At 37.8% G+C, this 922,746-nt stretch carries 860 protein-coding genes, 23 tRNA genes, 3 rRNA genes, 2 other RNA genes, 3 pseudogenes and 1 CRISPR repeat array (1 of these 892 only partly in view); of the genes and pseudogenes, 467 read left to right on the top strand and 424 right to left on the bottom strand.

All coding sequences use genetic code 11. The features are described from left to right. Positions 1-406, top strand: the 3' portion of a protein-coding gene (locus tag L1994_RS10755) for a TolB family protein (protein WP_278099437.1). The gene continues 857 nt to the left of window position 1, outside the view; only the last 406 of its 1,263 coding nucleotides appear in the window; its start codon lies beyond the left edge, outside the window; the stop codon is at positions 404-406. Between the two features lie 33 nt (positions 407-439). Here L1994_RS10755 and L1994_RS10750 read toward each other — a convergent pair whose 3' ends face one another. Continuing rightward, positions 440-958 (bottom strand): C-GCAxxG-C-C family protein, encoded by a 519-nt coding sequence (locus L1994_RS10750; protein ID WP_278099436.1) that lies wholly within the window; start codon positions 956-958, stop codon positions 440-442. A gap of 224 nt (positions 959-1,182) precedes the next feature. On the opposite strand from L1994_RS10750, the gene L1994_RS10745 reads away from it, so the two are divergent. From L1994_RS10745 to L1994_RS10720, 6 genes are all read left to right on the top strand, one after another. Next, complete coding sequence (locus tag L1994_RS10745; protein ID WP_278099435.1) at positions 1,183-2,133, top strand: tyrosine--tRNA ligase; 951 nt, start codon at positions 1,183-1,185, stop codon at positions 2,131-2,133. A 196-nt stretch (positions 2,134-2,329) separates the two neighbouring features. Next, a complete protein-coding gene (locus L1994_RS10740; RefSeq protein ID WP_278099434.1) occupies positions 2,330-4,426 on the top strand; it encodes a monovalent cation:proton antiporter family protein in 2,097 nt (698 codons plus the stop codon). Positions 4,427-4,616: 190 nt separating this feature from the next. Next, the gene (locus tag L1994_RS10735; RefSeq protein ID WP_278099433.1) at positions 4,617-5,405 is read left to right on the top strand and encodes a serine protein kinase RIO; all 789 of its coding nucleotides are present in this window, start codon (positions 4,617-4,619) and stop codon (positions 5,403-5,405) included. Positions 5,406-5,647: 242 nt separating this feature from the next. Further along, positions 5,648-5,950 carry an ArsR/SmtB family transcription factor gene (locus L1994_RS10730; protein ID WP_278099432.1) on the top strand — a complete coding sequence of 101 codons (303 nt, stop codon included), beginning with the start codon at positions 5,648-5,650 and terminating at the stop codon, positions 5,948-5,950. 2 nt (positions 5,951-5,952) lie between these two features. Then, complete coding sequence (locus tag L1994_RS10725; protein ID WP_278099431.1) at positions 5,953-6,354, top strand: hypothetical protein; 402 nt, start codon at positions 5,953-5,955, stop codon at positions 6,352-6,354. Between the two features lie 51 nt (positions 6,355-6,405). After that, entirely contained in the window at positions 6,406-6,612 is a 207-nt protein-coding gene (locus L1994_RS10720; protein ID WP_278099430.1) for a hypothetical protein, read from the top strand. 72 nt (positions 6,613-6,684) lie between these two features. Here the strand turns inward: L1994_RS10720 and L1994_RS10715 are convergent, their stop codons facing one another. After that, a complete protein-coding gene (locus L1994_RS10715; RefSeq protein WP_278099429.1) occupies positions 6,685-7,473 on the bottom strand; it encodes a winged helix-turn-helix transcriptional regulator in 789 nt (262 codons plus the stop codon). A 39-nt stretch (positions 7,474-7,512) separates the two neighbouring features. Then, positions 7,513-7,836, bottom strand: coding sequence for a peptidase domain-containing protein (locus L1994_RS10710; protein ID WP_278099428.1), 324 nt, complete (start codon positions 7,834-7,836; stop codon positions 7,513-7,515). 167 nt (positions 7,837-8,003) lie between these two features. Here L1994_RS10710 and L1994_RS10705 point away from each other — a divergent pair, with 167 nt between their 5' ends. From L1994_RS10705 to L1994_RS10680, 6 genes are all read left to right on the top strand, one after another. Continuing rightward, positions 8,004-8,939 (top strand): IS5 family transposase, encoded by a 936-nt coding sequence (locus L1994_RS10705; RefSeq protein ID WP_278099427.1) that lies wholly within the window; start codon positions 8,004-8,006, stop codon positions 8,937-8,939. 728 nt (positions 8,940-9,667) lie between these two features. Further along, a complete protein-coding gene (locus L1994_RS10700; protein WP_278099426.1) occupies positions 9,668-10,525 on the top strand; it encodes a hypothetical protein in 858 nt (285 codons plus the stop codon). Between the two features lie 15 nt (positions 10,526-10,540). Beyond that, a complete protein-coding gene (locus tag L1994_RS10695; RefSeq protein WP_278099425.1) occupies positions 10,541-11,023 on the top strand; it encodes a hypothetical protein in 483 nt (160 codons plus the stop codon). Next, complete coding sequence (locus L1994_RS10690) at positions 11,020-11,571, top strand: hypothetical protein (protein ID WP_278099424.1); 552 nt, start codon at positions 11,020-11,022, stop codon at positions 11,569-11,571. The genes L1994_RS10695 and L1994_RS10690 overlap by 4 nt, the downstream gene beginning before the upstream one ends. Before the next feature lie 181 nt (positions 11,572-11,752). After that, entirely contained in the window at positions 11,753-12,634 is an 882-nt protein-coding gene (locus L1994_RS10685) for a hypothetical protein (RefSeq protein WP_278099423.1), read from the top strand. 39 nt (positions 12,635-12,673) lie between these two features. Next, positions 12,674-13,222, top strand: coding sequence for a hypothetical protein (locus L1994_RS10680; RefSeq protein ID WP_278099422.1), 549 nt, complete (start codon positions 12,674-12,676; stop codon positions 13,220-13,222). A gap of 149 nt (positions 13,223-13,371) precedes the next feature. Here the strand turns inward: L1994_RS10680 and L1994_RS10675 are convergent, their stop codons facing one another. Further along, a complete protein-coding gene (locus L1994_RS10675) occupies positions 13,372-13,539 on the bottom strand; it encodes a hypothetical protein (RefSeq protein ID WP_278099421.1) in 168 nt (55 codons plus the stop codon). 555 nt (positions 13,540-14,094) lie between these two features. Here L1994_RS10675 and L1994_RS10670 point away from each other — a divergent pair. From L1994_RS10670 to L1994_RS10625, 10 genes are all read left to right on the top strand, one after another. Further along, positions 14,095-15,429, top strand: coding sequence for a zinc metalloprotease (locus L1994_RS10670; protein WP_278099420.1), 1,335 nt, complete (start codon positions 14,095-14,097; stop codon positions 15,427-15,429). 31 nt (positions 15,430-15,460) lie between these two features. Beyond that, positions 15,461-15,922 carry a hypothetical protein gene (locus L1994_RS10665; protein ID WP_278099419.1) on the top strand — a complete coding sequence of 154 codons (462 nt, stop codon included), beginning with the start codon at positions 15,461-15,463 and terminating at the stop codon, positions 15,920-15,922. Positions 15,923-16,817: 895 nt separating this feature from the next. Next, a complete protein-coding gene (locus tag L1994_RS10660) occupies positions 16,818-17,363 on the top strand; it encodes a PadR family transcriptional regulator (protein ID WP_278099418.1) in 546 nt (181 codons plus the stop codon). Next, on the top strand, positions 17,360-18,349 hold the full coding sequence (locus tag L1994_RS10655; protein ID WP_278099417.1) for an ATP-binding cassette domain-containing protein: 990 nt from the start codon (positions 17,360-17,362) through the stop codon (positions 18,347-18,349). Before L1994_RS10660 ends, L1994_RS10655 begins: the two co-directional genes overlap by 4 nt. A 3-nt stretch (positions 18,350-18,352) precedes the next feature. Beyond that, a complete protein-coding gene (locus L1994_RS10650; RefSeq protein ID WP_278099416.1) occupies positions 18,353-19,102 on the top strand; it encodes an ABC transporter permease in 750 nt (249 codons plus the stop codon). A 69-nt stretch (positions 19,103-19,171) separates the two neighbouring features. Beyond that, positions 19,172-19,984, top strand: a complete 813-nt coding sequence (locus tag L1994_RS10645) for a hypothetical protein (RefSeq protein ID WP_278099415.1) — start codon at positions 19,172-19,174, stop codon at positions 19,982-19,984. Between the two features lie 166 nt (positions 19,985-20,150). Further along, positions 20,151-20,477 carry a hypothetical protein gene (locus L1994_RS10640; protein WP_278099414.1) on the top strand — a complete coding sequence of 109 codons (327 nt, stop codon included), beginning with the start codon at positions 20,151-20,153 and terminating at the stop codon, positions 20,475-20,477. 192 nt (positions 20,478-20,669) lie between these two features. After that, on the top strand, positions 20,670-21,110 hold the full coding sequence (locus L1994_RS10635) for a PPC domain-containing DNA-binding protein (protein ID WP_278099413.1): 441 nt from the start codon (positions 20,670-20,672) through the stop codon (positions 21,108-21,110). Between the two features lie 281 nt (positions 21,111-21,391). Beyond that, positions 21,392-23,602, top strand: a complete 2,211-nt coding sequence (locus L1994_RS10630) for an adenosylcobalamin-dependent ribonucleoside-diphosphate reductase (protein ID WP_278099412.1) — start codon at positions 21,392-21,394, stop codon at positions 23,600-23,602. 243 nt (positions 23,603-23,845) lie between these two features. After that, positions 23,846-24,250, top strand: a complete 405-nt coding sequence (locus tag L1994_RS10625) for a pyridoxamine 5'-phosphate oxidase family protein (RefSeq protein ID WP_278099411.1) — start codon at positions 23,846-23,848, stop codon at positions 24,248-24,250. Between the two features lie 153 nt (positions 24,251-24,403). On the opposite strand, the gene L1994_RS10620 is transcribed toward L1994_RS10625, so the two are convergent. The 5 genes from L1994_RS10620 to L1994_RS10600 form a co-directional block, all read right to left on the bottom strand. After that, positions 24,404-25,639 (bottom strand): C1 family peptidase, encoded by a 1,236-nt coding sequence (locus tag L1994_RS10620; protein WP_278099410.1) that lies wholly within the window; start codon positions 25,637-25,639, stop codon positions 24,404-24,406. A 114-nt stretch (positions 25,640-25,753) separates the two neighbouring features. After that, positions 25,754-25,945: a helix-turn-helix transcriptional regulator gene (locus L1994_RS10615; protein ID WP_278099409.1), complete on the bottom strand. Its 192-nt coding sequence runs from the start codon at positions 25,943-25,945 to the stop codon at positions 25,754-25,756. Positions 25,946-26,024: 79 nt separating this feature from the next. Then, positions 26,025-26,651 (bottom strand): hypothetical protein, encoded by a 627-nt coding sequence (locus L1994_RS10610; protein ID WP_278099408.1) that lies wholly within the window; start codon positions 26,649-26,651, stop codon positions 26,025-26,027. Between the two features lie 552 nt (positions 26,652-27,203). Beyond that, complete coding sequence (gene thsA, locus L1994_RS10605) at positions 27,204-28,865, bottom strand: thermosome subunit alpha (RefSeq protein WP_278099407.1); 1,662 nt, start codon at positions 28,863-28,865, stop codon at positions 27,204-27,206. A 57-nt stretch (positions 28,866-28,922) separates the two neighbouring features. Next, positions 28,923-29,855, bottom strand: coding sequence for a transcriptional regulator (locus tag L1994_RS10600; RefSeq protein ID WP_278099406.1), 933 nt, complete (start codon positions 29,853-29,855; stop codon positions 28,923-28,925). A gap of 81 nt (positions 29,856-29,936) precedes the next feature. On the opposite strand from L1994_RS10600, the gene L1994_RS10595 reads away from it, so the two are divergent. Continuing rightward, entirely contained in the window at positions 29,937-31,283 is a 1,347-nt protein-coding gene (locus L1994_RS10595; RefSeq protein ID WP_341275790.1) for a TiaS agmantine-binding domain-containing protein, read from the top strand. A gap of 29 nt (positions 31,284-31,312) precedes the next feature. Further along, on the top strand, positions 31,313-32,455 hold the full coding sequence (locus L1994_RS10590) for a glycosyltransferase (RefSeq protein WP_278099405.1): 1,143 nt from the start codon (positions 31,313-31,315) through the stop codon (positions 32,453-32,455). Here the strand turns inward: L1994_RS10590 and asnB are convergent. Next, on the bottom strand, positions 32,399-34,288 hold the full coding sequence (asnB, locus tag L1994_RS10585) for an asparagine synthase (glutamine-hydrolyzing) (protein WP_278099404.1): 1,890 nt from the start codon (positions 34,286-34,288) through the stop codon (positions 32,399-32,401). The genes L1994_RS10590 and asnB overlap by 57 nt on opposite strands. 164 nt (positions 34,289-34,452) lie before the next feature. Between asnB and L1994_RS10580 the strand changes: the two genes are divergently transcribed. Next, positions 34,453-37,080 (top strand): oligosaccharyl transferase, archaeosortase A system-associated, encoded by a 2,628-nt coding sequence (locus L1994_RS10580; RefSeq protein WP_278099403.1) that lies wholly within the window; start codon positions 34,453-34,455, stop codon positions 37,078-37,080. A gap of 224 nt (positions 37,081-37,304) precedes the next feature. Here L1994_RS10580 and L1994_RS10575 read toward each other — a convergent pair whose 3' ends face one another. Next, positions 37,305-38,477 (bottom strand): YcaO-related McrA-glycine thioamidation protein, encoded by a 1,173-nt coding sequence (locus L1994_RS10575; protein ID WP_278099402.1) that lies wholly within the window; start codon positions 38,475-38,477, stop codon positions 37,305-37,307. A 58-nt stretch (positions 38,478-38,535) separates the two neighbouring features. Between L1994_RS10575 and L1994_RS10570 the strand changes: the two genes are divergently transcribed. Continuing rightward, the gene (locus tag L1994_RS10570; RefSeq protein WP_278099401.1) at positions 38,536-38,820 is read left to right on the top strand and encodes a DUF2098 domain-containing protein; all 285 of its coding nucleotides are present in this window, start codon (positions 38,536-38,538) and stop codon (positions 38,818-38,820) included. Positions 38,821-38,993: 173 nt separating this feature from the next. Here L1994_RS10570 and nikR read toward each other — a convergent pair whose 3' ends face one another. Then, positions 38,994-39,425: a nickel-responsive transcriptional regulator NikR gene (gene nikR, locus L1994_RS10565; RefSeq protein ID WP_278099400.1), complete on the bottom strand. Its 432-nt coding sequence runs from the start codon at positions 39,423-39,425 to the stop codon at positions 38,994-38,996. A 383-nt stretch (positions 39,426-39,808) separates the two neighbouring features. Between nikR and L1994_RS10560 the strand changes: the two genes are divergently transcribed. The 13 genes from L1994_RS10560 (at position 39,809) to L1994_RS10500 (ending at position 50,286) form a co-directional block, all read left to right on the top strand. Further along, complete coding sequence (locus tag L1994_RS10560) at positions 39,809-41,044, top strand: translation initiation factor IF-2 subunit gamma (protein WP_278099399.1); 1,236 nt, start codon at positions 39,809-39,811, stop codon at positions 41,042-41,044. After that, a complete protein-coding gene (locus L1994_RS10555; RefSeq protein WP_278099398.1) occupies positions 41,041-41,421 on the top strand; it encodes a type II toxin-antitoxin system VapC family toxin in 381 nt (126 codons plus the stop codon). The genes L1994_RS10560 and L1994_RS10555 overlap by 4 nt, the downstream gene beginning before the upstream one ends. Positions 41,422-41,448: 27 nt before the next feature. Beyond that, positions 41,449-42,021, top strand: a complete 573-nt coding sequence (locus L1994_RS10550) for a DNA-directed RNA polymerase (protein WP_278099397.1) — start codon at positions 41,449-41,451, stop codon at positions 42,019-42,021. Continuing rightward, positions 42,005-42,208: a transcription elongation factor subunit Spt4 gene (gene spt4 / locus L1994_RS10545; protein WP_278099396.1), complete on the top strand. Its 204-nt coding sequence runs from the start codon at positions 42,005-42,007 to the stop codon at positions 42,206-42,208. The genes L1994_RS10550 and spt4 overlap by 17 nt, the downstream gene beginning before the upstream one ends. Before the next feature lie 5 nt (positions 42,209-42,213). Then, positions 42,214-42,699, top strand: coding sequence for a GTP-dependent dephospho-CoA kinase family protein (locus L1994_RS10540; protein WP_278099395.1), 486 nt, complete (start codon positions 42,214-42,216; stop codon positions 42,697-42,699). Positions 42,700-42,779: 80 nt separating this feature from the next. After that, the gene (locus tag L1994_RS10535; RefSeq protein ID WP_278099394.1) at positions 42,780-43,085 is read left to right on the top strand and encodes a 30S ribosomal protein S24e; all 306 of its coding nucleotides are present in this window, start codon (positions 42,780-42,782) and stop codon (positions 43,083-43,085) included. Positions 43,086-43,091: 6 nt separating this feature from the next. After that, on the top strand, positions 43,092-43,274 hold the full coding sequence (locus L1994_RS10530; protein WP_278099393.1) for a 30S ribosomal protein S27ae: 183 nt from the start codon (positions 43,092-43,094) through the stop codon (positions 43,272-43,274). Positions 43,275-43,280: 6 nt separating this feature from the next. Beyond that, positions 43,281-44,879: a bifunctional N(6)-L-threonylcarbamoyladenine synthase/serine/threonine protein kinase gene (locus L1994_RS10525; RefSeq protein ID WP_278099392.1), complete on the top strand. Its 1,599-nt coding sequence runs from the start codon at positions 43,281-43,283 to the stop codon at positions 44,877-44,879. 794 nt (positions 44,880-45,673) lie between these two features. Further along, a complete protein-coding gene (locus L1994_RS10520) occupies positions 45,674-47,437 on the top strand; it encodes a CotH kinase family protein (protein ID WP_278099391.1) in 1,764 nt (587 codons plus the stop codon). Between the two features lie 29 nt (positions 47,438-47,466). Further along, positions 47,467-48,282 carry a polyphosphate polymerase domain-containing protein gene (locus tag L1994_RS10515; protein ID WP_278099390.1) on the top strand — a complete coding sequence of 272 codons (816 nt, stop codon included), beginning with the start codon at positions 47,467-47,469 and terminating at the stop codon, positions 48,280-48,282. After that, entirely contained in the window at positions 48,276-48,911 is a 636-nt protein-coding gene (locus L1994_RS10510) for a DUF4956 domain-containing protein (protein ID WP_278099389.1), read from the top strand. Before L1994_RS10515 ends, L1994_RS10510 begins: the two co-directional genes overlap by 7 nt. 122 nt (positions 48,912-49,033) lie before the next feature. Continuing rightward, positions 49,034-49,471: a hypothetical protein gene (locus L1994_RS10505; RefSeq protein WP_278099388.1), complete on the top strand. Its 438-nt coding sequence runs from the start codon at positions 49,034-49,036 to the stop codon at positions 49,469-49,471. Between the two features lie 212 nt (positions 49,472-49,683). Further along, on the top strand, positions 49,684-50,286 hold the full coding sequence (locus tag L1994_RS10500) for a GNAT family N-acetyltransferase (RefSeq protein ID WP_278099387.1): 603 nt from the start codon (positions 49,684-49,686) through the stop codon (positions 50,284-50,286). Between the two features lie 38 nt (positions 50,287-50,324). Here the strand turns inward: L1994_RS10500 and rnhC are convergent, their stop codons facing one another. Continuing rightward, positions 50,325-51,158, bottom strand: a complete 834-nt coding sequence (gene rnhC / locus L1994_RS10495) for a ribonuclease HIII (RefSeq protein ID WP_278099386.1) — start codon at positions 51,156-51,158, stop codon at positions 50,325-50,327. Positions 51,159-52,063: 905 nt separating this feature from the next. On the opposite strand from rnhC, the gene L1994_RS10490 reads away from it, so the two are divergent. The 3 genes from L1994_RS10490 (at position 52,064) to L1994_RS10480 (ending at position 54,516) form a co-directional block, all read left to right on the top strand. Continuing rightward, the gene (locus tag L1994_RS10490) at positions 52,064-53,521 is read left to right on the top strand and encodes an MATE family efflux transporter (RefSeq protein WP_278099385.1); all 1,458 of its coding nucleotides are present in this window, start codon (positions 52,064-52,066) and stop codon (positions 53,519-53,521) included. 49 nt (positions 53,522-53,570) lie between these two features. Then, positions 53,571-54,122: an RdgB/HAM1 family non-canonical purine NTP pyrophosphatase gene (rdgB, locus tag L1994_RS10485; protein ID WP_278099384.1), complete on the top strand. Its 552-nt coding sequence runs from the start codon at positions 53,571-53,573 to the stop codon at positions 54,120-54,122. 247 nt (positions 54,123-54,369) lie between these two features. Next, complete coding sequence (locus L1994_RS10480) at positions 54,370-54,516, top strand: 50S ribosomal protein L40e (RefSeq protein ID WP_278099383.1); 147 nt, start codon at positions 54,370-54,372, stop codon at positions 54,514-54,516. A gap of 238 nt (positions 54,517-54,754) precedes the next feature. Here the strand turns inward: L1994_RS10480 and L1994_RS10475 are convergent, their stop codons facing one another. After that, positions 54,755-55,408, bottom strand: coding sequence for a putative phosphothreonine lyase domain-containing protein (locus tag L1994_RS10475; protein ID WP_278099382.1), 654 nt, complete (start codon positions 55,406-55,408; stop codon positions 54,755-54,757). A 271-nt stretch (positions 55,409-55,679) separates the two neighbouring features. Here L1994_RS10475 and htpX point away from each other — a divergent pair, with 271 nt between their 5' ends. The 5 genes from htpX to L1994_RS10450 all read left to right on the top strand — a co-directional run bounded on the left by htpX (position 55,680) and on the right by L1994_RS10450 (position 62,484). Then, positions 55,680-56,567, top strand: a complete 888-nt coding sequence (gene htpX / locus L1994_RS10470) for a zinc metalloprotease HtpX (RefSeq protein WP_278100845.1) — start codon at positions 55,680-55,682, stop codon at positions 56,565-56,567. 299 nt (positions 56,568-56,866) lie between these two features. After that, a tRNA-Gly gene (locus tag L1994_RS10465) sits at positions 56,867-56,937 on the top strand. A gap of 774 nt (positions 56,938-57,711) precedes the next feature. Beyond that, a complete protein-coding gene (locus L1994_RS10460; RefSeq protein WP_278099381.1) occupies positions 57,712-58,986 on the top strand; it encodes a DNA methyltransferase in 1,275 nt (424 codons plus the stop codon). After that, positions 58,976-61,246: a sensor histidine kinase gene (locus L1994_RS10455; protein ID WP_278099380.1), complete on the top strand. Its 2,271-nt coding sequence runs from the start codon at positions 58,976-58,978 to the stop codon at positions 61,244-61,246. Before L1994_RS10460 ends, L1994_RS10455 begins: the two co-directional genes overlap by 11 nt. Further along, positions 61,243-62,484: a hypothetical protein gene (locus L1994_RS10450; RefSeq protein ID WP_278099379.1), complete on the top strand. Its 1,242-nt coding sequence runs from the start codon at positions 61,243-61,245 to the stop codon at positions 62,482-62,484. The genes L1994_RS10455 and L1994_RS10450 overlap by 4 nt, the downstream gene beginning before the upstream one ends. A 211-nt stretch (positions 62,485-62,695) precedes the next feature. Here L1994_RS10450 and L1994_RS10445 read toward each other — a convergent pair whose 3' ends face one another. The 4 genes from L1994_RS10445 to L1994_RS10430 all read right to left on the bottom strand — a co-directional run bounded on the left by L1994_RS10445 (position 62,696) and on the right by L1994_RS10430 (position 66,203). Continuing rightward, positions 62,696-63,295 carry an FKBP-type peptidyl-prolyl cis-trans isomerase gene (locus tag L1994_RS10445; protein WP_278099378.1) on the bottom strand — a complete coding sequence of 200 codons (600 nt, stop codon included), beginning with the start codon at positions 63,293-63,295 and terminating at the stop codon, positions 62,696-62,698. A gap of 203 nt (positions 63,296-63,498) precedes the next feature. After that, the gene (locus L1994_RS10440) at positions 63,499-63,660 is read right to left on the bottom strand and encodes a zinc ribbon-containing protein (RefSeq protein ID WP_278099377.1); all 162 of its coding nucleotides are present in this window, start codon (positions 63,658-63,660) and stop codon (positions 63,499-63,501) included. 212 nt (positions 63,661-63,872) lie between these two features. Next, positions 63,873-64,664 (bottom strand): EFR1 family ferrodoxin, encoded by a 792-nt coding sequence (locus L1994_RS10435; RefSeq protein WP_278099376.1) that lies wholly within the window; start codon positions 64,662-64,664, stop codon positions 63,873-63,875. A 150-nt stretch (positions 64,665-64,814) separates the two neighbouring features. Then, a complete protein-coding gene (locus L1994_RS10430) occupies positions 64,815-66,203 on the bottom strand; it encodes an MFS transporter (protein WP_278099375.1) in 1,389 nt (462 codons plus the stop codon). A 250-nt stretch (positions 66,204-66,453) separates the two neighbouring features. On the opposite strand from L1994_RS10430, the gene L1994_RS10425 reads away from it, so the two are divergent. Next, a tRNA-Val gene (locus tag L1994_RS10425) sits at positions 66,454-66,527 on the top strand. A gap of 22 nt (positions 66,528-66,549) precedes the next feature. On the opposite strand, the gene L1994_RS11940 is transcribed toward L1994_RS10425, so the two are convergent. The 9 genes and pseudogenes from L1994_RS11940 to L1994_RS11930 all read right to left on the bottom strand — a co-directional run bounded on the left by L1994_RS11940 (position 66,550) and on the right by L1994_RS11930 (position 70,635). Next, positions 66,550-66,672: a hypothetical protein gene (locus L1994_RS11940; protein WP_422656662.1), complete on the bottom strand. Its 123-nt coding sequence runs from the start codon at positions 66,670-66,672 to the stop codon at positions 66,550-66,552. Positions 66,673-66,690: 18 nt separating this feature from the next. Further along, positions 66,691-66,822, bottom strand: a complete 132-nt coding sequence (locus tag L1994_RS11935; protein ID WP_422656645.1) for a Fic family protein — start codon at positions 66,820-66,822, stop codon at positions 66,691-66,693. Positions 66,823-67,181: 359 nt separating this feature from the next. Continuing rightward, a complete protein-coding gene (locus tag L1994_RS10420; protein WP_278099374.1) occupies positions 67,182-67,388 on the bottom strand; it encodes a type II toxin-antitoxin system HicA family toxin in 207 nt (68 codons plus the stop codon). Further along, a complete protein-coding gene (locus tag L1994_RS10415) occupies positions 67,385-67,588 on the bottom strand; it encodes a type II toxin-antitoxin system HicB family antitoxin (RefSeq protein WP_278099373.1) in 204 nt (67 codons plus the stop codon). Before L1994_RS10415 ends, L1994_RS10420 begins: the two co-directional genes overlap by 4 nt. 191 nt (positions 67,589-67,779) lie before the next feature. Next, positions 67,780-68,097 (bottom strand): annotated as a pseudogene (locus tag L1994_RS10410) (DUF1016 N-terminal domain-containing protein); the annotation flags it as partial. Positions 68,098-68,990: 893 nt separating this feature from the next. Continuing rightward, positions 68,991-69,440, bottom strand: a complete 450-nt coding sequence (locus L1994_RS10400) for a hypothetical protein (protein WP_278099372.1) — start codon at positions 69,438-69,440, stop codon at positions 68,991-68,993. A 260-nt stretch (positions 69,441-69,700) separates the two neighbouring features. Continuing rightward, entirely contained in the window at positions 69,701-69,991 is a 291-nt protein-coding gene (locus tag L1994_RS10395) for a type II toxin-antitoxin system RelE family toxin (RefSeq protein ID WP_278099371.1), read from the bottom strand. After that, positions 69,984-70,259 (bottom strand): hypothetical protein, encoded by a 276-nt coding sequence (locus tag L1994_RS10390; RefSeq protein WP_278099370.1) that lies wholly within the window; start codon positions 70,257-70,259, stop codon positions 69,984-69,986. Before L1994_RS10390 ends, L1994_RS10395 begins: the two co-directional genes overlap by 8 nt. A 154-nt stretch (positions 70,260-70,413) precedes the next feature. Further along, positions 70,414-70,635: a DUF1016 N-terminal domain-containing protein gene (locus L1994_RS11930; RefSeq protein ID WP_422656661.1), complete on the bottom strand. Its 222-nt coding sequence runs from the start codon at positions 70,633-70,635 to the stop codon at positions 70,414-70,416. A 109-nt stretch (positions 70,636-70,744) separates the two neighbouring features. Here L1994_RS11930 and L1994_RS10385 point away from each other — a divergent pair, with 109 nt between their 5' ends. Together L1994_RS10385 and L1994_RS10380 are read left to right on the top strand one after the other, a co-directional pair. Beyond that, on the top strand, positions 70,745-72,157 hold the full coding sequence (locus L1994_RS10385) for a DHA2 family efflux MFS transporter permease subunit (protein WP_278099369.1): 1,413 nt from the start codon (positions 70,745-70,747) through the stop codon (positions 72,155-72,157). Between the two features lie 291 nt (positions 72,158-72,448). Beyond that, positions 72,449-72,784 (top strand): nucleotidyltransferase family protein, encoded by a 336-nt coding sequence (locus L1994_RS10380; protein ID WP_278099368.1) that lies wholly within the window; start codon positions 72,449-72,451, stop codon positions 72,782-72,784. Positions 72,785-72,812: 28 nt separating this feature from the next. On the opposite strand, the gene L1994_RS10375 is transcribed toward L1994_RS10380, so the two are convergent. The 8 genes from L1994_RS10375 to L1994_RS10340 form a co-directional block, all read right to left on the bottom strand. Then, positions 72,813-73,580 (bottom strand): hypothetical protein, encoded by a 768-nt coding sequence (locus L1994_RS10375; protein WP_278099367.1) that lies wholly within the window; start codon positions 73,578-73,580, stop codon positions 72,813-72,815. A 55-nt stretch (positions 73,581-73,635) separates the two neighbouring features. Further along, the gene (locus L1994_RS10370; RefSeq protein WP_278099366.1) at positions 73,636-74,583 is read right to left on the bottom strand and encodes a hypothetical protein; all 948 of its coding nucleotides are present in this window, start codon (positions 74,581-74,583) and stop codon (positions 73,636-73,638) included. A gap of 292 nt (positions 74,584-74,875) precedes the next feature. Beyond that, the gene (locus tag L1994_RS10365; RefSeq protein ID WP_278099365.1) at positions 74,876-75,655 is read right to left on the bottom strand and encodes a phosphotransferase family protein; all 780 of its coding nucleotides are present in this window, start codon (positions 75,653-75,655) and stop codon (positions 74,876-74,878) included. 217 nt (positions 75,656-75,872) lie between these two features. Next, positions 75,873-77,807, bottom strand: a complete 1,935-nt coding sequence (locus tag L1994_RS10360) for a PEGA domain-containing protein (RefSeq protein WP_278099364.1) — start codon at positions 77,805-77,807, stop codon at positions 75,873-75,875. A 186-nt stretch (positions 77,808-77,993) separates the two neighbouring features. Beyond that, complete coding sequence (locus L1994_RS10355) at positions 77,994-79,418, bottom strand: hypothetical protein (protein WP_278099363.1); 1,425 nt, start codon at positions 79,416-79,418, stop codon at positions 77,994-77,996. A gap of 39 nt (positions 79,419-79,457) precedes the next feature. Then, entirely contained in the window at positions 79,458-81,023 is a 1,566-nt protein-coding gene (locus L1994_RS10350; RefSeq protein ID WP_278099362.1) for a hypothetical protein, read from the bottom strand. Then, entirely contained in the window at positions 81,020-84,277 is a 3,258-nt protein-coding gene (locus tag L1994_RS10345; RefSeq protein WP_278099361.1) for a tubulin-like doman-containing protein, read from the bottom strand. The genes L1994_RS10350 and L1994_RS10345 overlap by 4 nt, the downstream gene beginning before the upstream one ends. A 27-nt stretch (positions 84,278-84,304) precedes the next feature. Further along, positions 84,305-85,081, bottom strand: a complete 777-nt coding sequence (locus L1994_RS10340; RefSeq protein WP_278099360.1) for a hypothetical protein — start codon at positions 85,079-85,081, stop codon at positions 84,305-84,307. 110 nt (positions 85,082-85,191) lie between these two features. Here L1994_RS10340 and L1994_RS10335 point away from each other — a divergent pair, with 110 nt between their 5' ends. Further along, positions 85,192-86,472 carry an ArsB/NhaD family transporter gene (locus L1994_RS10335; protein ID WP_278100844.1) on the top strand — a complete coding sequence of 427 codons (1,281 nt, stop codon included), beginning with the start codon at positions 85,192-85,194 and terminating at the stop codon, positions 86,470-86,472. A gap of 95 nt (positions 86,473-86,567) precedes the next feature. Here the strand turns inward: L1994_RS10335 and L1994_RS10330 are convergent, their stop codons facing one another. The 11 genes from L1994_RS10330 to L1994_RS10280 all read right to left on the bottom strand — a co-directional run bounded on the left by L1994_RS10330 (position 86,568) and on the right by L1994_RS10280 (position 97,768). After that, the gene (locus L1994_RS10330; protein ID WP_278099359.1) at positions 86,568-88,025 is read right to left on the bottom strand and encodes an MFS transporter; all 1,458 of its coding nucleotides are present in this window, start codon (positions 88,023-88,025) and stop codon (positions 86,568-86,570) included. A gap of 407 nt (positions 88,026-88,432) precedes the next feature. After that, entirely contained in the window at positions 88,433-88,828 is a 396-nt protein-coding gene (locus tag L1994_RS10325; RefSeq protein WP_278099358.1) for a protease inhibitor I42 family protein, read from the bottom strand. A gap of 468 nt (positions 88,829-89,296) precedes the next feature. After that, positions 89,297-89,995, bottom strand: coding sequence for a coiled-coil domain-containing protein (locus L1994_RS10320; protein WP_278099357.1), 699 nt, complete (start codon positions 89,993-89,995; stop codon positions 89,297-89,299). Positions 89,996-90,446: 451 nt separating this feature from the next. Beyond that, the gene (locus L1994_RS10315) at positions 90,447-90,797 is read right to left on the bottom strand and encodes a P-II family nitrogen regulator (protein ID WP_278099356.1); all 351 of its coding nucleotides are present in this window, start codon (positions 90,795-90,797) and stop codon (positions 90,447-90,449) included. Next, positions 90,787-91,527, bottom strand: a complete 741-nt coding sequence (locus L1994_RS10310; RefSeq protein WP_278099355.1) for a DUF1538 domain-containing protein — start codon at positions 91,525-91,527, stop codon at positions 90,787-90,789. Before L1994_RS10310 ends, L1994_RS10315 begins: the two co-directional genes overlap by 11 nt. Next, positions 91,524-92,219, bottom strand: a complete 696-nt coding sequence (locus L1994_RS10305; protein ID WP_278099354.1) for a DUF1538 domain-containing protein — start codon at positions 92,217-92,219, stop codon at positions 91,524-91,526. The genes L1994_RS10310 and L1994_RS10305 overlap by 4 nt, the downstream gene beginning before the upstream one ends. 190 nt (positions 92,220-92,409) lie before the next feature. After that, the gene (locus tag L1994_RS10300; RefSeq protein ID WP_278099353.1) at positions 92,410-92,880 is read right to left on the bottom strand and encodes a chemotaxis protein CheW; all 471 of its coding nucleotides are present in this window, start codon (positions 92,878-92,880) and stop codon (positions 92,410-92,412) included. A gap of 20 nt (positions 92,881-92,900) precedes the next feature. Next, a complete protein-coding gene (locus L1994_RS10295; RefSeq protein ID WP_278099352.1) occupies positions 92,901-94,910 on the bottom strand; it encodes a methyl-accepting chemotaxis protein in 2,010 nt (669 codons plus the stop codon). Between the two features lie 269 nt (positions 94,911-95,179). Further along, the gene (locus L1994_RS10290) at positions 95,180-95,629 is read right to left on the bottom strand and encodes a hypothetical protein (protein ID WP_278099351.1); all 450 of its coding nucleotides are present in this window, start codon (positions 95,627-95,629) and stop codon (positions 95,180-95,182) included. A gap of 304 nt (positions 95,630-95,933) precedes the next feature. Then, the gene (locus tag L1994_RS10285; RefSeq protein ID WP_278099350.1) at positions 95,934-96,521 is read right to left on the bottom strand and encodes a nucleic acid-binding protein; all 588 of its coding nucleotides are present in this window, start codon (positions 96,519-96,521) and stop codon (positions 95,934-95,936) included. Next, on the bottom strand, positions 96,521-97,768 hold the full coding sequence (locus L1994_RS10280; protein WP_278099349.1) for a nucleotide-binding protein: 1,248 nt from the start codon (positions 97,766-97,768) through the stop codon (positions 96,521-96,523). The genes L1994_RS10285 and L1994_RS10280 overlap by 1 nt, the downstream gene beginning before the upstream one ends. 395 nt (positions 97,769-98,163) lie before the next feature. On the opposite strand from L1994_RS10280, the gene L1994_RS10275 reads away from it, so the two are divergent. Continuing rightward, positions 98,164-98,355 carry a DUF1858 domain-containing protein gene (locus L1994_RS10275; protein ID WP_278099348.1) on the top strand — a complete coding sequence of 64 codons (192 nt, stop codon included), beginning with the start codon at positions 98,164-98,166 and terminating at the stop codon, positions 98,353-98,355. A gap of 129 nt (positions 98,356-98,484) precedes the next feature. On the opposite strand, the gene L1994_RS10270 is transcribed toward L1994_RS10275, so the two are convergent. After that, positions 98,485-99,456, bottom strand: coding sequence for an adenosylcobinamide amidohydrolase (locus tag L1994_RS10270; RefSeq protein ID WP_278099347.1), 972 nt, complete (start codon positions 99,454-99,456; stop codon positions 98,485-98,487). Next, positions 99,453-99,815: an anaerobic ribonucleoside-triphosphate reductase gene (nrdD, locus tag L1994_RS10265; protein ID WP_278099346.1), complete on the bottom strand. Its 363-nt coding sequence runs from the start codon at positions 99,813-99,815 to the stop codon at positions 99,453-99,455. The genes L1994_RS10270 and nrdD (L1994_RS10265) overlap by 4 nt, the downstream gene beginning before the upstream one ends. A 128-nt stretch (positions 99,816-99,943) precedes the next feature. Between nrdD (L1994_RS10265) and L1994_RS10260 the strand changes: the two genes are divergently transcribed. Further along, a complete protein-coding gene (locus L1994_RS10260) occupies positions 99,944-100,219 on the top strand; it encodes a hypothetical protein (RefSeq protein WP_278099345.1) in 276 nt (91 codons plus the stop codon). Between the two features lie 524 nt (positions 100,220-100,743). On the opposite strand, the gene pyrF is transcribed toward L1994_RS10260, so the two are convergent. Continuing rightward, positions 100,744-101,379 carry an orotidine-5'-phosphate decarboxylase gene (gene pyrF, locus L1994_RS10255; protein ID WP_278099344.1) on the bottom strand — a complete coding sequence of 212 codons (636 nt, stop codon included), beginning with the start codon at positions 101,377-101,379 and terminating at the stop codon, positions 100,744-100,746. Position 101,380: 1 nt separating this feature from the next. Then, positions 101,381-102,322, bottom strand: coding sequence for a deoxyhypusine synthase (locus tag L1994_RS10250; protein ID WP_278099343.1), 942 nt, complete (start codon positions 102,320-102,322; stop codon positions 101,381-101,383). A gap of 251 nt (positions 102,323-102,573) precedes the next feature. On the opposite strand from L1994_RS10250, the gene L1994_RS10245 reads away from it, so the two are divergent. Then, positions 102,574-103,131, top strand: coding sequence for a HEAT repeat domain-containing protein (locus L1994_RS10245; RefSeq protein WP_278099342.1), 558 nt, complete (start codon positions 102,574-102,576; stop codon positions 103,129-103,131). 52 nt (positions 103,132-103,183) lie between these two features. Here L1994_RS10245 and L1994_RS10240 read toward each other — a convergent pair. Then, a tRNA-Ile gene (locus L1994_RS10240) sits at positions 103,184-103,255 on the bottom strand. A 337-nt stretch (positions 103,256-103,592) separates the two neighbouring features. Here L1994_RS10240 and L1994_RS10235 point away from each other — a divergent pair. Further along, on the top strand, positions 103,593-103,976 hold the full coding sequence (locus L1994_RS10235; protein ID WP_278099341.1) for a YigZ family protein: 384 nt from the start codon (positions 103,593-103,595) through the stop codon (positions 103,974-103,976). A gap of 112 nt (positions 103,977-104,088) precedes the next feature. Here L1994_RS10235 and L1994_RS10230 read toward each other — a convergent pair whose 3' ends face one another. Together L1994_RS10230 and L1994_RS10225 are read right to left on the bottom strand one after the other, a co-directional pair. Then, a complete protein-coding gene (locus tag L1994_RS10230) occupies positions 104,089-104,706 on the bottom strand; it encodes a class I SAM-dependent methyltransferase (RefSeq protein ID WP_278099340.1) in 618 nt (205 codons plus the stop codon). Between the two features lie 264 nt (positions 104,707-104,970). Then, positions 104,971-105,375 (bottom strand): hypothetical protein, encoded by a 405-nt coding sequence (locus tag L1994_RS10225; RefSeq protein WP_278099339.1) that lies wholly within the window; start codon positions 105,373-105,375, stop codon positions 104,971-104,973. Between the two features lie 244 nt (positions 105,376-105,619). On the opposite strand from L1994_RS10225, the gene hxlB reads away from it, so the two are divergent. The 4 genes from hxlB to L1994_RS10205 all read left to right on the top strand — a co-directional run bounded on the left by hxlB (position 105,620) and on the right by L1994_RS10205 (position 108,825). Further along, a complete protein-coding gene (hxlB, locus tag L1994_RS10220; protein ID WP_278099338.1) occupies positions 105,620-106,240 on the top strand; it encodes a 6-phospho-3-hexuloisomerase in 621 nt (206 codons plus the stop codon). 171 nt (positions 106,241-106,411) lie between these two features. Then, positions 106,412-107,533, top strand: coding sequence for a hypothetical protein (locus L1994_RS10215; protein WP_278099337.1), 1,122 nt, complete (start codon positions 106,412-106,414; stop codon positions 107,531-107,533). Positions 107,534-107,546: 13 nt separating this feature from the next. Further along, positions 107,547-107,861, top strand: an RNA gene (ffs, locus tag L1994_RS10210) — signal recognition particle sRNA. Between the two features lie 16 nt (positions 107,862-107,877). Further along, positions 107,878-108,825 (top strand): malate dehydrogenase, encoded by a 948-nt coding sequence (locus L1994_RS10205; RefSeq protein ID WP_278099336.1) that lies wholly within the window; start codon positions 107,878-107,880, stop codon positions 108,823-108,825. A 307-nt stretch (positions 108,826-109,132) separates the two neighbouring features. On the opposite strand, the gene L1994_RS10200 is transcribed toward L1994_RS10205, so the two are convergent. From L1994_RS10200 to L1994_RS10190, 3 genes are read right to left on the bottom strand one after another with little or no spacing between them, the layout of a single operon-like run. Further along, positions 109,133-109,393, bottom strand: coding sequence for an elongation factor 1-beta (locus L1994_RS10200; RefSeq protein ID WP_278099335.1), 261 nt, complete (start codon positions 109,391-109,393; stop codon positions 109,133-109,135). 2 nt (positions 109,394-109,395) lie between these two features. Next, positions 109,396-109,557, bottom strand: coding sequence for a zinc finger domain-containing protein (locus tag L1994_RS10195; RefSeq protein ID WP_278099334.1), 162 nt, complete (start codon positions 109,555-109,557; stop codon positions 109,396-109,398). A gap of 45 nt (positions 109,558-109,602) precedes the next feature. Beyond that, a complete protein-coding gene (locus L1994_RS10190) occupies positions 109,603-110,292 on the bottom strand; it encodes an amino acid kinase family protein (RefSeq protein ID WP_278099333.1) in 690 nt (229 codons plus the stop codon). A gap of 41 nt (positions 110,293-110,333) precedes the next feature. Between L1994_RS10190 and L1994_RS10185 the strand changes: the two genes are divergently transcribed. Continuing rightward, positions 110,334-112,043: a phospholipase D-like domain-containing protein gene (locus L1994_RS10185; protein ID WP_278099332.1), complete on the top strand. Its 1,710-nt coding sequence runs from the start codon at positions 110,334-110,336 to the stop codon at positions 112,041-112,043. Positions 112,044-112,150: 107 nt separating this feature from the next. Here the strand turns inward: L1994_RS10185 and L1994_RS10180 are convergent, their stop codons facing one another. Together L1994_RS10180 and L1994_RS10175 are read right to left on the bottom strand one after the other, a co-directional pair. Continuing rightward, positions 112,151-113,002, bottom strand: a complete 852-nt coding sequence (locus L1994_RS10180) for a class I SAM-dependent methyltransferase (protein WP_278099331.1) — start codon at positions 113,000-113,002, stop codon at positions 112,151-112,153. A gap of 105 nt (positions 113,003-113,107) precedes the next feature. Beyond that, positions 113,108-113,599 (bottom strand): DUF367 family protein, encoded by a 492-nt coding sequence (locus L1994_RS10175; protein WP_278100843.1) that lies wholly within the window; start codon positions 113,597-113,599, stop codon positions 113,108-113,110. Between the two features lie 30 nt (positions 113,600-113,629). Here L1994_RS10175 and L1994_RS10170 point away from each other — a divergent pair, with 30 nt between their 5' ends. The 3 genes from L1994_RS10170 (at position 113,630) to L1994_RS10160 (ending at position 117,728) form a co-directional block, all read left to right on the top strand. Next, positions 113,630-114,478: a nucleoside 2-deoxyribosyltransferase gene (locus L1994_RS10170; RefSeq protein WP_278099330.1), complete on the top strand. Its 849-nt coding sequence runs from the start codon at positions 113,630-113,632 to the stop codon at positions 114,476-114,478. Between the two features lie 449 nt (positions 114,479-114,927). Next, positions 114,928-116,268: a histidine kinase dimerization/phosphoacceptor domain -containing protein gene (locus L1994_RS10165; protein WP_278099329.1), complete on the top strand. Its 1,341-nt coding sequence runs from the start codon at positions 114,928-114,930 to the stop codon at positions 116,266-116,268. 26 nt (positions 116,269-116,294) lie between these two features. Further along, entirely contained in the window at positions 116,295-117,728 is a 1,434-nt protein-coding gene (locus tag L1994_RS10160; RefSeq protein WP_278099328.1) for a response regulator, read from the top strand. Between the two features lie 128 nt (positions 117,729-117,856). Here the strand turns inward: L1994_RS10160 and L1994_RS10155 are convergent, their stop codons facing one another. Further along, positions 117,857-120,082: an ABC transporter substrate binding protein gene (locus tag L1994_RS10155; protein WP_278099327.1), complete on the bottom strand. Its 2,226-nt coding sequence runs from the start codon at positions 120,080-120,082 to the stop codon at positions 117,857-117,859. Positions 120,083-120,617: 535 nt separating this feature from the next. On the opposite strand from L1994_RS10155, the gene L1994_RS10150 reads away from it, so the two are divergent. Then, positions 120,618-120,797 carry a hypothetical protein gene (locus L1994_RS10150; protein ID WP_278099326.1) on the top strand — a complete coding sequence of 60 codons (180 nt, stop codon included), beginning with the start codon at positions 120,618-120,620 and terminating at the stop codon, positions 120,795-120,797. 620 nt (positions 120,798-121,417) lie between these two features. On the opposite strand, the gene L1994_RS10145 is transcribed toward L1994_RS10150, so the two are convergent. The 5 genes from L1994_RS10145 to L1994_RS10125 all read right to left on the bottom strand — a co-directional run bounded on the left by L1994_RS10145 (position 121,418) and on the right by L1994_RS10125 (position 125,797). After that, complete coding sequence (locus L1994_RS10145) at positions 121,418-121,990, bottom strand: flavodoxin family protein (RefSeq protein WP_278099325.1); 573 nt, start codon at positions 121,988-121,990, stop codon at positions 121,418-121,420. A 246-nt stretch (positions 121,991-122,236) separates the two neighbouring features. Further along, positions 122,237-123,346, bottom strand: a complete 1,110-nt coding sequence (locus L1994_RS10140) for a DUF362 domain-containing protein (RefSeq protein ID WP_278099324.1) — start codon at positions 123,344-123,346, stop codon at positions 122,237-122,239. A 194-nt stretch (positions 123,347-123,540) separates the two neighbouring features. Beyond that, complete coding sequence (locus L1994_RS10135) at positions 123,541-124,380, bottom strand: ABC transporter permease (protein ID WP_278099323.1); 840 nt, start codon at positions 124,378-124,380, stop codon at positions 123,541-123,543. A 168-nt stretch (positions 124,381-124,548) separates the two neighbouring features. Next, on the bottom strand, positions 124,549-125,490 hold the full coding sequence (locus L1994_RS10130) for an ATP-binding cassette domain-containing protein (protein ID WP_278100842.1): 942 nt from the start codon (positions 125,488-125,490) through the stop codon (positions 124,549-124,551). Positions 125,491-125,605: 115 nt separating this feature from the next. Further along, positions 125,606-125,797, bottom strand: a complete 192-nt coding sequence (locus L1994_RS10125) for a hypothetical protein (protein WP_278099322.1) — start codon at positions 125,795-125,797, stop codon at positions 125,606-125,608. Between the two features lie 375 nt (positions 125,798-126,172). Here L1994_RS10125 and L1994_RS10120 point away from each other — a divergent pair, with 375 nt between their 5' ends. Next, positions 126,173-129,658: a PAS domain S-box protein gene (locus tag L1994_RS10120; protein ID WP_278099321.1), complete on the top strand. Its 3,486-nt coding sequence runs from the start codon at positions 126,173-126,175 to the stop codon at positions 129,656-129,658. A gap of 277 nt (positions 129,659-129,935) precedes the next feature. On the opposite strand, the gene L1994_RS10115 is transcribed toward L1994_RS10120, so the two are convergent. Next, positions 129,936-130,442, bottom strand: coding sequence for a hypothetical protein (locus L1994_RS10115; protein ID WP_278099320.1), 507 nt, complete (start codon positions 130,440-130,442; stop codon positions 129,936-129,938). Positions 130,443-130,737: 295 nt separating this feature from the next. On the opposite strand from L1994_RS10115, the gene L1994_RS10110 reads away from it, so the two are divergent. Together L1994_RS10110 and L1994_RS10105 are read left to right on the top strand one after the other, a co-directional pair. Beyond that, entirely contained in the window at positions 130,738-131,106 is a 369-nt protein-coding gene (locus L1994_RS10110; RefSeq protein ID WP_278099319.1) for a hypothetical protein, read from the top strand. A 207-nt stretch (positions 131,107-131,313) separates the two neighbouring features. Then, entirely contained in the window at positions 131,314-132,678 is a 1,365-nt protein-coding gene (locus L1994_RS10105) for a P-loop domain-containing protein (RefSeq protein ID WP_278099318.1), read from the top strand. A 232-nt stretch (positions 132,679-132,910) separates the two neighbouring features. Here the strand turns inward: L1994_RS10105 and L1994_RS10100 are convergent, their stop codons facing one another. The 4 genes from L1994_RS10100 to L1994_RS10085 form a co-directional block, all read right to left on the bottom strand. Next, on the bottom strand, positions 132,911-134,305 hold the full coding sequence (locus L1994_RS10100) for a hypothetical protein (protein ID WP_278099317.1): 1,395 nt from the start codon (positions 134,303-134,305) through the stop codon (positions 132,911-132,913). Positions 134,306-134,309: 4 nt separating this feature from the next. Next, positions 134,310-135,743 carry a hypothetical protein gene (locus L1994_RS10095; protein WP_278099316.1) on the bottom strand — a complete coding sequence of 478 codons (1,434 nt, stop codon included), beginning with the start codon at positions 135,741-135,743 and terminating at the stop codon, positions 134,310-134,312. An 83-nt stretch (positions 135,744-135,826) separates the two neighbouring features. After that, positions 135,827-137,371, bottom strand: a complete 1,545-nt coding sequence (locus tag L1994_RS10090) for a hypothetical protein (RefSeq protein ID WP_278099315.1) — start codon at positions 137,369-137,371, stop codon at positions 135,827-135,829. After that, entirely contained in the window at positions 137,368-138,888 is a 1,521-nt protein-coding gene (locus tag L1994_RS10085) for a hypothetical protein (RefSeq protein ID WP_278099314.1), read from the bottom strand. The genes L1994_RS10090 and L1994_RS10085 overlap by 4 nt, the downstream gene beginning before the upstream one ends. Before the next feature lie 320 nt (positions 138,889-139,208). Here L1994_RS10085 and L1994_RS10080 point away from each other — a divergent pair, with 320 nt between their 5' ends. Beyond that, the gene (locus tag L1994_RS10080; protein ID WP_278099313.1) at positions 139,209-139,961 is read left to right on the top strand and encodes a winged helix-turn-helix transcriptional regulator; all 753 of its coding nucleotides are present in this window, start codon (positions 139,209-139,211) and stop codon (positions 139,959-139,961) included. 71 nt (positions 139,962-140,032) lie between these two features. Here L1994_RS10080 and L1994_RS10075 read toward each other — a convergent pair. Further along, positions 140,033-140,115, bottom strand: a tRNA-Ser gene (locus tag L1994_RS10075). A 254-nt stretch (positions 140,116-140,369) separates the two neighbouring features. Here L1994_RS10075 and ilvD point away from each other — a divergent pair. From ilvD to L1994_RS10060, 3 genes are all read left to right on the top strand, one after another. Then, positions 140,370-142,013: a dihydroxy-acid dehydratase gene (ilvD, locus tag L1994_RS10070; protein ID WP_278099312.1), complete on the top strand. Its 1,644-nt coding sequence runs from the start codon at positions 140,370-140,372 to the stop codon at positions 142,011-142,013. A gap of 71 nt (positions 142,014-142,084) precedes the next feature. Then, positions 142,085-142,654, top strand: a complete 570-nt coding sequence (locus L1994_RS10065; protein ID WP_278099311.1) for a MarR family winged helix-turn-helix transcriptional regulator — start codon at positions 142,085-142,087, stop codon at positions 142,652-142,654. A gap of 24 nt (positions 142,655-142,678) precedes the next feature. Next, on the top strand, positions 142,679-143,347 hold the full coding sequence (locus tag L1994_RS10060) for a class I SAM-dependent methyltransferase (RefSeq protein ID WP_278099310.1): 669 nt from the start codon (positions 142,679-142,681) through the stop codon (positions 143,345-143,347). A 39-nt stretch (positions 143,348-143,386) separates the two neighbouring features. Here L1994_RS10060 and L1994_RS10055 read toward each other — a convergent pair whose 3' ends face one another. Then, positions 143,387-143,662, bottom strand: coding sequence for a zinc ribbon domain-containing protein (locus L1994_RS10055; RefSeq protein ID WP_278099309.1), 276 nt, complete (start codon positions 143,660-143,662; stop codon positions 143,387-143,389). A 106-nt stretch (positions 143,663-143,768) separates the two neighbouring features. Between L1994_RS10055 and L1994_RS10050 the strand changes: the two genes are divergently transcribed. The 6 genes from L1994_RS10050 (at position 143,769) to L1994_RS10025 (ending at position 148,135) form a co-directional block, all read left to right on the top strand. Continuing rightward, entirely contained in the window at positions 143,769-144,233 is a 465-nt protein-coding gene (locus L1994_RS10050; protein ID WP_278099308.1) for a GNAT family N-acetyltransferase, read from the top strand. Between the two features lie 17 nt (positions 144,234-144,250). Then, a complete protein-coding gene (locus L1994_RS10045) occupies positions 144,251-145,213 on the top strand; it encodes a DNA adenine methylase (RefSeq protein ID WP_278099307.1) in 963 nt (320 codons plus the stop codon). Between the two features lie 68 nt (positions 145,214-145,281). Next, entirely contained in the window at positions 145,282-145,470 is a 189-nt protein-coding gene (locus L1994_RS11950) for a hypothetical protein (RefSeq protein WP_278099306.1), read from the top strand. A gap of 126 nt (positions 145,471-145,596) precedes the next feature. Beyond that, positions 145,597-146,931: an ATP-binding protein gene (locus L1994_RS10035; protein ID WP_278099305.1), complete on the top strand. Its 1,335-nt coding sequence runs from the start codon at positions 145,597-145,599 to the stop codon at positions 146,929-146,931. 362 nt (positions 146,932-147,293) lie between these two features. Beyond that, positions 147,294-147,548 carry a DUF1016 N-terminal domain-containing protein gene (locus L1994_RS10030; protein WP_278099304.1) on the top strand — a complete coding sequence of 85 codons (255 nt, stop codon included), beginning with the start codon at positions 147,294-147,296 and terminating at the stop codon, positions 147,546-147,548. Next, entirely contained in the window at positions 147,500-148,135 is a 636-nt protein-coding gene (locus tag L1994_RS10025) for a PDDEXK nuclease domain-containing protein (RefSeq protein WP_278099303.1), read from the top strand. The genes L1994_RS10030 and L1994_RS10025 overlap by 49 nt, the downstream gene beginning before the upstream one ends. 116 nt (positions 148,136-148,251) lie before the next feature. Here the strand turns inward: L1994_RS10025 and L1994_RS10020 are convergent, their stop codons facing one another. Continuing rightward, complete coding sequence (locus tag L1994_RS10020) at positions 148,252-148,494, bottom strand: AbrB/MazE/SpoVT family DNA-binding domain-containing protein (protein ID WP_278099302.1); 243 nt, start codon at positions 148,492-148,494, stop codon at positions 148,252-148,254. A 382-nt stretch (positions 148,495-148,876) separates the two neighbouring features. Here L1994_RS10020 and L1994_RS10015 point away from each other — a divergent pair, with 382 nt between their 5' ends. After that, positions 148,877-150,340: an ATP-binding protein gene (locus L1994_RS10015; protein WP_278099301.1), complete on the top strand. Its 1,464-nt coding sequence runs from the start codon at positions 148,877-148,879 to the stop codon at positions 150,338-150,340. Positions 150,341-150,458: 118 nt separating this feature from the next. Continuing rightward, a CRISPR array of direct repeats spans positions 150,459-152,828; the repeat unit is 36 nt; unit sequence ACTTCAATGGAGCCACATCTTTTCAGATGTGGTAAG. 274 nt (positions 152,829-153,102) lie between these two features. On the opposite strand, the gene cas2 is transcribed toward L1994_RS10015, so the two are convergent. From cas2 to cas3g, 6 genes are read right to left on the bottom strand one after another with little or no spacing between them, the layout of a single operon-like run. After that, complete coding sequence (gene cas2 / locus L1994_RS10010) at positions 153,103-153,402, bottom strand: CRISPR-associated endonuclease Cas2 (protein ID WP_278099300.1); 300 nt, start codon at positions 153,400-153,402, stop codon at positions 153,103-153,105. A 5-nt stretch (positions 153,403-153,407) separates the two neighbouring features. Further along, complete coding sequence (gene cas4g/cas1g, locus L1994_RS10005; protein ID WP_278099299.1) at positions 153,408-155,081, bottom strand: CRISPR-associated endonuclease Cas4g/Cas1g; 1,674 nt, start codon at positions 155,079-155,081, stop codon at positions 153,408-153,410. Between the two features lie 17 nt (positions 155,082-155,098). Beyond that, positions 155,099-156,580 (bottom strand): type I-G CRISPR-associated protein Csb2, encoded by a 1,482-nt coding sequence (gene csb2 / locus L1994_RS10000; protein WP_278099298.1) that lies wholly within the window; start codon positions 156,578-156,580, stop codon positions 155,099-155,101. A gap of 15 nt (positions 156,581-156,595) precedes the next feature. After that, complete coding sequence (gene cas7g / locus L1994_RS09995; protein WP_278099297.1) at positions 156,596-157,630, bottom strand: type I-G CRISPR-associated RAMP protein Csb1/Cas7g; 1,035 nt, start codon at positions 157,628-157,630, stop codon at positions 156,596-156,598. Between the two features lie 14 nt (positions 157,631-157,644). Then, positions 157,645-160,062 carry a type I-G CRISPR-associated protein Cas8g1/Csx17 gene (gene cas8g1, locus L1994_RS09990; protein ID WP_278099296.1) on the bottom strand — a complete coding sequence of 806 codons (2,418 nt, stop codon included), beginning with the start codon at positions 160,060-160,062 and terminating at the stop codon, positions 157,645-157,647. Further along, complete coding sequence (gene cas3g, locus L1994_RS09985) at positions 160,055-162,472, bottom strand: type I-G CRISPR-associated helicase/endonuclease Cas3g (protein ID WP_278099295.1); 2,418 nt, start codon at positions 162,470-162,472, stop codon at positions 160,055-160,057. The genes cas8g1 and cas3g overlap by 8 nt, the downstream gene beginning before the upstream one ends. A gap of 143 nt (positions 162,473-162,615) precedes the next feature. Here cas3g and L1994_RS09980 point away from each other — a divergent pair, with 143 nt between their 5' ends. Further along, complete coding sequence (locus tag L1994_RS09980; protein WP_278099294.1) at positions 162,616-163,416, top strand: HFX_2341 family transcriptional regulator domain-containing protein; 801 nt, start codon at positions 162,616-162,618, stop codon at positions 163,414-163,416. A gap of 44 nt (positions 163,417-163,460) precedes the next feature. Here L1994_RS09980 and L1994_RS09975 read toward each other — a convergent pair whose 3' ends face one another. From L1994_RS09975 to L1994_RS09940, 8 genes are all read right to left on the bottom strand, one after another. Next, positions 163,461-163,730 carry a type II toxin-antitoxin system RelE family toxin gene (locus tag L1994_RS09975; protein ID WP_278099293.1) on the bottom strand — a complete coding sequence of 90 codons (270 nt, stop codon included), beginning with the start codon at positions 163,728-163,730 and terminating at the stop codon, positions 163,461-163,463. 1 nt (position 163,731) lies between these two features. After that, positions 163,732-163,917, bottom strand: coding sequence for a DUF7557 family protein (locus L1994_RS09970; protein WP_278099292.1), 186 nt, complete (start codon positions 163,915-163,917; stop codon positions 163,732-163,734). 570 nt (positions 163,918-164,487) lie between these two features. Beyond that, the gene (locus L1994_RS09965; RefSeq protein WP_278099291.1) at positions 164,488-165,612 is read right to left on the bottom strand and encodes an isocitrate/isopropylmalate dehydrogenase family protein; all 1,125 of its coding nucleotides are present in this window, start codon (positions 165,610-165,612) and stop codon (positions 164,488-164,490) included. 12 nt (positions 165,613-165,624) lie between these two features. Continuing rightward, complete coding sequence (locus L1994_RS09960) at positions 165,625-166,092, bottom strand: 3-isopropylmalate dehydratase small subunit (protein ID WP_278099290.1); 468 nt, start codon at positions 166,090-166,092, stop codon at positions 165,625-165,627. A gap of 3 nt (positions 166,093-166,095) precedes the next feature. Then, a complete protein-coding gene (locus tag L1994_RS09955; RefSeq protein ID WP_278099289.1) occupies positions 166,096-167,346 on the bottom strand; it encodes a 3-isopropylmalate dehydratase large subunit in 1,251 nt (416 codons plus the stop codon). Positions 167,347-167,424: 78 nt separating this feature from the next. After that, complete coding sequence (gene ilvN, locus L1994_RS09950) at positions 167,425-167,919, bottom strand: acetolactate synthase small subunit (RefSeq protein WP_278099288.1); 495 nt, start codon at positions 167,917-167,919, stop codon at positions 167,425-167,427. Beyond that, entirely contained in the window at positions 167,916-169,610 is a 1,695-nt protein-coding gene (ilvB, locus tag L1994_RS09945; RefSeq protein WP_278099287.1) for a biosynthetic-type acetolactate synthase large subunit, read from the bottom strand. Before ilvB ends, ilvN begins: the two co-directional genes overlap by 4 nt. Next, positions 169,594-171,096: a 2-isopropylmalate synthase gene (locus L1994_RS09940; protein WP_278099286.1), complete on the bottom strand. Its 1,503-nt coding sequence runs from the start codon at positions 171,094-171,096 to the stop codon at positions 169,594-169,596. Before L1994_RS09940 ends, ilvB begins: the two co-directional genes overlap by 17 nt. Before the next feature lie 203 nt (positions 171,097-171,299). Between L1994_RS09940 and L1994_RS09935 the strand changes: the two genes are divergently transcribed. From L1994_RS09935 to L1994_RS09925, 3 genes are all read left to right on the top strand, one after another. Next, positions 171,300-172,853, top strand: coding sequence for a 2-isopropylmalate synthase (locus tag L1994_RS09935; RefSeq protein ID WP_278099285.1), 1,554 nt, complete (start codon positions 171,300-171,302; stop codon positions 172,851-172,853). A gap of 107 nt (positions 172,854-172,960) precedes the next feature. Further along, positions 172,961-173,953: a ketol-acid reductoisomerase gene (ilvC, locus tag L1994_RS09930; RefSeq protein ID WP_278099284.1), complete on the top strand. Its 993-nt coding sequence runs from the start codon at positions 172,961-172,963 to the stop codon at positions 173,951-173,953. 140 nt (positions 173,954-174,093) lie between these two features. Then, positions 174,094-174,297: a hypothetical protein gene (locus L1994_RS09925; RefSeq protein WP_278099283.1), complete on the top strand. Its 204-nt coding sequence runs from the start codon at positions 174,094-174,096 to the stop codon at positions 174,295-174,297. A gap of 338 nt (positions 174,298-174,635) precedes the next feature. On the opposite strand, the gene L1994_RS09920 is transcribed toward L1994_RS09925, so the two are convergent. The 6 genes from L1994_RS09920 to L1994_RS09895 all read right to left on the bottom strand — a co-directional run bounded on the left by L1994_RS09920 (position 174,636) and on the right by L1994_RS09895 (position 180,217). Continuing rightward, on the bottom strand, positions 174,636-175,163 hold the full coding sequence (locus L1994_RS09920) for an Ig-like domain-containing protein (RefSeq protein WP_278099282.1): 528 nt from the start codon (positions 175,161-175,163) through the stop codon (positions 174,636-174,638). 464 nt (positions 175,164-175,627) lie between these two features. Next, a complete protein-coding gene (thsA, locus tag L1994_RS09915) occupies positions 175,628-177,220 on the bottom strand; it encodes a thermosome subunit alpha (RefSeq protein ID WP_278100841.1) in 1,593 nt (530 codons plus the stop codon). A 250-nt stretch (positions 177,221-177,470) separates the two neighbouring features. Continuing rightward, positions 177,471-177,938 (bottom strand): chemotaxis protein CheW, encoded by a 468-nt coding sequence (locus tag L1994_RS09910; protein WP_278099281.1) that lies wholly within the window; start codon positions 177,936-177,938, stop codon positions 177,471-177,473. A 205-nt stretch (positions 177,939-178,143) separates the two neighbouring features. Then, positions 178,144-178,758 carry an orotate phosphoribosyltransferase-like protein gene (locus L1994_RS09905; protein WP_278099280.1) on the bottom strand — a complete coding sequence of 205 codons (615 nt, stop codon included), beginning with the start codon at positions 178,756-178,758 and terminating at the stop codon, positions 178,144-178,146. A gap of 20 nt (positions 178,759-178,778) precedes the next feature. Further along, positions 178,779-179,249, bottom strand: a complete 471-nt coding sequence (locus tag L1994_RS09900) for an NOB1 family endonuclease (protein WP_278099279.1) — start codon at positions 179,247-179,249, stop codon at positions 178,779-178,781. Positions 179,250-179,371: 122 nt separating this feature from the next. Beyond that, on the bottom strand, positions 179,372-180,217 hold the full coding sequence (locus L1994_RS09895; protein ID WP_278099278.1) for a ribose-phosphate diphosphokinase: 846 nt from the start codon (positions 180,215-180,217) through the stop codon (positions 179,372-179,374). 83 nt (positions 180,218-180,300) lie between these two features. On the opposite strand from L1994_RS09895, the gene lonB reads away from it, so the two are divergent. The 7 genes from lonB (at position 180,301) to L1994_RS09860 (ending at position 188,792) form a co-directional block, all read left to right on the top strand. Then, a complete protein-coding gene (gene lonB, locus L1994_RS09890) occupies positions 180,301-182,424 on the top strand; it encodes an ATP-dependent protease LonB (RefSeq protein ID WP_278099277.1) in 2,124 nt (707 codons plus the stop codon). Positions 182,425-182,584: 160 nt separating this feature from the next. Then, positions 182,585-183,910 (top strand): TldD/PmbA family protein, encoded by a 1,326-nt coding sequence (locus L1994_RS09885; RefSeq protein ID WP_278099276.1) that lies wholly within the window; start codon positions 182,585-182,587, stop codon positions 183,908-183,910. Positions 183,911-183,915: 5 nt separating this feature from the next. After that, a complete protein-coding gene (locus L1994_RS09880; RefSeq protein ID WP_278099275.1) occupies positions 183,916-185,220 on the top strand; it encodes a TldD/PmbA family protein in 1,305 nt (434 codons plus the stop codon). Between the two features lie 275 nt (positions 185,221-185,495). Then, positions 185,496-185,780, top strand: a complete 285-nt coding sequence (locus tag L1994_RS09875) for a hypothetical protein (RefSeq protein WP_278099274.1) — start codon at positions 185,496-185,498, stop codon at positions 185,778-185,780. A gap of 292 nt (positions 185,781-186,072) precedes the next feature. Next, positions 186,073-186,327 carry a pro-sigmaK processing inhibitor BofA family protein gene (locus L1994_RS09870; protein ID WP_278099273.1) on the top strand — a complete coding sequence of 85 codons (255 nt, stop codon included), beginning with the start codon at positions 186,073-186,075 and terminating at the stop codon, positions 186,325-186,327. Between the two features lie 333 nt (positions 186,328-186,660). Further along, entirely contained in the window at positions 186,661-188,286 is a 1,626-nt protein-coding gene (locus L1994_RS09865) for a methyl-accepting chemotaxis protein (protein WP_278099272.1), read from the top strand. A gap of 35 nt (positions 188,287-188,321) precedes the next feature. After that, positions 188,322-188,792: a chemotaxis protein CheW gene (locus tag L1994_RS09860; protein ID WP_278099271.1), complete on the top strand. Its 471-nt coding sequence runs from the start codon at positions 188,322-188,324 to the stop codon at positions 188,790-188,792. Positions 188,793-188,893: 101 nt separating this feature from the next. On the opposite strand, the gene L1994_RS09855 is transcribed toward L1994_RS09860, so the two are convergent. Continuing rightward, the gene (locus L1994_RS09855; RefSeq protein WP_278099270.1) at positions 188,894-189,592 is read right to left on the bottom strand and encodes a KaiC domain-containing protein; all 699 of its coding nucleotides are present in this window, start codon (positions 189,590-189,592) and stop codon (positions 188,894-188,896) included. Then, positions 189,589-190,419 carry an RAD55 family ATPase gene (locus L1994_RS09850; protein ID WP_278099269.1) on the bottom strand — a complete coding sequence of 277 codons (831 nt, stop codon included), beginning with the start codon at positions 190,417-190,419 and terminating at the stop codon, positions 189,589-189,591. Before L1994_RS09850 ends, L1994_RS09855 begins: the two co-directional genes overlap by 4 nt. Before the next feature lie 261 nt (positions 190,420-190,680). Here L1994_RS09850 and L1994_RS09845 point away from each other — a divergent pair, with 261 nt between their 5' ends. The 14 genes from L1994_RS09845 to L1994_RS09780 all read left to right on the top strand — a co-directional run bounded on the left by L1994_RS09845 (position 190,681) and on the right by L1994_RS09780 (position 205,144). Then, positions 190,681-192,882, top strand: a complete 2,202-nt coding sequence (locus tag L1994_RS09845) for a type II/IV secretion system ATPase subunit (protein WP_278099268.1) — start codon at positions 190,681-190,683, stop codon at positions 192,880-192,882. A gap of 10 nt (positions 192,883-192,892) precedes the next feature. Further along, positions 192,893-194,833 (top strand): type II secretion system F family protein, encoded by a 1,941-nt coding sequence (locus L1994_RS09840; RefSeq protein ID WP_278099267.1) that lies wholly within the window; start codon positions 192,893-192,895, stop codon positions 194,831-194,833. A gap of 344 nt (positions 194,834-195,177) precedes the next feature. Next, positions 195,178-195,753 (top strand): archaellin/type IV pilin N-terminal domain-containing protein, encoded by a 576-nt coding sequence (locus L1994_RS09835; RefSeq protein WP_278099266.1) that lies wholly within the window; start codon positions 195,178-195,180, stop codon positions 195,751-195,753. 165 nt (positions 195,754-195,918) lie between these two features. After that, entirely contained in the window at positions 195,919-196,071 is a 153-nt protein-coding gene (locus tag L1994_RS09830; RefSeq protein WP_278099265.1) for a hypothetical protein, read from the top strand. Further along, a complete protein-coding gene (locus L1994_RS09825; protein ID WP_278099264.1) occupies positions 196,068-196,625 on the top strand; it encodes a hypothetical protein in 558 nt (185 codons plus the stop codon). The genes L1994_RS09830 and L1994_RS09825 overlap by 4 nt, the downstream gene beginning before the upstream one ends. A gap of 219 nt (positions 196,626-196,844) precedes the next feature. Then, complete coding sequence (locus tag L1994_RS09820; RefSeq protein ID WP_278099263.1) at positions 196,845-197,168, top strand: V-type ATPase subunit subunit G family protein; 324 nt, start codon at positions 196,845-196,847, stop codon at positions 197,166-197,168. Beyond that, positions 197,161-199,137 carry a V-type ATP synthase subunit I gene (locus tag L1994_RS09815; RefSeq protein WP_278099262.1) on the top strand — a complete coding sequence of 659 codons (1,977 nt, stop codon included), beginning with the start codon at positions 197,161-197,163 and terminating at the stop codon, positions 199,135-199,137. Before L1994_RS09820 ends, L1994_RS09815 begins: the two co-directional genes overlap by 8 nt. A gap of 4 nt (positions 199,138-199,141) precedes the next feature. Continuing rightward, complete coding sequence (locus L1994_RS09810) at positions 199,142-199,393, top strand: ATPase (RefSeq protein WP_278099261.1); 252 nt, start codon at positions 199,142-199,144, stop codon at positions 199,391-199,393. A gap of 28 nt (positions 199,394-199,421) precedes the next feature. After that, positions 199,422-200,000, top strand: coding sequence for a V-type ATP synthase subunit E family protein (locus L1994_RS09805; protein ID WP_278099260.1), 579 nt, complete (start codon positions 199,422-199,424; stop codon positions 199,998-200,000). An 11-nt stretch (positions 200,001-200,011) separates the two neighbouring features. After that, the gene (locus L1994_RS09800) at positions 200,012-201,070 is read left to right on the top strand and encodes a V-type ATP synthase subunit C (RefSeq protein ID WP_278099259.1); all 1,059 of its coding nucleotides are present in this window, start codon (positions 200,012-200,014) and stop codon (positions 201,068-201,070) included. A 5-nt stretch (positions 201,071-201,075) separates the two neighbouring features. Next, positions 201,076-201,378, top strand: coding sequence for a V-type ATP synthase subunit F (locus L1994_RS09795; RefSeq protein WP_278099258.1), 303 nt, complete (start codon positions 201,076-201,078; stop codon positions 201,376-201,378). Continuing rightward, positions 201,369-203,117 carry a V-type ATP synthase subunit A gene (locus tag L1994_RS09790; RefSeq protein ID WP_278099257.1) on the top strand — a complete coding sequence of 583 codons (1,749 nt, stop codon included), beginning with the start codon at positions 201,369-201,371 and terminating at the stop codon, positions 203,115-203,117. The genes L1994_RS09795 and L1994_RS09790 overlap by 10 nt, the downstream gene beginning before the upstream one ends. Positions 203,118-203,122: 5 nt before the next feature. Next, positions 203,123-204,502 carry a V-type ATP synthase subunit B gene (locus L1994_RS09785; protein ID WP_278099256.1) on the top strand — a complete coding sequence of 460 codons (1,380 nt, stop codon included), beginning with the start codon at positions 203,123-203,125 and terminating at the stop codon, positions 204,500-204,502. 9 nt (positions 204,503-204,511) lie between these two features. Next, positions 204,512-205,144, top strand: coding sequence for a V-type ATP synthase subunit D (locus L1994_RS09780; RefSeq protein WP_278099255.1), 633 nt, complete (start codon positions 204,512-204,514; stop codon positions 205,142-205,144). Between the two features lie 371 nt (positions 205,145-205,515). Here the strand turns inward: L1994_RS09780 and L1994_RS09775 are convergent, their stop codons facing one another. Further along, a complete protein-coding gene (locus tag L1994_RS09775; protein ID WP_278099254.1) occupies positions 205,516-206,265 on the bottom strand; it encodes a chymotrypsin family serine protease in 750 nt (249 codons plus the stop codon). A gap of 184 nt (positions 206,266-206,449) precedes the next feature. Here L1994_RS09775 and L1994_RS09770 point away from each other — a divergent pair, with 184 nt between their 5' ends. Further along, the gene (locus tag L1994_RS09770; RefSeq protein ID WP_278099253.1) at positions 206,450-206,926 is read left to right on the top strand and encodes an ArsR/SmtB family transcription factor; all 477 of its coding nucleotides are present in this window, start codon (positions 206,450-206,452) and stop codon (positions 206,924-206,926) included. Between the two features lie 31 nt (positions 206,927-206,957). Beyond that, positions 206,958-207,084: pseudogene (locus L1994_RS09765) on the top strand (V-type ATP synthase subunit D); the annotation flags it as partial. 41 nt (positions 207,085-207,125) lie between these two features. On the opposite strand, the gene L1994_RS09760 reads toward L1994_RS09765, so the two are convergent. Continuing rightward, the gene (locus tag L1994_RS09760; RefSeq protein ID WP_479686809.1) at positions 207,126-208,160 is read right to left on the bottom strand and encodes a PDDEXK nuclease domain-containing protein; all 1,035 of its coding nucleotides are present in this window, start codon (positions 208,158-208,160) and stop codon (positions 207,126-207,128) included. Positions 208,161-208,371: 211 nt separating this feature from the next. Here L1994_RS09760 and L1994_RS09755 point away from each other — a divergent pair, with 211 nt between their 5' ends. Further along, positions 208,372-209,721, top strand: a complete 1,350-nt coding sequence (locus tag L1994_RS09755) for an ATP-binding protein (RefSeq protein WP_278099252.1) — start codon at positions 208,372-208,374, stop codon at positions 209,719-209,721. Here L1994_RS09755 and L1994_RS09750 read toward each other — a convergent pair. From L1994_RS09750 to L1994_RS09735, 4 genes are all read right to left on the bottom strand, one after another. Beyond that, entirely contained in the window at positions 209,622-209,933 is a 312-nt protein-coding gene (locus tag L1994_RS09750; RefSeq protein ID WP_278099251.1) for a PIN domain-containing protein, read from the bottom strand. The two genes, L1994_RS09755 and L1994_RS09750, sit on opposite strands and share 100 nt — an antisense overlap. After that, positions 209,926-210,972, bottom strand: a complete 1,047-nt coding sequence (locus L1994_RS09745; protein ID WP_278099250.1) for a helix-turn-helix domain-containing protein — start codon at positions 210,970-210,972, stop codon at positions 209,926-209,928. The genes L1994_RS09750 and L1994_RS09745 overlap by 8 nt, the downstream gene beginning before the upstream one ends. Positions 210,973-211,025: 53 nt before the next feature. Next, complete coding sequence (locus L1994_RS09740; RefSeq protein WP_278099249.1) at positions 211,026-211,505, bottom strand: virulence RhuM family protein; 480 nt, start codon at positions 211,503-211,505, stop codon at positions 211,026-211,028. Between the two features lie 90 nt (positions 211,506-211,595). Next, positions 211,596-212,771: an ATP-binding protein gene (locus L1994_RS09735; protein ID WP_278099248.1), complete on the bottom strand. Its 1,176-nt coding sequence runs from the start codon at positions 212,769-212,771 to the stop codon at positions 211,596-211,598. 350 nt (positions 212,772-213,121) lie between these two features. Here L1994_RS09735 and L1994_RS09730 point away from each other — a divergent pair, with 350 nt between their 5' ends. From L1994_RS09730 to L1994_RS09720, 3 genes are all read left to right on the top strand, one after another. Further along, entirely contained in the window at positions 213,122-213,544 is a 423-nt protein-coding gene (locus L1994_RS09730; RefSeq protein WP_278099247.1) for a tetratricopeptide repeat protein, read from the top strand. Positions 213,545-213,683: 139 nt separating this feature from the next. Beyond that, entirely contained in the window at positions 213,684-214,358 is a 675-nt protein-coding gene (locus L1994_RS09725; protein ID WP_278099246.1) for a hypothetical protein, read from the top strand. 42 nt (positions 214,359-214,400) lie between these two features. Next, the gene (locus tag L1994_RS09720) at positions 214,401-214,961 is read left to right on the top strand and encodes a hypothetical protein (protein WP_278099245.1); all 561 of its coding nucleotides are present in this window, start codon (positions 214,401-214,403) and stop codon (positions 214,959-214,961) included. A 31-nt stretch (positions 214,962-214,992) separates the two neighbouring features. Here L1994_RS09720 and L1994_RS09715 read toward each other — a convergent pair whose 3' ends face one another. Continuing rightward, complete coding sequence (locus tag L1994_RS09715) at positions 214,993-216,144, bottom strand: hypothetical protein (RefSeq protein WP_278099244.1); 1,152 nt, start codon at positions 216,142-216,144, stop codon at positions 214,993-214,995. Positions 216,145-216,365: 221 nt separating this feature from the next. Here L1994_RS09715 and L1994_RS09710 point away from each other — a divergent pair, with 221 nt between their 5' ends. Next, complete coding sequence (locus L1994_RS09710) at positions 216,366-217,793, top strand: IS1634 family transposase (RefSeq protein ID WP_278098696.1); 1,428 nt, start codon at positions 216,366-216,368, stop codon at positions 217,791-217,793. 145 nt (positions 217,794-217,938) lie between these two features. On the opposite strand, the gene L1994_RS09705 is transcribed toward L1994_RS09710, so the two are convergent. Together L1994_RS09705 and L1994_RS09700 are read right to left on the bottom strand one after the other, a co-directional pair. Next, positions 217,939-218,721 carry a winged helix-turn-helix transcriptional regulator gene (locus L1994_RS09705; protein ID WP_278099243.1) on the bottom strand — a complete coding sequence of 261 codons (783 nt, stop codon included), beginning with the start codon at positions 218,719-218,721 and terminating at the stop codon, positions 217,939-217,941. Positions 218,722-218,770: 49 nt separating this feature from the next. Beyond that, positions 218,771-219,232: a hypothetical protein gene (locus tag L1994_RS09700; RefSeq protein ID WP_278099242.1), complete on the bottom strand. Its 462-nt coding sequence runs from the start codon at positions 219,230-219,232 to the stop codon at positions 218,771-218,773. Positions 219,233-219,539: 307 nt separating this feature from the next. Here L1994_RS09700 and L1994_RS09695 point away from each other — a divergent pair, with 307 nt between their 5' ends. The 13 genes from L1994_RS09695 (at position 219,540) to L1994_RS09635 (ending at position 230,355) form a co-directional block, all read left to right on the top strand. Then, a complete protein-coding gene (locus L1994_RS09695; protein WP_278099241.1) occupies positions 219,540-220,454 on the top strand; it encodes a hypothetical protein in 915 nt (304 codons plus the stop codon). 13 nt (positions 220,455-220,467) lie between these two features. Further along, entirely contained in the window at positions 220,468-220,941 is a 474-nt protein-coding gene (locus L1994_RS09690) for a hypothetical protein (RefSeq protein WP_278099240.1), read from the top strand. A 12-nt stretch (positions 220,942-220,953) separates the two neighbouring features. Next, positions 220,954-221,520, top strand: coding sequence for a hypothetical protein (locus tag L1994_RS09685; RefSeq protein WP_278099239.1), 567 nt, complete (start codon positions 220,954-220,956; stop codon positions 221,518-221,520). A 111-nt stretch (positions 221,521-221,631) separates the two neighbouring features. Further along, on the top strand, positions 221,632-222,333 hold the full coding sequence (locus tag L1994_RS09680; protein ID WP_278099238.1) for a hypothetical protein: 702 nt from the start codon (positions 221,632-221,634) through the stop codon (positions 222,331-222,333). Positions 222,334-222,375: 42 nt separating this feature from the next. Continuing rightward, the gene (locus L1994_RS09675; protein ID WP_278099237.1) at positions 222,376-223,518 is read left to right on the top strand and encodes an META domain-containing protein; all 1,143 of its coding nucleotides are present in this window, start codon (positions 222,376-222,378) and stop codon (positions 223,516-223,518) included. Positions 223,519-223,592: 74 nt separating this feature from the next. Then, positions 223,593-223,829 carry a helix-turn-helix domain-containing protein gene (locus tag L1994_RS09670; RefSeq protein WP_278099236.1) on the top strand — a complete coding sequence of 79 codons (237 nt, stop codon included), beginning with the start codon at positions 223,593-223,595 and terminating at the stop codon, positions 223,827-223,829. A 590-nt stretch (positions 223,830-224,419) separates the two neighbouring features. Then, positions 224,420-225,805 (top strand): M12 family metallo-peptidase, encoded by a 1,386-nt coding sequence (locus L1994_RS09665; protein WP_278099235.1) that lies wholly within the window; start codon positions 224,420-224,422, stop codon positions 225,803-225,805. Next, positions 225,798-226,292: a hypothetical protein gene (locus tag L1994_RS09660; RefSeq protein WP_278099234.1), complete on the top strand. Its 495-nt coding sequence runs from the start codon at positions 225,798-225,800 to the stop codon at positions 226,290-226,292. The genes L1994_RS09665 and L1994_RS09660 overlap by 8 nt, the downstream gene beginning before the upstream one ends. A gap of 331 nt (positions 226,293-226,623) precedes the next feature. After that, positions 226,624-228,009, top strand: a complete 1,386-nt coding sequence (locus L1994_RS09655; protein WP_278099233.1) for a M12 family metallo-peptidase — start codon at positions 226,624-226,626, stop codon at positions 228,007-228,009. A gap of 87 nt (positions 228,010-228,096) precedes the next feature. Continuing rightward, entirely contained in the window at positions 228,097-228,501 is a 405-nt protein-coding gene (locus L1994_RS09650) for a hypothetical protein (protein WP_278099232.1), read from the top strand. Positions 228,502-228,737: 236 nt separating this feature from the next. Beyond that, complete coding sequence (locus tag L1994_RS09645) at positions 228,738-229,148, top strand: hypothetical protein (protein WP_278099231.1); 411 nt, start codon at positions 228,738-228,740, stop codon at positions 229,146-229,148. A gap of 41 nt (positions 229,149-229,189) precedes the next feature. Beyond that, positions 229,190-229,555: a hypothetical protein gene (locus L1994_RS09640; protein WP_278099230.1), complete on the top strand. Its 366-nt coding sequence runs from the start codon at positions 229,190-229,192 to the stop codon at positions 229,553-229,555. Positions 229,556-229,638: 83 nt separating this feature from the next. Further along, positions 229,639-230,355 carry a hypothetical protein gene (locus L1994_RS09635; RefSeq protein WP_278099229.1) on the top strand — a complete coding sequence of 239 codons (717 nt, stop codon included), beginning with the start codon at positions 229,639-229,641 and terminating at the stop codon, positions 230,353-230,355. Positions 230,356-230,624: 269 nt separating this feature from the next. On the opposite strand, the gene L1994_RS09630 is transcribed toward L1994_RS09635, so the two are convergent. Beyond that, the gene (locus L1994_RS09630) at positions 230,625-231,464 is read right to left on the bottom strand and encodes a class I SAM-dependent methyltransferase (RefSeq protein WP_278099228.1); all 840 of its coding nucleotides are present in this window, start codon (positions 231,462-231,464) and stop codon (positions 230,625-230,627) included. A gap of 163 nt (positions 231,465-231,627) precedes the next feature. On the opposite strand from L1994_RS09630, the gene L1994_RS09625 reads away from it, so the two are divergent. From L1994_RS09625 to L1994_RS09610, 4 genes are all read left to right on the top strand, one after another. Next, positions 231,628-232,827 carry a hypothetical protein gene (locus L1994_RS09625; protein WP_278099227.1) on the top strand — a complete coding sequence of 400 codons (1,200 nt, stop codon included), beginning with the start codon at positions 231,628-231,630 and terminating at the stop codon, positions 232,825-232,827. A gap of 440 nt (positions 232,828-233,267) precedes the next feature. Then, positions 233,268-234,062, top strand: coding sequence for a CBS domain-containing protein (locus tag L1994_RS09620; protein WP_278099226.1), 795 nt, complete (start codon positions 233,268-233,270; stop codon positions 234,060-234,062). Positions 234,063-234,223: 161 nt separating this feature from the next. Then, complete coding sequence (locus tag L1994_RS09615; RefSeq protein ID WP_278099225.1) at positions 234,224-234,940, top strand: ABC transporter ATP-binding protein; 717 nt, start codon at positions 234,224-234,226, stop codon at positions 234,938-234,940. A gap of 5 nt (positions 234,941-234,945) precedes the next feature. Beyond that, positions 234,946-236,358, top strand: a complete 1,413-nt coding sequence (locus tag L1994_RS09610) for a hypothetical protein (protein ID WP_278099224.1) — start codon at positions 234,946-234,948, stop codon at positions 236,356-236,358. Positions 236,359-236,378: 20 nt separating this feature from the next. Here L1994_RS09610 and L1994_RS09605 read toward each other — a convergent pair whose 3' ends face one another. Continuing rightward, positions 236,379-236,669 carry a hypothetical protein gene (locus L1994_RS09605; RefSeq protein ID WP_278099223.1) on the bottom strand — a complete coding sequence of 97 codons (291 nt, stop codon included), beginning with the start codon at positions 236,667-236,669 and terminating at the stop codon, positions 236,379-236,381. Between L1994_RS09605 and L1994_RS09600 the strand changes: the two genes are divergently transcribed. From L1994_RS09600 to L1994_RS09560, 9 genes are all read left to right on the top strand, one after another. Then, on the top strand, positions 236,659-237,015 hold the full coding sequence (locus L1994_RS09600; RefSeq protein ID WP_278099222.1) for a tetratricopeptide repeat protein: 357 nt from the start codon (positions 236,659-236,661) through the stop codon (positions 237,013-237,015). The genes L1994_RS09605 and L1994_RS09600 overlap by 11 nt on opposite strands. A gap of 129 nt (positions 237,016-237,144) precedes the next feature. Next, the gene (locus L1994_RS09595) at positions 237,145-237,528 is read left to right on the top strand and encodes a hypothetical protein (protein WP_278099221.1); all 384 of its coding nucleotides are present in this window, start codon (positions 237,145-237,147) and stop codon (positions 237,526-237,528) included. Between the two features lie 35 nt (positions 237,529-237,563). Further along, the gene (locus tag L1994_RS09590) at positions 237,564-238,529 is read left to right on the top strand and encodes a calcium-dependent protein kinase (protein ID WP_278099220.1); all 966 of its coding nucleotides are present in this window, start codon (positions 237,564-237,566) and stop codon (positions 238,527-238,529) included. 210 nt (positions 238,530-238,739) lie between these two features. After that, entirely contained in the window at positions 238,740-240,263 is a 1,524-nt protein-coding gene (locus L1994_RS09585) for a LolA family protein (protein ID WP_278099219.1), read from the top strand. A gap of 205 nt (positions 240,264-240,468) precedes the next feature. Next, entirely contained in the window at positions 240,469-240,843 is a 375-nt protein-coding gene (locus L1994_RS09580) for a hypothetical protein (RefSeq protein WP_278099218.1), read from the top strand. Positions 240,844-240,866: 23 nt separating this feature from the next. Beyond that, the gene (locus tag L1994_RS09575; protein ID WP_278099217.1) at positions 240,867-241,250 is read left to right on the top strand and encodes a hypothetical protein; all 384 of its coding nucleotides are present in this window, start codon (positions 240,867-240,869) and stop codon (positions 241,248-241,250) included. Beyond that, positions 241,247-241,876: a hypothetical protein gene (locus L1994_RS09570; protein WP_278099216.1), complete on the top strand. Its 630-nt coding sequence runs from the start codon at positions 241,247-241,249 to the stop codon at positions 241,874-241,876. Before L1994_RS09575 ends, L1994_RS09570 begins: the two co-directional genes overlap by 4 nt. A gap of 22 nt (positions 241,877-241,898) precedes the next feature. Continuing rightward, positions 241,899-242,285 carry a hypothetical protein gene (locus tag L1994_RS09565; protein WP_278099215.1) on the top strand — a complete coding sequence of 129 codons (387 nt, stop codon included), beginning with the start codon at positions 241,899-241,901 and terminating at the stop codon, positions 242,283-242,285. Then, entirely contained in the window at positions 242,282-243,157 is an 876-nt protein-coding gene (locus L1994_RS09560; RefSeq protein ID WP_278099214.1) for a hypothetical protein, read from the top strand. The genes L1994_RS09565 and L1994_RS09560 overlap by 4 nt, the downstream gene beginning before the upstream one ends. A gap of 6 nt (positions 243,158-243,163) precedes the next feature. On the opposite strand, the gene serS is transcribed toward L1994_RS09560, so the two are convergent. After that, positions 243,164-244,441, bottom strand: coding sequence for a serine--tRNA ligase (gene serS / locus L1994_RS09555; protein WP_278099213.1), 1,278 nt, complete (start codon positions 244,439-244,441; stop codon positions 243,164-243,166). Positions 244,442-244,619: 178 nt separating this feature from the next. After that, positions 244,620-245,078, bottom strand: coding sequence for a hypothetical protein (locus L1994_RS09550; RefSeq protein WP_278099212.1), 459 nt, complete (start codon positions 245,076-245,078; stop codon positions 244,620-244,622). 292 nt (positions 245,079-245,370) lie between these two features. On the opposite strand from L1994_RS09550, the gene L1994_RS09545 reads away from it, so the two are divergent. The 5 genes from L1994_RS09545 (at position 245,371) to L1994_RS09525 (ending at position 250,867) form a co-directional block, all read left to right on the top strand. Next, complete coding sequence (locus tag L1994_RS09545; protein ID WP_278099211.1) at positions 245,371-246,588, top strand: COG1361 S-layer family protein; 1,218 nt, start codon at positions 245,371-245,373, stop codon at positions 246,586-246,588. A 6-nt stretch (positions 246,589-246,594) separates the two neighbouring features. Then, positions 246,595-247,806, top strand: coding sequence for an ABC transporter permease (locus L1994_RS09540; protein WP_278099210.1), 1,212 nt, complete (start codon positions 246,595-246,597; stop codon positions 247,804-247,806). Between the two features lies 1 nt (position 247,807). Next, positions 247,808-248,485 carry an ABC transporter ATP-binding protein gene (locus tag L1994_RS09535; RefSeq protein WP_278100839.1) on the top strand — a complete coding sequence of 226 codons (678 nt, stop codon included), beginning with the start codon at positions 247,808-247,810 and terminating at the stop codon, positions 248,483-248,485. 46 nt (positions 248,486-248,531) lie between these two features. Beyond that, on the top strand, positions 248,532-250,058 hold the full coding sequence (locus tag L1994_RS09530) for a transglutaminase domain-containing protein (RefSeq protein ID WP_278099209.1): 1,527 nt from the start codon (positions 248,532-248,534) through the stop codon (positions 250,056-250,058). A gap of 323 nt (positions 250,059-250,381) precedes the next feature. Next, a complete protein-coding gene (locus L1994_RS09525) occupies positions 250,382-250,867 on the top strand; it encodes a YkgJ family cysteine cluster protein (RefSeq protein WP_278099208.1) in 486 nt (161 codons plus the stop codon). Positions 250,868-250,903: 36 nt separating this feature from the next. Here L1994_RS09525 and L1994_RS09520 read toward each other — a convergent pair whose 3' ends face one another. Together L1994_RS09520 and L1994_RS09515 are read right to left on the bottom strand one after the other, a co-directional pair. After that, positions 250,904-251,482 (bottom strand): flavodoxin family protein, encoded by a 579-nt coding sequence (locus tag L1994_RS09520; RefSeq protein WP_278099207.1) that lies wholly within the window; start codon positions 251,480-251,482, stop codon positions 250,904-250,906. Between the two features lie 233 nt (positions 251,483-251,715). Continuing rightward, the gene (locus L1994_RS09515) at positions 251,716-252,228 is read right to left on the bottom strand and encodes a YqhA family protein (protein WP_278099206.1); all 513 of its coding nucleotides are present in this window, start codon (positions 252,226-252,228) and stop codon (positions 251,716-251,718) included. Between the two features lie 234 nt (positions 252,229-252,462). Here L1994_RS09515 and L1994_RS09510 point away from each other — a divergent pair, with 234 nt between their 5' ends. Next, a complete protein-coding gene (locus tag L1994_RS09510; protein ID WP_278099205.1) occupies positions 252,463-253,692 on the top strand; it encodes a phosphoglycerate kinase in 1,230 nt (409 codons plus the stop codon). Between the two features lie 100 nt (positions 253,693-253,792). Here the strand turns inward: L1994_RS09510 and comE are convergent, their stop codons facing one another. From comE to L1994_RS09480, 6 genes and pseudogenes are all read right to left on the bottom strand, one after another. Further along, positions 253,793-254,905, bottom strand: coding sequence for a sulfopyruvate decarboxylase subunit beta (gene comE / locus L1994_RS09505; protein ID WP_278099204.1), 1,113 nt, complete (start codon positions 254,903-254,905; stop codon positions 253,793-253,795). Next, positions 254,898-256,151: pseudogene (locus L1994_RS09500) on the bottom strand (cysteate synthase); the annotation flags it as partial. The gene comE and the pseudogene L1994_RS09500, both read right to left, overlap by 8 nt. 51 nt (positions 256,152-256,202) lie before the next feature. Next, on the bottom strand, positions 256,203-257,429 hold the full coding sequence (locus L1994_RS09495) for a methanogenesis marker 16 metalloprotein (protein WP_278099203.1): 1,227 nt from the start codon (positions 257,427-257,429) through the stop codon (positions 256,203-256,205). Continuing rightward, entirely contained in the window at positions 257,426-258,121 is a 696-nt protein-coding gene (locus L1994_RS09490; RefSeq protein ID WP_278099202.1) for a (Fe-S)-binding protein, read from the bottom strand. The genes L1994_RS09495 and L1994_RS09490 overlap by 4 nt, the downstream gene beginning before the upstream one ends. Position 258,122: 1 nt before the next feature. Continuing rightward, complete coding sequence (locus tag L1994_RS09485; protein WP_278099201.1) at positions 258,123-258,830, bottom strand: GTP-binding protein; 708 nt, start codon at positions 258,828-258,830, stop codon at positions 258,123-258,125. Further along, the gene (locus L1994_RS09480) at positions 258,827-259,606 is read right to left on the bottom strand and encodes an ATP-binding cassette domain-containing protein (protein ID WP_278099200.1); all 780 of its coding nucleotides are present in this window, start codon (positions 259,604-259,606) and stop codon (positions 258,827-258,829) included. The genes L1994_RS09485 and L1994_RS09480 overlap by 4 nt, the downstream gene beginning before the upstream one ends. Before the next feature lie 269 nt (positions 259,607-259,875). Here L1994_RS09480 and L1994_RS09475 point away from each other — a divergent pair, with 269 nt between their 5' ends. The 4 genes from L1994_RS09475 to L1994_RS09460 all read left to right on the top strand — a co-directional run bounded on the left by L1994_RS09475 (position 259,876) and on the right by L1994_RS09460 (position 262,952). Further along, complete coding sequence (locus L1994_RS09475; RefSeq protein ID WP_278099199.1) at positions 259,876-260,367, top strand: helix-turn-helix domain-containing protein; 492 nt, start codon at positions 259,876-259,878, stop codon at positions 260,365-260,367. Between the two features lie 484 nt (positions 260,368-260,851). Beyond that, complete coding sequence (locus L1994_RS09470) at positions 260,852-261,448, top strand: CHASE4 domain-containing protein (protein ID WP_278099198.1); 597 nt, start codon at positions 260,852-260,854, stop codon at positions 261,446-261,448. Positions 261,449-261,465: 17 nt separating this feature from the next. After that, positions 261,466-262,575, top strand: a complete 1,110-nt coding sequence (locus L1994_RS09465; protein WP_278099197.1) for a sensor histidine kinase — start codon at positions 261,466-261,468, stop codon at positions 262,573-262,575. Continuing rightward, positions 262,572-262,952: a response regulator gene (locus L1994_RS09460; protein ID WP_278099196.1), complete on the top strand. Its 381-nt coding sequence runs from the start codon at positions 262,572-262,574 to the stop codon at positions 262,950-262,952. The genes L1994_RS09465 and L1994_RS09460 overlap by 4 nt, the downstream gene beginning before the upstream one ends. Before the next feature lie 124 nt (positions 262,953-263,076). Here L1994_RS09460 and L1994_RS09455 read toward each other — a convergent pair whose 3' ends face one another. Further along, positions 263,077-265,539 (bottom strand): heavy metal translocating P-type ATPase, encoded by a 2,463-nt coding sequence (locus L1994_RS09455; RefSeq protein WP_278099195.1) that lies wholly within the window; start codon positions 265,537-265,539, stop codon positions 263,077-263,079. Positions 265,540-266,105: 566 nt separating this feature from the next. On the opposite strand from L1994_RS09455, the gene L1994_RS09450 reads away from it, so the two are divergent. After that, positions 266,106-267,281 carry an iron-containing alcohol dehydrogenase gene (locus L1994_RS09450; RefSeq protein WP_278099194.1) on the top strand — a complete coding sequence of 392 codons (1,176 nt, stop codon included), beginning with the start codon at positions 266,106-266,108 and terminating at the stop codon, positions 267,279-267,281. 47 nt (positions 267,282-267,328) lie between these two features. Continuing rightward, positions 267,329-268,486: a PAS domain-containing protein gene (locus L1994_RS09445; protein ID WP_278099193.1), complete on the top strand. Its 1,158-nt coding sequence runs from the start codon at positions 267,329-267,331 to the stop codon at positions 268,484-268,486. A 120-nt stretch (positions 268,487-268,606) separates the two neighbouring features. On the opposite strand, the gene L1994_RS09440 is transcribed toward L1994_RS09445, so the two are convergent. Beyond that, complete coding sequence (locus tag L1994_RS09440; RefSeq protein ID WP_278099192.1) at positions 268,607-268,906, bottom strand: YunC family protein; 300 nt, start codon at positions 268,904-268,906, stop codon at positions 268,607-268,609. 293 nt (positions 268,907-269,199) lie between these two features. Between L1994_RS09440 and L1994_RS09435 the strand changes: the two genes are divergently transcribed. The 5 genes from L1994_RS09435 (at position 269,200) to L1994_RS09415 (ending at position 273,213) form a co-directional block, all read left to right on the top strand. Then, positions 269,200-270,480, top strand: a complete 1,281-nt coding sequence (locus tag L1994_RS09435) for a DNA methyltransferase (protein WP_278099191.1) — start codon at positions 269,200-269,202, stop codon at positions 270,478-270,480. A gap of 127 nt (positions 270,481-270,607) precedes the next feature. Then, positions 270,608-271,462 carry a hypothetical protein gene (locus L1994_RS09430; RefSeq protein WP_278099190.1) on the top strand — a complete coding sequence of 285 codons (855 nt, stop codon included), beginning with the start codon at positions 270,608-270,610 and terminating at the stop codon, positions 271,460-271,462. Between the two features lie 190 nt (positions 271,463-271,652). Next, positions 271,653-272,075 carry a GerW family sporulation protein gene (locus tag L1994_RS09425; RefSeq protein ID WP_278099189.1) on the top strand — a complete coding sequence of 141 codons (423 nt, stop codon included), beginning with the start codon at positions 271,653-271,655 and terminating at the stop codon, positions 272,073-272,075. 121 nt (positions 272,076-272,196) lie between these two features. Beyond that, positions 272,197-272,826 (top strand): DUF2953 domain-containing protein, encoded by a 630-nt coding sequence (locus L1994_RS09420; RefSeq protein ID WP_278099188.1) that lies wholly within the window; start codon positions 272,197-272,199, stop codon positions 272,824-272,826. Between the two features lie 96 nt (positions 272,827-272,922). Further along, positions 272,923-273,213, top strand: a complete 291-nt coding sequence (locus L1994_RS09415; RefSeq protein WP_278099187.1) for a hypothetical protein — start codon at positions 272,923-272,925, stop codon at positions 273,211-273,213. A gap of 88 nt (positions 273,214-273,301) precedes the next feature. Here L1994_RS09415 and L1994_RS09410 read toward each other — a convergent pair whose 3' ends face one another. The 16 genes from L1994_RS09410 to L1994_RS09335 all read right to left on the bottom strand — a co-directional run bounded on the left by L1994_RS09410 (position 273,302) and on the right by L1994_RS09335 (position 290,559). After that, positions 273,302-274,441 (bottom strand): ABC transporter permease, encoded by a 1,140-nt coding sequence (locus tag L1994_RS09410; RefSeq protein WP_278099186.1) that lies wholly within the window; start codon positions 274,439-274,441, stop codon positions 273,302-273,304. Beyond that, on the bottom strand, positions 274,438-275,103 hold the full coding sequence (locus tag L1994_RS09405; protein WP_422656660.1) for an ABC transporter ATP-binding protein: 666 nt from the start codon (positions 275,101-275,103) through the stop codon (positions 274,438-274,440). The genes L1994_RS09410 and L1994_RS09405 overlap by 4 nt, the downstream gene beginning before the upstream one ends. A 62-nt stretch (positions 275,104-275,165) precedes the next feature. Continuing rightward, positions 275,166-276,329 (bottom strand): COG1361 family protein, encoded by a 1,164-nt coding sequence (locus L1994_RS09400; RefSeq protein WP_278099184.1) that lies wholly within the window; start codon positions 276,327-276,329, stop codon positions 275,166-275,168. Between the two features lie 225 nt (positions 276,330-276,554). Further along, positions 276,555-277,193: a Yip1 family protein gene (locus L1994_RS09395; protein WP_278099183.1), complete on the bottom strand. Its 639-nt coding sequence runs from the start codon at positions 277,191-277,193 to the stop codon at positions 276,555-276,557. A gap of 99 nt (positions 277,194-277,292) precedes the next feature. Next, positions 277,293-277,667 (bottom strand): hypothetical protein, encoded by a 375-nt coding sequence (locus L1994_RS09390; RefSeq protein ID WP_278099182.1) that lies wholly within the window; start codon positions 277,665-277,667, stop codon positions 277,293-277,295. 51 nt (positions 277,668-277,718) lie between these two features. Beyond that, entirely contained in the window at positions 277,719-278,141 is a 423-nt protein-coding gene (locus L1994_RS09385; protein ID WP_278099181.1) for an arsenate reductase ArsC, read from the bottom strand. 526 nt (positions 278,142-278,667) lie between these two features. Next, a complete protein-coding gene (locus L1994_RS09380) occupies positions 278,668-279,360 on the bottom strand; it encodes a small multi-drug export protein (protein ID WP_278099180.1) in 693 nt (230 codons plus the stop codon). 717 nt (positions 279,361-280,077) lie between these two features. Next, complete coding sequence (locus tag L1994_RS09375; protein ID WP_278099179.1) at positions 280,078-280,803, bottom strand: small multi-drug export protein; 726 nt, start codon at positions 280,801-280,803, stop codon at positions 280,078-280,080. An 11-nt stretch (positions 280,804-280,814) separates the two neighbouring features. After that, complete coding sequence (locus tag L1994_RS09370; RefSeq protein WP_278099178.1) at positions 280,815-281,948, bottom strand: pyridoxal phosphate-dependent aminotransferase; 1,134 nt, start codon at positions 281,946-281,948, stop codon at positions 280,815-280,817. 77 nt (positions 281,949-282,025) lie between these two features. Beyond that, positions 282,026-282,430, bottom strand: coding sequence for a 6,7-dimethyl-8-ribityllumazine synthase (gene ribH, locus L1994_RS09365; protein ID WP_278099177.1), 405 nt, complete (start codon positions 282,428-282,430; stop codon positions 282,026-282,028). Between the two features lie 540 nt (positions 282,431-282,970). Next, entirely contained in the window at positions 282,971-283,912 is a 942-nt protein-coding gene (gene ablB, locus L1994_RS09360) for a putative beta-lysine N-acetyltransferase (protein ID WP_278099176.1), read from the bottom strand. Then, a complete protein-coding gene (gene kamA / locus L1994_RS09355) occupies positions 283,902-285,224 on the bottom strand; it encodes a lysine 2,3-aminomutase (RefSeq protein ID WP_278099175.1) in 1,323 nt (440 codons plus the stop codon). Before kamA ends, ablB begins: the two co-directional genes overlap by 11 nt. A gap of 586 nt (positions 285,225-285,810) precedes the next feature. Beyond that, positions 285,811-286,272, bottom strand: a complete 462-nt coding sequence (ribC, locus tag L1994_RS09350; protein WP_278099174.1) for a riboflavin synthase — start codon at positions 286,270-286,272, stop codon at positions 285,811-285,813. Between the two features lie 19 nt (positions 286,273-286,291). After that, positions 286,292-287,422 carry a pyridoxal-phosphate-dependent aminotransferase family protein gene (locus L1994_RS09345; protein WP_278099173.1) on the bottom strand — a complete coding sequence of 377 codons (1,131 nt, stop codon included), beginning with the start codon at positions 287,420-287,422 and terminating at the stop codon, positions 286,292-286,294. Positions 287,423-287,808: 386 nt separating this feature from the next. Beyond that, positions 287,809-288,528 carry a glycosyltransferase gene (locus tag L1994_RS09340; RefSeq protein WP_278099172.1) on the bottom strand — a complete coding sequence of 240 codons (720 nt, stop codon included), beginning with the start codon at positions 288,526-288,528 and terminating at the stop codon, positions 287,809-287,811. A gap of 9 nt (positions 288,529-288,537) precedes the next feature. Beyond that, positions 288,538-290,559 carry a DUF2298 domain-containing protein gene (locus L1994_RS09335; RefSeq protein ID WP_278099171.1) on the bottom strand — a complete coding sequence of 674 codons (2,022 nt, stop codon included), beginning with the start codon at positions 290,557-290,559 and terminating at the stop codon, positions 288,538-288,540. A gap of 231 nt (positions 290,560-290,790) precedes the next feature. Here L1994_RS09335 and L1994_RS09330 point away from each other — a divergent pair, with 231 nt between their 5' ends. Then, positions 290,791-291,186, top strand: coding sequence for a 5-(carboxyamino)imidazole ribonucleotide mutase (locus L1994_RS09330; RefSeq protein WP_278099170.1), 396 nt, complete (start codon positions 290,791-290,793; stop codon positions 291,184-291,186). A 241-nt stretch (positions 291,187-291,427) separates the two neighbouring features. Here L1994_RS09330 and thiC read toward each other — a convergent pair whose 3' ends face one another. After that, a complete protein-coding gene (thiC, locus tag L1994_RS09325; protein ID WP_278099169.1) occupies positions 291,428-292,684 on the bottom strand; it encodes a phosphomethylpyrimidine synthase ThiC in 1,257 nt (418 codons plus the stop codon). 39 nt (positions 292,685-292,723) lie between these two features. Here thiC and L1994_RS09320 point away from each other — a divergent pair, with 39 nt between their 5' ends. From L1994_RS09320 to L1994_RS09305, 4 genes are all read left to right on the top strand, one after another. Beyond that, on the top strand, positions 292,724-293,326 hold the full coding sequence (locus tag L1994_RS09320) for an MBL fold metallo-hydrolase (protein ID WP_278099168.1): 603 nt from the start codon (positions 292,724-292,726) through the stop codon (positions 293,324-293,326). Positions 293,327-293,544: 218 nt separating this feature from the next. After that, positions 293,545-294,000, top strand: coding sequence for a GIY-YIG nuclease family protein (locus tag L1994_RS09315; RefSeq protein ID WP_278100838.1), 456 nt, complete (start codon positions 293,545-293,547; stop codon positions 293,998-294,000). A 72-nt stretch (positions 294,001-294,072) separates the two neighbouring features. Then, positions 294,073-294,651 carry a flavodoxin family protein gene (locus tag L1994_RS09310; protein WP_278099167.1) on the top strand — a complete coding sequence of 193 codons (579 nt, stop codon included), beginning with the start codon at positions 294,073-294,075 and terminating at the stop codon, positions 294,649-294,651. Between the two features lie 497 nt (positions 294,652-295,148). Further along, positions 295,149-298,703 carry a tetratricopeptide repeat protein gene (locus L1994_RS09305; RefSeq protein WP_278099166.1) on the top strand — a complete coding sequence of 1,185 codons (3,555 nt, stop codon included), beginning with the start codon at positions 295,149-295,151 and terminating at the stop codon, positions 298,701-298,703. Positions 298,704-298,968: 265 nt separating this feature from the next. Here L1994_RS09305 and L1994_RS09300 read toward each other — a convergent pair whose 3' ends face one another. Both L1994_RS09300 and L1994_RS09295 read right to left on the bottom strand, forming a co-directional pair. Then, positions 298,969-299,514, bottom strand: a complete 546-nt coding sequence (locus L1994_RS09300) for a hypothetical protein (protein WP_278099165.1) — start codon at positions 299,512-299,514, stop codon at positions 298,969-298,971. 15 nt (positions 299,515-299,529) lie between these two features. After that, a complete protein-coding gene (locus L1994_RS09295) occupies positions 299,530-299,907 on the bottom strand; it encodes a tetratricopeptide repeat protein (RefSeq protein WP_278099164.1) in 378 nt (125 codons plus the stop codon). Positions 299,908-300,520: 613 nt separating this feature from the next. On the opposite strand from L1994_RS09295, the gene L1994_RS09290 reads away from it, so the two are divergent. Both L1994_RS09290 and recQ read left to right on the top strand, forming a co-directional pair. After that, on the top strand, positions 300,521-302,422 hold the full coding sequence (locus tag L1994_RS09290; RefSeq protein WP_278099163.1) for a methyl-accepting chemotaxis protein: 1,902 nt from the start codon (positions 300,521-300,523) through the stop codon (positions 302,420-302,422). 128 nt (positions 302,423-302,550) lie between these two features. After that, entirely contained in the window at positions 302,551-304,776 is a 2,226-nt protein-coding gene (gene recQ / locus L1994_RS09285; RefSeq protein ID WP_278099162.1) for a DNA helicase RecQ, read from the top strand. A 13-nt stretch (positions 304,777-304,789) separates the two neighbouring features. Here recQ and cofH read toward each other — a convergent pair whose 3' ends face one another. Continuing rightward, positions 304,790-305,884, bottom strand: a complete 1,095-nt coding sequence (cofH, locus tag L1994_RS09280) for a 5-amino-6-(D-ribitylamino)uracil--L-tyrosine 4-hydroxyphenyl transferase CofH (RefSeq protein ID WP_278099161.1) — start codon at positions 305,882-305,884, stop codon at positions 304,790-304,792. 2 nt (positions 305,885-305,886) lie between these two features. Next, the gene (locus tag L1994_RS09275; protein ID WP_278099160.1) at positions 305,887-306,567 is read right to left on the bottom strand and encodes a S24/S26 family peptidase; all 681 of its coding nucleotides are present in this window, start codon (positions 306,565-306,567) and stop codon (positions 305,887-305,889) included. 609 nt (positions 306,568-307,176) lie between these two features. Between L1994_RS09275 and L1994_RS09270 the strand changes: the two genes are divergently transcribed. Both L1994_RS09270 and L1994_RS09265 read left to right on the top strand, forming a co-directional pair. Next, positions 307,177-307,446, top strand: a complete 270-nt coding sequence (locus tag L1994_RS09270) for an NAC family transcription factor (RefSeq protein WP_278099159.1) — start codon at positions 307,177-307,179, stop codon at positions 307,444-307,446. Positions 307,447-307,724: 278 nt separating this feature from the next. After that, entirely contained in the window at positions 307,725-309,236 is a 1,512-nt protein-coding gene (locus L1994_RS09265; protein ID WP_278099158.1) for a PAS domain-containing protein, read from the top strand. A gap of 154 nt (positions 309,237-309,390) precedes the next feature. On the opposite strand, the gene L1994_RS09260 is transcribed toward L1994_RS09265, so the two are convergent. Both L1994_RS09260 and L1994_RS09255 read right to left on the bottom strand, forming a co-directional pair. After that, positions 309,391-309,463 (bottom strand) — tRNA-Gln (locus tag L1994_RS09260). A 536-nt stretch (positions 309,464-309,999) separates the two neighbouring features. Continuing rightward, entirely contained in the window at positions 310,000-310,782 is a 783-nt protein-coding gene (locus L1994_RS09255; protein ID WP_278099157.1) for a hypothetical protein, read from the bottom strand. 227 nt (positions 310,783-311,009) lie between these two features. Between L1994_RS09255 and L1994_RS09250 the strand changes: the two genes are divergently transcribed. After that, complete coding sequence (locus tag L1994_RS09250; RefSeq protein WP_278099156.1) at positions 311,010-311,849, top strand: alpha/beta fold hydrolase; 840 nt, start codon at positions 311,010-311,012, stop codon at positions 311,847-311,849. Positions 311,850-311,898: 49 nt separating this feature from the next. Here the strand turns inward: L1994_RS09250 and L1994_RS09245 are convergent, their stop codons facing one another. The 3 genes from L1994_RS09245 to L1994_RS09235 form a co-directional block, all read right to left on the bottom strand. Then, entirely contained in the window at positions 311,899-312,864 is a 966-nt protein-coding gene (locus L1994_RS09245) for a PAS domain S-box protein (protein WP_278099155.1), read from the bottom strand. A gap of 170 nt (positions 312,865-313,034) precedes the next feature. After that, on the bottom strand, positions 313,035-313,586 hold the full coding sequence (locus L1994_RS09240) for a DUF7504 family protein (RefSeq protein ID WP_278099154.1): 552 nt from the start codon (positions 313,584-313,586) through the stop codon (positions 313,035-313,037). A 14-nt stretch (positions 313,587-313,600) separates the two neighbouring features. Further along, entirely contained in the window at positions 313,601-314,629 is a 1,029-nt protein-coding gene (locus L1994_RS09235; protein ID WP_278099153.1) for a PAS domain-containing protein, read from the bottom strand. A gap of 208 nt (positions 314,630-314,837) precedes the next feature. Between L1994_RS09235 and L1994_RS09230 the strand changes: the two genes are divergently transcribed. After that, positions 314,838-316,298: a HEAT repeat domain-containing protein gene (locus L1994_RS09230; RefSeq protein WP_278099152.1), complete on the top strand. Its 1,461-nt coding sequence runs from the start codon at positions 314,838-314,840 to the stop codon at positions 316,296-316,298. Positions 316,299-316,345: 47 nt separating this feature from the next. Here the strand turns inward: L1994_RS09230 and L1994_RS09225 are convergent, their stop codons facing one another. The 6 genes from L1994_RS09225 to ppsA all read right to left on the bottom strand — a co-directional run bounded on the left by L1994_RS09225 (position 316,346) and on the right by ppsA (position 323,087). After that, positions 316,346-317,524: an MFS transporter gene (locus tag L1994_RS09225; RefSeq protein WP_278099151.1), complete on the bottom strand. Its 1,179-nt coding sequence runs from the start codon at positions 317,522-317,524 to the stop codon at positions 316,346-316,348. An 8-nt stretch (positions 317,525-317,532) separates the two neighbouring features. Next, a complete protein-coding gene (locus L1994_RS09220) occupies positions 317,533-318,093 on the bottom strand; it encodes an METTL5 family protein (protein WP_278099150.1) in 561 nt (186 codons plus the stop codon). 118 nt (positions 318,094-318,211) lie between these two features. Next, complete coding sequence (gene dph2 / locus L1994_RS09215; protein WP_278099149.1) at positions 318,212-319,159, bottom strand: diphthamide biosynthesis enzyme Dph2; 948 nt, start codon at positions 319,157-319,159, stop codon at positions 318,212-318,214. Then, positions 319,137-319,688: a hypoxanthine/guanine phosphoribosyltransferase gene (gene hpt / locus L1994_RS09210; RefSeq protein WP_278099148.1), complete on the bottom strand. Its 552-nt coding sequence runs from the start codon at positions 319,686-319,688 to the stop codon at positions 319,137-319,139. Before hpt ends, dph2 begins: the two co-directional genes overlap by 23 nt. A gap of 10 nt (positions 319,689-319,698) precedes the next feature. Further along, positions 319,699-320,796: a tyrosine decarboxylase MfnA gene (mfnA, locus tag L1994_RS09205; protein WP_278099147.1), complete on the bottom strand. Its 1,098-nt coding sequence runs from the start codon at positions 320,794-320,796 to the stop codon at positions 319,699-319,701. Between the two features lie 20 nt (positions 320,797-320,816). Then, positions 320,817-323,087 (bottom strand): phosphoenolpyruvate synthase, encoded by a 2,271-nt coding sequence (gene ppsA, locus L1994_RS09200; protein WP_278099146.1) that lies wholly within the window; start codon positions 323,085-323,087, stop codon positions 320,817-320,819. Positions 323,088-323,587: 500 nt separating this feature from the next. On the opposite strand from ppsA, the gene serA reads away from it, so the two are divergent. Beyond that, positions 323,588-325,174, top strand: a complete 1,587-nt coding sequence (gene serA / locus L1994_RS09195; RefSeq protein ID WP_278099145.1) for a phosphoglycerate dehydrogenase — start codon at positions 323,588-323,590, stop codon at positions 325,172-325,174. 824 nt (positions 325,175-325,998) lie between these two features. After that, complete coding sequence (locus L1994_RS09190) at positions 325,999-327,492, top strand: MFS transporter (RefSeq protein WP_278099144.1); 1,494 nt, start codon at positions 325,999-326,001, stop codon at positions 327,490-327,492. A 63-nt stretch (positions 327,493-327,555) separates the two neighbouring features. On the opposite strand, the gene L1994_RS09185 is transcribed toward L1994_RS09190, so the two are convergent. Then, positions 327,556-327,804 carry a hypothetical protein gene (locus L1994_RS09185; RefSeq protein WP_278099143.1) on the bottom strand — a complete coding sequence of 83 codons (249 nt, stop codon included), beginning with the start codon at positions 327,802-327,804 and terminating at the stop codon, positions 327,556-327,558. Between the two features lie 471 nt (positions 327,805-328,275). Here L1994_RS09185 and L1994_RS09180 point away from each other — a divergent pair, with 471 nt between their 5' ends. Continuing rightward, entirely contained in the window at positions 328,276-328,989 is a 714-nt protein-coding gene (locus tag L1994_RS09180; RefSeq protein WP_278099142.1) for a hypothetical protein, read from the top strand. Positions 328,990-329,267: 278 nt separating this feature from the next. On the opposite strand, the gene L1994_RS09175 is transcribed toward L1994_RS09180, so the two are convergent. After that, positions 329,268-330,485 (bottom strand): aldo/keto reductase, encoded by a 1,218-nt coding sequence (locus L1994_RS09175; protein ID WP_278099141.1) that lies wholly within the window; start codon positions 330,483-330,485, stop codon positions 329,268-329,270. A gap of 195 nt (positions 330,486-330,680) precedes the next feature. Here L1994_RS09175 and L1994_RS09170 point away from each other — a divergent pair, with 195 nt between their 5' ends. The 3 genes from L1994_RS09170 to L1994_RS09160 all read left to right on the top strand — a co-directional run bounded on the left by L1994_RS09170 (position 330,681) and on the right by L1994_RS09160 (position 332,480). After that, a complete protein-coding gene (locus tag L1994_RS09170; protein ID WP_278099140.1) occupies positions 330,681-331,259 on the top strand; it encodes a DUF2179 domain-containing protein in 579 nt (192 codons plus the stop codon). 36 nt (positions 331,260-331,295) lie between these two features. Next, positions 331,296-331,544: an eS24 family ribosomal protein gene (locus tag L1994_RS09165; RefSeq protein WP_278099139.1), complete on the top strand. Its 249-nt coding sequence runs from the start codon at positions 331,296-331,298 to the stop codon at positions 331,542-331,544. Between the two features lie 153 nt (positions 331,545-331,697). Then, complete coding sequence (locus L1994_RS09160; protein WP_278099138.1) at positions 331,698-332,480, top strand: 4Fe-4S binding protein; 783 nt, start codon at positions 331,698-331,700, stop codon at positions 332,478-332,480. Between the two features lie 724 nt (positions 332,481-333,204). Here the strand turns inward: L1994_RS09160 and L1994_RS09155 are convergent. Then, the gene (locus L1994_RS09155; protein WP_278099137.1) at positions 333,205-334,206 is read right to left on the bottom strand and encodes a hypothetical protein; all 1,002 of its coding nucleotides are present in this window, start codon (positions 334,204-334,206) and stop codon (positions 333,205-333,207) included. Positions 334,207-334,725: 519 nt separating this feature from the next. On the opposite strand from L1994_RS09155, the gene L1994_RS09150 reads away from it, so the two are divergent. Then, on the top strand, positions 334,726-335,313 hold the full coding sequence (locus L1994_RS09150) for a hypothetical protein (RefSeq protein ID WP_278099136.1): 588 nt from the start codon (positions 334,726-334,728) through the stop codon (positions 335,311-335,313). Between the two features lie 29 nt (positions 335,314-335,342). On the opposite strand, the gene L1994_RS09145 is transcribed toward L1994_RS09150, so the two are convergent. The 4 genes from L1994_RS09145 to L1994_RS09130 all read right to left on the bottom strand — a co-directional run bounded on the left by L1994_RS09145 (position 335,343) and on the right by L1994_RS09130 (position 338,093). Next, on the bottom strand, positions 335,343-335,492 hold the full coding sequence (locus tag L1994_RS09145; RefSeq protein WP_278099135.1) for a hypothetical protein: 150 nt from the start codon (positions 335,490-335,492) through the stop codon (positions 335,343-335,345). A 223-nt stretch (positions 335,493-335,715) separates the two neighbouring features. Next, positions 335,716-335,801, bottom strand: a tRNA-Ser gene (locus tag L1994_RS09140). Between the two features lie 238 nt (positions 335,802-336,039). Beyond that, a complete protein-coding gene (locus L1994_RS09135; RefSeq protein ID WP_278100837.1) occupies positions 336,040-337,332 on the bottom strand; it encodes an RNA-guided pseudouridylation complex pseudouridine synthase subunit Cbf5 in 1,293 nt (430 codons plus the stop codon). A gap of 77 nt (positions 337,333-337,409) precedes the next feature. Then, positions 337,410-338,093 carry a uroporphyrinogen-III synthase gene (locus L1994_RS09130; RefSeq protein WP_278099134.1) on the bottom strand — a complete coding sequence of 228 codons (684 nt, stop codon included), beginning with the start codon at positions 338,091-338,093 and terminating at the stop codon, positions 337,410-337,412. A 653-nt stretch (positions 338,094-338,746) separates the two neighbouring features. On the opposite strand from L1994_RS09130, the gene L1994_RS09125 reads away from it, so the two are divergent. Continuing rightward, the gene (locus tag L1994_RS09125) at positions 338,747-339,955 is read left to right on the top strand and encodes a tripartite tricarboxylate transporter permease (RefSeq protein WP_278099133.1); all 1,209 of its coding nucleotides are present in this window, start codon (positions 338,747-338,749) and stop codon (positions 339,953-339,955) included. A 15-nt stretch (positions 339,956-339,970) separates the two neighbouring features. On the opposite strand, the gene L1994_RS09120 is transcribed toward L1994_RS09125, so the two are convergent. Beyond that, complete coding sequence (locus L1994_RS09120; RefSeq protein WP_278099132.1) at positions 339,971-340,897, bottom strand: calcium/sodium antiporter; 927 nt, start codon at positions 340,895-340,897, stop codon at positions 339,971-339,973. Between the two features lie 312 nt (positions 340,898-341,209). Between L1994_RS09120 and L1994_RS09115 the strand changes: the two genes are divergently transcribed. From L1994_RS09115 to L1994_RS09100, 4 genes are all read left to right on the top strand, one after another. Continuing rightward, on the top strand, positions 341,210-342,112 hold the full coding sequence (locus L1994_RS09115; protein WP_278099131.1) for an NOP5/NOP56 family protein: 903 nt from the start codon (positions 341,210-341,212) through the stop codon (positions 342,110-342,112). Continuing rightward, positions 342,109-342,723 carry a fibrillarin-like rRNA/tRNA 2'-O-methyltransferase gene (locus L1994_RS09110; RefSeq protein ID WP_278099130.1) on the top strand — a complete coding sequence of 205 codons (615 nt, stop codon included), beginning with the start codon at positions 342,109-342,111 and terminating at the stop codon, positions 342,721-342,723. The genes L1994_RS09115 and L1994_RS09110 overlap by 4 nt, the downstream gene beginning before the upstream one ends. An 82-nt stretch (positions 342,724-342,805) precedes the next feature. Next, the gene (locus tag L1994_RS09105) at positions 342,806-343,096 is read left to right on the top strand and encodes a nucleotidyltransferase family protein (protein ID WP_278099129.1); all 291 of its coding nucleotides are present in this window, start codon (positions 342,806-342,808) and stop codon (positions 343,094-343,096) included. A gap of 577 nt (positions 343,097-343,673) precedes the next feature. After that, complete coding sequence (locus tag L1994_RS09100) at positions 343,674-344,378, top strand: DUF1614 domain-containing protein (protein WP_278099128.1); 705 nt, start codon at positions 343,674-343,676, stop codon at positions 344,376-344,378. A gap of 555 nt (positions 344,379-344,933) precedes the next feature. Here L1994_RS09100 and L1994_RS09095 read toward each other — a convergent pair. Then, a tRNA-Gln gene (locus tag L1994_RS09095) sits at positions 344,934-345,006 on the bottom strand. Between the two features lie 1,145 nt (positions 345,007-346,151). On the opposite strand from L1994_RS09095, the gene L1994_RS09090 reads away from it, so the two are divergent. The 3 genes from L1994_RS09090 to L1994_RS09080 all read left to right on the top strand — a co-directional run bounded on the left by L1994_RS09090 (position 346,152) and on the right by L1994_RS09080 (position 354,000). After that, positions 346,152-348,668 (top strand): MEMAR_RS02690 family S-layer glycoprotein, encoded by a 2,517-nt coding sequence (locus tag L1994_RS09090; protein ID WP_278099127.1) that lies wholly within the window; start codon positions 346,152-346,154, stop codon positions 348,666-348,668. A 476-nt stretch (positions 348,669-349,144) separates the two neighbouring features. Continuing rightward, positions 349,145-350,563: a peptidase associated/transthyretin-like domain-containing protein gene (locus tag L1994_RS09085; protein ID WP_278099126.1), complete on the top strand. Its 1,419-nt coding sequence runs from the start codon at positions 349,145-349,147 to the stop codon at positions 350,561-350,563. Positions 350,564-350,943: 380 nt separating this feature from the next. After that, positions 350,944-354,000, top strand: a complete 3,057-nt coding sequence (locus L1994_RS09080; protein WP_278099125.1) for a VWA domain-containing protein — start codon at positions 350,944-350,946, stop codon at positions 353,998-354,000. Positions 354,001-354,046: 46 nt separating this feature from the next. Here L1994_RS09080 and L1994_RS09075 read toward each other — a convergent pair. The 4 genes from L1994_RS09075 to L1994_RS09060 all read right to left on the bottom strand — a co-directional run bounded on the left by L1994_RS09075 (position 354,047) and on the right by L1994_RS09060 (position 357,339). Further along, positions 354,047-354,118 (bottom strand) — tRNA-Arg (locus tag L1994_RS09075). Between the two features lie 193 nt (positions 354,119-354,311). Then, positions 354,312-354,746, bottom strand: a complete 435-nt coding sequence (locus L1994_RS09070) for an ACT domain-containing protein (protein ID WP_278099124.1) — start codon at positions 354,744-354,746, stop codon at positions 354,312-354,314. Continuing rightward, positions 354,746-356,050, bottom strand: coding sequence for a phenylacetate--CoA ligase family protein (locus L1994_RS09065; RefSeq protein ID WP_278099123.1), 1,305 nt, complete (start codon positions 356,048-356,050; stop codon positions 354,746-354,748). The genes L1994_RS09070 and L1994_RS09065 overlap by 1 nt, the downstream gene beginning before the upstream one ends. Further along, complete coding sequence (locus tag L1994_RS09060; protein WP_278099122.1) at positions 356,047-357,339, bottom strand: phenylacetate--CoA ligase family protein; 1,293 nt, start codon at positions 357,337-357,339, stop codon at positions 356,047-356,049. Before L1994_RS09060 ends, L1994_RS09065 begins: the two co-directional genes overlap by 4 nt. Positions 357,340-357,512: 173 nt before the next feature. Between L1994_RS09060 and L1994_RS09055 the strand changes: the two genes are divergently transcribed. After that, positions 357,513-358,319, top strand: a complete 807-nt coding sequence (locus L1994_RS09055) for an ABC transporter substrate-binding protein (protein WP_278099121.1) — start codon at positions 357,513-357,515, stop codon at positions 358,317-358,319. A 378-nt stretch (positions 358,320-358,697) separates the two neighbouring features. Here the strand turns inward: L1994_RS09055 and L1994_RS09050 are convergent, their stop codons facing one another. The 4 genes from L1994_RS09050 to L1994_RS09035 form a co-directional block, all read right to left on the bottom strand. Continuing rightward, positions 358,698-359,417 carry an amino acid ABC transporter permease gene (locus L1994_RS09050; protein WP_278099120.1) on the bottom strand — a complete coding sequence of 240 codons (720 nt, stop codon included), beginning with the start codon at positions 359,415-359,417 and terminating at the stop codon, positions 358,698-358,700. Between the two features lie 5 nt (positions 359,418-359,422). After that, the gene (locus tag L1994_RS09045) at positions 359,423-360,178 is read right to left on the bottom strand and encodes an amino acid ABC transporter ATP-binding protein (RefSeq protein ID WP_278099119.1); all 756 of its coding nucleotides are present in this window, start codon (positions 360,176-360,178) and stop codon (positions 359,423-359,425) included. Beyond that, positions 360,179-360,865: an amino acid ABC transporter permease gene (locus L1994_RS09040; protein WP_278099118.1), complete on the bottom strand. Its 687-nt coding sequence runs from the start codon at positions 360,863-360,865 to the stop codon at positions 360,179-360,181. It abuts the gene before it with no gap. Between the two features lie 246 nt (positions 360,866-361,111). Beyond that, positions 361,112-361,945 (bottom strand): ABC transporter substrate-binding protein, encoded by an 834-nt coding sequence (locus L1994_RS09035; RefSeq protein WP_341275788.1) that lies wholly within the window; start codon positions 361,943-361,945, stop codon positions 361,112-361,114. Positions 361,946-362,256: 311 nt separating this feature from the next. On the opposite strand from L1994_RS09035, the gene cas1 reads away from it, so the two are divergent. Then, positions 362,257-363,192, top strand: coding sequence for a CRISPR-associated endonuclease Cas1 (gene cas1, locus L1994_RS09030; protein ID WP_278099117.1), 936 nt, complete (start codon positions 362,257-362,259; stop codon positions 363,190-363,192). Positions 363,193-363,255: 63 nt separating this feature from the next. On the opposite strand, the gene L1994_RS09025 is transcribed toward cas1, so the two are convergent. Further along, positions 363,256-363,585: an acylphosphatase gene (locus tag L1994_RS09025; RefSeq protein ID WP_278099116.1), complete on the bottom strand. Its 330-nt coding sequence runs from the start codon at positions 363,583-363,585 to the stop codon at positions 363,256-363,258. A gap of 143 nt (positions 363,586-363,728) precedes the next feature. Then, complete coding sequence (locus L1994_RS09020) at positions 363,729-363,914, bottom strand: hypothetical protein (RefSeq protein ID WP_278099115.1); 186 nt, start codon at positions 363,912-363,914, stop codon at positions 363,729-363,731. Between the two features lie 234 nt (positions 363,915-364,148). On the opposite strand from L1994_RS09020, the gene L1994_RS09015 reads away from it, so the two are divergent. After that, positions 364,149-364,655 (top strand): HEAT repeat domain-containing protein, encoded by a 507-nt coding sequence (locus L1994_RS09015; RefSeq protein WP_278099114.1) that lies wholly within the window; start codon positions 364,149-364,151, stop codon positions 364,653-364,655. 23 nt (positions 364,656-364,678) lie between these two features. Here the strand turns inward: L1994_RS09015 and L1994_RS09010 are convergent, their stop codons facing one another. Continuing rightward, positions 364,679-365,407: a thymidylate synthase gene (locus tag L1994_RS09010; protein ID WP_278099113.1), complete on the bottom strand. Its 729-nt coding sequence runs from the start codon at positions 365,405-365,407 to the stop codon at positions 364,679-364,681. Between the two features lie 266 nt (positions 365,408-365,673). On the opposite strand from L1994_RS09010, the gene L1994_RS09005 reads away from it, so the two are divergent. Then, positions 365,674-369,540 carry a DNA-directed DNA polymerase II large subunit gene (locus L1994_RS09005; protein ID WP_278099112.1) on the top strand — a complete coding sequence of 1,289 codons (3,867 nt, stop codon included), beginning with the start codon at positions 365,674-365,676 and terminating at the stop codon, positions 369,538-369,540. A 171-nt stretch (positions 369,541-369,711) separates the two neighbouring features. On the opposite strand, the gene L1994_RS09000 is transcribed toward L1994_RS09005, so the two are convergent. Continuing rightward, positions 369,712-370,878: a cation:proton antiporter gene (locus tag L1994_RS09000; protein WP_278099111.1), complete on the bottom strand. Its 1,167-nt coding sequence runs from the start codon at positions 370,876-370,878 to the stop codon at positions 369,712-369,714. Between the two features lie 133 nt (positions 370,879-371,011). On the opposite strand from L1994_RS09000, the gene L1994_RS08995 reads away from it, so the two are divergent. Together L1994_RS08995 and L1994_RS08990 are read left to right on the top strand one after the other, a co-directional pair. Then, positions 371,012-371,671 carry a class I SAM-dependent methyltransferase gene (locus L1994_RS08995; protein WP_278099110.1) on the top strand — a complete coding sequence of 220 codons (660 nt, stop codon included), beginning with the start codon at positions 371,012-371,014 and terminating at the stop codon, positions 371,669-371,671. Between the two features lie 106 nt (positions 371,672-371,777). Next, positions 371,778-371,860 (top strand) — tRNA-Leu (locus L1994_RS08990). A gap of 847 nt (positions 371,861-372,707) precedes the next feature. On the opposite strand, the gene L1994_RS08985 is transcribed toward L1994_RS08990, so the two are convergent. Together L1994_RS08985 and L1994_RS08980 are read right to left on the bottom strand one after the other, a co-directional pair. Further along, complete coding sequence (locus L1994_RS08985; RefSeq protein ID WP_278099109.1) at positions 372,708-373,445, bottom strand: winged helix-turn-helix transcriptional regulator; 738 nt, start codon at positions 373,443-373,445, stop codon at positions 372,708-372,710. A 20-nt stretch (positions 373,446-373,465) separates the two neighbouring features. Further along, a complete protein-coding gene (locus L1994_RS08980; RefSeq protein ID WP_278099108.1) occupies positions 373,466-373,921 on the bottom strand; it encodes a peptidase domain-containing protein in 456 nt (151 codons plus the stop codon). Positions 373,922-374,205: 284 nt separating this feature from the next. Between L1994_RS08980 and L1994_RS08975 the strand changes: the two genes are divergently transcribed. The 5 genes from L1994_RS08975 to L1994_RS08955 all read left to right on the top strand — a co-directional run bounded on the left by L1994_RS08975 (position 374,206) and on the right by L1994_RS08955 (position 379,854). Next, entirely contained in the window at positions 374,206-374,739 is a 534-nt protein-coding gene (locus L1994_RS08975; RefSeq protein ID WP_278099107.1) for a hypothetical protein, read from the top strand. Between the two features lie 87 nt (positions 374,740-374,826). Then, a complete protein-coding gene (locus tag L1994_RS08970; RefSeq protein ID WP_278099106.1) occupies positions 374,827-375,819 on the top strand; it encodes a hypothetical protein in 993 nt (330 codons plus the stop codon). A gap of 944 nt (positions 375,820-376,763) precedes the next feature. Continuing rightward, positions 376,764-377,963 (top strand): C39 family peptidase, encoded by a 1,200-nt coding sequence (locus tag L1994_RS08965; RefSeq protein ID WP_278099105.1) that lies wholly within the window; start codon positions 376,764-376,766, stop codon positions 377,961-377,963. A gap of 72 nt (positions 377,964-378,035) precedes the next feature. Continuing rightward, entirely contained in the window at positions 378,036-379,166 is a 1,131-nt protein-coding gene (locus L1994_RS08960) for a hypothetical protein (RefSeq protein WP_278099104.1), read from the top strand. A gap of 10 nt (positions 379,167-379,176) precedes the next feature. Then, a complete protein-coding gene (locus tag L1994_RS08955; RefSeq protein ID WP_278099103.1) occupies positions 379,177-379,854 on the top strand; it encodes a hypothetical protein in 678 nt (225 codons plus the stop codon). Between the two features lie 688 nt (positions 379,855-380,542). Here L1994_RS08955 and L1994_RS08950 read toward each other — a convergent pair. Next, entirely contained in the window at positions 380,543-381,046 is a 504-nt protein-coding gene (locus tag L1994_RS08950) for a hypothetical protein (RefSeq protein ID WP_278099102.1), read from the bottom strand. 148 nt (positions 381,047-381,194) lie between these two features. Here L1994_RS08950 and L1994_RS08945 point away from each other — a divergent pair, with 148 nt between their 5' ends. The 3 genes from L1994_RS08945 to L1994_RS08935 all read left to right on the top strand — a co-directional run bounded on the left by L1994_RS08945 (position 381,195) and on the right by L1994_RS08935 (position 382,909). After that, complete coding sequence (locus L1994_RS08945; RefSeq protein ID WP_278099101.1) at positions 381,195-381,425, top strand: hypothetical protein; 231 nt, start codon at positions 381,195-381,197, stop codon at positions 381,423-381,425. A 527-nt stretch (positions 381,426-381,952) separates the two neighbouring features. Continuing rightward, the gene (locus tag L1994_RS08940; RefSeq protein WP_278099100.1) at positions 381,953-382,477 is read left to right on the top strand and encodes an ArsR family transcriptional regulator; all 525 of its coding nucleotides are present in this window, start codon (positions 381,953-381,955) and stop codon (positions 382,475-382,477) included. 15 nt (positions 382,478-382,492) lie between these two features. Then, the gene (locus L1994_RS08935) at positions 382,493-382,909 is read left to right on the top strand and encodes a hypothetical protein (protein ID WP_278099099.1); all 417 of its coding nucleotides are present in this window, start codon (positions 382,493-382,495) and stop codon (positions 382,907-382,909) included. Here the strand turns inward: L1994_RS08935 and L1994_RS08930 are convergent. Next, complete coding sequence (locus L1994_RS08930) at positions 382,876-383,175, bottom strand: hypothetical protein (protein WP_278099098.1); 300 nt, start codon at positions 383,173-383,175, stop codon at positions 382,876-382,878. The genes L1994_RS08935 and L1994_RS08930 overlap by 34 nt on opposite strands. 298 nt (positions 383,176-383,473) lie before the next feature. Further along, complete coding sequence (locus tag L1994_RS08925; protein ID WP_278099097.1) at positions 383,474-384,244, bottom strand: transglutaminase-like domain-containing protein; 771 nt, start codon at positions 384,242-384,244, stop codon at positions 383,474-383,476. A 454-nt stretch (positions 384,245-384,698) separates the two neighbouring features. Between L1994_RS08925 and L1994_RS08920 the strand changes: the two genes are divergently transcribed. Further along, positions 384,699-385,181, top strand: coding sequence for an AAA family ATPase (locus L1994_RS08920; RefSeq protein ID WP_278099096.1), 483 nt, complete (start codon positions 384,699-384,701; stop codon positions 385,179-385,181). A 603-nt stretch (positions 385,182-385,784) separates the two neighbouring features. Here the strand turns inward: L1994_RS08920 and L1994_RS08910 are convergent. After that, positions 385,785-387,089 (bottom strand): GntP family permease, encoded by a 1,305-nt coding sequence (locus L1994_RS08910; protein WP_278099095.1) that lies wholly within the window; start codon positions 387,087-387,089, stop codon positions 385,785-385,787. Positions 387,090-387,543: 454 nt separating this feature from the next. Here L1994_RS08910 and L1994_RS08905 point away from each other — a divergent pair, with 454 nt between their 5' ends. The 4 genes from L1994_RS08905 (at position 387,544) to L1994_RS08890 (ending at position 391,995) form a co-directional block, all read left to right on the top strand. Continuing rightward, positions 387,544-388,320, top strand: a complete 777-nt coding sequence (locus tag L1994_RS08905; RefSeq protein ID WP_278099094.1) for a class I SAM-dependent methyltransferase — start codon at positions 387,544-387,546, stop codon at positions 388,318-388,320. Next, entirely contained in the window at positions 388,317-390,068 is a 1,752-nt protein-coding gene (locus L1994_RS08900) for a radical SAM protein (protein WP_278099093.1), read from the top strand. Before L1994_RS08905 ends, L1994_RS08900 begins: the two co-directional genes overlap by 4 nt. A gap of 180 nt (positions 390,069-390,248) precedes the next feature. Further along, positions 390,249-391,355: a ribosome small subunit-dependent GTPase A gene (rsgA, locus tag L1994_RS08895; protein WP_278099092.1), complete on the top strand. Its 1,107-nt coding sequence runs from the start codon at positions 390,249-390,251 to the stop codon at positions 391,353-391,355. 145 nt (positions 391,356-391,500) lie between these two features. Further along, positions 391,501-391,995: a GNAT family N-acetyltransferase gene (locus L1994_RS08890; protein WP_278099091.1), complete on the top strand. Its 495-nt coding sequence runs from the start codon at positions 391,501-391,503 to the stop codon at positions 391,993-391,995. Between the two features lie 50 nt (positions 391,996-392,045). Here the strand turns inward: L1994_RS08890 and L1994_RS08885 are convergent, their stop codons facing one another. Next, positions 392,046-392,513: a chemotaxis protein CheW gene (locus tag L1994_RS08885; protein WP_278099090.1), complete on the bottom strand. Its 468-nt coding sequence runs from the start codon at positions 392,511-392,513 to the stop codon at positions 392,046-392,048. A gap of 15 nt (positions 392,514-392,528) precedes the next feature. After that, positions 392,529-394,775, bottom strand: a complete 2,247-nt coding sequence (locus L1994_RS08880; RefSeq protein WP_278099089.1) for a methyl-accepting chemotaxis protein — start codon at positions 394,773-394,775, stop codon at positions 392,529-392,531. Between the two features lie 655 nt (positions 394,776-395,430). Between L1994_RS08880 and L1994_RS08875 the strand changes: the two genes are divergently transcribed. Beyond that, positions 395,431-395,504, top strand: a tRNA-Lys gene (locus L1994_RS08875). Between the two features lie 240 nt (positions 395,505-395,744). Here the strand turns inward: L1994_RS08875 and L1994_RS08870 are convergent. The 4 genes from L1994_RS08870 to L1994_RS08855 all read right to left on the bottom strand — a co-directional run bounded on the left by L1994_RS08870 (position 395,745) and on the right by L1994_RS08855 (position 400,347). Further along, positions 395,745-395,954, bottom strand: a complete 210-nt coding sequence (locus L1994_RS08870; RefSeq protein ID WP_278099088.1) for a DUF5683 domain-containing protein — start codon at positions 395,952-395,954, stop codon at positions 395,745-395,747. A 141-nt stretch (positions 395,955-396,095) separates the two neighbouring features. Then, entirely contained in the window at positions 396,096-397,151 is a 1,056-nt protein-coding gene (locus tag L1994_RS08865; protein WP_278099087.1) for a hypothetical protein, read from the bottom strand. A gap of 193 nt (positions 397,152-397,344) precedes the next feature. Continuing rightward, positions 397,345-398,220 (bottom strand): acetolactate decarboxylase, encoded by an 876-nt coding sequence (budA, locus tag L1994_RS08860; protein ID WP_278099086.1) that lies wholly within the window; start codon positions 398,218-398,220, stop codon positions 397,345-397,347. A gap of 99 nt (positions 398,221-398,319) precedes the next feature. Beyond that, positions 398,320-400,347, bottom strand: a complete 2,028-nt coding sequence (locus L1994_RS08855) for an agmatine deiminase family protein (RefSeq protein WP_278099085.1) — start codon at positions 400,345-400,347, stop codon at positions 398,320-398,322. A 366-nt stretch (positions 400,348-400,713) separates the two neighbouring features. On the opposite strand from L1994_RS08855, the gene L1994_RS08850 reads away from it, so the two are divergent. After that, on the top strand, positions 400,714-401,988 hold the full coding sequence (locus tag L1994_RS08850; RefSeq protein WP_278099084.1) for a BaiN/RdsA family NAD(P)/FAD-dependent oxidoreductase: 1,275 nt from the start codon (positions 400,714-400,716) through the stop codon (positions 401,986-401,988). 398 nt (positions 401,989-402,386) lie between these two features. Here the strand turns inward: L1994_RS08850 and L1994_RS08845 are convergent, their stop codons facing one another. Beyond that, positions 402,387-402,650 (bottom strand): RNA recognition motif domain-containing protein, encoded by a 264-nt coding sequence (locus L1994_RS08845; RefSeq protein WP_278099083.1) that lies wholly within the window; start codon positions 402,648-402,650, stop codon positions 402,387-402,389. A 400-nt stretch (positions 402,651-403,050) separates the two neighbouring features. Between L1994_RS08845 and L1994_RS08840 the strand changes: the two genes are divergently transcribed. After that, a complete protein-coding gene (locus L1994_RS08840) occupies positions 403,051-404,592 on the top strand; it encodes an AMP phosphorylase (protein WP_278099082.1) in 1,542 nt (513 codons plus the stop codon). 196 nt (positions 404,593-404,788) lie between these two features. Here L1994_RS08840 and L1994_RS08835 read toward each other — a convergent pair whose 3' ends face one another. Together L1994_RS08835 and L1994_RS08830 are read right to left on the bottom strand one after the other, a co-directional pair. Beyond that, the gene (locus tag L1994_RS08835) at positions 404,789-406,087 is read right to left on the bottom strand and encodes a transglutaminase-like domain-containing protein (RefSeq protein ID WP_278099081.1); all 1,299 of its coding nucleotides are present in this window, start codon (positions 406,085-406,087) and stop codon (positions 404,789-404,791) included. Positions 406,088-406,539: 452 nt separating this feature from the next. Then, positions 406,540-406,719, bottom strand: coding sequence for a CxxC-x17-CxxC domain-containing protein (locus L1994_RS08830; RefSeq protein ID WP_278100835.1), 180 nt, complete (start codon positions 406,717-406,719; stop codon positions 406,540-406,542). A 291-nt stretch (positions 406,720-407,010) separates the two neighbouring features. Here L1994_RS08830 and L1994_RS08825 point away from each other — a divergent pair, with 291 nt between their 5' ends. Both L1994_RS08825 and L1994_RS08820 read left to right on the top strand, forming a co-directional pair. After that, a complete protein-coding gene (locus L1994_RS08825) occupies positions 407,011-407,265 on the top strand; it encodes a YwbE family protein (protein ID WP_278099080.1) in 255 nt (84 codons plus the stop codon). A gap of 233 nt (positions 407,266-407,498) precedes the next feature. Then, positions 407,499-408,431 (top strand): ribose 1,5-bisphosphate isomerase, encoded by a 933-nt coding sequence (locus L1994_RS08820; protein WP_278099079.1) that lies wholly within the window; start codon positions 407,499-407,501, stop codon positions 408,429-408,431. A gap of 157 nt (positions 408,432-408,588) precedes the next feature. Here L1994_RS08820 and L1994_RS08815 read toward each other — a convergent pair whose 3' ends face one another. After that, the gene (locus L1994_RS08815; protein WP_278099078.1) at positions 408,589-410,232 is read right to left on the bottom strand and encodes a hypothetical protein; all 1,644 of its coding nucleotides are present in this window, start codon (positions 410,230-410,232) and stop codon (positions 408,589-408,591) included. A 399-nt stretch (positions 410,233-410,631) separates the two neighbouring features. Here L1994_RS08815 and L1994_RS08810 point away from each other — a divergent pair, with 399 nt between their 5' ends. The 4 genes from L1994_RS08810 (at position 410,632) to L1994_RS08795 (ending at position 414,359) form a co-directional block, all read left to right on the top strand. Then, the gene (locus tag L1994_RS08810) at positions 410,632-411,192 is read left to right on the top strand and encodes a LemA family protein (protein ID WP_278099077.1); all 561 of its coding nucleotides are present in this window, start codon (positions 410,632-410,634) and stop codon (positions 411,190-411,192) included. Positions 411,193-411,336: 144 nt separating this feature from the next. Then, on the top strand, positions 411,337-413,175 hold the full coding sequence (locus tag L1994_RS08805; RefSeq protein WP_278099076.1) for a DUF2207 domain-containing protein: 1,839 nt from the start codon (positions 411,337-411,339) through the stop codon (positions 413,173-413,175). Positions 413,176-413,211: 36 nt separating this feature from the next. Next, positions 413,212-413,886 (top strand): hypothetical protein, encoded by a 675-nt coding sequence (locus L1994_RS08800; RefSeq protein WP_278099075.1) that lies wholly within the window; start codon positions 413,212-413,214, stop codon positions 413,884-413,886. 143 nt (positions 413,887-414,029) lie between these two features. Beyond that, positions 414,030-414,359 carry a type II toxin-antitoxin system PemK/MazF family toxin gene (locus L1994_RS08795; protein ID WP_278099074.1) on the top strand — a complete coding sequence of 110 codons (330 nt, stop codon included), beginning with the start codon at positions 414,030-414,032 and terminating at the stop codon, positions 414,357-414,359. 112 nt (positions 414,360-414,471) lie between these two features. On the opposite strand, the gene L1994_RS08790 is transcribed toward L1994_RS08795, so the two are convergent. Further along, positions 414,472-414,825 carry a hypothetical protein gene (locus tag L1994_RS08790; protein WP_278099073.1) on the bottom strand — a complete coding sequence of 118 codons (354 nt, stop codon included), beginning with the start codon at positions 414,823-414,825 and terminating at the stop codon, positions 414,472-414,474. Between the two features lie 201 nt (positions 414,826-415,026). Between L1994_RS08790 and L1994_RS08785 the strand changes: the two genes are divergently transcribed. Then, entirely contained in the window at positions 415,027-416,148 is a 1,122-nt protein-coding gene (locus L1994_RS08785) for an aminotransferase class I/II-fold pyridoxal phosphate-dependent enzyme (RefSeq protein ID WP_278099072.1), read from the top strand. An 82-nt stretch (positions 416,149-416,230) separates the two neighbouring features. On the opposite strand, the gene L1994_RS08780 is transcribed toward L1994_RS08785, so the two are convergent. Beyond that, the gene (locus L1994_RS08780; RefSeq protein WP_278099071.1) at positions 416,231-416,872 is read right to left on the bottom strand and encodes a trimeric intracellular cation channel family protein; all 642 of its coding nucleotides are present in this window, start codon (positions 416,870-416,872) and stop codon (positions 416,231-416,233) included. Positions 416,873-417,082: 210 nt separating this feature from the next. Between L1994_RS08780 and L1994_RS08775 the strand changes: the two genes are divergently transcribed. Next, positions 417,083-417,421 (top strand): DUF134 domain-containing protein, encoded by a 339-nt coding sequence (locus L1994_RS08775; RefSeq protein WP_278099070.1) that lies wholly within the window; start codon positions 417,083-417,085, stop codon positions 417,419-417,421. 138 nt (positions 417,422-417,559) lie between these two features. Beyond that, positions 417,560-417,814, top strand: a complete 255-nt coding sequence (locus L1994_RS08770) for a DUF5320 domain-containing protein (RefSeq protein WP_278099069.1) — start codon at positions 417,560-417,562, stop codon at positions 417,812-417,814. Positions 417,815-417,972: 158 nt separating this feature from the next. On the opposite strand, the gene L1994_RS08765 is transcribed toward L1994_RS08770, so the two are convergent. After that, positions 417,973-418,365: a hypothetical protein gene (locus L1994_RS08765; protein WP_278099068.1), complete on the bottom strand. Its 393-nt coding sequence runs from the start codon at positions 418,363-418,365 to the stop codon at positions 417,973-417,975. A 298-nt stretch (positions 418,366-418,663) separates the two neighbouring features. On the opposite strand from L1994_RS08765, the gene eif1A reads away from it, so the two are divergent. Further along, complete coding sequence (gene eif1A / locus L1994_RS08760) at positions 418,664-418,990, top strand: translation initiation factor eIF-1A (protein ID WP_278100834.1); 327 nt, start codon at positions 418,664-418,666, stop codon at positions 418,988-418,990. Between the two features lie 135 nt (positions 418,991-419,125). Here the strand turns inward: eif1A and L1994_RS08755 are convergent, their stop codons facing one another. The 7 genes from L1994_RS08755 to L1994_RS08725 all read right to left on the bottom strand — a co-directional run bounded on the left by L1994_RS08755 (position 419,126) and on the right by L1994_RS08725 (position 424,516). Beyond that, complete coding sequence (locus L1994_RS08755) at positions 419,126-419,947, bottom strand: DUF7289 family protein (protein WP_278099067.1); 822 nt, start codon at positions 419,945-419,947, stop codon at positions 419,126-419,128. After that, entirely contained in the window at positions 419,947-420,405 is a 459-nt protein-coding gene (locus L1994_RS08750; RefSeq protein WP_278099066.1) for a hypothetical protein, read from the bottom strand. The genes L1994_RS08755 and L1994_RS08750 overlap by 1 nt, the downstream gene beginning before the upstream one ends. Continuing rightward, on the bottom strand, positions 420,371-420,766 hold the full coding sequence (locus L1994_RS08745) for a hypothetical protein (protein WP_278099065.1): 396 nt from the start codon (positions 420,764-420,766) through the stop codon (positions 420,371-420,373). Before L1994_RS08745 ends, L1994_RS08750 begins: the two co-directional genes overlap by 35 nt. Continuing rightward, entirely contained in the window at positions 420,754-421,305 is a 552-nt protein-coding gene (locus tag L1994_RS08740; protein WP_278099064.1) for a DUF7288 family protein, read from the bottom strand. Before L1994_RS08740 ends, L1994_RS08745 begins: the two co-directional genes overlap by 13 nt. Next, positions 421,299-422,384, bottom strand: a complete 1,086-nt coding sequence (locus L1994_RS08735) for a DUF7287 family protein (protein ID WP_278099063.1) — start codon at positions 422,382-422,384, stop codon at positions 421,299-421,301. The genes L1994_RS08740 and L1994_RS08735 overlap by 7 nt, the downstream gene beginning before the upstream one ends. After that, positions 422,381-423,040 carry a hypothetical protein gene (locus L1994_RS08730; RefSeq protein ID WP_278099062.1) on the bottom strand — a complete coding sequence of 220 codons (660 nt, stop codon included), beginning with the start codon at positions 423,038-423,040 and terminating at the stop codon, positions 422,381-422,383. Before L1994_RS08730 ends, L1994_RS08735 begins: the two co-directional genes overlap by 4 nt. A 216-nt stretch (positions 423,041-423,256) precedes the next feature. Next, a complete protein-coding gene (locus tag L1994_RS08725) occupies positions 423,257-424,516 on the bottom strand; it encodes a DUF1015 domain-containing protein (protein WP_278099061.1) in 1,260 nt (419 codons plus the stop codon). A 273-nt stretch (positions 424,517-424,789) separates the two neighbouring features. Here L1994_RS08725 and rimI point away from each other — a divergent pair, with 273 nt between their 5' ends. Continuing rightward, entirely contained in the window at positions 424,790-425,260 is a 471-nt protein-coding gene (gene rimI, locus L1994_RS08720; protein WP_278099060.1) for a ribosomal protein S18-alanine N-acetyltransferase, read from the top strand. Between the two features lie 885 nt (positions 425,261-426,145). Here the strand turns inward: rimI and hmgA are convergent. Next, positions 426,146-427,351 (bottom strand): hydroxymethylglutaryl-CoA reductase (NADPH), encoded by a 1,206-nt coding sequence (gene hmgA, locus L1994_RS08715; protein WP_278099059.1) that lies wholly within the window; start codon positions 427,349-427,351, stop codon positions 426,146-426,148. A 46-nt stretch (positions 427,352-427,397) separates the two neighbouring features. Here hmgA and L1994_RS08710 point away from each other — a divergent pair, with 46 nt between their 5' ends. Beyond that, positions 427,398-428,312, top strand: coding sequence for a class I SAM-dependent methyltransferase (locus L1994_RS08710; protein ID WP_278099058.1), 915 nt, complete (start codon positions 427,398-427,400; stop codon positions 428,310-428,312). A 54-nt stretch (positions 428,313-428,366) separates the two neighbouring features. Here the strand turns inward: L1994_RS08710 and L1994_RS08705 are convergent, their stop codons facing one another. Further along, positions 428,367-428,927 (bottom strand): hypothetical protein, encoded by a 561-nt coding sequence (locus L1994_RS08705; RefSeq protein ID WP_278099057.1) that lies wholly within the window; start codon positions 428,925-428,927, stop codon positions 428,367-428,369. A gap of 227 nt (positions 428,928-429,154) precedes the next feature. On the opposite strand from L1994_RS08705, the gene L1994_RS08700 reads away from it, so the two are divergent. After that, entirely contained in the window at positions 429,155-430,018 is an 864-nt protein-coding gene (locus tag L1994_RS08700; RefSeq protein ID WP_278099056.1) for a mechanosensitive ion channel family protein, read from the top strand. Positions 430,019-430,216: 198 nt separating this feature from the next. On the opposite strand, the gene L1994_RS08695 is transcribed toward L1994_RS08700, so the two are convergent. From L1994_RS08695 to L1994_RS08675, 5 genes are all read right to left on the bottom strand, one after another. Next, the gene (locus L1994_RS08695) at positions 430,217-430,714 is read right to left on the bottom strand and encodes a TspO/MBR family protein (protein WP_278099055.1); all 498 of its coding nucleotides are present in this window, start codon (positions 430,712-430,714) and stop codon (positions 430,217-430,219) included. Between the two features lie 394 nt (positions 430,715-431,108). Continuing rightward, on the bottom strand, positions 431,109-431,498 hold the full coding sequence (locus L1994_RS08690) for a Zn-ribbon domain-containing OB-fold protein (protein WP_278099054.1): 390 nt from the start codon (positions 431,496-431,498) through the stop codon (positions 431,109-431,111). A 2-nt stretch (positions 431,499-431,500) separates the two neighbouring features. Continuing rightward, positions 431,501-432,667: an acetyl-CoA acetyltransferase gene (locus tag L1994_RS08685; protein ID WP_278099053.1), complete on the bottom strand. Its 1,167-nt coding sequence runs from the start codon at positions 432,665-432,667 to the stop codon at positions 431,501-431,503. After that, positions 432,664-433,713 carry a hydroxymethylglutaryl-CoA synthase gene (locus tag L1994_RS08680; protein ID WP_278099052.1) on the bottom strand — a complete coding sequence of 350 codons (1,050 nt, stop codon included), beginning with the start codon at positions 433,711-433,713 and terminating at the stop codon, positions 432,664-432,666. Before L1994_RS08680 ends, L1994_RS08685 begins: the two co-directional genes overlap by 4 nt. Next, entirely contained in the window at positions 433,707-434,417 is a 711-nt protein-coding gene (locus L1994_RS08675) for a helix-turn-helix domain-containing protein (protein ID WP_278099051.1), read from the bottom strand. The genes L1994_RS08680 and L1994_RS08675 overlap by 7 nt, the downstream gene beginning before the upstream one ends. A gap of 233 nt (positions 434,418-434,650) precedes the next feature. Here L1994_RS08675 and L1994_RS08670 point away from each other — a divergent pair, with 233 nt between their 5' ends. The 4 genes from L1994_RS08670 (at position 434,651) to L1994_RS08655 (ending at position 438,222) form a co-directional block, all read left to right on the top strand. Continuing rightward, positions 434,651-435,319, top strand: coding sequence for a DUF120 domain-containing protein (locus L1994_RS08670; protein ID WP_278099050.1), 669 nt, complete (start codon positions 434,651-434,653; stop codon positions 435,317-435,319). After that, the gene (ribB, locus tag L1994_RS08665) at positions 435,316-435,990 is read left to right on the top strand and encodes a 3,4-dihydroxy-2-butanone-4-phosphate synthase (protein ID WP_278099049.1); all 675 of its coding nucleotides are present in this window, start codon (positions 435,316-435,318) and stop codon (positions 435,988-435,990) included. The genes L1994_RS08670 and ribB overlap by 4 nt, the downstream gene beginning before the upstream one ends. A 258-nt stretch (positions 435,991-436,248) precedes the next feature. After that, complete coding sequence (locus L1994_RS08660) at positions 436,249-437,493, top strand: PAS domain-containing protein (RefSeq protein ID WP_278099048.1); 1,245 nt, start codon at positions 436,249-436,251, stop codon at positions 437,491-437,493. 57 nt (positions 437,494-437,550) lie between these two features. Continuing rightward, a complete protein-coding gene (locus L1994_RS08655; RefSeq protein ID WP_278099047.1) occupies positions 437,551-438,222 on the top strand; it encodes a M48 family metallopeptidase in 672 nt (223 codons plus the stop codon). A 62-nt stretch (positions 438,223-438,284) separates the two neighbouring features. Here the strand turns inward: L1994_RS08655 and L1994_RS08650 are convergent, their stop codons facing one another. Both L1994_RS08650 and L1994_RS08645 read right to left on the bottom strand, forming a co-directional pair. Then, a complete protein-coding gene (locus L1994_RS08650) occupies positions 438,285-438,719 on the bottom strand; it encodes an FAD synthase family protein (RefSeq protein ID WP_278100833.1) in 435 nt (144 codons plus the stop codon). A gap of 9 nt (positions 438,720-438,728) precedes the next feature. Continuing rightward, positions 438,729-439,097 carry a Mov34/MPN/PAD-1 family protein gene (locus L1994_RS08645; protein ID WP_278099046.1) on the bottom strand — a complete coding sequence of 123 codons (369 nt, stop codon included), beginning with the start codon at positions 439,095-439,097 and terminating at the stop codon, positions 438,729-438,731. A gap of 184 nt (positions 439,098-439,281) precedes the next feature. Between L1994_RS08645 and L1994_RS08640 the strand changes: the two genes are divergently transcribed. Continuing rightward, entirely contained in the window at positions 439,282-439,728 is a 447-nt protein-coding gene (locus L1994_RS08640) for a universal stress protein (RefSeq protein ID WP_278099045.1), read from the top strand. Positions 439,729-439,981: 253 nt separating this feature from the next. Here the strand turns inward: L1994_RS08640 and L1994_RS08635 are convergent, their stop codons facing one another. Next, entirely contained in the window at positions 439,982-441,415 is a 1,434-nt protein-coding gene (locus L1994_RS08635) for a dihydropteroate synthase-like protein (protein WP_278099044.1), read from the bottom strand. Positions 441,416-441,461: 46 nt separating this feature from the next. On the opposite strand from L1994_RS08635, the gene L1994_RS08630 reads away from it, so the two are divergent. Both L1994_RS08630 and truA read left to right on the top strand, forming a co-directional pair. Continuing rightward, positions 441,462-442,130 (top strand): CehA/McbA family metallohydrolase, encoded by a 669-nt coding sequence (locus L1994_RS08630; protein ID WP_278100832.1) that lies wholly within the window; start codon positions 441,462-441,464, stop codon positions 442,128-442,130. A 9-nt stretch (positions 442,131-442,139) separates the two neighbouring features. Continuing rightward, complete coding sequence (truA, locus tag L1994_RS08625; RefSeq protein WP_278099043.1) at positions 442,140-442,931, top strand: tRNA pseudouridine(38-40) synthase TruA; 792 nt, start codon at positions 442,140-442,142, stop codon at positions 442,929-442,931. Positions 442,932-442,989: 58 nt separating this feature from the next. Here truA and L1994_RS08620 read toward each other — a convergent pair whose 3' ends face one another. Together L1994_RS08620 and L1994_RS08615 are read right to left on the bottom strand one after the other, a co-directional pair. Further along, complete coding sequence (locus L1994_RS08620; protein ID WP_278099042.1) at positions 442,990-443,916, bottom strand: hypothetical protein; 927 nt, start codon at positions 443,914-443,916, stop codon at positions 442,990-442,992. Positions 443,917-444,097: 181 nt separating this feature from the next. Continuing rightward, positions 444,098-444,781, bottom strand: coding sequence for a J domain-containing protein (locus L1994_RS08615; protein ID WP_278099041.1), 684 nt, complete (start codon positions 444,779-444,781; stop codon positions 444,098-444,100). Between the two features lie 370 nt (positions 444,782-445,151). Here L1994_RS08615 and L1994_RS08610 point away from each other — a divergent pair, with 370 nt between their 5' ends. From L1994_RS08610 to L1994_RS08595, 4 genes are read left to right on the top strand one after another with little or no spacing between them, the layout of a single operon-like run. Continuing rightward, positions 445,152-446,033 (top strand): thiamine pyrophosphate-dependent enzyme, encoded by an 882-nt coding sequence (locus tag L1994_RS08610; RefSeq protein ID WP_278099040.1) that lies wholly within the window; start codon positions 445,152-445,154, stop codon positions 446,031-446,033. After that, positions 446,027-447,139, top strand: a complete 1,113-nt coding sequence (locus L1994_RS08605) for a transketolase C-terminal domain-containing protein (protein ID WP_278099039.1) — start codon at positions 446,027-446,029, stop codon at positions 447,137-447,139. Before L1994_RS08610 ends, L1994_RS08605 begins: the two co-directional genes overlap by 7 nt. After that, the gene (locus L1994_RS08600; RefSeq protein WP_278099038.1) at positions 447,139-447,666 is read left to right on the top strand and encodes a 2-oxoacid:acceptor oxidoreductase family protein; all 528 of its coding nucleotides are present in this window, start codon (positions 447,139-447,141) and stop codon (positions 447,664-447,666) included. Before L1994_RS08605 ends, L1994_RS08600 begins: the two co-directional genes overlap by 1 nt. After that, entirely contained in the window at positions 447,663-447,911 is a 249-nt protein-coding gene (locus tag L1994_RS08595) for a 4Fe-4S binding protein (protein WP_278099037.1), read from the top strand. Before L1994_RS08600 ends, L1994_RS08595 begins: the two co-directional genes overlap by 4 nt. A 206-nt stretch (positions 447,912-448,117) precedes the next feature. Here L1994_RS08595 and L1994_RS08590 read toward each other — a convergent pair whose 3' ends face one another. The 6 genes from L1994_RS08590 to L1994_RS08565 form a co-directional block, all read right to left on the bottom strand. Next, positions 448,118-448,405 carry a type II toxin-antitoxin system RelE/ParE family toxin gene (locus L1994_RS08590; RefSeq protein ID WP_278099036.1) on the bottom strand — a complete coding sequence of 96 codons (288 nt, stop codon included), beginning with the start codon at positions 448,403-448,405 and terminating at the stop codon, positions 448,118-448,120. Beyond that, the gene (locus L1994_RS08585) at positions 448,395-448,586 is read right to left on the bottom strand and encodes a hypothetical protein (protein WP_278099035.1); all 192 of its coding nucleotides are present in this window, start codon (positions 448,584-448,586) and stop codon (positions 448,395-448,397) included. The genes L1994_RS08590 and L1994_RS08585 overlap by 11 nt, the downstream gene beginning before the upstream one ends. A gap of 216 nt (positions 448,587-448,802) precedes the next feature. Next, entirely contained in the window at positions 448,803-449,906 is a 1,104-nt protein-coding gene (locus L1994_RS08580; protein ID WP_278099034.1) for a tyrosine-type recombinase/integrase, read from the bottom strand. A 66-nt stretch (positions 449,907-449,972) separates the two neighbouring features. Further along, a tRNA-Asn gene (locus L1994_RS08575) sits at positions 449,973-450,045 on the bottom strand. A gap of 50 nt (positions 450,046-450,095) precedes the next feature. Then, positions 450,096-450,404, bottom strand: a complete 309-nt coding sequence (locus L1994_RS08570; protein WP_278099033.1) for a hypothetical protein — start codon at positions 450,402-450,404, stop codon at positions 450,096-450,098. Between the two features lie 499 nt (positions 450,405-450,903). Then, the gene (locus L1994_RS08565; protein ID WP_278099032.1) at positions 450,904-451,134 is read right to left on the bottom strand and encodes a hypothetical protein; all 231 of its coding nucleotides are present in this window, start codon (positions 451,132-451,134) and stop codon (positions 450,904-450,906) included. 71 nt (positions 451,135-451,205) lie between these two features. On the opposite strand from L1994_RS08565, the gene L1994_RS08560 reads away from it, so the two are divergent. The 5 genes from L1994_RS08560 (at position 451,206) to L1994_RS08540 (ending at position 455,704) form a co-directional block, all read left to right on the top strand. Further along, positions 451,206-452,336 (top strand): M24 family metallopeptidase, encoded by a 1,131-nt coding sequence (locus L1994_RS08560; RefSeq protein ID WP_278099031.1) that lies wholly within the window; start codon positions 451,206-451,208, stop codon positions 452,334-452,336. Continuing rightward, positions 452,336-453,211 (top strand): type II methionyl aminopeptidase, encoded by an 876-nt coding sequence (map, locus tag L1994_RS08555; RefSeq protein WP_278099030.1) that lies wholly within the window; start codon positions 452,336-452,338, stop codon positions 453,209-453,211. Before L1994_RS08560 ends, map begins: the two co-directional genes overlap by 1 nt. Before the next feature lie 69 nt (positions 453,212-453,280). Further along, entirely contained in the window at positions 453,281-454,564 is a 1,284-nt protein-coding gene (locus L1994_RS08550; protein WP_278099029.1) for an AAA family ATPase, read from the top strand. Continuing rightward, positions 454,561-455,280 (top strand): MBL fold metallo-hydrolase, encoded by a 720-nt coding sequence (locus L1994_RS08545; RefSeq protein WP_278099028.1) that lies wholly within the window; start codon positions 454,561-454,563, stop codon positions 455,278-455,280. Before L1994_RS08550 ends, L1994_RS08545 begins: the two co-directional genes overlap by 4 nt. Before the next feature lie 121 nt (positions 455,281-455,401). Further along, entirely contained in the window at positions 455,402-455,704 is a 303-nt protein-coding gene (locus tag L1994_RS08540; protein ID WP_278099027.1) for a DNA-directed RNA polymerase subunit L, read from the top strand. 200 nt (positions 455,705-455,904) lie between these two features. Here the strand turns inward: L1994_RS08540 and L1994_RS08535 are convergent, their stop codons facing one another. Continuing rightward, entirely contained in the window at positions 455,905-456,516 is a 612-nt protein-coding gene (locus L1994_RS08535; protein ID WP_278099026.1) for a translation initiation factor IF-2 subunit beta, read from the bottom strand. Between the two features lie 398 nt (positions 456,517-456,914). Here L1994_RS08535 and L1994_RS08530 point away from each other — a divergent pair, with 398 nt between their 5' ends. The 8 genes from L1994_RS08530 to frhB all read left to right on the top strand — a co-directional run bounded on the left by L1994_RS08530 (position 456,915) and on the right by frhB (position 467,949). Further along, positions 456,915-459,851 (top strand): PAS domain-containing sensor histidine kinase, encoded by a 2,937-nt coding sequence (locus L1994_RS08530; RefSeq protein ID WP_278099025.1) that lies wholly within the window; start codon positions 456,915-456,917, stop codon positions 459,849-459,851. A 97-nt stretch (positions 459,852-459,948) separates the two neighbouring features. After that, positions 459,949-460,317 (top strand): response regulator, encoded by a 369-nt coding sequence (locus L1994_RS08525; RefSeq protein WP_278099024.1) that lies wholly within the window; start codon positions 459,949-459,951, stop codon positions 460,315-460,317. Positions 460,318-460,419: 102 nt separating this feature from the next. Beyond that, entirely contained in the window at positions 460,420-462,510 is a 2,091-nt protein-coding gene (gene purL / locus L1994_RS08520) for a phosphoribosylformylglycinamidine synthase subunit PurL (protein ID WP_278099023.1), read from the top strand. Positions 462,511-463,050: 540 nt separating this feature from the next. Beyond that, a complete protein-coding gene (gene mptA / locus L1994_RS08515) occupies positions 463,051-463,989 on the top strand; it encodes a GTP cyclohydrolase MptA (protein WP_278099022.1) in 939 nt (312 codons plus the stop codon). A gap of 274 nt (positions 463,990-464,263) precedes the next feature. Further along, entirely contained in the window at positions 464,264-465,634 is a 1,371-nt protein-coding gene (gene frhA, locus L1994_RS08510; protein WP_278099021.1) for a coenzyme F420 hydrogenase subunit alpha, read from the top strand. 9 nt (positions 465,635-465,643) lie between these two features. Then, entirely contained in the window at positions 465,644-466,159 is a 516-nt protein-coding gene (gene frhD / locus L1994_RS08505; protein ID WP_278099020.1) for a coenzyme F420-reducing hydrogenase, FrhD protein, read from the top strand. Positions 466,160-466,310: 151 nt separating this feature from the next. Further along, positions 466,311-467,084: a coenzyme F420 hydrogenase subunit gamma gene (frhG, locus tag L1994_RS08500; RefSeq protein ID WP_278100831.1), complete on the top strand. Its 774-nt coding sequence runs from the start codon at positions 466,311-466,313 to the stop codon at positions 467,082-467,084. A 1-nt stretch (position 467,085) separates the two neighbouring features. Then, complete coding sequence (gene frhB / locus L1994_RS08495; protein ID WP_278099019.1) at positions 467,086-467,949, top strand: coenzyme F420 hydrogenase subunit beta; 864 nt, start codon at positions 467,086-467,088, stop codon at positions 467,947-467,949. Positions 467,950-468,528: 579 nt separating this feature from the next. Here frhB and L1994_RS08490 read toward each other — a convergent pair. Both L1994_RS08490 and L1994_RS08485 read right to left on the bottom strand, forming a co-directional pair. Continuing rightward, a complete protein-coding gene (locus L1994_RS08490) occupies positions 468,529-469,008 on the bottom strand; it encodes a DUF2124 family protein (RefSeq protein WP_278099018.1) in 480 nt (159 codons plus the stop codon). Positions 469,009-469,056: 48 nt separating this feature from the next. Further along, positions 469,057-470,256 carry a cation:proton antiporter gene (locus L1994_RS08485; protein WP_278099017.1) on the bottom strand — a complete coding sequence of 400 codons (1,200 nt, stop codon included), beginning with the start codon at positions 470,254-470,256 and terminating at the stop codon, positions 469,057-469,059. A gap of 244 nt (positions 470,257-470,500) precedes the next feature. On the opposite strand from L1994_RS08485, the gene L1994_RS08480 reads away from it, so the two are divergent. Beyond that, a complete protein-coding gene (locus L1994_RS08480) occupies positions 470,501-471,079 on the top strand; it encodes an archaellin/type IV pilin N-terminal domain-containing protein (RefSeq protein ID WP_278099016.1) in 579 nt (192 codons plus the stop codon). A 172-nt stretch (positions 471,080-471,251) separates the two neighbouring features. Here the strand turns inward: L1994_RS08480 and L1994_RS08475 are convergent, their stop codons facing one another. Continuing rightward, positions 471,252-471,908 (bottom strand): hypothetical protein, encoded by a 657-nt coding sequence (locus L1994_RS08475; protein ID WP_278099015.1) that lies wholly within the window; start codon positions 471,906-471,908, stop codon positions 471,252-471,254. Positions 471,909-472,110: 202 nt separating this feature from the next. On the opposite strand from L1994_RS08475, the gene L1994_RS08470 reads away from it, so the two are divergent. The 6 genes from L1994_RS08470 (at position 472,111) to L1994_RS08445 (ending at position 480,283) form a co-directional block, all read left to right on the top strand. After that, on the top strand, positions 472,111-473,112 hold the full coding sequence (locus L1994_RS08470) for an AI-2E family transporter (protein ID WP_278099014.1): 1,002 nt from the start codon (positions 472,111-472,113) through the stop codon (positions 473,110-473,112). 185 nt (positions 473,113-473,297) lie between these two features. Beyond that, positions 473,298-473,477, top strand: a complete 180-nt coding sequence (locus L1994_RS08465; protein WP_278099013.1) for an MFS transporter permease — start codon at positions 473,298-473,300, stop codon at positions 473,475-473,477. Positions 473,478-474,219: 742 nt separating this feature from the next. Further along, the gene (locus tag L1994_RS08460) at positions 474,220-476,790 is read left to right on the top strand and encodes a PAS domain S-box protein (RefSeq protein ID WP_278099012.1); all 2,571 of its coding nucleotides are present in this window, start codon (positions 474,220-474,222) and stop codon (positions 476,788-476,790) included. Positions 476,791-477,143: 353 nt separating this feature from the next. After that, a complete protein-coding gene (pdxS, locus tag L1994_RS08455) occupies positions 477,144-478,040 on the top strand; it encodes a pyridoxal 5'-phosphate synthase lyase subunit PdxS (protein ID WP_278099011.1) in 897 nt (298 codons plus the stop codon). After that, entirely contained in the window at positions 478,030-478,623 is a 594-nt protein-coding gene (pdxT, locus tag L1994_RS08450; protein ID WP_278099010.1) for a pyridoxal 5'-phosphate synthase glutaminase subunit PdxT, read from the top strand. The genes pdxS and pdxT overlap by 11 nt, the downstream gene beginning before the upstream one ends. A 436-nt stretch (positions 478,624-479,059) precedes the next feature. Next, positions 479,060-480,283 carry a sensor histidine kinase gene (locus L1994_RS08445; RefSeq protein ID WP_278099009.1) on the top strand — a complete coding sequence of 408 codons (1,224 nt, stop codon included), beginning with the start codon at positions 479,060-479,062 and terminating at the stop codon, positions 480,281-480,283. A gap of 10 nt (positions 480,284-480,293) precedes the next feature. On the opposite strand, the gene L1994_RS08440 is transcribed toward L1994_RS08445, so the two are convergent. The 7 genes from L1994_RS08440 to L1994_RS08410 all read right to left on the bottom strand — a co-directional run bounded on the left by L1994_RS08440 (position 480,294) and on the right by L1994_RS08410 (position 485,803). Continuing rightward, positions 480,294-481,088: a hypothetical protein gene (locus tag L1994_RS08440; protein WP_278099008.1), complete on the bottom strand. Its 795-nt coding sequence runs from the start codon at positions 481,086-481,088 to the stop codon at positions 480,294-480,296. Positions 481,089-481,173: 85 nt separating this feature from the next. Then, positions 481,174-481,512 (bottom strand): hypothetical protein, encoded by a 339-nt coding sequence (locus L1994_RS08435; protein WP_278099007.1) that lies wholly within the window; start codon positions 481,510-481,512, stop codon positions 481,174-481,176. Continuing rightward, entirely contained in the window at positions 481,509-481,790 is a 282-nt protein-coding gene (locus L1994_RS08430) for a hypothetical protein (RefSeq protein ID WP_278099006.1), read from the bottom strand. The genes L1994_RS08435 and L1994_RS08430 overlap by 4 nt, the downstream gene beginning before the upstream one ends. A 298-nt stretch (positions 481,791-482,088) precedes the next feature. Next, complete coding sequence (locus L1994_RS08425; protein WP_278099005.1) at positions 482,089-482,367, bottom strand: DUF6293 family protein; 279 nt, start codon at positions 482,365-482,367, stop codon at positions 482,089-482,091. A 154-nt stretch (positions 482,368-482,521) separates the two neighbouring features. After that, complete coding sequence (locus tag L1994_RS08420; protein WP_278099004.1) at positions 482,522-484,717, bottom strand: elongation factor EF-2; 2,196 nt, start codon at positions 484,715-484,717, stop codon at positions 482,522-482,524. Positions 484,718-484,751: 34 nt separating this feature from the next. Beyond that, a complete protein-coding gene (locus tag L1994_RS08415; RefSeq protein ID WP_278099003.1) occupies positions 484,752-485,369 on the bottom strand; it encodes a 30S ribosomal protein S7 in 618 nt (205 codons plus the stop codon). Between the two features lie 5 nt (positions 485,370-485,374). Then, on the bottom strand, positions 485,375-485,803 hold the full coding sequence (locus tag L1994_RS08410) for a 30S ribosomal protein S12 (protein WP_278099002.1): 429 nt from the start codon (positions 485,801-485,803) through the stop codon (positions 485,375-485,377). Positions 485,804-486,767: 964 nt separating this feature from the next. Here L1994_RS08410 and L1994_RS08405 point away from each other — a divergent pair. The 13 genes from L1994_RS08405 to L1994_RS08345 all read left to right on the top strand — a co-directional run bounded on the left by L1994_RS08405 (position 486,768) and on the right by L1994_RS08345 (position 500,051). Continuing rightward, a complete protein-coding gene (locus L1994_RS08405) occupies positions 486,768-487,172 on the top strand; it encodes a 6-carboxytetrahydropterin synthase (RefSeq protein WP_278099001.1) in 405 nt (134 codons plus the stop codon). A 45-nt stretch (positions 487,173-487,217) separates the two neighbouring features. Beyond that, on the top strand, positions 487,218-487,826 hold the full coding sequence (locus tag L1994_RS08400; protein WP_278099000.1) for a 7-carboxy-7-deazaguanine synthase QueE: 609 nt from the start codon (positions 487,218-487,220) through the stop codon (positions 487,824-487,826). 1 nt (position 487,827) lies between these two features. Continuing rightward, complete coding sequence (gene queC, locus L1994_RS08395; RefSeq protein ID WP_278098999.1) at positions 487,828-488,586, top strand: 7-cyano-7-deazaguanine synthase QueC; 759 nt, start codon at positions 487,828-487,830, stop codon at positions 488,584-488,586. Positions 488,587-488,695: 109 nt separating this feature from the next. Continuing rightward, positions 488,696-489,202, top strand: coding sequence for an NUDIX hydrolase (locus L1994_RS08390; protein WP_278098998.1), 507 nt, complete (start codon positions 488,696-488,698; stop codon positions 489,200-489,202). A gap of 8 nt (positions 489,203-489,210) precedes the next feature. Then, on the top strand, positions 489,211-490,119 hold the full coding sequence (locus tag L1994_RS08385) for an alpha/beta hydrolase family protein (RefSeq protein WP_278098997.1): 909 nt from the start codon (positions 489,211-489,213) through the stop codon (positions 490,117-490,119). 64 nt (positions 490,120-490,183) lie between these two features. Further along, entirely contained in the window at positions 490,184-491,461 is a 1,278-nt protein-coding gene (gene prf1, locus L1994_RS08380) for a peptide chain release factor aRF-1 (RefSeq protein WP_278098996.1), read from the top strand. A 39-nt stretch (positions 491,462-491,500) separates the two neighbouring features. After that, complete coding sequence (gene argS, locus L1994_RS08375) at positions 491,501-493,165, top strand: arginine--tRNA ligase (protein WP_278098995.1); 1,665 nt, start codon at positions 491,501-491,503, stop codon at positions 493,163-493,165. Then, positions 493,146-494,045 (top strand): 4-demethylwyosine synthase TYW1, encoded by a 900-nt coding sequence (gene twy1 / locus L1994_RS08370; protein WP_278098994.1) that lies wholly within the window; start codon positions 493,146-493,148, stop codon positions 494,043-494,045. The genes argS and twy1 overlap by 20 nt, the downstream gene beginning before the upstream one ends. Before the next feature lie 2 nt (positions 494,046-494,047). Further along, the gene (gene sepS / locus L1994_RS08365) at positions 494,048-495,661 is read left to right on the top strand and encodes an O-phosphoserine--tRNA ligase (RefSeq protein WP_278098993.1); all 1,614 of its coding nucleotides are present in this window, start codon (positions 494,048-494,050) and stop codon (positions 495,659-495,661) included. 201 nt (positions 495,662-495,862) lie between these two features. Then, the gene (locus L1994_RS08360; RefSeq protein WP_278098992.1) at positions 495,863-496,816 is read left to right on the top strand and encodes a DUF1848 domain-containing protein; all 954 of its coding nucleotides are present in this window, start codon (positions 495,863-495,865) and stop codon (positions 496,814-496,816) included. Between the two features lie 741 nt (positions 496,817-497,557). Next, positions 497,558-499,054: a DUF2193 domain-containing protein gene (locus L1994_RS08355; protein WP_278098991.1), complete on the top strand. Its 1,497-nt coding sequence runs from the start codon at positions 497,558-497,560 to the stop codon at positions 499,052-499,054. Positions 499,055-499,089: 35 nt separating this feature from the next. After that, a complete protein-coding gene (locus L1994_RS08350; protein WP_278098990.1) occupies positions 499,090-499,299 on the top strand; it encodes a DUF2180 family protein in 210 nt (69 codons plus the stop codon). A 5-nt stretch (positions 499,300-499,304) separates the two neighbouring features. Continuing rightward, the gene (locus L1994_RS08345) at positions 499,305-500,051 is read left to right on the top strand and encodes an MIP/aquaporin family protein (RefSeq protein ID WP_278098989.1); all 747 of its coding nucleotides are present in this window, start codon (positions 499,305-499,307) and stop codon (positions 500,049-500,051) included. 144 nt (positions 500,052-500,195) lie between these two features. Here L1994_RS08345 and L1994_RS08340 read toward each other — a convergent pair whose 3' ends face one another. The 4 genes from L1994_RS08340 to L1994_RS08325 all read right to left on the bottom strand — a co-directional run bounded on the left by L1994_RS08340 (position 500,196) and on the right by L1994_RS08325 (position 504,081). Then, a complete protein-coding gene (locus tag L1994_RS08340) occupies positions 500,196-500,618 on the bottom strand; it encodes a hypothetical protein (RefSeq protein ID WP_278098988.1) in 423 nt (140 codons plus the stop codon). A 300-nt stretch (positions 500,619-500,918) separates the two neighbouring features. Next, positions 500,919-502,664, bottom strand: coding sequence for a PAS domain-containing protein (locus L1994_RS08335; protein ID WP_278098987.1), 1,746 nt, complete (start codon positions 502,662-502,664; stop codon positions 500,919-500,921). Between the two features lie 223 nt (positions 502,665-502,887). Further along, positions 502,888-503,025 (bottom strand): helix-hairpin-helix domain-containing protein, encoded by a 138-nt coding sequence (locus L1994_RS08330; protein ID WP_278098986.1) that lies wholly within the window; start codon positions 503,023-503,025, stop codon positions 502,888-502,890. A gap of 495 nt (positions 503,026-503,520) precedes the next feature. Beyond that, entirely contained in the window at positions 503,521-504,081 is a 561-nt protein-coding gene (locus L1994_RS08325) for a winged helix-turn-helix transcriptional regulator (RefSeq protein WP_278098985.1), read from the bottom strand. A gap of 507 nt (positions 504,082-504,588) precedes the next feature. Here L1994_RS08325 and L1994_RS08320 point away from each other — a divergent pair. Further along, positions 504,589-505,578: a phosphoribulokinase gene (locus L1994_RS08320; RefSeq protein WP_278098984.1), complete on the top strand. Its 990-nt coding sequence runs from the start codon at positions 504,589-504,591 to the stop codon at positions 505,576-505,578. A gap of 59 nt (positions 505,579-505,637) precedes the next feature. On the opposite strand, the gene L1994_RS08315 is transcribed toward L1994_RS08320, so the two are convergent. Beyond that, the gene (locus L1994_RS08315) at positions 505,638-505,835 is read right to left on the bottom strand and encodes a hypothetical protein (protein ID WP_278098983.1); all 198 of its coding nucleotides are present in this window, start codon (positions 505,833-505,835) and stop codon (positions 505,638-505,640) included. Positions 505,836-506,202: 367 nt separating this feature from the next. Here L1994_RS08315 and L1994_RS08310 point away from each other — a divergent pair, with 367 nt between their 5' ends. The 8 genes from L1994_RS08310 to glmS all read left to right on the top strand — a co-directional run bounded on the left by L1994_RS08310 (position 506,203) and on the right by glmS (position 515,259). Then, positions 506,203-506,934 (top strand): ABC transporter ATP-binding protein, encoded by a 732-nt coding sequence (locus L1994_RS08310; RefSeq protein ID WP_278098982.1) that lies wholly within the window; start codon positions 506,203-506,205, stop codon positions 506,932-506,934. A 38-nt stretch (positions 506,935-506,972) separates the two neighbouring features. Then, positions 506,973-508,034: a SufD family Fe-S cluster assembly protein gene (locus L1994_RS08305; protein ID WP_422656659.1), complete on the top strand. Its 1,062-nt coding sequence runs from the start codon at positions 506,973-506,975 to the stop codon at positions 508,032-508,034. A 24-nt stretch (positions 508,035-508,058) separates the two neighbouring features. Continuing rightward, a complete protein-coding gene (locus L1994_RS08300) occupies positions 508,059-508,691 on the top strand; it encodes a cyclase family protein (RefSeq protein WP_278098980.1) in 633 nt (210 codons plus the stop codon). 126 nt (positions 508,692-508,817) lie between these two features. After that, positions 508,818-509,429: a hypothetical protein gene (locus L1994_RS08295; protein ID WP_278098979.1), complete on the top strand. Its 612-nt coding sequence runs from the start codon at positions 508,818-508,820 to the stop codon at positions 509,427-509,429. Between the two features lie 437 nt (positions 509,430-509,866). After that, positions 509,867-511,132: a phosphopentomutase/phosphoglucosamine mutase gene (locus L1994_RS08290; RefSeq protein WP_278098978.1), complete on the top strand. Its 1,266-nt coding sequence runs from the start codon at positions 509,867-509,869 to the stop codon at positions 511,130-511,132. A gap of 13 nt (positions 511,133-511,145) precedes the next feature. Continuing rightward, the gene (gene glmU / locus L1994_RS08285) at positions 511,146-512,348 is read left to right on the top strand and encodes a bifunctional sugar-1-phosphate nucleotidylyltransferase/acetyltransferase (RefSeq protein ID WP_278098977.1); all 1,203 of its coding nucleotides are present in this window, start codon (positions 511,146-511,148) and stop codon (positions 512,346-512,348) included. Between the two features lie 6 nt (positions 512,349-512,354). Continuing rightward, positions 512,355-513,506, top strand: coding sequence for a sugar phosphate nucleotidyltransferase (locus tag L1994_RS08280; RefSeq protein WP_278098976.1), 1,152 nt, complete (start codon positions 512,355-512,357; stop codon positions 513,504-513,506). 13 nt (positions 513,507-513,519) lie between these two features. Beyond that, on the top strand, positions 513,520-515,259 hold the full coding sequence (gene glmS, locus L1994_RS08275) for a glutamine--fructose-6-phosphate transaminase (isomerizing) (protein ID WP_278098975.1): 1,740 nt from the start codon (positions 513,520-513,522) through the stop codon (positions 515,257-515,259). Between the two features lie 173 nt (positions 515,260-515,432). On the opposite strand, the gene L1994_RS08270 is transcribed toward glmS, so the two are convergent. Then, complete coding sequence (locus L1994_RS08270; protein WP_278098974.1) at positions 515,433-516,524, bottom strand: GHMP family kinase ATP-binding protein; 1,092 nt, start codon at positions 516,522-516,524, stop codon at positions 515,433-515,435. 71 nt (positions 516,525-516,595) lie between these two features. Next, positions 516,596-517,168 carry a ferredoxin domain-containing protein gene (locus tag L1994_RS08265; RefSeq protein WP_278098973.1) on the bottom strand — a complete coding sequence of 191 codons (573 nt, stop codon included), beginning with the start codon at positions 517,166-517,168 and terminating at the stop codon, positions 516,596-516,598. A gap of 35 nt (positions 517,169-517,203) precedes the next feature. On the opposite strand from L1994_RS08265, the gene L1994_RS08260 reads away from it, so the two are divergent. Continuing rightward, positions 517,204-518,190, top strand: coding sequence for a pyridoxamine kinase (locus tag L1994_RS08260; RefSeq protein WP_278098972.1), 987 nt, complete (start codon positions 517,204-517,206; stop codon positions 518,188-518,190). 200 nt (positions 518,191-518,390) lie between these two features. Then, positions 518,391-518,846, top strand: a complete 456-nt coding sequence (locus L1994_RS08255; protein ID WP_278098971.1) for a putative immunity protein — start codon at positions 518,391-518,393, stop codon at positions 518,844-518,846. A 95-nt stretch (positions 518,847-518,941) separates the two neighbouring features. Here the strand turns inward: L1994_RS08255 and L1994_RS08250 are convergent, their stop codons facing one another. The 3 genes from L1994_RS08250 to L1994_RS08240 form a co-directional block, all read right to left on the bottom strand. Next, positions 518,942-519,652, bottom strand: a complete 711-nt coding sequence (locus L1994_RS08250; RefSeq protein WP_278100830.1) for a glycosyltransferase family 2 protein — start codon at positions 519,650-519,652, stop codon at positions 518,942-518,944. A 73-nt stretch (positions 519,653-519,725) separates the two neighbouring features. Then, positions 519,726-521,132 (bottom strand): MFS transporter, encoded by a 1,407-nt coding sequence (locus L1994_RS08245; RefSeq protein ID WP_278098970.1) that lies wholly within the window; start codon positions 521,130-521,132, stop codon positions 519,726-519,728. 79 nt (positions 521,133-521,211) lie between these two features. Then, positions 521,212-522,534 carry a protoporphyrinogen/coproporphyrinogen oxidase gene (locus L1994_RS08240; RefSeq protein WP_278098969.1) on the bottom strand — a complete coding sequence of 441 codons (1,323 nt, stop codon included), beginning with the start codon at positions 522,532-522,534 and terminating at the stop codon, positions 521,212-521,214. 170 nt (positions 522,535-522,704) lie between these two features. On the opposite strand from L1994_RS08240, the gene eno reads away from it, so the two are divergent. From eno to L1994_RS08225, 3 genes are all read left to right on the top strand, one after another. Continuing rightward, complete coding sequence (gene eno, locus L1994_RS08235; protein ID WP_278098968.1) at positions 522,705-523,988, top strand: phosphopyruvate hydratase; 1,284 nt, start codon at positions 522,705-522,707, stop codon at positions 523,986-523,988. 200 nt (positions 523,989-524,188) lie between these two features. Next, a complete protein-coding gene (locus L1994_RS08230; protein WP_278098967.1) occupies positions 524,189-524,854 on the top strand; it encodes a protein-L-isoaspartate(D-aspartate) O-methyltransferase in 666 nt (221 codons plus the stop codon). A 511-nt stretch (positions 524,855-525,365) separates the two neighbouring features. Continuing rightward, a complete protein-coding gene (locus L1994_RS08225) occupies positions 525,366-526,973 on the top strand; it encodes a DEAD/DEAH box helicase (protein ID WP_278098966.1) in 1,608 nt (535 codons plus the stop codon). A gap of 573 nt (positions 526,974-527,546) precedes the next feature. Here the strand turns inward: L1994_RS08225 and dinB are convergent. From dinB to purH, 3 genes are all read right to left on the bottom strand, one after another. Further along, positions 527,547-528,656 (bottom strand): DNA polymerase IV, encoded by a 1,110-nt coding sequence (gene dinB / locus L1994_RS08220; protein ID WP_278098965.1) that lies wholly within the window; start codon positions 528,654-528,656, stop codon positions 527,547-527,549. Positions 528,657-528,946: 290 nt separating this feature from the next. After that, the gene (locus L1994_RS08215; protein WP_278098964.1) at positions 528,947-530,476 is read right to left on the bottom strand and encodes a sodium:solute symporter family protein; all 1,530 of its coding nucleotides are present in this window, start codon (positions 530,474-530,476) and stop codon (positions 528,947-528,949) included. Between the two features lie 239 nt (positions 530,477-530,715). Next, on the bottom strand, positions 530,716-532,203 hold the full coding sequence (gene purH, locus L1994_RS08210) for a bifunctional phosphoribosylaminoimidazolecarboxamide formyltransferase/IMP cyclohydrolase (RefSeq protein WP_278098963.1): 1,488 nt from the start codon (positions 532,201-532,203) through the stop codon (positions 530,716-530,718). A gap of 528 nt (positions 532,204-532,731) precedes the next feature. On the opposite strand from purH, the gene L1994_RS08205 reads away from it, so the two are divergent. The 5 genes from L1994_RS08205 to L1994_RS08185 all read left to right on the top strand — a co-directional run bounded on the left by L1994_RS08205 (position 532,732) and on the right by L1994_RS08185 (position 538,975). After that, on the top strand, positions 532,732-533,292 hold the full coding sequence (locus L1994_RS08205; RefSeq protein ID WP_278098962.1) for a nucleotide exchange factor GrpE: 561 nt from the start codon (positions 532,732-532,734) through the stop codon (positions 533,290-533,292). A gap of 5 nt (positions 533,293-533,297) precedes the next feature. After that, on the top strand, positions 533,298-535,160 hold the full coding sequence (gene dnaK / locus L1994_RS08200) for a molecular chaperone DnaK (RefSeq protein WP_278098961.1): 1,863 nt from the start codon (positions 533,298-533,300) through the stop codon (positions 535,158-535,160). Between the two features lie 17 nt (positions 535,161-535,177). After that, positions 535,178-536,314, top strand: coding sequence for a molecular chaperone DnaJ (gene dnaJ / locus L1994_RS08195; RefSeq protein ID WP_278098960.1), 1,137 nt, complete (start codon positions 535,178-535,180; stop codon positions 536,312-536,314). Positions 536,315-536,552: 238 nt separating this feature from the next. Further along, complete coding sequence (locus L1994_RS08190; protein ID WP_278098959.1) at positions 536,553-537,506, top strand: methyltransferase domain-containing protein; 954 nt, start codon at positions 536,553-536,555, stop codon at positions 537,504-537,506. Between the two features lie 317 nt (positions 537,507-537,823). Then, positions 537,824-538,975 carry a hypothetical protein gene (locus L1994_RS08185; RefSeq protein ID WP_278098958.1) on the top strand — a complete coding sequence of 384 codons (1,152 nt, stop codon included), beginning with the start codon at positions 537,824-537,826 and terminating at the stop codon, positions 538,973-538,975. A gap of 94 nt (positions 538,976-539,069) precedes the next feature. Here L1994_RS08185 and L1994_RS08180 read toward each other — a convergent pair whose 3' ends face one another. The 3 genes from L1994_RS08180 to L1994_RS08170 form a co-directional block, all read right to left on the bottom strand. Further along, positions 539,070-539,498: a dCTP deaminase gene (locus tag L1994_RS08180; protein ID WP_278098957.1), complete on the bottom strand. Its 429-nt coding sequence runs from the start codon at positions 539,496-539,498 to the stop codon at positions 539,070-539,072. Positions 539,499-539,579: 81 nt separating this feature from the next. Further along, positions 539,580-540,866, bottom strand: coding sequence for a bifunctional hexulose-6-phosphate synthase/ribonuclease regulator (locus L1994_RS08175; RefSeq protein WP_278098956.1), 1,287 nt, complete (start codon positions 540,864-540,866; stop codon positions 539,580-539,582). A 203-nt stretch (positions 540,867-541,069) separates the two neighbouring features. Further along, positions 541,070-541,573: a nitroreductase family protein gene (locus tag L1994_RS08170; RefSeq protein ID WP_278098955.1), complete on the bottom strand. Its 504-nt coding sequence runs from the start codon at positions 541,571-541,573 to the stop codon at positions 541,070-541,072. Positions 541,574-541,858: 285 nt separating this feature from the next. Between L1994_RS08170 and L1994_RS08165 the strand changes: the two genes are divergently transcribed. After that, positions 541,859-543,112, top strand: coding sequence for a cation diffusion facilitator family transporter (locus L1994_RS08165; RefSeq protein WP_278098954.1), 1,254 nt, complete (start codon positions 541,859-541,861; stop codon positions 543,110-543,112). 86 nt (positions 543,113-543,198) lie between these two features. Here the strand turns inward: L1994_RS08165 and L1994_RS08160 are convergent, their stop codons facing one another. The 4 genes from L1994_RS08160 to L1994_RS08145 form a co-directional block, all read right to left on the bottom strand. Further along, entirely contained in the window at positions 543,199-544,404 is a 1,206-nt protein-coding gene (locus tag L1994_RS08160) for a TraB/GumN family protein (RefSeq protein ID WP_278098953.1), read from the bottom strand. Then, complete coding sequence (locus tag L1994_RS08155; protein WP_278098952.1) at positions 544,397-544,936, bottom strand: YkgJ family cysteine cluster protein; 540 nt, start codon at positions 544,934-544,936, stop codon at positions 544,397-544,399. The genes L1994_RS08160 and L1994_RS08155 overlap by 8 nt, the downstream gene beginning before the upstream one ends. 299 nt (positions 544,937-545,235) lie before the next feature. Further along, positions 545,236-545,796 carry a GMP synthase subunit A gene (locus L1994_RS08150; protein WP_278098951.1) on the bottom strand — a complete coding sequence of 187 codons (561 nt, stop codon included), beginning with the start codon at positions 545,794-545,796 and terminating at the stop codon, positions 545,236-545,238. Between the two features lie 64 nt (positions 545,797-545,860). Beyond that, positions 545,861-546,892, bottom strand: coding sequence for a nicotinate-nucleotide--dimethylbenzimidazole phosphoribosyltransferase (locus L1994_RS08145; protein WP_278098950.1), 1,032 nt, complete (start codon positions 546,890-546,892; stop codon positions 545,861-545,863). A 140-nt stretch (positions 546,893-547,032) separates the two neighbouring features. Here L1994_RS08145 and cobS point away from each other — a divergent pair, with 140 nt between their 5' ends. Continuing rightward, on the top strand, positions 547,033-547,758 hold the full coding sequence (cobS, locus tag L1994_RS08140; RefSeq protein WP_278098949.1) for an adenosylcobinamide-GDP ribazoletransferase: 726 nt from the start codon (positions 547,033-547,035) through the stop codon (positions 547,756-547,758). 135 nt (positions 547,759-547,893) lie between these two features. Next, positions 547,894-548,757: a 4Fe-4S dicluster domain-containing protein gene (locus L1994_RS08135; protein WP_278098948.1), complete on the top strand. Its 864-nt coding sequence runs from the start codon at positions 547,894-547,896 to the stop codon at positions 548,755-548,757. 292 nt (positions 548,758-549,049) lie between these two features. On the opposite strand, the gene L1994_RS08130 is transcribed toward L1994_RS08135, so the two are convergent. Beyond that, a complete protein-coding gene (locus L1994_RS08130) occupies positions 549,050-549,352 on the bottom strand; it encodes a hypothetical protein (protein ID WP_278098947.1) in 303 nt (100 codons plus the stop codon). 181 nt (positions 549,353-549,533) lie between these two features. Here L1994_RS08130 and tuf point away from each other — a divergent pair, with 181 nt between their 5' ends. Genes tuf through L1994_RS08115 form a run of 3 tightly spaced genes read left to right on the top strand, consistent with a single transcriptional unit; the run spans position 549,534 to position 552,862 of the window. Next, a complete protein-coding gene (tuf, locus tag L1994_RS08125; RefSeq protein WP_278098946.1) occupies positions 549,534-550,811 on the top strand; it encodes a translation elongation factor EF-1 subunit alpha in 1,278 nt (425 codons plus the stop codon). Positions 550,812-550,843: 32 nt separating this feature from the next. Further along, positions 550,844-551,152, top strand: coding sequence for a 30S ribosomal protein S10 (gene rpsJ, locus L1994_RS08120; RefSeq protein WP_278098945.1), 309 nt, complete (start codon positions 550,844-550,846; stop codon positions 551,150-551,152). Between the two features lie 15 nt (positions 551,153-551,167). Further along, positions 551,168-552,862, top strand: a complete 1,695-nt coding sequence (locus tag L1994_RS08115) for a flippase activity-associated protein Agl23 (protein ID WP_278098944.1) — start codon at positions 551,168-551,170, stop codon at positions 552,860-552,862. Positions 552,863-553,079: 217 nt separating this feature from the next. On the opposite strand, the gene L1994_RS08110 is transcribed toward L1994_RS08115, so the two are convergent. Together L1994_RS08110 and L1994_RS08105 are read right to left on the bottom strand one after the other, a co-directional pair. Then, on the bottom strand, positions 553,080-553,622 hold the full coding sequence (locus tag L1994_RS08110) for an LEA type 2 family protein (protein ID WP_278098943.1): 543 nt from the start codon (positions 553,620-553,622) through the stop codon (positions 553,080-553,082). A gap of 112 nt (positions 553,623-553,734) precedes the next feature. After that, positions 553,735-554,886 (bottom strand): aldo/keto reductase, encoded by a 1,152-nt coding sequence (locus L1994_RS08105; protein WP_278098942.1) that lies wholly within the window; start codon positions 554,884-554,886, stop codon positions 553,735-553,737. Positions 554,887-555,336: 450 nt separating this feature from the next. Between L1994_RS08105 and L1994_RS08100 the strand changes: the two genes are divergently transcribed. After that, positions 555,337-556,185 (top strand): polymer-forming cytoskeletal protein, encoded by an 849-nt coding sequence (locus tag L1994_RS08100; protein WP_278098941.1) that lies wholly within the window; start codon positions 555,337-555,339, stop codon positions 556,183-556,185. Further along, the gene (locus L1994_RS08095; RefSeq protein ID WP_278098940.1) at positions 556,182-557,045 is read left to right on the top strand and encodes a hypothetical protein; all 864 of its coding nucleotides are present in this window, start codon (positions 556,182-556,184) and stop codon (positions 557,043-557,045) included. Before L1994_RS08100 ends, L1994_RS08095 begins: the two co-directional genes overlap by 4 nt. Positions 557,046-557,096: 51 nt before the next feature. Here L1994_RS08095 and L1994_RS08090 read toward each other — a convergent pair whose 3' ends face one another. After that, complete coding sequence (locus L1994_RS08090) at positions 557,097-560,210, bottom strand: HEAT repeat domain-containing protein (protein WP_278098939.1); 3,114 nt, start codon at positions 560,208-560,210, stop codon at positions 557,097-557,099. 545 nt (positions 560,211-560,755) lie between these two features. Here L1994_RS08090 and L1994_RS08085 point away from each other — a divergent pair. Then, positions 560,756-563,557 carry a U32 family peptidase gene (locus tag L1994_RS08085; protein ID WP_278098938.1) on the top strand — a complete coding sequence of 934 codons (2,802 nt, stop codon included), beginning with the start codon at positions 560,756-560,758 and terminating at the stop codon, positions 563,555-563,557. Positions 563,558-563,709: 152 nt separating this feature from the next. Here the strand turns inward: L1994_RS08085 and fdhD are convergent, their stop codons facing one another. Together fdhD and L1994_RS08075 are read right to left on the bottom strand one after the other, a co-directional pair. After that, entirely contained in the window at positions 563,710-564,405 is a 696-nt protein-coding gene (gene fdhD / locus L1994_RS08080) for a formate dehydrogenase accessory sulfurtransferase FdhD (RefSeq protein ID WP_278098937.1), read from the bottom strand. Between the two features lie 452 nt (positions 564,406-564,857). Next, complete coding sequence (locus L1994_RS08075; protein ID WP_278098936.1) at positions 564,858-565,157, bottom strand: DUF1894 domain-containing protein; 300 nt, start codon at positions 565,155-565,157, stop codon at positions 564,858-564,860. A gap of 310 nt (positions 565,158-565,467) precedes the next feature. Here L1994_RS08075 and L1994_RS08070 point away from each other — a divergent pair, with 310 nt between their 5' ends. From L1994_RS08070 to L1994_RS08050, 5 genes are all read left to right on the top strand, one after another. Beyond that, positions 565,468-566,616, top strand: coding sequence for an LL-diaminopimelate aminotransferase (locus tag L1994_RS08070; protein WP_278098935.1), 1,149 nt, complete (start codon positions 565,468-565,470; stop codon positions 566,614-566,616). Next, entirely contained in the window at positions 566,617-567,918 is a 1,302-nt protein-coding gene (gene lysA / locus L1994_RS08065) for a diaminopimelate decarboxylase (protein ID WP_278098934.1), read from the top strand. Positions 567,919-567,947: 29 nt separating this feature from the next. Then, positions 567,948-569,438, top strand: a complete 1,491-nt coding sequence (locus L1994_RS08060) for a hypothetical protein (protein WP_278098933.1) — start codon at positions 567,948-567,950, stop codon at positions 569,436-569,438. Positions 569,439-569,647: 209 nt separating this feature from the next. Next, entirely contained in the window at positions 569,648-570,622 is a 975-nt protein-coding gene (radA, locus tag L1994_RS08055) for a DNA repair and recombination protein RadA (RefSeq protein WP_278098932.1), read from the top strand. An 18-nt stretch (positions 570,623-570,640) separates the two neighbouring features. After that, positions 570,641-571,354, top strand: coding sequence for a phosphoglycolate phosphatase (locus tag L1994_RS08050; RefSeq protein WP_278098931.1), 714 nt, complete (start codon positions 570,641-570,643; stop codon positions 571,352-571,354). Here L1994_RS08050 and L1994_RS08045 read toward each other — a convergent pair. Together L1994_RS08045 and L1994_RS08040 are read right to left on the bottom strand one after the other, a co-directional pair. Beyond that, on the bottom strand, positions 571,343-571,594 hold the full coding sequence (locus tag L1994_RS08045; RefSeq protein WP_278098930.1) for a PRC-barrel domain-containing protein: 252 nt from the start codon (positions 571,592-571,594) through the stop codon (positions 571,343-571,345). The two genes, L1994_RS08050 and L1994_RS08045, sit on opposite strands and share 12 nt — an antisense overlap. Before the next feature lie 248 nt (positions 571,595-571,842). Beyond that, positions 571,843-572,724 carry a CBS domain-containing protein gene (locus tag L1994_RS08040; RefSeq protein WP_278098929.1) on the bottom strand — a complete coding sequence of 294 codons (882 nt, stop codon included), beginning with the start codon at positions 572,722-572,724 and terminating at the stop codon, positions 571,843-571,845. A gap of 45 nt (positions 572,725-572,769) precedes the next feature. Between L1994_RS08040 and L1994_RS08035 the strand changes: the two genes are divergently transcribed. Then, complete coding sequence (locus L1994_RS08035) at positions 572,770-573,747, top strand: NOG1 family protein (protein WP_278098928.1); 978 nt, start codon at positions 572,770-572,772, stop codon at positions 573,745-573,747. Here L1994_RS08035 and L1994_RS08030 read toward each other — a convergent pair. Together L1994_RS08030 and L1994_RS08025 are read right to left on the bottom strand one after the other, a co-directional pair. After that, positions 573,680-574,594 carry a presenilin family intramembrane aspartyl protease PSH gene (locus L1994_RS08030; RefSeq protein ID WP_278098927.1) on the bottom strand — a complete coding sequence of 305 codons (915 nt, stop codon included), beginning with the start codon at positions 574,592-574,594 and terminating at the stop codon, positions 573,680-573,682. The two genes, L1994_RS08035 and L1994_RS08030, sit on opposite strands and share 68 nt — an antisense overlap. Positions 574,595-575,045: 451 nt before the next feature. Then, a complete protein-coding gene (locus L1994_RS08025; RefSeq protein WP_278098926.1) occupies positions 575,046-575,276 on the bottom strand; it encodes a ChaB family protein in 231 nt (76 codons plus the stop codon). 603 nt (positions 575,277-575,879) lie between these two features. Between L1994_RS08025 and L1994_RS08020 the strand changes: the two genes are divergently transcribed. The 8 genes from L1994_RS08020 to cofC all read left to right on the top strand — a co-directional run bounded on the left by L1994_RS08020 (position 575,880) and on the right by cofC (position 581,737). Further along, positions 575,880-576,194, top strand: a complete 315-nt coding sequence (locus L1994_RS08020) for a hypothetical protein (RefSeq protein WP_278098925.1) — start codon at positions 575,880-575,882, stop codon at positions 576,192-576,194. A 355-nt stretch (positions 576,195-576,549) separates the two neighbouring features. Next, positions 576,550-577,551 (top strand): flap endonuclease-1, encoded by a 1,002-nt coding sequence (fen, locus tag L1994_RS08015; RefSeq protein ID WP_278098924.1) that lies wholly within the window; start codon positions 576,550-576,552, stop codon positions 577,549-577,551. 277 nt (positions 577,552-577,828) lie between these two features. Beyond that, the gene (cofG, locus tag L1994_RS08010; protein WP_278098923.1) at positions 577,829-578,815 is read left to right on the top strand and encodes a 7,8-didemethyl-8-hydroxy-5-deazariboflavin synthase subunit CofG; all 987 of its coding nucleotides are present in this window, start codon (positions 577,829-577,831) and stop codon (positions 578,813-578,815) included. Positions 578,816-578,846: 31 nt separating this feature from the next. Further along, positions 578,847-579,572 carry a phosphoribosylaminoimidazolesuccinocarboxamide synthase gene (purC, locus tag L1994_RS08005; protein ID WP_278098922.1) on the top strand — a complete coding sequence of 242 codons (726 nt, stop codon included), beginning with the start codon at positions 578,847-578,849 and terminating at the stop codon, positions 579,570-579,572. After that, entirely contained in the window at positions 579,569-579,811 is a 243-nt protein-coding gene (gene purS / locus L1994_RS08000) for a phosphoribosylformylglycinamidine synthase subunit PurS (RefSeq protein ID WP_278098921.1), read from the top strand. Before purC ends, purS begins: the two co-directional genes overlap by 4 nt. A gap of 2 nt (positions 579,812-579,813) precedes the next feature. Then, entirely contained in the window at positions 579,814-580,509 is a 696-nt protein-coding gene (purQ, locus tag L1994_RS07995; protein WP_278098920.1) for a phosphoribosylformylglycinamidine synthase I, read from the top strand. Between the two features lie 141 nt (positions 580,510-580,650). Next, positions 580,651-580,947 (top strand): ferredoxin-thioredoxin reductase catalytic domain-containing protein, encoded by a 297-nt coding sequence (locus tag L1994_RS07990; RefSeq protein ID WP_278098919.1) that lies wholly within the window; start codon positions 580,651-580,653, stop codon positions 580,945-580,947. Between the two features lie 160 nt (positions 580,948-581,107). Then, complete coding sequence (gene cofC / locus L1994_RS07985; protein WP_278098918.1) at positions 581,108-581,737, top strand: 2-phospho-L-lactate guanylyltransferase; 630 nt, start codon at positions 581,108-581,110, stop codon at positions 581,735-581,737. On the opposite strand, the gene cofE is transcribed toward cofC, so the two are convergent. Genes cofE through glyA form a run of 4 tightly spaced genes read right to left on the bottom strand, consistent with a single transcriptional unit; the run spans position 581,684 to position 585,373 of the window. Beyond that, positions 581,684-582,472 carry a coenzyme F420-0:L-glutamate ligase gene (gene cofE, locus L1994_RS07980; RefSeq protein ID WP_278098917.1) on the bottom strand — a complete coding sequence of 263 codons (789 nt, stop codon included), beginning with the start codon at positions 582,470-582,472 and terminating at the stop codon, positions 581,684-581,686. The genes cofC and cofE overlap by 54 nt on opposite strands. 3 nt (positions 582,473-582,475) lie before the next feature. Further along, positions 582,476-583,282 (bottom strand): dihydropteroate synthase, encoded by an 807-nt coding sequence (gene folP / locus L1994_RS07975; RefSeq protein WP_278098916.1) that lies wholly within the window; start codon positions 583,280-583,282, stop codon positions 582,476-582,478. After that, positions 583,269-584,105, bottom strand: coding sequence for a bifunctional methylenetetrahydrofolate dehydrogenase/methenyltetrahydrofolate cyclohydrolase FolD (gene folD, locus L1994_RS07970; RefSeq protein ID WP_278098915.1), 837 nt, complete (start codon positions 584,103-584,105; stop codon positions 583,269-583,271). Before folD ends, folP begins: the two co-directional genes overlap by 14 nt. Further along, complete coding sequence (glyA, locus tag L1994_RS07965; protein WP_278098914.1) at positions 584,102-585,373, bottom strand: serine hydroxymethyltransferase; 1,272 nt, start codon at positions 585,371-585,373, stop codon at positions 584,102-584,104. The genes folD and glyA overlap by 4 nt, the downstream gene beginning before the upstream one ends. Before the next feature lie 184 nt (positions 585,374-585,557). Between glyA and L1994_RS07960 the strand changes: the two genes are divergently transcribed. From L1994_RS07960 to L1994_RS07925, 8 genes are all read left to right on the top strand, one after another. Then, complete coding sequence (locus L1994_RS07960; RefSeq protein ID WP_278098913.1) at positions 585,558-586,148, top strand: hypothetical protein; 591 nt, start codon at positions 585,558-585,560, stop codon at positions 586,146-586,148. Between the two features lie 30 nt (positions 586,149-586,178). Next, positions 586,179-589,619 carry a chromosome segregation protein SMC gene (gene smc / locus L1994_RS07955; RefSeq protein WP_278098912.1) on the top strand — a complete coding sequence of 1,147 codons (3,441 nt, stop codon included), beginning with the start codon at positions 586,179-586,181 and terminating at the stop codon, positions 589,617-589,619. Then, complete coding sequence (locus L1994_RS07950) at positions 589,612-590,340, top strand: segregation/condensation protein A (RefSeq protein WP_278098911.1); 729 nt, start codon at positions 589,612-589,614, stop codon at positions 590,338-590,340. The genes smc and L1994_RS07950 overlap by 8 nt, the downstream gene beginning before the upstream one ends. Before the next feature lie 698 nt (positions 590,341-591,038). Then, positions 591,039-592,506, top strand: a 16S ribosomal RNA gene (locus L1994_RS07945). A gap of 80 nt (positions 592,507-592,586) precedes the next feature. Then, positions 592,587-592,659, top strand: a tRNA-Ala gene (locus L1994_RS07940). A 167-nt stretch (positions 592,660-592,826) separates the two neighbouring features. After that, positions 592,827-595,747: ribosomal RNA gene (locus tag L1994_RS07935) — 23S ribosomal RNA — on the top strand. 111 nt (positions 595,748-595,858) lie between these two features. Next, a 5S ribosomal RNA gene (gene rrf / locus L1994_RS07930) occupies positions 595,859-595,980 on the top strand. Together the 16S, 23S and 5S rRNA genes with 1 tRNA gene alongside form the textbook arrangement of a ribosomal RNA operon. 349 nt (positions 595,981-596,329) lie before the next feature. Further along, positions 596,330-596,776, top strand: coding sequence for a universal stress protein (locus L1994_RS07925; protein ID WP_278098910.1), 447 nt, complete (start codon positions 596,330-596,332; stop codon positions 596,774-596,776). Between the two features lie 137 nt (positions 596,777-596,913). Here the strand turns inward: L1994_RS07925 and L1994_RS07920 are convergent, their stop codons facing one another. From L1994_RS07920 to L1994_RS07910, 3 genes are all read right to left on the bottom strand, one after another. Continuing rightward, positions 596,914-597,774, bottom strand: a complete 861-nt coding sequence (locus L1994_RS07920; RefSeq protein ID WP_278098909.1) for a GNAT family N-acetyltransferase — start codon at positions 597,772-597,774, stop codon at positions 596,914-596,916. 135 nt (positions 597,775-597,909) lie between these two features. Next, positions 597,910-598,578 (bottom strand): metal-dependent hydrolase, encoded by a 669-nt coding sequence (locus L1994_RS07915; RefSeq protein WP_278098908.1) that lies wholly within the window; start codon positions 598,576-598,578, stop codon positions 597,910-597,912. A 424-nt stretch (positions 598,579-599,002) separates the two neighbouring features. Further along, positions 599,003-599,638, bottom strand: coding sequence for a helix-turn-helix domain-containing protein (locus L1994_RS07910; protein ID WP_278098907.1), 636 nt, complete (start codon positions 599,636-599,638; stop codon positions 599,003-599,005). Positions 599,639-600,038: 400 nt separating this feature from the next. On the opposite strand from L1994_RS07910, the gene glyS reads away from it, so the two are divergent. From glyS to L1994_RS07890, 4 genes are all read left to right on the top strand, one after another. Next, positions 600,039-601,757: a glycine--tRNA ligase gene (gene glyS / locus L1994_RS07905; RefSeq protein WP_278098906.1), complete on the top strand. Its 1,719-nt coding sequence runs from the start codon at positions 600,039-600,041 to the stop codon at positions 601,755-601,757. A gap of 108 nt (positions 601,758-601,865) precedes the next feature. Next, positions 601,866-604,334: a DEAD/DEAH box helicase gene (locus tag L1994_RS07900; RefSeq protein WP_278098905.1), complete on the top strand. Its 2,469-nt coding sequence runs from the start codon at positions 601,866-601,868 to the stop codon at positions 604,332-604,334. A gap of 127 nt (positions 604,335-604,461) precedes the next feature. After that, positions 604,462-605,112, top strand: a complete 651-nt coding sequence (locus tag L1994_RS07895; protein WP_278098904.1) for a hypothetical protein — start codon at positions 604,462-604,464, stop codon at positions 605,110-605,112. A gap of 39 nt (positions 605,113-605,151) precedes the next feature. Continuing rightward, on the top strand, positions 605,152-605,601 hold the full coding sequence (locus L1994_RS07890) for a secondary thiamine-phosphate synthase enzyme YjbQ (protein WP_278098903.1): 450 nt from the start codon (positions 605,152-605,154) through the stop codon (positions 605,599-605,601). A 362-nt stretch (positions 605,602-605,963) separates the two neighbouring features. On the opposite strand, the gene L1994_RS07885 is transcribed toward L1994_RS07890, so the two are convergent. Further along, positions 605,964-606,227 carry a stationary phase-response protein gene (locus L1994_RS07885; protein ID WP_278098902.1) on the bottom strand — a complete coding sequence of 88 codons (264 nt, stop codon included), beginning with the start codon at positions 606,225-606,227 and terminating at the stop codon, positions 605,964-605,966. Positions 606,228-606,298: 71 nt separating this feature from the next. Here L1994_RS07885 and L1994_RS07880 point away from each other — a divergent pair, with 71 nt between their 5' ends. Continuing rightward, positions 606,299-606,790 (top strand): Sjogren's syndrome/scleroderma autoantigen 1 family protein, encoded by a 492-nt coding sequence (locus L1994_RS07880; RefSeq protein WP_278098901.1) that lies wholly within the window; start codon positions 606,299-606,301, stop codon positions 606,788-606,790. 365 nt (positions 606,791-607,155) lie between these two features. Here L1994_RS07880 and gyrA read toward each other — a convergent pair whose 3' ends face one another. The 4 genes from gyrA to L1994_RS07860 all read right to left on the bottom strand — a co-directional run bounded on the left by gyrA (position 607,156) and on the right by L1994_RS07860 (position 613,364). Beyond that, entirely contained in the window at positions 607,156-609,654 is a 2,499-nt protein-coding gene (gene gyrA, locus L1994_RS07875; RefSeq protein ID WP_278098900.1) for a DNA gyrase subunit A, read from the bottom strand. Beyond that, complete coding sequence (gyrB, locus tag L1994_RS07870) at positions 609,644-611,563, bottom strand: DNA topoisomerase (ATP-hydrolyzing) subunit B (RefSeq protein ID WP_278098899.1); 1,920 nt, start codon at positions 611,561-611,563, stop codon at positions 609,644-609,646. The genes gyrA and gyrB overlap by 11 nt, the downstream gene beginning before the upstream one ends. 307 nt (positions 611,564-611,870) lie before the next feature. Next, a complete protein-coding gene (locus L1994_RS07865; RefSeq protein ID WP_278098898.1) occupies positions 611,871-612,179 on the bottom strand; it encodes a hypothetical protein in 309 nt (102 codons plus the stop codon). Between the two features lie 21 nt (positions 612,180-612,200). Continuing rightward, positions 612,201-613,364, bottom strand: coding sequence for a geranylgeranyl reductase family protein (locus tag L1994_RS07860; RefSeq protein WP_278098897.1), 1,164 nt, complete (start codon positions 613,362-613,364; stop codon positions 612,201-612,203). An 89-nt stretch (positions 613,365-613,453) separates the two neighbouring features. Between L1994_RS07860 and pth2 the strand changes: the two genes are divergently transcribed. Both pth2 and truD read left to right on the top strand, forming a co-directional pair. Continuing rightward, positions 613,454-613,816 (top strand): peptidyl-tRNA hydrolase Pth2, encoded by a 363-nt coding sequence (pth2, locus tag L1994_RS07855; RefSeq protein WP_278098896.1) that lies wholly within the window; start codon positions 613,454-613,456, stop codon positions 613,814-613,816. Next, positions 613,813-615,096, top strand: coding sequence for a tRNA pseudouridine(13) synthase TruD (truD, locus tag L1994_RS07850; protein ID WP_278098895.1), 1,284 nt, complete (start codon positions 613,813-613,815; stop codon positions 615,094-615,096). Before pth2 ends, truD begins: the two co-directional genes overlap by 4 nt. Before the next feature lie 259 nt (positions 615,097-615,355). Here the strand turns inward: truD and sppA are convergent, their stop codons facing one another. Both sppA and L1994_RS07840 read right to left on the bottom strand, forming a co-directional pair. Beyond that, positions 615,356-616,213, bottom strand: a complete 858-nt coding sequence (gene sppA / locus L1994_RS07845; protein ID WP_278098894.1) for a signal peptide peptidase SppA — start codon at positions 616,211-616,213, stop codon at positions 615,356-615,358. Between the two features lie 2 nt (positions 616,214-616,215). Beyond that, positions 616,216-616,899, bottom strand: a complete 684-nt coding sequence (locus L1994_RS07840; protein ID WP_278098893.1) for a dihydrofolate reductase family protein — start codon at positions 616,897-616,899, stop codon at positions 616,216-616,218. A gap of 112 nt (positions 616,900-617,011) precedes the next feature. Between L1994_RS07840 and L1994_RS07835 the strand changes: the two genes are divergently transcribed. Then, complete coding sequence (locus L1994_RS07835) at positions 617,012-617,653, top strand: CDP-alcohol phosphatidyltransferase family protein (protein ID WP_278098892.1); 642 nt, start codon at positions 617,012-617,014, stop codon at positions 617,651-617,653. Here the strand turns inward: L1994_RS07835 and artA are convergent. Continuing rightward, positions 617,628-618,440 carry an archaeosortase A gene (artA, locus tag L1994_RS07830; protein ID WP_278098891.1) on the bottom strand — a complete coding sequence of 271 codons (813 nt, stop codon included), beginning with the start codon at positions 618,438-618,440 and terminating at the stop codon, positions 617,628-617,630. The two genes, L1994_RS07835 and artA, sit on opposite strands and share 26 nt — an antisense overlap. 281 nt (positions 618,441-618,721) lie before the next feature. On the opposite strand from artA, the gene L1994_RS07825 reads away from it, so the two are divergent. Beyond that, the gene (locus L1994_RS07825; RefSeq protein ID WP_278098890.1) at positions 618,722-619,036 is read left to right on the top strand and encodes a transcription factor S; all 315 of its coding nucleotides are present in this window, start codon (positions 618,722-618,724) and stop codon (positions 619,034-619,036) included. Between the two features lie 269 nt (positions 619,037-619,305). Here the strand turns inward: L1994_RS07825 and L1994_RS07820 are convergent, their stop codons facing one another. Next, positions 619,306-621,366 carry an acetate--CoA ligase family protein gene (locus L1994_RS07820; protein ID WP_278098889.1) on the bottom strand — a complete coding sequence of 687 codons (2,061 nt, stop codon included), beginning with the start codon at positions 621,364-621,366 and terminating at the stop codon, positions 619,306-619,308. A gap of 368 nt (positions 621,367-621,734) precedes the next feature. Between L1994_RS07820 and L1994_RS07815 the strand changes: the two genes are divergently transcribed. Next, the gene (locus L1994_RS07815) at positions 621,735-622,301 is read left to right on the top strand and encodes a TATA-box-binding protein (RefSeq protein ID WP_278098888.1); all 567 of its coding nucleotides are present in this window, start codon (positions 621,735-621,737) and stop codon (positions 622,299-622,301) included. A 140-nt stretch (positions 622,302-622,441) separates the two neighbouring features. Next, positions 622,442-622,819 (top strand): MreA family transcriptional regulator, encoded by a 378-nt coding sequence (locus tag L1994_RS07810; protein ID WP_278098887.1) that lies wholly within the window; start codon positions 622,442-622,444, stop codon positions 622,817-622,819. On the opposite strand, the gene rpiA is transcribed toward L1994_RS07810, so the two are convergent. The 26 genes from rpiA to L1994_RS07680 all read right to left on the bottom strand — a co-directional run bounded on the left by rpiA (position 622,814) and on the right by L1994_RS07680 (position 643,106). Next, on the bottom strand, positions 622,814-623,500 hold the full coding sequence (gene rpiA / locus L1994_RS07805; RefSeq protein WP_278098886.1) for a ribose-5-phosphate isomerase RpiA: 687 nt from the start codon (positions 623,498-623,500) through the stop codon (positions 622,814-622,816). The two genes, L1994_RS07810 and rpiA, sit on opposite strands and share 6 nt — an antisense overlap. A 388-nt stretch (positions 623,501-623,888) precedes the next feature. Beyond that, positions 623,889-624,602, bottom strand: coding sequence for an SIMPL domain-containing protein (locus tag L1994_RS07800; RefSeq protein ID WP_278098885.1), 714 nt, complete (start codon positions 624,600-624,602; stop codon positions 623,889-623,891). 170 nt (positions 624,603-624,772) lie between these two features. Then, positions 624,773-625,726, bottom strand: coding sequence for an EF-Tu/IF-2/RF-3 family GTPase (locus L1994_RS07795; RefSeq protein ID WP_278098884.1), 954 nt, complete (start codon positions 625,724-625,726; stop codon positions 624,773-624,775). A gap of 95 nt (positions 625,727-625,821) precedes the next feature. Beyond that, a complete protein-coding gene (locus tag L1994_RS07790; protein WP_278098883.1) occupies positions 625,822-627,480 on the bottom strand; it encodes a glutamate--tRNA ligase in 1,659 nt (552 codons plus the stop codon). A gap of 29 nt (positions 627,481-627,509) precedes the next feature. Then, entirely contained in the window at positions 627,510-628,475 is a 966-nt protein-coding gene (locus L1994_RS07785; RefSeq protein ID WP_278098882.1) for a polyprenyl synthetase family protein, read from the bottom strand. A gap of 38 nt (positions 628,476-628,513) precedes the next feature. Continuing rightward, positions 628,514-629,860, bottom strand: a complete 1,347-nt coding sequence (locus L1994_RS07780; RefSeq protein ID WP_278098881.1) for an RNase J family beta-CASP ribonuclease — start codon at positions 629,858-629,860, stop codon at positions 628,514-628,516. Positions 629,861-629,882: 22 nt separating this feature from the next. Continuing rightward, positions 629,883-630,929 carry a type 2 isopentenyl-diphosphate Delta-isomerase gene (gene fni, locus L1994_RS07775; RefSeq protein WP_278100829.1) on the bottom strand — a complete coding sequence of 349 codons (1,047 nt, stop codon included), beginning with the start codon at positions 630,927-630,929 and terminating at the stop codon, positions 629,883-629,885. Positions 630,930-631,198: 269 nt separating this feature from the next. Then, complete coding sequence (locus L1994_RS07770) at positions 631,199-631,963, bottom strand: isopentenyl phosphate kinase (RefSeq protein WP_278098880.1); 765 nt, start codon at positions 631,961-631,963, stop codon at positions 631,199-631,201. Continuing rightward, positions 631,929-632,828, bottom strand: a complete 900-nt coding sequence (gene mvk, locus L1994_RS07765) for a mevalonate kinase (protein ID WP_278098879.1) — start codon at positions 632,826-632,828, stop codon at positions 631,929-631,931. The genes L1994_RS07770 and mvk overlap by 35 nt, the downstream gene beginning before the upstream one ends. Before the next feature lie 9 nt (positions 632,829-632,837). Further along, the gene (amrB, locus tag L1994_RS07760; protein ID WP_278098878.1) at positions 632,838-633,653 is read right to left on the bottom strand and encodes an AmmeMemoRadiSam system protein B; all 816 of its coding nucleotides are present in this window, start codon (positions 633,651-633,653) and stop codon (positions 632,838-632,840) included. A gap of 25 nt (positions 633,654-633,678) precedes the next feature. After that, entirely contained in the window at positions 633,679-634,287 is a 609-nt protein-coding gene (rpsB, locus tag L1994_RS07755) for a 30S ribosomal protein S2 (protein WP_278098877.1), read from the bottom strand. Positions 634,288-634,307: 20 nt separating this feature from the next. Then, the gene (locus tag L1994_RS07750; RefSeq protein ID WP_278100828.1) at positions 634,308-634,475 is read right to left on the bottom strand and encodes a DNA-directed RNA polymerase subunit K; all 168 of its coding nucleotides are present in this window, start codon (positions 634,473-634,475) and stop codon (positions 634,308-634,310) included. Positions 634,476-634,522: 47 nt separating this feature from the next. Further along, positions 634,523-634,595: transfer RNA gene (locus tag L1994_RS07745), tRNA-Pro, on the bottom strand. Positions 634,596-634,603: 8 nt separating this feature from the next. After that, positions 634,604-634,792, bottom strand: a complete 189-nt coding sequence (locus L1994_RS07740) for a DNA-directed RNA polymerase subunit N (protein ID WP_278098876.1) — start codon at positions 634,790-634,792, stop codon at positions 634,604-634,606. 32 nt (positions 634,793-634,824) lie between these two features. Next, on the bottom strand, positions 634,825-635,226 hold the full coding sequence (locus L1994_RS07735) for a 30S ribosomal protein S9 (RefSeq protein WP_278098875.1): 402 nt from the start codon (positions 635,224-635,226) through the stop codon (positions 634,825-634,827). Between the two features lie 15 nt (positions 635,227-635,241). Next, entirely contained in the window at positions 635,242-635,664 is a 423-nt protein-coding gene (locus tag L1994_RS07730) for a 50S ribosomal protein L13 (protein ID WP_278098874.1), read from the bottom strand. 5 nt (positions 635,665-635,669) lie between these two features. Then, positions 635,670-636,032 carry a 50S ribosomal protein L18e gene (locus L1994_RS07725; RefSeq protein WP_278098873.1) on the bottom strand — a complete coding sequence of 121 codons (363 nt, stop codon included), beginning with the start codon at positions 636,030-636,032 and terminating at the stop codon, positions 635,670-635,672. 2 nt (positions 636,033-636,034) lie between these two features. Next, positions 636,035-636,856 (bottom strand): DNA-directed RNA polymerase subunit D, encoded by an 822-nt coding sequence (locus tag L1994_RS07720; protein ID WP_278098872.1) that lies wholly within the window; start codon positions 636,854-636,856, stop codon positions 636,035-636,037. Positions 636,857-636,859: 3 nt separating this feature from the next. Beyond that, positions 636,860-637,258 (bottom strand): 30S ribosomal protein S11, encoded by a 399-nt coding sequence (locus L1994_RS07715; RefSeq protein WP_278098871.1) that lies wholly within the window; start codon positions 637,256-637,258, stop codon positions 636,860-636,862. After that, positions 637,258-637,806, bottom strand: a complete 549-nt coding sequence (locus L1994_RS07710; RefSeq protein ID WP_278098870.1) for a 30S ribosomal protein S4 — start codon at positions 637,804-637,806, stop codon at positions 637,258-637,260. The genes L1994_RS07715 and L1994_RS07710 overlap by 1 nt, the downstream gene beginning before the upstream one ends. A gap of 12 nt (positions 637,807-637,818) precedes the next feature. Next, entirely contained in the window at positions 637,819-638,268 is a 450-nt protein-coding gene (locus L1994_RS07705) for a 30S ribosomal protein S13 (RefSeq protein WP_278098869.1), read from the bottom strand. Positions 638,269-638,300: 32 nt separating this feature from the next. Next, positions 638,301-638,384, bottom strand: a tRNA-Ser gene (locus L1994_RS07700). Positions 638,385-638,902: 518 nt separating this feature from the next. Continuing rightward, positions 638,903-639,901, bottom strand: coding sequence for a deoxyhypusine synthase (locus L1994_RS07695; RefSeq protein WP_278098868.1), 999 nt, complete (start codon positions 639,899-639,901; stop codon positions 638,903-638,905). 265 nt (positions 639,902-640,166) lie between these two features. Beyond that, on the bottom strand, positions 640,167-640,949 hold the full coding sequence (locus tag L1994_RS07690; protein ID WP_278098867.1) for a CBS domain-containing protein: 783 nt from the start codon (positions 640,947-640,949) through the stop codon (positions 640,167-640,169). 408 nt (positions 640,950-641,357) lie between these two features. Further along, a complete protein-coding gene (locus L1994_RS07685; protein ID WP_278098866.1) occupies positions 641,358-642,230 on the bottom strand; it encodes a CBS domain-containing protein in 873 nt (290 codons plus the stop codon). A gap of 306 nt (positions 642,231-642,536) precedes the next feature. Then, on the bottom strand, positions 642,537-643,106 hold the full coding sequence (locus L1994_RS07680; RefSeq protein WP_278098865.1) for a CBS domain-containing protein: 570 nt from the start codon (positions 643,104-643,106) through the stop codon (positions 642,537-642,539). Between the two features lie 281 nt (positions 643,107-643,387). Between L1994_RS07680 and L1994_RS07675 the strand changes: the two genes are divergently transcribed. The 3 genes from L1994_RS07675 to L1994_RS07665 are packed head-to-tail and all read left to right on the top strand — an operon-like array spanning position 643,388 to position 644,835. After that, positions 643,388-644,029, top strand: coding sequence for an Era-like GTP-binding protein (locus L1994_RS07675; RefSeq protein ID WP_278098864.1), 642 nt, complete (start codon positions 643,388-643,390; stop codon positions 644,027-644,029). Positions 644,030-644,034: 5 nt separating this feature from the next. After that, positions 644,035-644,415, top strand: a complete 381-nt coding sequence (locus tag L1994_RS07670; RefSeq protein WP_278098863.1) for a DUF2073 domain-containing protein — start codon at positions 644,035-644,037, stop codon at positions 644,413-644,415. 33 nt (positions 644,416-644,448) lie between these two features. After that, positions 644,449-644,835: a Zn-ribbon domain-containing protein gene (locus L1994_RS07665; protein WP_278098862.1), complete on the top strand. Its 387-nt coding sequence runs from the start codon at positions 644,449-644,451 to the stop codon at positions 644,833-644,835. Positions 644,836-645,242: 407 nt separating this feature from the next. On the opposite strand, the gene L1994_RS07660 is transcribed toward L1994_RS07665, so the two are convergent. Genes L1994_RS07660 through L1994_RS07650 form a run of 3 tightly spaced genes read right to left on the bottom strand, consistent with a single transcriptional unit; the run spans position 645,243 to position 648,648 of the window. Beyond that, positions 645,243-646,838 (bottom strand): PKD domain-containing protein, encoded by a 1,596-nt coding sequence (locus L1994_RS07660; RefSeq protein ID WP_278098861.1) that lies wholly within the window; start codon positions 646,836-646,838, stop codon positions 645,243-645,245. Positions 646,839-646,847: 9 nt separating this feature from the next. After that, on the bottom strand, positions 646,848-647,702 hold the full coding sequence (locus tag L1994_RS07655; RefSeq protein ID WP_278098860.1) for a type IV pilin N-terminal domain-containing protein: 855 nt from the start codon (positions 647,700-647,702) through the stop codon (positions 646,848-646,850). A gap of 7 nt (positions 647,703-647,709) precedes the next feature. Further along, on the bottom strand, positions 647,710-648,648 hold the full coding sequence (locus L1994_RS07650; RefSeq protein ID WP_278098859.1) for a hypothetical protein: 939 nt from the start codon (positions 648,646-648,648) through the stop codon (positions 647,710-647,712). Positions 648,649-648,822: 174 nt separating this feature from the next. On the opposite strand from L1994_RS07650, the gene lysS reads away from it, so the two are divergent. Genes lysS through uppS form a run of 3 tightly spaced genes read left to right on the top strand, consistent with a single transcriptional unit; the run spans position 648,823 to position 652,092 of the window. After that, positions 648,823-650,358, top strand: a complete 1,536-nt coding sequence (gene lysS / locus L1994_RS07645) for a lysine--tRNA ligase (RefSeq protein ID WP_278098858.1) — start codon at positions 648,823-648,825, stop codon at positions 650,356-650,358. After that, positions 650,348-651,319, top strand: coding sequence for a radical SAM protein (locus L1994_RS07640; protein ID WP_278098857.1), 972 nt, complete (start codon positions 650,348-650,350; stop codon positions 651,317-651,319). Before lysS ends, L1994_RS07640 begins: the two co-directional genes overlap by 11 nt. A 20-nt stretch (positions 651,320-651,339) precedes the next feature. Further along, positions 651,340-652,092, top strand: a complete 753-nt coding sequence (gene uppS / locus L1994_RS07635; protein WP_278098856.1) for a polyprenyl diphosphate synthase — start codon at positions 651,340-651,342, stop codon at positions 652,090-652,092. Here the strand turns inward: uppS and L1994_RS07630 are convergent. Then, a complete protein-coding gene (locus L1994_RS07630; protein ID WP_341275786.1) occupies positions 652,080-652,568 on the bottom strand; it encodes an undecaprenyl diphosphate synthase family protein in 489 nt (162 codons plus the stop codon). The two genes, uppS and L1994_RS07630, sit on opposite strands and share 13 nt — an antisense overlap. A 235-nt stretch (positions 652,569-652,803) precedes the next feature. On the opposite strand from L1994_RS07630, the gene dph5 reads away from it, so the two are divergent. The 3 genes from dph5 to L1994_RS07615 all read left to right on the top strand — a co-directional run bounded on the left by dph5 (position 652,804) and on the right by L1994_RS07615 (position 655,249). Beyond that, on the top strand, positions 652,804-653,556 hold the full coding sequence (dph5, locus tag L1994_RS07625; RefSeq protein WP_278098855.1) for a diphthine synthase: 753 nt from the start codon (positions 652,804-652,806) through the stop codon (positions 653,554-653,556). Further along, on the top strand, positions 653,553-654,137 hold the full coding sequence (locus tag L1994_RS07620; RefSeq protein ID WP_278098854.1) for a DUF357 domain-containing protein: 585 nt from the start codon (positions 653,553-653,555) through the stop codon (positions 654,135-654,137). The genes dph5 and L1994_RS07620 overlap by 4 nt, the downstream gene beginning before the upstream one ends. Before the next feature lie 62 nt (positions 654,138-654,199). Beyond that, positions 654,200-655,249: a lysylphosphatidylglycerol synthase transmembrane domain-containing protein gene (locus L1994_RS07615; RefSeq protein ID WP_278098853.1), complete on the top strand. Its 1,050-nt coding sequence runs from the start codon at positions 654,200-654,202 to the stop codon at positions 655,247-655,249. 20 nt (positions 655,250-655,269) lie between these two features. Here the strand turns inward: L1994_RS07615 and ppcA are convergent, their stop codons facing one another. Next, a complete protein-coding gene (gene ppcA, locus L1994_RS07610) occupies positions 655,270-656,748 on the bottom strand; it encodes a phosphoenolpyruvate carboxylase (RefSeq protein WP_278098852.1) in 1,479 nt (492 codons plus the stop codon). Between the two features lie 486 nt (positions 656,749-657,234). Here ppcA and L1994_RS07605 point away from each other — a divergent pair, with 486 nt between their 5' ends. After that, on the top strand, positions 657,235-659,994 hold the full coding sequence (locus L1994_RS07605) for a tubulin/FtsZ family protein (protein WP_278098851.1): 2,760 nt from the start codon (positions 657,235-657,237) through the stop codon (positions 659,992-659,994). A gap of 43 nt (positions 659,995-660,037) precedes the next feature. On the opposite strand, the gene L1994_RS07600 is transcribed toward L1994_RS07605, so the two are convergent. The 5 genes from L1994_RS07600 to L1994_RS07580 form a co-directional block, all read right to left on the bottom strand. Beyond that, positions 660,038-660,109: transfer RNA gene (locus tag L1994_RS07600), tRNA-Ala, on the bottom strand. Positions 660,110-660,217: 108 nt separating this feature from the next. Next, a complete protein-coding gene (locus L1994_RS07595) occupies positions 660,218-661,228 on the bottom strand; it encodes a transcription initiation factor IIB (RefSeq protein ID WP_278098850.1) in 1,011 nt (336 codons plus the stop codon). Positions 661,229-661,247: 19 nt separating this feature from the next. Continuing rightward, complete coding sequence (locus tag L1994_RS07590) at positions 661,248-661,532, bottom strand: H/ACA ribonucleoprotein complex subunit GAR1 (protein WP_278098849.1); 285 nt, start codon at positions 661,530-661,532, stop codon at positions 661,248-661,250. Positions 661,533-661,570: 38 nt separating this feature from the next. Then, positions 661,571-662,218, bottom strand: a complete 648-nt coding sequence (locus L1994_RS07585) for a histidinol phosphate phosphatase domain-containing protein (RefSeq protein ID WP_278098848.1) — start codon at positions 662,216-662,218, stop codon at positions 661,571-661,573. A 13-nt stretch (positions 662,219-662,231) separates the two neighbouring features. Continuing rightward, the gene (locus L1994_RS07580; RefSeq protein ID WP_278098847.1) at positions 662,232-662,501 is read right to left on the bottom strand and encodes a signal recognition particle subunit SRP19/SEC65 family protein; all 270 of its coding nucleotides are present in this window, start codon (positions 662,499-662,501) and stop codon (positions 662,232-662,234) included. A gap of 55 nt (positions 662,502-662,556) precedes the next feature. Here L1994_RS07580 and hypB point away from each other — a divergent pair, with 55 nt between their 5' ends. The 4 genes from hypB to L1994_RS07560 all read left to right on the top strand — a co-directional run bounded on the left by hypB (position 662,557) and on the right by L1994_RS07560 (position 664,780). After that, complete coding sequence (hypB, locus tag L1994_RS07575) at positions 662,557-663,204, top strand: hydrogenase nickel incorporation protein HypB (RefSeq protein ID WP_278100826.1); 648 nt, start codon at positions 662,557-662,559, stop codon at positions 663,202-663,204. A 181-nt stretch (positions 663,205-663,385) separates the two neighbouring features. Then, the gene (locus tag L1994_RS07570; protein ID WP_278098846.1) at positions 663,386-663,763 is read left to right on the top strand and encodes a 30S ribosomal protein S8e; all 378 of its coding nucleotides are present in this window, start codon (positions 663,386-663,388) and stop codon (positions 663,761-663,763) included. Between the two features lie 126 nt (positions 663,764-663,889). Beyond that, the gene (locus L1994_RS07565) at positions 663,890-664,309 is read left to right on the top strand and encodes a hypothetical protein (RefSeq protein WP_278098845.1); all 420 of its coding nucleotides are present in this window, start codon (positions 663,890-663,892) and stop codon (positions 664,307-664,309) included. Continuing rightward, positions 664,310-664,780 (top strand): DUF2240 family protein, encoded by a 471-nt coding sequence (locus tag L1994_RS07560; RefSeq protein ID WP_278098844.1) that lies wholly within the window; start codon positions 664,310-664,312, stop codon positions 664,778-664,780. It abuts the gene before it with no gap. A gap of 78 nt (positions 664,781-664,858) precedes the next feature. Here the strand turns inward: L1994_RS07560 and L1994_RS07555 are convergent, their stop codons facing one another. Together L1994_RS07555 and infB are read right to left on the bottom strand one after the other, a co-directional pair. Next, positions 664,859-665,263 carry a 30S ribosomal protein S6e gene (locus tag L1994_RS07555; protein WP_278098843.1) on the bottom strand — a complete coding sequence of 135 codons (405 nt, stop codon included), beginning with the start codon at positions 665,261-665,263 and terminating at the stop codon, positions 664,859-664,861. 55 nt (positions 665,264-665,318) lie between these two features. Then, positions 665,319-667,130 (bottom strand): translation initiation factor IF-2, encoded by a 1,812-nt coding sequence (gene infB, locus L1994_RS07550; RefSeq protein WP_278098842.1) that lies wholly within the window; start codon positions 667,128-667,130, stop codon positions 665,319-665,321. 263 nt (positions 667,131-667,393) lie between these two features. Here infB and L1994_RS07545 point away from each other — a divergent pair. Next, positions 667,394-667,465, top strand: a tRNA-His gene (locus L1994_RS07545). A gap of 180 nt (positions 667,466-667,645) precedes the next feature. Then, positions 667,646-668,542 (top strand): bile acid:sodium symporter family protein, encoded by an 897-nt coding sequence (locus tag L1994_RS07540; RefSeq protein ID WP_278098841.1) that lies wholly within the window; start codon positions 667,646-667,648, stop codon positions 668,540-668,542. A 156-nt stretch (positions 668,543-668,698) separates the two neighbouring features. Here the strand turns inward: L1994_RS07540 and L1994_RS07535 are convergent, their stop codons facing one another. Next, positions 668,699-669,313, bottom strand: a complete 615-nt coding sequence (locus L1994_RS07535) for an FmdE family protein (RefSeq protein WP_278098840.1) — start codon at positions 669,311-669,313, stop codon at positions 668,699-668,701. Positions 669,314-669,657: 344 nt separating this feature from the next. Here L1994_RS07535 and L1994_RS07530 point away from each other — a divergent pair, with 344 nt between their 5' ends. Genes L1994_RS07530 through L1994_RS07520 form a run of 3 tightly spaced genes read left to right on the top strand, consistent with a single transcriptional unit; the run spans position 669,658 to position 672,160 of the window. After that, positions 669,658-670,554 (top strand): metal ABC transporter solute-binding protein, Zn/Mn family, encoded by an 897-nt coding sequence (locus L1994_RS07530; protein ID WP_278098839.1) that lies wholly within the window; start codon positions 669,658-669,660, stop codon positions 670,552-670,554. A gap of 2 nt (positions 670,555-670,556) precedes the next feature. Then, positions 670,557-671,312 (top strand): metal ABC transporter ATP-binding protein, encoded by a 756-nt coding sequence (locus L1994_RS07525; RefSeq protein ID WP_278098838.1) that lies wholly within the window; start codon positions 670,557-670,559, stop codon positions 671,310-671,312. Next, positions 671,255-672,160 carry a metal ABC transporter permease gene (locus tag L1994_RS07520; protein ID WP_341275785.1) on the top strand — a complete coding sequence of 302 codons (906 nt, stop codon included), beginning with the start codon at positions 671,255-671,257 and terminating at the stop codon, positions 672,158-672,160. Before L1994_RS07525 ends, L1994_RS07520 begins: the two co-directional genes overlap by 58 nt. 119 nt (positions 672,161-672,279) lie before the next feature. On the opposite strand, the gene L1994_RS07515 is transcribed toward L1994_RS07520, so the two are convergent. The 7 genes from L1994_RS07515 to L1994_RS07485 all read right to left on the bottom strand — a co-directional run bounded on the left by L1994_RS07515 (position 672,280) and on the right by L1994_RS07485 (position 682,432). Beyond that, positions 672,280-673,476, bottom strand: coding sequence for an ABC transporter substrate-binding protein (locus tag L1994_RS07515; RefSeq protein ID WP_278098837.1), 1,197 nt, complete (start codon positions 673,474-673,476; stop codon positions 672,280-672,282). Further along, on the bottom strand, positions 673,476-675,419 hold the full coding sequence (locus L1994_RS07510) for an Nramp family divalent metal transporter (RefSeq protein ID WP_278098836.1): 1,944 nt from the start codon (positions 675,417-675,419) through the stop codon (positions 673,476-673,478). The genes L1994_RS07515 and L1994_RS07510 overlap by 1 nt, the downstream gene beginning before the upstream one ends. A 98-nt stretch (positions 675,420-675,517) precedes the next feature. Then, positions 675,518-676,837, bottom strand: coding sequence for a methyl-coenzyme M reductase glutamine C-methyltransferase (locus L1994_RS07505; protein ID WP_278098835.1), 1,320 nt, complete (start codon positions 676,835-676,837; stop codon positions 675,518-675,520). A 301-nt stretch (positions 676,838-677,138) separates the two neighbouring features. Further along, a complete protein-coding gene (locus tag L1994_RS07500; RefSeq protein WP_278098834.1) occupies positions 677,139-678,464 on the bottom strand; it encodes a PEGA domain-containing protein in 1,326 nt (441 codons plus the stop codon). 335 nt (positions 678,465-678,799) lie between these two features. Then, a complete protein-coding gene (locus tag L1994_RS07495; protein ID WP_278098833.1) occupies positions 678,800-679,330 on the bottom strand; it encodes a hypothetical protein in 531 nt (176 codons plus the stop codon). 210 nt (positions 679,331-679,540) lie between these two features. After that, the gene (locus tag L1994_RS07490) at positions 679,541-680,614 is read right to left on the bottom strand and encodes an ABC transporter permease (RefSeq protein ID WP_278098832.1); all 1,074 of its coding nucleotides are present in this window, start codon (positions 680,612-680,614) and stop codon (positions 679,541-679,543) included. Positions 680,615-680,617: 3 nt separating this feature from the next. Beyond that, positions 680,618-682,432, bottom strand: coding sequence for an ABC transporter permease (locus L1994_RS07485; RefSeq protein ID WP_341275784.1), 1,815 nt, complete (start codon positions 682,430-682,432; stop codon positions 680,618-680,620). A 169-nt stretch (positions 682,433-682,601) separates the two neighbouring features. Between L1994_RS07485 and L1994_RS07480 the strand changes: the two genes are divergently transcribed. Continuing rightward, positions 682,602-683,495, top strand: a complete 894-nt coding sequence (locus L1994_RS07480) for an ABC transporter ATP-binding protein (RefSeq protein WP_278098831.1) — start codon at positions 682,602-682,604, stop codon at positions 683,493-683,495. Between the two features lie 458 nt (positions 683,496-683,953). Here the strand turns inward: L1994_RS07480 and L1994_RS07475 are convergent. Then, positions 683,954-684,027 (bottom strand) — tRNA-Lys (locus tag L1994_RS07475). Positions 684,028-684,114: 87 nt separating this feature from the next. Between L1994_RS07475 and L1994_RS07470 the strand changes: the two genes are divergently transcribed. Genes L1994_RS07470 through L1994_RS07460 form a run of 3 tightly spaced genes read left to right on the top strand, consistent with a single transcriptional unit; the run spans position 684,115 to position 687,842 of the window. Further along, positions 684,115-685,593, top strand: coding sequence for a DHH family phosphoesterase (locus L1994_RS07470; protein WP_278098830.1), 1,479 nt, complete (start codon positions 684,115-684,117; stop codon positions 685,591-685,593). Continuing rightward, positions 685,583-686,203, top strand: a complete 621-nt coding sequence (locus L1994_RS07465) for a 6-hydroxymethylpterin diphosphokinase MptE-like protein (RefSeq protein ID WP_278098829.1) — start codon at positions 685,583-685,585, stop codon at positions 686,201-686,203. Before L1994_RS07470 ends, L1994_RS07465 begins: the two co-directional genes overlap by 11 nt. Beyond that, positions 686,193-687,842, top strand: a complete 1,650-nt coding sequence (locus L1994_RS07460) for a radical SAM protein (RefSeq protein ID WP_278098828.1) — start codon at positions 686,193-686,195, stop codon at positions 687,840-687,842. Before L1994_RS07465 ends, L1994_RS07460 begins: the two co-directional genes overlap by 11 nt. Positions 687,843-687,950: 108 nt before the next feature. On the opposite strand, the gene L1994_RS07455 is transcribed toward L1994_RS07460, so the two are convergent. Next, positions 687,951-689,093 (bottom strand): CBS domain-containing protein, encoded by a 1,143-nt coding sequence (locus L1994_RS07455; RefSeq protein WP_278098827.1) that lies wholly within the window; start codon positions 689,091-689,093, stop codon positions 687,951-687,953. A 52-nt stretch (positions 689,094-689,145) separates the two neighbouring features. On the opposite strand from L1994_RS07455, the gene L1994_RS07450 reads away from it, so the two are divergent. Together L1994_RS07450 and L1994_RS07445 are read left to right on the top strand one after the other, a co-directional pair. Beyond that, positions 689,146-689,409, top strand: a complete 264-nt coding sequence (locus L1994_RS07450) for a PRC-barrel domain-containing protein (RefSeq protein WP_278098826.1) — start codon at positions 689,146-689,148, stop codon at positions 689,407-689,409. 310 nt (positions 689,410-689,719) lie between these two features. Beyond that, the gene (locus L1994_RS07445) at positions 689,720-690,454 is read left to right on the top strand and encodes a tRNA(His) guanylyltransferase Thg1 family protein (RefSeq protein WP_278098825.1); all 735 of its coding nucleotides are present in this window, start codon (positions 689,720-689,722) and stop codon (positions 690,452-690,454) included. Positions 690,455-690,539: 85 nt separating this feature from the next. Here L1994_RS07445 and ileS read toward each other — a convergent pair whose 3' ends face one another. Continuing rightward, positions 690,540-693,695, bottom strand: a complete 3,156-nt coding sequence (gene ileS, locus L1994_RS07440) for an isoleucine--tRNA ligase (RefSeq protein ID WP_278098824.1) — start codon at positions 693,693-693,695, stop codon at positions 690,540-690,542. Positions 693,696-694,021: 326 nt separating this feature from the next. Between ileS and L1994_RS07435 the strand changes: the two genes are divergently transcribed. From L1994_RS07435 to L1994_RS07385, 11 genes are all read left to right on the top strand, one after another. After that, entirely contained in the window at positions 694,022-695,356 is a 1,335-nt protein-coding gene (locus L1994_RS07435; RefSeq protein ID WP_278098823.1) for a D-aminoacyl-tRNA deacylase, read from the top strand. Next, positions 695,356-696,468 (top strand): cell division protein FtsZ, encoded by a 1,113-nt coding sequence (gene ftsZ / locus L1994_RS07430; RefSeq protein WP_278100823.1) that lies wholly within the window; start codon positions 695,356-695,358, stop codon positions 696,466-696,468. The genes L1994_RS07435 and ftsZ overlap by 1 nt, the downstream gene beginning before the upstream one ends. 10 nt (positions 696,469-696,478) lie before the next feature. After that, the gene (locus L1994_RS07425; RefSeq protein ID WP_278098822.1) at positions 696,479-696,652 is read left to right on the top strand and encodes a protein translocase SEC61 complex subunit gamma; all 174 of its coding nucleotides are present in this window, start codon (positions 696,479-696,481) and stop codon (positions 696,650-696,652) included. 26 nt (positions 696,653-696,678) lie between these two features. Then, positions 696,679-697,155, top strand: a complete 477-nt coding sequence (locus tag L1994_RS07420) for a transcription elongation factor Spt5 (RefSeq protein ID WP_278098821.1) — start codon at positions 696,679-696,681, stop codon at positions 697,153-697,155. Between the two features lie 134 nt (positions 697,156-697,289). Then, positions 697,290-697,763 (top strand): 50S ribosomal protein L11, encoded by a 474-nt coding sequence (locus L1994_RS07415; protein WP_278098820.1) that lies wholly within the window; start codon positions 697,290-697,292, stop codon positions 697,761-697,763. Between the two features lie 86 nt (positions 697,764-697,849). Further along, positions 697,850-698,494: a 50S ribosomal protein L1 gene (locus L1994_RS07410; protein ID WP_278098819.1), complete on the top strand. Its 645-nt coding sequence runs from the start codon at positions 697,850-697,852 to the stop codon at positions 698,492-698,494. 1 nt (position 698,495) lies between these two features. Next, positions 698,496-699,344 carry a 50S ribosomal protein L10 gene (locus L1994_RS07405; RefSeq protein ID WP_278098818.1) on the top strand — a complete coding sequence of 283 codons (849 nt, stop codon included), beginning with the start codon at positions 698,496-698,498 and terminating at the stop codon, positions 699,342-699,344. Between the two features lie 34 nt (positions 699,345-699,378). Continuing rightward, entirely contained in the window at positions 699,379-699,684 is a 306-nt protein-coding gene (gene rpl12p / locus L1994_RS07400; RefSeq protein WP_278098817.1) for a 50S ribosomal protein P1, read from the top strand. Between the two features lie 244 nt (positions 699,685-699,928). Continuing rightward, on the top strand, positions 699,929-700,687 hold the full coding sequence (locus L1994_RS07395) for a response regulator (RefSeq protein ID WP_278098816.1): 759 nt from the start codon (positions 699,929-699,931) through the stop codon (positions 700,685-700,687). A gap of 82 nt (positions 700,688-700,769) precedes the next feature. After that, on the top strand, positions 700,770-701,444 hold the full coding sequence (locus tag L1994_RS07390; RefSeq protein ID WP_278098815.1) for a hypothetical protein: 675 nt from the start codon (positions 700,770-700,772) through the stop codon (positions 701,442-701,444). A gap of 119 nt (positions 701,445-701,563) precedes the next feature. Next, on the top strand, positions 701,564-701,947 hold the full coding sequence (locus tag L1994_RS07385; protein ID WP_278098814.1) for a response regulator: 384 nt from the start codon (positions 701,564-701,566) through the stop codon (positions 701,945-701,947). A gap of 194 nt (positions 701,948-702,141) precedes the next feature. Here the strand turns inward: L1994_RS07385 and hypF are convergent, their stop codons facing one another. After that, on the bottom strand, positions 702,142-704,361 hold the full coding sequence (gene hypF, locus L1994_RS07380) for a carbamoyltransferase HypF (RefSeq protein ID WP_278098813.1): 2,220 nt from the start codon (positions 704,359-704,361) through the stop codon (positions 702,142-702,144). 497 nt (positions 704,362-704,858) lie between these two features. On the opposite strand from hypF, the gene L1994_RS07375 reads away from it, so the two are divergent. From L1994_RS07375 to L1994_RS07340, 8 genes are all read left to right on the top strand, one after another. Beyond that, a complete protein-coding gene (locus tag L1994_RS07375) occupies positions 704,859-705,371 on the top strand; it encodes an ArsR family transcriptional regulator (protein WP_278098812.1) in 513 nt (170 codons plus the stop codon). Then, complete coding sequence (locus tag L1994_RS07370; protein WP_422656658.1) at positions 705,355-706,164, top strand: DUF7839 domain-containing protein; 810 nt, start codon at positions 705,355-705,357, stop codon at positions 706,162-706,164. The genes L1994_RS07375 and L1994_RS07370 overlap by 17 nt, the downstream gene beginning before the upstream one ends. Then, complete coding sequence (locus L1994_RS07365; protein ID WP_278098810.1) at positions 706,161-708,185, top strand: DEAD/DEAH box helicase; 2,025 nt, start codon at positions 706,161-706,163, stop codon at positions 708,183-708,185. The genes L1994_RS07370 and L1994_RS07365 overlap by 4 nt, the downstream gene beginning before the upstream one ends. Positions 708,186-708,611: 426 nt before the next feature. Continuing rightward, positions 708,612-708,782, top strand: a complete 171-nt coding sequence (locus tag L1994_RS07360; RefSeq protein WP_278098809.1) for a rubredoxin — start codon at positions 708,612-708,614, stop codon at positions 708,780-708,782. Positions 708,783-708,790: 8 nt separating this feature from the next. After that, positions 708,791-708,949 carry a rubredoxin gene (locus L1994_RS07355; protein WP_278098808.1) on the top strand — a complete coding sequence of 53 codons (159 nt, stop codon included), beginning with the start codon at positions 708,791-708,793 and terminating at the stop codon, positions 708,947-708,949. Between the two features lie 2 nt (positions 708,950-708,951). Beyond that, positions 708,952-710,139 (top strand): FprA family A-type flavoprotein, encoded by a 1,188-nt coding sequence (locus tag L1994_RS07350; protein WP_278098807.1) that lies wholly within the window; start codon positions 708,952-708,954, stop codon positions 710,137-710,139. 25 nt (positions 710,140-710,164) lie between these two features. Next, complete coding sequence (locus tag L1994_RS07345; RefSeq protein ID WP_278098806.1) at positions 710,165-710,545, top strand: desulfoferrodoxin family protein; 381 nt, start codon at positions 710,165-710,167, stop codon at positions 710,543-710,545. A gap of 98 nt (positions 710,546-710,643) precedes the next feature. Continuing rightward, positions 710,644-712,101, top strand: coding sequence for a TrkH family potassium uptake protein (locus tag L1994_RS07340; protein WP_278098805.1), 1,458 nt, complete (start codon positions 710,644-710,646; stop codon positions 712,099-712,101). 371 nt (positions 712,102-712,472) lie between these two features. Here the strand turns inward: L1994_RS07340 and ndk are convergent, their stop codons facing one another. The 8 genes from ndk to L1994_RS07300 form a co-directional block, all read right to left on the bottom strand. Then, positions 712,473-712,922 carry a nucleoside-diphosphate kinase gene (ndk, locus tag L1994_RS07335; RefSeq protein WP_278098804.1) on the bottom strand — a complete coding sequence of 150 codons (450 nt, stop codon included), beginning with the start codon at positions 712,920-712,922 and terminating at the stop codon, positions 712,473-712,475. A gap of 6 nt (positions 712,923-712,928) precedes the next feature. Further along, positions 712,929-713,120: a 50S ribosomal protein L24e gene (locus L1994_RS07330; RefSeq protein WP_278098803.1), complete on the bottom strand. Its 192-nt coding sequence runs from the start codon at positions 713,118-713,120 to the stop codon at positions 712,929-712,931. 2 nt (positions 713,121-713,122) lie between these two features. Further along, positions 713,123-713,329, bottom strand: coding sequence for a 30S ribosomal protein S28e (locus L1994_RS07325; protein WP_209689957.1), 207 nt, complete (start codon positions 713,327-713,329; stop codon positions 713,123-713,125). Positions 713,330-713,340: 11 nt separating this feature from the next. After that, the gene (gene rpl7ae / locus L1994_RS07320) at positions 713,341-713,709 is read right to left on the bottom strand and encodes a 50S ribosomal protein L7Ae (RefSeq protein WP_278098802.1); all 369 of its coding nucleotides are present in this window, start codon (positions 713,707-713,709) and stop codon (positions 713,341-713,343) included. Positions 713,710-713,984: 275 nt separating this feature from the next. Beyond that, on the bottom strand, positions 713,985-716,099 hold the full coding sequence (locus tag L1994_RS07315; protein ID WP_278098801.1) for a DUF2298 domain-containing protein: 2,115 nt from the start codon (positions 716,097-716,099) through the stop codon (positions 713,985-713,987). A gap of 8 nt (positions 716,100-716,107) precedes the next feature. Then, complete coding sequence (locus tag L1994_RS07310) at positions 716,108-717,076, bottom strand: lysylphosphatidylglycerol synthase transmembrane domain-containing protein (RefSeq protein WP_278098800.1); 969 nt, start codon at positions 717,074-717,076, stop codon at positions 716,108-716,110. Then, the gene (locus L1994_RS07305) at positions 717,073-717,786 is read right to left on the bottom strand and encodes a dolichyl-phosphate beta-glucosyltransferase (RefSeq protein ID WP_278098799.1); all 714 of its coding nucleotides are present in this window, start codon (positions 717,784-717,786) and stop codon (positions 717,073-717,075) included. Before L1994_RS07305 ends, L1994_RS07310 begins: the two co-directional genes overlap by 4 nt. Beyond that, positions 717,783-719,012: an NAD(P)/FAD-dependent oxidoreductase gene (locus L1994_RS07300; RefSeq protein WP_278098798.1), complete on the bottom strand. Its 1,230-nt coding sequence runs from the start codon at positions 719,010-719,012 to the stop codon at positions 717,783-717,785. The genes L1994_RS07305 and L1994_RS07300 overlap by 4 nt, the downstream gene beginning before the upstream one ends. Positions 719,013-719,817: 805 nt before the next feature. Here L1994_RS07300 and L1994_RS07295 point away from each other — a divergent pair. Together L1994_RS07295 and L1994_RS07290 are read left to right on the top strand one after the other, a co-directional pair. Further along, positions 719,818-720,990: a tubulin/FtsZ family protein gene (locus tag L1994_RS07295; protein WP_278098797.1), complete on the top strand. Its 1,173-nt coding sequence runs from the start codon at positions 719,818-719,820 to the stop codon at positions 720,988-720,990. Between the two features lie 57 nt (positions 720,991-721,047). Next, on the top strand, positions 721,048-722,121 hold the full coding sequence (locus L1994_RS07290; RefSeq protein ID WP_278098796.1) for a hypothetical protein: 1,074 nt from the start codon (positions 721,048-721,050) through the stop codon (positions 722,119-722,121). Between the two features lie 256 nt (positions 722,122-722,377). Here L1994_RS07290 and gltA read toward each other — a convergent pair whose 3' ends face one another. The 5 genes from gltA to L1994_RS07265 are packed head-to-tail and all read right to left on the bottom strand — an operon-like array spanning position 722,378 to position 728,252. After that, positions 722,378-723,724 carry an NADPH-dependent glutamate synthase gene (gltA, locus tag L1994_RS07285; protein ID WP_278098795.1) on the bottom strand — a complete coding sequence of 449 codons (1,347 nt, stop codon included), beginning with the start codon at positions 723,722-723,724 and terminating at the stop codon, positions 722,378-722,380. After that, a complete protein-coding gene (locus tag L1994_RS07280) occupies positions 723,717-724,571 on the bottom strand; it encodes a sulfide/dihydroorotate dehydrogenase-like FAD/NAD-binding protein (protein WP_278098794.1) in 855 nt (284 codons plus the stop codon). Before L1994_RS07280 ends, gltA begins: the two co-directional genes overlap by 8 nt. 42 nt (positions 724,572-724,613) lie before the next feature. Then, entirely contained in the window at positions 724,614-726,242 is a 1,629-nt protein-coding gene (gene arcS / locus L1994_RS07275; protein WP_278098793.1) for an archaeosine synthase subunit alpha, read from the bottom strand. Beyond that, on the bottom strand, positions 726,235-727,686 hold the full coding sequence (gene tgtA, locus L1994_RS07270; protein WP_278098792.1) for a tRNA guanosine(15) transglycosylase TgtA: 1,452 nt from the start codon (positions 727,684-727,686) through the stop codon (positions 726,235-726,237). The genes arcS and tgtA overlap by 8 nt, the downstream gene beginning before the upstream one ends. Then, the gene (locus tag L1994_RS07265) at positions 727,683-728,252 is read right to left on the bottom strand and encodes a TIGR00296 family protein (protein WP_278098791.1); all 570 of its coding nucleotides are present in this window, start codon (positions 728,250-728,252) and stop codon (positions 727,683-727,685) included. The genes tgtA and L1994_RS07265 overlap by 4 nt, the downstream gene beginning before the upstream one ends. Before the next feature lie 36 nt (positions 728,253-728,288). On the opposite strand from L1994_RS07265, the gene rnpB reads away from it, so the two are divergent. Both rnpB and L1994_RS07255 read left to right on the top strand, forming a co-directional pair. Further along, positions 728,289-728,608: RNase P RNA component (rnpB, locus tag L1994_RS07260), an RNA gene on the top strand. Positions 728,609-728,789: 181 nt separating this feature from the next. Then, the gene (locus L1994_RS07255; RefSeq protein WP_278098790.1) at positions 728,790-729,347 is read left to right on the top strand and encodes a CBS domain-containing protein; all 558 of its coding nucleotides are present in this window, start codon (positions 728,790-728,792) and stop codon (positions 729,345-729,347) included. Positions 729,348-729,393: 46 nt separating this feature from the next. Here L1994_RS07255 and tpiA read toward each other — a convergent pair whose 3' ends face one another. After that, positions 729,394-730,068 (bottom strand): triose-phosphate isomerase, encoded by a 675-nt coding sequence (gene tpiA / locus L1994_RS07250; protein ID WP_278098789.1) that lies wholly within the window; start codon positions 730,066-730,068, stop codon positions 729,394-729,396. 35 nt (positions 730,069-730,103) lie between these two features. Continuing rightward, positions 730,104-730,607, bottom strand: a complete 504-nt coding sequence (locus L1994_RS07245; RefSeq protein WP_278098788.1) for a multiprotein bridging factor aMBF1 — start codon at positions 730,605-730,607, stop codon at positions 730,104-730,106. A 57-nt stretch (positions 730,608-730,664) separates the two neighbouring features. On the opposite strand from L1994_RS07245, the gene L1994_RS07240 reads away from it, so the two are divergent. Next, positions 730,665-731,903 (top strand): proteasome-activating nucleotidase, encoded by a 1,239-nt coding sequence (locus L1994_RS07240; RefSeq protein WP_278098787.1) that lies wholly within the window; start codon positions 730,665-730,667, stop codon positions 731,901-731,903. 151 nt (positions 731,904-732,054) lie between these two features. On the opposite strand, the gene L1994_RS07235 is transcribed toward L1994_RS07240, so the two are convergent. Both L1994_RS07235 and L1994_RS07230 read right to left on the bottom strand, forming a co-directional pair. After that, positions 732,055-732,507 (bottom strand): DUF5804 family protein, encoded by a 453-nt coding sequence (locus L1994_RS07235; RefSeq protein ID WP_278098786.1) that lies wholly within the window; start codon positions 732,505-732,507, stop codon positions 732,055-732,057. A 4-nt stretch (positions 732,508-732,511) separates the two neighbouring features. After that, positions 732,512-733,687: a proteasome-activating nucleotidase gene (locus L1994_RS07230; RefSeq protein ID WP_278098785.1), complete on the bottom strand. Its 1,176-nt coding sequence runs from the start codon at positions 733,685-733,687 to the stop codon at positions 732,512-732,514. A gap of 37 nt (positions 733,688-733,724) precedes the next feature. Here L1994_RS07230 and L1994_RS07225 point away from each other — a divergent pair, with 37 nt between their 5' ends. The 4 genes from L1994_RS07225 (at position 733,725) to L1994_RS07210 (ending at position 737,165) form a co-directional block, all read left to right on the top strand. Next, on the top strand, positions 733,725-734,129 hold the full coding sequence (locus tag L1994_RS07225) for a DUF126 domain-containing protein (protein ID WP_278098784.1): 405 nt from the start codon (positions 733,725-733,727) through the stop codon (positions 734,127-734,129). Between the two features lie 82 nt (positions 734,130-734,211). After that, positions 734,212-735,336 carry a TIGR04084 family radical SAM/SPASM domain-containing protein gene (locus tag L1994_RS07220; RefSeq protein ID WP_278098783.1) on the top strand — a complete coding sequence of 375 codons (1,125 nt, stop codon included), beginning with the start codon at positions 734,212-734,214 and terminating at the stop codon, positions 735,334-735,336. Positions 735,337-735,377: 41 nt separating this feature from the next. Beyond that, positions 735,378-736,520: a TIGR04013 family B12-binding domain/radical SAM domain-containing protein gene (locus L1994_RS07215; RefSeq protein WP_278098782.1), complete on the top strand. Its 1,143-nt coding sequence runs from the start codon at positions 735,378-735,380 to the stop codon at positions 736,518-736,520. Between the two features lie 3 nt (positions 736,521-736,523). Next, on the top strand, positions 736,524-737,165 hold the full coding sequence (locus L1994_RS07210; protein WP_278098781.1) for a metallophosphoesterase family protein: 642 nt from the start codon (positions 736,524-736,526) through the stop codon (positions 737,163-737,165). Positions 737,166-737,362: 197 nt separating this feature from the next. Here L1994_RS07210 and cyaB read toward each other — a convergent pair whose 3' ends face one another. Next, positions 737,363-737,887: a class IV adenylate cyclase gene (gene cyaB / locus L1994_RS07205; protein WP_278098780.1), complete on the bottom strand. Its 525-nt coding sequence runs from the start codon at positions 737,885-737,887 to the stop codon at positions 737,363-737,365. Positions 737,888-737,942: 55 nt separating this feature from the next. On the opposite strand from cyaB, the gene L1994_RS07200 reads away from it, so the two are divergent. Then, the gene (locus L1994_RS07200; RefSeq protein ID WP_278098779.1) at positions 737,943-738,674 is read left to right on the top strand and encodes an FKBP-type peptidyl-prolyl cis-trans isomerase; all 732 of its coding nucleotides are present in this window, start codon (positions 737,943-737,945) and stop codon (positions 738,672-738,674) included. Positions 738,675-738,830: 156 nt separating this feature from the next. Here the strand turns inward: L1994_RS07200 and L1994_RS07195 are convergent, their stop codons facing one another. Then, on the bottom strand, positions 738,831-739,853 hold the full coding sequence (locus L1994_RS07195; protein WP_278098778.1) for an mRNA surveillance protein pelota: 1,023 nt from the start codon (positions 739,851-739,853) through the stop codon (positions 738,831-738,833). 4 nt (positions 739,854-739,857) lie between these two features. Beyond that, entirely contained in the window at positions 739,858-741,774 is a 1,917-nt protein-coding gene (rqcH, locus tag L1994_RS07190; protein ID WP_278098777.1) for a ribosome rescue protein RqcH, read from the bottom strand. Positions 741,775-741,827: 53 nt separating this feature from the next. Between rqcH and L1994_RS07185 the strand changes: the two genes are divergently transcribed. From L1994_RS07185 to L1994_RS07175, 3 genes are all read left to right on the top strand, one after another. Continuing rightward, the gene (locus tag L1994_RS07185) at positions 741,828-742,196 is read left to right on the top strand and encodes an EMC6-like membrane protein (protein ID WP_278098776.1); all 369 of its coding nucleotides are present in this window, start codon (positions 741,828-741,830) and stop codon (positions 742,194-742,196) included. 304 nt (positions 742,197-742,500) lie between these two features. Beyond that, complete coding sequence (locus tag L1994_RS07180; RefSeq protein WP_278098775.1) at positions 742,501-744,279, top strand: ribosome biogenesis/translation initiation ATPase RLI; 1,779 nt, start codon at positions 742,501-742,503, stop codon at positions 744,277-744,279. A gap of 54 nt (positions 744,280-744,333) precedes the next feature. Then, positions 744,334-745,530 (top strand): hypothetical protein, encoded by a 1,197-nt coding sequence (locus L1994_RS07175; RefSeq protein ID WP_278098774.1) that lies wholly within the window; start codon positions 744,334-744,336, stop codon positions 745,528-745,530. A 119-nt stretch (positions 745,531-745,649) separates the two neighbouring features. Here L1994_RS07175 and L1994_RS07170 read toward each other — a convergent pair whose 3' ends face one another. From L1994_RS07170 to L1994_RS07030, 29 genes are all read right to left on the bottom strand, one after another. Beyond that, entirely contained in the window at positions 745,650-746,636 is a 987-nt protein-coding gene (locus tag L1994_RS07170; RefSeq protein ID WP_278098773.1) for a ligand-binding sensor domain-containing protein, read from the bottom strand. A 56-nt stretch (positions 746,637-746,692) separates the two neighbouring features. Beyond that, complete coding sequence (locus tag L1994_RS07165; RefSeq protein WP_278098772.1) at positions 746,693-747,181, bottom strand: chemotaxis protein CheD; 489 nt, start codon at positions 747,179-747,181, stop codon at positions 746,693-746,695. A 36-nt stretch (positions 747,182-747,217) separates the two neighbouring features. After that, entirely contained in the window at positions 747,218-747,832 is a 615-nt protein-coding gene (locus L1994_RS07160; protein ID WP_278098771.1) for a chemotaxis protein CheC, read from the bottom strand. Between the two features lie 27 nt (positions 747,833-747,859). Beyond that, positions 747,860-750,280: a chemotaxis protein CheW gene (locus L1994_RS07155; protein WP_278098770.1), complete on the bottom strand. Its 2,421-nt coding sequence runs from the start codon at positions 750,278-750,280 to the stop codon at positions 747,860-747,862. A 9-nt stretch (positions 750,281-750,289) separates the two neighbouring features. Continuing rightward, complete coding sequence (gene cheB, locus L1994_RS07150; protein ID WP_278098769.1) at positions 750,290-751,312, bottom strand: chemotaxis-specific protein-glutamate methyltransferase CheB; 1,023 nt, start codon at positions 751,310-751,312, stop codon at positions 750,290-750,292. A gap of 4 nt (positions 751,313-751,316) precedes the next feature. Next, positions 751,317-751,679 (bottom strand): response regulator, encoded by a 363-nt coding sequence (locus tag L1994_RS07145; RefSeq protein ID WP_278100822.1) that lies wholly within the window; start codon positions 751,677-751,679, stop codon positions 751,317-751,319. 206 nt (positions 751,680-751,885) lie between these two features. After that, the gene (locus tag L1994_RS07140) at positions 751,886-752,680 is read right to left on the bottom strand and encodes a CheF family chemotaxis protein (protein WP_278098768.1); all 795 of its coding nucleotides are present in this window, start codon (positions 752,678-752,680) and stop codon (positions 751,886-751,888) included. An 18-nt stretch (positions 752,681-752,698) separates the two neighbouring features. Next, positions 752,699-754,102, bottom strand: a complete 1,404-nt coding sequence (locus L1994_RS07135) for a hypothetical protein (protein WP_278098767.1) — start codon at positions 754,100-754,102, stop codon at positions 752,699-752,701. Further along, positions 754,102-755,700 (bottom strand): archaellar assembly protein FlaJ, encoded by a 1,599-nt coding sequence (gene flaJ / locus L1994_RS07130; protein ID WP_278098766.1) that lies wholly within the window; start codon positions 755,698-755,700, stop codon positions 754,102-754,104. Before flaJ ends, L1994_RS07135 begins: the two co-directional genes overlap by 1 nt. 9 nt (positions 755,701-755,709) lie before the next feature. Continuing rightward, on the bottom strand, positions 755,710-757,578 hold the full coding sequence (locus tag L1994_RS07125; RefSeq protein ID WP_278098765.1) for a type II/IV secretion system ATPase subunit: 1,869 nt from the start codon (positions 757,576-757,578) through the stop codon (positions 755,710-755,712). 13 nt (positions 757,579-757,591) lie between these two features. Further along, on the bottom strand, positions 757,592-758,335 hold the full coding sequence (arlH, locus tag L1994_RS07120) for an archaellum protein ArlH (RefSeq protein WP_278098764.1): 744 nt from the start codon (positions 758,333-758,335) through the stop codon (positions 757,592-757,594). 98 nt (positions 758,336-758,433) lie between these two features. After that, on the bottom strand, positions 758,434-758,910 hold the full coding sequence (locus L1994_RS07115; protein WP_278098763.1) for a hypothetical protein: 477 nt from the start codon (positions 758,908-758,910) through the stop codon (positions 758,434-758,436). Further along, positions 758,911-759,417 carry a flagellin gene (locus L1994_RS07110; RefSeq protein ID WP_278098762.1) on the bottom strand — a complete coding sequence of 169 codons (507 nt, stop codon included), beginning with the start codon at positions 759,415-759,417 and terminating at the stop codon, positions 758,911-758,913. Positions 759,418-759,432: 15 nt separating this feature from the next. Beyond that, positions 759,433-760,284, bottom strand: coding sequence for a FlaD/FlaE family flagellar protein (locus L1994_RS07105; RefSeq protein ID WP_278098761.1), 852 nt, complete (start codon positions 760,282-760,284; stop codon positions 759,433-759,435). 120 nt (positions 760,285-760,404) lie between these two features. Next, positions 760,405-761,031: an archaellin/type IV pilin N-terminal domain-containing protein gene (locus tag L1994_RS07100; RefSeq protein ID WP_278098760.1), complete on the bottom strand. Its 627-nt coding sequence runs from the start codon at positions 761,029-761,031 to the stop codon at positions 760,405-760,407. 38 nt (positions 761,032-761,069) lie between these two features. Further along, a complete protein-coding gene (locus tag L1994_RS07095; protein WP_278098759.1) occupies positions 761,070-761,693 on the bottom strand; it encodes an archaellin/type IV pilin N-terminal domain-containing protein in 624 nt (207 codons plus the stop codon). 13 nt (positions 761,694-761,706) lie between these two features. Then, entirely contained in the window at positions 761,707-762,303 is a 597-nt protein-coding gene (locus L1994_RS07090) for an archaellin/type IV pilin N-terminal domain-containing protein (RefSeq protein ID WP_278098758.1), read from the bottom strand. Positions 762,304-762,727: 424 nt separating this feature from the next. Beyond that, a complete protein-coding gene (locus L1994_RS07085; RefSeq protein WP_278098757.1) occupies positions 762,728-763,930 on the bottom strand; it encodes a M24 family metallopeptidase in 1,203 nt (400 codons plus the stop codon). Positions 763,931-764,220: 290 nt separating this feature from the next. Next, a tRNA-Leu gene (locus L1994_RS07080) sits at positions 764,221-764,305 on the bottom strand. 86 nt (positions 764,306-764,391) lie between these two features. Then, positions 764,392-766,131 carry a DUF2070 family protein gene (locus L1994_RS07075; protein ID WP_278098756.1) on the bottom strand — a complete coding sequence of 580 codons (1,740 nt, stop codon included), beginning with the start codon at positions 766,129-766,131 and terminating at the stop codon, positions 764,392-764,394. Positions 766,132-766,171: 40 nt separating this feature from the next. Next, the gene (locus L1994_RS07070) at positions 766,172-767,053 is read right to left on the bottom strand and encodes a carbohydrate kinase family protein (protein ID WP_278098755.1); all 882 of its coding nucleotides are present in this window, start codon (positions 767,051-767,053) and stop codon (positions 766,172-766,174) included. A 1-nt stretch (position 767,054) separates the two neighbouring features. Continuing rightward, a complete protein-coding gene (locus L1994_RS07065) occupies positions 767,055-767,393 on the bottom strand; it encodes a DUF555 domain-containing protein (RefSeq protein WP_278098754.1) in 339 nt (112 codons plus the stop codon). An 18-nt stretch (positions 767,394-767,411) separates the two neighbouring features. Continuing rightward, a complete protein-coding gene (locus L1994_RS07060; protein WP_278098753.1) occupies positions 767,412-767,939 on the bottom strand; it encodes a nitroreductase family protein in 528 nt (175 codons plus the stop codon). Further along, the gene (locus L1994_RS07055; protein WP_278098752.1) at positions 767,926-768,282 is read right to left on the bottom strand and encodes a hypothetical protein; all 357 of its coding nucleotides are present in this window, start codon (positions 768,280-768,282) and stop codon (positions 767,926-767,928) included. The genes L1994_RS07060 and L1994_RS07055 overlap by 14 nt, the downstream gene beginning before the upstream one ends. A gap of 130 nt (positions 768,283-768,412) precedes the next feature. Further along, entirely contained in the window at positions 768,413-768,709 is a 297-nt protein-coding gene (locus tag L1994_RS07050) for a DUF5350 domain-containing protein (protein WP_278098751.1), read from the bottom strand. A 39-nt stretch (positions 768,710-768,748) separates the two neighbouring features. Next, complete coding sequence (locus L1994_RS07045; protein WP_278098750.1) at positions 768,749-769,351, bottom strand: 30S ribosomal protein S3ae; 603 nt, start codon at positions 769,349-769,351, stop codon at positions 768,749-768,751. Between the two features lie 41 nt (positions 769,352-769,392). Continuing rightward, on the bottom strand, positions 769,393-769,620 hold the full coding sequence (locus L1994_RS07040; RefSeq protein ID WP_278098749.1) for a KEOPS complex subunit Pcc1: 228 nt from the start codon (positions 769,618-769,620) through the stop codon (positions 769,393-769,395). Continuing rightward, positions 769,620-770,834, bottom strand: a complete 1,215-nt coding sequence (locus L1994_RS07035) for a DHH family phosphoesterase (RefSeq protein ID WP_278098748.1) — start codon at positions 770,832-770,834, stop codon at positions 769,620-769,622. Before L1994_RS07035 ends, L1994_RS07040 begins: the two co-directional genes overlap by 1 nt. Before the next feature lie 9 nt (positions 770,835-770,843). Next, positions 770,844-771,302, bottom strand: coding sequence for a 30S ribosomal protein S15 (locus tag L1994_RS07030; RefSeq protein ID WP_278098747.1), 459 nt, complete (start codon positions 771,300-771,302; stop codon positions 770,844-770,846). Between the two features lie 809 nt (positions 771,303-772,111). Here L1994_RS07030 and L1994_RS07025 point away from each other — a divergent pair. The 4 genes from L1994_RS07025 to L1994_RS07010 all read left to right on the top strand — a co-directional run bounded on the left by L1994_RS07025 (position 772,112) and on the right by L1994_RS07010 (position 774,764). Next, positions 772,112-772,182: transfer RNA gene (locus L1994_RS07025), tRNA-Gly, on the top strand. 297 nt (positions 772,183-772,479) lie between these two features. Next, positions 772,480-773,154 carry a DUF5612 domain-containing protein gene (locus L1994_RS07020; protein WP_278098746.1) on the top strand — a complete coding sequence of 225 codons (675 nt, stop codon included), beginning with the start codon at positions 772,480-772,482 and terminating at the stop codon, positions 773,152-773,154. Next, a complete protein-coding gene (locus L1994_RS07015) occupies positions 773,151-773,726 on the top strand; it encodes an L-threonylcarbamoyladenylate synthase (RefSeq protein WP_278098745.1) in 576 nt (191 codons plus the stop codon). The genes L1994_RS07020 and L1994_RS07015 overlap by 4 nt, the downstream gene beginning before the upstream one ends. A gap of 108 nt (positions 773,727-773,834) precedes the next feature. Then, entirely contained in the window at positions 773,835-774,764 is a 930-nt protein-coding gene (locus L1994_RS07010; RefSeq protein ID WP_278098744.1) for a DNA polymerase subunit beta, read from the top strand. A gap of 46 nt (positions 774,765-774,810) precedes the next feature. Here the strand turns inward: L1994_RS07010 and L1994_RS07005 are convergent, their stop codons facing one another. Further along, positions 774,811-775,476 (bottom strand): CRISPR-associated protein Cas4, encoded by a 666-nt coding sequence (locus L1994_RS07005; protein ID WP_278098743.1) that lies wholly within the window; start codon positions 775,474-775,476, stop codon positions 774,811-774,813. A gap of 284 nt (positions 775,477-775,760) precedes the next feature. On the opposite strand from L1994_RS07005, the gene L1994_RS07000 reads away from it, so the two are divergent. From L1994_RS07000 to L1994_RS06985, 4 genes are all read left to right on the top strand, one after another. Beyond that, positions 775,761-776,060 carry a DUF3467 domain-containing protein gene (locus L1994_RS07000; RefSeq protein WP_278100821.1) on the top strand — a complete coding sequence of 100 codons (300 nt, stop codon included), beginning with the start codon at positions 775,761-775,763 and terminating at the stop codon, positions 776,058-776,060. A 352-nt stretch (positions 776,061-776,412) separates the two neighbouring features. Then, positions 776,413-776,484: transfer RNA gene (locus L1994_RS06995), tRNA-Thr, on the top strand. A 377-nt stretch (positions 776,485-776,861) separates the two neighbouring features. Next, positions 776,862-776,935, top strand: a tRNA-Val gene (locus L1994_RS06990). A 437-nt stretch (positions 776,936-777,372) separates the two neighbouring features. After that, positions 777,373-777,873, top strand: coding sequence for a hypothetical protein (locus L1994_RS06985; RefSeq protein WP_278098742.1), 501 nt, complete (start codon positions 777,373-777,375; stop codon positions 777,871-777,873). A gap of 47 nt (positions 777,874-777,920) precedes the next feature. On the opposite strand, the gene L1994_RS06980 is transcribed toward L1994_RS06985, so the two are convergent. The 4 genes from L1994_RS06980 to L1994_RS06965 all read right to left on the bottom strand — a co-directional run bounded on the left by L1994_RS06980 (position 777,921) and on the right by L1994_RS06965 (position 785,474). After that, on the bottom strand, positions 777,921-780,926 hold the full coding sequence (locus L1994_RS06980; RefSeq protein WP_278098741.1) for a type I restriction endonuclease subunit R: 3,006 nt from the start codon (positions 780,924-780,926) through the stop codon (positions 777,921-777,923). Between the two features lie 602 nt (positions 780,927-781,528). Then, positions 781,529-782,713 carry a restriction endonuclease subunit S gene (locus L1994_RS06975; protein ID WP_278098740.1) on the bottom strand — a complete coding sequence of 395 codons (1,185 nt, stop codon included), beginning with the start codon at positions 782,711-782,713 and terminating at the stop codon, positions 781,529-781,531. Next, a complete protein-coding gene (locus tag L1994_RS06970) occupies positions 782,710-783,756 on the bottom strand; it encodes a PDDEXK nuclease domain-containing protein (RefSeq protein WP_278098739.1) in 1,047 nt (348 codons plus the stop codon). The genes L1994_RS06975 and L1994_RS06970 overlap by 4 nt, the downstream gene beginning before the upstream one ends. Continuing rightward, positions 783,753-785,474: a type I restriction-modification system subunit M gene (locus L1994_RS06965; RefSeq protein WP_278098738.1), complete on the bottom strand. Its 1,722-nt coding sequence runs from the start codon at positions 785,472-785,474 to the stop codon at positions 783,753-783,755. The genes L1994_RS06970 and L1994_RS06965 overlap by 4 nt, the downstream gene beginning before the upstream one ends. Before the next feature lie 256 nt (positions 785,475-785,730). Between L1994_RS06965 and L1994_RS06960 the strand changes: the two genes are divergently transcribed. Then, positions 785,731-787,881 carry a peroxide stress protein YaaA gene (locus tag L1994_RS06960; protein WP_278098737.1) on the top strand — a complete coding sequence of 717 codons (2,151 nt, stop codon included), beginning with the start codon at positions 785,731-785,733 and terminating at the stop codon, positions 787,879-787,881. Positions 787,882-788,076: 195 nt separating this feature from the next. Here L1994_RS06960 and L1994_RS06955 read toward each other — a convergent pair whose 3' ends face one another. Further along, the gene (locus tag L1994_RS06955) at positions 788,077-788,799 is read right to left on the bottom strand and encodes a 4Fe-4S binding protein (protein WP_278098736.1); all 723 of its coding nucleotides are present in this window, start codon (positions 788,797-788,799) and stop codon (positions 788,077-788,079) included. 75 nt (positions 788,800-788,874) lie between these two features. After that, positions 788,875-789,618 (bottom strand): methyltransferase domain-containing protein, encoded by a 744-nt coding sequence (locus L1994_RS06950; RefSeq protein WP_278098735.1) that lies wholly within the window; start codon positions 789,616-789,618, stop codon positions 788,875-788,877. A gap of 192 nt (positions 789,619-789,810) precedes the next feature. Between L1994_RS06950 and L1994_RS06945 the strand changes: the two genes are divergently transcribed. From L1994_RS06945 to L1994_RS06930, 4 genes are all read left to right on the top strand, one after another. Continuing rightward, positions 789,811-790,257 carry a hypothetical protein gene (locus tag L1994_RS06945; protein ID WP_278098734.1) on the top strand — a complete coding sequence of 149 codons (447 nt, stop codon included), beginning with the start codon at positions 789,811-789,813 and terminating at the stop codon, positions 790,255-790,257. Next, positions 790,254-791,279 carry a hypothetical protein gene (locus L1994_RS06940; protein WP_278098733.1) on the top strand — a complete coding sequence of 342 codons (1,026 nt, stop codon included), beginning with the start codon at positions 790,254-790,256 and terminating at the stop codon, positions 791,277-791,279. The genes L1994_RS06945 and L1994_RS06940 overlap by 4 nt, the downstream gene beginning before the upstream one ends. Before the next feature lie 132 nt (positions 791,280-791,411). Next, positions 791,412-791,630 carry a hypothetical protein gene (locus tag L1994_RS06935; RefSeq protein ID WP_278098732.1) on the top strand — a complete coding sequence of 73 codons (219 nt, stop codon included), beginning with the start codon at positions 791,412-791,414 and terminating at the stop codon, positions 791,628-791,630. A gap of 76 nt (positions 791,631-791,706) precedes the next feature. After that, positions 791,707-792,138 carry a phosphate-starvation-inducible PsiE family protein gene (locus L1994_RS06930; RefSeq protein WP_278098731.1) on the top strand — a complete coding sequence of 144 codons (432 nt, stop codon included), beginning with the start codon at positions 791,707-791,709 and terminating at the stop codon, positions 792,136-792,138. Positions 792,139-792,185: 47 nt separating this feature from the next. Here the strand turns inward: L1994_RS06930 and L1994_RS06925 are convergent, their stop codons facing one another. Next, positions 792,186-793,532, bottom strand: coding sequence for a mannose-1-phosphate guanylyltransferase/mannose-6-phosphate isomerase (locus L1994_RS06925; RefSeq protein ID WP_278098730.1), 1,347 nt, complete (start codon positions 793,530-793,532; stop codon positions 792,186-792,188). 292 nt (positions 793,533-793,824) lie between these two features. On the opposite strand from L1994_RS06925, the gene L1994_RS06920 reads away from it, so the two are divergent. Together L1994_RS06920 and L1994_RS06915 are read left to right on the top strand one after the other, a co-directional pair. Continuing rightward, entirely contained in the window at positions 793,825-794,229 is a 405-nt protein-coding gene (locus L1994_RS06920) for a hypothetical protein (RefSeq protein ID WP_278098729.1), read from the top strand. Next, complete coding sequence (locus L1994_RS06915) at positions 794,226-794,891, top strand: flavodoxin family protein (protein WP_278098728.1); 666 nt, start codon at positions 794,226-794,228, stop codon at positions 794,889-794,891. The genes L1994_RS06920 and L1994_RS06915 overlap by 4 nt, the downstream gene beginning before the upstream one ends. Positions 794,892-794,973: 82 nt before the next feature. Here L1994_RS06915 and L1994_RS06910 read toward each other — a convergent pair whose 3' ends face one another. Then, a complete protein-coding gene (locus L1994_RS06910) occupies positions 794,974-795,483 on the bottom strand; it encodes a Mut7-C RNAse domain-containing protein (protein WP_278098727.1) in 510 nt (169 codons plus the stop codon). A gap of 130 nt (positions 795,484-795,613) precedes the next feature. Beyond that, positions 795,614-796,633, bottom strand: coding sequence for an AmmeMemoRadiSam system radical SAM enzyme (amrS, locus tag L1994_RS06905; protein WP_278098726.1), 1,020 nt, complete (start codon positions 796,631-796,633; stop codon positions 795,614-795,616). 250 nt (positions 796,634-796,883) lie between these two features. Between amrS and pyrH the strand changes: the two genes are divergently transcribed. The 3 genes from pyrH to nth all read left to right on the top strand — a co-directional run bounded on the left by pyrH (position 796,884) and on the right by nth (position 798,416). Next, the gene (gene pyrH, locus L1994_RS06900) at positions 796,884-797,588 is read left to right on the top strand and encodes a UMP kinase (protein ID WP_278098725.1); all 705 of its coding nucleotides are present in this window, start codon (positions 796,884-796,886) and stop codon (positions 797,586-797,588) included. A gap of 77 nt (positions 797,589-797,665) precedes the next feature. Beyond that, a tRNA-Pro gene (locus tag L1994_RS06895) sits at positions 797,666-797,740 on the top strand. 10 nt (positions 797,741-797,750) lie between these two features. Next, positions 797,751-798,416 carry an endonuclease III gene (nth, locus tag L1994_RS06890; RefSeq protein ID WP_278098724.1) on the top strand — a complete coding sequence of 222 codons (666 nt, stop codon included), beginning with the start codon at positions 797,751-797,753 and terminating at the stop codon, positions 798,414-798,416. Positions 798,417-798,558: 142 nt separating this feature from the next. On the opposite strand, the gene L1994_RS06885 is transcribed toward nth, so the two are convergent. The 4 genes from L1994_RS06885 to L1994_RS06870 all read right to left on the bottom strand — a co-directional run bounded on the left by L1994_RS06885 (position 798,559) and on the right by L1994_RS06870 (position 802,969). Continuing rightward, positions 798,559-799,608 carry a DUF3089 domain-containing protein gene (locus tag L1994_RS06885; protein ID WP_278098723.1) on the bottom strand — a complete coding sequence of 350 codons (1,050 nt, stop codon included), beginning with the start codon at positions 799,606-799,608 and terminating at the stop codon, positions 798,559-798,561. 230 nt (positions 799,609-799,838) lie between these two features. Beyond that, complete coding sequence (locus tag L1994_RS06880) at positions 799,839-801,020, bottom strand: inorganic phosphate transporter (protein WP_278098722.1); 1,182 nt, start codon at positions 801,018-801,020, stop codon at positions 799,839-799,841. A 6-nt stretch (positions 801,021-801,026) separates the two neighbouring features. After that, a complete protein-coding gene (locus tag L1994_RS06875) occupies positions 801,027-801,650 on the bottom strand; it encodes a DUF47 domain-containing protein (RefSeq protein ID WP_341275783.1) in 624 nt (207 codons plus the stop codon). 635 nt (positions 801,651-802,285) lie between these two features. Continuing rightward, the gene (locus L1994_RS06870; RefSeq protein ID WP_278098720.1) at positions 802,286-802,969 is read right to left on the bottom strand and encodes an HAD family hydrolase; all 684 of its coding nucleotides are present in this window, start codon (positions 802,967-802,969) and stop codon (positions 802,286-802,288) included. A 130-nt stretch (positions 802,970-803,099) separates the two neighbouring features. Here L1994_RS06870 and L1994_RS06865 point away from each other — a divergent pair, with 130 nt between their 5' ends. Continuing rightward, positions 803,100-803,990, top strand: coding sequence for a 2-phospho-L-lactate transferase CofD family protein (locus L1994_RS06865; protein ID WP_278098719.1), 891 nt, complete (start codon positions 803,100-803,102; stop codon positions 803,988-803,990). On the opposite strand, the gene L1994_RS06860 is transcribed toward L1994_RS06865, so the two are convergent. Beyond that, positions 803,964-805,226: a hypothetical protein gene (locus tag L1994_RS06860; RefSeq protein WP_278098718.1), complete on the bottom strand. Its 1,263-nt coding sequence runs from the start codon at positions 805,224-805,226 to the stop codon at positions 803,964-803,966. The genes L1994_RS06865 and L1994_RS06860 overlap by 27 nt on opposite strands. Before the next feature lie 39 nt (positions 805,227-805,265). After that, positions 805,266-805,715, bottom strand: a complete 450-nt coding sequence (locus L1994_RS06855) for a universal stress protein (RefSeq protein ID WP_278098717.1) — start codon at positions 805,713-805,715, stop codon at positions 805,266-805,268. Positions 805,716-805,954: 239 nt separating this feature from the next. Between L1994_RS06855 and aspS the strand changes: the two genes are divergently transcribed. Genes aspS through L1994_RS06840 form a run of 3 tightly spaced genes read left to right on the top strand, consistent with a single transcriptional unit; the run spans position 805,955 to position 809,174 of the window. Then, positions 805,955-807,244 carry an aspartate--tRNA(Asn) ligase gene (aspS, locus tag L1994_RS06850; protein WP_278098716.1) on the top strand — a complete coding sequence of 430 codons (1,290 nt, stop codon included), beginning with the start codon at positions 805,955-805,957 and terminating at the stop codon, positions 807,242-807,244. Continuing rightward, positions 807,241-808,137, top strand: a complete 897-nt coding sequence (locus tag L1994_RS06845) for a methionine synthase (protein WP_278098715.1) — start codon at positions 807,241-807,243, stop codon at positions 808,135-808,137. The genes aspS and L1994_RS06845 overlap by 4 nt, the downstream gene beginning before the upstream one ends. 50 nt (positions 808,138-808,187) lie before the next feature. After that, on the top strand, positions 808,188-809,174 hold the full coding sequence (locus L1994_RS06840) for an acyltransferase family protein (RefSeq protein ID WP_278098714.1): 987 nt from the start codon (positions 808,188-808,190) through the stop codon (positions 809,172-809,174). Between the two features lie 23 nt (positions 809,175-809,197). On the opposite strand, the gene L1994_RS06835 is transcribed toward L1994_RS06840, so the two are convergent. From L1994_RS06835 to L1994_RS06825, 3 genes are all read right to left on the bottom strand, one after another. Continuing rightward, positions 809,198-809,812: an RAD55 family ATPase gene (locus tag L1994_RS06835; protein ID WP_278098713.1), complete on the bottom strand. Its 615-nt coding sequence runs from the start codon at positions 809,810-809,812 to the stop codon at positions 809,198-809,200. Positions 809,813-809,870: 58 nt separating this feature from the next. After that, positions 809,871-811,415: a class I adenylate-forming enzyme family protein gene (locus L1994_RS06830; RefSeq protein ID WP_278098712.1), complete on the bottom strand. Its 1,545-nt coding sequence runs from the start codon at positions 811,413-811,415 to the stop codon at positions 809,871-809,873. Between the two features lie 302 nt (positions 811,416-811,717). Then, positions 811,718-814,258: a CDC48 family AAA ATPase gene (locus L1994_RS06825; protein WP_278098711.1), complete on the bottom strand. Its 2,541-nt coding sequence runs from the start codon at positions 814,256-814,258 to the stop codon at positions 811,718-811,720. A gap of 50 nt (positions 814,259-814,308) precedes the next feature. Between L1994_RS06825 and larC the strand changes: the two genes are divergently transcribed. Continuing rightward, entirely contained in the window at positions 814,309-815,511 is a 1,203-nt protein-coding gene (gene larC / locus L1994_RS06820; protein WP_278098710.1) for a nickel pincer cofactor biosynthesis protein LarC, read from the top strand. Between the two features lie 10 nt (positions 815,512-815,521). After that, positions 815,522-816,193: a DNA repair and recombination protein RadB gene (radB, locus tag L1994_RS06815; RefSeq protein WP_278098709.1), complete on the top strand. Its 672-nt coding sequence runs from the start codon at positions 815,522-815,524 to the stop codon at positions 816,191-816,193. A gap of 6 nt (positions 816,194-816,199) precedes the next feature. Here radB and dapF read toward each other — a convergent pair whose 3' ends face one another. Next, entirely contained in the window at positions 816,200-817,024 is an 825-nt protein-coding gene (gene dapF, locus L1994_RS06810; RefSeq protein WP_278098708.1) for a diaminopimelate epimerase, read from the bottom strand. Positions 817,025-817,231: 207 nt separating this feature from the next. Further along, the gene (locus tag L1994_RS06805) at positions 817,232-818,434 is read right to left on the bottom strand and encodes a RuBisCO large subunit C-terminal-like domain-containing protein (RefSeq protein ID WP_278098707.1); all 1,203 of its coding nucleotides are present in this window, start codon (positions 818,432-818,434) and stop codon (positions 817,232-817,234) included. A gap of 226 nt (positions 818,435-818,660) precedes the next feature. Between L1994_RS06805 and L1994_RS06800 the strand changes: the two genes are divergently transcribed. The 10 genes from L1994_RS06800 (at position 818,661) to L1994_RS06755 (ending at position 828,240) form a co-directional block, all read left to right on the top strand. Beyond that, complete coding sequence (locus tag L1994_RS06800) at positions 818,661-819,476, top strand: HAD family hydrolase (RefSeq protein ID WP_278098706.1); 816 nt, start codon at positions 818,661-818,663, stop codon at positions 819,474-819,476. A gap of 619 nt (positions 819,477-820,095) precedes the next feature. Next, positions 820,096-821,706: a methyl coenzyme M reductase system, component A2 gene (gene atwA / locus L1994_RS06795; protein WP_278098705.1), complete on the top strand. Its 1,611-nt coding sequence runs from the start codon at positions 820,096-820,098 to the stop codon at positions 821,704-821,706. Between the two features lie 12 nt (positions 821,707-821,718). Then, complete coding sequence (gene mmp3 / locus L1994_RS06790) at positions 821,719-823,266, top strand: methyl-coenzyme M reductase-associated protein Mmp3 (RefSeq protein ID WP_278098704.1); 1,548 nt, start codon at positions 821,719-821,721, stop codon at positions 823,264-823,266. Positions 823,267-823,268: 2 nt separating this feature from the next. Further along, complete coding sequence (locus L1994_RS06785; RefSeq protein WP_278098703.1) at positions 823,269-823,739, top strand: methanogenesis marker 6 protein; 471 nt, start codon at positions 823,269-823,271, stop codon at positions 823,737-823,739. 5 nt (positions 823,740-823,744) lie between these two features. After that, positions 823,745-824,227, top strand: coding sequence for a methanogenesis marker 5 protein (locus tag L1994_RS06780; RefSeq protein ID WP_278098702.1), 483 nt, complete (start codon positions 823,745-823,747; stop codon positions 824,225-824,227). After that, positions 824,224-825,468 carry a methanogenesis marker 15 protein gene (locus L1994_RS06775; RefSeq protein ID WP_278098701.1) on the top strand — a complete coding sequence of 415 codons (1,245 nt, stop codon included), beginning with the start codon at positions 824,224-824,226 and terminating at the stop codon, positions 825,466-825,468. Before L1994_RS06780 ends, L1994_RS06775 begins: the two co-directional genes overlap by 4 nt. A gap of 2 nt (positions 825,469-825,470) precedes the next feature. Then, positions 825,471-826,052, top strand: coding sequence for a methanogenesis marker 17 protein (locus tag L1994_RS06770; protein WP_278098700.1), 582 nt, complete (start codon positions 825,471-825,473; stop codon positions 826,050-826,052). After that, positions 826,052-826,993, top strand: a complete 942-nt coding sequence (locus tag L1994_RS06765; protein WP_278098699.1) for a methanogenesis marker 7 protein — start codon at positions 826,052-826,054, stop codon at positions 826,991-826,993. The genes L1994_RS06770 and L1994_RS06765 overlap by 1 nt, the downstream gene beginning before the upstream one ends. Positions 826,994-827,045: 52 nt before the next feature. Further along, entirely contained in the window at positions 827,046-827,486 is a 441-nt protein-coding gene (locus L1994_RS06760) for a carboxymuconolactone decarboxylase family protein (protein WP_278098698.1), read from the top strand. Positions 827,487-827,604: 118 nt separating this feature from the next. After that, positions 827,605-828,240: a DUF4013 domain-containing protein gene (locus L1994_RS06755; RefSeq protein ID WP_278098697.1), complete on the top strand. Its 636-nt coding sequence runs from the start codon at positions 827,605-827,607 to the stop codon at positions 828,238-828,240. 379 nt (positions 828,241-828,619) lie between these two features. Here L1994_RS06755 and L1994_RS06750 read toward each other — a convergent pair whose 3' ends face one another. Then, on the bottom strand, positions 828,620-830,047 hold the full coding sequence (locus tag L1994_RS06750; RefSeq protein ID WP_278098696.1) for an IS1634 family transposase: 1,428 nt from the start codon (positions 830,045-830,047) through the stop codon (positions 828,620-828,622). 515 nt (positions 830,048-830,562) lie between these two features. After that, the gene (locus tag L1994_RS06745; protein ID WP_278098695.1) at positions 830,563-831,201 is read right to left on the bottom strand and encodes a hypothetical protein; all 639 of its coding nucleotides are present in this window, start codon (positions 831,199-831,201) and stop codon (positions 830,563-830,565) included. A 497-nt stretch (positions 831,202-831,698) separates the two neighbouring features. On the opposite strand from L1994_RS06745, the gene L1994_RS06740 reads away from it, so the two are divergent. From L1994_RS06740 to L1994_RS06730, 3 genes are all read left to right on the top strand, one after another. Then, positions 831,699-832,202, top strand: coding sequence for a flavodoxin domain-containing protein (locus tag L1994_RS06740; protein ID WP_278098694.1), 504 nt, complete (start codon positions 831,699-831,701; stop codon positions 832,200-832,202). Further along, positions 832,199-832,411 carry a hypothetical protein gene (locus L1994_RS06735; RefSeq protein ID WP_278098693.1) on the top strand — a complete coding sequence of 71 codons (213 nt, stop codon included), beginning with the start codon at positions 832,199-832,201 and terminating at the stop codon, positions 832,409-832,411. Before L1994_RS06740 ends, L1994_RS06735 begins: the two co-directional genes overlap by 4 nt. Positions 832,412-832,833: 422 nt before the next feature. Continuing rightward, positions 832,834-834,057, top strand: a complete 1,224-nt coding sequence (locus L1994_RS06730) for a flavodoxin domain-containing protein (RefSeq protein WP_278098692.1) — start codon at positions 832,834-832,836, stop codon at positions 834,055-834,057. 7 nt (positions 834,058-834,064) lie between these two features. Here the strand turns inward: L1994_RS06730 and purB are convergent, their stop codons facing one another. Then, positions 834,065-835,405, bottom strand: coding sequence for an adenylosuccinate lyase (gene purB / locus L1994_RS06725; RefSeq protein ID WP_278098691.1), 1,341 nt, complete (start codon positions 835,403-835,405; stop codon positions 834,065-834,067). A gap of 280 nt (positions 835,406-835,685) precedes the next feature. Beyond that, positions 835,686-835,910, bottom strand: a complete 225-nt coding sequence (locus tag L1994_RS06720) for a PspC domain-containing protein (protein WP_278098690.1) — start codon at positions 835,908-835,910, stop codon at positions 835,686-835,688. Positions 835,911-836,000: 90 nt separating this feature from the next. Here L1994_RS06720 and L1994_RS06715 point away from each other — a divergent pair, with 90 nt between their 5' ends. From L1994_RS06715 to rlmH, 5 genes are all read left to right on the top strand, one after another. Continuing rightward, complete coding sequence (locus tag L1994_RS06715) at positions 836,001-838,004, top strand: ATP-dependent DNA helicase (RefSeq protein ID WP_278098689.1); 2,004 nt, start codon at positions 836,001-836,003, stop codon at positions 838,002-838,004. Between the two features lie 85 nt (positions 838,005-838,089). Continuing rightward, entirely contained in the window at positions 838,090-838,542 is a 453-nt protein-coding gene (locus tag L1994_RS06710; protein WP_278098688.1) for an MGMT family protein, read from the top strand. 28 nt (positions 838,543-838,570) lie between these two features. Next, complete coding sequence (locus L1994_RS06705) at positions 838,571-839,506, top strand: ketopantoate reductase family protein (protein WP_278098687.1); 936 nt, start codon at positions 838,571-838,573, stop codon at positions 839,504-839,506. Between the two features lie 44 nt (positions 839,507-839,550). Next, a complete protein-coding gene (gene mobA, locus L1994_RS06700; protein ID WP_278098686.1) occupies positions 839,551-840,156 on the top strand; it encodes a molybdenum cofactor guanylyltransferase in 606 nt (201 codons plus the stop codon). After that, complete coding sequence (gene rlmH, locus L1994_RS06695; protein WP_278098685.1) at positions 840,156-840,641, top strand: 23S rRNA (pseudouridine(1915)-N(3))-methyltransferase RlmH; 486 nt, start codon at positions 840,156-840,158, stop codon at positions 840,639-840,641. The genes mobA and rlmH overlap by 1 nt, the downstream gene beginning before the upstream one ends. Positions 840,642-840,873: 232 nt before the next feature. Here the strand turns inward: rlmH and L1994_RS06690 are convergent, their stop codons facing one another. Beyond that, a complete protein-coding gene (locus L1994_RS06690) occupies positions 840,874-841,653 on the bottom strand; it encodes a dihydroorotate dehydrogenase electron transfer subunit (protein WP_278098684.1) in 780 nt (259 codons plus the stop codon). Continuing rightward, on the bottom strand, positions 841,646-842,536 hold the full coding sequence (locus tag L1994_RS06685; protein ID WP_278098683.1) for a dihydroorotate dehydrogenase: 891 nt from the start codon (positions 842,534-842,536) through the stop codon (positions 841,646-841,648). The genes L1994_RS06690 and L1994_RS06685 overlap by 8 nt, the downstream gene beginning before the upstream one ends. A gap of 60 nt (positions 842,537-842,596) precedes the next feature. Here L1994_RS06685 and L1994_RS06680 point away from each other — a divergent pair, with 60 nt between their 5' ends. From L1994_RS06680 to L1994_RS06620, 13 genes are all read left to right on the top strand, one after another. Then, entirely contained in the window at positions 842,597-843,478 is an 882-nt protein-coding gene (locus tag L1994_RS06680) for a malate dehydrogenase (RefSeq protein ID WP_278098682.1), read from the top strand. Beyond that, complete coding sequence (locus L1994_RS06675) at positions 843,462-845,846, top strand: DNA-directed DNA polymerase (protein WP_278098681.1); 2,385 nt, start codon at positions 843,462-843,464, stop codon at positions 845,844-845,846. Before L1994_RS06680 ends, L1994_RS06675 begins: the two co-directional genes overlap by 17 nt. 7 nt (positions 845,847-845,853) lie before the next feature. Then, entirely contained in the window at positions 845,854-846,834 is a 981-nt protein-coding gene (locus L1994_RS06670; RefSeq protein WP_278098680.1) for an asparagine synthase C-terminal domain-containing protein, read from the top strand. 13 nt (positions 846,835-846,847) lie between these two features. Next, a complete protein-coding gene (gatC, locus tag L1994_RS06665; protein ID WP_278098679.1) occupies positions 846,848-847,117 on the top strand; it encodes an Asp-tRNA(Asn)/Glu-tRNA(Gln) amidotransferase subunit GatC in 270 nt (89 codons plus the stop codon). A gap of 2 nt (positions 847,118-847,119) precedes the next feature. Then, complete coding sequence (gene gatA / locus L1994_RS06660) at positions 847,120-848,415, top strand: Asp-tRNA(Asn)/Glu-tRNA(Gln) amidotransferase subunit GatA (RefSeq protein ID WP_278098678.1); 1,296 nt, start codon at positions 847,120-847,122, stop codon at positions 848,413-848,415. A gap of 1 nt (position 848,416) precedes the next feature. Further along, positions 848,417-849,862, top strand: a complete 1,446-nt coding sequence (gene gatB, locus L1994_RS06655; RefSeq protein ID WP_278098677.1) for an Asp-tRNA(Asn)/Glu-tRNA(Gln) amidotransferase subunit GatB — start codon at positions 848,417-848,419, stop codon at positions 849,860-849,862. Between the two features lie 8 nt (positions 849,863-849,870). Then, a complete protein-coding gene (locus L1994_RS06650; protein WP_278098676.1) occupies positions 849,871-852,666 on the top strand; it encodes a DNA topoisomerase I in 2,796 nt (931 codons plus the stop codon). A gap of 16 nt (positions 852,667-852,682) precedes the next feature. Then, on the top strand, positions 852,683-853,372 hold the full coding sequence (locus L1994_RS06645) for a phosphoglycerol geranylgeranyltransferase (protein WP_278098675.1): 690 nt from the start codon (positions 852,683-852,685) through the stop codon (positions 853,370-853,372). A 7-nt stretch (positions 853,373-853,379) separates the two neighbouring features. Then, positions 853,380-854,120: an RNA methyltransferase gene (locus L1994_RS06640; RefSeq protein WP_278098674.1), complete on the top strand. Its 741-nt coding sequence runs from the start codon at positions 853,380-853,382 to the stop codon at positions 854,118-854,120. 339 nt (positions 854,121-854,459) lie between these two features. Beyond that, entirely contained in the window at positions 854,460-855,026 is a 567-nt protein-coding gene (gene dcd, locus L1994_RS06635) for a dCTP deaminase (RefSeq protein ID WP_278098673.1), read from the top strand. Positions 855,027-855,080: 54 nt separating this feature from the next. After that, positions 855,081-856,916: a threonine--tRNA ligase gene (locus L1994_RS06630; RefSeq protein WP_278098672.1), complete on the top strand. Its 1,836-nt coding sequence runs from the start codon at positions 855,081-855,083 to the stop codon at positions 856,914-856,916. 184 nt (positions 856,917-857,100) lie between these two features. Continuing rightward, complete coding sequence (locus L1994_RS06625) at positions 857,101-857,781, top strand: DUF4013 domain-containing protein (RefSeq protein ID WP_278098671.1); 681 nt, start codon at positions 857,101-857,103, stop codon at positions 857,779-857,781. A gap of 593 nt (positions 857,782-858,374) precedes the next feature. After that, the gene (locus L1994_RS06620) at positions 858,375-859,541 is read left to right on the top strand and encodes a cytochrome c biogenesis protein CcdA (protein WP_278098670.1); all 1,167 of its coding nucleotides are present in this window, start codon (positions 858,375-858,377) and stop codon (positions 859,539-859,541) included. A gap of 254 nt (positions 859,542-859,795) precedes the next feature. Here the strand turns inward: L1994_RS06620 and nifB are convergent, their stop codons facing one another. Next, complete coding sequence (gene nifB, locus L1994_RS06615; protein ID WP_278098669.1) at positions 859,796-860,692, bottom strand: nitrogenase cofactor biosynthesis protein NifB; 897 nt, start codon at positions 860,690-860,692, stop codon at positions 859,796-859,798. Between the two features lie 87 nt (positions 860,693-860,779). On the opposite strand from nifB, the gene L1994_RS06610 reads away from it, so the two are divergent. The 3 genes from L1994_RS06610 to L1994_RS06600 are packed head-to-tail and all read left to right on the top strand — an operon-like array spanning position 860,780 to position 862,178. Then, a complete protein-coding gene (locus L1994_RS06610; RefSeq protein ID WP_278098668.1) occupies positions 860,780-861,304 on the top strand; it encodes a hypothetical protein in 525 nt (174 codons plus the stop codon). Between the two features lie 51 nt (positions 861,305-861,355). Beyond that, on the top strand, positions 861,356-861,895 hold the full coding sequence (locus tag L1994_RS06605; RefSeq protein ID WP_278098667.1) for a hypothetical protein: 540 nt from the start codon (positions 861,356-861,358) through the stop codon (positions 861,893-861,895). 43 nt (positions 861,896-861,938) lie between these two features. Further along, positions 861,939-862,178, top strand: a complete 240-nt coding sequence (locus L1994_RS06600; protein ID WP_278098666.1) for a hypothetical protein — start codon at positions 861,939-861,941, stop codon at positions 862,176-862,178. Between the two features lie 37 nt (positions 862,179-862,215). Here L1994_RS06600 and L1994_RS06595 read toward each other — a convergent pair whose 3' ends face one another. After that, positions 862,216-863,712 carry an aldehyde dehydrogenase family protein gene (locus L1994_RS06595; RefSeq protein ID WP_278098665.1) on the bottom strand — a complete coding sequence of 499 codons (1,497 nt, stop codon included), beginning with the start codon at positions 863,710-863,712 and terminating at the stop codon, positions 862,216-862,218. 39 nt (positions 863,713-863,751) lie between these two features. Next, the gene (locus tag L1994_RS06590) at positions 863,752-863,925 is read right to left on the bottom strand and encodes a hypothetical protein (protein ID WP_278098664.1); all 174 of its coding nucleotides are present in this window, start codon (positions 863,923-863,925) and stop codon (positions 863,752-863,754) included. A gap of 931 nt (positions 863,926-864,856) precedes the next feature. Here L1994_RS06590 and L1994_RS06585 point away from each other — a divergent pair. Beyond that, a complete protein-coding gene (locus tag L1994_RS06585; protein WP_278098663.1) occupies positions 864,857-866,413 on the top strand; it encodes a hypothetical protein in 1,557 nt (518 codons plus the stop codon). A 37-nt stretch (positions 866,414-866,450) separates the two neighbouring features. Here the strand turns inward: L1994_RS06585 and glnA are convergent, their stop codons facing one another. From glnA to thpR, 4 genes are all read right to left on the bottom strand, one after another. After that, on the bottom strand, positions 866,451-867,770 hold the full coding sequence (gene glnA, locus L1994_RS06580) for a type I glutamate--ammonia ligase (protein WP_278098662.1): 1,320 nt from the start codon (positions 867,768-867,770) through the stop codon (positions 866,451-866,453). A 257-nt stretch (positions 867,771-868,027) separates the two neighbouring features. Further along, positions 868,028-869,041, bottom strand: a complete 1,014-nt coding sequence (locus L1994_RS06575) for a phosphate signaling complex PhoU family protein (RefSeq protein WP_278098661.1) — start codon at positions 869,039-869,041, stop codon at positions 868,028-868,030. Between the two features lie 326 nt (positions 869,042-869,367). Then, on the bottom strand, positions 869,368-870,741 hold the full coding sequence (cca, locus tag L1994_RS06570; RefSeq protein WP_278098660.1) for a CCA tRNA nucleotidyltransferase: 1,374 nt from the start codon (positions 870,739-870,741) through the stop codon (positions 869,368-869,370). After that, entirely contained in the window at positions 870,741-871,280 is a 540-nt protein-coding gene (gene thpR, locus L1994_RS06565; RefSeq protein WP_278098659.1) for an RNA 2',3'-cyclic phosphodiesterase, read from the bottom strand. The genes cca and thpR overlap by 1 nt, the downstream gene beginning before the upstream one ends. 331 nt (positions 871,281-871,611) lie before the next feature. Here thpR and L1994_RS06560 point away from each other — a divergent pair, with 331 nt between their 5' ends. From L1994_RS06560 to L1994_RS06525, 8 genes are all read left to right on the top strand, one after another. Then, on the top strand, positions 871,612-871,878 hold the full coding sequence (locus L1994_RS06560) for a glutaredoxin family protein (RefSeq protein WP_278098658.1): 267 nt from the start codon (positions 871,612-871,614) through the stop codon (positions 871,876-871,878). 3 nt (positions 871,879-871,881) lie between these two features. After that, positions 871,882-874,083 carry an anaerobic ribonucleoside-triphosphate reductase gene (gene nrdD, locus L1994_RS06555; RefSeq protein WP_278098657.1) on the top strand — a complete coding sequence of 734 codons (2,202 nt, stop codon included), beginning with the start codon at positions 871,882-871,884 and terminating at the stop codon, positions 874,081-874,083. Between the two features lie 280 nt (positions 874,084-874,363). Next, positions 874,364-875,371 (top strand): hypothetical protein, encoded by a 1,008-nt coding sequence (locus L1994_RS06550; protein WP_278098656.1) that lies wholly within the window; start codon positions 874,364-874,366, stop codon positions 875,369-875,371. A gap of 790 nt (positions 875,372-876,161) precedes the next feature. Next, positions 876,162-878,666 (top strand): HEAT repeat domain-containing protein, encoded by a 2,505-nt coding sequence (locus tag L1994_RS06545; protein ID WP_278098655.1) that lies wholly within the window; start codon positions 876,162-876,164, stop codon positions 878,664-878,666. Next, a complete protein-coding gene (locus L1994_RS06540; RefSeq protein ID WP_278098654.1) occupies positions 878,588-880,303 on the top strand; it encodes a HEAT repeat domain-containing protein in 1,716 nt (571 codons plus the stop codon). Before L1994_RS06545 ends, L1994_RS06540 begins: the two co-directional genes overlap by 79 nt. Before the next feature lie 120 nt (positions 880,304-880,423). Further along, positions 880,424-880,538, top strand: a tRNA-Met gene (locus L1994_RS06535). 237 nt (positions 880,539-880,775) lie between these two features. Next, a complete protein-coding gene (locus L1994_RS06530; RefSeq protein WP_278098653.1) occupies positions 880,776-881,540 on the top strand; it encodes a site-specific integrase in 765 nt (254 codons plus the stop codon). Then, positions 881,537-881,860, top strand: coding sequence for a hypothetical protein (locus L1994_RS06525; RefSeq protein ID WP_278098652.1), 324 nt, complete (start codon positions 881,537-881,539; stop codon positions 881,858-881,860). Before L1994_RS06530 ends, L1994_RS06525 begins: the two co-directional genes overlap by 4 nt. On the opposite strand, the gene L1994_RS06520 is transcribed toward L1994_RS06525, so the two are convergent. After that, complete coding sequence (locus L1994_RS06520; RefSeq protein WP_278100820.1) at positions 881,857-882,069, bottom strand: type II toxin-antitoxin system mRNA interferase toxin, RelE/StbE family; 213 nt, start codon at positions 882,067-882,069, stop codon at positions 881,857-881,859. The genes L1994_RS06525 and L1994_RS06520 overlap by 4 nt on opposite strands. A 130-nt stretch (positions 882,070-882,199) precedes the next feature. Further along, positions 882,200-883,627 carry an IS1634 family transposase gene (locus L1994_RS06515; protein ID WP_278100819.1) on the bottom strand — a complete coding sequence of 476 codons (1,428 nt, stop codon included), beginning with the start codon at positions 883,625-883,627 and terminating at the stop codon, positions 882,200-882,202. Positions 883,628-884,029: 402 nt separating this feature from the next. Here L1994_RS06515 and L1994_RS06510 point away from each other — a divergent pair, with 402 nt between their 5' ends. Continuing rightward, positions 884,030-884,203: a hypothetical protein gene (locus L1994_RS06510; RefSeq protein ID WP_278098651.1), complete on the top strand. Its 174-nt coding sequence runs from the start codon at positions 884,030-884,032 to the stop codon at positions 884,201-884,203. Positions 884,204-884,403: 200 nt separating this feature from the next. On the opposite strand, the gene L1994_RS06505 is transcribed toward L1994_RS06510, so the two are convergent. Then, positions 884,404-885,000: an ATP-binding protein gene (locus L1994_RS06505; protein WP_278098650.1), complete on the bottom strand. Its 597-nt coding sequence runs from the start codon at positions 884,998-885,000 to the stop codon at positions 884,404-884,406. On the opposite strand from L1994_RS06505, the gene L1994_RS06500 reads away from it, so the two are divergent. The 4 genes from L1994_RS06500 (at position 884,987) to L1994_RS06485 (ending at position 886,585) form a co-directional block, all read left to right on the top strand. Continuing rightward, a complete protein-coding gene (locus L1994_RS06500) occupies positions 884,987-885,427 on the top strand; it encodes a Cdc6/Cdc18 family protein (RefSeq protein ID WP_422656657.1) in 441 nt (146 codons plus the stop codon). The genes L1994_RS06505 and L1994_RS06500 overlap by 14 nt on opposite strands. Before the next feature lie 258 nt (positions 885,428-885,685). After that, positions 885,686-885,865 (top strand): type II toxin-antitoxin system HicA family toxin, encoded by a 180-nt coding sequence (locus tag L1994_RS06495; RefSeq protein ID WP_278098648.1) that lies wholly within the window; start codon positions 885,686-885,688, stop codon positions 885,863-885,865. Then, positions 885,866-886,075 (top strand): type II toxin-antitoxin system HicB family antitoxin, encoded by a 210-nt coding sequence (locus L1994_RS06490; protein WP_278098647.1) that lies wholly within the window; start codon positions 885,866-885,868, stop codon positions 886,073-886,075. Positions 886,076-886,123: 48 nt separating this feature from the next. Next, positions 886,124-886,585: a Cdc6/Cdc18 family protein gene (locus tag L1994_RS06485; protein WP_278098646.1), complete on the top strand. Its 462-nt coding sequence runs from the start codon at positions 886,124-886,126 to the stop codon at positions 886,583-886,585. A gap of 111 nt (positions 886,586-886,696) precedes the next feature. On the opposite strand, the gene L1994_RS06480 is transcribed toward L1994_RS06485, so the two are convergent. Together L1994_RS06480 and L1994_RS06475 are read right to left on the bottom strand one after the other, a co-directional pair. Then, on the bottom strand, positions 886,697-887,017 hold the full coding sequence (locus tag L1994_RS06480; RefSeq protein ID WP_278098645.1) for a nucleoside triphosphate pyrophosphohydrolase family protein: 321 nt from the start codon (positions 887,015-887,017) through the stop codon (positions 886,697-886,699). A 71-nt stretch (positions 887,018-887,088) separates the two neighbouring features. Continuing rightward, a complete protein-coding gene (locus L1994_RS06475; protein WP_278098644.1) occupies positions 887,089-888,234 on the bottom strand; it encodes an HNH endonuclease domain-containing protein in 1,146 nt (381 codons plus the stop codon). Positions 888,235-888,571: 337 nt separating this feature from the next. On the opposite strand from L1994_RS06475, the gene L1994_RS06470 reads away from it, so the two are divergent. Continuing rightward, positions 888,572-889,027: an EVE domain-containing protein gene (locus L1994_RS06470; protein WP_278098643.1), complete on the top strand. Its 456-nt coding sequence runs from the start codon at positions 888,572-888,574 to the stop codon at positions 889,025-889,027. A 4-nt stretch (positions 889,028-889,031) separates the two neighbouring features. After that, positions 889,032-889,964 (top strand): DUF5655 domain-containing protein, encoded by a 933-nt coding sequence (locus L1994_RS06465; RefSeq protein ID WP_278098642.1) that lies wholly within the window; start codon positions 889,032-889,034, stop codon positions 889,962-889,964. A gap of 522 nt (positions 889,965-890,486) precedes the next feature. Here the strand turns inward: L1994_RS06465 and L1994_RS06460 are convergent. Then, the gene (locus tag L1994_RS06460) at positions 890,487-891,872 is read right to left on the bottom strand and encodes an ATP-binding protein (protein WP_278098641.1); all 1,386 of its coding nucleotides are present in this window, start codon (positions 891,870-891,872) and stop codon (positions 890,487-890,489) included. A 14-nt stretch (positions 891,873-891,886) separates the two neighbouring features. On the opposite strand from L1994_RS06460, the gene L1994_RS06455 reads away from it, so the two are divergent. The 12 genes from L1994_RS06455 (at position 891,887) to L1994_RS06400 (ending at position 902,327) form a co-directional block, all read left to right on the top strand. After that, positions 891,887-892,276, top strand: a complete 390-nt coding sequence (locus L1994_RS06455; RefSeq protein ID WP_278098640.1) for a DUF5655 domain-containing protein — start codon at positions 891,887-891,889, stop codon at positions 892,274-892,276. 350 nt (positions 892,277-892,626) lie between these two features. Continuing rightward, positions 892,627-892,773, top strand: a complete 147-nt coding sequence (locus L1994_RS06450) for a hypothetical protein (protein ID WP_278098639.1) — start codon at positions 892,627-892,629, stop codon at positions 892,771-892,773. A gap of 287 nt (positions 892,774-893,060) precedes the next feature. Further along, on the top strand, positions 893,061-895,553 hold the full coding sequence (locus L1994_RS06445; protein ID WP_278098638.1) for a CDC48 family AAA ATPase: 2,493 nt from the start codon (positions 893,061-893,063) through the stop codon (positions 895,551-895,553). Between the two features lie 111 nt (positions 895,554-895,664). Continuing rightward, entirely contained in the window at positions 895,665-896,111 is a 447-nt protein-coding gene (locus L1994_RS06440) for an Hsp20/alpha crystallin family protein (RefSeq protein WP_278098637.1), read from the top strand. A gap of 424 nt (positions 896,112-896,535) precedes the next feature. Continuing rightward, positions 896,536-896,880 (top strand): DUF2147 domain-containing protein, encoded by a 345-nt coding sequence (locus L1994_RS06435; RefSeq protein ID WP_278098636.1) that lies wholly within the window; start codon positions 896,536-896,538, stop codon positions 896,878-896,880. Positions 896,881-897,139: 259 nt separating this feature from the next. Continuing rightward, positions 897,140-897,493, top strand: a complete 354-nt coding sequence (locus L1994_RS06430; RefSeq protein WP_278098635.1) for a hypothetical protein — start codon at positions 897,140-897,142, stop codon at positions 897,491-897,493. 278 nt (positions 897,494-897,771) lie between these two features. Further along, positions 897,772-898,554: a TFIIB-type zinc ribbon-containing protein gene (locus L1994_RS06425; protein WP_278098634.1), complete on the top strand. Its 783-nt coding sequence runs from the start codon at positions 897,772-897,774 to the stop codon at positions 898,552-898,554. Continuing rightward, positions 898,554-899,588 (top strand): TFIIB-type zinc ribbon-containing protein, encoded by a 1,035-nt coding sequence (locus L1994_RS06420; RefSeq protein WP_278098633.1) that lies wholly within the window; start codon positions 898,554-898,556, stop codon positions 899,586-899,588. The genes L1994_RS06425 and L1994_RS06420 overlap by 1 nt, the downstream gene beginning before the upstream one ends. Positions 899,589-899,590: 2 nt before the next feature. Further along, the gene (locus L1994_RS06415) at positions 899,591-900,178 is read left to right on the top strand and encodes a hypothetical protein (RefSeq protein WP_278098632.1); all 588 of its coding nucleotides are present in this window, start codon (positions 899,591-899,593) and stop codon (positions 900,176-900,178) included. 14 nt (positions 900,179-900,192) lie between these two features. After that, a complete protein-coding gene (locus tag L1994_RS06410; protein ID WP_278098631.1) occupies positions 900,193-900,528 on the top strand; it encodes a hypothetical protein in 336 nt (111 codons plus the stop codon). A gap of 29 nt (positions 900,529-900,557) precedes the next feature. Next, entirely contained in the window at positions 900,558-901,094 is a 537-nt protein-coding gene (locus tag L1994_RS06405; RefSeq protein WP_278098630.1) for a hypothetical protein, read from the top strand. Next, on the top strand, positions 901,095-902,327 hold the full coding sequence (locus L1994_RS06400; RefSeq protein ID WP_278098629.1) for an SPFH domain-containing protein: 1,233 nt from the start codon (positions 901,095-901,097) through the stop codon (positions 902,325-902,327). It begins immediately after the preceding gene. A gap of 162 nt (positions 902,328-902,489) precedes the next feature. Here L1994_RS06400 and L1994_RS06395 read toward each other — a convergent pair whose 3' ends face one another. The 4 genes from L1994_RS06395 to L1994_RS06380 form a co-directional block, all read right to left on the bottom strand. Continuing rightward, the gene (locus L1994_RS06395) at positions 902,490-902,699 is read right to left on the bottom strand and encodes a hypothetical protein (protein WP_278098628.1); all 210 of its coding nucleotides are present in this window, start codon (positions 902,697-902,699) and stop codon (positions 902,490-902,492) included. Positions 902,700-903,090: 391 nt separating this feature from the next. Beyond that, entirely contained in the window at positions 903,091-904,026 is a 936-nt protein-coding gene (locus L1994_RS06390) for a hydantoinase/oxoprolinase family protein (protein WP_341275781.1), read from the bottom strand. After that, positions 904,019-904,912, bottom strand: a complete 894-nt coding sequence (locus tag L1994_RS06385; protein WP_278098627.1) for an ATP-grasp domain-containing protein — start codon at positions 904,910-904,912, stop codon at positions 904,019-904,021. Before L1994_RS06385 ends, L1994_RS06390 begins: the two co-directional genes overlap by 8 nt. 291 nt (positions 904,913-905,203) lie before the next feature. Further along, positions 905,204-906,574 carry a CARDB domain-containing protein gene (locus L1994_RS06380; protein ID WP_278098626.1) on the bottom strand — a complete coding sequence of 457 codons (1,371 nt, stop codon included), beginning with the start codon at positions 906,572-906,574 and terminating at the stop codon, positions 905,204-905,206. Between the two features lie 345 nt (positions 906,575-906,919). Between L1994_RS06380 and surE the strand changes: the two genes are divergently transcribed. Continuing rightward, the gene (gene surE / locus L1994_RS06375) at positions 906,920-907,702 is read left to right on the top strand and encodes a 5'/3'-nucleotidase SurE (protein WP_278098625.1); all 783 of its coding nucleotides are present in this window, start codon (positions 906,920-906,922) and stop codon (positions 907,700-907,702) included. 122 nt (positions 907,703-907,824) lie between these two features. On the opposite strand, the gene L1994_RS06370 is transcribed toward surE, so the two are convergent. From L1994_RS06370 to L1994_RS06340, 7 genes are all read right to left on the bottom strand, one after another. Beyond that, the gene (locus L1994_RS06370; protein WP_278098624.1) at positions 907,825-908,316 is read right to left on the bottom strand and encodes a HEAT repeat domain-containing protein; all 492 of its coding nucleotides are present in this window, start codon (positions 908,314-908,316) and stop codon (positions 907,825-907,827) included. A gap of 46 nt (positions 908,317-908,362) precedes the next feature. Beyond that, the gene (locus L1994_RS06365) at positions 908,363-909,772 is read right to left on the bottom strand and encodes a condensation domain-containing protein (protein WP_278098623.1); all 1,410 of its coding nucleotides are present in this window, start codon (positions 909,770-909,772) and stop codon (positions 908,363-908,365) included. Between the two features lie 267 nt (positions 909,773-910,039). After that, a complete protein-coding gene (locus L1994_RS06360; protein ID WP_278098622.1) occupies positions 910,040-911,173 on the bottom strand; it encodes a sugar-specific transcriptional regulator TrmB in 1,134 nt (377 codons plus the stop codon). Further along, the gene (locus L1994_RS06355) at positions 911,157-912,143 is read right to left on the bottom strand and encodes a homoserine dehydrogenase (protein ID WP_278098621.1); all 987 of its coding nucleotides are present in this window, start codon (positions 912,141-912,143) and stop codon (positions 911,157-911,159) included. The genes L1994_RS06360 and L1994_RS06355 overlap by 17 nt, the downstream gene beginning before the upstream one ends. Next, the gene (locus L1994_RS06350) at positions 912,143-912,631 is read right to left on the bottom strand and encodes an amino acid-binding protein (protein ID WP_278100817.1); all 489 of its coding nucleotides are present in this window, start codon (positions 912,629-912,631) and stop codon (positions 912,143-912,145) included. Before L1994_RS06350 ends, L1994_RS06355 begins: the two co-directional genes overlap by 1 nt. A 358-nt stretch (positions 912,632-912,989) precedes the next feature. Further along, entirely contained in the window at positions 912,990-913,799 is an 810-nt protein-coding gene (locus L1994_RS06345) for an NAD(+)/NADH kinase (RefSeq protein ID WP_341275780.1), read from the bottom strand. 13 nt (positions 913,800-913,812) lie between these two features. After that, the gene (locus L1994_RS06340) at positions 913,813-914,589 is read right to left on the bottom strand and encodes a bifunctional fructose-bisphosphatase/inositol-phosphate phosphatase (RefSeq protein WP_278098620.1); all 777 of its coding nucleotides are present in this window, start codon (positions 914,587-914,589) and stop codon (positions 913,813-913,815) included. 81 nt (positions 914,590-914,670) lie between these two features. Between L1994_RS06340 and L1994_RS06335 the strand changes: the two genes are divergently transcribed. After that, positions 914,671-915,051: a translation initiation factor IF-5A gene (locus tag L1994_RS06335; protein WP_278098619.1), complete on the top strand. Its 381-nt coding sequence runs from the start codon at positions 914,671-914,673 to the stop codon at positions 915,049-915,051. A gap of 345 nt (positions 915,052-915,396) precedes the next feature. Here L1994_RS06335 and L1994_RS06330 read toward each other — a convergent pair whose 3' ends face one another. Both L1994_RS06330 and L1994_RS06325 read right to left on the bottom strand, forming a co-directional pair. Next, the gene (locus L1994_RS06330) at positions 915,397-918,351 is read right to left on the bottom strand and encodes a methyl-accepting chemotaxis protein (protein WP_278098618.1); all 2,955 of its coding nucleotides are present in this window, start codon (positions 918,349-918,351) and stop codon (positions 915,397-915,399) included. A gap of 6 nt (positions 918,352-918,357) precedes the next feature. Beyond that, positions 918,358-919,191 carry a ParA family protein gene (locus L1994_RS06325; RefSeq protein ID WP_341275815.1) on the bottom strand — a complete coding sequence of 278 codons (834 nt, stop codon included), beginning with the start codon at positions 919,189-919,191 and terminating at the stop codon, positions 918,358-918,360. A 579-nt stretch (positions 919,192-919,770) separates the two neighbouring features. Between L1994_RS06325 and L1994_RS06320 the strand changes: the two genes are divergently transcribed. Then, positions 919,771-920,133, top strand: coding sequence for a hypothetical protein (locus L1994_RS06320; RefSeq protein WP_278098617.1), 363 nt, complete (start codon positions 919,771-919,773; stop codon positions 920,131-920,133). A gap of 72 nt (positions 920,134-920,205) precedes the next feature. Beyond that, positions 920,206-921,870 carry an adenine deaminase gene (gene ade, locus L1994_RS06315; RefSeq protein WP_278098616.1) on the top strand — a complete coding sequence of 555 codons (1,665 nt, stop codon included), beginning with the start codon at positions 920,206-920,208 and terminating at the stop codon, positions 921,868-921,870. A gap of 30 nt (positions 921,871-921,900) precedes the next feature. Here ade and L1994_RS06310 read toward each other — a convergent pair whose 3' ends face one another. Then, positions 921,901-922,704 (bottom strand): acetyltransferase domain-containing protein, encoded by an 804-nt coding sequence (locus L1994_RS06310; RefSeq protein WP_278098615.1) that lies wholly within the window; start codon positions 922,702-922,704, stop codon positions 921,901-921,903. Positions 922,705-922,746 lie beyond the last annotated feature (42 nt).

Below are 922,746 nucleotides of genomic sequence, written 5' to 3'. Positions count from 1 at the left end.
TGCAAGCCCGAAGATTGATGGGGACAACATCGTGTGGAGCGATAAGAGAAACGGGATTCACTATTCGGTATGGATTTATAATATCAATGAAGAGAATGAGATTCTTATTTCGGATACCAATGGGGAATATGGGGTTTCGGTTGAGATATCCGGCGATTCTGTTATCTGGAAAGATTCGGTGAACGGACGAAATGTCCTGAAATTGATAAAACTGGATCTACCTGAAATTTCCGTCACTGTAACAGAAACACCACAAAACACCGAAGATATCAATAGCGAGACTGAAAATAAAAAAAGCCCGACACAGGCCGCAAATCTTTCTTCAGGACTTACGGTTGCCGCAGTGATTTTTTGTTTGTGCTTTTTTGCTGTGAAAAAAAAGCAAGTCACAGATAAAAACAGATAGATGAGGCAGAAACTTAGAAATATCTCTTATTTTCTAAACCTTCAAATTATTATTTTTAATTACCTTTCTATTACCTTTCTTATCCTCATCCAGAATGTCTGAAAGAATTAAAACTGCACTCTCAACAAAGGGTCTGCATGCAATTTTAGGTTGCATATCCTCAGGCAGGCACTTTACTATTTCAGGATTTGTAACTGTATATCCAAGAAGTGTTTTGCAATCGGTTGAACCGTTTTTTTCTTCAAAACGCTTTAAAAAATCTCTTACAAGGCCATATGTTTTATTCTTTTTCTCAGTCCTGTCAGAAATTTCTGAGGTATAAAGGCCGATTGCCATAACAGCGCCTGTTACCGCACCGCAAATCTGTCCTGTTGCAATGCCGCTTCCAAACCCTGATGCGATTTTTACAATTTCATCTTCTTCAGCACCAAAATCGCCTGCAAATGCACGAAGCACCGACTGTGCGCAGTTGTAATCAGACGGAAACTTAGAAATGGCATACTCCTTTCTTTCAGCGGCAGATTTCGCAGTTTTTTTATCCGGAATTTTCATTAGGATTAAATTATCAGGCGGATATTAAAAAAATATCCTAAAAATACTACTAAAACCTGTTAAAAACCTATTTAAAAAGCTATTAAAAAATACTAAATAAGCAAAAAAATCACTTCATTGAAAACAAATTTAAACCAAGGTTAAACAAAAATTTTCAAAATTTTTTGGCAATAATTCAACACTCACAAATAATTTAATCCTCCTTCCCATCCAAAATATAACGAATGGATTCATACGAACTTGCAACAAGAAATACAGTCGAGATCGTAACAGAGGATGAACTAAAGGCTCTCATGCAAAAACCTGAAAAATCAGTATATACAGGATATGAACCTTCAGGAGAGATTCACCTCGGACATCTCGTCACAATAAATAAATTAATGGATCTTCGTGATGCAGGATTTAAAATTAAAGTCTTGCTGGCAGACCTTCACGCATTTTTAAACCAGAAAGGCGATATGGAGAAGGTTGCAGAGCTTGCAGACTACAACCGCCGCTGTTTTGAGGCAGTAGGATTAAAGGGGAAAAACGTAGAGTTTATTTTAGGAACTGACGTTCAGCTAAATCCTGACTACCAGATAAATGTTCTCCGTCTTGCACAGCAGATAACCCTTAACCGTGCAACAAGGAGCATGGACGAGGTCGGGCGAAACATGGACGCACCACATGTATCACAGATGGTATATCCAATCATGCAGATGGTGGACATCCACACCTTAGGTGTTGACATGGCTCTTGGCGGAATCGATCAGAGAAAGATTCACATGCTTGCACGTGAGTATCTCCCCTCAATCGGCGCAAAAGCACCGCTTTGCATGCACACCCCAATCATAAACGGACTTAACGGCAGGAAGATGTCATCATCTGAAGGAAACTTCATCTCAGTTGCAGAAACTGAAGAGAGCATAAGAAAGAAGATGAAAAAGGCATTTTGCCCGCCGGAGACAGAGGAAAATCCGGTTCTTCAGGTTTTAAAATATCATGTATTCCCAAGGCTTGAAACAATAACCCTGAAGCGTTCAGAAAAATTCGGAGGCAACCGCGAACTCTCCTCATATGAAGAGTGCGAAGGTGCATATGCAAATGGCGAAATCCATCCTGCTGACTTAAAAGCTGCGTGCACCGAAGGTCTGATTGAAGTTTTATCGCCGGCAAGGGATTATCTCGGGCTTTAAAATCGAAATATCTTTTTTTTAAATACATGATTATATTTGTTAAAACATTTATTCTCACAACCGGTAAATACTAAAAAATCATTATTTTTCTAATGAAATTTAGAGAGGAGAACATCTCTGCTTTAAAAGCCGAATAAAAAAAAGTGAATAAATTAATCCATGAAAATTACCTGAAAAAAACAAAGAGAACTATCATATGGATGTGGAAACTGAACTTATAATGGCGGTATTTATAATACTTGCCTGTGCACTTGTTGTCCTTTTTATTGGAAGGCATTTTAATCTTCCAATGATTATCGGATATTTCCTGACCGGGATCATTGTCGGCCCCTCTCTTCTTGGTCTTGTAACAGACGAGCATGTATCTCTTCTCGCAGAACTTGGAGTAATTCTTTTAATGTTTACCATAGGACTTGAAATGTCCTTAAAAAATCTGCTTGCGATGAGAAAGAAAATTCTTGTTACAGGAGGTCTTCAGCTTGTTCTTACAACAGTTTCTGTAATTGCAATAATGATTCATCTCGGATTTGAATTTAATGTCGCAATTTTAACCGGATTTATGGTTGCTCCGTCATCAACCGCCATTATTATGAATCTATACCAGCAGAAAGGGGAGATAAACTCAGTACATGGGAAAACATCGCTTGGCATCCTGATATTTCAGGATATTAGCGTTATTCCAATGATGCTTCTTGTTCCGATTATTGCAGGAACATCATCAGGAAATATCACAATGGAGATTCTAAACCTTATCTTCGGCATGATTCTTCTTTGCATAATCCTTGTTGCTGCAATATTTTTAGTACCCCGCCTTTTGAATAAAGTTGCAGAGATTAGAAGCAACGAACTTTTCATAATAACCATCGTTGTAATATGCTTCGGCATTGCCTGGCTTATGTCATTAAACGGCGTTTCACTTGCACTTGGAGCATTCCTTGCAGGAATTGCAATTTCCGAGTCTGAGTACAGCCATGAGGTTGTCGGGCAGATTATGCCTATTCGTGATATCCTGACAAGTTTTTTCTTCGTATCAATCGGAATGATGCTGAGCCTTTCATTTCTTTCAGACCACCTGCTTGCTGTAATTCTTCTTGCAATAGCTGTTATTATTGGAAAGAGTCTGATAAACTATGTAAGCATAAAAGCAATCGGGGTTGCATCAGGTGCAGCGTTTTTATCAGCGGCAGGAGTTTCACAGATTGGAGAATTTTCATTTATTCTTGGTTCCACCGGTCTTTCAACAGGCATTTTAACTAATGATTTTTACCAGATATTACTTGCTGTATCTATAATAACAATGGCAATAACTCCATTTATTGTCGATTTCGCTCCTAAACTGAATAGTTATTTCTCAGGGAGAAGGGGTGTTTTTCACGACAGTTCATCTGTTTCTACAACATCATCTGCTGATGCAGACATGGAGAATGATAAAATTCCGGCCGATGAAAAAATTCTCCATAAACCAAACGATCATGTCATTATTGCCGGATACGGTGTTGTCGGTCAACACGTTGCAAAAGCCTTAAGAAAAATGGGTGTTGATTACGTTATCATTGAATTAAACCCTGATACAATTAAATCCCAACGGGAAAAAGGTGAGAATGTCGTTTATGGCGATGCCAGACATGAATCCGTACTTGAACATTCCGGAATTGACACTGCAAGGGCAATAATTCTTACAATTCCTGATACTGCGGCTGTAAAGGCAGTTATTACTACAATAAGACGAAAAAACCCTAAAATTGGAATCATCACACGCTCAAGATTCATCTCTGAGATTGCAGAGCTTTACCATCTTGGTGCTGATGAAGTGATTGTTGATGAAAGAGAGGCCGCAATTCAGATTTTCAGAAGAATTCTTGCAAACGAGCAGGTGCCCCAGCAGGAACTTGATCAGTTAGTCAGACAGATAAGATGTGAATTATACGATCAGTACTTCGAAAAACAGGTTCTGCCTGACATAAACTTTGACACAAAGACGGGATTATTCGGACACTTCAGCTCAAGGTTAAAGTCTGCCGATGAAAAGCTCCCTAAAAGAAGAAACTCTGTCGAACAGATTCATGTCGGCAAAAATTCAGAAGTCTGTAAAAAAAGCCTCGGAGAACTTATGCTTCGGGCAAATTACGGAGTTTCAGTTATTGCAATCAGAAGAGGCGGGGCTGAAAAGGATGAGATAGCGCCTCAGAAAAATACAGTATTAAAAGAAGGCGATACAGCAGTGGTGATTGGTGACAGAACATCGATTGCAGGAATTATTCCGCTTTTTATGGAAAAAGAAGATAATTCATAAAATTTTTCATAATTTTTTCTGATATTTATTATAAAAAAATTATTCCGGCATTTACAGCCTTTTTAAAGTATTCATGAGATTAGAAACTCTTATAATTACTCAGGCTGACTTTTTCTTCTTTTATGAGTTAGGATTATCTAAGAGAAGAGCTATTTTTCTGGATAGAATAACTGCAAAATATGGTGAATAATTGAGAGATTTTGATCTGATTGAGAAATTTGACCGCGAGGTCGAGAAAAAAGGCGTGCGGATAAAGGATGCGGACCAGATGAAGGTCCTGGAAAACGTCTTTGATGACCAGACCCTTCTTGCACTTTACAAACTTGTCCACAAAGGAAAAATTTCAGTAATAGGCGGTTCGATTTCGACTGGAAAGGAAGCTAATGTCTTTTATGCCGAGGATGCCGAAGGAAAATCAATAGTAATAAAAATATACAGGATTCAGTCTGCAAATTTCAATACAATGGGTGAATATATGGCAGGTGACCCCAGGTTTTCGTCTGTCAGAAAATCCAAAAAAGAGGTGATTTTTGCCTGGACAAAAAAGGAGTACTCAAACCTGATTCGTGCCCGAGATGCAGGAATAAGGTGTCCTGAGGCACTATTTTTTGACAGAAATATACTTCTTATGGAGTTTTGCGGCGAAGACGAAAAAGCATACCCGCAACTAAGACAGGTAAAAATAGATAATGAAGAGGGAAAAAGGCTTTATCACGCAATTTTAGCAGACATAAATACTCTTTTTAACAAGGCAAACCTTGTTCATGCAGATCTTTCCGAATTCAATATCCTCTACGATGGAGAAGAACACATTATAATAGATATGGGCCAGGCAGTAACACCCGAACATCCGGGTGCAGTTAAGTTCCTTGTAAGGGATATTAAAAATATTAACAGATATTTCAGCCGCTTTTGTGATACACGCGATGAAGAGGAGATTTTTAAGGATATTGTCGGTAAACACAGAATGGAGCCGTGAATTGTCTGCCCTTATAAATCAAATCTGATTTTTTTCTCCGGGTATGAAATTTTTCATGCTTTACTACTATGAATCTAAAAAACGTATATAGAGCAGTTATTTTTAGTTGTATTTTCACTTAAAAAAAGTACAATCTTTATTTACATTGATTTTAAGGTTAGAGATCACTGTAAAAGTTATATTTCAATATCATAAATTGATAAAAAAGTTTATCATGTGTAAAAATATATAAACACATAAGCATGCTGAAACCCGCCACAGTAACAGAACTTGCAAAACTACTCAATTTTCTTGGAAATGAACAGCGGCTCAACATACTCAAAGCGATAACGCACGAAGAAAAATTTGCACGGGAGATCTCAGAAGAGGTCGGAATCTCCCGGCCGCTTGTAAACATTTACCTAAAACAGTTCGAAAAGGCAGGGCTTGTAACAGGAACCAATCGTGTAGGAGAAGAGCCACCATATCTTAAACGATATTACAAGGCCGTGCCTTTTGAATTTGTTTTAAATCTCGAACTTATTTCAAAACTTGGAGATGATTAAAAATGGATTTTAAAACCGTAAGGGAATTTCACTGGATTACAAAGACCGTTATTCTGCTTACAGTATTCGTATTGGTTGTGATACCGGCAATAGCAATTGTTGCATCTATACTAGGATTATCAATCAATGGTTTGGGAATGATACTGTTTTCCTCTTTATCGATATTAGTGCAATTATTCCCAATTATCCTGATAGTTATTGTTCTTTGCATAATTGGAGCACATGTAAAGGCATGGATTGAGAAATACATGGACGCAATGCTGTCAAAAATGGATTTACTGGCAGAAAGCAGGAGCACCGTTGAAAATACCAATGCAGGGCTGGCAGTTATGAGCAGCAGGATGGAAGAGATTGAGAAAAAAGTAAATAACATTTCTGACCTTCTGGAGAAGGTGTCTGAATGACATTACATCCTGCTACCATCCTGCTACATTAAAAAAAACAGAGGAAAATAGATGAACACAAAACTTACAGGAATATTTACGGAGGGAGACACCCGTGATTTTAAGGAATGGCTGGATAAACAGCTCAAATCTGCATCAGACAGGAATAACGAAATTCCGGATATTAAAACTGAGATATCACTGCTCAGGCAGACTATTGAGAGGATGGAAAAAAAGATCGACAATATTGAGCATATTCTGGAGAAAGTTTCGGAATAATTCAACAATTATTTAATTAATTTTGAAACAGTTCTGGGGCAATAGTGAGAGAAAAGATCAAAACCCGGAAATTTACTCAGATGTCAGTGATGATTTTGTATCCTCATTTAGTACAATATATTTTTCCAGGTACTGGTAGATTTCCGGGTTTATCTCATAAAAAACAGTTCTACCTGTTTTTTTATTTAAAATTAAATTTTCATCACATAGCCTTTTAATGTGCCAGCTGACTGTTGATGGAGATATACCAAGATGTTTTCCAAGAGAATTTCGATTCAGATTTGGCTCTTTCATAAGTAACCTGAAAATCCTGTAGTGTTTATCATTTCGGATATACTTCAATAAAATTTTTTCAGCCTCAGTATACATTCCCGAATTTTCAAAGTATCCCGGATTGCCAAAAGATTCCAAAGCAGTAATTTTATGCATCTGCTTTAGGATTAAGAGATGATAACTGATACATCCACGGTTTATTCCGGTCATCCTGACAAGATCACAAAAAATAATCCCGGGATTTTCCCTGATACAGTCATGAATCCGGTCTCGTGCATCATTAGAGAAAACTTCGCTTTTTGATAGTTTGTGATATCCAAAATAAAGACAAAGTTTAATAGATAAAATCAATTCAAGAGGGAGACCAAGAAATGACGATAAAGAAAGGGCAAATGCAAGCAGGATAATTCCCGGAGGAAGATCCCAGAAATCGACCTGAACAGTTTCAAGAGGCGTGCCGGTATCCATATCAGGCGTGACAGGCTCAACAACGTAATCATCAATAAATGGAGCAGCCGCTGAACAATAAATACAAGAACATATAACAAAAATGACCAGTAACAAAGAGCATTTGATCATTCTTTTCATTTGTAAATATATCATGTTCTATAAAAAAAGGGTTATGATCTATCTCGCAGATGCTGAATATGTGTAACTCTGACCACCATTTACACTGTATCCATATACCTTTGACCGCCACGTGCCGGAAGAAATCCCGCCGGATTTTGAAATCTTTATATCAATCCGGCCGTCTGTTCGCCCGTCTGCCGAATCATAATACGGACCAAATGTTCTGTCAGGAGCCACAACAGTAAGAGCAAGTGAATCTGATGAATCGCCCCAGTTCAAATCTGCATAAAAAGCAGTTTTCCCGGTAGGAACTGACGTTGAGTACCATTTTGTCTGACCCTGTGAGACTGATGATGAACCGGATCTAAAAATATCAGGCAAATTAAAGGCATTATCCACAGATGTTATGATATACCCATCTTTTTCTTCAATTATCTTAGCAGAAACTGCCGGAACGGTCAGTGCCGCCCCGATAATAAATAATAGAGAATTTCGAAAAACCCCCCACTTACCGATAGTACTTTATAGTCGCCGATCTCTGAATTATTATGAGTAACTTTGCTAATTTTGCTTTTAAAGATGAATATGCGCGGATTGTCTCAAAAGGAGATAAGTTAGGTGAAGTTGAAAAAATAATTGACTGGGAATGTTTTAGACCAATCCTGTACCCTTTATTCCTGAACAAAACAGGACTTGGTGGAAGGCCCAACTACGACGAAATATTGATGCTCAAATTGCTTCTTTTGCAACAATGGTATAGCCTTTCAGATCCCGAATTGGAAAGACAAGCCAACGATAGAATCTCTTTTCGAAACTTTCTGAACTACCCATTAAAAATTCCAGATCACTCGACAATTTGGTTTTTTAGAGAGAGATTAGTAACAGCTGAGATCTCAGATAAAATCTGGAACGAATTACAGAGACAGATTGAAGAAAAGGGAATATCAATTACTCGCGGAGTTATCCAGGATGCTTCATTTATTACGTCAGATCCAGGTCATGCCAAGAAAGATAAACCACGAGGAGAGGAAGCCCAAACAAGAAGGTCAAAAGATGGAAAATGGAGTAAAAAGGGAAATAAATCATATTTTGGCTATAAAATTCACACTCTGATTGATAAGGAATATCTAATGATTCGTCGATTTACTACAACTCCTGCTAATGTTCATGATAGTAAAATCGATCTTTCAAAAAAGGGTGAGACAGTGTACCGCGATAAGGGATATTTTGGGGTTAAGCCAAAGGCTTCAATGGATAAAACTATGAAAAGGGCAACAAGAAACAACCCATTGAAAGAGAAAGACAATCGGAGAAACAGGGCAATATCCCGAACTAGGTCTTTGGTTGAATTACCTTATGCAGTGATTAAGCGTACTTTCCATGGAGGTCATGTTTTGCAAACAACGGCCAAAAGGGTACATGTCAAGAATTTATTTTCGTGTTTGGCTTACAATTTGTATCGACTAAAAGGATTGCAACAATGATGAGCCTCTAGCTGTAGCTATAGAAAAATATTACAAAAAATGACCAGATTGAGAAAATTTTAGATTGAATTTTGTATTTTGTAGATCATTCCATCCATTTACAAACATTATTGGGAAAATGTAGGGATTTTAGTTATCCTCAATAATACTAGCCAGTAATACTTCATGGTATCACAGATAAGCATTCAGATTAATCATTAATACTTTTTCTATGACAAAACTCGTCACGTTTTTTACCTGACGAGTTTTGACATAGAAAAAATTTATAACCAGACATTAAACATAAGAAGGCGGTTGTTTGAGAAAATACCGCAGAATCCGGGGATCATGGTATCACAGTCATTCTCCCCGGATTCTTTACAGATTATAAATATTACTAAAAAGCACCAGAAATTCAATAAAACCAAAGATATAATCCTTAATTTCATTTTTTTAAATTAACCCATAAATTAAGAAAGTTCGATCTTCTGATAACGTGACGAGTTTTGACACAGAATTAGTTTATATTCTCATTACAAAAACATCAATATGGACAGCTCAGGGGAGTTTTGTCCCAAAAGAGAATCCAGTGAAATTTCAGGAGAAAGAAGGGACTGATTTGACAAGTCTATTACCCTTCTTTTCCTTTTGAATCATTCACCGGCGATACAACTGGCATTTTATCTTAGACGCATTATCGTAGATTAAGGTTTGCATGCCGGTTTTTGAAATTAAACGAGGTAAAAAATATGAAACTGAAAAACGGTATGCGGGCTTTAAGCCTGCTATTGGTAATGGCACTATTAGGAGCGATGTTTGTTCCGGCGGTTAGTGCGTTAGAGAATGAAAAAAGTTTAGATATAAAAGAAGTTGTGCTTAATTTGAACTCTGTAAAAGATTCCTTTAATGCAAACAATAACATTGATGAATTTTATAAGGAGAATGAAGCTCATTATAAATTTTTGGTTAAAAATCTAGGAGAAGCAAGTGCCAAAAAAGTAATAGAGCAAGAGTATAACAGAATCAATTCGGTTGATGCTGTCAAAAGCCAAAAATCTACAGAAATGGTCCAAATAGACAATGATAATGTTTATATTTGGAAATGGATTAGTGGTGGAACCAATACAAATGATATAAAAGGACCTAATAATGTAATTTTTTATAATCGTGAGAGATCAGAAATCGCGACTGAACTAAAAAACACCGGAGATTGGGAGCGTGCATATGGTTGGACAGAGTATAGTATAAGGGGTTCTGACCAAAATACAATGTCATGGGTGCAGAGTGCAGGTTCGGATGCACACGGATATGCACAATTGCAAGATGGAGATTACTTTGGTTCAAGGTATCATCTTGTTTTATTTGAGGGTTATACTGATTCTAATGAAGGTGCATGGTGTTTTGGCAACTGTCATTATGAGTATTGGGACACTGATGATTTGAACCATTATTTGTATTCAAACAGTTGTGATACAGCTAGAAATCATTTATATAGCTCTATTTTAAGTAACAATTTACCTTTAGAGAGCAAATATAATGTTAATCTTAACAATGCTTATCCTTCAACTGGAGCTTCGGGTATTGGTTATTTATTCAAGATGGAGTAATCCAGAAGAGATAATATGATTGCAAAATTAAATAAACAAAATTATATTTTTATTTTTTCTTTGGTTTTACTTCTTTTAATACCAAGATTCATAATTGTTATATGCAGCTTTTTTTCGTTTATTCCTTCATCTATGCTTATTATTAGTATTACATTAATTTTTGGAATAATTTCTCCTGTAATGGTTACTATAATATGCAATAAAGATACCATTCACACAGTAGCCTTTGTGCTTCCTATTCTTGGATTATTAATATATAAAATAATTGATGCAACAATTATGTTGATCATCTATGGCGGGATTATTCAATTATTTACTGTATATATCTTATTAAAAGGAATTGGATTAAGTTTTATAGGAATGGGATCGAGTTTTTATAAAGAGAATAAATTATTAACAATTGTACTAATAGCGATTGGTATTGGAATGATAATTCTTCCATTAAATTTAGTTGATAAAATCAGTAATATTCTAAGTGATACTAACTCAATCAAATGAAATATCAAGGAATCGATATGATGATATTTAGAATCAGTTCTGGTCAAATTAGTAAGAGCTTATTTCTTCGCGTTATGATTACAGGATTAATATTAGTCCTATTTATGTCATTTGCATCAGTGCTGATTAATATTATTGGTATTTATGACTCAGGTCTTAATCTGCTGGTTTTTATTGTTCCAATTCTGATTGTATATATTGGTACAGGTGGTGAAAAATCCGATATTATATGTTCCCTTGGAAAAAAGAGGTATTTTGTTCCAAAAAAATATTTGGCGCTTATAATTGTATTTGTTGTGCCTTTTATTATTTTTGCCTTGCTAATCCCGCTTATTCAAATTATAATTTCTGAAGAAATGAGTGTTCAATCATTTTATGAAATAACTGCTGCCTATTTTAATTCTGTGAGGTCTCACCTACTTCCATCTTTGGGTCTTGGTATTGCAGGTATTGGAGGTCTGTTGAGGACAAAATCCATTCCACTTTCTCTGCTGTGTCTAGTCGTCAGTCCGTTTATTAGTCTCTTGAATACAGCAGGTTCTTTATGAAGCGGTTTATCAGGGTTAAAATGTCTTTTTTCATGAAGTGAAACTGGAATTTAGTGAATCTGATTCTTCTGATAATGTGGGGAGGATTGGTTTGCTATTTGATACAACTGGCAATTAACTTAATTACATTATTGCAGATTAAAGTTTGCATGCCGGTTTTAAAGCAAAGTGAGGAGAAACAATGAAACTGAAAAAAGGCATGCGGGCTTTGAGCCTGCTTATGGTCATGGCACTTCTCGGAGCGATTTTTGTTCCGGCGGTTAGTGCGGAGAATGAGACTATGGAATGTCCATTATATTCTAAAACTGGATGTGATGAATTTGTTAAAATTGGAAATATTAATCTTCCTCTGACTAAATCAGATATTTTTCAGATAGACTCTAAGAAATATGACAAACCAATGACAAAAGCGCAATTTGAAGAAGAAAATGCAGAATATATTAAGTTTCTTTACAGCCAATTTGGTGATCAGGCTAAAAAGATGATAGATCACAAATATAGTTCTTCTGTTGGTGATTTAACAAAGGTCAGTACAACAACATCAATTATCCACATTGGTTCAAATGATATGTACCTCTGGCCATGTATAAATGCACAGACAAGCACATCCGCAAGTGAAGGACAAATAAATGTAATCTTCTTTGATAAAACTGTTGATGAAGTAAAGTCAATACTTTCTCAAAAAGGCTGGGGAAATGCACTTGGCTGGAGCAGATGGGGTTTGCATGGTTCTAATCTAAATAATATGATCTGGACTAAATCGGTTGGAGAAGACGCAATAGGAAGTGATCAGGTTGAAGATGGAAGCTATTTTGGAAACCGTTATCACCTTGTTTTGATTGATGGTCATCATTCTTCAAGTATTAATGATGATTGGTGCTATGGCGACTGTCATTATGAAATATTTACAGGACTAGGTCATGAACCTATGCCTGATTCTGAAAATACAGGCAGAGATCATCTTTACAGTGATTTATTAAATGAGGCTTCAGCATCATGGATATACTTACAAAATCCATGGGATGGTTTCTTTGATGGATGGGGCTATATTTTTGATTTCTGATCTTTATCTATCTCAATTCCTTTTTTTGGAGACAGAAATATGAAAAATAAAATAATTGAGAATATCAAATCCGTTTCTGGCAGATTGAGCCATAATCTGTTTATATACAGTGTATTAGTTCTATTTTCATTGTTAATTGTGCGTATTATAATAGAATTTTTTTCATTCCAACTTGAAAAAATATTGCCATTAAGATTAATACTCCTGGCTATAATTGTTTTAAATTATATAATTCCGGTTTTTATGACCTATATTTATTTTAAAGATGAGAATGATACAATGCTAAGTTTAATTGTCCCTTTCCTGATTTATGCAATTTTGTATCCCTTTATTGATTCAGCTTTATTAGGTTCATTATCACTCCTAATTTATCCAATATATATGATTAAATTTATTGTAGGAGGATTTGGGCTTTCTTTAATTGGATTTGGTAGTTATTATCTAAAACATGATCGCATTGTATCAGCAATCTCTCTTTCATGTGGAATATTGATCTTTATATTAGCTGAGATGAATTTAATTCCTGTATTTTTATACAGTATAACTGGTGATATTACAATTCTTGAATCAATACCAAATTTCTTATAAAATATTTAGAAAGGTACAACTCGGAGCGATGTTAGTTCCGGCGGTTAGTGCTGAGGATGAAAGTATGAAATGTTCATCAAATTGTACAACTGGATGTGAGGAATTAGTCAAAATTGGAAATAGAACTCTTTCTTTGACTAAGTCAGATGTTATTTCAGATAGACTCTGAGAAATATGAAAATGTCAGACAAATTAAAGGCATTATCCACAGATGTTACGATATACCCGTCTTTTTCTTCAATTATCTTAGCAGAAACTGCCGGAACGGTCAGTGCCGCCCCGATAATAAATAATAATACTAACCAGTAATACTTCATGGTATCACAGATAAGAATTCAGATTAATCATTAATACTTTTTATATGACAAAACTCGTCACGTTTTTTACCTGACGAGTTTTGATATAGAAAAAATTTATAACCAGACATTAAACATAAGAAGGCGGTTGTTCGAGAAAATACCGCAGAATCCGGGGATCATGGTATCACAGTCATTCTCCCCGGATTCTTTACAGATTATAAATATTACTAAAAAGCATCAGAAATTCACTGAAACCAACGATATAATCTTCCATTCCTTTTTTAATTAACCCATATATTAAGGAAGTTCGATCTTCTAACAACGTGACGAGTTTTGACACAGAATTAGTTTATATTCTCATTACAAAAACATCAATGTGGACAGCTCAGGGGAGTTTTGTCCAAAAAAAGAATCCAGTGAAATTTCAGGAGAAAGAAGGGACTGATTTGACAAGTCTATTCCCCTTCTTTTCCTTTTGAATCATTCACCGGCGATACAACCGGTATCTCCTATGTCAGCATTATCGCAGATTAAGGTTTGCATGCCGGTTTTAAAGCAAAGTGAGGAGAAACAATGAAACTGAAAAAAGGCATGCGGGCTTTGAGCCTGCTTATGGTCATGGCACTTCTCGGAGCAATTTTTGTTCCGGCGGTTAGTGCTGTAGAAGAGACTGAAAAAGAAAATTTATCAACTCCGTTGGTTTGTTTTGAAGGATTTACAAAAAAAGCAGATGCCGGTCAGATTAAACAGGATTTACAATTACAGCAATTTCAGCAAAAGGCAGGAAGATATAGTCTGGTATCATTTGACATTTTGGGATTTAGAGATGAACTTTCAAAAAAAAGTGAATTGCCGGTTATTATTGACGGCAAAAAGTACACAATGATATTAGAGGAGTATATTGTTGAAGAAAAAGGGGGAAATTCAAAAACACTTCCATACTCCGGCCACCTCAAAAATGTTGACAATAGTAAAATTGTAATGACAATTAGTGATTGTGGATTAATTGCAAGTATTATATTAAACGGAGAGGAATACTGCATTGAGAGTCTTTCTGATAAAGATCTATTAGGAAACAGGTACGAGATTGAATACAGGGTTAGTGATCTTAGAGTCGAAGGAGAATATCTCTACGGCATTGAAGATTATCTTGCACATTCTATAATGTCTGATGAGGAGTTGAAAATTAGAAGCGAAGAGGCTAAAATAGAGGAAGAGCAAAAAGCATCAAAAAGCAAGACTTATGTGAGAGTGCTTGTTATGACAGATGCAAAATGGATCTATGACGAACCTGACTGGCAGAATACAGCTGAAGAAATTATCTTTCAGGCAAACCAGCAGTTGGGAAGATCAGATATTAATGTACATCTGATTGCCACATATGATACATCCAAAGCAAGTGAACTTGCTGCCGATGCCCAGAATCTCATACAAGATCCATTAGGTACATTTATTAATCATGTTCCGGTTAGTTATCTGAACTCAAAATCTGCAGACATTGCTATTTATCTGGGGGGGTATGACTGTACTGATCCAGGTTCCGGTGTAGGTGCAACGTGGGGATATGATGCAGATACTCTAAAAGATAGGAGGTACGCATGGGTACAGATGGCTGATGATCCTTCTCCATATGATGCAATTATTCATGACAGGACTGTAACAACTCTGCACGAAATAGGGCACCTTTTTGATGCTGATCATCAGGATGGAATGCAGGGTCCAAATCAGGAAAATTATAACAGGGCATACCAGTGGAACTGGGGATCAACAACACAGTCAGTTGTATGGGCGCCAATATTAAGAAGTACAAGTTATGAATATTCATCAAATGATTACAATGGAAATTATTACCATAACAATGCGCTGAGAATATATAATACCAGAAATGTTGTGGCATCATATGCCTGAATAAATTAAATTCAATTTTTTTGGTGATATTATGAAAAGAAATCAACTAATACCTGCCATAATTGCGGCATTTATAATAATTGCAGCTGCTTTTATGCTAATTTCTGACTTAAACAGCAGTAATGACTCTGAAAGTGAGATTATCAATACACCCAGTCCTGAAAAAACAGCAGCTGTGATACAAACTACAGAATCTACCCCTGCATTCCATGGGTTTCACATGGTGCTGATAAATGTAAGTGAGAGCACTGTATGGATGTATCCTTCAAACAGTACAATTGAAGAGCTTGTCAGCGAGGGATATAAAGAAATTAATGTTACAGATAAAACTTTTGAGGATTACCCGTTCATCAAAGAAATTCTCAAACCAAAATATCGAACGACAAAGGCTCTTACAGATGAGAAAGAAAAAGAGATTTTTTTTGAGAAATTTTATGGAGTCACTTTCAGATACAAAGATCATAATTACGTCATTGACGGCTTTAAAAATTAGTTCTGATAAGAATACAGGATATTTATTTTTTTTCTAATTAAAAAAATATTATTCATAATCTGATTAAATTAAGTAAACCGGCAGGATTTAAACTTCTACCGAAGAAAACGCATTATCAATCATTTAATTAATCACTTTGAAAGCCAGTATCCTGACTTTGCCAGTTGGTCTTTCAAAGTGCATTATTCCCAAAAATATCAAAAATAATCGTTATTGAATTTGACAGTTGGGACATATTTGCATGCAAAACATCAATTTTATTTTTATAATGCCAAAGTCATTTAGAATTTAAGCCCGGAATGATGCTTTTTTTGTAACTTTTTCTAAAATTCCTGGAACTGTCAAATTTAATTCTTGTACAATACAATGAATTTGAGTGAGGTGGCAAACTTAGGCAGTATCATAAAATTATATTCCGAAACGTAACGAGTTTTGTCACAGAAAATGTTTATAGGACCACTTAAAAATAAAAGTGAGGACAAAAAAATGAAATTGTCCCAAAACACCAGAAATTACCAATAAAAGAAGGGACTTTCATAATCATTTTTCCCTTCTTTTGCTATTGCTCTAATTATGTAACTGTCCTGATTATAAATAACATATTTTTTGAGTTTTATTTGATTATTAACTCCTATTCTGGTTATTAAATCGGATTTTGATTATTATCTCCTATTCTGACTAATTTGATTTTCCTGACTTTTTTTAGTATTTTTTTTGAATTTTTTTAACTGATACTATTGCACGAAATATTCATTTCATGAAGTATTTTACCAAATTTAACAAATATTTATATAAAACTTCTTTTAATAGTACTATTGCGCACTGTGCGTTAAAGTACACATAAGAGAAGAACCAAAAAGAGCTTCAAAAAAGATCAAAAAAGGAGATTGTCCAGATGAAAAATGACAAAGATGAATTTCCCTGGTTTCACAGGCATATAATGCAGGAAGGCAGAGGAGATGTGCACAAAAGATATGAAAGGCATGAAAGACGCGGTGGTTTCTTAAGAATATATATACTGCATTCACTACTAAAAGGGCCTAAGTCAGGATATGATCTCATAAAAGAAATCTCTGATAAAACAGAAGAGGTATGGATTCCAAGCAAGGGTACACTTTATCCTGCTCTTAAAAAAATGGAAGAAGAAAAGTTGATAAAATTATTAAAAACGGCAGAGCGTTCAAAAAATATCTATGAAATAACAGATGAAGGAAGAGAATTTTTAAAAAGCGCAATAGAACACAGAAAAAGCGCTGAAGAAAAGATGCAGGTATTCAGAAAAATATTTTTTGAAATATTCCATGAAAATTCAGGCATAAAGACGGATAAAATACATGAAATAATATTTACACTTGAAAAAATTCCGCCTGAAAAAAAAGCTGAAGCTCTTAATCTTACAGATGAATACTTAGAAAAATTAAGGGGGATTTTGGATAAATGAAAGCTGTCACAGTCAAAAACTTAACAAAAAAGTTCGGGGATTTAAAAGCGGTTGACTCCATCTCATTTGATATAGAAAAAGGAGAAATTTTCGGACTTTTAGGCCCAAACGGCGCCGGAAAAACAACAACAATTTCTATGCTTGCAACAATGAAAAACCCTACATCAGGAAAGGCTTTGATTTTCGGACATGACATCTTAAAATCACAAGACGGTGTTAGAAAATCAATTGGAATTGTCTTTCAGGACCAGAGTCTTGATGAGGAACTTACTGCATGGGAAAACATGGACTTTCACGGAAGGCTTTACAGAATTGATAAAGAAACCCGCAATGAAAGAACAGAGGAACTTTTAAAGCTGGTCGGGCTTTTCGAACGAAAAGATGATCTTGTAAAGACATTTTCCGGCGGAATGAGACGCCGGCTTGAGATTGCAAGAGGACTTTTGCACAGGCCAAAAGTGCTTTTTTTAGATGAACCGACACTCGGCCTCGATCCCCAGACAAGAAACTACCTCTGGGAATATATTGAAAAATTAAACCAGGACTACAAAATTTCCATTATCATCACAACACATTACATGGAAGAGGCAGACAGGCTCTGCGACAGAATAGGAATAATCGATAAAGGAAAAATTGTAGCAATGGATACTCCTGAGAACCTCAAAAGTAAAATCGGCGGAGATATAATTACCATAAAATCGCCTGACTACAGGGAAAAATTATCTTCAAACAGATTTTGGTGGTCAGATAAACAGGAGTTTTCCAACGGTTTTTTTACAATTACTCTTTCAAATGCCGAAGAGCATTTAACAGAAATAATCTCACAACTAACAAAACTAAAAGTAACAATAACCTCAGTTTCTATGCACAGGCCCACTCTTGAGGATGTTTTTCTTCACTATACAGGAAGAAGAATTCGCGATGAAGAGGCAGATTTCAAAGACAGAATGAGAATGACAATGCATAAAAGACCGGGGAGGCACTAGAAAATGGATGTAATCTATACAATATGGCTTAGAAGCATAAAGCGTTATATAAGATCAAAAAGCCGGATTGTCGGAAGTCTTGGAATGCCTGTTTTTTTCCTGATATTTTTAGGATTCGGACTTAATTCTGTTGTGACAATACCGGGTGCAGGTGAAAACTACACCGAATTTCTGGCTCCTGGAATTGTATCAATGAGTGTTTTGTTCACATCAATTTTCGCCGGAATCCAAATAATATGGGATAAACAGTTTGGATTTCTAAAAGAAACCCTTGTTGCACCTGTATCAAGAATTGAAATAATGCTTGGCCAGACATTCGGCGGTGCAACAACCGCAATCATTCAGGGGGGGATCATTCTTTTTATCTCGCTTTTCATAGGTCTGTCCTTTCCGGGAATTTTGGGGATTTTAATCGCCGCAGGCTTTATGATCCTCATAGGAATTGCATTCACAGCTCTTGGTATTGCCATTGCGTCAAGAATGGAGGATATGAACGGATTTCAGCTTATAATGAGTTTTTTAATATTCCCTCTCTTCGGACTTTCAGGTGCGATGTTTCCAATATCAAGCCTTCCGCCGGTTTTTAAGACGCTGACTATGTTTGATCCTTTAACATACGGGGTTGAAGGAATAAGATTCGGACTTTCAGGCGCATCACAGATCGATCCTTTTGTCTGTCTTATTGTTCTTTGCATGTTTTCAGTGGCAACAATAATTGCAGGAGCATGGCTTTTTAAAAAGACAACTATCTAGATAAAAAAGCTCAATCAAATTTGAATTTCAATTGTAAAGTTAAATATACTAAACCGACAAAAAAATGTTATGATAAAAAATAAAGCCCTTAAATCAATCCTTTTTTCTTCTGCAATTGTATTTCTTTTAATTCTTGGAGCAGTAATTACCGCCGGATGCACAGGCAACTCAGGTGAAGACAATAAAACCCCTTTACCTACACCATTACAAACAGAAGAACAGGAGATAAAAGATGAAAAAACAATAGAAATAACTCCTGATGAGACGCCGGAGAGATTTGATGAAGCAAAATATAAGAATATCAGTGGAACAGGCAATAAAACTACAGAGTTATATCTTCCAAAGGGAGTTTCGCTTTTCAAAATGATACAGGATTCACCTGTAAAAAGCCAGGTGAGCATTACAACCATAAAAGACGGAATTTCAATCAACAATGTCTATAACAAAAGCGCTTCTAAGAATTCAATGGATGGCACAGGATACTACTGGACCTATGCATTCTCGCTTGAAGATGACGCTAATGCAACAATTGAAGTGGAAACAGAGGGCAACTGGACACTTTCCTTTTCATTCCCGCAGATGATAAACGGAATCGTTCCGCAGACATTTACAGGTGCGGCCAACAAAGCAACACCATTCTTCCAGATTAATGAGGGAGATTATAATTTTACAATAAAAACAGAAAACAGCGAATTTGTATCTGTCACATTAATGGATTATTACGGAAACAGTGTTATGGACGATAACCGCCAGATGCCACTTTCATTTCATAATGGCGGTTCATATGAAAACACAATTAATACAACAATTAAAGAAAGCTGTAATTATCTGTTAAACGTCATCTGTGACGGCGACTGGACTGTCTCTGTAGAAGAGGCTTAATTATAAATTAAACCTGTTTTTGAATTTTTTTAACCATTTTTCCCTTGTTTTTATGAGGCTTTTTTAAACCAGCAAGATAGTTTTCACTGAGATTTTATGTGTGGCATAAATATATATATCTTCAGATCATAATTCCCGCCATCCAAAAAAAGGGGGAAAGAAAAAAATGACAGTATCTGAAGAGGTCAGGAAAATGTCTCCTGCCCAGAAAGAATTCATCGAACAGGCAAAAAGACGAATGAAAAATATCAAAGGAATGGAGACAGACATCAAAACAAGAATGAGACTTTGTACTTCTGAAAGGTGTAAAGAAATTGAGTCCTGGTTTGATACAGTCGACAGCTTAAAAAGCCAGGCAGCAGTTGAGATAGAGATGGTAGAGATGGCGGCCGAGAACGAATGGGCCAGAATGCGCCAGAGGGTTGACGAAGCTTTGGGGATGACTGAGAGAGAATTTGAAAAAGGCTACTACATCCTGGAAAAGCCCGAATAACCCGAAATGCCGGATTTAAAACAACTAATCTGAAACAATCAAAGCTTAAAGCAATTAATTTTTAAAACAACCAAAACCTTCTTTTTGTCATTGTTTTTTTAAGAATTTTTTAAGAATTTTTTAAGGGTTTTTTAGAGGCAGTATTTTTTAAGACAGATACATTTTATCTGGATTTAACAATTACTTTAATTAATGGAATATGCAGAGGGAACACCGGGAAGAATTTTTACACTGAGGATTGACAATGGAGAAGACATTTTGGAAACGCTTGGCATTTTTTTAAAAGAAAAAGATGTTAATACAGGAGTTCTCTTCTTTTTGGGTGCACTTAAAAGAGCAAAACTTATCACAGGGCCAAAAGAAGCAGTTTTTCCGCCTGTGCCAAACGAAATAATAATCAGCGGCGGTCATGAAATAATCGGCATAGGAACGGTTTACAAAAGTGAAAACGGCCCGTCCCTTCACATCCATACATCAGCCGGAAGAAAAGAGGAAACACTAACTGGCTGTCTGCGTGAATTTGCAGAAGTCTACCTTGTCGCAGAAGTTGTAATTCTTGAATTTATGGGAATATCCGCAATAAGAGCCTTTGACCCAAAACCTGGCGCATCAATTCCCCGGTTTGATGTTTAAAGATTCCCGGATTTATCGAAAATATCAGGGCCAATTCAAAAGAGAAGAACATTCGGGGAAAGCATAAAGAAAAAACAAAGAATAAACCTTTTTTTTTTTCAAATTTAAGAAGATGAAGATAATTAAGAAGATGAAGATAAAAAACATCTAAAACTAATTTTACATGGCAACGATCATTCTGAAATTTTCTCATCCTGAAAATTTTATTGTTATAAGCCACTAAGTTAATACCAATACTATACCAGATATACCCCCACCGCCATATTAATGGAAAAGATACCATGACAAGTTCAATAATTGATAGCATAATAAAAGCCCGCTACCTTCGGGAAGGAGAATCCTCATTTGAAGACATATGCAGAAGAGTGGCAAAAGCTATGGGAAAAGACGAGAAGGAAATTTCTGATTTTTATGAGGAGATGGCAAGTTTTCGCTTCCTTCCAAACTCACCTACACTAATGAATGCCGGAACTAAATTAGGCCAGCTTTCGGCATGTTTCACGCTTTATGTCGGCGATTCAATAGAGGAGATATTTGATGCAGTCAAATGGGGAGCACTCATCCACAAAACCGGCGGCGGAACAGGATATAATTTTTCAAACATAAGACCCGAAGGTGAGTCTGTATGCTCAACAGAAGGCGTTGCATCAGGGCCTATTTCCTTTATGAAGGTGTTTAATGCCGCCACCGATGTCATAAAACAGGGCGGAAGAAGGAGAGGTGCCAACATGGGAATTTTAAATGTCTGGCACCCTGACATCCTGAAATTTATCGAATCAAAAAAGAACGAAGGGGATATATCAAATTTTAATATCTCCGTTATGGTAAACGATGAGTTCATGCGCCTTGTTGAGGCAGGAGAGTTTGACCGCACCTGGATTAAACACTCAGACACTGGTGAGGAGATAACAGTCGGGTCAGTCTGGAACGGAATTATTGACGGAATATGGGCAAATGGAGAGCCTGGAGTTTTGTTCTACGATGAGATAAACAGAAAAAACATGACTCCGAATTTAGGACTGATTGACACAACAAACCCCTGCGGAGAACAGCCTCTTTTTCACTTTGAATCCTGCGTTTTAGGCTCTCTTAACCTTTCAAAATTTTTAATAGAAGGAAAACTTGACAAAACAGCACTTGAGAGAAGCACAAGGCTTGCTGTCCGTTTCTTAGATGAAATAATAGACAAAAACGTATATCCTATTCCACAGATTGAAGAAGCTACAAAGAAAACCAGAAAAATTGGTCTTGGGCTGATGGGTGTTCATGATGCACTTTTAATTCTTGGAATCCCTTATGACTCACTAGAAGGAAGGAAGTTCTGCGAAGATACAATGGAGTTTGTAAACAAAATCGGAATTGATGAATCTCACAGACTCTCAGAAGAAAAATCTGAATTTCCGGCATTAAAAGGCAGTGCCTGGGAAGATTATGCGGTGAGAAACGCCGCTGTTACAACAATTGCTCCGACAGGAACAATCTCTATTCTTGCTGACTGCTCATCCGGAATAGAGCCTGTATTTTCATATGCCTACACAAGAAAGGATACTGTTCAGAAAACTTTTGAAATTCTGCATCCGATTTTTGAGAGAGAACTTGATAAGGTTGTAAAATCGGTTGCAAAGAATGCATCAGAATCTGAAGAACTAAAACGCGAAGCAATTGATACTGTTCATAAAACAGGATCAGTTCAGGGGATAAAATGGCTTCCTGACGATTTTAAAAGGATTTTTAAGACCGCTCTTGACATTGACTGGCGTTCGCATGTTCTGATGCAGGCGGCATTTCAGAAGCATGTTCATGCATCAATCTCAAAAACAATTAATATGCCCAATTCTGCGACAAAAAAGGATATTGAAAGCGTTCTTCTTCTTGCATGGCATGAGAAGTTAAAGGGTCTTACAATATACAGAACAGGAAGCCGCCAGAGTGTTGTATTAGAACTTTCATCAGATTCTGATAATGAAAATAAGGCAGATGTAAATGCTCAGGGTTTAATTCAGTCTGAAAAGAGAAGTGAAAGGCCAAAAGAGCTCTGCGGAAAGACATATCTTTGCCAGTCAGGATGTTGCCGTCTTTATGTTACAGTAAATCTTCTTGATGATGTTCCCTGGGAGGTCTTTATAAGAACTGTAGGAATTGGCGGTTGCGAGGCGAATTCAAACGCTCTTGGCCGTTCTATTTCAACAGGGCTTCAAAACGGCGTCCCATACCAGAAATTTATTCGTCAGTTTGCCAAAGTAAACTGTGTATCAGCTATCAGAAACAAAAAATCAGAGGGTCTTTCATGCGCTGATGTTGTCGGAAAGTGCATTGATCTTGCGGCATCAAAAAAGCAGATTACAACTTTAGAAGACTGGGAAGTGTCAGAAGTTTCAGGTTTTGGCGGGTTTGAAAAGAGTAAATGCCCTGAGTGCGGCAGTACTCTTGATTTTGGTGAAGGCTGTAATAACGGAATCTGCAAAAACTGCGGCTGGAGCGGCTGTCTTTAATTAAGAATTTTCTTTTTTTTAATATTTCACATCAGATTTTTTTATATCCTATTATCATGAAAATCATGATTTAAATCAAATCATAATTTTCTAAAACACTGCATGAAAATTTGTTTCATGGATATTTTTTTTAAAATTTCTTTTCGAAACATATTTTTCAAATATGTATTTTTGCGGTTTTTTTTGCACTACTTTTAAGTTAATAAACACAATATCATAATTAAAAAAAGAAGTGAGGAAAAAATGGTAAAATTAAACGCAGAAGTAAAAGAGGCCTTTTTAAAATCAAAAGTTATACCTCTTGCAACAGCATCAAAAGATAATGTACCAAATGTTGCACCAATGGCATCATTATACTTAAAAGACGATGAAACAATCTGGATTTTAAACAATTACATGAACAAGACCGCCACTAACATAAAAGAGACAAAAAAAGCCGCTGTTTACATTTATGGTGAGGGGATTAAGGGATGCTTCCAAATAAAAGGTGATGCGGAACTTATTTCAACAGGTGCTGATTACGAAGAGGCAAAGAAGATGTTTCTCGCAAAAAAGCCTAATTTCCCTGCAAAAGAACTCCTTATAATTAAAATCACCGATGTCTTCAACTGCAGTCCCGGTCAGGGCGCCGGCGATAAAATTCTTTAATCATTTTTCATTTTTTAAAAGATAGATAGTATTGGTGTGAATTTATTCATCAAAGACAAAAAGCTCTTTAAATGCTGTGCCATAGGCAGACAGCTTACCGGATTAAAAAAATTAATAAAGAACAGGCAGGAAATGCCCCGGGTGCCTGTCCCTTCAAAGTCCTGAAATCCCCCCGCCCCATGTTACATTCTGCACATAAAATTCAAAGGTGTTCGCTCCGTCCGGATTCTGCATCGAATAATCAAGATCCATATCGAGCTTAAATGTCCCGTCCGGCCTGTTTTCAGGTGCTCCCCAGCTGTTTAGCACCAGCCAGTAATTGTCGTCTTTTAAGGGTGTATCATTATAACCAAGAATAAGCATGACATGCCCGCCGTCGTTTCCTATTGCACCTGCTTTTGATTCAGGCCTGAAAATTGCGGATTCATTTTCGTTTTCCCAAAATGACATAAATGAGTCCCAGTTGTCCGGAGTATAGATTATAACAACCGCACTGCCGGATGCAAGTGCGGATTTTATTGAATGAATTGCAGTTTCTTTGGAGATGTCCTCTTCTTCATAAACTGCATTTGTTGCAATCATCTCGGCATGCGTCTCTTCGATGGGATAGTATGGAGTTGTCTGTATTGTAGATGCCGGAACTGATGTGGATTCACCCTTCTCACACATTGTTGCGGAGTCTGCAAATGATGTATTCGTGTTTGACAGAGGAATGGCCTTTTTTGTTATATTATAAAAATCTGCAAAAAATACCGGACTTCCACCGCAACAGGCCCAAATCCCTGTTCCGTTGTGGTATGAGGATGTAAAGTACTGTACAGAAAGGGGGTCCCTGATGCCTTTTTGCCTGAAAAGCTCCATCTGAAGAGCGCCGGTATCAGCCCATACCCAGCAGTTTCCACAGTGATCCGGCGACCCTCCGGTCTGATCCCATTCCGACGGTAAGTATGCAAAACTGTCAAGAAGTGAAAGATTCAGCGGAAGATTTCCTGCCAAATATTCCCGGGGAGAATAACGCGGTGTATTTTTGTTTGCCTCCTGCAATGCAAGCACAACACCGGTCTGAAAATCCATCGCAGAGTCTGCATATTCATCAGATGAATTATCTGATTCAAACATACTTTCCAGGTAATCTGCCTGTCCGGTTATGTCATCAGCACTATAAATGCTGATATCCATAGCCCTTCCGATATCGCGGGGGTCAACCTGCCGGAAATAATTCATATCACCCGACAGCAGGGCCTCAAGGGCAATACCATCCACTTTTATACCGGCAGGTGGAGAACATGAAGTGCACGGACTCTCCTCCTGAGAGGATATAAAAACAAGTGATAAGAAAATTATTACTATGATACATATAATCAGTAGAAAATACTGTGCAGATTTCATTATTTTTAAAATGGACTAATAAACATAAATTTTTATCTATTACTCTTTGTGTCCAAAAATGTTTTCAATGGCTGATAATCCCACAAAATCAGCTTTTTAAAATCCAAAGTCTAATCAATCAAAGATAAAAAGCTCTTCAATTGTCGTATCCAGTGCTTTTGAAACATCATGTGCAAGTTTCAGTGATGGATTGTATTTTCCCTTCTCCAAAAAGACAATTGTTTCTCTTCTGACTCCGACAACTTCGGCAAGCTCCGCCTGGGTCATATTTTTTCTCGCACGGAACTCGCGTATTTTAGTCTCCATTTATTTCTCCAAAAAAAGAGTGATTATCTCTTTAATTTTCTCTATTTCAGCGTTCAGGATTATATCATTTCTATATTTTCTAATACACATCACCTTTTTTTGAGAAATACCACTGAAATACAACTGCGCTTAGAGGCATCAAAAACATCAGAATGCCAAGAACGGCTGTTATAGTCAGTTCTACAACACTAAAATATGAAAGCCAGAACATCACAATAACAGCTAAGAAAGAAAGATACCATGAGTATGCAATCGCCCAGGTGCCGATCTTTAGTGACCGCTCATCTCTTACATCATAGTCTTTAGGCCTTTTTAGAGTTGCAGTACAGATTATTATCATTATAATGCCGCTGATAGTCATTGCAGAAAAACCATAAGCATTTTCGGGAAGTTCAACCGCAACAGAGAGAATAATTCCCATTACAAACATTATAATCCCAAGTACGAGACCCCCGTAAAGAACAGTTCTCTTCTTTGTCGTTTTTACTACTGTAAGTGCAGTCAAAAGAAGAATTATCACAATTCCAAGTCCAAGAGCCTCTGAATCCGGTTCATTGCCGCTTAAAAACATTGCAAGAAGAACTATTATAACAGCCGCGATTCCAAATGAGGCTGTGACTATAAAGCGTCTGTCTCTTTTAGGCATTCCTGTTTTTATATTATTTTCATTCTTTATGTTATTTTGACTCTTTTCCATTTTTTCCATAATCTCACCTGAATTTCATTTCATCTATTTTTTCATTTTTACCGATTAATATGAGGTTTTTGATGGTTTTGAAGGTGTTATGTTTTTTTTATTTTAATTTTATCTCCAAAGTGTTGCTAAATTCAAATGTTAGAAATTAACAACACTTTGTTAGATATATATAACTTGTTAGAAGTATATAACATTTTCCGGTTACATACTTCCCGTGTTTGTCTGCCAAAAGTTCTGTGACCCCGGTTTTAAATGTCCCGAAACATCAGAAAAATGATTAAAAAAACAATGATTTTATGAAAATTTTCATGTAATGTTTTATGAAACAGTTTTATGCAACAGATATCTAAAAAAATAAGATTTGATTTCCATTAAATAGTGCATAAAATTAGGTTTTATGAATCGTTTGTTATGATAGTCAAAACTCATGAACGTTTTTAAAGAAACAGGTGCTAAAAACCGGAATGCAGGAAAATAGGAACTGGAAGTAAATTAGAATATAACTTAGAAATGTAACAGGAAAAGAAAAAAATTTTTATTGTTTTAAAGGATTGATGAATTTTACATCATGCCGGGTGGCATTCCGCCCATTCCACCCATGCCGCCCATTGCGGCCATCTCTTCAGGTGATGGTGCGCCACCGCCTCCCATCTTGGAAGCGGCGATGACATCATCGATTCTTAAAATCATAACTGCCGCTTCTGCTGCAGATGCAATTGCCTGTGTTTTAACACGCATTGGCTCAATAACGCCTACTTCGAGCATGTCAACTGCTTTTGCCTCAAATACATTAAGACCGTAGGTTTTATGGCCGTTTTCGTGCTCTGAACGGAGTTCAACAAGCATGTCAATCGGGTCAAGACCTGCGTTTTCTGCAAGTGTGCGTGGAATGATTTCAAGTGCACCGGCAAATGCCTCAATTGCAAGCTGTGCACGTCCTTCCTGTGTTGCTGCAAATTCTCTGAGCCTGAGTGACAGCTCAACTTCAGGTGCTCCTCCGCCTGCGACAAACTTCTTGTCTTCGACTGCAACTGATACTACACGTAATGCATCCTCTAATGCACGGTCAAGCTCGTCTACAACATGCTCTGTTCCACCGCGGACGATGAGTGTGCATGCCTTTGGATTCTCGCACTGTGTGACAAAGATCATATCCTCGCCGCCGACCTTCTTCTCTTCTACAAGGCCTGCTTTTCCAAGCTCTGCTGCATCAATTGCATCAATTGATGAGATAACGGATGCACCGGTTGCACGGGCGAGTTTTTCAAGATCTGATTTCTTAACACGGCGTATTGCAAGGACTTTTGCCTTTGCAAGGTAGTGCTGTGCGATGTCATCAATACCCTTCTGGCAGACAAGAACGTTTGCTCCGGATTTGACTACCTTGTCAACCATTGCCTTAATCATCTTCTCTTCCTCATCGAGGAACATCTGAAGCTGGTCAGGTGATGTGATTGAAATTTCTGCATCGACTTCTGTCTTCTTGAATTCAACAGGAGCATTTAAGAGAAGAATCTTTGCGTTTTCAACCTTCTTTGGCATTGAGGGGTGGACACGTTCCTTGTCAATTACAACACCCTCGATAAGTTCGGAGTCATCGATTGTGCCGCCGACTTTTTTCTCAACTTTGACAAAGTCTGTGTCAACAGTTCCGTCCTCATCTGCAACCATTGTGATTGCTTTTACGACAAGTTCGTTTAATTTGTCTTTTGCGGCTTCAGCGCCTTTACCGGTCATTGCTGTGTCTGCAATCTTCTTTAACATTGCAATGTCGGTTGGCTTGATGTCGATTGAAATCTCTTTTATAATCTGCTGTGCTTTGTCAGCCGCAAGTCTGTATCCGTGTGCAATAACTGTCGGGTGAACATCCTGTTCGAGGAGATCTTCTGCACGCTTTAAAAGTTCACCTGCAATTACAACAGCAGATGTTGTACCGTCTCCGACCTCGTCGTCCTGTGTCTTTGCAACCTCGACCATCATCTTTGCCGCAGGGTGCTCGATATCCATCTCTTTTAAGATTGTGACACCATCGTTTGTGATTACAACATCACCGATTGTGTCAACGAGCATCTTGTCCATGCCTTTTGGACCGAGTGTTGTTCTGACTGCACCTGCAACAGCCTTTGCTGCTGCAATATTGCCGCTCTGCGCATCGCGTCCGCGTGTACGCTGGCTGCCTTCTTTCAGAATGAAAATTGGCTGTCCGCCAAGATTTGCTACCATTATTATTCTCTCCTTTAATGTCTTAAAAAAGTGGTTTGTGGTTCTATATATAGTTTGTCACTCGTCGATGAGCTCTATAAGTTCCGAGCCCTCGTTTAGTGTGGAGAGTTCTTCTTCGCCGATAATAAGAGTCTTGCCTACCTTCTTTCTTTTTTTGTAGTCGGTGAGTACACAGACTGCCTTTGAGCTTGTGATATCAGATATGTTTCCAATCAGCGCAGCGCGTCTGAGTGTTTTTTGCGCAGTTCCATATCCGGTTAATATGGTCTTTTCTTCATAAATGCACAAAGCCTCAAATGGAGCTCTCTGCATTGTATGAGTCTGCATTCCCATCCTTTCGAAGTCCTGCGGGATGTTAGAGCCGTCCTTTTTGATGCTTTCGGAATGGCTGTCATCTTCAAAATCACTGACGTGGCTGTGTGAGAGCAGGTTTATTGCTTCAACAATTGCAGTATCAAAAATCTCCTCAAGCTTTATTGCAATATCAAGGGTTGTGCTCATGCCGCTTTCATATTTTGAAATTGTCCTTCTTGAAACACCAAGAGATCCTGCCAGATCCCCAAGTGACATATTGTGGCGTTCACGCACATCTCTTAGTTTTCCGCCGTTTATGTTAACATAAAGGCCTCCGGGTTGTGCATAAACAAGAGGGGGAACTTCATCTACGAAAAAGTCATATAGCGTTGTAACACTAGTTGCAATAATTCCGTACCTTAGGTATACAGCTCCTCTTTCAAGCTCAAAATCCCTGGCTTTTTCGCCTATGATAAACGGTTTTGCATTCAGATGTCTTGCAATAACTGCAAGGTCGTGTGCACTCTCCTCTCCGACACTGTCAATATGCGGCACTATCTTTATGATAAGTAAGTTATCACCTTTACGCGCAATCAGGTCAAAACTGCGCGGGCGCATCCCGCAGCGCTCGGAAACATTGTATCCGGCCATAATAAGCACGCTTACAACGCTTTGAAGGAGTCTTTCATGAGACATTTTTTGTTAAGGTTTCTTTAGAGGATTTAACTATATAATTAATACTGTATTATCACTCTATCACATAAAAGGAGATTTCAATTGGGATACATAAAAATAGGAATTGACGACACTGACTCGCCTGACGGAATGTGCACTACATATCTGGGTGCTCTTTTGTGCGAAAGTCTGGAAGATGAGGGCTTTAAAATAACAGAGAAGATTCTGGCCCGCTTAAATCCTAATGCACCATTTAAGACACGCGGAAATGCAGCTGTATGCATTGTTGCAGAAGAGAAATCCGGAGAGGATATGAAAAATGCATTTAATATTGCATGTTCTCTTGTAGAGAGATTTTCAGAGTTTGACTGCGAAAAGACAAATCCCGGTGTTGTTGTGTGCAGTCTGACGTCTGATGAGGATTTGAATAATTCTGTTCCGGATGAGCTTTTCAGGTTTTATAAAAAGGCCCTTTGTGATTTCTGCACAATAAAAGAGGCTGAAGAGCTTTTGGAGAAATATGGGTTTTTGTATAAGGGATGGAAGAACAAAAGAGGTCTCATTGGCGCTCTTGCCGCTGTTTCAGCAGAATTTGATGACTTTACATATGAGATTTTAGCATATAGAAATCAGTTTTCAAAGGGTATAAGGACGGTTAAAAAGGATACAATATTTTTGGCGGAAGAGAAAACATATCCTCATACATGGGATTCTGTGGATTTTGAGAACAATGTTGTCGTCTGTGTACCGCACACCCCTGACCCTGTTTTATTCGGAATCAGAGGTGAGACGCCTGACTGGGTCAGAAAAGCCCGTTCATATATAATATCTGAAGAGCCTGAGCGTGAGATTGTCTATAAAACAAATCAGGGAACTGATGCGCATTTAATCGACTCTGATATATCAGATATCCTTGACGGCCGCTCCTATAAATTAAAGGGTTTTGTCTCAAATATGCCTGTGACCGGAGAGGGAGGACATGTCTCTTTTAAATTAACTGAAAATTCTGGCGGGAGATCTGATGGAGATGAATCAGGAAAATCTGTCAGATGCATGGCATATGAACCGACAAAGGGATTTCGGGATATTGTAAGAGCACTAAGACCGGGTGATTCTGTAATGGTATGTGGAAGTTATAAAAACGAAAGCATAAATCTTGAGAAAATATATGTTGAGTCTCTAAGTGATGATATAATAAAAAAGCCTCCTGTTTGTCCCGAATGCAAAAAAAGGATGACCAGTGCCGGAAAAGACAAAGGTTACAAATGCCGTGTTTGCAATAAAAAATCAGATATTCCTGAGATTATTATTGCCGGGAGAAAAATTGCCCCGGGATGGTATGAGGTGCCTCCGGTTGCAAGGCGGCATCTTTCAATGCCACTTGTAAGGAAGGCTGTGCATGATGTTTGTAAAATTCAAGATTCAAAAATAAAATCCGGCAATATGTAAAGGTAACAGAATAATGGCAGTAGATAATTATGGTGTTTAGTTTTTCATCCCCCCTGGCGATTTTAATATTTGCTTTGGCTTTTCTTTTGATTTTAGTCGCGGCATTTCCATATCTATATTATCTTTTTGGAATAAGGTTTGGGAAAAAATCCAAAAAAACAGCCGTTCCCGACATTCTTCCCAATCTGAGCATAATAATCTCTGCATACAATGAATCAGCAGTAATCAAAAAAAGAATTGAAAACATTGCACTGTCTGATTATCCAAAGGAAAAATACAAGATTTTATTCATAGACGACTGTTCAACAGATGATACCGGTGCTCTTGCAAAGGAAGCATTTGTGGAGAATAATCTATCTTTTGAGATTTTTGTCAATACCGAAAGAAAAGGAACAAACAGATCATATAATCTTGCGATAAAAAAAGCACAGACTGATATAATAGTTACAACTGACGCAAATAAATTTTTCAGGGAAGATACTTTAAAAATTTTAATATCGGGGCTTTTAAGCGATGAAAAAATAGCCGCAGTCTGTGCTGAAGTCCGGCCTTTGCCTAAATCTTCTTCTGAAAACCTTGCCGGAATGGAGAGTATCTACAGGAGTTTTTATGGGCGTATGTGCGACTGGGAAAGTGCGGCTGACTCTACATATAACTTCAACGGAGCACTTGTAGCTTTTAAAAAAGAGATCATCCTTTCTATTAATGAAAGAAAAGGTGCTGATGATGCAAATACTGCATTTGAAGCAATTAGAAAAGGATACCGGGCAGTATATGAGGTTGATGCCGTAGTCTTTGAAAAAGTGCCTCAAAATATAAATAAGCAGTACAAACAAAAAATTCGCCGTGCAAAAAGGCTGATTGAGGCAACGCTTGCAAACACTGATCTCTTAAAGGAAAAAAGACTGTTTTCAAGACGTTTTTACCCTCTAAGAATTATGATGTATGTTTTCTGCCCCACGCTTTTCTTTGCAGGCGCAATATTATTCCTTGCAGGTGTATTTTTGATAAATCCGTTATGGACTTTTATTCTGATTGCTTCAGGAGTTTTATTTCTGTTTTTTTTCAGAAAAAATATAATATCTGCATTTGTATTAAACCAGTTTTACCTGGTCTCAGGACTTTTGCACCTTGGAAAAGATATGAGGGTCTGGGAGAGCACATCCATTTAGGCGGCTGTCAAAGAATAATCTGAGCCACAGCTCTCCACATACAATTCTCCAGATTTCTGAGGAATATCCGGTATTTCCTGACAGAAAATCATTGTACTCTTCTTTTACTTCCTCAGGGTTCCAGTATTTTCTGCTCCTGAATGACTCAGAGTTTATGACATTAAGAATATCTTCTTTTAAGTCCTCTTTCATCCAGACCTCTTCAGGTGTTGAAAAGCCCTTCTTATCCATCCTACAGCGTATTTCTTCAGGAACAATTCCTTTTATTGCTTTTCTTAAGATGTATTTTGTAACACCTTTTCTTATCTTCTGATCAGCAGGAAGTGAGGTTAAAAATTCAACAACTCTGTAATCCAAAAATGGCACTCTTGCCTCAACCGAAAATGCCATTGAAGTCCTGTCTTCCCAGTGCAGAAGATATGGCAGATTTGTAGCTTTAAGATCACTGTCCAAAGCCTCGTTTAGACTTCCCTGGTATCTTTTTAAGGGAATCTCATCTCCCCTGATAAGTCCTCTTCTTTTTTTGCGGATAAAAAACTGGCCTGTTGCATATTTAACAAAACTCCTGTGGTTTTTTAGTATTCCAAACCCTTCGGACAGTGCTTTTATTATGTGCCCTTTTATCATCAGATCTTTTATGTGGCAGTAAAAGTAAGCAATGTATCCGCCAAGCATCTCATCTGCACCCTGGCCGTCAAGAACTACCTTAACATTTTTTCCGATATCTCTCATCACACAGTATTGTGAGTAAAGAGTTAACTGCATAAACGGCTCATCGTTTGAGTATATGAGGTTGTCAATCTCGCTCCAGAGCTCTTTTGGGTTGGGACTTATGTAGTGTGCATCAACATCTGCTGAATTTACTACAGTCTTTATAAAATCACTCTCATCAAATCTTTTGTCAGAAAAAACAGCGGAAAATGTTTTTTGGGATGAATTTCTCTCCTCAGGTCTTTTATTTAGACTTTTGGAAATTTCATCCTTTTTAATCTCGTTTATAAGGGCTGTAATTGTTGATGAATCAAGGCCGCCTGAAAGGCATGTTCCTATAGAAACATCGCTTCTTAGATGCAGTTTCACAGAGTCACGAAGAAGGTCAAGGAAAGTATTTGAAAGTTCTTCATCTGAGATATTCTTAGAAACTGCATCTTTTGAAGGCTTTGTATTCCAGTATTTTCCAATCTCCACAGTATCGTTTGAAACTCTCATGAAATGAGCAGGTAAAAGCTGAAAAATTCCGTCAAACATAGTTTCATTATCGTAGTCTGAAAGACCCCATTTTAAGAAAGTTACAAATTTCGCCTCGTTTACTCTCTCACCTGTTTTAGGATTTTTGCAAAGCGCCTTTATCTCTGATGCAAATATCAGACCCTCATCTGTATATGAATAGTAAAAAGGTTTAATCCCTATTCTGTCGCGGGCACAAAACAGCTCATTATTTGTCTCATCCCATATTGCAAAAGCCCACATGCCGTTGAATCTTTCAAGACATTTGTGACCCCATTCCTCGAATGCATGGATAATTACTTCGCTGTCGGTTTTTGTTCTGAATATGTGCCCATAACCTTTTAGTTCTTCTCTTAACTCCTGGTAATTGTAAATTTCGCCGTTGAATACAAGCCATAATGTCTCATCTTCGTTTGACATCGGTTGTTTTCCTTCAGAAGAAAGATCAATTATTGAAAGCCTTCTGTGAATCAGCCCTGCTTTATCACTAATATATACTCCTGAATCATCAGGGCCTCTGTGAATAAGAGACTGTGACATATCATTCAGGAGTTTTTTGTCAGGTTTGTGACCTAAAAAGGCATACTGGCCGGCGATTCCACACATATAATACCAGTTTATTTGAAAACTATGGTTAATATGATTTTGTTGATGACCGGTTTTCTGAATAATTTTTTTGTTTATGAAAGATTGTCTTGACTGCGGATTTTTCAGATTTGATAAAAATCTATAATAGATTTAAATAAAGATATTAACTTTAGGAATAGTGCATGAATCTATCTGAATTTTCAAAATACAGGAATTATATAATTTTAGGGCTTTTGGCTGTCTTTACAGCATTTGCCCTTTGGGTCAGGATGATTCCGTCAGAAGGACTTGTATCAGTCGCCGGTGTCAACCTTTTAGGAAATGATCCATGGTACAATCTGAGGCTGATAGAGGTTATTGTGGAAAACCCCCTTTCATATCCTTGGTTTGATCCTATGACTTACTACCCTTACGGAACAGACAACTTCTGGGGCCCGATGTTTCCGATTATTGGCGCTGTAATGTGCCTCCTCTCCGGTGCATCGACACGACCTGAGATAATGTATGTGGCATCCTGGCTTCCGCCGCTTATGGGCGCGGTAATGGTGCCTTTGATGTATCTTGTAGGAGAAAAGGTTTCTGACTGGAAGACCGGCATTATTGCAGCTCTTTTTACAGCCACTATTGCCGGACAGTATGTCTATCGCTCGCTTTTTGGATTTGTGGACCACCACATAGCAGAAGTATTGTTTGGAGCGCTTTTCTGTCTTTTATACATCTACTATCTTTCATACATAAGAGAGCATCCAGTTGATTTCAAATCCATTGAATCATTAAAAGTTCCTGCAATAATTGCTGTTTTTTGTGGAATTGCATATGTAATCGGCGTTTCCAACATGCCGACAATGATTCTTTTTGCACTGATTGCATCTTTATATACAGGTCTTCAGTTCATATGGGACAGGCTGAAGGGGAAATCAACAGAATATCTTGTTTTATTGAATGTTGTAACGTTTTTAGTTGCAATTGCCGGCTTTTTATTAATCGGAATTCACCATGCAGGCATGAGCATGGCAAGATATTCAATGGGGCATATTGTTGCATACCTTGCAATAATTATTGCAACACTTGTTCTTTTTGGAATTGAGAAGGGATTAAAAGAGAAATCCTTTTCATATTATATCGGGGCACTTGCAGGTCTTGTTGTTGCAGGAATTGTCTTTATGATGTTTTTTGTTCCTGAGTTTTTCTCATTTTTTGTATCAGGATTAAGCTCATTTTTTGGGTATACAGCAACGCTTACAACAATTCAGGAGGCAAGGCACTGGGATATAGAAAGCGCATGGCAGGCTTTTAGTTATGGAATGATACTGCTTGTTTTTGGTTTTATTGTCTGTGCATGGAAATTTTTAAAAGAGTCCCGCCAGGCATACCTTTTCCTTATTATCTGGTCTTTTGTAACATTATATTCCACAACAATACAGGTGAGGTATGAATATTATCTGGCCGCAAACATAGCCATTCTTGGCGCTGTATTTGTTGCATGGGCGCTTGAATTCGGAGGCCGGGATTTGCTCTCGTATGCCGGAATAAATATTGAAAAATCAAAAACAGATGAATCAAAACCACAAACAAAAAAGAATTCGAAAACGGCTGAATCTACACCGGCACCGGCTGAATCTTCATCAAAGGCTAAGAAAAAGTCAGATAAGAAAAAACAACCGTTGCCTAAAAAACCTTCAGCAAACAGTTTGAATGCACTTGTTGCCATACTTGCAATAGTTCTTGCAGTATTTTTTGTTTATTCCTCTGCAGACATTGGTATTGCAACAGCGTCTGTGATGAAAAATGGCGGAATGACTCCTGACTGGCAGGAATCGCTCGAATGGCTTGGTGAAAACACACCTGAAACCGGAATTGACTATTATGCAGTTTACAGCCGCGATTCATATGAAAATCCCGAAGAGTCATATGGTGTTATGACATGGTGGGATTACGGGCACTGGATAACATTTATTGCAGAAAGGCCGCCGAATGCAAATCCGTTCCAGGAAGGTGTTGCAGGAAATCTGGGTTCTGCGGCTTTCTTTATTCAGGAGAGTGAATCAGAGTCCAATGAAATTTTAGATAATCTTGATACACGCTATGTGATTACAGATATTGAGATGGATACAACAAAATTCTGGGCAATGTCTACATGGTACAATCCTGAACTTATGCATGCACCATATATGCAGAATCTTGCGATGATAGGGCAGGACGGGTCATTTAGCTCTGTATCATTGAACAATGAAAGATACTACAACACAATGATCTCAAAACTGCACAACTTTGACGGTTCAATGGCAGAGCCCGGCCTTGTGTATTATATTGAGTATGCTTCAGGAGCACAATATGGAATTTCAATTCCGGTTATATCTACTGCAGCCCAGATGACTTATGATGAGGCAAAAGAAAAAGTCGATGCCTTTAATGCAGATAAAAAAGCCGGAACAGGCGCAGTTATCTTAAACTCTGATCTATTCAGTCCGACAGCAGAAGTTCCTGCACTTCGAAATTACCGTCTGATTCATGAATCCCCGACAAATGTCTTAAACAGTGGCGGATTCTTAAGTTATGTCAAGACCTTTGAGTACGTGTCAGGTGCACACATAAAAGGCGAGGGTATTATAGAAATACCTCTGAAGACAGATCAGGGAAGGGAGTTTACATACCGGCAGAAAAGCATTGACGGTGAATTTGTAGTTCCTTATTCAACAACCGGCGATAAATATGGAGTAAAAGCTCTTGGCGATTACAGAATACAGGGAACTGATAAAACATTCTCAGTTAGTGAGGATTCCGTCCTAAACGGTCTTTATATTAACTGAGGTATGAAAATTAAGTCTAAATTAAGGAAATAAACTGAGGTTATAAATTAAGGTCCACGTGATTAAGGATTTAAGGAAAACCTTCACGATAAAAATATAATGTCAGCCGGAATTTTGGTTTATGCCTGATTTTCCGGCTAAAATCTTTTTTTTATACAATTTTACAATTTTACAATTTTATAAGTTTTTATAAGTATTTCTCCTCTTATTTTTTTGGAGGCAGTTTATTTTTTCCTTCTTGATGAATCGGTATATGAAACTTCAAATCCGGGTATTATCACTCTTACAACCGGAATCTCTGTTTTGGAGAGATCTGCTACAAAGACACTGTCTGTGTGCTCTTCAAGATCTTTTAAAATGATTTTTAAGTCTTCATCGAGAAAATCTGTGCTTTTATCAGGAATTTCTGAGAATTTTACCTCGTCTTTGGCCTCTTCAAACCAGATTCTGTTTATTCTTTTAAGCCTTTCATATCCGGCTTTTTCAACAATTGCAACACGGCTTTTGTTCTCAATATCTCCTCTTATATTTCGCCCTCTTCTCTGTGCAACCTCGGTCAGGGCACGAAATGCGGCAATTTCAGGGCTTAAATGCGAACCTGAACCTATTACAAGCATCTGTGGGTCTTTTGTCAGTTCATCATCCGCGGCAGCGGCGACTGTATGAACTCCTGTTTTTCCGTCAATGTACCAGAGATGAATAATAATTCCCTGATCCTCAAATTTATTTAAAAGATTTAAAAGAGGGCCTTCTGTATCAATTACAAGTCTTTTGCCAAGGAATCTGTTCTTTTCGGCACAGCTTAGGGCATCTCTTTCGATTACCTCATACATTGCATGAAGTATTGCCTCTTCTCTGACATTTCCTGCAGCAAGTCCGTTCGCGTCACTTCTGAAAAGCTGTTGGGCCATTCCCAGAGGATCATATGGGTGATAAACAGCATTTGCAGGAACATGCATTTCAGTTTCACCTAAAAGATCCCATGCCAATATCCAGTGTGTCTCTTCTCCGATTTGCATCTCACGTGGCAGAATAAGTTCTTTTGGATCCAGTGCCTTTGTTAATCCCAGCTGTTCATAGCTTGCAAATTCCATCCTTTCGCCACGGTACTCGGCACTGAAGCGCTCGATTGCCTCCATCATTGCTGATGCTTTGGCCTCATCAGAAGTTACGCCTTTGCCATAGTTTATTTTTGTGCCGCCCCATGCCGCGGCAGGTCTTATGGCTGAAAAGACCGGAATTTTTGTTCTGTCATTGTCGGTTGTTTCAAAGACGTCAACAACGCCTATCTCCTCCATTAACGGTCTTATTTTGTCAAGGGTCTTTTTGGGCTCAACTGCCCTTTGTGTACCGCATTTGTATTCTTTTTTTACCCTGTTAATCGGGATGGCATTCATTGCAGAAGTTTTTAGACGCCCAATGTTTATATTTTAGACGCACACAAAATTATCAGATATGCAGGATGATGAATTGTCTATAGGTGCAGTTGTCAGGTACCCAAGGACAGGAACTACCGGAAAAATTGTGGAAATTTCAAATTCAGAAGGCTATACTTTTGCAAAGCTTGATTCGACAGAGCTTTTTTACAGGGCTGATATGTTAATTCCTGCCAGGTCTCTAAAAGAGAAGAAAGAGCGCACAGAAATATCAGATATTGAGAGATTAAACAGAGCTGAAGACTTAAGTTCAAAGGACTTAGAAGATGCCTTTGATGATGTAACAGGCGTTGGCGCCGGATAAGTCCGGGGAAATAAAAAATATGGGGCTTTTAAGCCTGTAAAAAATATTTTTTCATACTTTAATGCTTCTTTTTTTGAATAATTGTTTTGAATAATTTTTGAATAATTACTGGTCTTTATTCAGGTCTTTAATTCTTTAATTGTTTCAGGTATTTTATGTTTTTTTCAGGTCTTTTAATGCTGGTGCGGTTCTATAGGTATTGTTGTTAGTTTAACTGATTCAACGCCTTTTTGCGCCATTAAAGTCTCGGCAATCTTTTTAATTTCTCCGGCATCACCACGGACCAAAATGACCTCGAGGCACTTTTCGTGGCTTACATGTGCGTGAAGTGATGACTGAATTATTTTCAGATTGTCGTGCTGAATATCAGTTAACACCTGAAGAAGACCACGGTGTTCATGATCATATACCATTGTGATGACACCCTGCCTTTCTCCCTGCACATCCGACATCCACTGATAATAAGTGATATAACTTCGTATTGCATCTCGAATACCCTCAGAGCGCGATGAATATCCGCGGCAGTTTAAAATCTCATCAAATTTGTCCAGAAGATTTTTAGGAAGTGATATTCCTATTCTTGAAAGATCTGACTCGTGTACCATATTGAATCACCAAAATTAAATCTCTACAAAAACAGTCCTGATTCCCAGGAAATGTTCCTGCTTATATACAGTTTTACTTTTTGTGTCATTTGTTATAATTGTTTCTTACTTAATGTGTTTTGTAGTGTTAAGAAAAGTTGATTTAGATAGTATTTTCCCTATATATTACATGCAGGAATTTTCATATGCTCTTTTATCTGACTATCAGAGCAATTTGGCCGGCCTTTTAAATTCTTTTTATATCCATACCAAAGTTTATTGATTACCTGATTATAAATATATACAGAACATTTGCATTTTTGTACTGTTTTTTCTCTGGTTTTACTATCACAGAGCAGGTATAAGTAATGTTGACATATATTTATAAGGAGGTTTGAGAAGTAGTGAGCGGCGAATTAGTCCCCGATGTTAATATTGGTCTTGTAGGGCATGTGGATCATGGCAAGACCACTCTAGTTTCAGGAATCACAGGTCAATGGACTGACAGGCACAGCGAAGAGATAAAGCGTGGTATATCCATCCGTCTTGGATATGCTGACGCAACAATATACAAATGCACAGACTGTGAAGGTCAGGAATCATATTCAACAACAGAGGAGTGCAAAAACTGCGGCGGAAAATGCGAGCCGTACAGGACAATATCATTTGTTGACGCACCAGGGCATGAGACTTTAATGGCAACCATGCTTTCAGGCTCGGCACTCATGGACGGTGCAATGCTTGTAATTGCGGCAAACGAAAAATGTCCACAGCCTCAGACAAAAGAGCACCTGATGGCTCTTGAGCTTGTTGGAATTAAAAATATCATAATAGTACAGAATAAGATTGATGTTGTATCACAGGAACAGGCACTTGCTCACTATAAACAGATAAAAAAGTTCGTTAAGGGAACAATTGCTGAAAATGCGCCTGTTATCCCTGTATCTGCTCAAAAGGGCATAAATATCGGAGCTCTTTTGTCTGCAATAGACGAATATATTCCATCTCCAAAACGCAATCCAAGCGATGATCCGCTGATGCTTGTTGCAAGATCTTTTGATATAAACAAACCCGGATGCAGTTGGCGTGATGTAAAAGGCGGCGTTATCGGCGGTTCACTTACACACGGGATTTTTCTGGAGGGTGATGAGATTGAGATTCGCCCCGGCAGAAAAGTGGAGGCTGAAAATCAGATACACTGGGAGCCTATAACTACAAAAGTAACGACAATCAACGCCGGAACAAAGAAGGTCCCTGAGGCAACCCCTGGTGGTCTGTTAGGGATCGGAACAAAGCTTGATCCAGCCATCACCAAAAGCGATGCACTTGCAGGACAGGTTGCAGGACACCCCGGAAAACTTCCCCCAGTCTGGGATAAACTTTCCTTTAGTGTTTCCTTAATGGAAAGGGTTGTCGGCGCTGATGATGAATTTACAATCGAACCTCTTAGGCACAAAGAGCCCTTAATGCTCTCCGTCGGAACAGCAGTCACAGTAGGTGTTGTAATAAACACAAAGAAGGATATTGTTGAAGTTGTTCTAAAAAGACCGGTATGTGTATCGGTCGGCTCACGAATCGCTATCAGCAGGATGGTCGGCGGACGCTGGCGTCTTATCGGAATGGGAACTCTGGTAGAGTGAAAGTATTATTCGATGCAAACGCACTGATGATTCCCGGACAGTTCGGAGTTGACATATTCTCTGAAACGGAGAATCTTGTAGGATCGTTTGATCCGGTAACAATAAAAGGCGTTGTGGCAGAACTTGAAGGTCTTTCCCTCGGTCGCGGACGGGATGCGTCAGCCGCACGGGTTGGCCTCTCATTGTCGCGCCGGTGCACTGTTATCGATAATGTCAAAAGCAGTATCCCTGTCGATGATATGATTGTAAAGACCGCAGAAGAGATGGACTGTATGGTTCTGACCAACGACAGGGGGCTTAAAAATAAGCTTCTTGAAAATAATATTGATGTGATAGTACTTAGAAATCAAAAGACTCTGGAGATAATCAGAGGCTGAATTTACAGGCAGAATGGTGAATTAAAGATGTATTATAAGATGAGACTTCAGGACAAGGTGCGTGTCCCGCCGACCCGCCTTGGAGAGGACTTAAGTGTTGTTGTCCTCGATGAACTTCAAAAACAGCTTGAGGGCAGTATTGACAAGGATATCGGCATTTTCATTGCCGTCACTGAAATCCATGCCGTGGGTGAAGGCGATATTATTCCGAGTGATGGTGCAGTCTATTACTATGTCGAATTTGACGCAGTAGTTCTTCGCCTTTCAATGCAGGAGATTGTTGAAGGAGAGGTTGTTGAAACAACAAGCTTCGGAGCGTTTGTCTCACTTGGACCAATTGATGCGATGCTTCACGTCAGTCAGATAAGTGATGATTTCATCAATTTCGATGAGAAGAATGCAAGACTTATCTGTCAGGAATCAAAGCGCCAGATTGCAGTGGGAGACGGAGTCCGTGCCCGTGTTGTTTCACTGAGTCTTTCCGAGCGTGATCCGCGTGAGAGTAAGATTGGTCTTACTATGAGGCAGGCGGGTCTTGGTACTGAATCATGGATAACAGATGAGCTTGAAGGAGCAAAAGCAGATGCCGCCAAGGAGTAAGAAGCAGGTTCGTGTATGTAGAAACTGTCATCATGTAGTTGACGGAGAATCGTGTGTTACCTGCGGAAGCTCAAATTTAAGCGATGACTGGACCGGATATCTATATATTGTCGATCCAAAAAGATCAAAAATTGCAGAAAAGATGAATATTGACATGCCCGGACGGTATGCCTTAAAAGTACGCTAGAAAGTATGTGGTATCTTCCGGAGTCTGAGAGAGTTAAGTTTAAAGAGCCTTTTGGTGCTCTTTTTCCTGACATTGACAGTGCCTTAAAATACCTTGGTGATGCGCCAATATATGCTGTTGGCGATGTCGTCACAAGAAACTTAAGACGAAAGGGCATTGTCCCACAGCTTTCGGTGATTGACGGAAATACAATGCGTGAACCCTGCAAATGTACACCTCTTCTGCCTGTAAAAAGAATTGAGGTAAAAAATCCTGCCGGGTTTATTACAGAAGAGCTTATCTGTGCGCTTCGTACAGGTGTTGATAATTCACCAGCACTTGTGCATGTTGAGGGAGAAGAGGATTTGGCGGTAATTCCGCTTGTAATGATGTTGTCTGAGAAGAGCGCAGTGTTATACGGACAGCCGTGTGAGGGTGTTGTAGTCAGAATTGTTGATTCCGCCTCAAAAAAACGTGCAGAAGAACTTTTTTCACTTTTTGTTCAGGTTTGATCTGAATTTTTTTATAAATTTATATAATTGTCAGGCTGTTGGTTTTAAATAAATATGTGGACAATATTTGAGGGATATCGATGGACTTCGAATTTATAAGAGATGAGGAAAACAAGCTTCTTAACCGCACAGAGCTTGATTTTGTTCTTAAATACGAAGGCGCAACACCTTCCAGAAAAGAGATAATGGGAAAGCTTTGCGCACTTCGCAATGTGAATATGGCAAACTGTGTTGTTGATTCACTTGAGGGCGAGTTTGGAAAGCAGGAAATTGTTGCATCTGCACGTATTTACGAGAACGTAGAAGATCTTAAGGCAACCGAGCTTGATTATATTGTCAAACGCTGTCATGCTGAAGAAGAGAAATCTGAAGAAGCGGAGGCCTGAGGCGTCATGGCGGCAAAGAAACAACAGACAAAATCTGCTGTTAAACGCTCATCCATGTACAAGGTTGAGGGCGACAAGGCTGTAGCACAGCGCAGAAACTGCCCACGCTGCGGTCCCGGTGTATTCATGGCACAGCACAGCGATCGTGTTGCATGCGGCAAGTGCGGATATACAGAATTCAACAAATAAGTAATAATGCCTGGAAGTAGGCAAATACTGGGTATTGAGGGGACAGCGTGGAACCTCAGTGCCGCTGTTTTTGGAGAGGAGTTAATCTCCCTGCATTCAAATCCATATAGCCCGCCAAATGGTGGTATTCATCCCCGTGAGGCCGCACAGCATCATGCCGCCGTTTTAAAGGATGTTGTCTCAAAGGCTCTTTTGGATGTTGATTTAAAAGATATTTCAGGAGTTGCTTTTTCACAGGGTCCGGGTCTTGGGCCATGCCTCAGGACTGTTGCAACCGCGGCACGCTCAATTGCTATTGCACTAAACGTTCCTTTAATAGGCGTTAACCACTGCGTTGCGCATGTTGAAATCGGGAGGCATACCTGTGGCTGTGATGATCCAATAGTTTTGTACGCAAGCGGAGCTAACACGCAGGTTTTAGGATTTTTAAAATCAAGGTACAGGATTTTTGGAGAAACTCTGGATATCGGCCTTGGAAATGCCCTTGACAAGTTTGCAAGAAGCCGTGGTCTTCCACATCCCGGCGGTCCTCTGATTGAAAATTATGCAAAAAAAGGCTCTCCTGTAAACTTACCCTATACTGTTAAGGGAATGGATCTTGCGTTTTCCGGTCTGATGTCGGCCGCAAAGGACTGTAAAGCACCAATTGAAGATGTATGCGCCGGATTTCAGGAGACTGCCTTTGCAATGTGTGTTGAGGTGACAGAACGTGCCCTTGCCCATTCCGGAAAGAATGAGGTTTTGCTGGTCGGGGGTGTCGGTGCAAATGAGCGTTTAAGAGAGATGCTTCTTGTAATGTGTGAGGAGAGAGGTGCTGAATTTTTTGTTCCTGAAAAAAAGTTCATCGGCGACAACGGTGCAATGATTGCTTATACCGGAAAAATCATGCTTGAGGCCGGCCAGACAATTCCGGTTGAAAATTCCGGTGTTAATCCTTCATACCGCTCAGATGATGTCAGTGTTTTATGGCGCCGTGATACCGGAGATATCAGCTATGGAAAGGCAAATCTCATTGAAAACGGAACTGCACGGGGTGCAGAGGCTGTTGTAACAATTTTGGGTGACGACTATGTAGTAAAGCGCCGGCTTTCAAAGGGATATAGAAATAAAGAGCTTGACCGGCAACTTATTGCAGAAAGAACCCGTGCCGAAGCACGAGTGATTTCGCTTGCAAGAAGAGGCGGCGTTTTAACACCAATAATAAAAGATGTCACAGATGACAGCCTTGTGATGGAAAATATCAAAGGTGATATGCTAAAACTTGTTTTAACAGATGATAATGTCTTTAATGCCGGAATTTTGGTTGGACGTCTTCACAAATGCGGAATAATCCATGGCGATCTTACAACCTCAAATATTATTGTGGGGGGTAAAAGCGGTCATGTCTGTTATCTCATTGATTTTGGCCTGTCTTACATCTCTTCCGAGACTGAGTCGCGCGGGGTGGATGTTCATGTATTTTTCCAGACTCTTGAGAGTACAGCACCGGGACATGATAATCTGGCAGTTTCATTTTCTGAGGGTTATAAATCAGCATTTGTGGATGCAGACTCAGTATTGGAGCGTGTTTTGGAGATAAAACAAAGAGCAAGATACCTCCATTGAATTATAATGTCAAATTTATCAAAAGAAGCTTAAATATTTCTTTTTACAATCATCAAAAGCCATATTATTTTAATTTATATATTTTAATAGGCAAAAGGCGTATATACTTAATCTGAGTATGATATCATATGGCAAAAAACCAGAAATCAGAAGGAAAGAACTTTAAAAACGAAGTAAAATCAAAGGAATCAGCACCTGCACAGGTACAGTCCGGAAAGAATCAGAAGAGAAGATAAGAAAGCGCAAAAAACAAAAGGTAAATTTAAAAAATTATTTTTGAATTGTATAACAGAGGAGATTCTTCTCCTCAATTTAGATTAATGAACGGACCTTAATTTTATTTCCTGAAATTAAACAAAATGCCTTAAATTTAGGGTTTATAATACCCCAAATTTACTGCAAAAATATAAACGCGTTTTTTTAGGCTCTTCGCTGTTTTGAATGGGTGAAATTTAATCAGTTGGATCAGCAATTCAGCCAGAAATCTCAGGAATTGATCAGTTAGATTAAGGAATGTGTTATAATCCTGCTGAAAACCCGGATGATTCAGTAGAAGTTGTAATAACTACCCACACGATCTGACGAAGAGCCTTTTTTTGCTGAATTTGCCTTTCCAAAATAAAAACTGAATTTTTAGATGTATTTGAACTGGCTGAAAATGCAGATGATATTAAAAATAATGCAATGATCCCTGACTGATAGTACTTAGCAGTAGCAAATAGATCTATCTCTGGTTTAACCATGTGTATATGTATCATTGATATAACATAATGTAAAATAAAGTATACATAGATATGAAGACAGATCTAAAAAATCAGAAAAATTTTGAAGAAGAGGCAAGGACTGTAAACATCCTGACATTTAAAAGAATATATTTCATTTTTACACTGTCACTTCTTTTATTTGTATTGCTGATTTTCAGCTGTGGATGCGTTGATGCCGGAAACGGGGATGAAATAACAGCTGAAGAACCTTCATGGAATAAAGACAATTTGTCGCATGGCAGCAATGTAAACCCGGACTACTCAACCGTATTTCCTGACGATGAGGTTCAGGTCATAAACATTAAAATCTCTCCTGAAAACTGGCAGATGATGCTGGACAATATGACTGAAATTTACGGAGAATCGGGAACTTCTGGAACTTCAGGTATGCATGGCCCGAATACGGGTGAGAGAAATGGAAGTACGGAAATTAATTTAGAGAATTTAAATGCTCAAAATCGTAACATCAGCGGAGTTATGGCTCAGGAAATGTCTAATGGTGGTAAAGACGGAATGGAGAATGAAATAACACCAGTCTATGTTACATCTGATGTCACATTTGAAAATCTTGAATGGGAGGATGTTGGTATTCGCTTTAAAGGACAGATGTCTCTTAGAGAATCATGGAGTAAAGGGAGTGGCAAGATATCATTCAAATTAAACTTTGACAAATTTGAGGATGAAAATCCGGCAATAAAAAACCAGAGATTCTATGGTTTTGATGAATTAAATCTTCAGAGCGCCTATGGTGATGACTCACTGATGCGTGATATGATAGTGCCCAAAATATTCCGTGAATCAGGTGTTCCTGCACCTTATACGGCATTTTACAGAGTTTATGTTGATTTCGGAGAAGGTCCAGTATATTTTGGCCTTTACACAATGGTCGAAAGTATTGAAGATACTGTAATTGAAACCCAGTTTGAAGGTGACTCAGGAAATGTCTACAAACCGCAGGGACAGGGAGCAACATTTATTGAAGGAACATTTGATACAGAAGCCTTTGAGAAGAAGACAAATGAGGATGAGGCAGACTGGAGTGATGTCGAATCATTATATGAAATTTTAAATTCCGACCTGAGAACACAAAATTCGGAAGAGTGGAGAGAAGAGCTTGAATCGGTTTTTGATGTTGATGAATTCCTCAGATGGCTGGCAACAAACACTGTTATCCAAAACTGGGATACATATGGCGGAAATTGCCGGAATTTCTACCTCTATACAGATCCATCTAATGGCAAAATAACCTGGATACCATGGGATAATAATTATGCACTGAGAGGTGGCATGAGTGATAATTCTGCCGATTTCCCAGGAGAAAAACAGGGCCTGCTGAGAGAAATTCCTGGTAGTTCTGCAGGAGAAATGCAGATGAATATGCCTGAAAATATCTCCCCGGCAGGAGTTTTAACTAAAGAAAACAAGGATGATTTTGGTCAGGGTATGGGTGGCAATAAAGGAGGAGGTATGGGAAATTCTCTTTCTCTTAGCCTTGATGATGCAGGGGATGAATGGCCCCTGATTAGATATCTGGCTGATGATCCGGTTTATTATGAAAAATATATTGAATATCTGGAAATGGTGGCAACTGAATCATTTGAACCTCAAAAGATGGAGGAGTTATATACCCGCTATCATTCTATGATTGAACCTTATGTAACAGGCACGGAAGGTGAAACTGAAGGTTATTCACATCTGAACAGCCCGAATGATTTCACTGAGTCACTGGATGAATTAATAGATCATTCTTACAGCCGTAATAATGCGGTTATGGCATTTATCTCTGAAAAATAGCAAAAAACCAATAATGTGGGGATTTAAATATGGAACCAACAGCAAGAAAAAACCAATATGGTACAAATAATATATTAGGTAATATTTTATCCGGAACAAAAAAATATGAAGAAATAACCCTTGATGAACTGAAAAAATCTGATGCCAGTCTCATGAGCAGGCGGGAATCAAAATATCTGATGAAATTTGAGGATTTCATGGGAATAATCCCTGGATTGTCAGAGGATTATAGAATCCTTAATGTTGACGGCTGTACATTAAGCGGTTATGAAACTGTCTATTATGATGACAATTCCTTTATAACCTATAATCAGCACCACAGCGGAAAGCTGAACCGTTACAAGTTAAGAACCCGCCGTTATCTCTCTTCAGGTGAGAGCTATGTGGAGATTAAGGAAAAGAAAAACACCGGAGTTACGATAAAGAGGCGTATTGGAACCAGTGAATCCGGAATACTTCCAAAAGAAGAGCAGGATTTGTTTCTGAAAACCAACTTTCCATATGACTATCATGATTTTCATCCGGTTATGACAACAGAATATTCAAGGGTTACTCTTGTATCAAAGAATTACGATGAGAGAATGACATTTGATTTTGGCCTGACATTCAGCAGTTGTGATAAGAGAATATCATTGTCGGGAGTTGTGATTGCTGAAGTAAAAAGCGGCAAAAATCCAACAGATTCAAAAGCACTCTCTGTGTTGCAGTACTCCGGCATCCGGAAGAGAAGCTTTTCGAAGTACTGCATCGGGGTCTCTCTACTCTATGAAAATCTCAAGCACAACCGGTTCAAGCCAAATCTGATTTACCTTTCCCGTTTATCCGGAGGTGAGGCGTTGTGCTGACAGATTCAACTCTTTTTTTGATTGCAGGCTTTGTCCTTAATTTCATCAGTGCGTTTATAATTATAAGATTCATCTACTATCCGAAAAAAAGCGGGCACAACTTCATATTTACATTTCTTGCATTCAATGCGATAGTATATTTTATAATGGGCCTTTTCACCAGCATAGAACTCTCGATAGGTGCAGGTTTTGGACTTTTTGCCCTTTTTTCCATTCTTAGATACAGGACGGAAACTGTCCCGATAAGGGAGATGACATATCTTTTTGTTATGGTTGCCCTTCCAATACTGAACTCAGTGCTTTTTGAATCTGGTGAGTACAGCAGAATTATTGCTATAAACCTGATGCTTATCATTGTTATCTGGATTCTTGAAAACGGCTGGGGCTTTAAAAGTGAGCCAATGCAAAAGGAGGTTCTGTATGAAAAGATAGAATTTGTAAAGGCAGGCAGAAAGGAGGAGATGATTGCGGATTTAAAACAGAGAACCGGACTTGACGTTTTTGATGTTGAAGTGGATAGGATTGATTTCCTCCGCGATACTGCTGAAATTAAAATATTTTATTTCGAAGATTCTGCAGAAAAACAAAACATCAAAAACAAAATAGGGGTGTCAGAGAAATGTGACTAGTCAGAAATTTTTAGAATATCTGAATCTGCTGATAAATTCATCAGATTATCAGAAAATATTTCCCAAAATAAAAGGTGTAGTGGATCAGAAAAAAAATATAGATAAAGATATGAGGAGATAATATGGAAAAAAAGATTAAAAATAAAATAATTTTAATTTTTGCAGTTTCAATGACTGTTTTTTGTTTGTTTACAGGGGGATGTACATCACAGACAGAATCATCTTCTGAAGTAACAGTGCCGGCAGATTCCGGAATTAACCCTGGTGAAATGAGAAGTGAAGAAATGCCTCCGGGGGGAATGAATGTAACGGGTAATGCTGAAGGCATGGGTGAACCCGGAGATGTTCGTGGAGGACCTGATTTGAATATGGCCGCTGAAACTCTTGGGGTTACTGTTGAGGAGCTGGAAACAGTTCTTGGGAATATAGAGGGAAAATTACAGGTTGATCTGGATGCGGCTGCATCAGAACTTGGAGTAACTGTTGAGGAGCTTGAAGATGCTCTTGGGCCTTTAGGTAACAGGGCTATGCCTGAGGGTACATCTCCAGCAGAATCCTGAAAAAACCTTTTTATACCACAATTTTTTAATTAGAATATCCTGTTACATATCTGATTTTAAAAAATCAGATGATCTTAGGGGGAAAAACACAAATTTTAATAATTTTTCAACCAAAGACTGCCTTTGGTGAGAAATACCCCTGTTTTGGAGAATTTGTTTTCGTGTATTTTATTGTTCATCAGATGAATAAAATTTTAGAGGTGTTGATTTCTATGAAAAATGCATATTTTGGAGAGACTCTTTCATTTTCATATATGACTGGTGAAGATATATTTCCTGTATCTCGGATGCTTGAGAAAGAATCTGTATGCAAATGGCTGTTTTTTGGGCCGAACTCTTCAGATATGACAAGAAAATATTTCGAGCCGCTAATAGATGCTATGGAGAATGACATTAAGGCCAAAAATCAATTGAAAACCCACATCTTTACAATAAGAGAGAGGATTTCCGGTCATTTTGTTGGTCAGTGTGCCCTGCTCCCGGTTGACTTTTCCGAGGGGTCATATACTGCGGCTTATCAGCTTGATGATATCTGCTGGAGGAGGGGTTACGGCTTTGAAGCATGCAGATTTTTGGTTTACTACGCTTTTTTTGTATGCGGCGGATACAGGATTAATGCTGACTGCGCAAAAGAAAACACGGCTTCCTGCAGGATTCTTGAAAAGTGCGGTTTTTTAAAAGAGTGTAATCAGGAAAAATATTGGAATTATAAAGATTCTTTTCACGACAGGGTCTTATATTCACTATTGTTTGAAAATATACCCCTGAATTTTCAGGAATCATTGAAAAATGAGTTTGAAGAAAGCCTCTTTTAGTTTTGGTTTTGAAAATTCATGTATTTTGGATGAATCATTTATTTTGTTAATTCTTTGGTTGTTTTGAAATGAACTTTTGCAAATTCTAAAAGACCTTTTTCTCCTTTCTCTTTAAGAATTCTTTTTCCTGCGAAGATTACTGAATCTGATGCTCCCTTTGGAAGAGTAAATCCTGCATTTTTCGAGAGTTTTTCTAATTTTTCCAAAAATCTGTCCCTTGCAAGGATGGATGCCGCGGCAACTGCTATGTTTCTCTCTGCCTTTGTCACCTGAATAAGATTTACTTTTCTTCCTCTTTCCTGAAGTTTTGAAAGGATATATCTCTCGTTTCCGAATTTATCCGAAATTACAGTCCTACATTCCTTTTTAGATAAAACCTCTTCAATTGCCTTTGCATGTGCCCATGCAAGAAGTGTGTTTAAGTTTTTGTTTTCGCTCCTGAACTGTTCATAAAGCCGGTTGTACCTTTCAGGTGATATCTCAATTACTGAATAATAATTATGGCACTTTTCTTTGATTTTTTTTGCAATCACCAATATTTCTTTATCAGTTAAAAGTTTGCTGTCTTTAACACCAATTTTTTTTAAAAAAACTGCTGTATTCTCATCGACATACATTCCGGCGGCAACAAGCGGCCCGAAATAATCCCCCTTTCCTGATTCATCTGTACCAATAAGAGGGAAGGGAAGATTCTCAGGGGGAATGCCTGTATTTCCTGTCCGGCTGGTATCTTTTTTTTCATTAGTTTTTTCAACAGTCATTTTAGCGGTTTTTTTACCATTCATTTCATCTGAATAATTTTTATTGTATTTGAAAGCTGATTCTGATTTTATTTTGGCAGTGGTTGCCGATTTTGGATATGTGACTTTCATCACTGGTGGTGGATTTAAAATTTCTTTTAAGCGTGAAGCAGACTCCGGTTTTTTAACCTGTGATAGATCAAAAGTGGTGTTTCCAATTTTATTTTTGTATATTCTTAAAATTTCTTCATTTTTATCGAAGATAACTTTGAACTGGATTCCATATGGTATTTTTTTAAAACCGGCTGTTAAAAACCCCTTATTTTTAAGAATGCTTTTTATATTCTCATATAATTCAGGAAGAGTGTCGTCAGGATTAATTTTTGGATAACTGGTTATGAAAGCACATCCTTTTTAATTAAAATCACGCTGTGATTTACATGAAATTTTATATGAAACTTTTTTAATTTTTATATGAAACTTTTTTAATAAACGTTCATGAAACAAATTTTTCATACAATGTTTAATGAAAATCATGATTTGATTTTACATTGTAAATCATCTGTTTCATGAGACTTATTTTTGACATTTGATTGCAGTTTTGATATTTTTTATCTTTATTATTTGCCGGAATTTCTTTCTAAACTGCATATGTTTGTTAAGTTTTATTATCATTAATTTCTATATATATTAAGTCCGCCGGAACAAAAACGGGCGCTGAAATTCAATAATCCTGAATTTTTTTGCAGTATACAAAAGTCAATAATCACCTCCCGGAAAAACAAAAAGCAGGTATCTGCTTTTACAATACTTCAGTTTACTGTGAAAATTACGTTGTGAATCACCTGATATGTTGGTATGAGACATTTGTTTTATGAGCAAGAATTTACCATGAAAATCACTTTGTTATTTATATGAAACAGTTAGCATGAAACCTTAGTTTCATGAACGTTTTTAAAAAAAAGTGTGTTTCGAACAACTCAGGAAGATCTCAGTGCCCGGCGTATAGCTTTAGAATTTAAATAAAGAGTGTTTATATGTCAGATAATTCAAAAGAAAATATGTTAAATAAAAATTCAGACTCCTCATCCGGAACGGATAATAAATTTGAGGCCGGTATGACAAAAGGAGTGACTCTTCTAACCGGAGATCCCAAAAAAGCGATAATCAGCCTTTCAGGTCCGATGATTGTTGCGATGCTAATTTTTTCCGTTTACAATCTTGTTGATGCTGTATGGGTTTCAGGTATCAGCTCAAATGCATTAGCGGCAGTCGGGTTTGTAATGCCGGTTTTCATGATAATTATCGGGTTTGGAAACGGTCTTGGGGCAGGTGTGACTTCAGTAATTTCAAGGCTTATTGGGGCACATGACAAGGCCGGTGCAGAAAATGCAGGTGTACACTCGGTTATTATGATAACGGTGTTCTCTTTAGTTCTGACAATTCCTTTAATATTTTTACTCGAACCTGTCATGATTGCGATGAATGCCGGTGACGCAACAGAACAGGCAGTAATATATGGTCAAATCGTATTTTTGGGCACTATTTTGTTCTTGTTCTCAAATGTAGGATATGCAATCCTAAGAGCAGAGGGCGATACAAAAAGACCAATGTATGCAATGGCAATTTCTGCTGTTTTAAACATGGTTTTAGACCCTGTAATGATCTACTGGATGGGTCTTGGAATTGCCGGTGCGGCATGGGCAACAATTATTTCGATCTTTACTGTAAATGTGGTTATAATCTACTGGTTTTATGTAAAGAGGGACTCTTATCTCTCGCTGAAGCTTGAAAACTTCTCTTTCAACCCTAAAATTTTAAAGGATATTTTGGGTGTCGGAATTCCTGCAAGTTTTGAATTCTTCTTAATGTCAGTTGTGCTTGTGATAATAAACCTGATATTAGTAGATGTTTCAGGAACAGATGCAGTAGCGGTCTATACAGGCGGATGGCGTGTTGTTATGTTTGCGATTATTCCGATAGCCGCAATTGCAACCTCGGCAGTATCGGTATTCGGAGCAAATTATGGCGCCAGAAAATTTGAAAATTTAAAGACGATTCTGAATTTTTCATTAAAGATTGGAATTATTATCAGTCTTGCAACATCAGTTGCGACATGGTTTTTGGCGCCTTTTATAACAGTATTATTTACATATTCGCCTGAAAGCGTGCACCTTGTACCTTTATTTATTGGATTTTTACAGACGATGTGTATCTTTTATCCGTTTGCTGTGCTTGGAATGATGGCTTCAGCGCTATTTCAGGGAACAGGGCGTGGAATAACATCATTTATCATAAATGTGTTTAGAAATCTGATATTCATTGCAGTATTTGCATATGTGATGGGCGTTGTTTTAGGTATGGGTCAGTTTGGAGTATGGTATGGTATTGTGCTTGGCGATATTTTTGGCGGGGTTTTAGGTTATTTCTGGGCGCTTTTCTACCTTAAAGTTCTTTTAAAGCACCAGAAGAAGCCTTCAGCCGTGGCTTTATAGAATTTTTTTTATTTTTAAAAGTAAGAAGAAAATTAAAGAGGAGATTTGAATGTTTGAGATAACTGTTGTCACAGGAAATGTGAATAAGGCAAAAGAGGTTGCATCTTTTTTTGAGGGAATTGCCAGTGTCGGTCATGAAAAGATCGAACTTTTGGAGATTAAGGGCGATGATGTAGAAAAAATTGCGAGAGAAAAGGCGATTTGTGCATATTCTATCCTTAAAAAACCTTTAATTGTTGATGATACCGGATTTTACATAAAAGCTTTAAATGGCTTTCCAGGTGCATATGCGGCATATGTTCTTGACACAATCGGAATGAATGGAATTTTGAGACTTATGGAAGAAAAAGATGACAGAAGCGCTTATTTTGAAACTGCAGTTGCTTATGCCGATGAGAGTGGGGTATTCGTATTTAAGGGAAGGGTGGATGGTCAGGTTACACTGTCGCCTCGTGGAGAGATGGGTTTTGGATATGATCCTGTCTTTGAAGTGGGGAATCGAACCTTTGCAGAGATTGAAATCTCCGAAAAATCTATAATCTCACACCGCGGATGTGCACTTTCGGGATTTAAGGAATGGTTTTTGAAAAACAGAGCCTGAAATAAATCTTTTTTTATAACTTTTCTCCTGCTAAAAAAATCTCCTGCCTTTTTTCGTCTGTGCCTTTCCGGCTGAAAGTATTAAATTAAAGCATATTTGAAGGGTCAGTTATTGATTTTGAATAATTTTTCTGGATTTGCGGGTAATACAATATCTTCTCCTCTCATATTTTATTATCCAAAACTGTTAATACCGCAGACATCGTTGTATATAGAACTGAAGTTAAAATTATCAGGGGTATACAGATATGGCAAGATTTCCAGAGGCAGAAGCAAGGCTCCTTGATGTAAAGGTTTGTATGAAATGCAATGCAAGGAACGCAAAACGTGCAACGACATGCCGCAAGTGTGGTTCTGACAATCTCAGACCAAAGAACAAAGAAAGAAAAGCATAATAGTTATTTTTTGCTTTTGCGAATGAAATTTTTTTATTCGCCAGAGCATTTTTAATTTTTTTAATCACAGAAAAATTTGTGATTATTTTGTAATTAAAAAGTAAGAGATCTGCTTTAAAGATTATTGAAGTGTAAGAATCTCTTGGTTTTGATTTTGGTCTTCGTTTTTTAGTTTTTAAGTTTTTTAATTTTTCTGATTTTTTTTTTGATAATATGTGTTTTTTTGAATTTTATTGGTTTAAACGCTGTAATATGTTACTTTTCGTCCGCCCTGTGAGTATTCGCCCTGAAATGTTTCGATATTTCTTTTGTATCCTATGCGGTGTTCTACTCCAAGCTCTTTTAGGGTCTCTCTTATTTTCATGACATTGTCTTTGTCTTCCCAGTCGCGGGTATATACATATATTACAGTTCTTTCATCCCTTGATTCGGGGTTTTCTTTTGCAGTTGAGACCTTTGATGAGGGCCCAAGTCTGTTTTGAACGGTTGCATCCCTTATCTTCTCCCACATTGTATCGACTTCGGCTTTTTCAAGGAATATGAGCCATTTGCCGCCTTTGTCTTCGTCTCCGGGACTCATTGTAAAGTCAGGTGCATCCTGAACAATCCAGTACATGAGGGTGGTTTTTGATGGAATAACGCCTTCGCCTTCGCAGATTTTATTGTATATTTCTTCTGCGCATTTGAACTCTTCAATGAGAGCATTGGAAAGCATCTGGTATTCTGTTGAAAAGTTCTGAAAAATCTCTTTGAATTCTTCAAGAAAATTATCATTGCTGTTTACACGTTCGAAAAGGTACCTGCCGCGCTGTTTTAACTCTTTGTTTAAGATTATCTCAAAGATTCCATATGCGACGTCACTTATTTTTTCCGGTGCGCTGTCTTCCTCCATGTATGAATAGTCTGGAATATATGTATAAAATATTTCTATTTTAACCTAAATTTGAAAAAAGATTATTTGATTTGGATTTATGATGCCTGTCTTCCCCGGATTTTTATTGATGTCAGCGGAGGGTTTTACTCGTTGAGGTAAATCTTACAAATATTGGCTTTTCAGACATATCTGTAATGTCAGATTTGTACTTTTGTATGAATAAATGCGGTTTGAACTTTGCCGGTGTCAGGATATATTTATGCGATGTACTACAAATAATAAAGTTATAATGATTGGTAAATGGAAGAGAGACTGGGGTCTTACAGGCAGGGTCTTTCTGACCTGGATATTAATACTTGCAGTCTATTTGTTTTTCATAGGCGTAATTAATTTCTTTTTCCCGGGATATTTCATATTCCTGATAGCTCTTGCATTTTTGTTTGCATTTGGGCAGTATTTCTTCTCAGACAAACTTGTCCTGGCAAGCACCCGTGCAAGGATTGTTGCTGAGGATGAATATCCTGAGCTTCATATGATGGTTGAGAAGCTTTGCAACGAGGCAGGTCTTCCCAAGCCAAGGGTTGCTGTTATGCCCTCACCTGTGCCAAACGCTTTTGCTACCGGCAGAAGCCCTAAGCACGCTGTTGTTGCGGTTACAGATTCAATTATGAATACATTAAACCGCGAGGAGCTTGAGGCAGTTTTAGCGCATGAGCTTTCACATGTTAAGAACCGTGATATTCTGACGATGACTGTTGCAAGTTTTATTGCAATGATTGCATCGATGATTATGCAAAATGCTTTGTTTATGAATCTTTTTGACGGAAGAGAGAACAATGGAGCATGGATTGTAATCTGGATTGTATCTATACTCGTCTGGATTGTTGCAACTCTTCTTATGCTTTTATTATCACGTTACCGTGAGTTTGCGGCTGACAGGGGCAGTGCGATGATTACAGGAAATCCACAGGCGTTAATCTCCGCCCTTAAGAAAATAAGCGGCAGGATGGATTATGTTCCGGCAAAAAAGAAGCAGGAGATTGAGGGTGCAAATGCATTTTTTATCATTCCTGCAATTTCCGGGAAAAGTTTAACAGAGCTTTTGGCAACTCATCCGTCACTTGACAGGCGCGTTGCGGCTCTTGAAAAGATTGAAGCTGAGATTCGCGGATATTAATTCTGCTGAAAAAAAAATTCAGCTTTTTTAAACTTTTAATTTTACACTTAATAAGACGTAATTTTTAAACTAAATTAAACTACATTTTGAACTTGATTTAAACCACATTTTTAGACTTAATTTTAACTTAATTTTACATAAAGACTTTTTCCCTGAGATTTTTGACAATCGGAAAATCTTTTTGGTGAAGTTATTCTGGATTTTTTTAAAAAACGTTTTTTTGAATCAAAATCAATATTTTTAATACTTAGAAACAGCAAAATAGTATGGCACAAGCGTTATGTTAGAAGCGTTTGTTTGCACCGATGGTCTAGTGGCATGACTTTGGCCTTCCAAGCCAATAGCCCGGGTTCAATTCCCGGTCGGTGCACTCGTTTTTTAAGTTCAGGGTTTATCTATTTTGAAATTCTTTTTGAGTAATGAATACATCACGTGAAATACTATTTATGCAGATGATTTTCACGGATTTACTATCAATGATTTTTTAAAGCCGTTTAAAAAGGCGTGATCTTGCGGAAAAATTACAGAGCATGATTATAATCTTATTTTGCAGTTTGCCAACACGAATCAGGCTTTCAATAATATTTCATTAGCCCGGTATAACAAAGTTGTTTATCTTCTTCTCGGATGTATAATACAACTGGGTAAGCTGGGCAATTTTCATTGCTGGAATAACCACATAATAAGCTAAATAGAAGAGTAATCAGAGCGGATAAAACTTGCTGATTAATATAATATACATATCCTGAAAAGAGAATCTAAAGAACTATTCCAGTGGATAAAAGAATTCCCGGAGATTAGGAATTTGTATCATAACAAACTGATATTTCTTTAATAGAAGAATTTAACTTACCTTTTACTTTCACCCCCCGCCCGCAAATATCCTATATATTAAAAAGTCCGAGAGTCTCTTTCAAGGTGAATATGTGGGAGATGATGAGGATGATGGTCGTGAAAATTCTGAAAATTCAAATTTATTTGTAGATGAGATTTAACTTCTGTTCAAAGATGAATATTTTTTGACTGAAATAAAAAGAATTATTAAGGATTTGTAAAAATTTATTTGATAAAGGTTAATTAGAACAAGAAACTAACAGGACATATATAAGCAATAAATTTATTATTAATTATTTGTAGTGGTAATATGGAATTAACAGGAAGCATTAGTCATTTAAATTTAGATAATGTGCCTATTGATCCATTTTGGAATGAAGGAAATGAAGAAGAGCATAAAATACACAGAATACATGCATACCCTGCAAAATTTCCGGCATTCATTACAACAAAAGCTATAGAATATTCAAAGAATTTGGATATAAATGTAGAAACTATAGCAGACATCTTTTGCGGTTGCGGTACGACTTCTTATGAAGCAAAAAGGAACGGGATTGATTTTTGGGGTTGTGATATTAATCCTGTTGCTACATTAATAGCAGAAGTTAAAAGCAGAAAATATAAGGATTCAACACTCCTGGATTATTTCAAACAGATTACAGATAAATATTGCAATATCTCTGTTTTAGAGGATGAGTTCTCTAATGTCAATGAAAGGATAAAATATTGGTATTTTGATGAACAAATCAAAGATCTAATCAGATTAAAAAAAGCGATAAATGTCACTATTCCTAAAAAAAGTTTTTATCGTAAATTTTTCCTTTGCGCATTTTCTAATATATTAAAGAAAACATCAAGGTGGCTAACGAAATCCATTAAGCCACAATTAGATCCTGATAAAGTACCTGCTGATGTAATTACAGCATTTACTGAACAGTTTGAATATATGAGGAAAGCTAACTTAGAAAGCGAACTTTCAGAAAATACTAAAGTAAATATAAAAAATATCAATTTCCTTGATAAAAAAAATCGCAAACCTTTTGTTGATCTTTTGATCACAAGCCCTCCATATGTTACATCATATGAGTATGCAGATCTCCATCAGTTGTCAACACTTTGGCTTGAATATACTGATGATTATAAATCATTGAGAAATGGAACAATTGGAAGCTTGTATAATCATTCTGATTTTACTGAAGAAGCTAAAAAATTGAACAATGTCGGGTCTGGCATTGTTTTTAACTTATTTACTGTTGATAAAAAGAAGGCCAAGGCAGTAGCAAGATATTATTTTGATATTGAAAAGAGTGTTAAAAATAGTTATAAAATGATTAAAGATGGTGGTCTGGCTCTTTTTGTTATAGGTAATACGGAGTATAAAGGAAAAAGAGTGGATAATGCAAAGCATTTGATTTACTCAATGAATGATGCCGGATTTAAAGAGATTAATGTTGTTAAAAGAAAGATTTCAAAGAAAATACTTACACCTTACAGAGATGAAAAAGGAAAGTTTTCTATGAATCATAATGACAGGAAAGTTTACGCTGAAGAATTTATAGTTACGGGGAGGAAATATGCAAACTGAAGAAAATCTAAAAATCAGACCATATGCAAGGCTTTTAACAATGCTGGGGGATCAGCTGATAAAAAATGAGAGGGTTGCTCTTGTTGAACTTGTAAAAAATACATATGATGCAGATGCCAGTTGGGTAACTATAAATTTTGAAAATTTTGGGGACAATTATGAGATTTTAGATGACTCTAAAATTATTATAGAAGATAATGGTGAAGGGATGACAGCTGATGTTATCAGAAACAGCTGGATGAACCCGGCCACTCCATGCAAACTAAATAAGGGCGGACCTGCAAGAAAGTCAAAATTAAAAAGCAGAACTCTTCAGGGTGAAAAAGGGATAGGAAGGTTTTCTGCCTTAAAACTTGGCAAGAATGTAAAAATTATAACAAGATCTCGTGGCTCAGATGAGGAATATGTTGTAAATTTTGATTTTTCAAGCTATGATGAGGATTTTATCTCTCATAATGGAGAGATCAAAGAGATCTTCCTCGATGACATCAATATTTCAATGGCTACCAGAGAACCAGAGTTGATCATTGAAAAAGATCTCAGATTTGGAAGCCAAAATATAAAAAGAGAAAATCATGGAACAAGAATAGAAATCTCTGACTTAAAAGGAAGATGGACAGAAAAAAGAATTACATCTGTGTATGATGATTTAGCAAAACTGAGTCCTACATTTACTAAATTATTTTTTAAAGATAAATGCGAAGATGATCAATTTGAGATTATAATTAATTATAATGGTTCTAAATGGAGGGATTCAAAAGATGATATTGAAGAATTTAAAAATTTAATTGAATATTCTCCTGTTTTGAAAATAGAAGATGGAAATTTCAATAATGAATTATTAGAATATAAATTTAAAATTAATGGTGACCCTGTAAAATTAGAATTAAAATCGTCAGAAATCCGCGGTTTAAAAGTTTTTAATGATCATTTTAAAATGAATATTGGATCTGAAAACAATAAAAGAGAAGTTTATAGGGATCCTGATTGTGGATCATTTAATTTTGCATTCTATATTTTTGATTTAACTAATAAAAAAGAAAATGTCAAATCCTTAGACAAAGAAGAAAAAGAGCTTATCAAAAAGCATAGAATCTATCTTTTTCGTGATGGAATCAGGGTTTATCCATATGGTGATCCCGATGATGACTGGCTTGAAATTGATAAGGTACGTGGCAATATAAGAGCCAGTGAAATGCTTAGTAATGACCAGACAATAGGTATTATTGAGATTTCTAAGAATCAAAATCCAAATTTAAACGACAAAACAAATAGAGAAGGATTAATTGAGACAGGGGATGCTACCCGGGATTTTATTAAACTAATTCAAACATTGCTATCATATATTCGAAAAAACAGATATCAGGAATATATAGATCTTAAGAAAAATAGAAGAGAACAGGAAATATATAAGAGAAATTTTGTACAAACTGAATTATCTTCATTAAAGGAGCATCTCTCAAAATCTGGTGATAATGAAGCTATTGCTCTTCTAAATCAGGCTGAGAAAAATTACACTATTGAGAAAAACTACCTTGAAACAAGAGCAGAGATTACAGAGGATCTTGCAGGTGTAGGTCTTGCTGTTGAAACAGCATCTCATGATATTATAGCTTTCCTTTCAAAAGCAATTAAAGCAGTTGATAATTTAAGTGGGGAAGTTCTTCATGGAAATACTGATCCGGAATACTTGTTTGACGAGATCTCATCAGTAAAAGGTATTTTATCATTCATAGAAGGACAATTTTCAGACGTTCAGTTATTATTCAGATCATCAAAAAAGAGAAGGAGAAATATTCGCATTGATGAAATGCTTAAGAAAGTTAATAAGATTTACAGAAAATCATTATCTGAAGAAAAAATTGCATTAAATATTATTTCAACAGGCTCTCCTCTGATAGCAAAAACAACAGATGCAGTTGTTTTACAGCTATTGATTAATTTATTTGACAATTCATTTTACTGGCTAAAAACTATAGATATACCTGATAAAGAGATTCGAATAACTCTTGATGGTTCCCAGGGGAAATTGATATTTTCAGATAATGGCCCTGGAATTAGTGAAGAAGATAAACCATACATTTTTAGTTCCTTTTATTCTGGGAAAGGTGAAGAGGGAAGAGGTCTTGGATTATATATCGCACGGCAGCTTCTGGAAAGACATGATTATTCTATAGATCTTGCTGAATTAAACTCAGAGGAGAAATTATCCGGAGCTAATTTTGTTGTCAATTTTGTTGCAAAGGGGGATGAAAATTGACTGCAACTGCATTATTGAATGGAATTGCGGTAATTATTGATGATCATATAGATGATAAATCCTGTGCAGATCCCATATTAGATATAAAAAATCAAATTGAGAAAAAGCACATACCTGTATTGGGATATTCAGAGCTTCCTGATGATGATCAAATTAAGCATTTTTCGAATGCAGCATTTGTTATAATTGATTGGGATTTAAAATCAACTGAGGAAATGCCTATGGCGGTCACTCCAGGAAGCGCTCTTCAAGAATCAAAAGAAGAATCTGTAGCCAGTTTTATAATTAAATTGAAGGATTATTATTTTGGGCCAGTATTTATTTTTAGTAATCAATCTGAGAAGTCTATTGAAGACAAATTAAAAGAGGTCTTCCAAAATACGGGAGGCACTTCTCAATGTAAGGATTTTATGGATTATATCTCCGTAAAAAAGAAAAACGAATTACAAGACAACCGATTATTTGATGAGATAAATAAGTGGTTCAAAGATAAACCCTCTATCTACGTTATTAAAAAATGGGATGAATCACTTAACAAATCAAAAAGGAATTTATTCTGGCATCTATATGAATTAAATCATAACTGGCCGCGGATATTCTGGAGAGCTTTCAAAGATGATAGCACTGATCCTTCTGTTGAATTAAGGGATCTTCTTTCAAGAAATTTAGTTTCAAGATTAGAGACTTGTGAGTTTGAAGAAGAGTCTATTGGTGAAATAGTAGACAAAATTGATCATAATGATATTAGGAAAGTAATGTGTGGTGAAAAATTTATTGATTCTTCTTTATTAGATATAAAAACAGTCACATGTGGAGATGTTTTTCATCAAAAAGAGAATGATATTGATTATTATTATGTAAATATACGACCTGCATGTGATTGTATCCCCAGAGATGGCGAGAATGGCGTGGATTCTGTTAATATGTATTTAATAAGGGGTACAAGGTTAACGGATGCCCAAATCAAGAGTTCTTACCTCAAGAAATATCATAAATTTGATGAAAATGCAGTATTTACAATATTATCATTTATTAGTCATGGTAATGAAAATATCACAATTAAAATGCATTTTAATGATTTTTTTGTAAAAACATATGGAGATTTTAAAGATTATCGAGTTGGTAGATTATTGCCACCACATATTACTCATATTAAACAAAAATATGCAGCATATCTTCAAAGAGAAGGTTTTATACCTACACCTGAGTGTGCTATACCTATAGAGTCAAAAAAATAAAAGAGATGTATTTTTTTTATTTTTTTTAGTCCGCCTTCCGCAGGGATGCTCGTCCATCCCTGCGAAGGCCTATCCTAACCTCTGGAGAAAAAAGACAAATTATCTTCTCCTTCACTTTCAAACCCCAAAATATGACAAATACCACTACCTAAAAAATAATTCAGTCATTTCAAAAAATTGACCTGACTGCCTAAAAAAGAGTTAAAAATATTTATTCCGCTCTTTTGATAACAGAATCAAGAGTAATTGTAAACTGGAGCTCTTTTTCAACAAGCGGCTTGTTCATATCAACAGTTATCGAATCCTCTGTTACGTTGGTGAAAAGATATCTCACATATTTTCCTTCTGGGAGCAGATATTCAATTATCGGACAGGAATAACCGGGAATAAGTGATATTGTGATGTTTTCTTTATCCATGCTGTGTATCAGATCAATTGCTTCATTTAACGGAATTGTTTTTACAAGGCTTTCATTTTTCTCACCATATGCTTCATCCGGTGTTAAAATGACTGTTTTTGTCTCTCCGGGAGTCATTCCGTGTATTGCTCTGTCGAATCCGGAGATCATAGCTTTGCTTCCAAGTGTGAAGTTCAGCGGTGTTTTGTTTATATTCGATTCAAATATAGGACCTCCGGGAAAAGAGAGGGAGTAATACACGCTTACCTGATCTCCGGATTTTGCAGGCGCATCTTTATCATTTGCATAACTTCCGGCAAGCGATAATCCTGTTACCAAAATTATCGACAGCATTATGGCAATAATCGCCAGTGAAAAACGAGACCGCCCTGAGAACCTGATTTTATTTTTCATATATTATCAATACTTGCGTAAAATCTCATAACTATTTCTAAATGTCAGGGTTTTATGGAATGTTCCGGTAAAATAAAATTGAATTCAGAAGATTGATTTTCTAACCGGGGCTATAGTTATCAGAGTAAACGGCAGTTTTAAGAGCAGAATCTATTTATGCACTGAGCGGAAACCTGGTGTTTTTAGGAAAAAGGAAATTAAAATCAGACTATCTTTTCCCATCTGCGTGAATCGCATATAGGGCACTTTGGCAAGATATCAGAGTCCCTTTCGAGCCTGATTCTGTTTCTGTCCTTCATACATCTGTATCTTCCTTTTCCCGGTTTATCACCGCTGTTATAAATTGGCTGGTTCTTTATAAGCAAATTTTAGTCCCCCCTAAACATTAAATGCTTGGACTGTCCCGACTTATATCTATCTATTCTGTTTTCTGTTTGAAAACTCAGCTTAAAATCAATTAAACCTGAAAATTAAACCTGAAAATTTCAGGGTTCCTTTTTACAGTTTTATTCGATATTCTATTCTATCTTTTATTCTATTTCCATTTTGTATTTTATCCTGTAAAGTCCGGTTTTATTTAAATATCGTTATTTTTAAGTTCAGAAATCTCAACAGACGGATTTTTGTAGTGGTTTCGAATTGAAGTTTTAGGGCCTGCCTCAATTGCGCCTGCAGGGCAGATGTGGATACAGGCACAGCACATCTCGCAGTGGTGCTTCCAGACGGGTTTACTATCTATTATTTCTATGTTTTTTGCAGGGCATATTTCCGCACATATTCCACAGGATGTGCAGTTGTTGCTGACGGAGAATTTTTCATCGGCTTTGTGGACATTTGATGCAAACCGCCTGTATGCTGCAAGATGTAAAATACTGTCAAGGACTGGCAGGGGGATTTTTTTCTTCTCTAAACCGGCAATTTTTTCTGCAATATTACTAATTTCCTCATCAGCTTTTGTTAGGATCTCTTTTTGTTTCTCTTCTGCCGGAGGATTATACATGAGGATGTAGTTGGACGGCATTAAAACAGTAAAACCTGCATCAAGACCTTTTGTATTTTTTCCCTGCAAAATTTTGTCAAGCTGACGAAGAGCTGATTTGCCGCCTGTTCCTCCAAGGGTTGCCAGTCCAAAGGTGTATTCTGCATTCTGAAGGTTAAGACGGTCTGAAAACTCTGCAACCATCACAGGAAGGCCGGCAAAGTAAACCGGAAATATGATTCCAACTCTTTGTGCATCCGGAATTATATCCGGAGTGTCTTTTTGTGACGCAACCGGTACAAGTTCACAGTCTTTTATTATTCCGGCAATTTTTTTGGCGGCTGAAAGAGAATTTCCTGTGCCGGTAAAATAGTAGATAATGGTCTTCACCAAAAACACTCCTCATATTCTTAATATCAGGAATATTTTCGTTTCACAAAATAAACCTTTCATAATTAAGGATTTGCTATCTAAGTTACTTAGTAACTTGCATGAAAATCATAATTTGATTTTCATGGTAAATGGAGTATTTAGAATTTATTAAAAACTTATTTCTTCGGTTTTCTTTTTGTTTTTCTTCCTGACCAATGATGCGAATGTTCCTATTATGCAGAGAACTAAAAATATTGCGAATGCGATGTTTATTCCTGACATAATTCCGCTTAATTCTGCCTCTGAAAGCGCCTCTCTTCCGATTGTAAGTGAAAATGCAAGCATGGAAATTCCCATTGAAGCCATCATTCCGCAAAGTCTCATCGTTCCCAAAATTCCTGATGCAACACCGTATCTTCTTTCATCAACGCTGTTCATCACAACATGTGTGTTTGGCGATGAAAAGAGTGCAAAACCAAATCCTAAGAAGCAAAGATTTCCGATTATCATATAAATTGATGATTCAACATTAAGTCCTGCGAAAAGCAAAAGACCTGCTGATATAAATCCCATGCCTAAAGTTGCGATGTAGGATGAGTTGTATTTGTCAGAAAGCCTGCCTGTGACGGGCGAAAATACTGTCTGAAGAAGTGGCTGGGCGATAAGAATCAGCCCTGCGGTAAAAGGATCAAAGCCCCTTATTGTCTGTAAATAGATGCTTAACAAAAATCCGATTGCATACGTTGCACTGTAATTGATGAGTGCGGCGAGGTTTGAGAGTGCAAAAACCCTGTTTTTTGTGATAAGTGATATTTCAAAGACAGGATTTGGAGACATCTTTTCCCATCCGAGAAAGACAATCAGGAATATAACCGCAAGTGCGAAGAGCAAAAGTCCGAAACTTTCCTGGATTTCCTGAAATCCAAGCATCAGGCAGAGTATGAAGCCGGCGTAAAAGACTGATCCCAAAAGATCGAATTTTGTGTTTTTATCTTTCTTCTCATCAATATGAAGATATTTTAGACTTGCAATAAATATCAAAACGCCGAGTATGAAATTGAAGTAAAATATACTTCTCCAGCCGAAGAATTCTGTTATAAGCCCGCCGATGAAAGGTCCGAGTGTAAGTCCGGCATAGACTACTGACACGTTTATTCCAAGCGCTGTTCCCCGGAGATTTGGAGGCATTGCGCTTGTTATTATCGCAACAGCCGTTGAGAATATCATTGCGCCGCCGATGCCCTGAAAGACTCTGCAGGCGATTAGATATTCAACTGAAGGAACCATTGCCGAGAGAAGAGAACATGCAGTGTACAGGGCAACTCCGGCGAGGAATATCTTGGTTCTTCCTCTCATGTCTGCAAGCCGGCCCATTGGAACGACTAATATCGCTGATGCCAGAAGGTATGATGTTGCAACCCATGAGAGAAGGATTGCGTCTGAGAAAAATTCTGTACCGATTTGGGGAATTGCGATGTTAATTGATGAGCCCATAAAAGGGGTCAGAAATGATCCCAGTGAGGTTATTAGAAGTATTGCTTTCTGGCGGGAATCCATTTATTCAATATTTGTGGACAATTGGTTATAGCCTTTGCCGAAAATCCCTGTAATTCATAATTTTACCATGGAAATCAAATCATGATTTTCATGAAACAGTACATGAAAAATTAGTTTGGTATTTGTTTAGTGGACATTTTTTAAGGTGTTTGAGTTTTGTTAACTTTATTCAGACTATTTTTAGCATTTTTTTGAACAACTTCAAAACCCTTAATATCAGAAAAATTCAAGAATTATGAGTAAATTCAAAGGACCCGTGGTCTAGCTGGTCATGACGCTGCCTTCACACGGCAGAGATCGGGCGTTCGAATCGCCCCGAGTCCATTTTTAAAGTGTTTTGGTCTCACTAACTTTCACTGTTATATTTCAACAGTTCATAAAGCCGGTCATTTACATATATTCTGTTCCTTCCTTTTTTTTGAGACTTTAAAACACCAATAATTTCCAGTTCTTTTAGATATCTCTTTATTTTGGATTATATATCTGCTCAGATACAATACCGAATATCAAGAATCTTCATATACACAAGAAGCAGGATTTTTATGATGAGTCCTTTTCTGCTGTTTCCGTCCAAAAACGGATGGATTACCTCAAACTGGTATTGAGCTAAAGAAAGCATAATTTAAGGATCAGTCTCTGTTATATGTCGACACTTTCGACAGTTACAACATTATCTACCAAAAAAATGGAAATATTTGACAGGTTTTAGGTGATATGTCGATAAAACAGATATTTGAAAGCTGAAGAGGTGTGTTGTTGTGGTGTGATTTTTATAATTCAACTCTGAATTTGTTCTTTTGGAAGAGCTTGAAAGAATTTTTGGCCGCATTGTTCTTCTCCTTGAAAAAGAGGTTTTAGAAAGCCAGATCTAAAAGGAAAAAAAAACTAAAGAGGAACATAGACGATTCGGGAGATAATTGTCTATGCCTCAGACTGAGTTTATCACTGTAGAGCATAATTTAAAAAATGAGGGTGTTGTCAGAGTTCTGATTCGTCAATTTCTGAAAGCTTCATCAGATGCTTCTGTAAACCAATTTTTAGTAAATTATTTCCATGAACAGGAACAGTAATTCTGTTTGGATTTCCATATTTGGCATAGATGTAATGACTTCCGGAAACTCTCTTTAGTTCCCATCCGTGTGATTCCAGGAGGCTACAGAATTTTTTACCACTGACGGTTTTCAAACTGCTATCTCCATTATTCTGTCTTTTCCTGAAAGAGAGAGATCCTGTACATCTACAGACAGACATCCTTCTACTGCGTCATAAATATTGGCGAGCAGTTCATCAAAAGTTTCACCCTGAGTTACACACCCCGGAATTGAAGGAACTTCTGCCCAGAATCCGCCTTCTTCCGCCTCATGAATGATTACTTTTAGTTTCATTGTATGATACTATTGTTTCCGGCCGTATATTAGATTTTACCCTGTTTTGTTGCCGGAAGCAAATTCAAAGTTTTCAGGAACATTCAGAGTCAGGAACTCAGGAATAAGTCTGAAAAGTTGTTCTGTGTCAGCAACATATGTAATCCTCATTTATCCCTCAGGAGCAGGCATTTTCAAACCGTGACAATTTGTCACGGTTTGGTTTCACTCTGTTTCAACCCTTTTGATTCAGCCTCTTTTATGACATCCTCCTTATCCCTGCTTGCAAGAAGCCGCTCATAGAAAAATGAATAAATCTGCCACTCAGGCTGTCTTGAACTCCAGTTTGATTTTACATACTCATCCATATAGAAATCACGGGCGTTTTCATCCGAAATCCGCATTAAATGTCTGTAATGCGTCCAGCTTAATTCGGAACGCAGTGCGTTCCGGATTGGAAACGTAGCATATAACTGCCTCATCTTCCTGAGATTTGTAATGTCCAAACCACGTCCAAACTCCTCTGTAAGTTTTTCAGCTAATAATCCGGAAGATTCTTCTACACTTTATTTTTAATACAATTATTTTTGGAGAAAATAAAATATCAAATTTTTTGGTTACTTTCATCCTGCTTAGTCAAAAAATATAGTGGTGCATTAACAAAATAGAAACAAGGTATGTTTTAAATGAGAATTACTATTATCTCATTTTTTAACAATTCAATAAATTCGATGATTCCCTTCTTCAGGGTTTTCCTCTTATTCCCTGACTATTTCTTTCAAATTTCAGATAGCTATCGCTAATCAGTCAATGTGCATAAATTGTTCTCATTTGATAAAGATTGAAACAAAAAGCTGAAAACATATTTTTCACCTGAACTTAATTCAGATTAGTTACTTTTACATTGCCTGATCCAAAAATGGATTTAATCACAGCAAATGGTCTTTCACCTTTGGATCTTTTTTTCTTAGTCTCTAATTTCTTTATTTTGAAAATCAAAATATTTTGCTAATTGATCATAAACAATTTGATGATTTTTAATTATTCCCCCGTTTAAAAAATCATTAGCATAATGATTGTAAAAATCACATTTTAAAAATCTTTGGATGTCCTTTTTATTTTCAAAATAATATGTTTTGTTATTAAAGATGTAACCATTATTGGGTAATGTCACATATAGACAAATTTCTTCTTTTATAAGAGGTATAGACAGCTTATTAATTATTGTATCAGGGGGATTATATTTTTTAAAATCATCAAAATTATGAATAATATTTTCAAGCTTTTGAAGTTGGGTATTAAATTGAAAATATGACTCATAGATATTTGCAATATTTCCTTTTGGAATTGATAGATATTTAGTATTTAAAATATGCCCTTGATTTACAAAATTAAAATAGGCACTTGTTGCAAAATATTTATATTAAAAATTTTCGTTACTTGCCCAATTTGTATATGAGTCCTGTTTTGGCATCCAATTCCAGGTCTTTTCCTCTTCAAGTTCTTTAAATCTTATATTAACATTTGTAGCGAATTGATCTAAATTGATTTTATTTTCTCCTAATTCAATTAATAATTTTTTAAGAGCATCACTATATTCAAGTCTTTTTATCTCTTTTTGAGTGAAATAAAAGATAAATATTGCAATGAGTACAGAGCCTGCTATACTGAAAGTAAAAGCGAAACTACTCTCTCTTTCGGATAATCTACTAAAAAAATAAAAATCCACTAAAAAAGCAAGTAAGATTGCTGCAAATAAGAACAGAATATAAAAAATATACCTCGGTTTCAAAGGATGCCAAAAATGTAATTTCACCCAAATTTTTTTATTATCATAAATCTGCAAAAGCCAAAAGCGATGTTCTTCCCCCATGTTTGAAAGTGGGAAATTAAACACGTTAAATGTTTTTGTTTCTTACTTTCGCCACGCACCGCTAAAAGGATAATATTCATCATTCTAATTTCTGATAGGGTTTAGCCTTTGTCACACAGCAAGACATTGTACTTATAAAATGCGGATGTGTCCCGGTTCACGAACACTAATACGAATACTAATCGGCAGGCAGAAAGATGATATGGTCATAGGGGAGAATGAACCCTTCCTGACACGGGGTAACAGAAGAACACGAAAAATTAAGATCTTTTGTATCTGCTGTGAGCCTGATTAATTCCCATTGCTTTTACAATTTTTACAGATTGTTTCTCTTCATCAATCCAATAAAAAAAAGTGTGTGCCATTGATATATGAAGACGGTAAGTTTTTGGATTTGAACCTTTCAAAAGTTTTTTATTGCATCTTTTAGTTGTTTTTTTAAGATATTCTCCAAGGCATAACAGGATTATTTCTTTTATATGGGTTTTGTCTTTTTTCGGAACATTTGAGATATATTTCAGTACGTCATCGCTGAAAATAATATCATGCATCTCCAAAGACCTCATCGAAGGAGTGATACTTCTTTGTAGACTTATCGGCCACTTTGCAGTCCGCAACTATTTTCTTTATATCCCAGTTTTCATCACCTTCTGATATTTCCAGTGCCTGGTCTGCCATATTAGAAATCAGCGAATCATAAGACTGGCCGGTCTTCCGTAGTCTGGCAAGTTTCATCCGTGTATCGCGGCTTATCGTTATCGTTTCGCCATCGGTTGCCATAAGAATATTATTAGCGCAAGATGATTTTAGACTTTCCATGAGAACAAAATTTAACGATAAAAAAATTGAATTGTCTCCTGATCGGTCTTATCCATCGAAATTATAAGTTTTTGGGCTCTTAACAGTTTATGTTTTTTTCATTTTATTTCAGTTACGCCTCTTTTAAGGATGGATACTTGTTTTAGAATCTATGCTACGTAGCAGTAATCTGCCGCTCAGGCTGTCTTGAACTCCAGTTTGATTTCACATACTCATCCATATAGAAATCACGGGCGTTTTCATCCGAAATCCGCATTAAATGCCGATAATGCGTCCAGCTTAATACGGAACGCAGTGCGTTCCGGATTGGAAACGTAGCATATAACTGCCTCATCTTCCTGAGATTTGTAATGCCAAAACCCCTCCCTTCTCCCAGAAACTTTTTCCATTTGGGTTAATTTTATGCTAACTGTAATCTTATAACAAGAAGTATTTTAACACCCCTGAATAATCAGGGGAGAAAAAAACATGGGTTTTTACAAATTATGTCTATTTTCAGTGAAGCCGGACTCAGCCGCAAACAGATAATTATGACATTAATTCTGATTGCCGGAGCATTCATATCGGTTTTAAACCAGACAATAATATCGCCGGCGATTCCCGGAATCATGTCAGATTTGGCAGTAGACGTATCTGTAGCCCAGTGGCTGATAACAATATTTACTCTTGTAATGGCAGTCATGATTCCTGTTACTGCATATCTTCTTGACAGGTTTTCGCTTAAAAAACTCTTCATTTTTGCAATGATGCTTTTTACAATCGGAAGTCTTCTTTTGGCCTGGGGGCCTGCATTTCACATTTTAATTATTGGAAGAATTTTTCAGGCAATAAGTTCCGGGATGCTCTCTCCGATGATAATGTCAATATTAATGTGGATTTTTCCAATTGGATTTCGTGGCCGTGCAATGGGTTTTTATACACTGATAATTGCAATCGCACCCGCAATCGGGCCTGTTTACTCAGGAATTGTTGTTGATTTATTCTCATGGCATTTTGTATTCCTCTCAATTGCCCCGCTTGCTGTTATTGTTTCAGTAGTTTCATTCTTTACTATAGATGAATTCAAAGAAAGAAAGGAAGTTTCGCTTGACAAAATCTCATTAATTCTCTCTTCAGCCGGTCTTTCCTCCCTTCTTTATGGATGTAGTATAATAGGCGCAGCAGGCGGAATGTCGGCCGATTCTATTGTTGCAATTTTAGCAGGTATTGTAATACTCATCTGGTTTGGACTCCGCCAGCTTAAGATTCCAAAACCAATGCTTGAGTTAAGAGTCTTAAAAAGCCGGAAATTTTCATCCGCTGTTATGATAATAATGATTTTTCAGGCGTCCATTCTTGTATTAAGCGTCATACTTCCTATATACATACAGACAATTCAGGGGTATTCAGCAACAATGACAGGTCTTGTTTTCCTCCCCGGAGCGTTTTGTATGGGGATTATGAGCATACTTTCAGGAAGGATTTTTGACAGCCATGGGCCAAGAAAACCTGTTCTTATAGGAGCAGGAGCTTTAATGTTTGCATCATTTTGTCTTGCACTCCTTGATGCCAAAAGCCCGATGATTTTGATTTTTATTATTTATTCAGTAAACAGTGCCGGAGTTGCACTGCTTAACACTCCCTTATCAACCTGGGCGCTAAACTCGCTTGACGAAAATGTGATTCATCATGGAAGTGCGGTTTTAAACACTCTTCGTCAGGCATCAGGAGCAATTGGAACAGCGGTTTTGATAACAGTAATGTCTATTGTGATGTCAGGTTATTCAGATCCCGAATCAATTACAGCCAATATGGCAGGATTTAATGCAACCGCTATCTGTATAGCGGCGATGATGACTTTATTGTTTATTTTTGTCTTTTTCCTTATCAGGGATGATAAAAAGAAGAGGATTCTCTGATATTTTTTTCACCTCAAAAAAAAACAGCCATGAATTCCTAAATCACCTGTTATGGTATGACCGGAAACCTTCAACAAAGATACGAAGACTGTATGAAAATACCCTGCCTGTGCAGGATTTATGAGCATTAGTATCAGTTGTCTTGAAAAAAATCCGCAAAAATCAGCGGAAACGTCTTTTATGGTATGAGAAATTTATGACCGGCAGGACTTATTATCTGATACCGGGGAAAAAAACATGATCTCCCGGACGAATATAAGATATAACCAGCAATAAGGGAGGTAAATATCAGTGGATGAAAAACCATACAATAGCATAAAATCCGAAGTTCTTACAAAGCCTGAGGTTCACCTCCCTGAGATTCAAAGTCGTTTTGGAATAGAAAGCCTTGGGATCTTTGGTTCTGTCAGTCGTGGTGAGGATACGCCTGAGAGTGATATAGACATATTGTATAAGTTTAAACCAGGAATTAAGACCTATCATGCCCTGCTCGATCTTGGAGATTATCTTGAGGAACTCTTCGGGCGTAAAGTCGATCTGGTCTCTTCCGAATGGATAAATCCGTATCTAAAGCCGTATGTTGATGCAGAAGTGATTCTCTATGGACAGAAAAGGGGTGAAGTTTAAAAAAAAATATTATAACTTATCTCAGGTATTATCCAAAGAGTCCGCCGAAAATTCCCTTATTTTCAAGTTCTGCCCGTGAGATTTCCGAAAGGCGGTTTTGTTCCTGTTCGAGCACCTGTATCTGCTCTTTAATCATCGTCTTTAATTCCTCATCGCAGTCACTGCACTGGTTCATGAGCGTGTTCAGGTTCTCAATTCTCTGCCTGTTCTGTTCAGTCTGTGCCTGAATATCATTCGCCGCATCAAAATCTCCGCCGAAGAAGAATTTTGAAACCGCGTTTCTTGTCTGTATCTTCTCTTCAGCTTTGGTCTGAACCATTACAGAATTGTTAAACTCCTTTGCGATGGCTGAAATCTGATCCCCTATTCCGCCGGATATGTTTCCTGCCGCAAGAAGTGTCTGAACTGCAATACGGACTGTATTCTGATTCTTCAACCTGTTATTTTGTTCAGAACCGGAGATGTTTGCCGATTCTTTTTGTATCTGTTTTATCTGTGCCTTAATCTCCTGCTGGTTTTGGCTGACAGAAGTCACTTTGACCGACACTAATGCTCCCTGTCCGGCAGACTCATTCTTATTTGCCAATAAAACAGAACCGTCTGACTGTTTGGATAACTGTTCTGCACCTTTACTGTCATTGCTGATACCTGCTGTTTTGTTGGATACGTCTGCAACCGGGCCTGCATATGCACCGTTATTTCCTTTATCATCTGTGTTTTTTGCCGCCGATACCGGAAATGCCAGCAATGTGAGCAAAAAGACGGCAATTAACAGGACTACAATAACTTTTTTCATATTTTTCTTCAACCTTTTTTTTGTTAATTGGTGTTGCTTTAATATTTATAATATTTCAGACTTTTTTGAAATGTCTGTAAATTCTTATTGCACAGACATAAAAGGCGAATAAATATACAAAATGTCCGATAATCCCAAAAGAGGGAGTAACAAAACCTCCTGAGTGTGACCACCATGAAACATCACCATAAGGGCCTGCCATAACCTTGGACTGTGTGGTAAAGACCGGACTGAAAGGCATAGAAGGAATGAGGTATTCTTTCTCTAAAGAGACCTCTCCTGCCATCGTTCCGGGGCCGCTGATACTATCTATGGATTTTTTTGTTAAAACTCCAAATGCACTTTCTGTTGTACTTTCTTCCAGCACTTTGATTATATTTCCTGCATAATTTCCATAAAAACGACCTTCAATATTGTATTTTATTGCTTCATAACCGAAAACATCTATTTTGTCATCGCTGTGGACAGTAATATAGTCAATAAAGGCGCCGCTATCATTGTCTTCATTTGGTATTTTGAGATTTAACCTTTCAATTTTGTATCCTTTGCTAAGGCCCTTTATTATATCGCCTGTTTCTCTATCAGGAACAGGTCTTATGCTTTCTGCGACAGTTATTGGGGTTATATCATATTCACGGATATTTTCTTTGTTGGTTTCAATTACATGAACATAGTCTTTGTTATCAAAAAGATATACAGAATAAGTCCCAAGAGTTACAATGCCGACAGGAATATCTCCGTTATTTTTTGGACCAAAAAGCATCTCCTCTGTTGCATACGGAATATCAGTAAAAAAAATCTCAGCGTCTATACGTTTTAACTCATTATGTGGCGGTATAATCCCGTTTACTGTATATATGTCTTCATAACGGTTTTCTGCACCGCCGAATGTGGAATCATTGTATGAATATGCAAGTATTGAAAAAACCGGACATGCAATAAGAAAAATAAGTAAAATTGTTGCCAGGCCTGTTATTAATTCATCGCCGGAAATAGGTCTCATTTTTAATAATCATTCTTTATATTGTCAGGCAATATATATTATTATTTAGAAATTTAAGATTCGGTTTTAATTTCTATGAAAGTCTAAAATTCCTGATAAACTTATCAGTATTTTTGTGTGATGAAAAAAGCTCATCATGTGCGTTTTACATGAAAGTTACTTCGTAACTTACATGAAACAGTTATCATGAAAAAAATTATCATGGACGTTTATCCTGAAAATTAAAAAAATCCAAAAAGAGTTATTCATTGGTATTCCTGATGTAATACCGCCTCAGATGAAAATTCGGATTCTAAAATAAATGCCTGATCTTTTTTTGTGCTTCATCACCAAGATATCCGTAGATTGACCCGGCTGTAACTGAAAGCCAGTTTAGAATTTCCTCTTTAGGAATATCTGAGAGTCTGGAATATTTTTCAATATAAATTTCTTCAAGTCCCTCTCCCATAATTAAGTAATCAAGGTAACTTCGGCACGCATCAGATGCAGGTGCACCGCAGGACACCTCAGCCCAGTCAATAATTATGTAATTTTCTCCGTCAAATAGGACATTTCCCAGGTGGAAATCGCCGTGGCATATCGAATATCCATCCGGAAGTGTCTGTAAATTTTCAAGAAGAGCATTTTTTTCATCAGGATTTAGTCCCGGACTTGCAATTATTGTTCCTGCAAGAACCTGCTTTTGCGGTCTGAACTCGGTTGTGGTAATTCTGTGCATTAAGACCTGAAGCTCAACGACTTTATCCATGTAATCCTCTTTTTTGTCCGGATTTTCTGTTAAAAAATCAAAAAGTGATCTCCCCTCAACCTTTTCCATTAGAAGTGCAGTCCTGTTGCAGAATGTCTCAACACCATATATTTCCGGGGAGGGGATATTGCTGTCTTTTACAACCGCCATTGTAAATGCCTCCTGGTATACCTGCTTTCTGGGCTGTCCTTCGCGGTAGACTTTTGCGGCAATTCCGTCTTTTTCATAAACAACAGCAGACTGTCCGCTTCCTATCTCCTCACCATAACGATTTTTAAAGAGATTGTCATCTCCTGTATTCCCGCTGTTTGAATCATCTTTCATTTGTAAATCTTTACCGCTCATCGTTTTAAAAATTATGCTGTATAAAAATCTGTGCTATTTAAAAGTGTTATAAAAATAAAGAAATTTCACATGAAAGCTACTTCGTAACTTACATGAAACAGTTACCATGAGATATTATTTCATGGACGTTTTTAGAAGAAAAAAGATTCTGAATTGTAAACACTATATTGTGAATACTATTAATTCATGAAAATTATCATTTTTCATAGTAATTCTCAAGTTCATTACTATAATCTTCTGTCTCAATAATTTCTGAAACTTTTTCAGATAGATAATCATCAGGGTCTAAGAATTCAACAGGTTTATCACCAGTCTCTTTATCTTCATTGTTGAGAGGTTCTTTATGACTATTTTCAGTATCAGGAGATTCTTTATCCGTATTTTCTTTATTTTCCAGTACTTTATCATTATTTTCAGATGTCTTATCTTCAATATTCTCTGATGATTTATTATTATCAGCCATATCAGACGTTATATCTTCATTTTCAATGATTTCTGATTCTTTATCTTTATTATCTCCTGTTAAATCTTTTTTTGATGACTCATCAAAATCCCGGATTTTTGTATCAGAATAAAAATCATCATCCTTTTTTTGATTCAAAGATTCGACAATAAACTTCTCTTCAGCCTTTATCTCTAAACTTCCGTATCTTTTCTTTGCAATCTGAAGATGTGCTGATAAAATATGCTCTCCAACACCTCTTCCGGCAAGCATTATGTCATATCTTCCGGGATTTGTGAAATGGTCAACTGATGAGTCGTCAATATAAATTGTACATACAAACGCCCTGTAAGGCCCTCTCTCTAACCGGGCAGTAACATGGCCTCTTGCAAGCATATCATCCTCAAAAATTTTTTTTGGAATGTCAATTAAAAGTTCCGGGCGAATCTGTTGTACAGAATAATCAGCTGCAAACAAAAACACCAAAACAATCAAAAATGCGAATGGCGAGATATAAATCAGAGTATTGTCGAGATTTGGAGCAATATCCTGAGAATTCAAGACCCCGTCTGAATCAACATCAAAGCTTGCTTTTATTGAAAGCTCTGACAAAGTGATAGTAGTTAGAGTGTCGTCTCTTTCAAGTGCCTCCTTTGCTGAAATTAAAAGTTCCTTTCCTTTTTCAGGGTTGTACTGCAGATTGGCATTTATCGCACTTTCTGCCTCATCTACTGCCTCTTTTGCCATAGAATAAAGAGTGTATGAAACAATCGTTCCTAAAGGGCCAACCTCTATAATCTCTTCAACAGGCCTGTATCCGAATTTTTCAATTCTTATTGTATGGTTTCCCTGATCAGTTAGTGTTGAAACGGGGCTTTTTCCTATTAATTCTCCGTCAAGGAAGACATCTGCATCCGGAGGTTCTGTTTTTACAACAACCTCTGCTTTTGAAAGCGAAAGAGAAGCTTTCACCTCTGATATTTTTCCGGCGGCAACATCCAAAATTCCTTTCCAGTCATCATATCCTGCCCTTTTTATGACAACATCATAAGTGCCGGGAGAAACATCCTTAAGAGTGTACCTGGTATCGCCTATATATTCTCCATTCAAATAAATGGCGGCGTTAGAAGGGTTTGATTCAAAGATGACCTCTCCTGTTACAGGAAGAGGCTCAAAGGTATGCATAAGCGACTGTGACATACCCTCATTTATCATGACTGTTTTTTGGTAATCAGAGTAGTTATCAAGAGTAAGCAAAAAAGTGTGCTGGCCTGTCGGAAGCTGATTTAAGACTGTATTTGAAAATCCCTCAAACTCTCCGTCAACGTAAATCCGTGCACCTTCAGGCTTTGTCTGAATGGTAAATGCATCGCCGGCAGAAATTTCCATATCATGGCTGACAAAGGTAATTTCCCCCTCTTTTACCTCAATAATCTCTTCCCATGTCTTATATCCGGGCATCTCAAGCCTTATGAAATGAATCCCCGGGAAAACATCTAAAATAACATAATTTGTTTTTTCCCCGATATTTTCGTCATTTAAATAAATATCTGCACCCTGGGGTGCTGACCTTACAGAAATCGTTCCTTTAACAACATCAGCAGATGCACACAGCGGAAAAAGAGCTACTGATACAAAAAAAATGAGTAAAATAATATATTGTGCCCTTCTGATATTGTTCTTTGACATCTGTTTAGTCCCTGATTCAGCAAAAATTGAGATGTTGCCTTAAAAATTCCGAAAGATAATTATTCAGGCTCTGTTTTTTCTCTTTTCTGAATTTTTATTCACTGAAAACGTTCATGGTATTTTTTTCCTGCTAACTGTTTCATGTAAGTTACGAAGTAACTTTCATATAATTTTTTTTATCTTTAATCAGTTTTCTCTTTTTATAAAAAGCCTGTATATGCCCGATTTTTCAATATAGGCTATCGCAGATTCGTTTGACACAAGAGGAGATGTATCAGCAGGTTCCCATGAATATCCGGACTGATTGTATATCATCAGGAAATATTCTTTGTCAGGAAGAAACTGTGAAGTTACATCAAATGAAGCATCTGATGGTTCTGAAACAGTTATCATATAGGCACTTCCAAACCCTAAAAATTCTTCAGGCATGTTTCCCGGAGTTGAATTAAGCCTTTCTACAACTGCTCCCTGAGAAGGTTCAGGCACAATTGTTGCAGAAGGGGTGATGTGCGGGATATCTGTCTCTTTGTCATTAGAGCCGAAAAATCCCGTATAACCTGAGAAAAACACCACTCCTGCCGCTAACAAAAGAATAACTGCTAAAAGAGCAATAATTTTGACTCTTCCCTTATGCTTTTTCTCCATATGCTTTTCATATTCAAGCATAAGGTTTTCCCTGTCGTAATCGTTAATCTTCCAGTCAGAATATCCGGCCTCGTTAACAGCGGATTTTTTTGATACAGGACGACTTTCATAGTTTTCAGGTGAGAAGGAATCAGTGTTTTCTCTTGAAAATTCAATATTCTCCTCTCTTAAAAATTCCTCAAGTTCTCCTGATTTTTTACTGTTTGTGCCTTCTTTTAATTTTATCTGAGTGACAAGTTCTTCTGTCAGACTGTTTTTTGTATATGCACCTGAAATTTTTTGTCTTATCTTTGGATTCTGAGCAAAGACTCCGATATTTTTATAGATGACTGCCCGTTTTTTGTCGTTTATTTTCTCGGTGTCAAGATAAATCTGCACATCACCTGAAAATTTCTCAGTAACCAAAAGATCAGCGCCTCTGAATGTTCTTTTTGAAACAACGATTGTAAATCCGGCTGATATGTATGAAGAAAGTTTTTCTGTAACTGCTACTACAAAATCGACTGATTTTGACAGATCATCTGATACACAGACAGTCTCCTTTGACAATAAAAGTCTTCCAATAGCATAATCTGCAACATTAGAGCCTGAAAGACTGCTTGTTATCCTTTTATTTCTCTCATCAAAGAAACTGTCATCTGATGCAAGATTTCTTATCTCATACTCAATCTTTGAGAGTCTGTTTTTCACCCTTTTGTAAAATTCATGGATGTATAAGAGATCTATTCTTGGCGGAAGCTCTTTTTCAATGTCAGTCTTTTCAAGGTATATGAATGTGTCAGGCCGCCTCCCTGTCTTTTGTACATTAACAGCCGTTCCAAGAAGCAAAACTCCGTTTTTTGTGTTTATATACAAAGATGCCGTACTCTCATCAAGCCTTTCTGCAAGATTTACCGCATAGTCGTCATGAAGTGAACCTGAGATTGTTTCGCCGTCTGTTGTAAAAATTCCGTATGAATCTTCCATATTTTTATTCCCCCTGCAAAAAGAAAATTACAGTTTTGGCTAAAGGCCAAACCTGAAAATCTCTGTAAATCTCCATGGTGCAAGGGCTGTTGGTGCAATCTCCTCTTCCATTCCCTCTTCGGTTGGAAAAGGTTCGGCTGTTGCGTCAACCGATACACAAACGAAATACATAGAGATGTCGTTCATCATATTAACAAGATTTTTAAAGACCATATTTGAACTTAAAATCTCAAACAGATTCTTTTCTATTGCAAGAGCCTGTTTTGATTTTTCAGGAATGTCTGAAAGTTTTGACGCGTTCATTGAGTGAATAAGGTTTCTTATCTCCTTGTTTTTCCATAAAATCAGATCTGCTTTTGTCACAACAAGTGCATATTTCTTGTTTGAGCTGAAAAATCCAAAGTAATTTTTCCCCTCAAGATCAATCAGCGTCTTCATATAACCTCCAAATTCCCTTGCGAGCTGGGAATGCCCTTTTCTGTTATCGGTTATCTTCTCGCCGTCAATTAAGAAAATGACCTTTCCCGCCTTTAGGAAGTTGCCATACATTGTTGCAATAATTACACTCTTGGTAAATTCAGGATCAAGAAGTTTTTCAGGATGGTGAAGCTTTATGTATTTGACAAACGGGATTGTTCCTGCATTTTTTCTGACTTCTCCCTGCGCCATTTCCAGTCTTTCACTTAAAAGACTGACAGCCTTTTTGAAGTTAATTTCGTTTAGTTCATCGTAATATTCGCCTGCATAGTCAACAACTGTCCATTTAACCGGAATGAGGCCGTATTTTTTGCCTGTAAGCTGGTATATGACCATCTGATAGCGGTATGTTCTTGAAAGAATCCTCCCGTCCAGAATATTTGCATAAAGGCTTGAAATTCTAAGGTCGTCTCCCTCATCGTTTGGATCGCCTGTTAAGACAACGCCTTCGTTTGAGTGGCCTTTATCAAAGTTCTGCGATATGTAATTCCAAAGCCCCATCACAAAGTAGGTTTTTCCGGATGATCTGGGTCCGAAAATAAAAATTTCCGATGCACGAACACCAATTGTTAATTTGACTGCAAGAATATAGAGAATTACAGATACAACGATTCCTGCACCGAAGAAAAATATGTTTTGTGCTGCATATGCCGATGTAGTCTCAGACTCCGGCTCAATTGCAAAAATCCACATCTCATAAGCTAAAAATCCTACAATTATTGCGAAAAATACTGTAAAAAGAATTTTCGCCATTACTGCAAGATTATCATAGCGGTTATTAAGAACAGCCCGTGCAACAAATACAAGTCCTATAAGTACTCCTGATGAAAAAGAAATCAGCAAAAGCCCTATATTTGCCCATGGAGAGAGATAAACATAAAAACAGGGTATTGCGGCAAATATGCCTGCATAAATTACCCCGTTTATTCTTGAGTCCTCGTTGAATATCATTCCTGCGGCAATTATGAAAAAAAGGCCGCATAAAAATTCAACAATTACTGTAAGTTCAACCGGTGCGGGATGAATTTTGAATACCGGCGCTATCGTTGTGAAAACATATGCTACAAATATGCTCAGCGGCAACGCTAAAAGAAGATAGATCTTCCTTCTTTTATTGTTTATTATCATTCACCGGCTGCCTCTTTGATATCCTTAACAGTGTAGAGGTCTAAAACCCTGTCTTTCGCCTCTTCTATCTGTGCTTTGGTGCCTGTTTCAAGATCTGCAATTTCTGCCGCCTCAGTTAAAAGCAGTGTTTTGTTACGGACAATGTATTTTCCCTCATGCAGGTAGAGTGCATGGTGAAGGATATTATCACGCCCCTTTTCATATTTCTCCCAGTATCCGCCGCCGGTTGTAAGAGGTGAAATGTTGTCAAGGAAACTTGCGGCTGCAAAAAATGTCAGTGATATCTCCCACGGCTTTGTGTAATTGTGTGAGTTTACCTTTGCACTGTCAAAACCTTTTAAGTCAAGCAGTTTTACAAGATAACGTCTAAGATCGCTTCCTTTGTTATCGATTAGCTGTGACAGCCATCTTGACGGGGATGCGGCTACAAGGGCGGATTTGTCAAAGCTCCACCTCTCTGTCCCGCCTGTACCGTATCCGACTGACAGATTGTTAATACCGAGTTTGTGTGAGTCAACAAGTTCTTTGTATTTCCACTGGACGATATTATACAGCTTTTCTATCTCCTTTTTCCCTTCTTCGTCATAATCAAGGACAGAAAGATCGGAATCGTCATTCAAAAGTGAAAGAATGGCAGGATTTATCTCTCCAAACCAGGTTCTGTACATTCCTTCGATTGTTGAGTTTCCGCTCTGCCTCTTTTCGTCAATTAAGCGAAGTCCTGATTCATATGCATCAGTATCGGCGTTGAACTTCTTTCTTGCATCAAATGTTGCACCGATTAAATTGTCAATCTTCTGGATGAACTCAAGCTGTTGCTGCATTGATTTTTGTGACTGAATCAAAAGGTCAATCTCTGAGTTTATGTTTTGAGTCTTTGCCGGATACCCTTCACGCTCGTTAATAATCTCAGTTAATCTCTCACGAACAGATGTTAAAATCTCTGCTGTGTCGCGTCCGTTAAAAGACCTGATAAGTTCACGCTTCTCTTCAGATTCAAGGTTAAACTGGGAAACAATTGGAGCCAGTGTTGCTTCACGAAGTGATCCAAGCTTCGAGTCAAATTCGCGGGTCAAAAACTTGTCCTGTATGAATACCTCGAAGGGGTCACGGATTGAAATCTTTCCCGGATGCATCTGGGAAATCTTTCTTATTCTCTCCTCTTTTGTTGCCTTTTCGTTTCTAAACATCTCGGAGTTGAGCTTTTTTCCTAAAAGACTGTCTGCAAAACCCTGTTTTTTGGCAATTTTAAGCATGTAGTCATTGTAGATGTACAAAGATATCGACTCAGCAAGATCTTTTAGATATGTAAAGTCAGCAGATGTTGCATTTTCAAGCCTTTCGATATCGCCCTGGAGATCTCCCAGCGGGAGCGAGGATAACCATGCCTCTCTTTTTATCGGCTTTGCCTTTCCTTTTTCGGTCTGGTTCAGCTTCTCTTTTAAAAGGAATAAAAGTGATGAGAACTTTTCCAGAAATGCACTTTCAAGCTCCTCAATTGACTCTTTTCCTGATGAAGATCCGCCATGTCCAAGTGCAACATAATCGTCAACCGGTTTTGCAAGTGCATTTACCTCGGTTCTGACGCGGTCGAGCATCTGCTCTCCTTCTTTTGTTACATCATCTAGCTCATTGCGCCTGGTTTTAACCTTTACATCAGCCTCGCTCATCTCAGCCTTTAGGGAGGACTGCCTTACTGAAAGCTCACCGGAAATTTTGCCAAAGTTCTCCTCGCCGCGAATAAGATTTAAAAGAGCGGTTCTTGCTGATTTTTCATTTACAGAGAGTATTTTTTTCTGAAGATCCGCCATATCCTCCAAAAGATGGAGATTTCTTTTAATCTGTTCGTAAAGCTCCTGATCTTTTGCGTTTTCGTGCGGCTTGCTCTCGTTTTCAAGGGATCTTTTAAGCCTTGAAATATACTCTGAAAGCTTGTCAAACTCTTTTATTTTGGAGATGTCTTTTAGCTCTTCAGGCATATTGTTTGAGATTGCTGATTCAATAATTGACTGTGTCTTAAAGTTTAAAAGATCGGTAATTTCATTTTCCCAGACCTTTTTTATCTTTTCAATCTCTTTTCTGTATAGGTTTACATCATCGTGGGTTATTTCAGAATCTGTCTTTGTAAACTCGTCAGGATAGAGATTTTCGTTTGTTGTGACAAAATCCGAGACCTCTTTTAGAATCTTTGCTCTGTTATGGCCAAATCCTGCATATTTGTCAATTACATCCTCAAAGCCTTTCTTTAGAGATCTTAAATTTTCAACAGGGTATTCAATTACATGCGAATCTGCGAAGATAAAGCCGGAGTAATCCTTTTTGGCATCGACAATTGCTGAGATGTCTGCTGTTGGAAGATAAAATGAGTTTATGAACATATATGGAAATGCCGAATCAAACTCTATTACTTCCTGCTTTCTGTCGCCTCCGTCAACGTAGCCTGTAGGGCTTAATGAAGAGACTATTATGTAGTTGAAAAGCTTGTCATCTTTCATATTGAGATATTCAATCTCTGAAAGTGCTATTGCCGCGTTTAACTGCTCTTTTTCACCCTCGCTTGCCGCCGGAAGTACAATAAAGAGCCATATTTTTGATTCCTGCCCTCTTTTTTCTTTTATGTACCGTGCAAGATCAATGAACATCCCCGAACCTGTTCCGCCGCCAAGACCAACAATTATTGCAACAGGCCCGTGCCCCTGAAATGACGGGAACTGCTCTCCGCCCTGTGTAATTGCCTTGTAAAATACAGCCTTTGAGATAGCACGCCTTCGGTGGACACCGCCGCCAAAATCGTCAACTATATTTTTGTCAACTTTTTTAAGCATCTGGTAGTCAAAACCATATTCAGGATCATTCATCCACCAGACATCAACAAGAGGCCGCTCACGCCTCTTTTTTATCTGTTCACATATCTCTTTTGATGTAAGGGATGAAACACGCTCGACATTTGCAAGGTCAGGCAGATGGTAATGGTAGCTTTTTACACTTCCTCCCATCTGGCTGTTGGTTCTTTGCATTTCACCAACTTTTGCCTCAACTTTTTCTGCACGCAAAATATCGTCTTTTCTCTGATTTGAGTCTGTATCAAGAGTATAAAGCGTAAGTCGTTTCCCATCTGATAAGAAGTGCTTTAAGAACCACTCATGATCATAGAGATTTGTAATAAGCTTCTTGCCGCATCCTCCTACTGCAACAACAGTAAGTTCGTCAGGCATCTGAAACGGCTTTCCCTCAATTATATCATTGTTTGCCATTTTTTTTCTCCTCACTCTTTGTAACTTTTAATATTCACTCTGAAAATCCTGCATGTTTCTGGCACGAATCTGGCCCAGTATCACTCCTATTGCAAGACCGATTACGAATAAAACAATTCCTATAATAACTGCGGTTGTTAGAGGAAGTGATGCATCCTTTGGAGATTCTGCATAAGTTAAGAGATCGTTTGCTTCATCACGAAGGCCTTTTCTGTAAAGGCTGTCTATTAAACCGCGAAGATTTGTGTCTGAAACGGCGTTTAGCCTCTCTTTGAACTGTTCTTCTCCGGGAATTACAATTGAAAATGTCTCTGTCGAACTTGTTCCCAAAATATCGTTGTTTTCATCAAGAGCCTGTACGTGATAGTATATGTATCCTGTCGTTTTTGTAACCGGCTTTGTCACAACAACGCCGTCAACAACTTCAATGGCTGTCAAAACCGGTGCTCTGCCATAGACTGTTACTATAACCTCTTCTGAGAATCCGTCTTCACTGTAAAGCTCTATTTTTTGTTCATTTATTGAGTTGTTTCCGCCTGAAACCAAAAATCCTTCTCCCTGTGGCTGCCAGAGGTTATTGCCGGCAACAGGTGTTAAGTCAGTGCTTAAAACAATTGTCCTTGCCTGTTTTGGTATAGCACTCACATCTATTGTATATTGTATTAATTCACCCTCATTTTGCGAATTCAAAAGATTTCCATCCGTTACTTCAGATACCACTGCAGATACAGGCAGGCACAGCAGAAAGACTGCTGTTAAAAGTACTGCCGGGATGCAGATGATTCTGTTTAAACTTCTTAGCATACTGAGAAGATTTATTTTAAAACAGTTAAATATTTCTCAAACTATTGCTGTTTGCAAAAGCCTCTCATAAGGAATTTTTTCTGTCAAAGGATTAACATAAAAAAACGACAATACTTCTATTTACGCATTATTCAGTTATTATCCTCTTTGCAGTTTTATTTTTAATTGCAGTCAGGAATACAATCCGTATAAGACTTCAGATCTGGCAGATAATGCTTCTTGGAGCCCTGGCTGTTTTAATCACCGGAGAAATAAGCCCTGTATCTGCACTTTTTGCAATAAACTACGATGTCCTTATCTTTTTGTTTGGAGTTTTTGTCGCAGGTGAAGCGCTTTTTCAAAGCGGTGCATTGATTCCTTTAATGGAGAGGGTCTTTAAGGGCATAAAAAGCCGGGGAAACTTTTTTTTGGTTCTGATTTTTGGCTCAGGTTTTTTATCCGCATTTTTGATGAATGACACTGTTGCAATAATAGGGACGGTATTTGTTATCCTGCTTGCCAAAAAGACTGATATTCCATCAGAAATGCTTCTTTTAGCCCTTGCATTTTCGGTAACTACCGGCAGTGTATTAAGTCCGGTTGGAAACCCGCAGAATCTTTTAATTGCATCAGGTGCAGGCCTTGAAAATCCGTTTTTAATATTTGCTGAGTATCTGTTGATTCCAACGATAATCTCACTTTTTTTAATATATCCGGCACTAAAATTTTTTTATCCGTATAGGCCTGAAGACAAAACATCTTTTGTTTTTGATGAGAGCGAAAAATTCAGTGCAGATGTCTGTGTTCTGGATAAAAATCTCTCTAAAATATCAGCACTTTCGATTATCATCCTTTTTGTAATGATATTTTTAAAGATTATTGCAGGCTTTTTTGGATATTCTGAATATTTTCCCCTGACACTAATTGCAGTTTTTACTGCACTTCCTGTAATTGTTCTCTCAAAGAAGCGTCTTTTTATTTTGAAAAATATTGACTGGCAGACGCTTGTGTTTTTCTCTGCAATGTTTGTTTTGATGCAGAGTGTCTGGTCTGCAGGCTTTATTCAGGGAATTTTTACAGGATCAGAAAACCTTCTTTTGTCTAACGGCGGTATATTCATATCCGGAGTTTTATTAAGCCAGATTTTGTCAAACGTTCCCTTTGTCGCTCTTTTCATGCCCCTGCTCCTTATAATGGAATCACCGGAAAGTTCGTATATGGCACTTGCCGCCGGAAGCACACTTGCCGGAAACCTTCTTTTGTTTGGAGCGGCAAGCAATATCATAATTGTTCAGAATGCTGAAAAAAGAGGAGAAAAATTAAGCTTTCTTCGGTTTGCAAGGGTTGGAATTCCACTGACTATTGCCCAATCTGCAGTATACATCATATGGCTTGTATATATCATGCCTTAAATTTAAGGCAAATATCTGGTTAATTTTTATTTTACTTAGAAATTTATCAATTTTATTTCACTAAGAGATTTTTAAATTCTTTCGTTTTTTTTAATTCACTCTGGAATTCGTGTGGATTTCACTGCAAGTATAAGAATAACAGCTGACATTACTCCTCCTGTGGCAAAAATAAATGTGAATGCTTCAGATGAAGGAAAAGTCCAGTATTCTCCGGCGATTAAAAACCGTGATGCAGATGAAGCAATAATTACTCCTGCAAAAACCGGCCCTGTCATTCCGCCAATGTTGATACTGCTGTGCAAAAGCCCTGTTGCACCTGCTGTTCTGTTGGGCGGAACTACTTTTATTATCTTTAATAAATAGGCTGTTGATACAACTGCCATTCCGATGCTGAAAAAAATCCATCCTGCCGAGAGTGAAATAATTGTAAGCGGGAATAAAAAGAAGATTGCCGGTGTCAGAGCCATGCACAAAGAGCCAAAGATTACAGGAGCCAAAAAGCCTTTTTCTCTTATCCAGAAACTGGAAAGCGGACTTGCAATCATATCGGCAACTGATCCGGGAATCATGATAAGGCCGACAAATCTCTCCTCCAGAAACAGTCCTGATGGTGACTGGATTATGAACGGAAGAGCCTGTATATACAAAAATGTCATGCAGTTAACCAAAAAAGCAACTGCTGATATTATAATTACAACCGGCCTTTTAACAAGGCTTAAGTCTATTGCAGGCACCAGAGCCTTTTTTTCAGCAGAGATGAAAGCGGCTGTAAAAATTACAGTTAATAATGCATGAATAAATACCTCCGGCACGAACCATCCTGACTCAAAGCCTTCAGTTATTGTAAGTAAAAAGAAAAACATCGCTAATAAAAGCAAAAATGCACCCTTGTAGTCAGCTTTTCTCTCTGAAATTCCCTTTGATTTCACAACAGAATCATTTTCAGAACTGTTTGAAACAGTGCCAAAGTTATCAGTTTCATGAGCGTTTTTGAGAACAAAAAGAATCAAAAACAGGTGGATAATAACTATCGGAATCAGCGTGAAGTAAGTCCATCTCCATCCCCAGTAGTTGATTATATATGAACCGCACAAAATTCCGGTCATTGTTCCAACACCATACGATGCGGCAAGAACACCAATGCCGACCGGCACTTTTTTCGGCGGAAACTGCTCTGAAATCATTGCAAAAGCGATTGGTATTGCCGCAATTCCCATTCCCTGAAGTGACCTGAAGAAGAGAAGCGACCAGATATCAAAGGAAAATCCTGCCGCTATAACTCCGATTGAATAGATAAATAGACAAATCGCTAAAATCTTTTTTCTTCCGTAAGAATCACCAAGTGTTCCAAAAAAAGGGCATAAGGCGGCGCCCACCAATAAAACTACAGGAAGAATCCATGCACCAATTATCCCTGATGTGTTAAATTCATGCTCTATTGCCGGAAGTGCGGCAACAAGCATTGATTCTGAAAACATAGGTAAAACTATGCAGGCCGAAAACAGCGGAAGAGCAATTCTGAAGTAGTTTTTCTCAGTTAAATGAATTTGCATGGCAAAAATCTGTGAGTGATGTTTTTATCTACAAAATCTTTCTGAATCCTGAAATACTCTTTCCGGACAGACTCTTATTTTCAGGATACTTTCTTTTTTTTAGTTTACTGATATAAGTGAATTGAAAGTTTTGAAATCTGATTAAATGCTTTGAATCTTTATATGTATCTTTTTTATGTGTAAATTCAACTATGAAGATGAATTATTTTATTGGTCTTTTATGTTTATTAGAGCTTGTCAGTTTATTAAAAATAGGAAAAATCAAGCAAACTCTCAACTGATAATATGAAGAAATTTGCAATAGAAGATTAGGTATTTTCAAAGATAATTTAGAAATCTAAAAAAAAAGGTTTTTTTGTTTTTAGCTGTTTTTTTGGTTTTTAGCTATACTTATAAAAACATTTTACTTATACAACATTGACTAAAGAAGTCCATGTCTTATCATCCGGTGTTGTTTCTTCCCAGGAGCGTTTGTAGATTCCTTTTATGGTAAATTCTCCCTTCTTATCAGCAGAAATTTCCCATTTGTGTATTCCGCCGGCGCCTGTCATGCCTTCTGTATTTTTATCCTGAATGTATTCATCGTTTATCAGAGTAAGACCGCCGGTGTCCATCTCCCATGTATATCCCGTTGTCGGGTTTTCTGAAAGCTCAATTATTATGATGCAGTTCTCTTTTACTTCCCTTTCTGAACCGTTGTCATCGTCATAAAACATTGTGTAGCATGTCCCTGTACATCCGGCGACTGATATTGCCGCTAAAAGTACAGAAAGTGCTAAAATTCCCATGAATAATTTTTTCATCGCTATTCCTCCTGTTATATTATAGTTGAATATTAGGCTCAACTGATATTAATAAAATTCTATGACTTCAGAAATTTCCGAAGTTATAATCAGATTTTTTTAAGGTTAAAAAAAACTATTGTTTCCAAATAATATTTTCTGTTAATTACTCTCTTTCATTTTCAGGGCTTTTAAAATCTGCGAGAGAACAGCGGCTGTTGCCATAAGAGATAATCTGTGCTTTTTAAGTGCAACTGCCATTCCGGCTGAAAAAAGAACGTTTGGAAAAGTGCCTGGTGTTGTGACCGAATCCGGGGAGTCTCATTGTATGTGACTTTTTATTGCAGATTGTTTGAATTTTTCAATTAAGTCTCAATCAAATCCCGGGAGTCTCATTGTATGTGACTTCCACTCATGCCTTTCGGATTCATTTTACCGGCAATTGTTTGTCTCATACATATTATGATTCCTGATTTTCTCATGCATATTTCATATTATTTTTTTGTTTCGCTTCCAAAACGGTTTTTTAATCTCTTCTAACTCAGAGTCCAGATAATTTGTCCATTCAGATAAATTCATTGTTAATGAATCCTGGGAATTTTTGTATGAATCAAGTGACTTTTCGAAATAGTCAACCCATTCCTGTGAGACTGAGATTTTTTTATCGAGGCTTTTTATCATCTCTTTTAATTCATCATATTTTTCATCGGAGTCTTTTTTGTTTTGCTCTATATCTTTTTCAATTTTTTCAACTCTTGCTGTTATTTTGGATAATTTTACATCCAAAGCTCCATATCTGTCAGATTCCCGGTTCAGTGTCATTGATGCCTTAAGTTTCACATCATTAACTTTTTTCTCTGCACCTTCAATGACGCCAGGCTTTCTTTTGGGTTTGTTTTCTGGAGAAAGAGAATTTTTATTAATCTTTTCTGATACTTTCTCTTTTGTGCTTTTTTTGTCCGGGATGCATCCAAGGGATGATAAAATTTCATCCTTTGAAAGTCCGTTTTTACTAAGACCTGATATTTTAGAAATTACCCCTGCGGCTTTTTCCTCATACACTTTTATCCTTCCAAAATCTCTTGAGGGAACAGCCTTTGAAAATTCATCTGTTAATTTTTTAACCTCTTCTTCTGAAACTCCGCACAGTTTTGCGATGTCAGCCGCTTTTAGAATTTTATCTCTCATTTATATCAGGTATCCTTAAACATTAGATTTATATCAGGTATCTATAAACATTTCCAGCGTTTGAAGTTTAGATTTAGATTTAAATTTAGATTTTGATTTAGATTTTTATGCTCTGGATTTTAATTTGAGATTTTAAGGATTTGGTTCGAATTTTTAAATTAGAAGATTATAAGTTTAAACTTTTATTTTGCTTAATTTTTCGCATAAATTTTTCATCTCTTTTCAATTCAAAAAGGCTTTTACATAATTTGTTATGAAAGTCTAAAATCCCTGATAAACTTATCATCACTTTTTGTGTGATGAAAAAAGCTCATCATGTGCGTTTGCTATGAAAGTTACTTCGTAACTTACATGAAACAGTTAGCATAAAAAAAATTATCATGGACGTTTTTAGTTAACAGATGCTTTTTTTTGAAGTCTTCTTATATCTGATAATTCTTTATTTGCTGATTTAATTTTTTTCTTCTTCAGGGTATTTGGAGAACATATGGACGCGACCTGCAATTTTCTCAAGATTTACTACAAATGCAATGCCCATTCCCGGAATATTTAGTTTTGCGGCAGATTCGATAGCGGAAAGTATGGCATCTGTCTGTCCGGCATCAATAATAGTCAGGACAATCTCTTTTTCAGGCTCTATTGGAAGGCCGAATACAGACTGTTTTTCATTGATGCCTGTTCCTCTTCCCATCAGAATTGTTCCGCCTTCTGCACCGGCACTTTTAGATGCCTTAATTACTCTTTCAGCCCAGCCTTTCTTTACAATTGTTACTATCAGATTTTGACTTCCTTCATAATCCATGATTAATCTCCTGTTTTTTGTGTTTAAAATATATTCCAAGTACTAAAAGGGTCAGGATAGGAGTCAGCGCAATAAAGGCAATCATCCCGAATCCGTCAAGTAAAGCGTTTCTTCCTCCCATGGAATCTGCAACTCCGACTGAAAAGGCCATTATAAATGTGACAGCCATCGGCCCTGTTGCAACTCCTCCGGAATCAAATGCAATCGCTATGAAATCTTTATCAGAAAATCTCATAAGAATAAGTGCAAGCAGGTATCCTGCAATAATCATAATATGAAACGGCAGTTCATAGAGGATTCTTGCCATTCCAAGGCTTACAGATGCTGCAACTCCAATCGATAATGAATAAAGAATAAGAGAGCCCTGTATGTAGCCGCTTGATGATTTTTCTATCTCATAGCAGAGAACACGAACCGCAGGTTCGGCAAATGTCGCCAAAAATCCCAGTAAAAATCCAAACGGAATTAAGATCCACAAAATCTCAAAGGTTCCAAAAAAGGCTCCTATTTTTGTTCCTGCGGGGAGAAATGCAATATGAACGCCCTGGAAAAAAAGAACCATTCCTATCAGTGTAATTAAAATACCTTTTCCAAGGTTTACAACATATTCCTCCGGCAGTTTTAAAGAGACTACCTGAAATATGCAAAAAAAGAAAATCAGCGGTAAAAGTGCCTGGAGTACATCGAGAATTACTGCAAAAATTCCATCAAAAATCAGGAGTTCTGTCATGTCCAGAATACCCCCATTAAGAGGACACCTATAACAGGCCCTATTGACGCAAGGCCGATAAGGCCGAATCCGTCAGAAAGCTGAGAACGTCCGCCAAGAATTGCTGTAACACCTGTTCCAAGCGACAATATGAAAGGAACGGTAATCGGGCCTGTTGTAACGCCGCCTGCATCAAAGGCTATTGGAAGATAATCAGGTGATGTGAAGAATGAAAGAGCTATTACGACTAAATATCCTGTTGCATAAAGGTATACTATCGAAACATTGTATATGATTCTTAAAATTGCGGTTGAGACAAAAAAACCGACCCCACATGAGATTATAATAATAAGGCTGGTTTTATCGATACTGCTCTGTGATACGCTGTCAATCATTGTTGAAAGAACACGAACGTCAGGTTCGGCAATAGTTGCTAAAAAACCAAAAAAGAATGCAATTACTGCTATCAAAAGAATTGAGTTGTATTTTGGAATCTCTGATCCGACTGCTTCTCCCATTGGAAGAAGGCCTGTTTTAACTCCAAGCAAAAACAAAGCCATGCCGATAATTACCATCGCACTTCCGGCTATAAACTGAATAATTGATGAGAAAGAAAAACCAGGCAGAATGATCTGAAGAATTAAAATTACAATTACGATTGGAAGAGTTGCCTGTGCGACCTCAGTGATTGTTTCTTTTGCATCTGAAAGCATGGCGTGTGTATAAATCCAAAATATGGGTTTTATTAATTTAATATGAATCAAAGAGATATTTAAGTGTGTTGTCTTTTAAAATCAGGAGCAATTATACATTTTTTTTTGATTTTGAAAATGGAACGGATAAAAAAGCGACTGATGAAATTTTTTAAAAAATATTTGTGAAATGATGGTTTTCAGGCGGTTTTTAAGCCTTTGCCGCCGCGAGCATATCTGTCAGTACTTTTCCGACATCAAGCCAGAGTATCAGTTTTTTCTTCTCCTCTCCATCTGCCATCTCTTTGATTTTAATGATTCCCTTAACATAAGCTTCACTTGAAAGTGAGCCTTTCATTGGTTCTATCTCATCCTCAGATATCTGAAGGACAGCGTGTACGTCATCTACAATGATACCTGTATTTGAGCCTTCGGCGGCATCCGGGACAAGCACAATTATCTTTTGTGTTTCTCTCTCAGCATTCTCCTTAAGGTTTAAAATCTGATTCAGGTTGATTATATTTGTAATCTCTCCCCTTAGATTTATAATTCCTGCAATATGTGGCGGAGCTCTTGGAACAGGAGTTATCGGAACCATTTCAACAATTTCTCTGGTGAGACTGATGTCTAATGCATAGTGCTCATTGCAGATTTCGAATTCAACTACGTCAATCAAAGACATTTCATTAATACCTCATTTTATCAGACTTTCATTTTTCCTAAAGAGTCTCCAAGCTCTTCTGAAAGGGAAGTGACTTCTAATATTGCGCTGTTAATTTCTTCGACAGCGGCGTTTGTCTCTTCAGAGAGTGCGGCAAGTTCTTCAATCTCTTTTCGTGAAGTTAGAGTTATCTCACTGCTCTTTTCTGAGTCAACAACTATCTGATTTGTGATGTTTGCCTGATCTTCTATTGCACGTGCAATCTCACCCATATTGACAGTCACCTGCTCTGCGCCGGAGACAATCTGGTTTAATGAGTCAATTGCGGCATTTACACTTTCAACACCTGACTCTACCTGAGTGTTTGCCGATTTTATCGATACTACTGTATTTTCGCTGGTTTTTTGCAGTCTTGTTACGACATTGTCAATTTTTTCGGTTGCGTTTCTGGCATCTGTTGCAAGGTTTTTAACCTCTCCTGCGACAACTGCAAATCCGCGTCCGTGTTCGCCGGCACGTGCGGCTTCGATTGCGGCGTTTAACGCAAGCATATTTATCTGGCTTGTTATTTCATTTATGAGTTTGATTACGTTGTTTATCTCAAAGAGCTGTTTGTTTAAATCCTCAATCTCATTTACACTTTCGTTTGTGATATCTGCAACTGAATTCATTCTTTCTGTTGCTTCGAGTCCGAGATTTTGTGCATCCTTTCCCATTCCTGATACTGATTTGGCCTGGTCCAAGACTTCCTGTGAGGTGCTTGCAATCTCTTCGTTTGATGCAGAAAGATCTGAAATTGAGCGTGTGATATTTTCTATCTGAAGCTGGAGTGTACCTGAAAGATCTGCAGATTTCTGACTTCTTAGAGCAACCTGTTCTGATGCTTTCGTAATTTCTGCAGAACCTGATGAAGCGTCTTTCATGTTGTTTTGAATATCAGTCATGCATGATATTGCATCAGAGAATAACTGACTGCAGTGTGCAACTGAACTGTTGTAGTCCTCTTTTAATGATTTTAAAGGATCGCCATCGATTATTTCAAGTCTATTTGTGAAATTGCCGTCTTTTATTGAATTCATCGCTTCTGCGACCTCATTGGCACTTTTCTCTAAAATATCAGCTTTTTCATGAGCTTCTTTCATTAAATTTTCGACTTCTTCCTGTTTTGAGCGGACTTCTGTGATGTCATTGTAGACAATTAATATGTTTACAATATCCCCGTTTGAGTTTAGTATTGGTATTCCGTACTGTTCTAAAATGGCGATGCCGGTTGGGAATTTAACGGTTACAATCCCGGTGCTTCTTGTTTTGTTCTCAAAAACCTTCTTTAGTCCTTCACCTTCTGTGTTTAACACCTCAAAGTCACGAAGGGTCATCTTAAGAAGTTTTTCTCTGCTTATTCCTGAAATAGCTGAATATGCCTGGTTCACAACTCTTATGTTGAAGGATTTGTCACAGAGTATAATGGGCATCGGGTTTTCCTGAACAATAGACTCTGTCCTTTCCTGAAGAACCTTTATCTGGTTCATCTGCTTTTTAATCTCTTCTTCCTCTTCCTTTTGCTTTGTTATGTCATAGAATACAAAAAGACCCATCTCAGTGTTTCCGGACCTGTCTTTAAGAGGCACTCCCTGTTGTTCGACAATAATTTTTCTTCCGTCTTTGAATGTAAATTCAAGGATGGAGGTTACTTTCTTTCCGGCAATGAAGAGATTATCAACTCCGTTACCTTTCAGGGTTTTTATTTTATAATCTGTTGCCTCCATGCCAAGCAGTTTTTGTCTTGTCTCACCCATCATCTTTTCATATGCGGCATTGACATCAATTGCCCTGAAGTTTTTGTCAAGCAAAACCATTGGAACCGGATTTTGCCGAATCATCATCTGAACATTATCACACGTGCTTTTTGAGTCAATAAGAAATTCAATAGCAGTGTTTATTGCTTCTGCAAGTTCTTTGTACTCTTCTCCGACTTCTTCTGAATTTATTCTTACAGAATAGTCTCCTTCTAATGCTCTTTTTAAAATTTTAGATATCAATCCTACACTCATCTATTCCACCCTACTATCCCCATGTGGAAAGCAGAAACTTTTTTTAATTAGTTCTGCTAATGATATAATTCTGGATACACCCCTATAAAAAGAATGTTATTTATTCCCACCCTTTATTTAACAAAAGTAATGTATTTTTTTTAATTTTTAGAAATATTATTCAATAAGACGTCAATATTTTAAACAATATTTCCAATCATTATTTTCAAACAATATTTTTAGAAGTTTTCATATTTATTTTTCAGTCTGTCCGGTTAAAATTAAAAGTCTTAAAAAAGTCTGTAAATGAAGTAATTATTAAAAATTCTTTCTTTTTGATCATAATCTGCCAGAATATTCGCCCTGTTTCCAAGCTGAAGCATTTTTTCGGCAAGAATCTCTGTTCCACAGGTTTTATCAACCAGTTTTGTAATCTCTGCATTTATTTTTCGAATTTCTTCAGTTGATATTTTATTCAGTGCATCTGCCGGATATGAGTCGATGTCAAAGTATGAAAAGATTGATTCCAAAGAGATAAGCCACATGCGTGATTTTATTGCCCTTCTTGCAGCAACGTTTGCTTCAATGTCTGTAAGGACAAGATATGCCCGGTTTGGACCGTGATAAAGTGCCCTGAATGAATAAAGGGTTCCTTTTGACTCGGTGATTTTGTCAGGCGATACCCGTAGGTATTCAGAAAGGACTTTTTTTTTGTTTTCAAGTTCACGTCCTGATGACATTAATTTCCCATTCCCGAAAGCCTTTTTTAAAATTAGACTTCTGAAGCAAATATTCTATCTGAATGTCATATGAAATTTTCAATTTAGTTAACATCCGGATAATACTGTTTCCTGTATTCTTATCAGTCGGACTTTTATTTTATATTAGGCATTCTTTTCTTTTAAATTTTAAAAGGGGTGCTGTTTTAAAAAAACTTAAACAATATGAAAATAAGAAAAAATTAATTTGTGAGAGTTTTAAATGATTTTAAAGGTTTTTAAAAATTTAAACCTTTTTTTAGCTTTTTTACTTTTTTAGGCTTTTTTAAATCTCTGTTCTTACGAGAGCTTCGTATGCCATTTTTCTAAAGACGTTTTTATTAGTGTTGTAGAATTCGTTTGCTTTTACTGAGTCGTCAGTCTCCCCAAATTTGTCAAGACGGTTCAGTGTTGCCTCTGCCGCATCATCAACCCAGATTTTGGTTGTTTCGATATCGGTTTCAGATATATTCTCTACTCTGACTGATACAAAAACAGAACCGTCCGGTGTTTCACGGACAATAGGTTTTCCAACAACTGATACATATGCACCTGCTTCAATCTGTGAGATTTTTAGCATTGCCTCCTGCTGGTAGCTTCCGGCGTTGATAAAGAAAATTCCTGTCGGGTCTGTTACACGTGCGGTGTAAAACGGGTTTTCATCACCTTTCCTTTCTTTTTGTGTCATCTGACCGCAGAAGAATATCCTGTTGCATCTCTCTCCAGTTGGAAGCATGACATAAACCGGACTTTTTTCGTCTTCGCCGTCTTTGAACTGAAGTCTTGTCTCACGGAGTTCTGATGCAAAAATGCGTTTGGCAGGCTCTCTTATGTACTTTCTCTGGTTGTTTTTTTCCGCTCTTTCAGGTGTCATTATAAATCAACCTCCATATCCGCCCTGTCAGCGCGGTTAATAAGAGCAGTGTGCTTCTCACTGTCAAAACCAAGTGGTTCACAGCTTTTTACAAGAATTGTTCCATCCATATCATTTCCACGACAGCTGAAGTACCTGCCCATTAAAATATCCTGCATTCTCATGAAGACATCGTCCATTCCAAGAGGATTGTTCTCCGCTATCTCAATTGCTTTTTCAAGAGCAATTCCTGTTATTTTTTCAGTCTCTTCTCTTTGAATGAGGACGTTTGTTGCCGAATTTCCATCGTCCAAAACGCCGGTAATCCTTAAATCGTATCTGAATTTATTCTGAATTTCATGAATGGGGCAGAAATTCTGTCTGTTTAAAACGCGACTACATCCTTCTACAGGGCATCTTTTTATAAGACCTGATCCCGGTCCTAAATTGATGAAGGCTCCGGTAATTGTTGTTTTGCCGCCGGAAACTTCTATATCTGCACCTTCATCTTCGACAAACATTGTGCCTGTAAGATTAAGTGAGATTCTTCCCTGGTATTCATCCACACCTGCATAGTAGATATTGTAGACCTTTCCTTCCTCAAGTCTTGTATTATTAATATCCTTCCATGTCACAAATTTGGCTGTTCCTGATTCATCACCAAGAATTCCGGTCTGGAAAATTCTCTCATGCCGCGGCTCCCAGTCCTGGATAACTTTGACACGCACTGTTGCAACGCCCGGTTTTAACTCCGATATTCCAACAGGGTCTGGCATCACAGAAACTTTGTCTTCTATTTCTGTAACTGTGGTTCCTGAATGAATTTTCATGCTTGGAGATCCGCGATATTCATCAACAGTTGCGGATTCAAGCCTGTACCATTTGCCAACTTCCATCTCCTGACAGTCTGCCTTTGCCCAGACGACAAATCTTATTGCGCCTGAATCATCGGCGATGATTCCTGTCTGTGCCATGGATGGTGAAGGCGGTGTTGAAAGCGATACTATTTTTCCTTCAACTGTAACCCAGTCTCCGGGGTTTGCATCTGCGATATCAATGATATCCGGATTGCCTCTGTTCTCCTGGCTATTTAAATTGAGTTCGCGTATAAACTCATTTGTTACTGTTCTTTCAGCCTCTTCAACCGGAATTCCAAAGTCGGATATTAGCAGATTCAGTTTGGACTGTATCCTTTCAATGTCCACACTTGCGCCTTTCTCTTCTATTTTCCGGGAGATTCTTTCTGTTACCTGAGGATCAATGTCCATATTTTTCACATCTCCGATCAATAATCAGCACTTATCAAGTATATAATTTTATTAGCGTGCAGTCCGAAAGTGAAAATTAAAATGAAAAATCATAACTCAGGCTTAAAGATAAAAAAACCCGGACACTCAAATGTTGTTTTATGTTCAAAAGTAGTTTTTAAATTCAAATTTAGTGTTAAATGAATAGTTTATAGAATAAATGTTTCATGCAAATTTTCGTGTAATACCTGCATGATGATTAGCGTTTTTTCTCATACAAAAACAACCAAATCTTTCTGGAATTTCTATAATAATAGCAAATAGAAGTCTGATATATATATTTATACATGAGGAAGTTTCCTGATGCATGTTTTTTTAGAATTTTTTAAGTACATTAAATGCCAACATAGATAACTATGGTATTAACAGCAGACAGTCCTTTAACAGAATTGCTTCAGGAAAATCCAAAAGCGGCAGAGATATTGATGCGCTTTGGCATGGGATGTGTTGGATGTGCACTTGCTTCAGGAGAGTCAATCAGACAGGCCGCCGCAGGTCACGGGATTCCTCTTGAAGAACTCTTAGACGCACTTGGAATTGAACAGTAATACTGAAAGTAGAAAAAAACATTATTAAAGCAGTAAAAAAGCAAAAAATTAAGCTTAAAATCAAAAATCTAATTTATTTTTTTATTTTCTATGCTGTATTTCGGATTAGATATCACACATTCTGTTAGTTTAAGATTCAGTTAATTTAAGGTTTAATTCCCGTGCTTTAACTTTTAGTGATTCTAGTGAAATATCCGGGTTTTTAAGGTAAATCTCTACTATCTCCGGATAATGATTCAGGAAACATCTTTTGCAAGACCATATCTTTGCCTTTTTTTCAGATGAGATGAACCATTCTCCAAGCGATTCGTCTTTGCAGGGGTAAAAGGGGCAAAAGCAGAGTAAACATCTTTGCCCGTTAAAGTGGCAGGGATAATATTCACAGTTCTCCTTCTGCCAGAGTGTCATCTTAAATCCGCCTCTTGTGCTGAATACAAAAAATGACGGTTCTTTTGCATGAATTATCTCTTCATGTCTTTTTATTGCCTCAGGAATACCCATTTTGACGCATGTATAAACTTTTTTTCCGCAATCGGTATAAGTTCCTGCATATTCATGAATAAAATTCGTTGATTTATCCGGTTCTGCCTCAATTTCGCTTTTGAGAGATTTTTCATCATTTTCATTATTTACATTATATCTGTCATAGAGAACAACAACCTCATCAGTAGTTGTTCCGGCAAAATCATAGCCCATAGAAAACAGTGCATCTGCCTTGGCCTCGGTTGCGGTGATTATCATCTCTAAAAGAGCACCGTCTGATAAAGGCTCTCTTGAATGGATAATTATATTTATTGTGTTTGGCCCTTTTGGATTTGGATTTGAGACTCCGGCTGTGATGAAGACTGTGATATAATCATATGAAAAAACGCACAGGTTTTTTATCGGAACGGCGGTGAGCATTCCAAAAAAATTATCACTATATCCTTTATTTTGAATTATTTCGCGCAGGCAGACGTATGGATTGTCATGACTAAAATTCCTGGGCACAGTATGGTTAATAACTGTCTCTATATCTGAAATTCCGCCTTTTATACCTGTGCTGGCGGCTTTAAAAGAGCCTCTTATAAAAAGAGTATTGTCTGAAATAAAATATCTCATGCGACGTTGTAATGTGCACGATCTTTTAATTCCTGCTGTTTGCCCTGGTTCCATCCGGCAACATCGGCCAGGTAGCCTGTCACTCTTGAGACCTGTGAAACATCATGTGAGCCGCACTCCGGGCAGACGGGCTGGCCGCATAACGGGCAGTACTCAATCTTTTCAATAATTGAGTGCTGGCAGTTGCAGTGATCAAGCGGACACATAATCTCAAGATTTGTCTCGCCGCAACAGGGGCATGGAGTATCTGTGACCACATGGTGGCAGGTGTGGCACTTGTAACGCCTCTCCTCGACTGGAATCTCCTCAAGTGATTTGTATTTTTTGGCGGTTTTGAGTTGCTCTTCAGTCCATATCATGCATTAAAATCTTCTGCATAGAAATTAAAGGTTTTGTTGGCGGTAGAAATACTCGCAGATGAAATCGAAGTTTCACGAACGATTTTATCCATCACTCTTTTATCTTTTGCATGGAAATCTAATTTATAATGGCAAAAAAATCTTCTTCTGCAGATTTCGATGAGGATATGTCAGGCATTATGTTTGACGGAGAAAAAATAGATATTCCAAAAATGGATATGATTTTTTATGCAGTATACAAAAAGGGCATATCCTCCCGTGACGGGCTGAAAGATGAACTTCTCTTTGAAATTGAAAAAGCAGGTTTAAATCCTCCTAAAGGAAAAGAGGATGATTTTGGCTATGCTCTCGTTAAAAAATATAAAATGACGATGGAAAGAGGCAGTTCAATGGATTTTTACTGATTTGATTCTAAATAATTAATTAAAACAGTTAGAAAAAACACAGGTAAAACCGATTAAAAAGTCACTTATTCAATTGGTTAAATAAATATTGTTGGAATATATTGGAAAAAAATTCAGTTCAAAAAGTCTGATAATTCAGGGAAGCGACAAAATAAGCCAGCAAAGCAAAATTAAAGGAATCAAAATTAAGAAATCCAAAAATCTCCACTTTCTAAATTGAGAAAACAAATTTAGGTTTAAAAGAATTTCAAAATCTGAAAATTTTTCTTTTTTTACGGTTTTAATTTTTATTTTCAATTTTTATTTTTTTGGTTTTAATTTTTATTTTTTTGGTTTTAATTTTTATTTTTTTGACTTGTTTGAAATTTTGGATAGTTTGAATAATTTAGAATTATTCTGAATAATTTTGTATTGATTTAATATCGCCTCAGGCGACTCATAGGGTTCATCACTGCCTGTATGCCTGTACTTACGTTAAGTAATACTGGAAATAATACCGGCTTATTTCAGAACGGGTCATCTCATCATCGGCGAACGAAAGCAAATTTTTCAGCTTCCTTTGCAGGATTTTCAGAGTTATATATTGAGCGTCCCACTATCATTCCGTCAATTAATGGTGCAATTTCCCTTGCATCTCCGCCCTGTGCGCCAACACCTGGTGAGAGAATTTTTTTATCTTTGATAATGCTTCTAAGCGCTTTCACACGCTCAGGTCTTGTTGCAGGAGCAATAATGCCGTCTGTTCCGCAGTCAACTGCCATTTGCGCTATTTTTTCTGCAGTTTCGCCGGAGAGGAATTCAAGTGCGCCCGGATGGCTCATCTCGGCTACGACATAGCATTCTCCGCCGGCGTTTTCCGTGGCCTCAACAATAGCCTTTAGTGAATCACTTCCGGCAAATCCATGTGCAATTATTGCTGAAAAACCGGATTCAAAGACATGCTCTGCAATAAGCCGGTTTGTGTTAGGAATGTCTGCGACTTTAAAATCTGCGATAAGCGGCAGATCAAACTGTGAAAGTTCTCTTGCAACAGAAAGCCCTGCTCCTAAAACAAGCGGGTATCCAAGCTTTATTGCATCAAGATAAGGATATGTCTCTTCTGCAATTTCAAGCGCCTCTTCCCGTGTCAGCACATCAAGTGCAAGTATAAGTTCGGTCATTTTATTTTTCAAGCCTCTCTAGAACTGCGGCAACAAGCAAAGGCATGTTTATAGAAGCGTCTCCATAGACTGTCTGTGAGGTTGCCTCTTCTGTAATTTTTCCCCATGATTTTGCCTCATCAAGTGTCGCACCGGACAGTCCTCCAAGGTCAGGTCTGTCTCCGGTAAGCTGGACTGCATAGTCAAAGCCTTTAGGTGTCATAAGCATGCTCTGGAAGATATAATTTTTGGGAACTCCTCCGCCGATGAGCATTGCGCCTGCCTTTTTTGCCTCAAAGCAGGCATCAAGAAGTTTGTTCATATCGGCAAAGGCATCAATTGTAACACCGCCTGTCTGGTTAAAAAGCCAGTACTGAAGACCTATCATTGAATCCTGAATTGCAGGGCAGTAGACCGGAATGTTCTTCTCAGCCGCTGTTGCAAGTATTCCTGTGTTTAGATTATCACCAATTAAACGTGTTAATTCCTGAATTGAGTATTTTTTTCCTTTTTCAAGTTTTCCGAAAGTGTCCTGGAGGAACTCTTCGAATTTGACAAATGCATCGCTTGGAAGATATACATCATATATTCTGTTGATCTCTTCTTCACGGAGAAGAACATCATCGCAGATCTCTGTTCCATGATAATGCCTACATCCTATTGCCTCTATTGTATCATGTGTTAAGTTTGCCCCTGTTGAGACCAGAATGTCTATATGGCCTTTATCTATCAGATCAGATACAATTCCACCCATTCCTCCGGGAACCATTGCACCGGAGAGTCCAAAGAATTTTACTGTATCTTCGTCCCGGAGCATATTTTCATAAATGTTTGCCGCACGCCATAGTGATCCTGCATTGTATGCACGTGATTTGCCAAATTCTTCGATAAGTTCGTTTACGGTCATTCCCGCTCTTACTTTTGCCTGTATGACGGGTGTGCCGCAGATATCATCATGATTCATAGTTTAGAATATGCCTCTTTTTATTGCTCAATAATATTTGTCCTTATAAGCGATAAGTGTTAGAGAGGTATTTAAAAAAACGTTCATGAAACAAATTTTTCATGGACTTTTTAATGAAAATCATAATTTGATTTTCATGGTAAACATAAAAAAAAGCCTGGACTCTTTTTTTTACAGGAGGGATTATTTATTATTTAAATGATTTTTGCACTAAATTTAAGAAGTTTCATGTTCTATCTGGATTTATCCTGATGAGTTCGGAATATGAAAAAAAATCAGAAAGGCTTCGCGCCGAAAGAGTGCGAAGGGAAGAGGAAAACTTCTGGATATACATAAAACAGCTAAAGGATATTGGAATTTCATACCGTGTGAGGGCCGCAGAAGCGCTTGGAAACTATGGCGACCCCCGTGCCGTTCCTTATTTAATCGAATGTATTGAGAATGAAACAGATTCCGGAGTATTGTATGTTGCTGTAAATTCAATCTCTGTATTTAAGGACAAAAGAACAGTTATTCCTTTAATTTCACTTCTTAAGTGCGATGATAAGTGGGTAAGACGCGGGGCGGCAAAAGCACTTGGCGCTATTGGTGATAAGGAGTGTATTGGACACATTCTTCCGTTGCTTTCCGATTCAAACCCAAAAATACGCGCATCTGCCGCAGAGGCAATAGGTCTTATGAGTTATTGGGATTTTGTCGATGATGTAATTCCTCTTCTTAATGATTTGGATGCAGATGTAAGAATGGCGGCAGGAAAGGCTGTTAAGATGCTTGGCCGCGGTGATCTTGCAGATAAATCAGACAGATAATTCAGATAAAAGCACCCTATAAAAATGAAAAATGCGATAAAAAGAAATGTGATGGGCCTGATGCGATTCGAACGCATGACCGCCCGGTTATGAGCCGGGCGCTCCACCACTAAGCTACAGGCCCTTAATTTTTAGTGTGCCGGAATTAGAATACAAATGACTCAATGGGGGGCATTTGATCAAAAGTATTCATTAAATCCGGCCATGCACAAAGGTTGTGCAATTATATTTGGGCCGGTACGGATAAAAAGATTTTGAACCGGACCTGTAAAAATTGCTTTTTTTTAAATTTCTAAATGAAAATTACTTCATAACTTACATGAAATCTTACATGAAATTGTTTGCATGAAAATAATATCATGAACGTTTTTGTGAAACAAATGCCAAAAAGAAATGACTAATTCAAGCCTGGCATATGAAACAAAAAAGTATCTTTATTGTTAATTTAATAAATCTCTTTAATGCAGGAGTTGTCAGCAGTAAAGTATGAAGAGAAAAAATCCCGGTTTTATGCACATCTCTATCTTATTGACTCTCCGGATGAATTTTTTGAACTTTTAGTAAGGCATCAGAAATTATACAAAAAGGCGGCACATCACTGTTCTGCAATGAAATATGAAGACAAAGAAGGAAGAGTTTTTTCTGAATCCAAAAATGACGGAGAAGTTGGTCATCCCGGAAGAGTGCTTTATTCAGTTCTTGAAAACAACGGCCTTTTAACCCATGCAATTATTGTATCAAGGCTTTTTGGCGGTATAAAGCTTGGGCCCGCAGGTGTTTCACGCGCATTTCGAAAGAGCGGTGTTTGCGCTGTAAAGCTTTATCTTGATAAAAAACGTCCATGATAATTTTTTTCATGCTAACTGTTTCATGTAAGTTACGAAGTAACTTTCATGTAATATCCTGAAAGTAATGGCCTCAATCTGTTACTGGATATTATCCGGGTTTTTTTAGATATTATTTCTCAAAAACAGCGTTAATTTCAGCCCTTTGGTAATCTTTTCCCTTTATTTTAAGAGGCCATTTTTCAGTCTGTATGAATTTTTCATTTACCTTTGAAAGGAGGTTTCTTACTTCATCTTCGGAAAAAAAATGAGTTATAATGCCGTTTTTATTCAAAAAAGTATTATCTTCCACGAAAGTTTCTTTTTTGTTTCGCATATCTGAAATTTCAAATTCAACAAAATGCAGTTCTCCGCCTGATTTTAGAACCCTGATTAGTTCACCGGCGATAAAATCCCTTTTTTTCTTTTTGGAATGACCTGTTATATGCCGGGCAAAGACCAAATCAAACACTTCATCCTTAAATGGAAGATATGATGCATCGGATACAAAAATGTCAGCATTGAAAAAACCCGGAGAATTTTTCCTTGAAAGAAGGGCGGCTTCTTTTGAGAAATCAAAAGCTGTAATATCCCAGCCGGTCTCTTTCATCGAAGCAAGTGTTTTTCCATTCCCGCATCCGGCCTCAAGAACTTTTGTCCCGGAAGGGTATTTCGGAAGGCTGACACTTCCTGCCCAGATATTTTTGCACAGCCTGTAGTGCTCATCCCAAAAGACCGGTGATTCATTCATTTCAGATATATTAATTTGGACTTTTGAGGATTTAGCATTCACTAAAAACGTCCATGAAATTTTGTTTCATGAAAAAAAGTTTCATATCAGTTTCATGTAAGTTATAAAGTAACTTTCATGCAAATTCAATTTGAATTTGATCTAAAATCCAAATAAAATCCAGATCATTTCATTTTATTTCATCAACGCTCTTTAAATTATCATTTAAATCATTACTAAGATTGACATTCAAATTATTATTCAAATATTATTTGAATTATTATTTTACACCGCAACCCATGGTGAGATGGGACTTTGGTATGATGTAAGAACCTTTGCCGGTTTTGATTCTATCTCTGCAACAGATGAGTATGTGCTGTGGCCGGAAAGTATGTTTTTGATAGCACCTGTTGAAATAGTGTATCTCTTTCCATTCTCAAGTGTCAGATTTACTGCCTTTTTTGATCGTGATAGTGACATTTCACCTGTTTTGACGGTTAAGTGTCTGCCCCAGTTCTGTTTTATTCTCCAGACAAATCCGGCATCGCCGGTGTACAAAATCCTTCTGAGATCGCGGACCAAAACCGCATATGTATTCTTTGAAATGCAGATCTCGAGGATTTGGTGTCTGTTGCCCTCATAGTCGAAAGCCGGATAACCTGATCTCTGGATATAGCCTGCCTTTATCATTACTGCACCTCTTATCTCTGAATTAATCTTTCGTATATAAACAATAATGCCGTGCGCGGAGTGAAAGTGAAAAGGAATTATAAAAGCCGGCCTTTTGAAGACGAAATATTTTTTTACTGCTGTATTTGATTTAAAAAAAGAAGATTGTGTGTTTTATTTAAAAAATGGAAGTTTATATGTCCTGCTTTTTTGTATTTTTAAAAAGACGATAATTCAAGTACTACCTGCAATAAAATTTTTACTTATGTGCGGGTGTGAAATTCCTCATGTTAAAGACAGCATGCGGCTGATGATAGAGGAAGTCGCCTCTTTGATAGATAAGATGTCTGATGAAAAAACAGAAGAGTTTCTATCGGAGCTTGTAAAGGACAGGACAATATATGTTGCAGGAGCGGGCCGCTCAGGGCTTATCGGCCGTGCTTTTGCAATGCGTCTTATGCATCTTGGTCTTGACAGCTATGTTGTTGGAGAGACAGTAACTCCTGCGATGGAAAAAGGAGATCTTGTTATTCTTTTTTCAGGGTCGGGTGAGACAAATTCTGTTGTAGATATTGCAGAGACTGCAAAATCACTCGGCGGATTTATATGCCTGATAACATCGCGTGAAAAATCCAGGATTTCTGATATTGCCGACTGCAAAATTGTTCTTCCCTCAAAACCGCCAAACGATACCGAATGGCCAAATACGTTTGAAGTGAGACAGCTTACCGGCGGATACAAATCACTCTCGCTTCCGCTTGCACCATTGGGGACGCTGTTTGAGACTTCAGCAATGATTTTTTCAGACGCAGTCGTAGCATCTCTTATGGAGATGAAGCACTGCGGAATAGAGGATGTAATAGGAAGGCTTTCAAACATCCAGTAAAATCCGGGAAAAACCTTGGAAATCAAAAATATTAGACAATACTACAATCAATAAAGATATTAGAAAATACTAAAAACCAATAAAAATATTAGAAAATACTAAAATCAATAAAAATATTTAGATAATTCGGGCAAAAAGAAATAAGATAAATAATATCATTATATTTTTTTAATGCCTGATAGTTTTAACAGAACAGATGCGGCAGTGTGTCCGATCTGCGAGAGTTTTGACTGCATAAAGGACGCAGAAGTTGTTATATCATCCATAGATACTGTTTTTCAAAAATGCCCTTCATGCAAAACCGGGATTTTGGAAACACACAAACCACCACCGTCAGAGATTAAAGAACCATGCCCTGACTGTAAAAAGAGGTTTATAAATGATGTAATAGCGCACTGTTACAATATTTTAAAAGAAAATAATGACATAAAAGACACTCTTCCACTTTCAAAAACAGGGATTCCTCTTGTAACACCCGGATTTGCGATGAGAAATCCGCCTTTTCTGCCAAAAAGAAGTCTTATACTAATCACTCCGTATGCTTCTTCCCAATCAGCGAAGAGAATCGTAGATGAAGTTTTGGAAGTTAAAGGTGTAATAAAAGACAAACTGGTAATTCCGGGCTTAAATACCAACTCAAAAAATGATTTTTCCCGTAATAAATTAAAACCTGAAAAAAATCCCGATTCTGAATTAATAAGTCATACAAACACCCTTCTTGCCGGATGTGACGTCAGATGCGATATCTTTCATGCAGGAAGAGTTCCTTTTGTGATATATAAAAATCAGTCGATGATGCATATTGAATTTCCGCGTGGTTTTTATCCAAAGATAAATTCCGTTGGCGAAAATGTGCGAAGATACCTCCCCCACACATTTATTGATGCATGTTCGGGCGCGGGAACGCTTGGGATTTCTTCAGCGCTTTTTGGGATAAACAACGTTATATTCAATGATCTGTGGTATCCGGCGGCATACTGGACAGGAATGAATCTCTATTCAAACAGAAGGGTTCTTGACATTGAAAAATGTGAGTTTTATCTTTCATTTGATGAACTAAAAGAGAAATCCGGCGTAAAAAAGCCTGTTTGTGCCTGTCATTTCAGCGGCCCGTTCACCTCATTTGATGTTTATTTGGGAGATTACAATATGCTAAATCAGCTCGGCTCTCCGCCATTATGGGAAGGCACGCTTACAGCTCTGGATTTATTTGGCAAAAATGACCCTGACAAACTAAAAGATGCGGTTGTCAGCTGGAAGGCAAAGACAGGTGGTGATGCTTTTATTCCATGAGTCCCCATTTATATTGGGGACTAGTCCGGGTGGTTAGGCGTCACCTGTTACCTGAAACCGCCGTTATGCGGGGGACGAAGTTTGAAGAGCGGCTTTGGCGACCTGTCCTGAGTGCATCTTCCCCGACTGCGAAGCCTTGTCCTGTGAGATCAGCGTAGAGCAATTGAGATTCCGGAGGGAATTGATACCTTTTATTGCGGGGACCGGTTCAGGCCCGGAAGGGAGCAGACTTACCGTAAGCGTCTGGTGCCCACAGGGGTTGCAGGGTGGAGAAGGGGAAATGCATAAAGTTCAGGCACGTAATTCCCACCTTCTTACGTGTCCCTGTTTTTTTGGTGGGGTTAATGGCAAAAGTAACCATTATCGGTGCTTCAGGCAGAGTAGGTCAGTTTGCTGCGTACTCAGTGTCGCAGATTCCTTTTGTGACAAAGATAATTCTTTTTGGAAGAGAAGGAAATGAAGATGTGCTTGAGGGCACGAAATGGGATTTTATCGATTCATTTGCGGCCCTTGGGAGAAATTTAAAGCTATTCTGGAGTGTTGATCCAAAGGAACTTAAGGATTCTGATATTGTAATAATAACAGCCGGAATTCCGAGGTGCAATGGTCAGGACAGACTCGATTTGGCAAAGAAGAATGCAGATCTTATCAGAATGTATGCTGAGATGATCTCCAAAAACGCTCCTGAAAGCATTATTTTTGTCGTATCAAATCCTGTTGACATAATGACTGCAGTAGCATTGAAATATTCAGGATTTCCACAGAACCGTGTTTTTGGTCTTGGAACACACCTTGACTCTATGAGGCTTAAATCATTTGTTGCAAATCATTTTCAGGTTCATGTAAGTGAGGTTCACACCCGTATTATCGGTGAACACGGAAACAGTATGGTGCCTTTGTGGTCGGCAACAACAATCGGAGGAATTCAGATAAGTAATCTTCCGGCATTTGCAAGCCTTCCAAAAGAAGAGATGGTTCACTGGGTAAAAACAGCAGGCTCACATATAATCGCAAAGAGCGGAGCCACTGTTTACGGTCCGGGTGCGGCGATTGCTTCGCTTGTAAAAACTGTTCTTGGCAATGAAAACAGAATATTGACAGTTTCAGCCTACATTAAAAGCGAGGTTCATGATATTGGAAATGTCTGCATAGGCGTCCCTGCAAGGCTTAACCGTATGGGAGCATTTCCGGTGCCGATAAGAATCTCTGAGGATGAGGTTAAAAAATTTCAGGAATCTGTTGAAAAAATCCGAATTGTAACAGCCGAAGTAATAGAAGAGCTTGAAAGCTGAAATACATAACTTACTGCATGTAACTTCTGACTGTGATTATTTGCTTTTATAGACTCCTGAATCAGTATTAATTATATGCTGTGAAAAAAACCGACTTTGATTTTTACAAATTTTGATTTTTGCAAATTTTTAAATAAAGGTTAAAATTTAAGTGAGATTTTTTTTTAAGTAATGTTTAAATTTTGAAGTGAAAAAAATATTTGGAATCTGAAATTCCAATATCTGTCTTTGAAAATTTTTTAAATCTGCATTAACAATTATCTGTTAAGGCAAATTCATCAAAAAATTACAATTCGTAAAAAAAAATTTATGTAAGTGTAAGAGATACAATCTCAGCACTCTGGACGCCTTTTATAGATGCAAGAATCTGTTCTGCCTCTTCTGATGCGCCTGCCTCGCCGTCCGGTATTACAATTGCAACCTTTAGTGCAGATAATCCAAATCCTATTGGTTCTGCCTGCATATCCTGTGTTCCGGGATACTTCTCCTTGATTGCCGCTTTTAACTCCTCTAAGTCAACATCCGGAGATTCCGGCATGACCTTTACAATAATTGCTACGTCACCCATTCTTATGGCCCCTCATATCCGCATTTCTGGCATGTATAAGGAATGCTCTGGTGTCTGCATCTGTGGCATCTGTAGATTGGCTCGCCGCACTTTGGGCAGGCGAATTTTGTCCATCCCGGCTCTGAAAGAGGTGCTTTGCACGATGTGCATTTTTCTGTCTGCATATTCTTTTCTCCTAAAATTATCTTATAAATTCGGCGTATTCGCACTTAAAAACTTCCATGGATGTGAGTTCCTGAAAAATTCTTCCCACTTAAAAAATCAACCAGAATCTCCGGTTTTCTGGCATTTAAAATCCATGTGTTTATTCTTTTCTCAAGAAGGAACTTAATCAAAAATGAGTCAACCTCTTCGCATGAGAAATCTGCGCAAATATCTGTTATCTCTTCTAATAGTTTTGAGTTGTTTGTGATACCGTCTACTGATTTAAGAATTAATAGATCTGATGATAATCTGTCAGCAACCCACGCGGCAATTGAGTCTGATGTTACATCCCATGAATGGGGAAGAGAGTCAGTCTCTTTCAAAATTTTGTATGGTAAAAGAACATTTAAATCCGCGTTAAAATCGTATGCTCTAAGATTATCTGTTGTAAAAACACCAAATGATGATATGTAATATCCAAACTGCTCCATTGCAAGAATTGCCATCCAGTGGGCAGCGTCAGGGTCTGGATCTATCTCTCTTACAGAGTCTGCAAAGATTCCTCCTCCCGGAACTATCAGAATTTTTCTTCTTGTTTTTTTCAGGATATTTAAAATTCCCTCTATTTCGTCCAGCAGACTTCCGCCAATTTTTACAACAAGGATTTTATCATTTAAACGGAGTAATTTCTCTTCAGAGGTCTCTTTTTCTGAAGAGTTAATTTTTTTCAACCGCTTTTTTTTGTTTTCATTCACTTCGCCAGATATAATACTTAAAAAGTCATAATAACTTCTAAATGAAGACCGGCAGAATTTTTTTTAAAGCAGTTTTGTCTGTTTTCTTAATTTTTATTTTAGTCTGCTCTTCGCAGGCATTTTTGATTACATCATTTTGTCCTGATACCTGGCTAAAAGGTGAGGGTGATGAATTTTTTGTTCTTTCCGGAACTGGAAGCTTAAATGGCATAATGGTATCAGACGGTGAAGGAAGTGTAAGGTTTCCTGAAAATTCGTATTGTTCGGGCTTAGTTGTTGTAGCCCGCGAGGGAGAAGCGTATGAAAAGATTCACAAAAAACCTCCTGATTATGAGATGTATGACACAAGTCCGGCAATTCCTGATGCAATAAGAACCGGAAATCTTCAGATGGGAAACAGCGGCGATGAACTGACGCTTTACAAAAACAGCAAAGTCATTCAGACTGTCTCCTGGCCTGGGGATGTCTCAAAAGGAGAAGGAAGAGTTCATTTTTTAAAAGACGGCATCTGGGATGCCCGTCCGTATTTTATTGGGCAGTCGGAATTTTCACCGGAGACTTTTGAGGATGTGACACTCACTGCCTTTGTATCGCCTGACTGTTCATATGAAGTCTTAAAGGATGCCGTTTTGGATGCAAAATCAGATATAAAACTTAATGTCTATGAATTTACAAGCCCCTATATCGCCGAAATTCTGAAAGGAAAATCAAAAAGCGGGGTAAAACTTACTGTTCTTTTAGAAGGAGGGCCTGTTGGAGGAATATCTTCTGATGAGAATTATGCAGTGTCAGAAATCACAGGTGCAGGAGCGTCTGTATATTCAGTTGAGACCGAAATCGGGCCTTTTCATACACCCTACAGATATAATCATGCAAAATACATGATAACCGATGATGAAAATATCCTTTTAGCAAGCGAAAATTTTGGTTTAACCGGATTTCCGCCGCAAGGAAAAACCGGAAACCGCGGGTATGGCGTTTATGTGAATGACAAACAGACTTCGGAGTATTTCAAATCTGTCTTCGAAGAGGACATAAATGGCGGATGGGTCGGGGCTTTCACTCCCAAAAGAGGAAGTCTAAGTCCGGATGAGGAGTCTTTGAAATCTTTTTCTCCGGAATTTAAGCCTGAGGTTTTTACGGGCGTTTTTTTAACTCCTGTTATCTCTCCTGACACAAGTTATCTGATTGAGGATATGATTTCGAATGCGAAGTATTCTGTTGATATAGAACAGGCATACATCAAAAACTGGTCAACAGGGAAAAATCCCTATCTTGAGGCCGCAATTGACGCGGCAAGGCGTGGTGCCAATGTCAGGATTCTTCTTGATTCGTACTGGTTTAATACAGAAGGTGACCTGGACAACGATGAAATGGCTGAATATATAAATTCGGTTGCAAAATCAGAAAATCTGCCGCTTGAAGCAGGCCTTGCTGATTTAAACCGCCTTGGAATTGAGAAGATTCACAACAAGGCAGTAATTACTGACGGCGAATCTGTTCTTATAAGCTCTGTCAACTGGAATGAAAATTCGCCTTCATATAACCGTGAGGCAGGAGTTATTCTCTCCGGCGGGAATGTTTCAAAATATTACAAAAAAGTCTTTGATTATGATTGGGAAAGAAGGCAGGGTGCAGAAAGCGCAGTTTTTTCAGGTTTGTCTGAAAATGACGGATACGGGGCTAAATGCCTGACAGGGATTATTGTAATATTTCTTTTTGCCGTAATTTATCTGGTTCGAAGACGATGAGATAAATGATGAAATACTTGAGATAAATGATGAAATACTTGAGATAAATGATGAAATACTTGAGATAAATGATGAGATACTGTGATAAAAGATGAAAAACCTTTTTTTTAGTTTTGACCTGTTTTCGTTTTGACATTCCACCACATACAGACGCGGTTTGAACTTCCTGTAATCTTAATTTTTTCTGAATTGTCTTTGTATTTTGATTTTAAAAATTCCAGGACCTGTTTTTTATCAAGTTCATCAGTCACAGAATGTCTCTGGCAGATTTTTTTGCATGCCTTTTCTACTGAATCAAAAGAGTCTGATACCTTAAGGGAATATGTTGAAACATCCGGATATATTTTAAGATCTGATAAGATTGCGTAGAGAAGATCTGCTTTTGGTCCCGGATAGAAGTCCTTTGATTTTATGCCCTTCCAAAATTCCTCAAATTCCAAATCATCCCATGAAAAACTGCCTGCAAACCAGAATATAAAAACACGTCCTTTGCAGACCGAATTCATCTTTTTAATTTCTTCAGCGATATCGGGGATTGAAATTGAAAATGATGCAACAACAATGTCAAATTTATTCTCACCCAGTTCTTCTTCTGATACATCCTCCCATTTCTTTTGAATGACGCTTATGTTTGAAAGATTCTCTTCTTTTGCCCGTTCTAATAAAACTGTGCACATCCCAATAGACGGCTCTACTGCAAGCACCTCTTTTGATATTTTAGCAGCCGGGATTGCAATTGTACCGGGCCCTGAACCTATGTCTAATATTCTGTCATCTTTTTTTGGATTAATCAATTCAAGCTGGTTTAAAGGTCTTTTTTTATCCCTTTTTGTCCTTTCCCAATATTCACGTGCATGCTCAACCGATTCCCATTTAATGCGGTTGTTGGTCTTTTCATCGTTTTCAAAAACCTCAAGCATCATCTCTTTCCAGATTTTTTCGTATGGTATTTTATCCATCTCAATTCTCCTGTATTTTTATTTTTTATCGCGAAAATTCTAAAAGAATTAATTCAGATCACGACTTCCATATCAGCCGTTCAGATCAGTGGTTTCAGACCGGTATTAGTAATAGTAAGACTGAATCTCAAGAATTTCAGAGGAGTCTTTTGCACCGGCGTACTCTTCTAATGGTTTTGCATTCACCTCAAGGAATCTAAGACCCCAGTTAAACTTTGAAAGAATTAATTTTGCCTGTTCAGCCTCGCCTAGAATATAGAGAGCCGCCGCAAACGCTTCAACTGAGTTTAGCATAAAAGGTCTTCCGAAATGACCCGGATTTGCTGCAACCAGAAACGGGAGCGCCCGTCTTTTGTGCCATCCGTCAATGATTCCGGTGTTTAAAGTCTCCCATGTGCAGTCAAGGACTGTGAGAGATGGTGAAATTTTATCCGCCGGCGAGAGCGCCTGAGGTGCAGTAGGGTCAAGCATCAGAGTATTTTTTGGTATTGAGGTGACCCTGGGATAAATTTTGACAAGTCTGAATTTTTCAAGCTTTTTGACAGAGCAGACTTTCGGGTTACAGCTGTTATCCCGCCAGGCCAGAAGCGGTATCATCATTATATTGTGGTAACCAAAATCCTATCAATGTTTATACTGATGTGCCCGTGCATAAAAGACCCCCGTCTTAGAGCAAGAGGAATCACAACGCAGTCCGATATAAGGGAATTTTCGGCCTGCATCAGGCGTTGTGAGGATTTTTCAGTTGAAATTGTCTGTCTTCCATGCCCTGAGACAATATATCTTGGAAAGAACAGAGAACCTGGAAGTTTTCTTGAGAAACTGAATACAAAGGAATTTGCAGAACTTATTGAGAGGCTTTCTGAGGATGTTAAAAAATTAATTGATGAGAAGGGCGAGCCTTTGTGCATTGTCGGAGTTGATTCATCTCCATCATGCGGTGTTAACAAAACATATTATTCTGATGTTAAGGAAAACAAAAGAGGCGCATTTTTAGAGAAATTTAGCAATATCTCTGCATTCGATGTTTCAGAGTTTTCAAAGTATAAAATTTATCTGGCGGCACCTCTGTTTTCTTCTGCAGAACAAAATTTTAATGAAAAGCTTGCAGGAATTCTTCGTAAAAATATGTTTTTGGTCCATCTTCCACAGGAGATTGGCGATAATAAACCTATGAGGGATGAATTGCAGAACAGAAAAATATTTGACGAAAATCTTCGTGCATTAAAAGAGGCTGATATTGTAGTTTCGGTAATAGATGGTGCGGATGCGGATTCAGGCACTTCATGGGAGATGGGTTATGCATATGCCTGCGGGAAGAAGATTGTCTCTTTAAGAACAGATTTTCGCCGGGTTGGTGCATCGGAATGCACAAATCTCATGCTTGAAGAGTCATCGATTGTTGTATCTTCGGCAGATGAGCTTTTATCTGTTCTTAATCCGCCCAATGTGGCAAAATTCAGCAGAAAGAATTGAAAATTTATTAACAAAATCAGTTTTTGATGCAATATTTTGATGCAATATTTTGATGCAATATTTTGATGCAATATTTTGATACAATACTTTGATACAATACTTTGATGCAAAAGTAATCAAAATTTTGATACAGGATACCTGAATGGTAAATATTTGGTTAAATTTGGTTAAATTTGATAATTATTTATAAGAACCTGATAAAAATTTGATAAAAACCTGATAACAATTTAATACAATTCTATTTTTAATTAAAGATTTTATTTTCTAATATGGTTTTCATTTTTAGTCTTTGGTCATTTTCAGTCAAAGGTGATAATTATTTCATTATCTTTTAAAAATATGGGATATTTTTCTAAAATGTGGTGATATATGTTTATTTTATTGTATTGACCCTCCTGACCGCAAAGGTTTATCCATATTAACACTCTAAATACATCTTCTGGCGGCTTATGGCGGAAAATTCTCAGAAATATATGAATCTGGGCAGTCACTGGATTTTTATAATTCTAATTCTGACCATAATGGCCTTTGCTGTTAATTTTATTGCTTTTGTATTTGAGATTACATACTCTGTTGCAAATTTGTTTTTGATACCGGTAATTGTTGCAACTTTTCTCTATCAGAAAAAAGGGCTTTTATACACCTTTGCTGTGATGATTTTGTATCTGTGCTTTTCATATTTTTTGTCTCCACAGTCTGTAAATCTTCTAAACGCCGGTGAACATGTAATTGTAATGATTGGAATTGCTCTTATCATTACACTGTTAAGCATTGCACTACATGACAGTGAAAAAAGATACAGGCTTTTATTTGAGACCTCTCCTGCACCTTTTATTGTAATTGATGGAAAAGGAGCAATTACAGATGTAAACGAAAATTTCCATGAACTTTTCGGCTACGAAAAAGATTCTCTTGCAGGAAAAAATATCAAAGAGCTTGATTTTATTGCAGAAGAAAGCAGACCTGAAATTGAGAAATACATCCACCAGATTAAAAGCGGTGAGACGCAAAAAAAGCCCTTTTTGGTTCACATTGAAGATGAAAAAGGATTCATACATACATGCCGTTTTTTTTCAAACACTCTTTATGATGAATGGGGCGAGACAGAGATGAACATGATTGCCCTTTTGGACATAACTGATAATGTTATCGCAGAAAAAAGGATAAAACTCTCTTTAAAGGAGAAGGAGATGCTTTTAAAAGAGGTTCATCACCGTGTCAAAAACAATCTCCAGATAATTGTAAGCATACTAAAGCTTCAGCTTAACAGGACCTGCGATGAACAGGCATCTGAGACCTTAAGAGACTGCCAGAACAGAGTATATTCAATGTCTCTTGTGCATGAAAAGATGTATAGATCAGACAGTTTTGCAACAATTAACATAAAAGAATACTTAGAAAGCCTCTCAAAAGACATTGTGATGCAGTATTCAGGAATTATGGGAAGAGTCAGTGTTGATATAACAGCAGAAAAGGACTTAAATTTTGATCTCGATACAATTGTCCCCTGTGCACTTATTACAAACGAACTTTTGACAAATTCCTTAAAATATGCATTTCCAAATAAAGAATCAGGCCATATAAGTATAAATTTTGCAGGAAAAAAACCGCCGTACATATTCACATACAAAGATGACGGGATAGGAATGCCTGTGGATTATGACCCCGAAAAGACAAATACTCTTGGAGTAAAGATTGTCCGATCTCTTGTCAGACAGCTAAGGGGAGAAATGGAAATTAAGAGTAATGCCGGAACAGAAATTATCATAACTTTTCCGAGTGAGAAATAATACGCTATTAATGAAGGGTGAATTTTTTGGCCACTAATAAAAAGATCCTTATTGTCGAAGATGAAGGAATTGTTTCACTGGAGATAAGGGAGACTCTTGAAAACCTTGGATATATTGTGGTAGGGGAGGCCAGATCAGGATTAGAAGCAATAGAGATGGCAAAGGATAAGACTCCTGATCTTGTTTTAATGGATATTGTCCTTCAGGGCGATATGGATGGAATAGAAGCGGCAGAGCGGATATATACTCTTTACAATATCCCTGTAATTTATCTTACATCCCATTCTGATGAAGCTACACTTAAAAGAGCCCTTAAAACAAATGCATTTGGATATCTCATAAAGCCCTTCAACGACCGCGAGTTATACAGCAATATTGAGATGACGCTTCATAAGCACAGGATTATGAAGAATGTTGAGCCTGCCGAAATTATAGACTCTACTTTAACACTTGTGTCTGATGCTGTAATCTCAACTGATACACGCGGAAATATTACAAGAATCAATCCATCAGCAGAATCCCTGACAGGATGGTCACGCGGTGATGCGCTGGGCTTTGATATTTTCACAATTTTTGAGCTTGACAGAGAAAAAATAATAGGACTTATGGACTCTGTCAGGATGGATAATTTTGAGAAACGAAATCTTCTCTCGTGGGTTGACGGGCTTTTGCTTAAGAAAAAGAACGGGGATATAATATCTCTTTCCTTAAATATAGGTTTTGTCAGGGGAAATAAGATTAATCCGGATGAGTTCTTCTTTGTTTTAATACCTGACAGCCTGGATGACAATTGTACTCCGGAGACTCTTGAGAGGTATTACAGGATTGTCTTGGACGCTATAGGCGACCCTGTATTTTTATCAGATTCTGATATGAAGATTGTTCTTTATAATCAGGCGTTTTCAGATCTCTGCGGAGTTTTGGGAGTTGATTTAACAAACCTAAATAATCCCGTGTATGAGATTTTGCCTCAGGATATTTTTGGCGGCCGGTGGGATTATGAGGAGATTTTCAAGACCAAAACCGCATATAAAAAAGAGAGGTCATATAAAACTGATAAAAATACACGTTATCTTACAATTGAGACAATTCCACTATCTGACGGAGATTCCATCACACATGTTGCAGTGGTTTCAAATGATGTTACATGGGAGAAGGAGATGGATGAGAGGGATGAAAAAATTGCACGAAACTTTAAGGCTCACAGCAAAAATGCAGAGGAAATAGCAGATCTATGTGCACTTTTAAAACAGCCTCTTTCAAGGATTAGAAGAATTGCAGAAAAAAAGACTTCTCCTGAGAACAGGGCAATCATAAATGAAGTTTCAGAGATGTCTGATATACTTTTTAATATTGATATGAAATGGCTCAGATATGAACAGATAAAAAATTATTTTGATGTGAGAGGCGGGTCTGTTCCTGAAGAAAGTGAGGAAAAGGAGATTACGATTCCTGATTAATTCATATTTTTATTAATTCATAATTTTGGGAACTCATATTTTTTAATTCCTATTTTTTTAATTCTTATTTTTTTAATTCACATTTTTTTCAATACTTATTTTTGGTTTAATTTTTATTTTCTCATAAGTCATTTCACAAATTCATTAATGTCTAAATCATTAATGTCTGTAGGAATGTACCAGAGGTTTTCAGGAACTATTATCTCGAATTTTGCTCCTTTTTGATAAATTCCGGTCTCCTTTATTTTTATTCCTGTTATTTCAAGGATGTTTTTTATCAGAAACAGACCATATCCTGAATTTCCGCCAAACCCTTTCTCAAAAACATACTCTTTTTTGGAAGGTTCTATTCCTTTCCCGTTGTCTTCAACGATAATAATTCCTGTTTTGTTTATGGTTTTTTTGAATGTTACATTAATCTGTGTGGCATCTTCTCCATGCCTTTTTGTATTGTCAAAGAGATTATAGAAGACCTTTTGAAGCATATGATCGGCAAAAATCTCTACATTTCCGGTATCGACTGATATTTTTATTTTTTCATCTCCTGCTGATACAGCCGCTCTTTTTGCAACGTCTGACACATTCTGCCATTTTGGCTCAGTGTTTCCCATCTCTTCATAATCTTTTGAGAAGTTTATCTGTTGCTGGATAGTTTCCACAGATCTTGTAAGTTTGGGAATAAAAGATGAAATATCCTTATTGTCGGCAAACATATCTTTCATAATTTCGATGTAGCCAAGAAGTGCTGTTGCCTGGTTTAGGATGTCATGCCTTGTAACAGATGACAGTATGCTTAATTTTTTGTTTGCTTCCAGAAGTGCGTTTTTGTATCTTACTGTCTCATTAATATCTGTGAATGTCCCTATAATTCTTGTTGTTTTACCATCAGTGCTTTCAAATGATTTTGCTCTTGTACGAATCCATTTATAGTCGCCTTTTCTTGTTTTTACCCTGTATTCTGTTGTGAAATTTCCCTGATTCTCTTTAAATCTCCTGAATAATTCCATTGCTCCTTTTTTATCATCAGGATGAATTGATTCTGTCCACCGTTCAGGGGAGACTATGGTATCTTTTGCTTTATAGCCAAGTATTTCAAGGCCTGCCTTGTTTAAATAGATCTGATTTTCTTTTGAATTCCAGTCCAATATGCCGTCTTTTGTGGCCAGAATTGCCATTGAAAGTCTGTCTTCGCTTGATTTCAGTAATTCTCCGGTAATCTTTAGTCTTCTGTTGTATATGACGAGAAGAACTGAAAGCAGGAATAATAAAACGAATGCTGTAAGGATGATTAGGTAGGTAATTATTGGAATTTCAACAGATTCTTCAGGTTTATTTACAATAACACTATTTTCTGGAAGTTTTGATGTGTCAAAATTAAATTTCTTAAGTGTTTCATAGTTAAATGCAGGGTAGTATTTTGAATCTTTTTCGATTGCAATATCTGAAGGATTCCTGCCTCTAATTACTTCATGGGCAATTTCTGATGCCTGATATCCGTGATCGTATGATGAAACAACAATTCCTCCTGCAACATCTGAATCGAGGAGATAATCAGTCATTGTATATATCGGTACATCTGAATTTTTGGAGATCAGCCTCACAGCTTCTTTGTTTGTGAAAGTATTGCCCTCGCTGTCTCTGTTGAATGCTATATATATGATTGCCGAGTCTTTTGATAAGTTTTTGACATCATATGAAAGCTGATTCATTGTTATGTTATATATCTGTGTGAATCTGACTTGCGGGTAATTCTGAATAATATCATCAGTTAAAATCCTGTATGAAAGGCCGGTTTCTGTTGTATCTGTGATGATATATATCTCTTTTAGAGGTTTTGGATTAACTTTTATTGCAGTATCAATTGTCTCTTTTATCGGCAGTGATTCTAAAATCCCGGTAACTTTTGGGTATTTTTCCTGAAAATCCGCGGGGACTTCATTTACGCCGCAGAAAATTACAGGAGTGTCCTGGAAAAGATTTTTTTGGTGTTTTAAAACAAAAAACAATGCATTATCATCTGAAGTAATTATTGCATCAAATTGTCTGTTTTTATATTTTTCAAGATAAAGGCTGTATAAATTTTCAAGATGAGATTCCTGCGGATACTGTTTTGTATCCATGTATTCGGTAAAAATTTTTACATCATTATCATCTTTGAAATAATCAGTTACGCCTTTGGCGATATTATCACTCCAGTCATGTCCCTGATGATATGAGTTTATGTAGAGTATTTCATATTCATCTGAATCATTCGATACAGCAGATGCTGATTGTGAAGCAAAAATAAGCAGGAGAATTATCGCAGTAATAAAAATTCCTGTACCGGAAATCTCTTTTGGGCAGTTATATCGCATTTCTGAACAATTCCTCTATTTTTTATGCCTTAAGTTCTCTGTTTTCCTGTAATTTTCAATGCCTTTAATATATATCCTCTGTTTTGCTATTAAAAATCCTTCTTTTATCTCTTTTTGGTCTTCTATCATTTTTGAGTAAATTTTTCCAGGTATAAAGCTTTGTTTTTTATTTTTTTTGTGTTGTTAAAAAAATGTGAGTGCCAGTGCCCTGTGGTATATATAGAATATATAAAAAAACATCTCTTTGATGCGCGCAACAATCTCATTAAATGCCCCTTTATATTGGAAATAACTAAAATATGGCTTTATTTTTTAAAAATATAACCTTCTTTTGATGTATGGGGGGTGGAAATTTACTTCCTGTCAAAAGATTTCCGATTGACAAAGACATTTTAAAAATCTCATAAAAAATTCTTTAGTGTCGGAATTTGCCTGAGCTATGCTTAAATGTTTATTTTTTCAAAGTGCCGATAGTGATTGCATTGGCAGAAACCTTTATAAGGTGTTAGAGATTAACTCCTGTTGGACAAAAAAGATGATAAATCCTTTCAATTGTGAAGACTGGCACATTCTAAAGCCTATGCCCCTGTCAGAGGTCATAGACAAAGAAGAATGCTACTGTAGTTTTTCTTCAGCATCAGAGAATCTCAAAGATTCAGCCTGCAGAACTGAATTTAAAATTCCCGGCTCATCGGGACAGAGAGAAGTAGACTGATTTTTGAAAGCTGGAAAAAAATTTCGGGATTATTATCCCAAATTAAATTAGTTTACTTTTTAAGCCTTTTTTTAGATCCTCATAATTTAGCCATTTATAATTTAAGTGTATCATCTCTCTTTTCGTTTGATATCTTCTCAAAAAGGGAGTGTTTTCTTTATATTAATGTGTATTTCTCAGGAAAAATTCGTCATTTGTACCCAAAACATTTTTTAAAGTTTTTATAAGTTACCATGAAAATCAAATCATGATTTTCATTAAACATTGCATGAAAAATTTGTTTCATGAACGTTTTTTTAAAATACTTTGAAAAGTTTCGGTGACATCAGCGGTCATTAAAAAAAAATCACACAAAATTGTTTTTATTTCACAATCACAAGGTCCATAAACTCAAATACGGTTTATGAGTCTTTTGTTTTTAGTTTTTTCAGATTTATTGTAATTTCTTTTTTTCGTCTTCAAATCTATTTTAAATCTCTTCAGATGCCCGGCATTTGGCTTTTTCAATGCCTGTTTGCATCTAAAAAAAAGATTTAAGATTCAGAAATTATGATATTTACATGAAAGTTACTTCGTAACTTACATGAAATCGTGCATGAAAAAAATTATCATGGACGTTTTTATTGAAGAGAATTAATGATTAAACTTACGTTTTCGCCAAACTTCCTGACGGTTGAGAGTCCTTCCTCATCTTCTGAAACTTCGCCTTTTGCCTTTCCAAAAGCGATATTCCAGTAGTCTGAACCTGCGACAATCATATCGTTTATGAAATAAAACATCAAAAGCTCCTGGATTGTAGCAGTATGACCTCCTCTTCTTCCAACCGCTACAGGCCCTCCGACCATCTTTGAGAGGAATCTGTCACCGCCGTATGAGACCATTGATATTCTTTGTATTGCCGACATAAGGTCTCCTCTCGCTGTTCCGAAATAGACCGGAGATGCAACAATAAGGCCTTTTGCGTCTTTAATCTCATCTATAATTTCGTTTAATCCGTCATCATCAATTGCACATCTGCCGGTGTTTTTCTTACAGGAGTTGCAGGCAATACAGGATTTTATGTTTTTGCCCCGAAATGAAATAATATGGGTGCTAAGCCCTGTTTTTTCAATTGCATCTGCACACTCCTTACATAAAATATGTGTATTTCCGCTTTCTCTCGGACTTGCATTTAGTATTATAACATCTGTCATTTTATCACTTGTCTGAAGTTTTTATCCCAGTTATTATTCTTTTTTACCTTTTTTACCTTTTTTATCTCTGTCATCCGGCTTTTTTTAAATTTTATCTTTTGCAATGAAAGTCAAAATTCCGGATAAACTTATCAGGCTTTTTGTGTGATGAAAAACGCTCATCATGGGGCTTTGCTATAAATGTTACTTCGTAACTTACATGAAAAGATTGCATAAAAAATTATGATGAACGTTTTTTAGGTTATTTTAGATTTTAATCAGCCTGTAATCAGTAGTTCCAAGACCGATTTTTTCTCCATGGGACAACTGTTTATCAGCATCGGTATAACCCCATGTGCCTTTGAATTTGTCCTCTCCTGGTTTGTGGTTGCAGAGAAGATGTGTCCCTGTGTTTCCTGCCTGCATGTTTACAAGATCGCGGCATGCAGTATCAATTGCAACAGGATCAAAAGATGCAAGAATACCTATATCAGGAACAATTGGTGCATCACTCCATGATGCACAGTCACAGTGTGGTGTTATGTTGACAAGGAAATTTATGTATGCTGTTTTTTTCTCTTTTCCAAGCACAGCTCCAAGTGCATATTCTGATATTCTTTCTGTAAAGGGTGCAATGTCTTCTTCCCAGCAGAACGAAACCGCACCTTCGGGACATTCTGATACACACTGTCCGCAGGATGCACATTTATCTGAATCAATAACTGAGATTCCGTCAGTTATCTCCGGTGCGGAAAAACTGCAGATTTCTACACATCTTCCACATCCGGTGCAGAGAGAAATATCTATCTGCGGTTGTAAAACCCTGTGCTGGTCGCGTTTACCCTCTTTTGTTGCACAGCCCATTCCAAGGTTTTTGATTGCTCCTCCAAATCCTGCGACAACGTGGCCTTTGAAGTGGGAAATCACAACCATACTGTCGCAGTCGCAAATTTCAGGAGCAATTTTGACGGTTTTGAAATGCTTTTTGTTGATTGTGACATCTGTAAAAACATCCTCTCTTAGCCCTCCGCCGATAATTATCGGTGCGTTTGTGACTGAAAATCCAAATCCGTGTTCAATTGCAGTTTTCAAATGATCTGCAGAGTTGAATCTTGAACCTGAATAAAGAGTGTTTGTATCAGTTAAAAAGGGATTTGCTTTATTTTCTTTTATTTTATCTGTTATTTTTCTGACAAATACAGGATTTGTATAGGTATCACAGCCTTTCTCGCCGAAATGAACCTTGACTGCAGTCAAATCCCCGTCTGAGAGAACACTTCCAATATCAGCGGTTTCAAAGAGTCTTTCGATTATATCCTCCTTGCTTTCAAATGGTTTTTTCTCCTTAAAATCTGCAAAATAAACAACTGACGGCATAATACTTTTTCTCCTCTTCTTTCCTAAAATCCTTAAAAATCTCTTTAATGTCTGATTTTTAATAACCAAAGGTATAATCCAGACTTATTGTATTCATCAGCAAAAAAGTTTCAGGGAGAAATTAGATCTTTGAAAGTGTTAAAATTTTTAAAAAGGTTATATTTTTTTTAAAAGTGTTTATGAAACATAAGGTTTCATGTAACCACTACTTTTTCGACTGTTCTCCACGCAAATATGAATGTAATTGCACAAAAAACACAGAGGTATGCAAATGAAAAAGCAATATCTGCAGAAGTGTATGTAAAGTGAATACCTATTGCTGTAAAGTCATCTCCTATTGCAAAATACCTTATTCCGTTAATAAGATGGGTCAATGGATTAAAATATGCAATGTCCTGAAGAATCGGGGGAAATCCGTCAACAGGGTACAATGCATTTGAAACAAAAAATATAGGCATTGTAAGAAGCGTTGTAATCCCCTGAAATCCCTCCGGAGAATCCATCTTAAGCGCTATTGCCGATGAGATTGAAAGAAATGAGGCCGCGAAAAGTGAGATGAATGCGAATATGCCTGCAATTGATACAATAACCTGAAAAAAAGAAAAGCCGGCAAAAAAAGATACTCCAAGCAACAGTCCAAATACAATAATTATTGATGACTGAATCCACGACTTTGTAATTCCGGACATTATAATTCCAAGAATCAAATCCTTTCTTGGCATCGGACTTGCAAGTATCTCTCTTAATAGACCCCAGTTTTTATCGAAGAGAAGGATAAACCCTCCAAAAATGTTTGTAAAAAGAATTGTAACCGCAATTATTCCTGCGCACATGAAAGTCAGATAGCCTATAGACTGTACAGCAAGGACAGGACTGGTGTCTGACAAAACCCTGTCAAAAGTTCCTGCCATTGAAATTCCAAAGAAAGAAAGCCACAATGCCGGCTGAAGAAGGGATGACACAAACTGTGTTTTAAAACGCAGGTATCGTGTCATATCCCTTTTGTATATGTTTAAAAACCCTTTTTCTCCCATATTTGTCCCTGAATTGTCTTAAAAATTTTTAATTTTTCTGAAATCGTTCATGAAATTATCATTTCATGCTAATTGTTTCATGTAAGTTTCCGAAATAATTTTCATGTAAAACCTGTTTTGTTTTTTTTCCTGTCTCTTTAATATGATATTCTTAAATATCTCTTATTTTCACTCTCTTAGTGCCCTTCCGGTGTAATGCAAAAACACATCATCCATCGAGGGCTTTTTTAAGTTTACTGATATTGTCTTTAAGCTGTTCTTCTCAAGAGTGTGCATTATTTGTGGTAGTATTTTAGCTCCGTCTGATTTTGTTATAATAAGGATGTGGCTGTCTTTTTTGACTGCATCCTGAATTTCAGGATTATCTCTGAGAATTTTCAAAGCTTTATTATCATCGGAAGTTTCAAGATAAATTATGTCTTTTCCAAGACTGTTTTTTAATTCTTCAGGTGTTCCAGTCGTAATTATCTTTCCGTTGTCAATTATTGAGATTCTGTCTGAAAGGCTGTCTGCCTCATCCATGTAATGGGTTGTCAGAAAAATTGTTGTTCCGCTTTTGTTTACTTCACGAAGGTAATCCCACGTCTTCATTCTTGTCTGCGGGTCAAGTCCGATTGTAGGTTCATCAAGAAACAAAATCATTGGTTTTGTAATAAGCCCTCTTGCAATTTCAAGGCGTCTTTTCATTCCGCCGGAGAGATTTTTTGTAAGATCGTCTCTTTTTTCAGACAGTTCAACAAGATTTAAAAGATATTCTATTCTCTTCTCCCTTTCCTCTTTTGGCATTGAATAAAGACGGGCATGAAACTCAAGTGTTTCATATACAGTCATATCGCGGTCAAGGGTTATTTCCTGAAAAACGATTCCAATTGAATTTCGAACTTTTTTTGGATTTTCGTTCAATGAGTGGCCTGCAATAAAAACACTGCCCTGTTGAAGGTTTAGAAGAGTTATTAAAATGTTTATTGCAGTGCTTTTTCCAGCCCCGTTTGGACCTAAAAATGAAAAGAATTCTCCTTTTTTAACATTAAATGAGATATTGTCAACTGCCCTGAAATCCCCGTATGAATGGCTTAGGTTTTTGACTTCTATTATATTTTCAGGATTCAGAATGATCACTGCTCCGTATATTTAATTTATATTTTATATTTGAGATTTATAGTATCTATGAAACTTATTTGCTATAAAACGTCCATGAAATGATAATTTCATGAACGTTTTTAGCTTAGAGTGAATCGTCATCGGTTTCGTCAGCAAAAAATCCCATTGATATTGCATCTGTTTCTTCTTCGTTTTTGTATCTGACTGCAATAACAACTGATCCGTCATCTAAGATGTCCCCTTCTTCCAGATAGGGATAGTCAGACAGATATACTTCTTCCTCACTGCCATCCGGTCTTTTCATAAGAACCCACATATCAGAAAGACTCCATATTTGATAGTAGAGTATTTTGAAAAATATATAATATTTTTCATGGTATCATTTACCATGAAAACGTCCATGATAATTTTTTTCATGCACCGGTTTCATGTAAGTTTCCGAAGTAACTTTCATGTAAAACGCACATGATGAGCTTTTTTCATCACACAAAAAGCCTGATAAGTTTATCCGGAATTTTGACTTTCATAACAAATCAAATCATGATTTTCATTAAACTGTGCATGAAAAATTTGTTTCATGAACGTTTTTTATCCTCATTCCTGTTAGTATCAGGGAAAGTATTATTTAATTTCAAAAACGTTAGAGAAATAATATCTCTTTTTTAAATCAGGAGATTCGGGGTTTTGACAGGTGGAGAAAAAGATAAAAGTACTTATTGTTGAGGATGAGGCAATTGTAGGTCTCAGCCTTGAAAATATGCTTAAAAAGCTTGGATACTGTTGTGCAGGTGTTGCTGTAACCGGAGAAGAAGCAATAAATCTTGCCCTGACAAAAAAGCCTGATATAATTTTAATGGACATTCATATTATCGGCGATATGGACGGGATTGAGGCATCTGAGAGAATAAATAAGAATTTGAGCATACCGGTAATTTATCTCACCGCCTATGACGATGATAAATCAATAGAAAGATGCATTAATACAGCTCCCTATGGATTTTTAACAAAACCGGCGGGACAACAGGAGATAAAGGCCGCAATTGAAATAGCGGTAAACAGGCACCGGGCATTAAAAGCCGAAGAAAGCATTAAAAAAAAGGAGTCTATTCTAAAAGCGGTTGCATTCGCCACAGAAGCTTTTTTGTCCGGAAATACTTTTGAAGAGGGACTAAAAGAAACATTTATTGAGCTTGGCAAAATTCCCGGCTTTGAAAGGCTTTCTCTTTTTAAAAAAGGATATGATGAAGAAAAAAGACCTGTTATGGAATGCTTCATTGAATGGAATTCAGAATCAGGAATAAATGAATCAATAAACAAAAAAAGGATCTATTATTCTGATCTTCCCTACAGGTTTGAAGAAGATTTAAAAAATAACAAATTCATCTCTAAAGGCAAAGACTCAGTTTTTATTAAAAGGGATGATTTCATAAATTCCCGGTTAATTGAATCAGTCCTTATAGTCCCTGTTTTTTCAGGTGACTTCTGGCCTGGTTTTTTAAGTTTTGAGACATCCAAAAAAAGCGATGAATGGTCGCAGGGAGAAAAGGAAGGGCTTTTTACCGCTGGAAAGATTATCAGCTCGGCAATTTTAAATGAAAAACTCAACATTGATTTAAGATTTAAAGAGGAGAAGTATCATTCGTTATACAATCTCCTGAGGATTATGTGTGACAATGTGCCTGACATGATATGGGCAAAAGACACATCAGGCAGGTACACATTTGTAAATCGCACCTTCTGCAACGATGCACTAAAAATTAATGATACAAATCTGCCTTTGGGAAAAGACATTGAATATCTAATTGAATTTCTAAAGGACAAAAACCCGGACAATCCAATGATCGATGTTTTTGAGCAGAGAAAAAAGGAATATCCCCTAAAAGACGGGTTGTTTGAAGGTCCTCATCAGGATGTATATGAAATAAAAAAAGATGATACAGACATTTATTATGATCTCTATGAGGCTCCCTACTGCGATGATAAAAAAACCATTCTTGGAACGGTTGGATGCGGGAGAAATATAACAAAAGAGAAGGTATACGAAAACAGTCTTCTTAAAATTACCGCTCGTTTTACAGCTTTTATGGATAAACTTCCTGCATGTGCTTATATACGCGGTTTAAATGGGGATATTTTGTATGCAAACCGCTATACAAAAGATGTCTTTGGCCTTGACAATTATAACCTCCTTTCAATTCCTGAAATTTTTGGTGAGAGGGATAGCGGAGTACTTGACGATATTAACAGAAGAATTGCAGAGAACGGTTTTCTTGAAACAGAATCCACCTTTATTTTAGGTGACAAAAAAACGCATACTTTTCAGTTTATTCTATTCCCTATTACAGGGTGTGAATTTTATGACGCTATAGGTGCAATTGCAGTTGATATAACAAAAGCCAAGGAATCTGAACTTAATCTTTTTGAATCTGAACAAAAATATCGCATTTTATTCGAGAATGCCAGCGATGCAATTTATGTCGGCGATGAAAAAATATGTACAGACTGCAATACGAAGATGAGCACTCTTCTCGGCTACAGCAAAGATGAGATAACAGGGGCATGTATTGCTGATTTTTCTCCTGAGTTTCAGCCTGACGGCAGTCGTTCTGAGGATAAGCTGAATGATTACGTTGAAAGGTCAATTTCCGGTGAGGATATAGGTACTTTTGACTGGCAGTTTGTAAAAAAGACAAACGAATATATCGATACCAGAATTAGTCTGAGTTCGGTTGTAACGACTGGACATATTCATACATTTTTAATTATCCGTGATATAACCGAGGAGAAAAAAACAGAACAGGAGTTGAGAAAGAGCGAGGAGCGTTACAGAAGCCTTGTTGACAATTCCCCAATAGGAATTGAAATTTTTCAGGACGGCCAGCTTGTCTACATAAATCCTTCAATTGAAAAAATTGTCTCTATGAGCAGGGAAGAATTAATGCAGAAAGATTTCTCTGAGCTTGTATGCAAAAAAGATTATGAATTTATTCTGGAGTCAAACAAAAGACGCCGTGCAGGCCTTAAAGCGGCAGACAACTACAAGGTCAGGGTAATTGACAAATATAAAAATATACGGGTTGTTGATGTTCATGTTGTCTTAATTGAATGGAATAAAAAGCCTGCAACATTAAACTTCCTCACTGATATAACCGAGAAGGAGAAGTTTGATGAGGCTATAAGAGAGAGCGAGGAGCGTTACAGAAGTGTTGTTGAAAATTCGAAGATAAATATCCTGATTGCCCAGGATGAAAAGATATGCTATGCAAATCCTTCAACAGCACGGTTTTTGGGCCTTTCAAATGAAGAGCTTGCCTCAAGAAATTTTTTGGATTTTATCTTCGAAGATGACCGAAAAAAAGTTCTGGAGAACCACAGATTAAGGCTTTCTGAAAAAATTGATGAGCCTCCCCCTGAAAACTATACAATACGTGCCTATAATTCAAACGGTGATTTAAGGATTCTTGATTTCAACACGACAGTTATTAAATGGAACAGAAGACCTGCGACATTAAACTTCTTAATAGACATCACTGATAAGATTGAATCAACAAAGCTCATCGAAAAAGCACTTGATGAAAAAACTATTCTTCTTCAGGAGGTGCATCACCGTGTTAAAAACAATCTTGCCCTTATCAATTCACTTCTTTCAATGCAGGTTCGGACATCATCCTCAGAAGAGGTTGCAGAATCCCTGCGTGATGCTGAAACAAGAATCTATTCTATCGCCGCTGTCCACGAAGGCCTCTACAAGTCAGTGTCAATCTCTTCTATTCCTGCAGAAGCCCATTTTATTTCACTTGCAGAACAGATTATAGGTAATTATTCGCCTGATTTCAGAATTAACCTTGATGTATGCGCCAAAAACTGTGAACTTGGACTCAACGTCGCAATTCCAATAAGCCTTGTTGTAAACGAACTTATTACAAACTCCATAAAATATGCTTTTAAAGGCAGGGAAAAAGGAAGAGTCTACATAAGAATGAACTGCGGGTCTGATAAGACAACTCTTGTGGTTGGTGATGACGGTGTAGGCATTCCGAAAGATTTTGATCCCCTAAAGACTGAATCTCTTGGCATGACTCTTATCAGAAATATAATCACTCTTCAGCTTGAGGGAAGTGTAAGGCTTTCGAGGAACGCCGGAACTAAATGGATAATAGAACTGCCACGGATATAACCGGCCCTCTTAAAAATAAAATAAAAAATAAAAATAGTATCACAAACGTTGCTATGAAAGTCAAAATTCCGGATAAACTTATCAGACTTTTTGTGTGATGAAAAAAGCTCATCATGTGCGTTTATTATGAAAATCACTTTGTGATTTACATATAATCATGCATGAAAAAAAATTGGGTTTTACATTTTACCATGAAAACCAAATCTGATTTTCATGAAACATTGCATGAAAAATTAGTTTCATGAACGTTTTTTTAAAAATTTAGTGTGTCTTTTTATTATTTTTTAATCACAAGGAGTTCGCATTCCCCGTCCATGTTACACATGCTTTTCTGCTGAACCAGTACATATTTGGGATTTAAACTCTTAACTGCCGTTTTGGAATAGACACTGCATGATTCTGCTGTAATCCTGATATCTGTTCCTCTCTCAAGCGATGTCTTTAGAAGAGGGCATGATTTGACAGTAATTCTTGCCGAGTCATTCCTCTCTTTGGTAATTTCAAGCTTCATTTCGCTTCCAAAGATTGCGGAAGATAAAAATTCATGTGTTTTTGCGACATCATATGCTGTATCAACCGGCATGTTTAACGAAAGTGCATACTTTTTTTCTCTTTTTGCCGCTTCTGAAAAAATTTTTGATTCTGCTTCTTTTATCTTTGCATCGCATCTTCCTGCTGAAATCTTTCTGAACTCCTCATCAAATACGACAGGCATGTAATTCGCAAAATCTGCCGCAATATTCCACCTGATTTCAGCTTTTTTCTTCTCATCAAAATCCTGCATTTTAAAAAATCTCCCCCCGTCTTTGAGATTAAAATTTTCAAATCTTCATTATCGTTTTTTTATTCAACAGTCTCATAGTTGTATTGTTGAGATATAAAATTAATCGTTGTGTAATATACGAATTTTTTTATACATGATTGTCTTTTTTTAGTTGTTTCTTCAACATTATTAAACACTATAAAAAACATAATAATAATAAATATATTCATATTGAAAGGCCAAAATTAAATCTCTTTTTAGGGTTTTTGGTCTTTTTATTATTTGGGGAATTTAATTAAAGGAGATTTTTGGGAAAATGGCGAAATTAAAAGCGATTTATTGGGATGACAGAACTCTTTTTTCAAAGGAGAAGCTTGATGAGTATATAATTATCCTTGCTGATTTAATTAAAAAATGGGATCCTGTAAAATTTGACGGAACATCATTTAAGCTGATGTCATATTTTGAGGAGATGCAAAAAGTTCTTTCAATGTTAAAAGATGAATTTGAGGAGGAGAGAAATCTGGAAGAAATTGTGGATTTAAAAAATATCAGTTCATATCATCCTTTGACCAAGGAGCTTGAAGAACAGTCTGTCCTTGCAACAGACAGGTGGGGAGTTGCTTTTATAATGACTGATGATTCAATGAAGACAATGAATATAAAAGATATGATTTTTAGCTGAAAACATCCATTAAAAAATATATTTTATGAAAAAAACAGTTTCATATAAGTTACGAGTTAACATTGATAGCAAATCAACAAATTTTTTATACCTTTTTATAACCTGAAATTTTAAAGGCTGACTTAATTTTATTCTTTTTTTAGCTTTAGGTGACTGGAATTAAATTATTGTTTTAGAAAAACAATAAAGAATATAACAGGTGAAAAATTGGATTTTTGGTCGTCAGCTCTGTTATCTGAACTAAAATGCGCCGAATGCCCTGATGCAAAACTTCACGAAGAAAAGATAAACTATTGCTCGAATTTCTACTTTTTAAGATCACATAATAATAATTCGCTTATCTTTTCCTTTCCTGTCAAGATAAAGTGCAGTATTTTAGATGATTTTTCAGAAGGAAGAGGCGGAGAGGACGGCTTTACTGCTGAACTTATTGAAAAAATAAAAAAAAGTATAAGAACAACACCTGAATTATACCCGCTTGCAGGACTGGCTACAAAAAATCCATCCGATTATGCCTCAAATCTTGAACCTGTAACCTTTTGCAAAACATCGCCCGGTGCAGGACAGAGGCTTTGGAAGGCAGACTGCAATAATTACTGCAACAATGACGAGGTCTGCCTGAATCTTTCAGGCGCAATTTCATATCCGGAAAGGCAGACTGTCAGAGATGTAAAAGAAACAAAAGAGATTTTTTTTGCTCTTCTTGAATCAGTTGCAGATATTGTGTCTCAATTTGACAAAAAAGAGGCTTTGAGAAGTGCTCTTTTATCTCTTGATCAAAAGATTATGAGAGAGAATCTTTCCAGATATGGCCTTGTATCCTTCATCGCGGACGGAACAAGGCCGGTTCGGTCCTACACAAAATACAGGGGAACATTTCGGATTGCAGGTCCGAATCCAAACTGCAATATTCCATATTTCTTTCCAAAAGAGCTTATGCCGGTTGAGATGGAGCTGATGGCATCCGGAGGTGTTGTTAGCGGACTTGGAATCCGAAAAAAAGAGATTTTTGCAGTTACAGGATCTAATGCCGAGGGGAAATCAACATTTCTGCAGACAGTCCGTTCAGGATTTGACGATCACCTGAGAGGAGACGGCCGCTGTTTTGTTGTTACAAAAACGAATTTGATGAGTGCTGAATCTGCAGAAGAGGACATTTCAGGATCAGATATCAGCCTCTTTTTCAAAAGTCTTCCTCCCGGAATATCAGGAACGCCAAAATGCGTAACAGGCCGTGGTTCAGGCTCGATGGGGATGGCGGCTATGTTTTCAAAGGCTCTCTTAAAAAAATCATCAATTATTATTATTGACGAAGACAAATCTGCAACAAATCTATTAATTCCAAACTGTATGCAGTCAGAAGATGTTGTTCCTTTATCTGTTATCTGTAAGGATAACCGTCAAAAGCTTGGTGACTCATCAGTTCTTTTTGCGGCGGCAACAATGGATATTTTAGTTGCAGAAGCCGACAGGATAATGGAATTTAAAAATCATCAGCCATCCGGAATTAACAGAGAAGAGTTCAGGCTTAAACTTAAAAAGCACCTTTTAGCGGTTGCCGGGAGGCTGTAAAAATAACACTGATACCCGCAGACTAAAACTAAATTTTGGCAAAACAGACCTGATCAAAATATACCTGATACCAGCAGACTAAAACTAAATTTGGGCAAAACAGACCTTATCAAAATATACCTGATACCGGCAGACTAAAACTAAACTTGGGCAAAACAGACCTTATCAAAATATACCTGATACCGGCAGACTAAAACTAAATTTTGGCAAAACAGACCGTTTCAAAATCTTCTTAATACCAGCAGATATCGTAGAAAGTTTCTGTTTTGTTATCGTTGTTAAATTCCCCGGAGACTGCGATTGTCCATGCTTTTTTTGGATAATATCTGTTTTTTATATCGGAAATTGTCATCCTGACAGAACAATCCTTTGAATTGTCATCCTCATCTGAAAAACGCCACATTGAATTATCAGGACTTGCAACCGATAAAAAAAGGTTTGTATCAGCATCCTTCCACCTTAACTCAAAGGATATCGCTTTATCATCCTCTGATGGTTCAATTGAGTACCACTGCGTATCGCCTTTGCAAAGACTGCTGTAGTATCTTACCTTTGTGTCAGGCGTTGGATTAGGAGTTACAAAAGCATTTTCTGAATTAAAATTTGTGTATTCTGTAATTTCTCCTGTTTTTTGCGGAATTGCATACAGATAGATGTCATGTGCACTGCCCCTTCTGTCTGTCCACACAACGAAATCTTTAGATACCTTTGGAAAATCCTGTTTCTCCTCCGGCGGAGAAATCATTGAACAGTTATTTGTATTTATATCGAAAAGAAAAATATCTCCGCCGTTACTAAAATTCCTGCCTGAATCTTTGTAATATACCCAGACTACATTTCCGTTGGATACATCAGGATACATCTGATATCCGGGCTTTGCAGATAGAATTTTTTTAGCCCCTGTATTTGTGTCATAGATAAAAACCGAATAATCATCTTTGTTTTTTCCTGTCCATACTATCTTATCGGCATCTATTGATGGAGGCTGATAGATATATGGCAGGTCTGAAACATAAGTTGAAACACCTGATGTAAGATTGCAAAAAATCAGGTTTATTTCCAGAGTCTTTTTGTTCTTTTCAATGAATGCAAGGTTGTTTTTAGAAATTGCCGGATAATAATAGTCACAGTAATCTTTCTGATTTAAAATTTCATCACTGTAATTTTTTGATTTGATGTCATACATTCTAAGAAAAGATCTGTTTTTATCTCTTTCCTCCCATACGATGATGTCGCCGTCTATAACCGGATTATACTGTGCATTTGCAGAATAGAGAAATGTGAGAATTTTTTCATCATCGTCATATAAGAAAATGCCGCGGTTGTCTGACCATACATAACGGTTACCTGATAAATCAAGGGAAAACTTTCCAGAAGGATCTACTATAACAGTCTCCTGCCTTCCGGTTTTTATGTCAAATGAATGAACCGAGCTTGCAAGAGAATCATCTTCATTAAATCCGTATTCAATCCATGCAACTTTGTCATTGTCAAATGAAATAGAATTGTATCTTGCTGAATCGCTTTTTGCAATGATTACAGGTTCTGTTATATCAACAGCTGTAGAAGGGGATACAGGCAGAAAAAAAATAATTGTTATTATTATTACCACTGCCTTAATTTTCATAGATTCATTCCTTTCTAAATGCAAGTCCTATTATACAAATGATTAGTAATCCTTCGAATAATAAAACCGCTGTTGGAATTGCGCTTTTCTGTTTTGGCGTATCGGAATTTTGAATATCCTTTGTATATTGATCTACTTTGTATGATTCAACAACAAGAGAATTTTCGTCTGCCGGGGTTTTTAGTTCATCTTCATCGAGGATTTCGATTACACTTGTAGCACTGCAAAGTCCTGTTTTGTCGTTTATTTCAACTATATACTCACCAGGATTTGGGAAGTATTCATTTATCTTTACTTTTGCAGTCCAGACATTCTCACGTCCTGTATCCTGCCTTTTTATTTCAATGTCGTTAATTGTCTTTTTTTCAAAGTGGCTTTCTGTGTCTAAAGGCTCTATTGTAAGAGAGAGAGGTGTGCCCGGATTTAGGTTAGTTGTTCCCAAAAGCGCTTTGTAAGAGTAATCATCAAGTACTGCCTGTGGTAGTTCTCCATATTCAGAAAAGTCAAACCTTATCCAGGGCTCTTCGAGAAGCATTACAAATTTCTGATATGGATTATTGTTTTCATAATCAGTGAGTATTTCATCGGGCTGTTTTCCTGATTCAAGAAGATTTTTAATAATGTTGAGGTTTTTTTCATCACCTGTTATGGCATAGATGAAATACTGCCCTGAACTCATCTCTTTTGTCTCATATGAGGATAATAAAAGACCTTCGCCTGTAATCTTTTTGTTTTTGTCAGTCTCAAACATTATGCTCTTTTTAAAGGGAGGTTTTTGAGTATACAGCTTTTTTTCAATCCATACAAGAATATTTTTCTCAGGAATGCTTTCTCCTGAAAGAAGGAGTTTTTGGCCTTTTGCAAATGTCCCTTTGGTTGATGAGAGATCAGGTTCTAAAATGAGGTTAATCTCTGAATTTTTTGTTTTATAGGAATTGCTCAGGAAGTAGTTATCATCTGAATTTGTTTGTGGCATTGGTGTTTTTTCCGGCTGATAGGATTTCGCAAGCTCTGTTAAGGCGGGTGATATGTATATCTCCTTTGTGATTTTGTTTTCATTATCGCCGTTTTTCCATATCCTGAAGATGTAGTCTCCGGGAGGTGTGTCTTTTAAATAAGTGCTAAAGTACCATTTTGTATCGGTTTTTGCCCTGACAAGAGTCATGCCTCCTGAAGATTGGGATAATTTTTCGGTAATCAGTTCTCCTTTTTCATCAAAACTTTCTTTCTGATTGAAATCGTACTCAACAAAGTTTTCTTCATTTAGCCATGCGTTTCCGGAAATAACCAGTTTGTCAGTCAAAACAAGTTCGTCAGAGACATAATCGATTGTAATTATATCTTCTTTTTCTGATACTGCAGATGCGGTTGAAATACATATACAAAACAATAGCAAAGCTAATGCAAAGAATTTTTTTTGAATTCTGTTTTTTTTCATAACATACCTCGTTTGAATAAAGGTTGTCATCTTTATGTAAGTGATTTCTGTGAGAGATTTCGTCACATCTGAAGTGAGTCTGTTCATATCTCCTCAATAATATTTTTATGGCTGTTTTTTTCTTCACCTTTCAGGATAGTTCTAAGTCTTAGTATAAGAGCTCCTGTCAGGAGGCCTGTAATTGAGACTCCAAAAAAAACAGGAGTTTTTTTGGCGCTTTCGTTATCTTCTGTTAATTTTTTGGATACGGGGTCTATTTTGTATGACTGGACCAGAAGATACCCTTCATCCATTTTTTCGCCGGAGTAGCTTTTGTCAAATATGTTTATTGTTTTACACGCACTGGCAATGCCGTTTACATCCAGAACAGAGAGCATAAATTCACCTGTGCCTGTTTTTTTTGATCTGAACTCAAAAGACCATGTATTAACAGATTTTCCCTGTTTTACAATAATTTCCCGTGATAAAAGTTTTTTATCATCAGGGTTTGCTGTAGGATTAATATATGCAAAAAGAACTGTTCCGGCTTTTAGGTTGGTTGTTCCGCTTATCTTCACGATTTCGCCGGACTCGAAACAAAATTGGTCTTCATCTTCATCAATTTCTATCCCGGGTTCAGAGAGAATAATTGTAAACATCTGCCAGGGATTTTTATCCTCCTGTGTTTTTAAAAATCCGTAATAGGGGTCAATTCCCGTTGGATTAATTCTGATTTCACTTAATTCTTCTTCTTTTTTGCTTATTGCGTAGATGTGATATTTTGCTGATAAAAGTCCGGTTGTCTCATCTGATGATAAAATTTCGGTCTCTTTGATGAAGCCTTTTTCATCAGGGTTTAACGTAAGGATTTTTTTGTAGATGAAGTCATCCGGAAAAGAAGGCCGGCAGATAAGTATTAAAAGCTCATTATCTTTTGGTATACTTCCTGTAATGGCCAGACTTTCCCCTTTTACAATCACTCCTTCGTTCTTTGAAAGATCAGGTTTTAAGAAGAGATTCATCTGACTGCCGGGGGTTTTATAGGTATTCTGCTCGTAAAACCCTGTATATATTCCGTGTAAAGTGCTAGTATCTGTAGAGAGACTGTGTTCTTCTTCTCCGTCTTCAAAATCCGAAATTTCAATTTTACTGATGCCTGATGGCAGAGTGCTTACATAAGCGCTTTTAATCTGTTTTTGTTTGGGATTATCCTCAATCCAGACTCGTAGTACATACTCTCCCGGTGCAGGTGAATTCAGCCCAACCCCGACAGACCAGTTCTCCTCCCTGTCTGGCATTAATGTCCTTTTTATCACTTTTGAGCCGGACATTGGTGATAAGAGGTTTCCTTCACTGTCAAAGCACTCTTTTTTGTGAAAATCAATATTCAGCACCTCTTCTTTTAAAACCGGATTTTTGCCGCTTAATAAAATAAATTCATTCCATATTATTTTGTTTTGCACTGGATTGACAGATGCTGTTTTTTCATCCAAAGCTGTGGCAGAAGGGATAAAAAAGAGGCATATCAGAGCTAAAAATAAAATAAAGAATGATATTTCAGATATATTTTTGAATGCAGATGGAATTTTTCCAGGCAACCCGGGTTTTAAAAAGCATTTTTTAAGAGTAATTATCCTTTTATAGTTCACGGACTTTTCCTCCTCTTAATCAGAACAGATATAAAAACTATAAGTCCTGTGATAAAAACCAAAAGGAAAATATTGACAGGGCTTTCTTTTGCATCATCGTTTAAGCGGACAACTTTTTTTGAGATGGGATCCACACTATATGATTTTACAGACAAAGTGTCTGATTCTCCCTCTTCAGCGGCGTAGGAGTTGTCAGTTACTTTAATAATCTCATTATCTTCTGTTAATTTGTATTTTTCATCACTTACGCGGACAATATATGTGCCTGCACCAATTTTGTATGAGTTTACTTCAATTCTGAAGTTTTCTTCCCCGTCTGTTCCGGTGCTTACAGGAATCTTTGCTGTCCATACAACAGGCCCTGTATCAGGTCTGTCATCAAGCGAAATTATCTCGGCTAAAAGAGTTGTTCCCTCTTCAAAATTGGTTTTTCCGGAAATTATGATGTTTTTGCCGATAGCAATCTCATCTGACTTTTCCAGGTTTATCCAGGGGTCTTCAACATTGATTTTTAACCGGAGATATTTCATCTCATCTTCTGATGCCTTAAGTGCTGAATCAAGTGCGACTGATGATGCAGGAGAGTAGATGTCATTTCCTGAAACATCAGAATATAAGCTGTTTTCGCCTCCGGAATCGGGAGTTACGGGAAGATATCTATATGTGCTATCTCTAAAATCAAATTTTTCTGCTTCAAGGTGATTTAATCCTGAAATCTCCGCAAAAATATAATATTCCCCTTTTTTCAAATTAGAAGTAACATCAGGGCCAAACGAAATATCTGCCTTTCCGGTAATTACATCAGAAGAGGTCAGCCTGAAATAACGGTAGCTGTTATCCGGAAATACGCTGTATATCCACAATCCAATATTCCTGTATGGAGTTGTAAAAAAACTGATGTCAATATTATTTCCCCTGACAACCGTATTTTTTGAATATATATATGGAGAGGGAATAAAATCCCGCTCATTCATCTGTGCCTGTGCAAATTTTCTCAGGCCTGATGTTTTTTTATCTGTTATTATCTTTGAGTTTGGGCTTTTGTAAAAATCAGCGGATGGAAAATATTCAGGTGTCTCTATTCCGTCATTTATTTCATCACCAATTCTTACTGAGGCCTCGGCGTAACAATCCCCGCCTGCTATTTGAAAATTATAATATCCCTGTTCTAAATCATTGGTGTCTATAAAAACTTCGTATCTGAATAGTCCTGTTTTGCTCTCGAGGGTCTTTGTAGTTCCTTCTTTATAATAGCGAAAATCCTCACCATCAGAGATTTTGAAATATTCTTCATATACATAATTCTCTGTTCCAAATGACCATTTCAGCTCTTTTTCAGGAGAAACAGAAGTTATTCCTGTAAACTTAATTTTATCTCCAGAAATTACAGGCTCTTTTATATCATCTATAAACAGACACTTTGCTCCTGCCGGAAATACGATAACTGATAGAAGAAGTAGTGCAGTAACTAATGAAATAAACGCCTTTTTTTTCAGTTTTTCCCAAATTTTTGTCATCTCTAACGCCTGATATGAATTTTTTCGTTAGTAGTATGTATATGATTTCTGTGAGAGGACTCGATCTTTTCTAAGTGCACCGGCTTTATAGTAAAAACGTCCATTAATTTTTTTCATGCACAATTTCATGTAAGTTACGAAGTAACTTTCATAACAAACGCACATGATGAGCTTTTTTCATCACACAAAAAGTGATGATAAGTTTATCAGGGATTTTAGACTTTCATGTAAAAAATTTAATGTGTTGACATTTGTCACATAAGATTAATATAAAATGCTATATAAATTTTGAATTAAGTTCTTGGGGTTAGATAGGGGATATGTCAGGGATAAAAAAAGATTTTGTTTTCGTTTGTTTTCTGCTTCTTCTCGTAAGTCCTGTCTCTTCTTTGCAGACAGGGTACAGCGTTGATGGTTTTTCAGAGTCTGATATGGTGAAAGATTCAAAAGCGCCTGTTCCTCTTGATTTCTGGCAGGTTTCTCCTGTTGTGCTGATAGCAGTTTTACTAACAATTATCTCTCCGTCTCTGGTTATTGTTTCAGAGATTCTTTTGGCAGGGCTTGGTATTGCCTCACTTAATTTCAGAAGGGTTGAGAAAAGGACAGTTCTTGACAATGAGATGCGTGGCAAAATCTACTCTTTTATTGTTGAAAATCCGGGAGTATGTTTTACAGATATTGAAAAGGGTATGTCAGTTAATCGCGGAACGCTCGAATACCATCTGGGAATTTTAAAGCGTGAGCACAGAATAGCGGTTTTGACAAAGAAAAGACGCGGTTTTTATTTTGAAAATTCCGGTAAATACTCTGCATGTGAGATGGAGATTTATTCAGCACTAAGAAACGATACCGGATATGCAATATGCGACTATCTTATGGATTGTCCCGGCGCCTGCAGAGAAGATATAGTATCTTTTGCTAAGATGACCTGTTCTACTGTATCGTGGCATATGAAACGTCTTTTGGATTCAGGTGCGGTTTTTACAATAAAAGACGGCAGAATTGTAAGTTATTATCTGTCGCGTGCGGCAAAACAGGTAATTGGAGAAGTATCAAACGGAACAGATAATTAAAGGATAAAATGCGCAAATAGAAGATTAAATCCAACCAAATCTAAAAAAGATACGTTTTTTTTTTACAAAAGCGCCGGGAAGGAGATTTGAACTCCTGAGGTGAAACACCAACGGCTTTCGAGGCCGCCGCCTTTCCGGACTAGACTACCCCGGCAGATTAGATAAAATTGCCTGATAATTAAAAATCACAGGCTTTGAAGTTATATATTGTCAATCTTAAAAGATAATAATAACGCTTAATCATCAGGAAATTTTAATTGGCAGAAAATACCCTGTCTATAATTTGTAAATTTATATGTGGTGCAAAAGATCTACTTTTTTCTTTTTAAATGCACCAGATATTTTAATTTTTTGGAAGTTTGTCCGTTTGTTTTAATATTTTATAGTGCGTTTATTTCTGTGGTTATCATGCGAAGCGATGATGTAAAGTCAGGATATACAAGAGCACCCAACCGGTCTTTGATACGCTCTCTTGGAATATCTGATCAGGAGATGAATAAGCCATTTATAGGGATAGCAAATTCGTGGAACACAGTGGTTCCGGGGCATATGCATCTTAGAATGCTTGGCGAGCGTGTTCGTGAGGGAATTGCGGCCGCTGGCGGAGTTCCTTTTGAGTTTAATACAATAGGCATCTGTGACGGAATTGCGATGGGGCATGAAGGAATGCGCTATTCGCTTGCGTCAAGGGAGAATATTGCTGATTCAGTCGAGCTTATGGTAAATGCCCACCGCTTTGACGCTTTGGTCTGTATCTGCACCTGTGATAAGATTGTGCCCGGAATGCTTATGGCGGCGGCAAGGTGCAACATTCCGGCGATTGTTGTAACAGGCGGAAATATGCTTCCCGGCCATTTCAGGGGATGTGAAATTTCACTTACTGATGTTTTTGAGGGTGTTGGAAAAGTAGCAGCCAAAAAAATGACTGAGGAGGAGCTAAAAGAGATTGAAATGTCTGCAATGCCCGGATGCGGAAGCTGTCAGGGGCTTTATACCGCAAATACAATGGCGTGCATGACAGAGGCGATGGGAATGTCTCTTCCAGGCTGTGCGGCAATTCCTGCGGTTGAATCAGCAAAGCTTAGAATTGCATATGAAACAGGATATCGTTCAGTAGAGCTTTTAAAGGAGAATATAAAGCCGTCTGATATAATCACTACAAAGTCTCTTAAAAACGCAATTGCCGTTGATATGGCTCTTGGAGGCTCTACCAACACAGTGCTTCACTTAATGGCGGTTGCAGAGGAAGCAGGGGTTAGTTTAAGTCTTGATGATTTTACTAAAGTCGGAGAAACTGTGCCGCATATCTGTGCAATGCAGCCGGGCGGTCCTCACTCTATGCAGGTTCTCCATCATTCCGGAGGTATTCCCGGCGTTTTTAAACAGATTAAAGGGCATCTTGAGGAGAGTATGACAGTTTCGGGAAAAACTGTCTATGAGATTGCCGATGATGTCAGATATGTTGATGAAAAAGTAATAAATAGCATTGAAAATCCTGTTCACAGCGCCGGAGGGCTTAAAATATTAAAAGGCACACTTGCACCAAACGGATGTGTAATTAAATCAGCGGCTGTTTCTGATGAAATGTGGAGGCATGAGGGGCCTGCACGTGTATATGATGGTGAAAACGCCGCAATGGATGCAATACTTGCCGGAAAAATAAATGAGGGTGATGTCATAGTAATCCGCTATGAAGGGCCTGTCGGAGGTCCGGGAATGCCTGAGATGCTCTCTCCGACATCTGCCCTTATGGGTCTTGGATACAGCCGCGTTGCGCTTGTAACAGACGGAAGGTTCTCCGGCGGCACACGGGGCCCGTGCATCGGGCATGTTGCACCAGAAGCGAGTGTTGGAGGCCCGATTGGACTTGTACATGACGGAGATACAATTTCAATAGATCTCTATGAAAGAAGGCTTGACCTTTTGGTTGACGAATCAGAGCTTGCAAACAGAAGAAAATTGTGGAAGCCGTTTGAAAGGGATTTAAAAGGCGTTCTTGCAAGATATGCAAGATATGTCGGCCAGGCTGACAAAGGCGCAGTAGCTAAATAAAATGAATATTTTTTTAGCTTTTATTGGCGGAGTCTTTTAGTTTATATATTATTACGGATAACCGTAATTATATGTCTGACACACCGGGGATTGTTGTTCTTCGTGAATGTATGGTATTTGTTCATTCATGGATGAGTGCTCTTTTAGGAACTGACAGGGGGAAAAAAAGCTCATTTTCTCCTGTTGCACTTGGGATTTTGTATATGTCATATTTTCATAAGATAAAGATGGGAGATATCCCCGGTAAATTCAATATATCAAGAAGCACTGCAACCGATTATGTTAACAATCTTGAAAAGCGGGGCTATGTCAGGCGTGTTAAGGATGAAAGCGACAAACGCGATATTTACATTATTCCTGATAAAAAAGGTGAAAAATGGATTTTGGAGACCGAAACTGCAATTTTTTCATTTTTAAACAGCAGGCTTTCGGTTTTATCACAGGATGAACAGGAGACATTTCTCTCTCTCCTTTCTAAGTTTACCGGATATGGCGATGGAAAAGACCATGAATGTGTTTTAATGGAGACACTAAAGACTGTATTTCTGATGAAATCTGAAGTTCAAACAGAAAACAGAATAGAATCTGAGAGGGTTTGTGATATGGTAAGAAGAGTTTATGAAAAAAAAAGAGAATTTTGAAAATTCCGGGAGGTAAAAATGTTTATGAAGAGAAAAATCCGTATTCCTGAGACTTATGACGGCATTCAGTCGCCTGTCACTGTTTCAGAGATTGACATTATGCAAAGAGAAATGAGGGATAAAAATCGTCTTCCAACAGAAAAAATTATCAAATCAGGCATGAATTATGGACTGGGGCTTGAGATAGGGCCTGGTCCCGGATACCTTGGTCTTGAGTGGCTAGTCAAAACAAAAAAGACCCATCTTTACGGACTTGAGATAAGTCCGGCTATGATAAATACGGCTCTTAAAAATTCCCTTGATTATAATCTTTCCGGGAGAGTTTCTTATTATGAAGGAAATGCTCTTTTTATGCCGTTTTCTTCCCGGTCATTTGATTTTGTCTTTTCAAACGGTTCTCTTCATGAATGGGAGGAACCTGTGAGGGTTTTTTTGGAAATTCACCGCGTATTAAAAGATGGGGGGCGGTTTTTTATATCCGATTTGAAGCGAAACATCTCATCAGTTTTATTTTTTGCTATGAAATTAACTGTTAATCCAAAAAGCCTTGCATATGGATTTGAATCCTCTGTTAATGCTGCCTATACAAAAGAAGAAATTACTGAAATTCTTGGAGAGACAAAGCTCTTGGAGGATTTTTCTGTATCTGAAAATCCTTTCGGGATTTGTATAACAGGACGGAAGAAAAATTAAATCCCTGTTTTTAATGCGTTAATTTTCTGGAGAGGTTTTTTATTTGAACTTCCAGCGCCTCAGTTCGGGAATTATCTTAAGGTTTAATTCATATGCCTCATCAAATGGCATTATCTTTCTCTCTTCGTATTTTTTTGCACAGATATCGACCATTTCAGACGGTGTCAGCTCAGGCTCTAAAAACAGGCCTTTCATGTAGCAGTATGTGCAGTAGTATGGAGATTTTTGTCCGTCTTTTTCCGTTCCAAAATCGTTTTGGTTTTTTATTGGCATTCCACAGGACTGGCAGATGCACTCTTCAATATCTTCTTTCAAAAATACCGGCCTCTTTTTTGTTAAAATAGTTTTTAAAAACTAAAAAGATTTTGCAGGATATGGCAAAGATTATTTTTGACTTTGTGCAGATTCTATAAGGAGCAGAATGACTGATTTTTTAATAGAAAAAATAAATGAAGAGAATTTTTCAGAATTTATATATTTAATAGAAAAACTTGCCGAATATGAAAAACTGCTTCCTCCTGATGAGGATGCAAAATTACGCCTTAAAAATGATGCATTCTCCAAAAATCCAAAGTATGAGGCATATGTTGCATATATTGATGAAAAACCTGCCGGATACATTACTTTTTATTTTACATATTCGACATTTCTTGCAAAACAGACTCTTTATCTTGAGGATATTTTTGTTCTTGAGGAGTTTAGAAAAAGAGGGCTTGGAAAGGCTTTATTTGAGTTCTGCAAAAAAGAGGCCAAAAACCGCGGCTGCGGGCGTATGGACTGGACTGTTCTTACCTGGAATGAGCCTTCGATTAGGTTTTATGAGAAGCTCGGAGGCGAAAGGCAGGACTGGTATCTATACAGGCTTGATGAGGAGCAGCTGAACTAAAAATTTATGGGGGTATTATGGCATTTAGCAAAAAAAATTCACCTGTAAATCCGTTTTTGAAATGGGCGGGGGGGAAATCACAAATTCTTGGTGAACTTGAATCGAGGTTTCCAAAAGAGCTTGCAGGAAGCAGGAGCATTGATGATTATTTTGGTTCTGCCGGCAGGAGAATTTCTAAGTATGTTGAGCCTTTTATCGGCGGAGGTGCTCTTTATTTCCTTGTAAATTCAAAATACAGGCCTGATGAATGTTATATCTCTGACGTAAACGAAGAGCTGGTTCTTTGTTATCGCGTTGTAAAAGAATCTCCTGATTCACTGGCAGATATTTTAAGAGAATATGAGGGTGAATATCTAAAGCTTGATGAGGAGAAAAGACAGGAGTTTTACTATAATATCCGCTCCTCCTATAATCAAAAAAAGGAGGGCTTTTCTTATTCATCTGTAAACAGCAGTGCTGTAGAAAGAGCCGCCAGTCTTATTTTTTTAAACAGGACGTGTTTTAACGGTCTTTACCGTGTAAATGGAAGTGGCGGGTTTAATGTTCCCTTTGGCAGATACAAAAATCCTCATATTGCAATTGAGGATAGTATTTATTCGGCATCGGAGATTTTGGAGAATACAGAGATTCAATGCCGTGATTTTGAAGAGGCGGGAAGGCTGGCAGATGATGAGACATTTTTTTATTTTGATCCTCCTTACCGGCCGATAAACAAGACATCACAATTCAACAATTATGCAAAGGACGGTTTTTCAGATGATGATCAAAGACGTCTTGCTGAATTTTTTAGATTTTGCGATTCAAAATCAGCGAAAGTTATGCTCTCCAATTCTGATCCGAAAAACACAAATCCGGATGATGATTTCTTCGACTCACTCTATGAGGACTTTAATATAAAAAGAGTGCCTGCAAAAAGACGAATCAATTCAAAAGGCAGTGGCAGAGGAGAGATTAACGAGATTGTTGTTACTAATTATTAGATTTATATAAGACTTAAAAATTTGATAATATCTCAATTTTTTATCTGATTCGTTTTTAATTACCGGGGTTGTTACCGGTCTTAAGGGTCTTTAATGTTTCATTCACATGCAAATCCTTTGAAAGCGAAAATGTAGCGGTTACATCCTCTTCGGTAACAGAGGTCCTTGCGTCATACTCGGCAGTCATCACCGACCGCCTGATAAAGTCAAGGCCGACACGAAGATCGCCTGACTTTATCGAAAGATCAACAAATTGACAATCCTCATCGAATCGAATTTACAAACTCAATTATAAAAGTTCTCACAATCGGAAACCATATACCTGAAAAAAAGATAATCAATTCAATAAATTATTGAAATGAATTAAAACCCTGGATAGAACAATGGACTTGGATGTAATATTATCAGATACTGAAAACCGGCAGGTTGAATTTAAAGAATCGGAAAACCCGGCGATGTACAAAACTTTATCTGCGTTTTCCAATACAAATGGAGGAGTCTTGCTGGTCGGTGTAGCAGACGACAAGACTATTGTCGGTTTTAACTGCTCCAATAACAAAATAAAACAAGTAACAGATACCATTGCAAATAAACTTTTGATCCATCCTGTAATTACGTCTCATACAATCGATGGGAAAAAAATTCTTAAGATCGAGGTTTCCAAAAGCCCAAACCCTGTTTCCTATGATGGAAAATACTATTCAAGAGTTGGAAATACCACCCGTGAAATGCAGGCAGAAGAGTTGAGAACTTATTTCCTAAGAACAACTATGTGGGACAATATTCCAGGAGATTTTAATCCTGATGAGATCGATGAACAGACAGTAAAATATTTTGTAAAGCTTGGTTTAGACAGCGGACGAATGCCCATCTCTGCAGCAAGCGAATCTGTTACTGAAATTTTGGAGCATTTGAATCTTCTGCATGACGGAAAGCTGACAAACGGTGCAATTATTCTGTTCGGCAAAAATCCCCAAAAATATTTCACAAATGCTTTTGTCCGAATTGGACGTTTCAAAGAAGAAGATATTATTATCGGGGACAAAATAGCCGGTGGGAATCTGTTCCGTCAGTTAGAGGTAGCAGAAGAAGCTATAAAAGGATTCATCAACGTCAGATACGAGATTTCAGGAGACTCCTTTAAGAGAAAAGAGATCTGGGATTACCCCCTTAAAGCGATAAGGGAGGCTTTGCTCAATTCGGTTGTTCACAGGGATTATTTTATGTCCAATAGGCAGACACAGATTAAAATATTTGATGATTATATCTGGTTTCATAATCCCGGTGGTCTCCCCCAGGGAGTTACGATCGACGACATAGTAAAACTCCATTCATCAATTCCTCGCAACCCACTAGTCGCAAATGTAATGTACAAATCGGATTTTATTGAAGCATGGGGAACAGGGATAGAGAGGATGCGTTCTGCACTTTTGAAGGCTGGATTACAGCTACCTGAATTTAAAGAAGAAATTGGAGGATTTTCTGTTTATTTCAAAAAGAGTTTTGACCCAGAACAACTCTTAAAAAGCAAGGCCTTAAACGATCGACAGAAAAGAGCCGTAGAATACGTTATTGAGAATGGTGAAATTTCAAATAAAGTCTACCAGGAATTGAATTCTGTTTCAAAGACTACAGCAAATAGAGATCTAAATGAGCTTGTATCATCAGGAGTTCTCAAACGGACTGGTGTAGGTAAATCGATCATTTATAAACAATAATCATGATCGGTTTGCGAACCATTTGCGATTCATTTACATCTCATACACACATTAAAGAAACTTCATATAATCAGATTAAAACCATTTTTACGCTCTTTTTACGAACAATTTACGAACCACTTACGAACCGTTTGCGAACCAATTGCAAGAGAAGTCACGAACGTAACTCGTAATAATATTTCACAAACCCCCCTAACCTCAAAAAAACTCATCCTCCTCATGAACTCCGTCTCTTCTCACAAGATCAACAGGCCGAAGTTCCTCTAATTTTTCAATATACTTAAAAAAAGCAGGTGTTACGGATATTCAAATTATAACTGATATTCAAATCTTCTTTCTCACGCCACTTCCGGGCGTTATGTGTGCAGCGGCTCTCTGAGGATCTTCAGATGGAATTTCCCGGCATTAAAGGCTTTTCTGCCCAGAATCTCTGGTACATGCGGCAGTTTTACAGGGAATATTGTGATGATGAAAATCTCCAACCTCTGGTTGGAGAAATCAGCTGGAGTCATAATCTTGTTATAATGTCACGCTGTAAGGAGAGTCCAAAACGTGAATTTTTATCAAAATGGTCCGGAAATTCGGGTGGTCAAGAAATGTCCTTATTCACCAGATAGAGAACCAAAGCTATGAGAAGACGCTTTTGGGGCAGACAAATTTTGATAGGGCTGTTGATGAAAAAGTCCGTGGTCAGGCGAGACTGGCAGTCCGTGACGAGTATGTATTCGATTTTCTGGAGCTTTGGGATAGGCATTCAGAGAGGGAGCTTGAACGTGCCCTTATCGGAAGGATAGAGGATTTTCTTCGTGCAATGGGGGGTGTCTTCACTTTTGTTGGTAGCCAGTTCAGGCTTGAGGTTGATGAAAAAGAATATTTTATCGATCTTCTGCTGTATCACAGAAGACTCAGATGTCTGGTTGCAGTTGAGCTCAAGATCGGGGAGTTTCTGCCGGAGTTTGTCGGGAAGATGCAGTTCTACCTGACTGTCCTTGACCGGCAGGTGCGGGAGGAGGATGAGAACCCTTCAATCGGGATAATTCTCTGCAAAGAGAAGAACCGCACAGTTGTCGAGTACGCTCTCCAGTCATCGCAATCCCCTATTGGTGTTGCCACATGCAGGATCGTATCCGAGCTTCCGGGGGAGCTTCAGAGTCAGCTTCCATCCCCGGAGGAGATAGCCAAACTCCTGGAGGACTGTGAATGATGAGCATTTTTCATGGTTCTGTCCGGTCTGCCGGGAAGATTAAGAAGAATTTCGGGGAGATGTGGCGATGAAGGTTGGGAGGAAAAAAGGGAAAGGGACGACTAAGACGTCACCTTTTACAAATTCTTCCATGCCTCATCTTCTTCTTTTGAATCCCAGTCTTTTTTAAGAGTCTTCTCCGTTGCATATGCACATGAAAGCGCTTCGTTTACAGAACTGATAGGCCTTAATTCAATTCTGTCCTCATAAGAAATTATTGCAACTTTTTCACCTGGAGAAAATCTCTCTCTTAATGATTTTGGAATGACAATCTGGCCTTTTTCTGTGATGGTTCCTGTCTTTATTTCTATTAATGACATGCTGTATCTTATAAATCTTATTAGTAAGATAAACAATTTGAATGTTTCCAAAGAGGCATGAAATTGCTATAAAAAACGTGGTTCTAAATTTTTAGAATTTGAGTTATCCGGAAATTCCGGATAGCTCGTTTTTTAACCTGACTTTACCAGTTGGAATTCAATCCTCCTAAAGATACTGTCCACTATACCTATTCGATTTTTTCAATTTTTTATCAGGAAATAGAATTTGACAGTTGGCTATTTTAGCACTTTAAAGTCATGAAATACCTGCGGAAAGTCGGTTCATGAAACAGTGCATGAAAAATTTGTTTCATGAACGTTTTTATGTGAGAGAGGGCAGGAAATGTATATATAATTTCGTTGAGTATTGAGTAGTATACTTATGTCTCAACTAAATGCCGGAGAGAATTTTGTTGACCGAAATGATGAACTGGAATTTTTAAACAGACATTATAATTCAGAAAATCCGGAATTTGTTATCATATACGGCAGAAGACGGGTTGGTAAAACAACTCTTATCTTCAGATTTTTGCAGGATAATCCCGGTTTTTATTTTATGGCCTCGGAAGAGGGAAGAGAGTCTAACATCAGGGATTTTGCCAGTGTTGCAGGAGATTATCTTAATGATCCTGATTTTAAGCGTATAAATTATCCCGGTTGGGAGAGTCTTTTTAAATCTCTTCTAAACCACAGAAATTTCTACAACTCATCAGGTAGAAAGGTTGTAATAATTATTGATGAGTTTTCATATCTTATTTCAAAAGACTCCGGTGTTCCTTCTACATTTCAGAAAATATGGGATCTTTTACTTAAAAATGAGAATGTAATGCTGATTGTATCAGGCTCTTCTGTAAGCACGATGGAGACCGAAGTGCTTGGATATAAGAGTCCGCTATATGGCAGAAGAACCGGACAGTGGCAGGTTGAACCTCTTTTTTATCCATATATCAGGGAATTTCTGCCATACAGTGAAGAGGAGCTTGTTATGGTATGGTCGGTTGTCGGCGGTGTTCCTGCTTATCTTCAATTATTCAATTCAAAAGCGGAATTCTTCGATAATGTTCTTCAGCAGATGATAAACAAAGGTTCATATCTTTACCTTGAGGCTGAGATACTGCTTCGTTATGAGTTTCGTGAGGCAGGTAACTACATCTCTATTCTTCGTGCTTTATCATCCGGATACACAACTCTCTCTTCTATTTGTCAGGCAACAGGGCTTGATAAAAGCATGGTCTCAAAATACTTGTCAGTTCTTACAAATCTGCACATAATTTTAGATGAGGCACCGGTAACTGCTCATGCCGGATTTAGAAAGAGGCATTACAGAATTTTAGATCCGTACCTTAATTTCTGGTTTGCAGTTATATATCCGCACAGGATGGAAATTGAGACAAAAAAAGGGTCTGAGGTGCTAATGTCAGTAAAAAATCAGATGTCTTCATATTTTGGAAAGATGTTTGAGAATCTCTGCATGGATCTTGTAAGATGCGGATTTTTCTTTGATGATTTCTCATTTTCACGCCTTGGCAGATGGTGGTTTAAGGAGAATGAAATAGATATTGCCGGCCTTGATGAAAAATCAGATACTCTTCTTCTCTGCGAGTGCAAATGGATGAGTCTTTCTGAAAGACAGGCAAGGGGTATCTTAAAAGCTCTTAAGGAAAAGTCATCTCATGTCAAATGGAGAAACGATAAGAGGACTGAGGTTTACGGCCTTATTGCAAAGGAGATTTCTGGAAAAAAGAAGCTTAGGGGTGAGGGTTATTCTGTCTTTGATTTGGAGGATTTAAGAGAGGAGAGCGAGAGGTTTTTGAAAGAGAGAGGGTTTAGTGGGAAAAGAGTTTAGAGATTTGAGAAGGAAGAGAGTTTAGGAATGATGAAACAATTCTTGTTTCAATTTTTTTTGTGGATTTATGAGTTTAAACAAATTGTTGGCTCTATTTCTGTTGGTATGACTAATTCAAAATTCAGTGGAGTTACATCTTTTCAGATGTGGTAAGGAAATGCTCCCTTCAGCCTACGCACAGATGTATAGGGCTTCAATGGAGCCACATCTTTTCAGATGTGGTAAGTATAGATGCGTATGTTTCACCAGAATATTATAAAGCGCTTCAATGGAGCCACATCTTTTCAGATGTGGTAAGGGACATAATCATTATCAAAACAATTTTGACACACACAAGCTTCAATGGAGCCACATCTTTTCAGATGTGGTAAGATTCTCTCATTCCGGGCTTCTCTTCCCTGAGTCGTCTGACTTCAATGGAGCCACATCTTTTCAGATGTGGTAAGTCTTAGAGTTTAAGACCGCATCAAAAAAACAATGGGACTTCAATGGAGCCACATCTTTTCAGATGTGGTAAGAATTTTCCAAAGATTTATCTGAGTTTCTCAGGTGGACTTCAATGGAGCCACATCTTTTCAGATGTGGTAAGGATATAATCAAACAAAGATATTTCTGATATATCCTCACTTCAATGGAGCCACATCTTTTCAGATGTGGTAAGTGCGCACCAGGGCGGTTATCGCGGCGGCGAAACTGGACTTCAATGGAGCCACATCTTTTCAGATGTGGTAAGGGGTCTAGATTCGACGATCTCAATGTGACCTGTATAACTTCAATGGAGCCACATCTTTTCAGATGTGGTAAGAGGAATTTAAGTTTGATTTATCAAAAAATCAGTTAGACTTCAATGGAGCCACATCTTTTCAGATGTGGTAAGATTGTCTGTTAATGCACAATGTATAATAGGCATCAAAACTTCAATGGAGCCACATCTTTTCAGATGTGGTAAGCCTGGACAGAATGATGTTTTGGAAAAAAGACTGATGCACTTCAATGGAGCCACATCTTTTCAGATGTGGTAAGTCAGAAAGAAAAGGAGTGTTCTGAATGAGTGACCTGAACTTCAATGGAGCCACATCTTTTCAGATGTGGTAAGATCAATCACATCAGAGCCATAAGCATTAACCACAGAGACTTCAATGGAGCCACATCTTTTCAGATGTGGTAAGAAAGATTATAATTGATAATAATTATAGTTGGAGATCTCTTACTTCAATGGAGCCACATCTTTTCAGATGTGGTAAGGTAATAACCTCCTGTTATCATCTTTGTAGTAATTGACACTTCAATGGAGCCACATCTTTTCAGATGTGGTAAGAAAACCTTTGGCAGTCCCTGACGGGTTCAGAATATCACTTCAATGGAGCCACATCTTTTCAGATGTGGTAAGGGGTTATGATATTGATCCAAAAGAACATATCAGTATCACTTCAATGGAGCCACATCTTTTCAGATGTGGTAAGATCATCTATAATCTCATACAATGCCAAATCAGCCTTACTTCAATGGAGCCACATCTTTTCAGATGTGGTAAGGTGGATTATAAGATGGGGGAGGATTATGAACGCAGAAGACTTCAATGGAGCCACATCTTTTCAGATGTGGTAAGTAATATATCTCATAAGGTTTTAAATCTTCTACAAAATACTTCAATGGAGCCACATCTTTTCAGATGTGGTAAGAATGCCAATCTGGAACGGAACAACAAACGTTGCAGAGACTTCAATGGAGCCACATCTTTTCAGATGTGGTAAGCTCACTAAATACAACAGTAGGAGGCGGAGAGGGAATAATACTTCAATGGAGCCACATCTTTTCAGATGTGGTAAGTTGAATTTCAGCGCGATATTGTTAAATGGGCGCTTAGACTTCAATGGAGCCACATCTTTTCAGATGTGGTAAGCGGTATAGACTCATCAGAAGTCACACCCATTTCAGTATCACTTCAATGGAGCCACATCTTTTCAGATGTGGTAAGGAGATTGTGCTTTCTTAACTCGTTCTAAACCTTTGTACTTCAATGGAGCCACATCTTTTCAGATGTGGTAAGTTTCACCCAGGAGATTAACTGGCCGGAAATTTTTGCAACTTCAATGGAGCCACATCTTTTCAGATGTGGTAAGTTGAGGAAAACAATGACAGAACCCGAAAAACAACCAGACTTCAATGGAGCCACATCTTTTCAGATGTGGTAAGCTCAATATAGTCATGCAACCAATACGATCCGTCGGGGACTTCAATGGAGCCACATCTTTTCAGATGTGGTAAGCATTAAATACAACCGTAGGAGGGGGAGAGGGGATAATACTTCAATGGAGCCACATCTTTTCAGATGTGGTAAGAAAATCTGATGATTCTTTTTATTTAGAGATAAACGAACTTCAATGGAGCCACATCTTTTCAGATGTGGTAAGTTGCCGTTTATTATCTTGTTTTTATTTGGGATTGTAGCACTTCAATGGAGCCACATCTTTTCAGATGTGGTAAGAGTCCCTATTATATATGATAAAATGCAGATGATAAAAGATTTTTGTTTTTAGCATTATGCTGTTTGGAATTATATTATCTGTAGTGTAGATTTTACTTTTTTCCAGCAATTCAACTCCCCTCTTTTATTTATTAAATCGAAAAGGGTAACAATTTTTTTGGAATTTTGTCAATAGCACACCCTTTTTTTTAAATTTATTGAAAATTTTGTTTTGTTTAAGTTTTTTTCGAGGGGCCATATAAAGAACAGCAAACCACCTGAGGTCTCGAAAAGATCATACAATGATTGCCGATTCATTATTATCCTCCTCTGGGTGAACCCCGATTAGACTGATTCTTCTGTCAACATAACCGTCAAGGAAACCTAGATCAATAATCATAATCCTGTCTTCATCATGCTTTATAATTTCTGATAATATTGCAATTAATTCAATTTTATCTTTATCTGAGAGATTACATCTGAAAACAGAATAGTGAACCGGTTCTCCAAATCCTTTCATTGTTTTGTGAACCCTGTAAAGCCTCTTACTATCTGATATATCATAACTGACAATATACACTCTAAGTTTTCCCAAAATGCTCACCTTGTTAAAAAAGGAGGATATACATCAATTTCTCCATGTAATACACGGGATAATAGCCTTGCCTGAACTTCAAAAATCCGCCTGTAACTAACTTTATATCCAAACAAAGGATGCTTTACTTCGGTGCTTATTCTTCTTTCATAACCTCTCAAAACGGCTTTCTTGCCTGTGGGAGTTAATGTTACTCCAAGACCTCTTGAGATGAAATCCCTTTCAGATAATTCTCCATTATTAAACAATGTAAAAGTAACCGAATCCGCAATTATTGACCTGAACTCTTCCATCATATCTAATGCAAGTGCAGGTCTGCCATAACGTGGCTGATGGTAAAAGCCCAGATATGGATCAAAACCTGTTGTGTTAAGAGTTACAAAAAATTCCTTGACCATCACCCCATAAAGATAGGAAAGAACAGTATTTACCGGATCTTTTGGAGGTCTGCGATTTCGGTTTTCAAAAGAATACCAGCTATCATCTGATTTTAGAAGATTATTAAATCTTGAAAAATAAATCTGAGCGGCTCCTCCTTCAATTCCCAACAGTGTCTGCAAGGAATTGGATGATTTGGCATCACTGGCAAGTTTTTTCAGCGATTTTAAAATTTCATCAGAAACTTCTCCATCATTTCTGCGTAAAATTGTTCTGGAATTAAGAATTTTCCCATAAACAAACATCTGAGCCAGTTTTAAAGATCTTTTTTTATCTTCTGCAAAAGCGAACTGTTTAATTCTTAGTTCTACATTTTTATGAGAATTTCCCTGAGAAAATCCATAAAACCATCCTCCATAAGAAAAATAGTTTATCGGAATGTTTCTTTGCAAAATCTCTGTAAATGCGGGTGATGTTATATCTGCACTTCCATAAAGGGAGATTTGTGACAATTCCCTGATTTTCACCTCACCTGTTTTGTCTCGATTTGACCATACCTCTAATCTCTCACCTTTTTTCCTCACTGTCTGACCATAGCCTGTTACATAAAGAGGAATTTGGTCATCTCTCGGAGGAAGAAATTTTCTTACCTGTGGTATTTCCTCATTCCTATTCTCAGGATTTTTCAGGAAATTGATCTCATCCGGAAGGCATATTCCTGCAAGAGAGCACCGGACACATCTGGAACTCTCTACAAGTGGCGAAGGGATTTTTTCTGAAGCAATCATCAATCTCAAATTATTGATGAGTTGTTTTGTCCGGTTGACTAATAATTCATTGAAAGTTATCTGAACTTTCTGTTTTGATTTGACAAAATAAATTAGTCCTTCATTACACTCGTACCCATTCTCTTTAAGTGCAAGGCCTTGGGCACAAAGCTGAACTTTATCTGATTCATATGCCCCCCCTTCAATTTTTGGAACGTAACCGCGTTTATATTCAACAGGAATTACATGTCCGTCTTTGCCCTCAATAAGGTCAAGTCGGCATACAATGCCGATTTCATGTGCAGAAATATCAACAGATCTTGCTGTAAAATCTGCAACTTCTTCAGGATTGGGAACTACGCCCTGGCTTTGATCAACTCTCCTGTGCTGGAATCTGCCATCAACGGTATCAGCATTATCCTCAAATTCCCCCTCAACCCATTCGATATAGCACAATCTTGGACAATAAGTAAATTCGTTGAGCATACGGGCAGGAATAAGATCCGGCATTTCAAATTCACTAATTTTTCTCACTCCTGCCCTTTTTCTCTCTAATATTTTACCGAAACAAACTGTCCGAGTCCAAAATGTGCACCATATCCAAGAGCAATCGGTTGTGATACAGGTTCAGGAAAGACTATCTCAAATCCATATCCCATCTTTCTGCTCTCCCCTTTTCTGCTCCTGCGGAACTCAAGCCACCGAAGAGATCTGCCATTCTTCAAGGACAAATTCTCAACCGGCTTTACCTCTACAGGTACAGGAAGACCATGATATTCTGCCTCCTTCTTAACCTCACCTGCAATCCATTCCATGAAATCCCCCCTTCCCTTCCTGTAATGCCTTGGCGGAACAAAAGGTGTTGAACTTCTAAATCTTGTTCCGGAGTTTTCATCAAGAATGTCTTTGTAATCACCCCATTTCAGAGGAACAAAAAAGATATCCGGTTTTCCGTCAGGCTGCCATGTTTTATTCAGACGATCGAGGGTGATTTGCTCTTCAGGATTAAATGGAGTCTTTGAGATTATAACAAGATGATCAAGCCAGCCATCATTATCTTTGTCAATTGGACAAATGTAGGTATGTTGATGATTCCTAAGAGGTCTTCCATCTCCATCTCTTCCGCTAAAAATCGTGGATTTCTTATCAGGGTCATTGACAACTCTTTTATAAACACCCATGATTTTTCGATGAACACGTTCTGACAGCTCAATAGTCTCTTTTACAGATGGATGAACCTTTGAATCAAGGGCATAGATAACTGCGGTATAGCCAGTCCGGGCGTAATTTGAAGTGGCTGGTTTTGAGATCTTAAAACAGTCATTTCTTCGCAGATATGTAATAAACTTAAGTCCCGGAGGAACATTCAGACCTGAATCGAGCATATCTGAGGTTGTAACTGTAAATGAATCCATCCAGCTGTATTCCCGGTCTTTATCCTTTTTTATCACTGCTTTGGCAATATATGGATTTTCCATGTAATCATCCAAAGTAACGGGACACGCAACCTTTACAGGCTCAAGATTTTTTACAGGATTTTCACAATAATCAGGGGCACAATTCCATTTTGTCCCATTTGTTTCAGGAATTATTCTCGCCTCAACCCATGACTCGGATCTCCCAAAGTAATTAAGATGAGAAAGCAAACAATCGAGATCTTTTAATTTGTCATCTGAAAGATGTGAGTTCGGCCACATCATCTTTACAGCCGAATCCTCCTGCATTACTACAAATGCATCAAAAACCATTTGCTTCTTTGTGATGTCCTCTTTATTTTGGCTAAGATAAGAGCGTGTATGAGAGGCATTAGCTTCAGGAAGCTCAAATAATGGAGGTTCACGGGCAAGTTCACAAAGGATTGACTCAACGCGACCCTCAGGCCAATATGGGAATTTGCGTTTCCAGACATCATAGAGAGCACGAATGAGCCTGTAAGGTGAAGGGGGCCACTCGAGAACTCCTTCGTTTACATTCCTCCCCCAGGGAGTTGCATGGAAACGTCCGGTAAGAAACTTTACTTCAATAGCAAGCATAATTAAGCTCCCATTTCAGTTAGTTTCATCTTCTTCATCTTTTGATTTTTTATCTTTCTTCTTGACTTCTGCTTTTAATTCAGTCACTGCCGGTTGTGCAAACAAACCTTTAGAGGCACATGCCTGAATTTTTTCCTGAACGATCTTTAAAAGTGAATCTTCAACAGGAATCACAAAACCGTCAGGATTTGTTACTCTGATATCATCCATGACAACAAAATCACATGCAGTTCTCAGCCTTAGTCCTTGGTTTAACAGTTTTCGGACTTTGTAAAGTCCAAGGGCAATAAGAAGTTCTTTTGCTTCATTTGGAAGACCATACCCTTCAAGCAATGAAATGTCAAAATTGAAGTAGGCAACAATACGGTCTGCTGTATATTCCATCCGGTGATATGGGACATTCCCATAGACATCTTTGTCATAATTCTCTGCCCTAATCTTGCCGGTTGGATCAAGAGGATTATTCTTTACACCTCCGGAAGCGACTTCATTTATTCCTTCAGCTTCAATAAAGCCAGTCAGGGCCCTTTGAACTTTGACCCTTCCATCCTCAAGGTTTGCCATAAATGCACCATGAATAAGGGAATTTGGATCATAATACAAAAATGCCGCTGCAATCTTTTTCCAGTCAAGAGGTTTTCCTTTTTCATAATTGGCTCTGTTCTTAAAGCCATTTTTAAAATCTTCATTACTGATAATGAACGGCGAGTTGATTCTGTGAGCTTCAATCAGTGAAGTAGTCCTGGTAGAATAATCGCCGCCATCTATCTGTCCTTCAAGATTCACACAAATATATGGAATACCTGTGAATTCATTTGCAATACCAATTCCGGATTCATCAAGAATTGTCGCTTCAAGACGGTTTGCAACCGACTGAGCCGATTCGACAAGAATCATACGCTTCCCGTCAGGTCTTTCGTAAACTGCCGCTCCCAGATCCGGAAATCCGGTGGGCTGAAATCTCTCGCCCTGAATAGGTTTCAATTCCGCTTCGATTAATAATCTTGGAGTCTTTGCAAGCTTTTCAAAATCAATATTTATTTCTGTCATTTTTTCACCTCAAATTAATTTTTGTCTTGTTCTTCTCTCAGTACTAACTTCTTAAGCCGCCATTCATCTCTTACAGGGATCAGAAGGGCGGCAGAAATTTGCAAACCATTGCCTCCATCAGGAAAAGATGAGGTAACAGGTATGAAATCCTTTGTTCGAAGTCTTCGATCGGCAATTGTGCAGGCATCCTTTATCCGTCCTGCACGAAGGAGTGGAATTATCGATGATTCAGGTTTAATGATAACCCGAACATCGGCTTTTTTTATGCCATCAGGCATGAATAACAGCTTAAGCAAAGCATAAGGTCTTGAAATCACACCTGAATTTTCTTTATCATTTCTATTCTTCTCCTTTTCAAAAAGAGTTTTATTCAATTCGGCTAGATCATCCTTTTTATTCCAGTTAATCCAGCTGAATCCAAAAAGAAGATTTTCGACAAGTGATTCATCGACATGCCCTTCAATGAACGCATTTATGTCTTTAGCTGAAAGATGGATTGCACCCCAAAGAGGGTTATGGTTTACTCCCAGCCTTTCTGCATCCATCATCCTTCTGGAGAGGACGGAACTTAGTCTTGCATAAATGGAGTTTCCTTCCCATGCAAACTGTCCTTTTCCTGTACTCCACAGGTAAGGTCTTTTAGGGTCTACCGGGGAAAGATTAGCCCTGATTGGACCTACACCCCCGGTAGATCTTATTGAGGCAATTGCCGCTGCAATTCTAACCTCAAGACTGCCGTCATCGGCAAACTCAATCCACCGGGGAGAAAGGCCTGATATTGGTCTTCTGATTATGGGTTCTGACGTACTCCCTGACCGGGATAAAAGTTTTTCAAATTGTCCGATTGCTGAGATAAGAGCTTTTACATTCGTTTTACCCCCATAAAGTAAACTATCATAGATCTTTTCATCAATTTTCCTCCTTGCGGATTTTAAGCTTGCAGGAATATTATCTCCCCGGAGTACAAAATCCACCGAAGACAATAACGGATTTAATTCCCGAATCAGAGAACTTTCTTCTTTATAATGAACATTGAAGACACCCGTAGGAAGAGCAAGGTAGTTATTACCTCTTCTTTCAAGGAGATTGTACCTTACGAAATCCGAAATTCCCCTGTCAACACTTAAAGAACGGACAGCCTCTGCAAATTCAATACTGTTCGCTGCCATGTTTCTACCGATATTTGCCCGCCCTTCACTCAAAAAAGACTTTAACTCCCTGTATTTAGTAGGATTTTTCCATACTGGTGCCCAGATTTCAGCACGTGATTTCTCATTTTCAGCAGATGAATTGTAACCTACCTGAACAGACCGGACAGTGAAAGGACTTCTGAGAAGAGAATCTCCTCTGGTTTTCAAATTCTTACTCTTAACTACAGAACTTGCCCAGGGAATTGTCCCCTCAAAAGTGAGAATAAAAGCCCAGGGATTGGCTTTAAATTCATCTTTATTCTCTATTCCATTTCCCTGATTAAATCCGCCGGTCCGGCTTGGATCATACTGTCCAATAGATATATTTTGAAGACAATCTGTCTTTTCATCAAAGATTGCATTCATCAAAAGGGTTTTAGAATACTCGGGCTGTTCAATAAGCAGGTTTACAATACAGCTCATAAAATTATTCGAAAATTCAAATCTTCCATCATTTCCACCTGTTCCAAGAATAGGAGGATATACTGCAGTACCATCTGGAGCAATTAAAGTTGATGCATCTATCCATTCAGCCACCTGATCATTCAAACGATCCCTGCTGGCAGAAATAATATCCTCCTTCCCTGAACTTTTCTTTTTCAAGAGAGTTTTTACGTTAGTTCTGATCTTCTTGACTTCCCTTAAAAGAATTTTTATGGCATCCGATTGCTTTTTCTCTTTATCTGAAGACTTTTTTGATGTTTTTGCCCTCTCTTCAAGCTCCGGGATAGTGTGTTTTAAAATTTCATCATCAGAAGTAAGATAAGGAATTTCAGAAATCGATCTTTCTGTTCTCTCCAAAAGTTCCAGAAAATCATCTTTGGTTTTCCCCTTCTTCTCGTTAGTTTCATTACGGAAAATAGTAATTAATTCTCTCAGTGGAACATCGGTATTGGGTATCTCAGGGAATGAACGAATTGTTTTGATGGTTTCACGATATGAAGATAAACGCTCGGAATCGTCCTTAATTATCGCATTTAAACTATCTACATTGTCCCCGTCATTAAATCCTGATCCACCATTCCACGGCGAAACAATAGGAGTCGGCCGGTATTCCTCAAGGAAGAAATTTACTAAACCTTCTTCATCAAGACAGGAATCAAGATGAAAAACACCAAGATCGTCCCACCAGCCTTTTGCATCGGGATCTTTTTGTTCGCTAACGAGCCTTAGTACAGCAAGAGCAGACAAATAAGCCGACATCGGCTCATAAGTACAGCCCTTCAGTGCCAAATCAGTCATTCTTTCCACCTCCACTTGCTCTTTCATCAGATGCTTTCATTAACGCCTCCATATATGCCAGCCTGAAAGGTCCGATATCTGGAGAATCCCTGAGGTTTAGAACTCTTGCAGACCAGCTTGGTCCTTTCCTGCCTTCTCCAAGATCCATAAATGAAAGGTCAATTTCAGTCTCCGGCAACTTAACACCTCCACCAAGATCTGTCTCAGGAACAATATCGCCATCCCAGACCCCGCGGGCATACCTCCTCTCCTTATCCAAAGGAACACATTCATCCGGCATTGACCTGATAGAGCCACGAACCTTTCCATGATGAGCGGCTGCAAGATATGCTGCCAAATCACTCTTACCGTTCATTAAAGCCAAAATACCGGAAGCAAGTTCGTGGCGGAAAAATTTCCTCCTTCCATCCTCATTACATTTATTAAGTCCGGGGTTACCCTTCCAGGCTCCTTTAGGTGCTTTAGCCGCAGGAGGATTTGAATAACTTTCCAATTCCTCATCTTTTATTAGAGCCTGAAATGATCTATGAGCCTTTCCTGCATCATGCCAGCGTGCACCATCAATAAGTGATCCAGAAAAATTTCCATCCAACCCAATTTTGTTCATTATTGATTCAATTTCTCTGCAAACTTCATCTGTATGTTCAGCAACAGACTCCCACTTACCTTCTGAAATATAATCAGAATAGGGTTTTTCAATACCCTTGTCTGCATGTGAAATCTCATCGACAGCCTTCTTTGATTTAAGATCCCATCCTTTTTCACTACTATAGCCGCCCTCTTTAGAGTCAAGCAACACTGTTACTCCTGGATAGATATCACTGTAATTTCCCTTTCTGACAACCTTCCATTCACCATCAAGGTGGTCCCAGATTCGGACTGTATGCTTATCCACCAGGTTTTTTATATCACTTACAGGAACAGAACATAATTCATCTCTGTGGGGCAGGCTATCATCAAATATTCCGGAATAATTAAAATCACGCCAGAATACTGAAAAATCCATCTCCTCATCATCGCGAATGTACCTTGAGATATCAATATCACTGCCGGTTAAATCAGGAGTTGTGTCAAAGAGTTCAAAGATCTCCTTCTTTCGAATAATTTGCTTATGAGTAAAATTTAGATCAACAGCTGGAAGATTTGCTGGTCCAACACTGCACCCTTCAAATTCTGTTAGAATATCATATGACTTTGAAAGTTCTTCTTCCGTATATGGGAGTGCTGAATTTTTCTTGTCTAATAAAACATCTATCCAGTAAATCTCCGCATCATCATATTCACCTGAACGGTTGCATCTTCCCAATCTCTGAACGAGAGATGACCATGGGCAAAGTTCTGTGAAAAGCACCTTTGCCGAAACATCAACTCCTGCTTCAATAACCTGTGTAGAAACAATTATAGTCCCAAATTCATTTGGCTCATCAAGAAGAGACTGCACAACCTTTTTTCTATCTGAAGGTCTGAACCTCGAATGGATTAAAACAAGTGAAGCATCCGGTTTTTTCTTCTCCAATGCTTCATATAGCTCAGTAGCCCTTTTTACGGTATTAACTACTACAAGAGTTCTATAGCCTGCTTTGTGTTTTGAAATAATCTCTTCAGCAAGTTCTTTTGGTTTGGTGGAATCGTGTTTTGCTTTCCTTAATATTTTAATCGCATTATTGCGTTTATTAACAAGAGGTTCTTTTAAATCATCCTCATCAAGTTTTTGAACTTTATTAATCTCTTTTTCAGGATTATAGTCCACAGTCTTTAACCACTCCTTATTCAGAGTTGCACTCATCCAGACCGATTTTGCGGGAAGTGAGTCAATCGTTCCAATTTTATTGCGGAATGCCTGGAGTTGCAGTGTTGTAGAAAGACCTTTTCCCATAAGCTGGATCTCGTCCATTACCCAGAGACAATCATTGTTCATGAGTCCAAAATGGGTTGGCCATCTATACCTGCTCATACCATATCCACGATTCAGGGCACGGGAAATCAACATATCCTGTGTTCCGATAATAATCGCATCTCTCTCCGGATAGAGATCCCAGTTGTGCTTGTCTTCCCCTCCCATCAAAACCGTAACAGAAATCTTCTCGCCATCATTTGTAGAATTTTTTCCAAGAAGATTTAGTTTATCAAGCCATTTCTCTACTTTATCCCTGGTTTGTTCGACAAGAACTCTCATTGGGAGGCAGAAAAAAAGTCTTCTTGGAGTAGAGTTCCGAACATCATTTCTTGGATCAAAGCGCCGTCTCCAAATCCATGCGAGAATAATTGCATCGGTTTTTCCAAGCCCGGTTGGAACTTCAATAACTTCAGGAAAATTATCTGATGTTGCTAATTTCTCCTGATATGGGTATGGCAGATGCCCTGTTGCATCTCGAAAAAATTGTTGATATTCATTTGAACTAGAACTCATTGAAAAATCCCCTAAAATACAATTTATATTATTGGATCTTTAAAATCCAAAATAAATGTATATTTTTTTGTCTATAACAGACTCTATAAACTTAACTAAAGACGTCCAAGAATTTATATTTATTAACGGAAATTATGTTAATAATGGAATTTACAACAAAATTGTTAAACCCAAAAAGAGTTCACATTGCCCCTGTTGGGTTTGAAATTGATCGTGTCGTTATTCCGGTAATTCGGATGAATGCAGACAGGCTATATCTGTTAATTGATAAAGATGAAAATGACAAAGGAGCTTATTGTGTAAATGAGATTAAAAGACAACTGAAAGAAAAATCAACAGGACTGGATGTTATTGATATAAAAACTGATTTTAAAAATCTGAAATTGTATGATACATTAAAAGCCTATAGAGAAATATTACAGGAAGAGAAAGAGAATCATATTTTTATCAATGTATCAACAGGATCAAAAATTCATTCAATTGCGGGAATGATGATCTCGATGATCTTCAAAGAAGAACACATCTCAGTTTTACCTTATTATGTCCAACCGGAAAAATATGAACTTGAACCTGAAATGGGAGAACAATTGACAAGCGGTTTTAAAAATATACAAATTCTTCCGGAATACAGAATAGAAAAACCATCTGACAGCTTAATAAAAGTGCTTGCAATAATCAGTAAAAATATGATATATGATTCAGAAGGCGGCTCAAAGGGTCTTAATAAAAAAATAGTGATTGAGATATTAGAGCGGGAAAAAATAACTCTTGTTGAAGAAAAGGTAAAAAACGAGGTTCCTGCAAAATACAGGGCACTGGAAAGACGTTATATAGATCCCCTTTTGAAATGGAAATACATCGAAATTGAAAAAAGGAACAGAAAATCATTGATTCATATCACTCAGGAAGGAAAAGACGCCCTTCACTTTTTATACAACTCATAGAGACTGACTGGCTCTTTACATATAGTAATTATATTCAATTTTTTTTATCTTTTATATGCTGTTTTTCTGTCTGCAATCTTTAACAATTTAATTTCATTATTACCAATGTAAAAAAAGATTCTATAATCTCCTACTCTCAGTCTGTATTTTTTAGGAGTCATATTTTTTAACTGCTTAATATCTACATTTGGCCGGGATGTAAAAGGATCCTCTATTAGACCTGCAAGAGCTTCCTTAACTCTCTTTTTGGTTGCATCATCCAGGAGGCTTAACTCTTTTCTGAATCTCTTTGTAGCAAGAAGGGAGTAAGTCATATTATATAGCTTCCAAATCTAAAGGTGTGAATTCTTCATTTTCTAAAATATCATTTAATTCAGCATCTAATTTTTTGGTGCAATAATAAGTTAGGAGCCGATCAACAATATCGTTGTATGATTCACCTTTACGACCAATTTTCTTAAGCTCCTGTTTAAGTTCATCGTCCACAGTGATGGTTGGCATGATCATTATTATGGCCTGACATTCTTAAAATTTTTGTGAGTATGCAAAATCTCATCTCTTGCAACACCTGAATGGTTTTTCTTTCAGCAAAGGACAGTCTTTATTCAATCATTATCGGGTAGCGTTCCTTTTTGATTTGTTACTTGTTTTTTCCAATTATGAAAACTCATAATCTATTAAGTAAACCTTAAATAGGTCCGTAAAACAGGTCAAAACGCCTGTTTTGAGACCTTCATACAAGCCCTGTATCATACTTTCTCAACACTCTTCAATGTAAACATCCTCTGAAAATAAGGGGCAATAGAATGCCACTATATCTACGCAATTAGGGCTTGGTTATCTCTTAAACCGTCGTATAGAGTGTATTTATCAGGGGTATCTGAAGCATCCGGTAAAACGGCAAAACAAGCTTAAATCAGGGATTTTTGGGGCTGTCCTCCTCCTGTAAAAAGGGGCTCTGTCATTAGATATAACATATAAAAACCTGAATTAATGATCCTTAACAGGATTTTAAAAAACATAAATAGCTTATTATTAAGCAGTATTTTAAAAAATAAAAAAACCGGGTTTTTATTTATTCAAAATATCTTTTGCAATCCACTCGCCAATCTCATTCGTTCCCATCGAACCGCCCATATCGCGGGTTACAGCGCCTTTCTCAATCGAGTGCTCAATTGATGAAACAACCGCCGCCGCCGCCTCTTTTTCTCCGAGAGTATCGAGTAAAAGGCTTCCTGCCCAGATTGTAGCAAGAGGATTTGCAACATTTTGTCCTTTATATTTGGGAGCGGAGCCGTGAATCGGCTCAAACATGGACGTTCCATCAGGATTAATGTTTCCGCCCGGAGCAAGCCCTAATCCTCCCTGGATCATCGCACCAAGATCTGTTATGATATCGCCAAACATATTTGGCGTTACAACAACATCGAACCACTCCGGGTTTTTGACAAACCACATCGTAATTGCGTCAACGAAGTTATAATCGGTAGAAACCGCCGGATAATTAATCTTAGTCTCCTCAAAGACCTCACGCCACAGACCGTAAACATCAGTTAAAACATTAGCCTTGTCAACCGATGTCAGCTTCTTATCACGTGTCATAGAAAGATCAAATGCATACTCCATCACACGCTTTGAGCCCTGCCGGCTTACAACTCCAATCTGGTATGCAAGCTCATCGGCATCTGTCTCAACATCAATGCCGAATTTGACATTATACAAATCGCGTAATACAGACAGCTCATCCCTTTGTTTTCCGGATTTTACCCTTGAACCGATTCCGACATAGAAATCCTCGGTGTTCTCACGGACTACAACAAAGTCAATATCTGATGGTTTTTTGTTTGCAAGCGGAGTAGAAACACCTTTCAAAAGCTTAATCGGCCGGAGATTCACGTACTGATCAAAGTAAAACCGAAGAGCAAGCAAAATTCCCTTCTCCAAAATTCCGGGCTTTACCCTGTCATCACCGATTGAGCCAAAGTAGATGGTTGAAAACTTTGAAAGCTCCTTTAACTCATCCTCTGAAATAAGCTCACCGGTCTTTAAATATCTCTCAGCACCGGTATCATAATCAGTCCAGTCTATATCAAAGCCGAACTTCTCTCCTGCAGAATCAAGAACTTTTCTGCCCTCTGCAATAATTTCAGGCCCTATTCCGTCTCCCGGCATGCAGGCCGCTTTATATGTCGTCATAAAAATTCCCAATCACTTATTTTTTGCATATTCAACAAGACCGCCGGCATGAACAATCCTCATCATAAAATCAGGGATTGGCTCAAGTGTATATCTCTTCGAGTCAGCCTCAATATATGACTCCTCTAAATTAACAAAGACTTTGGCACCGTCAGAAATTTCATCTGTATCTGCACAGACAACAGGTAAAACACCTGTATTAATTGCATTTCTGTAAAATATTCTCGCAAACGACTTTGCAACAACAAACTCAATCCCACATCCTTTTAGTGCAAGAGGTGCATGCTCACGCGAAGAACCACAGCCAAAATTCCGCCCTGCAACAATTATATCGCCTGGCTTTGCTTTTTTGGAAAAATCATCGCGTGTTCCCTCAAATGCATGTTCTGCAAGCTCTTTTGGATCATAAATTGTCAGAAATCTGCCCGGAATTATTGCATCTGTATCAACATCATCGCCAAACTTCCATGCTCTTGGCATATCTCACACCTCCCTTGGATCAGTAATTTTTCCCTTAACTGCACTTGCCGCCGCTGTCGCAGGCGAAGATAAATAAACAAAACTTTCAGTGCTTCCCTGCCTGCCCCTGAAATTTCTGTTTGACGTTGATAAAGAGACCTCGCCCGGTGCCAAAAGACCAAAAGCGCCTCCCATACACGGCCCACAGCATGGAGCCTCAACAAGCGCTCCAGCGTCCACAAACTTCTCAATAAGACCAGCCTTTAAGACTTTTAAGTATTCATCCTTTGATGCAGGAACTATTATCACCCTGACATCATCTGCAAATTTATCATCGCCTAAAACCTCAGCCGCCTCTAAAAAGTCCTCATATCTTCCGTTTGTGCACGACCCTATAAAGACCTGATCGATATGGCGTCCGGCAACCTCTGAAACATCGACAACATTGTCAACATTATGAGGAACAGCGACTTTTGGATTGATTTCTCCGATATCGTAGCTTTTAACCTCAAAAAATTCAGCATCTGAATCACTTGAAAGACTAAACGGAGTGCACTCACATCTTCCTTTAAGATAATCCCATGTTTTTTTGTCCGGCGGCACAATTCCTGCCTTTGCTCCCATCTCAATTGCCATATTCGAACATGTCATCCTTCCCGGAATATCCATATCAGAAAATGCACTCCCGGTAAATTCAAGCGCCCTGTAGGTTGCACCATCTGCTCCAATATCGCCTGCAAGGTTTAAGATGAGATCTTTTGGGCCGACTCTGCTCTGAAATTTACCAAAGGCCTCGATTTTTATCGTATCAGGAATCCTGAAATAGAGTTCGCCGAATTTAAGGGCATATGCCATGTCTGTTGAGCCGATTCCGGTTGAAAAAGCACCAAGTGCTCCGTATGCACATGTATGTGAATCAGACCCGACAACAATATCGCCAGGTTTCACCCTTCCCTTCTCAGGCACAACCTGGTGGCAGACGCCCTCTTTTATATCGTAGTTGTGTATTCCCTGCTCTTTTGCAAACTTTCTCATCATAACATGATTTTCCGCTGCACTTATGGAGTCTGCCGGAATCTGGTGGTCAAAAAGCATTATGACTTTATCAGGGTCAAACACTTTTTCTCCTTCCATCTCATGAAAGACGTTTATAGCAAGAGGCCCTGTGATATCATGTATCATACAGCCGTCAACCGGCGCCATCACAACCTCGCCTGCACTGCAGTCTCTTTTACAGTGCTTTGAAAATATCTTCTCTGTTATAGTAAATCCCATATCAATCAGTCTTTTTTTCTAATTGTAAATTTTGCTCTTTTAAAATTTCTTCTGCCGGAAAAAATTTGAATTTTAGAGTTATTTATCCTGAAGACTTCCTCTTTGAAGAGCAACCCTTCCTGTCCGGACAAGCTCCAAAATACCGTAGGGCTTTAGAAGATTTTCTATCGCCAAAATCTTTTCCGTATCTCCGGTTATCTCCAGAACAATTGTCTTTTGGCCGACATCAATTATTTTAGCCCTGAATATGCCTGCTATCTGCATAACCTCTGATCTGGAAATGTTAGGCTCGGCATGGACCTTTATCAGTGCAAGTTCACGCTCAACATGATCTTTTTCTGTAATATCAGTGATTTTTATTACATCAATCAGTTTGTTGAGCTGTTTTTTCACCTGCTCAATGTGAGTATCGTCTCCGTAGACTACAATTGTAATCCTGCTCATACCCGGCTCTTCGCAGGTGCCGACAGCCAGACTTTCGATATTAAATCCCCGTCTGGAAAAAAGCCCTGAAACTCTTGCAAGAACTCCTGACTTGTTCTCAACAAGAACGCTTATTATATGCTGTTTCATCTCTCCTCTCCGTTTGGATTGTGCTTTCCAATCATCTCGCTAATCGCCGCTCCTGCCGGAACCATTGGAAATACATTTTCTTCACGCTCGATTCTGAAATCAAGCAGATAAGGCCCGTCATAATTAATAGCAGTTCTTAAGGCGTCTTCGACATCCTCTGCATTATCTATTCTCCGGCCACAAATTCCGTATGCCGCGGCAATTCCGACAAAGTCAACAGGCGGAAGCTCTGTGTATGAGTATCTTTTGTCATAGAAAAGCTCCTGCCACTGCCTTACCATTCCTAAGTACATATTGTTTAAAATTACAATCTTTACCGGAATGTTATATTGTGCAACAGTTCCAAGCTCCTGGATATTCATCTGAAAACTGCCGTCACCTGCAATAACACAGACTGTCTCGGAAGGCTTCGCATAATGTGCACCAATCGCCGCCGGAAACCCAAATCCCATCGTTCCAAGACCACCTGAGCTTATCCACTGGCGTGGTCTTTTAAACCCGTAATACTGTGCAGCCCACATCTGATTCTGCCCGACCTCGCTTACGATTATGCCTTCTCCGTTTAAAATTTCAGAGAGCTTTTTTATAATGTACTGCGGGTGAAGCTTTCCGTCCATATCCAGTCGTAAGGGGTGGTTTTCCTGCCATAATCTGACTTTTTTAAGCCACGGATCGCATGAACACCTTTTGTCTTTGGCAATCAGAATAAGATCTGAAAGAACTGATTTTGCATCGCCTACAATCGGAACATCAGGATTTTTGTTCTTGCCGATTTCTGCTGGATCTATATCTATGTGTATTATCTTTGCATTGGGGGCAAACTCACTTAATTTTCCTGTAACCCTGTCGTCAAAGCGTGCTCCGATGGCAATTAAGAGATCGCACTCTGTAATTGCATAGTTTGCATATTCTGTTCCGTGCATGCCAAGCATACCGAGATTTAACGGATGGTCTGCCGGAAGTGCTCCAAGTCCCATCATGGTAGTCGTTACAGGAATGCAAAACATATCAGAAAAACTCAAAAGCTCATCTGACGCTCCTGAAGAGATAACGCCGCCGCCGGCGTAGATTACAGGTTTTTTCGCCTCACAGATTAGATCAACTGCCTTTTTTATCTGTTTTGAGTGCCCCTTTATCTTTGGCCTGTATCCTCTGAGTTCAGGCTCTTTTGTGATGACATCAGCCTCATTTACCTTGTCAGTCAGCACGTCCTTTGGAAGATCTATTAAAACAGGCCCTTTTCTTCCTGTTCCCGCAATTAAAAAAGCGGATTTGACTGTTAATTTTATCTCTTTTGCAGATTTTACGAGATAATTGTGCTTTGTGACAGGCATTGTTATTCCTGTTATATCAGACTCCTGGAAAGCATCGTTTCCAAGCATCTGAGTCGGAACCTGGCCTGTTAATGCAACAACCGGAACTGAGTCCATGTTTGCGGTTGCAATACCTGAAATAAGGTTACATGCACCCGGACCTGAGGTTGAGAGGCACACGCCCACTTTTCCGCTCGCTCTTGCATATCCGTCAGCCGCGTGAACTGCGGCCTGTTCGTGCCTTACAAGAATGTGCTTTAAGTCTGCGTCATAAAGTTCGTCATAAATCGGAAGGACTGATCCTCCCGGATATCCGAAAATTATCTCTGCTCCCTCTTCCTTTAAGCTTTCAATTAGTATTTTAGCCCCGGTTTTCATTTTCATTCCTCAAAAGCCTGTTCATTCCGGCTAATACAGCCTCAACACTGGCCTCTACTATATCTGTTCTTGCACCTCTGGAGGTAATTACTCTTCCGTCTTTCCTAAGCTTTACAGTAACATCCACCATAGCATCAGCACCGCCTGTTATGGCATCGACATGATACTCTTCAAGTTTTATATCGCCAAGCATGGCAACAGACTGTGAAAGCACATTTATTGTTGCATCCACAGGCCCTGTTCCTGTTGCGGCGCCTGTTACCTTCTGTCCGTTTACAACCATTGTTGCAGATGCTGTCGGTATCGCATTGCTTCCTGAAACAACCGTAAACTGCCTGAGGCTTATTACCGGTTTACATTCTAAAAGCATTACAGAATCCGCAATTGCCATTACATCCGCATCTGTCACTTTTCTTCCCTTATCGCCGACCTGCTTGACCCTTGCGACAATCTCTGCAAGTTGTTTGTCATTTGGTGAGTATCCAAGCTCGTTTAAGGCTGACTGAACAGAAGCAGTTCCTGAATGTTTCCCAAGAACAATCCTTCTTTTTCTCCCTACAGTCTCAGGACTCATCGGCTCATATGTGGATGCGTCACGCAATAGGCCGTGTGCATGGATTCCGCTCTCGTGCGTAAATGCCATTGAACCGACAATCGGCTTGTTTGTTGCAAGCGGAACCTTTGTAAGCTGTGATACAAGTGTCGAGAGAGAATAGATTCTCTTCTTGTCAATTCCGGTATCGTAGTTATATAGCTTTTCAAGCACCATGACCACCTCTTCAAAAGGTGTGTTTCCGGCTCGCTCTCCCATTCCGTTTATTGTTGTATGGGCGCAGGATGCACCTGCCTTTAATGCGGAAATTGTGTTTGAAAGTGCAAGGCCGAGGTCATTGTGGCAGTGGATGCTTAAAGGTGCAAGCACAAGGGGCGGAATCATCTCTGAAACCCTCTCCGGCGTTAAAAGACCGACCGTATCGCAAAAGCAAAGTCTGTCTGCGCCTGCCGAGACTCCGTCTCTGAAAAGTTCTGAAAGAAACGTCTGGTCGGCACGTGATGCGTCCTCGCCTGAAAGCTCAACGATTAGGCCTCTTTCTTTGGCGTATGAGACAGCGTCCATCGCCATTTTATAGACCTCGTCACGGTTTTTGCCAAGCTTTTTTGTTATATGCAAATCTGAAACAGGAACCACAAGATGAACCGAGTCTGCACCACATTTGACTGCAAGATCAATGTCTTCTTTTTTTGCACGTGAATATGTACAGATTTCAGCTTTAAATCCGGCATCAGATATGAGCCGTAAAGCCTCCCTTTCACCGTCAGATGCGATGGCAGAGCCTGCCTCAATTACATCAACACCAATAAGGGATAATTCTTCAGCTATCTTAAGTTTCTGTTCTGGCGTTAAAGAAACGCCGGGCGTCTGTTCCCCGTCACGAAGGGTCGTGTCAAGGAAACGGATTTTATTATTGCCAAATAAAACACTCACTCATGGGAATAAACTCCATTCATATTTATCCTGCAGTAACTATATAAACATTGTGCAGAATCTCCATTTTCATGCACCATGTGGCCAACACTACAGCATCAGATCGCACCACTAAAGAATAACATCTGCTGAGTATGCACCACATAAGAAACCTTTATATCTGCATAATACAATGTATTTGAGTATGTCTCAAAAAGACGGGATTGGAGAAGTCACTGCGAAAGTGGCAGATCGCTTTCTTTGGCGATAAAAGTATAGTTGACAGCGAAAAAGCAGTTACAATTTTTGACACCACACTCCGTGATGGTGAACAGACGCCCGGTGTGTCCTTCACACTTGAGCAAAAGATTAAAATTGCGCATCAGCTCTCTGATATTGGCGTTGATGTGATTGAAGCAGGTTTTCCGGCATCATCGGATGTCGAATTTGAGACCGTAAAAAAAATTTGTGAAGAGGGTATCCGCCCGAAAATCTGTGGACTTGCACGCTCTGTTAAGTCAGATGTGGACAGGTGTATAGAAGCCGGCGTTGATATGGTTCATGTTTTCATTCCTACATCAGAGATTCAGAGAACCCACACAATCAAAAAGTCTCATGCAGAAGTTCTGGAAATTACAAGAGAGATTATCTCTTATACCCGGTCAAAATGCAGTCTTGTGATGTTTTCACCGATGGATGCGACCAGAACAGACCCAAAAGAGTTAATTGAGGTCTGCAGGGTTGCAGATGAGGCAGGTGCAACAATTATCAATCTTCCTGATACTGTTGGTATATGCACACCCTCGATGATGAAACCGCTTGTAGAGATGGTTCGCAAAAACGTAAAGTGCAGAATTGATGTTCACTGCCACAACGATTTCGGACTTGCGGTTGCAAACACAATCGCGGCAGTTGAGGGCGGTGCAGATCAGGTTCAGGTCACAATCAACGGTATTGGCGAAAGAGCAGGAAATGCCGATATTGCACAGACTGTTATGATAATGGAGTCCATTTACAAAATTAAAACTAATATCATAACCGAAAGGCTTGTTGAAACATCCAGACTGGTTTCAAGATTTGCCCAGATACCGGTTCTTCCGATTCAGCCGGTTGTCGGCGAAAATGCATTTTCGCATGAGAGCGGAATCCACTCACATGGAGTTATGGCAAATCCGGGCACTTTTGAGCCGGGAATAATGACGCCGGAGATGGTCGGGCACAGAAGGCGTTTAAAGCTTGGGAAGCATGTCGGAAAGCACGCTGTTAAGCAGATGTTAATGGATGCAAATATAAATCCCAAAGATTCTGAGCTGGATATTATTGTCGCAAAGGTAAAAGAGGTTTCAGGACGGGGCAAAAAGGTTACAGAATCAGATCTTTATGAGATTGCAGACAGCATTACAGGCACAGGAAGTCAGGAAAAGGCAGTTGTCTTAGACGACATCTCAATATTTACAGGAAACCATGCAATTCCGACAGCAAGTGTCAGGGCAATTGTAAACGGCAGAAATTTAATCTGCTCTAAAACCGGTGACGGTCCGGTTGATGCCGCAATGAAGGCGCTTTTAGGGATTGCGCCGGGAAATGTCTTACTAAAGAGCTATCAGGTCGAGGCTATATCCGGCGGAAGTGATGCATTAGGCTGTGTTACAATAGAAGTTGAGGATGACAGGGGAAGAATTTTTGATGCCTCCGCTTCAAACTCTGATATTGTCATTGCATCGGCAGAGGCGATGGTAAACGCTTTAAATGTTGTTTACAGAACCGGCAGTCTTTAAATGAATAATTTAAATGAAAAAAACATTACAGATTAAACGGGAAAAACTAATATCCCTATGAAGAATGTAATAATTTGAAAACAGAAGATTAAAAAAGGGATTTTAAAATGATGGAAAAATATTATGAGTCAGATGCGGATCTTGGAGATCTCGCAGGAAAAACCATAGCAGTAATCGGATATGGTTCACAGGGCAGAGGGCAGGCTTTAAACTTAAAAGACAGTGGTCTTGATGTAATCATTGGAATAAGGCCTGGGAAAAGCAGAGAACAGGCAGAAAAAGACGGACTTAGTGTTTTTGATGTCTCTGAAGCGGCCAGACGTGCAGATGTCATTCAGATTCTGCTTCCGGATGAAAATCAGGCACAGGTTTACAAAAACGAGATTATGCCTTACCTCTCTGAAAATAAGTGTCTTATGTTCTCGCACGGATTCAACATCCATTACGGCCAGATTATTCCGCCAAAAGATGTTGATGTTGTAATGGTTGCACCAAAAGGTCCCGGACACATGGTCAGAAGGACATTTGAAGAGGGAAAAGGTGTTCCTGCACTCATTGCAATCGAGCAGGATTATACAGGTAATGCAAAAAAGATTGCACTTGCATATGCCAAAGGAATCGGCGGCACACGTGCTGTTGTTCTTGAAACATCCTTCCGCGAAGAGACTGAGACAGATCTCTTTGGCGAACAGGCAGTTCTCTGTGGAGGCGTAACATCGCTTATCAAAGCAGGATTTGAGACTCTTGTCGGCGCAGGATATGCACCTGAGATGGCATACCTGGAAGTTCTTCATGAGATGAAGCTTATTGTTGACCTCATATATGAAGGCGGATTTACAAATATGCGTGATTCCATCTCAAATACTGCCCAGTATGGTGATATTACACGCGGCCCGCGGGTTGTTGGAAAAGAATCCTACGAGGCAATGGACGAAATCCTCTGCGAAATCCAGACAGGAGAGTTTGCAAAGGAATGGATTCTTGAGAATATGGTAAACAGACCTGTATTTAATGCACTGACACGCTCGGATGAGGAGCATTTAATAGAAGAAGTCGGAGCAGAGATTCGCTCGATGATGCCTCAGTTCAGAAAGGACTAAAGAAATAACTAAAAGAACTAAAGACTGACTGAAAAATCCCGGAAATAATGTGTTAATTCCGGCACAAAAAGTCATGAAGATTTGGAAAACCTCATTTAAGAAAAAAATAAATACTTTTTTTAAAAATTTTGGAAATTTACATGAAATGCAGATTTTTTTTTAAGCATGAAAATGAGTTGTGCGAATTTGAGTTTTTAAAAGGCACTATTTTATCTGAGATACTGCTTTTAAAAGACGTAATACCTGACACTGTCATAATTTTAAAGGATAATATCAGTGTTCCTGAAGATATGGAGGCTGAAGAGGCAGATTATGTTGTGCTTACCACATCCTCAAGAGGATAAAGGACAGGATAAGAAAATGGGGATGAAACAAAGGGGATAAAGGAGAGGATAAGAAAATGGGGATGGAGCACAGCAAAAAAACATGGTAATGAAACAGAAATAATAAACAGGGTAATAAAACAGGGTAAAAAAACATATTAATGAAACAGAAATAATAAACAGGGTAATAAAACAGGGTAAAAAAACAAATTAATGAAACAGAATAATAAACAGGGTAATAAAACAGGGTAATAAAACAGGGTAAAAACATATTAATGAAACAGAATAAGAACACAGAATATTAAAAAACACAGGATAAAAGAAAATAAAAATTATGAATCTTTCCGGGATAAAAAGACTCAGTTTTGATTATCATCTTCTTCGGACTCTTCGCTAATACATGGATAGGGGTTTGTAACAGTAATCATCGTGTGTGCTGAATAGTATGCATCACCTGTATTTTCGTTTTCTGCCGCACATCCTATCAATATTGTTCCATAATCGCCGTTTACAGAAAGTGCCGGTCGAAAAATTGCAATTCCTTTTTCATTTGTTTGTGCCTCGCCAATATACCTGTCAACATTTACTCCTGACAATTCAAGACTCGAAAAGAAATAAACAGTCTGGTTTGCGATTGGATTGCCCAAATTATCCTTTGCTATCGCAGAAATCCATGCTTTATCGCCGCTTTTTATGTTCTTACTTTTAGCATAAATCTCAAGAAAAATTTCATCATTAGAATTTTCATTGGAATCTTCTAAACTATTCCCGCCCGAAATAACTTCCTGCTGTCCGGCCTGTGCGGATTGTGCTGATGCAGGAATGCATAGCGAAATTACAAGACATATAAATACGGCTGTAAAAAATCTTTTTAATTTAAAATTCATCTGATATATCACCTTTTTTTAAAAAACGTCAATGATAATTTCTTTCATGAACTATTTTTTTAAAATACAGTTCCTCTGTATAATTAATTTAAATGACTTCTATAAATCAGAGTAAAATATCAAAGGTCAGATCTTATAACCAAAGAGTTTTGCAGACTATACTATAAGGAGAATCATCTTACTGTTTTGGCAGATGAACAACTCCTGAAAACAATAAAAATTCCCTAAAACGAAGTCATCTAAAAGTAATAACTAAAAAGAAGTTCCCAAAAGAACTCGCAAAAAAACAACTCCTGAAAAGTACTCACTAAAAAGAAGTCACAAAGTAGTATCTAAAAAAAAAGTAGTATCAAAAAGAACTCACAAAAAGAAGTTATAAAAATATTTTACCATGAAAATCACTTTGTGATTTACATGAAACTGTTTGCATGAAACACAAAGTTTCATGAACGTTTTTTTTAAATTTAGTGCTCTCTTGCCATCTGAGCAGCTGATTTTGAAACCATCATATCATCCACACGGATTAACAGTGATGCAGTCTCAGCGGCACTCTGGATTGCCTGTCTTTTAACACGCATCGGCTCAATTACGCCTTCTTTGTACATGTCCTGCACTTTGCCTGTAAAGACATTTAATCCGGCATATTTCTCACCGGCAGAATGTGCGGCCTTTAAGTCCACAAGAACATCGATTGAGTCATGTCCTGAGTTTTCTGCAAGTGTGTTTGGAATTGTCTCAAAGATTTTGGAAAATGCCTCGATTGCAAGCTGAATTCTTCCGCCAACTGTAGGGGCGTACTCAGAAAGTCTGATACAAATCTCTGTGTCGATTGCACCTGCACCAACAACGAACTTACCATCTTCAACTGCATCCATTACAACACGTACAGCGTCATATACAGCACGCTCAAGTTCGTCAACGAAGATCTGGTTTGAGCCTTTGATAAGGATGCTTACAGTCTTTCCGTTTTTACATCCTGTGAACTTTGTTGCCTTAATATCCTTTAACTCTTCAACCAAAGCCGCGTTTCCTAAAACACCCTCTTCGAGATCCCCTGGTGTGTTGACAATTGTTGCGCCAAGTGCACGTGCAAATGCCTTCATGTCCTTTTCAGGAACATCCTGGATTGCAAGGATTTTGTCGTGTGAAAGATAGTACTGAACTGCATCGGCGATACCTTTCTGGCATAAAACAACATTTGCGCCTGAAGCTTTAATCTTTTCAGCAATTGCCTTTAGATTTTCTTTTTCTCTCTCCGAGAAAGCCTCTACCTGCTCAGCGGATGTGATTTTAATCTTTGATTTGGTCTCTGTCTTTTTAATCTCAAGAGGCTGTGAAAGAAGAGCAACTACTGCGTTTTCAACCTTCTTTGGCATTCCTGTGTCACAGCGTGTCTTGTCAATCAAAAATCCGGAGATGAGCTCTGCCTCATCAAGGCTGTCACCGACGATTGTCTTAATCCTGACGTCATCCTCATCGACTGTTGTTTTGCCATCCTCAGTCTGTGCAACTGATAAAACAGCGTCAACAATTATCTCTGTAACTGAATCTTTCATTGATTCAATTGACTTGCCGGTGATTGCTGTCTCTGCGACCTTCATCAGCATATCCTTGTTGTCAGGTCCTGCTGTGATTGAATTCTCATTTAGGACTTCAAGAGCTTTTACCATTGCAAGGTTGTAACCTTTTGCAATGATTGTCGGATGAATTCCCTTCTTTAAGAGGTTTTCAGCCTCTTCCATGAGTGCACCGATGAAAATTGTCGCAGTTGTTGTGCCGTCTCCGACCTCATCATCCTGTGCTTCTGCAACAGCGATTACCATCTTTGCCGCCGGATGTTCGACAGAAAGCTCATGAAGAATTGTTGCACCGTCGTTTGTGAGCACTACGTCACCTGACGGGGATACTAGCATTTTGTCCATGCCACGCGGACCAAGAGTTGTTCTGACAGCGCCCGCAATGGCTTTGCATGCCATGATATTTGAGCGCTGAGCCTCCATTCCGCTTGTTACATCGACATTATCGCGTAAAATTACTATTGGTTGTCCTGATAACATATGCAGATACCTCTCAATAAGATTCTCCATAAATGTGGAATTGCGATTCTATATATAACTTATCATTGGTATTCTGACACCTGAAAAATTAAATAAATGTTTTATTACAGCTAATATTTAGCCTTAAAACCAAAATTAAATGATGATTATATTATATCTGATAATTGAGCGGAGATTTGAAAATTTATTCTTAATTCATGAACAATTTTTAAATCCGGACTATGAATAAAGATAAAGGCTGATTGTTTTATTATTGATTCAACCCAAAATTAAGCTCTTCAAGAACTTTTGAGAGATCAATCCAGATTACAAGCTGTGTTTCTTTATTGTCAGTTTCGGATTTTCTTTTTATTATCCCCTTAACATAAGCCTCTTTTGAGACTGCATTATCCATTGTGTCAATTGTATCTTCTTCTATTGCAATAACGCTTTTAACATCATCCACAATTATTCCAATCTTAGATTTTTCTGAATCAGCAGATGTCAGAATAATAATTTTTCTTGTTTCAGCGTCAGGATTTTCCTGAATATCAAGAAGAGTGCACAAATGAATTATTTTTGTAATCTCGCCGCGAAGATTAATTATTCCTGCCACATGAGGGGGAGAGCGTGGAATAGGGGTCGGAGTCATCATCTCAACAATTTCGCGTGCAAGTGTGATGTCAAGTGCATAAAGTGTCTTATTCAGTTCAAATACTACCAAATCAATTACAGCCATATCCTAAATCCTCTGATATTTGTATCATTTACCATGAAAACCAACTCATGATTTTCATGTAACAGTCCATGAAAAATTTGTTTCATGAACGTTTTTTTATAAATCAATATAGTCCTCTTTTATAAGCAATATAGTTTTTTTAATGAGAGTTACTTCGTAAATTCCATGAAACAGTTAGCATGAAATATATTTTTTCCGGACGTTTTTAGTCAATTCTGCTGACTCTGACAAGTGAATATACAGGAACTGTGTCAATCTCATCAAGGCCGAGTTTGTCAAATAAAACACAGACTCCAATTGCCGTTCCGTTATGTTTTCTAACTGAATCAATCGTTTCTGCAATTGTTCTTCCGCTTGTGATAACATCATCGACTATTAAGCATTTCTTGCCTGATACATCTGCAAAACTGCTGTTAAGAGAGCCTGTCGGGTTTTCACCGGTGGCATGCTTTTTTGGGTGAAACATTGTAAAAAGTGAATCAGCCTCGCCTGCAATCATTGTTGCAATCGGTATTCCTGAATGTGCAACTCCGACAATTAAATCCGGAAATATCTCTTCGTCTGCGTCTGCATCTTCAGTTGCATGGATATATCTTTTAAGAAGCATTACAGATGCGTCATGAAGCATATCAGCATGGCCGCTTATAGATGACCAGTCTATTACAATATCTTTTGGCGCTGCCTTTTCGCCTTTCTGCTGTGTTAAAAGCCACGTTATGGTTTCAGTTGAAAGACTCATCTCATCGGCAATCTGGCTTGAGCTCCTTCCTTCCGAGTGAAGATTTTTGGCTTTTTCAATGAGTTCACTAAGAGATGACATAATCTACGATATTGATTTTATCACTTATACATTCTTTTGATCAAAGCTCCGCAGACATCACATTCACCTAATGAATCGTGAAGTTTCCTGCACCCTGTGCACCGGTATTTCCATCTCCTTTTTTTAGCCGCACGCATCTGAAGCGGATATACTTTAAGTCCCAGTGTCTGTGCAGTATTAGAAAGAGCAAAGTCGTCTGTAACAACGCTTCCGCCAAGCTCAAGTGCAAGTGCAATCACATCTGTGTCAGTTGAGGATATAACCTGAATATCTCCTGATTTTTCAGAAGCCTCAACTGCTTTTTTTCTGGACTCTTCTGAGGGCTCACAGACAATAAGACCCTGTGCCTTTAATGCTTCAAGCTTTGACTTTGCTCTTATATCTTTTAGCTCCTCTTCAACCGCATGAGGAATTGCAAATTCACCATCCATCGGTATATCGAGGAAAAAAAAGGATGAATCAAGTATCTTAACAGGCGTTTTTTCAGGCATGATTGTTTGAGGATTATTTTATGATTATCTGATTATTATCTGATGATTTTCTGACACCTTTTCTGAAATAATTTATCGACATTTTTTATTGTTTTTTAATTTGTTTGTTTGAAATTTGTATTTTATCCAAGTATTGCTTTTTTTATGCATTCGTCAGCCGAAATTTTGCTTGAAGCAGATTCGATTGTATCACTTGATGCAAGAGATGCAAGACCTGCTGAAAAGAGCTTTGCAAATCCGCCGGCGGCAAAAACCCCGTGAACACATGCTGTATGAACCTCCGCGGCTCCCTGATTTTTAAGCATCGCGGCGGCATTTGCAAGTGTAGCGCCGGTTGAGATGATGTCGTCAACAATTACCACACTTCTTTCATTCACATCAAGATCTTTTGGCTGCATTGTAACCTCTGTTCCGGAAAGCCTTGTTTTTTGTAGGTGGTCGCAGTCAAAGTCCATCTCAGCGGCTACAGACTTTGCAAATGCGGCCGCTCCTGCATCAGGTGCAATAATTAACGGCTCTTTAAGATTTAAGGTCTCTATGTATCTGCACATATATGGAGCAAGTGTTAAGTCCTCTGCAGGGACTTTGAAAAATGACAGATTCTCCTTTTCATGTGTATTAATCGTGTATATCTTTGAAACATTCTGTGAAAGCGCCCTTGCAACCGCTCTTGCACTGACAGCTTCTCCGTCATTGAACTTCTTATCCTGTCGTGCATATCCCATGTAAGGAATAACAAGTGTTATTTCTGACTCCTCACATGCGTCTGCAAGAAGAAGTGTCTGGATAAAAGAATCGCTGTCAGTGATGCTTGCAATGATTACAGTCTTTTCATCCCTCTTACCTGTCTTTAAATAAAGCTCTCCGTCAGGGAACTTTTTAAATTCGACAGGTACTAGGTCAAGCCCGCAAATGGCGGCTGTTTTTGCGGCTAAAACCTGTGATCTCTCGTTGCTGACTATTTTCATGATTATTACCTGTTCTGGAAAGTACTTAAACTATCAGGAAAGAATCATTTAAGCACTATCGTTTGTAAGAGGTAAATCTGTTAATGGTAAATAACGATAAAAATCCAGATATAAATCAAAAAGAACCTGATTCAAAAGATTTTTTGGTCAGTGGGCCTGAAAAGGGCAGTATGAGCGGAAGCGATACAGCCTCCTCTGAGCCAATTGACAGTCCTTCTGCTGAATCACGCGCAGAAGACACTCCTGTTGTCACAATACACGAAGAGGCAGACAATAATGAAGCGGCAGATAATGAAGAGAATAAAAAACCGCTTTTAAAACTTGATGAGCTGGAGCTTGACAAAATAGAGACCTCTTCTGATATAGAAGTTCCAAAAAGGCTTATTGACCAGGTTATAGGCCAGGAGCATGCTGTTGAGGTCATCAAAAAAGCGGCAACCCAGCGCCGTCATGTAATGATGATAGGAACTCCCGGAACAGGCAAATCAATGCTTGCAAAGGCAATGGCCGAGCTTTTGCCAAAGGAGGATATGCAGGACATTTTGGTATATCCAAACTCCGATGATTCAAACACACCGATTATCAGGACAGTAAAGGCAGGACGCGGAAAAGAGATCGTCTCAGCACATAAAATAGAGGCCAGAAAGCGTGCACAGACAAGAAACACACTGATTATGATACTTATCTTTGGCATTATGGGATATGCAATCATCACCGGACAGCTTTTGATGGGTATCATCGGTGCGGCGTTTATATTTATGGCTCTTCAGTATTCAAGGCCAAAAGAAGAGGCAATGGTTCCAAAGCTTCTGGTTTCAAACGAAAAAGACTCTCATGCACCATACCTTGACGGAACCGGCTCTCACGCAGGAGCGCTTTTAGGCGATGTAAGGCATGACCCCTTCCAGTCAGGCGGTCTTGAAACACCTGCACATGACCGTGTGGAAGCAGGAGCGATTCACAAGGCAAACAAAGGTGTTCTCTTCATAGACGAAATTAACACCTTAACTCCCCATTCCCAGCAGAATCTTTTGACTGCACTTCAGGAAGGAGAATTCTCAATCACCGGTCAGAGTGAACGCTCAAGCGGTGCAATGGTCAAAACCGAGCCTGTCCCGTGCAGATTTGTAATGATCGCCGCAGGAAACCTTGATGCCATGGAAGGGATGCATCCGGCGCTTCGTTCACGTATCAGAGGATATGGATACGAAGTTTACATGCAGGACACAATGCCTGATACTGAAGAGAATCAGAAGAAGTTCATCATGTTTGTCGCCCAGGAGATTAAAAACGACAATAAGATTCCGCCGTTTGACAGAGGAGCAATCGAAGAGATAATGCGTGAGGCCAGAAGACGTTCTAACAGAAAGGGACACCTCACACTAAAGCTTCGTGATATGGGAGGTCTTATCCGTGTTGCAGGAGATATGGCACGCCAGGACGGCTCAGAGGTGACAACAACCGATCATGTGCTAAAAGCAAAGAGTATTGCAAGATCGGTTGAGGATCAGATCTCTGACGAATACACAAAAAGAAGCCGTGAATATGAGCTTACAGTCGTTTCCGGTGCTCAGATAGGACGTGTAAACGGTCTTGCGGTTGTCGGGGCTGATTCCGGACAGGTTCTTCCGATTATGGCTGAGGTTACTCCGACACAGGGTGCAACAGGAAACATTGTTGCAACCGGTCTTTTAAAGGAGATTGCCAAAGAGTCAATCATCAATGTAAGTGCGATTGTTAAAAAGTTTACAGGAAAGGATATCAAAAATATGGATATTCATATCCAGTTTATAGGCACTTACAGCGGAGTTGAAGGCGATTCTGCATCAATCAGTGTTACAACAGCGGTAATCAGTGCAATTGAAGGAATTCCGGTTCGCCAGGATGTTGCCATGACAGGCTCACTCTCAGTCAGGGGAAATGTCCTTCCAATAGGCGGTGTTACATATAAGATTGAAGCGGCGGCAAAGGCAGGAATAAAGACAATTATAATTCCACAGTCAAACCTTGATGATGTATTAATAGAAGACCGTTACAAGGATTTGGTTGAGATTATACCGGTAACAAAAATTGAGGAAGTTTTAGAGATTGCTCTTGTTCCGGAAAAAAGAGATGACTTTGTTGAAAAACTAAAAAATCTTGCAAAGCTCAATCCCGGAGAGCTGATTGAAAAGATTTCACAGGCAAAACAGACCCCTGGTCTGTAAAAACTGCCCGTGAGACAGATTGTCATTATGAGATAATCATAAAAAGATTAGCAAAAAGCGGCAGAAACATAAACAGGAAATATTTCTGTCTTAAATTTCAGGATATTTAAAAAAAACCCAAAATATCCTTTCTGATTTTATTTTTTAAAGGAGTTTTTTTATGGAAGAGCCCGGATATTACGATATAAGGCATGTCAAGGGAGTTATAACAAATATTGAGATTGACAACGGAGTAGTTGAATCTGCAACAGACAGTTTTTCAGATACTGCAATTTTGCGTGTTTTAGGAGATAAGGGGTGGGGAATTGCCTCTATAGAAAATTTTGGATCAAAATCCAAAAAAGAGATTGACGAATACATCTCCGTTGCATTACGGTATGCTTCTGCAACGCAGGAGACAGTAACTCTTGCAGATTGTAAATCCGGCATTCTTCCGATGCCAAAGCTAAATGAAGACCCAAAAGAGGTCTCTTTAGAGGAGAAGTGTGGTCTTTTAATGGAGATTGAAAGAGCCGCACATATAAAAAACATCATAAACACACGTGCAAACTACACTGAAGGAAACGCAACAGTCTATTTTGAAGATTCATCTGAAAACACCTTTTCATATGAGATATGCCGTTCAGGATATTCTGTATCGGCGGTTGCAAAAAAAGACGGTGTGATGCAGGCCGGACGTGAGAGCGAACGCACAATCACCGGTTTTAATCTCAGGCACAAGGAAGAAAAGGGTCTTTTAGCGGCTGAAAGGGCAGTAAGCCTTCTTGATGCAAAACCTGCAAAGGGCGGAATAATGGATGCTGTTTTAGATCAGGAGCTTGCAGGCGTTTTTGCACATGAGGCGGTCGGCCATGCTTCTGAAGGTGACCTTGTAAAAGAGGGTATATCTGTCCTTCGCGGAAAGACAGATCAGAAGATTGGAAGCGATATCATAAGTGTCGTTGATGATCCAACAATCCATGAATTTGGCTTTATGCCTGTTGATGCCGAAGGTGTACTTCCAGTCAGAACAGAGATAATAAAAAACGGAGTGCTAAAATCATTTCTGCACAACCGTCAGACCCTTGCGGCTGTTGGATTCGGTGACGCCGGGCATGCAAGAGGTGAGGCAGGAGCAGTTCCGGTTGTAAGAATGAGCAACACATTCATCGAAAACGGTGATTCTTCATATGATGAGATAATATCAGAGTGCAGAAACGGTATACTTCTCAAAGGCTCAAGAGGCGGACAGGTTGATCCGGGAAGAGGTGTTTTTCAGTTCAATGCCGAATATGGCTATATCATAGAAAACGGGGAGCTTTCCGGAATGGTGCGTGATGTATCCCTCTCAGGAGATATCCTAAAGACTCTCTATAATATTGTTCTCTGTGCTCAGGATAAAAAGATGAATCCGGGTTACTGCGGGAAAAGCGGGCAGAGTGTTCCTGTAACTGACGGATCACCGCATCTTCTTTTAAATAGTGCCGTTATCGGAGGGCAGGGGTGATTTAAATGGCAGAAGATAATGAGAACTTTTCAATAATTGATGATATTTTAAGAAAGGGTTCAAAGCTTGCCGATGATATTGAAGTGTTTTTTTCCGAAGGCTTCGGAGTTGGTCTTGAACTTAAAGGAAGGCTTATTGGTGAGGCTGAAGGCTCAGAATCCTGGGGAATTGGAATCAGGGTTGTAAAAGACGGAAAAATAGGATGTTCATCGACAAACGATCCAAAATGCTTTGAAAAATGCCTTTTATCTGCGGTTTCAAGTTCAAAGCTGTCAACACCACAAAACTGGGAGGGTCTTTCCACTCCCTGCTCTCTTCCTGATTTGAGGTTGGATGTCTTTGATGAAAAGATGTCATGCGATATTGAAACTGCTGAGAATTTTATTGAAAGGTTGCTTTTTGGTGCATCAGATGCAGATTGTGATGTCGTAGGAGGCAGTGTTTCGTTTTCAAAGGGACAATCTGTTATTGCCAATTCAAACGGAGTTTTCTATTCTCTTGAAAAGACAGGCTGTGGTGTTTCAATGGAAACAATTGCCGCTACATCGACCGGCTATGAATTTGATTCATCATCACATGCAGACAGAATTGACCCTGAAAAAACCGGAAGAGATGCGGCATCGCTGGCTGTATTTTCAAAAGATGCAGGAAGTATAAAAACCGGTAATTATGATGTTATTTTGTCTCCCATTGCCGTATGCCAGCTGATAGGTTCGGTTGTTATCCCGTCATTTTCCGGAAGGAACGTAAATTCCGGGCGTTCATATCTTGCAGACAAACTGGGCGATGATTGTTTTGATGAGAACTTAAATCTATATGACGATCCTCATCATGGCACCGGCTCGAGGCTTTTGGATTCAGAAGGGGTTTTGACACGAAGAATTGATTTAATCAAATCCGGTGTTGTAAATGAGTTTTCATATGATTTGAAGACTGCATACCGCTATAACCAAAAATCAACCGGAAGTGCGGTTCGTGCAGGTGCAGGCGGAAGCCCTGCAATCGGGACACACAATATTTTCCTTGACGGAAAACGTTGTGATGTTTTTGATGAAAAAGCAGTCTATGCCCACACTGTTGTCGGGGCACATACTGCAAATGCGGTGACAGGCGACTTTTCAGTTGAACTCTCTAACGCCGCATGGATTGAGGGAGGGGAGAAGACAAAGCCGATTAAGTCTGCAATGCTTTCCGGAAATGTATTTGAAATGCTTGGAAATATTGCAGGAATGTCAGAAGAGTCAAGAACACTTGGCTCTATGACTGTTCCGTCACTTCGTTTCCAGGAACTTTTTGTTGTTGGAGAATAATTTTTTTCCTTTCAACCCTTATTTTGTCTTTAAATTATGTTTTTCTCTTTAAAATATCCTCAAAGCTTCAGATTTTTTAATTTTTCTCAGCAGTTTTTAAAATCTGTTGCGATGATTTAATTCTGTTGCGATGAGTATAAATATTTCAGAAAAGAATAATTGATTTATTAGACAGCAATCATCCTGATTTTTGATTATATTCGGGTGTGTATTGCCTGTTTATGTTTATTTGATTGATATTTAATTAATATTTAATTAAAAAGGAGTTTAAAATCATGTTTGGATTTGGAAAAAAGAAGGAAGAAAAGGCAAAGGTTGAAGAGGATTTTGATGACGATGAAGATGTCATCACATGGGTTCGGTATAACTCCGATGAGGATGAGGTTGAAGAATCTGTAAGAATTGAAATACATGATGAAGACGGCCTTGAAGCAATGAATGCACTGATTGATATTAAAAATTCAACAGAAGGTAAATGGGTAGGTTTTTCATATGTTTATTATAAAGACGGTGTCAGAAAAGAGATCAGGCCGTCTGATGAAGATATGGACAAATTTTAACCAGTTAATTTGCTATTGAAGTTACTTTGTAACTTACATGAAACAGTTAGCATGAAATATGCATTCATGGATGCCTTTAAACAGAATTTAAAAACAAAAATTTTTAAAAAGCATTTTTTTAAAAATTTCCGGGTAATTTTTTTGTCTGTTTTAGGTTTATTAACCGCTATTATGCTTCTTCGAACTTTTTTTTCAAATATTTTTGAAATGAGAAATCAAAATTCTGAGATATTTTTTCAAAATCTATTGAAGAAAGATTAATGTAAATTGTGTGTTTTATTAATAAACAGGAATGTTGGATACAGTAATTACGGTAATAATTGCCTGCGGAATAATATTTGCCCTGTGGTATCTTTTAAAAAACCTGACAACTCTTATTGTAAACTCAGTTATAGGCTTAATTGTGCTTGTTCTTGTATCACAGTTCAATCTTTTGGGTATGGAATCTTTTAAGGTTACATGGGGTGCGGTTTTGGTATGTGCTCTTGGAGGACTTCCAGGCGCAATACTTCTGATTGTGCTTAATTTCGCAGGAATTAGTATTTAATAAAAAGATTCATGAGATTAAATTTCACATAGACTGATTTAACATAAACTGTTTTGTGAAAAAAGTCCATGAAATTATATTTCATGAACGTTTTTTTCCAAAGATTATTTTGTATTTTATTTTTTGAAATTAAGTTGAATTTGGATTAAATTTTCTTCACTGAATTTTTTTTAATTTAGCCTCAACATTTTTTCAAACATATCTTAATTCTGTTGAAATTTGAATTTGACGTAGGTTTTTCCAAATTTATCCTCTGAGTTATATATGGAAGTAACATTCATATAGTATAACTCTCTATTAGAGGAAAAATTAGAAATTTGTGAGGGATATGAAATGTCTGATATTGAGAGGATTGAAAAGATTCTTTTAGCGATGAATTCCGGAGATAAAATTCCGGAAATGAACCCTTCAGAATTCGGGCCTGATTTTCAGCGAATTGTCAGGGAAATAAATACTCTCTCTGAAGGATTTGGCGGCATTGTTGAATGTACTGAAATTCTGTCTGCAATGACTTTCAATGACTACACCAGAAAAGTTACAGGGGATTATTCAGGAGCTCCTAAAGTTTTGGCTGAAACAATAAACACAGTCCAGGACAGGCTTATCACACTCCAGCATGTTGCAGAGGATATGTCTGAGGGAGATTTCAAAAATCTTGAAAAATTCCGAGCTATCGGAGACGGTGCCGGAAGAAGATCAGAAAATGACAAAATAGTTCCTGCTTTTATAAAAATGATGGAGGCAATTAGCAATGTTTCTGCAGAGATTGAAATTCTTGGTCATAATGCAGCTGATGGAAACATAAGTTATAGAAGCGATCCATCTCTTCACAGTGGTGAATACAAGGATATTGTAGAAGCGGTAAACACAGCAATCGATGCTTTTGTAATTCCAATGAAAGAATCGATAAATGTCTGCCAGAAATATGCAGATGCTGATTTTACTGCCAGATTCTCCGAAAAAATCATTGTTAAAGGAGACTTTGTAACTTTTAAGAATGCAGTAAACAATATTGGCGAGTCTGTATCAGCAAATCTTTCAGAAACCGGAAAGGTTACAGAACAGGTAGTTTCAAATTCAAATGAAGTTGCAAAAGGAACAGATGAGGTTGCCAAGGCAACAGAGGGTGTCGCAAATGCAAGTCAGAAGACTGCTGATCTCACAAAAAGCCTTCTTGTAAGCATAGATGATATCACGAGGCAGATCTCTGATCTTTCCGCATCAAATGAAGAGATTGCAAGTACATCCCAGGAAGTTTACAATGCCGCAAGCCACGTTGTCGATGTTGGAAAAGAGACGCAGGAACTTGCAAATGTAACCAACAGGAAGATGGGCGATGTTGAAAAGATTGCAAGTAAGAGTGTAGAAGAAATTCAGGGCCTTACTGTCCAGGTAAAAGAAGTTGGGAAGATTGTAAAGCTAATCAACGACATTGCCGGTCAGATAAACCTTCTTGCCCTCAATGCCGCAATTGAAGCCGCACGTGCCGGCGAACACGGACGTGGTTTTGCTGTTGTTGCCGGAGAAGTTAAAAATCTCGCCGCAGAGGCACGGGCCGCGACAGACTCTATTGAAAAAGTTGTATCTGCTGTCCAGAGCGGAAGTGAAAATACTGCAAAGGCAATCATGCTTGCCAATAATGAAATTGTTGACGGTGTTGAGAGTGTAAACAAGACACTTGAAGCACTAAATGTCATTATCAAAAATGCAGGACAGGTCACACACGATATCGGTGAGATAACAAAGGCAATAGAAGATCAGGCCCAGATTGCAAACAATGTAGTTAATTCGGCTGAAAAAGGCAATGTTATGACAAAAGATGTTCAGAATGAAGCCGAAAGTTTAGCTGCACTCGCAGAAGAGTCAAGCGCTTCTGTAGAAGAGATTGGAAGTGCGGTAAACGAGGTCAATGAACTTATAAAGCGTCTTGAAAAAGCCAATTCGCGCTTTAAATATTAGATTATCAACTGATTTAAAGGAGGTGCAAAATAAAAATGGCTACAATTGATGTTGTTCAGTTTGAAATATCAGGCACAAATTATGCAATAGATATCAATACTGTCCAGGAAATAGTGGAGATGATGCCTATAACACCTGTTCCAAGGTCTCCGCAGCATATTGCCGGAATTATTAATCTTCGTGGAGTTATCACAAATGTGATGAATTTAAACTGCCTCCTGGGTCTCGATTTCGGTCAGAATCATGAAAGCAAGAAAATCATCGTTCTTGTTCCTGATGCCGCGGGCAGTTCTAATATAGGTCTGATAGTTGATGATGTACAAAGCGTTCTTCAGATCGATGATGAAAACGTTGATCAGATGGATGCATCTCTCTCGAAAGAAGCGTTTGTAAAAGGAATAATAAAATCCGGAGGAGGAACGACAAAACAAAACCTTGTGATCTGGATTGATATTGAAAAAATTCTTGAAGAGACACTTGGCACGGTAGAACAGTGTGTCTGCTAAAAAGAAAAAAAAGATAAAAAAAGATATTTAAAAAAGATATTTAAAAAAGAAAAAAAAATCTAAAAAACAAAATAAAGTCTTCTTTTTTTCTTGTTCAATCTTCAAAACACACTTGCCTCTGAATATACGTTGACCTTATCTTCCTGGATTTCATAAGGCTTTATTTCTCTTGAGTGGTTTGAGCGCCGCATTTTTACAACCTCCAAAGCAGTGTGGACTTCAGATAAGTCAGAGGGTCTGATGTACATCAAAACTATAACAGTATCAGATAAATATTCAACAAGCCCGTATCTGCTTGAATAATTGTTGTTCTGTTCAGTTTCACTTGTAAGAAGCAGTGTGCAGTCCAGATTTGACATCATTTCAATAAAACGAAACATCTCCCGCCTTCTTGTAGACTGATCATCAAAAAGACCCTCAAATAAGGATATGGGGTCGATTACAACCCTTTTCGCATCAACACTTTTTATAAGATCGGGAAGATCGTTTTTGATACTGTTAATTGAGAGGTTAAAATCGGTTGGATCAAGCTTTATGACAAAAAGGGATTTGTCTTTGTATTTTTCAAGATCCCAGCCCCTGTCAGTTATTTTTTCGTAAATATTCTCCTCACTCTCTTCAAGACTTATATAAATGCAGTTTTCACCATTTATTAACCCCTCAAAGAGGAACTGAAGCGCAAATGTAGTCTTTCCGGTACCATACGTTCCAATAATTGCCGTTGTGCTACCCTTAATGAGTCCCCCGCCTATCATCTCATCAAGACCCGGGATTCCTATCAGAATTCTTTCTTTTATCATATTACAACTCTTATGTTGCTTACTTCAAAACCGGATTCGGGAGTGATTCTGACTGCAAACTTGACAAGATCTTTCTCCTCAAGATGAGGCATTACACCTCTGAACTTCTCAAAGTACATCACTCTCTGGCGTTTTCTTGCAGAACTCTCCTCCCATCTGAATGTAATCATTGCGTCACAACAGTCTGCAATTTCAATAAGTCGTGAATCAGATAAAATTCCGTCTGAAAGAAGTATGTATATAACAGATTCCCATTTTTTGGAAACTCTCTGAAGGCCTCTTAAAAGCCCGATTAAATCCTTCCATTCAGATGCAGTGGTATTTTCGGTTGCAATATCAGTAATTGAGTCAATAACAATCATACTGTTTTTTGGATGGTTCTGAAGACTCTCTGCAAGTTTGGAGACAATTCCAACCGAATCTGATTTTTTCTGAAATCTTTCAATTACAGATGTACTGCTGTACCAGCCTGTCGGAACAGCGCTTAATTCAAAATAAATTTCAGATAAATCTATGAAATTCACTTTATTTTCTATATCTTTAGTAATATCGCCTTTAAACGAGAGCTCCAACTCTTCTGCAATCGATGATGAAAGGCGTGTGAATGTAGTATATGCAATCTCTTCAGGAAGAGAGACTTTCTGATTTTCAACCCCTTTTTCTTTTAATTTTGATGAAAAAAGGATTGACGAATAGACAAATTCCCTGTTTCCTGCTCCCGGCTCTCCCACAAGAAGAATTACCGAGCCTTTTGGAACACCGCCTGCAAGCACCGGATCCAAAGACTCAATTCCGGTTGGTATTCTTTTAGCCCTTTCATCCTGCATATTATCAATGCTCCTTTGCATTTTCTATATGTAAATGTTTTGATTGGAAAATATTTTTACCCCGTTTAGACTTTTCACTGTCTGACTGAAATATCAGATGGGGTTTAATCTAATAAAAATCAGCTTTGTGATGAAAACAATAATATGCCTGTGGTTTATTTATATTAGTTATGTTCCCTCTTTTTCATTTGAGGGATGAGCCGTTAGCCTATTATATCAGGGCAGGACATATGAAGGCAGGCTATAATGGCGGGGTAAATAATGGTATTTTTCAGTAAAGAGGATAATTTGGATGACAAAAAGAGTCCGGATGATAAGAAAAGGCAGGATGAGATAAGCTTAGAGGAGCTCTTGAAAAAATCCGGCGAAAAAGAAATCTCCCCGTCTTTTAATGGAGATGAAACTGAAAGTGAAGATGCCGAAAATAAGGAAACAGACGAATTAAAAAATAAGAATGACGAGTCTGACACAGCTGATAAAAAAACAGGTTCTGATGAGACAGATATAGTTAAAATCCCCCCCGAATTCCCCGCTGAAAATAGTAATATTAATGTCACTGAAAACCCGTCTGAAAATATTTCTGATGAGACTGCTGATAAAAACTCACAAAATACTCCCGATACATCAGCAGTTTTGGATAGCTTTAATGATTCAAATATCTCCGATAATCCCGATGATGAAAAGATTCCGGATAACTCAGATGATTCAAACACCTCCGATAGCTTGGATGATGTGAAAAGTAAAGATGAACAGGCCGGTATTTCTGAATCCAAAATCACAACTGTTGATAAAGCATTGAATGTTACTTTGGATGAGAGCCTTTCAGAAGAACTGCCCGCCGATGAGAAAAACGAAGATAAAAAAAAGCATAAAGCTGATAAAAAACCCCGGTTTTCATTCTTAAAGCGTCTTAAGGTAAAAAAAGAACCGCCTGAAGAGTATGATTTCATAACAAATGGATCTCTTGTAGAATCACAAGTCCCTGAGGGCTATAGCCTTGTATCAGAATACTGGATACTGGAAGGCAGATCAAAGGTTTTGATTGTAAACAAAAACGATACCCGAATGAATGAATACATGCTCTTTGAACCTGTATTGTCTCCTTTTGAATATGAGCTTTTAGAGAGGCTTTTTGAGGATATGCGTGACGTTTTAATCCTCACAGACGAGGAGATAATTGAGGATAAATCTGTAATCCTTCTTGAAAAAATGTATCTCCTCCTAAAGGAATACAAAATAAAACCAAAAAAGGAATCAAAGTTCAAGCTTGAGTATTATCTTAAAAGAAACTTCCTTGGCTGGTCAAAACTTGATCCTCTATTAAAAGATCCATTTATTGAGGATATATCATGTGACGGTTCTGATATCCCTGTATTTTTATATCACCGACAATTCAGAAACATAAAAACAAATGTCACTTTTAAAGAGGAAAACCTCTACTCTCTTGCAATAACCCTTGCACAGAGATCAGGTAAACACATCTCAGTGTCACAGCCAATGCTTGATGCAACCCTTCCTGACGGTTCAAGGCTTCAGCTCACGCTTGGAAAAGAGGTGACAAGCAGGGGAACTTCGTTTACAATACGAAAGTTCCGTGAAAGTCCTTTCACTCCGGTTGAGCTTATGGAGTATGGAACGTTCAGTCCTGAAGAGCTTGTTTTTTTCTGGCTTGCAATCGAGAACAACAAAAGTCTTTTATTTGTCGGAGGAACTGCAAGCGGAAAGACATCGTCTTTAAATGCCGTATCACTCTTCATCCCGACACTGTCTAAGGTAGTAAGCATTGAGGATACAAGGGAAATTACTCTATATCATGACAACTGGATTGCAAGTGTCACAAGAGAAAATGTTGCCGAATCCACAGGCTCCAGAATTGACATGTTTGATCTTTTAAAAGCCGCAATGAGGCAGAGACCTGAATATATCCTTGTCGGAGAAGTGAGGGGTGCTGAAGCCCAGACTCTCTTTCAGGCGATGAACACAGGCCATACAACATTTTCAACGCTCCATGCAAACGATGTTGATGCGGCAATACACCGTCTTGAAAACGCTCCTTTAAATGTTCCAAGAAATATGGTGCAGGCGCTGGATATCGTAAGCGTTCAGGCACTTATATATCGCGGGCAGGAGAGAGTAAGGCGCTCACTGGAGATTGTGGAAATTGCCGGAATAGATCCGGGCACAGGAAACCTCAGGGTAAACAACGTATTCACCTATGATCCTGTAACAGATGCTCATTCATATAATGGCAGATCTTCTGTATACCAAAAAATCATGGAAGTCCGTGGCTGGACCAGTCAGGAGATGAATGATGAGGTGCAAAGACGTTTGAAAATTCTAAATGCACTACATGAGCAGGAGATAAGAGATTACATAAGTGTTACAAGAATAGTTCAGACATATTCCATAAATCCTGAGATGGTAATGTCTGAGATAAATAATTTAAAAGAGCTTTTATCTTAAAGGTCGTAATATGCTTGTTGAAAGGTACATTCAATGGAGGCTTTCTAAGCATCCGGAATCCTTTACAGATCTTAAGGCATCTCTGATATCTTCAAGGATGGGGCTTACCGTTTCAAGATATCTTTATTATTCAATATTATTTTCCCTGATAGCAGGATTAATCTTTGGAATTCTCGGATTTTTCCTCTCATCATTCATATTCATCCCGGAATTTTCAACAGGAATTTACAATGTCTTCAACTTAAATCTCCCTGTTTATGAAGTTCCGGTTTTGACAAGAATGGCTGTCGGATTAATTTCATCTGCAGTATTTTTTTCCCTTGGTTATCTCTTTGTCTATATTCTGGCCCTTAATTATCCCTCTATGCAGAAATCAACAAGGAAAACCAAGATAAATCTGACTCTTCACAACGCAGTCTCATACATGTTTGCTATGAGAAGGGGCGGTGCAGAACTCTTAGACATCTTCAGATCGATATCTGAAAATGCTGATATTTACGGAGAGGTCGCACTTGAGTTTCGGCAGGTTATAAGAGATGCTGAATATTTTGGATTTGATATGATTTCAGCTCTTCAAAATCTTATATATACAACTCCGTCTGAAAAATTCAAGGAATTTTTGGAGGATATGCTTTCAGTCATCAACAGCGGCGGGGATTTATCCTCATATCTTGAATCCCGTGTCAGCCTTTATCAGAATGAGGCCAGATTTGAGCAAAAGCAGTTTTTGTCCATACTGCAGATTGTTGCTGAATCCTATGTTACATTATTTGTTGCAGGGCCTTTGTTTCTGATAATAATTATGGTTGTAATGGGAATGGTGGGAACAACCGCTGTTTTTGAACTCACCCTTGTAACCTACATCCTTCTTCCGGTTGGTGCTGCAATTTTTATGCTTTTTGTAGATCTAATCTCCTTAAAGGATCAGGAGGTTGAAAGATACCTCTCAATAAAAGAGTTAAATGAATTCAAAGACGTAAAAATTAAAGATAAAGAAGGAGAGGAGGATTATTTCGCAATTCTTGACAGTTATGACAGAAAAAGAGCATTTAAGGAATTTTTGAAGAACCCTCTTGACTGGTTTGTTTCTGATTCAAAGCGGTCATTTTACATATCAGTTCCTCTGGCAATCCTGTATCTGGCTCTTCTTTTTCTAAATGTGCCTTCATATTCCGATGCAGAGATAACGTATGCGATAATAGACGACCATATAATAATGGCAGTTCTTTTTCTTTTAATTCCTTATGGATTTTTTATTGAGTTATGGAGAAAAAAGGTGCATGATATTGAAGAGAGCACGCCTGATTTTCTCGACAGGCTCGGAGGAGTAAACCGCGTTGGAATGTCTCTTGCAGGAGCAATCAATGTTCTTGTAAGAACAAACCTTGGAGTAATTTCATATGAGATAAGAAGGATTAAACGCGACATTGACTGGGGTGCAAGTGTCGGCGATGCATTGGTGAGGTTTGAGAAAAGGGTCAATACTTCAGCGATTGCAAGAACTGTCACTCTTATCACAAAGGCAAGTGAGATGAGCGGCGAGATAGGAGAGGTTTTATCAATTGCATCAAGCGATGCAAGGATGAACCAGGTCTTAAAGCGTGAAAGAACAGGTGAGATGTTCATCTATACGATGATTATTTATCTGGCATTTTTTGTTTTTGTGTTTGTGGTTGCAGTACTGGATGTCAATTTTCTTACAATTCTTGATTCAATGAATACATCTTCTGCATCAGCAACTGTTCAGGCAACATCAGGTGCTTCCTTTTCTCAGAGCACCCAGATGCCTGTTGATACATTTCGGCGTCTTTTGTTTCACACATGTATGATTCAGGCGTTTTTCTCAGGTCTTATTGCCGGTCAGATGGGTGAAGGCTCAATAAAGGCAGGTATTAAGCATGCCGCAATTATGCTTGTGATTGGTCTTTTGATCTTTAATATAATGATATAGAACTGTGGGGATATAGGAATTCGATGTTATAGAATTGTTATGTTATAGGAATGTGGGGATATAGGAAGTGTGGCCACTTCGGGGTATTTTTCAGGTAAAAAATATCAGATAAGCCAAAAAAATGTCGAAAAAAATTAAAGAAGAAGAAAGACCACTCCTCCCTAAAAATACAAAAAACACCAAAAATTAAGAAAAATTTGAATAATATTTCCAGTTTCACGTAATGTCTGAAACAAAATTTCTGTATTGTCAGAACTATACAAAAATATCTATATACACTGCAACTTCTATAGTAAAATACGAATATTTTATGCCTGAAAGGTTGTATTTATGGTGAGATAAATTTGATTTCAGACTCCGAAGCTTTCACAGGTCTTGAGGCCGCAATAGTTCTAATTGCATTTGTAGTTGTAGCTTCGGTCTTTTCTTTTGCAATCCTTGGTGCAGGATTTTATGCTACATCACAGACTGAAGGAGTACTTCATAATGCCGTGTCTGAAGCAGGTGCAATGCCTGAGCTTTTGGGAAATGTATATGGACATAGCGGTGGAGACGGAATAAATAAGATACAGTTTTCTCTTTCACAGTCTTCCGGCGGGCAGATGATTGATTTTTCCGGAATGGTTGTTACATGGAGCACTCCTGATGAGGTTTTAATAATCGATCAAAATGTTCCGCTTTATGATGAAGCGGGAATTACTGCCGGATGCTGGGGGATTATCAAGCGAAAATCCCAGCCGGATTATGAAGATAATTTCCTCGACAGCGGAGAGGTATTTACTATTCTTATACACCTTGCACCGGGACATGAGCTAAAAGAAGGTCAGAAATTTACAATTGAAATGGTATCCCAGTCAACAGGTTCATTTATGATAACAAGGTCAGCACCATATCAGTTTGATACTGTAAATATTCTATAAGATTTTATCTGGCATTTCTCTTCTTTTTTATTTTTTTTAACAGATGGCCACAAAATATACCCTTGAAATTCAAAATAAGATCTTAAAAATGAAACGTAAAATTTTCATTCTGCAAAACAATAATATGCCATAATCTACCTAATGGAATATTAAGGTGTAAAGTTTATGTGTTCGGTTGGCGGCCCAATGGATGTTGAACTTGAAGAGCGTTTAAAGGGCAAAAAATACAGATGCAATGATTGCGGCACGACATTTGAGGCAGTGGGGAAGCATCCCGTATGTCCGTCATGTCAGTCTGAGAATGTGACGGCTATATGAAAATTTCTCCCGGTGGGGATTATATCCTGATAAAAGGGAAAAACTCTTTTTTGCTCCTTGGAATTGCAGATGAACTTTTTACACTTTTTATTGAAACAGAAAAAAAAGAGCTCTGCCAGACTGTAAGAAAAGGCGAGATTGTGGCAGTCTCGGCACCTGAAGGGGGGGATTTGAGGCATGCCGCAATGCTTCTTGAGCTTGTAAGAACATATCATCAGCCGCTTGTTGTTTTAAAAAAAGGCCATCCCTGCTCAAAGAGGCTTAAAATGGTTGTATCTGCAGGATCAAAAGTGGTCATGAAATGTGATATCTTAAGGGGAACACATCCTGAACAGGACGTAATCTGCTCATCAGATGAGCTGTCAGATATATACATTGAATCCTTAGGTGATGAAGTAATTATTAAGAGCACAGCATCCGGGGAAGCATCAGAACCAACAGAATCCATAGAAAGAAAAGTACAATCAGACCACGGGAAAAAATCAGACTGCAAAATAATTGACTGTAAAATAATAAGTCCTGAGGATGTTTTTACATCTGAAACAATCATATGAGTTTAAAATTAAAATCTCTGTGTTTGAAAAAAATAAGCCTCTCATATCAGGAAAAATCAAAAACCAATCCTAATTTTTTTATATTTATCCAATTGGGGCTAAAAAAAAATATTATTTCTTATGAATCGCCTCTCCTCTCTTTCATCTGCGCATAAAATGACAACCATTAATAGACATCTTTTCACATATCTTTAGGTATTGCCGTGAGAGGAGGGTTGGATGAAGACTGAGGTTCTCAAGAGCATCAAAGATTCAGAAGAAGAGTACAAAAAAACGATCAGTACAGCTTTGGAAGAAAAAAAGCGCATTATAGCTGACGCCGAAGCTGAGGCTGGCAATCTTATTGCGAAAGCACAAAAAGATGCTGAAGAGTACAAGAACAAGCGTATCGCAGACGCACGATCTGAAGCAGAAATTAAGTATGCAGGGATTGTAAAGGACGGCGAACAGCGTGCTGAGACTCTTAAAAAGAGCGCAGCAGGAAACCTTGACAAAGCAGTAAACATGCTTGTAGAACAGTTCAAGGTGAAGTTAAATGTTTAAAGTCCAGAGGATGAGCAAACTGCTCATCGCCGCGTCCAAAGATCAGCTTGACCCGATTGTACGTGAGTTGTACAGATACAATGTCTTCCACATAGAGGACTTTGTCGAACAGGAGGCCGAAGGATACGAAGGCTTTAAGATCGGAAAACCGATGCCTAAAGCTTCAGCTATCTCAACGGAGCTTATTAGAATTCGTTCACTTTCAAATGCAACCGGGATTTCACCCGATTCAGTTGAAAGAGGAGCACTGCAAAAGTCAGCAAGTCTTAGAAAAAGCATTGGAGAAGAACTCCCTGCTATTGAAAAAGAGATAACTGCACTTACAGGCAGAAGGAATGATCTTGAATCTCAGATTCGTGAAATCGAACAGAAGATTACAGAACTGACACCTTTTGCCGCATTTCCGGAGGATTTGTCATTGCTATCAGGTTATGAAGACTTTATAGCAATTGCAGGACACATCTCCGAAGATGTTGACCTGCCGGTTCCGAGTGAAAAATTCTTCACAGGCGAAGTTTCAGGAAACCTTCTTGTTGCTGTTGTACCTAAATCTGCTTATAGCGAAGCTGAAAATTTCCTTGCAGACAATGGTCTGCAATCATTGCCCATTCCAAAAGAAGAGGGCATTGCACAAAGCAGAATAGAGTCATACACTCATGAGAAAGCCCGTCTCGAAAAAGAGATTGGTGAGATATCCGAGCAGATAACTGCTCAAAAATCTAAGCACGCATCGTTTCTGGTGGCATGCGATGAACTGCTCACGGCAGATGTGGAGCGTGCAGAAGCGCCGCTTAGATTTGCAACAACAGAACAGACATTTGTCGCTGAAGGATGGATTCCGTCCGATAAGGTTCAAAGTCTGATAGCCGATCTTGAAAAGGCCACAGACGGAAAAATCTGTGTTGTCGAAGAAGAGATTGACTATGAAAAAGATATCGTGCCTATCGAATATGATAACCCTGACTTTTCAAAGCCGGCAGAGGCTTTAATGGATATCTATTCAAGGCCGCAGTACACAGAATTTGACCCTACATTGCTTATGGCAATTGTTTTCCCGGTATTCTTTGGTTTTATCCTTGGAGATATCGCATATGGTCTTGTACTGCTTATTCTAAGCATTGGTCTTAGAAAACTTGTAAAAGACAGCATGGCTGGAAACCAGCTTTTGGATGTCTTAAGAAATGCAAGTATAATGAGCATAATTTTTGGTTTCTTATATAGTGAATTCTTAGGATTCGGGTGTCCGTGGGAGCCTTTAATCATGAGTCGCCATTTCAATATAGGTGCGGCACATGCAGGCGGTCATGGTCCGGATGCAATATTACTTCTTATCGTTACGGCATGGATAGGAATATTACACATCACACTTGGAAGAGCAATTCACATGAGAAATGCATATGTTCAGCTGCATCCCGGAAGCCACAGAAGCAAGGTTATGTTTGCACAGTTTGGCTGGATTATAGTTATGTGGGGAATTTTATTCCTTATCTGGACAATTGCACCAATTCCAATGATGCCTGATCTTACATCCGCACCACTTGTTGCAGGATACAATATCTTCGCATTCGTTGGAGCATTGTTGATTGTAATCGGAGTTATTGGAATCGGACGCGAATCAGCACTTGAACTGATGGAGCTTCCGACAATCATAAGTCACGTGCTTTCATACACACGTCTTGCGGCTGTTGGTCTCTCATCCGTTGCTATTGCGGCTGTTGTAAATTTCATTGCAATCGGCATGATGATTGAGCCGGGCCTTGCTGAATTAAGCATCGTTGGCATAATAATGATAGTCGTTGGAATACTCGTATTCCTGATTGGACACATTTTAAACACCGCTCTTGGTCTTCTTGGCGGTGGACTGCATTCTATTCGTTTGCACTATGTAGAGTTCTTCACCAAATTCTATCAGGGTGGAGGAAAGAAGTACGAACCATTTGGAATTATAAGAAAATTTACGGAGGAATAATAATATGGTAGTTGAAACTATGACAATTGAAGTTGCAGAAGCATCTGCAGTAGGATTTAAAGCAATTGGTGCAGGTCTTGCAGTAGGACTTGCCGGTATGGGTACAGGTCTCGCACAGCTTGGTATCGGTGGAGCGGCAGTAGGCGCAACCGCTGAAAACAAGGAAATGTTTGGTCTTGCACTTCTGTTTACAGTTATCCCTGAGACAGTCGTTATCTTTGGTCTTGTAGTTGCACTTCTTCTCCTCTTTACATAAAACGGATATTTAAGGAGTAGATTTGACAATGGCATTGGATGCTGTAGTCGGTGAGATTAGAGATAAAGGCAAAAACGAAGCCGCGGCTATAATTAAAGAAGCAAAGGCAGAGGCAGACATAATTCTTGCAGAAGCAGGAGAAAAGGCTGTCGCCATCAAAACCACAGCAGAAGAAGAGGCAAACCGTCAGTCAGCCCAGATTATTACGAGGGAGACTGCGGCCGCAAACCTTGCCGTTAAAAGGGAGGTTTTAAACGCCCAAAAAGACCTTCTTGACAAGGTACGTAACTCTACTGTTGAGGCTATTGATGCACTTCCTGAAGACTTTCATAAAAAAGCCGTCAGGGAGCTTTGCAAAATAGCGGCCAAGGAGCTTGGTGAAGGCGTATTCTACTGCAATGCACGTGATAAGGCAGCAGCAGAATCAGCAATTGCCGAGCTTAAGACTTTATCCGGATTTACACTGGCTGGAACAAAAGAAATCTCAGGTGGCGTCATAGCCGAGAGTAAAGACGGACAGCTTCAGCTTGATTTCAGCTACGGCTCATGTCTTGGCGAAGTCTGGGAAAACGGACTCAAAGACGCATCAGAGGCTCTGTTTAAGTAGAGGGGATGCAAATGGCTGCAGTTAATACTACAGGCCCTGCTCCCTACATATACGCCTGTACACGTATGCGTGTTCGGAAGGCGGCTCTCCTTCCCCGTGAGGAGTATATGCGAATGCTTAATATGGAGCTTCCTGAGATAACCCGTTTCATAGGCGAAACAAGGTATAAAACAGAGATTGATGAGCTTGCCTCATCCTTCTCAGGCATTGACTTAATGGAGATAGCACTCTCCTGGAATCTTGCAAAAGAGTACCAGAAGATAATTTCTCTCGTTCCCGGGCACTTAAAAGGCTTTACAAAAAGTTACCTTTTAAGATGGGATATTCAGAATGTGCTTACAATCCTGAGAGGCAAGATGCAGGGAGTATCCGGCGGCAGGATAAAAGAGATCCTGATTCCGGCAGGAAGTCTTGACAGAACCATTCTTGACAGACTTGTTACTGAAGATTCAACAGACAGAATCATAGACGGCTTAAAAGGGCATATGCTTTACAGCATCTTTGAGCGTGAGATCTCAGCCGCAATTGAGTCAGGTTCGTTTTCACATATGGAAAATGAGCTGTACAAGGAATATTACAGGATTTTAATCAAAGAATCCAAGAGTGGTGTCAAAGGAGGGCATGCGTTCCTTAAATATATCTATCTTGATATTGACACAAACAACCTTGATACAGTTCTTCGTGTGAAAGGCGAATCTGATACTGAATCACTGCGTGAATTGATGATTGAGGGTGGAAGTTTTACAATTGACGAACTTGTCCGCTTTGCAGGGACAGAAAGCGTTGATGAGATAATTGACGCTGTCAAAAAGAAGATGAACACCGATTCATTTGACACAGTGTTTGAGGCATTAAAGGAAGGTAAATCCGCTCAGGAGATAGAAACCGGTCTTATAAAAGCCAAGCTTTCCGCGATGGACAGACTTTCAAAGCTCTATCCGATGTCGGTTGCACCGATTCTTCTGTATCTTGAGATGAAGCATTACGAAGTAACAAACCTTCGTGCAATTGCACGCGGAAAGGAGTCAAAACTCCCTTCAGAGAGCATTGAAGCCTGTATGGTGGTGTGAAAAATATGGAAATAGCAGTTGTTGGAAACAGTGAGTTCATACTGGGATTCCGTCTTGCCGGCATCCAGAAGACCTATGCCGCTGACAGCGAAGATTCGCTTGTCGCACAGGTTACAAAGGCTATGGATGACAGAGATGTGGGAATCATTGTACTCAAAGGCGAAGATATGCAGAAACTGCCGTTTCGTCTTCGCACCACACTTTCAGAATCTGTAAAACCGACCGTTATCGCAATTGGCGGTGAAACGGGCGGTCTTTCCATGAGAGAGAGAATTAAGAGATCAGTGGGTGTTGATCTGTGGAAGTAAAAGGAAAATCTAAAGGAATTTTAAAGAGGATTTCCGGGCCGGTCGTTACCGCAGTTGATCTTGACGCACATATGTATGATGTGGTCAGGGTAGGTAACGAACAGCTGATGGGTGAGGTCATCAAAATTGATGGCGAAAATATCATCATTCAGGTGTACGAGGCGACCGACGGTATCCGCCCAGGCGAACCGGTAGAAAACACCGGACTTTCCCTGGCAGTTGAGCTGGGACCTGGTCTTCTGACAAGTATCTATGATGGTATTCAGAGACCGCTTGAAGTGCTCATGGAGAAGATGGGCAGTTTTATTGAGCGTGGTGTAAACGCACCAGGTCTCGACCACGAGAAGAAGTGGGAATTCAAACCACTCGTTAAAGCAGGCGATGAGGCAGGTCCCGGAGCTATCATAGGAGAGGTTCAGGAGACAAACATCGTCACAAAAATCATGGTTCCGCCAAATTTCAAGGGCGGAAAGATTAAGGATATAAAATCAGGCAGTTTTACAGTCGATGATGTTATCTGTGTCCTTGATTCAGGCGAAGATGTCTGCATGATGCATAAGTGGCCTGTACGTGTTCCAAGACCGTTTATCGAAAAGAAAAACCCGGATGTACCGTTGATCACCGGTCTTCGTATACTGGACGGTTTATTCCCGATTGCAAAGGGTGGAACAGCTGCAATTCCGGGACCGTTTGGTTCAGGAAAGACAGTTACACAGCAGTCACTTGCAAAGTGGTCTGATGCAGAGATAGTAGTCTACATCGGATGCGGTGAGCGTGGAAACGAGATGACAGAGGTTTTGACAGAATTCCCTGAACTTGAGGATCCAAAGACCGGAAAGCCTTTAATGGAGAGGACAATTCTTATCGCAAACACCTCAAATATGCCTGTTGCAGCCCGTGAAGCATCAGTTTACACCGGTATCACAATTGCGGAGTACTTCCGTGATATGGGATACGATGTATCACTTATGGCTGACTCAACATCCCGCTGGGCAGAAGCAATGCGTGAGATTTCATCACGTCTTGAGGAGATGCCTGGTGAGGAGGGTTATCCGGCGTACCTTTCAGCACGTCTTTCAGAGTTCTACGAGCGTGCAGGACGTGTGGATGCACTCTGTGGTAAGATGGGTTCAATTACTGTTATCGGTGCGGTTTCCCCGCCTGGTGGAGATTTCTCCGAGCCTGTTACACAAAACACTCTTCGTATTGTAAAGTGTTTCTGGGCACTTGATGCAAAACTCTCACAGAGGCGTCACTTCCCGGCTATTAACTGGCTCAACTCTTACTCGCTTTACCTAAACTCTCTTGCTCCGTACTACGATGAGCAGGTGTCACCTGAGCTTAATCCGCTTCGTGCATGGGCTATGGAAGTCCTTCAAAAGGAGTCTGAGCTTCAGGAAATTGTTCAGCTTGTAGGTTCAGATGCACTTCCGGAAGCAGAGCAGGTCACAATTGAGATTGCAAGGATGCTTCGTGAAATGTTTTTGCAACAGAATGCTTACGATGCAGTTGATGCATACTGTTCAATGGAAAAGCAGTTTGATCTTCTAAAGGCAATCAGAAGATATGCAGATCTTGCATACAATGCACAGAAGAGTGGTTTTTCAATCGCCGCAATTATTGCTGTCAAGTCCAAAAACGAACTTGCACGTCTTAAATACATTGCAGAGTACAAGGGTGAACTTGAAAACATCTTAAAAGAGATGGATGCAGAGTTTGCAAAGATTAAGGAGGCCTGATTACGGTGAAGGAATATCGTACAATTACAAAGATTCAGGGACCTCTCGTTTTTGTCGAGAAGACAGAGCCTGTCGGATACAATGAGCTTGTAAACATTGTTCAGTCTGATGGCAGGGTAAAACGTGGTCAGGTTCTTGATACATCAGATGATATTGTCTGTGTTCAGGTCTTTGAGACCACAGCCGGTGTCGGAAAGGATGCAGGTGTCCGCTTCACAGGTGAGACTATCAAGATGCCTGTTGGAAAGGATATGCTTGGACGTATCATGTCCGGTGCAGGTACACCAAAAGACGGTGGTCCAGAGATTGTTCCGGAAAAGAGGCTTGACATAAACGGTGCGGCTATAAACCCGTATGCACGTGCGTCACCTTCTGAATTTATCCAGACTGGTATCTCAACAATCGATGCGACAAACACACTTGTACGTGGTCAGAAGCTTCCTATCTTCTCCGGTGCAGGTCTGCCGCACAATGAGATTGCTCTTCAGATTGCACGTCAGGCAAAGGTTCCGGGATCACCTGAGGAGTTTGCTGTTGTGTTCGCTGCTATGGGTATCACAAAAGAGGAAGAAAACCAGTTCATGGCTGACTTCGAGCGTACAGGTGCTCTTGAGCACGCTGTTGTGTTCTTAAACTTAGCTGATGACCCGGCTGTTGAGCGTATCATCACACCGCGTCTTGCACTTACAACAGCAGAGTACCTTGCATTTGAGCTTGGATACCATGTTCTTGTTATCTTAACAGATATGACAAACTACTGTGAGGCTCTCCGTCAGATTGGTGCTGCCCGTGAGGAAGTACCTGGAAGACGTGGATACCCTGGTTACATGTATACCGATCTTGCATCAATCTATGAGCGTGCAGGTATCATCAAGGGCAAGAAGGGTTCAGTTACACAGCTGTCAATTCTGACAATGCCTGGTGATGATATTACACACCCGATTCCTGACCTGTCCGGATACATCACAGAAGGACAGATTGTGGTTAACCGTGATCTTCACAGAAAGGGTATTTACCCGCCGATTAACGTCATGCCTTCACTCTCACGTTTAATGAACCTCGGTATAGGACCTGGAAAGACGCGTGACGATCATAAGAAGGTCTCTGATCAGATGTATGCAGGATATGCAGAAGGTGTGGATCTTCGCGGTCTTGTTGCAATTGTTGGAAAAGATGCATTATCAGAGCGTGATCAGCGTTTCCTTGAATTTGCAGATATGTTTGAGGACAGGTTTGTCCGTCAGGGTCATGATGAGGATCGCTCTATTGCTGATTCACTCAACCTTGGCTGGGAGCTTTTGTCAAGCCTACCTGAAGAACAGCTTACACGTATTGACAGGGAACTTATTCAGAAGTATCACCCGAAATACAGAAAGAAGGAGTGATCTGGGTATATGGCGCTTAAAGATGTAAAACCAACACGTTCGGAGTTAATCGATCTTAAAAAGAAGATTAAGCTCTCCGAACGCGGGTACAACATCCTCAAGATGAAGCGCGACGGACTTATCCTTGAATTTTTCAAGGTGCTCGAAGACGCAAAAAAGAGCCGCGGTGCTCTTGTCGAGGGCTATGACCGTGCAACTGCGATGATTGCGGTTGCAAACACGGTTGAGGGTTCAATCAGGGTTAAGGGAGCGGCGATGGCCGTTAAGGAAAACCCGCAGATCACCTTAAAGGAGAAGAATATCATGGGCGTTGTTGTTCCTGATATCGAGTCTTCTTCTGTTCGAAAGACTCTGACCGAACGAGGATATGGTGTTTTAGGATCATCTGCTGTTATTGATGAGACTGCAACAAGTTTTGAGGAGCTTGTTGAGGCAATCATTGAGGCCGCTGAGATTGAGACAACCATGAAACGTCTTTTGGATGAGATTGAATCAACAAAACGCCGTGTAAATGCTCTTGAGTTTAAGGTTATTCCTGAACTTAAGCAGGCACGTGACTTCATTAAGATGAGACTTGATGAGATGGAACGTGACGAAATCGTCCGTCTCAAAAAGATCCGGGCCAAAACCCAGGCCAAATAATTTTTTTTGTTTAAATAATATCAAAAAAGGTTTAATTTTAGTTTATCACTCAATTCTATGTTTTAACTGAAATGCCCAGGTCATTCATAACACTGGTAATGGGTGAAAAACAGGAGTAACTTCCTTTTGCCCAATGAATTCCCGAAATACGAATCTTGTGATTGGTATCTTTATAATATATTGGTCCTCCGCTGTCTCCTTCAGCACTGGAATAACTTGCATACCATTGGTTATAAAGTGTTACACCAAAATAACTATTCAAAGAGATGTTTCAGCAATGACCTGTCCTGATGTTGTTCCTGTACTTATTCCTGATTTGATTACCCAGAGATTATTCCAGGGATCTGAGTAAGAATAAACAGAGGGCTGACTCACAGAACTTTCAAAGATTTTAGCTGCAACATTGCTGTACTGGATAAATGATGAATCAGATGTTGCCCCTCCTGAAGAGACTGTGATTGTGCCCACCGGGTTTTGAAATTTGGTTGATATACTGTTGCTCCTGTGTCACCAATATGGCCGGTTGTTACAAATCCGTTCTGTCCATTTCTTGTTGCTGCAAATCCTATTGAACAGGGTCCGATATCGGATCCACCTTGGATTCCACCAATAATAGGTCGCCAATTATCTGTTCGTGATGATTGTAATTCAGGCATGGGTGCAATGAAAAAGATAACAGGTAAATCATCAATGCCTAATAAGTCTGCTTCTGATTTAATTGTTGAATATATTTTCTCTCTAAAAGCACTATCTGTTTCTTCTTTCTCGTAAATTCCTATAATCACAGATCCAAGAGCATCAGTACCGTAAGATATTACAGGTCCTCTTGGATATGAGTATTTTTCATCAATTTCACATTTTGTATTTTCATACAATTGGTGCATCTTTTGATACCATTCTTTTTGAAAAGTATCATTGTCTGTAAATAATGTAGATTTTCCTGCTGATTTCAATTTATTATCTCCGTCAAATACCGGTACTGGACCGTAAGACGCTATAAGATTCTCAGAGTAGCATGGAGCAAGGGCATTATAGACGTTATCGTCTACTGTTGCACCTGAGACATTTGCACAAAATAAAACCACAAAGAGAAAACTCAATGTAATATTCCATTTTTTCATTTAAATATACCTCAATTTTGAAGGATTTTTACTCCTCCATTAAAGGCTGTAATTTATATTATCTTAAGCATATCAAAAACCTTAGAAGTGCATCGAATCATTTTTTAATTTTTCTGGTGGTATCTCAGGGATGTTACTTTTTTGAAACACTATAATTTTATCCTTTTCAAACAATTATGATATTATGGGGGATTCTGAATATATCATAAATAAAGACATAATTGAGTCTTTGTCATCGGATACCCGGATTAATCTGTTGAAACTACTTGTTTGCAGGAAAAAAACCAATTCTGAACTTTCAAAGGAACTCTCTCTTCAGGAATCAACTGTGCATTATCATCTTAAGAAAATGGAAGAGGCAGGTCTTATTAATGCGAAAGATGATGGACATAAATGGATATATTATGAACTGACTCCTTTTGGAAAAGCGGTTGCAGGAGATAGTAAAAATTCAAAGTTTTCAATTATGCTTTCGTCTTTTCTTACATTTGTGACTGCATTTGTTGCAATTTACACATATTATACAATTCCTCGTCTTCACATGGGATTTAATGTTCCATTCATTGGTGATCCATATTTTCCATTGTTTTTGATAGCACTGGGAGCATTATTCTTACAGATCATTATTTTGTGGAAAAACAGGGAGCTTTTAAAGAGATGATAGGGTGAATCTATAAGCACAAACTGCCTGTGTAAATGCTCTTGAGTTTATGGTTATTCCTGAACTCAAACAGGCACGAGGACTTCATTAAGATGAGACTTGATGAGATGGAACGTGACGAAATCGTCCGTCTCAAAAAATATCGGGCCAAAACCTAAGGGAAATAATTTTTTTTGCGTATAGTTTCTCTTAATCCTTGTTATCTTTTACTTTCTTCAGACCATTTTATAAGGTTATCCCGAAGTTCTTCTTTTGATGGAAGATATAACTGATAACGGGATGCGTATACATTTCCGTCTTCTGGGAGGGTGAGTTTTACGAGTGCATCGTTTTTGGTCTTGCAGAGAATTATTCCTATTGTTGGCCTTTCATCGTCCAGTTTTACATGCCTGTCGTAGTAATTAACATACATCTGCATCTGTCCAAGGTTTTCATGGGATAATTTGCCTATTTTAAGGTCAATTAGTACATAGCACCTAAGTAATCTGTTGTAAAAAACAAGGTCAACATAATAATTTTCAGAGTCAAAAGTAAATCTTTTCTGTCGTGCTTCAAATAAGAATCCTTTGCCAAGTTCAAGTAAAAAATGCTCTAATTTGTCTATTATTGCGGATTCAAGTTCGCTTTCAGAATATCTTTCTTTCTCGTCAAGTCCAAGAAATTCTAGAACGAATGGGTCTTTAATCAGATCTTCGGGCTTTTGAACGATCTGGCCGTTTTGTGATAACTCTAAAACTCCGGTTTTATCTTTGCTCATAACAAGTCTTTCGTATAAGCCGGAGTTGAACTGGCGTTTTAATTCTGAAAGCGACCAGTTGTTATCCCCGGATTCTATCTCGTAGAAGCTGCGTTCATCTCTGTTCTTTATCCCCATCAGAAAAACATAGTGTGACCAGCTAAGATTTGGCAGTATGAATTGCCCAGATAATGTCTGGGCAATTGCTGTCGGACTTTTGGAATATACAGACTCCCCAGACAGTGTCTGGGATATTCCCGCGAATTCATTTTTGTAATCTATAAAGAATCTGCGCATGTATTCAAGATTGCTCTTTGAAAATCCCCTTCCAAATTCTTCAGTCAGATTTTTGGAAAGCTCAATGAGGGTATTTTTTCCATATTCAGCCTTTATTTTTCCGGACTGTTCATTTTCAACGATTATTCTTCCGATTTCAAAGTTTGTGATTACCTGAAGAGTGTTTATATTTTGTGCAGCAGTTTTTCTGGCTGCTATTATCAGATTGCGGATTTTGCTTTAAAGAACATTTTGTTTTTGTGAGAATTCTAAGAGAGATTGTTCAACGCTTTATGTGAACCCCAGAATACCAGTTGCAATACTGAAATTAATTATTAAATATAATCTGTTTGTCAGGAACTTATACCGGAGTATAACAAAAATCCCATTTTTATTATAGTGCGGTATAACAATTTGGTGCATTTTGTTATAGTTGACTATAAGTTTTTATGGTTTTAAGTCAGATCTCTCTCTCATGGGCATGCTTACCAAAAGTCAGATCATGGAAATTCTCAATGACTGGAACTATTGGAAGAAAGATTTCAATGAATATCACAGGCGGCCAAAATATCAGAGCAAAATAGAGTTGTTCCGGGACTCCGGTGAGATTATTGTACTTACAGGTATCAGAAGGAGTGGTAAGTCAACACTTCTGAAGATGGAGATGGAGTCTCTTTCAGAAATTGTGGAGAGGAAATGTCTGTTATATGTGAATTTTGAAGACTTAAGGCTTTCAAACGCTCAAAATGATGATCTTCTGTCTTTAATTTTTACTGTATATCGTGAAAACATAAATCCTGAAGGTGAAGTTTATCTGTTTTTAGATGAGGTGCAGAATGTTTCCGGGTGGGAAAAATGGGTTTATACTCTTCACGAATTAAATAAGGCAAAAATATATGTGACAGGTTCGTCATCAAAGATGCTTTCCGGCGAGATAGCAACGGCCTTGAGCGGCAGGCACCTTTGCATTGAGATATATCCGCTAACTTTTTTAGAGTATATTTCATTTAAAGGCGTAGTCTGCACAGATTTGCCTGATTATACCTCCCAAAAAATTGAGATTAACCGGCTGTTTAATGAATATCTGGAGTTTGGCGGTTTTCCAAAGATTGCCAATATGAAAGCGGAGCTTAAACATGAGGATTTAATTTCATATTTTAATACAATACTGATAAAGGATATTGTCGGAAGGCATGGTTTTGACTATTCCAAACTCGAAACTCTCACCTATTATCTGTTGTCAAATGATACAAAACAAAATAATATTAACAGTATATCAAAAGCTTTAGGGTTTAATTACGCCACTGTTGAGAGTTATGTAAATGCGCTAAAAGAGGTTTATATGCTTTTTGATATCCGGAATTACAATTATTCCTTAAAAAAGCAGATTAAGTCTGATAATAAGTTTTATTCTGTTGATACCGGGTTTGTGAATGCTGTTTCATTTAAGTTCTCTGATAATGTGGGGAGACTTTATGAAAATGTCGTATTTAATGAGCTTAAAAGGCGTGGAAAAGAGATATTTTTCCTGAATGACAGTGGCTGTGAGTGTGATTTCATTATAAAGGAGAGGGATGAAATTAAGGGCGCCTTTCAGGTCTGCTATTCTCTTAATAATAGCAATCAGCAAAGAGAGATCAATGGTTTAATTGCCGCCTGCAAAAAGTTCGGGATAAATAGGGGCTATATAATAACAGAAAGCAGAAGCGAGCTGATGAATTTGAAGGGTTTGGAGATAGAGGTTGTGCCGATTACTGAGTTTTTGCTTTGCAGGGATTTGTGAATTGTTGAAATTTCTTTAATCTCTTCAGCAGGAGTTGCAACCACATCAAAATCCTTAAGGAGATTTTTATCGACTGATAATAATTCACTGATTACAAAATCGGTTGTTTTAATTGTATATTTAAGGCTAAAGAGATGAGAAAGGATGCCTGCGTTAAATAAATCAATAATGATACAGGTATCGCTTATCCAGACCTCTTTGGAATCAGCCATTAATCATCTCCGGCTCATTATATTCATTGAGGATGTTTGTCAGGGGCTCTCCGAAAAGTTCAACTGCACGTGATCTGGTGATTTTTTCCTCGGCATGGGCACGAAGGATTAAAAGCTCCATGTGAATCGGTCTTTCGTTGGGAAAACCTTTACCCGGCTCTTTTTTATTCCAGCCATTTTTTGAAAACAAGCGGTAAAGCCTTTCTGCAATATTATCTGTAATAATTTCAAGATCGGCTGCACGGTGTATCAGGGCCTTCATACTTATGCCATATTTGTGTTTTATCCGGTATAATTCATTAATATCAATTGTTCTTCGCTTTTCGAGGAGCTCATATTTCATCATCTCTTCCGGGATCAGAAATGCTCCTGCAAATCTGTTTGCAGCCTTTTCAGCATCCAGTCCGGGATTTATATCAAGAATTATATGGCCCAGTTCATGAGCCAGATTAAATCTCTGCCTGTCGCCAGGAATGTTTTTAGCAACCGCAATAACCGGAGTATCATCATAATGGAATGTTAGTGCATCAAATTTTGTATCGACATCAATAATGCCTACTTTAATTCCATGCATCTCAAAACTGTCAATTAAATTATCGATTGGATCTAATCCCAGATTCCATTGCATACGAACTCTTAGTGCAACTTTTTCGATATCGTTTAGAGAATCCACATGGCAATCTTTTCTGTCCGGCAGTATAACAGCTATTTTTTCATCGCTGATATGCTCTATCTCAAGATATCTTTCCAGCCAGTCAAGTGTTTTTGCGTGTATTTTAGTTTCTGTTTTTTTTCCAAGGCTTTTTTTGCACCGGTAATTCGGCTTGAGTGACCCAATGGTAATATCCCTGAAAAAGAAATCCATGCTTTTACCGGTAGCATTCGCTATTTTTATGAGCATGTCGGAATCAGGTGTTATCTCTCCTTTTTCATATTTTGAGATGGCAGTATGAGAAATCCCTGCAATGTCTGCCAAAGCTCTCAGGCTAAGTCCTGCTCCTTTTCTGGCGGCAAGTATTCTTTCTCCAATCTGATTCACCACAATCACCACTCTTTAGTTTACAAACGTTATTTTTTCTTATGTTTTGTAAACTAATAAGGTTTGTCCTGTTGCATGGGAAATCTAAATGGCTCTGTAAAAAACCTATTCACATTTTTCAGTCGCTTATCATCCAAAACAAATCCTTTAATCATGTATTCTTTAAGCAGTTTTGTTGCCCATATTCGAAACCGGGTTGCTTTGGATGAATTAACACGATAGCCTACCGATATTATGGCATCGAGGTTGTAATATCTGGTTTTATAGGTTTTCCCATCTGCGGCAGTTGTTTCCAAAATGGAAATAACTGAATCTTCAACCAACTCACAACTCTCAAAAATGTTGCTTAAATGTTTAGATATTGCAGGAATTCCAACACCGAACAACTCAGAAATCCGCTTTTGAGTAAGCCAGATGTTTTCATTATGCAAAAACACCTCTACTTTTACCTCTCCGTCAGGGGATGTATATAGCAGAAATTCTGTCAATTCATCATGGATAGATAACTGATTCTTCTTTTCATTATTTTGCATTGGTTAATCACCATTTATTTTCCTGTCAAATCACTTTATCCTCTATCAGGCAAAAAAATTGAGGAGTGTGTTTTCATATATCTATGATTATCACAAAAATTCTATTACCTGACTTAAATCATCATATGAAACAACTCTTCCCGCCTTTCTGTTCTGTGGGCTGTCACCGCCGTAAACCACAAAGGATCTCTCAGGCTCGTTGCCTGAAAGATTATTCCAGTACGAGATGTTTTTGAAGTAATCGTCATTTACTGTTCTTCCTGCCTTAATTTCGACAGGCACCGGATTCTCTTCTCCTGTATCAATAATGCAGTCTATCTCATGCCCGGATTTGTCTCTCCAGTAATAGAGATTGTTCTCCTTTGATCTGTTGAACCTGTATTTTAACATTTCACTGATAATGAGAGATTCAAAGAGTCCTCCTTTCATAGGATGGAATTTTACCTGATCGATGTCCTGTATTCCGGCAAGATATGCTGCAAGACCCGGGTCTGTAAAATAAAGTTTGGGCATTTTTGTAAGCCGTTTGTTGAAATTTTTGTGATGTGCTCTTGTCAGGATTATTATGAATGACGCACAGAGAAGGGAAATCCATTCCCTCACAGTGTTGTCTGATATTCCGCAATCATTTCCAATTGAAGTAAAATTTATTATCTGGCCGTTTCTGTTTGCGCACATCTTCAGGAAATCCTGAAATGTGGAGAGGTTTTTTATTTGTTTAAGCTCTCGCAGGTCTCTTTCAATATATGTCTGAACATATGAAGAGTAATAGTCCTGTGCATTTATTTTGCTGTCATAAATCCGTGGGAAAAATCCGTTGAACAAATAATCCTCGTATGTTTTCAGACCAAAGCCTTCTGCTTTTAACTCACTCATTGAGAGAGGAAGAAGTTTTAAGATTCCAACCCTTCCTGCAAGAGACTGGGATATTTTCTCAGAAAGGAGAAAATTCTGTGAACCCGAAAGTATGAATCTGCCATTTTCTGATGAACTGTCAAGTATTCCCTGGAGATAGGAAAAAAGCTCAGGAACATGCTGAATCTCATCAATTATTGCACCGGTATTTTCATACTGCTTCAAAAAACTTCTTGGATCTTCCAAAGCGTATGCTCTTGTGTCCGGCTCTTCAAGCAAAACATAGGGTTTGTCCGGAAAAACTGCCTTTACAAGGGTAGTCTTTCCCGACTGCCTTGGCCCGGTCACAGATACTGCAGGAAAGCCCTCTGCAAGCTGCTTTAGTTTTTCTTCTGCTTCTCTTTTTATCATATTAATCATAAATTTTGGACAGATCCGAATTTGTATTTCGGATTTGTCCAGAGCATTTCATGAAAATTGTACTTTATAATATAAAAATTATTGGCAGGATATAATCGGACTTGCTCCTTGTGTAGGCATGAGACTAAAAAAGAAGAATTTGGGTGAGACTTCTCCGGCATTTATTATTCGGGTTTAACAGCCACATAAAACGTAACTGCATCCTCCGCAACAAAAATCCTCCGGACTTATAAGATTATCATAAGAAATTCTGTCCGAAAATCATCAAAAAACTTATCCCTGCTTAAACAAAAAATTTGGATGTGAAACGATTTTTAATAACAATCTGTCTATTATTTCTGGTGTTTACGGCTATTTTCTTCTCCGGCTGTACTGGTCGTTCCAGTGAGGAAAATCTAAAGGCAATGGCGGAGTTTGCAACTAAGGCAAATGCAAGCGCTAAGCATTATGATAATATGGTAGAATCTGATCCGGGAAATGCAACGGCTTGGGTTATCAGAGCAATGTACTATAACAATAATTTCAACCAGTATGATGAGGCCTTATACAGTGTGAATAAGGCTCTTGAAATAAACCCTGAATTAGGGCTTTCATGGCACACAAAGGGTTTTATTCTGCTGAATTCCGGAGATAAAACGGGAGCTGCCCTCTGCTATGAAAACGCCACAAGGTACGATCCCTCACTTGCAGGTTCAACACCTGATATTGATAATTTTAAAACAGGCGGGTCACAGTTTGTAGCCGTCAGTTATAAGGCAGAATGAAATAAAAAAAATCCTTTTCCGGGTTTAAGAAGAAAATGCTCAGAACAGTTCAAGAACATAGTGAGAAAAAATAATAACTGCTGCTCTCAACTTTTATTCATATACATAGAAATATAAATTTTATTGGGATGAATGATTAATGGAGTCAAAAAATATTATTTTGGTATCAGGTCTTTTATTGACAGTTATTGTAATCGTTGCTTTCGCAGTTTTTTTTATAGGAGATACAATATCGGATGGCAGTAAACCGGCTTTCGGGCAGGGAAACCATAATAATTCTGACATTGTCTGCGATATAATCGGTTATAACAATGTAATTGAGGCAAGATACAATACTTCTCTGCCTGTTCCTGATTACATCACGGAAAAATACGGGGAGATCTATATACCTGCCGATGTTATGGTCTGTGATCTTGTTGAGTTCGATGATTTCGGGCTTAAACAGGACAACAGCACAACTCTTCTGATGCGGATTAATGACACAAAATACAGTATTAATTTAACTTATTACCTGCCTGAACCCCGGGATGAGACCAATAACAATATTGATTATTATTTCCACAAAATTGAAGACAGCAGGAATTATGGAGATGGTGGAGTGATAATTGCTCAGGCAAGGAGTCTCACAGGTGAAGGTCTTAGTTATTTCATGATTGATGTCAATTTCCAGTCTGAATATCGTGATGGCTTTGGTATATATATAATTCCCGTTCAGGCAACAGAGTCTGCAATGAAATCACCCCGTCTTTTGTATGCAATATACTCGTCAGATGATATAAATCATGACTACATGCTGCCGTTGCCGGGGGAATAAGGTTTAGACACTTATTTTTATGTTTTTAACAGGTATTTTAACATGGACTTATCTGTAATATTCCTGTCCGGTGCCATTTTTGGAATGTTTATTTTTTTGGTTCTTCTGGTAATCTTACCTGCTGTATGCTGTGGAGCTCTGTCTGTTTTGGCTTATGATGCCTTACAAAAGTTACAGCTTCCTGTGAGCAGATTTACTACGGCTGTACCGGTTGTATCTGGATTATTTCTCTGTGTCATTATACCGTATTTCAGCTATTTTTCGCTTATTATCAATCTGGTAATAGAAATAATGGGTGTTCTGACATCTTTTTTGATAATGAAGAGATTTTTTCCTGACCGGTATCTCAAAAAAATTCTTTTTTGCGTGTCCGCGATTGCAATAGCCGGACGTTTCTTATATGGATTTGGAATGGCATTCGGTGGCAGTGGTGATTCAGGATCACCTGTTTTTCAGCTGTTAACCTCAATTTCTTCTACTGATGAAGGGTTTCTTATCATGAATTCTGTTTCTCTTTACATAGAAATTGTAATTGTTTCCGCACTAATATTCGGTGCATTGTTTGTAGCTGGAAAAACATATCGAAAAATTACATCAACTTAGTGAGAAATCCCTTATAAAAAATATTGAAGAGTTATTTTTTAATGGAGGAGAAATTCTTCTCAATCTGATTTACCATCCATTCATAAATCTGACAAAACTGTTTTAGATTTTCCTCCCCGGAAAGCAGGGAAAGCTGTGAATTTGAATAAGTATCCGGCTTATCTTCTTTAAAAGAGACGCCTTCTATTTTATTAAAACGTGAAATCAAATCCATTCTGTTTTCAGTATTGTCAAATGGCGGGTAATTTCTGATATAATTAAAGACGATTCTGATGTATTTTGTTTCAACTTCAAAGAATTTGTAAAATGAACCGTCTTCTGAGGTAAAACCAAGATTTAAATAACCGATTTTTGGTCCGTTTCCGTATTTAACCGTATATCCTTTTTCATCGCACCAGTTGATCAGCCTTTCTGCAACTTCTGCCGCCTCTTCAAAATCCATCTCACGTATTTGGTCGATAACTGACTCTTTATCCCATTCTATTGGTTTTCCGCGGCGAACTGCTTTTATATCCGAAGCCTTCATCGTCTTTCCGACAACCCTTGAGACCATGGTTTTCAGATTATGTCCGGTGTACTGCTTAATTTCCATTGCCAGAACTTCGGCAGGGTTCATCTGTTCATTTAAAAATTCGACAATTCTCTGAAGTTCAGGTGGGATTATGTCTGCCACAAAAAGCATCCGAATTTTTCCCTGTTTCAAGTTGGCTTCCACAAGATCCCAGTATTCATTCAGACTCATTCCTGTTTTTAGAATATTTTCAAGATAAGAATCAGGATCAAGACTCCTTTCAGAACAGGTATTCCGGTAAGACTCAATAATATCGTCAATTTTCCAGAACTGAATCGAATTGGCTGCATAGTCAAGCATCTGTGCGACTACCTCACGTCTCGCTCTTGTATCAGTGCTTCTTTTGACTTCAACAAGAGTCGGCACTGCTTCCTGATCCAAAAAGAGATGATCAATTGACCATCTTATCGCCCCGTTATCCTTGTCAGGAATTCCCATCTCCCTTTTAATTAAAATCCAGCGTCTTGGTGAGTTGGGATTTATTTGTGCCCCTGAGATAAGTTTGGGATAATCCTCCAGAAGAGACTGAAAAAGATCTTCGGATACATATTTTTCCTCTTTCATCTCAAGTAGGCTGTTATCGTCCTGTAAAAGAAATATTTCTCCCTGCATAGTAGAGATTTTATTCTGCCGGATTAACTTGTTTTTGGTTTTGAATCAGGATTTAAAGGTGAATATTGAATTCTGCCCGGTAACATTTTAGAAAAAAATAATTTGGAACCTAAGTTTGCCACTTACGTATAAAGTACCAATCAAATGATTTGAATAAATAGCTCAAAAATCCAATTAAAAAGAAATAAGACTGTTCTTAGTGATGTTACAAATGATCAAACATGCAAACAAAACTAAGAACCTATGTAGTTGAGCCTAATGACAATATATCCTTTCCTATTGGCATCATCCTGCTTGTCAAAACACTATATGAAATACTTAATTTTTCAGAAATTTTTGGCAAGCATAAGAAAAAAGGAATAAGTATCGATGATTTACTTATCGCGCTTATCAGTTACAAGCTGACTGATAATTTCAGCATCAAGCGCTCACATGGATGGATAAATCGCTTAGAGGTTTTGCAGATATTTAACCTGATTTCTTTCAGTGAAAGAACGATTTATCGTCTTCTTGAAACAATCGGAGCAAACAGAGAAGAAATCATCTCAGATATTCAGGATAGAATCTTTGATAGGTATGATTTTGATCTCACCGACATCAACATGGACTGGACCAGTATAGTTCTTCACGGAAATAAAGCAGAACTTGGTAAATATGGATATAGTCGGGATCACAGACCTGACAAAAAACAGATAACTATTGGATTGGCTGAACTGGCTAATCCAATCAATATTCCGATAGGAATGACTGTTGAACCCGGAAATCTCAACGATCAGAAACATTTCAAAAAGACGTATCTTCAGGTAAAAGATAGATTAAAAGAAGATTCTCTAGTAATATTTGACAAAGGTGCAAACAGCATTGATAATACTCAGATGATTCGCTCCGATAACCTGCAGTATATCACAGGAAAGAAGCTTAACAAAAGTGATGATAAGATAATTGCAAAATTCGAAGAATATAGTCCTGAAATTATTGATGATGAAGCCGGCATTCGCGGCATTAAAATTGTGAAACCAAACAGCATCAATTACTTCTATTTTTCAAAGAAACTTCAGAAAGAACAACTTGAATCCAGGGCGAGAAAAGTTGTGAAACAGATTAAGGAAGCAAAAACGATTCAGGAATGTATTGAAAAAAATAAAAAACTCCCTAAGAAGTTTCGTATAAATAATTTGCTTGTTGATGTTGATTATTCCATCCAGACAAAACTTGTTCAAATTTCAGAGGATGAAGCTGTAAAACTCCTTGAAGATAAATTAATCACTGGCAGAGAAGGATTTTTCTGTCTGAAATCAAGTAAGAATTTGACACTTGTTGAGGCCCTAAATACATATCGAAAAAAAGACTCGATTGAGAAGATATTCCACTCTTTAAAGAATGAAATTGAAATTAAACCATTGAGAGTCTGGACAGATAACAGCATTTATGGTGCGTTAATCATCGGATTTATTGCACAGCTTTTTATTTCACTGATTCGATTTGAAATCCCGGAAATGAAGCATACATCTACAAAATTCATAAAAAAATCATTATCGAATTTGACAGTTACCATTGATTTGTGGAAAAGAAAGACAAAAAAGTACATTCACTCGAATTTTGACTCCATAAATACGAAGATTTTACTCTATGACTGGGGCATTTCATGATTTTAAAGTAGTAAAATAGCCAACTGTCAAATTCTATTTCCTGACAAAAATTTGAAAAAATCGAATAGAGATAGTGGACAGTATCTTGAGGGGGATTGAACTCTAACTGGCAAAGTTAGGTTGGAATAAAAATTCAATGCAGTGATTATAAATTGTGGACTGAATCGTCAAAATAATCCTTAGTATTATATGGATTTTGAGATTCAGTTAAAAGGAATCCGGCTTTTGGTTTTATGTAATGGTGGCTGGAATTTTTGTCCTTTTTAATATCGATAAGATCTCCAATCCGTAATTTTCCGGTATGCCAGGATATTGTTGAGCCTGACATTTTTGTGTATTCAAGCAGATCTTTATGGGTGCATCCCGGATTAACGGAAATATAATTTAAAATTTCCTTTGTTTTACTGCAGTCCAGAATCATTCTTGCAAGCTGGTTTTCCTGACTGTATTTATTGTGATTTTCAAAATAATGTCTCTTTTTTGATTCTTTTTGGGACGTAATTTTATCTTTGCTTTCAAGCATTTTCAGGTGGTATTCAAGGGAATTAGAATTAATTTTGGTTAAATTTTCAATACCCTTTTTATTTATGCCGGGATTATCCTGTATTATCTGGAAAATTTCAGCTCTTTTTTCATTATCGAGGACATTTTTATTTTTTATAAACCTGATTCCAAAAAGAAAACCTGCCATTACTGCAATGAGATTTGCCAGTGGAATCAAAAATGGAATTTTTTCCGCAATATATGACACTGCATAAAAATTTAATGGAATTTCCCACCATTCCGATACAGTAACCACATCTTCCCTCGAAAAATCCACGGGGTCTTCACTTGGAGTTACAACAATATTTGAGCTGACTGAGGTCTGATTGATATAAGCAAATATAAAAATGAGAATTAATGCTATTGCAACCCCCTTCAGATCCATTTGGAATTATTTTAAAATTAAAATATAAAATTGTTGTTTATTAGTTTTATCATGTTAATGAATAACTAAGGGAGGATCCAATGACCTGCCTGCCGTATACATTAATTTTCCAGTTTCCCATAGGAAGAAAACCTGAAGTCGTTTTTATATCAATATCTATCACACCGTCTTTAACTGAGCTGTCATACAGATCATTGTAATGTCCTAAGAGAGTATTGTCAGGTTTATAAACGTACAATTCAAGATCACCATACTGTTCATTCCAGGTCAGTGTAACATCAATTTTTGAAGTAAACGGCCATACATATCTTGAGTGAATAAATGTTTCTCCCTGTGATATCTGGTTTTGTGCTTTTGTACCGAATATTTCAGGATTGTATTTGTCTACTGAAGGTATGACAATAATTTCATTGTTCTCAACTTTATCCATTAAATTGCCGGCTGTTGCAGGCACAATAAATAATGCCGCAAGCAAAAGGACTGCCAGTAAAAATGATGTTTTTCCTGTCATTAATATGAATTTTAAATAATTCTTTATTGCTGTTCTGACAGAATCGTCGAATAAGGTTTTGGTTATTCGATGATTCTGTCAGAGCAGGTATAACTCCTTAGGCAAAAATTAGTTCGGGGGGAAAATTCCAAAGGCATAATCCTTTGATTAAACCCTTTTTTAATTTGCTTAAGAACCAGTCCAGTGAAATTTTCCGAGGGGAAGGAGAGATACCTGATTTCACAAATTAATCTTTTTTTCTCTTTTACAAAAATTTTGCACTGGTAAAAAAACCAGCAGGGCATTCAGTTCCGGTTCTTCTGCATTATTGCAGACTAAAGTTTGTATGCCTGCTGTTAAAACGAAAAGAGGTAAAAAAATGAAAATGAAAAAAGGCATGCGGGCTTTGAGCCTGCTATTGGTAATGGCACTATTAGGAGCGATGTTTGTTCCGGCGGTTAGTGCGGAAATCTTCAATGACGGAAAGAAAGAAATTAGGGAAGCACAATGGACATATTCCTCAATCATTCAAAAAAGTCAATATGATAATTATAATGATTTCTGTTTGGAAAATTCCAAATATTACAAGTATCTAAGCGAAAAGTTTGGGAAAGCTGAAGCCGAAAAATTCTTTTCCGATGAATATAAAAAGATATCATCAGAGCTGGAAAAAAACAGAGATGCAAAAGTTTCCACTCAAATTACACATTTAACAAGTAATATTTATTTCTGGCCTTATGGAAACAGAGACACTCTTACATCACCAAATTCCGGACCCGTAAATGTTATCTTTCTTAATACAGATAGAACACAAATCACTTCTGACCTTAAAAATACAGGAGATTGGGTTGGAGCTTTAGGATTTACTGAATATGGATTATGTGGCCCTTCTACAAGTCAATTAGTATGGCGTGATTCACATGGTGGTGGTATTATTGGAGACCAATTAGAAGCTGGCAATCCTTTATTTTTAAGGTACCATCTTGTATTATTTGATGGATTTACTGATCCCGTTGAAGGAGACTGGACTTATGGTAATTGCCATATTGATGAATTCAGACTACCTTTATCCCATGTAGTTCCCGAAGATGGGTGTAATGACGGCAGACATTATATTCAATCATTTACTTCACAAAACCTAAATGTAGCAGATGATTATTATGTAAATCTCCAAAATAGAGAATCGGGAAGCCCATGGTACAACACCCATGATGGATATGGAATAACAATTGAAATGTCCTAGGTACCTGATTACTATGAATCAAATAAAAAAATATCCTTTTTTACTAGATTTTTCGCTTGGAATGGCATTACTACTATCCATATTAATGATAAGAATTGTCCTTTCATTTGATTATTTTTTCAATATTGGCATGGATCCAATGTTTTTTTCAGTAACTTATTTAATTTTTGGACTTATTTTTCCTGCAATTATAATTCTAATGTTTGGGAAAAACAAAAATCCTCTACAATCAATTCTCATACCATTGCTTATCTGTGGATTATTATGTCCAATATTTGATGGAATATGGTATACATTAACCTTTGATCGTCCATTCAGAGTGTATATCTATGGAGGATTGATTTTTGGCTTTTGTCTGGGAATAATTGGATCATATAGTTACTTTAAAAGGTATGACTGCATAATAGCAGGAACAATATTAATATTGGGATCGCTTTTATATATAGTAATCAATATCCAAACTCTTTATGAATTACTGTTGGGGTAAAGCATGATCACTATGTTTATTTTAATAATTCTCCCCTTCTTATTATCTCTGTCACTATATGTTTTATTAATGAATTTAAATAGTAAATTTAAAAAAATAATTTTAGTTTCCACCTTTTATGCAGTAACCTTCATTATAATTGCATATTCCATGAACCATCTGCAATTCGAAAATTACTTTGTAATTCTCTTAGGTTTATTATTGCTTTCTTTATCGATTGCATGCCCTTCGGTAATTACCATTTTTTATTTTGAAAAAACGTTTCAGAAAAAATATGAAATGATTGAAGCCTTATTTTTCCCGCTTGCAGCAATACCCTATCTTGCATTTTTTATCCGTCCGGAATTAATTGAAGGTCAGCCGCTTCCCCCAGATTTTTTCCAAAGCATGCTCCCATTGTTCGGATGGATATTTGATTTAGCCTTTAAGGATGCAAACTTATCAATAAATTACGATACATCGATTATTGTCGGCTTAATATCATATTTGGGCATATTTTTTGAAATTCTTATTTCTTTATTTATTCTGTGCATTATTATGCGAAAAATAAAGGAGACAGCTGATGATGTTGGTTCATAATTATCCTTTAATAAAATTGAGATTCAGGAAAGAGAGTGAAAATAAAAGAACTAAAAAAACTATTGGAGAATAAAGTTTGCATGTTTATTATAAAGGAATTAAAGTGAAACTATGACAGATAAATCTGAAAAAAACAAATTTGGACTTAAAGAAATACTTTTTGTTGCCACCGTAGTAATTGTTGGTTTTTTTTTATTATTATTTGCTTCGTGTATTCCTGCCTGGCTTGTTTCAGGATCAGTAGGTAATAATAATTATTTCATAACTATATCAGGTCTTGATTCCGTAAAGGCAAATGGGGAAACTACAATCATGATTCCTCTTCCGGTTTACATTGATGGGGAATCTGTATTTTCTGAAAGTTTGCTGAAAAGAGTTAATAATGAACCTGATGTTTACAGATTAAATCCTGACTGGAATTTATCAATAGAAAATACAGCATATGGTGAAATGATGATTTTAAGGACAGCCAAATCTGAATTATCAGATTTAGATGTCAGACTGGCAGAATTTGACAGGAAATTCATACCCAGACTTTTAATGCCTGTTATTAATATTCCTGGAGATCTTACTCCTGAAGAATTTACTAAAAAAGAGTCTGGAACGTATGAAAGCTGTGTGAATATTAACGGCAGTTTTTCTCCATTTGATGAACCAATAATGTTTAATCTCCAGTACGTCGGTGGTGGAAATAAGGAGTTTATGTTTATAGAGCCGATATGGAAATCATCAATCAGGAAATCTGTATCTTTTGAAAATATTGGATATTCCAATGCAAGTGTAAATTATCTGATATCAGATAGCTGGGACTGAAATGAGAAATTTTATTGATTAAATGAATATAGGAAATGAGAAATGGGAAAAAAATTAATTGTATTCTTTTTTGCAATAATTATTATCGTTGCAATATCCTTCTGCTTGGTTTCTTCAGATTCCAGTGAAGAATCAAAACTGGGAGAAAAACCATGGATATTGTCTCAATATTTATTAGACAATGAATTGGAGCCTGTTAATCAGGAAACTTCTTTGATATGTGCTTTTACTGATGACAATACATTAAGTGGAATACTTGGCTGCAATTACTATTTTGGATCTTTTAAATTAAATGGAAACAAAATTGATATTTCCAATTTTAAGTCATCGAATTTGATATCAAATGAAAAAATCATGGCATTAGAGAATAGATATGAAGAATTATTATTAAATGCCGCATATTATTCGGTTGATAATAACTCGTTGATCCTTTTTGACCAAAATTATTGTGAAATTTTGATTTTTAAAAACGAGTCCTTATCTATAAAAGAAAAAAATTGGCACTTATATTATAGTGATCCTGAATTTTCCTTCTTATTCCTAAATGATTCAACAAGTTTGATATTTTTGGAAAATAACAGCATTGTAGGGAGTATTGGCTCTATTAAGTATTCCGGAAGATATCACTTAAATGATGATAACATTCAGTTAAATTCTGTATCAACATATAATGAATCTGATATCCTTATAGAAACAAATAATGAAACACAGTTATATTTTTCTTTACTTGAAAAAATTGACAGTTATTTTATTATGATTAATCAGATAGATTTTTTTGATAAATACGGGAAAGTAATATTATCTTATTCAGATCTTCCAAATGAATTATTTTTTAATGACTGGTATCCTGTTTCATACACTATTAATAACAATCAGGAAAATCCAATTCCAGATGATTCATATCCAATAATGTGCTTTAGTCCTGATGGAAAAGTTACAGGCAATTTATTCAATACTAGTTTTATTGCCACATACTATGCTGACGGAGAAAATATGAAAATTGATCAGATAGCTATCTCCAGGACAACATCTGAAGGAAATTTGGAAAAATCTGATGATGAATTAAATTTATTTTCATTACTTGAAAAAACAAGTTCATATTCAATCTTTGAAAATTGTCTGAAGATATATGATAATAATCAGACAGACATTCTAAAGTGTTTTAACGAACCTCCAATTTTTTGAGTTAAAATCTTTTTTTATTGATATTTCCTTATTAACTCAATTCATCAAAGTAAAAATATAGTTATTATTCTACATTGATTACAAAATACCCGGGGATAAGAAACACTGATCTTAGGGATGAACTAAACCTTTCAAAAAGTGCTGTGACATGGCATATTAAAAAAATAGATAATGCCGGAATTCTATCTGTGCTAAAATCAGGTAAATCAGGGCATTACTATATTAAATCAGGTCTTGAATCTTTTATCATTGAAAATCTTCCTGATGAAATAAAGGAAAATCTCGAATTTGAGAAAGCAAATCTGACTTAATGCGAGAAAATAGGTCCTGGAGTATTACTTTTAAATCCTAAAGGCGCAAAGGCAGTAAAAAACATTAAAACATCTCCTTTTTCCAAATTAATCAAACTCAGTCAGTTTAATTCTTAAAGATCAGTATAAATTATTTTAATCATCCATTTTTTTTCAGAGAACAGTTCAGGGACATAGTAAGAGAAGAATAAATGACTTTATATTCTTTTTAATCGGAGATAGGGCGGGCTATATATATTTCCGTTTGGCTCAATGCAAATGGTTCTTAATACTGATTGTATTTGACCTATTCAAATATCACTAAGAAAATTCTTATTTTTTTCAACTGGTATAGTTGGGTTTTGGTTATTCGATGATTCTGTCAGAGCAGGTATAACTCCTTAGGCAAAAATTAGTTCGGGGGGAAAATTCCAAAGGCATAATCCTTTGATTAAACCCTTTTTTAATTTGCTTAAGAACCAGTCCAGTGAAATTTTCCGAGGGGAAGGAGAGATACCTGATTTCACAAATTAATCTTTTTTTCTCTTTTACAAAAATTTTACACTGGTAAAAAAACCAGCAGGACATTCAGTTCCGGTCCTTCTGCATTATTGCAGACTAAAGTTTGTATGCCTGCTGTTAAAACGAAAAGAGGTAAAAAAATGAAAATGAAAAAAGGCATGCGGGTTTTGATTTTGAGCCTGCTATTGGTAATGGCACTATTAGGAGCGATGTTTGTTCCGGCGGTTAGTGCTGCGGAAGAGAACGACAAAGAATATTTATCAACTCCTTTGATTATTTTTGAAGGATATACAAAGCAGATAGATGCTAATCAAATAAAATCAGATTTAAAAATTGACAATACTATTGAGAAATATGATCTGGTATCATTTGATATTCCTGAAATTAGAAATGAAATTTTTAAAAAAGGGGAATTACCAGTTTGTATTGAAGGTAAGCAATATTCAATGATATTGAATGAATTACTTGTTAATGATAAAGGAGTGAATCCTGAAACACATTCATACAATGGTTATCTCAAAGGTGTTGATAATAGTAATATTGTTCTTACTATAAGTGAATCTGTATTTCTTGCAAGTATAATTATAAATGGAGAAGAATATTGCATTGATAGTTTATCTGCAAAAGATCCATCCGGAGATAAGTATCACATTGAATATATGGTAAAAGATATCAAAATCGAGGGAAATTACCTTTATGGTATTGAAGATTATCTCGCACATTCCACAATGTCTAATGATGAGTTGAAAATTAGAAGTGAAGAGGCTAAAATTGAGGAAAAAGAAAAGGCTACAAAAAGTATTACTTATGTAAGAATACTTGTTATGACAGATGCCAAATGGATTTATGATGAGCCAGACTGGCAATCTAAAGCTCAGCTTATAATTGCTCAGGCCAATAACCAGTTTGGAAGATCTGATATTCAATTAAATCTAATTGCCACATATGATTCATCTAAAGCAAGTGAACTTGCTGCTGATGCCCAGAATCTTGTACAAAATCCATTAGATACCTTCAGAGGCCATGTGGATGTAAATTATCTGAACTCAAAATCTGCAGATATTGCAGTATATCTTGGTGGCTATGACTGTACAAATCCAGATTGGGGCGTAGGGGCAACCTATGGATATGATGACAGTAATGCTGGAAAGAGGAGATACGCATGGGTACAGATGGCTGATGATCCTTCTCCTTATGATCCAAATATTCATGACAGGACTGTTGCAACTCTGCACGAAATAGGACACCTGTTTGATGCTGATCATCAATACCTAAAGCCAGGTCAAATTCAGGAAAATTATAACAGGGCATACCAGTGGAACTCAGGCTCAACAACACAGTCTGTTGTATGGGCACCAATTTTAAGAAGTACAAGTTATGAATATTCATCAAATGATTACAATGGGGATTATTACCATAACAATGCGCTGAGAATATATAATACCAGAAATGTTGTAAGAGATTATTATGTCTAAAAAAATTATTTCACTTTTTTTTGATATTCTGAAAAAAAATCAACTAATACCTGCTATAATTATGGCAGTTATAATTATTGCAGCTGTTTTTATGTTTATTTCTGATTTAAACGCCAGTAATGAGTCTGAAAGTGAAATTATCAATACATCCAATCCTGAAAAAACGACAGCTGTTATACAAACTACAGAATCTACTCCGGCATTCCATGGTTATCACATGGAGCTGATAAATGTAAGTGAAAGCACTGTATGGATGTATCCGCCAAACAGCACTATTGAGGAGCTTGTCAGCCAGGGATATGAAGAAATTAATGTCACAGATAAAACTTTTGAGGATTATCCTTTTATCAAAGAAATTCTGGAGCCAAAGTATATGACAACAAAATCTCTGACAGGTGATGAAGAAAGAATATTTTTTGAGAATTTTTACGGAGTCACTTTCAGATACAAGGGACATAATTACGTTATTGATGGCTTTAAAAATTAGTTTGGATAAGAATACAGGATTTTCAATTTTTTTCTAATTACAAAAAAGGAAATTATTCATAATCTGATTAAATTAAACGTGACGAATTTTGACACATAAAAAACTTATAACCTCATTACAAAACCATCAGTGTGGACAGCCCTAAAGGTTTGTCCCAAAAAAGAATCAAGTGAAATTTCAGAAAAAAGAAGGGACTGACTTAACCAATCCTTTTCCCTTATTTTCCTGTGATTTATCCACCGATTGATACAACCGGCATTTTATCTTAGAAGCATTCTCGCAGACTAAAGTTTGTATGCCTGCTTTTGTTAAAACGAAAAGAGGTGAAAAAATGAAATTAAACAAAAGTATGCAGGCTTTTTGCCTGCTATTGGTAATGGCACTATTAGGAGCGATGTTTGTTCCGGCGGTTAGTGCTGCGGAAGAGAAAAATTCAGATTTGTTATTACAGAATTCTTCAGAAGCTATTTTTGAGATTATTGGAAATACAACTGATTTAAAAACACAAGTTGATCCTGAAAGTAAGAGTACGGACATTCTCGAAAATAAATATGGAAAATTGAACATTCCTTCTACTGTTCTTAAATACGATATTGTTCAGTTCAGCAAAGCAGATGTTAAAACAGACAAAACCAATTCTTTAAAAGTTTCAATATATGGCAAAGAATATGATCTGATCCTTGAAAAAATGAATTTTGAAGATATTGACGATGGAATTGATTCATATTCAGGATACGTAAAAGGACTGGATGATTCCATAGCATTGTTTACATTTGATGAAAGTATGGACAAATCTCTGATTTATGGATCAATTCAGCTTAAAGATGAAATTATATTCATAGAACCAGTTCAGAACAGGGAATATACAATGAAAACTGTAATGCCTCTTCATATTGTTTATTCCTCAAAAGATATGGAGCAGCCTGATGAATCTTTGATTGATATGAACAAACAAAAGATTATGAATCTTCCCACAAAAGTATCTGGCGATCAGATGATCGCCTCAGACTCAACTAAAAGCTGGAAATCAGTATATGTTCTAGTTGCGACAGATAATGAATTTTATGGTCTTGGATCAAATTGGGTATCTGCTGCACAAAGTTACATGGCTCAGGCAGCATATCAATACCAAAGGTCGGATATAGGTGTGTCCCTGTATATTGCCAAGTATGATTCATCAAAAAAAGACACTCTATCATCAAGTAGCAGAAAATTTACTGACCCCTTAGGATTATTCAAAGACACATTTTCACCAAATTACCTTGATGGTAAGAATGCAGATATTGCGATATACCTTGGAGGAAATGATAGAAGTGGAAATGATGCAGGAGTACAAGGCTCTTCATGGGGATATAGCTGTTATGATAACCCCGAACATCCAGAATGGCATGATTATTGCCGTTATGCATGGTCACAGATGGTAGCCGATTCCAATGCCATCGATATCTTTTATGATGGATCATATCATGCGAGATTGTATTGTATTATCCATGAAATAGGACATATCTTCGACGCTAATCACGAAGGCACAGGTGTTCCTAATCAGGCATATACATGGTTTACTCCTGGTCTCAAGACCACTGTCATGTATAGTATGTATCTGGGAAGTGGCATTACAACCTGGGAATATTCATCACCAAGTTACCATGGCAATTCAGATTGTAATAATGCAGGAGCCATTAACGCAGTCAAGCAAAATATAGCAGGTCTTGTTTAGGACGGAATAAATTTAAATGAAGAATTTGTAATTTGAATTCATATTCACTACAAATTCTTTTCACATCATTAAATGGATTGAAGTAAAATGGAAAAACGAACTAAAATTATTATTGGAATTATCATTATTGCTATAATTGCGGTTTTGATCTACACGAATTCATTACTTGTAATACCTGCCCTGATTTTGGGTTTCATCTTTCCTGATTCATATCAGGTGGACTTAATTGAGATAAACAGCAATCTGGTGGATGTTGAAAACAGGACATTAATTAGTTTATCAGAAGAAAAATTCATCAAATATCCGGAATTGAGAGAGCTTTTTTATAATGTAACTCCAACCGGTGAAGACGAATTCAACGGCGAAAAAACGATATTTGTTAATCAAATAAGTCTAAGTCAGGATAAAGCGGAGGAAATACAAAAAGAATTTGGCCCCGGGACAATATACTGGAAGGGAGGATATTACGGAATATTGATTGCGCAGCCATAAGAGAAATCAGACTCCCTTTCAGATTGCTGCAAGGAAGGAATTTGATGCGAAATAGAGATAATCCCCAAATATAGCGTTATGCAAAGTGGTTATTATGGAACCAATTTTAATCTGTGGGAATATTCATCACCAAATTACCATGGAGATGCCACACATGATAATGCATTGGCTATTAAAGATGCAAAAAGCACGGTTGCGGGCTATAGATATAATTAAATCCATTTTTTTAAAGAACCATGAAAGATGCAATTAAATCAGTAAAAATAGTCGTTTTGTTTATTCTGGCTGTGGTAGTATTGTCGCTGACATCATACTGTGCAGTTTTAGTTTATACGGCGATATTTGAACCGGATTTAAGCTATTTTGCCAGTGCGTTTCCAGTTGAGAAAGCAGATTTAGACACAAAAGCAGTAATTTTATATTTAACTGAATCAGATTTTGAGCAATACCCTGTTCTAAATCAACTTGTAAACACTCCCCAGGGAGGCTCAGTTGAATTTAAAAAATTTGAATATGAGCAGATAGAGGATTTCAGAAATCTATATGGCCCCGTTATAAAAATTAACAGCACTGGAGAAAACATTTTTATTGGCAGATATGTTTTCTGGAACGGCACCTATTACCAGATTCCTATAGGCCAGTCATAGTTTAAAGATAAAAAATAGATTTAATTATGATATCAGAAGGAATGAAAGATTTCTTAATCTATCTTATTCAGATTCTGCCGGTTGTAATCATGCCAATTATAATATTCATATTGGCATTTTTCCCTTTGATTGCAGTTTTTTATGGCTGGTATACGAAAAAAAAGTTAAATGCAATTCTTCTGGGAGCATTACCTCTTCCAGTGCTTATGATTGTCAGTATTCTTCTGAAAGGTTTGAGTCCTTTGGAGGAAGACTGGATTTTAGGAGTTGTTCTCTATTTCCTGAGCCTTATTGGAGTAGGTGGTCTTTGCGGCTATTTTGCTTCTTTTGAAACAAAAAAATATCTGGCTGCTGCATTTGGTTTTTCTTTTCTCTGGATGATAATTTGTTTATCCATTACTATGTAGTGATAAAATGAATGAAATGTGAGATTATTATTACAAATTAAAGTTTGAATGCTGGTTGTTAAAAACGAAAAGAGGTGAAAATAATGAAAATCAAAAAAGGCATACGGGTTTTTTGCCTGCTTATGTTGTTGATTATTGCATGTGTGTTATTTGCATCAATAGTTAACGAATATAATTATCAGTCAAAGGTTTATAGTCAATCAGTCAGAGAAATCGCTGCTGAACCGGAAGATCAAATTCCTCCTGAATTAAGAGACAGAGCAATAATATTTAACGAAAATTCCTTTGGAATTACCGGTCCGTTAGTAGAAGACGAATTAAAACTTCTTGAAGAATACACAAAAAAAGCAGACGAAAAGAGAGGTTTATTTTATCCTGAAGCAACCGGAGAAATTACTACTTACTGCTCAGAAAGAGGTAATTTGACAGTAAAAACATATATTCACGGAGAAAAACCGATTCTATATCCATTAGAAATCAGATCAAATGGATATACTACAGTAACATTTGAGCCGGCACCGGGTTATACATTCCAGAATCTACAGGTTGGAACAGGCGTTAATGCAGGAGGAATAGGGATTTCAGTATCAATACCCTCAGGAACCAATGTCAGGTCTACATCCACAGGATTCTTACAGTCAATAATGCTTCCGGAAAATGTCTGCTATGCAAAACTTGGATATGAAGGGTTTAGTGTTATAGGTCTCACTGGAAGACCAGTTATTGATCAGACAGGTAGTGGTTCAATCAGGATTGGAGACAACGATTTCCTGACAATGAAAAAAGTTACAATCTGGTGACATGAAAAAAAGAAATATCTTGAAAAAATAGTGTATAAACTAAAAATGAAGGGACTGAAATTACCAATCCTGTTCCCTTCAAATCCCCTGATTCTTTGCAGGCTATGAAAAAAGGTGAAAATGGGGAGGATTATATTTTGTTATCAGAATGCCAAACAAATCCAGATTAGAATTTTTGATTTTTCCGGGTGCTTGTAGAAATTAGTAATTTATAATCTAAAAATAGGAAAAAAAAGAAAGGAATTAGTTAATAAAACTCACTAATTTCCTCACTTAATTCCTACATAAAACGTAACTGCCTCACTGCAATAGAAATCCTCCTGGTTCAGGATATTTTTATGAGATGCTATACCTTTAAATCCGGCTCTTTCTAATACCGGCTTTAAATCTGAATAATCATAATAATGCGTCCAAAACCTGTATGTCCTGTAATCTTCCGGCTCTGAATAGATAATATGCTGGTTTAAAAAGACCTTATTTTCAGGGAAATAAAATGATTCAGACATTGCCAGATATGGCTCGTTTTTCCAAAAGCCTGCATCTGTCACCTCCCAGCTTTTTTCACCGTCTTTCATGATTTCAGCTGTCTTTTCATTCATTGTATCAAATATGAAAATTCCGCCGGGCTTTAATGCCTTAAAGACAATATCCAGAAGTTTGTCTCTTTCATCCGGAATCAAAACGTCAATGTCGCAGAATATCATCATAATCAGGTCAAATTTTTCATCAAAACTAATATCAAGGTAATTTTTGTTTATGTAGGTGATATCAAGACCTTTATCAGAAGCTTTTTCTTTTGCATACTCAATTGAACGCTTTGAGATGTCAACGCCTGTTACACTATGACCTTTCTCTGCAAAAATTTCACAGTAAAGCCCTGGACCGCAGCCCAGATCAAGAATGTCCGCATTGTCTCTTCCAAGTTTTTCAAGAATCCAGCTGACTGTTTTTTCAATTGAAGGTTGCTTTCGGCTTGCAAGATCAGTGTCCTGATTTAAGTGTGTCTCAAGAAGGATTTTTGAGATATGCTCATCATCCCACATGAAAGCATTTCCTTTTTCATATAGTATTGGTTTTTTTGATATTTCAGAGAGTTTTTTTATATTCATGGTCACGACTCCATGTTTAATCTTTATTTTCTCCTTTGTGCAATTTAAATATGCATCATCAGGGCCTTGTCATTTTATACGGAATTGAAAAGAAAAATATAATCATTTTGTGCCTTATACAAACAGAAAGTTATTATTCTGTTCTTCCCTGATTAATTAGACAATGAAAGAGATTCTTGGAAAATGCAGATTCAATGTATTAATTTCTGTATTTTTGGTATTAGTCCTTCTGGCAGTGCCTGTATCAGCAGGTGCAGTCTGGGATACAAAAGAAATACCTTATGAAAATGCAAGTGTTGTCGGCGGGGAGATTTCGGGTGATTATATTGTATTTCTGGCAGCTAAGGGCATGAACCTCACTGATAACAGGATTGTTCTCTATAATGTAGAAACCGGTAAGAAAAGCATAATTGGGACTCCGTCTTCTGGAATGTCTGTTACAGGCGAAGACGTATCAGGAGACTATGCTGTATGGGTTGAGACGCCTCTTCCTGATTTTGAAGAGGTGGAAACAGAGACCAAGCCCAATGTGATTTATCTTATGAATATTCCGGAAAATTCCGTTAAGGCGCTTTCCTTTCCGGGGACTGCCGAATGGCCCAAGATAAGCGGTGAAACGATATTATGGTCTAACTCATCTGAAACCTCAATGGATGCAGAACTTAACATATATGATATCAAAACCGGTGAATCAAAGAAGGTCTTTTCAACAAATGGAGATGATTCCGGAATCATATATGACGGGGAAAATATTCTCTATGACAATATGACATCCCTTCGCATTCACAATGTAAAATCCGGTCTTGATACTGCTATTTTTGATTATGAGCATGGAAACGAATCCGCCTCAGGTGTAGATTCATTTGCTATGGCGGGCGATTACGTGGTATATGTCAAGAGAACAGTGGTTTTTGAAGGCGATGACAGGGGTACTTATTATGAGGCGTATCTATATACAATATCAACAGGCAAATCACAGCTTTTAAATCCGGAAACAGGCGCTTTCGCGGATTCACTTACTAAGCAGGAGAAGGAGTCATCAATCAACTCGCCGTTTACAGACGGCAAAACTGTCGGCTGGGGATATTTAAAGAAAGATTACAATTCAGAGATAATAATGCTTTATCCAGAAACTCAAAAAACCTCTAAAATCGATGTTTCAGGATCGGTCAGCAATATCCGCATTGACGGAAATCAGATGATATGGACGGTGTCCCATTTTCCGTCTTTTGACGAGACTCTTTATTATTCAAAAGAGTCTGCAAAAACCGAAGAGACACCTGCATCCCCTGGTTTTAGTGCTATTGTGGCTTTTACCGGATTGACAGTCTCTCTGTTTGTAATAAGAAAAATCAGAAAATAAATATATTTTTTTAACGATTCTACGCCTGAAAAATCTCAATCTGGAGATATTGAATTCAGATATTCTGTTAAAAAACTCCTGGTTAAATTTCTGCCTGTCGCCGTGGATGTTTTAAAAAATCCATATTTTTTAAATTTACCGGAATTATATGGAAGGATAAGATACATCTACAGGTTTTGATACGGCCCGGAGAGGATGACGGGTTTATCCTCGTTTTGTTTCATGAAAACTGACAAGTCTTCATGATATATAATTCCTGGAATAATGAGAGTAACAGGAAAGGGAATTTAAAATTTTGACACTAAAAATATATATATACTTTGAATTATATTATCCAGTTATGTTTCAATTCTAAGAAACAAAAATTAATCTGATTAATAAGCAGTAAAATCATTTTTTCTGTCAAGGCGGATTAATTTCAAAAGGGGGGTTATATTTTAATGGCTGAAGAAAAAAAGTCAAATTTCATTCAACAGATTTCCAGTGAGCGGGAATACTGGATAATTATAGTGCTTTTGTTTTTGCTGACATTTTTGATTGTTGCCGGCATGATTTTGCCCCGCATTTTCATCGCCGGTGCTGATGCAACAACCGATTCAATCCTTAAGTTTACTGAAACTTATATTGCGGCAATAACTACTGTTTTTGGTGTCTGGATAGGAGCAGGAACGGCGTATTTCTTTGGAAAGGAAAGCATGAAGATTGCAAAAGAAGGTATGCTTGAGATGAAGGTGATGTCTCCCAAAGAGAAACTGCTGAACGCAAAAATCCGTGATTTAAACCCTGATAAAATTGAGAAGGTTTGGTGCCTTAATGATTCTGTTGATAAGATTTACACTCAGATGAACGAATTTAAGGACTGGTGGTTTTTTGTCATAGTCACAAAAGAAGGAAAGCTCATTGATGTTTATGAGGAAGAGGCATTCTGGAGATACAGAATTGAAAGGACTGAAAAGAAAAGTGAAGGCGTCTCAGAATCTAAAAAAGAACCTGAAGATGAAGAAAAAGAAACTGTTGCCAATGTAAAAAAGTATCTTGAAGAGGATAAAAACGCGGCTGTTAAGAAGAAGACAACCGGCATATACAGGAAGGTAAGGCCGGACAATTCACTTGCATATGTATATGAGCTGATGAACTCGGAAAATCTGAGGCTTGCAGTAGTTGTCGATGACGACAACATCCCAACACATTACATAACGGGGTCTAAAATAAGGCAGTGGATGCTTAAGGATTAGTTTTTTTCCTATTTAATTCTCAATTTTTTCCGGCTGAAACCTTTAAAGAATGAATTTATCGTTTTGAGGCGGGTAATCTTAAAATCCTGAAACTCAAAATAAAGCAACAATAAACAGATATTTATCTTAATTTATCTAATTAAGCAAAAGGAAGGAGAGAAGTGACGCCGGTTATAAAAACAACAGAACTGACAAAGACTTACGGGGAGTTAAGAGCCGTTGATTCTATAAGCCTTTGTGTTGAGAAGGGAAGTCTTTTCGGGCTTTTAGGGCCAAACGGCTCAGGAAAAACAACAATGATTAAGATGCTCACCGGTCAGATAAAACCTGCATCCGGAAGCTGTGAAGTGCTTGGAAAAGACCCCGTAACGGACGGAATTAGTGTCAGAGCCGCAGTCGGCATCATCCCCGAGCAGGAGACTCCGCCGAGCTTTTTAACATCCTCTGAATATCTGGCCTTCGTTGCAAAAATCAGAAACATTGATGGAGCTGAAGAAAAGGCAGACTGGTGGTTTGACTATCTTGATTTCGCTGATAAAAAAGATGTCTTATGCAAGGATTTATCCCGTGGTACAAGGCAGAAGCTTATGTTTGCTCAGGCTTTTTTACATGAACCAAAGCTTGCACTGATTGATGAGCCTCTTATAAATCTTGATCCTGTGATGCAGAGGACGGTCAAGAATTTCCTTAAAGATTATGTGAAAGACGGAAATACGATTTTTCTATCGACGCACATCCTTGAAATCGCTGAGGATATCTGCTCGGATTTTGCGATTCTTCATAAGGGAAAACTCCTTTACACCGGTACAGTCAGCGCTCTTAAAGAGAAGGGCACACACCTTGATGATTTCTTTATGGAGCTTGTCGAACGGAGCTGATTAAATTGCTTACCATTTTTAAGGCAATGTTTAAGGAAGAGTGGCGGATGCACTCAACAATGTTTGGAAATTTAAATTTCGCCCTGTTTCCTGTGCTGATTTTTGCAATCGCATTTATGGGTGCGTTTCTTCTTCCCCTGATAAGCAATATGATGGACACTTTTATCTTAAGCATTGTTGTCCACGCCCAGTTTTTCCTTATGGGAATAATGGTCGGCTCGTTTGGAATCCTTGGAAAAGAAATTATGAACAGGAGATTCGGGCAGTCAAGCCTGATTGCATATTCGGCAAGAAGCCTTCCGGTCTCTGAGAAAATTCTGTTTTTAAACTTTGTTGTAAAGGATATTTTATATTATTTCATCCTCTGGGTTCTTCCTTTCTGTATGGGATTTTTAATTGCATCGCCGTTTATGAACATCAGCCTGTTCTGGCCGTGTCTGTTATTCCTTACAATTTCGCTTGCGTTCCTGACAGGGCTTTGCACTGTGTTTCTCTTATCATCCGTATATGCGGCATGCAAAAGAGCGCTTTATCTGGTTCTCATCTTTTTACTGGCAGGTTTTGCTATTGTAAGCATCATGTTTGGTCCGGTGTCTGCTCTTTCATATATTTTTCTGCCGGCAAACCTTTTCGTTTCGTTTTCATATTCAGGGCTTTTAATCTCTTTGCTGTTAATTTTTGTTCTGTTCTTCCTGTCGGTTGTTTTCTACTCGCCTTATGATTCTGCATCAGAAAAGCGATATAAAAATCAGCTGAGTTCTATTACGGAGAAGATTTCGTTTTTTTCCGGCAGCACTCTTGTTGCAAAGGATTTCATTGATTTATACAGGAGCGGAATCGGAATCGGACAGACATTGTTTTCATTTGTGCTTCCCTTATGCCTGATATGGCTTGTGATGTCGTTTGTAAATCAGTATCTTCCGCAGACCGGGATTTTGTTCACACTTGCTGTTGTAACAGGCGTTATTGCATCAACGATGTACACATGGCTTACGGAGTTTGACTCAATTTCTGCCTACTACTTCCTTCCATTGAAGCTATCATCGGTAATTTCGGCAAAGGTAAAGACTTTCACTGTTTTACAGGTTGTTCCCCTGATTTTCCTGGCATTTGTCGCTGTATTGTCAGACAGTGTGGGGAGTTTTCCAAACGCCGCTGTGCTGTGCCTTTCAATATCTTTCTTTGAGCTTTCTCTGATGGTGAGGCTCTGCGGTCTTTCACCAGGGGCTATGATTTATAATGTGAGGGTTTTCCTGGTGTACATCCTTGTAACCGGCCCAGTTATCCTTATTCTCCTTGGGCTTACGTTCGCAAATCCTGTTTTTGCATATCTTTCAGCTCTTATGCTGATTCCGGCATGGCTTTTAATGAAAAGCGGGTTTAAAAAGTGGGACAGTGAGGATTTTACGGGGCTTTAGGTTATCTTAGTTATGTGGTTTTACCAAAGATCTGGGTTTACCAAAGCGCAGGTCAGATAATTCCTGTAAATATCTCTTTTTAGTTTTTTTACTGTAGTTATTCGGATTATTTTCTCTTTAGATAAATCAGATTTTACAAAATCGCGGATTATTCTGTTTTTTCCTGACAACAGTTCAAGTACATGGTGAGAGACGTTATAAAGACCTGGATTCAACTTTTCATGAGTATTGATGAAAAAAAGATGCATCATATATATCCTGATATTGTTAGTGGTCTTTTCAACAGGATGCACTAATAGTATGCCTCCCATGGATGGAAGGATATACATATCAGATGAGAATGTGACCCATCAGAAGTGGATGACGCAATACGAAGAAAACCCGAAAAAATATCTAAATGATCCGGAAAACCCGCTGGAATGGACACTGAAAGGGTTGCAGTGTGCTGCAAATAATGGGCATGACGAGGCGCTTTTGTATTTTGATACCGCAATCGAAGGTGACGCTCAATTTGCTCCTGCATATTATTCTAAGGCTGTTTCTTTATTCAATCTGAAACAATACGACGAAGCAGAAGAATGCCTCCAAAAAGCAATAGAAATTAATTCCCAGTATGAAGCACTTGCCGAAAAACTCAGAGGAAACTATTTGGAATAATGGAATGGGGAGTATTTATCAAATATTTGGAGGAGGGAATGAAACAGTTTTGTTAATTTTAACTGTTGTAATATTTTTGGTTTGCAATGATGGATGTAAAAATCAATTGAAGATACGGAATATGGTGAGATGCTAGTTTTAAGAACTACCAAATCTGAGCTTTCAGATTTGAATATTTTATTGGCAGAACTTGACAGGGAATTTATACCAAGACTCCTGATGCCTGTCATTAATATTCCCGGAGATCTTACTTTGGAAGAATTCACAAAAAAAGAGTCTGGAAAATATGAAAGCTGTGTGTATATCAACGGCAGTTTTTCTTCATATGATGAGCCGATAGATTTCAATCTCCAGTATGTCGGCGGAGGAAATAAAAAATTTATGTTCGTCGAGCCGATATGGAAGTCATCAGTCCACAAATCCGTATCTTTTAAAAATGCATCCGTATCTTTTGAAAATATGGGATATTCCAATATGAGTGTTAATTATCATATATCAGACAGCTGGCACTGAAATGAGAAATTGTAATGATCAAATGAATATAGAAAATGAGAAAAAAATTAATTGTTGGAACATTTCTTGCAATTACCTTATTAGGATGTTTTGCAATATCAATGGAAATAATTGCAAACATGTCTGAACAGGCTGAAATAATTGCTTATAGTTCTGAAAATTCACCAAACACAAGGAGCAGCTCTACTCCTGAATTTATACTAAAAACAGGTTATCCAAAAAATAAAACAGAAATTTTGTCATATAACGTAAAAAACAAAAAAATGAGTTCAGAAGAGATAGCCGATATTGCCGGGTTGTTTGGTCTGAATGGAGAGTTGGAATACTGCAATGAAAAAACAGGTGAAATGCGAATTATTGATAATTCTTATGACCCTCAAAGGCAGTTTTCATATCATTCAAAATCAGGTGCAATAGTCTATTCAATTCCTGATAAACAATTTCCAAACAGTGTTGAAGAACAGCCGGTTCTTCCTTTAAAAGAAGAAGCAATAAAAATTGCGAATGAATTCCTTTTAAAGACAGGGGCTTATCAAAAAGATGCCTTTGTTAAAAATGTAGAAGTAAATCAGAAGCAGCAGGTCTGGAAAAGCGGAGCAGTTGAGCCGGAAAAATCCTATGATGTAACAAATGCTGTTCGTTATGCCAGAAATTTTGACGGAATCCCGGTTTATGGTGATGAATTTTCTGTAATTGTTGGTGACAGCGGAGAAGTTTTAGGGATGGTAAAATCCTGGAGAGAGGTTGAACCGGCAGGAAATGTTGAGTTAAGAAAAGCTCAGGATGCATATGAAGATTTGTGCAGACAAAATACTGTATATCCGGTAAACCTTGCCGAATATGACAAAATTACTATTAATAACATTTCTCTTGGTTACTGGATGGAACCAGGAACCTATGAACAAAAAAAGGTAGTTCCCGTATATGTTTTTAGCGGAACTAAAGCAAGAGGTGAATTAACAGACTCATTTACTGAATATGTTTATGCTATAAAATCCTGAAAATTTTAGAATGCCACCTTAAAGGCGGAGTGTCTTCTTTTAATTCCTGAATATATTTTCATTAAATAAGAGAATCCGTCTGATATTCAAATATAAATGTGTGAAAATTATTATATGATTTAGATTCAAATCATTTGATAATAATATCGTGAGTCCTTAACTATGAAAATTTTCCAAAATTTAATTTTAACCTGTTTATTTCTGCTTCTTGTGACATTTTCTCTTCTTTCAGGCTGTACATCCGGTCAGTACGACAACCTTTCAGCAGGTGAACTAAAAATTCAGTATCTGGAAAATGCAGGAAAAATTGAGGATTATCAGTCAGAATATTCCTCCTCAAAAGACGGCACTATTCTGTTTGACTGGAAATCTCCCGCAGAATATCGTATGGAATATATGGACAGTAAAAAGAATGCACCCGGAACACTTCTTTTAATGAACAAAACAACAGGAGTTAGCTATGACGCCAAAGAAAATACTTACAAAATCCAGCCGGAAATAGCGTATCTTCCCCGTCATGATTATCAGGCTGTCATTCAAAGAGCTGTAAGGGATGAGGAATTTAAAATAACCAATACAAAAACGGCTGATGGCCGGATGCTGTATGAAATAGAAATTTTAACAGAACCCTGGTCGGATAAATACACTGATTATATAAGCTCAAAAATAGAAGCCTGGATAGATCCAAAATCAGGCCTCGTATGGAACATCACCACATATTACCCGTCGGATACCGTAAACGATGTCATCGAATATAACCGCATTGAAGTGAATACCAATATTCCTGAAAGCAGATTCTCCCTTTTCCCGCCATCTGGATCAAAACCCCGGGGTGCTGTTGAAAAGCCCGGAATAATTAAAACAGAAAATTACTCTGACTCACTACACCCTGCTCTTGTTTCTGGCAGTACTGACTATACCTCTGATCTGCTGACACTGCCCATCGGAGGTTTTAACGGGGAGAGATTTTTAATTTACCTGTTTGATTATGACGGAACAAAATGGGTAAAAAAGCCCGATCCGTCTGCCTCCATAAATTATACCTTCTATTCCAGGAACATGAAACCCGGAACTGTGAAGTATAAGATAACGCGTGTGGCCGGATTGTATGAGACAAGTCCTCTTCCTCTGCCCCGTAATTTTACCGTAACCATCGAACCGGACGAATTCAAAGCAGAGCCTGGGAAGACATACACATCAAAGGTGACTGCTCACATGCAGCCTGATTTAGACTATGATAATCTGTGGTTGTATATACATGCTGACATCGAAGAGTTGCCTGATGCGATTACTGACGACTGGGTAAGAGTGGCGATTAATGACGGCACGCCTATGAGTGGTGCGGGACTTTATCATTTTTATCAGGGATCAGGAGATTATGCTCAGGATATGCTTGTTGTTCCACAGGGAAAAACCGGAGTAGCTCAGTTTATTGTCCACACCGGTGAACTTGACACAGGTATAGTAACAATGAACTTAACAACAGTGCCCTGTAATCTGAATCACGGTCCTATTGGGGAGGATGAACGTCCCTCTTGGCCAAAAGGAATACAGGTATCTGTGACTCCTGAGAAATTTACAGCCCGTAGCTTTGCTGATTATTTTCTTGATATGTCTTTTTATGTTGACTCTTCGGTAAAACCAGGGGATTATTGTTTTAGTGCACAGCTAAGAACACCCACAGGAGGTTTTGATTTTGCGCCTTTCACACTCAGGGTGATCCGCGGCGACTGATGAATTCTTTCAATATACAAAATATAAGTCTCTGGACAAAAATCAACCTGTTTTTTTATGAACAGTTCAGTGAACCAATGTAAAAAAATATATAATTCTAATTTATATTTTAATCAGAGGACATTAATCAAAAAAGGATTGTGGGAAATTTTTCTGATTTCAGTATTCAGATATGAAGGTATTAAGCAGTTTATATGTGATTTAGATGATGTTTACAAAAAGAATTACTAAAAATTGGTTGCTGGCATTTTTTATTGCCGGAATAATCCTCTCTTCAGGGTGTGTTTTTGATAAAGAGTTTACAGATGATGAACTGATTTCAATTGCAACAAACAATCCGGAGGTTGTTTCTCTTATCAATAACAGCGATTACAAAGTTACAGGCTCAGGACCTGTGAAGATGAATGGTGTAGATATTTATTCTGTAAAAATATCAGTTACAAATGAGCAGGGAAAAAAAAGGGCTTATCAGGTGTTTATAGATAAATCAGGGTATGTGATGATGGTTAAAAATGAATTTGGAACAATAGACTCTGCTACGGTTGTTATTGGCATTAAAAACAATAGTATTGCAAGCTGAGATTATTTTTAGGAGGAGTTAATATGGAAAAATTACAGAAGACTGCTCTGGCAGTTTTAATAATATTCATTGTCGTAATATCCGGATTTATGTTCTTTTTGCATCTGCTCTCAGGCGATCTTGGAGGATCGATGTCGCTTGCAAAAGTGTCAGAGGAGAACCTGGATTATTATGAAATTGTAGAGATAACAGATGATGATTTCAACAGATACCCGGCCCTAAGAGAGCTTTTTGAAAACATCAACGATGACGGTGGGGAGTTTATAAGCCATGCGTCAGTCCGGGGAAAGGCGACAGATGAGATAATGTCAAAATATTCCGTTGAAAGGGATAGTCAGGGCAACCACATAAGAAAGGCCCTATTTTGGAACGGGGATTATTACTTTATTCTTATGGCCAGATCATGAAATGGACTGATAAAAAACCAGTTGTGACTGGAATTTTTCTGGCGCTTATATTTTTAGTTATAATCGGATGTGTGGTATATTTTTGTGGTGAATCAATGCAATCCTGTTGTTTTTTATCGGGAGAGGGTGAATCAGAAGTTCCTCTTGTTGATTTTACAGGTGCAACGACGCTTGTAAAATCGCATAAAAATGGAACTGAACTCAATATACAGAGCACCATTGAAAACTGCGATCTCGTGATCCTTGATATAGAAAAGATCAGAAAACAGCTGTTTGCAGGGGATAATTTGTCTGTTAAAATTGAAGGAAAACCGTATCTGATGGTTCTTAAAGGTTTTACAATAAAAACACCGCGGGAGGTTTCAGGCATTTATTCCTACACCGGATACCTTGACGGCTTTCCTGAAAGTGAAATAGTTCTGACGGCAGGCGAGCATTCGGTTGTGGCATCAATTCGGGCATTCGGTGAGGAGTATATCGTTGACAGCGCCTCGTATTCAAATAGTGATGGAGAAGTATATCATTTTGAATACAGGACAGGCGATGTAAGGATTGAAGGTGAGCCACTGCCTGCAGTACAGGACTATCTTGCCCATGCAGATAATTCTGAAGGTTTGGATAATTAACAGATAACTGAAGGGTAAATCAATGGAAAATAATCAAAAAGTAACTGGAATTGCGGTTGGATTCGTGTTTTATTTCGCATATGTACTTCTGTTTTCAGTCATCGGAAACTATATTGCAAAAGTATGCTTTTCAACTCATCTCATCTGGATTTCAAATTTAGCGATGCAGTGGCTTATTATAGGTTCTGTTCCACTCTTCATCACATTTGGAATGTATCTCTTTAAAAGTTGTGAGAAATGGGAAATTATTGGATTATTCACAGGATTTGTTGGATGGCTGGTTTTTTTAACCGTAATTTTTCTTGTGAATGTTCAAACAGATGACTATGGCATTTATCCCGTCCTTGCCGGATTTTTGGTAATGATTGGGTTTTATTATCTTTTCAAAAAGTCAGGGGTTTGTAAATGAATATTCTGATTAATATTTTTGATAATATCGTAAATTCGCTTGTTCTTTTAAGCATAGTCTTTGGGATAGTTTCTGTTACTTCATATCTTGTTTTAATGAAGATAAAAGATGAAAAAATACAGTTGCTGATAACTTCTGGAGCAGGGGTGCTGTTTACCGGAGCATCCGGTCTTTTATTTGAATCGAATCTCACAGGCAGTATTTTCCAGACGGCAGGAGCAGTTTTAATAATTCTCACACCTGTTATCGCATTCAAAGGATACCTGCAAAAAAAAGATATAATTCCTGCAGTATTTATTGCATCCGTCATATATCCCTGTTATTTTCAGTCAGCACAGTTTATGTGCAGTGGATATTACCCACGTTATCTGACAGTTTTAGGTGATATTGCGGGTCCGCTTTTTCTTTCATTATCGGCAATGGGTCTTTTTATTTTTGCCAGGAGAGTTTTTGACAGTCAGAAGTCAAAAAAAGTTTTTGTTTTTCTTTTAATATTTTTAATTCCTGCAATAACTTTTTCAGGCTGGTCTGTTGCATCGGCATCGGTTGCAGTACTGGTATTTTTATCTTTAAATGAAACGAAGAAAGAATTTAAAAAATGTGCCGGAATCATTGTCCCGTCAGCTCTTCTTATTTCAGCAGTGATTTTTGCATTGCCATGGCAATACTTAAATGAAATACCCTGCGTCCTGAATTTATTTCCGATATGGATAAGTCCGGTGGTTTCTGTCTCACTTGTATCGACAGGGTTTGTTTATTTATTCAAATTGAAAAAACCCATAAAACAGGCTGAAATTGTATTATTCATATTATCGTTTTGTATTTCTGTTATTCTTTTGTTTCTTTTCGGATTTGGCGGGCAGTATTTATAAAAAAATTTAGAGAGTCTCTGCACCGTTCATATACGGCCTTAAAACTTCAGGAATTACAACCGTTCCGTCCTCTTCCTGGTAGTTTTCAAGAATTGCACGAAGAGTCCTTGTTGTTGCAACCGCTGTGCTGTTTAAGGTGTGCAGACTGTATTTTTTTTCAAATTCGTGAGCATCCCTTGCCCGGATATTAAGCCTGACCGACTGGTATGCAGTACAGTTTGAGCATGAGACAACCTCTCTGTATGCACTCTCACGTGGCATCCAGACCTCTATGTCGTATTTCTTCGCCGCAACCGTTCCGATATCTCCTGTGCAGATGTTTACAACGTGATAGGATAGACCTAACATCTGGAAGATATCCTCAGCGTTTTTCAAAAGCTCCTCATGTAGTGCCCATGAATCCTCCGGTTTGCAGTAGATGAACTGTTCGACCTTGTGGAACTGGTGAACGCGGAATAAGCCCTTTGTGTCAAGTCCGTGCGATCCTATCTCACGCCTGAAGCACGGGCTAATTCCGGCAAGCTTTAAGGGTAAATCCTTTTCCTCAAAGATTTCGCCCATGTACATAGCCGCCATCGGATGTTCGCTTGTCGCAATTAAAAACTCGTCCTCGCCGTCAATTGCATACATCACGTTTTCGAAATCGGCGAGATCGGTTACACCCTCATATGCGGCACGGTTCATCATGTAAGGCGGAATTACAGGTATGTAGCCACGCTGTGTGAGGGTGTCGATTGCAAGGCGCTGAAGGGCTAAGTCCATTAACGCTAAGTTCCCCTTCAGCATATAAAAACCGGCGCCGGAGATTTTTGCCGCTCTTTCAAACTCGGCAAGGCCCTTTTCTACAATAAGTTCACCGTGGTTTTTAAGCTCAAATGAAGGAACTTTCGGCTCGCCCCAGCGTTTAACCTCAACATTTTCGGAATCGTCCTTTCCCACAGGAACGCTTTCGTGGAGGATGTTTGGAATCCGCATCTGGTAGAACTTTATTTGTTTGTTTATCTCTTCGAGTTCTGATTCCATATCCTTAATTCTGGCAGGGAGATTTTTGGCTTCTTCAAGAAGAGTGGAGATGTCTTTTCCTTCTTTTTTGGCAGTTTTTATCTCTTTGCTTATTATATTTCTGCGGTTTCTGAGAGTATTTATTTCAGTCTGCATCTCACGGGATTTGATGTCTTTTAAGAGAAGGTCATCTATCCATGAAAGCTTTTCAGCATCTCCCCTTTTCTTAAGATCTGCTCTTACTATATCGGGGCTGTTTCGGATAAATTTCAGATCAAGCATACTTGAGTAACCATTTATGTAAATAATATGGGATTATTGTTTTGAGCAAAAACAGATAAAACTGTTAAAAGCGAGTACTGAAAAAAATTCAGACAACCAATATAACAGATGAATAGAAGAATAAAAGAAAAAAAACAGAAAAATGAAGGTTATATCTAAAATCAGGAGGGAAAAGATTTCATTCAAATATTGGAATCAGGGGCTTTGTTGGATCATAATCAGTTACTATATCTGATTTTAATTCGAGTTTTTTTTCGTAGCTTTTGCCTTTATCATCAGAGTAGGTGAAAAAAACGCGGCTGTTTCCAAGAAATTTTTCGCATTCGATATCGTAATTTTCATCACTGTTCAGATTTGTTATAAAAAATTCAAGATTGTGGGGCAAAACCTTAATTGAAATATCAAGTGCAGATTTATTTCCAAGATTTACAACTGTAAAGCTTTTATTGCCCGGTTTTGGATACGCTGAAAGAATTGGTCTTTGCATTATATTTTCGGCAGACTCGGACATAAAAAAAAGGAGTGCAAGTGTTCCTGTAACAATGAGTCCTGTTGCTGTTAAGTAAGCTGAAATTAAGTATAGAAATAAAGATATTAAAACCCCTGAAAAAAATACGATAATATAATTTTTTTTCATCAAATCATTAAGTCGTTTTCAGAAATAAAAAAGATTCTCTTTAATTTATCTGTACCTTTCCATCTCCTGGTCTGAGATTTTTCCGGCCTCTTTTTTCTTTTTTATATTCAGGGATTACTCGCGGCAGATTTATTCCTTTTTACATATGAGATTCATCAATTTATTTAAACATTATTTATAAAAATGACCAAAAATTATTATATTAAACAAGAGTCATTATTTTTTATATGAGCACCCGAACTTCATCTTTAATAATAATCCGGCATAATCCGGTAATATGCGGGGGATAGAATTGAGAAAATTAACTGCACTTTTGATATTGTCTGCTTTATTTCTGGCCGGAATGTCCCAGGCCGGATTAAATGAGCCGACTGTGATACTCTCTGACTATGAAGTGTCACCTTCTGTTTTGATGCCCGGCGATACAGGCATGATTACTGTTACACTTTCTAACACAGCATCTATTTCTACAAAGACTGTTTCAGACTCTCTTGTGACAACTCAGACTGATATAAATCCGGCGATAACCGGAGTTTTTCTTGACGGCGGAAAAGACATAGAGGTCACAGGCGGAAACTCTGCATTCTCAGGTGAACTTGGCTCTAAGCAGTCTGTAAAGCTGGCATTTACAATTAAAGCGCCTGAGAAGAAGGGAATTTTTTATGTGACCCTTCGTGTCGGAGTAAAAGACTCGGGAAATCTTGTCTATCCAATCCCTGTCAATGTTGACATGCCGGTATCATCGCTTAAAAAACCGGTATTATTAATCTCCCGCATCGGCACAACATCTTTTGGCGCCGGAGAAGACAGTTTTGTCTCATTAAATATCTACAACAGTGGAAAGAGCACAGCAGAAGATATTCTCATAAAAATTGCTGAAGATTCTCCATCCATTGCACCGGTAGGGAATTCTTCGTTTCATATATCTTCTCTTCGGTCAGGTGAATCAGAATCGTTTGATGTCTCATTCATTTCAGATAAAAATATTGAGACCGGAATTTCTGAAATACCGTTGATTATCACATACAGCGTTGTTGACGGAACAACTGAAAGGCATGATTCTGCGATTGTCTTTAATGTTTTGGGAAAAAGCGAGATTGCCATTGCATCATTAAAAACCGATCCTGTAAGGGTTATGGAAAACGACAGGTTTGACCTTACAGTCAGGATTGAAAACACAGGAACTGGTGATGCCAAATCAACAAAAGCAGAGATAGATTTGCCGTTTACAGGAGGGAGAGAAGCATTTATCGGAAAAATCCGTCCCGGAAATGATGCTCCTGCCGTATTTATGCTTGATGCCGGAAATGCAGGGGAATACACATATAATTTTACAGTATCGTGGGAGGACGACACAGGCACTCATGAATCGAAAAATAAATTATCACTTGTTGTCCGGAAAAAAGAGGATGAAACAGGTCTGATTGTCTTACTATTAGTTATAATCGCACTGGCGGCCGGCGGGTATTACTACTTTATTTACAAAAAGAGAGATGAAGAAAAGGTCTGATTAAATATGCTTGATGACGTGAGGGTATCTTTTTTTCTGGCTGTCAGGGCAACCAAACGCGGAGGCATCGGGAGGTTGTTTATGAATATATTCATAATTGCCCTTGTCCTTACAAATATGATATTTCTGCCCTCAATCATCGCAGGTTCAATCGCAATTTTCAATCAGCAGAATATTGACTATCTGACATCGGATATAGTAATCGAGCCCCGCGAAAATGACATGTATATCGAAAATCTCGATGAACTTATGCCTGCTTTGAATCGTATCCCCGGTGTTGTCAGAGCATCGGCTTGGTATGAATCTCCTGCATCAATTCAGCTGGAGGAAGAATCCGTGACTATAGGGATTACAGCAATTGATCCGAGGGATGAACAGGAGGTCACGAAATTTCATGAGGTGATGAAAGAAGGCAATTACCTTGGAAGCGGGGATATGGATTCTATAATTCTCGGTAGGCTTGTTGCAGGTGAAAAGGACAAAACCGGGGATTTTTATCCTTCTCTTGGTGGTGCAGAGGTTGGTGATACTGTAATTGTTGACTACTCTAACGGAGTTGTACGTGAATACAGGATTAAGGGAATTTTCAATACAAAATCCTGGACTGCTGATTATATGGCGATTGTAACCTGGGATGAGATGAACTCTGTTCTTGGATACGAAAACAACGTTGCAGACAAAGTGCTTGTAAAAACATACCGAAACGATGTGAATGTAGATGCTGTCAGAAGAAATATACTTGAGTTTGGCATCGGCGAGGATGTAAAGACCTGGGAGGAATCCCTTCCCGATGCAGTTACAGAGTCTGTTGAGTCTTTTAATATAATAAACCAGATAAGCGTTGCCGGAAGCCTTCTCATTGCCGTTGTTTTGATATTTATCATGACCACTATAAGAGCCTTTAACAACAGAAAGCAGATTGGAATTTTAAAGGCAATCGGGATAAAAAAAAGTGTTATTATAAATTCATATGTAATACAGGTGATTTTTTTATGCCTGATTGGCTCACTACTTGGATTTTTGATGCTTGAGATGATGACTGCCTATTTTACAGCATATCCTATGGAGTTTCCTGACGGAGATGTAATTCCTATTGTGGATTATAAAGCACTTGTAGAAAATACAGTTCTTTTATTTGTTTCATCGGCTATTGCAGGATATATTCCGGCATGGAGGATAACGCGGGAGAACATTCTTGATGCGATGAGAGGTGTCTGAAATTATATCCGCAGAAGATATTACAAGAACCTATATGATGGGGCTTGTTGAGGTCCGTGCTTTAAGGGGAGTTTCGGTTGAGATTAAAAGGGGGGATTTTGTCGGGATTATGGGGCCTTCAGGCTCCGGGAAATCGACACTTCTTCACATTCTGGGTCTTTTAGACAGACCGACAGAAGGAAGTATAAGGATTTTTGGAAAAGACGTTCTTTCTATGAGCGATGACTGCAAGGGACGATTCCGTCTCTCAAAATTTGGCTTTATATTTCAGGATTATGCACTTGTTCCTGAACTTACAGCGCTTGAAAACGTTATTCTTCCTGCAATGGCAAAAGGTCTGTCTCTTGCAGAATCTGAAAAAAAAGGAATGGAATACCTAAGCCTTGTCGGGCTTGGGGAACGAGCTAATCATATTCCGGCCGAGCTTTCCGGAGGTGAACAGCAAAGAGTTGCAATAGCAAGGGCGCTTGTAAACAGCCCGGAGATTATTTTTGCAGATGAGCCGTGTGCAAATCTTGATACGGAAAATTCAAGGGCTGTTCTTGAGCTTTTTAAAAAGATTAACGAGGAGACTGAAAGGACTGTTATTATGGTCTCTCATGAATCCTGGCATAAGGAGTTTTTTGAAAGGCTGATTCTTTTAAGAGATGGAAAAGTATCTTCTGATTCGTATCTTTAAGAAGTGGCATGGAAAAATATTATGTCTTTTAAATCAATCTCCTTTTATGAAGTCGGTTTTATTCCTCGTTTTATCTGTATTTACTCTATGTCTTGTGCTGTTTTGCGGTTGCACGGGCACAGATGATATTTATGTTGTTTCTGATGATGCGAAATCCAGGGCTGATGCCATTTATGATGAAGGTGTTGTTTCATACAGTAATGGCGATTATAGAACCGCCGAGGAGAAGTTTTTAGAGGCACAAAGCCTTTACGAAAGCGCAGGTCTTTTAGATGATGCCAAAAAAGCAATGACAAAAAGCTTTGTCTCACTTAGATCATATGTGGAGTATTCACTTAATGAATCAGAAGCTTATGCTTCCCTAAAAGAAAAAGTGCCTGAAATTTTGGATGAGGAAATTTCCGGTTGGCTTGAAGATTCCGCCCAGAAGATTGAATCTGACGGCGAGACTTTGTATTTTTATGACACTGCCGCAAACTACCTTTATGAAAATTATGAAATCATCAGAGTAATTGATGACAGAATAGATTTTGACTTTTTGTCACGCGATGTTTTGTCAGGCAAAAAGCCGGATGGAAGTTCACCTTATTTCAACCCGAAGACCTATGAGGGAACATCGGCCCTTTTAATTCCTGAGGATTTTTTAAGAGATGGCGCAATAATAAAAGTCTGGATGCCTCTTCCGCTTGTTACTGAGTCACAGACTAATGTGACTGTTACAAATTTATCATACAGCGAATACATCGTGTACGGGCCTGTAACAGAAGGGCAGATTGGTTATGTCTATTATGAGCTTCCTGCCGATAAGTTAAGCGGAGATACACTAATCTCGGCTGATATTTCGTTTACCTCTTATGAGCAGGGATTTTATGTAGACCCTGCAAAAGTAATGCCGTATAACAAGACCACACCTGAGTATATCCTTTATACAAAGTCTGATCGGAATATAGAGATTAATGAGGACATATCAAAACTGGCCCGCGAGATTGTCGGAGATGAGAAAAATCCGTATCTTCAGGCTGTAATGATATACAACCACATCATTGAAACTTATCCGTACAGCCACGTTCCGCACTTGTCGCTTGATACAATTGAGCCAAAGACTGCTGAGTCAACCCATATGCTAAATACAGGACGTGGCGACTGCGGAACACAGAGTATGCTCTTTTCAGCACTTTGCAGATCGCTTGGAATTCCGGCACGTGCACCCGGCGGTTATCAGATGATTATAACTGATACTCCCGGAACGCACTTTTGGGCGATGTATTATATTGAAGGGTACGGCTGGATTCCGTGCGATCCGACAGTTGCTGATGCCGCCGACTGGGTTGAGGTTTCTGAAGATAAAAGAGTGGCTTTTAAGGAGTATTTTGCACACAACCTTGACAATACTAGGTTTGTGATTCAAAAGGATGTCGATGCTGAAATGTCGCCTGCAATTCCAGCTGACGCGGCTGTATTTCGGGTTGTAAGGCAAATGCCTGCCGTTTTATGTGACGAGGCTGATTTCGATATTGACTTATATTCAGGAGAGGGATTTAAAATTGAGCTTTGGGCGGTTGATAATATCTGATTATTAAAAATATCCAACTGATTATTTTTTTCCGAATAAAATTGTTTACACAGCCATATTTTTTGATTCTCTTAAATGCGACATAAAATTTAAGCACTTTTGTCCGGATATTGGAAAAGAGGTATTTAGATATGATTATCTGAAGGCTTTTTTTCCAAAGCTTTATTTTTTGAGGAGAAAAATTACTGCGATTAAATAGAGAACTTCAGAGATCATTAATTTTCAGTATGAAGAATTTTTAAATCCAAACTCACCTTCCCACACCCTCCAATCAGGTTAAATACCATCCAATTAAAATTTAAAAAGAGGTCTTAGGAGAAATTATGGCGTTTGAATGCCTCCAGTGCGGGGAGTGTTGCAGTTATTTAGGTCAGGTTCATACACTTGTCCGTGAAATATCTGAAATTGAATTTCTGGTAAGAAACGAATACACAAACGAGGAAAATATTGTCAAACTTGACCCGGATAAGACAGAGTGGTACAAAGACAAAAGCATCTATGATAAGTGGCCTGAAGCATGCCCGTTTCTAAGAGCTGATCCAAAAACGCCGGGGAGAATCTGTTGCAGTGTTCACTTAACACGCCCTGACATGTGCAGAAGCTATGGATGCTGGAGAATTCTTATAAAAACACCTGAAGGGAAGATAAAAGGCCGCATCATGGGCCCGCACTTTCTGCGGACAGAAGACAAAGACCTAAAAAAATTATGGGATGAAAAAATAAGAAATATAAAAGCGCCGACACAGAAAGCCTTTGATGACGCGGCATTTGAAATCCTGAAAAACAGCGGCTATTCTATTCAGGATTAAAACTATTCAGGATTTAAAAAAATTGGCTTATTTTAATTATTCAGCATGAATCTTCTTTAAAATCCATGCCATATTAGACGCCAAAGTCCTCATAGTCTCAAGGCCTTCTTCATCATTTTCAACATTGTTCTCATTGCCTGAAATTCCCAGATTCCAGTAAGAAGAGCCGACTGTTATCATATTTGAAATTCCAAAAAGATGATTAATCGTATCATAAGCGTGAATCGCACCGCCGCGTCTTGCAGTTATAACCGCCGCTCCAACCTTTCTTTCAAACATGCCGCCGTTTGCAAGTCCTACATAGCCTGCCCTGTCAATCAAAGCCTTAATTTCAGATGTAACATCTGCAAAGTATGTCGGAGATGCAATTATAATTCCATCAGCCTCCTTCATCTTTAAAATAGCCGGGTTTATGAAATCCTTTTCAAGAATGCACTTCTCATCTTTTCTTTCAATACACTTGTCACACGCAATACACCCGATTATTTTTTTTCCTCCGACGTGAACAATCTCCATCTCGATATCCTCAGCCCGAAGTCCTGCCTGGACCTCTTTTAGCATCCGGTAGGTATTGCCGTGCTTTCGCGGGCTTCCGTTGAATGCAACAACCTTCATTTCTGCTTCCTCCTCTTTAAATGCAAATAAATTTTTGTTTTCATCAGGCACTTGTGATTCTGCCCGAATCTTACATGAGGCTCAATGTGTGCCTGAAGATGTTAATCTTTTTGTATGCAAAAATATGAATTGCCAAAAATGTGTTCATGAAATTATATATTTCATGCAACTTTTCATTTAAACTACGAAGTAATTTTCAATGCAAATCAGTTAATTATACATTCAAAAATTATTCAGATATTATGTCTTCCCATATAATAGACGCCAATGCAGATGACGCTTATAGAGATTGCCATTGCAAGCATATCAAGGGAAGTGGTAAAATTCATTGAAAGAATCCTCTGGAAGAAACTTACTATTAAAACCATTATTATGACCTTTATAATTTTGTTCTTTAGATCATCCAGGTTTGTCACTTCAAGAATCGTTCCGAAATTCCCTCCTAACCTTGCGATCTCAAGCTTTGAGATAAACAGTTCGTATATTCCAAAGCTGAATATCAAAAGGACAAGCCCGATTAAGTAAAAATCAACAGCACCAATTATTCCAATCAGAATATCTTCATGTGTCATATGGAGATCTGATGAAAATGTGTATTCAACAAGAAGATCAAATATTTCCATTGAACCTGAGATGAACAGGACTATGGCACTAAGTGCACCAAATATCACTCCAAGTATAACAACGAAGCGTATATTCCAAAGTGCACGTTCAAAGTATTTCTCCAGTTTTCCCTGATTATCCATATTTAAAATATTTCCTAAAATTTTTCCGGAATTATCCCGGATATTCGCCTTAATATATCAGGTTTTATTGCATATATTTTGAATTGTGAAAAAAATTAGTGAAAAAAAAAGTAAATTAAAAAAAATCATAAAAAGACTCAACTGATTTTTAAGACAGCAACCAATAATTCCAATACTGTCAAACTATAATTAATAGATAAGGAAATCTTCCAATCCCTTTGCGGGTGTATTTATATGAGATTTGGAACGCTTAATGATATAGAGACAAATAAAAAAACCGTCCTTTTGCGTGTGGATTTTAACTCTCCAATAGATCCGGCGTCAAATATAATTCTGGACGACAAAAGATTCCGTGAGCATGCACCAACAGTCCGGAATCTTTCTGATTCAAAACTAATTATTGCAACACATCAGAGCAGGCCGCTAAAGAAGGATTTTACAACCTTAAAGGCTCATGCTGAAAGGCTTGAGCGCTTAATCGGCCGGCCGGTTGAATACATAGACGACATTTTCGGCAGATGTGCAAGAGACGCTGTCAAAAGAATGGAGTGCGGAGATGTACTGATGCTTGAAAATTTACGTTTCAATGCAGAGGAGAACATAAAAATGTCTCCTGAAGACGGAGCATCAACTCATCTTGCAAGAGGCCTTTCATCAATGGCCGACTTTTATGTAAACGATGCCTTTGGAACAGCTCATCGTTCCCAGCCGACAATTGTCGGAATTCCGCTTGCAATGAAATCTGTCGCCGGAACACTCATGGAAAAAGAGGTGTCATGCCTTTCAAGAGTGTTTAGTGATTCTCCAAAGCCGGTTACTTTTGTTCTTGGTGGAACAAAAGTAGATGACTCTTTAAGTGTTGCAAAAAACGTTCTTGAATGCAAAACTGCCGATAAAATTTTGATAGTCGGCGTTGTTGCAAATGTGTTTTTGACTGCAAAAGGAATAAACATTGGGGATCCGTCATATGATCTTATAAAGAAGCTCGGATATTCAGATGAGGTGTCAAAAGCCGCTGAAATTCTTTCAAAATTCAAAGACAGAGTTGTTCTTCCGGAATATGTCGCAGTAAGAAACAGCGATGGAGAAAGAGAGGAGGTCTCTGTTGATAAAATACCAAAGAAGTCTCCTGTTCTTGATTTGGGAATCGATTCGGTTGCATCCTTTTGTGATATTCTTCAGAATTCAGGAACTGTTGTTTTCAACGGGCCTGCCGGACTTTTTGAGGAGAGTATGTTTTCGACAGGAACTTTTGAGCTTTTAAAGGCCTCAGCAGAAGCGGATTTTTCTGTTGTCGGCGGAGGTCACACTGCAGTTGTTGTTGAATCTCTTGGAATAAATGAAAAATTCAGCCACATCTCAACTGGAGGCGGTGCATGCATAGAATTCCTTACCGGGAAAATGCTTCCGGCAATATCAGCGCTTGAAAAAAGCTGGGAGCTTTACAGAGAAAAATGCTCCTGAAATACATCTGTTTTTAAGCTTGCCAAAAAACGTCCATGAAAAATATATTTCATGCAACAGTTTCATGGTATATTAAAAATCTCTTAAAAAAATTTAAAAATTAAAAACAATTTAAAAATCTCTCTTTTATCTCAGAAGGTGTAAGAGGAATGTTTCCTGCATCGGAATTTCCGGGCTTTATCAAAACATGAACAAATTGGGGCAGGTTGTCTTTTTTCTCTTCCATAAGTTTTCTTAGAGCATCTTCGGTCTGAACAGATGCAGTGTCTGCAATTCCTGCCGCTTTTGCCATAAGTTCCAGATTACAGTTTGTCCATGCATGAGTCATCTGCATACCTGTACTTCCAAAAGCACCATTGTCAAGCGCAAATATTGTTAAATTTTTAAGATTTTTTGAAGCTACCACCGGAAGAACAGCCGTTCCAAGAATGCTTCCATCTCCGTCAAGCACAAATGTTTTCTTATCCTGTCCAAGTGCAATTCCAAGGCCTATCGGTGATGCCTGTGTGTAGCTTCCAAGCATGTAGAAGTTTTCATGCCTGTCGCATGCCTTGTAAAGCTCTTTTGACGGAACACCCAGATTGCAGACTAAAAGTTCATCTGAAAGATATTCAGATAATATTTTAATTGCATCGTTTCTGCTCATCAAAGGCTCTTTGATCTCTCTTTTAAAGGAAAGTTCTAGTTTTCTGCTTCTTTTTGGGAATGATGAATCAGCCGGAGACGAATTTTTTTCCCAGACTTTCGGTGATATTAAAACAACATGAATTTCTGAATTTAGGAAACAGCACCTGATAATATCTTTTATTCTCCCAAGTTCTGGTGCTTCCTGAATTATTGTGTATTTTATATCGAAAAGACTCAGTATGCCTGGTATTTTGCTGTTAAACGGAATCTGGGCGGAAATTTGTTCATTGTAAAATCCTCTGAAGCTTGCAATCACAGGAAGAGGAAGGCCGTATAGATGTGTTAGTGACATTATTGCATTAAGAGAATTTCCAAGACCGGAGCTTTGCATGTGAAGAATAAATTTTCGTTTTGAAAGTGCAAGTCCGGCACATATCCCTACTCCGTCTTCTTCCCGGTTTATATTGATGTAATTAAAATCTCTCTCAAGAAAGTTACAGAGCTCTTTAGTTCTGTCACATGGAAGTGATACTGCAAATTCAATATCTGATTCTTTTAAAATTTCTGAAAATCTCTTTTCATGCATGCTGTTTTAGCCTCTCAAAAATATCTTTTTGTAGTCCTGTTACGTCATCGCCCGGCAAAACCTCTGCAAAAGGTTTTGTTTCAATTAAAAGAAGCTCTTCTTTTGCAAATTTGTAGCCTCCGCCGGTGATATTTAAAAGAACAGTTTCGTCAGCTTTAATAAGTCCCTTTTCTGATGCCTCAATGAGTGATGCCAGACAAACCTGTGCCGCTTTATCCAAATCAGCGCCCTCTGTTTCTTCAAAAATCCTGCCTGCATTTTCTGCTTTTCTCTTTGAAACTGCAGTCATTATTCCGTCTGATTTCAAAAGTGTGTCATAAAGTCCGCCTGTGAGTGAGTATGGCGGAGTTCTGTTGGTAAGAACAGGAGAATATGCATCAAGTGCAGAATTTTTTGCATCTGGCATATCTAATTCTTCTATTATCTCACGTCTGTTTTCATTCCATGCGTTAACCATCGGAGAAAAGCCTTCATTTTGTGAAAGATAAAGTCTTGGAAGTGTATCTCCATACCTTCCGTCTGAGATAAGCCTTTCAGCCATCTCAACTGCGGCAATTGCACCTGTTCCACTTCCGACAGCCTGGAAGTACCAGTCAGGAATATTGCCTGCAAAAACTGCACCGTCAAGAAAAGCAGTTCCCATCCCGTCACGTCTTGCAGGATTTTTTGCTCCTCCCTCCGAAACTATACCCTGAGTATTGCATAGTCTGTTTCCAAACTCAATTGCATCGGTGTAGTCACCATCAACTGCGATTAATATCGCATTCTCTGCAGGTTTTGTTGTCCATATGTTTTTTAAAGCTGATTTTGTCACAACAACAATTGCCGGAATTTTTGTCTGTGCTGAAACCTCAACAAATGCACGACCTGTGTTTCCGGCGGATGAGACCAGAATTGTATCGTTACTTTTGCTCTCTTCCATCCTGAGCATTGTAGGAACAGCTTCAAGCTCTTTAAAAGAGCATGTTTTAATTTTTGCATTTATCTCCGGCCAGTAACCGTTGAATGTAATATAAAGACCTGGTATTCCAAGCTCTTTTGATAAAGCACTGCTTTTATATGTAACAGGCGATGCTTCAGTCTCACTAAAACCTCTCACAGGAAGCCAGTCATGAAACTTAAACATTCCGGGAAGATTTCTAACTGTCAGTTTTTTTTGTTTATAATCAGCTTTTATGAGAGAATTACAGCCATTAATGCACTTATTCTCATAATTGTCCAAAAATCCTGCTTTACACTTTGGACATACAAGTTTGTATTCTCCCGTATCATCACCTCAGTTTTAATTTCTTAATAATTAGAAATAAGTGAAATCTCCTTTTTCTATCATATCCTTCAAAATCTCTGTCATCTCATTTGCCCGGCTTTTGTCAGACTGCCTTAGTTTTACAGGAGAAGAATTTCCGTTGTATTCAATATTCCCCATATTCATTGTGTAAACCTCACCCGGACATGTAAAAACACATGTTCCGCATGAAACACACCTTGAGGATATTATGCCTCCGCCAGGCATTATTGCACGTGTGGGACAACTTAGCCCTGCCGGACACTCTCCGCAGAACAGACAGTTCATAGGGTTTACTTCAGGCTTTATGTCTGTTCCCTGCCAGATTTGTCCATAATCTGAATCTCCTTTGTGGCTTCTTTTAATAACATCTTCAACAGGGAGAATAATATCCGAATCAAGAACAGACAGACATTCAATTGCTCTTTCATCAGTCACCGGAAGTGCTGTTGCAATTGTTGTTATGCACTCAGGGCCTTTTGATGTGACAAATCCCCCCATAAATTCCGGCATCATATCAGACATATCAGCATATACTGAAAGATTTGGTTTTTTCAGACTGCTTCTTGTTCCCTGCCCGATTATCCTTCCAATGGAGCCGTTTAATAAAATTTTAGCGCCTGATTTCAAATATCTCATATCATGGTCGTTTTGAAGCGGGTTTATCTCACCACATCCTGAGACTGTCGCCTCTGAAAGTCCACCCTTTAAAGGAAGAACTGAAAATATTGTATCAAATGGTTCTTTTGATTCGTTTACGAAAGCGGAATAGTTCTTAAAGGCGCTTCTTGTGGTAAGCATCCGTGCAGATTCTATTTCATCGCCAAAGATTGTTTTTTCATATGTTTTTCCTTCTGCCTCTGCAATGACTTCAATCTCGTTTCCTTCTACAATATCCCTGAAAAGATGTCCTCCGCCGTATGTTTTTGAGGCTTTTTCTGTAGCGTAGACAATTACATCCGCCGTTCCAAGTCCTTCATTCGGGCACGGCCCGCAGAATGCAGAAACACCGTTCAGTGTCATTTTCTGAACTCTCCTGAAAAGGCCGGGCTTTTCAACCGGAATTGTCATTTGTGCATATGTTCCTGACATAACTGCGCATGTTGCACAGGTTACAACATCAACGTCATTAAAAGACGGTGTATTTCCCTCCCTTACAAGCGTCTTGAATTCTTCTGCTGTTAAAACGGTGGCACAGCCTTTCTTTATTTTTTCATTAATCTCTGAAATACTCTTCATATTATTCTTATATCCTCCACTCTGACATGCAGGCCGGTTTTTTTATTGACACACATATTGACAACGCCGGTATGGCAAAGATTCATCATACAAAAGCCTGGAAGAAACCTCTGTCTTCTCCCAAACAGAGGTTCTGAATTTATGTTTTGGGCTATTCCTTCAAAACCAATAATATGATATGCACGTATTTCTTTAACTCTGTCGGGATTTTCTCTTGCAATAACCGGACTTACAACATGCGATGTGATAACTCCTGTCAGAAAATCAGCTTTTATTACTGAGAGTATGTGCTGAACAGGACAGCCTGCACCCTGAGGTCTTCCAAGCAAAATGTCGTCTTTTTGAATGTTTAGCTTTTCAGCAAGTTCAGGCCTGAACGGAAGAATTATTTTCCTTGCTGAGGGCTCATCCGGGATAGGATGCAGAACAAAGTCATACTGTATATTTAGTATGTCATATCCTGAGTATACCTGATTATTGCAGGACTTTTCTGTTGGATTATCAGACTGTTTTGTATCAGTTAAAAATCCGGAATTATTTTCTTTATAAAAGGGACAGTCTTTTAGTTCTTTTTCTCCTGATATTACGGATTTTTCAAACATTTCACAGGATTTTTCACCACATGCCCCGCAATTTTTCCCCGGATTTTTCCATCCTTTGAGGATTTTTTCATCCAAAATGCCGGTTTCCATCTCAGTCTCCCCTAAAGAAAAAATCATCCGAGTCCAGTTTTCTGATGACACCAAAATGGTTTTCCCAGCCTATTTCTTTTTTACCGGCACAGACTGTGCAGACACCAAGCGGGGGATTTCCTCTTAATGTGATTTCATCCGGATTAGTTATGTCGGTGAGGTTTTCAATTGCTCTGAAAAGATATTTAAGGCCTGTTCCAAAGATAGCGTTTGTCTCAATTATATCGAGGTCTTCTCTTACTTCCTTTATTTTTTCGCGGAAAACCTCCTTTTCTGCCTGGGATACCAGATCAATTCTTGTGACAACAGATATGTCTGACAATGCAAGCATTGAAGACATCTTAAGAGGTGAATTTGTGCCTGAGATTGCACTTAATACAACAATTCCAAGTGACTGCGTTGTGTATGGAGAACATCTGAGACAAAGACCTGCACTTTCAACAATGAGAATTTGTGAGTTGTTTTTTTCTGCCCAGTTTATTGCATCTTTCATAACCAAAATTCCGGCATGGTCCGGGCAGACATCTCCTGAATAAACTTTTTTTGTAGGTATATTAAATTCATTTCTTAGCTCTTCGTCTTCAAAAGCTCTTACAACGTCAATTTTTAGGTATGAACATTTTTTATCCGGATGAAATTTTGATATTATCTGCCTGACAACAGCAGTTTTTCCTGCAGAGGGTGGCCCTGCTATAACTATAAGTTTCATGCCGGCTGAATGTTTTTTATTATTTCACCACAGCGGATTCTTTCACGTAGAGCAGACATTGTCAAATCTATCTTTAATATTTCAGACAATGCTTCTTTTTCAGAATCTCCCGGACAAATTACTTCTGATACTGCCCCGTTTTTCATTACAATTCTTCTCTCTGAAAGAAGTGAAACAAGAGGATCATGAGTTACAAATAGAAGTGCTTTCTTATGAGTTTTTAAGCATTTTATGACATTTTCCTTAAAAATGCCGGCATTTTCTATCTCATCCAGAAGAATAATTGGAGTGTTTGAGACAACAATTGCATCAGCAATCATGAGTGATCTGGTCTGTCCGCCTGAAAGTGAAGTCATACGCACATTTTCAACAATCTTTTCGCCTGTAAATTCGTTTGCAAGCTCAATTGTCTTTTCAACAACTGTTTCATCAGCAATTTTTCTTGATCGTACATGCATGTCAAGGAATTGCCTGACTGTTAAATCTGCAAGACATTTTGTATTTTGAGTGATCATTGCAACAGGTTTTTTTGAAGGATCCCGAATGAATTCTTCAGGTGCAGGGAGACTGTTTACAAGAACAGTTCTTTTGGTAACTGTATCTTTTTGTGCAAACATTTCAATATCATTGATAAATGCACTTTTGCCTGAACCTGTAGGTCCTACTATTGATATTGTATCTCCTGGCCGGATTTTTATTTCCCTGAAGTTTTCAGAAGAATTATCTTTGTTCTTCCCCGGAAGAATTGTAATCTCCCTAATCTCGGATGTATGCATTACAATTGTTATAGTTATAATTAAACTAAAATGTTTCCCTATAAGTAAAATAAATGCCCTTTTAAGGAAAAAGTTAATATTAAAAATTCCACCATTGTATTAATTTATGATATAAAAATTTTGCATTCTGAATTTGTTTTCTGCATTTTTTTCATGAAATTTTTATAGAATACTAAAAAAAACGTATCAGCGGTATCATTTAGACGGATTGATTTTTCACAGGAAGGAAAATTATTAAGCATGTATTTGTACAACTGTATTCATTAATTATGTTCTCTAAGAGAATTTTTGAAGTTGGCTTTAAAATCGCTCTTGAAGAAGAGCTTTTTCGAAAGGGAGTGAGTATAAAAGAGCTTGCAGACAATGCCGGCATTCCTGCCGCAACTATATATAAGATAACATCAGGCGAAAGAGATCCGCGTTTCTCAACGGTTCAGGCTATCGTAAACACTCTTGAGCCTCATGAATCGGGGTTTATTGCAGTTATCGCCGCTAAATTCTTGCTTGACGAAGTTGAGTCCAAAAAGATTGATATCGGCAAAAAAACCTACCGGATAAAAGGATTTCCGGCATATACGATGGAAGAGTGCATTGTATCCGGCGTCCGTGCAGAAAAAGAAGGAGCCTGCGGGATTGTTTGTGCACCAATACTTGCCTCTATGATTGAAAAGGTAGTAGATGTTCCTGTTGCAATAATAAAGCCTGATACGAAGACAATAACTGATGCTCTTTTCTCTCTTAAAAACAGAATTGACTACTAATATTGACTACTAAAAGAATTTATAAAGAGCAGAATTGACTAAAAATCTCAGGGCTGGTAAATTTCAGAACAGATAAAATATCCAAATATTATCTTTTTCCAGTTAAAAAATGTAAAAATGTACCAAATTAAAAAAGGTGCTAAGATAATTATAACAAAAAAATCTAAAAATAAAGTCAGATTAAACAAATGTGTTAAAATAATCCTAAGGATTATGTTATTTTAAAATTAGGTTATTTTTAGAATTAAGTTATTTTTAAGTTATCACTGAAAAAAATATTTCATATTAAACCCTGCTTTTCAAATAAATATGAATGAGAGATTGATTAATTATTAATAGAAAGTAGGACACAATATGCAATGCTTAAAAATATTAGGATGCCATATTTTTTGGCTTATATGTGGTCTGTATCTGCCTTTTCAGGATATAGCAGATATTTGAGTGAATAAAAACCTGTATTTTAAAAGGGGGAGAGGTTTTCAATTTGAGAATTAAAAGAAAAGTAAATCTGCTGATTATACTAACGGTTGCTCTGCTCCTTGCCGGTTTTTTGTTCGGACTTTTCTTCTTTGGAATTGAAAATCTCGAAAAAATAGAACAGCATGAATTAGAAAAAGACTCTTTGGCGGCAGAGAACTATCTCTATTATAAAATATCCTCTGTAAATCAGCTAAATCGCGACTGGTCATACTGGGATTCCTCATATTATTTTATGGATGATATGGATTCTTACTATATTGAGGAGAATCTTCCTGAATCAACATTTACAAATCTTGAATTGGATGCAATACTTTATTTTGACAAAAAAGGTGAATTTTTTTATGGGAGATACTATGATTTTGAAGAAAATAAATTTACAGAAATTCCCGGAAATTTCATAAAAAAAGTTAAAGAAAGCAATTATGTTAAAACACCCTCTTTTTACAGCAACAGGGCCGGAATAATTGATGCAGACGGAGATATCTACATTGTTACAATAAATCCTCTCCTGAAGAGCAATCTTGATGGTCCTGTCAATGGGGTATTCGTGATGGCAAAAAAGCTGTCCGGTGATTATTTGCAGGAATTTCAAAGGAAATAAATCAGAAGATGGGATTTTTGGATTTAGATTCATATGAAAAGCTGAATCTGCCATCTGAGTTTTCTGAACCCTTAATAGTTTACAGTGAAGGCGATGATGAAATATCTCTTATATCTCCTGTTTACAGTATTGAGGATGAAATTGCCGGATACATAAAAGTAACAAATGAAAGAGAACTATTCAGGCTTGGCTTTGGGTCTCTTCTCCTTAATTTTATATTTGCAATAATAACCTGCATCGTAGTAGTAATCATCATCAGCTATTTCCTGGAATCAATAATCACAAGACGTCTGGAATTTTTTTCATATGAGCTTGAAAAAATTGCCGAAAACGAAAATTATAATGTAAGGCTAAGAGAAGAAGGTGACGATGAAATATCATCTATCATCCGCTCCGCAAATATTCTTCTTGATAAAATACAGGGAAGTGTTGAGAGCTTAGAAGAGAAAAACCTCGAACTCAGCAGGGTTCTTGATAAAAAATCTGAATTAATAGGCGAACTTCACCATCGGGTAAAAAACAACCTTCAGTATATAATAAGCCTGCTTGGAATAAAATCTCTCAGAATCAAAGATGAAATTGCCCTTGATGTAATAAACGAAGCTACAAACAGGATAAAATATCTTGGAATTATTCATGATGACCTTTATAATAAAGAGGATAAGGCAACTCTTCTTTTAAAAGAGAATTTCGAATCTCTTGCAAAATTAATCCTTGACGGGTTGAAACAGGAAAAAAGAGAAAAAATATCTATAAAAATATCAGGTGACGAAATTGAGGCAAAACTTTCAAATGCAGTTCTTTTGAGCACAGCAATGTATGAACTCTTAAAAAATTCAGTTGATCATGCATTTGATGAAACCGGCGGAAATATAGAAATCAGCTTAAAAGAGGACAAAAAAGAAGTAATCATTAAAGTCTGTGATGACGGAGTTGGAATGAAAAAGCAAAGATGCATCGGAGAAACAGGCTTTGGACTTAGAAACGCTCGTGATATAATAACAAAACAAATATCCGGAACTCTTGAGAGCACTGATATGGAGAGAGGAACGTCATGGATAATTACAATAAAAACTGAATTTATTAAAGGAAAACAAGAGAATGGAGACAGTATTGATAATATATGATTAAAAAGCCTGTAATTTTAATTGTAGAAGATGATGATTTAATAGGTCATTTCATAAAAACGGTAGTCACCGAGATTATGTCTTTTGAAAGCATAGGGCCTGTTGCCACATGCAAAGATGCCTTCCGGGAGACATTTGAAAACAGTCCTGATCTGATAATAATGGATATAAGACTGATTGGAGAGGGTGACGGCATCGATGCATGTGAGAGGATAAGGGCAAAAGGAGTAAATACGCCGGTTATTTTTTCTTCTGCAAGCACTGAGGAGAGCACTATGAAAAGAGCCGGACTTATTGAAAATTCTGTTTTTCTTAGAAAACCATATGAAATGAAAGATCTGATGAAAGAGATATCAGATATTTTAGATTTGGAATAATCATTTACCATATAAATTCAAATCATGATTTTCATAAAACAGAGCATCAAAAATTAGTTTCATGAACGTTTTTTAAAGTCATTAACAACCTGTGAAAAAAAAAGATTTTTTAAATTTAAAAAAATCAGCTTTCTTTCGATATTGCCGGTGGAGTGTACGTTTTTAGAAGCAGTGAGAGAGATATTACCGTTACTGAACTCAAAATCATTGCAAAACCTGCATATTCCGGTCTGAATATAATTCCAAATCCCGGGTACAAAATTCCTGCGGCTATTGGAACAAGTGCAGTGTTGTATGCAAACGCCCAGAACAGGTTTAACCTGATTCTGCCCATTACCTTTTTTGAAAGCTGAACTGCCGCCGGTACATCCAGAAGATTGTCATGCATAAGAACAATATCTGCACTTTCAATGGCAATCTCCGTTCCGCTTCCAACGGCTATACCTACATCGGATTTTGCAAGCGCCGGTGCATCATTTATTCCGTCACCGACAAATGAACAGGGGCCGGTTGTTTGCTGAATCCTTTTGACAATCTCTGCTTTTTTATCCGGGAGAACGCCTGCATAGACATCGCTTATTCCTGCTTTTTGTGCAATATGCCTGGCAGTTTTTTCGTTATCTCCTGTTACCATCGCAACAGAAAGCCCCATTTTTTTAATCTCTTCAACACAAACAGGAGCACTTCTCTTTAAAACATCTGAAATAGATATAATTCCTGTTATTTCACTATCAAGAGCAACCAAAACCGCAGTTTCTCCTGAGTTTTGGGAATCTGAAAGCTCATCTTTTATGTTATCAGGTATTAATAGACCGCTTTTTAAAATAAAATCCTGATTTCCTATGAGAACTTTTTTACCCTCATATTCAGCAGAAACACCTCCGCCTGCAAACGACTTAAAGCTTAAAAGAGGCAATGGTTTTATGCCTTCATCTTCTGCTTTTTTGACAATCGCCTTTGCTATTGGATGTTCAGATGATATCTCAACACCTGACGCAATTGCTAAGAGTTCATCATGGGAGGTTTTATATGATTTAACAGAGGTCACAAACGGTTTTCCAACTGTTAAAGTTCCAGTCTTGTCAAAAATTATGCACTTTAGTTTTTTTGAAACTTCAAGGGACTCACCGTTCTTTATTAAAATTCCAAGGCCTGCTCCGCGTCCAATTCCAACTGTAACTGCTGTTGGCGTTGCAAGTCCGAGTGCACACGGGCATGCAACTACAATTATTGAGATAAAGACAGTAAGTGCAAAAAGACTACTGCTTCCAAGGATAAAATACCATGAAAAAGATGCAATTAATGCAATTGCAAGTATTACCGGTATAAACCATGAAACAGCAGTGTCAGCAAGTCTTTGCACCGGCGGTTTTTGCCGCTGTGTCTCCTCAACAAGTCTTATAATCTGAGATATGACAGTTTCACGACCGACTTTTGTTGACCTGAATACAAATGAGTCTGCTGTGTTTAGTGTCCCTCCAACTACACTGTCTCCTTTTGATTTTCTAACAGGGAGCGATTCGCCTGTTATTGCAGATTCGTCAATGTAACCTTCGCCTGAGATCACAAGCCCGTCAACAGGCACTCGTCCTCCGGGCTTTACCATAATTTCTTCGTCTGTCAAAAGTTCATCTGCTGAGACCTCAACAAATTCGCCGTTTCTTTTAACAAATGCTGTCTTTGGACGAAGTTCAATTAATTTTTTTACGGCATCGTTTGTTTTTCCCTTTGCCTTTGCCTCAAGGAAACGGCCCAGGGTTAAAAATGTAGCGAGCATCACCGATGTTTCGTAAAACATGAAATCATTTGTAAGGATTATCCCAAATGTTCCAAAGACAGATGAAAGGTATGAAACACCGATTCCCATTGCATACATAACATCCATTGTGAGAGAATGATTCAAAAGGGCCTTGAATGCGGCTTTAAATATCGGATATCCAAGATAGAGAAATACCGGAGTTGTGATGATAAACATAAGGTATGAGACAGGGAAGTTCAGGGGCAGAGATTGTCCAAAAAACATCAGTGCAATTAAAACTCCTGATATAAAAAGACCAATTATTATTTTTTTTATCCTTTCTTTTTGCTCTTTTAAGAATATTTGATTCTCAGAGTCGGTTGAAACCTCTTCATCTGTTCCCATATATTCAAAGCCGGCTTTTTCTATTGCCGCCTTTATATCCAAAAGTTTAACATTTTCTTTGATAAATGTGATGAATGCTGAATTGTCAATCAGATTGATATCAGCTGATATTATGCCCGGTATTTTTAAAAGCTCATTTTTTGTCTTTTCTGCACAGACAGCACAGTGCATTCCGGAAATTTTTATTTTTATTTCAGATTTTATAATCCCGTATCCTGCAGAATTGATTAATTTTTCAATATCTCTTATGTCAGTTTCATCTTCGTTGTAAAAAATATCTGCACGTTCTGATGCAATGTCAACAGAAGCGGAATAAATTCCTCTGGCTTTTTTTAGTGTTGCCTCTAGTCCTGCCGCACACATTGCACAGTGCATTCCTGAAACTTTAAGATTTATCTCTTTTTTATCTCCAAAATTTTTATCAGATGTATTTTCACTGTTCATGCTTCATCCCTTTAATTCTTCAAAATAATCCTTGATTTTAAGACTTTCCAGACACCTCTGGTTAAAAATCTAAATCCAGACAAAAAACTTTGTAACTTCCCGTTCTATTAATAGGATTTCATGTTTTAGATTTGCGTTGATTTTGATAGCAACTATGCTTAATGTATACTTAGAGTCAGGTAGTCATGTAATTTTGTGTGATAAGTTATGTATCACTATTAGGTAGTTATAAATTCTTTCCGAAAATGATTAGTTTTGTCTGTCTTTTTTATAAAAACATTCATGAACTAATTTTTCATGCAGTGTTTCATGAAAATCAGATTTGGTTTTCCATGAAAGTTACTCTGTAACTTACATGAAACTGTTTCATGAAATATAATTTCATGAACTTTTTCATGGTAAATCAATATTGAAAAGTCATATGTTCTCTAAAATCTTTAATTTCAGAAATTTATTTCTTTAAATATCTAATTTTTGAAAAAAATGGATGTTTTTCTAAAATGAGAGAAAATCTTTTTTACATTGCATTCTATATAGAAGCCTATCTTTATTCGGGATAGATATCTATGCCAGTGAAACTTAACCGGGAGCTTCGAAAATTTGTAGCTCCTGAATTTATTACAGGGGACAACTCCAGAGTATTTGCCGGAAGATATGCGTCTAATTTTCATTCTGATAAAATTCTTCTGGCAACCGATGAAAATATGCTTAACCAGTTCTGGATGGAGGATATAACTGAAAGTCTTTTAAATGCAGGAATTGATTTTGAGGTTTATACAAATATATCGCAAAATCCCTCCGACAGAGAGGTTATGGAAGGAGCGGCTGTTTATGAAGCTGAGGAGTGCTCAGCAATAGTTGCGGCAGGTGGAGGCAGTGTTTTGGACTGCGCAAAAGGAATAGGAATCGTTGCCGCAAACGGCGGTGATATCGCCGGCTATATCGGGGTGGATCTTGTGAAAAAACCGATGCCGCCTTTGATCTGCATTCCGACAACAGGAGGAAGTTCTGCAGATGTATCGCAGTATGCAGTAATCAGTTCAAAGCATAATCTTAAGAAAAACCTGATAACATCAAAATCCCTCGTTCCAGATGTATCCTTACTGGATCCTGTTCCTTTAACTACACAACCTGATGAAATTACTGTATATTCTGGAATTGATGCATTTTCCCATGCTATTGAGGCCTATCTATCAAATGGTCAGTCACACTGGAGCGATCTTTTGGCAATAGAGGCGATAAAAAATATTGCAGAATCTTTTCCGTATGACTCTTCATTAAAAGATGACCTTGATTTCCGTTACAAAACTCTTCTGTCCAGTCTTTATGCAGGCATTTCTTTCTCAAACGCAGGACTTGGACTAATACATTCAATGTCGCATGCAATAGGCGGCGTTTATTCAACACCTCATGGTCTTTCAAGTTTTCTTGTGATGCCGGCTGTTATACGCTATAACTTTTCTAGTCAGCCTGAGCGATACAGGGATGTTTCAAAGGCGCTTTTGGCGGATACAGGCGGTAAAACAGATTCTGAGGCTTTGGATATACTTATTGAAAAAATATTTTCCCTTGGAGGTTCATTTACTAAAGGAGAATCACTTTCTAATCATGGCGGGCGTTATGAGGATATACCGCTTCTTGTTAAAAATACAATGACAGATCCCTGCATTGCAACAAATCCCAAATTACCTTCATATACTGATGTTGAAGAATTATTTGCAGAAGTTATGCAGGTCTTATGAATACTAAATGAAAAACAGCATTCTCTTTACAATTATGTGGTAATCAAATGGCGCCTGGTGATGATGAATTAATAAAAGAGGACCTTTTGGAAATAAGGAAGAGAATCATCGGTTTTGGTGAGGAATCTTTTAGAAAAAGTTATTATCCTATGCTTCAGTTCAGAGAGGACGAGCTTAAGCGCTTTAGAATTGCTCTTGATAATACAAGCGATCTTGTCTTTATTCTTGATTACCCCTCATTAAAAATAATTGACACTAACTGTCATGCTGAAGATGTTCTTGAATACTCAAAAAAAGAGTTGTTTGAGAAGAAAATAACTGATCTTTCCGACAACGATTCAGCGGAATTAATCTCTAAGATGTTTTTGTCAGGCAAAGTGCAGGCCGGACTTATTGATTCGTATTTTACAACAAAAAGCGGTAAGAAAGTGCATATGGAAGTAAGCTTTAGTCTTTCAGGGCTTGGTAGAGAAACTTATGCAGCAGCAGTGTGTCGTGATATAACAGAAAGAGAAAGGCTTGAATATGCAATCCGTGAATCAGAAATGCAGTACAGAACGACAATAAACACGCTAAAAGATGTTATTGTTGTAATTGACAGTTCACTGGATATTGTAATCTCAAATAATTCATTTGACAGACTGTGCAGGAAGGCCGGTTTTAAAGGCTCTGCTGAGGTTGAAAACCTAAAACAGATTCTGAAATATCTCTACTGGGCAAACAACCGAAATTTTGATTCTGTATCAGATTATCTTCAGTTTTATGAGATAAATATGAAGCTCAGGCGGGGGGATGATGTTTCTGTATACAGTGTGCGTAATATGCCTATCTTTGAAGGTGGGATTTTTAAGCAGTCTGTTCTTTATATGAGGGATATTACCGAAAATATCGTGATGGATAAGATGAAAAAGGAGGCATTTCTGCAGATTGACAAAAATATGGAGCAGTTTGCTGTTCTAAACGATCATATAAGAAATCCTCTTCAGGTAATTTTGGGAATAGTTGATCTTGAATGCCCGTGTGCGGTTGAAAAGATAATGCCATACATATCAGAAATAGACAGAATTGTAAACAAGCTTGATAATGGCTGGATTGAATCAGAAAAGGTCAGAAAAATGATTGCAAAACACTATGGTGTATCCATAATTGACAATTCTGATGTTGAAAAGGCAATAAACTATCTGAAAAAAATACCTGAATATTAGTCTTTGATACAAAAATTACTCCAGAAAATGCCGCAATATCTGGTAAAAACACTGTACACAGGTAACTTTAAGTTTTAAGTGCTGATAAAAAATTAATTCATTTGTTTTTTGAGCTCAAATCTAAAACATAAGCTCTGCGGCTTCTTTGCCGCTCATACCTTCTTTTATGCCTTTTTTCTCTGCAGATATATTCATTACTGCAACTGTTCCGTTTAAAAGATCGTCAATATCGGCAACCGAGTTTCCTTTTGGCTTTATTTTCGCGGCCGGATAGCCAAATTTTTCAAGGGCAATAACATCAAAAGCACCGCACCCGATAAGTCCATTTTCGTTTTTGGCGAATACAAGATTTACATTGCCAATAGGAATCACAAAGCCCTCTGCCTCTTTTTTGCCTGCCTTAATTTTAATGCCGTTCATATGAGATTAATGTTTTAATTATCTCTATTTATATGATTAGGATAGTTTTTGGATAATTAATGATTATTTTGGATATATTGGAAATGATTAGGAATGTTTGGATGAATTCAGGTTGAGAACTCAGATAAAATCCGGAAAACTGAATTTACTTGATTTTTAAGGCCGTATATTCTGCATTCATATATTTATTATGTAAACAATGAAAGAATGGTAATATTCCGGCATGGCTTAATTTTGAGATCTTTGATTCAGAAGAGATAACAACTCATCCTGCAAAAATAAATGGTAAGAATATGCCTGAAATCTTCAATATCCCGACTCTTCAGGATTACCTAAAAAATTACAGATCGAGAGATGAAGTTTGCTTAAACGATTTCTTCGGCAAAAATTCTGATATTGAATCATACTCCGGGCAAACTTTGGTTTCAGAGATTTCAGGAGTAAAGACTTATACAAATAGTTTCTGGACTGCAAAACAGCGTCAGGCCTCATCAATTCATGAAATTTCTTATCGTGCATGCTTCAAGCCACAGCTTCCACGTTTTTTTATCGAAATGCTTACAGATGAAGGAGATATTGTGTATGATCCCTTTACAGGAAGAGGCACTACTGTAATTGAAGCGGCGCTTTTAAAACGAAATATAATCTCAAACGATATAAATCCGTTGAGCAAAATCCTCTGTAAACCACGCCTAAATCCACCTTTATATGATGAGATAAAAAACCGGCTTGAAATAATAGAAAAGGAAAGAGAAGAACTCTCCAGTTTTTCATTATCAATGTTTTACCATCCCAAAACAGAGTCTGAAATTGTATCTCTTAAAAATTATCTTGAGAAAAAAAGAGCAAATGGTAAAGAGGACAATACAGACCAGTGGATTCGAATGACTGCAACAAACAGGCTTACAGGCCACTCCCCCGGATTTTTTTCGGTCTACACTCTCCCTCCAAACCAGGCGGTATCAAAGGAGAGCCAGATTAAAATAAATGAAAAGAAAGGGCAGTCCCCTGAATATCGTGATACGACCGCATTAATTCTTAAAAAAAGCAGACAACTTTTAAAAGATATAACTGCGGCTAAGATAAATACTCTTAAAAGTGCAGGAGAAAAAGCGATATATCTAACAGAGGACGCTGCAAAAACCAAGTCGATTCCTTCTGACTCGGTATCGCTTACAGTGACATCACCTCCGTTTTTAAACATAGTTCAGTATGCATCTGACAACTGGCTACGTTGCTGGTTCAATTCACTTGATGCAAAAGAGATTGGCAAAAATATAACTATGGAAGGGACTACTTTCGGATGGTGCAGTGCAATGGAAAAGGTCTTTTATGAGCTTTTTAGGATTACAAAGCCGTTCGGATGGGTTGCATTTGAGGTGGGGGAGGTCAGAAACAAAAGCGTCTTTTTAGATGAGCATGTTATTCCGCTTGGAAAATCTGCAGGGTTTGAATGTGCCGCTGTTTTGATAAATGAACAGAATTTTACAAAAACTTCCAACATCTGGGGAATATCAAATAAAAAACGTGGAACTAACACTAACCGCGTTGTAATCTTTCAAAAAAAGTCCTGAAAATAAAATCCTGAAAATGAAGTCCTGAAAAATATTTTCATAAACCTGAATTAAAGCACTGCTTTATTTAAGATACAACCAGCCTTAATGTAAAATTATATCTGATGAGATTTTAAAATACGATTATATGAAATATGTAAAAGAAATAGCGTTTTTTTCAGTCGTAACCATCCTTTTGGCAGTTGTTTTTCTGCATTTTGCACTGCCGGGAAAAGAAGACCTAAGACCCTGTCAGAATTCTTTGAATTTAGGTGACGGATACATGGCAAAATCGCTTCTTTTAAATCAGGGTGAATTTCAGGAGAAACTTGTAAATCTTTCAGAAATCACAGAAAAAACTGCCCGGATATCTGCTGAAAAAGGTCTTTTTGGAGACTACATTCAGGCTGAACTTGACAAAGCCCAAAAAATAATGCCTGGTATTGTAACAATCGGAATATTTGACAGTCAGGGAATATGCACAGCAATGTCTCCTTTAACGCACAATATTACGGGATGGGACTTATCAGAAACACCGGTTGTTTCCTCAATGAATGAGGAGATGGTGCCGCAGATGACAGGCCTTTTTGCACTGTCTGAAGGAGGCTATGCGGCGTCAGTCAACTATCCTGTATTTTCAAATGATAAAAAGTACACAGGTTTTGTAAGCCTTACATTTGATCCATATACTCTTTTTAATGAACCTGCCTCGGATTTTATGAATAATACAGAATATCAGGTAATGATTGCACAAAAAGACGGTGTTGTATTATACGATACTGACATAAACGAGATTGGAAAAGAGACATTTAATAATCCGATGTATGATGAATTCCCCGAAGTACTGGAATTTGCAAAAGCATATTCTGATTCTTTCTCAGGCGAATTTGAATACAGCTATCTTGATAAAACTCTTTCAAAGAATGTTGATAAAAAAGCCATATGGACAACAATTGGCCTTCATGGAGAAGAGTTGCGTTTAATCTCAATTCGTGAACTTTAAAAAAACGTTCATGAAACAAATTTTTCATGGACTTTTTAATGAAAAAATCATAATTTGATTTTCATGGGAAACCATTTTTTTCGGCAGGCTTATTTTTGCAGAAAATTTTCATCCTATATATTTTTATACAGAAAGCATCACTCTATAAAATACCTGGAAATTATACAGGACTAATTGGGGAGATTTAAGAATGGAAAAAAATGATATGTTTGTAAAAACCTTAGAAGAGCTTGACAGGCTCTTAAACGCTGACTCAATATTAGGTGATGCAGTGGATTTAGGCGATCATGTAATAATTCCTGTTGCCTCCTTTGCATTCGGATATGGGGCAGGTTATGGAGAAGGAGAAGATAACGGTGGCGGAACCGGTGCTGGTGCGGGAATATCTCCTGTTGCAGTTGTATTAATTGACAAGACACTTCATGGCGAAGGTGCTGTAAAAGTAGTTCCATTAAGAAAGCCGGGCGCGATAAGCGAGGCCATATCAGCGGTTGGAAGCGATCTTCTGCCAAAAGTGGTTGAAGCTCTAAAACTTGAATTAGATAAGAAAGATGACGAAAAAGAGAAAAATAAAGATTTAAAAGATAAGAAGACAGAAACCAAAAAGGAATAAAAAATTATTCGGAAATGGTAAAAAACAAAAAAATAAAAAACAGAAATAGTTAAAAAAAACTAAAAAATTTTGGCGGGATATTATCCTTATAATAATTTTTTATGTGTTGTGTGCCTTATTTTTGGTTTTAATTCTTCATTTAACAATAATACCCCTGAAAATTTATCTGAACGGAAGTATTGGCGATGAGAAAAAAGCGATGCTCAAAATCAGCTGGGGTCTTGCAAGGATAAAAGCACAAATATCACAGGACATGATGCTAAAACTATGGATTGAAGGCATAAAAATAATTGAAAGACCGGCATCTTCCTTAATTATTGATGAAACTGATAAAAAATCAAAGGAAAATGGAGGGGAAGATAAAAAGCCTGATATATCTTTGGATATGATTGTTTCTTTTAAACCGGAATTACAGCAGATATTTAATCTGATTTCGTTTGAAAGCTTTTATGCAAAAATAAAATTCGGACTTAATGATCCGGCAGACACCGGAGTAATGTATGGTTTTCTAATGGCGCTAAGGGGAATCCTTTACTCACAGAAAAAAATCGTAATGGAGATATATCCGGATTTTGAAGGTCTTTATCTAAGAGGCAAATGTGAGAGTGTATTTCAGATAAACCACATTTTTAGGATATTTATCCCCTCATACAGACTTTACAAAAAAGCTTTCAGCAAAAAACCTAAAAAGAAGAGACCTGCCGGAGAAAAACCTATAAATCCCGCCACTTTCCAAACACCTGTGGAGTAAGATTTACCCTGTAAAATAAAATCTGATTTTCATAATAACGTTGCATGAAAAATCAGGTTCGTGAAAGTTTCTTAAAAAAAAATTTGAGGATTTCAGATGAAGCTGAGAGATTTTAAATTCTGTGGGCAAAAAACATTAAAAAGAGATTACCAAAAGCTAAAGGATTTAAAAATCAGTTCGGAAAAAAGCATTTTTATTGGGGAATCATTAAAAACCTGCGATTTTGAGATATATCCGGTAATCAGGAGAAAAAAATTAAATACAGATTCCGGAGGAGTATTGAGTCTGAATCCTGCCGGACTTTTTTTTGTGCATAATAATTGCTATTATACATATTCTTTTGAAGAGGATTTATCGTGGTTATCTGAAATTTTAGACTGCGAATAAAAAAAGAATTGTGGGTTATTCAGGTATTTTTTGCACTTACTGATGCTTTTTGATGCTTTTGTGTTTTCTTTTAGATCTAATTATATATTTACTCATGCCTTAGCGCTTCAATCGGATTTAGGTTTGCGGCCTTCCACGCCGGATATAGCCCTGACAGAAGGCTTGTTCCTATTCCAAACGCCATTCCAAACGGAATATAAATCAGAGTTGAAGGCTCAAAGAGATACGATGTGTCCTGAAGCATAACAAATATTGCGACATATCCGCCAAGGAAACTGAATACTGCGCCTAATGCCGCACCCAAAAATCCTAAAATAAAGGCTTCGTAGATAAACATTTTTAAAACCTCGGATTTTTGTGTACCAATACTCCTTATAATACCAATCTCTTTGATTCTCTCAGTTACAGACATCATCTGGACATTGAAGATTGAGACTCCGGCAACAAGAAGTGAGATTCCTCCGATTGCTGTAGTAAACATTGTTATCTGTCCAAATGTCGTAAGAATTGTTTCTAAAATTGCCTTTGTGTCAAACGCTGTAATTACATCATCGCGCCTGTTGAGCTTCTTCTCAATATCCTCTTTTACTGAGTCTATTGTGTTTAAATCGGAAACTTTCACAATAACCTGATCATAATCATTTTGATCATAAACAGACGAGAAGAACTTTTCAGTTACAAAAAGAGCATTGTCAGGATTAATATCAAAGCCCATACCCCTTTCCTCAAGGATTCCGACAATCCTTAAATTTTCACTTCCAAGCTTTATCCTGCTTCCGGGTTTTAATTCGTAATCTTCTGCAAGTCTTGCGCCTGCCATTGCACCTGAAGACGTTTTAAGCCACTGCCCGCTTCCAAGCTCCAAAACAAAAGGCATGTCATCTGTTTCAAGCCCGTAAACTGATGCGTATCCATCATCTCCGCCAACAGTAATCTCATCGTATTTATTGTAAAGAGGAATTACTCTGTTTCCGCCTGAAGCACTTATTATATCTTTTACCTGCCTTTCAGTTATTTTGTCATCTTCTGTTCCATATGGATAAATTACGATTGAATCACCAACATCTGATAATGAGTCCGAGACTGCCAGAACAAGACTGTTTCCAAGCATTCCCATAGATGCGATTGCGGCTACACCAATTACAATGCCAATTACCGCAAGAAGTGATCTAAGCCAGTGGAGTCTTATATTCCGCTTTGCAAAATCAAAGAATATGCCATTGTTCATACAATCTCACCGTCCTTCAAGACAATCTGGCGTTTTGCATATTCAGCGATATTCTGGTCATGTGTGACCATGATAACTGTTTTTCCCTGCTCGTTTAGTTCACTTAAGAGTTCCATTACCTGTGCACCGGTTTTTGAGTCAAGGTTTCCTGTAGGCTCATCGCAAAGGAGAATTTTAGGATTGTTCACAAGTGCTCTTGCGATTGCGACTCTTTGTTGTTGTCCGCCGGAAAGTTCGGTTGGTTTGTGGTGAAGCATCTGGTCGGTTAGTCCGACACGGAATAAAAGCTCCTCACATCTTCCCTCGTTATCGGCGTGCCTGTATTTCATGATATACGGATATTCGACATTTTCTTTGACTGTCAGAAGCGGGATTAAATTAAACTGCTGGAATATGAACCCTATTGTGTCCCGTCTTAAACTTGTAAGCTCCTGATCTGTAAGTTTTTTAATGTCAGTTCCGTCAATAAAGAGGCTTCCGGATGTCGGAACATCAAGAGATCCGACAAGATTTAACATGGTGGACTTTCCTGAACCTGAAGGGCCCATAATGGCGACAAAATCCCCCTGCATTATATCCAGATACACATTTTTTAGTGCTTTTACATCACCAAAAGGAAGGGAATAGGTCTTGCTTACATCTTTAAGACTTATAACCGGCATTTTTTTTGTCAAACCTGTGTCACCTCCAAAAAATGAATTCATAAATTTCTCAATATTTGGAGTTATTTCTTCCAGGAATAGTATATTGCACCGCAGATCACTACAATTATTGCGATTATCAATATAATTGCAACAAGAGGGAGTCCTTCATCGCTATTTTCAGATTTGTCCTGGCCCTTCAATGACAATGAACTATCCTTTAATTTTATGTCGATTGTTTTTGTGTAGTCATTTCCGTCTTCATCTTTGTACTGGATGAGGAGAGGGGCAAAATCCTGTTCTTCTACAATAAAATCAACGTCAAAACCAGAGAAATCGTCAGGTTCAAGTTCACCTATGACATAAAGCCGGTTTGGCTCGATAGGAACAGCAGGGCTTTTTGTTGTTACAACTACAGATTTTGCATTTTTAAGACCGGCATTTGTAACATCACCTGAAACCCTGTAACCTTTACCGGTTGTCTGAATCTCAATGTTGTTGACGACCGGGTCTGCTGATTTTTTGTCTTCTCCCAGAATTAAAGGAATAGTTTTTTCGGTCTCATGGATGTTTATGCCGTTTCTGTATTCTGCAATGAATTTTATCTCCCCGTCCTTTGATGGAATTGTTTCAATTTCAATTTCCCTGTTTTCGTTAGGGTCAAGTTTTCCAACAAAGATGCTTGTCTGTGTAAAGGAGGCTGAATCACTAACCGGTTTTATTATTACTCCATTTACAGTATTTTCCCTTGGATTTCCAACAACAAGTTTTACATTTGATTTGACATCTTTTTGGAAAACATCGGGTTTTTCAAGAACAGAAAGTTCAATCGGGCTTGATTCAACCTTGGTCATAAGCGGATAGCCAAGACTGCCTCCATTAGAGAAATCAAGATAAAATCTGGGGTAGAATATTCCGTCACTTTTTGCTTTTAAGGTGAATACAAATTCCTTTGAAACATCAGGTCCTATTGCACCGACGGTTGCATACGACTGTTCGTTTAGAATATTCAAATCCTTTGTAAGAATTGTTGCACGTTTTATATCCACATTTTCAGTTCCTGTGTTTTTTACAATCACTTTTACAGTTGCTATATCACCTTTCATTAAAACTGAAGGATTTGATTCATATGAGATGACAGATATTTGAGCGGCAGATGAGACTGAAGTATCAGCGGCCGATGCGGGAACTGCCAGAAATATGAGCAATGCAAGCAATGAAATCAATTGAATTGGTTTATTTATCATTTTTTAACATCCGTAATTTTTTTAAAATTTAATTTTTTTTTCAAAGTTTTTTTTTTGAATTTTTTCTGTTGCGATAAGACTTTTTTTTAGATAAGACTTAATTTATACTTTTTTTCCACTCCTGATTAATCTGAAAACAGATAATGCATCATAATATTCATGAGTATCTGCCAAAAAAAATCAGGATATTGATTTTAATTTTTTTAGTGATTTATTATGAGCACTTTATAGCAAAAACATTGCTACAAAGGATACTAAAATGTATATGCCAACAGGTATACCTACAGCAATCAATGCACTTTTTACATCCATTTCCCTGCATTTCATGAAACCAATTATCCAGATGTTTGCACTCCATAGAACAAATATCAGTGAAATGATACCTCCGGCGGTCATCAGAGGGCCTGTTGAGATTGCGGTTGTAAGAGCCTCAATCTCTGCCTGGGAAGAGACAGGATAGAGATTTAGCGATGAAAAATGCATGTAGACGAGAACAGAAGAAAGAAGTGTTCCGAAAATCTGTGGAATCATTCCGTAGGAGGTTATCTCAAGTGAACGGTTAAATGTGCCCTTTGCTTTGAGAAACGATGAAATGATATGGAATATTCCTGCAGCCACTACCCATAATATAAATGTAAAAACAATAGTGAATACTATTGTAAAAACGGTAATTACTACTGCAAGAAAAGCCATCTCCTCCGGAAACAGGGCTGATGTTGCAGATGTTACAATTGCCGCACTTATTGCTGAGATAACTGCTAAGACAAAAATTATAATTGCCGGAAATTTAAGATTTTCCGGTTTGTTATTCAGTTCTTCAAAGAACTGCTTTGGAGAGAACAAAAGTTCCTTTAAGGAAATCATGCACAAATATCTTTTAATCAATTATATATATTATGTGGATGGATAAACTCCCGCAAAGATCTTTTTTTTTTGAAACATATCTTATATTATCGTTTTTAATCAAAGAAAAGCCGCTTTTTTGATTGCAAGCCTTAACACAGACTCCGGCACTTCATTATATCCTCTGACACATCCCTGACTTCCACCGGAAGATGAAATGCCTCCGCATGAATCGCATGACATCCCGCAGTATTTTGAAGGGTCTGGTAGTGGCACAAGCTCTTCTAATGTTTTATCATTTACTGTAATTAAAAATAAAAGATTTTTTGGGATTTCTGCCTCTTTTTCCTCATATGATACTTCAATGTTATCTTCTTTTAGCAGTTTGTTCATTTCTGATGCAACTAATTTTGGATGACGTCCGGTATCGGGGCATATTGGCATTGCACCGGGGTTATAGGCGTTTTTCAAAATTTTTACCTTTACTTCCTTCATTTTTTAAAATCCTCTCTTTGATATTGAATCGGTTTTACAAGTCTTTTTGTTTCACGAATTGTTTTTGAAATATTCATCAATCCAATCTGAAATATCCTCTCTGACACCTCTGAAACCCTTTAAAATCTCCTCTTTTGAACCTGAAAAGTGATAAGGATCTTTGAAGTTTACTTTGATTAGGGTATTGTGCCGGGGAAACATCGGGCATGTATTTCCACACTCACATGTCATAGCAACAACATCAAAAACGTCATCCAAAAAAGGCAGTATACCCTTTGGTTTTTTATCAGAAACATCTATTCCAACCTCTTTTAAAACCTCAACCGTATTTGAATTGATGCTCTCTGACGGATTAATTCCTGCACTAAAAGCTTTGTATCTGTCGCCATAGCGGTGATTTAAGATAGCCTCTGCCATCTGCGAGCGGCCTGCATTGTGGTTGCATATGAAAAGAACCTTCTTTTTATCCTCCATTTTTAAAGCTCCATTTTTTAATTATGTATTATTTTGAACAGAGTTTAACTATTTGATAGAATATGTTTTAATATTGTCTTTAATTATGTGTTTTAAAGCCCTGATTCATTTACCCGGATTCATTTAGTATTCAGTCTTTGATTTCAACTATAAATCTTAAAAAAGCCTGGTGGCGGTCCAAAACTCCTGAGTGTTATATCAAAGGTGAGGATTATATCTTTTTTTTCCCCTTTGGAATCATGAAGGCTTTTTCAAATATTTTTTTGCATAAAAAGCGTCCATGAAATTATATTTCATGCAAGGTTTCATGCTAACTGTTTCATGTAAGTTACAAATGTAATTTTCATGTAATATTATATATTCAAATTCAACAATTATATATTCAAATTCAACATCAGAAAATTCCCCAATTGAAGAAGATTTTTTTTTGAATTTAAATTTTTAAGTTAAATTTTTTTAAAGTTTAATTTATTTTCCAGTTATTTTGCAGTTAAAATTAAATTTAATGTTTAATTTAGTGAGTTATTTATGGAGTTCTTTCTCTTAGTTTTCTTTTATTTTTGTTCCAGAGGAAAACTCCGCCGGCAAATAATAAAGCTATAATTATTACCGCTCCTGCACCCAGTTTTATATCTGCTATGAAGAGATCTTTTATAAATTCTGATCCAAGCGCAATCAGGTAACATCCGGCAAGAGAACCTGTGATTACTGCAAGAAGAACGTTTTTGCCGGGTATTCCTATCATTCGTCCAACAATTGGTGTTGAGATACCTCCTGTTCCCTGCATAGGAATCATTACAAATATTGCCAGTCCAAGAGATGAGAATTTTTCAATCCATCTGTGTTTTGCGAAGAACTCTTCTCCGTGCTCCATAAATGAACGCATCCAGCGGTCTCCAAGAATAGGAATTTTTAGTGCAAGATCAAAGTTCAGAATCATAAAAAGCGTTGATACTATATCCATCATCGCAATTGCTGTTCCAATAAGCCACCACGGAATCCCAAGCGAAATTCCGAGAGGTATAACGCTTTCTTTTCCTGCAGGCGGAACAAAATAGATTCCCATCAGGCCGAGAAGCGCAAGAAAAATCTCGTATGGAAGGGATATAAAAAGTATAAAAATAAAAGCGCCGAGGAGTGCAAAAGGAAAAAGGAAGTTAAAACAAATTCTTCCTGCCCGTGTCATATTTTGTGTAATATTGCCAGGCGCTGTATTCATTTAATAAATGTGGTACCTAAATGTAGATAAAAACAGCACTAAATTATTACAAAACCTGAAAAAAAGGGGATATAAAATTGAAAAGAAATAAAAAAAAATAAAAAAATTGAAAAGAAAAAAAAATAAAAAAAATTGAAAAAGAAATAAAAAATAAAAAAAATTGAAAAAGAAAGAAATAAAAAATAAAAAAAATTGAAAAAGAAAGAAATAAAAAATAAAAAAAATTGTAAAAAACTAAAAAAGAATTGATACTGCAAATACTAAAAAAGATAATATAAGACCTTGAAAAGAAGGAGGTTCTTCTCCATTTTTCTGAAAGTTAGGACTATCCAAAAAGAGAAACAACTTAGAGAATAACCTCCAAATGTGATGATATGTCCAATAAACATTACAAATGGAGGGAATGCATTTCTGCATTCACACATATGTTCTCATTTGTGGGCTTTTAAGATTATTGATATGGAAGATTTCATCAGTTTCTTAGGTTACTGGCCTTGACTGGAAGACAATCAAAGCTAATCGATTATTAGCAAGGGAGGGGACAGGCCCCTCCCTTAAACCCACCCCGCTTACGATAGGTCCCCGGAGGGGGGCTAAGCCCCTCCGGTTCCCGGGGATATTGTGTACATCGCGACAAATCAATTCCAAATTAGGGTGATCAGAAATATGGCGAAGAGTCAAAAAGGATAACAGAAAAAAACTCAAAAATTAAGTGCTCTACCACTTTTTGGAAAGTTTAGTCTTCTTTTTAAATCCGCTTCTTAATTTTTTATCGAATTTTCCTTTTATAAAATATCCGGTGGCAATAATTATCATTATTGCAGAAAGTGCCACTGCCGCAATAACAGGGTCAAAATTAAAAAGATCAATAATATATTCAACTCCAAGTGCGATTAAAAAAGAGCCTATAAATGCACCAAGAGCTATCGACAAAAATACCTTTAATTTTGAAATTCCAAGCATTCTGCCTACAATTGTTCCGCCGATTCCGCCTGAACCCTGGAAGGGAACAACAACGAAAAGTACAAGACCTGCCTGTGAGACTTTTTCAAGCCACGTGTGTGATGAGAAAAACTCCTCTCCTGTTTTCATAACTGCATTTATCCAGCGTCCCAGAATCGGGATTTTAAGTGCCAGATCAAAGTTCAGCGTCATAAAAAGTGCACCACAGATGTCCATTACTGTTGTGGATGCGGCAATAAGCCACCATGGGATACCAAATGCAATTCCAAGCGGGATAACACTCTCCTTTCCTGCTGGCGGGATAAGGTTTATGACCATAAGTCCCATTAATTTTTCAAAAATCTCAAACGGTGTTATCAAAAAAACACAGAAAAACCAGATTCCTCCTATTATGAATGGAATAGTCAGATTAAAAAGAATAATTCCTGCATGAGATAGTCCGGAAAGAAATGATACTGGTTTCTCTTCCGGATTGTCCATGAAATGCCCCTTTATCCTGAATTTTCAATGCGGCGTACTGCCTCTTTTAATGTATCCATTCCGGCGGCATATGATATTCTTACCCATCCCGGTGCATTAAATGCAGTTCCGGGGGTTGTTGCGACATGTGCGTTTTCAAGCCAGTCACTGCAGATTTTCATATCATCCCCGTCAACTCTTAAAAATGCGTAGAAGGCACCGTCAGCAGGCGCTGTTTTATAACCGATTTTGTTTAATGCACCAATGAGGAATTTTCTGCGCCTGTCAAATTCCTCACGCATCTCCAAAACACAATTCTGACTGCCCCTTAAAGCCGCAACTCCGCCCCACATTGCAAAAGAGGCAGGATGGCTTATTGTGTGTTGCTGGACTTTTGTCATCGCTTTTGTAATCTCTTCAGGCGCATGTGAATATCCAAGCCTCCAGCCGGTCATTGCGTATGCCTTTGAAAAGCCGTTTATTGTAATTGTCCTCTCATGCATATCCCCTATTGATGCTATTGAGACGTGCTTTTTTTCATAAATGAGCTTCTCATAAATCTCATCTGAGAGGGCAATAATATCGTTATCCTCGCAGACATCTTTCAAAAGAGTAAGAGAATCGCTGTTTAAAACAGAACCTGTCGGATTTGAGGGTGAGTTAAACACAATCATCTTGGTGTTTTTTGAAATTTTTTCAAGAATTGTGTCATCTGCCTGAAAATTGTCACGGTTAAGAGAGTGATGAACAGAAATTCCCCCCGCCATCTGAACCGCAGGCTCGTAACTTACCCATGAAGGATCAAGTATTATTACTTCATCGCCGGGATTTAAGCATGCTTCCATAGCTTCTGATATGCTGTTTTTAGCACCGCATGCAATTATAATATCAGTCGCTTTGGCAGGGATGTTGTTCTCTGATTTAAGTTTGTCAGATACTGCTTCTCTAAGTTCCAAAAGCCCCTGGCTTGCTTCGTAATGTGTTTTTCCGCATTCAAGCGCTTCTATACAGGCTTTTGTTATATGGGCCGGTGTGTCAAAATCAGGTTCTCCGATAGAGAGAGAAATTACATCCAGACCCTGTGCTTTCATCTTCCTGGCTTTGTCTGCAATCTCAATTGTCGCAGACGGAGCTATACTTGAAATCTTTTCAGAGAGCTTTTTCATATTTAGCCACGCTTAAATTAAGCTTTTAAGGAACAAATTCTTCGACCGCTTTTATAGTTTTTTGCCAGATTAAGGTTTTAAAGCCTCTGGACAAGTTTTACAGCAGATTCAACAGCACGTTTTGCATAGTCAATTCTGTCTGTTGCTTCAAGGCGTGTCATACCAGGCCCTGATATTCCAAGTGTTACCGGCTTGTTAAATTCAAGTGACAGATCGATTATTTTTCTTGCCGCGTGTGATACGACAATTTCATCATGATGGGTTGCACCTTCAATTACACAGCCGATTGTTACCACTGCGTCAATATTGTCGTTTTTAAGAAGTTTTTTAATTGCAAGCGGCATGTCATATGCGCCCGGGACATAGATTCTCTCACTGACCTCGGCACCGAGGAATTTAGCGTGCTCTTCTCCTTCAATTTCCATCATATATGTCAGATCGCGGTTAAATTCAGCGACTACGAATCCTAATTTTATAGTCATATTATTACTCCTGCATTTAGGTTTGTATTTTTAATAGTATTATCTTTCTCATCATGAATTTAGAGGGGTGAGTAATCTGAAAAGATATTTGCAATGAAAGTCAAAATTCCTGATAGACTTTCATCACTTTTTTGTGTGATGAAAAAAGCTCATCATGCGGGTTTTACATGAAAGTTACTTCGTAACTTACATGAAACAGTTAGCATGAAAAAAATTATCATGGACGTTTTTTGCCATGAAAATAAAATTTGATTCATATGAAAGCTACTTCGTAGTTTAAATGAAAAGTTGCATGAAATAAAATTCCAATAGAATTTTATGAACGTTTTTTTATCAAACTTTTGTCTGGTTTTGTCTGAAATTGTTGTTTCATTGAATTTTTCAAGATAACTTTCATGTAATAGCCGGAATTTCAGAAAGATAAGTTTCATTTGTGATATTTTAAAAGTTAAAAAAAGTTAAAAAGTTAAAAAGGTTAAATTAAAGCCAATTTGAATTTAAACTAAGTATTTTGAAGTATTTTTGAATAAAAGTCTTTAATTAAAGTCTTTTATACCAGAGATTCATTGATTCAAACGAACCGCAGATATTTGTATTTTTTATCAAAGTTCCGCAGAACCTGTAGCCCCGGTTGTAAAACAAAAGGTTTACAGGTAAAAAAGCGGCCCTTGCAATTGTATATGAGGTGATAAATCCTCTTTTCTTCATCTCTTTTTCCATAAAATCCAAAATCATGCCTGCAAAACCTCTTCCTCCAAACTCCTCAGAGGTTGCAAAATCAGTCATCTCAACACTTTTTGAGGCAGAGTCAGTTTCAGAGGATGCCGCAGAGACAAGAATATCGTCTTTCCAGATTCCAAAGTATATAATTTCCTCATCCATCGTTTTTTTAATGTAGGAAGGATCATCCACCGGAAAGGGGTAGCTTTCAAAAGTTTTCTTAAAAAGTTTTGCCAGCGCTTCTGAATCCGAAAAGCCAGCTTCTCTTATGACAAAGCCGTCCGGAAGGATTCCTGCTTTATTTTGTTTAATTCCGTTTGATATTTTTTCATCTGAATTATTACCATCAGACTTATTTTGATCAGAAGTTTTGGCACCGGATTTATTATTGTCAGGAAAAGAACTTTGTTTGCCTTTTCTCCTCTCCAAAATCTTATCATTTATGATTCCCTGTTCTGCAACAGATCTATTTTCATCATAAAATTTTGACAGAAAATATCCATCCTCTTCTTCTCCAAACATCCCTGGAATTATTCCTTCGCATACATATCCGTTTGATAAAAAACCCGATGCGTAACTTTCAGAAACTTTGACAAATGATTTTGAGTAGTTGTTTTCATAAACTATCTTTTCAATTTCATCAATAATTGCAGGATAATCACTGCTGTTTAGCTTCATTAAATAAACACGTTTGTTGTTAGGCCCGTGCTGAATTAATGAATTTAAAAGCAGGCAGATTTCATCATTATCATTATTCTTCATCTGCATCATCACGTCTTCCCATTCTCTCGTTGTCTTCAGGGTAGAGGGATATTGTATCGTCATAATCGCAAAGAAGCCTTTCAATACCAATCGATTTTATCTCAGACGCATTGTCAAGCTTCAGCTGAAGATTACAATCATCACATTTCCTGTCGCAGAAAAGCGGCTCATATGTATCAGGCTCTTTGTATGTACAGATTACTCCCTCATAGTTTCTAAGAACCACTTTGTTTGACGACCATGACATCAGATAATTTGGCATAAGTGGTATTTTTCCTCCGCCGCCTGGTGCATCAACAACGTAGGTTGGCACTGCAAGTCCTGATGTGTGTCCTCTCAGGCTTTCTATAATTTCAATTCCCTTTCCAATCGGCGTTCTGAAGTGTGATAATCCTTCGGAGAGATCGCACTGATACAGGTAGTAGGGTCTTACCCTGTTTATAAGGAGCTTTTGGAAAAGTGATTTCATAATTCTTGGACAGTCGTTTACGCCCGCCAAAAGGACAGACTGGTTGCCAAGCGGAATTCCGCCGTCTGCAAGTTTTCTTAAAGCTTCAGTAGACGATCCTGTAATCTCTCTTGGGTGATTGAAGTGAGTGTTGAGCCACACAGGGTGGTACTGTTTTATCATCTCGACAAGATCATAGTCGATTCTGTAAGGAAGTACTACAGGCATTCTGCTTCCAAGCCTGATAATTTCTACATGACGGATATCTGACAACTCGGATAAGATGTATTCAAGATAATCATTGTCAAGCATCAGGGGATCTCCGCCTGAGAGCAAAACATCCCTTACCCGAGAGTTATTGTTGATATAATCAATTCCCTTGCTTATTTCCGCCTTGTCGGGAATATACTCGCAATCGCCTACCCTTCTTTTTCTTGTGCAGTGGCGGCAGTACATCGCGCAGATGTTGCTTATCATGAAGAGCACTCTGTCAGGATAGCGGTGAGTAATACCCGGGACAGGACTGTCCAGATCTTCAGATAGGGGATCGCTCATCTCATCCCGTGTTATTGTTATTTCGTGCTCTGAAGGGCATGACTGCATGAATATTGGATCGTTTTCGTAATCTTCTATCTCAATGAGCGAGAGGTAATAAGGAGTTACTGCCATTGGAAACTTTTCAAGAGTATTTTCAAGTTTTTCTCTTTTATCTTCAGGAAATGTAATTCCTGAAAGTCTCTCAAAGGTAGGAATATCCCTTATTGTGTTTTTTATCTGCCACTTCCAGTCTTTCCAGTTTGAAAGTGTATTTTCATTATCTATTCTGTCTGCAATTGTTTTTTGTTTCTCTGAATATATTTTCATAATTATCGAAGGTTTAATTTTAATTGGCTTTTTTACACCGGAAATTGTGCTTATCTTTTTAAAACCGGGCTTTTTTTAGTTTATTTTAGGTTTTCTTCAGATTATACAGATTTCAATAAATCCGGTTGTTTTCAGGCTGATTTAATGATGATTGAAAAAAGCCGCTATAAAATTCTTTTTTAAAAAAAGCACTAAGACTGTCTAATATACAGCTATAGTAGTATTGTTTTTTTCTTCTTTTATCAGATAACATGCAATAAATCCCCCTGTGTTTTTGAAACATATGCAAAAAAAGATTTTATCAGAGAGATTAGACTGATTAACCTTAGTGATCAATCTTAAATCAAGGACTCAACCTCTACAAATTCCCAGAAAAACGTTCATGAAATTAATTATCGAACTTATCATACTAATTTTTCATGCAACGGTTATTATGAAAATCAGGTTTGGTTTATACAATGGTAAAATCTTAATTTTATGCAGATATTCCAAATGGCTGATTCTGCCTTTATTTTTTAATTTATATTATTTATATGTTACTATATGTGCAACTTTCAAAAAAGAAAATTTTTTGTTATTTTTGAAATTAGCGTCTTGCAGGCCCTGCGTCTTCAAATCCCTGCCTCTGGCCAGTCCCTGCCATTTTTATAAGGTCGTCAGGACGAAGAATTAGTCTTACTGCATTTTCGGCATGCTCACGTGTTCTTCTCTCCGCAAGCCATGCAAGTTCATTATCGTTCTTTGCCTCATCCTCATGGACAAAAACTTCTATGATGTGGGTGTTTGTCATGAGCTGTGCTTTAATGAGCCCCTGTGAAGCTTCATGGGCACACATTTTATCCTTATCGACACCGCCTGGCATTCCAAGAGCCATTACGATATCGCATTCGCGTTCTTCAATAAGTTTTTTTGCGGCAACCGGAAGATCCTTTACTCCCGGAACTGTATAGCGCTCAATCGAGACACTTGCATGCCTCCTGAGTTCGTCTATTGCAATAGCACCCATATTGACGCGGGAGAATGTTGTGTCACAAACACCTATTTTCATAGTTATATCAGATGCTCCTTTAGACCTTCAATACTTCTGCGGCGGCCATAACTCCGCATGACTGAGGGGTTTTGCCCTGCTCTTTTAATGTCTTTTGAACAGCAGACAAAACCGCCATTACTTCAGGTGCTCCTGTTGCACCCATTGTTCCGATTCTGAAAATCTTTCCTTTGAGCTCATCCTGTCCGCCGGAGATTTCAATGCCCATCCTATTAATTGCGCCGCGGAATTTTGAGTCTTCGATGCCTTCAGGGTAGCAGATTGCTGTAGCAGTGTTTGAATATTCATGGTATTTGTCAAGCTTTGGGAAAAGTTCAAGTCCCCATGCCTTTGCAGCGGCACGAACCGCATCTGCCATGTTTTTGTGGCGGGCTATTCTGTTTTCAAGACCTTCTTCTTCGACAATTCTCAAGGCCTCTCTTAATGCGAAGAAAAGTGGGACTGCCGGAGTGTAGGGTGTCTGACTTTTTTGAGCACTCTTTTTGTATGCCAAAAGATCCAGGTATAATGGTCTCCATTCAGCGATATTCTCCCAGGCTTTCTCGGATACTGATACAGCAGCTAATCCTGCCGGTGCGGCAAGACATTTTTGTGATCCGACAATTGCAATGTCTGCTCCCCATTTGTCAGCCTTAACAACATCGCCGCCGATTGACGTGATGCCGTCCATAATAAATAGTGCATCATGCTTTCTGCAAAGTTTTCCTATCTCTTCTGCCGGGTTTTTTATAGCCGCAGACGTTTCGTTGTGGACAAGTGTTACAGCTTCAGCGCCGTTTTCAAGCTCTTCTTTTAATTTTTCAAGGTCAAGAGGCGTTCCCCATTCAGATGCAAGGCCTGTTGCCTCATCAGAGTACAGTTTGCTTATTTTGTATAAACGGTCGCCAAACTTTCCGTTGACAAGTGATACAACCTTCTTTTTTGCACAGAAGTTTGCAACGGCCGCTTCCATTCCGGCACTGCCTGAACCTGAGATTACTAATATGTCGTTTTCTGTTCCAAAAACAGGTTTGAGCATTCTGTTTATATCTTCGAAGCATTCGCCAAACTCTGCTCCTCTGTGGTTTATTGCCTGTTTTGCCATTGCCATTCTGACACGCTGGGGCATTGGGACAGGCCCTGGCATCATTAGAAGTGTTTCGTCCTGCATAAAAATCAGTATAATTATTTTAAATCAATATCTTATTTTTGTTCGTATTTTTTTCACTTTATTTCACAGGGGAAATTAATATTACTGACATTTGTTATATTTTGTTTTGAACGGGATTTCATTTAAATATCTTATTTCCAAGGAAAAAAGTTAATTTTTAATCTAATTTTTTTAGTATTATTATTCTTAGATTTTTTCACAAATTATTTCGCGCACGATTTAATTCAAAAAGCTATTAATTCAACTTAAAAAAAATGTCCTCTTTTTTTCATGGCATTGTGTTTGTTTAGAATGATTCCTAATAGTAGTTCATTTATTGTGAAGATCAAATTTGTTTTTCATGAAACCATTGTTTCATGAACGTTTTTTTCAGAATATTGAGATTATTATATTTTATCTGGAAAACTACGGATTTTTACAGCAAATTTCAGGACAGACCAGCCCATATCTAAAACATCATGGAAACAAAGATTTGTTTTCCCTGTCTGAGTCCACACAACAGGAATTTCAATAATTTTATATCCCCATTTTTGACCAAGAGCCAATACTTCTGTATCCCATGTCCATTTTTTTGCAGAAATATAAGGCATAATTTTTTTCAGGCGCTCTTTGTTAAATGCTTTAAATCCACACTGATGATCCTGGATTTTACTTTTCAAAATGATCCGGACAAACTTATTATAAATTATACTGGCAGTGTTTCTCCCTCCTTTGCGGTTAACTTGACTTCCTGGGGCCAGACGTGACCCTATTGCAATGTCAGCACCATTTTGAATATTTGTTATAAGTTCTTCTAAGGATCTTAAGTCTGTTGAGAGGTCAACATCATAAAAACAGAAAATTTCTCCAGATGAATCCTCAAGGGCATCATTTATAGCCCCGCCTTTACCGCGGCGCATATCACTGTGATTTACACGGATATGGGGATCTTTGGAAAAATCCAGAGCTACTTCATAACTTCCATCAGTACTTGCATCTTCTGTAATAAGAATTTCATAAGAAATATTCAGACAATTCAGTATTTCAACAGATTTTGGAATTGCATGTTTCAAAGCTTCAACATCATTGTAGACAAGGATTGCAACAGTCAGTTTTGGATTAGTCATTTATTGTGCCTATATTTTTTGTATATCAGGTTTATAAATAGTTACAGAATCAGCTTTAAAAACTTCGGAAATACCTGATGATGGTAAGGATACATTATATTTCTTTAGTTCAGAATCGCCTACAAATAAATAATCAGCATTATATTTATTCATGATTTCAATTGTTTTTGTCGGGTCTTCATATATCAATTGAATATCTTTTTGCCTTTCAAGGATTTGATTGTCTCCGTTACGCCAGTGATTTTCATGAGAAACCCGCCCTAATATTGTTGACAAGCCGGTCATAACAGATACACGTCCCAAATAAGACTTATCATCGCCTGGTGCCTCTACAATAACATCATCTGGTTTTGCATTTTCCAGTAAATATGAAATTCCTTCATAATCTGAATGATAATATTTTTGCATCCAGTTTTTGCCATCAAGGCTGTTATTGTTTGGATAGCCAAATGTTTCTCCAACACTGATATTTACCGGGAATATTACAAATAAAATAAAAATAACTGCTAATACTGCAAAAACATGCTTCTCTTTAATCTGGAAAAAATAATTTTCAAGCCATCGTCCGGTAATAATTATAACTGATATGAGGAGCATTATACATGCGATTACTCCAAATTTTACAGTTGTATTATACTGAGTGGCAATTACACCCTGAATTCCGTCATTTATATAAATAAATTCAATAACAAATAATATCCCCAGCCCGATAATTCCAAACAATGTTTCCGGAAGTACATTTTTTTTACCAATCAGTAATAAAATGCAAAATAATAGTATTCCTGCAACAGAATATCCCAATAAACCAAATATTACTGGAATAATCATTAATACAGGGTATTTTTTGAGAGCACTAAATCCGTGAATTATAATAATTGCTATAATAAAAAGATACACTCCCAAAAATTCAATAAATCCCGTAGGTATTGATATTGCGATTCCGCTTACTGCACTGTTTCCTGAGAGCATAGAACTGAGAAAGGGAATATATAGTAATATAGATAAAACCGGCACTAGAATAAATGGAAAGATTTTTGAAAAATCATGATTTTCAGCAGTGTACCATACGATAAAACATGTAAGCAGGTATACGGGCGCATAAACAAATACATCCCATGCATGCATACACGGCATTGTTCCAAGTGATAATGATAAGAAGAAGAGAAGGATATATCGACCTTTTTTTTCCATTTTTTTCCAGTTTAAAAGCATAATTGTAATTAGACACAGGAAAAAAATTTGATTAAACCAGCTGAACACCATACCATGAGGAGCACCTATAAGTACCTTGTAAAAAGGAGTTGGATTCACTCCATTAGCAGTATTGATGATATTTGAAGCAACACCGGCAACTCCAAGTTTTCCTATTTGTGTTATATACCATAAAGCCGCGGCATTTGGAATTATCATTATAAGAAGGGGTAACCATTGATGACGCTTTAAAACCAGATTTCCTATTGCATATGCTGAAACTGCAAATAGTCCAAATACTGTCGGAAGAGTCAGATTAAAAACAACTGTATGAATTCCACCTGTAAGTCCTCCTAAAACGCCCATCATCCAGTGGCCAAGGTAATAATAAATTGTAAGTGACTCTCCTGCAAACCATGGGTCCACAGGGGTTACAACTGGCTGATTCATAATACTACCAATGAATGCAGCATTCATATATTGCTCAGGAATCTGGGTAATTGCAAGATTGTCAAATTTTATTCTGAAAATAAGCGTAATCAGAAATACTCCGAAAAATATTATGTCCCATTTTAAAAGGGACTTTATTTCACAGAGATTATACATTTTTTTCCAGATTGCGTAAACTCCTGAAAAGAAAAACGGAACAAACAACAGCTGAAAAGGCAGATTCATAAAACCAAGATACCAAGATATAAGAGTAAATAAAAGCATGCCGGCAGGGTAAGACAATCCATATGATAAATTACCAAAAGCAGGTTTAAGATGGGGATAGATTGTCATTTGGCTGAATTTAATGAATGTCAGCCATAATATTACAGTTATTATTTCAGATTCCATTAACTAGTCCTTACAAATTGTTTAATAGATCAATATTTATCTTCTAAAGCGATTTTTTGTTATAAATATTCATTGATTATTACCTGATTGACTCTATATTTATTTTGATCTTAAAAGCTGTTTGAATTTTTTGAACTGAAGAATATAATTTGTGTTATAAAAATTCGTATCTGAATTTGGCATTTAAAATAATCAAAAACTTAAATCACATCTGAAAGCATAGATTATTACATGGCAGATGTGGCAATAATTGCAGGTTCGGCATCAGACGAGCATATTGTTGAAAAAGCAAGAGCTGTTTTAAAGGAGAACAATGTTTTGTTCGATTATGCTGTTTTATCAGCGCACAGAAACCCTGACGAGCTTGACGAATATGTAAATTCATCAGATGCAAAGGTTTTCATCTGCATCGCAGGACTATCCGCGGCACTTCCGGGAGTTGTTGCATCAAGAACAAAAAAGCCTGTAATTGGCGTTCCTGTCTCAGGCACACTCGGAGGACTTGATGCACTGTTATCAATAGTCCAGATGCCAAGAGGTGTTCCTGTCGCATGTGTCGGGATTGACAATGGAGCAAATGCGGCGCATCTTGCTTTAAAGATTCTGAAAGCCTTAGAAACAGAATAACGCTCGTTAATTAAAAAATAAGAGAAAAAAATAAGAGATAATAAGCGCAAAAAATAATTTTTTGTAAATTGTAGGTAAATTTGCTATAAAAACGTTCATGAAATTATATTTCATGCACGGTTTCATGTAAGTTACAGAGTAACTTTCATTGCAAATCAAATCTGTTTTTTGATAATCATGAATGAAACACTTGCTTCATGAAATTTTTATTGGTCATCTTGTTCATCGTTTGTTTTACTTATCAAAGCATGTCGCGGACGATTTTTACAGCGCAGAGGTCGCCGCACATGGAGCATGTTTCAATATCTCCGTCACGCTCGTGAATTTTTTTGGCGTGTTCTCCGTATATCGCAAGTGAAAACTGCCTTTCCCAGTCAAGATCTCTTCTGGCTTCTGCCATTTGAGCCTCGCCTGTTTCAAACCAGCGCTCTTTCATTCTGACTGTATCTCCGACATGCGCCGCAAGTTTTGCTACCCTTGTTCCTTCTCTTATGTCATCAATGTCAGGAAGCGCAAGATGTTCTGATGGTGACACCATGCACAAAAAGTCTGCACCGGATACAGCCGCAATTGAGCCTCCGATTGCGCCTGAAACATGATCGTAGCCCGGCACAATGTCAGTTACAAGCGGACCTAACAGGTAAAGAGGAGCATAACCGCTTAACTCCTTAATCATCTTCACATTATATTCAATCTGATGAATTGGGATGTGGCCCGGCCCTTCAATCATTCTCATAATACCTGCATCAAGACTTCGTTTGGAAAGCTCACCCAGATTTAAGTATTCGACAGTTTTTGCACGCTTAACAGCGTCAACCATAGCACCGGGACGCATTCCGTCACCTAATGATATTGTAACGTCATCCTCTGCGAGAATTTCAAGGAGGTAATCAAATTCACTGTAAAGAGGATTTTCTTCACCTGATGATGCCATCATTGCGGTGTGAAACGCACCTCCCCTTGATACAACACCCATTACTCTTTTATCGTCTCTTAATGCCTTTAATGTCTCAAGTGTGACGCCGCAGTGAAGTGTCAGGAAATCAACACCCTGCCTGCAGTGGTCGCGTATTACATTGAAAAGGAGATCTGCATCAACATCCAAAGCATTTCCTGCACGGCGGACTGCTTCATAGACAGGAACAGTGCCGACTGTTGTGTCAAGTTTTAGTATCTCTTTTCGGATTGCACTTAAATCTCCGCCTGTTGAGAGATCCATTATTGCGTCAGCGCCTTCTTTTAGTGCACATTCTGCCTTTTTCAGTTCAAGTGCAGGATCACATCTTGCACCGGATGTTCCGATATTTACATTTACTTTAACGCTACAGTTCTCACCAATTGCACAAAGAGTGTGTTCACGCCTTTTATTGCCGCATACTACTGCTCTTCCGTTGGCTATTGCCTGTGCAAGCTTCTCACCGTCAGTTTTTTCTCTGTTTGCTGCGGAAATTACATTCTCAGGAACGCCTGATTTGCACTCCCTGATCAGAGTCTGCATGGATATTAATTTGTACCTGTTAGCTAAAAACTACTACCAATGTCTATTGAATGGATAAGGGGAGAAGGCTATTATTCAAACTCCTATTTTTCAGATGGAATTTTGTTTGACGCAGGCATGTTTCCTATGTCTTTTGAAAAATTCAAAGATGAAATAGAGACTATTGTCTTAACTCACTGTCATTTTGATCATATTGCTCATGTAAAAGAAGCCGCTTATATGAGCGGTGCAGAAGTGTGTATTCATGAAGCTGATGCCAAAGGGTTAAATGATGATTCAAAAAGCCTGTCTATCCAGTTTTCTGCAAGAAGTCCGGGGATTGTTCCTGACAGAATTTTACAGGAAGGCGAGACCATTGGCCCGTTTGAGGTGATTCATACCCCGGGACATACTCCCGGATGCATTTGCCTTTATAACAGGGATACAAAAGATTTGGTTTCTGGCGACACTGTGTTTACAGACGGAGGTTTCGGGAGGTTTGATTTTCCGGGAGGTAGTATAAACCAGCTTAAAGAATCAATAAAAAAGCTCTCATTGCTTGACGTTGAAGGCCTTTATCCGGGTCATGGTCTTCCTGTCATAAATAATGGAAATCTGCATATTAAAGCGGCACTTCGTTCAATTGAGATGTCATACATATAATAACAAATCTACACAAATTAAATTGAAAATGAGACAAAAAACAAGAAATAAGGGCCCGGGGGGGCATATCTGGTAGCAAACCATATCCGTGTTTCATGAAAACTCTGGTTTTTGCTATATCCGTTGCATACATGAATGATGTTGCATGAAAGAATGAAAGACTAATTTTATTATTTCTTGAACCTTTTTTAATATTCACAGGGGGTCTGATTTTGAAAATGAAACAAACCGGAATTTATTTTCTTGTTTTTGAAAATTCTTATGCTGAAGTTTTGACAGGAGCGCTTGGGTTTTTAGGTTTTCAGGAAGGCTTTCATGTATATGTTGGTTCTGCTCTTGGAAATTCCGGAATAAAAAGAGTCAGAAGGCATTTTCTTCTTTCAGAAAAAAAGGACAAAAAGGAACGCTGGCATGTAGATTATCTGTTGAAATCTTCTGAATTTAATTTGGAATATGCCGTTTTTTTAAACACTTCTGAAAAATATGAGTGCAGGGCGGCCGGAATGCTTGGTGGTGATTGTGTTATTGGCTTTGGATGTAGTGACTGTAAGTGCCTTTCTCATCTTTATTTTAGAAAAAGTGATCCCTTGAATGAATTAAAACAGATATCTGCTGATTTGGGGCTTAATTTGCAGATAATTGATACAAAAACATTTTTGAAATCTGAGTGTTAATTTTTAAATGCCTGCGGGATTTTGTTGTTATTATGCCAAATATTTATTAATATAACGTTATGAATAGAAAGTATGAAAGTTCTTGGAATCTCGGGAAGCATAAGAAAAAATGGCAACACCGCAATTCTTGTAAAAAAAATAATTGAATATATTGACTCTGAAGGCTGTTCTGAATTTGAAACTGAATATATCTCACTTTCAGGATTAAACATAAAGCCCTGTATTGGATGTGAAAAATGCAAAGAATCCAAATGGTGTGTTCAAAAAGATGACTGGAATGCTGTTGCGGAAAAGATGATTGAATGTGATGTGCTGATTATTGGATCGCCAACATATTTCTATGATGTAAACGGGCACTCAAAAAATTTCATAGACAGGACATATTCTCTGTACCATGACAGAAAACTGGCGGGAAAGAATGCTGTTGTAATTTCTGTCTGTGCAGACCGGGGATGTGAACGCACTCTTGCAACTCTTGAAGGTTTTGTAAATACTCATGGTTTTTCCTCACTTGGGTTTGTCTCCGGAAGAGGATTCAAAGAAGGAGACATTTTAAAGGATGAGCATGCAATTAAAAAATGTGATGCGATTGGAGAGAGAATTTTAAAATTGCTAAGCAATACCCATAGAGACAGTATAAAACAGGACTAATTATTTCATTGAATTATTTTGATTAATTTAGACCATGAAACAAAAGAAACAAAGAAACAAAGAAACAAAGAAACAAAGAAACAAAGAAATAAAATAAACAAAAGGAACAAAGAAACAAAATAAACAAAAGGAACAAAGAAACAAAAGGAACAAAGAAACAAAATAAACAAAAGAAACAAAGAAATAAAATAAACAAAAGGAACAAAGAAACAAAATAAACAAAAGAAACAAAATAGGCAAATAAGTTAAAAAAAAACAGTTGTGAAATTTTTCATGCACTGTTTTATGTAATCACAATGTGATTTATTGTAAGAATCAAACCTTTGATATTGTAGTGATAATAACAATTTGGAAATATTTTTTTTAAAAATAATATATGTGTCAAGAATGAATCATCTTGTTATTAAACTAAGAAAGATTCTTCAATAAGTGTAAATGAGTGTAAAAATATATATACAATCTAATTTGCAACATTAACAAGGTTTTATCCAATTCTGATGATTAAAATGGCAGAGATTACAATAAAACAATATTACGAAGGAGAAGAGGGCTTTCTTATTCCATCCGAGTATACAATATCTTTCAACTCTGCAGAAAAAAGTGATTTGTCCGGCCTTTTTGGAAAATATAAAGCCCTTTATGTTGACGCAGGCGAAAATTCTGTTGATGTAAGGGTTCCTGAAGATCCTGCATTAATTCATGTTGTCCTAAATGAGATCGATGAGATGCTTTCCTGGGCAAAAAGCATTGATGGTGATTTTTCAGATTCGTCCAAAGATATAATATGTTCTTTTTCTGAGGAAACAGTAGAAGATGATAAATCTTTAGAATATTATCCTGTTGATGATGAAATCAGAATGAGTTTCAGCAGTGATGAAGAAAAATCTTTGGAAAGTGGGAACTTTTCAGAAGAATTTTCAGACGGTTCTATTGTAGATGAATCTATTATAAATGAATCTTCAAAGGAATCATTTTCTGAGAGCGGCTTTTCAGAGGAGAATTTAGAAAATCCTGATGATGACCCGGATTATGATTATCTGAGCCTGGAGCAGGAACCAATTGAAGCCTCCGAAGGCCCTGTTCCTGACTTAAGCGAACTTGATGATTCTTTAGAGAGTGAATTATCTCCCTTTGGTGATGAATTATCCTCCAGTGATGATGAATTAGCTTCAGAATTATCACCTGATGCTGAAGAAGTAGTTATTGATGAAGGTGTAATTACTCCGGATTTCACTCCTGACTTAAGTGAGCTTGACGATTCTTTAGAGAGTGAATTATCTCCCTTTGGTGATGAATTATCCTCCAGTGATGATGAATTAGCTTCAGAATTATCACCTGATGCTGAAGAAGTAGTTATTGATGAAGGTGTAATTACTCCGGACTTCACTCCTGACTTAAGTGAGCTTGATGATTCTTTAGAGAGTGAATTATCTCCCTTTGGTGATGAATTATCCTCCAGTGATGATGAATTAGCTTCAGAATTATCACCTGATGCTGAAGAAGTAGTTATTGATGAAGGTGTAATTACTCCTGACTTTACTCCTGACTTAAGTGAGCTTGATGATTCTTTAGAGAGTGAATTATCTCCCTTTGGTGATGAACTATCCTCCAGTGATGATGAATTAGCTTTAGAATTATCACCTGATGCTGAAGAAGTAGTTATTGATGAAGGTGTAATTACTCCTGACTTTACTCCTGACTTAAGTGAGCTTGACGATTCTTTAGAGAGTGAATTATCTTCCTTTGATGATGAATTATCGTCTGAATTCTCAGATTTATCTGAATATTCTGAATTGCCCTCTGAAGAATCAGATTTGGAGTTTTCAGGTTTAACAGAACTTGAGAATTCAGACTCTATGCCGGAGACAGAGGAAGAATTCAGTGAATCATACTGGCTTGAAAAAGCAGATGAATTAAAGTCTGAAAATAATTATGAAGGTGCACTAGAGGCATATCAAAAAGTCCTTGACATAAATCCCCACTGTATCGTGGCTTTATTAAGTCGTGCCTCAGTGTTTGCCGACATAAAAAAATATAATGAAGCTGTTGCTGATTTCTTAAAGGCAGGTGGAATTGAGACTTTGGAGTCTGATTATCTTGCAAAATATGCCCGTTCACAGGCGGCTCTGGCCAATTCAAACGAAGCTCTTATTGCTTATGAAAAGATCCTGTCTGAATCGCCGGATGACACAAAAGCACTCCTGGAAGTGTTTTCTCTTCTTAAAGAATCTGAAAGATTTAAAGATGCAAAGGATACAATTCAAAAGCTGATTGAGCTAAAACCGTCAGATTACACCTTGTGGTATGAAAAAGCTCTTTTGAATGAGACTTTATTAAACATCGAAGAAGCCGTTACAGATTATGATAAAACACTCTTATTCAATGAAGATTTCACACAGGCCTGGGTTAGAAAGGCACTGCTTTTGGTAAAGCTTAACCGTCATTCTGATGCCCTGGTCTGTTATGAAAGGCTCGTCAATCAAAATCCGGAAAATGCAGGACTTTGGTACTCACGGGGCCTTGTCCAGAGAGTTGTTGGTCAATATGATGAAGCTCTTCATTCATTTGAAGTTGCAATTGCACTGGCACCGGATGATATAGACGCAAAGCATGAAAGGGCACGTGTGCTTGCAGTGCTTGAAAGATATGATGAGGCTCTTTCAGATTATCAGGATATTCTCTCATCCGGTGTTGATGACTACATAATTTATTGTGAAATTGGTGCAATTCAGTTAAAATCAGAGCTTTATGAGGAAGCCCTGAAAAATTATGATCTGGCTTTGACATACAATCCTGAAGACATAAGAGCACTGGCAGGAAAAGCCAGATGTGAAAAGCTGACAAAAAGATTTGATGATGCGAAAATTGACTATGAAAGCATTGTAAAAAGGGATTCAAAAAATATCGAGGCTCTGCTTTCATTAGGAGAAATTTATGAATCCACAGGTCAGTATGAAAAAGCCCTGTCTTCATATAATATGGCTTTGGAGGTCGAAAAAGGCCTGGATGAAGGGTTGACCGGAAAAGTACGCTGTCTGATAAATCTTGGCAGGTATAAGGAGTCATTGCCACTATATGATCTGCTAATTGTAAAATCACCAGATGATGCAGGGCTTATTGCAGGAAAAGGCACTGTTTTGGAAAAATTAGAACATTTTGAAGAAGCAGTTGTTTTGTATCAGACTGCAGTCAGGATTGACCCGCATAATTCTGGAAATATCCTCTCTCTTATAACACTCCTGTCTGATATGGAGAGGTATTCTGAGACTATTGGATATTATGAAATGCTGATTGAGATGATACCGGAGGATGCAGGCCTTCTGACATCAAAAGGAATGGCTCATTATGCGGCAGGTCAGTATGAAAAGGCAGTTTCAACCTTTAAAACTGTTTCAAAACTAAAGCCCGATGATCCTGAGAGTCTTTTAAATACAGGCCTTGCATTCATAAAACTCGGGATGCATAAGCAGGCACTGTCCTGTTATATGAATACAATAGATATTGACCCTGAATATGGAAATGTATGGGCTAAAAACGGAATTGATGCAACTTACTTCTTGGAAAGAAAGGAAACTTCCAAAATTCCGCGTGAATCCTTTAAAAGATTCGGTCTGCCTGAAAAGGCTAAGAGCAGTCTGAATAATAGTGAAATAAGGGTGAAAGATGATTACCCGGATGATTACACAGACGAATCTGATATGGGGAATGTTGCATTTGATGAATCAGCATCAAATCGGGAAAAAATTTTATATACTATAAATGAGACTGACAAACCAACGTCCAAACAGTTAAATGATCCTGAATATCTCTTCTCAAAGGGTCTTGTTTTCATAAAGAAGGGATATTATGATGCCGCGAAGAAATGCTTTGAAAAGTCTTTTTCTTTGGATTCTGAAAATGCCGAGTGTTTGTTCACTCTTGGTGTTTTATATGGTCAAACCGGTGTATATGAGAAAGCTCTTGAATGCTTTGAAAAGACTCTTGCGCTTGAACCGGAGCATGAGGGTGCATTAAAGGCAAGAAAGAAAGCATTGAACTCAATTATTGCCTGATTTTATGTTTATCTGAGTTTTTTGGTTGCCGGAAATCAGGCAACTGAGAAGTATTAAAAAACGAAAGATCAAACAAGGACAAAAAATCAAACAAAAGAGAATAAACAAAAAAAGCAGGGTAATAATGAAAATAATATTATCCTGTAAGTTTTTTATTATGTACAGCTGATTTTCAACTGTTCAATTATTATCTGTATCTGTGTTTTGAGGATTTTTAAAGACAATAATTCAAGTCAATAAATTAATTTTTTATCTTCGTCTTCCTTTATTTCCAAAACATCCATTTTGGCTTTTCTATCATTTCAGATTCATAATCATCTGCGTCTGATCTGCTGTTTTTGCTTTCAAGAGCCGCCGGTTTTATTGCAGACTGAAGTGCAGCACTGTGAGCCGCGGCCTGAGCCTGAAGATGATCAATCATATGTGTCAGATCATTTATCCTTTCATCTTTTGATGATGCAATCTGATCTGTTGTTGTGATGCTTATTGCTTCAATTCTTGAAATACTCTCCTTTAAATCATCGATTCTTTGATCCTTTTCTGAGATTAATTTGCTGTATGTATTTTTAAGTTCCTTTTGAGTTTCAACTTCTTCTTTAAGATTGTTTATTTCATTTTCTAAAACTTCAATAGTATTCATCCAGTCTTCCGAAGAAGACTTTGAGTCATAAGAATCGTTTTCCAAAGAGGTATTCTCAAAATAACCGGCGATTATATCTTTAATCCATTCACCTTTTTTTATATTGAGCGTATCTGCGGCATTCTCAATTTTTGCGCCGAGTTCATCTTCAACATTGATAATAATCCTCATTTTACATTACCGCCTTCATAAATTTCTTTTATTGTTCATCTCATTTGAAATGTTTTGGTTGACGCAAACCTCTGGTTTTCCGGGCTTTAATTCAAGAGCTTTTTTAAAACATTCTTTTGCCTCATCAAATCTGTTTAAGACAGAAAGAGCAACGCCCATGTTGTTAAACGCCGCCGCATTTTCAGGGTTTAATTCTAATGTTTTTTCAAAGCTTGAAATCGCATCTTCTGTTCTTTTTACATGAAAAAGTGCAATACCTTTTTTAAACCATATTACAGGCTCATTTTCATCCAGTAAAAGTGCTTTGTCAAAGCAATACAAAGCTTTTTCATGCATGTTGGATTCACTAAGGGACAATCCCTTGTTAAACCAGTAACTGACACTCACTTTCATGTTAATCTCCAAATGCATAAATTCCCTTTCTGAAATATCGCAGACAATAATTTACCATCAGACAATAATTTACTATTTGTGTTGCGATTGATATAATCATCTGTTTGCATCTGCAATCCTGCTATTGATGTTAGAAAATCATTCAGATATTTAAATCCATTTTTATATGAGTCGATGTCTATATAATTATATTCTTAAATATTGTAATTGTGCATATTATTGAAAAACAAAAGGATTATACTGATAAAATAAGCATTTTTTCACAATTTATAAAAATTTATTTAACTGATCTTTTATTAGAATAGTTTGTTTATTGAATAATTTATCATTTGAATAATTTTTTATTAGAATAGCTTGTTTATTGAATAATTTATCATTTGAATTTTTTTGGATTGTAATTATTCTGCCTGAAAAAATTCCAAAAAACATTCATGAAACTAATTTTTCATGCAGTGTTTCATGAAAATCAGATTTGGTTTTCATGGTGAATAAAAAAATTCAGTACCAAATAGAAAACTTTTGTTAAGAATAAAATATTATTATTGTCTGTTAAACTAATAGCGTTAAAGAACAATGTCAAAATATTTTATCAAATTTGTTGAGATGAGAATAAATGAGCATTGAGAAAATAAACAGGGTTCTTAAAAGGGCTCTTGAGGGAGATACTTCTGTCAGGGTTGATGAAAGAGATGCAGGTCCTGAATTGAAAAATCTTGCACAGACTGTAAATACAGTAATTGAAAAGCTTGAGCATGCAGATGATAGTGAAGTCTTTAAAAAACGCATGTTCTCTTTTGTGAAATTCAATCCGCAGGCAATAGCTGTATTGGGTCCTGATAAGAAAAGAATTGATTTAAACAAAGAATATGAACGCGCCTGGCGTGGAAGCTATGAAGAGCTGATGAATAAAAAACTCTATGACTTCGATATAAAAATTACCGGTGGAGATGATTTCTATGCTTCCTACAACACAAGGAAGAATGCACAGACTGACATGGAAATATCATGGCCGGACAATACAAAGACATATCTGAGACTTTTCCAGACTCCGATTTTAAACGATTCGGGCGAAATAGATATCAATTATTATATTTATCAGGATTTAACTGCTGAAAACGCTCTTAACAGTTATCTGAATCATGAGATTGACAAAATTTCAGATAATATAGAAAAAATCTCCAAAGGCAATCTTGAACTTGATTTGTCTGTCTCTGATGCAGATGAAAATACCAAAGATGCCAGAGAGCTGATTTTTAAGATTTCGTCCAGTCTTTCAAAAGCAAAATCTGCAATTGAAAATCTGGTTTCAGATGCAGAACTTTTGTCAGACGCCGCAATAAGTGGAAATCTCCGTGAAAGAACTGATGTAAAAAGGCATGAGGGTCATTTCAGGGGAGTAATGGAAGGCTTTAACCAGACTTTAGATATCATATCAGGACCTTTAAATGAATCTATGAGAGTCATCAGCTGTTATGCAGAAAATGATTACATTGCACGATTTTCTGATGAAGTGCCAGTAAGCGGGGATTTTGCTGAATTCAAAAAATCGATAAACGAACTTGGTGACAGACTGGTTTATGTAATAGATGAGGTTCAAAAAGCGGTTGTTAATGTAACTGTTGGAACATCAGAGGCAAGCAAAGGTTCAGATGAGGTTGCCAAGGCAACCGAGCAGGTTGCAATGACAAGCCAGAAATGCGCTGATCTGAGCAGATCGGTTCTTTCAAAGATGGAAAATATTCAAAGGCAGATATCAGATCTTTCAGCATCAAACGAAGAGATTGCCGCAACTTCTCAGGATGTTTTGAAAAACGCTGAAGATATGACCACAAAGGGCAACGATGCACAGGTGCTTGGAAATGATGCAAACGACAAAATGGAGTCTGTCAGGAGTATAACCAAAAGAAGCGTTGATGAAATAAACGATCTAAACGAGCAGATAAAAGAGATAAACAAGATTGTGAAGATGATTAACGATATCACCGGACAGATTAATCTCCTCTCCTTAAATGCCGCAATAGAGGCCGCACGTGCAGGTGAGCATGGACGCGGATTTGCAGTCGTTGCAGGAGAGGTCAAAAACCTTGCCGGCGATGCAAGAAAAGCAACAGATCATATTGAAAAAGTAATAACATCAATTCAGAAGAACAGCCGTGATACTGCAGATGCAATTCTGTCTGCCAATGAAGGTGTCTTAAGTGCTGTTGGAAGCGTTGATGCAACAATTACCGCATTAAATGAAATTGTGGGGCAGTCTCAGCAGGTCACATCAAATATGAGCGAGATTGCACGGGCTATTGAAAACCAGGCCCAGATTGCAAATGTGGTAGTGAATGCGACTGATGACGGTGCAAGAGAGACCGGAGAGAATTTAAGAGAAGTTGAGGAGTTAGCAGCCCTTGCCCAGGAGACCAGTGCATCTGTTGAGGAGATTGGAAGCGCAATTCATGAGGTTAATGAGATGGCCGGCATTTTAAAGGACAATATGAGCCGTTTTAAGATTGACAAACAATAATTCAAGCATTAACTCAAACATTAATTCAAACAATATTACAGAAAAATAAAATAAAAATTCAATTTTTTTCTCATCTTTTTAGTTTTCTTTTTGCATTATCAGATACAAACATTACAATACAACTATCCATGCATGAGGTTTCAGACACAATACCGGCAGGCAGTCTTTCTGCTGAATCAGCGCTTTCAAAATATTTTGGCTACAATTCTTTGTATCCCTATCAAAAAGAGATAATTGATTCTGTGACAAACGGGCGTGACGTACTGGCAGTCATAGCAACAGGAGGTGGAAAATCAATATGTTATCAGCTTCCGGCACTTTTGATGGACGGAATCGCAGTCGTTGTATCACCTCTTATTTCGCTTATGAAAGATCAGGTTGACTCACTGGTAACAGCCGGTGTTTCCGCAGGATTTTTAAACAGTACTCAGGATTATTCAGATTATACAAAGACTGTTGGTGCAATGGTCAGTGGCAGTCTGGATATTGTTTATGTATCGCCTGAAAGAGCTGTTACACCTTCTTTTATATCAACTCTGAAACGTTGCAGAATCTCACTTCTGGCAGTCGATGAGGCTCACTGCATCTCACAGTGGGGTCATGAATTCAGGCCTGAATACAGGCGGCTTGCATCACTAAAAAAAGAATTTCCACAAATACCTGTAATTGCTCTGACTGCAACGGCAACACCGGTTGTGAGAACTGATATTATAAAACAGCTAAATCTTAAAGATCCGCTATTTTATGTTGGTAGTTTTTACAGGAAAAATTTAAAATATACTGTTATTCCAAAAAAGGATGCTTTTGGTCAGATTGTTTCATATATCAAAAAAAGACGTTCTGACGATTCCGGAATTATTTACTGTCAGAGTAGAAAAGGTGTTGAGGATATCTCAAAAAAGTTAGGTTCTGCCGGAATCTACGCACTTCCCTATCATGCAGGGCTTTCCAAGCAGGTCCGTGAAAAAACTCAGGACAAATTCATAAAGGACAACGTGCCTGTAATTGTTGCAACGGTTGCATTCGGAATGGGAATAAACAAGCCTGATGTCAGGTATGTGATTCATTATGATCTTCCTGACAGTCCTGAAAATTATTATCAGGAGACGGGAAGAGCAGGACGTGACGGTCTTTTATCTGACTGCCTTTTGTTTTATTCCAGAGGTGACAGGGCAAAGGTTGAATATTTTATCAACCGGATGAACGCCGGCAGGCAAAAGACTTCAGCTCTTAAAAAGCTTGATGCTATAACTGATTTTTGCGAGAGCACAGAGTGTCGCGTTAAGATGTTTCTTGATTATTTCGGCGAGGACACAACTGGATTTGCCTGCGGAAGATGCGACAACTGTTTAAATCCTTCAGAGCCATTTGACGGAACAGATATTGCGAAAAAGATAATCAGGTGTATTCAGTCTCTTGAGGTCTCCTTTGGAATAGGATACATTGCTGATGTTCTAAGAGGATCTAAGAGCAAAAAGATAAAAGAGAAGGGCCATGAAAAATCACCATATTTTGGCACAGGAAAGACATTTTCAAAGGATGAACTGGAGTCCTACATTAAAGAGATAATGAGAGGCGGCTTTTTGTCGCGTGAGGGAAGCCGCTATCCTGTAGTTGTATTAAATGAAAAAAGCATGGATGTTCTTTCAGGAAAAGTCCGTGTCACACTTATACGTTTTAAGGATAAAAAATCAAAAGAAAAAAGATCTAAAAAGAGTGTTAGTAAAACCTCCCCACAGGAATTATCTGATGGCAGGATGCGTGATTGTGACAATTTCCTCTATGAGAGGCTTAAAACAGTCAGAAAGAGAATTGCGGATGAGAAGAAAATTCCGCCTTACATGGTTTTATCAATTGCATCTTTAGCTGAACTTGCATCTAAGCGGCCGAAAACAAAGACCGGTCTTTTAAGCATAAAGGGAATCGGAGATCACAAAGCAGGAGAATTTGGAAAGCTCTTTTTGGATGAAATATCATCGTTTGAGAGTGAAAAATCAAATGCAGGCCTTTATGCATCTTCCGGTAATGAAAGCAAAACTTCAGTTCGGGAAAAGAGCAGTGATGCAACCTACCGGATGTATGCAAAAGGAATGACAATAAGTCAGATTGCAAAAGAAAGGGAGCTTACTGAAGAGACTATTGCGGTTCACATTGAAGAAAAAATTAGAGAGGGTGCAGAAATAGATTTGGATGATTTGGTCTCTGAAAAAAATCAGGAAGCTGTCTTTTCTTCTCTTAAAAATTATGGAGATATATCGATAAAGGATATAAAAAGCCTGACAGACGGAAGGATATCTGTCAGTGAAATAAGGTTTGTGAAGGCTTTTTTTGAGAGAAATCAGAATAAAATCTGAATTTTGTTAATTTTTATCCAATAAGCTCATATCTTGTTGTTCTCTGCCGGAGTACCCTTCCAATATCCTCAGTGACTCTTTTCATCTCTTCAGGGTCAAAATAATCCGAACCGTCTCCGCCGGCGTCAATTGAAACTTCGTCAGCAAACATTGTCCCGCCATAGTCGTTTCCGCCTGCCAAAAGACCAAGCTGTGTGAATTTCAGGCCTACTTTTCCCCATGAAATCTGAATATTGTCGAAGTTGTCCAAAAAAAGCCGTGCTGTTGCAAAAAACAAAAGATCAGTTCTTCCTGTCGCACCTGCCGGTGCAAGACCTCTTTCATAAAGCCTTGTATTCTGGTAAAGATAAGGAAGAGGCACAAGCTCTGTAAAGCCTCCTGTCTCATCCTGAATATCCCTTAAGACCGAAAGGTGCTCTGCCCTGTCTTTTTCTGTATCAACAGATCCGTACATTATAGTGGAAGTTGATTTAAGTCCTAAAGAATGAGCCTCCTTTATTATCCGCGACCACTCCTTAGTGGATACTTTTGACGGACATATTACTTTTCTGACGCTGTCAACAAGAATCTCGGCGCCTGTTCCCTGAAGTGTTCCAAGCCCTGCGGCAACAACACGTTCAAGAACTTCCTTTGTTGTGATGCCGTCCATCTTCGCCGCATGAGATATTTCATCAGGACTCATTGTATGAATGTCAACGCCCGGGAACTCCTCTGTAATCCATCCAAGTATATTTTCATAGTTTTGGGTTGCAAAATCAGGATGAACGCCGGATAAAAGACAGATTTCTGTGACCTTTCTTTCTTTTGCAAGCCTTGCCGCATTTCGGACAAAGTCCTCTTTGTAAAGGTAGGCTTCACTGTCGGATTTAGGCTTTCCAAAGGCACAAAAATGGCAGAGGTTTCTGCAGATATTTGTTATATGGATATTTTGGTTTCTGACATATGTGACAACATCTCCAACCTTTTTTTCACGTATTTCATCTGCTGTACGGGCTACATCCCAAATCTGCCTGTCTTTTATTTTCATCAGGCTTTCAGCTTCCTCTACTGTGAGCCTGTGCCCGTTTAAAGTATCATTTAATAGAATCTTTATGTCATTTCTGCTCATTTTCAGTTATCTCCGCGTCTTCTCAGGTATAATTCATGAATTATCATTATTGCTATAAGAATGACTGCAAATTCAAAGAGATGAAGAGGTGCATATCCAAGATATGGCACAGAAAAAAGCGCTTTTCCAATTATCCATTCGCTTTTGACCGGCTTTATTACACCAATTCCTGATATGCCGGATAACTGGTCATATACATTGTTGTTATCTCCTTTTGTTATGTATCCGCTGTTTGTCAAAGGGTTTGATTCATTGCTTTCATACCATCCGTAAGCACGGTGGATGATTGGGTGAACACTGTCATCGCCGTTTGGCCGGTATATTATGACATCTCCAAATACAGAGTTTCCCTGTTTGTCAGGATAATTGTTGAATTTAGCATATCCTGATGAAAGGCCGTCTTCCCATGTCTGAAGGTCACCGTATCTGTCTGCAGACACAACAAATACGAGGTCTCCAATGTTCATATTAGGAACCATGCTCTCTGATTCAACTGCAACAACGGCAGGCCATGTGCCTGACACCAAAATAAGTAAAAGCGCAATTATGCCTACAGCGCCTAAAACCAATAATATGTCGCGTATAAAGCTAACAGCTGAATCTTCACTATTTAAAAATTTATCCAGCGGGTTTTTTTGTTCTTTTTTAGGTTTATCTTTTGAATTTTGTTTTGCGCTTTTCATATTATCGTATCTTTTAGGTTTGTATTACTGAATAGAAAGGTTTTGCTGATTTTAATGATTTCTATTGAGATTTTTTTCATAATTTTTTCATTTTAGTGTCTGCAAAAAGGGATGGAATAAGACCTTATTTATGGTGAAATATGATATTGAACCAGATTATCTGATTTAAGATGGAGTTAAAGAAGAGGTTTTTTTTAAATTTTGAAAAATTTCTGCTAATAATTTTCACAAAATAAATTTTTCATTCAAAGTTTCATGTTGCTTTTTGTAGGTAATAATGTGATTCGCAATGAAAGTCTAAAATCCCTGATAGACTTATCATCACTTTTTTGTGTGATGAAAAAAGCTTATCATGTGCGTTTGCTATGAAAGTTACTTTGTAACTTACATGAAACCGGTGCATGAAATATAATTTCATGGACGTTTTCATGGTAAATCTGAAAAAAAATGCATGTCTGAAGTGCCTGTCTGTTAACTAAAGACTTCACTACAGGCTAAACTACAGTTTTAAATACATGCTGAATTACAAAGTTAACTACAGATTTTTAACTACAGATTTAAATGCAGATTGGTATAATAATTAAAAAACAGGGAATTTGGTGAACGGCAATGAGTGAAAAAGATGGGGATTACTGCACAGTATGCGGAGGAATAGTTCCATCCGGAAATGATGTAAGACAGATAGATGTTGATGGAAAGGTGACAGGAATAAACAAGCTTGACTTCATCTTCTCAGAGGTTAAAAAGTTAAATCTGACGTCTGAGAATGAAATAGAAGAAGAGATTATGAAAAGAGCAACTGTTCTTAATTATATTCCGACTAAAAAAAAGGATTCATATGCAAAGGCTTTGATTGAAGAATACAAAAAAAGTGTATAAAATCTACAATTCAATAAAAACGTCCATGAAATTACATTTTATACAACGGTTTCATCTAAGTTAAGAAGTAAATTTCATGTAATTTTTTTTTAAAAAAGGTAAAAATATTTTGAAAAGGCAAAGAATCTCTGATTTTTTTTATCTTTGCCTGTCATATGAAAAAGCAATATATATCTCTAAAACAAATAGCAAAAAATCCGGCGGGTAAATTTTCATGAGGAGGTATAACAATAACATATCCTGAATATATCAGAAAAAATCCTGTAATTGGTGCATTTTTGGTATGTATTCTGGTAATTTTTTTATTACTTCCAATATGGCATTATGGCTGTCTGGTTTACAGTGAAAAACTAATAAGCGATCATAAAGAAACTCTGCATCATGAATTTTCTTTTTACAGCAATTCCATTACTTATTCAATAAACGAAAAAATAGGGCTCATTGATGGTGTTTATTCATTTGTTGTTGCTGAGATTGATAATAACAAACTGGATTCCAGATTCAATATTTTTGCAAAAACTCTTTTGTCAGGCCATTCTGAATTAAATTTCATAGGTGTTGCACCTGATGGTGTCTATACATATATATATCCGGAATCAGGGAATGAGTTTTTTTTAAACTATAATTTTTTTAATGATCCAAGCCCTGCAATTGTCAGACAGAATGAATATCTTTTAAATGGGAAGCCTTTTGTCCTCAGAGGTCCTGTAAAAAATCATCTGGGAAAAGATGAAATTATCATAACTAAGGCTGTTTTCCTAAACGGCACATCCGATGACGGTGATTTCTGGGGTTTTGTGTCATTGTCAGTTGATCTTCCAAAAATCTATGATCAAAGTGGCATGTTTAAAATTCATGGATATAACGTAGCTATGAAAAACGATGATTATGGTGTTTTTTATGGTAATGAGTCTGTATTTGATAATTCCCCCGGATTATATGAGATGACTATAGGCAATGAAATCTGGACATTTGCAATTGCACCTGAAAACGGATGGATGGGTTTTGTTGAGGATAAAATGTCGCCTTTCAGACAGACCACCTTGTTTTTTGTAATTTTTATAGGTATCCTGTCAGGTTATACAGTTTATAGTCATATGTGGCTTAACAGGGCTTTTAGAAAAAGAACTGATGAACTTGAAAAAGCTGAAGATGAACTTTTGCTAAAAAATCTTGCAATAGATTCATCGGTAAGTCCTGTTGTGATATCTGATGAATCCGGAAGGATTGTTTATATGAATAAAGCCGCACAAAATCAGTGGAATATTGATGAAAAGGCTGCAAAAATGAGAGAAATCTCATCGTTAATACAAAACACTGAGTTTTTATCAGATTTTTTTAAAGATAAAACTATTGAGGAGAAAGAAAAATCAGACAGCCGTACAGGTGAGGTTTTGGGGTTACGCGATGACGGCTCATCATTTTATGGAATCGGCTCAGTTTCGGAAGTCAGAGATAAAAAAGGCATATTCCATGGCGTTCACTGTTCGTTTGTTGATATCACAGCAGAAAAGGAATCAAGGATCCGTGAATTTGAGGCATTAAAGCAGATTGAAAAAAATCTTTTGAGACTTGCGGCTTTAAATGACGAGATAAGAAATCCTCTTGCAGTAATTGTTGGCTATGCATCTATGATTTCCGGAGAATATTCAGAAAAAATTTTGGATCAGGCAGGAATTATTGACAGGCTCATAAATGAACTTGATCAAAGCTGGGTGGAATCTGAAAAAATCAGGGAATATCTAAGAAAATATTATGAGATTGATACTGATGAATCTGAAAAATCCTGATATGAGTTTTACATGAAATATAATTTCATGGACGTTTTCATTGAAAATAATTATATCCTAATTTTATTTCATTCAATTTCATAATTAAGAATCAGGAGGATTCTTCTTCTTAAAAACCATGAATTAATAATTTCATTAAAAAGAGGTCTTTTTATACCCCCGGGCGGATTCGAACCGCCGTCACCGGCTCCAAAGGCCGGTATGATTGACCACTACACTACGGGGGTATGGGATATAAGATAATTTGTTTGCTTCTATAAATCAGACCTGATTACTATGAAATCGTTTAGAAAATATCCGGTCTGATATGAATTTCTATGAAACTAAATTGTTAATTACATCTATTTTTTAATGTAAACATTTGTTTCATGAACTTTTTTAGTTAAATTGTGCCTTACTATATTTGGCCGATTAGATATTAATATTACCACATAAACAAATCCTTTGGATCTCTTTTTATGCATTCATTTTCCCTTTTGCCAATGTCATTAACTTTCGTGAATCTGTAGTCTTTTGATTAGTTATGAAAGTCTAAAATCCCTGATATACTTGTCATCAGTTTTTGTGTGATGAAAAACGCTTATCATGCATTTTTCACATGGAAGTAATTTCGTAGCTTTCATGAAGCTGTTGCATGAAATATAATTTCATGAAAGTCTTTAATTAAGCGATTTACCATGAAAATCACTTTGTGATTTACATGTAACTATTGCATGAAACCTTAGTTTCATGAACGTTTTTTATCATCAGATATTTTAAATCCTCAAATGTAATGAACTTCTTTTAAGGAATAAGTTTCAAAGATTTTTTTATAGTCGGATTCCAAAACAGGAGAATCAGGTGTGGTTTTCAAGGGGTCAAGAACGTACCACTCTTCATCTTCTTTTACCTCTGCAATTTTATGATTGTAGCCCGAAATTTCTATAATTCTGGTTTGCATTCCCAGAGTTTTGTTTGAGATGTATGCAACAGCACGGGCAAATTCACTACAGTTTCCTCTTTTGTCTGTAACTGTTAATTTTTCAAGGCCCTGATAATAAAAAAGGTAAATATGAAGGAATGAATTCATTTTTAAGACAATATTATCCTCATACAAACAACGGACAGGCACCGGGATTCTAATATCATTTTGAGATGATGAGAAAGAATCAAGATATTTTTTTGAGATGTTCCACGCTTTTGCAATCTTTGTGTCTCCTGATGTTTTTTCATCTTTTGTAAAATCAAAGTAATTTTTTTCAACCAGACCATATTCATACTCAATAAATGAAATGAATGTCAGTTGCGGAATTATCCAGAGAAGAAAAACCAGAATTATTACCGGAGTCAGACTCGTTTTTTTAAGGAAAAAACGAAAAATAAAGAATAATGATAATATTGTCAGAGCAGTTATTTCCAGGAAGACTGATAATGGCAAAATGTGGAATTTACCATATATTATCTGGATGTGTTTCAGTAGAAAGACAGCATATGCTAAAAATACAATAACTGCTAATAGCGGCAGTATACAGGTCGCATATTTAATTATATGAGGATTTATCTTCATAAAATACCTCAGTTTTTTAGATCTCAGTTTTTAGCGTTGTTTTGTTTTTAGCCTCTTTATCTTTTGTATGGTCTTAATTATTTTCGTGATTTGCAGTTGTCAGGAGAAAAACAATATTTGTCAGGATAACAACAGAAAAAACAACAGATAAATAATTATTAAACAGATGGAAATAAACTCTGTTTCAGAGGATTAATATGAAAAAGTATATTTCTTTAATTTTTTTTATGCTGGTTTTGGTTTTCTCAGTCTTTGCAGGAGGATGCACATCAGAATCAGAATCAGAATTGCCTGTGCAAACAATCTCACAAACCCCCATGTCAGAGATTTCCATTATTTCATATGAAAAAACGCCTGTTTCGTATCTTGATCTTTCTTATAATGTAAGCCTTGCATACCGTGAATTTGGAAAACCTGATTCAGAACCTCTTTTGATGATAATAGGATTTGGTGGGACAATGGATTCGTGGAATACGACATTTATCAGTCTTCTTTCTGAAAATTATCATGTTTATATCTATGATCACCGGGATATGGGTGAAAGTTCAAAAACACTAAGTAATTTTACCATATATGATCTCTCTGACGATGCGGCAAATCTTATAACAGGCCTCGGATATGACAGCATGAATACCTATAGCGTTTCGATGGGATCAACAGTTGCACAACAGCTTTTAATCTCACACCCGGAGAAGGTCAGGAAGGCTGTTTTATCATCTGCGACATACAGCGTTTTAATTCCAAAGACCGAAGTACTCCATGGACTTATTGAGGATGCACTAACAAATCCCGACTCTTCAGAAGGCGTTGTTAAGGAGGCTGTTGCAAATCTCGGATATCCGGGATGTTATGATAATCTCTCATCAATAAAAAATGATATAATGCTGATTACAGGAACAGAGGATATTATAACACCGCAGTCGGTGGCAGTTTTAATTGCAGACAGGATTAACGGCTCATGGCTTGTAAGATTCAAAGGCATCCCTCATATGGGATCAAGTTATGCACCTTATGAATATGCAGAAATTACGAAGATATTTCTGGAGATGAATGAAACTCCGACTTAAATTTTTATAATTAATACTTTTCAGGTTTTAAGAGAAATTTTTCTCTCTCTTATTCTCTTTTTAAGTAATTTCTTAATTCTTCTGGTATTTCCGTATGCTTTTCAGCAACAGCCTGCTCAATTTCCTTTAAATTTTTCAAAATTTCCTCCATGTGCTTCTCCTGTACTGAAAGAGTAGTGATAAAATATTCAGGGTTTATTGTTTTATCATTTAAATCCTTTTTAAGCTCTGTAAGATTGTTTTTTACAAGACTTACCGGATTTCTTATGCGAAGGGTTGCTTCACGAATGTACCCAAGCAGTGTTGCCTCAGCCTCTTTTATCTTTGAAATATCGATGAAACATTCTATTAAAAATTCATTATCGCCAATCTGCATTGCTGTTGCTGTTTTTAAAATTGGAATTTCTTTTCCATCTTTTGAAAGGGCAATGCGTTCGGCATTTTCAATTTTTAAGCTTTTATTTCTTATAGGACAGTTTCCGGCCAGTGTCGGGCAGATTAATTTGTGACAGACATGTCCTAAAACCTCACTCTCTGAAAAACCTGTTATCTTTAAGGCTTCAGGATTAATTGAGATTATTTTGTTGTCCTCTGGATTTATCAGAACAATTCCTGCCTGGACATTTTCCCAGACTGCCCTGTAAAGCATCTCTGATTCTTTAATTTTTTTCCTCTGATTTTTAATTGTCATCGAAAGAATGGCTGTTACTGATGAGATTCCTGTAAATATAAGGCATCGTAGTAGTGCTTCCAAACAAATCTGCAGATTATGAAAGCTTAGAATATAGACTAATACCAGATAAAATGCACAGAGAAAAATTGTATAGACAATCGCTTTTTTTGTGAACCAGTATGCCGCCAGGATTATTGGTATGTAATAAAAGTGTGTAAAAACCACCTGGACGTTTACTGAAAGAGAAAAAAACGTAATGATTAAAGTAAAAACAGTTAAAATTACCAGAACAAATAGCTTTACCGGAATAGTCTGATATTTTTCAGGCAGATAAATGTCCATTAAAAGTTATATCACATCTTATGCGTTTAATAGTTTTTATTGTACAATTTAATAACGAATTGCAGGATTATTTAGTCGTTTATGATAAAGTGACTTGTGACAAATTGACTTATGAAAAAGTGAATTGTGGTAAAAATATGTTAAAACCGGTTTGATGGAGTTTTTTAGAGTTAGCCGGTTTCTTCTACAACATCGTCAACAAAGGATCTTATCTGTGAGTATAAAAGAGGATCCAGCCCTCCTTCAACAGCCAAAAATGTGCAGTTCTCTTCGATCTGCCTTATTTTGCTTGAAATAATATGAACAAACTGGGAAATTTTAACAGAAGGAAGATAGATAAGCATCGTGCTGATTGAATCAATGAGAATTAATATTCTTTTCCCATTGTTTCTTTTGAGCATCTCAGATATTGCTATGCTTAAGTTTGTAAGATCTGAAGGGGTATTGAGGAATATGTGTCTGTCATCGGGGGAGACTGATTTTGGGCCTGTTGAAAATTTTGAAATTGCGTCTATAAAGTAGATTTCTGAAGTATCCAAATCATTTTGAAGGTAGAGTTTTTCAAGAATTGATGCAGGAAAATTAATGGTGGTCACTATTGGTGTGTAACCTCTGTCCTGTGCCTCTTTTATGATTGATGTGTTGCTCTCTCTTATTTTTTGAGGATCTGAAAAGAACAAAATGACTTTTGAAATATTTTGTTCATCTGGTGTAGTCTCCATTCCTGTAAAATCTCCTATTCATTTAAAAATCTGGTGTGTTCGTCAGGGAGATCTTTTTGTTTAGCCGCAATCTCTTTTTTTAATTCTTTTAAATTGTCATAGATTTGACCTGCGTTTGATATTTGAACATCAAGAAGAAGTTCTAAATCATGAGAGTCTAATTTTCCTGATATGAGTAGTTCTTTTATGTCAGAGAGATTTCGTTTTATTATCTCTACGGGTTTTTCAAGCCGCATTGTACCTTCTGTTACATAATGTAAAAGTTCCTGTTCTGCTTTTCTTTGAGGAGTGAGGTTGTTTGCAATAAAGGAATTTCCTATGACAACTCCTCTTTCATCATACATAGGCTGAAAACTGATTGAGACATCAATTTTCTCACCTGACTTTGCAACCATTTTTGATTCAAATCTTGGTACCTTTTCTCCGGCTCTTATTTTCTCTTTAATTTCTTCATAATGCGGTATTCCTTCTTTTGTGATAAGAATTCGTGCATTTTTTCCTATAATCTCCTCTTCTGTGTAACCAAAAATTTCCTCTGCACCCAAATTCCAGTATTTGATAGTATCATCCAAAAGGACACTTGCCATTGCATCGAGAGTGTTTTCTATTAATCCAACCAGATTTGTTTTTGCGGCGTCAAGACGAACAATATTATCAATATCTTTTATAAAATGAATTGCTCCGACAACATCTTCCTCTCCATTGATTAAAGGATCAATAGTCACCAAAGACCATTTGCCATCAATATTGGCCTTATATGTCTCTCTTTCTTTGGATCTCATAGACCGGACGAAAGGACACCCTTCTATAAAATCATTTAATTTATGAACTAATTCATAGCAGTGATGCCCTTTGATATCTGAGACACTCATTTTAAGGAAATCTTCGCATGCAGTGTTGCATAAAAGAATTTCCCCTTCTGTTGAAAGAATAAAGAGTGGATCTGAAATTGCATTAATAATCATATCTGTAATCATATCCGGTGATTCAGACTGGTTTTTTGTCCAAAACCTAAGATTTGCAGAACTAATTTTGTTTCTCATCAAAATCCCCATATTCCATATATTTGTTTTCTATATGTTTCATTAGATTTAAATTTCTCAATGAAAAACATTACCCTTAAATCTGGTGCAAAAGAGATATTATTATCTGTTCTGCAAAAAGATGATGAATGAACTAAGCCAAACCAATTCAGGATGCAAAAAAATATTTGACAGATAAAAGGGATTATATCCGGAATTTGCACAAAATATGAGCGGAAAAAATACAGACAAAATTAAAGTATTTGTTTTGATTGCGTACTTTATTGTTGTCGCGATACTCGCGGCGTATTCGTATACGTCTGAAAGTGGTGAGGTGGGCTTTATACTTGCAAGGCTTACACCCCATCTTGTTTATATTCCGCTTGTTTTAACTGCTCTTTGGTATCCGCAGGAAAAATTTGCGCATTTACTGATATTTTTAATAATTATTGCAATATTCATATTTGGATTTTTGATTTGCGGGTGGTGTCTTGATGTAATTTTCACATTATTCACATCTTTTATTTACCTGTGGGTTTATTTTGCAATTCTTTATGTACCTTCATGGAAAGGGCCCCTGGAAACTGAAGTCAATAATGCCGATGATTTTGGCGGTATGGATAAAGTATCAGATTATGCAAAAGATAATACTAAAAAAACACCAGGTTTAGAAAATTCAAAAAGTGAAACAAGTGAGCCTCTTATCACTGTGAAATCTACATCCTTATCTGAAAATTTATCTGATTTATGTGATTCATCTGGTTCATCCATACCTTTTGATTCATCCGGGAATATAATGACCTCAGATATTGCAGGAAAGCCTGAAATAAATGCCGGAGGCGATAAATTTATTGTACATACTGCAGGCTCTGCGGCATTAAAGAGCAGTGATTTGACTGAATCTGAAAGTATATCTTCTGATCAGATTATCTCTCTGATTAATTCCTTCAAAGTAAGAGATCGAGAAATTATCTCTCAGACATTTCGTGCTCTTGAATCAATAGGTCCTTTTGCAGAGCCTTATCTTATCTCAGCGCTTCAAAATCCAAATCTTCCGGTAAGGGAAAATTCTGCCGGAATGCTTGGAATATTAAAATCGCCTGATTCAATATGCTCTCTTATTGATGCAATGGATGACGAGTCCAAAAAGATGCACAATGCATGTGTACAGGCCCTTGCAAAGATAGGTGAACCTGCCATTGCACCCCTTTTTGAAGCGATGTTTGACGAAAAATGGAGGATTCGTGCCGGAAGCTGTGCCGCTTTGAGAATAATCGGTGTAAAAGGCGGTATGTCTGACATTGCCTCACTTCTGCAGGATGATATTCATTATGTCAGAAAAGAATCTGCAAAATCGCTTGGAAGAATTGGAGATGAGTCGGTTGTGGATGATTTATGTGAAGCATTAAATGACAATTCACGCGGAGTCAAACTGGCTGTTGTAAACGCACTTGGACGAATAAAAAGTGAAAGATCAATAGAGCCTCTTTTAAGCCTTTTTAAAACTGAAAAGGACTGTCAGGTAAGAGAAAGAATTGTACATGCTTTTGGCCGGATTGGAGGGGAAAAGGCATACGAAGCGCTAAAGTATGCCGCAGTTGACTTTGATCCTGAAATAAGAAGCACTGCAAAAGATTATCTTTTTGGGTACGGCTTTTCAATAAAAAAACCGGATGAGAAAAAAAGTTAAACCAATAAAAAAATTATTTTTATATTTCATTCAATTTTATATTTTATTCATACATCTATGTTTTTCTTAAAACTCTTCCAGGGATATGGAACAAGCATGAAGAATACAAGTGCTATTACAATTGGAATTACCAGAAGTGAGAGAGCGAATAAAACACCTGACATATCTGCAATATATCCTGTAAATGCAACACCAATACCCCCGGCGCCAACACCAAGACCAAGCATAAGTCCGGAGACTGTGCCTGTTCCTTTTGGTGCAATCTCATGTGACATTGCGACAGTTACTGAAAACGTTGACCAGAGGAAGTAGCCAAAGACTATTAAAGATAAAACAGAGATCCAGCCTTTTGTTATTATAAACAGGATGAATGGCCCGATTGATGCTAAAAGACCAAAAAGGGTGTATTCTTTTCTTCCGTATTTATCAGAGAGTGATGCACCTATGACCTGCCCGAATACACCGGCGATTAGAACCGCAGATGTTATAATGTTTGCAAAAATCAAGCTGAATCCCTCTCCTGTAAGGTATGTCGGAAGATATGCAACAGATGCGAAGATTACCCATGATCTAAATGACGATCCGACAACAAGAAGTGTAATTGGAAGGTATGGGAATTTTTTATTGTCCTGTGCGGATTCCTCTTCCGGTTTTAAAACAGTTTTCCGGTTGAAATTTTGAGGAAGAACTTTTAGAAGAATAACTGCCATTAAAAGTCCGGGAATGAAAAGAAGTGCAAGGCCGTTTAATCCGTAAAAACCAACTGCAAGTCCTGCAAGTAAAGGACCGATTGCAAAGCCCAAATTACCTCCGACAACGAAATATGATGTAAGTTTGCCTCTGTTGGCACCTTTAGCAAGCCGGCTTACAAGGCCAAGAGCGCTTGGGTGGAAAAAAGCATGCCCTAATGCCGCTCCAACTCCAAAGAGAAGAATCATCCAGTAGTTTCCCTGAACAAATCCAACAAACGACATGAAAAATGCACAAAACATGATTGATACCGGCACAGGTATGCTTATTCCCTTATTGTCATACAGCCACCCGATAAAAGGCTGGGTGAAAGATGACGTAAGGTTGTAAACTGTAACCAACAGTCCTGCTAAAAAGTATGAATAACCGTTTTGAAGGATTAAAAGCGGCAGAATCGCCGGAAGAACAGGTGAGTAAATATCGTTTACAACATGCGATGCTGAAAGGCCCAGAATTGAGCGTGTATTATCCTCCATTTTATCACTTATAACTTTACCATCCGCACTATTTCAACATCGATGAAGGCACACTCCTTTGTGTGATGTGAAAATGTGTGTTTTATTGGATAACTGCAGGTAAAAACATCGGTAATTTCTGCTCTTTTCTTTGTATAAGCCTTTAAAAAAGCAAGACTTCCTTTATTAAATATTGAGTACACAACATCAGCACAATCAAGAGCCGCGTCAATAAATGGTCTGTCTGCATGAACATTTTGTGCACCAAACGGCGGATTCATAACAACTGTGTCAAAGTGCCGGTGATTAAAGTTCTTTATGTCAGAGACAAAAAAATCAACTTCAAGAGACAGACTTTCAGCATTCTTCTTTGCTGTTTCAACTGCAAAAAAATCTATGTCTATTCCTAAAACATAGTCTGCATCAAGCAGTTTCGCACCGATTGCAAGTGCACCTGTACCGCACCCCGGGTCAAAGACAGAAAGTCCTTTAATGTCGCCTTTAAGCATTGCGTCATACAAAAGCCTTGCGCCAACAACTGCAGGTGTTTTGTACTGCTCAAGAGAACAGTCGGGGTTTTTGAAATCCAAAAGCCCTTCAAGTTTTATCTCAAGTGTTCGAAGTTTGATATGAAATCACCCCGTTTTGTAATGTATTTAATAGAAGAATAAATATTGCATATTTTAAATACTGCATAGATACTTATCTTTAGACAATTTCATCAATCTCGAAGTCTTCCCAGTTGCGAAGACCCAAAACTATCTCAAATTCCGCTGGTGAAAGCACAGGACGCGGATACCTTGCCTGATCATCGTATGCAAGACGAGGACATGCCGTATTTACATAAGCGTCAAATCCTAAATTTAGAAGTGCATCGGGTGTTATCTCAAAAAGAGAGATTAGATATGCCTTATCTGAGAGTGAACAGAGCCTTTTTGCAAGCTCATATCTTTTCTGCCCGGATTTTTTGCTTAAAATTATTCCAAAGTTCCCGGCATTTCTTGCTTTTTCAATCTTTGCAAACCTCTGCCTTAATAGTTTGTCAGAGTCAACCGCTTCTGCTATTTTCATAAATGGATCGAATGCAACAACTCTTGCGCCGGTTGCAAGAGAAACTCCGAGAGGATGAAAAACGCCTGTTCCGATAAAGAGTATCTCCTCACACTCTGTATTTCTTGCGGCCTCATAACTGCATCCTAAAATCTGACCTGGATAGGGCGTTCTTTTACTGCCTTTTGCAATAACAGCCTCAATTCCATTGGATTTTAAAAATTCTTTTGCTTTTTCAAGTTCATGCACATGCTGAATTGTTGTAACAAGGCCGGTTTTTTTTGTTTTTAAAAGGGGCAAAACAGCTTCAAGTGAACTGATTTCGATATCCTGACTTATGAATTCATAGAGGACGTTTTTTGTATCATCTACAGGTGCATGTCCGTAATGGATTAAACAATCGCATTCACTAATAAGAGATGTGTCAAGGTCACATGCACCCCAACAGGGATCACCTGATATTATAACATCATAACCTCTTATTTTCAGTTCATCTGCAAAAGCGTATGCTTCACGCTTCAAACCTTCAGGAAACTGAAGACCTATCTTTTTTGCACCTGTTTTTTCAAGCCTTAAAAAAAGATCAGAATTTTGTATCTTTAACATTTACACCGGATTTTGTAACTTCAATCTCAACAAGGTATTTGTATGGCCTTCCTATGTCACATTCGCCTCTTTTGATTACAACCAAAACGTCTGAAACCTCAGCACCCTTATCAGCAAGACCTTTTAGAATAGCCTTCATCGTTCCGCCGGTTGAGAACACATCATCGATAACAACTACTCTGTCGCCTTTTTCGATACCGTTTAAGTAAAGCTCTCCTTTTGAGTATCCGGTTGTCTGATGAAGGGCAACTTCTCCTGAAAGCTGATATTCCCTCTTTCTGATGATTGTAAGAGGAAGATCTGTCATCAGTGAAAGTGCAACGCCGATGTGTATTCCCATTGCTTCTGCAACTACAATTTTGTCAACGCCCTTTAGGTCAAGCGCCCTGAGCATCAAAACCGCAACTTCTCTTAAAAGTGCAGGTTCAACAATCGGGACACCGTCTGATATCGGATGAATAAAATAATTATATTCGCCCCTTTTTACAATAGGGCAGGTTTTTAGTGATTCTACAAGTTTGTTAAACATAATATTCCTCTTAGTTCTGCATTGATTCTGCGTCTTTTAAAAATTCATCAATTATATCTTCTGTTATATGAGGCATGCAGACTGTTCTCAAATGACCATAACGTGTCCTTGAAACCTGCCAGCCTTTTGGTGTATCCTCGCACAAAAACGATGCTACATTTACACAGGGCTCTGCGGCAACAGGATACCCCAGTTTTTTCATGCCAAAAATCAGCTTATTGTTGTTTTTCATACACCTGCTGACAATCTCTTCCATTCCTTCTTCACCTAAATATTCAAGGACTGCAAAAGCCGCCGCAACCGACCCTCCTGGTCTTGTTCCGCAGAGTGTGCACTCCTTTTTAACAGTAAGGTAAGGCGTGTCAACCTCTGTTGATTTAAAAACAGATGAATCACGAACCAAAAGACAGCCTGCCGGAATTGTTGACATTCCCATCTTGTGAGGATCAACCGATATGCTTGAAACGCCCGGAAGTTTAAAGTCAAAATCAGGTTTTTCATCGATAAATGGAAGAACAAGACCTCCAAATGCGGCATCTACATGGAGAAAAATATCTCTTTCAAGAGCAATTTCCGAAAGATAAGATATCGGGTCTAAGACACCGTATTCAGTTGTTCCGGCGACTCCTACCAGACATACTGTGTTTTTATCAATACACTCCTCAATTTTTTCTTCGTCCATCTGATAGTTTTTATCAGAAGGAACACTTCTTAGCTCAAGCGAGAGTATTTCGCATGCTTTTTCAAAAGAAAAATGGGCAGATTCCGGAACAACAACATTTGGATTTTTTAAGTTTTTAATCTCTCTTGCAATGCGAAGAGCCTGAATGTTTGACTCTGTTCCTCCTGTTGTTGCATATCCTCCCGCAGATTTATGATGGAGAAGAACCCCTAGCCTTTCAACCAAAAGTGCCTCAATCGAGGCTGTCCCCATGAAAAGTCCGGGGTCTCCGAGATTTGTCTCAATAAACATATTATGTGCTTTTACCGCAACAGGATGCGGAATTGTGCACATTGAACTTAGGACTTTTTCGTATTTTCGGTCCTTTAATCTTGCTGAAGAGAGAAAAGAGAAGAGTTCTTCTTCAGAACAACCCTTTTTTTGCATTTTATATAGTCACTTATTTTTTATTTTCGTGCCGCATCAAGAATGATTTTCTTCTCTGTTCTTGCGGCAGTCTCGCGGATTTTTTGTACTGCGTCAATATTTGCAGAGACACTTGCAATGCCTGTTTCGACTAACCATTTGACCATTTCAGGATCAGATCCTGCCTGGCCGCATATTGAGCATTCAACACCGGCTTTTCTACAGCGCTTAATTGCATATTCAATGAGCTTTAAAACAGCAGGATGTTTTGGCCTGTACATGTCGGCGACATTCTGGTTGTTTCTGTCGATTGCGAGAGTGTACTGGATAAGATCGTTTGTTCCAAAGGATGCAAAGTTTATTCCGGCAGAGATAAAGTCGTCAATCAAAATTGCACTGCTTGGGATTTCAACCATTATTCCAAGTGTTTTATTCTCAACATCAACACCAAATTCTTTCATCATGCCTTTTGCGGCGACGAACTCGTCAGGGTGGCCGACAAGCGGGAACATTATTCCAAGATTATCGTATCCTTCGTTCCAGAGTTTTTTGAAGGCCTCTACCTGAAGTCTGAACTGACTTTTGCTTTGAAGGTCGCGGCGGATACCTCTCCACCCAAGCATTGGATTGTGCTCTTCAGGCTCATCTTCGCCTCCTTTCATGTTTCTGAATTCATCAGTTGGAGCATCTAAAGTTCTTACCCAGACCGGCTTTCCGTTGAACTCATCCATTACAGTCTTGATACCGGAGTATAGTTCATTGATGAATTCATCTTCTTTTTTGTTTATTATGTACCAGTTCGGCGTTTTTCCAAGACCTAAAATTAAGTGTTCGATTCTTAAAAGGCCAACACCGTCTGCACCGGTTGCCGCCGCACGCTTTGCGGCTTCAGGGAGAGATACATTGACTTTGATGCTTGTTGCAGTGATAATCTGAGCTGGTGCAGATATAAATCCTGCAACCTGTTGTGCCTGAGGTTCTTCGGCTCTTTTAACATCGCCTTCGAATACAAGACCTTTTTCACCATCTATTGTTACAATCTGGCCGTCTTTTAAGATTTGTGTGGCCTTTTTAGTTCCGACAGCGGCAGGTGTGCCAAGCTCACGTGATACAATTGCGGCATGGCATGTCATTCCGCCTTCATCAGTGATGATTGCGGCGGCCTTTCTCATTGCAGGCACCATATCAGGATTTGTCATCTTTGCAACCATGATATTGCCGTCTTTTACTTTTGAAAGGTCCTTTACTGAGTGGACGATTACAACAGCGCCTGTTGCAATGCCAGGGGATGCTCCCTGACCTTCAAGAAGAATATTCCCTTCTCCATGTACATCTTTGCCTTTTTTGGATGTTTTGCTTGTGATTGTTGTAATCGGACGGGACTGAAGGATGTATATTGTGTCGCCAACGATGCTCCATTCAATATCCTGTGGATTTTCGTAGTGATCTTCTGCAATTTTTGCAAATTTTGCAAGCTTTATTATTTCATTGTCTGAAAGAACAGTTGCGTTTTGTCTTTCTTTTGAAACTTCAACCTCTTTTGTTCCTTTACTGCCGTCAGGAACTATCTCAACTATTTTATTTGCGATGTAGCGGTCAACGATGTGCTTTGAGTTCTGGTCAAAGACATAGTTGTCAGGTGATACAGCACCGGAGACCACTGCTTCTCCAAGTCCCCATGAAGCTTCGATTATTGTTGAGGACTCTCCTGTTACAGGATGAGATGAGAACATAACCCCTGCCTTTTCAGAGTAGACAAGCTTTTGGACGACTACTGCAATATCAACACTTCTGTCGTCAAATCCCTGCTTTGCGCGGTAGTAAATTGCGCGTGCTCCGTAAAGGGATGCCCAGCATTTCTGGATTGCCACAAGAAGATCCTCATCACCCCTGATATTGAGGTAAGTTTCCTGCTGACCTGCAAAACTTGCGTCAGGAAGATCCTCTGCAGTTGCACTGGAGCGCACAGCGACAACCTCATTGTCCCCCATCTTTTTATAGGACAGAAGTATGTTTTCCTCAAGTTTCTTTGGGATTTTAACGCTCATTACAAGCTTCATTACTCTCTGAGCGGTTGTTTCCAAAACATCTGAGTCTTCGACATCAACACCCTCAAGTTTTTTGAAGAGTTCATCTTCGATGCCTGTTTCTACAAGAAAACGGCGGAATGCCTGCGCTGTTACAACAAATGCAGGAGGCACAGGAAGTCCGACTGAAGTCATTTCGCCAAGCGAGGCTCCTTTGCCGCCAACTGACGGAATATCCTCTTTTTTTATTTCTGCTAGCCACAGAATATCTGGCATATTACTCATGCTATAAATCCACCTGTCGTATAGGTTGTGTAATATCTATGACTATGAGGCTAAATTATGTTTCCCAAAAGTGGCCACAACTGACAATCTTCATAAAGATTTTTCATTGTTGATTGTGTGTGTTTTTTTGTTGTGAATATACTGTAAATGAAGGAGATATACTGGATATATATTGTGTATGTACTGGAATTCGCTATGAATATATTGTGAATGAGCTTTGAATCATATGTAACAGGTTGTAAAAAGTTTTAAAAATTTACATGAAAGTTACTTTGTAACTTACATGAAACCGGTGCATGAAATATAATTTCATGGACGTTTTTATAGAAAGTTTGTAAAATATCATTGGTGAAAGGATGTTAATCTGGGTCGAATTCTAAAAAAACCTTCAAATTGCGACTGATTAAAATAAAAAAAAGGAAAATTGCGGCTGTTATTGAGGATGAAGTTATAAAAACAATCAATATGCTGTATGTGTAAAATAATACGGGGACTTTTAAGTGAGCTACAAAGTGCTTGTCAGCGACCCTCTTGCAGATGAGGGAGTAGATATCCTTCGCGGATTTTGCGAAGTAGATGTAAAGACCGGTTTATCAGAGGACGAACTCGTTAAAATAATAAATGAATATGACGGGCTTTTGGTAAGAAGCGGAACACAGGTGACTGAGAAGGTAATTAATGCCGCAGAAAAACTCAAGTTCATTGGACGTGCAGGCGCAGGTGTAGATAATATCGAGCTTGAACCTGCAACAAAGCGCGGGATTATTGTTGCAAACGCGCCTGCAGGAAATACTCTTGCCGCGTGTGAACATACACTCGCTATGATGGCATCTCTTGCAAGAAATATTCCGCAGGCGACTGCATCTGTTAAAAAGGGCGAATGGAAACGCTCAAAGTTTATGGGTGTTGAGCTAAACGATAAGGTTCTTGGAATTGTCGGATTTGGAAGAATCGGCCAGGAGCTTGCAAAGCGTGCAAACGCTCTTGAGATGAAGGTTGTTGCATACGATCCCTACATCAATAAAGAAAGGGCGAATGAACTTGGTGTTGAGGTAATGACACTGGAACAGCTGTTTCCGGTTGCCGACTTTATCACAGTTCACACACCGTTAATCAAAGAGACAAAGCATCTCATCAACAAAGACACAATTGCAACGATGAAAACCGGCGTTCGCATTATTAACTGTGCACGCGGCGGAATAATAAATGAAGATGACCTGTATGATGCGATTGTCGCAGGAAAGGTTGCAGGTGCGGCTTTGGATGTATATGAGGAAGAACCGCCTGAGAATTCAAAGATTGTAACTTTAGAGCAGGTAATTACAACCCCGCACCTTGGTGCATCAACAGTTGAAGCACAGCAGAATGTTGCAGTATCGGTTGCAAAGCAGTGTATAGAAGTGTTAAAGGGCGGTTCAGCAAAGTTTGTTGTCAACGCTCCTATGGTTGCACCGGATCAGCAGGACAGAATAGAGCCGTATGCAAGACTTGCGCAGAAGATGGGAAAACTTCTCATCCAGCTTGTTGAGGGAAGAATTGAATCGGTGGATATTGAATACGGCGGTAAAGCCGCAGATTTTGGCTCTGGTTCAAAGTATGTTACCCGGCTTGCATTAAAAGGCATTCTTGATCCGATTCTTCAGACCCCTGTTAATATTGTAAACGCTGAATTTGCGGCAACAGAGCGAGGTATAAAGGTTTCAGAGACTCTTGCAAAAGAGTCACTCGGCTTTACAAATCTGATTACAATTACTGTCAAAACAGATTCCATGACAGAGACTGTAAGTGGAAATGTATCTTCGCCTGAGAAGCTCAGAATCGTAAAGATTGGCGACTACATGACTGATATGACCCCTGGTGGAGATGTTATTATCTCACGCCATCATGACAAACCGGGAGTCATCGGAAAATTCGCGACAATAACAGGTCAGCACAATATTAACATTGCAGGTATGCAGGTTGGAAGGAACAATCCGGGTGAAGAGGCTGTAATGGTCTTAAACGTTGATTCAGCCGTTCCTTCAGAAGCGATGGATGAAATATTAAAGATAGACGGCGTTTTTACTGCAAAATATGCCCATATCTAATCAATTAATTTATCCGGATATTATAATCCTGACAATTTAATTGGATTAGCTAAGCAGTATTAATTAAATAAGATCTATATAAATCCAAATAATTTACGAAAAAAAACCAGATCTGATGTTAATCAGATCTGGTTTTTAAATATAGTCTGACTGAAATATTTATTTCATGAACGTTTTTAAATCACTTTTTCCTGCAAAGAATTGTATCTTTTTTGGTGTCTGCAGTCATTTTTAGTATTTTAATATTTCAGCTATTTTTATTCATTGCCGGTTTTTGGCTTTTTAGTGATTTATTAACAATTGTAGGGTTTTTTTTAATTTAACCTAATCAGATACTTTTGATTCATCAATGGATGGAGGTGAAAGTATGAATAAGAAGAGCAATGTTCGCCGTCTTTCAGATGACGAATATGAAAGAATTGTTATGATGCTTAAATACAGAAAAAGCATCTGAATAAAATCCGGAGAGGGATTTTTGTTGAAATTTGAGAGTATTTTTTTTATTTTAAGTAGTTGGTTTTAATTTTTAGTAGTTTGTTTTAATTTTTGATACGGCTTTTAATTCATGTTAATCTCTTGAAAATAACTATTGTTTCTCTTAAAAGCGGGATTGATAAATTGCTGATTGATGGATGAATTAACTGCTGAATATAATTATTGAATTACCCCGGTGAATTATCTGCATGAGTTAATTAATGAATATCCTGAAGAATTTAATGATTGAATTACCGGATAAACAATCTGCATGAGTCCGATGAAGAATCTATTAAATGAAGAATCAATTAAATGAAAGATTTTATTGAATAAAAAAGAAATTTAATATCATGCATAATTCAGAAGATAATTCCAAAAAAAATGGATTTTTCCTTTTGGTTTTATCTATATCTCTTGCAACTTTTATGTCATCGCTGGATGGTACAATTGTTAATATCGCACTTCCGACAATCTCAGAATCTTTTGATGTTTCGACAAGTTCGGTAAGCTGGGTTGCAACAATTTATCTGCTTGTGATGGCAGGATGTCTTTTGATATTTGGAAAGCTTTCTGATTCTGTGGGATTTAAAAAGATATTTTTATCCGGATTTATCGTATTTACAGCAGGCTCTTTTGCCTGTGGTTTTATTCCGGATTTTTTCAGTTCTTTTGATTCTCTTATTGGTTCAAGGGCACTACAGGCGGTTGGCGGCGCTATGATTACAGCAATTGCACCTGCAATGATTGCGGCTTATGTTCCTTTTAATATGAAAGGAAAGGCAATGGGGATTGTGATGACTGTTGCCTCTCTTGGAATGGCACTTGGCCCTACCCTTGGAGGTATTCTGACACAGTATCTTTCATGGCACTGGGTTTTTTTCATAAATGTTCCTGTAGGTATTTTTGCAGTCGCACTTGGAACTAAAGTAATTCCTAATGAAAATGGCAGTAAAAATAATGACGGTTTTGACAAAAAAGGTGCATTTTTGATATTTGCAGGTCTTGCTCTTCTGCTCTTTGGAATCTCCGAAGGACAGGCTATGGGATGGACTAATCCGGCAATTGTTGTATCTGTTATTTTGGCTTTGATTCTTTTGGCTTTGTTTGTTTTTAATGAGCTGAAGGATAAAAATCCGCTCCTTGAACTATCACTTTTCAAAAGCAAAAATTTCATTCTTATGAATTCGATAGTGGCGCTGATATTCTTTAGTTTTGCCGGAATAAACTATCTTATGCCTTTTTATCTGGAGTATGTTTTAGGGTATGATACATCTTCTGCCGGTTTTATCCTGACTTCGCTTTCGTTTTCGATGATGATAGCAGGAATTCTTGCAGGATTGTTGTTTAACAAAACTGGTGGCAAAAAGCTCACAATATTAGCGGCGTTCTTAATTGCCGGCGGATATTTCATGATGACAAGGCTTCATGCAGATACCGGACTTTCGTTTGTTATTGTCTGTCTGATTCTGATAGGTTTTGGACTTGGCCTTTTGGTTACTCCACTGTTTAATATGATTATGAATTCTACAGCAAAGAATTATCAGGGGATGGTTTCAAGCCTTACAAGCCTTGAGAGGTTTGCACCGATGACGATTGGAATTGCAGTTTACAATCTTGTTTTAATCCAGGGTGTACTTGCAATTTCAAGTCATCACGGGATTACAACAACCGCTCCTGTAAATATAAAGCTTGAAATTCTTTCTGCAGGTTTTGATTTTGCATTTTTCATCGCATTTATTGTCGGAATGATTGTGTTTATTCTCTCATTCTTTGTAAAAGAGGAGGTTCACCCGGATTATCTTGAAAAAGCCGATGACGATTCTGCAATAATGGCAAGTCTGTGATTTTTAAAATAAATCAAAAATTAAGATAAATCACCAATCCTTTTTTTTTGTTATGTCTTCAGTTTATGCTGATTTTGTTTTTTCAATTGCATGAAGGATAATAATGTCTTTATGAACTGTAAGGGTTGCAGTGTATTCATTTATTTCAAGAGATAATATTGGCGTTTTTGGAACATTCAGTAAATTTTTAGGATTTTCATTTTGCATTTCCTTAAATTTTTTTAATGAGCTGAATATGTCGGCTTTTGTGTCTTTATTCAATTCCAAAAGGCATCTTTTGCCATATGTTGTTGCAAGAATGACTCTGTCCATCTCTTTGTAATCCCCCCTTTTTTTTGAATTTATGAATTCTGAAATAATGAATTCTGAAATTAATTAATCCTGAGAATTGATGATTGATTCATATAGGTAAAAAAGTATTGGATAAATAATTGTGAAAATGTAGGCGTAGAGTCGGATATAGAAAATTACAAGGATTTAAGGTAAGAACTCAATGGTATTTTGCCTGTAAGGCTTCGTAGAATTATATGTTAATTTATCGTATTATTCTTATTTTTACATTTTCAGCTATCTTTGCCGGTAGTTTTAAAATATTAGTTTTGATGGCCTGATTTGTGTATAAACCATATATGAGTTTATGAATGCTTTAAACCATTTTGACCGGATATGTTTCTGATGCAGATGCTTCATGTAATATTTCATGTATTAAAATGAAAGAGGAGTACTGACATATTTTAGATTTTGGATAAATATAAGCCTTAAAAGAGTTTAATTAGATATCAGATGAGAGTAATTCCGTTTCTTTCAATAATTGCATCGATGCCCTCTTTTTTTCTTATGGTTCATGAGAGGCTGTATGGCGATGTATCTGAAGGTGGGGGCAGTAAATGCCAAAATGATTCTGTACTGTCCCGTCTTGTTAAGGCCGAAGCCTCATTTGATAATCTGATAAAAAATCTGTCACTTCTTATTGGAACATCTGTTCTTGGAATGATTGCAGATCCTCCTGATGCTGAGAAAAAAGCCGATCTTCTCTTTAATGAATTTAAAGAAAGCTATAATCTGTTTATATATGATTTCAAGAAGCTCCTGGACTGCATAGTCTCTCAAAAAGAGAGTTTAAAGGGATGTTTTGGTAGTGACTGGATGAGAGTTGAAACATTAAGATCAGCGTTTGGCAGTCCTGAAATTGACTGGAATTACATATTGGAGAAAAAGACACTGATATGCGACAATTCAATTCTTAAAAACGAACGAAAATTCAATACATGCCTTTTTGATAAACTAAGAGGGCTTATTTTTACAGAGGCCTCTGAGGCAGGTGTTTTGTCATACAGTCTTATTCCACCGGAATTTGTATCTGAATTATTCAGAAGTACACAGGCAGTAAATCCGGCAGTAAATCATCTTGTAAATATTTTGTCCGCCGTTCATGGAGAAGACAGAGATGAGGAGGTGCAGTATAAAAAATCTGCTGGAAAATCGTCCGATGAGTAGATAATTCAGACAAAAAACCAGGAAAAAGACACAGAATGAAAAAAACACATGGTGAAAAAAACACAGAATAAAAAAGACACATAATGAATAATCATCAGATGAGAATTATCCAATGAGAGATAAGAAAAAATGTAAAGGAACCTGGATAAATTCCACAAATGTTTTTTTACTTTCTTCTTAATTTTATCTATTTTTATCTATTTTTATCTATTTTTATCTATTTTTATCTATTTTTATCTATTTTTATCTATTTTTATCTATTTTTATCTTATTAGTTCTCAATTGCGTTTTTTAAAGGAAATTCTGGCCTGAAGTTCGGCTCCTTTTTTTAGTATTGCAGTTTTTATTCCAAATGTTCTTCCCTCAAATGTCTTTGAAACATCTTTCAAAAGATTTGGAATATCAAGATTCTGCGGGCATGACTTTTTACATTTCCCACAATTTCTGCAAAGTCCTGCATTTCCTCTGTCGCTTAGGATTCCTCCAAGTCTGATAATATAGTGAAATTTGGTCTTTAATTTCCCGCCGAAAATGAAATAATTATTGTAAAGTGAAAAACACTCCGGAATATCTACTCCATACGGGCAGGGCATGCAGTACCGGCATCCTGTACAGCCCACTTTCATAAGTTTCATGTAGGCCTCTTTTGCTTTATCGACAATCAAAAGCTCTTCTTTTGTAAGTGAATCCGGGAATGCATTCGATGCAGTATCTGTATTTTCATCAATTTGTGATATTTCATTCATACCTGAGAGGACTGTGGTTACTTCGGGTTTGTTTAAGATCCATTGAAATGACCATTCGGCAGGTGTTTTTTTTACATCAGCCTCATCCCATATTTTAGAAACCTCTTTTGGAATATTATTCACAAGATTTCCGCCCCTTAATGGCTCCATAATAATTACTGCAAGATTTTTTTGAGCGGCATACAAAAGACCTTCTGTTCCTGCCTGATTTTTTTCATCTAAGATGTTATACTGAATCTGGCAGAATTCCCAGTCGTTTTCATCAACAATTCTCTTAAATGAGCTGATGTCGCCGTGAAATGAAAACCCTGCATTGATTATTTTGCCGGATTTTTTGGCAGATTCTAAAAAATCTATAACTCCAAGATTTTTCATTTTTTCCCATGAATCGCCGGCGAGGCTGTGGATTAAATAATAATCTATGTGGTCTGTCTGTAGTTTTTTAAGCTGTGAATTTAGTATTTCATCCATATCCTCTCTGGATTTAACTGACCAGTGAGGGAGTTTTGTTGCAATTTTTACCTTTTCGCGAAATCCTCCCAAAAGTGCTCTTCCTAGAAAAGATTCGCTTTTTCCCATGTGGTAAGGGATTGCGGTGTCGAAGTAGTTGATTCCTTTTTCTATTGCATAATGAATCTGTTTTGTAGCTTCTTTTTCATCAATACGTCCGTTTTTGACTGGAAGACGCATACAGCCAAACCCTATTGCGGAGATTTTATCATTTGTTTTTGGAACTGTTCTGTACTGCATAAAACACGTATTCTCTATCTTTTTTTTATTTCTTAAATTATGGCACATATTCCGGATATCAGAATATTGATAAAACAAAATATTATGGTGAAAAAATCGGGTGAAAAGAGTGGTTATTTTGATGTTTCTTACCAAAATTATTTCTGGAATGATGACTGAGTGTTAAAAACCATCAATACAGGTGTATAATTTTTCATGACAGATCCTGAATTATTCAATCTTGTACTGCTTCCACTGCTTATATTTGCGGCCAGGGTTGCAGATGTGTCCTTTGGAACATTGAGAATTATCTTCATATCAAGGGGGCTTAAATATCTCGCGCCTGTTGTGGGTTTTTTTGAAATAAGTATATGGCTCATTGCAATCAGCCAGGTTTTAAAGGATGGAAGTCCCGGAGTCTCTTTTATTGCCTATGCACTTGGTTTTGCATGCGGAAATTATGTCGGGATTTTAATTGAGGAGAAGATGGCAATGGGTATTTCTGTTATCAGAATAATTACCCAGTATGATGCGACACTGCTGATAGACAGGTTAAAAAAAGGAGGATTCAGGACAACCGTTATAGGTGCAAAAGGCCAGCATGGGGATGTAAGTGTTATATTTACGGTTGTTAAGCGAAAAAGTATCCCTGTTGCTTTAGGGCATGTCCACAAATACAATCCTCATGCTTTCTATACGATAGAGGATGTGAAAAGTGCCGGCGGGGATATGTTTACGTCCCGGACAGTGAAGACCAAAAGAGGATTTGGAAGGTTTTCAAGGAAAGGAAAATAAAAATTAATTTTTTTGTTGTTTGTTTTTGGGTTTATTATGGATATCAAATTTGAAAGTTATGAGGAAAATCCTGAATTTTCCAGAAAGGAGATATCTTTTTGTCTTTTTTTTGAGGGAGCAATTCCTTCAAAAGAAAGCATTAAAAAAGATATTTCTCTGTGTTATGGTGTTGAGCCGGATTTAATTGCTCTTGAAAAATTAAGGGTTGTTAAGGGAAAAAAAGTAGCTAACGGGAAAGCAAGAGTCTATTCGGATGCTTCTGCGATTAAAAAATATGAAAGGTGAAGCTGAAACATTTGCATTAAATGACTGATGAAAGTTCAGAATGGGTAAAGTGTACGTAACTCTTATTTTTAACAAATTTTCTCATTTTTTCTCAGGTAATTTTATTTGTCTGATGTCTTTTATTAGAAGTATTGAATTCATGAAGGTGTTTATGTGGTCATAAAGTTCTTTTCTCAGACAACCGGTTTTATATATTGTATTCTTGCCCTTTTTGTTATTATTGTCCTTTGGAAGAAGGGATTGATGAGCAGAAAAATCCGGAGTGTTTTTTTATTTGCCTCTGTTTTATCCGGATTTTTATTTTTTTCTCCTGTTGCACCCTATCAGTTTCAGACTGTTTTCCTGAGGAATTTATCATCTCATGGTTCTCCTGCTGTTTTTGTGGTTTTCGGACTTTTGTTCATTGCTATTGTAAGTTTTGTAATTGGCCGTATTTTTTGTGGAAACATCTGTCCTGTTGGCGCTTTACAGGAAATTATTTCAGCAGTTCCGGTTAAGAAAAGAGGTAAGTATTTGAAGAAATATTATGTTTTCATAAGATTTTTTGTATTTATTGCATTTTTGGTTTTGGCTGTTTTGTTTTCAATAAGTCTTATTGGAATTTTGGGTATCAAAGATTTTTTCACTCTAAATATGCTTTCAATTTCGTTTTATGTGTTTTTGATTTTTGTGATACTCTCATTTTTTATTTACAGGCCGTTTTGCAGATTCATATGTCCTTATGGACTTTTTCTTTCATTGCTTGCAATAAAAAGCCGTTATAAATTCAGAAGGACTGATTTGTGCATTGATTGCCGGAAATGTGAGACGGTATGTCCTGTTGATGAGGCAAAAGCGGGCGATAATAAGTCTGAGTGTTATATGTGCGGGCGATGTGTGGATGTGTGTCCTGTTAAAGGAGCGCTTGTATATTCCTCTGAATTCAAAAAAGAATAAATTTTGAATATTTTTTGTCTGACTATTGAAAGTCAGATTGAAAATCAGATTTATGCCCGGTATATCACTTGTGACATAGCTCTGGAATTTTGATGTTAAAATCTATCATTTTTCTTTCATAAATCAACATATGGTTTATGAGATTTATTCTCCGGAACATTGTTTGAAATTTTCTTATTTATTCTATCTGCATTTTGCATTTTTTTCACATTTTAATGCCCATATCTCTGATTTTAAAAATTTTGTTTAATCCGGCAAACGAAATTGTTTGTATTATAAAATTTAGTATATTCTGTTGTTTTTAGGCCGGGGTGTATACTCTGTTTATTTGTATGAATTTATGGATTGTTTGATTTACGGGTTATTTGTATGGCCTGATATTTCTTATGATTTGTCTGAATTGAAGATTTGACCTGTCAAATTTTATCTATATGGGATTGCCTGTAATTGTATTGAAGAACCATTTTCAAGGCCGGATATGTTTTTTGTTGGCAGATGTTTGGTTTAGAGCAGATATCGTAAGATGAAGTTTGTAAGATGAATATTAGAGTTTAAAGCAGATGTGGTTTTTAAAATCAAATGCGAGGATTAGGGTCAAATAAACAAAATGTGCTTTATGCAAATGTGCTTTATGCTTTTGTAAATATTTTTAGAAGATGTTTTTTAAAACGTATCATTATAATTTTTTTAGAGCGTTTTTTGTGACATTTCTTATGGAGATTAATTACTGCTGTATTACCCATTCATAAAGAAAATCGCGGTTTGTGATGTTTTTCGTTACTGTGTTGTATTTCGTATGGAGGTCTTTTAATTCATCTGAGCTGTCATATTTCAGTTCAGCGATATCTGATTTAATTTCATCAAAATAGTTCTGTATGAGAAGGTTTTGTTCATATGATGTATACTCCTTTCCTTCCCGTGATATGGGGATTGTTATGGGGGTTTTAGGGCTGAAGGGATGGTTGTTTACCTCTTCCGGAATGATGCCTATAAGGCCTGTTGCAGTGGTTTCAATGAATGCATACTCAGAATCATGGGGGGGATTTGAGGTGCGGATTTCGACTGCAACGTGACTTTCATCTTTGAAATACATCATCTGATTATCATAGCCTTCGAGTGTGAGAATTGCTGAGAGCAGAAGACTTTTGTCATCGCAATCACCTTTCATCTCATACAGAGTTTCTATCGGGTACTTTGGAGCAGTACCTGTGGTTTCATATGGCAGTGACTGGACGAATGTGACTATGAGGTCTGCATATTCGTCGTCGTTGAGCTGTTCTTCATTTTTGATTTTTCGAAGCTCTTTTGTGATTTGACTGTAGCTTTTTAAATTAATGCTGTCTGTAATAAGTGTCTGGTAGTATCCTGCTGTCCAGTCTTCTGCCTTTATGCCTGAAGATTTTGCCCGAATGTTTTTATTGGTTTTCTCTGCGGCGAGGTATTCGTTTTTGTCTAATTCAACCTCTATTTTTCTTAATTCTGAGTTGAACCTGAATTCGTGTGCTGCCGTTATGGTTTCGCCTTTTCTGTCAGGCAGGCTTACTTTCGGGTATTTTATGCCTGCCTCCTCTGATTGGATGTCAATTAAATCTGTCTGAAAATTCGCTGTGTCAGCTACAGTTTCAGGTGCTGTTGCTGATGCCTGGATTACCATGAATGCTGAAAGAATACTAAAAACAACAATTAAAGCAAAATGCCTTTGATTGTTTGCTGTTTTTGTTGTCATTGTTGTCACTTCCTGAAAGTCAGAGTTGTTGATTTAGTTAATCGATATTATGGTGAGGTAATTATTAATAGCTATCCCTAGTGATAATCACTAAAGATTTATTATAATAATTATTGCATACAATAAGGGGGACTGACAATCAATAAAAAAAAGAAAATAATAATTTTTTTCCTGGATTAAGATTTAAAAATCTGATTTTTAACAAAAAAAGTATGGTTGGAAAAGAAGGCTGTTTTGAGCTTTTTTGGATAAAGTTTATCAATGATCAAAGGACCCGCCGCATTTTATGAGAGTCCTGATTGTTAGTGATTCTACCAGGAAAACATTGACCCAAATTTTAAAATTGATTTTTTTTAGGTTTTCATCTCTCTGATGACTGTAGTATAAATTTAGTAGTGTGGTTGCAGGCTCACGGGTGTTATGACAAAATCGACTTTTAAAAAAATTCATGTGATGAATGAACAATAACTAAATTATGCTCCCTGTTCAACTTAATGTTATTATTGTGAGGTTAAGCCCTTGATAGAATTTACTATAACAGAAATACCTCCTTTCATTCCTTATCTGATAACTTTTGTCTCAAGTGTTTTTACAGCATATTTACTAATGATTTTGAGCCATAGATATAATCGAAAATTTGAATATAACAAGTTAGTAGATTATTTTGATCTAGAAGTAATGCATTCAATTGTTTTATTAAAAGAATTAAAGAAAGAAATAACCCAAATTCTAGAAAATGAGGACGCTAGGAGTTTTGGTTTATTAAAAAATACTTCATTTAAATTAAATTCTTATGATCTATTCTGTCAGCAGGGATTTTTATATTGGTTAAATAAAGAAGAATTAATGTATGTTACAGGAATTAATTTAAGAATTAAAAATATTGACAACAATTTAAATTATTATTTGACTTTTATTTTTAATAGGAATCCTACTGATTTTGATTCGTTTGAAATTATAAGAAATAAGCTATTAAATTCTATTTTAGAGGAGATTGAATACTTTATCAAAGAGAGTGACACAATGTCACTTAATTATAATCTTACTTTAGACTTAAAAATAATAAAAAAATACAATGCCATAAAGGATCGTATTAAGAAAAAGTGAAAATCCATAGTTAACGCTCTTCCTTCTCTTTAAATCGGCGGGGCTTTGCCTACAATAACAAAAGATTTTAAAATAATTTTCTTTAGTATCGGGTGGTCGATGTCGAGATCCAGGATCTCCTCTACGTTTCTGGTTCTGCGAATACTGCCGGACAGACAACAACTTCGCAGTCCGGGCATTATTTCCTTTTCAAATTTTGTTATTTCTACGGCCTTTTCCGTATGCCAGGATGTGAATATGAGGATAAAGATAGAAGTATTGATCCTGGTTTTCTAAGGTAGAAAGAGCTGTATAACGATTATAACGAGGAAAGGTATCTTCTCCGCCAGACAAGATACTGGTCTTCTCATAAAGGTAAATTTTAACAAAACAGATGATAAGTCTTTGAACAAGTTGTCTAAGCGCTGAGGGGGAGATTTGAACTCCCGAGGGGCGTAAGCCCCACAGGCTTTCCAGGCCTGCGCCCTACCGGACTAGACTACCTCAGCATAAGAATAGTCAGTGCCTTATCAAATATGACTGTCAATCTATTAACTTTATCCTTTTACAACTGCCAAAAAATTCTACAGTGAAGGTCAGTCGGAAATGAACATGAAATGTAAAATTCAAGCAAAATTTAAAGGAATGAAAATTCCATGAAAGGAATTAAAGTACAGGTAAAAGGAATAAAATTAAATTTAAAATAAATTCAAAGAAAATTAAAAGATTTGTAAGTTTCAGACAGAATTATTTTTTATTCTTTTTATATGGCTGAAACCCTGAGCGGACTTTTGGTACAGCATTATCAGGGATAGTTTTGGTTTTCGAAATTTTTCCGGTTCTCTTTTTTTCGGCAGACTTTGTATCAGCCCGTTGTTTTTCTGCTCTCGTAATTCTTTTAAAAGGTCTGTTATCCTGTTTATTCCTGCGATTAGATTCCCTTCCTGAAGAGATATTCCGGTCTTTAATCTTTTTTGAAGTATCTATTGGTTCGCTGGTCTCATTATGTGTCAGTTTTGAATCTATTAATGGGCTATTTGATCTTTCATCGTATGATTTTTTGGAATTTTTGGATTTTTTTGAATTTTTGGAAACCCAGCCCTTCTCATATGTTCCTCTTTTCATGACGACTGCCTGAGGTGCGACAACAAGGCCTGTATCGCCGAGCTTGTACTCCTCTGAGGAAACAAGGGCTTTTCCTATGCAGACAAGTTCTCCTTTTTCTGTTATAACCGCAACTCTTGCATCCCGTTTATAGCTCTCACGTGCAGAAACACCAACACCGGCAAGCAAAGCACCGGAACAGACTGCCTCTACAGCAGAATCAAGTATTTTTACAATCGGAATCTCTGAAATTAATCTTTCAACAGGAAGAATCATCTTTTTTAACTCTTCAGTATCTCCTTCGGATGCGAAAACAGCGGCGTCTTTTAAGTCATGGAGCGTGCAGGTGTCAGAAAGGACGACTGAACCTGACCTTGAACGGCGAAGCTCCTCCATCTGCCCGCCGACACCCATTGATAAAGCCATATGGGTACAAAGAGAACGAACATATGTTCCGGCTTCGCAGGCCACCCGCATTAAAACAAGACGTTCTTTAAAATCAAGAATCTCAATCTCATAAATTCTTCTGATTCTGAGCTGACGGCGAACAGCACTTTTTCTGGGTGGTCTTTGATAGATTCTGCCTGTAAATTCATCTGCCGCTCTTAAAACATCTTCTTTTGAAACATCATCGTGAAGTCTTAAAACAGCGATGTACTCTTTTCTGTGTTTTAGTATAACTGGTGCAAGGCGGACTGCTCTTCCAAGCATTATTATAAGAACGCCTGAAACCATCGGATCAAGTGTTCCTCCATGTCCGATTTTGATATCGCCGCCTAAAATCTCCTTTACCCATGCAGTTACCTGGTGGCTTGACGGCCCCTGCGGTTTATCTATTGCGATTATTCCGCAGTCAAGGAGTTTTTTTAATTCCGGGTCTGTTATTGAATGATTCATTTTTTTATTGCTTACTTTTGATAATTTATTTTCCTGCAGTTATACCCTGTTTTGCTCTTATTTTCGTATAAATACTAATTAAAATACAAACCGGCTCAATAATTCGCATATTCGCATTATTGCCTGCCGGCGATGTAATCATTAAGAGCCTTAAGTGTTCCTTCAAGTGAGCCGTCACCGACAACTTTTGGTTTTACGCCTGCCTCAATCATTCTCTGAGCAGTAATATCTCCGATTGCAACCGGTATTATATCACTTTTTTTGTCCCAGATGGAATATGTAAAAGAATTGGCGCTTGTAAACAATATAGCATCACACTCTGTCAGTAAAAGTTCTTTATTCGAAGGCTCAAGTGCATAAATGGGAGTTTCCATTGCAATCCCTCCATTATCTTCTATAGCACTGATAAGTGCGGGATTTAAAACGTCTGCCCGGGGAAGACCGATTTTTTTGCCGTAAATCCAGTCTCCAAGAAAAGGAACAAAATCGCGTGAATAAAAGTTGGGCAGAATTTCACAACTGATTCCAAAACCCTGAAGTGTTTTTGCAGTCTGCGGGCCTATTGCAACAACTCTCGGCCATCTTTTAAGAAGCGGCCCTATTGCTTCTGCCGGAAGAGCGCTTGTGAAAAATATACAGTCAAATTCGTTTTTGTTGGCTTTTTCTGCAAATTCAAGCACCTTTTCTGTATAAATTCTGGCCTCCATTGGAGATACTGTCCGGCAGTCATGACCATATTTTTTGCAAAGACTTTCATCTTTTCCGGCCTTTTCTTTGAGACGTGTAACTGCAATTATCATTGGCAGATGAATATGTTGGGAATTTAGATAAAAGATTCCAATAAAGGATTTCAAAAACGAAAATATGCTAAGACAATATGCTAAGACAATATGCTAAGACAATATGCCAAAAAAATATGCTAACTAAAAAATAAAATTCTGATGAAGCAAATGTTTCATTCATTACCTGTTTTATCCATTGATTAATCCAATCGTTTTAAAAAACGTTCATGAAACAAATTTTTCATGTACAGTTTAATGAAAATCATGATTTGATCATCATGGTAAATGTGAAACACTTTATTTAATCTTTGAAAATTCATAAAATTCTCAATATTTCTAAAAATCGTTTAAAAATCTCTATATTGCATATGCGATATAACGAATATTGCTAAATATTGATTGTATAGACCGGCATAATGAATAATACTCAAATATGACGTGTATAATCAAAGGATTATCCATAATACTCAAATATGACGTGTATAATCAAAGGATTATCCATAATACTCAGATATGACGTGTATAATCAAAGGATTATCCATAATACTCAGATATGACGTGTATAATCAAAGCATAATGAATAATACTCAAATATGGTGTGTAAAATCAAAGCATAATGAATAATACTCAAATATGGTGTGTATAATCAAAGCATAACGGATAATGCCTGTATGATAGAGATAATCTTCTGCCTTTGCATTGGAATAATTCTTGGAATGATAAGCGGTCTGATTCCGGGAATTCACTCAAATACGATGGCAGGACTGCTTCTCTCTGTTGAAACCGGATTTCTGGCCATTTTTGGAGAGACCGCAATGGCAGTCTCGTTAATTGCCGCACTTGTTGTTCACACATTTTTAGATATAGTTCCGGGAACATTCTTTGGAATACCTGATGCAGACACTGCTCTTAGTGTTCTTCCGGCACACAGGCTCTGCCTGAAAGGTCACGGAGAAAAAGCAGTCCGGTTATCAGCGCTTGGAAGTGCATATGGAAGTGTATTCGGCCTTTTTTTCCTCATTGTTTTTATGCTATATCTTCCCTCTATCCAGCAGTATATCGACTGGTGGGTTGGAATAATTCTGATAATTGTAGCCGGTATTTTGATTGTGTATTCAGAATCTCCGGAGTGGTCATTTGCAGTTTTCATGGTTTCCGGAATTTTAGGATTGTTTGCATTCGAATACTCATGGATATGTTCTGGTTTTTCAGCACAGGCCTCTGTTTTAATGCCGCTTTTGACAGGCCTTTTTGGAATATCAGTATTGATAGCATCTTCGGATGGAAAGATGCCTGAGCAGAAGTTTGAAGGCATAAATACGAAAAGAATGGATATTTTAAAATGCAGTGTTGCAGGCACTCTGGCAGGCTCTGCTGTTGGGTGGCTTCCCGGGCTTTCAAATGCCTCTGCAAACGCTGTTTTGGCATCTGCTATTAAAATAGATAAAGAGGGAGAGGGGTTTATTGTTGCAACAAGCGCGGCAAACACTGCGAATGCATTTATCTCTATTGCCGCGTTTTATGCAGTATCGCGGATGAGAAACGGTGTTATGACTGCATTTTCCCATCTTGAAAATCTTCCGCCAATATCTTTTATTCTGTCAGCAGGTTTTTGTGCGGCGATTGCAGGTTATCTTCTGACAAATCTATTTTCGCGTTTTGGAAAGTTATTTTCCGGATGGAATGTGAGAAGACTTAGCTTTTCAGTTATAATTTTCATGGTTGTATTAATTTTTGGTTTCACAGGTCCTTTTGGAATTTTAATATTGATTCTTGCCACAATTACGGGATGTGTACCCGGAATTGTAAATATCAGGAGAGTTCCATGCATGGGTTCTGTCATGCTTCCTGTGATTTTATGGTCATTTTCAATAATCTGAATTAATAATCCTATTTCAGGACATGAATAAAAGAGCCATATACAAAAAGTATCCTGCAAGCAGAACAACTGCAAAGAATCTTGTGAATTTCTCATTTCCTGCAAATAACAACAGGCCTCCGGCTGTAAAACCACACATTATTAAGACATCAGAATATGAGGGAATTGTAACCGGAGTTAATAAAGCTCCTATTCCAAGGACAAAAAACAGATTGAATATATTGCTCCCAAAGAGGTTTCCAACCGAAATTCCGCCCTGATTTTTTAGGATTGCAACAAGTGAGGTCATAAGTTCAGGAAGTGATGTTCCGACTGCAACCATCGACATTCCAATAATAAAAGATGGAATCCCGAAAAATTGTGCGATTGATATTGAGCTCATTAAAAGAAGCTGTGAGCCTGCTACGACTCCTAAAAGTCCGCCGATGATAAATATATAATCTTTTTTACCGTGTGATATGACATCCTCTGATTCAACCGCACCATTCTTCCACAGATATATGAGAATTAGTATGAATGCAGTCAGAAATACAACTCCTCCAATAAAACCTATTGTTCCTGTAACTGCAAATGCGGCGAAGATAACAGTTGCGGCAATCATTAAATAAGCTTCATCGCCAAGAGAAAACCTTCCTTTTCTTTCAACTGAACTATGAACAATTGCAGGTTTAATAAAAGCGCATATTGCTAATACAAGTGCGATATTTGCGATATTACTTCCTATGATATTTCCTGTTGCAATTCCCTGATCTCCTGAAAGCAGTGCATTTATGCTCACTCCAAATTCGGGAAGAGATGTTCCAAAAGCAATTACTGTAAGGCCGATTGTTGTTGGAGAAACTCCATATCTTGCCGCAAGTCCGCCTCCTCCCTCGACGAAATAATCAGCACCTTTCACAAGCAGTAAAAGACCTGCGATAAACAAAATAAATGTAATAATCATATAATGTCTCAGATTTCAAATTCTCTTCCTATAAATTCTCTTTCTAAATGTTTTGTATCTGTCTGACTAACTGGTTACCTTTTTTGAATTTGGTATATTTCATTTTATCTGAAAAAGCAGTATTCCTCCATAGTAGTAGTAGTAGTAGTAGTAGTGGTAGTAGTCTTCCATAGTGATTGCCTGGATTTTGAGAGGTTAGATAATTGATAGCATGGATTATTGATTGCCTGAACATACTGCTTTTTGCCCGATATATAAATCAGATATTCGCAGAGATGTTGGCGGGACAGAAGAGACTTTGTGAGACATTTAATGCCGGATTGGAAACAGAATGAATTAGCAATTATGCAGTACTGGTTTGGGGATATTAATTCTGATGACGCCTGTGTTTTGGCAACCGGAGAAATAAGTTTTCTTGTTGCACGATATCATGATATTGATATAAATATGGACGATTTTGTGCCGCTTTCGTTTGAGACTGCGGTTAAATGCGGTGCTTTCAAAAACAGGGATGAATATCTGGAAAAACTTCGCCTGCTCTGTATATCTCTGGCAGAGGAGAAGATTAGGGCACATTATACAAAAGGCGACATTGAGCTTGTTCAGATGGTAAGGATGCTTGATGAGATGGATCATGTAATCAACCTCTTAATTGAGAGGGCGACTGAGTGGTATCTTGTTCAAAACCCCAAATTTTCAAGAAAATACAAATCTATCAGTGCAAAACGTATGATTGCCATAATCAGACGTGAAAAAAATTCTCTTGGAAGGCTTGGTTATGAAATCGACAGGCTTTCATCTGAAAGAACACGCCTTATGAAAGAGATTTCAGGAAGAGCTGATATAATCGCTCCAAACTGCAGTGCACTTGTCGGCGGCCTTGTTGCGGCAAGACTGATATCGCGGGCTGGAAGCCTGCATCAGATGTCAAGGATGCCTGCATCAGCAATTCAGGTTCTTGGTGCTGAGAGTGCTCTTTTTACTCACCTTCGCGGAAATACACCCCCGCCAAAGCATGGCATTATATTTCAGCACAGGAGGATTCATAATTCAAAGTCAAAGGTAAGAGGCAAAGTATCTCGTGTTCTTGGCGGGAAGCTTGCAATTGCGGCTAAGCTGGACTATTTCAGAGGTGAGATTGTTCCTGAGTTCATTGAAGGCGCCCAGAAGCGTATTGACTATGTTTTCTCACTTGGAGAGGAGGTTAAGAAATGATCAGAGTTGATGGTGTTTTGGTCTCTAAAGGTCAGGGCGGGGTTTACGGCGAAAAGATGATGAAAGGATTTCGAGTATGGGATCCTTACAGAAGCAAATTTGCCGCACTTGCGATGATTAGGTCAGATAAACCTGAAACAGAGTTAACAGAGGACTTAAAGGTTCTTTATCTTGGAGCGGCCAACGGAACAACAGTCTCTCACTTTGCCGATTATACAGAATGTATTTATGCTGTTGAATTTGCACCACGACCCATGCAGGACTTAATAGAGGTCAGCAGAAGACGAAAAAACATTATTCCAATCATGGCCGATGCAGGAAATCCGGTAGAATACGCACCCTTTGTTGAATCTGTTGATATGATTTATCAGGATGTTGCACAGCCCAATCAGGCCGAAATCGCGGTTAAAAACCTGCCATTCTTAAAATCCAATGGTATTGTAATTTTAATGCTTAAAACAAGAAGTGTCGATGTTACAACTGACCCAAAAAATGTGTTTTTGGATACGCTAAAGGAACTTGAAGAATCCGGTCTTAGTGTTTTGGATGCCTGCTGGCTTGAACCATATCACCATGATCATGCGTGCATAATCTGTAGGAAAATTATGTAAGTCTTGTTTTTCAATTTTGCATTTAATTACAGCCGGAAATCTTATTATGTCACAAATGGTAAATAAAATTTGAGTTGTTCTGATGAGTGTCTATAATCAGGTTCAAAAAAACAGAGATCGGATTTTAGAGATTGCTGCGGAGCATGGTGCATATAAGATTAAATTATTTGGTTCTGTTGTTCGCGGAGAAGATAAATCAGACAGTGATATAGATTTTCTTGTTGAATTCGAACAGAACAGATCACTAATTGATCATATTGCATTAAAACAGGATCTTGAAGATCTTCTTGGGCATGAAGTAGATGTTGTTACAGAAGGGAGTCTCCACCGGTATATTAAAGAAAATGTTCAGAAGGAGGCAGTATCTCTTTGAGAGTCGTTAAAGATGATAATCTTTATCTTATTCATATTATGGAATCTATAGAGAATATTGAATCCCATATTATGAATATAATAGAAAATGATTTGCCTGCTTTAAAGGCCGCTGTGAAAATAACTAAATGAATTTTTAATTTTGGTTCTTCTCCATTTTTCTGAAAGTCAGGACTATCCAAAAAGAGAAACAACTTAGAGAATAACCTCCAAATCTGATGATATGTCCAATAAACATTACAAATGGAGGGAATGCATTTCTGCATTCACATCTATGTTCTCATTTGTGGGCTTTTAAGATTATTGATATGGAAGATTTCATAAGTTTCTTAGGTTACTGGCCTTGACTGGAAGACAATCAAAGCTAATCGATTATTAGCAAGGGAGGGGACAGGCCCCTCCCTTAAACCCACCCCGCTTACGATAGGTCACCGGAGGGGGGCTAAGCCCCTCCGGTTCCCGGGGATATTGTGTACATCGCGACAAATCAATTCCAAATTAGGGTGATCAGAAATATGGCGAAGAGTCTTAATTTTTAGCGTAATCATTAATGTCAGATAAAATCAGAAATTAATTTAATGGCACGATATTTTTTCAATCCTCTTTCAGTTTTTCTTCTGATATTTTTGATATTGTTTTTAATTCTTCTGATTCCTTTTATGTTTCTCGGAATTATCGGAGGTGCGCTTTACAAACTTGGATTTGGTCTTTGGCAGATAATTTTTCTGGTATTTGCAATGATTATTGGAAGTTTCATAAATCTGCCTGTAACCAGAATAAAAAGTAATCCCCAGTTTGTCCGCGTTCCTCACGGATATTTGACTGACAGGCTTTATCGTGCACCTGAGTTTTCGACTGATACAACAATTGCCTTAAATGTCGGAGGGTGTATAATCCCTGTGATTGTATCCGGATACCTTTTGTTTCAGGCTTTTTCAATCTCTGAATGGGAAAATATTATAATTTCGGTTTTTATAGGGATAATAATTGTATCAGCGGTCACAAAACTGACTGCAAAGCCTGTTGCCGGCGTTGGTATTGCAACGCCTATTTTTATTCCGCCGCTTTGTGCACTTTTATGCGGGCTTTTGCTGTCAGGGGGAATTTCTCTTGCGGCACCTGTTATTGCATATATTAGTGGAACAATTGGAACACTTATTGGTGCAGATATTTTAAACCTTAAGAAAATGGGGGAGCTTAACACTTCTGTTGCATCTATTGGAGGTGCAGGTACATTTGACGGTGTGTTTCTTGCCGGAATTATAGCGGCTTTTCTTGCATGAAACTGGTGCATGAAATGATAATTTCATGTAATTTTTGTGGTTCTTCTCCATTTTTCTGAAAGTTAGGACTATCCAAAAAAAGAAACAACTTAGAGAATAACCTCCAAATATGATGATATGTCCAATAAACATTACAAATGGAGGGAATGCATTTCTGCAATTACATCTATGTTCTCATTTGTGGGCTTTAAGATTATTGATATGGAATATTTCATCAGTTTCTTAGGTTACTGGCCTTGACTGGAAGACAATCAAAGCTAATCGATTATTAGCAAGGGAGGGGACAGGCCCCTCCCTTAAACCCACCCCGCTTACGATAGGTCACCGGAGGGGGGCTAAGCCCCTCCGGTTCCCGGGGATATTGTGTACATCGCGACAAATCAATTCCAAATTAGGGTGATCAGAAATATGGCGAAGAGTCATTTTTGTATTAAAATTGATGAAAATCAACGAATCAGATTTGATTAATTATTGCATAAAACTTGATTAAAAACGTTCATGAAATTAGATTTCATAATTAGATTTCATTAAAGTGTTTTAATAGAATAAAAAGAATAGTCCGGAGCAGATTCGAACTGCTGTCGCAAGATCCAGAGTCTCACATGATTGACCGCTACACTACCGGACTTAAGGTTTGTTCTCTTCTTTTTTGTTGATTTAAATGTTTTTGAGCTTTTACTTAGCCATTTTTTATTAGCACATCTTTTCCAGTTAGTAAATTTTATTCTTCTAATTGTAAGATGCTATACATAATTGTGCGTACAGATTAATTAAAGTGACGAAATGGATCTTTCTCCTGACTCCTTTTCTGATGCCTTCAGGGACAAAAAAGGAAGTGATAGTTGGATGTGGTAGTTACATCTTGGGTTAAAAGAGTTAATTTTGACAGAAAAAGTGTTAATTGAAATTTTTGTAGCCGATTTTGGCAATTTAACAGGAAAGTCAGTATCAATAGAGTCAAAATCAGTATCAATGGAGTCAAAAAATAGATTCAAAGTCAGTATCAATAGAGTCAAAAAATAGAGTCAAAATCAGTATCAATAGAGTCAAAAAATAGAGTCAAAATCAGTATCAATAGAGTCAGTAACAATAGAAAAGTTTGTAATTGACATGAAAGTTACTTCGTAACTTACATGAAACAGTTAGCATAAAATATAATTTCATGTGCGTTTGCAATGAAAGTTAAGGTTCCGGATAAACTTATCAGGATTTTTGTGTGATAAAAAATGCATCCATCCTGCAGGTTTACATGGTATGATAATTTAATGAACGTTTTCATAGCAATTGCCAGGTGATTTCTAATTGACTTTGGTAGCAAATCATAATCCTCAAAAATTGAGTTTCTGCAGGTAAAACTGCCTTGATTTAATGATTAAAACCTATTATGTTTTGTTTTTGAATTGGTGGTTTTGAAAAACAAAAAAAAGCGCATATTTTTAAAAAGAACAGATCTTTTAAAATCAGAAATTAAATGTTAATTTAGGTAATTGTCGATCTTAATTTCAAAACAAAAACAGACAATTTGTATTATATTCGTCGTGTCTTTATAGTTATGCAATCACACATGACCTAATGCCGGACAAAATAGCTCTGGATTGTTGTCTCTTTATAATTCCCTTTGCGTTCTTTCAACCACAAAGGATATATTAGGTGTTCTACAAATATTCCTCTATATTCCGTCGTTCGGAGTATGGGGCAAGGTGAATCCTTTTTCGACAAATGTCGATCAAGATTGATTGCCTGATCCTTAAATCGTATGTTAAGGAGGTTTAAATGACAAGTAAAAAATTCGGAATAGCACTGTTATCTCTCTTAGTGCTTGCACTCTTTGCAGTAGCACCGGCAATGGCTGCCGATGCATATTCAAAGAATATTAGCGCAGGAGAAACAGTCTTTATAGGAGAATCCGGTCTGAATATTGAGACTGCGGTTAATTCCCAGCCATATATATCATACTGGGCACCAGGTACAGCATTCACTGATGCACCAACAAAGAGCATTAATATGACTGCAGGTCTTATGCGCAATTTCTTTGTTGACCCGTCTGATTTCAGCGGTGCAACAGGATCCTGGTATCAAAATACCGGAACTGGTCCTATTACTGGTACAGCTGTATTAGCATTTGTAGTTGAACAGCCAAGCCTTGGTGTAACTGCCTGGTCAACAACCGGAACATCACTTGACGGTAAGAAAGTTATTTCAAAAGGCAATGTAGTACTCAGAATTGATTCTAACTTCTACAAGATGTTTGCACGTGATGATAAGTATGACAATTCAACTGGTCTTAATCTCTACGTAGAAAACCCTGATGGAGCAACTCTTAACAAGTTATGGAACGGTACAGTCCTGAACTCAATTTCTGCTCTGCAGCCAAATGTTCAGACCTGGTATGTCAACAATGTATCCGGCGCCAGCTCAACAATATCCACATGGTATTTAGATTCTACCAGATATTCAGCTGGAGAATACAAGATCTGGGCTGAGTCCAACCTTAACGCTATGAAGGACAACCTTGGATCAGTTACTGGAAAGACAGTATCAAACACTGCAACCATTACAGTTGACAAGGAAACTGTTTCAATTACAGCAGATAAGGAAACTGTTGTTCGTGGAAATGGATTTGCAATAACTGTTGATGCTGCTCCAAAGACAGACTATGCTCTGTGGATCTCCGGAACAAATGGTTCTTCAAACGTACCCCCAACAATCACTGTTGGTCAGGATGATGTAACTATTAATGATGCATCTGCTGCAGCTTTTGCATACAAGAGTGGTACCACAGTAATAGCAGATACTTACGGTGCTGACAGATATGCAATGGTAAAAACAAGTGCATCTGGTACAATCACAGTAGGTTTCACAACTGACTCTGACACAAGTGATTCTACATACACTATCCGTGCACAGAAGCACGATCTTAGCAACTTACAGCTTTATGATACCGTTAAGGTAAAAGTAGAGAAGGGAGCTGTTACAGTTACAGCATCCGGTGACGGTTCATACTATCTTGGTGAGGAAGTTGTCCTCTCAGGTACAAACACCGACTCCGATGATGTATATCTCTTTATCACAGGTCCAAACCTTCCGACAAGCGGTGGAATGATAACTGAGCCTGCACATACAGTAAATCCATTTGGAACAGCAGGTACAGATTATCTCTCAGAATCAGTAAAGACTGATGATACATGGGAGTACAAGTGGGATACATCAGCAATTGGTGTAGATGCAGGTACATACACAATCTACGCTGTTGCAGAGAATGTTATAAAGAGCAACCTTTCAGGCAGAAAGTATGACACAGTTTCAATTGTTGTCAAGAAACCGTTCGTAACAGCAACAGTTTCAGCATCAACAGTTGCAAAAGGTGACAAGTTCTACATCCGCGGAACAGCAGAAGGCAACCCAACAAAGGGTGTGGCAATCTGGATTCTTGGAAAGAACTACTGGAATGGTGAAAACACAGATCTTACAAAGTGTGCTGCTGTAACAACAACAGTTAATGATGACGGATCCTTCGAAGAAGAGATTGCATCAGGAGCTACAGCTGATATGGCATCCGGACAGTACTTCGTTGTTGTCCAGCACCCGATGTACAATGGTGACTTTGATGTCTACGTAAACGCTACAAGTGCATCATACACCTATGTAGAGGGTAAGGCAAAGAACTCAGATAAGATAAACAACCAGTTCGTAATCTGGGGAAGCGGTAAACTGCAGGGATCAGATGCTGCAACAGCACTTATTAATGCAATTAACTCCCCGGACATTGATGATACATACACCAAGCTCACATTCTTAATTGAAGAGCCATGGATCAGGATCAACTCAATTGGTGACCACTACATCGGTGACCAGTTCAAGATTACAGGTACAACAAACCTCGCAATCGACGATGACCTGATTGTAGAAGTAACATCTTCATCCTTCCAGCCAACAGAGAAGACACAGAGTGGAGAATTCTCCGGTGTCTCAAGCACTGTTAAGGTAACAGAAGGCGACTCATACAACGAATGGGCACTTGACGTAGATGCATCAACCTTCAAGGCAGACGAGTACATTGTAAACGTCGAAGCAATTGAAGCAGATGTAACTGCAACAACAACATTCAATGTCCTCAAGAGTGCACCAACAACTGCACCTACAGACAAGCCTACAACTGCACCAACAACAGGACCTACAACAGTACCAACAACACCAACACCTGAGCCAACAGCATCACCAGGATTTGGAGTACTTGTTGCACTTGCAGGCCTCGGCGCAGTCGCAGCACTTGTAATGAGAAAGGACTAAAATCTTAAAATCAAAACTTTTTTTTTGAAATTTTAAAAAACACTTATGAAACAAATGTTTCATGCAAAAGTTTAATGTAAATCACAAATTGATTATTTATGTTATGGTGTAAGACCCACATTATGGGCGTTTTTCATCGCAAAAATGAATGATTAAGTTTTTTAACAATTAAGGTTTTTTAAAATATTGACTACAATATTAATCACAACGTGATTTTCAGAACAGATATTTCATAAATTTATAGCAATTTTTTAGCATTCAGTTAAAAATGATTAAAAAAAATTCATTAAACAAATTTTTCATGCAGTGTTTCATGAAAATCAGATTTGGTTTTACATGAAATATAATTTCATGGACGTTTTCATGGTAAACTATTACAAAAACCTAAAATCCGATTGAATTACAAAGCTGTCCATCTGTGCTTTTATCCAATACTATCCGCATAATATAAAAACAATGAAAATTAAAGTAAATTCATGAATATTCGTTGCTTTCTGACACTCCTGTTGTTTATGGGAGCGATATGCTGTACTGTTCAGGCAACCACAACCATTTCTATAACTGTAACTGACGAAACTGATAATCTGCCTGTTTCCGGTGCATCAATTTACATCGCCGGAAGTTACGTTGGAACTACAAACACCAACGGTTATTTTGAATACACACATAGTTTTTCCTCAAGCTACAGAATTGGTATAAAAAAGACTGGTTATGAGTACTGGAGCACACAGGTTTCAAGTGGAAAAACCTCTCTTGATGCTGAAATGACGCCTGAAGTGGGAACACTCACAATAAATATCCTGGATTCTGAATCACTTGAACCTTTGGATGACGCACTTGTAACAATAACAGGTGACAATATTGATGAGACACGATCAACAGATAACTACGGGACTGTTGATTTCAAAGTATCCCTTGATTCTTCATATATAATTACTGTTAAGCTCAACAGTTATGAAACACTCACGAAAAACGTTGAGATAAATGATGAATCCAAAACTGTTGATTATCTTCTTCAGAGAAACGATCTTGTAATATTCCAGATTTTTGACGGCGAATCAGATACTGCGAACACACCTCTTGCCGATGCAGAGATATATATTGACGGAAAGCTTGCCGGAGAGACAGGCTCGTCAGGCAAAGTCACTTTAAATATCGAGCATGAAAAAACCTACAATGTTGAAGTAAAAAGAAGTCAATACGCATCATTCGAAGAGGAGCACTTCTTCTCAAACGATGAAATTCTATACACTGTAACACTTTCCAAAAATCTCTATCCAGTCACGGTTTCTGTATATGACGATGAAAAACGCCCCATATCTGACGCTGAAATCTACATAGATCAAAATCTCTATGGAGTCTCTGATGCATACGGAAGAAGCGGAGTTACTAAAATATCTTCAGGAAACCATGAATTTCTTGTTAAAAAGACCGGATATAATGATTATTTAATAACTGAAAACATTGACGGAAGTCTTGATGACATAATAGTAACACTTGATTATTCAAAATCAGCAGTGAAAATTATTGTCCAGGACAAGGATAACAAATTAGTGTCAGGCGCTATAGTTTCAGCGAATGGAAACAGCCTTGGAATTACTGACAATACAGGAATGATAACAACCGAACTTATCGGAAACGCCGATTACAATTTCTATGTTACAGCTGAAGGATACAACGAGTTCAGTGACACAAGACAGGTTCCTCTTGGAAGCACTGAGATGACACTAACCTTTGTCCTTGAAAAGAAATTTGACTTCCTGCTTATAGGAATAATTGCTGTTGCGATTTTGATCTTAGGATTTGTTGTATACAATTTAAAGTTCAGAAATGGTGGAACAAGAGGCAGAAATCAGAAGCGTCCTCCGAGACGTTATGATGGCGGCGGACTATAACTCCGGTTAAAAACTTAATTTTTAATTTATACATCATATTTTCAGCTTAAACTTTATTTTTACTGAGTTATATTGAGTTTGCAATTTTTAAGATAATAATGTGCAAAACAATTGTTTCATGAAAAAAATTTAAAAAATTGAAATATTATTTCCTGTATTTTTTTGATTATCAATCTATATATAGAATGTACAGGCAGAATTTAGTATATTATAATCCGGCATAGTAGAATTTAGTGTAAAAATTCTGATCTGCCCCAATGTCGTATTAATTTAAGGTTTAAATTTATGTTACGATTATATGCAAAATTACCTGGTAAATAACGTGTTTAAATTTGTGCTTAAATTTACGTAATAATCTTCATTGTTTTTGGTGATTTAAAATGGATAAAAAAATAATTTTGTTTTCGTTTCTGATAATATCAGCATTTCTTCTTACAGGTTTTGCCTGTGCACTTGAAGAAACAGAAATTGTGATAGAATCTGACAGTGACTGGATTTCTGCCGGAGGTGGATCTGCAACTATTTCTGTCTCTCTTCTTAATTCATCATGTACAATAACAAATGTTGAATTCAGGTGCACTGAGTCAGAAAAATTTGGTGATGTATCTCAAAAAACCGTATCTTCATCACCATTTATTACATATTTTAGTTCAACTGTAAGTGGTACTGCAAATATAGAGGCTATTGTCAGCTATAATGATAGTGAAGGAAATACAGGAACAATCACCAAAAACATAAACCAAAAAATCGATCATACAGTGCCGCATGAAATTTTAAGTGTCAATTATTTAAACGAAGTCACAGTTAATGAGAATACCCCTGTGACTGTCATTATGGCTGACAGATATGGCAACTTAATTGACAGCAGATATGAAGAAGAAGATTCAATATCGCCTGAATTCATCGAAATGTACAGCAGTCCTCAAGACGCTTTGTTCTTTGACGGTGCAGACTACACTTTAAACTACACAAAAGTGTATGTGAATTCATCAGGCGCCGCATCAGCTCTTCTTCGTGTATCAAAAGTTCCCGGCAACAATGAAATTTCACTATATCCGCCTAATGGAATAGAGCCTCAGTACAGAACGATTATGGGTCTTGGAAATGCATGGCCTTTTTCTATAATCGCTTCTGTAAGTCCGAACAATGGACAAACACCATATCTTCCTGCTGATGAAGAGAGCAAATTTTACATAAATTATTATCTTTTTGACCAATATGGAAATCCGGCCGGAAACAGAACCATTCACATAGAAAGCTCAAATGTAAATGATGCGGATTTCTACAGAACATCAAATATGGACAATGGTGTGGTAAGCATTTCATATGGCCCTACCTCACAGAAGAGTGTGATAACACTTGTTGCATATTCTGTTGACAACGAATCTGTGTATGTCGAGCAGAGAATCATGTTTGACAGCACCGAGCCTGTTGACATGATACTGACTGCAAACCCTGAAGTTATGCCAAGCTATGATGTTTCATCAGACAGAACCTCTGCAGTCCGTGCAAAAGTAATTGATGAAAGAGGAAATCCTGTTGCAAACGAAACTGTCAGCTTTTCAATAGTAGACGGGTCATATCCTTCCTATTCAACATCCTCTCCTTCTCTTTCAGAACCATCTGCTCTAACCAATGAGGACGGATATGCAGTAATCGACTTTATTCCGGGTTCTTTTATCTATGACACAAATGATCCCTTATATGAACTACAGGCATCTGCAAACTGCACAGTAAGGGCTGTTTGGGAAAATATGGAGGGAGTATCGACTGAAAGAGATATTATTCTCGAATGGAAGAACTTTCCATATCTTTCAGTTGAGTCTGAAGTAACTCCTGAAACTGTTTCTGTAAATGACACTGTTGATGTGACTGTCCGTTTAATAGGAGACGGGTGGGCGCTTCAGCCTGACCCGATTGACGTTGTTTTATCTGCAGACAGATCAGGAAGTATGCTAAAGGATTATCCTGACAGAATGGTCGTTGTAATGGATGCAATGAAAGAGTTTACATCCTCAATGAGCGAGAAGCGTGACAGAATAGGACTTACAACTTTTGGAAACAAAGGCTGGTCAGATATCTGGAATTACGGGATGTTTTACTGGGCAGGATATGACGGATATTCCCGGTACATCTCAAAGGAGGATATAACATACATCAGTCAGAATTATCCAAACAACGGCACAGATTATTCAGATTATGCGACACTGGATATTGGTCTGACTCCAGATTACAGTAATGTTTATGATACGATTTCAGGCATTGTTCCAATGCAGGGCACTCCTATGCGGGGCGGCATTTATCTTGCACTAAAAGAGCTGATTGAAAATGGAAAAGAGGATGCAGTAAGGGCAGTTGTAGTTTTATCTGACGGTGACTACAACTATTACGGCGATCCTCTTGCAAGAGGAAGTGGTTTTACCTCATATCCCAGTGATTTTGGAGATTTGACCAAGAATTATTATAGGTTTTCGGATTTATCATATGATAATCAGAATCTTGCAAAATATGCAAAATCAAAGAATATTAAAATTTATTCCATAGCGTTTGGAAATGATCTGTCATATGAAGGACGCCGGACACTAAGACTTTTGGCAGAAGAAAGTGAGGGTGAATTTTTTGATGATGTGGATTCATCAAACATCAACGATGTTTACAGGGAGATTGCAGGCGATTTAAAGACCGAAGCCGGTGTAAACACTCAGATGAACCTTGATTTTACAAATGTTGAATTAAACAACATCACCGTTCCAAACACACAGTTCGAACCTGTTTTAGAATATGTATATGCAAATGACAGATCAACTGTAATCTCAAAGTGGAACAGGACAGAGATTGTTATCCCAAGGTATACTGTTGATGATAGAGATGAGTGGAGTGCCAACCGTTCATTAGACTTTGATGTTGGAACAGTCAGGCTTGGTGAAACCTGGGAGACCACATTCCGTCTCAGGGCATTAAAAGACGGGAACATAAACATCTTTGGTCCGGGCTCCACAATTAAATTCAACAACGGAACAGACGAACTGTCTCTTCCAAAAACATTTATTACGGCAGTTCACAACCAGACTTCAACCGGAATTGATTTCAAAGACCTTTCTATATCAGATCTTCGCTCGACAAACACGGCCACTGTTACAGATGCACTTGACTTAAAATGGAATATTAACTACACAGGAGAGTATTCTGCAGAACAAAATGTCTATTATCTAAGACAGGGTGACGATGTCTGGATATTGTTTGAAACAATGAGTCCTGTTTTTGGTCCTGTTGAAGAAAAAGAGCAGTCTGCAGTATTTGTTGTAAAGGATATGCCGCCCGGCACTTATAGTATAAGAGTTCATGCCAAATCGCCTGATACTGCAGATGCAATATCTGAGATTGATAGTTGTCTTAAAATTGGTGACAGTGAGGTATCATATATCAAAATCGAATGAGAAACAGTCTGGAAAAATAAACTTATAAAAAACTTTTAAAACTGAGCGGATCCAGCGGGAATTGAACCCGCGTCTTTGGGTTCGAAGCCCAAAAGGATATCCTCTACCCTATGGATCCAGCCTTAATAGATTTCACCGGCTATATCAAAAAAGTTGGTATTTGAAAGTTTTTAAATCACTCATTCTAAGTTAGATCAGTTATCCTAAATAAGTCATTCCGATGCAAATTAAAGGTGATTAATTCACCTTTAAATATTTTTTAATTCTCACCTGCTTATTTACTTTATCTATTTGCCTGAACCAATCCTTAATTATTTAAACATCTCTGATTTTAAAAGCTCACCTTTATTATTTCTGATATCTTTGATTGCCTCTTCTACTTTATCAACACGAAGAATTAAAACCGCGGCATCCTTTCCCGAATAAGCATAGGCATATTCGATGTTTATCGAAGCATCGGCAAGAATCTTTGCGGTATTGTATAATCCGCCAGGTTCATCTTTCATGTTAACTGCTATTACATCTGTAAAAGATACCATAAAACCCATAGCGGCAAGCTTGTTTAAGGCAGGTTCAGGTTTGTCAACCAAAAGGCGGACAACACCAAAACCCTTTGACTCTGCGATTGAAAAGGCGAAGATGTTTATTTTTTCTTCTTCAAGCGCTTTTGCAATTGCCGCAAGACGGCCGGGTTTGTTCTCGGAAAAGACCGAAATCTGCTTAATTACAAAATCCTTAGTGTCCATTATATATTCCTCCTGTCAATTACCCTCTTTGCCTTACCCTCAAACCTTGGTAGTGAGTTTGGCGCCATTATCTCAATTGCGGCGCTGACATTAAGAGAGTTTTTAAGTGTATGAGATACTTTTCTCTTTATATCCATTAAATCATTTATTTTGTCTGAGAAGAATTCCTGCTTTAGTTCAACCTGAACAAGCATGTTGTCCAAAGTTCCTTCTCTTTCCACTATTATCATGAAGTGCTGGCCCAAAACTTCCGGAATTGACATGAGGGCATGTTCAACCTGTGATGGGAATACATTAATTCCTCTTATAATCAGCATGTCGTCAACCCTTCCGCTGAGGCGGCCTATTCTTGGATGAGTCCTTCCGCAGGGGCATTGTGATTCATCAAGATAGGTGATGTCTCCTATGCGGTATCTTATCATCGGAAGTGCTTCTTTTTGAAGAACAGTCATAACAAGTTCTCCTTTTTCACCCGGCGGAAGAACCTCCTGAGTTTCAGGGTCAATAATCTCTGTGTATGCAATATCGCCCCAGATATGTATTCCGTTCTGCTCTGAACATTCGCAAAACATAGGCCCTGAAATTTCAGATGTTCCAAAGATATTGTATGCTAAAATTCCCATTTTATTCTGGATATGATCTCTCATCTGCTCAGACCATGGCTCAGCGCCTAAAATTGCGGTTTTTAAGAGTGTGTCGTTTTTTATTGAAACACCCATCTTATCGGCAACCTCCCCCATGTGATTGAGATATGAAGGAGTGCATGCAATCGCTGTTACATTTAAATCCTGCATCAGCTCAATCTGTCTTTCGGTATTTCCAACACTTGTCGGAACAACTGTTGCACCTATTTTTTCCGCACCGTAATGCAGGCCAAGTCCGCCTGTGAAAAGACCATACCCATAAGAGACCTGCATTACATCTCCTCTTCCAAGACCACAGGCAGTAAGGGAGCGTGCAACTGACTGTGTCCATAGATCAAGGTCTTTTTGTGTGTAGCCGACAACTGTTGGTTTTCCTGTTGTCCCTGATGAAACATGGTATCTTACAAGCTCATCTGTTGATGCAGTAAAAATTTTGTTTGGATAACTGTCGCGAAGATCAGTTTTATACATGAAAGGCAGTTTTTTTACGTCTTCTAACGAATTGAAATCATCCGGATGAACATTAGCCTCTTTCATTCTCCTGTGATAAAAATCAGAGAAGCTGTACAGGCGGTACACAAGTGACTTGAAATACCTGTACTGTATTTTTTTTAGCTCATCTATTGGCATTTCTTCAATTCTTGGGTCCCATGCTCTCATAATTTGTCTCCTCTTTTATCAATTACTCTCTTTGCTTTTCCTTCAAATCTTGGAAGAGATTCGGGTTCAACAAGAGAAACTTTGGTTCTTACATTTAGTATTTCTTTTAATGAATGAATTATTTTCTTCTGGATTTTTTCAAGATCTGAAAGTTCGCCTTTGAAAAATTCTCTTTTGATTTCAACCTCAATTGTCATCTCGTCAAGGTGGTTTTCCCTGTCCACATAGACCATAAACTGTTCGCCGACTTCAGGTATTGCGCGAAGGACATGCTCTATCTGCGATGGGAACACGTTTATTCCTCTTATTACAAGCATATCGTCACTTCTTCCGGTCAGGCGTGCGATTTTTGGTCCTCTGCCGCAGGGACATTCATCCTCAAGGATCATTGTGATGTCTCCCGTTCTGTACCTTAAAAGGGGCATTGCCTCTTTTACAAGCGGAGTTACAACAAGCTCTCCTTTTTGTCCGGGCTCTAATACCTCTCCTGTGTCGGGGTCGATTATTTCAATCAGATACGAATCATGCCAGAAGTGAAGGCCGGTTCTCTCCTGACATTCAAATGCCGCACCAGGGCCATACATCTCGCTCATTCCATAGGAATCATATGCCTTTAAGTCAAGCTTGCTCTCGAGGTTTTTCCGCATGTTGTCAGACCATGGCTCTGCACCAAACATTCCGGTTTTGAGAGTTTTTAGCTTTGTATTCATTGTTTCAGCAACTTCTGCAAGGTGCATTGCATAACTTGGTGTGCAGTGGATTGCTGTGACTCCGAAATCATCTATCATCTCAATCTGGCGTTTGGTATTTCCTGTGCCGCTTGGAATTACAGTCATTCCTATTTTTTCTGCGCCATAGTGAAATCCAAGTCCGCCTGTGAAAAGACCATAGTTGACAGCGTTTTGAAAGGTATCATCGGCTGTAAGCCCGACCATAGTCATATTTCTTGCTATTAACTCTGACCAGTTCTCAATGTCCTGTTTTGTATATCCGACAACTGTTGGTTTTCCTGTTGTTCCTGATGTTGTGTGGATTCTTACAATCTCTTTTTTTTGGACTGCCAAAAACCCGAACGGATATCCGCCCTGAAGATCTGTTTTTTTTGTGAACGGGAGTTTTTGTATGTCTTTGACATTTTGTATGTCTATGGCATTTATTTTGGATTCGTTTAGCAGTTTTTTATAGAATGGTATATTTTCTGCCTGTTTTATTGTCCACTTAAGACGCTTTATCTGGAGTTTCTCTAATTTATCTCCTTTTAAGGTCTCGGTTTCTTTGTTCCAGAACATAAAAGCTCATAGTATGGTATGCTATGTCATGGCATGAAGGTTGTGGTTTGGCAAATAGAAGTGGTTTTCTTAATTTTTTAGAAATTGAAAAGATATTAGGGGATTTATGATATAACTTTTAATTTGAAACCTTTTCATAAGTTCTTTATATTTATTTAACCCTAAATTTCAGTATGGACAAAAGGATTTTGGCTGTCTTAGTTTTTATTACAGCTCTTTTTGCAGTCGCATTCGCCGGCTGTACAGGCACAGAAAATGGTTCTGATCAACCTGTGGATGTAATTGTTGAAGAAAAAATTGTTTCTGTCGTTGTAGGTATTGACGGGGAGTATCCGCCATATTCATTCATTGACAGTGACGGCAATGCACAGGGATTTGATGTTGATTCAGTTAAGTGGATTGCAGATAAAAAAGGCTTTGAAGTTGAGATTAAGCCCATGGCATGGGACAGTATCATTCCGTCACTTATTGCAGGAAAGATTGATATGGTCTATTCCGGAATGACAATTACACCTGACCGTCTTGAGAAAGTAAACTTTTCTAAGCCCTACTGGATAGCAAATCAGGGTGTTGCTGTAAAGAAAGGAAGTGAAATTACACTTGATGACATAAAGTCAGGAAAGGCAGTAATTGGCACACAGGCAGGATGCACTGCTGCAGAATGGATCTCTGAATATCTTGTTGATACCGGAATTATGCCTGAGGAAAATCTCAAGCAGTCTTACAGCAGTATTGCACTTGCAATAACAGATCTCGAAAACGGACGTGTTGATGCGGTTATGTATGACACACCTGTTATTATTGAATCAATCAAAGGAAAAGATCTCGAAAAACTTGGAACAATTGAGACAAATGAAGAGTATGGCGTTGCAATCAGAAAAACAGACGTTTTACTTCTTGAGACTATGAACGAGGGTATTGACGAGTTAATGGCAGACCCTTACTGGCAGGAATTAATTGATAAATACGATCTTGCTTAAATCTCATTAATTTCTTTTTTTTTTGCTATTACACAAATCTCATGCCTTTTTGCACAGGCATCTTAACTTAAATAAAAAACTGCAATCTGAAATAATTAAAAGATACTGAAATAATTAACAGATAAATGACTAACAAATTGAAACAACTGACATGTAAAATTACCACAACGATGGAGTAAGTGTAAGATTGAAGAACTACATCAACAACAAACAACAACTAAAACACAACAACTCCTGATAGAAAAAGAGACAAAATATATAAAAAAAGTTAAAATGATTAGTTATTTGCTAAATTTTTTAAAAAACACAAAAAAACTAAAAGAAACAAAAAAGATACAAAAATTAAGAATTTAATTTGATTCCTGAATTGTATCTGTTTTATCCTGTTGTCTTTTTATTGTTCTTTTTTATTTTCGCCGGATTTTTAATCTTAACTGAATGTCCCGGGGTTCCCGGAATTGAAAGTTTTCTCTCAAGAGCATTTGCGCAGATTGTTGTTATTGTAACAAGTGCCAGGTAAACTGCCCCTATCATCATAAACACATCGGGCTCGAAATATTTGGAAAATACCAGTTTTCCTGCTCCTGTAAGCTCAATTAATGTAATCATATACGCAAGTGATGAGTACTTTATAAGGTATATGAATTCATTTGAAAGGCCCGGAATTGCCCTTCTCATCGCCTGAGGGAGAACGACATATCTAATAGCCTGCGTTTTAGTCATTCCAAGAGCACTTGCGGCAACCATCTGGCCTTCCTTTACAGACAAAATCGCTCCTCTGATGTACTCGGAGTTGTAAGCGCTGTTACAACAGATAAATCCGATAATCGATGCTGAAAGTGCTGTCAGATATATTCCAATTGACGGAAGACCAAAGTAGAGAATAAACAAAAGAAGCAAAAGCGGACAGCCTTTGACAAAGCCGACAAAGAACCTGCACAAAAGGTTTACTCCTTTTCCTCCGTAAACACGTCCCACAGCTACTAAAACGCCAAACAACAGTCCAAAAGGTGCGGATAATACAATAAGCTTAAGTGTGACCAAAAGCCCTCCCCACAATGCCGGCAGGAGTATGTTAATTAAAAAATCCGCATCCATCTGATTTACTCTCCTGAAACTCTTCCAAACTGACCGATGAAGCTTGCTGTTCTCTCACACTGCGGGTTGCTGATTAACTCCGCAGGTGTTCCTGATTCAACGACAACTCCTTTCTCCATGAAGATAATCTCGGTTGCAACCGAACGTGCAAATCCCATTTCATGAGTTACAACAAGCATTGTCATCCCTTCAAGTGCAAGTTTTTTCATGACCTCTAAAACTTCTCTTGTAAGTTCAGGATCAAGCGCTGATGTAGGTTCGTCAAAAAGAATTACGTCAGGCTCCATTGCAAGCGCCCTTGCAATAGAAACGCGCTGTGCCTGGCCTCCGGAAAGCTCGGCAGGGTAATGATCAGCCCAGTCTTCCATTCCTACCTGTCTTAGCTCATAAAGAGCCTTTTCGCGTGCTTCTTCTTTGCTCATTCCCCTGACTTTTATAAGCGCAATTTCGACATTTTTAACTGCTGTTAAATGATCAAAAAGATAGAAATTCTGAAAGACCATCCCTATCTTCTGTCTGAAATAATTAATTCTCTTGCCACAGTTGGTGACTTCCTCACCGCGTAGAAAAACCCTGCCCTTATCGGGAGGAGTGAGCTGGTTTATGCATCGGAGAAGTGTACTCTTTCCCGTACCTGAAGGTCCGATAAAGACTATTGTGTCTCCTTTTTTAACGTTGAAAGATACGCCCTTTAAAACTTCAGCATCTCCGTAAGTCTTGTGGATATCCTCAACTTTTAGTATATACTCATCATCTGACATTTACAGTACTCCTGTGTTTACACTTCCGCTGAATCCGGGTATTGCAACCTTCTTTTCCAGGTAGCTTATGACTCTCATTCCGGCGTAGTTTAAAAGAATGAATACAAGCGCACATGCAAGGTATATTGGCATTGTAATGTATGTCTGTGCGACAATTTGTGAAGTTCTTGTCAAAAGCTCTGCAATTCCAATTGCGTAACATATTGCAGAGTCGGTTAGAATGTTTGGATATTCGTTTGACCAGCCGGGAAGTGCCACACGAACCGCCTGTGGGATTATAACTGTCCTTATAGCAGTTATTCTGCTCATCCCCAAAGAGCGGGCGGCTGTCATCTGTCCTTCACTTATCGACTGGATTGCACCGCGGAAGATTTGGGACTGATATGCGGCGCCTCTTAATCCAAGAACAGTTGCACCAACGAAAAACTCCGGAACATCCAGGTTTAATAGCGGGAAGAGTGTGAAATAGAACATAAACAAAAGCAAAAGGACAGGAAGCCCTCTAAAAAACCAGACATAAAGGCCTATTGCCATCTTTATGGGTTTATTTCCGTAAACCTGCCCTATTGCCATAGGAAGTCCTAAAAGAGCTCCTATTATGAGTGCTGATGCAACCAGCCCAAGTGTTACAACGACTCCTGAAAGAAGGTATGGGAGCCATTCTGTTACTATTGAAAAAATATCCATCTCAAATCACTTGCAGGGTCAAAGCCCTTCTTTATTCCCTGTTTTATTTAATACGCTGTTTATGTGTCCTTTTATTCGAATTATTTAACAAAGATATACCACAGATCGAATATTTTTATGCGGCATCTTATTTTGAAATTTAATTTTTTGGATTTTTGGTTTTCCCAGTATACACTTTTTTTAGAATAATTTGTGCTAAAGGGTTTTGATAGTTACCCTTTGGCACTGAAAAAAACAGGTCTTGTTTTACTTTGGTGATGCACCGACAAGTTTGTACTCTTCGAGGAGTTCCTGCCAGTATGGATCAGCCATTAAGTTTTCAAGTCCGGTGTTCATCTTCTCAAGAAGCTCAGTATCCTCTTTTCTTATAGCAACACCGTAAACTTCTCCTGTATCAATCTGATCGCGGATTTCCATGGGTTTTCCTGCAATTGCATCCCTAAGTGAAGGAACATCATAGATTGCTACATCAATTCTCTTGTTCTGAAGATCTGTGACAACACTTGGGAAGTTATCGTAGTATTTCAGATTGTCTGCCGACATAAGTCCGGTTGCAACAAGGTTTTCTTCTGTCCATATTGCTCCGGTTGTTCCTCTCTGAGCACCTACAACTGTTTTTCCTGCTCTGAAGTCTTCTGTTGTGAATTCAGAGTCGTTGTTGAATGCAAGACCCTGGTCTACCTGAAGATAAGGACTTGAGAAGTTTACCTTTTCATACCTCTCGTCTGTAATGGTCATTCCTGAATAGACCATGTCAATCTTTCCTGCAAGAAGTGCGGGAATGATCCCATCCCATGCAAGCGGCTGGAACTCTACCTCAAATCCCTGATTTTTTGCGATCCATTTTGCGGATTCAACATCAAATCCCTGTGCGTTTCCCTCTGTGTCAATAAATGAATAGGGAGGGTATTCGCCGTCAATTCCAATTGTGTAAATCTGCACATCTCCCGGTGTCTGTTCTGTTGGAACAGATACTTCAGGTGTGCTTTCAACCGGCTCACTGCCTGTACAGCCTGCAAATGAAACTGCCAGTAAAGCCAGAAGAATAATAAGAATACCAGAAAACTTATTGTTCATCATTGAGTGTTTAGGATATAGGTTAATTTATCTTTTATGTATTGAATTTTGGAATTTTCCTGTTTAAATATAATTGGTTATTATATGTAAAAAGTTAAGAATGTTTTTTAAAAATTCAAAAAACGTTCATGAAAAAAAAGTTTTCATGCACTGTTTCATGAAAATCATAATTTGATTTTCATGGTAAAATGAAACGAATTTTCCTGATATTTTTTTACTGAATGTGCGTTTTTTAAAAATTAAACAGTCAAGTTAATGTATAGATTGCAGTAATAAAATAAATTAGAGTTTTTGATTCCAGCAGGTTTTTTGATATGGATGACTTAGATACCCCGTGGAAGATTGTCGCCGGCTTCGGCGGCCACATAAAGGCAACCAAAACGACTCTCGTCATCCAGAAAAAGGGTGTAACAAAAGAGTATCCGCTGTCAGAGATTTCTCATCTTCTTGTTGCAGGAGGGCATAATATTCATACATCCACAATATCCGTCCTTTTGAAAAATCAGATATTAATATCATTTTTTGATGCAGATGGAACACCCCTTGCAGTTTTAAGGCCTTATGGATGCCGCCTGGATGAAGAGATGCGTGCGCTTCAGATAAAAGCGCCAGGATATGCAAAGGCATCAGAGATTGTAAGGTCGTCTATTAAGTCAAGGCTTTTGATGATTGACAAGTCTGCAAACGAGATGGGAAAGTCGCTTTTTTATGAAGGTGAGGCTGAGCTGATTTACAATATGCTTGAGGATATTGATTATCTTATAAAGATGGATGAACTGAGGCGTATTCATAAAATGGCCGGCGATATGTATTATGAGATAATGTCAAGGAGCATAAGTCCTGTTCATAAATACAGATGCCGGACAGAAAGACCGCATAACGATCCTGTAAATGCAATGCTTTCGCTTGGATACTCGATGCTTTTTGGAAACTGTTGTGTGCCTGCAATCGGTGCAAACCTTGATATTGATATTGGTATTTTAAGAGAAGGGAAAAGAGCTCTTGTTTTAGACTTAATAGATCCTCTAAAAGCCGGAATGGTTGACTCTGTTGTCTTCTCAATTGCACGCGAATATTTAATGCCCGAAAAGTATGAGTGCGGAAACAGGCGTTGTCACCTTGAAGAGGATATTCTGGATATTTTAACAGAAGAACTTCATAAATCCATATCCAATAAAAAAATTCAGGAGAACGTTTTATCTTATCGCAATTCAATAAAATCAGGAAAGGCTTTTAAAATTAATTACTGAGAAATTCTGCCGGATAAGACTTAATAAAAGATCGAAAAAAAAGGTCGGAAAATTAATTTGCATCTACATAAGTCTTATAATAGAAAAATCAGTAAAATTTCTTGGCTCAAGTTCGAAAATCTCAATCTCTCTTACATAAGCACCGGGGCATTCATAAAGAGATGAGATCATTTTTTCAAGAACTGCAGACTCTCCGGTAGCAATAATATATACATTGCCGTCTGAAAGATTCATAACTTCGCCGGATATGCAAAGCCCCAAAGCAATTTTTCTCACACATGCCCGAAAGCCTACTCCCTGAACATGGCCTGAAACATAAGCCTCGATTGTCATTACAGGCTCTGATTGCAGTTTTTCTTCAGTTTTTTGATGCTCCGTATCTTCAGAGAACATTTACCTATGGGTGTCTATCTGCAAATCATATTAAATATATGATATTAATCAACCCGAAGATTCAGACATTTAAAAAAACATTACTGCAGATTTTTTAAAAAAAGTGATTATCTTTTAATTTTAGCTATTTCATTTCCCCGGAGTCACTCGTATGCAACAAGTTTTAAACCGGTCTCTTCTTCGAGCAATTTTATCTTTTCAAGTGTGTCCGGGCTAACTTCTGCCGGTGGTGAAGGCCTTTTGTATGCAACCAGTAAAACTCCCATCTCATCTTCACATTCCTGTAATCCTTTCAACTCACTCTCTTTTAACTCTGCATAAACGGTCAAATATTTCACCTCAGTTGAGAAAATATTGTTTTTTCTATATATATTTAATCTTAAAACCACTCAATTAATATTTGGAAAACTAAAAAATAACATATTTAAAAATTTGTACCGGATTTGTTTAAAGATCCGTTTAATGCAAAATTATCAGGTAAAGTCCTGTAAAACAATATTAAACAGATTTAATTAAACAGATTTAGATTAAACAGATCTTAATAATTTATAGTGGTGTTTACAATGACAGATAAGGATAATATAAAAAAAGAGATTGAAAAAATAGTGAATGGCAGTCTTTCAGAGAGAAGAGAGGCAGTGGATTTTTTATCAGCGGTTGGCGCCGATGCAGTAGAGCCTCTTACACTTCTGCTTTCTGAATCAGACGATAATGACATTCGCTGGTATGCGTCCAATGCTCTTGCAAAGATCGGTGAACCTGCATTAGAAGATTTAATTATCATACTCCGGACATTCCCTGATGATGAAGTGCGGCGCTACGCGGCGGCGGCACTTGCAGGTATGGGAAGGCCGGCAGTGGCAGAACTTATTGCTGTTTTTGAAGGTGATGACAGTTATGCAAGAGGACTTGCATCAAAAGCGCTTGTAAGAATAGGTGAGCCTGCAATAGAGTCTTTAAGCAAATACATAGACGGTAAAGAATCTGAAGAGCTTGCCTGCCGCTGTGCAGTCCTCACACTTCAGAAAATGAGTCTGGATATTCCTGAAGAAGTTGAAAAAGTGCTTTAAAGTTTCAAATAATAAAATTAAATTTAAATTTTTATGTGTTCGGCTGTTGCAAAATGTTTTAGCGACTCCTCAAGACCAAGACCTTTTATGTATTTTATAAGCTCTTCGTGATCGCGTTCGTGATACATATGGGCAGAAACAGAGGTGTGTGAGTACCACCCGACATCTACTCCGAGCCTGTCGGCAATCAGCTTTTGAAGGTGGACAAGGGCATACATATTTGCACCAAGTGCCGAGAGCATGTCGTTTGATCTGAACTCAACATGCATGTTTAATGCGGCGTCTCTTACAAAACACTGTATTCTCTGAAGACATGGGGGATTTTGAGATGAGGTATCTTTGAATGGAAACCATGTTATTGCTTCTGCACGTCTGGAGCTGGGCTCTTCTGTTAATTTATTAACAATATAGTCAATCTGGTTTATCCCGCGCTTATCGCCGTCTCCTGAAATTTCACCTTCTCCTCTTGTTACAGGATAATCAAAGAGCCTGTCGTGATAGGTGTATACAAAATCGTTTTCTGAACCATTAAGAAGGTCCTGGACATATTTTTGCATGGCGCCTTCACGAAACATATTGTACGGACTTACCATATAGTCTGCAAAAGGCTCGTTTACGTGAATATTGAGAGGTTCTAAGAGTTCAATTGTCTTTTCGTTATCCTCTGTCACAATATATGTGCCATGTTTGAGAATTGTTTTTATTACTTCCTCGTGTGCCTTTCCAATCGAAAATGCGCGAACATTAAACATCTTAATTATCCCCTTTTTTGTATGAATTAAAATTTAAGACTTCAATCAAAGACCAGACTATAAATGAAGTGCCGGGCAGTTGATAGTAGTTTTTTCTGCTGGTTTTCATTATCTGTTTGATGATTTTTATATGTTCTTTATCTGTTTTTATTTTGTATTTGATTTTTATATCATAATTAAATTTTATCCTATATCCATTCTTTTTTTCTTATCTTTTTTACAATGTGTGAAGATTATATCAGAGATTAGGGACTAATAATTGAAACATGCAGACCTCACCGGAGATGGATGCGTACTTCAAATCAATTGAAGACGGCCTTTATGATGCAATTGAAATTGCAAAACAGGCACGCCTTTTAGGATTTGATCCACGGGATTATGTAGAAATTCCGATAGCAAGCGATCTTGCAGACAGAGTTGAAGCACTAATGGGATACAAGGGTGTTGCGAAGCGGCTTCGTGAGCTTTCAGAGACAATGTCGCGTGAAGAGGTATCATTAAAGATTGGTGATGATTTCGTCTCTAAAAAATTCGGTGAGGAGACAAAAGAGGATATTTTGGATCATGCGATTCGTACATCCATGGCACTTTTAACAGAAGGTGTTGTCGCCGCACCTACAGAAGGTATAGGAAAGATTGGAATCGGAAAAAACGATGACGGAACAGAATATCTAAAAATTTATTATGCAGGCCCAATCAGAAGTGCGGGTGGAACAGCACAGGCACTTTCTGTTCTGGTCGGCGATTACGTCAGAAAAAAGCTTGGGATGAACCGTTACATCCCAAGGGACGATGAAGTCGAGCGTTATGTCGAGGAGATAAAAAAATACAACTCAATACTTAGTCTGCAGTATCTTCCATCTGATGATGATATCCGCCATATAATCAGAAACTGCCCTGTTTGTGTTGAAGGTGAACCTACAGAAAGAGTAGAAGTATCAGGATATCGTAATTTAGAGAGAGTTGAGACGAACACAGTCCGCGGCGGAATGGCGCTTGTTGTCGCTGAAGGTCTCGGTCTTAAAGCTCCGAAGATTCAAAAAGTTGTAAGAAAGGTCAAAATGGAAGGCTGGGAATGGCTTGACGTTTTGGTCTCCGGTGCGGCAAAACCCTCTGATGATGAGGAGCTTGAAGAGGGCGGGCCAAAGATTAAGCCAAAGGATAAATATATACGGGATTTAATCGGAGGAAGGCCTGTATTTTCCTATCCAATGAGAAAAGGGGGATTTCGCCTTCGCTATGGAAGATCGAGAAACACAGGTTTTGCCTCTGCCGGATTTAATCCTGCAACACTTCATCTTTTGGGAGATTTTTTGGCTGTCGGTACACAGATGAAAGTTGAGAGGCCCGGAAAAGCGGCAGGAGTGGTTCCTGTTGACACAATACAGGGCCCTACAATCCGGCTTTTAAACGGCGATCTTGTAAGGGCCGATACAGTTGAAGAAGCTCTTCCTCTGATGCACAGTATCTCAAAAATTGTTGATGTAGGTGAGATGCTTGTGAGCTTTGGGGAATTTTTAGAGAATAACCATCTTCTCATCCCGTCATCATACTGTCATGAGTGGTGGACTTTGGAAAACGAAGGAAAAGACCAGCCTTCTGATGAAAAAGAGGCAGTTTCGCTTGCAAAAGAGGGGTATTTTCTGCATCCCGACTATACTTACATGTGGGACGATATTAAGACTGATCAAATTTCCTCTTTGTCTGATTTTGTGCTTTTGAATGGAAAAATTTCAGACGGAATTCTTTCTCTTCCAAATGATGAGGTGCAAAAGTCCGTCCTTGAAGAACTTTTAGTCCTTCATAAAGTTCGTGAAGGAAAAATCCTGATTGATAAGCCTCTTGCATTTCTTGCATGTCTTGGAATTTCTGAGACCCTTGAAAAGCTTCCATCCCGTGATACTGCTCCGAAAAATGATCCAATGGAGATGGTAATGCACATGTCCGGATTTAAAATGAGATCCCGGGCAGGAACAAGGATAGGAGGTCGTATGGGGCGGCCCGGAAAATCCAAAGAGAGAAAGATGAACCCGCCTCCGCACGGACTATTCCCTGTCGGCGATGAGGGTGGAACAAGACGTTCATTTCAGGAGGCGTCCAAAAGCAAAGATAACAGGAATGGGGGAGTGATTTCCGCAGAGATTGGTCTTCGGAGATGTGAAGTCTGTGGAAAGGAGACTTTTAGAAATAAATGCGAATGCGGCGGGCATACGACAGCGGTATATCTCTGCCCAAGATGCGGGCGTGCAACACCTGAGGGTGTTTGTCCGTCATGCAAAACAGAAGGTGTCTGTCTTCAGGAACTTAAACTTAATGTAAAAACTGAGTATGAAAAAGCTCTTTTGAATCTTGGGATTCGTGATTCCGAGATAAAGCTATGTAAAGGCGTCAAAGGGTTAATGTCTAAGGAAAGATGTGTTGAGCCTCTTGAAAAGGGAATTCTTCGCGCCGGAAAAGAGCTTTATGTCTTCAAAGACGGAACTGTCCGTTATGACATGATAGACCTTCCTCTGACTCATTTCCGTCCAAAAGAAATAAGTGTTTCATGGGAGAGGCTTGTTGAGCTTGGATACACTCATGATGTTTATGGAAAGCCGCTTGAAAACAACGATCAGATTCTTGAACTCAAATGCCAGGATATTCTTGTCTCAACCGGCTGTGGCGAGTGGCTTTTGAAGGTTGCCGGATTTATTGACGAGATGCTTGTAAAGCTCTACAATATGGAGCCATTTTACAAGGCAGAGAAGAAAGAGGATCTTGTCGGCCAGCTTTTGATGGGCCTTGCACCTCACACAAGCGCCGGTGTCCTTGTAAGGCTTCTTGGCTATTCCCGTGCACATGTGGGATATGGTCATCCTTATTTTCATGCGGCAAAGAGGCGAAACTGTTTTGCCGGAGAGACTGTAATCTCCGTAACCGATGGCGCTCTATGGAGAGATCTTCCGATTAAGGACTTTGTTGTTGAAAATTTCGATCTTTCAAGACCCGAACTGGATTGTGTTGGAACATACTATTCTGATCCGCAAAAGACATTCTGGGTGCATTCGATTGATTCAGCCGGAATGGTGCGTCTTCGCCGGATCACATCAGTCTCTGTTCACCGTGCACCAAAAACCCTGATTATGTTTGAGACAAACCGCGGCAGGTCTGTAACTGTAACACCTGATCATGCGATGCTTGTAAGTGATATGGCGTATCAGAGAAAAATAAAGGCGATTGAGTTAAATGAGGGCGATTATGTTCCTACATTTGAAAACGGTATGATGATAACCGATATTGTCACAAAAAGGACAATTCTTGAATCTGCCGAAGATTATGTCTATTGCTTAACGGTTGATACTGATCATACTCTTTGTGCAAACGGAATATTTACAGGCCAGTGCGATGGCGATGAGGACTGCGTGATGCTCCTTTTAGACGGGTTAATCAACTTTTCAAAGGCGTTTTTGCCTGAGACAAGGGGAGGGTCAATGGATGCGCCGCTTGTTTTGACAAAAAGAATTGATCCTGCCGAGGTTGATGGTGAATGTCACAACGTTGACTGTTGTGAAAAATATCCCCTTAAGATGTATTTATCAGCGCTTGAATACGTACATCCCAAGGATATTGAAAAGGAGATTGATCACGTTGATTTGAGGCTTGGAACGCCTGCTCAGTATGAGGGAATTATGTTTACTCATGATACATCCGATATCTCCGCAGGTCCGCTTATCTCGTCATACAATACTCTGACAACGATGTTTGACAAACTGGATGCCGAACTTGAGCTTGGAAGGCTTATCCGTGCAGTTGATGAAAGCGATGTTGCAGAAAGGGTTTTAAAGACACATTTCATCCGTGATATTATGGGAAATCTGAATTCGTTTTCAAAGCAGACAATGAGATGCACAAGATGCGGCTCAAAATACAGGAGGATGCCTATTGCAGGCAAGTGCACAAAATGCGGAAACAAGCTTATTGCAACTGTTCATGAAGGATCTGTCAAAAAATATCTTGATATGTCGATTCAGATGTGTGAAAATTATGATGTCTCCGAGTACACAAAACAGCGTGTTGAGGTATTAAGGATGGCTGTTTTGTCAACATTTGGTGAGCCTCCTGAAAAACAGCTTGGACTGGCTGATTTCATGTGAAAATTTCATGAAATGAATTTTAATTTGTTTTTTTAATTCGGGTTTTCAATTTGTATTTAAATCAGGTCATTGATAAATTTTTGATTGGTTTTTGATTGTTTTTTTTATCACTTACTTTAGTTTACTTATTTGTTTACTTATTTTCAGGTTTGGTTTTAGTATTCGTGAGATTCACTGAAAAAGCCAGTCTTTTAGGAGCAGTGGGGTTATTATTGTGCAGATAAGTCCGGTCATTACTATTGCAACAAAAATGTCCTGCGATATCAATCCCATTGAAAGGCCGATAAGTGCGATAATCATCGCCATTTCTCCTCTCGGTATCATTCCTGCGCCTATTGTTAGTGAGTCATGAGTGTCCATTCCTAAAATTTTTGCAGGAATACTGCAGCCGGCAAACTTTGAGATTATCGCGATTAATGTCAGGATAATTATGAACGGAATGATTTCTGATGTAATCTGGTGCAGGTCTGTGAGGATTCCAAGAGATATGAAAAAAATGGATGCAAAAGGGATGTAGAGATATTCAGATCCTTTTTTTATGCTCATGCTGTGGTTGAGTGAGACTTTGTTTATTGAAACTCCAGCGATAAACGCACCTATAACAGGTGATATTCCGAAAATTTCTGCTGTAAGTGCATAAATAAATGCGATGCACAGCCCGAACAGAAAGACAAGTTCAGGAAATGTTTCCGCCAGTTTTGAATTATCAATTTTGACAATTATTTTGTCAATAACAAACAGGCCGGCAATAGCCGCGATTACAATGAAAAGAACAGGCCTTAAAATGGCGATTAAAATGTCTGTTAGTCCTGCCGCTCCTGATACGATGTCAATCGTAACTGAAAGGACAACAAGTGCTAAAATATCATCTATTACTGCTGTTCCTATAATTGCATTTGCTACTTTTGTGTGAAGTTTTCCCATCTCTTTTAAGACATTTGCAGTTATTGCGATGCTTGTGGCAGTAAGAGCGGCGCCGATGAACAATGAGCCTTCAAACTGAAAGCCAAAATATTGTGCAAACATAAATCCCATTACCCACGGGAGGATTACACCGCTTGTTCCAATTAAAAGATAGTCGTATTTGAGAAGTGTTTTGAAGTGAAAGTCAAATCCTATTACAAACAGCATTATTATCGCACCCATCTGTGCAAGGGCGCTTACAAACTCGGTGTATGTTATAAGACCAAGAAAGCTTGGCCCGACAATTAATCCAATCAGGATTTCACCTACAACTGCGGACTGATGGATGTATGCGGCAATCAGGTAACCTGCAACAGCTATTAACAAAAGAAGTGCAATCTGAAACTCAATACTTTCGAATGGAATTTCTATCATGAATCTGTCTTTTTTGTTTATTGGAGGTTTTTATAGATGAATCTGACGGAATAATTGTTCTGATGGATGATATGAGGGAATGGATCTGAATAAAAGAATATAAATATAAATAGTGAACTGACTATTTTTTATTGTGGCCGGCCTTTCTGATTTGGATTATGATTATCTCGAATTCAGAACAGTTCCTTTTTATGAAGCTTTTTTTGGCTCTGTTCTTGATTACATATATCCGTCTGATAAAAATATTCTGGAGCTTGCATCAGGTACAGGATTTTTAACTGAGATGATTGTGAAAAAGTTTCCTGATTTACAGATTACTTGTGTTGATAATGACACGGAGATGATTTTTCTGGCAAAGAAAAAGCCAAAACTTTCAGGTGTTGGTTTTATTGCCGGTGATATGAGAGAATTTAAAAAAAGCGGCTTTGATGTTGTTGTAATCACTCAGGCCGTTTTTTCTCTTAGTGACTCAGAGATTGAGTCTTTTTTTGAAAAGATTCATGGTGTGCTAAATGAGGGCGGACGGTTTATTATAGGGGATATGTTTGCACCTGAGACTTTTTTTGAGAGGACTCTTTACAAAAAGTTATGGACTGATTATATGATAAAAAACGGACTTTCGCCTGAGAATGCACGTGAGATGCTTTCACCGCTTGACGACTATTTCCGGGAGAATACTGTTCGCTCTTTTGTCTCAAAGCTTGAAGATTTTGGTTTTTCTCCGGTAATTTCGCCGTACAGGTTTTGGTACTATGCGGTTGTTGCCGGCTGGAAGCAAAAAGTTGGTTTATAGGTCTTTAATTTTTACGGGATTTTACAATGTTTGTGAATCCTTTAAATTTCAGAAGATACAATATAGTTCTTGCAATTTTTATTATTAATTGCATGTTTGTTTTCAGGCGAGGGTAGCCAAGTGGTCAACGGCGGTGGACTCAAGATCCACTCACGCAGGTGTTCGCGGGTTCGACTCCCTCCCCTCGCATTTTTGTATATTTAAAAGGTTCTTCTCCATTATTCTGAAAGTCAGGATTATCCAAAAAGGGAAACAAATTAGAAAATAACCTCCAATTGTGATGATATGTCCAATAAACATTACAAATGGAGGAAATGCATATCTGCATTCAAATCTATGTTTTCATTTGTAAGCTTTAAGATTATTGATCTGGAAGAGTCAAAAGAGTTTTTTATGTACACTTGTTGTTATTTCCGGCGGCCTATATTGCAACGTGTCTCCGGCACATCAGGAACGGCTCGGCTGCTGATGTCATCCGGGCCGCCGGGGATGCGCAGCGGGCGGCTGACTTCCTCACCGGGGGCGGGGAGGAATGAATCCTCTTTTTTTTATGTACCTGCCGGGATTGCTCGCTCGTTTCACTCTGCTCGCAACGCCGGCCTTGTTCTCCCCGGTTGAGCTGGTTTGTATTACGCCCGCAGGGGCCTTGACATATCGTCTCGGCCCCTGCCGGCTGTGTGTGGTGGGTCCCCGCTCCGCATCACCGGCCGACGGCCGGGCATGCTCCGCGGGGGGTAGAAGGAATTCCCTCCAAATAATGGAGTGGTTCTGTAAAGAGAGGGGTGTAACGATAGAAAACAGTCGGAAATTGGAAAAGACTCCTTTAAAAATTCCGCTTAATAATAAAAAGAAAAAAAGGAACCTTGTTTCCGTATTATGTCTGTCAAGCCTAAAGAACTGGAAGACTTATTGATATTTTTTATTTTGCCACGAATGATATAACCCAGCTTCCTGATGATATTCGGAACAGAGGATGTCACCTTGAAACCCTCAACTGGTTTGAGAGGTGATTGTGTACATGTCCTCGTCTACTGGATTAGACCCGACCATCTTCCAAGAAAACCCTTATGCTATTTTCAAAAGAAGAGGTGAGGTAATATCTCCTGAGTTTTCCTTCAGGAATATAATTGATGGCACCAGTTTCTAGAAATTTATTGATGTGCCAGTGAATGGTGCTCTTATTCATGTTGTGCTTCCTTGCAAGTTCACCATTTGTTATCCCGGGGTTTTCCAGAATGCTTATCAGAAGCATTCTCCCGGTCTTATTTTTCAGGAGAGATATAGTCATTCTCTGGTGTTCGTTGAAAGTCGCTGAATTTTTGAATAATCTGAGGTGTTTCTCTGTTTTATGTATATTAACTATTTTATGGAATTTAAGCTTCAAGATGTGGTACTTTGTCGAACTCCTGTTAAGATCCAGATTGTCTGAAAGATCTGTAATTGTGCATCCTGGATTTTCCGATATATATTCAAATATCTCCTGCCGTATTCCGTTTTCCAGTGGATCTGTGATCCTGCCTATGATGGCAGGGATTAATTTTATAATTCCCATGCCTGCGGCAAGTATTCCGGCAATAAACGAAATCTTGATCCATAACGGGAGATCCCAAAATGTGATATTTGTATCGGCACCGGCTGAGTCAATGAATCCTTTTTCAATAAGTTCCGTGTTGTCTTCATGTGATTTTACGATATATTCCGCTGATGCAATCCCGGGGACTGTAAATGCCAGAAAAACGGAAAAAAGGATGAAGATTCTTATTATACCCCCCATTGATGATCAATTATGAGATATTATATATAATAATCTTCGGTCCCGGAGACATCGTTACCATACACTTCATAATACCAGGTGCCTTTTGCGATTCCACCGGGATTACTGATGTCGAGATTGATCCTGCCGTCGATTGATCCGTCGGCACTGTCATAATAACTGCCCAGACACTGCCAGTCGGGCGTATAGATCTTCAGCCTCAGCGAATCTGTGTAATCGCCCCAGTTGAGGTCGACGTTTAAGACCGTGATATCCGAGCTGACATATTTTGAATGCCAGTTTGTCTCCCCTTGGGTGATGGTATCGAATACGTACTTCATGCCGGGCTCCCCGCCGGAGTCTTTTGCCGGCAGTATGGTGTAACCATCGAATTTCTTTGTAAGGTCTGTACCTGCTTCTTCTTCACCGGCCGCGCCGGATACAAAAGAAACGCAGCAAAAAAGGACTAGTAGTGTAATTGCAATCTTTTTCAACATAATTTCATTCTCCTGTTCTCAATGAATGATCTGTTGGAAAAAAGGACTACTTAAATATATTAGCCTGATCGTCAAACTATCGCGTTTACAGTTCGACGATCGGGTTATTGAATTTATATTGTAATGAACGAAAAGTCATCTATGTAGCATCCAAAAGGGATGTTATGGGGGTCAAGCCCGACGTTTAGGAACGGTTAAACCCTGCATGCCCGGGGGCAAATTGTAATAGGGCTTCCAAAATATATGAAAACTCTGAATTTACAGTCTCCGGGGGCATGAAAAAAATGGAGACGAAAAACATGAACGCAAAGGAAGGAATGCGGGCGTTGAGCCTGCTTTTGGTAGTTGCACTCGCCGGGGCGATGTTTGTTCCGGTTGTTAGTGCTGTAGATACAGCAAATCAGGCAAAATCTGCCATCATAGAAGACCCTGATGGAATGGAACTTGTTAAGTACTCCAATGTGCCATCAAATTCGCTTTTAGGCACCAAATCTGTCACTTATGAATGGAGAGCCTATACAAACATCTGGCATATATATGATGAGATCTATTCAGAACAATATTCCAAATCCAGAGAACAGGGTACCGGAGATCCTTTTGATATTGATACAATTGGAGTAAGGGCTCGTGTCTGGGAGGATGACGATCTTCAGACTGATCAAACAGATACCAATTATCAGTCGGCTGATGCTGAAGTAAATTACGAAACGACTGGATCAGCGTATGCTCACTGGCTTGCTAAGTCAGATCACACATTTGAGTATTATGCAAATAACGATCAATGGTACCCCAAGACAGAAGATGAGTTTAATGAATAAAAAAAATTAATTTTCTTTTTTAGTGAGAGTATGAAAAAAAAATCGCAACTGATAATAATTTCTATTGTTGGACTATCGATAGGATTATTGGCTGTTGTCCTGTTATCTGATAATAATATTGACGACTGGACAATGAAGATAACTGGAAACGACTCAAGTTATTCTATAGAAACAACTTATGACGAGGACAAAGTCGACGAAAGTTTTGGTATAGGTTTGTATGATGCTCCTGTACACATATCAAATCATTCACTTCATCACAGCGCTACAATTAATGAGAATCAATCTCTAACTGCATATTTGTGGGTTAGCAACCAGATGACATCAGAAAATGATTTTTTAGTTTTTTTGCTTTCAGATTACGAACAGGTTCCCTTTATTTTTGGAGATGAAAGGAAAAAGGAAATTCTGCACTCAATTCATCTTGAGCCCTTCGAAGAAGACTTTTTCCGCTTTGAGATCGACCCTCTAACCCGTGGAGAACATGATGTTGAGATTGTGCTTGTGATGAGGCCATACGAACATTCGTTAGAAAAATCCTTCAGGCGTTCTACCGACTTTTCATATCTTGGAAGTAAACGTCTCAGCATATTCGTGGATTCTGAGGATTATCCTACAGTAACTTACGCAAATTCATCCGTAATCTCTTCCGTTCCATGCAACCCCGATTATCCGATAAACGACGGTTTGCTGATCACACGTACTCCCTGTTCGACGACAGGCTGGTTCACCGAAGATGTAACCCCTGGCGAACGTCTGGATTATTGGATCAATGCCGCCGCTGATGAGGATTATCCGGTTACTTTCGCCCTGATTCCCTTCGTAGACTTTGTTCAGGTACCATTACGTGTCGATGATTCTGTCAGTACGATATTCTGTTCTCTGAAAGCAGGAGAGAAGATCTCACTCCCTGCCAGTATCATAGTTCCTGAAGAAGAAGGAGTTCATGAGTTATTTGTACTGTGGGTTCCTGCACCCTATCAACAGATGGAGGTATCTGAAGGAATTTCCCGGGATATCGGGCAGTGGCCGTGGAGCGAACCGAGTGTCAGGATTGGCCTCAATGTAAGTGGAGTTTAATTTATTTTAATTAATATTTCACTCAATCAAGGATCGCAAAAAAAATGAAATCTAAAGAAAAGTTAGCAATAATTATCATGCCTGTGAACAACTGGGCTACTGTTAAAGCTTATTACTGAGATGATTGATCTATGAATAATATGATGGATGTCAGGATTTCAATTATATTAGCAATAGTTGTCTTTCTCCTCATCATTGGACTAAGTTATTTAATTGAGGGAAAAGTGAACTGGATTGTTGCCTTTGGAACTACAATCGGCTTCTCTATAGCATTTTTCATACTCAATAATCGTTAATATGAGGCAAAAATTATGCAGTACTGCCAGGTTAATATTATCAGCAATCCTACTGAAGTCAGTCTAAATACATACAATTGAGGAGAAAGATGATGAAATAACCATCTTCTCCTTTATCGAGGAAGTTTATTCAGTGAAGGAACTCTTTTGTCCCAATGGCTCGATCCCGGCATAGAACCATTGGACTTTATGGCCTATCCGAATGAGATCAATACATCAAATTTTAATATAAACTCCTGACCTGTTGCAGAGTGAGTAAGTATTCCGCTTTGATTTTTTACTCTTTGAGAGTATAATTGGATTTGGTTGGCTTACGGTGACAGTTTCGTAAATTAACAGTATTTTTTGGATAAACGTTTCAAATTTTAATTTGCTAAAATAGCCTATTTTATAGAGTTTAGATCAAAATTCTGGAACAGTTCGATGATCGAGTTATGGAATTTATATTGTACTGAACGAAAAGTCATCCATGTAGCATCGAAGAGATGTTGCAGGGGGTCTGAACCTGACTATCAGGAACGGTCAGACTCCTGCATGCCTGGGGGCAAATTGTAATAGGGCTTCGAAAATATATGAAACCTCTGGATTTTCTGTCTCCGGGACCATGGGAAAAGAAATGGAGACGAAAACATGAACGCAAAGGAAGGAATGCGGGCGTTGAGCCTGCTATTGATAGTTGCACTCGCCGGGGCGATGTTTGTTCCGGTTGTTAGTGCCAGCACTTCTGTGAATGAACAACTAAACAGTACTATAACATTGGATTATGCTAAAAAGATAGCGCAATTACATCTCAATGATGTATCAGAAGGTATGAGTGGATTTTCTGAATGGACTGGGGCTAATGTTGAATCTGATCTGACTTTTTATGATCTAAATGGGAACATTGCCGCTTATTCATTCTCTGTTGTAAAAGATGGAAACTACTTGGGATTCATCCTGATTTCTGGAAATAAAGATAATTATCCTATCCTGGAATTTGGGAAAGGAGATATTGTCCCAGAAAAAACAAAAGAAAATGCACAATTCACGGCAGAGAAGTTCATTGGAGACGCTGGTTGTAAACTGGATTCTGTAAAGTATCTCTATCTTGGAGCGACATTTTATTATGGTCAATATACATTTGAGAATTCACTTCAAAATGTAAAACAGGATGTTATTGTTGATCTCTTTAATGAAGCTGTTGTAGATCTAAAAAATGATGATTCTTCTACAGCGTTGACTAATGTAAAATCAGGATCGGATGCAATTTCGGTTGAAGATGAATGGACGATTGTAAATGAAAACATCGGACTTGTAAGCAGTGGAGCAACAGTTTCAACTTCCGTTCGCGGAGCTGATACAATATACTGGGTTCCTCTCTATGATCAACCTTCAGGTTATCCAAATTCATGTGCCCCTACTGCCTCAGGTATGATTTTATCCTATTGGCGAAGTAACGGTTATTCTAATTTCCCGTCAAATGGAGATACGTTAATTCTTGATTTATACTCTGCAATGGATACAGACCCTGTTGATGGAACATATGATTCTAATATCGAACCTGGTATCGAAAGTGTATGTGATGATTATGGATATGACATAGATGCCGAGCCTGATGGCTGGGGTTTCTATTTCTCAGAAGTTAAATCTGAGGTCACAGCAGATCGTCCAATGCATCTTGCTATGCATGGAGCCGGGACTGCAATAGGTGGTTCAACAGAATATGGCAATCATTCCGTTGCGGCTGTCGGGTGGGCCGATGGTTCATTTGATGCCATAGAGATCAATGACGGCTGGTCAACATCAGATACAAGGTATATCGCCTTTGGAAACTGGAATTCTATATACCCCGTGTATATTAGGCCTTAAGGCCAGGAGATCACCTTATTTTTTTAAGAGTTTATGTTTATTATGGATTGAATTTCATGGAGACAATATTATATGTATTCACTAGTAAACTGGATATTTGATGGAAAACTAAAAGTTACAAATGTCCCTGTCCCGTCCTTAGTAGTTGATGCAGATGTCTTTTTGGCAGGTGCGGTGATTGCAGTGGGATTATTTATCCTCGTTTCACGAATGAAATCTCGGAAATACCTGTTTTTTATCCTAGTAACCTCCGGTTTGTTATTTTCGGTTTGTGCCTGGCTTGTTCAAAATTTTATGGAAGTATGGTTCCCTGATCTTTTCATTCCCGGAGGACCCTACGGGACATGGTACGTGTTCAGAAATGACCTTTCAGGAGTCTTGGAATACATCTCTATTCTTATCGGGAGTCTGATTCCTGCTTGTCTCCTTCTTCCTGATATAAAAATTACTAAACTATGGAGATGTCTGCTTCTTTTATTTACACTAATGGCAACCACAATTTTATATTATTCGTATCTCGTCTCGGTTATGATGACACCGGGCAGTAATATCAGCATAATCTGGCTGTTTCCTGCAACCTCTCCCTTCATTGCATCAATAGCGATCACATTTGCAATTTTAGGATATTTCTATGTTTTATCAGAAATTCTTACTCAGATTGAATCAAGGTTATTTCATGTGATCCTTGCTGTTATTATGGTCATCACGGTGATTTTTCTTACATATCAAACTGCAGTTGCAGTTTATGCTGTTATATTCTTACCCCTGTTGGTAAAATTTTCGGCCGCGATCAATAGGATTGTCTTGGTTGCGATTCTGGCAGTAATGGGGATCTTTTGTGAGTTTATCGGTTCGTATCTTGCGGCAATCGGACCTGATGTCGGTCAGTATTTCCCGATATGGGTCTTCCCGCTTGTCTTTATGGTACTTTTAATGCTTGCTCCTTTACCTTATTTCATGCCGAAGATGGATGATATTCTGCTTAATCTTACAGTTTTTGGAGTTGTTTTGGGAGCAGGGGTGTTAATCGCAATCGTTGAGGTATATATATCAACAGGAATATACATGCAGCCCGACCTTCTTCCGCAGTCTTCCTTGTCGATAGTAACAAATGCTATGTTGGGTATGTCAGTTGCAGCAATACTGTATCAGATTTCGGTATTGAAACTGCATAAAGGAAAATTAAAAATTTGTAATTCGTAATTTACAGAGAATGATAAAAGCTATGAAAAAAATCATCGTATTAGGATTGATAATTTCGATATTCATATTATCAGCTGGATGTCTGGAAGAAAATAATGTTACAAGACCTTTAAATGAAAGTTCATATTATGAAAAGGTTGAGTGTGATTGTCCAGAAGATTATGATCCACCGCTATACACTGATGAATGTCAATCATTCTTAAAAAATGCTTCATGGAAACCGACACTGATTTTTGATTCGGAGACTTCTAATGAAGATATTAATGATATTATGACCAAATATTTCGGTAATTATGATGACGAGTGGAGAATTTTTAACAGTTCCTCAGAATTTCTCTATTATCTAGATTCTTCCAAGGATAAGTACAACTATTACACCTCACTAATCAAAGAAAATTGGGGATTGTATCTAAACTATCATTATGATTGCTATGACGAAGGAATAATCGCTTTTGAAAAAGAAAGAGGCGATAATATAATCTTGGGCCTTGATAATTGTCCTATCAGTCAGAAAAATTGTTTTGAAGAGATGAAAGACGCCGGAATACCGGTTAAAAAGACAAGATCTGCAAGTACAAAAAAATATACTACTGATAATTCAAATGAAGAAATGATCAGATTGTTGGAAGAAATAAATGAAGATGAAGATGTTCTTTTTGTTCATAAAGCATATATTAGCGACAGATGAGAATAATGAATAATTCCCTCAACAATAAAATGTCTAACTGAATCTAAAATATTTCCTTTAATTGAAATATCAACTTCTCTCATTTCTCCAAAAAATCCAAATGCAATACCCCTGAATGACAAACATAATCAGGATGCCAATTACCAGGGCCCTATATGCAAACATAAGCAAGTAGTAATTTTCTGGAATCTCTGTTAAGTGCAATAAAACGAAACAGAGGAGTGTAATTATCAGGAACCGGAGAATCCATTCCAGCGGATAGAATACTTCTCTGATTTCCTGATGTGTGAGCATAATTGATTCTTAATTTTGAATTATGATAACAATTTTTATTATGCAGTCCGAAAGTGAACAATTGTCCTGATATTTCTTGAAAAGACTTATAAACCCCAAAAAAGCCCAAATTGCCGAATTTCGCATCCCCACAGAAGCCTCAGAATCGACGATCTCAGGCCGGGTAGGGGTAAACATCGTCTAAGGGAATAGCGGTTTTTTATTTGGCTCTATGAAAAGCTTATTTTGCCGTTTTATTTTAAAAAAGACCCAATATTGCAGAGTTTTCCCCCGGTACGTGAATAGGGGTAATTTAGGTATATCTAAATCGTAGAAAAGAAGGGCAAAATAAGCTTATTTCCCCCGGAAAGGGAGTCGAAAAAAGACTCCTTCTCCCCGGTATTCGAAAGTCTGTTCAGGCAAGAGCGGGAACTGAATCGGCCCAGGTCTCAACAGTGTTCATGATTGAGTCGTCCTGGTATGAGCTGATTCTTACCTTGTCACGGCTGAAGGTGACATAGTAGATCTCGCTGCTTGCGTCATGGCACTTGAGCTGGCAGGAATACGAGTCATGCTCGGTGTCGCGTACCGGATCTCCGCCCATTGCGGTTGCAAGGTCGGTGTCGGCAACGATGCTCGCTGCAACGGTGTTGAATGCCGAAGCAGTCGGGGCCTTTGCCGAGATCTGGCCCACTCTGTCGCCTGCAAGGTCCTCATAGATGACCTTTGCAGTATAGTTCTCGCGGTTCTTTTCAACCCCGGCGTGAGATGCACCATTCTGGACGTAAGCGGTACAACCGAAGGGGTTGTCGTCGATTATCGACTGGATGATCGCCTGAAAGGTTGAAACATCCGCGATGGGGTTTGCAAGCTCACGAGTGGCTGACTTGGTGTTGGAAGTTTCGATGAAATCTACCATTCGTTTTTTCTCCTGCCTGCCTTTCCCCGGGTACTGGAACAGGCAATTAGTTACTCGTCCTTTTGGCAAATTAGCGTGACTGTATCGGATACAGTTTGATTTATCCGTGAATCTTTCGTAATTATCCGCAGGAGTGTTAGCACGCAAAATGAAGGAAGAGAAGACAACGCGGGACATGATCGTCGAGACGAACCGGGACGTGAAGTGGATCTGCAGAACCCTTGAGGAGATGAAGGAGTCTATCGGAGATCATGAGAATCGAATCCGGGCCCTTGAGGGTTTCAAGTCGGAGTCGGCGGGCAAGGAGAGGCAGATATCCGCCGGGGTCGGGGCCGGTGCGGGTGGTCTTGTTGCGGTGTTAATGAAGTTTTTGCAATGATGGATGAATTGGGTTCTGTTCTTAAGATTATTTAATTTTATGTCAATTTTATATATCATAAAATCATATTTTCATTTACTCCTATGGTTTGCGATCTCACAGAAGAATCCCTTTTCATTTTAAATATACTCTATAAAAGCAGAAGCGTTAGGTCTAACCGGGGATATAATTCTGAAAAATTAAAAGGGTTGTTCAATAAAAAATTTTCAGGTCGTGATCACCTCTCATTTAAAGATTCTATTAAAATCCTTAAGAATTCTGGTTATATTACAGTTATTAAAAAAAAGGATGATAAGTTCTATATTTCAAATATTAAAGATGTTGTATTGGCATTAAGCTATCATGGCTACATTCCATATGATACATTTGACTAACATTTAAGAACAATGCAAACTATTTTTACCATATGTGATAAAATAAATTATCACTACACCGTTACAGAGGTGATGGTGGTGGTGATATTAATTACATTATCACAATTGAAGAGTGGTTGAATGTAATGATTGATTTCCCAAAATGTGATTATTATGACTCGTCCCTTTGAAGGTGTGCTTGGAAATACCTGTGAATTAAGACTTCTGGAATTTCTGTTGCCGCTTAATGACATCGAATTCAATGTCACTGAACTATCTGAAGAGGCAGGTGTAAACAGGGTTACTGCCGGAAGGGTGGTAAAGAAGTTTGTCGAGCGTGGCATATTTAATGCTAGCAATGATAAGATAACTCAATATTCCATTAATACATCATCCCCAATAGTCAGGGCAATTGAGATAATCAACAATGAATTAATAAATCAGATGCTCGGTGATGGACAGATTCAGGAAATCCGTGGTCATCTGAAAAAACATGGAATGGGAGCCTGTTTACAAGAAACAGAAATTTCAAACGAATCGGTTTGGCCATATCTTCCGGAAGTGGCTGAACCGGCTACAGCATGGGGAGCAGGAGATATGTGCAGTATGGGGATCTCCAATCCATATTCTCAGGACTTTCCACACGCAACAGCAGATGAATATGGAGCAGGATATCCTGATCCAGAGTATATACAATAAGTTAAAGGAGTATTTATGGCAAGAGAGGATCTCTTTAAAAAGGAACTGATCGCAGAATTAAGGCGCGTGGAAGTATCTATGAGAAAAGAGGCAAGCATCGAGAAGAAAATCTATTATTTTTCCGCAGCTTATGGGGTTACCAGCCGCACTCTAAGGTATAATTTTAAAGATGACTATCTTTTGGCGGATTGTGTCTTAAACACCTGTTATAATGGATTAATGGATCGGTTCAAGCGTATTCGTTCGGGGGATGCAACCGTAGAACTTCAGCCGGTTCATTTTGAACGTATTCAGGATGGTTTAAAGATGCTAGCTGATGCTTTTGAATCAGATGATTCAATACTCATTCCGCTCGAACAGATTTTAACAACAATGTATTCGGTAACTGGACCTGGAAATTATCTTCGGGAAAAGGGCCTTTTAAAATTATAATCTTTTCTTATTTCAATAATATTCAAAGAATTCCAAAAGCCGACAATGGCCGTTAACCAGTAGAACCCGAACATCGCCGCCAGGTAATAGTTTGATGAGTAAACACCTTCGAAGAACCATATCAGGTTTGCGATAATCCAGCATGAGAAGCCGGCGAGCCTTGAGCGGGCCCTTTTTCCTGCAACAAGAACGGCCCCCGCGATTCCTAAGAGTACGGCGACAGCTTGAACGGGGTCGATGGTTGCGAGTATTTCGATGATTGTCATTGTTTTCTCTAAAAAAATTACATGAATAATGGGGGGTATTCATGCAGTGCCTGTTTAAGCACAGGTAAGATCTAATGAACTATTCAACAACGATTCTTTAGATTGGGGGGTGTCCCAGCCGGAATATCTGGTCGATTTTATCGGAACGAGTAAATCCGGTTGAGCTTTATGGCCCTTTGGACGGCACAAGAAGTTCGTAGTTGTGAGAAATGTCCTACATCTTTTTCCCGACCGGGGACGATCAAAGATTATGTTGTGGTGTATTTAACCGGGTGTGATATGGGGGGTGAAAGTGAATTTATTTTGTGTGATGTAATGTAATTTCAACAAATTCTGTTGAATTAATTGTTTTAATCTCTTTAAAGCCGATAAAATTAGAGAAAAAGAATTCATTATATTCAGCAACAATTAGATAACTAATTCCTGTCCTTACTGAAAAATTACAGAATCCATTTTTATCAGGATTTTTCTGTTTGACTAAAGGAAAAGAACAATTGTTATCATTAGTGTATAATTTTACATTAGCTGTATCTAAAGATGGATAATCCCATTTTTTTAATTGAACATTAATTATTGTTGTATTGAATCCATGAGCAGCTAGTAAAGAATCTCCTCCTATTCTCGGCTTGATATCTGCAATACATCGTGATTCTTTACATTTTTTTTCATTGATGTATTGAGCATAATCTTCTGCCTTCACCGGATAGCCTTGTGTTGTGTATGTATAGTCAAAAATATACCAGTCGTCATTTACATATATTTCTGGAAATTCATGATCTAAACCAAAAAAGTGGACAGATCTCGTAGGCAGATCCATTGTGGAGTTTATTAAATATATAATCGCTTGTGAAAATTCTCCACAACTTCCTGTTTGTTTTAACAAAGATACTTTGCTATAACCAGAATTATAGAAATAATAATCATAAATAAGGTAATACATGGGATTTATACAGAAATTCGCAAGTTTTCTTGCAGGATTTGGGTTATCTTTAGCATGATATGTACTTAAATAATCCTTACCATAAGCATTTGTTAAATTCCAACTCACTAATAAAGGGTCTCCTTTCAAAGTGTTTTCTGCTAAGAGAGAATAATTCTCAATTTGTTGTTGAGCATCAATTTCTATAGAATTTATTGTAAATAGCTGTGGAACTATCCAAATGAATATTAAAGGGATAATTATACATATTACGGCTATCTTTTTGTTTTGAATTTAAATTACTTTATTTTTTATGAAAATATAAAAGAGAAAAAAGGGGATCGTTATCCCTAATGCAGCAACAAATCCCCAAAAGTATCCAAAATAGAGGAATATTGGAAAAAAGGCTATGATTATTATCAATATAAAGGGAATAAAGGAACGAAATTCTTGTAACAATTTCTTTATTCTCTCTTTATTTATCATTATAGTGGATTATTGATTTTTTCAAACTAAAAGTTTTTGTCAACTTGTTTTCACTTTCACCACCCACATAATCCACCCTTATAACCTCCGACTCTAATTCAAAATAATGAAGAGGCATTTGCTAAGGGGGGACCAGACTCTCTTCAGGGACCCTGATATTTTTGATATAGATTACATGCCTGAACAGTTCAATTTCAGAGATACACAGCTTGATGAACTTGCCTATACACTCGGGCCTGCAATGAAAGGCAGCCGGCCGTTTAACTCTGTAATCCGGGGGCTTCCGGGAACGGGGAAGACTACCTCCGTGCGACTGCTCTTCTCCGAGATAGAGCAGACGACTAAAAGGATTGTGCCGGTTTATGTCAACTGCAAGAATGACCGGACACGGGTCTCGGTCTTTGCCACAATATTTAACCAGATATTCGGACACTACCCTCCGACAACAGGGATTGCATTTCGAAAGATCTACAATGAGATTGGAAATTACCTTGTCGAGTCGAAGACGGTTGCAGTCGTATGTCTCGATGATGTAAATTATCTGATGTATGAGGACCGCTTAAATGACATACTCTATGTGCTGCTCCGGATTTACGAGTAGTATCCTGGCGCAAAACTGGGAGTAATTGCGACTATAAGCAAACTTGATATCGATTTTATGACAAAGGTCGATTCTGCTGTATGGTCGGTATTTCGGCCCATCTCTGTTTTCCTCCGCCGCAGGAATTGTGGTGGTATCCGGCGTAGATTGCGCCGCCCGCGAACTGGATGGCAAAGGCCCCGTCTTTGTGGGCGGAGGAGAAGGGGCATTCGTCGAGGACGAAGAGGGTTCCGCCCTGCCAGGGTCTTTCACTCCGAACTGTTATTCCATGCTCTGATAGCCACCGGGAGAGATCGATCTTCTTATCCCCTGTCTTCGGGACCGGTTTGGTCTCCTCTTTTGGGAGGAGGTTTGCAAGCCGTAAAAGAGTCTCTGCTTCGATTGCTTCCCCGGTACCGGGGGCCTCGATTATCGCTGCTATCCTGTGCGGCCGTCGATGTTATCCGGACCGCCGGGGATGCTACTCTGGGGGTAGTCCGCCTAAAAGAGATACATAAACGCGTTTTCGAAAGGATCGTTCTCCTGGTTTTAAGGGAATTCTCAATGTGGTAGTATTTACTGAACATCCGGAAGTGATCCTAAAAGAAAAATTATCCTTTTCTCTCATCCAATCAAAAGAGCCGCGTTCTCGACATAAGGGAAGAAAAATACCGTAAGCAGAAGAGCAACAACAAATATGATAACTGCTGAAACTGCAAGTGGCAGGGTATAATGCTTCATCACCGTCGTGATGTCATCGCCTGTTGTTCTCTGCACAAGCCAGAAGTACGGATCGGTCAGGTAGGAGATAAAGCAGGTTCCGGCAGAGACCATGAGGATCAGCGGAACCGGGTGAAGTGTTTCTGCAAGCCCGGCGGTGGCAATTATTTCAGACGAAATCACCGCGGTCACTACCCTGGACCCCTGTACGGTTGCAAAAACTGCCGCGATTATGAACGGAACCAGAATATCGGGAAGTACAGGGATCATCGAATTCATTATGCCGTTTGCTATACCCGAACCCACTATCACCTTACCAACCGCTCCCGCAGAACAGAAATCAAACAGGATCAACCCTGCAAATTTGGCACCTTTTGAAAAGCCTTTCATTCTGATATCAGGAGGAGCAAGTGCAAGGGCGATTATCATTCCTGCAAGCATTATGAATTGCGTGAGGATAAGATGGGACAACTGCAAAAGAAACAGTCCAACAGGTATCGCTGCAAACATTACGATAAAAGGGGCCCATGCACGAATCTTGATGTTGGCAGGAATCTTCTCTTCCGGGAGTACTTTCGGTGGCACGGATTCAACCGTTTCTCTTTTTGTCTTTTGGTACAGGAAACCAGAGAGAAGCAGAATGATCACGAGAATCGCAAACGAGAGAGGGATTGTTATTGCGTCAAAATTCAAAACCGGATAATCGGGCGCAAGACCAGTCAGGAGAGGAATCGTAGCAGGTGTAGGAAATATCAGGACATAGGATATGATGCTGCCGACCGCTACGAGATACAGGGGCCTGTTTGATCCGGGAGTTTTGTCACCCGGCTTTTTCATCGCCGGGGCTATCATCAGGTAAGTGGTGATGCAGCACGTTGTCGGAATCGACAGGATGTAGCCGATAATCCCGGCGTTCACACCGCGATCTTTTATGCCGAAATGCAATCCGGAGACAATTATATCCAGCAAACCCTGGTCGGACAGTAACCTCACGATGACAATGCCGGACAGTATGATAACGGCAAATGAAGAAAAGATACTCCCCATTCCCTCTATCGCCCACATAAAAACCTGCTCAAATCCAAATCCCGCAAGAAGACCCATAAGGACGGCCCCTGTGAACAGGAACAGGAATGTAGGAACTTTCCTGGAAAAGGCGAGGATTGTTATGTATGCCAGTGTGATGATCAAAACCGGAACGGGGTCCATTGAACTATAATTAGAAGAAGTGGTTATTTAGATTTTGTTTTTGATGTGATCACTTTTCTTAATATGGATTGCAGGATTACAACTTTTTCACAACGTCGGCCTTGTTTTCTCCGGTCAAGCGGGTTTGTATTACGCCCGCAGTGACTTTTGTCCCATCGTCTTGTCTATTGTCTTTGCCTTTGCATCACCTGCCGGTGGTCAGGCATGCTTTATGGGAGAGTCTTTGCACATATATCTGCAGATTATGTGTATTCCTTACACTTTTGCAACTTTTATTTGTGAAAAGTGGATCAATTTTTAATGAGCGTTTACAATTGACCTGAAACAAACTCAACTTCTTTTGAAAAAATGTAAATGAAATCATTTTTCTTAATGGAGATTGTTAATTAATACTGTTGATTGAAATAAACCTAGAAAAACCATCTGAAAAATTCCTTTAAAAAAAGTTTAGAATATGAATTATTTTGATGTGAATGATTTAGATGAGAATACTGAAAATCTGAATGAAATTAATGTAAATGTGGATGATAATTCGGAAATTAATGTAAATGTGGATGGAAATTGTGTAAATATGGCTGGAAATAAGAAAAATACTGGTAAAAAGGGAACCGGAAATATGGATGAAATTGCAAAAACAATTTTTGCGCCGATATATCCTGTAATTGCAGACAATATAATCAAAAGATTTGGAATTGCAAAAGGAATGTGCATTGATATTGGAAGCGGTCCTGCATCTTTATCTATTGCGATTGCAAAAAAAACAAGCCTTGATGTTATCTCTTTTGACTATTCCTCCGACATGCAAAAAAAAGCATTAAAAAATATAAAAGATGCCGGACTTGAAGATCGTATAAAAACTGCCTGTGGCGATGTTCACGACATGCCATTTTCTGATAATTATGCAGATCTGATAATCAGTCGTGGTTCAATGTTCTTCTGGGATGATATTCATACTGCATTTAGGGAAATTTACCGCGTATTAAAACCGGGCGGCAGAACATACATCGGCGGAGGGTTTGGAAACAGGGAGTTGACAAAATGTGTTTCTGCCGAAATGATTCGCAAAAATCCTGACTGGGAAGAGTTTTCACGAAAAAACATGTCAGATGAGAATGTACAGATTTTTAAGGATATGCTTGAAGAAATTAAAATTCCTGACTACAATATTGTCCGTGGAGATGAGGGGTTCTGGATTGTTATATCAAAAAATCTGCCGGGAGCACTGCCATGAAATGTACAGTCTGTGAGACAGGATGCGAAATTTCAGATGGACATTATGGCAGATGCAGGATGTATTCAAATGAAAATGGAAATATTATTGAAAGGTTTCCGGAATCATACCTGACAATTCTTCCAATCACAATTGAGACCATGCCAATGATTCATTTTGCTCCGAAAAGTAAATTCCTCCAGGTTAGCACAGTCGGCTGTAACTTCACATGTCCGGGTTGCATATCCGAGACTCTTACATCACATGCAGATTCTGTTATAGGTGCGCTTCAAAAAGCCTCACCTGAAAAGATTGTTCAGATGGCTATAAAGCAGGAATGCAAAGGGATAGTCTTTTGTTTGAATGATCCTATTGTATCGTTTTATTCTTTTAAGACTCTTGCAAAAACTGCAAAAGATAAGGGACTTTATGTTGGATGTTCGACAAACTGCTATTTTACTGAAGATTCTCTGAATCAGCTTCTTCCATACCTTGATTTTGTCAATGTCGGGCTTAAGGGTTCATCAGATGAAAGATACAAAGAATGCGGAGTTAAATCAGCAGATCCAGTATTTAGAAACATAAAAATTCTCTATGATTCAGGAGTTCATGTTGAGGTTTCTGCTATGTATATAAACGGCGCTGATACCGAGATAATCAGTGCGGCAGAAAGAGTCGCAGAAATTTCTAAGGATATTCCAATGCAGGTGATGAGATTTGTTCCGTTCGGAGAAGCGGCACCTGAACTTGAACCAACCATTGCCATGTCTGAGAATATAACAGACCAAATCCGAAAAATTCTCAATTACGTATATCTCTTCAACTCTCCCGGAACAGAGTACTTAAACACAGTCTGTCCTTCATGTGGGGAAAATGTGATTTGCCGGGAATTTTATGGGCCGATGGGATGCAGGACTGTTTCAGAAGTACCTGATTTTAAATGCTCCTGCGGCTGGGAAGCACCAGTATCCGGAGAAATCAGTACGGAGCAATACACAGAGTACGGCATGCTTGGCGGTTATCGGACAACAAGAGCGATTGAAATGGCTCATGCGATTTTGGTAACACTTGGTGTAGATGATGATACTGAACTTGGGGATGTGCTTGGCAGTATCATAAAAGAGGATTTTATCAGGGGTATGCATGATCGTATCCAAAAGATTGATTTATGGCTGGATTTAATCGCAGATCTCTCCAGACGTTCAGGAAAGGAGGAGAAAGGAGAGGAACTCATTTCATACATTAAAGAGCGTGTTGATATTATCGCTTCAAAAGCAAAGGATGCAAAATGCCGTCCGTCTGTTTATTATGCCATGGGATATCCGCTTTTTGCCTTAAACGCAGAGAGATTTGAAACAAATCTTGTTGAGGCGGCAGGGGGCATGTGCGTGAATAAAAAAATACAGCGAAAAGGGAAACCCGGAGTAAATATAACCGCAGATGAACTATGTAAAATGAATCCTGAAAAGATTTTCATCTCCGGATTTTTAAGTTCTCCGGCATCTGATTTCATGAATTACTGTGATAATCATGAAATTTCTGTTGATGCTACGGACTCTGAGGAGATCTATAATGTTCCTGCCGGATGGGATTTTGGAAGTCCCCGCTGGATACTGGGTTTTATGTACATTGCGAATAAGATTCATCCGGAAATATTCTCATTTGATCTTGAAGATGAGCAAAAGAAATTCTATAGGAAATTTTATGGAATTAAAGGAGATGTTGTTCAAAACAGGGATTTCTCACGCCCGGCATTTTCATCAAAATAAAATCATAATTTTTGTGCGGCCTTACCTGAATGTGCTGATTGAAACTTAATTTTAAAATCATTTTTTTTGCAACATATTTTGATAATAGTGCCCGGAAGTTTAGAATTGTATCAAAAAAAAGCCAAATCATATTTCCGACCACAAGAATATTTGACAATCCGGACCTATTTTTTTCATATAATGAAAAAAGCAGAATTTAACAGGGGAAAAATTAAAAAAATCATTCTTTCTGATTTAGGATGGGATGAGTATTTTGAATCATCTTTTGCGCCATATAAAAATAATTACATAGCCGGAAGGGTAGCATGCCGTCAGAGGACACATTATGAAGTATATATCAAAGGCGGATATGTCAGAGCCGGAATTTCAGGAGCCCTGAAAAAGGCAGGCAAAAGTCCTGCTGTTGGTGATTTTGCTGTTATTTTATACCAGTCTGAAACAGAAAATTACACAATTGTAAATATTCTTCCAAGAAAAACCGAGTTTTCCAGAGGTGTTTCTAAAAATGAGGGGCAGAATCAGATTATAGCAGCAAACGTAGATATTGTATTTATCGTAACTTCTGCCGGAAAGGACTTAAATCCCAGAAGGCTTGAGCGATATTTATCACTTGTCTATTCATCCGGTGCAAAACCTGTGATAATTATAAACAAATCAGACCTTTCCAAATCACCCGATGAGCTTTTGGAAAAAATTTCTTCTGTTTGTACAGATGTTTCTATATTGACAATAAGTGCACTCAACAAAACCGGAATAAAACAGCTTGATTCATATCTAAAGCCCGGAATTACCATCGCTCTTATAGGTTCATCCGGTGTTGGCAAATCAACCCTTATAAACACTCTCTTAAAAGACTATGTCCAGGAAACCTGTGATGTTCGTGAATATGATGAGAAGGGGCATCATAAAACAACCGTCCGGCAGATGTTTCTCTTAAGCGGCGGAGGTGTTGTGATTGACAATCCAGGTCTTCGTGAAGTAGGTATTGGAACTTCAGGAGAAGGATTAAGCGAAACTTTCTCAGATATAAAAGAGTTTTCACAATACTGCCGGTTTTCAGACTGCAGGCATAAAAATGAACCCGGATGTGCTGTAATAAAGGCTGTTTCTGATGGGAATATATCAAAAGAGAGGCTTGAAACTTATCTTCAGCTTAAAAGTGAGCTAAGATTCGAGCAGGAAAAATCAGAGATAGGACTTAGCCGGATGGAGAAGAAGAAGTGGAAGTCAATAAATGCCACCTCACGGGATATAGAAAATATAAAAAAGCGAATGCGGGAATTATAAGAAACCAGGGTTTTGTGGCAAATGGCAGTTCTATAGTAATAGTAATGAAATTTGGTTAATATATGTCAGGCGATATTGTTGCTATATAAAAAACAGATTCTATATAGAAAAATATAAAAATTGGTTCAGTCAGAATTAACTTTTAATGAATATATCATCAGCCGGAATAAATAATGATTATGAAAAATCTACTGTCAGAATAATAGAGGCGGATTATACCTGCCTAAATCATATGAAAGTACTTTATCGGGATTTACATGATATGGAGCTTTCGGCTTCAAATCTTAAATTAAGAGAAGTATGGGATGAAATAATATCCGATGAACGGGTGCATCCCTTTATTTTATTCAAAGGTAAAATTCCGGCATCAACCTGTACTCTGTCAATAATTCCAAATCTTACGTGGGATGCAAGACCGTATGGAATAATAGAGAATGTCGTGACAAAAAAAGAATTTAGACAATGCGGATATGCCAGAGAAATCCTAAAATATGCAGTTAATTTTGCATGGGATAATAACTGCTACAAGTTAATGCTTCTTACAGGAAGAAAAGAGGAATATGTAACCCGGATGTATGAAAGTGTCGGGTTTAAATCAGATATTAAAACAGGAATGGCAATATATAATTCTCAAATCTAAAAAATAGATATTTTGATATTATTAATGAATGCTTATCTTTCTAAAAATATTTAGTGATCTAAATCTGTTAAGATATCCGATATGATTTTTTGAATGTCAATCCAGATAATAAGTGTTTTATTTCCTGATTTGTCCTTCCCTGTTTTTATAATTCCTTTGACATAAGCCTCTTTTGAAAGTGAACTATCCATTTGATCAATATCATCTTCTAATATCTGAAGAACACTTTGGACATCGTCAACAATGAGACCAACATTCGAACCATTTGCTGCATCGGGAACTAGAACAATTATCTTCCTGTTTTCAGCACCTGAATCTGTTGGAAGACCCATGAGGTGATTGAGATTTAAGATGTTTGTAATTTCACCTCTGAGATTAATAATTCCTGCAATGTGCGCAGGTGCCCGTGGAACAGGAGTTATGGGAATCATCTCCACTATTTCGCGGGCTATCTGAATATCAAGAGCATATTGGACGCCAGAGATCTCAAATTGCACAACATCCTTAAATGTAGTCATATGTTACACTCCATGTTAATATTTAAATTTTGAATTTGCATCTTTGAGTTTCTCGACATACGTATTGACTTCATGCATAGCACTTCCTATCTCTTCAATAGATGCGCTTGCCTCTTCTGCAAGTGCAGCAAGTTCTTCTGCCTGTTTTTGAGCCTGTTTTGTCTGAGTTGTACTGGAGTCCATCGCTGTTACGACATTATTTGAAATATTTGCCTGGTCCTCGATTGCTTTTGTAATCTCTCCAATATCATTTGAAACCTGACCGGCATTTTTAATAATCGTGTTCAGAGACTCAATAGTCTTTGTAACACTTTCAACACCCTCAACAATTTCATCATTTGCAGCAGTTATTGCTTTTGCGGTTTTTTCACTGCTGGATTGTACCAAAGAAACTACATTGTCAATAGACTCAGTTGCGGCCCTTGCTTCTCCTGCAAGATTTTTAACTTCTCCTGCGACAACTGCAAATCCACGTCCGTGTTCACCTGCTCTTGCGGCTTCAATAGCGGCATTTAGTGCCAGAAGATTTATCTGACTTGCAATGTCATTTATGAGCTTGACTACCTTGCCAACTTCCTTTACTCTTTCTGTAAGATCTTTTATCTCAATTACACTTGTCTCAGCAATAGTCTTGACATTGTTCATTTTAGAATTTGCATCATTCCCTAGTACATTAGCTTCTTTTCCAATTTCAACAACATGATTTGCGGCGTTAAAGACTTCTTGTGATGTGCTTGCAATTTCTTCATTTGATGCAGAAAGATCAGCTATCTGCCTGTTTACATTTTCTATATTCTGCAATAAACTCCTTGTAAGATCTGCAGTTGTCTGACTTGTGTTTGCAACACCCTCTGCTGCTTTTGCCACTTCATCTGTTCCTTTGCTGACCTCATTTGAATTTGAAACAATCATATTTGTAACATTAACACTTGCAGAAAGGAGTTCGGAAACAGAAACTCCTATGTTATCAATGGATGTCTTAAAATCCAGAAAATCTCCCTCAACAGGTATGCTATCTGAGAATCTTCTTGTGAAGTCAGCGTTGGAATAACTGTCACAAACAACCATTCCTTCTTTTAATGGTGTTGCCACTGCCTCTAAGAGATTATTCATATTCTTAACAATCTCAATGTATGCACCCTCATAATTAGAGGGATCCGCTCTGAATTCAAGCCTTCCTTCTTTTCCAGCATTTACAAGCAACATTATGTCATCAGTAAGTTTTTTTATTGTATTATTGACTGAACTTACAGATCCTGTTACTTCAAGGAATTTTTCTCTGATATGCTGAATTGTCTCATCTGCTTCACCAACTTTTAATTTTAGTTCTTCTGGCCTTCCTGAAGCTATATATTCAAGATCTGCTGCAACTTTTGCAAGTTCCTGTTCAAGATATTTCTGTGGTTTTACAATTTCAGATAAGTCCTGCACAGTTTCAACATATCCTATTGTCTCACCAATAGCGTTAAGGACTGCTGCTGTAGTCTGTTTACATTCAGCACCATGCCAGTCGAAATATGTTTCATTCTTGCCTGAGGTTCTTAACTGATATATGCCACAGTTTTCAGTTTTACATATATTTGCGTTTGCAGTACTGCAAGGCATTCCATAAGCTGATTCTCTCTCCTTTATCTCATTGTTTTCTATTAATAAAGATTCAAAGGCTTTATTCATGAAAGTCCATTTCATGTCATTATCGGTTACATGAACTGGGTATGGGATTGCATCAAGAATTGATTTATACCAGGCTCTTTGATCTTCAATATCCGTGATGTCATTAAGAGATATTATAACATTAACTGGCTTGCCTGAACTATCAAAATCAGGATTTATTTCTATATTGATAATTTTTTTGACATTTTTGAATGTCATGTAAAATATGCCGGCAGTTCTTCTTTTATTTGCCAGAGCATCTCTTGAGCCTTCTCCTGAGATTTTTTCGAGACTGAATTCTTTGTAAAAGTCATTAAGATTCAGTGATAGAAGCTGCTCTCTTTTGTAACCTGTAAGTTCAAGAAAATCATTGTTGACATCAGTCAGTTCCAAATTCCCATTCATGATGAAAACCGGAGTTGGAATACGTAAGATTGAATTAAAATAATAATCAAATTTCATCTCAGTACTTTTATGTTTGGTAATGAGTTTGTTTATAAGTGATGAAAGATTTTTATATTCACTGTCAACATCATTTTCATCAATAGTTATTTCATTGTCGCCATCCAAAAATTCCTTTAATTTTTCTTCCATGTAATCTAAATCCATATTTGCCACGACCTTTATTGTTTATTGTCAAATGTACTTGTACTGAAAATTTGACAATACTCTGACGGCTAGTGTGCCTGTAATGTATTTATATTTTTTGTTAAAAAAGAGATTTAATTATGGACTTTTTCAATTAACAATTTTACTAAAAGAAAAATCAATTTGTTAGATATCGCAAATTTAACCCTTACCTGGAATGTTTAGGTGACAGTAAATGTATTACAACCCCCACTAGATTTAATCTTTTGAAAGGAGCAACCTCTGTTTATATATGATGTGAAAAATATGTATGTGTCAGGGATACTGTGAAGTTCGAGACCAGAATTTTTCTGCATACGAGCAAGGAGTTGTATGTTTATAATGTTTTTAATTCAAACCAGATCATATGCTGAAGAATAATAATTTCTATGATTATGAATTTTTTCAAAAAAATATGGGACCAAATTGAGGGACTGTTTTATTCATACAGAATCAGAAATCATTCATATTGTCCTTATTAAGGTATTAAATATTAAAAATGAGTCAGTATGGTTTAGATAGGTTTAATTATTTTAAAATGCAACATGTATCTGTAATATCAGGCCTGATTTCAGAAAAGAGTCATTAATTATGTTTCTTTTGATATAATTCTGAAAATTTTGGATTGATGTTTTATGGGCCTATAGCTCAGTTAGGCAGAGCGCCTGGCTTTTAACCAGGTGGTCGGGGGTTCAAATCCCCTTGGGCCCGTTTATTTTTGTTTTTTTTGAACAATTTTCAATTAAGTTAAACGAATCTGTTAAAATTCTTATTTCATATTTTCATATTTTCATATTTTTCTAATTTAGCTTTTATTTCCTGATTTAATACAAAAATATCTGATAATTCTATGATAAATATCTAAAATTACCTGAAAGAATTATAAAAAACAAAAAGAATACCCGGAAATACCAGTGTTCAAACTTAAAAATAAGGATTTAATGATTTTGTTTAGTTCTTTTTAGCAGATACAAATGCGTCATACATGCTGTAAATCCAGACAATCAGATAGAATGGAATTCCTATAAGCATAGTAGAAAGTCCTGCAAAAACTACTGCCAGAAGAAAAAGCAAAACAGCCTTAACAAACTGGCCTGTATAAAGCTGACCAAGGCCTGGGATAAAAAAAGACAGTATTACTGCCAGAATTGGAGATGCCATAAGATTAAATGGCTTTTAATTGCATATTTAATTTGCTATAAACTGAAAATGCAAAAATTACCCTGAAGGCCGAATCTGGTTTTCATAAAAAAATGTGGATAAAAAATTAATGGTGTAAGTGGCTTCATAAAAGCTTTTTTTTTAGAGAAGAAGAACAAGTTCCATTGCAATCAGAATTATCACAATCCATTCCAGAAAATTTGAATGCTGGATTCGGACCTCATCAGATAGCATTGAATAATTGTTCTGAATAGTCTCAATCTTCCTGCTCACACTTTCTGTCCACTGCCCGCTTCTGATAACTTTAAGTGTTGTCTCATAAACTCTGGCATAATAGACATCTTCTGTTATTTTAATTAAGTTGTGAACTTTTTCAATAACCTCTGAAATTTCAGCGCTTCTCTCCATTAACGTGTTCATAATCAGATGGTACTGGCGTAATTTCAAAAACGGCGGAGATCTGTCAGCATGTTCGATATCGTCATACATCTTCTCCATCTGTCGGTTCAGTTCCCTGTCATAGTATCGAAGCTCTAAAACCTGCACATTTGCATATTCTATCAGATCGATAATGTCCATCGGTCCTGGAGTATCGCTACTGCATAAAAGTGTTGAATCCCATGAGATTATTGAAAGATCATTTTTTGTATAGCTTAAGGTATTTTTTTCAAATTCATTTCGGATATGTGAAGAAAAATCCGCATCTTCACACATCAGAAGTTTTACAGGATCACCTTTTATTTCTACCGTATCGTTTACATATATTGTATAATCCTCATAGAAATCAGGATCATAGTTTAAATCTTTTAAAATAGGGCGTAATTTTCCGGCCAGAATATCTAAGGTTCTGTTGAAGAGATCATCTGATAAGATGTTATTCTCTGAAAAATAAAACGCAAGTTCTTCAAGTTCATCATAATTTCCATCAGGACTTTCATATATAAAGCACAGGCTTAAAGCGCCGATATCATATATTCTTGAAAGAACAGAAAACTCAAATTTTTTACCGTCTTTTTCAACTTCAATGCAGTCGGTTTTAATAATTAAAGGCTTGTTCTCAAGAATTATTGATTTGGGCTTAATCCGGAGAAAGTTTGTCCTTGTGGTGCAAAATGTAAGAGCCAGATTCTTCTCCAAAAGATCAAGATCTATCTCCTTTCCTATATCATAAATTCTATAATATCTAAGTGAAATCAAGAAATATCCCCAACTTTTTAGTTTTAATGCCTCCTGAATAAAGCATGATTTATACTTCCTTATAATGCTCTAATGCTAGATAGAAACACCGGTCAAAAGGATAAAATGTCATCTGGAGAGTGAAAATCACCAGGCATCCAAAAACTGGCAAAATAAAGATATGATTATGATAAAAAAGATTTTTTTTGAGAATCTATTTCTCGACAATCGCCAGTTCGTAACTTAAATTTTGTCCATCATCAGGATTTTTTAGTTCTCCTCCAAGTGTTGATTCTGGAAGTTTTATATAGTATTCTCCTGTTTCGTCAAGAGATACTGAATTGTTTTCAAATTTAAGATCAAGGACATGACCTCCTGATTTTTTATCGTCTGATATGAAGTGTATATGAAGTTTATAGACATTCAGACCGCTTGTAAAAGAAGGCGACCATAGCCCTATTATTGATCCGTTTATGTTTTCAAATTCAAATATTGACTGGTTCTTCACAACTTCAGAAAGACGTGGATATGGCTTTTCCTGCTTTGGAACAGAGCGTGTCTTTACATATGAAAAAAATCCTTCGGATTTTATTGCGTAAAACTGTGTCTTTGAAGGAATAATCTCTGAAAGACTCTCTTCAAGCTCGTTTATGTTGTCAGTTTTTTCAAAATAAAAAGAATAATCGTCATCAAAGTAAGTAACAGCCGCAAATGGAATGAGATCTGAGTCTGAAAGATGAACTACATCTCCCGATATTTTTATTTGATAAAATTCACCCCCGGTTGCTATTAGTTCGCCGTCTAACATATCAACTGTCCCGATTCCACAATCTCCGTGTTTTTTAAGCTCACCTACACTTACAAAACCATCATATCCGCCTGCAAGAAGAATGTCGATTGCCGAAACCTGATAGAGAATCTCTCTTTCATCTGATTCATATGAAATCCCGGAATTTATTAAATCAGACTTTTCTTTTACATCAGTACATCCAGAAAAAAAGCTTCCTGTAATAAATAGAAGGGATAAAATCAGTGTTATTTTTGTCAAAGAAATTATGGATTCTTTTCCTGAGTTTAGTTTTTTCTCCATTATACCCTGACTTATTTGTCTATGTCTTTGTATAAAACATTCATGAAACAATCGCTTCAATGAAAACAAAAGGTAAAATTAATCCTGATATTTATAAAATCAGATGTGTGGCTGTTGCTGGCTTATACAGTGGATTGTTCCAAGTCCGTAAACCATTGCTCTGCAGTCAATTCCTCTCACTTTCCGGTCTGGAAATGCATTCTTTATTATCTCAAGGGCTTTTTCATCGTTTTCAGTACCAAATAAGGGCACAAGCACAACGCCGTTGCCGATATAAAAATTTGTATAGCTTGCAGGAAGAGTAATTTCAGAGTCGATTCTGCCGGGCATTGGAACTGTAATGATATTAAACCTTTTTTTCTCACCATTTTTTGTTATAAATCCGTAATTTTTAAGAATTTCGTAGTTTTCCAAAAGATTTTTGTAATTTTCATCTTCTTTGTCATCTTCAAGTGCACAAATGACAGTATCTTCAGATACAAACCGTGCGACATCATCGATATGCCCGTCAGTATCATCACCTTCTATTCCCTGATTAAGCCAGATAATTGTGTCTGCGCAGAGGTATTCATCGAGGTATTCCTCAATTTCCTCTTTTGATAGATGCGGGTTTCTGTTTTCGTTTAACAGGCATTGTTTTGTGGTCAGAAGTGCCCCGTTTCCGTTCACATCAACAGATCCGCCCTCAAGAACTATTCCCGGACTGAAAACTTCCATGTCGAGTTTTTTTCCTATAAATTCCGGAATATAATTATCAAGTTTCAGCTCTTCGTATTTGTCTCCCCAGGCGTTGAATATCCAGTTTACAACCGCTGATTTTTTCAGATTTCTGTTTACAACAAATATCGGTCCGTAATCTCTGAACCAGACGTCTGCGTATTCTGATACAATAAACTCAGTATTTTTAATGTCTGTGCCTTCAGAGATCAAAAATTTCTTTATTCGTTCCCTTTCAGAATCGTTTTGAACAAGAAGGTTTACCTTTTCAGTCTCTGAAATTTCCTTAATAATTTCTGCATAAGATTTTTCAACAGACTCCATTTCAAAGAAGGTTTCATCACTGCATGGCCATGAAAGCCATATTGCAGTATGCCTCTCCCACTCTGCCGGCATTTTGTATCCCTGTTTTTTTGGTGTGTCATGTCTGTTTTTTGCCGGGCAATTGTAGCCTTCTTTTAGATGTTTAAATTCTACCGGATTTGTGATTTGGCTGTATGTTTCAGGCCTTCTGTTACGAAAAAATCCCCATCCTTCTCTTATATCCTTATTTTTGGAAAGATCAACATCAGCTAATATAATCTCTTCATGGCATCCTGCTTCTTTTATTATGTTTCCAAATGAATCGCAGACAAAAGATCCTCCAAAGAATTCGATCTCTCCTTCAGTTCCTGTTCGGTTTACAGCGGCAATGTGAACGCTGTTTGATATTGCATGCCCTCTTTGAACTGTAATCCATGCTGATTTCCAGTCGCCTTCTATTGTTCCGCATTCTTCTAAATTTTCCCCGGAATATTTTTTTGAATCTTTTGAATCTTTTGCCGGATTTGTGGCATTGTTATCACAATCACCAAAAAGCCCTTTAATTCTTCCAATGGCAGTTGGATAAAAGATAATTTCTGCATCCATCAGCGCTTCGATTCTTGCAGGTTCAGAGAACCACTGATCATAGCAGATTAAAATCCCGATTTTAGCATATGTTGTATCATAAACGCAGTAGGAGTCTCCCGGAAAGAAGTAATTTTTCTCGTAAAACAAAGGATCGTATGGTACGTGGACTTTTCTGTATGGGGGCATTAAAGTTCCGTCTGAATTAATAACAGCGGCAGAATTGTAGAATCGTCCATCTTTCCCGCGTTCAAAGACAGGCACAATTATAACTGCATGATATTTTTTTGCCAGGGCTGAGAAGGCATCCGTAGATTTGCCCGGAATTGTTTCAGAATAATTATCAGGTTTTTTTTCTTCGTATTGCGGAAAGTAGGGAAGTTTGAAAAGCTCCGGCAGACATATTATTTTTGCACCTTTTAATAAGGCCTCCTCTGAAAGCCGGAGTGCTTTTAAGAGATTTTTTGAAACATCTTCTGTTAGACTATACTGAATAAGACCCAGTTTTAAATTTTGCCCCATATTAATCGTCTGTCAATAATATGGCAGTGGATTTGGATAATATTTTGTATGATAAAGCATTGTCGTGACAATTTAATTAACCTGAAAGTTTAATTAAAACAGATATTCTTTGCTGGTTTTTATAAACGGTTTTATACAATACGCCGGATAAAATCTGAATATGATGTATAAAAATCTGAATATAATCTAAGTGAAACAAAATTTAGTAAAATGAATTAAAATGAATTAAAATGAATTAAAATGAATTAAAATGAATTAAAATGAATTAAAATGGATTAAAATGAATTAAAATGGATTAAAATGAATTAAAATGAATTAAAATGGATTAAAATGAATTAAAATGGATTAAAATGAAGGATTTGATGTATGGAAGAAATTTATGATGTTATCGTTGCCGGAGGCGGTCCCTCCGGCCTTTTTTGTGCGGCAAACACTGCATCGGCGGGGAAAAAAGTGTTATTGCTGGAGAAGAAAAATTCCTGCGGAAAAAAACTGCTCATTACAGGACTTTCGCAGTGCAACCTGACACAAAAGGGGGATATCAAAAATTTCTTTTTACATTACGGCGCAAACGGCAAATTTCTAAAACCCTCTCTTATGAATTTTACAAACAGCGATCTTATCTCTTTTTTTAATGAACACGGTCTTGAAACTGTAGTTGAAAAGAATAACAAGGTGTTTCCAAAGAGCAAAAAAGCATTAGATGTTTTAGAGGTTTTGCTTTTGGAGTGCCAAAAAACATGTGTTATAATCAGGTGCGGTGAAAAATTAATCTCTGCGTCACAAATTAAACCCTCTCAGATAAATTCCGCTGAATTGCCCTATTTTTCAGAGGATGATGTCATATTTGAAATAAAGACAAATGTAGGAGATTATTTCTGCAGAAATCTTGTTGTTGCAACAGGTGGCATAACTTATCCTGTAACAGGCTCAACAGGTGACGGGTACCCTGTTGCAGAAGGTTTCGGGCATAAAACTATAGATCCCCGCCCTGCCCTTTGTGCAGTAAAAATATCTGAATATGAATTTTCAGATTTGGCAGGAATTTCTTTTGAAGGTGCGAAAATCTCTCTTTTCAGAAACAATAAAAAAGTCCATGAATGTTTTGGAGATGTTTTATTCACTCACACCGGATTATCCGGTCCGGGAATTTTGCATATGTCACGCTACATAGAACCGGAAGATACGATAAAAATTTCATTTCTTCCGGAATTTAACATTGATTTCTTTAGTAAAAATTTGTCAGAAAAAATTGCATTGAATGGAAAAAAGACAATTAAATCTGTACTTATGGAATATAATCTGTATGAGAGATTTGTAAGAAAAATACTTAAATTATGTAAAATTCCTGTTGATTTAACCTGTGCACACTTATCAAAAGATAGTAAAAAAAGAATTGTGACAGAAATCTGCAGTCAGGAATTTCATGTTGAGTCTCTTTCCGGTATAAACGAGGCAATGGTTACAAGAGGAGGCGTTTCTCTTTTAGAAATAAATCCTAAAACAATGGAGTCGAAAATTTGCAGGGGCTTATTCTTTATTGGGGAAGTCCTGGATATTGATGGCGATACCGGCGGATACAATCTCCAGTCAGCTTTTTCAACAGGTTTTCTTGCTGCAAAAAAAATCAGTAATGATTGAATTATGTATAAAATTAAAATGTGTATAAAGTTTTAAAAACAAAAAACCACAAAATAAAATCCTAAATTATAAGAGAACAGCAATCAGGGAACCGGAATTCGCTGTCAAAAAAAAATAAAGAAATAAAAAAATAAAGAAAAAAGTACATAAAGAAAAATACAAAAATAATAAAAGACAAAAAAACAAATTTAAAAAAAGTTCATAAGTCTATGAAAATTACGTTTTTCTCTAATATCTAATGCACTATTGTCATGAAAATAAGGTCTGATTAACTAAGAAATTGGAATTGTTATCTAAATTAAACAGTGTGAAACAGTGCATGAAACATTTGTTTCATGTATGTTTTTATAGCAAACAAATTATGTTCATTTGCTAAAAAAAAGAAAATTTTAGGATACTTAGTATCTGCTGTTGTATTCTCTTCTTGGACGTGGCGGCTGTGCCTCGTCGATTCTCATTGTGCGTCCTTCGTAAACTGTCTCGTTGAGTGCTTCTTTTGCTTTTTCAGCCTCTTCAACATTTCCCATCTCGACGAATCCGAATCCTTTACGTTCAATAATTTTGACGCTTTTAACATCGCCATATTGAGAAAACAGTTCTTCTAACTGTTTTTCGTTCACAGAGTATGTCAGATTTCCGACATACAGTTTGCTGGTTTCCATTTTCAGGTCTCCCGATTATATAATTTGTGCTTATTTGTTATGAAACAATAGGTTGAAAAATATATTTTTAAATTAAAATAAAAAGTATGGAGCCTTATTGCAATAATTTTTTTCTTTGATGGAGATCACAAAATATATTTGCAAGAAAAACGTCCATGAAATTATATTTAATACACCGGTTTCATGTAAGTTACAAAGTAACTTTTATAGCAAACGCACATGATGAGCTTTTTTCATCACACAAAAAAGTGATGATAAGTCTATCAGGAATTTTTGATTTTTATAGCAAATTTATAGGTGAAACTTTTGTAATATTTGTGATATTTATAGTTTTTAAAAAGTGTTTAATTAATTGAATGCCTATCATTCATCAGGCGTTATATGGAGATGAAATGAATAAATGGTTAAACTTGAATCCAGAATCCTTGATATTGATTATCAGGGTGTTGTTTTAAATATCGAGGATGCCAGAAAGATTGGTGTTTTAGACGGTGACCGTGTACAGATTGTTAGGGGTGATAAAGGGCTTTTTGTTCAGGCTTTTGTTGTCACAACAAAGACAATTCTTCCACCCGGCATTTTTGGAATATATCACAAGACCAACGAACGTCTGAATTCAAAAGACGGTGATACATTCGAGGTCAGGCATGCTGACAGGCCAGGTTCTATCAACTTTATAAAAAAGAAGATGGACAATGAAAAGCTAAATGCCGAAGAGATGAAAGCAATCGTTACTGATATTGTTGACGATATTTTATCCCCCGGAGAGATAAGCGCATTTATTGCCGCATCATACATAAACGGACTGGATATGGATGAAATAGAATATCTGACCCGTTCTATGGTTCAGACCGGAGAAAGTTTGGACTTTTCATCCCATCCAATAGCTGACAAGCACTCAATAGGAGGCGTTCCGGGAAATAAAATAACTCTCCTTATTGTTCCAATAATAGCCGCCGGCGGTCTGAAAATTCCAAAAACAAGCTCCCGTGCAATTACCGGTGCAGGTGGAACAGCAGATTTAATGGAAGCTTTGGCGCCGGTTGAGTTTTCATCAACAGAGGTTGCCAGAATGACTGAAAAAGCCGGCGGAGTTATCGTCTGGGGCGGTGCGACAAACATTGCTCCTGCAGATGATAAGATAATTCTCTACGAATATCCATTCAAAATTGATGCAAGAGGTCAGATGCTTGCAAGTGTAATGGCGAAAAAGATTGCAGTCGGTGCTGACCTTGTTGTAATTGACATTCCTGTTGGAAATGAGGCAAAAGTTACAACTCCTGAGGAAGGAAGAAAGCTTGCAAGAGAATTCATCGAGCTTGGCGACAGGTTTGGAATACGTGTGGAGTGTGCTTTAACCTATGGGGAATCTCCTGTCGGCCACTGCATTGGTGTGAACCTTGAGGTAAGGGAGGCCTTGTCAGTTCTTGAAGGATCTGATTTTCCACATTCTCTTATCCAGAAGAGTTTAACTCTTGCCGGAATTGTATTTGAAATGGCAGGAAAGGCGCAGAGCGGCAAAGGCTTTGAAATGGCTGAGGAAATTTTAAAAAGCGGAAAAGCTCTTTCAAAGATGAAGGAGATAATTGCAGTTCAGGGAGGAAATTCTGATGTTAAATCCGGGGACTTGAAAACCGGAGAATTTTCATTTGAGGTTAATGCACCTGAAGACGGATATGTAATTGATATGAAAAATAAGGCTTTAATCTCAATTGCAAGAATGGCAGGTGCACCGCATGACAAGGGCGCCGGAATATATCTTCATAAAAAAAGAGGGCAAAGGATTGAGAAAGGCGAGCCGATTTATACTATCTATGCAGAACGCGAATGGAGACTTGAAAAAGCAATTCAGGAGGCAAGACAGCTTATGCCGGTACTTGTCGAAGGGATGCTGATTGACAGGGTGCCTTCTGATTACTGGCGTCCTCCAATGAAACAATAATCTCAAAAGAATAAAATAAAAAAAGTCAAAAAAAGGCTAAAATACAAAATGAAATAAAAAAATGGTCCCAAAAGAATAAAATTAAAAAAGTTAAAATAAGGCTAAAATACAAAATGAAATAAAAAAAGTCTAAAAGTACAAAATTAAAAAGAAGAAAAAAGAAAAAATTTCATCAGGATTTTTTAATTTTTTATTTTTAATACTCTATTTCATTTACTTTGCTGTTGAATATTGTTCTTCTGACACCTTCAACATCATAAGGGTGCTCTGCAATATAGGTGTAGATTTCAACATTTTTCTGGTAAATTTTATAGTATTCCTGATAATCTTTTACTAATTTTGAATATCGGCTGAAATCAGCGTCATATTCTTCCTGGTAGATGTAGTGGCTATAAGGATCTTTTAACTTCTCTTCAAGTTCGGAAATTTCCATATACCAGTCCTGAAGCCTGTTTTCAAAAAATATGATTCTGTTTTTAATTTTCTTCATACTGTCAACGATATATGAAACATAATTGTAGTTTTTATAAGCAATCCCTGTGTCTGAAACCGGAATTACGATTGCTTTTTGTTCTTCATATTCATCAGGATACAATCCTATGTATGCCGGTGCTGTTGCCTCTATGAAGAGATATTTCCGGCCGTCATCAGCCTTAAACATCCTAAATCCTGTATCTCCCTGTGGAATAATTCTGATTCCGGAAACGGCATGACCCATGTCCGGAAAGAGAATTAATGCCGTATCATATCCACTGCTTTTTAAAAGTCCGATTAAGAGCAGGCTTTTTTCATCACAGTCTCCCATTTTATCAAACAATACCTCGACTGGAAACCGTGTGTTTTCTGCCATAAAGTCATAAGGAATCTGCTGGACAAAAGTAATGATATATTCAAGATATTCCTGTTCAGAAAGGCCGTTTGCAATTTTTATGTGCCTGAGCTTCTTTGTTATGTCATCGAAGAACTCATCGCTGTAATTTCCTTCAAAAAAAGATCTGTAGTAATTTATCTGGATTTCCTCAGGTTCTTTTGCTATATGTATCCCAAGACTTTTATCAGATGCCCTCGCGCCTGTAAGAAGCGACATGTTAATGTCGAAGTTAACAGTATAACTTGTTTTTTCAAATTTTGTTATGAATTCTCTTTTTGAGTAGTCCGGACCGTCATATGGTTTTAAAATTAGAACCGGATATATTGTAAAATCTATTGTATCTTTAATTAGTGATTCAGAATTTGATTCTGAGTTATATTTTTCTTTAATTGCATCAGATTCAGAACTATCTTTATTGTCTTCAAAATTTGTATTTTCTTTTGAAACGCCCTGCACCGATTCATTCAAAAGAGTAGTATTTAGATTATTTATTGGGTAATCATAATTAGTTGAATATACCAGATTATCTGAGCTTTGGTCTTTTTCAGTGCATCCTGAGATTACTTCCATGAAAATTAAGATTGCGAATGCAAAAACAAGATATATACTTTTTTTCTTTAACATCCCCTTAAAGCCCCTTTGTTATGTGTCTGTTTTAATCAGAGTCTGATTAAATTTAGATGATAATCTCACTATTTAATGCCTTTGTTATATGTCCTTACAAAAAAAAACCTATAGGTAGTTGCTCTATATGAATCTAAAAACCGCAATGGATGCAAAAACCTCCATGAATACAGAAAATTCTATGAACACAGGAATATTTTTAGTTATACTACAAAAAAAATACAAAAAATTTCCAAAAAAAATAGAAAAATCACAATGAATGTAAAGATCTGCTCTAAAATGATACGAAAATTCGTAATAAATCAGAAAAATAATCCGTAATAAATCAGAAAAATAATCCGTAATAAATCAGAAAAATAATCCGTAATAAATCAGAAAAATAATCTGCAAGAATATAGGGAAAAAACCGTAAGAATATACGAAAAATAAAAAAAAATTAGAATTAATTAAAATTAAAACCTTGGTTTCCTGTATTTGGGCAGGCAGTCCCTGCAGTATACTGGTCTTCCTTCTGTAGGTTTAAATGGAACTTCGCACTCGTTTCCGCAATCTGAGCATATAGCTTTATGCATTTCTCTTGGTTCACGGGGGCCAAAACTTCTGTGCTGGCCTCCAAAATTTCTGTCGCTCATTGTTTTTTTTCCAACAGAATAATCTGTTACTGTTAGTTTGTCATTATAGTAGATATAATTCTGCATTGTAGTACTGGAAAAAAAGAATCTGAAACAAAAGTTTATGCATGTTGTACTTTTGATTATACCTTTAATTTTCAATTTGATTTGTTTTATAAATTTATTATGAATATTGAAATCCCAAAAAGACTGCTCAATTATATCTGAATATAAATTCAATAAAGTGGTGCAAAAAAGGTTTAAGGAAGAAAAAGCACTTTCCTTATAAAAACTTGTGGATATACGTATAATATGACAGATAATACAAAAGAAAACACCTTCAAAAACAATTCATCTGCTGACAAAAACCCCTGCATAAGGAAGAATATAAAACCGGGAATCAGTGTTCAGATTGTCCTGAAAAAAGATCAGATCTCTGGAAAACTGACATCAGGGGTTGTAAAAGAGATTCTTACAAACTCAGCCTCACATCCGCATGGAATAAAAGTCAGGCTTTTGGACGGAAATGTTGGGAGAGTAAAAAAAATTGAACAGACAATTTCATAAAAAACGTCCAAGAAATTATATTTCATGCACCGGTTTCATGTAAGTTACAGAGTAACTTTCATTTAAAACGCACATGATGAGCTTTTTTCATCACACAAAAACTGATGATAAGTCTATTAGGGATTTTAGACTTTCATAACAAACTGACAAGACAATTTTATAAATTACGCATAAATACAGATGTCTGGTTGAAGATAATTTAAATAGGCCATTTTTCTATATTGAATAATAATATGACACTGGCTGATACTGAAAAAAAAATAAAGAGCATGGAGATTCGCGGGGCGGGAAGAATTGCACGAACCGCCGCAAATGCTCTAAAAGAACATTCAGAGACGATTAAGTCAAAAGATTTGAAAGTCTTTGTAGAAGAGATGAATGCTGCGGCAGAAATCCTTCTAAAAACACGCCCCACTGCAGTTTCGCTTCCAAACGCAATCAATATCGTAATGAAAGGAGTCAGGGAGGCCAAAACTTACGAGGATGCATGGCATGCAGTTCATGAAAGTGCAGACAAATTTGTCAAAGAATCAGATCTTGCTGTAAAAAAGATTGCAGAGATTGGTGCGGCAAGAATCAAAGACGGCGATGTAGTACTCACTCACTGCAATTCTGAGGCTGCACTTGCCTGTATTATCGAAGCGCACAGGCAGGGCAAAAAGTTTGAGGTTTTCGCAACTGAGGTCAGACCAAGAAACCAGGGTCACATAACAATAAAAACCCTGTCTGATGCCGGAATAAAAACAAATTTCATAGTGGACTCCGCGGCACGCTTTTTTATGAAAAAAGTCAGTCTTGTTATTGTCGGTTCAGATGCAGTAACAGTAAACGGTGCGGTTGTAAACAAAATAGGAACATCCCAGATTGCACTTTGTGCTCATGAGTCAAGAACACCTTTCATCGTTGCCGCTGAAACATACAAGTTTGCGCCAAAGACTCTCACAGGAGAACTTATAGAAATTGAAGAGAGGGATACCTCAGAAGTCCTTGATGAAAAAATGGCAAAAGAACTTTCAAATGTGAATATCAGAAATCCGGCTTTTGATTTCACACCATCTGATTATGTCGATTTAATAATCACAGAAAAGGGTGCAATCCCGCCTGAGATGGCATATGTAATAATAAGGGATTATCTTGGATGGAATATTGAGGACTTTGACCGCTGATAAACAATAAAACCAAACAATAAAACCAAACAATAAAACCAAACAATAAAACCAAACAATAAAACCAAACAATAAAACCAAACAATAAAACCATAAAATAAAAGAACAAAGAAGCAACCATAAAAATAAAAAAACAGAAAAAATCATTTTTTTCTTTTTAGGCCGCTTCAATCTCCCTGAATTTGAATATTATTCTCCAGTCCTGCTGTTCTCTTAGAGTAACCTCGTTCATCTCTTCAAGAAGAATTCTTAACTGATTCATATCCGACGCTTTCATAACCTCGTTTTTGATTGATTCAATGTGTTCGGCGATATGTGTATAGCGTTCTGAATTTCTCAGAAATTCTCTTTGAATCCGAATTGATGCTATCGCCGCCGCAAATGCCGGCAGAGTAATTGTAAGTGCCGCAAGCAGAATTGAGAATAAAGCGTATCCTTCCCATCCGTAACCTATCTCAGCGGCGTGAATAGTTGCAAGAATGAGCGTCATAATGAATAAAATCTCGCCTGAAAATGAGAGTCTTTTGTAATTTTTTTCGGCATTTTTACTCTCACGTTTATAAAAATCAAGTCTCTTATCAATCCATGCAGACAGAAAAAAGGACTTTAATGAGCCAAAAGGATTATCAATCCTGCAAGATTTCAGTGGTGTCTCTTTAACAATCGATTCAAATCCCATAACCATCCAGTCATTCGGGCGGTGAGCAAGGCTCATATGCGGTGGAGTATCAGGCTTTTTGCAGTTGATGCAGGCAACATAGAGGAAAAATGCCGCTCTTATTCTCTCTGTAAAAAAGTTATAATCAATCCATCTTCTGTGATAACCTCCGTATCTGGACCCTGCCATAAGAATCAGAATAAGGGCTATCTCCAAAACCTCAAGCCATACAAGTTCCGGCATGTGATAGAAAAAAAGCGTCTGAATTGTAATTGTAAATACTGCAAGTGCAGCAAGAAATGAAACAAGCATCCCTGCGACTGCATAAAGCCTCATATATTTTTTTGAAAGCATCTTTGAGCGGGTGAAATGCGGAATCATCGATTCATAAAGCTTTTTTACAGTATCTTCCGGAAGTCCCGATTTTTTACATTCATTCTGAAGAAATAAGATGTTTTTTCCAGCCTGTCTCTCATAATTCTTTCTGGAAAGTTTCTCACTGTTGTACTGGTTTAAATATCGGTAAGACTTAAAAATCAAGTCTTCTTTCTCCAGTTCATATAACTGAGGTTTTTCAGGGTTTATCTGAGCAATAGTAGTGCCAAAATGTTTGGCAAGAGAAAAAATGCCCCCTTCTGGAAATTTTGATGAATCAACTGTCCAGTCTCCGGCCAGAAAAACAATATTGCTTTTCTCGGTAATCATGTGATATATTGGATCATATTTCCAGTCTTTCTTACATGTATCATAGTATATGACACTATAGCGTATTCGACTGTCTAAGAAAACTTCATCCTTTGATTTTTCATATGCTTCTGGTTTAAAGCCGGATTCATCTTTATTTTGGCATTCATCCTCGTTTGGCATCTTAGCAAGAATTACTTCAATTGGGCTTTTTCTGTCAGGTTTTCGTGTAAGAATTAAATCTTCTACAATCTGATGCGCTTTTGTCTTTTTGAATGGCAGAATGAAATTGTAGGTTGCAGGAGTATTGTCAAGTTCGTATTCAAGCTTTTCAAGAAGGTTTCTGAGAGCGTCGTTTACTGTCTTTTTGTCATAATCTTCTCCTTTTACAACAATTCCTATGTTAATCTCTGCCGGCAGTGATTTTGGAAAAGGATGAAGATAGTCCTCTTTTGACACAGGTGTGGTAGAAACCGGAGTAGTAATTTGCTTTTTTTTCCCTGACAGTGGAATATTTTTTAATTTTACATGAAAGTTACTTCGTAACTTACATGAAACCGGTGCATGAAAAAAATTATCATGGACGTTTTTATAAAAACTGTATTTCAAAGAAGATACTCCCTCTTAATTCTTTTATCATCCAACAATGAAAATAAATCTATCGTCACAAAATCATAAAATTTGCATGTTTTCATCTTTTGTTTTTCATAATTTCAATTTCTTATCTTTTGAATAGTGGTAAGAATATCATCAGTCCTTTTTAAATGTCAGAGAATCAATAAGTGCTAACATAAAAATAATTGGTAAAATTAGAAGTAGAGATAAATTAAAAATTTGATAATTTAAAAGTGATAATCTATGATTGGATATATAATCGCAGGAATAATAGTTGTTGTAGTAATAGTCCTTATACTTTGGTTTGTAGGGATTTACAACAAATATTTCAGTCTTAAAAACTCTTCAGAGGCAACACTCGGGCAGATAAAAGTTGCAATGAAGAAACGTCTTGATATGATAGAACAGCTGTTAGGATCTGTTAAAAGCTATGCCGGATTTGAAAAGGAGACACTTGAGTCAGTAACTAAGATGAGGGCCAGTGTCGGCACCGCAGGTGTTGGCGACTTAAATTCGATTCAGGCGGAATCTGCTTCTGTTTTAGGCAGGCTCTTTGCGGTGATGGAGAATTATCCGGATCTTAAGACTTCAGAGACTGTAAAAACACTTATGACTTCTGTAAAGGATTTGGAGGATGAAATTGCACGTCAGCGCTACACATTCAACAATATCTCACAGCAGTACAATACAATGCTTCAGACGATTCCGTCAAACATCATCGGAAATATGCTTCATATGACTAAACTTGATTACCTTGAGTTTGAGGATGAAAATCTTGATAAAGCTCCAAAAATTTCATTCTGATGCCCGGAGACTTTCATGATGTTTAGATTTGATTTGCTATAAAAACGTTCATGAAATTATATTTCATGCATGTTTTTAGTTAAAGTCAAAACAACATTCCGGTTTGAGAATTATAGAGATTAAAAGAGAGATCAGGGTATTTAAATGGAAGAGAAATATTTAGTTGGAGTGATTTTTGCTGTCACTCTTTTTTTAGGTCTTGCGGTAGTCTCTATCGCAGGCTTAATAGCATATGATGATGCTTCAGATTACAGCGGCAGTCTCTCTGCTGAATCATATGAGGCTGTCTGGTATGACAATGGCACACTTACTGAGCGGTATGTGTATGATGTGGACAGATTTGATGAATACAGAATGCTCTACCGCGTCTGGGGAGCATCTTTATATTCTGCAGACCAGTCACAGGATATTGCAAAAACGCCTCATATCGAACTTGTTGATATGAAAGTACCTGAAGGTACTGCAGGCTATATTAAGAGCAAAAGTGGTGATGTTTTCCTTTTTGGAGGAGATAATTTTGATAAATCTGAAATAACTTCCTTTGTTCACGAAAATGCCTATCCAAGTGAAGCCGGAATTGTAAATAAAGATTATTTCAGTTCTGGTCTGTATGAGGTGGAATTTACATACAATTTCTATCCTCCAATAGAATATGACAATGAGGCATCCCACATCAGCATTATGTTTGCATCCAGCCATATTCCGTACAGGAATGTAAAAATAACACTTGTATCCGACAAAATCACAGATGTTTTCATGCATCCGCCGGGCTATGAGGTTAAAACAGAAGATGGCAGGGTAGTAATCACCGGAGACTCCTCAGAAGATGAAATAATTGAGGCAGAGCTGCTTTTAACATCCAGTGCCGCAGAAAAAATTTCAGGATATCCGTCTTTTGTTGAAGGTGTAAGGGAAAAGACTCTTTCTGCAAACCGGGGATATGAGTCGGGATTTTCTATTGCAAATGCTGTTTCTGATGCAGGAAAAATTCTTGTTTTATTAGTTCCCTTCCTGCTTGTCGGGCTGTACTGGGCTGTTGGCAGAGAAAAAAAATACACTGTTCCAAAGTACTTAAGCACAATTCCGAATAACAAGCTTAAACCCTGGCAGGTAAATCTGCTTTTCAAGGGTGACGCCTTTGATTCTGATGAGAATGGATTTTATGCAACGCTTCTTTTACTTCACAAAGAAAAAAAGATTAAAATATCTGAGAAGGAGGACAATAAAGGAGTCCTTATAGAAATTCTTGACGGCGAAACCGATGATAAATACGAACAGAAGGTCTTAAGTTTTATCTCTGCAAATTCCGGTGATGATGGTGTTTTGGATACAGGATACTTTGAAGAAGTATCAAAGCGTGCATCAAAATCGATTGCAGATGAAAAAATTGCAAGTGCACTTAAGGAAAATCTGAATTATGTTATGTCATCATTGGATGAATCATTATCTTCGCGCTATGCAGAGGACGGACGTGGCTGGCTTTTAATATTCTATTGTGCAGGTGCAGTTCTTATTGCAATAGCGGTAATTTTCCTGTTTCTCTATCCTGATGCCTCCTCTATATTATTCATAGCGATGCTTATGGGTGGGACAGTCATAATTCAGGCATTGGTTGCAACCCTTTTTCCCTCTACTGTTTTTGGGCACTGGAAAGAGGACTATTATAAAGAAAAGCTTGAATGGAACTCATTTAAGCGGTTTGTATCTGATTTAAGTCAGATAAAAAAATACGGGACAGAAGATCTTAATATGTGGGGCGAGTGGCTGATATATGCAACCGCTCTTGGCGCAGGAGACAAGGTTGAGGCCGCAATGAAAGATATGAATGTGAATATCTCTGATGCAGGATACTTCTTCCCACACTATATCTGGTTTGTTGGATTTCATTCAATAAGCACATTTACCCCGCCGTCACAGGGAGGTGCCGGTGGAGGATTTGGAGCAGGGGGCGGTTTTGGAGGCGGCGGTGCCGGCGGAAGGTAAATACCTTTTTACATACTATCCCTTTTAGAGTTTAAAATGAATGAAAAATCAAAGGATGATTTGGAAAACGAAAAAAAAACCGAAGGAAAAAGAAAGCGTCTTCCCCCTCTCCTCTCTGATATTGTTTATATTGCTTTGCTATCTGATCCCAAATCCGGAAAAGACAGTAATTTTGAAGTTTTGGCTATAAGTATGTCTGATTATTCAATAATCAAACTGAAGTATTCAAGAAAGACAAAGTTAAGTCCCGGAATGATTATTGATCTTCGTGATTTCGGGGAGATGGGACATTATTCAATCGATGACAATGTGAATCCAAAATTTCTAGATAAAAGAGTCCTTGGATATGCCGGGCAGGCACTTTATTCTGCTGGTGGTAATAATCCGATAGGACTTTTTAAGGCGCAGACGATGTCTGAAAAAGGAATAGAAAATCTGCTATCTCTTTTGAATATGGCGGATGCAAAAAAGCTTGAAAAGTTTTCAGACGAACTAAAAAGATCATCTTTTAAAGGCCCTGTTATGCACAGGGATATATTCGGACATTTCATACGTGCTTTTCCTGCAAGAGAAAATCCGCCCGATATCAGGCAACAGGAAGCGCTGATAAATATCTGCGGAAATAATGTGGATGTTATTTTAGAGCTGATAGAAGGATATCTGGATTATGTAAAAGAAAAGTCTGATGATGAAGCGTTAGGAATGAAATAAAGATAATTCTAAAATTTAAAATCTTAAATTACAACTTCTTATCTTTCACTTCATTTATACTATATTTTCAAAAATATCTGCATATAATGGTTTCAAACGGCAATTTATATGGCACATAAAAAACTGATATCAAGAGAGTAAAAATGCCGCAGTATTTTCCGGGGGATGTTGTACTGGCCGTTTTGAGACTTGGAAACAGCAATGAGTCAAAGGTAAGGCCGGCAATTGTTATCGAAAACAAAGATGCCGGCTATGTGATACTTTGTCCTGTTACAAGTAAAATGCCGGAGGATAATACATTTGTTTCACTGGTACTTGATGACTTTGAAAAAGGTGGTCTGAGTATTTTTGATGAAAGCTATATTCTTTTATCAGAAAATTTTAAAATCCGAAACAGTGAAATTATCGGAAAAAAAGGACAGCTTACAAAAGAAAAAATTCTTTCTCTTAGAACGGCTGTGAATAGACACTGAATATTGAATAAACAATTTGGATTAGTATTTCGAATTAAAATTACGAATTAAAACAAAGATTTATACTCAAAATAGAATTTTTGAATTAATTTTTCAGATCCTTTCTGAAGATTCAGTCCGGATCAGGGATGTACATAGAATTCGTATTGCCTTCAAGTTCTTCAATAAGCTCTTCTGCGTAATTGATCCCGTTTCTGTTCAGACGCCATTTCATGCCTGACATTGTGGATTCATCAATGATGTTGTTCTTTTCAATCAGCTCTTCAATTGCAAGCATAATCTCGTTTTTTGATGTAGAGCATTTTCTTTCTATATCCTGTCTGGTGACACTTTTTTTGCCTTTATCGCCCAGAATATAAAGAGCCATAAATATTCTGTCCAGCCTTTTTTTCTCAGGCAGGACATCTTTTTTCCCATACTGCCTGTCGTAATTTTCAAAGGCAGATTTAATCGTTCGAATTGCCACTATATCACCTATAATGGGAGAATTAACCAATGCAAGGTATATACAATCACATTATTTTTCTTTTAAAGCTAATATTGTTTTTGAGAGGCTGTATGAAAAAAAGGTTCTTGTTGATATTTTTGCCATGCAGGGGAATGCAGGCGCATTTTTAACTGTTTTTTGCACAATTATTTTGCAGAATAGAGATAATTATTCTAATATATGAAAATTGATACTTTTCGCCTTGAACGATACCTTGGAAAATATGAGTTTAAGGCTCCAAATATTTTGTGCACATCCGATTGCCAGTCGTTAACTGCCGGAGAACTTTTAGAAATATGCGGAGAGTCAGAGGACTCTTATAAAAACGTCTGGCTTGGATATACAGAGACCAAAGGTTCACCAAATCTTAGAAAAGCAATATCTGCCCTTTACACTTCAGTAAAACCTGATGAAATTCTGACATTTTCAGGAGCAGAGGAGGGCATATTCATCTTCATGAACGCCGCATTAAATCCTGATGATCACATAATCGTTTTGTATCCTGCATATCAGTCGCTTCATGAGATTGCAAAAGCCGCAGGATGCAGTGTATCTTTTTGGGAGATGGATGAGAAGAATGACTGGAAACCTGATTTGAATGAACTAAAAAAACTCATTCAAAAAAACACCTCTGCAATCATCTTAAACAGTCCTCATAATCCAACAGGATTCAACTTCTCAAAAGAAGATTTTTCTGAGATTGTAAAAATCGCGTCTGATAATTCTCTTTATCTTTTTTCTGATGAGGTTTACAGAGAACTTGAATATCAAAAATCTGACAGGCTTACAGCGGCGGCAGACTGCTATTCAAAAGGTGTATCGCTTGGTGTTATGTCAAAGGCTTATGGTCTTGCCGGTATCAGAATCGGATGGATTGCATCAAAAGACTCTGCACTTATGCAGAAATTATCAAAACTCAAGGATTATATATCAATATGTCAGAGTGCACCCTCTGAATATCTGGCTGAAATTGCGCTTTTGAATCGTGAGAAGCTACTGGCTAAAAATCTAAAAATAATTTCAGATAATTTAGAACTTCTTGATTCTTTCTTTGAGAGATACAATAATATTTTTGAATGGGTCAGGCCAAATTGCGGCCCGATTGGATATGCCAGAATAAAATCCGAAAAGGATGCAGAGTCATTTTGTATTGATGCAGTAGAAAAAGCAGGTATACTTTTACTTCCCTCAACAGTTTTTTCCGATGACAACACTCATTTCAGGATTGGATTTGGGCGATACGATATGAAAAAGTCACTTTTAAAGTTTGAAGAATTCCTAAAAGACAGATATAATTTATAATAAACAGGTTCATGAAATTATATTTCATACAACCTTTCATGTAAGTTATAAAGTAGATTTGATCCAAAATGCCCGTATATTCTCACTGACTTTCTTTTCCGGCAAACAAAAGCCATTTAGGGTATGTAAGATTCCATCTGATAGCCGCAACTCTGATGATTAATACAACTGCAATTGCAGATATGGTATTAAAAACCCCTGCATCAGGGAACAAATAAAGCATAAGGACATAGAGTATTCCGCCCGCAAGAATAGGGGTTGCATAAAGCTCCTGCTTTAAGACAAGGTTTGGCCTGTCGGTTAAAATATCACGCATAATACCCCCGAATATTCCTGTGATTATTCCCATAATGATTGCTATTGCCGGACTAAATCCAAGAGCAAGTGTCTTGTCAATCGCCTGGACGTTAAAGAGTGCAACTCCCAGTGCATCAAGGTGCAGAAGAGGTTTGTATGTTTTCCAGAAGTAATCCTCGAGGAAAAAAGCTGCAATTGCGGCTATGACTGCAATCCAGAGGATATGTAAATTCTCCAGCCAGAATACCGGTGCATCAAGGATTATGTCACGCAAAGTTCCGCCACCAAGAGCTGTTACAAGAGCAATTACTACAATTCCAAAGAGATCCATTCCTCTTTTTGCACCTGCAAGGACTCCTGTGATTGCAAAAACGGCAATTCCTATTATACCGATGAAGTAGTCGGGCGGAAAGGTGGTTTCTATCATGGGATTCAGCTAAAAATTCTTTAGATATGAATCAGTTTTTTAACAGCATAAAATAAACGCAATAAATGAATGCAGGATTAAAAGCCGGATAGTATATTGAGATTATTGAATATTTTTATTGCACTCTCCGATAAATTATTTAGATGAAGGCAATATCAATAAATGAAGAAAAATTTCAGAATTAAAGAAATTTAAGATAAGAGTGATCGAATGACTGATGATGAAATGCACGGGGCAGGCAGATGCCGAAGGGGAAGAGGAAGGCCGCGTATGAAAAGACAGGGCGGTTTTTCATTTGAAATGAGAAGTTTTGCCCCATGCAGCGGGGTATCTGATATAGATCCAGTATATCTTTTGCAGGAAGAGATGGAGGCAGTAAGGCTTGTTGATCTTTTAGACAATGACCAGGAGTCTGCCGCAGAAATAATGGGAGTTTCAAGAAGAACTCTTTGGAGAGATCTTCATAGTGCACGAAAAAAAATAGCAGATGCGCTTGTAAATGGTAAAATAATTTATATTTCTACCGATGATGACGAAAAAGAGGCCTGAAGTAAAATCAGATTTTTTTGCCTTTTTCAATAGTTTAATATTACTCATATGCGCAATATTGTATGAGGGCAGGTCAATGAATAATGGATAAAAAAAATCCGTATTCTAATTATTTTTTGCCTGCCGGAGATGATAAAAATGCCAGGATATGATCGTACAGGCCCGCAGGGCCTTGGAAGAATGACCGGACGAAAGTTTGGTCCGTGTGCAAATGAAAATCTGAACAAGACTGATACAGCAACCGGAACAGAAGAGGGTGCTGTAGCACCGGGAATTGAGAACAATCCTCCAGGTGAGGTAATCTATGGCCTCGGCCGTGGCGGAGTTCCGCGCGGATGTGGCCGTGGATTCGGTGGCGGAAGAAGAGGCAGAGGAAATCCCCGCAGATGGTAAAATATATTTCATGAACCAGATAATTTCATGAAACATAATATTATGCGCCGTTTCAATGCAAATTCTAGAAACCTCCTCAAAACCCTTTGAAAATAACCCTTTGAAAAAGGTGTTTATATAAGCACTGGCAGAAGCACCTTGTTTTTGCTATAAGGCTTTCAAAAACCCTGAAAAGCCCTGTTTAGTGCAAAAGAACTCAAATTAAATTTTTTGAATTCAATTAATTTTTTTTGATTCAACCTGTTATCGCCAATTGCTTCAAGTACTCTGTAAAGGGTTCTTTCACTAAATGATTCCAGATCTAATATTTCAAGAACTTCGTCCCTGTTAATCCATTCATGAGCTTTTTTAATACTGAAGTTCTCACTCAGCTTGTAGCTAACAAGTGCTTTGACTAATTTATTGATGTCAATTCCATTGCGCTTATGTTTTCCAATAATATCAGAGAAATTCAGGATGTTGTATAATCTATCAACTGCTGATATGGTACCAATAGGAAAGGATATATTTTCATTCGGCACAATTTCATAGGTTCTTAGTTTTGTCTGCATTTTTGTCGATTCAAACTTAACTAAGAACACACTTATTATTTTGCACTGGCAAAGTCAGGTATCAGTATAATTTGTCTGTTTTTAAAAATTTTCACATGAAATTCACATGATGCCGTCTGGCATCATACACAAAAATATAATAACAAATCCTGAGAACTCTTCCTGGATTTTAGACTTTCATGATAAAGGAATTGAAAAAACTAATAATTAAATCGAAAAATAAAAATTATGACGAAAATAAATATATCTCAATAAGAATTGATATATTTCATTAACACTAATATGTATACAATTGGAGTTGGAATATCTGGCAGATTATAAGAAAAAAACCGGACCCGGTAATGGTGAGGACGTAATTGTACGTGTGCGTCTTCCTAATAAGAGAAATCATGAACAGTTTGCAACCGCAGATTTAATGCTTGGTGCAAACCACATCCGGGTAAGGTGCATTGACGGCATAACCCGTGTAGGACGTATTAAAGGGAAAATCAAAAAGCGTGTCTGGATTCGCGAAGGCGACATTTTAATTGTTGTTCCGTGGGATTTCCAGGACGAAAAGTGTGATATCATTTACAGGTACACTAAGCCTCAGGTTGAGTGGCTTAGGAAAAACAATTATCTCTGATATTTACCATACTCTATTTTTTATTAGAAAAATTGAATTGACTGTATAACTGACTTTTATTGTAATACTGAATAGAAACACTGAATTGAAAAAAAGGATTTAAAACTGAATTTTAAAAGAAGTTCTTTAAAAACTTCAGAGATCTTCAATTTTTATTGTGTACTCTTTTATCACAATCCTTGAAACACCGGAAAATTTGTATTCGTTGACAGTAGCAGTCTTTTCAAATTTTCTGTTTCCTGAAAAAGAATCTCCCGTGAGGTAATTTTTCCATGCAGTGCTTAGATCATTATCCGTGTCCGGCGTATATGTAAGTGTTACATCCTGGGTAGGATGACCTAGTGCTACATAGTTTATATCAACAGTTTGTGGCGCATTAAGCATGCTCATCTGAATATTGCCTATGTTTGAGAGATAATAATCTTTGTCTGCAGATATTTTTGTTAAGAGAATGACCAGAGTTTGTGTAGAATCATCAAAATACCATCTGGGTCTGGCAATCATTGAAGAACCTGGCTGAAATTTTTCACGCGATAATAATGCTCCGTTTTCAATTGTGTATACTGCTGTCCCTTCTTTTGATGTGAAACGGATTTCGCCGGGTTTTAGCGATTTGCTTTCAGTTGCGCTCAAACCTGCATTAGGATAACTCAATATGAATTCATCTGTTGATTTTGTGGAGTCTTTAGCATCCAAAGTTCCGCCTGCAACTCTTACTGCGATATCCCTGTATGGAACATTGCTGTATGTTAAGAGCTTCATTTCATTCTGCAAAGAGATCATGGTCTGCTCCATCGTCCTCTCATCAGAATTTATCTGCGATTGTAAAAGAACCGGATATGCATAAAGTGTAACCATTGCAATTCCTGTCAGAACAATTGAAAACATAATAATAAATCCAATCGCCTCTGAAACTCCTGACTCTTCGTTATCTGAAAGACTTTTGTATTTTTTCATCATACACCTCCGGAATTATAAGTAATCCGGTTGATGCCGGACCCGGATGTATTTCCTGTGACTCCTCTTGTAGCACCTATCCCTCCGATTGCGATTCTGCTTTTAATGTTTCCGTCAGATACAATAATTGTCTGCGATGCACCTGTCAGATATGGATCCATTTTAATCATATACTCCTTTTCTGCAACATCATCCGGCAAATCAAACTCTGTTGTAATTGAGCCGGTCTGTGGTGCAATAACATAAATATCTACAATCCTTGCGCTGACTCCGTTTCCAATATCCACAAAAGAATGGTATTTGAGAGTGTCTGCCGGCCCTTCAATTAAGACAGCGTTTGTGACAATCATCACAATTACAAGCATTACCAGAAGAACTGCTGTTATGTTTATATATTCAATTATTGTGCTTACAGCCTCATCATTAGTTCTTTTCAGCGAGAAGGTATTCTTCGTCATATGATGTCACCCCGTTATTGTAATGAATTTCAATTCTGGTGTAGTTATAAAAACCATCTCTAAATGTCGTATTTTGCGGGATTGAAGAACTTAAAACCGCATTTTCACGTTCCATAGCAAGAACAGAGATTGTTTTTTGCTTTCTTTCTTTTAGGAATTGCGGATCGGATGATGCCGCAATATCTATTATTTCAGATCTTATATCCATAATCTCTGATTTTGGAAATTCAAGAACTCCTTCTGATGTGGTCTGCCCGACAAGTACAGACTGGTTTAGAATAATTGCAAGGAAAAAAATCCCGGTGCTTATTATAAATCCCATAAGAACAATCCACTGGGCGTCATCGTTTAATCTCTCCATATCAAAACCTCTAGTCTTACAATCGTATCACTGCTCATCCATTCTGTACCAACATATCTCCCACAGCGAATTGCAGGACTCCTTCCCGGATTGTCTCCTTCCTTTTCACCGTATTCATTCTCACTTTCCGCAAAAGGTATTTGTGTCAGAGAATCACCGTCCATATAATAGATTGTTGAGTTGAATTTTAATGAATCAACCAAAAAAGCTGATCCTGTATTCATGGAAAGATAATTTTCAAACTGTGTTTTAAACTCTGATTCGGCCTGCTGATTTTTAACAGAACCCATGCCGGGACTTGCGTTTTGAATAATTGATGCAAGGGGAACTACGCCGTTATATGTGTCTTTTGTATCCATCATCAAAAGGGCATCATTTCCAAGCTGTTTTAACTGCATGTCTGAGATATGGACATCTCCGGGAGTAAGAATCATCCCTGAACCAAGAACTATGTATGCCGATACAAGCATAATTATTGCCGCAGTCAGACCTTCGATTGTAAAAAGCTGTCCTGAGTCTGAAAGCTTTTTTATTACCATATACAGACCTCCATTACAGCGTCGGTAAGGTAAGGATCTGTTATATGCGGAGAATTGTAGCTGTAGAGAATTTCTCCCTCAATAGGATAATTGCTGGAGTTTGTCTCAAATTCATATGAAAAATTGAACTGAAGTGCAAGCGTTGATGTAATTTCTGATGAAAACATAAGAGTTGGCATAAGCTCAAATTCGATCTCTGATTTATCACTCATGTCAACCGGCGGAGAAGGTGTCATATTGTACTGCACGCCATCGATTGTGAAAAAATAAGTTTTATTGTCAATTGTTTCGTATGGCATAGAGATTTCAACGCCGTCTTTTACGAATCTGACTTTATCAAGAGTTACATATTTCACATCTGTAGAGTTGAGACTTTGACTGAAGTCAGTAATTTTAAACATTAAGGGTTCGTTTTTTGGATCGATTCTGTATGCCGGTGATATGGTTTTGTCAAAGAGTTCACTGTATTTCATTGTAAATGAAATTCCACAGTCATAATTATGTGGTTGTTCAACAGAGGGCAGATTTACCCCGGTTTTGTTTAAATCACCGCCTGATAAATCAGCACTGCTGTAGTGCTTGACTTTTACCAGTCGTTTCATATATCCATATTCGCTTTTTGGGACAGGTTCTCCAGTATAAAGGGCAGGTTTTGAAACTTCTTTTAATGAGATGTTAAAAGAATATGGGATATCGCCAAAAATTGCCATGTCCCTGTAATCCTGCATTGAAAATTTGAAATCATCAGTTTGTCTGGAATCAAAAATATTGAAAAATTTTCTTATTTTTTCTGTAGAGAGTATGTTTGGCGTATCTGATGATACAGAGAGGCCAAGCCTTTGGATTTCATCTTTGTGTGCTTCATCAAAAAGTTCCCATGAAGGACTTACAGGCGAGCCTGGATCTTCTGCCAAAATGACCGATGTTCTGTATGCAACGGCATTATAGTCAACACCTGAACTGTGAACGCCGATTAAGAGACCCGGCATCATATTTATGACAAATATAAGGGCAACCAGAAATATCGTAAATCCTGCGAGAAAATCGACTGAGAGTATTGCTGAGTCGTCTGTTTTCATGGATTTTCAATCACTTCTCCTGAATATGAACCAAATACAACTCCTCTTATATCCTCCGAATTTTCAGGTGTAATATAATATCTGCCATTTCTCAGAACGATTGTAACTGTGTTTGTCTCAGACTTTTCAAAAAGAGGCTGTATTTTTTCCTTGTTTTTTGCGATTATCTCTGAAGGCGTAATTAGTCTTTCAAAATATATCTCTTCGTCAGGTAAAAATCCGGGCCAGTTTGCCTCTCTCCACCAGCTTTTCTCCTGATAAATCAGTGATTCATTATTCCCGTACCTGATTCCATAGATCCAGGTGTCGGCTTTTCCTTCACTATTTATTCCAATTCCCTTTATCTGAAAAACTCTGACAGGTAAATTTCCGTTATTCAGATAATATATGGTATCCTGACTTTGGTTTTTTTCAGTGTCTGCAGAGAGCTTAAAGTAATCGTATGTATCTTCAAAAGAAACACTGTCTTCCTGCGCGGAGGAACTGCTTTTAAATCCAGCATCGCCTAATAAGTTTTCTTTTGACTGGCCATTTAATTGCATTCCTGCGCCATTTTCTTCAACACATGCTCCTGTAAGGCAAAAGACTAAGATAAGAGCAGAGATGATGAATATTTTTTTCAGAGGAATTTTTTTAATCGGGTTATTCACTTTCAAATCACTTTCCGTAAAACTGCAGTATATCAACTTTGGAATCAGTGGATATTTTGGAATCAGGAGTTAATATTTGAATAATATCTGATGAATTAATTATAACTGTTGCTAATTTGAAATGAAAGTAAAAAATATCTCTTAAAGAGACATTTTAAAGAATTTTATTCAAACATTGATTAAAAAAATAGAGATTATTTTTTGCAGGTTTTTATTTCCGGTTTAGTCCAGAGTATGAATTGTAAGTCCTGAGAGGACTTTAGGCTCAAACCATGTTGATTTAGGAGGCATAATTTCTCCGATATCTGCAATCTTTAAGACAGTTTCGACCTTTACCGGTTGCATGGAAAAAGCGACTGCAAACGAACCGCTGTCAACGCGGATTTTTAAGTCTGAAAGAGGTCTTGAGCCTCCGAGATACTGAAGACGCTCATCCCCTCTGGGGTCATTTATTCCAAGCAAATCCTCCATAACGGTCTTTTGAAGAACAGATACATCAAGAGATGCTATTACATCTTCTGGATTTTTTACCGGCGCTGAAAGCTCATACCATTTTTTGCCCATGTACATGTGGAATACATGCACCGGCTCTTTTGGCTCTTTTAAAGGCGGAATACGAAATACTGTCTCGTCAATTTCACCATATGGTTTTATTGTATAGGTTTTGGAAAGTGCTTCTAAGAATGCTTCCTGTGAATACTCTCCGATATCTGTTACGAGGCGGGAGTATCCGTGAATTTTAACCCTGTTTTCTGCGAAGATTACAGCCATGAATCTTTCTGACTCGTCAGTGCTTCTTTTTTCCCCGCGCCTTTTTTGTGCGACATTGACTGATGATTTTGCGCGGTGATGACCGTCTGCGATGTATAAGGCATCGACTTTGTCAAACATTGATATGATTTTTGCGATTACCTTTTCATCAGAAATCCTGAAAATTTCATGAACTACGCCTGTATCTGTTTTTGAAACTCCATCAGGAGAGTTCTCCTGAATTAAGGATTCAACATAATGAAAAATTCCGTCATGGTCGCGGTAGAGTAAAACGACAAGACCTGTGTTTGCATTTGTTGTATCTATGTGGGTTGTTCTGTCCTCTTCTTTGTCATATCGGGTTAGTTCGTGGCGTTTTATTTTGTTTTCCTCATAGTCTTTTACAGAGACGTTTGCAACAAATCCTGTATAGATATTTTCGCCGTTTTTTACTCTGTAAACATAAATTCCGGGCTCATCATCTTTTATTAACTGCCCGGATTGTATCATGTTCTCTAAATTTTTCCTGGCTGTTTCATAGACAATTGGATCTTTTGGTGAAACGCCGGGCATTGTTGCCTCTGAACGTATAACTTTCATGAAGCTCAAAGGATTTTTTTCTATGCATTCTCGTGCTTCTTCTGTGCTTACAACATCGTATGGGACTGATGCAGTATCGCCTGCTTTGTCTGCCTCTGGCCTAATTGCCGGAAAACTGAAGATTTTTACCATAGTATTATGCCTTCTTTTATGAATGATTGCTGTAATTATTTGTCCTTGAATATAATATGAGTATCCGAAAACAAAATTTCAGATCCAATGATAATGAAAGTTCAGGTGTACTTTTGTAAATGTTCTTTTTGGTTCTATGAATATCATATCTGATTTTCATAAAACCTGTTGCATTAAAATTAGTTTCTTAATTTTTTTTAAAAAATTCAGGTATTTTCCGATATATTCAACTAAAAAAAAGACAGATATTTTAGTATTATTTTCAGGGGTCAGATGATAGACGGGGATATTGTAATAAGGCGTGCTAAAAAAGCGGATGTCTGTGAGATTGCAGTAATTGAAAACCAGGTCTTTAAAGATCCATGGGGTGAATCCGGTTTTGTTGATGCACTTTTTTATTATCCGGGTACATTTTTTGTTGCAGAAAAAAACGGGCATATTGTAGGTTTTGTCACCGCCGGAATTGAGGATACAGGCAGTTGTGTTTACGGTCATATCATGAATCTTGCAGTAATTCCTGAATGCAGAAACAGCGGTATTGGTGCAAAATTACTTCAGAGAATTGAATATGAGTGCCTTGTAATGGGTGTTGATGGTGTTTCGCTTGAAGTAAGGGTGTCTAATATTGATGCCCAGAACTTTTATTTAAACAGAAATTATTCACAGGTATTTGTCATAGGAAATTACTACAAAGACGGTGAAGATGCAATTTTGATGATGAAGTGGTTTGAGCAGGATGACTGAACAATAATAATAATAATAATAATAATAATAATGATGATAATATTGATTATAAATATAGTAATAATCTGAATAAAAGTAACAAGAATCAATAATCAGAATAAAATGATTGGAAAAGAAAATTAGATGAACAGATAATTGAGATATTAGAAAAATTTAGGAAAAAGGGAAAAAAATCCGGAAAACAGTTTCGTGGAAAATTTCATCCGAATCCAAAATATTTTACTGGTCTTCTTCTGGATTTATTCTTTTTTTACAGTTTCAGAAATCTTTTTTAATCTTTTATCCGCCGGTAATTGCAGATTACTCCTGTTTGATTTATCTATTTACCATGAAAATCACTTTGTGATTTACATGAAACTGTTGCATGAAACCTTAGTTTCATTAACGTTTTTTAGAAATTCACTCCTGTTTAACTTTAACTGCCGGTCTAAAATGTGACAGATTGGAGAAGTTTCATGAAACATCTGTCTCATGAACATCCTTTATGAAAAATTTGTGTGAAAGATTAGTATCATGTGCTTATTTTTAGGTAATCGGATTTGGTGATTATTCCGGACAATCGGACTTTTAATCTCTGGTGTTCTGTTTTCTGGTTATACAAACATGCATTATCTGTGCGATTTTGTTTTTGACTCGCCCAGTAATACAATTTTAATATTATGTATTATTAAATATATACTTTTTGAATTTGTGTATGTAAAATTGCAAGTTAAAAAAGCTATGAAAAAACAAAGATGGATAAAAAAATTCTATATTTTCAATAAAAAAATTTAACAAAAGATTAGATAAAAATTAAAGAAAAATTAACCTGACATAGAAAAAACCAGATTAATTTTGCATATTTTTTAGTGTTTTTGGAAGAGTTGGAAGAAATTTTTGATGTAATTACCTGCCAAGCGTTTTATGAGCTCTTGCAAGGTGTCCTGCACCGAGTGCTCCTATTAAAGAAAGTTCTCCTGCCAAAACGGCTGATGCTATTATTTCAGCCAGTTTTCTTGAATTGTTCCCGGAAACCTCACCTCCGCCCGAACATCCAAGAAGTGACAAACATTCTCTCTGGGTATCAAGGCCTGTTCCTCCGCCGACTGTTCCTACCTGTAAAGACGGAAGGGTGACTGATACATAAACACCCTTTTCCATCTGATCAACGGTTGTTATTGTATTTGAACCTTCAACAACATGGGCCGGATCCTGACCGCATGCAAGGAAAATTGCCGCAATGACATTTGCCGCGTGTGCATTGAAACCAAGTGCTCCTGCACGGGCAGATCCCACAAGATTTTTACGGTTGTTAACCTCCATTAATGTCTTCGCATCGGTTTTAAAGACCTCTTTTATCATGTCGTCTGAGAGAAAAACACCTGCCGAGACTGTCTTTCCCCTTCCAAGAATAAGGTTAATTGCCGCCGGTTTTTTATCAGTGCACATATTCCCGGAAAGAGCAACTAAAACAGCGCCTGTCTCCTCACAAATTTTCTCTGAAATCTTCTCTGATGCAATTGTCACCATATTCATTCCCATTGCATCTCCGGTGAAAAATTCAATTCTTACATATACATTTGTTCCTGTCAAAAAACAGGTAATTCCTGTGAGTTTTCCATGCGATGTTGTGGATTGTGCGATCTCTTTTAAGGTTTCTGTGTTTGCATCAATCCATTTTATGATATTGCCTGCATGAATCACATCTCTTGCAGAAAAAACAGGGGCTCTTGTCATTCCGTCACGCTGGATTCTGACATCAGCGCCGCCTGCTTTTGTTATTGCCTTGCAACCCCTGTTTATTGATGCAATTAGTGCCCCTTCTGTAGTTGCAAGCGGAATATAATACTCACTATCTGCATATTCTCCGTTAACTTTCAGTTTTCCGGCAATCCCAAGAGGTATCTGGACAGTACCAATCATATTCTCACAGTTTTTTCGTGCCGCACGCTCAATATCAATAGTAAATCCTGAAACCTTCTCAAATTTGCATCCTGTCTCTTCTTCTATAAACGCTCTTCTTACAGAAACTGCCTCTTCAACCGGCATTTCGTTTTCAAGGGCGTGAATTTTGATTGTGCCGTCCTTTAGCTTTCCGATATAATCTTCCATGGTGTTTAGTTATTTGTTCTATAAGATACAATATTATGGCGGTTGAATGTCTGAAAAGCAGTGGGGAATTAAGGTAATCAAATCAGAAGGTGAGGCAACCCGCCGGAGGCTGATAAATTCAGGTCTTTTTGACAGCAGGCTAAAACCCCATTCAGAAGGGGATTTTTTGGTGTTTCCGGTTAAAAACGAAGATAAATCAGATGGAGAATTTTTCTTTGAAAAAAGAACTGAAAAAAGAGAGCCTGCACGCCATGAATTAATTGGCGGAATTGCAGTGATGCAGGAGGATAATCCATCAGAAGCTTATTATCTGCTTAATTCCCGTCCTGTAATTCACACTGTTATTTATCCTGAAACGCCGGTATCCGGTGAATATCGAACAAAGGACTTTAAAGTTCTTGCTGGAAAAAATACCACAAAGACAAATTATGTTGAGTACAATAACCGGTTTGTAATTGATTTATCTGTTGCTTACTTTTCTGCCAGGCTTGCAAACGAACGTCAAAGAATTGTCGGGCTTATGAAAGAGAAAGAACGGGTTCTTGATATGTTTGCAGGTGTTGGTCCGTTTCCAATAATTCTCTCTGATAAAGCGTCTGTAATATATGCCGGCGACATAAATCCCGGAGCAGTTTGTCTGATGCGGGAAAATATTGCTCTAAACCGGAAAAAAAACATAATTCCTATGCTTGCAGATGCACTGTCGCTTGGAAAAATCCTGAAATCTCATTCCTTTGACAGAATTATAATGAACCTGCCGATGACATCATCTGAATTTCTGGATGTCGCATTTTTGCTCTGCAAAAAGGGCGGAACAATTCATTACTATACTCTCCAGTCAGAAGAAGGTGAGATGCTGGATATTCTTCGAAAGTACACATCCGGTAAGATTTCAGAGAGAATTGTCCGGTCATATTCTCCTCATCAGCACCATGCTGTATATGACATCTGCTGTGAATAGTTATCATTAATCGTTTCATGTTTCATATGAATCCGGATATGATTCCAATATCAATCACAGATTTTTGTTTATCCTGATTTTAATCTTCAGATACCGGAATCCAAGATCACAGGCAACAATTCTCCAGATTTCATCGTCCGGAAGAAAGCGTTTTGAAAGCGGGATAATATTCTGGCGTATCTGATAGCATTTTAGAATACCTCTGTAATCAGAGATTAAAAAGGTCTCCCTCTCCTGCGGCGGGAAAAATATGTGTATGTATTTTTTTGTAACGACAATCATTCCTGCCATATTAAGGGCACATGCAGTTTTTATATCCGGAAGTGAGAATCCTCCACCGCGTGGATGATTATGCATGAAAATTTTACCCTGAAGCCGGTAGATGTCGTTATAGGAAAAATCAATACTGCTTCTGTTACCCTTCATTCGAAAGAGAAAATTTCCGGTTTTATCAAAAATAATGCCTTTTTCAAAGACCGAGTCTTTTATTTCAAAGACGTATTTCATAAAAGTAATATCAAGTTTAATTATTAATTTCTCTTTTTTATGTGTTTTTTGAGATGATTTCTGATTATTTTGTATTATATTTGCGTCTCTATTTTTATTAAATCCCATACAGTAAATAAATTTAAATTGTTCTAATAAATATTTATTTGAATTACCCTGGATTTTTGATCTTTTGCATAACAATATAAGTATAGTGAAAATCAAGATTACAGAGTTGTTAAATCAAAGCTTTCATAAAGAATCGGGATCGGCTGTGATTGTGTGTTTTAGTGTCTTTTTCCTTTTTCATTGAAATATATGCTTTGATTTTTTAATGCAACGGAGGTGAAAATTAATTGGCAGAAGAAATAGCGGTTAATGTTACTAATATGAATGGATATCTGGATATCCTCCAGCACCAGTCTTTTGAACAGATTATAACAGCTCTTCTGGTTTTAATAATCGGATATATCGTTGTAAAAATTCTGATAAGTCAGGTGACAAAGATTGGTGAGAGAGGGCTTAATATTCCGGCTCTTACAATGCTTCAGATTACAAGGGCTATTAAGATATTTCTATACTTCATTATCATAATGACAGCCCTTGGAATCCTCGGTTTTGACGTCAGCGGACTTATGATAAGTATCGCCGCCGGTATTTCAATAATATTGGGTTTTGGTCTTCAGGATACTGTAAACAATATTGCATCAGGGGTGTGGATATCAGCCTCACGTGCATATGACCTTGATGATGAGGTAATAATTGCAGGTGAATCGGGAGTTGTCAAAAATGTCAGTATAATGGCAACAGAACTTAAAAAGCTTGACAATACCAGAGTTTTAGTGCCTAACGCCAAAGTATGGAACAGTCCTATTACAAATGTCACAAGAATGGACAAAAAGATGATAGTTGCAGATTACGGTGTTGGTTATGAGACAAATATTAATGATGCAATTAAAGTTGCACTTGATGTTGCACAGAGTAATCCAAAGCTTCACAAGGACCCTGAACCTATTGTCAGATTTAGGGAGATGGCTGACTCTGCAGTAATTCTTCAGCTTCGGGTATGGGTTGATACTGACGATTATTACCCTGCAAAATCAGATGTTTTAAAGGCTTTATTTGAAAAGCTTGGAGAAGCAGGAATCAATATTCCATTCCCGCAGAGAGATATTCATATAATAGAGACTAAAAAAGAAGAAATGCCAAAAAAACTTTGATTTCCTATGAAATCAAATTAATATTTTTTTAAATCTTTTTTTTTTGCATTTTTTATGCAATTTTTTTATGTCATTTAAAATGGAAATCAAATCATGATTTTCATGAACGTTTTTTCTATGAAATCTGAATTTAATGCAAATTGTTGCATGAAAAATGTTGCAAGAAATGTTGCACGAAAAAATTATATTATATTTTTTTTAGAACACTACCGGATTTAATATTAAAATTGCAGTATTCAGGATTGCGGCAAATGAAACCCAGGCAATATATGGTACTAAAAGATACCCTGCGTTTTTATTGACCCTGAATGATGTAATTATTGTTTCCAAAATGAATATCCACAGGAATACTATTACTATGACACCATAGAGCGGGTTTTCAAGGCCAAAGAAGGCATATGACCATGTAATATTCAATACAAACTGGATTGCAAAAAATCCAAGCGCGATTTTGACCTGGGCTGTTGTTTTATCCTCCGTCCACAAAAGATAAAGGACAATACCCATCAGAGTATAAAGAATAGTCCAGGCTATTGGAAATGCAATAGAAGGCGGCAAAAACCATGGTTTAACAAGTCCTGCATACCATGTATCCGGACCGGTTTTTGTAAAAAGTCCCCCAATACCTCCGGCAAGGTTGCATAAAATTACAGATGCGATCAAAGTTACCGGACTTTTAATTTCATTTATTTTCATAACTAATCTCCCCTGAACCTTTTTTGTAACTATTTACATTCCATTTTACTCTCTTTTTTTCAATTTATAATATTTAATTCTTCATTTGAAGTGGATCGTTAATTTTCTCAAGTTTTCTACATGAATAATCACTGTATGATTTACATGAGACTTTTGCATGATAACTTTTACATGAACCATTTGGTTCATGAATTTTTTCCTGAAATATTCATTGATTTCTCTGATGAACGTATATTATTTTGTTTTTTTCTGTTTTGTTTATATGCTGATTTAGATAGTTTTTAGATATAAAAAAATTGGCCTGAATTATTTCACATGAAACATCGCATGAATTAATTTTATTCATGAACGTTTTTTTCATGTGAAATCTGAATTGATTTTTCCACTACGTATTTCAGGCAGGAATAAATTTCGTTCCGTAGACAATAACGCCGCTTTCTCCTTCGGCGGTAATCTTTCTGAATGTAGGTTTGACAGGCATTCCAATGTATATTTTATCAATATCACAGATTACCTGTGCTGTAAGTCTTGTTCCTTCATCAAGCTCTATAATTGCGACTGGAAAAGGTGTCTGAAGACTATATTCTTCACTTGCCGTTCGGATTATTGAAAATGTGACAACCTTTCCTGTGCCTTTGAATTTGTGCTCAACAATTTTACCCTCTCTTCTGCATGTGGGACAAAGTGTTCTTGGCGGGAAGAAATATTTACCGCATGTCTCACATTTTGTACCGATAAGATTATAGCGGCTGTGCTGTTTTCTCCAGAATCGTGGAACTGACATTTTCAGGCCCTCCTGAATATATTTGTGACAACAGTTGCACCGGTACCTCCGACATTGTGTGTCATACCAATTTCTGCTCCGTCAATCTGCCTCTTTCCTGCTTCTCCGCGAAGCTGTGCGACAACCTCGCAGACCTGTTTGATTCCTGTAGCACCAACCGGATGTCCGCATGCCTTAAGTCCGCCACTTGTGTTCACAGGAAGTTTTCCGCCGAGTGCTGTCTCTCCTTCCTCTGTAAATTTTCCAGCCTCTCCTTTTTTGCAGAATCCCATGTCCTCTATTGCACAGAGTTCTGCAATTGTAAAGCAGTCATGCACCTCAACAAGGTCAATATCTTCTCTTTCAAGCTTTGCCATCTTAAATGCCCTGTCAGCCGCGGCAATGGTTGCATCAAGTGTGCTGATATCACGTCTGTCGTGAAGAGAGATTGTATCAGTCGCCTGTGTTGATGCAAGGACTTTTATTGGACAGTCAGTAAACTCCTTTGCTTTTTCCATAGAGCAGAGAATTACTGCGGCGGCACCGTCTGTTACCGGTGAGCAGTCCAAAAGGCGAAGCGGATCTGCAACAAGTGTTGATTTCATAACAGCATCGACTGTAATCTCTTTTCTGTACTGTGCAATCGGGTTTCTTGCGCCGTTGTAGTGGTTTTTAACAGCTACCTGTGCAAGCTGTTCGCGTGTTAAGCCGTATTTGTGCATATAGTCAACAGCTATCATTGCATAAAGTCCGGGGAATGTTACACCATACATTCCTTCCCACTCTCTGTCGGCTGCGCCTGCAAGTGCATCTGTTGTCTCACCACCGGAGACATCTGTCATCTTCTCAACACCTGCTGCAATAACAATATCCTGCGAGCCTGACGCAATTGTATTGACAGCCTGCCTGAATGCAAGACCTCCTGATGCACATGCGGCCTCAGTTCTTGTTGAGGGTATATGATTTGTTGCAAGACCTGAATAGTCTGCAATGAGTGCGCCAATGTGTTCCTGGAGAACAAAACGGCCTCCACTCATATTTCCGACAAACATCTCCTGTATCTGGTCGCCGTCCATTCCTGCATCTTCAATTGCCTTTGCACCTGCCTCTACACAGAGTTCTCTAAATGAGGAATCCCATTTCTCTCCAAACTCTGTAAGGCCTATTCCAACTACTGCTACTTCTCTCATTTTTGCATCACTATCTTACCCTTGTGTTTGGCATACATTGCATAGTCGAGATATTCTTTGTCCAAAAGAAGTTCTTCAACACCAGGCGCCGCCTTTCTGTCAATTTCGGTCTCAATTGCATCAGTCACGGTGATGTCAAATGCATCACTTCCTGAGCCTGAACCATATGAGGTGACAAAGATTCTGTCACCGGGCTTTGCTATATCAAGTGTTGCTGAAAGTCCGACCGGAACCGCACCTGAGTATGTGTTTCCAAGATATGGAACTGCAAGACCCGGCTTTATCTGCTCTGATGTGAATTTGAGCATTGCGGCAACTGTCCTTGGGAACTTTGCATTTGGCTGATGGAAGATTGCATAATCGTAGTCAGACGGCTTTGTGCCCATCTTTTCCATCATTAAATTGGCCGCTCCCTGGATGTGCTTGAAGTATGCAGGCTCTCCTGAGAATCTTCCTCCATGTCTCGGGTATGCCTGTCCTTCACGTCTCCAGAAGTCCGGTGTGTCGGATGAGTATGAACAGGTGTCATTAATTTCTGCAATCACGTCATCATCTCCGATTACGAACGCGGCTCCACCTGCGGCGGCAGTGTATTCAAGTGCATCGCCAGGTGCTCCCTGGGCAATATCTGCACCGATTGCAACACCATATTTTACCATGCCGCTTTTTACAAGACCCATACATGTCTGAATGCCGGCTGTTCCTGCCTTGCATGCAAATTCGTAGTCTGCCGCAGTCATAACAGGTGTTGCACCTATTGCCTCACCAACTGTGACCGAGGTTGGTTTGACAGCATATGGATGTGATTCACTTCCAACGTATATTGCACCGATATCATCGGGGTTTACTTCTCTTCTTGCAAGAGCAAATCTTGCCGCATTAACCGAGATTGTGAGTGTATCCTCATCAAGGTCCGGAACGGATTTTTCAAAAACTCCAAGTCCGTTTGCAATCTCGGCGCCGTTTGAACCCCAGACTCTCGCAATCTCTTCTGTTTTGATGCGGTATCTTGGGACATATGCACCGTATGTGATAATTCCTACCATGGTTCTTCCCTCAGTACTTTAACAATCATGTCTGTATCCATTTCCGTTGTCAAAAGAGCGATTTTATCTCTTTGTGCAAGTTCAGGCACAATAGGATGAATTTTTTCAGGAGTAATACCCTGAAGAATTACACACCTTGGCTTGAATGGAGTTACACGAATTGCTATCATCGGCGATTTGCCGGTTGAAACATTTGTAAAAATAAGTGCCCTCTCAGTACTCCAGCCGTAGATTTTGTTGAATTCTGCAGCTGAAAGTGTGACAATGGCATTTAAACTGTTGACTACTGTATATCCGTAAATTTTGTAATCTGTTGAACCTGTAACCGGGACACATTCAATAGCGTCACAAAGATTTTGAAGCGGAATTGCAATGTCGTAATCGTGCATATCGTAGATTACATCATCATCAAAATCGCTGTAGAGGATATTTGCGTACTTCTTCATGTAGCGTCCGCCGTTCTCCTCATCAATAGATAGAATAGTAGCGACAATCTTTCCAACAACTGCAGTTCCGGGACTTTTCCTCCTGCCGCCTTCATAATCTGAGATGACAGATGGTGAAAATCCAAGTTTTTCTGCCAGTGCGCCCGGAGTGATGTTGAAATTGATTCTCCATTTCCGAAGTGCATCACCCGGAGACTCTGACATTGTAATCTCTCCTGCCATTTTTTCGGCAAGACGGTTACGCAGTGCGGATTTCATGTATGTATATGAGGTTTTAATACATTATATAATTAGCGAAAACCTATTCGTCATTTCACGAAAAACATTTTAAAATTCACATGAAAGTTACTTCATAACTTACATGAAACAGTTAGCATGAAATGATAATTTCATGAACGTTTTTATTGTTGTATTTAGGAATTCAGGTAAATTTGTAGATTGGGTTACAATCAAAAATCATATATGTTAAGCATAACAATTATGATATTAAGATGGTTAGTGCTGAAGATCTCCTGTTTCTGAAAAAAATTGGACTTGTGGGCGGTCTTAACGGACAAGTTTTTGGTTCCTCACAAAAGGTTGCTGATTCCTTTAATATGACTGCCATGACTGTTTCACGCCGTCTGGCGGCTCTTGAGAAAGAGAATCTTATAATCCGTAATGTAAGACCTGATGGTCAGTATTTTTCAATAACAAGAGCCGGTGAAGATCTGCTTAAAAAAGAGTATGTCGATTATAAAAAACTCTTTGAAGACAACGCCGGTGTGTTATGGATCGAAGGTGAAGTGATAAGCGGGCTTGGAGAAGGGCGTTATTATGTAAGCATTCCCGGATATGTAAAACAATTCCGTGAAAAGCTTGGGTTTGAGCCGTATCCCGGGACTCTTAACATCAGAATTGATCCCGCAGGAGTTTCGACAAGAAAAAAGGCCGAGCTTCATGGATGGGTTGATATTGATGGTTTTACTGACGATGACAGAACCTTTGGAAGTGCCAGATGCCTTTTATGCAGAATTAATGGCTACAGGTGCGCAATAATAGTTCCCGGAAGATCACACTATCCTGATGATATAATAGAAGTAATTTCTGAAGTTCGTCTTCGTGAGAAGCTGAATCTTACAGATGGAAGTCGCATAAAAGTTGAGGTTTGTCTAACATGATAGAAAAAGCAATAGAGGCATTGAAAAACGGTGAATTTGTTCTGATATATGATTTTGCAGACAGAGAGGGTGAAACAGATTTTGCAATCCGCTCTGATTTAATAACTCCTGCACACATAAGAGAGATGAGAAAGGATGCAGGCGGGCTTATCTGTACTTCCATACATGCAAAGGCGGCTGAAAAAATGGGTCTTCCTTTTGCAAGCGATGCTCTAAAGATGACAAATGTCGCAGAAAAAGAGGGTGATATTCCATATGATAAGTCAAATCACTCTTCGTTTTCTCTTTGGGTAAATCATCGTGACACATTTACCGGAGTCACTGATATTGACAGGGCACTAACGGCTAACAAACTTTCTGAGCATGTTAAGCATGCAATGAATGGAGGAGCACTTGATTTTTCATCAGAGTTCAGAACTCCCGGACATATGGCAACACTCCGTGCCAATGAACAGCTTCTGGACAAAAGGCGTGGTCAGACCGAACTTTCAATTGCACTTGCAGAAATCGGGGGAATAAATCCCTGCATTACTATATGTGAGATGCTTGATGACAATACAGGAAGAGCACTTACCAAGGCTGATGCTATGAAATATGCAGAGAAAAAGGGTCTTGTATTCATAGGCGGAGCCGAGATTGTGGAATACTGGGAAAATAACAAGGTTTACTAAAAACGTCCATGATAATTTTTTTCATGCTAACTGTTTCATGTAAGTTACGAAGTAACTTTCATGTATATTAAAAAATACCTCTTTTAAATCTTTTTATCTCTAATCACAATCCATATTGATATGCATTAATTTATGCAAATGATGGAATAAATCAAAAGTTATTTAATCATCATATGATGAATATAGAGAATGCTGTTAGATATTCAGGTCATTTAAAAAAATAAGATAATTTTTTTAATTATACAAGGACGGGATAAATTGAATAAACGGGATCTTTATGAATGTACTTGTTCGCCTTCAGTTGATGAAGGAATTAAACAGGCAGTTTCAGATCTTTGTTTTATGCTTAATAATCCTGGCAAAGAAATTCCTTCTGCTGAATATATCTTTGATTCAGGCTCAAAAAAATCAGATGAATCAGGTCGAAATAATATTTCAGCTGATGATATGCCGGCAGAATATTGTCCCTATGGTGACTGCGATGTAATTTCAAGGAGTATGAGCTGTCTTTTTTCTGTATCATCTGAGATGGTATTTGCAGTATCATATCCTGATGGAAAAATATTTTATGCAAATCCTGTTGCAATCAAAAATATTGAAAAGAAAAATTCTGATGTCTTTAAAAATAAAATATCTGATATTTTTTCAATAAAAGGTCCTGACGGAATAGTTTTGATGGGTGATGATACAAAACTGAATGTTTTTTTAGAGGTTGAAGGATGCTATGAACTAATTGAGCTTACCGCAAATGGAGTTAAATTTGGAGATTGTTCGTTTATTTTGGTTTATGGCAGAAATATATCGGCTGCAGAAAAGATGAGGCGTCTTATACATGAATCTGAAGTACAATACAGAAGCACAATAAATTCAATTCCTGATGGTGTTGTTGTTGTAAATAAAGAGATGGAGATTGTAATTTACAATCAATTCTTTGCAGACATCGTCTCTGAAATTTATTTTGATGATGAAATTACCGGGAAAAAACTTGGTGATGTAGCACCCTTCCTTCCTGGCAGACTCGGGCTTGAATACAGATATGTTTTCACATCCGGAGAATCTCTTGATACAACAATAAAGCACCGGATTAATGGTAAACTCACTTATTATGAAGTAATTAAAACTCCTATTTTTGACAATGGGGAGGTTATTCAGGTAGTTACAATTTTCCGGGACAGGACAAAGAATTTCCACCTTGAAGAGCTTAAAAAAGAGGCATTTTTCCAGATAGAAAAGAATATGGAGCAGTTTGCGATTTTAAACGATCATGTAAGAAATCCTCTTCAGGCGATAATTGGTCTTGCAGATTTACATGGTGGGGATCTGGGAAACAAAATAATATCTCAGGCACATGAAATAGATGAAATAGTAACAAAGCTTGATGCCGGGTGGATAGAATCTGACAAGGTAAGGGAGATGCTTTCCAGGCACTATGGAATAACAGTTAAGAGAAGGCCTCATGTCCAAAGTCCAATTGGGATGATGAAAACCCATGAAATTTCCTGAAAATTTCAGATTAAACCACTATTTTTTAGTTATAAATTTATATTATTAATCAAAGTCATGAAATATGAAGGCATTGAAGTAGAGGTTGTAAGAAAACCTGTGAAAAACATCCGTCTTTCGGTTCTTTCCAGCTGTTTGATTCGTGTCGTTGCACCTGAAGGTTATGATGTAAATCCTTTGCTTGAAGAAAAAAAAGACTGGATTTTAAAGCATATTGAGAAGAGAAGTGATATTTTTAACAAGTATAGTGAAAACTCATATAAAATGCTTTATTGCGGACAGTATTTCAAACTGAAATCAGAGGATTCTTTAAACAGGTGTTTTTTTGATTATGAGGTAATGACTGTTTCATACACGTCTGTAAGCTCTTTCAGGACTTTTTTGCAAAAAAAACTAAAGGATGATCTGGAAAACAGATTGTCTGTTATTTCAAAAGAGATGGGATTGTCACATGGTAAATTTTCGATTAGGAAACAGAAAACCAGGTGGGCATCATGCTCGTCACAAAAAACACTTAACTTTAATCTAAGACTGGCCGCCCTTCCTCCACATCTTCGTGATTATATTATCATACATGAACTATCCCATATCGAAGAGCACAATCATTCCAAAAACTTCTGGAGGATTGTTGAACGATTCTGTCCCAAATATCGTGAGTGTAAAAAAGAGCTTTCGGAATACTGGATAATGATTGAGACTAATCAAATCTGGAAGGCAGTTCTTGAGTGAAAAATATTGAGTTTTTTTGTAACAAACCGGAATTGGTATAAACCGAAATTATTTTTGGATATTTATTCTTCTTTCTCTTCATTGCAGCGTTTCTTTAAAATCTGCTGCATTATGCTTCTTGAACTGCAAAATCCCTCATTTTCCCCTTCAAAGCCACCGACTCTTACAACATCGGCTCTTATGCCGCGTTCTTCAAGCTGTTTTTTTAGTTTTTCAATATCAAAATACTGGTTGAATCCAATTGTGATAATATCCGGTTGAATCTCTTCAATTGGCTTAAACATATCATGAATGTCTCCAAGTAGTGCTTTATCTACAACTTTTAGCGACTCTATCATGAAAAGACGCTGTTTTTCAGGCACAACAGGCTTTGGTTTATGCTTTATGTTTGCATCACGGGCGATAATAACACAGAGTTCATCGCCAAGTTTTTTTGATTCATTTAGATAAAATATATGACCCGGATGCAAAAGATCAAATGTTCCTGTTGCAACAATTCTTACCGTTTATACCACCTCTATTGAAATCTGTTCTCCGTTTGCCATAAAAGCCTTCCATGTATCATCATTGTATGGGGCACCAACAATTATATGATATTTTCCCGTTTTTGGAAAGAACCTCAAATCCGCTTCAGACGGCCGTACTGCACCGCTTGGATGTGAGTGGGCACTTCCGGCAGTATTTGTGTCAAGCGGCATCATAAATGTATCAAAGGAAGCACTGCTTCTTCCTGAAATTGTTCCGGGAGCAAGTTCAAGCTCTTCGATAACTCCGTTTTTAAATTTTAAAATTGCCAGGAATTCGTTTGGATGCTGGCTTTTTCCAAGCGCAAAAAGTGTATCCAAAAGTTCTCTTCTTATTTTAACGTCCGGCATAACTGTCATGATAATTTTAAATGCGTGACAGATAATAGTTTCATTAATCTGATATTGTATTAAAAATATGATTTTGCATTAAAATATGGATGAAACATCTGTATTATCCAATTTTTAGCATCTGCTGTCATGATGAGGGAATTTTAGGATAGAATTAATTATTTTAAGACTATATGAATATTTTATGTATTCAAAAATAATTGTCTCAATTGACGGATCTGAGTCTTCACTGAAAGCTCTTAAAAAAGCAATAAAAATTGCATCTACCTGGAATTCCAAGGTTTATGGAATTTATGTGATCAACACCGGCATTTATGGAACATCAGTTGTTGACCCTGCGCTTGGAGTTTCAGATCCATCATCCGATAGAATCTTTGATCTCTTAAAATCCGAAGGTGAGGAGATATTAAAGGATGCAAAGGCAGTTGCTGATGAGATGAACTATGAAGTCGAATTTTTATCACGTCTTGGTGATGCACGTGATGAGGTACTGGATTTTGCTAACGAAATTCAGGCTGATTTGATTGTTGTCGGCTCAACAGGAAAGGGAATGACAAAAAGACTTTTGCTTGGCAGTGTAAGCACGGCAATTGTGACACACAGCAAAATATCAGTCCTTGTTGTCAGATAATTATCCATGCTTTCAGATTATTGACAATGATCTCGGAGAAATTGTCCTCTGTGTCGGATTACTCCATTACGCCGTAAATGATTTTATGGTTTCTTGATGAAAATTATGATAATGAAATTCCAAAAAGAAAGTTAAAATTTAAAAAAATTAAAATCCACATATCAAAAAAAATCAAAAATTTTTCATGGAGATTTTGAATTACACAAAAGCTGAAAAATCCTGAAAAAAGAAATAAAGGGAAAAATAGTTTTTTTCAGAAAGGTCCGTCCTGATCAAAACTTCTTTTAAATTTCAATGCAAGCTCGGCTTTGTAAAGCTCTTTTCCAAGATATGCGGCATGATCCATCAGTGAGACTTTATTATCCTTTACAAGTGTGTAGAAAACATCCTCCCAGCATTTTCCTTTATATGCGGTATTTTTATGAACAGCAACGATATAGTCTCCTTCGATTCCTATTCTCAAATTTCCAAGCGGATCGTATTCAATATCGTCAGGCATCTTCTCCGCTATAATTACATTTTCGTATTCAAGTGCGGGTGTAACTCTTTTTCTTTTTTCTTTTATACAGAATAGTGAGAGACCAAGGTCTTTTGGGTATGGCCTGTCGGTCATAAGTGTCATCATTTCAACCGCACGACGCATTTCACGTATTGCTCCCTTTGTCTTATCTGAATGTTCACTTGTAAAAATCACTGATGCTCCTGCCTCTTTAGCCATACCGCAAAGAAGTGCGTTGACTCCTGGGGAGTCTGCATCTATTAGTTCAGTTACGTTTCCAGCACCGAAGAAAAGTGGATATTCTGACTTTTTGAAGTTTGAAAGTGATTTGATAAGCCCTGATCCAACTGGCATAAGGAGGGGATCGGCAATTATTTTTTCAATTCCTGCTTCTTTTGCATATAAAATGTTATTTTCAAGGCTATTTTCCATAGGAACAATTACTGCCGCTTTTTTTGCCCCTGCAATATCTTTGGCAATTACTGGTATGTTCTCCTCATGAAGAGAGAGGATTATGTCTACGTGGGGAAGTGCGGCTTTAATCAACTCTGGATTTTGTGTGTCTGCCGCAAGAACACATTTTTTGGAAATTTCTTCTTCATTTATTCCTTTTAGTGACTCAAATGCACGTGTAACATCCTCAGGCGATGCATCAAAGCCAAATCCTAAATCCACTATGTCTGCACCTGATTTAAAAAAAGAGATCACCTTATTTTCAAGATCTTTTTCTTTATGCGCATCCATAATCTCTGCAAGTAATTTCATCCTTGAATTTCCGCCGAATTTAAGGCCTTTTATCTCAAATGAGAATCCCGCGTCTCTTTCCAAAGACTCTATTCTTTCAAGAGCATCCTTTTTTAGTGATTCTGAGATTAATTCATCGGCAGGAGTTGTTCTTGAAAGCTTTACTTTGCCAATTGACTTTAAGACAATTCCCAGGTCCGCGGCATGGCGCGGTCCTCTGAATACGGGAATTTTTGTTTTTTCCTCAACTGAAGAGAAATCTGCAGTGCACATTCCGGAAACCAAAACCATATCACATGGATTTTCGGCAATAATCTTTTCAAGTGCCGCAGGGGTAAGAAAAGCCGCAATTTTGCCTGAAACTGCGATTTTCACATCAAAGCCATCTGTTGATTCCTTTACAATTGGATATGCGAGTTTTCCTGTGGCAAGCAGAATTGTCATTGTAGCTTGAATTAATATGCAATAGGTGAAAAATACTACTGATTTAATGCTGAAGTGTGATATGCACATCCACACTAATTATTCACATGATGGTGAGAGTAGTGTGGAGGAAGTGCTTGAAAAAGCAAAAAAAGTGGGTCTTGATGCTATAGCAATTGTTGATCATGACACAGTTGCCGGTGCACAGCATGCCCTGACAATAAAATCTGATGTATTGGTAATTCCCGGAATTGAAGTTTCAACAAAACACGGGCATCTTCTTGTTCTTGGAGTAAATAAGGTAATTCCTCCCGGACTTGACTTTTTTAAGACAGTAAAAATTGCAAGGGATATGGGTGGACTTTTGATTCTTCCTCATCCGTATCATCAGCTGCGGCATGGTGTTGCAATAAAATTAAAGAGCGCAATTGAAGCTGTGGATGCAGTAGAATCGTTTAACAGCAGGTATATTGTAGGATCTGCAAATAAAAAAGCAGGCAGGAAAGCAAGATTTTTTGGAAAACCCTGTGTTGCCGGAAGTGACGCTCATAATGCCAGATTTGTAGGATATGGTATTACAAAAATAGATGCCGAGAAAAACATTCCTTCAATCTTTGCGGCGATAAGGGGGGGGAAAACAGAAGCGGGAGGGAAAATGACTCCGCTTCGTGCATATACGGGGCAGTCTCTTAAAAACACAAAACGAAAGATAATGCGCCGTGTTCATAGAAGATGAGGCCTGATTATGAGGCTTGCATTTGAAGTATCATACATCGGAACTTTTTTTTGCGGTTCGCAACAGCAGATCGGAAAAAGAACGGTTATGGGCGAAATTCTAAGATGCCTATCTGAATTAAATTTATTTTCTGATGACTCTACTCCCCGTGTTGCAATATCAGGAAGAACAGACAAAGGTGTTTCTGCAAAACGCCAGGTTATAGCTTTTGATACAGAATGTCCAAAACGTGCTGTTTCTGCGGTAAATAAAAAATTGCCGCCTGATATCAGATTTACAGGCTGGTCTGAAGTTTCAGATGATTTTAATCCGCGTTTTAGTGCAAAAAGCCGGACATATCGGTATTATTTTCCGGATGGGATCTCAGGAATTTTTTATGATGCCGATTTAATGAATGATGCCGCCTCTCTTTTTGTTGGAAGGCATAACTTCTCCTCGTTTTCAAAGCCTGAGGGAAAAAATCCAAACCGTGAGATTTTATCCTCCAAAATTTTTTGTGAAGACGAATTTTTAATTTTTGAGATATGCGGGCAATCATTTTTATGGAATATGGTTCGGTGCATATCCTTTTGCCTTGAAAAAGCAGGCAGGGGTGAGATGTCTGCAGATGAGATAGAAAGAGCGCTAATGAATCCTTCCAACAGGCGTTTTCCGGCGGCGCCTCCAGAAGGACTGATTTTGTGGGATGTAAACTGTGAAATTGACTTTAAACCTGTGAATATTCATGAGAAAAGTATTGCTTTTTCAAATGAATGGGTGGCTTTGCATTCACAGTTAAGAAAATTAAATGAAATCTGGTAATTTTTTTGATAATTTTGTAATAATAATGTCTGGTATGTAAAAAGACTGGTATAAAAAATTATACAGGGGTGATTCCAACACCAGATGGTGTCATAATGCCCACAAGCCATGACGGAATAGGCTCTGAGGTCTTTACAACCACATAGAAATCATCCCTGTTTGTAACAACTCCTCTGAATGTTGCTGTTATCTGGTAATCAGCGTCAAAGACGGTTATTCCAAGTGTCTTAATAGTCAGGTGCTTTGCGGGATAAGTTGCTGATTCTCCAAGTGCAAGCGTTCTTCTGTCGTTGTTTATCATAAGTACAACTGAATCGCCACTTGTTAATGCTTTAACAGGTATTGCCGCAAAGTTAACGTCCTTGTTGTCCGGGATTAGTATATTATATGTTGCCGAGTATGAAAGCGGGTAGCCGTAAGCGTTTATGTTGTCATTTCCTGTAATAAGAGTCACATATCCTGCGACTAATACTGCAAGTATGATTACAACAACGATTCCTATGTTTCTTAAGGTGTGGCTTTTTTTACCTGCCGCCTTTTCTTCTTCCTTTTGTTTTTTAAGAAGCTCTTTTTCTATCTCTGATTTTTTTCTCTCTTCTTCAAATCGCTTTTTCTCTTCTTCTTTTGCCCATTCATCACGTTCTTTTTGTTTCAGAGCTTCCTGTTCAGTCCTTTCCTTTTCAAGACGCTCCTTTTCTATCTCTTTTTTCTTCTCTTCAAGAAGTTTTTCTTCTTCGGCACGCTTTTGGGCTTCTATTTCCTCATACTTTTTGGCCTTTTCTGCGGCGTCTTTATCCTTTTGTTCCTGTTCGATCTTTTTTCTTTCTTCTTCCCGTATCTTTTTTAAATCTTCTTCAGAAAGTCCTGAATTGTTCTCAACAGGTTTTTGAGTGTCTTTTGGTTCTGAATCATCAGGAAGTTTTACCGCCTCTGTAATTTTCTTTGAAAATCCTTCCAGTGATTTTTTGTCAGGCAATTTTACCATTTTTAATTCACCTTTACTGATTTGATGAATTTATAAATATTTAAGGTATTCGAGATATTTTCAATTCTGAATTAAAAAAGAACATATAATTAATATATTATTTTGGGAGAATTTGAAGAAAAACAAAATTTTCTTCAGTATTTTTTATTCACATATCTTCTTTTATTATTCTTTTTGTGATTCACATGATTTTTATCCGGTATGGTCTGCCATTAATTACTACGTATTCACATCCTCCCTGGTAATAATGCTCGGCATTTATTATTTCATACTCCACACCATCTATTAAATATTTTTCAGAACCATCATAAAAAAAGCGTTCAATATCTCCAATATCAATCATTTCATCGCCGTCTATTATGTATTCAGTGTTATTGACGATTATATGTCTGGCATTTTCAAAAGACTTTTTTTCACCGTTAATCAAAAAAAACTCAGTTTCATCTGAATAAAATTCATAATCTGCCATTATTGAATATTCATCACCTTTCGATTCTGAATTTGGAATGTCATCATTTTCTGCAAAAAATCCACACGTTGATTTTTTTGAATCTGAATTAAAATCTGATTTTTCAAATCCGCCTTTGTTTTGATTATTGTAATTGGATTCGTATTCTGAATCTCTCTGAAATTCAACTCTCAAATTGAGTGTTTCATCATATTCTCGCCTTTTTTTTGGATCAGAAAGAATTTCCCATGCTTCAGTAATTTTTAGAAATCTTTCTCTGGCATTTGGATGTGTTGAAGTGTCGGGATGAAAGGCCTTTGCAAGACTTCTAAAAGCTTTTTTTACTGAATCTGTGTCAGCATCATAGTTTATGCCAAGTATTTCGTAATAATCGGGAATATTTTTGTCTTCCGGCATAATGCGTTCTTAAAGAATTATTTTTTTCATAACAGATAATTCAATCCCTGATATTTTTCAAAAAAATGCCTTAAAAAATGTCTTAATATAAAATATTTAATTCGCAATATCTCATCTAATTGACATAATGCTCCATTCAGTTCTGTCATTTAAACAGAATAATATCCGGTAAATATATATGGAAATTTCATGAATCGTTTCATGAAATTAATCTTTCATGCACTGTTTTATGAGTAGAATAAAGAATTGAATGTTTATATCTGATACATTATCAAATGAGATGATTTTATGGCAATCCAAACGGGAAATATTTTCCCAAAGCCAAACTATCATTATAAATGATGACAAATTTTTTAGTGAGGTTTTAATATTGGCTGACATTCCCGATGAAGAATTCATACTTAAAACAACATCGGCATGTGCAGGATGCAGTGCTTCACTAATCCTCCGCTATGTTACAAAAGCGGCTGGAAAAGACACTGTTTTGGTAGTACCTGCATGTTGCACAAGTGTGATTCAGGGTAAATATCCGAATACGGCAATGAACATACCGGTATATAATGTTGCATTTGCATCTGCGGCGGCAGTAGCATCCGGTATGAGTGAGGCATTCAGGGCTGTTGGTAAAAAGACAAATGTGATTGCCTTTGCAGGCGATGGCGGCACAGTGGATATAGGAATTCAGGCACTTTCCGGTGCTCTTGAAAGAGGAACTGATTTCCTGTACATCTGCTATGATAATGAAGCCTACTCCAACACCGGTATGCAAAGGTCAGGTGCAACTCCCCTTGGCGCTAAGACAACAACAACTCCGCTTGGGAAGAGGGATTACAAAAAAGACCTTGATGCAATAGTCCAGGCGCATAATCCTGTATATATGGCAACGGCATGCAGTGCATATCCTGTTGATCTTTTTAATAAAGTAAAAAAGGCTCTTTCAATCCCCGGACCCAAATTTATGCATATCCTGGCACCATGTCCCCCCGGATGGAGATATCCGTCTGAGAAGACAATCGATGTTGGAAAGCTTGCAGTTCAGTCAGGGATGTGGGTTTTATACGAACGCGAGGAAGGAAAACTCTCAATCACAGGCGCTTCAAAAGCGGCAATGAAAAAGAGAGTCCCAATTTCAGAATATCTTGCCTTACAGGGCAGGTTTAAGACTGCAACGAAAGAAGACATCGCCGTTTTAGAGGAGCATGTTGAGATGAATCTTAAAAAACTTGAGCGTGAGGTGCAGGGTATATGCTGACAATTTCAACCGGAAATAAGGCTGTTGCAACAGCAGTTAAGGATGCAAAACCAACAGTTGTTGCAGCATATCCTATTACTCCGCAGACCGAGGTTGTTGAAGAGACTGCAAACTATGTTGCATCAAAAGAGCTTGATGCAAGATATATCCCTGTTGAGTCTGAGCATTCCTCAATGGCGGCATGCATTGGCGCTTCTGCAACAGGTATCAGGACTTTTACTGCAACTAGCTCACATGGTCTTGTTTATATGTGTGAGATGCTTCACATGTCTGCAGCGGCCCGTCTCCCAATTGTAATGGCAAACGCAAACAGAGCACTTGGACCCGGCTGGAATATCGGTGCTGAACATTCTGATTCAATGTCAATGAGAGACTGCGGATGGCTTCAGGTCTATGTATCAACCGTTCAGGAAGCATATGATACAACTCTTATGGCATTTCGGATTGCAGAACATGAAAATGTCCTGTTGCCTGTCATGATTAATCTTGACGGATTTTTACTTACACATATTACACAATCGCTTGAAACTGTTGATGTCGGGGACTTCATTCCTCCTGTTAACATACCGCATGCGATTGACATAGAAAATCCCGGAGGTTATGGAACACTTACAGGCTCTGAAGATCACTTCAAATTCAGATATGATATACAGCGTGCAATGAAAGATTCTGTTCCCGTGATAAAAGAAACCCAGAAAGATTTTGAAAAACGTTTTGAGCGCAGTTATGATATGTTCCAGACGTATCTTACTGATGACTGTGATGTGGTTATCTTTGCGATGGGGACACTTGCAAAGGAGTCAGAGGTTGCCGCAGACAACTTAAGAAGCGAGGGTATAAAGGCAGGGGTTGTTCAGGTACGCTGGTTCAGGCCATTCCCTGACTTTTCCGAGGTTGTAAAAGGAAAGGAGGTTGTTGTAATCGACCGCGACTACTCGTTTGGTTTTGGCGGAATACTGGCAAACGAGCTTAGGTCAAAGACAGGTTGCAGACCCTTTAGTGTAATTGCAGGTCTTGGCGGTCAGGAAGTGACATATGATGATATTGCCGAATTCGTCAGGAACAGAAAAGAAGATTCAGAGTTCTGGTTTGGGGTGAATGAATAATGTATGAGATAAGACTTCATTCACGCGGCGGACAGGGTGGTGTCACTGCGGCAAAGCTTCTTGCACAGGCGGCATTTCTGGACGGGAAGCATGCAACCGCAACACCTCTTTATGGAGCGGAAAGACGCGGAGCTCCTGTTGTTTCCTTTATCAGAATAGATGAATCTCCGATTCGCATTTATTCACAGATAAGACAGCCTGATTTGGTTATTGTTCTTGATCCGACAATTATGCAGACTGTTGATGTACTTTTGGGGATTAAGCCGGACGGAGAGGTTTTGATAAACAGCCCCAGACCTGTTGAGATGGAAGGTCATAAAGTTTACAATGCTGATTTAACCGGCGTTGCATTATCTTTGGGTCTTGTTCTTGCAGGAAATCCGATTTTGAACACGCCGCTTTTAGGAGCGGTTGCAAAGCTTGGTCTTGTTTCAAGAGAGTCTGTAAAGCAGGCGATATCTGAGACATTTGCTGATGAGAGAAATGAAGAGGCCGCTTTGAAAGCATTTGAGGAGCTTAAAGTATGAGTGCTAAACTTGCGATTTCAAAACCAAAAACAGGAGCGTCTGGAAACACCGGTTCATGGAGAACTTTCAAACCTGTTGTTGATATGGATAAATGCAATAAATGTGGTAACTGTTACCGTTTCTGCCCTGACGGTGCGATTGACACTGAGTTTAATATAGATTATGATTTCTGTAAAGGTTGCGGAATCTGTGTTGAAGTATGCCCGAAAGGGGCAATTATTATGGTTCGTGAGGACTCAGCTTAAAAAAGGTTGAGTTTTTCAATTTAATCTTTTTTTAAAAATTTTAAGTTTTTGAAATTTTTTTATTTTCTCTTTTTAATCAGGTTTTTTATCATTAAGCCACATGATGTTTGTGTTAAATATGCAATATTGCCGATTGGGAAAATATCACAGTCGTGGGAATATAAGATTTTTAAGGGTGAAAGTGCTTCTGAAAAAGAAGTTTTGGGCTAAAGCCTTCCGTATTTTTTATGTGCCTTTTCTATTGTCATAATATCAAGAATTGTTATTGTTTCACTGGTTTCATCGATGAGATAAAATGCTGTATAACTTCTTGCGATATGGATGCGATATAGAATATAACCAGACAGATTGAGACGTTCTTTGTCTCCGTCTTTTCCGGGATATGGAGTATCTCTGAGAGTTTTTAATTTTTCTTTAACAACCCTCTGACTTTTATTGGGCAGTTGTTCTATAAAGGCCAGTGCAGTTTTGTCAATACGCACTTTATGCGTCAAAAGACATCTCCACAAAATCACCGCGTTCTTCGATATGTTTCATATCTTTAAGAAGACGCATTTTTCTCTCGTTTACTGCCATATCTGATAGCAGTTCATCAAATGTTTGTCCTGGTTTTTTAAGCTCAGATATCTCTGCCCATACTTTTTCTGTTACCGGAATCCTTTTAGTTGCATTCATGTACGTATTGTAAGGATTGTAAATACTTATAGTTCTCTGTGATTGTTATCAACAGATCATAATTTGATAAACCCGGCTATGCCTCCATGAAAAAGATTGAAATATTTATCCTATAGAACAGCGAAGAGATACATCTTGGCTCTTCGTCAAATTGTGTGGGTATATAAATACTTCATCTGACAGAATATCTTTTGTTGGAACATGCTTGAGAAGGAACTATTTCAACTTGCATTGAATATTGAAGAGCCAAGGAATATTTATAAAGTGACATTGACCGCAGGGAATAGGTTTAGCTGTTGTTTCTTTTTTCTTTCGTGATTTTATACCAGATTTGGCTAAAAATTCAGAATCAATATCATCTTCAGCCAATGAAGCATAAACCGCAAACATATACGTATTAATATTATCCCACATGGCTTTTTTGACAATTGATTCCTGGTAATTCTGTTGGATCATATGAGTTATTCTGGAATGCCGGAATATGTGAGGATTTACTTTTTTTGTGATTCCTGCTCGCTTTCCTAATCTCTGAAGTACTCTGACAATTGCATCATACCTGATAATTACAAATTTGTTTAAGTCTATGAAAACCGGATCATTGGGTGAATTTCTGGGGGTGTCCTGTTTCCATGTTGCAATATATTGTGTATAAATAGAAATTCTGACATATCTGTGTTTTTTTGTCTTTTTGTCATCAATATAAAGTCTTAGCCCGTCTTCATCAAAAATTAAATCTTTCCATTTTAGCCGCCCTACTTCCGCAACTCTTGCACCTGATTCATATATCAATGATATTAATGCACGGTCTCGTGAGTTCATAGCTTCCCCGATCATGTTTTCAATCTCTTCAACTGTTAATATCTCATCAGGAGAGGTTGTCATTAAATCGACTTTGGGAGCTTTTATCAGCTTTATCTTTTTGACAGGTAACAAATTATATTCATTATCAATTAACCACAAAAGAAAGGGCTTGGTGATGATTATATAATCTTTTTTGGTATTGTCTGACAGTGGCTTTCCTTTGACAGATAGCCCCACCTGTAATTTATCAAGACCACTAAAAATATCTGAAATTGTACAGGCATGGTATTCAACAGACATAAACCGCCTGAAGTTGATAAGACAGCCTGAAATTTTGTTGCATCTCACCTTTGACAGATTGGCGGTAACTTTCCTTTCGTGAATGTATTCACTAATTAGAGAACGATCTTTTTCAGTGATTATTCCTTTAGCTATACCTGATTCTAAAGCCCTTACATAGTCGTAATTTCGGCAATAGGTATAAAATTCTTCATTATCGGCGTTATACATGAGCATCATTTTTTTTGAAACGATAACCCTTAAATAAGAAAAGTTTCGCGAGCTTTAGAACAAAGAAGCCCGTAGCGCCCCCAACAGGACTCGAACCTGTGACATTCTGGTTAACAGCCAGACACTCTACCAACTGAGTTATGGAGGCTTTGCAATTTAACTCATGTAAGTTGCCAATAAAGGTTTACTTTAAACCTTTTAAATATTATGAAATTCACCTGATTTTTTCTTCCTGATTGAATCAAGAATCTTTATCAGTGAGTCTATCTCTTCATCCAGATTCCCTATTAATTCAGAGGCTTTTTCGGTTGCAACCGCACCGGATGGCGATGCACGAATGTATCCAAGCTGTTCTAAAACCTTAAGAGAATAGCGCACACGATGAGATGGAATTCCAAGAATTTCTGAAAGCTTCATGATGCCAATCGGCTGGTTGGCTAAAACAATCCTAATAACCTCAAGGTGTCTTCCGACAAGTTCGGTTTCATTAAGCAGTTTCTGAAGCAAAATATCAAACCTCTTTTGAATTTTTTTTGTTGACTGATTTTCACATGAAAAATACTTCGTAACTTAAATGAAAACGTGCATGAAAATATAATTTCATGAACAATTTCAATCAAAAATAAAAAGACATGGCGATTTTGTACCCGAAAATAAATTTTGAGCACATATCAGGATACATTTTATCTCCTGATATATACATTCACCATTAATCCCCTCATTCCCAATTTTTATCCTTTGATATATCTTTGATTTAATGTCGATATCATAGATGAAATACTGTTGCTCATAACATAAATTAAATTGATCTTTGGAGTTTATCAGAAATTATCCGGATAATTTTCATATGATGCGCAAATTTTTACCGGCATCAGATCTTTACTGATATCATAAAATCATCATATTGATATCTATACATCCGGATTGATGCAATAAATCTATTCTGAAGTCTCTTATCCAGTCAACATATTCTTAAATAGATATCTCTTAATCTTAACTCTTAATCTCAGTCTTCCTGTTCGTGAAGCCATGCTTTATCGCGCTTGTAGTGTTTAACAAACAAAACCGAAAGAACAAGAACAATTACTGCGCATATTGCCGCTATCTGAATACTGTATATAGGTATCAGCCCGAAAAATGCTAAAATTGCTATTGCAGCAAGGAAAATAATCGCATTCAGCATCATCGTCAGTTTGGCGAACTTCATCTTGAATATTCTATTTGCCGAATCATCCATTACCCTAAAAATTGTATGTCTGTTGGTAAAATTACTTCTAAGTATCAGCCGAATAGTAAGGTTACTGCATTATGAAAAACACTCTTGACAGATCAATAAAAAAAGCTGATGCGGCGGCTTATGTAATCTATGATTCATCGCTAAATCCTGATATGCGATATATGACGGGTTTTACAGCCGGCGATTCCATGCTCTACATAAAGCATCCGGACAGGCGCGGAACCTTGATTGTTCCTCAGATGGAAAAAGATCGCGCACTATCTGAATCTAAATGTGATGTATTATCCAGAGGCGATGCGGGTTTTTTTGATTTTTTAAAAACCGAAACTGACCCTTATACCGCCCAGGCAAGAATGATTGCCGAAATTGCCGGGGGAAATGTTCTTGTTCCTCATAACTTCCCGATCATACTTGCAAAAGAGCTTGAAAAATTCTGCGAGGTTAGAATTGATAGAGGCAGTATTGAAGAGATGCGCTCTGTAAAATCGGCAGATGAGATCAGTGCTGTTCGCAGATGCCAGAAAGCAACCGATGCCGCAATGGAATTTGCAATTGAAATGATAAAAAATGCGGATTCAGATAACGGCGAACTTGAAATAAATGAAGTGCCGCTTACATCTGATTATCTAAAATCAGAAATAGAGTGTTTTCTTTTAAAAAGGGGTTTTACTGCCAAAGACACAATTGCTTCATGTGGATATGAAACTGCAATGCCACATGCAACAGGAGATGGCGTGATATTAGAAAATGAGCCTGTTGTAATCGACATCTTCCCCTGTGAAATAAAGACAGGATACCACTCTGATATGACACGTACTGTTGTAAGGGGTGAGCCCTCTTCAGAGATAGAGGATATGTATAAATGTGTATATGACGCAAAAATGCATGCAAAAAGTCTCATCCGTTCAAATGTGACTGGAAAATTCCTGTATGATGCAGTGATGAATTTTTTTGAAGAGAATGGATATATGACTGAGACCGAAGGGTTCATTCACAGTCTGGGCCATGGTGTCGGACTTGCAATTCATGAATCCCCCTCACTTTCCCCGTCCGGAAAAGAACTTCAGTCAGGAAATATAATTGCAGTGGAGCCTGGCCTTTATTACAAAAAACACGGCGGTGTCCGCCTTGAAGACATAGGTCTTGTAACCGATTTTGGTTTTGACTGCTTTACACAATACAAAGAGGAGCTTAGAATATAATGGATGACGAGATATTTGATAATTATATCACAGCCGGAAAGATAGCTAAAAAATATCGGGATGAAGCCGCGGCGATGGTAAAACCCGGAGTTTTGATTCTTGATGTCGTAGAGTTTGCAGAACAGGCAATACTTTCAGAAGGAGCAGAAATTGCATTTCCTGTAAATATTTCTTTAAATGATGCGGCGGCGCATGACACCGCATCCGAAGGTGATGAAAGAGTATTTTCAAAAGGGGATGTTGTCAAAGTAGATCTTGGTGTTCATATTGAAGGCTATGTTGCCGATACTGCAGTGACAGTGGATTTGGGAGATCATAAAAGTCTTGTTGAAGCCTCTTCAAATGCACTGGATGCGGTAATTGCGCTTGTAAAACCCGGTATCACAACAGGAGAGCTTGGAGGAGCTGTAGAAGCCGAGATTGAAAAGAAAGGCTACAGACCTGTATCAAATCTTACAGGACACGGACTTGGAAAATTCCTGCTACATGGGATTCCTATAATTCCGAATGTTTCAATAAACGGTGGAACTGTAATTGAAGAAGGAATGGTCTTTGCAGTCGAGCCTTTTGCCTCTACCGGTTCAGGTCAGGTAACTGACGGTCAGCGGGTTGAGATATTCAGCCAGATATCAAAAAAACAGACCCGTCTCCCAAGTGCAAGAAGGCTTATGAAAGATATTGAAAAGAGAAAAACACTGCCTTTTTCACGAAGATGGTACAAAACTCCCAATAAAGACATAAATCTTGTCAGGCTATGTCAGCAGGGAATCCTTCGCGGATATCCTGTCTTACATGACGTTTCAGGATCATATGTGTCACAAAAAGAGCACACTCTGATTGTAACAGAAGACGGGTGCATTGTAACAACTGCATAAAAAATGCACGGTATAGTAAATCAGAGATACATATATGCCAATTAAAGAGCTATATAATAAGTTGTACGCATGTCTACAGAAACAGATATAATGTCCTTAGAAGTACTGGAGCTTTTGTTAACAGCGGAGATTGTAAACAAATATGAAAATCTGAATATGGATGATCTCCCAGTTAAATTCAGAAAACTCACCTGTGCGAAAGGATGCAATATAGACATAGAAAGGCCTGTCACCGTCAGTGAAAGTGTTGCTGATAAAGTGCTTGGGATTTCTGATGCATATTCCCATGTCAGTAAGAATCCCTTCGTAAAATATGACGATTTTGGAAAGAGAATTGGCATATCCGCGCTTGAAGCAGCGGCCGGGTGGTTTTTCAGGCAGGACTGTAAAGAAAGGGTAAAAAACAATCCTGTTCTTGCCTACTATTATGAACAGGCAAAAATGGGAGATGTTTCCTATGAGGAATCAAAAAATTCAATTGTAAGATATCAGGACTCAAAAGAGTATCTTGAGGCAAGGATTGAGGAGATTGTCGGCGATGACGAGGAGTTAAAGTCGGCGAGAAATTTAATCCTTATAAGTTCACCTGAAGAGGGAGAGTATTCGCTTGAGGATTTGGTCTGCACTGCAAGACAGGAGGAAACTATAAGGAAAATTGACATTGCTCTTAAAAATCTGGACTTTCTGCGTGAAAGAAAGATATACGAGCTTGGAAAGCTTTTGTTTGTAGGTCCGCCAGGAACCGGAAAAACATCTTTGGCGCTTGCAATGGCAAAAAAGCTTCGTATGCCTCTTTTGGAAGTCAGGCTTGCAATGGTCACATCCCAGTATTTAGGGGAGACATCCAAAAACATCGACCGGATATTTGACCTTGCAAGAAGACTTTCTCCGTGTATTCTGTTCATTGATGAATTTGACTTTGTCGCAAGAAGCAGGGTTACAGAGGATAACGGCGCTATGAAGCGTGCTGTAAACATGCTTCTTAAAAACATTGACACAATCAGCTTTGTCAAAAACGGAGTTCTTCTGATTGGTGCGACAAACCACCCCGGAATGCTTGATGAAGCGGCATGGAGAAGGTTTGATGATGTTGTCGAGTTCCCGCTTCCTGATCTATTGATGAGAAAGAAGATTCTTTTAAAGATTACAAAAGAGCTTGACTGCACCTGCAATTATGATGAGCTTGCCGAAGACACCGAAGGTTTCACAGGCGCTGATTTAAGGATAATGATAAAAGAGTCGGTAATTTCTGCTCTTATGCGTGACAGTTTTGTCATGACTGCTTCTGATATTGAACAGGGTATGGATTCCGTCCGCGACAGAGATAATATTCGTCAGAGTGCCTCAATATGAAAGTAACGGTACTTGGAACAGGTGATACTGTAGGTACACCCAGAATCGGCTGTCAGTGCGAAAACTGTAAATTTGCACTCAGTGAGGGAAAAGAGAGACTTCGGACGTCATTTTTAATTGAAAATGAGAACCACCATATTTTAATTGACACATCGCCGGATTTAAGAAAACAGCTTTTGCTTTACAGTTCGCCCCACATTGATGCAGTCTTATGGACTCACGGGCATTACGATCATATTGCCGGCTACAACGAGTTCTACCGCGTCCAGGCATTTCCCCCGGCATACGCGGCAGACCGTGCGATGGATGATATTGAAGGGTTTTTCCACTTCCTTCATTTTGAGAAGAACAGGATAATTCCGTATGAATCCTTTTCTCTTTTTGGAATGAATTTTAAATTTGTTGAGGTAAACCACCCGCCGATGTACACATGCGGCGTTGTTGTTGAGTGCGATGGAAAAAGAATTGGATTTACTTCTGATACGAACAATAAATTATCCAATGAGACCTTAGAAGCGCTAAAAGACTGTGATATTTTATTCCTGGATGCGCTGATGCCTCCTTCTGTTCATATTGGAAAACACATGAATTACAAAGAAGCATTAGATCTTGCAAAATCCCTTTCGCCAAAGGAATTTCGGTTTATCCACATGAGTCATAACATTCCGTTCAACTGGGATAATATCGCATCAGATGGCGATATATTTGAGATTTAGTTCTGAATTTCTGCTTAAAATTTGTAAACTTATTTTAATCTTTAATATGTTTTAGCAGAGGAGCAGAGGTTATGGATACTATTATGACATCTTTTTCTGTAATGCAATAACCAATAATCTTATGACTTCAAAAAGCACAAACGTATGGTTATCTATGGAAATAAAAATACTTGAGCTGACAGAGGATAAAGCAAGGATTGCTTTTCTGGGTGAAAACCATACCTATATGAACACTTTAAAAGAAGAGATCTTAAAAAACCCGGATGTTGATGTTGCCCAGTACTATAATGAGTACACATTTACAGATCCTGTTTTACTGGTTTCAACAAAAAACAAAAAAGATCCAATTGAGGCAATTATTAACGCGGCAAAAGCCGTTTCATCGGACTGCGCAAATCTGATTGAACTTGTTGAAAAGGCCTGAAGAAAAACCGGGAAATTTTTTTTACATTTTAATTTTTTTCATTTTATTTATATTTACTGTTAAAAACCCGTATGGCGTTTTTTTATCACACAGAAAGCAATGAAGATCTTTTCGGATTTTTTTTAAGTTTCATGGCAAAAACTTAGAAAACTTTGAAAATTTAAAAAAATGAAAGAAAAATCTGAATATTTTGAAATTGTTTAAATCTTTTCTGTAAAGCCAATGGAGCCTGCAACTCTCGTAATTTTGACTTTTACAGTCTGACCCGGTTTTGTGCCTGCGACATAAAGTGTGTATTTGCCAACCTTTGCAACACCATCTCCACGTTTTGACAGGAACTGGATGTCAACGTTCATTTCAGCTCCTTCTTCAAGCTGTCCTGCGGCGCCTTCGGGCTTTGCCTTTCTCTTCCTGACAGGTCTGTGACCTCCGCAGGCATCACATCTAAGGGTAATTATTCTTCCGTCTTTTACAAGTCTTGTATCAGGCTTTCCACATTCAGAACATATTACGTAGTCCTCTGTGTATTTTGAGATCAATCCGGAAATCTGTGTTTTATCAAATTTACCATTGAAAATTGCCCTGTTTCCGTCAATTTTTCCTGCAGTTCCAAGCTCTCCCAGAAGATATTTCATCACATGATCAGGTTCGCGCCTTAAGGTTGAAACAATTTCAGAAAAATTTTCAAGAACAGTTGTTTTTCCTTCGATGTAGACTTTGGCATCCGGCACTATAAAACGTCCTTCATCTCCGGACTTTTCGGTAATATTGCTGTAAGCCTCCTTTAAAAGAGATTCATACGGGTCGGTCATGCTTATATTATATGATCTTTTTCTGTAATTAAGTATCTTTTTTAAACATCTTTACATAAATCCCGTACTCTGATTTTATTGTATATGGTTTATTTTCTATAATGGTATGGAATATTTCGTTTTTCAGGTTTTATTGAAATATTGTTCAAAATAATTAATATCGATAGAAATTATCAGTAATGATTATTGCAGATAAGAATCGAATGTGTTATAACAGTATGAGTTATACTTCCATAATATATCAATATAATATGGGTGCTTCAACAGGATATGCAACTGTTAATATGCAAATGTAGCAAAAATTTGGTTTTAGATGAAAGTTACTTCGTAACTTACATGAAATCGTGCATGAAATATAATTTCATGGACGTTTTTTGATAATTTTCAGGTGAAAATAATTGTCTTATAATATCAATTTTCTAAAGCTTAAAAGTAAAAAAGAAATAGAGCCTTTTTGGAATTATATTCTTCTCGGAGTGCTGATATTCACAATTTTAATTAGTGAAATTGCGTTATATCTTTTTAGTGACGGAATAATCTTTTTCATATCTCATATCTTTTATTTTCCTCTCTTTCTTTTAATTTACATGTACCCGGAAAAGGGTTTTTGGATAACCATTGTTCTTGGTATTTTGTATTATCTGCTTATTCTTTTCGTATCATATGACGATTATTACAACCTTGCGGCCGCAATCCTGTTTGTTTTTACATATCTTGGCGTAGGAATCGGATCATCAGTTTTATCAGAGGGCTTTAAAACCGGTGGAAAAAAGCTTCGACAGTACAAGAAAAATTATCTGAATCTTTTTGAAAATACAAACGACATCGTTATGGTCTATAATCTGGATGGAGATGTATTGTGTTGCAACAATAAAGGGAATGAGATTTTTGAAATTGAGAAAGAATGCCGTCTGACAATTAAAAGTCTTGGTTTATCCGGAGAAACATCTCTTTTTGATGAAGGTTTTGAAAAATTAAAAAAAACAGGTCACTCATATGCAGAAGGAAAAGTAAAAATTCCCTCGGGAGATTATCGTTATTTTGAGATGAGCTCAAGTATTACAGATGCTGAAAATGGCTATGTTCATGCTTTCATCCGTGATATTACAGAGAGAAACAATGCTCTGGATGCCTTGCAGGAGAGCGAAAACCGGTTTCGTGTCATTACAAATCAGATACCTGATTTAATCTTTGAATTAGATGAGCAGGGTAATTTCTCCTTTGCAACCAGATATTCTATAAACATGTTTGGATATGAGCCTGATGAACTGACAAATGGGATGAAATTCTGGGATATTCTTGCAGATTCAGATAAAGAAAGGGCAAAACAGAATTTTGACTGGTTCATGACAGGGCACATTGTAGGTGCTACCGAATACACAGGAAAAAGAAAAGACAACTCCGTATTTCCTGTAATGATGAATATAAGCTATGTTTTTTCAGACTCGACAATTACCGGACTTCGTGGAATTGCAATTGACATCAGCCAGAGAAAGCAGATGGAAAGTGCTCTTAAGAGTAGTGAAAAAAAGTACAGAAGTCTGTTTGAAAATTCAAACGATGCTGTCTTAATTCATTACACAAACGGAAAAATAATTGATATAAACGAGCGGCTTGCACTGATGCTTGGTTACAACAGCGAATATATTCTTGGAGGAAATATTTTTGATCTTTTCTCTAAGGATTCCCGTAATTCTGTAAATGATATTATTTCTGAACTTAAAAAGAAGAAAAATCTTTTTTTTGAGTCTGAAATGGTAAGAAAAGATGGGAAAAATGTTATTGTTGAGGTAAGTGCAAGCATTGTTTCAGGCGAGAAAGGGATTGTACAGTCTGTTGTCAGAGATATAACAGAGAAGAAAATAGCTGAAGATGCACTGATTGAAAGTGAGAAGAGATTTAGGAATTTAACAGATCTTCTGCCACAGATTGTCTTTGAATTAGACACTGAAGGTCGTGTAACATTCCTGAACAAAAACGGCTTTGAATCATTCCAGGCAGATAATGACATAATCGGGAAGGGAATCTGTTTCTGGGAGGCAATAGCACCGGAAGAAAAAGAAATTTCCAGACAAAATTTCAATCAGATAATTTCAGGTCACAATTCTGAGACATCATTTGAATACACTGCACAGAGATTTGACGGAACAAAATTCCCGATGCTTGTTTATGTAAGCCTTATTGAAAAGAGCGGAAATGTTACAGGTGCAAGAGGAATCGGAATTGACATCTCTACACGAAAAAAGATGGAAGAGGCCCTTTTGGTAAGTGAAGAGCGCTTAAATCTTGCAATCCAGGGTGCCGGTGTATGTGTATGGGATTGGGATATGAAAAATGATCACATATTCTTCTCAGGAAATTACAAAGAAATGTTTGGTTATGGGAATCTGGATGAGGAATGTTTACAAACCAACTGGAGAGAATTACTTCAGATTCAGTTCTTCTCAGACGTTATGGACTTTTTCACCGGCATAACCGGTGTTGAGGGAAAAAAATTTGACCCGGACAGCCATCAGTTTGAATCTGAATATCATATCCTGTGCAAAAATGGCAGATATAAGTGGATAAATGTAATGGGAAAGATTGCGGAATCAGACGCTTTAGGAATACCTGTTCGTATTGTCGGCATAATGCAGGATATTACCCAGATAAAGCAGTACCAAAATGCAATATCTGAAGCCAACCGAAAATTAAACCTTTTGTCAAGTATAACGCGGCATGATATACTAAACCAGATTGCCGGAATAAACGGATTTACAGATCTGATGTATAGAAAAGTCGAGGGAAATGAAGAGCTGATTCACCACCTTGAAAGAATAAAGCAGGCATCTGGAAATATTCAGGAACAGATCATCTTTACAAGGGATTATCATAATATCGGAGTTGAAAGTCCCGTCTGGCAAAGAGTTGATCTGATTACGAAAAAAATGCAGTCCAAAGCAAAAAGTATGGGAATAAATCTGAACGTTTCAATGCCTCATCTGGAGATTTATGCCGATCCAATGCTTGAAAAAATATTTTTCAACCTGCTTGACAATGCAGTAAGACATGGACAAAAGGTTTCTTTAGTTGATATTTCATTTGAGAGAAAGAATAAAACAGGTGTTATTGTGGTAGAGGACGATGGTATTGGTGTTCCTGAGAAATTAAAATCCCGTATTTTTGATCATGGGTTTGGGAGCAATACAGGTCTTGGCTTATTCCTAACAAAGGAGATATTAGGCATTACGACCTTAAAGATTGTTGAAACAGGAATATATGGGAAAGGAGCACACTTTGAGATAATTCTTCCTCCCGAATATTATAGAATTGTAAATGATGAGGTTTTGGATTAATCAGTTATTTTGAATATTGTTTATTTTAAATAATATTTAGTCCGGAATAGATATTTATTGTATAATCTTTAAAAATAAAAAAACGGTGGTAAGCAAGTTGACGGATATTAAAATACTGGTTGTAGAAGATGACGAAATTTTAGCAGATCTTATTCAGTGGCGTCTTAAAGAGATAGGATACAGCGATTATTTAATTGCGATGACTGGTGAGGAAGGAGTTTTAAAAGCCGAATCATACAAACCTGATCTTATATTGATGGATATAACTCTGCCCGGAGAAATAGACGGGATAGAAGCAGTTGAAAAAATCAGAGTGAATATGCCTGACATACCTGTAATTTATCTGAGTTCTCATATGGAAGATGATATTATTGAAAGAGCTGTTAAAACACGCCCCTCCGGATATATTGCAAAGCCTTTTGAGGACTTTGAGCTAAATATGGCAATTAAAATTGCACTTCTTTAATAATATCTGATAAATCATATGCGTATTTTTTTATATCTTCTCTAATTGTGCCTCTCTTTAGGCATCTATTATCTGTTTGTAAGAGTACATATTCCTACAATTATGCTGTGCTCCCGCGATATTGATTATATTGAAAAGGAAATTAAGAGATCTCTTTCAGAACTTGAAATGGCATGCTTTGAGAACCTTTGGAGTGAACACTGTTCATACCGTTCAACAAAGCCGCTTCTGCGCACTCTGCCAACCGATGGTGAAAATGTTCTTTTAGGGCCTGGTGATGATGCCGCAATTGTCCGTTTTTCTGATGACATTGCAATAGCAATAGGAATGGAATCACACAATCACCCAAGTTATGTCGATCCCTATGACGGAGCGGCAACAGGTGTCGGGGGGATTATTCGTGATGTCATCTCGATGGGTTCAAGGCCGGTTGCACTTATGGATCCACTCTATTTTGGCGATCTTGACGGTGAAAAAAACAGGTATCTGTTTGAGCACATTGTTTCAGGAATAGGAGACTACGGAAACTGCATAGGTGTTCCTGTTGTAAGAGGAGAGCTTACGTTTGACAAAAATTACAGCGGAAACCCTCTTGTAAATGTTGTTTGTGTCGGTGTTGTGCATCCGGACAAATTCTTAACAGCGCGTGTGAAAGCTCCAAAAAACCGCCTGATTCTCTACGGTTCTTCAACCGGAAGGGACGGTCTTGGCGGAGCATCGTTTGCATCCCGCGATCTGTCAGAAGACTCTGAAGCTGAAGACAGACCTGCTGTTCAGGTCGGCGATCCATATACAGAAAAGCTTCTCATAGAGGCAACGATGGAACTTTCTGCGACAGGAAAAATACTCTCCTGCAGGGATTTGGGTGCGGCAGGTCTTGCCGGTGCATCATCTGAGATGTCAAGTACATTTGGCGCGAGAATCGCCGCTGACAGGGTTCATCTTCGTGAGGAAGGAATGAACGAAGTAGAGATTATGCTTGCTGAATCTCAGGAAAGAATGCTTATTGAAGTTGCGCCTGAAGATGTTTTAGAAATCGGAGCTATAATTGAGAAGTATGATCTCAGCTGGAGCGATATTGGTGAAGTAATAGCAGAGAATCGCTATATTGTTACTTTCCATGGACAGGTTGTATGCGATCTCCCTGTTGATCTTTTGGTAGGAGGAGCACCTGAGGAAGAGTGGGCAGGAAAGCCTTACTCTGCTGAAAAACCTTTTAATAGGCCCTCAGATGATTTAAAAACGCTCTGCACAAAGGTTATGTCACACCCTGACATCGCATCAAAAGACTGGGTGAAACGGCAGTATGATCATGATGTGGGGTTAAAGACAATATCAACAGAAAGCGGCTGTGGAGTCCTTCGCCTTGGTGATTCAGCGCTTTATTTATCCTGCGGATGCAGTCCGAGACAGATTTATCTAAAGCCCTATGAAGGCTGTGCAAATACTGTCTATGAAAACGCCGCAAACATGGCGGCAATGGGTGCTGAGCCATTATGTATTGTAAACTGCCTTAATTTTGCAAGCCCTGTTCATGAAGAGATTTTCTGGCAGATAAAAGAATCTGTCAGGGGAATGGGGGATATGTGCAGAAAGCTTTCAATTCCGGTTGTCGGCGGAAATGTATCCTTATACAATGAATCTGATGAGTTTAATACAAGCATTCTTCCGACACCCTCTGTTGGTATGGCAGGAAAAGGTCCTGCAAAGCCTTTTAGAAGACCTGTCTTTGGTATGAAGCTTGGAATAATCGGAGAGTCAAAGCCTGAGTTTGGAGGATCAGTAATTGATCTTTTAACAGGATGTGGTGGAAGTGCGCCAGGGATTCCTGATGTAATTATTCTTGAGATTATGCGAAAGCTTGTTAATTCAGGAGCTGTTTATTCTGCAACTGATATTTCAAGAGGCGGACTTTTAGGTGCTCTCAGTGGATTTTGTCCGTCCTGTGAGATAGATGCAGGCGAAAATGCATTTGAAGAGCTGTTCTCTGAGTCATATGGACGTTTTTTGGTTGCATATGAAGATGAATCAAAGATTGCTGAAATTATTTCTAAAACAGGCACTTCTTTTACTCCACTCGGTGTTGTCAGAGAAGAGTCCTTTATAATTCATACGGGTGAAGGAACAATTGAGTTTTCAAAGGAAGAGACTGAAAAACTTCTCTCTTCTACAACAAATCTTATGAGATTTTAAGCTCATCAGATTTTAGATGAAGAATGTTGTAAGATGTCAGGTAAGAAGTTAGAATAGAACCCGGATACTAAGTCAGATAAGAGGGAAAAATAAAGTTCTCATCTTTTGCCCTGATACCTGCGGCATGGATGATCTTATTTTTATCTGATGTTTTAGTGTTTTGAGTGAAAAATCGTTGGCTATTATCTAAATGACAAACTCTAAGGCTGTTTTTTATTTATCCGGACGTTTCATAAAAGATTTTTTAATCGCGCAAACAGGTTCTGGAGAATTTTGAAAAAAATATACTTTTTTTTCATTAATATTTTTTTAACATCTGAATTAGTCGTAATTTTTTCAATTAACCTCTTCTTTTAATCGAAAAATATCTTATGGTTATTTTTTTTCTTATTGAAGTCGTGTGCAACTTCATAAATATTATATTTGTGATAGAAAATAGGTACAAAGACCAAATAGAAATATGGTATTTTGTCTGACTGCCAAGTGGAGGTAATTCTTTCGTTGCAGAGATAAAATGACGCCATATAAGAGGTTTATTCAATGGAATTACCTGATACCCAGTCTACTTTACCTGAAGTTCGCATCAATCTGACAAGGGTTGGTGTGAAAAACGTAAAGAAATTAGTAGAAGTTGCAAGGCCTGGAAAACGCCCTGTAATATTCATATCAAGTTTTGATGTATTTGTTGACCTTCCAAGCAGTCTTAAGGGCGCAAATATGTCCAGAAACTTTGAAGTAATTGACGAAGTTTTGCAACAGACTGTCAAGGGAAAGGTTGATGGAATAGAAGATGTATGCAATTCTGTTGCAAGAAAACTTCTTGATCATCATGAATATGCTGACAGGACAGAGGTCAGAATGAACAGCACCTTTATGGTGAGAAGAGAGACTCCTGTTTCCGGAACAGAATGTGATGAGGTTGTAAAGGTTGTTGCAAGTGCAATTGCACAAAGAAACAATTCCAATCCGATTGTAAGAAAGAGCATCGGTGCAGAGGTTACCGGAATTACTGCATGTCCCTGTGCACAAAATATAATGAAGGAGATTGCTTCAAACAAACTTCGTGAACTTGAAATTGAAGAGGAGAAGATTGAGGCATTTTTATCTGAAGTTCCCATGGCCACACACAACCAGCGTGGCAAGGGATTTTTGTGTATTGAAACAGATGATGATCAGCGTGTCAATCTTGAGGATTTAATCACTGTTCTTAAGGATTCAATGAGTGCAAAAATATATGAATTATTAAAACGCGGAGATGAGAGCCACGTTGTCTATAGTGCGCATAAAAATGCCCGCTTTGTTGAGGACTGTGTCAGGGAAATGGCAAAAAGAGTTTTGAGTGATTTTGCATTTTTGCCTGGAGATTCTCTAATCAGAATCAGACAAACAAACGAAGAGAGCATTCATCAGCATGATGCGTATGCTGAAAGAAAAGCGACAATCGCGGAACTTCGTGCAGAACTCAATGAATCTGCCTGAAATTTAAATTTGAATTAATATTTTTCTTAAAATCATTTTTTTGGGATTTTTGCGTCCTCACTCTTTTGGCTATGTTGTGCAAAGAGTGTTACGAAAAATTATAAAAATAGCAAACTCACAAATCAACAACGAAAGCTATTTTTAAAGAAAGAACTGAAATTAGAAATTAGCGTACTGAAATTTAAGGTTCAGGTACGTGTGTTGCAATAAAACAATGTGTGTTTTACACAGAGTATAGCGAAATGAACAAAAATTTATTAATGAGGCGATTAATTTGTCGAAAGTTGTAGAGGTTTCCCCAACCACAAGGCATGAGGGTCACACAAAGCTCGTCCTTAAGGTAAACGATGAGGGCATAATTGAGCGTGGTGACTGGCTCAGTATCACACCTGTGAGGGGTATCGAGAAACTCGCAATTGGAAAAACAATGCATCAGGCACCAAAGATTTCATCACGTGTCTGTGGTATCTGTCCAATTGCGCACACTCTCGCAGGTATAGAAGCAATGGAGGGTTCCATCGGCTGTGAAATTCCTGACGATGCATATCTCCTGCGTATAATTCTGCAGTGTGCAAACAGACTGCACAGTCATGCACTGCACAACATCCTTTCATTGCCGGACATGTATCTTCCAGGCACTGATGTACAGATCAACCCGTTCTCAAAGGAAGAACCAGTACGCAGCGTTGCACTGCGTCTACAGAGACTTCGTGAGATCGGCCAGACTATTGGTGAGATCGCTGGTGGAGAGCCTATTCACCCGTCAAACCCAAGAATCGGTGGTATGTACAAGAATGTTTCACCGCGTGCAAAAGCAAAGATGTACGATCTTGCAAAAGAGGGTGTCTCTCTTGCTGTAGCACAGATGGATTTCATGATCTCAGTCTTTAAGAACTGGGATGAGCGTGGAACAGCAGCAGTTGCAGGAAGTTACGAAGTAGAGAAGAACAGCAAGTTCGGATTCCACGACCAGGGTTACATGGCAGTAGATCCGCTCTATGGAAACACAAACCTTGATGCAGATCAAAGGTGGTTCCCTGAACGCTGGACAGATGTAAGACCATGGGACTGGTACATGGGTCAGGAAGATATAACACTTGACGATCCGAACTATCCAAACCATGCTACAACACCGGCAGGTGGAAAGGCATGGCCACAGATGGAAGCATGTACTGCAGTTCCTCTGTATGATGGAGCACCTGTAGAGGTAGGTCCACGTGCACGTCTTGCAATGTTCCGTAACTATGACAGAAAAGGTGCAATGGGTCTTCAGATCGCACGCCAGATGGAATATCCTGACACTCTATACAGCATGATTGATGCAATAGATGCACTTGATACATCCGGCAGTGTAATAGCAGACGAAATTCCACAGGGTGACGGCTCACTTGGATGGTGTGCCAACGAAGCACCACGTGGAACAGATGTACACCTTGCAAAGGTAAAGGACGGACGTGTCCAGTGGTATTCACTTCTTGTGCCAACCACATGGAATTTCCCAACAGTCAGCCGTGCACTTGAAGGTGCGCCATGGCAGCTTGCTGAGGTAATTGTTCGTGCCTACGACCCATGTGTGTCATGTGCTACACACATGATGGTGGTCGATGAAGAGAAGAAGGTAGTGGCCCAGAAGCTTGTTCAGTGAGTTGTGTTGATGTCTGACTGGTATGCTGAAAATATGATTGTCGGATGCGGAAATCCGCTTCAGACTGATGACGGTTTCGGACCGGCAGTTATTGCTGAGATGAAAAAATTGTCACTTCCTGAAAGTGTTAAAGTGCTGGATGCAGGGCTTGCAGGTCCGCATTATCTTTTTACACTTATGGCGCAGTCCGACATTTCTGTTAAAAAACTGATTATTATTGATATTATGGACTTTGGGGGAGAACCCGGCGAGATCACTAGAGTTACACCTGATGTTTTATCACCCGGTGCATATACCGATCCGCATTCATGGGGCCTTAAAGAACCATTGAATGTTTTGTCTGAAAGAACTGATATTGTAATATTCGGATGCCAGCCGCAAAACATCGACATATCCCAGATTGACAACGAGTCGGAAGACGCGGAGTTCTGGGTCACTGAAAGCGTTAGAAAGGCCATTCCGAAGGCAGTGCAACTTGCACTGTCAGAAGTAGGGGTGGATTATGGGACTACTATCACGTCTTAAAGAGATCTTCACGGGGAGCCCGCAGGCGCCTGAAAAGAAGCCTGAAAAGGTTAAGGTTGCAGCGAAACCCGCAGAGCCTAAACCGGCTCAGAAGCCCGAAGATGTGAAGGTTGAACAAAAACAGGATGGAAAAATTAAGGAGGAAAAGCCTGTGGTAAACAAAATTACCGTTGGACACGTTCATATGTCCGGATGTACCGGATGTCTTGTGTCCCTTGCAGATAACTATGAGGGGCTCTTCAAGATTCTGGATGACTATGCAGACCTTGTATACTGTCTGACACTTGCAGATGTAAGGCACATTCCTGAAATGGATGTTGCTTTAGTAGAAGGATCAGTATGTCTCCAGGACGAGTGTTCCGTCAGAGAGATTAAAGAAACCAGGGAGAAGGCAAAAGTTGTTGTCGCCCTTGGTGGATGTGCAGCATATGGAAATATTACAAGATTCTGCCGTGGCGGTCAGTGGAACCAGCCTCAGCATGAGTCCTATGTTCCAATTGGCGACTTAATTGATGTAGATGTATATCTGCCATCATGCCCGCCGGGAGCAGAAGCAATCAGAAACGTTTGTGTTATGGCATACCTGCTCTTACAGGGCAATGATGACCAGAAGGCACTTGCAGGAGCTTACTTAAAGCCTCTCATGGACCTTGCAAAACGCGGAACTGAAGCATGTGGCTGTGACTTAATGGTTGATGTCATAAACCAGGGTCTTTGTATGGGATGCGGTACATGTGCGGCAAGCTGCCCTGTACGTGCAATCACAATTGAATATGGAAGGCCAAACATTGACCGTGAAATGTGCATTAAATGTGGTGCATGTTATGCACAGTGCCCACGCAGTTTCTTCAGCTTTGATGTAGTAAATCAGTTTGAAGGAATCATTGAAGCAATTGATGGTGCAATGGGTAAGGGAGGAGAGTAAAATGGTACTTGGAAATTACAAGACAGCAGTATCTGCACGTGCAGCAGACGCAGATATTCTGAAATGCTCCCAGGACGGAGGAATTGTAACACAGCTCTTTGCATATGCTCTCGAAGAGGGTATTATTGACGGAGCAATTGTTGCAGGACCTGGCGATGAGCCATTCAAGCCTGAGCCAATTGTCGCAACATCAAAAGCAGAACTTCTTGCAGCACGTGGTACCAAATATTCAATCAGCCCGAACATGATGCTTATCAAAGAAGCAACACGTTCATATGGTCTTGATAAGGTTGGTATTGTGGGAACCCCATGCCAGATGCAGGCTTTGAGAAAAGCACAGCTTTACCCACTTGGAATGCGTAAAGTTCCTGACAAAATTGCACTTGCAATTGGTATTTTCTGCATGGAAAACTTCCCATATCAGGGTCTTGAATCAATTGTTGAAGACCACTGTAATATCAAGATGGAATCTGCAGTTAAGATGGATATCGGAAAGGGCAAGTTCTCAGTATACACAGAGCGTGGAGCTCTTTCACAGATTCCGCTCGGTGCAACACACAAATATGAACAGCCCGGATGCCACGTATGTCTTGACTACGTAGCAAACCTTGCTGATGTTTCAACAGGTTCAGTTGGAAGCCCTGATGGATGGAGCACAGTCTTTGTACGCACAAAGAAGGGTGAGGATGTCTGGTCAAAGGCAGTAGCCGCAGGCTACTTTGAGACAAAGGACATTGCAGGCGTAAAGCCAGGCCTTGACCTTGTCACAAAACTTGCAACAGGCAAGATTGACAAGAATCAGAAGACACTTGAGGAGCGTGCCTCCTTTGGTGTCGGCAAGGGCCTTCGCAACCCTTACATCTAAATTTTTTTATTTTTTTTAATTTCAGATGAAAGTTACTTCGTAACTTACTTTCATATATAAGTTTATTCTGTAAAACAGGTTTAATTTGCATGAAATTTACTTTGTGACTTATATGAGGCTGTTACATAAAATAGAATTTAATGAGTTTTTTTGGAGTTAATTAATTAAGATGGTTCTTCTCCATTTTTCTGAAAGTTAGGACTATCCAAAAAGAGAAACAACTTAGAGAATAACCTCCAAATCTGATGATATGTCCAATAAACATTACAAATGGAGGGAATGCATTTCTGCATTCACATCTATGTTCTCATTTGTGGGCTTTTAAGATTATTGATATGGAAGATTTCATCAGTTTCTTAGGTTACTGGCCTTGACTGGAAAACAATCAAAGCTAATCGATTATTAGCAAGGGAGGGGACAGGCCCCTCCCTTAAACCCACCCCGCTTACGATAGGTCACCGGAGGGGGGCTAAGCCCCTCCGGTTCCCGGGGATATTGTGTACATCGCGACAAATCAATTCCAAATTAGGGTGATCAGAAATATGGCGAAGAGTCATTAAGATTAGAATTATCTTAACTTTAACGATAGACTTTTACCGGATCTATTGCGGCGTCAATAATCATATCAAAGTTTATCTTCTCAGTCCAGCCCTCTTTTTCAAGCATCTCCATAAAGCATATTCCAACAACTTTTGCGTCATATTTTGAGATTGTATTTAGTGTATCTTCTGCTGTTACAGGAATGTTTGGCATCGAAAGTCCGCCCATTATAACAACCACCTTTGGGTCAGGCTTTACTTTTCCGGGATTTATCTGTGCACCCATGCCATCAATTATTGTGAGGGCCGCGGCTTTTTCCTCCTCAAGGAAAGGTACAAAAATGCATTTTACCGGCAGACTTCGTATTGCAAATGCAATAAGCTCTATAAACGGAAGACATGTTCCGGGGCATCCGTAAAATACAATCTGGCTGTTTTCTGATAGGTTTTCATCCTCTAAGAATTTTTTAAAGGGTCTTAGAAGTCCGGGGACTCCTTTTAGAGTTTCTTTTACTTCCATAATTTTTTTAATTGATTTGAAAAAAAGATAAATGTATTGGAAAAAAAATTATTTATTCTCTAAATCACATGCTATTACTTCTTTTTTAAACAGCCAGTTTCTAAAGAGAATCGGGGTTAAAATTGTTGTAATAAGACTCATTAAAACAATTGCCGCATATACCCCCTGTCCGATAAGACCCATAGTAAGCCCCATTAATGCAACAATCATTGCAACCTCTCCACGGGGAGACATACCAAAGCCTATTGCAAGTGAGTCACGTCCTGAATAACCCATAATCTTTGCAGGAATACTACAGCCTATGAGTTTTGTAATAACAGCCGCAATTGTCAGAACAACTAAAAAGACGACAGCTTCCTGTGTCATTACATGAATATCTACGAGAATGCCAAGAGATACAAAGAATATTGAGCCGAAGATGATATAGAGAAAATCAGCACCTGCCTCAATATCATGGCTGTGCTTCAAATTTACTCCGTTAAATGAAACACCTGCGATGAATGCTCCGATTATAGCTGAAATTCCGACATACTCAGATAGTGTTGCAAACAAAAATGCAATCATCATAACAAAGATAAATACAAATTCAGGATTTTTCATTGCCAGGCGTGTTTTATCAATCTTTTCAATCCATTTTGATATGAATACGATTCCTATGAACCCTGCTATTAATAAGAATCCGACCTGTTTTACAATTGATAAAGCAATTCCCGTATAAGAGAATGATCCTGATGCGACATCAGCTGTTATAGAAAGTGCCAAAAGACTTAAGACATCATCAATTACTGCTGCACCAATTATTGCCTTTGCAACTTCTGTATCCAAAAGACACATCTCACGAAGAACATTCGCAGTTATTGCTATACTTGTTGCAGTAAGTGCTGTTCCAATAAAAAGAGCACTAATAAAGTCAAATCCAAACAGAACTGCAATAAAATATCCGCAAATCCATGGAATTATCACACCTGAAAATCCTATGATTCCGAATTTTATATTGCTTAATTCTTTTATGTTGAATTCAAAACCAATGACAAACATTAAAATTACTGCACCTAGAGCGGCAATACTCTGAACAAAATCGGTATATGTGATGAGATTTAGAAAACTCGGACCAACTATTAGTCCGATTAAAATTTCACCTACCACTGCGGACTGATTAATTCTTGATGCGAGAAGATATCCTCCCAAAGCGACGAACAAGAGCAGACTCATCTGCAATTCAATTGAAGGAAGTTCTCCTATATTCATAATTTATTTACTTATTGCCGTTAGTATTTGATTGTTTTCCATTTGAAAACTGAAATTGACAACTGGCGATACGATGTTTGATAAGTGCGATATTGTTATTGCTTTTTAAAATATAAATCTATGAAAAGTAATAATTAACACCAGTCTCTAAATAACACCGGTCTTTAGAAGAAGTATCTGGAAAGGATGATTTTTTTCAGATATTGATGTGTTAAGAATTTTATATTATAATTTTTAGGAATATATGACTGAAAGGAATGACGCTTTTACAGGTCTTGAGGCGGCTTTGGTTCTTATTGCATTTGTAGTTGTAGCAGCGGTTTTTTCATATGTTGTTTTAAGCGCCGGTTTTTTCACTATTCAGAAATCTCAGTCTGTTATTTATTCTGCAGTTGAACAGGGTTCATCCACGATGATTGTCGGAGAAAATATTCTTGGTCTTAGGAATTCGACAACCGGAAACATTGACAGAATCCGTCTGTCTGTTGGAAGCCCTTATGCTCTTATGGACATTGACTTAAAATATGTAACAATACATTTCATGACTTCAGATTTATTAAGAAGGCTAAACCGGGCAGATCCTTTTTTCAGCGAGGCTGAACCTTCTCCCGGAACATGGCGTATAATCTCCAATACTGAAGGAGAAAATTTTGGAAGCATTTTATCAACCGGACATTATGTCACAATAATGATAAATCTCCCGTCAGATATGCAGGTAAAACCAGGTCAGGATTTCAGGATAAATATCCTTCCGCCGCTTGGAGCGCCGCTTTCTGTTGACAGAACAGCACCTGAAAGCATGACGGAGACTGTATTTTTATAAATTGCAGATTTTAACATTCAGGCTTTACCAAAAAATTCCCCGGAATTTTTCTATTGTGAATTTTTTTTAGTGTTCTAAAAAAGATTTGTCAATATATTAACTATGAAAATTAAATCCTTTTTTTATGACAATGCCGGTGGAGAGCCAAAAAAATTATTCAGGTAATATTTTTTCAGATATACTGCTTTATTGCAACAAGTCCGAATATAAGAGATGCAAGAAGACTAATTACTGCAATCTGCATTGAACCGTCATTTTTCTTATATATTTTGTTAAGTTCACTGTCTCTTGCTTTAATAAGCCTTGACAGTTCCTTTAATTTATCATTGATGTGTTCTTTGTCATCTCTTTTAAGAAATATTGTGATGTCGTTTAGTATGTTTCTCTCAAGCGGCGGAAGATCTGAGAAAGGTGTCTGAATATCGTTTAGAGAGATAATTTTGTCAAGTGTTTGTTTCCACTCACGAATTTCTTCTTCTGTTGTTGAGTCCGGAATAATTTTGTCATCTTTTGAGATAAGTGCGATTAAATATTCTCTTAAGTATCTTGAAAGACCGTAGTGGTAGTTTAGGTCTTCATCGCTTAGTCCTGCAACAGCCTCATAGATGTTTATTATATCATCCAGATTTTTTATTGACTCTAGCTGAAAACCTTCGGTAATATTTTTGAAAAATTTAGCTTTGAATCGTTTCTCCTGTCTGATGTCGTCTCTGTCCCTGATGCGTTCAGATTTGCGTTTTTTAATCGTGAATATTGCAAAAATCATAAAGATTACGTACAATCCGAAAACTGCTGTAAGAATGAACTGTGGTGATGGCTCAAAACCCATAACTGTAACTCCTAAGTATTTGTAGTCTTTGGACTCATATATTCTTAATTAATTTAATCTGATAATTTAACCTGATACATTAACGATTACTAAAAAAAGATTAACGATTACAGAGTAATGTGGTTAAAAAAAAGTTTAATTAATTTCTTTCAAATCATTTATCAGATGATATTTTATGTTTTAAGGAATGAGAATTATACAGATGGATAACAGCGATAAATTTACTTATGGTCTCATAATTCTGATATTTATCTTATCAGTTATGGCTTTTAGGGAATTTATTGGCGTAATTATTGTTTCAGGTTCTTTTGCCGCTGTTTTGATGCCTGCACACAGATATATGTGCAGATATGCAAGACCGGAGTATTCATCATTCATAATTACATTTCTGGTTGGATTTTTGGTTATAGTAACACTTTATGTAGCAGCGTCTGTAATCTATCAGAATGGTGATTATATTGTTGATATGATATTTTCTATTGTATCCTGGATAAATCTGAAGATTTTTCCTGAGATGTCAGTTTTTATGGAAACTCCTCCTGATATGATCTATTCTTTGTTTTCAGACCTGACTTTATCTTTCAAGGAGAGTGCTCTTGAATATCTGACTCTGATGCCTATAATGACTATAAAAATAATGATAATGTTTTTATCGCTGTTTTTGTTTTTGGTTTATGGCGACAGAATTATTGAAGAGATAAAAGGAATTATTCCATGTAACTGCCTAGATGATATTTCCATTCTTAAAAAAAGTGTTTCTGATATGCTTTATGCAATATTTAATGTGCATCTGGCAGTCGCAGTTGTTGTTTTTTTTGTGTCGTTTCCGGTATTTTACCTGCTTGGCTATGGACATATTTTGTTTTTCGCTGTTGTATCTGGAATTTTAGCACTGATACCTGTGTTTGGGCCGGTTTTTTTAATCGCATTTCTGGCATTATATGCAGCTTCAATATCAGACTGGGGTGGCCTTTTTATAATTCTGATTTTTGCCTGGCCCCTTCTTTGTGCAATTCCTGACTGGTGGATGCGGCCTGTTCTAATGGGAAAAAGGGCAAGTGTCAATGCCGTTTTGATGTTTATTGCTTTTTTTGGAGGTATTGCGGCGATGGGACTGCTTGGGTTTATTATGGGCCCCATTTTTGTTGCACTGATGCTGGCCGGTTACAGAATTTTAATTGAAAAATCAAAAAAGAATGCATAAAATCTCTAAATAAACAAATTATTGTTTTATTTATATGTGTGAATATCATGTTCTTCTTGAAACAAAACTTATTTATCAATTGTGTGATATCTTTTGTATATGAAAATTGCAGATTTTTCTGCATTTTCTGGTTTAAAATTAAGTAAATTCAGGGAAATTTTGTTTGTTATAGGTTGTGATTATTAATGGACTGGTTAGGGTTGATTTCTCTTATTTTAGGGGTAATGCTGATTATTATCGGCATTGGACTGACATTTGACATAGCAATTATTGAGACAATAATGGCTTCATTTATAGGAATTGTGGCAATAGTATTTGGTCTGGTTCTCGCAATCGGCGGTGCAATGATTGTAAAAGAAGAATAAATGTGTTCTTTTAAGCAAATGATTTGGAAAGTCTCTTTGTTTTGTGATTAAACAATAAGCAAATGATTTAGAAACTTTTCAGGCAATTGTTTATTCATTGTTCAATGTAAAATTCTATGTAAATTCAATCTAAAAAATTAATGATTAGGATAAAAACTAATTTTTTGCAGACTTTTTTTAAGAATTTTGTTAATTCATGTCATCTGTGAATTTTAAAATGATTTTTGAATTTATTTTTGAAGTTATTTTAAACTATTTTTGAACTTATTATATGTGTAATTTTGTCTGTTATATTTAATTTTAAAAATTAATTTTACAGTTTCTGTTTTTTATAAGTAATTTGATTATTTTTGTTTTATTCTAAGGATAAATACTGATTATTCTTTTAAATTTCCTGAATCTAAGTTTTGGATTAAATCAAATTGTATTCATGATACAAACGAATAAAAAAAATTATAATGTCCCCCAATAAAGTAGATTATATCAATAGAATACTGGTAAATATAATAAATTTCCTGCCCGAATTTTTTCAGGAAAAAGGTTCATGAAACTGATGTATTATGCACTTTTTATGCAGATCTCAAAGTGTTTTTCATAAAAAGCGTTCCTGAAATTATATTTCATGTAACAGTTTCATTGTAACAATTTGATGTAAGTTAAAAAAGTAACTTTCATTCAATAATTAATTTAAGAAAAACACGGTTATGGAGATTTCTGGTGAGAAACTGATGGAGAAATTACTTTGATTAAAGTTCTGCTTGTTGATGATGAACCTGCTCTTGTTGAAATAACCAAGCTCTTTTTGGAAAAAGAGGGCGGCATCGAAGTTGAAACTGCTCTTCTTGCATCCCGTGCACTTGAAAATTTAAAAACCAAAACATTTGACGCAATTGTTTCAGATTTTGAAATGCCGGAAATGGACGGGATTGAATTTTTAAAAACAATTCGTAATGCCGGTGATAAAACCCCTTTTATAATTTTCAGCGGACGTGGCCGTGAAGATGTTTTAATCAATGCAATCAATAATGGTGCAGATTTTTACCTGCAAAAAGGTGGAAAACCAAAATCACAGTTTGCAGAACTTCGAAACATGATTTTCCAGTCTGTTAAAAGAAAGAATGCTGAAAAATCTCTGCGGGAAAGCGAGGAGCGCTACAGGGCTGTTGTTGAAAGCCAGACCGAGCTGATATGCAGATTTTTGCCCGACTTTATAATAATATTTGCAAATGATGCTTTTTACAGATATTATGACCTCGAAAACGGAGCGGTAGGAAAAATCAAATTCAAATCTCATGTTCCAAAACATGAGGCTGAAAGAATCAAAACTCACCTAAACAGTCTGTCACCTGAAAAACCATATGGGGATATTGAGCATATTGTCATAATGCCTGATGGAAAAGAGCGCTGGCAACACTGGATTGACAGGGCTTTTTTTGACGATAAAGGAAATATTATCGAATATCAGTCTGTCGGAAGAGATGTAACTGACGAAAAATTAATGCATAAATCCCTCCAGGAAAAAGTCAATTATGTTCAGGCGTTAATGGACACAATTCCGGCTCCGGTGTTTTACAGAGATACACACGGCGTTTATTATGACTGCAATCGTGCATTCGAAGAGCTTGTAGGCTTTTCAAAATCAGAAATACTTGGAAAAAACATATACGACTTCTTTGATAAGGAATTAGCTGATCTGTACTCTAAAAAAGACATGGAAATTGTTCAAAATCCACATCTTCAGCAGTATGAAAACCAGATAAACAACGCCGGCGGCGAGAGAATTGATGTGATGTTTTCCAAAACTGCACGTTTTAAGGCAGACTGGACAGTTGACGGAATTGTTGGTGTGATCCTGGATATAAGTGAACGAAAGAAGATGGAAAGAGATCTTCTAAATGAAATAAACTTCGTTCAGGCAATAAAAGATACAATTCCGGCACCCTTTTTCTACAGGGATAAAAAAGGAATATACCATGACTGTAACCGTGCATTTGAAGAGCTTGTTGGTCTTTCAAGAGATGAAATCATCGGTAAAAACATCTATGATTTCTTTGATAAAGAGCTTGCAGACGTTTATACAAGAAAAGACATGGAAATCGTTCAAAATCCTCATCTTCAGCAATATGAGTATGCAATTAACAATTCAAAAGGTGAATTAATCGATGTATTGTTCTCAAAAACAGCACTTTTTAGTGCAGAAGGCAATGTTGAGGGAATTGTTGGTGTAATTTTAGATATAAGTGAGCGAAAAAAAATGGAATATGCTCTTCGTGAAAATGAGGAGAAATTCCGCACTCTTGCAAACTATACCTATGACTGGGAATCATGGCTTGGTCCTGACGGGAAATTTGTGTATGTATCTCCGTCCTGTCAAAGGATAACCGGCTATTCAGCTGAAGATTTCTCATATGATCCCTTCAGAATGGCTGAAATGATTGTCTGTCCTGAGGATCGTCAGATGGTTATTTCTCACTACAAAAATATAATTGAAGAAAATTCAGGCGTCGAGCACTTTGACTTCAGAATCATAACGGCAGATGGTGATGAGAAATGGATAAGCCATTACTGCCAGCCGGTTTACCATGATGACGGGACATGGGCAGGCAGGCGTGAGACAAAACGTGATATAACTCTTCGAAAGAATTACCAGGATAAACTTACGCTTGCAAATGAAAAATTAAACCTTTTGTCAAACGTTACAAGGCATGATGTTTTAAACCAGGTTACTGCATTAATCGGTTATCTTGAAATTTTAAGAGAAATAACAAGCATTTCTGATAAAAGTTCAGTTGAAATTATTGGAAAGATAGAGACAATCGCCTCAACAATACAACACCAGTTATCCTTTACAAAGGACTATCAGGAGACAGGTATAAAATCTCCATCCTGGCAGAATCTTCTTGAAACCTTTAATTTTTCGCAGTTTATGCTTGATACAGCAAGTCTTAATGTTGAAACAGAAGTTGAAAAAAAAATTGAGGTTTATGCAGATCCCCTGTTTGGCAAGGTTTTCTATAACTTCATTGATAACTCCATTCGCCATGGAAGTGAAAAAATTTCATCAATCAGATTATCGACCATTAATTCCGGTGAAAGTCTAAAAATAATCTATGAGGATGACGGAACAGGAATTCCCTTTGAAAACAAAGATAAAATATTCCTAAAAGGATTTGGCAGTAATACCGGATATGGCCTATTCCTGATAAAATACGTTCTTTCAATGACAGGTATGAATATCTGTGAATCCGGAGTTTCTGGTGAAGGTGTCAGATTTGAAATAAATGTACCAAATGGCAGATTCCGTTACATTTGATTTTGCAATAAAAGAATAGGAAAACCCTGTGAAAACCTGATATGGATTATTTGATGGCCTATCATGTAAAATTATTTTTCGGGATGTAATCTGTCCTGTTTCATCTTTTTTATTTAATTCCGGAAGAAATGTGAATCATTGCATCTTCTGATTATTTTTTTGTACATGAAAGTTACTTCGTAATAACATGAAAATCAACATGAATATAAATTCATAGACGTTTTTAAATGAGATTTAAGATAATTTGGATGTCATGAAAAAAACTATTAATTTTTGATTCTTTTTTAATCAAATGAAAATCACAATAATATCAATAGGCGTTTTTATTGCTGATTATTGACTATTAATATAGCATGAATTTTGAAGAACTCAGACACGGAACTGAGCTTTTAAAGAGAGGTTTTGCATCCATGCAGAAGGGAGGCGTTATCATGGATGTTGTAAATGCTGAACAGGCACGTATTGCAGAATCTGCAGGTGCTGTTGCTGTAATGGCGCTTGAAAGAGTGCCGGCAGATATCAGGAAGGCAGGCGGTGTTGCAAGGATGGCAGATGTGTCAATTATTGAAGAGATTATTGATGCTGTTTCAATTCCTGTAATGGGGAAAGCACGAATTGGTCACTTTGTTGAGGCACAGGTTTTGGAGGCTGTCGGCGTTGACATGATTGATGAGAGTGAAGTACTGACACCTGCTGATGAGGAGTATCACATCGACAAGTCCCGCTTTACTGTACCTTTTGTCTGCGGTGCAAGAAACTTAGGTGAAGCATGCAGAAGAATCAATGAAGGTGCTGCAATGATTAGGACAAAGGGAGAGGCAGGCACTGGAAATGTTGTAGAGGCAGTAAGGCACATGAGGGCAATAATGGGTGCTGTAAGAAGCCTGGAAGGAATGGACTCTCAGGAGATTTCAGCGTTTGCGAGAAAAATTGAAGCACCTGTTGAGATTGTTTCAGAGTGTGCACGGTTAAAGCGCCTTCCTGTTGTCAATTTCTCAGCCGGCGGTATTGCAACACCTGCAGATGCGGCAATGATGATGCAGCTTGGATGTGACGGGGTATTTGTCGGTTCAGGGATATTCAAATCTTCAAATCCAGAAAAGATGGCGCTTGCAATAGTTGAAGCGGTGAACAACTTCAATGACCCTACAGTTATTGCAAAAGCGAGCAGAAACTTAGGCGATGCAATGCCCGGCCTTGATGTCCACACATTATCAGAAGATGAGGTGCTCTCGGTCCGTGGGAATTAAAATCGGCGTTCTTGCACTTCAGGGGAATGTTTCTGAGCATATATGCGCTTTTAAGTCAGCACTTGATTCATGCGGAATTTCTGAAGGATCAGAAGTATTTGAGTTAAGGCAGGCTGAAGATATAGAAAGTTGTGATGCAATAGCAATTCCCGGGGGGGAGTCAACAACAATATCCCGCCTTATTGATAAAAATGGTATGAGAATAGCTCTAAAAAATTTTAAAGGAGCTTTTTTTGCTACCTGCGCCGGAATGGTTATTCTTGCATCTTCTGTTGATGATGTACGCGTAAATCCACTTGGTGTTATTGACATTTCTGTTGGTAGAAATGCGTTTGGGCGTCAGAAGGATTCTTTTGAAGTGCCTGTTGATATAAAAGGGCTAAACTCTTCCTTCAATGCGGTTTTTATTAGAGCACCTGTTGTGAAGTCTGCCGGAGAGGGAGTAGAGATTCTTGCTAATTGCGGTGATGAAATTGTGGCGGTAAAGGAAAAAAAACACATGGCATTCTCCTTTCATCCCGAAATTGCCGGTGATTTCAGGATTCACAAATTATTTCTTCGAAATTCAGGCATTATTCCATGAGTTTTCATCTTCTGAATGTTGCACAATCCAAAATAGATCAAATATTTCTTACAAAAATTGTTCATGGAGTTATACCTCATGCAACAATTTTATGCAAATGACGAATTAATTTTCATATAAAACTAGATTTTTGAAATATTAATTAAAAAAAGTGCAGTTAATTTCAGAAATAATAAATACCAATTGTTTTGAATAACTTTTAAGGGGGGGGTCTGACTGCCGGTGAAGGGGTACAGGCCATATGTACTTTACATAAATCAGGATGAAACTGAACAAAAAAGCCTGAAAAATTTTCTTGAACAGAACTTTTCTTTTCATGTAGATACATCCGGAGATTTTTTAAACGGTGTAAAAAAAAGCCTCTGCTTTCAATTACGATGCAATTATTTCGAATGCAGAACTTTTTAGTGATGATGCCATTTTAAACATAAAAAAATTGCGAAATCAGGGATTGTTTTACCCCTTTATCGCGACATATTCTGAAGAATCCGATGATATTTTGAAAACTCAAAAAGATATTGCTGATTTCTGGATCAATAATGAAAACGATAATGAATCAATGTATAATAAATTTTATAAATTTGTTGAAAAATCCACAGAAATCTCAAAATCAGCAAAACAAGACCGTGGAATTCATGATATTCTTCCGCTTGTCTGGAATAAAACACCTGTCGGCCTTATAATTATTAATTCAAAAACCAGGGATATTCTTGGATTTAATCTGGCGTTTATTGAGATTTTTGGGATAGAAAATCCTCAAAATATAAGATTTAATGACCTTTTTAAGGATCCAAATATTACTGACAGTCTTATAAATACTATAGAATTCGGAGAAAACCAAAGAATTGAGGCTGATTATGATTTCGATAAAATTAAAAAATCAAAAATCTATAGCACATCAAAAAAAGGGAAGGCAAACCTTGAATTAATTCTTATACCTTTGAATGACAAAGATGCCAATATTTTAATCCATGTTAATGATATAACAAATCTTAAAAAAGCAGAAAGCAGGATTCTTTTAGTCAACAAAGAATTAAGTTTTCTAACCGGAATCACCCGGCATGATGTTATTAATCAGGTTTCTGCTGTTAAACTTTATGCAGAACTTTTGTGTTATAGTCAAAGCGATGATGATAAGGCTTTTGGCTACTTAAAGGCGATTGAGGACTGTACTGGAAATATTGAAAGGCTTGTTAATTTTTCAAAAGATTATGAAAACCTGGGAAAATTTGATAACTCCTGGCAGGATTTAAAAAATATGGTTCTTCTTTCTGTTTCAGATGTATTAAAGCCTGATATAAATCTCAGAATCGAAACTGGAAACTGTGAGATATTTACTGATGATATGATGAAATTTGTCTTTTCCAGTTTATCTGAAAATTCTGTCAGGCATGGAGAAAATGTCTCTTTAATTTCTGTAAAATTCAGAGAAGATGGAGATTTTGGTGTTATATCATTTGAGGATAACGGGGTGGGAGTTGCAAAAGAGGATAAAGAGAGGATATTTATGAAAGGTGTTGGTAAAAATACCGGTTATGGCCTCTTTTTTGTTAAAGAGATTCTTGAATTTATGGGTTATTCAATAATTGAGATTGGTTGTTTTGGAAAGGGAGCACGGTTTGAAATAAAAGTTCCTGCCGAAAAATGGCGTTATTTTTGAAATTCTAAATTCATACCCAGTCTGTGAGATTTGTCTGATCATAAGGGATAACTGAAGATGTTTTTCTAACAACAAGATTCATCTCATCAGCATAATTTGCAATAGCCTTTGTTGTTTCATTCCAGGTAATTAAAGGAACATCTGCGTCAAATCCTCTTTTAAAGTAGTAAAATATCGGATTGTCCAAAGTGCTGTCCGGGTGTTCGCCATAGATTAAAGCATGTTTATGGCCAGTGAACAGTTCTATCAGTGCAGGTTTTTGTTTTGGCCCTGCAAGGTTTAGATTTTCTTTTGTTGAGTACTGGATAATAGGACTTGGATTTTTGTTCTCCTTATCAAGCCTGAAAAATATTTTTCCTCCCTTTTTTCCTCCTACAAGCGGACATTTAATGAACGGATTGATTTCAGACAGTCCTTTATGTGAGTCGCTGTCAATATCAATACAGGCAATTGTATAACCGTCATTTGTCGGGTAGTTCATGCCAAGTGAGATGCTGATTGTTCTTTCATCCATATTTTCCAGTGAATGAGAATCCCAGAAATTATTGATTGCAAGTATTCTTTTTGGTGAAGGAACATGAAATGAGTCGCTGACATTTTTTCCAAAAAAGCGTCTGTCATAAATTCTTAAAAGTTCTTCTTTTGAAGGAGGATTTTTCTTATATATGCCTTTTTTTGATATTATCCCAAGCGGAGCTTTTGACTTTGGCTGGCAGGGTATTGGAATTATTCCGTTTTTCCTGCACCAGGATACAACTTCACCGGCATTTTTTGGTTTGTAGGGAGTGTATTCGCATCCGGGCATAGACTTAAATTACAAAATGAGTTTTATAGGTTATAAAAGGTGGCGGGGATTTTGGAATTTATCAGCAGGATTTGAATTTATTTCATTATGAGTGGTATCCAAATAATTTTTCATATTGCTTGTGATTCATCCAGTCAATCAGAAGAGTAATCCGGCCTTCGTTATCGGATGAGATCCAATATATAAGTCTCCATGACTTATTTAAATCGAGCTTCCATAAATTATCCGGGCTGAAAATTTTATTAAAATCTTTTGGAATCAGTCGTTTTGGGATTAGAATGCCGGAAAAAGGATCTTTTTGCAGGATATCAATTGCTTTGTCTATTTCTTTTAAAATACGAAGATCTTTTGAATTAGAAGATGACTGGATCTTTTTATATTTCGCTGCCGCATTTTCGTCATTAAAATAAATACGGGTTTTCATTTAATCCTTAGTTCCTCGTGGTTTTTGTAGTATTTTAAAACCTCAGGATTATATATCCAGCATATATGCCCCTCACTGTCTGCTGCAATTTTGCCTGACTCTAAAAGATAATCGATAATCTGCATAAATGTCTGATACATCATTTTTTTGGGAAGTTCGTTGCAGAGAGCTGTTTTTTTATATTCACCACTATTATCCCTGATAAAGTTCTCAACCATCTTTATACTGTCAAGTGTTGGTGAATGTATTCCTGTTCCTTTTTGAGTCAATGCAGTCATGAGAATATTGTTTATTATATAACAATATATAATTTTTTGAAGAGTAAGATTTCCTGAAAAATTAATTTTTAACATAATCTAAAAGCGTCCATGATAATTTTTTTCATGCACCGGTTTCATGCAAGTTACGAAGTAACTTTCATGTAAAACGCACATGATGAACTTTTTTCATCACATAAAAAAGTGATGAAAGTCTATCAGGAATTTTGACTTTCATAACAAACCCGCATGATGAGCGTTTTTCATCACACAAAAAAGTGATGAAAGTCTATCAGGGATTTTTGACTTTCATAACAAATCAATCTTTTAGGAAAGAAAGGGCATTTATTCCTTCCTGAGTCAGTTTGATTATGGGCCTGGTTCCATTTTTTTCAAGTCGTATATAATCCCATTCAATAAGAGGGTTTATGTATTTTCGTTGAAGTGCATTATATTTAGCAACCAAACCCTCTTTTGATTTATTATTTAATAATTTTATACCTGAAGATTCCAATTCTTCGATAAGTATTTTTTTTGAGATTGATGGATATTTATTTAACAGAGGATTATTTGGAAAATATCCTAAATGTTCACACAATGCACTTGAAGACGCTACAATCTGTGCAGAGTGCTTCTTAGAACTTAAAAAAAGGAAATTACTTAAACTCTGTTAATTGGGTCCAATTAAAAAAAGCTAATTGCACTCGAAAAAACTAAAAAATCAAAAAAAAGCAAGAAATGTTTAAAAAATATTATGCGAGATAGTCAGCAGGCTCTGGTATCTGTTCTTTTAAGCCTTTACGCTTTCTAATCTCTTTTACAACGTCTTTAAGCATTCCTGCCGGAACAATTTCAAAGCCGGCAAACTCTGTGGACCACATTGCACGTCCTTCTGTTGCTGAGCGGACATCGCCTGCAAATCCAAAGAGCTGTGCAACCGGTGCTTTTCCGATAACTGTGATTGTGTCACCTTCAGATGTCATATCAGAAACCTGACCGCGGCGACCCTGGATCATGCCTGTTGCACTACCCATGTGCTCCTGTGGAACAGTTATCTGCAGAATCTGCATAGGCTCAAGGAGTGAATCGCCAGCCAGAAGAATACCTGCCTTTACAGCACTTCTTACTGCCGGAATTACCTGTGCAGGACCACGGTGAATTGCATCTTCGTGAAGTTTTACATCAACAAGTCTGATTTTGACATTCTGAACCAGTTCGTCTGCCAAAGGTCCTCCTGCAAGAGCTTCGCGCCATCCTTCAAGGACAAGTTCCATTGTCTCGTTTAAGTACTGAATACCCTTTGTCATATCGAAGAACATGTTTGTTCCTTCGATTGCAGTAAGGTTTTTAGCCTCTTCCTTGTCAAATCCTGCTTCAATGAGTGCGTCACGGCGTTCAAGTGCCGGCAGGTCCATTGAAATGGTGCCGTCTTTTAAAAGCTGGACAACATCTGTCGGGAGCGGCTCAAGTTCAATATAGAACCTGTTGTGGCGGTTTGGTGACTTACCTTCAATCGGCCCTGCTGTTCCTGTGATTGTCTCACGGTAAACAACAATAGGCGGAGATGTGACAATTTCAACTTTCTTGTCACGGCCGATACGACCGGTGATAACTTCCAGGTGAAGTTCTCCCATACCGGAGATTAAGTGCTCACCTGTCTCTTCGTTGATTGTAACCTGAACAGTCGGGTCTTCTTTTGCAACCTGTCTTAAAACAGTGATTAACTTTGGAAGATCCTTCATGTTCTTAGCCTCAACAGCGACAGTCATAACAGGCTCGGAGTAGTGCTTTAAGGATTCAAACGGAGTCATTTCCATTAATGTTGTAACTGTTGAACCGACAATTGCATCCTTAAGACCTGTAACTGCAGCGATGTTTCCACACGGAAGTGCTTCAACTTCAATTCTCTCGGCACCCATGAAGACACCAACCTGTGTTAAACGGTTGACTTTCTTTGCTGTACCCATAACGTAGCACTCTGTACCGCGTCTGAGTGTACCTGAGAAGAGACGTCCTGTTGCAACTTCACCTGCGTGCTGGTCAAATGAAATATCTGTAACCATCAGACATGCAGGACCTTTAGGATCGCATGTAAGCATTGCTTTTCCTTCAGGAGTGTCCTTTGTTCCGTGTTGCCAGATGATTGGAACACGGCGCTTCTGTGCATCCTGAGGGTTTGGAAGGTGGCGGACAACCATGTCTAAAACTACTGAACAAAGAGGACTGTTCTTTGCAAGCCATTTCATATCTCCTTCCGTACATTTCTCGTAAACATCCTTGAATGAAACACCGCTCTTCTTCATGAATGGTACAGATACTGCCCAGTTATAGAGGGCTGATCCAAATGCAACTGTTCCTTCTGTTGCATCAAGTTTCCAGCCGTTGTTGTAGGCCTCTTCATTCATACCTTTGATGAGTTTGTTGACCTTATCGATAACTTTTCCAAGGCGAATCTGCATCTCCATCTCATCAACTTTGAGCTCGTTTATTAAACGGTCTACTTTGTTTACGAAAAGAATAGGTCTTACACCCTCTTTTAATGCCTGACGCAGAACTGTTTCTGTCTGTGGCATAGTTCCTTCGACTGCGTCAACCAAAACCACAGCACCGTCTACTGCACGCATGGCACGGGTAACATCTCCACCAAAGTCAACGTGACCCGGAGTATCAATCATGTTGATTAAGAATTCCTCGCCGTTGTACTCGTGAACCATTGAAACATTTGATGCATCAATTGTAATTCCACGTGCCTGCTCTTCCTCATCTGAGTCCATCCAGCAGGCTTTACCTGCGATCTCCTCACTGATCATTCCTGCGCCTGCAAGAAGGTTATCAGAGAGGGTTGTCTTACCATGATCAATGTGAGCTACAATACCGATGTTTCTGATATGTTCAGGATTGTCCATCAGTTCTGTAACTCTTTCCACCATCTTTTTTCGTCTGGTCATAATCTAACACCAAAAAAAAGTAATATATTATTGATTAGCGTGCAGATTTTGCTACGCGTTCGCGTTCTTCCTTCTTTGCTACAGCATAACTGCGTGTGTCCCCTGCGGCAGCGGCGATTAATTCATCTGCAAGGACTGCAGCTGCTGATCTCTTCTTTTTGCGGCTTCCCTGTTGGACAGCACGTGCAATGAAGAAAAGAGCTGTGTCAATGCGGCGCTGTGGTGCAGTGTCAACTGACTTTGGTACGTTTATACCACCGTACTTCAAACGAACAGTCTCCTCACGCGGTCCTGCATTTGCAATAGCGTCAATTAAGACCTCGACTGGATTTTTGTTTGTCTTTTTGTAAATAATTTCAAATGAATCCTTTACAATACGGGTTGTAAGCTCTTTTTTGCCTGTGTTGTTCTCTGTCTGCATGAGCCTGTTGATTAAACGCTCAACAATAAGCATCTCAGACTTTGAAAACTGCTGTTTCTGTTTTCTTCCACATGAGTGCGCAACGATAAGTGAATCAACACTGACGTAGCGAACAAGGCCCGGATCATTTACCTTTACTTCAGAGAGATCCCATTTGTTGAAGAGGAGGTTTGTATTCTTCTCTACAACAGGCGCTTCTGTGGTTTCCTGTGCAATTTCTTCTGCGCTCATAAAGATTACCTGCGTGGCTTCTCCTTCTTGCCTATTACCATTTCACGAAGGCATACATTGTTCACTGCGATAACCTGATAACGAACACCAGGAATATCTCCTTTTGAACGGCCTAAACGTCCGCCGATACCTTCAATTGTGACTTCATCGTGTTCATCAATGAAGTTGATTGCACCGTCGCCGACTGCGAATGCACTGACCTGACGGCCATTTTTGATAAGCTGAATACGAACACACTTACGAATAGCTGAGTTCGGCTGCTTAGCTTCTACACCAACCTTTTCAAGGACAATACCACGACCCTGAGGAGCTCCCTCTAAAGGATCTGACTTGATGTCAAGACCGAGTGCCTTCCTTGAATAGTTTACATCGCGCCATCTGTTGTTTTTAGAGTCGCGCTTACATTTTCTTGCTGCAAATTTACCGTTTCCCAATTGAACACCTCAATTGATGGAAAATATCCATTATTACTGCCTCTTTAAGATGCGCGAATAACGCGCGAAATTGATATGATATGGCTACAGAGTAATCCCACAGGGTTTTCGAAGAAGCGAGGCAAATTCATCAAAATTCCACGGAAAACAGGCAGATACCAACCCGCTGTCCTCACCGCCGCTGCCAATCTATATCAGACTTCTCCCTAAAATTAGGACCTGAAGGGTATTAAAGATAATAGCTGTGTGTCATATGTGTGCGCGGCAGATGCCTGCTATACATGAATCATACATTGTTTGTGAATGTGGAAAAAGATGAGTGAATGAGAAAAAATGTTTACAAAAATACAGGGGAAGGACTTCATGAATACCCTGGGAAAATTTAAGAATTGCTGTTAAAATAGACTAATCTTCGTTTTTTCTTTTTGCAGACTGTAGTTGTCTGATAAAGTGTGGTAAAGAATTTTCTTTTTGTTTTTAAGAATAATTTTTTTTAAGTTACAGGTGCAGGCGCATGCTCTGATGCGCGTGATATCCGGCAGTGATCTTTTTTAAATTTTTTATTTACATCTAAACTTTTACCTTTGGACAGAACAAATTTTATAGGAACAAATTCAATCCGGATATTTTTCCTAATACCAAACATGGATTTTCATCTCATTATCGTTCAACTCTGATTTTGATCTGAAAATATCCTTAGCCGGAATGAACAATCGGTGGGAACAGGCAGGTTCTGATGTTTTTTTCTTTAAATGTTCCTGCTATTTCCGCTTATTATTTACTGAACATAATCAGGAGAATAAAAGAAATCTAATGGATATTCAATGAGATCAAAAGAGAGCCCAAAGAGATAAATTCGGTAACATGAGTGATAATAAAAATCAACATGTGTGAAGTTATAAAAAACAAAACATCTGAAGTTATAAAAATAAAATATTATAAAAATCAAATTGTGTGATAATAAATGAGTATCAGGATATACAAGGAATCATATTTCGAGGCAAGTCACAGGCTTTTGCATTACAAGGGCAAGTGCTTTCGCCTGCACGGGCATCAGTGGAGAGCAGAATTCTGGATGGAGGGTGATTTAACGCCTGAGTCTATGATCCTGGTAGATTACAATCTGATAAAAGAGGTTGTTTTAAGATACGATCATGAGGTAATACTGAATAAAGACGATCCTATGGTTGAATGCCTCTCAAAATTCCAGGATGTTGTGTTAACAGACGGCGATCCGACAAGCGAGCTATTAGCTGAGAGAATCTCTTCAGAACTTGAAGAGGAATGCAGAAAAAACAACATAAATGCAAGAGTTGTAAAATGCCGCATCTGGGAGTCAACATCCTGCTATGCAGAGTGGACACCTTAAAGCTTTTAAAACTTATAATGTCGTTAAATTTTTAAAAGGTCACTGATGAAGATAATTGAAATATTCAAAAGCCTTCAGGGCGAAGGGCCTCTTTCGGGAACAGTAACTCTGTTTGTACGACTCTCCGGCTGTAATCTCAACTGCCGCTGGTGCGACACCAAAAAATCTCATAATGGGGGAGTCTGGATGAGTGCAGAAGAGATATTTGAAAAAATTGAGAAATCCGGTGTTTCTTATGTCTGCATCACAGGCGGAGAGCCACTATTATCAAAAGAAGAGTTGATACCTCTTTTAAGAATTCTTCACAACTCCGGTTACAAAACAGAGATTGAGACAAACGGTACAATTGACTTCTCTGACCTGCAGGATTATGCCCAAATATGTATGGATGTAAAATGTCCTTCCTCTGGGGAAATGAGCGACCTGGAGCTTTTGAAAAATCTCCGAAAAGATGATTCTGTTAAGTTTGTAGTCAGTGATGAAGCAGATTTTTGTTATGCAAAAGATATAATTGAAAATTACCTGATAAACTCACAAATATTCATATCGCCCGTATGGGGCAGTAATTGCAAAAAAACTGCACAGATGGTAATAAACAGCGGACTGCCTGTCAGATTTCAAATCCAGCTTCACAAAATAATAGGTGTTGAATAAAATGAAAGCAGTATGCCTGATTTCAGGGGGAATGGACTCATCCACACTTGCATATGTTGCAAAGGATATGGGATATGATATTCTGGCGCTTCATACGGTGTATGGGCAGAGAACAGAGGAAAAAGAGCTGATGTGTGCCAAAAAAATTGCCAAATCACTCGATGCCCTTGAATTTATGGAAATATCACTATCACATCTGACACAGTTTGGCGGAAGTTCTTTGACTGATTATTCAATGAATGTTCTTGATCACACTGATGAAAAAGGGGATGAGAAAAGAAAAAATTCTCAGGAAAAGACTCAGACAGGTGCCGGGAATGAAGAATCTTTTGGATCCCACACAATCTCAGGTACAATTTCAACTACAATTCCAAACACCTATGTTCCTTTCAGAAATTCTAATTTACTGTCAATTGCGACAAGCTATGCAGAGACTCGTGGCGCTGAGGCAATATTTATCGGTGTTCAGGCATCGGACTATGCAGGCTATCCTGACTGTCGACCTGAGTTTGTTGAGGCATTTCAGAAGGTTATTTCTCTTGGTACATCTGATGAGACAAACATCCGTCTTATGACGCCTTTTGTAAATCTAAACAAGACTGAGATCTTAAAAAAAGGCTTAAAACTTGGTGTTCCATATGAAGATACATGGTCCTGCTACAAAAGCAATCATCCTGCATGTGGGAGATGTGATTCCTGTTATTATCGCTTAAAAGCGTTTGAAGAGATTGGAGTAAAAGATCCGATTGATTATGCCTAAATATTAATCCTAAACGCCGAAATGATTCGGAAGAATAAAAGTGATTGGTGGATATAAATCAAAAAGAACAGAGATCTGAATTCATGCAAATTTATGAGAGTATGAAAATATGAAAAAAATTGATGATATTTACAGTGGCGGCAGAATGAAAGTAGAGAAGGTTGAAGTTGACCTTCCAGGCGGAATTACCCTTGAAAGAATAGTTGTAAAACCAGGTGGTGCAGTTGCAATACTTCCTATGGATAACGAATACTGCTATCTGATAAAGCAGTACAGATATCCGATTGATGAGTATATCTATGAAGCACCTGCAGGAACGATGAATGAGGGGGAAAATCCTGAAGAAACAGCGCACCGTGAACTCATTGAAGAAACAGGTTTTAAGTGCGAAGAGTTGGTTCCAAAAGGCTATATTTACACAACTCCCGGATTTACAAACGAGAGAATTTTTTTGTATGAAGCATATTCCCTCTCGCCTTCTGATGAATTCCAAAAGGATGATGATGAGGTAATAGAGGTTGTAAAGGTAAAAAAGCCTGAGGTTTTTGAGATGATAGAGGATGGCAGAATTGTTGATGCAAAGACAATCTGCCTTGTATTCAAATGCCTGAGGTAGAATAAAATATGAAATACAAAGCATCAGTATTTTTAATTTTGATTATTGCCACGGCAGTTTTCTTCTGCGGCTGTGCATCAAACAATAGTCCGGCCAAGCCTGCAGACCTCACATCACATATTGCATATTCTGTATCGGATGACGGAGTTTTAAGCGTTGATGAGATTAGTTATTCTTACAGTCTTTGTAATGTTTCAAACGAAGGTAAAAACGGCTCTGTAAAACTTTCTGAAATTGTGATGAAAGATGGAGAAGATGAAGTATATACAACTCTGGCATCCCCTGAGAAGCCTTTGTCCGGAGTTGTATTCGCACCAGGCGCCGGTGTAAGTGCCGATGCACACAAAAACCGCTCAATTTCTTATGCAGAATCAGGCATAGCATTTATGGTTGTTGATATTCGCGGAAACGGCGGGAAGAGCGAAGGTGTCTCGCTTGATTTCCAGCATGAATATGAAACAGCTGTAAAGGGAATGACTCCTCAGTATTACAGAATAATTTTTGATCTGATTTCTGCAAAGGACTATCTGAAAGAGATATATGGTGAATCTTTCCCTGTATATATTGCAGGTTCATCAAACGGCGGACGATATGCGGCAATTGCGGCAGGCATCGACTCTGAGTTTGAAGGATATTTTGGAATATCTACTTCAGGTTATGAATGGGAGAATAACAAAAATGGTGAGGCTGTTGATCTTTTCATTAAAAGCATCAATCCTGACAGCTATATAGGGATGATTAAACCCTCAAAAACAGTAATTTTCCATGCACCTGATGATTCGGTAATTGACTTTGAATCCGGGATGTCGCTTTATAATAAGGCAGAAGAACCTAAGGACTTTGTAGCCTTTAACGGGACTCATGGGATAAATAGTGAAGTGGATGAATATATCAAAACCCTGCTGGCAGAAGACTAAGACTTAATGCCATACAGGTTGAATTATAGTAAAGTTTCCAGATAATTACGGTGAAAATACAATTATGGCAGAAGATGTGGAAGTGGAGCTTGACAGCGCAAGAAAAAGATATGAATTTAAAAAGACTCTTGAGAAACTTGCTGAGAAAGAAGGAAGCGGAACTGAATTAATTACAATTTACATTCCTCCGGATAAACAGATTTATGATGTAACTGCACAGCTAAGAGATGAGTTCGGGCAGTGTGCAAACATCAAAAGCAAGCAGACAAGAACCAATGTACAAAGTGCAATATCTTCAATTCTGTCACGACTAAAATATTATGACAGACCTCCTGCAAGCGGGATGGCAGTCTTTTGCGGAACAGTGAAGCTTGGCGGCGACAGGACAGATATGGACTGTACAATAATCGAGCCTCCTGAACCTGTAAACCTCTATATGTACCGGTGCTCTTCTAATTTTGAGCTTGAACCTCTGCAACAGATGCTTGTTGAAAAGGAGGTCTATGGTCTTATTGTCATTGACAGAAGAGAGGCATACATAGGATTTTTGCGCGGAAACAGGATAGAACCTGTATCTGGTATTACTTCAACAGTTCCCGGAAAACAGAGGAAGGGCGGTCAGTCTGCAATGCGTTTTCAAAGACTGCGTCTTATTGCCATAAATGAATTCTATAAAAAAGTTGCAGACAGGGCTAATGAGATTTTTCTTGCCGAACCTGATTTTTATGAGAGATTTAAGGGAGTTTTAATCGGCGGCCCTACTCCGACAAAGGATGAATTTGAAAGCGGAAATTTCCTTCACCACGAACTTCAGAAAAGAATTATCGGTCTTTTTGATGTGTCCTATACAAACGAAAGCGGTCTTTCAGAGCTTGTTGATAATGCATCCGATGCCCTTCGCGGCGTTGAAGTGATGAAAGAAAAGGTTGTAATGGACCGTTTCTTCAAAGAGCTTGTGAAAGATGAGGGTCTCTCATCTTACGGTGAGGAGAGTGTCAGAAAGAATCTGGAGATTGGAGCGGTTGACACTCTTTTATTGTCGGCTGTTTTGAGAGAGTCAAGGATTAAGATTCAGTGCCAGAATTGTGAATACTCACGTGAAGAAACTGTAAAGGTTGCACCCGGAAAGAAAATATCTGACGTTGAGATTGGTATATGTCCAAAATGCTCTGCTCCTGTGTATATTGAGGAAGAGACAGACATAATTGATGAACTTGCTGAACTTGCAGATTCAGGAAACACAAAAGTCATGATTATTTCTGATGACTTTGAAGAAGGTGCAATGCTCTACAACGCTTTTGGTGGTGTTGCGGCAATTCTTCGCTATAGAACGGGATACTAAAAAAACCTATAAAAAGGACAATACAGGTGGAAATAATATATGTTTTTTGAGACATACAAAAAAGTAGAGGATGCTTTAAAAAAGGTCTCCGGCGAAGATGACGTCTTTTTAGGTGATGGCGGTGACCATGCTGACCTTGCATCAACAGTTGCTTTTGCGCTTGCAAAAAAAGAGAGGGAAAATCCTGCAAAGATTGCCGCATCAATTGCAAAAAAGCTTGAGGCTGAATTTGAATCATCAGATATAAAAGTTGAAACAAAAGGACCTTACATCAATTTCATTTTTGGCGCCGGATATCTTTCAGATGTTTTAAAAGCGTCATTAAAGCCGGGATATGGGCAGCTTCCTGAAAAAGGGGTGCGTGTCTGCATTGAGCATACAAGCGCAAATCCAAACGGGCCTTTGCATGTCGGCCATATCAGAAATTCAGTAATTGGCGATACTCTTTCAAGAGTCTATAAAAAAGCCGGGTATATTACTGATGTCCATTATTATGTAAATGATATGGGTCGTCAGATTGCAATTGTCTCATGGGGATTTGACAACATTGACATTGCAAGGAAGGATAATGAGAAAGGGGATCGCTATGTTGCTGATGTCTATGTTTTGGCAAACAAAAAAATTGAGGCTGACCCTTCGATAAAAGAAGAGATTGACAGAAGGATGGCTCTTATTGAGCAGGGTGACCCTGAGATGGTTAAAAAATTCCGTGAAGCTGTTTTGTTGTGCCTTGACGGTATGAAAGAGACACTAAACGAGCTCAATGCACCCCATGACAGATTCATTTTTGAAAGTGATTTTGTCAGGAACAAATTAATGTACAACATCCTTCACAGAATTGAGGCTCTTCCCCAGGCAAAACATGAGGAGACATTATCTCTTGACTTAACAGAATTTGGCTTTGAAAAAGACTATGTATTAAGGCGTTCAGATGGAACATCGGTTTACGCCGCACGTGATCTTGCATACCACGAATGGAAGAGCGATAATTATGACAGGGTTATTGACGTTTTAGGAGCAGATCACAAATTAATTGGAACACAGCTTCAGTCAACTATGAAGCTTTTGGGAGATAAATCGCCTGAGATTGTTTTCTTTGAGTTTGTATCTCTTCCTGAAGGTTCTATGAGTACCCGTGCAGGAAAATTCATCTCTGCTGATGACTTAATTGGAGAAGTTACAAAGCGTGCATATGAAGAGGTTAATTCAAGAAGGCCGGAGATATCAGAGGATGAGAAGTGTGCAATTGCAAAATCGGTTGCAATCGGTGCTGTAAGATATGATATTGTCCGTGTTTCACAGGAGAAATCAACCGTTTTTGACTGGAAAGAGGCACTTGACTTTGAAAAACAAAGTGCTCCTTATGTTCAGTATGCACATGCCCGTGCATGTTCGATTCTAAAGAAAGCAGGAGAATTTGAGGAGATTTATTCTCCTGAGAGTGAGCAGGAGATAGCGCTTGTTAAAAAAATAGCACTGTTTCCAAAAATTATTGATGAGATTTCAAGAGATCTTCGTCCCCATGTCCTTGCAATCTATGCACGTGAACTTGCAGATTTATTCAATACCTTCTACCGCTACAATCCTGTGCTAAAAGAAGAGGGAAAATTGAGGGATTCAAGGCTTACAATTGTAAAGGCGGCGCAGAACACACTTCACGAAGCTCTTTTAACACTTGGTATAGATGCAGTCAGAAGCATGTAAATCCCTTGAAAAACAGGGATATCAGTTTTTCTCAAAAAAGTCATCTGCCGCCTTAAAACCATGCATGTGGAACAAACGGGCGCTTTTAGGCGGCGACATGTGCTACAAGCACCAGTTTTACAATATTTCAAGCCACCGGTGTGTTCAGATGACGCCTACATTAAAGTGTAATCAAAGATGCCTTTTTTGCTGGCGTTCGATGGAGTATGAAGTCGAAGAAGAAGAGGAGTGTCCGCCTGAGATTATCCTTGAAAGGATGCATGCTCTTCAGAAGAAATCTCTTGCAGGATATAACTGGATTTTAGAATCAAGCACAGCAACAGAGAAGCTATGGAATGAAGCACTTAACCCTGATATGATTGCAATATCGCTTTCCGGTGAGCCTACGCTTTACTCTAAGCTTCCAGAACTTATTGAACTTTTTAAGAGAGGAAACAACACAACATTCTTAGTCTCTAACGCAACGAAGCCGGAGATGATTGAGCGCTGTCATCCGTATCAGACCTACATCTCACTTGATGCACCTGATAAAAAGACTTATCTTTCAGTCTGCCGGCCTGAAGAAGACTTTTGGGGAGAAATTCAAAAGAGTCTGTCGCTTTTAAAAGATCGGCGCTCTGCAATAAGGACAACTGTTGTGAAAGGTCTAAACGATTTTGGTGCAGAAGAATATGCAAAAATGTATCAGAGTTCAGGTGCAGATTTCATTGAGGTAAAGGGATATATGTTTGTCGGGCACAGCCGGCAGAGACTTGTGAGGGAGAATATGCCCGAACATGATTATGTTCGTGATTTCGCTTTGGAAATCTCAAAATACTGTGATTATAAAATAATAGATGAAAATCCCCTGTCAAGGGTGGTTTGCATGAGAAGGCTGTAAATATGAGATTTAGTGCAGAAAAATTCAGGGAACTGGCCAAATCAGATTTTGAAGCGGCGTGGCACGAGGGAGAAAAAATACAAAAGACAGTTTCACTCTCAGAGAAATATCCAAGAAATATAATTCGGGCGGCTAAAAAGCATCCCATAGCAGAGACTATCCAGAGGCTTCGTGAAGCATATATGATGATGGGTTTTGATGAGGCCCGTGTTCCACTCTTCATTGACGAATCTGATGTGTATAAGCAGTTTGGTCCTGAGGCCTCCGCAGTTTTGGACAGGGTTTTTTATCTGGGGGGTCTTCCCCGTCCAAATGTTGGTATTGGGAAAAAACAGCTTGAAAGCATTTCAAAAATAACCGGGAAGGATATTTCTGAAGAGACTGAGGAGAACCTTAGAAAGACTCTTCATGCCTACAAAAAATCCGAGATTGACGGTGATGAGTTAACGCACGAACTTGCAGTAGTTCTTGATACGGACGATGGTCTTGTTGTAAATATAATGGATGAGGTTTTTCCGGAATTTCGCGAGTTGTCACCGGAGTCTTCAAGAGTCACTCTTCGTTCACATATGACTTCAGGATGGTTTTTGACACTTGGCGATATCTGGGACAGGGTTCCTCTTCCAATCCGCCAGTTTTCAATTGACAGGTGTTTTCGCCGTGAACAGGAAGAAGGCCCGACACGCCTGATGACATATCATTCGGCATCGTGTATAATTGCCGATGAGGATGTTTCGGTTGAGGATGGAAAAGCGGTTGCCGCAGGTCTATTGTCTGCATTTGGATTTACTGATTTTGAGTTCAGGCCTGATGAGAAGAAGTCAAAATATTATGTTCCTGAAACCCAGACAGAGGTCTATGCCAGACATCCTGTTCATGGCTGGGTTGAGGTTGCAACATTTGGCATTTACTCTCCGCATTCTCTGGCGGCATATGGTGTGGAAGTTCCGGTTATGAACTTAGGTCTTGGTGTCGAGCGCCTTTCCATGATAGAGTACGGAGCAGAGGATGTAAGAGCATTAACCTACCCGCAGTTCTTTCCGCAGAATTTCACAGATTTGGATATTGCCCGTGCAGTCTCCCTAAAAGAATCACCAAAGACAGAGGAAGGTATTTTTATAGCAGACTCAATTGTAAAAACAGCCCGTGATCATTTCGATGAAAAAAGTCCCTGTGAATTTTTAGCATGCGATATTGATTTTGGTTTTGGATGCAGAGTTAAGGTTTATGTCTTTGAGGATGAGGAAAACTCAAAACTTTTAGGCCCTGCGGCGCTAAACGATGTTTTTGTTGCGGACGGAAGAATTCTTGGTCTTCCGGATACTTCCAGCTACAAAAAACAGCGTGAAAAGGGGGTTAATGCTTCTATTTCATTCATTGACGCTGTTGCCAATCTTGCGGCGGCAAAAATAGAAGAAGCAGTTTTTTACGGTGAAAATGGCAGTATTGACTTTAAAATGATTAAAGTTCCATCAGAAATAAATCTGAAAGTTGAACCCTGGGCGATGAGGTATATCACCGACAACAACAAAAAAATTGATGTCAGAGGGCCGGTTTTTACTGCAATAAGATGGGAGATCGAACAGTCCGAGTGCCACTGTGACTGCGAAGAGTAATTTCAACTGAAATTAAAATTGTGATTTACATGAAAAGTTGCATGAAATTTTTTTCATCAACACTTTTTTTTGTAAATTCATTGTTTTATGAACTTTTTCATATTCCTGTTAAATAGTGCATAAAAACATTTTTTCATAAACATTTTTTAAAATGTCGTCAAAAATCTAATAATTCCAAAGGATAATTTATCTTATAATTTTATGATCAATAATTCAGCAAATTCATCTATAAAAGAGCTCAATCCGGTGATTGTTTCAGCAAGCCGTGCAACAGATATTCCGGCATTTTATTCGGACTGGTTTGTAAACCGGATAAAAGAAGGATATCTTATAAAATTTAATCCATATAACAACAGGCCTTATAAAATCAATTTTTGTGATACAAAATTCATAGTTTTCTGGACTAAAAACCCAAAACCTATTATTAAGCATCTCCCTTTTTTTGACAGTCTGGGAATCAGATATTACTTTCAGTACACTTTAAATGATTATTCACGTGAAGGATATGAGAAGAATGTTTTACCGCTTAAAGACAGAATTGAGACCTTTAAAAATTTGTCTGATATTATTGGGAAAGAAAAGGTTGTCTGGCGATCTGATCCACTTATATTATCTGGTAAAATAGCCTTAAAAGATCTTTTGTTGCGAATTGAAAAAACAGGTGATGAAATCTCAGATTATACAAAAAGGCTTGTCATAAGTTTTTTTGATAATTATAAATCAGTTGAAAAAAACTTAAAAAAATTTGGATTTTCTGGTATCCGGGAGTTTGAGAAAAGTGAAATAACTGAGTTTGCAACCGGTCTTTCCAGCCTTAATAAAAAGTGGAATCTTGGTTTGTCTGCATGCAGTGAAGATATTTCTCTTCTGAAATATAAAATAGCCAAAGGAAGATGCATTGACCCAAATCTGATACGGGAGATCTGTTCAGATGATTCTTTTATGTTAAAATATCTTGAAGAAAACAGTGGGAAGGATAAAAGTCAAAGGTCTCTTTGCGGGTGCATTCCTTCAACAGATACAGGACAATATAATACCTGTATTCACGGATGTGCCTATTGTTATGCCACCAGAAATCCTGTTCTTGCAATAAATAATTACAGGCTTTTACTGAAAAATCCTAAGAGTGAATCAATGTATTTAAAAGGCATCTGAATAATCCCGATACAATCCGGGTTAATAATTCCTAAAAATCAGGAGCAAATGCTCGGTTTTTTTATGAAGGAGTATATCAATCTGATTTTGAAATAATTGTTTTCAGTAAATGATCCCGGGACAAAGGATTCTGAGAAAATATTTTTCACAAATTTTGATCTAATTTGGATATTCTTCAAAATATGATGGTTTATGTGATTAATAATCACTTAAATTTAAGTTTAGCAAATTCTTATTAATATAATTCTAATAAACTCATATTAGACAGATGAGAGATCTGTCATTTTCTATTAATTTCGTCAATATCCTTATTGTTAGGGATAATTTGACCAGACCAGAAATTACAAACCAGAAATTATAGTGTTCTGTCACACCCCCCCGTGACAGATTTACTATGATTAAAATGCAATATTGCAACATAATGCCTGTTTTTTTTTAAAATTTCCTGAATTATTTGGGATTTCATAAATTCAGGGACAGGATTCATACATTAAATAAGGTTCTATTATATCAGGTTGTTAATTTAGACCAAACTGATTTTATATTCATTATTGTGGCTTTATTTGTTTTTGTATCTGCACCATTTTGATATGCAGTTTCTCATTGCTGTTTCTATGTAAGCTTAACAAATTAAACTCTATTTGGGGTTTAATCTCTTCAAAAAAGCTGATAAATCCTTGTGTGAGTTAATTATAAATATCTTCAGAATATATGATGACACATCCATAGGAGGTATAACCTATGACAATTTATGGAAAAATGATAGACGAAGCAATGGGGGCCCAGCGTGCTGATGTCTCCATCCTCCAGAAGAAGAGAGGAACCGATTTTAAAGTAAAAGACGGAAAACCGTACGTAGATGCGGTGAATAAGATGAAGGCCGGAGAAGGGCAGTCAAAAACTGTAATCGACCTTCATGTAGAATCAGTCAATGCCCACTTCAATACTCTTACATCATTAACAGACTTTGTAAAGCCCGAAGACGATCCATTTGTAGAGCACTACCAGACACCTGTTGTTCTTGAAATTCTGTATGATGAGGACCCTGCATTTAAAAAGAGCGTTGATAAATTCATCAAGCAGATCGGAAAGTCTGAGGCACTGATTGGACGTGAATCTGCCCGCAGATATGCAGGCTTTTACGGGCCTACATGTGTTGTTGACTTTGCAATGATTCCCGGAAGTACAAGCAATGTTGTAAACCAGATATTAACAAAAACAGATATTCCGGCAGATCACAAAAAAGCTCTTCTTGCCGCTAAATCCTGGGGAATGAATACATCATATGGTGTTGGTGATGTGTTTGCAAAAAGTGTTGAAAAAGAAATGACTCTTGCAGATGCTGTTAAAGGCGAGATAAATGAGTTAAAACACATTTATGAAAGTCCTGTTTCTGCACAGGCAGAGCTTATGGATGCAAACAATCACAGTTCTTTTGACGTCAGAAAATACATGGCCGAATACAGGAAGAAGATGGAACCTGTTGTAAAAGCGGCCATCAGTGACGAAGTACATTATGCAAACATTGTTACTGTTCCTGCGTACTGTGTTGGAGATATTGCCCATCACATTGCACAGTCCACATACAACATGTGCAAAGACGACATGGTCATGGGCATAATAGAGGCAGTAACTGATGTAATGGAAAATACTCTGCGCCAGAACGTATCAAAGTTTAAGAGCGTATATCAGGTGACATCTGTTGCAACCGGAGCAACAGCCGCCGCGGCGGAATACATCCTTGAACTTGACGGATTCAACGGTCCGACAGTTGTAGAGCTTCTCACAAAAAGGTACCACAACTTCGTTCAGTTAAATCCAACAAGAGGAGCTGCAGCAGAGCTTCACAACTGTGACTTCATGGACATGGTATATCGTGGATGGGGCATAATGGACAGGGCAAGGAAAGTTAAAAACGGCTCTGGAAATGCACTTAAACCAACTGTCAGCGGACTTCCGGTTGATCTGTCACCTGTTGACAAACATGATGTCATACAAAACCCACAGCGCTATGTATATCCGGCATGTGCAATTACAGTCAGATTTGCGGCAATGATGAGTCTTGCTGACTACCCGTGCCTGCTTACATCCGAGCCTGTAACTGCAACAATGATGACAAACATAGTTGCTCTTGACAAAAAGACTGCCGCGGCACCTGTCCGTGCCTGCAAGAACTGTGCATCTGCATCTCTTGTGGATTTCCGCCATGAATACTGCCAGTACAGGGAAGCAGTCTGAAAAAAAAATCCAAAAATTTTTTGGAGGTTTTCACGATGAAATGTTATGTCTGTGCACAAATGGGAAAAGATACTGATGCTGTAGCAATCTGTATTGTCTGTGGAATGGGGCTTTGTATGGAACATGCCATAAGGGAAGATCAGGAAATCTGGGAAGGAGGCTATCCATTCCCGGCAAAAAAAGTATCCAAAACCCTTCCAAGAATACTCTGCCCGGAGTGTGCTGAATCAATAAAAAGGACGTGATTTTGATGATATCACTTGGAAAGAGGTTTACCGCCGAAGCAATAGGCACTATGCTTTTAGTCTACTTTGGTGCAGGTGCGGCGGCGATGACTCTTATGCTGGTTGATGGGGAGGAAACTCCAAATACCTTCAATATGGGCATCGGTTTATTAGGTGGTCTGGGCGACTGGCTCGCAATCGGCCTTGCTTTTGGAATTACTGTGATGGCTGTTATCTATACCTTTGGAAGGGTATCTGGAGCACACATAAATCCGGCAGTATCAATTGCTTTATGGGCGAAAGGACTCTTCCCTGCAAAAGATATGGTTGTATATGTAATCGCACAGCTTATCGGGGCACTTTTGGGAAGCATTCTGTTTGCATTGTCTGTCGGTCCCGAAGCGATTGCTATAGGCGGACTTGGTGCAACCGCTCCTTTTGTCGGCATAACTGTCTGGGAAGCTCTCCTTGCAGAGATAATCGGGACATTCCTTCTTATGATGGTCATTATGGGTGTTGCAGTCGATGAAAAGGCACCGCCTGGATTTGCCGGTCTTGCAATCGGACTTGCCGTTGCCGGAATCATCACTACAATCGGCAACATCTCCGGTGCATCGATAAATCCTGCCCGTTCTTTTGGTCCGATGTTGGCAGATCTCCTGCTTGGAGGGCCAAATGTGCTTTCAGTTTACTGGATATATGTTGCAGGGCCGGTTATTGGTGCAGTGCTTGCGGCATTCCTCTATCAGTGGATTATTGCCGATGGTGAATGATTAAAGATCAAAATTTCCTCTTTTTCACAACAGACTGAAGCAAAGTTTTATAGGATATCTGTGTTTATGGTCTACATTTTATTCTGTTAAAAAATAGTTTTTTTAAAAAGAATTGTTTTAATAATTTCTTTTTAAAAATTTATGTTAAAGACCCAGTCCGGATAAATCAAGAATCATTCCTTCAATTTCTGTATCTTCAGCCTCTTTTTTGATTTCTTCTGCTTCAGGATCTGACTCTTTGAAGAATGCGAGAGATTCTTTAAAGGCTTCTTTACAGATATCACAGTTGCAGAATTCAATAACCATTTCTCCACTAAAAAGAAGGCTGTATGCAAACATTCTGTCTGTAAAATTCATCTCATCTAATCTGCATGGTGAAATTTTTTCAGGCTCAAAATCTGCTTCTGCTCCGGGAACAATTTCTTCTGTTTCTTTTGCTTCATCTGTGTTGATTATGGTCGTTGTCTCAACAAAAAAGGACTGGCCGCAATTCCAGCAATTCTCCATATAAGGAGTACTTCTTTTGCCGCACTTGGGACATATCTGATATTCTGGAAGCTCTTCCATAAATGATAGTTATGTAATTTATGTTTAATCTAATCTGCTGTTTGAAATGATATGGATTAGTGAAAGATAAAAATTTAAAATTGTTCCGGAAAAAATTCTCAATCCGGTAGTTTTTATGAAAACATGAATGAAACGAATTATTCAGGCTTTATTCATTTATGTCATGAAGTAACTTTCATAGCAACGCACATGATGAGCGTTTTTCATCACACAAAAACTGTTGATAAGTCTTTTTTGGATTTCAGACTTTTATCGCAAATCAGATTTTTTTTAATGGGAATAGAAAATTGCTTTTTGATTTCAATTTCCTATAAATCTAATGTCATTTGCCGGAACTTTAATCTCGAAATTTACTCCTTTGCCAAAGATTCCTGTCTCTTCTATTGAAATACCTGTGATTGCCAGAATTTCTCTTACAAGGTAAAGTCCAAAACCCTGGTTGCTTCCATAACCTGCCCTGAATATGAACTCTTTTTTATCATTTGGAATTCCAGATCCGTTATCTGAGTAATTTATTCTGAAAAATCCATCATCATTTCCCAACATTATTTTGATTTCAGTAAAATTTCCTCCATGCATAAGCGAATTTCCAATAAGGTTGGAAAAGACCTTTTCAAGCATATGATCAGCGTAGATTTCAACACCGGCGACATCAGAATATACTGAGATATTTTCAGGAATATTCTGGTTGTTTAGAGATATTTGAATAATCTCTTCAATATTCTGCCATTTTGGAGGCTTTCCACCCATATCCTGATAATCTTTGCTAAACTCAATCTGTTTTTGAATTATTCTCACAGATGCACCTGCTTTATCAAGATAAGGTAGTATATTTTCATCCTTTGAATCCATCTCTGCAAATTCAAGGTTTGCTAAAGCAACCATTATCTGATTTATGATGTCATGTCTTGTTATTGAGGATAGAATGCTAAGCTTTTTAGAAGCTGTGTGAAGGGCATTATCATTTTTTTTGCGAAGAGTTATATCGCGTATTATTGACTGAGCAACCATTGTGTCTTTGTCAACGATAACTGATCGGATGTCAATATAATTTGTATTGCCGTTTGAATTTTTAAATATGCTTTCAAATTCACAATGACCTGAATTTTCCAGGGATTCAATACATTTTTCAATCTTTTCAGCCTCTGTATCCGGGTGAAGATCTGTCAAATTTATCTCTTTTAATTCATCCAGTGTGTATCCTGTCAGTTTGCAGGCATTTTTGTTTGCATCAAATATTTTTCCTTTTACAGAATGAATGAAGATTGCATCTGTTGATTGCTGAAAGAGATTTTTGTATCTTTCTTCTTTGATTTTTAGGATTTTTTCTGTTTTTACCTTTAATGAAACATCTATTACTGACAATAAAATTATTCCAAGTTCATTTATTTTGTGCAGTGATGCCAGAGTATAGCATGTCTCACCATTTTTTTTCACAATTTTGATTTCTGCATTTTTTAGCTCTTTAGGATGAATTTGCTTTTTTACATCTGGTTTTTGTAAAGTATCTTCAGGTTTTTTAAAAATTTCATCTCTGTCATCAGAGCTTATCAGTTCAGGCAAAAACTTTTTTTTGAGTTCTTTGAAGTCATACCGGGTAATTCTTTCAAAGTCTTTATTGCAATAGATTATTTTTCCTGATTTGCTGATTACTGCAGTCGCCGCGCCTGAATTATCAAAAAGTCTTTGATATTTCAGACTGTCTTCACGGAGTACTTCAGAAAGAGTTGATGCAATTGCGCCAACTCCGATAAAGACAATACTCCTTATGATATTCTCATAAAATATGCCTTCTTCTCCTTTGGTTATTACAAATGTTATGAACAAAAAAAGAATTGTCAGAAGAAGAGTAAAGTAAAATCCTTTTTTTGGATAGCAGATTGCCGCGATTATTATTGGAATGTAGTATAAATGATAATAAATAGTGTCTATATTGTGAGTGAGGCAGACGATTGTAATTACCAGTGCCGCGGCTGTTGTTCCTGTAATTATTAAGGAGAAATATTGTGTTATTTTTTTGTCATTTGGCAGATATCCGGTTTGCATTCTTCACCATAACTATAAAATGCCTTTTTTGGGCAGGTATTTTATCAGAATATTTAGTATAAATTGACTGGATCTGCTAAATACTATTTTATTTGACAATTCTGAACAAAAATTTCTTGATTCTCATTTGTCTCTTTTTTTTTCATTATTTACTTTAAAATTCCGTGATTAATGACTGATAATCTGAATTATTGAAGATTATATATGGAATTGCAGTTCTGCCTTAAATTTTAAGGCGTGAGAGATCATCTACAGAAGAAATTTTATTTTTTTTTCTTTTTCTGGAGATTTTTCCTGCGCCTTTTTTTCCAATCCCCGGAATTTGCACAAGCTCATAATAACTGGCATTGTTTAAGTCCATCCTGTAAGAAGAACCTCTTTGTTTTTGAGAAATCTGCGCAAGTATTTGTTTTGGATCAGTGTTTGGAAAAAAATTTTCCTCATTAAGAATCTGATAAAATTCATCCGGCCTGAAATTATAATCCCTGATTTAAGTATTATGTCTGATAAAGGTGGTTTGTCCTCCATTTGGGAGTGTTTTCGCAGGTTTCAAGAGGTGTGTTTTTTGTGCTTTAAATAGTGAGAAATAGACTCTTTTTGGTTTTGATTTACCATGAAAACGTCCATGAAATTATATTTCATGCTAACTGTTTCATGTAAGTTATGAAGTAACTTTCATGTAAAACGCACATGATGAGCTTTTTTCATCACACAAAAAGTGATGATAAGTCTATCAGATATTTTTGACTTTCATAGCAACGCACATGATGAGCTTTTTTCATCACACAAAAAAGTGATGATAAGTTTATCAGGAATTTTGACTTTTATTACAAATCCAATCCGTGCGATATTTCTTTCATGATTTTACAAAAATTGCAGTTAGTTTTTTACCATCAAAACTGTTTACTGCAACAAATCGCAAGTTAAGATTGATTTTCATGCCTTTTTTTATCTCCAGTTCTATCTCTTTCTCCGCAAATCCTGTGATTGCTATCTTTAAAATACCTTTTTTGAATATTTCATTATCAGTCAATTTTTTAAGCCCTTTATCGTCAATTCTTAAAAAATCATGGAAAAATTTGTTTTTGTAAATGACATTTTTTTCATTATCAAAAAGCATAATACCTTCATTTACATAATCCAGGAGGTTTGTAAGCCCGACTCTGTTTGAAATTGTAAAAACTTTTGTATGCCCGCACGAACGTTCTTCTATGTGGCCGGCGGATGTCAAAATAAGAGCATATTTTCTCACGGTGTTTTTATTAAGGCCTGTTTTCTCAGCGATATCTGTTATTGTAACTCCTCTTTTGTCCTGTTTAATCTCTTTTATAATCGCATTTACTGTATCTTTATTAAGAGTGCAAAAAAGTGCCAGTTCTTCAAGTTCATCTTTTTCTATCTCATCATCTTCGCTCAAATTCCAAACCTCCTGAAATTTTTAATTTTCACCTTCAGAGAAATTAATTTTAGTAGTTTTCCATTCGCCTTTCCATGATTTTATGAAGGATTAATGAGTTTATGAAAGACGTGCATTGAGGCGTCAGTTCTGGTATGCACCTTTGCCTGTCATACCTGATGTTTCAATCTTATTTATATGCTACCTTAACTGGATTTTTTTTGATTATAGAAAAACAGAAAAAAACCTAAAAATAATAAAAAAAGAATAGAAAAAAATAAAAAAATGATAGCTTCTATTCACAAAAAAAAGGGATTGATCTGCTATAAAAGTTAAAATCTCGAATAGATTATCATAGATTTTGTGTGATAAAAAATGCTCATCATCGGGCTTTTACATGAAAAATTACTTCGTAACTTACATAAAACCGGTGCATAAAATGATAATTTCATGAAGGTTTTTATAAAACAGCAGATAATGTTTGGCAGTATAATAATACGCTATACAAACAGACAGGAGTTTTTTTAAATGACAGGGAATGAAAATTTCAGAGATATTATAATTAAATCGCCCCGTGTCTTTATAATAGGCGTTGCAGGAGATTCCGGTTCAGGAAAGACTACTTTTACAAATTCTGTAAGAAAAATTTTTGGGGATGATATTGTATCGACAATAACTCTTGATGATTATCACACATTCGACAGAGAGGAGAGAAAAAAAAGGAATATAACTCCTCTTGCACCTGAAGCCAACAATCTTTCTTTGCTTGAGGAGCATGTTGCTAATCTAAAAGACGGAATTACAATAAAAAAGCCTGTTTACAATCATAAGACCGGAATGTTTGACCCGCCTGTACCTTATGCTCCGTCAGAAATAATTATCCTTGAAGGGCTTCACACTTTTTTTACATCCCGGTTAAGGGAGCTTATAGACTTTACAATTTTTGTAAATCCTGACACGAATGTGAAATACAGCTGGAAGATAAATCGGGATGTAATGGACAGGGGCTATAAAAAAGAGGATGTTTTGGCTGAATTAAAATCAAGAGATGCCGATTACAAAAATTTTGTTGAACCTCAGGCAAAGCATGCAAATGCTGTCATTGAAATATCAGATTCTACATATGGAAAAAGAGTTCAGAATGCAAGAAATGTCTATAAAGTAACATTATATCAGGAGAAGATTGATGAAACAATTCAGAATATATCATTAAACTTCAATCTTTTTGCCATAAATTCACTGTCTGACAGAAATTTCTGCATGGGATTTAAACACACAAATAAATACGGCAGAAAATCAGGAGCTCTTTTCCTTGATGGTGAATTTCAGTATGATGTAGTCAGATACCTTGAAAAGGGAATTGAAGATCAGATAAAAATGCGACCTCTGTCTCTTTTCGCTGAAAAACGCTATGTTAATGCAACTGATCTGATTGCACTTCTGCTTGCATGGAGGATAATCAATAAAAGGATTTCATCATCACCAGATGAGTTTAATGCCCGATATTGTCGCATCTGAAATATTTTTTTAACAAATCATCTGACTTTTTTTGCATTTAATATATCAAATTATGGTGATTAACAGATTATAATGACAGCTCTGTCAGTTTTGGTTTTTTTGAGGTCAGGATCAATCTTTTTTTTGTATTTGCTCAAATTTCTATGTGATGTGTCCTGACTTCCGCCTGAGAATATAATTTTTGAAAACTGGCTTTTTCTGATAACCTGCCTCTGGCACGCCGCCCTGTCTGCAAGACTCTGGAAAGTATCTGACATAATCCTGAATTATGCATGTCTTATATATTGGATTAGTCCGTGCACTGCGAAAGTATAATTCTGATTAAAAAGTATAAAAAAGTAAAAAAAATTTGTTTCATTGACATTTCCCGGTAAAACTTCTGTTGCCGTTTGAAATTTTATTTGTTATGAAAGTCTAAAATACCCGATAGATTATCATCGAATTTTTGTGTAATCAAAAACGCATCCTCATCCGGATTTTACATAAATTGATAATTTCATGACCCCCATATCAGAATGAAAAGTCTGAATATTTCGATTAATTCTGATTATCAAATCCGACATTACTATAACCAAATATAACCAAAACAGTAAAACACTAAGCAATATCAGTGGTGAATAAAATATGCTTAAAGTAACTGATCTGCATGTAGAAGTTGAGGGAAAAGAAGTCCTTCATGATGTCAACCTTCACATTGGGGAAGGTGAAACGCATGTTCTTATGGGTCCGAACGGATCTGGCAAGACAACTCTCCTTCGTGCAATAATGGGCTTTTCCAGCTATAAAATTACAGAGGGAAAAATTATCTTCAAGGGTCGCGATGTGACAGGATTATCCCTTCATGAAAGAGCAAGATATGGAATGGGAATGATGTTTCAGCGTCCTCCGACAATAGCAGGACTTAAACTTGGAAAACTCCTGTCGGCATTGTCAGGAAGCGCACCTGAAAATATCGGAAAATTTGGTTCTCAGATGAATATGAGCAACTTTATGGACAGAGATGTAAATTCAGGATTTTCCGGCGGAGAAATAAAAAGAAGTGAGGTGCTCCAGCTTTTAATCCAGAATCCTGATTTTGTTATGCTTGATGAACCGGAAAGTGGTGTTGACCTTGAGAATATATCACTAATCGGGCATTCAATAGCAAAACTTGTCGAAAAAGACAGGCACATAATCGACAGACACAAATCCGGCCTTATAATTACTCATACAGGATACATTCTTGATTATATTGACGCAGATACAGGTCATATGCTGTGTGACGGAGAGATTAAGTGTCATGGAAACCCACGCGAAATTTTAAAGCTGATTCAGGAAAAGGGCTATCAGGAGTGTATAAAGTGTCAGAAGAATTAATTACATCATTATCTCCTGAAGATAAAGATCGCCTTGAGATGACAGGTATTGAATTAGAAGGAGAAAACAGGTCCGGAAGTTTCATCCAAACAGATCAGCACATAAATCATTCCTCTTCCAGTATTGAAGGAATTGAGATGCTTCCGCTCGATATTGCCCTGAATAAATATGACTGGTTAAAGGACAAATACTGGAATCTTGTAAAACGGGATAAAGATGAGGCAACAAAAATAGTTTCTGAAAAAGAGGATATGGATGGTCCACGCGGTTTTTGTGTAATCGCAAGAAAGGGAAGCAAAAACGTATTCCCACTCCAGTCCTGCCTTTTTATGAAGAGTGTCGAAATCCAGACAGTTCATAACATAATTGTTGCAGAAGAAGGAGCAGAACTTCATCTTATAACCGGATGTACAAGCAGTTCAGGCAAAAAGAAAGGAACACATTATGGAATAACTGAGATTTATGTTGGAAAAGACGCTCTTGTAACAAACACTATGATTCATACCTGGGGAGAAAACATCAGGGTAATTCCAAGAAGTGCAACAGTTGTTGAGGAGAACGGAACATTCCTTTCAAATTATGTCAGCATGAATCCTGTCGGATATGTTCAGATGTATCCTGTTGCTGATCTTGTTGGAAAAAATGCTGTTGCAAGATTTAATTCAATCGTTGTTGCGCCAAAAGGTTCTGAACTGGATCTTGGCCAGCGTGCAATATTGAATGCAGAAGGAACAAGTGCCGAGCTCATATCACGTCTTATCACAACCGGCGGAAAGTCAGTATCCCGTGCACATGTAATTGGTGCCGCACCAGGAACAAAAGGGCATATTGAATGCAAAGGACTCATTTTAAAGGATGGAACAATTCATGCTATCCCTGAGATTGAAGGCCGGCTTACAAACACCGAACTTTCACATGAAGCCGCGGTTGGGAAAATTGCCCGCGATGAGATAGAGTACTTAATGGCACGCGGACTTGATGAAGAGGAGGCAACAGCAACAATTATCCGTGGTTTCCTTGACGTAAAAATAAAAGGTCTTCCTGATTCTCTTCAGAAGAAGATTAACATGGCAATTGATGCTGCTGAGTCAGGTTTTTAAACAATACACTCTTCTTTTTATTAGATGCCCAGTTATGATATTACCCGCGAGTTGTCTGAAAGCACTATTATCTATCCGGGGGATCCTGAAATAAAAATTAACCCGATTGATGATTGTGGATGCCGGGTTTCAAAAGTCTGTTTTTCAAGTCACAGCGGGACACATATTGATGCACCATCGCATTACCTAAAGTCTGCGATGACGGTTGACAGGATCCCAGTCAGTGTATTAACCGGCGAGGCAAGAGTTATTGATTTGACAACTGTTGAAGGCTCAATTGGAAGATATGATCTTAAGGGAAAAGTTCTTGGGGCAAAAAGAGTTCTTTTAAAAACCGCATTCTCCGGAAAACATGTATTTGAGGAGGATTTTCCGCATATAACCTATGAAGCCGCGGCTTATTTAAAAGAACAGGGTGTTTTTTTAATTGGTATTGACTCTCCCTCTATTGAGATGTACAAAGGTGATGGAAGCGTCCATAAAATCCTCCTTATGAGTAACATCGTTATAATTGAACTTCTTGATCTCTCTGTTGTAAATGAGGGAATATATCGGATGTGTGCCCTTCCACTTAGGTTTAAAGGTCTTGACGGTTCACCTGCAAGAGTTATACTTTCTGATGACAATTTGTTAATTAATCCCGGAATAAAAAGATAAAAATAAAAAATAAACAAAAAAGTGACAGATGAATTATAAATGTGAACTGCACGAAAAATTGAAATTGAACAAAAATGTTTAGAAAATTATGAAAAATTTTCATAGCAAAATGAGGAATTGGTTTTAATGAATATTATCTCAAAAGCTGTAAAAGAGCTTGAAACAAAAATTTACGGAAGCGGCTGTGATGACGGAGTAGTTACTTTTTCAAAAGTACAAAAACCGGAAAAATGTCAGTATCTAAATGGTGAGTGTATAAAAGCTTCATATGGAGGAAAACATGTTGAGATTGCAACTTCATACCCTCTGGAGTTGAAGACAAAGGTTTCTTTTATGTACGGACAGCCTTTAGATTCTCCTGTTCAGAGGACAGCAGCATGTGCAATTTTAAATGTTCTTAGTTATTTCATGTGCTTTTCGAGGACTGCACGAGCCTGCGGGAAAGATTCACATGATGCCTGTTTAAAAGAGCTAAAAGAAATAATCGGTGATAAAAAAGTTTTCTTAAACGGCTTTACTCCTGAAATATCTAATATAGTATCTGAAAATATAGCAGCTTGCCCAGAAGACGCTGATATTATTCTGGTATCCGGCGAGGGTTTATTTGATGATGAAAAACTAAATATAACCGAAGAATTTCTAACTAAAAAGCGTGTGATATTCACAGGCCCTGAAACATCCGGAATTTGTACGATTGAAAATCATGAGTATTTCTGCCCTTATGCCAGGAAAAAATGAAAAAAATCCTAAAAAAGCAAAAATAATTCTGCAAATATATAATTCTACATGGAGATAAAAATAAAATTCATTTTTTTTCTGGATGTATATATTTCTGGCTCTTCGTCAGATCGTGTGGGTAGTTATTACAACTTCTACTGAATCATCCGGGTTTTCAGCAGGATTATAACACATTCCTTAATCTAACTGATCAATTCCTGAGATTTCTGGCTGAATTGCTGATCCAACTGATTAAATTTCACCCATTCAAAACAGCGAAGAGCCATATTTCTCATAATTTTTTTAAATGACCCATAATAAATGTGTATATATTCTCTTTCTATTATTTTCTATTATAAATGTGATTTGTAAATGATCCTGATCTTAAGAAAAGTCTTCTTTTTCCAAATAGTTAATATTGCCAATTTATATCTTCAAAGAAGTAAAAAACAAATAATATGCTTTTTGGTTCATCCGGAATCAGACGGAAATTTGATCAGGAACTTCTTTTTCTCTCTCTAAAGACAGGTTATGCTATTGCAAATCCCGGAGACAGGATTGTTGCCGGGAGAGATTCAAGGTCAACGGGCCCTGCACTTCAGGATGCTTTTATGGCAGGGGCTATGTTTTGCGGCGCTGATGTATATGATGGTGGAGTTGCACCCACACCTACTATTGCACATGCGACCGGAAAAATGGATGCTGGATGCTGTATTACCGCATCACATAATCCTGAATCTTACAATGGACTGAAACTTATAAATCCTAATGGTTCTTCGTTTACAAAAAAACAGCAGAGTGAAACAGAAGATAAAATTGAAAAAAAACCAAAGGCTGTTTTTGAAAGACAGGGCACAATCAAAGAGATGGATATAATAACACCTCATAAAGAGGCTGTTTTAAAAGAGATATCAATAGACGGCAAAATAAATATGGTTCTGGATTGTGGATGCGGGGCAGGTTGCATGATAACACCCTCTCTTCTAACGACTGCAGGTGTCAGAATTAACTGTATAAACTGCAATGTATCCGGTCGATTCCCAAGACCTTCCGAGCCGCTTGAGAAAAATCTGTCCTACATTCATAATATGATTATTAAAAGCGGTTCTGATGGTGCATTAATTCATGACGGCGATGCTGACAGGTTTATGGCATTTGACGAAAAGGGCAGGTTTATAGGAGGGGATCACCTGCTGATGCTTTTTGCTTTGCACATCGGTGCAAAAAAAGTTGTAACTACTGTTGATGCATCAATGGCTATTGAAGAGATAGCGGAGGTTAAAAGAACGCCTGTTGGAGATTCCTTTGTATCTGAAAAACTGATCGAGTGGGGTGATTTTGGAGGAGAACCTTCAGGAAGCTGGATTTTTCCGAAGCACACCCTTTGCCCTGATGGAATTTATGCCGCCGCATTATTCTGCAGTATTGCATCTGAAAACAAAATATCAACATTAATTGATGAGATGCCTGATTATCCGATTCTGAGATCCTCATATATGTGTCCTGACTCAGTTGGGATTATGAAGATTTTAGGTGCTGAAAATCCAACAGATGGGATTAGAATTGCAGATGAAGATGGCTGGTGCCTTATTCGTGCAAGCGGTACAGAACCAAAGGTCAGAATCACAGCAGAAGGAAAAACAAAAGATCTTGCTAAATCTATGAGAAGCCGGGGGTACAGCCTTCTCAAATCCGCAGGGAAAAAATATAAGCAGTTAAATTAAGGAGTTTTATCAGATGGAATGTGTAATTCTTGCCGCCGGAGAGGGAAAGAGGATGAACCCTCTTACTTCCAAGCGGCCAAAAGTCATGATTCCGGTTGCAAACAAACCGATGCTTGAACACCTCCTTTTAGCAGTCATTGAATCAGGAATAACAAGCTTTGTATTTGTTGTTGGTTATCATGAACAGGCTATTAGAAATTATTTCAAAGATGGCACGGATTTTGGAGTAAAAATAAAATATGCGACACAAAGACGTCAGATGGGAACTGCAGATGCACTTTTGGCGGCAGAAGGTCTTGTAAGTGAAAGATTTCTTCTTTTAAACGGAGATATGATTATAAAGCCTTCAGATATCAGAAATTTCCTGACAGAAAATGCGCCCTGTGTTGGAACTTTTGAAAGCACCCATCCGGAGGATTTTGGAGTGGTTGTATCTGAAGGAAAAGTTGTAAAAGAGCTTGTTGAAAAATCCAAAACACCTCATGGAAATATAATAAATGCCGGTATATATCTTTTTGACTGTGAAATATTCAATATTTTAAAAACACTTTCCCTATCAGATCGTGGAGAATATGAGCTTACTGATGCACTTTCAGATTACATAAAAGACAGGAAGCTTCATTCTTCTCTTCTGTCATCATGGCTTGACATTGGAGATCCCTGGAATCTTTTGGATGCAAACGAATCTATGATGAAGGTTTTTGATGATGAAATTTTCGGAACAATTGAGGAAAGTGTTTTTATTAACGGGAATCTGATTCTTGGAGAGGGAAGTGTCATCAAATCCGGTACATACATTGAAGGGCCGTGTATCATAGGTAAAAACTGCATAATAGGTCCTCATGCATACATAAGGGGGTGTAGTGCAATTGGTGATAACTGCCATATCGGACATTCAACAGAGCTAAAAAATTCCATAATATTCCCTGATACAAAAATACCTCATTTCAATTATGTTGGTGACAGTGTAATTGGCTCAGGATGCAATTTCGGTGCGGGAACAAAGATTGCTAATCTGCGACATGACAGAAAAAATGTAAAAGTCCATGGTCAGGATACAAACAGACGAAAATTTGGTGCAGTTGTTGGAGACAATGTTCAGCTAGGCATAAACTGTTCAGTAAATACAGGCACTGTAATTGGAAGCCGGGTTTTTGCGGCGCCTGGTTCTTTTATTGAAGGGAAAATTGAAGATGATGTTAAAATCGGAAGGTAAGATAAAATGCAGGCAGTAATTCTTGCAGGTGGTGAAGGTTCCAGGTTAAGGCCTCTGACACGTGGTCAGCCCAAGGTTATGATTCCGGTTGCCAACCGCCCTATCATTGGTTATGTAATAGATGCTCTCATAAAAAACGGAATCAGAGATATTATTGTTGTTGCCGGATACAGGCGTGAACAGCTGATAAGATATTTAAATGAACTTGATGCAGAGGTCAAAGTTGCTTATCAAAACAAACAGCTTGGAGCGGCAGATGCCCTTTTATGTGCAAAAAGTCTTATAAAAGAGGATTTCCTGCTTCTTCCGGGAGACAACTATATCGATGCGGAATCTATTGCAAGGATAAAAAAGGAAAAAAATTCGATGCTTGTTGTAAAACATCCTTATCCGTCTAATTATGGCGTTGTTGAGGTTGAGGATGGTTATGTCAAAGGAATTGTTGAAAAACCGGCAGTGTCCGGAGATATGACTGTCAGCACCGGAATATTTTCCCTCACTCCTGAGATTTTTGATTATCTGTCATTTTGCCAGATTCCTGATGTTATAGATATGATAATAAAAAAAGGAACTGCTATTAAGGCGATAAATGCAATCGGATGGCATGATTCTATTTATCCCTGGGATCTTTTGATGCTTAACAAAGTTGCTTTAAAGACAGTCAGGTCCTCTCTTGCTGGAGAGATGAGCAAAAGTTCTGTAATGTCAGGTGTTGTCTCTGTCGGGAAAGGAACTGTTATAAGTCCCTATGCTGTCATAAAAGGTCCTGCAGTAATTGGTGAAGACACTTATATCGGCCCTCATACATGTATAATGCCCGGGACTTCCATTGGTTCAAGAGTCAGGATTGAGCCTTTCACAATTGTTGAAAATTCAATATTGATGGATGATTCTGCAATTGGCTCTCATTCAAGAATTATAGATTCTGTCGTTGGTGAGGGTTCTGTTCTTTTGGATCATACATCTTCTGTTTCAGGCACATATCTTCAGAATTTAGGAGATGAAATTGTCAGGGGGCATTTTGGTGCGATTATAGGTGAGAGTGTAAATTCCGCTCCGTTTACGGTTTTTAAGCAATGTATTGTCGGAAATCTCTCCAGAATTGAGAAAGGCGGGGTAATCGAGGGAAAACTGCCCGACAGTTCGATAGTGATGTAAGAAGAGGCTTCTCATGTGTGGAATTGTCGGGTATATCGGAAGGCGTAATGCGGCGCCTGTTGTTGTTGAAGGATTAAAACGGCTTGAATATCGTGGATATGATTCATTTGGTGTTGCAATAGCAGATAATGGAATCGAAGTTGTAAAAAAGCAGGGAAGGATTTCAGACCTTGGTAAATCAGCCATCTCTCTTTCAGGCCCGGTTGGAATAGGTCATACCAGATGGGCAACACATGGTGTGCCTAATGACATCAATGCCCATCCGCATACTGACTGCGAGGAAAATATTGCAGTTGTACATAACGGTATAATTGAAAATTATACAGAGCTTAAGCGGATGCTTGAGTCCGAAGGTCATACGTTTAAATCAGACACTGATACTGAGGTTATTCCTCACCTGATTGAGAAGTATTATGCTGGAAATTTGCTGGATGCCGTATTTAAAACCGCAGATGTACTGAAAGGCTCATATGCTTTTCTTGCAGTCTGCGGGGATGAAAGGAGAATTGTTGCGGCCAAAAAATCAAGTCCTCTTGTAATTGGAATGGGTGACGGGGAGATGTTTGCATCGTCTGATATGACTCCTGTTATCGAATATACACAGAAGATGATATTTTTAGAAGACGGCGATTTTGCAGATATTTCAGATTCTGATATATGTATTTACAACAGCGGTGAGAAGGTTGTAAGAATGCCTGAAATTGTGGAGTGGGATTTTGATTCTGCCAAAAAGGGCGGTTTTGAGCACTTCATGCAGAAAGAAATTTTTGAACAGCCGGATGTTTTCTATAACAGTTTTGCAAAAAAAATTGATGAGGATGTCATATCAGCCCTTAAAAAAGCAGTTTTAATTACCGTTGTTGCCTGTGGAACATCTTATCATGCCGGAATAATATTCAGATACCTGATGGAAAAATACTGTAAAATACCTGTTCGTGTCGAAATTGCCTCAGAATTTTCAAATTTCACACCCTGCAGGGATTCTGTCATGATTGCAGTCACACAGTCCGGAGAGACAGCTGATACCCTTTCTGCCCTAAAGTCATCAAAGTCTGAAAACTGCACAACATTTGCTATTACAAATGTTCTTGGAAGTTCTGTAACAAGAGCCGCAGATCATGTTTTGTACACACTTGCCGGACCTGAAATCAGTGTCGCGGCGACAAAATCATTCACTGCCCAGGTTGCGGTTTTATTAAAAATTGTATCCTGTCTTTCCGAATATGATATAGAAGAGGAATTGTCCGGGATACATGCAGTATTAGAAGAAGCATTGATGTTTGATGCAGAGCCTGCGGCTGAACTCTGCAAAAATTCAGAGAGCATGTTTTTTGTAGGCCGTGGTGTATTTTATCCGGTATCTCTTGAAGGGGCTCTTAAGATGAAGGAGATTACTTACATCCATGCCGAAGGCTACGCTGCCGGAGAGTTAAAGCACGGGCCTTTTTCTCTTCTCTGTGAAAATACTCCTGTAATTGCGTTATGCACAAAGGATGAATCATATCCTGTTATGATGTCAAACATAAAAGAGATTAAAGCCAGGGGTGCACCGGTAATTGCTATAGGTACCGGAGATGATATCGATCTGATGGAAATTTGTGATTTGTATATTCCTCTCCCTGACTCTTCAAAAATATCTGAGATAATAACAGCATCTGTCATTCTTCAGGTACTTGCCTACAAAACCGCCGTTTTGCTTGGACGTGATGTTGACAAACCGAGAAATCTTGCAAAAAGCGTTACTGTAATTTAAGTCGGCTGTAAAAAGTTCAGGAAATAAAAATATGGCTGTTAAAATCAAAGAATATAAAACAAAAAGGGAATCCTGAATAATAAAAATTCAAGAAAAACTGGTGGATGATTTCAAAAATTTCAATTTGAAATCGACTGAAAACCAGTTTTAAATCACCAGCAATTCAATTATAATTAATTAAATTCTCCGGGATTTTCAATAAACCTGATTCCTGTGTTATCAACTTTTGTCTCAAGCGCAATCTCAAGGCCTGTGTTTTTCATAAGTTCAGTCACTTCATTCCTGCTCTTTTCGGTGATCACTGCAATTGAAGGTCCAACGGAGCTCATTCCTACAAATTCAAGTCCTGCCTCTTTTAAAATACTCATATAATGATAGATCTCAAAAGAGTTGTGCTCAACTTCGGCACGCTTCGAGCCTCTGAAATCCATCTCCCAGATTATATCGCCTGCTCTTTTAAGATCATTTCTGCGCAGTGCGGGGATTAAATCCATAAGCACAAGATATGCCTTTAATTCCCTGTCTCTGTAGTCAAGAGTTCTGGCCCTGTTCATTAAAAGCCTGAATTCATCATCTCCTGAGGCTTTTGCCTCTGTTGGAGGAATAATTATGAAGACATTTTTATCAGGCGCAAAACTGCAGTGATGGACTAATGAGAGTTCGTCACCCATTACAGCCATCCCGCCGTAAGTTGCCGCCGCAGGTCCGACACCTGTTTCAAATCCACCTATAATTCGCCCGTCAATTGTTTCCTCAACGTAATTATATCCGATTAAAAGTCTGATGTCTTCACATGAAAGCGGGCTTCCAACAGCCTTGTTCATCGCATGGCCAACTGCAAGCATAACAGAGCCTGTTGAACCAAGACCAACATGTTTTCTTTCATGATCGCGGACACAAATTTTAAATCCGCCATTGTAGCCTGAAGCTTTTTTAAAGACCTCTGTAAAGTGTCTGATGATAGGCTCTCTTGAAAAATCGATCTCTGTTTTAGATTCTGTACATTCTACAATAGCTGTTGTATAGATCTGAATTGCAAATCCAAGTCCTCCGCCGCCGGGCCTGTCCGGCGAAAAACGGTTCATGTCCAGAACTGTCAGGTGGATTCTTGCCGGAACCTTTACTTCAACAGGCTGTAAATCCGGTTTTAAATCAAATTTTTTCTTTTCTATACTGAGTGTATTTATATTCTCACCAACACTGAACGGTGAGAATTCATACTCAACAAGATCCAGGTCTCCGCCACGGATCATTATCTTAGACATAAATTCTCCAAGTCTAGAATAGAGCGGTAATTTCTAATTTGGATGAAAACGAAACTCCCATCTTCATCGAATCATTCCTGAGTTTTTTTTTCATGAATGCTTCTGTCAAAGAAAATGCTCTTACCTGAGGCCGACAGCGGTATTGCGTATGCAACGCTTGCTTCTCCGAGCCAACCGAGTTTCAGTGCTCCAACGCCTGCCGAAAACATAATTCTGTTGTCAACATTGTGCATTGACGCGGTCTTTGCCGCAGAACCAACTGCAATTCCAAGATCTGCCTGTCTTATTGCACAGTTCGGTCCAAAAAAAGCTGAATTTCTGCCTTTGTTTTTTTTCTGGGCGGCGAGCATTTCCCTGCATGTCAAAAAGCCGCATCCCCCGCAGTTAAGTCCGAGACTGGCGTCTGGCAATGCACCGATAATTATGCAACAGTCGCTTTTTTCTATGCATCCTGCATCGCGGATAAAAAATCCAAGGCTGTTTTCTTCTCCGAATTTTTTCATAGCTTCGGCAAGTGTTATTAAATCTTTACCTGATGCTATCCTGACTGAAATGATGTCGCTGCCTTTTGCCTTTGGTGCAGTACGTGCAGATACTGCCATTAATTTTGCAACAAGCATTACGCCTTCAGTTTCGTCAGACATCATTTTTATGTGGTCCGGTATTTTAGATAAATCATTTGGTCGGGTTTTTTGGTGAGGTCTGTAACAGCAGATTTGATGCCATATGGGTTTTAGATAATATTACAGAAATCTTTAGATATATCAGAGGAATGGTGGCATTTTTGATTAGAAATCCAATACAAAGAGTTGCGGCAATACATGATCTCTCCGGATTCGGGCGTGCTTCTTTAACAGTTGTAATTCCGATTCTTTCATCGATGGAGATTCAGGTATGTCCGCTTCCAACGGCAGTTTTATCGACACATACCTCCGGTTTTGAAGATTACTGCTTTAAGGATCTGACCGCTTTTATGGAAGAGAGTGTTTCACACTGGATAAAGCTGGGAGTTAGTTTTGATGCAATATATAGTGGCTTTTTGGGTTCCTCGCGGCAGATGGATATTGTGGCAGGGTTTATTAAATCATTAAAAAAGCCGTGTAACCCCTTTGTTGTAATTGATCCTGTTCTTGGTGACAATGGTGTTACATACGGGCCGATTACTGATGACATGGTTCTAAGGATGAGATCGTATGTTAAAGATGCCGACCTTATAACTCCAAATATTACTGAAGCCGCACTTCTTCTTGATGAGCCATACAGCGATTCAATTGATGAGGATACTGTGCGTTCATGGCTTCCACGACTTGCAGATATGGGTCCTTCAATTGTAGTAGTTACAAGTGTTCCTCTTGACAGTTCAAACAACAGGACATCTGTTCTTGCATATGACAGATGTGACGAGAGGCTTTGGAAGGTCGCATGCGATTATATCCCTACACATTATCCCGGTACCGGAGATGCATTCGCAAGCGTTCTTGTTGGAAGCCTTCTTAAGGGAGACAGCCTTCCGATAGCGCTTGACAGAGCTGTTTCATTTTCAACTCTTGCAATCCGTGCGTCATTTGGGCATAAGACACCCCCAAGGGAGGGAGTTTTGCTTGAGAGAGTTCTTGATACATTAAAAGGGCCGGTTGTAATGAGCAGTTATGAGCTTTTGGAGTAAGGATTTTTTTAATTTCGGTTAAATGCCATTAAATATACCCTGAAAAACAGATTTGTAATTTATATGAAATGTTTACATGAAACATGACAGGGAATATTGCATGAATCAGGATATGTAATATTTGTGTAAAACATTTGTAAGAAAAATTTGTATGAAAAATTAGTATCATGAACATTTTAGTAAGGGTGATGGACAGTTGAATGCGTGACATCAGATTTGTTGCAGAACATCGTGGCGGACTCCTGAAAAAAGAGGATCACTGCCTGCTTATGAATTGGGCATGCGACTGTGCAGAGCATGTTTTTCCTCTGTATGGTGATATAAAAGACCTGCGGGTAAAAAAAGCGATTTCTGCAGGAAGAGACTGGGCAGAGGGAATTGCCCCTGTGGGTGATGCGATAAAAGCAGCAAGAGAAGTCCATTCTGCGGCAGGAGAATCAACGGATTCTTTGTTTGCAGTCATTGCCCGTTCTGCAGGGCACGCTGCTGCAACAGCCCATATGGCAGATCATTGTGTTGGTGCGGCAGGTTACGCCTTAAAAGCAGTCAGAATTGCGGGAAAGGCGGTAGATGAGGAGAGAAAATGGCAGGATGATAAGCTTTCACTGAAGGTTCGCGAACTCGTTTTGTCTGCAAGGGAAATGAAGAGAATTTAATGAATAAATCTGACTGAATGAGTTCATTTAAAAAAATTATGTGAAAAAATTTTGTTAGTATATGAAAAAAATTTTGACCTTAAAAATTATTTGAATTATTTGTATTCGCGACTGGCATATGTGTATTTTTCAGACTCTCCGCCTTTGAAAACAATATACAGCCATACATAAAGTGATCTCAGTGTTCCAAACTGCACATATCTTCGCATCGAAAACGAAACGCGAACTTTAGTGTCAAGTTTGACTTTTCCAAGTTTTCTCATTCTCTGTGCAATCTCAAGATCATCACCTGCATCTATGCACTTGTATCCTTTTATAGCGATATATGCCTCTTTTCTAAATGCAGTGTTGCATCCAAGCGTATAATACAAGGTATGTGTATAATAGCCAAGCCTTGAGAAAGCATTTGCAAGTGCAAGGTAAAATCTGAATTTGAGGCCTGGTTCAAGTGGATATACTGTTCCGTAAAGTTGAACCATTTTTTCATCCTTTGAAAATGCCAGAAGTGTTTTTTCAAGCCAGTCGGGGGGAATTATGCAGTCTGCATCGGTTGTTGCAATAATATCTGACTTTGCAAGTGCCGCACCGTCATTTCTTGCACCACCTACCTTTTTGCTGGTCTGGATTATTACAACATCAGCAAGCTTTTCTGCGTATTCGCGTGTTTTATCCTTTGAGTTGCCGTCTACAACAATCAGTTCATAATCTTCTCTTTTGATTGTCTGATTGCAAAGGGACTCAAGGCACGGGGTGATATTTTCCTCTTCGTTGAATGTCGGGATTACAACTGAAATCTTTGGCGCCATTTGTTCTTTATCAGTTGGCGTTTTATCTGCAATAATATATTGGTAATTCTTCAACCGATAAAAAAAGAAATTTTTAGGTTTTTAGTTTATCTTTAGCCAGATATGCGGTTATAACTATTATCAGGCTAAAAAAGATTCCTGCTCCTACAGCAGAGTTAAAACCGGTCATAAATTCTGAAACTGAAATTTCTATACCCATCTTTAAACCGGCTCCGCCTGAAAAAAATCCAAAAATTGCAGTAAACAAAGCTGTTCCAAGCGCTGTTCCAAAATATATTGATGTGCTCATAATTCCGGATGCAATCTCTTTTTTGTCCTTATCTGAGTGCTCAATTATCCTGCTTGAACCCGCGCTCATAAACGGCCCGAGTCCGATGCCCATTATAATAAGAGCCAGAACAGTCCATATTATCTCCTTTAATCCGAATGTAAGAAAGATTACTGACAATGATATTAGAAAAACTGCTGATGATGCAAAACATATCATCCGTGCTCCTTTTTTATCTGCGATATGGCCCCCCAATGGACTTAAAATTGTTATTAAAACCGAGGGTATCAGCAGAAACAGACCTGATTTTCCCGGACTCATGCCCATAATATACTCAAAATAAAATGGAAGAATGAGAATCAGACCACCATATGCAAGCATGGCAACCGAATATGAAATTGTTGAATATGTGAAGTTTTTATCAAAAAACAGAATAAGGTCAATAACCGGTTCTTTTGCTTTTCTTTCTGCTGAAATAAACAGGATGAAGAAGACTGCTGATATTATGAGGAGGTATGCCGGATTTAAAATACCATCTGCTTTTCCACCCAGAAATCCGAGTGGGAGAATGAAAAATGTCATTGCAATGATAAACAGAATTGAACCTACATAATCAAAATCTGCTTTTCTAAATGGTTTTGGGGTATCTTCCGGGAGACTATATTTTGCAAGAATCATCCCTGCAATTCCTATCGGTATGTTTATTAAAAATATCCAGTGCCAGCTTAAAAATTCAGTAATAAAGCCTCCGGCAACAGGCCCTATTGCAAATGCAAGTGCAGATGCGGCGGCAATAATTCCCAGGGATTTTGCCCTTTCTGACTCTTTGATATGAATTGCAATTGTTGCAACAGCAGATGGTGCAATCATTGCGGCACCAAGCCCCTGCAGTGCCCTGAATGCTATCAGTGTTTCAATATTCCATGATGCTGCGCAGAAAACCGAGGATATTGTAAACAATAAAAGTCCGCCTGTGTATATTTTTTTAATTCCTATAAATGCAGACGACTTTGCAAATATTATCATAAAGGCACTCAGTGCGACCAGATATACAGTCACAACAAGAGAAGCAAGTCCAAATTCCGCATTGAATCCCGATGCTATCTGAGGAAGTGAGACATTTACAATAGCGCCGTCAAGGCCGTCCATAAATGCCCCTATTCCGACAACAAGAAGTATCAGATATGAAGGACATGTTTCACTGCTGTTCATTAACTAAAAACTGGTAATTTAATGGAGAAATAGATTCTGTATAAAAATTTTGTATTTGTCAGAAAAAATGTATCTATGGTTATTCTGAATTTATTTTATTTTTAACATAATCAAAAACATGTCGGATGCATCCATCCATATTTAAGTATTCAAACTCTGAAAAGCGGCCTACAAGAGAGATTCCAAGGGACTCAAAGTATTTTTTCATTATTTTTACATTTTTAAGATAGTCAAGGTCGTATACAACATATGCGTATTCAAATCTTGAGACATCTGAATATACAACTGATGATTTGTCCTTTATAATTTTCATCTCTAAAAGTCCGTCTGTGACGTGGCTGATTAATTCTGAATCAGACATCTTTGATATTTCATCGCCTCTGTTGTATGTAATCTCGGCAAGAACGGATGAACAGCCTTCTGGCGCAACTTCCGCTGAATAATTTGACGGAAATGAAATTCTGTTGAAGTATCCCAACTCTTTTTGTGGTATATAAAGCCAGGAAATATCGCCAAGTTCTCCTTTTACACCGATTGCAACACATGCAATTGAGTTGTATTTCAGGTTTTCACACGCTGTCTTTACATTTTCAGGAACATCTGACAAGCAGGAGAGAAGAACTTTGGGCGGAAGCGTTGAGATTACTTTTTCACATTTAACCTCATGACTTCCGTTTCCAACCAAAAATCCATCCTCTTCTTTTTTAATGGTTCTGACTTCAAAATCTGTTGTAATTTTATCCAATACAGGCTCTTTTAGGGAATCTACAAGCGCCTCTATTCCTCCCCTGACTGGGTATGTGAAAACAGACTGGTGGGTATATCCTTCTGTTTCAATTCCTATAGCGGATTTGATTATATCTTCTACAGGAGGTCTCGGGATTCTTCCGTCAACCCAGTGATGAGACATCTTCTCTGCCGGATAGTTCCAGATTTTTTCATTGTACGGAACCATATAGGATTCTGCAATCCCTTTTCCGAATGTGTGATAGATCCATTCTTTAAAGTTTTCTGGATCTTTTAATTCGCCTTTTTCAAGCGCAATTAAATTTTTGACAAACTCGTTTATACAGAAGAAGCGATCATTTTGGGGGAGCTGATATAGTCCGTTTTCAAACGGATATTTGACATAACTGCCTTTGAAAAAAATTTTAGTATTTCTGTTCCTTTTATCCTTGTTAATTCCTAAGACATCGCACATGAAGTCGTTTACTTCTTTGTCGCGGCTAAAGATGATGTGCGATCCTCCAATATCAAAGGTAAAACCGTCTTTTGTTTTTGAACGGCACAAACCGCCTGTTACATTTTCCTTTTCAAAAACACATACATCCTGACCTTTTTCGTTTAACAACCGGGCAAGTGTGATTCCGGTAAGTCCTCCTCCAAGTACTGCAGTTTTCACAATATTAATTGGGGTGTGGTTTTCAAAAAGTCTGTTGTCTGACTGGAGGTTTAAATTTCAGAGTGGTTTTATTTTTACATTTTTTTTAGACTCCTGTAAGCCGGAAGTCGCAAGACTTTTTCCTGTTCCTGACGAATATTTACATAAATCCGCTAAAGGGTGTGTATGATATGGATACTTCGATAAAAAGTGTTAAGGGCAGGGAAATTCTGGATTCAAGAGGAAATCCTACGGTTGAGGCAGATGTTTATCTTGAATCCGGAGTCTTTGGACGTGCGGCATGCCCGTCAGGTGCATCAACAGGCATTCACGAAGCTGTTGAGTTAAGGGATGGTAACAAAGAAAGATATGGCGGAAAGGGTGTATTAAAGGCTGTATCATATGTCAACACAGAGATTGCAGATAAAATTTCAGGGATGGATGTATGCTCTCAACGAGAAGTTGACAATGCAATGATTGAGCTTGACGGGACTGAAAACAAAGCTAAATTCGGAGCAAATGCCATTTTGACCGTATCAATGGCTGTTGCAAGAGCAGGTGCCGCTTCTATGGGCATTCCACTCTGGAAATATCTTGGAAATTCTTCTGATGCAGTCTTACCTGTTCCATGTATGAATATCATGAACGGCGGTGCACATGCAAACTGGCAGGGTGCTGATTTACAGGAGTTTATGATTGCGCCTTATGGTGCATCATCATTTAAGGAATCACTCAGGTGGGGTGCTGAAGTTTATCAGACATTAAAAGCGCTTTTAAAAGAAAAAGGCCACTCAACCGGAGTTGGAGATGAGGGAGGATTTGCACCACAGGTCCCGTCAAATGAAGAGCCGTTAAAATTAATTACAGAGGCTATTAGAAGAGCAGGATTTAGGCCTGGTGAAGAGATTGGAATTGTTCTTGATCCGGCATCCAGTGAAATCTATAAAGATTGTCTTTATTCCCTTAAAACCGAAGGTAAAAAACTGACATCCAAAGAGATGGTTGCATACTACAAAAATCTCTGTGAGAACTATCCAATTGTATCTATCGAGGATGGTCTGTCTGAAGATGACTGGGAAGGCTGGAAGATGCTTACAGATGAGCTTGGAGATAAAGTTCAGCTTGTAGGTGATGATCTTTTTGTAACCAATGTTAAAAGAATGACTATGGGAATAGAAAAGGGTGTTTCCAACGCTGTTTTGATAAAGCTTAATCAGATAGGCACAGTGTCTGAAACAATTGATGCAATTATGCTTGCCAAAAACAGTGGATGGGGTGCGATGATTTCGCACAGAAGCGGCGAGACTGTTGACTCCTTTATTGCAGATCTTTCAGTTGCACTTGGAACAGGCCAGATAAAAACCGGTGCTCCTGCAAGGGGAGAGAGGGTTGAGAAATATAACCAGCTTTTAAGAATCGAAGAGGAGATGGGCTCGTCTGCAAAATTTGCAGGAAGAGATGCATTTATCCGATAAAAACTTTCATGAAATTATCATTTCATGCAACAGTTTCATTTAAGTTATGAAGTAACTTTCATGTATAATTAAAGGGAAATTCAAATTGAATTCTTTTTTTGGGTCTATCTGGTCTTGAATTTATTTTGAATAAGAAATGTTTTTTAATTTAATTTTCCTTACGATAATTAATATAAGAGAAAAATCATCAAAGTTCAATTATGTCTTCTATCTCTTCTAAAGATACTCCTGAATTAAAAGAATTAAGGGCTTTTATGGTGAAGGAGCAGATAGAATCCCGTGGCATTTCAGATTCAAAAGTCCTTTTTTCAATGGAAAATGTTCCAAGGCATCTTTTCGTGCCTGAAAATCTTCGTCCATATGCTTATGAAGACAGGCCGCTTCCAATTGGAATGAATGCAACAATATCACAGCCTTACATTGTCGGGCTGATGACGGAACTTCTTGAACTTAAATCAGATGACCGGGTTTTGGAGATTGGAACCGGTTCAGGCTATCAGGCGGCTGTTATTGGGAAGATTTCAGCCGAGGTTGTGTCATTTGAGAGAATAAAAGAGCTTGTATCTTTTGCAAAAGAAAATCTTAAAAAAGCAGATATCAGAAACGTTAAAGTCTTTTTTGGTGACGGAACTGACATCCCAGAAGATTTAGGAGAGTTTGAATGTGCAATAGTCACTGCTGCATCTCCTGATATTCCAAAATATCTTTTCAGATATCTAAAGGAGGGTGCAAGGCTTGTTGTTCCTGTCGGAAATCAGTGTGTGCAGGAGTTATTAAAGATTAAAATTCACAGAGGAAAACCTGAGATTTCTTATCATGGCAGTGTCAGATTTGTTCCTCTTATCGGCGATAAAGGCTGGAATTAACAGTTACTGAAATTGGCAGGTATTGGAATTAACAGTTGCTGAAACTAAAAATGCTGAATTTAGCAAATATTCGGATTGTCAGATTTTGGAATTAATGAATTTGATGCAATAATTTTTTTAACATCCTTAGGTTGATGGGAAGCCTAAAAAGTTCTTAATCTGTCTAAAAAAGCGTTTTTAATTGATTTTAAAAGAAATCTCAGTAAGTTTTTGAAAGCAAAAAATCTCTTTTTTTAAAGCGCACAATTAATTTTGTTAATTGATATGTAAGAAAAAATCAGTTTTAAGCCTGATAATCTTTTTAAATCTTCAAAATCCATTAATCCTTACCGAAAATGGAAGATGTATGTAAAATTACGGACATTATTTAAAATCAGTTTTTAACCGCTTATGCAATGTTATTTTCCTTATACTGAGTTAATTAATTGATGTAGCTGTTATCTGTCTGTTTTTTTATAAATTATTTCTTCTCCCAAATATCAAATACTTTGAGCTCTATATAATAATAAGAATGGATTCTTTTTTAAAATTTAGTGAGCTTAATATTTCTGAAGAAATACTTAAAGCAATTGAAGATATGGGTTTTGAGGAACCCACACCAATACAACAGCTTTCAATACCTCTCATTATGAATGGCCGAGATGTTACAGGCCAGGCCCAGACAGGTACCGGGAAGACTGCAGCATTTGCGATACCTGTGATTGAAAAGATAGATGTCAAAAAAAGCAATGTTCAGGCAATAATCCTTTCACCAACAAGAGAATTAACAATCCAGATAGCAGAAGAGTTCAACAGACTTCTGAAATACCGTGATGATATAAGAGTGCTTCCAATCTATGGAGGACAACCAATCGAAAGGCAGATCTCTGTTCTTAATCGTGGAGTCCAGATTGTTGTGGGAACACCTGGAAGGGTTATGGATCACCTCAAGAGAAGAACACTGGTTCTCTCATCGGTTGAGACAATTGTCTTGGATGAAGCTGATCAGATGCTTGATATGGGCTTTAAGGAGGATCTTGAAGAAATTCTTGCATATGCTCCGGAGAAGCGCCAGACTATTTTGTTCTCTGCCACAATGCCTAAACCAATCATCAAAATTTCAAAAGCATTCCAGAAAAATCCTGAATTTTTGAAGCTTAATCCTACAGAACTTACTGTTCCTTTAATTGAGCAGTCATATATTGAAACCCGCGAGAGAGATAAGCTCGATATTTTGTGCCGTTTAATTGATATCAATGGTCCCGGTCTTTCAATGATCTTTTGTAATACAAAAAGGCGTGTTGATGAACTTTCATCTTCACTTCATTCAAGAGGATATTTTGCAGAAGGTCTTCATGGCGATATGAAGCAGGCTTTAAGAGACCGCGTTATGGGAAAGTTCAGGGGAGGCTCTCTGGATATTTTAATCGCAACCGATGTCGCGGCAAGAGGCATTGATGTTGATGACATTGATACTGTCTATAACTATGACGTTCCACAGGATGTGGAATATTATGTGCACAGAATTGGCCGTACAGGCCGTGCAGGAAAGACAGGTCGTGCTTACACTTTTGTCGGGCCACGTGAGACAGAAAAGCTTCGTATGATTCAGAGGCTTGCAAAAGTCAAAATCAGACGAGTTTCACCTCCAAGCACAAAGGATGTAGAAAATTGTCGCCTTGAGCGCTTCCTTGACAAAATCAGGAATCTTATGGCTGAAAGCGATCTGACTGCCTACATATCAGCAGTAGAAAAATTAATGGATGAAGATTTCCCACTGACAGATATTTCCGCCGCGCTTATGAAGCTTCACATGGAAGGAGATGGGAGAGAATCGTCACAGTCTTCACAGAAAGAAACTTCAGCTGATTTCTCAAATACCGGCGGAGAGCCGGGAATGGTCCGGTTTTTCATAAACATTGGCAAAGCAAAAGGTATTCGTCCGGGCGATATTGTCGGTGCGATTGCAGGAGAGACCAAGATTCAGGGAAATCTTATTGGTGCAATCAGTATTTTTAATGACTTTTCATTTGTTGAAGTGCCTGAAAACAATGCGGCAGATGTTTACAGGGTAATGAACAATTCAACAATTCGCGGACACGAAATTTCTTTAGAGCCTGCAAGAAAAGCCAACAGGTAAAAAAAATAAAAGAAAAAAAACAAAAAAATAATGGTATAATAATATAAAATAATCAAAAAAAGTAATATATTTTTTGCTGGTTTTGAATATTTAAGTTTTAGCCGTTTTTCAGAATATTTTTTTATTCAATCTGTTTTTCGTCTTTTTGACGAAGTTTTCAGGGTTTATTTTTTCTGTGTTATTTTGGTTCTTCTCCATTTTTCTGAAAGTTAGGACTATCCAAAAAGAGAAACAACTTAGAGAATAACCTCCAAATATGATGATATGTCCAATAAACATTACAAATGGAAGGAATGCATTTCTGCATTCACATCTATGTTCTCATTTGTGGGCTTTAAGATTATTGATATGGAATATTTCATCAGTTTCTTAGGTTACTGGCCTTGACTGGAAGACAATCAAAGCTAATCGATTATTAGCAAGGGAGGGGACAGGCCCCTCCCTTAAACCCACCCCGCTTACGATAGGTCACCGGAGGGGGACAAGCCCCTCCGGTTCCCGGGGATATTGTGTACATCGCGACAAATCAATTCCAAATTAGGGTGATCAGAAATATGGCGAAGAGTCGTTTTTTTATGTTTTGTAAAAACCGGAATTTTCAAAATCATAAATCTGCATCTGGACTGTTTCTTGTGAGTCAAATGCAGAAACAGATACGCCGATTAATCTTACAGGTAATTTTGTATCAAGATTTTCAGAAATAAGGCTTGAGGCAGTATCTTTCAGAGTCTGAAGGTCTGTCGTGTGCCTCGGAAGTGATTTTGATCTTGTATGTGTGATAAATCCAGAGTATCTGATTTTGACTGTAACTGTCCTGAAGCGCAATTTTTTTGAACTAATAATTTGAAAAATTTCATCGCAGATATTTAATGCAGTATCTAAAATCTTAATTTCATCTTTGGTATCGGTTTGAAATGTTGTTTCGCGTCCTGTTGACTTCTGTTCTTCCCGTTTTAAAACAGGTCTGTTGTCAATTCCTGATGCCAAAAGTTTCATGTCAGCGGCATGGCGGCCGACAAGAGATATGAGTTTTTGAATGTCATAGTCAACTAAACCTGTCACCGTTTTAATATGTGCATTTGAGAGTATCTCCTGTGTTTTTTTGCCAATTCCGGGAATTTTTCCAATTGGCATCGGGTTTAAAAAAGAGCTGACTTCTTCAGGCCGTACAATTGTAAGTCCGTTTGGCTTTTGATAATCGGATGCAATTTTTGAAACAACCTTTGAAGGGCCGATTCCAACCGAACATGTGATATCTTCAGATAATAAAACTCTGGTTTTAATCTCCTCTGCTATTTTTTCAGCCTCTTCAAAACTACCAATATGTGTTAAGTCAAGATAACCTTCATCAACACTGACCTGTTCAAATTTTTCTGAATATTCCCTTAAGATATCCATAATATTTTTTGAGGTTTTTTTATAAAGCGGCATGTTCACAGGCAGGAAAATCCCGTCCGGACATTTTCTGTATGCAATTGAGACCGGCATTGCAGAATGAACACCAAATCTTCGTGCCTCATATGAACATGTACTAACAACACCGCGACCATTGCCTCCTTTTGGATCGGCACCGATTATTACAGGTTTTCCTTTTAAATCCGGCCTTTCTCTTATCTCAACCGATGCAAAAAAACTGTCCATATCGACATGGAGAATTATTCTTTGAGGCAATTCTTTTGTCATTCTCAGGCTCTTATCTTTATTTAAATGATTGTAATTTACAGGTTTTTTTCTGATTTATCATCTTTTAAGTATTTTGTATCCTGTGTTTATTTTGAAGACAGCCACTATAAATAAAGCTTCCCTGCGGGGTGAAAGAAAAAAGCAGATCAAAACATAAAAAAGAACGATAATTGAAAAAAAATTTAGATTAATTAGAAGAAGCAAAAAAATTGAAGAAAAGTGAAAAAAATTGAAAAAAGATAAAAAATTGAGAAAAGATAAAAAAAATTAAAAGAAATTTCTCTGTTTATTTATTTTTTAAGCTCTTTTGGCTGGATAAAAAAGCCTGTCATAGTTTTGTCAAGCACCTCTTCTGAATTTTTAGGAGTAAGAAGACTGACTACAATCATCGCTATTATCGCACATGCCAAAGCATAAATTGAAAAGTGCATTGGAAGCTTTGCAATATACTGGTAGTAATATCCAAAGATTCCTGAAGCAAAAAGACCTGTTAAAACCGATGCAATTGCTCCTTCTTTTGTTGCACGCCTCCAGTAAAGCCCTGCAAGGAACGGAACCGCAAATGTTGCAAGCATGACTCCTATTCCCAGCCAGATTAAGAATGCAAGCATCTCAGGGGGATTTAGTGCAAGTATGATTGACACAATTGCTACAATAACAACTGATGCCTGACTTAAGCGAAGCACCTGCCTGTCAGAAGCATTTGGATTGATAAGATTTTTGTATATATCCCATGAAAACATTGTTCCGATTGTAAGCATGAGTCGGTCAGTCGTAGACATAACAGCGGCAAGAACAATAACTGCAAAAAATGCCCAGATAAGCATGTTTGGAACAGCGTACTCAACACCATACATGAAAGCAAAATCCTGTGCATTCACAGTCGAGGGCAGAACAAGTTTTCCTTCCTCTACAAGCACCCTTACCGCAAATCCTACAAATTTGACTAAGAACATTACAACAAGATATATCATAAATGCCACAAGAGGGGCCCATTTAAAGAATTTGTCCTCTTTTGCAGCTAAAACATTGTTTACTACATGCGGAGCGCATGCTAGACCTATTGTTAGCATAACAACAAATGAGAATAAAAATTCAGGAGTGCAGTATGCATATGAAGCATATGCTGTTGGGAAATAGGGAGCAACCAGGTTTGGATCTATGCCTGACATAACTGTATTTATATGCTCAAGACCTCCTGCTGAAATAATCACAATCGGCGCCATTATCAAAACACCAACTATTAAAATTCCGCCTTGTATCAGTGTTGTCCATGATACTGCGTATAGCCCCCCTATTACAGTGTACAGAGTGATGATAATTGCCGCAATAATAAGAGCAATTCTGTGATCTATGTCAAACAACCATACAAGAACAATGCTTATTGCAGTGTATTGCCCGACAAGGTAGATTAGAGATACAATAATTCCTGAAAGAGCAGTTACGCCTCTGATTGCTCTTGGACTCTCAAAACGCTGAGCAAAGTAATCCTCAACTGTCATGTATCCTGAGGTTTTTCCGATATAGTGAAGTTTAACTCCGAATACTATTATTGCAAAAGAGGCCGCAAGAGGGACTGCAAGCTGTTCCCAGATTCCAGGCCATCCTGATGTAAATCCAAATCCTGAGACCCCGACAAGAGTCATTCCACTGCAGACCGATGCAACCATTAGAATTGTGAATACCCAGAATCCAAGTGATCTTCCTGCAAGGATATAATCCTCGGTATTGTGAATTTTTTTGGATGCCCAGTTTCCGATAAGAATAAGGACCAGTGCATAGAGGATGATTATAACCAATGTAAAGGGATCAAAATTCAAATTTTCACCTCTTTAAACTTAAGTCCCCAGATCAAAAGAGCGAGAATTATTATTCCTGTCCCCGCTCCTACGCTAAGAACTGTGACGAATGGCAGACCAAACATATCTATCCTTTTAATGTGTGGTATGCTAACATATAACACGATCGATCTAATTATATTAAAAAATAATAAACTAATAAAATCTGGACGAATTTTTGCAGGCGATGTCTCTAAACATCAAAAAGAGAAAAAAATAATTTAGTGTCTGAAGTATCTGATACCTGTAAACACCATTGCGATATTTAAACGGTTTGCGGCCTCAATTACTTCGTTATCCCGTATGGAACCACCTGGCTGAAGGAGGGCTGTGGCGCCGGCTTTTGCGGCAACTTCAAGGGTGTCTGCAAACGGCAAAAAAGCATCTGATGCAACAACTGATCCTTCAAGTGAGGATTCTGCTTTTTTAATTGCTATTTCCGTGGAATTGACCCTGTTCATCTGACCTGCACCTATAGCTGATGCTGATTTTCCTTTGGCAAAGACAATTGCATTGCTCTTTGTGTGCTTGCATATTTTCATTGCAAGCTTCATAGCACCCATCTCTTCTTTTGTTGGTTCACGCTCAGAGACTACTTCCCAGTTTTCAGAGACATCTTTTGGAGTTGACTGAATAAGAGCGCCGCCGTCAATGGTTCTTAGTGAAACAGACTCTTTTTCTTCAGGGAGAATTAAAACGCGCATGTTCTCCTTGACTTTCATAATTTCAAGTGCCTCTTTAGTATATGATGGTGCAATAACTACTTCTATAAAGGTTGATGCGAGTTCTTTTGCAACATCTGCCTCTACTTTGCGGTTTAATGCAACAATCCCGCCGTAGGCGGAGACCGGGTCAACATCGCGTGCTTTCAGATAAGCATCCAGAAGTCTCTCACCTAAAGATACGCCACAGGGATTGTTGTGTTTTACAATAACAGCCGCTGTTTCGTCAAATTCTCTTAAAAGACCTACTGCCGCATCAACATCCAGATAGTTGTTGTATGACATAGCCTTTCCCTGGAGGGGAGTCTGACCTGCAATTCCTGTTTCTCCATATATGGCCGCTTTTTGGTGAGGGTTTTCTCCATAGCGAAGCATCCTTCCGTTTTTAAACTGGACAGTATATACTTCAGGAAATTCTGAATCGATAGAGGAGAGATAGTTTGAAATTGCGGCATCATAAGATGCTGTCCTTGAAAAGACCTTTTTTGCAAAATAAAGTCTGTCTTTTTCACTTAAGTTTTTCTCAGAAACTGCTTTTTTAAGCATTTCATAATCAGAAGGGTCTATTATAACAGAAACGTCTTTGAAATTTTTAGCAGCGGCACGAATCATAGCAGGCCCGCCAATATCCACATATTCAATAAGCTCGTTTAAAGGCAAATTTTTGGATGACATTTCCTCAAAAGGATAGAGGTTTACGACAAGAATATCAATAGCTGATATTTTGTTATTTTTCATTACCTCATCATCAATACCTCTTCTTCCCAAAAGACCACCATGGATCTTTGGGTGGAGGGTTTTGACACGTCCGTCCATCATTTCAGGAGCGCCTGTATATTCAGATACTTCTGTTATTTCAAGCCCTGCCTCGCGAAGGGTTTTTGCAGTGCCTCCTGAGCTTAAAATTGTGTAGTTGTTTTTTAAAAGACATTCTGCAAGTTCGATTATGCCGGTCTTGTCCCAGACCGAGAGAAGTGCATATTTCATTATATACTAATAGGATTTTAAAGAAAAATAAAGTAATGTCAGATACATTTTTTTAAATGGCTTGAAAAGATACAGAAGTGCTTTTTGAAAAGACATTTCTAACAATTAAATCAATTTAAAAAATTGAAAGAACTGAATTTTTTATATCTGCGCTCATAAGTTTACCAATGGAGATTTTTAGAGATTTTTGTGTCCTGAATTTTTCATATTTGCTATAAAAATCAAATTATGATTTTCATGAAACAGTACATAAAAACTTTTTTTTCATGAACGTTTTTTAAAATATTCTAATTTTCATCTAAATTCTAATTACAAGGTCTATTTTTATGTTAAAAATTCGGATTTCCTGATATAATGCAGGAAAAAACAGTTTAAGCGTATGGATGTTTTAAATTTTAAAAATCACATTGTCAGGTAATAAACTTTATATAGAACTGCAAACAGTTCAACAAAAAACTATATATAGAACTCCAGACCATCTAGTATGGTATAACTAGTAATTACAGCAGATTATTGGAGAATCAAAGAATGAATGAGGATTATGTTGAGAAAAAAAAGCCGGACGATGATATGGCTTCACAATCTCCTCCTCAGGAGAATAATGTGAAAAAGTCTGAAGAGTCGGCTGAAGAAAAACCCAAAACACGTGAAGAGGAGCTTAATGAGGAGATAAAATCATTGAATGAGAAGTATCTTCGCCTCGCGGCAGATTTTGACAACTTCCGAAAGAGAAGTGCAAAAGAATCCTCTGAACGTGCAGAGCGTGCAATTGAAAACTTTGCAGTTGAAATTCTTGAAGTCGCTGACAACATCGAACGAGCATTAAAGTCTGATCAATCGTCACTTCATGACGGTGTGGAACAGATTCATAAAATTCTCTTAAAAGTCCTTAATAATCATTCTATATCTCCCATTGATTCGCTAAATGAACAATTTGATCCAAATTTACACGAAGCAATAGCTTATATTCCATCAGAAACTGAATCTGACGGAATCGTAATAGACGAGGTCATACGCGGCTACTGCATGAAAGATAAGGTAATCCGTTGTGCAAAAGTTGCGGTGTCAAAAGGAAACAAGGAGGAATAACAAAAATGGCTTCTAACAAAATTTTAGGAATTGATCTTGGAACTACAAATTCATGTATGTCCTTAATGGAAGGCGGAAAAGCAGTAGTAATTCCAAATGCAGAGGGCGGACGCACAACCCCGTCAGTAGTCGCATTTTCTAAAGACGGAGAACGTCTTGTTGGAAATGTAGCAAAGCGTCAGGCAGTGACAAATGTTGACAGAACAATAATCTCCATAAAAAGGCTGATGGGTACAGACAAAAAAGTCAAAATTAATGAAAAGGAGTATACCCCACAGGAAATCTCAGCGATGATTCTTCAGAAAATGAAGGTTGATGCCGAGGCATACCTTGGAGAAGAGATTAAAAAAGCTGTTATTACCGTTCCTGCATATTTCAACGATGCACAGAGGAATGCAACAAAGGATGCGGGAAAGATTGCCGGACTTGACGTTCTTCGTATCATAAACGAACCTACTGCCAGTGCTCTTGCATATGGTATAGACAAGGAAGAAGACAAGACTATCTTAGTATATGATCTTGGCGGCGGAACCTTTGATGTCTCAATTTTGACACTTGGAGACGGTGTCTTTGAAGTTCAGGCAACAGCAGGTGACAACCACCTTGGTGGTGATGACTTTGACAAGCTCGTTACAGACTACATTGTAGAGGAGTTTAAAAAGCAGGAAGGAATTGACCTGTCAAAGGACAAGATGGCAATGCAGCGTATCCGCGATGCTTCTGAAAACGCTAAAAAAGAGTTGTCAACTGTTCAGAAGACAAATATCAATTTACCATATATCACAACCGACTCTTCAGGCCCGAAATTTTTGGATCTTGATCTTTCACGTTCAAAATTCGAACAGCTCATCGGACCGCTTGTTGACAAGACAATAGGGCCTGTAAAGCAGGCAATGGAGGATGCAGGTCTTTCAAACAGCGATATAGATCATGTCCTGCTTGTTGGAGGCTCAACCCGAGTACCTCTTGTTCAGGAGAGAATCCGTGCACTTTTAGGAAAAGAACCTGACAAGGGAATCAACCCTGATGAATGTGTTGCAGTCGGTGCCGCAATTCAGGGTGGTGTACTGACAGGTGAGGCAAAAGATGTGGTTTTACTCGATGTTACACCGCTCACACTCTCAATTGAAACAATGGGTGGTATTGCAACCAAGTTAATCGAGAGGAACACAACAATTCCGACAAAGAAGAGTCAGATTTTCACAACTGCGGCTGACAACCAGACAAGTGTTGAGATTCACGTTGTCCAGGGAGAACGTGCACTTGCGGCTGACAACTTTACACTTGGAAAATTCCAGCTTACCGGAATCCCACCTGCCCCACGTGGCATACCTCAGATTGAGGTGACTTTCGATATTGATGCAAATGGCATCATAAACGTTTCAGCAAAAGATCTTGGAACCGGCAATAGTCAGGCGATTACAATCTCCGGCGATAAACGTCTCTCTGAAGATGAAATCGATGAGATGATTAAGAAATCAAAAGACTTCGAAGAAGAGGACAAGAAGAAGCGTGAAGAAATAGAGATCAGAAACAGTGCTGATAATGCAATCTTTGCAGCAGAAAAACTCTTAAAAGAGAGCAAGGATAAGCTTGAGGCAGAAGATGTTTCAAAGATTGAGGAAAGCCTGGAGAAAGTAAAAAAGACAATAGAAGGAACAGACCTTGATGCAATCAAAAAGGATGTTGAGGAGCTTACCGAAAGTGTCTTTTCCGCTTCCACAAAAATGTACCAGAAAGCCGCCGCAGAAGCCGAAGCTGCAAAAGCTGAGGGCGGAGAAGCTTCAGGTGCTGAATCAGGCGATGATAATGTTGTTGACGCCGATTACGAAGTAAAAGACGATAAAGACGATAAGAAGAACGATTAAATTGGGCAGGCGTAAGAATGGGTGCGAAAAGTTATTATGAAGTCCTAAATGTTCCTAAAAGTGCGACAGAACAGGAGATAAAAAAGGCATACCGCACCCTGACAAAGAAGTATCATCCTGATATATGCAAAGAAGAGGGTGCTGAAGAGAAGTTTAAGGAGATAAACGAGGCATACAGTGTCCTCTCCGATAAGCAAAAAAAAGCCCAGTATGACAGGATGGGCCATGAAACATTCACCAATGCCTCCAAAGGCCAGTACTCCGGGGGAGGTTTTGGCGGCTCCGGTTTCAGTGCAGATTTTGGAGGATTTGGAGACATATTTGATGCGTTCTTTGGCGGAGGCGGTGGTGGCAGAAGAGGTCCGAGAGGGCCACAGCCCGGCGCAGATCTTCTGATGAGAATTCAGGTTACGCTTAAGGATGCGGCGCTTGGGACAAGTCGCGATGTTGATGTAATGCATACCGAGCCCTGTCCTGAATGTGATGGAACCGGAAGCAAAACCAAAAAAACACGCACATGTCCACGCTGTGGTGGAAGCGGTCAGGAGCGCCGCGAAAACAGGACGCCGTTTGGTAATTTCGTGAGCATGGCAACCTGTTCGCAGTGCGGCGGAAGGGGTAAAATCCCTGAAGAGCGCTGTGGTGCATGCGGAGGCTCCGGGCATACACGGGTAAAGCGGACTATCACTGTAACAATTCCTGCCGGAATCGATACCGGTATGCGTCTTAGAATGGAAGGCTACGGTGAAGCAGGCGATCCCGGCGCACCAAACGGAGATCTGTTCATAGAGGTTGAAGTAACTCCTGACAAAAATTTCAGGCGCATTAGCGACAACCTTGAAACGAATATCATAGTCTCAGCCGCGAATGCGGCAATTGGCTCAAAAGTTGAAATTGAAACAATTGACGGGAGAATGGTCGAACTTAAAATCCCTGCCGGTGTTCAGCATGGAACTGCGCTTAAAATATCCGGTGAAGGTATAAAACGCAGAGGAAGACCCGGAGATCTTCTTGTCAGGGTAAAAATAGAGATTCCAAAAAATCTTACTGATGAGGAAAAAGAGCTTTATCAAAAGATTGTTGAGATTGAATCAAATAAAAAAGGAAAGGGCGGGAAAAAGGGCGGATTTTTCTCGGATTTCCTTAAAAAATAATTTATCCTTTATCTTCCTTACTTTTTAACCTTTTATTTACATTCTTTTTCCTCAATCGCCTTATTTTTCAAAAAACATTCATGAAACTAATTTTTCATGCAGGGTTTCATGAAAATCAGATTTGGTTTACATGGTAAATTGAGAGCATAAGAAAAAAGCCCGGGATAAAAAAAATCCTAAATAAATCATATCATGCTATCTCTTTTAGCCTGATTAATTCCTAAATAGTAAGGCTGATATGAAACTAATTCTGGAGCTTTCCGGTGAACATCCGACTCTTCCATTTTCAGAGGCTGAATGTGTCGGAGATATAATAAAAAAAGGAATGCAGGTTGCAGTTGTGGACTGTCCTGTTCCCAAAGCAACACAGAGGCTTGCCATGACTCATTCAATAATCAGATATATGGGTGAGTGCAGTGCATCTTATGAGTCCTTTGCTGAAATGCTTGAAACACTATCTATAGAATCTGATGTTTCATTTGCCGGACGGGTTAAAAAAGTGAGTGACACAAAAATTCCAGACTCCCAGCTTGAGCTTGAAAGATGTATTGGCTCGCACATTAAGGGTAAGGTTTCGCTGTCATCTCCTGAGAGGGAATACCGCGCGATTTTTTCCGGTGACATCTGCTATTTTGGAGAAGTCATGTACAGAATAGACCGCGGCGGGTTTGAATACCGAAATCCCATGAGAAGAGCATTTTTCCACCCTGGTGTAATGATGCCGGTACTGGCACGCACACTTGTAAACCTTGCACAAACAAAGAAAGGAGATGTCTTATTAGATCCTTTTTGCGGAACAGGGGGCATTTTGCTTGAAGGAATGCTTCTCGATGCAGATGTAATCGGAACAGATATGGACATTTCAATGCTTAAGGGATGCCTTGAAAATCTGCCGCGTGCAGAGGTATTAAAAGTTGATTCAACCAATCTGCCTATAACAGACCGTTCTGTAGATTCGGTGGTTACGGATCTTCCTTATGGCCAGTCGGTCTGTATAAAAGCGGAATCGATGAATGCGCTTTATAATGATTCAATAAGTGAAATGCGGCGCGTCTTAAAGAAAGGAAAACGTGCTGTTGTTGTAACTCATGTTGATGTTCGTGAAATTGCAAAAAAACACTTCGATATTGTTCAGTTTCATGAACAAAGGGTGCACAAAAGTCTTACCCGCAGAATAATGGTACTGGAATAAAACGCCGTGGCAAAAAAATAAAATCTGTCAGACTTTTTATTTCATATTTCTGTGGTATGATACAGCAGAATAATACAAATGCCCCTCAGGGACTGATAATTAACAGGGGCTGTTAACATTAACATTTTCCAAAAGGCCGGAATTTACATTTCACTGCACGAAATTGACCTGTAAAATTATACCCGGGTTTTGTTTGCGGCTAAAAAAATAAAACCTGCAGATAATCCGGCAGATCAATAAAAATTTTAAAAAAAAGCGCCTGAATATCCGAGAAATATCGGAGATAATTGATTGTAAATGTACAGGTCTGAATATAAATGGAATTATTAGCATGGCTTACTGCCAACTTTTCAAAGAAAAAGCCTGAAAAAGTGATTGCAAGAAGAGCTATCAGGCATCTTAAAAAAATAGAAAAAGGTCAGCTATTTTCAGAAGAGCTCTCACAGATGAGAGCTTCGGAGGGGAGATGGTATGAATCACTCATTTATGAGATGCTTCTTGAACTCTCCACTAAGACAAACAGGATAAAATATGTTGTAAGAAAAGGGGCAGATGCACCTTTTCCGCCAATTGACATTAAACTTGGTCAGAATGGCATTTTCTACTCCAACCGCGGTGACATAAACATTCGTGGAAATGGTCAGGATATAGCTGAATTTGATATTCTTTTCATCGACAATGACAATAGAATCTGTTTTTGTGAGATTGTAACATCAGCCTCTGATCTTAAGGATATGGAAGCGGAAGTTTTGTATAAAAAAAAGCTATTGGGCTATCTTTACGGGCAGGCGCCTGTTCCTTTTGTCCTGTTTTCATCAGTTGATATTTCACGCTCTTCAATTATGAGAAGGCTTATGCGTGAGACTGAAAGCACATTAATCATAACTCCGACATGTGAAGAGATAAAGACTGTTTTAACACCGCAGTCTATCCGTGGAGTACCAAGAAAGCCCATAAACCATCCAAAACTTGTCGGTATTGAAGATATTGAGATAAAAAGACCGTTTGAGTACAAAAAACTTCATGATCTAAAGCGCGATAAAATCCTTGGTATAATGATGGCAGGCAAGGGAAAAGATGAGATGAAGATAGCAGATGAGATACCTCCGGTTGCTAAGAAACTCTTATTCGGAGTTTTATATCCTTCAGGAATCAAGGCCCTTATGTATAACCGGACTTTTACAATGTCCGGCCGGAAGTATACATATGAGAGTATGAAAGATAACTTTTCAAAGGTCATTTTAGCAGTTGATATCCCTGAATATGAGCCTGTAATTTATCTTCGCTCCAGGAAAAAGAGTGAATATCTGAAAGTTGTCAGAAAAAAATCCGGTGAACTTAAGGTTGAGAGCAAAAGGACTCCTCAGATGACCGGGTTTTACCTTTGGCTTGAAGATTTAAAGCCGACTCTTGGTGCAAAGGTCGCAACAGCATATGGTGATGTTTTTCTGGATGGAAGGAAAAAATAAAAAATAGGTTTTGTCTTTTTTTCTTTACTTTCTTTTTATTCTCTATTTTTTTCTTTAGTTTTTCTACACCTTTTTTTTATAAAACTAATTTTTCCTAATTTCTGGCCGTGACTGCACCCTCACTGTCCTGATATCTGCCATCATAAAGGGTGTTTCCGCCTTTTACTTCGTGCATTATAACCTGAACGCACCTTTCACCTTCCTTTAAGAGATAATCCTCAGGGCCCATGTTTACAAGGCATAAAGTCAGGTTTCCGCGAAATCCTGGATCTACATATCCCCCGCCGATTAAGATACCTCTTCGACCGAATGATGACCTGCACATAAGGGTTGCAGAAATATCTGAAGGAAGTTCAATCTTCTCCATTGAATGAACAAGTGTGACTTCACCTTTTTTCAGGAGATAATCTCCGCCTGAGCGAAGATCATATGATGCCGGCTGTTGTGAATCCTGACTGTAAGGGTCAAGAACAATCTCATCTTTTTCAATTCTCTCAAGAATTATTTCTCTGGACAGTATCATTGCATTAATTTATGACATTGGATATTGTAATGATTTTGAAAAAAGTTGATGGGTTGATTATTTTTTTAATTCCAGATAACTCTATTTTTTTTCCCATTTTAAAAGCTCGGCAACTGATGAGAGTGTACCGCCTCTTTTTATCTCTTCTCTTATTCTGACCTCGTTTTTTCTGACTTCAAGAGCCCGTCTTGCAATCTCGTAGGCACGTTTTTTTGGAATTACAACGACTCCTGATTCATCACCAACAATCCAGTCACCTGTTTTCACCTGCTGTCCGCAACATGAGATGTCAGCGCCTATTTCACCAAATCCCTTTGGTTCGCCGGCATTAGGACATATTGCCGTGGCAAAGACCGGAAGGCCTATTTTTTTTATGTCATCCGCATCTCTGACAGCGCCGTCGATTACAACGCCGGCAATTCCTCTGTTCAGACAGCTATGGGTTGCAAGCTCGCCCCATGGTGCAACATGCTTTGCACGCTGATTGTCTATTACCAAAACGTCACCTTCATTTGCAACATCTATTGCTTCAACAGGCTTTGCCCAGTCTCCGGCAATAGTACTCACTGTAAGTGCTTTTCCGGCCATTTTGACATCTCCGCATATTGAGATGAGGCCTGACATCGCACCTTTTCTGTGCATGGCATCAGTAATGTTAGGCGCTGATACAGACATGAAGATCTCTTTTATTTCCTCATCCTGTGACTTTTTTGAGGCTTTTTTAATATTTTGATCCTTTATTGCATCCTTTATTTTTCTGGTCGCGGCTGAAACATCTGCAGATTTTGTGATACTGCTTCCAATGAGAAGAATGTCTGCACCGTTTGCCGCGGCTTCAGCGGCAGTCTCATAATCAAGACCTCCTGCAACACCTATCTGTACACTGACCCTGCCTGATATTTCTTTTAAAAGGTCAACAGCATTCATTCCCTTCATCTGCTGATCAATTCCAATGTGTGCGGCGATTATGTCAACACCAATTTTTTCTACCTCTTCTGAGCGTTTTATTGGATCAGCTGTGTTTAACAGATCTGCAAGAATTTTAACGCCATAAAGATGTCCGGCACGCACTGCCTCTTCAATTACAGAATCATCTGATGATGCAAGAATGCATACAACATCAGCACCTGCCTTTGCGGCCATCTCAACCTCTAGAGCGCCGGTATCGGCAATCTTCATATCAGCAACAATAGTATGACCTGGAAACTCTGCTTTAAGAGTTCTTACAGCATTCATGCCTTCGCTTTTGATAAGCGGAGTTCCTGCTTCTATCCAGTCAGCTCCGCCTGAAACAGCCTCTTTTCCAATCTGCACCGCCCGTTTTAATTCAGTAAGGTCGAGCGCTACCTGAAGGATTGGTCCTGACATAATTATCTCTCTGATGTTTATAGAATATACAGTTAAGTTAAAAGATAAGTTTGTTTTATGGTGAAAAAAACAATCTCTTTTCAATAGATAAAAAATTCGTTCATGAAATAAATATTTCATGCCCTCAGTTATGTCTGAAAAAATCAGACTGGTTTATATTATTATTTCTATTATCTCTGGGTGAATTTTTTCATTCACTATTTTCATTCACTATACTCTTCTTCAAACACAATGTCTTCAAGTTCTTTTTTTGTTGGAATTGTAACCTCTGCCGGGTATCCTGCCGGTATTAATGAGATGAGTGTGTATTTTTCCGGAACTTTTAACAATTTTTGAACATCCTTTGAATATTCTTTTCCATACCCTGCAACCCAGCATGAGCCTACACCAAATGACCAGAGAGACAGAAGAATCTGCATTGTCATTGCACTTCCGTCCTCAACGAAATACTGATGTTCTTTTTCGGCAAAAACTGTAAAGCAGACATCTGCGTCTTTTATGAATTTTCCGTGTGATGCAAGCTCTGATAGTTTTAAGAGAGTATCTTTGTTTTTAATAACGCCGACTTTCCAGGCTTGTGCGTTTCTTGCGGTAGGTGCATATCTTGCAGATTCAAGTATCGCTTTTATAACTTCGTCTTCAATTTTCTGCTCTTTGTATTTTCTTATGCTTCGTCTTCCTTTGAGAATTGTAAGTCCAAGATTCATGAGGCATTATATGACATACAATGCAAAAATAATTTTCTTCTCTCTTTTTCTCTCGCAATTTTTAACTTATAAAATTTTTATTTAACCTGTAATGAATTCATTTATGGTAATGAAAGAAGAGATATGAAAAATGTGCGTTAAATAGTGTCTGAAAGAATTGTTTTATGGGTGTTTGGATAAAAGACGATAATAAAAAAAAACAATTGGTCTTCATTTAATCTGTCTTTGATAATTGTTTTTTAGTGTGTCAGGCGGAATATGAATGCAAAAGGGTGAGCCTTAAAAATGGATAATGAAGTCTTAAGAGATATTCCTGATCGTAAAAAGGAGGATTCAATAATAAGAAAAGTTGCCTTTTATTCCCTTTTAGTCAATATTTTTCTTGTTGTTGTAAAACTTTATATTTCATATTTATCCGGCAGTCTTTCAGTAAAAGCTGATGCAATAAACTCTTTTATTGATGTTTTTGTCTCACTCCTTCTTTTGGCAGGTATATGGCTATCCTCTCTTAAAAGCAGTAAATTTCCATATGGTCTTTACAAGGTTGAAAATTTAATTTCAATTGTAATTTCACTGCTTGTTTTTTTAACGGCATGGGAGGTTTTTACAAGTGCGTTGTTTGGAGAAAAAACTGAACTGGTTTTAAGCGGCTGGTTTTTGTTTGCTGTTTTTGCCCTTGCATTTGTTCCTTACCTTTTAGGACGATATGAAATAATAATTGGCACCAGATACAGTTCACCCGGACTTATTGCGGATGGAAAACAGCATAACATGGATGTACTTTCCACAATGGTTGTATTTTTAGCCCTTCTTGGACAGTATTTTGGAATTGCCGTTGATAACATCGGTGCAATAATTGTTGCCGGATTCATTGCGTATGCCGGATGGGAGATTTTAAAAGAGAGCATGAAGACGCTTCTTGATGCATCGGTTGATTACAAAACACGGGATCTGATAAAATCAGCAATTCTCTCCGATCCACTGGTTGTCTGTGTAAAAGAGCTTAATGCCAGAAATTCAGGAAGATATATTTTTGTTGAGGCTACTGTGAATATGAAAAAGACTGATCTTTCAAAGGCACATCTGGCAAGCGAGAGGATTGAATCCGAGATATGCAGTATCGTTCCAAGTGTTGAGAGAGTTACAATTCATTATGAGCCGCAGGAAAAGTTAAATATTCGTTATATTGTTCCACTCGAAAACAAAGACGGCAAAATCAGTAGTCATTTTGGAGAATCACTCTTCTTTGCGATTCTGGATATAAGAATCAGTGATTTGGAGTTTTTCGGAAAAGATATTATTTTAAATCCGTGCAGTGGACAGGAAAAACAAAAAGGGATCTGTTTTGCTAAATATATCCTTCGATACAGGCCGGATGTTGTTATATCCAAAAAAGATATCTCAGGAAAATCAATGGATTATGTCTTTGAATCATCCGGAATTGATGTTAAATTAATGGACTTTGATTACCTTCCAGATTTAATTTCAAATATACAATCAGGGCTTAAAACCACGCAGGAAAGTTATGTCAAAGAATAAAAAAGGAGTTTAATTGATATTTAGTTATAATTGAAATTCAGCTAAAAATTTCAACTAATCTCCAGCCAATACATTTCAATTAATCTTTAGCTAAAAAAGCTTCCAAGATAACCAATCAGATTTGAAAAACCGTCTGATAATACAACAGTCGGGTCAATACCAAGAATCGGGAATATAAATATGAAATATGCAATTGTTCCCAGTGTGCTTCCAACATTTGCAAGTGCCGCTACAAGCACCACTTTAAAAAGTGAAACTTTTCTCATTTCAGTGAAAGTTTCTGCTTCAATAATTTTTTGAAAGTCGGAAGTTTTTGGTTTTCTTATCTTTGCTTCTGTAATTGCCGCAAACCATCCCGCTGCAAGCAGAGGATTTAAGGAGGTAAGCCATGAAACACAAAATGCTGTTAAGGCAGATAACGGGTGTCCTCCGGCAATAATAGTGAAGGCCCCTGCCAGAATACCATTAATCAGCACCCAGTATATCATTGCCCAGATTAAAACTTCAATCCCAACACCTGAAAATCCGATTAATATCAGCAGAAATGCAAACATTGCGATAAATGCACCACCTATTATATATTTCCAGGGAAGGGTTTTTGGATTGGTTATCAGTGAATCAAAAGGCGGCAGGGTTGATGGTTCTTTGAAATAGCCTGTAATTCCTTTCACATGACCTGCACCGACAACTCCTAAAACTTTTTCATTTCCTTTTGAAAGTCTCAGAAGCGAGTGGGCAAGATAAGCATCTCTTTCATCAATCAAAGCTCTGGCACCGTTTGGAGAAAATTTATGAAATTCTTCTATAGCCATCTCAACAAGATCTTTGTCATTGGCAAGATTTTCAATATCAATCTCCTCGTCTCCACCGCGGCCTGCAATTGTTCCGGCAAGCGCTCCGATTAATTTCATCTTCTCCCATAAACTCATACCCTGCCAGAAGCGTGAAAGAGTAATTCTTATGTCTCTGTCAGCAAGTGCAATTGGAATATTTCTGGCTTCTGCCTCTTCAATTGCAGCTATCATCTCAGAACCTGGTTCAACGCCGACATTCATCCCTATTTTTCTTTGGATATATGCAAGCATCCACTGCATGAGAATTTCTGAAAAGTTGCCGCCTTTTAGTATATCATCGACTTCAGGTGCTTTTCCCTGTTTTTTTATTGCGGCATATCTTCCCCTGTCAAGTTCAATTGCGATAACATCAGGAGAAAATTCATCTATTGCACGCCTGACCTCCTCAACACTGTTTTTTGACACATGGGCTGTTCCTACAAGGTGTATTTCACTCAATTTTTTTGACCCCCTCACTATCGACAACGCAGGATTTTAGTCCGTCTATCCGGATATTTTTGTAAATATTTTCAATATTTTTTAATTCCATCTCTTCCTTCTCTTTTCTGTCTGTTACTAATTCTGCCTGTATGAAAATTTCTTCATCTGAAATTTCAATACCTGTATTTATGCAGTCTGAGACAATCAGGTCATCGTCAGTTAGCATAAACGGATATGTTCTGCATATCCACGGGCGGTTTTTATATATACCACAGCGATTGTCACTTTTTAAAAAGATGCATTTTTTATCTTTTCTTTTCAGGCACCATGCAAAAGTAACTCTGCATTCTCCTATGTCAATATATTCAGGGTAGGGCTCTACAATTTCGTCCCGTTTCATCCCTGTGGCATTCATAATATCTCTGGTTTCTGCGGCGCTTAAGAGAATAAGATTTGAATCTTTGGTTTTTTCAGTACAACACTCTCCACACATGGCACACCGAAATCCAACTTTTCTTAGTTTATCTTCTATCTCTTTTCTGTCAGGCATTAAATCAGCTCTGAATATTTGTTTTTAACATGAAATATAATTTTATGGACGTTTTTTGGGTTAAATCACTAGTGTCTGAATGATAATTGTGCATGATTTTTTTTCATGAAATTTTTTTGTATATTTTTTTTTGTATATTCATTTTAGTTATGAATTGTAAAAACTGCTTTTGTTGACTCTAAATATGACTTTAATATTTCACTTTAATATTTAGGATTTAATATTTCATTTTAATATTCAATTTTAAAATTTGATTTTTAAAGTCTGAATCTCAAAAAATTAATGTCTGAAAAAAATGTTCAGAGTCTTTCCTTTGTAACCCTGTCAAAATTTTCAAATATTATATGCCCGTCTTTTGTGTGGCTTACTTCGGGATGCCACTGGACTCCGTAAATGCCTTCATCAGAGTTTCCTATCGCCTCCGCACCGCAGATGTCTGATTTTGCGAGAAGACTAAAGCCTTTTGGGATAATTTTCACCTCATCGGCGTGTGATGCCCAGACTGATATTTTGTCAGGATAACCCTGCAGGATTTCGTTTTTCTCAATTATTTCAACGTCAACACCGCCAAAACCGCCCTTTGATCCTTTTGAGACCTGACCATTTCTTCTTACAGCAATAATGTGAAGTCCAAGGCAGATACCAAGAACCGGCAGTCCCAGGTCAACATATTCAGGCGCATATCCGCTACGTTCAAGAGAAGGGCCGCCGCCGAGAATAATTCCCCTGCATCCTTCAAGTACATTCTCAGGAGGAGTGTCGTTTTTTATCATTTCGGCTTCAATATCAAGATCTCTTAGCATCCTCTTTATGAGGTGATTTGACTGGCCGAAATTATTTACAAGATATATTGGGCGCATCTGTATAGATAATTGGAAATTTAAGTGTATATTCTTTTCATTGCCGGCAGTTATGAATAATTGTTCAGCTCATATTTTCGCTGTTTTTACAACGGAAAATCTTCATATAATCTTTAATCTGCGTGAAAATTTCTTCCTTTGAAAACCCGGACATGTAGGCCAGCCACAATGCGCCTGAAAGAACCGCACCTTCTTTTACTTCACCGTTTTCATACCTTGCAAGAGAATCAATACCAATATTTTTAAAGTCTGGATCAACGTACCATCCGGTTGCTCCGACTTCCAAAGCGCTTTTTTCTATTGCCGCTGACTTGTCATTTTTCACATATATTGTTGTAACAAATGGCGGCATCTTTTCGCCAAGTGACTTTATATGTGCACAGACTGAGAGCATCTGGGTACCTCCTGACAGGACAACTTGACCGTTATAGCCTTTTACAATTCCGGCAACGACCGGCATCATCGGGTCTCCTGCATATTTTATGATATCAAAAGGACTTGTTACTTTGTCCTTTTTTATCCTTTCAATAGTTTGTCTGCAGATCTCACTCTTTAAATTTGTAGGATTCTCAATAAAACTGCTTGAAACGCCGGCACTGTAGCCAAGCGCCCGCAAAACACAGAGTGCGGTTGTAGTCCCGCCAGGAACACTTTCGCCAAGAACTAACAGATCGCTGTATTTTCCGAAATGTTTTCCAATTGTAATTCCTCTTTTGTAAAGCTCTTCAGGATTTTCTACCGCATTATTGTATCTTGGGTCTTGTCCTGCTTTTCCATATACATCAATGCAGGGAAAATCAGGCGTGTTAACAAGTCCTGCATTAACAATTACCGGATCTATTGAACACATCTCAAACATAGCCCGTGTAATGGTTGCCGGAGTTGCACACCCTCTTGGGCTTAACGGAATTTCTGAATTATAATCCGGCCCGTTTAAAATCAGATTTCCGTCAAGGTTTGGTGTCATTAGAGTTGCTTTTGGATTTTTGCCTGCGGCAGATACTCCCGGAACTGCGGATAACATAGAGTTTGCAATTACCATTGCCGCCATCGGTTTTTTAAAAGTAAAGTCGGGTATTTCAGAAAGGAATGGCATAATGAAATTTGAAATTTATGTGTTAAAAGAGGTTGTGCTTTTATTGATCTAATTCAAAATAAGTTGTTTTTGACTTAATTTAAATTAAGTAATTTTTTGCAATTATTTATAGTATTGGCCGGCAATAGTTATTTTGAGTCATGAAAGGGTTTTTTAGATCACTTGCTGCAATATTTCAGTTTTTTACGATAATGCCTCTTGGCAGAAATATTGAATTTGATGAGTATACGCGCCGTTTTTATCTTATACCGCTTGTAGGATATTTTGTAGGATGCCTGTGTGCATTTGCGTCAATGCTTTTTCCAACCCCTGAACTATCTGCCGCTGCATGTGTTGCCGTTTTTATGGTAATCTACGGATTCAATCATTTTGATGGCCTTTTGGATCTTGGTGACGGCTTGATGGCTCATGGAAGCCGCGAAAAGAGGATAAAAGCGCTTACTGATCAAAATATTGGAGCAGGGGGTGTTGCGGCAGGAATACTTGTTATACTTCTTACATACTCCGGCCTTTTATCGGTTTCATATATTCCTGCAGCGATAATAGCCGCAGAGGTGACTGCAAAATATTCACAGGTGCTTTTCCTGACATTTGGAAAACCGATTCGTGAGGGAATATTTTCATACACCCACAGTTATGCAAAAAAATGGTTTCCTTTTGCCTCGCTCGTAATTTGTCTTCCAATCCTTCTCCTACCTATAACTCCTGCAGGTTTTGCCGCAATAGCTGTTGCGCTTATAATCTCATTTTCTGGGTTGTTTATCCTTTCAAACCGCCTTTTTGGAGGAATAAACGGGGATGTGACAGGCGCTTCCAATGAGATAACAAGGCTTTTTGTAATAATTGCACTTGCAGTAGTCTGCTGAAAGTGCGTGCTGAAAGTCCTTATAAATACAAACATATTCCTGCCCTTTAATAAAAAAATAAAAAAAACTGTTTTTTATATCTTTTTTGCTACTGTGGCAGGTATTTTATAGAGTCATTAACACCTAATTTATCTTATGAAAAAAACTGATCTTGGTCTGCATACAAAAGGCGGTGTAATCACCCAGAAGAATACTGAATACTGTACAATACGTACCAGAATGCCGGCCGGGATTTTAACTGTTGAAAAAATGCGCGGTATCGCAGACATCGCAGAAAAATATGGTCAGGATACTGTTCATCTGACAACACGCCAGACAATAGAGATTCCTCATATTCATTATACCGAGATTGATGCTATTGGAAAGGAGCTTATTGAGAATCAAACTCCGATTGGCTCTGAAAGAGATGAGGTTGTAAATGTTGTGGCATGTCCCGGGACTGACAGATGCAAGTTTGCAAACATTGATTCAATCGGGCTTGCGTTAAAGCTTGATGAGAAGCTTTTTGGAAAGGAGATGCCTGTCAAGGTGAGAATCTCAATATCTGCCTGTCCCTATGCGTGCACAAGTCCTATATTAAATGAAATTGGAATTACAGGACGTGTAAAGCCATTAAGAACACCCGGACTTTGCACCGGATGCGGGCACTGTACAGAATCCTGTCTTGAATATGCAATCTCTGTTGTAAATGGAATTGCGGTTGTTGATGATGAAAAATGCTTTCAATGTGGCATTTGCATTGAATCATGCCCTTTTGACCTGATTGAGATGGCATCACGTGGTTACATGATTACTGTCGGCGGCAGGCGCGGCAGGCATCCACAGCTTGGAAGAGAACTTGTTGAAGTAGAAACTGAAGATGAAGTTGTTGACGTAATTGATAAGCTGGTCTACTGGGTTTACAGGCGGGCATGGTCCGGCAGACTTCTATCTGATCAGCTTGATGAGATACAGTTTGAAAAATTCAAAGGAGAGGTTTTGAAAAACAAAGAGGAATAATAACTGAAAAAATACAGGAAAATATCTGATAAAAATACCTGATAAAAATATGATAAATACAGGATAATAGCTGCTAAAATACGCGGTAAATATGAAATAAAATACATAATCAATAACAAATGAAAACCCTATGAAACTATACATGAAACATTTCTTTTGTCTTCATGCAGAGTTTCATGAATTTTTCTGATGATTTGTTATGTTGGTTTTTCCGGAATGGTTTTATTTTTTATTTGGTTTTTTAATTTTACCTTTTTAAAAATGTTTTAAAATCTCAAATCTCTCAAATTCATCAATATGTGTACATTGAGAGAAATCCTGTATCCTTTTCATTAGCGCACATAATAGCCGAACCGTCTCTTATGAGGGTGTTAAACATCATTGCGGCATTGAGAAGTTCATCATCCTGGGTTGTGCCCCTTTTAATACCTGACATTTTTTCTTTTTGAGGCGTAGGTATGACCCTTTTGCCTACTAAGACGCCTTCACAGTGTTTGCAGTAAGCGCACCGGCTGTATACTGAAACATATTTGTCTGCGCACTTTACTGTGACTTTGTCCTTTTCAATATCACGAATTAGTTCAAGTGTCTTCATTAGAATGAAGTGTATAATCAATAGGATAAGAGTTTGTCTGTTCTTTGACAGTTCTGTTGTACTAAATCACAATACAAAGCAACAACGAAATCTTTTATATGCCCTGTTTCCATATATAAGATACTCGTATCTATGCGATTGGGCGGAATATTTCGCCTTTTTATATAATGAGGTTTTGATTATGGCATCTGAAAAGCCACATATGAATCTGGCCGTGGTCGGTCACATCGATCACGGAAAATCCACAACAGTTGGACGTTTACTGTTTGAGACCGGTGCTGTGCCTGCGCACATCATTGAGAACTTCCGTAAAGAAGCAGAATCAAAAGGAAAGGGTTCCTTTGAATTTGCATGGGTTATGGACAGCCTTAAAGAGGAGCGCGAGCGTGGTATTACAATCGATATTGCTCACAAGAGGTTTGACACAGACAAGTACTACTTTACAGTAGTAGACTGCCCTGGACACCGTGACTTTGTTAAAAACATGATCACAGGTGCATCACAGGCAGATGCGGCACTCCTTGTAGTAGCAGCACCTGACGGTCCTATGGAACAGACAAAGGAGCATGTATTCCTTTTAAAGACACTTGGTGTAAATCAGCTTATTGTTGGTTTAAACAAGATGGATGCATCCAAATATGACGAGGCACGCTACAAAGAAGTAGTTGAACAGGTATCTGACCTTGTAAAGATGGTTGGATTTAACCCTGCAAACATTCCGTTCATCCCTATGTCAGCATTTAAGGGCGACAACATTGCATCAAAGTCCGAGAACACACCCTGGTACAATGGACCTATTCTCCTCGAAGCACTTAATGGACTTGTACCACCTGAGCTTCCAACAACACTTCCGTTCCGCCTTCCAATTCAGGATGTATACTCAATTTCAGGTATTGGAACAGTACCTGTAGGACGTATTGAGACAGGTATCATGAAGAAGGGAATGAAAGTCTCATTCATGCCTGCAAACAAGGATGGAGAAGTTAAATCCATTGAAATGCACCACGAAGAATATGCAGAGGCAAAGCCCGGTGACAACGTAGGTTTCAACGTCCGTGGTATCGGAAAGAACGATATCCGCCGCGGTGATGTTTGTGGACCTGCAGATGCTCCACCATCAGTTGCAGAAGAATTTACAGCACAGATTGTAATTCTCCAGCACCCTAGTGCAATCACAGTTGGTTACACACCTGTATTCCACTGCCACACAGCACAGGTAGCATGCACATTTACAGAACTCTTAAAGAAACTTGATCCAAGGACAGGACAGACAAAGGAAGAAAACCCGACATTCCTCAAGGCAGGAGATGCGGCAATCGTTAAGTTCCGCCCTGTTCAGCCAATGGTTATTGAGAAGTTCAAGGAAATCCCACAACTTGGAAGATTTGCAATCCGTGATATGGGTTCAACCATTGCAGCCGGAATGTGCATTGACATCGAGCAGAAACAGATGAGATAATCTCTGTTCAATATTTTTTTAGGTGACCAATAATGCAAAAAGCCCGAATTCGACTTTCCGGAACTGATTTCGAGAAAGTAGAAATGGTCTGTGACCGCATCAGAGAGATCGCAGAACGTACAGGTGTAAACCTTTCAGGACCTGTACCACTCCCGACCAAAAAAATGGTCGTTCCTATACGCAAAAGCCCTGATGGCGAAGGTACCGCAACTTGGGACCGCTGGCAGATGCGTATTCACAAAAGACTAATAGATCTCGATGCAGACGAACGTGCACTCAGACAGTTAATGCGCATTCAGGTCCCAAAGGACATCGGCATTGAGATTGTTCTGGAAAACTAAATAGGGGGGCGGCAGTTGAGAGCCGCAAATTTTTCCTCTCAATTTGGAAAATTTTTCACAGTTGAGAGAACTTTATTAATTATACTCGTTACAGCACTACTGTTGCGTTTTTTGTTTCTTGATTTAAAACTGCTTCATCATGATGAGGCTATTCATTCATGGTTTTCTATTAATCTTCTAAGAGACGGCATTCATTCATACTCTTACGATCCTGTCTATCACGGACCGTTTTTGTATTTTATAACTTCAGGAATGTTTGGCCTTTTTGGCTCAGGAGATCTTATTGCAAGAATAATACCTTCTCTTCTTGGAACATTTGCAGTGGGTTTGATTTATCCAATATACAAACTTGGATACCTTGATGGAAGACAGACAATTATTGCAGGGCTTTTTATTGCAATATCCCCAAGTATGGTTTATTTTTCAAGGTTTCTAAGGAACGACATATTGATTTTATTTTTCACACTTGTTCTTTTGGTGTCAGTTCTGTATTACCTTGAGAAAAACGAGTTGAAATATGTAATTTCAGGAGCCGCCGCTATAGGCTTTGCGATGTCGTGTAAGGAAAACGTTCCGATAATCCTGCTGATTTTTGGAGTGTATATTTTGTATCTTTTTTATACAAAAAAAGCCGTTCTTCCAAAATACTGGATACGTGATCTGATTATTGCAATTGCACTGGCCGCAGGAATTATGGCAGTCTTATACTCCTCTTTTGGTGCATATCCTCAGATTATTATTGACGGACCTTCCGAAGCCATTAATCACTGGCTTTCTATGCATGAAGAACAAAGGCTTGGGGGTCCTTTTTATTATTACATCATTCTCTTTTTGCTGTATGAGCTTCCAATACTTGTCCTTGCAATCTTTGGCATTTTCAGCTTTTTAAAGAAGCATGACTTGAAAAATACAAACCTGAAACAAAATTTTGAAGATGAGTGTGAAGGACGCCCTGATGTTGATGCAGATGCAGAAAAATCAGAAATTAATGAGGAAATTAAAAAGAAAATACTAAAACCGATAGCGAAGATTGACAAAAACCGTGAATTTACAAGATTTTGTATTTTCTGGATGCTTGCATCACTTGCAATCTATGCCTATATTGGTGAAAAAGTACCCTGGCTTATTCTGCACCAGCTCATTCCTATGATCTTTGTTGCAGTCTACGATCTTTCAAGATTAAAGATCTGGATTTGTGCGGCAGGTGTTATATTCCTGGCTTTAATGATGGTACATGTCTCCTTTACACCTGCAGACATATCAGAGCCAATCGTTCAGGTGCAGAATTCAGAGGATCTTCGTGATGTAATGGTCTTTGTTGATTTTGCAGACCGTGTCGCTATCTCAAATGAGGTCAGATGGCCGTTTGTCTGGTATTATGTTGATGATTATCCGAAAAAGATAGCATATTATTCAGAAGGTTATGACTCATCTATAGGTCCGGAAGACTATGATGTAATTATTCTTCATGATGGTGAGGGTATAACAGATATTTCCGGTTATTCCAAGTATACTTACAAAAAATGCTATTGGATTGATGTTTACAATCTTGTTCAGTCTACGAGATACAAAGCTGATCTTACAGATGAAAATTACCGGAATGCTGTTATTGGGGATGTAAAACGATTATTGTCATATTATTTCACAAGAGATACAAATCTTGGAAGCATAAATCTTGATGTCTTTGTAAAAAACAGGCAGGCGGCATAAAAAAAGTCGAATAAATGAAATCCAAAAAAAAATTGAATGATTGGAAAAAGGCTGATGAAATCAATTTTTATTACATTTTTATCCATCAAATATTGATTAAACAAATGTTTCATGCAATAGTTTAATATATATCACTATTTTTGAGTTTTATAACAAAACAGGTCAGATTTTGATAGTAGAATTGAAATTAAATTTTAAATTCTTATAAAATCTGGTTTTAAGCGATAAATTTTAGAATACCCTGTATTATATTTTTCAAATTGGTATCAATAATCTGTGTTTTTTTAAAAGGAACATTTATTTTGAAGAATAAAAATTCAAAATCAGCATTTCCCCTGACAGTTATGTTTAGGCTTTTTTGTGTGATGGTTCCGGTCGCAAGAGGAATTATATTTTTATTGTAAAACAATATGGGAATCTCGGTTTTTGTTTTTTGATTCCCATAGATATTTAGGGTGTCTTTTTCGCCATGAGCAATGACTGTTTTCTCACCTTCATTGTCCCAGATGATATCAAAAGACAGATTTTTGATTGTTCCTCCAACAAGGTTTTTATTGTCAATTATCAAAATAACATTAAAATGTGTTTCATTAAAAGAAATATCTGATATTTCAACGTCTTCAAAAGTAATTGCTGGTGTTGAAATAATATCTCCATTTATGTATGCAAATACAAGAAAAGCTGATAATATTGCCGTAGTAAAAACCGCGGCAACAAAGATATTTTTTCTGTTGCAGTAATTTCGAAGATCACGGGTCACTAAATAATTTTTGTTATTCTAGGAAAAATACTATTTGATGGATATAATAAATATATCTCTTAACTTCATAAAAAAAGAAAGAAATGTGAATTTTTAATTCATATTTTTATTCTTAACCGGTATCTCCAAAATAATCTGAGATTTCTGCAAGTACTTTACAAATATCAATACCCTGTGGGCACATTTCATTGCATTTTTTGCATTTGATGCAAAGCGATGCAGAGCCTGTGCCGTTTGACTCTTTTCCAAGCATTGAGTGATAATAGAAATTTGCAGTCTCAAAATCATTAAAAAGAAAAGAATTATTGTAATGTGTAATGCATGCCATAATATCGACTCCTTCAGGACAGGGCATGCAATAGCCGCAGTTTGTGCAGTTGACTTTCATTTGTTTTCGAAGTACGCCTGCAATATGTGAAACAAGTTCAAGTTCTGTGTATGCCATTGACAAAGGCTCAGTCCCGGAAGCTGTTTTTATGTTGTCAATAACATGCTTTGGACTGCTCATGCCACTTAGAACAACTGTGATTTCCGGTCTGTTTAAAACCCACCTGTAACCCCAGTCCGCAGGAGTGCGGTTTTTATCAGCTTCTGAAAAGAGTTCCTTAACATCTGCCGGTATTTTGTCTGCAAGGTGTCCTCCGCGAAGAGGTGTCATTGCAACAACGCCTATGCCTTTTTGGAAAGCATATTCAAGTCCTTTTGTTCCTGCCTGGAAATTATCATCAAGATAGTTGTATTGCATCTGGCATATATCCCAGTCATAGGAGTCAATTATCTTTGTAAAAAGTTCAAAATCGCCGTGAAATGAAAAGCCTGCATGCTTTATTTTTCCCTGTTTTTTTGCTTCGTCAAGAAATGAAAGAACGCCTAAATCAAAGAGTTTTTTCCATCTTGTCTTTGAAAGAGCGATTAAAAGATAGTAATCAATATTGTCCGTCTGAAGACGTTTTAACTGTTCGTCAAGGATTTTTTCCATATCCTCTCTTGATTCAACATGCCATGAGGGGAGTTTGGTTGCAAGATACACCTTGTCACGAAGACCATTTTTAGAAAGGGCGCGTCCTAAAAAAGCCTCACTTTCACCGTTGTGGTAATCATACCCTGTATCAATATAATTCAGACCGTTTTCGATTGCATAAGAAAGCATATCTGAGGCAGTTTGTTCATCTATTGCTCCTTTTTCATCTGTTGGAAGACGCATTGCGCCGAAACCTATTGCAGAGAGTTTATCCCCTGTTTTTGGGTTTTTTCTGTACAGCATGCTTTTCTACACCAAATTGCAGTTGATAAATGCTAAAAAGTATCAAACCGGATTTTTTTGGTTTGTACTTTTTTTAAGGCATATTTTTTAATCTTACATGAAAGTTACTTTGTAACTTGCATGATTTTTTTTCATGAAATATTTGCTTCATGAACATTTTTAATTAAGATTGTTCTTATTGTTCTCAAGTGTTTTGTTATAACACTATATTAGGTCAGTGATAATGGCACTTGCTGAAATGAGATTGGCTTGTGTGGAAGTTTGTATGATAATTTTTACTGACAGTTTTTGATTTGGTTATTTCTGTTTGGAACAAAAATGTATTTTTAACAGCGTGATATCCGTGAATTGCATAAATAAATTTTTTCACTTCATTCATCTGTAATAGAAAACACTCATAATCTTTTGATTTAAATATACAATCAGCCAATAAGCCAAGGCGGTTTGTATATGGAAAAAGGAGCAAAAGACTGGTTATGGCAGTGTACAATTCCGGAAGGGACAGAACTTCAGGAACACACTTTAAAGACAAAAAGAAGCATCATTATTGGAGATAAGTGCAGGATTGATTACGGCCTTGTCGGGGACGAGATTCTAATCAGTGAATTCTGTCAGATTAACGGGAATATATCTACAGAAAATGATTTAAGAATTGATAACTGGTCAGAAGTAACAGGTGATGTAATATCACAGGGCGATGCGTTCATTGGCGAAGGTGTCAGGATAAAGGGCCGTGTAAAAATTCTCGGAGATCTTGACCTAGGTGACAATGTTATAATCGACAGCGGTTTTGAGGCAAAAGGGTGGATTTCGATTAGAAATCCTCTTCCAGTAATCACCTACATAATGCTTTATCTGATAACACTTCTTGGTCTTGAAAAAGAAGAAGACATAAATTCCTTTTTCCAAAAACTCTTCTCTGAAGATGAAGAAGAGGAAAAAGGCCTGCCTTTGATTATTCCACCCAATTCCACATTAAATATGGAGGTATTTTCTGTCCAGAGCCCTATGAAAATCGGCCCGAAATGCAGATTCCATGGAAACATACGTGCAAATTCTGCAGTTATAGAATCTGAAAATGTGATCTTTGGCAGTATTTCTTCTGAAAAAGACATTAAAATAAGTAAAGGGACAGTAATACACGGGGCAGTGAGTTCAGTTTTGGGGGATATTGAAATTGAAAGCGGAGTTCATATTCTTGGTGATGTAAAATGCCATAGTCTTTCACTTGATGAAGAGGCAGTAATAGATGGAACTATAAAAGCGCCGGGCGGTGTAAAAATTTTGAGGAAAAAATGAAGATTGAGGATATTTTTGATCTTGGAAAAGATGATTTTGAATGTATTGAACCAACATTGATGGATCAAATAGAAGACGGATACACTCAGATGGCTGTTTCAATGGAGGCAGATATGGGAAAACTTCTTGTTGATGAGAATGAAGAGCCAATTTCCGTGGCCTTTCATGACGAAAACGGATGGGTTGTATCCTCGTATCTTTACAGGCCTTTTTCAATTGACATAATAAATCTCTTTGAGTCCTCTTCCGGTGAGATTTATCAGGAGAATAGAGATGATTTTGCATGTGCTCTTCGGGAGTATTACTGCAGAGAAATTGTTGAGGAATTTTCAGATGTAACAGAAGATAACAGGCCCGGCAGATATGAGATGATAAAAAGTCTGTTAACTGAAGTATTGACTGATAAGCCTGGAAAACTTTCAGGGAATCTAAAAGGTTCTTATGCTCTTGATTTTTGCTGTGGGTCGGGTGTTGCAACAAGCGTCTTGTCAGATATAGGCTTTAAGGCACTTTCGTTTGATTATGATGCATCACTCCTTTCATGTGGAATTAAGACTAAAAGACTAAATCCTGAGTTTACAATGTGTATTGACGGTGCAGAGGCATCTGTTTTCTGCACGCCAGCAGATATTGGAATTGGTCTGATGCTTGGAGATATCACAAATTTCAATTCTGAAATGTGGGAGGATATTGTTTTTGAGCTTTTATCCCTTACAAAAAAGTCAGTTATTTCAACCGCAACAAAACGTGAAATTGAGCTTGTCGGTGAATGGTGCAGAGATTTTGGAAGAGAACCGGAAATAATTGAGAATGACCGTGATCCTATTTATGATAAATGGGTCTGCTATTCAGAAGAATAATTTACCAGGAAAACGTCCATGAAAAATATATTTCATGAACGTTTTTTTCAATTAGTTTTCAATTTTTCTTATAAGATTCATTGTAAAAGTGCGCTCAGTTGGATCACGGGCATTTGAAACAATTTTTTCAAGTACAGGAACCGCATCTTTTCCAAATAAAAGAATTGCTTCTTCTGCTTTTTTCCTTACCTTTGTAGATTTGTTACATAACGCCTTTGCAAGCGGCAGTATTGATTCATTTCCACCAATATTTGCGATAGTTGTGACAATAAAAAGCCCTGTTTCAGAATCGCTTTCAGGCAGAGCCTCTATAAGCGGTTTTATTGCAGGTTTTCCAATCCTTTCAAGTTCTTCCCATTGTTTTTTGGCAATAAGATAGTATGCAATGCTTTCTTCTGTCTCAGGTACCCAGTTAAGTTCATCAAGAGCCTGTGCTATTTTTGTCTTTGAGGAGGAATCACTCGTATTATTCAAAACTTCTGTAAGTGCCTCTATTGCCTCAGGGCCATGGTTTCTTAAAGCTTCAATAGTTGTCTGCCAGATGTCATGATTGTCATCTGATAAAGCCTTTATCAATGGTTTTACAGCTTTTTTATCCTCAATGTATCCAAGGGATCTTATAGCCGCACCTTTAACTTCAGGGTTTACTTCTCCTGCCGCATGAATAAGTGCTTCAAGAGATCTCTTATCGCCCATAAATCCGAGTGATTCAGCCGCAACTTTCCTTACAGTATTATCAGGTTCTTTAAACAGAACTTCACCTAATGCGTCAATTGTAATTTTTTCAGGTATTTTACCCAGGTTTTGTGCCGCTATTATCTTTAAATCAAGATTTCCGGTCTTTAAAATATTTATAAGAGATTTTATTGCCTTGTCTCCAAGGCCTGTTATAAGTTCAGCCGCAAAATTCTGGTATTCGCTGTTATTGTAGTTTAACGAATCTATCAAAGGATCTATCATATCATCGCCAATGAGAAAGACTTTTTCTGCCGCTTTCATCTGTATCTCATTATCCGGGCTTTTAAGTTCTGATATTACCAGTTTTATTTCTGCAGGTACCTCACGGGCTTTGGATGTACCTTGTTTTGGCTGAAGTTTCTTTGATGTCTGTGGCTTTTTAGGTCTGACTCGTGTATCCTGACTTTCTCCTTTAAGCGCACTTATTGCACGGTTCTTTATAGTATCATCACTGTCTGATTCAAAATTTTTAAGTGCTTTTTTTGCACCGAGATCATCAATTCCTGAAAGAACTGAAATCATCCCGGATTTTTCCATAACTGTTCCCTGAATCAGAATTCTTTGTGATTCATCAATAAGGGAATTGAACAGGTTTTCGCTTAATGCTCTAAGTGCCTTTACTGCACATTCACGGACATCGTACTCTGAGTCGTTGAGCATTCTGACACAAAGTGATATTGAAGCGGGGTTATTTATTCTGCTGATAGTTCTGATTGCAGTCATCCTGACTGTCATGTCCTGTTCTAAGAATGTGTTTTTCAAAAGAGGCAGTGCAATTTTATTGAATTTTGCAACAGAATCAGATGCCGTTCTTCTGACCTGCGGAGCATTATCTGAGAAGAGAGATATTAATGTAGGTAGTGTTTTTGGCTCACTAATCTGGCCAAGTGAATGGGCTGTAGCTGACCTGATATTTTCATTTTTGTCCTTTGTTAATTTGACAAGATAAGGTGCGGCTTTTTGAGCCTTAATATCCCCAAGTGATTCAATTGCAGCAATTTTGACATTGTTCTTTTTGTCAGAAAGAAGAATTATCATGCATTCTGTTCCGGCCTTTCCTGCATTTTTAAGGCTTTCAACAGCGGCTGCTCTTATGATTTCGTTCTCGTCAGAAAGTGCTTTTGAAAATCTTAAAATTCTTTCTTCGTCAAGACCGTTTCTTCTCATCAGATTTGCCCAGAAATCTTCTTTGACCGTGCTTTTTGCGGCCATAGACGCTTTTTGGCGTTTAATCTGTTCTTCAACCTCTTCATCTGGAGTAGATGGTTTCCTGGTAGTTTTTACAGATGCAGTCTCTGAATTTTTCTTCTTTATGTGAGCCGCCGCTTCTGTTGCGCCGCGTTTGAGCTCTTTATCCTCGCTTTTTAATGCCTCGTTTATTGCAGAATATCCAAGATTTCCCATCGCACGAAGGACTTCGGTTGATTTTAGTCTCACACTTGGATTATTGTCCTTTAAAAGCTCAATTAAGACAGGAAGAGCTTTTTCTCTCATCTGCAAAAGCTCAGTCCATTTCTCTTTAATTACCAGATACCTTGCTTTTTGAAGGTCATTTACAGGTCTCCAGCCGGTTTTATCAAGCGCCCATGCCGCTTCCATTCTGACATATGAATCTGAGTCTTCAAGTGCTTTTATAAGGTACGGAACAAGCCTCTTATCGCCTCTGTCACCGGCTGCTTCAACAGCTTTTTGTCTTACCTGAGGATCGCAATCTTCAAGAAGTTTTAAGAGAAGCACTGAAGCCTGGTCATCTTTGATTCTTGCAAGGATTGAGGCGATATTTTTCTTCTTCTCAATGTTTTTGGAAACAATTTCTTTTTTAAGAACAGGTATTGCTTCCGAGTCCAGTTTTACAAGGGAGTTTAGATCGTTTTTGGCATTGAAGAAAAGTGCCATGTGGCTTTTTCTCTTTGGCTTCCAGTTGATGTTTTCAAGGGATTTTGCGGCCTGTTCTCTTACAGCATCTTCATCATCGTCCAAAACGCTGATTAAAAGTTCTTCGATTTCAGGTCCGAGATAGCCAAGATAGCCTAAAGATAAAGCCGCACCTCTTCTTGCCCTGTAATTTTTATCTTTTATTGCTTCTTTTAGTGGTGCAAGTGCCCTGTCGCCGTTTTGTCCTATTGCACGTGCCGCACCGTCACGCACACGCTCTTTTCCTGTTGTAACAAGCTTTAAAAGAGTAGGAAGTGCCGCTTCACCATATGTTCCCAAAACTTCAGCCGCGCCTGTCTGTATAAGAGAGTTGTCAGAATCAAGCGCTTTTAGAAGATGGACAATTGCAGGTTTTCCAATTTCTGTAAGACGTATTGCCGCATTTTGACGAATCTGCCAGTCTTTTGAGCCAAGAGAAAGCATTAGCTCTTTAAGTTCGCTTTCAATGCTGTTTTCGGCATTACTGTTGTCTTTTTGATCGAAAAAGGCCATTGAAAAATATTCTTCCTGAATTTATTCTCTTTTTTTTGATTTTTTTCTATCTTTATATTTTTTGATATTGCGGTTTTAGTTTTAAGCCTGGTTTTTAAAGATCAGTGTTAAGTAATTATTGTTGAAATTAATTAAAAGATATCCAAAGAACAACCGGCTATGAGAAAATGCCGGTGACGGTGTTTAAAAAGACTATCTGTTCTTTCGTTTATTCAAATTTACGTTATGTAATTCTGCCAGATGTTGATATTTAGATAAAGCCTGATGCCGTTTAAAAAAACAGATAAAAAAACGGGTATATTGGTTAAAAGAGAAATATTCTTGCAAAAATTAAGAATTGTTTGGTTATCGCTCAAATTAAAAAGTAAAGATATGTTTAAAGGTTTATCCTGGTTACAGATATATTACACAAATATAATGTCGGTATTTTAGCATCTACTCTCTATTATGCCGACATAATGTAAGTTATATGCTGATTGTATAAGGTCTTTTGTTGGATAAGGTATTTTAATTCCTGATGAATTTGAATTTGGAGATGAATTGTATTGTTAAATGATGAGGATAACTTTCAAATTCCAGAGCTTCTTGCGCCGGCAGGCTCGATAGAGGCATTGTATGCGGGGGTATCTTCTGGCGCAGATGCAGTTTATCTCAGCGGAAGAAAATTTGGAGCAAGGCGTTTTGCAAAAAATTTCAGTGACGATGAGCTTAAATATGCGATTGAATTCTGCCATTCCCGCGGTGTTTTTGTTTATGTAACTTTAAATACTCTGATTGCCGATGACGAAATGTCTGATGCTCTTAAAGAGATGCTTTATTACTATACTATAGGAGCAGATGCTGTTCTTGTACAGGATACAGGCCTTTTGAAAGCAACATCGGAATGCATTCCAAATCTAACTCTTCATGCATCAACACAGATGACAATAACAACTACTGCCGGCGCTGTATGGGCGTGCAGAAAAAAATTACAAAGAGTTGTTCTTGCACGCGAATTATCAGCAGATGAAGTGACATCTATAAAGAAAAATTCGTTTGAATGCAGTCCTGAACTAGAGATATTTGCTCACGGGGCGCTCTGTTATTGTTATTCGGGCCAGTGCTTTTTTTCATCGTTTCTTGGAGGACGAAGTGGAAACCGCGGAATGTGTGCACAGCCCTGCAGAAAAAAGTACATGCTGATGTCCGGAAAAAGAGATAAATTCTCAGGATTTCAGGATTTGGTAAATGTTCCGGCAAAAGGAGAATATCTTCTCTCCCCGCGTGATCTATGTCTTTACGACAGGCTGGATGAAGCAGTTCTTTCACATGTAAAATCCTTAAAAATAGAAGGCCGGATGAAGTCTGCCGATTATGTTGCACTTTCTGTTTCGGTTTATAGAAAAGCGCTTGATGAGATAAAATCAGGCAGATGGGAAAAAAGTCCTGTGGAAAAGGAGAAGCTGAATTTTGCATACAACAGGCTTTTTTCTGTCGGGTATCTCCTTGGACAGACAGGCTCTTTTCTTATGTCATATGACAGACCTGACAACAGAGGGGTTTTTCTTGGCACAGTTGTGTCCTGCAATAAAAAAACAAAGAGAACGCATCTAAAATTAAACGGATCACTTGAGCCGCAGACTGGAGACGGACTTTCTGTCAGACTTTCCGGAAGCGATAGTGATGACGGCTTTATTTTAAGACCTCCGTATTCTTTTGAATCAGGAGAGTTTTTCTTTATCTCGCCTTATTCTCTAAGAAAAGGCGACCGCGTTTATATCACAAAAAGGCAGGCGGTTTCTCAGTTTGCCTCCGCTGTTGCCTCCAAAGACGGCCTGGTTTATGAAAAAATTCCTGTGGATGTATTTTTTTCTGTTGAAGGTAAAAATCCGGTTGTGAGAGGCTCTTTGAAGCTTTTTGGAAAAAAATTTGAAACATTCTATAAAGCTTCGTTTGAAATGGCAGATGCTGAAAAAAGACCTGTTTCAATATCAGACTTAAAAAAAGTTTTTGGGAAAACAGGAGGCACTCAGTACTGTTTAGGGGAATTCAGCGCTGATTACAAAGAAGATCTTTTTTTGCCTGCCGGACTTTTAAATGAGCTTCGAAGGGAATTTTATTCGGTTGTTGAAAAAAAGACAACTGAATTTTTTATTCCTGACGAGAGGGACATTGCTTTTTCAAAAGAAAATATTGAAAACTATGTTCCTGGTAAAAGAGAAGGCAAAAAATTTGTGAAAACTGAAAAAAATGAGAAAACTGAAAAAATTGAGAAATGTGAAAAAAATGATAATACTGTAAAATTAAAAAATTTTGAAGAGATATCTGTTTTCTTTTATGCAGACAATATAGAATCTGTAAAAGGAGCTGTTTTTGGAGGATGCAGGAGGATTTACTTCGAACCGGATATTGACATAAGAAGAAAAGATGCTATTGAAGCCTTACTTGCATCGCTTAAGAAAGCATCAGAAGTCTGCCAAAAAAACAAGGTCTCACTGGTCTGGAAACTTCCGCGAATTATAAATGACTCTTATCTTGATTTTGCAGCGTCGATTATTGAAAATCTGCCCCGGTACTCTGAACTGTTTCTTTTAGGAGTGATGACAGACAGTTTTGGTGCCGCATATGCATTGAGAAAGAAAAATCCGGATTTAAAGATATATGGCTCATTTGGACTAAATATCTTTAATTCATCAGCAGTATGTGAAGCGTCTTCTTTATTGTCAGGTGTTATGTTATCACCTGAACTTTCAGAAAGGCAGATAAAAGTACTTATTGAAAAAATCCCAAAAGATGTCTCAATTGAAACTGAATACTTTGTACATGGCGCTTTTGAGCTGATGCTTTCAAAAAACAATCTTGTTGAATCATCAGTTCTTAAAAAAACAGACCTTTTGCATGTAGAGAAATCATCTTCTTCAAATGCACATGCAAAAGTATCTTCAATAGCATCTCAAAAAACCTCCAAAAAAGAATCTCTAAAATCCTCTCTAAATGAACCTGTTGCAGACAATTCTCTGGCAGATGATTCTGAAAATTTTGCTTATGCAATCCGGGATGAAAAAGGCGGAGTATTTCCGCTTTACACCGACTCTTACGGAAGAACATACATCTATAATTCTGTTGAAACATGTCTGATAGATTCTCTTCCACAGATAATCGCATCCGGACTTTTTGCTATTTCAATAGATGGAAGAAGAAAAGGCTACAATTATGCTGAGATGACAGTGAAGTCATACCTTAAAGGAATAAAAGCTGTAAAATCAGATAGTCCCGGGATGTATAACGAGCTTGAATCTTTGAAAAAGAGGCTTCAGAAGATTTCATCCGGTGGCATAACAGGAGGACATTTCAAAAAAGGTGTTTGAATTATAATTTTGTTATATTTGAATTATAATTTTGTTATGTTTAAATTATTCTTTAATTATGTTTATATTATGCTAGAATCGTGTTTTATTCCTGATTTAACTTTTCAAACAGAATTTTTTTTCCTTGGATCTGAAGCCTGCTGTTTTTGTGTTTAAATAAAACCTGTTATTCTTTCAGGATGAGAATATACGGTATATCTGTTTCCCCTTGTAAAGCATATGAGTGTGATTCCTGAAATTTCTGCAGTGTTTATACCGCTTATAGTTGATGCGGCTTTTGAAATAATAACTGGAATCTGGGCGTTTGCACATTTTCTAACCATTCCTGATGGCTGTCTTCCAGTGCATCCTATATAGCATTCACTGCAGTTAATTTTGTTTAGTGTCGCATATCCTATTATTTTGTCAAGAGTATTGTGGCGTCCGACATCAGACATCTTGCAGATGACTTTTCCTTCTTTAAAGAGGACAGAACAGTGAACTCCGCCTGTCTGTTTCCAGACATCAGATATAATTTCTTCTGTTGCCAAAGACACATTCTCTGAAGTTATTTTAATATCTGAAGCAACTTTTTTTGGGTTTGTAAAAAAACCGGTTCCTCCTGCTGAACAGACTTCTCTTGAATTATATGTGGGATTTTTTGCATAAACGTAGATATTGTCATATTCAGCGTCAACAGAAATTATCTCATCAGATATACCCTCTGATATTACGTAGCCTGCGCCAAGCTCCTTTAAATCCGAAATGCTTGCAATTTGAACGGTTACTGGTTCATTATTCACATATATTGTTACTTTTCCTTCTATTGCAACCGGATCCTCAATATATTCAGCTGAATTTCCAGTCACTTTCAGGGCTTTGACAGTCTCAAGAAACATAAATTATTGTTTTATTTCAAAATATAAATATACATACAGATTTGTTCAAATTCCATCCATAATAATTGAAAATTCTTACCTGTCTGTTCAAAGGCATTTGTAGAGCAAATGATTCGTTGATTTTTGGACAGAAAAGTTAAAAAAAATGTTTCATGAAAAAAACTGAAAATAAAAACGTTATTTTTCTTGTTAAATCAGCATGATGGCAATGTGCATAAAAAAATTATTGAGTATTTTTTGTAAATTTATCTTTCACAACAACATTCATGAAAAAAAGATTATCTAATTTCCGTTTATCACAGAAGCCTGATTTTAATAGGAAATCGAACATATTCTTATAAATCTGCTTTTTTTTAAAAAGAAAAAAAGAATACTTGATAAAATTTCTGAAAGTAAAAATTAATCTGAAAGTATAAATTTATTTAATTCTCTATTCTTTTTCCTTCAGCTCTTATCTTTGCAAAATCGTCTTCATTTCCTTTAATTTTCATTAAATATGTTCCAAAACAGGGTTTTTTAAAGTAAAAAATAATCTCTTTTTTCTTAACCTTCAGTCCCAGATAAAGGGGGGACTCTCCAAGAATTGTAATCCCTTTTAGTGTAAAGCCTTCGGGTATTTCGTATACTTCGGATGTGTTGGATTTAATGTATTCTACAGCGGCCTCTGGAAAGATTTCTTCTTCTAAAATCTCAGCTCTTAGTTTATTGACACATCTGTTCATTCTCATGTCACCTGACTGTTTTTAATATTATAATTGAAACTAAAATTCACATAACAATTTTTTATCTGGACAATATAATGTTCCTGATTGTTGCCCGGAATGGTGCAATCTGATTTTCATTGTTTTATAACTTATAATCCATTTGATAGTCTTAATACTTTTATCTATAATAATCTGTTTTAGCTTCTAATTTTTTTGTATTCCTCTTGTAATTGTATCTGAGATAATATTTCATAAGTTTGATTTTGGAAACATTTATCTCATGCATGCAGGAAGCATATTATTAGAGATAAAGTCAAAAAGTACGTGTATGTACGCAAAACGCCTGGATAATCTTCCACCGTATCTTTTTGCACAGATTGATAAATTAAAGGCTCAAAAGAGGTCAGAAGGCGTAGATGTAATCGATTTTGGCGTAGGAGATCCTGATCTTCCAACACCAAAACATATTGTTGATTCGCTATGTGATGCCGCACGTGACCCTGCGACTCATCATTATCCTGATTATACAGGAATGATTGAATACCGTGAGGCAGTAAGTGAATGGTACAAAAAAAGGTTTGGCGTTAGTTTTGATGCAAAGACTGAAGTTCTTGCATTGATTGGTTCAAAAGAAGGAATTGCACATGTGCCTGAGGCTTTTGTAAATCCGGGTGATTATGTACTTGCAACAGACCCCGGATATCCTGTATATAAGACATCAACCTTGTTCTCAGAAGGAATACTTCATGAACTTCCAATAAAAGAGGAGAATGATTTCCTTCCTGAACTTGACAAAATTCCAAAGGATGTTTTGAAAAAAGCCAAACTGATGTTTTTTGGATATCCCAATAATCCTACTGCGGCGATTGCACCTCTTTCATTTTACGAAGAGGTTGTTGAGTTTGCAAAAGAGAATAATATCGTAGCAGTGCATGACAATGCCTACTCTGAGATTTCCTTTGACGGCTATAAAGCACCTTCATTTATGCAGGTGGACGGAGCAAAAGAGGTTGGTATGGAGATGCATTCTCTCTCAAAGACCTACAATATGACAGGATGGCGTCTTGGAATGGCAGTTGGCGGAGAAGAGTTGATTGCCGGTCTTGGGCGTGTAAAGACCAATGTTGATTCCGGTGCATTTGATGCAATTCAAAGAGCAGGAATTACTGCTCTTACATCATCACAGCAGTGTGTTGCAGATGCCTGTAATATTTATCAGGAGAGGCGTGATACGCTTGTTGCAGGACTTCGCAGTCTTGGGTTTGATGTACCTTCACCAAAAGCCACATTCTATGTCTGGATGAAGGTTTCAGACAGTATGAAGTTTGCCGAAAAGATGCTAAACGAAGCTGGAATTGTAGTGACACCAGGTGTAGGATTTGGAAAGAGTGGTGACGGATATGTCAGATTTGCAATCACTCGTGATGTTGAAAGAATAAAAGAGGCAATTGATCGTATGAGGGGGCTTGATTTTTAAATGGCGCTTATACTTCCAAATCATCTGACAGTTAAAGAAGGGCATCTGTATATTGGAAAGCATGACTGTGTCAGTCTGGCAGAAGAGTATGGAACACCATTGTATGTTACAGATGAAGAAAGATTAAGAAGCAACTTTACAAGGTATGATGAGGCCTTAAAGAAGCACTATCCGGACGTTCAGCTTTTGTATGCTGCAAAAGCAAATGGCAATCTTACAATTATGAAGATTTTTGCATCCCTTGGTGCAGGCGCAGATGTTTTTTCCTCTGGTGAGCTTCACATGGCACTCCTGGCCGGAATGCCGCCTGAAAAGCTTTTGTTCAACGGAAGCTCAAAGACAAGAGAAGATCTTTCTCTTGCAGTTGAAAAAGGCGTTAAGGTATCTCTGGATTCTTTTGATGAATTGCGCCAGTTAAATGAGATTGCAGGTGAAGCCGGAAAGATTGTTGAAGTTTCATTCAGAATAAATCCTGCTATTGATGTTCCAACACATCCCAAAATTGCAACCGGACTTGCAACAAGTAAATTCGGAATAAAAGCAGATCAGATTGTTGATGCATATCGTGCGGCAATGGAGTGTCCGAATGTTGTACCTGTTGGAATGCACTGCCACATAGGTTCACAGATTCTTGATGTTGAGCCGTTTGCAAAGGCCGCAGAAATCATGGTCCGTGTAGCAGGTGAGATTACTGATCTTGGTGTCCGGTTGTCATTCATTGATATTGGCGGTGGTCTTGGTATTCCATACAATCATGAAACGGAAGTTGCACCAACACCACAGGAGTATGCAGATGCAGTTGTTCCTGTATTTCTAAAAGGCATTCAGAAGCTTGGAATAAAACCCCAGCTTTGGGTTGAGCCCGGAAGAAACCTTGTTGGTGATACAACCGTTCTTCTGTCAAAAGTAAATTCTGTAAAAACATCTCACAAGAAGTTTGTAAATATTGATGCCGGATTTAATCTTCTCTTAAGACCTGCAATGTATGACTCATATCATGAGGTTATTGTTGCAAATAAAGCAGATATGGAGCGTGATACTGAATATACAGTCACAGGGCCTATCTGTGAAACGGGAGATATAATTGCGGCGGACAGAAAACTTCCAAGAACCGAGGATGGAGACATTGTGGCAATCCTTGATACCGGTGCATACGGCTATTCAATGGCATCACAATACAACTGTCGCCCCCGCTGTCCTGAAGTGATGGTTTTTGGCGAGAGAAGTGGCATTATGCGAAGGGGAGAGTCTGTAATTGATATTTTAAATACAATGAAAAAACTTCCCTGGCATGAAAAATAAACGATGATTAATCAGGGTGTGGGTTACGATTGAGGGCATTTTACGCACTCGTGGATGATATTCTTACATGGGAAGAATTTGAAGAGGAAGTATTCTCAATAAATCCCGATCCTCATGATGAAGAATCAGAAAATCTTGCCGCCGCAGAGGTTGCAGAAAAGTATGGCCGTCTTCATCTGAAAATATCAGAGTTGAATTCAAAACCCACGCTAAACTTCTTTTTTTGTAAAATAATTGAGATTGGGCCTGTTATCGAATTCAAAAGAGATGATAACACTCCCGGAGTTGTCCGGCGGGTTTTAACCGGCGATGAGACCGGAGAAGCCGTACTTGTTTTTTTTGATGAGAAGGTTTCAGGAACAGAAGAAATTGCAGTTGGTGATGTTTTAGAGGTTGCAGGACGTTTTCGAAGTCTTTCAACTATTAATGCCGTTGATTTAAGGCGTGTTGAAAAAGAAATCTTTCTTCGTGAAGATGGAATTAAAACTCTCCTGCCTGTTTCATTAAAGGCTCTTGTTCTGGAAAAAAGTGGTATTTTGCAGTATACAAAAAAAGACCAGACATTTGGTGAAATGGAAGTAATGTTTGTATGCATGGGAAAAACAACTGCCAGGATAATTTCATGGAATCCTGAAAATCTGACTGGAATTACTGAAGGGATGAGCATTTATATCTCAGGTTTGATGCAAAAGCCGTCAAAATTCAAAGAATTTATTTTGGGTGATTCTTCTGAAATAAAGATAATCTTCCGACCTGATGAACTGGTAAAACCTGAATTTTTAAGTATTTCTGATTTATATGAAGTTCTTTCAGAAAAAAATGATGAGTCAGCTGATCTTACAAAAAAAGGCGCCTTTGATGATAAAATTTCTGATTCTTTTTTTAATTCCTATAAAATCGAAGGATTGAATCCCTGTAATATCACAGGATTTGTTACATCGATAGACTATGTATCCGGATTGCCTCATAATAGTGGAGACACCCTATGGCTAAAAAAGGGAATTTTGTGTGATATTTCAAAAGGCAGTCCAAAAAACATGCCTTTTGTTTTATGGGGAAAGCATGCGAGGCTCCCTGTTTTTAAGGGCGATTTGCTTGAACTGTATAACTGCCGGCTGAAAAAATCCGGAAATGAAAAAGAAAAGGCAAAGAAAAATTCATTTGTATCTGATTTGACCTGCTATGAGATCCATGCAGGCTACAACACCTGTGTTAAGGTTTTAACCGGCAGTGATACATATGAATCCAATGATTACAAAGACCATGTCTGTGAGAAGATAAAAGGTGTTTTAGAATGTTTTCCTGAAGGGCTATATCTTGTTGGGGAGTTGGGAAGATACTTTTTGAGTGATAACTCAGCAAAGGATATAAAAAAATATTTTTCAGCCGGAGATGAGGTCATACTTTATGGATATCTGAAAGGCAGAGTGATTGATGTAGTCTCTGCTGAGCCTGTTTTGTATTCACAAACAAATATTGAAGAGAGGCTTTTGTCTTTTAAAAATAAGTTTTTTAATTAAATTTCACCTGATAATCATATCAATCCGGCTGTGAGAATTCAGCTTTAGAAATTCGACCTTAACAATTCAATCGTAAATAACCTTAACAATTCAACGGTAAATATCCACTGGATTTTAACCGGATTATTACTTTCGCAACACGCGGTATTTATCTATATACTAAAGATTCAAACAAATTGTTAGAATGTTCGTTTAAGGAGTTAGAAAAAATGTCAGAACATGAAATTGAAGACCTGCCCGGAGTAGGGCCTACAACAGCAGATAAACTTCGTGATGCAGGGTACTGCACAATAGAAGGAATTGCGACTGCATCATATGCGGATTTGGCTGAGGCCGCCGAAATTGGTGAAAGTACAGCCAAGAAGATGATAAAAGAAGCCAGAAAGATGGCTGACATCGGAGGATTCCGAACAGGGATCGCTGTTCTTGAGGAAAGAAAGGAAGTAAAAAAGCTAAGTACTCTTGTTCCTGAATTTGATGAGCTTATGGGCGGCGGACTTGAAACGATGTCCATCATAGAATTCTATGGTGAATTTGGTTCTGGAAAGAGCCAGATCGCACACCAGATGGCTGTAAATGCACAGCTTCCTTTGGAATATGGAGGCCTTAACGGGTCTGTTGTTTATGTTGACACAGAAAATACTTTCAGGCCTGAGAGAATCCGCCAGATGATTGAAGGCCTTGATGTTGATATGGAAGTTCCCTCTGTTGAGGAATTTTTAGAGCACATTCATGTCGCAGAAGCGTTCACCTCAGATCATCAGATGCTTCTTGTTGACAGCATAAGAGAGCTTGCCGCAGATCTTCGCGAATCAGAAAAACCTGTCCGTCTGATTGTAATTGATTCTTTAATGGCGCATTTCCGTGCTGAATATGCCGGACGCGGAACACTTTCTGTTCGACAACAGAAGCTAAACAAGTACATGTACGATCTTGCAAAACTTGCTAAAGAATATAATTCAGTTGTTATAGTCACAAATCAGGTACAGTCAAATCCTGCGGTATTCTTTGGCGATCCTACAAAGCCGACCGGTGGAAACATTGTAGGACATGCATCCAAATTCCGTGTTTATCTTCGTAAAAGCAAGGGTGGAAAACGCGTTGCAAAACTTGTTGACAGCCCTGATCAGCCGGAAGGAGAAGCCGCATTTGTTGTTGAAATGGCAGGTCTTAAGTCGGTTTGATTTTAAAATAGAATATAGATGAATAAAACCTCCTCTTTTTCACCGCGTGCATTAATATGCGATATTGATGGAACGATAACTGATAAGAGTCGCAGAATAAATCTGGACTCTGTTTCTGTTATCAGAACTCTCATTGATAACGATATTCCCGTTATATTTGCCAGTGGAAATACGGTCTGTTCACTTACCTTTCTATGCAAAATGGTAGGAACAGACGGAACAATAATCTCAGAAAACGGCGGAGTTTACAGAATTGGATTTGCCGGTGAACTTAAAATCTGTGGGGATAAGGACGTTTCAATTACTGCATATAAACGCCTGCAGGATTATTTCCAAAAAAAAGGTGTATCTCTTGAACTTTACAGCCCGGAATATCGGTTTGCGGATGTTGCCTTTGCACATACCGGAGATGCAGATGAAGTAAGAGAGGTTGTCAAAGATTTGCCTGTTAAAATATTGGATTCAGGATTTGCTCTTCATATTATGTCAGATTATGTCAACAAAGGCACTACTTTTTTGAAGGTTTCCAAAGAAATAGGAATTTCACCTGATAATTTCATTGCAATTGGAGATTCTTCAAATGATATAGAGCTTATAAAAAATGCAGGGCTTGGAGTTGCAGTTGGCGGGGGGCAGAAATCTGCGGCTGAAGCTGCTGATTATGTAAGTCTCAAAAAATTCGGGGATGGTTTCTCGGAAAGTGTAAGGAAATATTTCCCTTCACTGTTTTGAAAGATACCGGTCAACAACGATGTAATCTCTGATATCTCTTACTGCTTCAAAAGGAATAAAGAGACGATCACCATCAACTGCATAGCCCGAACAGTCAAATCCCGGTTCCGGTTTTACAACCAGACTGTCAACCTGACCGGAATCCAAATCAACCATAATATTTCTTATTGTGCCGATAACCATTCCGTCTGTGCTCATGACCTGTTTCTTTGAGAGACTTCGGGAGAATGTATTCTTCATGTTAGAAAATAAGTGTTGATTATACTATTTAAATGATTGGAAAAAAAGACTGAATCTGATTTTTAAATCCTGATATAAGATAAGCATTCACCTTATTTTTTTAATGCAATACTAAAAACACAATAAATATAAAAAATTGTATTAAATACAGGTTTGATGAATTATTTCAAAAGATTTTAAAATTTTATTTATTTTACTTAAAATTCTCTTCTCTCCCGAGGTTGATATTTTATCTTAATTTTATTATCTTAGAGTGCAGGGAATACTTTGATAACGTCTGATTGTGTCAGGATTCCAACCGGCATTCCATCTTCAATAATTATAACCCTGCCAATTTTTTGTTCTTTAAAGCGCCCGATTACCTCGTATAAATTAACCTCCGGAGATATTATCACAACATCGGTTGTCATGTATTTTTCGACAGGAATATCTAGCTTTTCTTCTTTGTCAATACCTCGTGCAATGTCGCTCAAAGTTAATATACCACGAAGTTTTCCGTCTTCTGCAGTTACAGGTGCGCCATGGATTTTAGTTTCGTTGAATAAGTGGACTGCATTTTTAAAAGTGTCAGTTGTCTTCAGTGTAAAAACCGGAGAACTCATGTAATACCGAATCTGTTTTTTTGGAAGGGATATTATTTCAGATATTGTTATCAGGAGTGACTGTGAAACCTCATCTTTTCCGTAAACCTCGCCCTTGACCAAAAGCCTGTTGACAGGTGACGGGCCGATTGTTACTTCATCCCCAATATCAAAGGCCTTTACACTTCCAATGAGTTTTATTACCGCATGACAGATGTCGGGGTGGCAGAGTGTTGTAAAATCTATCTCTGCGACATTAATACCTTCTGCAACTTTATTTCCACGCTGAATAGGAACTTTCGATTCCTTGCTGTAATTATTCAGGTTAAGTTCTTTGTATGCCGCACCTGTTGGTGTGTAGCCGCCTTTAGGTCCCGGTACTCCGTCAACAAGCCCCAAAGCTTTTAAGGCCTGCATCTGATTACGGACAGTTCCGGGGTTTCTTTTCAAAACCTCCGCAATACCCTCTCCTTTTATTGCGGCGGATTTCTGATGGTAGAGGGTGATTAAAGTAATAAGGATGTCCTTTTGGATGAGGGATAATTCCATAAGGATATTTCATTATGTGATACATATATACTATTCGGGTTTTTTGTGGAATTTGAAAATATACCAACTATTCCGACCGCCGATGAGATACTCGACAGGTCGTTAAGGCGCGCCGCACTCATTAAAAAAGAGAAAACTGACAAAGATCGCGCCAACGAAGAGTTCATAAGAGCAATATACAGTTCAGTATATGACAAGCTCATTGACTCTGTTCAGAAATTTCCTAATTTCGATGAATTATCACCATTTTACACAGATATAGTCAATTTGCTATTTAGTGTGGACAAGATCAGGCACTCTCTTGGTGCAATACAGTGGGCGGCCGAGACTGCAAGAAAAGTGGGTGGATCATACGCGCGGGATATGAGAAATTCAGGTGATACTAATACACTTAGAAAACAGGCAACAGCAAGGATTGCATCAATTGTCCATCAGGTTGACAAAGATCTAAAGTACTTAAACGAAGCAAGAAATGTTCTAAGAAAACTTCCTGATATTAGAGAAGAGGAATTTACAGTTGTAGTCGCCGGATATCCCAATGTCGGAAAATCTTCATTTATCAATCTTGTATCTTCCGCAACATCTGAAGTCGCAGGATATGCCTTTACAACAAAAAGAATAATTGTCGGTCACCATGATGTTGGACGTGACAGAATACAGATTGTAGATACTCCGGGAATCCTTGACAGGCCTGTTGAGGAGAGAAATGCAATAGAAAATCAGGCTCTTTCTGCGATTACAAACGTTGCTGATATGATTCTTTTCATAATTGATGCAAGTGAGGGATGTGGATATTCAATTGAATCTCAGATGAATCTTATGAAAAGCATAAAAGAGGTTACTAAAGGTGTTCCTTTTGAGGCTGTAGTAAACAAATCCGATATGAAAGAAATGCCCGGGTTTATAAATATGTCAACAATTACAGAAGACGGGATAGAAGATGTTGTATCCTTAATTACAGAATACCTAAAATCCAGTCCCAAGAACCTGATAGCGCGCAACCAAAAAGAAATCCCAGAATGACTCCGCCGTTAAGCGTTGGAAGTCCTGCCTGTGGTTTTCCTTTTGAAACAAAGTAAAGTAAAATGCAAAGACCACCAAAAGAGCCTGTCATTGCCGCAAGAGTCGGGATGCTGATTCCGATTGGAAGAATGTCGGCGTTTAACCATATGTGCGATGATACAACAAGGATGGAGGGCATGATTAAATCCCCCATTCCCATCATAAAAGCGCCGCGTTCACTTTTTTCTTTACTCATCTCAAATCCTTCTTTTATATAGGAATATTTTCTGGTTTTTGGAATTACAACAAGAATCGGTGCTTTTGTACTGATAACTCCGTCTGCAAGCGTAAGCATATGTTTTGTTTTGTAAACCGATATTGCATCATAAACCGCGAGAAGTGCAAGGAGAAGAATTACAGGCAATATGTCAAGTGATATTCCAAAAATAGAGGCAGAACCTGCGCAGATTAAGATTCCAAGTGTATCTATAACATACCATTCCGGATATTTATAGAGAAGGACTGCAGATAATAAGGCAAGAGATAATGTAAGAATTGCAGATAATATTGTATCTCCTGTTATTTTTCCAAGTATTGCCGCAAAAATGTATATGAATACAAGAAATATTGATGCGCCGATAATCCAGCTAAGCACTTTTTTACCCTTGTATTTTATTAAGAGAAGCATACCTGCTGTAAATGCAAGCAATATGGTGATAAAATATATCGTGTTTTCAATTGCATGCGGATCTTCAAATGCCGTGTATCCAGCTTCGCTCATAACTGGTGACAGAAAAATTGCCAGAATCTGAACAGCAAGAAGCATAAGTGCCATTGCAAAATAAGGTATTATGTCATTTAATTTCACTATTCTATCTCCTTTATAAATTTATTAGAATTATTTTGATTTGGAAATGCGGGAGGAAAAAAAACCGCAGAACCTATGTCAATAACTATTACATATGATGTTTTTTAGTTCTTATTTTTTGGTTCCTGTGAAAAAAATATTGAGTGGATTCGCTTATCCTTTATTCTGTCTGGACGGACTCTAAAGTCACCTGAGACGTAGAGTCATTTCACCTTGCCTGTGAATATGAACAAAAGAAGAAAGAACTGATGAAGAATGTGTTTGATTTAAAATCCACCGGGAAAAGTGCTACGAAAGATCTGAAAGGAGGAGCTGATTAGGCATTGGGCGAACTCACAGCATCCTTTGAAAATGCAAAATCGCGCTTCTCCTGAGGCTTTATCCTTTTTGTTTTTAGAATCACTCTTTATGACTATTAAAATCACAACTCAGCCTCGAATGAGGTATTTAGTTATTTTTTCTTCCATCTCCCTGTATTTTCATCTTTTTCGTATTCGTTTTTTACCGCGGCCCAGGCAACTTTGTGTGCTGTCTCCTCGCGGGATGCATCTCCCCGCCGTTCCTTTGGATCACTGTACAGGTCCCAGGCATTGTTGAAAGCTGCAAAATAAATCTCCCTTGCATGTTTCGGCAGGTTGTTTTTTACACTTTCAGGCAGTTCTTCAATAGTTTCGTATGGCATAGAATCAGTTCCTTTTCAGTCTTTTAATCCATTATTTGTTATGAAAGTCAAAAATCCCTGATAGACTTATCATCACTTTTTGTGTGATGAAAAAAGCTCATCATGTGCGTTTACCATGAAAATCACTTTGTTATTTACATGAAACTGTTGCATGAAACCTTAGTTTAATGAACGTTTTTTTCAAAGGCCGAAATACTGTTTTCCAGTTCTATCTCTTGAATCATATTTCAAAGTATTTATCATCCCGATTATTTTTTGAGAGGACATCCGGTTATCCATTATTCTGTCTGGATGGATTCATATTGAAGATAATAATAGAAATAATATTGAAAGTGATAAAAAAAAGGATTGCAGGCGTTAAAAATAAGTGATGAATATTGATGAATATAATTGATGCTTTTTCTTTTTTTGTTGTTGTTAATTTTGTTGTTATTTTTTTGCATTGTCGATTTTTGTAATTGACATTTTTTCTGCTGTATTTATGCTATTATGATGAGATGATTCAAAATGGATGGATGTGGATTTGAAGCTTTTGAATAGAAAAAAGAAACATCTCAGAAATATTCAGTTAGATTAATATGCAGTATGTATGCATTTTAAAGTATGGATGATTCGGATAGTACAAAAGATACAATTCTTGCTGTGATTCTTGTAATATCCACTCTTGCAATGGTGGTCAGGCTGTGGCAGGACTGGATAGTTGCTGTGTCAACCGGTCTCATGATGATCTCTTTGGCAGGTCTTATTTTGTCCCTTTGCAGAAAGATAAAAAGGCTTGAAAAAAGCATTGCCGCCCGCGAGAGAACAATGAGGATAAATTTAGAGGAAGTCTCAAAACATGTCAACCAGAGATGCGATGCAATGTCAGACGAAGTTGAGGATGTAATCGAGGCTCTCTCAAGACGCGTTTACAGGTAAATTCTATATTAAAGGCAGGATATCGCAACTGTCAGCCTTTCACCTGATTTTTTAAAGAGGCTGACATTCAGAATAATTACACAATTATGTCAAAGTCAGTTGTCAGGTTCAGTGTGAACCGCTTAGTGTAATTTTTTAATATACGTTCTTTAATACAGCTTAAGGCAGGCAAATAACAAAAAAAAAAGAAAGAAAACTAAAAACAGAAAAAAAAGAGAGAAAACTAAAAAGAAAGAAAGAATCTAAAAAAAATTGCCAGAAAAAAATGCAAAAAAACGTTCATGAAACTAATGGTTCATATATTGTATAATGGATAAAGTCCAATTTTAATGCTTAATAATTATAAGGTTTTATCATGGGAGTTGCTTTAAGGGATATTCTTTTGGATTATAAGAATCCGGTGGACTGGAATGAGCTTGCCGGAAATTGTGCAGTTGATGGAAATAATGCACTATATCAGTTTTTGACAACCATAAGACAGCCTGACGGAACGCCTCTTATGGATACGGGCGGGCGTGTTACATCGCATCTTTCCGGACTTTTTTTTAGGCTTTCCAATTTTTTGGAAAACGGTATGCATCCTGTTTTCATATTTGACGGAAAACCGCCACAGTTCAAATCTGAAACAATAATTATCCGGCGGGAGAAAAAGGAAAAAGCAAAAGAGGCATACATGGAGGCAATAGCAGTCGGCGATACAAAAGAGGCCTTCAGACAGGCACGATCTGCAACTAAGGTGGACTCAGAAATTATTGAGAGTTCCAAAAAACTTCTGAAGCTTATGGGAGTGCCATATTTTGAAGCACCTGGTGAAGGTGAGGCACAGGCGGCTGTAATGGCAATGAGCGGAGATGTGAAATATTCCATCTCGCAGGATTATGACTCACTTTTGTTTGGAGCACCAAGGCTTGTTCGCAATATGACTGTAAGCCGGAGAAGGAAGGTAAGAGGAAGAACTATTTCTGTAAATCCTGAAAAGATTGTGCTTTCTGATGTTTTGTCAGGCCTGATGATAACACGCGAAGAGTTAATCGAGATGGGCATTTTAATAGGAACTGACTTTAATGAAGGAGTAAGGGGAGTCGGTGCAAAAACTGCGCTTAAGATTGTGCGTGAAGGAAAATTTGCAGAAACAGTATCTGAGAAACTTCCAGGATTTGACCCTGACCCTGTTAAGGAATTTTTCTTAAATCCTCCTTATTCATCTGATTATAATCTTGAATGGAAAGCCGTTGATTTTGATGGAATAATAGATTATCTCTGTGGTGATTACGAATTTTCACGCGGTAGAATTGATGCCATTTTAGAGAAGCTGAATGTAAAGCAGGGTCAAAAAACACTTGAACAGTGGTTTTAAAAAACAATTATCCCAAAATTCCCGATTTATATATTTCAGTTACAGAAATGACTGAAACCTCTCTTTTGCCATGAAAATCACTTTGTTATTTACATGAAACTGTTGCATGAAACCTTAGTTTCATGAAGGTTTTTTAGATATCCAAACAGAACCTGACAAAAAATACCTCATGAATGTCTTAATAAATATTTCATGAAGTTCTCCGGCAGAATAAAAAATTTTTTTATATGAAATTATCCGATTGGTTGAATATGTCTAAATTACAAAACTGTTTTTCATGCAAAGCAGTGTTCTAACCTACTCACGAAATGTTTTTCTGCCGCTGACAGATGTATGCCATAACAGGTGCGCATACTGTATTTTCAGAGAGCCTGTAAGAGATGGCTGTGTCATGTGTGAGGGTGAAGTCACTGATATTCTCCGGAAAGGTGCGTCTTTTGGCTGTACAGAGGCACTGTTTACATTTGGTGAAAGGCCTGAACTTGAAGATGGGTTTATAAGACATCTTAAAAAAACAGGCTATAATTCAATTCTTGAATTTTGCTATGCGATGTCAGAAAAGGCAATTAAGATCGGTCTTTTGCCCCATACAAACGCCGGTATATTAGACTATAATGAATTATCACATCTAAAAGAGGTCAATGCAAGCATGGGCCTTATGCTTGAGACAACAGCAGATATTCCTGCGCATAAAAACAGTCCGGGAAAAGACCCTGCTGTTAGAATCTCAATGATCGAGGATGCCGGAAAGCTGAAAATTCCTTTCACAACCGGACTTTTATTGGGCATTGGAGAGACTGAAAAGGACCGTGAAGAATCTCTTGAGGTAATTGAAGGTATTCACAGGCGCTATGGTCATATTCAGGAGGTAATAATTCAGAATTTCTGCCCAAAGCCTAATACTCCTATGGAAAAATGGCCTGCTTTAAAGACAGAAGAGATCTGTAACACAATAAAGCTTGCATGCGAAATTTTGTCTGATGAGATAAGCATACAGATTCCGCCAAATCTGGTAGATGCAAAAATTCTTATCGACTGTGGTGTTGATGACCTTGGCGGAGTGTCTCCTGTCACTATCGATTATGTAAATCCTGAACACCCCTGGCCGGCAATAGATGAGTTGAAGAAAATTGCCGGAGAAAAAGAGCTAAAAGAGCGACTTTGCATATATCAGAGATTTATTGACAGAGGATGGTATCCTTCCCTTTTATCAGACCTTATAGGACAACTAAACAAAGATATTCACATTAGAAGCACCAAATAATTAGTGAACATTTATCGGGGCTGTATTACTTATGGAAAAAGGAGAGCTCATCTACATGGGAAAAGCAAAATCCCTTTATGCGTCAGAGAAGGATGGCGAACTTATATCCTGTTTCAGGGATGATATGACTGCCTTTAACGGCGAGAAAAAAGACACATTCTCAGGTAAAGGTGCATATAATGCAACAGTTTCTGCTTTTTTCTTTGATTATCTTGAGAAAAACGGCGTTAAAACACACTTTGTCAAAATGCTTGATGAAAGTACGATGGTTGTCAAAAAAATGACAATGATCCCACTTGAAATCATAGCGCGCAATGTTGCCGCAGGTTCTATCACAAAAAAACTGCCTTTCACCGAAGGTCAGCTGCTAAATCCACCGGTGATTGTAACGGACTACAAGGATGATTCAAGAGGTGATCCTTCTCTTAATGACGATTTGATTTTGGCACTGGGTCTTTTGACAAAAGATGAACTTTTAGCCTTAAAAGAGACGACTCTCAAAATAAACCGCCTTTTATATGATTTTTTTGATGAACTTGATCTGATTCTTGTTGATTTTAAGATTGAATTTGGAAGATATGGTGATTTGATTCTCCTTGGCGATGAGATAAGTATGGATTCAATGCGACTCTGGGATAAAGATACAAAAGAGTCTTTTGATAAGGATGTATATCGTTATAATAAGGGTAATGTCATGGATGCCTATGGCAAAATTGTGGCTAAAATAGAAGAGTGGAAAAAGGAGCACCTAAAATGAAGTTTGATGTAATAATTACAATATCCCTAAAGAGTGGAATGCTAAACCCTGAGGCCCGTGCAATTCAGCATGCACTTTCAAATCTTGGGTTTGAGACCGAATACTTAAAAACTGCAGATGTTTTTGAGATAGGTCTTGATGCTTCAGATATTGGTTCAGCTCAGAAAAAGGCAGAAGAGATGTGTGAAAGACTGCTTGCAAATCCTGTAATCCACAGTTATTCTGTAGAGGTAAAATAAGTATGAGATTTGCTGTTCTTCAGTTTGGAGGAAGCAACTGCGATCGCGATGCACTCTATGTGTTAGAGGACGTATGTGGTGTAAAAACAGATCTCGTATGGTATAAAGAAGGTCTTGGTAGAAAATATGATGCGATTATTCTTCCCGGAGGATTTTCATACGGAGATTACCTTCGCGCAGGTGCTATTGCAACAAGAACTCCTGTTATGAAAGATGTGATTGCGCACGCTAAAAATGGCGGTCTTGTTCTTGGAATTTGCAATGGTGCACAGATTGGTGCAGAAGCAGGTCTGATTCCCGGAGTGTTTACAATAAATGAATATCCAAAATTTATCTGTGACAACGTATTTTTGAAGGTTGAAAATAACTCCTCTCCTTTCACCTCACTTTACAAAAAAGGCGAGGTAATCCGAATACCAATTGCACATAAAGAAGGCCGTTTTGTTGCATCTCCTGAGAATCTTAAGAAACTTGAGGATAATGAAAGGGTTGCCTTTCGTTTCTGTGATGAATCGGGAAATGTTACCATTAACTCAAATCCAAACGGAGCTTTAAACAATATTACCGGTGTTTTGGGAGAAGATGATAATGTTCTTCTAATGATGCCTCATCCTGAAAGAGCATCGGAGGATATTCTCGGCTCATCAGATGGCAAAAAAATATTTGACTCTATGATAAAATACCTTGAATCAGTATAAATTTATATCCTGAAACAGAATAAGTTAAAAAAAGAGCTTATACCTGGCGCTTTTTTTACTAAAATGATATAAATTAAAACTGGTTAATAAAAGAATAAATAAAAGAATAATTTATTGCAGTGGAAAATTTGGTTGATTAATATGTCAGATGAAGAGAAATTCAATGGCAGTGTTGACGCTCTTTCAGAAGAAATTTTGGAGTGGGCAAAAAGCTATGCCAGAGAAAATGGCTGGAAGATAAATCCTGACGAAAAACAGCTTGGCGCTGTTGTAAAAGGTCTTGCCAGAAATACTTTGAAATTTGGAGAAAGATACTGTCCGTGCAGAATCCGCTCTGGTGACTCTGAAAAAGACAAAGAAATAATCTGTCCCTGTATTTATCACCGGGATGAGATAGAAACTGACGGAAACTGCCATTGTCATCTCTTTTACAAATGATATTTACTAAAACGTTCATGAAACTAAGGTTTCATGCAACAGTTTCTTGTAAATCACAAAGTGATTTTTATGGTAAATCAAAATAATTAAAATGCTGAATTTTTATTTTTTAGATTAATTCCGAATGTTTTTAGAAGATAACAGTTAAAATCTGATAATAATGGTAAACGCAGTCATCCCTTTTAGGCCTGTAAATCCAAAGACGCGGCTTTCATGTATATTAAATCAAAAAGAGCGTGAAGAATTTGCAAAGAGCATGCTTGCCGATGTAATATCTGTAATAAAATCTGTGGGATGCAAAGCAACTCTTCTTTCAACATCACCTGTCAGTATGGACGGGGCAGAAACGGTTGTAAAGGAACTCGGGTTAAATGAAGCTTTAAATGAATACCTGTCCGTTCTTACTGAGCCTGTAATGATTATAATGTCAGATATCCCTCTTTTAACAAAGGAATCTGTTTTGCGTGTAATATCCACAGAAAAAGATATGGCAATAGTTCCCGGAATCGGCGGGGGCACAAATGTAATTTTTGTCAAAGAACCGGGACGTTTTACTGCTGATTTTTATGGCGCGAGTTTTGTTGATCACATGAATATTGCGAAAAGAAACGGTCTTATGGTAGAAGTTGTGGATTCATTTAAGCTTTCTACTGATATTGATGAAAAAGAGGATCTTGTGGAAGTGCTTCTTCACAGTGAAGGAAAAAGCAAAAAATATCTTGAGAGTTTAGAAATTTCAATCTCTGTTGAAAAAGGCAGGGTTGGCGTTCATCGCAGTACCCATGAATAAACACTCTGAAGGCTCAATAGATTCCACACCAAAACTATTTTCAGATAAATGCTTAGACATACCCCTGATTATTGCAACAGGGGTGCATTCATCAGACTCCCCCATTACAAGTTCGGCTGCTGATGCAAGGTTATCGCCGATTGCAAGCCTTGTTACTTCAAGCTGATGCCCAAAAAGATCTTTTTTCCCCCTCTCGTCAGAAACAGCAGTAATTCCAAAGCATCCGATTGCCACACCACTGCAACCAAGCCGCATTGCATGTGTCCTTGAATCAATGATTAAAATGCCTGTTTTTTTGCCTGTAAGCTCATAGATTTTTCTGTAAATATTTTCAGCACTTTTGTCAGGGTCTTTTGGAAGTGTTACAACATATCCTTCCGGTGCGTTTGATTCGTCAACGCCTGCATTTGGAAGAAGTGTTCCTTTTTTCAGGCTTAATAAAAATCCGGGTATTCCTCCGGCAATATTGTCACTTTCATTTATTACAACCTCTGCAAGTCTGGCATCAATTTTATAGGCTTTTTCATATTCCAAAGCCTCCTCTGAAGGACAAACATCAGACAGCTTTATTATTGAGCCTTCTGCTGTTGCAAGTGCACTTTCAGCTATCGCAATGATATCGCCGTCAAAAAGACCTCCTGCCTGTTTGGTCTCTTTTTCAATAATCGCCGCAATATCATCGCCCGGTACCAGAATTTTTGTTTTTATTCCAAAAACCTGAAATGAAATGGCCATTTATTATCTGTTTAATTTTTCAAATACTCTGATTAAATCTTTTGTATCTGAAACATCATGTGCTCTTACAATCGAAGCACCGCTTGTCAAAAGGCTGTAGGTGAGTGCAAGTGTGCCTGAAAGTCTGTCCTGTGGTTCTTTTACCAAAAGTTCGCCGATGAATGTTTTTCTTGAAACTGCGGCAAGAAGCGGCTTTTTTAGTCTTTTAAACTCAGAAAATCTCCTGCAAAGTTCCCAATCATTCTCTGATGTTCTGGAATCAGACCATTTCCCAACAGCAGGGTCAAGAATAAAATCTTTAATTCCTGCATTTTCAGCTCTTTTCATAACTGTTTCAAGTGCAGAGTAAACAGAGTCAAATCCTACGGGATCGCCTGGTTTTTTCAATGTGGCCATCAAAACAGCAGGAAGACCGCTGTCACCGGCAACTTTTGCATAGGCGTCATTTGCAAGACCGTTTATGTCGTTGATGCAGTGAATTTCATATCTTAGGCATTCTTCCAGTACTTCAGGATACATGGTATCAACAGATATCAAAATCCCGCTTCCAAGAAATTCATTTAGTGTTGATTTAAGCCTTTTAATCTCTTCTGTTACAGAGATAGGAGCTGAATTTGGTGCAGTGCTTCTGGCACCGATATCTATTATGTCAGCACCGTTTTCTACAAGTTCACATGCTTTGTTAAAGACTTTTTCAGGCGGAGTGTATGATTTGTTAAAAAAAGATTCGGGACTTAGGTTTATAACCGCCATTAACCTTACAGGCGCGCCGCCCCCTACTTCCAGATTTTTTATTCTACAGTTTTGCATGCATTTTTGCTGACTTCAGTGTATTTTCCATAAGCGTTGCAATTGTCATAGGCCCGACTCCGCCGGGAACAGGGGTGATTGCAGAGACCTTGTCTTTTACCGATTCAAAGTCAACATCACCGCAGAGTCTTTTGTTCTCGTCCTGGTTTATTCCTACATCAATTACAACTGCACCGGATTTAACCATCTCAGCAGTCACAAATTTTGCTTTTCCAATAGCACTTATTAAAATATCAGCCGCTTTCATCTCATCTTCAAGGTTTTTTGTCCTTGAGTGACAGACTGTTACAGTCGCATCTGCATTTATTAAAAGTGCGGCCATTGGCCTTCCAACATCAACTGATCTTCCAACAACAACTGCCTTTTTGCCGGATGTTTCAATTTTGTATTCTTTAAGCAGTGTCATAATTCCACCCGGTGTGCAGGGCACGAATTCAGGCATTCCTGAAAAAAGCCTGCCTGTATTGTAAGGGTGAAATCCGTCAACATCCTTTTCCGGTGAGACAGCTTCAATCACAGCTTCTGTATCAACATGTTTTGGGAGTGGAAGCTGGACAAGTATGCCGTGAATCAGATTGTCGGAATTTAATTTTTCAACCTCTGCCAAAATTTCCTTTGTTGTTGAGTTTTCAGGAAGAACAACACCTGTTGATTTTATTCCAACCTGTTCACATGCTTTGTGCTTCATTCGCACATACATCTGTGATGCAGGATCTTCGCCTACAATTACAGTTGCAAGGCAGGGATTAAGACCTGAGGTTTTAATCTCCTCTTTTAATGCCGCAAGCCTCTTTTCTGAAATTTCTTTTCCGTTTATTATCATGCTACTTCAGGATACAGCGGGAATTTTGATGCAAATTCGGTTATTTCCTTTTTGACTGCATCGATTTCTGTCTTTGAGCTTCTGTTTTTGCAGACATCTTTTAAGACTCTTGAAATCCAGACTGCAACCTGCTCCATCTCTTTTTCCTTCATTCCGCGTGATGTTACTGCCGGTGTTCCGATACGAAGACCGGAGGTGACGAACGGGCTTAACTTTTCGCGTGGGATTGTGTTTTTATTGACTGTAATTCCTGCTTCTCCAAGGAATGTCTCTGCCTCAAGACCTGTTAAATGATCCCCGTTCTCTGAGAGGTTTGTAAGGTCGAGAAGTATTAAATGGTTATCTGTACCGCCGGATACAAGGTCAAAGCCTTCACCAATCAAAACATTGGCCATTGCCTGTGAATTTTTGATTATCTGTTTTGCATATTCCTTAAAGTCAGGAGTGAGTGCTTCTCTAAAGCAGACTGCCTTTCCTGCGATAACATGCATTAAAGGTCCGCCCTGCATTCCGGGAAATACTGATCTGTCAATATCCTTTGCATATTCATCAGAGCACATAATTGCACCGCCGCGTGGCCCGCGAAGTGTTTTATGTGTTGTGGTGGTTGTGAAGTCTACAACACCTACTGATGTCGGATGTTCACCTGCGGCGACAAGTCCTGCAATGTGTGCGATATCGGCAGTACAGTACGCGCCCACCTCTTCTGCAATTTCTTTGAATGCCTTAAAGTCAATTGTTCTTGGATATGCACTTGCACCACAGACAATCATCTTAGGTTTTTCGCGCCTTGCCTGATCCGCAATCTGTGCATAGTCAAGCATTTCTGTCTCTTTGTCAACACCATAGTGTGAGACAGAATACCATTTTCCTGTAATATTGACTGGTGATCCATGTGATAAGTGACCGCCCTGCGAGAGATCCTGGCTCATCATCTTATCGTTGTGTTTCATGAAAGCAAAGTAAACAGCCTGATTTGCCTGGCTTCCTGATACTGCCTGAACATTTGCATGCTCCGCGCCGAAGAGTTTGCAAAGGCGGTCGCGTGCCAGATTCTCGACCATGTCGTGAAATTCACAACCCCCGTAATATCTCTTACCAGGATATCCTTCGGCATATTTGTTGGTCATTATTGACCCGACTGCCTCAAGGACAGATTTGCTTACTACATTCTCAGACGCTATGAGCTCTAATCCGTTAATCTGACGGAGGCGCTCTTTTTCTATAATATCATAGACTTCCGGGTCATAATCGGCCAGATAAGACATATGGAAAAGTGTTGGTTTGTAAGCTGATTAAGCATTTTGGAATATCGGGCTTACAGATTTATGAAATATTTTAAAATCAACTGATTTTTTATTCAAAAAAAGGCAATATCTATAAAAAGCGCATTCTACATAAGAATATTATTAAACATAAACGATAACTTTTCATATATCCGGGGTGCCTTAAATGGATATTAAAGAAAGCGATGCAAAAATCAGAGACATGGAACATATAATTGAGGAGAAGGAGCGGGAGATTCAGATGTTAAGAGACAGCATTCATGAATATAACAACATTAACCCTGTAAATGAAGAGAGGGTTATACAAATTGAAAGGGACTTAAAGGAAATTGACGGTCTTATCAGGGGTCTGACTGCAGAGATGCTTGATTTAAAAGCCTGTGTACAGAAGCTTTCAAAATCAATGGACGAAAAGCCTGTTAGAAAAACCGATGATATAAAGTCTAAGAATTATCCGACAGTTGAGTCCCCAAAGGTAGTTGCAGAGAGAAAAACAGCTGAAAAAAGTCTTCTTTCAAACTCTTCAAAGGTTGAGGAGGAAGAAGAACCGGAAGAAGCTTTGATAATTCAGCCGGATGGAACAATGAAGCGTGAGACCAAGTTTGGCGATGAAATGATTGTTGCTGACAACAGGGGAGGGCGCGTAGGTACAAACTTGAAGCGCCGTCCGGGTGAGCGTGATCCAATTGACAGAAAACCCCTTATCTATGCGGATGATGACGATGATACCGTAGAGATAAAAAGAAAGAGAAGATAAAATTTTTAAGCTTTCAGGGGTATCCGGGCATTGTATATAACCGAACTTGAAATAGATAACTTCAAGTCTTTTGGCAAAAAGACCAAAATTCCATTTTTTGAAGGTTTTACTGTTGTGTCCGGACCTAATGGTTCGGGCAAGAGCAATATAATTGACAGTATTCTGTTCTGCCTTGCGCTTTCCAGTGCAAGGGGGCTTAGGGCTGAGAAGTTAACTGACCTGATTAATCTGAATACAAATAAAAACACAGCAGAAGTCTCCATCACTTTTTCAGACGAAACTAAAATCCGGCGCAGGATTAAGAGAACACCTCACGGCTATTACAGCTACAATTACATAAATGATCGTGCATGCAAACAGGGTGATGTAATTGAATATCTGGCAAAATACGGGATAAAAGCTGAAGGTTATAATGTTGTGATGCAGGGGGATATCACTCAGATTACTGAGATGAGTGACACAGAAAGAAGAAAGATAATTGATGAAATTGCCGGTGTTTCAGAGTTTGACAAGAAAAAAGAACAGTCTTTAAATGAGCTTGAAGTGGTGCGTGAAAGAATTGAAAGGGAGGAGCTTTTGCTTGCCGAACTTCAAAAGCGAATATGTGAGCTTGAAACCGAAAAAGAACAGGCAGTATTATATATGGAGCTGTCTGAGAAGCTTGAATTCTTAAAGAGCTGTCTTTCCGCTGCAAAATTAAGAGAATGTGAACTTGAACTTGAAGGTCTCTCTAATCTTGAAGATGATCAGAACAAAAAAATTGAAGGGCTAAATTCCCGCCGTATTGAGGTGGAGTCAAAAATTTCCTCCCTTCGTGAAAAGATAAAAGAGCTTGAGGCCGAGATCAACGAAAAGAGCGGAAAAGAGTATATTGAGCTTCTATCTGAGATAGAAAGTGCCAAAGGGAAAATAAGTCTTTCCAAACAAACAATTGAAAAGCTGATTCAGTCAAAAGAGACAAAGAAAGAGTCATTACAAAGGATATTTATCGATTCCAAACGTGCGGAAACCAGAATATCTGAGATTACCGATAAAATCCGGGATCTTTCAATTGACAGATCAAACCTTAATATGGAACTTTCTTCAGGCCGTGCTGAACTGGAAAACGTAAAAAAAGTCCTGGATGAAAAGACAAGCGCTCTTGAAGGTGCAAAGGAAAAATTGTTTTCATTCATAAGCTCTCTTGAGGAGAAGAAGAACAAGAGATCTGAGATTTTACGTGATCAGGATATTTTAATTGAAAAAAGCCGGATGAGGACTGAGGAAAAAGAGCGGATTGAATCACGGATAGCGCTGATAGAGTCAGAAATTTCAGAAAAGTCCGGTCATGTAAATGAGCATACAAAACTTGTTGAATCCCTAAACGCTGAGAAGAAAGTTTTAGAATCCGAGCTTTCAAAGACTGAAGGAAAAATTTTTGAAAATCGTTCTGCTCTTGAAAAGATAAAATCTGAAATTAAATTAAAAGAACGCGAACTCATGCGTATCGAAGCCCAGCAAAATGTGGCCGGAGGTCCTGGCGGGCGTGAGATGGAGGCAATTTTGGGTATGGATGGCGTGTATGGAACAGTTGGTCAGCTTGGGAAAGCGCCGTCTGAGTATTCAACTGCTCTTAATATTGCCGCTGGAGGGCGAATCAGAAACATTGTATGTGAAAGTGACAGGGTTGCGGCTGAAGGCATTCGTTATTTAAAAGAAAACAGGCTTGGTCGTGCGACATTTCTTCCACTGAACAAACTTCATGCAAACACTCTGCCTTCTCTTAACAATAAAAAAGTAATAGATTATGCAGTAAACCTTCTCGATTTCGATCCTTTGTATGATGTGGTATTCCGCTATATCTTTGGTTCAACCGTGGTTGTCTCTGATCTTGAAACTGCAAGAACAATGATTGGCCAGTACAGAATGGTTACACTTTCAGGTGATCTTGTTGAAAAAGCAGGTGCAATGACCGGAGGTTCTGTCCAGAAAAAGATGGCCGGCTTTGGTGTTTCTGCTGATGATGAGATTGAAGAGATAAGAATGGCAATTTCTGGTCTTTCTCAGGAGGAATCGTTGATCTCTGATGCAATCTCAAGATACTCGGCAGAATCGGATGAGAAAAAATCGAGAAGAAAAGAGATTGAAGACAGCATTTCCCGTTACGAATATATTCTGGATGAAAATACCCGCCGTTTAAGTGAGCTTGAAAGTGAAAAAGAAGGAATAACCATTCGCCGCTCTGAAATGGCAGAAGAGGTTAAATCAGGTGGCGAGAAGCTATCTGCCCTTGAAGAGTCTTTAAGATTAATTGGAGATGAGATCTCCTCTATTACACAAGAGTCTGAAAAGCTGAAAAAAAAGCTCTCTGATACCGGAATTCCTGAACTTTCAGAGCAGTTTGAGGATCTTCGAAAAAAGACGGAGGATGATGAAAGAAGGCTGAAACTCAAGGATTATGATATCGAAGACAGTCAGCGTGAAAGAGAGCATTATAAAAAGCGTCTCTCTGAGATGACTGCAGAGAGAGATAAGGCAGAGGGCGAAATTAAGAGTACAGATGATGAAATAGCCGGTCTTAAAGAAATTATCTCTGATAACGAAGTGGCAGTAAAAGAGCTTGAGCAAAAAAGAATCAGCTTTTCAGATGAGTTAAATGAGCTTCAGAAAAAGCGTGATCTTTTAAATGAGGATATTTTTGCCGAAGAAAAACGCATTATAGAAATTGATGGTGAAAGTGAAAGAATCAGGCTTTCAATGAAATCGCTGGACGAGAGAAAAAGTGTCCTCTTAAACCGGATGGAAATTTTAAAAGAAGAGGCCGGGGATATAACATCTGATATGCCTCTTTCAGATATTGAAGCAGGAATTGAAAAGGCAGAGAAGGGCATAAAAAAGATTGGCGCTGTTAACATGCTTGCAATTGAGGAGTATGAAAAGACAAGCAACAGGGTTTCTGAGAGGACTGCAAAAAAAGATGTTTTGTCAAAGGAGAGGGCGACATTAATTGAGCGTATTGAAAGTTACGAGAAGATGAAGTTTGAAACTTTCATGGATGCTTTTAAGGCAATTGATGCAAATTTCAGGAAAACTTTTGCAAAACTTACTGAAGGTACAGGTGAGCTTGTTCTGGAAAATGAAGACGATCCTTTCAAAGGGGGAATGACTTTTGCAGTAAAACCGCGTGACAAAAAAGTACATCTTCTGTCTTCTCTTTCCGGTGGTGAGAAGTCACTTACGACTCTGGCGTTTATTTTTTCTATTCAGCAATATATGCCTGCGCCGTTCTATGCTCTGGATGAGGTTGATATGATGCTTGATGGTTCAAATGTCGAAAGGGTTTCATCAATGATAAGTGAACTTTCAGCAAATGCCCAGACTATTTGTGTATCTTTAAGAAGGCCTACAATTGAGCGCTCTGACAGGATAATCGGAGTTACGATAAGGCCTGATAAGTCAACATATGTTACTGGTGTAAAGAGCAATGGATGAAGAGCCTGTTGAGATTCTTGTAAGGCTTGCTGAGTCTGGAGAGATTGACCCCTGGAATATTGATATTGTCGAGGTGACAGATCGGTTTTTGCAGGAGCTTGATCGCATGCAAAAGCTTGATTTAAGAGTTTCAGGCAGGACACTTTTTTTTGCCTCAACTCTTCTTAGGATGAAATCTGAATATCTTGAAGAACCAGAGCCTCAGCCTGAAGATGAAGCAGAGCTTTTTTTAGATGATTACTCGATTGAAGATGACGTTTTTTCATTTGGAGAATTTACAGAGCCTGTAGAAAGGCTTGAGCGTGAGATTCAGAGGCGTCTTAAAAGAAAGGATCAAAGAAAACGCCCGGTTACTCTTTATGAGCTTATTAAAGATTTAAAAACTGCTGAAAAACTGTTTAGGCGCCGGCAGAGGAGAAAAGGAGATACCCAGCCTGAATTTTTCTTTGAGGCGGAGGATATTGTCGGAGTTGCCCATGAGGAGGATTTTTCTGATGCGGCATCTTCTGTTTATTCGTCATTTGAGAATTTGTCAAAAAAAAGAAAAAAAGTTACTTTGTCTGATATCTGCACAGATATGAAAAAAGATCTTCGTTCTGTTTATCTTCCTTTATTGTTTCTCATGCTTGAGGGAAAGCTGATTTTGGAACAGGAGGAATTTTTTGGCGAAATTACAGTTTCCGAATGGTCTTCAGTTATGCCTGACGGCAGTGAGGCATAGGCTATTTCTGACATATTATGATCTGCTATAATTTAAATTTGGTATTGACTTCTTCTGAATAATAATTCTGATTCACTTGATTTTAGCTTGAAAGGTCAGTAAATTCAATTTTTTTCTGATGTTTTTGGTGCGCACATATTGGTGTACAAAAACAGTTTGAAATGTGATCCTGATATGTATTGTTTTGCGCGTACCTATAAAAAGAACCAGAAAAAGACCGAATCAACGTTTTTGACACCACCCTAAAGTGACCAAAACGCACAAAATCTGCTATAACTTAACAAGGTTTATATGTGACAAAATACCACTTTGTAAGGCCGAAGTATTCTGGTGAAAAAGGCTCTAAAAGTGCCTGAAAGTAAAAAACGCCGAATATACGGAAAATAAATTAAGTATGTGGACTGTTCAGATGACTCAGTCATCTGTTACGAGTTTCCTGAATTTATGCGAGACAAACAACAGGCTTTATAATCTAATAACGCCAATATGTTATCTCACAATTCTTGATGGGGAGCCGAAACCGCCCGGATGGGGGCGTCGGTTCTGACGTTGGCATTGACAATGCGGAAATCTATTTAGTAACCGCTAATTCCTTTGTGATTTTAAAAAACTGAAATAATGTGAGCTTATAGCTTACAGGTTTATACAAGTCGATAGAACAAGTGTGCCGAAGTGAAAAGTATCTTCAATAATAATTAATTCTGGTTGATCCTGCCAGAGGTCACTGCTATCGGGGTTCGATTAAGCCATGCGAGTCGAGAGGGTTCAGACCCTCGGCGGACTGCTCAGTAACACGTGGATAACCTGCCCTAAGGTGGAGCATAACCCCGGGAAACTGGGGATAATACTCCATAGGTTAGAGATACTGGAATGTTCTTTAATCGAAAGTTCCGGCGCCTTAGGATGGATCTGCGGCCGATTAGGTAGTTGTTGGGGTAACGGCCCAACAAGCCTGTAATCGGTACGGGTTGTGGGAGCAAGAGCCCGGAGATGGAATCTGAGACACGATTCCAGGCCCTACGGGGCGCAGCAGGCGCGAAAACTTTACAATGCAGGAAACTGTGATAAGGGAACCCCGAGTGCCCGTATACGCGGGCTGTCCGGGTGTATAAAAAGCATCTGAAGAAAGGGCCGGGCAAGACCGGTGCCAGCCGCCGCGGTAATACCGGCGGCTCGAGTGGTGACCACTTTTATTGGGCTTAAAGCGTTCGTAGCTGGACTCTTAAGTCTCTTGGGAAATCCCGCGGCTCAACCGTGGGGCGTTTAAGAGATACTGGGAGTCTAGGAACCGGGAGAGGTAAGAGGTACTTCGGGGGTAGAAGTGAAATTCTGTAATCCTCGAGGGACCACCGATGGCGAAGGCATCTTACCAGAACGGCTTCGACAGTGAGGAACGAAAGCTGGGGGAGCGAACGGGATTAGATACCCCGGTAGTCCCAGCCGTAAACGATGCGCGTTAGGTGTACTGGTGACCACGAGTCACTGGGGTGCCGAAGGGAAACCGTGAAACGTGCCGCCTGGGAAGTACGGTCGCAAGGCTGAAACTTAAAGGAATTGGCGGGGGAGCACCACAACGGGTGGAGCCTGCGGTTTAATTGGACTCAACGCCGGAAATCTCACCGGATAAGACAGCGGAATGATAGCCTGGCTGAAGACCTTGCTTGACCAGCTGAGAGGAGGTGCATGGCCGTCGTCAGTTCGTACTGTGAAGCATCCTGTTTAGTCAGGCAACGAGCGAGACCCACGCCAACAGTTGCCAGCATGTTCTCCGGAATGATGGGGACACTGTTGGGACCGCCTCTGCTAAAGAGGAGGAAGGAATGGGCAACGGTAGGTCAGCATGCCCCGAATTATCCGGGCTACACGCGGGCTACAATGGTCAGGACAATGAGAAACGGCACTGAAAAGTGTAGTTAATCTCCTAAACCTGTCCCAAGTTCGGATTGTGGGCTGCAACTCGCCCACATGAAGCTGGAATCCGTAGTAATCGCGCTTCAAAACAGCGCGGTGAATAAGTCCCTGCTCCTTGCACACACCGCCCGTCAAACCATCTTAGTGAGGTTTGGATGAGGCTGTAGTTATTGCTACAGTCGAATCTAGGTTTCGCAAGGAGGGTTAAGTCGTAACAAGGTAGCCGTAGGGGAATCTGCGGCTGGATCACCTCCTAACGACAGATCACACATTAGCTGGTTACTAAATAGACCGTAAAATTGTCGATGCCAACAGAAATAGAGAATAAAGTTCAGGGGCTCATAGCTCAGCTGGAAGAGCGCGGCGTTTGCAACGCCGAGGCCGGGGGTTCAAATCCCCCTGGGTCCACTTAAGCTGAATTTTAACCGATTCAGCTTTACGATGCACCCGGAAATGTGAATTACCGGGGAAGGTCTGAGAGTCAGCACGCGACGCAACTGACTCGTTGATGACATGCACAGGTATACAACACACTAGACGTTAAATGGATTTTAGCGGTTAAACCGATACAAAAAATTGCTGAATTACATTAAGCCTGTCAGTGAATGGCTCGGTTCGAGTGCCGATGAAGGGCGTGCCAAGCTGCGATAAGCTCCGGGAAGACGCAAGGGTTCTATGATCCGGAGATCCCCGAATGGGACATCCTATGCCTTAATGGCATGATTGGTAACAATCGGTAACCTCCCGAATTGAAACATCTTAGTAGGGAGAGGAAGAGAAATCAAACGAGATGTCGTTAGTAAAGGCGATCGAAAACGACAGAGTTCAAACTGAATCCCGCTTACGCGGGAGATGTGGTGTTATAGGCTCACTGTTCGTCTAAAGATTCGAAGTGGAATTTTTTCTGAAACGTCAAACCATAGAGGGTGACAGTCCCGTACATATAACAATCTTTAGATAAGTGAAGTCCTGAGTAGCGCGGGTTGGAATTCTCGCGTGAAATCGGGGGTCATCAACCTCCAAAACTAAATACTCCTCGAAACCGATAGCGCAATAGTAGCGTGAGCGAAAGCTGAAAAGTAACCCTGGAAAGGTGGTTAAAAGTGCCTGAAACTGGCAGGTGATTGTGTGTTATGGCGTTAAAGGATCTTTGCACCGAAAGAACAAGTCGCGAGGCTTTAGTATGGGGTGCATTGCCAGCGTCATAACTTACGTTTTGAAGAACGGGCCAGAGAGTTTATTCTGTTGGCGAGGTTAACCTTACGGGAAGCCGAAGCGAAAGCGACAAGTCCGTAGTTTATACATGGGACGGCGTATTAAAAGTGCGCGAAGTCAGCAGGATAAGACCCGAAGCCCGGTGATCTATGCGTGGGCAGGCTGAAGGGTGACGAAAGTTGCGTGGAGGGCCGAAGCGGTATTGATATGCAAATCATTCGTGTGACCTGCGTATAGGGGTGAAAGGCCAATCGAACCGGGCATCCGCTGGTTCCTCTCGAAACATGCCGTAGCATGACCTGAGCAGAGATAGACGGTGAGGTAGAGCACTGATTGTGGGAGTTGGGGGAGAAATTCCTTACCCTGCTGTCAAACTCCGAATTCCCCGTCGTCGTAGAAGCTTGGAAGTCCGCATTACGGGGTAAGCTTGTAATGCGTAAGGGAGACAACCCAGACCGTGGTTAATGTCCCTCAGTGTAGGTTAAGTGTAAACACTAAATGAGGTCCTAGGTCAAAGACAACTGGAAGGTGAGCTCAGAAGCAGCTATCCTTTAAAAAGTGCGTAACAGCTTACCAGTCGAGATTTAGGGCGCAGAAAATGGACGGGGCTCAAACCTACCACAGATACCACGGACCACAGCAATGTGATGGCGTAGAGAGGCGTTCTGCATGGGCAGAAGCAGGGGTGTAAGCTCCTGTGGACCGTGTAGAAATGAGAATTCTGGCATTAGTAGAAGCAAAGTTGGGTGAGAATCCCAACCGCCGAAGGGGCTAGGTTTCCTCGACAATGTTCGTCAGTCGAGGGTTAGTCGGTCCTAAGTTGTACCGTAATTCGAGTACAGCGAAAGGGAAACAGGTTAATATTCCTGTACCATCTGTCAATCATCCTGACGTTTCAGGATATGTTTAGCAGGGCTGTCGCCCTGTTCAAGCGTATAATCCTTTGGAGAACCGTAATGGTGAGAATTAGGAGAAAGCGTGATGAAGTAATTAAGCAAACTCCCGGAACCCGTGAAAAGGGGACAAGATGACCGTACCGAGATCTGACACAGGTGCCCCTAGCTGAGAAGGCTAAGGCGTGTCGGTTTAATTGTGTTTAGGGAATTCGGCAAAATAGCCCCGTAACTTTGGAATAAGGGGTGCCTGCCCAGCGATTGGGCAGGTCGCAGTGACCAGGGGACTCCGACTGTCTAATAACAACATAGCAGACTGCAACTCGGAAACGACTAGTATAGTCTGTGATTCCTGCCCAGTGCAGGTATCTGAAAACCGGGTACAACCGGACGAAGGACCTGTAAACGGCGGGGGTAACTATGACCCTCTTAAGGTAGCGTAGTACCTTGTCGCTTAATTGGCGACTTGCATGAATGGATTAACGAGAGTCCTACTGTCCCAAACACAAGTCCGTTGAAGATTTTATCCTAGTGCAGAGGCTAGGGCCTCCATATGGGAAGTGAAGACCCCGTGGAGCTTTACTGCAGCCTGTCGTTGTGTTACGATATTCCTTGCGCAGAGTAGATGGGAGACGTTGATCCGTTCCTCGTGGGGAACGGTTAGTCGCAATCTGAGACACCATCCTTGGTTTATTGTAACACTAACTCTCTTCTGAGAGGACATCGGTAGGTAGGCAGTTTGGGTGGGGCGCCACACCCTCGAAAAAATATCAAGGGTGCCCCAAGGTCAACTCATGTGAGTCAGAAACTCACAGGAGAGTGTCAAGAGCAAAAGTTGGCCTGACGCTGATACGCATAGCAAGTATCTGCGAGAGGAAACTCGGGTCTAACGAACCAATACGCGCTTTTGATGAGTGCTATTGACGACAGAAAAGCTACCCCGGGGATAACAGAGTCGTCGCCGGCAAGAGCACATATCGACCCGGCGGCTTGCTACCTCGATGTCGGTTCTTTCCATCCTGGCTGTGCAGCAGCAGCCAAGGGTGAGGTTGTTCGCCTATTAAAGGGGATCGTGAGCTGGGTTTAGACCGTCGTGAGACAGGTCGGTTACTATCTATATGGAGTGTTGGGAGTCTGAAGGCAAGACGGAAATAGTACGAGAGGAACTTTCCGTCGTCGCCACTGGTAGACCGGTTGTCCGACAGGGCAATGCCGGGTGGCTACGCGATAAGGGGTAAAAGCTGAAAGCATCTAAGCTTGAAATCCAGCCTAAAAAGAGACTCCGCTAAAGGACACGGGTAAAAGACCCGCTTGATAGGCCTGGGATGTACGCACGAAGGCAACGACGTGTTCAGTCCACAGGTACTAACGTCCGATAATTCAGTAATATACGGTTAAAACCGCTAAAATTCAGACGAAATCTAGATTGTGTTGTATACTTATCCGTCACCGGAAAAAAATATAAGAATCGTAAGGTTCAGTCCTTACTTCCGGTTTTCAATTGCGGCCACAGCAACGGGGCAACACCCGGACTCATTCCGAACCCGGCAGTTAAGCCCGTTTACGTCAGATGCGGTACTGAGATACGCGAGTTCTCGGAAAACATCTAACGCTGCAATTGTTCTTGAAAGAGAAAGTCTTTTTTGTTAGTTTTTTTATGTTTAAAGTTCTATTTTGCTTTAGTTTCATCTTTTATGTTCTACTGGGAAGTATGAAGTTTTTCATGAAATAATTTAAGAATTTTTCAGAAAATTCATTGTGAAATTGTTTGGGAATTTAAGTATATAAGCTATATTTTAGTTCTATTATGTATTTTTCATATAATTAAGTTTTAATTCATAATATAAAAACAAAGTATTGGTTTATTATGTAATATGATAGAATTTCAATTTTTTAATTATGATATTTTGATTAAACAATTTTGGTCTCGAATAAAAAAGAATAAATATACAAAAATAGCAGAATGGACTATGTTTTCTACTATTCTTGTGGCATGTGATGGTTCCCCGCAATCAGAAAAAGCACTTTGTGCCGCTATTGACGGTTGTATGAGCAAACACACCAGTTTACACGTGGTGCACATAATGAATATCAAATCTTTCAGTGCTATTGAATCTGAAACTTCATATGACGGTGTTGAATCTCCGCATGAAATTACCAGAAAAATTCTTGAAAAAGGAAAAGATGAAGCTGTTTGTATGATTGAAGATATGTGCGGGTGTAAAAATATTGAATATACATTTCATGTTAAAAGAGGAGATCCAAGGCATGCCATAATGGATCTCGCAGAAGAAATTGGTGCAGACCTGATTGTTCTTGGCTCAACAGGAAAAGGACTGGCAACAAGAGTTATCATGGGAAGCGTCTCAAGCTATATTTCAAACCACAGCCATATATCAACACTTGTAGTCAGATAGATTAAAAAGTAGGTAAGAATTTTATTTTTTTAAATTAATTTATTCTTTTAATTTCATAGGTTATATTTCATAAAATGAATTATTGTTTGGTTTGTTTGGAATAGTTGAAAAACAGGATAAAATTAAAAAAATCTTTTTCATCCCATTTCAAACGAAGTAACACCATATATATTTTGAACAGGTAGTTTGGGAATTTCTTTTGTGTACATTCTCGCAGTTCCAAAAACCTCGTTCATGTTGTATTTTTTCGCGATTGCCAGTGCATTCCCGTTAGGCTCAGGTGTATCAAAATATATAGGACCATTGTTTACATAGCCACATAAGGCGAGGAAAAGATCTTCTGCGATTTCAGGATTGTCTGCAAATAATGGGCCTATTTTGTGTCCCGCAACACATCTTCTTATCATCCCGTAACCTGTGATGTTATTGCCATTTTGACTTACAAGACAGGTGCTGTCTTTTTGCTCAATCCATTTCTCAAGAAAACTCCGTCTTTTGGTGAAAAAATGTCTTGTGTCATAATCAAGAATTTTTTCAAAAGAAACATTCTCAGCTTTGATGAAATTGTGATGCAAAACCCCTTTTACATCACCTTCCCATCGGATATTTCTGTAAGCCGGCAAAAATCCATAATTTTTTGAATATGTATTTTGCATCTCAAACACACCGTCAATTCCACAAATTCTGTCATTTGCATGCAAAAGAGCTTTTGAGATTAAAAGTTCTCCTATACCGTGATTTCTGAATTTGGGCATTACAACCAAAAATCCGCCGAATGAAAATTTATCATCGTAATTTGAAAACATAACCATTCCAATAGGAGAGCCTTCATATTCGGCAATAAACCATCCTTCTGGATCAACTGTATAATGACAATCAATATCATAAAGACCGGGATTCCAGCCTTCATCTGTTGCACCGTGAAATGCAAGTTCAGTTTCATCCGGATGCATTGTCCTGATAATTACCGACTCTTTAAAAGAAGAATCAAGATTCATTATTATTATAACTACACGATTAAGAGAAATTATTTTGCATCTTCGTAAGGTTTGAAAAAAAGGCAAAAAAAAATGAAGTGAGTATGTCATATCATATTTTGTAAAATTAAGAACATCATTTTCATTTTAAATAATTTATTTCAGGTAATCATCAGTATTTAAACTGTCTCCAGGCTTTAATACAGCAACTTTCATATCTGTTACTTTCTCAATAGCAGATCCAAAAGCTTCTCCGTTCTGTTCAATTGCAGGAAAAGTATTGTAGTGCATTGGAATAACTAAAGGAGCACCAACAAACTCCGCCGCCATCATTGCCTCAGACGGTCCCATTGTGTATCTGCTTCCTATTGGGAGCATTGCAACATCGGGATGATACATATCATGAATAAGCCTCATATCTGAAAACAGGCCTGTATCACCTGCATGATACACGCATACATCATCCATATTTATTATGAAGCCTGATGCAGGGCCTCCATAGAGTTTTTTATCCCCGTCAGAAAATTCTGAGGAGTGAGAGGCATAAACCATTGTGAATTTGACAGAGTCAATTTCTATTGAACCGCCAATGTTCATAGGTTCAGTTTTAAGACCTTTTTCACGCAGTAATTTTGCAAGTTCATTTGGACAGACTGTTGTTTTTTTAAGAGAAATAGTATCTCCAAGATGATCATCGTGCGCATGAGTCAGTGCAACAATATCAGAAACGCAGTTAAAGTCTCCATACGGCATGAAAGGATCAATCAAAATTTTCTTTGAGCCCTCCAGAAAAAAACAGGAATGGCCAAGCCACTTAATTATCATTGTGACTTTAATCAGAGTAGAAAACTAATAAAATTTGTTATACTAATATCTGCTATACTGCCAGTAATACCTGCCACCCTTTTTCATAACGAAACAGCTATCCTTTAAGCCCTGTTTTTTTGTGCAATATCAGTAGAATCGTAATCTGCCAGTCTATCCTGTCAATGCCTGATTATTATTTTTTAAGCTCTTAATATCTAAGGTAAAAATCCAAAAAATTAGTCAAAAAATAATCTAATCAATAAAAAGCCTATGAAATTTTGATTTATACACCATTTCATCTAATAACCTAAAAAAATAAAATTGATTTCATTGTTTTTTGGTTGAGTAATTATTTATTTGATTATAACTGAAATCTGAATTATTTTCTAAAATCCAGGAGATCTAAAAATATTTAATATAAAATATTTATTTAATCAGTGTATCAGGTAATATCAGCCAGTTCTGCTTCTGTTGCGTCAATAGCTTCAGATAATCCATCGTTTGCAAGTGTTCCTGTCATGGATTCAGTTAAATCGCGGTCTTCCATAACATCTTTTATGCGTTCAAGGAATGGATCGAGTGTGATGTCCTGTTCCTGTTCGATGACGTGCCTGTACTCGCGAAGGGTAGAAGGACTTATTCCAAGTTCTTCACTGACTTCTTTCATTGTTTTGCCGGATTCAAGCAATTTTTCCATTGAGGCTCGCTCAAACGGCATCTTAAAATCAAGATCCCTAAACAGCTTAAGTCTCACACGTGCCCTTGCAACTGTTTTTGAAAGCTTCTCATCACCGAGTTCGCGTGCGATCTCGGTATCATTTCTGCCTTCATAGTAGCCGCATACAAGACATGCAAGATCACGAGGTTTTAATTTGGTCTTGAAATGGCCCTGATCAAGGATTTCACGCATAATCAAAGCTACTTCGCGCTCTATTGCATCCTTGTCGCGCAAAGTGCCATGAATTTTTTTCATCGGCTCGACAATCTCTGTTTTTCCGGAAATATTGCTAAATAAGCTTAAAAGCTCTTTTTTACGATCCGAAGTGTTTAATTTCTTTTTCTTTCTTACTGCAGCCATGCTGATCAATCCAGATTTCCCTTTATAGTGTTCTCATTAATATATAATTGTTTTTAAACTGGCCTGCGATTACAGAGTTATAATGTGTGATTATATCTTTTATAATCTACGGTCGAATTATAAAGATAGAATTTCCACAGGCCAAATTTTTTGTTAAGGTTTTGGTTTTACATGAAAGTTATTTCGTAACTTACATGAAACCGTGCATGAAATATAATTTCATGGACGTTTTTACAAGAAATATTTAATTCGTGAATGCTTCTAAGCAATTAATCAGGACTATCTCTGTTGAAAACAGATAAGCAAGTTTGATGCCTGAAATCAAACATATGTTATCAATCAAATTTTGATATTCATATCTAATCAATGAAGAATTTAAAGATTTGTAAGTGATATAAAAATGGCTGATATTTATGATAAAGTAATAGAACTTGCCAGAAGACGCGGCTTTGTATGGCCTTCTTCTGAGTGCTATGGATCAGTTGCCGGGTTTATCGATTATGGACCTTTGGGCGCGATGATGAAAAGAAAAATTGAGAATGTCTGGCGTGACTTTTATGTTGCCCGTGAAGGATATTTTGAAATTGAATGTCCGACTGTTGGCATTGAGTCAATATATCTTGCATCAGGTCATGTGAAAGGCTTTGCAGACAAGATGATTCAGTGTCCTCACTGCAAAGAGTACCACAGAGCTGACCATGTCTGTGCCGCACATGATATTGAATACGCCGAGACCAAATCACTCGTGGAATTAACTGAAATTCTAAAAACACTTCCCTGCCCTGTCTGTGGAGAGAGTTTTGAAGGTTCAGAAGTTTATTATTTCAATTTGATGTTTAACACGACAATCGGTCCCGGAAGTCAGAGGGTCGGATACCTAAGACCTGAGACTGCACAGGGAATTTTCACGGATTTTTCAAGGCTTCTTCGATTTTACAGGGATAAACTTCCATTCGGTGCTGTTCAAATAGGAAAATCATACAGGAATGAAATTTCACCAAGGCAGGGAATGATTCGTCTTCGTGAATTTACACAGGCAGAAGCTGAAATTTTTGTTCACCCTGAGAAGAAGGATCATCCGAATTTCACCCGTTATGCACAAAGGGTAGTTCCGCTCTGGGGTATAAAACAGCAACAGACTGACAGCAACCCAATCGAAATCACAATGAAAGATGCTGTCACATCCGGAATTGTTGCAAATGAGTATGTAGCATATTATGTCGCATTAACGCATGACTTCTTAGTCACATGCGGTGCTGATCCAGAAAAGATAAGATTCAGACAGCATCTCCCTGACGAGCGTGCACACTACGCAACCGACTGTTGGGATGCTGAAATTCTCTCTGAGAGATTCGGCTGGGTAGAGACAGTTGGAATTGCAGACAGGACTGACTATGACTTAAAGGCTCATGCCGGTGAAAGCGGGGATTCATTTACAGTATTTATTCCATATGATGAGCCAAAGATCGGTTTTGAGAAGAAGATTGTCCCTGATATGGGTGCACTCGGGCCAAGATTCAGAGGGAAAGCAAAGGCTGTTGCAGACGCTCTTTCAGACTCGGAACCGACAGACAAAGGGGCTGAAATTATCCTCGATGGTGAAAAAATTCTGATCACTCCTGATCTTTATGAAATCCGTGAGCAGGAGACACAGATACGCGGGGAAGATGTAAGGCCGCATGTGATTGAACCATCATATGGTATTGACAGAATTTTGTATACCATTCTTGAGCACACATATGAGGAAGAAGAAGTAGAAGGGGAAATAAGAAAGATTCTTCATATGAAGCCCCGCATTGCACCAGTACAGGTTGCAGTCCTTCCGCTTATGTCACGTGATGGTCTGGATACAATTGCGCTTGAACTGATGGATAAAATACAGGAGGAAGGACTAATTGCCCAGTACGATGATTCAGGTGCTATTGGGAGACGTTATAGGAGACAGGATGAGATTGGAACACCTTTTGCCGTTACAATTGACTATGACACAAAAGAGGACAATACAGTGACTCTTCGTGACCGTGACTCAATGAACCAGATTAGGTGTAGTATAAAAGAAGTCCCTGAAATTTTAAGAGATTTAATACGCGGCAGAAAAACATTTGAAAATTTACAATAAGGATTTAAAAGAAGAGTTCTTTTGATGAGAGTCATTAAAGGCTCTAAGGCCTTATTTTTTAATACTCATTAAAAACATCAAAATTACAAAAGATGAACATCACAAAATATGAAATACATTAGCCATCCGCTGATAAAACCTCAAAGCCTTGAGGATAGAGAATATCAGCTTTCAATAGCACTTCATGCGGCAGAAGACAATACATTAGTTGTTCTGCCTACAGGTCTTGGGAAGACTGCAGTTGCACTTCTCTCTTCTGCAATGAGGCTAAAAAAATGCGGCGGCAAGGTACTTGTGCTTGCGCCAACAAAACCGCTTGTAGACCAGCACAAAAAACTTTTCATGGATAAACTGATTCTTCCACATTCTGATTCCGGAAAAATTCAGGAAGATGCATATGAACTGAATAATTCTGAATCTGAATCTGAATCTGAATCTTTCGATAAAGAAGATTCTGAAAAATCCGGTTCAAAAAAGCCTGATGATGGAATCTTTTCTGGTTTTGCAATGTTTACAGGCGAGACAGATGCTAAAAAACGCCTTATGATGTGGAATTCTGCAACAGTTATTCTTGCGACACCACAGGTGATAAAAAACGATATTATTGCAGGAAGATATAATTTGAAGGATGTATCTCTTTTAATAGTTGATGAATGCCACAGGGCAGTAGGAAACTATGCATACGTCTTCATCACTGAGGAATATCAGAAAACTGCAAAAAATCCCCTGATTCTTGGTATGACTGCATCTCCTGGAAGTAAAGAAGAAAAGTTAATGGAAGTCTGCCAGAATTTATATGTTAAAATTGTAGAGACCCGGACTGAAACAGATACTGATGTCAGACCCTATATCCATGAAAGGGATATAAAATATGTAAATATCGAACTTCCCCCTGAACTTGAATTTGCAGTAATTACACTAAAAAGACTTCTTGAAGACAGGCTGTCTCTTTTATCATCGGCCGGATATATTGTTCCGCATCCTGAAAAACTAACAATGGCGGCTTTAAATGGGATTAATGGCCAAATTCAGAGAAATATCCTGAACAAAAACACCGATGCATATATGGCGGCGTCAATACATGCAGAAATAATGAAAATCCGCCATGCTATTGCCCTTGCAGAATCACAGGGAAGCGACATCTTAAAGCTGTACTTAAACAAGCTGGCCGCCGAAGGTACAGCTCCTTCCGGAACAAAGGCAAGCCGCCGCCTGGTACGTGATCCCCTTTTTGTAAGCCTCATTAACGAGTCTGATAAATGGGAAGAAGAGCTCCTTCCCAAATTTGAGACTGCAAGAAAAATTGTAAGCACTCAGCTTGAAGAATTTCCTGATAGCAGGGTGATAATTTTTGCAAATTTTCGTGATACTGTAAGTCTCCTGTGCGATTATATGGTAAAATCAGGAATTGACGCACGAAAATTCATTGGGCAGGCATCAAAGGACTCCTCGAAAGGACTTTCCCAGAAAAAACAGATAGAAACACTTGCAAATTTCAGGGAAGGTGAATTCAAAGTTCTCGTAGCAACATCAGTCGGAGAGGAGGGTCTTGATGTTCCTTCAACAGATCTTGTGATATTTTATGAGTCTGTTCCATCCGAGATAAGAAGCATTCAGAGAAAAGGACGTACGGGAAGACATGGCACAGGAAGCATCATTGTACTTGTAACAAAAGGAACGTCTGATGAGACCTTTACACACGTAAGCCGTGTTCGTGAAAAATCAATGAAAAAAGGCATATCACTTCTGTCAAAGACTGCAAAGGAACAAAATGAGGCACAAAAAGTGATACAACCTTCTCTTTTACAGACTGCCGGCAAAGAAGAAATACCTCCCGGCACAACTGCAGGCAGTTTTTCCGGAAGAGAATTTTCAGGCAGGACAACTATTCCCGGGGAAGTTCAGGCAAACATCACAGCCTTTGAACAAAGCGGTCCCCTGATAATCGCGGATGACAGGGAAAGTTCATCAAAGGTTGTTGAATGTCTGCATAAATCTGGCGCTCTTATATCACTCCAGCGTCTTGAATACGGCGATTATGCAATTGGCGACAGGATAATTGTTGAGAGAAAGACAAGCCGTGATTTCATGGACACTTTGGTTGAACGCGATCTTTTAGGTCAGATCAAGAGGATGTCAGATGCGGTTTTAAAGCCCGTTTTGATAATCGAAGGTGAGGATTTGTATTCGCAGAGAAACATCAATCCTAACGCTGTCAGAGGTGCGTTGACTGCTATTGCGCTGAACCTTGGAACAAGCATATTTTATACAAAAACACCTGAAGAGACCGCAGAGATGCTCTTTGTTATCGCAAACAGAGAAGAGGGAAAAGAAGGCGGTTTAAAATCACCCCATTACCATAAATCCTACAAGAGTATGCGTGAAGAACTTGAATACATAATCTCATCTTTTCCAAAAACAGGTCTTAAAAGTGCAAGAATTCTTCTTGAAAATTTTGGAACAATTGAAAATATAATAAAGGCTTCTGAAGAAGAGTTAATGGCAGTAGACGGAATTGGTGAAAAAACTGCAAAGAAGATATATGAAACATCAAGGCATGTTTATCAGAATTTTTAAATAAATAATCACTTTTTAAATACACATTTTTAGGAATGTTCATTAAAAAATTGCCTGATGCTCTATTTGCTAAAATGCGTCTTAGCAATGAGAGTATTATTATATTTTACTGCCCCAAATGAAGACTATGGATAAAGGAAAATTAGCGATAATAATTCTTGTAATCGCTCTGATTGTAGCGGGTGGATACATTGTTTACAAGAATTATCCAAATCTTTTAAACATTTCTGGTAGTAATGCAAAAGAGACGTCCGGAAATACATATGTCACATACCAGACCTCTCCTCAGGCCTCACAACAGCAGAGTGCAGGTACAGATAATATAAATTACCCCTCACAGATTTCATATGTCCATGCAGGAGAGGTCTACGCAACCCCGTCTGCTATAAAAGAAATGGATCTTTATGTTGAACCTGTTGACTGGGATTCTGTTGTTGGAAATGATGGTATTGTAATCCATTTTAATTTTTATGATGAACAGGGCAGAAAAGTAATCTTTTCGGGAAGCTCAATAGACTGTGTTGTAAACGTCTATACACCAACGACTGACCGGCTGATGCGAAGTGTAAATCCACGTAAAGTCCTCTATAAAGGATATGCGACAATAACAAATTCTGATCAGGGTGAAGGCGGCCCTCTTGCCGGGATTAGAATCGCATATAGTGATTTAAGCTTAGGTGAGTATGACAGAGGAATCGGGCAGATAAAAATAACAGCATCGCTTCCAAGCGGCGGAACGGTTGAAGCTGAAGAGACTTATATTTACACACGGAAGTAAGAGATTACAGAGAGATTTAAAAAGGAGAATACTTAACCCATGTTTTCTGTCTTTGAGGATACAATTCAGCTGACAACTTCGGGAGAGGGAGATATTATCAATCTCACACCTTTTATAATGGAAGTAATTGATAAAAGCGAGATAAAAACAGGAGTTTTGAATCTTTTTGTTGAAGGATCTACTGCCGCTGTTACAACAATTGAATATGAATCGGGAGTTCTTATGGATTTTAAAGAGGCGCTGTCTAAAATTGCACCTGAAAATATCGCATATTCACATGATATGGCATGGGGTGATGGAAACGGCCGTTCCCATGTAAAAGCAGCAATAATCGGGCCTTCACTTGAAATTCCCATCAGAAGCTCAAAACCTGCTCTTGGTGTGTGGCAACAGCCTGTTCTGGTCGAACTTGACGTGAAAGAGAAAAGAAACCGACGGATACATTGCACTGTGACCGGAATTAAAAAAGAAACTGAAATCAAAACTTAATCAAAATTAAAAATTCTTTTTTGAGAGATTTTATCTTAAACGTTCATGTAAATCAAAATTATTTTTATGATTTGCAATGAAAGTCAAAAATCCCTGATAGACTTTTCATCACTTTTTTGTGTGATGGAAAAAGCTCACCATGTGCGTTTGCTATGAAAGTCAAAAATTCCTGATAAACTTTCATCACTTTTTGTGTGATGAAAAAAGCTCATCATGTGCGTTTTACATGAAAGTTACTTCGTAACTCACATGAAACCGGTGCATGAAATATACATTCATGGACGTTTTTACGTGATTATTTGTGCAGGAAAAAAAATAAAAAAAGTATGAAATGAAAAATTTCATGAAAGTTTTTTTTGTTTTCAGTCAAGAGGCAGGGTCTCAAGCTGTGATACAAGTTCCCAGATACGTGTTCTTGCATGAACAGGCATATTTGGATCGTTTGAAACTTCGTCAATTAAAGAGAGTGCTGTTGCGGCACGAAGACCAAGTCCCTGTGAGTTGTCCATAAGAACCTTTTTTGTCTCATCTGCCACCCGTCTGATATTGCGGGGTATTGTTGAGTCATCCATGATTGCTGTAAGCATCTGAATGCAGTAATTTATTGTACTTTGAGGGTCTGCCATTTAACATCACCATTCTATTATTAATTTATGCTCCGGCATATATAAGATGAACGAGAAATGGTGTACATATTATGAAAAATCCTGAAGATATAATGGCTGATTATTTGCTAAAGGGCGCAAAAATGCTGGATAAATCCTGCCCGGAATGTGGTCTGCCCCTGTTTAACGTAAAAGGTGAAACATATTGTGTTGTATGCAGGGATTATGAAAATAAAAACACTTCCGCGCCGGCGCCAAATAAAAATCAGGCTTTGAAATCTGTAGTAGAAACAGAAGAAACTAAAAAAACAGAAAATGTTACTTATAAAAAAGAGCCAAAAGACGCTGAAGACATATCTTCTCAGGAACTAAAATCCGTATCTAAAGAAAAATCAGGGTCAGCACCACATCAGAGATATGTATTTGACGAGATTCTTTACAATGAAATAAGTGATGCCATATCAGCTCTTTGCAGGCGCATTGAAACAGAAAAAGAACCAAGAGACTGTTTATGTCTTATGAAATCTGTTAATTCCGGAATTGATGCACTTAAAAAACTTGAATCATACAAAAAGCGTTTGTAATGATGCTAATTTATGGATTTGATGGATTTTTAATCAATTAATTGGAATATTTAAAAAATTAATGGACTATAAAATAAAATTCAATAATATTTGTTATGATAGTCTAAAATCCTGATAGACTTTCATCAGTTTTTGTGTGATGAAAAAAGCTTCATGTGCGTTGCTATAAAAGTTAAGATTCCTGATAAACTTATCAGGATTTTTGCATGATGAAAAAAGCTCATCATGGTGCTTTTACATGAAAAGTTGCGTGGAATATGATTTCATGAACTTTTGCATAAAAAAAGTGAAATTTCAAAATAATGGTTCATGAAAAATTAATTTCATGATTTTTTTAAAAGTGAGAATTAAAAAAATAATAGAGATTATTCCTTATCAAAAAGTGAGACCTGAGGTGATTTGTCGTCTTCTGGTAATGTTTCAACAGAATCCTCTAAATCTTCTGCTTCAAGGATTGCAAAGCCCACCACATAATCCCCGGAATCAAGTTTCATAATCCTCACACCGCGTGTGCCACGTTTCTGAATGGAAATTTCTGAAACTTTTGTTCTCATAACAATTCCTGATCTGCTCATTAAAATGACTTCATCATTGTCGTTTACAGCTTTTGATGAAACAACTCCTCCTGAGACATCCACCTGGATGTTTTTTACACCCATTGTTGCACGGCCGTGTCCTCTGAATTCATCAAACTCTGTTCTCTTGCCATAGCCTTTCTCTGTAAGAGTAAAGAGATGATCCTTTTCAACAACAGTCACGTCCTGTAAAACATCCTCAAACCTGAGTTTGATTCCCTTGACACCAAGCGCATTTCTGTGCCTTAATGGAACAGTCGATAAATTGAATCTTAAACTCTGACCGAATCTTGTTGTAATTACAAGTTCGCCTGTCTCTTCAACCTTTTTGACGTCAACTAGTTCATCATCATCACGAAGAGTTATTGCATTAAGTCCGGTCTGACGTGGTCTTGAAAACTCGTTCTGTGGGATCTTGACAATCATGCCGTGCCTTGTTGCAAAGAGGAAGTATTTTTCACTCTCAAACTCTGAAACCGGAATAACGGCTGTTACTTTCTCATTATTGAGGTTTAAAAGATTTACAATTGCCTTTCCTTTGGACTGTCTTGTTGCTTCTGGAATGTCGTACACTTTTAACCAGTAAACACGGCCTGAGCATGTAAAGCAAAGCAGATAATCATGGGTTGAAGCAACAAAGATGTTCTTGACAAAGTCCTCCTCTTTGGTTGCCATTCCAATAATGCCACGACCTCCGCGGTGCTGGCCCTTGTAGGTGTCAAGAGGCATTGATTTTATGTAATTGTCAGATGTAAGTGAGACTAAAACCTGCTTGTTCTCGATTAAATCCTCTTTTTCAAAGTCGCTGGCATCCTGGGAGATTTTTGTTCTTCTCTCATTGGCATATTTTTCGCTTATCTCAAGAGTTTCTCTTTTAATCTCTGCAAAGATGTGCTCATCATCAGAAATAATAAGTTTTAATCTCTCAATCTCTTTTAGGATGCCGTCTTTTTCATCAACAATCTTCTGATGCTCAAGTGCCGCAAGTCTTCTAAGCTGCATCTTTAATATTGCGTCTGCCTGAATCTCGTCAAGTCCAAAGTTTTCAGTCAGCTTTAAAGCTGCTTCTTCTGTTGTTGATGAACCTCTTATTGTTGCGATAACTTCGTCAATGTTGTCAAGTGCTAATAAAAGCCCTTTTAAGATATGGATTCTGTCTTCGGCCTTTTTTAAATCAAAGTTCGTTCTTTTGACAATAACATCCTTTCTATGCTTTAAGAATTCCGCAATCAGGCTTTTAAGACCTAAAACTTTTGGCTGTTTGTCAACAATTGCCAGATTGATTACACCATATGTTGTTTCAAGAGGAGTGTGTTTGTAAAGCTGGTTTAAAACAACGAGAGGCACAATTCCTTTTTTGAGCTCGATTACAACCCTGATTCCATCCTTGTTAGACTCATCACGAAGATCAGAAATACCATCAATTTTTTTGTCTTTTACAAGATCTGCAATTTGTTCTATCAGCCTTGCCTTGTTTACCTGATAGGGAATTTCGGTTATGATAATTCTGTCCTTTTTCCCGTCATCCTCAATTTCAGCAACCCCGCGGACACGGATTCTTCCTCTTCCCTCACTAAAGGCACTTGAAATGCCACTTCTGCCAAGAATTATGCCGCCTGTCGGGAAATCAGGGCCCGGTATATATTGCATCAATTCAGAAAGGGATATTTCAGGATTGTCAATCGTTGCACAAATTGCGGTACAGACTTCTCCTAAGTTATGTGGCGGCATTTTGGTTGCCATACCAACTGCTATACCCTCAGATCCGTTTACCAAAAGATTTGGAATTTTTGACGGGAGTACTAGAGGCTCTTTTAATGACTCGTCAAAATTAGGGCCAAAATCTACAGTGTTTTTGTCAATATCTGCCAGCATCTCTTCAGAAACCGGATCCAGCCTTGCTTCGGTATAACGCATCGCCGCTGCAGAATCGCCGTCAATAGATCCAAAGTTTCCCTGACCTTCGACAAGCATGTGCCGGTATGAGAAAGGCTGTGCCATCTTGACAAGAGTATCGTAAATGGATGAATCACCATGAGGGTGATACTTACCCATTACTTCTCCAACAATCCTTGCACATTTCTTAAATGGTTTGTCATGAGTGTTTCCCATCTCGCCCATTGCATAGAGAGTGCGTCTGTGAACCGGCTTTAACCCGTCTCTGACGTCAGGAAGGGCACGCCCGATAATAACCGACATCGCATAGTCAATATAGGAAGTTTTCATCTCTTCTTCGATATTGACTGAAATAATTCTTTTTTCTCCAAATTTGAACTGCTCAGATGTCAAGGTTTGTCACCTCCTTTCCGTGGCGGTAGATAAATTCACGGCGTGCATCAACATTGTCCCCCATGAGTTTGGAGAAGATCTCATCCGCATAACTTGCATCCATTATGTCAACCTGTTTTAGTACACGGGTTTGTGGGTTCATGGTTGTATTCCACAGCTGTTCTGCGTTCATCTCACCAAGACCTTTGTATCTTTGGATTGATGTTCCCTTTTCACCAAACTCCTCAACAATTTTTCTCATCTCCTCTTCCTTAAAGGCGTAAACTTCCTTTTTGCCTCTTGATATCCTGTAAAGAGGTGGCTGAGCAATATAGATATAACCGCTTTCAATTAGCTGAGGCATATATCTGTAGAAGAATGTCAGAAGAAGTGTGCATATGTGTGCTCCGTCAACATCAGCATCAGTCATCATAATGATGTGATGGTACCGTGCCTTTGTAATGTCGAAATTCTCACCTATTCCACATCCAATAGCTGAAATAAGAGTCTGAATTTCGGCATTTTTCAAAATTTTATGCGGAGATGCCTTCTCTACGTTAAGAATTTTACCTTTGAGCGGCAAAATTGCCTGGGTCAGACGTGAACGTCCCTGCTTTGCCGAACCGCCTGCAGAATCTCCTTCTACTATGTATACTTCGCTTTTTGCCGGATCACGCTCAGAACAGTCTGCAAGTTTTCCCGGAAGACCACTTCCTTCAAGAGTGCTCTTCCTTCTTGCAAGTTCACGTGCTTTTCTTGCCGCTTCTCTTGCTCTTGCGGCTGAAAGGGCTTTTTCAACAATTGCCTGAATTACTTTTGGATTTTCCTCGAAGTATTCTGAAAGAGACTGATATACTAAAGAGTCAACAATGCCCTTTACATTGCTGTTTCCAAGCCTCATCTTGGTCTGGCCTTCAAACTGAGGTTCAGCAATTTTAATGCTGATAACCGCATTTAACCCCTCTCGTACATCCTCACCTTTGAGCTGAGAGTCTATTCCTTTTAGAAGATTTTTCTCTTTTGCAACCTTGTTTATTGTGCGGGTCAGAGCACTTCTGAATCCTTCAAGATGTGTTCCGCCCTCTCTTGTATTGACGCTGTTTACAAACGTCATTACATTCTCTGAATAGGAGAGCGAATATTGAAGTGCAACATCAGCTTCAACCTTATTTTCTTCATCCTTTGTGTCTAAGTTGATAACATCAGGATGAACTGTTTCTTTTCCTGCAATTAAATATCTGACAAATTCAGATATTCCTCCTTCATAGAAGAATAAATCAGAAAAGCCGGTTCTCTCATCTGAGATTTCAATCTTTAAGCCTTTGTTTAAAAATGCAAGTTCGCGCATTCTGTGGCTTAAAACATCATAATCAAAATTTACAGTCTCAAATATGCGAGTGTCAGGTTTGAAGGTGATTATTGTTCCGTTGGACTCGCTGTCACTTCCTGCATTTTTTCTGGATGTCAGAGGCTGTGCCACTCCTCCCCTGGCAAAAGACATTTCATAGATTGTTCCATCCCTGTGAACTTCTGCTATTAAGTATTCGGAGAGTGCGTTTACAACAGAGACACCAACACCATGAAGACCACCTGAAACCTGATAGGTATTCTTGTCAAATTTACCTCCTGCGTGAAGAACAGTAAGGACAATTTCCAAAGCACTTTTACCGCCCTGATCCTCCATAGTATCTACAGGAATACCTCGTCCGTTGTCTGCAACAGTACATGAACCATCATTGTTGATTGTGATTTTAATATGGTCGCAAAAGCCTCCAAGGGCTTCATCAACAGCGTTGTCAACAACTTCATATACGAGGTGGTGAAGACCTCTTGTATCAGTGCTTCCAATATACATCGCAGGTCTTTCTCTTACCGGTTCAAGACCTTCCAGAATTGTAATATGTGATGCATCGTAATTATTATCTGACAATTTATATATCCCCCGGATTAACAACCCGTATTCTGAATATCTGCAAAAACAGACTCAAAATTCAGAACATTTTGTTCTTTAAAAATCAGTACATATTCAAGGCTAAAATACACATATATTATTGGGTGTAATAACACTTAAATCAATCCCGATTCCTTACATATTCTGAATTTAGAAAAAATACACAAAGATTTTTTGTAAATTCCAGGGTTGATTCAGGGTTGAAAATGACACCTTTTTTGATGGTGAAGAAATAAAAAATTTAAACCATAAGTTTTGGTTTTATTTTGCAATTTATATTTTATGTTTAGTCATACTTTCCGGCATCTGCATTTTCTATTCCAAGTTCTTTATCGATTGCAACAACAAGCCTGCGAAGAGTCTTTCTGACGCCTTCCAGGTCCTCCTCATCCATGAGGCCGTTTTGGTGCCACATAATCTTCTGACGGAGTAGTGAGAATAACTCTTCGATCTCTGTTCCCTTAAACGACGGGGGTAAAACTGCCTCATTCAGATGATCTGCAAGACCTATCCATGCTCTTTGTGGGGGAAGACCTGCATGCTTTGATATAAGCATAATATTTGTTATGAAACCTCTTCCAAACTGACTGCTCATATTATTTTTTAACACATTTTTCTATTTTAACCCTGTCGATCTTAAAAGAAGCCACCTTATCTCTGCACCCATCATTCCACCAAGAGATTTTGCGACACATGGTTTTAGAAGCATTTTTTTAATAATTTTCTGCGGACGGTCCATATCACCATATTTTATGATATCTTCGCGGATTTCAGGAGAATTCATACACCTGCAGAGTTTTTCTATACGCTCATCAGATATGTTCTGCCTCATTTTGTAAAGCGCCATTCCAATTGACAACTCACGGCCTATGTCGCTTTTCCACTTTTTCTCATACTCTTTTAGTGAAGAGTCCGAAAAATCATTTGATTCACAGCATTTTAATGCAATATCGGATGCATGAAGTGCTGTTTTAATTCCAGTATAAACACCTCCCCCGGATGTCGGCTTTGCAAAACCTCCGGCATCTCCGCAGAATAAAACGCGGCCTCCATAAGTTTTTGGAAGAATTCCCAGAGGTATTGTGCCGGAAACCAGGTTTATGCATGAACTGTCAAACCTGCTTAAAAATTTCATAAAGTTTTGATATACGTTCTTCTCGCCGCAAAGACCGACCCTTGCCCTTTTGTTTCCTGAAGGGATTACCCATCCGAAAAATTCAGGTGATGCATAAGGATGAAGCTCAACTATATTTTTTTGAGTATCCAGGGGAATCTCTGCCTGAATGCCGGAAAGGTATACAGGTGCACGCTCCATTTCAAGAAACCTTGTAAAAACACAGCGGGGTCCGTCTGCGGCAATAACCATCCTGCATGGAATTGATTCTTTTCCATTTATTCCTGATACAATAACTTCTGAATTTTTATATCCGATAACAGAAGTCTTCAGGCGGATATCGCAACCGGAATCAGCGGCATTTTTTGCCATTTCCAGATCGAGCGCACTTCTGTCAACAACATATGCCATTGTTTTTTCAGCATCAAAAAAAAGCTCTGAACCAAGTCCTGATATAATTTTTGCACCTGAGACTTCGTTTAGAACACTTTTATCAGACACTCTGCACTCTGAAAAGGCATTATTGCTTAAAAGCCCGGCACACTGAACAGGGCGGCCAAATTCTGAATGCTCTTCAATTAGGAGTGTGTTAAGTCCTCTTTCAGCACAAAACCGTGCCGCTGAGCTTCCTGTCGGACCGCCGCCTGCAACAATGACGTCATACATCTCATTTAATGTTTTGTCAGTGGCGATATAAAACCTGTAACTGTCAGAGCACTTTTTTGCCTTTAGAACATATATATTGAGCAATTATTATGAGAGAAGAGCCTGATTTCAAATTCAAGCAGTGCTTAATCATCCGAAATGACATAAAAATGTCATGTGGAAAGAAGTGCGCACAGCTTGCACATGCGGCAGTGATAGCTTACGATCATGCTGATAAAATTACAAAGAAAAGATGGTATGAGGAGGGCATGAAGAAAGTAGCCTTAAAAGCAGATTCTTTAAAGCAGATTTATGAATTAAAGACAATGGCTGACATGGCAGGAATATCAACCGCCCTTATTACCGATGCCGGAATGACAGAAATTGAGCCGGGAACAATTACTGCACTGGGTCTTGGTCCTGCAAAATCTGAAGAACTTGACAAAATAACAGGCTCTCTTGCATTATTATGATGAAAAGTCCCTATAAAACAGAACAAATCCTTGGAATGGAGTATTATTTAACCGATTCTTCAGGTGTCGGTGGGATTCTTAGAAAAGAGCCTTCTGATTTTATTGTAAACGAAATTTTTGCAGACATTAAGTTAACAGGAGGCCCCCATCTGATATGCGAGCTTAAAAAGACAAACTGGGAGCTTCAGCGTGCGGCAAAGGAGATTTCAAAAAGGCTTGGCATCAGCTACAAAAGGATTTCCTGGGGTGGAACAAAGGACAAACGTGCTGTTTCAACTCAGTTAATTTCTGTATATGGTGTAAAACCCGAGGATATCGAAAAAGTTCACCTAAAAGATATTGAATTAAAACCCCTTGGTTTTGCAAGAATGCAGATGTCTCTTGGCGATCTTAAGGGAAATGAGTTTGAAATAAAAATCAGCGACTGTCAGGAATCATCTGAATCTCAGCTTCAAAAAGCCCTTGATGAATTGAAGACAAAAGCATCTGAAGGTCTTCCAAACTATTATGGAATACAGAGATTTGGAACGCAAAGACCTGTGTCACACCTTGTAGGAATTGCAATGCTTAAGGGCGACTACAAAGACGCTGTGATGAAATATGCCGGGTATCCCTGCGAAGATGAAAATGAAATGACTAAAGCGGCAAGAGAAGCATTTGATAAAAATGAAGATCCAAAAGAGGCACTTTCTCTGATGCCTGAACAGATGCATTATGAACGTTCGATTCTTCATCACCTCGTGGAAAAACCAAATGATTACAAAGGTGCACTTGCAGTTATTCCTCCAAAGCTTCTCTCAATGTTTGTAAGCGCTTTTCAGTCATATCTTTTTAACCGTGTTTTAAGTCTTAGGATTGAAAACAGAGCAGGAGATATTTTGAAACCGGAAATTGGCGACAGACTTGTGTTTTTGGATGGGAGAGAAGAGGTTGTTGATGAAAGAAACATTGCAACAGCAAAAATTCATACAAGGCGCGGAAAATGCTCGGTTGGAATTTTTATGCCGGGATCAGAGAATTTCACCCGCTATGGATACATGGATGAATATGCCTCTGATATAATGAATGAACTTGGAATAACTGCAGAAGGATATGCAAATATTTCAGAGCTTGTAGGAGCAAGATTTACCGGTGCAGTGCGACCTGCAGGATTACAAACAGAGATATCAGGAATTATTTCAGAAAAAAGTATGGCTCTTAAGTTTACACTTCCGCCTGGTCATTATGCAACAACAGTATGTAGGGAAATAATGAAAGCTGATCCCAAAAATATGGCATGATTAAAAATAGATCTTCAATAAGTGGATTTAATCGGGGGATTTGAAAACAGGATTAAATATAAGATTTGAAAATAAGATTTGAAAATAAGATTTGAAAATATGATTTGAAAATATGATTTAATTATAGAATTGGATTGATTTTGAAATCTTAACCAATTTTTTCTTTTAAATTTTCAATTTTGCATATCTGATTCTTCTTAGTCTAAATCAGAAGAGGAGTTCCAAAAGAGGAGTTTTCGGATGATTTATCAGCTGTTTATTACAGGCTGTCTTTATTTTCATCTTCATCTTCATCTTCCTTTTCTGAATCAGATGTGGCCGGAATTAGATTCAGGTTATATTTACGCTTTTTTACGTATTCAATTGCATCAAAGAGGTTTCCCATCTCATCAACAAGTCCAAGCTTTAATGCATCCTCTCCCCGTATGAGCTGTGCTTCTTCTATATCAGAACGGTTGATATTTCTCTGAGTCAGAACATCGGTTATAAAAAGCTCAAAACTGTCATCAACCATCTTCTGAACATATGAAAGCTCATCATCACTTAAGCCGCGAAAAGATGCTCCCAAATCTTTCAGATCGCCGGATTTAACAACTGAGACTTCAACTCCCTCACGATCAAGTGACTCGCTGGTGTCATAAAAAGTCCAGATTGTCCCGACACTCCCTGTCATTGTATCAGGGTTTGCAAATATCCAGTCACTATGAGAACTTATGTGATATGCCGCAGAAGTTGCCATGTCTCCCATTGAGACAACAACCGGCTTTTTTTCTTTTGCATAATCAATATCACGAATTATCTCCTGTGATGAGGATGGAGAACCCCCCGGGCTGTTTATACGAAGGACAATTCCCTCAGTCAAGGGATCATCTGCCGCGGCTCTTATTTGTGCGCCGATATAGTCACTTCCTGCATATCCGCCGCTGTAAATATTTCCGGTAGTGAGTGTTCCTTCAATGCGGATTACCTTGACACCTGCATCCTGGGAATAGGGAATAAGCGAAAATACTGCAATCAAAGCTATCGCTGCAAAAACACCAAAAATAAACCATTTAATTCCATTTTTGCGAAGCTTTGCCTTTTTTGTTTTTTCAATCTCTTTTTCAAGCCATGACATGCCTATTCACCGTACAAAACATCGTACTCGGTGACAAGGTTTGTCCCGCACATATAATGACTCTTGAGATTGAGACGAAACATTTCATCTTCTGAATCTATGTGCATGCCGCCGACAAGTGAGGGGGTGTCAGCCCCGCCAACGATGAAAGGCAGATGAATAAGTCTGACTTCGTCAACAAGACGGTCTTGAAGCATATAGTAGTTAAGAGTTGGCCCGCCCTCAACCATCAGTTTTTTCACACCATATTCACGCGCAAGGATATTCATAAGATATGTAAAATCAACTCTTTCCTCACCACTGATTATTACATCCGCACCTTTTTCTTCTAAAGCTTCAATTTTTTCTGCAGGTGCCGCCTTTCCTACGGCAATTATTGTCTTTGCATCTTTTCCAAGAACATTTGAGTTAAGCGGAATGTCTGCGCTGCTGTTTGGAATAACACGTATAGGGTTTTCTCCTTCTACATATCTGACAGTAAGAAAAGAATTGTCAATTTTTATTGTATTTGAGCCTACCATTATTGCATCATATTCTGCCCTTGTTTTATGAAGGAGTATGTCAGTTTCGTGGCTCATGTATTTCATAAGGATTTTGCTGGAAGCTCCTTTTTTTAATGTCAGTTTGCCGTCTACGGTAATCTCTGACATTATCATAACATGGGGTTTTTTAATATCTTGTGCCATGATTATCTTTCTTAATGGTTAATTGTCCTGTATAATTTAAGAAGTTAGCCCTATAAAAATAAAGGAATTCATTTAGTGAAACCTATATCTGAGTGATTCCAATTATAATGGTATGAATATTACTGCACTTAGACCAAAATTTATCGGATGTTTAGAGCCTGTTGCAGATATATTCATAAAATTGAGATTCACACCAAATATGATCTCGGTATTGTCTCTTATAGCAGGGCTAATAACAGCTTATTTCTTCTTCAGAGAGAATTTTTTTATAGGGGCAATATTTCTTTTAATTTCTGCGGTTTTGGACCTTGTTGACGGGACTGTTGCAAGAAAAACCGGGAATGAAAGCAAATTTGGTGCAGTTTTTGACTGGATAGTTGATAAGTATGTTGACAGCCTTGTAATTTTGGGAATCGGACTTTCAGGTGTTGCAATAATAAGTCCTTATGTCGCAATAAACGGAGTAAACAGTTATATTATTGATTTTGCAATCGTAGCTCTTGCAATTATTGGCTCTCTTATGAATACTTTCATAAAACCTGTTACATATGCGGAGGTCGGTTTTGAGAAAAGAGAAGATGGCAAAATTGACGATCCCTTAGAAAGAGTCGGGTTTTTTGGGAGGCCTGAAACAATTTTGTTTTTGGTTGCAGGAGGACTTTTCGGCCTTATTGCACCGGCGGTTGTAATAATTGCAGTCTGCACAAATCTATCAGCGCTTCAGAGGATTATTTATCTTTATATACACCTCTGAGCTTTTCTATATACAATTTTATTAATCCGTCTGCGAAATCTCCTAGCTGGGGAATTACTTTAAAAAGACACAGTGCAAGGATAATTAAAAATACCAGTGCTCCAAGCTCTGCCAGAACATTGTGTGCCCAAAAGAAACTCTCGTATCCATATTCTCCGTTTGATGCAATCTCAGGCAAATACTGAAACCACTGGCCTGTGTATGCCGCAACAACAAATACGTTTCTCAGGAGATTCAAAAAGTAAATTACCGGCACAACCAGAATAAACGATATTATTCTTTGTTTTACTGTTATTGGGAGTGCATATGCAATTCCAAGCATTATTGCAATGCTTTGAATGCCGGTGCATGCAAGGATTATTTCAACGCGAAATCCGTTATGTTCAAGCATGTTCCATGCAATCTGGTTGAAAGGAAGATTTAGGAGTGTTCCTATAGCGTAAACCTGCTGTGTAACAGCGGCTATTAAAAAATCACCTGCCATCGGGATATAGGCAAACGGGAAATATATCAAAAATGCAATTGCCGCGCCGCGGCTTAATGACAAAACATATTTGTTCTCTTCTAAAAGTCCCGGTATTGTGACATATAAAAACGGGATTCCCAGTATTCCTAAAACAGGGTACATAAAGTTATTTTCTTCGAATATGTAGTGTGGAATATCAAGAATCAGCGCCAGTACAATAAAAAACCATCCGGATATTGCAAGGTATTTTCTTAATTTTCCGGGAACAATTAAAAACCCGATAAAAAAAATGGCTGACAATAAAACAAGGGCCGCTTCCATTGATTATAATATTTGTCTGCTACATAAAAAGCTACTTTGTAATTTACATGAATCTGTTACACGAAATATAATTTCAAGAATGATTTAATGAAAATAGATTCTTAGAGAGAATAATTTTAGATTATACTATAAATCAATGAAAGAATTTTGCTGAGATATCCGGGTTTTTCTAAAATCCGGCAAATTTTTTGAAATTCGGATATTAAAAGGCGAAGATTGATTTTTTTTTTAAATATGATAATCCATAACAATTAATCAAATAGCAACAAATAATATAGCCGATGATGTTCTGTCCAGAATGCAAAAGCATGCTTAAGTCATACGAAGGAAAACTCAGATGTCCAAAATGCGGTTATGAAAAAGACATATCCGATAAAACCCAGCTTTTGAAAACAAGGCAGAGGGTTGAGAAGGAGATAACAATTGTTGAAGAAGATCAAAATATTGCAACACTTCCGACAACAAAAATAAAATGTCCTGAGTGCGGCAATAATACTGCTGAATGGTGGTTAAGACAGCTTCGTTCAGCTGATGAAAGTGAAGTGCGCTTTTTCCGTTGTACAAAGTGCAGGCACACCTGGCGTGAATACGACTAAATTGTCCCTTGAAAATAAAATCTGATTTTTTAAATTTTTTTTTAAAATTTTTTTAAAGTTTTAATTTGATTTCAAATTTATCTAGAATCTTAATTTTATGATGACGTGTAAGAAAATTAGTTTTATGAACTTTTTTTATTAACTAAAACTAAAATCTGCTCAAAATGACAATTTTTGCGTAAAATAAATATTATTGAGACTTATTTTTTAAAATGTGTTTGAAATATGATATTTTAAATTCAGTTTTTTAAAAATTAATTATTATATCTTCAGAACAGACCCTGTCCTTTGACACGGTATTTGCTCTGGAGTGTCCTTCCAACAACCCTGAATGCAGTCTCAAGCTCTTCAAACGGCGGAACTTTGTTCTCCCTTAATATTTCACGTCCTCCGTTCATCTCTGAACCGCCGATTAACACAGATACAATTCTCTTTTCAGTGGACTCTGAGAGCATCATAATCTGCTTTGCAAAACGTTCTGATGTTAACACAAGGTTTGGGAATCCTATTACCATGCAGATATCCCAAAGGTCATCGTGCTTTGCAAGAACACTAAATGTCTTTGCAAACCGTGCTCCGTCTGCATCTCCTAAGAGATCAATCGGGTTTCCACGATTCCAAAACGGTGGCAGAAATTTATCCATCTCATCAATTACGTTCTTTGGAAGATCAACAATCTCAATTCCATAACGTTCTGCATAATCATTTGAAAGAACTGCGAAACCGCCTGCGTTGGTGACAATAACTGCACGTTTTCCTTTTGGATAGTGCTTGTTGTGTGATAAGAATTCTGCGGCAAGGAAAGCATCCTCAAGATTTGTGACACTTAAAACTCCAGCCTCTCTGAAAGCCTCCATATACACTTCATAGCTTCCTGCAAGAGAACCTGTGTGTGACGCTGCTGCGGCACGACCGCGTTCAGAAGAACCTGACTTTATTGCAACAACCGGTTTTGTCCTTGCAATTCTTGATACTACATCAAGGAATCCCTTTCCATTGTTTATTTCCTCAATGTACATAATAATCGCCTCTGTGTTTGGATCAGACTCAGCCCAGTGAAGGTAGTCGAAGAAGTTGAGATCAGACTGGTTTCCAACAGAAACTACAGAAGAAAATCCGACATTGTGTGTTAAACTCCAGTCAACAACAGCGTTTACAATAGCACCACTTTGTGAAAGGAATGCAATGTTTCCGGGAGCAGGAGATCTCTGAACGTATGTTGTATCATATCCCTTGTGCGGGCTGATTAAACCAAGACAGTTTGGACCGACAATTCTTGTGCCGTATTTTTTAGCGATTGCAACTGTCTGCTCCTCTAATTTTCTGCCTTCTTCATTCATTTCCTTAAATCCGGCAGTGATTATTACCGCAATTTTAACTCCTTTTTTACCACAGTCTTCCATCACTTCAGGAACAAGGGCGGAAGGGACTGTAATTACTGCCATATCTACATTGTCGGCAATATCGTGAAGGCTTGGATATGTCTTAAAGCACATAATTACATCGCGTTTTGGATTTACAGGATAGAGTTTTCCCGGAAATGTCGAAAGCTTGTGCATGACAGCATATCCCATTTTACCCGGAGTTTCTGATGCACCAATAACGGCGATTGATTGCGGCTCAAAAATACTTACATCAACAGGTTTGTCTGAAACCTTTTTGGTTGACTGTTCATCGCTGAAGATAAAGGCTGTATCAACGGCACATGCACCTTTTTCATAGAGCCTTAGCGGGTTTATGTCAAACTCCTTTAGCTCTTCGTTCTCCTCAAACGCTCGGCAGACATTAATTATTGTTTTTACAAGTGTTTCTTCATCTTTAGGCGCAGAGCCTCTATATCCGGATATTAATTTATATGAATTGATTTCCCTGACCATCTGCCTGATTTCTGCTTCGGTAAGCGGCAGAATTCTAAGTGAAACATCTTTTACAAATTCGACAAGTGTTCCGCCAATACCGAAGGTTATTGTCTTTCCAAAAGCAGTGTCTGTATTTCCTCCGATAATTAACTCAACACCTGGCTTTGCCATCTCTTCTATAATAATACCTTCAATATCTGCATCGGGCTTGTGCTTATTTATGCTTGAAATAATCTGCTCGTATGCTTCTTTTGCTTCCTTTTCATCTTTTACACCGACAATAACACCGCCGGCATCACTTTTGTGAAGAATCTGGGGGGAAACAATCTTCATTACAACCGGAAATCCAACCTCTGTGGCTTTTTTTGCCGCATCTTCTGCTGATGTTGCAATTCTGTATTCAGGAACCGGCACATCATATTTTTTAAGGAAGTCGTAACCTTCAGCCTCACTTAACATCCATTTTGCCATATTTTACCTCACTAACTTTTTAGTTAATTCACATTTTTTCTCCAAAGCTGTTCTCATAATCAATTTTCTATTGAAAATGTTCATGAAATTATCATTTCATGCAACAGTTTCATGATGCAGTTTATGAAACTTTTCTTTAGAGAATTTTCATGTCCAAATTACTATTTCAACAAATGTCGAATTAAAATTCGTTCAAATTTTGCTTACAGTTTATTGAACTAATTTATAGATAAAATTTTGTAATTGTTAATCATTAAAAATGATAAATGGGATGAAATAAAATTTCATCTCTGATTGATTGGCAAGAGTATTCAAATGGGACAAAAATCACCCAACGATTTATATACCATATAAATCACTTTATAAATATGAAGGTCAATCCTGAAGAGTCATTAAAAATCGAGAACATTGTCGCTTCAGCAAAAGTTGCCGAAACGCTGGATCTGCAGATGATAAATGAAAAAATAAAAGACGCCGAATATAACAAAAAGAGATTTCCGGGTGTCGTTTTAAGGATGCAGGATCCAAAGATTGCGGCGCTTGTTTTTGGTTCAGGAAAAGTTGTTCTGACAGGTGCAAAGAGCATTGACAGCCTTTCAAAAGGTCTTGAAATCCTGGGCAATAAACTGCGTGAATTGAAGATAGATATTCCAAAAGATCTGGAATACAAAGTTCAGAATATTGTAACATCAGCAGATCTTGGAACTCCTATAAATCTTAATAAAATTGCTGTCGGCTTTAACCTTGACAGAATTGAATACGAACCTGAGCAGTTTCCGGGACTTGTTTATCGTCTTGAAGAGCCCAAAGTTGTTGTTCTTTTGTTTGGATCAGGCAAACTGATAATTACAGGAGGTAAACTTCCGGAAGATGCCAGAAAGGCGGTAATAAAAATAATTTCAGACTTATCTAATCTGGGATTGATTCAGCAGTAAGGATCGGCAAAAAAAAATATTTTTTCTTTTAATACTACTTTCATAAAATATTTTTCAACAACCACTAATATGTGTTGAGTTTGATAAATATCTATTTATATCTGTTAAACAGAATATTAAGAGTAATTTCTGGTGAGAAAATGAAACTTGAAAAAGTGCTTACTTTTACAGAGAAGGAGGAAGAATTAGCAACTCTTCTCACCGATGTTGGACTAAAACGTAATGTAGCCAAGGTTTTGGTATATCTTGCAAATACAAACGAAGCAACATCACGCGACATTGAACGCGGAACAGATCTCCGCCAGCCTGAAGTTAGCATTGCCATGCGGACTTTAAATGAAAAAGAATGGATCGAGAACCGTGAGAGCAAGGCTGAAAGCAAGGGCAGGCCTGTGAAGATTTACTGCCTCTCAAAACCGGCAAAGGACATTATTGATACAATAGAGTCCGATAAAAAAGAAGAAATTGAAACACAGCTTAAGCTGATTCAGAAAATAAGAGAAATTCTGGTTTCATAGAATTTCAATACCGGTTGCATTTCCTGCAATCACAACTGTTTTTTCCTTAAATTCCGTAAATATTCCGCAGGACAAAACACCTGGTATATTATTCAGTTCAGTTTCCAGACTTTCGGGATTATCTATCTCTCCAAAATCGCAGTCCACTTCTATTTGTCCATTGTCGGTAATTACAGGTCCGTCTTTTTTAACGCCTTCCCGCACAATTGCGTTTCCTCCAAGACTTTTTACTTTATCACACAATACTGCAAGTGCGAATGGAATAACTTCCACAGGAACAACTGCAGACAGCTTTTTTGTAAGTTTGCTTTCATCAACAACAACTATAAACTGTTTTGCGGCGGCGGCAACACATCTCTCACGTGTCTGAGCGGCACCTCTTCCTTTTATAAGGTTAAAATCAGAGTCGACCTCATCGGCACCATCAATTGCAATATCAATTTTTGGGAAGTCGTCAAGTGTCGTAAGAGGAATGCCAAGATTTCTTGCACGGACTGCGGTCTGATATGATGTAGGGACACCTTTTATCATCAGTCCCTCCTCTTTTATTCTGTATGACAAACGCTCCATTGTGTAAAGAACTGTCGAGCCTGTGCCAAGCCCAACAATGTTGCCGTCTATTACAAGATCTGCCGCATAATTGCCGGCATTTTTCTTTGAATTTACTATATTTTCAGACATAAACCAAAACCGTCTTTTTATTAGTTGCTTTAAAAGGCAAATAACTTTTTTTAAAGATTCATTTGAAAACCTCAGTGAAGCATTAAATTAAAATTTGAAAAATTTTATGAAACATTTCTATGAAAAAAGAAAAGTTAAATTTGAAAGCTAAATTTAAGAATCTGTTTACTCTGTGCATATTTGCAGAATAATCCGTTTTTTTAAAACGATTATGAAAAAATAAATTTTTTAAAACCTTTATCATTAAGGGAAAATTTGATTATTAAAAATTTCATAATGAAATAATTGTTGTAAAGTCTTTTATAACAAAGTAATAAGGGTTAAAAATAGAGATTTCTGGTTTTGAAATAAAGATTCTTAATCCCGAAACTGACTTTTTTGATTCAACTTATCTGATGATGTATGATATCGAAACCGAAGCTGTAACATCAACAGTGTCAGCCTGAATCGGTGTTGGATATGTGCCTGCCGCTGAATCCATTGACATGCTCTTATAGTTTGATTCTGCGTATGTGTAAGGTGTGTAGCTTGAACCTACATTGACGCTTTGAACACCAAGTATTGACACTCCAAGAGCGGCTGAAACAGAGTCGGCATCAAGGCGTGCCTGTGTTACAGCCTTTGTAAGTGCTTCTGATCTTAGTGACTGGCTTTTTTCATCTGAAAGAGTAAATGAAACATAGTTCACACTGTTTGCACCGTTTGCAATAGCTTTGTCAATTATTTCCCCTGCCATATCGGTCTTTGTGGTTTTCACAAGAAGTGTGTTTGTAACACGATAAACTGTTTTTTCCCCTCCAAATGGTGAGTCTGAATCTGTCTTGTAGGAGTACATGCTGTAGCCTGTTGTTTTTATATCTTCATCTGTAAGACCAAGTGTCTTTAAAGCTGAGATGCATTCGCTCATCCTGCGTGCATTCTCCTGCTGGGCAAAAAGGCCGTCTTGATCTTCAGTCTGCACTGCAAGTGAGATTTCAGCTACGTCAGGACTTGTAGTCACTTTGCCGGTTCCTGATACATGAATAAGTTTTTCATCTTCTTCTGCCGCGGCTGTAATGCCGGCAAATGATGAAATTGCCAGTAGCACAACAAAAACAGCCATTAAATATCTGAATCTGATTGACATATGGATAAAATGGATGTTTATTATATTAATTCTATCTTTGACTTCGAAAAAAACCGAAGTCATAATCTACTCTTTTTGAAAAACAAATGAAAAACAAGTAAAGATTATGTTAAAAACAAGTGAAAAAGAAATGAAATATAAAAGATTTAGTTTAACGAAACTGTTCCAACAACACGTAATTTTCCGGCATCTAAGTGAAAGAGCAATGCATTGTCATTCAAAAGATAGACCATCTCTTTTTCAAGGGCAATAACAATATCAGGGTTTTTTGGATCGCCGCTGACAGACTCTATTTTCCCTGAGATATATTGCATCCAGTGGCCAAGATGAATAGTCATTCCTTCTGTAACAGGAGTTTGCCAGTATTTCACAATATTTAAGCGGCAGGTGAATTTATCTGCAGTCCACACATCCTTGCTTGCGGTCAGGACATAGCCTCTGTCAAGCTCTTCTGATGTTATATTTTTAAGTGCAAGTCCTACTCTGTCACCTTTTGTTGCATCAGGGCAGTCTGTATCATGCCTTTGGATGGAGCGAACCTGTGCTGTCTTATCGGTTGGAAGAACTTTAAGTGTGTCATGCGTTTTTATCGAGCCAAATTCAACGCCTCCCAAAACAACAGTTCCTATTCCCTTCACATTGAAATGGTGATCTACTGAGACTACACCTGCAATATCTGTTAATTCACGAGGTTTTTTGGCGGCGTCTTCAATTAATGTCTCACGAAGAAGATTTGGGTCGTCTTCCATGTAAGAGTAGTTTTCAAGAACAGTTCCTTGAATAAGAGGAGCAATCTGTGATTTATCAATATAATTTCTAAGAATAATATATCCGTCTTTTACACCGGCGCAGTCTAACATTACAACAGTTTCTCCAAATTCAGGAGTTATTGCATCGACAATCAAAACTGCACAGTCAGACATTGATGCGGTGTAAAAAAGAGGCGGAAGACGTTCCGGATACCTCAAAGGCTCTATTATAGTTACAGTGTCCTCACCTTTTTTAAGATTATAAAAGACAATATCTGAGGTAGTTCCCTTCTTTCCGACATTTTTTGAATATTCAGGAGCGCCAAGCATAGCGACATTAAGATTTGGCATAGTGCCTGATATTTTAGCTTTGTGTTGTAATGAGGGTTTTGATTTATTAGATTAAATCCCAAAAAAATGAATATTAAAAAAGTCTTTTTTAAAATTTAGTGATGGGCAAAATAAGCTGTCACATTTTCGCCTTTAACCGAGTCAATTCTTGCAAAGCCGACTCTTTCAAACTGAACGACGTTGTTCTCTTCAAGGAGAACTCCCCTTTCACAGAGCCCCTCACAGTTGCCCTCCGGCGAGAGAAGGGTGCATCTTAAATTATCTTTTGCCGGAAGCCACTGGATAATCGGTGCTTTATTCTTTCTTGCATCCTCCAAAAGACCTCCTGCATATTTCAGTGAATATTCACTGCCGTCATAGGATACTTCAGCGTTGAATAAATCCTTAAATCTTACCATGGAGCATCCTTTAAGATCACTTTCCGAGACAAAAAGTTCCTGTTTAAATACAAGTTCTCTTGCGCCTTTTGATTCGTCGTTCGGATTTAAAAGCGCTTTTGCAGTCATATCAGGGGCGCCGGCAACCCTGCATTTTACAGGATTCTCAACAAAGAAATAACGGTTTGACACAGGATCGACAATAGCTTTATTCTCGGCAAACAGGTTTTCCCACGAAAATTTAATGTCAGTCTGTCCGACACCAATGTCAATCATTGAGTTTCTGACAGCCTCAGGCAGTATTCCTCTTCTTGCAATTGCCTTTAATGTCCCAAGATGAATATCATCCCATCCGGTATATGCCCCGGACTTTATGCCCTCTTTTATGGCAGTTGTCGATAAAACAACATCTCCGATAGACATTCTGCCGTAATGATGATACTCAGGCGGATTCCATCCGAAGTAATCATAGATATACCTCTGGCGTCTTGTATTTGCAATATGGTCTTTTCCGCGTATTACATGGGTGATTCCTAAAAGATGATCGTCAATTACAACTGAAAGATTCATCATAGGATAGACTTTGGCATCAATTTTAGGATGCGGATGGTCAACAACCCGAAATATTGAAAAATCACGCATAGCAGGGTCGGGATGATCTATTTCGGTTTTCACACGCACTGTGACTGTTCCTTCAGGAAAATCTCCGTTGAGCATTTTCTCCCAAAGCTGTAAGTTTTCTTCAACACTCTGGTCACGGCACGGACATGTTTTTTTGCTGTTTTTTAGATCCCTGAAAACTTCAGAATCGCAGGTGCAGATATAAGCTCCCCCGATTTCTATAAGTTTTCTGCCATATTCATAATAGATATCAAATCTATCGCTTTGATATACAGTCTCTGTTATGTTTATTCCAAGCCATTTGATGTCATCCAGCAGAAGTTCATAATTTTCCGGTTCAACACGTCTTGGGTCGGTATCCTCAATTCTTAAGACATATCGTCCGCCATACTGCCTTATGTAATAGTCATTCAGATAAGCCGCACGTGCATGCCCGAGATGAAGCGGGCCGCTTGGGTTTGGTGCAAAACGCATTACAACGCCCTTCTCATCAACGTTTTTAAGTGCACGAAGTCCTCTTATCTTCTCCTTTTTTTCTTTCTTTTCAGAAAGCATTTCAGGTGCAAGTTCGAAGAGCTTTTCTGCCCTCTCCTCCGGCGATAGTGCTTCAACTTCTATTAAGACTTCATTTAGAATTGCAGACATCTCTTTGGCCTGTGGCCGAAACTCAGGATGCTTTCCCATGAGCATCCCAAGAACAGTGCCTGCCTTTGGAACGCTGTTATGTGTTACAGCATTATGAAGGGCATGAATCAAAAAAATTCTTTTGGATTAACAGACATCTTTTAAAAGCCTCTGGTAATAAAATAATCTGTGATTTCTGTGAGAAGTCGTTTCTCATCGCAGTCAGGGAATATCGAAAGCATCTCTTTTGCACGGTTTACATAATCCTCTGCTGTTTTTCTGACTTCATCAATTATGCCGGCCTTTTCGAGCATATCAATTGCTTCTTTTATTTCTTCTGATGAGAGATTTTGTTTTCTGAACTTTGACAAATCAACACCTGCTTCTCTTGCCTTAATTGCAACAAGAGTCTGCTTGCCTTCTGAGAGATCAGATGCCTGATCTTTTCCGCTCTTCTCGGAGGGTGTTATAAGGTCAATTAAATCATCCTGAATCTGGAATGCAATTCCACTGAAATATCCCCAGTCATGAAGCGCCTGAGTTTGCTTCACATTTCCGCCTGCAAGTGTTCCACCAATTGCGGCCGCGGCTGCATAGAGTTTTCCTGTCTTTTTTCCTACCATGTCGATGTATTCGTAGTCTAAGACATCATTCCTCTTCTCAAAAGACATATCCTCATGCTGTCCCTGGCAGATTTCAACACAGGTTCTTGCCAGAATTTCCACACTAAGTACTTTTGCAAGATTATCTGCAATAGATCGTGTAATAAGCTCAAACGCCTCTGCATACAATACATCACCTGCAAGAATTGCGGTAGGTGTATCCCATTTACAGTGAACTGTCGGGACGCCGCGGCGGTTTGAGTCATCGTCCATGATATCATCATGAACAAGGGTAAAAGTGTGTGTAACCTCAAGTGCGAGAGCCGCAGGGAAAATCTCACGTGAACAGCCTTTATTAACAAGATCTGCCGCAAGAATTGTAACAGCTGGTCGTAACCTTTTTCCCCCGGCAATGAGCAGATGGGCACTTGCCTTACTTAGTTCTCCGGGAGCCGCACCAAAGAGCCTGTCAAGCTCAAGATCAACATCCTCTGCTGTTTTTTCAAGATATTCTTCAAGTTTCATTAATTATCCCTTCATTTTATTTGCAATAATTTATGATGTTATTTTGTTACGCAAAGTCTCATTCCGTTTCTTAGGATATGTACATCATTTCCAAGAGTATATCCACATTCTACTGCAAGCTTCATGTATTCACCTGTCATATCAACATCTCCGTGTGAGGGAATGATATGCTGTGGATTTAACAGATTTAGTATCTCGTAGTGATCTTCTCTTTGGGCATGACCACTTACATGAAGACCTTCAAATATGCGTGCACCCTTCATCCTGAGAAGTGTTTCCTGATGATACCTCTGCCCGAAGTTCATTGGATTTGGAATAATGTTTGCACTGTACATCACTTTGTCACCCTTGTCAAGGCGATATGGAGTGTTTCCTGCCGCAAGTCGTGTCAGAATAGCACCTGGTTCTCCCTGATGTCCGGTTACAATAGGGACATATTTATCCTTTCCTTCTTTCATGATACGGCGGATTGTCCTGTCTACAGTCTTTCGGTTTCCAAACATTGACAATGTCTCTGGGAAACTGACCTGTTTTAGCTGTTCTGCTGTTGAAGAATACTTCTCCATCGATCTTCCAAGAAGTACAGGCTTTCTTCCAATCTCGTGTGCACATTCGGCAATTGTCTTAACTCGTGCAATATGTGATGAAAACGTGCTTACTATTATTGCACTTTTATCATCTTCATAACTTGTCATTGCATCGCGGACAAGTTTTTGTGCAATTCTTTCACTTGGACATCTTCCCGGAAGCCTGACGTTTGTACTCTCAATGATAAGTGCTAAAACACCTTCACGTCCAAGTTCACGCATACGTGCAAAATCCGGAGGGTTTCCAAGAACAGGTGTTCTGTCAAGCTTAAAATCGTTTGCATAAACAATGATTCCTGCCGGAGTGTGAAGAACTGCCATTGCAGTATCTATGATTGAGTGCTGAACGTTTACAAATTCAAGACTTAAGTCCTTTGATATTTCATATCTGTATTTTGAGCCTGCATTTAGGGCAAAAACCTTATTGGAAACTCCAAATTTTTTCTCACCTTCAATCTGCTGTTCAATTAACTTTGCTGTATAAGGTGTTCCAATAATTGGTGCATTGTATCTGTGGGCAAGCTTTGGTATTGCACCAATGTGATCCAGATGTCCGTGTGTACATACAATCGCCTTGACACTGCCTTCGACAGTGTTCATTATTGTATCATCAGGGATTGCCTTCATCTCGATAAGATCAAGAGAATGCATATTCTCTACTTCGGCATCTTCATGGATCATTATCTGGTCAAGCCTGAGACCCATATCAAATATTACAATTTCCTTGCCATAGCGGACAGCAGTCATATTTCTGCCGACTTCGTTATAACCGCCTACAGCAATTATCTCTACATCCATATTTTATATTCTCCTGTTTTTTTTAAAAACCGGCCATTTGCCGGGTTATTCCTGTAATATACGTCCTTGACTTTGAAAGACTGGTGATATTTTTTGAACCGGTTAAATACATGGATACTGCAAGTTCTCTATGAATATTATCTATTGCTTTATTCAGAGAGTCGGAGTTTTCCATTGCCGGTTTTAAAAGCGGAAGAGCCATACCACAAAGATTTGCACCAAGAGCCACTGCTTTTGCTATATCTGTTCCACTTCTTATTCCACCGGTTGCGATAACAGGCTTTTCAAAGCCGGCAATCTCTATTAAAGATACTGCTGTTGGAATTCCCCAGTCTGAAAAATTCCTGCCCAGATTAATAAGATTTTTATCTTCTGCACGTAGTGTTTCAACAGCGGCCCAGGATGTTCCTCCAAGTCCGCCTGTATCAATTGCACTTACACCTGCACTCCATAATTTTTGTGCAGTTTCACGTGAGATTCCGCATCCGGTCTCTTTTACAATAACAGGATATTTTGAGGTCCTGCTAAGTTCATCAATAGCTTTCAGACAGCCATTTGAATCATGATCGCCTTCAGGCTGTATTGCTTCCTGTAAAGGATTTAAATGAATACATAGTGCCTGGGCGTCAATCATTTCCACTGCTTTGTCTGCCCATTCCGGCCCTTTTTCTACAAGCTGAATTGCACCTAAATTGCCGCACAAAAATGCTTTTGGTGCCGCCTCACGAACAGCTGTAAAACTGTCCGAAAGTTGTGGATTTTCAAGTGCCGCCCGCTGTGATCCAACACCCATTCCGATATTGAAGTGCTCTGCGGCCAGTGCCAAATTTTTGTTCACCTGCAAGGTATCAGGATGACCTCCTGTCATTGCGGCTATGAAGACGGGAGAAGACAGATTGTGTCCTAAGAATCTGACAGACATGTCAATTGATTCAAGTTTACATTCCGGAAGTGCGTTGTGTACAAGTCTTATATCATCAAATCCGGCAAAACCGGTTTCTATATCATTCTCACAGCAAATCTCAAGATGCTCTCTTTTGCGTGAAGAAGTAAATTCTGATTTTTTTATCTGTTCCAACCCCTTTTTTTTATCTTCAGTCAGACTATTGACAAATTTATTGGTTAATTTTTTTTAACCCGTCTTTGAAAGGAAATCTTTTGCATCTTTAATGAGTTATTTCATCATTTCAGCCTGCGTTGCATTCATATGAGTAATATTTGCTGATATGACTCATGATTTCATCAAAGTCCGAATATTTTGTTTAATTTAACCTCTTTTTATTTTCAGAAGAAAAGATGACAGAAAATATCTTCTGTCAGGGTCATTTTCTGCTTACTTTAAAGAGTGGTTTTTTTGGTGACAATTGTGCCGCCATGGTCGCGCCCGTCAAGGAAATCATCTGTTCTTGAGACATGAAATATATTTGATTCAATTCCCATTTCAGCAAGCATTAAGAGTTCGTTTATCTTTCCTCTCATTCCGCCGGTAACATCTGTATTTCCTGATTCATTTATCTCAAGATTTGAAATGGTCTTTTTGTTTATTGCCGGAATTACATTTCCATCCTTTAATACACCCGGCACATCGGTTGCAAGACCTATTCTTTCTGCATGAAGATTTACTGCCAGATAACTTACCAGTTGATCTCCTGATACAATGCAGACACCTTTCTCCTCATCCATCACAACATCCCCATGCATAACAGGAACAATGCCGTGTTTCAGCAGGAGTTTTATGGGTCCGCATTCAAATGATATTAGACGTCCGTTTTTCGCAGTACATGCATCTAGCGGGTGAATTCCTACAGATTCCACACCACTGGCACGAAGCGCGTTTACCACTGCATCATTGAGTCTTCGGACAGCATGATGAGTGATAAATATACCTGCTTTATTTGTTGTATCTAGCCCTTTATCAAGGTGATGTTCTTTGGCCTCAGGATGACCGCATGATCCTGCTCCATGAATTATTATAGGAATTATGTTTTTCCGGGATGCAATCTCTTTTGCAAGGGAGGAAATCCTCTCTTTATCAACCCGGCATTCTCCGGATTTATCAGTTATTACGCTACCGCCTAGTTTTAAGATAATCAGTTCTGCCATATTCGTCCTCTTTTCTCGCGCCGTCTGTATCTATTGTTGTGATTATTGCCTTGCCGTCTGCGGCTTCAATTGCACCTGCAACTTTGCTTTTTGAGCGTTTTGGGCAGAGGGCTATCATACATCCGCCTCCCCCCGCACCTGTCATCTTTGCACCATATGCACCCGCGGCACGTGAAGCTGAAACAAGCTTCGAAAGTGCAGGATGTCCAACACCAAGTGCTTCAAGGAGGGCATGATTTACATCCATATATCTTCCAAGAAGTTTTAAGTCATGAAAATTGTGCATTGAACGAAGAGTTACAGCTTCTATTGCATCCAGAATTGGATCGACCACAAGCGGATTGCTCATCCTGAATTCGCCAACCATTGCAACAAGTTCTGATGTTTTGTGAGAGACAAGCGTGTTTCCAATGACAAGATTGAAATTTTCAGGTGGAAGCCTTCTTCTTTTCCCGTCTTTTATCAAAACAAGCCCTCCATATGTTGATACAAATGTATCTGTCGGGCTTGCACGTCCCCTCTGTGCTTTTTTTTCTATTTTATAGGCAATTGATGCTATATCAGAACGTCCAAGGCCGAGACCAAATTCATCATTTATTGCTGAAAGTGTCGCAACCGTGACTGCCGCTGATGATCCAAGACCGGATGAGCTTGGAAGCTGTGAATGAATATAAACACTTCCGGTAACTCCGGTTTCCTCAAAACACCCTTCGATGTAAGGTGAATTAACTCGTGCAGGGTTTCTGGATCTTCTTACAGTTACATATACTCTGGGTTTAATGGCCATCGCAATGCCTGGTTTTCCAAATACCACGGCATGCTCGCCAAACAAAAACACTTTGCCAGGTGCACTCCAGGTAGCCATATTGATATCTTACTCCACTGATATTGCTGCATAACCGACCACCTGCGAAAAGTCTTTTGTGATGTCACCGCTTGTTGAATAATGAAGGAGTCTTCCTTTTTTTGCTCCTTTCTTCCTGCAGTATTCAACCATTGCCGTTATCGGACCGTACCCGCACGCGCTTATTCCCTCATCATGAATACGGCGATAAAATTCATCCGTATTGAGGTCTTTTAATGCGTCTATTGCATATTTATCATATTTTTCTGCCTGACTTTTTGGAATATAATGCGAAAAGTCGGAAGATGCAACAACTATTACATCTGATTTTGTAACTGAAACCGTATTATATATTGCATCAGACACTCTTTTTGCATTTTTAAGGCTTTGATTACCCATAAGAATCGCTGTTGCTTTTGCGTTTGGAAATCTGTATTTTATAAAGGGCATCTGGACTTCAATTGAGTTTTCCCGTTGATTATGAACGAAATCATCTGTTGGAATATACTCTGAAAGTGCTTTTGAAAAAGAGATGTCATTTTCAACAACTCCCAAAGGTGTTTCCCAGGAAAGTGTTGTTGAAGAGTCAGGGTAACCTGAATGACTTGGCCCTATTACCAGAAAAGTTCCTGAAAAGTTCAAATCTACTGTTGAATATGCAAAAGCTGAAGACAGACCTGAATATGCAATACCTGCATGTGGAGATACAATTCCAAACGTTTTGCCCAAATTTGCAGATTCTGAATTTTCAGATACGGTTTTAAAAAATTTGTCAAGAATCTGTTTTAAGTGGGCAGGATTATCAGGATAAAACATCCCGGCAAAAGTAGCCCTTCGTAATACCATTAAAAATGATATAATTCAAAAAAGATTATAAGTCTATCTCAAAATCTTCAGGAGTAAGTGAGGTTGTAACTCCGCGTGATTTTAAAATCTCCCTTGTAAGGAGGTAATAGATCATACTAAGAGCTTTTCTTCCTTTGTTGTTTGTCGGGATTACAATATCGATATACTGTGTGATGTTGTTTGTATCACAAAGTGCAACTACAGGAATTCCGCACTGTACTGCTTCATTGATTGCCTGTGAATCTCCAATAGGATCAGTTACCACAACAACTTCAGGTTCAACGTACTGAGAGATTCTCTGGTTCGTAAGCATTCCCGGAATGAAGCGTCCTACTTTTGACATTCCACCTATCGAATCTGCAAATTTCCTTGCAGGGTACTGACCGTACTGACGGGAGGTGACTACAAGTATCTTTGCAGGATCAAATTTAGAGAGGAATTCTGCAGCGGTTTTGATACGGTCATCAGTCTGCTGAATATCAAGAATATAAAGACCGTCTCCGCGTACGCGGTAGATGAATTTTTTCATATCCTGGCTTTTCTGCTGTGTACCAATGTGTACACCTGCTGCAAGGTAATCCTCAACAGGAACTAGTGATTCCTTAAGTTCAATTTCTATTTCGTTTGCGTTCAATACATCAGCTCCAATAATTTCTACTTTCTTTTTACAGTAATAGGTATGATACCTTTTTGGTACTCTGCAAGTGCGATCTCTAAAGGATCGATCTTGTCTGTTTTGACCAAAACGGGCGCTCCCATAGATATCTGAAGGGAGCGGGCTCCAACAATTCTGGCTCTTTCATAGCGGGTGTATGATTCCATCATGACTCCACAATTTTTTTCATAAATTTACAATAATTTTTGGAAAATGGGGTCGCTGAGATTCGAACTCAGGTCACAGCATCCCGAACGCCATAGGATTCCAGGCTACCCCACGACCCCTCCTAAATTTATTGATAAGGGTTGAGATCATCAATGATCTCTTTATGTGTGAGCAGCATACGTCTGCAACAATAGCGCTCAAGTCCGAGATCATCGAGAATCATTCCCGGATTCTCTCCGGCATCTCTTCGTTTCTTAAACTCTTCCCATTCTGTGGAGATTACTTTTCCACAGGTGAAGCACCGGACTGGTATCATTTTTTGATCTCTCCCTTATATTTTTGCAAGTCTTAACGATAAGACTTTTGGAATTTCTTTCTTGCACCACGGCCGTGTGGTTTTTTGGCTTCTTTCTGACGTGAATCATTGACAACAAGTGTCCTGTCATATTCAAGGAATATGTCTTTGATTTTCGGGTCATTATGCCATTCTACAATGCCGCGTGAAAGTGCTGTTCTTACTGCTTCTGCCTGGCCCATGTATCCGCCGCCGTAGACATCGATTGTTGCATCGATTTCGTCAAGAACGCCGGGAACAAGTAAAAGGGGTTCTGAAATCTTCATACGTGAGAGCTCGGTTCCATATATTTCAAGAGGAACTGAGTTGATACGTACACGACCTTTTCCTTCCCTTAAGGTTGCACGGGCAATAGCTGTCTTTCTTTTACCACTTGTATTAACAACTTTAGACATTTTCTAAAAACCCCTTTAGAACTTTGCTCCCAGGCTTTTGCTTACTGCACCAATTGTTACATATTTTGGTGTAGAAAGACCGTCTATATGAGCGGATTCGATAATTTCTACTTCAGCTTCAGCAAACTGTACAGGAACGCCGACATAAATTTTGACAAGTTTAAGCGCTTCTGCACCACGCTGCCTTTTGTATGGAAGCATTCCGCGAACTGTGCGTTTTATGATATGTTCAGGTCTTCTTGGGAAGAACGGACCGCCTTCTCTTGAACCACGCCTGCGTTTTCTGTCGTAGTCTCCAAGAACGCGTGCTTTTGCACCTGAAACAACTGCATTTTCAGCATTTATGATTGCAATCTCTTCACCCATAAGGGCGCGTTTTGCAACAATGCTTGCAAGTCTTCCAAGACGAAGATCTGTTGCATCAATTACTGTAACCATTATCTTCACCTCAGAATCCTTACTTTTTTACCCTCAGGGTTGTTTTTTACGAGGTCTTCTATTGTCATACAGGTCCCGTTGGCATCTTTTATTTTGGATGCGGCAGAGTCACTGAAATTCAGTGCGGCAATTGCTATTCCTGATTCAAGTATGCCACTTCCAAGCACTTTGCCCGGCACAATCACGGTTTCGCCTTCGCGGGCGTACCTGCTGATTTTACTCAGGTTAACTTCAGCGAAGTTTTTGCTTGGTGTTTCCAGCCTTTTTGCAATCTCACGCCAGACGCCTGATTCATTTACCCTTGATGCCTCTTTTAACATCGAAACCAGGGCAGTATAGCGCGGATTTGTCTTTGCAGCTCTCTTCATTTTTAGATCGCTCCGGAAATATTGGTTAGTACATCCACCAGACTGTCGGATTTGCCTTTCAGATTGTTAAGCCCGATTAGAATTATTTCTTTTACAGGAAGTGAACCGTCACTTTCAACTACAAATATAAACTTTGTAGTGTCAGGCTCTACTTTTATTGCAGAGTTTTTAATCCCGCTTGCCATGCAGGCCTTTTCACAAAGTCTGCACATGGAACAGTCGATAAGTTTTCCTTCAATGACTTCAACTGATTTTTTATTCAGTTTAAGGACATCTCTTGGGCATTCATCAACACAATGTCCGCAGGCATCACATCTCTCATCGATTTTGATGACAGGATATGATTTGTATCCGCAGGCAAGTGTGGGTTGCCATTTGGCATGTTCCAGGCCGGTGTTTATCTCGGCATGTGCTTCAAGAACCACTTTCTGCCCTGCTTCCAGACTAACAATAGGAATATTCGGGCTTACTGGTGATGCTTCAGGGTTTTGTGCCAGTAAATCACTGGTTTTAACAACACATGGCCCTTCAATACTGATTGTATATATTGCTTCACATGCAGAACACCCCTTGCCTTCACAGGAGCATTCGGACTTTTTTTTGTATTCTGAAAGGTTTGTTTTGAGCGGAATCAGACCAAGACGATGTGCCAGCATTTCATCGAAGAGTGCACTGCTGTTGTCATAGATCATTACATCTTCGATTGCAAGTTTTGGCACTTCACCAATCATTGTTCTGCGCAGTGAATTTGCAAATGCCGGATTAGCTCCGGAAATAACAAACTTTGCGACTTCGCCCTCAAGTCTGCTGAACGCAATATCCATTAATCAGACTCTCCTGCCCCTTCTTCCACCCTTGGCACGAATGCTGTCGTGTGGAACGGGCGTTACATCTTCAATACGTCCAATCCTCATCCCTGCACGGGCAAGTGCACGAATTGCCGCCTGTGCTCCGGGACCCGGACTGCGCTGTTTTCCTCTGCCGGGAGCACGCACTTTAACGTGAAGTCCGACAAAGCCTTTGTCTTTTACAGCCTGTGCAATGTTGATTGCCATCTGCATTGCAGCGTATGGGGAGCTTTCGTTTCTTGCCTGTTTAACAACCATTCCGCCGCTTGACTTTGTGACTGTCTCTGCACCGGAAAGATCAGTAACTGTAATAACAGTGTTGTTGAATGACGCAAATATGTGTGCGACACCCCATTTCTCTTTTGGGTCTGCTGCCATTATGCTCTGCCTCCTGACAGAATTCTGCTACGCTCAGGATGAGCGTTATCGTTCATCGGTGATGTGCTGTAATAGGCTATTGAGGACTCTTCAGATTTTCTTACACGGTATCCTGGGATGTTTACTTTTCTTCCCTCGACAGATATGTGTCCGTGTGTAACCATCTGACGTGCCTGCTTTGGTGAACGGGCAAGACCGCGTCTGTAGACAATTGTCTGTAAACGGCGTTCCAACTCGTTTTCAGCCTTTAATGCAAGAACATCTCCGATATTTGCATTTTCTCCAAGAAGACCGTAGCGTGCAAGGTGGCCTAAAAGCTCATCTTCTTTTCGCTCTATAAGAACTGCATCTGTTGATGAGGACTTAAGTGCGAGAAGATCTCTTGCTGCACGGCGGTAGCGTCTGAGTGTACTCTGGGCTTTCCAGAGTTCCCTTTTGTTTCTAAGACCAAACTCAATTACGAGACGGTTCTCATCTTCAATACGGGTCTTCTCAAAACGTCTTTTGGGAGTTTCGTATGATTTATGATTTTTTCCCGGATATACCATTTATACCACCGTTCACTTCTTCTTCCTGCTGACACCGACAGTGCTTCCGCGCCTGCCTGTGGATTTTGTGCGCTGACCGCGAACTTTCTGACCTGTTTCGTGGCGGATACCACGGTAACAGCGAATTTTTCTCATACGGTTGATGTCATCATCAATCGCCATGTTTAAGTCTGAACCCAAAAGCTGTTTTGCGGCTCCTGAATAGTAGTCTTTCTGGCGATTGAGCATCCAGGTTGGAACACGCTCTATGTAGGTTGCAATAACCTCACGAATGCGGTCGACCGGCTCTTCATCAAGAAGACCGAGAGTTGCAAGGGGATCTACTCCTGCCATTTTTGCAATGTTTACAGAGGTATGAAGCCCGATTCCCGGAAGTCCTGTCAGAGCAATCTGGACTGATTTTGTACCGTCAAGATCAGCGTTTTCAATCCTAACAAAGTAATTAATCTCTTTTTCTTCCATTCAATTGCCTCACAGTGAGATTTGCTCGAAAGCGTTGAGGGAGGGATTTGAACCCCCGAGTCCCAAGGGACACGGGGTTAGCAACCCCGCGCCATGCCTGGCTTGGCTACCTCAACAGAGTAATCTCGCATCTTTCGACACTCGCAACACCAAAGATATGTGTTGCTCCATGAATGTTGCTTATATAGATGGGTATGATTTACTATTAAGGGTTGTGGTTTAACAATTGTCCTCTTGTAGATTTTACAGAGAATTTAGAAAAAACGTTCATGAAACTAAGGCTTCATGCAACAGTTTCATGTAAATCACAAAGTGATTTTGATGGTAAATGCAATATTGTTATTGTTCTTCATACAAGAAAAAGTTCATGAAACATTTGCTTTATCGCAGTTATAAAAAATTATCTTTATGATTTTTCTGATTTAATTAATTTTCAATAATCTAATCGTGATTTACCATGAAACCGGTCCATGAAAAATTTGTTTCATGAATGTTTTTTCAATAATTCAATCATGAATATCTGTTTAAACTGCAACAAAACCATTTGAATTTAAAAAACAGTTAAATTAAAAGAAAATATGTTCTGGTATGGAGTTAGTACTGCTAAATGAGTTATTACTGCTAAATAAAAAAGCTAATTTTTCTGTCCTGCACCAGTCATTTTTCTGACATCCGGTATATTTTTCCTGATCGGATTTTTGGATACAAGACCTGATACTACAACAGGAAGTGCTATTGTCGCATCGCAGAAGCACTGAACATTTCTGCAGTCCGGTGTTTCTTTTCCCCAGCTTATTGCCTCTTCAAAAGTGCATCCGGAAAGTCCGCCCCAGTGCGGGGAATCGGTTGTATATTGTATGGCGTAATGATGCCCTTCTTTTCCGGCATCATGAATGGATGCGATTACCTGCGTTTGCTGAATGAAATTTTTAGGAACGCCTCCGCCGACATATACTACTCCGGTTCTGTCTGAGAGTTCGACAATTCTAGTAATCTCATCTACATCTGCAATCTGATCAACAGAAATATCAGCTCCTTTTCTTCTTGCCATTAAAAGTCCTATCCCTATTGATGAATCACATATTGCCGGAATAAATACGGGAACGCCTGCCTTTGTACATTCAGAAAGAACTGATTTTCCTTTTGGATTTTTCATGAGAAGCCATTTGCCAAGCTTTTCTGTGAAATCTGATGATGATGCACAGTATGGAGATATTTCTTCTGCAAACCTGGATATTGCCAAATCCACATCACGAAACTCATTTTCGTATGCAAAAACATCATATATCCTGTCTATTCCTTTTGAGAAGAGTTCAGTGTCATCAACATTATGATGCCCGCGGTAATGACGTACATTTAAGTGTTCACAGGCATCATGAAACATATTTGCGCCTGTTGATACAATCACATCAATATAACGCCTGCTTACAAGCTCACACAGTAATGCCTGCATTCCTGCGGGAATCATCGCCCCTGAAAGCCCAAGCAATATAGTGCATGATTCATCTTCTATCATATGTTCCCATACACCCAGTGACTCTCCAAGTTTTCTCCCCTGAAAACCTGTGTGGCTCATATTTTCAAGTAGTTTTGAAATATCCTTTTCTGGAATTGCAGAATTAATTGTTTTCATCTGTATCTCCGGTTAAATCTACCTTATGTTTCCTGATTAAATTCTTAGATTAATAATTAGCTATGAAAGTTATTTCGTACCTTACATAATAAGTTTGCATGAAATATAATTTCATGAACTTTTTTTTGAAAAGACTAAGAAATGACTAAGTAAAAAGACTAAATTTGATGAGTCCCGGAATTCTTCTTCAGATTTTAGAGATTTTAAAAGCGCAAAAAAAAATTAGGATTTTTAGTTTTTTTAATTAGCTTTTCCTTTGCATCTTTCAAAGTGCAACTAAAAGTGCATCTTTTGAAATAATTCCTACAAGTCTTCCATCCTTTAAAACAGGTACAGAACTTATCTTTTTTGTAATTATTAAGTCCTTTATTGCATCAATGTCTGTTTCAACATCAACAGCAAGTGCAGGGCTTGTCATAATATCGTTTACAAACAGATTTCTGACCTGATACTCCTGATGGTTATCTCCGACATTCTCACGGAAACTGCGCATCGATTTTGCAATATCGGTTTCGGTGACAACTCCGACAACATCTCCTTTCTCCTCATCAATAACCACATATTTGGTTACGCCTTCATCCATCATTTTTCTTCTAAGATGGACTACACGCTCACCAGGATGTATTGTATGGGCTATCTGCATAATATTTTCAACCGATGCTTCGGGAAGCATAACTGATAAAAGGTCAGTTGCATCCACCTTTCCAACAAGCCTGTGTTCCTCATCAAGTACTACAACAACTTTGTACTCCTGAAGCAGTGGAATTAATAATTCTGCATCCTGATCAGGATATGCTGATGTGAAATTCTCATCTGTCCTGTTTGCCACATGAATTTTTGTTGGAGAAATGGCAGAGGTTTTTTTGCTTCCCAAAATGTCTGCAATTGACTTTCTGGATATTGTGCCGGCAACACCTCCGTTGTTTGTTACAATCAGGGGATCTACGCCCAAATCAAGCATTTTATCGAGAGCTTCAGTAATTACTGCAGATTTTGCAATAGTTACAGGTTTTGACATAACATCTTTTATCAGTAATTTTTCACTCATTTTTTTCACCTCTAATAGGTTATTTTAATTTTATTCTCTGACATGTTCTCTGTCTTTTCTCCATTCTACCACTCATGGCGCCTGAAAGATAAGGCCGGTTGAACTGATTTTTTTCACATAGTGCCTTTTTATAAGACATATTCTTTTGAGTTTAGCAGAATATGACTGTAAATATAAGTCCTGCACCATTTTCCAGATCATTGCCGGTTTGTATCTTTCTGTTTCTGATGGATGCGCCAGGTGAATAAACCTGTTAATAGATCAGGATTTGATTTTTGCCTCCTTAGAATACGTAATCTTCCTGTGATAGATAACATTCCCGGTTGACATTTTTTATTTACAATTTTTTTTGCAAGTCGCTTTTTTAGTATTTTCCTTCAAATTTAAATTTATAATTTTAGTCTTCATTTAACCCTGATTTTTCTCAATAGATAGAGCTTTTACAAGATCAAATTCTGTTATCACACCTATAAGGTGTGAATTTTCAATTACAGGAAGTGCTCCTACTCCTTTTCCAATCATTTCCTGTGCAACCCTGCTTATGCTCTCATCAGGAGATGTTGTATATAAATCCCCATTTATGAGTTTTCTAATTGGGACAGACATGACGTCTGATACATCTCCGGTAACCATTTCCTTAAAGACATCCCCGTTGCCAACATATTTCATAATATCCATTGCGGTAACAATCCCAAAGAGGACATCATCGGAAACAACAGGAAGTCGGCGGAATTTCTTCTTGATCATCTCTCTTGTAACACCACATATTGTTGCGTCAGGTGAAGTTACATGCGGACTTTTTGTCATTATGTCTGAGACAGAAAGATAATTCGGTGTTTCACAGAAAACTTTTAAAATGTCTCTTTCTGTGACAATTCCTCTTAATATTCCTTCATCATCAACTATTGGGATACCTCCGCATTTTTTGTTGACAATTGTTGCCGCGACATCAATGACTTTGGCGCTCTCCTTAAGAGTCAAAAGCTTAGTGCTCATTATCTCACGAACGCTGTCGTTTAATGCCGCAATAATATTTCCTTTGTGCTTTCCGGAGACCAGATTGAATTTTTCACCGCCTCCCATAAAATTAATGATATCTCCTGCTGTTACAATTCCGATTATTTTGTTTGTTCCGGGGTCAGTTACAGGAAGTCGGCGAAATCCCTTTTTGGTCATCAATTCAACAGCACCTATGATGCTGGTTGTCGGAGAGACTGAGATAACATCACGGGTGGCAATATTTAATAGTTCATAGTTGTGGTTTTTCACATCCTTTTGCATGAAATCATTTCCTTTTATAAATACCGGACAGAGGTTTATGCACTGTAAATAATCCCGGTATGTTTCAATTTCAGTTTCTTATGCACAGGAAAAACCCTGCCTGAAGATATTATTTTTTCAGCTTTAAAAGACATGGGGGGGTATTAAGAATTTTACCTGATTCGCATTGATTTAACAGGTTTTTTTTTATCATCCTTACTTTATCATGTCTTTTATAAGGTTTTTCTTTGATTTTCAAATTCCTTATTTTAATTCCTGTTTTCATTAATTTTTTTTTAAATTGATGTTTTATTTAGTTCCCAAATGTCAGTCAGTATCGTCACTTTGTTTGCATTCGGGGCAGACAAGCCTTCCGTCTTCAGCTGTAAGACTGTCTGACATCTTTCCACAGATATCACATACTCCGGTCATTGCCTCATCATAATTATGATTTACTTTTATTAGATCAGACATTATTTCGTTTAGTTCATTTGAGACAGAAAGTATGTCACGTACTGTGACAAGACCTATTACTTTTTGATTTTCAACAACGGGTAGTCTTCTCACCTTGTTTTTGACCATCATATGAGTTGCGTCCCCTACTGTTTTTTCAGAATCTATTGTAATAAGGGGGGTGCTCATAATTTCACTTACATAAACATCTGCCGGCTTTTTATTAAGTGCGACAACCTTGCATGTAAGATCCTCTTCTGTGACAATACCTTTGGGTATATTATTTTGCAAGACTATACAACTACCCACTCCGTTCTGGCACATTTTTTCCGCCGCCTTCCATACGTTTGCTTCGGAACTTATAGTGACAGGGTTGTATCTCATGACTTCCTTTACAGGAACATCAATACTAAAGTGGTTTGTGTCAATTCTGTTATCACTCATATGATCACCTCCGTCTTCTGCCCGGTTAAGGCATATTTCACCTCTCATTGCAGAAGAGAGGGCTACAAACTATCCTATGATCCTGTCAGTATAAAAGAGTAATGACATTTTTTTTTCATAAAATCCAAATAATAATTAAAGACAAAATGTATATCCAGATTGTTATGAATGACAGCACAACCTAATAGAAATCTTATTCACCAAAAGAAGACATGATATTATTCTATATTGTACATTATAGATATACCATCTAAAAGTAATAAAAACGGAGATATAATGCTATGAATTTTTTCGTAAGAACGAGACAAAAGTTTTCAAAAATAATAACCGGGCTTTTTAAGAAAAAGCAGATGAGAATTGGTATTTATGGTCCCCCCAATGCCGGAAAAACCACTCTCTCCAACAGAATTGTGCGTGACTGGACAGGAGATGCAATAGGGCCTGTAAGTGAAATTCCGCATGAAACACGCCGTGCACGTCGAAAAGAAGGAGTTAAAATATCTGACGAGAAGGGAAATTCAATAAACATTGATATTGTGGACACTCCCGGAGTTACTACAAAAATTGACTACAAAGAATTTTTAGAATACGGAATTGAGCAGGACGAGGCTGTTGTAAGGGCACGTGAGGCAACAGAAGGCGTTGCAGAAGCTATGCACTGGCTTCGTGAGGATATTGATGGTGTCATCTACATGCTTGATTCAACACAGGATCCCTTTATTCAGGTAAATATTATGCTTGTGGGAATCATAGAAAGTCGTGATCTTCCGGTAATCATTGTTGCAAACAAAAATGATCTTCCAGATGCATCTTCGGCAAGAATTAAAAGTGCTTTTCCACAGCATCCGGTTATATCCATTTCAGGTCTTGAAGGCAATAATGTAGAAGAGCTTTATGAAAAAATGATTGAATACTTTGGGTGATTTGGATGATTCAGGGTGTACAAATTGATCTTATCTCTTCAGAACGTCTTGATCATCTGACAACTCTTGAAAAGATAAGACTTATTCTGGATGAGGTTATGGAAGGAAATGTTGTTGTTCTTGAAAAAGGCCTGTCTCCTGATGAACAAAGCCTTCTTATTGAGACCACAATGCGTGAAATAACCCCTGACGGATTTGCAGGAATTGAGATGGAGACATATTCTGCAGGCAGTAGCGAGCACACAAAATCAGGCGGTCTTTTTGGCGGCATCTTCGGAAAAAAAGAGAGCAGTACAGGTCGTCTGACAGTTATTGGGCCTGCAAACCAGATGAAGACTTTAAAAAAGGACAAAGATCTCATAAGCACATGGGTATCTTCAAGATAAATTTGAATAATCTTAAAAATAGGGGAGAAGTAAATGCCGCATAAGTGTACTCAGTGTGGAAGGGAGTTTAAGGAAGGCTCCACTGAAATATTAAAAGGCTGTCCAAGCTGCGGCGGCAAAAAATTTCTTTATGTCAGACGCGATGATGTCCATAAAGATGTTTTGGAAGAGAAATCTATAGAAAAGCTTGCTGAAGAAAGAAATGAAGAAATAATTGAGATAAAACCTGAAAAGAAAGAAAAAACAGAGATATATGACAGAATTGAAAGCATAAGAGTCATCAGCCCCGGTTCATATGAGCTTAATATCGAAAAGCTTGCAAAAGGCGATGATATGATTATGCAGATGGGTTCTGACGACAAATATATTGTAGATATTCTTTCAATGGCAAAATCAAAAAAAGAGAAGAAAAAGAAATAATAAAAAAATTGTTTTTATGTTTTTTGCCTGACTTGGGACAATAAATTTTGTTACCCTTGATATCTTAAAATAATTTTTTTCACAATAAACTTATATGAAATTATATTTTCTGCAACAGTTTCATGTAAGTTACGAAGTAATTTTCATGTGAATTAAATTAAACAATAATTTAGCTCTTTGGCTAATTGTGTGTAGTTTTTGAAACTTTTATCAAGACATCTGTTTTCTCTACTGGCCTGTAACAGAATCCTTAAACCAACTGATAGATTCACAAAATTTTGTGACTGAATTAAAAACTTAAACCGGTCAAATTTCACCTATACAAAATAGCAAAGAATCATATTGGTCAGGTGGCAAACTTGGGATTGAAAATATTAATATAATAAGAATATATTAAATTCTAATTATCAGAATGGATAATTGTCAGAATCTGAGATATAATCAGATAAATTTCTGAATACAACATTCGTTCCGCCGCTTATAACAAAAAAGCCATTTTTTGCAATGACAACTCCTTCAAATGTCGCTCCGCCTCCGTCAAAAGTAACTTTTCCGTTTGGAGCGAACAAAATCCCTGTCACAAAACTATCACCCAGATCTGTGAGTGAAATATCTCCATTTGCCGCAACAATCACAACATTTTCTGCTGAGGATATCCAGCCCGAAGAAGAGTAACTATCTGCATATATCTTCAGACCGTCAGAAAGTGTTCCACCTGACATATATTCTCTTGAGGTGTACCAGTCAGAAGTTTTTGCCGACGGGATTTCATAATCAGGCATATCAATGACTGTTACAGAATCGACCTTTATACACCTGTCAAGAATATTCTGTGGGTAGTATCCGGGATGAGTTATAGTCCCTGTGTAATAAATATTGGAGGCAGAATCAAAGCTGGGAGTCCAGCCCAGTTCCAAATTGCCGTTTACATAAACATCCCCGTGTATATTTGCATCTTTTATGGCAAAGTCACCGTTGACGTATAAATCACCATATACCTCACGATCCCCGCTCCACAAAGTAACATCTCCATTTACCGCAATTACACCTGGATATTCCTCTGAACCCAGATTTGCACTCCCTCCGTCAAGGTATACCGGCCCGTCTATATATATATTTGAAGCAGAAAGAGACGCTCCTCCGTTAAGATCTTCTGTAGTAATCCCTCCACCTTTTACAACAATTGTAGAACCTGAACCTGTAACCGTTCCTCCCTCAAACTCTAGTTGATATCCATAGACAAAAACATTCTCATTGATTATATAATCTACAAAAGACAGCGTTACATTGATATAGCCGGTTTTTATTTCTATGTCGGAGCCTCCTGCATTTGTAACAGTAAGTGATACTGTATAATTCCCGGCCTCTGTGTAATTATGTAGAGGATTCTGAGCATTTGAGGTAGAGTTGTCGCCAAAATTCCAGAACCATGATGTGGGTGAACCTGTTGAAAGATCAGTGAAATCTACACTTAGTATTGTCTTTCCTGATAGAGGATACCCAATGAAGTCTGCCACAGGTGGAATTGTTATAGTTGGAGTTGGTGTCAATGTCTGTGTGGGTGTATGTGTAGAAGTTTGTGTTGGAACTACTCCTGCGTTTTCATCCATATATATGACAGTCGGATTATCAGGATTTTGATTGCTTAAAATTGCCACAAAAGGAATTTCTGGCCGATTCCATGCCATTCTTATTTCATCACTGCTTTCAAGTAAACTCCAGTCCTCATCTGAAAGCGTCTTAAAAGAGGATGTTGCCTCCTCACCATTTACAATAATAATTGTTGCCTCTCTGTAAAGAGTATCTCCACCCTCATTTTTTAGATAGAGATATTTTCCAGACTCATCTTCAACAAGCTCATGACTTATTAAAACAGCAGGAGTAGTATCTTTGCTAATCCCTGACAGAAATGTTATTCCAACAGATCCAATTACAACAGCAATAACGGCAATAAGTATTATGACGCCGACTAAATCAGTGATAGCATCTAAATTCCTGAACATAAAAAAAACCTAATGAACTGCTATAAACTTTCCTGAAGTTGAATAAATCATATCTTCATTTGTGTTATTATATGCAATAATTGTCAATGTAATATTAAATGGCATGCTTCCAGAACTCATTGCATTCAAAGAGTTTTTAACAAGAGTTGCTTCAAAAAGACCGGATATGGTCTGATTTTTTGCCATCACGCCAACAAAAGGATTTCTATTCACATCATCATAATTATATATCACATAATGAACAGTGTCTGCTATAAATCCCTCTGATTCATTTATATTGGCAGCAATTTCATTATTCATTTTAACAAGGAAATTTCCATTTATTAATTGACTGTCATCTATAACTACAGGATTTACAACAATATCCTCATCAATATTATATATTATTCCTGTTCCCGGATCTCCTGTCACTCCTGATAAACTTCCCTCACCTGAATATAAAAGCGGAGTTGAAGAAAGAAGTGATTCCTGTCCTTTTCCAATGTATATCAATGATGCAGAAACAGGTTTTATTCCATTGGCGCTATAATCATAAACAAGAGATTCACCTGCCGACCACTCGGTTCCTCCTCCCTCCAAAAAAAATTCTGAAGTTTTATCTGTGTAACCGGATCCCAGATCAATCAACACTTTATAATCTCCTGAATTAAGACTGTCGCCGCCGTTATGAAAAATATAAAATTTGTTTAATAATGGATCATCTCCGACGAGAGTTTCAACCTGGGGAATAGCAATCTGAGATTCGCCTGAGAAAAAAACAACTGCTATCATCGAAACTCCGACAATTGCAAGAGAAATTAGGAGAATGACACCTATAAGTTCTGAAACGCCATTTTCATCAGGAATTATAATGTTTATCTTCATAAAAACCTCAGGTTATTCCGGATGCAACATTTGCAAGATCAACTGAAAATTCAGCATTATACAAATCAAATAAAACTCCTCCTTCGCCAGGACCTGATATTTCTATAGTAACTGTGTTATCAAGACGCGTTATTGTACAGTAACCTTCATAGATATTATTTCCCCGTCTGATTTGAGAAATGTATTTTTCCCACATCAGGGCTTCATAATTATCAGAGCAGGTGATAACAATTTTTAGATTATCGACAATCTGTGTTTCAGAGAATATCTGTGGAGTCTGCATAAGCCTTGAGTCAACCTTAAGTGAGCCGGAACCACTTACGGTTCTCATGCCGTTGATTTTTACTGGTGTTATTTGAATAGCAGTTTTTCCACTTACATTATATATTGAAAAGATAGGAGACACTCTGACTGTAATTCCACTATCCTGCCTCAAAAAAACTCCCCCCATCTGGTAATAATACTGCTGATCGATCCAGTAATTATTATAGGATATATAATTCAGAGAGCCGAGAGTTTCATTGTATATTGACTGACTATTAACTAAAATCTCAATATTGCCGTGATTTTCATCTGCTTCCATATATCCTGAAGAGGGTAAAGGGGTAAAAAATGGAACTATGCTATTATCTCCTGAATAGGTTCCTCCACTTGTTCCCAAATCAAATGATGTTCCAAGATTCACCCCATATACAGAAAATTGACTGTCGCCTTCAACTAAAACCTGATTATTATAGCTAACAGAATTTATCCATATGGAGTCAAGTGATATTTTGTAATCAACAAAACGGTTTTTTATATCATTCATATGTTCTATTTCATTTTCGCGTCCTTTATTGGGCACCTCGTATACAACATATAAAGACATTGCCATAACCAGGAGACCAAGTATTAAAATAAAGCCAACAACCTCAGAAAGTCCTTCTTCATCTTCAATAAATCTCATATAATTTACAAAATCCCTGGTAATTATTCAAATCTGCATACTCAACAGGCAATTAAATGGCTTTTTATTTAAATATAATTATCTCTTTTTCTGAATGCAATCGTATTATAGCTTAGGACTATTCAAACCTACATATTGTTAATCTAATACTGATAATATATAAGGCACATGCAAATGACAGGTGGAAACAATACTGAGAAAGTGCATTGGGCGGATGTCTGCGCCTCTGAAGTAATGCAGAACACATCACACCTAATAGCGACCGGAATTACACCTTCCGGGCCGATTCATATTGGAAACATGAGAGAAGTTGTAACAGGTGATCTTGTTTACAAGGCGATGATAAAAAAAGGTCTTAATGCTGAACTTATCTACAATGCCGATGACTTTGACCCTCTAAGAAAAGTGTATCCATTCCTTCCAAAAAGCTATGAACAATATATAGGTCTTCCAATATGCGACATTCCATGCCCCTGCGGAAAGCACAAAAGCTATGCAGAGCATTTTCTTGAACCCTTCTTAAAAGCACTTGAAGAACTTGATGTAAAGCCGACAGTTCTTCGTTCAAGCGAACTTTATAGATCAGGAAAGTTCACAGAGGAGATAAAAACAGTTCTTGAAAATGCGGCAGAGATAAAAGAGATACTGGAGCGTGTTTCAAGAAGAAAACTCCCGGACAACTGGGTACCGTTCTACCCGATATGTAAAAAATGCAAAAAAATAAGTAATGCTGAGATTTTGGGGCACGATCCAAAAAATCACATTGTAAAATACAGATGCGAGTGTGGATATGAGGGCGAATGTGACTACTCAAAAGGCGAAGGAAAGCTTGTATGGCGTGTAGACTGGCCAATGCGCTGGGCAAAATTAAATGTTACAGTTGAGCCCTTTGGAAAGGATCACTCTGCAGCGGGAGGTTCATTTGACACAGGAAAAGAGATTGTTGATAAAATATTCAAATCAAAGCCTCCATATCCTGTTGCATATGAATGGATAAGCCTTAAAGGAAAAGGTGCAATGGCATCCTCAACCGGAGTTGCAATTACAATAGATTCAATGCTTGAGATTGTTCCGCCTGATGTCTTAAGATATTTAATTGCAAGAAGCAAACCGGAAAAGGCAATCACATTTGATCCTGGAATGGGTCTTTTAACACTTATTGATGAATACGCAAAAGTGGCTGAAAAAGGAGACAGCCGCGAATATGAGCTTTCAAAAATATCCAGTGTTGCAACAGATATTCCTTTCAGACATCTGGTGACAGTCGTTCAGATAGCAACAGACGACAACGCAATAATTGATGTTTTAAAAAGAAGCGGGTATGATGTAAAAAACAAAGAAGCAGTCTTAAAGCGTGCACAGCGTGCAAAAATATGGATTGAAAAATATGCACCTGATATGGTTAAGTTCACTGTTCAGGAAAAACTTCCGCAGGAAGTGTATTCCATAAATGACAAGGAAAGATATGCTCTTGAAATTCTTGCCTCAAAGATGGAGGGACTTTCTGAATGGAATGCCGAAAACCTTCATAATGCAGTCTATAAAACAGGTGATGAGGCAGATACTAATCCAAAAGATATTTTTACATGCATTTACATGGCAATTCTTGGAAAAGAACGTGGCCCACGTGCCGGCTGGTTCCTGGAGGCTTTGGGGCGCGAATTTGTCACCAAAAGAATTGTTGAAGCGGTGAGTGCAGGTGCTCAGTAAGGGATGTCAGCAGTGTTATAAAGGCGGCAAAATGGTTCTTTTCATCACTGGAAAGTGTGAAAAAAATTGTTGGTACTGTCCGATATCTTATGAGAGAAAAGGAAAAGACGTAACATATGCAAATGACCGTCCGGTAAAAGATCCTCAGGATATAATTGAAGAGGCAAAAATGATGAGTGCGCTTGGAACCGGTATTACCGGCGGAGAGGCGCTATTGGAGCTTGAAAGGGTTATTTACTGCTGTCGGCTTTTGAAAAAAGAGTTTGGTGAAGAGCACCACATCCACCTTTATACCGGAACAGCGCCGGATCAAAATACTCTGTCAAAATTAAAAGGTCTTGTTGATGAAATAAGAATGCATCCGCCTCAGGAGGAATGGAAAGATATTTTATCTACAGATTATATGAAATCGATAAGGACTGCAAAAGAGATGGGTTTTGAAGTAACAATAGAAGTTCCCTCTCTTCCTGGTCTTGAATATCTGATACCTGCTCTTCCATATCTTGATTACCTTAACATAAACGAGCTTGAGTGGAGCGAGACAAACGCTGATGAAATGAGAAAGATGGGTTACAGCCTTGAAGATGACTATCATAACGCAGTCCCTGGCGCCAAAGAGTGGGCAAAAGAACTGATTTCAGCTGATAAAAAGGTTCACTGGTGCTCTTCAACCTTCAAAGACTCCGTTCAGCTTCGCGAGAGGCTTAAAAGAATAGCTAAAAATACTGTAAGATCCTTTGATGAAATAACAGATGACGGAACAGTAGTCTATGGCTATTGGGTACCTAAAGGAGAAATCCCTGAGGACCTGGAAGAAGACATGTATGAATCAACAGACGATCATATTGAGCTTTCATGGTGGCTTTTAACCGATTTCCCTGATGATTTTCCAGGCGAAAAAAAGATAATTGAAAGATATCCAAACGATGGTATGATTGTAGAGGTGACTCCGGTAAAGTGATTTTTAAGCCAAGAGAATTAGTGGATAAATTATATGAGAAGCATCTCTTAAAAAACATCAGACACATACCGCGTCATATTGCAATAATCCAGGATGGAAACAGAAGATTTGCAAAAGAGATGGGGATAGATGTTGCTTCAGGTCACAGGCTTGGTGCACAGACAACCGAGAAGGTTCTTGACTGGGCACGTGAAATTGGTGTCAGACACATAACCCTCTATTGCTTTTCAACTGAAAATTTTAAGAGATCAGAGTTGGAGCTTCGTGAATTATTTGATCTTTTTGCAGAAAAGGCGATTGCCGCCGCATCGGATGAAAGAGTGCATAAAAACAAAATCCGTATCCAGATGGTAGGTGACAGAAACATAATGCCTAAGGACTTAATTGAAAAGATAGAAAGGGTCGAAGAACTGACGCGAAATTATACAGCCTTTACAATAAACCTTGCGATAGCATATGGCGGCAGAAATGAGATTTTGTGTGCGACAAAGTCAATTTTAAGCAGTATTCATGAAGGAAAAATTAAGCCTGAAGAAATAGACAATAAAACAATAGAAGAAAATCTCTATCGCGAGATAAATCTGCCCGAAGTAGATCTTATAATAAGGACCGGAAATGAAAAAAGAACCTCTAATTTTCTCCCGTGGCTTGCAAACGGGAATGAATCCGCAGTATATTTCTGCGCACCATACTGGCCTTTGTTTAGAAAGATTGATCTGTTACGTGGAGTAAGACTCTACGATCAGCGTTTCTCAGAGAATCATTTGCCATAACGGCGCTTTCTCAATTGATAATCACGAAGAGCCCTTAAAAGATCAACTCTTCTGAATTCTTTCCAGTTTACATCTGAGAAGAATAATTCTGAATAGACAGATTGCCATATCAAAAAATCAGTCAGATGACTGCCACCGGTTTTTATGACAAGGTCTGGCTCAAATTTAAAGTTAAGGTAAGACTCTATTGTATTTTCAGAGACATCTTCGGGATTTATACCATCAGCCGCCATCTTTTTAATAGCGTTTATTATCTCTTCCCGTCCGCTCTTTCCGATTGCAACAGAAACATGCGCACCACTACCCAAAACTTCCGTCTTATCTTCATAGCATAAAGTAAGCTCAGCAATTTTGGATATCTCTTTTAGAGTATCAATATATTTTAAAATAGACTCTACAGAATCGGTGTCAATGTGAAAAATAATTTCAGAAATGCCAAATTTAATACACCATCCCGCAACCTTTTCTGGTTTCATTGGGGCCCCGGCAATATCATCATCGGTTATCATAAAACACACTGAATGCGGAAGATTTTTCAGCTCCCTTTTCAGTTTGCGTTCATAATAACGATGAATCACCATATCCCCGGTACCCCAAAGACATTCCAGTCGTTCGGATGTATGTCTGTGATAACTATCACAAACTAACTATTCTCTTTTTTCTCTTTGAAGATAAATACATACTATACGATTCTGAAATTAGAGGTGAAATATGCTAACATTCATAGGTCTTGGACTCTACGATGAGAAAGATATATCAGTAAAAGGGCTTGAAGCCATAAAAAGCGCAGATTCCATATTCTTAGAGGGCTACACATCCCGCCTTATGGGTGCGGATATTAAAAAGATGGAAGAGTATTACGGAAAAAAAGTGATTTTTTTGGGGCGCGATGACGTAGAAAAGCATCCTGACAATATTTTGGATTGCGCAGAGAGGGGAAGTGCTGTTTTTTTGACAGGCGGTGATCCTATGGTCTCAACCACACACTCTGATCTTAGAATCCGGGCGAAGATGAGAGGTATTCCAACACAGATAATACATGGTGCATCAATTCAGAGTGCAGTATGCGGCCTTTCAGGTCTGCAGAATTACAGGTTTGGAAAATCATGTTCAATTCCGTATCCTGAAAAAAACTGGTTCCCAACAACCCCTCTTGATACAATACTTCAAAATATTGAGCAGGACCTTCACACCCTGGTATTTCTGGACATAAAACCTGACAGATTTATGACCGTCGGAGAGGGTGTTTTATTGATTGAGCAGATGGCTGAGAAGAGAAATCTAAGTGCACCTCAAATTTTTGTTGGGATGGCAAGGGCAGGTTCAGCTGAACCCTATGTTTTGGCAGGCGATTCTGAGAAGTTGAAAAAAGCAGATTTTGGAGCGCCTCTTCATGTATTAGTTATTCCATCTTCACTTCATATGATGGAAAAGGAATATCTTGAGACTTTTGCAGGATTATGAATTCAAAGACAAAGCCTGAAATATTTGGAGAATTACTGGAAAATACCATTTCAGCCCTGATTGTTTATCCTTCTCCAGAATCGCCCTATTGGAAGGTTTCAGAAGAGATTTTGGAGATGGCTGTAGCTTATAGAAGAGACGGTCTGTCTTTTGCAGATAGGGGTGATTTGGTAAATGCACATGCGGCATTTTCATATGGTTTTGGATGGCTCGATTTTGGAATTTTATCCGGACTATTTTCCGGAGAAAAACCAGTTAAAAGAGTTCCTTTATTTGATGAGAATATGCCTGATGTTTTATTTCCCCATCTATTTGAAAAGACCAACAGATACAAAAATATGCTCTCAGAGGCAGTAATTTCAGTATCTCCGGCGCCTGATATTGAAAGTCCGCTTTATTCTTTTTCAAAGTCTGTTTTAAATTGTGCTGAAAATTACCTGAATTCAGGAGAAAAGTACAATTCCTGTGAAAATTTTGTAAACGCACTTGCATACTTCAGCTATGGGTACGGTATTTTGGATGCCGCAGTCAGGTCAGGACTTTTCATAATCGTTAAAAACAGGAGCCTTTTCACAGTGTAAACCTTAAAGGGTTTATAGGCAGAAAACAAACATTTTTGAAACATAATTATTTGGAGAAACGAATGGATAGAAATCAATGGAAGTGGCTGGCACTATCTGTTATTTTTAGTGTTGTAGTACTGGCTCTTGTTTTATACTTCACAATTGATGAAAATACAATAAATTACCTGACAAAATTACAGCCTCAATATCTTCTTGCGGCACTCATTCTGCATATTTTGTCGCTTTGTGCATGGGCTCTAAGATTAAAGTTCATGTCAAAGTCGCTCGGCTACAAAGTTCCTTTCCTGCACTGCCTTAACATGGTATTTGCAAATCTTTTGATTGCCGCAGTAACTCCTTCACAGGCAGGTGGTGAACCTGTAAGAATACATGAGCTTTACAGAGCTGATGTGCCTCTTGGTGATGCAACGGCAATAGTTATAATGGAAAGAGTTCTTGATGGAATTTTGCTTGGTATTATAGGCGGTGCTGCAATGCTTATGCTGTGGCTTGGATCAGAAGAGCTTGGTCTTTCAATTGCACTTCCGTTATTTTTCATGTGGGCCATGATAACCGGATTTGTGATACTCTTTGCTTACTCTGTTAAAAACCCGGTATTTCTTAAAAATCTGATTAAAAAATTTTCAGGCTGGTTTACAAAACGCTGGCATGCTGAAAAGGTGGAAAAATTCACAGGCAGAATCGACTCGGAAGTAGACAACTTTAATTCTGCTCTAAAAAATTATGTGAGCCATTCAAAAATAGGTCTTGTATGGGGAACACTTTTTACAGTATTTTACTGGTTTAGTGAATTTTTTATTGCGTCACTCATATTGATGGGACTTGGAGAAGGCCCGCACATTGTTGAGTCATTTGTTGCACAGATTATTATTGCAATTATTATGATGATACCTTTAACTCCAGGAAGTTCAGGTATTGCAGAACTTTCTGCAACATCACTTTACAGTCTGTTTGTTCCGTCATCAATCGTTGGTATTTTCGTTGTAATCTGGCGTATTTTACTCTATTATCTGAATATTTTCCTTGGTATATTTGGAACATTAATTATTGTAAAGCGGGAAGTTGTCAGAAAAGCCATTAAGGATAAAATTTCATTAAAAAGAGATTGAATTACAAAAAGGATTAAAAATTATCCTAAAAATTTTCTTTTGCTGGCGGCTCTTAAAATATAGGGTCCTGCTTCTTCAATATGGTTCATTGAAATTTTATCAAGTATTGTATCTGTTGCTTCTTTGTGATCAATGTCCAATTCAAAGTCTCCCAGTATCTCCTTTGCAAATTCAAAATCCTCTTTTGGAAGGTATGGGGAGTCCGGGTTTGCATATTGCATCGCGTCTGACAGGTCATCTTCAAAATGAAGATATATTTCACATAACTGCTCGTAATCCTTATCTGATAATGCTGAAATGCCTAAAATTTCAGGTGGGACTCCAAGTGAATAACAGGCCCCGGTGAATGTTATTGCACGTGGTAGATTTAGGCCATCGTGGTTTCTGGAGTATCCAAAAAGTCCTATGTGAAGTTTTCTTTTTCTTCTTCCAGGAATAAATTCAGCAGTCCGGTTTATAACAGGACATAGGCTTGCCAGTCTTTTGTTGTATTCAGAAGAGCACTTATCAAAAATTCCAAGACATGTATCAGTATCAACTATTTGTGACCGGCCCGGTGTTCTTTCTTCAAGTTTTCTTATGCCTTCACGCACTTCATCTGCCGGATAGTCATATTTAAATGCCGACTGTATTGTAAATGTATGTACGCCTGGGTATTCCTCTACAACTCCTTTTATATTGCCTGGATGTAGATTTCCTCTGAAAGGTGCAGAACCAACACCTATTATCGGATATATTGGGGTGCCTGATGTTTCAGACAAATCCTCAATTTTCATCAAAGCAATTTTGTTTAAGATTACTGCTCCGATATTTCCGTAATTTATCGCAGGATCAGAGCGTGCGAAAAATACCCGCTGATAATCAAGATTTTTATTGTCAATATACCTGCTCACAATCTCGTCAGATTCAAGCATACTCTGTTTGTCCTCAAATAGGGGGATTACATTTATTTTTTCAGGCTTGAATTCACCAATCCAGTCTGAAATTTTGATATCACGCCCTCCGAGCCGCATGTGCTGTTTTCCAACGACAAAATCACAGTAATACTGGTAGATGTTATCTATTGATGTATATGATGTTGTCATAGGAAGTATAACTTCAAATATTGGCGGAATTTCATTTCCGTAAAACAGTTTTGCAATATCAAATGAGCGTGGGATGCTCTCTAAGGTTTCAAGAAGTATTTTTGCTTCTGTTTTCTCTATTTCAGGATTTGGGAGTCTTAATGTTAAAAATAAATCCCTGCCAAGTTGTTTTTGTGTAAAATATGAATCATATTTTGAGAGAAGTTTTTTTACAACAAAATTATCAACCTCTTTTCCCTCACAGTCCCACATCTGTTCCCTGCAATACAGATGTGAATAGGCATAATAAGCCTCCAAAACCTCTTCTTCCCCTCCAAGAAGCGGACTGCATGAAAAAAAAGGAGTATTTACATTGTCAGGGTGCTGGGTACTCATGGTTTTAGGAATTTCGTAACAATTTTGTACATTCTTCATAAATTTCACCTGATAAATTTAGATGTCAACCTTAATTTAATACTTGGTTGACAAGGATTTGGCAGACGAAGATTAGCATAAAAATTCTGATACTGCTGAGAAATAATAATAATATGCTGAGAAACAATTTTTGATGTTTTTTTATTTTGTCAGTTGTTTGATGTAAATTCTGAATATTACAAATAATAACATCTTCTTAAAAAAAGTCCATGAAATTATATTTCATGCATGGGTTTCATGTGAGTTACGAAGTAACTTCATGTAAAAATAAGTATAAACAACGACAATTATTAGCGTTCAAAAACAAATTATATATCAGTAATTTTCCGGCATGTAAAATAAATCATGTAGAATACTTCTGCAGGATGTCAGACACTGCAACCGGAAAGTATATGAAAATTGCATGATTTGTAACTAATATTGCAAATAAGTGGTCTAAACGGCATTAGAATACAGGCGGGAAAGTAAACCCCCAAAACTTAAATTATGAGGATACTTGCTATAGGTGTCGGCGGTGCAGGTTCACGAATTGTGGATCAGCTTTACTATCAGGATAGAAAAAGCAGCGTAAGCTGTATATCCCCTGTTGTAATTGATACTGATGGAAATTATCTCTCCCAGCTTAGAAATCTTCCTGAGGATTCAAAAATCTTTTTTCCAGCTCTTGACCCTGATGTCCACTATGACATAATGTCAACTGTTGATGTAAGTGAAATTATGTCAAACATCAAAAAGTTAGACACTGTTAATCTTGATGCATTAATGGTATTCTCCGGTCTTGGCGGAAATGTGTGTGATATCGTTCCACATCTCATTGAAGAGATAAGAAAAGCCTTTTTTGAGCCTGTATTTGCGGTCTGCACACTTCCATATCTTCGTGAAGGTCGTGCTATTGCTAAAAAGGCCGCTGACGATCTCGATAAAATAGAAGAATGTGCCGATGCAGTAATTTTATTCGATAATGAAACCTGGTACAAAAAAATAAAGTCCTCATTTGAAACAACCCTCGATGAGCATGGAGAGCCGGTTGTAAAACCCTCTCCATTTGGAAAAATATTTCCTGAAAATCCCCGTGATATATACAGAATGCTTAATGAAAGAATTTCACGACAGATCGGGCTTTTACTTCGTGCGGGAGAATTCAATGAATCAGGCCTGGATTCAGCAGAGGTTGTTTTGGATGCAGGCGAAATTCTAAACACTCTCAAAGGAAACGGCATCACGGCAATAGGGTATGCTATTGAAAATCTGCCCTTTAACTGGATGGATACATTTGAAAGATTGCGTTCTGACACATATTTCAGTGAAGGATCACATAAGCGGGCGACAAGGATAGTTGCGCTTGCGAAGCAGGCTGTATATGAGGATATATCAATACCATGTGATCTTACAAGTGCTGACAAAGCTTTGATCTTAATTGCAGGCCCTTCCCATGAGCTCTCAATGAAGGGATTTCAGACTGTCAGGAAATGGATTGATTCAAGTATCGCCGGACTTGAAATGCGCTCAGGAGATTATCCTGTACGAAATACCCGTTTTGTGGGTATTATTATAATGCTTTCAGGAATCCACAATGTTCCGCGAGTTGAGGAGATCAAAAAATTAAGGGAAGAATACTTAGAAGAGCTTGCACAAAAAGAAAAGGAAGCAGAATATTCCCGTGTACTCGCAGAAGAAGAGGCACTGCTTTTGTCCGGAAATGAAAATGCAAATATTATAGAAATCTCCCGGAACACTCAGACTGATCCTTATAGTAACACTCAGACTGATCCTTATAGTGTACCCTCACCTGTTAATCAAAGAGTTGAATATCCTGAAAATCGTGGTTATTATGATCCGCCCTATAATCAGCCCTCAGATTATTCCCGGGCGAATTATGATGAACAGGCTCTTGAAGATGAGGCATGGGGTCTTATTGGAGGATACTCTTCGATTCCTCCAAAAAATCCGGGACACAATGAGAATATTCCCCCTATTATTGAAGACAATGGTTATCACATGAACAGACAGAATCCAAATCTCCCAAAAAAATACCCTGACGAAGATTACAGTAGAATTGATACTCCAAAAGAGCCTGTTTTAACTCTTGATATGATTGATTTCTTGGAGGATGAGTCAGGCGAGTGTGCTGAAGATTCCTCATCATATTTTAGAGGCGCAAAAGAGGATGATTCTGTTGTAGAAACTTCAATTTCATTTGTTGAATTATTAGATGACGATGATGAGGAGAATTTTGACGAGAGAACGCAAAATCTTGGCAATGCCAAAACTGCCACATTTTCCGATGCCGCGTTATCATATATTGAAGAAGAAGAAGAAGACGAGGATAACATACCCTTAACTTCGCCTGAATATGTGAGAAAACAGGAGCTTGAAGAGTACAAAAAAGAGATTATGGAATCAGCGCCTGTTAAGGAAAAGGAAAAACTCCATGATGACAAGATTGTGATTAGCGGGAAGAAAGAGAAGAAAAAGGATGAAAATCAGCTAAACCTGCCTGGAAGAAGTGAAAAGACAAATCTTGATATGACGCGTATGACGAGTGTTAATTTAGGAAATGCTCCTAAAGATTCAATTTTTGGAATCAAAGATATAAAAGGCCCCGGCCTTCCAAAGGAGAGAAGCGATGTCGCACGTGTTGGAGAGACTATAAGCATTGGCGGGCCTGTACAGCGTTCAAGTGACAAGTCTTTTTCAGCCGGCAGTTTTTCCGCAGGGTCAAGGATGCGTCCAAATGATAATGCTTTTTCGGGCGGCAAAATATCGGGCGGTTCTGTTATAAGGCCTAATGACAGTTCACTTTCTGGAAGAAAGGTCTCAATTCAGCCCAGTATAAAAGCTAAGGAAGGCAGTCTTTCAGGAGCAAAATTATCTGTCCGGCCGAATATCAAACCAAAAGACAATCTGAGTGGTGGCAAAATCTCAATGGGAAGTTCGGCCAAAAGGCCTGTTGAACTTTTATCGTCCGGAATTAAATCAAGCCCTGGTGTGAAGCCAAAAGAACTTTTGTCAGGAGGTATTAAGGCAGGGAATTCTTCAAAGCCCAAAGAGCTTCTCTCCGACAATGTAAAGATTGGCTCTGGTCCGAAAAGACCAAAGGAATCGTTGTCTAAAGACTTAAAAGTTGGAAAAAATCCCGGCCCTGTTCCGGGAAGTCCGACAAAAAAACAGCAATCCAGAGTATCTTCAGAGAAGAAGAAGAGCAGTTTTTCTAATGATGAGGATGAAGACCTCTTCTGGATATAAATATTATTGTTGGTTTTTTAAAAAGTTCCGGAAATTTTGCAAGTGGACCTGGCGGGATTTGAACCCGCGGCCTCTACGTTGCGAACGTAGCGATCTACCCCTGATCTACGGGCCCGAAATTGCCTGTCTTTGTTAATTGATAGAATAAAAATGCATGTGGCAAATGTGCATTCTGCACATTTTCATAAAATATTTTATTTGATTTTGTATAATTATCCTTTGATTAGAGAATAATTTCAATATCCAGTTTTTCTGCAAGTTCTTTATATCTGTTTCTGATTGTAACTTCAGTGACTCCTGCAACCTCTGCCACTTCGCGCTGTGTGCGGCGTTCTCCGCCGAGAATTGAGGAGATGTAAATTGCTGCTGCTGCTACACCGGTAGGGCCTCTGCCACTTGTAAGTTCTCTTTCTCCGGCCTGTCTTAAAATCTCAACTGCTCTTGACTGAACCTCTCCTTTGAGTGTCAGACCTGAACAGAAACGTGGAACATAGTCGATTGGTGATGTTGGAAGAAGTTTTAGACCAAGTTCTCTTGAGATGAATCTGTATGTCCTTCCAATCTCTTTTCGTGATACACGTGATACTTCTGCTATCTCATCAAGTGTTCTTGGAACGCTACACTGACGGCATGCCGCATAAAGTGCTGCTGCTGCTACACCCTCAATACTTCTTCCACGAATAAGGTTTTTGTCAACTGCATCACGGTATACTACCGCTGCTGTCTCACGGACATTTCTTGGAAGACCAAGAGCAGATGCCATTCGGTCAAGTTCTGATAAAGCGAATGCAAGGTTTCTTTCGGTAGCGTTTGATACTCGAATCCTTCTCTGCCACTTGCGCAGGCGGTAGAGTTGTGCACGATTTTTAGAAGAAATTGCACGTCCATATGAATCGCGGTTTCTCCAGTCAATCATTGTTGAAAGACCTTTGTCATGGATTGTGAAGGTCATTGGAGCACCGACACGTGAACGTTTCATTCTCTGATCGTGATCGAATGCACGCCATTCCGGACCTCTGTCTATGAACTCTTCTTCAAGAACTAGACCGCAGTTCTGACAGGTAAGTTCTGCACGTTCATAGTCATGTATAAGCTGACGACTGCCACACTCCGGACATACTGTCTTTGTGGTTTCTTCCTGTTTTTTAGCAAGTTTTTCTACCTGCTCGCCTGAACGGCTTTTTAGAGCCTCTCTCTGGCTCTGGAGTTGTTTTAATTTTTCAAGTTCCTGCATGATTTGTATCCACCCTGGTTTATTTAGTATAGAGTTTCTCATTTATTGCGCAGTTTCCTGTATCTTTACAGTAAACGGCTGCGCAAGGATTTTTTATATTTCCAAATACTTCTACAAGTTTTCCAACAGGTTTTTGATGACTGTCAACTACATCTGCATAAAGACGTGGAAGTTGGGCTGAATCGCAGTTAACAATAACGAGATGTTTTCCAACAACAGAACGTATCTGACCGGCAAGTTTCAAAAGATGACCTTCCTGAAAAACGAAATTAGAGTTTATTAGTAACCTATATATGTTGTACAAAAAAGTATTTAAAATTTTCGACAATTTTTATATATCTGTTAAAGATCGAGAATTTCATCAAGGGTTCTATCAGATAAAATACTATCTGCCTCATCCTGTGTCATTCCGGCCCCTGTAGCGACAACTCTTCGCGCGTTTTCAGTCAGAAGATCTGAAGGGTTGTGTGTGTCTGAATTAATGACTATTTTACAGCCTGTCTTAAGCGCGGTTTTAAAGACATGTCCGTTGGTTCTGTTGTGTCCTCCCCTGGATGTTATTTCAAGAGCAACATTGTGCTTTTTTGCCTCTATTGCGGCCTCTCCTGTTATAAGGCCTGGATGTGCAAGAATATCAACATAGTCTGATGTACAGGCAGAAAGATTAGTTCCTGGTGCAACAGGCTCCATTACAGTTTCACCATGAACAATTACAATGTCAGCACCTGTTTTCTTGGCAAGAGCGGCAAGTTCGTCTATCTCTTCAGGAGGAACATGGGTTATTTCAACGCCGGCGTAAAGAGTAACTCCGAAAAGTGAGGCTGACTTTTTTATGGCATTGACTGATCTTATAAGCTCGTTTATGTTTGATGCATCAGCATGGTCTGTTATTGCAAGAGTGGTGTATCCAAGAACTGCCGCACGCCGGACAAGTTCTGTTGGAAGAAGTTCTCCGTCCGATAATGTTGTGTGTGTATGAAGGTCGTACATGGTAATCGTCTTTTTATTTGTCTGCTAATTTTTCTGCGATCTGCTGAATCAAAATCTCTTTTGATTTGTCGTATTTAATGAGCACTCTCCCCTCATTTGAAACCCAGTGTCCGGGGTGGCTTTTTTGCTCGACGACTCCCTCAAGGCCCAGTTTTTTTGCGGCTGTCAAAATACTTCTTGTAGAAGGATTTTTTACTGCCGATGTTTTTTTTATGCGCCTTCCCTCATTTCGAGTCAGGCCTTCATTAAAATAACAGGGGTAAATTATTTTCTCTCCTTCCATATGCAATAGTATAGGTTCGATGAACCTATTAACAGATACTGATCATACTATAATTATGCACCACATAGATGTCAGCATAGAACAGGATGTTTTTGATGCAAATAATAAACTTGCACATAAAAACTACCACACATTAAAGGACAATGGTATCCGGGCCTTTGATTTGCTGGGAGCTATAGGCTCTGGAAAGACAGCACTTATTGAGAATCTTGTTCCGGAACTTAAGAACAAAAAAATCCGCTCTGGAGCAATTGCAGGCGATGTCTGGGGGGATGATGATTTCAAAAGAATTGTTGCAACAGGAATTCCTGCAGTAAATGCAAATACAGGAAAAGAATGTCATCTGGATGCCCATCTTGTTGAGCATGCAATAGAGTCCCTTCCACTTGATGAAATAGACGTGTTATTCATCGAAAATGTCGGAAATATGGTATGTCCGACAGACTTCTCACTAGGCGCTGAGAAGCGCATAGTTGTTGTATCGACAACAGAGGGTGATGATGTTGTAAATAAGCATCCGATGATGTTTAGAAACGGAACAATTGCAGTCATCAACAAAATTGACCTGGCTGAATTTGTTGGATGCGATATTTCAAGAATGGAGGATGATATTCACCGCTATAATCCGATAATGCCAATTTTTAAGACAAACCTCAAGACAGGTGAGGGTGTACCTGAACTTGTCGATGAGATCTTGAGATAATGCATTTGCGGTGCAATTAAATAACTTCACAAGGAATATATATAGAACTTCAGAAGTTAGAAGACGAAAAGACAGGCTCCTGAAAAATGCCCCTAAGATTTTGTTCTATGGACATTTTTAGGAGAATATCTTTGTCGTTTTCAATCTAAATCAAGAGTTAAAAATTTACAGGTGTATTATAATGCTCTGGCAAGGAAGATCAGTTAGAAGCGAGACAGGCGCACGCCTGAAAACCGCACGTGGAAAGAGGAGAGTAGAAATCGGCCGTTCACCGGCAGAGACACATATTGGTGATGAGCGCCGCAGATTAATCCGCACACACGGCGGAAATGTCAAGGTTCGTGCACTTCGTGCAACATATGCATGTGTTGCAGACAAAAAGACCGGTGCTGTCAAAAAGGTTGAGATTTTGAATGTGGAGGCAAATACAGCAAATCCAAACTATGTCCGCCGTAATCTTCTCACAAAAGGCGCAGTAATTAAAACAGAGATTGGAATGGCAAAGATTGTATCAAGGCCTGGTCAGGACGGAGTTATTAACGCCGTTTTGACAGAATAATTTTTTTTGAAAGTTTTTTTTAAAAATTTATCCGCATCTTTTCAGGATTGAATTTACGTATATTTGCCTGATTTTAATTTTTGAATTACACAGACTTTTTATAAATGCAGAATTCATATTGTACCGATGCGCAGGATATATCACCGTTTTCCGCAGAGGTGCGACCTCGATTTTGATATTGAAAGACCTTTTTTAGATGTTGCAGAAAAAATCGTTGGTATGAACAATACTCATGTTGCACAAAGGCTTGATGAAGACTTAATCCGTCTTGATGTAATTGTGTCTGTTGCAGATTCAAAGACAAATATGGTTCCTGTTGACAGTATTCCAAACCTTCTTGACTCCTTAACTGATGCCGTTGATTTCATGCTTACACTAAAAGAGACAGTTCTTACCGGAAACCGGAGGATACCACGTTCTGAGACTGTATATTATTTAAGGGTAAATGAAAACGGTATGATGTGTGAGTGCTTTGTTTCAAAGGAAGGAACAAAGGGCAGTACTGATGCCTATGACATTAAAAAATTAATAACAGGTGCGTTTTAGTTGACACTTAAGCTGGTAGTTTCAGCTCCTTTTAAGAGCATGAGAAAAGAGCAGCTGAAAAAAACCGAGTTGATCTATTTTTTAACTATTGACAAAAGATGGATGAATAACGATCAGGCCGGAAAAATCATTCGTATGGCAATAAAAGAAGGTCTTTTGGAAGAGTCCGGAAATCATTTAAAACCGTCATTTTCAGCATCTGATGTTGAAATTCCGCTTGGGTATAAACCATCATCTGATATTTTTGAGACAGAGCCGAATCCTGTTGATATACTAATCAGTGAAATCGCTGAAAAAAGGAGTGTTAATGCAGGAGAAGTGGTTGCCGAGATAAACAGTGTTATTAAAAATGTATTTGACACAAATCTTGAATTTGAAGCGGCCGCAGTGATTGTCGCAAGAAAATACAGAGTTGATTTTTCAGATAAAATACCAAAGTTTCTGAAAAACGTTAATGAAACAAATGTTTAAAATCACTGTTTCATACTAATCACAACGTGATTTTAAGTGTAAATTAAATTATAATTAAAAAATTTATTTTGAATTTAATTATTCAGCCGCAGCTTCCGGTTCAGCCGGTGCAAAGTACTGCTCAAGTGTCTTTTCACCATATTCGATAACTTTAGCATTTACCTGAACAAAGTCTGGTGTGATTTCTGCACAGCGGATTGTTTTTCTGCGGCGCTCGCCGTCATATGTTTCGTGGAATCCTGTGCTTTCAGAGAGAAGAAGTCTCCTCTTTCCAGCTCCCGGAAGATCTTTTCTTGCCGGAATGCCTGTTCTGTCGGTTGCGCCTGTAAGCTCAATTGTATAGCCTGCAAATCCAAGTGCATCAGCACTCATCTGCTGTCCGACTTTCTTTCCAATAAGTGAACCTGCCATAGCGCCGGTTGCTGTAATATTGTATGCCTTTCCTGTTTTAGGGTCGGAGAGGACTACTTTTAAATCTGCCATCTTTTAAACTCCAATATTTAGTTCTCTATAATTTTGAATTGTAACATTAAAAAGACTACTTTCCCCAGAAGGGTTGCTCTTTTCTTTTCATGTGGGTGAATTCATCTAAAACGTTCTTCATACTATCGTTTAAATGAGAAAACATCTCTGTTTCAAGCACCTTTACATGATGTTCCGGAATGTCTACATAGAAGCTGTCGCCGACATTTATCTGCCGCCCGACTGTCGGTCCTTCAATTGATATTGCAACCTCTTCACCTTCGTTAGCCTCCTGAATATTATCCTGACCTTTTTTTATCTGTTTCATCTTTCCGACTTTTCTGCCGTCAAGATGAATTAGGTTGACACCTGCCTGAAGCTTCCCGCTCAAAACTCTGACTCCGACTACTGCGGGGTTGCTCTGACGAAATACACAGTCGGGGAGAATTGAAATCTTTGCAGGCATTACTAATTTTTCAAAGCTCTGCTTCTCAATCTGCCTGCGTGTCTTTTCCTCCCATTCGAGGTAGTCATCAATTAAGTGATAGATTACTCCTGATTCAAAGATCATGACGTTTTCCATCTGATCACTCATCAGCATTTCGTTTGCATCAGGGAGCTTTGTTGTGTTAAATGCGAGAAGAACTGACATCAGCGGGTTCTTTACTGTTGCAATCTCAACAATGTCATGTCGTGATACTGGCCCTACCTCAGCACGCATTATAGGAATATTGTGTTGTTCAAGCTCTTTTGAGAGGGCTTCAAGTGCACCGATTGTATCGGCTTTGATAAATATTCCCTCTTCGGAGAGCTTTACAGCAATATCCTGCATCTCATGTCTGATTCTTTCTTCAAGTTCTTCGCGGTTGCCCTTTACAACCATAATGGGCGATCCTGCAACAACACCGTCAAGTCCCGGAGCGGCAACTTTGATTCCGCTTGCGGCACTTATGGATTTGACCCTGTCAAATCTCTCTTCTGTTAAAATTTCCTGCATGGGGCGTGGCTTTAGAAGTGAACGGACCTTTGTGGTTATTACTCCTTCATTACCTCCGACAATAATTTCATCACCCACATTGAGAGTTCCGTCAAACAGGATGACATCAAGTGTTGTGCCAAGCCCTCTTTCTTCTTTTACTTCAAGAACTGTTCCAACGCCCGGGCCTTCTACTGTTAATTTCAGGTTATCAGTCATATAGCGCTGGGCAAGACCTACCATTATCATCAAAAGATCCGGGAGACCTTCGCCTGTTATTCCGCTTATTGGGACAATTGCGATGTTTTTCTGGAAATCCTTTATCCTGTCGTATCTTTCACAGTTGAATCCTTCTTCTGAAAGTTTTCCGACAAGTTCATAGGTTTTTGTTTCAAGAATTGTCTGAACGCGCTCGTTTTGTGCATTGTAACAGGTCATGAAAGGTGCGTTTGGAGTTTTTCTCCATCCGTGTATTCTGTCAATCTTTGTTGCCGCAACTACAAATGGTGTTTTGAAGTTTCTCAGAATATGAAGCGCTTCTATTGTTTGCGGCTGAAAACCCTCATTTATGTCAACGACCAGTATCGCCATGTCCGCCAGTGCGCCGCCTCTTGAACGCAGAGTGGTAAATGCGTGATGTCCGGGAGTGTCTATGAATAAAAGACCGGGAACATCAAAGTTCATTTTTCCCTTTGTCCCGCTCATCTCTTCAATTGCCTCTAAAGGTACAATGGTTGCACCAATATGCTGGGTAATTGCGCCTTCTTCTGCGTTTACGACAGAAGAGCCTCTTATTTTGTCAAGAAGAGAAGTTTTGCCATGATCAACATGGCCAAGCACACAGACGATTGGCGTTCGTATTGAATTTTTGCCGGAATTTTGATTATTACCTTTGTCCTTTTTTTTAGCCATGATATTCACTCCAAAAAATGACTGGCTGATATTGGATTCCTATGAAAACCGGAATCTGATTTTCATTATAACTGTGCATCAAACATTTGTTTAAACACGTATATTAGAAATCACCAGACTGTAAGAAATTACCTGTCTATTAATTGGCACATCCAACATTATTAATGGTCTCATAGATTAATGGTCTCATAGAGTGATGCAATTTGCAGATGAAAAAAGATATCTTAATTAGCAATGTCTTTTAAATTAAGTAAAGCAGTTCTGCCGGGGTAGGGTAGTGGTTATCCTCAGGGATTGTGGCTCCCTGGACTCGGGTTCAAGTCTCGGCCCCGGCCTTTTTACAAATTTTACGCAGGCTTTTTTTAGGCAGTTTTTCTTGCTGTTTTCTTGTTATATTTTTTTGATATTGCCTTTTGTTGCCTGAATCAAAAACATGATGAAACTGGTTTGATTGATGTGTGTTTTTTAGACTAAGTTATGTTGTTTTTTAATAATATGCATGCCAAATACATTTTGTGCTTATTACTGAGATGCTTCTAAGCCTGATTTATGTATTCATAATCTCCTCTATGCTTTCAATAGGTTTTGGCCTCTCTCTTCAGGCAATTGTTGATTCATTCAAAAGGCCCGGAGTGCTTCTTAAATCCTCAGCAATAAACCTGATTGCAATTCCGCTTTTTGCATTTTTATTATCCTCAATACTAGGACTATCAGGTGCAGTGTTAATTGGATTTTTATTAATGGCATGTGCGCCCGGCGCGTCATATGCACCGCGGATAACAGAGGTTGCCAACGGAGATGTCGGACATTCAACTGCTCTTATGTTTTTTTTATGCACAATTGCGGTTTTCTCAGCGCCTTTTACCATGATGCTTGAGATGCCTCAGTCACATACCCTTGATCCATTGCCGGTTATCAAAACCCTTGCACTTATTCAGATGCTTCCTTTATTTTTTGGGATTTATCTTAGTCAATCAAAGCCGCGACTGGCAAAAAAACTTTCATGGGGAGCATTTTGGGTATCAAATGTATCAGCCTTCATAGTAATTGTTGCATCTCTTTTCATGATATTTCTAAAAGAGTCTCATGGTGGATTTTTCTCAGCGGTATTTGGAACAAATGCTTTTCCTGCAATAATAATTGCAGTTTTATTCTCTGCAATTATAGGATATTATTTCGGGAGTAAAAAAGCAGATGAGAAAAAGTCAATGCTCATCAGTTCAGTTAATAGAAATGCAGGAGTTGCTTTTTTGATAGTTTTAAGCAGTTTTTCTGAATTATCAATTGCGATAATTATGATAATTATCTATATAATAGTCCAGTCGATAGTATCCGGGGGACTTGCAGGTTATTGGCTTTGGAAGGATCATAAGGCCGGAAAAAAAACTATTCTTTCAGGAAACAGCAGTTGATGATTGAAAACAGAAATGTTATGAAGAATATGAAAAAGAGTAGTATCCCGAAATAATTTGACACCGGATTTATATATTGATGTGGGCAAAAATATAAAAAAATATAAAAATTCAGATGAAAACTAAAATAAATAAAATTAAAATTTAAGATTTATTTTACCATCCCCGGGAATATTCATTGAAGCACGGGATACAGACAATCTCTCCGTTTTCAATTCTTGCCCTTGATTCAGATACATTCTCTCCGCATCTTGCACATTTGTGGGATTTGAACAATCTTGCCTTCTCCGGAATTTGCGGTTTAATGTGTTTTAAGGTATATAAATCCTCAACAGGCATCTGAAGAATTTTATTCATAACTATCTCTCTTCGCCTGAAAAATTCATTTTTCTCCTCATCTGTTGCAGTGTTTGAAAAGACTTTATCTGAAAGTTCACCTGTGACTTTGTCAAAATCACCCATTGAGGTTTTATCTTTTTGAACAATCCTTACGGCATCGTTTCCGTTTCTTTTAATAAATGTATAAACCTGCTTTCCGTAATCATTGAAAATAAGATTCCCTTTCCCTATTGTACAGCCGGTTAAAAACTGGATTGCATCAATACCGCATGCATCGTTTTCAACAATTGCTACAAGCTCTTCATCCTGCGCTCTGTCCTGGAACAGTTCTTTTAATGCATATTCTGCGGCCCTGTATCCATAAGCAAGACCCGGGCATTTATGCCCGTGAAACTCTGAGGCCTCTTCAAAAGATTTTAAATTTCGGGTCATTACGTCTTTACCTTTATTATTACGTTTATACTAAATGTTAATAACATATATGTTTTAATTCAAAGTCTCTTTTGATATTTCTTTTAGTATAAACATTTAGTGTCCAAATAATTGCAGAATCAAAACTCTCTTTTTTGTCTTGAGAATTTTTTATCATTCTTTAGGAATTTTTTTAAATCCTGATAATTTTAGGCTTTAGCTGATGTCTGCCTAAAATAAAATATTAACTTCTGGATAGAATATAGACTGAATTAAAACATTTTTTTTGGTTTTTAGGATTTCTACCCAAAATAAATTATAGGCTGAATGGCAATATGAAAAATAAAACAATTATGGGGAATACTATGAAAGCAGGGATAAGAAACGATATATTTCTTCTGTTAATTGCCCTTATTATGATGAATTTTTTAACGATTTTGTTTTCAGGGTGTACACAAAACTCTGAAAACATCTCTGACTACTCAGATAACAATTCCAAATTAACTGTTGCTGTATCAATACTTCCTGAAAAGGAGTTTGCAGAGGCTGTAGGAAAAGATAGGGTTGATGTTTATGTCATGATTCCGCCCGGCTCAAATCCTCATACATATGAGCTTACATCGGGGCAGTTAAAAGCCCTCTCTGAAACCGAACTTTATGCAATGACCGGCTCTCAAATAGAATTTGAGCTTGCCTGGATGGATAAAATAAAAAGCATAAATCCGGATATGAAAATTGTTGATTGTTCAAACGGAATATCTTTAATAACCGGAGAAAACAATGGAGTGGATCCTCATATCTGGTTGTCACCACAAAATATGAAAAAAATGGCTGAGAACTTCTGTGAAGGTTTAATTGAGGTAAGTCCTGATGAGAAAGATTATTTTCTGGCTAACTTTCAAAATTACGCTGAAAAAATAGATGAGGCTGACAAAAAAATCAAATCCGAGCTTTCCGGAAGAGAAGAAGAGACAATTTTAGTTTACCATCCGGCATGGTCATACTTTGCAAGGGATTATTCTTTAAATCTTATATCTGTTGAAAGTGATGGAAAAGAGCCTTCACCTGCAGAAATTGCCGAAATAATTGATATGGCAAAAGAAAAGGACATAAAAGTTGTATTTGCATCACCTGAGCATACTACAAGAAGTGCTGAGGTAATTGCCAATGCAATATCAGGAAAAGTGGTTTTGATTGATCCGCTCTCTGAAAACTACATTGAAAATTTAGAATCTGTTGCCAAAGCATTCTCGGAGGTCTAAATATGCCTGATACTGCTGTTGAAGTAAAAAAGGTCACAGTTTACAAGGAAAATCAAAAAGTTCTTGACAATGTTGATTTTAAAATTAAAGAGGGAGAGTCCTATGCAATAATCGGTCCAAATGGCGGCGGAAAATCAATCCTTTTGAAAGTAATCCTTGGACTTATAAAACCTGATTTTGGAACAGTTGAAATATATGGTGAGGAACCTAAAAAAAACCGCTATCTTTTAGGATATGTGCCGCAGTTTCATACATTTGATTTCAAATATCCAATTACTGTTTCTGAGATGGTGCTTACCGGAAGGCTGGGACACATAGGAGGCCTTAGAAAAAAATATTCCGCTTCTGATTACGAGCTTGTTGATGAGGCTTTAGAATCTTTGGGAATTTCTGAACTTTCTTCAAGAAGCATAAGTGAGATTTCCGGTGGTGAACAACAAAGAGCGATTATTGCACGCGCAATAGTTGGAAAACCCAAAATACTCCTGCTGGACGAACCAACTGTTTATGTTGACTCTCCAACAGAGGACAAATTCCATGATATCTTAATGGATCTTCATAAAAAGATGACAATTGTTCTTGTAACCCACGATATTGGTGTTCTGTCATCCAATATTGATATTATTGCATGTTTAAACAAAAAACTCTACACACACAACAATAATGAAATTACCGATGATATGCTTCTTTCCGCCTACAAATGTCCGGTAGATCTGATTGCCCATGGCCTTGCCCACCGGGTTTTGGAGAAGCACTAACACAGGAGGATAAAGGAGAGATTATGATTGCCGCTCTTGGTTATGAATTTTTTAGAAACGCTCTTTTAGCAGGGATTTTAGCAAGTGTTGCCTGCGGAATAATCGGAAGTTTTGTGGTTGTTAAAAGAATGGTCTCTTTATCCGGTGGAATTTCGCATGCATCCTTTGGAGGAATAGGGCTTGGATATTATCTTGGATTTGATCCAATAGCCGGAGCAATGGTTTTTTGTATTGCTGTTGCGGCTTTTATTGCCAGGCTTAGAAGCGTTGCTCATCAGCATCTGGACACTCTTGTTGGCGCTGTTTGGGCAGGGGGAATGGCTTTTGGAATTATGCTTATATATTTAACACCGGGATTCGCGCCTGATCTTTTTGGATATTTATTCGGAAACATCCTGCTGGTTCCCTCATCAGATCTTTTCCTGATGTTTGCAATAGTTATTGGAATTATTTTAATTATCGGACTCTTTTACAATCATTTTCTGGCAGTTACATTTGATGAAGAGTATGCATCAGTAATGAATATTCCATCAGGGTTTGTGATGACAGTCCTTTTGATTCTAACTGCTGTTACTATTGTTATGCTGATTCAGGTGGTAGGAATAATACTTGTAATTGCGCTTTTGACTCTCCCTGCGGCAATTGCACGTGAATTCACAGGTAATCTTAAAATGATGATTTATCTGTCAGTTCTGACGGGGATTTTTTTTACAACAACAGGAATATTTCTCTCATATGAACTAAACGTTCCATCCGGCGCCACAATAATTCTGTTTAGTGTTATAGTATATCTGATAGTAATCGGGTTTAAGAAGAACCTAAGAAAAAAAGAGAAATTATCTGAGTAGATTATTATGGGTATGGAATAAATTCAGGTTTGGAATAAGGAAAAATCAGGCAGTTTTAAGCAGAATGTTTTGTATGAAGTTTAAATAAAAGAATTATAAATCTCAAAAAAAATAATAATTCAATGACTCTCTGTCTGGCTATCCTCGCTGAAGACAACCTGATTCCATTTGACTCTTTCCCATTTGCCCTTTTCAATTCTCATAATATCATAGGCAGGCGGTATATCTCCATTCTCATCAAATACCTTCGGCCCGCAAAGACCAATATGCCTTACACGCTTAAGGGCATCGCTTATGCTCTTTCCATCATAGTCTGATGCACCAACCGCTTCTGCAACAACCATCATGGTATCATATCCGTAAGTCACAGGCCAGTCCACAGTTTTATTGTATTTTTTCATATATCGGTTTATGAATACATTTGATTGTATCTGGCTTGATTGCATAAGAGCACATATTCCTTCACTATATTCTCCGACAGTTTCAGGAATAACTGCGTTTATAAGACCCTCCGAGCAGAACCATATTGTATCAAGATTCATCTCATCTGCGTTTTTGAGAATTGTTGTAGCATCTTCAACAGTTCCTACCAATACAACAGCATCGGAATTTTTCTCTTTAAGCTCGTTTATGAGATTGTAATAGTCAGGCTCTCCTGCTTCATAGCTTTTTGAAAAAACAACTTCTCCTCCTGCCTGAGGGAACCAATCCTCAAATGAGCTTTTAAGTCCGATTCCATAATCTGTATTTATGTATATCACAGAGGCCGTTTTTACACCGGGGTTTAGTGTTGGAAGAACTTTTGCAATGCCTTTTCCCTGATATACATCAGACGATATGGTTCTGAAAACATAATTTTTGTAATCCGAAAGACCCGGATTTGTTGCAGTAGGAGAGATTAAAACAGTTTCCAACTCTTCTGCAAGACCTGCAAGGACAAGTGCGATGTTGCTTGAAACCGGACCTATGACTATTGGTATTTTATCATCCACCATACCCTTAAATCCAAAAACAGCCAGATTTTCGCTTCCGATATTATCAAAGTATTCAACAGATACAGGCCTTCCCCTAAGTCCTCCTGCGCTGTTTATATCTTCAACTGCAAGATCGATTCCCTGTTTTATTTCGATTCCGTACTCTTTCATGCTTCCCGAAAGCGGAAGAATTGCTCCTATTTTAATTTCTTCAGGGTAGCTTTCAGGTGCAGGGCCAAAATTGTAAAGGAAGAGAAAACCAAGCCCTGTGATTATAAGAATCAGAAATATAATTGTTGAAAGCTTAATTCTAAAATTAGAGCGGGGTATTTTTATATCCATTACAACCTCTCCTGTTGGGATTCTTTTTTGCCTTTATCGTCTGAGAGGGAAACATCTTTTTTTCCAGGCCTAAACTTAATATTATTCCGGCTTTTTTGTTTATGAATAATGCAGTATTTTCCTTCTTTTAAGAAGTAGATAAAGATTAAAACACCTGTCATATTGGCGATGAGCATTGGCAGAAAACTTCTTCGAAGAAGATCTGCGACAAATGCTGTATCTTTTAGAAGAATGAGCGGAACTGCCACATAGCAGAAAAGCTCTGCGGCAATTACCATTAAAGCTCCTTTTGAGTATGTGAGATTTCCTCTCCAGTAATATGTAAAGTAACCTGTGATTATCCCTGATGCAATTGTTCCAATTGCAAATATAAGTGCAGTACTTCCGCCGGTTTCAAAAATATAGACTCCTCCGGCAAGACCTGTAAGTGCACCGGCGGCAGGCCCGCATATAATTCCTGCAATCATCGGGCCGACATGACCTGCATTGATAACTATTCCTTCTGTTGGAATTCCCCTGAAAGCTCCGTAAACTGAGATTGCGGCAAATATCAGAATGACCCATATGAAGTCTGCTATCTCAAGCCGCCTTGTTATGCACTTTCTGAAAAGCTCGGTTTTAGTGAAGATGTATACCGGAATAATCAAAAGGACAAGGCTTTCGATGAGCGGAAGTCCGACAATGATGAAAGTTCCCTCCATCATTAGCGCCATAAATAAAAATGCGGAACTTCCAAGTACCATTATCAAAAGCCAGACCCTGTTGCCGCGTGAATAATCAGGCAGTTTTAGATCAAGGTAAATTACCATGAATCCAAGCAGGGCAAACATGATAGATGCAATAGCAGAGACCGAATGAATCAGGGCTGAGGGTTCTCCAAATATAACCGCGGATGCAATAATTCCTGCAAAAATTAAGATGAGAATCCTGTAAAGCTGCATCTCTGAAAATTTTGTAGAGTATGAGCTCTTTAAAACGGATGATATTGCACGGGCACGACCGTCTATTCCTGTGATTGCCGCACCAAACATTATAAGATAACCGAATATCAAAAAGAATGCATTTCCAAAGGGAACGTTTGATAAAACATATAAAACCTGAACAATGATTGCATCAAGACTTAATTCTTCACCATGACCTATGAATGATACAACAAATCCGCTTACACCAAGAGTCATGAAAAGAATTGTTATTACAGATACCAGGAAGAACGCAAGCAAAAGATCGAGGTTTACATAGCGTATGTATTTTTTGAAAAAATCAGGGCCGCATTCACCATGACTTTTCTCATGAAGCCATACAGTATATAATAAAAGATTTAATCCCGAACCTATTGCGCCCATCAAAGCCATAATCGAAAGGACTGAGCCTGGCGGAACTTTTGGAATGACACCTGCGGCAATTGACTCTATTGGGAGGTTAAATCCTAACAAACAGTAGCCTATTCCAACAAAAAGGCAGATTGCAATTGCAACAACGATTATTTCAATTCTTTCGTATGAATTTTTCCATAGCAAAAACAAAATTACAGCAAGGGTTATCAAAGCAATAAGCCTTTCAAAGTATACTCCCGGCAGATAGTAGTCGATGAAGATTGCGCCAAAAAGAAGCATTCCTCCGTATGCGAACATCTCTAAAAGAAATATCAGTGTGATGAAAACAACGGTCCAGTTTTTAGGCCCCGGTATTTTTGTAAGACCCTCAAAAATTGTCTCTCCAGTTGAAAGTGTATATCTTGCAATGCCGTTTGTAAAGGCAAACTTAAAGATTAATGTAAGAATTATAACCCAGATAAGTTCAAAATGATAGTGCGCACCGATTTCAAGTGCTTCTGAGATTCCACTTTCACCTGCGGCGGCAATTGCAAGAAGAATACCTGGTCCTATAAAGCGAAGTTTATCTGAAAGATTTCTAAAAGAACGTAATTTGAAGTTAAATGCCACCTGAGTATCTCCCGAATATACCTTTTTTTTAGTTTTTATTTTTTTATTTCTGTATTTTTCTGTCTGTTTTTCAGAATTATTTTTTCCAGTTTGTCTCGTTAATTTTCAGAATTGTAGTAGTACTTGAATAATAAATCTGTTGCCGCTCTTACTTCAAAACCGTCTTTTCTGACTCCTTTAAGATACGCATTGAAGACCTCGTCAGTTACAACATGAAGATTTGGTTTGAACATATCAGCGTGCATCTGAAGATCAAAAGATCTTGCTTCACTCTCTGAAAGCTTCAAGCTTTTATATTCTCCTGCGTGTGGAACATATGTGGGGTTTTTTTCTGACGGCGTTTTTAAAACAAGATCTGCTAGCGGCGTTTTAGGAATAGGTTCTGCAATTGATACAAAAACATCGTCAAGATAATGTTCTGCAATAAAATCTTTTGTCAGTTCATAATCTGTCTCTGTTTCAAGGGGGTGGCCGACAATGAAACTTCCGGCAACTTTTAGTCCATGCTCACGGCATTTGTAAACAGCATCTGATGCCTGCTTTACTCTGGCACCCTTCCCCATATGCATAAGCACATTATCGCTTCCTGATTCAAGTCCAAAAAATACCCAGCCAATTGTATAATCCCTTATTGCATCAAGTATTTTATCGCTTATACAGTCCACACGGATGTCAGGAGAGGAAACATTTTTGGGGCCCATAATTTTGGCCATGCCTTTTAAAAGTTCAACAAAAGCATCTTCATCAATCTGTCCGTTTTTGTACTTGTATAGAGATCCTGTTCCTCCTGATACTGATATCCGCTTTGCACCGTGTTTTTTAAATTCCCTGACTTCCTTTAGAATATCCTCAAGTTCTCTGCTTCTTATGTTACGTCCAAAATATCTTGGCACCTGGCAGAATGTGCAGGCACCTGTGCATCCTCTGTGTGTTTCAATATATGCAGATGCTCCTCTGATGCTTTGTTTTGCTATATCTTTTGGAATCAAAGGCAAAGGACGATTTATTGATGCAGGCCCTGCATGTTTTGTCTTTATTATATCTCCTTTTTCATCTCTATATGAAAGACCGGGAATATCATCTGAGATTCCCTTCTCTGCAATTAAAAGAACTGTATCTTCACCTTCTCCTGTAATGACACAGTCGGGATTTAACTCGCCAAAAATAATTTCAGGGTATGCTGAGACAGGTCCGCCAACAAACACTTCTCCCTGTGTTTTTTTTCTTTCTGCAACAAATGATTTTATTTCTTCATTTATCAGATGCTGAGTTGAATAAAGGCTTAAAAGAACTGTGTCTTTTGGACTCGCAGAAAGAGTGTTTTTTATAACAACGTCATATCCGTTGTTTTTTAAAATTCCGGCAATAAGCATTGCACCGTATGTGTAGATGTCAGGCGATATGACGGTAAATCTCATAAAACTCAATTACATTATTATGATGTAAAGGCTAAAAAATATCTTATCTGGAATGAAGATTTAAGGAATTTAATTCTGGTGCACTATATGCCAGATTACACCAAAATTCTGGTTCAATTTACTGTGTCAAAATATACTGGTAACTGAGATAAAAACTTCAGCTATTGTCTGATCAAACTAAAAGCCTGATTTAAAAACCTGAAAAAAAGCTTGAAAAAATTTGTTAAAAATTTTTATTTTTTTCTGACATTAATTTTCATTCACAATTTTTTCTTATTTCCTCATTTCTTTCATTGATTCATTATTCTCTTTTTGACACTACTGCAAGAACAAATCCTGCGATAATGATGCTTCCAATTACTGCGAATGGAAGACTGCCTGACTGTGTCTGTTGTGAAACAGGAACCAAAGAGCCCTGGACTGTTGATGATGCACCTGCATTAACTGTTGCGGTTGTTGTTGCATCTGTGTATCCGGGGAGTCTGAAGGTTATGTCATACTGTCCTGCATCAAGAGTGAGTGTAAAAGGTGTTATTCCTTTGTACTCGTTATTTACAAATGCATTTGCTCCTGTCGGAATAGATGTCAGGGAAAGTGTTCCTGTTGAAACCGCAGGTGAAACAGGTGTTAGAGGAATGTTTGCAGAGGCTGTTCCACCTCCGATAAGAGTCACTGTTGTTGTTGCATCTTTATATCCGGAATACTTGAGGTTTAATGTATGTGTACCGGAATTGACATTGTCAATAGCCATTGAACCTGAACCTGGTGTTATTCCTTCATATGATCCGTCAAGATAAACGTAAGCCCCGCCTGGTGTTGATGAAACATAAATTGTTCCTGTTGATGGAGCTGGCTGAGGCTGAAGTGTCGGATAGATAGATGCTGTCTGTCCGGGGTACACTGTTACCTGACCTGTCCATTCATAGTACCCTGCTTTGTTAAGCTCAATTACATGTGCACCTTTTATAACTCCGGTAATTGTTGTTGGAGTCTGACCTTTGTAGTTTCCGTCAAGGTATACACTTGCACCGGAAGGGGAAGACTTGACTGAAATTGTTCCCTGTGTCTGTACCGGATTTAGTGATGCCTGAACAGTAGTCGAGCTTCCTGCTGTCACATATACACTTGATGCCCAGTTTTCATATCCAGATTTGACAACTTCGACATTATGGTTTCCAGGAGTATAACCTCCGACAGAGTGAGGTGTATTTCCAACATAAACATTGTCAATGTAGACCATTGCGTTGGAAGGTGAGGATGTCACATAAATCGAACCTGTAGATGGTCCGGAAGGATTTAGTGTCATGTAATAGTTAAGTGTCTGACCTGCTGAAGGAGTGCCAAGATTTTGTGTGCCTGATGTTGTGAACCCTGATTTTGCAGCGTATGCGGTTTTAGGAAAACTGCCCGGGCTTCCGTCAAGGTATACCGTTTCTGTATATACCTGATTTACTGTTGTTCCTGCCGCACTTCCATCGATGTAAATTGTTGCTCCATCTACATTTGTATGGAATGTTATCCAACCCAACTGGTTTCCGACAATTTCGTCTGCACCTGCTGAAACAGTGATTGTCGCAAAAATTGCGAGAATCAAAAGACCAAATCGAAAAGCATTATTCTTTACCATAAATAATCAATTCAGAAATGGTATTTGTAATGGTTTAATAATTTTTCTTTCGCACAGATTCTAAAACATATTCTATGTGTCCGCCGGAATTGTAAAATCAGACATAATCTGCTGGCTGAACTTCCAAAAAATGCTGTAAATATGTGAAAAAGCAATCATCGGGAGCAATAAATTATGCATTGTTGCCCTGAATATTTTGAATAATATGTTGGATTATTCTTGGATACTATTTTCAATACTTTTTAAATAATATTCTGAATGAGGTTGTAAAATTTCAAAAAGATTTGAATCTGAGGGATTCCTGAAAAATATATTTTTTGAAAAAAGATGATTTATTAAATTTTTTGATAAATTTTTTTCTTCAGATATAAGCCGGCGGCAATCAGTGAACCAAATACACAGGTTAGAGATAATGGTGTCTCTGTTTTCTTTGAATTTTTAGGATCAGTAATAGTTATTTTTGACGTTGCATATGTTCCTGTTTCCGGATTGATGGCGTTTTGTTTTATTGTGGAGATATAAATTGTATATTCTCCTCCTTCAAGACCGCCAATAATCAGACCTGTATCCCATTCTTTTTCAAAGACAACACCTGAAAGGTAGATTTTGTCATATGGAATCTTTGCATGTCTTATGTCGCCTTCGATTGGCACACCTTCTTCAGGCAGATTAGGGCCTGTCATAAAAAGATATATGCAACCTGAATTTTTAAGTGGAATTGTGCTTTTAATTTTTACAATATCTCCAATTTGTGCAGTGTCCTGAGATGTCTGAACTGTGAACCCTGATTCTTCAGAACCTGATACTGCGTGTAAAAGCAAAGAGCAAAACAAAATGACCAGAAGAAATTTTAACCTGACTTTCATATACAAACTCCGAAAATCTAAATTTTGAAAATTATTATTATAGGTATTTTCTCTATTTGGAGGATTGATGTAAAAATCTTTTTTATTCGATTCTTAAAAAACTTTCATGAAAAAAAAAGTTTCATGCACTGTTTCATGAAAATCATAATTTGATTTTACATGAAATATAATTTCATGGACGTTTTCATGGTAAATAAGAATTATATCCTGCTAAACAAAATTTTTTCGAATTCTTTTTGCATATTTTGTAGTAATCAACGAAAGCATCGCCGTAATACCTGTCATTAAGAAAAAGACAATCCAGTGTTCAGCACCTATTGAGCCAACAGAAAGCCTTGCTATTATATTTGCTGTATTCATAGGAACAGCGAGGAAAAAAAGAATTATTACAACAATGGCGGCTGAAAAGATAAACTGTGCATTTGTCCTCTCACGATATTTAAGAGCTGAAATTGCGCCTATCAGGATAAGTGAAAGAGAAGCCACAGAAACATGTGCAATAATTTCAAGAGGGCCAAAGATATAGATTCCGTTTAGAATTAAAAGTATCATCCATCCGGCAGATTGCAGTGGAACAAGAATAAAACATGCAAGAATTTTTCCCCAGATCATTTCCGGAAAAGTGATTGTCGTCGACATGAGGGTTTCAAGAGTATCCTGCTGGTATTCCTCTGTTATCAGATCAATTATTAATGCCCCGGATATTATTGCCGGCATGAAAACTAAAAGCGGTATCAAAAGTCCGTAGACAAACTCATAAAAATCTCCCGAAGGGCTTGAAGCAGGGATTTTAATCTCCAGAGGTGTCTGCGTCAGCCTGTCGCTTCTTATCTCCCGCAAATCTTTTTCATAATCAAGCATTATAGACTTTAATTTAACACTGACAAGGCTTGATGAAATGTCATTTTCGATTGTATAAAGCGTTATTTTTATCGGGTACTCTGAATTTGCCGGCACATCTGTCATCCAGATAACACCTGATAATTTTCTCTCCTTTAATGCGGCAACAGCAGGTGATAATTCCATCTCATAGACAACGAAATCTCGGTTGTTTTTGAGGTAATCTAAAAAATCCGGGGACTCACCTGTATAGGCAACAGGGTATTTTATGTTTGAATGCTGGCTTATGGAATCAGGATTATACATTGATGCAAGTCCGACTAAAAGAAACGAGGAAAACATTGCAATAAATACCTGAAGAACTATTGCAAGCAATATTGTTTTCTCGCTTGAAAGACTCTTCAATTCTTTTTTTGCAATGATCAGGCAGTTTTTAGTATTCATTTTCTATCCGCTCCATCCAAGAATAAAGTAAAGATTGTATAAACTGTGAACAACTGTTGCCAGAATAAGTGCCGGAACAAAAAATCTTTTTCCTGCAATCTTTAAAACAGCCCCGGTGGTCAATACACCTATCAGATGCAGTGAAAGCGGAAGCCACAGCACATGAAGGCTTGCAAAAAGAACGGCTCCAAATATTGAATCAGAGATTTCTGCAAGTGTTGCAAAAAGTAAAAGCTTCTCACCTACCAAAAAGCCTGCAGCAACTGCGAAAGATGCGAAAATCAGATTTTTCCATGTGAGGTAATGTGGTCTTTTGCTGATTAATGTAAAAATTCCGATTGATTTTGCGAATTCTTCTATGAATGCCGCTAAAATAAGCAGAAGGATTATCGAGTACGGCATTGGGAAGTTAAACAAAAGCACCAGAAGCATCAGTTGTGCCATGAAAACAAATGGAATTGTGCATATGCTTATACCAAAAAGTGAAGTATTTGTCCACTCTTTAGAGATGACAGAGTCGATAAACTCCATCATTCTCAAAAGAAGCTTATGATAGTTAAAGAGCCTTTCTTCATTGAAGTTTTTGACAGCAAGATAAAATACTGCCGCACTTGTCAAAAAGAAAAGTGATGTTGAATAAACATAGTCATAAAATGTTACAGGGTCTCCCTGGATTTGATAGATTACAAGTGTGAGGGGAGAAATTGCGCTTATTACATGGATGTTTGCAAAAATGCTTGGGAAAAACAGATATGATGTGGCAATTGTTGAGAAAAATATTGAGATGAATGAAAGCTCCTTAAAGCTTCTTGAGATCATTCCAATTAGAAGAGCGGCTGAGAGGAAGAACAATATCACCGGAAATAAGGGAAGAAGGATTAAAAGAGGGCTTTCAATAAGAAGTGTCAGGATTGTTGAGATTACAAGCATCATCAAAAAGTATGGAAGTGCTTTTCCGATTATTATCAGATATGGCTTTATAGGCGTAGATAAAAGTGCTTCTCCATTCCTTTCTATTCTTTCATTCATTATACTCATCATGAAAAACTGGGATGTGAAATACAGCGGGAAGATAAATACAAAAACAAGTATTATTGAGTCAAATGGAAGCGATGGTGTAAGCTGGGCCGGGGTTTTGAATTTTGTTATTGTATCAGATGATGAAGATGATAAAACATCAGTATATCTTTGAACATTCTTGTCTACATTTTCGCCCGATAAAAGCTGTTTTCTAAGCTCTTCTGCTGAAATGTCAATATCGCCGGAGGGGTATTCAAGTGTTGGATAATCATTGTCAGGATATGGTTTAATTCGAGGGTTTGGAGGTGCAAATGCCCGCTGGCCGCTTTGTGTTGCAATAAAGTCGATATCGCTTATCACAAACTGCTCTTCAATCCAGAGGGGATATGCGGCATAGAGATCTTCTTCTCGGTTGTAGACATAAATCTGATACCTTGAATAATCCTTTTCAAATGCCCCAAGCGCTGCCTGACTCCTATCGTCCGGTAAAGAGTAAACAATGTCCTGAAGAACCAGCAGATCAAATGTGCCCTCGGAAGGCACATATCCGTCAGGAATTTTATAAGCGGAGAAACGATTATCTCCTGCAATTATTGATAAAACCTCTTCAGAATCAGTCCCTATTGTATAGATATCGTCCTGGAGGTGGATTCCGCTTTGCTGAGAAAATCCTGTTGCAATTATTAAGGCTATGAACAACGCTACTATTACCGGCAGAGCTTCTTTGCTCATTGTTCCTGTAAAACGTTTTATCTCCCATTTTGCAATGGTTTTTATCAGGTGAATGGAACCTGTCACTAAATATTTCCCTCCGTTTTTCTTTCAAATAAAATATTCCTGAAATATAATTTCATGGACGTTTTCATTGTAGACCTAATGATATAATATGGTTTATCTGATGACTGTTTCTGACCTGTTTGTATAATAAGTTTTATTAAATACACTGCTTAGAGGTATATCTGAAAAAATGATGCGTGCCAACTCTATTTCAAAGGATTATGATGGCTTTTTAGCACTTGACAATGTTAGTTTCGACCTTGAAGATTCCGGAATATTTGGGATTGTTGGGCATAACGGTGCAGGAAAGACTACGCTTCTGAAAATAATGGCAGGTCTGATTGCACCTTCATCAGGTGAGCTGACTGCCGGAGATATTGATGTCATTAAAAATCCTGATGCATTAAAGCAAAATCTTGGCTATCTTCCTGAAGAGTCACGTCTCTATGAAACAATGACTGTTGAAGGATATCTTTCCTTTTTTGGTGAAATCTATAATATGACGCCTGAGAGTGTAAAGGCAAGAAGCAATGAACTTTTGCATGATTTAAGTCTTGATGCCGGGGGTAAAAAGCTTGGTGAACTTTCGAAGGGAATGAAAAGGAAGGTTGCGATTGCCCGTTCTTTGATTCATGATCCATCATACCTTGTTTATGATGAACCTACATCCGGTCTTGATCCAATGACTTCGAGGTATATAAGTGAATTTCTGCGTTCTATGAAGTCTGATAAGAAAAAGACAATTCTTTTAAGTGCGCACAATCTTTATCAGGTTGAAGAGCTTTGCGACAGGGTGATGATCCTTCAGAGAGGAAAAGAGGTTGCCTTTGGAACAATGGACGAGCTTCGGGAACAGTTTGGATCAGTCTATTACATTGTCGAGTTTGTAACCGAAGATAAAGATGTTATAGACAGCATAATCGAAAATTATGATCTGTCAGCTGGAATATATTCTGCAAAATTAGATAATGTCGATACCTTAAATTCCCTTACGGCCGCTGTCTCCTCATCAGGCGGACGAATAAGGAAAATTGAATCACATTATCCGAGTCTTGAAGAGATGCTTTTAAAGCTTGGAAGATAAGCAGAAATGAACATTTTGCATATATTTTGCATACTGGATGCAGGGTTGAAAAATCAATTTGTTATGAAAGTCAAAATTCCTGATAAACTTTCATCACTTTTTGTGTGATGAAAAAAGCTCATCATGTGCGTTTTATGTGCGTTTTACATGAAAGTTACTTCGTAACTTACATGAAACAGTTAGCATGAAATATAATTTCATGGACGTTTTAAAAGAAAATGTGAATCATAAAAGAATTAATGGATAATTAATAGCAAATACGGCAAAAAGACAAAAAAATATCAGATGCCGCACAGGAAAAAAAGAATTTTTTTTTTAAAATTCTAAGAAAATCACTGGATTTTGTTGGAGATTTCCTAATTGTTTTTTTCAAAATAAAAGTTAAATCGGATTTAGAATCAAAAATAACCTATAATTAGAATGATTTTTTTAAAAGTTCCAAAAAAAAATTGCAAAAACGGGCCTGAAGGGATTTGAACCCCTGGCCTACGGATTAAGAGTCCGTCGCTCTGCCTGACTAAGCTACAGGCCCTTTGTTGTGCCTAAATAACTGACACTTACTTTCAGATAAACATTTCGGAAATTGTCTAAATACCTTTGAGAGATAACGTAATTATACATGCCTGATAGTCTGCCGAATGGAACATCTGACAAAGTGAAATATATGGTTCTTGGATGCGGAAGCATCGGCTACAATGTAGTTGAAGAGCTTGTGCATGATACAGATCATGTGATAGTTATTGACAGCGATGAGAAACGTGTCGATGATTTAAGAGATCAGAATTATGAAGCTATTGTTCGTGATATTACTGATTTAAAGCTGTTAGAAGGTCTTCCGGTACCTGAGGTGGTATTTGTCCTCTCAAGCGACAAGAACGCAAATCTTGAGGCTGTAAAAAGAGTAAAAGAAAAATATCCGTCTGCTTATGTCATTGCAAGGGCAATTGACAGATTAAGTCTGTCTCTTCTTGAACAGGCCGGTGCTGATATTGCCCTGTATCCTCAGGAAGTATTTGCAAAAACCGCTGTACATCACATAAGAAGGCTTCATTCGTCAAGACTTGCGAGAAAACTCTATCATTTCCTCTCAAATTGTGAAGGAACCATGGGAATTATTCTACATACAAATCCTGATCCTGATGCTATCTCAAGCGCAATGGCGCTATGTGCAATCGGAAAAGAGGCAAGCGGCGGCAAACTTGAGAGTAAAATTTTCTATGACGGAAAAATCGGTCATCAGGAAAACCGTGCATTCGTAACTCTTCTTGATATTCAGCTTCAAAAAGTAACCGAAGATACATCTGAAGAGATACTTGAAGGCTGTAATTACCTGGCACTTGTTGATTCGTCATATCCCGGGAGCAACAATTTCTTACCCAATGACAAAAAAGTGGATATCATAATCGATCACCACAAAACTCCTGATGATGATTTAAGATCTGTTCATTTCGTTGATATAAGACCTGGTGTCGGAGCAACTGCAAGCATAATGACTCAGTACCTGCAGGAACTTGATATCTCAGTTGATCAAAAAGTTGCAACAGCTCTTTTGTATGGTATACGCGCAGACACAAAGGATTTTTCAAGAAGCTTAACGCCGCAGGACTTAAATTACGCCGCATTCCTCCTTCCCTTAACTGACGGGGAACTCCTCGACAAAATCACATCCCCTTCAATGTCTATTGAAACAATGGATGCAATAGGTTATGCAATAAAAAACAGAAAGGTTCAGAATGGCTATCTTTTTACAAATGTTGGATATGTAAAGAACCGCGATGTCATCCCTCAGGCGGCAGACCTTTTAATTCAGCTTGAAGGAATAAACACAGCCGTTGCATATGGGATTGGTGAGGATTATATCACAATTTCCGCACGAAACAAAGACATCAGAATGCATGTTGGGAATGTTATGAAGGAGGCCTTTGAAGGGATTGGTGAAGCGGGAGGACATGCAAATATGGCGGCGGCAAGGATACCTCTGCACTCTTTTATACTTGTAAAAAATAAAGAAGAGCTTCTCTCTTTAGTAATCGATCCACTTTTAAAGCGCTTTGCAGAAATTGTCGGGCTTGGAAAAGAAGAGCAGAATGAAGTTTGAGGACTGGGAGCCGCATTATCTGCGCATTCTTGATTATTTTGGCTTTGAAAGAGCTGATGATGAGCGGGCCGCAGAATTTGCCCGCACTTTAACATCAAAAGATGATATTGAGAAATTGAAACTGGCATTAGATGGAAAAAATGTCACAGTATGTGGCAATGCACCCTGCCTTAAAGATGAAATAAGCAGGATTGAAGGAGTTGTTTTTGCCGCCGATGCTGCGGCAGACTATCTGTACAAATCCAAAATAAGACCTGATATTATCTCTACAGATTTGGATGGCTGTGAGGACAGTTTTTTGGAGATGAGCCGGTCAGGAACAATCATGGTTGTTCATGCGCATGGCGACAATATTTCACTTCTCAAAAACTGGGTGCCGCTGTTCAAAGGCCCCGTTGTCATTACAACGCAAAGCAGACCTGTAAAAGGTGTTTATAACTTTGGCGGGTTTACAGACGGTGACAGGGCTGTATTCACAGCAGTAGAGCTTGGAGCATCCAAAGTAAGGCTTGCCGGCTTTGACCTTGATGATTCTTCGGTCAATCCCATGAAACATGGAAAACTTATGATTGCCCGCGAACTTTTAGGAATTTTGGGTTATGACCTCTGAAGCATTCATTCTGGACGGCTATATTGATGAGCCTGCATGCTTTGGAGTATCGCCTTATATCTCACCCTATGTCAGATACTGTGCAGGAGTATGCATTGAAAACGGCTTTTCTGTAACATATTCTACAATAGATGAGCTTAGAAAGAATCCTTCACTCATCTGTGAAATTGAAAAAAAAGATCTCTTTATTTTTATATCAGGCGTTACTGTGCCTGGTAAATATCTCGGAGGAACACCTGCGTCTGCAAACGAGATATTTGGTATTGGAAGCAGTCTTAAAAATCCGGTTAAATGTCTTGGCGGCCCGGTTGTTTTTGGAAGCTCTTCCGGAGGTGGGAAGACTGCACAAAAGGAAAATTATTCCTGTTATGATTATGTTCTTTCAGGTGAGATTTCATCAGCGCTTAATTCAGTCCTGAAGGGTGGCAGGCCTTTTGGTGATTTCAGATATTCTCTAATTGATAAAAGAAGTGTTTTGGGGGCGTCTGTTATCAGACAACACCCAAAATTTCCATATGTAATCTGTGAGCTTGAAACTGCAAGAGGATGTTCGCGTGCGGTTAAGGGGGGTTGTTCTTTTTGCACTGAATTTCTTTATGGAATGCCGCAGTACAGAACAGAGGATGGAATTCATAGTGAGGTATCAGCCCTTTTTAATGCAGGAGCATTTCATTTCAGGCTTGGGCGTCAGCCGGATTTGTTGTCATACGGTTCTGTCACAGAAGATGAATTTCCAACCCCTTCGCCTGATAAAATTGAATCTTTGTTTGCCGGAATAAGAAATGCCGCACCCGACTTGAAGACACTTCATATCGATAACATAAATCCGGGAACAATTGCCGCACATCCTGAAGAGTCAAAAGATGCATTATCAGCAATTGTCAGGTGGCATACAGCAGGTGATATTGCCGCATTTGGTATGGAGTCAGCAGACCCTGCTGTAATCTTACAGAATAACTTAAAGGCAATGCCTGAGGATGTCTTAAAAGCGATTGAAATAGTGAATGATGTCGGCGGAATTCGTGATGAAAACGGCGTTCCGCATCTTCTGCCTGGTCTTAATTTTGTTATGGGTCTTTCAGGCGAAACAGAAAAAACATACGAATTAAATGAAAAATTTCTGTTTTCGCTTTTAAAAAGCAATCTTCTTGTAAGGCGTGTTAATATCAGGCAGGTAATGCCTTTTGAAGGAACAAAAGCCTATTCTGACAACACAATCGGTCAGCATGAAGCGAGATTTAAAATTTTCAAAGAGAAGGTGAGAAAAGAGTTTGACCTTCCAATGTTAAAAAGAGTATTTCCTTTCGGCACTGTTCTTTTAGACATAATAATCGAAGTTTCAGGGCAGACCTCTTTTGGAAGACAACTTGGATCATATCCGATTCTTGTTGGTTTTCCGTATGAAATCTCTGAGGGAACAGTTATTGATGCTTTTGTAACAGACTGGGGATTCAGATCGGTTACAGGGTTTGAAAAACCTCTTTTAATCAACAAACTTCATCATGGCGCTGTAAAAAAACTGCCGGGAATTGGAAAAAAGACAGCTGTGAACATTCTTGCAAAAAGGCCTTTTAAAAATTTAAAGGATCTCGAAGCTTTAACCGGGAAATTGGCTTTTTCGGAATACATTGAATTTTAATATTGGATTTAGTATAAAAATGTTCATGAATGGAGTGATAAAACCCCTTTTTCATGGAAATTTTAGTTATTTTTGTGTATTTTTTTGTTTTATTCTTTTTATTCTTTCTTATGTCATTTCTTTAAGCTCAATAAACCGCAGAATGTCTGTTCTTGTAACGATTCCTATTACATTGCCGTCTTCTGCAACAGGTATTCTTCCGATATTTTGAAGTGACATAATTTTCATTGCATCAGAAAGCATCGCATCCGGAGGGAGTGTTATAACATCCTTTGACATTACATCTTTTACAAGCATAGCATCCCGGTCTATTGCCGGAAGGCTTGTAATATCATTTAATGTAACCATGCCGGCAAGCCTTCCTCTTTCCATAACAGGGTAGCCAAGGTGCTTTGTTGAATACATAAGAGATACAATCTCTTCGACATTCTGGTCAGGTTCTACTGAGATTGCAGGAGATGTCATCGCCTCTTTTATTTTTACATCCCTTAACAACTCATTGAACTTTGTCATCTCTGCTTCCTGACCTGCGCCGATGTAGATAAAGACTGCAATTATCACAAGAATCGGACTAAGTATGATTATCCCTAAAATTCCGAATATAACGGCAAATGCACGGCCTATATCTGCCGATATTCTTGTTGCCTGATATATGGGAAGTCTTCTTGCAAGAAGCGCTCTTAAAACACGCCCTCCATCCATTGGGAATGCAGGAATTAAGTTGAACACAAATAAAAGCAGATTCAAAAATCCCAGATATCCAAATATGTAAAAAAATAGTCCTGAAAGAGCTGATACAGGTATGTATGCATAAGAGAGATATGCTAAAATGCATGATATTATTCCTATCGCAAAACTTGCAAGCGGCCCTGCAAGTGCCATTGGGAGCTCTATTTTAGGGTCAGGACTTTTTCCTTCATCAATTGATGCAATGCCGCCCAAAATCAGAAGGGTTATACTGTTTACCTTAAGGCCTCTTTTTTTTGCAACAAGGGAGTGTGAAAGTTCATGAATGAGAACTCCGGCAAAAAGGCTTAGTGTTACAATAACTCCAAGAGAATAAGGCATATATCCTGAAGTGATTAGTGATGTGTCAATATCAGAAATCCGGAATATGTTTTGCAAAAATACAACAGTGTATTCTATCTGATATCCGATTATAAATGCAAAAAGAGGTATCACCAGGAGAAATGTAAAGTGAAGCCTTATCGGAATGCCTGAAATTTTGCCAATTTGTATTGAGTCAGCCATTAGGAAAGATTATATTTTTAACTTTTAAGTATTATACCTTCAGTTGATTATAATGAAGACACAAATAACTGAGCTTTTTGGGATGGAGGTCTACACGGAGAAAGCTGTCCGTGTAGGTGTTGTTGACGATGCAGTCTTAAATGTTGACACAAAAAAGATTGATTCTCTTGCAGTAAGTGATTTAAATCCGGAGCTTTTACAGCTGAAGGGATTTAAGGGAATTAAAGTGCCTTATAGAATTATAAGGTCAATTGGAGATGTCATAATAATAAGACACTTTTCAAATATGTTCCCGTCAAAAGAGATTGATTACTAAAAAGAGACTGATATAAAGAATACAGACTGATTTAATTTTTTTTGACGAATAATTAATTATTTTGATTAAACCGGGATATTACCGTCTGATTAAAGATTAATCGGTTATTGATTGGATTAGTTATAAATTATTAAATCAGTTATTGATTATCTGGTATTGCATAGAAATTTGAAAAAAAGAAAAGATCTCTGGCAATTAAGGAAACTAATTAAGGAAACAATTAACAGGAATAAGAGGTTTTAAGCACCTGAATCATACCTGTGATTATATCCTGCCGTATAAGGCGGCAGACAAAATATTTGAGAATCTTATGCAGGAGAGAGAAATTTTCAGTAGTCTTTCTATAATTGCACCTGTTGTAGTAAGGCTTGATGGAAGGGCGTTTCACAGCCTTACCTTAGGGCTTAATCTGAAAAAGCCCTATGATTCCGGGTTTAATGATGCAATGTGTAGCGTATGTGAATCTTTAATCTCAAAAAGCGGTCTTGAGCCTGATTTTGCATATACCTTTTCTGATGAAATCAGTCTGTATTTCTCACGTCTTCCTTTTAATGGCAGGATTGAAAAAATAGATTCTGTGTGTGCATCATATGCGGCAAGTGCATTTACACTTTTAATTGGTGCAAAAGAGCCTGTTTCATTTGATTCACGAGTTGTGCTTGTTGGAAACGAAAGCGTCTGTGATTATTTTTCCTGGAGGCAGAAAGAAGCATGGAGAAACCATATGAACGCATACTGCCAGCATGCCCTGATAAGTGAGGGTTTTTCACCTGTAAAGGCGGCGCGTGAGCTTAAAGGTATGAAGGCGGCGCAGATGCATGAAATGATGCATGAAAGAAGCATTAATCTTTCAAAGACACCTGCATGGCAGAGGCGCGGCGTTATAATTCATAAGACCACATATCAGAAAACAGGATACAATCCTGTTGACAAAACTGAAGTTGTTACAGATAGAAGGAAGGTTGTCCGCGATATGTCTCCACCGCTTTTTAATGAACCGGAAGGACAGGATTATCTCTATCGCATAATCTCAGGCATTGTCTGATCAATACCTGATTCATATTGAATCTAAAAAAATAGAGAAAAAAAAGGAAAATCAAATAAAAAAAATCAAATAAAAAATCAAATATTTATATCTTTGAAATTTCCATCTTCATTTTTATTCCTTCAACATCCCATTCCTGTAAGTTTTCAGAATCACTGCTTATATCGCCCTGCAAAGTAAGGTTTTCTGCTCTTACTTCGTTTGCAATTGCATCTTTCCAGTTTTCAAGTAGTTTTGCCACCCTTTCATCTGATATAAAAACAGATGCTGAAACTGAGTCTTCCACATTGAGAGTATGCTGTTTTCTCATCTCCTGAAGCCTTCTTATGACTTCCCTGGCATATCCTTCAGCTTCAAGTTCTTCATCAAGTGTAACATCAACACAAACTGTTGCATTCGGCATCTCAGCCGGGAATATCCCTTCGGGCATTGTTTCTGAGAATACAACATGCTTTTCAGTGATTGTAAAGCCGTCTAAAGAGGCACTTCCTGATTTTGAAATATCGTCCTTTAAATGTGCCGCATCAGCACTTTCAATAGCAGATTTTACTTTGGGGCCTTCTTTTCCAAATTCAGGTCCAATTGCACGCATGTTTGCTTCTGCACAAACACCCATTCTGTCCCATGCGCCTTTGACAACCGAAACTTTCCTTGCATTTGCACGCTGTCTGCATAAATCATTTAAACGGCTTACAGCACTTTCCACAGTGTCTGAACTGGTAAGAACAAATACTTCGGAAACTGGCCAGCGGAGCTTTCTTTTTCCGTCCTGCCTTGCTGTTGCAACAGCCTCGTCAAATGATCGAATGACATCCATCTCTTCTTCAAGTGCCATATTTCTTAGTGATTCGTCTCCTGCAAACCATTTGATCATATGAACACTTTCGGGGTCTGATTCTGTTCTAAGGTTCTGGTATATTTTTTCTGCAATGTGTGGTGCATATGGTGCAAGAACGCCTGAAAGTCTTCTCATGACGTAATACATTGTTTCATATGCCTGTATTTTTTCAACCGCGTCTTCTTCAAGCCACATTCTTGTACGGACAAGCTGGACATACCAACGGGAAATGTCCTCTAATATGCAGTTTAAAATTGCACGCGATGCCCTGTGAAGCTGACATGTATTGGTAAACTCTGAAACCTCGTGGCATAGTGTGTTTATGCGTGATATTATCCAACGGTCCTCATCAGGCATCAAAGAGAGATTTTCTCTGACATAATCTCCGTTCCAGATTCCATTCTGATTTGTCTGAGGCGCGAATGAGTCAAGAATCATATACGGGAGTGGGAAGCGGTAAACATTCCACAGGATGTTTGCGGCCCTGTTTACTGTCTTTACACCTTCCCAGTTAAACTTCAGATCGTCCCACGGTGCGCTTGCAGAAAGTGTGTACAGGCGAAGTACATCAACGCCCACTTTTTCAACAATTTCTTCCGGAGTAACAACGTTTCCAATCGATTTTGACATCTTACGGCCTTCAGCATCAAGTGCAAATCCGTGCATCATAACGCTTTTGTAAGGCGCACGGTCAAAGGCAATTGTTGATGCGCCAAGCTGGGAGTAGAACCATCCGCGTGTCTGATCCTGTCCTTCTGTTATGAAATCTGCAGGCCAGAGCCTTTCGAAATCATCGGTCTTTCCGGGAAATCCTATTGTTGCCCATGATGCCATTGCAGAGTCAAACCATACATCAAAGATGTCTTCGACACGCTTCATTGTACCTCCGCAGTCGCAGGAGTATGTTATTTCGTCAACATATGGCCTGTGTGGATCAGTCAGGTTTGATCCTGCCTTTTCGTTAAGTTCAGCCATTGTGCCAAATACGTGATATTTATCACATTTCTCGCATTTCCAGACAGGAATTGGTATGCCCCAGTAACGCTGTCGGGAAATACACCAGTCACGTGCGTCTGCAACGAAATCATGGAACCTTGCACTGCCTGCCCATTCAGGGTACCATTTGACTTTGGAAATTTCATCCAGAAGCTGTTCTTTAATCTTTGGGATTGCAAGGAACCACTGCTGTGTGGCACGACTTATTATTGGTGTTTTGCATCTCCAGCAATGACCATATCGGTGGGTGATTTTCATTCTGCGAAGAAGGAAATCCCCAAGTGCTTCAATGACTCTTTCATTTGCATCGCGGACATAAAGCCCTTCAAATTCTCCTGCTTCTTCTGTGAACCGGCCTGTTCCGTCAACAGGACAAATAGTGTCCAGATTTTCCTTTATTCCGACAAGATAATCATCCCATCCATGCCCCGGTGCTGTATGTACAAGACCTGTGTTGTCAAGCATCACGTGATCGGCTGTTACTACCCTGTGTTCAATTGTTTTTTGAACCGGTACGAAATCCAATAGAGGCGATTCATATTCGGTGCCTGCAAGTTCAGCGCCGGAAATCTTCTCAATAACAGAATAGTCTGTGTATCTTCCTTTCTTTAAGACATCTTCTGCAAGTTCATCAGCAATCCAGAGAATTTCTTTTTTATCATCCTTTAATGCTTCAACTTTTGCGTAGACAAAGTCCTTTCCTGCCGCTACTGCTACATTTGCCGGAAGTGTCCATGGTGTTGTTGTCCAGATAACAAGGTATTCATTTGTCCTGCCTTTTACCGGAAATTTCACATATATTGAGGGGTCTTCCTCATCCCAGTATTCAACTTCGGAATCTGCAATTGCAGTCTCACAGCGTGGGCACCAGTTTACAACACGATGTCCGGTTTCAAGCAGTTTCTTCTCATCAGCCTTTTTAAGTGCCCACCATGCGGCTTCTATATAATCAGGCTTTATGGTCTGATACGGGTTGTCAAAATCCATCCAGATACCAAGGTCTCTGAACTGATCTGACATTTTGTCCTTATGAACCAGTGCAAAATTCTTGCATTTCTCTATAAAATTTGAGATTCCGTATGATTCAATATCCTTTTTTGATTTAAATCCAAGTTCGTTTTCAACACGAACTTCGATAGGAAGTCCGTGCATATCATATCCTGCACGATCAATGACATTTCTGCCCTGCATGCGCTTGTAACGCAATATTGTATCCTTTAAAATTTTATTCCATGCAGTTCCAAGGTGAATGTTTCCTGTTGTATACGGCGGTCCGTCAACAAAGAAATAGTCATCTCCGTCTTTTCTCAGGTCTTTCACCTTTTTGTAGGTGTCTTCTAAAGTCCAGAAATTTCTGACCTCCTCTTCGACCTCTTTAGCATTGTAACTGCTTGTAACCTCTTTCAAGTTTAATCCCTCAAATAGTCCAATAATATATGTGATTCTTTAAAGATAGTATTTATGAGAGGTAGGATAAAATGAAGTCTGGTACAAAAGTTCATGAAAGAAATAATTCATGCGGTTTTTTAATGAACAATATCAGAAATAAGATTCAGAAATAAGGTTATTTTGAAACGTTATTTATGTGAATATAATATTAGGATATAATTTGTGAATATAATATTAGGATATAATTTGTGAATATATTTATTCTTGATAATATGAAAAATAGTTGAAATTGTTGAAATGAAATTGTTGAAATTATTGATAATGTGTAAGTTTTGTTGATAAATATGAAGATCGCAATAATTAATTCAAAGACAGACCCTGCCGGTGTGAATATAAGGGAGCATTTACTTTCAAAATTAAATTTAAGTGAAAATGATTCAAAAAAATATACAAGATACTTTTCTCATGAACTTATCTTTTATGAGGCTGAAGAAAGGCTGATATACCAATCCTCAATAGACAGCGCTTTTGATTCTGATCTTATAATATTCATATCTCGGCATTCAAGCCAAAATCCTGTTCCTGCGCTGACAGTTCACGTCACCGGAAATTATGGAACAGCAATGCTTGGAGGAAGCGATAAGGAACTTGCCTGTTCATCTCCGGATTACATGCATCTTGTGTTAAATGAGCTTTTCAAAAGAGCACCGGACGGTTTTAAGAGTTCGTATGAAGTGACCCACCACGGCCCGACTGATCTTAAGACTCCTTCATTTTTTGTTGAGATTGGAAGCACCGAATCTGAATGGATGAATGAAGATGTAGGCAATGCTGTCGCCGGTTCTATACTTGAAGCACTAAAAAAAGACAGGCCTAAAACAATAAATCTTGTAGGCTTTGGTGGAAATCACTATGCTGCGAGGGAGACTGAGATTGCTTTGTCTTCAAAAGGCGCGTTTGGACATATTGCCCATACAAGAGAGGTGTCAGGTCTCTCCAGGGAGATGATTAAACAGATGATTGAAAAATCATTTGCAGATGGAGCATACATTGACAAAAAGGCCTTGCAGAGCAATGATGTTTTGAAAATAGAAAAGATTTTAAATGAGCTTTCAATTCCTTTATTATCTGAGGGGGAGATAAAGGATATTGGAGATCTTTCCTGGGAGAAATATCAGGAGATAGCTAAAATTGCCCTTGAAGCATGTCCTTTTTGCAAAATTCGCATTGGTGGGATGAAAGGCTTTGGCACACCTGTTTTGATAGAGATAATGCCCGAACTTTTTGAAGAGGCATACAAAGTTGATGAAAAAAATATGGCGAAAGCGATAAACAGAATTTGTGCAGTCTCATTTATCTCACAAAAGGGCAGGATACTGCCAATTTTTATCACATATGAAGAAAATAGAATACAAACAATAAATGATTTAATATCTTTGTGTGTTAAAACCTTACACAAAGATAAGGACACAGCAGTCATTGATGACAGTCTGGTAATCAGAAAGATCAGATTTGACCCTGCAAAAGCAGCTGAACTGGGGGTTTTGAAAGGACCGTTCTATGGAAAGCTTGCCGCAGGTTTTGATATAGTGGTCGGCGGAAGAACAATAACGCCTGCTATGGTGTCGAAAAGCAGTGAAAAGGTTATCCGTATACCGGGGTTGGAGAATTACCTATGATGAAATCAATTGTTGAAGAAGCGCTAAGCAGGGCAAATGCCGACACAGAAATGATTGTCGACAGTTCACAGGAAACTGATGAAGAGCTTGAGGAGATTTTGAAATCTCTTCGGACTGAAATATCAGTTGTAGGCTGTGGAGGCGGTGGATCAAACACTGTCTCACGCATGGCTGAAGAAGGAATTGACGGTGCAAAACTTTTTGCAGTAAATACTGATGCCCAGCACCTGATAAGAACAAAGGCAGATTACAGGATTTTAATCGGCCGTCAGCGCACCAAGGGATTCGGTGCAGGTTCTGTTCCACAGGTGGGAGAAGAAGCGGCGCTTGAAAATGAAGAGGAAATTCGTACCAAACTTGCAAACAGTGATATGGTTTTTATTACTGCAGGTCTTGGAGGCGGAACAGGAACCGGCTCTGCACCTGTAATTGCAAAGGCGGCCAGGGACCAGGGTGCGCTTACAATTGCTATTGTAACTCTTCCATTCCGGGCAGAAGGAGCAATCCGGCTTGAAAACGCAGAAGCCGGACTTGAGCGTTTAAGGGACGTTGCAGACACAGTTATTGTAGTTCCAAATGACAGACTTCTTGAAGTTGTGCCAAGACTGCCTCTTCATGCGGCCTTCAAAGTATCCGATGAAGTTTTGATGCGTGCCGTCAAAGGTATTACAGAACTTATCACACAGCCCGGACTTGTCAACTTAGACTTTGCCGATGTGCGTACTGTAATGGAGCGTGGCGGTGTTGCGATGATTGGTATGGGTGAAAGCGACAGCGAAGACAAAGCGGCTGATTCTGTCAAAAAGGCTCTTAGATCTCCGCTTCTTGATGTTGATATCTCCAATGCGACTGCGGCACTTGTAAATGTAGTTGGCGGTCCTGATATGACAATGGAGGAGGCAGAAGGTGTTGTTCAGGAAGTCTATGAGAGAATCGATCCCGATGCACGTATTATATGGGGAGCTCAAATAGATCCGGACATGCAACACCGCATGCGCACTATGCTTGTTGTGACAGGTGTAAGCTCTCCGCAGATTTATGGAAAAAGTGATGATTTCAGCACTACCCGTAAATCCTCAGAGCGCGAATATGATATAGACTTTCTTAGGTGAGTAAGAACAAATGACATTCAAATTAGATGAAGAGCTCTTCAAAAAATATTTAAGAGTCCTTAAACTTGCAAGGACTCCGACAAGGGATGAATTTCAAAAGATAGGACTGGTTGCTGCTATAGGTATAGCCCTGATTGGTATACTTGGTTTTATTATATACGAAGTAATTCTTCTCCTCCCATAAAATTTTAAATTTGCAGGATTACTGAAATGAGCGACACAGACGAGAATCAAAACCGGATATATGCAATAAAGACGACTGCAAAGCAGGAGCGCACTGTAGTTGATAATATTGTAAAGGCTTTGGAAGATCATGATGAGATTCATGTGGTTGCTGTGATGGCACCGGATGAGCTCAAAGGATATGTGCTTGTTGAAAGCCCGGATCCTATTGCACGTATTGAACAGCTTAGGGAGATGGTTCCCAATGCACGCGCAGTAGTAAAAGGTGAGACATCTTTTCATGAAATTGAACATTTCCTTGTTCCAAAACCTGTTGTCTCCGGTATAGATGAGGGAACAATAGTGGAGCTCATTGCCGGACCTTTCAAGGGAGAAAAGGCTGTTGTTAAAAGAGTTGATACTTCCAAAGAAGAGATAACGGTTGAACTCTACGAAAGTATGGTTCCTATTCCGATTACAGTACGTGGTGATAACGTGCGCGTAATTGACAAAAATCAGGACTGATATTTTTTTCAAATTATCTTTTTTCAAATTAAGAAATTATTATTGATACCTTTAAGATATACAAGGTTCAACATTTTAAGACCCAAGCTTAGTGTGCGGTATAATTCGTGCATTGTGAGCAAAGGTGATATGAAATGGGAGAAGTAGTCGAGGTATTGGTACCCGGCGGTAAAGCTACTGCAGGCCCACCATTGGGACCTGCATTAGGACCTCTCGGAATTAATGTGAAGGCTGTTGTTGACGAGATCAACAAAAAGACCTCAGAATTTAACGGCATGCAGGTGCCTGTTAAAGTCGAGGTTGACGACAAAAAGAACTTCACAATCTCCGTTGGTGTTCCTCCAGCAACTGCACTTATTATGAAAGAGTGCGGCATTGAGAAAGGCTCAGGAGAGCCGAATCTCTCTAAGGTTGGTGATTTACCGTTTGAGGCTGCTGTCCGTATAGCCCGCATGAAGTTTGACGATATGCTTTCATATGATCTAAAAAACGCCGTAAAGGAAGTTGTTGGTTCATGTGTAAGTGTAGGTGTCACTGTTGACGGCAAAGATCCAAAAGTAATCTTTGCTGACATTGATGCAGGCCAGTACGACAGTCAGCTCGCATGAATAGACTATGAAAACCCATAGAAGATCCAAAAAAAGATTATTCTATAGTCTTTTTCAGGGTCGTTGAACTATGGAGGTAAAAAGAAATGGTTGAAAGGGTCCAGATTCTAAAGGCCGTAAATGAGGCTATAGAGAAGGCGCCTGAGAGAAAGTTCACTGAGAGTATTGAAATTACATTCAACCTCAAGAACATCGATATGGCGCAGCCAAAAAACCGTATAGATGAGACTATGGTTCTTCCGAAGGGAACGGGACGTATCCAAAAGATAGCTGTTCTTGGAAAGGGAGATATCACCACTCAGGCAAAAGCTGCTAATGTAGAACTCATCATAGGGCCAGAAGAAATAGAGCGTCTGGGAGGCGAACCACGTGAAGCCAGAAATATGGCGGACGAATACATGTTCTTCCTTGCTGAAACCGCAGTAATGCCTCTTGTTGGCCGTTACTTAGGTACAAGGCTTGGTCCACGCGGTAAAATGCCACAGCCGATCCCACAGGGACTGGATATCGGACCTATTGTGGAGCGTCTTAGAAACTCTGTCAAATTCCGTTCCAAAGACAAAAAGACATTCCATGTCAGAGTTGGATCGGTAAAAATGTCTCCTGAAGACGTTTCTGAGAATATTGACGCTGTCATGAGAAAGGTTGAGTCCAATCTTGAAAGTGGAACTATGAATATTCGCTCAGTGTATGTAAAAACATCCATGGGCCCTGCAGTGAGGCTGATGTAATATGGCTATATATTCGCACCACCTCCCGCAGTGGAAGAGGGATGAAGTAGAGGAGATTAAAAAGCTCTCAGAGGAATACAGACTGACAGGTCTTGTTGATCTTCACGGTATTCCGGCAAGCCAGCTTCAGCAGATGCGCCGAAATCTTCGTGGATCAGCAGTTCTTAAGATGACAAGAAACACTCTTATTGAACATGCATTCAATGAGCTTGGCGGAGAAATCTGCAGGACTGTCGAGTATGTAGACGGCCACAGTGCTATGATCTACACAAACGAGAATCCTTTTAAACTCTACAAAAAGCTTCAGGATACCATGACAAAGATGGTCGCAAAGCCCGGGGACATCGCACCCGAGGATATTGTCGTACCAAAAGGTCCAACAGGATTTCCACCCGGACCAATTGTCGGTACTCTGCAGCAGTCAGGAATTCCGGCCGCCATTGAAGGCGGAAAAGTTGTTATCCGTGAGACAAAGACTGTTGTCAAAGCAGGAGAGGAAATTAACGCGAAGATGGCAGATGTGCTGTCTAAGCTTGATATTAAACCAATGGATGTTGGTTTAAGTCTTCAGATTGCATTTTACGACGGAACATTCTTTGAGCCGAATACACTGGCAATTGATGAGACTGAGTACTTTAACAATGTTGTTCTTGCAGCACAGCAGGCATTTAATCTGTCTGTTAACGCATCATATCCGACTTCTACAACAGTTGCCACAATTATTGGCAAGGCTGTTCGTGAAGCAAGGAACCTTGCAGTTGAAGCGGCAATTTATGAAAAGGATGTCGTTGATCTGATTATCGGACGTGCATCAAGAGAATCACTTGCAATAAAAGCACTTGTTGAGTAAAATAAAAAATAAAAATAATATTTAGGTGAATAAAATGGAGTACATCTACGCAGCACTTGTTCTGCACAGCGCAGGAAAGGAAATTAATGAAGATGCAGTCACAAAAGTTATGACTGCAGCAGGTATCGCAGTTGACGACAGCCGTGTAAAGGCACTTATTGCAGCACTTGACGGTGTTGACATTGCAGAAGCAATTGAGAAATCCGCAGTAGCGGCAGTAGCAGCAGCACCGGCAGCAGCAGCACCGGCAGCAGCCGCCGCAGAAGAGGAAGCAGCACCTGAAGAAGAGGAAAAAGACGAAGAGGGCGGCATGGCCGGTCTCGGAGCACTCTTCGGATAAACCTTTTTTTTTAAATACGCTTATTTGATAAAAATCGCCTGGGATTACAGGGTTATAAATTCGGTTGAGATACATTTTCGATTTTTTTTTAAGATTCTTCAAACCTGATGTTTTTTCACTTTTACTTTTTCACTCTTACTATTGACTTTTTATTGTTATGCAATTTTGCAAGCAGTATTTAACAAGCTTTTTAAAATTATATAACAAACGGACTTTAATCAAGGGGAAAATTTCGGGGGAAAATATGATGAAGGTGCTGATGATTGATGATGAAGAGGTTGTTTTGGATGTATCAAAACTTTTTCTGGAGCGTCAGGGCAATATTTCTGTGGATTGTGTTTCATCAGCATCAAAAGGAATGGAAAAACTTCTTTCTGAAAAATATGATGCTGTAATCTGTGATTATGATATGGATGAAATAGATGGAATCTCATTTTTAAAAGCAGTAAGGGGGATATATCCTGGAATAAATTCCCCCTGTCCTGAGATTCCTTTTATTATATTCACAGGAAAAGGTGATGAATGCGTTGTAATAGAGGCTTTGAACTGCGGCGCTGATTTTTATCTTCAAAAGGGAAATGATCCAAGAGGTCAGCTGTTGGAACTCACACACAAAATAGAGGATATTGTAAACCGCAGATGTAATGAGGAAATAATGGATGCCGCTTTTGAAAATACCGGAACATGTATGGTAATTCTTGATGATGAAAACAATGTCATAAGGATGAACATGCAGATGTATGAAGTTCTTGGAATATCAAAACCCGATGAAAAAGAGGAATCTGTACCTGTAAAACCGGACATTTTTGTGTGCAAAGAAAATCTTGAATCATTTGCTGAATTTTTATCCGGAATGCGCAAAAATTGTGGGTACAGGAGAAGTGAAAGAGAAAAGATTGAATTTAATCTTTGCAGGGATGGCAAAGAGAAACTGCCTGTTTCAGCAAACGCTGTATATATTCCTGAAAAAAAGGTGACGATTCTCTCAATAAGAATTATTTAGTATGCCCTTTTGATATTCATATACAGATAAACTTATAAATTAAAAAAATTCAATAGCTTTTATCACATTTTTGGGTGATTTTATGAAAAAAATTATAACAGTTTTATTAAGTTTCGGACTTCTTTTAATGCTTCTACCTTCATCAGCGGTTGCGGCAACGATTGGAGGAGATCAGGCATGGTTTAATGTTCACTGCAATGTGGATGGAGCGGCGGTCTATTTTGACGGTGATTACAAGGGAGTAACCTTTGACAAAATTCTGACAGTGCCTGTTTATACAACAGCAACTCCTTACAAGACAATTACTGTTGAGATGGATGGTTATACTACATGGACAGATGACATATCAGGATACCCTGAGATGGGAGACACACTTGATGTATATGCAACAATAAATCCTGTTCCTACACCTGTTCCGACAATGATTGGCGGGGATATGGGATTTTACACTGTATATTGCAATGTTGATGGTGCATCTGTTTATTTCGACAGCGACTATAAAGGAACCATCTCAAACGGTGAGCTTACTGTAAGTGTTTATACAACCGGAACACCTTACTCAACATATCAGGTTAAGATGCAGGGATATGATACATTTACAGGACAGATAACTGACTATCCTGCAAAGGGTGAAATCGTAAAGCTTCATGCTTCACTAACACCTTCCACAAATCCGACTCCTGCACCTGTATCAATATTTGTTGTAGTAATGGGTCTTGTTGCAGCAGGTTTTGTTTTTTTTGTAAGAAAGAACTAATTCAAAAAAAAATCATTTTTTCTCTTTTAAATGAATATTATTCGATATCATTTGCTAATATTGTGTTAATTTAATATGCAGAAGAATACAAGTTTCAGATTGAAATGGAGGTACCCGTTATGACACGTTCAAGAATTCTTCTGCTTGATGACGAGGCACCTATTCTTGATATAATGTCGTTATTCCTAAAAAGAAACGGTTACGATGTAGTCTGTTCACAGTCCGGTTCAGATGCACTTTCAGTTTTTAGGGAAGAATACTCTTCACAAAAAAAAATTGACCTTGCTATCCTTGATGTTTCAATACCCGGAGATATTGGGGCAAAAGAAATTCTGGAACCTATGAGAGAGATTGATCCAGACATTTGTGTAATAATCACAAGCGGCGATTCAGTGCAGGGCGCAATGGATGATCCCTTAAAATTTGGTTTTTCAGGCTCGCTTAAAAAACCATTCCGCTCAACAGAACTTATTGAGATTGTAAAAGAAGTTTTGAAAGATTAATAATACATTCTTTATAAAAGCAAACGAAGAAAAAATTTAAACAAAATCCAAAAAGCTAAAAAAATAAGAAGAGATACAATCCAAAAAAATGTATATAATTGAAAACAGTTTCAAATTATTTCAAATAACCGGAAAGATTTGAAATGAACTAAAAAAATAAGAGTTCACTTAATAAAAAGCCAAATATCTTCGTTTTAATTATCGCTTAAAATACCGGCATAGATACACTGTCCGTATGAAATACACCCGTCTCCAAATGGATATTCCCTGTTTATTATGAGATTCAATCCTGCTTTTTGAATTTCATCCCTGATGGTTTCTCTTATAGCATGGTTGATGAAGACGCCGCCTGATAAACAAATGTCAGGAATCCCTAAATTTTCTGCCTTTGAAATTGCAATTTTTGCAAAATTCCTTGAAAGATTGTACTGAACAGATGCGGCAATGTCAGGAACAGAAAGCCTGCCAATGCTTGAAAATGTATGTTTAAGCAAATCTTTTGTTGATAAAACACTGCAATGATCTTTTTCGTAAATATTTAAATTCCATTCTTCAGGAGTTCCTGCAGAAGCAACGGATTCAAGTTTCATTGCAGGCTCACCATCATATGTCCTTTCTTTGCATATTCCTAGAAGCGCCGATGCTGAATCAAGCACTCTTCCTGCACTGCTTGTCTTAAAAACATTAAAGCCGGTTTTAATCTGCCTTTCAAGAATAGAAACTTCATTATCTTTCCAGCCTCGTGAAAGCAAAAGTTCTGAAATATTATCCTCAGGCAAAAAGCTGAAAAGCATCCTTTCAGGAAAACGTGTTGCCAGATCTCCTCCTGGCATGTCGATATATTCCAGATGTCCGACACGACTCAGGCTGTTAATCTGGCCGGCAAAGATTTCTCCACCCCATATTGCTCCGTCATCTCCAAGACCTACGCCGTCAAGTGCAATTCCAACGCAGGGTTCATCTCTTTTTTCAAATGCCGCTGCAATATGTGCCTTGTGGTGCTGGACGGGAATTGTCTCAACACCCAATTCCTCTGAAAGCCGCATGGCATATCTTGTAGAGAGAAACTGCGGATGCATGTCATGTGCAATTATGTCAAATTCTGCATCTGTAAGTTTTTTGAATTTTGAAACAGTATTCTCAAGATAATCCAGTGTCTGTGGATTTTTAATGTTTCCAATATGAGGAGATGTATAGGAAAAACCATCTTTGTATATTGAAATATTTGAATAAAGCTCAGGTCCTGTACCAAGAATACAGTTTTTGCCCAGGTCTATCTTTGTTCTTTTTGGTGCATATCCTCTTGACAACCTAATGATATATCCTTCTCTTACAACAGAGTCATCACAGCGATTTTCAATATGCCTGTTATGTGTCAGGTGAAAGTCAACACAATTTTTTAATTTTGATACTGCAGTAGATGTTTTGGTAATCATCGGATTTCCGGGCGCATTGGCACTTGTCATAATAAGAAGCGGACTTTTAAGTTCTGCAAAGAGAAGGTGGTGAAGACCTGTATATGGAAGCATACAGCCGATTGTATCAAGATTGCTTATTTTTGGATGTGAATTCCTGTTTTTTTTGTATAAAACTACAATTGGATGTTGGGGGCTTTTTAGTAATTCTATGTCTAACGGCTCTGCATCTGCAATTTCAAGAATTGTCTTATCTTCTGCCATTATTGCAAGAGCCTGCTGAGTTCTTCCGAGACACTCTTTTAGTTTTTGTGCGGAAATTTCCGTGCATGCAATATGAAATCCTCCGATTCCTTTTATTGATACAATAAATCCATCATCAAGAAGCTTCGCTGTATGTTTTATTGGATCATTGCATGAAACAGGGTTTCCTTCTTTGTCAAGAAGGAATAATTCCGGTCCGCATACACTGCAGGCAATTGTCTGCGCATGGTGCCTTCTTGAGGCAGGGCTTTCATATTCCTGTGTGCATTCCCGGCACATTGGAAATTCATCAATTGTAGTTCTTTCCCTGTCATATGGAACATCTGTAATTATGCTGTATCTTGGACCGCAGTTAACACAGGATGTTGCCCAGTAATCTTTGTATCTTGATTTATTTCTGAAGATATCATCAATACACTCATCACAGATTGCAACATCCTGCGGGATGAATCCTGAGAGGGAACCAGAAGAACTTTTCTCAATAAAAAAACCGTTTGGAGGGTTGAAATCTGTTTCTTCAATTGTTATACTGTCAATCTTTGAAAGAGGTGTTCCTTTTGAAAGTGCGATTAGAAAATCTTCAAAATTATCGCCATAAGCATTGATCCTTACTTCACTGCCAAAATTTTTTACACTTCCACAAATTTTGTATTTTTCTGCCTGTGCATATACAAAAGGCCGGAATCCTACTCCCTGAACAATTCCTTTGATAATTATTATCCCGCTTTTTCGCATGAGTATGTCTATCCTTTCTGAAACAAATCAGCTATATTGAATTTTGAAATCGTAAAAATTTCACTTTGATATCAGTTTTAATATTTCAATGTCAGTTTATCAATTCGATCTTAATTCTCTTTTTTTATGGCATTTATCAGATCTTTTAATTGTCTGATTGAAGTTATGATTTGGGAATTTAAAAGGTGTTTGTTGTATCTAAACTGTTGGAACTATAACTTAATGAAGAAAACCTGATGAAGAAAGTCAATACCAATTAAATAAATCAAACAGGCTGATTTATTTTGTAATGCAATTTAGTTATGAGTTGTTGATAACTTAAAAATCATTAATTTTTCAAACTGCTTTTAAAAGAGCATTTAATCTACAGAAATCTGATGATAACGTATAATATGGGGTAAATCATTAAATGTGCATAAAAAAAGTCCTCAAAAATCGTATGTGAATTTGAAATAAGTTTATTTCATTATACTACATATATTTAATGGGTTTTTACTTTGACGGGGCATATTAGAATTGTTAATGATCCTCTTGATCTTGTTCCGCTTCTGATAACATTCAGCAACTCAGAATTTAAGAGCATATATACTCAGCTCAGCAAAAACTGGATGACTGAAGAGGAGCTTTCAGCGGATTATGAAATTGGTAAAGTAAAAGACTGTATTGCTATCCTTAAAAAAGGCAATCTCGTTGAAGAACAGTGGAGAATGCCAAAACCTGGAGAAAAACCATCCAAGGAATACAAAACAACTTATAGTAAATTCCGTGCCAATTTCCAGTGTACAATGGATGATTTGGGAGATATAATCAATATTTCAATATCTGCTGACGAATCCTTAAGAGATCTTGTAGATGATATTGAAAAGGATGTAAGAGCAGGTAATTCATCTGTTAATGATCTTGCGAGGAAATACAGTGTAAGTCCTGTTTTCGTAAAGGGTCTTGCAAAACGCCTGCCGATACTTGATGTAAAAGGACAGGGGCTGGTTTTTGTTGAAGATAAGGGATAATGATCCACTCTATATAATTCTTAGAAGTAAAAGAGAAGCAACAAAGTTTCAGATTCTGGTTGAGGTTGCAGAGCACCAGCCTTCAATAAGACAGCAGGAGATTGCTGTAAAAATGGGCGTAACGCCTCAGGCAGTATCTGAATATATTCGCGAACTTGTAGATGACGAGATGGTGAAATCACAGGGTCGCGGAAGCTATGTTATCACTCCAAAAGGCGTTGAGTGGGTTATAAACAATGCAGAAGCGCTTGAGTCATACGCTAAGCATATCACCAGAGATATTGTACAGCAGGTCTCTGTTTGGACCGCTATTGCAGACTGTAATATTCTTGCAGGCGAAAAAGTTGGCGTGTATATGAAAGACGGTTTTTTGCATGCCTCATATAAGAATGCGAGTGCAACCGGAATTGCAGTAGCAGATGCCAAAAGCGGCATGGACATTGGAATTTCAGATCTCACAGGAATTATTGACCATTCCTATGGTATTGTGCATGTATGTAAAGTTCCGCGTATCCAAAGAGGAGGCTCAGGTAAAGTCTCTACTGAGATTCTTCGTGATATACTTGAGAAAGTAGATTTTGTTGGAGCAGTCGGGATAGAGGCCGATATTGCGATAAAAAATTCGGGTATGAAGGCAAACACATTCTTTGGTGCGGCGGAAGGAGTAATTGAAGCCGGAATACATGGTCTTGAAAGTGCAATAGTGATTGTTGATGAAGATTTTACAGACTTTCTAAAAAGGCTGGAATCTTCAGGTCTCCGCTATATAATTCACGATTTGATATCTCCATGAAAATCATTGTCCATCCGCAACGCGGAGATTATAAACTCTTTTTTTATGATCGGCATTTTGTTGAAGCTGAAGGTGCTGTTGAACTATCCAAAACATCAAAAGGGTTCAGGCCGAAAAATTACCGACTGAGGACTCCCGGAAAACGTCAGTATTCAAATACACCGACAAAGGATTTGATATCAAGACTTAGAAACGCTGATGTCAGACTGACTGGTGAGAGCAAAAATTTTGAGGCGTTTTTAAACGATCTCCAGATAAATTTCAGTTATCTTCGTGCATGCCGCACCTGCATATTAGAGAACAGAATAACACCTCTAAAGAATAAAAACGCGGTAAAATATGGAAAAGAGTATATCTGTCTGGACTGTGCTGAAAAAGAGCTGAGGCGTGAGATTGGTTTTCTTGGAAAGATGGGTGGAATCTCTACTGCACATCTTGAAAGGCTTCTTAGTCTGTACATGGATCTTGACAAAGTGCTTTCAATGGTTCAGCCTGAAAGGGTGAATTTAAAGGATACTGTTTTTGATATTCTTGAGTCGCACAAGGTTCCAAGGACTACTTATTTAAAAGATCTGTCTCTTCCGCAGGCTTTTAAGGATGCATCCGGCGTTGAAAGACTGATGCCTGTTCAGGAGCTTTGTGTAAAAGCAGGCCTTTTGGAAGGAAAAGATCAGCTTGTTGTTGCCGCAACCGCGAGTGGAAAGACTTTCATTGGTGAGCTGGCAGGAGTTAAAAACCAGTCAGAAGGTCGTGGGAATATGCTTTTTTTAGTTCCTCTTGTAGCTCTTGCAAACCAGAAGTACAACCGTTTTTCAGAGAGGTATGCGTTTTTGGATGTGGCTTTGCAGACAGGTGTTTCAAGAATAAATTTGCCTGAAACAAAGGTTAAAGCAAAAAGGACTCTTAAGGCAAATATAATTGTAGGAACGTATGAAGGGATTGACAATATCTTAAGAAGAGGAAGAACAATTCCAAATATTGGAACTGTAGTTATTGATGAAGTTCAGACGCTTGAAGATTCTGAACGCGGCCACAGGCTTGACGGGCTTATTTCAAGGCTAAAATATGTAGCACCAAATGCGCAGTTTTTGTATCTTAGCGCTACAATTGGAATGCCGCACCTTCTGGCAGAGAAATTAGGAGCAAATCTGGTTACATACAATGAAAGACCTGTTCCACTTGAACGTCATTTGATTTTTGTTGATCGAAAACAAAAAATTGATGCAATTAAAAGTCTTGTTACAAGAGAATATCGCAATAAATCATCAAAAGGGTATAAGGGGCAGTCGATTGTTTTTACTTTTTCAAGAGCCAGATGCCATGAGATTGCGGATGCAATTGGAGGAAAAGCACAGGCTTATCATGCAGGTCTGAGTGCAAAAGAAAGGCGTTTCGTTGAGGAAAAGTTTGAAAAAGGAGAAATTTCAGCTGTGGTTACTACAGCTGCACTTGCGGCAGGCGTTGATTTTCCTGCATCCCAGGTCATATTTGATGCACTTGCAATGGGGATTAAATGGCTTACCGTTCAGGATTTTTACCAGATGATGGGTCGTGCCGGAAGGCCGGATTATCATGATCTTGGGAAAGTTGTAATTTTAGCCGAGCCTGGTGCAGGTTATTCACGTGAGAGCAGACTTACTGAGGAAGAGGTTGCAATAAGCCTTCTTAAAGGTGAAATGGAGGAGGTTGCGCCTGTATATGATGATGAGGAATCATCAGAAGAGTTTGTATCGCACGCAGTTGTATGTAAAGGTGATGAGGCAGGCCTTCATCAGATGTGTGAAAAGATGGTTGGAGAGATGTCTGATGTGTATCCGGTTCTGAAAAAAGAGGGATATATTTCTTTGAGCAACGGAAAAGTAACATTGTCTCCTTTTGCTAAAGTGATGGCAGAGCATTTCATTGGAATTGAAAGACTAAGAAGGATACGCCGTCTTACAAAAAAGGTTAAAAATCCTGTCGAGATTGTTGCAGAACTCGATTGTGAACCAATAGAGGAATCAGCCAGTTCAAAACGCTAAAAAAACAAAAACCTAAATACAAAACCTAAATACAAAACCTAAATACAAAACCTAAATACAAAATCTAAATACAAAATCTAAATACAAAATCTAAATACAAAATCTAAATACAAAATCTAAATACAAAATCTAAATACAAAATCTAAATACAAAATCTAAATACAAAACCTAAATATCAAATCAGCCGGAATTGCGCTGAATAAATGCATAATAAATGCATAATTTTTAATATTTTTTTAAATTCTGATTATCCTTTTTTTTTATTTTTAGTTCTTTCTTTTGTGTAATAAAATGTCACTTTAGAGAAAGTTATTATGTAAGATTGTTCTAAATACAAATAAAACTGAAAACAGGCATGGCTGTGACTGTGATGTCACTGCTTCAAAGTAGCGATTTGATTCGGTTTTGTTTAAATTGGAGGATATTATGAAAGTATGGAAATGTAAAAAATGTGGATATATCTATGATTCACGTATTGGTGATGCAGGCTCAGGAATAAAGGCAGGAACAGCCTTTGAAGATATTCCTGACGACTGGAGATGTCCAAGGTGTGCGGCAAAAAAAGATAAATTTGAGTCGATAGAAATCGAGGGATGATTGGTAAAATGACAGGAAAAAAGATGAAATGTATGGTCTGTGGCCATGTATATGATCCTGATAAAGGGGATAGAGATGTAGATGCAGGAACAATTTTTTCTGACATTCCTGCAGGATGGAAATGTCCTGTATGTGGTGCTCAGAAAGCAAGTTTTAAAGAGATTTGAAAATGGCAGTCAGGGAGATTTGCAAAGGAGTATATTCGGTTGGAGTTATTGACTGGGACAGAGAAGTCTTTGACAATCTGTTGCCAATTCCGGAAGGTACAACTTATAATTCCTATCTAATCGAGGGAAGTGAAAAAACAGTTCTAATAGATGGTGTAGACTTTGGATTTGAAGAAGAGTTCATAACAAATCTTGCACGATCTGGTGTCTCAAAGATTGACTATATAGTTGTAAATCATTCAGAACAGGATCATTCCGGTGCAATTCCTGTATTTTTGGAGCTTTTCCCCGGTGCTAAAGTGGTAACTTCTGAAAAATGCAAAGAGTTTTTAAAAATATTTCACAATATTCCTGACTTTAGGATTATTGTTGTCGGAGATGGTGAGACAATCTCACTTGGTGACAAGACCCTTGAATTTTTAATTACTCCGTGGGTACACTGGCCTGATACCATGATGACCTATCTTCGTGAGGACAAAATTTTATTCTCATGTGACTTTTTCGGATCACATTACGCAACAGGAAATCTGTTTGTTGATGATGACAGGGAAATGCATTATGTCCTTGCAAAAAGGTATTTTGCAGGAATAATGATGCCTTTCAGAGGAAAGGTCAAAGATTACCTGGACAGGCTTTCAGGATATGAGTTAGAGATTATTGCACCAAGTCACGGACCACTTTACAAAGACACTAATTACATAATTGACGCATACACTGAATGGAGTTCGGATAAGGTTAGAAACAGGGTAATTATTCCTTATATATCAATGCATGGAAGCACTGAAAAGATGGTTAAGTACTTAACAGAGGCATTGCTTTCAAGAGGAATTGAAGTACGCCCTTTTAATCTTGCAAATGCGGATATTGGACGAATTGCAATGGATCTTTTGGATGCCGCAACAATAATCGTTGCATCACCGACAGTTCTTTTCGGTCCGCATCCAAAAGCAGCAAACATTGCATTTCTTGCAAACATACTAAAACCAAAGGCGAGACTTGTTGGAATAATCGGTTCATATGGATGGGGAGGAAAGACTGTAAACTCTCTTTCTGCAATGATTGGAAAACTTGATGTAGAGGTGCTTGACCCTGTCTACATAAAAGGTCTTCCTGACGAAGAAGCCTATGCGGGGATTGAAAAATTAGCTGATGAAATCTTAAATAAACATAAGGAATACAATATTCTTTAAAAAAAGTATCATGGAGGTTTATAAAATGGGAAAAAAAATTGAGATATACAAATGCGACAAATGTGGTAATACAACTCTTCTGTTGGATTCAGGAAAAGGACAGATGGTCTGTTGTGATGAGCCAATGAAACTTTTATCAGAGCAGAGTGCAGATTTTAAAAACGAAAAGCACGTTCCGATTGTTGAAAAAACCGATGACGGAATCAAAGTAACAGTTGGTTCAACACTTCATCCGATGTTGCCTGAACACCATATCGTGATGATTGGGGTAATTGACGGTGATGATTTAATGGTTCACTGGCTTTCACCCGGAGATGAGCCTGTTGCCCACTTCCCGTGCCAGAATGAGGATGTTAAGGCAATAGAATACTGCAATATTCACAATCTGTGGACAAACAAACAATAATTCTTTTTTTTTCTTAAATCATTGAAATTATCGAAGATTATGCAAAAACATATATTATCAGATAGTTTACCTATCAGGTAGTATTACAGGGTTTACAGATGAAACGTATTGAACAGTTTTCAATCATTGCTGATGATCTTGGAAATGTCCTGCATTTTATTAGTTTTGGCACATGTGTTCCTCTGATTGTCGCCATCATCTACAGCGAATGGGATATGATTGCTCCAATGGCCCTTGTTCCTTTGATATTATACCTGATAGGAACAGTGTTTCTGATGTTTCCCGAAAATAAAAGGGAGGCCAAATTAAGTCAGGCTCTTTTTTCAGTTGCTCTTATCTGGTTAATCTGTGCATTTGTCGGGGCAATTCCTTTCTGGCTTGGTATGGGAATGCCATATATTGATGCGGTCTTTGAGGCCATGTCAGGATGGACTGATACAGGCATTACAATGATTCGTGATGTAGATTCAACGTCTTACACATTACTTTTCTGGCGTTCACTTATGCAGTGGTTTGGTGGTCTTGGAATTGTTGCATTTACAATTGTCATGCTTTCCAGAACCGGACTGAATCCATCCCGTTTTTACCGCTCTGAAGCAAGAAGTGAGGCGTTTATGCCAAGCGTTGTTCAGCAGGGTCTTCAGATGTGGAAGATTTATCTGATTCTTACTGTTGCATCTGTTCTTTTCATCCTTTTGTCAGGAATACCCTTGTGGGATGCTGTAAATATCGCAATGGTTGCGATTGCAACAGGTGGTTTTACAGTGCATTCTGCAGGCATTCCTTATTACAACAGCCCGCTTCTTGAGATGCTTATAATCCCTGTGATGATTGCGGGTGCTCTTCCGTTTAAAATCTATTTTTTAATGTACTATAAAAAGAAGCTGAGTCTTTTCCGTGATGAACAGGCATGGCTTTTGTTCTTTTTTATAATGCTTGGATTTGTGGTAATTACAGCAGACCTTTTACTGTTCAATGGACTTGAAGGTGCTACTGCAATCAGGGAGGGAATTTTCATGTCTGTTGCAGGTGTTACAAGTACAGGATTTCAGACATCATCTCCTAACACATGGGCGCCTGTTACTGTTTTATTTCTCCTTCTCCTGATGCTTGTAGGCGGTTCTTCCGGAAGTACATCCGGTGGTATCAAGCTTTCAAGGGCGGCTTTGGCATTCAGGGGAATTATCTGGTGGTTTAAAAGATCTTTTGTTAGCTCAAAAGTAATTATTCCATTCAGGTATGGCGGGAAAATTGTTCAAAAAGCAGAAGCTGAAGCAGAAGTTTCTAAAAATATGCTTATCATCATCTTATATCTCATGGTTATTTTTTTCTCGGCGATTGCTATAATGCATTTTGAGTCGCCTTTGGTTGATACAAGTCATGTGATTTTTGAAGTTGTCTCAGCAACGTGTAATAATGGTATAAGTACTGGTTTTGCAACGCCTGATTTAACACCTTTCAGCAAGAGTGTATTTATTTTTGCAATGTGGATAGGACGTCTTGAGATTATGGCAGTTATTGTCTTTTTCATGGGATTAATCAAGGGTTTTGACTGATTGTCCTGTTTAATCAGTAATTTACCCTGAAAATCAAATCATGATTTTCATGAAACAGTCCATAAAAAATTTGTTTCATGAACGTTTTTTTCAAAAAGATTTGAATTTAAAATGAACTCAAAGAACATATGCAATATTGCCGATTAGGAATTGAGCAATCATATTATGGGATGTTTAGATAAAGAGGACAAAAATTAAACCGGTATTGACATTATTTTCATTTGCTGACTAAATATAATATAATCGAATAGAAAAATGTGGACAGCTTCTTTTATGAGGGATAAAATTTCGACTGATAAAGTCAGGATTAAAACATGAGAAAAAAAGTATATGAAAACAAATTTGTTTTCATCCATTAATGATGAAAGGGTTTACTCGTAGAGGTATTTCTCATCTACTCTTTCATAGGAGGTGATTTCTTCTTTTTTGAAGTGAATTGCAATCTCACGTTTTGCAGTCTCGTCTGAGTCTGAACCGTGTATTACATTCATTCCAATCTCAAGAGCAAAGTCTCCACGGATTGTGCCCGGAAGTGCCTCTGCAGGATTGGTTGCGCCAATCATCTGGCGGGTAATTGAAACGACATTTTTGCCTTCCCAAACCATCAAAAAGCACGGTCCGCTCATGATGTATGATTTGAGTCCCGGGAAGAACGGTTTGTCTTTGTGTTCGGAGTAATGTTCCATTACACGCTCTTCTGGAAGTGACTCAAATTTTGCCGCAACAAGTTTGAGACCTTTCTTTTCAAAGCGTGCAACAATCTCACCAACGAGTCCGCGCTGGACACCGTCAGGTTTGATCATTAAGAATGTCTGATCCATTAAGGATCACTCCTTGCCGAGCGCTTTTCTGCCTGCTGCGGTCCAGGTCACACGGCGTGGAACTCTTTTTAGGCGGTAGTTGTTCTGGCACTTTGAGCTGCAGAAATAAAAGATTGAACCATCTTTTTTAACATACATCTTTCCTGTTCCAGGCTCAATCTGTTCTCCGCAGAATGAACATACAAATTTCTCCACCATTTTTAGCGCCTCGATAATTTCTTAGCTTCACGTTCGGTCTCGATGAGCATAAGCACATCGCCCTCGCGGATTGGCCCGACTGTGTTGCGGGTTATAATCCTTCCTTTGTTTGAGCCATCGAGAATACGGCATTTGACCTGGAAAGCTTCTCCGTGCATTCCTGTCGGACCGATAATCTCAATAACTTCTGCCGGCGTTGCATCTGCCATAAATGGTCACCTCACTGCTTAAGTTCGCCTATCTGACCAAGAACTTCATCAAGGAGTTCTTTTGCCTTGCCGGGTTTGACAATCGCTGCTGCTGCAGAACCTACTTCAAGGCCGCTTGCCGCACCAACATCGTTTTGCTGGTTGATAATAACGTATGGGCACTGTTTCTCGTCACAAAGTGCCGGAAGGTGCATAACAATCTCTTCAGGCTCAACGTCGCCGCCGATTAATACAAGCTGTGCGATTCCTCTCTCGACAGCCTTTGTGGCTTCGTTTGATCCTTTCTTAATCTTTCCTGTGTCCCTTGAAACTTCAAGAACTTCAAGTGCTTTGTTCTGAATTTCGTCAGGAACTTCAAATTTTGCGTAAACTTTTGACATAACTCACCTCATTCAGGAGCAAAGAGCCAAAAGAGCAGAAAAAAATTCATTCAGATATTTCTGAAATCATCTGCAAAAACGTCTGAAGACCGTTTTTTCAATGCTCTTCCGGTTATATTGGTTTTGAGTTACTCCTTCATCACTCATCAGTCAGCGATTGATGTAGCTATATTAATTCATCATAAAGAGTGATAAAGGTTTTTGAATTATTATCAGAATTTTAGTTCCAGCAATAGAATTTGAAGTCTGAAATCGAAGTAAAAGTAAAATAACTGTTAATAAAGCGCATAAATTGTCGCACCTTCATTCCTGAAAATTTCTTTAAACTGGTTGTATGGAAGATTGACATTATAAATTTCATCTTCTGATTTACCAACAAATATATGGGTCATTCCATATTTTTTCATAAGAGATATGCAGTCATCCGGATTTTCATATATTTTTCTGACATCAGACATTCTCTCACCAACAAGTCCCAAATCTCCTCTCCACATCTGTTCATGAAATGGCATTCCTATAATTGTTGGATAGCCGGTCATTGAGGAAACTCTTGAGTAGTAGGTGTAATCATTGTTTTCAGCCTCAACGATGTTTACAGTACCATTCAGGCTTCTTAAAAATTCAATTGCTTCATAGTCATATGGATGGTGTGTTTTTATCCAGTCCATTCCGTCAAGTGTCTTTCCTCCATATCCGTAATTCATGTCAGGGAGGAGTACTGGCAGGATTAATATTATACATATTGCTATTCCCAGCAGATACGCACATTTTTTGTTTTCCGGCAATTTGATTTTGCCAGGCCAGGTCTGATTTTGACAAATCATTTTCTGACTTATTTCAGTTTTGGAATTTTCGGGGAACTTTTTGTCAAGATATTTCCCGATGAACGTAAAGCATGATATTCCAAGCATCATCCAGGCAATGAGTGAAAATTTAAAGACAGTGTTCATCCTGAAATAGTCATCGCCCATATTGTCTTTTAAATATATGATCTCTGTAAAAATAATTATTAAAAGTCCAAGCGATCCCAAAATATCCTGAGCAGTCCTGTTTTTCCTTAAAACAAGCGCCAAAGCAGGAACTACACAAAGACCTGCTCCAATGTATCCAAAAAATCCAAATGGAATTAAGAATGCTAAAATCCATGGTCTTTTTTTGAGATCATTTAGGCATTCTAAGTATAGAACTGCCAGAAAAAACCCGTATACCAGAATAAACGCGAAAGGACTTGTTGGAGCATGTACAATTCCAATACCTTCTACTCCGCTAGTATTCAGCATCAGATAATATGGGAGGTATATGATTACTGATAATACAGGTACAATAATAAAAATTTTAAGCGGCAGGGCCTTTGTCAGGTATAAATAAAGATCTGATTTTAGAAAGGACTTATCAGGAGTGATCTTGTGTTTATCTTCATTTCTATTTTTGTTTCTGAAAAAGATCAGAATACCTGTCAACAAAAGTACCGGAGCATATATCAAAACATCCCATGTGTTTAAAAGCGGCATTGAGCCAAGACTGATTGAAAGAAGCACTGCAAGAATCCATTTTGTCTTCTCATCTGATTCATTCCATTTCATATAGCAGAATATTAAAAGGAACAGGAATAGTGCCTGGTTTAAAAAAGAAATTACATGTGCGTGTGGATCACCCCAGAGCATTGAAAATACAGGATATTCCGTAATTGCGGCGTCAATAGTTCTTGTACTATCCCAGATAACAGTCTGTATGCTTTTTCCAAGAATTAAGTGATATATAAATGCAGGATTTACTATGAAAAGGGGGAAAAGCAAAAGCCATTCATATCTGTTTAATAAAAGTCTTCCTATGGCATAAAGCGAAACGGCAGTATTTGCAAAGACGGTTGGAAGAATAAGATTGAATACTATTGTTGATTTTATTCCTGAAATTACTCCAAGTGATCCAAAGATCCAGTGACCGAGATAATAATAGATGTCAAGATTTCCTCCTGAATACCACGGATCGACAGGAGGAACAGTTGGATTGTTTATGATTGATGCCAAAAATGCATGATCCATAAATTTTTCGGCATAAGAGATGGAGGGGTTTAAGTATCTGACTTCAAGCATGAATAAAAAGAAAAGGAAGAAAACAATATCCCATCTGATATTTTCAAAAATTTCCTTCTTTGTATATTCTCCCTTATAAAAATAATAGAATAAGAGTACTACAAAAAAAACAAGTGCAAAATGAACAGGCAGATGAAAAAGTCCACAGTACCATGACAGAAGTGCAAAAACAATTAATGATGCAGGATATGAAATCCCGTATGAGAACCTTCCCAAAGGTGATTTCAAAAGCGGCCAGATTGACATCTGGATAAACTTGAGAATTATTATCCAGATAATAACTGAAAAAATCTGCATCTCCGGTGTCAAACAATATCCTCTTTGTTAATTCCCCTTGAAAAGGCGCGTTTCATAAGACTTACTGCCCAGTCTCCAAAAACATACAGAGATATTACTCCTCCAATTAAAGTAACCAGATTTTTGACCAGGTGGTCTATTACTGCAATCAGTGTTGCAATTGCCGCCGGAGTTCCGGAAACCTCAAGAGTCAGTGCAACTGCAAGTTCGTATGTACCAACGCCTCCCGGAGTTATGGGAACCGCTTTCACCAGATTTCCAATAACTATTGCAATAACAATTACAAAAAAGGGAATATTTGTATTGAACATCAATGCAATTACCAGACAGATGAGACAGTCCATTATCCAGATAATAACTGAGGTGACTCCAAGTACAAGTAGTGCGGAAATACTAAGTGATGCCTGTTTTATCTCTGATATGAGGTTTAATAGAATTTGGATATATTTGTTCTCTGATCTGAAATTTCCAAATAATCCAATGAACACAAGAAATGCAAAGCACAATAAAAGGGCTATAGAAATCACAGTTGAGAACCATTCCGGCATATCAAGTGCAAAAGGGAGAACAATAGCACCTAAAAGTGCAATAGTTACAATATCAAAGAATCTTTCTACAACAACTGATGAAAGACCCTGTGAATATGTTGCACCTGCGATATGCTTTAAGATGAAAAGTCGCACCAAATCTCCAAGTCTTGCAGGAATAATGAGGTTTGCAGTCTGTGATACATATATACAGGCTGTAGATGTCAGAATACTGACTGAAATAACCAGTTTTTTAAGAATATACTGGTATCTGAACCCGCGTAGAAACCAGGCAAAAACACAGATTAAAACTGCAATTAAAAGAAATGACGGAACTGCAGTTTTAAGGGCTGTTAAAAGATCGTCAAAAACCCTCCAGAGCATATATACAATAATTCCAACAGCGATTATCGTTGGAATTAAAACAGCACCTGCTTTTTTGTAATTCATCTAAGCTGCCACCATAATTTCAGGATGTCTGTTCCCATTGAAAATATGTCGTTGAATTTTACAGTAGTTCCTGTTCCAGTCCGCCATCTGACCGGAAATTCTTTTATTTTGTATCCGGCTCTCTGCCCTCTTACCAAAACTTCCGTATCCCAGAACCAGTGAAGTGAGTATACAAAAGGTAGAAGTTTTAGTAGCTGTTTTTTGTTGAAAGCCTTAAATCCGCATTGATGATCACAGAGCCTGCTTTTTAATATAAGTCTGACCAGAAGATTATATCCTCTGCTTGCAATTTCTCTGTCAGTAGTTCTTACAATATCACTGTTTTTCATCAGCCGCGAACCGGTAGCTATGTCGGCACCGTTTCTTATTGAATCAATAAGCTCTTTTAGATGATCCAGATCTGTTGCAAGATCGACATCATAGTAACAGACAATATCGCCCTTTGCCTCTGAAAATGCATTTTTTAACGCTTTTCCCCGTCCCTGCCGTTCATCACTGTGAAGTAGTTTGACTCTTGAGTCTGTTTTTTCGTAATTTTCTACAAATTCTTTGCTTTTGTCGTTGCTGTTGTCTTCGGCAATTATCAGTTCAAATGAGGATGTTATCTTTTCAAGTGCTGAGATTGATTCAGGGATTGCCTTTTCAAGAGATTTTTTATCATTGTATACCGGGATTACTACACTTATTTCCGGATTCTCATGAATATTCATATATTGTATTTCCTGCATATTTCTGATGCTACTTTTTTTCCGGCAATAATTGAGCCTTCCATACTTCTTTCCGGATAATTTGATTGGGAAAACATCCCTGCCAGAAATATTCCCTCTTTTTCATATTCCGGTACCATTTTTTGGTAACCTTTTATATAAACAGGGCCTGCAAATTTTTCGATATTGAGTCTGTACCAGTTGATTTCATCGTCTTTTACATCAAAACGATTGCAAAAGTCCTTTATCATTATCTCTTCTAAATTTTCCTCTGGTTTGTCTTTAAAATAAGATGCAAGATATACAATATGTTCACCATAATTTTCGGGCGGTATAAAATTTGTATGACCTATTACTGCACCATAAGGTGCTTTATCTTTCATATTGAGCCAGTATATGCCTTTTGTGACCTCTCTTTTCAGGCCTATTGTCATACAGGCGGCACCCTGATAGGGAATTTCTGGAAATTCAGGCCCGCCGATTTTTGTCAGGCATCTTGGATTTATAGTAGATATCAAAGCGTCATATGCCGCTCCGTTAACTTCCCATTTTGAGCCGTTGAAATTAATAAGTTCAGCTTTTGTTCCTTTTTTGATTATACAGCCTGAATTTTCTAATTCAGTTTCAAGGGATTTTATAAGCAGGTTATAACCGTCCCTGAAGTATCCTAATTTTTCTCCACCTGTTTTTCTGTCAGATCTGATTGCAATTCGTGATATTAGCCATGCGGCAGATACTGATTCTTTAAAGTTTCCATATTTACTGTTTAAAAGTGGTTCAAAAAATGAATTATAAACACTAATTCCGCATTTTTCAATAATAAAGTCCTTAGCGGAAATTTCATCAAGAGATGACAAATTGTAATTTTTTGACTTAATTGTAAGAATAGCAAGTCGAAATTTATCTAATATGGATAAAAGCGGATATCTTAGAATCTCTATAGGTGTAGTTAAGGGATAGATTTTATCGTTTGCATAATAACCTGTGCTTCCGGAGAGCCATTCAAGATTGTCTGAAATTCCAAGAGAATCTGAAAGCTCAAACAAATTATTGTCGCCTGAAAAACAGTGATGATAAAAATCCTCAATACATCCGTTTTTTGCTTTTGAAGATGACAGGCACCCTCCAAGCTTTTCCTTTTCTTCAAGAATAGTAATATCTGCTTTTTCTCTGAGACTGTATGCCGCGGAAAGACCGCTTAATCCTCCACCTATTATGCAGATATCCATTAATATTATATTTTTAATCTAAAGCATTTTATGCTTTTGATTGAGAAAAAGACTCTTTGAAGAAATAAAAAAAATTACATGATATTTTAGGCAGACACTTATCTTAACTGCGCATGTAATTCTTCATATCTGCTATGAAAGTTAAAATTCCAAAAACACTTCAATTGGTTTTTTGTGATGGAAATTGACTATCATGCAGGTTCATTCAGGGTTTCATGAAATTATGAATTATTGCATTTTTTTAATGAGACATTTTCTATAAACTTTTTTTTAAAAATTAGGGGCGAATGCATATATGCTTATAAAAGAATATTGAAATGCAATTGAAGTGATTAATGATCAAATTCAAATTCTTCAAAGAATCGTTATAGTGACTACATGATATGCAAAATGAGATGCAAAAAAACTACATGTAAAGGTTCATAAAACAAAGATTTTGTGCACTTTAAAAATTAAAACCAGATTGCCAGATTTGGTCTTCACACCAAACTGCTTTGAAAATTTAATGTGTGATTTGGTCTTAAAAAATGCAGTTTGGAAAAGATGTTTCGTCCGGTAAAAATTGATATAATTTCTGTATTAATTAATACAATTGTACACTTTATTGTGGTTAATCAGTTGTTAAAATCAAAAATTGATTTATAAATTGATGAAATGATTTTTGATAAAAATGGAAGTTGCATAATTTTTATTGCATTTTTATGTGGAAACATAAGAAAGTTTTTGAAGTAATGAATTAATAGATCTTTATATCCTGAAGTAACGGGAAAATAAATCTTCACTCCACTGGATGGTGTTTTGTTAAATGAGAGTCTTTTTCATTGGATTTGGCCAGGCCGGGGGCAAAATAGTAGATATGTTCATAGAACAGGATAAAAGAGCCCCTGTCCGAAGCTTTAGAGGTATTGCAGTCAATACTGCAAGAACTGATCTCATGGGTCTGAAACATATAGAATTGCGTGATCGCATTCTGATTGGTCAGACTGTTGTTAAAGGTCATGGTGTTGGTACAGATAATGTAACCGGCGCTAAAATTACAGCGGATGAAATTGACAGTATCATCAATACAGTTGATACAAGAGGTACTCATGATATTGATGCGTTCGTTGTTTGTGCAGGTCTTGGAGGAGGTACAGGTTCTGGTGGTTCACCGGTTCTTTGTCGCCATTTAAAACGTATTTACCGTGAACCGGTATATGCGCTTGGTATTCTTCCGGCACCTGAAGAAGGCAGATTATATTCATATAATGCAGCAAGGAGTCTTTCAACACTCGTAAATGAGGCAGATAATACATTTATATTTGATAATAGTGCCTGGAAAAATGAGGGTGAAAGCGTTAGATCCGCATATGAGCGTTTAAACAACGAAATTGTTCGCAGATTTGGTGTTTTGTTCCGTGCCGGTGAGGTAAGTAAAACCGGTGTCGGAGAGATGGTTGTAGATTCAAGTGAGATTATAAACACTCTTCGTGGCGGTGGTGTAACTTCTGTTGGTTATGCAATAAGCGAAAAGGTAACCGAAAGCGTAAAAAACAAAAAAGGCTTCCTTGGCGGCTTCTCTGTTAAGAAAAAGGACGCCTCAGAAGAAGTTCTTACGGGTGAAGATAAGTCTGCAAAGGTAATTGGTCTTGTAAGGCGCGCAATGCTTGGACGTCTTACTCTTCCGTGTGATTATACAACAGCTGAACGTGCACTTGTTCTTATAGCAGGTCCGCCTGATGAGATGGACCGAAAAGGCGTTGAAAAGTCAAAATCCTGGGTTGAAGAGAATATTGCCGGAGTTGAGGTAAGAGGTGGAGATTATCCCACAGAAAGCTCTAAGATTGCGGCTGTTGTTGTTCTTGCATCAATTGGTGATGCTCCGCGCATACGAGAACTTTTGGAAATTGCAAAAGAAACAAAGGATGATGTTATAAAATCCAAGGAGCGCCGTGTCACAATGTTTGACAACGAAGAAATTGATCCTTTGTTCGAGTGAGAGGGAAATATGAGAAAACAAATAATCTTTTTGGCATTTATAATTTTGACATTTTGTTTGGTCAATTCAGTATCGGCGGCAAACTACGATGATCCTGTAATAAAAATAACACCTGACAAGAGCTCATATTCTCCTGGTGACAGTATTATTTTAAGTGCTGATGTTCCTCTTGCAAGTACAGGAGACTCAACTTTTCCTGCCGCACATTCTCTTAGAGTTTTAACTGAACTTGATGATCCACAGTGGTATTACACAATCAAAATCAATGGTCATGGTGAGGAGAAGACAGTAACTAAAAGATCAGTAACCCTGTCAGGTTTTCTTCTGGATTATCCTTCAAGCGGAAACAGTGTTAGTATAAGCTATACTCTTGAAGCAACAGTTCCTGAGGTGTCAAGTACAGGAGATTTGATCTTTTTCCAGATAACCCAGCTTGATGGAAGCGGAAATGAAGTGGTTGGTCAGGAGACTGAAATAAACCCTACATCCAGGCTTGTAGTAAATCCTGATGATATTGATAAATTGAGAGATATTGTTGAGACAAGTCTTAATGACTTCAATACACAGCTTCAGGACAAGCTCAAAACCGGTGTTGATACATCTTTGGCACAGGCCAAATATGATGATGCAAGGACAAAGTTTGTTCAGTCTGCAACTGCTTCATACTCTGATGCTCATACTCTTTTAGAGGATGCTCAGACACTGATTGCTGAAGGAGAAAAACTCCTAAATCAGGCATGGGCTCAGAAATCAATAGACAGAGCTCAGGCAACAATTGACAGCATCTCGTTTTATATAACAGACTTTAAAGTAAATCGCAGTATGACAAATGATGCCAGAGTAATCAATATTGAGACAAAAGTTGAATCTGCGCAGTCTTCTCTTAATTCAGCAAAGACACTTATGAATCAGGAGAATTATCCTCAGGCTTATACTCTTGCAGAGACTTCAAACACCAAAGCTGATGAAACACTGGCTATTGCAGAGGAGTTATACGCTGAAGTAAGCAAAGGTATAATTCCTGATGTTGGTGGTGTGGGAATATTTGTCATAATTGGAATAATTGTTGTAATTGCAGTTGTAGGAATTGTAATTTACAGGAAAAAGACATCCTGGGATGAACTTGGATAAAAACAGCAAACATTAAAATATTTTTTTTCTATTTTTTTCATATCTTTAAAATTCTGTATAATAAGATTCATAAAAATTTTCCAAATATTTTCAGAGGACTATTTCTAATGAATTTATGGGGAATACTGCACTTTGCAAAACAAACTGAAAAAGTCAGTGTATTTTTTAAAAGCATAAAAACGCTAAAAAAGAAAAAAGAGATTTAATTTATAGACAATTTAATTTTTCCAAATCGTTAATTTTCAAATATTTGGAATTATTGGTTCAGATATTCGTTAATTGCAGATGAGGCTTTTTTAGCGTTTCCCATGGCTTCAATTACAGTTGCCGCACCGGTTGCAATATCTCCTCCGGCAAAGACATTTGGAATTGATGTCTGGCCGTTCTCATCTACAATTACATTGCCTCTTTTTCCTCTTTTAAGTGAAGGTATGAGTGATACCAAAAGAGGATTAGGACTCTGGCCAATTGCTTCTACAACAACATCCACATCAAGTGTAAATTTTGCATCATCGCCTGTCATTGGCACAGGGCATGGTCTTTTACTCTCATCCAGAACACCCATATTCATCCTGACACATTCGATACCTGTAACTGATGGTCCTCCTATGATTCGGACAGGATTTGCACAGCAGTAAAAACTTATTCCTTCTTCAACTGCATTTGCAACTTCTGCTTCTCTTGCAGGAAGATCTTCTTCACGGCGTCTGTAAATAAGATATACTTCAGCGCCCATACGTCTTGCAACACGTGCAGAATCCATTGCAACGTTTCCTCCGCCAACAACTGCAACCTTTTGCCCTTTTAAAACCGGAGTATCATAATCAGGGAATCTGTCTGCATGCATTAAGTTTACCCGTGTTAAAAATTCATTTGCAGAGTAAACACCATTTAGATTCTCACCCTCAATTCCCATGAAAGATGGAAGTCCGGCACCTGTTCCAAGAAATACAGCATCGTATGCCAAAAAATTGTCTACAGAAACACTTCTTCCAACAATGTGATTGAGCTTAAGTTCAGCACCAAGAGAAAGTACCTGATCTATTTCTGTTTTTACAATATCTTTCGGAAGGCGAAATGACGGAATGCCATATGTTAAAACACCACCAGGTGCATGAAGTGATTCAAATATTGTAACAGAATGCCCTGAGCGTGAAAGCTCTGCTGCCGCTGTTATTCCGGCAGGTCCTGAACCGACAACTGCGATTCGCTTTCCGGTTGGCTTTTTTGTTTTTGGTGTGACTATTTCGTTTTTGCGTTCCCAGTCTGCAATAAATCTTTCCAAAGCGCCAATTCGTACAGGTTTTTCCTTAACACCAAGGACACATTTTCCTTCGCACTGGGTCTCCTGTGGACAGACACGACCGCATATTGCCGGAAGCATATTGTCTGACTTTATGATTTCAGCGGCTTTCTTAAAATCCTGCTTTGCTATTGCTGAAATAAATCCGGGGATGTCGATATTAACGGGGCATCCTTTGACACAGGCCGGACGCACACACTCCATGCACCTTGTTGCTTCTAAAACCGCGTTTACTTCGGATAATCCTTCATCGACTTCCAAAAAGTCGAGAATTCTCTCAGCCGCATCCCGTTTACTCATGATGGTGTTCTCCGCATCTGCAATGGTGGTGGTGTTCGTTGAAATTATCTAACGATTCCTTCTCCTGTGACGGATAAATTCTCTGCCTGTTCATAAGCTCATCCCAGTCAACAAGGTGTGCATCAAATTCCGGGCCGTCAACGCATGCAAACTTAGTCTCGCCACCAACACTGACCCTACAGGACCCGCACATTCCTGTTCCATCGACCATTATTGGATTTAAGCTCACAAATGTTTTTGTTTTGCTGGGGATTGTTGCCATTGATGTAATTTTCATCATAATTGCAGGGCCGATAATCCAGACACAGTCAATTTTTTCATCTTCTAATTTTTTCTTTAAAATGTCTGCCGGAAATCCGTGAAATCCACGGCTTCCGTCATCTGTACAGATAACGAGCTCATCACAGTCCTGTTCAAGTTCGTCTGAGAGTAAAAGCAGATTTTCATTTCTTGCGCCAATAATTCCTGTGACCTGGTTTCCTTGTTCCTTTAGTGCTTTGGCAAGAATTGGAAGACATGCGATACCAACACCGCCGCCTATCAAAACACAATTGCCCCATTTTTTAAGTTCGCCGGGCTGGCCGAGAGGACCTGCGACATCCAAAACCGATTCGCCTTCTTTTAATGAAGAGAGAAACTTTGTGGTTTTTCCAACAGCCATGAAGACGATTCTTATTAGATCATCTTTCGCGGCTGAAATTGTAAGGGGTATTCTTTCTCCCTTTTCATCAATTCTTATTACAACAAACTGGCCTGCCTGAGCATTTTTTGAAACATGCGGGGCTTTAATCCAGAATTCAAAAATATTATCGGCAATCTCTGATGCCTTCTCAATTTTATATGCCAATAGAGTCACTCCAAAAACAAAATTTGTGATTATAATTTGGTCTTACAACTTCTTTACTTTACGCACCCGTACAGCCACTCCTCTCTTAGAAGAGCACATCTCTGCTGCACCCATTGCGGCACGTCCTGTGGCAACAGCTCCTTCACCTACAACGAAAACCTCATCGCCCTCTCGAATATCAGGATCGCAGTTTAAAACACCGGGCGCGAGAATATCTCCCTGAGGAATGAAATTATCAATATATACTCTGTATCCGGATTCAATTAAATCCCAGCCTTCAAAAGTAGGTCGCATAAGGCCTGTTCCTGTATCAATTGAAAAAACCTGTTTTTTTCCCATTAGAACTTTTTCACGCATGAATTTTCCTTTGAGCTGAAGTTTTGAGGTATCAGCATCAAAGCCAAACTGATATGAAAGTGTTCCTTTTATGAGATTCGGACCTTTTTTTCTGCCATATTTAAGTGCAGATTCAAGTTTTTTAAGGGATTCAGAAGATGTGAGCTTATCAGTTGCAGTGCATTCGTAATCTGTATTAGATCGTTCAAGCGCGGCCTTTGCGATTTCAAAAGAGTCGCCGTCAAGGTGAACAAATACTTTTTCATATCTGTTCTTCTCAAAATAACGCGCAATAGCATCTGTAATAAATGCTCTCTCCTCCCCGTCCCAGTATCCTGTCACAGGAACATCATAATGTCCTGCCGGATACATTCTTTCAAGTTCTCTTGGAACAATTCCAAGAGGAGATGTAATTATTATTTCATGTGCCCTGTTCTGAATAGCTGACTGAAATTTCATGTGACTTTGTGAAGAGGAATAGGGCTTTTTTGCTGAACATGGAATTAAAACTGCAGTATCTGTTCTTGAAGGGACAAACCTTTCAATAACGCGTTCAACAAACCTTTTGACCTCCGGTCTTTTTAGTGATTCACCGGAATTTGCATAAAGTCGTGTACTTCGTGCAATAGCAACGCGGGGTTCAATGAAATCATACGACATATCAAACAGGCGAAGTATTGAAACCTGTGATGCGGAATTTCTACACCGGCGTTCAAGTAGCTCTCTTAGATGTCCGTCTTTTAAAAAGTTCTTTACAGTCTCTATCTCTGTATCAAGTGCATTTCTGTTGTGCTCAAAAAGATTTTTGTTTTCACATCCACTGCATCTGCAAAGTCCTTTATCAAACCATTCTTCAGCTAAAAATTCACCGTCAGATGTACAGAATATGCCTTTTGCGGATTTTAAGTCAACAGCCCTGTAGTCAAATATGTCAAATCCTGAATTGATAAGTGTTGCAACGTTTGATGGAAGTGCGCAGGCAGGAGTGTACCATGCCGTATCAGACGGATGATTCCCCTTCATCTTCAAAAGCATTTTAACATAATATTTTGGGTTTTCAAGAACTGTATGCCAGTTTGAAAGAATAAGGCAATCCCCAAAGACTCCTTTGTTTTCTGATTCCGGATGAATAAAGATTAGTTCTTTGTATTCAGGAGAATTTTTATCAACAAACTTTTTGTTTGCAAAAAGTGGTATGTTGGAAAATTCATGCTCTTTTAGATCAGGGAAAAACGAATCAGCGTCTATTGCTGACGGTGTCTCAATTGATTCCCCTGAATCTTTTGAATATATGCCGGTTCTTGCAAGGCCGTCTCTTTTTAATGCTTCAAACATATGAAAACCTGTCTTTTACGTCTTTAAGCTCATTTGATACTGCTTCTTTTAACTCATCATCGCATGCAATATAAAATTCTGAATTTTTATTTGACTGAATCAGATTTAAAATACCGATACAACCTGATTTTATCATTTCATTATCCCAATCAGGAATTTCACTTTGTCCAACAGGAAAAGTCTCTTTAAGTTCAGGCAGATATGGGCCGAAAGGAGGTTTGAATAAATAAACTGTGTCATAACCTGCCCTTTTCTTATCGTCAAATGAAATCAAAACTTTTCCGCTGGCAGAAAGTCTTTTAACCATCTCATGATAGCGGCTGACCTCGGTTCGCAGACAACTCTCACTTCCTCTGTAAAAAAAGCGTCTTTTTGTGATTCTGTCAGATTTTTCAAGCTGTTCTGTGTATTTTAAGAGTTCACGGTATCCATCAAGAAGTCTTGGGTGGTTCCTGCATCTTTCATCGACAAGCTCCCAGAGTGTTCCGTCAAGAATCGACTGCCTGATTCTTGAAATTTCAGCAAGTGTTACGTAAAGGTTGTGATATGCAAGAAGTCTCTCTCTGTCAGGTGATTTCTTAAGTTCTTCTGCAGTGTGGGTTCTGCATACCTCGCATGCACACGGAAGTTCATTAACCTCATTTAGCTTGTAGCTTCCCTGAGGTGTCATATATCTTCCTTCCCGTGCATAAAGAGCATATGCGGCGGAGTCAAAGACATCACATCCCATTGCCGCGGCAAGTGCAAACATGGAAGGGTGTCCTGCGCCAAAAAGATGGATGCATGAAGAAGGGGAAAGTTTTGATTTTGCCGCCATTACAACATTTACCAGTTCTTTATATCTGTAGCTCTCCATCAGAGGTACCACAGCACCAATTGGGCAGAATACAACATTTAAATTTTTTACTTCTTCCCCTGCTTTCTCTCTAAGATCTGTGTGGATTCCACCCTGGACCGGTGCGCAGAGGTGGCCGTCATCAATTATTGTAAAAGCCTCTTTTATGCGCTCGATTGTGATTGAGAGTTCTTCTTTCGCTTCTTCAAAGGTCTTGTCAGGCGATGTTGCAATATCCATTGGAACAATAATTTCGCTTCCTATTGATCTTTGAAATTTTACTGTTTCAGTATTGGTAAAGCCGACATCACCATAAACAGACTGCTGAAAGGCGCCGGAGTCGGTCATTATAACGCCGTTGAAATTGAGGACTTTGTGAAGCCCCTCTTTTAAGGCACGCTCACGAAACTCCTCGCTTTTGCTGAATATATATGCGTTTGTGATAAGTGCTTCTACGCCGAGTTTCTCCATCTCTTCCGGTTTAATAAGCTGGATATGCGGATTTATAACCGGAAGAAGAAGTGGTGTTTTTATTGTTTTATCGCCGACTTTTAATTTTCCGGCTCTTCCCATGATGTCTTTGTGGATTACTTCAAAACTAATGCTCATATTATCTCCGTTTCTGAAAAAATCTGCCCTTCAAATGTAAGGAGTTCGTAATTACCATCCTTCCAGCAGTCTTTTAAAAGTCCTGCTTTTATGCAAGTATGGCTTAAAAATTCTTCAGGACTCCAGTTATATTCAACTGCTACCTGTGGCAGAAGAAGTCCTGCGTGACCTTTTCCCTGAATGATTAGTCCATGCCGCCCGACCTCAATATTTTTGCTCCTTTCAGATGCAGGACACAATAGAGGTTTTGGAGGTGTAAGGATGGTTACTTCAATTTTTATTTCTTCCAGCTCTTCAGCTCTTACCGGTGGAAATCGTGGATCTTTTAAAGCGGCAGAAACTGCCGCATCACGAATTGCTGATGAAAGCGGAAGAACAGGATGGATATAACCTATACACCCTCTTAGTTCGCCCGATTTTGTAAGTGTTACAAATATGCCTCGTTTTTCATTGAATATTGCAGAAAGCTTTGGGCATTCAACACCTTTTTTTGCAATGGATTCCACTAACGTCTGTTTTGCAAGACACAATGCATTTTTTCCTTCATCCTCATCCAGCAGTATCATTACCTGTATATATTGTGTGCTGACAATAATAAGATTGAGAGGGAGAGTGCGGCTGACGGTGGCATCTATTTGCCGCTGAGGAAAGTCCCCACTCCGTCCGGTTACGCAGCCGCATTCAAGTGCGGGTGGCGAGAGTCACGGCTCTGACACAGAAACGATACGGCCTTTAACTGATGTTTATGATGCAGATTAAAAGCTGCTGAAGCGCTTATTTAGGTTTTAGGACACGATGGAACGGTGAATCCCTGCGGGTGCAAGCCAGAACAGAAGCATAACGGCATTTCCGGGCCGGCTTCGGGTATGGCGCGACAGCTGAATGCCGCATAAAAACAGAATGGGGCTTACTACTCCCACTCAGTTATTCTAAAAAAAAGAATTAATGAAAAAAGTTTCAGCAACTTTTTATAAAAACGTCTGTAATTTTAGAATTTTTATTAAAGCATCTGCTAAACATAAATTTGTGATATATCAGATAAGCTCTCTTTAATTTAATTGTTGAAATATTTTATATTCTCTAAATTACTATCAGTAATCACAATGCACATACCGGATTCTGCAGAAATTAGGGAGAAGCGTATAGAACTTGGACTGACACAATCTGAAATTGCAGAAAAATCAGGTCTTAGTCAGTCAATGATTGCAAGAATTGAGTCCGGTACAGTTGATCCAAGAGTAAGTACAATTAAAAAAATTGTTGATGTTTTAAATCATGAAGAAATTTCTATAATTACCGCCGGTGATATGATGCACTGTCCGGTGATAAGTGTCCTGGCAGATGAAACTCTTGCAAAAACAGTCTCAATTATGGAGAATTTTGGGATATCACAGATTCCGGTTATTGAAAACGGAGTGGCAATCGGGTGTATTTCTGAATCTGCAATTATTAATGCAATGGATGAAGGAAGAATCCAAAAGATTCAGTCACATATTGTTGAGGATTTTATGGAGGATGGATTTCCAACAATTCCCAAATCAACGTCAATGGATACAATTATTCATCTTCTTCACAATCACCATGCAATTCTTGTATCAGAAAAAGGAAAGGTCGTTGGTGTAATCACAAAACATGACCTGATTGGAATGATCACAAAATAGAAAGTGTGACATTTAAAAAATAGAAAGTGGAAAAAGTAAAAAAAATCTATATTTTTGATACAAGATTGAAAAGAACTTCTTCAGGATCTTTAGCTTTAACAACGCCTGATGCAAGCAAAACACCGTCAGCGCCAAGTTCAAGAGCTCTTTTTACACAATCTCCCGTGCTGATGCCGGCTCCTGCAAGAACTCTTACATTTGAATTAATATTTTTCACAGCTTTTACAGAATCTTCAATTATTGCCGGATCTGCTGTTGCTACAGAAATGCCGCTTCCTATTAACTCCGGCGGTTCAATTGCAATAAAATCCGGTGAAAAAGCCGCGGCGGCGGCACTGGTCGGGATATTGTTTGTGCAGACAACGGTTTGAAGGTTCGCCTTTTTTGCCGCATCAACCGCGCCTGAAACATCTGCAAGTGTCAGCCTTCTTTCAGAGTGATTGATAAGGGTTCCAATCGCACCAGCGTGGCGCACAGCATCTGCAAGGATGTGTCCTGTGTGGGCACCAGGTTCAATTGCATCAACGTGCTGGGCATACACAGGAATTTCGTAATGCTTTGAGATTGGGTGAATTTCCATATATGATGGAGCAACTCCTATCAAAACTCCGGACTGCTCTGATACAAACTCTGATGCCTTTGCAATATTATGAGCAGAATGACCAAAACCTTCGTTGTAAGCCTTGAAATTGATTATTATTTTTGGATATATTCCAGGCATTAATAAATCCTCATTTTTGTAATCTTCCTTAAATATTACTTTTTCTTAAATTTCATCACATCTCCAAGTGTAGGTGTGATATGACCTGCTTTTCCGGTATTTTGTGACGCGTCAAAAGAATCCAGAAGGCTTATTCCAAGAGCTTCTTCCAGTTTTTTTCTGACATCATCTTCAGGAATCATTCCCTTCTCTATTTTTTTAATCAGGCCCTCTTTTTCTTTAAGTTCAAAAGCCAGATCTTTTGGGGAAAGACCTTTTTCTATTCTTGCCTCACGTATCTTCTCACTAAAATCCTCGACAATTTCGCCACCCATAAGGTCAAAAACATCGCGCGTCCTTTTTTTTGTGACTACCGGCTGACCTTTTGGAGATACTGTTCTTATTTTTCCTGATAACTGGTTTCTAATCTCACTTCCCGGCTGCTCAACAGGAGTACCTAACTTTGAGCATTTGGGGCAAACAGACATCTTTGTTCCGCCAATTGAAACCAGAACAGGCTTTCCACGGATAACTTCCCCGCAAACCTCACATTCTGACATATTAATCGTAAATATCTATATATTGAACTACCCCTATATAACTATTTGAGAGTGCCTATGGCAGACAGCCAGACATACAATCCTGATTCCCGTTCCGAGGAAGATATCACCAGATACCTCCTTGATAGAATTTCCGGTCTGGAAAGCCGAAATCTTGAGCTTAGAGAAGAGATTAGGCAGGTGGAATCCGAAAAGCGTTTCATTGAAAGCCAGAAAATACGCTATGAGAGGGAAATTAGAAAACTTAAAACCGAAGTTGAGAAATTAAGAAGCCCTCCGTTAATCATCGGCACAATAACTGACGTATCTGCTGACAACAGAGTAGTTGTTCAGTCCAGCGCAGGCCCTAAATTTATGGTGCGTGCTTCAGGTTTTATAGAAACTGAAGACTTAAAAGCGGGTGCAAGATGCACATTAAATCAGCAGTCTCTTACAATCGTTGATATACTTCCGCAGTCGTTTGATTCGCAGATTTATGGAATGGAGATAGATGATGCTCCAAATGAAACTTATGCAGATGTCGGCGGACTTGAGGAGCAGATAACAGAGATAAGGGAAGCTGTTGAACTGCCGCTTACAAAACCCGAACTTTTCAAAAAGGTTGGGATATCTCCTCCAAGAGGTGTTTTACTCTACGGACCGCCGGGCACAGGCAAGACTCTTCTTGCAAGAGCCGTTGCGCATGAGACCAACGCCAAATTCTTAAGGGTTGTGGGCTCTGAACTTGTTCAAAAATACATTGGAGAAGGAGCACGGCTTGTAAGAGAGCTTTTTGAGCATGCCAAAAAAGATGCACCTTCAATAATTTTCATTGATGAGATAGATGCAATCGGCGCACACCGTTCTGAAAGCATCACATCAGGCGACAGGGAAGTTCAGAGAACTTTAATGCAGCTTCTCGCTGACCTTGACGGTTTTAAGGACAGAGGAAATGTAAAGATTATAGGTGCTACAAACAGGATTGATATCTTAGATCCTGCGCTGTTAAGACCCGGAAGATTTGACAGGATAATAGAGATACCTGAGCCTGATATTGAAGGCCGCCTTTCAATATTCAAAATTCATACAAAGGATATGAGTGTTGATGATGATATTGACTTAAATGAAATCGCGATACTTACAGCAGGCATGAAGGGATCTGACATAAAAGCGATATGTACAGAGGCCGGAATGTTTGCTATACGCTCTGAAAGAGAGAAAGTATCCAAAAATGATTTCATAAAAGCTATAGAAAAGGTAGGATTTGATCACAGAAACGGCGCCGGTGAATTAATTGACGGTGCAATGTTTGCCTGAAAAAAATAAATCGAATCTGATAAAATCCATTTACATTCAATTTTCATCTTTTTTTCAAAGTTTTGTTATATCAATGTCATTTTTTTCAACCTTATTTGAGGGAATTTAAAATACGAGTTAAATAAAAAAATCTGAACTTATGAAAGTTATCTTATTCATTAAAGCCCTCAGTCCATTCCTCTTCACTGCACCAGACCTCAAACACAAAGCTCATATCCTCCCCAAATTCAGGATGATCTTCTTTTGAGGAATGAGGCTGTATAAACATGACATTTGATGTAAAACCTAAATTCACTCCTATAAGTTTCGTATAATTCCAGGTCTCTTTCATCTTCTTGTCGCGGCTGTAGATATCAAGCGCGAATTCATGTGTACAGAATAAATCAGGAGAAATCTCAAAGAGTACATCTGAAATATAGCGTCTTTTGTACCAGTTTAGCTCAGAGGTTAATGAAAGAGCATTTCCAAGCGTTGCGTTTTCAATTATTACGCCGTAATCTGTTTTTACAGGACGGTAAAATCTAAGTATGCCTCTGCTGGTTTCAGATGACAAAAGAGTGTTGTATAGGTCAATTCCCTGTTTTTGAATAAAAAGAAGGTTCATTTTATCAGATGTACATTATATCTTCTGATCTTGTTTTTCTTCGTACCTTAAATACGGCATCAGTAAAGTTTTTCATTGTTACGTAATCTGAGTTGTTTCGAACAGCATTCATTCCGGCCTCACGGCATATTGCCTGAATTTCAGCACCTGTTGCATTCTCGGTAATTTTTAGAAGACTGTTTATCTCCACATCCTTCATGTTCAGCTTTGCAGAGTGTATTTTTAATATTTCAAGCCTTGATTTTTCATCCGGAAGAGAGACTTCCAAAATCCTGTCAAATCTTCCAGGCCTTAAAAGGGCAGGGTCAAGCATATCCACACGGTTTGTTGCCGCCATAAGCCTTACATTCCCGCGGTTGTCAAAACCGTCCATTTCGGCGAGAAGCTGCATTAAAGTTCTTTGAACTTCAGCGCTTCCTGATGTGCCGTCCTGTGTGCGCATGCTTCCGATAGAATCTATTTCATCTATGAATACAATAGACGGACTTTTCTCACGGGCCAGTGAAAAAAGCTCTCTTACCATCTGTGCACCTTCGCCGATGAATTTGTGGACAAGTTCACTTCCAGACATTCTGATGAATGTTGCTTTAGCCTGATTTGCGACAGCCTTTGCAATAAGTGTTTTTCCCGTTCCCGGTGGTCCGTAGAGTAAAATTCCCTTTGGCGGCTCAACACCTACCTTTTCAAAAATTTCAGGACGTGTCAGCGGATATTCAACAGCTTCCCTGACTTCTTCTATCTCCTCTTTAAGTCCTCCTATCTGTGCAAACGTGACATTTGGAGATTCTTCAAGCTCCATTACTCGGACTCTTGAATCAAATGTATTGTCAACAGTCCTGACTATTGAAAGAGCATTATTTACAGCAACCTTCATTCCGGGCTTTAATTTTCCCTCCAGTGTATCAATATAATGTGTTATGTATTCCTGGTTGTTTCCCTGCTGTCTTAGGTATACTTCTCCGCTGTCCATTACATCGATCACTGCCGCAACAAAGAGTGGTGGGCGTTTTAACTGGTTATTCTCTTTTTTGAGCTGAGCAACCTCTTTCTCAAGGCGCCCGTTCTCTCTGTTGAGGAATTCGACCTTCATGCTCAGTTCTTCAACCTGATCATATAGTTCCTGTAACCGGAGTTTTGACATATCACTGTCTTCCGGAGTATTGTAGATGGTCTCATCCATGTTACTTTATATCTTAATCTTACAACATTTATTAGATATGTCTTTTACAATTCAGGGCAGAGGTATTTCTAAAGGACAGGGGAGTGGTGAATTGTTAAAAAGCAGTGAACCCATCTCCTTTTTATCCGGCGTTGATCCGCAGACCGGCGTTGTAGTAGAAAACGGGCACCCTCTGCAGGGAAAATCAATTGCAGGAAAAGTACTTGCATTTCCATATGGGAAAGGATCAACAGTTGGTTCATATGTTATATATGCCCTGAAAAGAAATGAAAAATCTCCTGTGGCAATAATAAACATTGATGCTGAGACTATAATTGCTGTTGGGGCGATAATTGCCGACATTCCAATGATTGACAGACTGGAAAAGAATATTTTTGATGTTGATGACGGAACAAATATCATAGTTGATGGTGATCTGGGCACTGCAATAATTGAGCAATAATTTGGATATTAGTAAATTGTTCTCGAAATTTTCTTTTCATAATCATACATTTCAAAAACGTTTTCAGGGATGAGACTATAAGATGAATTATTTCATTCTTTTGACCGATGAGTGCAATCTATGCTGTACATATTGCCGCGGAAAGATGTTTTTCATGTCTGACGAAAGTCCGGACAAGGTAACAATAGATGACACACTTCCATGTGATTTTGGTTTGTCACTAAAACACCTTTATAGCTTTCTCTCAAAAGACAAAGATGCAGTGTTGACATTTTATGGGGGAGAACCCCTGATGAGAAGTGATCTGATTAGGGAGATTATGGATAACGCCCCTGTAAAAGATTTTGCAATTCAGACAAATGCAACTCTTTTGTATTTGTTAGAGAGCGATTATTTAAATAAATTCAAATCAATTTTTGCATCAATTGACGGTGACAGGGAAACAACAGATAACTGCAGGGGTTTTGGAACATATGACAAAGTTATCAAAAATTTAAAAAAGATTATTAATAACGGCTATGGGAATGAAATAATTGCCAGAATGACTGTGACCGAAAAAACCGATATCTATGAATCTGTCAGATACCTCTCAGACAATCCCGATTTTTCTTTTGATTCAATTCACTGGCAGATGGACTCAAATTTCTGGAGCGATTTTAAACTGCGCGAGAACTTTTGTGGCTGGGTAAAAAACAGTTATAATCCCGGAATAAGACGTCTTGTTGATTTATGGACTGACACTATGAAAAAAGAAGGTCGTGTTATGAGATGGTATCCTTTTGTTGGCACGATGCAGGATGTATTATTAAAAAATGGTAGCTCTCCGCTCAGGTGCGGATGTGGAGTTAATTCTTACAGTATTCTTCAGGACGGAAACTTAGCCCCGTGTCCTTGTATGGCGGGAATGAGGGACTACTACTGCGGGCACATAAACTCCGATACACCGCAGTCACTTAAAAAAATAGAGATTGCCGGTGATTGCATTAACTGTGACATCCTGAATTTTTGCGGAGGCAGATGTCTTTATTCAAATCTGACACAACCCTGGCCGCCTGAGGGAAGAAGAGCTGTATATGAAACAGTCCGAAATCTAAAGTTCGCTATAGAAAAAAATTCAGTATTTGTTAAGGAAATGATTGATGAAGGAATTGTTTCATTAAATCAGTTTGAGCATCAGAAATACAACGGCTGTGAAATAATACCCTGATGGGATAATAAAATTAAGTTTCAATCTAAATCTTTTTTGCAATGAGGGTGAACTGGAGGTTAATAAAGGCCGCAAAAAATTCATATGCCGCGTTATACTCTGCATGTGAGAAAAATGATATAATTTTAAATCCGGTTGAATCTCCTGAAGATGACATTACTCTTTATAGTCTTAATTCAATAAACGCTCCGCATTACTTGGAGGAGATGAAAGAGGCCTCCTGTATTACAATCGCAGGCGGTCCTCATCCATCAGCTATGAGAAACGAGGTTTTGAAATATGCAGATTATGTTATTGTTGGAGAAGGAGAGTACACACTTCCTGCACTGATAAGATATATTGAGAATAAATCTGAGAATAAATTTGAAAATAGCCGGGCTTTTCTTCCAAAAGGTGTTGCAACAAAGGAAGGTTACATAAAAAATGACACCTGTGTTCTTCTTGATTCATATCCTCCTTTTTCAAAAGTCAAAGGTTATCTTGAGATATCGAGAGGATGCCCTTTTAAGTGTGCATACTGCCAGACTCCGCATCTATTCGGGGGATGCATGCGTCACCGTTCAATTGATTCAATAATCTGCGCATCAAAGGCATATACTGATGTCAGATTTTTAACACCAAATGCTCTTTCATATGGAGGAGATGGCAGGTCTCCTGCATATGATAAAATTACAAGACTTCTCTCCGGCTTTGAAAAGGATAAAAATCTTTATTTTGGAACTTTTCCAAGCGAAGTCAGACCTGAGTTTATAACTCAGAAATCAATAGACATAATTTTAAAATTTTGTTCAAACAAAAAAATTCATTTTGGCGCACAGTCCGCAAGCAACAGTGTCTTAAAACGGATTAATCGCGGACATTCGGCAGAAGATGTTCTTGATGCCGTTGAGCTTTGCCGCGACAATGGAATAATGCCGGTTGTAGATTATATTGTAGGCCTTCCTGGTGAATCAGAAGAAGATCAAATACATACTTTAAATCAGATAAAGTGGGTTTGCCGGACAGGAAAAGTTCATGCGCACTATTTCACACCTCTTCCCGGCACTCCTTTGCATCAAAAAAAACCTGCACCACTTATTCCGGAGGTTGAAAAAACCCTTGGAAAACTTGCTTTATCGGGGCGTGTTACAGGTTCATGGATGAATACAGAGTTAAGGTTTTTTAGAAAGAACAAAAATGAATAAAGAATGATGAAAGTTCTATTGCTCTCTGATCTTCATGGTCAGTATGGCAGGATGGGTTCTTTTTTGGAATTAGACCCGGATTTGGTTCTTATATCAGGTGATCTTACTGACATGGGGCCTTGCGAACCAGTAATTCAGCTGATTGATGAAATTAATGTTCCGTGCTTTGCAATTCCGGGTAACTGCGATCCAAAAGAAATTTTGCAAACTCTTGAAGAGTCTGGTGCAGTGTCACTTCACGGCGCTTCAATTGATATTGGTAAAATTACAATTGTTGGTATTGGCGGCTCAAATCCGACACCTTTTAAGACACCATTTGAGTTGGAAGAAGAGGAGATTGACAGTATCTTAAAAGATGCCGAAGGTAGGGTCAGGCAAAATGTCCACAACATTCTTCTCTGTCATGCACCACCGTATGGAACGCTTGATGATGTCGGTGGAAACAATGTCGGAAGTCAGTCCTTAAAGGAACATATGAAAAAATATGATCTTGTATGTTGTGGTCATATCCACGACCAGTCAGGTGTAAAGGAAGTTGAAGGAACAATCGTAGTAAATCCCGGTCCTGCATCTGAGGGAAGATGTGCTTTGATAACTTTAGGCGAGGAGCCTAAGGAGATAAGGGTTGAACTTTTGAAATTATAAAAATTCACGAAAGATTCGGAGATAAAAAACCGCCGGAGACAGGCCCTGTTAAGGGCCTGAAAGATTTTTTTGATAAAAATGTTTTTTCATGAGATATAATTTCATGGATGGTATTAATGAATAATCCATTTTATTGGTTTTAATAAATGTTTAGAGGGAATATTCAGGATATATCTCTTGATATAATCCGTTAGAAATTATTTTTTGTTTAAAAGCATTTCAAGGTATGATTCTCTAATATTTTCGCCTTTGATGCCAAGATCTGATTTTACACTGTCAATTAGTTCAATAGCTTCTTCTTTATCATCGCTTACAACTTCTATCTCTATAAAATGTCCAAGCCCTTCCAAAACATCAAGTGCAATTGTTGTATTTTTGTATGAATACTCTTCTCTTGTCTTAAAAACATTACTGCTTTTGAAAAAACCAAGACGAATAAAAATCTCTTCAAGATTTTCTGCAGAATTTATATCTACATTGAACTCTTCACGCGCTTTTGCATCTGTTCCTTTTACCTTTGGCCCTTTGTAAGTAAGTTCATATTTTCCTTCGTTATCCCTGATTCTCAATGCTTCATCAGTTTTTGCAAAATCACGCTGGTTTGAATTGAAATATGTATCTTTCTGGATACTTTTACTAATAAAACGGGCTTTTTTTTCTTTGAGAATTGCTTTAATCTCATCAATTGAGTCCAATTTTATTTTGGCTTCGACTTCAAGCATTCTGCATCACATATATAGGTTAACTCAACTAAGTAATATAGACAGGTGTAATTTTATGGCAATTAAAGAAGGAGACTTTGTAAAACTGAACTATACAGGTTCTGCTGATGGTATAATTTTTGACACTACCTATGAGGAAGTTGCAAAAGAGGACGGAAGTTTTTCCGAAGGAAAAAAATATGAGCCAATCGTCATCCGCATTGGTGGTACACACGTAATTCCAGGACTTGATGAAGATCTGACAGGAAAAGAGATTGGAACAGAGTACGAAGTTACAATTTCTCCGGAAAAGGCATATGGAGGACGTGACAACACACTTGTAAAGTCAGTTCCTGTAAAGGAATTCAAGGAAAAACCAACAGTAGGTATGCGTGTATCTGCAGACGGGCGCCAGGGCGTTGTTGTAAATGTAATTGGAAAGCGTGCGGTAATTGACTTTAACCATATGCTTGCAGGAAAAACTCTTGACTACAAGTACAGTATTGAAGGAAAAATTGAAGATCCGGTCGAACAGGCTAAGGCAATCTTTAATCTTTTCATCAGCCGCGACTTTGAAATGGAGTTAAATGACGGCATTCTTACAATCATGCTTCCTGCAGGAATCTCATACGATCAGCGCTGGATGATGGGTAAAGGAATGGCAGTTTATCAGATTTTTGAGTTCATTGACGGAATTGAAGAGGTCGTCTTAAAAGAGTCCTTTAAAAAGCCTGAGGATGAAACTCAAGAGCCTGTAGAAGAAGCAGAAGAAGAAGCAGAAGAAGAAGCAGAAAAATCAGAAGAATAAATATATTTTTTTCATGTAAACAAAGAATTTGTTTGCATGGTAACTGTTGCATGAAATATTTATTTCATGTAAATCTTTCACATGAGATTTAGATGAGACGGCGTATTTTAGCGACAATGCATTTAAGCAGTTGTCACATTTTCATTTTCATGCTTGTTATATTCTGAAACGAAGTAATGCGGCAATACCTCCAAGAGCTGAAAGCTGTTTGCCTGGTTCAAATTCAGTTGATAAGACAATTATTTCTGCACGCATATTCTCTGCTTTTTCAAGCAGTTGTGTAATTACAGCATCTCTTATCAGATTGTCGCATACAAGAATAGTTTCTGCGGCACCGAAATCAATTGACGATTCTGTCTCTTTTAATCCGTATGTGGCATTTCCATTGGAAGATATCCGTTTAATAAGCTCATCCATAGCCAGTACCTCATGTTTGAGCTGAAGATCCTCTGTTATTTTGTCAAGAATACCCTGACCTATTACCTCCTGAACAGAACCGCGTCCTGATCTTCTTGTATCGGCTGTAATACATCTTTTGGCAGTGTCTTTATCTTTTGTTTTGAGATAATTCATGAAATCATCCTTGATAAAACCTGGTCCGGATATAACCAAAGGTCCGGTTGTCAGTGATGCTATCTCTAATATCTCGTCAAAAAATGCCTGCCTTTTATCTGTTCCATCACTTTTTCCAGATCCGCTTAAGATTGATTTGACAAATTCCGGGCCAAACTGCCTTATTCTGTAAATTTCGCATTCACCTTCTTCAAGAGTGATTATATGAATTACGCCGACAGATGATGACCTGACAGCTCTTTCGACTCTTTCAAGATCAGTGTTGCTCCACTTTTTTATGACAGATATTTCATAACCTGATTCAACATTGAGAGTGTGATAAAAGCCAATGTCCGGCCCGTATTCTATAATTCCGGCCACACGAAGCCTGTTTGAGTTATGATGAAATTCAACTTTTTCAACTCTTATACCAAGACGGACCGGGATTTTTTCCATCTTTTCCGGTCTTTTTTTATCGGTTGCATTTTCAGAACTTCTAAACGTTGTTGCATAAACTAGGCTCTGCGGAGTAATCAGATGTTCAAGATGCCAGAGATCATCGGTATTTTCCGGAAATAATTTAATCTCTCCAAAGGACTTTTTGAGTTCTTTATAATCTGCTTTCATCTGTTTATTCTCCGGAAAAATCAGAAATGTCAGATCCTCCCGGTGGAACAAAGGCGGCGACCTTTTCTGTATTTAAAACATTTTTAAGAACTCTTAGATCTTCTTTTGGAATCATATCCTTTAATTTTTTAAGCACTTTCTTTGCAGAGTCATTAGGTTCAAAAGTTCCGGGATTTAGCACAACATAATATTTTGCACGATGCTTAATGGTTGATACCGGGCCTCCGATAACGGCAATTGCAGGCTCGTACTGAAGACCAATTGCAACTCCTACAGAAACGTCTTTGAAATATCTTCTCTCACCTCTGATTACAAATGCACCTCTTGAGACATATTCACCTGATTCTGCAGTTTTGCTTACCTGTGTCCGCTCTGCGGCATATGCATCGCCTGAAAAATGCCCTGATTTCCAGATATTGGAATATGATACTGCAAACTGAGAAACCTCATCCCAGCATTTTGTATCGCCTTTTACAATTACAACGCTTCCTCCGTGAACATCGGCGTGAACAAAGACATCATTTCCTTCCATATATTTCTTAACGATTTCTTCGTTTGTTGCCGCATCACGACCGCCTATCACCAGGACACCGTCACTTGTATAAAACCATCTGAATCTGTGATACCATTTTGGTTTAAGAAGAGAATACTCATTTTTAGTCTCTGATTTTCCTGTTTTTTCTGATGGAATAAATCTCTCCATTGCCTTTATAGCACCGGTCTTCTTCTTTTTGTATTTTTTAATCTCATTGTAATAGCGGTTGGCGTTTTGTTCTATTCCCTCATGAACAAAGACTCTTAGAACAAAATTGTCAATAGAAATATCAACAGAAGCATTTTCCGGGTAAACTTTCATAATCGATTTTGCCGCAGGCATACTGCTGTTTTTGAGAATATCCTCTATCTCCTGCCACGAATGGGTTTTGCTGGCCTCATCAAGAGTTTTGATAACTTCCGATACCAGCTGATAATTTGAATAAAGCAGGTCGGCTTTTACCTGAGCTTCTGCAATTTTTTTCTCAAACCCGACAATTGCCTGTTTTTGTCTGTTTCTTATGATTTCTTCCTTTGAGAGTTTCGGTTTTTTTTCTTCAGGTTTGAAATCAGGTAGCGGATAGTAGGTTTCAAGTGCGGAATTGTATGATTCAAATTCATCAATAACTGCATATTCTGATTCAGTCTCAAGTAAAAATGGTCTGCAGGCAAAATTTGTTATGACAGGTCTTTTCTCTTCTGTGCATCTCTTCAAAATCTCATTAAAAGCATTATAGACTACTAAATGATCTGCATCTGATGCGTCTGAGTTTTTATCAAGGCCTGCAATAAGACATAATTCTTCTGCATACTCCCCGCCAAGCATAAGATCTCCGGCAAGAGTCCTTACCAAATCCTTACCGCTGTCATTAAGAATTTTTTCTATATCCAAAGGTTCTGATATTCCTGAATTTTCACCGGGGAATACATACATAACTCCCGGAAGTACATCCCTGTCTTTGAATCTGTGATTTTTTAAAGGATTTATTATCTCATAATTTTCATCGCATAAAATCACATTTCCGTCATCAAAAAATTCAAAAATGAGGTGGTACTTCTTTTCTGTTTTTCCTATAGTAAAATCAATAATTCTCTGGATTCCAAACTGCCGGATGTCAAGAATGCGTCCTCCGGAGATGTATTTTCTTAAAAACATCGAATAGCCTGAAGGATTCTTTGGTGCCTGTGGAAGAGCGCCTGTCATATGGGCGCGCCGTCCGCACTCAGCAATAAAGCTGTATTTCTGGCGGTCATCTCCGTTGAACTTAAACCCGAAAGTATTGATATTGTACTGGTAAACTTTGCCAATCCATAAAGGAAGGCAGGATTTTAGTTCAGAGAGCATGGCATAAAAATCAATGCCGCTCATTCCTTTTTGTGTCGCCATTATATACCAAACTACATATTGTCTGAAAACCAAAAAATAATGACTGGTGTTCAATGAGTGAGGGAAGTAATTCAGAAGAAAAAATACAACCTGTTGCAGAGGCAAAAGAGGTTAAAAAAACACCTAATGATAAGATGACAGAGCATCGTGAACGCATGATAAGAACAGGTGTTGCGTGCTTCATGGGTATTGCAACCGGAGTTATCTCTTATCTTGTAATTGGTGATCCAACAACACCTGCAGGAGAACCGCGCTCTATTCTGGGTCTTCTTTTGCTATTGGCAGGAATTGTTTTTCAAAAACATGTTTTTATGGCATTAAGAATTGATTACTCGAAGCTTGGCGGAAAAGACTGGTTTTATCAGTCATTCATGGCATTTGCATTCTGGTTCATATCATGGACAATTCTTCTGACTCTATAAATTTACAGTAAATGTAGTAATGTCTGATGCACAAAAGAGGTGCTCATTTAAAAAAAAGCACTCCTTTTAAAATGCTCATGAAAAAAAATATTTCAAAAATATTTCATTTAAAACGTTCATGAAATCAAAATTTCATGCACAATTTCATGTGAGTTAAGTGTTAACTTTCATGAAAAAGATTTACTTGAAAAAATATGAAAAAAGCCTGACTCGTTATATTCTGATGGAAAATGCGGGCAAAGGTTTTTGGAATATATGAATATAAAGCAGTTTGTTGCTCTGAATTTAATTTTAGGATGATTATATGCGAATAGCTGTAGTTCATAAGGACAGATGCCATTCAAAAAAGTGCGGCAGGGAATGTATTATCTACTGTCCGCGTGTGCGAACCGGTGACGAAACTATAGTTATAGGTGAGAACGGAAAAGCCATAATATCTGAAGAGCTTTGTGTCGGATGTGGCATCTGCATAAAAAAATGCCCCTTTGATGCAATTGATATAATTACTCTTCCTGAAGAGCTTGAATATCCGACTCACCGGTATGGCGTAAATGGTTTTGCACTTTATGGTATGGCTGCACCTGTCGAAGGAAAAGTAACCGGAATTTTGGGAGAAAATGGTATTGGAAAGAGTACAGCTGTCAGTATTTTATCCGGACAGCTGATTCCCAATCTTGGAAATACTGATGAAAAAGAGTCATCATGGGATTCTGTTTTGGAAGAGTACAGTGGAACAGAGCTCCATGATTATCTGACAAAAGTATCTTCCGGCAATGTGAAAGTTGCAGTAAAACCACAGTATATTGATTTTATTCCAAAAGTTTTCAAGGGAAAGGTAATCAGTCTTCTTAAGTCAACTGATGAGAGAAATGTTCTTGATACTTACATAAATGAACTGAAACTGGGCCCGATTCTTGACAGGGATATAGACACAATATCAGGAGGAGAACTTCAGCGTGTTGCGATTGCGGCATGCCTGTGCAGAAAAGCTGATTTCTATTTCCTTGATGAAATAACGCCTTACCTTGATATCTATCAGAGAATGGCAGCGGCGAAGATTATCCGTGATATTTCACAGATAAGTCCGGTTATGATTGTCGAACACGATCTTGCTATTCTTGATATGCTTGCAGACAATGTTCATGTTGCATATGGAAAGCCGTCTGTCTTTGGCATTATTACAAGGACAAAGGGTGTCCGTGTCGGAATAAACCAGTATCTTGAAGGATTTTTAGCAGAAGAGAATGTAAGATTCAGGGACTATTCTGTAACTTTTGAAACAAGGGCACACCGGTCTGACACTGACAGAGAGACACTGTTTGAATTTCCGGCATTTAAGAAAAGCTATGGTGATTCATTCCGGCTTAATGTCAAGGGCGGAACAATAAAAGCCGGAGAGGTTTTGGGTGTTGTTGGTGCAAACGGTATTGGAAAAAGTACTTTTGCAAAACTCCTTGCAGGCGTCGAAGTGCCTGACGAAGGAAAACTTTCCTCGACTGTAAAAATTGCTTTCAAACCGCAGTACATAAAGACTGATTCTACAGATACTGTGGAATTCATGCTTCGAAGGACAACAAGCCGTTTTGATACATCATATTTCTTACATGAGATAATTGAGCCTCTGTCACTTGAACCGATTCTTCAGTCAAGTGTAAGTCAGTTGTCTGGTGGAGAACTTCAAAGGGTTGCAATAGCACTGTGTCTTGCACAGGATGCCGACTTGTATATACTTGACGAACCAAGTGCCCATCTTGATGTAGAACAGCGTGTAAAACTTGCTCGTGTTCTTAGGAGACATGCTGAAAGCAGTGGCTCAGGTGTTTTGGTAATTGATCATGATATTTATGTGATCGATATGATAAGTGAACGTCTTTTGGTGTTTGACGGAACGCCCGGAGTCAGTGGTGAAGCAGTCGGGCCGTTTGACATGCATGAGGGAATGAATTATTTCCTAAAGGAGCTTGAGATAACGTTTAGAAGAGATAAAAGTGGAAGGCCAAGAATCAATAAACCAGGGAGTTATCTTGACAGGGAACAGCGTTCTATTGGCAGTTATTATTATTCAGATATTAGCAAATCATAATATTTAACACGTTTAAGAAGAGAAAATAGTTTAATCACTGCAAGGGGTAAATTAATGCCACGAGGGGAAAAACTAACAGATGCAATACTCTATGACAAGGTTGATTCTTTAAAATCAGACCTTTTTTCGTACATTGACAACAGTCCTGAAAAGATAGAATCCAATCTGCCGGTTTTTTTTGGACATGTAATGGCGGCCCTCGACAATGCCTTTCCCGATATTGATAATAATACATATGATGAATTCATCGACGCTATGGCATATCGTCTGATGATGTCCAGCAAAAAGGCAGAAAAGACTGATTTTGTTGAAAATATTATTAAGAATGCTTTAAGGTGCAAAAGGAAAAAGGCAGGCAAATCCACTCTGAAAATTTTATCCGGTATAAAGATGATGGATATCGGACGATATGAGGTTGCAATAAATTATTTTGGTGAATATTGGAAATATGATGCAAGAATCGGGATATATATCTCCTACTGCTATTATTGCCTGTCTGAATTAGAAGCTAAGAAGAACAATGCTTCAAAGGGAAGTTATACTCCTTCTGAATATGAACTTAAGGCGAGAGAAATTCTCCTTGAGCTTTTGGAGGTTCAGCCGTCAGTTTCCCGCCTTAAACAGCTGGATATTAGTGATAATGATGTTTTAGAAAGAGCATTCTGGGTCATTATAAAAAAAACGGCAGAGTGGTTTCCCAATGAAAGATGGTTTGTTAAGATTGGAATTCAGAAAGCCAAGATTGACAAAAACGACGACAAGCGTGAAGAGCTTTTAGGTTATGCAATATCCAAATTTTACAATGATCAGGATTTTTTAAGGGAAAATTTTTACTTAAAACTTGAGAAGCGTGACGGGACAGGTGCGGCCGGCGTTGTCAAACAGATGACCCAGCAAAATCCGGGTAGTCCTGAACCTGTTTATTATGGGATTAAACTGTCGCTTCTTTCAAACAGTAAAAAATCATATGCAGAATTCAGGAGTGTCGCGTTAAAAGAAGGAGTCCCGCAGTATCTTATTCAGTTGTTTGATCTTGCATTATATGTAATGCGTGATGAAAAGCCTGAGGCAGATATTCAGTTTAAGGAGCTTAAGAAGAGATTTAAATCATTAGGTTTTTATCTTGTTTTAATTGAGTATCTTTTAAAGGACATCTTTTCAGACGATGAGTTAAGAAAAAAATATGCAAAGAATATTTTTTTCGAATCAATTGACAAGTATGCTATGCAGGTCATAAAGATACAGGAATGAAAGATACGTTTTAAAAAAATCAAATTATAACATTAAGCTATAAATCCATATGAGTTGCAGATAACCTTTGATGGAAAAATAATAAAAGAATATAAAAAATGTAGAGACAATCTGATTTTTTAGGGTATTTCTATTGATATAACAGGACTGAATTTGTTCTCCTGATAATAACCGGCAATTTTTTTGTTTGTAAACCACCATCTTTCATCAGAATCAACAAAAACTTTTGAAATCTGACTGTCAAATATCTCTTTTCCTGAAAAAGAAGTTATTATATCTCCGTTTTTATAGGAAAAAAGTCCGGAATTTGTACCGATTAGTATTTTTCCATCACTTAAAGAAGCAATATCTGAGATTTCCGTATCATCTGATTTTAAGACTTCACGAATGTTTAGGATATGTGATGATCCACCCTTTAAGCTGTATGATACAATATCAGTTTTGTTGAAAAAATAAACTCCGCCAAGCCTGTTTGTGCGGACATTTTCCATATCATTTACAATCAAATAATCAGATATTTTTTTAAAATGAGCTCCTTTTACATCATCATTTATGAGAATAAAATTTCCCTGACTATTAAAAGGCTTTTTTTCGGATGCTAAGTAAAGGTTTCCTTCTGCATAATCAACTGCCATACTGACAATTCTTGTTGCATCAGGCCCTGACATTCCATAAGGCTTAAACCATTTCCATTCACCGTTTTGGTAGCAGTAAACACCCGAACTTCCTGTGGCAATCCACATCTGCTCTCCTAATACCTGCAGATCGTTTATCTGATATTCCTGAAGAGTTCCCTTTGGATATTCTTTTATGATGTTTACCGGAGATGAATAACCGTTGTAAATTTGCAGTCCGTCATTATAACCAAGCCAGAGATTTCCAAAGCTGTCAAATTCAACACATTTTATGTCATTTCTTTTTGGGATTCCGTCAAGGTAGCCGATATTTCCACTTGCTTTTGAATGAATAATTGTCCATTTCCCGTTGTTAAATAAAGAAAGGCCGTTTGAAGTTGCAAAAAATACAGAACCGTCTTTTCCGGCGGCAATATCTGAAACATCAGTGGTGCCAATAGAATTGGTATCTCCGGGCCAGAAAATATTCAATCCTGAAATGCCTGCACATACGGGAGAAACAAAAAGGAAAAAAATAAAAAAAACTATTAAATTTCTGTACATGAACCATCAGCCCGTCTTATCTGCACGATACCGTTTTGCGTGGGATTGTATGTGATTGAACGTCCAAAATTTCCGCCAACATCTTCTCCGTCAAGTTTAATATGGCAGGTTTCAAGAGCAGTTTTAATTGCTTCGACATTTCTTCCTCCAATGTCAAGATTTCCTTTGAACTGTTTGAACATGCTGGAACCGCCTGCAATTTTTGCAGTAATATCTCTTTTATTGCTTCCGGATTTTATTAATTCATCATACATTGTGGGAATTGCTGTATCTGCAAATTTTCCTGGCCTTTCTGTTTTTCCATTGCTCTCAGGAAGCATGACATGTGCTACAGCCCCTGTAGATCTTCTTTTGTCATGCAAAATTACAGCAACACATGAACCAAGACCTATTGACGTCATCAGGAAATTGCCGACATGGTATTCTCCGATACCAACATTTGTTCCTTTATCTCCCTGAGTTTTTTCTGCCATTATCTTTACCGGAGTTATAATTGTAAATCGCTTTTTTTATTCGTGAATTCTGACAAGTTTATCTAAAAGATCAAGAATCTGACCTAAGGTGTCATCATATGGAAGCATTACAATTGTGCTTTCTATATCATGCATCTTTGATGTAAGTTCTGTTCTGAAAAGAATAATTTCATTTATATCACCTGCAATCATTGAAACTACGTTTGCAAATGCCGCATGTGCCATATCAATAGCTATTGCCGGAGGTGACGGAAGCATCACAATACCAAGAAGAGTTGCTGTTGCATCAAGAAATTGTGAAACCATAATATTTCCAACTTCCAAAAGGGCGCTCTCATCCATTTCATTGAATTCCCGCTCTTCATCGTTTGAGCCAAGCATTGTATTGGTAAGTTTTATTGCCGAGCTCTTTGGAAGATGGAGAACAACGTATCCTCCCGGATGAAGCTCGCCTTGTATCTCAAATACAACCAGTGCTGATATTTCATCACCAAAATAATCAGATATCGATGAGATATCTACAACCATTGCTTCAGGAACAGTCATATCAATCTCGCACATAAGCATTGTGGAAAGTGATGTGGCCGCGTGGGATGCTCCAATATTTCCAAGCTCTTTCATAGCATCAAGCTGTTTCGCATTTAATTCCATTTTTTGCTCCTCTTGTTTTTAATTATTTTAAATCATTGTATTGACATCCAGAATAGGCAAAACATCTCCGTCTCCGGGTATTGTAACACCGCTTACTCCGGGGCAGTTGCCGATAATATTGCTTACCGGTTTTACTACCACTTCCTGCTGACCTTCTACTACATCAACAGGGATACAGCATTTTGTTCCTTTATACTGAACAATTACTACAACACCGCTGTCTTTTACCTTTCCGAACATCTGATCAAGTCTGTTTATCTGCAAAACTTCATCCCTGAGCAGAATCGCTTCACTTTTGCCAATACGTGTGACTTTTTCAAAGTCAACTTTGGCTACTTCAACAACTGTGTTTATAGGTATTGCACATCTTCTGTCATTTATTCTGACCATCATTACTTCAATGATTGCCATAGTGGGCGGCAAAGTCAATATGAATTTTGTTCCTTTGCCTTCTGTTGAATCAACTTTAATTGATCCTTTTAATGATTCGATTGCACCTTTGACAACATCAAGGCCGACACCTCTTCCACTGATATCTGTGATGACTTCAGCAGTTGAGAATCCTGCCTGGAAGAGGAAGTTTGGAATATCTTCTTCAGGATATCCAACTGAGTCCTCCTTTGATATAAGACCTCTTTTAATAGCAGTTTCAAGAACTTTTGATCTGTTTATTCCGCCACCGTCATCAGTAAGCTCTATTATAACATTGCCCTGTTCAGCTCTTGCAGAAAGAACAAGTTTTCCTTTACCTGGCTTTCCTGCGGCAACTCTTTTATCAGGAGTTTCAATTCCGTGATTTACTCCGTTTCTGATGAGGTGCAATAGAGGATCTCCAAGATTATCAATTACACTTCTGTCAAGTTCGGTTTCACTGCCGGTCATTACGAATTCAACTTCTTTTCCGTCATGATGGGCAACGTCTCTTACAACACGGGGAAAACGGTTGAATATCTGGCTTAAAGGAATCATCCTTATATTCATCATGAGATTCTGAAGATCTGATATTGATCTGCTCACCATGTTTAAGGCTTCATCCATCTCCTTTATCTGATGGTCTTTTGCAATCTGTTTGAGTCTTCCGCCGTTTATCACCAGGTCTTCGACGAGGTTCATCATCTGATCAAGACGCTGGATGTCAACTCTTATGTTTTTGACTTCTTTTTTTCTGCCGCTTTCAGAACTTTTCTCTTTTCTGGCTGAGGGTTCATCCTTGTCTGAAGGAATGGATTTGGAATCATCAGCTGATGCATCCTTTTGTTCTGATGATTTTTTATCTTTCAAATCATCATCACCTGGTTTTGGTGTTTCACCTTCTGAAAGGTCTTGTGTTGCACCCGGCTTTTTTGATTCAGATGAAGAAGAGATAGTTACCTGTTTTATGTCAGGGCCTGAAGATGCACTGACAAGTTCATCTTCAGATAATTCACTTTCAATTACAACTTCGAAGAAATCACCAATTTCTCCTGCATCTATCTGTTCGGCAGTAGGAGTTGATGAAATTATATTTCCTGATTTTTCAAGATTATTCAGGACAATCATAGCCCTGATATCTTTCATTGTGCATTCAGGCGAAATTTCAATTTTAAGCAGATATGATGGAAGACTTGCAGAAATACCGGTTTTTTCTGCTCCCTCTGAAAAAGGTTCAATCTCAATATTTGAAATATCGGTGACAGTTGCCGCACTTTTTAATGCTTCTTCTCCGGAATCACTCTCAATTATTATCTCAAGAGAATCTTCGATTATTCCTTCATCAAGCTCATCCATTGTGGGAGTGCTTGAGATTATGGTTCCTAAATCTTCCAGGTTTTGAAGAACGATAATTGCTCTTACGTCTTTCATTCCACATTCAGGTGCGACAGTAACTTTTATTTTATATTTTGGAATATTTGACAAAAACCCTGGTTCTTTTCCATTTTCATCTTCAATGAAGGATTCTGCATCTTTGCTGGTGTCTGAGTAAATATCGGTTTGTTCATCCAAATCCAAAGAGAACATCCCGCTTAAATCGTCTGAAGTTTTATCAAAAGAGTTATCTTCTTTTATTGCAGAAGTTTCGGATTCATCAGATTCTTCGTATTTTTTTAATTTGGCAATCAAATCCTTTGATTCTACTGCTGAGCTGTCACCGCCGTTTTCGATATCATCGATCATCTCCTCTATTCTGTCTGTACAGGCAAGAAGAAGATCTGTCAATTCAGGAGATATTTCATTATGGCCACTTCTAATAAGGCTGAATACATCCTCCATCTTATGACAGAGGTGTTCCATCTCGGAATATCCCATGGATGCAGACATTCCCTTCAAAGTATGTGCAGATCTGAAAATCTCATCAATTGCATTCGAATCAGAACCTTCTTCGAGAATAAGAATATTGTTGACAATATTCTCATGATTTTCGATAGATTCTGCGACAAATAATTTTCTGTATGAATCCTGCTCTGACATTTGAATAACTCACTCCATTTCAGAAACTGATCTCATGATTTCCCTTGGTATTGATTTTAAAGGCAGAACTCTGTCAACGCAGTTTCTCTCCAGTGCAGAACGTGCCATACCATAGACAAGGCAGTCCTCCTCACGGACAACTAATGTTTTACCACCTGCTTCTTTTATGGCGGCCATACCTTCTCCTCCGTCACTGCCCATGCCGCTTAATATGGAAGCGACAATTTTAGGACCGTAGACTTTTGCGGCAGAGCTGAATGTCTTGTCAACTGCAGGTCTTACAGCATGGACAGGAGGTGCTTTTGAAAGAGTTATTTTACCTCCGACTTTTCCTGCGTTGTCAAGTGTTGCGGAAATAATTGTATGAAATCCACCTTTTGAGACGAAAATTTTCCCTTTCTGAAGAATATCTCCATTCTCTGTTTCTTTTACATCCAAAGGTGAAATTCTGTTCAATCTTTCAGCAAGAGATGCGGTAAAGCCTGCAGGCATATGCTGTGTGATTACAACTGCGGCATTTAACTCCGGTTTTAAAGATGAAACAAGCATGTCAAGCATAGGTGGACCACCTGCCGATGATCCTATCAGAACAACTTTGTCAGCCGGGACACTTTCGACTTTTACCTTTTTTTGAACAGACGGTATTGTTATCAGATGCTTTATTTTTGTAATAAGTTCTGACTGAATACCCCTGATTTTGCCAAGGTTTCTTGGCTTTAGCATAAAGTCATCTGCACCTAAATCGAGAGCACGTTTGGTTAATTCGGCATCTTTTGAGGTGAGAGTACTAAGAAGCAGAATTTTTGGCGGATTTTCAAGCGACTGCATACGCTCAAGCATTTCAATACCGTCCATGTTTGGCATCTGAATGTCAAGGGTTATTACATCAGGAGATAGCTCTTCTATCTTCTTAAGACCCTTTAATCCGTCTTCTGCTGTGCCTGCTATTTCTATTGATGGATCTTTTTTCAGAATATCGGTCAGAACCGTACGCATGAAAACAGAGTCATCAATAATCAGAACTCTGATCATTTTATCAGGAACTTAAAACGTTATTTACCTCTTCAAGGACCTTTGGGGCCTGGAATGGTTTAACAATGTACCCTTTTGCTCCTGTTTTGATTGCCAGTTTTACCATTTGTTCCTGGCCAACGGCAGTGCACATGACAACCTTCGCATTTGGATCTAAGGCCATAATTGCTTTAAGTGCTTCTATACCGTTCATTTTTGGCATTACTACATCCATAGTAACAAGGTCTGGTTTTAATGCCTTGTACTTTTCAACGGCATCTTCACCGTCTTCTGCTTCTCCAACGATATCATGTGAGCCTGAAAATAAAATATTTTTCAGAAGAGTTCTCATAAACATTGTATCGTCTACAACAAGGATCCTTCCCATTGTCAATCGTTATTTATTCTTATATGAATCCTATTAAGGTTATCGAATGTAATCAAAAATATTATGGATTTTTTTTGAAAAAAAAGAAATAAAATTGCTCATTTGAAATATTTGGAAAAAAAAGCTTCATAAAATGATTCTTTATTTATAAAATATATTTTAAAAATACTGTAAGATGATTAATTTTTATGTTTCAGCTAATTTTTTTAAGTTTTTACAGATTCGTTCACAAATCTGACACCTTTTGTGGTGAGTTTTACTTCCCGTCTTATCATAACCACTTCCACAAGGCCTTTCTCAATTAATTTGTCATATATAGATTCTATCTGTTTATTCGAAATATTTATCATGTTTTCAATAGCATGAGTGTCCATTCCACTGTAAACAAGCATTGCAACCTGACTTGATACACCATCAAGTTCTCCTGAAGAAACATCAAGATACTTTGTTGCATCTTTTAGATAGTTGAATAAAATTTGAAGAGTTGTAAGGGGGCATAATACAAAACTTGTTACGACTTCTCCGGACTCGATATGGTTAATTTGTACAACATCATTTTCTTTGCCGGAAATTTCCCTTTTTGTAAGATCAATTCCTGATACTTCATCAAGAGGGATGCATACCTGCTTTTCCTTGCTGACACACCAGATTCCTGTCTTTAAAACGGCAATTGCACCTTTTTCCCATTTGGTATTTTTTACCATTACACCTCCCCTGATTGCCGGTGACATAAAATATGCTGAAAGACGATAAGCAGTGCATCCCATAATTATTGCACGTTTTAAGATTTGCAATACTTTTGGAACTGAGGCCAGTTTGACAGATTCGCCTTTTTTTGTGTTAATAATCAGGATATTTTTCTTCTCTTCGAGATCATCAACTGCTTTTATTTTTATTTCAGTTGAAACAGGTCCGGGAATAGTTATTTTTTCTTCGTCAAGATCGATTTTTAATGAGACCCATTTTCCCTCATGTTCAAGTTTTACCGGCAACTGTGTCATATCAAATAAACCTCCTAATTATTGATTCTGCTTATTTATATTTGCTTCATTATTATTTTCATTTATATCTTTTTTAATTTCCTTTTCAATTCCAAACTGGACTAAAATATCTTCAAGTTCGCCGACAAGCTCTTCACTTTCAACTTTGATATCTTTTAAATCACGAACTAGACTTAATTCCTGAACTGATACAGCTTTTTTTGTATCAGATTTGAGCATAGCAAAGAGATCATCGTCATCGCCTCCTCCGAGTGCAAGTGACATGGGAGTTTCGTAGAGATTGTCATCATCTGAAGAGACACTTGTTTGTCTTGTCTGAGTCCATTCTTTGGGTGGTGCAGATATAATGTCTTCTTCAGGTTCGACTGGTTCAGGCATTTCTTCATCGGAAACTCCGATTTCAATCTCCTCTGTCTCCTCCTCTTCTCCAAGATCTATCTCATCTTCAGTTTCAATTTCATCCAAATCGATGTCATCAAATTCATCCAGTTCTTCATCATCCAAATCAAGGCCTGAGACATCATCATCGAGTTCATCAAATTCACTCAGCCCTGATGATGAAACATCTGAATCTGTAGTTTCCTCATCTTCATTTTGAGAATCAGCCGCCGGGAACTCCTCGTCATCAAGTTCAAGTTCTATACCTTCTTTTAATAAAATATCAGCAATTGTTGATTCAGGTATCTCTTCTTCAAAACCGGCTGGTTTTGAATCACTATTTTCAACTGAAATATCTTCATCCTCTTCGAGTCCGAGGTCTAAATCGTCAAAATCAGAGAACTCATCCTCTTCGGATGAATCTATACTCTCGCCACCCTGAATATCTTCAGTTTCAGACGATTCAGAAGGAAATTCTCCTTTTACAGTTTTGTCAAGGAGTTCATCAATTTTTTTTGCTTTATCCTTTTTTTCTGTTTTTCCTTTTAAAAAGCCAAAGGCAGATGAAAATGTTGGGAATAATGACTTTTTTGAAGAATCATCTTTTCTTTTATCATCAGTTTTGTCATCTTTTTTTTCTGGTTTGTTAATATCTGAAGATTTAGTACCAATTTTGTCTTTGATGAAAGGAATCTTTTGAAGATAGGATGCAAAAGGAATCTCTCTTTTTTTGCCTGCCTTTTTATCTTTAATTTCTGGTTTTTCTGTTTTTATAGCAGGTGTATCTTTTGAAGCAGACTCTTTTGATTTGTCTTTTTTTATGCTTATTGGCTGGTTTAGCTTATCTTTTAGATTAGAAAATCCAATTTTTAATTCATCAAAAGTAACCATCTGCAATGCAAAAAGCATTACAATTCCTACTCCCAGAGCAATAAGGATTGCAATAGCCGGACTCAGGTCTATAAATGTAATTGCTGACCCGGCAAGAACGATGGTCAGCATCATAAGTAGTCGTCTCTTTCTGTCGCCGTTTTCTTCTGTCATTATATCGCCTCAAAACCTGGAATGGTAAACATTATGTCAACAAAAACCGGACCAATAATATACATTAATCCTGACAGAATAAATAAAATGCTTCCAAATACATAAAACATATATCGGTCTCCGCCTTTTACTATTTTTCCGGCAATGACATTTGCCACTGTAATTATCAATACAGATATTATCAAAAACATCTGCATTTTATCCTCAGGGAAATTAGCAAAAATGTTAATTGTTCCCATCATCGATCCTCCGACAGAGGTTGTACTTGAACTAAGTGCCGCCGCAGTATCTTCAAAAGTAGCCATCACACTTTCAATAGCATGTGCCATTTTAAGAAGAATATAAAAAAGGAATACAAAAATTCCAATCATTGCTACATGCATTGGTATTAAGAGAACAATAAAACCCATTCCAAGCATTTCTCTTTTCTGCCGAAGGAGTGTCTGTTCAAGCATGGAAGTACTTACAATATGTGATACTTCAGCCGGATCTGCACCAAGTTCTATTGAATCCCTGAAAATTCCAAGGTATTTGTAGATTAGATTGCTTCCGGTGTCACCTACAAATTTTTTCCACACTAAAGCTTCATCAAGACCAATATTCATCTTGGAGTATACTGAATCGATGTATTTTCCAAGAACATGAAGGGATTTTCTGTCAACCTTTGCTATGGCAGGTGTGATTGTCATTCCCATTCCTCCCATAATTGAACCAAGACCGCGGATAAATACTGTAAAATCCTCATCACGAACAATAATGTTATTGTCATCACGCCAGCCAAATATTGCAAGCGGTGCTAAAAGTATCCCAAATAAAAGGCATATTAATCCAAAATTAATGCCTGCAATAAATAATATGACTGAGACTAAAAATGCAATAGGCAACAGCACCCTTTCAAACTTTCTGATAAGATTCTGCTCATAACTTCCTCCATAGGGCAGATTATGGCATTTCTGGTCATCAGGTATTGATTTGTACATTGTTATAATACCAAATGCTGAAACACCAATTGTCAAAAAGTAAGATGAGTTAAGTGTTGAGTCAAGATCATCAGGTGCATAAATAGCAACAGATACCATGATGATGATGCTTACAATTGTTGCTGAAAGCATAAGAGCGATATATGCATCACCCCATTTTTTTAGCATCTCTATTCCCTGTTCAAAATTGTTTCTGTAAACATTTCGAATAGTTCCAAGCTCTTCAGTAAGGAATTCCTCATCCGGAACACCTGATTCAATTGAATTTCCAAAACGGTTTAATAAACTTTCAACAAGAGGGTTTCTTACCCTGTCTGCAACAATTCTTAAACCTTCGGAATAACTGTAATTCCACCTTTTGACAAAGCATTCAACTCTTTTCATATACTTTGTCGGAATGTATTCTCTTCTTTCGGCAGTGTAGGCAAAAATTTCAGGTCTTGAGACGTTGGCATTTGTAATTGCGGCCATGTAAGTTATCATGAACAAGAGATCATTGCCCATCTTTTTGTTCTCCTCAATATCAAGAAGTCTGTTTTTGATCTCTTTTACGGAGTCTTCAAAGGGAAGTTTACCTCCGTTTTTCTCTCTTAACTCCTTTAACTTTGATTCAAACATAAGATGCGCCTAAAATTCAATTTTTAAAAGACCCTGTTTTTTAACCTTCGTAATCATATGGTAAAGATCCCAAAATCCCATATAACCTGCTTTATGAAGCCTTTGGAGAATTTTTGCCCTTTTTTCAACCTCAAAATACATCTCAGATTTCTTATTGTCCGGCACACCAAGAAGAGTTGCAATCTTTGATTCAAGAAGGTAACTGCTTCCTCGTCCGGGGAAATCAAATTCATCTGTTATCGGATTCCATACAAATATTCCAACAAATGAAAAACCCTTTGTCTCAGGATCATATCCTACAAGCTCATTGATGCTTAACATGCGTCTTACAGTGCCACCGGAAGGTCTTCTAACAGCACTTTGGATAATTACAAGATTTAAGTTATCCACATGTGTCAGCGGAATATTTATCGGCTCACTACAGAGACGCTGGATAAGTTTTTCTACAGATGATGCGTGAAATGTGCTCATTACAGGGTGACCTGTCTGCATGGCACCAAATGCAACTGATCCTTCAGAACCACGGATTTCACCGACAAGGATGTAATTTGGACGCTGACGAAGAGCTGATCTTAGGAGATCGAACATTGTTATCTCTCCTCCCTCACCTTCGCCCTTTCCTTTTCCCTTTGATACTTCACGAGTCCAGTTTTTATGAGGAACAGTCAGTTCCGGTGTATCTTCAATTGTTACAATTTTGCTTTCAGGTGCAATAAATGTGGTAAGCGCATTCAGACTTGTTGTTTTTCCACTTGCAGTTTCACCGCTCATAAAAAGAGACATTCCAAATTCTATACATATCCACAGATATCCGGCAACCATATAATCGGTGGTTTTCCATTCTATAAGCTGAAGAATGCTTGAAGGTTCTTCTGCAAATTTACGTATTGTAAAATTACTTCCGTGTTTTGAAACTTCTGTTCCATATACTATGTTTATACGTGAACCGTCAGGAAGTGTGGCATCGACAATAGGGCTTCTGAATGTAATAGGACGTTTGATTCTTTCAGCCATTTTTATTACAAAATCGTCAATTTCTTCAGAATATCTGAACTCTACGGCCGATTTAAGTCCGTTAAATATTTTATGCTCGACAAATATCGGCCCTACACCATCGCATGTGATATCTTCATTATACGGGTCTGCAAGGAATGGATTTAATATTCCCATTTCTACCTTGTCACGTATAAGAAGGTACTCAATTGAGCGGTATTCAGCCATTGTGAGAATTACTTTTCCTTCATCGGTCTGGGCAATATTTGCGCCTGCAAGTTCGGCAGTTTCTTTCTGGGCAGAAAAATCAGTGTTTAAAAATTTGATTAGCTTGTCTTTAATTCCGACAGAAGCACCGCCTTCGAGAGTTTCACCGGTCAGGGAGGCGATTGATTCTTCAGGTTTTTTTATGTAAACCACTTCTTTTAAGACCCTTCTTAAAACTTCCTTTCTTTCTTCTTCTGTTATTGGATCTTCTTCTAATACGTCAATTAAGTCAATAAGCTTCTTTTCGATAAGAGGCATTGCTTCTGCTACCGAGTGCATGAATGAGGGTTCAATAGGAATGTAGAAATTTCGGACATCATCCTGGTCCGGAAATATATGGATGAATGTAAATTCATTTACAGGATAGATTATATTTGGATTGTCCATTCCTTTTAAATCTCTTTTAAGCTCAGAGAAAAACAGAGGTATTCCATAAAGGTTTACAGGAAACATCTGTAAATACTCAAGGAGATGCGGACTTTGGGCTACGTACTCTTTTGCATTTGCAGGAAGCATCCTGTAAAGAGCAGATGATTCGTAGTTGGAATAGATATCATCTTCAGGATCAACCTCTTCAGGCTGAAACGGAAGATTGACATTTGCACTTAGTGAACCCATAATTTTTTCCTTTTCAGACTCTTGCACTTGACATTGGAATTATCTTCATGCCGTATCCCGGGTGAACCTCGAATGAAACAAGGTTTCCTGTAGTTTTTCTTGCACCTCTCACTTTGATTACTTCCATAACCATTACGTACTTGTCACCAACGAGGGCTTTTTTCATGAAAAGGTGCGCATCACAAATTGATCTAATCCTTACAAGTGTGTCTTCTTCAAATGCGTATGTGTGAAGAGTGATGAGAATTGTTTTTCCGTGATCAACGAGATTTTTACAGTTCGTAAGAAATGCCAAAAGATCACTTTGAGATGTTGATTCTGTTAAAAGTGTCAGGGAATCAATTACTATTACTTCAGCTTTGCTGGCCCGGATTTTTGCAATTATTCTTTTTAATATTCCCTGCATCTCTTTTTCTCCCCATTCAAATCCAAGGGTGTGCATCGGAAATATCTTGAGGTAGCCCCATGCATAGTAATCGGAGATATCAAGACTCATTGAGTCCATCTGTGAGATAAAACTTTTAGATGTGCTTTCTGATGTGAATAATTCCACATTAAAGCCGCCTTTCATTGCACCCCAGATAATCTGCTGGGTCATTACACTTTTTCCGGTGTCGTTTTCTCCTTCAATAAGTGTGAGTGATTCCAGCGGAAGGCCGTCGGCAAGTTTTTTGTCGATTTCATTGTTTCCGGTGGAAAGAATCTTTCTGTCGTCTCCGCCCAGTAAATTTCCTAAACTTTCATCCTCGTCAAACATTTTTCACCTGATTTTTGCTTTCTTTTTTGCTGTGGGCTTTACTGTTTTATTTATTGTAATTTATTCTCTGTAATTGTGACTGTTATCAAAGCAGACTCTTATTCAACATATGATGAAGCAAAAACTCCGTTAGGGGTTGCAATTTTCACCCATCCCGGTCTTGTATCAGGATATTTTATTGAGATGTTCATAATTTCCTGAGGGTCCAGCTGACCGGGGTTTAGCATATCAGGAGTAATTGATGAAATATTCCACTCTCCAGTATTGTCTCCTATCTGGTAATGTACTGGTGGTGAGCCGGTGTTATCTCCAGTATAAACATCCCAATATTTAAAATCTGATATTACTGCACTTCCGTCATTTTTTATCTCTGTATACAAAATTGACGGTGCCTGTACAGATGTTGCATTTATATTGATGCTTGTTCGCATGCGCTCTTCCTGCTTGTCTAATCTTTCCTGCTGTGCGTATGCCACAATCTCTGTTGTTGTTAATACAGCCGCTACCAAAAAGTATGCTGTTATCATTAACAGGATAAGGGCAAATGCTGTTGCTATCACTGTTGCGCTGCCCATCTAACCACTCGTAGTAAATGTTTGCGATATGCTGACTCCGTTTGGAAGTGACAGACTAAAATATACATATTCTCCTGATGTCGAGGGAATAAGATCACTGTTAACTGAAATCTGCAGTGTTTCTCTTGGGTCCCAGTAACCGTTATCTTCAGTCTGAATTATTGTATAGCTCCACTGATTAGCGCCCGGAGTGCCGGAAACCAGTGTTGAGATGTCAAAATTTCCGACTTCTCCTATGAATACGTCAGACATATTTAATGTATTTGTACCTATTCTTGCAGAACCTGTATTTTTTATCCATATTTTTGCATCAAGTGAAGATGCGGCATTTGCGTAGGTGTTGATAATCTGAATGTCGGTGCGTAGTCGTTCATCTGCTGAGCTTGAGGATTCTGTAAAGGTTGAGGTTGCCTGATATACAATCGGGAAAAATGCATTTACAAGTACTGCGGCGGCAACGATTGCGGTTATCAGAAATATGGCTGTTGCAAATGTTTCACTGGACATGGTCTGTTACTTTTCTCAGAATTTTTCAAGCATCTCAATCCAGTCTTCTTCAGAAGTTTCTTCACTGCTTGTGCTTTTTAAAGCTGTAATATTTTGTTCTCCTTCCTTTTTGTCCATCATGACTTCAATCATTTCCCTGTCAAGTGATGAATCCTCAGGGGATAATATTCTGTTTAATATATAGAGTTCTGCTACAAATTCTTCAGAGCTTATTTCATGAAGGTCGCCTATGTATTCAGGCATTAATTTGGATATTTCTTCGACCTGTGTGCAGGCATCGTCAGTAATATAGCCCATTTTCTGGTAAGACTCAATCATTATAAGGAGTCTGTCGTGACCATATTTTTTTACCATCCGGCTTACCCATTCAAAAAGCTTGTGAAGCTTTTTTAGTTTTGGACGGTCTTTTGGTTTTGTATCCTTTGGAATTTCATATGCACTGTCTTCTATATCTTCCAGTTGTTTTTTAAGAAGCATGAGTGCATTTTTATCGGTCATTCCCAGACCCTGTGATATTGCAGGGTTTTCAAGACCGGTTTTATCTGATGGCATTTCAGTCTCAGTCGCACTGAATTTTTCTTCTTCATCAATTTCGTCTGCTTCTTCAAGTAACGCTGGTAATTGCTCTTTGTCTTTTAATTCGTCTTCCTTTTTCTGTGCAGGAGGTAGTTCACTCTGTGGCAGAATGGCTGATACAATGAACGGGTTTTCAGTTTCATTGAGCCTTTCTCTTAAGTCAATAAGCAGTTTTTTAACTGATTTTTTCAGAAGATCAACTTCGTCCTGTAAGTTTTGAAGTTTAACCTCCGGATCATCAGCAGATGCTGTACTGATAATATGGTCAACCTGCGACTGGTTAATTGCCATAATTAAAGTTATTAGGTTTTTATTATATAAAAAGATAGTGAAATAAACAATCTTTATAAAAATAATTTTTTAAAAATTTAATTTTTGGAGATTTTCTCCATGGGTGATTAAAAAAACAGATTAATGTAGAATATTAATTTTATCAATCTTTGGTGGTGCAGAGCGTTTAATTGCATATGATGCACCTTCTGCAGGCCTTATTTCAAGACTCAGTTCTTCATACATCCCAACTTCTGTATCACTGCTTAACTGAACATATATTGTGAACTGTTCCTGGTCTTCAAGTAATGCATCTTTTTGGCCTGCATTTGCGTTAGAAATATCAATGATTCCCCATTCGTCAGGACCAATGCTGCTTTGACTGACAACAACATTTTTTGATGAACTGTTTATTTCTGTTACGTTGTTGATCTTTTTTACTATGTTTTCTGTTGCAAAGGTGAGTGTTGTCGATGAGAAATCGACCGGACTTCCGCCGGCTGTAAGACCTGCTACAAATCTTATACCATCAATTTTGGCATCCACACCTCCGACTGTTGTACTGTTTCCATAAACATCTCCTAATATTTCAACACTTGAGGATGCCTGTCCGACACTTGTATATACGACTTCCTGCGTTTTCTGTGTCGCAAAGAAACCTGCACCAAGTACCACATATGAAAAAACAGACGCTGTTACAACAAATGCAATCAAGACGATTGCGGCCTCAAGACCTGTAAATCCTTCATCATTGTTATATCTGATCATATTCTGTCCTGCTTTAATTGTCAAAATAAAAAAAATGATTAGTTAAGAAGGTTGACCTTCTCAATCTTTGGCGGTGCAGAGCGTTTAATTGCATATGATGCGCCCATCGGCGGTTTAATTTCTAAGCTGAAGCGCTCGTTTGCAGTTACAGCTGTTGGTGAGAGATATGCGTAAATTGTAAACTGCTCCTGGTTTTCCAGTAATGCATCGTTTTGTTCAGCGTTTGCGATATCAAGAATACCCCATGTGTATTCTCCTTCACCTGTAATTTCAGTCTGGGTTGATGTTACAGTTGTTGATGAACTCGAGATTGCTGAAGCGTTTTTGAGATCTTTGATGGATGTGGTGTTTGTAAACACGAGGTTTGTTGTTGCGAAGTCAACTGAGTTTCCTCCTGCTGTAAGTCCTACAACAAATCTGATACCGTCCATGTATGCATTTTCGCCACCAGTACTGTTTCCGTATACATCACCTAAGACTTCAAGACTTGAAGCTGCCATGTCAACACTTGAGTAGACTACTTCCTGTGATTTCTGTGTTGTGAAGAAACCGGCTCCGAGTACTACGTATGAGAAAACGGCTGCTACAACGACGAACGCAATCAATACAATTGCGGCCTCAAGACCTGTAAAACCTTCTTCTGATTTGAATAATTTTGCCATTCTTTTCATCTCCTTAGTAGAGGGTGTTTACTCCCAGAATTCTTGCAGGTGCAGATCTTTGAATTGAATATGCAGTACCTACTGCAGGGCGCAGATCTAATGTGAACTCCTGATTTGCGGAAATTTCATCAATCGGATTTGCTTTGATTGTGAACTGTTCCTGGTTTTCAAGAAGCAGATCTGCACTTGCATTGTTCTTTGCAAGAACTACAGCCCAGTGTCCTTCTGTGATTGTTGCGTCTGGAGCTCCAAGTACTTCATCAGCCTCACGCTCCAGTTTTGTAACATTGGTTTTGTCAGCATATGTGATTGTGGTCTGCTTGAAGTCAACCGGACTTCCACCTGCTGTAAGTCCTACAGTGAAACGGATTTGGTCGATAAATGTTACTGGATCGCCAGTATCGCCGATACCATAAACATCACCTAAAATCTCAACACTTGAACTTGCCTGATCTACACTTGTATAGATAACTTCCTGAGACTTCTGTGTTGTGAAGAAACCGGCTCCCAATACTACGTATGAGAAAACGGCTGCTACAACGACGAACGCAATTAATACAATTGCGGCCTCAAGACCTGTAAAAGCTTCTTCTTTATTTATTTTTAGCATTACAATTCCTCCTATTTTATTTTTGTTTGCTTAGCATTTCCAATATGAGAGAATACTGGATCCCTCCAATATCTATCATAACTTATTAACAAAGGCATACTTTAAAAAATTAATTCATTTGGCATCTTCAGACAGTGAATTATTTGTCATATTTATACCTATTATGAAAAATAATTTCCATAAAATTGTCAAGTTTTATATTTCTTAATTCATTTATTTAAAAATATATATGTGTGTTTGAAGCAAAAATTTCTTAGAAAATTGAAGGAATCTTATATTGTCAGACCGATATAAATTCCAAGAATATTGGTTTGATAAATAAAAATACAAATTATTAGACTCAGTTAATTTTTATCTTTAAAACAACAATGGATAAAATATAAAAAAAATAAAATGTTGAAATATAGTTTTTATCCATACTGATTTACCATACTGGTAAAAGTCCCTGATTGTCGCCTGTGATACACCTGCCGCCGCACCCTGTTACAATAAATGTATTTTCAATTCCTACCATTCCAATCCCTCTTATACCCTGTTTTGGCTCAATTGCAATTGTCATATTCTCTTTTAGCGGTTCATCAAACCCTTTGGCAATTACAGGCATTTCATCTATTAAAAGTCCGATTCCGTGACCTAAAAATTTGACTTTTCTATTTTTGTATCCCATAAAGTTCTTTTTGAAATCATCATCAAGGCTGTTTATTATGTCATTGTATATCTGTGATGGAATGTTTCCCGGTTTTAGCATTGATGAAATTTCATTTTGGATATCAACGCATCTGTTGTGAATTTCTATTGCAGATTCAGAAAGACTTTTTCCATACATATATGTCATTGTTTTGTCTGTCTGATAACCGTGATATCCGCAGCCAATATCAAGATAGACCAAATCACCTTTCTTTAGTTTTCGTTTTGAACTTCCAAGAACAGGAGCATAAGGTCCAATTCCACAGTTTCCGCTTGCTCCATTAAAATATGAGGCATAAATGGAATTTTCACCAAATCCAATATGCCCCATTACAATTTCATTGTCAAACATTCCAAATCTGACAATTCCCTGATGACCTTCTGATATTAATGCCTTAAAAAGCTCTGTTCCAAATTCAGCCTCAGTAATTCCTTCATAAAGCATATCAGGTGCAATATCTTCTGTAACAGTCCTGTGAATTTCTCCTGATTTTATCATTAAACCAAGTTCATATTCACTTTTAACAGATCTTGTATCAGCAATTGCACTATCAACAGATGCGATATTTTTAAACTTGAAATATTTCAGGAACCTTTGAAGATGTGCATAGGATATTACTTCAGAATCGAGAAAAACAGTTTCTCCATCAATTCCGGCAGGTGAAAATAGAGTTGCGGCGTCACGAAAACTGTTTATCTGCCTTATATCCTTAAACTCTGATTCATGAACTGCACGTGAATAACTGCTTCTGACAAAAAAAACAGCACTCTCATCACGCGGAATTATGAGCACCCCGTCCTGCATAGTGCCGGTGAAGTAATACTGATTTATTTTTCCAAAAATAGCTGCGTATTTCCAGTTTTCATGCTTTTCATCCATTTTCAAACGAAAATTGCTCATCCTTGATTCAAGTTCGGATGAAGGGACATTATCCTGCATATTTAGTTTTTTCTAAAGAAACAGATAATACTTGGGATAAAAACAGCAAAAATAAGCAAAAACAGCAGGAATGCTTTTAAAATTATCTATGAAGTATCATTTTTGAATTTTATTTTTTCAGGCTTAATTTGTATGATGACAAAATGGCTAAAAAGCCGGTCAAAATAAAAACCTAATAGAAACCAAATAGAAACCTAATAAAAATAACCAACATTCTCAATAGCCATAATAAAAATAATCAACATTCTCAATAGCTATAATCAATATACACAATAGTTAAAAAGACACAATGCGAGAGGTGAGATTCGAACTCACGGACTCCTACGAGATTGGATCTTAAGTCCAACGCCTTTGGCCAGGCTCGGCAACTCTCGCTTTTACTACTCCGGTATTGTGGAGTATACATATTTCACATTCTAGGAAAAAAAGATAACTGATTTGATTTTTGAAAAAATGTTTTTTTATGTAAGCAAAAAGTAGCCTACAACTGAAAAGATAAAAGCCAAAAGAAGAATTGTAAATCCCAATGGAGCAATAAACGTCAGCATGGCGTTTACTGAACTTGCCAGCTGGGAAATCCGGTGTGATCCAAAAACAGTTACACCCTCACACCACGCAGTAGTAGCGCCGCATCTGGCTGGTGCGAGATCTGAAATTGCCTCATTTACTGCCGAAAGTGCGTATGGAAGAATTTTTTTAGCCTCAATTCTATAGCCGACCGGATTTTTGCCGCTTAATGTATTGACAACGTGAGAGTCTGTTGTCATTAATTCACATTCATCGACATGTTTTAGAATTTCATCTCTGAGAATTTCCCTGACGCCGTTTAGCATATTGTTTCCATCAAAAAGAACATAGGCTGTTTTATTTTCTCCCCTTTGTATTACCATAGCCTGAATTCCAATATCTCCAAAGCCTTCCTCACGTGAGAAGGGAACAGAAACATGTGCAACTCCTGCTTCAAATGTTTCCTGTTTTTCATTAACTGCTTCTTCTCCGGCAATATCACACACTTTCATATATTCATATGCAGTGCGGGATGCTGGCATAACCGGGTTTGAGACATCAGTCATACAGTTGTGTGCATCTATAAAAGCAATGTGTGAAAATCTTTTTTGCCCTTCTGCCATGATTGAAAGTCCTATCGGATAGTCAATATCCTCTGTTTTTTCAGGATACCTTGTACTGACTAACAGAAGGGAATCACCAAAAGGCTGTGATAAGACCTGCACAGAATCATAAACAATTCTTTTTGAAACTCCGGCAGTATTGTAATATTTGATATTATCTCTTGTCTTGTTAATAGCCGAGACGACTTTTGGGATTTCATTTTCTGAAATCAGATTGAAATCATGTGTTGCACATCCGTGAGTTACAATAGTTTCTCCACCAAGTGATTCATGGAGGACTTTTGGAAGGTTTCCTCCGCCAATTTCTCCCATAGGTCCGGGATGCAAATTTGGAACAGTAAATATTATGTCTTTTTTACCATCTCTTTTGAAAAACAATGTTGTCTGCGGAACATAGACATCTTCTCCTATATCCCTGAAAAATTCCTCCAAAGCTTTTGAGCCATCTGTATTGTGGGCAATAAAAGCATTTATGAAATTTAAAGCACTTATATGAAAATTTTTCTTAAGCGGTCTTTCAACAAGCCACAGAAACATGATAACACCTGCACCAAACATCAGATGGATAAGAACTGCATAGATAGTGAATACATATCCAAAATAATATGTTCCCAAAACAATTGCGAAAATACTTTGCAAAAGTGCAGGAGATGCCATGTGGGATATTTTGTAATCTGCAATCGCAACAAGTACAATTAATCTTATTCCAAAGATAAATCCCAGGGATACTGCATATAATAGAGGATATATTCCTTCAAATATCAAAAAAAATGGAAAAAGACTAATTATTATTGAAAAGACTGTACATGCAAGCGCAAGAAGAGCAGATCTGTTCCATGTTATCTTTTTCCCGAAAATTTCAACGAATGGTTTTGTAAGAATAAATGCAAGCAATGCAGGAATAAAAAAACCCCAGAATCCAAAATGGTGAATATCACTGCTTCTGATAAAACTTGCTGCATCAAGACTCAGACTAAGAATTAATATTATTGCAAGTGATCGCGGCCATGAAGGTGCCCTGAATAAAAATCTGGTTAAACCCTCTATTTTAGACTCGCCTGTATTTGGCATTTAATCAATCATCTCCTGCATTTTTAAGTGAATATTTTATTTAAATTTGCAGATCACCAAAGTTCTCATGATAGCGGCTTTTCATTCTTTCCCAGTCGCAGAGATTTGTCTGGCATCCTGTTTTTTCAACTACAAACGATGCGGCTGTAGTTCCTATTTTACAGCAGGTCTCTTCAGAATATCCTTTCTGGTATGCTGTTAAAAATCCGGCTCTGTATGCATCGCCTGCGCCGGTCGGGTCAGCAAGTCTGACTTTTATAGCAGGTATTTTTTTAGTATCGCCTTTTAGATGAAGTTCGCTTCCTTCACCAGACATTGTGATAACTGAAACTGGAATTTCTTTTAAGAGAGCTTCTTTTGAAAGACCTGTTTTTTCAGACATTCCTTTTATCTCATGATGGTTTGCAAAAAGAATGTCTATATTTTCAATTATCGACAATAGTTGTTCTTTTGTGTATTTTATCAGATCCTGACCCGGATCGAAGGATGAGAATTCTGCTTTTTCTGCAACTTTTACATTAAATTCCGGCTCTGCTGTTGCCATATGGACAAATTCAAGCTCCGGTGCATCTTCGGATGTAAAAAGCTCTGATGCTCCCCATTCAAAAACTGTTGTCTGATCTCCCTGTGTATCGTTAAAGAGATAACAGGTTGGGGTATTTTTATCTTCAGATATGAAAAGGCGGCGATTAACACCTATTTCATCAAGCCATTTTTCATAAGGACTACCTGCAAAATCCTTTCCGACTGCACTTATTAATGTTGATTCTCCTCCGAGAATTGCAATTCCTGTGGCTATATTTGCGGCCCCTCCTCCAAAATAAATTTTGTGATCCAGAACAAACACTGAATTATGCCTTTTTGGAAGATGAGGCAATGTAAATATATTATCAATTGCAGTGTGACCTACAACTGAAATCATTTCAAATCTCCTTTACTTCAATCATTTTAAGTGGAACATCGCGAAGCGCTCTTCCAACTACTGATTTGGCTATTTTGGCGGCATGCTCTTTTGATTCGGCTTTAAAAACTTTCATCTCAAGAATAAGGCCTACCAAACCCATGTTTGCGACAATAAGAGCGTTACTTAACTCTTCTTCGCAGAAAGGACAGTTGATCTGGCCTATTTCAATCTCTACAAATTTTGCGGAAGGATTTAGACATTTTCCGGCTTTACTAATTGCTATTCCAATAGCGTCATCAAGAGTTTCCACATTCTTGACAACCCATGCTGATTCCAGCGTTACAAGATAATCTGACATTTTTATCTCAAACCTGATTTACCAGGTTTCTTCATGAATATGTTCACTAACTGGCATTCTTTCTGTCCGGTATTCCGGAAGAGTGCCATGTCCTACAGCCAAAAGGGCAATTGGTCTTGCATGTTGCAAAAGACCGAGTGTCTCTGAAACTGCTTCATCATCAAAAGCTCCTGTCCAGCATGTCTGAAGTCTTAGTGAATGTGCCGCAAGCATCATATATGTTGCAGCGATTGTTGCGTCTTCTACGGCATAAAGAATACCTCTTTCGCCGTACTGGGACATTGAGCGTATGTAATTTGCACAAACAGCAAGAATTACGGGTGCCTTTATAAGGTGTTCCTGATTAAATGCACAATCACAGAGAATTTCTTTGACTGATTCATCTGTAACTATAATCACATCCCAGGATTCCCTGTTTCCTGCACTTGGCGCTTTTGATGCGCAACTAATTATGAAATTTATCTCTTCATCTGAAACAGGCTCACTTTTGTAAGTCCTCACAGAGGATCTGGTGCTTATAAAGTCTAAAAAATCAGATGAGTTCATTTTTGGATAATACCTGCCATGCCTGCTGTGCAGGAGTAGTTGCCTTTGTAATAGCACTGCTTATTGCAAGCGATGCATCTTCTAAATCTTCGTTTTCGAGCATACCTTCAGCCTGTTCTAAAATTTCGTTCGCATCCTTAAAACTCTGGTTTTTTGTTGTGTTGTATGCCAAACCGAGATCCTGTCCGATTGCACCTGCAAAAATCTTAAGCATCTTTTTCGCACCTGATTTTTCTGCTCCTTTTAATTCATAGAGAACAGATGCAGATTGAGAAAGGGTAATAAGATTTGTTTTGGCGCGTTCTGCAAAAAGATAATTTTGAATAGCTTCTTTTGAATTCATTACAATAGACCTGCCTTCGTTATTTCAAATAAAAAGTGAGGCTTGATTTTACATGAAGATTACTTTGTAATTTACATGAAACAGTGCATGAAATATAATTTCATGGACGGTTTTAAAGCCTCGGTTTGTTTTATTTGGACTTAGCCTTTGCTCCCTTTATTGATGAAGGGGAGCGTTTGATGCGTCTTCTAAAACGCGGATCTACCTGAGGTGTGTTTCTTGAGCGTGACTGACGTCCGCCTCCTCTTCTTCCTCCGCGTCCTGCTTCCTGTTGTGTTTTCTGAATAGCTCTCTTTAATTTGGCTCCTGACTTAAAGCGCTGGTTTGGACCCGGCTTTTTGTAGTTTCCCTCTTTTTGGGGAACAAGTCTTAGCTGGCCGGATACACTCTTAATCTGAGTCCATGAGGTTATACCAGTTTTTCCCATTTATAACACTTCCATGTTTTATTTATTTTAGTAAAAGCATCACTGTGCTACGACAGTTTTTGCTTCTATTACCTTTGATTTGATTACCTCAACACGTCTTGTCGGGTGAATCAGTTTTATGCTCTTGAAGATATCGCGTGAGATCTCACCCATTACCATGTCCTTTACAAACTGGTAATATGTCTGCTCCTTTGCTTTTTTAAGGATGTAGTTTGTGATCTCTTTTCTGATTGCATGCTGCTGGCTTGCATCTGCACGGTTGATTGTGAAGCATGTTGCTGTTACACGAATCTTTTTTCCGTCACTTGTTGTTGCAAGAACAATGCTGTCAATTCTTGATGCACGTCTCTTGATCATTGCACGAAGATAGTCTTTTGTTACTTCGTGTCCTGCAAAATCAGTATATGCTGCATCTCCTGCGACTTCTGTAACTTTAAAACGCATCTTAACATTCTGCTTTGAATAGTCCTGAGTCATCTCGCCAAGAGTTGTCTGCATGACGCGTCCGTATACTTTTTCAGGTTCGTTTGCAATTGTATCTCCAAGGTATACCTTGTCAAATACTTCTGGTGAATACACCTTGAACCAGTTTTTGGCTTTCCAGCCCTCTACTCTTCTTCCGATTTGTTTCCTTTTTGCCATATTTTCACCTCAGTTTTGTTATGTCCATTAAAGTTAAGCTCTTAATTTTCTGAAACACACCTGCAGATATCTTCTGCTACTGAAAGATTCATCAGGTAGTCATCTACTGATGCCACAATAGATCTAAGTTTATCCCCGCTTATTTTGCAGACTACAGAATTATCCTGAGCTGTAGTTGTCATTGATGACATATTGTCAGCTTTTAGTGATTCTGCTATACATGTGGGATTTTTGTGATATGTCTCAATTGTCCCTGTAATTCTTATCATCAGCAAAAAGCCTCCTTTAGCTCTTTTTTGAAGAATGAAAGTCCTTCTTTTTCAAACGTTGCACCTGCACGGCATTTGTGACCGCCGCCTGTGCCGCCTGTTCCTTCTGCAATTTTTCTCATGAACTCTGAAAGATCACATTCCACACCTGCCGGGCATCGTGCTGAAACAGAGTATTTTTCTCCCGAATCTACGATTACAAAAACAGGTGTGTCGTAAAGACTGTCAAAAGCCAGTGAGTCTGCTACATTGCTTGCTGTCTGCGGATTGGATACTTCAAAGAGCGGAAATGATTCTTCATTTTTCTGTAGATTTTTTATGGCAGATATAACTTTTAAGCGGTGTTTTACTGTAATATCCCATGCTTCTTCAACACCGTGTGTCATTCTAAGACAAAGAGCAACGCCGAGGCCTCCTCTTTTTGAAAGACCACAGGCTTCGATAACTGCCGACATGCTGTGTGCATCATGTATGACACCTCTTTCAAGTTCATATGTGTCTCCCCAGAGAGACTGCATGGCAATTTCGTTTGTATTTTCTGCTGTGTTTAGTATGATGTTTGAAAGCAGGGTCTTGTAGTTGCATTTATCTTCTTTGGTTGAAATTCTGAGAATTTCATTGACTTTTTCCTCATCTCCGCTTATGCCGCAGAGATATGGGTCAAGTGCAGTATAAAGCTGTTCTTTAAGGTTTCTTCCTGCAAGTTTCAGCCCTCTGTTTGGAATAATAAACTGATTGGCAATTCCCTCGTTTATTATATCCTGGTTTTTGCCTGCAATGTTTTGCCTGTCGCCAATAATTCCAAGAAGTGCAAGTCCGCTTAGATCTCTGTTGTCCCCCATGAAGTTTGCAGTTATATATGCAGCTCCTGAGGCAGAAAGTTCTTTATCTCCGTCTATTCCGCTAAGCCGGGGGTTTACGTGGTATTCACCATTGAAGTGAGGTACATGATGATCAATTACCATGACATCTTCGGACAAATCCTCCAAGGATGCGCCGAAATCACAAAGCAGTGTTGTCTCATCTTTTTTTATGTATTCTGAGGATATCCTGTCCTTTATAGTCAGATGGAATTTTTTGCCAAGTCTGTTAAGGGCATGGCACATGATTGTAGCCGAAGCTATTCCGTCTGCATCGTGATGGGCATATATTCTCAATGAGTCTGATTCGGACAATCTGTCCGCAACCTGCTCTGCGGCATCTTCAATGGACATATTATGAAATTATCTGGATAACAAAAACTCCGCTGTTTCCGGTTTGTATGTCCAGCCCTGTGGCATTTTACCGGTCTTCACATAGTATTTACCAAGTCTTCTGACTTTAGCTTCTGTAAGATGAAGCTGGCGTTTGTTGTGAAGATCTTTTTTGTTCTCGGTGAGGTGTTTTCTCATGCCAAGAGCTTTTACTATAAGATTTCTTAGATCTTCAGGTATGTCTGATTCAAGACTGTTGTCAGCAAGAATCTGTTCAACACGCTTTCCTGTTGCAAGCTTAACACTCGGTACACAGTGTTTGTCACGAAGAACAAGTCCTATCTGTGCGCTTGACATACCATCCTTTCTAAGATTTACAATAATCTTTTCAATCTCTGCTGTGTCCTTGTTGGACCATTCTGGTGCCTCTGTACGAAGCGGACGTACTGAACTGGACGTTCCGCGTCGGCGGGCATGCATTCGTGCCATTGTTCACCACCTTTATTTGTAGATGATTCAAAAAATCCTTATTTTTTTGATCTTTTGAATTACCGGACAAATTAATTTAATCAATTAACTTAATCTTATCCGGATTTGTCTGAAATTAGCCGACAGTTAAAGCCGGCAGACTTTTTTTTAAGATATCCATGAAATAAAATTCAGGTTTGTCTTAAATATCTACATGTAAGTCCACAAAAAGAGCCATTACTGACCTTTTTTGTAATCCCAAAGCCTGTTTGTTCAGGCAGTGTCTTTTTTAAATTTAAAGACACGTCGGACTTACACTAAAGTCAGCACCATATTTCAAGTGCTGTTTATTAAGTTGGTTTAAGTGATAATAAAAGCATCGAAGGCACAAATAAATTCAACAGGAAAATCCGGTTCTGATTTTGATGTTGAGCATTTATAAGATGTATATCATATGAACGCCGCATAAAACTGTTCATGGTGATTGTTAAGAAAGCAGAATGTTTAGAAAGTATATTGTTTAGAAAGCAGGTTGTTTAGAAAGTATATTGTAAGAAAGTAAAAATTCCATATAGATTTTCATTGTTTTTGTGTGATGGAAATTATCCCTGCTATGTGAGTTTACATGAAAATCACATTGTAGAAAAACACGTTGTAAAAATCATGTTGAATGTTGATAAGAACTCTGTGTGAAACATTTGTTTTAAAAACGTTTTTTAATGCTTTTAAATTGGATAAATGCTGTTTTGTCCTGAAATGTTAATAAAATCAGAGCAATAAAAAATATTTATAGCTTAGTAATTCAAACAGAAATCAGGTTATATTTTTTTGCGATAATAGTCTAGCGGCAGGACAGTGGCTTCCCAAGCCTCTAACCCGGGTTCGATCCCCGGTTATCGCATAATGTCTTTTGATATCACATGAAAGTTACTTCGTAACTTACATGAAATCGTGCATGAAATATAATTTCATGGACGTTTTTGTATAAACCTTAGTATGAAATAGTTATTTGTGGGAAATGAAATATTTATTTCCTGTCCGTTTTATGTAAAAAAGCAAACTATGTGTTTTTTTTATTTTTTTAAATTTCCTGATATCAACTGGTTTAAATTAAGGTTAGTGTGTTGATTTAAAGAAAAACAGGTTATGATATTAAAAAGAATTAATTATCCAAAAAAACAAGGTACGATCATAACAAATGACAAATTCAGAAATATATGCTATCAGCATTCTGAGTCAGAACTGTCAGGGAGTTCTTCGTGATGTCTCTGAGATTATGGCTTTGCATAATGTAAATATTGTTTTGGTTCAGGCATCTGTTCTTCCGGCAGGAAATGAAAGAGGAAACTCTTTTATTTATTTTGAGCTTGAGAATGTAAATGACATTGAGTCTTTATCTTCCGATCTGTCAGGGCTTAGTACTATTTATTCAGTGCATACATATCAGCCGCTTTCAAAAATATTTGGAAAAAGAGTGATAATTATTGGAGGGGGTGCCCAGGTTGCTCAGGTTGCTATGGGTGCGGTAAATGAGGCTGACCGCCATAACATTCGCGGGGAGAGAATTTCTGTAGATACAATTCCTCTTGTAGGTGAAAAAGACTTAGCGGCAACTATCGATGCAGTCAGCCGACTTCCAAGAGTGGCAGTCCTTGTTCTTGCAGGCTCTTTGATGGGCGGCAAAATATCCGAATCTGTTGATAAAATTCATGAGATGGGAATACCTGTGGTCTCTCTTAATATGGCAGGAAGTGTTCCAAAGCATGCGGATTTGGTTGTTACAGATCCTATTCAGGCAGGGGTGTTTGCAGTTATGCATGCCAGTAGTCTTGCTGTGTTTGACATAAATCGTGTAAGGGGGCGTGAATTTTGAGATCGAAGATTGATGAGGCAGTATCTGTTTTGCACAGGGATGGTCTGATTGTCTATCCGACTGAGACTGTTTATGGTCTTGGATGCGATGCATTTTCCGAATGTGCTATTGAAAGAGTATATGAGGTTAAAAAAAGGCCTCTTTCAAAGCCGATGTCTGTTGCTGTATCAGATCTTGAAATGGCTATGGCTGTTACAAGAATGAGTGATTTTGAACAGGAATTTATAGAAAAATTTTTGCCCGGACCTGTTACTGTGATTGTAAAGGCAAACAGATGTCTTCCTTCAGTGCTTACAGGCGGAACCGGCTATATAGGAATTAGAATTCCTGAAAATGATACAACACTTGAAATCATAAGAGAGTTTGATGCTCCGATATCTTCTACAAGTGCCAATATATCAGGAGGCAAATCGCCGGTTGAATTCAACGAGATCACTGTTGTATATGATCTATTCGTTGACGGAGGAAAACTCCCCGGCATTCCGAGCACTGTTGTGAACCCTGTTAAAAAGGAGATTCTTCGGGCAGGGAGTAATGTAGAAGAGATTTGCAGATTTCTGGCAGATGAATAATATTTTTTTGCATGATGAAAAATGCGTTAATATCGAAAAATACTCATTTAAAGCGGCAGTAAACTTCAGTGCTGTAAATATTTTTGAAAATTTTAGGGACAGTTTCTTATGAAAGCGATAAGGCTTAGAGATTTTATTGAGGATAAAGACGGTTGTCTTTATGCGGTATCGGCTTATGACAATGAAAAAAAAGCAGGCTGTGTTTTAAGATATGTGCCTGATGATGAAGGAGAAAGAGTTTCACCTGAAGGTGTAAGGTACAAAAAATACGATTTTGAGCCTGCATTTGAATACATAAAAAAGCATAAGCCCGAATATCTGGATGTTGTTCACCGTGTCCCGCTGACTGATATAAAAAGGGTTCTAAAACCAGAGGAAGAGATAGAAAAAATAATTGCAGGGGATAAACGTGTTTTAAAATTATCAGAGATATTTAGTGTCCCCAAAATGACTTTTGGATGCACAGGTTCTCTTCTTTGCGGGCTTGAGAATGAAGCGTCTGACATTGACATGGTTGTTTATGGCGATTATTGGTTTTTGGCTCAGAAGAATCTAATAAAAGCAGTGAAAGCCGGAGAAGTAGATGCACTTTCGGATAAAATGTGGGAGAAAGTGTATTACAAACGCGTTCCTGAGATTGATTATGAGACATTTGTTCTCCATGAGATGCGGAAGTGGAACAGGGGAGAAATTGACGGAACATATTTTGATCTGTTGTTTACCCGGGGATATGATTCATTATCGTCGGTAGCTATTAAAAAGGGAAAAGTCATTGGTAAAAAGACTGTTGAGGCAAAGGTTACTGATGCTTCGCTTTCGTTTGACAGTCCTGCTGTATATGTTATTGAGCATCCGGAGATTTCAAAGGTGCTTTCATTTACTCATACATACAGCGGTCAGGCGCTATCAGGTGAGACTATTGAGGCCTGCGGTGTTGTTGAGGATATGGGTGATGAGAAATGGCTTATTGTCGGGACAACAAGGGAGGCAAAGGGTGAGTATATAATTTCAAAAACACTTCTTGAAGAGCAAAAATAATATATAATAAATCCGGATTTTTTTTTATGAGTTATTTTTTTGATATTTACAAAAGATCTGATAGTTTCACAGGCCCTTTTGTACATTTGTCTTTTATGTAACAGTTTTCACAGGGAAATGTTTTGTTTTTTACGGGAACATATCCGGCAAGTATTTTTCTTGCTGTTTTAAGGGCTAAAAGTGCTTCTCTTCTGTCTCTTGGAGATATTTTGCATGTTCTTGTAACCGCAGAAGGGATATATTCAAGAATTACTTCATCGGCATTGATACCCAGAGTTTCTTTTGCACAAAATGAAAATAGAGCTGATCTGACCCTGTCTGCTTTGTATATTCCTGTTTCTGGCGCCGGGCTTAATCTTGTAAGGCCAAGGTGGGGTTTTGAATCAAAGTATCTGTCAACTACTCCGTAAATTCCCATTTTTTTGGAGGAGACTTTTATGTCATTTTGTGATGTTCTTGGCCATTTGGCAGTTTTGCAGGATTTTATCCATTCTGAGTACTGGAGGTGTGCATCTTCTGATATTTCCGGATTTATTGTTTTGATTTCATCCCATATTTCATAAGCATCAATCTCTTCTCCAAGATGATATGAAATTTGTTTGGCGATTGTGTAGTATTCCGACTCATTTTTAGGTTTATTGTCCTGTTCTAGGATGAAGCGTATCGGGCAGATATGGCATGATACAATTGATGAGATGCTCAGGAATTTCATTTTTATTATCCTTTTTTTTGAAGATATCAGGAATATTTTTTTTCAGATATCGGTAAAAATTTCATGAAATAATGTATGAGAAATCTGTTTCATAAACGTTTTTTCCATGAAAGTTAAGATTCCGGATAGACTTTCATTGTTTTTGTGTGATGAAAAAAGCAATCATCATGCGGGTATTATATGAAAGTTTCTTTGTAACTTACATGAAACTGTTGGTATGAAAATATAATTTCATGAACGTTTTTATGTAAAATCCTTATTTGATTGAAGATAAATATTATGATATGGAAAAACGCGAAATTGCTGTAAACCTTCCGCAGGATTTAGATCCTGTATATTCAAACAGAATTCAGGTTGCATACAAGGATGATGAATTTACATTTGTATTTCTTCATGAAATTCCCGGAACAAATCACGCGAGGGCAAAGGCAATTGTATCTATTAGTCCAAAGCATGCAAAAAACTTCTCTGAAGTTCTTTCAAAGACAATTATTGATTATGAAGGTAAATTTGGAGAGATTAAAAGAGCTTCTGAAGCAAAATCAAATCAGGATACTGAAGTTACAATAAGAGGATATTCCTGATTAATCAGGATTTTTAGTTTTTTGGTTTTATTTGTTGTTATTTTTTTAATTATTGGAATTTTTTCAAGTTGTTTGAGTTTTTTATTTGTTGTTAGTTTTTTGGTTTTATTTGTTGCTAGTTTTTTAATTATTGGAAATTCTTTAAGTTGTTTGAGTTTTTATTATTTTTTTTGAGTTCATAGTGCAGATTATTGTATTAGAATATGAGAATATAGCAGATAAGGAATATAATATTCAGATTATACAAGGCCCAGGCTTAATACAGGCGAACTTCCGGAGGATTATCCGCCGGTTTTATAATTTTCAATGACAATATGTATAAGAGCAATTGTTTTTTGAGGAATTGTTTTTTGCCGCTGTGGCTTAGTGGTATAGCGGCTGATTCGTAATCAGCAGGCCGGGGGTTCAAGTCCCCCCAGCGGCTTTGGGAGATCAAGTTCAAATCCCTTCTTTATTGTGCTATTATATTTTTCTGAAGTTGATAATCTAAGCTTTTTTTAATTTCAGGGATTTCAAAAAGCACTTCTCTTAATTATTAGAAAAATTTGTTTTGGAAAATCTTTTTTTTTTAAAGGAAGAGATGGACTGGGGAGTGACTAATAATTAATAAATGATAACCTGATGATAACCTGATGATAACCTGATGATAACCTGATGATAACCTGATGATCACCTGATTCACATATTTCTCCATACAGATATGCTCCTGATTAAGAGATGGCTGAAATCAAATCCAACATCTTTAATAATCAATAGGGCTAATATAACAGAGCACGATTGTAAGGCAATTTGTGTTCTGATGGGCTTGTGGTCTAGCTGGTTATGACGTCGCCTTTACACGGCGAAGATCTTGAGTTCGAATCTCAACAGGCCCACTGTTTTTGTTCTTTTTTAATATGAAGATTAATTCTTTGTTTGTTTTTGTTCTGAGTTCATTTATGGCGTTATCTACAAATCTGGATACATTTAGGCCGTTATTCTTGATATGCTCGTAATTTTCAGGTTTTATTGTCAGATTCAGTCTTTTTTTAAATCGCTGTATATTCTCCCTTTCCTGTTTTGCTCTATTCTCCATCGTTATTTTTCTCCTGTCCGCATATGTCAGTGCACATGCGTATGATTTAACGGACTTAATGTCGGTTTTGTAGGTCATAAATAGAGAGTTCCAGAAAGGTTCCACTGGGGTTGAAAAATTGAATTAGATTTGATGGGCTAAAAATTGAAATAAAGCTGGATAATGGTTAGAAAACAGATAATTTAATTCATTTCAGAGATCATAAAACTGATAATTAAATTATTTGGTGGTAAAACCTTGGATAATATAGAAAAATCTTTACTTGAAAAATTGATTTGGGAAGCGTTAACTAAACTTTATAAGTGTGATAAATATTTGATACGGCATGAACCGATTTTAAAGTATCTCCCTGATGAATTAAAAGAATATGTATCTGAAAGAGCAATCGTGTTTAGATTTGGCATATATTTACAAGAATTAATGTCTGCTAATGAATGTTTAAAGTATTATCATTTAGATTGTGAATACAATAGAAATGTAGATATTATAAAAAAAATGGGCATTAATGCAATTATCCCTGATTTAATAATTCATAAAAGAGGATCTATGAAAAACAATCTTCTAGTTCTTGAGATTAAGACTTGGTGGAATCCAGATAATAAGGAAGATATAGAGAAAATTAATAAATTAATAGATCCTGAAGGAGAATACAAGTATAAATTTGGCTTATCAATAATTATTGAAAAAAATTACCCTCCAAATTTAAAATGGATACCTGAAGAATCTTCTGAGGTATAATATAAACCTGAAATGATATCCTGTTAAAATATTAGAGAGGGAGAATTTCAAACCTGTGCAGTCTTAATTTTCCTGTATATATCTGACCGCATTAAGTCCATTGTGTATTGCATAAATGCAGAATCGTTGAACATACGAATAAAGAATTCATCATTCTGCTCATACCTTTGAATCGCCATATCTTTGAACACTTTTTCAAAGACCGGGCGGAAAACACGCTCATCATTGTTCTGTGCAAAGTTTACAAGGCTTTCTTCGGCACGAATATCATTTTCAATCTGGAGGAGAACCTTATCCATCTCGGTAAAGTTTGTACCGAATTTCTCATTTATTCTGTCAAGAAGTTTTGTGAGAGTGTCCTTTTTCTCTTTTCTGACTCCGGCTTCCCCTTTGATTGGATCAATCCCTGATTCATCATGTTTATCCATGACAATAGATCCGCCAAAGCACTTTTCAAGTCTGTAATATTGAAGAAGAATTTTATCGTCCAAATCGACTGTTACTTTCTCTCCTTTTGGAAGAACTGTTGATAAGAATTTTGCATATGCACTGAACTTATGCAATTCTTCGTCAAACATCCTGCATACCTGAGTTATAAACCCATATATGCGGATGAAGCGGGAAAGTGTTGTTTTGAATGTTTCACGCTCTTCAAGAGGTTTTGCAGCGAATCTGTCCATTGCAGGGCGGAGGGTTGCAGAGAGTTTTCCCATATCTCTTTCCTGAGTGTTTGCAAAGAAGATTTCTGCGAATGAATTTATCTCTGACTCTCTGTATATCCCAAAGTCATCAAGAGTGTATTTGAGATCATAGAGAACATTGGGGTTTGTTTCCTCAGCGAGAATTGTTGCTTCGTAGTATTGCTGAAATGCTTTTTGAATATCTTCGGCAGTGTTCACAAAGTCAAGAACAAATGTGCTGTCTTTGCCTTCGGCAATCCTGTTTATTCGTGAGAGGGTCTGGACTGCCTTAACTCCGCTTAATTTTTTATCAACAAACATTGTGTGAAGATACGGCTCATCAAATCCGGTCTGATACTTTTCTGCCACAATTAAGATATTGAAATTATCATGGAACTCTTTTGGAAGCTGTTTTTCCTTAATGTGCTCTCCTGATTTTGTTTTGTTTATCTTTTCCTCAGTCCATGACATTCCCTCATCGTCTATTTCGCCTGAGAAGGCAACCAGAACATCAAGGCCTGTGTATCCTTTGTCTTTGATGTATCGCTTAAACTCAAAGCAGTATCTTACTGCATGAAGGCGTGAGGCTGTAACGACCATCGCCTTTGCTTTTCCGCCAATCTGGTTTTTTGTCTGACTCCTGAAGTGTTCAACCATGATAGCGGTCTTTTGTGCAAGGTTATGAGGATGAAGGCTTTCATAGCGCCGTATTGCTTTAATTCCTGCGGCTGTGTCAAGTTCCGGATCATCAGGTATGTTTTTGATAATTTTGTAATACATGCTGTATGTCATGTAATTTTTCAAAACGTCTAAGATGAATCCTTCATCAATGGCCTGCCGCATTGAATAGATGTGAAATGCCTTGTATTTGCCGTCCGGCTGTTTTACTCCGAACATCTGAAGTGTTTTGTCTTTTGGTGTTGCGGTGAAAGCAAAAAATGAAAGGTTTTTGTGCTGCCCCTGTGCGGCAATTTCGGCTATTAACTTATCCTCTTCGTCCGGGCGTTTGTCTTCCTCTTCGCCTTCGGCTTTTGCGTACTCATCGAGGACTTCTTCTATGTTGGCAAGCGCTGTTTTGAGCTTTTTTGCCGCTTCTCCGGTCTGTGACGAATGAGCCTCATCAACAATGACTGCAAAATTTTTGTTGTCTGAATTTATTTCTTTGTAGATTACCGGGAACTTCTGAAGTGTTGTGATGATTATTCCTGCGCCGGAGTTGATTGCATCGCGAAGCTGTTTTGAGTCTTTGTCGATTTTTACAACGACGCCTTCAACATGATCAAACTGATAGATTGTGTCCTGAAGCTGACTGTCAAGAATTTTCCTGTCAGTTACAACTATTGTCGATTTGAAAATTTTATTATCTGTTCTGTCATGCAGTCCCGAGAGCCGGTGTGCAAGCCATGCGATAGAGTTAGATTTTCCGCTTCCGGCGCTGTGCTGTATGAGATAATTTTTGCCTGCACCGTTTTCCCTGACATCTGAGAGGAGTTTTGTTACGACATCGAGCTGATGATATCTTGGAAAGATAAGGGTCTCTTTTGTTTCGGTTGTTTTTCCGTTTAAGTCTGTCAGAGTTTCGGTTTTAATATGAAGGTATTTGTGAAGGATTTCAAGAAGGCTGTCTTTTGTGAGAACTTTTTCCCAGAGATAAGCGGTCTGATATGTGTTGTAATAAAGGGGGTTTCCTGCTCCGCCTACCTCTCCTGCTCCGTTTGATCCCTGATTGAACGGGAGGAATTTTGTCTGCCCTCCGTTGAGGCGGGTTGTCATATAGACATTGTAGAGATCAACTGCAAAGTGAACAATGACTCTCTTTTTGAATTCAAAGATTGGATCGCGGGAGTTTCTGTCAAATTTGTACTGTCCGATTGCGTTTGCTACATTCTGGCCGGTGAACTGGTTTTTGAGTTCCATTGATACAACCGGGATTCCGTTTGCAAACAGAACAATATCCAGACTGTTTTCATTTGTGGGGGAGTAGTGAAGCTGTCTTGTGCAGTTGAGGATATTCTGATCATAGTGTTCTCTTGATTCCTCATTGATTGCTGTTTCCGGTTTCCAGTAGATTACCTTAAACCTGCATCCCCGGTCGTTTATTCCCTGCCGGAGTACGCGAAGGAGGTTTGTTCTTGCAACTTCCCTTGTGAATCTTTCAATAAACGTCTTTTCGCTGTCATCACCGTATATGCTGTTGTATTTTTTCCATTCCTTCGGCTGTGTTGTTTTGATGAATGTGAGGAGGGTTTCCGTGTCAAGCCCCAGAACCCTGTCAAACTTTTCCGGATTTCCTTTGACATAACCGCCATTTGTGCAAAGTGAAAATTCAATATCATTTTCAAACTGTTTTTCTGTATATTCTGCGGATGCCATTTATTTCACCTTTTTTACCCTTAATGTAATATTGAGTATAAGGGAATAATAATTTATTGCGTTATTTTGCATATAATGGAAGATTAAAACCGTGACAATTTGTCACGTATTCATTTCACCTGAAGGTGTGGTTTATTAAAATATTTTTAAATATCCTGATGGTTTTCACAATTATTTTAGAGATCAATTAAGAAAATTCCAAACTTTTATCTTTAATTTACCATGAAAATCACGTTGTGATTTACATTAAACGGTGCATGAAACCTTTGTTTCATGATCGTTTTTAGTAAAAGGGAGGGGGAACGAATTTCCCCCTCCCTTAGACCCTCCCCCTTTTATAACGATACCCCGCATTGGGAATGGACGAGCATTCCCAATGCTCCTGACATTTTTTTAAAGCTCCGTTTAAATATCATTCAAATCTGATGTTTCAAAATATGGCTGCTGAGAATACCCGCAGGGTATTCTCGAAGCAGGCTGTCGTGATGGCGCAAAGCCCTGAGGGCAGGGCGTGGTTCGCGAAGCTTTGCGAAGCGAACCTTGCGCATGGGTTGCATGAATCAATTTAAAATAAATGAAAAAAAGGAAAACCAATTAAAAATTCAGGCTGATAATTCCGGAATTTCAATCTTACCGGTCACAGCCTCATAGATTAAGGATTTCTTATACTCCTCAAGTTTTTTGATGAGAGTTTCTTTTTTGGATACTGCTTCATCAATTGCGGTGCATTTTTGATCAAGATAGGCAGCGATTTCATGTTGTTCTGAAATCGGAGGTAATAAAGTAGACAACCTTTGAATTTGTTCAACTGCAAGACCCGGCTGGGCTGCTGAAGTTGAATATTGATTCAAATTCATAGCAGAAAGAATGTAGAACAACCATTTTTGATCCAATGTAATTAACTCATATGTTACAATTGCATGTTCAGATGCCCAAAAATTTCCTTTTACAATGTGAACATTTCCACAAAGTGCTCCTTGTCTTCCAATCAAGATATAAGAGCCATTGTGTGTAAAAGATTTAGCATATCCTCTTAATCCATTTCCTCCATATACTGGATAGGTACTATCATTATCAATGATATTAGAGGTAATACTTTCACCACTTTTCATCCTTGCAAGCCATTTTAACTTTACAACATCCCACCCTTCCGGAATTTCCCCAATCCACTCAACCCCGGAATCCTTCATTGGAACATCCGGATTCAGACCCTTTGTCACAGCATTTGTTATCACTACCTGCCGGTATTCCTTCAGCTTATCAATTGAAGCCCGCTGTTTTTCGATTGAAGCGTCAATTGCGGTGCATTTATTGTCAAGGAAAGAGGCGATGCGGGTTTGTTCTGGAAGCTCACCTAAAGCAACAGGAAAATCAAGAAGCATTGGAAGTCTAACGGAGTCAACAGTAGATTTTGCATTACTCTCTTCAATTTTTTTCCAAAAATTTTCTTTTAAGTAATAATATAGATATTTTCCTGAAATATCTTTAAAAAAATGAAGATTATACACTCGTTGATGATAGTCAAATTTGCCATTTACATAGTGAAACACTTTTCCAGCACCAACACCATCACCTGCCATCAGTATTGCTTCTCCGTCAAAAGTGTAAGAATCAATCCTTTCAATATTTGGAGAACGAACATAGAATGGATATAATCCATCCTCTTTTTTGTTTATTGTATCTTTATCTCCTGTAATTATTTGGCATAAAAATCTAAGCCGTCTTATTTCCCACCCCACCGGAATCTCGCCAATCCACTCAATCCCGGAATCCTTCATTGCCCTCATGCGTCATCACCCTCATCTTTTGGATTGTCTCTGCTCATCTTCCGGAAGCTATCGAGGTTTAACTCCCGCTTAAATTCTTCTTCTGTCGGCATGTAAAGCATGTATTTTGATGCAAAGATCTGTGAATTGTCCTCCGGAAGTGTGTATTTTACAACAGCATCGCTTTTGTCGGCACACAGAACAACTCCCACAGGAGGGTTGTCGCCCTCCGTTCTCATCTCGCGGGTGTAGTAGTTGACATACATCTGCATCTGACCCAAGTCCTGATGAGTAAGATCGCCAAGCTTCAGGTCAATTAAAACAAAGCACTTCAGGATGTAGTTGTAAAAGACAAGATCGATATAGAAGTGGCGTCCGTCAAAGGAAATTCTCTTCTGCCGAGATACAAACGAAAATCCGCGTCCAAGTTCAAGCAGAAACTTTTGCAGGTTTGTAATCAGAGCCTCTTCCAAATCCTTTTCATAGAATTTCGGGTTCGCTTCAAGGTTTAAAAACTCCAGAACATAAGGGTCTTTTATAATACGCTCATACTCCGTTTTCAACCCGTTTGATTCAGCCTCTTTTATGACATCCTCCTTATCCCTGCTTGCAAGAAGCCGCTCATAGAAAAATGAATTAATCTGCCGCTCAAGCTGTCTTGAACTCCAGTCTGATTTAGCACATTCATCCATATAGAAATCACGGGCGTTTTCATCCGAAATCCGCATTAAAAGCCGGTAATGCGTCCAGCTTAATTCGGAACGCAGTGCGTTCCGGATTGGAAATGTTGCATAAAACTGCCTCATATAACGGAGATTTCGATCAGAATAATTATTCCCAAACTCCTCTGTGAGTTTTTCAGACAAAAATTTTAAAAGATTCTTCCCGTATTCCGCACGAAAATTCTCCCCGCATGCATAGTAAATCTGCTCACCAATCTCCCAGTATGTCTGCACCATTGCAAAATTTACAGCAGCGTAAACCTGCCTCTGAGCAGTAATAACACTCCTGCGGATATTTAAGTAAACCTCATCCGAAGGAAGTGCCGGATTATCCTCATTCATTTCTGAAAAATCTCCGCAAGACTTCCTTCAAGCTCGCATTCAAGCTCTAAGATTTCTTTCATTATTTCACTGCTTGGTCTTGGTGCAGTGTATTTGTAGAAATAGCGGGTGAAGGAAATTTCATAACCGACTTTTGTTTTCTTCTCGTCAATCCATGCATCCGGTGCAAATGGGAGGACTTCACGCTTAAAATACTCTGAAATGTCCTCTGTTAAGGGTATGTTTTCTGTGTCACGCAATGATGAATCAGGCTTTGGTTTTCCCTTTGAAAGAACAGGCTTTTTGTTCTCATCAAGAAGGGGTCTTTCAACAGTTATTTTGTGGTAGCCGAAATCATCATTATTAAAGATTTTACAGACGTCATTCTCTTTAAATTCGCCGTAAATCTTTGTTATCTCTGAAATAGCATCCTGCGAGATATCGTTTCTCTTGTTTCCAAGCGATTTCCTGCGTTTGACAAACATCTGGTTTGCGTTTATGAGCTGAACTTTGCCTTTTCTTTTCGCAGGCTTCTTGTTTGACAAAATCCAGACGTAAGTCGCAATTCCTGTATTATAAAATAAGTCATTTGGAAGAGCAATTATCGCATCAAGAAGGTCATGTTCCAGAATATATTTTCTGATCTCAGACGGGCCTGAACCGGCATCGCCTGAGAAGAGCGGTGATCCGTTGTGAATTATTGCAACCCTTGATCCTGAATCCTTCATCTTCGAGATTGCTGTCAGTAAAAAGAGCATCTGACTGTCACCGATAGCAGGAAGCCCCGGGCCGAAGCGACCGGCAAAACCCAGTTTGGCCTCTTTTTCAACCGCATTTTTTTCATTTTTCCATTCCCTGCCAAAAGGAGGATTTGAGAGGATATAGTCAAACTGCATATCGGCGCACTGATCATCGGAAAGAGTGTTTCCGTTTTTGATCTGGTCTGCACTATCACCTTTAATTAAAAGATCGGCCTTGCAGATAGCAAACGTATGATCATTTAATTCCTGACCAAAACCGATAAGTTTTGCACCCGAATTTAATCTGTGCAGGTATTCGGTGGCAACCGAAAGCATACCGCCTGTACCGCAGGCCGGATCATAAAGTGTCTTTGTGATGTTTTTGCCGGACAAAATATCATTATCATCAGTAAACAGAATGTTTACCATCAGTTCAATGACTTCACGGGGAGTGTAGTGCTGTCCGGCATCCTCATTATGAGACTCTGAAAAACGCCGGATAATTTCTTCAAAGATATAGCCCATCTCAAGGTTTGAGATGTGTGAGGGGTGGAGGTATCCTTTTGATGTTGTATATTCCTTTAAAACATTATACAAAATGCCCTTTTTTGCCATCGTTGTAATGTGTGCATCAAATTTGAACTTCTCAATTATTTCCTGCACATTGGGAGAAAAGCCGTTGAGATAATTTTTGAAGTTTGCCTCAATGTTGTCCGGATCATCTAATAATTTTTGAAAAGTAAATTTGCTTGTATTATAAAATGAGTAGCCTGATGCTTTTTTCAGAAATTCATCTTTCAAAGCAACCGCTTTCATTGTCTCGTTCTTTGCAAGAACAGCGTCTTTTGTGTCCGCAAGTACACAGTCAAAACGCCTTATTACAGTCAGGGGAAGAATTACTTCTCCATATTCATGTGGTTTGTATGTACCGGTTAATTTGTCCGCAATTGACCAGATAAGATTGGCTTTTTCACTTATGTTAGCACTTAGATTACTCATATTGACCTTATACCCGCGATTATTTTCTTATTTTATGTGTGAGTTAAGGACTAATAAAGGGTATCGCATTTAATATGAAGCTGTAAAAATCAAAGCTCATCTTCCATTTGAAAATAAAATAGGAGTATAATAAGATAGTTCCAATTTCATGGGCATGAAAGTTTGCCGATTTAAATTTATTTGATGTAATTTTAAATGGATATTCTTATAGATTATAAACCGAAGTCATTATTATCAGAATACTGCCGGGATTGACATGTACAACAAATGGATAGATGCATATAATTCTTTTAACTGGGTTGTAGACCTTACAAAGTACAGAGATAAAAACTCTTACCCTGATTTTTTCAATTCAAAAATTGATCTTAAAAATCTAAATTTGTTGGAAAAAAAGTTTCAGAACGCGATTAATAACCCTGAAAATAATTTTGATGAGAGAATTGTTGCCGGAGAAATATTGTTCTGGAAACTGAATTCTAAACGTGATGTTAACACGAAAACATCAGACTTTATCAGGCACTTATCATATATAAGGCAGGATAAGGCTATTGTTTGGGAGAAATTCGCAGAATCGATTTCATCGCTAAGTAAAGAACCAACGTTTGAAAATTTTAATAATTTTTGTAATCTATGTAACATGCCTTCCGGGTATGCATTACCAATAACATTCCTTTCTTTTTATGACCCTGCTGAATATCCTATTGCTGACAGAAGAATTGCAAAATGGTGGCATGATAATAAAGACAAATTTGGATATAAAGAATCGACAAACTTTCTTACAACAGAAGATGGAGGTATATCTGGATCTTTCTATAATCGTGAGGCAAATTGGAATACCTATTTGCAATGGACTGATTTTAGCAGAAAGTGTGCAAAAAAATTGACCACTCTTACTAATTTTGACTGGACTCCCCGGATGGTCGAAATAGCAGTGTGGACAGCAGCAGGTTCCGATAAAATTTCTCTGGAACCCCTTGATAAACCGGAAGATAATTTTGAAGGTGATCAGGACAATTTAGCTTCTAACGAAAAAAAGCCAACCAAGAGTCCCGTCCTCATTCTTTTTATTGATTCTTTTCATAAATTATCCGGCGGCTCATCAGAATATGACATGAAAAATGCATTAATTAATTCAATTGATGATGAAGCAATCCGTTCAAAATTTATTAAAACAAGAGATGAAATTTTATTAAATCTATCAAATAATGAAATCCACTGGTACAAATGCGAGCAGGAAATAGAAAAATATAATAATTACCTTGTAAAAGGCAGAGATTTTGGTGGTCAGACTCCTGCAAATTATCTTCCTGCAATAAAGAGATTTGACGGACAATTTTATAAGGAACTTGGAGAAGAAGGCAAATCAGGGATTTTATCATCAAATCATCATTTTATGATATTATCTGCATGTTATGGTCTTTTACTACCAAAAGAATCTATTCAGAATTATGCCTGCCAGTTCGGTCAGAAAAACAGTGCATATTACCTTTGGACAAAATCTAAGCTTATAACTGAGGTTATGGCTGAATATATTCGGAAAAACAACATTAAACGTATTTTTGACTTTACTTACTGTGATGTAATAAGTTACCATTTCTCTATTGACTGGGAATATCTGAAGGAAAATACAAACATTGATGTTATTCATTGTTATCACTCTCTTGCAGAAGGTGACAAAGCATTAAGAGATTTTGGAAAATTTATCAAAGATCATATACTCTCTCGGAAAGCTTCCGAACTGCTTGAAATGAAAACCGGCATTATTGATAACATTGTTCTTTCTCCAAAAATAGAGGTGAAAGATACAGATGATTCTTTGGATGTTACAGTGGAAAATCTCATTAATATTGGCGAATGTGAAACAATTGAATTTAAGAAGGGAGTATTTCGCAGTGCAAAATATGATGGATATCCTGGATTTGTCTATGATGATGATCCTAATTTTATATTTGAAAAGAACAACAGCATGTTTTCTATTGCAAAAACAATTGTTGCTTTTCTGAATACAAACGGAGGAACTCTTTTAATAGGCGTTGAAGAATTGAAGGAAGAAGGCGATATCTGTAAAACTCACAGTATTACAAATGAATATTCAAAACTTCAGGATAAAAATTTGGATGGCTATAAAAGAAAGATCATTGATGATATCATTGATAAAATGATATATCCAAAGGATATTATCACTCATTTTAGTAAATATCTGAATATATCTTTTGAAGAAGTCAAAGGGGATACTGTATGCCGGATTCATGTTAAAAAATCAGATATTCCATTTTATGCTATTGCATTTTACAATAATGAAAGACAGAAAGCCCATTTTTATAAAAGAACAGACTCCGAAACAAGGGAGGTTTATTTCCAGTTTACAGGTGAGTATATTTTAAAGCACTTTTGTAAGAAAAACTAATTTTCAAATTGAAATTATCATTTCATGCTAACTGTTTCATGTGAGTTACAAAGTAACTTTCATGTAAAACGCACATGATGAGCTTTTTTCATCACACAAAAAGTGATGATAAGTTTATCAGGAATTTTGACTTTCATAGCAATCTTCTAAGTCTTTTAACTTTTATCCAAGTTATATCCAAGTTATTTAATCCAATTACTTATTTTTAGAAAATCCAAATGTGACGGCACCTTTTTTGCAGGAATCTGCACATGAACCACACATAATGCAGTCATTTGTATTGGAATCATTGTTTTTTACCATTTCAGATACAGAAATGCCAACAGGACATGCCTTGTTGCAAAGTCCACAATCAATACATTTTTCAGGCTCGGTTTTTAGCCGCAATCCGGGAAGATTAAGGATATTTCCAATTTTTCTTCCGATAATCATTATGACTGACATCGGGCAGAAATACCTGCACATTGAACGTCCTCCTAATATAAAGGTGGATATAACAAATATTGCCAGTAAAATAAGATAGACATACATAATCTTAGGGAAAATTCCCCCCTCTGTGCCATACATTGGATTAACACCATTAATTCCGCCTGCCATGACAAACAAAATGAGAATCATAGTTGCCCAGATGGCAAATAATATGTACTTGAAATAATTAAGAAATCCATCTGAAGGCTTCTTTTCACAGCCACTACCAATTAATTCCTGCATTCCGCCGGCAGGACACAACCATCCGCACCAGATTCTTCCGGTAAATAAAGAAACAATAAATATAAGCAAAAATACAAGAGCACTTGAATTTATTATCCCCTCTGACGCGGCCATTAAAATTACTGCCGGCGACATAAAAAAGATTGTAAACGGCATTAAAAATGCTGAAATTACAATCATTGTCCTTCTTAAATTTATATTTTTCATAAATATCTTCTTTTAGTTATTATTTTCTAATAATATGATTCTGAAATTTAATATTTTTACGATATCTAAAAAAAATCAGATTTTTTTTCCTGTCGCTTTGAAAAATGTATAGCAAAATGTTCCGTCCTCTTCACAAGTCCTGTAAAGGGCACGAATTCCGTTTTCCCATTCTTTTTCTGTCATTATCCCTGATGATATTACATCAAAACCCACCCCCTCTACCATTGCTGTGAATGTCTTTTTTGTAAAACCTCTGACAAGTGCAGGGTTTGAGCTGTCTGCATAAATTATTCTTGGAAAAACACATACATCAGAAAAATCTGCATCTTTTAAAAGAGGATAAAGTCTTCTTCCAATTAAGGCATCGCCGCCGGCCTTTGCCTGAAGAGAGACAAGGCATTCGATGTTTCTTTTAGCATCAGAACTATCAGGATAAAAAAAGGCAGAGCCGTGATCGCCTTCAATTACAATTATCTCCCCGCCGGGCTTTAAGAATTTTAAAAGCTCCAAAAGCGCATCCCTTGGATTTTTTAAGTGCTCTAATACAAAGCATACGAAAATATAGTCAAAGGAATTCTTTAAAAACGGCAGGCTGAATATATCGCAGTTTAAATATTCAGCAGGAAAATTAGTCTCATCAGCTGCTTTTTTTCTGGCGGCGCTGAGTGATTTTAGTGAAATGTCAACAGAAATTATCCTCGCACCGGGACTATTTTTTGCAATTGCTTTTGTCTGGGCGCCGACTCCGCATCCGGCTTCAAGGACAAGCGAGCCTTCTTTAAATATAGTATCGCCATAAAGAATTTCATTTAAAGTCATAGCCTGTATAGAAAGTCTCCCCGACTCTGTTTCTGAATATCCGTGAATATATTTTTTTTGACATATGTGTACATTGATGTTTAATTTTCATCATTATATATGTTTCATTTAAAACTTTCATGAAAATTATCATTCTATGTAAAAATATTTATATCCACAAAGTATATTTTGTCAACATTCACATATTGACATATGTTCCTGCCAACTGATGAAAAACAATTTGCATTCTGGACTATGCGAAGAAGCGGTATGCAAAACATAGAAATTGCTAAAAACTTTGATATTTCAAGACAGGCTGTTTCTCATGCTCTTTTATCAATGACTAAAAAAATTGAAAAGATTCTTTTGGACATGGCGAATGCAAATAGCATTGCAGTAGAAATCGTCAATTTTGAAAAAGGAATCTTATTGGGGCGTTCAGTTCCCTTAAAAGTCACTGCAATCATTTTTGTCTCAAAAAAGCAGGGCGTACAGGTCTGGTTTGAACACGAAGGTGTCTGTGAAAATTGTGAGAAGTATAAGGAATGTACAGAACTTTTATGGGACTATGCTGAAGAGCTTGGAATAAAAATTGAAAATACAAATGATCCCACAGAAATGGCGGACGAACTGTTTAGAAAAGTGAGGGAAAGTCTATGACTGAAAATGCATCTGATAAAAATCAAAAGAGTCTTGGATGGTGTCCGATGGAACAAAATTTCATAAAGACACCGGTATATTGCATAGGCGATTGCTATGATTCAACTGAAATTAATTCCGGAGGCGGTGAAAAAAAGAATTTCAGAATAAAAAACGGTGTTATAATTGCCAAAAAAAGCATTCAAACACTGTTCCAAAACAAAAAGCTTTTCTGGTTCTCATTCATAGCAGGTCTTATAATTCTTGCTATGTTTGTTTTGGAAATTAATCTTATGAGTTTAGCAGACAGCCATACGTACTGGACTTTAGGTTACCTACAAGGGCTTTTGTTTACGTTTTCAATTGAATTGCTAGCGTTTTCAGCCATAAATCTTCTTCTTGCAGACTTGTTGATTAATTTATCATTAGCAAAAACAAAAGGCTACGTTGATCTAAAATTAAGTTTATCAGTGCTTAAAAGTCACTTCTATCAGGTTTTTGGATGGTCATTTATAATCGCACTTGCAGGAACTGCACTGTATACAGTTTTAACTCATAGTCATTTATACACACATATATATCCCTGGTTTGCCTCTGTTCTATACATTCCATTCATATATTATATTCCGGATATAGTGCTTTCAGCACAAAATCATATCTTCATTAAAATTATTATCAGCTCAGCTTTGTTTTTAATGACACTTTTCACTATTCCGGGGATAGTATTAGAAAATAAAAACATAATTTCTGCATTGCTAAGCTCTTTTTCAGTATTTAGAAAAGCATTAATTGAAATTTTTGGATGCTTTTTAATTTTTGGCGTAATATTATTTTTAATCTCACTACCTGAGTTTTTTATTAGTTTAACACCTGCTCTTGTTGGTTATGATTATCATTTCTTCTCAGTGCATCATTTTGAAATGACCACAGTCTGCATAATTTTTCTTATAGGATGGTGGGTATTTATCACATCTGTATTCACAGTTTTAGGAATCGCTGTTCATAAGATTCATTATTATTGCAAAACAGGCATTATTGAGTGAAAAATGGTTGAGTACACAATTAAAAAAATACAGCAAATTATATTTGCACCTAAACCAGATTGTGATTTGAAGAAGTATGCATGAAACATTTGTTTCATGAACTTTTTTTTATAAGCCCGACAGAGAATAAATATGGAAGAGATAATAAGCGTTAAAAAAAGCCCCACAGGACTTCAGGTATCATATATTTTAGGAAATGATGTAAGCTCAGAACTTTTCAGTTATGAAAGCCTGATTGAAATGAAGGTTAACATTGCAGACTTAATGGCAAACCCCTGTCATTATGCAGTTGATTTGTCTGGTCCAAAAATTGTAAGAACTGACTTTTGTGCAGAGCATTTACATAAATAAAATGCAAAAAAATGAAAAAGAAAAAAATACTGCACTAAAATTAAATAATATTAGATTGCACACTTCTAACGGGAAAATGCACCAGAGAATCGTAAATACAATAACAAACATCGAAATTGTGATTTATATGATTTTGATGATAGTGCTGACTTTTGTTACATTATTTTCACTTTATGAACTGATAGCAATTGTAAGCTATGATCTCTTCTATGATGAAACTCCGTTTCTTCTTGAAACAATGGGTATTTTGAGCTTTTTTGAATTTTTCCTTCTTATTTTAATAGGTCTTGAATTAATGGATACAATAAAGTCATTTATTGAGACAAAGAAAATAGAGGTTGGAATAGTAATAATATTGGCAATAATTGCAGTTTCAAGAAAAATAATTGTAATAGACCCTGCAACCGCAACAGAATTTGAACTTATCGGAATTGGTGCTATAATATTTTCTTTGACAGTAGGATATTATTTCATAAAAAAAGCAGATTTTTTAAGGGCTGAAAATTAAGAAAAAATCCATTAAACTAATTTTTTAATACACAGATGTCATGAAAATCAGACTCTGCCGTATTTATCTTCAAATCTTTCAATATCGTCTTCTCCGAGGTACTCGCCAATCTGAACTTCGATTACCTCCAATGGAATTTTTCCATAATTTGCAAGCCTGTGCACAACTCCGGCAGGGACATATGTGCTCTGACCTCTTGAAAGTGTTTTTGTCTCGGAATTAACAGTTACTTCTGCACTTCCGCTTACAACAACCCAGTGCTCACTTCTGTGATGATGCCTCTGAAGTGAAAGAACGCTTCCTGGTTTTACTGAGACCCTTTTAATCTTATGAAAGTCATGTGATTCAAGAATGGTATATGAACCCCAGGGCCGGTTCACAGTCAGATGGTACTTTGCAACATCGTCTCCAATATCACGATAATGTTGCACAATATCCTTGACAGATTCTGTGCACTCCATATTGCAGACCAAAAGTGCATCTCCGGAATCAATAACTGCTGTGTTTTCAATTCCTACAAGAGCTACTTTTTTTCCGCCGGAAGAGACATAATTTCCTTTGGAATTTAAGAAAACACCCTCCCCTGCGTTGCCGGTTTCATCACATTTTTTTGTCTGATAAAGTGACTTAAAACTTCCAAGATCACTCCATAAACAATCAAGAGGAACAACTGCGCAACGTTCTGATTTCTCCAAAAGCCCGTAATCTATAGATATTGATTCAAGTGTGCTGTAATTGGGATTATCTGTTTCAAAAGCAGAAGAAAGCTTAGGCTGATAAATTTTTGTTTCAGACAGAAAAACTTCTGATGAGAACATGAAAATTCCACTGTTCCATAAATATCCTGCCTTTACATACTCTTCTGCAAGAGCTAAATCCGGTTTTTCCTTAAATTCATCTACAATTGAACCAAAAGGAAGTTTTTTACCAGGTTTTATGTATCCGTAACCGGTGTTTGGTGAATCAGGCTTTACGCCGAACACAACAATATTTTCCTTTGCTAACTCTGCAGACTTTTTGAATACAGACACAGCGTCTTCTGATAAAACATGATCGCTTGGAAAAACAATTATTTCATCATCACCAGACTCTTTTACAAACTTATTTACGCCCCATAAAATTGCAGGCAGAGTATTTTTGCCACAGGGTTCTTTTAAAATATGTTCATCAGGTATTGAAAAACCCAAATCCTCTATCTGGTTTTTAACGAGAAACTGGTACAATTCACCTGTGACTACTATTATCTCTTCAGGACTGCAGAGTTTTAATGCTCTTAAAAAAGTCTCCTGAAACAGAGAATTGCCGTCAAAGTTTAAAAACTGTTTTGGATAATATTCACGTGAAAGTGGCCAGAGTCTTGTGCCTGTCCCGCCTGCAAGAATTATTGTTTTCATTAATAAATCACCGGATATATTCGTATTTTTGTAATATAGTATTACTGGTAATTATTCAATATTTATTGTTTACATGAATCAGATGAAGTCAGTAAACAGGCAATTTGGTTAAGCATTTTGGTATTTTGACTTTAATAAAAAATCGTTCATAAAATTATATTTCATGTAAAAGTTTCATGTAAGTTATGAAGTAATTTTCGTGTAGAATTTTCACAGGATACATTTTTCATTTTATAAAAAAACCTTTATTTGCTTTGCATTGATAATGACTAAATTAGAAAGGTGATGTTTAATGCAACTCAAATATATTCAAAAGGTCTTAATTACAGCAATAATAATTGTTTTTATTGCTACAGTTACCGCATTTTCAGGATGTACGACAACGCAGTCAGATGAATCTGCTTCACAGACAAGTTTTACTAAGACAGTCTCTCTTTTAGAGAAACATTACAGATCTGATGGTTCATGTTACTATACATCAACAATTGATATTAAAAACACAGGAAAAGACGATGCAAAAAATGTAATGATCAGGTGCAACTTAAAAGAATCAGATTCAGGTAGTATTGTTGATACAAAAAGTGAATTTTTTGAAGTGATTGACGCTGGTGATCATAAAGTATTTACAGTAAATCTTGATGGTGACTGTGACACATTATACGGAATTGGTGTTGATATAACGGAGGATTACAGATGAAGATAATTGGAATTTGTGCAAGTCCGAGAGGCAAAAAAAGCTCTACAATGACGCTTGTAAAAAAAGGGCTTTTGGGTGCTGAGAATAAGGGAGCAAAAACTGTTCTCTATGATCTTGGGAAGAAAAGGATTAAATTTTGTACAGGATGCAATGTATGCTACAAAGAAGGAAAATGTATCCATAAAGATGACTTTCAGGAAATTTTTGATGATATTTTAACCTGTGACGGAATAATTCTCGGATCACCTAATTATATCAATTCTGTATCGGCACAGATGAAAGTATTTTTAGACAGGCTTGCAGACTCAATCCACTGCCAGAGATTTACTGGAAAATATGGATTTTCAGTATCAACCGCCGGTGGTTCAAACTCGGATTCCATATGCGATTATTTAAACAACACACTTCATATTCTTGGCGCAAACACAGTTGGGAAAGTAAGTATTGACATTGGTCCAAATCCTGACGGTTTTTCCAATGCTGAAGAGCAGGCATTTTCAATGGGTGAAGATCTGGTAGAGGCAATTAATGCGAAAATGACGTGGCCGGACCAGGAAAATGTTCATCTTGAAATGAAAGAGAGGATGAAATATCTGGTTACACAAAATAAAGATGAATGGACACATGAATACATGCACTGGAAAAAACAGGGATGGCTGTAGGGCTTAGTTAAAATGGTGAAAGATAAGTAATACATACCTTTTCTGAAACATTTGGTTCATGAATTTTGTCTGGCAGATAAATTCAATCTATTTTTTCATGCACCTGATTTTCAAATATTTTTGCAAGTCTTTTTTGCATATTTAATGAATGTGTACCCGGCCAGTATAACTTTTTACATTTCTCACACCACATAAAATGCAGAAATTCCTTTCTTTTTGGAGCATAAGAGGCTGTTTCGACCTCTTTTTCTGTTGCAGGACGAAGTTTTAAATTACAGACTACACATCTTTGCATCCCAAAGAAAAATTCTTCATCAATAAGACCTGAATTGAAAAGCTGCTTTATCTGACTAAGCACTTCATCAGACTCAATATAGACTGCTGAATCACTTCTTCCTCTCATAAAAAGCTCTTTGTCTCGTGTCAGAAGATATCTGCCCTCATCTTTTGCAATCTTTAGAAGAATTGTATCTTCATTGCTGTTTCCATTACTTAATATATCAGCACTTTTTGTATCATATCCTAAAAATCTCAGATAACGTGTAAGTGCACCTAACATACGGTCAGTTAAAAATGTACTTTTATCAGTCATTTCTCCCCCTTGAAAAACAACATATGAGTTGCCGCATTATATCATATTAAACCGGTCATCGCCGGAAAAATAAGTAAATTTCATGAACTTCATGTTTCCTTATAAAATATGATGTATGATCTCTGTTCAGTCAGATAATTCCTTCAGTTGTTGTTATAACCGGTATTTTCGCTCCACATATCCTGCAAATATTTCCTTTCAGATTTACGTTCTTCTGCGAAAATCCACTTCTTTCAATAAGAAGAGAACCGCATTTATGGCACCAGGTATTGTTAAACGGATGTGAAGCGATATTTCCAAGGTAGGGGTATCTTAATCCCTCCTCTTTTGCAAGCATGTATGTTTTTTCAAGTGTTTTTATTGGAGTTGGCCCAATATCACTCATTTTATAGTCCGGATGAAATCTTGTGAAATGAACAGGTGTATCCTCTCCAATATTTTCATAAATCCACCTGATAAGTTCTTTTAACTCTTTCGGAGAATCATTAAGGCCGGGAATCAGAAGATTTACGATTTCGATGTGCATCCTGCACTCTTTTGCCTTTATTGTTGCATCAAGGACAGGTGATAGTTTTGCCTTGCAGACTTTCTTGTAAAATTCATCTGAAAATGCCTTTATGTCAACCCGGAATGCATTAAGCATTCTTGAAAGATCAGATACTGCCTCTTCTGTCATATATCCGTTTGTGACATATACCGTTCCAAGATTTTCTTCTCTGGCGGTTTTTCCCATATCCATTGTGTATTCATGCCAGATTGTAGGCTCATTGTATGTCCATGCAATGCTTTTGCAGTTATACTCTTTCGCCTTTAAAACACCCATTTCGGGGCTTAAAAATTGTAGGAAGTCTGCTGATTTATTCTGCGATATCTCCCAGTTCTGACAGTGTGAGCATCTGAAATTGCATCCTATACTACCGAGTGAATAGACATTGGTTCCGGGAAGAAAATGATACAGAGGTTTTTTTTCAATTGGATCTATTGCCTCTGCACTGATTTTGCCATAGCTTTCAGCATAAAGAACACCTCCGCGGTTTATTCTTACACCACATATGCCGGTTTTATTTTCTGCAATTTTGCATCTGTGACTACAAAGACCACATTTTACAAATTTATTCTCTTCTTTTTCATAAAGAAGTGCTTCATGCAAATTTCATCACCCCCGGTTGTTATCCCAGTCTTTGCCGCACGGGTTTATGATATTTACTATCAAAGGAACTTTTAAAAAATGTATCAAAAAAAAATTAACAAAAAAAATTAACAAAAAAATGTAAATTAAAATTGAAAAATCATTATTTATCAGTGCTTTTTGCGTTTTTAGTTTTTTTCATGTATCATTTGAATGAGTTATGATTCTTTGGAAAGAATATATGCTATTATAACCAAAGTTTAGTTCCAATATGAAAAAAATTGTATTATCGCTTGGCGGTTCTATTCTTGTTCCTTCACTTGAATCAAATAAAATTGAAAATTATCGCGATGTTTTAAAAGAAATCTCTTCAAAATATCAGATCTTTGTTGTCATAGGAGGAGGCGGGGAGGCCAGAAGATACATAGGTGCGGCGCGCTCGCTTGGAATTGATGAGGCAACATCTGATGAACTTGGGATTCTTATTACAAGAATCAATGCATCGCTTCTATGCTGGGCACTTGGGGATTTGGCATATCCTGCGGTTGCAGAAAACTACACAGATGCCTTAAAATACGCAGAATCTGGAAAAATTGTTCTAATGGGCGGTGTTACACCCGGACAGACAACTGATGCGGTATCAGCCGTTCTTGCAGAAAGACTGAGGGCTGATCTTTTAATAAATCTGACTTCAATTGACGGCATTTATTCCAAAGATCCAAAAAATAACAAAGACGCAGTCAAATTTGACTCAATTACGCCTGAAAAACTGATAGATATTGTATCTGCAGGAACTATGGGTGCGGGGTCAAACAATGTAATTGACCTTGTTGCGGCAAAAATCATTCAGAGAAGCAGAATACCTCTTTTGGTAATTGATGGAAAAGACCCTGAAAATCTGAAAAATGTGCTTTTAAAAGGCAAATTATTTGGATCTGTTGTTATAGCCGATGGTGTCAAAAATCCACTGCAATAATTTTACTTTAACTTCTATTACCAGACTTAAACCGGCATATTTTTTAACCGGACAGAGAAATATATGATGTCACAAACGGGGTAGTAGGGTAGCCTGGTCCATCCTAGAGCGTTTGGGACGCTTTGACGGCAGTTCGAATCTGCCCTACCCCATTACATTTTTATGCAGACTGATGATGCATGCAGAATTTATCTGGCTCTTAGAAAAATTTACTTAAAAGAAGATACGAATTTATGCTTTCTTGAATTTGAAAATCCGTTTCAAATTCTAATAATGACTATTCTTTCAGCGCAGACGACTGACAAAAATGTCAACAGCGTCAAAAATGCACTGTTTTCAAAATATCCTGACTGCAAAAGTTTAGCCTCTGCCGATATTTTGGAAGTGGAGGAAATAATTAAAAGTACAGGATTTTATCATGCAAAAGCGAAGCACATAATATCAGCCTCACAGATGCTTTCTGAAAATTATGGGTGTTTTGTTCCAAAAACTATTGATGAACTTGTAAAACTTCCCGGTGTTGGAAGAAAAACAGCAAACATCGTCCTGAATCATGCTTATGGAATAAATGAGGGAATAGCAGTCGACACACATGTAAAAAGGCTTTCAGTTCGCCTTGGATTTACTAAAAACAATGATCCGGACAAAATCGAAACTGATTTGAAATCTCTTTTTAAAGAATCTGTGTGGGGAGAGATTAACTTTCTTTTAATATCACATGGACGACTTGTCTGCAAGGCGAAAAATCCATCATGTGCTGTTTGTAAAATAAAAAAAATGTGCAGATATTATCAAAACGAATCGAAATTAAAGAAAAATAATACATAAAAATAACAAAAAGAATTGAAAAAAATTAATTTAAGTTCAATTTTTAATTCTTTTCAGATTTTCATTTTAATTATTCTGATTTTTTATCTCAATCCTTTAAATTTTTATTTTAATAATTTGAGTTCATTTCAACAATTCTAATTTACTGATTTGCCAGATAGGCCGCTATTCTTACCCCGACATTTTGTTCAAGGTTTCTATACCAGAAAGCATAATCGTAGCGATGATACACACCTTCTGTATAAGGACCGATGTCAAGTTGTTCTCCTTTTGGAATTGTAGTTTCAAGAGCTTTTGTATCAGGATTTATCTTTGCATCAGAATAATTTGCAACTTCTCTTAAAAATTCTCCGGTTGAATCATCATAAAAACGTGCACCAAGGTTTTCTGAAGCGGATGCATATGTTGAATCTGTCTTCCAGTTGAGCGGATTTATACAGTGCGCACCTTCCATAAGCATAGGACCGCCTTCAGAAGTTGGCGACTGGGTATTGTATGTTATTACAACTCCAGTATCGTCTGAAGAGATTGCAGGAGTAAGATTTGCTTTGTTTAAATCATCATCTGTCACAGTATATCCAATTAAATAGGCCGCGACAAGACGGTTTTTAAGAGCTTCATCATCTCCAAAACGCTTTTTTATAAGTTCAATAAGAGCCATTGTTCCCTGACTATGCCCTGCAAGAATAAAGGGACGGTTATCATTTAAATTTTCAATATAATAATCAAATGCTGTCAAAACATCCTCTGCACCACGTTTGAATTCATCCGTATCGGTTGCAAGACCGCTCTGTGTCATTGAAACACCTGTTGACATCTGTCTGTAATACGGAGCAAATACATTTGCATCTGACTCATAAACGCTGGCCTGTGCTTTTAGAATTCCCTGTGCAAGAGCCCTGTCAGTATCGTCTGTAATCAGCATATAGCCTGATTCATTATTGCTGACTGTTGGATAAACATAGAAAACATCAACCTGCTTTTCAATTTCAGGAAGTGAAAGCCAGTTGTATGAATCTGAATAATCTATCTCATATGGGGCTGAGTTTACATCTAAATTTGAAATATCAGTGCTGTTTTGAGATGAATCTTCAAAACCAGTACATCCGGATACAATAACAAGACCTGACAGTATAACTGTTAAGGCAAGTGATACAATTGAAATCCTCTTTTTGGTGTTATGGATAATCATATTCTTTTTTTGATTGACATATTATAAAAAAAAACCTTTTTAATTCAATTAAATTTCAGAAATGAATCTCTAATTGAACGAATTTATACAGCAGTTTCATTCAAAACGTCCATGAAATTATATTTCATGCACGATTTCATGTAAGTTACGAAGTAACTTTCATGCAAAATGAAAAAAAATTACGTTTGAATGATGCTAAAAATAATATTAGAGATGATAGTAACAGCCCTTTAGATAAAAATCAGGGCATAAATAAAGTAAACAAATCCTGAAACAGTCGCGGCACATGGAATTGTCAGGAACCATGCAGCAACTATCTCTCTTACATTGCTCCATCTGACAGCGGATGCATAACCCCTGGTGATTCCGGCACCCATAATAGATCCGCTTATTGCATGAGTTGTAGACACAGGTACTCCAAAAGATGTCATAAGTGCAAGTACACCACTTCCTGCCATCGAAGCTGAAATTCCCTGATATGGTCTGATTTTTGTAATTTTGTTTGCCATTTTATCAAGCACCTTCCACCCGCCAAGAAGTGTACCAAGCGATATTGCAAGACAGGATGACAAAATAACCCAGAGAGGAACTTCAAATGTCGTAATAATTCCTGCCGCAAAAAGCATTGCTGTAATCATACCCATGGCATTTTGTGCATCGTTGGCACCATGACCGATTGCCTGAAGTCCGCCTGTTAATATCTGAAACGGACGAAATCCCCGTTCAATCTTTTTAGGGGATTTTTTCCTGAATATCCACATAATAGCGACTCCGAGCAAAAATGCAGATATCATTCCAAGCATTGGTGATACAACAATGAATACAACAACAGCAAAAATTCCTGAAACCTTAACAGCGCCTGAGATTATAAGAAGTGGAACTGTCAGTGAAAAGCCGGCAAGAAAAGAAATAGCAAAATATTTTCCCCACTCTTCACCGTGATGCCTGCCTATGACAATAAATATTGCGGCAAGCGCCAATCCGCCTGCGACTGCATATATGAAGAGAAGAAATACCGAAGATAAATCAGGCCAGATAATAGATCCCATTCCTCCCATAACTATTCCTGCACCAACAAGTCCTCCGACAAGTGCATGACTGCTTGATACCGGTACACCAAAATATGAAGCCAGAAAAACCCAGAGAACAGCGCCGACCATTGCGGCAAGAATAAGATGTGTTGTTAAAAAAGAGGATTCGACAATTCCTTTGCCGATTGTTTTTGCAATTGCCGTTGAGAACAACAAAGGCCCTATCATATTGCAAACAGAAGCCATTAAAACTGCCTTGAATGGTGAAAGGGCCTTTGTCGCAACAACGGTTGCGATTGAGTTTGCCGCATCATTCAGACCGTTTACAAAGTTAAATAACAATGCGAGCGTTATTCCAAGGAGTATTACTATTATATCCATTTTATATCAGGTATGTTTAATTGCAATGTCTCCAAGGACGTTTGCCACATCTTCACATCTGTCGGTAGTAAATTCAAGTGTTTCATAAATGTCCTTGAATTTTACAATTCTTATTGCATCGTTTGTTTTAAAAAGATCCTGTAAGGCAACTGCCAAAACATCGTCGGCTAAGTTTTCAAGTCTGTTTATCTCAATGCAGTGATCAGATATTTTTTTGGGATTTTTCATGTCGCGTATCCCCAAAACCGCCTGTTCAAGTGATTCTGCCTGAAGACGAATGAGTTTTGCGGACTCAAGCATATATTTATCAGTCGTTCCAATGTCGTAGAAAAACATCTTTCTGGAAGTGTCATCGATTGCATCAATTACATCATCCATTCCTGTTGCAAGCCTTGATATTTCTTCAGGTTCGATTGGAGTTATAAAACTCTTGTTTAAAAGCTGGTATAAAGAATGAGTAATATCGTCTCCGGCATGCTCATAGGTCTTCATTTTGTGGCACATATTTTTGATGTCATCAAAATTTTCTATCATACAATATAAATGATCAGCGGCCTGTTTCAAAACCTCGGCCTGCTGTTCAAACAAATCAAAAAAATGCTTATCCTGCGGAATTAACCAGTCTTTCAAACTCAAGTGGAGATCACCTGTAATGTATATCTACCTTCACAGAAAAAAGACTTTTTGAAAGAATGAAAGCGGTTTTTAATATTGAATCACAAATAAATAAACCCTAAGAAAAAAAATTTGACAATAAGGGACAAGATATAAAAATTCTGGTTTTAATTGATTTTAATTGTTATACTATTTTATTATTTTATTCAGGCAATATTTGTCAGTTATAATCTTTTGGTTCTTCTCCATTTTTCTGAAAGTTAGGACTATCCAAAAAGAGAAACAACTTAGAGAATAACCTCCAAATATGATGATATGTCCAATAAACATTACAAATGGAGGGAATGCATTTCTGCATTCACATCTATGTTCTCATTTGTGGGCTTTAAGATTATTGATATGGAAGATTTCATCAGTTTCTTAGGTTACTGGCCTTGACTGGAAGACAATCAAAGCTAATCGATTATTAGCAAGGGAGGGGACAGGCCCCTCCCTTAAACCCACCCCGCTTACGATAGGTCACCGGAGGGGGGCTAAGCCCCTCCGGTTCCCGGGGATATTGTGTACATCGCGACAAATCAATTCCAAATTAGGGTGATCAGAAATATGGCGAAGAGTCAATCTTTTTAACTGTTCTAAAATTTTATTGTTTAAAGCTTTAAAATTCCGGTAATCTCTGAGAAATTTTTGATTGTATAATCAGGAATTGTGTTTGGTGAGGGAATTTTAAGCCAGTCGCCGTATTCTGCATATATTGTTGTAATCCCAAGTCTGTTGCATGGCTCAATCTCTCTTCTCGGGCTGTCTCCGACAACCATTGAATCAGATGGCTTTGTAGACAATTTATCAAGAGCCATTAGGAATGTATCAGGTTCAGGCTTTCTTTTTCCTGAAACGTCAGGTGTTATTATATCACTGAAATATTTTCTAAGTCCAAGTTTTTCAAGCCTTTTTTTCGCCTGTGAACTCTCTGCATCAGTTACAATTGACATACTGATTCCTGCATCCTGAATGACCGGGAGAGTTTCATAAACTCCCGGATATGCTATTAATGATTCAAGCTTCAATGATTCATAAAGAGAGACCGCACTCATGAATGTATCTTCATCCCATACATTTTTGTCATTCATGAACTGCTTTATATTTCCATGGTCTTCGAACCCGTAACTTCCGAATAAAAAGTATCTTAAAAGTTCTTCACCCGTTCCTGCCCCAATGTGATCGGTGACGCCTGTACAGGCCTTTAACTTTGCATCAGAAAAATCATAAAGGGTATTGTCCATATCAAACAAAATTGCTTTGGGTCTTACGCCAGCCGGAATTTTCTGTTTCATACTACTAATAACATATCGTCTTAGTATTCCATAAAACCAGTGACCTTTACAATCATGATGCATGAAAAATTAGTGTCATGAACATTTTTGCAAATTACTTTATCTGTTAAAATTAAGACTAATCCTGCAAATGATTACTGTCATCTCAGGCGGAAAGGAATCACTAAAACTTATTCAGGCCTTTAGAAATATATTATATGATGATGAAATATCAGTGATTGCAAACACTTCGGGCTGTTTCTGGACTGACGGAAATCTTGTCTGCCCTGATTTGGACGATCTGATTTATCTTTTTTCAGGAAATCTCAACACGGCGCAGTGGAGAGGAATTAAGGGAGATTCTTTTTCCACACAAAAACTTCTAAATAAAATATCAGAAAAAGATGCATTTTTCCCAATCGGCGATAAAGAAAGGGCAGTCTGCATCGCAAGAAGCAATATACTTAGAAATGGTGGAAATATCACCGATGCCGCAAAATATCTCTGCAGATTTTTTAAAATAACATCCAAAATACTGCCCGGCACAGACAACCGGTATTCGGTATATGCTGAGATAGATGATTGTTTATATCCACCAACAGAGTTCAGAGAATTATTCTGTGATGATTATAATGCGGAATTTCGGGCATCTGTTGTTATTGACTGCAAAAAAATTCCACAAATGTCAGAAGATGTTATAGATATCATAAATAAATCCGATGCGGTAATTATCGGCCCTGAAAGAACGAACACTATAATTTTGCCAATTCTTGCAATAAGACATTTTAGAAAATCATTAAAAAATAAATTTGTAATTACTATTCTTCCAAATCTGCCTGCTGACTATTCTGACGAAAAATATCCGTCCTGCATGAAAATGCTGGAAATTTTAAGGAGTGTTTCTGATGTAATAATACAGGACATAAAAGAGGAGATTAATATTGAAGGTTCAGTCCGTCTTAACACAACTCTTGACTCATGGCACAAATCAGAATCTCTTGCATGGGAGATAATGTCAATTGTCAGAAGCAAGAGCAGATAAATCCTTTATGAAATTAAACGCATTTATTAAAAGATCATAAAATTTTCCTGCAATTGCCAAAAAACTTTCAATATTAACTTCAGAATGCAAAAGTGCATCTATATCATCATATTTTTTTGATTCTGTGTTATTATCCTTTATAACATCATCCAAAAGATTTGCAGGTGATTGTGTATTTTGTGTTGGTGAAGATGTTTTATCTGTAGAAACAGGCGTGTTTGTCTTTTGAATTTCAGAATTTAAAGGAGCGTTCAGATTCAGTTCGTTGTTAAGATTCACTGCATAATTGTATGCCTCAACTGCTTTGTTTTCTGCCTGTAATGCATAATCGCGTGTTGAAGAATAATCCTTATTTTGAAATTTATCCTCAGCAAGAACAAGAAGTGTTTTTGCATTGTCATTGTAGGATTTAATGACCCATACACGTGAATCTCCTGAAAGTCCTGCTGAGTTTTCAAAATATGAAACTGTTGAATCAACAGAACTGATTTTATCTTTTGCACCATTAATTGATGATTCTGCCCATGAAACATCAAGGTAAGATTCTGCTTCTGTTATATAGAGATCAGCATCAGATAAAAGGCTGCTTTGCTTTGAAGGAACTGATTTTTTTGCTGAATAAACTGCGTCATACGCGGCAGAATATTTCACTTCCGCCAAAGAGGTGTCAACACCCTGAGAATAAAGCGAATCTATCTTTGAGCGGAGATTTGAAATTTTTATCTCCATTGAGGACTGAACTGATAAAAGATCAGAAGGGTTGATAAATACTCTTTCAACTGAGCTGTAAGAAGCCTCTTGTCCAACAGCATCGTAATGAGTTACATCAAAAATAGTGTAGTTTCCTGTTGCACCAACATTTGGAACAGTACCGTTTAGCTTAACCCTTACATATGTCTGGTATGAACCCGGATAATACAGCTCAAAACCACTAACTCTTTCATATCTTCCCATACTTTTTGCTTTATCCTGTTCAGCACCGTCAATTGCTATTGTGAGCTGCCAGCGCGGATCTGTCAGATCTGTATAAAAGATAAGAGATTCTTTGTCTGACTCAAAATTATAATCGACTGTATAGTAACAAAAAACTTCATCACCGGGTGCAAGATTTCCCTCTGGATTCACATATCCCCATAACTCAAGGTCATCTCCGGCAGATACCGGGAAAATAAAAAGAATAATAATAATTATTGATAATTTGGCAAATATAATTTTATTCCAAAAATTCTTTGACATATCTTACAGATATTTCTTTTTTACAGTGATATAATGTTTTTATCTGTTTTTTATAACCAGTGTTGTAATTTTGCTGTTCATAATAACAGTTGAACTGACACTTCCCAAAAGAAGCCTTTCAAGATTTGTCTTGCCTTTTGTTCCAAGAATTATCAGATCTGCATTAATCTCATCTGAAAGATTGAGAATCTCCTCCCGCGGGTCTCCATACCTTTTATACAGAAACACTTTTACTTCTTCATCATCACAGACGTCTTTTGCATGCGCTAAAATTCTATCAGACTCAGCCTCTAAAATTTCAGTCATCTCTGTGTTTCCGCCTGACGCGCCCTGTGAAGATTCAACCATTAAAGGATGGACAAAGACGTGATTTATTACATTAACTGCATGAATCTCAGAATCTCTAAGCTTTGCTTCAAAAATCGCAGTATGAAGAGTCTCCTCAGAAACCGATGATCCGTCAAGAGGCACAAGAATTTTTTTGAACATAAATACTATTGAATTTAAGGATTTTCCTTAATAAATTATCTGAAGAAAAAAATTGTATTTTTTCATATAATCCTTAATTTCAGAGGATATAGTGTATTGATTTCAGATGATAATACTCATGATTTTTGAATGGTCAGGTTCATGAAATTTTTTCAATTGAATTCATTTTATGAATGTTTTCATAAAACTGATGCAAAACAAAAATAATAGTATAAGACACATCTTATTGCAGATATTTTATGAGAATACCACTAAGAGAAGTAACACCGGAGATACAGACCGCAGAAGTAACAGGATGGGTTCATGAGATAAGGGATCTTGGAGGTCTTTCTTTTTACATATTAAGAGACAGGACCGGTTTTTTACAGGCCACTATCATTAAAAAGAAAGCATCTGAGGCTGTATTAAAAGCGGCGAAAGAGGTTTCAAGAGAGTCTGTTGTTAAAATTTCAGGTATTGTAAAAGAATCCGACAAGGCACCTGGCGGACGTGAAATAATACCTGAATATTTTGAGATAATCAGCAAAGCAGAAACACCCCTGCCTCTTGATGTATCGGAAAAAGTGCTTGCCGAAGTTGATACAAGACTTGACAACAGGTATCTGGATGCAAGAAGGCCAAAAGTAGCCGCAATTTTCCAGATCAGAAGTGCTGTAAACCATGCAGTAACAGATTATCTCTACAAAGAAGGCTTTATCAATATTACAACATCAAAGGTTGTTGCCGCCGCAACAGAAGGAGGAACAGAGCTCTTTCCAATTGCATATTTTGAAAAAGAGGCTTTTTTGAACCAGAGTCCTCAGCTTTACAAACAGATGATGATGGCCGCCGGATTTGAAAAAGTGTTTGAGATAGGCCCGATTTTCAGGGCTGAAGAGCATAACACTACTAAGCACTTAAACGAAGCAACATCAATCGATGTCGAAGTTTCATTTGCAGATCACAATGACGTGATGAACCTTTTAGAAAATATGATTGTTTCTACATATGAATATGTTGACAAAACATGCAGTGATGCATTAAATACGCTTGAAACTGATTTCAAAGTTCCAACCGGAAAGTTCCCGAGACTGCCATATTCAGAGGCAATAGACATTGCTTCACTATCTGTTGACGAGGAGATTGCATACGGTGATGATTTATCATCTGCCGCAGAGCGTGCAATTGGTGAAGAGATGGGTGAACATTACTTTATCACCGACTGGCCGACTGCAATAAAGCCATATTATGCAATGCCTTATGAAGATGAACCTGAAATATGCAGGGCATTTGATATGATGCATCCTAAAATGGAGCTTTCAAGCGGTGCACAGCGTATCCATCAGTACGATCTTTTGGTTGAGCAGATGGAGAAAAAAGGTTTATCACCTGAGAGTTTTGAATTCTATCTAAAGCCGTTCAAGTACGGGATGCCCCCACATGCAGGCTGGGGTGTTGGAATGGATCGCCTTGTCATGACAATGCTTGATCTTCCAAACATCAGAGAAGCAGTACTCTTCCCGCGTGACCGGCACAGAGTAACACCATGAAGCTGATTAAAAAATTACTCCCGACAACTGTTGTAGGCAGTTATCCCTCAATCCGGGCAAAAGGTCTTAAGTCAATTATTGATCCCTATTCACAGGCTCTTAATATTGCAGTAGAGGATCAGATTGCCGCAGGAATAGACATCATTTCATCAGGACAGGTAAGAGAAGATATGATAACTTCTCTTACATCCCGGATACCTGGTATAAAAGATAAAAAAGTTACAGGTATTTTAAGACCTACCCAAAAGCCGATGACTGTTGAGGATACAAGGTACGCAATATCAAAACATGCAAAAGTAAAAGCTATGCTTGCAGGTCCAAGTACAATCTCGCATGCATTAAAGATTGACACTCCTCTTTACAGAAACAGGGATGAGTTAATTCTTGATCTTGCACAGATTGTTGCGGCGGAAGCAACAAGGCTAGAATCGCTTGGAATTGCAATATTTCAGATAGATGAGCCGATACTCTCAACAGGTGTTGCTGATATGAATACAGCCTATCAGGCAATAAGTGCAATAACAGGTGTTTTAAGAGTGCCGACATGCATGCATGTCTGCGGCAATATCGAAAACATAATTGACAATCTTTTAAAAATGCCTGTTGATATTCTGGATCTTGAATTTTCAAACAATCAGAATAATCTGGATGTCATCTCAAAAAAAGATCTTCGTGAAAAACAGGTTGGACTTGGTGTTGTAGATTCAGCGGATACTGAGATTGATTCGGTTGAGACAATTATATCCAGAATAGAAAAAGGCGTTGAATTATTCGGACCTGAAAAAATCCTTGTTGATCCGGACTGTGGTCTTCGTATGCACACAAGGGAAACTGCATATGGAAAGTTAAGAAACATGGTTCTGGCGGCAGAATCTGTCCGATCAAATCTTTAAAAAAATAAAATTTATAAATTCTATACAGATAAATCCTCAGAGTTTTTGGCATGGATAAAAGATTTACAAATAATTTTGATTTTCTTAGATTTTTAGCCGCATCATGTATAATTTTCTCACATTCGTTTGCGTTGTGCCTTGGTTATTCCAATGTTTTCATCTTTGACTGGCACCTTCTAATCGGACAAACCGGCCTTGCAATTCTTCTTGTGATAAGCGGTTATCTGATTTTGGGAAGCTGGGAGAGAAAACCGTCACTGACAACTTTTTTTAAAAAGAGAATTCTTAGAATAATTCCGGGTCTTTTTGCATCGGTTCTTCTTGTAATATTTATTATAGGACCATTGGTCTCAGATTTGGGATTTAGTGAGTATATTGCCGCTCTCTTAAATCCATCAACATGGGCATCAGTTCCTTTCTATGTTAATGGTACGGCTTTGGGGCTTTTTACAACCAATCCTGTAACCTATGTCAATGCCCCACTCTGGGCGGTTCCGTTTGAATTTTTCCTGTATGCTATTGTTGCTCTGCTTGGAATTGCAGGGCTTTTATCCAGGAAAAATTCGATGATTCCTTTTATTTTGTTGACAGTAATTTTATGGTTTTTGTGGTATGATAATCCCGCATTAAACAAGATACGATTCGCTCTGTATTTCTTTATTGGAGCACACCTTTACTTAAACAGGGATAAAATTGAGTTTAAATTCCCGGCTGTTTTGGTATTGTGGATTCCTGTTCTTCTATCATATAATACTCAGTTTATGTTTATTTTTGCCTATATTGCAATACCATACACAGTTCTCTGGTTTGCCAAATATCCCACAAAAAGATTAAAAAAATTTGGTAAATACGGTGATTTCTCATTTGGAATGTTTATTTATGCATACCCTGTTCAGCAGACAATAATTCATTTCCTGCCTGATATTGAAATACCTGTGATGATTCTTTTATCCTTTACAGCCGCAATTCCACTTGCTGTTTTTTCATGGTATGCAATAGAAAAACATGCATTGTCCATTAAATACAAAAAAAACTGATTAGAAGGATATTTTAAAAATTATCATACAACCCTTCCTGTTGTTGAAAGCTCTATTCCCCCTGATAAAATATTGTAGGGATATGCTCTTTTTGGAACATCTGCGCCGGAAATTTTGTTTATTGTCAGACTTCTTTCTATCTCATTTCCATGAAGAGTATTTGAAAGAGTTATGAAAATGTCTGAATGCCGAATAATTTTTGCCTCTTCTGCAGGAGTATGAATGTCCGGATACATCAGAAATAAAATATTTGCCTCATTTTCTTTTATAGCACTCATACATTTTTCAAGAAAAGAGACTGATGCATCAATTCCGTATTTTATAATAACTGATGACAAAGAATCAACAACAATCCAATTGCCCTCCATTGCATTGAAAAGAGATTCAGGATTCATCTCTTCAGCATCAGTCATACCCTCTTTTATCAGACCATCTATCATCAGATATGTGCTTTTTTTGGAATCATCCGCATGCCAGAACTGTTCTGCTAAAATATCACATCCTGAAAGTGCATCACCGTATAAGATTGTTGATTTTCCTTTAGGAATGCCTCCGCCTAGCTGAAAATCAAGACCAATAATGCCAGTCGATCTCTTCTCGGATTTAATAGAGGATATCTGCTCAATTTCTGGTGACATAATTAATATTAGGGCTTTTTTTTATAAAAAGAAGACTGGATTTTAAAATTCAGGAAATTTACAAAATGAGAGTTGAATTATTCTCACTGCAGTATTTTTCGCGCAGTTCGCGCCTGAGAAGTTTCCATCCGTGAACTCTTGGAAGATTATCCAGAAAAATATAATGGCGGGGAACTTTGTATTTTGCAAGCCTTTCCTTTCCAAATTTTATCAACTCATTCTCATTGGTTTCCATGCCATTTGCAAGAACGACTGCGGCAACAGGAACTTCTCCTCTGTGAATATCCGGGCATCCGAAAATTGCAATATCTTCAATACCCGGATGGCTGATATATGTCTTTTCAACCTCTGTCGGATATATCTTCCACCCTGACATTACAATCATATCTTTTTTCCGGTCGGTGATGGAAAGCATGCCGTTTTCATCAATAAATCCAATGTCGCCTGTCAAAAACCATCCGTCAGGAAAAAATACCTGCTCTGTTTCTTCTTTCATTCCCCAATAGCCTTTGGCAACAGCCGGGCCACGCAATGCTATTTCACCAACATCAGTTCCTGCTAATTCTATTGTATGATCATTTGTATCAACAATCTTCATCTCGGTATATCCTACAGGTGAGCCTACACTTTTAAATTCATCAGCTGACTGATAATCCTCAGGTCTGATTGCAGTTCCTGTTCCGACAACTATTGTTTCAGAAAGGCCGTATGCATTTACAACGGGAATTTTAAATCTTGAATAAAACTCTTTCCAGATGCTTGGATGAAGCGGGCCGCCGCCACTGATCATCTCTCTTGCAGATTCAAATTTCTTCTCTGTTCCTGTTTCTGTCTTTAAAAGTGAGTGAATTACAGGAGGCATTCCGGCAACAACAGTCGCTTTATATGAATCTGCGTACTCAATGTATTTGTCTATCTCAAACTGCTCCAATATTACCCATGTTGCACCGGCTTTTAATGAGGAAATTCCCCATGAGACACCTACATGGGCCATCGGGTATATTCCTAGGTAAACATCACTGGATTTATAATTCAAAAGACTGCATTCCGAATCAATTGCCGCCATCCAGTTTCCATGGGTTAACATTGCACCTTTTTGCTTTCCTGTTGTACCGGAGGTATACTGAAGCTGACACAGATCATCAAATGAGCAGTTTACAGGATTTGCCAAATCAGATATATTTGAGATTTTATCTTCCCATTCTTTATTTCCTGTAACAAAAATAACGGGTTTAGGATTTATATCAGAGCATGCAGGACCAGCTGTTTTTTGACCATTTTCATTGGTAATTATTGCACTGGCGCCTGAATTTTTCATCATATAGTTTATTTCCGATTCACAAAGAACGATGTTTAGCGGCACTGCAACTGCGCCGGCACGCCATATTGCAAAATAGGATATTAGATATTCAGGTGTTGATGGAAGGTATATACATACTCTGTCCCCTTTAGATATGCCTGATTGTTTAAGCAGACTTGCACGGCGACACACTGATTTATAAAGCTCAGCATAACTGATGCTGATATTGTCTGATGGAAATATCAGGGCATTTTTATCTCCCAGCCTCTTGTTTACGTCAAGAAAGGCGGTACAATTTGACAAATCTTTATCCTCCATTAAAAACGTCCATGAAATTATATTTCATGCACCGGCTTCATGTAAGTTACGAAGTAACTTTCATGTAAAATTTATATCTGTTTCATTTCAAAATTACAGATCTGCAATGTATATATATGCTCATTTTAGCATTAAAATAACTATAGTATTTTCATTAAAAAGTTCATGAAATTATCATTTTCTGCACGGTTTCATGAACTTTTTTTAGTTTGCCTGTAGAATTTAAAGGATAAATTCAAAGGCAAACCATCATATTAATCAGGTTTTTGATATAATTTCTAAACATATCACTGATATTCAACAGGCTGGACCTGTGGGGGAAGACCGCCTTTGAAGTGCTGTTTTATTCTTGTGTACTGTTCTCTTAACCTGTCATTCATCATGGGGTGAACCTTTTCAAGCGCCATGTTGAAATGACTCTCTGATACACAGCTTTTATTCTCGCGCATTGCAAACATTGCTGACTCCCTGCATAAAAGTTCAAGATCTGATCCTACATAACCTGAGGTTTTCACTGCAATCTTTTTTAAGAGGTTGTCACGGACAGGATCTTCAAGATAAAACCCGTTCTTTAAAAATTGGGCAACAAGAATTTTTCTTCTCTGCCATCCTGACAATACCTGCGATTTTTCAGGCTCAGTGCCAGCAAAGCATGTCTTTATCTCATCCGCTGTGATTTTTCTGTTAATTGAGATGTTCTTCTTCATGCTCAGACGGTTAAATGCCTCATCTATTGAATTTTCGTCATAATTTTTTATAAAATCTACAATTTCATCAATGAGAGAGCCTTCTATTGGTGTATATTTCGAGTGAATCTGAAGAATATTCATTCTTGACTTCTCATCAGGTTCACCAACGTATACAAGCCTGTCAAATCTGCCTGCTCTTAAAAGCGCAGGGTCGATTATATCCGGACGGTTTGTAGCGCCCATCACAACAACGCCTGTCAAATCCTCAAGTCCGTCAAACTCTGTAAGAATCTGATTTAGCACACTTTCAATAACTCTGGATTCACTGCCTTCACCTCTTGAAGGTGCAAGTGCATCAAGTTCATCAAAAAATATAATTGAAGGTGCCACCTGACGTGCTTTTCTGAATACCTCACGAACTGCCTTTTCACTTTCTCCTACCCATTTGGACAAAAGTTGTGGCCCGCGAACAGGAATGAAATTAGCACCGCTTTCATTTGCAACAGCCTTTGCGATGAGAGTTTTTCCTGTTCCCGGAGGACCATAAAGTAAAACTCCTTTTGGTGGTTCGATTCCAAGATTCTCAAATTTATCTCTGCGTGTAAGAGGATATTCCACAGCTTCGCGGACTTCCTCTTTTTCTTCAGTAAGTCCTCCCACTTCTGACCATTTCACATGAGAAACCTCGAGGAAAACTTCTCTCATCGCACTGGGACTTATCTCCCTTAAAGCGTTTTTAAAATCACTGATCTTTATTTCCATTGATTCAAGAACAGATTGTGGGATTTCATCAGAATCCAGATCTATATCCGGAAGATACCTTCTCAAAGCTCTCATTGCCGCTTCACGGGCTAATGCGGCAAGATCTGCGCCAACAAAACCATTTGTTTTTGAAGCAAATTCCTCAAGCATTGATTCGCGGTTTTTGTGCACTTCGTCAGTTAATATCTTAAATTCCTTTTCAAGATTCTCTTTTTCTTCACCTTGTGCAGTCTCGCATTTTTTTCTCGTATCAAGTATCAGATTCTCCCCTTCGATAGGCATTCCTCTTGTATGAATTCTTAGAATTTCAAGCCTGTCTTCTTCTCCCGGGACCCCTATCTCAATCTCCCTGTCAAATCTCCCTGGTCTTCTTAGAGCCTGATCTATTGCATCAAGCCTGTTTGTAGCGCCTATCACAACCACCTGACCTCTTTCTTCAAGGCCGTCCATCATTGTAAGAAGCTGGGCAACAACTCTTCTTTCAACCTCTCCTGTTACATCCTCACGCTTAGGTGCTATTGAATCAAGTTCATCGATAAAAACAATTGCCGGCGCGTTGTCTTCTGCTTCATCGAAGATTTCTCTCAGGCGCTGTTCACTCTCACCATAATATTTTGAGATTATTTCAGGGCCTGCAATGGATATGAAATGCGCTCCACTTTCATTAGCAACCGCTTTTGCAATCAGAGTCTTTCCGGTTCCAGGAGGGCCGTAAAGCAAAACTCCTTTTGGCGGATCGATACCCAGTTTTCTGAATAATTCCGGGTGTCTCATTGGAAGCTCAATAGTCTCTCTGACATTCTGAAGCTCACCTTTTAGCCCGCCAATGTCCTCATATGAGATTGTTTTTAATCCTTCAAATCCTGCGGCAGGTTTATCTGAAAATTCAATTTCAGTCTCACGTGTTATTATTACAGAATTTTCAGGTTCAATATGAACAATCTTAAATGAGACTGTCTGTGGCTGCATGAATGGAAGTCCGGCAACTACAGGGACACTGTCATTTTTCATAACAGGAAAGTCAATAAGGCGTGCTATTGCGCTGTTGTAATTTATCGGGAGCTGTTTTGGCATATCCTCCGGAGGAGCAAGAATGAGACTTTTTGCCGGAATGACCCCTTCAACAGGAGAGATTGTTACCCTGTCTCCTATGCTTACTCCGGCATTCATGCGGGTATAGTTGTCAATCCTGAGTTTCTCCTGATTCCAGTCATTAACCATCATGCGCCATACTTTGGCTATTGTCCGGTTTTTGCCGTCAATATATACCAGATCCCCCGGAGAGATATGAAGCTGAAGCATAGTTTCCGGATCAAGCCTTGCCCTTCCTCCCCCCTGATCCTCGGGATAGGCACTGTCAACTTTTAAACTTATCATAGAACCACCTTAACACTCATATATGCAATCGTTTATAAGTACTTGTAGTTATGAGAATACTTCTCTTTGATCCATTCCACGGAGCCGCCGGCGATATGATTATCGCCTCTCTTCTTGATGCCGGGGCAGATATGCAAAGTGTTATCGATGTAATGACGTCAGTTGTTGCAAGGCCTGATATCACAAGAGTAGACAGATGCGGCATAAAATCTCTTAAAATTGATACAAATGCCCAAAAATCTCACCGAAATCTCAATGATGTAATTGAAATTGTCAAAAAATCTACAGCATCAAAAGAAGCAGTTGAAATGGCAATCCGTGTTTTTGAAAGAATTGAAAGAGGCGAGACAAAAGTTCATGGCGCACATACACATTTCCATGAGGTTGGTGCAGATGATGCTATCGCAGATGTCCTTGGAGCATGTACTGCATTTTTGTCGCTTGATTTTGATTTGGTGCATATAAAACCGGTAAATGTTGGTGCAGGTTTTGTAATAACACAACATGGAAAATACCCTGTGCCTGCACCTGCTACACAGGAGATTTTGCAGGAATCAGGGCTTTTGACAATATATGATTCAGATATTTCTACAGGTGAATTGTGCACACCTACCGGTGCGGCACTGCTTTCAGAATTCTATTGTGGAAATAAACATTTACCATCAGGAAAAATTATCAAAACAGGATATGGTGCAGGAACAAACAACCCAAAAGATACGCCGAATGTCCTGAGAACTGTTATTTTGGAATCTGATGAAAAAGAGGATGAATTAACCGATACTGTAGAGATTCTTGAGACAAATGTCGATGACGTATCAGGAGAGATTTTGTCTTATACTATGCAGAAAGTCATGGCAGAGGGTGCAAGAGATATTTCATCTGTTCCTGTAATAATGAAGAAAGGAAGAATAGGATATTTAATAAGAATTATCTGTTTAAAAGGTGAATCACAAAAATTCGTAAGAATTCTTTCTGAAGAACTGGGAACACTTGGCATTCGCCATTTTCAGGCAGTTCACAGATCTGTACTTAAACGAACTTTCGAAGACATTAAACTGGATATAAATAACTCTGTCCACATAATAAATGTAAAAACCGGATGGATAGAAGGAAGACCCGTAACATTTAAAGCAGAATTTGAAGATGCCAGAAAATGTGCTGAAAAAACAGGTCTTCCAATAAAACAAATAGCAATAATGGCAGAATCCGCCGCAATTAAACAGATTACAGAAGATAATATTATAGAAAATTGAAGGTAAACTGATGTCTGAAAATTCAAAAATCACCACGGGATGCGAAGCTTTTGATGACCTTATCGGAGGAGGTATTGAGAAGAAGGCAATAACACAGTTATATGGAGAACCGGCCTCAGGAAAAAGTACAATTGCACTAATGAGCGCGGCAGGTGTATTGAAATCCGGAAAAGATGTTATAATAATTGACAGTGAGGGCTTTTCAGTAGAAAGATTCAGACAGATTTGTGGTGAATTTGCAGAAGAACTATCTAAGCACCTTTATCTTTTTGAGCCAACGGATTTTACAGAACAGGGCCTTATGATTGCTCAATGTGACCCGCTTCTTAAAAGCAGTGATGTCGGACTAATTATTATCGATTCTGCAACTTCTCTTTACAGAACAGAGCTTGGAAGCGCAGGAGAGGGGCAAAAAAAACTGGGCCGTCAGATTGTTCATCTTCTGGGTTATGCCAGACGATACAACATTCCTGTAATTGTTACAAATCAGGTTTACATGGATATAAACAACGACAGACTTACAGGTCTTGGAGGAACTTCTCTTAAGCATATTTCAAAGATAATAATAAGGGTTGAAAAATACGCCGATCACAGACGTGCTGTATTAGAAAAGCACAGGTCAATGGAAGAAGGAAAAGCATTTGAATTTAAAATGGTTGAAACAGGAATTCAAGAGATTTAACTCTTATTATATGGATATAATTCCTGAAAATACAGTGGCTGAAGGCCCTTTCATGCTTGCATTTTCACCATTTATTGTTATTGTAAGAGGGCCGCCTTTTGTATGAACAAGAACTTTTTTTCCTGTTTTGCCAGTCTTATAAGCAATTGCGGCTGAGGCAGTTGAGCCGGTACCGCAACTGAATGTTTCATCCTCAACTCCTCTTTCATAAGTTCTGATTGTAATCTCATCCTCCCCTGTTACCTGAACAAAATTGACATTTGCACCTTCAGGGAAGGTTTTATGGTATCTGATTTTTGGTGCTACGCTTTTTATGTCAACAGAATCTATAGAATCAGTGAAAATAACTGCATGTGGAACTCCGGTATTTGCGGCATATACTTTCTCTCCGCAAATTTCTTCAGCATATTCTCCATCTCCTGTTGCCGGAATATCAGATCTGTCATAAATTATTTTTCCCATATCGATGGTTGCTGTGAATTCATCATCCTCGCTGTAGCCCATATAAACATCAAGGACTCCTGAGAGTGTTTCAATCTTGCATTCTCTCTCAACATAATCCATGTCATATGCATATTTTGCAAGACAGCGAATTCCGTTTCCGCACATCTCTGCTTCACTGGCATCAGGCTGTATAAGCCTCATTTTGACATTTGCATTATTTGAGCGTGAGATGAATAATATCCCATCCGCCCCTATTCCAAAGCGCCTGTCACAGTAAAGTTTTGCAAAATCTCCCTTCATGTCATCAGGGATGACTATTTTGTCTGTCTCATCAATAAGGATAAAATCATTTCCATTTCCCTGAAGTTTAACAAATGGTATTTCCATAACTGTTTTTCACCTGCCTCTAAATTATCTCTACTCTATATTGTAACTAATTTACTAAAAATTTCATGAATTTTGTAATAAATACTTATTTCCATATTCTTCTCTTTTAATTTTCTCATTTAGAAATCAGGAAAAAAGTCTGTAAAGCAAAAAAAATACAATGGTTTTAATTTATCTTTTTATTATATCAGATCAGGGAAGGTTGATTTAAATGCCCCATTTTTCAATTGCCAGTCTTAATTCCCTGTGGGTTTTTGCATACTCTTCAGGAGATGCACCTTCCATAAAGGCATCAACAGCCTGTCTCATTGCCATTGCACCATATTTTGTTCCATCAGGGTGTCCGTGAATACCTCCTCCTGCCTGAAGAATAATTTCTGTTCCAAGCGCTGAAAGCTCTGCATGTACCTTTCCTGGATACAGTCCGCCGCTTGCAACAGGAAACACGGGATTTAAGCCAAAGTATTCATCTGTAAGAGTTTTATTGTCCACAATAATGTCCTTTGGGTCATGACCCATTTTACCGCTTACTGTTCCTGTGTGAAGCTGATCTCCGCCTGCAAGCCTGACAAGACGGGCAATGGGGCGCATTGCAATACCATGTTTTGTATTCCGTGTCATTGCCGCGTGCATTGTCCTGTGAACGTGAATTGGAACATTAATTCCCGGGTCCTGTGCAAGGGCTTCAACTGCGCAAAAGCCACATGTTATAACATCGACCATGACAGCGTTTGCACCACAGTCAACTGCCTTTCTTGCACGCTCAACAATTTTATCTGCTCTTTCTGAAACATTTGCGGCATAAAGAATCGACCTTCCGGTTTCAGACATTGCATCATCAAGGCGTGACATCACAGTTTCAACCCTCTCAAAAAGAGGACAGAATTTTTGATCTGTTAATGTTTCATCATCTTTTATGAAATCAACACCTCCTATTGCGGCAAGGTATGCGACTTCTGCTGTATCTTTCGGGTTTAAGCCGACTTTTGGTTTTATTATCGTTCCTACATGAGGTCTTTTACTTTTTTCTGTTCCAATTAATTTTCTGACACCTTTAATACCAAAATTCGGGCCATTGAATCTTGTAAGCTCTTTTGGAAAATCAACATCAAGAAGCCTTACGCATTTGAGTCTTCCAAGTCCGAAAAGATTTCCGGCTATCACTGACAAATACTGGGATATATTGCCGGGTTCGAAGATTTCGGCCGGATATAAAATTTCAGTGATGTAGCCGTCACCGGATGGTTTTAGAGACAAAACCTTGCCGTCAAGCCTTTCAACATAGTCTGTACGTGTAGACAGATCAGTCCATGTACCTGTTGTTTCCTCATCAGCTATTGCCTGTGCGGCAAATTCAGGTGTGGTTCCTGTCTCCGGTTCAAAATAATATATTGCTGTGACTTCAGTCATAATATCTAACCTTAAATAATCTCTATGCCTATTTTAATTATTGGTTGTTCTGCAAATGCTAAAAAGATTAAAAATCCAATATACTTTTGCAGAAAAATAAAATTAGCATTACATGAAATTTTTTATCCAAAAGGATAGAAAAAAAATTATAGCAAAAAAAAGGATAGAAAAAAATCATGTTTTTTTCGTGCAAAAGAATTGCAAAATTTCAAGGGATTATTAGTTTATGAAAACCGCAGTAGTTTTTGACAGTGCAGGAACCCTTCTTCATACTTACAGAGTGGCAAAAGACATAATTAACGACAGTATGGTGGAAGGTGTTGAGACAACAACACTTACATGCTCTGCCAAAGGAAGGGCTCTTGTTCTTTTATATGCACATTCAAAGAACATAATTAACGAACCTGAAAGTGAACTTCTCTCCTCATACCTGAAATTTAACGGAATTACATTTGGTGTTGCATGCTCTTGTGGAGTAGTAACAATTGGAGATGTTTCTGATATATTGTATTCTGATGAGGTTGCTAAAACAGGCGATCTTCAGACATGCATCAGAAAGGTGTGGAGTTGCTGTAAAAAACTGCCTGTTGTTGCTATGAACAGCGGCGTTATTGTGAATAAAAATATCGGCAGAATTGAATATGCAATAACATCCGGCGGCAGACCTTTTTCCGGTGCCAAAAAAACCATTCAAACACTTCAGGAGATGGATATCGCAACTTATGTTGCATCCGGCGACAGGACAGATAAACTTATGAAAATGGCAGATTATCTGGGAATTCCTCACGGAAATGTCCATGGAGTTTCAACTCCGTCAATTAAAGCCCAGATTGTTAAGGACTTAAAAGAAGTATATGAGAATGTAATTATGGTGGGAGATGGTGTAAACGATATTGCGGCTATGAAAGAAGCGGATATTGCCATCCTTACAGAACAACAAAAGGGCAAAAAACCAAAAATTCTTGTCGAAGCCGCTGATTATATCATAAATGATGTATCTGAAGTTATAGAAATTGCAAAAAAATCCAATCTTCAAAAATAATCCAAATCCTAAAAAATTATACTAAACCTAAAAATTATACCAAATCCTAAAAATTATAATTTGATATGGAAAATCAATATATTCTTGTTTTTTCTGGTAAAATATCTGTTGAGTATCAAATTTATTTATGAATATCCCTGATATTTTTGTTTGGGAAAAGCATTTTTTTTTTTAAAGGACAGAATGAAATGCTTAATCTTAAAACCCCAAAGAGAATATTCAAAATATTTTTTTCCTGAAGAACGGGGATAAAAAAAATGTATAAGTATAAAAGAAAAAGTAAATGAAAAAAAAGTAGAAAAAAATTAGGAGTAAAAAAGTCCCCAATGAGTTTTCTTTCAGTCTAAAAATATGTTACAATATAAAGACTAATAAAAGAATGCCGCAAAAAACTCTAATACACATAATTTTCTTAAATATCCTGCTCTATTGCAAGCATTTATTTATCTCAGAGTCAGGCAAAGGATTGAATTGCAATCCTGAAAGTAAAATTATGAGAAGAAAATTTAACATTGATAAAATCAGTCATTAATGTAAAGATAATTAGCAGGTACTAATTATAGTTAAACTGAATTATATATTTAAAAAACGTTACACTTAAATGTTGAGGATAAGTCTTATGGCCCCATTAATCACTGTTGAGAATTTAAATAAGGAATTTAACGGCACCAAAGTTCTTAAAGATATAAATTTTGTTCTTGAAGAAGGTGAAATTTTAGGAATTATTGGAAGAAGCGGAGCAGGAAAAACAGTTCTTATGCATCTCATAAGAGGTGTTGACGAACCACCAACCTCCGGAAAAATTATTTATCACATATCAGCATGCGATAAATGCAGTCATGTCGGACTCCAGAGCAAATCAGGAGAAAAATGTCCAAAATGTGGTGGGAAACTTGTTTCAATGGATGTTGATTTCTGGAACGAAGATAATGTTGCATTAAAACGCAGAATAATGGGACGCACTGCAATAATGTTTCAAAGAACTTTTGCATTATACGGTGACGATCGTGTAATAGAAAATGTAATGCATGCATTAGCTGATATAAACTATCCTTCAGAAAAACAGGTATCAAGAGCTGCTGATCTTTTAGACGAAGTAAGACTTTCACACAGGATGATGCATATCGCACGTGATCTTTCAGGTGGTGAAAAACAGCGGGTTGTTTTAGCAAGACAACTTGCAAAAGAGCCTTTCATGCTGTGTGCAGATGAGCCTACAGGAACACTTGATCCAAGGACAGCAGCAATTGTGCATGAGATGTTAGAAGAGGCCGCAACTGACAATCAAATGGCAATGATGGTTTCATCACATTTTTCACAAATTATTGAAGATGTCTGCAACAGAGCGATTTTCCTGGAAAACGGTGTCATTAAAAAACTGGGCAAGCCACATGAAATTGTTGAACTTTTTATGAAGGACGCCGAAGATGCAGAAGAATTTGACAGATGCGAAACAGGTGAAGATATTCTTCAGGCACGTGATGTGGTCAAGAGGTACATTACAGTTGACAGGGGAATGATAAAAGCCGTTGACGGCGTTTCTTTCAATGTTTCCGAAAAGGAGATTTTTGGTATAATCGGTACAAGCGGGGCGGGAAAGACAACGTTGTCCAGAATCATATCAGGCATAATTGAACCAACCGGAGGTGAGATGAATATCCGCATCGGTGAAAAATGGATTGATATGACAAAACCCGGAATAGAATATCGTGGACGGGCAAAAGGGTACATTGGTCTTCTTCACCAGGAATATGATTTATACCCCCACAGAACTGTTTTGGACAATCTTACAGACTCCATCGGACTTGAATTTCCAAAAGAGCTTGCTGTAAGAAAAGCAATAATCACTCTGAAAATGTCAGGTTTTTCAGAGGAAAAAAGCAAGGAAATTCTAAACCGGCTTCCTGATCAGTTAAGTGAGGGCGAAAAACACCGTGTCGCACTTGCACAGGTGCTGATACGGGAGCCAAGAATAATTCTTCTTGATGAGCCTACAGGAACAATGGATCCTATCACAAAAATCGATGTTAAGCATTCAATTCTTCATGCAAGAGAGGATATGGATGAAACATTCATTGTTGTCTCTCACGACATGGATTTCGTAAGGGATATTTGTGATCGTGCAATATTGATGCGGCATGGGAAAATTGTAAAAATCGGGCCGACCTTAGAGGTATTAGAGTATTTAACTCAGGAAGAAAAAGAGATTATGGCCGGACCCAATCCCTGAGGTGAATGGAAATTGATTAAAGTCCATCTGGATGGACAGATAAAAGAAATAAAAGACGATACAAATCTTGGGAGTCTTATTCCTGATTTATCTTCCAAATTTTCTGTTGCAGTTATAAGATCATCTCAATCAAGTGAATCTGCAACAAAAAATGTACGTCTTTTTACATCTGCCGGAGAGTTAGTAATTGAATTAAACTCTAAAGGCATGGATTTCTTTTCTGAAGGAATATTTAGCAGATTTTTTGATGAAAAAAACAAATCCGGTTCTTTAAAAATCAGATGGACTGATCGTCAAAGCTCTGCGTACGGATCCTTTAAGACAAAAATTGTTCCAGATAAAAAACAGCACCGCTACAATAAAGGTGATGTCATTTTAGGATGCGGAGGATACGATCCAAACAAATCCTACCTCATTTTTTCAAAAATACAACATATGGCTGATCATGGTGCAGATGAATCCGGGGGAATTATTGGAAAAGTAGTCTCCGGAAAAAGCACTCTTAACAAATGGGCCAAAGATGATTCAATAAAGTCAGCTGAAAGAATAATCAGCCGGGAAAACACAAGTGATTCATTTACAACAACTGACCGTGACCTTATTTTAGAAGACGGTATGGAAATTATTACGCATGCCGTGATTTCTGCAAAAGGATATAGCAAAGATAAAATAAACATAGATGCCTCAAACAGCGTTGAGCACTTTCTTATTGCTTTAAAAAGCGGAGAATTCAAATCAAGTCTGTCCTCTTCCGGTTTCATCCGTGATGAAACAATGAAAAATTCTACAGTTCCTCATGAATTAAAAAGTTCACGTCTTGAAGGAACCGTTACTGCCAGAACAAGCGGTAAACTGGCGGGAAGTATTTATATTTACACAAAAGATATTCCGGGAAGTCCTAACCATACAATTGTTGGTGAGGTAATACACGGAATTGAACTTGTAAAACTTGTATCCGAAAATGAAACAATCTCTGTTACGACAATTCCAAAACAAATAGACTTGCGTGGTTTGTCTCTTGATGAAGCGATAAAAATCTCAAATGAAAATAAAATCAAGGCAATTGCCGATGATGATACTGGTGAGCGGGTTGTTATTGAACAGGACCCTCCCAATACAATGGAAATTTTGGAAAAAGGAGAAGTTGCACTTACTACTGTTCCATTATCAAGAGTTATTGGAATCAGACTTGATGATGAGAACGCTCCAAAAACATGCAATATTTTCAGAGAGGTAACAGGTCTTCGATGGTATATGATTGGAAAGATGCCTCTGATCTTTAAATTCGATGATGTTTCGCTTTTCCAGCCAAAAGTCTCTACAAAAATTAAAATCAACATTGAAAATACTCCCAAAGATACTGTTCCTGCAAATATGCTTGCAATGACAAATGATTCAAGAAAAGGTTCAGGTCTTGTTGGTGTAAGGACATCTCCTAATTCAGAGTTTGGTCCTACATCAGAGCCTTTTTCTGCAACAAACATAATTGGTGAGCTTATTGATACAGAAAAATTAAAGTCTCTAAAAGAAGGAGATGTCATCTACATCCGGGAGGTTTAATCATGGCATCAAAAGAGTACAAGCCCGATTTTGTTGGAACAGTCACAAAATATGTTTTTGTTGAATCTCCTGATGTTACCCCTCAGCATCTTGCAATAAGGGCTTATGAAATATCGCACGGTGTTATGATAAAAGAGACCTGTTTTGGTCTTCAGATAACAGGTATGCCTGAAGAAGTAAAAGGGATTATAAAAGAGCTTAGAAAAATTGATCCTGCACATATACTTGTAAAAGACAGAGGTTTTCCTCCCGGAGATCCAAGACGCTGCAGGGCAAATCTTGGTGGTGCACGTCCCGGATACTACGGACATGAGTTTGAAATGAAACTTTTAAGGTATATATCAAAGGGATTTTTAAAGGATTATGCAGGAGAAAGAGCAACCCCCGATGCAATAAAGGGAATTGGGAAAGATGAGGCTGAAAAATTACCTGTCGATAAACTTCTAAAAATAATAAAATCAGAGGAGAGCTGAAAAAAATGTCTAAAGTTTTTATTTATCCTTCAACAAGTCTGATTCTTTCAGATCTGGTTGAAAGATTTGGGCACGAACCGCTTGGAGTGGCAATTGCAATACGTGAGAAGATACAGACACCAGGCTTTGATTCACCACCGCTTCAAATGACGCCTGAAGATCCAAAAAAAGGTCTCAAATATGCCGCTGTAGAAGTTCCTTCAGGAGTCCGGGGGAGAATGTCGCTTTTTGGACCTCTTATTGAATCAGCAGAGGCCGCAATTATAATCAATGATTCTGATCTTGCTTTTGGTTGTATGGGGTGTTCAAGGACAAATGAACTTGTGAAATTTTTGACCCGTCAAAGAACAGAAATACCTATTCTTGAGTTGACATATCCATCTGATGAGGATGAAGGTTTAGCATTCATTCAAAGAATAAAAGAATTTTTAGCCGGTATTCCAGGTAATATGGAGAAATCAGAAAAGTCCGGGGAGAATGTAAAATGAAAAAAGAACAGCCTGTAAGAGTTGTACAGCTGTCCTGCGGACCTGAACACAGCGGAGTTCAAAAAGAGATCTATGACGCAGCGGCAATGGTAAATGCTGAGATGTTTTTCCCTGACGTAACTTTAGCAGATATCAAAAAAGCATATTCTGAATTTGGCCTTGAGGCAAAATCTGCGGATTTGAAACTCGCTATAGCACGGGCAAAAGCACTTGTTGACGGAGCTGTTGAAGCAGATGCTGTTTTTATTGCGACATGTTTCAGATGTTCCGAAGCGGCAATTGTAAGAAACGAACTTAGAAGGTACATACACAATAAGTCAACTCTTCCTGTTGTAAGTTATTCTTTTACAGAAAGAACCACTTCCGGAACGCTTCTTACAAGAATGGAGGCTCTGACAACAGTTGCAAGACGAAGAGCACTTCTTGCACGTGAAGAACAGACCGGAACAACCCTTGGTATAGATTCAGGTTCATCCACAACAAAAGCGGTTGTCATGAAAGACAACGAAATAATAGGTGTTGGATGGAATCCTACCACGGGAGTAATTGAAAGTGCTGAAAGTGCTGTTAAAACTGCCTTTGAACAGTCAGGACTTAAAATGTCAGATATTGAGGCTATTGGAACAACAGGTTATGGAAGATATCTTGTTGGGGATAAATTCAAAGCAGATCTCATACAGGAAGAACTGACTGTTAATTCAAAAGGAGCTGTATATCTTGCTGACAGGCAACATGGTGAGGCGACCGTTATTGATATTGGCGGAATGGACAACAAAGCGATATCTGTTCAGGACGGAATTCCGGGTTCGTTTACAATGGGCGGTATCTGTGCCGGTGCATCAGGGCGTTTTCTTGAGATGACTGCCAAACGTCTTGGAGTTGATATTACAGAACTTGGCCCTCTGGCGGCAAAAGGCAGTTCAAAGGAGGTTCCAATGAACAGTTACTGTATAGTCTTTGGAACACAGAGTCTTGTAAATGCACTTGCTGAAGGTCATTCAAAAGAAGATGTTGCGGCAGCGGCCTGTAGAAGTGTTTCAGAACAGGTATATGAACAACAGCTCCAGGAAGTCGATATAAAAGAGCCTGTGATAATGGTTGGAGGCTCCTCGCTTATAGAAGGTCTTGTAATTGAGATGGGAAAACTTCTTAAGACTGATGTTGTTGTTCCACCATATTCACAGTATATTGGCTCTGTTGGTGCAGGTCTTCTTTCGTCAGGATTTATCGGAGAAAAATAAACATGGCTATTGATTATTTTGAGGTTGAATGCAGAGAGGAATCAGGCAGGAGAGCATATATTGATATTGCATCAAATGTTTTGCAGGACCTTGACCTAATAAAAATAGTCAGAAAAATCCATATATTAATCGACCTTGATTTTCCGTTTTTTCTGGCTGTCGGAGAGACACGAAAACTTCCGCCGCCGGTAAAAATCAGGGATTTTGCAAATGTGATGGAATCTGAAGGAAAAGTTGTTTTGGATATTGGTGAAGAGACTTATCTGTCACAGATGCTTACAATTCTCTGGGATAAATTCGGCAGGGATGTTGTAATACAACCGGACAGATTTACAGTTACTATCAGTTCTGAATTTACAAACACAAAAGAAATTGAAGAACTGACAGTCTACGATCCAAGCATCTCCATGTATAAAGACTTAATCTATGCTCTTCAGTGGATAGCACCGGAAGGATTTCGTGTGAGACGTGAATGGATTGACAAAGGGAAATTTTTCTATGTGGCAAGCGAGAACACTCTGCAAAAAGAGATTATTGATCCAATAATAGAAGAAAAAATTAAACTCCTAAAGGAGGCATCCTGATGACTCTTGTTCCGATAACATATAAAGGGGGAATCTTCAGGCATGATATTATCGTTGACCTGATTGATGATCTGGGCGGTTATATTATCCAGAAACATACAATTGCACAGGATGTTGTCCTTCAGTCACTTGTTCCAAAAGAGGATATTGAGCTTCTGCAAAAAACAGGACGGCCACTGGGAGGAGAAGTTATCAGATCCCCTCTTGTTGGCACTGAGATTGCTGTTGTGTCGCCAAGTCTGGACATACACCATCTCCCGCATACATCCTGCGATGCGGCCGAGTATATGCGAAGATCAGGTGCAAAAACAAATATGATTGGTCTTTCAAGAGGATTTGGGAAAAGAATAGCCAATTTAAATGTCGAGGAAAGAGATGTCATAAATGAGCATGACTGCGCCGTATTTCTCCTTGGAAATTTTGAGGAATGTATACAACACAAGCTTCCTGCACTTAGGAGAGGAATAACTGTTCCAATTATTCTTACAGGCGGACCTGAGACAGAGGCCTTAAAAAAGATAACCAATCCTCCTGTTGAAGGCTATGTCGGATGCATTGGAAGAATTGGTCATCGTATGAAAAAGCAGGAAGGAGAGATTGAGTATCTTGACGATTTAATTGCAGAAATTTCCCGCGTATTAGATGAGAAGCGGGATGATATTGCAAAAGATTCATTGTCAATTTCTCCAGCCAGATTAATGTCTGTTATTGAAGAAGACCTTGAAGTCTCCAAAACTTCTACTCATCCAACACCGGTTACTGTTCAGATCGCCGGACTGAGAGTAAAAATTCCCTATGATGATTATTCTGATTATGTCGGCTCGATAAAGATAGAAGATAATGTAACAATAAATGATGTTGCAGAAATTCTTCCTTCAAGAATGCGCAATTACATATGGATTAAAATAAAACATTTTTCTGAAACAAATATTATGGTATGATTAAATAAGCATACTAAAATATCAATATTTATCTTAAATACAGGTGTTTTAAATGGATTATGAGGATCTTTTAAAAGATATTGCAAATAAAGGTAAAGAAAAAAGCACTCAGGAATGGCTTGAAAAAGTAGAAAAAGAGGATGGATCTGTTCCTCTTATTTTTAAAAGAATGTCACAGAGGCCTGAGGTGTTGCTATCACATCTTCTTTATAAGAGTTCAGTTTCAGAAACAAGTACTCTTGATCCAAAAATTGTTGAGTTAATAAGCCTTGCAATAGGTGCGGCGCTTAACTGCAGGCATTGTACTGAGTATCATATGAGAGGTGCACTTAAAAAAGGTGCAACAAAGGACGAAATACTCGAAGTTATCCTTCTTGCAGGCTCTCTTGCGCAGGCATCGGTTCTTGCGGATGCATACAGGGTTATTGATGCAGGTGAAAATTCATGCAACGCATCATGTGATATTAACGGATTTAGCTATAAAAAACACTGAACATAACTTTTTTTGATGAAAATTTTCAATTTTAAACAATATCCTTTTAAATAATTGAATATAATTAAATTCCTTAAGGGAAATTATGTTAATTTCCTGAAAGGAGTGATTTGGTATCATGGATATTGGTATGCTTTTTAGTGACTCTTTCAACTATGCCAAAGAGGCTGTAGTTGGAAAATGGGTGAAATGGATCCTTTTGATCGTTTCAGCCATAATATTCCCGCTTCTGCTGGGATATGAACTAATGGTACTGCGTGGAGAAAAACCAGCTCCTGAACTTGGAAACTGGGTAAAACTGTTTATTGACGGTTTATTGTATTTTATTATTAGTTTAATCTATTCCATACCGATTATAATTGTGGCAACTCTTACAATCGGAGCAGGATTCTTTGCACTTGCAGGTGATCCTTCAGCGGCAGTTGCAGGATTTGGTGCAATGGCAATCGGTTTAATCCTAACTTTCATTGTTGCTATCATAATATCACTTGTTGTAGCAATTGCAAGTGTAAGATTTGCGCGTACAGGAAAGTTTGGCGAAGCTTTTAACTTCAGTGAAATTCTTGGAAAAATCAAAAGTATTGGATGGGTAAACTACTTTATACAGATTCTTGTAATGATAATTGTAATAGGAATCTTTGCTACAATCATTAACATGATTCCTTTCATTGGTCAGATAATTTACTTCATCTTATTACCGGTTATTGCAATCTTTTCAGCAAGGTACATCTGTCTTATCTATGACAGTGCCTGAAAAAGACAGTGCCTGAAAAATTCAGGTAAATCTATTTTTTTTCTATAATCCAATCAGAATTTAACCTGCTATCTTATGAAATCTGATATGAATTGAATTAATACAGGAAAAGTCCTTAAATTTTGTTTAAAAAACGTTGATTAAAATATATTTCATACTTTCTGTTTCATGTAAGTTACGAAGTAGCTTTCATCTAAATCAGGCTGATTTACTATCTCTGAGAGTTTTTGAAAGTTTTCTTCTAAAAAAAAAGTTATTACCTAACTTTGCCAGTTAGAGTTCAATCCCCCTCAAGATACTGTCCACTATCTCTATTCGATTTTTTCAAATTTTTGTCAGGAAATAGAATTTGACAGTTGGCTATTTTACTACTTTAAAATCATGAAATGCCCCAGTCATAGAGTAAAATCTTCGTATTTATGGAGTCAAAATTCGAGTGAATGTACTTTTTTGTCTTTCTTTTCCACAAATCAATGGTAACTGTCAAATTCGATAATGATTTTTTTATGAATTTTGTAGATGTATGCTTCATTTCCGGGATTTCAAATCGAATCAGTGAAATAAAAAGCTGTGCAATAAATCCGATGATTAACGCACCATAAATGCTGTTATCTGTCCAGACTCTCAATGGTTTAATTTCAATTTCATTCTTTAAAGAGTGGAATATCTTCTCAATCGAGTCTTTTTTTCGATATGTATTTAGGGCCTCAACAAGTGTCAAATTCTTACTTGATTTCAGACAGAAAAATCCTTCTCTGCCAGTGATTAATTTATCTTCAAGGAGTTTTACAGCTTCATCCTCTGAAATTTGAACAAGTTTTGTCTGGATGGAATAATCAACATCAACAAGCAAATTATTTATACGAAACTTCTTAGGGAGTTTTTTATTTTTTTCAATACATTCCTGAATCGTTTTTGCTTCCTTAATCTGTTTCACAACTTTTCTCGCCCTGGATTCAAGTTGTTCTTTCTGAAGTTTCTTTGAAAAATAGAAGTAATTGATGCTGTTTGGTTTCACAATTTTAATGCCGCGAATGCCGGCTTCATCATCAATAATTTCAGGACTATATTCTTCGAATTTTGCAATTATCTTATCATCACTTTTGTTAAGCTTCTTTCCTGTGATATACTGCAGGTTATCGGAGCGAATCATCTGAGTATTATCAATGCTGTTTGCACCTTTGTCAAATATTACTAGAGAATCTTCTTTTAATCTATCTTTTACCTGAAGATACGTCTTTTTGAAATGTTTCTGATCGTTGAGATTTCCGGGTTCAACAGTCATTCCTATCGGAATATTGATTGGATTAGCCAGTTCAGCCAATCCAATAGTTATCTGTTTTTTGTCAGGTCTGTGATCCCGACTATATCCATATTTACCAAGTTCTGCTTTATTTCCGTGAAGAACTATACTGGTCCAGTCCATGTTGATGTCGGTGAGATCAAAATCATACCTATCAAAGATTCTATCCTGAATATCTGAGATGATTTCTTCTCTGTTTGCTCCGATTGTTTCAAGAAGACGATAAATCGTTCTTTCACTGAAAGAAATCAGGTTAAATATCTGCAAAACCTCTAAGCGATTTATCCATCCATGTGAGCGCTTGATGCTGAAATTATCAGTCAGCTTGTAACTGATAAGCGCGATAAGTAAATCATCGATACTTATTCCTTTTTTCTTATGCTTGCCAAAAATTTCTGAAAAATTAAGTATTTCATATAGTGTTTTGACAAGCAGGATGATGCCAATAGGAAAGGATATATTGTCATTAGGCTCAACTACATAGGTTCTTAGTTTTGTTTGCATGTTTGATCATTTGTAACATCACTAAGAACAGTCTTATTTCTTTTTAATTGGATTTTTGAGCTATTTATTCAAATCATTTGATTGGTACTTTATACGTAAGTGGCAAACTTAGGTTATTAAATATGGTTCTTCTCCATTTTTCTGAAAGTTAGGACTATCCAAAAAGAGAAACAACTTAGAGAATAACCTCCAAATCTGATGATATGTCCAATAAACATTACAAATGGAGGGAATGCATTTCTGCATTCACATCTATGTTCTCATTTGTGGGCTTTTAAGATTATTGATATGGAAGATTTCATCAGTTTCTTAGGTTACTGGCCTTGACTGGAAAACAATCAAAGCTAATCGATTATTAGCAAGGGAGGGGACAGGCCCCTCCCTTAAACCCACCCCGCTTACGATAGGTCACCGGAGGGGGGCTAGGCCCCTCCTGTTCCCGGGGATGTTGTGTACATCGCGACAAATCAATTCCAAATTAGGGTGATCAGAAATATGGCGAAGAGTCTTAAATATTATTCTTTTTTAGATTTGGTTAAAACGACTAAGGCAAAAGAAACAGCAACTGATAATAATAAAAATCCCATAAATCCTCCTGATTCCTGAGTTTTTTGTGCAACAGGAGTTATCTGAGATTTATTAGTATCCTCAATAAAAACTTCTTTTTCAGTTTCATCTGCTGTTAAAATCCTATCTTCTGTTTCCAAAGGTGAAGGTGTTTTGGTTTTTTCTTTCGATTCTGTACTGACATATGCACTTATTGTAGGATCAGAGAGTGTTATCACAGTGTATGAAAATTCTTTACCTGAAAGATCATTTTTTCCTGAAGGTGTGTTTACCGCATACATAACATATGTTCCAGTATCAAGAGAACCGCCTGAGAAAACAGTATCCCATTTATAATCCCATTTGTTGTTATTGCCGACACTAACGCGTGTAAAGGTTGAAGAATCACCTGTCACAACTGCTGTTGAAAGATCTTCAGGAGAAACACCGTTTGACGCAAGATTAGGGCCTGTCAAAAAAAGATATACATAATCAGTTCCTGAAGCTCCACCTGATAAACTGATAGTTTCTCCGGGATATGCTGTTAATGCAAAAACCGGTGCTGAAAATATTGCAGTAATTGCCATAAGGGCAGATAAAGTTACCAATATAAATCTGGTTTTACTCAACATATCATAATTTATGCAGAAATACAATTTATAGTTATCATATGAATAATAAAAAATATATTTCAATCAACTTAATGATTTTTTCTATGACATCCGGCTTTTTTAAATCTTATTTCGTTTAAATCACTTTTTTTCCAATCAGATTTGATTTGTTATGAAAGTCAAAATTCCTGATAGACTTATCATCACTTTTTTGTGTGATGAAAAAAGCTCATCATGTGCGTTTGCTATGAAAGTCTAAAATCCCTGATAGACTTATCATCACTTTTTTGTGTGATGAAAAAAGCTCATCATGTGCGTTTGCTATGAAAGTTACTTCGTAACTTACATGAAACAGTTAGCATGAAATATAATTTCATAAACGTTTTTATGATAAAGGACACAGAAGAATATTTTTTGGACTTTTACATGCAAAAATTCACAAATTAAAAATTTATGAACGTATTTATAAGACTTAAGAATAAAAGAATATGAAAATGACTAAGAAAGTTCTTGTTGCATATGCAACACGTTATGGTTCTACAAAAGACATAGCTGATAAAATTGCGCAGATACTGACCGAAGATGGTTATGATGCTGATTCAAAAAATATTCTTGATATTACACAAACAGATGAATATGGGGCTGTTATTGCCGGAAGTGCCATTCAGATGGGAAAATGGCTTCCTGAAGCTAAGGATTTTATGCAGACCTTTAAAAGTCATTTGAACAGAGTGCCTCTCTTTGTTTTTTCATGCGGAATTACATTAAATAAACCTGATGAAAATGTCATAAGAAAGGCCTATTTTTCAACTGATGAAATAAAGCAGTATGTAAGCCCTAAAGAAACAGGTCTTTTTGCAGGGAAACTTGACACAAGTCTTCTTTCAGATTCCGATAAAGATTTGGTTGTCCTTGCAAAACCCGAATGTGGCGACTTCAGGGATTATGATGAAGTAAAAAAATGGGTATTAAAAATAGAATCCGAATATCTGAGATGAAAAAAACAGAATTTAAGAAGTCCGGGATTAACGATAACAAAGGCAAAACTGATAATAAAATTAAAACTGATAATAAAATTAAAACTGATAATAAAATTAAAACTGATAATAAAATTAAAACTGATAATAAAATTAAAACTGATAATAAAATTAAAACTGATAATAAAATTAAAACTGATAATAAAAGCAAAAATGATAATAAAGGCTAAATTAAGCTTATAAATTAAAATATGATAATTTATTGAGAAATTAAGATAAAAAAATTAGGGATTATCTGAAAAAAAGATTTTTTTAACTTTTTACAACCTAATAATGTTTTTCGGGGTTTAATTCTGCCTGTTTTATGCAAAAAAATAAATGGTTTTTATTTTTTACAATTCACTTTTTTAAATCTGCTTCCTGACTTTATCAGCAAAGGATTAATTATTCTTTTACAGTAACATACATCTAATTACTAATGGAGACTTGTGGACAAGTTTATTGAGTAGTACATAAAAAATTTGATTCATCACCTCCTGAATGAAAAATTATCAGTAAAAGAATTGTTATTGGTTTTAATATATTCAATATATTAATAAACCAACCTTTACTTATTCAGCTAATGAAACAATAATAGGAATGATACAAGAAAATGAATACTAATTTTAAAAATCTGCTGGATTTTGTCTCGGAAAATGAAGGACAGATATTTTCATCGCCACGGGCACTTTTTGGGAAAGGCGAGGAGGAATTATTTACAATAGAAAATGCAGGAAGCGAAACTGAAGAAATTTCTTTGAAACTTGAAAATAATCAGAAAATTGTAATAAAATACAGATTGATTGAAGAAGCAGTCCTTCTTCTTGAAGATAAGGAAATTCTGCCAATATATCCTGTTAAATCATCAGACAACATACTTTCAGCAGAGGAGCACTTAAAAATCTGGCAGTCAGGTACAGATAATACTATTCTTAATATAAAAATTGTTCCATACATTCTGGATCTGATTGTTCTTTTTGGTTTTGGAGCATATGGCTGGGCCAAATCGGGAACAGGAGATAAATTTGCGGCTATAGCTATTGCAGAAAAAAAGCATAAAAAGCAGACCGCGAATGATGAAAATATAAAAACTGCTGAACCAAAAGAATCAGACGACTCAAATGATTCAAACAAACAAAATGAACCAAAAGAAACAAAAGATTCAAAAGATTCAAAAGAACCGATAGAACCTGAAGATGCAGTGAAGAATAATGACCCTGATGAACACGGTGGTCATGAGAACGATGATGATGCCAAAGGTACACCAGATAATGAAAAAAAACAGAATATACCTGTCAGGTATGTTTCCCAGTCTATAAATAAAGATTTAGGGCATGTTTTGATAGCATACTCAACCAAACACGGATCAACCGCAGATATTGCATGGTCAATCAAAAATTCATTTCTGGATGAAGGAATTATAACAGATGTTAAAAGAATTCAGGATATTGATGATGTCAGAAAATATAATCTTGTAATTATTGGAACACCTGTTTATGACAATAAACTCCTCCCTGAAACAGTTGAATTTGTAAGGCTTCACAGAAACTGGCTTTTAAAAAGGATGACTGCACTTTTTATTGTCGGAATATCATTGAAAGAAAAAAACGATGAAAACATCTTAAATATGTCCAGGATATCTGATGAAATTGGAAAGCTGATTGATCTTTTGGATGTCGGAATGTTTGCCGGTAAAATATCGCCTGAGAACCTGCCTTTCAGAAAGCGGCTTAATAAAATATTTAATAAAGAGGCAACCGGAGATTTCAGAAACTGGCAGGATATTGGTGAGTGGGCAGATAAAATGAAAAAATTATATCTGTCCAAAATAATTTAATTTACCTTTAATTTACCATTGGACGCAGATTTTTGATTATATTTTCAACCTGCCATTCGGCAGTTCCTATATAATTGTCAGCATTAAGCAAAGATTCAATCTCTTCTTTTGAAAGATAAACTGATACATTCTTATTTTCTGAAAGTATCTCTGATACCGGGTTTTTTGTTTCAAGAGCCTGCATGCTTGCAACTCTTACGATTTCGTGAGCCTCCTGCCTGTCCATTCCCTTTTTTGTTAATTCAATCATGACTGATTCTGCCATATTAACACCCTGGAGAATCTCAAGATTTCTTTTTATATTTTCAGGCTTTAATGTAAGACCTTCAATCACCTTGATCATCACATTTAAGATGTGATCTGCAAGAATTGATGCTTCCGGGAATATTACTCTTTCACATGAAGAGTTTGTAAGATCACGCTCATCCCAGAGAGTATTGTTTAAAAGTGCAGGTTCTACAAATGAGCGGACAACTCTTGCCAGACCACATACCTGTTCGGATTTTATCGGATTTCTCTTATGCGGCATTGTAGATGATCCTACCTGGTTTTTACCAAAAGCTTCTTCCATCTCGCCAATTTCTGATCTCTGCATCATCCGGATTTCAATGCCTATTTTATCAAGCGTTGTTGCCATATTTGCAAGGAACATAAAATATTCCGCATAACGGTCACGTTGTATCAACTGATTTGAAACCTCAACAGGAGATAATTCAAGGTGATTCATCATTGAGATCATAACTTCATGACCTTTGTTGCCAAGAGATGCCTGTGTGCCAACAGCGCCTGTCATCTGGCCTACAGCAACACGGGGAAGCATCTGCTGAAGTCTTTCAATGTGTCTTGCAGTCTCTGCGGCCCATATAGAAAATCTAAGACCATATGTTGTAGGAACACCTATCTGCCCGTGTGTTCTTCCTGCGCAGACAAGTTTTTGAGTCTCTTCTGCTTTTTTTAGTAAAAGTCCGAGCAGTTTTTTTAACTTTTCCTCAATTAAAAAAAGGCTGTCTCTTATCTGAAGCCCTGTTGCAGTATCGAGGATATCATTTGATGTTGCACCATAGTGAATCCAGCGCCCGGAATCCCCGGTAGCTTCGGTTATTGCCTTTACAACCGCCATCATATCATGGTTAATCAAAGCTTCAATTTCATCAGCCCTTTTTTTGGAGGCATTCATTCCCTTTTGTGCAATTTCTTCTGCAGCATCTTTTGGAATGAGGCCGTTTTCACCTTCAGCCTTTGCCAGGGCTATTTCAGTCTTAACAATAGAAAAAAATCTGTTATTTTCGTCCCAGATGCTTCGCATCTCAGTCGTTCCATACCGGTAGTCAATGGGGTGGATTGCCATAGTGTTTATTTATTTGTTGTTTTATTAGTAAAACTGTACCGGTATCTGATATGAATAGATGTCGGAAGAGAATTTCTTAAAACTGTATAAAAATTTTAAAATTACTTAAAACCTTATAATTATTTAATCAATTATATTATCTTTAATCTCAAAAATATCTGAAATCTGAAGAATATAAGAAATTTTAAAAACAGAATTTTGAAAAAGAATATTATTGTAGATAATAATTTTTTAAATGACAATTTTGTAAATATTAATTTTGCAAATGACAATTAATCACTCAATTATCTTTCATTTTGTATTCGGCGTTTATTATCGTGCTTTCCTCTTCCTCAGGCAAAAAAATCCATGCAAGAATATATATTATCAATCCTGTGCCATAAAAAAGACAAAAAAGCACCCAGAGAATTCTTAATATATTTGGGTCAATATCAAGTTTTTTACCCAGACCTCCGCATACGCCTGCAATTACGCAATCATCTTTTGATCTATAGAATTTATCCATTATTCTCCCTGAATGTTTTTAATTTTAAACTTCTTTTCCAAACAACGCGGTGCGATATTACAAAATGTTTCTTCAACCAATATGTAATTAATGGATTGTCCTGATGACTGGTTTCCATATGAAACATACAGACCACACCAGAAGGAAATGCTGGATTTAGCCTCGGAATGTGTCTCAAATAATCAGATATGTATGATAGATGCACCCACCGGAAGCGGCAAATCAAGTATTCTTTCAGCCCTTATTCCAAAAGCAAAAGGAAAAAAGATACTTGTTGCAGTAAGAACAGTAAGCCAGCTTAATACCTTCATCAGAGAGCTTGAACTAATTAAAAGAAAGAAAGGCCATCTTAAAGTTGCATATCTTGTTGGGAAACGCAAAATGTGTATGATGGGCGGAGAAGGCGATATTTACCGGATGTGTGAGGGATTAAAAGCTTTTTCAACATCTCTCATGCGAGATCGCGCGCATAGAGGTTCACTCATTCCTGCAAATGATCCTGTGCTTAAAACACAGCTTCGCCACCAGGATTCTGAACATCCTTTGTTATGCCCGTATTTCATCCGCTCAAAAATATATGTCGAGGGAGGAGAAGGACTTAAAATGGTTCCTTCAAACTCTCTGAAAACAAAAGCAGAACAGGCCTCAAGAAGAATTGTTTCGCCTGAAAAGATACATGAAATCTGTGGGGAAATCTGCCCCTATGAAGTTATGCTTCAGGCGGCACGTGATGCAGATGTAATTTTGTTAAACTTCCACCATCTCTTTGATGAAACAATAAGAGAGCAGATGTATCAGACAATTGGAATAGAACCGGAAAATACAATTCTTCTGATTGATGAAGCCCACAACTGTGGAGAAACTGTACAGAGCATTCAGACGGTTACACTTAGTGAGTCCTCACTTGAACTTGCCCAAAATGAACTTTCACATATGAGAGGGAGGATTGGCGGAGTTGAAGCAGTGTTAAACCTAATTCCCCAGATTCAGAATTTCATGGTGAGTCTTAAACGCTCAATCAAACAGGAGGACTGGTTTGATCCATCAATATTTACAAGATACATCCTTAACGGCACTTTATATCAGAAAACCGATGAAATATCAGATGATCTCTTAAGAATTGCAGAAGCGATACGTGAAGCAAAGCTTGAAAAAGGAGATTTTAAGGAAAGTCCTGTAGAGAAGCTTACAGAATTTTTTATAAAAATTCTTCAGTCCTCAGGTGATGATTCATACCTTACAATATACAAAAAAACAGACGATCAGATATCTCTTGAGGTCAGAAATATCGATCCTTCAAAGACGCTTTCCGAAATAGCCAAATCCCATCGTTCATGTATTATGATATCCGGCACGCTGTCTCCTGTTGAAAGTTATAAACTGCTTTATTTTGGAGAATTGGATGTAAAAACATTATCGCTTCCAAATGCTTTTCCAAAAGAAAACAGACTTATTTTCTGTGCAAAAGACATTACATCCGCATTCAGCATGAGACGTGACAGGGATAACCAAAACAGAATACTTGATTATATCAACACATTTGCAGGCCTAAAAGGAAATCTTGCAGTATATTTTCCGTCATATGATATGCTAAAGACCTTTACAGCAAACATACCTAAAAAGCTGAAAGGAAAGGATGTATTCATCGAGTCGCAGGATTCTGCACAGGCAACAAGTGATCTGAAAGTTTTCATGTCACTTCCGGAGGTAAACCGTTCCGGAATAATTTTTGGAGTATGTGGTGGGAAATGGAGTGAAGGTCTTGATTATAGAGGTGAGATGTTAAACGGCGCTATTGTAATCGGCCTTCCACTTGCACCTTTTAATGATGTAAGAAAAATGATTAATGATTATTTCAAAAACAAATTTGGAAAAGAAGGAGAATTTTTATCATATACACTCCCTGCTATAAACAAGGCAATACAGGCGCTTGGAAGGGTATTGAGAACTCCTGAGGACAGAGGAGTTCTTTTGCTTGGCGAAGAGCGATTTTTGGATGATTCTGTAAAAAAAGGGCTTCCTCCATGGATGCAGGATGAATTAACTGAATGTACAATAAACGAATTTAAATCCGGTATTTCCAAATGGAGATAGTTAATAAAATAAAAGATCGGTAATAAAATAAAAGATCGGTAATAAAATAAAACTTAGGTAATTCAATAAAGACAGGTAGTAAAAAATGGAGATAAGAAGCGGGGTCTGCCGCTTTGGACTTTGGAGAATCAGGATTTTATGGTCTGAAAACCTAGTTCACAAAGTATCATTTGAGCGGTTTGGAGAGGAATCATATGTACCGCCCCAGATAAAACTTTTCTTAAGCGGAAAAAAAGACACTCTTTCACCTCTCACATCAGTTGCGCTAACAGACGGTCATCCATACAATAACATTTACAGGGCAGTTTTTGAAATACCATACGGGGAGACAAAAACATACTCTGAAGTTGCTGAAATCTGCGGGACTCATCACAGAACTGTTGGAATTGCAATGAAGAGAAATCCGACTCCTCTTATAATTCCATGCCACAGGGTTGTATCCAAAAACAGTCTTGGTGGATTCACTCCTGATATTATGATAAAAAAGTCACTTTTAGAGATTGAAAAGAAAAAAAGAAATCTCGCAGGTTTATCATAGATTAAATCAAAATAAATTTAAGATACCGATGAAAATTGCAATCCTTGGAGCAGGTGCGGTAGGACTGTGCATTTCTGCAAAACTCTCAAAAATATGTGAAGTTCATGCTGTATGCAGACAGAAGCACGCTAAAGCAATAGAAAAACGTGGATTTGTCATGACCGGCATATGGGGTGAGAGCAATTACTCTTTTAAATGTTCTGAAATGCCTGCCGAAGATGAAAAATTTGACTTTATAATAATTACATCCAAATCCAATGCCACAAGAGAAATCTGTGAGCAGTTTAAAGACTTCATTAAAGATACTCCTGTTATCAGTCTTCAAAACGGTATTGGGAATGAGGATATAATTAAAGAATTTACAGACTGTGTAATTGGCGGAATGATAATCACCGGTTTTGAATGGCAGGATGACGGATATGTTCATGTATCTGTACAGGCATCTCCAATAAAACTTGGATTATATCCAAAAGGAACAAATGAAAAAGTAAAAACAATAGTCAGCATTTTTCAGAAGGCAGGTCTTGATATTTTGGAAGAGACAAATATAAGTGGTGCGATTTGGGGAAAAACCCTTTATAACGCCGCTTTAAACCCTCTTGGTGCAGTTATGAAAGTTCCTTATGGAAAACTGCTCGACAACAATGCAATGGAAATAATATCCGAAATTGTAAAAGAGGCTTTTGAGGTCAGTAAGGCAGAAAAAGTCACTATGGATTGGAAAACTGCAGAGGAATACATGTATTATTTGAAAAACAATCAAATTCCGTCTACAGCAGAGCATCACTCCTCAATGTATCAGGATCTTTCAATCGGCAAAAAAACAGAAATTGATTTCATAAACGGCTATATTGTAAAAACAGGCAAAAATTACGGAATTAAAACGCCTGTTAACAGTACAGTTGTTAATCTGATTAAACTAAAAGAGAATTTGATTTTGGATAAAACAGCGCATGAAAACTAATTTTTCATGAACGTTTTTGATGGAAAATACTGGAGGAATATTTTTTGAAGTCCGGAATAATTCTTGCAGGCGGCGAGGCAAAAAGGGCAGGAGGGATGGAGAAATACCATTTCTCTTACAATGGAGAGACTTTTATCGACAGACTACTGTTTACACTAAAAGAGTCCGTTGATGAAATAATCATCGTTGCAAGGGATGAATCACACTGCCAGAGATTTGTGGATATACAGGGAGTAAAAATTGTATCTGATATCAGAAAAGGAACAGGTCCCGTTGGCGGACTCCACGCAGGAATTAAGGCCGCCTCAGGAGATACTTTGTTTGCTGTTGCATGTGATATGCCATTTGTAAACAAAAATGTTATAGACAGGCTGTTTGAGCTGATAAATGATTATGAGGCGGTCATTCCCTGCTGGAACAACTCTGAAAAAGATATGATCGAACCTCTCCATGCGGTTTACAAAAAAGAAGCTCTTGAAAAATATCTGGCATCTCATAAATCTCTGTCACTTAGGGAGATGGTAAAAAGCATCCGGTCATATTATCTGAATGTGGATATGCTAAGAGATATTGACCCAAAACTGATGACTTTTGTTAATATCAACCATCTTGAGGATTTGGAGAGATTAAAAATGGGTGATTTTCTTTAATGGTTACTGCTGTCAGGATTATTGCAATTGGAAAAATAAAGGAGAAATACCTGCACGAAGGCATTTTAGAATATTCAAAACGTTTAAAGCAGTACATAAATCTTGAAATAACAGAAATTTCCGATGAAAGTATTCCTGAAAATCCGTCATTAAACCTTCAAAAAAAAATACTTGACAAAGAAGGAGAAAAAGTTATTTCTTCTTTAAAAACCGGCGATTATCTTATTTTACTTGACTTGAAAGGTGAAATGACAGATTCTGAATCTTTAGCTTTAAAGTTAAAAGATCTTGAACTTTCCGGAATAAGCAGGATTGTTTTTGTAGTCGGAGGCAGTCTTGGAGTTTCTGAAAATCTTATTAAAAGAGCGGATTTCAGACTTTGTCTTTCAAAATTAACATTTACTCATCAGATTGCAAGATTCATTTTGATTGAACAGATTTACAGAGCATACAACATTAATCGCGGCGGAAAATACCACAGATAACAGAATAACATATAATAAGAAAAATTACCAAAAAAATACCCCGGATAATAAGAAAAATCACAGAAAAATAAAAAATATCACAGTTAATAAAAAAATATCACAGTTAATAAAAAAATATCACAGTTAATAAAAAAATATCACAGTTAATAAAAAAATATCACAGTTAATAAAAAAATATCACAGTTAATAAAAAATCCTGATGAAATTTAAATTAAAAAAAAGAAGTTAATATTTAATGAACATTTGATGCAGATACCTTTCTTCCGGATGCATCACGGGAATATTTTGAAAATTCACTGCTTTTTAAAAGGATGTCTCCGAAAAATACAGGGCCGTCACGGCAGACTCTGAGCCCGTCAGGGTCAAGACAGCATGAACCACATATTCCAACGCCGCATTTCATATAACGGACCAGCGAGAACTGCCCTCTTTTTGCAATTCCTGCCTCATTTAATACTTTTAAAACACCTGCCATCATTATCTCAGGGCCGCATACACATATTGTATCAAATGATTTCAGGTCGATATCCCCCATTAAGTCCGTTACAAAACCATGATGGCCATATGACCCGTCATCTGTTGCAATATGAAGATTTGTAAGCTCTGACAATTCCTTTTCATATAAAAGCTCTGAGCGGTTTCTACAGCCAAGCAAAAAGGTGTCACACTGACCTTTTTGTGCCAGAGGACGAAGAGGCGCCGCACCAACCCCTCCGGCGATTGCCAAAACTTTTTTCCCCGGAGAAAACCCGTTTCCAAGCGGCGCTTTAATACCAAGTTTATCACCGGGTTTCATCATAAAAAGTTTTGATGTTGCATCTCCGACTTTCTGAACAGTAATAGAATCTGATGACGAAAGACCCATTGGAATTTCATCTACTCCTAAAATCCATACCATGCAGAACTGTCCTGCGCTGAATTCAAATTCCCTGTCAAATACAAATGTTTTTATTGTTGGAGTTTCGTCAATTATTTCTTTTATTTTAACTGCAACTGATGGTATTTCATTCATGTGCACACCCAATAATATCTGATGCTTTTTCTCCTTCTTCAGAGTACAAATCACCGGCAATCTTTTCAAAAATATCATTTCTGTCCAAAACCGCACTTCCAATTTCAACAGCAGATGCGCCTGCCATCATCATCTCAATTACATTATCGGCAGATGACACGCCGCCGCATCCGATAACCGGGATGTTAAGCGCCTTGTAAAGTTCAAAAACACAGCGGAGAGCAACAGGAAATATTGCAGGACCTGAAAGGCCGCCGGTCAGATTTCCAAGTACTGGACGCCTGAGATCAGTTGATATTCTCATTGCCTTCAAAGTGTTAATTGCAACAACCGCTGATGCACCACCCCTCTCCGCGGCAATTCCAGATTCTTTTATATCGGTCACATTGGGTGTCAGTTTAACCCAGACCGGAAGCCCTGTTCTTGAAACAGCACGTGTACACTCTAAAACAAGACCCGGATTGCATCCAATCTGTGCACCATAACCCTGTGCATGCGGACATGATACATTCAGCTCAAACCCTCTGACCTTTCCCTTAAACCAGCTGGCAACCTCATGGAATTCATCCGGGTCTGCGCCAAAAATACTTGCAATAACAGGCTTGTCTTTTAAAACATTAAGCTCTTCAATAAAGTCTGATGAGGGATTTGGAAGTCCCATCGCATTTAAGACCGCGCCGTCCATAACATAAACACACGGGCCTTTATGGCCTTCTTTTGGAGATGGCCCGATAGATTTTGTAACAACAGCGCCGGCACCATTACTTAGCATTCTGTTGAGAGATGCACCGGTTGTCCCAAGAATGCCTGCGGCCAGGATTAGATGATTGTCCATTAAAATCCCGCCTGCCGTGATATTATCTTCTCTTATTAAAGTCACCATTTGGATTGTGGATACTTTAGAGCTATTTTATTATTAGCATTCGCCTAAACTTGATCAACAATGACACATCTCTCCATAATAGGAGCCGGAAAGATTGGCGGAGAAGTTGCATACCTCTCAGCAGTTTTGGGAATCGCTGATAAAATCACAATAACCGACTGCAACTCTTCCCTTCTTCATGCTCAAAAACTGGACATAATACACACAGGACTTGATTTGGATATAACAACAGATCTGAGTGATCTTAAAAACTCAGATATAATTGTTTTTACAGCAGGACTGCCGAGAAATCCTACAGTTAAGACAAGGGCTGATCTTCTTAATTCAAATATACCTGTTGCAGATGAATTCTGCTCAAATATTAACGGCTTTAAAGGAATCGTAATCAATGTAACAAATCCTGTTGATGCATTGAATTATTATATTTGTAAAAAGGCAGGTCTTAACAGACGCAGATGTATTGGATTTGGAGGACTTGTTGATCTTGCAAGATTTGAAAATTTTTTAAATATAAGAGGATTTGACAGCAAGGGCTCTTTTGTGATGGGTGAGCATGGTGAACATCAGGTCCCTGTATTTTCAGATCTGCTGGAAAAAACAGACTCTGAAATAAGAGAAGAGATACTCTCTGATATGAAAAATGCAAGCATGCCGGTGATAAAAGGAAAAGGTGGCACTGTTTTTGGGCCGGCATTTAATATAATCAGACTTGTTTCTGCAATAAAAGAAGATAAAAAAGAAATTTTGCCGTGCTCATGTATACTTGAAGGTGAATATGGCTTATTTAACCTCTCAATCGGAGTTCCTGCAAGAATTGGAAAAGAAGGTGTCGAAGAGATAATTGAAAAACAGCTTGACGACTGGGAACTGGATAAATTAAAAGAAGCATCTGTACACTTAAAAAATTTGTGCAGGAGGGCAGAAGATGCAGGTGGAAAGTAAACCTCTCAAACTTGCAATAAATCAGGTTGAGTACTCAAACAGTCCTGAAGGAACAATAATTCATATCTTTGGAAGGGAAGAATCCGGCGATGCACATCAGATAATTGTAACCGGATTTCGACCCTATTTTTATACAACAGCAAAAGAAGCAAAAACCAGAAGAATTCCTGATGGAACAGAGGCTGAATTTTCAAATAAATTTGTATCAATAAGGGGAGAAGAATTAACACGGATATATACTCCAAAGCCCGGAGATGTCAGGGACATGCGTGAGGGTTTCACACACTTTGAAGCAGATATTCCTTTTGCAACCCGTTTTATGATAGATATGGGTCTTACAGGAGGCATATTTACCCCGTCAGAGATTGTGGATTTTCATGATATAAGAGCTGAAGAAGTTAATGCTCCTGCAAGAATCTGTTTCATGGATATCGAGTGTGAAGATGAAAACGGATTTCCAGATGCAAACAGGGAAATGATAAACTGCATAACCTGCTGGGATTCATTTGATGACACATATACAACTTTTTTCTGGCCAAAAGACAGAAATTGCGATATTCAAATAAAACCTGTGTCAGAAAAGCATGAGATAAAGATTTTCTCCTGTGAAAGAGACCTTCTCCTAAGTCTTTCTGAATATGTAACAGAAAAAGATCCTGATGTTTTATCAGGCTGGAATTTTGTTGATTTTGACATTCCGTATATTCTTAAAAGAATGGAGATTCTTAAAATCCGTGAAGACGCTCTTTCAAGAATACCTGGCGCCGGTGCAAGAAATCCAACACGTGGACGCGCTCTTTTTGATCTATTAACGGCTTATAAGAAGATGCAGGGCGCAAGAAAAGAGTCATACAGGCTTGATGCGGTTGCAGAGGATGAAATTGGTGAAGGAAAAATCCGTTATACAGGAACTATCTCCGAACTTTGGGAAAAAGACCCTCAAAAGCTAATAGAATATAATGTAAAAGATGTTTTATTATGCGTAGGCATCAACAAAAAGAATAACATTGTTGAATTCTACAGAGAAATTGCACGCTATGTCGGCTGTCCTCTTGACAGAACACTCAACTCTTCAAATGTAATTGATATTTTTGTCTTAAGAAAGGCTTTTGGGAAATATATTCTTCCATCAAAAGGTTTTGCAGATGCAGAAGAATTTGAAGGAGCAACTGTATTTGACCCGTCACTTGGCGTTAAAGAGAACGTTGTAGTGCTTGATTTAAAATCCCTCTATCCTATGTGCATGATGACGATTAATGCATCACCAGAGACCAAGGATGTCAGCGGCGAACTTCATGCACCAAATGGAATCCGGTTTAAAAAAGAGCCTGACGGGCTTACAAGAAGCATTATAAGCGATCTTTTAAAGGAAAGAGATGAGAAAAAAGCCCTTCGAAATTCATTTGAATATGGCTCATATGAATATGTTCTCTATGATCTTCAGCAAAACGTGTTGAAAGTTATTATGAACACATATTATGGCGTAAGTGGTTATGCAAGATTCAGGCTTTATGATAGAGAAATTGGTTCTGCTGTAACATCGGTTGGAAGAGCAATAATTGAGCATACAAGAAAGGTTATCGAAAATATGGGTTACTCTGTGATCTACGGCGATACTGATTCATGTATGATAATGCTTCCTAAAATGGAGAGGGATGATACAATAAAGACAGCATTTGAGATTGAAAAAGCACTGAATCAGAGTTACTCAGAATTTGCTTTAGATAAGCTTGGTGCAGAGGAGCATTACTTTTCCATTAAATTTGAAAAAATTTACAGGCGGTTTTTCCAGGCAGGAAAGAAGAAGAGATATGCCGGATATCTTGTCTGGAAAGAGGGAAAAGATACAGAACAGATTGATATTGTCGGCTTTGAAATGAAGAGAAGTGATTCGCCCCATATGACAAAGGAAGTCCAGCACAAAGTGATGGAGCTTATACTAAAAGGCGCTGAAAAATCCGAGCTTAAGAAGTATCTGGGAGATGTAATCAAAAGTTACAGAAAAGGCGAATATTCTCTTGAAGATATTGGAATACCAGGAGGTATTGGAAAAGAACTTAAGTCATATGAAAGTCCCGATGCACATGTAAGAGGAGCAATTTATTCCAACAAATATCTTGGAACTGATTTTAAAAGGGGAAGCAAGCCTAAAAGAGTGTACATAAAAAGCGTCACTTCAAAGTATCCGCAGACTGATGTTTTGGACTTTGAATATGCAGACCAGGTGCCTCCTGAATTTATAGTTGACTGGGAGGTAATGATGGAAAAAAGTATCAAACAGCCAATTTCACGTATAATAGAAGCAATTGGGATGAACTGGAATGATGTTGATCCCTCAAGAACAACTCTTTTTGATTTTGGGATGTGAAAACATTTTGAAAATTCGTGGGTGGATGGAAAAAGACGGAAAAATTCTTACCAATTCAGAAATTGAGGATATTATCAAAAATTTTCCTGAAATATTATCAGATTGTGGTGGAGAATTTTTTCTGCAGTGGGATGACTGCATGGCAAGAGACTGTCTTGGAATAATGCCCGGGGATTGCCCTGCAGGAAAAATTGTCTGCTCAGGTGTTATTAAAGGGGATATTTCTCCTGCTCCTGATCTTTTGTCTCTTGAAAAAGCTATAGAAAAAGCAGTTGTTCTGCGAAAAAAAGATTGTGTTGTTGCATTCTCCGGCGGAGTTGACTCAGCCCTCATTGCAAAAATAGCACAAAGACCCAGTGTAACTGTCGGAATTTCAGGTTCTCATGATTTAATTCATGCAAAAGAAGTTTCTAAAGAGATTGGCCTTAAAGATACAAACTTCATAGAAATCATGCCTTCTGAAGTTAAAAGAGCGTTGAAGATTGTGCTTCCGTTGATTCCTTTAAAAACGCCGGTTGAAGCCTCAATTGCTACAACGCAGTATTTCATTACAAAATGGGCGCAGGAAAACGGCTATGAGAAAATTGTTGCTGGGCAGGGTGCGGATGAATTATTCGGAGGATATGCACGTTATCTTGAAACAGATGATATAGAAAAAACACTGAAAAAAGACTTTGAAGGTCTTTCTATGCAGGGAAAACGTGATCAGGCAGTTGCGGCGAAAAACAACACATATATATCATGCCCGTACCTTGATGTTAGAGTGGTGCGCGCTGCAGGTGAAATCCCGCCTTCTGAAATGCTGGCAGGAAGTATCAGAAAATACCCCTTAAGAGAGGTTGCTTCCCTGTATTTAGGCGATGAAATTGCCTTTTATGGCAAAAAAGCCATGCAATACGGGAGTGGTGTCATGAAGGAAATACAAAAACTTGCACGGGATAATGGTTATAAAAACTCCGTGCAACGGTACATAGATCACTTAAATTGAGGTTCTTGGAATAATGGTCTCTGAAGAAGAAGTGGAAGGCATAGCAAAACTTGCCGACATCTCAATAGATAAAGATGAACTGGCCGGATTTACCAGTCAGTTCAACAATATTCTTGGTTATTTTGACATTTTGGATACGGTCGAATATGAAGAAACAAAGGATGATGAAATCCTAAATATTCTGCGTGAAGATGAGGTGATGCCATCTCTTTCACAGGCCGATGCACTGTCTAATGCTGATGAAACTGAAGACGGATACATAAAATCACCGAAGGTGATGTGAAATTGAAGAAATTCATCTTTGATGCAGAGGATAAAAACAACGCCTTTATAACGACTGTAAAAAATTCGGAATATGGAGAGGGAAACCTTTCCGGAATACCTGTTGCAGTAAAAGATAATATCTCAACAAAAGGCATTGAGACAACATGCGGATCAAAAATACTCAAAGGATACATTCCTCCATATGATGCGCATGTAGTCACTCTTCTGAAAAAGCAGGGAGCAGTTATTGTTGGAAAAACCAACATGGACGAATTTGGTATGGGAACAACAACCGAAAGTTCAGCATATGGCATTACAACAAATCCCTGTGATGAGACAAGGGTTCCCGGCGGCTCTTCAGGAGGAAGTGCGGCGGCAGTTGCTTGCGGGATGGTTCCTATGGCACTTGGAACAGATACCGGCGGTTCAATCAGATGTCCTGCATCCTTTTGTGGAATTGTAGGTTTGAAACCAACATATGGCCGTGTTTCGAGGTACGGTCTTATTGCATATTCAAATTCACTGGAACAAATAGGCCCGATGGCAAAAAATGTCACAGATGTATCAAGACTTTTTGAAGTTATATCAAAGCCTGACATATATGATTCAACAGCAGTTGAAAAACCATATCTTCATACACCATCACCTGAAATAAAGGGCAAAAAAATAGCAGTTCCAAAGGAGTACTTTGGAGAGGGTGTTGATGAAGAGGTCTCAAAGTGTGTTATGAATGCCATCTTAAAATTTGAGGATATGGGAGCGACAATATCTGAATGCTCAATTCCATCCATGAGCTATGCTCTTGCGGCCTATTATGTAACCTGCACAAGCGAGGCTTCATCCAACCTTTCCAGATTTGATGGTGTCCGCTTTGGTCCAAAAGTTGGAATGCTTAAGAAATGGCATGACGAATACCGCGAATACCGAAAGGATAAATTCGGAGAAGAAGTAAAACGAAGAATTCTTCTTGGAACATTTGCACTTTCTGCAGGTTATTACGGCAAATATTATGCAAAGGCAAAAGTTGCAAAGGAAAACATCAAAAAAGACTTCATAAGAGTCTTAAAAGATGCAGATCTTATAGCAGGGCCGACAATGCCAAACATTGCCTTTAAAATCGGTGAGAAAAGCGATCCACTTGAGATGTACTTAAGCGACATCTTAACAGTCCCGGCAAACCTGGCAGGCGTTCCTGCAATATCTGTCCCATGCGGCTATGTAGAAAAGATGCCTGTAGGTCTTCAGATAATTGGAAGACACTTTGACGAAGAATCAGTAATTGATGCCGCATTTGCATTTGAACAGGAGGTGCAGTGATATGGCTGAAACAAAGGATGTAAAAGACCTAAAAGTCATCATTGGTCTTGAAATTCACTGTCAGCTCAACACAAAGACTAAACTTTTTTGCGGGTGCTCCACTGATTACCGTGATGATGAGCCAAACACTCATGTATGCCCGATTTGTCTTGGACTTCCAGGAGCTCTTCCAAAACTAAACAGGCAGGCAGTAATCTATGCACTTAAGGTTGCAAAAGCATTAAACCTTCAGATATCCGATTATTCCGAGTTTTCAAGGAAGAATTACTTCTATCCCGACCTTCCAAAAGGGTATCAGATAAGTCAGTATGACAAGCCTGTTGCAGAAAAGGGAAAGATGATAGTCGATGATGATGAGGGACATGACAAAGAGATTAGAATTACAAGAATTCATCTGGAAGAAGATCCAGGCAGGCTTGTTCACAAGATTTCACGCGACAGAGCAGGATACACTCTTGTTGATTATAACAGATCGTCAATTCCATTAATTGAAATTGTAACAGAGCCTGATATCTCATCTCCAAAAGAAGCAAGGAGATTCTTAAACAAACTTCGTGCAACTCTTGAATATCTGGATGTTTTCGACGGCGAAAAAGAAGGAGCAATTCGTGTTGATGCAAATATCTCACTTGAAGGACACAAGCGTGTCGAGTGTAAAAACATCTCTTCATACAAAGGTGTTGAAAAGGCGCTTACCTTTGAGATAACACGACAAAGGAACTTATTAAGGCGTGGTCAGGAAATTGTTCAGGAAACAAGGCATTTTCTTGAAGGAAGGGGAATTACAACAGGTTCAAGAAGCAAAGAGGATGAAAATGACTATCGCTACTTCCCTGAACCTGATTTGCCGCCTCTGAGAGTTAAGGACTGGGCAGATGAAATTGCACTGCCAGAACTTCCTGATGCAAGGCGTGAGAGATTTATCACTCAATATAATATCTCGGTTAATCATGCAAAAACACTTACAGGCGATATCAGAGTTGCAGTATTTTATGAAAACATTGCATCTTTAGATCCTCAGCTTTCTGCGACATGGATTGCAGATACGCTTTTGGGAGAGCTTTATTACCGTGATATGAAGATAGACTCTGTTTTAGAAGAGAACTTTAAGGATTTGATTGTTCTTTTAAAGGACAAAGAAATTACAGACAGAGTAGGAGTAGATGTTCTTCGGATAATGCTTGATCAGATAAAAAACAATGAAGAATGTGAGATGCCTTCTGATATTGTTTTAAGGCTTGGCCTTTCAAAAGGAAAAGATGACGAATTTTCTGAAATAATAAAAGCAGTCGTTTCAGCCAATCCTCAGGCTGTTTCTGACTTTCACAGCGGCAAAGGCAATGCATTAAATTTCCTTGTCGGTCAGGTAATGAGAGAGACAAAAGGCCGTGCCGATCCAAAAAGCCTGAACAAATTAATAACAGATTATATATCCAAAATGGAGTGACCTTTAAAATGCACCTTATCATAGCTGAAAAGAATATTGCGGCACAGAGAATCGCCGGTTTTTTGGCCGGCACCAGCAAGTTAACTTCTGACAAAACAGGCGGTGTAAACTCATATCATTTCAATGATTCAGTTGCAATAGGTCTCCGCGGCCATGTTGTAGAGGTGGATTTTGAAGAGGGCTACTCTAACTGGCGATCTGAGGTGCATACTCCAAGAACTCTTATCGATGCCGGAATGATTAAAAAACCGACAGAGAAAAAAATAATCTCTTTAATTAAAAAATACGCAAAAAAAGCGACTCTTGTTACAATTGCAACCGATTATGATCGTGAAGGAGAGTTGATCGGAAAAGAGGCATATGAGATTGTAAGATCTGCAAACAAAGATGTAAGAATAAACAGAGCGATTTTTAGTGCAATCACAAGACAGGAAATTTTGAGTGCATTTGACAATCCAACTGAAATAGATTTCAATCTTGCATCCGCAGGTGAGACAAGACAGGAAATTGATCTTGTATGGGGTGCGTCACTAACCCGTTTTATCAGCATTGCCGCAAAAAGGGGCGGTAACAACATATTAAGTGTCGGCCGTGTGCAAAGTCCTACTCTTAGTATGATAGTTGAAAGGGAAAGGGAAATTGATTCTTTTATCCCACAGCCATACTGGATGCTTGGGCTAATAACGGAAAAAAACAGTATCGAAATAGAGGCAAGGCACACTAATGGCAAATTCTGGGTTTATGATGAAGCCAAAACTGCAAAGTCAGCTACCAAAGAGCCTCTTTTGGTAAAAGAAGTACGTGAGGGAACAAAGAATGATTCTGCTCCTACACCATTTGATACAACAGCTTTTATTGTAGCGGCAGGCCGGATTGGACTTAGTGCATCTAATGCAATGAGGATTGCAGAAGAGCTTTACATGAACGGTTTTATCTCATATCCAAGAACTGATAATACAATATATCCTCCATCCCTTGATTTAAATGAGATATTATCCGAGCTTAAAAGAACTCCTTTTGTAAAAGATGTTGAATGGATATCTGAAAACAGAAGAAAAGAGCCGACACGGGGCAAGAAATCAAGCACAGATCACCCTCCGATTCATCCTGCAGGTGCGGCAAAGCCTTCACAGATGAATGAACAGGCATGGAAAGTATATGAGCTTGTTGTAAGACGTTTTCTTGCCACATTATCTCCTGATGCACGCTGGAAAACTATGAAAATTTTGTTTGACGCCGGCGGTGAAGAGTACACATCAACAGGACAGAAACTTGAAACTGAAGGTTACAGACATGTGTATACCTACAGTCAGGCAAAGGATCAAATTCTTCCTGACCTGTCAAAAGGAGAGACTCTGCCAATAAAAGAGATTGTCCTTGAGGAGAAAGAAACTCAGCCGCCGCCACGCTACTCACAAAGCAGGCTGATTCAGCAGATGGAAGAACTTGGCCTTGGTACTAAATCAACACGCCACGATGTTATCGGAAAACTTGTTTCAAGACGCTATGTTGAAGAATCTCCTCTAAAACCGACACTTGTCGGAAAGGCAGTTACAGATACTCTTGAGGAGTTTGCAGCACACATAACAAAACCGGATATGACCCAGACTCTTGAGTCTCATATGGAAGACATAAAAAAGGGTACGAGAAGCAAGGAAATCGTTGTCGAAGAGTCAAAAAAGATGCTTCATGAAATATTCGATGAACTTGAAGCAAACGAAGAAAACATAGGCAACGAGATCATGGACAGGACAGCCGAAGAGCGTATAATTGGCAAATGCCCTGTCTGTGGACACAGCCTTATGATCAGAAGCTCAAAAGGAATGGCTCAGTTTATAGGCTGTACTGCATATCCGGACTGCTCGTTTAACATTGGTCTTCCATCTGCCCAGTGGGGAAAGGCAATAAAAGAAGACAATGTCTGTGAAACACATGGTTTGAATTATGTAAGACTGATTCGGAAAGGTTCAAGGCCATGGGATATAGGATGTCCTCTTTGCAACCATATCAGCTCAAATCTGGAGTCTTTAAGGCTGATGCCGAGTATCACAGAAAAGTTAATCGATAAACTTCATTCTGTCCATATCTATTCTGTTTATGAAATTGCAAATATGGATAAATCCATTCTTGAAGAAAAACTTGAAATAAACTCGCAAATTTCTGAAATGCTTAAAAAAGATGCAGAAGACATTCTTGAACTTTTAAGAAAAAGATCAGAGCTTAGAAAATTTGTAAGGAAAATAATTCCGCCAAGAAAAGGAAGAAGCCATGCAAAAGTCCTAAACGCTGTCATTGATTCTGGAATCAATAGTATAGAAGATCTTTCAAAATCAAACGAAAAAATTCTTTTAAAGATGCATTTAAGCGAGCAGGAGGCAGAAACACTGCTTTATGAGGCAAAGAGCGTCACAAACAAAGAGCTTTTAAGAAATTATGGTGTTCCGGCGGTAAGTCTTAAAAAATACTTTGAAGCAGGCTTTATCTCACCTGATGATTTCTGCAATATTCATCCCGCTTATCTAAGCCTAAAGACCGGACTAAATATTGAAACTGTCTTCAAACATGTTAATTTGGTCTGTTCAAATATGGGAGTCAAAACTCCTGAAAAAATTAGCAAAAAAGCATTTGAAAGTGGTAAAGAAGAACTTCTTTCTATCAATGGAATCGGTGAATCAATGATTGAAAAGCTTTTTTTCGCTGGAATTACAGACATTAATATGCTGAAAAATGCTGATTCTTCTGTTCTGACACAAAAAACAGGATTGTCAGAGGAAAAAATACAAAAAATTCAGGCAGAATGCTAAAATTTACAGAGGCACAATGAAAAACGACTGGAAAAACTGGAAGCATATAACAAAGCTTGATCCTGATAAGGAAATGCCAAAAGAATCTGTTGAGGATATTGTTACAAGCGGTACTGATGCACTTATGCTGTCTGGAACATTAAATGTCACAAAAGAAAATCTGACTCATCTTAGAGAGCAGGTAAAAGAATACGGTGTCCCAATGGTGATAGAACCTGCAGATCCAAGCGGAGCTATTTTTGATGGTGTCGAGGGTCTTTTTGTTCCAAGTGTTCTAAACACTCCTGATACAACATGGATTGTTGGAAAACATGAATACTGGGTTAAAAAAGATAAGGCAATAAAGTGGGATATGGTTGTTCCTGAAGCATATATTGTATTGAATCCTGACTCGTCTGTTGGTAGGGTAACAAAAGCTTTATGCGACCTTAGTGTTGAAGACGTCTGTGCATTTGCTAAAGTTGCTGATAAATATTTCAGATTCCCTGTTGTATATCTTGAATATTCAGGAACATACGGAAAACCTGAAATTGTAAAGGCAGTCTCAGAAACTGTCGAAGATTCGGTTCTTTATTATGGCGGCGGTATTGATTCAAAAGAGAAAGCCTCTGAAATGGCAAAATATGCAGATACAATTGTAGTTGGAAACGCTGTTTATGATAAAGGAGCAAAGACTCTTAAAGAAACAGTAGATGCCGTTTTATAAATTCAAAATGCCTGAAATTGAAATTGTTCTTTGTGAACCTCTTTATGAGGGAAATATTGGTTTTACAGCAAGGGTAATGAAAAACTTCGGTTTTTCTAACCTGACTCTTATTAATCCTCCTGAAATTGGTGATGAGGCCATCGCACGGTCATCACATGCAAGAGATGTTTTGGAAAATGCAAATCATGTGGCATCACTTGATGACGTGATAAAAAAAAGCAATGCTCTTGTCGCAACAACAGGTGAAATTTCAAAAAGTGTAACAACATCTATGCGCATGCCTTACTACACTCCTTCTGAATTAAGAGATATTGTTTCAAAAATAAACGGGCGCGTTTCAATAATTTTCGGGCGCGAAAACTGGGGCCTTTCAAACGAAGAAATTGAAAAGTGCGATATAATCTGCACAATTCCAACATCTCATATATATCCGATTGTCAATATCTCACATGCTGTCGGAATTCTGGCATATGAGCTTGCAAATCTTCCAAGGGGTGATTATAGTGTTGCTTCAAGGATTGAGATGGACTCATTGTATGACCATTTCGACAATTTCCTTGACATAATCAGTCATCCTGACTATAAACGGGAGAATACCCGAAACATGATAAGAAGAATTTTTGGAAGAACCGCGCTTACAACACGTGAGGCATCAACACTGCATGGTCTGCTGAGGCGTGCTGAAAACTTAATAGATTTAAAAGAAAGAGATTTGAAAAATTTTAAAACCGATAATAAAAAAGAATAATTTTGTTTTCTCAATTTTTTAGCGTTTAAATGCAAAATAAATTGTATTGTCAGAAAAAAAGATATTCTGATTACTTTCATTCCGGTTATATTCTGATTAGATTTTGATTATTCTGATTAGATTCTGTTTTTTGTGATACATATTTGTGTGATATTTAGGTTATGGTTTGTAAAAACGAATTAAAAAATTAACTATTTCATGGAATCTGCAATTAAAATTAAAGAATTTCCTTCCCAAAAAAATAAGAACCGACTTTTTTTAATAACTGTTGCAAAAAAATTTCATGGAAGTTTTCAGGAAATTTTAACCGATTATCACTCCAATATCTGATGGTTAAATATGATCCTTGTTGACTGGCAGATTAAAGATCGTATCGAAAGGGGTTTTATTGGCATAAGTCCGTATGATTCAAAATTCATACAGCCCAATTCCCTTGATATACGTCTTGGCAGACATTTTGTCTGGTACGAAAAAAGTGACGAAATAATTGATCCATATGACGGGGATTCAATAAAGTCCGGTGTTTCTGAAAAGACCGCTGATTATATTGATATACATCCCGGAATGTTTGTTCTTGCAGAAACACTTGAGACAATCACACTTCCTGATAATATTGTCTCTACTATTGAGGGAAAAAGCAGTATTGCACGTCTTGGCATCACACTTCATCAGACTGGCGGATGGATTGATGCCGGTTTTTCAGGTACAATAACTTTAGAGATTGCAAATGTCAATCAAAGGCCGGTACGTCTTTATGCAGGAATGCCTGTCGGCCAGCTTGTCTTTTATACAACAGAGCGGTCATTAAATCCATATGGTTCCAAAGGCGATGCAAAATATCTGCATCAGAAAAATGCCACCCTGTCGCGCTATTATGAAAACAAAAAACAGGATGCCGTACTATAACGATAACCTAAATACCAAAAAAACCAATTTTTAAGGACACTGGAGAAACTAAAAATGCGACTTTTGTTGATTCATTCTGACAATATAAAATACATAGCACAGAAAAAAACCCCTGTTGCTGAGGAAGAAGTAATACTTGAGGATTCACTTGATGAAGCGCTGACTGTTTTTTGCGCTGTTGAGTCAGTCGATGAAGAAAATATTCCATATATTATTTCAAAGACAAAAGAAGAAATTCTGGGTACGGTTGAGAAGCTTGGAGTAAAAAATGTGATGATTTACCCGTATGCTCATCTGTCAAGTGATCTTTCTGCACCAAAGACTGCGATTGAAGTTTTAAAAGGCATTGAAGAGGCATGTAAGCAGGATAAGTCCTTAAATGTAAGACGCGCACCTTTTGGCTGGTATAAGGCATTTACACTATCCTGCAAGGGTCATCCGCTATCTGAGCTTTCAAAGACAATCGTTCCTGAAGAAGAAGCAGAAAAAACCGAAAAAAAGAATATCATTCATAATTTCTTTGTTCTTACTCCAAAAGGAGAGAAGAAAGACTACAGGGATTTTGTCGATGATTCTCCTCTTGGAAAACTCATCAAAAAAGAAACCGGTATGGGTGTAGAACAGGGAGGGGATCCGCTTCATGTCGAACTTATGCGCTCCAAAGAACTTGTAGACTATGAACCTTTATCTGATGTTGGTCATCACCGCTGGATGCCACGCGGAAAAATTGTGAGGGATCTCCTCTCTGATTATGTCTTAAATCTTGTTTTGGATTATGGCGGAATGCCGGTTGAGACTCCGGTTATGTATGACCTTGGAAACTCTGCAATAAATGAGCATGCCGCCAAATTCGGAGAGAGACAGTATAGGTTCAAATCCGGAAACCGCAATATGATGCTTCGTTTTGCCGCCTGTTTTGGAATGTTTTCGATAATGCATGATATGCACATTTCTCCAAACAATCTGCCAATGAAGATGTATGAACTCTCAACATACTCCTTCCGTCACGAACAAAAAGGTGAGTGCATCGGACTTAAACGTCTTCGTGCCTTTACAATGCCTGATATGCACTCAATGTGTGCTGATATGGCACAGACGCTGAAATGCTTTGAAGAACAGCTTGTAATCGGATGGCAGACCGGAAAAGACTTTGAATATCCGCTCGCCGGAGTCTTCCGCTGTACAGAGGACTTCTATAAGGAAAATGAGGGATGGGTCAAAAAGATTGTTCAAATGTCTGATGCTCCGATGCTTATCGAAACTTTATCTGACAGGGTTCACTACTGGATTGCAAAAGTTGATCTGGCGGCAATTGACGGTCAGGGAAGACCGATTGAAAACCCGACAGTCCAGATCGATGTTGAGAGTGCAAAACGCTTTGATATCAGCTATTACAACACCCAAAATGAACTTGTGTATCCGCCTATTATACACTGTTCACCTACCGGTTCAATAGAGCGTGTAATATGCGCTCTTTTAGAGAACACCGCATCACAAACTGTTCCAATGCTTCCTGTCTGGCTTTCACCAACCCAGGTGAGAGTTGTACCTGTTGCAGAGCGTCACCTTGATTTTGCTGAAAAAGTCTGCACAGAAATCAATGCTTCTGATATAAGATGTGATATTGATGATCGTGAGGAAAGTGTTGGCAAAAAGGTAAGGGAAGCAGGAATGGACTGGGTTCCGTATGTCGCAGTTATTGGCGATAGTGAAACCGAATCAAAAAAACTCACAGTTACGATAAGAAAAGAATCTGAACCCAAAAAGCCGGTTAAAATTGAATGCAGTGCAGAAGAGCTTATTAGTCGTTTAAAAGATGAATGCAGGGGATATCCTGTAAGGGCTCTTTACACTCCAAAGAAACTTTCTATGAAACCAAGATTTATCTAAAGTGCGTTTATTAAACAATAATTTCATGAGGATATCATGAAAATCAGAATTTTTTTTTTCATGGTAAATTATCAAAAAATAAAATTTTTTCTTTTTTCCAGATATTTTTTTCAGATACAAGCCGATTATCTTAAATCTAAAGAAGATGCATGTTTAAAAATCTAATTTATAGATTGGTGAAATTATGGGTAAAGATATTATTGGCAAAGCATTTTCCAGCACTGGTGAGGGCTTTGTAGGAGAATGGACAAAGTGGATTTTATTGATTGTATGCTCTCTTATTCAGAGCATTACATTTGGAATTGTTCCACTTCTAAACGGTTATATTCTAAGAATTTTTTCAGCAGATAATAAAGCGCCTGAAATTGACAGCTGGGGCAAAATGTTTGTTGATGGCTGGAAGTTCAACATTGTCTGCCTGCTTTATATGATTCCGGCAATAATCATTGCAGTTGTATTTGGTCTTTTTGCACTGGTTCCTGTTTTGGGAGCCGTGGCTTTGGGAAATCCCGAAGAGTTAATGGCATTATTCGGCATTTTCACCGGTATTGCAATAACCGGTGTTGTAATGCTTATTATGGCTCTTTTCATGTTCATGGGTCTTGTGCGCCTTGGAAAAACAAACAAGATTGGAGAAGCGTTCAACTTTGGTGAAATTACAAAAACGATTGGCAGTGGCGCAGGATGGCTTGGATATATAGGCTACTGTGTTCTTTTATGGATTCTCCTTGTTCTCTATATTCTTATTGTTTCAGCACTGAACTTTATCCCGTTCCTTGGAATGATAGTAGGAATTATTGTTACACCACTGGTCTGGGTATTCATTGCATATTACCTGAAAAATGTCTACGAAGCCAAAGATTAAAGAAGAATTTAAAGATTCAAAATTTTAATTTTTTTCCGGTTTTAAACGATTGACTTTTTTTTATAACTAACGATTTTTTAAGCGATTGACTATTTTAAACTGCTAAAAATTGTGAAGGATTGAAGATTAAAGTGACTAATGAAGCTTATTATCTGACAATTTTGACAATAAATATTCAATGAAACAGAATTTAATTTTAGTCTTTCTATGAAAGTTATTTCGTAATTGCTATGAATTTTTTTTCATTAAACATGATCTGCTATGAAAATGTTGCATGAGATATCAATTCATGGATAATTTTCTCTAAAAACGTCCATGAAAAATATATTTCATGCACCGGTTTCATGTAAGTTACGAAGTAACTTTCATGTAAAACCCGCATGATGAGCTTTTTTCATCACACAAAAAGTGATGATAAGTCTATCAGGAATTTTTGACTTTCATAGCAAACGCACATGATGAGCTTTTTTCATCACACAAAAAGTGATGATAAGTCTATCAGGAATTTTGACTTTTATAGCAAAAAGCATACTCTCAGACTGTAGTTATAAAATAATCAATGCTTAAATAAAAGTCGAACAAATATTAACAAAATGCTTTTCAATTGTAAAAGAGCAACAATTGCGATTATTTGCCTTTTTTTCCTTGCCGGATTAATGCCTGCTTTAGGATCTGCTGATTCTGCAGATGATGAATTTTTTTCCGGTCATGAATATTCAGGCGTTTCAAATACAACAATTACTGTTTTTTACAATAAATACTGCAGTGCATGCCACAGGGCAATTCCAACAATTGAAGAGATTAATAAGAAGTACCCAAAAGTTACGACAGAGTTCTATGATACGTATGATTCAACCGCAAATCTAACGCTCTTATATGATTATGCGGACTATTATGGGATTTCATATCCTGCATACCCTATAGTTTTTGCAGGAGACAGTGTTGTCCTGCAAGGCACCTTTTCTATAAATGAAAACTTAGAAGATGTCCTAAAAGCGCTTGACTCCGGTGCCATACCTGACATTGAATATGAAAAAAAATGGACAGACAATGGTGAAGAGAAGGAAGAAATTAAATCAAAAAATTCAGATGAAATAACTATATTAATAGTTGCAGTTGCAGGTCTGATTGATGGAATTAACCCATGCGCTTTTGCCGTTTTAATATTTCTTTTAATATCACTTTTATCAGCAAAATCACGAATAAATCTGCTGGTGACGGGCGTTTTCTACATATTTGCTGTTTTTTTGTTTTATATCCTGGCCGGTGTCGGACTTATGAGTTTTGTCCGGATTTCCGGAATTACATATTACTTTGGAATATTTGCCGGAATTATTGCAATATTTGCAGGTATCATAAATATCTCTGATGGAATTTTAAAAAATTCTTCTCTTTCACTTTCAATACCAAAAAATTTCAAAGATAAATTAGGAAAAACAAGCAGGAATATTTCAATTCCTGTAGCTTTCATTCTTGGATTGATGGTTGGAATATTTGAGCTTCCATGCACCGGGGGAATATATCTTGCAGTTATCAGCCTGATTTCGTCAGAGATGACATTATACCAGGGGTTGCCATATCTTATATTGTACAATTTCTTTTTTATTCTTCCGCTGATTCTGATAACAGTCGCAGTATATTTTGGCATGTCACCAAAAGTCATCGACAGATTCCGTATAACTAATAAAAAAATAATGAAGATTGCAATGGGGGCAATATTGATTTTTATTGGAATTGCCGTTCTTTTATTCCAGATTTAAAAACGACATAGTTATCAGTTCTGGTTTAAAATAATAAAAATCCGTTTCTGATTTTAAAATATCTGAAATTTCCGGCAATAATAAAAAATCTGTCTAAAATAATTGATGATTGTATAAAAATTTAAGTTGCTATGAAAGTTACTTCGTATCATACATAAAAAGTTACATGAAATATAATTTCATGAACGTTTTCATTAAAATCACGTTGTGATTTATATGAAATTTATGCATAAGATAATTGTTTCATATTTTTTTTATTCTTTACTGTAAAGGCAACCCTGAACATCCTGGCCCAGTTTTCCAATTGCATCTGATCTGCACCGCTGACAATGTCTCATCTGTTTGACATAAGGCGAGCATTTATCCTGCATATTCTTTTTCTCTGCAAGAGTAGGAGGTACAATATCCTTGAATTTGTACTGCGGTATTACGGGAATAAGATTGTATGTGAAAACTCCCATCTCTCCTGCTTTTCTTGCAATGTCAACAATATGGTGATCATTAATGCCGGGGATATAGACTGTATTTATCTTTACAAGCATCTTTTTGTCTATAGCCATTTTTATGCCTTTAAGCTGTTGCGAAAGAAGTTTTTCTGCCGCTTCTCTTCCATGAAGCTTTTTTCCTTCCCATTCAACAAATGAATAAATCTTTTCTCCGATAGCAGGGTCAATTGCATTTAGCGTAATTGTCAGATTGCCAACACCATATTTTTCAAGTTCATCAATCTTTTCAGGAAGAAGAAGGCCGTTGGTACTCAGGCATTTAATTGGTGTCGGGTAATTTTCTTTTAAGAGTTTTAATGTATCAAAGGTTTCTTCATTTGCAAGAGGTTCTCCCGGACCTGCGATACCTATAACTTTTATATATGGAAACTGCTTTAAGGCCTTTTCTACCAGTTCAAGCGTCTCTTCAGGCTTTAATACAGTACTGCAAACACCGGGGCGGCTTTCATTTACACAATCAAAATCACGAACACAATAATTACACTGGATGTTGCATTTTGGTGCTACAGGAAGGTGCATTCTGCCGGAGGTGTGGCAGGCTTTTTCACTATAGCAGGGATGTTCATTTATTTTTCTAAGCTGTTCGGGATCATATGGTACATCTTTGCCGTCAATTTTGGCTGTTGGATATTCATTTTTGCTCATACTTAACCTTACAATGTAGATTAACCTAATAACTAAAAAATATAACCAAAATGACTAACAATAATAGTACTTAAAGGAGGCTTGAAAATGAAACATCTAAAATTTATATTACTGCTCGCAGTAATGACATTTTTTGTAGTTCTAACGGGTTGTACGTCTACTGACAGCACATATATTGCAGAGCCGGCTACAACTGTAACGACAATTACTCCGACTGAGACCCTAAAGGTTATATCAGAACCTTTAATTTTAAAAGCAGGTGAAATGCCGGATGAAATCATCATAACACATGAAGCAAAGCCTGTTAATGAAAACACAGCAGTTCTTGTTTACTACACTCTTGATTCAAAAGCGACAGATTCAAAATCAAATCAGGATGGATGGAAATTTATTGTTACAGCATTTGCATACAACACTGACAAAGTATCTGATTTCAATCCAAAAAGTATCCAGGACATAATAAACTCAGGTGTGCCGTATCAGTCAAGAAACATCCACTTATATCCAAAAAATGTGTATCCTGACAAAATTGAGATCTCAAAATCACCATCCGGGCAGATAATCGATTTAAACAAACCGTATAATTATGGAATCCTGTTTACGCGTCAGTGATGATGCAGGCAATCCGATAATTTTTTTAAATTTCAATTCATTTTTACATATATGAAACATTCATTTTTCCTGATACTGTTGTTGGCAACAGGACTTGTATTTCTCTCAGGCTGTACATCTGACAGTACTAAAATTGTTCCTGAAACACAATCACAAACACCCGCATACACGCAGACTCTGACACCTACAGAAGAGCAGTATGCAGTAACTGAGCCTGTACTTGTAACTGGTGATGGAATTTATTCAACAAAAATTACTGTTAATGCATCGGATCCTATAAGCAACACCCTTGTGGTTACAGTAAAGTATGACAGCACAAATCAATTTGGAGCCACAGGTTCTGGTATGGTCTTAATGTCAACAATATTTGCATACAATTACGCAGATGTTTCTGCATCATTCAATCCCAGGACAAAGGAGGACGTAATTGCGGCAAAAATACCCTATAAGAATGTTCTGACAACTGTTTATCCAAACAACAAGAAATCAGCAGTCGCCAAACTTCCAACAGATTCAACACAGGGCTCTTTTTCGCCTGACAAGCCATACAACTATGGAGCAATTGTTGTTATTGAGGACACCATAAACTGATATCTGAACTTTGATGAATTTTGATGAACTTTTAGGTATATCTATGAAAAAAAAAGTATCAGAGCTTGAAAAATATGAATGTGGAATAATAGAGAGCATTTATGGATTTAAAAATGAGCTTGAGTGTATGGGAATTGCAGTTGGAACAGAGATAAAATCTATATCCGGAAGGGATGAAAAAATTACAGTTATTTCCCTCAGCAATAAAAAAGATGAAAAAAATGAAATTGTCCTTTTAAACGATGTCGCATCAGAAATACTTGTAAAGACATCTGAACCTTAAATTCAGGTATTATTTATTAAAGTGTTCAGGCATTAATTTAGGGATTATTAATCACAAGAAGTTTTTCTTCAGTCATTTCCCTGATTGCATAGCGCGGACCTTCCCTGCCTGAACCTGACATTTTCACACCTCCATAGGGCATACAGTCAACACGGTATGTAGGAATATCATTGACTATGATCCCGCCGGCATATGTTTCTTCATAAAAAAATCTGATGTTTCCAATATCTTTTGTAAAAATTCCGGCCTGAAGGCCAAAGGGTGAGTTATTTATCTTCTCAATTGCCTCTTCAAGGGTATTGTAGGGCGAAATTGTTGCTGCAGGTGCAAATATCTCTGTTTGGCTGACAGCCAATTCAATAGATGCATCTGATATAAGTGTGGGATATAAGAAATTATTCTCAAATTTTTTTCCGCACAAAATCTTTGCACCATTTTGTTCTGCTTCATCAATCTTAGATAAGGCTTCTTTTAATGCATCTTTTGAAATTAGCGGTCCAAGCATCACTCCTGATCTCTCTGGGTCGCCCGGAATTACTTTTTCAAATCTCTCTTTTAAGCTTTTAAGAAGCTCTTCATAGATTTTTTTATGCGCAAATATTCTCTGAACGGAGATGCATACCTGACCTGCGTTTGCAAGAGCACCGGTTGTGATTTTTTCTGCGGCGTAATTTAAATCTGCATCAGAATGGACTATTACAGCCGCATTTCCACCTAATTCAAGACCTGCCTTTTTTCTTCCTGCAACCGATTTTAAATGCCACCCGACAGCAGGACTGCCGGTGAAGCTTAAATATGAAATTCTGTCATCAGTTACCATATTTTCAGCAGTTTTCGAACTGCATGGAATAACATTAACAGCATCTTTTGGGTATCCGGTTTTTATTAAAAGATGCCCCAGAAGAAGTGCAGATAGTGGTGTCTTTGAAGCCGGTTTTAGAATAAATGAATTTCCGGCGGCAATTGCCGGGCCTATTTTGTGGCATGCAAGATTTAAGGGATAGTTAAACGGAGTTATCGCAAGTACAGTTCCGATTGGAAACCGTCTTATTAGTCCTGTGTGATCTTCTCCCTGAATTGTTCTGTCAAGTGAGATAATATCACCGTCCATTCGTACAGATTCTTCAGCTGATATTTTTATTGTCTCAACTGCCCTTTCAACTTCTGCTGATGAAAGATCACGGACTTTTCCTCCTTCTTTTATTAAAATTTCGACAAATAAATCTTTGTGCTCACAGATTAAATCAGACAGCTTCTCCAGAATTCGGCGTTTTTGATAGGATTTTAATTTTTTTGTCTTCAAAAAACCTTTTTGGGATGAAATAATAGCATCTTCTGCGTCTGATTCTGATGCAGAATATACTGATGCAAATCTCTCATCTGTATAGGGATAGATGACATCAATAAAATCACTGCTTTTTTTGATTTCACCGCCGATGATAAATCCTAAAGGATCTAATAAACTATTTTCATCTATTTTTGATTTTTCTTCAAAAATCCGGCTAAAATCTTTAAGGAAATTATTTTCAGGCATAATACTTTATTAATGCAAATATTACAAAATAACTTTCTGTTATTCTGTACTATGGAATTTTTTAAGGAAATATTCAAGAAGGTAATAAACAACAATTATTGCAATTACCATTATTATCAGTGAGTATGGAAATTCGCTGTAAATATTTCTGGCAATGTATCCGGCCATTACTGCGATGAAAAGTATAAAAATTTCTTTGTGATCAAATTTCATTCTGTTTTCCATTTTTAATCATGAAATTAATACAATTTATTGTTATCTCATTGTCAGATGATTTTTATCCTGATGCTCTGTAATTGTTATTTTTTTATCTTTGCTCTTTTACTTTTTTTTAAATCTATGCTCATGTTAAATACCTCTTTGCAGGCAGGGGGCAAGACCTTTCAGAATTAAATTTTTTGCAAATATATACAGGCTCTCAAGTACATACGCAGGTATTTCTAATTGGGAGATTAAAAAAGACCTCAAAACCAGGTGAGTCAGAGAGAAAAAGATATATTTAGCTAATCCAATGATTCTATTGTCAATGTTTTGATTAATAATTTAAGATCATCTGAAATTTTTTATGTGGGGCCAAGAACAAAATTAATTAAAATAATAGGTTAAGAACAAAAATTAGCTAAAAGGAAAAATAAGCTAAGAACAAATAAGTTATGAAAAAATAGGTTAAGAACAAAAATTAGCTAAAAGGAAAAATAAGCTAAGAACAAATAAGTTATGAAAAAATAAGGTAAGAACAAAAAAGCAGTCAAAGAGTCACATAAGGGCTAAGCATAAATTTTATCCTTTTAAAAACCTTAAATTTAAAAAACATTTATGAAACAAATGTTTCATGTAAAAAAGTCCATGTAAATCACAATGTGATTTTACAAAGGTAAATATCAGGAATTAATTAATCTGAACAGGGGGGGTTTGGATACAAAGAAAAGTATTAGCATCCGGAATAATCTGTATAATTATTTTATTCATATTTACAAACAGCGCCGGCTGTATTGGAGAAAATAACTTTACAAATGTAGATGATACAAATAATAAATCCAATTCTTACAATACTGTCACAAACAATACTGATAATTCATCTGTTTCAGAATTTTTTAATGCGACAATAGACAGAATTTGTCTTTTTTTAACTGGAAATCAGAGTTTGAAAAATGCTCCTGTTAATATATCCTCAAAAGTCGATGAATTATCACTCGTAAAAGATGAAAATCCAAAAAAGGAAGAATCAATAAGAGAATTTATTTCAAAAGAGATAAACAGCTCTGTTATTGTTGAATCCGCTGATTCTGAATCTGAGATAAAAAAAGAAATTTATGCAATTCTTGTTGAATCAATTCCCACAGGCAATAAAACCGGAAATAATATTGAGGGATTTGAGTCCAGAATTTTTCCTCTTATTATTGACTCAAATCTTGGAAATCCTGATTATCTGTCCCGTAAAAACGGAATAAAAATAACAATTCTTTTGGATAACAAAAACCGCCTTGGAAATACTATCTGGGCACATGAAGCCTTTGCAACAGACATTATCCGCCGTATTTACAAGAGTGGGTTTGGTGAGAATGTTGGATTTGTCTCTGTACTTTTTATTGATGCTACGACAGATGAGGATTTGATTTTATTGACTCTTAATGCCGCAGATGAAAGAAAATATGAGGATAAATGGAATGATGAAGACAGTTACATCTGCAGTCTTGGCTGGTCTGAATTATTGATACCAAAAGAAAGCAAAATTATATTCTATGAAAAAAATGACGCTTCATTATGCAGTTCTCTGGCATATGATGAAAAGAACACCGAATCAATAGAAAATGATGCATATTTCAAAGATTATGTTCCAAAAACCTATACAGAAATTGCTGAAAATCTAAATGAAATTGACAAATTCAGCAAAGACGGGGATTACAAAAACGTAATAAAATCGGCGGCGGCACTAAATAACCGGCTTTTTACAATTAAAAATGAACTAAAAAAGATCTCTGTATCAAAAGACTATAAAGATAAAAAAAATGAATTGATGGATGTAATTTTTCTGATTTCTGATGCAATGTCTGACTATTGGTATTTTGGAGAGTATTCTGATAGTGAAGCACTTCTAAGAGCATCAGAAGGTGCCAGAAAGGGTCTTGAAAAATTAAATTCTCTTGCCGCCACTATGAATATTGTACCTTATGAAGTTGATACTGTAATTAATTCAAATGATTATCATTTTGTAGATACACACAGTCTTTGTGACAGCTTTTTTTATAAGGATAAATCAGGAGGCAATGATCTCTCTTTTAAAGTTGAGGACTGGACGCTTGCATCCGGCATTCTGGCAAAGAATGTTTTAACTGGTGAGGTGAAGCAGATTAAGGCAGATTATGATGAGATTTTTCTTTTGGTAACACTCAGATTTGCCCATCTTGGCTATCGCGGTTTTGGAGTTGACGGTGTAAAGACTCCTTCTTTGAACTCATTTAAATTGTATTATAACGGCGATGAGTACAGTCCTTTTGCTGTCACTGATTATATGCAGAATGTTGGTGTTCCATATTATTCAAAAAAGCTTGGCAGGATGGAAGTATTTGAATCAGTTTTAGTATTTCCGATAAAAAAAGATCTATATGGTGAGAATTTCATTGATAAAAGAGCATTTTTGAGCTTATCACCAGAGGGCTATGATGTTCAGACCTGGAGTCTTAAAAAAGAGATGTTTTGAAGAAGAGTTATTGTGAAGAAAAGATATTGGGTTTTTTTTAGTATCTGGAAAGATACTGTTCTACTTCCCATGGGTGTACAGTTGTTCTGAAGTTGTCCCATTCGATTCTGGCTAAATCATCAATTCCGGATACTACATGTTTTCCAAACAGATTACAGAGAAGTTCATCTTCCATGAAATATTTGTTTGCGGTTATGAGATCGCCCGGAAGAGTGTCGATATGTGCGAGATTTCTTTCTTCTTCGGAGAGTGCAAAGATGTTTTGTTTTGCGCCTGCCGGAGGCTGCATCTCTTTTTTCATGCCTTCAAGACCTGCGGCCAGAATTGCGGCAAATGTAAGATAAGGATTGCATGTGGGATCGGGGCTTCTTAATTCAACACGTGTCGATTTGCCGCGGGGAGCCGGAACACGGATTAATGCCGTCCTGTTAGAAGCACTCCATGATATATAAACCGGTGCCTCATACCCCGGGACTAAACGTTTGTATGAATTTATTGTCGGGTTTGCAATACGTGTGATGCTTTTTGAGTGGCTTAAGACACCTGCTATAAAGTGCATTGCAACATCTGATAACTGAAGAGGTGTATCAGGATCATAGAATGCGTTTTCACCATTCTTTGAAAGAGAACAGTTTGTATGCATTCCGCTTCCGTTTATGCCAAATACCGGCTTTGCCATGAATGTTGCATTAAGGTTGTTTAGAAGGGCAATTGTTTTTGCAACAAATCTGAATGTAATGACGTTGTCTGCCATTTTAAGAGCATCACCGTATTTGAAATCAATCTCATGCTGTGATTGTGCAACTTCGTGGTGGGATGCTTCCACATCAAAACCCATGTCAGTCAGAGCAAGAACAATGTCGCGTCTGACATCCTCTGCAAGATCTGTTGGTGCAAGGTCAAAGTATCCCCCCTGATCTTTGAACTCTGTTGAGGGTTTTCCGTCAATCATCTTAAAGAGGAAGAACTCAAGTTCAGGTCCTGTGTTGAAGGTATAACCCATGTCAGCCGCTTCTTTAAGCACCTTTTTTAGAATATAGCGTGGGTCGCCTTCAAAAGGTGTTCCATCCGGCATATATACATCACAGATGAATCGTGCCGCAACAATATCTTTTCTCCATGGAAGAACAGCATAGGTTTCAAGGTCCGGCTTTAATACCATATCAGACTCTTCGATTCGTGCAAAACCTTCAATTGACGATCCGTCAAACGAGATTCCGTCAGTCATTGCTTTTTCAGCCTGTGCTTCAGGAATAGCAACATTCTTTATTTGTCCCTGAATGTCAGAGAACTGAAGACGAATGAATTTTACTTTATCATCTTTTATTCTCTGTAGCATTGTAGAAACGTCTGTCATGATCATAAGTAGAAGGATTCTATATTTATAGTTCACCCTATTTTTAATTTAGATTCACTATAATCAATATAGATCTATATAGTAAATCTTTATAACAAATCAGGTTTTTCTCTGAAAAAGACAGGGTTTGACTATAGTTGAGGATTTTTTGGACTTATCACTAAAATAATAGTCTGGTAAAATCAGGTACGTTTCAAAATTATCTGGATAAAAACGATTTGGATCAAATTGAGTGATAAGAATCAAATTGTTTGGTTCTAATCTGTATTGTTTTCCATTACAATATGGTTAATTGATGTCTCGCAGATGACTCCTGTGTATTCTCCGATTCTTTTTAGGTTTTCGAAGATGTATCCTATGGAAACTACACCGCTTCTTCCCATATCAAAAAGGTCGTGGCTCGCTTCATCGCATTTTTTGTTGTATTTTTTCACATTCAAAAGAACTTCATTGGATTTTTTCAAATCACATTTGAAGAATGAATTGATGCCTGAGTTGAAAATATCCATGACTTCGGTGGTCAGAGATTGAATTTCGTCCATTATTTTTTTTTCAATTGAAACGAAAAGAAGTGATTCAACGTTTTCTGCGACTTTTACAACCTGATCTCCCGCACGTTCCATGACTCTTGAAACCTGGAGGTAATGAAGCGCCATCTCAACATTCATCCCCATTTCGCGGGATAATGAGACGTTTCTTAAAAGCAGGTTGTATTGTCTTGAAATCAGCCAGTAAAGCTTGTTAACATCTCTGTCTCTTGAAATTACATCCTCTATCAGGAAGCTGTCGCGTGTTTTTAAGGCGAATACAGCGTCTCTTAACATCCCGTCTATTATCACAAACATTCGTGAAATTACATTTTCAAATGGCATCTCTCCGGGATTTAGTAAATCCTTTATTGTGATGCTTTTTTCGGTTTCTTCTGACACTTCCTGTCCGACAGATGCCTGAATAAACTGTCTTACGGCTTTATGCGCAAAAGTGGGAATTCTTGTCGGGGTTATAATTTTTATTGTATTAAAACCTGTGACATATGCACCAATTAAAAGGCGGTATAAAATTTCTGAATCGTCAATATCTTTTAGGTTGAATATTTTCACTCTTTCAATCATTCTACCGGTTATTTCAGGTGTTATTGTAAGTGATCCGTCAGACTGTACAATTAATCCAAGAGGATCATTTTTCTGTATGCCTGAATTTTTGACCCACTCCTTTGGAAGAGAAATAATATATGATGAACCGCCTGTTACCTGGACTTTCCTAATCTCCATATGAATAAATCACCTTAAATAACCTGCATTAAAATTTTATCTCTGCAGAATATAGTTAAAATCAGACTTTATTAATATATATATTTACTCTACAGAATCTATATAGATAATATAGATCTCGGCTTTGATACTATACAACTTTGGAACTATACATTTACTGATATCGTTTTTCATCACACAAAAAACCTGATAATTATTTCTGGATTTTTTACTTTCATGGCAATTTAATGTGCATTGAAACATTTGTCCAATGAATGCCTTAAAAATGAAAAAATAACCGGGAATTCTTGATTTAATAAATTACAAAATATTATATTATCTTTTTTTTATCTTTTTTTATCTGCATCTAAAAGAATCTCTGATAATGGTGAGATTTTGGTTATGAACTCATAGAGAAATTCAGAAAACTCCTCAGTCCAGCAGTCTGAATTTTTAAGAATCTGATACTCATCCAGTATTGACTTTTTTACATGCTTTCCAAGTCCAGATTGCTTAAAATCATCTGAATTAAAGAGGCTTTCAGCGGTTGAATGTCTGCGTTTTATTTCAACATAGTATTTCCCTTCTCTTATGTACGGGCCTGAAAATGTCTGTCCAAGGTGTTTTGAGATAAATTTCTCTGAATTTTCCTCTTCCCAGACCGGAGGGCCCTGGCGCCTTTCAATTACCGGAAGAGTGTCATACAATAGTTCAAATAATAATAAACTTTTTTTATTCCCCATAAAATAGCCGGAACGGTTAATTGCAAAATTGTTTCTCTCCAAAAGCGCAGTTACAGATGAGGCACTTTTTTTAAGCTGGGGAACAATGACGTCCGGGATAACTCCCGGGGTGTCAAATGAAATTCCATAAAAAATTGTTTCTCTTTCATTTATTTTTTCTGAAAACTCAGATCTTAAGAATATCTCTCTCTTTTTTGCCCTGAAAAATTCACATGACGGATTTTTCAGATATCCTCTTGCATATTCTGAAAATTCATACATTCTTGTAGCTGAAAGAGAGGCGGCGACATTTCTTTTTGGATCTACCGGGTCTATTACAACAAGCGGATCATCAAATTCTTTTGCCTGATGTTTTTCAATATCAATTACAATTCCCGGATGCCATTTTGAAGCGGCATTAATACACTCAAAAAACCCTCCATAATATGCAATTAAAATTTCACACAGATATCCTGCAAATCCGCCTGTCATCTGATCAGAACCATATACTCCGCATGATTTTGAAAATTGTTTTAGCAGCAAAACATCGTCTGAAAGACTGACTATTTTCTCTTTCATATAGCGGGTGTGAAATGGAGTTCTGTCAACTGCACTCTGGATTTTAGAAGCGTCTGATACAGCGTAGCAGGGAACAAGGTCAACATCATATCCGCGGATGTTTGCGTTTATATATGGATGTTCCGCATACTTTTCAACAATTTTTCCATTAAAAGAAAGTGCAATCTCTCTTGCAAGAAAAAGGCCCTTTTCTTCAAGCTCTTCTCTTGGAAGTGAAGGTGAAAAAAGCATGAATATGTCGAGATCGCGGTCTCCGGAAACCCATGTATCTCTGGCAACAGAACCTGCAACCATTCCTTTTGCAATCCCGCTTTTATCAACTGCAGAGACTAAGTCATCTGCAATTTTAAAAATTTGATCCTTTTCTTCCGATTCTGGCCGGATTTTGGCAAGTATTTTCTCTTCACATTCACGGTGCATTAAAATGAAACCTCCAGGATGTCTTCATATACTGGTCCTTTTGGTGTAAGTGTGCTTTTTTTAAGCTTAAAGCCGCAAACCTCAAAATCACATATCTCTTCGTCTTCAAACAATTTAATGGCAGGCATAAGAGAGTTGTGCCATCTTTTAATTCTGGCAACAGTTGCATGGAGCTTATAGGAGCGGTTTTCTTTTTCTATTCCAAGAGGATAAAGAGCATCTTCTATTATTTCAACAAGCATTGTTGTTTCTTTATTGTCATATCCTTCAATCCATACAATACGTGGAGATTTTTTGCTGTTTAGTTTAAGCCCCTTAAGATTGATATGATATTTTGAATATTTTATCAAAAAGAGACTTTTTTTAATCGACTCTAATTGTTTATCTTCAACATCGCCGATGAACTTTAGTGTAATGTGTGCATAATCAGGATTTACCGGGTTTATTCGCGAATCTGTATCTAAAAGGCACTTTTCTATCTTTGATATTTTTTCCTTTGCCAATTCCGGAAGTTCAATTGCAACAAAAACCCTTGTCATTAACTATTATATTGTCACTTTTCAATCTAAATTTTGCCTCAGGTTATTGTCTGATTGCTATGAAAGGTAATTTCGTAACTTACATGAAACAGTTAGCATGAAATATAATTTCATGAACGTTTTTATGGCAGTTATTAATGACTTTTGAATGAAATGTGAAGAATAATACCTTGAAATTTAGGAAAAAACACTTGATATGATATGATTTTTCAATAAATCAGAATAATTGCTTTTGAATAAAAGAATAATTGATAAACATCCTGTCCAAACAACAGACTTTTTATTTTCCAAAACCAACTAAGTTACAATCACCGATTGGGGGATTTTTTTAGTGTCCAATAATCTGAAAATAGTTGTATATTCTCTTGAAAACTGCCCGAACTGTGAATTGCTTAAGGATTATCTTAAGGAAAACGGTTTTTCTTATGACGAGCTTGACCTTGCAGAACCGGCAAATATGACAGAACTTCGATTAAACAACGTCTTTGTAAGAGAGGCACCTGTCCTTCAGGTGAATGAAACATTTCTTACATCAAAAGAGCTTTTCCAAAGCGGTTGTGTAAAAGACGAAGTCCTCACCTTGTGCAAGGGTGAATGATAAATGGTTCGGGAAGATAAAAAATCCCTGCAGCAGACTCTCGAAGGCTTTACTGTATCTCCTCTCCCAAAAGTCCGCACATCACGCGGACTGATTCTTGAATGGGACAGGGACAGAATTGTCCGCCAGCTTCTTGAAGAGACAAAACTTGTTGAAGAGTTTTATGGCGGAGATCCGATTGATGAGGAGACTGCAAGAAGTATCGCATTCAGTGTTGAACAAAAAATACTAAAATTAAATTTAAAATTTTTATCAGGCCCTCTGATTCGTGAAATTGTAAATACCTCTCTTCTTGAGAAAGATCTAATTCCATACAGAAATGTGTCAACAAGAGTTGGAACACCTGTTTATGATGCTCATTTAATAGATGTTGGAAGAGGTTTTGAAGCAAAGGACAATGCAAATCTTCAGGAAAATGCTGAAACGTCCCATAAGAAAAAGGCTGACAAGATAAGCAAAGAACAATATCTCCTCCAGATGCCGCCCGAACTTGCAGATTTTCATTTATCAGGCGATATGCATATACATGATCTTGAATACTTTGGTACCCGTCCTTTCTGTCAGGACTGGGATCTCAGGTATTTCTTTTATTATGGGCTGATGCCGGATGGAAATGGAACAAAGGCATCTGTAGCTGGACCTGCAAAAAGGCCGGAGGTTGCAATTTTACATGCTGTAAAGGCTCTTGGAAGTGCACAGACAAACTTTGCCGGTGGTCAGGGATATTATAATTTTTTGACCTTCCTTGCTCCTTATTTTGAAGGGAAAGACTACGAGTGTATAAAACAGCATATGCAGATGTTTGTCTATGAAATGACACAGATGATGGTTGCACGCGGAGGTCAGGTAGTCTTCTCTTCTGTTCAGTTATCTCCCGGAGTTCCAAAGCTCTGGCGTGATAAACCCTGCGTTTACAAAGGGAAAGTCTGGGATGGAAAGCAGGCGCCTTTAAGGCAATATGGAGAATTTGAAAAGGAAGTCCGACTTTTATTCAAGGCGTTAATGGATGTTATGCTTCAGGGGGATTACTGGGGAAAGCCTTTTAATTTCCCAAAACCTGAAATCAGCATTGAACCGGACTTTATGGACGAGGATGAGGATTTTAACAGGCAAAATCCGGACATTCCGACATATCGTGATTTGTATCTGATGACCTTTGAACTTGCATCTAAGTTTGGAACACCATATTATGACAACCAGATTCCTGCATACAGAGGTGCAGGTGAGGGTATTTCCTGCTATCAGTGTTGTGCGTACCAGTTTTCATCAATGGCTGATGATGATGACTACTTTGACGAAAAAATGTACTTCAAAGATGGAAAACATTTCTCCATGGGTTCATGGCAGGTTATCTCAATCAACTGTCCAAGAGCTGCATATAAAGCCGAAGGAGATGATGAAAGGCTTTTTGCAGAGCTTAAAAAATTGATGGATGTTGCAACCGAGGTCTTTAAGATAAAGAGAAGGTGGATGGATAATATTCGTGCAAAGGGAAGAATGCCTTTTGCAATGCAGTGTCCAAAAGATCCAAATTCTCCAAACGGAGAAGAAAGAGGGCCGGTAGCAGTCGATCTTGAAGGGCTTGTCTATACAATCGGAATTGTCGGTGTAAATGAGATGGTTCAACATCACACAGGTTCTCAGATTCATGAAAGCCGTGAAGCATTTGTTCTGGCAGTTCGTGCAATGACTGAACTTGAAATGTATGCTAAAGAGATTTCAAGAAAGCATCATATGACAATTGCTCTTGCAAGAACACCTGCAGAGACTACCGGACAGCGTTTTAGTGTCGCAGATCTTATTGACTCAAGATTTACAAATTATGCAAAAGCGGTCATAAAAGGTGATCTTGAATCTGCCTTTGAGAAAATTGGAACAACTTTTGATCTTCCGATTTATTATACAAACGGGACTCATGTAACTCCCGGCGCTGATATTTCTCTTACGAAAAGAATGGATATTGAGCATGTCTTTTTCCCTATTGTTGACGGAGGAAATATTTTCCATATCTGGCTTGGGGAAGCACGGCCTGATCCAAGAGGACTTATGGATATGGCTATGAATTTGTGCAAAAATTCACAAATTGGTTATTTTGCATTCACAAGAGATTTGACAGTCTCTTTGAGACAGTTTAGGGAATTCAATACCGACAACTCTGCTGCCTCGTCCGGAATTTCGATTGTAAAAGGCAAAATTCAGACCTGATCTGATAAATAAAAATTATAAAATCTTCATCTTTTTTATGACGTTTTTTTCATAAAACATGTATTTCATGAATGATGAATGTGTTTTCAAGTGAGATTTTCATGTAGATTTTCTGGTTTTAAAAAATTGATTTTTTACTATCCTTAAGGAATGGGTTAATTTTTCTTTAATCAAAATTTTTATTTATTATATTTCTTATTTTTACATCTTAAAGAAATAATATTTTCATCTTTTTTGCAAAAACAAACTCTATATAAATAAACATTAACTAATTAACTTCATGCAAAAACAGGATCTCATATTCTTCATTGCAGCAGTTGCTATCGTTATTATTCTTGCAGTTGTTGTAAAACCAATTCTTAACGGAGAGACTGTTGCAATTCTTCCGGAATCAAAACCAGATACAATATCAAATATACCTGTGCCATCCGGAGCACCTGTTGCACCTTATTCGCCGGTTTTATCAAAATCATCTGCCACTCCACAGCCAACTCCTGCATGGGACGGCTCTCCAAAAAATGTCTTATTTGTTGATCCATCCACATACAACATACAGTGGTCACCGGAGTTGAAGGATTATGGATTCAGAATGCCCGGATATGAAGAGGCAGAAGATAATTCCTTTACAACTTATGCAGTAATAGACGGGCAGTGGGATGCTACGACACAGGTTATCAATATTCCATTCCCGTATTGGGAAATAGAGGTAAGTCTTGAGAGTATTGGTGATGTTGGCGGAACTGATTCTGAGCCAAGCTATAACTACACAGCCGCGATGGATGATCTTAAAAACCGGTACAATATCGGACTAATCTCTCTTCAGGAATATAATGAGGGTCTTAAAGCACTGAAGCGTGCAGAAGAGCTTTATGGAAGTGACGGAGGCGGTGGAGATGTTGAAGGAATTGTCTCAAGTCAGGGTGAAAGCACTGGAGTTGATGTTGAAAATCAGTATTATATTGTTCCTTCGATAAATATCCAGGTGATGGATGCCGATAAACCAAGTGGCCTTATATATATCTTAAATTCCAGAACTGAAGGGCCGATTCCCAAAGTCCTGCCTGTAACAGGAGGTCTTAGTGAGGATGAACCTGAAGATGTTGAATTTGGAACAGAAAAAGAATTGGTTTTGGATGAAGATGTAATATCACGTGAAAACCTAAACGAATACATCTGGAAGCACAGGTTCTATGAGGGTTCAGGAAATTATTACTTTATTATCAATCCAAATATGCTCAAGTCCTATAAGATTGAGATAAAAGTTCCAAGTAAATACATTGGAATGTAAAATTAAGAAAAAAATAAAAGTTAAAAAAATAAGAGTTCTCAAAAATAAATATAAAAAAGAAAATTGTACAAAAAACAAGTAAAAAAAGGATACAGGTTAAATGAATAAAAAACCTGAAAAATCTCATTTAAAATCTGTTTTTAATTTTTTTATATTTTTTTGGTTCTTCTCCATCTTTCTGAAAGTTAGGACTATCCAAAAAGAAAACAACTTAGAGAATAACCTCAAATTGTGATGATATGTCCAATAAACATTACAAATGGAGGGAATGCATTTCTGCATTCACATCTATGTTCTCATTTGTGGGCTTTTAAGATTATTGATATGGAAGATTTCATCAGTTTCTTAGGTTACTGGCCTTGACTGGAAGACAATCAAAGATAATCGATTATTAGCAAGGGAGGGGACAGGCCCCTCCCTTAAACCCACCCCGCTTACGATAGGTCACCGGAGGGGGGCAAGCCCCTCCGGTTCCCGGGGATATTGTGTACATCGCGACAAATCAATTCCAAATTAGGGTGATCAGAAATATGGCGAAGAGTCATTTTTTTTAATATTTCTTTTAATGAAACCTTTCATGTGAATATAAGGGTGATTTAAAAAAACGTTCATGAAAAAAAAGGTTTCATGCTAACTGTTTCATGTAAGTTACGAAGTAATTTTCATAGCATATCAAATATGATTTTCAAGCTGGATTCGCAGAATAAAGTTTGGAAATAACGAATAAATACAAATATATAAAAAAGACGACTCAAATTAGATAAAATACAAGTCGAAGGTTTTATGAATCGTGGAAGAAATTGATTTTTTAATCTCATCTCTTAATTCTTCCGGCAAAAAAGAAAGAAATGAGGCGATAAAAAAACTTAAACAGGCTGGAAACAAAGCATCAGTTCCGCTTCTAAAAGCTCTTAATAGCAGTAGCGAACAGGTTCGTGCAGGAGCGGCTGAAGTACTTGGCTCAATTAGTAAAGAAAACAAAGAAAGTCTGAATACTTTTTTAAATCTCCTAAAATCCGGCAGTGACAACGCAAAAGACGGAGCCGCAAGAACCATCGGGCATATGGCAAGACAGGGAGTTCCTGTTTATGAATCACTGACTGCTTTGGCCAGAGACAACAATAAAAAATCAAAGCTGGGTGTTGCTCTTGCATTGGAATACATTGGCAGAAATGATAAAAATTCATCTGTTATTCTTCTTAATCTTCTTAATGACACCGATAAAGAAGTTCGTGAACAGGCTGTAAAATCACTGGATGCAGTAAATTGGAAATCGTCAAACAATGCTGAGATGGCATTTTATTATCTGGTAAAAGAAGACTGGACTGCAATTGGAAAACTGGGGCCTTTTGCAGTTCCAGCGCTCAAATTTGGAATAGAAATTGCAGATTCTGACATGAAGTCAAAAATAGCTTCTGTTCTTGCCAAAATTGAGGGAGAGAGCACAATACCGCTTTTAATGCATCTCCTAAATGATAAAAACAGCAGTGTCAGACTTTCTGCCATATCAGCAATTGCAGAAAAAAGAGCAGTTTCATTATATCCGGTTCTTGTTCAGTGCATGAATGACCCTGACCCTGATGTAAGGGTTGAAGCCGCCTGGTCACTTGAAAAAGCAGGCTGGAAACCGCAAAAATACACTGAAAAAATATTTTCCCTGATGCTTCGCGGAAATTACAGGGAAGTTGAAAGGCTGGGCGAAAAGGCAATTCCCTCTTTAATTGAATTTCTTGGTGATGATTTCTTCGAAAGACGTGAAAATGCTTTTAAACTATTATATTCTCTTGGAGAGCCGGGTATAGATGCTATAAAAAATGCTTCAAAGGACAAAGATGAAGCAATTCGAAATGGTGCATATGAGGCACTGACATATATCAGGGAAGAAAAGGCAAAGAGTGAAGAGAAAAATGGAGATGAATTTTTAAATGGAGATAAAAGCAATTATGAATTAAACTCTCCCGATTACTGGAAAGAAAAACTTTTATTGTCATCATTTGGTTTGGATATGGCTGAAGTTTTCTCAAAAGCCCTTTCTAATACGGATTCAGTAGTAAGAGTGGTTGCAATTGACAGTCTGAAAAAATTTGGAAGGAAATCCTCAGATATTTTTCTGCTTTTAACCGATGATGAGAATGAAAGTATTCGTATAGCCGCAATAGAGGCACTTGGTGAGATATACGAGAGAAATGCAGTTTCAAAGTTAACTGAAAAGATAGAGGATGAAGATGAATTAATCAGGCGTGCTTGTGCCTATTCACTTGGAAAGCTCAGGGATGCAACAACAATTCCTGTTTTGGTCCGGCATTTTTCAGACCCTGATGCAAATGTAAGATTTGAATCCGCTGATGCGGTTGCAAAAATGGGTAATCAGGCCATTCCTCATATTCAGAATATGATTTTTCATCCAAATGAATTGGTAAGAATATCCTGTTTAACTGCACTGGGAGAGATTAGTGATCCATCCGGCATTCCATATGCGACAAGGTCGCTTAATGACACTTCCGAGGCAGTCAGAAATGAGTCCATGACCGCACTTTTAAAATTCACAAATTTTATGTTCAATTTTTTGATGATGGAGGTTCATCGCGTAAGTATTCAGGGAACAAAAATGGAAAAACTTGGTATGCTAAGTGTTCTTTCAAAAACGAAGGATATGAAGATTGTTCCGTTTGTAAAAGAATTTCTGTCAGACGAAGATGAGGAGATTGTAAGAAATGCAAGGACTGTTCTTGATATATTCACTGAAAGAACGATAGAAAAAGGGCGGGAGAAAATTCGTGAATATAGTCATGAAACAGCCGAGCTTTTAAGAAGAAAATTAAGTCTTTATGAAATAGACAGGCTTTTGGACAGAATTCTTAATGCAAATGACACTGATGCACTTGGATTATTAAATAAAAAGTTAGATCAAAAAGAGATTGATGAGTTAATCAGAAATTCAAGATCAGCCCGCGGGCAGGATACTTCAAAACTGCTTGGCAAAAAGCTGTCACAGGCAGAGATTGATGAGCTTTTACATAAATCTGTTTATGTTGAAAACAAAAAGACAACCCAGCTTCTTGGAAAAAAGCTTACACAGGATGAAATTGATTCTTTAATCAATCATGCATCTTCTGATAAGGAGGAGAAAGTCGCAAAGGATATTAAAAAACAGCTTACTCAAAATGAAATTGATGATATCATTAAAAAGAACTTGAGCTTAAAAAGAAGATTGCAATGGAGGTGTCGAGGCTTATTGTCGGCCTTAAAAGTGATGATAAGACTGAGAGGAAGAAGAACTTTGGAAAAATTGTAAAGATTGGTGATCCTGCAGTTGAACCTTTAATAAGCTATCTTGGAAATGCTGACAGGGCATTTAGGGATATTATTGCTGATATTTTAATTAAAATCGGCAGACCCGGAATTCGTGGTCTTATCAGACTTTTAAATTACGGAAGTTCTGATCTTAAAATTTTGTCTGCCGAAAAGATTGCTGAAATTGATGATAAAGAAGGAGTTAATGCTCTTTATGACAGGATATACACCGAAAAAGACTCTGAGGTTAAAAAAATCTTTGTTAAGTCTTTTACAAAGACTTCTGATAAGAGAGTATTTGACATATTAAATTATGCAATTCTTGACAAAAACCCGGAAGTGCGTTTTGAAGCAGTAAAGGGCCTTTCCGGTTTAAATGATAAAAGAGCTATTGATGTTTTTATATCCCTTTTTGAAGACCCTGAGGAAAATATCCGTGAGGCCTCAGTTTTGGCAGTAAAGGCTTATGGAAAGAGCGCCTCAAAACCTCTAATTGAGGCTTTAAAAAGTGATAAGAAAGATTCATACAAGGAGACTGCGGCAAGGTGTCTTGAACAGGCAGGCGTTGTTCCAAAAGAAAAAACCGATCTTGTATATTTCCATATCGCAAAAAACGACTGGGATAAAGTTTTGGATGATGGTGAAACAGCACTTAGACCGCTTGAAGAGATTTTGGGTGATTTATTTTCTGTAAAACGAAAGGATGCCTTAAGGTGTATAATCAAAATTAACAGTGAGAAATCAATAAAGTCTCTTGCTTTTGCTCTTTTTGATATGGATGATGAAATTGCGCTTGAATCACAAGAGGCTTTAATGAATAAAGGATCTTTTGTTTTGCCGCAGTTAAGAAAAATATCCAATAATTCTGATGATGAATCCGAAAAAAAGATTCTTGATGAAATTATCTTTGAAATTGAGGAAAAAGAACAGATTAAATCATTCATTGCAGACGGGAAATGGGATGCGCTTGAAAGAAAAGGTGCAGGTGCTGTTGCTTATCTGTCCGATTTATTGTCTGATAATGGTGAAGACATTAGTCAGGACATTAAAGTTAATGCTGTAAGAACTATTGGAAAGATAAATGCACCTGAATCTGTGCCCTTTTTAATTGAGGCTCTTTTTGATAAGAGCAGTGTTGTGTCTGATATTGCAAAAGCATATCTTATAAAGTCCGGAGAGAGCGCACTTTTAGAACTGCAAAAAAAATATGAAAGTATGTCGGATTTAAAAGATGCAGATGCTGTTGATTGGATAATAATGAGAATTGAGCAGAATGAAAGGATTAAAAAGTATATTGTGAATGAAAACTGGACCGGCTTAAAACATGAGGGGCAGAATGCTTTAGGTGCCCTTAAGGTTTTGATGAAGAGCAAAAATCCAAATAAAAGGCTTAATGCAGTAAGGGTCCTCTCAGATATTAACTCTCAAAAGGCTCTTTTAGAATTAATAGCAGCTCTTTTTGATGAAAGCCCTGAGGTTTGTTCTGAAGCGAAGAGAGGCATTTTTAAAAGTGGTGAACGGGGGTTAAAAATGCTTAATTTAGCTGAAAAGAATATATCTGACTCAAAAAGAAAAGAGATTCTAAAAAATGTTTCCGGGGAACTTGAAGCTGAACTGAATAGTGATTTTAAATTATGATATGAATATTTTTGGCAGAAGTGGAGAAAAATCCAGACTGATATCATAAGATTTAATAAAGAATCCGTCGTTTTAATTATGCACTTTGTGTGCACCAAACCGGCTGACAAAAAAAATAGTGCTGTCGTGGCCTAGTCGGTTAGGGCGCCAGACTCATAGGGTTTTTGAGCACATTTCGGGGCGCTTTGATATCTGAGATATCTGGAGGTCGCGGGTTCGGATCCCGTCGACAGCATAAAGTCATTTTTGTTTTGAAGCCCTGTGCAGTTCCTGCATATATGGGTTTTTTAAAAAAACGTTCATAAACTAATTTTTCATGCAACAGTTTCATGTAAATCACAAAGTGATTTTCATGGCAAATGATTGATATGTCTGACACTAAAAATCCGCTATTTTACAAGTATTGCATAATTTATGATTATTAAAAAACAATACGAAGTGTTTTTGAAAAGAACATCTTAACAAAGGCTGATTGTGGTTTAATTCGCGTGATCGTGCTTTGATTACGGTATTATATAAATCAGGTGTAAGAGTCGGTGAACTTGGCCGCTTCAGGTGGAAAGATATTGTCTTTGATGATTTGGGAGCAAAACTGTATATTGACGACCAGAAAACAAAAAAATACAGATATAGCCGCTTAACAATGTCTGTTGAATATCTGGCAAACTGGAAAAGGAATTACACCAAAAAATTAAATGATGAAATGCCGGTTTTTACAGACTTTCATGATTATACAGCAATAAAATATGATGCTGTTGTAAGGATTCTTCAAAGACTTGGAGAAAGAGCGGGCATTAAAAAAAATGTGAATCCTCATATTTTCAGACATAGCAGAATTACACATCTGATACAGCAAAATTACCAGGAATCAATTATAAAAAAATCAATGTGGGGAAATCTCAATACAGAAATGTTTGCAACATATGTTTCTTTGTCTGAAACAGATATAGACCATGAATTTTTAGCAAGGGCAGGCATTAAAGAGAAAGAAAGCATAAAGAGAAATCCTTTAACGGTTATCGCCTGTGGTCATTGTCATTATATCAATGCACCGGATTCTGTATTCTGTTCTAAATGCGGCTTTCCTCTAACAAAAGAAGATGAATTGGGAACAAATAAAAAAATCAATGAGGCAATTGATTATATTAATGAAAATCCTGAGTTTCAAGAATTTTATGCAGAATATCAAAACTTTTTAAGCGCTAAAAAAGAATTTCAGGTTTTAAAGGTTAAATGATACAAAACTTTGTTTGTCTTATGCGACTAAAGGCCCTTGCCCATCAGCTGAAAATTTTATCCTTAAAAGGAAAAATTGTAGCTACCACAAAAATTATTTCTTTTCAGATAACAGATAAGATATACATGCAGGAAATAAAGATCTCAGATTCAATATACAATGAAATACTTTCCCGCAAAAAAGGCAGGGAATCAATAAGCAAGACTTTAGAGCGGGAATTAAAACCGGTCAAAAAATGTGCCGCCGTCGAGGAGCTGGAAAGATTAAGGAAAGAGCCTGGTTCTAAGCTTTCAGTCGTTGAAAAAAGATTAGGTCTCTAACAAGACTTAATCCAATTGTGATACTCTTTTTCAGTCATAATCTTAAGAACTGTTGCAGATCTGTTTGGTTTAGTTCCTTCAATAGCATAAATCACGACATGGTTATGTGGAATATGTAAACGCCAATAACCTTTACAATTGCCTTTTAACTCATGTTTATTGCAAGAATTTACATTGACAAACAAATATTCTTGAAGACATTTTTTTATTTTATCAATAACCTAAGTTTGCCAGTTTGATCTAAACCCATAAACAGACTGGTAGCTATACCTGATCACTTTTTTTCAGAATTTTGTCAGGAAAACGTATTTGACAGTTCAGTATTTTTCCGTCATCAAATTATGAAACTGCCCAGTTTAGCCTTAAAATCAGAGTGTTGATGGCATCAAAGTTTGAGTAAATGCACTTTTTTGTCTTTCGCTGCCATGAATCTATGGTAACTGTCAAATTCGATAATGATTTTTTGATGAATTTTGTAGATTTATGCTTAAGTTCAGGTATTTCATATCTTATTAGTGAAACAAACAACTGGGCAATAAATCCTATGATTAACGCTCCATAAATGCTTTTATCTGTCCATACTCTTAGCGGTTTAATTTCAATTTCATTCTTCAGTGAATGAAATATCTTCTCAATTGAATCTTTTTTTCGGTAAGTCAAAAGAGCCTCAGAAAGTGTCAAATTCTTACTTGATTTCAGGCAGAAAAATCCTTCCCTGCCAGTTATTATCTTTTCTTCAAGCAGTTTAACCGCATCATCTTCTGATAGATCAACAAGTTTTGTCTGGATAGAATAATCTACCTCTATTAAAAAATTGTTAATCCGGAATCGTTTTGGAAGTTTTTTGTGTTTATCAATGCTTTCCTGTATTGCCTTTGCCTCTTTAATCTGCCTCAGGACTTTTCTGGCTCTGGATTCAAGCTGTTCAGTCTGAAGCTTTTTTGAGAAGAAAAGATAACTGATACTGTTAGGTTTAATAATTTTAATTCCTTTAACTCCCTTTTCAGTATCTATTACTTCAGGGTTATATGAATAGAATTCTGCAATAATCCTATCATCACTTTTGTTTAGTTTCTTTGCAGTTATGTACTGCATGTTATCTGCCCGAATCATTGCAGCATTTTTAATGCTGTTTGCTCCTTTATCAAAAATAACAAGAGAATCTGATTTTAATTTCCATGCTACCTGTGAATACGTTTTCAAAAAATGAATCTGATCATTAGTATTTCCAGGTTCAATTGTCAGGCCGATTGGAATATTAATCGGGTCTGCAAGTTCACTCACACCAACAGTAATCTGCTTCTTATCAGGCCTGTGATCCCGGCTGTAACCATATTTCCCTAGTTTTGCTTCATTTCCATGAAGCACAATGCTCGTCCAATCCAGATTAATATCAGTATGCTCAAAATTATATCTCTCAAACAAAACGTCCTGAATATCTGATATGATTTCTTCCCTGTTATCGCCAATTGCTTCAAGTACTCTGTAAAGGGTTCTTTCACTAAATGATTCCAGATCAAATATTTCAAGAACTTCGTCCCTGTTAATCCATTCATGAGCTTTTTTAATACTGAAGTTCTCACTCAGCTTGTAGCTAACAAGTGCTTTGACTAATTTATTGATGTCAATTCCATTGCGCTTATGTTTTCCAATAATATCAGAGAAATTCAGGATGTTGTATAATCTATCAACTGCTGATATGGTACCAATAGGAAAGGATATATTTTCATTCGGCACAATTTCATAAGTTCTTAGTTTTGTCTGCATTTTTGTCGATTCAAACTTAACTAAGAACACACTTATTATTTTGCACTGGCAAAGTCAGGCAATAATGTTCTTTTTAATTGAGGGATTTTTTTTAAGATATGTTTCTGCATTTCTTTTTATCTCAACTTCTGTCATTTTATCTAACCTTAAGATATGATTACAAAAAGTTAAAGGGTAGCCTGTCGGGTTCCCTTTGATATTCTCTTTACTGTCTTATTTGCAGTCTTTTTTACTTTCTTTTTAGGTCCGGTTCTGCTATGTGCCTTAACGTCATGCCCCTTTACTGTGTAAGATTTCCTGTGATATCCTTTAATGTCACAGCCGTATTAAAAATGCTCAAGTGTGCCGGTTTAAAAGTGCTCAAAAATCAAACTCCAGTTAAAAGCAAACCGGGGTTGTCACATGTTAAAATTGGAGGATTTTTTCATGATTCGGGACATTGCACACGAAGTGGAATTAAAAAAAGACTGGAAAAACATCAGTGAAATTTCCAGAAGAAGCGGATATAACAGAAGAACAGTGAGGAAATATCTTGACCTGGAGAGTATTCCTGTCTCTAAGAAACGGGGAATTTGAGGCAGCAAGCTTGATCCATACAAAGAATATATTTCCAAAAGACTGGATGAATACCCAAATATCTCCGCTAAACGGTTGTTAAGAGAGATTAAAGAACAGGGATACAATGGTGGTTATACCATCTTAAAAGATCACCTATGTACAGTCAGAGGAATAATAACTCCTAAAGCGGTATATCGCTACGAAACAAAGCCGGGTCATCATTGCTCATCTCCATCTGTTTTCAAAAGAAGTGCCTTTCCTTTTTTTGTCAGTCTGTATTTCTGTGTTGGGCTTTTTTGTGAATCAGGCTGTGTCATCTCAACAAATCCGTCATCGGTTGCAGGTTTTAAGTAGTCATATACAAAAGTAGGCCGGTGATTAAGCCCGAGAACTTCCATTGCACCCTTAACACTGAGTGGTTTTTTCTTTAGACATGAGAGAAGGCGTTTTACCTGCGGAGTTACTTGTTCGGTTACTTTGCCGGAGGACTTTACTTCTATATTTTCAGCAAGATAAACAGTCACACGAATCCGCATTCCTATCTCTATAATCTCAGGCTCAGGAAGCCCCAGTTTTTCAGCCACCTTTAATATCCTGCGAAATCCGCTGCCCCACTGCTCAATTAAATCAAGTTCACTAAAAACCCTGGCAATCACACGGTTTCTTATCCTTGATACACCCTGCTTAACATCCTCAACTGTCATTCCCGGGAGAAGAATTCCGGGGTTTTCAATCTCAATTCTGTCATAAAAAAAAGAAACCCTTATTGGTGCCCCTTCCTGTGAATAATCTGCATGAACTATAGCGTTAATCACAGCTTCACGAAGAATTGTTAAGGGCGTTTATCCGAATGTAATTTCAGGTGAGATTTTAAATCTGATTGTTGAGTGCTCGATGAAGTCAGGCGATATAAGAGTCGTCCTTGATCTTATAAGGCGGTCTGTGATGAATGCTGAAAACGATGCGAGGAGATGTGTTTGTGATGAGGATGTCAAAAAAGCATTTTTTGTATCAAAGGATGTTCATGCATCAGAGACTCTAAATACCCTTAAGCCCGGTGAGAAGAAGCTGTTTTTGTTAATTGAAAAGATGTGCCAAAAAAGCAGTGATGCTGCGTGCGGCTCTTTTGAGGGGGGAGAAGGCTTTGTGGGTGTTTCTTCAGGAGATTTTTTTATAGCGGTGCTTCTTTTCGGGGCGTCACATCAGGACAGGTGCAGGCAGGCGTTCCGAAGAGTGATCTGAATATCAGTTATACTTACTTTTTTGAGTATATTAAAAAATTAGAGGAGCTTAGGCTTGTTGATCTTGTGAGGAGGGATGGTGTTCATGGGAGGATGAGTTATGTGGAGGTTCGGGGGTGAGTGCGGAGATAAAAATGATTTTTATTAATCCGAAAAATGTTTTTCTTTAATTTTATCTGATAAGATTCTAATTCTTTTAAAGCAGTAAATACCTGTAAGAGTATAGTGAATTCTACAATATTGGAGGTGCTTATGTTCAATGCTGCGACCAGAAGAGCTTAAATGGGATGTTGTTGTAACAATTGAACGAAGCCACAGGCAGTACAAAAATCCTGAAATTGCAGGGAGAATAACGATTCCGGGCAATATGAATGATACACTTGCGCCGGGTACTTTGAACAGCGTATTAAAACAGGCAGGAATTAAGGAGAGGAGATAGATGTTTAGATTTTTGATTATTGTTGAGAAGGTGAATGACAACTATTCCGCATATTCCCCGGATATTGCAGGATGTGTCGCAACAGGTAAGACCCGTGAGGAAGCAGAGGCAAATATGCACGAGGCCATTGCATTTCATATTGAGGGTTTAAAGGAGGATCGGCTTCCAATTCCTGAAGGCAAATCATCTGCGTCCTGTGTTTTGGTATAACGGGCAAAATATCGAAGATAAAAACCCTAAACAAACACTCATTGAGGTTTGCATTTTCCGCTTGCTGAGATTAATGCCACATCGGCGAGTGAGAATTCCCTGTCCTTTTCTGTCTCAAAGGATGTTCATGTTAATGAGACTGTCAAGACTTTAAAGAACGGTGAGAAGAAGCTCTTTGAGCTCATCGGTCAGATGACAAGGGAGTCTGAAGATAAGGGAGACGCTGCCGGCGTTACATCAGGAGAGTTGCAGGCAGGCGCTCTGAAGAGTGATCTGAATATCGGATATACTTACTTTTATGAGTATATGAAAAAGTTAGAGGAGCTCAGGCTTGTTGATCTTGTGAGGAGGGATGGGGTGCACGGGAGGATGAGTTATGTGGAGGTGAGGGGGGTGAGACACCTGCTGCCGTTTCATAAATACCCCCTCAGCATTATCATCAATTGTGAGGCTTCGGGTTATATTCCTAAGTTCTTCTTTAAATTTAAGCCAATCCGAATCATCTGTTAAATCATAAGTCAATTTTATTGAAGGGATGTAAAGCGGGACTATTTGTTTATTGCCATTTATTTTCACGGCTTTGAAGTTCAGTTTTGACAAAAGTCAACGTAAATGCCTGAGTCATTCTTCTTCAAAAATATGATCTGTTTTTTCACAGGTACAAAGAGATGACACCCGCCCGGGTTCTTCCTCCGCATCCCTTTTTTCTTCTTCAACAGAAACCAGAACAAGGTTTTTCATAAAAACGCCCCGTTCAGCTGCTTTATTTTGTCGGATTATTTCCAGCTCCTCTTGTGAAACTCCTCTTAGCTCGGCAACTCTATAGATCACTTCAATCAGATCAGCCAACTCTTTCGGTTCTTTTGATTCAAGATATTCTTCCAGTTCCTCGATTAATTTAAATTCGATTTGACTTAAAAAAGCAGAATCTTCTAATTCCAAAACTTCGCAGTCCTTACCCTGTGAACGGATTATCTCAGGGATTAAATCACGGATTGCTTTATTATAATTCTTTAAATTACGAATGCTGCATACCCCCGTGTATTTATCAGATAATCAGCCTTCTCAACAAGACTTTCAAATGCATTTTCCTGCCATTGCTGTTGGGGTTTATTACCTGTCAATGATCTTGTTATCTCATGCAGAAACTGATCCGGATATGACTCATAAAGTTTTTGCCAGTAATCCAGGATAACATCTTCACGTTTTAGAAGGAGACCCGGTTCAGGAATTTTGTCTCTTTTTTTACTGTTTACAGAACTTATTGCAGGTAAAAGATTCCATAAATCATTGTTTTTCCATCGGGCAAAGGGAAGAACATGATCTATGTACATCTCAGACATTCTTTTAATTGTATTTCCACTCCAGACACATTCAATCCATCCCTCATCAAGCACTTGTTTGTACACTCTGCCTGCCATCTGGACATACCGTTTATCCTCTGGTTTAGTAGTAAGAAGTGACAGCATCGTTTCAGTTTTTATTGCTTTATTACTCATCCGGTGCGTAAATTCTGCCCATTGCTGAATTATAGAATCTTCTCCCAGAAGATAACTGCCAAGACTTTCAAAAGCCTCACTAAGATCTGCAGAAATCGTGTAAGTTCCAAAATTTTCCAGAATATAGTTAGTGTCTGGATAAATCTTTTTTTTGCGAATCGTAGGGCCCTTCTCGTATGTGAAAACCTTATATTCTTCTTTGAAATGTGAATACCCAATATGACGCATAGGATTTTCTGTTATCGTGTCCCGGACAGATCTAAGAAGTAAAAGTACTTCCTGAGCAATATCTTCAGGCAGATTTCCTGAAGTATAATCGTTCCAGAAAGCATCAAATCCACCACGAGCCTTGTAAAAATTCGTAACTTTGAGAAAATGTGGACGAAATTTGAGGGATCCGCGTATTATAGGATTTTCAGGTTCACCACTACGTTGCGGAATAAAACTTTCATGAGCTATTACTGGATAGTAATAATAAATCCATTTCTCAGCAAGCAGACCCAGCGGATAGACAGCTCTGTCTCCCTTAATTTCTTTCAAGTGGGAATAGTGCTGACATATTTCAATAGCACCCCGCATCAAAGCATATTTGTAAGTGGAGTCCTTTGAATCCTGTTCAATTATAGCATTGATTGTCCGGACTGTTGAGAGATCTATCATGAGTATAGCCAATATCTTATTTATAAACTAATAATTTATTATTGCTTTAATGAGTAGTTATGATTTTGGAGTGTTTTTTGATTGTGCGAATTATTCTCATAATTCAGTGAGACTTTAAAATTATTTTTCACTCTAATTCAGTTCATCTATTCCCAGCATTCTCCTCCCGGAGAAGCCTCCCGTAACACCTCTCACAAATCGCAAGCTTAAGATCACAGGACCTAAACAAAGCCCTCCCCTCTCCGCAAAGACCGCACCGGCCGAGTTCAATACCTCCCATTCTCACCGTTGATCTCCAACGACCTTTATAAATCTCAAAATCAACTACTCATTTCAAATGACAATCTGGATTGCGTCAACCAACCGCGAAAACTGGGAAGTAATTAAGAAAAACAACATCTGGGGCGTTCCGAAGAGAAACAAAAACAGCATAGAAAGATCAGAGCCCAAAGATAAAATTCTCATATTCGTCCGCCAGGAAAATGCAGGAGACACTATTCTTCCATCCGCAATAACGGCAGCGTTTGATATCGCGTCAAAGCCCTTTGAAGAAAAAACAGAAATTTTCAAAAAGCCTCCGACAATGAGCGGCGAAGAAGTATTTCCATACCGTGTTAAATTAAAGCCTGTTAAAATATTCAAAGAGGAGCTCGACTTTAAATCGTTGATTCCAAATCTTGAATTCATCACAAACAAAAAGCAGTGGACCGGACATTTAAGAACGGCAATGAGAACAATTCCTGAAGAGGATTATGAATATATTATGAAGGCTGCCGAGACTCCGAGAGGATAATTATATGGGAGACATTCGAATTTTTAGTATGAAGGGTGGCGATGCGGCCGAACTTAAAGGCCATTCGGTGGCACTGGAGAAATCCCTTCAGAATTTTATCGAGAAAAATCTGGAGTCCCTGCTTGGAATTACATTTCTTGGAAGCGAATACACAACAGGCAAAACTCACAGAGGCAGGATTGACACAATAGGAATTGATGAAAACGGATTTCCGGTAATAATCGAATACAAACGGGCCACCAATGAAAATGTCATCAATCAGGGATTGTATTACTTAGACTGGCTGCTTGATCACAAAGGCGAATTTGAACTGCATGTATTAAAAAAACTCGGAAATAAATATTCGGAAAAGATAGACTGGAGCAGTCCACGTCTTCTCTGCATTGCCGGCGATTTTACAAAGTACGATCTCCATGCAGTTTCGCAAATAAACCGAAATATTGAGCTTTTGCGCTACCGCAAATTTGAGCCGGACCTTCTTTTATTAGACCTTGTTAATGCAACATCTGCACAAAACGGGAAATCATCTGACATTAATATCCCGTCAAAAGAAGAGAGAAAAAAAGAATCCCCCCATAAAACATTCATCGAACTTCTAAACCAGTCTGATGAGGATTTAACTGACAGGTTTGAAAATCTCCGGGCATTCATCGAAGCATTTGGTGATGATGTCCAGACAAAAGTGCTTAAATTTTATGTAGCATTTAAGAGAATCAAAAATTTTGCCTGTGTAAACATTGCTCCGCAAAAAAGAGAGATTGTTGTCTGGGTTAAATTAAACCCGCAGGCATTTGATCTTAAAAAAGAAAAGGGCTTTTTAAGGGATGTAACAAATGTCGGTCATTTAGGAACGGGCGATCTTGAAATCAGCATAAAAAATGATATTGATTTGGGAAAAGCCAAAACTTTGATTTTGCAAAGCTATGAAGAAAATTAGGAATATTAAGATCTGAAATATTTTCCAAAAAACGAGTTATCCCAGAAATTTTCCGGATAGGTCAAAAATGAAAAACCCAAAAACGAACTATTAGGAATTTCCTAATAGCTGGAATTTTCTAATATTTAAATTGCGATTCAATTCCCGATTCCCTGTACTTTGAACTGTAAAGAAATACCTGACAGTTGCCCCCACTGAATCTGTATCAAAAGTGCACAGGCTGTGCACCTTTTTTGTCTTCTGAAATATTTTCAAAAAACGAGCTATCCGGAAATTCCGGATAACTTGTGCAAAAACTCTTTGAAAAATGCATAAAAAACGTCCATGAAATTATATCTCATGCACCGGTTTCATGTAAGTTACGAAGTAACTTTCATAGCAAACGCACATGATGAGCTTTTTTCATCACACAAAAACTGATGATAAGTCTATCAGGGATTTTAGACTTTCATTACAAAATTATACAAAACGAACTATCAGATATTTCCTGAGAGCTGCTTTAAATTTGGGAAAAAAAAGATTTTAATTCGGTTCCCAAATATTTGTATCCTTAAAGATTCTTTTTAACTCATCCAAATCGTAAATAAGATACCCCTCTTTTAAAAGACTCTCTTTATCATTTACTTTCCCGGCAAAAAGGGCATATTTTATCTCGTATCCGTCCTCTGCATGTACCAGTCCTGACTTTGTCTTTAATTTTTCCAGAATGCGTTTTGCATCACGGGCCGATTTTGCGCCGTATTTGCATTCACCAAAAACAATTTTTTTAGAACTTTTGTTTATTGCAATAAAGTCTATCTCTTCTCCTTTGTGCCACCAGCGTCCGGTATCATATCCGGGAAATATTAAAGGAGCTATCTCATATCTGATGAATTTTTCAAATTGTGCTCCAAAGTACTGTGACAGGATGCAGTCTTCATAACGAAATGAACCTGTCTCAATTCTTCCTTTTTCCGGGTAGACATAACGGTACCAAAACCCAAGCATATGATCCTTTATATTATATATCGAATTCCTGCTGCTTCCCAAAAGCGGCGATTCCTTTTCAACGAATCCAAGCCGTATCATTCCCTCAAGGTATGGATAAAGGCTCCTTGTTTCAATACCGCAGTGAGAGGCAATCTCGGAGGGTTTTGTCCGGCCGTTTGCGATTGCCCTTAATATACCCTGGTAAATTTTAAGCTCCCGAAATTCCTGTGAGAGCAAAAAATATGGTTCGCGGTAGAAATATCCGTATTTTGAGAAGAGCTCTTTTTTTGCGAATTCGTCAAATGTGTCATACTCAGATGCCTTCTGAAGATATTCAGGGACTCCTCCTATTGTGAAATATGTCTTCATGGAATCCTCAAAATTTTGCCTGAGGAAATCTTTTGCATGACAAAATGGCAATTCTTCCAGCAGAATGTCACGTGTTCTTCTGCCGTAAATCGGCGATGTATATGAAAGAGCAAGTTCACTCATAAGTCCAAGAATCGAACCTGAGAGAATAATGCACCATTTTGAATCGGAAAGCCCGTTGTCCCACGCTTTTTGCAGTGCGGACAAAACACTTTTATCAGCTTTTATAAGATATGTAAATTCATCGATAATCAGGTAAGAACGCTCTGATGGTGGATTTTTTACGAGATAAGAGAAGAGCTGCGACCAGGATTCTATCTTAAGGTCGGAAAGGAGACTGTCGTTTAAGAAGCGTGCACACTCCTCCTGCAGTCCTTTTATCTGCTGACGGACAGGAGTCTCTTCAGAAAAATACATTATTCCTTTTTTTCCTTTTGAAAATTCAAATAACAGCCTTGTCTTTCCTAATCTTCTCCTTCCATATAGTACAATAAGCCTCCCGCCATCTGAGCTCCACTCTTCCTCAAGTACAAAACGCTCTTCGTCCCTGTCTATGAAAGGACTAATCATGATTAGTACTAATCGTGATTAGTATTAAAACTGACGGGGTCAGAATTGCCATATATTCTTTATTTTTTTTCTCATCTCACCATTTAACTGACAGGTATGAAAATCTCCGGGCATTCATCGAAGCATTTGGTGATGATGTCCAGACAAAAGTGCTTAAATTTTATGTAGCATTTAAGAGAATCAAAAATTTTGTCTGTGTAAACATTGCTCGGAAAAAAAGAGAGATTGTTGTCTGGGTTAAATTAAACCCGCAGGCATTTGATCTTGAAAAAGAAAAGGGCTTTTTAAGAGATGTAACAAATGTCGGTCATTTAGGTACCGGCGATCTTGAAATCAGCATAAAAAATGATATTGATTTGGAAAAAGGCAAAACTTTGATTTTGCAAAGCTATGAAGAAAATTAGGAATATTAAGATCTGAAATATTTTCCAAAAAACGAGTTATCCCAGAAATTTTCCGGATAGGTCAAAAATAAAATCCCAAAAACGAACTATTAGGAATTTCCTAATAGTTGGAATTTTCTAATATTTGAATTACGATTCATTTCCCGACTCTCTGTAATTTGAACTGTAAAGAAATACCTGACAGTTGCCCCCACTGAATCTGTATCAAAAGTGCACAGGCTGTGCACCTTTTTTGTCTTCTGAAATATTTTCAAAAAACGAGTTATCAGGAATGCCCCGGATAACTTGTGCAAAAAAAGGATGCTCAGAATTTAATAGCCCCGACTAAAACTATTTAGAAGAGTGAAATTATGATGACTATAATCATACTGGCAGCGTCCTTAATTTTTATTGCGATAATCATATATTTATTAAGACATTCCAAAACAGAAGACTATGACATGGATGAAGAGATGCAGACAGAAGAGGAAATTTTGTTTGTATACGAAAAAGATTAAAAATTAAAAGGCATCAGAGTATTAAAATTAAATTTCACCCATTCAAAACTGCGAAGAGCCATATTTTTGGTATATTGATATCAGAATATGTGAACTGATATGTCCGGATGATTAGGAAAATCACACTTATTTTTAAATTTAAAAACGGGCATAAGCTGTTTTGAATCTCTGCATCTTTTGTAAAAGTTTAAATTATGACTGTTTTCAAAAAAGTTGCCATGAAGCATTGTATTATATATTATATATGATTACTATAAGTAAATATCAACTAAAGAGGTTACATTATTATGAATAATTCACAGTCATTTGAAGTCACAGTAAAAGAAGCACTCCATGAGGATGCAGGAAGAGGTATTGCAAGAATCAGCATTGATGTAATGAATGCACTTGATCTTAGAAGCGGCGATGTGATAGAAATTTCCGGAAAGAACAAAGCCGCCGCCATTGTCTGGACCGGCTATTCTCAGGACACAGGTAAGGCGATTATCCGGATTGACGGAAATATCCGTGGAAATATCCAGACAGGTATTGATGAAAAAGTCACTATCAGAAAAGTCGATGCAAAGTATGCTGAAAAGGTTGTAATTCATCCAACTCAGCCAATATCACTTCGCGGCGGAGAACAGTATATTGGAAGGCTCCTCTCCGGAAGACCTGTCAGCGAAGGTCAGGCATTCCGTGTAAACATAATGGGAAATGCTTTGACATTTGTCATATCAAAAGTCAAACCTTCAGGTGTTGCAATTGTCGGTCCTGAAACTGAGATTGAGATAAAAGATACCCCCTATGAGCCAAAAGAGGGCAGTAAAAAAGATGTTCCTGATGTTCATTACGAAGATATCGGTGGTCTTGGAAGAGAACTGGATCAGGTAAGGGAGATGATAGAGCTTCCCTTAAGACATCCTGAAATATTTGAAAAATTAGGCATTGAGCCTCCAAAAGGAGTTTTACTCTACGGCCCTCCCGGAACCGGAAAGACCTTAATTGCAAAGGCAGTCGCAAACGAAGTTGATGCTCATTTCATGACACTTTCCGGTCCTGAAATCGTAAGCAAATATTATGGTGAAAGTGAAGGAAAACTAAGAGAAGTCTTTGAAGAGGCGCAAAAAAATGCTCCGACAATAATCTTCATAGATGAAATTGATTCAATCGCACCAAAGCGTGAAGAGACCAAAGGCGAGGTTGAAAGGAGAATTGTCGCCCAGCTTTTATCCTTAATGGATGGTCTTAAAGGAAGAGGCGAAGTAATTGTCATTGCGGCAACAAACCTTCCTGACAATATTGATCCGGCACTTCGCCGTGGCGGACGATTTGACAGGGAGATTGAAATCGGCATTCCTGACAGGAAGGGACGTCTTGAAATATTCCAGGTTCATACACGCGGAGTTCCGCTTGACTTATCAGAAATTTCCATATCAAGCGAAGAAAGTGTTGAACTAAGTCGTAAGTTTGCAGAAATGGGAGAAACCGAAGGGAAAAAGCATGAAGACGAGATTAAAAGAAAGAAATTCCTCGAGCCCTTTTCGGCAGTCACACACGGATTTGTAGGAGCAGATATATCCCTGCTTGTAAAAGAGGCCGCAATGCATGCACTTCGTGAAGAGTTAAGGGATATTAAAACCGGAGAAGACATCCCAATAGAAATTATTGAGAAAATAAAGGTTAAAAGAAGTGACTTTGAAGAGGCCCTAAGACATGTTGAGCCTTCAGCCATGCGTGAAGTCCTTGTTGAAATCCCTGATATTTCCTGGGATGACATCGGAGGGCTTGAAGATATCAAAAAAGAGCTTACCGAATCTGTAGAATGGCCGCTTAAATACCCTGAGATATTTGATAAATTCGATACAAAACCGCCTTCAGGAATCCTTCTCTTTGGCCCTCCGGGAACAGGAAAAACGCTTCTTGCAAAGGCGGTTGCAAACAAAAGCGAGTGCAATTTCATATCGGTAAAAGGCCCTGAGCTTCTCTCAAAATGGGTAGGAGAATCTGAAAAGGGAGTCCGTGACATATTCAGAAAGGCAAGGCAGGCATCACCCTCGATAATATTCTTCGATGAGATTGACGCTTTGCTTCCAAAAAGAGGAACTTTTGAGGGTTCATCTCATGTAACAGAAAGTGTTGTAAGTCAGATATTAACTGAACTTGACGGTCTGGAAGAACTTAAAAACGTAACAGTGCTTGGAGCGACAAACAGACCTGATATGCTTGATGAAGCCCTTATGAGACCTGGACGTCTTGACAGAATTATCTATGTTCCACCGCCGGATGCGAAAGGAAGAAAGAAAATCTTTGAAGTATATCTTAAAAATTCAAAGAGCCTCCTCTCAGAAGATATAAGCATTGATGAGCTTGTTTTGCAAAGTGAAGGTTATGTTGGTGCAGATATTGAACTTGTTGTTCGTGAAGCAAAACTTCAGGCAATGCGTGAGTTCATTACACTGATGGACAGCAGAACTGAAGAGGAAAGGCAGAAGGTTTTGGACAATGTCCGTGTAACAAAAGAGCACTTCAATGCCGCAATGAAAAAAATTAAGAGTTCTCTTGATAAATCTGCAATTGAAGAATACGAAAGAAAGGCGTGGCCTGTAATGTATTCAACAGATGAAAGGCAGATTCTCGAAAAAGCGGCATCAGCAATAAAGCGATCAGAATTCGGCGAAGATGCAGAGGATAAAACAGAGTGCAGGAAAAAGCTTGAAAAAGTCACATATTCGAGATTAAAGGACTTTGAACAGATTAAAAAATTAACCGGCGAGTTAATATCCAAAATTGAACAGTAAAACCTGTCAGCCGGATTAGATTAATAATAAAACCTTTAATGACGATGAAAAAATTCGCATATGGTGGCAGGTTTGATAAAATAAACAATCAAACCTTTATGGAGACAACCAATGTCTGAAGATGAAAAAGACAAAAAAAAGGATTTCAATGACGTAATCAGAAAAATCCTGGAACAGGCGATAGAGAATGGTATATTTCCATTTGGAAATAATTTTTCAATAACAATAGCAGGCGGAAAACTTCCTGTTGAATTAATACCATTGGACATTGACATGCCGTTTAATAATATGAATAATTCCGAAGACGGGTTTATTTTAAATAACCCGCATACAGAAGTTCATCAGGATGGAAATTTAGTTATTGTCTATGTGAATATTCCGGGTTCTGATATGTCAAACACTGCCGTTTCTGTAAACGGGAATTTGATATACATATCATCCTTTGAAGATAATATCAAACACTTTGCAGAGGTAAAAATACCTGACATTAAAAAAGAGACAATGAAATACAAATACAATAATGGTGTGCTGGAAATATCCGCCGCTAAATATGATTGAAATTTTCAAAGTAAGCTTTTGAAAATTTAAAACCTTTATTTTTCTTAAAAAAACGTTCATGAAATTATATTTCATGCTAACTGTTTCATGTAAGTTACATAGTAACTTTCATAGCAAAACGCACATGATGAACTTTTTTCATCACACAAAAAAGTGATGATAAGTCTATCAGGAATTTTTGATTTTTATAGCAAACGCACATGATGAGCTTTTTTCATCACACAAAAAAGTGATGATAAGTTTATCAGGAATTTTTGATTTTTATAGCAAATTCAGTTTATTATTCATTAAATCAGCATTCCTGACTAAATTTATAAATCGGTTATATCTGGAAAAAGTAAGTGAAACCTAATCTTTCATCCCCTTTTTTTCAAATCAGAATTTAGAAATTAATATTAATAAAGTGTCACACTTATCTTAAGGTATGAAAAAGATTGGATATCTGGTTGGTATTATTCTTTGTCTGCTTGCGGCTTCTGGTGCCGCAGGCTGTATGGGACCTGATCCCATTGTTGGCTACTGGAAAGAGTATACAATTCCTCTTGTAAATATTGAATCAACATTTTATGAAGACGGAACATTCATTTTTTCTGTAAATGGAGTCGGAACAGATGGAAAATGGACAAGCAAGAGCAATAAAGAATATGATCTGGATTTCGGTGTTGGAAACCCGATTACAGGCCGCGTAAGTGATGACGGCAAAAAGCTTTCATTTGAATATGTTATTTTGGGAAAAACTGTCAGTCTTTCACTTGAAAAGGTCGCTTAAAAAGAGTAAAACTTTATAATCATTTTTTTTTTGTTTTATTAAACCAATTTTTTTACTAACTTTTATAAAATTCGAATCTGATTACCATGAACCAGTTGCATGAACTATCTGTTTCACTAACTGTTTGAAAAATTTAATAATTTTTTATTGATTTATGTAATTTTTAATTTGTTTTTATTGATCTTTCCTCTCAAATATCCATGAATGTGGTCTTTGTTTTTTCAAAAAATATAAATATCAGAGAGGCGGGATTTTATTCATGAAAAAGATAATTTTTGGTCTGGGATTATTTGTACTTCTGCTGTCTGTTTTGTCTTCCGGATGTACATCCCAAAATGAAGTAATTACCGATGAAGTGATTAGTGTACCTGACAACGATCAGCACCTCTATCTGCTTTCTGCAGGAACATACAAAATAACGCTTACATCTGACACTGATATTGATGTATTATTTGACACTGTCGCAGATTATGATCAAAAGGGCAAAAAGACCTTTGATAAAGTAGTAACTCTTACAGAAGATACAACAATGACAGTAAAGAACTGGGCATTAATCGGGCTTGGTTCAGATGCCAATGTTCAGGTAAAGATAATCAAAAACCCTGTTGTCTAAATCTGAATTACTTTTTATTTTCAAATCAATTTTTTTTCATATTCAAAATCTGCATGATGAGTAATTACCATCATAAAAAAACAGTAACAGTCTTTTTTGGAATTTTGGCTCTCATGGTAAATCATGAAAGTGTTTTTAAGGGATTTTTTTAGGGTTCACTTGTTAAATATCCAGTTCGTAACATTTTTTTTGTATATTTGTCTGAATATTAATTTGGCGCTATTAGATAGAGTAATACCCGAAAGAAATATTAATTTGGCTGGCGTTATTAAGTTTAGATGTCGAGTTTCGCATGCCCAAAATGTGGTGCAAATGTAAACGTCAGTACAGGCGTTCATTTTATAAACTGCAAATACTGCGGTACTACTGTTTTTGTTGACAGAAGCGGAGTGATGTTTTACTATGTCCTTCCCTTCTTCATAAGTGATGAAAAAGCAAAAGGAATATTTAAAAGGTGGACTGCAAATCCTCAGGCTGACAAAGAGCTTGAATCAAAGGCTAAAATAACAGGATTTAACAAGCAGTATTTCCCGGTGTACCAGTTTAGAAGAGATGTCAACGGAAAAGAAAAGTTCTATGTAAAACCTGCCAAAGGAACAATTCTTCCGGGAATGAACAATCTGACAATTCCTGCAGGAGACATAAAGATATTTGATGAATCCTTCAATCCAGGTGATGCAAAAGTCTTAGATGTCGATTTCGGTATGGATGCATACATAAACGACCTTGAAGGAGTTGGAAAAGAGCAGGCTTTAGTATACTTCCCGATATTTGAAATTGACTATGAATTTAACGGCCAGGTCTACAAGATTATAATTGACGGATCATCAGGCAAAGTATATTCTGCAAATTATCCAACAAGATCATCAGTTCCTTATGGTCTTGTAGCAATGGCAAGCTTTGGCCTTGCATTCCTTGGAGGGCTTTTGGGAATGATTGTATCTTTTATTTTTTATGCTCTGATAATTGCAGCGTTTTTCATAGGTTATTACTTTGCAATGAAGGTTACAAAAACATCTGAAATGCCAGGTGAGTCACAAAGTGCTGTGGAGGCTTTCTAATGGCAGAAAGAATAGTTTTTGGAATGAGTTGTCCTTCCTGTGGAGGAAGAGTAGAGATTTTGGAAGGAGAACAGATTGTATTATGTCCGTTCTGCAACAGTGTGCATTCTCTTGAAACAAAAGAGGGAATAGCAAAATTCATGTATAAGATGGTCCTTGACCGTGACAAGGCTGTATCAACTGTCAAAAACTGGTTTGAAGGCGGATTTAAAGCACGTGATCTGCCTGAAAAGGGAGAAATAACTGAGGCTTATCCATTATACCTGCCATTCTGGCGTCTTGTTGGAAGAGGAAAGGCAATTTTGTGCGGTTACTCTGAAGACAAGGATGACGATGGAAAGACAACTAAAAATTATTACAATAATGTCTGGGATTCTGATTATCTCTATACATTAATTGCCTGCGATGCAGGAGATATTGGCGTTTCTTATCTTCGAAATTTAAAAGGTGATATTGTTCCTTATGAAGAAGAGGAGATTCCAACCTTTGAAGCAACTGAATCAAAAAGTGAGGCAATAGAAGAAGGCAGGAAAAAAATTGCTGACATGACTTATTCAAATGCAAGAGGAAGAATTGAAAAAGTTACATTTTCAAAAGTGTTTGTTGATCCAAAGGCATTTGAGCTTATATTCTATCCTTTCTGGGTTGTAAGATACAACTATTCAGACAGAGATTACTTTGCAGTCGCAGACGGAGTCACAGGTGACATTTTATCCGGAAGAGCACCAGGAGATCCTCTCTATCAGAGTCTTTCTATCGGTGCAGGAGGAAGTATTGGTGGTGCAATAACAGGAATAGGTCTTGGATTTTCAATTCTTTCTGAAAGTGGCCTTGTTGTTGCAACAAGCATTGTCGGACTTACAGTTTTATACATGTCTTATTATCAGTTCAGGTACAGATCAGAGATAATTGTCGGAGATCTTCAAAAACCCTCAATAAACTTAACAGCAATGTTTAAAAAATCAGGACAGGCGACAGATGCACAGCAGTACTCTAAAACAGGAAATGTTGAGATATTGCTTAGGAGGAAGTAATCATGGTTTCTTTAAAGACTCTCAAATGCACAAACTGTGGAACGCCTCTTACCTCTAAAGAGCGGGATAACATCTTTATCTGCAGTAAATGCGAAAATATTATGGAATTTTTAAATGGAGATGTCCAAAAAGTGGACAGCACAATTGCCGCGTATAAAAAAGAGGGCGGTTCTGAAAAGGTGTACATGCCATTCTGGGTTATAAACGTTGATATAAAAGTAAATAAGGAAAAGATTGTCGGCGGAAGAATCATGAGATTCATAAAAAGTGAGAAAAAAATGGCAGGAAACCAGAATCTTTTCGTATGTGCCGCCGACATTGCACCTGATATCGTAAAAGAATGGAATGTTGATTTCACACTTGAACCACCTGTAATTGAAGAAAATCAAAGTTTTAATGGAATTTCAAGAGTTCCTGCTGTAATTGACAATGAGGCGGCAAAACAGCATTCTGAGTTTATGTTTTTAAGGCATGAGGCCGATATCTCAGGAACACTTCAGGAGATAGATTATGACTTTGACATCAATTCCTATAGAATAATTTATATGCCGTTCTATAGAAATAAAAACAAATACACTCCGGGAATTTAGGAGGTTTGATTTACATGAAAGAAGATGACAAAAGATTTCAAATGGGATGGACTGCAGTAGCTTTAATGTTTGGTGTTTCTATCCTTGTCGGATGGATATCAAACTGGGATATGAACTACACAGCAGCAGTATTCTTTATAGGTCTTGCAATGATTCTTGGAGTTCTTGCAATGGGCATTGGCGAGAAAAACGTATATCTTGCAGGATTTGCAGGACTGCTTGGAATTATAGGTGTAGTTGCAATTCTAACCCGCCCTGCCGGGCCTGACGTTCCGGTTGTACCGCTTCTTGGTGGAATAATTGTGGGTGCCGCCCTGGCATACATGGTTTACACTTACTCTAAGAAGTAAACCCCTATTTTTATCAGGGGATGAATTAAATGGTTGATTTAAGAGACAGAGTTACAGAAGACAGGGGGCTTTTAAAGAATATCCAGCTTGCAATCCCCGGATTTCGTGGTTATCGAAAGAGAGAGGATTTAAGGATTGCAGACAGCCTCTTAAGAGTTCAGCTTGCAGATAAGATTAAAACTGATGTATCTGCACCTCTTGAAAATGCAAGAGAAGCTGCGGCAAAAGCACTAAACCTGGATGTTATGAATGAGATTGGTGAGCTTATATCAAAGGTTTCGCTTGCAGAGAAGAAAGTAAGGCATGCAGATCAGGGATATTCAGGAATTTCTCCCAATTACAGAATTGACCAAGACCAGCTTGAGGCACTTTATGATTATGATCTCAATATGATTGGTCTTGTTGAGAGTATGAGTCAGGAGGCAGAAAGTATTCTTCTTGATGCAGAAACAGGAGATTTCATGTCTATGAAAAAATCCTGTGCACAGACAAAGAAGAATGCTGTTTTGTTTTTAAACGTGTTTAAGGAAAGACATAATACAATGGCAGATCTGGGGGCATTTTAGATGGCTCTTTTTGGCAAAAGACCGGATTATCACGGTGGAAGCGACATCAACGGTGCAGACTCAAGAAAAGGATTTTACTGGGTTGAGGAAAATAAGGGTGATAATCTCATCTGGCGTCTTCCAAGAAACATCCGGTGGAATGACAATGTGATGGTAAGGGAGGATGAATACGGTGTATTCTTCCGTGACGGCAAAGCCATGCAGGTTTTTGACCGCCCTGACAGATATGCAATGACAACGCAGAACATCACCGGTCTTCAAAGCATTGGAAAGGCTGTTGTCGGTGTAACTCAGATTGGAGAGTTTTACTGGGTTCAGAAACGTGAATTCCGTTCCAACTTTGGAACATCCGAGCCTTTGAGTTTCCGTGATGTTGATTTTGGCGTTGTCAGGCTTCGTGTGTTTGGCCAGTATGCATACAAAGTCACTGACCCGATGCTTCTTATCACCCAGTTTGTAGGCACTAAGGGAATGACAAAGTCAGACGAGATTATCGGCTGGCTTAAAGATCAGATTGTAATGATCTTAAATGACACCTTAGGAGAGTTAAAATCCAAACAGAATATGGGTGTTTTGGACATGCCTGCATATCTCTCGGAAATAGAGCAGTTATGCATCTCCAAACTTACTGGTGAGACCGAGCAGTATGGTCTTAAGATTACAAAGTTCTCAGGTTTAAACATCAATCTTCCTGAAGAGGTACAGCAGGCTGTTGATAAGCGTGGTGCAATGTCAGCACTTGGCGTAAACTACATGCAGTACCAGACCGGAAGAGCTATTGAGGATATTGGCCAGGGAGCCGCCCAGGGCGGAGGCCCGGGCGAAGGAGCAGGCTTTGCAACGATGGGTGCAGGCATGGGTGCAGGCTTTTCAATGGCAAATGTCATGGGACAGTCCATGGGTGCAGGCATGGGAGGAGGTGGCGGAGCGCCGGGAGCCTTTGGCTCAGGCCCGCAACAGCAACAACAGGGTTCTAATCAGCAGGGTGCAGGTAACCCCTGTGTTAAATGCGGCCATCCGTTAAGTCCCGGAGCAAAGTTTTGTCCAAACTGTGGTGCACCTCAGTCAGGTGATACTGTTAAGTGTCCAAAGTGCAGTTTTGATGTTCCTAAAGGTGCAAAATTCTGCCCTAACTGTGGAAATCCTATGGGCTCTGCCAAATGCTCAAACTGTGGTGCTGATTTAGAGCCTGGTGTAAAATTTTGTGCAAATTGCGGAAAACCGGTTGAGTGAGTGAAGTTAAGATAAACAAATTTAACCCGTTTTTACTTTTTTTTAGGTTTTAGATACAATTACACATTCAATTATTGTTTAAATTAAAAGAAAGCTGATTAAATAAAAAAATAGCTGACTAAATCAAAAACAGCCGATTAAAATAAAAATTTAAGATTTTAATCAATCATCATCTGAGCCCGAATCATCATCATCCGAGTAGTCATATTCGTCTGGTGACTCAGCAGATTCTTTGTAATCATCATCTGATCCTTTAGAATCTCTCACAATTTCAGGATCTTTATTATGATAATAATCGTCATTTTTGTTACCTGAACTGCCGCCGCTTCCGATGGTGATTTTTATTCCTTTCAGAAAATCAATGATTCCCATAATGAACAATACTAGATTAAACAATTATTTATCAATTTTGGCAGATTTAAGTCAGATTATTGATTTTTAAAATAAATTTCAGAGCGAGTGGCTGTGAAAAAAAAAACTTTCCGGAATATTTTTTGAACGTTTATAAAAAAGTATATTGAACCCTTGTTTCAGGAATATAATTTTGATTATTCTGAATCAGAAAAAATAAGGGGTGTTTTGTCATAAGGACAGTATATTTCATCGCCTGAAGTACAAAAACCGCAGAGGGGGCAGTATTTTTGTTTTTTATTGCTTTTTAAAAATGGAATTAAAGGTAGTAAGAAAAAGATGAACAAGAATGGCAGACCTAATAGTATGAATATTAAAGATGCCACAATAGAGCCTAAAAGAATAATTATGCTCAGAAGATACCTGTTCGTTTTGACACCTCATATACAGCACGGGCAGGCAAAGCATCAGAAAACATATTTTTTTCCACTCCAAGATCAATGCATCCAAAAAAATCTGATATTATATGTGATCCTATTCCTGCTACAATAATACCTTTAGAATTTGTCTTCTCAATTGCCTTATCTGCATATTTTTTTATCAGATTCATCTGTTCATTGTAAAATGCATCTGCAATCTCTAAAGCACCGGCCTTTCCAATCTCATCCAAATCCGAGCATACAACCCTTGAAAGCCTCTGCAATGATGCATCAACTGATACCTCTGCACCGTCCGGAGTAGGTGTTGTATAGTCCTCACAGGTAATATTTCCAAGAACAAGATGTGCATCGGCGCTTTGGGAAAAGTATTCACTGCTCACAAGTGTTTCATGTCCGCAAACATTGACTGTTCTTAAAAGAGACGGGATTGTGCTCCTAAGCGTGCCTGTATAGACGAGATAGCCGTTTCTCAGTCGGTCGAGATCAGTCATTCCTTTAAGTGAATCAAAAGAGTTCAGAGGTATAATATCGGTTGTTGTACTTCCAAAGTCAATAAGCAGACTATCTTCATAGATTCCCCTTAGATAATCAGCGGATGCAAACCAGTTTGCCGCGGCAAGTGATGATACGGGTTTGTCATGAAAATTTCCGTCTGTTCCATAAAACAAAGAGTCAGGAATTGCGGCTTTTACTGAGTTAAAGATAAATTCAATACCCTCTGTTTTTCTTAAAAAGCCGTCTGCAAGCTCCCCGCTCATAACAACAGCGGCTTTTTTTCCGGAATACTCCATTAAGAGCTCTTTTAACGGAGCTTTCTGCCACATTGGACAGTAGTGAATTGCAACAGATTTTCCATTGAATATTTTCAGGTTAGCGCCGCCCACATCTATTCCAATAATATCATTCAATTTTTGTGACCTCCCCTTTTGTGTTGAATGATACTTTGCCATCTAAGTGAACCTTATCGAAAACATTCCCTTTTGATGCTTCAACTAAAATTTCGGCAATCTCTTCTTTCATAATACTGCAAATTCCAACAAGGCTCGTAGTAGGACGAGGGTTTACATCAACGACACAGATTCTGTCATCTGATACAACCATATCAACACCTGTGTATCCCTGGCATCCCAAAATATCAAGACACTTAATTGCCGTTTTTATTATTTCATCAGATCTTGGATGAAGAACGGGTGTTTCTCCGCCATGATAGCTGAATTTGTTCCCGACCCGTTTTATGTACTGGCGGTTTACAGATAATACAAGAGGTCTTTTGCCGCTGAATGAAAGGCAGGTATCGCCTGTAACTCTTCCTCCTACCAGACTGACACTTATATTTTCGCCTTCGATAAACTCCTGTCCAAATTCTCCCTCTCCTAAGGGTTCGTCAGAAAGACGCATGTTTTGTGAGTCAACACCTTCTATTTTTTTTATCAGCCTTATGCCTTCATTTATCTCTTTTGGAACATCAATTCCGTTTGAAGATAAAATCGCACCTGTCCGGCGTTTATTAGAACATAATGCAATATTCAGGCTTCCGCATCCAATATTTCTTGTGTTGTCCTCTATTATTTTGGTGAAACGTGAGAGAATATCATCGGGTGCTATTACAAGACCTACATCACAATCCGGTGAAAGCCGCTTTAATTCCTCTCCAAAATCATCGCTTTTTTTTGGAGAGACTACTTCGTAGCCCAAACGCAAAAAACTCTCACTTAGAGTTTTTAGCATGCAGGCGCCTTCAGGTGCAAGGTCTGATTCATTGAATACTGTATATTCGGCAATTAGTGCCTTCATCTGTATAATTTTTAGACTTTAATGCACATGAGGATAACGATTGAGACCATCATATTTTTAAAAATCAATAAAGAAGTTACTTAAATAAAAAAGAGAAGTGAACTCAAATAAAGAATTTACTTAAATAAAAAAGAGAAGTGAACTCAAATAAAGAAGTTACTTAAATAAAAAAGAGAAGTGAACTCAAATAAAGAAGTAACTTAAATAAAAAAGAGAAGTGAACTCAAATTGAAAAACAATCAAATAAAAATAAATAAAAATTAAATTTAAAAGGTATTATCTGCACTTTTTTCATTTCTTTTTATTTTTCCCGGTATCGCTTTTTTTATCAGATGAAGCATCTGGTTTTTCATTTTTATCAGAATTTTTATTATCGTCTTTGTTGCTTTCTGATTCATCTGACTTTTCGACACTTATATCTTCTTTTAATTTATCAACGCTTTCATCTTCTTTTTTGCCGTCTTTAAGATCTTTTATCGCCCGTTCCAGTTTTTCTTCCATTTTTTCGGCAATATCGTCATCTTCCGGTACAGATTGTTTGTTTGATATTGAATTTGATTTTAAGACATCTATTTTTGATCTAAACCAGCGGACTTCGCGTTCACAGTTTTTGTTAAGGCCGTAATAATATCCGAGAGTGAATGATAAAACACATAAAAGAATTGATAAAAGACCAATTACACCACAGATGAAACAGACATTACAACAATCCGGTGCCGGACAATATGAATTGTAATTTTGATTTTCAGAGATTGTTTTTTCAGAATTAATAGAAGCTTGTGTTGTTGTTTCAGTTGTGTCTTTTGTGACTGTAATTTCCTGTGTTTTGTCAGAAGACGGGTTTTCAAGGATTATATCAAATAAATTATTATTTTCATCTGACTCATCAATCTGTTTGTAATAGTCAGCATATCCTTCAATTAGAGTAGTGCTCCCTGTGTATTTTAGATTGACAGGCTCAAAAATAGTTATACTCTCACCGGCAGGGAGGAATCCCACACTGCTTTCTGTACCGTTTTTAGCGCCGTCTGTGAAAAAGACTGATTTGCTTGATTCAGAGTCAGCTTCTCCAATATTTTTTATTGTATATGATATTTTGGAGATAACACCATTTTCCAGATTAAAATCAGCTTTCATTGATTCTATTACAAGATCAGGCTTTGGTGCTTCAATGCCTTTCACAACAATTTCTACTGTATTCCAGTTATCAGGACTGGATTTTTTATTGCTTCCGCTTCCGGGGATAACTCTGTATGCAGGTGAAATTTTCCATATGCCGGGACGGTCAGGCACAAATTTTTCTGTTATACTGTAATAATCACCAGGTTCTATTGTTTTTCCAACATAATTCTGGCCTAATCTGTTTGTATTTCCATCAGGGTCAGTTAAATCAAAATAAAGACCGCCAGGTTGATCGATTACAAGCTGGTTGTATATAGTCGATTCATAATAAAGCAGATATTTTGCAGTTATTTCATCCCCTACAAAAATATCAGGAGATTCTGCTGATACTGTAAATCCGTTTAAGATAAGACCTTCAGGTGAAAAAACAGGTTTATCAAGCGAATAATAATAATCTCCGGCTGATACTGCCGGCACTGTTAAGATTAAAGCAAAAACCAAAACCGCAAACCATGTTTTTATATTATATTTCTCAGACATGGAAATCACACAACTAACCTTTTTGTATATAAGCAAAGGATATTATACTTGTCTAAAAATGTCTGAAAAGTTAGGTTTTAAAATATCTTTTTTTTCATTAATGTTGCTATAAAAGTCAAAATTCCAAAAAGACTTTCATCATTTTGTCTGATGAAAAACGCTAATCCTGCGTTTTTTACATGAAATTTTTACATGAAATAAATTTCATGGACTTTTTTTTAAAAACCTTTAACCAGCATTAATGCTTTATTCTTTAATATCCGAAATCTTAAGATATTAAAATCCTGAAAAGATATTAAAAAAATATTCTTAGAAGAGAGTTGGATATAATAAAAGGACAAATTTATGAGACCAAAAATTCTTCTTACAAACGATGACGGTGTTACATCAGAAGGCCTGTGGGCGGCTTATGAGGCCTTAACAACATTTGCGGATGTAACTGTTGTCGCACCATCTACACAGCAGAGTGCTGTTGGCAGATCTATTTCAATTTTTGAACCGATAAGAGCGAATAAAGTGCAGATTAACGGGAAAGAAGCATATTCTGTTGGAGGAAAACCTACAGATTCTGTCATCATCGGACTTTTTGCACTAAAGATAAATCCTGATCTTGTAGTATCCGGAGTAAACATAGGAGAAAATTTGTCCTTTGAATCAGTGATGACTTCAGGAACAATCGGCGCCGCGCTTGAGGCCGCAAATCATGGCGTTCCGGCGGTTGCATTTTCTCTTCAGGTCGAAGACCAGGGAGACAAATTTGATGATCCGAAATATATAACTCTTGATTTTGAAGAGTCAAAAAAAGCAATAATTGATATCTGCAGAAAACTTCTAAAAAACGGGTTTCCTGAATCCAGTGATGTGATAAATGTAAATATTCCAAAGACATTTTTGGGAAAGTATGAAGTAACGCATCTGGCAGAAAAGTTGTTTGAAACCGGCGTTGAAAAAAGGCTTGACCCGCGTGGAAGGCCATATTTCTGGATTAACGGCCCGCTTTATGAAAATGCACCAAAAGGAACAGATGTAAACTCAATCTCTAAAGGAAACATATCAATAACCCCTATAACTCTTGACTCAACATCATACAAAGGTCTTAATGAGATAAAAGAAATTTTTGAGATATAGATTGATTGAAATTTTCAATTCATATTTCTTAATTTTTCTATTAAAACGTTCATGATATTTTTTTCTCATACAACACTCTCATGTAAGTTACGAAGTAACTTAAATTATAAATCTGATTTTTTTTAGATCTGAGTTGATTTCAACTTTAATTTTTGTATTGCTTCAGCCATTGCTTCTTTTGTTTTTGTGTTTTGTTCTGTTTCAACCGATTTTATTAGATATTTGTATGCAATATTTCCACCCATATTTCCAAGTGAAACAGCGGTAATCCGTCTTACATATTCGTTTTCATCACGAAGAAGGGGAATTAATGAGAAAGAAAGTTCCTTATCCTGAAAAAATCCAAGCCCTTTAGCCGCCATATAACGGACGTGATCTTTTGAGTCCTTCAATTTTCGTGTAAGAGGATTTACTGCCCGTGCATCCTTTATAAGACCCAGTGCTTCTGCCGCTCTGTACCTGACAACCCAGTCCGGATCGTCAAGTATGTTTAAAAGCGGCAAAACTGATTTTTGTCTGCATTCAACAAGAGATTTTGTAGCATTTTGTCTGATTGTTTTATCACTATTGTAAAGAAGAGAGATGAATTCCTTCACTCCTGCATCATCGCACATAAATATGAATTTTATTTTCTGATTATTAAATCTATTATTTTTTTTTTCATTTTGGAAGAATATCATCTACATACTCTAAAAAATCCTCAATTTTTTCTTTAGAGTACGGGCCCTGTTCATAGCCGCAGATAAGAGACAAAGAATTTTTAAATGTGGAAACTGTCATTAAAAACCCGGGTGGCCAGCATATGACAGGAAGAAACCAGGCATTTTTAACATTAAGAAAGGATTTTTTATAAATATCAGAGTCTTTTCTGCATGAAATGTTACACAAATCATTTGTTTTAGATTTATCTTCAATATGAGATTCATTAAAACCGGCATCGGATGTTTTTGGAATATCTGAAAAATCCTCATTATTTATTATACCAATATTTGAAAAGACCGGATTTTTAAAATTTGTCTTATCATAAGATAATATCATATTTTCAAAGAAATTTTTTATAAATGAACTTCCCTTCAAAAATATATCCTCATAAAATATGATACATCCAAGACCCAAATCTCCTGATTTTAAATTTTTTGTAATTTTTGTTATCTGGTTAATTATATCTTTAAGCTCAGATGATTGTTTTGCATAAAGAGACAATTCAAAGGCAACAGAGAGATTTACAGGATAATTTTCTTTATCTTTTCCATAATATTTTCTAATGTCGGCAGATGTCAGTATGGATTTTTCATATCCCTTTTCTGAATTACACGAATTAATCTTTAGAAGTGCAAGAAAAAATGCACCAATTATTATGTCATTTACTGTTGCATTATTGTTTTTTCCAAATTCTTTTATTTTTTCAAGTCTTTTTGGATTAAGTGTTCTTAAAGCTGTTTTTGGAGTACCACGTCCTTTCTTTTCATACGGAAATGCCCATTTATCAGAGAATGGCTTTTCGTTTTCACGGACAATTTTAAGATAATTTTCAGAGAAGTCTTTTACTATTTTTTCTGTTCCTCTGTAATACCATCCCTTATATTCTGGCCTGTATTGTGGATTTACTATTAGTTTTTTATATACTGAAAACAGCTCTTTTGCCATTAATTTAAGGCCGCCTGCATCGCAAAAGCCATGATGACATGATAATAAAATGAAATCCTGTGAATTATTCCTGTATATAATACCTCTAATCTGCGGTCCTGAATATACATCCAGAGGCGGAAGGGCAGACTCAAAAATATCTTTGGCATCTCCGGAATTCTCTTTTAAAAAGAAGCAATCTTTGATTTTAGATTCTGAAATTTTCTTCCAGAAAAATTCTTTATTAATTTCTATAAACTGTGATGAAAGGTAAGGGTCGGACTCAATATAGCGGATAAGAGCTTCATGAAATAATTTTTCATTAAGTCTGCCGTCAAATTCCAGAAGAATGTGCATTGTCGGCTCATATATCATATCAAAATATACATTGAAGACATCGAATACAGGCGCAGGTTTTTTTGTTTCGTCACTAAAAAAATTCATATTCCTCTCTAAACTAATTTTCTCTGATTATTATTGGTTTGAAACATTTATGTCTGAACAATTTTATTACTAAAATATTTACGAATGCAACAATTTATAGCAAAAATATTACATCAAAATTACTTCGTAATTCACATGAAACTTACATGAAATAGAATTTCATGTACATTCTTAACTGAACATGTTTTTGAACATAAGCATTTATTCATTAATGACTTTTAAGAGTTATTTCTCTGGTTCTTAAAGTCTGATTTTTAATTGACAGTATTATCTGGAAATTTTCTTAATATCATTACATTCCGGATTTAGAAGAATATCGTTTTCAAGACCTCTTAGTGAGACGGCGGCTAGTGCACCAATTATTCCTCTGCTTCCTTTAACATAGATATTTTCACTATCTGCAATTTTTCTTGCATAATTCTCATCAACTACAGACTTTCTTATACAAATTCCGTAATCCCTTAGATTATCTGATATTTTAAATCCGCATTTAACAGCAATTCCCCATTTTTTAGATAGTGATTCATCCTCAACAAAACGTGCGGCAATTTTTTTTATCTCCTCGACATTTTTTGGAATAACAGCAAGTTCAATATAACTGCATGAATTTCCAGCTGTGCATTCCAAAAGCTTTGGGTTTAACATTACAACCCTGTGTGATATTGGAATAACACCTTTTAGTTTTCCAAGATACTGTAAAAGACCAAGTGCCAGTGCAAATGTTGCGCCTCCGTCTTTTGTATCTGTATCATCAATGCCTATTATTACATGAGACATTGCCTTTGTATAAACTTCACCTTCTACAAGTTCTCCTTTGTTTGTAATGTGAATATTGCAGACACCTTCAGCCATTTTCATCATGTCGGTAAGGGAGTATGCAGGACCGCCTATGCACCTGATTTTCTGGACAATAAAATTGTCTTTTTTTCTGACATCAATAACTCCGACAGCAGGTGATGGATAAAGGCCGATTTTAATATCTTTTTCTTCATCTGAATTGTTAAGGCATGCATATTCAACTAAAAGATTTCCTTCTCTTCTGGCTTTGAAAATCCCGCCGCCGGCAAGGAGGTGATGGTGGTTGCAAAAGGCTGCACAACCGTAGCTTCGGCACTCATGAAAAATTGCTACAGTGTCGTCATCAACAGTAGTAAAAATTCGTTTGCATGCAGTCTGAAGCATTGTGCTTTTTGTAACATACTTTGCAGGAGAGCGTCCTCTCTTTTCTTCTTTTAAAACAAGGCAGTTTTCATCAATAAGACGGGTAATCCAGTCCTGAATAGTACTTCTTGGAATCTGTGTCTTCTCTTCGATATCATGCACAGAAAAATAGCCTTTTTTGAGAGTGCATTCTCTCATCAATTCCAATAATTCCCGTCTTTTCTCAATTACGCCTGCCATTGCACTCACTTATAAAGAGAAGATCTGCCAAAACAGCACTTGCAGTCTCAACTGAGCCTGCCCCTTTTCCAATAAAAGTGACTGCTCCTGCAAGATCTGTTTCTGCCGTCACCGCATTTAGAGTATCACTGACAACTAAAGTGTGGTTTTGCGGGAGAATTCTTGGAGATACACGGAGGCTTTCTTTTTTTGCATCAATCTCTCCGATAAGACGTATTGTTTTGTCATCCTGAAGGGCAAGCTGAAGTGCATCTGAAGGAATCTTGTCAATACCGGTAATCTCTACATCATTCAAAGTCTTGTTGAATCCAAAAATTGCGTTTGCCAAAATTACAAGTTTTATAGCCGCATCTATTCCTTTGATATCATATGTCGGATCTGCCTCTGCATATCCAAGTTCGCGGGCTTCCAAAAGCGCCTGCTGATATGTGAGTTTTTCATCAGACATCCGGGTTAAAATATAATTGCATGTTCCGTTGAACACACCGTATATTCTTTCAATTGTATTTCCTGCAAGTCCGTGTTCAAGAGCATGGATAATCGGGATTGCACCGCAGACTGTTGCCTCAAATCTAAAAGAGCAATTGTTTTTTTTGGCAATATTTATAAGATTTTGATATTCTAGCGCAACCGGCCCTTTGTTTGAGGTTACAACACTTTTGCCTCTTGAAAGGGCATATTTTATGTAGTCAATTGCAGGCTGGCCGGTATCTGCATTTGTTGGTGTAACCTCAATCAGTACGTCATATTCTGCCAAATCAAGAATTTCAAGAGGAGTGAGTTTATTCTCACCACAGCATCCGGTTTTATCTTTTCTTTCAAAGAGTGCGGGGATATCTATTCCGTTGTTGTCAATAAGTCCGCTTTTTGAGTCGGCAACTGCTGTTATTTTTATTCCCGGATTTTTTTCATGAATGATTTTTGCAAGACCTCTTCCAACAGATCCAAATCCAAGTAATACAACTTTCATCAGATGCCCTCCAGAGGTTCAACAATTAAAATCTCTTTTTGAACGGCAATTACTCTTAATATTTCCATTGCACGGTTTATATCCTCAAGACTGTCAGATTTAAGTGTCATTTTAGCAGAGGTTGGTTCATCTATCGCAGGCATTATCATCTGAAGTTCTCCTACCTCAGCAAAACCTGTTGCATCGATTCTGTCTACAGTATCGCTTAAGTCTGTGTGCATAAGGTGACCTATTAAAATGACAGATTTTCTGATTAAAAAACGCTCTTCGCCTATTCTTACTATTGAAACTCCGCTTTTTTTAAGCGTCTCCTTTAAAGACTCAAGTCTGTCTTTTGGCAGTTCAAGTGTTATTTCAACATCCAAAGTCTTGCTCTCGGATAAGGGATCTCTTTCATGAATAACAGATTTTATATTTCCGCCTGCATCCGATATCGGTTTTAACGCATTTACGAGCTGACCTGGTGAGTCCATTATCTCAAGTTTCATTGATACCTGCATATAGTAAGACACCTTTCATTTCATTTTGAACTCAAAAGAAGATAAGTCTTATACAAAAAGAAATGATTTTTAAAATTCAGTTTTAGCAAAAAATATCTATTGATTTTTGCATGAAATATGATTTGATAAACTTTTTTTTTGAAAGAAATTTACCATAAAAACGTCCATGAAAAATTTGTTTAATGAACATTTTTTTAAAAACGAATTTTAGCATGAAAATCAAATTATAATTTTCATGAAATAGTACATGAAAAATTTTTTTTTCATGAACGTTTTTTTAAAAAGAGAATTTTAACCTGAGATAATTATTTCACCATAAATTTTCATAACCTGATTAAAAGCTAAATTAAAGGGTTTTTAATTTGCTGTCAACTTTTGCAAAGAAATTTTTACCGGCGTTAATAAAGAGTGCAGGTTTTTGTGATTTTTCAATCGAAAGGACATTGCCGTTGAAAACTTCCATTATATGCTGGCCGTCAACAACCAAATCCGCCGGTTTTGTGCTGTCAAGTTCAACTCTTAATCTTCTTTTACTGCTGATTAAATGCGGTCGTGATGAGAGATAATAAGGTGCAAGAGGAACTATTAAAAAGCCGTCTATCCACGGGTCAACAATCGGACCGCCGGCACTCATCGCATATCCGGTTGAACCAGTCGCAGTGCTTATAATGACTCCGTCTGCCCTGAATCTTTCAGCCGGAACATGGTCGATATTTATTGTCAGCTGAAGGATTTTTGCAGGCCGCGATGAGACAATTACAGCCTCGTTTAATGCTTGGCCAATGTATTCACCATCAACACTCAGTGAAAGGCGCATTCTCTTTTCGATTGCATAATTTCCTGCCTCGATTTTAAGGAGATATTCTTTGGCTTCTTCAGGTTCGATATCGGTTAAGAATCCAACGCGCCCTCTGTTGATTCCTATTATTGGAATCTGGTTTTCAAGCTGTCTTACAGTATGAAGGACTGTTCCGTCTCCTCCGATAACTACTGCGGCATCCCCTTTTAAGGATGAAATATCTATACCATCACCATTTCCCAGTGCTATAGATGTTTTATTCTCACAGATTATGCTGTGACCGCGCTCTTCTAAAAATATGGACAATTCGTCTGCAAGGCTTAGAGCTTTTTCATCATCAGGCCTTGCGACCAGCACAAATCTAATAAAATCACCTCAGATATTCAATGGTTTTTTTGTGTATCAGACCGTTTGTAGCGATAAGACATTCTCCACGGCTGACATCGTCTGAAAACTGTATGGGTCTGCCGCACTTATCAGTTACTGTGCCTCCCGCCTCTTTGCAGAAAAGCATTCCTGCGGCGGCGTCTGTGACACGCAGGGTATTTCTTAGATCAATAAACCCGTCTAATCTTGCGCATCCGACATAACAGAGTTCAAGTGCCGATGCCCCGTAAAGTCTCCATCTGCGTATTTTCTCACCAATTTTAACGATAGTTTCAGGATCAAATTTTTTCCCGTAAACACTTATTGTACTTTTATCGAGGAATTCGGTATCTGAAACTTTTACTTTTATTCCGTTGCAGAAGGCTCCTTTATCTTTTTCCGCATAAAAAGATTCTCCGTGGGCTAAGTCTTTAACGTAGGCTTTTTTTATAACTCCATCCTCGGCAAATGCAATTGAAAGTGCATAAAATGGGTTTCCTGTTATTGCGTTGTGTGTGCCGTCAACCGGATCCAGGTATATTGTCCCTGATTTCCCGCCAATCTCTTCACATCCTGCCTCTTCACTAATCACCATACTGCAGATTTTTTTTTCCTTTAAATACCTGATGACTATATCTTCTGCGATCTGGTCAATTTTTTTTGTTGGTGTGCCATCAGCGCCCTGTCTGATGAATTCTGCCGCTTCAGGCCTTCCTACATATGGAATTATTGCACTTTTCACTTCGTTTGCGATCTCTTCACAGCAATCCTGAAAATTCATTATTTCGTACCTGTATATTTCATGATTCTTCGTTGAATTTATTTAAGTTGATTGTAATATACATAATAGAGTTTGATTATTATGAAAGAACAGACTGAAATTGGAAAATTAAAAGAGGGAAGATATGTCGTTATAGAGGAAGAGCCATGCAAAATTCTTGGCATTGCTACTTCAAAGCCTGGAAAACACGGTGCGGCAAAATCAAGGATTGATGCAGTAGGCATTTTTGATGGTGTAAAACGTTCAATTGTTCAGCCTGTATCAGCAAAGACATATGTTCCTATTGTAGAGCGCAAATCAGCCCAGGTAATTTCAATTTCCGGTGCAACAGTTCAGTTTATGGACATTAAGGACTTTGATATGTTTGAGCTTACAATCACAGAAGAAGAAGCATCCAAACTTGAAGCAGGAACCGAAGTTCCATACATTTCTTCTATGGGTAAGAAAAAACTTGATAATTAGTGAATAATTCAATGATATAAGTCAATATCATAATTTTTGTATTTTATTTATTGATTCAGAATTGTAATTTTATTAATTAAAAAAAGTGATTTGCATTAAAAACGTTCATGAAATTATATTTTCATGAAAACTTTTCATGTAAGTTACCAAATTAAGTAAGTTACGAATTTAAATTTCATGTAAAACGCACATGATGAGCTTTTTTCATCACACAAAAAAGTGATGATAAGTCTATCAGGGATTTTTGACTTTCATAGCGAATTATTTTGTGATTTTCATCACCATTACTATTGTTATTATTATCGTTTGCATGGAATATTAGAATATTTATTTTATGAATGGTTTTCATTCAATTCTGAATTTATTCATTGCATCTTTTAATTCTATAGACATTTCATGCATTGAATTTGATATTTCTCCTACTTCATCTGTTGTTGATGAAATCTCCTCTGCTAATGCTGTAATATTTTCTGTTCGTTTTTTGTTTTCCCTGTTGATTTCATTTGCGGCATCAACAAGCTGCATAAAGACATTTGTCTCCTGTGCCTGTATATCAGTTGCCTTGGAGATTTCAGTCATACTGCCTGATGCAACTACTATCTCCTCAACAATTTTGTTTAATGCTTCAATCGCCGCATTTGTACTCTTGATTCCAACTTTTATCTCTTCATCAACATGGTGCATTGAATCGGTAGTATTCTGACTGTTCTTCTGGATACTTGTGATTAATTCCTGTATCTGCAGTGTTGCTTTTTTGGATTCCCCTGCAAGATTCTTTACTTCTCCTGCGACAACAGCAAATCCTCTTCCGTTTTCTCCTGCGCGTGCCGCTTCAATTGCGGCATTCAATGCAAGCATATTTGTTTGTTCTGCGATTCCGTTGATTAATTTTACAATATCGTTGATTTTTTCTATCTCATAATTGAGAGAATTAATTTCCTGAACACTCTTCTTGGAAATTTCTCCAACAGCCTCCATCTTGTCAAATGCTTCTTTTCCTATTGCGGCCGCTTCCCTACCTTCTTTCTCCGCATAAAGTGTTTTTTGCATGACATCCTGAGTAGTACTTGAAATTTCTTCTATTGATGCTGAAAGATCAGAAATGCCATTGCTGATTTTTTCAAAATGTTTTGTGAGGTCTTCTGTAAAGTCGAAAGACTCATATGCATTTTGTGCCATTTTTTGAGCGGCATCTGAGATACTTTCGTTATTTTTGAAAAGTCCGTCAGCTGTTTCTTCAATATTATCTGTTTTTGATGCAATATCGCGGATTAACTCTTTTATTGACAGAACAGAATTGTTGAAATTTTCCTTCAGAATCTTTAGAGGATCGTTATCTGAAATTTTTGATCTGATATTGAGATTTTTGTCTGCAAGTTCAAGCATGCCGGATGTTATCTCTTTAGCACTTTCTTCAAGACAGACTGCTTCTTTTTGTACCTTCTCCATTAATTCCTGAAGGTCTTTTTCATTCTTCCTAAGCCTGGTTATTTCGTTGTAAACGACAAGAACGGTTGAGATATTCTCTTTCTCGTCCATTATGGGAATTGCGTATTGTTCAAGGACGTGAGTTTCAAGGGGAGTTTTGAATGAAACCTCTCCATATGAGCGCTTTTTGGATGAGAAAACAGTAGAGATATCATCGCCTTTTTTATCTTCAAATATGAAGTCTTTTAAATTCATCTTTAAAAGCGCATGTCTTTCAATTCCGCTTATCTTCTCAAATGAATTGTTTGAGACTAAAATATCAAGATTTTTACTTAGGAGAATTATCGGCATCGGGTTTTGCTGAACAATTGTCTCTGAGCGTTTTTTCAAGACATCAATCTCTTTCATCTGGGATTTTATCTCTTCGGCCTTATTCATCTCATGGGTTATATCGACATAAACAATTAGAATTTCAGAAACCTGGCCGTTTTTTCTTATTGGAATACCGTACTGTTTCAGGAAGCGTATTCCTGCCGGTAGTTTAATCTTTAATTCAGAAAGACTTCTTTTACCTGTTTTAAGAACTTTGGATATGCCGTCCCCTGATTTTTCAAGAATCTCAAAGTCGCGAAGATTCATTCTTTTTGCATCATTAACAGAGATTCCGGCCATATCTTCATAAGCCTTGTTTGCAACAATTATGTTATATGAAGAATTTACAAGAATTATCGGCATTGGGTTTTGCTGAACAATTGTCTCTGAGCGTTTCTTTAATGTTTCTATAATTTTTAGTCGTTTTTCTTCCTCTTCTGAGTCAGTTTTTGTGTCTGTTATTACTTTTTGAATTTCGTCTTTTAGTTCGGCAATGACTTTGTCTTTTTCAGAAAGGGCAGTTTTTTCTTTTTGAAGAATATTTTCATGTTCAGAGAGTTTTGATTTATATTCGTTCAAAATATTTTCTTTTGAATTAAGCTCTGATATCATCTCTGAGACAATATCTTCCTTCTTAAGAATTAGAAGATTTAAATTTTCTGTTTCTGCCTCAAAAATTTTTATTTTTTCAGAAGTTTTGTTTTCAGCATCAAGATATGCTTTCTCAGTGGCAGTTTTTATCTCCTCTTCGTACTTTTGCCGGAGCTTTTCAAATTCATCATCATTTTCCTCAACATTTTTTGAAAGTCTCTGGTTTAATTCTTTAAGAGTGATTATTTCTTCATTTAAGGATTTTATTTCTTCTTCATATTTTGATGTTTCAGAGTTGTTTTCACTCTCTTTAAAAACGACAATTTCTTCTTTCAAATCGCTTATTTCTTTATTTAAGTCAATTATTTTGTTTTCGTTTTGCTGAATTATTGATTTTAATTTCTCATTTTCAGTTTCATATATTTCAAGATCTGGTTTTAAAATTTCAATTGTTTTTTTGTTATCTTCAATAATTTTTTGATATTCTTCGATTAATTTTTCCTTTTCAAAAACAGCTTCCCTGTATTCCTCTGCCATTATCTGAACATCTTTTAATTCTTTTAAAAATTCCTCTGAATCTTTTAAATTTTGAGAATCTTCTGAAATTATTATGTTTTGATTGTCGGATATTATATCAGAAGATTTAATTTTTTCCAGGTCTGACTCGTAATTTTCAAGCAGTCTGTTTATTTCTATTGCAAGACCAGACAGTTTTTCGTCTTTTTGGTCATTCTCTAATCTTGCGCCCTGGTTTCCTGAGGTATAATCTCTTAAAATTTCTGTGGTTTTTGAAATGAATTCAGAGACCTTTTCATCAGCAGAGAGTGATTGTACTTCTTTTGGGATTGCCGCGCCGGTGAAAAGAGCTTTTCTTCCGGGTCTGTTTTGTTTTATTTTTTCATCTGCCATTTTTCATCACCACTTTTTAATTATTTCAGAAATTTCTCTGTATTTTTGTGAGGCCGGACTCTCAGGCGAGATATTTGTAACAGGCATTCCTTCTTTTTGGGCTCTGTATATCTCCGGGTCATATGGGACAGAATATACTTCCTTAATCATCTTTTTTACTTCTGCCTCAAGTTCATCCTGACGCTTTTTTTCAGTATCATCCGGATTTTTGGATGAAAACAATTGTTTGAATGCACTTTTTATCTCTTCCATTGGAGATTTTCTTTGATGTAGTGTTCCTGCGCGAGTGAAAATTGCCATGTCTGGTGATTTATTTTTTCCTGTATTTTCTTTTATGTCCTCAAAGATGTAATTTAAGCTTTCAAGGCCCTTTTGAGCGAAGATACTTTCATCAAGAGTCAAAACAATTCTGTCTGCTGCTATAAGTCCGTTTATCACAAACTGACCCATACTAGGAGGAGTGTCTATCAAGATATATCTGTATTCATTCAAAAGCGGCTTTATTGCCTCTTTTAAGACGAAAGCCCTCTCATTTATACTATAAAGGTAAGGTTCAACTCCAACAAGGTCCAGTGAGGATGGTGCAAGATCAATTCCTGATGATGTTTTTATAATTACATCTTTTAATGAGATATCAGGAAACCCTTCAAAAACATTCATGAAAACATCATACATGTTTTTTGACTGTTTTTCAGGGTCAACTCCAAGGCCTGTTGTAGCATTGGCCTGTGGATCACAGTCAATTATCAGTAATTTTTCATTGCTCTTTAAAAGACAGCCTGCAATGCTGAGGCATGAGGTTGTTTTTCCGGTACCTCCTTTATGATGTGCAAAAGTAATTACTGTTATAAAATCACCATCCTTTATTCATTTATCTCTATAGTTTGTTATGCTAAAAAAGATAACGAAGATTAATCGAAGATTAATCAATACAAATTCCGGACTTTTTTAAAAATGATTACAAAAAAAATCTGGCGAAATCCATAGTTTATGTCAAATGAAATTATTTTTATCGTTTTTATCACCCGTTTATGTAAATTTTACAGAATTAAAACTTTGGAATAGCAAATCCTGAATATTTCGGAATTTCGGGTAAGTATAAGGAGAAAAAGGGTAAGTACAGAAAGAAAAGGGTAAGTACAGAAAGAAAAGGGTAAGTACAGAAAGAAAAGGGTAAGTACAGAAAGAAAAGGGTAAGTACAGAAAGAAAAGGGCAAGGATCTAAAAAAAAGGGTGTGGATATGAATAAATTTTGTTATGAAAACCAGATCTTATTATCCCAAAAATCAGAATTTCACTAAAAAATCCATGAAATTTTATTTTATGAAACAGTTTCATTTACGTTATGAAGTAATTTTCATACCAAATTTAATGAATCATTGCGAATGATTTAAGTCTTAGCGGTTTCACATTGAATTAATGTCCATTCGAAAAGAGATTATTGCTTTAATGTTTCTGCTTGCAGTAATGGCCGCTCTGTCAGGATGCATGAATTATTCGTTTGGTGATCTTACATATAATGACAGTGAAAAAAAGCTGGTATTTGAGGTTAACAACAATGCTGACGAAGAAACAATCACAACAATTCAGATAACGGTTTTCAGCCTCGATGACTTCAGACAGAAGGAATATAAACAGTGTGTTGGCACATTCAACCTAAAGCCCGGACTAAATGAATATTCATTTCCGGTAGTGCTTGAAAAGGGAAATTATAAGATGTATTTGTATGTTTTAAAGGATAAAACCCGAAAATCAGCAGAAATACGCGACCTTACTATTTAATTAACAATTTGAAAAATTCCAAAATTTTAAAATTGATCAAGAAGTTAAAGAATTGATAAAATTTTGATAAAAATGACTCAGAAAAAACTTTTAAATGTCGCTCTTGGAAAGGAAAAAGCAGATGTTGTCTTTTTGAATGCAAACACCTTTAATCCTTTTACCTGTGGCTGGAAGAAGCAGAATATTGCAGTAAAAGATGGAATAATAATAGGTGAGGGAGATTATGAGGGGGAAAAAGAAACAGATCTGAATGGTGCAAAAATCATTCCCGGACTGATTGACGCCCACGTTCATATTGAAAGCTCTCTTTTAACACCGGCAGAATACGGACGTCTTGTCCTTTTAAGAGGAACAACGGCAATAATCGCTGATCCCCATGAAATCGCAAATGTTGCCGGAAAAAAGGGCATAGAATATATGATTTCAGAGGCTGAAAAAACAGCTTTGGATATTTTTTATATGATTCCGTCATGCGTTCCTGCAACAAATATGGATATGGGCGGCGCTGTTTTAGATTCCGATGATATAAAAGAATTTTCTGATAAAAATTTTGTAATCGGACTTGGCGAGATGATGAATTATCCCGGAGTTTTGTCAGGTGATGATGAAGTCTTTAAAAAATTAGAGATTTTTAAAAATATTGACGGGCATTGTCCGCTTCTTTTGGGAAAGGAGTTAAACGCTTATATTCTGCAGGGTATTTCAAGCGATCATGAGTGTACAAATAAGGATGAGGCTTTGGAAAAGCTTGAAAAGGGAATGTATATTATGCTACGTGAAGGTTCAACAGAGAAAAATCTCTCTGAACTTATACCTGTAGTAAATTCATGCACTGTTTCAAGATGCATGTTTGCAACCGATGACAGGCATGCTGATATGCTTGTCAATGACGGGCATATTGACGACTGTATCCGAAAGGCAATAAAATGCGGTCTTCAGCCTGAACTTGCATACAGAATGGCAACACTTTCTCCGGCAGAGAGATTTGGTCTTTTTGACAGAGGTTCATTAACTCCGGGAAGAATTGCAGATTTCTGTGTCATTGATGACTCAGAAGAATTTAAAGTCTTAAAGACTTATAAGTCCGGAGTTGAAATAAGAGATTTAGGATATAAAAAGCCAACTTGCTTAAAAACCGGGTTTAAAACTGCACGTATAGACGAAATAATCAAATTAGAACGAGGCAAAAAAATTGCAAATATTGCAGGAATAATTGAAGGACAGATTATTACAAGGCACATAACAAAACTGACAGATACTTCAAAACTGCCTGATTTAAACGGAGATATTTTGAAATGTGTTGTATGTGATCGCTATCGTGGTAAAAAGGCAGGCATAGGTCTTGTAAACGGCTTTAAAATGAAATGTGGTGCAATTGCATCCTCTGTATCACATGATTCCCATAATATTGTTGCTGTTGGATGCAGTGATGAAGAAATAATCTCTGCAGTTGAGCTTTTAAAAGAGTCAAATGGCGGAATGTCAGTTATTGTTGATAAAAAATCCTTCGTTCTTCCTCTTGAATGCGGGGGAATTATGTCTCATAAATCCTTTGAAGATGTAAATTCAGAGCTTGAAAAATTAAATTCGCTTGTTAAATTAACAGGTGCGGTAAAAAATCCTTTTATGTACCTCTCATTTCTTGCATTAACTGTGATTCCTGAGATTAGAATCACTGAAAGAGGAGTATTTGATGTAGTCGGATTTTCTGATATTTCACTCTTCAAAGAAGACTAACTGCTTTAAAAAACTTAATTATCCTTTATCTCACAAAAGTATCTTTCCTGATATTAGTGACAGAATAAGAATTATGACCGGCTGATGGACAAGGTATATCAGAAGTGAATGTTTTCCGCAAAATTCCAGCCCTTCTGAAAAAAAAGAAAATTCATCCTGTTTTTTTCTGGATTTTTCTTTTATGAATCCTGTTTTTTCAAACTGTCTCTTCCCTCCAGGGTAAAATTTGGCTCCTGTTGCTATACCAAGAAGAAAAACTCCAAACCATGGGAATAAAGGCTCGTAATCAAGGGAATAAAACCATTCAGGAGTTATTCCAAGAGGTATCAGATAAAAAGGGCCTGATAACTGTGAGAAGAAAAATCCGATTGTTATAACAAAAATTCCTATGAAAAAATTATATTTTTTAAATCTGATAAAAAATGGAGATAGAATAATTGAAATTCCAAGCAGATGCAGTATTCCAAAGATGATTGTGCCTGATCCAATAAAAATCCATGTTGCAGTTGTTATTAAAAGTCCCAGGCTAAATAAAAAAAGACCTCTTTTAAAATATTTGAGTAAGTATTTTTCTTTTGAAAGAGAGAATTTAGCTCTTTCACTGCTTAGAAAAACAGAGACTCCTGCAATGAATACAAATAACGATGCAGTGAAATATCCATAAATTCTTATTAAACCGATATTTGTGTTTATGTTAGCGATATTGAAATAATTAAGATCAAAGAGTATGTGAAATAGAATCATTGAGATAATGGCAAATCCCCGGATAAAATCAATCTCCCATAATCTTAAAATTTTATTAGTGTCAGTTTTTTTGTAAAAATTCCTATTCAAGATACTGCACCTTAATTCTTTTAAATATTTATTTCAGTTTCA

It is taken from the genome of Methanomicrobium antiquum, from assembly GCF_029633915.1.
In the GTDB taxonomy this organism is placed as follows: domain Archaea; phylum Halobacteriota; class Methanomicrobia; order Methanomicrobiales; family Methanomicrobiaceae; genus Methanomicrobium; species Methanomicrobium antiquum.
This window is presented reverse-complemented; position numbering and strand designations above follow the sequence as displayed.

Coding starts and splice junctions, on each gene's coding strand:
- L1994_RS10750 (WP_278099436.1), bottom strand. CDS start 958: ATGAAAATTCCGGATAAAAAAACTGCGAAATCTGCCGCTGAAAGAAAG.
- L1994_RS10745 (WP_278099435.1), top strand. CDS start 1,183: ATGGATTCATACGAACTTGCAACAAGAAATACAGTCGAGATCGTAACA.
- L1994_RS10740 (WP_278099434.1), top strand. CDS start 2,330: ATGGATGTGGAAACTGAACTTATAATGGCGGTATTTATAATACTTGCC.
- L1994_RS10730 (WP_278099432.1), top strand. CDS start 5,648: ATGCTGAAACCCGCCACAGTAACAGAACTTGCAAAACTACTCAATTTT.
- L1994_RS10725 (WP_278099431.1), top strand. CDS start 5,953: ATGGATTTTAAAACCGTAAGGGAATTTCACTGGATTACAAAGACCGTT.
- L1994_RS10720 (WP_278099430.1), top strand. CDS start 6,406: ATGAACACAAAACTTACAGGAATATTTACGGAGGGAGACACCCGTGAT.
- L1994_RS10715 (WP_278099429.1), bottom strand. CDS start 7,473: ATGAAAAGAATGATCAAATGCTCTTTGTTACTGGTCATTTTTGTTATA.
- L1994_RS10705 (WP_278099427.1), top strand. CDS start 8,004: ATGAGTAACTTTGCTAATTTTGCTTTTAAAGATGAATATGCGCGGATT.
- L1994_RS10700 (WP_278099426.1), top strand. CDS start 9,668: ATGAAACTGAAAAACGGTATGCGGGCTTTAAGCCTGCTATTGGTAATG.
- L1994_RS10695 (WP_278099425.1), top strand. CDS start 10,541: ATGATTGCAAAATTAAATAAACAAAATTATATTTTTATTTTTTCTTTG.
- L1994_RS10690 (WP_278099424.1), top strand. CDS start 11,020: ATGAAATATCAAGGAATCGATATGATGATATTTAGAATCAGTTCTGGT.
- L1994_RS10685 (WP_278099423.1), top strand. CDS start 11,753: ATGAAACTGAAAAAAGGCATGCGGGCTTTGAGCCTGCTTATGGTCATG.
- L1994_RS10680 (WP_278099422.1), top strand. CDS start 12,674: ATGAAAAATAAAATAATTGAGAATATCAAATCCGTTTCTGGCAGATTG.
- L1994_RS10675 (WP_278099421.1), bottom strand. CDS start 13,539: ATGAAGTATTACTGGTTAGTATTATTATTTATTATCGGGGCGGCACTG.
- L1994_RS10670 (WP_278099420.1), top strand. CDS start 14,095: ATGAAACTGAAAAAAGGCATGCGGGCTTTGAGCCTGCTTATGGTCATG.
- L1994_RS10665 (WP_278099419.1), top strand. CDS start 15,461: ATGAAAAGAAATCAACTAATACCTGCCATAATTGCGGCATTTATAATA.
- L1994_RS10660 (WP_278099418.1), top strand. CDS start 16,818: ATGAAAAATGACAAAGATGAATTTCCCTGGTTTCACAGGCATATAATG.
- L1994_RS10655 (WP_278099417.1), top strand. CDS start 17,360: ATGAAAGCTGTCACAGTCAAAAACTTAACAAAAAAGTTCGGGGATTTA.
- L1994_RS10650 (WP_278099416.1), top strand. CDS start 18,353: ATGGATGTAATCTATACAATATGGCTTAGAAGCATAAAGCGTTATATA.
- L1994_RS10645 (WP_278099415.1), top strand. CDS start 19,172: ATGATAAAAAATAAAGCCCTTAAATCAATCCTTTTTTCTTCTGCAATT.
- L1994_RS10640 (WP_278099414.1), top strand. CDS start 20,151: ATGACAGTATCTGAAGAGGTCAGGAAAATGTCTCCTGCCCAGAAAGAA.
- L1994_RS10635 (WP_278099413.1), top strand. CDS start 20,670: ATGGAATATGCAGAGGGAACACCGGGAAGAATTTTTACACTGAGGATT.
- L1994_RS10630 (WP_278099412.1), top strand. CDS start 21,392: ATGACAAGTTCAATAATTGATAGCATAATAAAAGCCCGCTACCTTCGG.
- L1994_RS10625 (WP_278099411.1), top strand. CDS start 23,846: ATGGTAAAATTAAACGCAGAAGTAAAAGAGGCCTTTTTAAAATCAAAA.
- L1994_RS10620 (WP_278099410.1), bottom strand. CDS start 25,639: ATGAAATCTGCACAGTATTTTCTACTGATTATATGTATCATAGTAATA.
- L1994_RS10615 (WP_278099409.1), bottom strand. CDS start 25,945: ATGGAGACTAAAATACGCGAGTTCCGTGCGAGAAAAAATATGACCCAG.
- L1994_RS10610 (WP_278099408.1), bottom strand. CDS start 26,651: ATGGAAAAAATGGAAAAGAGTCAAAATAACATAAAGAATGAAAATAAT.
- thsA (WP_278099407.1), bottom strand. CDS start 28,865: ATGGTAGCAAATCTTGGCGGACAGCCAATTTTCATTCTGAAAGAAGGC.
- L1994_RS10600 (WP_278099406.1), bottom strand. CDS start 29,855: ATGTCTCATGAAAGACTCCTTCAAAGCGTTGTAAGCGTGCTTATTATG.
- L1994_RS10590 (WP_278099405.1), top strand. CDS start 31,313: ATGGTGTTTAGTTTTTCATCCCCCCTGGCGATTTTAATATTTGCTTTG.
- asnB (WP_278099404.1), bottom strand. CDS start 34,288: ATGTGTGGAATCGCCGGCCAGTATGCCTTTTTAGGTCACAAACCTGAC.
- L1994_RS10580 (WP_278099403.1), top strand. CDS start 34,453: ATGAATCTATCTGAATTTTCAAAATACAGGAATTATATAATTTTAGGG.
- L1994_RS10575 (WP_278099402.1), bottom strand. CDS start 38,477: ATGAATGCCATCCCGATTAACAGGGTAAAAAAAGAATACAAATGCGGT.
- L1994_RS10570 (WP_278099401.1), top strand. CDS start 38,536: ATGCAGGATGATGAATTGTCTATAGGTGCAGTTGTCAGGTACCCAAGG.
- nikR (WP_278099400.1), bottom strand. CDS start 39,425: ATGGTACACGAGTCAGATCTTTCAAGAATAGGAATATCACTTCCTAAA.
- L1994_RS10550 (WP_278099397.1), top strand. CDS start 41,449: ATGTATTATAAGATGAGACTTCAGGACAAGGTGCGTGTCCCGCCGACC.
- spt4 (WP_278099396.1), top strand. CDS start 42,005: ATGCCGCCAAGGAGTAAGAAGCAGGTTCGTGTATGTAGAAACTGTCAT.
- L1994_RS10540 (WP_278099395.1), top strand. CDS start 42,214: ATGTGGTATCTTCCGGAGTCTGAGAGAGTTAAGTTTAAAGAGCCTTTT.
- L1994_RS10535 (WP_278099394.1), top strand. CDS start 42,780: ATGGACTTCGAATTTATAAGAGATGAGGAAAACAAGCTTCTTAACCGC.
- L1994_RS10530 (WP_278099393.1), top strand. CDS start 43,092: ATGGCGGCAAAGAAACAACAGACAAAATCTGCTGTTAAACGCTCATCC.
- L1994_RS10525 (WP_278099392.1), top strand. CDS start 43,281: ATGCCTGGAAGTAGGCAAATACTGGGTATTGAGGGGACAGCGTGGAAC.
- L1994_RS10520 (WP_278099391.1), top strand. CDS start 45,674: ATGAAGACAGATCTAAAAAATCAGAAAAATTTTGAAGAAGAGGCAAGG.
- L1994_RS10515 (WP_278099390.1), top strand. CDS start 47,467: ATGGAACCAACAGCAAGAAAAAACCAATATGGTACAAATAATATATTA.
- L1994_RS10505 (WP_278099388.1), top strand. CDS start 49,034: ATGGAAAAAAAGATTAAAAATAAAATAATTTTAATTTTTGCAGTTTCA.
- L1994_RS10500 (WP_278099387.1), top strand. CDS start 49,684: ATGAAAAATGCATATTTTGGAGAGACTCTTTCATTTTCATATATGACT.
- rnhC (WP_278099386.1), bottom strand. CDS start 51,158: ATGAAAGTCACATATCCAAAATCGGCAACCACTGCCAAAATAAAATCA.
- L1994_RS10490 (WP_278099385.1), top strand. CDS start 52,064: ATGTCAGATAATTCAAAAGAAAATATGTTAAATAAAAATTCAGACTCC.
- rdgB (WP_278099384.1), top strand. CDS start 53,571: ATGTTTGAGATAACTGTTGTCACAGGAAATGTGAATAAGGCAAAAGAG.
- L1994_RS10480 (WP_278099383.1), top strand. CDS start 54,370: ATGGCAAGATTTCCAGAGGCAGAAGCAAGGCTCCTTGATGTAAAGGTT.
- L1994_RS10475 (WP_278099382.1), bottom strand. CDS start 55,408: ATGGAGGAAGACAGCGCACCGGAAAAAATAAGTGACGTCGCATATGGA.
- htpX (WP_278100845.1), top strand. CDS start 55,680: ATGATTGGTAAATGGAAGAGAGACTGGGGTCTTACAGGCAGGGTCTTT.
- L1994_RS10460 (WP_278099381.1), top strand. CDS start 57,712: ATGGAATTAACAGGAAGCATTAGTCATTTAAATTTAGATAATGTGCCT.
- L1994_RS10455 (WP_278099380.1), top strand. CDS start 58,976: ATGCAAACTGAAGAAAATCTAAAAATCAGACCATATGCAAGGCTTTTA.
- L1994_RS10445 (WP_278099378.1), bottom strand. CDS start 63,295: ATGAAAAATAAAATCAGGTTCTCAGGGCGGTCTCGTTTTTCACTGGCG.
- L1994_RS10430 (WP_278099375.1), bottom strand. CDS start 66,203: ATGGATTCCCGCCAGAAAGCAATACTTCTAATAACCTCACTGGGATCA.
- L1994_RS11935 (WP_422656645.1), bottom strand. CDS start 66,822: ATGCTTTCTTTAGCTCAATACCAGTTTGAGGTAATCCATCCGTTTTTG.
- L1994_RS10415 (WP_278099373.1), bottom strand. CDS start 67,588: ATGAAACTAAAAGTAATCATTCATGAGGCGGAAGAAGGCGGATTCTGG.
- L1994_RS10400 (WP_278099372.1), bottom strand. CDS start 69,440: ATGGGGGAAGAACATCGCTTTTGGCTTTTGCAGATTTATGATAATAAA.
- L1994_RS10395 (WP_278099371.1), bottom strand. CDS start 69,991: ATGCATGATATTATTTTCAGCGATGACGTACTGAAATATATCTCAAAT.
- L1994_RS10390 (WP_278099370.1), bottom strand. CDS start 70,259: ATGGAAAGTCTAAAATCATCTTGCGCTAATAATATTCTTATGGCAACC.
- L1994_RS10385 (WP_278099369.1), top strand. CDS start 70,745: ATGTCTATTTTCAGTGAAGCCGGACTCAGCCGCAAACAGATAATTATG.
- L1994_RS10375 (WP_278099367.1), bottom strand. CDS start 73,580: ATGAAAAAAGTTATTGTAGTCCTGTTAATTGCCGTCTTTTTGCTCACA.
- L1994_RS10370 (WP_278099366.1), bottom strand. CDS start 74,583: ATGAGACCTATTTCCGGCGATGAATTAATAACAGGCCTGGCAACAATT.
- L1994_RS10365 (WP_278099365.1), bottom strand. CDS start 75,655: ATGAAAGATGATTCAAACAGCGGGAATACAGGAGATGACAATCTCTTT.
- L1994_RS10360 (WP_278099364.1), bottom strand. CDS start 77,807: ATGTCAAAGAACAATATCAGAAGGGCACAATATATTATTTTACTCATT.
- L1994_RS10355 (WP_278099363.1), bottom strand. CDS start 79,418: ATGGAAGATTCATACGGAATTTTTACAACAGACGGCGAAACAATCTCA.
- L1994_RS10350 (WP_278099362.1), bottom strand. CDS start 81,023: ATGATAATAAACAATAAAAGAAGGAAGATCTATCTTCTTTTAGCGTTG.
- L1994_RS10345 (WP_278099361.1), bottom strand. CDS start 84,277: ATGGCAAACAATGATATAATTGAGGGAAAGCCGTTTCAGATGCCTGAC.
- L1994_RS10340 (WP_278099360.1), bottom strand. CDS start 85,081: ATGCTAAGAAGTTTAAACAGAATCATCTGCATCCCGGCAGTACTTTTA.
- L1994_RS10330 (WP_278099359.1), bottom strand. CDS start 88,025: ATGCAAATTCATTTAACTGAGAAAAACTACTTCAGAATTGCTCTTCCG.
- L1994_RS10325 (WP_278099358.1), bottom strand. CDS start 88,828: ATGAAAAAATTATTCATGGGAATTTTAGCACTTTCTGTACTTTTAGCG.
- L1994_RS10320 (WP_278099357.1), bottom strand. CDS start 89,995: ATGAGAGATAAAATTCTAAAAGCGGCTGACATCGCAAAACTGTGCGGA.
- L1994_RS10315 (WP_278099356.1), bottom strand. CDS start 90,797: ATGGATTATGAAGGAAGTCAAAATCTGATAGTAACAATTGTAAAGAAA.
- L1994_RS10310 (WP_278099355.1), bottom strand. CDS start 91,527: ATGACAGAACTCCTGATTTTTGATGGAATTTTTGCAGTAATTCTCGAT.
- L1994_RS10305 (WP_278099354.1), bottom strand. CDS start 92,219: ATGCTTTCAGATGCAAAAGAAACAATCACTGAGGTCGCACAGGCAACT.
- L1994_RS10300 (WP_278099353.1), bottom strand. CDS start 92,880: ATGTCTTTGATTGACGTAGTTGAATTCGAAATCTGCAATGAGCACTAT.
- L1994_RS10295 (WP_278099352.1), bottom strand. CDS start 94,910: ATGAGTGTAGGATTGATATCTAAAATTTTAAAAAGAGCATTAGAAGGA.
- L1994_RS10290 (WP_278099351.1), bottom strand. CDS start 95,629: ATGTCATCAGGACGTGAACTTGAAAACAAAAAAAAAGTCCTTTCTGAA.
- L1994_RS10285 (WP_278099350.1), bottom strand. CDS start 96,521: ATGACACCTGAAAGAGCGGAAAAAAACAACCAGAGAAAGTACATAAGA.
- L1994_RS10280 (WP_278099349.1), bottom strand. CDS start 97,768: ATGGACATTGATCCTCAGGTAACAGAAAGAATCTCCCGGAAAATAGAA.
- L1994_RS10275 (WP_278099348.1), top strand. CDS start 98,164: ATGGTATTAACAGCAGACAGTCCTTTAACAGAATTGCTTCAGGAAAAT.
- L1994_RS10270 (WP_278099347.1), bottom strand. CDS start 99,456: ATGAGATATTTTATTTCAGACAATACTCTTTTTATAAGAGGCTCTTTT.
- nrdD (WP_278099346.1), bottom strand. CDS start 99,815: ATGATATGGACTGAAGAGCAACTCAAAACCGCCAAAAAATACAAATCA.
- L1994_RS10260 (WP_278099345.1), top strand. CDS start 99,944: ATGGCAAAAAAATCTTCTTCTGCAGATTTCGATGAGGATATGTCAGGC.
- pyrF (WP_278099344.1), bottom strand. CDS start 101,379: ATGACCGAACTTATACTTGCACTTGATGTGCTGACACGGGAAGAGGCG.
- L1994_RS10250 (WP_278099343.1), bottom strand. CDS start 102,322: ATGAATCATGATGATATCTGCGGCACACCCGTCATACAGGCAAAAGTA.
- L1994_RS10245 (WP_278099342.1), top strand. CDS start 102,574: ATGAGTTCGGAATATGAAAAAAAATCAGAAAGGCTTCGCGCCGAAAGA.
- L1994_RS10235 (WP_278099341.1), top strand. CDS start 103,593: ATGCAGGAGTTGTCAGCAGTAAAGTATGAAGAGAAAAAATCCCGGTTT.
- L1994_RS10230 (WP_278099340.1), bottom strand. CDS start 104,706: ATGAATGAATCACCGGTCTTTTGGGATGAGCACTACAGGCTGTGCAAA.
- L1994_RS10225 (WP_278099339.1), bottom strand. CDS start 105,375: ATGATAAAGGCAGGCTATATCCAGAGATCAGGTTATCCGGCTTTCGAC.
- hxlB (WP_278099338.1), top strand. CDS start 105,620: ATGTGCGGGTGTGAAATTCCTCATGTTAAAGACAGCATGCGGCTGATG.
- L1994_RS10215 (WP_278099337.1), top strand. CDS start 106,412: ATGCCTGATAGTTTTAACAGAACAGATGCGGCAGTGTGTCCGATCTGC.
- L1994_RS10205 (WP_278099336.1), top strand. CDS start 107,878: ATGGCAAAAGTAACCATTATCGGTGCTTCAGGCAGAGTAGGTCAGTTT.
- L1994_RS10200 (WP_278099335.1), bottom strand. CDS start 109,393: ATGGGTGACGTAGCAATTATTGTAAAGGTCATGCCGGAATCTCCGGAT.
- L1994_RS10195 (WP_278099334.1), bottom strand. CDS start 109,557: ATGCAGACAGAAAAATGCACATCGTGCAAAGCACCTCTTTCAGAGCCG.
- L1994_RS10185 (WP_278099332.1), top strand. CDS start 110,334: ATGAAGACCGGCAGAATTTTTTTTAAAGCAGTTTTGTCTGTTTTCTTA.
- L1994_RS10180 (WP_278099331.1), bottom strand. CDS start 113,002: ATGGATAAAATACCATACGAAAAAATCTGGAAAGAGATGATGCTTGAG.
- L1994_RS10175 (WP_278100843.1), bottom strand. CDS start 113,599: ATGATACCGCTTCTGGCCTGGCGGGATAACAGCTGTAACCCGAAAGTC.
- L1994_RS10170 (WP_278099330.1), top strand. CDS start 113,630: ATGTTTATACTGATGTGCCCGTGCATAAAAGACCCCCGTCTTAGAGCA.
- L1994_RS10165 (WP_278099329.1), top strand. CDS start 114,928: ATGGCGGAAAATTCTCAGAAATATATGAATCTGGGCAGTCACTGGATT.
- L1994_RS10155 (WP_278099327.1), bottom strand. CDS start 120,082: ATGCGATATAACTGCCCAAAAGAGATTTCCGGTACAGGAATTTTTATT.
- L1994_RS10150 (WP_278099326.1), top strand. CDS start 120,618: ATGATAAATCCTTTCAATTGTGAAGACTGGCACATTCTAAAGCCTATG.
- L1994_RS10145 (WP_278099325.1), bottom strand. CDS start 121,990: ATGACAGATGTTATAATACTAAATGCAAGTCCGAGAGAAAGCGGAAAT.
- L1994_RS10140 (WP_278099324.1), bottom strand. CDS start 123,346: ATGCCGTCAGTTGTTTATTTTGCAGATTTTAAGGAGAAAAAACCATTT.
- L1994_RS10135 (WP_278099323.1), bottom strand. CDS start 124,380: ATGGGAGAAAAAGGGTTTTTAAACATATACAAAAGGGATATGACACGA.
- L1994_RS10125 (WP_278099322.1), bottom strand. CDS start 125,797: ATGTGGGTTCTTATGAAAAGACCGGATGGCAGTGAGGAAGAAGTATAT.
- L1994_RS10115 (WP_278099320.1), bottom strand. CDS start 130,442: ATGCAGGATTTTGATGAGAAGAAAAAAGCTGAAATCAGGTGGAATATT.
- L1994_RS10110 (WP_278099319.1), top strand. CDS start 130,738: ATGGCGAAATTAAAAGCGATTTATTGGGATGACAGAACTCTTTTTTCA.
- L1994_RS10100 (WP_278099317.1), bottom strand. CDS start 134,305: ATGAAAATTAAGGCAGTGGTAATAATAATAACAATTATTTTTTTTCTG.
- L1994_RS10095 (WP_278099316.1), bottom strand. CDS start 135,743: ATGAAAAAAAACAGAATTCAAAAAAAATTCTTTGCATTAGCTTTGCTA.
- L1994_RS10085 (WP_278099314.1), bottom strand. CDS start 138,888: ATGACAAAAATTTGGGAAAAACTGAAAAAAAAGGCGTTTATTTCATTA.
- L1994_RS10080 (WP_278099313.1), top strand. CDS start 139,209: ATGTCAGGGATAAAAAAAGATTTTGTTTTCGTTTGTTTTCTGCTTCTT.
- ilvD (WP_278099312.1), top strand. CDS start 140,370: ATGCGAAGCGATGATGTAAAGTCAGGATATACAAGAGCACCCAACCGG.
- L1994_RS10065 (WP_278099311.1), top strand. CDS start 142,085: ATGTCTGACACACCGGGGATTGTTGTTCTTCGTGAATGTATGGTATTT.
- L1994_RS10060 (WP_278099310.1), top strand. CDS start 142,679: ATGAAGAGAAAAATCCGTATTCCTGAGACTTATGACGGCATTCAGTCG.
- L1994_RS10050 (WP_278099308.1), top strand. CDS start 143,769: ATGACTGATTTTTTAATAGAAAAAATAAATGAAGAGAATTTTTCAGAA.
- L1994_RS10045 (WP_278099307.1), top strand. CDS start 144,251: ATGGCATTTAGCAAAAAAAATTCACCTGTAAATCCGTTTTTGAAATGG.
- L1994_RS10035 (WP_278099305.1), top strand. CDS start 145,597: ATGGACTTGGATGTAATATTATCAGATACTGAAAACCGGCAGGTTGAA.
- L1994_RS10025 (WP_278099303.1), top strand. CDS start 147,500: ATGGTCCGGAAATTCGGGTGGTCAAGAAATGTCCTTATTCACCAGATA.
- L1994_RS10020 (WP_278099302.1), bottom strand. CDS start 148,494: ATGTCATTAATAGAAATAAAGACAGGAACCATCACAGAAAAAGGCCAG.
- L1994_RS10015 (WP_278099301.1), top strand. CDS start 148,877: ATGTCTCAACTAAATGCCGGAGAGAATTTTGTTGACCGAAATGATGAA.
- csb2 (WP_278099298.1), bottom strand. CDS start 156,580: ATGCTTGCTATTGAAGTAAAGTTTCTTACCGGACGTTTCCATGCAACT.
- cas7g (WP_278099297.1), bottom strand. CDS start 157,630: ATGACAGAAATAAATATTGATTTTGAAAAGCTTGCAAAGACTCCAAGA.
- cas8g1 (WP_278099296.1), bottom strand. CDS start 160,062: ATGACTGATTTGGCACTGAAGGGCTGTACTTATGAGCCGATGTCGGCT.
- cas3g (WP_278099295.1), bottom strand. CDS start 162,472: ATGAGTTCTAGTTCAAATGAATATCAACAATTTTTTCGAGATGCAACA.
- L1994_RS09980 (WP_278099294.1), top strand. CDS start 162,616: ATGGAATTTACAACAAAATTGTTAAACCCAAAAAGAGTTCACATTGCC.
- L1994_RS09975 (WP_278099293.1), bottom strand. CDS start 163,730: ATGACTTACTCCCTTCTTGCTACAAAGAGATTCAGAAAAGAGTTAAGC.
- L1994_RS09970 (WP_278099292.1), bottom strand. CDS start 163,917: ATGCCAACCATCACTGTGGACGATGAACTTAAACAGGAGCTTAAGAAA.
- L1994_RS09965 (WP_278099291.1), bottom strand. CDS start 165,612: ATGACGACATATAAAGCGGCCTGCATGCCGGGAGACGGAATAGGGCCT.
- L1994_RS09960 (WP_278099290.1), bottom strand. CDS start 166,092: ATGCCAAGAGCATGGAAGTTTGGCGATGATGTTGATACAGATGCAATA.
- L1994_RS09955 (WP_278099289.1), bottom strand. CDS start 167,346: ATGGGATTTACTATAACAGAGAAGATATTTTCAAAGCACTGTAAAAGA.
- ilvN (WP_278099288.1), bottom strand. CDS start 167,919: ATGAAACAGCATATAATAAGCGTTCTTGTTGAGAACAAGTCAGGAGTT.
- ilvB (WP_278099287.1), bottom strand. CDS start 169,610: ATGAAAACCGGGGCTAAAATACTAATTGAAAGCTTAAAGGAAGAGGGA.
- ilvC (WP_278099284.1), top strand. CDS start 172,961: ATGATGGAAAAATATTATGAGTCAGATGCGGATCTTGGAGATCTCGCA.
- L1994_RS09925 (WP_278099283.1), top strand. CDS start 174,094: ATGAAATGCAGATTTTTTTTTAAGCATGAAAATGAGTTGTGCGAATTT.
- L1994_RS09920 (WP_278099282.1), bottom strand. CDS start 175,163: ATGAATTTTAAATTAAAAAGATTTTTTACAGCCGTATTTATATGTCTT.
- thsA (WP_278100841.1), bottom strand. CDS start 177,220: ATGTTATCAGGACAACCAATAGTAATTTTACGCGATAATGTCGATGTA.
- L1994_RS09910 (WP_278099281.1), bottom strand. CDS start 177,938: ATGGCTGTAATTGATTTGGTAGTATTTGAACTGAATAAGACACTTTAT.
- L1994_RS09905 (WP_278099280.1), bottom strand. CDS start 178,758: ATGTCATCTCTTAGTGAACTCATTGAAAAAGCCAAAAATCTTCACTCG.
- L1994_RS09900 (WP_278099279.1), bottom strand. CDS start 179,249: ATGCCTGAAAAAACGCCTGTTAAGATACTTGATTCATCCTTTTTTTTC.
- L1994_RS09895 (WP_278099278.1), bottom strand. CDS start 180,217: ATGAAAATAGTCAGCAACGAGAGATCACAGGTTTTAGCCGCAAAAACA.
- lonB (WP_278099277.1), top strand. CDS start 180,301: ATGGTAAATAACGATAAAAATCCAGATATAAATCAAAAAGAACCTGAT.
- L1994_RS09885 (WP_278099276.1), top strand. CDS start 182,585: ATGGAAGAGCCCGGATATTACGATATAAGGCATGTCAAGGGAGTTATA.
- L1994_RS09880 (WP_278099275.1), top strand. CDS start 183,916: ATGGCAGAAGATAATGAGAACTTTTCAATAATTGATGATATTTTAAGA.
- L1994_RS09875 (WP_278099274.1), top strand. CDS start 185,496: ATGTTTGGATTTGGAAAAAAGAAGGAAGAAAAGGCAAAGGTTGAAGAG.
- L1994_RS09870 (WP_278099273.1), top strand. CDS start 186,073: ATGTTGGATACAGTAATTACGGTAATAATTGCCTGCGGAATAATATTT.
- L1994_RS09865 (WP_278099272.1), top strand. CDS start 186,661: ATGTCTGATATTGAGAGGATTGAAAAGATTCTTTTAGCGATGAATTCC.
- L1994_RS09860 (WP_278099271.1), top strand. CDS start 188,322: ATGGCTACAATTGATGTTGTTCAGTTTGAAATATCAGGCACAAATTAT.
- L1994_RS09855 (WP_278099270.1), bottom strand. CDS start 189,592: ATGATAAAAGAAAGAATTCTGATAGGAATCCCGGGTCTTGATGAGATG.
- L1994_RS09850 (WP_278099269.1), bottom strand. CDS start 190,419: ATGCAGGATGAAAGGGCTAAAAGAATACCAACCGGAATTGAGTCTTTG.
- L1994_RS09845 (WP_278099268.1), top strand. CDS start 190,681: ATGGTATTTTTCAGTAAAGAGGATAATTTGGATGACAAAAAGAGTCCG.
- L1994_RS09840 (WP_278099267.1), top strand. CDS start 192,893: ATGCTTGTTGAAAGGTACATTCAATGGAGGCTTTCTAAGCATCCGGAA.
- L1994_RS09830 (WP_278099265.1), top strand. CDS start 195,919: ATGTGTTCGGTTGGCGGCCCAATGGATGTTGAACTTGAAGAGCGTTTA.
- L1994_RS09825 (WP_278099264.1), top strand. CDS start 196,068: ATGAAAATTTCTCCCGGTGGGGATTATATCCTGATAAAAGGGAAAAAC.
- L1994_RS09820 (WP_278099263.1), top strand. CDS start 196,845: ATGAAGACTGAGGTTCTCAAGAGCATCAAAGATTCAGAAGAAGAGTAC.
- L1994_RS09815 (WP_278099262.1), top strand. CDS start 197,161: ATGTTTAAAGTCCAGAGGATGAGCAAACTGCTCATCGCCGCGTCCAAA.
- L1994_RS09810 (WP_278099261.1), top strand. CDS start 199,142: ATGGTAGTTGAAACTATGACAATTGAAGTTGCAGAAGCATCTGCAGTA.
- L1994_RS09805 (WP_278099260.1), top strand. CDS start 199,422: ATGGCATTGGATGCTGTAGTCGGTGAGATTAGAGATAAAGGCAAAAAC.
- L1994_RS09800 (WP_278099259.1), top strand. CDS start 200,012: ATGGCTGCAGTTAATACTACAGGCCCTGCTCCCTACATATACGCCTGT.
- L1994_RS09795 (WP_278099258.1), top strand. CDS start 201,076: ATGGAAATAGCAGTTGTTGGAAACAGTGAGTTCATACTGGGATTCCGT.
- L1994_RS09780 (WP_278099255.1), top strand. CDS start 204,512: ATGGCGCTTAAAGATGTAAAACCAACACGTTCGGAGTTAATCGATCTT.
- L1994_RS09775 (WP_278099254.1), bottom strand. CDS start 206,265: ATGAAAAAATGGAATATTACATTGAGTTTTCTCTTTGTGGTTTTATTT.
- L1994_RS09770 (WP_278099253.1), top strand. CDS start 206,450: ATGGGGGATTCTGAATATATCATAAATAAAGACATAATTGAGTCTTTG.
- L1994_RS09750 (WP_278099251.1), bottom strand. CDS start 209,933: ATGGCTGATTCCAAAGAGGTCTGGATAAGCGATACCTGTATCATTATT.
- L1994_RS09740 (WP_278099249.1), bottom strand. CDS start 211,505: ATGCAAAATAATGAAAAGAAGAATCAGTTATCTATCCATGATGAATTG.
- L1994_RS09735 (WP_278099248.1), bottom strand. CDS start 212,771: ATGATAAAAAGAGAAGCAGAAGAAAAACTAAAGCAGCTTGCAGAGGGC.
- L1994_RS09725 (WP_278099246.1), top strand. CDS start 213,684: ATGGAGTCAAAAAATATTATTTTGGTATCAGGTCTTTTATTGACAGTT.
- L1994_RS09720 (WP_278099245.1), top strand. CDS start 214,401: ATGGACTTATCTGTAATATTCCTGTCCGGTGCCATTTTTGGAATGTTT.
- L1994_RS09715 (WP_278099244.1), bottom strand. CDS start 216,144: ATGCAGGGAGAAATATTTCTTTTACAGGACGATAACAGCCTACTTGAG.
- L1994_RS09710 (WP_278098696.1), top strand. CDS start 216,366: ATGCAAACAAAACTAAGAACCTATGTAGTTGAGCCTAATGACAATATA.
- L1994_RS09705 (WP_278099243.1), bottom strand. CDS start 218,721: ATGGATCTGAAGGGGGTTGCAATAGCATTAATTCTCATTTTTATATTT.
- L1994_RS09700 (WP_278099242.1), bottom strand. CDS start 219,232: ATGACAGGAAAAACATCATTTTTACTGGCAGTCCTTTTGCTTGCGGCA.
- L1994_RS09690 (WP_278099240.1), top strand. CDS start 220,468: ATGAATCAAATAAAAAAATATCCTTTTTTACTAGATTTTTCGCTTGGA.
- L1994_RS09685 (WP_278099239.1), top strand. CDS start 220,954: ATGTTTATTTTAATAATTCTCCCCTTCTTATTATCTCTGTCACTATAT.
- L1994_RS09680 (WP_278099238.1), top strand. CDS start 221,632: ATGACAGATAAATCTGAAAAAAACAAATTTGGACTTAAAGAAATACTT.
- L1994_RS09675 (WP_278099237.1), top strand. CDS start 222,376: ATGGGAAAAAAATTAATTGTATTCTTTTTTGCAATAATTATTATCGTT.
- L1994_RS09660 (WP_278099234.1), top strand. CDS start 225,798: ATGTCTAAAAAAATTATTTCACTTTTTTTTGATATTCTGAAAAAAAAT.
- L1994_RS09655 (WP_278099233.1), top strand. CDS start 226,624: ATGAAATTAAACAAAAGTATGCAGGCTTTTTGCCTGCTATTGGTAATG.
- L1994_RS09650 (WP_278099232.1), top strand. CDS start 228,097: ATGGAAAAACGAACTAAAATTATTATTGGAATTATCATTATTGCTATA.
- L1994_RS09645 (WP_278099231.1), top strand. CDS start 228,738: ATGAAAGATGCAATTAAATCAGTAAAAATAGTCGTTTTGTTTATTCTG.
- L1994_RS09640 (WP_278099230.1), top strand. CDS start 229,190: ATGAAAGATTTCTTAATCTATCTTATTCAGATTCTGCCGGTTGTAATC.
- L1994_RS09635 (WP_278099229.1), top strand. CDS start 229,639: ATGAAAATCAAAAAAGGCATACGGGTTTTTTGCCTGCTTATGTTGTTG.
- L1994_RS09630 (WP_278099228.1), bottom strand. CDS start 231,464: ATGAATATAAAAAAACTCTCTGAAATATCAAAAAAACCAATACTATAT.
- L1994_RS09625 (WP_278099227.1), top strand. CDS start 231,628: ATGAAAGAGATTCTTGGAAAATGCAGATTCAATGTATTAATTTCTGTA.
- L1994_RS09620 (WP_278099226.1), top strand. CDS start 233,268: ATGGCTGAAGAAAAAAAGTCAAATTTCATTCAACAGATTTCCAGTGAG.
- L1994_RS09600 (WP_278099222.1), top strand. CDS start 236,659: ATGCCTCCCATGGATGGAAGGATATACATATCAGATGAGAATGTGACC.
- L1994_RS09605 (WP_278099223.1), bottom strand. CDS start 236,669: ATGGGAGGCATACTATTAGTGCATCCTGTTGAAAAGACCACTAACAAT.
- L1994_RS09595 (WP_278099221.1), top strand. CDS start 237,145: ATGCTAGTTTTAAGAACTACCAAATCTGAGCTTTCAGATTTGAATATT.
- L1994_RS09590 (WP_278099220.1), top strand. CDS start 237,564: ATGAGAAAAAAATTAATTGTTGGAACATTTCTTGCAATTACCTTATTA.
- L1994_RS09580 (WP_278099218.1), top strand. CDS start 240,469: ATGATGTTTACAAAAAGAATTACTAAAAATTGGTTGCTGGCATTTTTT.
- L1994_RS09575 (WP_278099217.1), top strand. CDS start 240,867: ATGGAAAAATTACAGAAGACTGCTCTGGCAGTTTTAATAATATTCATT.
- L1994_RS09570 (WP_278099216.1), top strand. CDS start 241,247: ATGAAATGGACTGATAAAAAACCAGTTGTGACTGGAATTTTTCTGGCG.
- L1994_RS09565 (WP_278099215.1), top strand. CDS start 241,899: ATGGAAAATAATCAAAAAGTAACTGGAATTGCGGTTGGATTCGTGTTT.
- L1994_RS09560 (WP_278099214.1), top strand. CDS start 242,282: ATGAATATTCTGATTAATATTTTTGATAATATCGTAAATTCGCTTGTT.
- serS (WP_278099213.1), bottom strand. CDS start 244,441: ATGCTTGATCTGAAATTTATCCGAAACAGCCCCGATATAGTAAGAGCA.
- L1994_RS09550 (WP_278099212.1), bottom strand. CDS start 245,078: ATGAAAAAAAATTATATTATCGTATTTTTTTCAGGGGTTTTAATATCT.
- L1994_RS09540 (WP_278099210.1), top strand. CDS start 246,595: ATGCTTGATGACGTGAGGGTATCTTTTTTTCTGGCTGTCAGGGCAACC.
- L1994_RS09530 (WP_278099209.1), top strand. CDS start 248,532: ATGAAGTCGGTTTTATTCCTCGTTTTATCTGTATTTACTCTATGTCTT.
- L1994_RS09525 (WP_278099208.1), top strand. CDS start 250,382: ATGGCGTTTGAATGCCTCCAGTGCGGGGAGTGTTGCAGTTATTTAGGT.
- L1994_RS09520 (WP_278099207.1), bottom strand. CDS start 251,482: ATGAAGGTTGTTGCATTCAACGGAAGCCCGCGAAAGCACGGCAATACC.
- L1994_RS09515 (WP_278099206.1), bottom strand. CDS start 252,228: ATGGATAATCAGGGAAAACTGGAGAAATACTTTGAACGTGCACTTTGG.
- L1994_RS09510 (WP_278099205.1), top strand. CDS start 252,463: ATGAGATTTGGAACGCTTAATGATATAGAGACAAATAAAAAAACCGTC.
- comE (WP_278099204.1), bottom strand. CDS start 254,905: ATGCATGAAAAGAGATTTTCAGAAATTTTAAAAGAATCAGATATTGAA.
- L1994_RS09495 (WP_278099203.1), bottom strand. CDS start 257,429: ATGAAGAGTATTTCAGAGATTAATGAAAAAATAAAGAAAGGCTGTGCC.
- L1994_RS09490 (WP_278099202.1), bottom strand. CDS start 258,121: ATGGAAACCGGCATTTTGGATGAAAAAATCCTCAAAGGATGGAAAAAT.
- L1994_RS09485 (WP_278099201.1), bottom strand. CDS start 258,830: ATGAAACTTATAGTTATAGCAGGGCCACCCTCTGCAGGAAAAACTGCT.
- L1994_RS09480 (WP_278099200.1), bottom strand. CDS start 259,606: ATGCATACATCCGAGATTAGGGAGATTACAATTCTTCCGGGGAAGAAC.
- L1994_RS09475 (WP_278099199.1), top strand. CDS start 259,876: ATGTTCTCTAAGAGAATTTTTGAAGTTGGCTTTAAAATCGCTCTTGAA.
- L1994_RS09460 (WP_278099196.1), top strand. CDS start 262,572: ATGATTAAAAAGCCTGTAATTTTAATTGTAGAAGATGATGATTTAATA.
- L1994_RS09455 (WP_278099195.1), bottom strand. CDS start 265,539: ATGAACAGTGAAAATACATCTGATAAAAATTTTGGAGATAAAAAAGAG.
- L1994_RS09450 (WP_278099194.1), top strand. CDS start 266,106: ATGCCAGTGAAACTTAACCGGGAGCTTCGAAAATTTGTAGCTCCTGAA.
- L1994_RS09445 (WP_278099193.1), top strand. CDS start 267,329: ATGGCGCCTGGTGATGATGAATTAATAAAAGAGGACCTTTTGGAAATA.
- L1994_RS09440 (WP_278099192.1), bottom strand. CDS start 268,906: ATGAACGGCATTAAAATTAAGGCAGGCAAAAAAGAGGCAGAGGGCTTT.
- L1994_RS09435 (WP_278099191.1), top strand. CDS start 269,200: ATGCCTGAAATCTTCAATATCCCGACTCTTCAGGATTACCTAAAAAAT.
- L1994_RS09430 (WP_278099190.1), top strand. CDS start 270,608: ATGAAATATGTAAAAGAAATAGCGTTTTTTTCAGTCGTAACCATCCTT.
- L1994_RS09425 (WP_278099189.1), top strand. CDS start 271,653: ATGGAAAAAAATGATATGTTTGTAAAAACCTTAGAAGAGCTTGACAGG.
- L1994_RS09415 (WP_278099187.1), top strand. CDS start 272,923: ATGAAGCTGAGAGATTTTAAATTCTGTGGGCAAAAAACATTAAAAAGA.
- L1994_RS09410 (WP_278099186.1), bottom strand. CDS start 274,441: ATGAACAATGGCATATTCTTTGATTTTGCAAAGCGGAATATAAGACTC.
- L1994_RS09405 (WP_422656660.1), bottom strand. CDS start 275,103: ATGCCGGTTATAAGTCTTAAAGATGTAAGCAAGACCTATTCCCTTCCT.
- L1994_RS09400 (WP_278099184.1), bottom strand. CDS start 276,329: ATGATAAATAAACCAATTCAATTGATTTCATTGCTTGCATTGCTCATA.
- L1994_RS09395 (WP_278099183.1), bottom strand. CDS start 277,193: ATGATTTCCTTAAAGGAACTTTTGTTCTCTCCAAAGCAGTTCTTTGAA.
- L1994_RS09390 (WP_278099182.1), bottom strand. CDS start 277,667: ATGAAGGAAGTAAAGGTAAAAATTTTGAAAAACGCCTATAACCCCGGT.
- L1994_RS09385 (WP_278099181.1), bottom strand. CDS start 278,141: ATGGAGGATAAAAAGAAGGTTCTTTTCATATGCAACCACAATGCAGGC.
- L1994_RS09380 (WP_278099180.1), bottom strand. CDS start 279,360: ATGAATACAGCGCCTGGCAATATTACACAAAATATGACACGGGCAGGA.
- L1994_RS09375 (WP_278099179.1), bottom strand. CDS start 280,803: ATGGACAATCCGGAAGAGAAACCAGTATCATTTCTTTCCGGACTATCT.
- L1994_RS09370 (WP_278099178.1), bottom strand. CDS start 281,948: ATGAAAAAGCTCTCTGAAAAGATTTCAAGTATAGCTCCGTCTGCGACA.
- ribH (WP_278099177.1), bottom strand. CDS start 282,430: ATGACTATAAAATTAGGATTCGTAGTCGCTGAATTTAACCGCGATCTG.
- ablB (WP_278099176.1), bottom strand. CDS start 283,912: ATGAAGAATAATGATAATGATGAAATCTGCCTGCTTTTAAATTCATTA.
- kamA (WP_278099175.1), bottom strand. CDS start 285,224: ATGAAAATATATTCAGAGAAACAAAAAACAATTGCAGACAGAATAGAT.
- ribC (WP_278099174.1), bottom strand. CDS start 286,272: ATGAAAATAGGTGTTTGTGACACAACATTCTCCCGCGTCAATATGGGT.
- L1994_RS09345 (WP_278099173.1), bottom strand. CDS start 287,422: ATGCAGGACGAAACACTTCTAATGATGCCAGGGCCTGTCCCAATGCCC.
- L1994_RS09340 (WP_278099172.1), bottom strand. CDS start 288,528: ATGACTAATCCAAAACTGACTGTTGCAATCCTTGTCTACAATGATGTT.
- L1994_RS09335 (WP_278099171.1), bottom strand. CDS start 290,559: ATGGAATCTGAAATAATAACTGTAATATTATGGCTGACATTCATTAAA.
- L1994_RS09330 (WP_278099170.1), top strand. CDS start 290,791: ATGGCAGATGTGGCAATAATTGCAGGTTCGGCATCAGACGAGCATATT.
- thiC (WP_278099169.1), bottom strand. CDS start 292,684: ATGCAGACTCTGATCAGGGAGTGCAAATCAGGCGTTCCTGAGAATGTA.
- L1994_RS09320 (WP_278099168.1), top strand. CDS start 292,724: ATGTCTATTGAATGGATAAGGGGAGAAGGCTATTATTCAAACTCCTAT.
- L1994_RS09315 (WP_278100838.1), top strand. CDS start 293,545: ATGAAACAAACCGGAATTTATTTTCTTGTTTTTGAAAATTCTTATGCT.
- L1994_RS09310 (WP_278099167.1), top strand. CDS start 294,073: ATGAAAGTTCTTGGAATCTCGGGAAGCATAAGAAAAAATGGCAACACC.
- L1994_RS09305 (WP_278099166.1), top strand. CDS start 295,149: ATGATTAAAATGGCAGAGATTACAATAAAACAATATTACGAAGGAGAA.
- L1994_RS09300 (WP_278099165.1), bottom strand. CDS start 299,514: ATGAGGATTATTATCAATGTTGAAGATGAACTCGGCGCAAAAATTGAG.
- L1994_RS09295 (WP_278099164.1), bottom strand. CDS start 299,907: ATGAAAGTGAGTGTCAGTTACTGGTTTAACAAGGGATTGTCCCTTAGT.
- L1994_RS09290 (WP_278099163.1), top strand. CDS start 300,521: ATGAGCATTGAGAAAATAAACAGGGTTCTTAAAAGGGCTCTTGAGGGA.
- recQ (WP_278099162.1), top strand. CDS start 302,551: ATGCATGAGGTTTCAGACACAATACCGGCAGGCAGTCTTTCTGCTGAA.
- cofH (WP_278099161.1), bottom strand. CDS start 305,884: ATGAGCAGAAATGACATAAAGATTCTATTAAATGATACTTTAAACGGG.
- L1994_RS09275 (WP_278099160.1), bottom strand. CDS start 306,567: ATGAAAAGCGCAAAACAAAATTCAAAAGATAAACCTAAAAAAGAACAA.
- L1994_RS09270 (WP_278099159.1), top strand. CDS start 307,177: ATGAGTGAAAAAGATGGGGATTACTGCACAGTATGCGGAGGAATAGTT.
- L1994_RS09255 (WP_278099157.1), bottom strand. CDS start 310,782: ATGAAGATAAATCCTCATATAATTAAATATGCGACCTGTATACTGCCG.
- L1994_RS09250 (WP_278099156.1), top strand. CDS start 311,010: ATGCTGGTTTTGGTTTTCTCAGTCTTTGCAGGAGGATGCACATCAGAA.
- L1994_RS09245 (WP_278099155.1), bottom strand. CDS start 312,864: ATGGACATTTATCTGCCTGAAAAATATCAGACTATTCCGGTAAAGCTA.
- L1994_RS09240 (WP_278099154.1), bottom strand. CDS start 313,586: ATGGAGACTACACCAGATGAACAAAATATTTCAAAAGTCATTTTGTTC.
- L1994_RS09235 (WP_278099153.1), bottom strand. CDS start 314,629: ATGAGAAACAAAATTAGTTCTGCAAATCTTAGGTTTTGGACAAAAAAC.
- L1994_RS09230 (WP_278099152.1), top strand. CDS start 314,838: ATGAGCGGAAAAAATACAGACAAAATTAAAGTATTTGTTTTGATTGCG.
- L1994_RS09225 (WP_278099151.1), bottom strand. CDS start 317,524: ATGGAGGATAATACACGCTCAATTCTGGGCCTTTCAGCATCGCATGTT.
- dph2 (WP_278099149.1), bottom strand. CDS start 319,159: ATGTTAAAGATACAAAATTCTGATCTTTTTTTAAGGCTTGAAAAAACA.
- hpt (WP_278099148.1), bottom strand. CDS start 319,688: ATGTTTAACAAACTTGTAGAATCACTAAAAACCTGCCCTATTGTAAAA.
- mfnA (WP_278099147.1), bottom strand. CDS start 320,796: ATGCAAAAAAAGGGTTGTTCTGAAGAAGAACTCTTCTCTTTTCTCTCT.
- ppsA (WP_278099146.1), bottom strand. CDS start 323,087: ATGAGTAATATGCCAGATATTCTGTGGCTAGCAGAAATAAAAAAAGAG.
- L1994_RS09190 (WP_278099144.1), top strand. CDS start 325,999: ATGCATAATTCAGAAGATAATTCCAAAAAAAATGGATTTTTCCTTTTG.
- L1994_RS09185 (WP_278099143.1), bottom strand. CDS start 327,804: ATGGACAGAGTCATTCTTGCAACAACATATGGCAAAAGATGCCTTTTG.
- L1994_RS09180 (WP_278099142.1), top strand. CDS start 328,276: ATGAGAGTAATTCCGTTTCTTTCAATAATTGCATCGATGCCCTCTTTT.
- L1994_RS09175 (WP_278099141.1), bottom strand. CDS start 330,485: ATGCAGTACAGAACAGTTCCAAAAACAAATGATAAAATCTCCGCAATA.
- L1994_RS09170 (WP_278099140.1), top strand. CDS start 330,681: ATGACAGATCCTGAATTATTCAATCTTGTACTGCTTCCACTGCTTATA.
- L1994_RS09165 (WP_278099139.1), top strand. CDS start 331,296: ATGGATATCAAATTTGAAAGTTATGAGGAAAATCCTGAATTTTCCAGA.
- L1994_RS09155 (WP_278099137.1), bottom strand. CDS start 334,206: ATGACAACAAAAACAGCAAACAATCAAAGGCATTTTGCTTTAATTGTT.
- L1994_RS09145 (WP_278099135.1), bottom strand. CDS start 335,492: ATGCCCGGACTGCGAAGTTGTTGTCTGTCCGGCAGTATTCGCAGAACC.
- L1994_RS09130 (WP_278099134.1), bottom strand. CDS start 338,093: ATGATAATTGCAGTTACACGTCTCAAAGAAAAGGCCGGAAAAGATGAA.
- L1994_RS09125 (WP_278099133.1), top strand. CDS start 338,747: ATGATAGAGATAATCTTCTGCCTTTGCATTGGAATAATTCTTGGAATG.
- L1994_RS09120 (WP_278099132.1), bottom strand. CDS start 340,897: ATGATTATTACATTTATTTTGTTTATCGCAGGTCTTTTACTGCTTGTG.
- L1994_RS09115 (WP_278099131.1), top strand. CDS start 341,210: ATGCCGGATTGGAAACAGAATGAATTAGCAATTATGCAGTACTGGTTT.
- L1994_RS09110 (WP_278099130.1), top strand. CDS start 342,109: ATGATCAGAGTTGATGGTGTTTTGGTCTCTAAAGGTCAGGGCGGGGTT.
- L1994_RS09105 (WP_278099129.1), top strand. CDS start 342,806: ATGAGTGTCTATAATCAGGTTCAAAAAAACAGAGATCGGATTTTAGAG.
- L1994_RS09100 (WP_278099128.1), top strand. CDS start 343,674: ATGGCACGATATTTTTTCAATCCTCTTTCAGTTTTTCTTCTGATATTT.
- L1994_RS09090 (WP_278099127.1), top strand. CDS start 346,152: ATGACAAGTAAAAAATTCGGAATAGCACTGTTATCTCTCTTAGTGCTT.
- L1994_RS09085 (WP_278099126.1), top strand. CDS start 349,145: ATGAATATTCGTTGCTTTCTGACACTCCTGTTGTTTATGGGAGCGATA.
- L1994_RS09080 (WP_278099125.1), top strand. CDS start 350,944: ATGGATAAAAAAATAATTTTGTTTTCGTTTCTGATAATATCAGCATTT.
- L1994_RS09070 (WP_278099124.1), bottom strand. CDS start 354,746: ATGGACACTAAGGATTTTGTAATTAAGCAGATTTCGGTCTTTTCCGAG.
- L1994_RS09065 (WP_278099123.1), bottom strand. CDS start 356,050: ATGAGAGCATGGGACCCAAGAATTGAAGAAATGCCAATAGATGAGCTA.
- L1994_RS09060 (WP_278099122.1), bottom strand. CDS start 357,339: ATGTTCTGGAACAAAGAAACCGAGACCTTAAAAGGAGATAAATTAGAG.
- L1994_RS09055 (WP_278099121.1), top strand. CDS start 357,513: ATGGACAAAAGGATTTTGGCTGTCTTAGTTTTTATTACAGCTCTTTTT.
- L1994_RS09050 (WP_278099120.1), bottom strand. CDS start 359,417: ATGGATGCGGATTTTTTAATTAACATACTCCTGCCGGCATTGTGGGGA.
- L1994_RS09045 (WP_278099119.1), bottom strand. CDS start 360,178: ATGTCAGATGATGAGTATATACTAAAAGTTGAGGATATCCACAAGACT.
- L1994_RS09040 (WP_278099118.1), bottom strand. CDS start 360,865: ATGGATATTTTTTCAATAGTAACAGAATGGCTCCCATACCTTCTTTCA.
- L1994_RS09035 (WP_341275788.1), bottom strand. CDS start 361,945: ATGATGAACAATAAGTTTTCTGGTATTCTTATTATTCTTCTGGCTTTA.
- cas1 (WP_278099117.1), top strand. CDS start 362,257: ATGGATGACTTAGATACCCCGTGGAAGATTGTCGCCGGCTTCGGCGGC.
- L1994_RS09025 (WP_278099116.1), bottom strand. CDS start 363,585: ATGTTCTCTGAAGATACGGAGCATCAAAAAACTGAAGAAAAACTGCAA.
- L1994_RS09015 (WP_278099114.1), top strand. CDS start 364,149: ATGACAGATAAGGATAATATAAAAAAAGAGATTGAAAAAATAGTGAAT.
- L1994_RS09010 (WP_278099113.1), bottom strand. CDS start 365,407: ATGTTTAATGTTCGCGCATTTTCGATTGGAAAGGCACACGAGGAAGTA.
- L1994_RS09005 (WP_278099112.1), top strand. CDS start 365,674: ATGCAGACCTCACCGGAGATGGATGCGTACTTCAAATCAATTGAAGAC.
- L1994_RS09000 (WP_278099111.1), bottom strand. CDS start 370,878: ATGATAGAAATTCCATTCGAAAGTATTGAGTTTCAGATTGCACTTCTT.
- L1994_RS08985 (WP_278099109.1), bottom strand. CDS start 373,445: ATGGGGGGTATAATAAGAATCTTCATCCTTTTTTCCGTTTTTCTGGCA.
- L1994_RS08980 (WP_278099108.1), bottom strand. CDS start 373,921: ATGTTGAAAAAGATTGCAATTACACTACTAGTCCTTTTTTGCTGCGTT.
- L1994_RS08975 (WP_278099107.1), top strand. CDS start 374,206: ATGGAGACGAAAAACATGAACGCAAAGGAAGGAATGCGGGCGTTGAGC.
- L1994_RS08965 (WP_278099105.1), top strand. CDS start 376,764: ATGCGGGCGTTGAGCCTGCTATTGATAGTTGCACTCGCCGGGGCGATG.
- L1994_RS08960 (WP_278099104.1), top strand. CDS start 378,036: ATGTATTCACTAGTAAACTGGATATTTGATGGAAAACTAAAAGTTACA.
- L1994_RS08955 (WP_278099103.1), top strand. CDS start 379,177: ATGATAAAAGCTATGAAAAAAATCATCGTATTAGGATTGATAATTTCG.
- L1994_RS08950 (WP_278099102.1), bottom strand. CDS start 381,046: ATGGTAGATTTCATCGAAACTTCCAACACCAAGTCAGCCACTCGTGAG.
- L1994_RS08945 (WP_278099101.1), top strand. CDS start 381,195: ATGAAGGAAGAGAAGACAACGCGGGACATGATCGTCGAGACGAACCGG.
- L1994_RS08940 (WP_278099100.1), top strand. CDS start 381,953: ATGACTCGTCCCTTTGAAGGTGTGCTTGGAAATACCTGTGAATTAAGA.
- L1994_RS08935 (WP_278099099.1), top strand. CDS start 382,493: ATGGCAAGAGAGGATCTCTTTAAAAAGGAACTGATCGCAGAATTAAGG.
- L1994_RS08930 (WP_278099098.1), bottom strand. CDS start 383,175: ATGACAATCATCGAAATACTCGCAACCATCGACCCCGTTCAAGCTGTC.
- L1994_RS08910 (WP_278099095.1), bottom strand. CDS start 387,089: ATGGACCCCGTTCCGGTTTTGATCATCACACTGGCATACATAACAATC.
- L1994_RS08905 (WP_278099094.1), top strand. CDS start 387,544: ATGAATTATTTTGATGTGAATGATTTAGATGAGAATACTGAAAATCTG.
- L1994_RS08900 (WP_278099093.1), top strand. CDS start 388,317: ATGAAATGTACAGTCTGTGAGACAGGATGCGAAATTTCAGATGGACAT.
- rsgA (WP_278099092.1), top strand. CDS start 390,249: ATGAAAAAAGCAGAATTTAACAGGGGAAAAATTAAAAAAATCATTCTT.
- L1994_RS08890 (WP_278099091.1), top strand. CDS start 391,501: ATGAATATATCATCAGCCGGAATAAATAATGATTATGAAAAATCTACT.
- L1994_RS08885 (WP_278099090.1), bottom strand. CDS start 392,513: ATGACTACATTTAAGGATGTTGTGCAATTTGAGATCTCTGGCGTCCAA.
- L1994_RS08880 (WP_278099089.1), bottom strand. CDS start 394,775: ATGGATTTAGATTACATGGAAGAAAAATTAAAGGAATTTTTGGATGGC.
- L1994_RS08870 (WP_278099088.1), bottom strand. CDS start 395,954: ATGGCATCTCCAATTCTGGCAGTAATACTGTCTTTTTTTATCCCAGGC.
- budA (WP_278099086.1), bottom strand. CDS start 398,220: ATGGAGAAAAAACTAAACTCAGGAAAAGAATCCATAATTTCTTTGACA.
- L1994_RS08855 (WP_278099085.1), bottom strand. CDS start 400,347: ATGGGGCAAAATTTAAAACTGGGTCTTATTCAGTATAGTCTAACAGAA.
- L1994_RS08850 (WP_278099084.1), top strand. CDS start 400,714: ATGGAAGAAATTTATGATGTTATCGTTGCCGGAGGCGGTCCCTCCGGC.
- L1994_RS08845 (WP_278099083.1), bottom strand. CDS start 402,650: ATGGAAACCAGCAAACTGTATGTCGGAAATCTGACATACTCTGTGAAC.
- L1994_RS08840 (WP_278099082.1), top strand. CDS start 403,051: ATGGTTAAACTTGAATCCAGAATCCTTGATATTGATTATCAGGGTGTT.
- L1994_RS08835 (WP_278099081.1), bottom strand. CDS start 406,087: ATGTTAAAGAAAAAAAGTATATATCTTGTTTTTGCATTCGCAATCTTA.
- L1994_RS08830 (WP_278100835.1), bottom strand. CDS start 406,719: ATGAGCGACAGAAATTTTGGAGGCCAGCACAGAAGTTTTGGCCCCCGT.
- L1994_RS08825 (WP_278099080.1), top strand. CDS start 407,011: ATGACAGATAATACAAAAGAAAACACCTTCAAAAACAATTCATCTGCT.
- L1994_RS08820 (WP_278099079.1), top strand. CDS start 407,499: ATGACACTGGCTGATACTGAAAAAAAAATAAAGAGCATGGAGATTCGC.
- L1994_RS08810 (WP_278099077.1), top strand. CDS start 410,632: ATGATTGGATATATAATCGCAGGAATAATAGTTGTTGTAGTAATAGTC.
- L1994_RS08805 (WP_278099076.1), top strand. CDS start 411,337: ATGGAAGAGAAATATTTAGTTGGAGTGATTTTTGCTGTCACTCTTTTT.
- L1994_RS08800 (WP_278099075.1), top strand. CDS start 413,212: ATGAATGAAAAATCAAAGGATGATTTGGAAAACGAAAAAAAAACCGAA.
- L1994_RS08795 (WP_278099074.1), top strand. CDS start 414,030: ATGCCGCAGTATTTTCCGGGGGATGTTGTACTGGCCGTTTTGAGACTT.
- L1994_RS08785 (WP_278099072.1), top strand. CDS start 415,027: ATGAAAATTGATACTTTTCGCCTTGAACGATACCTTGGAAAATATGAG.
- L1994_RS08780 (WP_278099071.1), bottom strand. CDS start 416,872: ATGATAGAAACCACCTTTCCGCCCGACTACTTCATCGGTATAATAGGA.
- L1994_RS08775 (WP_278099070.1), top strand. CDS start 417,083: ATGACTGATGATGAAATGCACGGGGCAGGCAGATGCCGAAGGGGAAGA.
- L1994_RS08770 (WP_278099069.1), top strand. CDS start 417,560: ATGCCAGGATATGATCGTACAGGCCCGCAGGGCCTTGGAAGAATGACC.
- L1994_RS08765 (WP_278099068.1), bottom strand. CDS start 418,365: ATGCAGACAAAACTAAGAACCTATGAAATTGTGCCGAATGAAAATATA.
- L1994_RS08755 (WP_278099067.1), bottom strand. CDS start 419,947: ATGAAAAAATACAAAAGTCTTTCAGATAACGAAGAGTCAGGAGTTTCA.
- L1994_RS08750 (WP_278099066.1), bottom strand. CDS start 420,405: ATGACGAAGAATACCTTCTCGCTGAAAAGAACTAATGATGAGGCTGTA.
- L1994_RS08745 (WP_278099065.1), bottom strand. CDS start 420,766: ATGGAGAGATTAAACGATGACGCCCAGTGGATTGTTCTTATGGGATTT.
- L1994_RS08740 (WP_278099064.1), bottom strand. CDS start 421,305: ATGGTAATAAAAAAGCTTTCAGACTCAGGACAGCTTTTTACAATCGAA.
- L1994_RS08735 (WP_278099063.1), bottom strand. CDS start 422,384: ATGAAAACAGACGACTCAGCAATACTCTCAGTCGATTTTCTCGCAGGA.
- L1994_RS08725 (WP_278099061.1), bottom strand. CDS start 424,516: ATGGTAAAAATCTTCAGTTTTCCGGCAATTAGGCCAGAGGCAGACAAA.
- rimI (WP_278099060.1), top strand. CDS start 424,790: ATGATAGACGGGGATATTGTAATAAGGCGTGCTAAAAAAGCGGATGTC.
- hmgA (WP_278099059.1), bottom strand. CDS start 427,351: ATGGAAGATTATATCGGAAAGCTAAAGGACGGCACAATCAAAATTCAC.
- L1994_RS08710 (WP_278099058.1), top strand. CDS start 427,398: ATGTCTGAAAAGCAGTGGGGAATTAAGGTAATCAAATCAGAAGGTGAG.
- L1994_RS08705 (WP_278099057.1), bottom strand. CDS start 428,927: ATGGGATTTAATAAAAATAGAGACGCAAATATAATACAAAATAATCAG.
- L1994_RS08695 (WP_278099055.1), bottom strand. CDS start 430,714: ATGAAAATAAATGAAATTAAAAGTCCGGTAACTTTGATCGCATCTGTA.
- L1994_RS08690 (WP_278099054.1), bottom strand. CDS start 431,498: ATGTCAGTTCCACGATTCTGGAGAAAACAGCACAGCCGCTATAATCTT.
- L1994_RS08685 (WP_278099053.1), bottom strand. CDS start 432,667: ATGAGAGAAGTAGCAGTAGTTGGAATAGGCCTTACAGAGTTTGGAGAG.
- L1994_RS08680 (WP_278099052.1), bottom strand. CDS start 433,713: ATGGTAGGAATTATCACATACGGTGCATATGTCCCAAGATACCGCATC.
- L1994_RS08675 (WP_278099051.1), bottom strand. CDS start 434,417: ATGAAATCCGCACTGCGTAACCGTCTTGCCGAAAAAATGGCAGGAGAG.
- L1994_RS08670 (WP_278099050.1), top strand. CDS start 434,651: ATGGTTAGTGCTGAAGATCTCCTGTTTCTGAAAAAAATTGGACTTGTG.
- ribB (WP_278099049.1), top strand. CDS start 435,316: ATGATAGAAAAAGCAATAGAGGCATTGAAAAACGGTGAATTTGTTCTG.
- L1994_RS08655 (WP_278099047.1), top strand. CDS start 437,551: ATGAAATATGAAGGCATTGAAGTAGAGGTTGTAAGAAAACCTGTGAAA.
- L1994_RS08645 (WP_278099046.1), bottom strand. CDS start 439,097: ATGCCGGACGTTAAAATAAGAAGAGAACTTTTGGATACACTTTTTGCG.
- L1994_RS08640 (WP_278099045.1), top strand. CDS start 439,282: ATGTATTCAAAAATAATTGTCTCAATTGACGGATCTGAGTCTTCACTG.
- L1994_RS08635 (WP_278099044.1), bottom strand. CDS start 441,415: ATGACAATTCTGCTTGCCACAGGAAAACTCGCATATCCAATTGTAAAG.
- L1994_RS08630 (WP_278100832.1), top strand. CDS start 441,462: ATGCTGAAGTGTGATATGCACATCCACACTAATTATTCACATGATGGT.
- truA (WP_278099043.1), top strand. CDS start 442,140: ATGAGGCTTGCATTTGAAGTATCATACATCGGAACTTTTTTTTGCGGT.
- L1994_RS08620 (WP_278099042.1), bottom strand. CDS start 443,916: ATGGTAAAATTGCCTGACAAAAAATCACTGGAAGGATTTTCAAAGAAA.
- L1994_RS08615 (WP_278099041.1), bottom strand. CDS start 444,781: ATGCCGGAAGACAAAAATATTCCCGATTATTACGAAATACTTGGCATA.
- L1994_RS08605 (WP_278099039.1), top strand. CDS start 446,027: ATGCTGACAATTTCAACCGGAAATAAGGCTGTTGCAACAGCAGTTAAG.
- L1994_RS08600 (WP_278099038.1), top strand. CDS start 447,139: ATGTATGAGATAAGACTTCATTCACGCGGCGGACAGGGTGGTGTCACT.
- L1994_RS08595 (WP_278099037.1), top strand. CDS start 447,663: ATGAGTGCTAAACTTGCGATTTCAAAACCAAAAACAGGAGCGTCTGGA.
- L1994_RS08585 (WP_278099035.1), bottom strand. CDS start 448,586: ATGAATGCAACTAAAAGGATTCCGGTAACAGAAAAAGTATGGGCAGAG.
- L1994_RS08580 (WP_278099034.1), bottom strand. CDS start 449,906: ATGATGCTCATGTATAACGCCGATAATGAAGAATTTTATACCTATTGC.
- L1994_RS08565 (WP_278099032.1), bottom strand. CDS start 451,134: ATGGATGATTCGGCAAATAGAATATTCAAGATGAAGTTCGCCAAACTG.
- L1994_RS08560 (WP_278099031.1), top strand. CDS start 451,206: ATGAAAAACACTCTTGACAGATCAATAAAAAAAGCTGATGCGGCGGCT.
- map (WP_278099030.1), top strand. CDS start 452,336: ATGGATGACGAGATATTTGATAATTATATCACAGCCGGAAAGATAGCT.
- L1994_RS08550 (WP_278099029.1), top strand. CDS start 453,281: ATGTCTACAGAAACAGATATAATGTCCTTAGAAGTACTGGAGCTTTTG.
- L1994_RS08545 (WP_278099028.1), top strand. CDS start 454,561: ATGAAAGTAACGGTACTTGGAACAGGTGATACTGTAGGTACACCCAGA.
- L1994_RS08540 (WP_278099027.1), top strand. CDS start 455,402: ATGACTTCAAAAAGCACAAACGTATGGTTATCTATGGAAATAAAAATA.
- L1994_RS08535 (WP_278099026.1), bottom strand. CDS start 456,516: ATGACCGACCCGTATGAATCTCTTTTAAAGGAGGCTTACAGCAATATT.
- purL (WP_278099023.1), top strand. CDS start 460,420: ATGCTGTGCTCCCGCGATATTGATTATATTGAAAAGGAAATTAAGAGA.
- mptA (WP_278099022.1), top strand. CDS start 463,051: ATGGAATTACCTGATACCCAGTCTACTTTACCTGAAGTTCGCATCAAT.
- frhD (WP_278099020.1), top strand. CDS start 465,644: ATGTCTGACTGGTATGCTGAAAATATGATTGTCGGATGCGGAAATCCG.
- frhB (WP_278099019.1), top strand. CDS start 467,086: ATGGTACTTGGAAATTACAAGACAGCAGTATCTGCACGTGCAGCAGAC.
- L1994_RS08490 (WP_278099018.1), bottom strand. CDS start 469,008: ATGGAAGTAAAAGAAACTCTAAAAGGAGTCCCCGGACTTCTAAGACCC.
- L1994_RS08485 (WP_278099017.1), bottom strand. CDS start 470,256: ATGAATATAGGAGAACTTCCTTCAATTGAATTGCAGATGAGTCTGCTC.
- L1994_RS08480 (WP_278099016.1), top strand. CDS start 470,501: ATGACTGAAAGGAATGACGCTTTTACAGGTCTTGAGGCGGCTTTGGTT.
- L1994_RS08475 (WP_278099015.1), bottom strand. CDS start 471,908: ATGGGTTTTGAGCCATCACCACAGTTCATTCTTACAGCAGTTTTCGGA.
- L1994_RS08470 (WP_278099014.1), top strand. CDS start 472,111: ATGGATAACAGCGATAAATTTACTTATGGTCTCATAATTCTGATATTT.
- L1994_RS08465 (WP_278099013.1), top strand. CDS start 473,298: ATGGACTGGTTAGGGTTGATTTCTCTTATTTTAGGGGTAATGCTGATT.
- pdxS (WP_278099011.1), top strand. CDS start 477,144: ATGAATTTTGAAGAACTCAGACACGGAACTGAGCTTTTAAAGAGAGGT.
- L1994_RS08440 (WP_278099008.1), bottom strand. CDS start 481,088: ATGCCCGGATGCGAATACACTCCCTACAAACCAAAAAATGCCGGTGAA.
- L1994_RS08435 (WP_278099007.1), bottom strand. CDS start 481,512: ATGAAAACCCGTATTTATTTTAATGACGAAAATGCGGCAGCGAAATAT.
- L1994_RS08430 (WP_278099006.1), bottom strand. CDS start 481,790: ATGACTGCATTGACTCAAAAAGGAACAGGAATACATTCACCAACACTT.
- L1994_RS08420 (WP_278099004.1), bottom strand. CDS start 484,717: ATGACCAGACGAAAAAAGATGGTGGAAAGAGTTACAGAACTGATGGAC.
- L1994_RS08415 (WP_278099003.1), bottom strand. CDS start 485,369: ATGAGCGCAGAAGAAATTGCACAGGAAACCACAGAAGCGCCTGTTGTA.
- L1994_RS08405 (WP_278099001.1), top strand. CDS start 486,768: ATGAGTATCAGGATATACAAGGAATCATATTTCGAGGCAAGTCACAGG.
- L1994_RS08400 (WP_278099000.1), top strand. CDS start 487,218: ATGAAGATAATTGAAATATTCAAAAGCCTTCAGGGCGAAGGGCCTCTT.
- queC (WP_278098999.1), top strand. CDS start 487,828: ATGAAAGCAGTATGCCTGATTTCAGGGGGAATGGACTCATCCACACTT.
- L1994_RS08390 (WP_278098998.1), top strand. CDS start 488,696: ATGAAAAAAATTGATGATATTTACAGTGGCGGCAGAATGAAAGTAGAG.
- L1994_RS08385 (WP_278098997.1), top strand. CDS start 489,211: ATGAAATACAAAGCATCAGTATTTTTAATTTTGATTATTGCCACGGCA.
- prf1 (WP_278098996.1), top strand. CDS start 490,184: ATGGCAGAAGATGTGGAAGTGGAGCTTGACAGCGCAAGAAAAAGATAT.
- argS (WP_278098995.1), top strand. CDS start 491,501: ATGTTTTTTGAGACATACAAAAAAGTAGAGGATGCTTTAAAAAAGGTC.
- twy1 (WP_278098994.1), top strand. CDS start 493,146: ATGCAGTCAGAAGCATGTAAATCCCTTGAAAAACAGGGATATCAGTTT.
- sepS (WP_278098993.1), top strand. CDS start 494,048: ATGAGATTTAGTGCAGAAAAATTCAGGGAACTGGCCAAATCAGATTTT.
- L1994_RS08360 (WP_278098992.1), top strand. CDS start 495,863: ATGATCAATAATTCAGCAAATTCATCTATAAAAGAGCTCAATCCGGTG.
- L1994_RS08355 (WP_278098991.1), top strand. CDS start 497,558: ATGACAATTTATGGAAAAATGATAGACGAAGCAATGGGGGCCCAGCGT.
- L1994_RS08350 (WP_278098990.1), top strand. CDS start 499,090: ATGAAATGTTATGTCTGTGCACAAATGGGAAAAGATACTGATGCTGTA.
- L1994_RS08345 (WP_278098989.1), top strand. CDS start 499,305: ATGATATCACTTGGAAAGAGGTTTACCGCCGAAGCAATAGGCACTATG.
- L1994_RS08340 (WP_278098988.1), bottom strand. CDS start 500,618: ATGGAAGAGCTTCCAGAATATCAGATATGTCCCAAGTGCGGCAAAAGA.
- L1994_RS08335 (WP_278098987.1), bottom strand. CDS start 502,664: ATGCAAACCGGATATCTGCCAAATGACAAAAAAATAACACAATATTTC.
- L1994_RS08330 (WP_278098986.1), bottom strand. CDS start 503,025: ATGGACTTAAACAATGCCAGTTATTATGAGCTTGTGCAAATTCCGGGG.
- L1994_RS08320 (WP_278098984.1), top strand. CDS start 504,589: ATGACAGGGAATGAAAATTTCAGAGATATTATAATTAAATCGCCCCGT.
- L1994_RS08315 (WP_278098983.1), bottom strand. CDS start 505,835: ATGTCAGATACTTTCCAGAGTCTTGCAGACAGGGCGGCGTGCCAGAGG.
- L1994_RS08310 (WP_278098982.1), top strand. CDS start 506,203: ATGCTTAAAGTAACTGATCTGCATGTAGAAGTTGAGGGAAAAGAAGTC.
- L1994_RS08305 (WP_422656659.1), top strand. CDS start 506,973: ATGACAGGTATTGAATTAGAAGGAGAAAACAGGTCCGGAAGTTTCATC.
- L1994_RS08300 (WP_278098980.1), top strand. CDS start 508,059: ATGCCCAGTTATGATATTACCCGCGAGTTGTCTGAAAGCACTATTATC.
- L1994_RS08295 (WP_278098979.1), top strand. CDS start 508,818: ATGAATATTATCTCAAAAGCTGTAAAAGAGCTTGAAACAAAAATTTAC.
- L1994_RS08290 (WP_278098978.1), top strand. CDS start 509,867: ATGCTTTTTGGTTCATCCGGAATCAGACGGAAATTTGATCAGGAACTT.
- glmU (WP_278098977.1), top strand. CDS start 511,146: ATGGAATGTGTAATTCTTGCCGCCGGAGAGGGAAAGAGGATGAACCCT.
- L1994_RS08280 (WP_278098976.1), top strand. CDS start 512,355: ATGCAGGCAGTAATTCTTGCAGGTGGTGAAGGTTCCAGGTTAAGGCCT.
- glmS (WP_278098975.1), top strand. CDS start 513,520: ATGTGTGGAATTGTCGGGTATATCGGAAGGCGTAATGCGGCGCCTGTT.
- L1994_RS08270 (WP_278098974.1), bottom strand. CDS start 516,524: ATGTCTAAGATAATGATCCGTGGCGGAGACCTGGATCTTGTTGAGTAT.
- L1994_RS08265 (WP_278098973.1), bottom strand. CDS start 517,168: ATGTCTGACGAAACTGAAGGCGTAATGCTTGTTGCAAAATTAATGGCA.
- L1994_RS08255 (WP_278098971.1), top strand. CDS start 518,391: ATGCGTGACATCAGATTTGTTGCAGAACATCGTGGCGGACTCCTGAAA.
- L1994_RS08250 (WP_278100830.1), bottom strand. CDS start 519,652: ATGGCGCCAAAGATTTCAGTTGTAATCCCGACATTCAACGAAGAGGAA.
- L1994_RS08245 (WP_278098970.1), bottom strand. CDS start 521,132: ATGAACAGCAGTGAAACATGTCCTTCATATCTGATACTTCTTGTTGTC.
- eno (WP_278098968.1), top strand. CDS start 522,705: ATGGATACTTCGATAAAAAGTGTTAAGGGCAGGGAAATTCTGGATTCA.
- L1994_RS08230 (WP_278098967.1), top strand. CDS start 524,189: ATGTCTTCTATCTCTTCTAAAGATACTCCTGAATTAAAAGAATTAAGG.
- L1994_RS08225 (WP_278098966.1), top strand. CDS start 525,366: ATGGATTCTTTTTTAAAATTTAGTGAGCTTAATATTTCTGAAGAAATA.
- dinB (WP_278098965.1), bottom strand. CDS start 528,656: ATGACAAAAGAATTGCCTCAAAGAATAATTCTCCATGTCGATATGGAC.
- purH (WP_278098963.1), bottom strand. CDS start 532,203: ATGAAATATGCACTTCTCTCGGTCTGGGACAAGACCGGCATAATCGAA.
- L1994_RS08205 (WP_278098962.1), top strand. CDS start 532,732: ATGAATGAGGATTATGTTGAGAAAAAAAAGCCGGACGATGATATGGCT.
- dnaK (WP_278098961.1), top strand. CDS start 533,298: ATGGCTTCTAACAAAATTTTAGGAATTGATCTTGGAACTACAAATTCA.
- dnaJ (WP_278098960.1), top strand. CDS start 535,178: ATGGGTGCGAAAAGTTATTATGAAGTCCTAAATGTTCCTAAAAGTGCG.
- L1994_RS08190 (WP_278098959.1), top strand. CDS start 536,553: ATGAAACTAATTCTGGAGCTTTCCGGTGAACATCCGACTCTTCCATTT.
- L1994_RS08185 (WP_278098958.1), top strand. CDS start 537,824: ATGGAATTATTAGCATGGCTTACTGCCAACTTTTCAAAGAAAAAGCCT.
- L1994_RS08180 (WP_278098957.1), bottom strand. CDS start 539,498: ATGATACTGTCCAGAGAAATAATTCTTGAGAGAATTGAAAAAGATGAG.
- L1994_RS08175 (WP_278098956.1), bottom strand. CDS start 540,866: ATGTCAGGACCAATCCTTCAGGTAGCGCTCGACCTTACTGAATTAAAA.
- L1994_RS08170 (WP_278098955.1), bottom strand. CDS start 541,573: ATGAATCTTGGACTTACAATTCTCAAAGGAAGACGAAGCATAAGAAAA.
- L1994_RS08165 (WP_278098954.1), top strand. CDS start 541,859: ATGGATAATGAAGTCTTAAGAGATATTCCTGATCGTAAAAAGGAGGAT.
- L1994_RS08155 (WP_278098952.1), bottom strand. CDS start 544,936: ATGCCTGACAGAAAAGAGATAGAAGATAAACTAAGAAAAGTTGGATTT.
- L1994_RS08150 (WP_278098951.1), bottom strand. CDS start 545,796: ATGCGCCCAATATATCTTGTAAATAATTTCGGCCAGTCAAATCACCTC.
- L1994_RS08145 (WP_278098950.1), bottom strand. CDS start 546,892: ATGCCATTCCTTTCTGAAATACCCGACTTTACTTTTAAAAAACCGATG.
- cobS (WP_278098949.1), top strand. CDS start 547,033: ATGAAAGGGTTTTTTAGATCACTTGCTGCAATATTTCAGTTTTTTACG.
- L1994_RS08135 (WP_278098948.1), top strand. CDS start 547,894: ATGAAAAAAACTGATCTTGGTCTGCATACAAAAGGCGGTGTAATCACC.
- L1994_RS08130 (WP_278098947.1), bottom strand. CDS start 549,352: ATGAAGACACTTGAACTAATTCGTGATATTGAAAAGGACAAAGTCACA.
- tuf (WP_278098946.1), top strand. CDS start 549,534: ATGGCATCTGAAAAGCCACATATGAATCTGGCCGTGGTCGGTCACATC.
- rpsJ (WP_278098945.1), top strand. CDS start 550,844: ATGCAAAAAGCCCGAATTCGACTTTCCGGAACTGATTTCGAGAAAGTA.
- L1994_RS08105 (WP_278098942.1), bottom strand. CDS start 554,886: ATGCTGTACAGAAAAAACCCAAAAACAGGGGATAAACTCTCTGCAATA.
- L1994_RS08100 (WP_278098941.1), top strand. CDS start 555,337: ATGGAAAAAGGAGCAAAAGACTGGTTATGGCAGTGTACAATTCCGGAA.
- L1994_RS08095 (WP_278098940.1), top strand. CDS start 556,182: ATGAAGATTGAGGATATTTTTGATCTTGGAAAAGATGATTTTGAATGT.
- L1994_RS08090 (WP_278098939.1), bottom strand. CDS start 560,210: ATGGCCTTTTTCGATCAAAAAGACAACAGTAATGCCGAAAACAGCATT.
- L1994_RS08075 (WP_278098936.1), bottom strand. CDS start 565,157: ATGAACAGATGTGTCAATAAACTAAGAGCTGAGATTTTAGAAGAAGAA.
- L1994_RS08070 (WP_278098935.1), top strand. CDS start 565,468: ATGTACGCAAAACGCCTGGATAATCTTCCACCGTATCTTTTTGCACAG.
- lysA (WP_278098934.1), top strand. CDS start 566,617: ATGGCGCTTATACTTCCAAATCATCTGACAGTTAAAGAAGGGCATCTG.
- radA (WP_278098932.1), top strand. CDS start 569,648: ATGTCAGAACATGAAATTGAAGACCTGCCCGGAGTAGGGCCTACAACA.
- L1994_RS08050 (WP_278098931.1), top strand. CDS start 570,641: ATGAATAAAACCTCCTCTTTTTCACCGCGTGCATTAATATGCGATATT.
- L1994_RS08045 (WP_278098930.1), bottom strand. CDS start 571,594: ATGAAGAATACATTCTCCCGAAGTCTCTCAAAGAAACAGGTCATGAGC.
- L1994_RS08040 (WP_278098929.1), bottom strand. CDS start 572,724: ATGGAATTATCCCTCATCCAAAAGGACATCCTTATTACTTTAATCACC.
- L1994_RS08025 (WP_278098926.1), bottom strand. CDS start 575,276: ATGCCATACGAAACTATTGAAGAACTGCCTGAAAGTGTAAAAAACAAC.
- L1994_RS08020 (WP_278098925.1), top strand. CDS start 575,880: ATGGATGATTCGGATAGTACAAAAGATACAATTCTTGCTGTGATTCTT.
- fen (WP_278098924.1), top strand. CDS start 576,550: ATGGGAGTTGCTTTAAGGGATATTCTTTTGGATTATAAGAATCCGGTG.
- cofG (WP_278098923.1), top strand. CDS start 577,829: ATGCAAAGCAGTGTTCTAACCTACTCACGAAATGTTTTTCTGCCGCTG.
- purC (WP_278098922.1), top strand. CDS start 578,847: ATGGAAAAAGGAGAGCTCATCTACATGGGAAAAGCAAAATCCCTTTAT.
- purS (WP_278098921.1), top strand. CDS start 579,569: ATGAAGTTTGATGTAATAATTACAATATCCCTAAAGAGTGGAATGCTA.
- purQ (WP_278098920.1), top strand. CDS start 579,814: ATGAGATTTGCTGTTCTTCAGTTTGGAGGAAGCAACTGCGATCGCGAT.
- L1994_RS07990 (WP_278098919.1), top strand. CDS start 580,651: ATGTCAGATGAAGAGAAATTCAATGGCAGTGTTGACGCTCTTTCAGAA.
- cofC (WP_278098918.1), top strand. CDS start 581,108: ATGGTAAACGCAGTCATCCCTTTTAGGCCTGTAAATCCAAAGACGCGG.
- cofE (WP_278098917.1), bottom strand. CDS start 582,472: ATGGCCATTTCATTTCAGGTTTTTGGAATAAAAACAAAAATTCTGGTA.
- folP (WP_278098916.1), bottom strand. CDS start 583,282: ATGCAAAACTGTAGAATAAAAAATCTGGAAGTAGGGGGCGGCGCGCCT.
- folD (WP_278098915.1), bottom strand. CDS start 584,105: ATGATAATAAACGGAAAAGAAATTTCAGAAAAGAGGCTTGCGGCATTA.
- glyA (WP_278098914.1), bottom strand. CDS start 585,373: ATGTCTTATCTGGCCGATTATGACCCGGAAGTCTATGATATTATAGAA.
- L1994_RS07960 (WP_278098913.1), top strand. CDS start 585,558: ATGGATATTAAAGAAAGCGATGCAAAAATCAGAGACATGGAACATATA.
- L1994_RS07950 (WP_278098911.1), top strand. CDS start 589,612: ATGGATGAAGAGCCTGTTGAGATTCTTGTAAGGCTTGCTGAGTCTGGA.
- L1994_RS07925 (WP_278098910.1), top strand. CDS start 596,330: ATGTTTTCTACTATTCTTGTGGCATGTGATGGTTCCCCGCAATCAGAA.
- L1994_RS07920 (WP_278098909.1), bottom strand. CDS start 597,774: ATGAATCTTGATTCTTCTTTTAAAGAGTCGGTAATTATCAGGACAATG.
- L1994_RS07915 (WP_278098908.1), bottom strand. CDS start 598,578: ATGATAATTAAGTGGCTTGGCCATTCCTGTTTTTTTCTGGAGGGCTCA.
- L1994_RS07910 (WP_278098907.1), bottom strand. CDS start 599,638: ATGGCTGCAGTAAGAAAGAAAAAGAAATTAAACACTTCGGATCGTAAA.
- glyS (WP_278098906.1), top strand. CDS start 600,039: ATGGCTGATATTTATGATAAAGTAATAGAACTTGCCAGAAGACGCGGC.
- L1994_RS07900 (WP_278098905.1), top strand. CDS start 601,866: ATGAAATACATTAGCCATCCGCTGATAAAACCTCAAAGCCTTGAGGAT.
- L1994_RS07895 (WP_278098904.1), top strand. CDS start 604,462: ATGGATAAAGGAAAATTAGCGATAATAATTCTTGTAATCGCTCTGATT.
- L1994_RS07890 (WP_278098903.1), top strand. CDS start 605,152: ATGTTTTCTGTCTTTGAGGATACAATTCAGCTGACAACTTCGGGAGAG.
- L1994_RS07885 (WP_278098902.1), bottom strand. CDS start 606,227: ATGGCAGACCCTCAAAGTACAATAAATTACTGCATTCAGATGCTTACA.
- L1994_RS07880 (WP_278098901.1), top strand. CDS start 606,299: ATGAAAAATCCTGAAGATATAATGGCTGATTATTTGCTAAAGGGCGCA.
- L1994_RS07865 (WP_278098898.1), bottom strand. CDS start 612,179: ATGAGCAGTCAGTTTGGAAGAGGTTTCATAACAAATATTATGCTTATA.
- L1994_RS07860 (WP_278098897.1), bottom strand. CDS start 613,364: ATGTATGACGTCATTGTTGCAGGCGGCGGTCCGACAGGAAGCTCAGCG.
- pth2 (WP_278098896.1), top strand. CDS start 613,454: ATGAGAGAAGAGCCTGATTTCAAATTCAAGCAGTGCTTAATCATCCGA.
- truD (WP_278098895.1), top strand. CDS start 613,813: ATGATGAAAAGTCCCTATAAAACAGAACAAATCCTTGGAATGGAGTAT.
- sppA (WP_278098894.1), bottom strand. CDS start 616,213: ATGTCATGGCTTGAAAAAGAGATTGAAAAAACAAAAAAGGCAAAGCTT.
- L1994_RS07840 (WP_278098893.1), bottom strand. CDS start 616,899: ATGGCACAAGATATTAAAAAACCCCATGTTATGATAATGTCAGAGATT.
- L1994_RS07835 (WP_278098892.1), top strand. CDS start 617,012: ATGAATATTACTGCACTTAGACCAAAATTTATCGGATGTTTAGAGCCT.
- artA (WP_278098891.1), bottom strand. CDS start 618,440: ATGGAAGCGGCCCTTGTTTTATTGTCAGCCATTTTTTTTATCGGGTTT.
- L1994_RS07825 (WP_278098890.1), top strand. CDS start 618,722: ATGATGTTCTGTCCAGAATGCAAAAGCATGCTTAAGTCATACGAAGGA.
- L1994_RS07820 (WP_278098889.1), bottom strand. CDS start 621,366: ATGGCAAAATGGATGTTAAGTGAGGCTGAAGGTTACGACTTCCTTAAA.
- L1994_RS07815 (WP_278098888.1), top strand. CDS start 621,735: ATGAAGGTCAATCCTGAAGAGTCATTAAAAATCGAGAACATTGTCGCT.
- L1994_RS07810 (WP_278098887.1), top strand. CDS start 622,442: ATGAAACTTGAAAAAGTGCTTACTTTTACAGAGAAGGAGGAAGAATTA.
- rpiA (WP_278098886.1), bottom strand. CDS start 623,500: ATGTCTGAAAATATAGTAAATTCAAAGAAAAATGCCGGCAATTATGCG.
- L1994_RS07800 (WP_278098885.1), bottom strand. CDS start 624,602: ATGGCTGTTTTTGTTGTGCTACTGGCAATTTCATCATTTGCCGGCATT.
- L1994_RS07795 (WP_278098884.1), bottom strand. CDS start 625,726: ATGCCAAATCTTAATGTCGCTATGCTTGGCGCTCCTGAATATTCAAAA.
- L1994_RS07785 (WP_278098882.1), bottom strand. CDS start 628,475: ATGAAACTTGAAGAATATCTTGAAAAAACAGCAGAGGATGTTGATCTT.
- L1994_RS07780 (WP_278098881.1), bottom strand. CDS start 629,860: ATGGATGTAGAGATAATTGCTGTAGGCGGTTATAACGAAGTCGGCAGA.
- L1994_RS07770 (WP_278098880.1), bottom strand. CDS start 631,963: ATGGCAGAACTGATTATCTTAAAACTAGGCGGTAGCGTAATAACTGAT.
- mvk (WP_278098879.1), bottom strand. CDS start 632,828: ATGGCTACCTGGAGTGCACCTGGCAAAGTGTTTTTGTTTGGCGAGCAT.
- amrB (WP_278098878.1), bottom strand. CDS start 633,653: ATGGTATTACGAAGGGCTACTTTTGCCGGGATGTTTTATCCTGATAAT.
- L1994_RS07750 (WP_278100828.1), bottom strand. CDS start 634,475: ATGGAATCATACACCCGCTATGAAAGAGCCAGAATTGTTGGAGCCCGC.
- L1994_RS07740 (WP_278098876.1), bottom strand. CDS start 634,792: ATGATACCAGTCCGGTGCTTCACCTGTGGAAAAGTAATCTCCACAGAA.
- L1994_RS07735 (WP_278098875.1), bottom strand. CDS start 635,226: ATGTCTAAAGTTGTTAATACAAGTGGTAAAAGAAAGACAGCTATTGCC.
- L1994_RS07730 (WP_278098874.1), bottom strand. CDS start 635,664: ATGGTTACAGTAATTGATGCAACAGATCTTCGTCTTGGAAGACTTGCA.
- L1994_RS07725 (WP_278098873.1), bottom strand. CDS start 636,032: ATGAAGAGAGCTGCAAAGACAAATCCGCGCTATACTGCCCTGGTTTCG.
- L1994_RS07720 (WP_278098872.1), bottom strand. CDS start 636,856: ATGGATATTGCGTTCAGCAGACTTGAGGGCGAAGTCGCAAAGTTTGTT.
- L1994_RS07715 (WP_278098871.1), bottom strand. CDS start 637,258: ATGGCAGCAGACCCAAAAGAGAAATGGGGTGTCGCACACATATTTGCG.
- L1994_RS07710 (WP_278098870.1), bottom strand. CDS start 637,806: ATGGTATATCCGGGAAAAAATCATAAATCATACGAAACTCCCAAAAGA.
- L1994_RS07705 (WP_278098869.1), bottom strand. CDS start 638,268: ATGGAAGAAAAAGAGATTAATTACTTTGTTAGGATTGAAAACGCTGAT.
- L1994_RS07695 (WP_278098868.1), bottom strand. CDS start 639,901: ATGAAAACAATTAATTCTGCAATTCCAGAAAAGGATATTTCAAAACTA.
- L1994_RS07690 (WP_278098867.1), bottom strand. CDS start 640,949: ATGAGTGAAAAATTACTGATAAAAGATGTTATGTCAAAACCTGTAACT.
- L1994_RS07685 (WP_278098866.1), bottom strand. CDS start 642,230: ATGCAAAAGGATGTGAAAAACCACAACTATGAACTATTAAATATTGCC.
- L1994_RS07680 (WP_278098865.1), bottom strand. CDS start 643,106: ATGAGTGATAACAGAATTGACACAAACCACTTTAGTATTGATGTTCCT.
- L1994_RS07675 (WP_278098864.1), top strand. CDS start 643,388: ATGAATTTTTTCGTAAGAACGAGACAAAAGTTTTCAAAAATAATAACC.
- L1994_RS07670 (WP_278098863.1), top strand. CDS start 644,035: ATGATTCAGGGTGTACAAATTGATCTTATCTCTTCAGAACGTCTTGAT.
- L1994_RS07665 (WP_278098862.1), top strand. CDS start 644,449: ATGCCGCATAAGTGTACTCAGTGTGGAAGGGAGTTTAAGGAAGGCTCC.
- L1994_RS07660 (WP_278098861.1), bottom strand. CDS start 646,838: ATGTTCAGGAATTTAGATGCTATCACTGATTTAGTCGGCGTCATAATA.
- L1994_RS07655 (WP_278098860.1), bottom strand. CDS start 647,702: ATGAAGATAAACATTATAATTCCTGATGAAAATGGCGTTTCAGAACTT.
- L1994_RS07650 (WP_278098859.1), bottom strand. CDS start 648,648: ATGAGATTTATTGAAGATGAAGAAGGACTTTCTGAGGTTGTTGGCTTT.
- lysS (WP_278098858.1), top strand. CDS start 648,823: ATGACAGGTGGAAACAATACTGAGAAAGTGCATTGGGCGGATGTCTGC.
- L1994_RS07630 (WP_341275786.1), bottom strand. CDS start 652,568: ATGAAACCAGAAAAGGTTGCGGGATGGTGTATTAAATTTGGCATTTCT.
- dph5 (WP_278098855.1), top strand. CDS start 652,804: ATGCTAACATTCATAGGTCTTGGACTCTACGATGAGAAAGATATATCA.
- L1994_RS07620 (WP_278098854.1), top strand. CDS start 653,553: ATGAATTCAAAGACAAAGCCTGAAATATTTGGAGAATTACTGGAAAAT.
- L1994_RS07615 (WP_278098853.1), top strand. CDS start 654,200: ATGGATAGAAATCAATGGAAGTGGCTGGCACTATCTGTTATTTTTAGT.
- ppcA (WP_278098852.1), bottom strand. CDS start 656,748: ATGAAGAATGTACAAAATTGTTACGAAATTCCTAAAACCATGAGTACC.
- L1994_RS07605 (WP_278098851.1), top strand. CDS start 657,235: ATGAGGATACTTGCTATAGGTGTCGGCGGTGCAGGTTCACGAATTGTG.
- L1994_RS07595 (WP_278098850.1), bottom strand. CDS start 661,228: ATGCAGGAACTTGAAAAATTAAAACAACTCCAGAGCCAGAGAGAGGCT.
- L1994_RS07585 (WP_278098848.1), bottom strand. CDS start 662,218: ATGTACGACCTTCATACACACACAACATTATCGGACGGAGAACTTCTT.
- L1994_RS07580 (WP_278098847.1), bottom strand. CDS start 662,501: ATGGAAGGAGAGAAAATAATTTACCCCTGTTATTTTAATGAAGGCCTG.
- hypB (WP_278100826.1), top strand. CDS start 662,557: ATGCACCACATAGATGTCAGCATAGAACAGGATGTTTTTGATGCAAAT.
- L1994_RS07570 (WP_278098846.1), top strand. CDS start 663,386: ATGCTCTGGCAAGGAAGATCAGTTAGAAGCGAGACAGGCGCACGCCTG.
- L1994_RS07565 (WP_278098845.1), top strand. CDS start 663,890: ATGCGCAGGATATATCACCGTTTTCCGCAGAGGTGCGACCTCGATTTT.
- L1994_RS07555 (WP_278098843.1), bottom strand. CDS start 665,263: ATGGCAGATTTAAAAGTAGTCCTCTCCGACCCTAAAACAGGAAAGGCA.
- infB (WP_278098842.1), bottom strand. CDS start 667,130: ATGGCTAAAAAAAAGGACAAAGGTAATAATCAAAATTCCGGCAAAAAT.
- L1994_RS07535 (WP_278098840.1), bottom strand. CDS start 669,313: ATGACCCGAAATTTAAAATCTTTTGAAGAGGCCTCAGAGTTTCACGGG.
- L1994_RS07530 (WP_278098839.1), top strand. CDS start 669,658: ATGAAAGCAGGGATAAGAAACGATATATTTCTTCTGTTAATTGCCCTT.
- L1994_RS07525 (WP_278098838.1), top strand. CDS start 670,557: ATGCCTGATACTGCTGTTGAAGTAAAAAAGGTCACAGTTTACAAGGAA.
- L1994_RS07520 (WP_341275785.1), top strand. CDS start 671,255: ATGTCCGGTAGATCTGATTGCCCATGGCCTTGCCCACCGGGTTTTGGA.
- L1994_RS07515 (WP_278098837.1), bottom strand. CDS start 673,476: ATGGATATAAAAATACCCCGCTCTAATTTTAGAATTAAGCTTTCAACA.
- L1994_RS07505 (WP_278098835.1), bottom strand. CDS start 676,837: ATGAGATTTACCGTCATATCGCCTGACATCTACACATACGGTGCAATG.
- L1994_RS07500 (WP_278098834.1), bottom strand. CDS start 678,464: ATGGTAAAGAATAATGCTTTTCGATTTGGTCTTTTGATTCTCGCAATT.
- L1994_RS07495 (WP_278098833.1), bottom strand. CDS start 679,330: ATGAAAGTCAGGTTAAAATTTCTTCTGGTCATTTTGTTTTGCTCTTTG.
- L1994_RS07490 (WP_278098832.1), bottom strand. CDS start 680,614: ATGAATACTAAAAACTGCCTGATCATTGCAAAAAAAGAATTGAAGAGT.
- L1994_RS07480 (WP_278098831.1), top strand. CDS start 682,602: ATGATGCGTGCCAACTCTATTTCAAAGGATTATGATGGCTTTTTAGCA.
- L1994_RS07470 (WP_278098830.1), top strand. CDS start 684,115: ATGCCTGATAGTCTGCCGAATGGAACATCTGACAAAGTGAAATATATG.
- L1994_RS07465 (WP_278098829.1), top strand. CDS start 685,583: ATGAAGTTTGAGGACTGGGAGCCGCATTATCTGCGCATTCTTGATTAT.
- L1994_RS07460 (WP_278098828.1), top strand. CDS start 686,193: ATGACCTCTGAAGCATTCATTCTGGACGGCTATATTGATGAGCCTGCA.
- L1994_RS07455 (WP_278098827.1), bottom strand. CDS start 689,093: ATGGCTGACTCAATACAAATTGGCAAAATTTCAGGCATTCCGATAAGG.
- L1994_RS07450 (WP_278098826.1), top strand. CDS start 689,146: ATGAAGACACAAATAACTGAGCTTTTTGGGATGGAGGTCTACACGGAG.
- L1994_RS07445 (WP_278098825.1), top strand. CDS start 689,720: ATGCAGGAGAGAGAAATTTTCAGTAGTCTTTCTATAATTGCACCTGTT.
- L1994_RS07435 (WP_278098823.1), top strand. CDS start 694,022: ATGAAGATCGCAATAATTAATTCAAAGACAGACCCTGCCGGTGTGAAT.
- ftsZ (WP_278100823.1), top strand. CDS start 695,356: ATGAAATCAATTGTTGAAGAAGCGCTAAGCAGGGCAAATGCCGACACA.
- L1994_RS07425 (WP_278098822.1), top strand. CDS start 696,479: ATGACATTCAAATTAGATGAAGAGCTCTTCAAAAAATATTTAAGAGTC.
- L1994_RS07420 (WP_278098821.1), top strand. CDS start 696,679: ATGAGCGACACAGACGAGAATCAAAACCGGATATATGCAATAAAGACG.
- L1994_RS07415 (WP_278098820.1), top strand. CDS start 697,290: ATGGGAGAAGTAGTCGAGGTATTGGTACCCGGCGGTAAAGCTACTGCA.
- L1994_RS07410 (WP_278098819.1), top strand. CDS start 697,850: ATGGTTGAAAGGGTCCAGATTCTAAAGGCCGTAAATGAGGCTATAGAG.
- L1994_RS07405 (WP_278098818.1), top strand. CDS start 698,496: ATGGCTATATATTCGCACCACCTCCCGCAGTGGAAGAGGGATGAAGTA.
- rpl12p (WP_278098817.1), top strand. CDS start 699,379: ATGGAGTACATCTACGCAGCACTTGTTCTGCACAGCGCAGGAAAGGAA.
- L1994_RS07395 (WP_278098816.1), top strand. CDS start 699,929: ATGATGAAGGTGCTGATGATTGATGATGAAGAGGTTGTTTTGGATGTA.
- L1994_RS07390 (WP_278098815.1), top strand. CDS start 700,770: ATGAAAAAAATTATAACAGTTTTATTAAGTTTCGGACTTCTTTTAATG.
- L1994_RS07385 (WP_278098814.1), top strand. CDS start 701,564: ATGACACGTTCAAGAATTCTTCTGCTTGATGACGAGGCACCTATTCTT.
- hypF (WP_278098813.1), bottom strand. CDS start 704,361: ATGCGAAAAAGCGGGATAATAATTATCAAAGGAATTGTTCAGGGAGTA.
- L1994_RS07365 (WP_278098810.1), top strand. CDS start 706,161: ATGAAAATCATTGTCCATCCGCAACGCGGAGATTATAAACTCTTTTTT.
- L1994_RS07360 (WP_278098809.1), top strand. CDS start 708,612: ATGAAAGTATGGAAATGTAAAAAATGTGGATATATCTATGATTCACGT.
- L1994_RS07355 (WP_278098808.1), top strand. CDS start 708,791: ATGACAGGAAAAAAGATGAAATGTATGGTCTGTGGCCATGTATATGAT.
- L1994_RS07350 (WP_278098807.1), top strand. CDS start 708,952: ATGGCAGTCAGGGAGATTTGCAAAGGAGTATATTCGGTTGGAGTTATT.
- L1994_RS07345 (WP_278098806.1), top strand. CDS start 710,165: ATGGGAAAAAAAATTGAGATATACAAATGCGACAAATGTGGTAATACA.
- L1994_RS07340 (WP_278098805.1), top strand. CDS start 710,644: ATGAAACGTATTGAACAGTTTTCAATCATTGCTGATGATCTTGGAAAT.
- ndk (WP_278098804.1), bottom strand. CDS start 712,922: ATGGATCAGACATTCTTAATGATCAAACCTGACGGTGTCCAGCGCGGA.
- L1994_RS07330 (WP_278098803.1), bottom strand. CDS start 713,120: ATGGTGGAGAAATTTGTATGTTCATTCTGCGGAGAACAGATTGAGCCT.
- L1994_RS07325 (WP_209689957.1), bottom strand. CDS start 713,329: ATGGCAGATGCAACGCCGGCAGAAGTTATTGAGATTATCGGTCCGACA.
- rpl7ae (WP_278098802.1), bottom strand. CDS start 713,709: ATGTCAAAAGTTTACGCAAAATTTGAAGTTCCTGACGAAATTCAGAAC.
- L1994_RS07315 (WP_278098801.1), bottom strand. CDS start 716,099: ATGCAGATTTTTTCAGTTATTATCTGGATAATAATTCTCAAGTTTATC.
- L1994_RS07310 (WP_278098800.1), bottom strand. CDS start 717,076: ATGAATTACAAAAAAGCAGGTGCTGTTTTAATTCCAACGATAATCGCT.
- L1994_RS07305 (WP_278098799.1), bottom strand. CDS start 717,786: ATGAATATTCATGAGAATCCGGAAATAAGTGTAGTAATCCCGGTATAC.
- L1994_RS07300 (WP_278098798.1), bottom strand. CDS start 719,012: ATGGATATCTGCATAATAGGTGGAGGATTAAGCGGTCTTTCCGCGGCA.
- L1994_RS07295 (WP_278098797.1), top strand. CDS start 719,818: ATGAGAGTCTTTTTCATTGGATTTGGCCAGGCCGGGGGCAAAATAGTA.
- gltA (WP_278098795.1), bottom strand. CDS start 723,724: ATGAGTAAACGGGATGCGGCTGAGAGAATTCTCGACTTTTTGGAAGTC.
- arcS (WP_278098793.1), bottom strand. CDS start 726,242: ATGTTTGAAGCATTAAAAAGAGACGGCCTTGCAAGAACCGGCATATAT.
- tgtA (WP_278098792.1), bottom strand. CDS start 727,686: ATGAGCATTAGTTTTGAAGTAATCCACAAAGACATCATGGGAAGAGCC.
- L1994_RS07265 (WP_278098791.1), bottom strand. CDS start 728,252: ATGATACTGCTGGATGAGGATGAAGGAAAAAATGCATTGTGTCTTGCA.
- L1994_RS07255 (WP_278098790.1), top strand. CDS start 728,790: ATGCACATACCGGATTCTGCAGAAATTAGGGAGAAGCGTATAGAACTT.
- tpiA (WP_278098789.1), bottom strand. CDS start 730,068: ATGCCTGGAATATATCCAAAAATAATAATCAATTTCAAGGCTTACAAC.
- L1994_RS07245 (WP_278098788.1), bottom strand. CDS start 730,607: ATGTCAGAATGTGAGGTTTGCGGGGAAGTTATCCGTGGAAAGCCTGTT.
- L1994_RS07240 (WP_278098787.1), top strand. CDS start 730,665: ATGGCAGACAGCCAGACATACAATCCTGATTCCCGTTCCGAGGAAGAT.
- L1994_RS07235 (WP_278098786.1), bottom strand. CDS start 732,507: ATGAACCTTCTTTTTATTCAAAAACAGGGAATTGACCTATACAACACT.
- L1994_RS07230 (WP_278098785.1), bottom strand. CDS start 733,687: ATGGATGAGACCATCTACAATACTCCGGAAGACAGTGATATGTCAAAA.
- L1994_RS07225 (WP_278098784.1), top strand. CDS start 733,725: ATGTCTTTTACAATTCAGGGCAGAGGTATTTCTAAAGGACAGGGGAGT.
- L1994_RS07220 (WP_278098783.1), top strand. CDS start 734,212: ATGAATTATTTCATTCTTTTGACCGATGAGTGCAATCTATGCTGTACA.
- L1994_RS07215 (WP_278098782.1), top strand. CDS start 735,378: ATGAGGGTGAACTGGAGGTTAATAAAGGCCGCAAAAAATTCATATGCC.
- L1994_RS07210 (WP_278098781.1), top strand. CDS start 736,524: ATGATGAAAGTTCTATTGCTCTCTGATCTTCATGGTCAGTATGGCAGG.
- cyaB (WP_278098780.1), bottom strand. CDS start 737,887: ATGCTTGAAGTCGAAGCCAAAATAAAATTGGACTCAATTGATGAGATT.
- L1994_RS07200 (WP_278098779.1), top strand. CDS start 737,943: ATGGCAATTAAAGAAGGAGACTTTGTAAAACTGAACTATACAGGTTCT.
- L1994_RS07195 (WP_278098778.1), bottom strand. CDS start 739,853: ATGAAAGCAGATTATAAAGAACTCAAAAAGTCCTTTGGAGAGATTAAA.
- rqcH (WP_278098777.1), bottom strand. CDS start 741,774: ATGGCGACACAAAAAGGAATGAGCGGCATTGATTTTTATGCCATGCTC.
- L1994_RS07185 (WP_278098776.1), top strand. CDS start 741,828: ATGAGTGAGGGAAGTAATTCAGAAGAAAAAATACAACCTGTTGCAGAG.
- L1994_RS07180 (WP_278098775.1), top strand. CDS start 742,501: ATGCGAATAGCTGTAGTTCATAAGGACAGATGCCATTCAAAAAAGTGC.
- L1994_RS07175 (WP_278098774.1), top strand. CDS start 744,334: ATGCCACGAGGGGAAAAACTAACAGATGCAATACTCTATGACAAGGTT.
- L1994_RS07165 (WP_278098772.1), bottom strand. CDS start 747,181: ATGGCAGAAAAAACTCAGGGAGATAAAGGAACAAATGTTGGTATCGGA.
- L1994_RS07160 (WP_278098771.1), bottom strand. CDS start 747,832: ATGGAATTAAATGCGAAACAGCTTGATGCTATGAAAGAGCTTGGAAAT.
- L1994_RS07155 (WP_278098770.1), bottom strand. CDS start 750,280: ATGTCAGAGCAGGATTCATACAGAAAATTATTTGTCGCAGAATCTATC.
- cheB (WP_278098769.1), bottom strand. CDS start 751,312: ATGATCAGAGTTCTGATTATTGATGACTCTGTTTTCATGCGTACGGTT.
- L1994_RS07145 (WP_278100822.1), bottom strand. CDS start 751,679: ATGGGAAGGATCCTTGTTGTAGACGATACAATGTTTATGAGAACTCTT.
- L1994_RS07140 (WP_278098768.1), bottom strand. CDS start 752,680: ATGACACAGTTGCCGGTAAAACTTGAACATGAGGGAAAATGGGTCTCA.
- L1994_RS07135 (WP_278098767.1), bottom strand. CDS start 754,102: ATGACAGAAGAAAACGGCGACAGAAAGAGACGACTACTTATGATGCTG.
- flaJ (WP_278098766.1), bottom strand. CDS start 755,700: ATGTTTGAATCAAAGTTAAAGGAGTTAAGAGAGAAAAACGGAGGTAAA.
- L1994_RS07125 (WP_278098765.1), bottom strand. CDS start 757,578: ATGGGTTCACTAAGTGCAAATGTCAATCTTCCGTTTCAGCCTGAAGAG.
- arlH (WP_278098764.1), bottom strand. CDS start 758,335: ATGTTTGACGAGGATGAAAGTTTAGGAAATTTACTGGGCGGAGACGAC.
- L1994_RS07115 (WP_278098763.1), bottom strand. CDS start 758,910: ATGGGCAGCGCAACAGTGATAGCAACAGCATTTGCCCTTATCCTGTTA.
- L1994_RS07110 (WP_278098762.1), bottom strand. CDS start 759,417: ATGTCCAGTGAAACATTTGCAACAGCCATATTTCTGATAACCGCAATC.
- L1994_RS07105 (WP_278098761.1), bottom strand. CDS start 760,284: ATGGCAATTAACCAGTCGCAGGTTGACCATATTATCAGTACAGCATCT.
- L1994_RS07100 (WP_278098760.1), bottom strand. CDS start 761,031: ATGATCAGATATAACAATGATGAAGGATTTACAGGTCTTGAGGCCGCA.
- L1994_RS07095 (WP_278098759.1), bottom strand. CDS start 761,693: ATGGCAAAATTATTCAAATCAGAAGAAGGTTTTACAGGTCTTGAGGCC.
- L1994_RS07090 (WP_278098758.1), bottom strand. CDS start 762,303: ATGCTAAAAATAAATAAAGAAGAAGCTTTTACAGGTCTTGAGGCCGCA.
- L1994_RS07085 (WP_278098757.1), bottom strand. CDS start 763,930: ATGCAGGATAATGTCCCTTCATCCGAACTTGAATCAAGGATGAGCAAT.
- L1994_RS07075 (WP_278098756.1), bottom strand. CDS start 766,131: ATGCCAAATACAGGCGAGTCTAAAATAGAGGGTTTAACCAGATTTTTA.
- L1994_RS07070 (WP_278098755.1), bottom strand. CDS start 767,053: ATGATTTCAGTTGTAGGTCACACTGCAATTGATAATATATTTACATTG.
- L1994_RS07065 (WP_278098754.1), bottom strand. CDS start 767,393: ATGTCAGATTATCTTGTAACGCTGGAATCAGCATGGGTTGTCAAGAAT.
- L1994_RS07060 (WP_278098753.1), bottom strand. CDS start 767,939: ATGAACTCATCTGATTTTTTAGACTTTATAAGCACCAGATCCTCTGTG.
- L1994_RS07055 (WP_278098752.1), bottom strand. CDS start 768,282: ATGAATTCAAAAGAAGCTATTCAAAATTATCTTTTTGCAGAACGCGCC.
- L1994_RS07050 (WP_278098751.1), bottom strand. CDS start 768,709: ATGGGAAAAACTGGTATAACCTCATGGACTCAGATTAAGAGTGTATCC.
- L1994_RS07045 (WP_278098750.1), bottom strand. CDS start 769,351: ATGGCAAAAAGGAAACAAATCGGAAGAAGAGTAGAGGGCTGGAAAGCC.
- L1994_RS07040 (WP_278098749.1), bottom strand. CDS start 769,620: ATGATAAGAATTACAGGGACAATTGAGACATATCACAAAAATCCCACA.
- L1994_RS07035 (WP_278098748.1), bottom strand. CDS start 770,834: ATGTCCATTGAAGATGCCGCAGAGCAGGTTGCGGACAGATTGTCCGAA.
- L1994_RS07030 (WP_278098747.1), bottom strand. CDS start 771,302: ATGGCACGAATGCATGCCCGCCGACGCGGAACGTCCAGTTCAGTACGT.
- L1994_RS07020 (WP_278098746.1), top strand. CDS start 772,480: ATGACAAATTCAGAAATATATGCTATCAGCATTCTGAGTCAGAACTGT.
- L1994_RS07010 (WP_278098744.1), top strand. CDS start 773,835: ATGAAAGCGATAAGGCTTAGAGATTTTATTGAGGATAAAGACGGTTGT.
- L1994_RS07005 (WP_278098743.1), bottom strand. CDS start 775,476: ATGAAATTCCTGAGCATCTCATCAATTGTATCATGCCATATCTGCCCG.
- L1994_RS07000 (WP_278100821.1), top strand. CDS start 775,761: ATGGAAAAACGCGAAATTGCTGTAAACCTTCCGCAGGATTTAGATCCT.
- L1994_RS06980 (WP_278098741.1), bottom strand. CDS start 780,926: ATGGCATCCGCAGAATATACAGAAAAACAGTTTGAAAATGATATTGAA.
- L1994_RS06975 (WP_278098740.1), bottom strand. CDS start 782,713: ATGAGGGCAATGAAGGATTCCGGGATTGAGTGGATTGGCGAGATTCCG.
- L1994_RS06970 (WP_278098739.1), bottom strand. CDS start 783,756: ATGAATGAGGATAATCCGGCACTTCCTTCGGATGAGGTTTACTTAAAT.
- L1994_RS06965 (WP_278098738.1), bottom strand. CDS start 785,474: ATGAGTAATCTAAGTGCTAACATAAGTGAAAAAGCCAATCTTATCTGG.
- L1994_RS06960 (WP_278098737.1), top strand. CDS start 785,731: ATGTACAACAAATGGATAGATGCATATAATTCTTTTAACTGGGTTGTA.
- L1994_RS06955 (WP_278098736.1), bottom strand. CDS start 788,799: ATGAAAAATATAAATTTAAGAAGGACAATGATTGTAATTTCAGCATTT.
- L1994_RS06950 (WP_278098735.1), bottom strand. CDS start 789,618: ATGACTTTAAATGAAATTCTTTATGGCGATACTATATTTAAAGAAGGC.
- L1994_RS06945 (WP_278098734.1), top strand. CDS start 789,811: ATGTTCCTGCCAACTGATGAAAAACAATTTGCATTCTGGACTATGCGA.
- L1994_RS06940 (WP_278098733.1), top strand. CDS start 790,254: ATGACTGAAAATGCATCTGATAAAAATCAAAAGAGTCTTGGATGGTGT.
- L1994_RS06935 (WP_278098732.1), top strand. CDS start 791,412: ATGGAAGAGATAATAAGCGTTAAAAAAAGCCCCACAGGACTTCAGGTA.
- L1994_RS06930 (WP_278098731.1), top strand. CDS start 791,707: ATGCACCAGAGAATCGTAAATACAATAACAAACATCGAAATTGTGATT.
- L1994_RS06925 (WP_278098730.1), bottom strand. CDS start 793,532: ATGAAAACAATAATTCTTGCAGGCGGGACAGGCACAAGACTCTGGCCA.
- L1994_RS06920 (WP_278098729.1), top strand. CDS start 793,825: ATGCAACTCAAATATATTCAAAAGGTCTTAATTACAGCAATAATAATT.
- L1994_RS06915 (WP_278098728.1), top strand. CDS start 794,226: ATGAAGATAATTGGAATTTGTGCAAGTCCGAGAGGCAAAAAAAGCTCT.
- L1994_RS06910 (WP_278098727.1), bottom strand. CDS start 795,483: ATGACTGATAAAAGTACATTTTTAACTGACCGTATGTTAGGTGCACTT.
- pyrH (WP_278098725.1), top strand. CDS start 796,884: ATGAAAAAAATTGTATTATCGCTTGGCGGTTCTATTCTTGTTCCTTCA.
- nth (WP_278098724.1), top strand. CDS start 797,751: ATGCAGACTGATGATGCATGCAGAATTTATCTGGCTCTTAGAAAAATT.
- L1994_RS06885 (WP_278098723.1), bottom strand. CDS start 799,608: ATGATTATCCATAACACCAAAAAGAGGATTTCAATTGTATCACTTGCC.
- L1994_RS06880 (WP_278098722.1), bottom strand. CDS start 801,020: ATGGATATAATAGTAATACTCCTTGGAATAACGCTCGCATTGTTATTT.
- L1994_RS06870 (WP_278098720.1), bottom strand. CDS start 802,969: ATGAAACAGAAAATTCCGGCTGGCGTAAGACCCAAAGCAATTTTGTTT.
- L1994_RS06865 (WP_278098719.1), top strand. CDS start 803,100: ATGATTACTGTCATCTCAGGCGGAAAGGAATCACTAAAACTTATTCAG.
- L1994_RS06860 (WP_278098718.1), bottom strand. CDS start 805,226: ATGTCAAAGAATTTTTGGAATAAAATTATATTTGCCAAATTATCAATA.
- L1994_RS06855 (WP_278098717.1), bottom strand. CDS start 805,715: ATGTTCAAAAAAATTCTTGTGCCTCTTGACGGATCATCGGTTTCTGAG.
- aspS (WP_278098716.1), top strand. CDS start 805,955: ATGAGAATACCACTAAGAGAAGTAACACCGGAGATACAGACCGCAGAA.
- L1994_RS06845 (WP_278098715.1), top strand. CDS start 807,241: ATGAAGCTGATTAAAAAATTACTCCCGACAACTGTTGTAGGCAGTTAT.
- L1994_RS06840 (WP_278098714.1), top strand. CDS start 808,188: ATGGATAAAAGATTTACAAATAATTTTGATTTTCTTAGATTTTTAGCC.
- L1994_RS06835 (WP_278098713.1), bottom strand. CDS start 809,812: ATGTCACCAGAAATTGAGCAGATATCCTCTATTAAATCCGAGAAGAGA.
- L1994_RS06825 (WP_278098711.1), bottom strand. CDS start 814,258: ATGATAAGTTTAAAAGTTGACAGTGCCTATCCCGAGGATCAGGGGGGA.
- larC (WP_278098710.1), top strand. CDS start 814,309: ATGAGAATACTTCTCTTTGATCCATTCCACGGAGCCGCCGGCGATATG.
- radB (WP_278098709.1), top strand. CDS start 815,522: ATGTCTGAAAATTCAAAAATCACCACGGGATGCGAAGCTTTTGATGAC.
- dapF (WP_278098708.1), bottom strand. CDS start 817,024: ATGGAAATACCATTTGTTAAACTTCAGGGAAATGGAAATGATTTTATC.
- L1994_RS06805 (WP_278098707.1), bottom strand. CDS start 818,434: ATGACTGAAGTCACAGCAATATATTATTTTGAACCGGAGACAGGAACC.
- L1994_RS06800 (WP_278098706.1), top strand. CDS start 818,661: ATGAAAACCGCAGTAGTTTTTGACAGTGCAGGAACCCTTCTTCATACT.
- atwA (WP_278098705.1), top strand. CDS start 820,096: ATGGCCCCATTAATCACTGTTGAGAATTTAAATAAGGAATTTAACGGC.
- L1994_RS06785 (WP_278098703.1), top strand. CDS start 823,269: ATGGCATCAAAAGAGTACAAGCCCGATTTTGTTGGAACAGTCACAAAA.
- L1994_RS06780 (WP_278098702.1), top strand. CDS start 823,745: ATGTCTAAAGTTTTTATTTATCCTTCAACAAGTCTGATTCTTTCAGAT.
- L1994_RS06775 (WP_278098701.1), top strand. CDS start 824,224: ATGAAAAAAGAACAGCCTGTAAGAGTTGTACAGCTGTCCTGCGGACCT.
- L1994_RS06770 (WP_278098700.1), top strand. CDS start 825,471: ATGGCTATTGATTATTTTGAGGTTGAATGCAGAGAGGAATCAGGCAGG.
- L1994_RS06765 (WP_278098699.1), top strand. CDS start 826,052: ATGACTCTTGTTCCGATAACATATAAAGGGGGAATCTTCAGGCATGAT.
- L1994_RS06760 (WP_278098698.1), top strand. CDS start 827,046: ATGGATTATGAGGATCTTTTAAAAGATATTGCAAATAAAGGTAAAGAA.
- L1994_RS06755 (WP_278098697.1), top strand. CDS start 827,605: ATGGATATTGGTATGCTTTTTAGTGACTCTTTCAACTATGCCAAAGAG.
- L1994_RS06750 (WP_278098696.1), bottom strand. CDS start 830,047: ATGCAAACAAAACTAAGAACCTATGTAGTTGAGCCTAATGACAATATA.
- L1994_RS06740 (WP_278098694.1), top strand. CDS start 831,699: ATGACTAAGAAAGTTCTTGTTGCATATGCAACACGTTATGGTTCTACA.
- L1994_RS06735 (WP_278098693.1), top strand. CDS start 832,199: ATGAAAAAAACAGAATTTAAGAAGTCCGGGATTAACGATAACAAAGGC.
- L1994_RS06730 (WP_278098692.1), top strand. CDS start 832,834: ATGAATACTAATTTTAAAAATCTGCTGGATTTTGTCTCGGAAAATGAA.
- purB (WP_278098691.1), bottom strand. CDS start 835,405: ATGGCAATCCACCCCATTGACTACCGGTATGGAACGACTGAGATGCGA.
- L1994_RS06720 (WP_278098690.1), bottom strand. CDS start 835,910: ATGGATAAATTCTATAGATCAAAAGATGATTGCGTAATTGCAGGCGTA.
- L1994_RS06715 (WP_278098689.1), top strand. CDS start 836,001: ATGGATTGTCCTGATGACTGGTTTCCATATGAAACATACAGACCACAC.
- L1994_RS06710 (WP_278098688.1), top strand. CDS start 838,090: ATGGAGATAAGAAGCGGGGTCTGCCGCTTTGGACTTTGGAGAATCAGG.
- L1994_RS06705 (WP_278098687.1), top strand. CDS start 838,571: ATGAAAATTGCAATCCTTGGAGCAGGTGCGGTAGGACTGTGCATTTCT.
- rlmH (WP_278098685.1), top strand. CDS start 840,156: ATGGTTACTGCTGTCAGGATTATTGCAATTGGAAAAATAAAGGAGAAA.
- L1994_RS06690 (WP_278098684.1), bottom strand. CDS start 841,653: ATGAATGAAATACCATCAGTTGCAGTTAAAATAAAAGAAATAATTGAC.
- L1994_RS06685 (WP_278098683.1), bottom strand. CDS start 842,536: ATGGTGACTTTAATAAGAGAAGATAATATCACGGCAGGCGGGATTTTA.
- L1994_RS06680 (WP_278098682.1), top strand. CDS start 842,597: ATGACACATCTCTCCATAATAGGAGCCGGAAAGATTGGCGGAGAAGTT.
- L1994_RS06675 (WP_278098681.1), top strand. CDS start 843,462: ATGCAGGTGGAAAGTAAACCTCTCAAACTTGCAATAAATCAGGTTGAG.
- gatC (WP_278098679.1), top strand. CDS start 846,848: ATGGTCTCTGAAGAAGAAGTGGAAGGCATAGCAAAACTTGCCGACATC.
- gatB (WP_278098677.1), top strand. CDS start 848,417: ATGGCTGAAACAAAGGATGTAAAAGACCTAAAAGTCATCATTGGTCTT.
- L1994_RS06650 (WP_278098676.1), top strand. CDS start 849,871: ATGCACCTTATCATAGCTGAAAAGAATATTGCGGCACAGAGAATCGCC.
- L1994_RS06645 (WP_278098675.1), top strand. CDS start 852,683: ATGAAAAACGACTGGAAAAACTGGAAGCATATAACAAAGCTTGATCCT.
- L1994_RS06640 (WP_278098674.1), top strand. CDS start 853,380: ATGCCTGAAATTGAAATTGTTCTTTGTGAACCTCTTTATGAGGGAAAT.
- dcd (WP_278098673.1), top strand. CDS start 854,460: ATGATCCTTGTTGACTGGCAGATTAAAGATCGTATCGAAAGGGGTTTT.
- L1994_RS06630 (WP_278098672.1), top strand. CDS start 855,081: ATGCGACTTTTGTTGATTCATTCTGACAATATAAAATACATAGCACAG.
- L1994_RS06625 (WP_278098671.1), top strand. CDS start 857,101: ATGGGTAAAGATATTATTGGCAAAGCATTTTCCAGCACTGGTGAGGGC.
- L1994_RS06620 (WP_278098670.1), top strand. CDS start 858,375: ATGCTTTTCAATTGTAAAAGAGCAACAATTGCGATTATTTGCCTTTTT.
- nifB (WP_278098669.1), bottom strand. CDS start 860,692: ATGAGCAAAAATGAATATCCAACAGCCAAAATTGACGGCAAAGATGTA.
- L1994_RS06610 (WP_278098668.1), top strand. CDS start 860,780: ATGAAACATCTAAAATTTATATTACTGCTCGCAGTAATGACATTTTTT.
- L1994_RS06605 (WP_278098667.1), top strand. CDS start 861,356: ATGAAACATTCATTTTTCCTGATACTGTTGTTGGCAACAGGACTTGTA.
- L1994_RS06600 (WP_278098666.1), top strand. CDS start 861,939: ATGAAAAAAAAAGTATCAGAGCTTGAAAAATATGAATGTGGAATAATA.
- L1994_RS06595 (WP_278098665.1), bottom strand. CDS start 863,712: ATGCCTGAAAATAATTTCCTTAAAGATTTTAGCCGGATTTTTGAAGAA.
- L1994_RS06590 (WP_278098664.1), bottom strand. CDS start 863,925: ATGAAATTTGATCACAAAGAAATTTTTATACTTTTCATCGCAGTAATG.
- glnA (WP_278098662.1), bottom strand. CDS start 867,770: ATGACAGACGTTTCTACAATGCTACAGAGAATAAAAGATGATAAAGTA.
- L1994_RS06575 (WP_278098661.1), bottom strand. CDS start 869,041: ATGGAGATTAGGAAAGTCCAGGTAACAGGCGGTTCATCATATATTATT.
- cca (WP_278098660.1), bottom strand. CDS start 870,741: ATGCACCGTGAATGTGAAGAGAAAATACTTGCCAAAATCCGGCCAGAA.
- thpR (WP_278098659.1), bottom strand. CDS start 871,280: ATGACAAGGGTTTTTGTTGCAATTGAACTTCCGGAATTGGCAAAGGAA.
- nrdD (WP_278098657.1), top strand. CDS start 871,882: ATGGTTCGGGAAGATAAAAAATCCCTGCAGCAGACTCTCGAAGGCTTT.
- L1994_RS06550 (WP_278098656.1), top strand. CDS start 874,364: ATGCAAAAACAGGATCTCATATTCTTCATTGCAGCAGTTGCTATCGTT.
- L1994_RS06540 (WP_278098654.1), top strand. CDS start 878,588: ATGGAGGTGTCGAGGCTTATTGTCGGCCTTAAAAGTGATGATAAGACT.
- L1994_RS06525 (WP_278098652.1), top strand. CDS start 881,537: ATGATACAAAACTTTGTTTGTCTTATGCGACTAAAGGCCCTTGCCCAT.
- L1994_RS06515 (WP_278100819.1), bottom strand. CDS start 883,627: ATGCAGACAAAACTAAGAACTTATGAAATTGTGCCGAATGAAAATATA.
- L1994_RS06510 (WP_278098651.1), top strand. CDS start 884,030: ATGTTAAAATTGGAGGATTTTTTCATGATTCGGGACATTGCACACGAA.
- L1994_RS06495 (WP_278098648.1), top strand. CDS start 885,686: ATGCTGCGACCAGAAGAGCTTAAATGGGATGTTGTTGTAACAATTGAA.
- L1994_RS06490 (WP_278098647.1), top strand. CDS start 885,866: ATGTTTAGATTTTTGATTATTGTTGAGAAGGTGAATGACAACTATTCC.
- L1994_RS06475 (WP_278098644.1), bottom strand. CDS start 888,234: ATGATAGATCTCTCAACAGTCCGGACAATCAATGCTATAATTGAACAG.
- L1994_RS06470 (WP_278098643.1), top strand. CDS start 888,572: ATGACAATCTGGATTGCGTCAACCAACCGCGAAAACTGGGAAGTAATT.
- L1994_RS06465 (WP_278098642.1), top strand. CDS start 889,032: ATGGGAGACATTCGAATTTTTAGTATGAAGGGTGGCGATGCGGCCGAA.
- L1994_RS06460 (WP_278098641.1), bottom strand. CDS start 891,872: ATGATTAGTCCTTTCATAGACAGGGACGAAGAGCGTTTTGTACTTGAG.
- L1994_RS06450 (WP_278098639.1), top strand. CDS start 892,627: ATGATGACTATAATCATACTGGCAGCGTCCTTAATTTTTATTGCGATA.
- L1994_RS06445 (WP_278098638.1), top strand. CDS start 893,061: ATGAATAATTCACAGTCATTTGAAGTCACAGTAAAAGAAGCACTCCAT.
- L1994_RS06440 (WP_278098637.1), top strand. CDS start 895,665: ATGTCTGAAGATGAAAAAGACAAAAAAAAGGATTTCAATGACGTAATC.
- L1994_RS06435 (WP_278098636.1), top strand. CDS start 896,536: ATGAAAAAGATTGGATATCTGGTTGGTATTATTCTTTGTCTGCTTGCG.
- L1994_RS06430 (WP_278098635.1), top strand. CDS start 897,140: ATGAAAAAGATAATTTTTGGTCTGGGATTATTTGTACTTCTGCTGTCT.
- L1994_RS06425 (WP_278098634.1), top strand. CDS start 897,772: ATGTCGAGTTTCGCATGCCCAAAATGTGGTGCAAATGTAAACGTCAGT.
- L1994_RS06420 (WP_278098633.1), top strand. CDS start 898,554: ATGGCAGAAAGAATAGTTTTTGGAATGAGTTGTCCTTCCTGTGGAGGA.
- L1994_RS06415 (WP_278098632.1), top strand. CDS start 899,591: ATGGTTTCTTTAAAGACTCTCAAATGCACAAACTGTGGAACGCCTCTT.
- L1994_RS06410 (WP_278098631.1), top strand. CDS start 900,193: ATGAAAGAAGATGACAAAAGATTTCAAATGGGATGGACTGCAGTAGCT.
- L1994_RS06405 (WP_278098630.1), top strand. CDS start 900,558: ATGGTTGATTTAAGAGACAGAGTTACAGAAGACAGGGGGCTTTTAAAG.
- L1994_RS06400 (WP_278098629.1), top strand. CDS start 901,095: ATGGCTCTTTTTGGCAAAAGACCGGATTATCACGGTGGAAGCGACATC.
- L1994_RS06395 (WP_278098628.1), bottom strand. CDS start 902,699: ATGGGAATCATTGATTTTCTGAAAGGAATAAAAATCACCATCGGAAGC.
- L1994_RS06385 (WP_278098627.1), bottom strand. CDS start 904,912: ATGAAGGCACTAATTGCCGAATATACAGTATTCAATGAATCAGACCTT.
- L1994_RS06380 (WP_278098626.1), bottom strand. CDS start 906,574: ATGTCTGAGAAATATAATATAAAAACATGGTTTGCGGTTTTGGTTTTT.
- surE (WP_278098625.1), top strand. CDS start 906,920: ATGAGACCAAAAATTCTTCTTACAAACGATGACGGTGTTACATCAGAA.
- L1994_RS06370 (WP_278098624.1), bottom strand. CDS start 908,316: ATGTGCGATGATGCAGGAGTGAAGGAATTCATCTCTCTTCTTTACAAT.
- L1994_RS06365 (WP_278098623.1), bottom strand. CDS start 909,772: ATGAATTTTTTTAGTGACGAAACAAAAAAACCTGCGCCTGTATTCGAT.
- L1994_RS06360 (WP_278098622.1), bottom strand. CDS start 911,173: ATGGCAGGCGTAATTGAGAAAAGACGGGAATTATTGGAATTGATGAGA.
- L1994_RS06355 (WP_278098621.1), bottom strand. CDS start 912,143: ATGAAAGTTGTATTACTTGGATTTGGATCTGTTGGAAGAGGTCTTGCA.
- L1994_RS06350 (WP_278100817.1), bottom strand. CDS start 912,631: ATGAAACTTGAGATAATGGACTCACCAGGTCAGCTCGTAAATGCGTTA.
- L1994_RS06340 (WP_278098620.1), bottom strand. CDS start 914,589: ATGAATTTTCAGGATTGCTGTGAAGAGATCGCAAACGAAGTGAAAAGT.
- L1994_RS06335 (WP_278098619.1), top strand. CDS start 914,671: ATGAAAGAACAGACTGAAATTGGAAAATTAAAAGAGGGAAGATATGTC.
- L1994_RS06330 (WP_278098618.1), bottom strand. CDS start 918,351: ATGGCAGATGAAAAAATAAAACAAAACAGACCCGGAAGAAAAGCTCTT.
- L1994_RS06320 (WP_278098617.1), top strand. CDS start 919,771: ATGTCCATTCGAAAAGAGATTATTGCTTTAATGTTTCTGCTTGCAGTA.
- ade (WP_278098616.1), top strand. CDS start 920,206: ATGACTCAGAAAAAACTTTTAAATGTCGCTCTTGGAAAGGAAAAAGCA.